This window comes from Dokdonia sp. Hel_I_53 (assembly GCF_007827465.1).
In the GTDB taxonomy this organism is placed as follows: Bacteria; Bacteroidota; Bacteroidia; order Flavobacteriales; family Flavobacteriaceae; genus Dokdonia.
On record NZ_VISL01000001.1, the window covers coordinates 293,358 to 1,097,500 of the forward strand.

General features: G+C 35.4%; 713 protein-coding genes, 8 tRNA genes and 1 other RNA gene (2 of these 722 cut by a window edge). 358 read left to right on the top strand and 364 right to left on the bottom strand.

The annotated features are described in order from the left end of the window. The 6 genes in view from OD90_RS01265 to OD90_RS01290 are tightly spaced (at most 10 nt apart) and all read right to left on the bottom strand, a layout consistent with a single transcriptional unit that may run on beyond the window. Positions 1–687: the 5' portion of a DUF58 domain-containing protein gene (locus OD90_RS01265; RefSeq protein WP_144669607.1), read on the bottom strand. The gene continues 648 nt to the left of window position 1, outside the view; 687 of the gene's 1,335 nt are visible here — the first part of the coding sequence; the start codon lies at positions 685–687; the stop codon falls past the left edge of the window. Between the two features lie 10 nt (positions 688–697). Continuing rightward, positions 698–1,768, bottom strand: a complete 1,071-nt coding sequence (locus OD90_RS01270; protein ID WP_144665521.1) for an AAA family ATPase — start codon at positions 1,766–1,768, stop codon at positions 698–700. Further along, positions 1,768–2,985: a DUF4350 domain-containing protein gene (locus OD90_RS01275; protein ID WP_144665523.1), complete on the bottom strand. Its 1,218-nt coding sequence runs from the start codon at positions 2,983–2,985 to the stop codon at positions 1,768–1,770. Before OD90_RS01275 ends, OD90_RS01270 begins: the two co-directional genes overlap by 1 nt. After that, positions 2,982–3,785 (bottom strand): DUF4129 domain-containing protein, encoded by an 804-nt coding sequence (locus tag OD90_RS01280; RefSeq protein WP_144665525.1) that lies wholly within the window; start codon positions 3,783–3,785, stop codon positions 2,982–2,984. The genes OD90_RS01275 and OD90_RS01280 overlap by 4 nt, the downstream gene beginning before the upstream one ends. Then, the gene (locus tag OD90_RS01285) at positions 3,778–4,719 is read right to left on the bottom strand and encodes a hypothetical protein (protein ID WP_144665527.1); all 942 of its coding nucleotides are present in this window, start codon (positions 4,717–4,719) and stop codon (positions 3,778–3,780) included. The genes OD90_RS01280 and OD90_RS01285 overlap by 8 nt, the downstream gene beginning before the upstream one ends. Next, complete coding sequence (locus tag OD90_RS01290; RefSeq protein WP_144665529.1) at positions 4,716–5,714, bottom strand: stage II sporulation protein M; 999 nt, start codon at positions 5,712–5,714, stop codon at positions 4,716–4,718. The genes OD90_RS01285 and OD90_RS01290 overlap by 4 nt, the downstream gene beginning before the upstream one ends. 34 nt (positions 5,715–5,748) lie before the next feature. On the opposite strand from OD90_RS01290, the gene OD90_RS01295 reads away from it, so the two are divergent. The 4 genes from OD90_RS01295 to OD90_RS01310 all read left to right on the top strand — a co-directional run bounded on the left by OD90_RS01295 (position 5,749) and on the right by OD90_RS01310 (position 8,626). Then, the gene (locus OD90_RS01295; RefSeq protein WP_144665531.1) at positions 5,749–6,471 is read left to right on the top strand and encodes an RDD family protein; all 723 of its coding nucleotides are present in this window, start codon (positions 5,749–5,751) and stop codon (positions 6,469–6,471) included. Continuing rightward, positions 6,471–7,082, top strand: coding sequence for a trimeric intracellular cation channel family protein (locus tag OD90_RS01300; protein ID WP_144665533.1), 612 nt, complete (start codon positions 6,471–6,473; stop codon positions 7,080–7,082). Before OD90_RS01295 ends, OD90_RS01300 begins: the two co-directional genes overlap by 1 nt. A 395-nt stretch (positions 7,083–7,477) precedes the next feature. Continuing rightward, positions 7,478–7,861, top strand: coding sequence for a CoA-binding protein (locus OD90_RS01305; RefSeq protein WP_144665535.1), 384 nt, complete (start codon positions 7,478–7,480; stop codon positions 7,859–7,861). Positions 7,862–8,173: 312 nt separating this feature from the next. Then, a complete protein-coding gene (locus OD90_RS01310) occupies positions 8,174–8,626 on the top strand; it encodes a TlpA family protein disulfide reductase (protein ID WP_186434686.1) in 453 nt (150 codons plus the stop codon). A gap of 1 nt (position 8,627) precedes the next feature. Here the strand turns inward: OD90_RS01310 and OD90_RS01315 are convergent, their stop codons facing one another. The 5 genes from OD90_RS01315 to OD90_RS01330 all read right to left on the bottom strand — a co-directional run bounded on the left by OD90_RS01315 (position 8,628) and on the right by OD90_RS01330 (position 12,026). Then, positions 8,628–9,080, bottom strand: coding sequence for a DUF6265 family protein (locus tag OD90_RS01315; RefSeq protein WP_144665539.1), 453 nt, complete (start codon positions 9,078–9,080; stop codon positions 8,628–8,630). A 69-nt stretch (positions 9,081–9,149) separates the two neighbouring features. Beyond that, on the bottom strand, positions 9,150–9,731 hold the full coding sequence (locus OD90_RS01320) for a tRNA-(ms[2]io[6]A)-hydroxylase (protein ID WP_144669608.1): 582 nt from the start codon (positions 9,729–9,731) through the stop codon (positions 9,150–9,152). A gap of 35 nt (positions 9,732–9,766) precedes the next feature. Further along, positions 9,767–11,566: a DNA polymerase III subunit gamma/tau gene (locus OD90_RS01325; protein WP_144665541.1), complete on the bottom strand. Its 1,800-nt coding sequence runs from the start codon at positions 11,564–11,566 to the stop codon at positions 9,767–9,769. A 59-nt stretch (positions 11,567–11,625) separates the two neighbouring features. Continuing rightward, complete coding sequence (locus OD90_RS13225) at positions 11,626–11,751, bottom strand: hypothetical protein (RefSeq protein ID WP_261374440.1); 126 nt, start codon at positions 11,749–11,751, stop codon at positions 11,626–11,628. Between the two features lie 110 nt (positions 11,752–11,861). Continuing rightward, entirely contained in the window at positions 11,862–12,026 is a 165-nt protein-coding gene (locus OD90_RS01330) for a Lacal_2735 family protein (protein ID WP_144665543.1), read from the bottom strand. Positions 12,027–12,178: 152 nt separating this feature from the next. On the opposite strand from OD90_RS01330, the gene OD90_RS01335 reads away from it, so the two are divergent. Genes OD90_RS01335 through OD90_RS01350 form a run of 4 tightly spaced genes read left to right on the top strand, consistent with a single transcriptional unit; the run spans position 12,179 to position 13,918 of the window. Continuing rightward, on the top strand, positions 12,179–12,454 hold the full coding sequence (locus OD90_RS01335) for a 2TM domain-containing protein (protein ID WP_144665545.1): 276 nt from the start codon (positions 12,179–12,181) through the stop codon (positions 12,452–12,454). A 10-nt stretch (positions 12,455–12,464) separates the two neighbouring features. Next, the gene (locus tag OD90_RS01340) at positions 12,465–12,773 is read left to right on the top strand and encodes a 2TM domain-containing protein (RefSeq protein ID WP_186434687.1); all 309 of its coding nucleotides are present in this window, start codon (positions 12,465–12,467) and stop codon (positions 12,771–12,773) included. Further along, complete coding sequence (locus OD90_RS01345; protein ID WP_144665548.1) at positions 12,773–13,111, top strand: 2TM domain-containing protein; 339 nt, start codon at positions 12,773–12,775, stop codon at positions 13,109–13,111. Before OD90_RS01340 ends, OD90_RS01345 begins: the two co-directional genes overlap by 1 nt. A 48-nt stretch (positions 13,112–13,159) precedes the next feature. After that, the gene (locus OD90_RS01350; RefSeq protein ID WP_144665550.1) at positions 13,160–13,918 is read left to right on the top strand and encodes a LytR/AlgR family response regulator transcription factor; all 759 of its coding nucleotides are present in this window, start codon (positions 13,160–13,162) and stop codon (positions 13,916–13,918) included. Between the two features lie 77 nt (positions 13,919–13,995). On the opposite strand, the gene OD90_RS01355 is transcribed toward OD90_RS01350, so the two are convergent. Continuing rightward, a complete protein-coding gene (locus OD90_RS01355) occupies positions 13,996–15,189 on the bottom strand; it encodes an LETM1-related biofilm-associated protein (protein ID WP_144665552.1) in 1,194 nt (397 codons plus the stop codon). A gap of 11 nt (positions 15,190–15,200) precedes the next feature. After that, the gene (pepT, locus tag OD90_RS01360; RefSeq protein ID WP_144669609.1) at positions 15,201–16,442 is read right to left on the bottom strand and encodes a peptidase T; all 1,242 of its coding nucleotides are present in this window, start codon (positions 16,440–16,442) and stop codon (positions 15,201–15,203) included. 109 nt (positions 16,443–16,551) lie between these two features. On the opposite strand from pepT, the gene OD90_RS01365 reads away from it, so the two are divergent. The 3 genes from OD90_RS01365 (at position 16,552) to OD90_RS01370 (ending at position 18,503) form a co-directional block, all read left to right on the top strand. Beyond that, complete coding sequence (locus OD90_RS01365) at positions 16,552–17,604, top strand: quinone-dependent dihydroorotate dehydrogenase (protein WP_144665554.1); 1,053 nt, start codon at positions 16,552–16,554, stop codon at positions 17,602–17,604. Positions 17,605–17,641: 37 nt separating this feature from the next. Continuing rightward, positions 17,642–17,803 carry a hypothetical protein gene (locus OD90_RS13080; protein WP_186434688.1) on the top strand — a complete coding sequence of 54 codons (162 nt, stop codon included), beginning with the start codon at positions 17,642–17,644 and terminating at the stop codon, positions 17,801–17,803. A gap of 88 nt (positions 17,804–17,891) precedes the next feature. Then, positions 17,892–18,503: a LysE family translocator gene (locus tag OD90_RS01370; protein WP_144665557.1), complete on the top strand. Its 612-nt coding sequence runs from the start codon at positions 17,892–17,894 to the stop codon at positions 18,501–18,503. Here the strand turns inward: OD90_RS01370 and OD90_RS01375 are convergent. Next, positions 18,500–20,194: a glycoside hydrolase family 13 protein gene (locus tag OD90_RS01375; protein ID WP_144665559.1), complete on the bottom strand. Its 1,695-nt coding sequence runs from the start codon at positions 20,192–20,194 to the stop codon at positions 18,500–18,502. The genes OD90_RS01370 and OD90_RS01375 overlap by 4 nt on opposite strands. Positions 20,195–20,315: 121 nt before the next feature. Here OD90_RS01375 and pyrR point away from each other — a divergent pair, with 121 nt between their 5' ends. The 10 genes from pyrR to OD90_RS01425 all read left to right on the top strand — a co-directional run bounded on the left by pyrR (position 20,316) and on the right by OD90_RS01425 (position 28,550). Continuing rightward, positions 20,316–20,855: a bifunctional pyr operon transcriptional regulator/uracil phosphoribosyltransferase PyrR gene (pyrR, locus tag OD90_RS01380; RefSeq protein ID WP_144665561.1), complete on the top strand. Its 540-nt coding sequence runs from the start codon at positions 20,316–20,318 to the stop codon at positions 20,853–20,855. 5 nt (positions 20,856–20,860) lie between these two features. Next, positions 20,861–21,790 carry an aspartate carbamoyltransferase catalytic subunit gene (locus tag OD90_RS01385; RefSeq protein WP_144665563.1) on the top strand — a complete coding sequence of 310 codons (930 nt, stop codon included), beginning with the start codon at positions 20,861–20,863 and terminating at the stop codon, positions 21,788–21,790. Positions 21,791–21,792: 2 nt separating this feature from the next. Next, positions 21,793–22,128: a ribonuclease Z gene (locus OD90_RS01390; protein WP_144665565.1), complete on the top strand. Its 336-nt coding sequence runs from the start codon at positions 21,793–21,795 to the stop codon at positions 22,126–22,128. Positions 22,129–22,135: 7 nt separating this feature from the next. Then, positions 22,136–23,053, top strand: a complete 918-nt coding sequence (locus OD90_RS01395) for a ribonuclease Z (RefSeq protein WP_144665567.1) — start codon at positions 22,136–22,138, stop codon at positions 23,051–23,053. Positions 23,054–23,067: 14 nt separating this feature from the next. Then, the gene (locus tag OD90_RS01400; protein ID WP_144665569.1) at positions 23,068–23,481 is read left to right on the top strand and encodes a hypothetical protein; all 414 of its coding nucleotides are present in this window, start codon (positions 23,068–23,070) and stop codon (positions 23,479–23,481) included. A 153-nt stretch (positions 23,482–23,634) separates the two neighbouring features. Beyond that, entirely contained in the window at positions 23,635–24,279 is a 645-nt protein-coding gene (pdxH, locus tag OD90_RS01405; RefSeq protein WP_144665571.1) for a pyridoxamine 5'-phosphate oxidase, read from the top strand. A 2-nt stretch (positions 24,280–24,281) separates the two neighbouring features. After that, positions 24,282–24,767 (top strand): SixA phosphatase family protein, encoded by a 486-nt coding sequence (locus tag OD90_RS01410; RefSeq protein ID WP_144665573.1) that lies wholly within the window; start codon positions 24,282–24,284, stop codon positions 24,765–24,767. After that, complete coding sequence (gene ppk1 / locus OD90_RS01415; protein ID WP_144665575.1) at positions 24,768–26,834, top strand: polyphosphate kinase 1; 2,067 nt, start codon at positions 24,768–24,770, stop codon at positions 26,832–26,834. A gap of 3 nt (positions 26,835–26,837) precedes the next feature. After that, positions 26,838–27,728 (top strand): Ppx/GppA phosphatase family protein, encoded by an 891-nt coding sequence (locus tag OD90_RS01420; RefSeq protein ID WP_144665577.1) that lies wholly within the window; start codon positions 26,838–26,840, stop codon positions 27,726–27,728. Between the two features lie 171 nt (positions 27,729–27,899). After that, positions 27,900–28,550 (top strand): porin family protein, encoded by a 651-nt coding sequence (locus OD90_RS01425; protein WP_144665579.1) that lies wholly within the window; start codon positions 27,900–27,902, stop codon positions 28,548–28,550. Between the two features lie 127 nt (positions 28,551–28,677). Here the strand turns inward: OD90_RS01425 and OD90_RS01430 are convergent, their stop codons facing one another. Together OD90_RS01430 and tsaD are read right to left on the bottom strand one after the other, a co-directional pair. Then, on the bottom strand, positions 28,678–29,382 hold the full coding sequence (locus OD90_RS01430) for a 16S rRNA (uracil(1498)-N(3))-methyltransferase (RefSeq protein WP_144665581.1): 705 nt from the start codon (positions 29,380–29,382) through the stop codon (positions 28,678–28,680). Between the two features lie 2 nt (positions 29,383–29,384). Continuing rightward, on the bottom strand, positions 29,385–30,425 hold the full coding sequence (gene tsaD, locus OD90_RS01435; protein ID WP_144665583.1) for a tRNA (adenosine(37)-N6)-threonylcarbamoyltransferase complex transferase subunit TsaD: 1,041 nt from the start codon (positions 30,423–30,425) through the stop codon (positions 29,385–29,387). 72 nt (positions 30,426–30,497) lie between these two features. Between tsaD and OD90_RS01440 the strand changes: the two genes are divergently transcribed. The 4 genes from OD90_RS01440 to OD90_RS01455 all read left to right on the top strand — a co-directional run bounded on the left by OD90_RS01440 (position 30,498) and on the right by OD90_RS01455 (position 38,106). Beyond that, on the top strand, positions 30,498–34,898 hold the full coding sequence (locus OD90_RS01440) for a translocation/assembly module TamB (protein WP_261374441.1): 4,401 nt from the start codon (positions 30,498–30,500) through the stop codon (positions 34,896–34,898). A gap of 238 nt (positions 34,899–35,136) precedes the next feature. Continuing rightward, positions 35,137–36,123 carry a 6-phosphofructokinase gene (gene pfkA / locus OD90_RS01445; RefSeq protein ID WP_144665587.1) on the top strand — a complete coding sequence of 329 codons (987 nt, stop codon included), beginning with the start codon at positions 35,137–35,139 and terminating at the stop codon, positions 36,121–36,123. A gap of 15 nt (positions 36,124–36,138) precedes the next feature. Then, positions 36,139–37,140 (top strand): type I glyceraldehyde-3-phosphate dehydrogenase, encoded by a 1,002-nt coding sequence (gene gap, locus OD90_RS01450; protein ID WP_144665589.1) that lies wholly within the window; start codon positions 36,139–36,141, stop codon positions 37,138–37,140. A gap of 99 nt (positions 37,141–37,239) precedes the next feature. After that, entirely contained in the window at positions 37,240–38,106 is an 867-nt protein-coding gene (locus tag OD90_RS01455; RefSeq protein WP_144665590.1) for an N-acetylglucosamine kinase, read from the top strand. A 77-nt stretch (positions 38,107–38,183) separates the two neighbouring features. Here the strand turns inward: OD90_RS01455 and OD90_RS01460 are convergent, their stop codons facing one another. The 5 genes from OD90_RS01460 to OD90_RS13085 all read right to left on the bottom strand — a co-directional run bounded on the left by OD90_RS01460 (position 38,184) and on the right by OD90_RS13085 (position 44,821). Next, on the bottom strand, positions 38,184–38,765 hold the full coding sequence (locus OD90_RS01460) for a superoxide dismutase family protein (protein WP_144665592.1): 582 nt from the start codon (positions 38,763–38,765) through the stop codon (positions 38,184–38,186). Between the two features lie 265 nt (positions 38,766–39,030). Then, complete coding sequence (locus OD90_RS01465) at positions 39,031–40,245, bottom strand: bifunctional alpha/beta hydrolase/OsmC family protein (RefSeq protein WP_144665594.1); 1,215 nt, start codon at positions 40,243–40,245, stop codon at positions 39,031–39,033. A 181-nt stretch (positions 40,246–40,426) separates the two neighbouring features. After that, positions 40,427–41,107 (bottom strand): DUF2490 domain-containing protein, encoded by a 681-nt coding sequence (locus OD90_RS01470; protein ID WP_144665596.1) that lies wholly within the window; start codon positions 41,105–41,107, stop codon positions 40,427–40,429. A 4-nt stretch (positions 41,108–41,111) separates the two neighbouring features. Further along, on the bottom strand, positions 41,112–44,339 hold the full coding sequence (locus OD90_RS01475; protein WP_144665598.1) for a WD40/YVTN/BNR-like repeat-containing protein: 3,228 nt from the start codon (positions 44,337–44,339) through the stop codon (positions 41,112–41,114). Positions 44,340–44,497: 158 nt separating this feature from the next. Next, positions 44,498–44,821 carry a hypothetical protein gene (locus OD90_RS13085; RefSeq protein WP_186434689.1) on the bottom strand — a complete coding sequence of 108 codons (324 nt, stop codon included), beginning with the start codon at positions 44,819–44,821 and terminating at the stop codon, positions 44,498–44,500. Positions 44,822–45,034: 213 nt separating this feature from the next. Between OD90_RS13085 and OD90_RS01485 the strand changes: the two genes are divergently transcribed. The 4 genes from OD90_RS01485 (at position 45,035) to OD90_RS01500 (ending at position 48,988) form a co-directional block, all read left to right on the top strand. Then, positions 45,035–45,622, top strand: coding sequence for a fasciclin domain-containing protein (locus OD90_RS01485; protein ID WP_144665600.1), 588 nt, complete (start codon positions 45,035–45,037; stop codon positions 45,620–45,622). 150 nt (positions 45,623–45,772) lie between these two features. Further along, on the top strand, positions 45,773–46,294 hold the full coding sequence (locus tag OD90_RS01490) for a fasciclin domain-containing protein (protein ID WP_144665602.1): 522 nt from the start codon (positions 45,773–45,775) through the stop codon (positions 46,292–46,294). A gap of 80 nt (positions 46,295–46,374) precedes the next feature. Then, entirely contained in the window at positions 46,375–47,496 is a 1,122-nt protein-coding gene (locus OD90_RS01495; RefSeq protein ID WP_144665604.1) for a vWA domain-containing protein, read from the top strand. Between the two features lie 25 nt (positions 47,497–47,521). Beyond that, a complete protein-coding gene (locus OD90_RS01500) occupies positions 47,522–48,988 on the top strand; it encodes a magnesium chelatase (RefSeq protein WP_144665606.1) in 1,467 nt (488 codons plus the stop codon). Between the two features lie 140 nt (positions 48,989–49,128). Here the strand turns inward: OD90_RS01500 and OD90_RS01505 are convergent, their stop codons facing one another. Beyond that, positions 49,129–49,914, bottom strand: a complete 786-nt coding sequence (locus tag OD90_RS01505) for a head GIN domain-containing protein (RefSeq protein ID WP_186434690.1) — start codon at positions 49,912–49,914, stop codon at positions 49,129–49,131. A 20-nt stretch (positions 49,915–49,934) separates the two neighbouring features. Further along, positions 49,935–51,023: an acyloxyacyl hydrolase gene (locus tag OD90_RS01510; RefSeq protein WP_144665610.1), complete on the bottom strand. Its 1,089-nt coding sequence runs from the start codon at positions 51,021–51,023 to the stop codon at positions 49,935–49,937. A gap of 237 nt (positions 51,024–51,260) precedes the next feature. Between OD90_RS01510 and OD90_RS01515 the strand changes: the two genes are divergently transcribed. Further along, entirely contained in the window at positions 51,261–51,689 is a 429-nt protein-coding gene (locus OD90_RS01515; RefSeq protein ID WP_144665612.1) for an organic hydroperoxide resistance protein, read from the top strand. Positions 51,690–51,849: 160 nt separating this feature from the next. Here OD90_RS01515 and OD90_RS01520 read toward each other — a convergent pair whose 3' ends face one another. From OD90_RS01520 to OD90_RS01620, 22 genes are all read right to left on the bottom strand, one after another. Next, positions 51,850–53,817, bottom strand: coding sequence for a heavy metal translocating P-type ATPase (locus OD90_RS01520; RefSeq protein WP_186434691.1), 1,968 nt, complete (start codon positions 53,815–53,817; stop codon positions 51,850–51,852). Next, positions 53,818–54,174 carry an STAS/SEC14 domain-containing protein gene (locus OD90_RS13090; protein ID WP_186434692.1) on the bottom strand — a complete coding sequence of 119 codons (357 nt, stop codon included), beginning with the start codon at positions 54,172–54,174 and terminating at the stop codon, positions 53,818–53,820. 57 nt (positions 54,175–54,231) lie between these two features. Further along, positions 54,232–54,648, bottom strand: coding sequence for a Fur family transcriptional regulator (locus OD90_RS01525; protein ID WP_144665614.1), 417 nt, complete (start codon positions 54,646–54,648; stop codon positions 54,232–54,234). 2 nt (positions 54,649–54,650) lie between these two features. Beyond that, the gene (locus OD90_RS01530; RefSeq protein WP_126448541.1) at positions 54,651–55,283 is read right to left on the bottom strand and encodes a cation diffusion facilitator family transporter; all 633 of its coding nucleotides are present in this window, start codon (positions 55,281–55,283) and stop codon (positions 54,651–54,653) included. 5 nt (positions 55,284–55,288) lie between these two features. Next, a complete protein-coding gene (locus OD90_RS01535) occupies positions 55,289–56,515 on the bottom strand; it encodes an efflux RND transporter periplasmic adaptor subunit (protein WP_126448542.1) in 1,227 nt (408 codons plus the stop codon). Positions 56,516–56,519: 4 nt separating this feature from the next. Beyond that, entirely contained in the window at positions 56,520–60,965 is a 4,446-nt protein-coding gene (locus tag OD90_RS01540; protein WP_144665616.1) for a CusA/CzcA family heavy metal efflux RND transporter, read from the bottom strand. 118 nt (positions 60,966–61,083) lie between these two features. After that, on the bottom strand, positions 61,084–61,401 hold the full coding sequence (locus OD90_RS01545; protein ID WP_144665618.1) for a DUF6660 family protein: 318 nt from the start codon (positions 61,399–61,401) through the stop codon (positions 61,084–61,086). A 46-nt stretch (positions 61,402–61,447) separates the two neighbouring features. Continuing rightward, positions 61,448–63,190, bottom strand: a complete 1,743-nt coding sequence (locus tag OD90_RS01550; protein ID WP_144665620.1) for an efflux RND transporter periplasmic adaptor subunit — start codon at positions 63,188–63,190, stop codon at positions 61,448–61,450. A gap of 1 nt (position 63,191) precedes the next feature. Further along, on the bottom strand, positions 63,192–63,680 hold the full coding sequence (locus OD90_RS01555; protein ID WP_144665622.1) for a DUF305 domain-containing protein: 489 nt from the start codon (positions 63,678–63,680) through the stop codon (positions 63,192–63,194). Positions 63,681–63,700: 20 nt separating this feature from the next. Continuing rightward, positions 63,701–64,411: a PepSY domain-containing protein gene (locus tag OD90_RS01560; RefSeq protein ID WP_144665624.1), complete on the bottom strand. Its 711-nt coding sequence runs from the start codon at positions 64,409–64,411 to the stop codon at positions 63,701–63,703. Between the two features lie 4 nt (positions 64,412–64,415). After that, positions 64,416–65,000, bottom strand: a complete 585-nt coding sequence (locus OD90_RS01565; RefSeq protein ID WP_144665626.1) for a DUF2911 domain-containing protein — start codon at positions 64,998–65,000, stop codon at positions 64,416–64,418. A gap of 13 nt (positions 65,001–65,013) precedes the next feature. Beyond that, positions 65,014–67,527: a heavy metal translocating P-type ATPase gene (locus OD90_RS01570; RefSeq protein ID WP_144665628.1), complete on the bottom strand. Its 2,514-nt coding sequence runs from the start codon at positions 67,525–67,527 to the stop codon at positions 65,014–65,016. Between the two features lies 1 nt (position 67,528). Continuing rightward, on the bottom strand, positions 67,529–67,822 hold the full coding sequence (locus OD90_RS01575; RefSeq protein ID WP_144665630.1) for a phosphoribosylpyrophosphate synthetase: 294 nt from the start codon (positions 67,820–67,822) through the stop codon (positions 67,529–67,531). A 79-nt stretch (positions 67,823–67,901) separates the two neighbouring features. Beyond that, entirely contained in the window at positions 67,902–68,393 is a 492-nt protein-coding gene (locus tag OD90_RS01580; protein WP_144665632.1) for a YybH family protein, read from the bottom strand. Between the two features lie 18 nt (positions 68,394–68,411). Then, on the bottom strand, positions 68,412–68,960 hold the full coding sequence (locus OD90_RS01585) for a potassium channel family protein (protein ID WP_144665634.1): 549 nt from the start codon (positions 68,958–68,960) through the stop codon (positions 68,412–68,414). A gap of 148 nt (positions 68,961–69,108) precedes the next feature. Further along, positions 69,109–69,564, bottom strand: coding sequence for a heme-binding domain-containing protein (locus OD90_RS01590; RefSeq protein ID WP_144665636.1), 456 nt, complete (start codon positions 69,562–69,564; stop codon positions 69,109–69,111). Continuing rightward, positions 69,565–70,155, bottom strand: a complete 591-nt coding sequence (locus OD90_RS01595) for a DUF3347 domain-containing protein (protein ID WP_144665638.1) — start codon at positions 70,153–70,155, stop codon at positions 69,565–69,567. It abuts the gene before it with no gap. Between the two features lie 25 nt (positions 70,156–70,180). Beyond that, positions 70,181–72,547, bottom strand: coding sequence for a multicopper oxidase domain-containing protein (locus tag OD90_RS01600; RefSeq protein ID WP_144665640.1), 2,367 nt, complete (start codon positions 72,545–72,547; stop codon positions 70,181–70,183). Positions 72,548–72,621: 74 nt separating this feature from the next. Further along, on the bottom strand, positions 72,622–73,188 hold the full coding sequence (locus tag OD90_RS01605; protein ID WP_144665642.1) for a helix-turn-helix domain-containing protein: 567 nt from the start codon (positions 73,186–73,188) through the stop codon (positions 72,622–72,624). Between the two features lie 2 nt (positions 73,189–73,190). Next, on the bottom strand, positions 73,191–74,387 hold the full coding sequence (locus OD90_RS01610) for a TolC family protein (protein WP_144665644.1): 1,197 nt from the start codon (positions 74,385–74,387) through the stop codon (positions 73,191–73,193). A 122-nt stretch (positions 74,388–74,509) separates the two neighbouring features. After that, the gene (locus OD90_RS01615; protein WP_144665646.1) at positions 74,510–78,262 is read right to left on the bottom strand and encodes an efflux RND transporter permease subunit; all 3,753 of its coding nucleotides are present in this window, start codon (positions 78,260–78,262) and stop codon (positions 74,510–74,512) included. Between the two features lie 141 nt (positions 78,263–78,403). Then, positions 78,404–78,823: an HYC_CC_PP family protein gene (locus tag OD90_RS01620; RefSeq protein ID WP_144665648.1), complete on the bottom strand. Its 420-nt coding sequence runs from the start codon at positions 78,821–78,823 to the stop codon at positions 78,404–78,406. 229 nt (positions 78,824–79,052) lie between these two features. Here OD90_RS01620 and OD90_RS01625 point away from each other — a divergent pair, with 229 nt between their 5' ends. Genes OD90_RS01625 through OD90_RS01640 form a run of 4 tightly spaced genes read left to right on the top strand, consistent with a single transcriptional unit; the run spans position 79,053 to position 85,106 of the window. Then, positions 79,053–80,351 carry a hypothetical protein gene (locus tag OD90_RS01625; protein ID WP_144665650.1) on the top strand — a complete coding sequence of 433 codons (1,299 nt, stop codon included), beginning with the start codon at positions 79,053–79,055 and terminating at the stop codon, positions 80,349–80,351. Continuing rightward, entirely contained in the window at positions 80,324–81,004 is a 681-nt protein-coding gene (locus tag OD90_RS01630; RefSeq protein ID WP_144665652.1) for a condensin complex protein MksE, read from the top strand. Before OD90_RS01625 ends, OD90_RS01630 begins: the two co-directional genes overlap by 28 nt. Next, positions 81,004–84,174, top strand: coding sequence for a hypothetical protein (locus tag OD90_RS01635; RefSeq protein WP_144665654.1), 3,171 nt, complete (start codon positions 81,004–81,006; stop codon positions 84,172–84,174). Before OD90_RS01630 ends, OD90_RS01635 begins: the two co-directional genes overlap by 1 nt. Continuing rightward, on the top strand, positions 84,171–85,106 hold the full coding sequence (locus tag OD90_RS01640; protein ID WP_144665656.1) for a hypothetical protein: 936 nt from the start codon (positions 84,171–84,173) through the stop codon (positions 85,104–85,106). The genes OD90_RS01635 and OD90_RS01640 overlap by 4 nt, the downstream gene beginning before the upstream one ends. Positions 85,107–85,150: 44 nt before the next feature. Here the strand turns inward: OD90_RS01640 and OD90_RS01645 are convergent, their stop codons facing one another. The 24 genes from OD90_RS01645 to OD90_RS13100 all read right to left on the bottom strand — a co-directional run bounded on the left by OD90_RS01645 (position 85,151) and on the right by OD90_RS13100 (position 97,471). Then, positions 85,151–85,678, bottom strand: a complete 528-nt coding sequence (locus OD90_RS01645; protein WP_144665658.1) for a D-Ala-D-Ala carboxypeptidase family metallohydrolase — start codon at positions 85,676–85,678, stop codon at positions 85,151–85,153. After that, complete coding sequence (locus tag OD90_RS13095) at positions 85,678–85,827, bottom strand: hypothetical protein (protein ID WP_186434693.1); 150 nt, start codon at positions 85,825–85,827, stop codon at positions 85,678–85,680. The genes OD90_RS01645 and OD90_RS13095 overlap by 1 nt, the downstream gene beginning before the upstream one ends. Then, entirely contained in the window at positions 85,824–86,147 is a 324-nt protein-coding gene (locus OD90_RS01650; protein WP_144665660.1) for a hypothetical protein, read from the bottom strand. Before OD90_RS01650 ends, OD90_RS13095 begins: the two co-directional genes overlap by 4 nt. A gap of 38 nt (positions 86,148–86,185) precedes the next feature. Then, positions 86,186–86,662, bottom strand: a complete 477-nt coding sequence (locus OD90_RS01655; RefSeq protein WP_144665662.1) for a hypothetical protein — start codon at positions 86,660–86,662, stop codon at positions 86,186–86,188. A 327-nt stretch (positions 86,663–86,989) separates the two neighbouring features. Continuing rightward, entirely contained in the window at positions 86,990–87,340 is a 351-nt protein-coding gene (locus OD90_RS01660) for a hypothetical protein (protein WP_144665665.1), read from the bottom strand. After that, positions 87,333–87,665, bottom strand: a complete 333-nt coding sequence (locus OD90_RS01665) for a hypothetical protein (protein WP_144665667.1) — start codon at positions 87,663–87,665, stop codon at positions 87,333–87,335. The genes OD90_RS01660 and OD90_RS01665 overlap by 8 nt, the downstream gene beginning before the upstream one ends. Further along, on the bottom strand, positions 87,662–87,904 hold the full coding sequence (locus tag OD90_RS01670; RefSeq protein WP_144665669.1) for a hypothetical protein: 243 nt from the start codon (positions 87,902–87,904) through the stop codon (positions 87,662–87,664). Before OD90_RS01670 ends, OD90_RS01665 begins: the two co-directional genes overlap by 4 nt. Positions 87,905–87,906: 2 nt before the next feature. Beyond that, on the bottom strand, positions 87,907–88,389 hold the full coding sequence (locus tag OD90_RS01675) for a peptidoglycan-binding domain-containing protein (RefSeq protein ID WP_144665671.1): 483 nt from the start codon (positions 88,387–88,389) through the stop codon (positions 87,907–87,909). Next, entirely contained in the window at positions 88,386–88,883 is a 498-nt protein-coding gene (locus OD90_RS01680; protein WP_144665673.1) for a peptidoglycan-binding domain-containing protein, read from the bottom strand. Before OD90_RS01680 ends, OD90_RS01675 begins: the two co-directional genes overlap by 4 nt. 2 nt (positions 88,884–88,885) lie before the next feature. Next, positions 88,886–89,413, bottom strand: coding sequence for a hypothetical protein (locus OD90_RS01685; protein WP_144665675.1), 528 nt, complete (start codon positions 89,411–89,413; stop codon positions 88,886–88,888). A gap of 10 nt (positions 89,414–89,423) precedes the next feature. Next, positions 89,424–89,918, bottom strand: a complete 495-nt coding sequence (locus OD90_RS01690) for a hypothetical protein (protein ID WP_144665677.1) — start codon at positions 89,916–89,918, stop codon at positions 89,424–89,426. Continuing rightward, positions 89,915–90,361 (bottom strand): hypothetical protein, encoded by a 447-nt coding sequence (locus OD90_RS01695; RefSeq protein ID WP_144665679.1) that lies wholly within the window; start codon positions 90,359–90,361, stop codon positions 89,915–89,917. Before OD90_RS01695 ends, OD90_RS01690 begins: the two co-directional genes overlap by 4 nt. Next, the gene (locus OD90_RS01700) at positions 90,362–90,547 is read right to left on the bottom strand and encodes a hypothetical protein (protein ID WP_144665681.1); all 186 of its coding nucleotides are present in this window, start codon (positions 90,545–90,547) and stop codon (positions 90,362–90,364) included. Between the two features lies 1 nt (position 90,548). Next, complete coding sequence (locus OD90_RS01705; RefSeq protein ID WP_144665683.1) at positions 90,549–91,043, bottom strand: N-acetylmuramoyl-L-alanine amidase; 495 nt, start codon at positions 91,041–91,043, stop codon at positions 90,549–90,551. Continuing rightward, positions 91,040–91,492, bottom strand: coding sequence for a TIGR02594 family protein (locus OD90_RS01710; protein WP_144665685.1), 453 nt, complete (start codon positions 91,490–91,492; stop codon positions 91,040–91,042). The genes OD90_RS01705 and OD90_RS01710 overlap by 4 nt, the downstream gene beginning before the upstream one ends. After that, entirely contained in the window at positions 91,489–92,967 is a 1,479-nt protein-coding gene (locus OD90_RS01715; protein ID WP_144665687.1) for a YncE family protein, read from the bottom strand. The genes OD90_RS01710 and OD90_RS01715 overlap by 4 nt, the downstream gene beginning before the upstream one ends. Beyond that, complete coding sequence (locus tag OD90_RS01720) at positions 92,960–93,718, bottom strand: hypothetical protein (protein WP_144665689.1); 759 nt, start codon at positions 93,716–93,718, stop codon at positions 92,960–92,962. Before OD90_RS01720 ends, OD90_RS01715 begins: the two co-directional genes overlap by 8 nt. Then, positions 93,715–94,155: a hypothetical protein gene (locus tag OD90_RS01725; RefSeq protein WP_144665691.1), complete on the bottom strand. Its 441-nt coding sequence runs from the start codon at positions 94,153–94,155 to the stop codon at positions 93,715–93,717. The genes OD90_RS01720 and OD90_RS01725 overlap by 4 nt, the downstream gene beginning before the upstream one ends. 3 nt (positions 94,156–94,158) lie before the next feature. Further along, positions 94,159–94,386 carry a hypothetical protein gene (locus OD90_RS01730; protein WP_144665693.1) on the bottom strand — a complete coding sequence of 76 codons (228 nt, stop codon included), beginning with the start codon at positions 94,384–94,386 and terminating at the stop codon, positions 94,159–94,161. Continuing rightward, positions 94,355–94,930 (bottom strand): hypothetical protein, encoded by a 576-nt coding sequence (locus OD90_RS01735; RefSeq protein WP_144665695.1) that lies wholly within the window; start codon positions 94,928–94,930, stop codon positions 94,355–94,357. Before OD90_RS01735 ends, OD90_RS01730 begins: the two co-directional genes overlap by 32 nt. Next, positions 94,927–95,550: a hypothetical protein gene (locus tag OD90_RS01740; protein WP_144665697.1), complete on the bottom strand. Its 624-nt coding sequence runs from the start codon at positions 95,548–95,550 to the stop codon at positions 94,927–94,929. Before OD90_RS01740 ends, OD90_RS01735 begins: the two co-directional genes overlap by 4 nt. Beyond that, on the bottom strand, positions 95,540–96,205 hold the full coding sequence (locus OD90_RS01745; protein WP_144665699.1) for a hypothetical protein: 666 nt from the start codon (positions 96,203–96,205) through the stop codon (positions 95,540–95,542). The genes OD90_RS01740 and OD90_RS01745 overlap by 11 nt, the downstream gene beginning before the upstream one ends. A gap of 101 nt (positions 96,206–96,306) precedes the next feature. After that, positions 96,307–97,218: a hypothetical protein gene (locus OD90_RS01750; RefSeq protein ID WP_144665701.1), complete on the bottom strand. Its 912-nt coding sequence runs from the start codon at positions 97,216–97,218 to the stop codon at positions 96,307–96,309. 79 nt (positions 97,219–97,297) lie between these two features. Next, positions 97,298–97,471: a hypothetical protein gene (locus OD90_RS13100; RefSeq protein ID WP_186434694.1), complete on the bottom strand. Its 174-nt coding sequence runs from the start codon at positions 97,469–97,471 to the stop codon at positions 97,298–97,300. Between the two features lie 255 nt (positions 97,472–97,726). Between OD90_RS13100 and OD90_RS01755 the strand changes: the two genes are divergently transcribed. Genes OD90_RS01755 through OD90_RS01765 form a run of 3 tightly spaced genes read left to right on the top strand, consistent with a single transcriptional unit; the run spans position 97,727 to position 100,454 of the window. Continuing rightward, positions 97,727–98,452: a DUF6088 family protein gene (locus tag OD90_RS01755; protein ID WP_144665703.1), complete on the top strand. Its 726-nt coding sequence runs from the start codon at positions 97,727–97,729 to the stop codon at positions 98,450–98,452. After that, positions 98,452–99,432: a nucleotidyl transferase AbiEii/AbiGii toxin family protein gene (locus OD90_RS01760; protein WP_144665705.1), complete on the top strand. Its 981-nt coding sequence runs from the start codon at positions 98,452–98,454 to the stop codon at positions 99,430–99,432. The genes OD90_RS01755 and OD90_RS01760 overlap by 1 nt, the downstream gene beginning before the upstream one ends. A 23-nt stretch (positions 99,433–99,455) precedes the next feature. Next, positions 99,456–100,454 carry a hypothetical protein gene (locus OD90_RS01765; RefSeq protein ID WP_144665707.1) on the top strand — a complete coding sequence of 333 codons (999 nt, stop codon included), beginning with the start codon at positions 99,456–99,458 and terminating at the stop codon, positions 100,452–100,454. Between the two features lie 2 nt (positions 100,455–100,456). On the opposite strand, the gene OD90_RS01770 is transcribed toward OD90_RS01765, so the two are convergent. From OD90_RS01770 to OD90_RS01780, 3 genes are read right to left on the bottom strand one after another with little or no spacing between them, the layout of a single operon-like run. After that, on the bottom strand, positions 100,457–101,383 hold the full coding sequence (locus tag OD90_RS01770) for a zonular occludens toxin domain-containing protein (protein WP_144665709.1): 927 nt from the start codon (positions 101,381–101,383) through the stop codon (positions 100,457–100,459). A gap of 2 nt (positions 101,384–101,385) precedes the next feature. Further along, on the bottom strand, positions 101,386–102,381 hold the full coding sequence (locus tag OD90_RS01775; protein ID WP_144665712.1) for a hypothetical protein: 996 nt from the start codon (positions 102,379–102,381) through the stop codon (positions 101,386–101,388). A gap of 5 nt (positions 102,382–102,386) precedes the next feature. Next, positions 102,387–102,839, bottom strand: a complete 453-nt coding sequence (locus OD90_RS01780) for a hypothetical protein (protein ID WP_144665715.1) — start codon at positions 102,837–102,839, stop codon at positions 102,387–102,389. Positions 102,840–102,977: 138 nt separating this feature from the next. On the opposite strand from OD90_RS01780, the gene OD90_RS13105 reads away from it, so the two are divergent. The 9 genes from OD90_RS13105 (at position 102,978) to OD90_RS01820 (ending at position 116,245) form a co-directional block, all read left to right on the top strand. Continuing rightward, on the top strand, positions 102,978–104,399 hold the full coding sequence (locus tag OD90_RS13105) for a hypothetical protein (protein ID WP_186434695.1): 1,422 nt from the start codon (positions 102,978–102,980) through the stop codon (positions 104,397–104,399). A gap of 178 nt (positions 104,400–104,577) precedes the next feature. After that, complete coding sequence (locus tag OD90_RS01790; protein ID WP_144665718.1) at positions 104,578–107,838, top strand: Eco57I restriction-modification methylase domain-containing protein; 3,261 nt, start codon at positions 104,578–104,580, stop codon at positions 107,836–107,838. 8 nt (positions 107,839–107,846) lie between these two features. Continuing rightward, positions 107,847–109,541: a hypothetical protein gene (locus OD90_RS01795; RefSeq protein ID WP_144665721.1), complete on the top strand. Its 1,695-nt coding sequence runs from the start codon at positions 107,847–107,849 to the stop codon at positions 109,539–109,541. A gap of 2 nt (positions 109,542–109,543) precedes the next feature. Continuing rightward, on the top strand, positions 109,544–109,915 hold the full coding sequence (locus tag OD90_RS01800; protein WP_144665723.1) for a hypothetical protein: 372 nt from the start codon (positions 109,544–109,546) through the stop codon (positions 109,913–109,915). A gap of 10 nt (positions 109,916–109,925) precedes the next feature. Next, positions 109,926–111,746 carry an ATP-dependent nuclease gene (locus OD90_RS01805; protein WP_144665726.1) on the top strand — a complete coding sequence of 607 codons (1,821 nt, stop codon included), beginning with the start codon at positions 109,926–109,928 and terminating at the stop codon, positions 111,744–111,746. After that, complete coding sequence (locus OD90_RS01810) at positions 111,739–113,769, top strand: UvrD-helicase domain-containing protein (protein ID WP_144665729.1); 2,031 nt, start codon at positions 111,739–111,741, stop codon at positions 113,767–113,769. Before OD90_RS01805 ends, OD90_RS01810 begins: the two co-directional genes overlap by 8 nt. A gap of 20 nt (positions 113,770–113,789) precedes the next feature. Then, complete coding sequence (locus OD90_RS01815; protein WP_144665732.1) at positions 113,790–115,250, top strand: hypothetical protein; 1,461 nt, start codon at positions 113,790–113,792, stop codon at positions 115,248–115,250. 81 nt (positions 115,251–115,331) lie between these two features. After that, positions 115,332–115,463, top strand: coding sequence for a hypothetical protein (locus tag OD90_RS13230; RefSeq protein WP_257895226.1), 132 nt, complete (start codon positions 115,332–115,334; stop codon positions 115,461–115,463). Between the two features lie 50 nt (positions 115,464–115,513). Continuing rightward, positions 115,514–116,245 carry a hypothetical protein gene (locus OD90_RS01820; RefSeq protein WP_144665735.1) on the top strand — a complete coding sequence of 244 codons (732 nt, stop codon included), beginning with the start codon at positions 115,514–115,516 and terminating at the stop codon, positions 116,243–116,245. Here the strand turns inward: OD90_RS01820 and OD90_RS01825 are convergent. The 6 genes from OD90_RS01825 to OD90_RS01850 are packed head-to-tail and all read right to left on the bottom strand — an operon-like array spanning position 116,214 to position 119,395. Then, complete coding sequence (locus OD90_RS01825) at positions 116,214–116,702, bottom strand: hypothetical protein (protein WP_144665738.1); 489 nt, start codon at positions 116,700–116,702, stop codon at positions 116,214–116,216. The genes OD90_RS01820 and OD90_RS01825 overlap by 32 nt on opposite strands. A gap of 2 nt (positions 116,703–116,704) precedes the next feature. Further along, entirely contained in the window at positions 116,705–116,950 is a 246-nt protein-coding gene (locus OD90_RS01830; RefSeq protein WP_144665741.1) for a hypothetical protein, read from the bottom strand. 2 nt (positions 116,951–116,952) lie between these two features. Next, the gene (locus OD90_RS01835) at positions 116,953–117,513 is read right to left on the bottom strand and encodes a hypothetical protein (protein WP_144665744.1); all 561 of its coding nucleotides are present in this window, start codon (positions 117,511–117,513) and stop codon (positions 116,953–116,955) included. 9 nt (positions 117,514–117,522) lie between these two features. After that, positions 117,523–118,059: a hypothetical protein gene (locus tag OD90_RS13110; protein WP_186434782.1), complete on the bottom strand. Its 537-nt coding sequence runs from the start codon at positions 118,057–118,059 to the stop codon at positions 117,523–117,525. A 2-nt stretch (positions 118,060–118,061) separates the two neighbouring features. Further along, a complete protein-coding gene (locus OD90_RS01845) occupies positions 118,062–118,388 on the bottom strand; it encodes a hypothetical protein (protein WP_144665747.1) in 327 nt (108 codons plus the stop codon). Further along, positions 118,388–119,395 carry a hypothetical protein gene (locus tag OD90_RS01850; RefSeq protein WP_261374443.1) on the bottom strand — a complete coding sequence of 336 codons (1,008 nt, stop codon included), beginning with the start codon at positions 119,393–119,395 and terminating at the stop codon, positions 118,388–118,390. The genes OD90_RS01845 and OD90_RS01850 overlap by 1 nt, the downstream gene beginning before the upstream one ends. 135 nt (positions 119,396–119,530) lie before the next feature. Between OD90_RS01850 and OD90_RS01855 the strand changes: the two genes are divergently transcribed. Genes OD90_RS01855 through OD90_RS13235 form a run of 4 tightly spaced genes read left to right on the top strand, consistent with a single transcriptional unit; the run spans position 119,531 to position 122,087 of the window. Then, a complete protein-coding gene (locus tag OD90_RS01855; protein WP_144665751.1) occupies positions 119,531–119,902 on the top strand; it encodes an ArsR/SmtB family transcription factor in 372 nt (123 codons plus the stop codon). A gap of 10 nt (positions 119,903–119,912) precedes the next feature. Beyond that, positions 119,913–120,521 (top strand): mercuric transport protein MerTP, encoded by a 609-nt coding sequence (gene merTP / locus OD90_RS01860; protein WP_144665754.1) that lies wholly within the window; start codon positions 119,913–119,915, stop codon positions 120,519–120,521. A 1-nt stretch (position 120,522) separates the two neighbouring features. After that, positions 120,523–121,869, top strand: coding sequence for a dihydrolipoyl dehydrogenase family protein (locus OD90_RS01865; RefSeq protein ID WP_144665757.1), 1,347 nt, complete (start codon positions 120,523–120,525; stop codon positions 121,867–121,869). Between the two features lie 11 nt (positions 121,870–121,880). Further along, positions 121,881–122,087, top strand: a complete 207-nt coding sequence (locus OD90_RS13235; RefSeq protein ID WP_144665760.1) for a GDCCVxC domain-containing (seleno)protein — start codon at positions 121,881–121,883, stop codon at positions 122,085–122,087. A 2-nt stretch (positions 122,088–122,089) separates the two neighbouring features. On the opposite strand, the gene OD90_RS01875 is transcribed toward OD90_RS13235, so the two are convergent. The 4 genes from OD90_RS01875 to OD90_RS01890 form a co-directional block, all read right to left on the bottom strand. After that, entirely contained in the window at positions 122,090–123,040 is a 951-nt protein-coding gene (locus OD90_RS01875) for an AAA family ATPase (RefSeq protein ID WP_144665763.1), read from the bottom strand. Positions 123,041–123,249: 209 nt separating this feature from the next. Beyond that, positions 123,250–127,509, bottom strand: coding sequence for a strawberry notch C-terminal domain-containing protein (locus OD90_RS01880; RefSeq protein WP_144665766.1), 4,260 nt, complete (start codon positions 127,507–127,509; stop codon positions 123,250–123,252). Further along, positions 127,502–127,900, bottom strand: coding sequence for a hypothetical protein (locus tag OD90_RS01885; RefSeq protein ID WP_144665769.1), 399 nt, complete (start codon positions 127,898–127,900; stop codon positions 127,502–127,504). Before OD90_RS01885 ends, OD90_RS01880 begins: the two co-directional genes overlap by 8 nt. A 23-nt stretch (positions 127,901–127,923) precedes the next feature. After that, positions 127,924–130,599 (bottom strand): N-6 DNA methylase, encoded by a 2,676-nt coding sequence (locus OD90_RS01890; RefSeq protein ID WP_144665771.1) that lies wholly within the window; start codon positions 130,597–130,599, stop codon positions 127,924–127,926. A gap of 273 nt (positions 130,600–130,872) precedes the next feature. On the opposite strand from OD90_RS01890, the gene OD90_RS13115 reads away from it, so the two are divergent. Continuing rightward, positions 130,873–131,040 carry a hypothetical protein gene (locus OD90_RS13115; protein ID WP_186434783.1) on the top strand — a complete coding sequence of 56 codons (168 nt, stop codon included), beginning with the start codon at positions 130,873–130,875 and terminating at the stop codon, positions 131,038–131,040. A gap of 21 nt (positions 131,041–131,061) precedes the next feature. Here the strand turns inward: OD90_RS13115 and OD90_RS01895 are convergent, their stop codons facing one another. From OD90_RS01895 to OD90_RS01915, 6 genes are all read right to left on the bottom strand, one after another. After that, the gene (locus OD90_RS01895; RefSeq protein WP_186434697.1) at positions 131,062–132,066 is read right to left on the bottom strand and encodes a glycosyltransferase; all 1,005 of its coding nucleotides are present in this window, start codon (positions 132,064–132,066) and stop codon (positions 131,062–131,064) included. Positions 132,067–132,229: 163 nt separating this feature from the next. Next, a complete protein-coding gene (locus tag OD90_RS01900; RefSeq protein WP_261374444.1) occupies positions 132,230–132,511 on the bottom strand; it encodes a hypothetical protein in 282 nt (93 codons plus the stop codon). After that, entirely contained in the window at positions 132,511–132,999 is a 489-nt protein-coding gene (locus tag OD90_RS01905; protein WP_144665778.1) for a hypothetical protein, read from the bottom strand. The genes OD90_RS01900 and OD90_RS01905 overlap by 1 nt, the downstream gene beginning before the upstream one ends. A gap of 3 nt (positions 133,000–133,002) precedes the next feature. Continuing rightward, the gene (locus OD90_RS01910) at positions 133,003–134,259 is read right to left on the bottom strand and encodes a winged helix-turn-helix domain-containing protein (protein ID WP_144665782.1); all 1,257 of its coding nucleotides are present in this window, start codon (positions 134,257–134,259) and stop codon (positions 133,003–133,005) included. Further along, positions 134,246–134,407, bottom strand: a complete 162-nt coding sequence (locus tag OD90_RS13120) for a hypothetical protein (protein WP_186434698.1) — start codon at positions 134,405–134,407, stop codon at positions 134,246–134,248. Before OD90_RS13120 ends, OD90_RS01910 begins: the two co-directional genes overlap by 14 nt. A 15-nt stretch (positions 134,408–134,422) precedes the next feature. After that, positions 134,423–134,662, bottom strand: a complete 240-nt coding sequence (locus tag OD90_RS01915) for a hypothetical protein (RefSeq protein WP_144665785.1) — start codon at positions 134,660–134,662, stop codon at positions 134,423–134,425. A 200-nt stretch (positions 134,663–134,862) separates the two neighbouring features. Here OD90_RS01915 and OD90_RS01920 point away from each other — a divergent pair, with 200 nt between their 5' ends. The 4 genes from OD90_RS01920 (at position 134,863) to OD90_RS01935 (ending at position 138,395) form a co-directional block, all read left to right on the top strand. Then, complete coding sequence (locus OD90_RS01920; protein ID WP_144665787.1) at positions 134,863–135,627, top strand: hypothetical protein; 765 nt, start codon at positions 134,863–134,865, stop codon at positions 135,625–135,627. Positions 135,628–135,683: 56 nt separating this feature from the next. Continuing rightward, entirely contained in the window at positions 135,684–136,430 is a 747-nt protein-coding gene (locus OD90_RS13240) for a MerR family transcriptional regulator (RefSeq protein WP_261374445.1), read from the top strand. Between the two features lie 175 nt (positions 136,431–136,605). Beyond that, a complete protein-coding gene (locus OD90_RS01930; RefSeq protein ID WP_144665789.1) occupies positions 136,606–136,791 on the top strand; it encodes a hypothetical protein in 186 nt (61 codons plus the stop codon). After that, entirely contained in the window at positions 136,791–138,395 is a 1,605-nt protein-coding gene (locus OD90_RS01935) for a recombinase family protein (RefSeq protein ID WP_144665792.1), read from the top strand. The genes OD90_RS01930 and OD90_RS01935 overlap by 1 nt, the downstream gene beginning before the upstream one ends. On the opposite strand, the gene OD90_RS01940 is transcribed toward OD90_RS01935, so the two are convergent. Further along, a tRNA-Arg gene (locus OD90_RS01940) sits at positions 138,361–138,434 on the bottom strand. The two genes, OD90_RS01935 and OD90_RS01940, sit on opposite strands and share 35 nt — an antisense overlap. Positions 138,435–138,658: 224 nt before the next feature. Here OD90_RS01940 and OD90_RS01945 point away from each other — a divergent pair. Beyond that, on the top strand, positions 138,659–139,492 hold the full coding sequence (locus OD90_RS01945; protein WP_144665795.1) for an alpha/beta fold hydrolase: 834 nt from the start codon (positions 138,659–138,661) through the stop codon (positions 139,490–139,492). 85 nt (positions 139,493–139,577) lie between these two features. Next, entirely contained in the window at positions 139,578–140,090 is a 513-nt protein-coding gene (locus OD90_RS01950; protein ID WP_144665799.1) for an adenine phosphoribosyltransferase, read from the top strand. A 75-nt stretch (positions 140,091–140,165) separates the two neighbouring features. Here OD90_RS01950 and fahA read toward each other — a convergent pair whose 3' ends face one another. Continuing rightward, on the bottom strand, positions 140,166–141,458 hold the full coding sequence (gene fahA, locus OD90_RS01955) for a fumarylacetoacetase (protein ID WP_144665802.1): 1,293 nt from the start codon (positions 141,456–141,458) through the stop codon (positions 140,166–140,168). Between the two features lie 117 nt (positions 141,459–141,575). Between fahA and glyA the strand changes: the two genes are divergently transcribed. Further along, positions 141,576–142,850 (top strand): serine hydroxymethyltransferase, encoded by a 1,275-nt coding sequence (glyA, locus tag OD90_RS01960; protein WP_144665805.1) that lies wholly within the window; start codon positions 141,576–141,578, stop codon positions 142,848–142,850. Between the two features lie 154 nt (positions 142,851–143,004). On the opposite strand, the gene OD90_RS01965 is transcribed toward glyA, so the two are convergent. Further along, on the bottom strand, positions 143,005–143,631 hold the full coding sequence (locus OD90_RS01965) for a response regulator transcription factor (protein ID WP_144665807.1): 627 nt from the start codon (positions 143,629–143,631) through the stop codon (positions 143,005–143,007). A 458-nt stretch (positions 143,632–144,089) separates the two neighbouring features. Between OD90_RS01965 and OD90_RS01975 the strand changes: the two genes are divergently transcribed. Further along, a complete protein-coding gene (locus tag OD90_RS01975; RefSeq protein ID WP_144665813.1) occupies positions 144,090–144,476 on the top strand; it encodes a nucleoside triphosphate pyrophosphohydrolase family protein in 387 nt (128 codons plus the stop codon). A 49-nt stretch (positions 144,477–144,525) separates the two neighbouring features. Here OD90_RS01975 and OD90_RS01980 read toward each other — a convergent pair whose 3' ends face one another. Both OD90_RS01980 and OD90_RS01985 read right to left on the bottom strand, forming a co-directional pair. Further along, a complete protein-coding gene (locus OD90_RS01980; RefSeq protein WP_144665815.1) occupies positions 144,526–145,044 on the bottom strand; it encodes an OmpH family outer membrane protein in 519 nt (172 codons plus the stop codon). 77 nt (positions 145,045–145,121) lie between these two features. Further along, the gene (locus OD90_RS01985) at positions 145,122–145,361 is read right to left on the bottom strand and encodes a hypothetical protein (RefSeq protein ID WP_144665818.1); all 240 of its coding nucleotides are present in this window, start codon (positions 145,359–145,361) and stop codon (positions 145,122–145,124) included. Positions 145,362–145,486: 125 nt separating this feature from the next. Between OD90_RS01985 and OD90_RS01990 the strand changes: the two genes are divergently transcribed. The 5 genes from OD90_RS01990 (at position 145,487) to OD90_RS02010 (ending at position 152,873) form a co-directional block, all read left to right on the top strand. Continuing rightward, positions 145,487–147,136 (top strand): peptidylprolyl isomerase, encoded by a 1,650-nt coding sequence (locus OD90_RS01990; RefSeq protein WP_144665821.1) that lies wholly within the window; start codon positions 145,487–145,489, stop codon positions 147,134–147,136. Beyond that, the gene (locus tag OD90_RS01995) at positions 147,123–147,980 is read left to right on the top strand and encodes a peptidyl-prolyl cis-trans isomerase (RefSeq protein WP_144665824.1); all 858 of its coding nucleotides are present in this window, start codon (positions 147,123–147,125) and stop codon (positions 147,978–147,980) included. Before OD90_RS01990 ends, OD90_RS01995 begins: the two co-directional genes overlap by 14 nt. Next, positions 147,964–149,397 carry a peptidylprolyl isomerase gene (locus OD90_RS02000; RefSeq protein ID WP_315897466.1) on the top strand — a complete coding sequence of 478 codons (1,434 nt, stop codon included), beginning with the start codon at positions 147,964–147,966 and terminating at the stop codon, positions 149,395–149,397. Before OD90_RS01995 ends, OD90_RS02000 begins: the two co-directional genes overlap by 17 nt. Positions 149,398–149,404: 7 nt before the next feature. Beyond that, positions 149,405–150,358 carry an AAA family ATPase gene (locus OD90_RS02005; protein ID WP_144665829.1) on the top strand — a complete coding sequence of 318 codons (954 nt, stop codon included), beginning with the start codon at positions 149,405–149,407 and terminating at the stop codon, positions 150,356–150,358. Between the two features lie 241 nt (positions 150,359–150,599). Further along, positions 150,600–152,873, top strand: a complete 2,274-nt coding sequence (locus OD90_RS02010; RefSeq protein WP_144665832.1) for an aconitate hydratase — start codon at positions 150,600–150,602, stop codon at positions 152,871–152,873. 139 nt (positions 152,874–153,012) lie between these two features. Here OD90_RS02010 and OD90_RS02015 read toward each other — a convergent pair whose 3' ends face one another. Genes OD90_RS02015 through OD90_RS02025 form a run of 3 tightly spaced genes read right to left on the bottom strand, consistent with a single transcriptional unit; the run spans position 153,013 to position 155,644 of the window. Next, positions 153,013–153,444 (bottom strand): hypothetical protein, encoded by a 432-nt coding sequence (locus OD90_RS02015; protein ID WP_144665834.1) that lies wholly within the window; start codon positions 153,442–153,444, stop codon positions 153,013–153,015. A gap of 40 nt (positions 153,445–153,484) precedes the next feature. Beyond that, positions 153,485–154,624 (bottom strand): GNAT family N-acetyltransferase, encoded by a 1,140-nt coding sequence (locus OD90_RS02020; protein WP_144665837.1) that lies wholly within the window; start codon positions 154,622–154,624, stop codon positions 153,485–153,487. Positions 154,625–154,657: 33 nt separating this feature from the next. Further along, a complete protein-coding gene (locus OD90_RS02025) occupies positions 154,658–155,644 on the bottom strand; it encodes a transporter (protein ID WP_144665840.1) in 987 nt (328 codons plus the stop codon). Between the two features lie 86 nt (positions 155,645–155,730). Here OD90_RS02025 and OD90_RS02030 point away from each other — a divergent pair, with 86 nt between their 5' ends. Both OD90_RS02030 and OD90_RS02035 read left to right on the top strand, forming a co-directional pair. Beyond that, on the top strand, positions 155,731–156,012 hold the full coding sequence (locus tag OD90_RS02030) for a DUF4834 family protein (RefSeq protein WP_261374447.1): 282 nt from the start codon (positions 155,731–155,733) through the stop codon (positions 156,010–156,012). A 100-nt stretch (positions 156,013–156,112) separates the two neighbouring features. Beyond that, the gene (locus tag OD90_RS02035) at positions 156,113–157,672 is read left to right on the top strand and encodes an NAD(P)/FAD-dependent oxidoreductase (RefSeq protein ID WP_144665843.1); all 1,560 of its coding nucleotides are present in this window, start codon (positions 156,113–156,115) and stop codon (positions 157,670–157,672) included. Positions 157,673–157,747: 75 nt separating this feature from the next. Here OD90_RS02035 and OD90_RS02040 read toward each other — a convergent pair whose 3' ends face one another. Next, positions 157,748–159,859 carry a cellulase family glycosylhydrolase gene (locus OD90_RS02040; RefSeq protein WP_144665846.1) on the bottom strand — a complete coding sequence of 704 codons (2,112 nt, stop codon included), beginning with the start codon at positions 159,857–159,859 and terminating at the stop codon, positions 157,748–157,750. 206 nt (positions 159,860–160,065) lie between these two features. On the opposite strand from OD90_RS02040, the gene OD90_RS02045 reads away from it, so the two are divergent. After that, positions 160,066–160,932 (top strand): hydroxymethylglutaryl-CoA lyase, encoded by an 867-nt coding sequence (locus OD90_RS02045; RefSeq protein WP_222430156.1) that lies wholly within the window; start codon positions 160,066–160,068, stop codon positions 160,930–160,932. Here OD90_RS02045 and OD90_RS02050 read toward each other — a convergent pair. Continuing rightward, on the bottom strand, positions 160,907–162,217 hold the full coding sequence (locus tag OD90_RS02050) for an MFS transporter (protein WP_261374448.1): 1,311 nt from the start codon (positions 162,215–162,217) through the stop codon (positions 160,907–160,909). The genes OD90_RS02045 and OD90_RS02050 overlap by 26 nt on opposite strands. 160 nt (positions 162,218–162,377) lie before the next feature. On the opposite strand from OD90_RS02050, the gene OD90_RS02055 reads away from it, so the two are divergent. Next, a complete protein-coding gene (locus tag OD90_RS02055; RefSeq protein WP_144665849.1) occupies positions 162,378–163,025 on the top strand; it encodes an SDR family oxidoreductase in 648 nt (215 codons plus the stop codon). A gap of 67 nt (positions 163,026–163,092) precedes the next feature. Here OD90_RS02055 and OD90_RS02060 read toward each other — a convergent pair whose 3' ends face one another. The 10 genes from OD90_RS02060 to OD90_RS02105 all read right to left on the bottom strand — a co-directional run bounded on the left by OD90_RS02060 (position 163,093) and on the right by OD90_RS02105 (position 179,285). Then, positions 163,093–165,270, bottom strand: coding sequence for a B12-binding domain-containing radical SAM protein (locus tag OD90_RS02060; RefSeq protein ID WP_144665852.1), 2,178 nt, complete (start codon positions 165,268–165,270; stop codon positions 163,093–163,095). 43 nt (positions 165,271–165,313) lie between these two features. Then, positions 165,314–166,261, bottom strand: coding sequence for a tRNA dihydrouridine synthase (locus OD90_RS02065; protein ID WP_144665855.1), 948 nt, complete (start codon positions 166,259–166,261; stop codon positions 165,314–165,316). Continuing rightward, a complete protein-coding gene (locus OD90_RS02070) occupies positions 166,261–167,982 on the bottom strand; it encodes an alpha-amylase family glycosyl hydrolase (protein WP_144665858.1) in 1,722 nt (573 codons plus the stop codon). The genes OD90_RS02065 and OD90_RS02070 overlap by 1 nt, the downstream gene beginning before the upstream one ends. Positions 167,983–168,176: 194 nt before the next feature. Next, complete coding sequence (locus OD90_RS02075; RefSeq protein WP_144665860.1) at positions 168,177–168,656, bottom strand: nuclear transport factor 2 family protein; 480 nt, start codon at positions 168,654–168,656, stop codon at positions 168,177–168,179. Between the two features lie 255 nt (positions 168,657–168,911). Then, positions 168,912–169,409 carry a hypothetical protein gene (locus tag OD90_RS02080; RefSeq protein WP_144665864.1) on the bottom strand — a complete coding sequence of 166 codons (498 nt, stop codon included), beginning with the start codon at positions 169,407–169,409 and terminating at the stop codon, positions 168,912–168,914. Between the two features lie 329 nt (positions 169,410–169,738). Next, positions 169,739–173,191, bottom strand: coding sequence for a pyruvate carboxylase (locus tag OD90_RS02085; protein ID WP_144665867.1), 3,453 nt, complete (start codon positions 173,189–173,191; stop codon positions 169,739–169,741). A gap of 159 nt (positions 173,192–173,350) precedes the next feature. Beyond that, positions 173,351–175,168: an acyl-CoA dehydrogenase family protein gene (locus OD90_RS02090; RefSeq protein WP_144665869.1), complete on the bottom strand. Its 1,818-nt coding sequence runs from the start codon at positions 175,166–175,168 to the stop codon at positions 173,351–173,353. 50 nt (positions 175,169–175,218) lie between these two features. After that, entirely contained in the window at positions 175,219–176,409 is a 1,191-nt protein-coding gene (locus OD90_RS02095; RefSeq protein WP_144665872.1) for an acetyl-CoA C-acyltransferase, read from the bottom strand. A 12-nt stretch (positions 176,410–176,421) separates the two neighbouring features. Then, a complete protein-coding gene (locus OD90_RS02100; RefSeq protein WP_144665875.1) occupies positions 176,422–178,830 on the bottom strand; it encodes a 3-hydroxyacyl-CoA dehydrogenase/enoyl-CoA hydratase family protein in 2,409 nt (802 codons plus the stop codon). After that, positions 178,830–179,285 carry a MarR family winged helix-turn-helix transcriptional regulator gene (locus OD90_RS02105; protein ID WP_144665878.1) on the bottom strand — a complete coding sequence of 152 codons (456 nt, stop codon included), beginning with the start codon at positions 179,283–179,285 and terminating at the stop codon, positions 178,830–178,832. The genes OD90_RS02100 and OD90_RS02105 overlap by 1 nt, the downstream gene beginning before the upstream one ends. 348 nt (positions 179,286–179,633) lie before the next feature. Between OD90_RS02105 and OD90_RS02110 the strand changes: the two genes are divergently transcribed. The 3 genes from OD90_RS02110 to OD90_RS02120 all read left to right on the top strand — a co-directional run bounded on the left by OD90_RS02110 (position 179,634) and on the right by OD90_RS02120 (position 185,196). Beyond that, a complete protein-coding gene (locus OD90_RS02110) occupies positions 179,634–180,836 on the top strand; it encodes a sensor histidine kinase (protein WP_144665881.1) in 1,203 nt (400 codons plus the stop codon). 197 nt (positions 180,837–181,033) lie between these two features. Next, on the top strand, positions 181,034–183,952 hold the full coding sequence (locus tag OD90_RS02115; RefSeq protein ID WP_144665884.1) for a PEP/pyruvate-binding domain-containing protein: 2,919 nt from the start codon (positions 181,034–181,036) through the stop codon (positions 183,950–183,952). Beyond that, entirely contained in the window at positions 183,952–185,196 is a 1,245-nt protein-coding gene (locus OD90_RS02120; protein ID WP_144665887.1) for a serine hydrolase, read from the top strand. Before OD90_RS02115 ends, OD90_RS02120 begins: the two co-directional genes overlap by 1 nt. A gap of 5 nt (positions 185,197–185,201) precedes the next feature. On the opposite strand, the gene OD90_RS02125 is transcribed toward OD90_RS02120, so the two are convergent. The 4 genes from OD90_RS02125 to OD90_RS02140 all read right to left on the bottom strand — a co-directional run bounded on the left by OD90_RS02125 (position 185,202) and on the right by OD90_RS02140 (position 191,423). After that, the gene (locus OD90_RS02125; RefSeq protein WP_144665890.1) at positions 185,202–188,024 is read right to left on the bottom strand and encodes an Npt1/Npt2 family nucleotide transporter; all 2,823 of its coding nucleotides are present in this window, start codon (positions 188,022–188,024) and stop codon (positions 185,202–185,204) included. A gap of 15 nt (positions 188,025–188,039) precedes the next feature. Then, a complete protein-coding gene (locus OD90_RS02130) occupies positions 188,040–188,936 on the bottom strand; it encodes a serine hydrolase (protein WP_144665893.1) in 897 nt (298 codons plus the stop codon). A 162-nt stretch (positions 188,937–189,098) separates the two neighbouring features. Further along, on the bottom strand, positions 189,099–190,790 hold the full coding sequence (gene ggt / locus OD90_RS02135; RefSeq protein WP_144665896.1) for a gamma-glutamyltransferase: 1,692 nt from the start codon (positions 190,788–190,790) through the stop codon (positions 189,099–189,101). Between the two features lie 33 nt (positions 190,791–190,823). Further along, positions 190,824–191,423, bottom strand: a complete 600-nt coding sequence (locus tag OD90_RS02140) for an ACP phosphodiesterase (protein WP_144665899.1) — start codon at positions 191,421–191,423, stop codon at positions 190,824–190,826. A 207-nt stretch (positions 191,424–191,630) separates the two neighbouring features. Between OD90_RS02140 and glmM the strand changes: the two genes are divergently transcribed. Beyond that, positions 191,631–193,019, top strand: coding sequence for a phosphoglucosamine mutase (glmM, locus tag OD90_RS02145; RefSeq protein WP_144665902.1), 1,389 nt, complete (start codon positions 191,631–191,633; stop codon positions 193,017–193,019). A gap of 73 nt (positions 193,020–193,092) precedes the next feature. Here the strand turns inward: glmM and OD90_RS02150 are convergent, their stop codons facing one another. After that, positions 193,093–194,010 (bottom strand): lysophospholipid acyltransferase family protein, encoded by a 918-nt coding sequence (locus OD90_RS02150; RefSeq protein WP_144665905.1) that lies wholly within the window; start codon positions 194,008–194,010, stop codon positions 193,093–193,095. A gap of 63 nt (positions 194,011–194,073) precedes the next feature. Here OD90_RS02150 and OD90_RS02155 point away from each other — a divergent pair, with 63 nt between their 5' ends. After that, positions 194,074–194,709 carry a rhomboid family intramembrane serine protease gene (locus tag OD90_RS02155; protein WP_144665908.1) on the top strand — a complete coding sequence of 212 codons (636 nt, stop codon included), beginning with the start codon at positions 194,074–194,076 and terminating at the stop codon, positions 194,707–194,709. A gap of 55 nt (positions 194,710–194,764) precedes the next feature. Next, positions 194,765–195,448, top strand: coding sequence for an SIMPL domain-containing protein (locus OD90_RS02160; RefSeq protein ID WP_144665911.1), 684 nt, complete (start codon positions 194,765–194,767; stop codon positions 195,446–195,448). Positions 195,449–195,546: 98 nt separating this feature from the next. Here the strand turns inward: OD90_RS02160 and rluF are convergent, their stop codons facing one another. After that, positions 195,547–196,278, bottom strand: a complete 732-nt coding sequence (gene rluF, locus OD90_RS02165) for a 23S rRNA pseudouridine(2604) synthase RluF (protein WP_144665914.1) — start codon at positions 196,276–196,278, stop codon at positions 195,547–195,549. A gap of 92 nt (positions 196,279–196,370) precedes the next feature. After that, entirely contained in the window at positions 196,371–196,565 is a 195-nt protein-coding gene (locus tag OD90_RS02170) for a cold-shock protein (RefSeq protein WP_144665917.1), read from the bottom strand. A gap of 220 nt (positions 196,566–196,785) precedes the next feature. On the opposite strand from OD90_RS02170, the gene OD90_RS02175 reads away from it, so the two are divergent. Further along, positions 196,786–197,022 (top strand): DUF1456 family protein, encoded by a 237-nt coding sequence (locus tag OD90_RS02175; RefSeq protein WP_144665920.1) that lies wholly within the window; start codon positions 196,786–196,788, stop codon positions 197,020–197,022. A 76-nt stretch (positions 197,023–197,098) separates the two neighbouring features. Here OD90_RS02175 and OD90_RS02180 read toward each other — a convergent pair whose 3' ends face one another. From OD90_RS02180 to OD90_RS02205, 6 genes are all read right to left on the bottom strand, one after another. Beyond that, entirely contained in the window at positions 197,099–198,268 is a 1,170-nt protein-coding gene (locus OD90_RS02180) for a class I SAM-dependent methyltransferase (protein WP_261374449.1), read from the bottom strand. 7 nt (positions 198,269–198,275) lie between these two features. After that, positions 198,276–199,364 (bottom strand): AI-2E family transporter, encoded by a 1,089-nt coding sequence (locus OD90_RS02185; RefSeq protein WP_144665923.1) that lies wholly within the window; start codon positions 199,362–199,364, stop codon positions 198,276–198,278. An 18-nt stretch (positions 199,365–199,382) separates the two neighbouring features. Beyond that, a complete protein-coding gene (locus OD90_RS02190; protein WP_144665926.1) occupies positions 199,383–199,880 on the bottom strand; it encodes a TrmH family RNA methyltransferase in 498 nt (165 codons plus the stop codon). 51 nt (positions 199,881–199,931) lie between these two features. Next, complete coding sequence (locus tag OD90_RS02195; protein WP_144665929.1) at positions 199,932–200,972, bottom strand: glutathione synthetase; 1,041 nt, start codon at positions 200,970–200,972, stop codon at positions 199,932–199,934. Further along, positions 200,969–202,801 (bottom strand): flavohemoglobin expression-modulating QEGLA motif protein, encoded by a 1,833-nt coding sequence (locus OD90_RS02200; protein WP_186434699.1) that lies wholly within the window; start codon positions 202,799–202,801, stop codon positions 200,969–200,971. The genes OD90_RS02195 and OD90_RS02200 overlap by 4 nt, the downstream gene beginning before the upstream one ends. 102 nt (positions 202,802–202,903) lie before the next feature. Then, positions 202,904–203,557, bottom strand: coding sequence for a DUF4159 domain-containing protein (locus OD90_RS02205; RefSeq protein WP_144665935.1), 654 nt, complete (start codon positions 203,555–203,557; stop codon positions 202,904–202,906). Positions 203,558–203,779: 222 nt separating this feature from the next. On the opposite strand from OD90_RS02205, the gene OD90_RS02210 reads away from it, so the two are divergent. The 3 genes from OD90_RS02210 to rnpB all read left to right on the top strand — a co-directional run bounded on the left by OD90_RS02210 (position 203,780) and on the right by rnpB (position 207,652). Then, a complete protein-coding gene (locus tag OD90_RS02210; RefSeq protein WP_144665938.1) occupies positions 203,780–205,099 on the top strand; it encodes a M16 family metallopeptidase in 1,320 nt (439 codons plus the stop codon). Continuing rightward, a complete protein-coding gene (locus OD90_RS02215; protein WP_144665941.1) occupies positions 205,100–207,169 on the top strand; it encodes an insulinase family protein in 2,070 nt (689 codons plus the stop codon). It abuts the gene before it with no gap. Positions 207,170–207,331: 162 nt separating this feature from the next. Next, positions 207,332–207,652: RNase P RNA component class A (rnpB, locus tag OD90_RS02220), an RNA gene on the top strand. Between the two features lie 32 nt (positions 207,653–207,684). On the opposite strand, the gene OD90_RS02225 is transcribed toward rnpB, so the two are convergent. The 3 genes from OD90_RS02225 to OD90_RS02235 are packed head-to-tail and all read right to left on the bottom strand — an operon-like array spanning position 207,685 to position 209,676. After that, entirely contained in the window at positions 207,685–208,245 is a 561-nt protein-coding gene (locus OD90_RS02225) for an RsmD family RNA methyltransferase (protein ID WP_144665944.1), read from the bottom strand. Further along, complete coding sequence (locus OD90_RS02230) at positions 208,242–209,033, bottom strand: DUF3822 family protein (protein WP_144665947.1); 792 nt, start codon at positions 209,031–209,033, stop codon at positions 208,242–208,244. The genes OD90_RS02225 and OD90_RS02230 overlap by 4 nt, the downstream gene beginning before the upstream one ends. Next, positions 209,023–209,676 (bottom strand): hypothetical protein, encoded by a 654-nt coding sequence (locus OD90_RS02235; protein WP_144665950.1) that lies wholly within the window; start codon positions 209,674–209,676, stop codon positions 209,023–209,025. The genes OD90_RS02230 and OD90_RS02235 overlap by 11 nt, the downstream gene beginning before the upstream one ends. Before the next feature lie 116 nt (positions 209,677–209,792). Here OD90_RS02235 and OD90_RS02240 point away from each other — a divergent pair, with 116 nt between their 5' ends. The 4 genes from OD90_RS02240 (at position 209,793) to OD90_RS02255 (ending at position 213,233) form a co-directional block, all read left to right on the top strand. Next, a complete protein-coding gene (locus OD90_RS02240) occupies positions 209,793–211,226 on the top strand; it encodes an ATP-dependent RecD-like DNA helicase (protein WP_144665953.1) in 1,434 nt (477 codons plus the stop codon). A 62-nt stretch (positions 211,227–211,288) separates the two neighbouring features. Then, entirely contained in the window at positions 211,289–211,849 is a 561-nt protein-coding gene (locus OD90_RS02245) for a DUF4126 domain-containing protein (protein ID WP_144665956.1), read from the top strand. 105 nt (positions 211,850–211,954) lie between these two features. Then, on the top strand, positions 211,955–212,674 hold the full coding sequence (gene kdsB, locus OD90_RS02250) for a 3-deoxy-manno-octulosonate cytidylyltransferase (RefSeq protein WP_144669617.1): 720 nt from the start codon (positions 211,955–211,957) through the stop codon (positions 212,672–212,674). 4 nt (positions 212,675–212,678) lie between these two features. Continuing rightward, positions 212,679–213,233, top strand: coding sequence for a 1-acyl-sn-glycerol-3-phosphate acyltransferase (locus tag OD90_RS02255; protein WP_144665959.1), 555 nt, complete (start codon positions 212,679–212,681; stop codon positions 213,231–213,233). Positions 213,234–213,303: 70 nt separating this feature from the next. On the opposite strand, the gene OD90_RS02260 is transcribed toward OD90_RS02255, so the two are convergent. Further along, complete coding sequence (locus OD90_RS02260; RefSeq protein ID WP_144665962.1) at positions 213,304–213,795, bottom strand: Dps family protein; 492 nt, start codon at positions 213,793–213,795, stop codon at positions 213,304–213,306. Between the two features lie 163 nt (positions 213,796–213,958). On the opposite strand from OD90_RS02260, the gene OD90_RS02265 reads away from it, so the two are divergent. The 29 genes from OD90_RS02265 (at position 213,959) to OD90_RS02405 (ending at position 246,191) form a co-directional block, all read left to right on the top strand. After that, positions 213,959–214,954, top strand: a complete 996-nt coding sequence (locus OD90_RS02265; protein WP_144665965.1) for an SDR family oxidoreductase — start codon at positions 213,959–213,961, stop codon at positions 214,952–214,954. A 36-nt stretch (positions 214,955–214,990) separates the two neighbouring features. After that, positions 214,991–216,271, top strand: a complete 1,281-nt coding sequence (locus OD90_RS02270) for a nucleotide sugar dehydrogenase (RefSeq protein WP_144665968.1) — start codon at positions 214,991–214,993, stop codon at positions 216,269–216,271. A 122-nt stretch (positions 216,272–216,393) separates the two neighbouring features. Continuing rightward, positions 216,394–216,951, top strand: a complete 558-nt coding sequence (gene rfbC / locus OD90_RS02275) for a dTDP-4-dehydrorhamnose 3,5-epimerase (RefSeq protein WP_144665971.1) — start codon at positions 216,394–216,396, stop codon at positions 216,949–216,951. Then, entirely contained in the window at positions 216,951–217,841 is an 891-nt protein-coding gene (gene rfbD, locus OD90_RS02280; protein ID WP_144665974.1) for a dTDP-4-dehydrorhamnose reductase, read from the top strand. Before rfbC ends, rfbD begins: the two co-directional genes overlap by 1 nt. Next, the gene (gene cysQ / locus OD90_RS02285) at positions 217,838–218,647 is read left to right on the top strand and encodes a 3'(2'),5'-bisphosphate nucleotidase CysQ (RefSeq protein WP_144665977.1); all 810 of its coding nucleotides are present in this window, start codon (positions 217,838–217,840) and stop codon (positions 218,645–218,647) included. Before rfbD ends, cysQ begins: the two co-directional genes overlap by 4 nt. Before the next feature lie 5 nt (positions 218,648–218,652). Next, complete coding sequence (locus tag OD90_RS02290) at positions 218,653–219,660, top strand: NAD-dependent epimerase/dehydratase family protein (protein ID WP_144665980.1); 1,008 nt, start codon at positions 218,653–218,655, stop codon at positions 219,658–219,660. Between the two features lie 98 nt (positions 219,661–219,758). Next, entirely contained in the window at positions 219,759–221,153 is a 1,395-nt protein-coding gene (locus OD90_RS02295) for a UDP-glucose 6-dehydrogenase (protein ID WP_144665983.1), read from the top strand. 22 nt (positions 221,154–221,175) lie between these two features. Further along, positions 221,176–222,234 carry a dTDP-glucose 4,6-dehydratase gene (gene rfbB / locus OD90_RS02300; RefSeq protein ID WP_144665986.1) on the top strand — a complete coding sequence of 353 codons (1,059 nt, stop codon included), beginning with the start codon at positions 221,176–221,178 and terminating at the stop codon, positions 222,232–222,234. A 3-nt stretch (positions 222,235–222,237) separates the two neighbouring features. Next, positions 222,238–223,107, top strand: a complete 870-nt coding sequence (gene rfbA, locus OD90_RS02305; RefSeq protein WP_144665989.1) for a glucose-1-phosphate thymidylyltransferase RfbA — start codon at positions 222,238–222,240, stop codon at positions 223,105–223,107. Positions 223,108–223,112: 5 nt separating this feature from the next. After that, the gene (locus OD90_RS02310) at positions 223,113–223,991 is read left to right on the top strand and encodes a methionyl-tRNA formyltransferase (RefSeq protein ID WP_144665992.1); all 879 of its coding nucleotides are present in this window, start codon (positions 223,113–223,115) and stop codon (positions 223,989–223,991) included. Beyond that, positions 223,988–225,139, top strand: a complete 1,152-nt coding sequence (gene rffA, locus OD90_RS02315; protein ID WP_144665995.1) for a dTDP-4-amino-4,6-dideoxygalactose transaminase — start codon at positions 223,988–223,990, stop codon at positions 225,137–225,139. Before OD90_RS02310 ends, rffA begins: the two co-directional genes overlap by 4 nt. 1 nt (position 225,140) lies before the next feature. Next, positions 225,141–226,301, top strand: a complete 1,161-nt coding sequence (locus tag OD90_RS02320; protein WP_144665998.1) for a TDP-N-acetylfucosamine:lipid II N-acetylfucosaminyltransferase — start codon at positions 225,141–225,143, stop codon at positions 226,299–226,301. 5 nt (positions 226,302–226,306) lie between these two features. Next, on the top strand, positions 226,307–227,596 hold the full coding sequence (locus tag OD90_RS02325) for an MOP flippase family protein (protein ID WP_186434700.1): 1,290 nt from the start codon (positions 226,307–226,309) through the stop codon (positions 227,594–227,596). Between the two features lie 71 nt (positions 227,597–227,667). After that, positions 227,668–228,849: a glycosyltransferase family 4 protein gene (locus OD90_RS02330; protein ID WP_144666003.1), complete on the top strand. Its 1,182-nt coding sequence runs from the start codon at positions 227,668–227,670 to the stop codon at positions 228,847–228,849. A gap of 8 nt (positions 228,850–228,857) precedes the next feature. Further along, positions 228,858–229,925 (top strand): EpsG family protein, encoded by a 1,068-nt coding sequence (locus tag OD90_RS02335; protein ID WP_144666006.1) that lies wholly within the window; start codon positions 228,858–228,860, stop codon positions 229,923–229,925. A 20-nt stretch (positions 229,926–229,945) separates the two neighbouring features. After that, entirely contained in the window at positions 229,946–230,980 is a 1,035-nt protein-coding gene (locus OD90_RS02340) for a polysaccharide biosynthesis protein (RefSeq protein ID WP_144666009.1), read from the top strand. Between the two features lie 5 nt (positions 230,981–230,985). Beyond that, positions 230,986–231,408 carry a WxcM-like domain-containing protein gene (locus OD90_RS02345; RefSeq protein WP_144666012.1) on the top strand — a complete coding sequence of 141 codons (423 nt, stop codon included), beginning with the start codon at positions 230,986–230,988 and terminating at the stop codon, positions 231,406–231,408. 75 nt (positions 231,409–231,483) lie between these two features. Then, positions 231,484–232,602: an NAD-dependent epimerase/dehydratase family protein gene (locus tag OD90_RS02350; RefSeq protein ID WP_144666015.1), complete on the top strand. Its 1,119-nt coding sequence runs from the start codon at positions 231,484–231,486 to the stop codon at positions 232,600–232,602. A gap of 9 nt (positions 232,603–232,611) precedes the next feature. Then, on the top strand, positions 232,612–233,751 hold the full coding sequence (gene wecB / locus OD90_RS02355; protein ID WP_144666018.1) for a non-hydrolyzing UDP-N-acetylglucosamine 2-epimerase: 1,140 nt from the start codon (positions 232,612–232,614) through the stop codon (positions 233,749–233,751). Further along, complete coding sequence (locus tag OD90_RS02360) at positions 233,751–234,941, top strand: glycosyltransferase (protein ID WP_144666021.1); 1,191 nt, start codon at positions 233,751–233,753, stop codon at positions 234,939–234,941. Before wecB ends, OD90_RS02360 begins: the two co-directional genes overlap by 1 nt. A 58-nt stretch (positions 234,942–234,999) precedes the next feature. Further along, on the top strand, positions 235,000–235,986 hold the full coding sequence (locus OD90_RS02365; RefSeq protein ID WP_144666025.1) for a polysaccharide deacetylase family protein: 987 nt from the start codon (positions 235,000–235,002) through the stop codon (positions 235,984–235,986). Then, positions 235,983–236,750 (top strand): formyl transferase, encoded by a 768-nt coding sequence (locus tag OD90_RS02370; protein ID WP_144666028.1) that lies wholly within the window; start codon positions 235,983–235,985, stop codon positions 236,748–236,750. The genes OD90_RS02365 and OD90_RS02370 overlap by 4 nt, the downstream gene beginning before the upstream one ends. Before the next feature lie 85 nt (positions 236,751–236,835). Then, entirely contained in the window at positions 236,836–237,975 is a 1,140-nt protein-coding gene (locus tag OD90_RS02375) for a glycosyltransferase family 4 protein (protein WP_144666031.1), read from the top strand. Then, entirely contained in the window at positions 237,965–238,894 is a 930-nt protein-coding gene (locus OD90_RS02380) for an NAD-dependent epimerase/dehydratase family protein (protein WP_144666034.1), read from the top strand. Before OD90_RS02375 ends, OD90_RS02380 begins: the two co-directional genes overlap by 11 nt. Further along, on the top strand, positions 238,894–239,865 hold the full coding sequence (locus OD90_RS02385) for an MraY family glycosyltransferase (protein WP_144666037.1): 972 nt from the start codon (positions 238,894–238,896) through the stop codon (positions 239,863–239,865). The genes OD90_RS02380 and OD90_RS02385 overlap by 1 nt, the downstream gene beginning before the upstream one ends. Continuing rightward, positions 239,858–240,988, top strand: coding sequence for a DegT/DnrJ/EryC1/StrS family aminotransferase (locus tag OD90_RS02390; protein ID WP_144666040.1), 1,131 nt, complete (start codon positions 239,858–239,860; stop codon positions 240,986–240,988). The genes OD90_RS02385 and OD90_RS02390 overlap by 8 nt, the downstream gene beginning before the upstream one ends. A 6-nt stretch (positions 240,989–240,994) precedes the next feature. Beyond that, a complete protein-coding gene (locus OD90_RS02395) occupies positions 240,995–243,007 on the top strand; it encodes a polysaccharide biosynthesis protein (protein ID WP_144666043.1) in 2,013 nt (670 codons plus the stop codon). Positions 243,008–243,032: 25 nt separating this feature from the next. Continuing rightward, on the top strand, positions 243,033–243,803 hold the full coding sequence (locus OD90_RS02400) for a polysaccharide biosynthesis/export family protein (RefSeq protein ID WP_144666046.1): 771 nt from the start codon (positions 243,033–243,035) through the stop codon (positions 243,801–243,803). A 15-nt stretch (positions 243,804–243,818) separates the two neighbouring features. Further along, complete coding sequence (locus tag OD90_RS02405) at positions 243,819–246,191, top strand: GumC family protein (RefSeq protein ID WP_144666049.1); 2,373 nt, start codon at positions 243,819–243,821, stop codon at positions 246,189–246,191. A gap of 22 nt (positions 246,192–246,213) precedes the next feature. Here the strand turns inward: OD90_RS02405 and OD90_RS02410 are convergent, their stop codons facing one another. Next, on the bottom strand, positions 246,214–246,936 hold the full coding sequence (locus OD90_RS02410; RefSeq protein ID WP_144666052.1) for a tyrosine-protein phosphatase: 723 nt from the start codon (positions 246,934–246,936) through the stop codon (positions 246,214–246,216). Positions 246,937–246,993: 57 nt separating this feature from the next. Here OD90_RS02410 and OD90_RS02415 point away from each other — a divergent pair, with 57 nt between their 5' ends. Next, the gene (locus tag OD90_RS02415; protein WP_144666055.1) at positions 246,994–248,340 is read left to right on the top strand and encodes a capsule assembly Wzi family protein; all 1,347 of its coding nucleotides are present in this window, start codon (positions 246,994–246,996) and stop codon (positions 248,338–248,340) included. A 2-nt stretch (positions 248,341–248,342) separates the two neighbouring features. Here the strand turns inward: OD90_RS02415 and cysM are convergent, their stop codons facing one another. Continuing rightward, positions 248,343–249,230: a cysteine synthase CysM gene (cysM, locus tag OD90_RS02420; RefSeq protein ID WP_144666058.1), complete on the bottom strand. Its 888-nt coding sequence runs from the start codon at positions 249,228–249,230 to the stop codon at positions 248,343–248,345. Continuing rightward, a complete protein-coding gene (gene epsC, locus OD90_RS02425; protein ID WP_144666061.1) occupies positions 249,220–250,014 on the bottom strand; it encodes a serine O-acetyltransferase EpsC in 795 nt (264 codons plus the stop codon). The genes cysM and epsC overlap by 11 nt, the downstream gene beginning before the upstream one ends. A 131-nt stretch (positions 250,015–250,145) precedes the next feature. Between epsC and OD90_RS02430 the strand changes: the two genes are divergently transcribed. Beyond that, positions 250,146–251,624 (top strand): sensor histidine kinase, encoded by a 1,479-nt coding sequence (locus OD90_RS02430; protein ID WP_144666064.1) that lies wholly within the window; start codon positions 250,146–250,148, stop codon positions 251,622–251,624. Positions 251,625–251,715: 91 nt separating this feature from the next. Here the strand turns inward: OD90_RS02430 and OD90_RS02435 are convergent, their stop codons facing one another. From OD90_RS02435 to mnmE, 15 genes are all read right to left on the bottom strand, one after another. Further along, positions 251,716–252,831 carry a GAF domain-containing protein gene (locus OD90_RS02435; RefSeq protein ID WP_144666067.1) on the bottom strand — a complete coding sequence of 372 codons (1,116 nt, stop codon included), beginning with the start codon at positions 252,829–252,831 and terminating at the stop codon, positions 251,716–251,718. 628 nt (positions 252,832–253,459) lie between these two features. Further along, the gene (locus OD90_RS02440) at positions 253,460–254,101 is read right to left on the bottom strand and encodes a DUF6266 family protein (protein ID WP_144666070.1); all 642 of its coding nucleotides are present in this window, start codon (positions 254,099–254,101) and stop codon (positions 253,460–253,462) included. Positions 254,102–254,278: 177 nt separating this feature from the next. Further along, positions 254,279–254,860: a DUF6943 family protein gene (locus OD90_RS02445; RefSeq protein WP_261374450.1), complete on the bottom strand. Its 582-nt coding sequence runs from the start codon at positions 254,858–254,860 to the stop codon at positions 254,279–254,281. A gap of 1,371 nt (positions 254,861–256,231) precedes the next feature. Continuing rightward, complete coding sequence (locus OD90_RS02450) at positions 256,232–258,316, bottom strand: DUF262 and DUF1524 domain-containing protein (RefSeq protein WP_144666073.1); 2,085 nt, start codon at positions 258,314–258,316, stop codon at positions 256,232–256,234. 20 nt (positions 258,317–258,336) lie between these two features. Next, positions 258,337–260,436: a Piwi domain-containing protein gene (locus OD90_RS02455; RefSeq protein WP_144666076.1), complete on the bottom strand. Its 2,100-nt coding sequence runs from the start codon at positions 260,434–260,436 to the stop codon at positions 258,337–258,339. A 19-nt stretch (positions 260,437–260,455) separates the two neighbouring features. Further along, positions 260,456–262,300, bottom strand: coding sequence for a class I SAM-dependent DNA methyltransferase (locus tag OD90_RS02460; protein ID WP_144666079.1), 1,845 nt, complete (start codon positions 262,298–262,300; stop codon positions 260,456–260,458). Position 262,301: 1 nt separating this feature from the next. After that, positions 262,302–265,427, bottom strand: a complete 3,126-nt coding sequence (locus tag OD90_RS02465; protein ID WP_144666081.1) for an Eco57I restriction-modification methylase domain-containing protein — start codon at positions 265,425–265,427, stop codon at positions 262,302–262,304. After that, positions 265,424–265,765 (bottom strand): helix-turn-helix domain-containing protein, encoded by a 342-nt coding sequence (locus OD90_RS02470; RefSeq protein ID WP_144666084.1) that lies wholly within the window; start codon positions 265,763–265,765, stop codon positions 265,424–265,426. The genes OD90_RS02465 and OD90_RS02470 overlap by 4 nt, the downstream gene beginning before the upstream one ends. Before the next feature lie 133 nt (positions 265,766–265,898). Beyond that, complete coding sequence (locus OD90_RS02475) at positions 265,899–267,716, bottom strand: DUF3987 domain-containing protein (protein ID WP_261374451.1); 1,818 nt, start codon at positions 267,714–267,716, stop codon at positions 265,899–265,901. Continuing rightward, positions 267,717–268,637, bottom strand: a complete 921-nt coding sequence (locus tag OD90_RS02480; RefSeq protein WP_144666087.1) for a BT4734/BF3469 family protein — start codon at positions 268,635–268,637, stop codon at positions 267,717–267,719. After that, complete coding sequence (locus OD90_RS02485; protein WP_144666090.1) at positions 268,624–268,920, bottom strand: helix-turn-helix domain-containing protein; 297 nt, start codon at positions 268,918–268,920, stop codon at positions 268,624–268,626. Before OD90_RS02485 ends, OD90_RS02480 begins: the two co-directional genes overlap by 14 nt. Further along, positions 268,917–269,216: a helix-turn-helix domain-containing protein gene (locus OD90_RS02490; protein WP_114309691.1), complete on the bottom strand. Its 300-nt coding sequence runs from the start codon at positions 269,214–269,216 to the stop codon at positions 268,917–268,919. Before OD90_RS02490 ends, OD90_RS02485 begins: the two co-directional genes overlap by 4 nt. A gap of 231 nt (positions 269,217–269,447) precedes the next feature. Further along, positions 269,448–270,464, bottom strand: coding sequence for a DUF6617 family protein (locus OD90_RS02495; protein WP_144666093.1), 1,017 nt, complete (start codon positions 270,462–270,464; stop codon positions 269,448–269,450). Then, the gene (locus OD90_RS02500; RefSeq protein WP_144666096.1) at positions 270,461–271,555 is read right to left on the bottom strand and encodes a site-specific integrase; all 1,095 of its coding nucleotides are present in this window, start codon (positions 271,553–271,555) and stop codon (positions 270,461–270,463) included. Before OD90_RS02500 ends, OD90_RS02495 begins: the two co-directional genes overlap by 4 nt. 185 nt (positions 271,556–271,740) lie before the next feature. Beyond that, positions 271,741–273,129: a tRNA uridine-5-carboxymethylaminomethyl(34) synthesis GTPase MnmE gene (mnmE, locus tag OD90_RS02505; protein WP_144666099.1), complete on the bottom strand. Its 1,389-nt coding sequence runs from the start codon at positions 273,127–273,129 to the stop codon at positions 271,741–271,743. A gap of 74 nt (positions 273,130–273,203) precedes the next feature. Between mnmE and OD90_RS02510 the strand changes: the two genes are divergently transcribed. Then, complete coding sequence (locus tag OD90_RS02510) at positions 273,204–273,569, top strand: DUF4870 domain-containing protein (protein WP_144666101.1); 366 nt, start codon at positions 273,204–273,206, stop codon at positions 273,567–273,569. Here OD90_RS02510 and OD90_RS02515 read toward each other — a convergent pair. Then, complete coding sequence (locus OD90_RS02515) at positions 273,566–273,844, bottom strand: DUF3817 domain-containing protein (RefSeq protein ID WP_144666104.1); 279 nt, start codon at positions 273,842–273,844, stop codon at positions 273,566–273,568. The two genes, OD90_RS02510 and OD90_RS02515, sit on opposite strands and share 4 nt — an antisense overlap. A gap of 71 nt (positions 273,845–273,915) precedes the next feature. Next, entirely contained in the window at positions 273,916–274,950 is a 1,035-nt protein-coding gene (locus OD90_RS02520) for an esterase-like activity of phytase family protein (protein ID WP_186434701.1), read from the bottom strand. Between the two features lie 192 nt (positions 274,951–275,142). On the opposite strand from OD90_RS02520, the gene OD90_RS02525 reads away from it, so the two are divergent. Beyond that, positions 275,143–275,859, top strand: a complete 717-nt coding sequence (locus OD90_RS02525) for an SDR family oxidoreductase (RefSeq protein ID WP_144666110.1) — start codon at positions 275,143–275,145, stop codon at positions 275,857–275,859. Between the two features lie 91 nt (positions 275,860–275,950). Here OD90_RS02525 and OD90_RS02530 read toward each other — a convergent pair whose 3' ends face one another. Then, positions 275,951–276,334 (bottom strand): hypothetical protein, encoded by a 384-nt coding sequence (locus tag OD90_RS02530; RefSeq protein ID WP_144666113.1) that lies wholly within the window; start codon positions 276,332–276,334, stop codon positions 275,951–275,953. 107 nt (positions 276,335–276,441) lie between these two features. Here OD90_RS02530 and OD90_RS02535 point away from each other — a divergent pair, with 107 nt between their 5' ends. Together OD90_RS02535 and OD90_RS02540 are read left to right on the top strand one after the other, a co-directional pair. Then, a complete protein-coding gene (locus OD90_RS02535; RefSeq protein WP_144666116.1) occupies positions 276,442–276,951 on the top strand; it encodes a DUF6155 family protein in 510 nt (169 codons plus the stop codon). A gap of 115 nt (positions 276,952–277,066) precedes the next feature. Then, the gene (locus tag OD90_RS02540; protein ID WP_144666118.1) at positions 277,067–278,590 is read left to right on the top strand and encodes a DEAD/DEAH box helicase; all 1,524 of its coding nucleotides are present in this window, start codon (positions 277,067–277,069) and stop codon (positions 278,588–278,590) included. 241 nt (positions 278,591–278,831) lie between these two features. On the opposite strand, the gene OD90_RS02545 is transcribed toward OD90_RS02540, so the two are convergent. Continuing rightward, a complete protein-coding gene (locus OD90_RS02545) occupies positions 278,832–280,181 on the bottom strand; it encodes a hypothetical protein (protein WP_144666121.1) in 1,350 nt (449 codons plus the stop codon). 832 nt (positions 280,182–281,013) lie between these two features. On the opposite strand from OD90_RS02545, the gene OD90_RS13125 reads away from it, so the two are divergent. Beyond that, a complete protein-coding gene (locus OD90_RS13125; protein ID WP_186434702.1) occupies positions 281,014–281,160 on the top strand; it encodes a hypothetical protein in 147 nt (48 codons plus the stop codon). 241 nt (positions 281,161–281,401) lie between these two features. Further along, positions 281,402–282,796: an NAD-dependent succinate-semialdehyde dehydrogenase gene (locus tag OD90_RS02550; RefSeq protein ID WP_144666124.1), complete on the top strand. Its 1,395-nt coding sequence runs from the start codon at positions 281,402–281,404 to the stop codon at positions 282,794–282,796. Between the two features lie 69 nt (positions 282,797–282,865). Here the strand turns inward: OD90_RS02550 and OD90_RS02555 are convergent, their stop codons facing one another. Further along, positions 282,866–284,080 (bottom strand): multidrug effflux MFS transporter, encoded by a 1,215-nt coding sequence (locus OD90_RS02555; RefSeq protein ID WP_144666127.1) that lies wholly within the window; start codon positions 284,078–284,080, stop codon positions 282,866–282,868. Between the two features lie 96 nt (positions 284,081–284,176). Here OD90_RS02555 and OD90_RS02560 point away from each other — a divergent pair, with 96 nt between their 5' ends. After that, the gene (locus OD90_RS02560; protein ID WP_144666130.1) at positions 284,177–284,737 is read left to right on the top strand and encodes a DUF4251 domain-containing protein; all 561 of its coding nucleotides are present in this window, start codon (positions 284,177–284,179) and stop codon (positions 284,735–284,737) included. A gap of 75 nt (positions 284,738–284,812) precedes the next feature. Here the strand turns inward: OD90_RS02560 and OD90_RS02565 are convergent, their stop codons facing one another. From OD90_RS02565 to OD90_RS02625, 12 genes are all read right to left on the bottom strand, one after another. After that, positions 284,813–285,586, bottom strand: a complete 774-nt coding sequence (locus tag OD90_RS02565; RefSeq protein WP_144666133.1) for a CDP-alcohol phosphatidyltransferase family protein — start codon at positions 285,584–285,586, stop codon at positions 284,813–284,815. Positions 285,587–286,527: 941 nt separating this feature from the next. Then, positions 286,528–290,151 (bottom strand): hypothetical protein, encoded by a 3,624-nt coding sequence (locus tag OD90_RS02570; protein ID WP_144666136.1) that lies wholly within the window; start codon positions 290,149–290,151, stop codon positions 286,528–286,530. Between the two features lie 673 nt (positions 290,152–290,824). Next, the gene (locus OD90_RS02580) at positions 290,825–291,424 is read right to left on the bottom strand and encodes a DUF6642 family protein (RefSeq protein WP_144666139.1); all 600 of its coding nucleotides are present in this window, start codon (positions 291,422–291,424) and stop codon (positions 290,825–290,827) included. A 149-nt stretch (positions 291,425–291,573) separates the two neighbouring features. Further along, positions 291,574–294,795: an AsmA-like C-terminal region-containing protein gene (locus tag OD90_RS02585; RefSeq protein WP_144666142.1), complete on the bottom strand. Its 3,222-nt coding sequence runs from the start codon at positions 294,793–294,795 to the stop codon at positions 291,574–291,576. Between the two features lie 537 nt (positions 294,796–295,332). Continuing rightward, on the bottom strand, positions 295,333–295,809 hold the full coding sequence (locus tag OD90_RS02590; protein ID WP_144666145.1) for a cupin domain-containing protein: 477 nt from the start codon (positions 295,807–295,809) through the stop codon (positions 295,333–295,335). 84 nt (positions 295,810–295,893) lie between these two features. Next, complete coding sequence (locus OD90_RS02595) at positions 295,894–296,553, bottom strand: HAD family hydrolase (protein ID WP_144666148.1); 660 nt, start codon at positions 296,551–296,553, stop codon at positions 295,894–295,896. Continuing rightward, the gene (locus tag OD90_RS02600) at positions 296,543–297,868 is read right to left on the bottom strand and encodes a D-arabinono-1,4-lactone oxidase (protein WP_144666151.1); all 1,326 of its coding nucleotides are present in this window, start codon (positions 297,866–297,868) and stop codon (positions 296,543–296,545) included. The genes OD90_RS02595 and OD90_RS02600 overlap by 11 nt, the downstream gene beginning before the upstream one ends. Before the next feature lie 175 nt (positions 297,869–298,043). After that, the gene (locus OD90_RS02605) at positions 298,044–299,219 is read right to left on the bottom strand and encodes a BamA/TamA family outer membrane protein (protein ID WP_144666154.1); all 1,176 of its coding nucleotides are present in this window, start codon (positions 299,217–299,219) and stop codon (positions 298,044–298,046) included. A 497-nt stretch (positions 299,220–299,716) separates the two neighbouring features. Further along, positions 299,717–301,909: a T9SS type A sorting domain-containing protein gene (locus tag OD90_RS02610; RefSeq protein WP_144666157.1), complete on the bottom strand. Its 2,193-nt coding sequence runs from the start codon at positions 301,907–301,909 to the stop codon at positions 299,717–299,719. A gap of 244 nt (positions 301,910–302,153) precedes the next feature. Then, positions 302,154–302,879 carry a hypothetical protein gene (locus OD90_RS02615; protein ID WP_144666160.1) on the bottom strand — a complete coding sequence of 242 codons (726 nt, stop codon included), beginning with the start codon at positions 302,877–302,879 and terminating at the stop codon, positions 302,154–302,156. 173 nt (positions 302,880–303,052) lie between these two features. Further along, on the bottom strand, positions 303,053–304,090 hold the full coding sequence (locus OD90_RS02620) for an LLM class flavin-dependent oxidoreductase (RefSeq protein ID WP_144666162.1): 1,038 nt from the start codon (positions 304,088–304,090) through the stop codon (positions 303,053–303,055). Between the two features lie 132 nt (positions 304,091–304,222). Continuing rightward, positions 304,223–306,361 (bottom strand): catalase, encoded by a 2,139-nt coding sequence (locus OD90_RS02625; RefSeq protein WP_409994631.1) that lies wholly within the window; start codon positions 306,359–306,361, stop codon positions 304,223–304,225. A gap of 220 nt (positions 306,362–306,581) precedes the next feature. Between OD90_RS02625 and OD90_RS02630 the strand changes: the two genes are divergently transcribed. Further along, entirely contained in the window at positions 306,582–307,310 is a 729-nt protein-coding gene (locus OD90_RS02630; protein WP_144666165.1) for a phosphatase PAP2 family protein, read from the top strand. A gap of 113 nt (positions 307,311–307,423) precedes the next feature. Here OD90_RS02630 and rimK read toward each other — a convergent pair whose 3' ends face one another. Beyond that, the gene (rimK, locus tag OD90_RS02635; protein ID WP_144666168.1) at positions 307,424–308,296 is read right to left on the bottom strand and encodes a 30S ribosomal protein S6--L-glutamate ligase; all 873 of its coding nucleotides are present in this window, start codon (positions 308,294–308,296) and stop codon (positions 307,424–307,426) included. Between the two features lie 218 nt (positions 308,297–308,514). Here rimK and OD90_RS02640 point away from each other — a divergent pair, with 218 nt between their 5' ends. Both OD90_RS02640 and OD90_RS02645 read left to right on the top strand, forming a co-directional pair. Then, positions 308,515–309,072: a DUF4494 domain-containing protein gene (locus OD90_RS02640; protein ID WP_144666171.1), complete on the top strand. Its 558-nt coding sequence runs from the start codon at positions 308,515–308,517 to the stop codon at positions 309,070–309,072. A gap of 593 nt (positions 309,073–309,665) precedes the next feature. After that, positions 309,666–310,757 (top strand): alpha/beta hydrolase, encoded by a 1,092-nt coding sequence (locus OD90_RS02645; RefSeq protein ID WP_144666174.1) that lies wholly within the window; start codon positions 309,666–309,668, stop codon positions 310,755–310,757. Between the two features lie 19 nt (positions 310,758–310,776). Here OD90_RS02645 and OD90_RS02650 read toward each other — a convergent pair whose 3' ends face one another. Both OD90_RS02650 and OD90_RS02655 read right to left on the bottom strand, forming a co-directional pair. After that, positions 310,777–312,120: a DEAD/DEAH box helicase gene (locus OD90_RS02650; protein WP_144666177.1), complete on the bottom strand. Its 1,344-nt coding sequence runs from the start codon at positions 312,118–312,120 to the stop codon at positions 310,777–310,779. A 57-nt stretch (positions 312,121–312,177) separates the two neighbouring features. Further along, positions 312,178–312,627, bottom strand: a complete 450-nt coding sequence (locus tag OD90_RS02655) for a KTSC domain-containing protein (RefSeq protein ID WP_144666180.1) — start codon at positions 312,625–312,627, stop codon at positions 312,178–312,180. 242 nt (positions 312,628–312,869) lie between these two features. On the opposite strand from OD90_RS02655, the gene OD90_RS02660 reads away from it, so the two are divergent. The 12 genes from OD90_RS02660 to OD90_RS02715 all read left to right on the top strand — a co-directional run bounded on the left by OD90_RS02660 (position 312,870) and on the right by OD90_RS02715 (position 331,085). Continuing rightward, complete coding sequence (locus OD90_RS02660) at positions 312,870–313,193, top strand: hypothetical protein (protein WP_144666183.1); 324 nt, start codon at positions 312,870–312,872, stop codon at positions 313,191–313,193. A 233-nt stretch (positions 313,194–313,426) separates the two neighbouring features. Then, positions 313,427–313,729, top strand: a complete 303-nt coding sequence (locus OD90_RS02665; RefSeq protein ID WP_186434703.1) for a YtxH domain-containing protein — start codon at positions 313,427–313,429, stop codon at positions 313,727–313,729. Positions 313,730–313,937: 208 nt separating this feature from the next. Continuing rightward, on the top strand, positions 313,938–314,510 hold the full coding sequence (locus OD90_RS02670; protein WP_144666186.1) for a Crp/Fnr family transcriptional regulator: 573 nt from the start codon (positions 313,938–313,940) through the stop codon (positions 314,508–314,510). A gap of 53 nt (positions 314,511–314,563) precedes the next feature. Then, positions 314,564–315,319, top strand: coding sequence for an acyl-CoA desaturase (locus OD90_RS02675; RefSeq protein ID WP_144666189.1), 756 nt, complete (start codon positions 314,564–314,566; stop codon positions 315,317–315,319). 441 nt (positions 315,320–315,760) lie between these two features. Next, entirely contained in the window at positions 315,761–319,039 is a 3,279-nt protein-coding gene (locus OD90_RS02680) for a WD40/YVTN/BNR-like repeat-containing protein (RefSeq protein ID WP_144666192.1), read from the top strand. A 1,125-nt stretch (positions 319,040–320,164) separates the two neighbouring features. Next, on the top strand, positions 320,165–320,485 hold the full coding sequence (locus OD90_RS02685; RefSeq protein ID WP_144666194.1) for a hypothetical protein: 321 nt from the start codon (positions 320,165–320,167) through the stop codon (positions 320,483–320,485). Next, positions 320,486–320,815 (top strand): hypothetical protein, encoded by a 330-nt coding sequence (locus OD90_RS02690; protein ID WP_144666197.1) that lies wholly within the window; start codon positions 320,486–320,488, stop codon positions 320,813–320,815. A gap of 836 nt (positions 320,816–321,651) precedes the next feature. Then, a complete protein-coding gene (locus tag OD90_RS02695; RefSeq protein ID WP_144666200.1) occupies positions 321,652–322,923 on the top strand; it encodes an SIR2 family protein in 1,272 nt (423 codons plus the stop codon). Beyond that, the gene (locus tag OD90_RS02700) at positions 322,923–325,007 is read left to right on the top strand and encodes an ATP-binding protein (protein ID WP_144666203.1); all 2,085 of its coding nucleotides are present in this window, start codon (positions 322,923–322,925) and stop codon (positions 325,005–325,007) included. The genes OD90_RS02695 and OD90_RS02700 overlap by 1 nt, the downstream gene beginning before the upstream one ends. An 858-nt stretch (positions 325,008–325,865) precedes the next feature. Next, positions 325,866–328,067 (top strand): S8 family peptidase, encoded by a 2,202-nt coding sequence (locus OD90_RS02705; RefSeq protein ID WP_144666206.1) that lies wholly within the window; start codon positions 325,866–325,868, stop codon positions 328,065–328,067. 226 nt (positions 328,068–328,293) lie between these two features. After that, positions 328,294–329,562, top strand: coding sequence for an NADase-type glycan-binding domain-containing protein (locus OD90_RS02710; RefSeq protein WP_144666210.1), 1,269 nt, complete (start codon positions 328,294–328,296; stop codon positions 329,560–329,562). A gap of 971 nt (positions 329,563–330,533) precedes the next feature. After that, on the top strand, positions 330,534–331,085 hold the full coding sequence (locus OD90_RS02715; RefSeq protein ID WP_144666213.1) for a hypothetical protein: 552 nt from the start codon (positions 330,534–330,536) through the stop codon (positions 331,083–331,085). Between the two features lie 43 nt (positions 331,086–331,128). Here the strand turns inward: OD90_RS02715 and OD90_RS02720 are convergent, their stop codons facing one another. After that, positions 331,129–333,219, bottom strand: coding sequence for an ATP-dependent helicase (locus OD90_RS02720; RefSeq protein ID WP_261374452.1), 2,091 nt, complete (start codon positions 333,217–333,219; stop codon positions 331,129–331,131). Between the two features lie 26 nt (positions 333,220–333,245). Between OD90_RS02720 and OD90_RS02725 the strand changes: the two genes are divergently transcribed. The 3 genes from OD90_RS02725 to OD90_RS02735 all read left to right on the top strand — a co-directional run bounded on the left by OD90_RS02725 (position 333,246) and on the right by OD90_RS02735 (position 335,871). Next, positions 333,246–334,562: a GIY-YIG nuclease family protein gene (locus tag OD90_RS02725; protein WP_144666216.1), complete on the top strand. Its 1,317-nt coding sequence runs from the start codon at positions 333,246–333,248 to the stop codon at positions 334,560–334,562. Positions 334,563–334,819: 257 nt separating this feature from the next. Beyond that, positions 334,820–335,371, top strand: coding sequence for a hypothetical protein (locus OD90_RS02730; RefSeq protein WP_144666219.1), 552 nt, complete (start codon positions 334,820–334,822; stop codon positions 335,369–335,371). 83 nt (positions 335,372–335,454) lie between these two features. Further along, positions 335,455–335,871 carry a zinc-binding dehydrogenase gene (locus OD90_RS02735; protein WP_315897480.1) on the top strand — a complete coding sequence of 139 codons (417 nt, stop codon included), beginning with the start codon at positions 335,455–335,457 and terminating at the stop codon, positions 335,869–335,871. A 63-nt stretch (positions 335,872–335,934) separates the two neighbouring features. Here the strand turns inward: OD90_RS02735 and OD90_RS02740 are convergent, their stop codons facing one another. The 9 genes from OD90_RS02740 to OD90_RS02780 form a co-directional block, all read right to left on the bottom strand. After that, positions 335,935–337,188, bottom strand: coding sequence for an NAD(P)/FAD-dependent oxidoreductase (locus tag OD90_RS02740; protein WP_144666225.1), 1,254 nt, complete (start codon positions 337,186–337,188; stop codon positions 335,935–335,937). A gap of 82 nt (positions 337,189–337,270) precedes the next feature. Then, positions 337,271–339,580, bottom strand: a complete 2,310-nt coding sequence (locus OD90_RS02745; RefSeq protein ID WP_144666228.1) for a BamA/TamA family outer membrane protein — start codon at positions 339,578–339,580, stop codon at positions 337,271–337,273. Position 339,581: 1 nt separating this feature from the next. After that, on the bottom strand, positions 339,582–344,627 hold the full coding sequence (locus tag OD90_RS02750) for a translocation/assembly module TamB (protein ID WP_144666231.1): 5,046 nt from the start codon (positions 344,625–344,627) through the stop codon (positions 339,582–339,584). A 162-nt stretch (positions 344,628–344,789) separates the two neighbouring features. Beyond that, positions 344,790–347,051 carry a T9SS type B sorting domain-containing protein gene (locus OD90_RS02755; RefSeq protein WP_261374453.1) on the bottom strand — a complete coding sequence of 754 codons (2,262 nt, stop codon included), beginning with the start codon at positions 347,049–347,051 and terminating at the stop codon, positions 344,790–344,792. A gap of 144 nt (positions 347,052–347,195) precedes the next feature. Then, positions 347,196–347,807 (bottom strand): fasciclin domain-containing protein, encoded by a 612-nt coding sequence (locus OD90_RS02760; RefSeq protein ID WP_144666237.1) that lies wholly within the window; start codon positions 347,805–347,807, stop codon positions 347,196–347,198. Between the two features lie 168 nt (positions 347,808–347,975). Next, positions 347,976–348,614 carry a fasciclin domain-containing protein gene (locus OD90_RS02765; RefSeq protein ID WP_144666240.1) on the bottom strand — a complete coding sequence of 213 codons (639 nt, stop codon included), beginning with the start codon at positions 348,612–348,614 and terminating at the stop codon, positions 347,976–347,978. A 99-nt stretch (positions 348,615–348,713) separates the two neighbouring features. Further along, positions 348,714–349,763: an NAD(P)-dependent alcohol dehydrogenase gene (locus OD90_RS02770; protein ID WP_144666243.1), complete on the bottom strand. Its 1,050-nt coding sequence runs from the start codon at positions 349,761–349,763 to the stop codon at positions 348,714–348,716. 57 nt (positions 349,764–349,820) lie between these two features. Continuing rightward, on the bottom strand, positions 349,821–350,771 hold the full coding sequence (locus OD90_RS02775; RefSeq protein ID WP_144666246.1) for a YihY/virulence factor BrkB family protein: 951 nt from the start codon (positions 350,769–350,771) through the stop codon (positions 349,821–349,823). Between the two features lie 32 nt (positions 350,772–350,803). Beyond that, on the bottom strand, positions 350,804–351,910 hold the full coding sequence (locus OD90_RS02780) for an alkene reductase (RefSeq protein WP_144666249.1): 1,107 nt from the start codon (positions 351,908–351,910) through the stop codon (positions 350,804–350,806). Between the two features lie 245 nt (positions 351,911–352,155). Between OD90_RS02780 and OD90_RS02785 the strand changes: the two genes are divergently transcribed. The 3 genes from OD90_RS02785 (at position 352,156) to rlmF (ending at position 354,789) form a co-directional block, all read left to right on the top strand. Beyond that, the gene (locus OD90_RS02785) at positions 352,156–353,547 is read left to right on the top strand and encodes an exonuclease domain-containing protein (protein ID WP_144666251.1); all 1,392 of its coding nucleotides are present in this window, start codon (positions 352,156–352,158) and stop codon (positions 353,545–353,547) included. Positions 353,548–353,549: 2 nt separating this feature from the next. Continuing rightward, on the top strand, positions 353,550–353,834 hold the full coding sequence (locus OD90_RS02790; protein ID WP_144666254.1) for an acetyltransferase: 285 nt from the start codon (positions 353,550–353,552) through the stop codon (positions 353,832–353,834). A 109-nt stretch (positions 353,835–353,943) separates the two neighbouring features. After that, positions 353,944–354,789 carry a 23S rRNA (adenine(1618)-N(6))-methyltransferase RlmF gene (gene rlmF / locus OD90_RS02795; protein ID WP_144666257.1) on the top strand — a complete coding sequence of 282 codons (846 nt, stop codon included), beginning with the start codon at positions 353,944–353,946 and terminating at the stop codon, positions 354,787–354,789. Positions 354,790–354,796: 7 nt separating this feature from the next. On the opposite strand, the gene OD90_RS02800 is transcribed toward rlmF, so the two are convergent. After that, complete coding sequence (locus OD90_RS02800) at positions 354,797–355,312, bottom strand: lipocalin family protein (protein WP_144666260.1); 516 nt, start codon at positions 355,310–355,312, stop codon at positions 354,797–354,799. Between the two features lie 59 nt (positions 355,313–355,371). Here OD90_RS02800 and OD90_RS02805 point away from each other — a divergent pair, with 59 nt between their 5' ends. Beyond that, positions 355,372–355,947 (top strand): pseudouridine synthase, encoded by a 576-nt coding sequence (locus tag OD90_RS02805; protein ID WP_144666263.1) that lies wholly within the window; start codon positions 355,372–355,374, stop codon positions 355,945–355,947. A 1-nt stretch (position 355,948) separates the two neighbouring features. On the opposite strand, the gene OD90_RS02810 is transcribed toward OD90_RS02805, so the two are convergent. Then, on the bottom strand, positions 355,949–356,398 hold the full coding sequence (locus tag OD90_RS02810; protein WP_144666266.1) for a cold-shock protein: 450 nt from the start codon (positions 356,396–356,398) through the stop codon (positions 355,949–355,951). A 311-nt stretch (positions 356,399–356,709) separates the two neighbouring features. Here OD90_RS02810 and OD90_RS02815 point away from each other — a divergent pair, with 311 nt between their 5' ends. Both OD90_RS02815 and OD90_RS02820 read left to right on the top strand, forming a co-directional pair. Continuing rightward, on the top strand, positions 356,710–357,024 hold the full coding sequence (locus OD90_RS02815; RefSeq protein ID WP_144666269.1) for a hypothetical protein: 315 nt from the start codon (positions 356,710–356,712) through the stop codon (positions 357,022–357,024). Between the two features lie 63 nt (positions 357,025–357,087). Beyond that, on the top strand, positions 357,088–357,438 hold the full coding sequence (locus OD90_RS02820) for a DoxX family protein (RefSeq protein WP_144666273.1): 351 nt from the start codon (positions 357,088–357,090) through the stop codon (positions 357,436–357,438). Here OD90_RS02820 and OD90_RS02825 read toward each other — a convergent pair. Together OD90_RS02825 and OD90_RS02830 are read right to left on the bottom strand one after the other, a co-directional pair. After that, the gene (locus tag OD90_RS02825; RefSeq protein WP_144666276.1) at positions 357,431–357,793 is read right to left on the bottom strand and encodes a DoxX family protein; all 363 of its coding nucleotides are present in this window, start codon (positions 357,791–357,793) and stop codon (positions 357,431–357,433) included. The two genes, OD90_RS02820 and OD90_RS02825, sit on opposite strands and share 8 nt — an antisense overlap. Before the next feature lie 152 nt (positions 357,794–357,945). Beyond that, positions 357,946–359,697: an ABC transporter ATP-binding protein gene (locus tag OD90_RS02830; RefSeq protein ID WP_144666279.1), complete on the bottom strand. Its 1,752-nt coding sequence runs from the start codon at positions 359,695–359,697 to the stop codon at positions 357,946–357,948. Positions 359,698–359,940: 243 nt separating this feature from the next. On the opposite strand from OD90_RS02830, the gene OD90_RS02835 reads away from it, so the two are divergent. The 4 genes from OD90_RS02835 (at position 359,941) to OD90_RS02850 (ending at position 362,779) form a co-directional block, all read left to right on the top strand. Then, positions 359,941–360,807 (top strand): RNA polymerase sigma factor RpoD/SigA, encoded by an 867-nt coding sequence (locus tag OD90_RS02835; protein WP_144666282.1) that lies wholly within the window; start codon positions 359,941–359,943, stop codon positions 360,805–360,807. 397 nt (positions 360,808–361,204) lie between these two features. Next, positions 361,205–361,681, top strand: coding sequence for an RNA polymerase sigma factor (locus OD90_RS02840; protein ID WP_409994637.1), 477 nt, complete (start codon positions 361,205–361,207; stop codon positions 361,679–361,681). A gap of 30 nt (positions 361,682–361,711) precedes the next feature. Then, positions 361,712–362,338 carry a hypothetical protein gene (locus tag OD90_RS02845; RefSeq protein ID WP_144666288.1) on the top strand — a complete coding sequence of 209 codons (627 nt, stop codon included), beginning with the start codon at positions 361,712–361,714 and terminating at the stop codon, positions 362,336–362,338. A 3-nt stretch (positions 362,339–362,341) separates the two neighbouring features. Beyond that, positions 362,342–362,779, top strand: coding sequence for a hypothetical protein (locus OD90_RS02850; protein ID WP_144666291.1), 438 nt, complete (start codon positions 362,342–362,344; stop codon positions 362,777–362,779). Positions 362,780–362,792: 13 nt separating this feature from the next. Here OD90_RS02850 and OD90_RS02855 read toward each other — a convergent pair whose 3' ends face one another. Next, on the bottom strand, positions 362,793–363,965 hold the full coding sequence (locus tag OD90_RS02855) for a WD40/YVTN/BNR-like repeat-containing protein (protein WP_261374454.1): 1,173 nt from the start codon (positions 363,963–363,965) through the stop codon (positions 362,793–362,795). On the opposite strand from OD90_RS02855, the gene OD90_RS02860 reads away from it, so the two are divergent. The 10 genes from OD90_RS02860 to OD90_RS02905 all read left to right on the top strand — a co-directional run bounded on the left by OD90_RS02860 (position 363,966) and on the right by OD90_RS02905 (position 384,260). Then, complete coding sequence (locus OD90_RS02860) at positions 363,966–365,177, top strand: RsmB/NOP family class I SAM-dependent RNA methyltransferase (RefSeq protein ID WP_144666293.1); 1,212 nt, start codon at positions 363,966–363,968, stop codon at positions 365,175–365,177. Positions 365,178–365,187: 10 nt separating this feature from the next. Then, positions 365,188–366,210 carry an endonuclease gene (locus OD90_RS02865; protein ID WP_144666296.1) on the top strand — a complete coding sequence of 341 codons (1,023 nt, stop codon included), beginning with the start codon at positions 365,188–365,190 and terminating at the stop codon, positions 366,208–366,210. Between the two features lie 100 nt (positions 366,211–366,310). Further along, complete coding sequence (gene purL, locus OD90_RS02870) at positions 366,311–370,057, top strand: phosphoribosylformylglycinamidine synthase (protein WP_144666299.1); 3,747 nt, start codon at positions 366,311–366,313, stop codon at positions 370,055–370,057. Between the two features lie 60 nt (positions 370,058–370,117). Then, positions 370,118–370,510, top strand: coding sequence for a hypothetical protein (locus tag OD90_RS02875; protein WP_144666302.1), 393 nt, complete (start codon positions 370,118–370,120; stop codon positions 370,508–370,510). 124 nt (positions 370,511–370,634) lie between these two features. Then, complete coding sequence (locus OD90_RS02880; protein WP_144666305.1) at positions 370,635–373,013, top strand: M14 family zinc carboxypeptidase; 2,379 nt, start codon at positions 370,635–370,637, stop codon at positions 373,011–373,013. A 129-nt stretch (positions 373,014–373,142) separates the two neighbouring features. Continuing rightward, complete coding sequence (locus tag OD90_RS02885; protein WP_144666308.1) at positions 373,143–374,912, top strand: AMP-dependent synthetase/ligase; 1,770 nt, start codon at positions 373,143–373,145, stop codon at positions 374,910–374,912. Between the two features lie 211 nt (positions 374,913–375,123). Continuing rightward, positions 375,124–377,979: an excinuclease ABC subunit UvrA gene (gene uvrA, locus OD90_RS02890; RefSeq protein ID WP_144666311.1), complete on the top strand. Its 2,856-nt coding sequence runs from the start codon at positions 375,124–375,126 to the stop codon at positions 377,977–377,979. A 64-nt stretch (positions 377,980–378,043) separates the two neighbouring features. After that, the gene (locus OD90_RS02895; RefSeq protein ID WP_144666314.1) at positions 378,044–378,733 is read left to right on the top strand and encodes a TIGR00730 family Rossman fold protein; all 690 of its coding nucleotides are present in this window, start codon (positions 378,044–378,046) and stop codon (positions 378,731–378,733) included. Between the two features lie 99 nt (positions 378,734–378,832). Beyond that, positions 378,833–381,667 carry a M1 family metallopeptidase gene (locus tag OD90_RS02900; RefSeq protein ID WP_144666317.1) on the top strand — a complete coding sequence of 945 codons (2,835 nt, stop codon included), beginning with the start codon at positions 378,833–378,835 and terminating at the stop codon, positions 381,665–381,667. Positions 381,668–381,851: 184 nt separating this feature from the next. Then, positions 381,852–384,260: a thiamine pyrophosphate-dependent enzyme gene (locus tag OD90_RS02905; protein ID WP_144666320.1), complete on the top strand. Its 2,409-nt coding sequence runs from the start codon at positions 381,852–381,854 to the stop codon at positions 384,258–384,260. A gap of 92 nt (positions 384,261–384,352) precedes the next feature. Here OD90_RS02905 and OD90_RS02910 read toward each other — a convergent pair whose 3' ends face one another. After that, complete coding sequence (locus OD90_RS02910; protein ID WP_144666323.1) at positions 384,353–386,401, bottom strand: HD family phosphohydrolase; 2,049 nt, start codon at positions 386,399–386,401, stop codon at positions 384,353–384,355. 139 nt (positions 386,402–386,540) lie between these two features. Here OD90_RS02910 and OD90_RS02915 point away from each other — a divergent pair, with 139 nt between their 5' ends. Together OD90_RS02915 and OD90_RS02920 are read left to right on the top strand one after the other, a co-directional pair. Then, complete coding sequence (locus OD90_RS02915) at positions 386,541–387,722, top strand: acetyl-CoA C-acyltransferase (protein ID WP_144666326.1); 1,182 nt, start codon at positions 386,541–386,543, stop codon at positions 387,720–387,722. Positions 387,723–387,745: 23 nt separating this feature from the next. Then, a complete protein-coding gene (locus OD90_RS02920; protein WP_144666329.1) occupies positions 387,746–388,495 on the top strand; it encodes a C40 family peptidase in 750 nt (249 codons plus the stop codon). A gap of 104 nt (positions 388,496–388,599) precedes the next feature. Here the strand turns inward: OD90_RS02920 and OD90_RS02925 are convergent, their stop codons facing one another. Both OD90_RS02925 and gyrA read right to left on the bottom strand, forming a co-directional pair. Beyond that, the gene (locus tag OD90_RS02925; RefSeq protein WP_144666333.1) at positions 388,600–389,853 is read right to left on the bottom strand and encodes a tetratricopeptide repeat protein; all 1,254 of its coding nucleotides are present in this window, start codon (positions 389,851–389,853) and stop codon (positions 388,600–388,602) included. A gap of 66 nt (positions 389,854–389,919) precedes the next feature. Further along, positions 389,920–392,448, bottom strand: a complete 2,529-nt coding sequence (gyrA, locus tag OD90_RS02930) for a DNA gyrase subunit A (RefSeq protein ID WP_144666336.1) — start codon at positions 392,446–392,448, stop codon at positions 389,920–389,922. Positions 392,449–392,709: 261 nt separating this feature from the next. Between gyrA and OD90_RS02935 the strand changes: the two genes are divergently transcribed. From OD90_RS02935 to OD90_RS02945, 3 genes are all read left to right on the top strand, one after another. After that, a complete protein-coding gene (locus OD90_RS02935) occupies positions 392,710–395,262 on the top strand; it encodes an ATP-dependent Clp protease ATP-binding subunit (RefSeq protein WP_144666339.1) in 2,553 nt (850 codons plus the stop codon). Positions 395,263–395,415: 153 nt separating this feature from the next. Beyond that, positions 395,416–395,799, top strand: a complete 384-nt coding sequence (locus OD90_RS02940; protein ID WP_144666342.1) for a hypothetical protein — start codon at positions 395,416–395,418, stop codon at positions 395,797–395,799. A gap of 61 nt (positions 395,800–395,860) precedes the next feature. Next, positions 395,861–396,232 (top strand): hypothetical protein, encoded by a 372-nt coding sequence (locus tag OD90_RS02945; RefSeq protein ID WP_144666345.1) that lies wholly within the window; start codon positions 395,861–395,863, stop codon positions 396,230–396,232. Here the strand turns inward: OD90_RS02945 and hutH are convergent. The 3 genes from hutH to folE form a co-directional block, all read right to left on the bottom strand. Next, positions 396,229–397,737 carry a histidine ammonia-lyase gene (gene hutH, locus OD90_RS02950; RefSeq protein WP_144666348.1) on the bottom strand — a complete coding sequence of 503 codons (1,509 nt, stop codon included), beginning with the start codon at positions 397,735–397,737 and terminating at the stop codon, positions 396,229–396,231. The genes OD90_RS02945 and hutH overlap by 4 nt on opposite strands. A 307-nt stretch (positions 397,738–398,044) precedes the next feature. Further along, entirely contained in the window at positions 398,045–398,356 is a 312-nt protein-coding gene (locus OD90_RS02955; RefSeq protein ID WP_144666351.1) for a hypothetical protein, read from the bottom strand. A gap of 51 nt (positions 398,357–398,407) precedes the next feature. Continuing rightward, positions 398,408–399,004 carry a GTP cyclohydrolase I FolE gene (gene folE / locus OD90_RS02960; RefSeq protein WP_144666353.1) on the bottom strand — a complete coding sequence of 199 codons (597 nt, stop codon included), beginning with the start codon at positions 399,002–399,004 and terminating at the stop codon, positions 398,408–398,410. Between the two features lie 118 nt (positions 399,005–399,122). Between folE and OD90_RS02965 the strand changes: the two genes are divergently transcribed. The 8 genes from OD90_RS02965 to OD90_RS03000 all read left to right on the top strand — a co-directional run bounded on the left by OD90_RS02965 (position 399,123) and on the right by OD90_RS03000 (position 408,583). Then, positions 399,123–401,555, top strand: coding sequence for a DUF5916 domain-containing protein (locus OD90_RS02965; protein ID WP_144666356.1), 2,433 nt, complete (start codon positions 399,123–399,125; stop codon positions 401,553–401,555). Between the two features lie 51 nt (positions 401,556–401,606). Then, on the top strand, positions 401,607–402,269 hold the full coding sequence (locus OD90_RS02970; RefSeq protein WP_144666359.1) for an ABC transporter ATP-binding protein: 663 nt from the start codon (positions 401,607–401,609) through the stop codon (positions 402,267–402,269). Between the two features lie 49 nt (positions 402,270–402,318). Continuing rightward, positions 402,319–403,083 carry a TIGR02757 family protein gene (locus tag OD90_RS02975; protein ID WP_144666362.1) on the top strand — a complete coding sequence of 255 codons (765 nt, stop codon included), beginning with the start codon at positions 402,319–402,321 and terminating at the stop codon, positions 403,081–403,083. Between the two features lie 85 nt (positions 403,084–403,168). Next, positions 403,169–404,362 carry a sensor histidine kinase gene (locus OD90_RS02980; protein ID WP_144666365.1) on the top strand — a complete coding sequence of 398 codons (1,194 nt, stop codon included), beginning with the start codon at positions 403,169–403,171 and terminating at the stop codon, positions 404,360–404,362. Positions 404,363–404,402: 40 nt separating this feature from the next. Further along, positions 404,403–406,334 (top strand): BatA domain-containing protein, encoded by a 1,932-nt coding sequence (locus tag OD90_RS02985; RefSeq protein ID WP_144666367.1) that lies wholly within the window; start codon positions 404,403–404,405, stop codon positions 406,332–406,334. Further along, complete coding sequence (locus OD90_RS02990; protein WP_186434704.1) at positions 406,331–407,584, top strand: dihydroorotase; 1,254 nt, start codon at positions 406,331–406,333, stop codon at positions 407,582–407,584. The genes OD90_RS02985 and OD90_RS02990 overlap by 4 nt, the downstream gene beginning before the upstream one ends. Beyond that, positions 407,584–407,916, top strand: coding sequence for a DUF4870 domain-containing protein (locus OD90_RS02995; protein ID WP_144666373.1), 333 nt, complete (start codon positions 407,584–407,586; stop codon positions 407,914–407,916). Before OD90_RS02990 ends, OD90_RS02995 begins: the two co-directional genes overlap by 1 nt. A 22-nt stretch (positions 407,917–407,938) precedes the next feature. Then, positions 407,939–408,583: an alpha/beta hydrolase gene (locus tag OD90_RS03000; RefSeq protein ID WP_144666376.1), complete on the top strand. Its 645-nt coding sequence runs from the start codon at positions 407,939–407,941 to the stop codon at positions 408,581–408,583. A gap of 11 nt (positions 408,584–408,594) precedes the next feature. Here OD90_RS03000 and OD90_RS03005 read toward each other — a convergent pair whose 3' ends face one another. Further along, positions 408,595–409,086 (bottom strand): hypothetical protein, encoded by a 492-nt coding sequence (locus tag OD90_RS03005; protein WP_144666379.1) that lies wholly within the window; start codon positions 409,084–409,086, stop codon positions 408,595–408,597. 3 nt (positions 409,087–409,089) lie between these two features. Beyond that, complete coding sequence (locus tag OD90_RS03010) at positions 409,090–409,881, bottom strand: MBL fold metallo-hydrolase (protein ID WP_144666382.1); 792 nt, start codon at positions 409,879–409,881, stop codon at positions 409,090–409,092. Between the two features lie 125 nt (positions 409,882–410,006). On the opposite strand from OD90_RS03010, the gene OD90_RS03015 reads away from it, so the two are divergent. Together OD90_RS03015 and OD90_RS03020 are read left to right on the top strand one after the other, a co-directional pair. Then, positions 410,007–411,464, top strand: coding sequence for a TonB-dependent receptor (locus OD90_RS03015; protein ID WP_144666384.1), 1,458 nt, complete (start codon positions 410,007–410,009; stop codon positions 411,462–411,464). Positions 411,465–411,473: 9 nt separating this feature from the next. Then, positions 411,474–411,902 carry a hypothetical protein gene (locus OD90_RS03020; protein WP_144666386.1) on the top strand — a complete coding sequence of 143 codons (429 nt, stop codon included), beginning with the start codon at positions 411,474–411,476 and terminating at the stop codon, positions 411,900–411,902. A gap of 108 nt (positions 411,903–412,010) precedes the next feature. Here the strand turns inward: OD90_RS03020 and bcp are convergent, their stop codons facing one another. Beyond that, on the bottom strand, positions 412,011–412,463 hold the full coding sequence (bcp, locus tag OD90_RS03025) for a thioredoxin-dependent thiol peroxidase (protein ID WP_144666389.1): 453 nt from the start codon (positions 412,461–412,463) through the stop codon (positions 412,011–412,013). A 191-nt stretch (positions 412,464–412,654) separates the two neighbouring features. Between bcp and nth the strand changes: the two genes are divergently transcribed. Beyond that, complete coding sequence (nth, locus tag OD90_RS03030; RefSeq protein ID WP_144666392.1) at positions 412,655–413,323, top strand: endonuclease III domain-containing protein; 669 nt, start codon at positions 412,655–412,657, stop codon at positions 413,321–413,323. A 259-nt stretch (positions 413,324–413,582) separates the two neighbouring features. On the opposite strand, the gene OD90_RS03035 is transcribed toward nth, so the two are convergent. Further along, positions 413,583–414,167: an RNA polymerase sigma factor gene (locus tag OD90_RS03035; RefSeq protein ID WP_144666395.1), complete on the bottom strand. Its 585-nt coding sequence runs from the start codon at positions 414,165–414,167 to the stop codon at positions 413,583–413,585. A 254-nt stretch (positions 414,168–414,421) separates the two neighbouring features. Between OD90_RS03035 and uvrA (OD90_RS03040) the strand changes: the two genes are divergently transcribed. The 11 genes from uvrA (OD90_RS03040) (at position 414,422) to OD90_RS03085 (ending at position 427,832) form a co-directional block, all read left to right on the top strand. Beyond that, positions 414,422–417,217, top strand: coding sequence for an excinuclease ABC subunit UvrA (uvrA, locus tag OD90_RS03040; protein ID WP_144666398.1), 2,796 nt, complete (start codon positions 414,422–414,424; stop codon positions 417,215–417,217). Positions 417,218–417,336: 119 nt separating this feature from the next. Continuing rightward, positions 417,337–418,848 (top strand): nuclear transport factor 2 family protein, encoded by a 1,512-nt coding sequence (locus OD90_RS03045; RefSeq protein ID WP_144666401.1) that lies wholly within the window; start codon positions 417,337–417,339, stop codon positions 418,846–418,848. Positions 418,849–418,866: 18 nt separating this feature from the next. Further along, complete coding sequence (locus OD90_RS03050) at positions 418,867–419,652, top strand: sugar-binding protein (RefSeq protein ID WP_144666404.1); 786 nt, start codon at positions 418,867–418,869, stop codon at positions 419,650–419,652. A 77-nt stretch (positions 419,653–419,729) separates the two neighbouring features. Next, positions 419,730–421,100, top strand: coding sequence for a M28 family peptidase (locus OD90_RS03055; RefSeq protein WP_261374455.1), 1,371 nt, complete (start codon positions 419,730–419,732; stop codon positions 421,098–421,100). 82 nt (positions 421,101–421,182) lie between these two features. Continuing rightward, the gene (locus tag OD90_RS03060) at positions 421,183–422,427 is read left to right on the top strand and encodes an amidohydrolase (RefSeq protein WP_409994638.1); all 1,245 of its coding nucleotides are present in this window, start codon (positions 421,183–421,185) and stop codon (positions 422,425–422,427) included. Position 422,428: 1 nt separating this feature from the next. Next, positions 422,429–422,806 carry a PH domain-containing protein gene (locus OD90_RS03065; RefSeq protein WP_144666411.1) on the top strand — a complete coding sequence of 126 codons (378 nt, stop codon included), beginning with the start codon at positions 422,429–422,431 and terminating at the stop codon, positions 422,804–422,806. Between the two features lie 367 nt (positions 422,807–423,173). Continuing rightward, positions 423,174–423,527 (top strand): BlaI/MecI/CopY family transcriptional regulator, encoded by a 354-nt coding sequence (locus OD90_RS03070; RefSeq protein ID WP_144666414.1) that lies wholly within the window; start codon positions 423,174–423,176, stop codon positions 423,525–423,527. Between the two features lie 118 nt (positions 423,528–423,645). Next, positions 423,646–425,688, top strand: a complete 2,043-nt coding sequence (locus tag OD90_RS03075; protein ID WP_144666417.1) for a M56 family metallopeptidase — start codon at positions 423,646–423,648, stop codon at positions 425,686–425,688. A gap of 390 nt (positions 425,689–426,078) precedes the next feature. After that, positions 426,079–426,201, top strand: coding sequence for a hypothetical protein (locus OD90_RS13250; RefSeq protein WP_261374456.1), 123 nt, complete (start codon positions 426,079–426,081; stop codon positions 426,199–426,201). A 239-nt stretch (positions 426,202–426,440) separates the two neighbouring features. Further along, a complete protein-coding gene (locus OD90_RS03080; protein WP_144666420.1) occupies positions 426,441–427,625 on the top strand; it encodes a hypothetical protein in 1,185 nt (394 codons plus the stop codon). Positions 427,626–427,691: 66 nt separating this feature from the next. Next, positions 427,692–427,832 carry an SsrA-binding protein gene (locus OD90_RS03085; protein WP_144669624.1) on the top strand — a complete coding sequence of 47 codons (141 nt, stop codon included), beginning with the start codon at positions 427,692–427,694 and terminating at the stop codon, positions 427,830–427,832. 12 nt (positions 427,833–427,844) lie between these two features. Here the strand turns inward: OD90_RS03085 and ytxJ are convergent, their stop codons facing one another. Further along, positions 427,845–428,237 carry a bacillithiol system redox-active protein YtxJ gene (gene ytxJ, locus OD90_RS03090; RefSeq protein WP_144666422.1) on the bottom strand — a complete coding sequence of 131 codons (393 nt, stop codon included), beginning with the start codon at positions 428,235–428,237 and terminating at the stop codon, positions 427,845–427,847. Between the two features lie 224 nt (positions 428,238–428,461). Here ytxJ and clpB point away from each other — a divergent pair, with 224 nt between their 5' ends. From clpB to OD90_RS03110, 4 genes are all read left to right on the top strand, one after another. Continuing rightward, entirely contained in the window at positions 428,462–431,068 is a 2,607-nt protein-coding gene (gene clpB, locus OD90_RS03095) for an ATP-dependent chaperone ClpB (RefSeq protein WP_144666425.1), read from the top strand. Positions 431,069–431,204: 136 nt separating this feature from the next. Beyond that, entirely contained in the window at positions 431,205–432,995 is a 1,791-nt protein-coding gene (locus tag OD90_RS03100; RefSeq protein WP_144666428.1) for an ATP-binding protein, read from the top strand. Between the two features lie 21 nt (positions 432,996–433,016). Next, positions 433,017–433,661 (top strand): PAQR family membrane homeostasis protein TrhA, encoded by a 645-nt coding sequence (trhA, locus tag OD90_RS03105; protein WP_315897467.1) that lies wholly within the window; start codon positions 433,017–433,019, stop codon positions 433,659–433,661. 86 nt (positions 433,662–433,747) lie between these two features. After that, positions 433,748–435,058 carry a DEAD/DEAH box helicase gene (locus tag OD90_RS03110; RefSeq protein WP_144666431.1) on the top strand — a complete coding sequence of 437 codons (1,311 nt, stop codon included), beginning with the start codon at positions 433,748–433,750 and terminating at the stop codon, positions 435,056–435,058. Positions 435,059–435,126: 68 nt separating this feature from the next. Here OD90_RS03110 and OD90_RS03115 read toward each other — a convergent pair whose 3' ends face one another. The 4 genes from OD90_RS03115 to rpsF all read right to left on the bottom strand — a co-directional run bounded on the left by OD90_RS03115 (position 435,127) and on the right by rpsF (position 436,806). Continuing rightward, positions 435,127–435,603, bottom strand: a complete 477-nt coding sequence (locus OD90_RS03115) for a DUF6495 family protein (RefSeq protein ID WP_144669626.1) — start codon at positions 435,601–435,603, stop codon at positions 435,127–435,129. A gap of 93 nt (positions 435,604–435,696) precedes the next feature. Further along, positions 435,697–436,149: a 50S ribosomal protein L9 gene (gene rplI, locus OD90_RS03120; protein WP_144666434.1), complete on the bottom strand. Its 453-nt coding sequence runs from the start codon at positions 436,147–436,149 to the stop codon at positions 435,697–435,699. A 15-nt stretch (positions 436,150–436,164) separates the two neighbouring features. After that, positions 436,165–436,461 carry a 30S ribosomal protein S18 gene (rpsR, locus tag OD90_RS03125; RefSeq protein ID WP_144666437.1) on the bottom strand — a complete coding sequence of 99 codons (297 nt, stop codon included), beginning with the start codon at positions 436,459–436,461 and terminating at the stop codon, positions 436,165–436,167. A gap of 3 nt (positions 436,462–436,464) precedes the next feature. Then, positions 436,465–436,806 carry a 30S ribosomal protein S6 gene (gene rpsF / locus OD90_RS03130; protein ID WP_144666440.1) on the bottom strand — a complete coding sequence of 114 codons (342 nt, stop codon included), beginning with the start codon at positions 436,804–436,806 and terminating at the stop codon, positions 436,465–436,467. A gap of 353 nt (positions 436,807–437,159) precedes the next feature. Here rpsF and OD90_RS03135 point away from each other — a divergent pair, with 353 nt between their 5' ends. Beyond that, positions 437,160–437,861, top strand: coding sequence for a LytR/AlgR family response regulator transcription factor (locus tag OD90_RS03135; protein WP_144666443.1), 702 nt, complete (start codon positions 437,160–437,162; stop codon positions 437,859–437,861). 64 nt (positions 437,862–437,925) lie between these two features. Here the strand turns inward: OD90_RS03135 and priA are convergent, their stop codons facing one another. From priA to nadC, 5 genes are all read right to left on the bottom strand, one after another. Beyond that, on the bottom strand, positions 437,926–440,382 hold the full coding sequence (gene priA / locus OD90_RS03140; protein ID WP_144666446.1) for a primosomal protein N': 2,457 nt from the start codon (positions 440,380–440,382) through the stop codon (positions 437,926–437,928). A gap of 131 nt (positions 440,383–440,513) precedes the next feature. Further along, complete coding sequence (locus tag OD90_RS03145) at positions 440,514–440,945, bottom strand: DUF2147 domain-containing protein (RefSeq protein WP_144666449.1); 432 nt, start codon at positions 440,943–440,945, stop codon at positions 440,514–440,516. A 119-nt stretch (positions 440,946–441,064) separates the two neighbouring features. Further along, entirely contained in the window at positions 441,065–441,625 is a 561-nt protein-coding gene (locus OD90_RS03150; protein ID WP_144666452.1) for a chalcone isomerase family protein, read from the bottom strand. A 20-nt stretch (positions 441,626–441,645) separates the two neighbouring features. Then, positions 441,646–442,587 (bottom strand): YihY/virulence factor BrkB family protein, encoded by a 942-nt coding sequence (locus tag OD90_RS03155; protein WP_144666455.1) that lies wholly within the window; start codon positions 442,585–442,587, stop codon positions 441,646–441,648. Continuing rightward, positions 442,587–443,447, bottom strand: coding sequence for a carboxylating nicotinate-nucleotide diphosphorylase (gene nadC, locus OD90_RS03160; RefSeq protein ID WP_144669627.1), 861 nt, complete (start codon positions 443,445–443,447; stop codon positions 442,587–442,589). Before nadC ends, OD90_RS03155 begins: the two co-directional genes overlap by 1 nt. 82 nt (positions 443,448–443,529) lie before the next feature. On the opposite strand from nadC, the gene rlmH reads away from it, so the two are divergent. The 5 genes from rlmH to OD90_RS03185 all read left to right on the top strand — a co-directional run bounded on the left by rlmH (position 443,530) and on the right by OD90_RS03185 (position 448,247). Next, a complete protein-coding gene (gene rlmH, locus OD90_RS03165; protein WP_144666458.1) occupies positions 443,530–444,003 on the top strand; it encodes a 23S rRNA (pseudouridine(1915)-N(3))-methyltransferase RlmH in 474 nt (157 codons plus the stop codon). Between the two features lie 89 nt (positions 444,004–444,092). Continuing rightward, entirely contained in the window at positions 444,093–444,710 is a 618-nt protein-coding gene (locus OD90_RS03170; RefSeq protein ID WP_144666461.1) for a YqaA family protein, read from the top strand. 2 nt (positions 444,711–444,712) lie between these two features. Next, entirely contained in the window at positions 444,713–445,288 is a 576-nt protein-coding gene (locus tag OD90_RS03175) for a non-canonical purine NTP diphosphatase (protein ID WP_144666464.1), read from the top strand. 180 nt (positions 445,289–445,468) lie between these two features. Further along, positions 445,469–447,355 carry a DEAD/DEAH box helicase gene (locus OD90_RS03180; protein WP_144666467.1) on the top strand — a complete coding sequence of 629 codons (1,887 nt, stop codon included), beginning with the start codon at positions 445,469–445,471 and terminating at the stop codon, positions 447,353–447,355. Positions 447,356–447,440: 85 nt separating this feature from the next. Next, entirely contained in the window at positions 447,441–448,247 is an 807-nt protein-coding gene (locus OD90_RS03185) for a carboxypeptidase-like regulatory domain-containing protein (RefSeq protein WP_144666470.1), read from the top strand. A 58-nt stretch (positions 448,248–448,305) separates the two neighbouring features. On the opposite strand, the gene OD90_RS03190 is transcribed toward OD90_RS03185, so the two are convergent. Together OD90_RS03190 and OD90_RS03195 are read right to left on the bottom strand one after the other, a co-directional pair. Continuing rightward, positions 448,306–448,968, bottom strand: a complete 663-nt coding sequence (locus OD90_RS03190) for a TrmH family RNA methyltransferase (protein WP_144666472.1) — start codon at positions 448,966–448,968, stop codon at positions 448,306–448,308. Between the two features lie 67 nt (positions 448,969–449,035). Next, positions 449,036–450,601, bottom strand: a complete 1,566-nt coding sequence (locus tag OD90_RS03195) for a CHRD domain-containing protein (RefSeq protein ID WP_222430157.1) — start codon at positions 450,599–450,601, stop codon at positions 449,036–449,038. Positions 450,602–450,690: 89 nt separating this feature from the next. On the opposite strand from OD90_RS03195, the gene OD90_RS03200 reads away from it, so the two are divergent. After that, entirely contained in the window at positions 450,691–451,386 is a 696-nt protein-coding gene (locus OD90_RS03200; protein WP_144666475.1) for an SIR2 family NAD-dependent protein deacylase, read from the top strand. 22 nt (positions 451,387–451,408) lie between these two features. Here OD90_RS03200 and OD90_RS03205 read toward each other — a convergent pair whose 3' ends face one another. From OD90_RS03205 to OD90_RS03245, 9 genes are all read right to left on the bottom strand, one after another. Then, positions 451,409–452,755, bottom strand: coding sequence for a serine hydrolase domain-containing protein (locus OD90_RS03205; protein WP_144666478.1), 1,347 nt, complete (start codon positions 452,753–452,755; stop codon positions 451,409–451,411). A 221-nt stretch (positions 452,756–452,976) separates the two neighbouring features. After that, entirely contained in the window at positions 452,977–453,360 is a 384-nt protein-coding gene (locus tag OD90_RS03210) for a DUF3037 domain-containing protein (RefSeq protein ID WP_144666481.1), read from the bottom strand. Beyond that, entirely contained in the window at positions 453,350–454,129 is a 780-nt protein-coding gene (locus OD90_RS03215) for a HipA family kinase (protein WP_144666484.1), read from the bottom strand. Before OD90_RS03215 ends, OD90_RS03210 begins: the two co-directional genes overlap by 11 nt. 191 nt (positions 454,130–454,320) lie before the next feature. Next, positions 454,321–454,659 carry a helix-turn-helix domain-containing protein gene (locus OD90_RS03220; RefSeq protein ID WP_261374457.1) on the bottom strand — a complete coding sequence of 113 codons (339 nt, stop codon included), beginning with the start codon at positions 454,657–454,659 and terminating at the stop codon, positions 454,321–454,323. 350 nt (positions 454,660–455,009) lie between these two features. After that, on the bottom strand, positions 455,010–458,297 hold the full coding sequence (locus OD90_RS03225; RefSeq protein WP_144666487.1) for a type I restriction endonuclease subunit R: 3,288 nt from the start codon (positions 458,295–458,297) through the stop codon (positions 455,010–455,012). Between the two features lie 9 nt (positions 458,298–458,306). Beyond that, positions 458,307–459,974 (bottom strand): DUF262 domain-containing protein, encoded by a 1,668-nt coding sequence (locus OD90_RS03230; RefSeq protein ID WP_144666490.1) that lies wholly within the window; start codon positions 459,972–459,974, stop codon positions 458,307–458,309. Further along, positions 459,964–460,539, bottom strand: a complete 576-nt coding sequence (locus OD90_RS03235) for a hypothetical protein (protein WP_144666493.1) — start codon at positions 460,537–460,539, stop codon at positions 459,964–459,966. The genes OD90_RS03230 and OD90_RS03235 overlap by 11 nt, the downstream gene beginning before the upstream one ends. Then, complete coding sequence (locus OD90_RS03240) at positions 460,523–461,812, bottom strand: restriction endonuclease subunit S (RefSeq protein WP_144666496.1); 1,290 nt, start codon at positions 461,810–461,812, stop codon at positions 460,523–460,525. The genes OD90_RS03235 and OD90_RS03240 overlap by 17 nt, the downstream gene beginning before the upstream one ends. Beyond that, complete coding sequence (locus tag OD90_RS03245; RefSeq protein WP_144666499.1) at positions 461,799–463,931, bottom strand: class I SAM-dependent DNA methyltransferase; 2,133 nt, start codon at positions 463,929–463,931, stop codon at positions 461,799–461,801. Before OD90_RS03245 ends, OD90_RS03240 begins: the two co-directional genes overlap by 14 nt. 276 nt (positions 463,932–464,207) lie before the next feature. On the opposite strand from OD90_RS03245, the gene OD90_RS03250 reads away from it, so the two are divergent. Next, entirely contained in the window at positions 464,208–464,567 is a 360-nt protein-coding gene (locus OD90_RS03250) for a hypothetical protein (protein ID WP_144666502.1), read from the top strand. 182 nt (positions 464,568–464,749) lie between these two features. On the opposite strand, the gene OD90_RS03255 is transcribed toward OD90_RS03250, so the two are convergent. Further along, positions 464,750–466,081 (bottom strand): hypothetical protein, encoded by a 1,332-nt coding sequence (locus tag OD90_RS03255; protein WP_144666505.1) that lies wholly within the window; start codon positions 466,079–466,081, stop codon positions 464,750–464,752. A gap of 900 nt (positions 466,082–466,981) precedes the next feature. Continuing rightward, positions 466,982–467,066 (bottom strand) — tRNA-Ser (locus OD90_RS03260). A gap of 240 nt (positions 467,067–467,306) precedes the next feature. Between OD90_RS03260 and OD90_RS03265 the strand changes: the two genes are divergently transcribed. Beyond that, positions 467,307–467,723, top strand: coding sequence for a BLUF domain-containing protein (locus OD90_RS03265; RefSeq protein WP_144666508.1), 417 nt, complete (start codon positions 467,307–467,309; stop codon positions 467,721–467,723). 72 nt (positions 467,724–467,795) lie between these two features. Here OD90_RS03265 and ychF read toward each other — a convergent pair whose 3' ends face one another. Then, positions 467,796–468,890 carry a redox-regulated ATPase YchF gene (ychF, locus tag OD90_RS03270; protein WP_144666511.1) on the bottom strand — a complete coding sequence of 365 codons (1,095 nt, stop codon included), beginning with the start codon at positions 468,888–468,890 and terminating at the stop codon, positions 467,796–467,798. A 254-nt stretch (positions 468,891–469,144) separates the two neighbouring features. Here ychF and OD90_RS03275 point away from each other — a divergent pair, with 254 nt between their 5' ends. After that, positions 469,145–469,735, top strand: a complete 591-nt coding sequence (locus OD90_RS03275; RefSeq protein ID WP_144666514.1) for a hypothetical protein — start codon at positions 469,145–469,147, stop codon at positions 469,733–469,735. 66 nt (positions 469,736–469,801) lie between these two features. Here OD90_RS03275 and OD90_RS03280 read toward each other — a convergent pair whose 3' ends face one another. After that, positions 469,802–470,611 carry an alpha/beta hydrolase gene (locus OD90_RS03280; protein WP_144666517.1) on the bottom strand — a complete coding sequence of 270 codons (810 nt, stop codon included), beginning with the start codon at positions 470,609–470,611 and terminating at the stop codon, positions 469,802–469,804. Between the two features lie 374 nt (positions 470,612–470,985). Between OD90_RS03280 and OD90_RS03285 the strand changes: the two genes are divergently transcribed. Beyond that, entirely contained in the window at positions 470,986–473,796 is a 2,811-nt protein-coding gene (locus OD90_RS03285; RefSeq protein WP_261374527.1) for a M16 family metallopeptidase, read from the top strand. Positions 473,797–474,004: 208 nt separating this feature from the next. On the opposite strand, the gene OD90_RS03290 is transcribed toward OD90_RS03285, so the two are convergent. Beyond that, a complete protein-coding gene (locus tag OD90_RS03290) occupies positions 474,005–474,187 on the bottom strand; it encodes a hypothetical protein (protein WP_144669629.1) in 183 nt (60 codons plus the stop codon). Between the two features lie 146 nt (positions 474,188–474,333). On the opposite strand from OD90_RS03290, the gene fumC reads away from it, so the two are divergent. Both fumC and OD90_RS03300 read left to right on the top strand, forming a co-directional pair. Beyond that, entirely contained in the window at positions 474,334–475,719 is a 1,386-nt protein-coding gene (gene fumC / locus OD90_RS03295) for a class II fumarate hydratase (RefSeq protein ID WP_144666523.1), read from the top strand. Positions 475,720–475,826: 107 nt separating this feature from the next. Then, entirely contained in the window at positions 475,827–477,164 is a 1,338-nt protein-coding gene (locus OD90_RS03300; RefSeq protein ID WP_144666526.1) for a 7TM-DISM domain-containing protein, read from the top strand. Here OD90_RS03300 and ccsA read toward each other — a convergent pair. Beyond that, complete coding sequence (gene ccsA, locus OD90_RS03305; protein ID WP_144666529.1) at positions 477,145–480,471, bottom strand: cytochrome c biogenesis protein CcsA; 3,327 nt, start codon at positions 480,469–480,471, stop codon at positions 477,145–477,147. The genes OD90_RS03300 and ccsA overlap by 20 nt on opposite strands. 209 nt (positions 480,472–480,680) lie before the next feature. Here ccsA and OD90_RS03310 point away from each other — a divergent pair, with 209 nt between their 5' ends. From OD90_RS03310 to OD90_RS03365, 12 genes are all read left to right on the top strand, one after another. Continuing rightward, positions 480,681–481,451, top strand: a complete 771-nt coding sequence (locus tag OD90_RS03310; RefSeq protein ID WP_144666533.1) for a Rossmann-like and DUF2520 domain-containing protein — start codon at positions 480,681–480,683, stop codon at positions 481,449–481,451. Then, positions 481,435–481,974: a KdsC family phosphatase gene (locus OD90_RS03315; RefSeq protein ID WP_144666536.1), complete on the top strand. Its 540-nt coding sequence runs from the start codon at positions 481,435–481,437 to the stop codon at positions 481,972–481,974. The genes OD90_RS03310 and OD90_RS03315 overlap by 17 nt, the downstream gene beginning before the upstream one ends. A gap of 60 nt (positions 481,975–482,034) precedes the next feature. After that, positions 482,035–482,931 (top strand): geranylgeranylglycerol-phosphate geranylgeranyltransferase, encoded by an 897-nt coding sequence (locus OD90_RS03320; RefSeq protein ID WP_144666538.1) that lies wholly within the window; start codon positions 482,035–482,037, stop codon positions 482,929–482,931. Continuing rightward, positions 482,924–483,511 carry a Maf-like protein gene (locus OD90_RS03325; RefSeq protein WP_144666541.1) on the top strand — a complete coding sequence of 196 codons (588 nt, stop codon included), beginning with the start codon at positions 482,924–482,926 and terminating at the stop codon, positions 483,509–483,511. Before OD90_RS03320 ends, OD90_RS03325 begins: the two co-directional genes overlap by 8 nt. A gap of 34 nt (positions 483,512–483,545) precedes the next feature. After that, on the top strand, positions 483,546–484,502 hold the full coding sequence (locus tag OD90_RS03330; protein ID WP_144666544.1) for a septum formation inhibitor Maf: 957 nt from the start codon (positions 483,546–483,548) through the stop codon (positions 484,500–484,502). A 2-nt stretch (positions 484,503–484,504) separates the two neighbouring features. Then, positions 484,505–485,629, top strand: coding sequence for a magnesium/cobalt transporter CorA (gene corA / locus OD90_RS03335; RefSeq protein WP_186434705.1), 1,125 nt, complete (start codon positions 484,505–484,507; stop codon positions 485,627–485,629). 3 nt (positions 485,630–485,632) lie between these two features. Beyond that, positions 485,633–486,196 carry a mechanosensitive ion channel domain-containing protein gene (locus OD90_RS03340; RefSeq protein ID WP_144666550.1) on the top strand — a complete coding sequence of 188 codons (564 nt, stop codon included), beginning with the start codon at positions 485,633–485,635 and terminating at the stop codon, positions 486,194–486,196. 78 nt (positions 486,197–486,274) lie between these two features. Then, positions 486,275–488,809, top strand: a complete 2,535-nt coding sequence (locus OD90_RS03345) for a PIG-L family deacetylase (RefSeq protein WP_144666553.1) — start codon at positions 486,275–486,277, stop codon at positions 488,807–488,809. Between the two features lie 112 nt (positions 488,810–488,921). Further along, entirely contained in the window at positions 488,922–490,634 is a 1,713-nt protein-coding gene (locus OD90_RS03350; protein ID WP_144666556.1) for a sodium:solute symporter, read from the top strand. A gap of 89 nt (positions 490,635–490,723) precedes the next feature. Further along, positions 490,724–491,695, top strand: a complete 972-nt coding sequence (locus OD90_RS03355; protein ID WP_144666559.1) for a Gfo/Idh/MocA family protein — start codon at positions 490,724–490,726, stop codon at positions 491,693–491,695. Positions 491,696–491,822: 127 nt separating this feature from the next. Continuing rightward, positions 491,823–492,239, top strand: coding sequence for a DUF2141 domain-containing protein (locus OD90_RS03360; RefSeq protein WP_144666562.1), 417 nt, complete (start codon positions 491,823–491,825; stop codon positions 492,237–492,239). Between the two features lie 137 nt (positions 492,240–492,376). Further along, positions 492,377–493,315 (top strand): LysR family transcriptional regulator, encoded by a 939-nt coding sequence (locus tag OD90_RS03365; protein ID WP_144666564.1) that lies wholly within the window; start codon positions 492,377–492,379, stop codon positions 493,313–493,315. Positions 493,316–493,357: 42 nt separating this feature from the next. Here OD90_RS03365 and OD90_RS03370 read toward each other — a convergent pair whose 3' ends face one another. The 4 genes from OD90_RS03370 to OD90_RS03390 all read right to left on the bottom strand — a co-directional run bounded on the left by OD90_RS03370 (position 493,358) and on the right by OD90_RS03390 (position 497,714). Continuing rightward, a complete protein-coding gene (locus tag OD90_RS03370) occupies positions 493,358–493,555 on the bottom strand; it encodes a hypothetical protein (protein WP_144666567.1) in 198 nt (65 codons plus the stop codon). A 180-nt stretch (positions 493,556–493,735) separates the two neighbouring features. Continuing rightward, positions 493,736–494,536 (bottom strand): TIGR00266 family protein, encoded by an 801-nt coding sequence (locus OD90_RS03375; protein WP_144666570.1) that lies wholly within the window; start codon positions 494,534–494,536, stop codon positions 493,736–493,738. A 137-nt stretch (positions 494,537–494,673) separates the two neighbouring features. Next, complete coding sequence (locus OD90_RS03380; RefSeq protein WP_144666573.1) at positions 494,674–495,054, bottom strand: hypothetical protein; 381 nt, start codon at positions 495,052–495,054, stop codon at positions 494,674–494,676. Between the two features lie 497 nt (positions 495,055–495,551). Next, a complete protein-coding gene (locus OD90_RS03390; RefSeq protein ID WP_144666576.1) occupies positions 495,552–497,714 on the bottom strand; it encodes a TonB-dependent receptor in 2,163 nt (720 codons plus the stop codon). On the opposite strand from OD90_RS03390, the gene OD90_RS03395 reads away from it, so the two are divergent. From OD90_RS03395 to OD90_RS03410, 4 genes are all read left to right on the top strand, one after another. After that, positions 497,695–498,429, top strand: a complete 735-nt coding sequence (locus OD90_RS03395) for a YdeI/OmpD-associated family protein (protein ID WP_222430158.1) — start codon at positions 497,695–497,697, stop codon at positions 498,427–498,429. The genes OD90_RS03390 and OD90_RS03395 overlap by 20 nt on opposite strands. 2 nt (positions 498,430–498,431) lie before the next feature. Continuing rightward, entirely contained in the window at positions 498,432–498,845 is a 414-nt protein-coding gene (locus OD90_RS03400; RefSeq protein WP_144666579.1) for a DUF1801 domain-containing protein, read from the top strand. Between the two features lie 147 nt (positions 498,846–498,992). Next, the gene (locus OD90_RS03405) at positions 498,993–499,487 is read left to right on the top strand and encodes an RNA polymerase sigma factor (RefSeq protein WP_144666582.1); all 495 of its coding nucleotides are present in this window, start codon (positions 498,993–498,995) and stop codon (positions 499,485–499,487) included. A gap of 4 nt (positions 499,488–499,491) precedes the next feature. Next, positions 499,492–500,106, top strand: coding sequence for a hypothetical protein (locus OD90_RS03410; RefSeq protein ID WP_144666585.1), 615 nt, complete (start codon positions 499,492–499,494; stop codon positions 500,104–500,106). A 116-nt stretch (positions 500,107–500,222) separates the two neighbouring features. On the opposite strand, the gene OD90_RS03415 is transcribed toward OD90_RS03410, so the two are convergent. Then, positions 500,223–501,026, bottom strand: a complete 804-nt coding sequence (locus OD90_RS03415) for a lysophospholipid acyltransferase family protein (protein ID WP_144666588.1) — start codon at positions 501,024–501,026, stop codon at positions 500,223–500,225. Between the two features lie 78 nt (positions 501,027–501,104). Next, positions 501,105–501,752, bottom strand: coding sequence for an NUDIX hydrolase (locus OD90_RS03420; RefSeq protein WP_144666591.1), 648 nt, complete (start codon positions 501,750–501,752; stop codon positions 501,105–501,107). 1 nt (position 501,753) lies between these two features. Between OD90_RS03420 and OD90_RS03425 the strand changes: the two genes are divergently transcribed. Further along, entirely contained in the window at positions 501,754–502,476 is a 723-nt protein-coding gene (locus OD90_RS03425; RefSeq protein ID WP_144666594.1) for a peptidylprolyl isomerase, read from the top strand. Between the two features lie 4 nt (positions 502,477–502,480). On the opposite strand, the gene OD90_RS03430 is transcribed toward OD90_RS03425, so the two are convergent. Beyond that, a complete protein-coding gene (locus OD90_RS03430; protein WP_144666596.1) occupies positions 502,481–503,269 on the bottom strand; it encodes a TrmH family RNA methyltransferase in 789 nt (262 codons plus the stop codon). 353 nt (positions 503,270–503,622) lie between these two features. Here OD90_RS03430 and gcvT point away from each other — a divergent pair, with 353 nt between their 5' ends. From gcvT to OD90_RS03455, 5 genes are all read left to right on the top strand, one after another. Continuing rightward, complete coding sequence (gcvT, locus tag OD90_RS03435) at positions 503,623–504,714, top strand: glycine cleavage system aminomethyltransferase GcvT (protein WP_144666599.1); 1,092 nt, start codon at positions 503,623–503,625, stop codon at positions 504,712–504,714. Positions 504,715–504,823: 109 nt separating this feature from the next. Continuing rightward, positions 504,824–505,642, top strand: a complete 819-nt coding sequence (locus OD90_RS03440) for a sugar nucleotide-binding protein (protein WP_315897481.1) — start codon at positions 504,824–504,826, stop codon at positions 505,640–505,642. Positions 505,643–505,710: 68 nt separating this feature from the next. Then, entirely contained in the window at positions 505,711–506,061 is a 351-nt protein-coding gene (locus OD90_RS03445) for a DoxX family protein (RefSeq protein ID WP_144666605.1), read from the top strand. Then, positions 506,058–506,663, top strand: a complete 606-nt coding sequence (locus OD90_RS03450) for an alpha-ketoglutarate-dependent dioxygenase AlkB family protein (protein WP_315897468.1) — start codon at positions 506,058–506,060, stop codon at positions 506,661–506,663. Before OD90_RS03445 ends, OD90_RS03450 begins: the two co-directional genes overlap by 4 nt. Positions 506,664–506,936: 273 nt before the next feature. Continuing rightward, on the top strand, positions 506,937–507,806 hold the full coding sequence (locus tag OD90_RS03455) for an AraC family transcriptional regulator (RefSeq protein ID WP_144666607.1): 870 nt from the start codon (positions 506,937–506,939) through the stop codon (positions 507,804–507,806). On the opposite strand, the gene OD90_RS03460 is transcribed toward OD90_RS03455, so the two are convergent. Beyond that, entirely contained in the window at positions 507,795–508,568 is a 774-nt protein-coding gene (locus tag OD90_RS03460; protein WP_144666610.1) for a S1/P1 nuclease, read from the bottom strand. The genes OD90_RS03455 and OD90_RS03460 overlap by 12 nt on opposite strands. 163 nt (positions 508,569–508,731) lie before the next feature. Here OD90_RS03460 and OD90_RS03465 point away from each other — a divergent pair, with 163 nt between their 5' ends. From OD90_RS03465 to OD90_RS03505, 9 genes are all read left to right on the top strand, one after another. Next, entirely contained in the window at positions 508,732–509,694 is a 963-nt protein-coding gene (locus OD90_RS03465; RefSeq protein WP_144666613.1) for an alpha/beta hydrolase, read from the top strand. A gap of 146 nt (positions 509,695–509,840) precedes the next feature. Further along, on the top strand, positions 509,841–511,091 hold the full coding sequence (locus tag OD90_RS03470; RefSeq protein ID WP_144666616.1) for a DUF819 domain-containing protein: 1,251 nt from the start codon (positions 509,841–509,843) through the stop codon (positions 511,089–511,091). 50 nt (positions 511,092–511,141) lie between these two features. Then, positions 511,142–511,840 (top strand): DUF4369 domain-containing protein, encoded by a 699-nt coding sequence (locus tag OD90_RS03475; RefSeq protein ID WP_144666619.1) that lies wholly within the window; start codon positions 511,142–511,144, stop codon positions 511,838–511,840. 62 nt (positions 511,841–511,902) lie between these two features. Next, entirely contained in the window at positions 511,903–512,169 is a 267-nt protein-coding gene (locus OD90_RS03480; protein ID WP_144666622.1) for a hypothetical protein, read from the top strand. A 61-nt stretch (positions 512,170–512,230) separates the two neighbouring features. Then, a tRNA-Thr gene (locus OD90_RS03485) sits at positions 512,231–512,304 on the top strand. A gap of 166 nt (positions 512,305–512,470) precedes the next feature. Beyond that, a complete protein-coding gene (locus tag OD90_RS03490) occupies positions 512,471–512,980 on the top strand; it encodes a lactoylglutathione lyase family protein (protein ID WP_144666625.1) in 510 nt (169 codons plus the stop codon). 116 nt (positions 512,981–513,096) lie between these two features. Beyond that, positions 513,097–513,621 carry a GNAT family N-acetyltransferase gene (locus OD90_RS03495; protein WP_144666628.1) on the top strand — a complete coding sequence of 175 codons (525 nt, stop codon included), beginning with the start codon at positions 513,097–513,099 and terminating at the stop codon, positions 513,619–513,621. 239 nt (positions 513,622–513,860) lie between these two features. Further along, positions 513,861–514,256, top strand: a complete 396-nt coding sequence (locus OD90_RS03500) for a VOC family protein (RefSeq protein WP_144666631.1) — start codon at positions 513,861–513,863, stop codon at positions 514,254–514,256. 35 nt (positions 514,257–514,291) lie between these two features. Further along, complete coding sequence (locus OD90_RS03505; protein WP_144666634.1) at positions 514,292–514,750, top strand: YciI family protein; 459 nt, start codon at positions 514,292–514,294, stop codon at positions 514,748–514,750. A gap of 364 nt (positions 514,751–515,114) precedes the next feature. On the opposite strand, the gene OD90_RS03510 is transcribed toward OD90_RS03505, so the two are convergent. Continuing rightward, entirely contained in the window at positions 515,115–516,296 is a 1,182-nt protein-coding gene (locus tag OD90_RS03510) for a proline dehydrogenase family protein (protein ID WP_144666637.1), read from the bottom strand. A 107-nt stretch (positions 516,297–516,403) separates the two neighbouring features. Here OD90_RS03510 and aroB point away from each other — a divergent pair, with 107 nt between their 5' ends. Then, positions 516,404–517,477 (top strand): 3-dehydroquinate synthase, encoded by a 1,074-nt coding sequence (gene aroB / locus OD90_RS03515; RefSeq protein WP_144666640.1) that lies wholly within the window; start codon positions 516,404–516,406, stop codon positions 517,475–517,477. An 89-nt stretch (positions 517,478–517,566) separates the two neighbouring features. Here aroB and OD90_RS03520 read toward each other — a convergent pair whose 3' ends face one another. The 3 genes from OD90_RS03520 to OD90_RS03530 all read right to left on the bottom strand — a co-directional run bounded on the left by OD90_RS03520 (position 517,567) and on the right by OD90_RS03530 (position 519,826). Beyond that, positions 517,567–518,085 (bottom strand): DinB family protein, encoded by a 519-nt coding sequence (locus OD90_RS03520; protein WP_144666643.1) that lies wholly within the window; start codon positions 518,083–518,085, stop codon positions 517,567–517,569. A 78-nt stretch (positions 518,086–518,163) separates the two neighbouring features. Then, positions 518,164–518,646 (bottom strand): Lrp/AsnC family transcriptional regulator, encoded by a 483-nt coding sequence (locus tag OD90_RS03525; RefSeq protein WP_144666646.1) that lies wholly within the window; start codon positions 518,644–518,646, stop codon positions 518,164–518,166. 133 nt (positions 518,647–518,779) lie between these two features. Next, on the bottom strand, positions 518,780–519,826 hold the full coding sequence (locus OD90_RS03530) for a M14 family zinc carboxypeptidase (RefSeq protein WP_144666649.1): 1,047 nt from the start codon (positions 519,824–519,826) through the stop codon (positions 518,780–518,782). Between the two features lie 281 nt (positions 519,827–520,107). Here OD90_RS03530 and OD90_RS03535 point away from each other — a divergent pair, with 281 nt between their 5' ends. The 3 genes from OD90_RS03535 (at position 520,108) to OD90_RS03545 (ending at position 521,812) form a co-directional block, all read left to right on the top strand. Further along, on the top strand, positions 520,108–520,509 hold the full coding sequence (locus OD90_RS03535) for a helix-turn-helix domain-containing protein (RefSeq protein ID WP_144666652.1): 402 nt from the start codon (positions 520,108–520,110) through the stop codon (positions 520,507–520,509). A gap of 80 nt (positions 520,510–520,589) precedes the next feature. Then, positions 520,590–520,970, top strand: a complete 381-nt coding sequence (locus tag OD90_RS03540; RefSeq protein WP_144666655.1) for a DNA topoisomerase IV — start codon at positions 520,590–520,592, stop codon at positions 520,968–520,970. Then, entirely contained in the window at positions 520,970–521,812 is an 843-nt protein-coding gene (locus OD90_RS03545) for a TerC family protein (protein WP_144666657.1), read from the top strand. Before OD90_RS03540 ends, OD90_RS03545 begins: the two co-directional genes overlap by 1 nt. Before the next feature lie 88 nt (positions 521,813–521,900). Here the strand turns inward: OD90_RS03545 and OD90_RS03550 are convergent, their stop codons facing one another. Together OD90_RS03550 and OD90_RS03555 are read right to left on the bottom strand one after the other, a co-directional pair. Further along, a complete protein-coding gene (locus tag OD90_RS03550) occupies positions 521,901–523,235 on the bottom strand; it encodes a histidine kinase (RefSeq protein ID WP_144666660.1) in 1,335 nt (444 codons plus the stop codon). Positions 523,236–523,241: 6 nt separating this feature from the next. Further along, positions 523,242–523,868 carry a hypothetical protein gene (locus tag OD90_RS03555; RefSeq protein ID WP_144666664.1) on the bottom strand — a complete coding sequence of 209 codons (627 nt, stop codon included), beginning with the start codon at positions 523,866–523,868 and terminating at the stop codon, positions 523,242–523,244. A 238-nt stretch (positions 523,869–524,106) separates the two neighbouring features. On the opposite strand from OD90_RS03555, the gene OD90_RS03560 reads away from it, so the two are divergent. Then, the gene (locus OD90_RS03560; RefSeq protein ID WP_144666667.1) at positions 524,107–525,978 is read left to right on the top strand and encodes a SulP family inorganic anion transporter; all 1,872 of its coding nucleotides are present in this window, start codon (positions 524,107–524,109) and stop codon (positions 525,976–525,978) included. Positions 525,979–525,987: 9 nt separating this feature from the next. Here the strand turns inward: OD90_RS03560 and OD90_RS03565 are convergent, their stop codons facing one another. The 5 genes from OD90_RS03565 to rho form a co-directional block, all read right to left on the bottom strand. Next, complete coding sequence (locus OD90_RS03565) at positions 525,988–527,229, bottom strand: sulfate adenylyltransferase subunit 1 (protein ID WP_144666670.1); 1,242 nt, start codon at positions 527,227–527,229, stop codon at positions 525,988–525,990. A gap of 102 nt (positions 527,230–527,331) precedes the next feature. After that, positions 527,332–528,267, bottom strand: coding sequence for a sulfate adenylyltransferase subunit CysD (cysD, locus tag OD90_RS03570; RefSeq protein ID WP_144666673.1), 936 nt, complete (start codon positions 528,265–528,267; stop codon positions 527,332–527,334). 9 nt (positions 528,268–528,276) lie between these two features. Next, positions 528,277–528,903 (bottom strand): phosphoadenosine phosphosulfate reductase family protein, encoded by a 627-nt coding sequence (locus OD90_RS03575; RefSeq protein ID WP_144666676.1) that lies wholly within the window; start codon positions 528,901–528,903, stop codon positions 528,277–528,279. Between the two features lie 5 nt (positions 528,904–528,908). After that, positions 528,909–529,175, bottom strand: a complete 267-nt coding sequence (locus tag OD90_RS03580) for a DUF2061 domain-containing protein (RefSeq protein WP_144666679.1) — start codon at positions 529,173–529,175, stop codon at positions 528,909–528,911. A gap of 254 nt (positions 529,176–529,429) precedes the next feature. Continuing rightward, positions 529,430–531,139, bottom strand: a complete 1,710-nt coding sequence (gene rho / locus OD90_RS03585; RefSeq protein ID WP_144666682.1) for a transcription termination factor Rho — start codon at positions 531,137–531,139, stop codon at positions 529,430–529,432. Between the two features lie 200 nt (positions 531,140–531,339). Between rho and OD90_RS03590 the strand changes: the two genes are divergently transcribed. After that, complete coding sequence (locus OD90_RS03590) at positions 531,340–531,750, top strand: DUF4293 domain-containing protein (RefSeq protein ID WP_144666684.1); 411 nt, start codon at positions 531,340–531,342, stop codon at positions 531,748–531,750. Positions 531,751–531,953: 203 nt separating this feature from the next. Beyond that, positions 531,954–532,418 carry a DUF1572 family protein gene (locus OD90_RS03595; RefSeq protein ID WP_144666687.1) on the top strand — a complete coding sequence of 155 codons (465 nt, stop codon included), beginning with the start codon at positions 531,954–531,956 and terminating at the stop codon, positions 532,416–532,418. 145 nt (positions 532,419–532,563) lie between these two features. Here the strand turns inward: OD90_RS03595 and yajC are convergent, their stop codons facing one another. From yajC to OD90_RS03610, 3 genes are read right to left on the bottom strand one after another with little or no spacing between them, the layout of a single operon-like run. Continuing rightward, positions 532,564–532,860 (bottom strand): preprotein translocase subunit YajC, encoded by a 297-nt coding sequence (gene yajC, locus OD90_RS03600; protein WP_144666690.1) that lies wholly within the window; start codon positions 532,858–532,860, stop codon positions 532,564–532,566. A gap of 5 nt (positions 532,861–532,865) precedes the next feature. Then, entirely contained in the window at positions 532,866–533,321 is a 456-nt protein-coding gene (locus tag OD90_RS03605; protein ID WP_144666693.1) for a DUF1573 domain-containing protein, read from the bottom strand. A 47-nt stretch (positions 533,322–533,368) separates the two neighbouring features. After that, positions 533,369–534,280: a transcription antitermination protein NusB gene (locus OD90_RS03610; RefSeq protein ID WP_261374458.1), complete on the bottom strand. Its 912-nt coding sequence runs from the start codon at positions 534,278–534,280 to the stop codon at positions 533,369–533,371. A 215-nt stretch (positions 534,281–534,495) separates the two neighbouring features. On the opposite strand from OD90_RS03610, the gene OD90_RS03615 reads away from it, so the two are divergent. The 4 genes from OD90_RS03615 (at position 534,496) to OD90_RS03630 (ending at position 537,824) form a co-directional block, all read left to right on the top strand. Beyond that, entirely contained in the window at positions 534,496–536,253 is a 1,758-nt protein-coding gene (locus OD90_RS03615) for an ABC transporter ATP-binding protein (RefSeq protein ID WP_144666699.1), read from the top strand. A gap of 65 nt (positions 536,254–536,318) precedes the next feature. Then, positions 536,319–536,711 (top strand): PUR family DNA/RNA-binding protein, encoded by a 393-nt coding sequence (locus OD90_RS03620; protein ID WP_144666702.1) that lies wholly within the window; start codon positions 536,319–536,321, stop codon positions 536,709–536,711. A 142-nt stretch (positions 536,712–536,853) separates the two neighbouring features. After that, entirely contained in the window at positions 536,854–537,540 is a 687-nt protein-coding gene (locus OD90_RS03625; protein ID WP_144666705.1) for a hypothetical protein, read from the top strand. Beyond that, positions 537,540–537,824, top strand: coding sequence for a hypothetical protein (locus OD90_RS03630; protein ID WP_144666708.1), 285 nt, complete (start codon positions 537,540–537,542; stop codon positions 537,822–537,824). The genes OD90_RS03625 and OD90_RS03630 overlap by 1 nt, the downstream gene beginning before the upstream one ends. Positions 537,825–538,008: 184 nt before the next feature. Here the strand turns inward: OD90_RS03630 and OD90_RS03635 are convergent, their stop codons facing one another. From OD90_RS03635 to OD90_RS03645, 3 genes are all read right to left on the bottom strand, one after another. Next, entirely contained in the window at positions 538,009–538,902 is an 894-nt protein-coding gene (locus tag OD90_RS03635; protein WP_144666711.1) for a bifunctional 5,10-methylenetetrahydrofolate dehydrogenase/5,10-methenyltetrahydrofolate cyclohydrolase, read from the bottom strand. Positions 538,903–538,978: 76 nt separating this feature from the next. After that, a complete protein-coding gene (gene ffh, locus OD90_RS03640; RefSeq protein WP_144666714.1) occupies positions 538,979–540,307 on the bottom strand; it encodes a signal recognition particle protein in 1,329 nt (442 codons plus the stop codon). Between the two features lie 186 nt (positions 540,308–540,493). Beyond that, positions 540,494–540,745: a type B 50S ribosomal protein L31 gene (locus tag OD90_RS03645; RefSeq protein WP_144666717.1), complete on the bottom strand. Its 252-nt coding sequence runs from the start codon at positions 540,743–540,745 to the stop codon at positions 540,494–540,496. 181 nt (positions 540,746–540,926) lie between these two features. Here OD90_RS03645 and OD90_RS03650 point away from each other — a divergent pair, with 181 nt between their 5' ends. The 4 genes from OD90_RS03650 to OD90_RS03665 all read left to right on the top strand — a co-directional run bounded on the left by OD90_RS03650 (position 540,927) and on the right by OD90_RS03665 (position 546,102). After that, positions 540,927–541,460, top strand: coding sequence for a DUF4199 domain-containing protein (locus tag OD90_RS03650; RefSeq protein WP_186434706.1), 534 nt, complete (start codon positions 540,927–540,929; stop codon positions 541,458–541,460). A gap of 9 nt (positions 541,461–541,469) precedes the next feature. Beyond that, a complete protein-coding gene (locus OD90_RS03655) occupies positions 541,470–542,411 on the top strand; it encodes a glycosyltransferase family 2 protein (RefSeq protein WP_144666723.1) in 942 nt (313 codons plus the stop codon). 102 nt (positions 542,412–542,513) lie between these two features. Continuing rightward, positions 542,514–544,241, top strand: coding sequence for a phospho-sugar mutase (locus OD90_RS03660; protein WP_144666726.1), 1,728 nt, complete (start codon positions 542,514–542,516; stop codon positions 544,239–544,241). A 37-nt stretch (positions 544,242–544,278) separates the two neighbouring features. Continuing rightward, positions 544,279–546,102, top strand: a complete 1,824-nt coding sequence (locus tag OD90_RS03665) for an ABC transporter ATP-binding protein (protein WP_144666729.1) — start codon at positions 544,279–544,281, stop codon at positions 546,100–546,102. A gap of 4 nt (positions 546,103–546,106) precedes the next feature. On the opposite strand, the gene OD90_RS03670 is transcribed toward OD90_RS03665, so the two are convergent. After that, the gene (locus OD90_RS03670) at positions 546,107–546,817 is read right to left on the bottom strand and encodes a hypothetical protein (RefSeq protein ID WP_144666732.1); all 711 of its coding nucleotides are present in this window, start codon (positions 546,815–546,817) and stop codon (positions 546,107–546,109) included. Positions 546,818–547,050: 233 nt separating this feature from the next. Here OD90_RS03670 and OD90_RS03675 point away from each other — a divergent pair, with 233 nt between their 5' ends. Both OD90_RS03675 and OD90_RS03680 read left to right on the top strand, forming a co-directional pair. After that, entirely contained in the window at positions 547,051–548,106 is a 1,056-nt protein-coding gene (locus OD90_RS03675) for a vWA domain-containing protein (protein WP_144666735.1), read from the top strand. Positions 548,107–548,222: 116 nt separating this feature from the next. Further along, entirely contained in the window at positions 548,223–548,651 is a 429-nt protein-coding gene (locus tag OD90_RS03680; protein WP_144666738.1) for a hypothetical protein, read from the top strand. Here the strand turns inward: OD90_RS03680 and OD90_RS03685 are convergent. Beyond that, on the bottom strand, positions 548,644–550,194 hold the full coding sequence (locus OD90_RS03685) for a family 20 glycosylhydrolase (RefSeq protein ID WP_144666741.1): 1,551 nt from the start codon (positions 550,192–550,194) through the stop codon (positions 548,644–548,646). The two genes, OD90_RS03680 and OD90_RS03685, sit on opposite strands and share 8 nt — an antisense overlap. Before the next feature lie 9 nt (positions 550,195–550,203). Further along, entirely contained in the window at positions 550,204–551,412 is a 1,209-nt protein-coding gene (locus OD90_RS03690) for a class I SAM-dependent rRNA methyltransferase (RefSeq protein ID WP_144666744.1), read from the bottom strand. An 83-nt stretch (positions 551,413–551,495) separates the two neighbouring features. On the opposite strand from OD90_RS03690, the gene OD90_RS03695 reads away from it, so the two are divergent. Beyond that, a complete protein-coding gene (locus tag OD90_RS03695; protein ID WP_144666747.1) occupies positions 551,496–552,113 on the top strand; it encodes a M15 family metallopeptidase in 618 nt (205 codons plus the stop codon). A gap of 42 nt (positions 552,114–552,155) precedes the next feature. On the opposite strand, the gene OD90_RS03700 is transcribed toward OD90_RS03695, so the two are convergent. Further along, positions 552,156–553,511, bottom strand: coding sequence for an NAD-dependent succinate-semialdehyde dehydrogenase (locus tag OD90_RS03700; protein ID WP_144666750.1), 1,356 nt, complete (start codon positions 553,509–553,511; stop codon positions 552,156–552,158). Between the two features lie 162 nt (positions 553,512–553,673). Between OD90_RS03700 and OD90_RS03705 the strand changes: the two genes are divergently transcribed. The 3 genes from OD90_RS03705 to OD90_RS03715 are packed head-to-tail and all read left to right on the top strand — an operon-like array spanning position 553,674 to position 555,383. Then, on the top strand, positions 553,674–554,594 hold the full coding sequence (locus OD90_RS03705) for a mechanosensitive ion channel family protein (protein WP_144666753.1): 921 nt from the start codon (positions 553,674–553,676) through the stop codon (positions 554,592–554,594). Between the two features lie 11 nt (positions 554,595–554,605). Further along, positions 554,606–554,911 carry a ribosome hibernation-promoting factor, HPF/YfiA family gene (gene hpf, locus OD90_RS03710; protein WP_144666756.1) on the top strand — a complete coding sequence of 102 codons (306 nt, stop codon included), beginning with the start codon at positions 554,606–554,608 and terminating at the stop codon, positions 554,909–554,911. A 10-nt stretch (positions 554,912–554,921) separates the two neighbouring features. Beyond that, complete coding sequence (locus tag OD90_RS03715) at positions 554,922–555,383, top strand: arsenate reductase family protein (protein WP_144666759.1); 462 nt, start codon at positions 554,922–554,924, stop codon at positions 555,381–555,383. A gap of 79 nt (positions 555,384–555,462) precedes the next feature. Here OD90_RS03715 and OD90_RS03720 read toward each other — a convergent pair whose 3' ends face one another. Beyond that, entirely contained in the window at positions 555,463–556,059 is a 597-nt protein-coding gene (locus OD90_RS03720) for a nitroreductase family protein (protein ID WP_144666762.1), read from the bottom strand. A gap of 239 nt (positions 556,060–556,298) precedes the next feature. Here OD90_RS03720 and OD90_RS03725 point away from each other — a divergent pair, with 239 nt between their 5' ends. Together OD90_RS03725 and OD90_RS03730 are read left to right on the top strand one after the other, a co-directional pair. Then, the gene (locus OD90_RS03725) at positions 556,299–556,715 is read left to right on the top strand and encodes a glyoxalase (protein ID WP_144666765.1); all 417 of its coding nucleotides are present in this window, start codon (positions 556,299–556,301) and stop codon (positions 556,713–556,715) included. After that, positions 556,716–556,859, top strand: a complete 144-nt coding sequence (locus tag OD90_RS03730) for an adenylosuccinate synthetase (RefSeq protein WP_144666768.1) — start codon at positions 556,716–556,718, stop codon at positions 556,857–556,859. It abuts the gene before it with no gap. Between the two features lie 16 nt (positions 556,860–556,875). Here OD90_RS03730 and OD90_RS03735 read toward each other — a convergent pair whose 3' ends face one another. The 3 genes from OD90_RS03735 to OD90_RS03745 all read right to left on the bottom strand — a co-directional run bounded on the left by OD90_RS03735 (position 556,876) and on the right by OD90_RS03745 (position 559,153). Next, entirely contained in the window at positions 556,876–557,568 is a 693-nt protein-coding gene (locus OD90_RS03735; RefSeq protein ID WP_144666771.1) for a DUF2461 domain-containing protein, read from the bottom strand. A gap of 115 nt (positions 557,569–557,683) precedes the next feature. Then, positions 557,684–558,232, bottom strand: a complete 549-nt coding sequence (locus OD90_RS03740) for a type 1 glutamine amidotransferase domain-containing protein (RefSeq protein WP_144666774.1) — start codon at positions 558,230–558,232, stop codon at positions 557,684–557,686. Positions 558,233–558,373: 141 nt separating this feature from the next. Then, a complete protein-coding gene (locus OD90_RS03745; RefSeq protein ID WP_144666777.1) occupies positions 558,374–559,153 on the bottom strand; it encodes a tRNA pseudouridine synthase A in 780 nt (259 codons plus the stop codon). Positions 559,154–559,241: 88 nt separating this feature from the next. Here OD90_RS03745 and OD90_RS03750 point away from each other — a divergent pair, with 88 nt between their 5' ends. The 4 genes from OD90_RS03750 (at position 559,242) to OD90_RS03765 (ending at position 562,795) form a co-directional block, all read left to right on the top strand. Then, positions 559,242–559,673, top strand: coding sequence for a hypothetical protein (locus OD90_RS03750; protein WP_186434707.1), 432 nt, complete (start codon positions 559,242–559,244; stop codon positions 559,671–559,673). Positions 559,674–559,774: 101 nt separating this feature from the next. Then, the gene (locus tag OD90_RS03755; RefSeq protein WP_144666784.1) at positions 559,775–560,581 is read left to right on the top strand and encodes a DUF1853 family protein; all 807 of its coding nucleotides are present in this window, start codon (positions 559,775–559,777) and stop codon (positions 560,579–560,581) included. 63 nt (positions 560,582–560,644) lie between these two features. Next, a complete protein-coding gene (locus OD90_RS03760) occupies positions 560,645–561,442 on the top strand; it encodes a LytTR family DNA-binding domain-containing protein (protein ID WP_144666787.1) in 798 nt (265 codons plus the stop codon). A gap of 102 nt (positions 561,443–561,544) precedes the next feature. Then, positions 561,545–562,795, top strand: coding sequence for a S41 family peptidase (locus OD90_RS03765; protein ID WP_144666789.1), 1,251 nt, complete (start codon positions 561,545–561,547; stop codon positions 562,793–562,795). 179 nt (positions 562,796–562,974) lie between these two features. On the opposite strand, the gene hisIE is transcribed toward OD90_RS03765, so the two are convergent. Both hisIE and hisF read right to left on the bottom strand, forming a co-directional pair. Continuing rightward, positions 562,975–563,574 carry a bifunctional phosphoribosyl-AMP cyclohydrolase/phosphoribosyl-ATP diphosphatase HisIE gene (gene hisIE, locus OD90_RS03770; protein WP_144666792.1) on the bottom strand — a complete coding sequence of 200 codons (600 nt, stop codon included), beginning with the start codon at positions 563,572–563,574 and terminating at the stop codon, positions 562,975–562,977. Between the two features lie 57 nt (positions 563,575–563,631). Beyond that, positions 563,632–564,387, bottom strand: a complete 756-nt coding sequence (gene hisF, locus OD90_RS03775; protein WP_144666795.1) for an imidazole glycerol phosphate synthase subunit HisF — start codon at positions 564,385–564,387, stop codon at positions 563,632–563,634. Between the two features lie 232 nt (positions 564,388–564,619). On the opposite strand from hisF, the gene OD90_RS03780 reads away from it, so the two are divergent. The 5 genes from OD90_RS03780 (at position 564,620) to OD90_RS03800 (ending at position 569,742) form a co-directional block, all read left to right on the top strand. Then, complete coding sequence (locus OD90_RS03780; protein WP_144666798.1) at positions 564,620–564,820, top strand: hypothetical protein; 201 nt, start codon at positions 564,620–564,622, stop codon at positions 564,818–564,820. A gap of 36 nt (positions 564,821–564,856) precedes the next feature. Further along, entirely contained in the window at positions 564,857–565,273 is a 417-nt protein-coding gene (locus tag OD90_RS03785; RefSeq protein ID WP_144669632.1) for a VOC family protein, read from the top strand. Positions 565,274–565,275: 2 nt separating this feature from the next. Beyond that, positions 565,276–566,313 carry an AI-2E family transporter gene (locus tag OD90_RS03790; protein ID WP_144666800.1) on the top strand — a complete coding sequence of 346 codons (1,038 nt, stop codon included), beginning with the start codon at positions 565,276–565,278 and terminating at the stop codon, positions 566,311–566,313. 103 nt (positions 566,314–566,416) lie between these two features. Continuing rightward, a complete protein-coding gene (gene ppgK, locus OD90_RS03795) occupies positions 566,417–567,160 on the top strand; it encodes a polyphosphate--glucose phosphotransferase (RefSeq protein WP_144666803.1) in 744 nt (247 codons plus the stop codon). Positions 567,161–567,222: 62 nt separating this feature from the next. After that, on the top strand, positions 567,223–569,742 hold the full coding sequence (locus OD90_RS03800) for a M14 family zinc carboxypeptidase (protein ID WP_144666806.1): 2,520 nt from the start codon (positions 567,223–567,225) through the stop codon (positions 569,740–569,742). Positions 569,743–570,275: 533 nt separating this feature from the next. On the opposite strand, the gene OD90_RS03805 is transcribed toward OD90_RS03800, so the two are convergent. The 6 genes from OD90_RS03805 to OD90_RS03830 all read right to left on the bottom strand — a co-directional run bounded on the left by OD90_RS03805 (position 570,276) and on the right by OD90_RS03830 (position 582,285). Further along, on the bottom strand, positions 570,276–570,728 hold the full coding sequence (locus OD90_RS03805; protein WP_144666809.1) for a peroxiredoxin: 453 nt from the start codon (positions 570,726–570,728) through the stop codon (positions 570,276–570,278). Positions 570,729–570,733: 5 nt separating this feature from the next. Further along, the gene (locus OD90_RS03810) at positions 570,734–571,144 is read right to left on the bottom strand and encodes a 6-pyruvoyl trahydropterin synthase family protein (protein ID WP_144666812.1); all 411 of its coding nucleotides are present in this window, start codon (positions 571,142–571,144) and stop codon (positions 570,734–570,736) included. Further along, complete coding sequence (idi, locus tag OD90_RS03815; RefSeq protein WP_144666815.1) at positions 571,141–571,659, bottom strand: isopentenyl-diphosphate Delta-isomerase; 519 nt, start codon at positions 571,657–571,659, stop codon at positions 571,141–571,143. Before idi ends, OD90_RS03810 begins: the two co-directional genes overlap by 4 nt. Before the next feature lie 78 nt (positions 571,660–571,737). Beyond that, positions 571,738–573,693 carry an OmpA family protein gene (locus OD90_RS03820; protein WP_144666818.1) on the bottom strand — a complete coding sequence of 652 codons (1,956 nt, stop codon included), beginning with the start codon at positions 573,691–573,693 and terminating at the stop codon, positions 571,738–571,740. A 12-nt stretch (positions 573,694–573,705) separates the two neighbouring features. After that, on the bottom strand, positions 573,706–574,653 hold the full coding sequence (locus OD90_RS03825; protein ID WP_144666821.1) for a type IX secretion system membrane protein PorP/SprF: 948 nt from the start codon (positions 574,651–574,653) through the stop codon (positions 573,706–573,708). A gap of 150 nt (positions 574,654–574,803) precedes the next feature. Further along, complete coding sequence (locus OD90_RS03830; protein ID WP_144666824.1) at positions 574,804–582,285, bottom strand: Ig-like domain-containing protein; 7,482 nt, start codon at positions 582,283–582,285, stop codon at positions 574,804–574,806. A gap of 538 nt (positions 582,286–582,823) precedes the next feature. On the opposite strand from OD90_RS03830, the gene OD90_RS03835 reads away from it, so the two are divergent. Further along, complete coding sequence (locus OD90_RS03835; protein ID WP_144666826.1) at positions 582,824–584,416, top strand: peptide chain release factor 3; 1,593 nt, start codon at positions 582,824–582,826, stop codon at positions 584,414–584,416. A gap of 294 nt (positions 584,417–584,710) precedes the next feature. Here OD90_RS03835 and OD90_RS03840 read toward each other — a convergent pair whose 3' ends face one another. Together OD90_RS03840 and OD90_RS03845 are read right to left on the bottom strand one after the other, a co-directional pair. Next, positions 584,711–586,015, bottom strand: a complete 1,305-nt coding sequence (locus OD90_RS03840; protein WP_315897469.1) for a DUF2851 family protein — start codon at positions 586,013–586,015, stop codon at positions 584,711–584,713. A gap of 87 nt (positions 586,016–586,102) precedes the next feature. Continuing rightward, positions 586,103–587,467, bottom strand: coding sequence for a pyridoxal-phosphate dependent enzyme (locus tag OD90_RS03845; RefSeq protein ID WP_144666829.1), 1,365 nt, complete (start codon positions 587,465–587,467; stop codon positions 586,103–586,105). 221 nt (positions 587,468–587,688) lie between these two features. Between OD90_RS03845 and OD90_RS03850 the strand changes: the two genes are divergently transcribed. The 6 genes from OD90_RS03850 to OD90_RS03875 all read left to right on the top strand — a co-directional run bounded on the left by OD90_RS03850 (position 587,689) and on the right by OD90_RS03875 (position 592,945). Beyond that, a complete protein-coding gene (locus tag OD90_RS03850) occupies positions 587,689–588,885 on the top strand; it encodes an alanine dehydrogenase (protein ID WP_144666832.1) in 1,197 nt (398 codons plus the stop codon). A gap of 6 nt (positions 588,886–588,891) precedes the next feature. Further along, positions 588,892–589,269 (top strand): hypothetical protein, encoded by a 378-nt coding sequence (locus OD90_RS03855; RefSeq protein WP_144666836.1) that lies wholly within the window; start codon positions 588,892–588,894, stop codon positions 589,267–589,269. 29 nt (positions 589,270–589,298) lie between these two features. Next, complete coding sequence (locus OD90_RS03860) at positions 589,299–590,294, top strand: T9SS type A sorting domain-containing protein (RefSeq protein ID WP_144666839.1); 996 nt, start codon at positions 589,299–589,301, stop codon at positions 590,292–590,294. A gap of 147 nt (positions 590,295–590,441) precedes the next feature. After that, entirely contained in the window at positions 590,442–590,855 is a 414-nt protein-coding gene (locus tag OD90_RS03865; RefSeq protein ID WP_144666842.1) for a lipocalin family protein, read from the top strand. A 493-nt stretch (positions 590,856–591,348) separates the two neighbouring features. Then, positions 591,349–591,993, top strand: coding sequence for a hypothetical protein (locus tag OD90_RS03870; RefSeq protein ID WP_144666844.1), 645 nt, complete (start codon positions 591,349–591,351; stop codon positions 591,991–591,993). A 487-nt stretch (positions 591,994–592,480) separates the two neighbouring features. After that, positions 592,481–592,945 carry a DUF302 domain-containing protein gene (locus OD90_RS03875; RefSeq protein ID WP_144666847.1) on the top strand — a complete coding sequence of 155 codons (465 nt, stop codon included), beginning with the start codon at positions 592,481–592,483 and terminating at the stop codon, positions 592,943–592,945. Between the two features lie 89 nt (positions 592,946–593,034). On the opposite strand, the gene OD90_RS03880 is transcribed toward OD90_RS03875, so the two are convergent. Next, positions 593,035–595,056, bottom strand: coding sequence for a dipeptidyl-peptidase 3 family protein (locus OD90_RS03880; protein ID WP_144666850.1), 2,022 nt, complete (start codon positions 595,054–595,056; stop codon positions 593,035–593,037). A gap of 87 nt (positions 595,057–595,143) precedes the next feature. On the opposite strand from OD90_RS03880, the gene OD90_RS03885 reads away from it, so the two are divergent. Both OD90_RS03885 and crcB read left to right on the top strand, forming a co-directional pair. Next, positions 595,144–596,175: an SRPBCC family protein gene (locus OD90_RS03885; protein WP_144666852.1), complete on the top strand. Its 1,032-nt coding sequence runs from the start codon at positions 595,144–595,146 to the stop codon at positions 596,173–596,175. Between the two features lie 6 nt (positions 596,176–596,181). Continuing rightward, positions 596,182–596,553 (top strand): fluoride efflux transporter CrcB, encoded by a 372-nt coding sequence (crcB, locus tag OD90_RS03890; protein ID WP_144666855.1) that lies wholly within the window; start codon positions 596,182–596,184, stop codon positions 596,551–596,553. An 84-nt stretch (positions 596,554–596,637) separates the two neighbouring features. Here crcB and OD90_RS03895 read toward each other — a convergent pair whose 3' ends face one another. Next, positions 596,638–597,132 carry a YkgJ family cysteine cluster protein gene (locus OD90_RS03895; protein WP_144666858.1) on the bottom strand — a complete coding sequence of 165 codons (495 nt, stop codon included), beginning with the start codon at positions 597,130–597,132 and terminating at the stop codon, positions 596,638–596,640. A 23-nt stretch (positions 597,133–597,155) separates the two neighbouring features. Between OD90_RS03895 and OD90_RS03900 the strand changes: the two genes are divergently transcribed. Together OD90_RS03900 and OD90_RS03905 are read left to right on the top strand one after the other, a co-directional pair. After that, positions 597,156–597,866, top strand: a complete 711-nt coding sequence (locus tag OD90_RS03900; protein ID WP_144666861.1) for a class I SAM-dependent methyltransferase — start codon at positions 597,156–597,158, stop codon at positions 597,864–597,866. A 95-nt stretch (positions 597,867–597,961) separates the two neighbouring features. Further along, on the top strand, positions 597,962–598,720 hold the full coding sequence (locus OD90_RS03905) for a hypothetical protein (RefSeq protein WP_144666864.1): 759 nt from the start codon (positions 597,962–597,964) through the stop codon (positions 598,718–598,720). Between the two features lie 87 nt (positions 598,721–598,807). On the opposite strand, the gene OD90_RS03910 is transcribed toward OD90_RS03905, so the two are convergent. From OD90_RS03910 to OD90_RS03920, 3 genes are all read right to left on the bottom strand, one after another. Further along, positions 598,808–600,874 carry a LysM peptidoglycan-binding domain-containing protein gene (locus tag OD90_RS03910; RefSeq protein ID WP_144666867.1) on the bottom strand — a complete coding sequence of 689 codons (2,067 nt, stop codon included), beginning with the start codon at positions 600,872–600,874 and terminating at the stop codon, positions 598,808–598,810. 9 nt (positions 600,875–600,883) lie between these two features. Next, complete coding sequence (guaA, locus tag OD90_RS03915; RefSeq protein WP_144666870.1) at positions 600,884–602,416, bottom strand: glutamine-hydrolyzing GMP synthase; 1,533 nt, start codon at positions 602,414–602,416, stop codon at positions 600,884–600,886. Between the two features lie 185 nt (positions 602,417–602,601). Next, complete coding sequence (locus OD90_RS03920; RefSeq protein WP_144666873.1) at positions 602,602–603,054, bottom strand: Lrp/AsnC family transcriptional regulator; 453 nt, start codon at positions 603,052–603,054, stop codon at positions 602,602–602,604. A gap of 629 nt (positions 603,055–603,683) precedes the next feature. Between OD90_RS03920 and OD90_RS03925 the strand changes: the two genes are divergently transcribed. From OD90_RS03925 to OD90_RS03945, 6 genes are all read left to right on the top strand, one after another. Continuing rightward, complete coding sequence (locus tag OD90_RS03925) at positions 603,684–603,842, top strand: lmo0937 family membrane protein (protein ID WP_144666877.1); 159 nt, start codon at positions 603,684–603,686, stop codon at positions 603,840–603,842. Positions 603,843–603,874: 32 nt separating this feature from the next. Beyond that, positions 603,875–604,015 (top strand): hypothetical protein, encoded by a 141-nt coding sequence (locus OD90_RS13130; protein WP_186434708.1) that lies wholly within the window; start codon positions 603,875–603,877, stop codon positions 604,013–604,015. 339 nt (positions 604,016–604,354) lie between these two features. Further along, the gene (locus OD90_RS03930; RefSeq protein WP_144666880.1) at positions 604,355–605,875 is read left to right on the top strand and encodes a helicase HerA-like domain-containing protein; all 1,521 of its coding nucleotides are present in this window, start codon (positions 604,355–604,357) and stop codon (positions 605,873–605,875) included. Between the two features lie 11 nt (positions 605,876–605,886). Next, positions 605,887–606,432, top strand: a complete 546-nt coding sequence (locus tag OD90_RS03935) for a hypothetical protein (protein ID WP_144666883.1) — start codon at positions 605,887–605,889, stop codon at positions 606,430–606,432. Further along, positions 606,423–606,791, top strand: a complete 369-nt coding sequence (locus OD90_RS03940; RefSeq protein WP_144666886.1) for a cupin domain-containing protein — start codon at positions 606,423–606,425, stop codon at positions 606,789–606,791. Before OD90_RS03935 ends, OD90_RS03940 begins: the two co-directional genes overlap by 10 nt. Positions 606,792–606,853: 62 nt before the next feature. Continuing rightward, the gene (locus OD90_RS03945) at positions 606,854–607,693 is read left to right on the top strand and encodes an alpha/beta hydrolase (protein WP_144666889.1); all 840 of its coding nucleotides are present in this window, start codon (positions 606,854–606,856) and stop codon (positions 607,691–607,693) included. 30 nt (positions 607,694–607,723) lie between these two features. On the opposite strand, the gene OD90_RS03950 is transcribed toward OD90_RS03945, so the two are convergent. From OD90_RS03950 to hisG, 7 genes are read right to left on the bottom strand one after another with little or no spacing between them, the layout of a single operon-like run. Further along, positions 607,724–608,263, bottom strand: a complete 540-nt coding sequence (locus OD90_RS03950; RefSeq protein ID WP_144666892.1) for a DinB family protein — start codon at positions 608,261–608,263, stop codon at positions 607,724–607,726. 7 nt (positions 608,264–608,270) lie between these two features. After that, entirely contained in the window at positions 608,271–609,014 is a 744-nt protein-coding gene (hisA, locus tag OD90_RS03955; RefSeq protein ID WP_144666896.1) for a 1-(5-phosphoribosyl)-5-[(5-phosphoribosylamino)methylideneamino]imidazole-4-carboxamide isomerase, read from the bottom strand. Further along, positions 609,011–609,592, bottom strand: coding sequence for an imidazole glycerol phosphate synthase subunit HisH (gene hisH, locus OD90_RS03960; protein ID WP_144666899.1), 582 nt, complete (start codon positions 609,590–609,592; stop codon positions 609,011–609,013). Before hisH ends, hisA begins: the two co-directional genes overlap by 4 nt. Beyond that, on the bottom strand, positions 609,592–610,728 hold the full coding sequence (gene hisB / locus OD90_RS03965) for a bifunctional histidinol-phosphatase/imidazoleglycerol-phosphate dehydratase HisB (protein ID WP_144666902.1): 1,137 nt from the start codon (positions 610,726–610,728) through the stop codon (positions 609,592–609,594). The genes hisH and hisB overlap by 1 nt, the downstream gene beginning before the upstream one ends. Next, positions 610,728–611,777 (bottom strand): histidinol-phosphate transaminase, encoded by a 1,050-nt coding sequence (hisC, locus tag OD90_RS03970; protein ID WP_144666905.1) that lies wholly within the window; start codon positions 611,775–611,777, stop codon positions 610,728–610,730. The genes hisB and hisC overlap by 1 nt, the downstream gene beginning before the upstream one ends. Before the next feature lie 49 nt (positions 611,778–611,826). Further along, entirely contained in the window at positions 611,827–613,122 is a 1,296-nt protein-coding gene (gene hisD, locus OD90_RS03975) for a histidinol dehydrogenase (RefSeq protein ID WP_144666908.1), read from the bottom strand. Between the two features lie 36 nt (positions 613,123–613,158). Then, a complete protein-coding gene (gene hisG, locus OD90_RS03980; RefSeq protein WP_144666911.1) occupies positions 613,159–614,019 on the bottom strand; it encodes an ATP phosphoribosyltransferase in 861 nt (286 codons plus the stop codon). 498 nt (positions 614,020–614,517) lie between these two features. Here hisG and OD90_RS03985 point away from each other — a divergent pair, with 498 nt between their 5' ends. The 9 genes from OD90_RS03985 (at position 614,518) to OD90_RS04025 (ending at position 623,133) form a co-directional block, all read left to right on the top strand. After that, positions 614,518–615,189: a hypothetical protein gene (locus OD90_RS03985; RefSeq protein ID WP_144666914.1), complete on the top strand. Its 672-nt coding sequence runs from the start codon at positions 614,518–614,520 to the stop codon at positions 615,187–615,189. Between the two features lie 182 nt (positions 615,190–615,371). Next, a complete protein-coding gene (locus OD90_RS03990) occupies positions 615,372–616,091 on the top strand; it encodes a hypothetical protein (protein WP_144666917.1) in 720 nt (239 codons plus the stop codon). 704 nt (positions 616,092–616,795) lie between these two features. After that, positions 616,796–617,152, top strand: coding sequence for a hypothetical protein (locus OD90_RS03995; RefSeq protein WP_144666920.1), 357 nt, complete (start codon positions 616,796–616,798; stop codon positions 617,150–617,152). Further along, positions 617,145–617,471, top strand: coding sequence for a hypothetical protein (locus OD90_RS04000; protein WP_144666924.1), 327 nt, complete (start codon positions 617,145–617,147; stop codon positions 617,469–617,471). The genes OD90_RS03995 and OD90_RS04000 overlap by 8 nt, the downstream gene beginning before the upstream one ends. A gap of 646 nt (positions 617,472–618,117) precedes the next feature. After that, positions 618,118–618,567: a TIR domain-containing protein gene (locus OD90_RS04005; protein ID WP_144666927.1), complete on the top strand. Its 450-nt coding sequence runs from the start codon at positions 618,118–618,120 to the stop codon at positions 618,565–618,567. Beyond that, positions 618,568–619,407 carry a TIR domain-containing protein gene (locus OD90_RS04010; RefSeq protein WP_144666930.1) on the top strand — a complete coding sequence of 280 codons (840 nt, stop codon included), beginning with the start codon at positions 618,568–618,570 and terminating at the stop codon, positions 619,405–619,407. A 12-nt stretch (positions 619,408–619,419) separates the two neighbouring features. Beyond that, the gene (locus OD90_RS04015; protein ID WP_144666933.1) at positions 619,420–619,800 is read left to right on the top strand and encodes a hypothetical protein; all 381 of its coding nucleotides are present in this window, start codon (positions 619,420–619,422) and stop codon (positions 619,798–619,800) included. 842 nt (positions 619,801–620,642) lie between these two features. Beyond that, positions 620,643–621,878: a S41 family peptidase gene (locus tag OD90_RS04020; RefSeq protein WP_144666935.1), complete on the top strand. Its 1,236-nt coding sequence runs from the start codon at positions 620,643–620,645 to the stop codon at positions 621,876–621,878. Between the two features lie 7 nt (positions 621,879–621,885). Beyond that, a complete protein-coding gene (locus tag OD90_RS04025; protein ID WP_144666937.1) occupies positions 621,886–623,133 on the top strand; it encodes a serine hydrolase domain-containing protein in 1,248 nt (415 codons plus the stop codon). Positions 623,134–623,728: 595 nt separating this feature from the next. Here the strand turns inward: OD90_RS04025 and OD90_RS04030 are convergent. Genes OD90_RS04030 through OD90_RS04040 form a run of 3 tightly spaced genes read right to left on the bottom strand, consistent with a single transcriptional unit; the run spans position 623,729 to position 625,268 of the window. Continuing rightward, positions 623,729–624,148 carry a hotdog fold thioesterase gene (locus OD90_RS04030; protein ID WP_144666940.1) on the bottom strand — a complete coding sequence of 140 codons (420 nt, stop codon included), beginning with the start codon at positions 624,146–624,148 and terminating at the stop codon, positions 623,729–623,731. 9 nt (positions 624,149–624,157) lie between these two features. Beyond that, entirely contained in the window at positions 624,158–624,676 is a 519-nt protein-coding gene (locus OD90_RS04035; protein ID WP_144666943.1) for a peroxiredoxin-like family protein, read from the bottom strand. 10 nt (positions 624,677–624,686) lie between these two features. After that, positions 624,687–625,268, bottom strand: a complete 582-nt coding sequence (locus tag OD90_RS04040) for an NAD(P)H-dependent oxidoreductase (protein ID WP_144666945.1) — start codon at positions 625,266–625,268, stop codon at positions 624,687–624,689. A 106-nt stretch (positions 625,269–625,374) separates the two neighbouring features. Here OD90_RS04040 and OD90_RS04045 point away from each other — a divergent pair, with 106 nt between their 5' ends. Both OD90_RS04045 and OD90_RS04050 read left to right on the top strand, forming a co-directional pair. After that, positions 625,375–625,770: a winged helix-turn-helix transcriptional regulator gene (locus tag OD90_RS04045; RefSeq protein ID WP_144666948.1), complete on the top strand. Its 396-nt coding sequence runs from the start codon at positions 625,375–625,377 to the stop codon at positions 625,768–625,770. 502 nt (positions 625,771–626,272) lie between these two features. Further along, a complete protein-coding gene (locus tag OD90_RS04050) occupies positions 626,273–627,970 on the top strand; it encodes a YncE family protein (protein WP_144666951.1) in 1,698 nt (565 codons plus the stop codon). Between the two features lie 574 nt (positions 627,971–628,544). Here OD90_RS04050 and OD90_RS04055 read toward each other — a convergent pair. The 5 genes from OD90_RS04055 to OD90_RS04075 form a co-directional block, all read right to left on the bottom strand. Then, positions 628,545–628,618: transfer RNA gene (locus tag OD90_RS04055), tRNA-Arg, on the bottom strand. A gap of 12 nt (positions 628,619–628,630) precedes the next feature. Then, a tRNA-Pro gene (locus OD90_RS04060) sits at positions 628,631–628,705 on the bottom strand. 45 nt (positions 628,706–628,750) lie between these two features. After that, positions 628,751–628,839: transfer RNA gene (locus OD90_RS04065), tRNA-Ser, on the bottom strand. A 233-nt stretch (positions 628,840–629,072) separates the two neighbouring features. After that, complete coding sequence (locus OD90_RS04070) at positions 629,073–631,769, bottom strand: DNA gyrase/topoisomerase IV subunit A (protein ID WP_144666954.1); 2,697 nt, start codon at positions 631,767–631,769, stop codon at positions 629,073–629,075. Positions 631,770–631,903: 134 nt separating this feature from the next. After that, positions 631,904–633,760: a DNA topoisomerase IV subunit B gene (locus tag OD90_RS04075; RefSeq protein WP_144666956.1), complete on the bottom strand. Its 1,857-nt coding sequence runs from the start codon at positions 633,758–633,760 to the stop codon at positions 631,904–631,906. A gap of 197 nt (positions 633,761–633,957) precedes the next feature. Here OD90_RS04075 and OD90_RS04080 point away from each other — a divergent pair, with 197 nt between their 5' ends. From OD90_RS04080 to OD90_RS04095, 4 genes are all read left to right on the top strand, one after another. Continuing rightward, complete coding sequence (locus tag OD90_RS04080) at positions 633,958–634,692, top strand: flavodoxin family protein (protein WP_144666959.1); 735 nt, start codon at positions 633,958–633,960, stop codon at positions 634,690–634,692. 131 nt (positions 634,693–634,823) lie between these two features. Further along, positions 634,824–635,204, top strand: coding sequence for a hypothetical protein (locus tag OD90_RS04085; protein WP_144666962.1), 381 nt, complete (start codon positions 634,824–634,826; stop codon positions 635,202–635,204). 40 nt (positions 635,205–635,244) lie between these two features. Then, complete coding sequence (locus OD90_RS04090) at positions 635,245–635,460, top strand: hypothetical protein (RefSeq protein ID WP_144666965.1); 216 nt, start codon at positions 635,245–635,247, stop codon at positions 635,458–635,460. Positions 635,461–635,517: 57 nt separating this feature from the next. After that, positions 635,518–635,790 carry a hypothetical protein gene (locus OD90_RS04095; RefSeq protein ID WP_144666968.1) on the top strand — a complete coding sequence of 91 codons (273 nt, stop codon included), beginning with the start codon at positions 635,518–635,520 and terminating at the stop codon, positions 635,788–635,790. Between the two features lie 97 nt (positions 635,791–635,887). On the opposite strand, the gene OD90_RS04100 is transcribed toward OD90_RS04095, so the two are convergent. The 11 genes from OD90_RS04100 to OD90_RS04150 all read right to left on the bottom strand — a co-directional run bounded on the left by OD90_RS04100 (position 635,888) and on the right by OD90_RS04150 (position 645,347). Continuing rightward, complete coding sequence (locus tag OD90_RS04100) at positions 635,888–636,133, bottom strand: acyl carrier protein (protein WP_144666971.1); 246 nt, start codon at positions 636,131–636,133, stop codon at positions 635,888–635,890. A 55-nt stretch (positions 636,134–636,188) separates the two neighbouring features. Then, positions 636,189–637,463, bottom strand: coding sequence for a beta-ketoacyl-[acyl-carrier-protein] synthase family protein (locus OD90_RS04105; protein WP_144666974.1), 1,275 nt, complete (start codon positions 637,461–637,463; stop codon positions 636,189–636,191). Beyond that, positions 637,453–637,896, bottom strand: coding sequence for a 3-hydroxyacyl-ACP dehydratase FabZ family protein (locus tag OD90_RS04110; protein WP_144666977.1), 444 nt, complete (start codon positions 637,894–637,896; stop codon positions 637,453–637,455). Before OD90_RS04110 ends, OD90_RS04105 begins: the two co-directional genes overlap by 11 nt. After that, complete coding sequence (locus tag OD90_RS04115; protein WP_144666980.1) at positions 637,893–638,678, bottom strand: SDR family oxidoreductase; 786 nt, start codon at positions 638,676–638,678, stop codon at positions 637,893–637,895. Before OD90_RS04115 ends, OD90_RS04110 begins: the two co-directional genes overlap by 4 nt. A 79-nt stretch (positions 638,679–638,757) precedes the next feature. Next, complete coding sequence (locus OD90_RS04120; protein WP_144666983.1) at positions 638,758–639,810, bottom strand: type III polyketide synthase; 1,053 nt, start codon at positions 639,808–639,810, stop codon at positions 638,758–638,760. After that, positions 639,811–640,515, bottom strand: a complete 705-nt coding sequence (locus OD90_RS04125) for a methyltransferase domain-containing protein (protein ID WP_144666985.1) — start codon at positions 640,513–640,515, stop codon at positions 639,811–639,813. After that, the gene (locus OD90_RS04130; RefSeq protein WP_144666988.1) at positions 640,505–641,632 is read right to left on the bottom strand and encodes an NAD(P)/FAD-dependent oxidoreductase; all 1,128 of its coding nucleotides are present in this window, start codon (positions 641,630–641,632) and stop codon (positions 640,505–640,507) included. Before OD90_RS04130 ends, OD90_RS04125 begins: the two co-directional genes overlap by 11 nt. Before the next feature lie 104 nt (positions 641,633–641,736). Then, complete coding sequence (locus OD90_RS04135; protein WP_144666991.1) at positions 641,737–642,447, bottom strand: OmpA family protein; 711 nt, start codon at positions 642,445–642,447, stop codon at positions 641,737–641,739. Between the two features lie 20 nt (positions 642,448–642,467). Further along, positions 642,468–642,962, bottom strand: a complete 495-nt coding sequence (locus OD90_RS04140) for a lipocalin family protein (RefSeq protein ID WP_144666994.1) — start codon at positions 642,960–642,962, stop codon at positions 642,468–642,470. A 71-nt stretch (positions 642,963–643,033) separates the two neighbouring features. Further along, positions 643,034–643,195, bottom strand: coding sequence for a DUF1328 family protein (locus tag OD90_RS04145; protein ID WP_144666997.1), 162 nt, complete (start codon positions 643,193–643,195; stop codon positions 643,034–643,036). A gap of 145 nt (positions 643,196–643,340) precedes the next feature. Beyond that, on the bottom strand, positions 643,341–645,347 hold the full coding sequence (locus OD90_RS04150) for a thiamine pyrophosphate-dependent enzyme (RefSeq protein ID WP_144667000.1): 2,007 nt from the start codon (positions 645,345–645,347) through the stop codon (positions 643,341–643,343). A gap of 254 nt (positions 645,348–645,601) precedes the next feature. Here OD90_RS04150 and OD90_RS04155 point away from each other — a divergent pair, with 254 nt between their 5' ends. The 6 genes from OD90_RS04155 (at position 645,602) to OD90_RS04180 (ending at position 651,785) form a co-directional block, all read left to right on the top strand. Next, positions 645,602–646,552 (top strand): isopenicillin N synthase family dioxygenase, encoded by a 951-nt coding sequence (locus OD90_RS04155; protein ID WP_144667003.1) that lies wholly within the window; start codon positions 645,602–645,604, stop codon positions 646,550–646,552. Between the two features lie 72 nt (positions 646,553–646,624). Continuing rightward, positions 646,625–646,957 (top strand): translation initiation factor, encoded by a 333-nt coding sequence (locus OD90_RS04160; protein WP_144667006.1) that lies wholly within the window; start codon positions 646,625–646,627, stop codon positions 646,955–646,957. Beyond that, positions 646,957–647,886 carry a DUF1835 domain-containing protein gene (locus tag OD90_RS04165; protein WP_144667008.1) on the top strand — a complete coding sequence of 310 codons (930 nt, stop codon included), beginning with the start codon at positions 646,957–646,959 and terminating at the stop codon, positions 647,884–647,886. Before OD90_RS04160 ends, OD90_RS04165 begins: the two co-directional genes overlap by 1 nt. Positions 647,887–647,889: 3 nt before the next feature. Then, complete coding sequence (locus OD90_RS04170; protein WP_144667011.1) at positions 647,890–648,771, top strand: nucleoside phosphorylase; 882 nt, start codon at positions 647,890–647,892, stop codon at positions 648,769–648,771. Positions 648,772–648,875: 104 nt separating this feature from the next. Next, positions 648,876–650,930: a polyphosphate kinase 1 gene (gene ppk1, locus OD90_RS04175; RefSeq protein WP_144667014.1), complete on the top strand. Its 2,055-nt coding sequence runs from the start codon at positions 648,876–648,878 to the stop codon at positions 650,928–650,930. A gap of 3 nt (positions 650,931–650,933) precedes the next feature. Beyond that, positions 650,934–651,785 carry a substrate-binding domain-containing protein gene (locus tag OD90_RS04180; protein WP_144667017.1) on the top strand — a complete coding sequence of 284 codons (852 nt, stop codon included), beginning with the start codon at positions 650,934–650,936 and terminating at the stop codon, positions 651,783–651,785. 276 nt (positions 651,786–652,061) lie between these two features. Here the strand turns inward: OD90_RS04180 and ung are convergent, their stop codons facing one another. Further along, on the bottom strand, positions 652,062–652,727 hold the full coding sequence (ung, locus tag OD90_RS04185) for a uracil-DNA glycosylase (RefSeq protein WP_144667020.1): 666 nt from the start codon (positions 652,725–652,727) through the stop codon (positions 652,062–652,064). Positions 652,728–652,843: 116 nt separating this feature from the next. Here ung and OD90_RS04190 point away from each other — a divergent pair, with 116 nt between their 5' ends. The 4 genes from OD90_RS04190 (at position 652,844) to OD90_RS04205 (ending at position 658,344) form a co-directional block, all read left to right on the top strand. Beyond that, the gene (locus tag OD90_RS04190) at positions 652,844–655,018 is read left to right on the top strand and encodes an endonuclease MutS2 (RefSeq protein ID WP_144667023.1); all 2,175 of its coding nucleotides are present in this window, start codon (positions 652,844–652,846) and stop codon (positions 655,016–655,018) included. 6 nt (positions 655,019–655,024) lie between these two features. Continuing rightward, complete coding sequence (locus OD90_RS04195) at positions 655,025–655,453, top strand: thiol-disulfide oxidoreductase DCC family protein (protein ID WP_144667026.1); 429 nt, start codon at positions 655,025–655,027, stop codon at positions 655,451–655,453. A gap of 94 nt (positions 655,454–655,547) precedes the next feature. After that, entirely contained in the window at positions 655,548–657,497 is a 1,950-nt protein-coding gene (locus OD90_RS04200) for a DUF4139 domain-containing protein (protein WP_144667029.1), read from the top strand. Positions 657,498–657,693: 196 nt separating this feature from the next. Further along, positions 657,694–658,344: a hypothetical protein gene (locus tag OD90_RS04205; protein ID WP_144667032.1), complete on the top strand. Its 651-nt coding sequence runs from the start codon at positions 657,694–657,696 to the stop codon at positions 658,342–658,344. Between the two features lie 69 nt (positions 658,345–658,413). Here the strand turns inward: OD90_RS04205 and OD90_RS04210 are convergent, their stop codons facing one another. The 4 genes from OD90_RS04210 to hisS all read right to left on the bottom strand — a co-directional run bounded on the left by OD90_RS04210 (position 658,414) and on the right by hisS (position 665,083). After that, complete coding sequence (locus OD90_RS04210; protein WP_409994632.1) at positions 658,414–659,865, bottom strand: lipopolysaccharide biosynthesis protein; 1,452 nt, start codon at positions 659,863–659,865, stop codon at positions 658,414–658,416. Between the two features lie 77 nt (positions 659,866–659,942). Next, positions 659,943–661,232 (bottom strand): glycosyltransferase family 4 protein, encoded by a 1,290-nt coding sequence (locus OD90_RS04215; protein ID WP_144667037.1) that lies wholly within the window; start codon positions 661,230–661,232, stop codon positions 659,943–659,945. Continuing rightward, a complete protein-coding gene (locus tag OD90_RS04220) occupies positions 661,229–663,661 on the bottom strand; it encodes a YfhO family protein (protein ID WP_144667039.1) in 2,433 nt (810 codons plus the stop codon). The genes OD90_RS04215 and OD90_RS04220 overlap by 4 nt, the downstream gene beginning before the upstream one ends. 36 nt (positions 663,662–663,697) lie before the next feature. Beyond that, on the bottom strand, positions 663,698–665,083 hold the full coding sequence (gene hisS / locus OD90_RS04225) for a histidine--tRNA ligase (protein ID WP_144667042.1): 1,386 nt from the start codon (positions 665,081–665,083) through the stop codon (positions 663,698–663,700). A gap of 305 nt (positions 665,084–665,388) precedes the next feature. Here hisS and OD90_RS04230 point away from each other — a divergent pair, with 305 nt between their 5' ends. Both OD90_RS04230 and OD90_RS04235 read left to right on the top strand, forming a co-directional pair. Beyond that, positions 665,389–666,624, top strand: a complete 1,236-nt coding sequence (locus OD90_RS04230) for an ABC transporter permease (protein WP_144667045.1) — start codon at positions 665,389–665,391, stop codon at positions 666,622–666,624. Between the two features lie 110 nt (positions 666,625–666,734). Beyond that, positions 666,735–668,168 carry a sodium:solute symporter gene (locus tag OD90_RS04235; RefSeq protein WP_144667048.1) on the top strand — a complete coding sequence of 478 codons (1,434 nt, stop codon included), beginning with the start codon at positions 666,735–666,737 and terminating at the stop codon, positions 668,166–668,168. A 127-nt stretch (positions 668,169–668,295) separates the two neighbouring features. Here the strand turns inward: OD90_RS04235 and OD90_RS04240 are convergent, their stop codons facing one another. Continuing rightward, positions 668,296–671,724, bottom strand: a complete 3,429-nt coding sequence (locus OD90_RS04240) for a methylmalonyl-CoA mutase family protein (protein WP_144667051.1) — start codon at positions 671,722–671,724, stop codon at positions 668,296–668,298. Positions 671,725–671,990: 266 nt separating this feature from the next. On the opposite strand from OD90_RS04240, the gene OD90_RS04245 reads away from it, so the two are divergent. Next, positions 671,991–672,692: a DUF4197 domain-containing protein gene (locus tag OD90_RS04245; protein WP_144667055.1), complete on the top strand. Its 702-nt coding sequence runs from the start codon at positions 671,991–671,993 to the stop codon at positions 672,690–672,692. A gap of 110 nt (positions 672,693–672,802) precedes the next feature. Continuing rightward, positions 672,803–672,970: a Lacal_2735 family protein gene (locus tag OD90_RS04250; protein ID WP_144667057.1), complete on the top strand. Its 168-nt coding sequence runs from the start codon at positions 672,803–672,805 to the stop codon at positions 672,968–672,970. Here OD90_RS04250 and OD90_RS04255 read toward each other — a convergent pair. The 12 genes from OD90_RS04255 to OD90_RS04310 form a co-directional block, all read right to left on the bottom strand. Continuing rightward, on the bottom strand, positions 672,965–673,750 hold the full coding sequence (locus OD90_RS04255) for an ABC transporter substrate-binding protein (RefSeq protein ID WP_144667060.1): 786 nt from the start codon (positions 673,748–673,750) through the stop codon (positions 672,965–672,967). The genes OD90_RS04250 and OD90_RS04255 overlap by 6 nt on opposite strands. Before the next feature lies 1 nt (position 673,751). Next, positions 673,752–674,573, bottom strand: a complete 822-nt coding sequence (gene pyrF / locus OD90_RS04260) for an orotidine-5'-phosphate decarboxylase (RefSeq protein WP_144667063.1) — start codon at positions 674,571–674,573, stop codon at positions 673,752–673,754. Between the two features lie 80 nt (positions 674,574–674,653). After that, positions 674,654–675,733, bottom strand: a complete 1,080-nt coding sequence (prfA, locus tag OD90_RS04265; protein ID WP_144667066.1) for a peptide chain release factor 1 — start codon at positions 675,731–675,733, stop codon at positions 674,654–674,656. A gap of 121 nt (positions 675,734–675,854) precedes the next feature. Then, positions 675,855–676,589 (bottom strand): hypothetical protein, encoded by a 735-nt coding sequence (locus tag OD90_RS04270; protein WP_144667069.1) that lies wholly within the window; start codon positions 676,587–676,589, stop codon positions 675,855–675,857. Between the two features lie 108 nt (positions 676,590–676,697). Next, positions 676,698–677,879 carry an AIR synthase related protein gene (locus OD90_RS04275; protein WP_144667072.1) on the bottom strand — a complete coding sequence of 394 codons (1,182 nt, stop codon included), beginning with the start codon at positions 677,877–677,879 and terminating at the stop codon, positions 676,698–676,700. 148 nt (positions 677,880–678,027) lie between these two features. Beyond that, a complete protein-coding gene (locus OD90_RS04280; protein ID WP_144667075.1) occupies positions 678,028–679,542 on the bottom strand; it encodes a carboxypeptidase-like regulatory domain-containing protein in 1,515 nt (504 codons plus the stop codon). 11 nt (positions 679,543–679,553) lie between these two features. Then, a complete protein-coding gene (locus OD90_RS04285; protein ID WP_144667077.1) occupies positions 679,554–680,969 on the bottom strand; it encodes a CsgG/HfaB family protein in 1,416 nt (471 codons plus the stop codon). Positions 680,970–680,979: 10 nt separating this feature from the next. After that, complete coding sequence (locus OD90_RS04290; RefSeq protein WP_144667080.1) at positions 680,980–681,390, bottom strand: curli assembly protein CsgF; 411 nt, start codon at positions 681,388–681,390, stop codon at positions 680,980–680,982. 1 nt (position 681,391) lies between these two features. Next, on the bottom strand, positions 681,392–682,156 hold the full coding sequence (locus tag OD90_RS04295; RefSeq protein ID WP_144667083.1) for a CsgE family curli-type amyloid fiber assembly protein: 765 nt from the start codon (positions 682,154–682,156) through the stop codon (positions 681,392–681,394). A gap of 14 nt (positions 682,157–682,170) precedes the next feature. After that, the gene (locus OD90_RS04300) at positions 682,171–682,725 is read right to left on the bottom strand and encodes a hypothetical protein (protein WP_144667086.1); all 555 of its coding nucleotides are present in this window, start codon (positions 682,723–682,725) and stop codon (positions 682,171–682,173) included. A 120-nt stretch (positions 682,726–682,845) separates the two neighbouring features. Next, complete coding sequence (locus OD90_RS04305) at positions 682,846–684,387, bottom strand: hypothetical protein (protein WP_144667089.1); 1,542 nt, start codon at positions 684,385–684,387, stop codon at positions 682,846–682,848. 468 nt (positions 684,388–684,855) lie between these two features. After that, positions 684,856–687,039 (bottom strand): glutamine synthetase III, encoded by a 2,184-nt coding sequence (locus tag OD90_RS04310; protein WP_144667092.1) that lies wholly within the window; start codon positions 687,037–687,039, stop codon positions 684,856–684,858. 273 nt (positions 687,040–687,312) lie between these two features. On the opposite strand from OD90_RS04310, the gene OD90_RS04315 reads away from it, so the two are divergent. After that, a complete protein-coding gene (locus OD90_RS04315; protein WP_144667096.1) occupies positions 687,313–688,323 on the top strand; it encodes a glutamine synthetase beta-grasp domain-containing protein in 1,011 nt (336 codons plus the stop codon). 178 nt (positions 688,324–688,501) lie between these two features. Here OD90_RS04315 and OD90_RS04320 read toward each other — a convergent pair whose 3' ends face one another. The 6 genes from OD90_RS04320 to OD90_RS04345 all read right to left on the bottom strand — a co-directional run bounded on the left by OD90_RS04320 (position 688,502) and on the right by OD90_RS04345 (position 691,704). Further along, a complete protein-coding gene (locus OD90_RS04320; protein WP_144667099.1) occupies positions 688,502–688,936 on the bottom strand; it encodes an Hsp20/alpha crystallin family protein in 435 nt (144 codons plus the stop codon). A 112-nt stretch (positions 688,937–689,048) separates the two neighbouring features. Further along, positions 689,049–689,444: a TerB family tellurite resistance protein gene (locus OD90_RS04325; RefSeq protein WP_144667102.1), complete on the bottom strand. Its 396-nt coding sequence runs from the start codon at positions 689,442–689,444 to the stop codon at positions 689,049–689,051. A gap of 225 nt (positions 689,445–689,669) precedes the next feature. Then, positions 689,670–690,218: a DUF4252 domain-containing protein gene (locus tag OD90_RS04330; protein WP_144667105.1), complete on the bottom strand. Its 549-nt coding sequence runs from the start codon at positions 690,216–690,218 to the stop codon at positions 689,670–689,672. 3 nt (positions 690,219–690,221) lie between these two features. Beyond that, a complete protein-coding gene (locus tag OD90_RS04335) occupies positions 690,222–690,758 on the bottom strand; it encodes a DUF4252 domain-containing protein (protein WP_144667108.1) in 537 nt (178 codons plus the stop codon). A gap of 15 nt (positions 690,759–690,773) precedes the next feature. Further along, positions 690,774–691,208 (bottom strand): hypothetical protein, encoded by a 435-nt coding sequence (locus OD90_RS04340; RefSeq protein WP_144667111.1) that lies wholly within the window; start codon positions 691,206–691,208, stop codon positions 690,774–690,776. Next, positions 691,195–691,704 carry an RNA polymerase sigma factor gene (locus tag OD90_RS04345; protein ID WP_144669634.1) on the bottom strand — a complete coding sequence of 170 codons (510 nt, stop codon included), beginning with the start codon at positions 691,702–691,704 and terminating at the stop codon, positions 691,195–691,197. The genes OD90_RS04340 and OD90_RS04345 overlap by 14 nt, the downstream gene beginning before the upstream one ends. 239 nt (positions 691,705–691,943) lie before the next feature. Here OD90_RS04345 and OD90_RS04350 point away from each other — a divergent pair, with 239 nt between their 5' ends. Beyond that, positions 691,944–693,563, top strand: coding sequence for a M1 family metallopeptidase (locus OD90_RS04350; RefSeq protein ID WP_144667114.1), 1,620 nt, complete (start codon positions 691,944–691,946; stop codon positions 693,561–693,563). On the opposite strand, the gene OD90_RS04355 is transcribed toward OD90_RS04350, so the two are convergent. Next, positions 693,560–694,504: a calcium/sodium antiporter gene (locus tag OD90_RS04355; protein WP_144667117.1), complete on the bottom strand. Its 945-nt coding sequence runs from the start codon at positions 694,502–694,504 to the stop codon at positions 693,560–693,562. The two genes, OD90_RS04350 and OD90_RS04355, sit on opposite strands and share 4 nt — an antisense overlap. A 239-nt stretch (positions 694,505–694,743) precedes the next feature. On the opposite strand from OD90_RS04355, the gene OD90_RS04360 reads away from it, so the two are divergent. From OD90_RS04360 to OD90_RS04380, 5 genes are all read left to right on the top strand, one after another. Then, positions 694,744–696,948 carry a RelA/SpoT family protein gene (locus OD90_RS04360; protein ID WP_144669635.1) on the top strand — a complete coding sequence of 735 codons (2,205 nt, stop codon included), beginning with the start codon at positions 694,744–694,746 and terminating at the stop codon, positions 696,946–696,948. A 29-nt stretch (positions 696,949–696,977) separates the two neighbouring features. Beyond that, on the top strand, positions 696,978–697,439 hold the full coding sequence (locus OD90_RS04365) for a Fur family transcriptional regulator (RefSeq protein ID WP_144667120.1): 462 nt from the start codon (positions 696,978–696,980) through the stop codon (positions 697,437–697,439). A gap of 4 nt (positions 697,440–697,443) precedes the next feature. Beyond that, positions 697,444–698,718 (top strand): adenylosuccinate synthase, encoded by a 1,275-nt coding sequence (locus OD90_RS04370; protein ID WP_144667123.1) that lies wholly within the window; start codon positions 697,444–697,446, stop codon positions 698,716–698,718. Positions 698,719–698,880: 162 nt separating this feature from the next. After that, positions 698,881–700,710 carry an OstA-like protein gene (locus tag OD90_RS04375; RefSeq protein ID WP_144667126.1) on the top strand — a complete coding sequence of 610 codons (1,830 nt, stop codon included), beginning with the start codon at positions 698,881–698,883 and terminating at the stop codon, positions 700,708–700,710. A 206-nt stretch (positions 700,711–700,916) separates the two neighbouring features. Further along, positions 700,917–701,612, top strand: a complete 696-nt coding sequence (locus OD90_RS04380) for a TlpA family protein disulfide reductase (RefSeq protein WP_144667129.1) — start codon at positions 700,917–700,919, stop codon at positions 701,610–701,612. Positions 701,613–701,729: 117 nt separating this feature from the next. Here OD90_RS04380 and OD90_RS04385 read toward each other — a convergent pair whose 3' ends face one another. The 3 genes from OD90_RS04385 to OD90_RS04395 form a co-directional block, all read right to left on the bottom strand. Further along, positions 701,730–702,098, bottom strand: a complete 369-nt coding sequence (locus OD90_RS04385; protein ID WP_144667132.1) for a sulfite exporter TauE/SafE family protein — start codon at positions 702,096–702,098, stop codon at positions 701,730–701,732. 114 nt (positions 702,099–702,212) lie between these two features. Further along, positions 702,213–703,169, bottom strand: coding sequence for a lytic transglycosylase domain-containing protein (locus tag OD90_RS04390; RefSeq protein ID WP_144667135.1), 957 nt, complete (start codon positions 703,167–703,169; stop codon positions 702,213–702,215). A 24-nt stretch (positions 703,170–703,193) separates the two neighbouring features. Further along, positions 703,194–703,844: an alpha/beta fold hydrolase gene (locus OD90_RS04395; RefSeq protein ID WP_144667138.1), complete on the bottom strand. Its 651-nt coding sequence runs from the start codon at positions 703,842–703,844 to the stop codon at positions 703,194–703,196. 199 nt (positions 703,845–704,043) lie between these two features. Here OD90_RS04395 and OD90_RS04400 point away from each other — a divergent pair, with 199 nt between their 5' ends. Next, complete coding sequence (locus tag OD90_RS04400; protein WP_144667141.1) at positions 704,044–704,343, top strand: N-acetyltransferase; 300 nt, start codon at positions 704,044–704,046, stop codon at positions 704,341–704,343. A gap of 107 nt (positions 704,344–704,450) precedes the next feature. After that, positions 704,451–705,107 carry an alpha/beta hydrolase gene (locus tag OD90_RS04405; protein WP_144667144.1) on the top strand — a complete coding sequence of 219 codons (657 nt, stop codon included), beginning with the start codon at positions 704,451–704,453 and terminating at the stop codon, positions 705,105–705,107. A 96-nt stretch (positions 705,108–705,203) separates the two neighbouring features. On the opposite strand, the gene OD90_RS04410 is transcribed toward OD90_RS04405, so the two are convergent. The 3 genes from OD90_RS04410 to OD90_RS04420 all read right to left on the bottom strand — a co-directional run bounded on the left by OD90_RS04410 (position 705,204) and on the right by OD90_RS04420 (position 709,857). Then, positions 705,204–706,460, bottom strand: a complete 1,257-nt coding sequence (locus tag OD90_RS04410; RefSeq protein WP_144667147.1) for an aminotransferase class I/II-fold pyridoxal phosphate-dependent enzyme — start codon at positions 706,458–706,460, stop codon at positions 705,204–705,206. A 158-nt stretch (positions 706,461–706,618) separates the two neighbouring features. After that, on the bottom strand, positions 706,619–707,659 hold the full coding sequence (locus OD90_RS04415; RefSeq protein WP_144667150.1) for a PLP-dependent cysteine synthase family protein: 1,041 nt from the start codon (positions 707,657–707,659) through the stop codon (positions 706,619–706,621). A 137-nt stretch (positions 707,660–707,796) separates the two neighbouring features. After that, a complete protein-coding gene (locus OD90_RS04420) occupies positions 707,797–709,857 on the bottom strand; it encodes a S9 family peptidase (protein WP_261374459.1) in 2,061 nt (686 codons plus the stop codon). Positions 709,858–709,989: 132 nt separating this feature from the next. Here OD90_RS04420 and OD90_RS04425 point away from each other — a divergent pair, with 132 nt between their 5' ends. Further along, entirely contained in the window at positions 709,990–710,313 is a 324-nt protein-coding gene (locus tag OD90_RS04425; RefSeq protein WP_144669637.1) for a YbaB/EbfC family nucleoid-associated protein, read from the top strand. 113 nt (positions 710,314–710,426) lie between these two features. On the opposite strand, the gene OD90_RS04430 is transcribed toward OD90_RS04425, so the two are convergent. The 4 genes from OD90_RS04430 to OD90_RS04445 all read right to left on the bottom strand — a co-directional run bounded on the left by OD90_RS04430 (position 710,427) and on the right by OD90_RS04445 (position 716,015). Further along, positions 710,427–711,455: a threonine aldolase family protein gene (locus OD90_RS04430; RefSeq protein ID WP_144667159.1), complete on the bottom strand. Its 1,029-nt coding sequence runs from the start codon at positions 711,453–711,455 to the stop codon at positions 710,427–710,429. Positions 711,456–711,562: 107 nt separating this feature from the next. Beyond that, entirely contained in the window at positions 711,563–713,959 is a 2,397-nt protein-coding gene (locus OD90_RS04435) for a zinc-dependent metalloprotease (protein WP_144667162.1), read from the bottom strand. A 146-nt stretch (positions 713,960–714,105) separates the two neighbouring features. Next, positions 714,106–714,984 carry a zinc-dependent metalloprotease gene (locus tag OD90_RS04440; RefSeq protein WP_144667165.1) on the bottom strand — a complete coding sequence of 293 codons (879 nt, stop codon included), beginning with the start codon at positions 714,982–714,984 and terminating at the stop codon, positions 714,106–714,108. A 386-nt stretch (positions 714,985–715,370) separates the two neighbouring features. Then, a complete protein-coding gene (locus tag OD90_RS04445) occupies positions 715,371–716,015 on the bottom strand; it encodes an LON peptidase substrate-binding domain-containing protein (RefSeq protein WP_144667167.1) in 645 nt (214 codons plus the stop codon). Positions 716,016–716,158: 143 nt separating this feature from the next. On the opposite strand from OD90_RS04445, the gene lysA reads away from it, so the two are divergent. From lysA to OD90_RS04460, 3 genes are all read left to right on the top strand, one after another. Next, positions 716,159–717,376 (top strand): diaminopimelate decarboxylase, encoded by a 1,218-nt coding sequence (gene lysA / locus OD90_RS04450; RefSeq protein ID WP_144667170.1) that lies wholly within the window; start codon positions 716,159–716,161, stop codon positions 717,374–717,376. An 84-nt stretch (positions 717,377–717,460) separates the two neighbouring features. Beyond that, positions 717,461–718,576 carry a serine hydrolase gene (locus OD90_RS04455; RefSeq protein WP_144667173.1) on the top strand — a complete coding sequence of 372 codons (1,116 nt, stop codon included), beginning with the start codon at positions 717,461–717,463 and terminating at the stop codon, positions 718,574–718,576. A gap of 85 nt (positions 718,577–718,661) precedes the next feature. Then, complete coding sequence (locus tag OD90_RS04460) at positions 718,662–719,225, top strand: PhnA domain-containing protein (protein ID WP_144667175.1); 564 nt, start codon at positions 718,662–718,664, stop codon at positions 719,223–719,225. Positions 719,226–719,325: 100 nt separating this feature from the next. On the opposite strand, the gene OD90_RS04465 is transcribed toward OD90_RS04460, so the two are convergent. From OD90_RS04465 to OD90_RS04480, 4 genes are all read right to left on the bottom strand, one after another. Beyond that, a complete protein-coding gene (locus tag OD90_RS04465; protein WP_144667178.1) occupies positions 719,326–720,273 on the bottom strand; it encodes an NAD(P)H-dependent flavin oxidoreductase in 948 nt (315 codons plus the stop codon). Then, positions 720,273–721,880: a S8 family serine peptidase gene (locus OD90_RS04470; protein WP_144667181.1), complete on the bottom strand. Its 1,608-nt coding sequence runs from the start codon at positions 721,878–721,880 to the stop codon at positions 720,273–720,275. Before OD90_RS04470 ends, OD90_RS04465 begins: the two co-directional genes overlap by 1 nt. Before the next feature lie 164 nt (positions 721,881–722,044). Further along, a complete protein-coding gene (mnmA, locus tag OD90_RS04475; RefSeq protein ID WP_144667184.1) occupies positions 722,045–723,238 on the bottom strand; it encodes a tRNA 2-thiouridine(34) synthase MnmA in 1,194 nt (397 codons plus the stop codon). Between the two features lie 163 nt (positions 723,239–723,401). Further along, positions 723,402–724,094, bottom strand: a complete 693-nt coding sequence (locus tag OD90_RS04480) for a toxin-antitoxin system YwqK family antitoxin (protein ID WP_144667187.1) — start codon at positions 724,092–724,094, stop codon at positions 723,402–723,404. 77 nt (positions 724,095–724,171) lie between these two features. On the opposite strand from OD90_RS04480, the gene OD90_RS04485 reads away from it, so the two are divergent. Continuing rightward, positions 724,172–725,575 carry a fasciclin domain-containing protein gene (locus OD90_RS04485; RefSeq protein WP_186434710.1) on the top strand — a complete coding sequence of 468 codons (1,404 nt, stop codon included), beginning with the start codon at positions 724,172–724,174 and terminating at the stop codon, positions 725,573–725,575. Positions 725,576–725,668: 93 nt separating this feature from the next. Here OD90_RS04485 and yidC read toward each other — a convergent pair whose 3' ends face one another. The 10 genes from yidC to OD90_RS04535 form a co-directional block, all read right to left on the bottom strand. After that, a complete protein-coding gene (gene yidC, locus OD90_RS04490; protein ID WP_144667189.1) occupies positions 725,669–727,558 on the bottom strand; it encodes a membrane protein insertase YidC in 1,890 nt (629 codons plus the stop codon). Between the two features lie 75 nt (positions 727,559–727,633). Further along, complete coding sequence (locus OD90_RS04495) at positions 727,634–729,268, bottom strand: CTP synthase (RefSeq protein WP_144667193.1); 1,635 nt, start codon at positions 729,266–729,268, stop codon at positions 727,634–727,636. Between the two features lie 116 nt (positions 729,269–729,384). After that, positions 729,385–730,335 carry a family 16 glycosylhydrolase gene (locus OD90_RS04500; protein ID WP_144667196.1) on the bottom strand — a complete coding sequence of 317 codons (951 nt, stop codon included), beginning with the start codon at positions 730,333–730,335 and terminating at the stop codon, positions 729,385–729,387. A 142-nt stretch (positions 730,336–730,477) separates the two neighbouring features. Beyond that, the gene (gene guaB / locus OD90_RS04505; protein ID WP_144667199.1) at positions 730,478–731,950 is read right to left on the bottom strand and encodes an IMP dehydrogenase; all 1,473 of its coding nucleotides are present in this window, start codon (positions 731,948–731,950) and stop codon (positions 730,478–730,480) included. Positions 731,951–732,220: 270 nt separating this feature from the next. Continuing rightward, positions 732,221–734,659 carry a TonB-dependent receptor gene (locus tag OD90_RS04510; protein ID WP_186434711.1) on the bottom strand — a complete coding sequence of 813 codons (2,439 nt, stop codon included), beginning with the start codon at positions 734,657–734,659 and terminating at the stop codon, positions 732,221–732,223. Continuing rightward, positions 734,640–736,019 carry an HTTM domain-containing protein gene (locus OD90_RS04515; protein ID WP_144667202.1) on the bottom strand — a complete coding sequence of 460 codons (1,380 nt, stop codon included), beginning with the start codon at positions 736,017–736,019 and terminating at the stop codon, positions 734,640–734,642. The genes OD90_RS04510 and OD90_RS04515 overlap by 20 nt, the downstream gene beginning before the upstream one ends. A 7-nt stretch (positions 736,020–736,026) precedes the next feature. Further along, positions 736,027–737,148, bottom strand: a complete 1,122-nt coding sequence (locus OD90_RS04520) for an imelysin family protein (protein WP_144667205.1) — start codon at positions 737,146–737,148, stop codon at positions 736,027–736,029. A gap of 67 nt (positions 737,149–737,215) precedes the next feature. Then, the gene (locus OD90_RS04525) at positions 737,216–738,424 is read right to left on the bottom strand and encodes a DUF4856 domain-containing protein (protein ID WP_144667208.1); all 1,209 of its coding nucleotides are present in this window, start codon (positions 738,422–738,424) and stop codon (positions 737,216–737,218) included. Positions 738,425–738,670: 246 nt separating this feature from the next. Continuing rightward, positions 738,671–739,957, bottom strand: a complete 1,287-nt coding sequence (locus OD90_RS04530; RefSeq protein WP_144667211.1) for a DEAD/DEAH box helicase — start codon at positions 739,955–739,957, stop codon at positions 738,671–738,673. 128 nt (positions 739,958–740,085) lie between these two features. Further along, positions 740,086–740,841 (bottom strand): lipopolysaccharide kinase InaA family protein, encoded by a 756-nt coding sequence (locus tag OD90_RS04535; protein ID WP_144667214.1) that lies wholly within the window; start codon positions 740,839–740,841, stop codon positions 740,086–740,088. 135 nt (positions 740,842–740,976) lie between these two features. Here OD90_RS04535 and OD90_RS04540 point away from each other — a divergent pair, with 135 nt between their 5' ends. Together OD90_RS04540 and OD90_RS04545 are read left to right on the top strand one after the other, a co-directional pair. Next, complete coding sequence (locus OD90_RS04540; protein WP_144667217.1) at positions 740,977–741,537, top strand: L-threonylcarbamoyladenylate synthase; 561 nt, start codon at positions 740,977–740,979, stop codon at positions 741,535–741,537. 115 nt (positions 741,538–741,652) lie between these two features. Continuing rightward, the gene (locus OD90_RS04545) at positions 741,653–743,068 is read left to right on the top strand and encodes a CCA tRNA nucleotidyltransferase (protein WP_144667220.1); all 1,416 of its coding nucleotides are present in this window, start codon (positions 741,653–741,655) and stop codon (positions 743,066–743,068) included. A 99-nt stretch (positions 743,069–743,167) separates the two neighbouring features. On the opposite strand, the gene OD90_RS04550 is transcribed toward OD90_RS04545, so the two are convergent. From OD90_RS04550 to OD90_RS04570, 5 genes are all read right to left on the bottom strand, one after another. After that, on the bottom strand, positions 743,168–743,413 hold the full coding sequence (locus tag OD90_RS04550; protein ID WP_144667223.1) for a CDGSH iron-sulfur domain-containing protein: 246 nt from the start codon (positions 743,411–743,413) through the stop codon (positions 743,168–743,170). A gap of 107 nt (positions 743,414–743,520) precedes the next feature. Beyond that, complete coding sequence (gene bla / locus OD90_RS04555; protein WP_144667226.1) at positions 743,521–744,297, bottom strand: subclass B1 metallo-beta-lactamase; 777 nt, start codon at positions 744,295–744,297, stop codon at positions 743,521–743,523. After that, positions 744,297–745,655: a DEAD/DEAH box helicase gene (locus OD90_RS04560; RefSeq protein WP_144667229.1), complete on the bottom strand. Its 1,359-nt coding sequence runs from the start codon at positions 745,653–745,655 to the stop codon at positions 744,297–744,299. The genes bla and OD90_RS04560 overlap by 1 nt, the downstream gene beginning before the upstream one ends. Before the next feature lie 138 nt (positions 745,656–745,793). Beyond that, complete coding sequence (locus tag OD90_RS04565; RefSeq protein WP_144667232.1) at positions 745,794–746,624, bottom strand: ABC transporter permease; 831 nt, start codon at positions 746,622–746,624, stop codon at positions 745,794–745,796. 8 nt (positions 746,625–746,632) lie between these two features. Further along, positions 746,633–747,526 (bottom strand): ABC transporter ATP-binding protein, encoded by an 894-nt coding sequence (locus OD90_RS04570; RefSeq protein WP_144667235.1) that lies wholly within the window; start codon positions 747,524–747,526, stop codon positions 746,633–746,635. A gap of 96 nt (positions 747,527–747,622) precedes the next feature. Here OD90_RS04570 and OD90_RS04575 point away from each other — a divergent pair, with 96 nt between their 5' ends. Then, on the top strand, positions 747,623–748,696 hold the full coding sequence (locus tag OD90_RS04575) for a hypothetical protein (protein ID WP_144667238.1): 1,074 nt from the start codon (positions 747,623–747,625) through the stop codon (positions 748,694–748,696). A 32-nt stretch (positions 748,697–748,728) separates the two neighbouring features. Here OD90_RS04575 and OD90_RS04580 read toward each other — a convergent pair whose 3' ends face one another. From OD90_RS04580 to OD90_RS04590, 3 genes are all read right to left on the bottom strand, one after another. Next, on the bottom strand, positions 748,729–749,784 hold the full coding sequence (locus OD90_RS04580) for a nucleoid-associated protein (RefSeq protein ID WP_144667241.1): 1,056 nt from the start codon (positions 749,782–749,784) through the stop codon (positions 748,729–748,731). A gap of 137 nt (positions 749,785–749,921) precedes the next feature. Next, on the bottom strand, positions 749,922–750,437 hold the full coding sequence (locus OD90_RS04585; protein ID WP_144667244.1) for an IS1096 element passenger TnpR family protein: 516 nt from the start codon (positions 750,435–750,437) through the stop codon (positions 749,922–749,924). Positions 750,438–750,474: 37 nt separating this feature from the next. After that, positions 750,475–751,521: a COX15/CtaA family protein gene (locus tag OD90_RS04590; RefSeq protein WP_144667247.1), complete on the bottom strand. Its 1,047-nt coding sequence runs from the start codon at positions 751,519–751,521 to the stop codon at positions 750,475–750,477. 245 nt (positions 751,522–751,766) lie between these two features. Here OD90_RS04590 and OD90_RS04595 point away from each other — a divergent pair, with 245 nt between their 5' ends. Then, positions 751,767–752,375, top strand: a complete 609-nt coding sequence (locus OD90_RS04595) for a SatD family protein (RefSeq protein WP_144667250.1) — start codon at positions 751,767–751,769, stop codon at positions 752,373–752,375. Further along, on the top strand, positions 752,372–753,088 hold the full coding sequence (locus OD90_RS04600) for a DUF3307 domain-containing protein (RefSeq protein ID WP_144667252.1): 717 nt from the start codon (positions 752,372–752,374) through the stop codon (positions 753,086–753,088). Before OD90_RS04595 ends, OD90_RS04600 begins: the two co-directional genes overlap by 4 nt. A 67-nt stretch (positions 753,089–753,155) precedes the next feature. On the opposite strand, the gene lpdA is transcribed toward OD90_RS04600, so the two are convergent. Together lpdA and OD90_RS04610 are read right to left on the bottom strand one after the other, a co-directional pair. Continuing rightward, positions 753,156–754,553 carry a dihydrolipoyl dehydrogenase gene (lpdA, locus tag OD90_RS04605; RefSeq protein WP_144667255.1) on the bottom strand — a complete coding sequence of 466 codons (1,398 nt, stop codon included), beginning with the start codon at positions 754,551–754,553 and terminating at the stop codon, positions 753,156–753,158. 148 nt (positions 754,554–754,701) lie between these two features. Next, entirely contained in the window at positions 754,702–755,547 is an 846-nt protein-coding gene (locus OD90_RS04610) for a DUF2911 domain-containing protein (protein WP_144667258.1), read from the bottom strand. A 140-nt stretch (positions 755,548–755,687) separates the two neighbouring features. Here OD90_RS04610 and OD90_RS04615 point away from each other — a divergent pair, with 140 nt between their 5' ends. From OD90_RS04615 to OD90_RS04630, 4 genes are all read left to right on the top strand, one after another. After that, complete coding sequence (locus tag OD90_RS04615) at positions 755,688–756,350, top strand: MIP/aquaporin family protein (RefSeq protein WP_144667260.1); 663 nt, start codon at positions 755,688–755,690, stop codon at positions 756,348–756,350. A gap of 178 nt (positions 756,351–756,528) precedes the next feature. After that, positions 756,529–757,038 (top strand): SRPBCC family protein, encoded by a 510-nt coding sequence (locus OD90_RS04620; protein ID WP_144667263.1) that lies wholly within the window; start codon positions 756,529–756,531, stop codon positions 757,036–757,038. Positions 757,039–757,049: 11 nt separating this feature from the next. After that, positions 757,050–757,748, top strand: coding sequence for an SDR family NAD(P)-dependent oxidoreductase (locus OD90_RS04625; protein ID WP_144667266.1), 699 nt, complete (start codon positions 757,050–757,052; stop codon positions 757,746–757,748). A 52-nt stretch (positions 757,749–757,800) separates the two neighbouring features. Continuing rightward, the gene (locus tag OD90_RS04630) at positions 757,801–759,111 is read left to right on the top strand and encodes a cryptochrome/photolyase family protein (protein ID WP_144667269.1); all 1,311 of its coding nucleotides are present in this window, start codon (positions 757,801–757,803) and stop codon (positions 759,109–759,111) included. A 15-nt stretch (positions 759,112–759,126) separates the two neighbouring features. Here OD90_RS04630 and OD90_RS04635 read toward each other — a convergent pair whose 3' ends face one another. The 3 genes from OD90_RS04635 to zwf all read right to left on the bottom strand — a co-directional run bounded on the left by OD90_RS04635 (position 759,127) and on the right by zwf (position 763,150). Continuing rightward, the gene (locus OD90_RS04635; protein WP_144667272.1) at positions 759,127–760,764 is read right to left on the bottom strand and encodes an ABC-F family ATP-binding cassette domain-containing protein; all 1,638 of its coding nucleotides are present in this window, start codon (positions 760,762–760,764) and stop codon (positions 759,127–759,129) included. Positions 760,765–760,874: 110 nt separating this feature from the next. Next, a complete protein-coding gene (gene pgl / locus OD90_RS04640) occupies positions 760,875–761,588 on the bottom strand; it encodes a 6-phosphogluconolactonase (protein ID WP_144667275.1) in 714 nt (237 codons plus the stop codon). Positions 761,589–761,635: 47 nt separating this feature from the next. Beyond that, positions 761,636–763,150, bottom strand: a complete 1,515-nt coding sequence (zwf, locus tag OD90_RS04645; protein ID WP_144667278.1) for a glucose-6-phosphate dehydrogenase — start codon at positions 763,148–763,150, stop codon at positions 761,636–761,638. 132 nt (positions 763,151–763,282) lie between these two features. On the opposite strand from zwf, the gene gndA reads away from it, so the two are divergent. After that, positions 763,283–764,698: an NADP-dependent phosphogluconate dehydrogenase gene (gene gndA, locus OD90_RS04650; RefSeq protein ID WP_144667280.1), complete on the top strand. Its 1,416-nt coding sequence runs from the start codon at positions 763,283–763,285 to the stop codon at positions 764,696–764,698. Here the strand turns inward: gndA and OD90_RS04655 are convergent. The 5 genes from OD90_RS04655 to OD90_RS04675 all read right to left on the bottom strand — a co-directional run bounded on the left by OD90_RS04655 (position 764,695) and on the right by OD90_RS04675 (position 769,126). Beyond that, a complete protein-coding gene (locus OD90_RS04655; RefSeq protein WP_144667283.1) occupies positions 764,695–765,765 on the bottom strand; it encodes a glycerophosphodiester phosphodiesterase in 1,071 nt (356 codons plus the stop codon). The genes gndA and OD90_RS04655 overlap by 4 nt on opposite strands. 148 nt (positions 765,766–765,913) lie before the next feature. Continuing rightward, a complete protein-coding gene (gene murA / locus OD90_RS04660; RefSeq protein WP_144667286.1) occupies positions 765,914–767,227 on the bottom strand; it encodes a UDP-N-acetylglucosamine 1-carboxyvinyltransferase in 1,314 nt (437 codons plus the stop codon). Positions 767,228–767,242: 15 nt separating this feature from the next. Further along, on the bottom strand, positions 767,243–767,899 hold the full coding sequence (locus OD90_RS04665; RefSeq protein ID WP_144667289.1) for a DUF4290 domain-containing protein: 657 nt from the start codon (positions 767,897–767,899) through the stop codon (positions 767,243–767,245). A 361-nt stretch (positions 767,900–768,260) separates the two neighbouring features. After that, the gene (locus OD90_RS04670) at positions 768,261–768,746 is read right to left on the bottom strand and encodes a hypothetical protein (protein ID WP_144667291.1); all 486 of its coding nucleotides are present in this window, start codon (positions 768,744–768,746) and stop codon (positions 768,261–768,263) included. 89 nt (positions 768,747–768,835) lie between these two features. Then, on the bottom strand, positions 768,836–769,126 hold the full coding sequence (locus OD90_RS04675; RefSeq protein WP_144667294.1) for a DUF493 family protein: 291 nt from the start codon (positions 769,124–769,126) through the stop codon (positions 768,836–768,838). Between the two features lie 80 nt (positions 769,127–769,206). On the opposite strand from OD90_RS04675, the gene OD90_RS04680 reads away from it, so the two are divergent. The 4 genes from OD90_RS04680 to OD90_RS04695 all read left to right on the top strand — a co-directional run bounded on the left by OD90_RS04680 (position 769,207) and on the right by OD90_RS04695 (position 773,050). After that, positions 769,207–769,743: an AAA family ATPase gene (locus tag OD90_RS04680; RefSeq protein ID WP_144667297.1), complete on the top strand. Its 537-nt coding sequence runs from the start codon at positions 769,207–769,209 to the stop codon at positions 769,741–769,743. Beyond that, the gene (locus tag OD90_RS04685; RefSeq protein WP_144667300.1) at positions 769,740–771,644 is read left to right on the top strand and encodes an ATP-dependent DNA helicase RecQ; all 1,905 of its coding nucleotides are present in this window, start codon (positions 769,740–769,742) and stop codon (positions 771,642–771,644) included. Before OD90_RS04680 ends, OD90_RS04685 begins: the two co-directional genes overlap by 4 nt. Continuing rightward, entirely contained in the window at positions 771,641–772,591 is a 951-nt protein-coding gene (gene fmt, locus OD90_RS04690; RefSeq protein WP_144667303.1) for a methionyl-tRNA formyltransferase, read from the top strand. The genes OD90_RS04685 and fmt overlap by 4 nt, the downstream gene beginning before the upstream one ends. A 186-nt stretch (positions 772,592–772,777) precedes the next feature. Then, positions 772,778–773,050, top strand: coding sequence for an HU family DNA-binding protein (locus tag OD90_RS04695; protein WP_144667306.1), 273 nt, complete (start codon positions 772,778–772,780; stop codon positions 773,048–773,050). 128 nt (positions 773,051–773,178) lie between these two features. Here the strand turns inward: OD90_RS04695 and menA are convergent, their stop codons facing one another. Next, the gene (gene menA / locus OD90_RS04700; protein WP_144667309.1) at positions 773,179–774,081 is read right to left on the bottom strand and encodes a 1,4-dihydroxy-2-naphthoate octaprenyltransferase; all 903 of its coding nucleotides are present in this window, start codon (positions 774,079–774,081) and stop codon (positions 773,179–773,181) included. Between the two features lie 101 nt (positions 774,082–774,182). Between menA and OD90_RS04705 the strand changes: the two genes are divergently transcribed. Continuing rightward, positions 774,183–775,850, top strand: a complete 1,668-nt coding sequence (locus OD90_RS04705) for an alpha-amylase family glycosyl hydrolase (RefSeq protein ID WP_144667312.1) — start codon at positions 774,183–774,185, stop codon at positions 775,848–775,850. Here OD90_RS04705 and OD90_RS04710 read toward each other — a convergent pair. The 3 genes from OD90_RS04710 to OD90_RS04720 all read right to left on the bottom strand — a co-directional run bounded on the left by OD90_RS04710 (position 775,847) and on the right by OD90_RS04720 (position 779,133). Then, positions 775,847–776,389 carry an NADPH-dependent FMN reductase gene (locus tag OD90_RS04710; RefSeq protein WP_144667315.1) on the bottom strand — a complete coding sequence of 181 codons (543 nt, stop codon included), beginning with the start codon at positions 776,387–776,389 and terminating at the stop codon, positions 775,847–775,849. The two genes, OD90_RS04705 and OD90_RS04710, sit on opposite strands and share 4 nt — an antisense overlap. A 61-nt stretch (positions 776,390–776,450) precedes the next feature. Beyond that, complete coding sequence (locus tag OD90_RS04715) at positions 776,451–777,983, bottom strand: outer membrane protein transport protein (RefSeq protein WP_144667318.1); 1,533 nt, start codon at positions 777,981–777,983, stop codon at positions 776,451–776,453. A 28-nt stretch (positions 777,984–778,011) separates the two neighbouring features. After that, the gene (locus tag OD90_RS04720) at positions 778,012–779,133 is read right to left on the bottom strand and encodes a hypothetical protein (RefSeq protein WP_144667321.1); all 1,122 of its coding nucleotides are present in this window, start codon (positions 779,131–779,133) and stop codon (positions 778,012–778,014) included. A gap of 101 nt (positions 779,134–779,234) precedes the next feature. On the opposite strand from OD90_RS04720, the gene proS reads away from it, so the two are divergent. From proS to OD90_RS04775, 11 genes are all read left to right on the top strand, one after another. After that, complete coding sequence (gene proS / locus OD90_RS04725) at positions 779,235–780,713, top strand: proline--tRNA ligase (protein WP_144667324.1); 1,479 nt, start codon at positions 779,235–779,237, stop codon at positions 780,711–780,713. Positions 780,714–780,797: 84 nt separating this feature from the next. After that, positions 780,798–780,869: transfer RNA gene (locus OD90_RS04730), tRNA-Glu, on the top strand. Between the two features lie 44 nt (positions 780,870–780,913). Next, positions 780,914–780,985, top strand: a tRNA-Glu gene (locus OD90_RS04735). A gap of 28 nt (positions 780,986–781,013) precedes the next feature. Beyond that, positions 781,014–781,265, top strand: a complete 252-nt coding sequence (rpsT, locus tag OD90_RS04740) for a 30S ribosomal protein S20 (protein ID WP_144667327.1) — start codon at positions 781,014–781,016, stop codon at positions 781,263–781,265. Positions 781,266–781,479: 214 nt separating this feature from the next. Further along, positions 781,480–781,830: a 50S ribosomal protein L19 gene (gene rplS, locus OD90_RS04745; protein WP_144667330.1), complete on the top strand. Its 351-nt coding sequence runs from the start codon at positions 781,480–781,482 to the stop codon at positions 781,828–781,830. Positions 781,831–782,446: 616 nt separating this feature from the next. Then, a complete protein-coding gene (locus tag OD90_RS04750) occupies positions 782,447–784,675 on the top strand; it encodes an NADP-dependent isocitrate dehydrogenase (RefSeq protein ID WP_144667332.1) in 2,229 nt (742 codons plus the stop codon). A gap of 118 nt (positions 784,676–784,793) precedes the next feature. After that, complete coding sequence (locus OD90_RS04755; protein WP_144667335.1) at positions 784,794–787,172, top strand: TonB-dependent receptor; 2,379 nt, start codon at positions 784,794–784,796, stop codon at positions 787,170–787,172. A gap of 1 nt (position 787,173) precedes the next feature. Beyond that, positions 787,174–788,061 (top strand): DUF4249 family protein, encoded by an 888-nt coding sequence (locus OD90_RS04760; RefSeq protein ID WP_186434712.1) that lies wholly within the window; start codon positions 787,174–787,176, stop codon positions 788,059–788,061. Positions 788,062–788,294: 233 nt separating this feature from the next. Then, positions 788,295–788,987 (top strand): DUF547 domain-containing protein, encoded by a 693-nt coding sequence (locus OD90_RS04765; RefSeq protein ID WP_144667341.1) that lies wholly within the window; start codon positions 788,295–788,297, stop codon positions 788,985–788,987. 151 nt (positions 788,988–789,138) lie between these two features. After that, on the top strand, positions 789,139–790,833 hold the full coding sequence (locus tag OD90_RS04770; protein WP_144667344.1) for a M23 family metallopeptidase: 1,695 nt from the start codon (positions 789,139–789,141) through the stop codon (positions 790,831–790,833). Next, positions 790,830–793,298 (top strand): carboxypeptidase-like regulatory domain-containing protein, encoded by a 2,469-nt coding sequence (locus OD90_RS04775; RefSeq protein ID WP_144667347.1) that lies wholly within the window; start codon positions 790,830–790,832, stop codon positions 793,296–793,298. Before OD90_RS04770 ends, OD90_RS04775 begins: the two co-directional genes overlap by 4 nt. Before the next feature lie 2 nt (positions 793,299–793,300). Here OD90_RS04775 and OD90_RS04780 read toward each other — a convergent pair whose 3' ends face one another. Continuing rightward, positions 793,301–794,458: a cysteine desulfurase family protein gene (locus OD90_RS04780; RefSeq protein WP_144667350.1), complete on the bottom strand. Its 1,158-nt coding sequence runs from the start codon at positions 794,456–794,458 to the stop codon at positions 793,301–793,303. 189 nt (positions 794,459–794,647) lie between these two features. On the opposite strand from OD90_RS04780, the gene OD90_RS04785 reads away from it, so the two are divergent. After that, positions 794,648–795,592: a hypothetical protein gene (locus OD90_RS04785; RefSeq protein ID WP_144667353.1), complete on the top strand. Its 945-nt coding sequence runs from the start codon at positions 794,648–794,650 to the stop codon at positions 795,590–795,592. Here OD90_RS04785 and OD90_RS04790 read toward each other — a convergent pair. Further along, positions 795,585–796,127, bottom strand: coding sequence for a Smr/MutS family protein (locus tag OD90_RS04790; protein ID WP_144667356.1), 543 nt, complete (start codon positions 796,125–796,127; stop codon positions 795,585–795,587). The two genes, OD90_RS04785 and OD90_RS04790, sit on opposite strands and share 8 nt — an antisense overlap. Positions 796,128–796,266: 139 nt before the next feature. On the opposite strand from OD90_RS04790, the gene OD90_RS04795 reads away from it, so the two are divergent. The 3 genes from OD90_RS04795 to OD90_RS04805 are packed head-to-tail and all read left to right on the top strand — an operon-like array spanning position 796,267 to position 798,981. Then, entirely contained in the window at positions 796,267–798,336 is a 2,070-nt protein-coding gene (locus OD90_RS04795) for a T9SS type A sorting domain-containing protein (protein WP_144667359.1), read from the top strand. Between the two features lie 28 nt (positions 798,337–798,364). Continuing rightward, positions 798,365–798,631, top strand: a complete 267-nt coding sequence (locus tag OD90_RS04800) for a DUF2752 domain-containing protein (protein ID WP_315897482.1) — start codon at positions 798,365–798,367, stop codon at positions 798,629–798,631. A 20-nt stretch (positions 798,632–798,651) separates the two neighbouring features. Further along, positions 798,652–798,981, top strand: a complete 330-nt coding sequence (locus tag OD90_RS04805; protein WP_144667365.1) for a CCC motif membrane protein — start codon at positions 798,652–798,654, stop codon at positions 798,979–798,981. A gap of 121 nt (positions 798,982–799,102) precedes the next feature. Here OD90_RS04805 and rocD read toward each other — a convergent pair whose 3' ends face one another. Continuing rightward, positions 799,103–800,383: an ornithine--oxo-acid transaminase gene (rocD, locus tag OD90_RS04810; RefSeq protein WP_144667368.1), complete on the bottom strand. Its 1,281-nt coding sequence runs from the start codon at positions 800,381–800,383 to the stop codon at positions 799,103–799,105. A gap of 176 nt (positions 800,384–800,559) precedes the next feature. On the opposite strand from rocD, the gene rlmD reads away from it, so the two are divergent. The 3 genes from rlmD to OD90_RS04825 are packed head-to-tail and all read left to right on the top strand — an operon-like array spanning position 800,560 to position 803,147. After that, positions 800,560–801,972: a 23S rRNA (uracil(1939)-C(5))-methyltransferase RlmD gene (gene rlmD, locus OD90_RS04815; protein WP_144667371.1), complete on the top strand. Its 1,413-nt coding sequence runs from the start codon at positions 800,560–800,562 to the stop codon at positions 801,970–801,972. A gap of 1 nt (position 801,973) precedes the next feature. Next, positions 801,974–802,471: a DUF6452 family protein gene (locus OD90_RS04820; RefSeq protein WP_144667375.1), complete on the top strand. Its 498-nt coding sequence runs from the start codon at positions 801,974–801,976 to the stop codon at positions 802,469–802,471. Further along, positions 802,437–803,147 (top strand): DUF6048 family protein, encoded by a 711-nt coding sequence (locus OD90_RS04825; RefSeq protein WP_144667378.1) that lies wholly within the window; start codon positions 802,437–802,439, stop codon positions 803,145–803,147. Before OD90_RS04820 ends, OD90_RS04825 begins: the two co-directional genes overlap by 35 nt. A gap of 41 nt (positions 803,148–803,188) precedes the next feature. Here OD90_RS04825 and OD90_RS04830 read toward each other — a convergent pair whose 3' ends face one another. Next, positions 803,189–804,143, bottom strand: partial view of a class I SAM-dependent RNA methyltransferase gene (locus OD90_RS04830; RefSeq protein WP_144667380.1) — the 3' portion only. It continues 191 nt past the right edge of the window; 955 of the gene's 1,146 nt are visible here — the last part of the coding sequence; the start codon falls outside the window, past its right edge — the gene reads right to left on this strand; the stop codon is at positions 803,189–803,191.

Consider the following 804,143-nt stretch of genomic DNA (forward strand, 5'->3'; position numbering starts at 1 on the left):
CATTAAACTAGCACGCTTTGCTGTAGCTTTCCAATTAATAGTACGGGCATCATCACCTATCACATAATCTTTGATTTGTTCAAACTCCATCGTATGGCCTATACGTCGTAATTTTTTCATTCCGTGTAGAGTAAGTCTATTGTCTAGCGCCAGAAATGCATATCGCTTCATCTGGATAAATGACGGATACACTTTAACCATCTGATCATTTTCAAATCTATATCTCCTTCTAATTAATGCGATTTTAGAACTCACATAGAGGTTGAGGTGGCCAAATATATATTCACCTCTTTCTGTGGGTCTTAGGTAGTAAGAAAAATCCTTTGATGATTTTGCAGGAATAAAAAGCGTTTTAGAAAAATCTCGTTTTTGGAATTGAACGGGTATTTCATCAATGATAGCTATATTGACCTTAAAAGGGTATTTATTTTCAACTCTTATGATCAATTCATTTGCATCGCTATTTGAAAATTTTTCTGGGAGAGCTCTTACCGCATTAATTTTTCCGCTTTCGCGAAAGAGTACTAAGGCATCTATAAAAACAAATACAACTAATAATAGCAACAAGACATTTGCCACACCAAAAAAGCTGTTGAAAAAATAGGAGACTATATAACACACCCCGATGCTTCCTAAGCAATAAAATAGTCGCTCATGAACAAAAAAGCCTTTTATGAATTTGATTATGCCCAATTTTTTATCTTGGAATTTCAACAGATTGTACGATCATATCTATTACTTGCTCTGTGGTCATTCCTTCCATTTCACGCTCTGGAGAAAGTATAAGACGATGACGTAGTACAGGAGTTACAGCCCTCTTAACATCTTCTGGAATTACAAAATCTCTACCTCCAATCGCTGCAAATGCTTTAGAAGCATTCATTATGGCAAGAGATGCACGAGGAGATCCTCCTAAGTATAGGTGAGGATGTGTACGGGTTTTTACAACAACCTCTGCTACGTATTTTACTACTTTTTCTTCTATAAGAACCTCTTGAGTTTGCTTTCTAAAGAGCGCTAATTTCTCAGGAGTGATTACAGGTTCAATTGATCCTTGAGGGTTACTGCCCTTGCGGTCATGATGTGTTTGCAATATTGAGATTTCTTCCTCTAGAGAAGGGTAATCTACTCTAATTTTAAATAAAAACCGATCTAATTGTGCTTCTGGTAGGGCGTAGGTTCCTTCTTGTTCTACAGGGTTTTGAGTGGCTAGTACCATAAATGGAGGTTCCATTTTGTACTTTGTACCATCAATAGTTATTTGCCGTTCTTCCATCACTTCAAAAAGTGCAGCTTGCGTCTTTGCAGGAGCACGATTGATTTCATCTATGAGAACTATATTTGAAAAAATTGGACCCTTCTTAAATTCAAACTCACTGGTTTTCATATTTAGAATGGATGTGCCTAATACATCACTAGGCATCAAATCTGGAGTGAATTGTAACCTGCCAAATTCTGTTTGTAATGTTTTTGCAAATAATTTTGCAGTCACTGTTTTTGCAATACCAGGGACCCCTTCAATCAGAACGTGTCCGTCTGATAATAAAGCTACTATTAATAACTCCACAAACTCACTCTGGCCTATTATAATTTTTCCTAACTCTTCCCTTATGGCATTTGCTGCGGTGCGTAATTCCTCTAATGGAATTCTATTTTGAAAAGAAATAGAATCATCACTACTATTAAGATTCTCAGGAGTAGGAGGCGTGTTTATCTTACCGTCTATGTTTGATTGATTCTCTGAGTTTTGAGGTATATTCTCTTCCATTATTTTAAAATTTTAAAATCTTCAATTCTTCTATTAAGCTCTAATAATTCCTCTTTGCTTACATTTTCATTGTTGCGTAAAGAAACTATGTAATTAACAAGTGACCTTGTTTCTTCAACGGTATTATTACTTTTTACCGCCAAGGTTAAGATAAATTCTTCATTAATTCTTGCAGTGTTAAGTAAATAAGTACTTCGTATATATTCTAGAAAATAATTTATTTGGTGGGAGGTAATACTTTTGTGATCTTTTTTATCAAGGTACATGCCAGCAATTGTCTTTGTAAAAGCTAACGTCTGGTTAGGTAATGGTTTAATTATAGGGATAGCTCGCTGTTTTCTTCGCCCTTCAAAAATCACCCATAGTAGAGTGCTTACAATAAGCATGTAATATGCCCACCGGAGATAGCGGTTATTAAGGAATACATAAAGCGGACTTATATATTGTGTTTTTCCATTTTTATAATGATTATCCCAAAAAATTGTTTGATCATCATTAATATACGACAGTGCATCTTGTGTATATGTAAAATTATTCTCGCGTAATATGAAGTAATTTGTAAATGTGCTAGGCATTAAATGAATGAAGATATCTCCTTTTCCAAATCTCTGCTTTACAAAATTTACTTCAGGTTGATGTACTGTTATAGTGTCTTTACTTTTTGAAAAGCTAAACTCTCCTAGAACTTTAGTCTTTAACGTGTCTACCTCTGTAAAATATCCTGCGAGTGTCTCAATATCCAAGTAATACGGTATAGAGCGTTTTAATTCAGGGTTTACAAGGTTAACCAAAGGTTTTCTCTCAAAGTTGTCATAGTCATAGAAGACCTCTGTTTCTAGATTTAATGTATCAAGAATTGTGCTCCCTATCCCTCTAGATGCGATAAATAAATTATTCCCCTTTGACACCCAACTAAGAAGTTTTTTTGCTTCGGCTTCATCAAAACTTATATACTCATTTACAAAAAAATAAGTTCCATTTTGAGTACTACTATCCGTAAGAAACTCAAAAGGGGGACGGTTTACTTCTTTAAAACTTGAAGAATTACGGCTCTCTTTTAAAACGTCATGCAAGACAAAGGTCCCAAATGGAATTTTATCTGATTTTGAGTAGCTAGAATACCAATTAATAGGTTCTTCTTTACCAGACTCCATGTAAATTATTAGCGCAATAGCTACTAATAAAAATCCTGTAATTACCTTAAATTTAGAACTCATAGTGAACTATATAAGGTTTTAAATGAGGATTCTGCTTTCGCGAAAGCGTTCACATCAACTTCAAAATTTCCATACCAGATATAATCGTAAATGGCAGTTACCTTGCTAAATTGGTTTTTTGTGTTTTGATTTTGAATTTCATTGATATAATCGTGGTTTGTTTTTTGTACCTCCCAGTTAATAAGATCATTACTACTCATTTTTTGAAGAGTCATGAGGTAATAGTAACGAACGGCTATGCGATACTTTTTATTACGTATAGCTTGATCTAATAGTTTTTGTAAATCTGATCTTTGTATTAAAAGTTCATCATCAGAAAGCAATGTTTCTGGCACCTTTATTTTTTCCATGAGAAGATTACCACTATCCAATTTAAGAAATAGCCAGACAATTAGCGTCACTACTGCCACTATTAAGAGATAGGGTAGAGCTTTCACAATCATTGCCCATATCCCAACAGCTTCTTTACCATCTAGTAACCAATGAATGAATTTATGGTAAAGGTCATTTAATTTTTGCTTTAAGCGTGTCCACCAGTTATCTTCTGGTAAAGCTTCTTTATAATTAAAATCCTCGTTTACTTGGTATGCTTCTATACTTTTCTGATCAATGGGCACTCTAACAATGCTACTTTTGTCGTATTCTAAAGATTTACGTGGGTTTTGGTAAGACTCATCGATTGTAATTGTATCCTGTACAAGAATTGCTTTCTCTGCAATTGCTAAATTTTGAGCTATAGCAGCTCCATTTGCATAAAGCGAACTTATAAAAATTAGTAAGACAAAAGGAATTTTATTCATTTTTGCTCCCTATCTGGTCTATTTGATCAAGGCTGCCTGACTGATTTTTACGTTCATTTAGATTGAAATAAATGAAATTAACACAAATGGCTAAAATTACGTATAGTAGATAGTTTACTGAAGAAGCGATGATTTGTAATACAAGATATACGCCATCAAATAGTTCTTTTGGGTTACTCATACTTCCAGACTGCATAGAGGTGAAGGTCTTTATGAAAGTATAAATAGCCACAGGTATTTGAAAGACAAAACCTATTATTCCGATTAAAATTGCAATGATAAAAATTGTGATGAATGTCATCCACCATTCGCCTTTTACCAACTGTCCACTTAGAGAAAATGTTTCTGTTGTAGAAGTTTCTTGATTTGAGATAGTAGGATAAATTACACTAAATCGTACATATAAATAGAGTACTGGAAAAAAAGAAAGAAATAGTAATAGTATCCCTAAAGATTCTGATCCTGATGCAAATAAGTAACTCCCAAGTGCTGCTGGAATTAGGATAGCCGCTAGAAATATGAGCAAATTGACAAATCCAAGCCCAATGAATGATCCTGTTTTTTTCTTTATTTCATTAACAACAGCGGCCTTGTTAGGTTTATCTCCAGTAGCAATATATGCTTTAATATATTCTGAAACACTTCCATAAAGCATAGCATTATAAATAATACCTGTTGTACCTAGAGCTATAATGGCTATAATAAAACTACCAACATCTTGTCCCATATTTTCTACTGAAAAGAAATCTAGACCTGCAGATATTTTTGTGTAAAACCCTACTGCAATTATTAGTAATAAAAATGGGATGCTACATGTTTTTGCTAGGACTTTAAAGAGAGGTTTGAGGTTACGTCTTAAAAAAACAAAAGTATCACTAACGATTTGTCCTAATTCGCGTTGTTTTTTAAATATAATGTAGTTAGAGGTATTCATTTATATAATTCTTCAATGTTTGGAATAAGTGAAAGTCTTTTGAATTGATCTTTATGTTTTTTTATGGGGTAGTACACATAATAAAAAAATATTATGGATAATGAGCAACTAATTATAACTATTGCTAGCCAGTCTGGCATTTCTGTATGTCTAGTAACAAAGCCTTCTAAGAACCCAGCAATTATAAATAGCGGTACTGTACTTACCACTATTTTTAGTCCATTTTTCATGCCTTTTTTAAATGATTCTAATCTCGTGTAGGTGCCTGGAAAAAGGATAGAGTTCCCTAAAACCATTCCTGCACAACCCGCAATTATTATTACTGAAATTTCGATAGTCCCGTGAATCCAAATAGTTCTTACAGATTCCCAGCCGACACCTTGATCAAAGAAAAAATATTGAAAACTACCCAGCATGATTGCGTTTCTCATGATAATATATAGGGATCCTATGGTGAGAAGCATTCCGTACACAAATGCAAAAAAAGCAACTTTTATGTTGTTTATAGTGATTCCTAAAAACATATTAAGTTCACCTTGCTCTTTATAGACTCCCATGGGATCACCTTTTTCTATATTATCGAGTGTCATATTCACATAACCGTCTCCCATTATAGCTCTTACAAAGGTACTATCATTTGCTGCGCTATAGGCACCTATGAGGCTAAATAGCAAAAAGGTCAGAAAAGCAATTAAAAGCTGCTTTTGATAACGATACATAATAAGTGGGAACTCCTCTGTAAAAAATGTGATAAATCTTTTACTAGACTCTCTCTTAGTTTTGTAAATGATTAAGTGTGATTGTGATGCAAGATAATTGAGATACTCTAGGGTTTTAGATTGAGGATAAAATGTTTGTGCATAGCTTAAGTGATCTGTTATCTCCATATATAAATTAGATAACTTATCTGGATGCATATGATCTTTGTTGATCAAAACACTTTCAAAAGTTAACCATTTATCCTTATTTTGCTTGACAAAAGCTGCTTCGCGCATTCTTCAAAATTCTAGAGGTAAAGAAAAAGAATATATGGATAACTTTCAAATAGAAACCGCTCAAAATGTTAGTATTTATCAGAATGTGTCTGGTATAGGTGAACGTATTGTAGCATTTATCATAGACGGAATTATTTTAATTGCTTACTGGATAGTATCGTTACTTTTATTAGCAAAATTTGGTTTAGAGAGCCAAAATTTTAGGGATATATGGGTTTTCTATCTAATCATAGGCTTGCCTGTTTTTTTATATTACCTCCTCTTTGAAACTTTTTGGAATGGAAAAACACCAGGGAAAGCTGCCATGAAGCTCAAAGTTGTAAAGTTAGATGGTTCAAAACCAGGCTTTGGAAGTTTTTTTGTAAGATGGATAATGCGCATAGTTGATATATCTATCACATCTGGAGGAATAGCAGTTGTAAGTATATTAATGACAGAGAGAGGACAGCGTCTGGGGGATATGGCAGCAGGAACAACTGTAATTACAGAACGGAAACGTGTGCGACTTTCAGATAGTTTAATGATTGATATACCTGATGATTATAAGCCCTTATATCCACAAGTAACCGTTTTTAATGATAAAGATGTCCAGTTAATAAAAACATTGTTTGTAGATGCTAGAAAAAATGCAAATCATAATGTTATAGTAAAGCTGGCTGAGAAACTTCAAGCTAAAATGGGAGTCACTCCGGAAGAAACAAATATTGATTTTATAGAACGTGTACTAGCAGATTATAATTATTATACACAACAGTAATGGATATAAGTACTATAATAGATATTCTCGGAACGATATCATTCGCAATTTCTGGAGCACTTACAGCAATGCGTAAGAAACTTGATCTTTTTGGTATACTAATAATTGCTTTAGTTACTTCAGTAGGAGGAGGGACATTGCGAGATATACTCATTGGTAAAACTCCAGTGAGCTGGATGCTCAACATGACTTTTGTATATGTAATTTTTGGCGCTACGATGATTGCAATTATATTCAGAAGTTATTTAAAGTATGTACGAAGATCTTTGTTTTTATTTGATACTATCGGTATAGCTTTATATACAATGGCAGGTGTACAGATTGCTACGGCAGCTGGATTGTCGCCAGTGATTTGCGTCATCATTGGCACCATTTCAGCATGTTTTGGTGGAGTAATACGTGACATTTTATGTAATGAAATTCCCATTATTTTTCATAAAGAAATTTATGCAACTACTTGTATTTTGGGAGCAAGCATCTTTTTGATGCTTACGCATTATGGCTTGCAAACATCGTGGTCGATGGTAATTGCAGGGAGTATTATAATTACAATTAGAACATTAGCTGTGGTAAAGGGATGGAGTTTACCTTCTGTATACAAAAATCCTTAAAAATTAATAAGGTTCCCGTTAAAGCGAGAACCTTATTAAAATAGTCTTCAGTAAAAGTTTTAAAAATTTTAAAGGCTAATTCAAATAATTTACAAAACTGATTTAATAAAAAGTAGAAGTCTATTGTGTAATAATCGTTTTTTTTCTTAAATAATTACACTTTTTTAGGTTAATTAACTGTATTTTAACGAATTATACAATAATCTAATATTTTTTTAAATCCCGAGACTCGAGTTCTCGGGATTTTCTTGTTAGTCATAGCTTCTAACACTAACCATCAAAGTGTTCCCAGTAAAATGAGAACTAAAACACTGACTAACAATTAAGTTAACTTATCTTATAGACGGAAAGAAATAAGAATAGTTACATCAATATTAAATTTTTAACTTTACCTTATGTTAAAACCTACTTTAGTTATAGGGGCGTCACTTAAACCCAACCGATATTCTCATAGAGCGATTATACGTTTAAACGCACAAAATCATCCTGTTATGGCTGTAGGCCTTAGGGGAGGATTGGTTGGGAATGTAAAAATTATTGACTTTACAACTGCAATCGCTTCTCAAAGTTTTGCAGAAAATAATATTGATACCGTGACATTATATCTAAACCCTACACGTCAAGAGGCATATTATGATTTTATTAAAAAACTTAGCCCTAAGAGAGTGATTTTTAATCCAGGAACAGAAAACCCTGATTTTTATGAAATACTTAAAAATGAAGCAATAGAGGTGGAGGTTGCTTGTACATTAGTATTATTAGCTACTAATAATTACTAGTTTTTAGATAAAGTGCTTAATCTAAGTTTGTGATACTCTTCGAAATCGCAGCTTCTTTTTTAGAATGTATTGATGCGGGAGTTGTGATAACTGGTATTAAAAATTCATAGCACATTTTCTTCTTAAAGAGTACGCTTTCGCGAAAGCATATACACCACACATTAGAAATCAAGCTTTATTTTTATTATCATGAAAGTAAAAAGTAAAAAATTTAATTGGAAAAATTTAGCATTCATAATCTCGATACTTCTGCTTATTATACCACAAACTCGTACCCCTATTCAGATTGTAGTTAATCAAATAAAGGCAGCATTGTTTTCTCCATCTGCAATAAGTCAGTCTAGACAAATTAATATAGAACCATTCTCATATAAGCTACAAACGTTAGATGGAGGTCAGAGAGATATATTGGTAGGTGATGGCAGTGTTGTATTTTTAAGTTATTGGGCAACATGGTGCCCTCCATGTATTGCAGAATTACCTTCAATTGAGAAACTGTATGAAGATTATAATAACAAAGTAACGTTTTTATTAATTACTGATGAAGATCCTAAGATTGTAAAAAAATTCCTAGATAAAAAGGGATACAGTCTACCTGTTTACATGCCTTTGATAAAAACACCGCCTATATTATTTGAACGGACGATACCTACAAATTATGTTATTGATCAAAATGGCAAAATTATAATTAAAGAACAAGGTGCGTCTAATTGGAATAGTGAACAGGTTAGAGAGGTTTTTGATAATTTACTAGTCACTGACTAGACTAATTTTGTATTCTCCAGAATATAAATGAGATGTTGGTTGAATCTGATGAAATTTTTGCAGTGAGAACATCATCAAAATAGGAGTACTTTATTTTTTTTGGAAATTCATTTTCGGGATTTTCAGCTACAAATGAAGATTTATCCATTTTTGTAATTTCAAAATCAGTTGGTGTTTCGTTAGGTCCACTTATGCTTAAACTCCATTCATTATCTTTTCTTCTTAAAGTCATACGCTCACTAAAAGCAGTATCGTTACCTACTAGCGTGTAACCGTGACCTCTAAGCTCAAAATTGCTAATTGATTTCCAATGTTCTTTGGTCACTCTTCCATCAGGTTGGTTCGTTCGCTCCCAGTCACCCAAGAGGAAGTTGAAAGGAGTGACTGTTTTTGGCTGTTCATTTTTACAACTTAAAAGAATCACACTTAATATGAATAGAAGACTAACTTTCATAAGAGATTTGTTTTAAAGTTGGTTTCTCAACAAGGTGGGTAAGGATACCATAAATAAAATAGCTTTAGATTACCCGTGCATTGTTTCTTTTACACTAAGCTCTTTCATAACTTGTTTTTCAAAATCTAAGAGCTCTTGCCATTTTTCATCCACTTTTTTACGATCTCCATATTTTCTGGCAAAATTTAAGAACATCGTATAATGACCAGCTTCACTTATCATGAGCTTTCTGTAAAACTTAGCCAATTTCTTATCTTCCAATTCTTCGGATAATAAGCGAAAGCGTTCACAACTCCTTCCTTCAATAAGTGCTGCAACTAATAGTCTGTTAATTAGACTCTCTACACGAGAACCTCCCTTTGGGAAATAAAATCTTAGTTTATGAACATATTCGTCCTTACGCTCACGGCCTAAGTGTAGACCACGTTCTACCATAAGATCATGGACCATTTTAAAATGGCTCATTTCTTCTATCGCAAGGTCACTCATCGCGCTCACAAGTTCAGAATACTCTGGAAATCCAATTATAAAAGAAATAGCACTGGATGCAGCTTTTTGCTCACAATATGCATGGTCAGTTAGAATTTCTTCTATATTTTTTTCTACAATATTAACCCACCTAGGATCTGTAGGTAATTTAAGGTGTAGCATTTGTATTGCTTCTTTATTTTCCATAACAGTAAATTTTATAAGTCGAGATCAAAAGTTTTTCTAAGTGTATCGAGTGCAGGATTTTGCTCAAGCAATTTATCATATTTCTCTTGAGGAGTGTATGCATATTTGCGTTGTACTTCTTCATTAACGGAGATCTCTAAGGTAATGTCATAATTTTGCAGCGTTCTTTTAAGAAATTCTAGCAAAGGCCCTTGCGCACGCTCAACTTCAACCTTCATAGTTTCATTTGGATACTCTAACAGTATGCTTGTTCCATTTAAAGTAGGTTGGTCTGCCTCTAGATTTGAAGCAATTATTTTTTCACCTTTTTGTATAAGTTTAGATACATAATCACTCCAAGCTGCTTGCATTGCAATTTCAGAAAAAGGTTCTGAAGGAAGATTTTCTATATCTACTTTTTTGTTTGCACGTTTTTCTTCTAACTCTTTTTTCTTCTGTAGTCCTTTGAGTGAGAGTCCAGAAACTCTGTCTTTTCTTAATGCAAGGTTAGGTACAGCTGTTGTTGTAGGAGAGGGTAGTGGTTTAACAGGATTACCTTCAGTAACTCCTGAGCTAAAATTCACAGGTGCTGTACCTTTGGTAACCGAATTATCTTGAATGTTTTCCTTTAGATTATCTGGCGCTGGAGAATTAGATATCTCTCCACGTTCTTTTTTTAAGTCAGAATCAGAAGTGCTTAATTCCTCAAGTTTAGAACTATTAACTTTATAATATGATGGAGGTATTAAGAAGGGTTTATTCTTTTTTTTTTCTCCATCAAATGTGATAGAGGCGAGCTGCATTAAAGATAGTTCAACAAGTAATCGTTGATTTCGACTAGTTCTATATTTTAGATCACAAGTATTAGCAATCTCAATGGCTTCCATTAAAAAGGACATATCTGTTTGCTGTGATTGCTCGTAGTATTTCTTCTTTGTGGTATCACCTACTTCTAAAAGGTGTATTGTGGGTGGATTTTTGCAAACCATTAAGTCCCTAAAATGTGATGCTAATCCTGCAATAAAATGATGTCCATCAAAACCGCGAGAAAGGATGTCATTAAATTGTACAAGAAGCTGAGGAATATCGTTTACTAGAATTAAATCTACACATTTAAAATAGGTGTCGTAGTCTAAAACATTTAAATTCTCAGTGACCGCTTTTCGCGAAAGCGTTTTACCACTAAAACTTACTACCCTATCAAAAATGGAAAGTGCATCACGCATCGCACCATCAGCCTTTTGCGCGATAATGTGTAGTGCTTCTTCATCTGCTTCAATACCTTCCTCTTCCGCTATCAGAACAAGGTGTTTACGTGCGTCTGTAACTGTAATTCTTTTAAAATCAAAGATTTGACATCGCGATAGTATGGTTGGTATTATTTTATGTTTCTCTGTGGTTGCGAGTATGAAAATAGCATGCTTAGGAGGCTCCTCTAGTGTTTTAAGAAAAGCATTAAACGCTGCAGCTGAGAGCATGTGAACCTCATCTATAATATAGACTTTATATTTTCCTACTTGGGGAGGTATACGTACCTGATCAATCAAGCTACGTATATCATCTACAGAGTTGTTTGAGGCAGCATCTAACTCAAATACATTAAAAGCAAAGTCTTCATCAGGACTTGTATGTTCATCTGTATTTATTTGCTTTGCTAGTATGCGAGCACAACTCGTCTTACCCACTCCTCGGGGTCCGCAAAAGAGTAATGCCTGTGCCAAGTGGTTATTAGCAATTGCATTTTCAAGCGTATTTGTAATAGCCTGCTGTCCTACAACATCTTTAAATGTAGTAGGACGATATTTACGGGCAGATACTATAAAAGGTTCCATAACTACAAATATAAAAGTAGGGTTGCTATTATAGCATACTGTGGCTTGACTTTCTTGTCTTATTTATTAACAGCAAGTGTTGCTAGCTTTTTATCTATGACATCAATCATAATTTTATAGCTATGCGTTGCCATGGGATCTTGAGTGCTAATTTTTTTTAGATTTTGAAGCGTTTTTCTACGCATGATTTTGAGGCGTGCCAGTTTATGGCAAGAATAAAAAAGGGGGATAATCATTCTTGGTTGATTTATAATTATCTACCGAAAATAGATAAAAAATATCTTTTAAGAAAATTTTAAGATATGGAGCTTAACTTTTTTTCTAGATCTGCAGCTTTTACATAAAGAGCATCACTAGCTGCTCTGTCAGTTTTTGATAGTACATAGGCTTCTTCTAATACTTTTTTGTGTTGAATCTGTAATTTTTCTAAAGCTGATTTCTTTTTAAACATTCCAAACATAGTTTTCTTTTAAAGATACAACTCAAAAAGGTAAGAAATTGCTTTTGAGACTAATTTACAATTCAGGATTGTTATTTTACAATTCAGTCATTAAAGGTTTTAAAGTGAAGGATTAGAATAGATATTTACATCAAAATAAAAAACAATCTATTATGGAAACATCAAGAGAAAAATACCAGAGAGCTCAAAAAAGAGTAGATGAGATCAAAGAGTTTTATAATCACTTAGGGATGTATATTATTTTCGTATGTATATTTATAGGGCTCAATATCTATACAAGTAATTTCTTTTGGGCTATTTTTCCTATCCTAGGATGGGGAATAGGTATTTTAAGTCACGCATCAAAAGTATATCGATGGAATCCGCTTTTCTCGAAAGACTGGGAAAGACGTAAAATAGATCAATTCATGAATAATGAAGAGCTTTAATCCTAACAGTATGGAAACAAATCAAGAAAAATACCTGAGAGCTTTAGATCGCGTTAAGCAGATTAAGAAATTATATAGCAAAATTATAAATTCGCTCATTTTAGTAGCCCTCATTGCTGGTGTTAATTATTATGTGAATGAATTAAGGAATCCTTGGTTTCTTTGGGTAGCTGGCTTTTCCTTTTTAGGAATTGTTATAGAAACTTTTAAAGTTTACGGTACTTCTTTATTTTTAGGTAAAGGATGGGAACGGCGTAAGATCAAAGAGCAAATGGAAAAAGAGGACCAGGATACTAAAACAAATTTTATAAGGAAATAATGAACAGTCAAGATCAAAAATATCAACGTGCAAAAAAGCGCATTGCAGATGAAAAAGGTTTTTATTCCCACCTTTTTGTTTATGTAGTTATTAATATACTACTACAACTATTCTATGCAGGATTCTTTATAGATAAAGGATTTTTTGGGGACATGCCTTGGTGGGTACAGTTTACAACACCCTTTTTTTGGGGCTTGTCTTTACTTTTTCACTGGTTTTGGGTTTTTAAAAACTTCAAGTTTTTTGGGTACATTAAGACTTGGGAAGAACGTAAAATCAAGCAGTTTATGGAAGAGGAGGAAAAAATATATAACACTAAATTTACAAAAGATAATTAGAGAAAATCTATTCACTTTTTTAGGGCCTAACTATAATAATTTTAGAATATGAATGTACTTATCATTGAAGATGAAAAGCCTTCTGCAAGACGTTTAAATAGAATGCTAGGAGAAATAAATATTACTGTAAATGAAATGTTACACTCTGTAGAGGAGGCTATAGTTTGGTTTAAAAAAAATAAACATCCAGATTTAATATTTCTTGACATTCAGCTTTCTGACGGTCTATCATTTGAGATATTTGATCAAGTAGAGGTAAAGAGTGCTATTATTTTTACTACCGCCTTTGATGAATATGCACTGCAAGCTTTTAAATTAAATAGCGTAGATTATTTGTTAAAACCTATAGATGATGAAGATTTAGCTAACGCTGTAAAAAAGTTTAAAGAACGTACTCCTGCCACTCAAAATGTAGCTCTCAATTTTGATGATATAAGAAAACTACTAGGCGCGACTCCAGTAGATAGAGAATATAAAAAGCGATTTACAACAAAGATAGGATCTCATATAAAAATGATTCCCATAGATGAAATTGAGTGTTTTTATAGTGAAAATAAAGGAACTTATGCTGCTACTATTGATGGTCGTAATTACCTCTTAGACACCACGCTAGAGTTATTAGAAAATGACTTAGAGCCAGAAGTTTTTTTTAGAGTAAGTAGAAAGTATTATATAAATATAAACGCTATAAAAGATATTATTTCCTACACAAATTCTCGACTTAAAATCAAATTAAACCATTGGAATGAACATGAGATTATCGTGAGTCGTGAGCGCGTAAAAGACTTCAAAACATGGATTGCATAAATCAATGCTTTTATTTCTAAATTAATAATTGGTTATTATCGCTTTCGCGAAAGCGAAGTAAAAGTTTCAAGCAGAAATTAATCTTCTAGATTTTCATTAAATGCACTTGGTAACATTTTTGGAATAAATTTTATCAAAAGAGGAAGCAGAATGCCACCGCCAGGTAAAAGAAAAATGGCAAGTGAAGGAATACTTTTACAAATATCCAATAGTTGATTTTTAACTAGCTTTCGTTCTTCTTTAGATAAATCTCGTACAGTTGATTGGGTCAGTAATTTTACGAGCGTGCCACTCTCACTAATTTCTTGCGCTAAACGTTTGCTATTTCTACTTATCAAATTTTTCACGGTAGCTGTGGTTTGATTGTAGAAATGTTTTACAGGATTACTGTAGTTGAGATATGAGATGTCTTCACTATGTGCTTTTAAAAAATCTTTTACAGCCGTTATTGATAATTGATACGAATTTTCGTTAAGTTCTAAGGACTTACATAAGTCCATTAAAAATACTTTTTCGTGTGGATCTACCGTTTGATCGTCCCACAATGATAAACTACATAAATCTAGGAGATACTTTTTTTCCAAAGGCTCTTGTATGCTTGATAGATCAATTTGGTCAATAGTAGTATGTGTTTCTTTTACTAGCGTGTTGTAGCGTACAGAACTTTCAAATAATTTAATAAGCAGTTGGTTATATAAATGTTTTTCCTCTTTTTGACGTAAGGCAACCCATATAGATTGGGTAAGGATAGATTCTAGATTTTTTGCGTAGTGATAGGGGTCTTCTTGCGTGAGTAAATAATGTTCAAAACTTAGAATATCTATATATGCTAAGGCATTTGTAATGAGATGACTAAAGTTTTTTTGCAACGTAGATTCATTAGTTTGCACACGCTGATGAATTATTTTTTCTAATCGAGACTGTGGAGAATCTGAACCGATTTTAATATTTATAAAGTAATTTTCTCTTTTGTCAAGTAAAAGATAAAAATTAACGATAGACTGTATACAGTCTGTTTGAGTAGCGCTTTCAATGGTGTCATAATAGGTGAAGGATAATGCATCAAACAGGTTAATTTTTGTTTTCTCTTGAGTGGTCCATTTGAGTTGCTTAGAGGTACTTACTATTAAAGTGTCAACAGAATGTCCATAAATAAAACCAATACTCCCCAAAGCTTTATAAAAAGCTTCATCATCCATAGGATACTTTTCTAAATAACTTAGAAAATTAGGGAAATGCTTTTGTATCCAGCCAGGAGCAGATGGGTTCACGGTAGTATTTTTTATTTACTGCGTTGAGCTGTAATTTCTGTAATTTTTACAATCACCTCAACTGCGCGTACCATACTTTCGAGGGGCACATATTCATAACGCCCATGAAAGTTATGACCTCCTGCAAAAATATTAGGACACGGCAATCCCATAAATGATAATTGTGAACCGTCTGTACCACCGCGTATAGGTTTAATTAATGGTGCTATATTTAATGATTTCATAGCTTCTTCTGCAATATCTACAATGTGCATTACCGGTTCTACTTTCTCACGCATATTGAAGTATTGATCTTTGATTTCAACAGTCACAAGTTCCTTCCCTAGTTGACTATTAAGTTCTTCAGCTAGTTTAATCATCATTTCTTTGCGAGCTTCAAAATGCCCTTTGTCATGATCCCTTATAATATACTCTAATCGTGTGTTGTCTACACCACCATCAATATCATACAAATGGAAGAAGCCTTCACGACCAGAGGTGTGTTCTGGAGTTTCTAATCTCGGTAAGCTATTAATATAGTCTGTAGCGATGTACATACTGTTCACCATTTTTCCTTTTGCGTACCCAGGGTGTACAATTTTACCTTCAATAGTGACTATAGCGCCTGCTGCATTAAAGTTTTCGTATTCTAACTCACCTATCTGACTCCCATCCATGGTGTAAGCCCACTCTGCACCAAATTTCTCAACGTCAAATTTATGTGCGCCTCTTCCTATCTCTTCATCTGGAGTAAATCCAACACGTATTTTACCGTGTTTTAGCTCTGGGTGCGCAATGAGGTATTGCATCGCCTCCATAATTTCTGTAATTCCTGCTTTATCATCAGCACCTAATAATGTGGTACCATCAGTTGTAATAATAGTCTGACCTCTGTATTGTTTGAGATCGTCAAAATAATCTGGAGAGAGAACGATGTTTTGTTCTTTATTAAGCATTAAATCACCACCATCATAATTTTTCCAAATCTGTGGTTGCACATTTTTTCCAGTAAAATCTGGAGTTGTATCAAAGTGAGCAACAAAACCAATAACAGGTACCTCATGTGATACATTACTAGGTAACGTTGCCATTACATAAGCATTCTCATCAATAGAAACCTCTTCCATTCCCATTAATTCTAGCTCTTGTTTTAGCTTGTTTGCGAGATCCCATTGTTTTTCGGTACTTGGTGTGGTCTCACTAGCTGGATCACTTTCTGTGTCTATAGTAACGTAGCTTATAAATCTGTTGAGTAATGCTTCTTTATTGATCATAATGGGTTGGTATGGGTTACGCTTTCGCGAAAGCGTAATTATCATCCTTTCTTAAGTACTTCAAAAATACCGCTTTTTGGACTATTTTTGTACAACCGAAAACTGCAAAATGTACAAACAACTCATCCGTCCACTATTATTTTCTTTTGATCCAGAGAAAGTTCACTACTTTACCTTTAGTTGGATCAAGCGACTGCATAGACTAGGGTTGTCTGGGTTATTAAATAAACTAGGAAACATAGAAGACAGCAGACTTGAGCGTGAAGTATTTGGTCTAAAATTTCGCAACCCCGTGGGGCTTGCAGCTGGATTTGATAAAGATGCAAAGTTATATGATGAATTAGGAGATCTAGGTTTTGGTTTTGTAGAGATAGGGACCCTTACTCCAAAAGCACAAGAGGGAAATCCCAAAAAAAGACTTTTTAGACTTAAAGAAGATCAAGGCTTGATCAATAGGATGGGATTTAATAATGAAGGCGTGTATACAGCAACGCATAGACTTACAAAAGTCTCTCAACGTGTATCTAAGAAAAATAGACTCATTATAGGTGGAAACATAGGTAAGAATACCGCCACATCACCAGAAGATTACACAGCAGATTATCTTGAGTGTTTCATGGCGTTGCATCCCTATGTAGATTATTTTGTGTTGAATGTGAGTTGCCCCAATGTCTCAAGTCACGCAAAATTAAACGACAAAGATTATTTAATTGAATTGATCAATGCTGTTCAAGAGGCAAATAAAGGTTTTGAAGAACAACGGCCTATTCTATTAAAAATAGCACCAGATCTTAATACTATTCAACTGGACGAAATTATTGATTTAGTAAAAGGTACTGAACTTGACGGTGTGATAGCTAGCAATACTTCTATGAACCGTGAAGATCTCAAGGTTTCTAATAATAGACTTGAGGAAATTGGGAATGGTGGTTTAAGTGGTAAACCTATCACAGATCGCTCTACTCAAGTTATAAAATACCTCTTTGATAAAAGTAACGGTTCTTTTCCAATTATAGGTGTAGGTGGTATACATAGCGCACAAGATGCATTAGATAAACTAGATGCTGGTGCCTCTTTAGTACAATTATACACTGGCTTTGTGTATGAAGGACCAAGTTTGATAAAGAAAATCAACAAATCTATTCTCAATAAAAATTTATAAAATTATTATTTATCAATAAGTCTCAAACTCACTCTTAATGCGTAACTCACATAAAATAATATTTGCTTCTATTTTAGTAATGTTATTTGCCTTAAAACCTGATGTTGCTAGCTTTATACCACAATGGTTAAAATTAGCAGTAGCTGGTGTTCTATTAGTTTTGGGGCTATTTATGATGTGGAAAGAAAAACAATGGTAGTGCATTTGAACTAATAGTTTTGCTAAATTTTGATAATCAATTACTTGTAAATTAATAATTTCTTCAATCCAAATAGCATGTATATACTGTGACGGAATCAATTTTAGCTTTTATAGCCGCGACAGCAATTTTAGCTTTTTCACCAGGGCCTGATAATATTTATGTGTTGACTCAAAGCGTTGTTAATGGAAGTCGGTCTGGACTTGCCACAACGGCTGGTCTGATTACTGGGTGTATTGTACACACAACATTGGTTGCTTTTGGGATTTCTGCTGTAATAGCAACATCTCCTCACTTATTTCTAGCCATCAAGATAGCTGGGGCTGCCTATCTTTTATACATTGCTTATAAAGTATACGGTGCAGATGCACATATAACCCTAGCAGAAGGTGCTCCAAAAAAATCCTATAGTGCACTCTTTAAACAAGGAATTATTATGAATATTTTAAACCCCAAGGTGACCATATTCTTTCTAGCTTTTTTTCCAGGTTTTTTGTGGGATCCAAATGATAACACAGTGTATCAATTTTATACTTTAGGATTCATCTTTATGCTAGAGTCCTTTATAATTTTTGGAGGAATTGCATTAGTAGCCGGTAGAATAGCCCCTGTCTTAAAGAGAAACGATACTGCAGGTATTTTATTAAAATGGTTGCAAATTTTTGTTTTTATAGGGATAGCTATCTTTATTTTATTTTAAGTTTCTAGTTTATATACAATAGCTTGCCAGGGCCTAAGAGCAAATTCCTTAAACGTTTTGTCGTCGAGAATTTTATCATTGGATATAAGTTTTATTTTACGGTTGTAGGATATGTCTATTGGTAGAGAAAACCGCAAGAGATCATCAGAAAAATTTAATAATATCAAAAACCTTTGATCATCTTCTTGTCGTGTATACGCATACACTTGTTCATGTGCTGGTTTTATAATTTTATACTTTCCATAAACTAACGCCTTATTTGACTTACGAATCGCTACCATCTTTTTAAAATAAGAAAGTACAGAATTTTTTTCTTTAATTTGTTGGGCTACGTTGACGCCATTTTTATAATTTGAATTGAGTTTTATCCATGGAGTTGCTGTAGAGAAGCCTGCGTTTTCTGAAGTACTCCACTGCATAGGTGTTCTTGCATTATCTCTAGCAGCATACTTCTCGTTTTCTAAAAATGCCTCAAGATCACCTCCTTGGTTTTTTACTCCTTCATACCTGTTAAATGTATTAATATCTCTATACTCATCAATGTTTGAAAACTGCACATTAGTCATCCCTATCTCATCTCCTTGATAAATGTAAGGAGTACCTCTCATGGTAAGCAAAAACGTATGTAAAAGAGTAGCGCTGTTTTTCCAATGTTCTTTTGAGTCATTACCCCAGCGACTTACGGCTCTTGGGAAATCGTGATTTGCCAAGAATAGTGATCCCCATCCTGCATTTGCAAAAGCTGCATCCCAATCTGTAAAAATTTTCTTAAACTCAGATAAGTTCCATTTGTGGTCTTTCATTTTAAAAACTTCACCTGGGGCACGGTCTAAACTCATTAAATCAAAATGAAAAAACATATCCATTTCTTTTCGGTCTTCATTTACAAAATCTAATGCCTGATCTATTGCAATACCCGGACCTTCACCTACGGTGAAGGCATCATATTTAGAAATCACCTCGCGATTCATCTCGTTTAGATATTCATGCACTTTAGGCCCGTTTGCATAATAAGCGATAAATTCATGGGGTTCATTTGCATTGATTTCTGGATAACTAATGTCCTTGCTTATAAACGGGATTACATCCATCCGAAATCCATCCACCCCTTTTTGAAACCAAAAATGCATCATTTGGAAGATTTCTTGTCTCACTAATGGGTTTTCCCATTTGAGATCTGGTTGTTTTTCAGAAAAATAATGAAGATAGTATGCGTCTGTATTTGCATCATATTTCCAAGCGTTTTCCTTTACATCAAAATAGCTCCATCTTTTGGGGGGATTTCCTTTTTCTGCAGGCCACCAGTGAAAATAATCTCTATAAAGATTTTCTCTAGATTTTCTACTCTCTGTAAACCATCGATGTTCATCACTACAATGATTTACCACTAAGTCCATAATTAAGCGTAGTCCGCGTGATTTCATCGCTCTGATGAGATTGTCGAAGTCTTCCATGGTACCAAATTCAGCCATGATTTTTCGATAATCATTAATGTCATACCCATTGTCGTCATTAGGAGAATCATATATCGGATTTAACCATATAATATCTACCCCTAGGCTTTCTATATAATCTAGTTTATCGATAATACCCTTTAAATCTCCTACGCCATTACCAGATGTATCTTTAAAGGATCTGGGGTAAATTTGATAAACAATTCCCTCTTTCCACCAGCTTTGCAATTGACTCATATATAAAGTATTTGAAGTAAAGCTAAGTTAGAAATAGATACGCTTTCGCGAAAGCGTAATTCTCCCCAAAAAAATATCTAAATTATGTACATTTGTATCCCGAACACACCTCGGAACTTCTATGAGCCAAAAAGTACTTCTTAATGCTACAGAGATTACCATTATTCTCAATCGGCTGGCTTGTCAATTAATAGAAAATCATACTGATTTTAAGGAAACAGTTCTCATAGGCATACAACCCCGTGGAGTATATCTAGCAGAACGTATGAAACAATTACTTGTTTCAGAATACAGGATTGATGACGTAAAACTGGGGTATCTCGATATTACATTTTATAGAGATGATTTTAGGCGTAATGAAAAAACTTTAGAAGCAAATAAAACTAAAATTGACTTTATTGTAGAAAATAAAAAAGTTGTATTTATAGATGATGTATTGTATACAGGAAGAAGTATTAATGCTGCTCTTACTGCAGTACAAAGTTTTGGAAGGCCTCTAGAAGTTGAGTTACTATGTCTAATTGATAGACGTTTTTCTAGACATTTACCTATTCAGCCTGATTATAAAGGGCGACAGGTAGATGCAATTAATGATGAAAAAGTAAAAGTTTGCTGGATGGAAAATGAAGGAGAAGACACTGTTTATCTAGTTAAAAGTTAATTAATATGAGCGAGTTAAGTGTCAATCATTTGCTAGGGATAAAATATATTAATGAAGCAGATATTGATCTTATTTTTAAAACTGCAGATCACTTTAAAGAGGTGATCAATAGACCTATTAAAAAGGTTCCTTCCTTACGTGATATTACCATCGCAAATCTTTTTTTTGAAAATAGTACCCGTACTAAACTTTCTTTTGAGCTTGCCGAAAAAAGATTAAGTGCAGATGTAATAAACTTTAGTGCAGCAGCTTCTTCAGTAAAAAAAGGAGAGACTCTTATTGATACGGTTAATAATATCTTATCCATGAAGGTGGATATGGTTGTAATGCGCCACCCTAATCCAGGAGCGGGTGTATTTTTGTCAAAACACATAAAAGCCAGCATTGTAAATGCTGGAGATGGCGCCCACGAACACCCTACACAAGCATTACTAGATAGTTATTCTATAAGAGAAAAGTTAGGTGATGTAGCAGGTAAAAATGTGGTTATTGTAGGCGATATTTTACATAGTAGGGTTGCTTTATCAAACATTTATGCCTTAAAACTTCAAGGAGCAAATGTAAAAGTGTGTGGTCCAAAAACCTTACTTCCAAAATATATAGAATCGCTAGGAGTTGAGGTAGAGCTTAACTTACGTAAAGCTCTAGAGTGGTGTGATGTAGCAAATATGTTGCGGGTACAGAATGAACGAATGGATATTAGTTATTTTCCTTCTACCAGAGAGTACACACAACAGTATGGCGTTACTAAAGAAATTTTAGAATCCTTAGATAAGGAGATTGTTATCATGCACCCAGGGCCCATTAATAGGGGGGTCGAAATCACAAGTGATGTGGCAGATTCAGAACACGCAATCATTTTAGATCAAGTCCAAAATGGTGTAGCTGTAAGAATGGCTGTGATATATCTATTAGCATCAAAAATTAAACAATAAAAATGAAGATTACCTCAAAAGATAAGTATACGATCTTAGCAGACGATCGTGGTAGCGTAGCAGATTTTGCAACACATTTAGAGTTTATAGTGCCTAAACATTATGATCAATATAACTTAATAATTGATTTATTAAAATATGAAGATCTGTCTTTAGAGCAATTAATTGCATTCTTAAAACTCTCTAACTACCAGCGAGCAGATAAAAAATCATTTGTGATTGTTAATAAAAATATCAATTACGATTTTATTCCTGATGAAATGGTTGTGGTTCCTACAATACAAGAAGCAATAGATGTGATTGAAATGGAAGAGATAGAGCGAGATCTCGGTTTATAATTTTACAATGGCTAGCAATCTACACGTTACTATTTTAGGTTGTTATGCAGCAGCACCTGGAAGTTTTAAAAACCCTACTTCTCAAGTGTTAGAAATTAGGAATCATCTATTTCTAATAGATTGCGGTGAGGGAACTCAAGTTGCTTTGCGTAAAAACAAAATTAAGTTTGCCCGCATAAAACATATCTTTATTTCTCATTTGCATGGTGATCATTTTTTTGGGTTAATGGGGATAGTTACCACCTTTAGTCTACTAAAACGTACCGCACCACTTACAATATATGGTCCTAAAGGAATCAAAGAAATAGTTTTATTGCAACTTAAACTCACAAAAGGATTTACGAGCTATCCTTTACAGTTTAGGGAATTAGACAACAAAGAGCCTGAATTACTTTTTGAGGACGAAAAGGTAACAGTAACAACCATCCCACTTAAACATCGGGTATATACTAATGGTTTTTTATTTCGTGAAAAGGAAGGCGAGCGTACCTTGAATATTAACGCTTGTCTCAATTTAGAAATAGATAAAGTTTATTATTCAAAAATAAAACAAGGAGGAAATATTACGCTAGAGGATGGAACGATCATTAATAATAGAGAGATCACGTATGATCCTCCACCTCCTAAGAGCTATGCTTACTGTAGCGACACAGCTTATAAAGAAGAGATAGTTAGACAAATAAAAGAAGTAACGGCTCTATATCATGAAAGTACATTTTTAAATAGTCATATAAACTTATGTAAACCTACAGGTCATAGTACAGCGGCTCAAGCAGCACAAATTGCTGCACAGGCAAATGTAGGTCACTTGCTTTTGGGACATTATAGCATACGTTATGGTGACCTAAATTTGTTTTTAGAAGAAGCAAGTCCATTTTTTGATAATGTACATTTGACAGATGACGGTAAGACCTTTACATTTTAGAAAAAAAAGCTCCAATGGAAGAAGAAATAAAAAGAATTGCAAAACCTATATTAGGACGTTTACAAGAGCATTTTGATAGATTGATACCTCGCAATTTGTTTTTGGTAAATCCAGATGTTAGATTAAAAAAAGTGCACAAAACCTACGGGTCAACTTCTGTAAAAGATAACATAAGTATTTCTTTTAAAATAGTTCTTTTTGAAGATCAATATATTTGTGAGTACTTCTTAGACGCAGATGGATATACTGAGCATAGGAGATATAATATCTCAACAGATCAAACAGAAATGTTAGAGAATTTTGAAGGTCAATTTGGTGCTGCAGCTCTTGAAGATGATGACATGTCATATGAGGAGTTTACACGTATTCGTAAGCACAATGACTCAGTTAGGAAACTTTTAATAAAGAAAGGATTCATGAAAAAATAGGTGAAGATCGCTTTCGCGAAAGCAAAAAATCTATACCGTATTTTCATAGTTGCACTAATAAACCCTTGCAGAACAATATATTTTAGAATTTTTTAAGACTCACTTGTGGTGAGTTTCTTTTATCTTCATATTCGTCTTCGTACATTAGCTAGAATGAACAGGGACTTACATGATTACAGAAAATCTTATCAAAAAGGAGAGTTGCTAGTTGAAAACACAACAACACATCCTATGGATCAATTTGCCTTGTGGTTTAAGGAAGTTGAGGAAGCTGGAGGCGTCGCAGAACCTAATGCAATGACCGTAGCCACATTAGGCCGTGACGGCTATGTTAAGTCTAGAATTGTTTTACTCAAAGAGTATGATCATCATGGATTTGTATTTTATACAAATTATGTAAGTGAGAAGGGTGATAGTATCGCACACCATATACAAATTGGTCTTTCATTCTTCTGGCCTAATTTAGAACGTCAAGTAATTGTAAAGGGGGTAGTTTCAAAAACGGATGCCGAAAGGTCTGATGCTTATTTCAACTCACGACCAGAACAAAGTAAATTAGGAGCTTTAGTTTCTGATCAAAGCAGTATCATAAAAAATCGTAAGGTACTTGAAGATAAGATGGACAAACTTCAAGAAACTTATAAGGATAAGGAAATTCCACGCCCTAAACATTGGGGAGGGTATTTAATAGAACCTGTATCTATAGAATTTTGGCAAGGAAGACCTAATAGACTACATGATAGGATAAGGTATCACAAAGAAAATAATTTATGGATTAAAGAACGTCTCGCCCCTTAAATATGAAAACACTTTATTTAGTAAGACACGCAAAATCTAGTTGGAAATTTGATGTTATTGATCATGAAAGACCTTTAAATGAAAGAGGTCTTTCTGATGCACCTAAGGTTGCTTCTCATGTTGCATCGGTCATGCAGAAACCAGATGTAATTATGTCTAGTGATGCCTTAAGAGCAAGAACTACAGCTGTTTTTTTTGCACAAGCCTATAATATCTCAGATACAGCTATTATTCTCAATCATAAAATGTATGATTTTGCGGGAATGGATTTAGTTGAGGTGATAAAAGCGTGTGATGATGCATATAATCATGTGATGATGTTCGGGCACAATAATGCAATAACAAACTTTGTGAATACATACGGAAGTAAACAAGTAGATAATGTTCCCACTGCTGGATTTACAGCATTAGAATTTTCTATAGACTCTTGGAAAGATTTAAAACCAGGAAAAACGATCTATAGTAAAACTCCAAAAGAATTAAGATAGATGACATCAACAGATGAAAATAGATATATTAACCGAGAATTAAGCTGGTTACAATTTAACGCTCGAGTGCTTCAAGAAGCAGCAGATGAAACAGTACCGCTCATAGAACGGTTTCGATTTTTAGGTATTTTTTCTAATAATCTTGATGAGTTTTTTAGAGTACGGTATGCTACTGTACGTAGGATTGTAGATGCAGGAAAGAGAGGAAGAAAGGCTTTAGGTGTATACTCTGCAGAGGAGCTTTTAGAGAAAATTACAGAGATAGTCATTAACCAACAAACAGAAAGTCTCAAAATATTAGATGATATCTATCTAAAGCTACAAGAGGAAAACATCTATATGGTTGACGAAACTACTGTAGTGCTTGATGAACATAAAGATTTCATAAAAACCTTCTTTGCAGAGCAAGTTGCCTTAGCGGTAGAAACAATAATCCTACGTGAGGATGTATCATTACCGCGTATTCAAGATCTAGATGCGTACTTAATGGTAAAAATGGTTTTGAAAGATTCTGAAAAACCACTGTATGCTTTACTTGAAATACCAAGTAGTGTAGATCGTTTTATAGTATTACCAAAAGTAGATGGTAAGAACTACATTATGATTCTAGATGACTTGATACGATATAACCTAGATACAATCTTCAATATATTTGACTATTCGAGTATTACTGCACATATGATTAAGATTACGCGAGATGCAGAGCTGGATATTGAGTCAGATTTAGGAAAAAGTTTTTTAGAGAAATTAACCAGAAGTGTCAAAGGTAGGGAAGATGGCGAGCCAGTACGTTTTGTTTATGATAAAACTATTGAGAAAAAAACACTTGATTTTTTACTTAAAAAATTAGGTATAGAACGAATAGATAGTATTATTCCAGGTGGAAAATACCACAATCGTAAGGATTATATGAATTTCCCTACATTAGGGCGTAAAGAACTCTATTATGAAAATGTAAAGCCACTTCCCATATCTGGGATATCATTAGAAGACAGTCTGTTTTCTAAGGTAGCTCAAAAAGACTTTTTGCAATACACGCCTTATCAAAGCTTTTCATACACTATAAAATTTTTAAGAGAGGCAGCATTAGACCCCAAAGTAAGATCTATAAAAATTACTATATATCGTCTGGCTAAGATTTCTAGTATCGCTAGCGCACTTATTAATGCGGCACAAAATGGTAAGGAAGTTACAGTTCAAATAGAATTGCGTGCTCGATTTGATGAAGAATCTAATATGCGCTATGCAAAAAAGATGCAAAATGAAGGTGTACGTTTAATTTTTGGAGTTCCTGGTCTAAAAGTACACAGTAAAGTGTGTGTTATAGAAAGAGAAGAAGATGATAAAATAAAAAGATACGGGTTTATAAGTACGGGAAATTTTAACCACTCTACAGCAAGAATATATACCGATTACACACTATTTACAGCAGATAAAGAAATCCTCAAAGATCTTAGTAAACTTTTTAATTTCTTTGATGCAAATTATGTAGTTAATAAATATAAGCACCTCGTAGTCTCCCCACATTATTCTCGTGATAAAATGTACAAGCTTATCACGGAGCAAATGATTATTTCAAGAAGTGGGGGAAATGGACTTATAAGACTCAAGCTCAATAGTATTTCAAATTATCAAATCATAGATAAATTATATGAAGCCAGTGCTGCTGGAGTAAAAATACAAATGATAGTGCGGGGGGTATGTTGCTTGATCCCTGGTGTAAAGGGTTTAAGTGAAAACATTGAGGTCATAAGTATAATAGATAAGTTTTTAGAACATCCACGGGTGTATATTTTTGGAGAAGAAGGAACAGAGAAAGTATTTATATCATCTTCAGACTGGATGAGTCGTAATCTAGATAGCCGTGTTGAAGTATCTGTGCCTATTTATGATAAAGATGTAAAACAAGAGATTATCGACACACATACCATCTCTTGGAACGATAATGTAAAGGCTCGTATATTAAATAAAAGCATGGATAATCGTTATAAGAGAGATGATAATCCTAAAGTAAGATCTCAATTTGCTGCATACGATTACTATGTTGAGAAATTAAAAAAATCTTAGTTTATGCTTTCCATTACAAAGTATGCAGCTATAGATATAGGGTCTAATGCTATTCGTTTGCTTATAGCAAATGTAATAGAACAACCAGGGTATCCGACACTTTTCCGAAAAAATGCATTAGTACGAGTACCTATTCGATTGGGAGAAGATGTATTTATCAATGGTGAAATATCAGAAGTAAATCAAGGAAGAATGATAGATGCCATGAAAGCCTTTAGATTATTAATGAATGCACATCAGGTGGTAAAATATCGCGCTTGTGCTACAAGCGCAATGCGAGATGCTTCAAATGGTTTTGCTTTCGCAAAAGCTGTAAAAAAAGAAACCAGTATCGCAATCGATATTATTGATGGAGTAGAAGAAGCAGCAATTATAGCAACTACAGACTTAAAAACATTTATAAAGGAAGATCGTACTTATTTATATGTTGATGTAGGTGGCGGAAGCACAGAGCTTACCATATATCACATGGGTAAAATAGTAGCGTCGAAGTCTTTCAAAATAGGTACTGTGAGATTATTAAATGATCTTGTCGCCTCAGAAGATTGGGATCTTTTTAAAAAATGGATTGTAGAACATACATTGGTCTATCCTCACATAGATCTTATAGGTTCTGGAGGAAATATAAATAAAGTATTTAAGTTAAGTTCTAAAAAGCCAGGTAAGACACTATCCTTTTTGTATCTCACCCAATTATATAAAGAGCTTAATGAGATGAGTTATGAAGAACGTATTGTTAAGTTGTCATTGAATCCAGACCGTGCAGATGTAATTATACCTGCCATTAGGATTTATTTACAAGCGATGAAAACATCTAAGGGAAAGCAAATTATTGTCCCTAAAATAGGGTTGTCAGACGGAATAATTAGACGCTTATATCAAGTAACTAGTTAGATTATATAGTAAACATTTAGTATTTCTGTAGGTCAATGTTTTAATGAAAGAACAATTAAAAGGTTACTTGTTGTAAATTACAAGTGTTATTCTATAAATTCAACTATTATTATATAAGATGTTTTTAAATTTATTTAAAAATTTTGATCAATATTATTTAATTATTTAGTTATGAGGGGATTATTATTATGTACACTTCTTTTTTCTGTTGTGTGTTCTACACAGTTATGTGCTCAAGGAGTAAGATTTGGTTTTAAAATGGGAGCTAATTATAGTCAAATTAGCGGTTATGAGTATGAAGTTTTAAATAAAATGGGAGAAGCTGCTATAGAACCATTTAGTTCAGTAGATGATGGAAGATTTGGTCTTACTGCAGCATTTTTTGCAGATATAGACCTGTCTAATAAATTCAGTTTTCAACCAGAATTTGTTTTTTCTCCTCAAGGTAATAAATTTGAGGGTGTACGTTATGATTATTTGCAGATACCATTAGGTTTTAAAATAGATTTTAATAACTTCTATGTGATAGCAGGGCCTCAAGCAGGTTTAAAAATATCTTTCTCAGACCAATCAGAAAATTTCAAGTCTTTAGATTTTTCTGCATTTGGGAGTTTAGGCTATTATTTTAATGAGAGTATATTTATAGAGGCTAGATTCACAAAAGGATTTCTTGAGGTTTTTGAAGATAACTCAGAAGTGGTATTGCCTTATATTGAAGAGGGTGTAGGTAATGGTAATCAATCAAATACAGATAATTATTTGATTAATAATACTGGTACAAATCAATATATCACATTAAGTTTAGGCTATAGGTTGCAATAATTGCAACGTACTATGATGGGTATATTATAAATTAAGTTAGAACGTATTCTTTCATTTAACCATTATTAGATTTAGATCGCTTTCGCGAAAGCATAAAACTCCCTAGTATATTTAATTAAAATAAGTTCTAATAATTAACAAAAGCAACACTCTGGCAGGCGGCAATTGCTGCTGTTTCTGTGCGCAGTCTGGTATTGCCTAATGTGATAGGTTGGATCCCTTTTTGTAACGTATAGCTAATTTCATCAATAGAAAAATCACCTTCTGGTCCTATCAAAATTGTATATGATGTATGAGGCTTAATGAAGTCTTTAATCGATTTTTTTTCGGTCTCCTCACAATGCGCAATTAACGAATTCTTGCTATTTAAACCATCAACAAACGTTCTAAAAGAAGTCAGACTATTTAAGACTGGTAAATGATAATGAAGTGATTGTTTCATAGCACTTTGAAGGATCTTACGATATCTATCTTCTTTTATAACCTTACGCTCACTATGATCACAAAGTATAGGAGTAATTTCTGAAATACCAATCTCCGTAGCTTTTTCAAGAAACCATTCAAAACGATCGTGAAGCTTTGTGGGAGCTACTGCTAGGTGTAAGCTATAATCACGTGGTTGTTGATACGTATGAGAAATTAATGTAAGCTTACACTTATTGGGGTTTGTATCCTCAACAATAGCTTCAAATAGAAACCCGTTACCGTTTGTGAGATGAATAATATCTCCTTCTGATTTACGTAAAACACGTATAACATGTTTACTTTCATCCTTAGGTAATGTATAAGATGTACTCTTAGTTGTAAGTGAGTCGCTATAAAATAGTTGCATACTTAAATTTTTAAACGCGATTGAGCTCCCGTTTCAGTATTTTGATAACGTGTAGTCTCACTAAGAAGTTGGTATTTTAAGTATCCTACAATACCTATCATTGCTGCATTGTCTGTAGTGTATTCAAATTTTGGTAAATATGTTTGCCAGCCATAAGAAGATTGACTGTTTTTTAATGCTTCTCTAATACCACTATTTGCAGATACACCTCCACCTATAGCAATTTGAGAGATATCCGTTTGTAGAACTGCCTTTTTAATCTTTTTCATTAAAATAGTAACAATCGTATGTTGTATGGACGCGCAAATGTCTTCAAGATTTTCCTCCACAAACTTTGGATTATTCTCAACTTCCTTTTGAATAAAGTACATAATTTGTGTTTTCAATCCGCTGAAACTGAAATTCAGCTCTGGTACATTAGGTATCGTAAAAGGGAAGGCTTTAGGGTTACCAGTTGTTGCATATTTATCAATTAAGGGGCCTCCTGGATAGGGAAGTCCTAATAATTTTGCGCTTTTATCATAAGCCTCACCTACCGCATCATCTATGGTCTCTCCTATAACTTGCATTTCAAAGTAGTTATTTACTTTTACAATTTGCGTGTGACCTCCAGAAATTGTCACTCCAAGAAAAGGAAAACTAGGTTTTGTATACCCTTCTTCGTCTATAAAATGTGCTAATATATGGGCTTGCATATGGTTGACATCAATAAGAGGAATATTTAATCCCATTGCAAAAGATTTTGCAAAGGAGGTACCTACAAGTAAAGAACCTAAAAGACCCGGACCACTAGTATAAGCTACCGCACTTAGTTGTTTTTTATCGATATTTGCCTTGCGTAAAGCAGCGGTAACTACAGGAACAATATTTTGTTGATGTGCACGGGAAGCAAGTTCTGGAACAACCCCTCCATATTCTTGATGAATCTCTTGGTTTGCAACAACATTTGAGAGTACCTTGTCGTTGAGTAAGACCGCAGCTGCAGTATCATCACAGGATGATTCTATAGCGAGAATATAACATTTATTTAAATCAGTATCCATTAGGCACAACCATTGCAATAAGCCTACAAAGTTAAAACATTAAGCCTTATCAAGAAATTTAAAAAAATAGCATTGCGTACACTATTGGTGTTAGTGTTGCTTTTTGGGTTTTTGCTTATTATTTTATCTATACCAAGTGTTCAAACGAGCATTGCAAAAAATGCGACTAAACGTATTAACGCAACTTATGGTACAGATATACAATTAGAGAAAGTGGGACTAAAATGGAATGGAGATGTTCTCATCAAAGGAACACTTATAAAAGACCATAAAAAAGACACAATGATATACGCTCGTGAGCTCGCTACGAGTGTTTTTAGTATTCGCAATATTTTAAATGGTACTTTAGAGCTAGGAGATGTAGCACTTGATGGAGTTTCTTTCTATCTAGTAAAATATAAAGGGGATACTTCAGATAATCTTTCAATTTTCTCTCGGAAATTCTCTACAGGAAGAAAACGTACTAAAGATGTAGTCATATCATCTGATGAGATTACAATCAACAATGGTCATTTTACATACACTAGTGAAACTCTTGATACTCCATTAGCTTTGGATTATAGAAATTTAGAAACTAAATGGGAAGACTTTTATTTAAAAAACGAAACTTTAGATGCACACATACAAGAATTAACCTTTGATGCTGTACGCGGATACCAAGTAAGATCTGTTGATGGACTTTTTCATTATGATCCAGATTTGATCTCTTTAACAGACTTTATTTTAACTACAGATTATTCTGAAATTGAGGGCACCATTACAATGGACACCTCAGACGGCGCATTAGATGACTTTAATACATTGGTTGAGGTAGAGGCCGCTTTCGCGAAAGCAAATGTATCTTCAAATGATATTCGTCCATTCTATGATAAAATAGGTCCCAATTTGAATTTTAATTTAACTGGGAACGTTAAGGGATCATTGAATAACTTTAGAGTGCCCAATCTTGCTATAAATGGATTAGGTAATTCTAGAGTAAGAGGCGATGTGCGTTTTCAAGGACTTGTGAAGGGTGGTGATATTGAAATAGAGGGAAGTTTTAGTAGGCTACAAACCAATTACTTTGACCTCAAAAATCTGCTACCAGAGGTGCTAAGTTCCTTACCTCCAGAAATGGCAAAATTAGGTACTATTTCCTATCGAGGCATTAATTATATTACACAAAATGAAATTGATGTTGATGGATATTTCCAAACAGATATTGGAGAAGCAAAAGTTGATCTCTTTTTGTCAAGCTTGAAAAATGTGGTAGACGCAGGTTATAGGGGTAACATCCAGCTTACTGATTTTAATGTGGGCAGACTTTTTAATAATAGAAAATTAGGAATTACCTCTCTTGATTTAGATATTGAAGGAAGTGGTTTTATACAAGATAGGCTCAATACAAAACTATCTGGAACTATCTCAAAAATTATTTACAACAATTATAATTATAGAGACATAACGGTTTTTGGAAATTTAAAAGCACCTGTATTTGACGGTGAGATAATTTTAGAAGATTCAAATGCAAAGGGAAAAATAACTGGGCTTATCGATATATCTGATGCCATTAATAGCTTTGACGTAGAAGCTCAGCTAGACTACGTTGACCTTTCAGTCTTAGGTTTTATAAAAGACAATGTAGCTATACTTAAAGGGAATGTGGTTGTTGATTTAAAGGGAACGACAATTAATGATGCTTTCGGAAGAATTTCCTTTCAAGACGGTAGTTATCAAAACGATACTAGAACATATTCATTTAAAGATTTTGCAATAACATCTAGCTTTGATTCTAAAAATGTAAGAACTATAAGTATCAATTCCTCAGATATCATTAATGGAGAACTGAGTGGTATTTTTAAATTTAATGAGGTAGTTCCACTTTTTAAAAATGCTATTGGCAGTTTATATACAAACTATCAACCAGAGATTCTTACAAAGGATCAATTTATGGATTTCGATTTTACGATAAACAATAAGATAATCGAAGTTTTTATTCCAGATGTACAGTTTGAACCAGAAACCATTATTAGAGGAAGTGTTGTTTCAAATGATTCTCAATTTAAACTTACTTTCAAATCACCACAAATAAATGCTTTTGGTTACATGGCTCAGGCTATAGAAGTGAGAGTAGATAATAAGAACCCACTTTTTAATACCTATATAGCTGCAGATAGTTTGAATGCTGGATTTTATGCAGTGTCAGATTTTAACTTGATTAATGTGACCCTAAAAGATACTTTATTTATGAGGTCAGAATTTAAGGGAGGAAAACGCAATGATGACGCTTATGATCTTTCTTTATATCATACAATTAATGAAGATGGTAATTCTGTTCTAGGTTTTAAAAAATCTCAGATTATTTTTAAGAATAGCCCTTGGTATATTAATGAGGATAATGACGCTAAAAACAATGTCATTTTTGACAATAACTTTAAAGACATTGATATACAAACATTAGTTTTAAGTCATAAAGATGAGCGTATAGATTTAAGAGGTACTTTAAGAGATAGTACATATAAAGACATAAAAGCTTCTTTTAAAAATGTAGACTTAGGCAAAGTAACACCTGAGATTGATAGTATCAATTTAGGGGGGCGCATAAATGGAGAGTTAGATATACTTCAAAAAAACGGGGCCTATTTTCCTGAATCTTCTCTGACAGTAGGTAATTTTTCTATTAATGAAACTGTTTTAGGTGACCTTGACTTTAATGCAAAAGGTAATGCTACACTCTCGCAATATGAGATAGAGTCTAAACTTGTAAGGAAAGGTATAGAATCACTTACTGCAGACGGGATGATTGATGCTTCTGGAAGTTACCCTATTATTAATATGGAAGTAGGTCTTAAGGATATTGACTTAAGCCCATTTAATCCTTTAGGCAAAGGTGTAATTGATAATATTAGAGGTTTTGCTAGTGGTGAAGCTTTGGTCAGTGGAGATTATAGAAATCCAGATATAAATGGACAATTAGCTCTTGAAAATGCAGGCTTAAGTATTCCCTACCTAAATGTTAATTATGATTTTAAAGGGAGCTCTATTGTGCAACTCAGTAAACAAGAATTTATATTTGAGCGTATCCAACTAGAGGATGTAAAATATAAAACACTTGGAACTTTAAACGGTACAATAAGCCATAAATCATTTAAAGAATGGAAACTTGATCTTGATGTGAGTACAGAAAGACTTCTTGTCTTAGATACCGAAGAAGAGCTAGAGTCTCTTTATTATGGAACTGCTTATTTAGAAGGAGAAGCTTTTATTAAAGGACCTACAGATAATCTAGTTATTGATGTATTTGGAGAAACTGCACGTGGTACTGTATTTAAGATACCTTTGAATGACAGTGAATCTCTAGGCGATAACTCTTATATTAAGTTTTTAAGCCCAGAAGAAAAAGAAGCAAAAATTAATGGAGAAGCTGTGCTGGCAGAGTCAATTAAGGGGTTGTCAGTAAATTTTGACTTAGATATTGATCCAGATGCAGAGGTCGAGGTGGTTGTAGATAAAGTAAATGGAAGCACCTTAAAAGGAAAGGGAGTAGGAACGCTACTTATACAATTAGATACTAATGGAAAGTTCATTATGAACGGGGATTTTATTGCCACTCAAGGAGTCTTCAATTTCAGATATGGTGGATTTGTTACAAAAGATTTTATCTTACAGCAAGACGGTAACATACGCTGGGACGGAGATCCAGCAAAAGCATTACTAGATGTGAGTGCCATCTATCGAACTCAAGCAAATCCGTCTACTTTATTAGAAACTTCTACGGTAAACCGTAAGATTCCGGTTGATGTCATTATTAATGTTACTGGTCAACTTTTAAAACCAGATATTCAATTTGATATAGAGTTTCCTGGAGCGGGTAGTACAGTTACCTCAGAATTAGAATTTTTACTGCAAGATCGTAATGCAAAGGAGCTCAATGCAATTTCCTTGGTATCTCAAGGAGCTTTTTTAAGTACTGCAAGAGTAAATACAGCCACTGCAGCTGTAAATAACCTTTTAGAAACTACCTCGAGTATATTATCTGGAATACTGTTTAATGATGATGATAGTATTTTTGATGTAGGTGTAGATTTGGTTCAGGCAGAGAGGGATCCTACTGCAAATATTCAATCGGCAGGTAGAGTTGGGTTTACCTTATCTACACAAATCACAAATAGAGTATTAATCAATGGCAAAGTAGGGGTGCCTACAGGGGGTATTAGTGAAAGCGTGATTGTAGGGGATGTAGAAATTGATTTTCTACTCAATGAGGATGGTACGCTTAGAGCAAAAGTATTTAACCGTCAGACAGACATACAATTTATAGGAGAGACAGAAGGTTATACACAAGGAATAGGTCTTTCTTACGCAGTAGACTTTAATACTTTTAAAGAATTACTTCGAAAAATCTTTAAGGGTAAAGCAAGAGAGGCTGTTGAACAGGCTAGAGGAGAAAATGACGTCCCTAAAATTGCTCCAGATGGTGTTCAGTTCAATTAATTACCTCTAAACAGCAAACGATTATATTTTAACCATTATCTATTATAACAGAATAGCGTTTTGAGATTGCGTTATGCTTTCGCGAAAGCGCAGGTTTTTAATTTTTCCACAATCAGAATCAAGAAAACTAAAAACTTTTCAACCGAAAACGTTTGAAATTCACAATGCTTCAAAAAACAATGTGATTCCTTGATATTTCCAGCCTAAGTTTGGTAAATTTAGTTTCGATTACTTATTTATGGCTAATAATATTAAGAAAATTGCAGTAATGACATCTGGAGGAGATTCTCCAGGAATGAATGCTGCGGTAAGATCTGTAGTACGTACATGTGCATATCATAAGATTCAGTGTCTAGGGATTTACAGAGGATATGAGGGAATGATGGATGGTGATTTTGTGGAGCTTGATGCAAGAAGTGTACGAGGGATCATCAATAAGGGAGGTACATTTCTTAAATCTGCACGTAGTAATCGCTTTCGTACTGAGGAGGGGCGGAAGATAGCACACAGTAAGCTTACGCAAGCAGGTGTTGATGCACTCGTGGTCATAGGAGGAGATGGCACATTCACTGGAGCACTTTGCTTCAATGCAGAGTTTAAGTTTCCAGTCATAGGTATTCCTGGAACTATAGATAATGATATATCTGGTACGGACCGTACACTAGGTTACGATACAGCACTTAATACTGCTGTGGAAGCAATCGATAAAATTCGAGATACTGCCCACTCACATGACCGACTTTTTTTTGTTGAAGTAATGGGTCGAGATGTAGGGCATATTGCACTACATGCTGGTGTAGGGGCAGGAGCAGAGGAGATTTTAATTCCAGAAGAAGACATGGGTATAGAACGTCTTGTTGAGTCCCTAGAACGCTCAAAAACGAGTGGAAAAACTTCCAGTATTGTCGTTGTAGCAGAAGGCGACAAAATAGGTAAGTCAGTTTTTGAGCTCAAAGATTATGTAGATGAAAATTTAGAAGAATATGATGTTCGCGTGTCAGTATTAGGACATATGCAACGTGGAGGCTCCCCCAGTTGTTATGATAGGGTATTAGCTAGTCGTATGGGAGTAAAAGCAGTAGAATCTTTGCTAGCTGGTAAAAGTAACTATATGGTAGGGACCATACACGATAAGATGTCTCTCACTCCACTTAGAGAAGCTATAAAAGGAAAGAGTAAAATTAATAAAGAATTAATCCGTGTGTCAGAAATCATGACCACATAATTAAATAGAGGTAAGATGGCAAATTTGAAATTAGGAATTAATGGTTTTGGACGTATAGGGCGTATTGTATTTAGAGCAACTGTAAAGCGAGCTAATGTAGATGTTGTTGCTATAAATGATTTGTTAGATGTAGAGCATCTTGCATATTTATTAAAGTATGATTCAGTACACGGCCGCTTTGATGGAACTGTAGAGGTAGAGGACGGACATTTAGTAGTAGATGGTAAGAAAATTAGAATTACCTCAGAAAAAGATCCTAAAAACCTTAAGTGGGATGATGTTGGAGCAGATGTAGTAGCAGAATGTACAGGTATTTTTACGACATTAGACACAGCAGATTATCACCTACAAGCAGGTGCAAAAAAGGTGGTAATTTCGGCACCCTCTAAGGATGCACCTATGTTTGTGATGGGTGTAAATGATAGCAAACTCACTGCAGACCATACTATTGTTTCTAATGCTTCTTGTACTACAAATTGTCTTGCGCCATTAGCAAAGGTTGTTGAAGATAATTGGGGTCTTGAAGAAGGCCTGATGACAACAATTCACGCCACTACAGCCACTCAGTTAACGGTAGATGGCCCTTCGAAAAAAGATTACCGTGCTGGACGTAGCGCTTTAGTTAATATCATTCCCGCCTCAACAGGAGCCGCAAAAGCAGTGGGTAAAGTATTGCCAGCGGTAGATGGTAAATTAACAGGTATGGCGTTCAGAGTGCCTACAGTAGATGTTTCTGTAGTAGACTTGACTGTTCGTACTCAAAGAGAGACAAGCTTAGAGGAAATTAAAGCTGCTTTTAAAAAGACTTCAGAGACTTCAATGAAAGGTATTTTAGGTTACACAGAAGAGGGTGTCGTATCTCAAGATTTTGTGAGTGATGACCGAACAAGCATTTTCGATGCAGGTGCATCTATTGAGCTTAATTCAAAGTTTTTCAAACTAGTATCATGGTATGATAATGAATTTGGGTATTCAAATAAGCTAGTGGATTTAGCAGAAAAAGTTAATTCTTTATAATAGAAGAGAGACGCTTTTGCAAAAAATTTAGCCGTACCTGTTGGAGAATGGTTATTAAATTTTTGCGAAAGCAACTTCTTTACTACAATTTTTAAACTTATGATCTTAGTAGTAGATAGCGGATCTACCAAGACGGATTGGATTGCCCTTTCTGATGATGGTAAACATCTCTTCCAAACGCAAACCTTGGGTCTCAATCCTCAGGTTTTATCCCAAGAAATCATACGAGAACGTATTGTAAATAATTTTGATTTATCAAAACACAGTTCAGAAGTTAGTGGACTTTATTTTTATGGTGCTGGTTGTGGAGTTGAAAAGCCTCGATCACTTATAAAAGAAGTTTTTGAAGAGGTGTTTTCTAATGCACAAGAAGTTACTATAAAAGAAGACACTTATGCAGCCTTGTATGCTACTGCCATAAAAGGGCGTAAAAGTGTAATTTGTATATTGGGTACAGGTTCAAATTGTAGTTACTTTAACGGAGAAATACTAGAGCAAAAAGTAAAATCCTTAGGCTATATAATTATGGATGATGCAAGTGGTAATTACTTTGGTCGCCAACTCATACGTGATTATAAATTTGGGAAAATTCCACAAATCTTAGCACAAAAATTTGAGACTGAATACGATTTGAGTTCTGAGAATATTAAAAATCAATTATATAAACACCCTAATCCCAATACGTACTTAGCAACCTTTGCTCGCTTTCTTATTGAAAATAAAGATGAGCCTTATATGCAAAAGCTTATTAGAAAGGGTTTAACACTTTTTATAGAGCATCAAGTGGTAATGCAGTTTCCTAATGCAAAAGAAATACCCATTCACTTTGTAGGTTCTATAGGATTTTATTTGCAAAAAGAACTTAAAGAAGTTTTATCATCTTTTGAACTTACATCTGGCACTATCTTAAAAAGACCTATTGATGGCCTTGTGAAATATCACAGAGAATTTATTATATCAAAATAGCCTGATTAATTATAAGTAATTTAAAAGCCACACTATTGAGTGTGGCTTTATGTTTTTTTGAAGTAGTCTATAATTTACTATTCTATAATTCCTCCACAAGCTATTCTTGCTCCAGCAGCTCCACTAGGTTGTGAAGTAAAATCATCAACGCCTTGGTGTACGATAATGGCCTTTCCTAAAATATTCTTAGTTACATCCTCGCAACCTATACACCATTCATCGGTAGACATAGTAATCGTTCCGTTTCCGTTTTCGTCAGCTTCAAAATTACCGATGTCTCCTTTATGAAAACCAGATGTAGCATTCCACTTTCCATGAGGTTGAGCAGTAGGATTCCAGTGCCCTCCAGTAGATTTCCCATCTTCACTAGAACAATCTGCATTTTCATGTATGTGTATAGCGTGTGTTCCTTCAGAAAGACCACCTAAAACAGCAGTCATCTTTACCATACCATCTTCTTCCTTAAAGACAACACTTCCAGATGCATTACTATTACTTTTTGAAGTTAATTTAAGTGCAGCTTTTCGGTCCATTTGAACTTCTTCCACAACTTCAATAACTTCAACGTCTTCTTTAGTTTCAACTTCTTTTTTATCATTTTTACAACTTCCTAAGCTTATCGTTGCAATTATCGCTAAGGCTAGATAATTCGTTTTCATAATTTATTGTTTTTTTGGTTAGTACTTATTATTAGGTCTAAGATAAAAACCTTATTATAAAATGAAGGCTTCTTTATGAAAGCTTTATATAAATAAGTATGTAACTTACTTGATATACAATGCTTGTTTATCGAACTACATAATTTTTGTTAAACAACTTTATCAGTTTCTGACAGCTTGAGGCCGTAAGAAAATAATGTACGCTTTCGCGAAAGCATGATTGGAAAATTTGTTTTAATGGCTATTAAAAGCACTTAGTATTCAGCTAAATAAGCTTTGTAAAGATTTGTGTCTGAGTAATTAATGTTTTATGAACTGGGCATTTATCGGAAATTTCCAGAATACGTTCCAGCTGTTTTTCATTAAGTGCAGAAGTGATCTTTATTTCTCTCGTGAAGGTATCAATTTTTGCCATTTGATCTCCATCACAATTATCACAATCCCGGGCGTGACTTCTATTGTAGCTAGTATGTACTTCTACATTTTCAATCTCCCAGCCTTTACGTTTTGCGTACATCTGGATGGTCATGGCAGTACATGAGGCCAAACTTCCAGCGAGAAGTTCGTAAGGTGTAGGGCCGTAATCATTACCACCTACACGAACAGGCTCATCTGCTTTCAAGTAATGATTACCTAATTTTAGTTGAGTAGAAAAACTATCCTCATGATCTAAACTAGCAACTACTTGATGCGTAGATTTTATATTTTGTTCTATAGGAGTGTTGATATATCGCGCAGCCCAGCCAGCGACTACTTTTCCTACATAAGCAGCACTTTCTTTGTTTATTAGAAGATGCTCAGTCCCATCTAGTGTTACGAAGCTTTTAGGATGATGTGCTGCATGATAGATTTCTTCGGCATTTTTAATTGAAACGGTTGCATCTTGAGGAGAATGGAAAATAAGTAATGCTTTATGTAAATTAGAAACAGCCTCAACACAGGAGCTTTCTCTCAAATCATCTATAAACTGTTTTTTAAATGTAAAATTTCTTCCTGCCAGCCTCACATTTGCCTTACCGTCTTCTTTTATAATCTCAAGACTTTCACCTAGTTGTTTTTGAACATGCTGTGGGTTGCTAGGTGCACCTATAGTTGCAATAGCTTTTACAGTCTCAATTTCGCTACCAGCAAAAATTACTGCCGCACCTCCTAGCGAGTGCCCTACGAGTAGGGAAGGAGCTTTATAGTGTGTAGATAGGAATGAAGCAGCCGAAATAAGATCTTTAACATTGCTTGAAAAGTTAGTATCTGCAAAATCCCCGTCACTATCTCCAAGCCCTGTAAAGTCAAATCTGAGTACTCCAAAACCTTCAGAAGCAAGAGCTCTGCTCACATTGCGTACTGCACTAAAATCTTTAGTACATGTAAAACAATGTGCAAAAATGGCAAAATTGTGAGGATCCTGATCTGCTGGGAGGTCTAATCTACCAGAAAGTACTTCTCCTTTGGCATTTGTAAAATTTATTTTACTAGATCTCATAATTGTTATTTATTAAAAGGACTTTTTTGAAAGTAATTAATTTTGACAAAGACTAAACTTTAGAATACCTATTATTTAAGGCTTAGTTTGTGTTACACATAGATAATTACGCTTTCGCGAAAGCGTAATAAAACAAAAAAAAGTAGCTATCAAAAGGTTATACCTTTTTCTATGTAGTATTTTATTTCTTTTTTAGATCTGTCTTTACAAACAAACCTACTTGAAAACGATCATAAGTATCTACAGAAAAATCATTTTTTAAATAACCTACCTGTAGACTTAGTTGCGGGTTGAAGGTGTATCCTAAAGCTCCATACAATCGATTCTGACCAAAAAACTCATTTTGCAAGTTTATAAAGACTTCATCATAAGCAGTGATGAACCAGGTCTTGCTAAGTGGATACGTGACTCGTAAAAAATAACGAGCTCTGTGCAATGTTGATTTTCCAGCAGCTGGGTTGTCTACAAAACGCTGTTCTAATCTGTATCTGTGACTAAAATTAAATTTCCCAAGATTATTTTTGAGGACAAATTGCTCATAAATTCTGTTTTCTGTACTATTTTTTTCATCCTGCGGTTCTTCAAAAGTTCCATCTGTGGTGATATGTCCATAGCCAAATGATACCATTGCTTTCTCCGAGATATGGTAATTTAACGCTGTACGTAATAATAACTGATTGAAATTGTCACCAAACTCATAAGTTCTATATTGTGCTTCTGCATGGATACTCAATTTCTCAGAAATTTGATTCTGAGTAAATAACATAGCCCAAGACCCAAGCTTGTCTTCTCCGCGATTTTGTGCACTTATACTTAAAGTTATACCTAATATAATAAATGTAATATACTTTCTTAAAAACATAAAGCTAGTCTATTGAGAAGGATTTAATTTCTTTAAAAGGGCTAATTTTTAGGGCTTTAAGTTTTGCCTCAAAAGGATTCCATTGTTCGCTAAAGAACGCATTGGTTTTTTCTAGCGCAGTCTGAAGCTCTTTTTTTGCGTGCATAATGAGTGTTGTTTCAGTACTTGTTAGCCCATTAGGTCTGCTTTGGGCATAGCTGCTAGCAGATCGAATGCGATTCATGACAGTTACCTCTGGATTACGAGTAATCCCTTGACGTTTATCCTCTTTGCCTAAATAAAGTGCTATTACTGTGTCTATTTCCTTGGTAATCTCTTTTATAGATTTAAGCTCCTCCTTGTAATTTTCGTCATCATCAAGTTTCTTTATCATTTTCTTATAATCTGAAGCTAATTCTTTACTTTGTACAAGCTGCTTTACAGCATTTGCGGCAGTTTGGGTAAACTCTTGCAATTTCTTACCAGCGCTGTAAGAATCATCGATGGCTTTTTGAGAAGTTTTGAAACGAGGATCACTTTTTACTGTGATAGTAGACTCACTTGTCTGGTCTCCGTAGTGCATCACTAATTTGTAAGTACCTGGTTTTACAGATACGCCACCTGGTTCATTTTTACGTTTTCTAATTGTGCGTGAAGGTCTTTCTCCTCCAGCTTCTCTTAAGTACCACGTAGTCTTATAAATTCCAGTGCTATCAGGAGTATTCCACTTGAGGTGACGTATTTCACGAGCTCCATCATAAATTTTTAAGTGTAGAGAATCCCATTTTGGTAAGTCTTCATTCATAGCTGATACTTCTTCATCATTGTCAGTTTCATCTTCTGTAATATCGTCCTCAGATGATTCCTTTTTTTTCTCTTCTTCATGCTTTGTAAAGAAGTAAGAGATACGTGCGCCTCCCTTTCTGTTCTCGCCACTATAAATAGCATCTCCTGGGAAACGACTTCCTGTGGGCTGTTGGTATGCAGCATCGTAAGCGGTAGGAGGATTGAAAAGTTTTAGCTTTCGCGAAAGCGTATTTTGCTCCCTTGCAATTTCTCTAAGAGGCCTTATATCATCAAGAATCCAAGCCGCTCTTCCAAAAGTACCTATTACTAAATCGTGCTCTCTAGGGTGAATGACCAGGTCTTTTACAGAAGTAGTAGGAAAGCCTTTAGTCCATTTTTGCCAATCTTTACCGGCATTGATAGAAACATATAATCCATCATCTGTACCTAAAAATAGTAAATTAGATTCTTCTGGATCTTCAATTATGGATAAGGCATAACTCTTAACATCATTGTTATCTACAATACGTGACCAAGATGCACCGTAGTCTGTAGTACGATATGCATAAGGAGTATAATTATACCTCCTGTAATCATTTGCTACCAGTAGGGCTTCTCCTTTATTTTTTACACTTGCTTTAATTTGAACTATCCAGCTTCCAGCAGGGAGGTCTTTCAAATTTGCAGAGACATCTGTATATGACTCTCCTCCATTTTGAGTAATATGTACACGCCCATCATCTGTACCTACCCAAAACATGTTTTTTTCTACAGGTGAAGGTTCAATTACTAAAATTGTAGTATGATTCTCTGCTCCAGTAGCGTCCATTGTAAGACCGCCAGACTCAGATTGTTTTTGTTTCTCAGGGTCATTAGTAGTAAGGTCTGGAGATATTACGTCCCAAGTTAAACCTTTATCTGTAGACTTATGTACAAACTGACTCCCAAAGTAAATCGTGTTTGAGTCAAAAGGGTCAATATTAATAGCAGAATTCCAGTTGAAGCGTAAGAAGACTTCTGGATCTGGATGTGTAGGTTTTACACCATAATTATTACCCGTCTTCCAATCGTAACGACTTACAAACCCTTGCTGGCTCATACTCCAACCATACTGACTATTGTCTGGATCTGGAACTACATCAAATCCATCACCAAATGAGATTTCTTGCCAGTAATCATTACGTATCCCTTGAGTTTTCCAGACATATGCAGGTCCTCTCCAGGAGCCATTATCTTGCATGCCGCCATACACATTATATGGAAATTCATTATCTACATTTATATGATAAAATTGAGCTACTGGAAGATTACCTATAAATCTCCAAGTCTTGCCTCCATCTTTAGTGATGTTAAGTCCGCCATCATTACCGTCCATCATAAATTTACCATTGGTTGGGTGAATCCACCATGCATGATGATCCGGGTGAACACCGTTATCTACACCATAGGCTCCCATTAATTGCTCAAAGTTTTTCCCTCCATCTTCAGATTTATTAACGTAGGTAAAAACAGAATACACTCTATTTTCATTTTCTGGATCTACATGGATATCACTATAATAGAATGGACGATTACCTATGTCGCTTTTTTCGTTGATTTTTTTCCAATTAAAACCACCGTCTTCAGATTTATAGAGGGCATTCTTTTTTGCTTCAACTAAAGCGTAAATGATATTTGGAGATTCAGGAGCTATAGCAATTCCTATGCGACCCAGATTGCCTTTAGGCAAGCCATCTTGATCATCTAGTTTCTTCCAAGTTTTTCCGCCATCATGTGTAATTTGCAAACTAGAGCCTTCCCCTCCAGATTTAAAAAACCACGGATCTCTTTTGTGTTCCCACATGGCAACCAAAAGTTTGTTTGGATTTGTAGGATCCATTACCATATCTGCTACTCCAGTTTTATTATTCTCAAATAAAATCTTATTCCAGGTCACACCACCATCTGTGGTTTTAAATACTCCACGTTCTGGATGTTCGCCCCAAGGAGATCCTAAAGCACCCACATAAACAACGTCAGGATTTGTTGGATCAATAATTACACGGTGAATATGCCTTGTTTTTTCTAAACCCATGGATTTCCATGACTTACCACCATCTAGAGATTTGTATATGCCATAACCTCCATTGAGTGAGTTGCGAGGGTTCCCTTCACCAGTACCTACCCAAATCACAGAAGGATTAGATTGTTGAATAGCTACTGCGCCAATAGATGCTGTTACTTCATTCTCAAAAATAGGATTCCATTTTATACCTCCAGAAGTAGACTTCCATAACCCACCAGATGCTGTACCCACATACATTATATCAGGGTTTTCTGTCACCACATCTATAGCCGTAACCCTTCCAGACATCCCGCCAGGACCTATGTTACGAGGAGACATATCTTTTAGTAACGACATATCTAGTTTTTGAGAAAATGAAGAAGCGCTAAGGCATAAACAGAGTAGTATTAGTAGTTGTTTCATTAGATATTTTTAAAGAGAATTATTCAAAGACTAAAGTTATATAAATGAGCTCGTCTATTTCTTAAAGGGATGTTAACACCGCGCTGATGTTAGAAAAAGAATTAAAAAAAATCCCATTCAAAATGAATGGGATTTTTAAAATATATATTTAATCTATTTTATAGATTATTCTGCTTATTTTGAAATTTCATTTCTTGCATTTCAAATATCTTCATAATACGCTCACGTATTTTTGCTCTATCTTCGGCATTTTCTACTTCATCTAAAGCATCTTTAAAATTTTCGATTGCATCTTCCATGTCATCAACTGCGTTATCTATCTCATCAGACGCATCTTCTAGATCATCAGATCTTTCTTCCATCATATCTGACTTGTTTTCTAATTGTTCTTCAAGTTTTTCTCCTGCAGTCTGCTCATTACAAGAAATAAATGTAAGACTTATTAAGGCGAAAAAAAATACTGAGGTAATTGTTTGTCTCATAATAATAATAGGGTTTTAGTTTTAAGATTGTATTAAAGAATAGAGCTCTAGTCATAAAACATCATTCTTAATATCAAATTTATTCAGCATAAAATTCAATGTTTTAATTTGATATCTAGTTGAATATTATAAAATTAACTAAGGTTTAAGACATTATACGCTTGTTGTTTAATCTTTTGTAGATACTTTTGAACAAAACAAAAACTAATTGTTATGAAAAAGATTTATTTAATGATAACAGGAGCAGCTCTTATGCTAGCATCTTGTAATGAGAATGTAAAAGAAAAAGAAGTTGCAATTGAGACAGAAACCATTGCTCAAGCAGAGATTGTTGAAGAAGAACCGGTGCAATCAAACACTATCGTAGATGTTGCTGTGGGAAATGAAAATTTTTCTACACTTGTAACTGCTGTTAAAGCAGCTGGATTAGCACAAACACTAGGTAGTACTGGTCCCTTTACGGTATTTGCTCCCACTAACGATGCTTTTGATAAATTACCAGAAGGAACAGTAGCAACTTTGATAGCACCAGAAAATAAAGCTAAACTTACAGATATATTAACGTACCATGTGGTATCTGGAAAGTATATGGCTTCTGATGTAGTAGCTGGAATCAAGAAAAACAATGGAAAATTTACCACAAATACGGTAATGGGAGAGCCGATTACATTGATGATGGATGGTGCCAATGTTGTAATTAAAGATGCAAAAGGTGGAAAATCAGTAATAATAATGAAAGATGTATCAGCAAGTAATGGTGTTATACATGCCATTGACAGTGTCATTATGCCTAAGAGTTAGAATTTCTTAGTATTATTTTAGATGAAAAAAGAGTTCTCTATCGGGAACTCTTTTTTTTGTAACATCAAGTATTCTTAAAAACAGCCAATTAACAAAAGCTTAGATTCACATTAAAACAGGCTTAACAGACTTCATTATATCTTTACTATTATGAAAAAGATACTACTTACCGCAACACTTATAAGTACATTATTAAGCTGTACCACAAAAGAATCTAGAGATACTACTAAATTAATTGCAATGGCAGATTATCGTATGGAAGTTCCCTCGGCACCATCGCAAATAGGTTTTGAAAATATACTAACATCAAATGTAAACTTTCAATATATTTCAGATCAAACCAACACGCTTTCAGATTTAAAAAGCTTGCCCAGAAATATAAATTATACGATGCTTGCTCCAATGGATTACGCTTTCGCGAAAGCGGAAGATTCAGATTCCTTTAAATTAGAAAACTATATCATACAAGGAACATGGACACGTCGGGATATAGATGAAGCTTTATTGTTAAAGCCATCAATGAAAGTGAAAACTTTAAGTGGGGTAGAGTTAACATTTAGAAAGAACGACAATAAATTGTATGTTTCAAATGACGATCGTGAAATTCAACTCATTTTTACTGATCTTGAAACAAAATCAAATACGTTACATGTGATATCAGAATTATGGTAATCACAAATAAATTATAAAAGAAAGCACCTGTTTCTTAGGTGCTTTTTTTTTGGACTTTTAGTCCGTATTTTTATGAAGCTATGAGAAAAACACAAGATCGGAGCGGGTTTGTCTTTAAAACCTATGATGCTCCAGAACAATCTATTTTTGATAAATTACTAGATATCTTTCAAGAACTAATTACCCACACTTCTGGAGACTTTGATGAAGCTATGGACTGGCTCAAAGAACTAGATAAAGAATATAAGTTAACTACAGAAGAGTATACGCTTGATGATTTTGTGGAAGAGCTTAAGGAGAAGGGGTATATCCGGGAAGAATTAAAACCTGATGGAAATCAAGGAACAGCGATAACAGAAAAAACAGAAAGAGCAATACGTAAGAGGGCACTAGATCAAATTTTTGGGAAACTTAAGAAAAGCACACAGGGCAACCACAGGTCGAAGCAAAGTGGTCGCGGTGATGAACACACTGGAGATTATAGAGCATATCGTTTTGGGGACCCTTTAGAACGCATCTCAATGACTGAAAGTTTACGTAATGCACAAATTAATAATGGAGTAGGAGATTTTCATCTAAGTGAAAATGATCTTGTTGTAGAAGAAACGCACCATAAAGCTCAAATGAGCACTGTCTTAATGATAGATATATCTCACAGTATGATTTTGTATGGAGAGGATCGTATCACTCCAGCAAAAAAAGTAGCGATGGCGCTCGCTCAACTTATAACAACGAGATATCCTAAAGATTCGCTAGATATTATTGTATATGGAAACGATGCCTGGCCTATTAAAATTAAAGATTTACCCTATTTACAAGTAGGACCATACCATACCAATACGGTAGCAGGTTTAAATCTCGCAATGGATATTCTACGTAGAAAACGGAATTCTAACAAACAGATATTTAATATCACAGATGGCAAACCCTCGTGTTTAAAATTAAAAGATGGGAGGTATTACAAAAACCCAAATGGTCTTGATGAGTATATAGTAGGCAAATGCTATAGTATGGCGCGTCAAGCGCGAAAACTGCACATACCCATCACAACTTTCATGATTGCAAATGACCCTTATTTACAACAATTTGTAGATAATTTTACAGAGGCAAATCAAGGAAAAGCATTTTACACTGGATTACAAGGATTAGGGGAAATGATTTTTCAAGATTATGAGACAAATAGAAAAAAGAGAATACGATAAATAATATCCTATAAAAGAAAATTAAATGAATCATAAAGAAATAAAAACACTAGGTCAATTAAAAAATACCGGATGGAAGTCACGGAGTATAAAAGATGAATTACGTGAGCATTTAATTGAAAAATTAGAATCTGGAGCATCTACCTTTGCTGGTATTCATGGTTATGAACATACCGTAATTCCAGAATTAGAGAGAGCTATATTGAGTAAGCATAATATTAACTTACTAGGACTGCGTGGGCAAGCAAAAACAAGACTAGCAAGGCAGATGGTTAACTTACTTGATGAATGGATGCCCATCGTACAGGGGTCTGAGATTAATGATGATCCACTTGAACCTATATCACGTTATGCAACTTCACTAATCGCTGAGACAGGTGATGATACTCCCATTAAATGGATTCATAGATCTGATCGATTTGCTGAAAAACTAGCTACACCAGATGTAACTGTGGCAGATATAATAGGAGATGTAGACCCGATTAAGGCAGCAAATTTAAAATTAAGTTATGCAGATGATCGAGTAATACATTACGGGATGATCCCTAGAGCCAATAGATGCATTTTTGTGATTAATGAATTACCAGATTTACAAGCACGTATTCAAGTAGCACTCTTCAATATTTTACAAGAAGGAGATATTCAGATACGTGGTTTTAAATTGAGACTACCCTTAGATATGCAATTTGTTTTTACTGCAAATCCAGAAGATTATACAAATCGAGGTAGCATTGTAACACCCCTTAAAGATAGAATAGGATCCCAAATTTTAACGCATTATCCAGAAACGGTAGAAATCGCACGAACGATTACAGAGCAAGAGGCAAAACTAGATGAGCGTCAAAAATCTAAAATTCATGTTCCCAATTTAGTAATGGACCTCTTAGAGGAAATAAGCTTTGTAGCTAGGGAAAGCGAATTAATCGATGAGAAAAGCGGTATTAGTGCACGAATGAGCATTACGGCATTCGAGAATTTGATGAGTACCGCAGAAAGACGAATGTTATTATCTGGCGATAAAAATACTGTAATTCGTTATTCAGATATCTTAGGCATTATTCCAGCAATTACAGGTAAGGTAGAATTGGTTTATGAAGGAGAGCAGGAGGGTGCAGATGAAGTTGCAAAAATTTTAATAGGGGATGCTACAAAATCTTTATTCGATGATTATTTTCCTAAAATTGAAAAACTAACCAAAGAAGATCAGGAAGACCCTTATGAGAATATATTGGCTTGGTTCTTTGAACAAAATGGTTTTGAACTAGAAAATAATTTGTCAGATAGAGAGTATAAATTAATAATAGATAGTATTACACCTCTTGAAGATTTGATAAACAAATATCAGCCAGATACTTCAGAAAAAGATCGTTATTTTCTTAAAGAGTTTATTCTATTTGGACTTGTAGAATATAAAAAATTAAGTAAATATCAACTTACAACGGGGATGCGATTTAATGACTTATATGGAAACTATATTTCAGGGTTGGGATAGGTTTATTTAAACTATCAGTTTAAATGGAAGTAATAATTATATGAAAAACAACTAGTTGTCAATATTATTTAGTTCAAACTAAAAATTAAAAAACCCTCATTTGAGGGTTTTTCTTTTAATAATTATGATTGTTTTTACAATTAATTTTCAAATATAAGTTGCCCTGTAAAAAACTCTTCAACTTCTACAACTGGAGGTCTATTTACAGAAATAAGATCTCCCGTAGCTCGAACCTGACCTCTTAGACTTTCAATAGGATGAACTATCATTTTAGCAGCACTTACATGTTTAACTGAAATTTCATTTACTATCAGATCTCCTGCGTCTAGTTGGGGGTACTCATCAGATAAAACAAATAATGCTTTATCAGCATGTCCTGATAATACAAAATTGCTAGAGCCATTAATGCTTATCGTTAAAATTTCTACATCTAAATCTAAAAAAACATCCCCACTTTTATTAGCATCTGTTAATAATCTGGTAGGTTCAGTATTACTCCATATAAGTAGACTAGGATAGCTTAATGTGCCATCGCTCATAATGGGATAACTAGAAGCTTGTCTGATAAAAGATATATTGGGAGATGTTACTGTGACGACTGTTTTACCATAATCTCTAAAAATATTGCAGCTATTATCATTTCTCATTATCAAAGTCTCCTCTATAACATCTACATAAATTTCTGGAGCTATATTTTCACCAGTTTGAACAAATACACTTTGCTCATCCCCTTGCTTTAAAATAACGCGAATATCGTCCTCTAGCTGCAATTTATCAAAAAATGAAACTACAACTTCGTAACCAATGTCTTTTCCGTCTGTTTGCAAACAATCTGTACTATTTTCAGAATTACAACCTATCATCAAGATATTGATGAGTATAATAAAAGCTGATGTACGCTTTCGCGAAAGTATATAATACTCCATTCTTAACATATATTTTAAAATCATAATCTAATACCTAATCCAAATTCTACAGCCTCTGCCTTTGCTCCATGTGTCTTAACTGCTATAGACCCAAAGTATTGTTTACCAAAATAACGTTTTAAACCTACACGCTGATAAAATTTCCCTTGATAATCGTACGGGTAGTATACATAATAACCTACATTAGCAAGTAATGCCATTTTATTAAACTGTAATTCGTGTCCTAAAAATATACCGACTCGTTTCCAATCTTGATCCTCCGTAACACCAAACTGTGGGAATGCAGCTGCAAGAAAGGCAATCTCATTTTTGAGAAATTTGGAGAAAAAAGCTTCAACACCAAAAACTATTTTACTTTTTTTGCTTAGTGTTTTGTCTATGGATGTTGTGACAACTAGAAAAGACTCCCTTCCTAAGCCTAAATAATCACTTTCATTAAGACCGCTTTGTAAAGAAATATTAAAATGTATAGGCTCTTTATATTTCATTCTGGGACCTTTGGGAATGTAATCTGGAATCTCTCCGTTTTTGTAAATCAGCCCTAGATTGAAAGTAACTGAATTTGAGCCTGTATTTGGTGCTTTTGAATTTCCGTTAGAACCGTGTAAGAATGTAAGACCTCCTTGCAAAGAGATAGCAGGTGTAATTGATTGTTTATAATTTATCATAAATACGGTTGAACTAAATAAGCTGCTACCATATGCATTATTAGAAATATTTGTCTCTATATCAAAAGGATTAGAATTATAGCCTATCCCTTGAGCAACTCTGAACATTAGTTTTCTATTTAGAAAATAGAAATTAAAATGGCCCATGAAGTTATAGGTATTTCCTAATTCACTATTCTTAAGATTTTGATAAGCAAAGCTAAAGCCCCAATCAGGATAATTATAGCGTCTTTCCCATTCATTTAAGCCGTATGTTTTTCTATTATATCCTAAAACAACTCCTTCTGGATGGCCTTTTATTAATGAAGCAATATCTTTATTGTGTCGGAGTATATTACCATAAAAATAATTTACTTCTAATTCAAAAGGACTTGTATACTGTTGACTAAATAAACTTGTAGAAATGATAAAGATTAAAACAAGAAAAAGGAAATTGCGCATCGGGCAAAAATAGTTAAAGTATTAAAAGTTTGATAGGTTATTTTTAAGCCAAATATTTTATTAATGGTCGAGAAATTTTCAACCTAAATAAGGTCAGATTTATTATGTAGTGTCGTTTGTTACAGTCTAACAATATATTAACTAAATACTTGGTTATTTATGACAACTTTAAATCAGATTCTTCTGTGAACTAATGAGATCATAGTACTTTTAAAAAAACAATTTAAAAATTCAAATATGAAAACATTATATAAGGCAACTACCAATGCAAAAGGTGGAAGAAAAGGACAGATAAAGTCAGAAGATGGGCCGTTAGATTTAAAATTATCAGTTCCAAAATCTATGGGAGGCGAAGGTGGAGACGGTACTAATCCTGAGCAATTATTTGGAGCAGCTTACGCAGCTTGTTTTGGCAGCGCTATTCAATCTGTGGCAAAAAATGAAGATGTTGAAATTAATGAAGAAGAGTTAAATGTAGCTGCTACCATTTCTTTTAATAAAGACGATGACGGTTTCTTTCTCAAGGCAATTTTAGATTGTTATATTCCTGGTGTGGACATTAAAACTGGAGAAGATTTAGTAGAGAAAGCTCATGAAGTGTGTCCTTTTAGTAAAGCTACAAGAGACAATATTACGGTGACATTAAATCTTATGATAGAAGAATAACACTTATAATTTTTAAAGCAAAAAATCCGCAATAACAATTGATGTTATATGCGGATTTTTTTTGTGAACTCAACGGGACAGAGTTCGAACTTTTTGAAGGAAGATATTAGCTTAATTCTCTCAAAATCAATGATTATGAATAATGCTTCCTCGCAACGATTTAGTTCCACTTCATTTTCTGCAACCTGACAGCATTTAAAATAGCAAGCAAGGCAACACCTACGTCTGCAAAAACGGCTTCCCACATTGTGGCAAGTCCACCAGCTCCTAAAATGAGAACTATAATTTTTACGCCAAATGCTAAAACAATATTTTGCCAAACGATACTTCTGGTAGAACGGCCTATTTTTATGGAGCGAGCAATCTTTGAAGGTTGGTCGTTTTGAATAATCACATCGGCAGTCTCAATAGCAACATCGCTTCCTAAACCACCCATTGCCATACCAACATCACTTGCTGCCAGAACAGGTGCATCATTAATACCATCGCCTATAAAAGCGACTGTTGTATCTGGTTGTGCTTTGAGTTTTTCTACTTCGTTGAGCTTATCTTCTGGCAACAAACCACCTTTTGCCCAATCGATGCCTAATTCTTTGGCGACTTTTTGTGTAATGGAATCTTTATCCCCAGAGAGCATTATGATTTTAGAAATACCAGCCTCGCGAATTTGCTTAATCGCTTGATGGGCATCTTCCTTCAGTTCATCTGCAATCGTTACGTAACCTGCAAATTTGCCATCTATTCCTACCATTACTATGGATTCCACAATAGTATCAGTTTCTGAAGGGACATCAATGCTATTTGAAGTCATTAAAGCTATGTTTCCTACCAGCACGGTTTTTCCGTTTACGGTTCCTTTCAATCCTTTTCCCGCGATTTCAGTTACTTCGGTTGCATCATAGTCGGCACCTTCGGCTTTGTATTCCATTATGGCTTTGGCGATGGGATGTGTAGATTGCTCTTCCATTGCCATTAGGTATTTCATAAAGTCCGCTTTCGCGAAAGCGGAATCATTTACAACTTCCTTAATTTTAAATACTCCTTTTGTAACCGTACCGGTTTTATCCATTACCACGGTATTCACCTTAGTCATTGCATCCAAAAATGATGCGCCTTTAAACAGGATTCCGTTGCGAGATGCAGCACCCAATCCACCGAAATATCCCAGCGGAATGGATATTACCAAAGCACAAGGACAAGAGATAACTAGAAAGATTAAAGCTCGATATAGCCAGTCTCTGAACACATAATCATCTACAACGAAATACGGTAAAAAGGTCAGACCTATGGCTAAGAAAACTACAATAGGCGTGTAAACACGAGCAAATTTTCTAATAAACAACTCGGTTTTAGATTTACGAGCGGTGGCATTCTGCACCATATCTAGAATACGTGCGATAGAACTATCTTTAAATTCCTTGGTAGTTTCTACCTCAATAACTCCATCGAGATTGATGCTTCCTGCAAAGACAGATGCTCCTTTTTGAATAGTGTCTGGTTTGCTTTCTCCAGTAAGGGCTGCGGTATTAAAAGAGCCTTTATCTGAAAGCAAAATACCATCAAGAGGCACTTTTTCTCCCACGCGCACTTGAATTTTTTCGCCTATCTCAACAGTCTCAGGATTAACCGAAATGAAGTCGTCATTGCGATATACTAACGCCTCATTAGGTCGCACATCTAATAAAGCCTTGATATTTCCTTTTGCTCGGTTAACCGCTGCTTGTTGAAATAATTCGCCCACGGCATAAAACAACATTACAGCTACACCTTCTGGGTATTCTCCTATGGCAAATGCGCCCAAAGTTGCAATGGACATTAAAAAGAACTCCGTAAAGAAATCTCCATTCTTAATACTGTTCCAACCTTCTTTTATTACAGGGAAGCCAACAGGGATATACGCCACTGTATACCATACGATTCTCACCCATCCTTTGAAAAATGGTAGCGCGTCAAAATAATCAATTGCAATACCTATTATAAGCATTACAAAACTGAAAATCGCCGGTAGATAAGTTTTCAAATTAGAAACTTCGTCTGGACTGCTGTGATTGTGTCCATCACCGTGACTATGCTCGCCCTTATGTTCGTTAGGGTCTATGTCGCGTAAATTTACTTTTTTCTTTTTCATCTATTTTGATATCCAAATTTTTGCTTGTTCTTTATCTTTTAAATCGAAGTATTTTACTTCCGAGCTAGTGAAGAAATCGGTTGCCTTTGCTGCCCATTCCTGCCATTTTTCATTTCCAACGAATGCTATTTTCCCGTAATCCTTGATATGGGCTACATCAGTCTTGATGTCTTCCCAAAATCCTTTTATAGTATAGCCTTCAAAATCTTCCATTTCAAAATAAAAGTCCACTTTGCGACCTTTGTCGATGATTCGATGTATTTGTTTGTGAATGGTCTTTAAATTTTCTTCGTTCAATTTGCCTGAGAGCCTTGCTGCAATCAAGTTCTCTTTGTTCGTATCTATAAACTGTATCATAACTTCTTATTTTTAAGTGTTCAAAGTACAAGTTTAAACCGTGCAACGGAAGTGCAATTATCGTCCACTACATTTTTCGCATATTCCTTTAAGTACCAAGTTGGCATCTTCGGCCACGTACCCATCAGGCAAATTGATATGTGGTATTTTATGCTCTGTCAGACATACGGTCTCATCGCAATTATGGCAATGAAAATGCAAGTGTAAATCTTGGTCAATCTCACAGTTGCAACCACTTTCGCATAGCGCATATTTTGAAATGCCAGTACCATCATCTATTTGATGAACAATTTTCTTTTCTTCAAAGGTTTTGAGTGTACGATATAGTGTGGTGCGTTCCGCTTTCGCGAAAGCGGACTCAATATCTGTTAGTGCTACTGCAATTTCCTTTTCTGCCAAATATTTATAAATCAAAATGCGCATCGCTGTAGGACGTACTTGATGATTTTCTAATGTTTTTTCTATTTCGGTCATTGTTATTTCAGATTACTTTTTATTTTTTTTGCCTTCGATAAAGCTTCCCATCCTTCTTTTGCTGCGTATGGAACAATCAGCAGCGCAGCAATTGGGTCTGCCCACCACCAGCCTAACCAATTCACAAGTAGTAATCCTAATAAAACTACTACCGTTTGATAAAGGCAAATAAATGTATCCTTTGCATCAGCTTTTAGAGCTGGACTGTCCAATCTGTTACCATATTTCCTTTTGTAATAAATCAAAATGGGATTTACGATTAAGGATATTACTAATATCACAACCCCAATAGTTGACCAAGATGCGGTTTCTTGACTTATTAATTTAGATATGGAATCATAGGATATAAAGGCACAGATGAGCGCAAAAGAGATTGCAATGACATAAAGCGTTATCATTTTTCGCGTTTCTACACGTTTCTCATCTATTCCTTTGATTTCGCCGTGCAACCGCCAGCCCAATGTTCCAGCACTTATTACCTCGATGGTGCTGTCAAGTCCCCAGCCAATTAAGGCAGAGCTGTTTGATGTAAATCCTGCGATAAGCGATACGACCACTTCAATGATGTCATAGATGACGTTCCATATCTGTAGGGTTCTGGCTTCTTTTAAATTTCTCTTCCTCGTTTTTTTCATATCTCCTAATGTGAGTGTTCTGTATCGCCTTTGTTCATTTCTGCCATAAGGTAATAGGAATTATTAAATGCAAAACGTGTTTTTGGACTTGGGGTTTCAAAAAAACGTATCGCTATCCAGTCACCATCTTTTTCGCCAGTCATAACTTCTATGGGTGTAAAACTCCACGCATCGCCTTCCCTTTGCGCTGTAAATACATACGTCTTTCCAGCTTCTGTAACTACGGCACTTTCTGGTAGTGCTATAGTCTGCTGGTTGTCAACTTCAATTTTACCTTTTATATACATTCCAGGTATAAGACCGCCTTCTTTGTTCTCAATTTCAGCGTGAACGTGCACTGCTTTGGGATCTTGTTCGAAGGTCTGGCTGACTGAATAAATTTCGGCTTCCAGTTCTTTTCCTGGACGCGATTGAATACTAAAGCGCACTTTTTGTCCTTTCTTTACTTTATCTACATCTTTTTCAAAAACCATTAAATCTGCGTGTACGTGGTCTGTGTCTACTATTTCCATCAGATTGGTCTGTGGCTCTACATACTGCCCAGTTTTTATAAATACCTTTTCTACAACACCTGCAATGGGACTGCGTAATGCCACACGCTGGTAAATCGTACCATTGCGCACGCCACTTGCATTGATGTTGTACTGTCGCAATTGCGCTTCAAGGCCTTTTACCATTGCCGTAGATGCCTGATAGTCTGCGGTGGCCTTTTGATAATTCATACCAGATGCCACGCCAGCTTCATAAAGTCTTTTTTGACGTTCGTATTCTTGTTTTAAAAAAAGACTGTTGCTGTATGCATTTAGGTAATCACTCTGTATCTGTATAATACTGGGATGTGAGAGGTATGCTACCGCTTGATTTTTTTTAACCTCGTCGCCTTCAATTACTTCTATGGAAGCCACATTTGCTCCCGCAAGCGTGGTAATATTAGCTTCGTTTTGTGGTGGCACTTCAAGCGTTCCGTTTGCTTCTACGTAACCGCTCATATTGCGCTGCGCAAGAGTGTCAATTTCCATTTGTAAGGCTACAAACTGTTCTTGCGTAAGCATTACTTCTTTAGCCTCGCCTTCGGTATGGTTTTCTTCATCAGTTTCACCTTCAGAATGGTTTTTTTCTGTTTCAGAATGGGTGGCTTCATCGTGGCCATCTTCAGTTTTTGAGTCGCCACAACTGGTCAATAATAATGCTAGTAGCATCGTTTTAACAGGTATATATTTTATCGTTTTCATCTTTTTAGTTTTGGAAATATTGTAGTTCAAACAAGGCTTTTAAATAATTATCGAGTGCATCTAGCGCATCCATTTCAGTCTGGATGGCATCCCTGATGATTTGTGTGAATGCCGCATAGTCCAGCGCTCCTTCTTTATATGCCAGCAACGCACCCTTTCGCTGGTCTATGGCAAGCGGCAGCGCTTCGGTTTTATAGAAAAACCAAGTGTCCCGCCATCGCACATAATTTTGCATCGCTTGTGTATATTGAGATTGTAACTCACGCTGTTTATAGGCTGCATCGGTTTCTGCAATCTGTGTATCCAGTTTTGCAGCTTTTGCGCGGCTGCGGTCTGGGCCAGAAAACAGCGGAACGGTAATACCCACTTGATAGGTGTAGAAACCGCTATCGCCATTTACTCGTTGCAGACCACCTTGCAGATTGAACTTGGGCAATAGATTTACCCTTGCTGCATCATAGCTTGCCTGTGCTTCGTCTATACGCTTTCGCGAAAGCGATAATTCGGGATGATCATTCAATATTTCAACTGTCTCTGAAATCGAAATTTCATCAGCTTCCAATTCATCAGTAACGGTGTACATCGTATCTGGTGTCAACCATAGGTTGAGTTTTTGAAGAGCGATCAAATAGTCTGTTTCTGCCTGTTGAAATTTATTATTGACCCGCAAAGCTTGATTGCGCGCAGCATCATATTCCAGCCTTGAAATGGCTTCCACTTCATAATTGAGTTCTACAGATTGTGCAAACTGATTGTAAATACTGTCCAATTCTCGGTACAAGAGGAACTTCTTTTTTGCCTGAAAACCTTCTGACCAGGCTTTTTTAACTTCCCGTTCTACCAGGATTTTAGAAAGGTCAAATGCCGTTTGTGCCAACTCGATCCGTTGTTGTTGTAAACGTTCCTTGGCACCTATTCCCAGTAGATCAATATTCTGCTGTCCGATGCCTATCAAGGTATAAATGCCCTGACCATTGGCTACTTCCTCACCACCAGTAAATACCTGTGTATTTCCGAAATCATAAGCATTGCCTGTGAGTGCATTCTGTCTTTCAATTTCGAGTTGGCTCGTTTTAAGTACAGGGTAATTCTCTTTGGCAATTTCAACCGCTCGTGATAGTGTGATGGGTATGATACTGTCCTGAACAATACTATCCTGCAAAGGTGCTTGTGATTGTTTCGCTTTTTCTTCGACTGCTCTCTGGGCAGATGCCCAAGAGGTACCACCTAACATAAAACCAAGTATCAAAATTGTAGTCAACGCTTGCGTATTAAACGAACCAATCTTTTTCTGGTCTTTGCGCTCGCGTCTCTTTTCTATAAACGTATAGAGCACGGGAAGAACGACCAACGTGAGTAGCGTCGCTGTAAGCATACCACCGATAACCACTGTAGCTAGTGGTTGCTGCACCTCTGCACCAGCAGATGTGGAAAACGCCATAGGTAAAAAGCCAAAGATATCTGTAGTAGCCGTGAGCATAATGGGACGAATACGTTCTTTAGTCCCTTTAAATATTCTATCCTTTATACTTACGACACCTTCTTCTTTTAAAGAATTGAATCGGTTAATAAGTACCAGCCCGTTGAGAACTGCGACACCGAATAGCACAATAAATCCTACACCCGCCGAAATACTAAAAGGCATATCTCTCAACCATAAGGCAAACACACCACCGATGGCCGCCAAGGGTATCGCGATGTAAATCATTAAAGATTGTGAAAAGGATTTTAGAGCAAAGTACAGCAGTATGAATATTAAAAACAGAGCGATAGGCACAACGATTATCAAACGATCCTTTGCACTTTGCAGATTCTCAAATTCGCCACCATAGGTAATATAATAGCCCGATGGCAGATCCAGTTCTTCATCTAATCTTTTCTGAATGTCTTTTACTACAGATTCCACATCCCTTCCTCGAGCATTTACACCTACATAGGTTCTTCTATACGTATTATCACGTGAGATTTGCATAGGTCCAGGCACGTATTCAATCTCGGCTATTTCGATAATGGGCACCTGATTTCCATCCTTAAGATCGATATACATATTGCGCAGGTCATCAATACTTTTTCTATGGCTTTCATCAAATCGTACCACGAGGTCAAATCGTTTCTCGCCCTCAAAAATGACACCAGCCGTACCACCTGCAAATGCAGTACTTATGTAATCATTGACTTTTTGAATATCCAGTCCATATTGCGCCATTTTATCTCGCCTAAATTTTACGGTCATCTGTGGTAATCCAGCTGTACGTTCTGCACTCACATCGCCAGCACCAGGAACAGTCTGTATAATAGCTGCCATTTCCTGAACCTTTTTTGACAATACCTCTAAATCTTCGCCATAAAGCTTTACCGCAATGTCTTCTCTCACACCTTCTAAAAGCTCGTTAAACCGCAGCTCTACAGGTTGAGTAAATACTAAATTCACACCCACGAGTTCTTCATTCAATTTATCTCTAATGGCATCTATCAAACCTTCTTTAGTAGAGGCGGTTGTCCAGTCATCCATATCCTTATTAAGGATGATGTACATATCTGCAATGTCCATAGGCATAGGATCTGTAGGAATATCTGCTACACCTATACGTGCTGTGACTGTTTTAATTTCAGGGAAATTATCTAATAGAATGTTTTCTATTTTTTTGGAAACTTCAATGGATTCTGACAGCGAACTTCCTGGTCTTATGAGGGCCTGCATTGCTAGATCTCCTTCATCGAGCTGCGGCACAAATTCTCCACCCATATTAGAAAAGATAAAACCTGCGATGACAAGTAAAACTGCCGCGGCTGATAAAACGATTAGTTTCAGCTTAAGTGCTCCCTTTAACAATGGCATATATGCACTATGAACAGCACCTATTATTTTATCACTTATTTTTTCGAGCCAGCGCTCAAACCTACCGAACCAGTTTTTGGTATTTTGTACTGGTTTCATAAAAAGCGCAGACATCATAGGCACATAAGTAAGACAAAGAATAATGGCACCTATCATTGCAAACCCAAAGGTGTATGCCATAGGTTTGAACATTTTACCTTCTACACCTGTAAGAAAAAGTATGGGTGTAAAAACTATGAGAATAATGATTTGTCCAAAAAAAGCAGAACCCATCATTGTGCTTCCCGCTTCATAGGCTACTTTATCCATTATGTCTTGATTGAATTTTAACTTGCCAGACCTAATTCGTTTTTGGATCTCATACACCGTTCCTTCTATAATAATCACTGCACCATCTATGATGATTCCAAAATCAATAGCTCCCAAACTCATTAAGTTTGCCCATACATTAAACTGCTTCATCAGGATAAAGGCAAAAAGTAAGGACAGTGGTATGGTCGTGGCTGTTATGATTCCGCCTCTTAAACTACCCAGCAATAAAACAAGGGCAAAAATCACAATCAAGGCACCTTCTAGTAAATTGGTTTTAACCGTATCTGTAGTTCGCGCAATTAGCTCGCTACGATCAATTATTGGGACGATGCTTAGTCCTTCTGGCAGGGATTTTTCAATTTCTGCCATACGATTCTTCACATTTTGAATGACTGCATTAGGATTAGAACCCTTAAGCATCATTATAATACCACCAACAGCTTCCTTACCGTCCTGTGTAAATGCACCATAACGCACTTGATTCCCAAAATGGACACGCGTTGCCACATCTCCAATAGTTATAGGAACATTACCTTCATTAGTAATCGAGATATTCTTAATGTCCTCCAAAGAGCGAATTAGACCTTCGCCTCTTATGAAATTTGACATTTTATTTTTTTCTATATAGGCGCCACCAGTATTGACATTGTTCATAGCAAGAGATTCATACACTTGTGAAATGCTGATGCCCATACTGTTTAACTTCTCTGGATCTACAGCAACCTCGTACTGTTTAATACTACCGCCATAAGAGTTAACTTCTACCACACCTTCCAGCAAAGTAAGTTGTCTTTTGATAACCCAGTCCTGCACGGTGCGCAGTTCCATAGGCGAATACTTAGTTTCAAAACCTTCTTCTGGTTTTATGGTGTATTCATAAATTTGACCTAACCCAGTGGAAATAGGACCCATAGACGGACTTCCAAATTTTTCAGGAATGGATTCGCCCAATTCATTAAGTTTTTCCCCTACCAGCTGTCGAGGAAGATAAGTCCCCATATCGTCTTCAAAAACGATGGTTACTACAGAGAGTCCAAAACGTGAGATAGATCGTATTTCGGTAACGCCTGGCAAATTACCCATAGATAATTCTACCGGATAGGTTACAAACTGCTCGATATCTTCCGTTCCCAGATTGGGCGATTGTGTGATGACCTGTACCTGGTTATTGGTAATATCTGGCACAGATCCAAGATTTACTGTTGCCATAGACCAAATACCGACTCCTATAAGAGTTAAGGTAAACAAGCCAATAATAAATTTATTATTGATTGAAAAATCAATGATTTTATTAATCATTTAATTGTGGTATTAATTCAGTTAATAAATGGGTGTACGCTTTCGCGAAAGCGAAAACAAATAATATCTCCCAAAGGGAAACATTACAACAGGATATAGCTATCCTATAAAAACTGAATTATGCCCGTGGTGGTTGTAATAGGGAAAGGGAAATATCCTTGCCTATACTGTCAAAATAAACCGTAGAAAGTTTATAGTCTGCTGGATGGTAAAGGTCTAAGATATTTAACCCAAAATCCAACGTGTGAACGTGACAGCAGTGACAATGACAAAAAGGAGAACACATATCAAGTAGATTGTGGTCGTGATCGCCTGTATCACTTTGTGAAAATTCTATTTGCGTGCTATCCTCAGAAGAGTCAACATTTGCATCACTGCAAGGCGCAAAATTAAGCGCAAGCAGATAAAATGAGAATATGAGCGTAAAGATTTTCACAATACAAAGATAACAGAATTATAATGCAACTGGTGTGCAAAGGTTTTTATTTGATTTCCTCAATCACACTACCACAAGTAAGCATTGCATCGCCATAATAGGGATTGCGTATATCCTTCTCAGCACTTAGCCAAACTGCGCCTTTATTATTATTTGCCATTGGGCATTTCTGAACATATAGCATCGCATCAGTTCCATTTATATTCATCGCAATGGGCACCATATTTTCATTTAATATCACAAAATGGTCACGTTGATTTTCCAGATTGTCATTCGCTGAAATGGCATCGAGCATTTCGACACTTTTCTTGATATGTGATTGTTCCATACTACCGAGACTTTTAATATCTGCGGACTTTAAGGATACTGATGTCGCTTTCGCGAAAGCGGAAACCTGATTTGCATCGCTCGCTACCAAAGCATCTTTCATCTGTAAATAAGGCTTGAGCGCTTGTTTAAATTGCCTTTGAAAATTCTCTGAAAATTCCATTTCCATTTCAGACATTGGCATCATAGCATCCTCTTTCTTTCCCTGATTCATCATAGAGTTTTTGCCTTGTAGCTGTGCTGCTGCGTCTACCGTAAAGGTTCCGTTGGTCACAATCTCATCGCCATTTTGTAAGCCCTCTGTTACAGCATAATTTTCGCCATTACGATTTCCGATGGTTACTTCACGCATTTCAAAAACGGGTTCGTTGGGATTGGTTTTTATATAGACCAATGAGCGTTCGCCTGTCCACATTACGGCACTTGCAGGAACTGTTATCACTTCGTTAGTCATCATCATTTCCCCTTTGAGCTTACCCGTTACAAACATTCCTGGTTTAAAGAGGTCATCTGTATTTTTTAGTGTTGCTCTTACGGTAACCGTTCTCGTTGCATTGTTTAGTATGGGGTCAATAAAAGAAACCGTGGCGTCAAATTCTTTATTGGCGTAGGCATTGGTTACTACCTTTATTTTCTGACCTACTTTTAAATCTGAAATTTGATTTTCATAGGCATCAAATTCTGCCCAGACCGAATTCAAATTGCTTACTTTCAAAATGGGCTGACCTTGTTTTACATAGTCGCCTTCACGTGCCATCACTTCTGAAACAGTACCTGAAACGCTCGCATAGACAGGAAAGTTATCGCGTACTTTTCCTGAAGTTTCAATCGCATTAATTTGGGCTTCTGAAAGTTTCCATAGTTTCAATTTGTTGCGTACAGCTTTATACAATTCAGGCTGCGATTCTTTCAATGAAGCTGTTGTGAGCAATTCTTGTTGTGCAGCGACCAGATTTGGCGCATAAATGGTGGCTAGCAATTGACCACGATTTACTTTTTGACCTTCATAATTGACATTCAGACGCTCGATACGCCCATCAAAATAGCTTGCTTGTACGGCATTGTTTTCTTCGTTGGTGGCGATTTTGCCAGAAAGCGAAATCATTCCATCGTCTTCAGACATAGTGCCATTACCCACAATAGTAGTTTGAATGTTGGCCAGTGCCATTGCGTTCTCTGTCATTTTAATCTCATTAACTGCAAGACCATCTGCACCAGATTCAGCAGGTATCAAGTCCATTCCACATATAGGGCAGTCGCCTGGTTCGGGCTGCATAATCTGTGGGTGCATTGAGCAGGTCCACATTTGGTTTGGCGACTCGCCAGAATGGTCGTGGGTATCTGACATTTCAGAAACGTCCTTGTTTGCATTTGCTTCACTACCGGAATTACCAAAAATAAGCCAGCCTGCCAGTAGTCCCACGATTACTGCAATTCCTATATATAAAATGTTCTTATTCATACTATTTTTTGTTTTGTAAACGTTCAATCATTGCATTCATCTCTTCAATCTCCTTACGTTGTGCTTTGATAATCTCCTCTGCAAGTTTTTTTACTTCTGGATCTTGTATATCTGCACGCTCACTTGTCAGTATTGCTATTGAATGGTGTGGTATCATTGCTTTCATCCAGAGTATATCGCCTACGGTAGATTTTTGCTCACGCACTAATCCTAAAGCTCCAAGAAACAACACAACACTACCTACTAGAATAGCTATATTCTTCTTCTTATTTTTATACATATTAAGCATAAATAATAGCATTATTACAGCCATAGTAGAAATACCTAAACAGACCATATAAAATCGAGTAAGACTAAATCTTACGTGATCAAATTCATAAGTATTTAAATACATTGTAATGTACATTGCTATAAATGATGCTCCCAGCATCAAGAAAAACTTAGTGTACTGGCTCATTCCTTCTTTGTTGTTGTGTTCGTTTGAATTCATAATAGTTTATTTTAAAGTAATTATTTACGTTTTGTTTTAATGATTTTTTTAATTGTGGGTGAACTTGTGTACCAAAGTAGAAATCCACTTAACACCGTTATCAAGCCTAAAAGCGAAAAAGCCCTTAGCACAATTGTATTAAAATTGTCTCGACCTTGATAGTCCATAGTATGCGTCATCCAAAGAAAATCGAACCAACGCCAATCGCGATGACGTACGGTTTGAAAAGCTCCATTCTCAATCGCCACATAGGCTTTTAAATTTTCATCGGTTTTATATGAAATCTCATAAGCCGGTAATGGTCTTCCACGGTACTCGTGGTGGTCGCCTACAGATTCAATCCGTTGTATTTGGTCAAATTCTAAATCGGCCAACATATAGCGTTCTGCTACTTTGATTGCTTCTTGTTCTGTGAGTTCCTTTTTCTTTGTTCCTGTAAGTGCATTGTAAAGCACAGTCTCATTAATCCAATAATAGGGCGCATCCGCTATTTCAAGTAATTCTAATGATTGAATCGGTTCCTGAATATTTAGTTGAGAACTTCCCAGTAAATCTGAAAATGCAGTTTGTTCAGGAATCTCTTTTTTGAAATGGTCGCCGTGAATCTCATCAATATCTGTCCAGCTGAAATACATTCCACTAATTGTCCACATCAAGAACTGAATACCTAAAAAGATACCCAGATAGCGATGCGCTTTTCTTATTTTAAGTGCTGTTTTTCTTTTGACCATTTTATTATACTTCAAAAGGAAATTCAACAAGAACCTTTTCCCAACTCAAGCTAATTGTTCCTGAATCATTGGTAGTCTTTGTTACCTTGTATTCTAAATGTTCCTTGATTTCTTCGGAAATTTTTGGGGTTACTTTAAATCTCATCACATCATCTTTCTCATTATATTCATCTTTACCGTGCTGGTTCCAGTTGGAATTAAAAATAATTGTCCATTCCTCTTGATTCGGAATAACAAAGAACCCGTATTTCCCTGCCTTCAACTCTTTACCATCAATGGTCAAATCCTTATTGGTTTCTATCCAAGTGGCCATATGTGCGCCCGCTTGCCAAACGGTATTATAAGGAAGTAAACCGCCAAAAATGATACGTTTACGAACTCCTGGGGATGAATAATCAATATGAATATGCGCATCGCCCACCATCGCCATTGCGCTTGTATGCGGACTCAATGGTTTTTTCTTAGCAGGTTCTGCACTTGTTGAATTTTGCTCTGTTTTTTCGGTAATGGGCAATTCTTGTGCTTCCTTTGAAGTTTCTTTACAAGAAGCTAAAAGGATAATACATAATAGAATAATACTGTTTTTCATTATATAGGATGGTTTAGTTAATTGATTTTGTTCTGAGTCTAAGTGCGTTTGCTATTACAGAAACTGAACTAAAACTCATTGCCAAAGCCGCAATCATAGGCGATAATAGAATTCCGAAAATTGGGAATAATACACCTGCCGCAATCGGTACACCCAGCGTGTTGTATATCATAGCAAAAAATAGATTTTGTTTTATGTTACGCATAACTTTGTGGCTAAGGTTTCTTGCTTTCACGATACCGTGCAAATCGCCTTTTACAAGCGTAATCATCGCACTTTCAATAGCGACATCGGTTCCTGTACCCATTGCGATACCTACATCACTTTTTGCGAGTGCTGGTGCGTCATTGATACCATCGCCCGCCATTGCGACCACTTTACCCTGTTCCTGTAATTTTTTGACTTCTTCTAACTTGTTTTCCGGTAACATTCCCGCTTTGAAGTCGGCGAGATTGAGTTCGCTGGCTACTGCTTGGGCGGTGTCGTGATTATCTCCAGTGAGCATTATTACTTCAATGCCCTTATCCTGTAACTCTTTGATTGCCTTGGCACTCGTTTCTTTTATTTTATCGCCAATAACCACATAGCCTGAAACTTCGCCATCAATGGATAAATACGAAACCGTTTTTCCCTGTTTCTGAAAAGACTGTGCTTCGCTCTCCATTTCAGATGATAGCTTGGCATTGGCGTACTCCATCATTTTGGCATTTCCTAAATCGAGCTTCTTGCCATCAACTGTTCCTTCCACACCTTTTCCTGTAATTGCACTAAAGTTTTCGGTTTTTGATATTTCGACATTCTGCTCTTTTCCATATTTCACGGTAGCTTCGGCAAGGGGATGCTCACTGGAACTGTTTAGGGATGCGATAAGATGTAGAATTTCGCTTTCGCGAAAGCGAGATTCATCAAACGACCCAACTTTCTCAACCGTAGGTTTTCCTTCGGTAATGGTTCCGGTCTTATCTACGATAAGGGTGTCCACTTTGTCCATTTTCTCTAAGGCTTCGGCATTTTTAATCAAGACACCATTTTGTGCTCCTTTACCAACACCTACCATAACGGACATAGGCGTTGCCAATCCCAATGCGCAAGGACAGGCAATAATCAATACGGCAATGGCATTTACCAACGCATAAACATAAGCTGGCTCTGGACCCCATATTGCCCAGACAATGAAAGTGATGACCGCAATGATAACCACTACAGGTACAAAATATCCTGAAACGGTATCTGCCAATTTCTGGATAGGGGCGCGACTGCGACTGGCATCGTTTACCATATGTATGATTTGGGAAAGCAAGGTGTCGCTACCTACTTTTTCGGCTTCCATCAAGAAAGACTGGTTCCCGTTAATGGTACCGCTACTCACTTTATCATTTACATATTTATTAACTGGAATAGGCTCTCCCGAAATCATTGATTCATCTACTGTAGTTTCTCCTTCGATAATTTTGCCATCCACAGGAATTTTATCTCCTGGCTTCACACGTAGTATATCTCCTTTTTCAATCTGGTCTATGGAAACTTCTTCTTCATTTCCATCAACTACGCGTACAGCTTTGTTGGGTGCAAGTTTTAATAATTCTTTGACTGCTGAATTAGTTTTGCTATGCGCACGGGCTTCCAAAACTTGACCCATCAATACCAGCGTTAGAATAACAGTAGCGGCTTCAAAATACACGTGAACCGCACCAGATTCTGTTTTAAACTGTTCTGGAAAAAAGTCTGGAAACAGCATCCCAAAAACACTAAAGAGCCACGCCACGCCTGCACCTATACCGATTAAGGTGAACATATTGAGATTCCACGTTTTGATACTTCGGTAGGCACGTTCAAAGAACATCCAAGTGGCATAAAACACTACTGGAATGGAAAGGCCAAATTGAATCCAGTTCCACCATTTCTGTTCCATTACATCGTATAGCGGATTGTTTGGAATCATCTCACTCATAGCGATTAAGAAAATAGGAAGCGTAAAAGCTACCGCTATCCAAAATTTCTTAATCAACTTATTATATGTTTTCTCTTCGGCAGATAAATCAGGTTCCATCGGCACTAAATCCATTCCGCAAATTGGACAAGCTCCAGATTCATCCTTGATGACTTCTGGATGCATAGGGCACGTCCATTGCTCTGAAGTCGTTGCTGACAAATTTTGCTCTTCGACTAAATCCATTCCGCAGACTGGGCAGTCGCCTGGCTTGTCGTAGGTTTTATCTCCTTCACAATGCATTGGGCAATAGAAAGTTCCTCTAACTTTCCCATTAGGTTTTTGCATTTTCGCGGAAGCGGAATCATCTTTATGATGATGCTCGCCTGATTTGTGAATACTGTACGTACCGCCATCTTCTTTCAATGCTTTCTGAAATGTTTCGATAGAAATATGAGATTCCATTTCGATGGTCGCCTCTTCTTTTTCTAAATTAACCGAAGCATTGGTCACACCTTTCACTTTTGAAAGTGTCTGCTCAACGTGATTTCGGCAACCGTTGCAGGTCATTCCTTGTATTTGATAGGTGTGTTTCATTTTATCTTAATTTTTTTCGCATTGATTCGGAAATATTTTCTGCATAGACGCCATAGGCATCGACCAATAATCCCTTCATCCCATTTTTTGATGAAATAGCATACAGAACGCTGTTGTCATCAGTACTGCTCATTCCTTCAAAGCGATGCATCTCATCTACATCAAAATCTTCTGGATGTAATTTTAGCTTTAGCGCATTACATTCAATGTGTCCCGAACATAAATTAAAATCATTTGTATAACCTTGCTCTTGCAAATAAGTCATTGTTTCAGAAAGCGTATCAAAAGTTTGCATAAATGCTTTAGAGTTTTAGGGATTTATTAATGCTATATTTAATTCTCAATTCATATAATCATAACAAAAGAGCATTATACTATTGGTTCAATTTTTTAAATGAAGTATGAGAGTGTATGATTTTCCATTCACCATCTATTTTTTCTAAAATAGAAGTCGCAGCTCCTTTACTTCTAATGGTTCGTTCCTTAGTTCCTTTACCTTCGTCTGTTTTTAAAACTATGGTATACAGGTAATTTTCAGTTGTATAAGCATAGGGTAAATTCACATTTACATCAATATTATAATCTGAAAATGTAAAACTTTTAAAGTGACTCAATTCTGGACCCAAATGACCATTTATATACTCTGTATAAGTCCCTTCCACTTTACCTTGTTCAAAAATAGTAGCGTCCTGAGTAAAAAGCTCGAACGTCCCGTCGGTAGTTAGATTATGAATGGCATCTTTATACGATTTCATAACTTTTAAAATCGCTTCCTTTTCTGTATCCGCATTTGTATTTTGACTATAGACTTGACTACTTGCAAATAGCAATAGGGTTAAAAATGTTGTAAGTTTCAATATTTTCATACTTTTAGTTTTTAAGGGTTATTTATTTACTCTTATTCTATTCACATTTGCAATTCCAAATACCAACACGAAAAATCTAAGTAATATCTCAAGCGTTACTAAAATTTTTGCTGGAATCGTAATTGGAACTATATCTCCAAAGCCCACAGATGAAAATGTGACAAGACTGAAATAGGATAAATCGAAAAATTTCGAGAGTCCATTTTCACCGACACTATTATTTATTTTGAAATGTGTAGCATCCAAAAATTGCAATGCTGTAAAATCTATTGCAAACGACAAAATAACTAACAAAATCAAATATCCAAACAAGACCAGTACGTGGCTCAATAGATGGCTCTGACCAATTATCTTCATTAGTTGGCTAAGGGATAAGGCTATAATGAATCCTATCTTTAGTAATGTTAATGACAGAAGGATAATTATAGCATAAGACTCTTCCATAGTAGGTAGCGCATACAGTTTGATTATTGAAGCAATAACAAGCACCAATAGAACATACCTTGAGCTATTGAAAAGCTGCCGATAAAACGCTCCTGTGGTTTCTATGTCTTTTTTTTTATCCATACATTTTCACGTAACTCTAAGTTTTCATTGTAGGTCTCTGCTTCAATAGCATTTTACTATTTCTTTAAGCATATATATTGTGCCTGAAAAGGGAAGGGTTCTAACTAACCAACCATCAATGAAAAAATTCCCTTCCCGTATCAGGACTTTACTCTAAATCATCTTTTAAAGTTTTCATATAGTTCAATACTGTTTCCTTTTCCTCTTTTGAGAAAATAGCGTCCCTATGAATGAGCGTGTAGCTATCTAAGGGCATCTCGCCGTTTTCTATCTGCTTAATGATAGAGCGCAGTTTACTCTTCTTTCTTCTGTCTGAATAGTTGTCCCATTCGTTAAAATTTAATTCTGCTTTTCCTTCTTTAATATGGTCTTCCAAAAACCAAGCTGCTGGCTGAATTTTGCTGTACCAAGGATAAACTGTGTTATTGCTATGGCAATCATAGCAGGACTGCATTAATTGATTCTCAATTTCAGACGGCACTTTATTTACCAAGACAAAATCAGTTTCAGGTGTCGTATAGCTTTCATTTTTATCCGTCGGAAAAAACTGAATTACAACAAGAGCACCTAATGCTATCCACGCTATGATTTTTAAAACTTTCAATTAGTTTATTTCTCGTTGTACTTTACCGCATTTTAACATCTGGCTACCATAATAGGGATTACGCACTTCCTCTTTTGTACTCAACCAAGCTGTACCACCATCATACATTGGGCAAAATTGTTCGTAGAGCTTTTTATCCGTTCCGGTAATGGCTACCATATCGGTAACGTCCTTACTCAAAATCTTAAAATGCTCTCGTTGATGCTTGATATCGCTTTCGCCAATATGCTCTGCGTGCTCTGTGGCATCTTCAATAATGTCTTTCAATTCACTTTGTTCATTATCAGAATAGTTGGATGCATCAAAAGCTTTCAGTGATTTCGCTAATGTGTTACCAAGCTCTTTTGCTTTGCCATTGTCATCGTTTACAAGCGCATCTTTTAAGTTGAAATAATCATTCAGGATTGCTTCTGCTTTTGCGTCTTGGTTGTCACTCATCGCCATATCGTCCTTGTCATCCATAGATTCTTGGTGCATCTCATTGCTCATCGGCGCAGCAGCCTCTTCTTTGTTTCCGTCTTTACAGGAAGCTGTTAAAATCATTGTGACAGCCAGTGCCATTGTACTCATTGTTCTTTTTACTGTTTTCATTTTCTTTGTTTTAAATTATTACTTTTTAAAATCGGGCTAAAAGGCCGCCACCCCAGCCATATCGGTTATTGTAATTTGCCTGTAACGAAAAGTTTCGGGATACGATATATGAGGCTCCCACCAGCCATTGCGTTTCCCCCTGATAGGATGTGTCTCCAATATCGTTCACCCAACCAAAGTCAGCTCGGTATTCGTATTCGCCTTCCAGAAAAATTCTCGGAAAAATCAAGAATTCCCTGTCCAGACGAATTCTTGGCCTTAGTTGGTGGTCCATACTGACATCCACATTAAAACGGTACGGTGTAAAATATTTTACACCCACCAAACCTACTGTATTGAAGGTATCATAAGAATCGGGTGTTGAAGTTTCTGTATTTACCCCTACATACAGGCGCACCCAATCATTCAGGTATCTGTTATAGTTTACTTCTGCTTCAAGATTTTTGTCATAATCAAACTCTGCCCTTAAACCAAAGCCATTTCGGATATTGCTTGACATCAAAAAGAGTTCATTAAAATTTGAGCCTGCACGCAACAATCCCCAAGAATAATAATGGTCTGTCTCATTGATAAGTTTCTGCATTGGATAATCTCTCATTCTTTCGTCCCTTGGTGTATCGTAACTAAACACACGGGCCATACCACCCATCATATGATATAATACGTGGCAATGAAAGAACCAATCGCCATATTCTTCGTTATAGAATTCTATGACCACCTTCTGCATTGGTGGTACATTGACGGTATGTTTTAATGGGGAACGTTCGCCATTTTCATTGATGACTCTAAAGTAATGTCCGTGCAAGTGCATTGGATGGTGCATCATCGTGAGGTTATTAAGTGTAATTCTGGTTACCTCGCCACCTTTTATATTTATCTTGTCGGTTTCTGATAATGGCACGCCGTTCATACTCCAAACATAGCGTTGCATATTGCCGGTTAGATTCAACAGGATGTCGTTTACTGGCAAATCATCTTTATAAGTAGTATTCTCTTTTGCTTTTAAAAAATCATAATTAAAATAGGTTTTACGAGTTTCGTAATCAAATGAGGAAGAATCCTTCTGCATCTTTGACATATCGTGCTGCATATGGTCTTTCATTTTATCTGAATCTCCTCTGTGATTCATTGCCATTGAGTCTTTTTTCATTCCCTTCGTATCATCCATCTTCATCTGATCGTTCATTTTGCTGTCTTTCATTGACATCTTATCTTGCATCCCCATTTTCATCTCGCCGTCTTTCATATTCATCTTCATTCCATACTTCTGCATTAAAACTTCAGGTGTATTCTTTTTTTTGTTTCCTACCATTGCAGGTGCACCCATTTTCATATCCATTTTGGCCATTTGCTTCATCATCGCTACCTTATCAGGTCTATCAATTCTTTTGGCTGGATAGAGAGTGCCATTACCTAATTGTATAGAAGTATGACCAGAGCCATCTTGAGCCGTAGCGGTAACCTCTAAAGTACCTTCGGGAATAGTAACGATAACATCATACGTCTCAGCTATACCAAAGAGAAATCTGCTTTTAGAAACGGGCTGCACATCAACACCGTCACTTGCAACTAACAATGGATTACCACCACCGAAATCTACCCAGTAGTAAGTAGAAGCCGAGGCATTGATAAAGCGAAGACGTACTTTTTCTCCTGGTTTAAATTCTGGATATTCGGCAAGTGATTTACCATTGCTCAAGAATGCGGGATAATAAATGTCTGCTATATCAGCACCTTCCATTCTATCGCGCCAGAACTTAAATTGTGCTCCCAAGGCACCTTCTTTGATGACTCTACTTAATGGAACTGCTGTTCCTTTTTTAACTTGATACCACTCATTCCCCCTTTTAAGGTTTCGCAATACATTCATTGGGTCCTCGTTGGTCCAATCAGATAGAACAACTACCAAATCTTTGTCATAATCCAATGTTTTTTCTTTAGGTTGAATGACTATTGAACCATAAACACCGCTTTGCTCCTGTAGCATCGTATGGGAATGGTACCAATAGGTTCCTGATTGATTAATAGGAATTCTATATTGAAATGTTGTACCGGGCTTTATTGGCGGTGTTGTTAAATACGGTACGCCATCATAAAAGTTGGGAAGTATCAACCCGTGCCAGTGTACTGAGGTTTCTTCATCCATTTTATTGGTTACATTAATGATGGCAAGGTCGCCTTCGTTAAATTCCAAAACCGGTCCAGGAATACTACCATTGATAGTCATTCCTTTAGCGGTTACACCTGCGAGTGTCATTTCATTTTCTTCAATGGTAAGGTTGTACTCTTTAACAGATCTTCCTTCTTCTTTTCTGTCTTGTCCGTTAGTTCCCACTTGGGCAAATACTGTTGAAGAAAATAGCAGTAGTGAAATAATTCTTAGCATTTTCATAGTTTTCTTAATGTTTTTGTTTAACAAAAATATTATTGATATTCAATTTGCTGTGTTATAATTCTGGTTCATATCTATATAATCTTGTCTAAAGGATTTCTAAAATTTTTATGACCATCCTTATATTCGCTTAGGCTCATCCCTGTCTCACCCTTAAATTGTTTGCTTAGATGATTGACGTTGCTGTAATCGAGCAATTGGCTTATTTCTGTGAAATTATAATGGGGTGTTTGGATAAGTTCCTTGACCTTTTCTATCTTCAGTTTGATAAAATATTTTTCAATAGTGATGCCCTCGGTAATGGAAAACACCTTGCTGATTTTTGAATAGTCCTTTTGTAATTTATCCGCAAGAAAATCGGATAGCTTACCATCAATTTCAAGGGGCATTACATTCAATAACTTTATCAACTCAATTTTTACTTGCTCGGTCAATTTATCCTCAGTAGAAGCGATGAGTGCAAATCCATTTCTTTTTAAAATTTCGGTAAGTATGCTCAATTGTTCTTTTTCATTCATATCTAATCGAAGCCTACCCAACTCAATATCCAACAGACTAATGTGAGCCTTAAACAGTTCATCTTTTAAGACCTTGATGCAGCGGTCACACACCATATTTTTTATGTAGTAATCCTTTGCCATCGTTAGTTGATTAGGTAATTAATAATTGACTGCTGTACATAATATTGCTGCACAGAAGCTATTTGTTCCATCTGAAATTTCAATTGCAGTTCCTGTATATCGAGCACATCGTTAAAATCTATCGTTCCCGTTTCATAATTCTTGATAAGAATTTGCTCGGCATCTTTTGCTTGCTTTAAATTCTTAGTTTGGGTATTGAATTTAATTCGCGCCTGGTTGCGTTGGGATATCGCTTTCGCGAAAGCGGATTCCAAAACATTAAATCGTTGCTCTTTTTGGGTTTCGATTTCCTGTTGGCGTATCTCATTTTGCCTTGATATAGACTTGTACCTATTATTAAAAATGGGTATAGAAACTGAAACCATAGGCATCAACACATCTTTACCGTTGTCTATAGGATTCATATCGCTACGTTCTGTAACTGGCAAGTAGTCCACACCAAAGCCAATCATAGGTAGGCTCTCACGTTGATTGAGCAATTCTGATTGTGCTATGGATTCGTAGAGCTTATCGTATTTGAGCAGTTCAGGATTGAGTGATAAAGCTTCCGTACCGTATATAGGGTCACTATCTGGAATTTCCATTGCTGGAACTAAATCAACCGTCCTATTTTCATCCCGATTGAGAAGATTATTGAATGTTGTTTGTTCTGCGCCAAATTCCTCTTCCAATACCTCTCTTTGCTGCTGTAATTCATTTTGACGAATCTGTAATCGCAATACATCTACCGCAGATGCCTTGCCCACTTCTACCGAAGTCAGTGCAAGACGCTCATAAGTTTTTAATAGTTGGATGTTCTCGTCGAGTACCTTTTGCTTTGCTCTTGTTTCATACAACCTGTAATAGGATTGCGCTACTGATAGCGCCAATTTTCGTTTGGCGATTGTGATTTCCACATATTCAGCTTCGGCTATTGAAGTCGCATAATTTTCACGTGCGGTAACGGTACCAAACCAGGGCAACATCTGTTTTACACCTATCCGAGCTCTTTGTGCGCCCACCCTTGTTTCTGGCTCACTTACAAAATAGCCTGCGCTTACTTCCGTATTAGGTAGCCAGTTTGCTTCATTGACCTTTTCTTCGGCAATATTGTAGCGTAGTTCAAAAGCCTGAATTTCTGGATTGTTACTTACGGCTTCTTCAATATAGCTTTGTAGTTGTTGCGCCTGCCCGCTGATTGAAATCAGTCCAATGCTCATTATTAGTAGTGCGTTCAGATGGGCTTTCGCACTTCGTCGTAGTACATATTGAGCGTAGTCGAAATGCTCAGCATAAACTTCAGCGGAAACAAACAAAAGACAGATTATGATTTTAATATTTTTCATTTGTTTGCTCTTTTAAGTTGGTATTCTTTTTTCCAGCTATATAGAACTGGTAAAAGGAAATAAGATGTGACGTCGATTATCATTCCGCCAAAAATGGGGATGGCCATCGGTATCATAATGTCGCTTCCTTTTCCTGTAGATGTGAGTACTGGCAACAATGCCAAAACTGTGGTCACAGTCGTCATCAAACACGGTCTTATGCGTTTTCCTGCCGCTTCCAATGTCGCGAGACGTATGCCTTTTTTACTGTCTGGCTCGTTGCTTTTAAATGATTGGTCTAAATAGGTTGCCATTACAACACCATCATCAGTCGCAATACCGAAAAGGGCAATAAAACCGACCCAAACGGCCACACTTAAATTGATGGTTTTCATATTGAACAAGTCCCGTAGGTTCTCGCCAAAAAAGCTGAAATTGAAAAACCAATCCTGACCGTATAACCATATCATTATAAAACCACCTGCAAAGGCTACGGCGATGGCTGTAAAAACCATAAGCGACGTAGAAACCGACCTGAATTGGAAATACAAAATCAAGAAAATGACCAGTAAACAAAGTGGCACAACTACCGATAACGTTTTTTCTGCTCGCAATTGATTTTCGTACGTTCCCGTAAATCGGTAACTGATTCCTTGTGGCACGACCAAATCGCCATTATCGATTTTCTGTTGAATGAGCGCTTGTGCATTTTCCACCACATCGACTTCGGCAAAGCCATCGAGCTTATCAAACAGCACATACCCAATCAAGAAGGTGTCTTCACTTTTAATGACCTGTGGGCCTTGCTCGTAACGAATATCGACCAGTTCGCCCAAAGGAACCGGACTTCCAGTTGACACAGGAACATAGATACTTTTTAAGTCTTCTGGATTTGCACGCAGCTCACGTGGATAGCGTACACGCACACCATAGCGCTCACGTCCTTCTACTGTTTGGGTAAGTGGCATACCGCCCACAGCAACCTGAAGCACTTCCTGAACATCCATAATGGAAATCCCATAGCGTGCCAGCTGGTCTCGTTTAATATCAATCAGCAAATAAGGTTTACCCACAATGCGGTCTGCAAAAACAGCTTGTTCTTTAACGCCTTCGGCTTGCTTTAAAATATCTTCCAGTTGAAGTCCAAAGTTTTCTATGGTTTTTAAATCTGGTCCTTTTACTTTAATTCCCATCGGTGCTCGCATACCCGTTTGTAACATCACGAGCCTCGTCTCGATGGGCTGCAACTTGGGCGCAGAAGTCACGCCTGGAAACTTGGTCACTTGTACGATTTCATTCCAAATGTCATCAGGACTGCTGATTTCCGGTCGCCAATTTCGATAATATTCGCCATTGTTATCTTCAATCAATTCATTGCGTGTTGCACTTGTTTTGAGTTGTGAAGCTTCATAGTTTGCATCATCATCGATTTCATTATTGGGGTTAATAATGAACTTGTCATTTTTCAGCACAAATAGACCATCATCGTTTACACGGTAGCGTTGTCTCTCGCCATTTTCATTTCGCATATATTCAGACTTGTACTGAATCACGTTTTCATACATTGAGAGTGGTGCAGGGTCGAGGGCAGATTCTGTCCTACCTGCTTTTCCCACTACAGTTTCAATTTCAGGGATGCTTGCCACGGCCATATCCAGCTGTTGCAAGACACGTTTGTTCTCTTCGACACCAGCGTGCGGTAAGGATGTAGGCATCAAAAGAAATGAGCCTTCATTAAGTGCAGGCATAAATTCCTTCCCTGTGTTACGCATTATGACCACACCTAAAATCAGCACCGTTGTTGGAATGATTAAAAACAGGTATCGGTTTTGAAGTGCCCAGCGTAAAATGCTGTCATAGTATCTTCGAAAAACTGTAAACACACCAAGCAGTCCAAAGCAGATAATCGCTACAAAAATCAAATTCATTAGAATACTGCGGTCAAAACCAAGTGGTCGCCAGTATTCGGCGAGTAGGAAAACAATAGCAACACAGGAAATAATAATATGGATGAGATTAGCTCGTTTTTCTGTAATTCTATCCCTTACGCTCAAAAGCGCAACAACACCGTAGGCAATCAAAATGAGACCAAGCCAATAGCCATAAAAGATGGCTGTGATACCAAGGACAATGAGAATACCATTAATAAGGTACTTTGAGCGTTCCATTAGGTTACTTTTCTTAAAAAGAAACGCGGCAAAAGGCGGTATTAAAAACAGCGCGATTACAAGCGATGCAGCAAGTGCCATTGTTTTTGTAAAGGCGAGTGGTCTGAATAGTTTTCCCTCAGCACCTATCATTGTAAACACAGGTAGAAAACTGATAATCGTTGTGAGAACTGCGGTCAAAATTGCACCAGAAACTTCCGCAGTTGCGTTGTAGATAATTTCGTTTGTGGTGTATTCTATTCCGCTTTCGCGAAAGCGTAATTTTTTATCTTCCAGATGCCTAATCATATTCTCGGCGAGTATGACGCCCACGTCAACCATTGTACCGATAGCAATGGCAATTCCTGACAAGGCAACAATGTTAGCATCTACATTAAAGAGCTTCATTGTTATGAAAACCATTAAAACGGCAACAGGCAACAGACCAGAGATTAGAATGGATGCACGTAGGTTAAACACCATTACGATGATGACCAAAATGGTTATCAGGATTTCAAGTGTAAGGGCTTCATTGAGCGTATGAAGTGTTTCCTGAATAAGTTGAGTGCGGTCATAAAAGGGAATGATAGTCACTTGTGAAGTACGACCATCTGCCAAGGTTTTTGTGGGTAGTCCAGATGATAATTCGGCTATTTGATCTTTTACATTATTGATAACTTCCATTGGGTTAGCACCATAACGAGCTACCACGACTCCGCCAACCACTTCGGCACCTTCTTTATCTAAAATACCGCGGCGGGTCTGTGGTCCCAAATGAACATTAGCGATGTCTTTGATTCGTATAGAAGTAAAATTTTCAGAAGCGACTACTGCATTTTCAATATCTGCAACAGATTTTACATACCCTAAACCACGAACAAGGTATTCGGCTTGATTAATTTCCAAAGTCTGCGCACCGATGTCTTGATTACTTTCCTTGACAGCTTTTACAATATCGGTCAAGCCGATGTTGTATTGCCGCATTTTTTCAGGATCAACATCCACTTGGTATTCCTGGACGTACCCACCAATTGAGGCTACTTCGGAAACACCACTTGCCGAAGACAATCCGTATTTCACATAATAATCCTGTATGCTGCGTAACTCCTGTAAATCCCAACCGCCAGTTACGTTGCCATCTTTGTCGCGACCTTCCAGCGTGTACCAAAAAATTTGACCCAAGCCTGTAGCATCAGGACCCAATGCGGGGTTTACACCATCGGGCAATAGATTTGCAGAAAGTGAATTGAGTTTTTCAAGAATACGGCTACGCGACCAATAGAATTCTACATCTTCTTCAAAAATGATATAGATACTTGAAAAACCGAACATTGAAGAGCTTCGGATGGTCTTAACACCAGGAATTCCCAACAATGACGTTGTAAGTGGATAGGTAATCTGGTCTTCGATATCCTGTGGTGAACGCCCTTGCCATTTGGTGAAAACAATTTGCTGGTTTTCGCCGATGTCTGGAATGGCATCAACAGCTACAGGATCAGTTGGTAAAATACCTGTTTCCCAATTGAAGGGTGCGTTAACTACTCCCCAACCTACGAATAGGGCGAGTAATATTACGGCGACAAGTTTGTTTTCTATGAGAAATTTTATGCTTTTATTTAGCATACGATGTGATTATTAAACAGTTATAGAAATATGCTTTGGTTTGCTCTCAGTACAAATGAGAAACAACAAAACGTGCCCAAAACGAATGTATCGCCGGGTTTTCCAGTTACAATTACATTGCTACTGGTACTGTTTAATAAATCAAATTAAGAATGTCTGGTGCAATACCTGCAAGTCCCGCCTTACGAATGGGGGCGAGTGATCTGAGAAAGAGATCTCTTGTGATTCAGTTCCTTCAAAGAGACTGATATATGAGTAAGCAAAAGAGGCAACGAATATTTGTTGCTCAAACGTAAGTTGTGAAAAATCCTGTTTTAAATCGTCTTGACCTTCAATAATTAATTGTTCATTTGAGCAACAAGATTTTTTAGAAATCATTGAGTTAGAGCAACTCTTAGCAGGTTCAGCTTTTTCCATTCCACAAGTCTGAACATCTTGGATGAATGAAAAATCTACTAACGTATCCCCACAATAGTGCATATCCACACTAAATGACATTGTGGTCAGTAGAACCACAACAGCCATTACAATTGCCATTGATTTGTGGATAATTTGTTTCATTTATTGCAAAATTAGCAAATATTTTAACATAAATGTTTGTTTTAACGAAATGTTGTGTAATGGTGAAAAATCACATTTTCGATAAATAAGAGTAAATCACAATCAAATTCTTTTATTTTAGTGAGCTTAAACAATTAAATATTAGCACGCTATAGACTTCAATTTAACAGACATAAACGCATCATATTCAAGTCTTATCCCTAAAAAGACTGATGGTATAACCGTTTATATGCTCCATAAAAAAATCATAAATAAACAGATTAACAAGCACTTTACCTATAAAGATATTGAAAGGTGTATTAAGGATGTGGCTTTAATGGAAAGCAGTAGCATACCTCATACTGATCCTATTGTAGATGGTTTGTTGAAGTACTATTTAGAACATCCAAGAGAAGAACGCTTTAAATATGCGCTTACCGACTTTGCACTTAAGTTCGTTAAGCTAATAGATAATAAACTATATAGCCCGTATGCAAAGTTTCCACTACGTGACACTTTCAAAAAACTTGCAGACTTTACAGCTTCAGATATTAAAAGTATAGATGATTTTAATAGATGGTATGAGTTTAATTTTGAAGGTAATAGCGGTACTGTAATTATAGATCATTTAGAGTCCTTAAAAGATTACGTTAATAAAGCTATTGACGAACTCAATATTTATATCAATCAAGACCAAGATTCGGCATTAAAAACAGCTGAGAATGTTTCCATATTATTTGAAAAAATTACTGCAAAAAGCGACGAGATTAAAGACACTTTACTAATAAGTAATAGCCTTGACGAAGAAATAGAACAGGTCGTTGACTATTTTTTAAAAAGAAAAAACAGCCTTCCTGACACTAAAACGCCTGAACAGAAAGAAACTCATAAAAAATTAAGAGAAGAATACGATAGAGCCGTTCAAATTAAAAAGAAGGTAGATGAGTTTTTTGTTGAAGTAGAATATAAATTAGGACAATTATTAGATAGGTCAGCTTACGCAAGCACTCAATTAATAACGGTACAAGATAATTTTAAAAATAAATCGGCAGTTAGAATAAATGTAAAGCGTTTTTTAAAATTCACATTAGAACAAGCATCCTTCTCAAAAAAAGATGGTATTACATTGTCTGAAAAATTCCCTTTGAAATCTATTGTTTCTGAACGTTTTAAACACGTCGGTTTGGTTTATTATGAAGAGTTTGGTATTCAGAAGAGCTATGTTATTGAACCTAAAGTTAATGAAGCACACCTAAAGTCACAAATCTCAAAATTAGATACCGAACTAACTCGTCAAGAGAATACCGCCAAATGGGTAAATCACTTTAAAAATCAGTTAAGCAACGATGGGGAAATTGATTTTAGCAATCATTTTTACGAAATAGCATTAAAAGAAAATGATGCCTTAATAGCACTTAAAGTAGGATTTGAACTTGTAGAGTTTGCTAGACATAATAACGGTTACGAAATTAAAATAGACAGAGAAATCCCCAAGTCATCTCTGTCTCAAAATATTGCATTATGGAAAATGAAAATAATAAAGAAGTAAGTCAAAATTTTTCGTTTTTTAAAAACGCAGATGTTCAAGAATATTTTGCAGATTTAAATATTGAACTACTATCTGGTAGACATATTCAAAACGATAGATTTTATCTCTATAAACTACTTAAGGACTATTTCAACGAGCTTTCATATTATTATGAAAAGGTATATGGTTTAGAACTAATAATGGAAAGTAGAGAAGACTCAAAATACTATTACGTAGATTATCCTGATGCATCCAAAGGAGCACTTGCTAACCCATCCCGACACAAAAAGCTAACGCAAAAACAAACCTTGATAGGTATTATACTACTTAATATGTATTATGAGCGATATTTTGAAAGTAAAAAAGAAGTACGCTTTGCAGATATAAAAAAGGAGATTAAAGAAAGTGACAATAATATTTTGTACAAAAAATTATTTTTTAACAAAGTACAAGACGATTACTTGGAAGGCGACTGGTCATTAAAGGTTATTAAGCCATTTAAGAGTGTACTACGAGAATTTAATAAGTTGGGATGGATTACAAATTTAGCTGTAGAAGATGGCGAAGATATACACTTTGTATTACGAGAACCAATTATTAGATTTCAAAAATTGTATGAAAAAGAAATTACAAACTTCACAGAGTTTAGTGAAAAATACCTTAGCCAATTATAATGATAGAATATCCAAGAATTTTTTCGCTATCCACAGTTGGTGTGAGAAAGCACTATAATCAAGACTACTTATTACATCAAGTAAGGACTGATTTTACCGGCAACAATGGTATCGGTAAATCGCTTATAGCAGACTTATTTCAACTCATATTTATTGGTCAAAAGAGCAAAATAAGTTTTGGCACCGAGAGCTTCAAAAATAAAGACAGACATATACATACTATACCTTATAATACTGATGATGCTTATGTTTTTATACATATAGAATTTAAGAAAAATGAATTTATAACTATTGGCACTAATATAGGTAATAAGCGTAGCAGGCCGTTAAAGTCATTCTGGATATTAAATCAAGCCTATAATGATAATGACAGAAAAGACCTTGAAACTTTAGCACTTCACGCAGATCAGTTAGCATATAGTAAAGATTTTTTAAAAGATGGTCAATTTTTGCCCATTAACCAGCTTGCAAGGCATCTTAAAAAGAATAAAAAAGGCTTTCTAAAATCCTTCACAGATTTAGAAGATAAAAAAGAATACTATGAGTTTTTATATACTAATGAGCTTTTGCCTATAAATCTTGCGATTGATGAAAATATGGACGCTTTCGCGAAAGTGATACAATCCTTTTCAAAAGCAAACTCATTAGATACGGAGAGCGATAAAATTTTAAAGGATTTTCTTTTTGAGAATAGTTTGGATAAGCTTGAGACCAAATACAAATCAAACAAGGAGAAGCTTGAAAAACTTATAAATGAATACAATGAGCTGGACGAAGAAATACATACTATTGAGTTAAAACAAGAAGTATTAGGTAATCTTAAAGAGTTAGAGCAATTAAAAAACGATGCGCAACAAAATTATCTAACAGCTGAATACCATAGTAATTATTCGCAATACGAAACTGTTGCAAATAAATGCATAGGAACTTCTAATAAAATTGAAAAAGAGACAGATATCATTAGTAACCTAAAATCAGATCTACCAAAAATTTCTAAACAAATTGAAATTACAAAGTCAGATTATGACACCTATTTTAAAGCTCAAGAATCCTTTACAAACTATAAAAATCTCTTTAATGCAAGAGCAGAAAAATTAGCAAGTCTTGATCAGCTTCAAAAAATGAAGCTACCTGAAATAGATCAAGCAAATTTAGTTAAGATAAATATTGATGAATACAATCACCAGTCAATCATTGATAGGGTAAATAAACTTAATTCTGATTTAAAAAGATACGGTACGATTGATAAAATAAATGAGAAGACATCATCACAGCTAAAAATTATTGCAGACTACAAAGCAGTCAAGAGCTCAGAGCTTGCTGACTTAGAAGCACTCAATCGTATTCTATCTGCTGGAGAAGATGGTTCCTTAATCGCACAGATTTTAAAAGACGGTAACAATCTTACTAAAGAACAGGAAACTGTACTGTTCGGATTGCTTAAAAATGTGGATTGCGGAAAACCAGATAATCCTACTAAAGGAAGTCAATACACTAAAGATAGTTCTCTCTTAAAATCTGAAAATATTGAAGAAGATAAGGTGAATTCCGGTTATTGGTTTGCAATAGGTGCTTTACGAACCTTTGTACCTTACTCTAATGATAAACAGATATTTGCTGATACTGCTAAAATGAATGATGCTAAGAAAAAAAAGCAGAATGCAATTAACGAGCAAGTAAAGTCTATCAATAATGAACTTGGCGAAATTTTAAAATTTGAGAAAGGAGATCCTTACGATTTGTCAGCGGTTGATGAGCTGAAAAATCTTAATAAAGATTTTAAAGACTTTTCCTTATACGAAAGGTCAAAAATAGCAATGAGTATTGCCGAAAGTCTTTCTACTAAAATTACTCAAGACCAGAAAGACTTGGAGCTATCGTTGCGAGAATTAGAAGCACTTGAAAAGAAAATTCCAATTGAAATTACATATGAAAAAATAGACGATCAGTTAACATCTTATATTCAAAAAGTAGCTGCTAAAAAGTCTGTCCATACAGATTTGCAAAACAAACTTGAGACTTCAAAATCAACCATAACCCAAAAGGAAGAAAATTTAGTCACACTTAAAGCGTTGCTTGACTCACAGGAGAAAGAACGCGATGAGCTAAAGAAAAAGTATGAGGGTGCGCTTATTATCTTTAAAACACGTTTTAGTCAGTTGCATATTCAGGATTTTGTGCCTACTAATATCAATCAAGTGAATGTAGAAAATCTTCAAAAATTATATAACACAAATAAGGACAATTACATAAACGCTTATGGTAAAGCATCATCCCGATTCGATACGACCAAAGATGATTTAGAAGTAAAAAACCAAATGGATGATCAGAATTATTCATTTGCGGTTTTAGAATTAGTGTTATTAGGACCAAAAATAAAACACACTGAAAATCTTGCCCCAGCACTTAAAAAATCTAATCAAAACAGAACTAAAGTAATGCAGGCCATTACGCAGGCGATGCTTCGTATATTCAAATTGACAAAAACAAAGTATCAAGACTTTGAAAAGACAGTCGAAGATTTGAATGATTTTTTTAACGAGCGACTAATTAGTGACAAGTACCATTTCAAAATAGATTTTACGCCAAATGAAACATTCAAAATAGATTGGATGAAGAATCTACAGTCGTCCACTCAAGCCGCTTACTCGGAAGGAGAATTACAATTTTCAGACTCAGTAGAGAGTTTTGTTGAAAAGATATTTGCAGAAACAACCTCCTACAATGAGAAGATAAAATTTTCAGACCTATTAGACCCAAAAACTTATTTCGATTTAAGTACCAGATTATTAGACAAAGACGGCATTGACCAGACAGGAAGTACAGGACAAAGCTATACAGCGATTGTATTATTAGGTATTGGCAGACTTTCAATTGTGCAAAAAGAAGATAGAAAAGGTGTCAAATTTTTAATACTTGAAGAAGTCTCTAATATGGATAAGGGTAACTTTAACACCTTTCCAAATATTGCAAAAGAGTTTGGATATCAAATGTTGACAATGACACCAGAACCTTATGGCTCTAACGAAGACGAAGGCTGGTATTTACATCACTTAATTGAAGGTTACGAAGATGTTAATATCAATTATGCACCGCCAAGTAGCTATTTTAAAACTAATGAAGCCAGACAAGATCTGTCAGATTACTTAAATAATGTAAATGACCAATGAATTGGGTAACATTAAAATCATTAAATGAACTTTACAGATATAAAGAAACCAAGATTAAGGAAACTTTAATCAAAGATTCATTATTTCAACACTTGCTGAATGATACCCAAGAAATCAAAGAAGGCTATAAGGTTTATTATTCTGATGATGAAGATTTTTTTGAGATGTATGAAGAAGAGTATCTAGAGAAGTTTAATCAGTACTACGCATTTTTAGAAAACAATCAACTTTTAAAACCTCAAACCAGATTTGAAGAAGCAGATATCATAGAGCTAATGGATATGAAACGTCGTATGGACAGCGGCGAACTTTTGCCAATTAGAAATCAAATAATGCAAAATGAGGAAACCGTCAGGAATGTGTCTTCTATGTTTTTCAAAAATGAAAAATATTTAATTGGTAAGAAAGCTTTAATTGATGCCGTTAAACAGATGCTTCAAATTGATGAGCTTGCTGATGATAGAGATCAGCAATATATGTATCGTTTAGAATGTGAAGATCCTAAGTTAATTATTCTCTGTGAAAATTTAGACTTTTTAAAGAGACCTTCATTACCTAGAAAATACGGTTATGAACTTTGGTATGCTGGAGGGAAAAACATTGAAAAACTAAAATATTCCTATGACAGGAACTTGCCTATCTACTATTCCGGCGATTGGGATTATGATGGTCTACTTATTTTCAATATGGTTTGTAAACTTATTCCACAAATTAAGCTTCTTTATCCAACAGCTAGTTCTAAAAGCATCCTGAAATCAGAACACAAAAGTCTTTGGATGGACAGGGATAACCCTTCTAAATACTCCAATCTTAGTGTGAAGAATTTAGATAATAGGCACAAAGATATTCTAGTTAATTTAATAAAGAAAAATCACTGGATAACTGAAGAGGACAATCATCTTAAAGAAATGGTTACTTTGATTCAAGATTAGAATGATGTCACTTTACCAAAGTCATCAATAAGCTCTTCTGGCTATTACACAAAAGGATTAACCGCCGCAGCAGTTCCACTAGGATAACCCCAAGCCACATATTGTGATTTACCTTCATCTACATCAAGATGAACAAATGTATTGCCTACACCTATGCGTTTAAAACCCACATCACGCGCGGCCATAACCAGATTGTTGCGAATTGTTCTAGAAGAAGCTCTTATATCTACAGCTTTACAAGTAGGCATTTTATGAGAAGAGTTGCGCACGCCACCTACTTTACGATTGTGAGCGTCACTACGTGCTCCAGAGTTTATCCAACTGAAGATAGGATAACCGGTCTTTACCGAGAGATTGTGCAGCATCGCTATAAGACGTCTATCCATACAATTTCCAGAACCAGGTAAATCTGGACTGTCAAAGACTGAGAAATCCACAGCGATTCCGTTTGGCTTATATAGTCTAGATTTTGAACGCGACTTGCTAAATTTATAAGCCAAAAAAGCGCCACCCATAAGTAGCGCCATTGTGCCTAATCCTATATAAATATGGCGGTTGTCTTTAATTGCCATTAAGCCTTGTCTTTACAGTTGCAGGGCTTCTTTGTCTGCTGACTTTCTTTATATCTCAAATAAAGATCAGAACCTATTTTAATAGCACTTAGCAAGGTAAATGCGGCAAAAATGTAATTGAGTGTATTACTTCCTTTATCTACATTCATAAAATCTTCTTTTTATTGTAAATCTGAATTTCGGCTTCCAGCTGTTCGATGTATTTTTCTAGCTCCGTGATACGATCACGCTGTTTAGTAATCGTGCGTGACATTGCGGTATTCTTATTCTCGAGCTGGCTGATGCGTTTTTCCATTTTTTCAGACCATTGCACCCAGTTGGTCACAATGCTGTCGTTAGCCTGAGCATTAATGTGCCGTATCTCAGCATTTTTCAGTTTGCGCTGGATATTATAGTGCATCAATAACTCTATGAGCTTCCAGAAGCCCGTAGCACCTAATACAATCGCAACAATTTCATAAACATTCATAATTTGGTTTTTTACGCTTTCGCGAAAGCGTACTCTAATTAAAATTCATCCCTTGGTCTTGGCTCGTCTGGTGGTAAAATCAACTCTCCACCACGAATTCCAAAATCCACATAGCGTAATGGAAGCTCCGCTAAATAAGGGTTCACATTGAGTATCACGTGATCTTCACTATCTACAAAAGTCCCGTAGAGAAACAATCTACCATCTGCATCTATCGCGTAGTTAAAGGTGTTTCCCTTTTCGGTCTGGCAGAGTCCGTAGTAATCAGATTGATCTGTTACTAAGGGTGCTGGTAAACTTACCTGCCAGCCTGCTATCTCAAGTTGTTTGGCATCTCTAGCACGTAGGCGAATATCCTTCCCGACAACTAGATTTGCATTAATAACCGAGTACCGATTGCGTACTGGCGAGTGTAGCAAACTTGGCCCTAAATGCTCTGGCTTTACTTCTAAAATCTCTTGTGTATTTTCTATCGATTTTGTCTCTTTTGAAACACTATCACTTTGATATCCCATAATTAGTTGGCTATTAATATTCCTGAAAGGATCAACAAGCCACCACCCAAAAGGATCTTGTGCAACTTGCCTTGTTTCAGTTTTTGATTTTTAAATTTTAGTTGGTTTTCTAAATACAGAATTTGCTCATTGCTATTCTCGGAAACTGCTGTCAGATTGAAATTTTGCAATCTCAATCTCGAGACCACAGAGTCTTTCTTTACGAGTAAACTGTCCTTGAGCCTAATCGAAAAATCCAATCGTCTCACGATGGAATCCTGATACCTGCCACGCTCTAATCGCAATGCAATCTCACGAGACTGTTCCAAGTTAAAACAGAAGTATTTCTCATTTTTTATAAGCTGTACTATCGGTTTTAAATCTTGAGAAATACAGCAATAGCTCTGCATCGCTATAACTAGAAATAGTAGTAATTTTTTCATTGAGACTCGTTTTTAGATGGCCGATTGTGACGGTATTCTTACTTACCAAAGCCGTAAGGCTATCCACCTGCTTTTCCAGATCTTCAATCTCCAGGTCTAGCGATTGATTTTTTATAAGCAGATTTTGATTTTGTTCTTTCCAGTCGCTAGGCGTTCTTAGCTCATATCCATTCTCTTGTGGAATGATGATCTGCGTAAGCACAAGGACGACCACCGCAAAAAAGAAAATGGCGAAAATGACTTTCCACTTATTCACGTTTATCTTCGTTTTCAGGTTTAAAAAGTCTGTTCAACACACTTTCTAAAATCAGCTTGTGGAAGACGAGCGCAAACACAAATGACTGCAACAGCATTTCTATCTTGTGCAGCATCGTATCTCTTATAAAATAGACGATGATACCGTAAAGAATTCCTACGATAAGCACGCGATAGCGTGTCTTGATCTTTATGCCAGTAAAATCTGCTAACCAATCTGTGACTGGTTTTTGATTAAGACCGAAGGCAATAATGATGAACGTAAAAATATATGCCCAATCTAGGCTAGATAAGTAGTGAACTAAGTGTTTTAGGATGTCTGTCATTTCAATTGATTTTTAAGGGTTTCTTTTATGATTTTGATGTCTGCGGTAAGCAGGGATATTTGATGATTTGGGAACATATTTTTGGTCAAATGTGCAACCAGAACAATCGTTGCTCCAGATGCCAATAGAGCGATGATGATCTTTGTAAGCGTCTGGTTAGTCATTGTGAGCGTGACTTCGGTTTTAATGCCGTCATCATCTACAAGGCTTGACACGATATCTTTAATGCTTTTACCCATAATTAGTTGGATTGGTTTTTAATGGATTCGTTCATTTCTAAGGCATTGAATAGTGATTCTGTTACCGTCTCAACTTTTAGATATTTCTCTACACGCTCTTGTACTTTTTCGTCAAAAACGCCAGTCACGATTCCAGCCCAACCGTAATTTCTTAGCAAATACACTTGCAAACGTTCCACATTTTTTCCCTTGCTTCCCAGTTGCAAAGGGAATTCATCAGCGACAGGTTTTTTAGGTACTGTTTTGGGTTTTGGTGCGCTGGACTTTTCTTCAGGTGCAGGTGGTTTTGACTTGACCACTTGCATTGAAGGTTTAAAGTCTTTCTGTTTTGGTCTTAAAATCTCCTTTTTCAAGACCGCCGCTACAGCTTGCTTTTGCTCTTCAGTATCTTCTCTTTTGCTTTTCAGCAATTGATGGGCAATGATCCCGACACCGAGTAAACCGCCAGTAATACAAACTACTTTTACGATGTTTTCTCGTTTCATTTCCCTACCATTTTTAGCGCTTTCCGCATTCCTGCGATGTCCTTTTCTGTAAATTCAGCTTTGCCCAATCGCTTTTTGGCAGCCTTTAACGTGAGCGGTCCAAAAACGCCATCAACTCCATCACGCTTTGAACCAGACTTACCTAGATTCTCTTTGTAAATCTTTAGATAGGCCTGTAAAATTTTTACATCTTGATGACGTGTTCTATATTTTAGCGGATAGCCAGTCTTCACGTATTTAATGCGTGGTGTAGATGAAGAGCTGGACGATGATCCTGAACTACTTGAAACAGGAATGGTCGTGTTTATAGGAATTATCTGTGGTGTGTTCTCCTGGTTTTGAGCCAGGTCGACTTCTTTTTGATCCTTCTTTTTCTTGTAGTACATATAGGCAACTGCGCCACCTGCGAGTACAACGATCACACTACCCACAACAATGAGATCTTTGTTTTGTTCAAAAAAGGTTTTCTTAGGTTTGGTTACGATTTTCTTCATAGTTATTGGGTTTGATAATTAGGTAATTGGCGCACAGGATTATGCACGTATTGTTTCATCTCCGATGCACTTAAAAAGCTGGACAAGTGTTTCCACAAATCCTGCTTGTACAGTTGCCAGTACGATTTTGAGAGACTTGCTACTTGGGTTTTATCTCGTAAGCGTTTCGCAAAAACGTCCTTGACTGCATCTTCATCATCGTTAAAAGTGCCTTTGGCATTCTTGAGCTTTTTTGCCAAATTTCTGGCTGTAGCATCATCGAGTATTTTAATCTTTCGTGGTGCGATCCATTGCTGCACATTGGTCAGATAATTCATATCAAAAGGCTTGTCCCAGTTGGGTTCTCGTTTAATCGTGCCTTGATTTCCTGTGGACACTTGGATTCCAGATCCTATATCTTTGCCGATGACCTGTTGGGCTTGTTGTTTTTCCTTTTTACGCTTTCGCGAAAGCGTAACAAACACACCTACTGTAACTGCCGCCATTGTAGCGCCACCTATCATCCACCATCCTGTTTTTGTTATTTTCATTCTCTCTTTTTTAAGCTGTTCTATAGTTGGGTATTTGTCCTATGATGCTCAGAATGATCTTGATTTCATCCTCCGAAAGTCGATTCTTAATGGTATCGATCAAGTTCTTGTTGTAAGTGCTTTGATACGCCTTAGCCACTTGCGAGACCTGGACTTTATCCTTTAATTTTCTAAACACGGCATACACCGCATCTTCATCATCTCCACCTTCATACCACGCGCCCCAAGACTTATGGATCTGCTTTGCAAAACTGGTTGCGCTGCTCTCACTCATTGCGATCACTTGACCATTTACATTCTGCAAAACTTTTGTGAGATAGTAAATGTCAAAGGCATTTTCCGCATCGAGATTATTTGCCGTGGTTGCCAGTTGTTTCTTTATATGCGTCAATAGTTCGCTTGTTTTTTTATCGCGTTTACGCTGGCGTATAGATAGAAATGAGCTTCCAACAATGAGAATTCCCACAGCACCGCCACTTACTTTATAGATGAGCTGTCTGTTCATTTGCCTAATAATTTAGTAGCACGTCCTGCTGGCGTGAGCATCGCCAGGTCTGTAATGTCTGCATCTTTTGCAGAGTTGCGTAAAACCACCACAATAAGAATGAGTGTGATCGTGAGAATTACCGGAACTCCGATAGCTAAGATCTTCGTAAGGCTCTTGCCCAAACCAAAAATATTACCGCCTATTTCCGAAATATCTGCAATAGTTCTGGTTGCCATATTGCTAACATCCAGCTCGTTCTTGAGTAACCATTTGTTAAATGATGGACTTGTGGTGCATATCGCAGACCCATTGGTTTTCCAAGTGACCAGCCACAGCATTTTTGCGTTATCCTGTCCCACTTCTTTTTTTAATTTGGCATAATAGCTCGTCCAGAAGTCGCAAGGGTCGTCGGCTTCTGGAATGAGAAAGGATGTGTTCTTTATAGTTACTTGCTGTGCCATTTAATTGCCTAAAAGTTGATTGGCTTGTTTTTCAATTTGGGTTTGATTGGGATCTTTCTCTTTAAGAAAAGCTATTAGGCGTTGCTTTAGTTTTGCTTCTCTGGCTCTCGCAACTCGCTTATCGTGATTGATGTATAGCTGTCGTCCCATCCAGAATCCTATGCCCAATGTGATGATGGTTCTCATATCAAAATCCTTGATAAATATTACACTTGGGAATCTCCAGTTCTTCCAGCCATTTCTTGACACTAAAACCAGGTTTATCACTATCCTGTTTTGTGGCGATCTCATTAAAACCCACAATGATGATTTCTGGAAACCTAATAGTATAAAATCGTATCACGGCTTCTAGTGTGGCGGTTTGTTCTTCGGTACGTGTGTCTTTCCACCACGCTTCTTTGAGTGTTCTGCCACCTACATAAGCAAGGTTTTTCACATTGCCAGTAATACCATATCTGCCTTGTGAGATGCCCCAAAGATCTACTTCGGTCGGGCTGTTTTCAGGGATAATGGTTTCCAAAGTGCCATCCTGCAATACGAGATAATCAAATCCAGGACGGTTCCAACCAAAACCACCATTGCGTTTGTCGTTGGTGTGTTTTTCGATGATCGTTCTTGCATCAAGATCTAAGGCTTCGCTGGTATCGGTACTGTGTATGACTAAAAAATCTACGTCTTTCATTTTGTTGAATTTTGAGTGATGGAATTATTGAGTTTTCTAAAGCCGAGTAATCGGTAAACTGGATATGCCTTGATATTTACTTGATTGTTCTGGTTGCCACCCAGACAGTAGATGTATTTCTTGTCTTCAGAATAGCCGATGAAGAATGCCACGTGACCTTTCCAGCTGTTTTTCTTGCTACGCCAGAAGACTACTATGTCGCCAATAGCTGGTTGCTTTGTTTCTGTTCCCACTCTCAGCCAAGAGCGTGCTGTGAGTTGATTGCTCATTTCCTTTCCACATTCTAGGGCAACCCAGTTTGTGAAAGCAGAGCACCAAGCGGTTTCATCGGTAGTGACCCAAGTATGACCTATCTTTTCAAAATAATCTAGTATTACAGGATTATGCTGTTGACCTACCAATTCCGTAACTCCATATTGGCTCAAAGCCGTGTTGATGATTGACTTCATAAAATGGATTTGAAGGGATTCTTAGGAACTCGTTTGGGAACGCCTTTACTCATTTGCACGCCATAGGCAAGCGACGCCTTTTCTGGAAGTAGATTGTACATTTCCAGCTTTTTGTAATACAAAATGAATGTGATGGTCTGCAAACCACCAATCTTAAAGCACCAACTGTTCTGGCCATCGAGCATCACACCATCGACACCAAAAACTTCTGATACATTCTGAAAACTCTGCGGACTTTGGTAATTACCAAGCGAAAGTGTTTTGCAGATCTCTTTTCCTGCAATGCTCTTTTGTAGCAGTTGCAAGGCATTTACACAACGTTCTCCAGAGGCGACGATTTTAAGGTGCTTCAACATTCCTGGACTAAACTTAAAATCTTCGCGCTCTTCGTGATATTCATCATTGATGGTTACCGTTGGACTTTTGGAAGAATTAAAAATGCTCAAAAGATTGAGTTGTGTAGTGACTTTAGCAATTTTAGATGTTGATTCACTATCCACCAATCGAAACTGGTCTTGTATATCCCAAGGTGTTTCCGTTTGGGCCTGCGTTTCGGCATTGATGCGCGTCGTACTTTTAGAAACTATGTTTTTGATTATAAGTTCATTTGTCTCGTTATCAAAGCGTATTTCCGTAGGTCGTTTTCCAGTCCTATTAGCATCTACCACTTTGTGATTTAAACCGATGTGATACATCATATTATTTACTGAACCTATGACATACACCATTCCGTAGAAATAGCCAGAATTTGTATTTATGGCCAGCGCTACTGGCGAAACCGTTCCAGGCATCGCATTCTCCGTCAATGGAATTGTAGCAATTACAGTCCCATCACGAGCAACTACCGAAACAGAATCCGAAAGCTGATTGGCCACATACAATAAATCATTTGCAGGGTTAAGCACTACTTGCTGTGGATGCGTACCTACCAAAACATCTATTTTTTCGGCGTTCTCAATAAATAAAGGGTCTGTGATAGGCTTATCGCTATTACCACCCCAAAGACAAACATTTCTGGTGTCTGGCGTGTGATTTTTGACAGTTACCTGCATTACATCAAACTCATCGTGCAGGTATTTTTGATACTGTTTAAAACCTTCCTTTTGTTTTTGGTCTTTTATGAGATTACGCTTTCGCGAAAGCGGACTTCTACCAGAACCACAATCAGAAATTTCCATAACACCTTCATCGGTCGCATAGAAAACAGCATCTCTTGAAGGGTCGCAATTTCTCTTTCTTGTTTCTGGAAAAGCAACGTGCATCACGCCAGATCGTGTACCCCATTTTTTTAAATCGGTTGTGTATTTTGCAGAATTATCTTTCATATAAGCATCTTCGTTAGAATGGATTGTCCTTTTAATAACCGCAGGATCTTCGCAACTTTCACAGGCGAAAGTTTCTGTGTTTTTGGACGTTAATTTTATCGTTGCGCCCATTGTAAATACTGCCATTGTGATAAGAAATAGTTTATGCATTTGCTCTATAATTTTCTATGAAGGCAACCACGTCCTTGGTGCGCTGTACCTGTGATGCGCCCACGTGATGTGGATTATTGCCAAAAACCTTGGTCACGGCATAAATGGCTTCAATCGTCGGGAAACCGTAGTCCAGATATTTCTTAATGCCACAGAGATCTGCTGTTTTTTGACTTCTAGTATTAAGGAACCAATGGCATCCTTCGTGGGCAAGAATTGCCACGCGGATAGGAATGGTATAGCCAATGAATAAGCGCTGTGAGATCTGTACACGTGGCATCTTGCGATGTGTGCGCGCCGGTGTGATTAATTCCTTTCCAAAAGCATCTGTTATCGTAGGTAAGTATTGAAATAGAAACTCGTGGTTTTTGGAATCGTAAAAGCCTGTAGGCGTGTGTCCCGCTTTTTGGGCAAAGTCTATGGCAAAATCCATAAAGCGATGTTGCTCGGTAGTTGCCCAGACTTCGGCAGGTTTCATTTTTTCTACCTTGAAGTAGCTCATATCAAACTGATAGTCTTCTCCAGAAACTTTGTCAAACAGCTCCATTTCCAGTACTTCTGGCGTTACGGGAAGCGAGATCACAAATTCTCGTTTCTCATCGCCTTCATAGAACTGCGCTTTTCTCCTGAAATAATACGTATTAGGATATCGCGGATCGTACACGCGTATGCCCAACTGCACTGGCATTTTGGACTTGATACCCAGTCGTATTTTGAAACGCTCTTTATTTGATGGAATCGGGATAATCATTGGCTATACAGTTGCTTGTTCTTTCTATTCTTAATAACCACTAATCCCACAACGCCAACTACGACCACGCCACCTAGAACAAAAACTATGGTGGGAATACCTTTCTTTTCTTCTTCAGGAACATCTGCCGTACCGATTGAAAAATCAAAATCTGATGCAGGTTCATTAGCACCGCCAAATCCTGTGGGAGATGTTGGTTTTGTAATCGTATCGATAGCAGCACCTATAGCCGTTGCTCCGCCCATATCCTGAACGGCGTTACCCAGTTTAGAAAAGAAGGCTTTGCTTTTAGCGCGTCGTGCAATGCGCTTCGGTGCGCTGCGTCTTGCCGCTCTTCGCGCTTTTCGTTTGGCACGACGCGCACGACGTTTCTTTTTGTTGCCAAAGAAATCGTCATAATTATCGTCTAGAATGTATTCTGTTTCTCCTGTAATCATACGTTATAGTACTTCCAGAACACGCAAGGTGCTTCCGTTGGGTTCGTAGTTTATTTTGTGGTAACCTTTACCTACAAATGGATAGCTTTTGGCTTCGCCTGGAAGAAGGGAAACGCCATTTACTTGAGCCGTTTTTTCTCCTATATTCTTGACAGACCCATACAGAAATCCTTCCTGGAAACTTCCATCGTCAGATACTTCACTTTCCTTTATTTGCGCCAGTATGTCCATTGCTTTTCTTTTTGATTTGAATGTATTTATAGATGCCAAAACCTACAGCGCCAGTAACTCCGACGATAGCAATGATCTTAACCACCTTCGCTGTTTTACCGTCCGACTTCATTGCCTTTTCTGCTGCTGCTTTCTCCACTGTTGCAGGAACTTGAAGGCTTGCTATTTGCGCTTTTGTAACCTTTTGATCTTTACTGATAGGCTTGCCCTTTTTTATCAAGGTGGGCTTGAATATAGGTTTGCTAGGTAGCTTGGTTTTTATAGGTGTTCCTTTGGGAATTAAGATGCTTACTGGGACTTTAGATGGCAGCTTTTTACGAACTACTTTCTTTTTCCTAATAGGTCTTGGTCTTCCTTTTACAATAGGTGGTCGTCGCAAGATTTTCCGTCTAGGTGCGATTTTGATACGTCTATTTGGGGCACGTCTTGCGATTCTTCTTGCCTTTCTGCGCTGTCTATGTATTTTCCTGCGACCACGTCTAAAGTTGTCGTAATCTCCATCGTCGTACACGTCATAATCTGTTAATCCGAATGTGTTTGTCATAGCTGTTGTGGCATTTGCGCACGTTGACCGCCATACGGCATCGGTGGCTGTTTGGACTTCATTAATATCGCTGCACCTATGCCCAGAACCACCACACCGCCGCCTATCATCAGCATCATATTGGTTTTCTTTTTTGCTTCGGCTTCCTTGCGTTTTTGTTCTTCTCGACGGCGTTCTTCTGCCTGTCGTCGCTCTTCATCACGGCGGCGTTGTTCTTCACGCATCTGTTGCATACGGCGCTCCATATCTCTTTTGGCCGCAGCTGCCTGAGCTGCCGCTGCGGCTGCTGCATTAGTATTGCCACCAGAACTACGGCGTTTTTTCTTTTTGAAGAGACCGCCCAGGATTCCCACGGCACCTTTGGCCACGGCTCCCCAAAACTCGTCCTCGCGACCTGCAAGTCTGGATATGAGTTCTGCAAGCGCTTTCGCGAAAGCGGAATTATCATCCTTCATCAGTTCTACAGTCTCATTAATGAGTGCCTTGTGTGATGGCCTGTCACGGAAAGTGATCCCATAGACACGCAAGAGCTGTTGCAGTTCTAAGGGATAGTGCAGGATCAGGTATGAGATATCATCTATCGCCTGATTGTATTTCAATTGTTTGGTTTTATTTGCCATTTTTTAAGTCAAATTTTATGCTCGCACCTACCAGAACACCTGCGATAAATACGACGCCAAAAAGCAACATCTCATCTTTTGTGATATGGATGCCTTTGGGTTTCTCGGCAGCTACTTCTGGTTTGGATTCTGGTTTGCTTTCCTTGCGTTTGCGCAGTTCGTTCCAGACCATTTGAACTTCCTGTGCTAGGTTTTTGTCTTCCAGATCTTCATTGGATCGCTTTACGATGTCCTGATAATACTTCTCTAGGGCTTTATCATCATAGGAATTGAACTGATCCAGAAAACTGTCTTCATCTCCAGAACCTGCATAGTTGGAATGACCGCAGGATTTACAATAGTTTTCCGCTTTCGTACTTCGGCTACGCTCAGTATGAACTACAGCGTTTTCACCACAGGCAGCACATTTGGAATTTTCAACAGTATTTACCTGAAGTATCGCTGCCTTGTCTGGATGAATTTCTAAAAGATCCTTGATGACCTTTCTCCCTTTGTTCTTTACAAGTTCTTTGACCGCCTGGGACAGATGTTGCTGGTTATCAATTTTTTCAAAACCGTAATCAAACAAGATGTCATTTGCGGCATCTGTGTTATGAAAGACGATATAGTCTATCCTGTTCTGTGCGAGATTTTTGGGGTTATTGTTGCGTTTCATAGGGTGTCGTTAAAAAAGAACAGCCAGAGCTAGGTTTGGGGAAACCGTGACTCTGGCTGTCTCAATTAGGGAAAGAGTCAAGACTCAAGTCGGAGCTCCAACTATCGTCTCTTACGTCTTACAAGGCGTGACTTAGACCGTCTTGCCACCGGTTTTCTGACATATCGACGACGGCTTACAGGTCTCCTGCGAGAACGTCTCACTCTACGTCTGGGACGCCCTAATGGTCTGGGTTTTCTACGACTGCGTATCAGGTCCAGTTGTGGAAGTCCAGTCGTACGTGGTGCACGAGAGAGTTCTGCAACGTTCTGACCTTTAAGCAAGTTGCCCAGATTTGCTCTTGCTTTAATGGTAAATGTGAATACGGCTGTAACGCCATCCTCTACCATAATCTGTAGGGAATCCTGTCCCGTCACGTCCATCTCGAAGTTGTCATCGTCAATGAGCGTTTGGGTAAAGTTTTGTGGCGAAGTCGCATTACGCGGTTGATACACTCTGGTCGTTTTTGAACCTGAAGCTGTTCTACGCTCCACGCGCAGTACATTATCAAACTGTAGCGGATTGCTCACAGAGTACTTCATTCCCGATATTTTAAAAGGGTTTGCCTTACTCTCTTCACGTACTTCCTTGTGACTGGATTCTTCTATCTCTACGGTCACACCATTAGGCTGTGCTGCCTCACGGTTACCGCCAAAAACATTTGCCTCTGCCGCTGCGCCAGATTTGTTTGTGATCACTACCGTTAGGGTACGGTCGTTAGGATCAATCTTGCCTACTGTGGCTGCGGTGTAATCGTCATAATCATCTTCGTACTCAACTTCATCTGCATAATCGTCATAGTCGTCGTACTCGTCTTCAAACTCATCATCATAACCATCTTCTAGGCCTTCAAAGCCTGTATCGAAGTCGTCCTCATCGTCATAGTCATCGTAGTCTTCTTCGTGGTCGTAATCGTCGTATTGGTTTTCTGCGTCTTCTTCGTAGCGCATTAACTCGTCGTTATAATCTTTCATTAGTCTGGGATTTGTCCATTGAAACAATGGAGTTTTTCATCTCAAGAATATGTTGTCCCTTATGGCGCATCTCTAAATGCTATGCCTTTTTGGTAGGGACAGCCGCAGTCTTCTTGTTTTTTTCTGCGAGCTTTTTTGCCTTCATCTTTTGAACCATAGGTGCTACCAGTAAGGTTCCTATTGCGATGCCGGCGATTCCTGCTCCTACGCAATACATTATAGGTTGCCAGGCGATGTCATTTTTCTGTGCCATTTTGGGTTGTTTTTGTAAAACTGTTTGTAATAATGGGCAGGTCTCTAAACCTTGTGAGCACAAAGATGAAGGGAAGAAGAAGGTTTACCGTGGTAGGGTTTGGGACTTTGGGACGGAGATAGAGATGCTGGAGCTATAGAACGAGCTATAAATAAAGAAACTGATAAAGGAATAGATATTGCTATATATGTCAAGTAAATAGATGTAAAAACTTGACATTATAAAGAATTAAACTATCTTTGTAATGCTTAAACTATGAATATAACAGCATACATAAAAGATAAGATAGCTCGTATAGATGCAGGAGATGCATTTACATACGATGATCTGGCTATACCTCAAGGTGAGTTTACAGCTGCTTCTAAGTCTTTAAGTAGACTAGTTACTGCTGGTACTATAAAGAGATATAGAAAAGGTGTTTATTATAAGCCTAAACAAACAGACTTTGGCGAATTAAGACCTAGTGATACAGAACTGCTCAATATCTATCTTTTTGAAGATAACAAACAGGTGGCCTACATTACTGGAGTGCGATTGTACAATCAATTCAGGCTGACCACTCAGGTTCCTAACGTGGTAAGAGTTGCGAGTTCTTCAAAGCAAGTACGTGGTAAGGTAGGAAACACAATGGTGCGGCCTGCAAAGAGCTATGTTACCGTTTCTAAAAAGAATATTCCATTACTACAGGTGCTCGATGTTGCAAAAGACTTTAAAAATATTCCTGATGGCGACAGCTCCCAGATTCTTTCGTTTCTTAAAAACAGAATAGCTCAATTTTCGGCAAAAGATCTGGAACGTTTTACCGCTTTCGCGAAAGCGTACCCACCTAAAGTTGCTGCCTTAATAGGTGCCATCTACGAGTTTATGGGATTAGAAAAACAGAGCAACGCATTGCGTGAGAACATCAATGCCTTAAGTACCTACACCTTTGGGATTTCCAAGGATATACTACCAACTATTAACAACTGGAACATCGCTTAATGAGATTACACGAATATCAAGAACCCTTCAGAAATGCGATACGTGCTGCCGCAGATCATTTCGGCATTGCCGAAATATTTATTGAAAAAGATTACTGGGTCACTTTTGCGCTCAAGCAAATATTTACAAATCCTGCATCAAAGGATATTACTGTGTTTAAAGGTGGAACGTCTTTATCAAAATGTCATAAGATTATCGAGCGCTTTTCGGAAGATATAGATCTCGTCATCATCACTGACGAAGAAGAAGGAAGTAACGCCATCAAGAAGAAACTTAAGCTTGTCACAGAAGCTGTGGCTGAACCCTTGACTTATGTACCTGGTCACTTAATCGAGAACAAAAAGGGTAAGATCAGAAAACTGGTATATAGCTACGATAAAAGCGGAATGGATGGAGCCTTTGGCCACGTGCGTGATGAGATAGTGGTAGAAGTGTCCAGCTATGGAAGCCCGCATCCCAGCAGTGCGGTTGAAATACACTCGATGATTACCGGTTTAATTGCCAGTACAGGAAATGTGGATCTGATAACCAAATACGAGCTCGAACCTTTTAAAGTTGTTGCGCTAGATATTGAGCGTACCTTTTGTGAGAAAGTGATAAGCCTCGTGCGATTTTCATATACCGAAACCCCTTTGAAAGACTTGGCAGATAAAGTAAGGCACACCTATGATTTGCACCAATTACTAAAGTTAGAGCGAATACAAGATTTTCTAGCAAGTGAAGACTTTTCTGCAATGCTCAATCAGGTAGGTAAAGATGATGACAAAGCGATTCCCAATGACAAGGAATGGCTCTCACAACACCCAAACAAAGCACTCATATTTGAAGATATTGAAGGCGTTTGGAGCAAAATAAAATTAACCTACAACAGCTCTTTCAAAGAGTTGCTTACTGGGGATTTACCTAATGACGAAGAAGTCTTGAAATCTCTTAAAGCTATTAAGAATCGTTTGGGAGAAATTAAATGGGAGATGTCATAAGTAACAACAAACTTAATATCAATATGAACCCATTAGATCAATTTAAAAATATAAATGCAAGCCAAAAAGCAATAGAAGCAGCGATGGGTAGTATTGCGAAATTAGATTGGGTAAATGAAATGACTAAACGCATTCAGTATCCTACAAATATTGCAGCATTTGGTGGTGCTTTAGATATCCTTAAATCAATGCACCAACATCCTGGAATTGAATCGATGAATTCTATTTCTAAAGTGACATCTGGAATCGTACCGCTATTAGATTGGTATAAAGACAATCCACTTAAAAATCAGATGGATGGCATTATAACCAATCACGCCTTGCTCAATCAGCGCTTGTCATCTTTATCATCTTTATCATCAATGTATGCTGAAAATTATGTGAAGCCATTGAATGCTATAGAAGTTGCACTGAGAGGTATTTCTACAGATTTTTTGAAGAATATATCATTTGATGATCTTGATGTAGCTGAAGAGGAATATGATCTTGTTGAGGAGGCTACCGAAGCAATAGTGACTCAAGCAGAATCGCTACAAACTTTCTCAGATAAGTATGTGACTCAGGAAAGTTTTGAAAAATTTCAGATACAGTTATTTGATGAATTGCAACTGATAAGTTCAAAGTCTAAATCAGAAAAAGCTAAAGCCTTTATTTTTCAAATAATGCAAATCATTTCATTTGTTGTGATGATTTTTTCATTACACAGCGATTCCCATAAAATGACAAACAAAGAGCTTTCTGAAATCATAGACGATAAATTTAAATCGCATCAAGAGCACACTAATATAAAGTTAGATAGCATTTTAAGTCAAATCACGAAACAAAGGCTTGCAACTACTGACGTAAATCTGAGAGTGAACAATAAGAAAAGAGCTGCAATAAAGGGTATCGTTAAAAAAGGACAGTTGATAAGCGTTATTGAGACTCGACATAAGTACTTATTAATCTATTATATTGATCAAGAAACTGGTGAGCCTAAATCCGGTTTTGTTTTCAAAAAAAACTTTGAAAAGATTGATTAAAATCACATAGGCCCAACCATCCCATCTTCGTGATACCGTAACTTATCTGAAATCAATTTTACGATGGCATCGTTCTTTGTTTTGTAGGTGTTGTTGCCGTCAAAATCTTCTTCATTCAGTAGCATTTTCACTTTACGGCTTTCTTCCTGGTCAATAAATTTTTTACAGGCACGTATAAACGCTGCACGGCTACATCCACGGATGCGTTGCTCTCGCATATTGATATAAACAAAGAAACTTTTCTGGATTTTATATTCTTGTTCTGTGATCTTGCCCATAGCAAAGGCATTGGAACATAATTCATATTGTTCATCGACAATAAGCTGACCGATACGAACCATTTGATATTTTGGGATGCGCTCGCGATAGCGCGTCACATCATCCACCTGATGATGCAAACGTAACCACGTACAGTTTTGCCATTCTGATGTAGTAATTTTTGCTACAGACTGGTGCGTGAGTACTATATCGATTCCTTTATGGCGCACGGTACAGAGTGCACCGATCATCGACTGCCCTTTGGCGCCAGTCATATAGTGATCAATATCGTCCAGAACCACCAAGCCATTTTTAAAGTGCTTCATTATTTTGGTAATGACTTCTTTCTTTTCGTCATTATCCATAGGTGATCCATCTGGGTTAAAAGGTCTAATTCTACGTGAGGTTACTTTGGTCAGTGCCTTTAGATGATTTGGACTTACCGTACGAAATTGCGGATAATCATCATCGTTAGTATCAAAAGCAAGTACCTTACGACCTTTCTTGCCTACCGCAAGATGATCCATCATATAGCGTTTGATCTCTTGCTTGTTCCTGTATGTCTTCCCGACACCAGTCTCGCCACAGACCAGTAAGATCATTGGCTGGCGTTCTAAGTCTTCTTTGAGATAGCTTATGGGTTTTCTTCCGCGATTAGAATTTACAGACATAGCTATTCTGTTTTGGGTTCATCCTCGGCTACTTCAAGTATAGTAGCTTCTGGAATATCATTATCTATATCTTCAAAATCGACTTCTTCAGTTTGTTGAGATGCTTTTTTTTCCGCTTTTGCGAAAGCAAAATCCTGAACATTTTCTTCCTCTTCAAAATCTAACTCTTCCTGGAAATCTTGAGTAGCATAATCTTCTTCTTGCGCTGAAAAATCTTCTTGTTCTTCTTCGAGAGCTGAAGCTTTTTCATTACGGATGATATCAAGAATGCGCTCTTCCAGAATATTATTTTCTGCGCGGACTTCCATAACGACCTGTGCTTTCTTCATTAAGATGGACAGGACTGCACCCATCAATTGCTGTTCGGGCGTAAGTTTCTTAGCTTTCTTACGCAGGATCTGGGCGAGCAATGGTCTCAACAACGCCTTGTCTTCCTTGTCTAGCTTTACGCGTGCAACATTCTTATCGTTTTGCTGATCGATGACGGAAATGATCTCATCAAACTCATAGAATTCCTTGTGCTTGCTGATTTTTACAAAGTAACCGCCACCTACTTCAAGAACGTTGTTAGACATTCCCAACAGAGCATCAGCCGCTTGGTTGGCTTGGCTCAGAGGCAATTCAAAATCTTCGTCTGTAGGTTGTGGCTCATCATCATCTTCATAGCCACCACCATTTATTTCCTGTTCTGGTGCATCTAGTGGTTGCTCGCTTTTTTCTTGTGCTACATTTTCTTCTACAGTTTTGCGGAATTCTGGCTGCTCGCTAGATGGCGCTTCAGGTTCTTCTGGCATCTGGTGTGGTCGGTCTGGTTTCCACACGTTCCAGCTTTTTTGCTTTTCGGGATCACTTTCTATTGGACGCTCGCCACCGATGTCTTTTTCAATCACTGGTTGATTGAGCGGACTGCTGTCTTCGCCCTGAATACTTTCAAACGTGATTTCTTCTGGTGCTGTGGTAAGGACGTCCTTTACTTCTTGAGCTATTTCTTCTTTCATAAATTCTAATTGAGTTTTGCGATAAAGTTGACCACGTTGTTTTCCAAAACTTGAAATTTGGCTACAAAAGGCTTGTAAAAGCTTGGAATACTCAGGATTTCATCGCACTTATGGTAGTTGTACATCACAGCTCGCTTGGACTGCTTAAAACTCTCGCCTATCTTGGCATAACTGGTATCTGTGTATTTCTTGAGCAGGAAATAACACGCCATCCTAGCATCACGGTATTCTTGAATGTTACTGGTGTAAAATTTGGGTTCTTGAAGATCAAAAATTTGGATGCTCTGCGAGATAAAATAGACAACGAGCAGTTTTACCTTTTGGGTGTCGCTCGATTTAAGTTGTGCGTTTCCAGAAAGATTATTGATGACTTCTATGGTCTTAGCGAGTCCAAATTTCCCTATGAGCGTATCTACACTCTGCTGTAAGTCGCTATAATCGGGCTGTTCTTTTTTCATCTGGCTGTGAATTGATTCTCACGTGCCAAACTACTAAAAGAGAGTTTTCAGAAGATTGTTAATTGTATCCTAGTAAATTATGGAGATTTTACTATAATGTTGTTGATTGACAAACCTACTCAATTAAATCGCCAAAAAATGAAGTTAGAAACCATTGAAGAACTTAAACGAGAAATAAACTCATACGAAATGGTTGCTTTATTAAAGGCTTGTTACAACTATTTTGATATTGAAATCGAAAAACCCAAAGCTTTATGGGTTACACTCACGATAATGAAATGGACTTATTTGTACGGTACGAGAACCAAACCGGTAAAACCATTAACTGTCAAAGCTTTTCAAACACTTTTTGAAGCTATAATGGAATTTGATCCCGATCATATTTCAAACTATATGAAATCTCAAGGAATTCATCGAGCCTTTGCGATACTACATTATCAGCAGTTTTATCTTCAAACTGCCGTACATAAAGAGCGTTTTAGCACACAATTAAAGTTTTATGAAATTCTAGAATCGCGGTATGACATTTCAGCCTCTTTTAAAAAGAAAACTGGTCTGTCTATTACTGAATTTTTAAGAATACTACAATGTATGTGGTTGTACGCTCAAATGAAACAATCAGAATTTCCCAACACAAAAATTACGGGCTACGTAAGTCAACCTATACTTGATAGTATGTCTGAAATCTTTGGGAAGATACAAACCGAACGGTTTATCAACCTCTTAATGATAACGCCACTGACCGCAGCAAAAGAAGCTAAAAAATGGAAAGGAACTAATGCTACAAAATATGAGATGATGGAACACTCATTTCTCACTTTATTTCCCTTTCAATGGTTTGAAAATTCTGTGCGCATCGTGCATCCATCGGTTTTCAATTATACTGCAAACTATTACATCTACGATTATATGAAGATCAACGATCCAAAGTTTACAACAGAATTTGGAGCAAGATTTGAAAAATATATTCAGTTAGGATTAGACGAAATAAATATTAATTACAAAATTGAGAGTGAGGTAAAACGATCTCTTCCCGCGAAGCACAAAGTCGTAGATTTTGTGATTGACGATAATATTCTACTTGAATGCAAAGCTATTGAGCCTAAGCCATTAGCATCGATCAACCCAACAGACGATTACGTGTACTCATCTTATAAAGACTCACTTTTGAAGGCTTATTATGATCAAATGCTACCTGTATCAAAATTTTTAAATCCCAATCAAGAGAATTGGGGAATAGTAATCACGCATAAGAATATCTTCTGGTCAGATTACAGAGAACTTTATCAGTTTACAAAAGACAGGTACGCAAATAGCGCTGACAACAGCCAGCTACCACCAGAGAATGTATTCATAATGGATATTCATACCTGGGACTTGGTCATAAATGTTATTGTGACTGGTCAAACAACATTGCCAGATCTACTGAAAAAAGCTCGAAATGCAAACGCAAACCATCTCACAAGAAAAGCCCAATTTGATATGCAACTGGACGATTTTGATCTTAGACAATTTCAACTCTCATATTTAGCTAAAGAGACAGAATTATTAAAATTATAGTGTTTCAAATGAGCAATCGATTCAGTATAATTCCACTTTAACGCTACGCTCTTCCTTTGGTCGTGAATCTCGCAAGCTCGATTTCGCGAAAGCATACTGAAAACAAAATGAGAAATAAAGATGAATAGCTTGTAAACTTTGTTAATTTTAGGAGCTGAACAACTTTGTAAAGCACTAAATGGCATTATTCCAGACATCTGTACTCAAAAAATATCTCGCACAACAGGACACTAACGCAGTAGATAAGGCATATCGCAAGTACACAAAATTCTTTCTCAACCTTGAGATACAGCAAAATATAGACAAGAGTAACGAGGAGCAAATACAGGCTACTTTTCTTACAGAACTCTTTGTAAACGTGCTCGATTATACCATTAATCCTAAGCCCAAATACAACCTAACCACAGAATATAAAAACGAGAAAAACAATCGCAAGGCAGACGGTGCGATTATCACAGAAGAAAAGACAGTAGCCGTTGTAGAACTTAAGGGCACAAATACAAAGGATCTGGAAAGCATACGACGCCAGGCTTTTGATTATAAAGTAAATCATAAAGGATGTAGGTTTGTCATTACGTCAAATTTTGAAAAACTACGCTTTTATATTGACGATACTACAGAGTTACTGGACTTTGACCTGTTTAATCTTACGCGCGACGACTTTGGATTGTTGTATTTGTGTTTGTACAAAGACAATTTACTCAAGGAATTACCGCTTCAGATAAAGCAGGATTCACTCATTGTAGAGGAACAAATTACCAAAGAGTTTTACAAAGATTATTCGCTTTTTAAACGTGAGCTGTATCGTGATCTGGTCAAGAAAAATGGTAAGGTCTTAAAGGTCGCGATTCAGGAAGAGACTGGTATTACAGATAATGCAGAGCATCAGTCTGATCTTGAACGCCTAGAGAAAAATGTAAAACTCACGCTTTTTAAAAAGTCGCAGAAACTTATAGATCGTTTTCTCTTTATCTTTTTTGCAGAAGATCGCGGACTCTTACAACCCAATTATACCATTAAACGTCTGGCAGAATGGGACACCATTCGCAAGCTGGATGTGGAAGAACCATTATACGATCGTTTTAAAAAGCATTTTAACTATCTGGATAAAGGCCGTAAGGGCGATGCGGAAAATAAAGAGATTTTTGCCTACAATGGTGGTCTCTTTAAACCAGATTCTATACTGGATCGTGTGATAATAGATGATGATTTACTTTATCATCATACTAAAAAATTGGCAACTTATGATTTTGAAAGCCAAGTAGACGTCAACATCCTTGGTCATATTTTTGAAAACTCTCTCAACGAGATTGAAAGTATTAATGCCGAAATAGAAGGTGGCAACTTTGACAAACAGAAAAGCAAGCGTAAGAAAGATGGCGTTTTTTACACGCCTAAGTATATCACAAAATACATTGTAGAAAATACAGTAGGTAAACTATGTGATGAGAAAAAAGCCGTACTCGGTTTTAAAGAAGAAGAGTATTTTAAAGGACGTGGTACTGGTAGAAAGAAGCGAAACGACAAGACTATACAAAAGCTAGTTGAAACGCTAGACACCTACCGCAACTGGTTATTACAGATCACTATTTGCGATCCTGCCTGTGGCTCTGGTGCATTTCTTAACCAGGCACTGGATTTTCTCATTAAAGAACATCAGTACATAGACGAGCTTAAGACCAAAATTTTAGGTGGTGGCTTACAGTTTCCAGATATAGAAAACACCATACTGGAGAACAATATTTATGGTGTAGATCTTAATGAGGAGTCTGTAGAGATTGCAAAGCTATCACTCTGGTTACGCACGGCACAGCCACGCCGTAAGCTCAACGATTTGAGCAGTAATATAAAATGTGGTAACAGTTTAATAGACAGTAAAACCATAGCAGGAGATAAAGCCTTTAACTGGGAGACCGCTTTCGCGAAAGTGTTTGCTAACGGAGGTTTTGATGTTGTGATTGGGAATCCGCCTTGGGGAGCAAAACTGCCTACTAATGATCTAAAATATGTCAAGTCTAAACATCAAGACATAATTGTTAGAATGGTTGATTCTTTTATGTTTTTTATGGATAAATCTATTGACTTAACCAATGATATTGGAGTTATTGGTATGATTATACCAGACGTAATTTTATATCAAAAAGACAACTCTAAACTTAGAGAAAAAATACTCAAAGAAACCCAATTGCAGATTGCACTAAATGTTGGGGATGGAATCTTTGAAGAGGTTGCTCGACCATCGGCAATTGTCGTTTATTCCAAAAAGAAAAGTAAAAATCCTTCTATTGTAGGGAATTTCAACAAGTACAAAGATGTCGATATTAATAGTATTGACACTTACGAAGTTGAAAGTGAGTTATTTTATTCAATACCAAATACCGTGTTTGCCACTCAAAATTTGAGCGGATATGAAATACTGAAAAGACACAATACTAAAACTCTTAATGATTTTATAGATACTGACGGAATACAAAGAGGAGTTAGTCCGGATTTGAAAGATGCTTTTATCGTGGATGCAGATACTATCAAAACTGAAAATTTAGAAGAACAATATATTAGACCTACAGTTACAGGAGGAGTTGACGTAAAAAGGTACTATACCATAGATGCAGATAAAAACCTTTTCTACATTACAAAAAATGACAATCCTCAAGATTTTCCTAATATTCACGACTATATCGAGAAATACCTTCCAAGGATAACTTGTAAAGAAGTTGCCCAAGGAAAGCATCCCTTTTATGCGTTGCATCGTGCTAGGAATCCACAAATATTTGAAAAGGAGAATAAGGTGTTGGGTGTAATTACGGGAGACAGTATTATAACATCGATAGATAAAAATGAATTATTTCCTACAGATGGTCTTTACGTGTTTAGTGCAAATGATAAGATTTCTAATAAATATTTGTCGGCAATTTTAAATTCAAGATTATCCACCTACCTATATCGGTTATTGTCTTCCGAAACGGGCAGAACTATGGCACAAGTGAAACCTGTTTTATTATCGCAACTTCCCTTTATAGAGCCCGATAAAACTACCGTTCAAAAGATTGAAAGCCTTTATGATTTAATTTCTAAGGAAATAAAATCATTCACAACCATTCAAGATAAATTCTTAAAATATTTATATCATCAATTCAGGATTGAAAAATTCTCTCGCAAACTCGAAAACTGGCAAGATTTAGATTTTGGCGAGTTTATCAAAGAACTGAATAAAGCGATTAAAGCCAATAACAAATTGCGAGAAAAGGAAGGTCAAGCACCTGTTGCCGTGCTTACCAAAACAGATGAGTTTGAATGGTTAGACCTCTTTGAGCAAAACAAGAAAAAAGCACAAGACCTACAACTACAAATCAACACCCTAGAGCAACAAATAGATACAATGGTGTATGAGCTGTATGGATTGAGTGATGAGGAGATAAGGATTGTGGAGAACGGGTAATGGAGCAAATGAAGGAAGTCGATATAGAACAGAAATCAATTGAAATTCAAAAAATAATTTCAAGATATACCAAAGAAAGCTTTGTATGCTTCTTTGCAGACTTCGTGCGTCATCATCCAGAACGAAATCAATTTAGCTTTTCTGAAAAATTCAAGTCTAAGTACAAAGATTCAATTTATCTTATTATGCTGAGACTTTCCTCTGATGAAGTAGGATCTGAGGACTTCTATTATTCCGAAGAGAATGATAAAATACTTCAAAAAGTTGGAGATATTTTGCTCGAAATAGTTAGTTTCTATTTGGGGAATTATTCAAGGTTTGATACGACTACATCAAAAAAAGATAGGTCAGAAATGCTGATCCACGAACTTGCTTTTAAAGATTATTTTCAAAATGGGGTACTTAATTATAGAGAACAAGAACTTAATAAAGTAATTCGATTATTTAAACCCTATCAGAATAAAATAAAAGAAAGACTAGGAATTGACTTAAAAACATTGATGGCACTCTGTGAGTTTTCAGAAGATGATTATCAAAGAAAAGCCATTACATCAAAAAGTTTTCTCTTTGATCCAAGAATGAAAGATTTTGTGCATAGCGTTCAAGCTGGAAAATTTGAAGAAGGCCTGTCTCAACTTCCTATAGAATTACAAGATAATTTTCTAGATTTCTTTGAGAGTCCGCACAGCTGTTTATTATTTACAAAAAATGACTACTACAAGTCTTTCAATAAGAAGGATGTAGATGTTTTCTGTAATCTACTATCAATAGATATTAATGATTCATTTAATAATTTATTTTACTCACAACCCAACCCATTAGAGCTTAAACCAATCGTAAAAATTAATGATAAAACATTTTTGAATGTATTTCAAAAGCAATTACCTAATGCGGTTTACAAACTGCTCTATCAAGTTCTTACTGAAACAGAAAAGGAAAAAGAACAACTTAATTTAAGAAGAGGAAAGGTTATTTTAGAGTCTCAAACTCAAAACATATTTGACAGATTTTTCAGTAAAGCAAAAAATGTCACTTCATACAATAACTACTATATTAATAGCAATCCCGCCGAAAAGGATTTGCTATACATAGTAAACAGAATAGCATTTGTAATTGAGTGTAAAGCCTCTCGTAGTAGAGAACCGTGGAGAAATACTAAAAAAGCTACGGAAAGAATAAGGTCAGACTTTGATTATTGTATTCAAAAAGGGTATGAACAATGTTTTGAGGTAGAACAAGCAATTCTAAATGATGAGGCTATAACTATAAAAAGTAAAAATAACAGCGAAGTTTTAAATACGTCGCAAATCATTGATGTCTTTACAATAGTTGTTACTTCTGAGAGGTTTGCTTCATTGCAAATAGATTTAGGTCTTTTACTTAACAAAAAAAGCAGTGAAGACTTTTACCCTTGGTCTGTTTGCATAGATGATTTAGAAACATTTCTGAAGACGTTGGGCGCAGTATATAATAACAGATTCAAGAAATTTATTGACTATTTAGAATTTAGAGAACTCCTTCACAGTCGTCTTTTATCTAGAGATGAACTTGATGTTTGCGCAATGTTCCTAAAAAATCCACAAAAGTTCAAAGAGCTGTGTGAAAGTGACGCCTATTTGGTTCCAGATCCTTATTTACAAGGTTATTTCGACGAACTCTATTTTTCTAAAAAACTCAACTTCAAAATCTTAGATATAACTTAAATATGGAAACAAGAGCAATTAAAAGCGAACTAACCAAGTTTGTAAAAAAAACTATGGGCAGTAAAAACCCACGGTTTAATGGTTGGTACGCAGGCATTACAAATAACGAAAAACGTCGCAAAGCAGAACATTCGGTCAGAAATGGAAAAATACTTCATTGGAAATGTATCAATGCAGGAACGATGATGAAAGCTAATGAAGTTGAAGCTTTCTTTTCTACTAGAGGGACACTTAATATGAAACAGCCACAAGGAGCAAATATTGCTTCTAAATGGGTTTACATTTTTAAACTAGCGCCGAAACCTAGAGGTATGAATGGTCTTGCTGGTCCATTGGACAGCAAATCTGTTTATGATTACATTTTTGGAGAGTAAATTATAACATATGTATTTAAAAAATTTAAAGCTTTGGAATTTCAGAAAATTTGGTAGCACAGGTGCTTTCGATTTATTAAAGCCTGATTTAGATTTAATATTTTCCAAAGGAGTTAATGTTTTAATAGGTCAAAATGATTCAGGTAAAACAGCTATTATTGATGCCATAAAACTGGTACTTAAAACTCATAGTTATGAGTGGCTAAAAGTTATCAATGATGACTTTTATATGGAGTCAAACAGGCTTAGGATTGAACTAATCTTCGATGATTTAGACCCAGAAGAGGCTAAACACTTTACTGAATGGTTAGGCTGGACAGAGGAAAATGGTGGGCAACCCAAATCTTATCTACGATTAATATACGATGTAACACGTAATCTGGTGGACAATAAAATAGCACCAACAGATGTAAAGGCAGGTGTAGATCCAATAGGCTACCAATTAACAGCAGAAGCAAGAGAGCTTCTAAAAACAACGTATTTAAAACCTCTTAGAAACGCACAGGCAGAGCTTGTTCCTCGAAAAAACTCAAGGCTTACACAAATTCTTCAAGAGCACGAGGCTTTTAAAGGTCGAAATACAGATCATTTATTAGTTGGCTTATTTAACGAGTTTAACACATCAGTAGAAAAGTATTTCTTAGGGGTTGCAAATAATGGTGTGCCGTTACCACCAGATGAACAAAAAGGAAACGAATTAAAGGTTGAAATTGACGGTTATATTAAAGCATTTTACAATAAGTCTAAAGAATCTGTTTTTGGAGTAAAAGGGAATAATCTCAAAAACATATTAGAGAAACTGGAACTCTCTATCAAGGATGAAATAAATCCAGGCTTAGGTACAATGAATAGACTATTTATGGCGTCCGAGCTATTACATTTAAAAAAGAAAGACTGGACAGGCATTAGGCTTGGATTAATTGAAGAGTTAGAAGCGCACTTACATCCACAAGCACAAATGCAAATTATTGAGGCCTTGCAAAAAGAAAAAGAGATTCAACTTATATTATCAACTCATAGCCCCAATCTTGGATCTAAAATAAAACTTGAAAACCTTATTGTTTGTTGTGACAATTATGCCTTTCCTATGGGTAAGAATTTTACAGAACTGGCTGACAATGACTATAAATTTTTAGAAAGATTTTTAGATACTACTAAAGCTAATTTATTTTTTGCGAAAGGTATAATAATGGTTGAAGGTTGGTCTGAAGAGATACTGCTACCTGCAATTGCTCAAAGGCTAAAAGAACAAGATGTTATTCAGAGAAATCTAACTGAAGCTGGAGTTTCTATTGTTAATGTTGCAAGTACTGCATTTCAACGCTATTCGCGGATTTATTTGAGAAAAAATGAAAGTTTAAAAAAGATGACTATTCCGGTAGCTATTATAACTGATGTAGATATTTGCGCGTATGAAAAAACGACATTACCAAATGGGGCTGGAGGTTTTGATAATATATACAACCAGAAAAACGAGCAAGTTGTATCGGCAGATTCTATTCTAAGAACAACGCAACTTGAAACTAAATACGACAGGGATAATATAAAGTCCTTCATAGCTAAAGATTGGACTTTGGAATATGCTCTTTTCAAATCAACTTCTTTAAATGTATCATTCAAAGAAGCACTTTTAGAAATCCATCCTCAAATGGACAGTGACCATTTACAAATGGAGTTAGGAAAAAAACTAATAAACAAGACTTTAAACAAGACAGAATTAGCTTACAATCTGGCAAACAAAATAGAGCAAAATCCTACCTTGGTAATAGATGAAAATGACGCAGGAATTAAATATTTAATTGGTGCTTTAAAATACGTCTGCAATGATTAAAGTATGTCCTGCCGACATTGCGTATGCAGAATCGATTTTGTTAAAACCAGGTCATACTTTTGACGAGGAAAGATTAGCGTTTATTTATAATTTTAAAACGTTGGATTTACAAGCGGTACCAGGAAGTGGTAAGACCACAGTTTTACTGGCAAAACTTCTAATCTTAGAAAAGCATCTACCTCTCAAGAAAAACAAAGGCGTTCTCGTTCTATCACATACCAATGCCGCAGTTGATGAAATTAAAGAACGTATAGGACAATATTGTCCTAAACTGTTTTCTCACCCTAATTTTGTAGGAACCATTCAAAGTTTTGTAGATAATTTTTTAGCCATACCGGCTTATCTCAATGAATATAAAAAGAAGCCTATCCGGATTGATGATGAAATCTATGAGGAAACCATCAAAAGGATATTTCATTTCAATAGAAAAGATTTCGGCTCACAAGAAAAGACTGATGCGATTTACTACGAGAAAAATTTTAACGTTCTCTTTTCTTTTCGATTAAAATTTCAGAATGGTGAATTTGTAATGATAGATTCGATCGGTGGTGAATTGATAACTATCAAAACTCCTAAACACAAAAAAGAAAAATATACTGATCATCAATTGAAAAGAATTTCTGAATGGTTTATTAAAACTAAATTGAAAGTTTTAGAAGCTGGTATATTATGTTATGATGATGCATACTTATTAGCAGAAGTCCTTTTAAAAAAAATCCCAACCTATTCGAGCTTATTACAGAGCCGATTTAAGTATGTATTTGTAGATGAAATGCAAGATATGGGAAAGCATCAATTTGAACTTTTAGAAAAAATTTTTGCTGGATGGCAAAGCAATTCATTTTATCAAAGATTAGGTGATATTAATCAATCAATTTATTCAAAAACTATTTCATCGAATGAAGTATGGAACCAGCGCTCTGAGAAGTTGTTTATAAGCGGAAGTCACAGATTAAGCAAGCCGAATGCCAAAATCGTCGAGAGACTCTCTATTACAGGCTCAGCGGTAGAAGGAAGAATGAAAGATGACAATGATGACTATTTAAACATAAAGCCAAAATTAATCTGTTATGATGTTGAAAAAATTACAGAAGTCATTCCTTTGTTTTCAGACATAGTAAAACAATTAATTGATGACAAAGCTATAACTCACACATCAAAAAACAAATATGAAGCAGTTGGTTGGCGAAAGCATCACGATCACGTCGATAAGATATGCATATCTGATTATTGGCCAAGTTATAAGTCAACTGCAAAAACTAAGAAAATTGATTATGAAACTTTAGAAGACTACTTACTTTTTGTAGAAACTAAAAGCACCATTTTTAATAGTCACCGAAAAGCTCTTCTTAATGCTTTAAATAAAATTTTATATATAGAAAAAGTTCGGGACGAATATTTACGAGTATTTACGGTTTCAAAATTAATAAGACATTTTAAAAATCTAAACGAGAAGGAATATTCCACACTTAAACTTAATCTCTATAATTGGAGTGTTGGTTTAAATAAAAATGAATCTGAAAAAGTTTTGTTAGAGCTACGAGAATACATTCCAAAATTCTTAAAATGTTTTAATAGCAAAGTACGCTTGTCTCAAAAATTCATCAATGAGGCGTCTTCAAACAAAGCCGAAATTGAAGTGAATAGTAGCTTACGGTATTTAGACAAAAATGGAATACGCGTTGGCATTAAGTCTATACATTCAGTAAAAGGTCAAACGCATACCGCTACATTATATCTTGAAACTTTTTATGATAGAGGTGCTGGAAACTACGAGTCACAAAGATTATCTAACCAAATTATAGGTACACCTATAAAAGAATATCTTGATAACTACAAAGGTGGAAGTATAGAAAAAATAATTCAATCTGCAAGAATGGCTTATGTGGGTTTTTCAAGACCAACACACTTGTTATGCTTTGCTATAAATAACGTCAGAGCAAAAAATTTAATTGATAAAATAGATAAAACTGAATGGGACGTCATTGAAATAAAAAAAAATGACAAGGTTGAAGATAGTTAGTATTATATAAATAGCGTGGTGTGACAAAAATAGTAACACATATTAGAAAAAATGGCGGAATATTATCGGGAGATTTATCTCGTATAATGTCAAAAAAGTACGGTATTACTGAGGAAGCGGCTAGAAAGAGAATCGAACGTTTTAAAAGTCCAATTCATAAATTGAAAGGCATTTTTAGTGATAAAAAGTCTTTCATTTATCACTCAGATGACTATCAGACCGAAGAATATTACGATGGTTTACTAGCAGCTATAATGTCTGATGCTAAAAGAATAGGTGCTATAATCACGGCGATAAAATTTCATCACGGGCTTGTAAATATAAAGGAATTAGCAAATTATTCTATAAGTCCAATAAGTCGCATTGATGGTCATATGAAATTTGACACTCTCATTGAGCTTCTCTTGAAAAATGATTTTGTTAGAAAATATGATGACGAAACTTTAGGCTTAAATGCGATGCTTGGTGGAAAACCTAATCCTAATTTAAGTCATATAAAAGCAATTGAACTTTCTAAAGCTATTGTTTTACAGAGATTTGAAATATGGAGTAAAAACATAGGCTTGACATCCTTTAAAAAGGGTAAAAATAATAATGTTGTTGGTGGTTTTCAATTTGCATTTTCGGCACCAACATATATTGATGGACTAACCAGATACAAGGGTAATGTCAAAAACCCAGGCTTTTTAATTGCAGACATTTTGTTAGGTAATGATACCAATGAAGAAACGGTTAGTTTCTTTCTAAGAAAAATAGCAGCTATAAAAGCTTCAAATCCAGTTCTAGATCTTTTTCCTGTGATAATTGTTGATGGTATAAAGACCAAGGCTCTTAATAAGCTAAAAAGTAATGGTGTGCTGATAGCTTCCGTAAAGGAACTGTTTGGAAATGAATATAGCGAATTATTAAAATCTCTAATCAATACAGTAACTAATGCTGGAGCTATTCTAAAAAAAGATCCAGAACAATACATCAATTTGATGGAGAAATTGACCAAACTAGTAGATGGAAAAACCAACAATTTAAGAGGAGATCTTTTTGAACTTGCTGTTGGATATTACTATAGTAAGTATTGCCGTAATTTAGATATAAGCAAAAGAGTGACATTACAAGAAACCAACCAATCAAAGGAAATAGATGTATTGGCAGTTTTTGAAAATGAAGTAAAAATCGTTGAATGTAAAGGCTATAATTACCCAGTTGATATAGATTATATCGAACACTATATTTCTAATAAAATTGTGATTATAAGAAAATGGGCTTTGAATGTTTATCCAGAAAAATCACTCACGTTTGAGATCTGGAGTACTGGTGGTTTTACAGAAGCCGCCGAAAAAAAACTTGCAACTGCTAAGGTCAAAACGAAAAAGTATGACATAGAATATTTTAATAAACAGAAAATATTGGAGAAAGCGAATGGTATAAACTCTCCAAAATTTAAGGAAATTTTGAGAGATTATTTTTTAAAGGAAATAGCATAAAACCCTATCGTCCAAAGTTTACAATCCACTAAAAACATCCCGTATATCTTTGAGCCATTATTAATATAAAAACCCAAAATTATGGCAAAGTCAAACACACCAGTAAATGGACCAAGTAAAACAGGAAACGCATCCGGAAAAGGTAGAGGAAACAATCCACCTCGAACAAGTTCAGGTAACTCTGGGAATTCAGGATCTAAAGGAAAAAAGTAATGTAAATAAAATGGTCGCAATGACTAAAACATTGCGACCATTCTTAAGTTATGACAGAAGAAGATTTTAAAATAGATAGATTTCACGAAAGGTACAACGGTATCTTACCTTGGTGGTTTATTGCAGCTTGTTTGATAAGCTATAATTTTAAATCGTTCAGGCGTTTTATGATCTACATTTCTCATTATAGCTCAATTATTGACTTATGGGAAACACCTTCTAAAGAAGTTAAAAACGAGCAAATTATTGCTGGTTTCCAACCATTATTTCCTGAGCGTATTCCTAAAAAAATACTTTATCAGATTACTGGACTTCACTCGCGTACTACTTTCAATGAACGTTTCTCTACATACTTCATTGAAAATGATTTGGTGGGACGTAGAAGTTTCACACTTTTAGAAACCTATAAAATTTTAGAGTACTGGCAAGGAGAAGGCAAATGGGGCCGAATGCAAGCAGCGAAAAAAGAGATGCTCGCGGAAGTACTTCATAACAAAAATTATGAACGAACCGCCGAAGAGTTTAAAATGGCTCTGGGAAAAGAAGGGTATCAGCCCAACTTGATTAGTCCTAAAAAGATTAAGAAACTCATAAAACATATAGACCTAACTGAAGAAAACCAGATTGAAGATCTTATAGGTTATCAAGAGCTTCAAACTGGTCTTTTATGGATGTTTGGAATACTAATGGTTCATCAGTTTTTAAAACAAACCAAGCAGTCCATCTCAATACCAAAAGATCCTCGCAAACCTATATCCTTTCAATCTCATACCGATACCTAAATACACTCGTCCTGGTCACGCGATACTTTCCGATAATCGTCTCCCAACCTAACGCCACTTTCACGCCTAGATCACGAAAGGTAGATCGACCAATGTTTTCTGTGCGACCCATTTTTACCAGTTCGTTGATGATGTCCTCATCGGTGGGCTTTTTCTTGGGTTCTGGTGTTGGCACGTCTTCCATTACTTTTTCAAATGCAACTTGTTTCTCTTTAAGTTCTTCAGTAATCTCGTTGTGTTCTAGCTGATCTGCATATTCTTCATCGATGTCTTCTAGGATTTCTAGGTCTAGGGCTTCCAACTCATCAATAAGCGCATCTTTATCACAGACAGATACCTTGTCGAGTAAGGCGTGCATACGGTCGAAGATTTCTATTTTCTCTTGGATGGGCTGTAGCAACAGCTTTGTAGCAAGTCCGTTGCGTTTCAGGAAAATTTGGTGTTCTATCGTTTTCATAATTAGGCAGGTATTGGGATGAGTTCTTGTTTTTCGGTAAGCGCACCTTCTATAATGTTAGAAAGCGCTGCGGTGGCGAGCGATGTGGCGATGATGATGCCGGTAGTTTTAAGCAGTTCTGCTCCTTTGGGAACTTGTAGCTTAAACTTCTCATTTTCCGAGTTCTTTCCCAGATTGTAGTAAATGAGTGCTTCGGCAAAACCTATGGCCAGGCCTGCACCTGTGATGATCAGTACTTTTTTATTCATAATTAGTTTTTAGCTTTTTCTTCCATCTTGTCAAACTTCTCTTTGATGGCATCGAGACCTTTTTCGGTGGTGACCGTATTCATTTTATAGGCATTCATAATACCACGATGCGCACGCAGTAACACACGTTCTGCCTCCTTTTGCACCGCAACATTCTCTTTGAGTTTTGTTGGAATCAAATTGGCTATAGAAATAAAATGACCTTTGATTTTAGTGTGACGCATCGGTTTGGGTTTCTTAGGCTCGTTCTTGCGTTTCTCCTCATTAAACTTGCGGATTTTTGCCCGACACAGCTTAATGTCACTCGTCATTTTGTCTAGCTCCTTTTTGACCGTTTTAGATGGTGCTTTCTTTTTGGCAGGCTTTGGTTCTTTTACGATAGCGTCTGGCGCAAGGCGCTCTACCATTGAAAATACCTTTTCTATATTCTCCTTGGCGATTTCTTCAAAGGCATTTTTATCTGAAGTCTCCTCGTAATCAGCAAGTAATTCTTTGACTGCGGTTTGTAAGGCGTCTGGTTGTACGGCGCTCAGCTTGAGCTTTTGTAATTTTTCTATGGTCATAGTGTATGTTTAAGCAGCTATTAATAATTCGAGTTCCAGTAACGATAAGGCTCTGGCACGTTCTTTTTCCTGTATGCGTATGGTTTCTTTAGAAGATGCGGTCTTTTTGTTGGCAGCTTTCTTTGGCTTTCGTTTTACATCATTGTTTTTATGCTCCACGCCAAATTCTTCAAAACGACCCAAATCTTCTTTACTCTCAATAAGCGCTTCGGTTTCTGTGTCTCGGTCTATGCCGTACACTTCCTTATCGGCAATAAAGCGTTTTTTTGCTTCAGCTTTTGATAATAATTTCCATTGAAAACCATCACTCATCGTGTAGATCTCTCCGGTATTTGATTTTTCATCGGGATGTAGCATCTCAAATAAAAGCTCGTCTGCTTCCTGCGCTTTTAGATCACTTTTTGTAAAGTTATCTGAAGCCTGTTTTATGACTTCCCAGGCTTGTACGGGATCTAGCTCGCTGCCCGTAAGTGCTACGATTTCATCCTGATTCTTTATGGCCAGCGCCTTCAGTTCGGCTTTGGAAATATCTTTGGTTTTATACATATCTATAATTTATGATCTATGGCATATAATTGATGGTACAGCGGTTCTAGCGACCAGACAAATTCGTTTGCTTCCTCTTGATCTGCATAATGCACAGAGCACAGTTGCGGTGTCCCATCCGTTTGGAAACACTCATAGCGATACTGCTGCACGGGATTATCTTCATTTGAAATATTAATACTCGTCCATCGCAGTATTAATGTGTTTTTACGCTTTCGCGAAAGCATAATTTCAAAATCTCTACATTGCTCAGCACAGGCTTTATTAATGGCAATGGCTCTGTCCATTATGGAATCAATCACAGTCTGTTTGAGCACCTTTTTATCCATTATACAGCGAGTTGCGTTTTATAACTTTCTATGATTTGCGTCACTTCGTTTACGGCGGTTTCCATCGCGTAGCTTTGTTCAAAAACGAAGCCTTTTGAGTTGATCGCTTTCGCGAAAGCGGCTCCCATTTGTGCAGTAATACTGCCGAGACCAGATGGAATGGTCAAACCAAAATAGTTGCTCAACGCCACCAAACTCTTGAACCCACGAAACCGAAAATAACGCGGATCACTACTGATCAATAACAGCTGATTCTTATCCAGTTTATCCTGAAATCGTTTGACGCGCACACAAGCCATCGCCACCTGATTGCTAAATGAAGTGCCGATCATCACGTTAACTTCTACCGAAATGCCACGCAACTCCAGAAACTCCACAAGCTCGGCACAGGCAAGGCCTACGTAAAGCAGCTGATCGCCCTGCACATTTGCATTTGCGCCAGCCATAATGTAGAGTTGCATCGCAGGATAGGACATCTGTTTGTCCTGAAAATAAGCATACACCGTTTTGACCGATGTGTTGATACTGTGGTTGTTGAGCTCAATATTCATCTGGCTCACGGCAGTATCCACAGGTGTTCTGGTATCTACGGGAAAGTTTTTAAACATCGCCATCGCCGCACGCTCAAAAGAAAACACGCCCAGACCACGATCGTTGTAAGCCATCTTAGGCTTGGGCAATACGGCATCCTCTAAATAGTCCAGATACTTCGCAAGCTTGTCCTTAATTTGTGGCTGAATCTTGCGCACCAGCTCCATCCCAGAAAAGGTGCGGTGCTCATTAAGTTCTTCAATATCCTTGGGCGTAGGATTGCCATACCATTCGGTACCAGAATTTAAGTTTTGGATAGTGCTTTGCACCACATTATTCCACCGTGAGGCGTTTGTCTTGCTAAGTTGCTGTATCTCGTGATCTACAAACGCATTAAAGGCAAACACACTATCAAACAAGAGATAGTTGTATTTGCCATTGGTACTTTGGGCTGTATGTTTTTGCGGTCGACTCACTTAATTCTTTTAAAAATAGAATTAGTGGCGTGAGTTGTTTGGGGATGGGATTGTAGTTTGGGACAATTGTTTATTTATTTAAGTATTTGCTTAAATACGTAATTAATTATATATTTGCCCGTCTAAAGCAATAATATGAAACTAGAAATATCTTGCACACGAGCTGAAGCTGACCACAAGCAGCTGCAAAACTGTAGAACTACTATTGATGGTATGGCTAATGGTTTTGATAAAATTTCAAAACTACTAGCCATTTCAGGTAATGAGGTTCGTTTAAAAATTCTATTCCTCTTAAACATGGAAAAAGAACTGTGCCCTTGTGATTTATCCGACATTTTAGGTATGAGTGTTCCCGCGGTTTCACAGCATATACGAAAAATGAAAGATGCAGATATTATAAGCTCAAGGCGAGAAGGGCAAACCTTGTACTATTCATTGAACGAAGATGAGACGGATATTCTGGATAGTATTTTTAAGTCAATTAAATTAAAAAGAAAAACAGCATAAATTTTTAATAATGAGTACCGTAAAAACATCAAAAAATGCAGCTTATACAGGTTTGTTTGCTGCTGTAGCCGCATCATCTTGTTGCATACCACCAGTGATTGCATTAATTGCCGGCGTTGGGGGAAGTGCATCCGCTTTATCTTGGATGGAACCCTTTAGACCCTATTTAATTGGTATCGCTGTCGTAGCAATTGGTTATGCGTGGTATGATTATCTAAAACCGAAAAAAGCAGAGGATTGTTGTGAAGTGGATGCGAAGCCAAAGTGGTTTCAAACTAAAGGTTTTTTAATAGGTATTACGCTTTTTGCGGCTATATCAATAAGTTTTCCATATTACGCTCACATCTTTTATCCGGATAATAAAAAAGAAGTGGTTGTAGTCAATCAATCCAATATCCATACGGTAAATTTTGATATAAAAGGGATGACCTGTGCAAGTTGCGAAGAGCACGTCAACCACGAAGTAAACAAGCTCAACGGAATTATAAACTCAAAAGCATCCTACGAAAATGGGAATGCCATCATTGAATTTGACCAAACCAAAACAAATGATACGGAAATTGAGAAGGCAATTAACTCCACAGGCTATAAGGTAACCGACAAAAAACAAATCAATTAGTATGAAAGAATACGATGTATTCATCATTGGTTCGGGAATGGCAGGAATGACCATCGCCAATAAGTGCGCCTTAAAAGGCCTGAAAGTCGGAATCACAGATGATCTACCGTATGGTGGCACTTGTGCTTTGAGAGGTTGTGACCCAAAAAAAGTAATTATTGGCGCTACGGAAGTACGAGATTTTGCCAAAAGACTCAAAGGTAATGGCATCGATACCATACCTAAAATAAATTGGAAGGACATAATGGCCTTTAAACAAACCTTTGTGGATGAAATGCCACCAAAAATTGAAAAAGGATATAAAAAGAACGGAATAGATACCTTTCATAATTCAGCAAAGTTTCTGTCAGAAAACACATTAGAAGTTGGAAGCTACAAAGTAAAGGCTAACAAAATTGTAATCGCATCGGGTTCCAAGCCACGAGTTTTAGATTTTGAAGGTGGTCATTATGCCAAATCCAGTACCGATTTCTTGAATTTAGAAAAATTGCCAAAATCTTTATTGTTTATCGGTGGTGGCTATATCGCTTTTGAGTTCGCACATATAGCAGCTCGATGTGGAGCAGAAGTTACTATTGTTCATCGTGGAGAAAATCCCTTGGAAAATTTTGAACAGGATATTGTAAAATATCTTGTTTCAGCCACAGAAGAGTTGGGCATAAAACTTATTCTTAATACAGATGTTACCGCTATTGAGAAAATTGATGACCAGTATCGCGTAGAGGGTAAATACGCAGAGAAAACAGAATATTATGAAGCTGAAGCTGTTTTTAATTCAGCCGGACGACCACCTGCAATATTTGATCTGGATTTGGACAAAGCCAATATAACTTATACTAAAAAAGGTGTTACCGTTAACGAATATCTTCAAAGTACTTCAAACCCTCATATTTATGCATCGGGCGATGCGGCAGATTCGGAAGGTTTGCCATTAACGCCGGTTGCAGTCCTGGAAGGTCATACGGTTGCTTCAAATATAATTAAAGGCAATTCTAAAGAAGTACGTTATCCACCTATGCCAACGGTAGTTTTTACTTTGCCTACTATGGCATCTGTTGGCTATACTGAATCGAAAGCGAAAGAGCTAAATTACAATATTCGCGTAAATTTTAAGGAAGTTGGCAGTTGGTTTAATGCCAAAAGGTTGAATGTAAAAGAATATGCATTCAAAACTATCATTGACGAAGAAACTCAAACAATTTTGGGTGCGCATCTAATCGGACCACATACAGAAGAAACAATCAATCTTTTTGTAATGGCCATAAAAACAAAGATGAAAGTCAATGAGATTAGAACAATGATTTTCTCATATCCAACATTAGCTTCTGACATACCACATATGCTTTAATCAAAAATTGAATGGAAACTATATTAAAATCTGAAATTACCTGCCCGAACTGCGGACATAAAAAAGTAGAAGATATGCCAACAAACGCCTGTCAATTCTTTTACGAATGCGAGAACTGTAAAGAGGTTCTAAAACCAAATAAAGGGGATTGTTGCGTTTATTGCTCTTATGGGTCTGTACCTTGTCCACCGATACAGGAAAATAAAAGTTGTTGCTAAACTTACCCAATACGCCTCTTAAACTCCTTAATAAACTCCGCCTTCATCACGCTGCCTTTATACGAATTCAGAAATCCTTCCAGATTGACCTCAGTTTTGATATGCTCAGCTTTCTCACGGTTCATTGCGATAAAGTAGCTTTCTAGGGCATCTTTTAAAGTTTTTCCATTTGGCATCTTGCGGTAGGTTTTGCCAAATTCGTCCTTCATCCCTGTTTCTCGCTTCATTTCGAGTTCGTAAGCACGTTCTAAATTGAGCATTGTACGCAAAGTCATTATGTCTTCAGTATCATCATCGCCGGCTTCTTTTCCTTCATAGCGCAGTATTGCTTTACGAATATCGATACACATATTTACGACTGGCGCATACACCAGTTGTCGCTCTAAGGTCTCGTTAAAACCGATGCGGTAAATCGATCCACTAAAACGGTCTAGCAAAGACGCATCTTGTTTGTTATTCCCTACATAGTTTCCGCTTGCACCTTTTCCTATAACATTTCCTGTGGCAATACAACCAAAACCTCTATGCTTCACGATGGGCTCATTCTGTCCATTAAAAATAATGGCATCTTCACGGGCACTTTTGGCTAACGCATCATTAAGCAATCCTGCGGTATTGGCATCGAGCTTGGGCATTTCATCCAGAATCAAAATCTTTCCATCACGCCAGGCTTCAATGAGTGCTCCTTCTTTGTAACCAGAAATTGTCTGTCCACCTTTAATGTCAATTGGCGAAGTCCATTGATTACAATTCACAATGGTAAAAGGCAGTTCCTTCCCATCATTTTCTGATCTGCCATTAATAGCATAAGCTACTTTTTCGCCCAATGTTGTTTTTCCTGTTCCTGCACTACCTACCAAGTAAGGATTATTGCCTACACTCAAATCGTCCATAATTTTCATAAACTGCGGGATCTGCTGTACTTCTGGTATATCTAATTTTCTTTGGGTCATTTGTTTTTGCTCTTTTTAAAAAGTTGATCTGCGGCGGCGTTAGCTTCCTTTTTGGTAGAATAAATCGCTATGATAACTGTCGCATCCAAGCCACGCCTGAATTTGTTCTTAAGCTCTTGCATCGTCGTGGGCTTTCCACTAAAAATTCCTTTACGGGAATTGTAATACGGGCTATAGACGATGTACATCTTGTTGGGATTTATTTTCATCTATGCCTGTGCGATTTGTAATTGGTTAATCATTTCATCAATAGCTGAAATCTGGGCAATCGTATCTTCAAAAAACATACGTCCCAAGTCTTGATACGTATAATCTCCAAACACAAACTCGGCATTTCCATCTTCGTGTGGATGATTGAGAATAAAGTAACCCAAGCTTTCAATAGCATCGTGCAATGGCAGTCTGCGAGCATCGCTTACAATGTTGTTGAAGTCATCTTTTAATCCAGAGGCAAGCGTTTCCGTTTTCCAGATTTGGTACGGCTCTTCCACATTCTTAAACACGGGAATAAGCGAGTAATTGAATTTCTCTTTATCTGATAATGGGCGGTTGTAAATGACCAGTCCGTATTCATATTGCGAACTCGGTTCTTCATAGCTCACAAATCCAGTCGTAGGATTACTGCCCTGGCCATAAGCACGTCCTAATCGATATTTATAACTGCCAGAAGTAGATTTGGTCTTTGATTTCCACTCGGCTTCATTTTCAATTTCCCAATCTTCCAGTTCACGTGCGTGACCTAGAAACTGCACGCCAAATGCATCCAGCCGATTCAAAAACAATTGCAGCTTTTCCAGATGCAGGGCTGCGGTCATATCTCCAGCATTTTGCACAAAATCTGGCAACTCATCCTGTGATTGACCATCTGCTCGTTTCAAGAACGACCGTAGTTTCTCATCAATAATCGCAGGATAGAGATCTCTTTTATCCAGGTACAATTGAAAATAGTTTTCACTAATACGCTTTACGCGAAAGTTGAGCTTGTGATCTGCAAAAAAGTCATCTATGTCCAGTTTTCTAATAATGTTGAACGCTTCAGAAATAGGTAATACTGCCGAATTTGCTTCGCCATCCTTACCAAAATCTCGATGCAACAAGATGCCGTTCTTGATGGTTCCTTCTTTTGTATTGTACTTAATGAGCTTGTTTTGAGTACCTATCTGATTAGAAGCACCTACAATATTCTCCGTAAGGATATGACGACGTTCTCGTTTTGAAGATGCTTTTTTGATGAGTTCATTCCATTCCAGATTAACCATTTGCACATCAGCTTCAGAGATATCTCGACTTTCTGTAAAAATCTGTGAGATAAAACTCTGTTCTGCTGGTTGTAAGCTGTAGGTCAAAATCTTTCTTGAATCTGTCACTCCAAACTTGAGACTGATGTTACTTAAGGTGTATGGGTTCTTTCCAGATTTACCGATGCTCACACCTAAAAAGATGCCCCAAGATGGTGTGATAGTAGTTCCGATAAAAGGAACTCGTACCACATCGCCTATATTCCACATCGTGATGTATCTGATGATAGAGCGCTTAGTATTTTCCAAACCAGCAACATAGGTCGCAAGCTGTGATGTTTTTGCGTGGACGATCTCTTCTAGCTTCGTCCAGTCGGACTGTATGCGCTCGTTTTCTTTTTCGGTCTTGCCACTACCACGTTGCGGTAAATTGTCCCGATCTTCTTTCAGTCTATTGATGACATCCAGCTTTTTCGCTTTGCGTTCTTCAATAAGCAATGGATATTTTTCATTGATGGCATCTACCATTTTCATACGCACCTGAACAGGTTTTTGACCATCCAGTGCATCTGTGATGCGCTTGTCAATATCTTGTTTGGTAAATGGTCGTTTCAGATTATTGACGATGGTAATATCACGCACGGTATCTTTCCCGAAAGGTGTAGCGCCACCTTGACCTTTCTGGAACAAAAAACGCTTTTTAGTTTCTGCATCGAGTGGCAAGAATTCGGTTTCAAGATCATAGGTACCTTGCTGTTTTTCCAGTTTTATCTGATGGTCATATCGTTCTAACAAATCATCATACAAGGCATCTTGCTCTTCTACCTTGAGTAAGCCCGCACGTCCAGTCAGTTGTCGCACCGCACCATCTTTAAACCCATTGCGCTCATATCGTATGTTTCCGGTTTTATCAGTTTTCTTTTGATAAGTAGGATAACCGAGCTGCTCCATCATTTCCTGATTCTCATCTACCCAATTCCACGCTGCGATATCGCCATATTTATTTAGAAAATCTGCGCTCTTTAGAGTTTCATCATTGGTTTTCTGTGAGCCTGTGGTATTAGCATCCAGCGATTTCAATTTTGCCTTGAGCATAGTCATCAGTCGTTTTTCCGTAGGAATGTCACTTGTGATGTAATAGTATTCGGGCAACACCACTTGACCAGTACGATTGATACGACCACGTTTCTGAACTTCGGTATTGATATCCAATTCAAACTGATGCACAATCATCGCTCGCTGGCGTTGATCCTTAAAATCTTTACTGGCGTGAGCAGAAGATCCTGTACTACCACTTTGGTTAATGAGCAGCACATCATAATCGCCACTATTGAACATTCTGAAAGAACGTTCGGTATTACTACGAAAAGCCTGTACAACCGCTTCATCACCATCCATCGCAATACGCTGATTACGGCCTGTAACTTCGGCAACTTTAAAGTACATATCGGTGTGACCGCCTAAATGTTTTGGTTTTTTCTGGGTTTCAATCAAGTGTATTAATTCATCAATGGGCGAAATGGATAATCCAGAACTCTCAAGAACCATTCGGCTCTTGATATCTTTATATCGCTCAATACCTTTCTGTGGTAATTCTTCGAGTTCTATACGTTCTCTGGTTTTTGAGCCATCGATTGCGGTATAATTGTAGTTGAAAATACCGTCGAGACCACGTACTAGCGTACGTACAAAATCCATTTGCTCGTTAGGGATTACATCACCACTAACCAGATTCATTTCCTTTAAAAAAGCACCCATCGTGGATTTGAATGCGATGACCACTTTCTTGTCTTCCTTCAGTAATTTGACGGTGTGATTTACCACATCCTTTACTTTCAAGGCAAATAACATCTGATCAACGATATTGAAGACTCTTGAGAAGTAAGGCGATTGCTTTACGCCAAGACTTCTGGGTTTAGATGACATATGCTCGCCCTGCGCTTTCGCGGAAGCGTGAATATCTGCCAGCAATGGTGCCACAAATTCCTGTTCAAATTGTACCACTTCATTCATCAACGATATGATACTGTTCACACTCGCACGGCTTTTACTGCGTTGTGGCTCTGCATCCAGCGTGATGTAATCTACGTTGATGCCTTCATTAGACCGCTGTCTCCTGATGAGTTGCCCACTTTCTGAAAGATTAGACGCTACGATTTCCTGAAGCGCCAAACCGCCACTTGTCATCGAGCGTACAAAACTTGCATCGGTAAGACCAGTCTCAGCTATGGCAGTTTTCTTTGCGTAAAACGGCATTACTTCTGGATATTTGGCAAAGGTGGCGCTCAAAAAACAGCACGCCTTTGTCTGCGGAAGTACTTCGCGCATCCAGGTACCAATGATGGAATCAAAGCCACCGGCCATATGCGACTCGTCAAGAATGAAAATGACTTTCCTGTATTTCTTGCTGCCTTCCAGACCGTTGTTGACCATACTTTCAAGCCACAATCGTTTGTAAGGATGCGCCGACTGAACCTGTGAATAGGTACAGAAAATCATATCGTAGCCTACTGGTAAATGGTCGAGTGTTTCTGTGATTGTTATAAACGGTACTTTATCTGGATCTGGTAGATTCTTGCCTATCTTTTTGTGCCACTCAATAGACTCTGGACTTTCTGTGGGAAACTCTTTTTCGGTAGTGATAAGTTCGTATTGCGCCTTGCTGTTCATTGGGCTAAAAACCACTTTTCCGTCTGCATCCTTCACTTTGGCATCGGTATCTGTGTTGACAATAAAAGGTCGGATATTGTCAAAACCGATGGCTTTGAGATCCCGATACATATCTGTAAACAGATCGGGCTTTTTTGTAAAAAAAACGGGAAGAAAGCCCTGCATAACTGCGTGTCGTATCACCGCAGCAGCTTGCCTGCCTTTCCCAATTCCCGTTTGATCTGCGATGATAATACCTTGCTCATTTTCAAATTGCTTGAGATAGAGGCCTACGGCATCTACTTGTTCTGCACCCAAGCCTTTCCACATTGCTTTGGTAGATTCATACTTGAGCTGGTTGCGCACGTAATTGTCAATGTTTCCTTTATCCTTCACAATACGATTTAGGGACTTCTGAACTTCAAAAGCCATATTGCGCGGTATGAGCGTGTTCATTTTATACGGTGCCTGTGACTTAGACACGTAAGGAACCAAAGCTGCCTCCTGCGTAGCAAGTTTTGCAACTTCATCAGCATTCTGACTGAATTCTGCTTCTTTGATATCGAGTTCTTCGTTATTCATTTTTGAAAAAGGCTAATGCTTCCAAATAGCTGCGAAGCGTGGTTTCTGAATACAATTGCACGGCTTCTTCCTTATCCATACCACCATACATTATAGAACTGGTCGGCAGGCTATCATCCATCTTGTCCCAACTTTCCTTGAGCGTCCAGAGTGCGGTCTGCATCTTGTCGGTTTTCAATAGAAAACTGGCGATTTCATCGGTAGTGTTTCCTTCGTTGTAAACCACTTCCAGATATTCTTCTATGAGTGCGATGGGATTTTCGCCCACTGCTCTTGCTTGCTCGATGAGTTCGTGCAATTGAATAAAAATGCCAGCTTCGTGATCTTCAAAACGCTCAAATTTTGATGGATTTGAGACCATAAAAAGTCGTGCTTTGATATCTCCAGACATTAATTGGTTATTGTAAAATATCATTAGGTTCTTGCTTTTTTGAGTTGGGATATGAGTGTATTTAGATTGGGTTTGATGTGTGACTTCACACGTTTCCAGAGATCAAAGAAACTCTCAACCATCGTGTTCAGTTCTGGTGCTTTGGAACGATCTGGTGCTACTCCAAATGGTTTTGACTTTCTGCCACCTATGAGTATGAGCATTGTTTTGGTCACAGCGCCTTGTTTATTGTAGAGCTTATAACTGTTCATATTGATGATATCATCCACCTGATAATGGCGGTACAACCAGTTAAAGAAAGGTCGGTACTTAGCAAAGAGTCCATCTTCGCCAAAATAGACGTGACCCATTATGATAATAGCTGCTTTGCCATCATCTTTCATCGTGTGCAAAGCGAGTCCTGCCATCAAATGTTCCAGACGAATATGGTTGGCAATCCCACGATGTTTATTAAAGTATTTATTGGCAATACGTTCTTTATCAAACTTTGATGCTTCCCATTTTGCAAAAGGTGGATTGGTTACAATCACGTCGTGAACCTTGGTCATTACTTCTGGAAAAGGCTCGGCGGCGTTGTTATTGGTAATGCGCCCAAAACCTTGATATTCCAGCGATTTCTTTCGGCTGTTGTCAATCTCGTTGACGTGCGTAATTCGCGGATTTGCACCTACCAGCAATAAGCCATTACCTGCGCTTGGTTCAAAAATGAACTCGGCATCTTTCATCTGTGTGTATTCTGCCACGATTGCACCTATGGGACAAGGCGTTGAGTATTGCTTGTAGAGTTCCTTACTACTGTCTGAATACGCATACGTAGGTTGTATCTGACTCCAAAAAAAGTCCATTTTTCGCAATCGGCTTTCAAATGGAATCGGTTCTTTATAGAGCATTTTGTACCACAAGAGCCAACTCAATTCTACTGCTTCCCAGAGCGCACCGATGTTTGGCGCACCTGTTTCATCCTTTAAGGCTTCGACTTTCTTTTTTGATAGACGTTCCGCTTTCGCGAAAGCGATATGCATCACAGCCACAACACGATCTATGTAATCGTTTTTGGACTTCGATTTTGTAGAACTTTGTTTTTTAGGAAGTGATTTAGGCGCAGGATTAGGTTTGTTCTGATCATCTAAATAAGCCTGAAGAGTAGCTTTTGAACGTTCTAAACGGTTCATCTGCCATTGCATTTCGCTGAAAGCTTCCTTCGAATTTTTGTCCGTTTTGGGTTTGCCCGTTTTGGGATTTACGTAGTCCAAATGATCTTCTACCAACTGCAAAAGCATATCATTTATGATTTCAATGCCTTTTTGAGGATCTGCCACGGGACGAGAATGCTCCACCACAGACCACCATTTATGACTGTCGTTTTCAATGTCGATTTCTGCGCCCAAAGGCGAGACACTTCTATATCCCGTATGGATATTTACATAGGGATAATCCAAGTCTGTTGGGTAACCGATGGCTGAGAAAGCTTCCGGACCACGATTTTCCCACTCCTGTAACAGTGCTGAACGATTCACTTTTACGCCATAATCTTTAGGATGTGGCATTTGCGAAAGCTGAAAAAGCTCCAGACCAGAAACTTGATTGAGATTCTCGTCTGTGATTTTATAAAGTTGGGGAAACTTAAATTTTAAGAAATTGCCATCGCCTATGGTCAAACTTCCAGATTGAAAAGGTTCACCAGCGTGCACGGGCACAAGCACATTAGGAACTATATGATCCCGACTAAAAATATCTTTTGATACCGCCAGCGCTTCGATCTTGATTTTTTTTAAGGGAATGAGTTCCAACTTCAGTGACTGATATAACCGATTGACTTGCATCAACGCCATCGCTCGGTCGCCAATTTCCAGGTCGTACACCCAATCCTTAAAGTTTTGCAAGGCTTTTAAGAGATGGTTTCTAAAATGAATCTCGCTCCACTGCTCTGAGGCATCTTCGAGGTCGCTTATAGTTGTAGAGATAATCGTTTCTGGTTCGTCGTTCACTTCTTCGGTCTGCTCGTTGAGTTTTTCAATAACTTCTTTTAAAATCGACCGTGTAGAAAGGTTACGTTCTGCATCCGTTTGATAACCAGAATCATCTTCTTCTTTTGGTGCTATTTCTTTAGGAACTTCCTTATTTTCTATTTCTCCTTTCTTAGCAACTAGCTCATCTTTTGAAGGTACTTCCTTAGCGACTTCCAATTCTGTACGTTCACTTTCTAAAGCGACCATACCATCTATCACGTTCCCATCTCTAAACAGGACGCGCGACTTTCTCTTATAGTTGCGAGGATGTACTTCTATATGCTTGAGTGCATCGCCATATTTACGCATCGCAAAGCGACTTGCAATCTCATAGGCTACTTTCTTGTAGGAATCAAATACAACGAAATGTTCCTGCTCAGCTTTTTGCTGTCCCTTAAGGAAGATCGTTACATAGGAAAACTGACCAGAGTCGATGTTTTCTAAGGACGACTCAAAAGATGGATGGATTAACACCTGTTTCCAATCGCCATCTCTGCCAAATTCCTTTTCCAGCTCTTCCGTATAGCGACAGTAGGCAGGATGATTGTCCACATACCATTTGGTAGGATCTGACAGCGTTTCCTTAAAACCAAGCTCCTTCAAATGAAATGCTAGTTCTTTAGGAAGCACTTCGCTAAAATGAAGCTCAATGCCTTTTTTCTGTTTGTTGAGTGTACTGGTTAACTGCATTTGCGATCCCAAAATTTGCTAGTCGCTTAGGGACTAGTTTGTGGTGTGACTTGGGATAAATATAGATTTCGCTTTCGCGAAAGTGGCGTCACGCAAAGGGATTGCGGTACGTCGAAGCGTGATGCTTATAGGTCAATAGACATTAAACCCTAGCGAGAGCTAGGGTTTTGAATTTATAGGTTGTATAAATTAATATTGGCTTGTTCGGTACGCAACATCATCTTAATAAAATCAAGATGATGTTGAAAACTTAAATCTTCAAACAGCTTGTAAATGATTAAATTAGTACAACATTTTAAATACAATATTATGGGAATCAAGACAGGTCCAAAAAGAATTGCAAAGTCAACTGGCAAACCAGATAGACGTCAGCGAGATAATAAAAAGACCGGTGGGAACACACCGTCATTAAAACCGCATAAGCATAAGAAAGGAGATTAAATTCTTCCAAAATAAACTTGCCTAAATAAACAAATCCTGAAACAACTGTAACTGCCTACTGGTAAAGTGCTGTTCCATCCAGATGGACTTGAGCGCGTTTTTGCCCATCTGCTCACGAAGAGCTTTATCCTTTACTAATCGTAAGATGGACTTTACCCAATCGTCAGAAGTTTCGGCAAGCAGTCCTGTTTCTCCTTCCTTAAGAACTTGCTTAGCCGGATGATAAACAGAGGCTATTGCCGGAATACCATAAACTGCGCACTCTAATAGCGTAGTGTAAGGTTCGCATTGAGAAAAGCGGTTCTTTTCACTTGGTAATAGAACTATATCTAGTGCCAAATCATTCAATGTTTTAAAGTGATTTTCAAAAGCGACGGGCTTATGATATTCTACGGCTAATCCTTTAAGAACCAGCTCGCCTTGAATGTCTTGTCCGTTCCAACCGTAGCATACAAATTGAACTCCTTCCTTAAGGACTTCTTTCGTTTTTGCAACTAGTTCCTTAAGGACTAGCAAATCTGACAACTGACTTTTACTACCTAAAATACCAATCCGAATGATTTGAGAGTCATTCCTTTTCAACGGTGGTATCTCTTCATAACCCAGTCGTGACACTAAAGATGGCAATTGCACTACGTGTGTGGTGTGATTGGGAAAGTTTTGTAACAACAATTTTTTGTAAAAGTTGGATAGTGGTTTTGTTGCAGTTGTTACAATATCCATTGAAATCATATTAGATAACAACTGCTCTTTATCTCGAGTACCAATCTTGCGTGACATTGTGTGACTTTGTGGAATAGCGGTGTAATTCTTATCCACATCCATTACCAATTGCACATCTGGACGCAAGACGCGTATAGCTTTGATAAAAAAATCCACATCTGAGAATATAACTGGAAAGATGATGTAATCTGCCCAATATAAAAGTTGTTCATCAATCAAGTTTTCATAATCTTCAAAACGTTTATTAAAGTCAAAAGTCTCAATCTTAGTGATTATGGCGGTATGTGACGCAGTTTTGTTCAACTCTAATGCTGGTGTTATTGCTCGATAATATCCTGTGGCATCCAAGCAGGGTGAAACATAAAGTAAATGAATGGTATCATCATTTTCTTTACAATTTGGATATTTCCGACGGAAAGAAGTTTCGGTCTTTAATCGTTTCTGAAGTTCTAAAATGGTTCTCATATCAGTTGATTTCGGCATTAATATTCATCTCGTTTCCTTCGTAAAATTTGGCAATGCGTTGTCCTGTCGCTTTATCGTAAATCTCAATAGTACCGGCTAAGGGACCGTATTCTTTTATCTTTTTGCGAAAGCGAATTAAACCTGTTTCCCGGCTTTTCGTTTTAGACAGTTTATGTCTCCAATCTATAGAGTACATTGTGCGTACGTTACCGTCTTTAAACCAGACGATCATCTTGGTTTCTGAGTCCTGGCCTAGTTTCCAGCCTTTTTTCTTTTGTTGCATTATTTGAAATATTTAATGAGTGATAAGAGTGATATTTCCTTGATATAGTTTTCTTTATGAAAAGCCTTGACCGTGACGACACCTTGCTTGACGTTGAGCCAAATCTGTACATCTTGGTCACAGATATGATTTGCCGTAGCAAATTCCTTGAGATACTTTTTGATACTGAAGGCAATTTTGTTACGCACATTGGGCAACGCTGCAATGCTGTCTTCTAAGAAGAAATAAGCGAGTTCGTCTGTTGGTATTTCTTTCATCAGCACATCTTGATCATACAGATAAGAAAGTACTTTGTGCTGTTCTTGATAAATACGCAGGTACAAGCGCTCGACAGGGATCTGTTGCCAGGTTGCAATATGCTCGGTGTAGCTTATGATGTTTAGAGAAATTTTCTTCTCATAACCAAAGACATCGATAGATATCTCGGCAATCGCTCCCTTGAGTTTATTGGTCAAGGCAACGTTTTTCTTTTTGAAAATACGTTTCATTCGTTAAGTATTGGTGTATAAAAATCGTTGTGTAGATGGGTTGAGTACACTTGCGTGAAAGTGTTGCAAGAGTTCAGGTTGACCGAGTTTGCCTATTCTCGTCTCACATTGCCTGAAAAGTGCCAATCTAGGTTTTTGCTTTGCAGTATCCTTTTTCTCATTGTTCAAAAACCTGCGGATCTGTGAAGCGACAATGAGTTTTAACTGCACTTCAAGCTGTCTCTTCTTGTGATCCTGCCACCATTTTTTGGTGCCAGCAAACCCTGTTTTGTTTTTGGAATCAAAATATTGATGTGGCAATTGTACAAATCTGTTTTGAGGATCTTTGGCAAGATATTTCCGCACGAGTTCGATGCGATCTACATAGCATTGATGAACGTTTGCCAGATGTTTGTCAGGTACTGGATCGTACCATTTCCAGAGCAGTTCTTTTCCGATTTTGACCTGGGATTCAGTGAGATAGGTGTCTTGGTAGAGCACATTTCGCGAAAGCGTCCAAAGCGCATTCACATACACAGAAAGGGAAGCGGAACGAGCCGAATCTCGTGGCAAATTTTCGGCGCCAGTTTGATTTGTGGCTCGCATCCGCGCATTTTCCCCTGCATCATTGGAATTTTTGGGGCATTTTTTCCCTGTGTATCCTGTAAAAGTGTTGCTAGAAGCGTTGCGTGACGTTGTTTCTTTTGTGAGCGGTAGCGAATTCCTTTTATTCCCGAATAGCTTGGCTCGACTTGAGTTATCAACGCCTATTATTAAATTATTTATGTAACCATTGTTACTAGAGTCTGTATGACGACAAGTTGTCGTAGGAATATTTTTAACCGATTGATTGTGTGTAGATTGTAATTTCTGTGAATCCTGCTGGATTTTAGGCTTATCCACAGGTTTTAAACCAGTTGCTAACAGGATTTTTGGCTCGACCCAAAGGTCATATCCTGAGTTGGTACCGTGCCATTTTTTATTGATAATGATGCCTGCATCTATGAGTCGTTTTAAGTGACGCTGGATGGTTCTGGGACTGGCGTTGCCCATTTTAGCCAACTGTAGATTGTTGGTTTTTAAGGGTGGTAAATTTTTAAGATCAAGTGTTGTGACATTGCTCGCTTTCAGTAAAGAAAGTCCGTAAATCTTAATGATGTCCTTTGCAGTTGAGGCTATTGCCTGTCGTATGCGGTTAGAAAGTTGTTCTGTATTCTGGTTGTGTTCTTTAATGTGATAATCCAATGCTTTAAAGGCGATGGAATAATTAACTATGCTCATTTTTAGGACTGTTATGAAACAGCAAAGTGTGTGCTTTGTCTATCTCACTAGTCGGATTGTGGTGCTTTTTTAGCATCTCTATTTCTTCCTTGATTTTTTTTATAAGGTTCAGGAAACCTTCATCTGGGCTATTTTCGGCAAATTTCATAAGATGAGATCTGCATTATAACTTCATCGATGTTTGCGACTTTAAAGGCAGGTTCTCTGTGAGGACTTTTCCCTTTTTACTATTGCGCAATGTTTTCTCGTGCTTAGATTCTAAAAGTGTGAGACAGGCTTCATAAATGAGCTCTTCGCTGGACGGCCTGATCTCTTTCCTATTAAAAAATTTAGATACCGTAGGTCTGGATTTTCCAGATTCTTGAGCTACAAGCGCAATGGGGTTATCAAAGTACTTGTGCATTTTTTTCGTAATGGCCTTAATTTCATCGGGTTGATACATTCTTATAAAGTTTATGTGATTCGTTTGACAATTCAGTGTAAAAGTTTTGTAAATTTGGCAACAATTTAACGTCATTTTTACATTTATATCGCCAAATATATGTATAAACGTTGCTTAATAAACTACAAAAAGAGATAATAATTTTATCACCCCTGAATTGAATGAATGAGAAAAAAGAGCGCAAACGACAAGAAGTAATTGATAATGAAAGACATAATATGAAGCAGAATCCAGATTACGATACTATAGATTTAAAATTTATCGAGGCCATAGACGAGGTATTGGAAAAGAATGATGAGCTCGGATTAAAACCAAGCAATGATAGTAGCCTCGGGAAACTGATTTATCCTTCTAACCGAAGCATCATCTCTTCAGTAAGAAGTAGGGCAAAACATATTCCGCATCTTGCGTTGATCAATTTTGCAAAGCTCTTTGACGTAGATATGAACTATTTCTATTCTGATAGATCCTTGAGTTACATTCCACGAGTGACTACTGTAAACAACAATCAAGATTATTCCATCAAGAAAACTGGTAAGGGCTCATTTGTTGCGCACGCTGGAAATGGCACAATAGGCGACATTAAAAACGTGGCAAAGGAAATTGTAACAAATAACAACACGAGCTTAAACCCATCGGCCGAAACTGTTATCAATAACTTCATACAGCAAATAGATGAAGCCTGCATTCCGGATTTTTATAGAATACTCAATGCCATACGTGATGAAACGGGAAGTACAATAGAAGAACTAAAGTTTCATCTGAAGAAGAAATCCAAAAGGCTTGACAAGCTAAATAAGCGCCACCACAAAGAACTCAAGGCTGTCAATCTGAAGCTTGTAGAAACCAATGAAAGGTTGATTAAAGCACAAGAAAATGAAAAAGCGACTATGGAGAAATACATATCAGTTCTTGAAAAGAAATAAAACGTCCTTGTTTCGTAACGTTTATAAGTTTATGTTTGTATTGTAAAAATTAAATCTTGAAAAAAGAACACACAGATTATTCAAATTTATTGCGACTTCTCAATGAGAAGGAATATGCAAATAAGTACATCGTAAATGCTGAGAGGCGTATGATTACACACTGGCAGGATATTGGACTTTTTCAGGACAAACGCAATACTTCGGCAGGATGGAACAAGTTTAGCCTCATCGATATCCTTTGGATGGGCATCATCATCGAGTATCGCAATCTGGGCTTTCCCAACGAAAAGATCAAACCTGTTAGGCAATTTCTGTTTGAAGAAACTAAGATTGATAATTTGAAAGTCAGTAAGCTGGAATATGCGACTATTCAGGTACTCGCTTTCGCGAAAGCGTTATATCTCATAACCGATATAGCAGGTAACATTTATCTGGCAGATGATTATGAATATGTTAAGCTTTTGCAACAAGGTAAAGTAACCAATCATATCGTATTAAACCTTAATCAAGTCGTCAAAGAAAATATATCTGTACTCTTTTCTGAACCAAATTTTAATGCCTTTGCTGGTCTTAATAAAGACGAAATTCAAGTGATGCTCATCTTGAGAAGTGAGTCGTACCAATCTGTCCAAGTGACCAAAAAGAATGGCGAGATAGATATGATTGAAGGTACGGAGCGCATTAGTGAGAAAGACAGAATTATTGATATTTTGAAACAGCACGAGTACCAGAATATCGAAATAAAACAAGCAAACGGAAAAGTGGTTTTGATAAGCCGTACCGTGAAACAAAAAGCAAAATAGATACCCTATTTGCCATTCAAATGTACTTGTAATCCCATAACGGAAGCTAGTTTGAACAAATTAATATGAAAACGTGATAAGCATCGATTGAACTAAATGCAATGAGCTCAGAGAGCCATCTCAAATCCCACCAATGCTATGACTATAAGATAGAATAGCATTCACGGAATGAACAATGCAATCGATAAATGTAAAAAAAGAAGACAATAAGGAAGTATCTAAAAGTAAAATGTCTGTAGAAAGGCTCAAGTCATTTAAAGGCTTTGAGAATGTGAGCGAAGATGAGGCAGATAAAATAATTAAGAATCTTGAACAATTTGCAGAAATATTGTGCAAGCAAGTTCAACAAAACGTATCCTAATGAAAGACCTATCCATCTTTAATCAATTTGCCAGAACAGACGACAGCAAGTCTCTAAGACAAGCAGGAAACGCCGTCATATACACCAGAGTTTCTACAAAAGAACAGGCAGATAACAATGCTAGTTTAGACACACAATTAAAATACTGCGAGCAACTAGCTCAGAAGAAAGGACTTGATGTGGTTGAGTATTTTGGTGGGACGTATGAGTCGGCAAAAAGTGATGAACGCAAGCACTTCCAGAAGATGCTCAACTTTGTTAAACGCAGGAAAGACATAGGCTATATCATCGTCTATTCTTATGATCGCTTTTCGAGAACTGGAGCCAATGGAGCGTATATAAGTGATCAACTCAAGAGGCAGGGAATCGTCACAATTTCTGCGACACAAGAGGTAGATACTTCTACGAGTGCAGGATCTTTTCAGCAGAACCTTTATTATATGTTCTCTCAATTTGATAATGAGTTGAGAAGGGATAAGTCCGTTTCTGGAATGCAAGAAAAATTACGTAGAGGAGATTGGACAGGCGCTTGGCCATACGGCTACACAAATACCAATCCGGGCAAGGGTAAAAAACCCAATTTTGTAATCAACGACAAAGGGAAACTTCTCAAAAAAGCTTTTGAGTGGAAAGCAATGTCAAACACCTCACACGTTGAGATATCTAAAAAACTCAAAAGAAAAGGATTAGAGCTATCTGCCAAAAAGCTTAGCGACTATTTTAGAAATCCCTTTTACTGCGGATTGATGGTAAATAAATTGATACCTGGAGAAGTGATACAAGGCAATCACGAACCTATGATTAGTCGTGAGATGTTCTTAAAAATCCACAATCTTCTCAACTCTCGCGAAGAAGGAAGAAAGTACAACCTAGATGATGAAAACCTACCACTAAAAATGTTTATCAAATCAACAGAATGTGGAACACCCTATACTGGATATGTAGTTAAGAAGAAAGGACTGTATTATTATAAAAATAGAAGATCAGGTAGTAGAGAAAACAGAAGTGCGAAAAAGCTACACAGCTCGTTTATGGCACTCTTAGAAAACTACACACTGGCTGATCCAAAATACATCGAACCTCTCAAAGAGATCATCGAGCAAACCTTTATCGATTTAAACAAGGAACAAATTGACGAAGCAAAGGTGCTAAACACGCAAGCTACAGAACTGGATGTTAAACTGGATAGATTAGAAGAGCGTTACGTATTTGAAGAAATAACAAAAGTGCAATACGATAAGTTCAAGTCCAAACTAGAGTCAGAAAAGAACAAAATAACCGAGTTAGTTTCAAACTCAGGATTTAATAGTTCGAACCTTAAAAAATCGATAGACAAAGCATTAAATTTAGCCTTGAACCTCCCGTCATTGTGGCAATCTGGTAATATCGAAGTCAAGCGTTCTTTGCAATTTATGCTCTTTCCAGAAGGAATAGGGTATGACTTCAAAAACGACCGACTTCGAACTTTTAGAGTAAACTCGATATTCAGCGCAATCGCCTCTATTTCAGATAACTTAGAAGGAAATAAAAACGGGACTTTTCAAAATAATTTTGAAAAATCCCGTTTAGTGACCTCGACAGGATTCAAACCTGTAACCTCTTGAGCCGTAATCAAGTGCGCTATTCAGTTGCGCCACGAGGCCTCTTAAATTGCTTTGAGAGCTGTTGAGCTTTCTTTGCGGGTGCAAATATATTGCTTTTTTTAAAGTCTCAAAAATATAAATGAAAAATTATTTAGAAAAAATGTAGCTAGGTTTTTTAAAACTTTAAGAGGTTGCGTTAAACTATTGCTAAAGTGATAGTTAGGTTTTGTCTAAAATATTGGCTTATCTGTATCTTGAAATACTACTAATATAATAAAGAATCTATGCCTTTTTTTACGACAACCAATTCAGAAAAATCAAACCCAATTGACATATACTATGAAGATTTTGGTACTGGTAAACCTATCATTTTAATCCATGGATGGCCATTGAGTCATGCCATGTGGGAATACCAAGTACCCGCATTAGTAGAGAACGGATATAGAGTAATATCCTACGATAGACGTGGTTTTGGAACCAGCTCAAGACCTTATAATGGATATGATTATAATACCATGTCAACAGATCTAAAAAATCTAATTGATCATCTTAGTCTTAAGGATGTTATATTAGTTGGGTTTTCAATGGGTGGGGGAGAACTAGCTCGATATGTAGGGCAATATGGAACAGCAAACATTGAAAAATTAGTATTCTTAAGTTCAATTGCTCCATTTATGATGAAAACAGAAAGCAATAAAGATGGTGTTCCAGAAAAAGTATTTGAAGAATTTAAAAAAAATATTAAGGAAGACCGTCTTGGCTTCTTAAAAGAGTTTGGGAATAACTTCGTGAACTATGATCAAAATGAAGATAAGGTGAGTGATGCTCAGTTGCATTATAATTTTGCACTAGCAGCAAGTGCACTCCCAAAAGCAACATTAGATTGTATTGATGCATTTGGAAAGACAGACATGCGTGACGATCTTAAGAAAATTGATGTACCTACTATGTTTATTCATGGAACAGCAGATGAAGTAGTACCTCCTACGCCCACTGCAAAGCAAGGTCATGAAATTGTAAATGGAAGCCGTTTAGAAATGATTGAAGGAGCACCTCATGGCTGTGTGTTTACGCATACAGAAAAAGTAAATAGTTTACTTCTCGATTTTTTAAAATAGTCTGTAATTGTCCTTAAAATATTGGGTCCTACTTGAAACATTTTCAAATAGGACTTTTTTATACAGTTATTAATATCTTTATAAAATGCAATTAACAGACTTCGTTAGGGATATTAAAGATTTTCCTCGTAAAGGTATTATTTTCAAAGATATTACGCCTCTTCTAAAAGATTTTCACGCTTTCGCGAAAGCGGAAGAAACACTATATAACTTGATACCACATATAAATATTGATGTTGTCGTCGGCATGGAGTCTAGAGGTTTTTTCTTTGGACCATTATTAGCTAAAAAGTTAGAAGCAGGATTTGTCCCTGTACGTAAACCAAATAAGCTCCCATCTGAGAAATTATCTCAAGAATATGCACTAGAATATGGTACAGATGTTCTTGAAATACATAAAGATGCTATTGCAACTGGGGATAGCGTACTTATACACGATGATATTCTTGCTACTGGCGGTACTGCAGAAGCTGTCGTAAAACTTGTTAATTCTTTAGGTGGCAATGTAATTCAATGCAATTTCTTAATTGAGCTAGAATTTTTAAAAGGTAGATACTTATTAGAAGGAATTCCTGTAGCTGCGGCTATTAAATATTAGTCCAAAAAAAATCCCAAATGCACAATTTTTATTTTTAATTGCACATTTGAGATAATTTGAAGGCTTATTGAGATTTTATTTTGTTTTTGGTTCAAAAACAGGAAGTAATTTAGTAGATACTTCTCCAAAACCTATTCTTGGGTAGTCCTTAGATTTTGAATATCCTCTAATGATAACCGTATCGTTATCTTCAATAAATTTGCGGTCACCTCCCTCTTTTAATTTAACAGGTTTTTCACCTCTCCAAGAAAGCTCTAACATAGAACCGTAGGAGTCTTTAGTTTTACCAGATAGTGTACCACTTCCCATCATATCACCTGCATTAACAGGACATCCATTCACTGTATGGTGTGCTAGTTGCTGACTCATGTTCCAATACATATACTTGAAGTTTGATTTACAAACAACAGTTTCTTTTTTACTTTCTGGTTGAATGGCAACTTCAAGATTAATATCAAAACTCTTTTTACCTGTAAACTGTAAATATGGGAGTAGCTCTTTTTTTGCTTCTGGACTTTCAGTTCTAAAAGGTTCTAGAGCATCAAGGGTAACAATCCAAGGAGATATAGAGGAAGCAAAGTTTTTTGCAAGAAATGGTCCTAAAGGAACGTATTCCCATTTTTGAATGTCACGAGCGCTCCAATCATTAAATAACACTAAGCCAAAAATATTTTCTTCTGCTTTTTCAGTAGAAATAGATTCTCCAAGATTATTTGCATCTGTAGTAATAAATGCCATTTCTAGTTCAAAATCTACTAACCTTGAAGGTCCAAAAATGGGCTCTGTTGCTCCATTAGGAAGTTTTTGACCATTAGGTCTATGCACCGGAATTCCAGATGGTATTACAGAAGAACTTCTACCATGGTAAGCAACCGGTAAGTGTAACCAGTTAGGCATCAAAGCATTTTCTTCACCCCGGAACATCGTTCCCACATTTGTAGCGTGTTCTATACTAGAGTAGAAATCTGTGTAATCTCCTATTTGAACAGGTAATTGCATTTCTACTTCCTCAATTTTAAAGATAACTGTATCACGATCTTTAGAATTGTCTTTTAATGATGTGTTACTTTTTTCAAAAATCTCTGAAATTCGATTACGTACTAAACGCCATGTCTTGCGCCCGTCTGCGATAAAGTCATTAAGGGTGTCTTGTAAAAAAATATCATCCGTAAGTGGGATGTCTTTAAAATACCCCAGTTGATGTAATGCACCAAGGTCAATAGCATAATTACCAATACGCGTTCCAATTGTAATCACATCGTCACGAGTTAAGAATACTCCGAAAGGAATATTTTGAATTGGGAAGTCTGAGTCCTTTGGTACATCAAGCCAAGTTTTTTTTGATGGATCGTTTGCAGCTAGAGACATTATTTTATATGTTTTTGATAAGTTGTTTGTAAATTCTCTCAGTCAAATATAGGATTTATAGCAACGCTACAGGGAGATTGTATTATTTTTACACATCTTTAACAAACACAATTTCATATGCAACGCGATACCGCAATATTTAATCTCATTAATGATGAATTTGAAAGACAACGTAATGGTCTCGAGCTCATTGCCTCAGAAAATTTTGTAAGCGACCAAGTAATGGAAGCGGCTGGGTCTGTGCTTACCAATAAATATGCAGAAGGATACCCAGGTAAAAGGTATTACGGTGGTTGTGAAGTAGTAGATGAGGTTGAGAAAATTGCAATAGATCGTGCAAAAGAACTATTCGGTGCGGCATATGCAAACGTTCAGCCACACTCAGGATCTCAAGCAAATACAGCTGTTTTTCACGCCTGCTTGCAGCCTGGAGATAAATTCTTAGGTTTTGACCTTGCACATGGTGGTCACCTCACGCATGGGTCCCCAGTAAATTTTTCTGGACGTTTGTATAATCCTGTATTTTATGGGGTAGATCAAGAAACTGGTCTTCTCAATTATGATAAGATTCAAGAAATAGCAGAGAAAGAGCAACCTAAGATGATTATTGCAGGAGCATCTGCTTACTCAAGAGAGATCGATTATGAACGCTTTCGCGAAATAGCAGATTCAGTAGGAGCTATATTACTTGCAGATATTGCACACCCAGCTGGACTTATAGCAAAGGGAATTGTCGCAGACCCACTACCACACTGTCATATCGTAACGACAACAACGCATAAAACATTACGAGGACCACGTGGGGGAATGATCTTAATGGGTGAAGATTTTGAAAACCCATTTGGTATCAAGTTAAAAAGTGGCAAATTACGTATGATGTCGTCGTTGGTTGATAGTGGGATTTTCCCAGGGAACCAAGGAGGGCCATTAATGCATATCATTGGAGCAAAAGCAATAGCCTTTGGTGAAGCACTTACTGACGATTTTTTACACTATATGGTTCAAACTAAGAAAAATGCTGAGGCATTAGCCGCAGCATTAGTACTCAAGGGGTATGATATTATTTCTGGAGGGACAGATAACCATATGATGCTTATTGATTTGCGTAACAAAAATGTAACAGGAAAAGCAGCAGAAGAGGCGTTAGGTCTAGCAGATATTACTGTAAATAAGAATATGGTACCTTTTGATGATAAATCTCCATTTGTCACTTCAGGTATTCGGATAGGTACTGCAGCGGTAACCACTCGTGGTCTTATAGAAGAAGATATGCATACAATTGCAAATTTCATCGATAAAGTAATAGAGCATCACGATAATGAAGAGGTGTTATCAAATGTGGCAAAAAGTGTAAATGAAATGATGGGAGATAAGCCCCTTTTCAAATCTTAGACCCCACAGATAAATCACTACTAAAAAACTCCTGTCAATAACAGGAGTTTTTTAGTAGTGATTCTTCATTCAGTTTAAAACATTGTGAGGTTTATTACACTGTTTTTGTTGACTGGCAGAAATTCTTAGTCTCTTTAATAAAACGAAAACAGTTTTAAAAATCGTATTTTGTTTCTAAAGCATAGCGTAAAAGCTCCCCTTTACCAGAAAGATTGAGTTTACGCATCATATTTTTACGATGTTTATCTACTGTAGATACTGCTGTAAACCTAATAGAAGCGATTTCTGAGCTTGTCATATTCTGAGCGATAAGCTTTAATATTTCTCGTTCACTTTTAGAGAGCACAGAGCTAGATTTATAATTTTTTACGCTTGCGTTAGGAGTGTTGGGAACGAGTGTTGCATCGTAAAATTCTTGTCCATTTAGAACGGTATGTATTGCTGTTTCAAGAGTGTCTAGGGGGCTTGTTTTTAAAACATATCCAGACGCTCCAGCGTCTCTCATTTGTTCAATAGCTGCGTCTTGATCAAACATTGAAAACGCAATAGTTCGTATATGAGGAAATTCGTTAGATATAATTTTTGTCATTGTGATTCCATCCATTCTAGGCATTCTAATGTCAGTAATAATTATTTTAGGTTGTTTTTTTCGAACAATATCTAAAAGTTCTTCGCCATCATTTGCCATTCCTATGATCGAAATGTCTTGATTATATTTAAATAATAATTGTATGCCATCTAAGAGAGCTTGATGGTCTTCTGCTATTGCTATAGGTATCATATGTGATTATTAATTAAGAGTAGCTTTAACCAATTATTCTTGTAATCACCTTAAAAATAATACTTTAATAATAACTAGTTATTACTAATTGACTTAAAAATCGCCCATATCAAGTGTTTTAATTTATGGTATTGGTCTGAAATACAGTTAAAATTTCTTTTTACTTATTTACTATGGGAGGTAATGGCATTTTAATTTAAGGCTTCAGAAGGATTTTAATCAGAAATAATAGGATTATAAATCCTATAAAACCTAAGAGTACCCATTTACTCCCTTTGTACTGTTTTTTGTGTATTCCTAAATCTTTGCGATAACTCCACACTATAGCGACAATGAAAACAATCACAAAAAAAACGATAAAGGCAATCTTACCAGGAGTAAACATTTAATTAAATTTAGAGATTGTAAAAATACGTATGCTTACGCTTTCGCGAAAGCGTGCACCTAACTATATACTTATGAAAAATAAATTAGCAGCAGTCACCTTATTTCACGATACCTATGGCCTTGATAAAGAACTCAAACCAACAGCATCGCTACCAAAATCAAAAAATGAACTTCGCTACCAGCTCATGAAAGAAGAAAATGAAGAATATCTTGAAGCTGCAAATGCAGGTGATCTAGTGGAAGTGGCAGATGCGCTAGGGGATATGCTATACATTTTATGTGGGACAATTATAGAACACGGAATGCAAGAAAAGATAGAAGAGATCTTTAATGAGATACAACGAAGCAATATGAGTAAATTAGGTAAAGATGGCAAACCCATATATCGTGAAGATGGTAAGGTACTTAAAGGTCCTAATTACTTTAAACCAGACCTAGAATCTATTTTAAACAAGTAACATAAAAAACCGCCAATGGCGGTTTTTTATGTTACTTGTTGAGACTGTTTTAATTTTCTTTTACTGTAATTCCCATTTGTTTTAATACCACGAGTGTAATATCGTAAGCAGGGTCAAGATAAGCTAGTGTATTATTAGTACCAGTAGTATTAATGATTTGAGTATATCCATTAGCTTTTGCATACACGTTAACCTGCTCACCTATTTTTTGATAAAGAGGTCTTAATAAGTCATTTTGTTTGATCTGAACTAATTGTGATCCATTAGTTCTAAATTTATTGATATCGTTTTCTAGCCCAACTACTTCTTCTTGTTTTGCAGTTTTTTCAGCATCTGTCATTGTGCTGAAGTTTGCTTCTGCGGCTTTAACCACAGTTTCATAATTGGTCATTTTTGTTTTGAGTTGCTCTTCAAGATCTAAGTTGTAGGCTTTTAATGCTTCTTGAGCTTTTGCAAGCTCAGGCATTTGGGATAAAATATAATCTGCATCTACAGTACCCACTTTTGTTTGTGCAAAACTTACTGCTGTAAAAAGTACAACTAATGTACTAAGGACTAATTTTTTCATTATATCAATTAATTTTAAAGGATTATCATTTGCGCGTGCAAATATATGTGATAGAAGACAATATCTATGCCACAGGTTTATTTTTCGTTAAAATGCTGTCCTCGATGTGGTTTAAGATCATCTCTCACGGGCTTCATGGCTTCTTTGTCAACCACTAGAAATGCCATAGAATGATTCTCACTTATGTCATTAACACCTGTAATGGGTCTTGATAGGTCTTTCGCGAAAGCGTATTCCTTTAAATGTATGACATGGTGTGTCGCAATTTTGTGTGCATCAGGGCCTCTAAAATCCCAAATTAATTTTAAACGATCCAAAATATTTCTAATAGAATTTAGTTACAAACACAAAGGTACCAATAGCGATAGTTTTATTGCAGTAAGGAAAGACATTTGTACTCCATTTGATTATTCTTATTTTTGCACAATTTTTGTATTTACATATGTATAGAGTTATAGTATTATTTCTTTTATTTTCGGGTATATGTTTTGGTCAAGACCAAGATATTTTACTGACAATCAATGAAGAAGGAATTAGTACAACAGAATTTCTCAATAGCTTTAAAAAAAATAGAGAGATCATTACCGCATCTCAGAAAACTTCTCCAGCAACATATCTTGAAGTCTTTATAGATTATAAGCTTAAAATTCAAGAGGCAGTCGCACAGGGATATGCTGATGACAGTAAGTATAAAGAGGAGTTGAAAAAATACCGTAACCAGTTAGCTGAAAAATTTATTAAGGATACAAAAGTGACAGATGACTTGATAAAAGAGGCATATGATAGGATTGTATATGAGGTGAATGCAAGGCACATTCTCGTAAAAATAGGTAATGAGAGTGACACACTTAGCGCTTACAATCGTATTTTCAATGCAAGACAACGTATTATTGATGGTGAAGAATTTAATAAGGTTGCTAGAGAAATGAGTGAAGATCCTTCTGTAAAAAAAAATGGAGGGGAATTAGGTTGGTTTTCTGCTTTTAAAATGGTTTATCCTTTTGAAACTGCTGCTTACAATACAGAGATTAATGATATATCTCTGCCTTTTAAAACAACGTTTGGATATCATATTGTAGAACCTACTGCAATTAGAAAATCTTTAGGATCGATTACAGTAGCTCATATCATGATTGCTCATGACCAACCTGACTCAGCAATTGCAGCTGATCAACAAATCCTACAAATTTATAGTCAATTAAAAAACGGTGGCGATTTTTCTGATTTGGCCAAGCTTTATAGTGATGATAAGAGTTCTTCTAAAAAAGGGGGGAAGCTTTCGGCTTTTGAACAAGGTCAATTAAGAAGTAAAAAATTTGAGAAAGAAGCCTTTAAACTCAAAAGAAAAAACGAATATAGTAAACCTTTTAGAACAGATTTTGGATGGCATGTTATTCAACTTTTAAAGAGAAGCCCAGTTAAATCATTTGAAGAATCAAAAAAAGAGCTTGTAGAAAGGGTAACACGCGATACAAGATCTCGAGTTATAGATCAAACTTTATTTAATAAATTACGTCAAAGGTATAATGTAAAAGGTAATGAGGAGTTAGTTTCATTTTTACATCAATTTGTTAAGAATAAGAAGTTACATTTAAGTAATGAAGAAGTAGACAGAACCGCCTTTATAATTAAAGATAGAAAATATTCTTACGGGGAAGTATTTGATTATTTACGTAGTAGATATGAAGCAATAGATGACCTTCATAAGGATAATAAAATGGTTTTAAAAAGAGAAATAAATCGCTTTGTAAATAGCTCTTTAAAAAAATATTATTTAGAAAATTTAGAAAATGAACATTCAGATTTTAAAATGATTTTAAAGGAATACGAAGAGGGATTGCTATTATTTGAATTTTTAGAACATCAAATTTGGGATAAGGCAGTAAAAGATTCAACTGGATTACAAAAGTATTTTGAAAATCATTTAGATCAGTATACGTCCAAAGATTTAAATGAAGTAAAAGGAAAAGTGGTAAGTGATTATCAAAAAGATCTAGAACAAAACATGGTTAAACGTCTTAGAGCTAATGCAAATATTAAGATAGAGAATGAAATTTTGTCTCAAATTTCTACACCCTATGAAAATAAATAAGAATATACTCTTAGTAATATTGACTGTATCTTTTCTATTGACGAGTTGTAAACTTATTAATAAAGATGATTCTGGTGATTATGTCGCCAGAGTTAATGATCATTACCTGACGCAAGAAGACCTTAATGACGTAATGAATGATGCCGTGATTGCAGACACTGCAAGTTTTGTGCAAAATTATATTAATAATTGGGCTACAAGTCAATTGTTACTAGATGGCGCTATGCGCAATGTAGGAAAGCCAGTTCAGGAGGATTTTGAAAAACTAGTAGCAAACTATAGAAGAGACTTATATACTAAATATTACTCAGATGTTTTAATTGATTCTAATCTGGATAGTTTAGTAAGTGATGATGAAGCTTTACAGTTTTATGAAAATAACAAAGAAAATTTTAAACTTAATGAGCAACTGCTTCAGTTTAAATTTATCCATGTAGATGAAGATTATGAAGCGAAAGAGATTGAGAAATATTTAGTAGGGGAAGAAAAAGAAGATGAAGCAGCTCTAGACTCATTAAAATTCCAGTTCAAGAGTTATTTTTTAAATGATTCAATATGGGTAAAACGTAGCGCAGTAATACAACAAGTTAATCCGATTACTGTAGATAATGCACCAAGTGTATTAAAAAAATCAAACTTTATACAATTACGCGATTCATTAGGATTATATTTGATCGCTGTAAAAAGGACATTAGATCGTAATGAGATGGCACCCTTGCAGTATGTGAGGCCTACTATAAATCAGATTATCATAAATAAAAGAAAACTAGCCCTTATAAAAAAGTTAGAAAAGGAGATTAAGGATGATGCAATTAAAAACAAAGAATTTGAAATATACGATTAAGGCTATTGTAGTGCTTTTTGCGCTGCAACTTGTAAATGCACAAGATGATAACACTTCTACAACAGAAGTGATTGTTAAAAACGAAATGATTACTCCAGTAGCGATAACAAAAGATACTGTAAGACCATTTACAAAATTTAAAGTTGATGGTGTAGCTGGTGTAGTAGGAGATTATATTATACTTGAAAGTGATATTGATAAGTTTTTATTTGATATCAAAAGCCAGGGACAGTCTGCTGGAAATGTAACGCCTTGCCAGGTACTTGGTAATTTATTAGAAAGTAAATTATTAGCACACCAAGCCGTTCAAGATAGCTTGATAGTTTCTGATAGTAGAGTAAACTCTGAAGTAGACCAAATTATAGCTCGTTTTTCTCGCCAATTAGGTTCTGATCAAAAGGTAATTGAGTACTACAAGAAAGATAATATGGCAGATCTCCGTGCGGAGCTTTATACTATTAGGAAAGATATTATATTATCTGAGCAGATGAATGCTAAAATAATTGAGTCTGTAGAAGTAACTCCAGATGAAATTAAAACTTTCTTTGAAAAGATTCCTAAAGAAGAAATTCCAACGATAGGAGTGGAGCTTGAAATATCTAGAATTGTTATAGAACCAAAAGCCACAGAAGAGGCTCGTCAAAAAGTCATAGATAGACTTAAAGGTTTTAAAGCAGATGTTTTAGAGAATGGAAGTAGTTTTGCAACGAAGGCTGTTTTATATTCTGATGATGGAGGAACTAGAGGAGAGGGTGGATACATGAGCATTAACCGCTCATCACCACTTGTAAAGGAATTTAGGGAAGTAGCTTTCTCTTTGCAAGAAGGTGAGGTAAGTGAACCTTTTGAAACAGAATTTGGATTTCATATCGTGACCTTAGATAAAGTAAAGGGAGATAACTTAGATATCCGTCATATTTTATTGGTTCCAGAAATAGGTAAACAACAAGAGGAAGAGGCAAAAGACCGTATTGAGACAATTAGAAAACGAATTATTGCAAACGAACTAACTTTCGAAGAAGCTGCAAGAGAATTTTCTGATGAAAAAGAAACAAAATTTGAGGGCGGAGCACTTGTAAACCCACAAACCCTTGTAAAGCGCTTTGAATTAACAAAACTAGACCCAGATATTTATCCTAAAGTGAATACCCTTAAAGAAAATGAAGTTTCTTTAGTTTATAACGATCCAGGAAGAATAGGTAACACTAGATATATGATTTATACTGTTAAAAATCTAAGTCCAGAGCATAAAGCAGATTATGTTAAGGATTACATTAAAATTAAAGAACTAGCCCTTAGAGAAAAGCAGATCAATGCGATAGCTAAGTGGCAAAAAGAAAAAATTGAAGAAACTTACATTAAGATAAATGGAGATAATCGCAATTGTGAGTTTGTCAGTAATTGGTTAAAAAAATAATATTTTTATGTCTGATGTTGCAGCTATTAAGAACCTTGTAGAAAAGCACAAGGAGCTCAAAACAGAAATTTCAAAGATTATTGTAGGGCAGGAAAATGTAATCGAAGAGATTCTTTTATCTGTGTTTTCAGGTGGCCATGCATTGCTTGTAGGAGTTCCTGGGCTTGCTAAAACATTAATGGTAAATACCATTGCAACCGCATTAGGCTTAGACTTTAAAAGGATACAATTTACCCCAGATCTAATGCCTAGTGATATTTTAGGTTCAGAAATACTTGATGAGTCACGTAATTTTAAATTTATTAAAGGGCCAATTTTTTCAAACATTATTCTCGCAGACGAGATAAATAGAACACCTCCCAAGACACAAGCCGCTTTACTAGAAGCTATGCAAGAACGTGTGGTTACAGTTGCAGGTCAGCGATATAATCTCTCTTTACCGTATTTTGTATTAGCAACCCAAAACCCTATTGAGCAGGAGGGTACTTACCCCTTACCAGAAGCACAGCTTGATCGATTTATGTTTTCAATACATTTAAACTACCCTTCTTTCCAAGAAGAAGTAGATGTTGTAAAAGCAACCACTACAGATGCAAAGCCTACTGTAAACCCATTATTTACTGCTCAAGAAATAACAGATTTCCAGCAGCTTATACGTCGCATTCCTGTTGCAGATAATGTAATTGAATATGCGGTAACATTAGTAAGCAAGACACGACCCAATACCTCAAGTGCCACTCAAATGATTAAAGATTATGTAGATTGGGGAGCGGGGCCAAGAGCTTCTCAAAACCTTATTCTTGCAGCTAAGGCAAATGCAGCTATTAATGGGAAATTTTCACCAGACATAGAAGATGTTCAAACAGTGGCTACAGGTATATTGCGCCACAGAATGATCAAAAATTATAAAGCTGAGGCCGAAGGAATAGACATAGAAACTATTATTAAGAGTTTATTTTAGTATGCTTTCGCGAAAGCGAATTGCAAACAAGCTTATATTTAAGCCTCAAATTACAAAATCTGTAATTTGAGGCTTTTTTTATTTGGAAATCATCAAAAAATAGCAGTAATACAACAATAGATAATAATACTTAGGTCATAGTTGAGCTAAAGCCCTTGACTATTGTTATTGTAGGGGGTATTTTGTATTTTCGTAGCCCGCAGTTTTTATGCGGTAAATTTAACAACCTAATACCTAATATATGGCATTTGATATTGATATGATCAAAGAGGTTTATGCTACTATGGCTGAGCGTGTAGATGCTGCTCGTGACTTAGTAGGAAAGCCTTTAACACTTTCTGAGAAAATTTTATATTCCCACCTTTGGGAAGGAAAGCCTTCTAAGGCTTTTACACGTGGAAAAGACTACGTGGACTTCGCACCAGATCGTATTGCATGTCAAGATGCAACTGCACAGATGGCTTTGTTACAGTTTATGCAGGCAGGGAAGCCACAAGTTGCTGTACCTACAACAGTTCACTGTGATCACTTGATTCAAGCCAAAGAAGGTGCTACCAAGGATCTTAAAAACGCAAATGACGTTTCTAGTGAAGTATTTGACTTTCTAGAATCTGTTTCTAATAAATATGGCATCGGATTTTGGAAACCGGGAGCTGGAATTATTCACCAAGTAGTTCTTGAAAATTATGCATTCCCAGGGGGAATGATGATAGGAACAGATTCTCATACAGTAAACGCTGGTGGTCTCGGTATGGTGGCTATCGGAGTAGGAGGAGCAGATGCTGTTGATGTGATGGCTGGAATGGCATGGGAACTTAAATTTCCAAAATTAATAGGCGTAAAACTTACAGGAACACTTTCTGGATGGACAGCACCTAAAGATGTAATTCTTAAAGTAGCTGAAATACTTACAGCAAAAGGAGGAACTGGAGCAATTGTAGAATATTTTGGCCCTGGTGCAACTTCAATGTCTTGTACTGGTAAAGGAACTATTTGTAACATGGGAGCAGAGATAGGAGCAACTACCTCTACATTCGGTTATGATGAGTCTATGGAGCGCTACTTACGTGCGACAGATCGTGCAGATGTTGCAGACGCTGCAAATAATGTAAAAGAATACTTAACGGCAGATGCTGAAGTATATGCAAATCCTGAGCAGTATTTTGATCAGGTAATAGAAATTAATCTTTCTGAGTTAGGTCCTTTACTTAATGGACCTTTTACACCAGATCTTTCTACAGCAGTAGGAAGTGATATGACAGAAAAGGCAACTAAAAATGAATGGCCACTTAATGTGGAGTGGGGACTTATAGGTTCTTGTACTAACTCTTCGTATGAAGATTTATCGAGAGCTTCTTCTATTGCACAACAAGCCTTAGATAAAGGAATCAAAATGAAATCCGAACTAGGTATAAACCCAGGTTCTGAACAAGTACGCTACACAGCAGATCGTGATGGAATTTTAGGCATATTTGAAAAATTAGATGCCAAAATTTTTACTAATGCTTGTGGACCTTGTATCGGTCAATGGGCTCGTTATAGTGATCCAAAAAATGCACCTAAGAATAGCATCGTGCATTCTTTTAATAGAAACTTTGCAAAGCGTGCAGATGGGAACCCAAATACACACGCTTTTGTAGCTTCACCAGAAATTACAGCAGCTATTGCGATTTCAGGTCGCTTGGATTTTAATCCACTTACAGATACACTTCTTACAGAGGATGGTCAAGAGGTTAAATTTAATGAGCCAACAGGATGGGAACTTCCTCCTAAAGGTTTTGAAGTAGAAGAAAATGGATATTTAGCACCAGAAGAAGATGGAAGCAGCGTCGAGGTAATCGTAGCTGAAGATTCTGAGCGTCTTGAGCTTTTGACGCCTTTTGAGCCTATCAAAGATAGCGAGATGCAAGGAATGAAGTTGCTTATTAAGGCATTTGGGAAGTGTACAACAGACCATATTTCTATGGCAGGACCTTGGTTACGTTACCGTGGGCACTTAGATAATATTTCTAATAACTGTTTGATAGGAGCTGTAAACGCATTTGGAAAGAAAACAAACTTTGTCAAGAATCAACTTACGGGAGAGTTTGGTGGCGTACCAGATACTCAGCGTGAGTATAAGAAAGCAGGGATCAAAACCGTAGTGGTAGGAGATCACAATTATGGAGAAGGTTCTTCACGTGAGCATGCAGCAATGGAGCCACGTCACTTAGGTGTAGCTGCAGTGATTGTAAAATCTTTTGCTCGTATACACGAAACAAACCTTAAAAAGCAAGGAATGCTAGGTCTTACCTTTGCAAATGAAGCAGATTATGATCTTATTCAGGAAGATGATACATTTAACTTTGTAGATATTGCAGAGTTTGCACCAGACAAACCGCTTACAGTGGAGATTGTTCATGCAGATGGAAGTACAGATACAATTAAAGTAAACCACACTTATAACGATGCGCAAATCGCTTGGTATCGTGAAGGGAGTGCTTTAAACTTAATTAAAAAGCAAAACGCAGCTTAATAATCTGCCGTATGCTACAAATCATAAAACTCCGTTCTTGTAGCGGAGTTTTTCTTTATAGAAATTATTGTTTTTTGCTTTCGCGAAAATAAGGCATGCTAATGATCACACTAAAAAACTCAAGTAAGCATTGAGTATGTTAATATTCATACGCAACTCTTAGAATACTCATCACAAAAATTATCACCCAAACTAGAACACGCCACCAGTTTCGACTTACTAATTTTTGTAAGTCAATCTCTGTAAATGTATTCGTATTGATTCTCTTATGAATTGGAACAAATAATAACATGGTGAGTATCCAGGTAATTAGGACTAATGCTAAATTTAAAAGGGTATAAGATGTAGTATGTATCCAGAAAGCTATATATAATGCAATAAATAATTGTAAGCACATTAAAGGAGCTACTATAACTGTGATCGCTCTAGTATACTTAATATGCCAATCCAAAAGACGTCCTCTTTCTAAATACAAAAAGCTAGGATAGACAATTAGTTGCACCATAAGAATAAGGATCACTAAGCCAAAGTCAACTAGTAGTTTAACTACTGTGATGCTTTCCAAATCCATATCCGTTAATTTTTTAGGCTTAGCGTACTGAGATTTAAACTTATAAGTCTTTTCTATAGGTACGTCTTCTTTTATGCAACACGTGATCGTAATTTTTCCAGAGCTGCTGTATGGCTTTGTTTTCTTCTAGCTCAGGATTCGTTTCTACTTGTGTAATACCTCTAGAATTAAAGAGTTCCTGCATTTTTTGAAAAATTACCGCGGTGACTCCCTTATTTTGATACTCTGGGTCAATACCTATAAGGTAAAAAGCAGCCGTATCATTTTTCTTCTTTGCCTTCAATAAATGATAGAAGCCAAAAGGAAATAAACTACCATTAGCTTTTTTAAGTGCATCGTTAAAAGAAGGCATTGTAATGGCAAATGCCACAAGCTTTCCATTTTCATCTTGAATACACTTGATAAAATCTGGGTGTATGTACTTTATGTACTTTTCTTTATAATGATCTATTTGATATTGTTGTATAGGTACAAAAGTACTCAAAGTATTGTAAGTCTTATTTAGCAAATCAAACATATCATCTACATAAGGGCGTACCTCTGCTGTAGACTTGAATTCTAATGGTCTAAGTTTATATCTTTCAGTAATTATATTTGCAAACTTAGCCACTTTTGGGTTTTGCTTTTCGGGCGGATCGATTTGAATTTTAAATTCTACCCACTCCGATGCTTTTTCAAAACCTAATTGTTCAAAATGATCTTTGTAATATGGATAATTATACCATGTAATCATGGTGTTGCGATGCTCAAATCCTTCTATTAAAACGCCAGCTTTCTCCATATTAGAAAAACCTACAGGACCTTCCATATATTCAAGAGAATTTTCTCTTCCTATTTCAGACACTTTGGCAAGTAATGCTTTTGTCACTTCAATGTCATCTATGGTATCAAACCAGCCAAAACGCATCTTTGGTTTCCCTTGTTCTTTGACTTCAATATGGTTGATGATTGTACATATTCTTCCTACGGCTTTTTCTTTTCCGTTTTCCGCTTTCGCGAAAGCGAGAAAATATCTAGCCTCTGCGTTTTTAAATACAGGATTTTTTTCTGGGTCCATACTTTCTAACTCATCGTTAATAAGTGGTGGAACCCAATTCTTTTCGTTTTTATAGAGTGCAAATGGGAACTTAACAAACTGTTTAAGCTCTGCAGATGTTTTCATTTCCTTGAGGGTAATCATCTAGTATTTGGATCGATTATATTAATTCTTGTGTTATAAACCGTCTGGATTTATACCATCCTTACGCTTTCTTTTTGAGCTACTGCTTTTTCTGGAAGCTTTCTTAGAAGTGCCTATTTTTTTAGTATCTTTTGAAGTGTCCTTTAAAATATCATCTTTTTTATGCAAATCTAAACGATAGGAAAGACCAGCCGAAACATTCCATCGTGATGGGGTATTTTTTAAATTTATGAGACCACTTACGTCTATTTGAAAATCATCTGTTATTAAGTATGCAGCGCCACCTCTAAATAAATAATCTGCATACAGATCTCCACTAATTATTTGATACTCGCCAAAACCAGCAAACTTAGAGCTAAAAGAGTGTGTCATTGTGGTAATCCACGAAGTAGTAGGGTAGGTTGAGCTTATTCTATCAAATATGACATTATTTACCCAGACCCATGGTCCCCAGTTGTGTTGCGTGATAATTGCAGCGGTAGGACTAACGCCAGAATCCCGTAGCGGATAGATTTTATTATCTTCAAAATCAAAAACCGCCCCTCCGTAAACACTTACTGCGGGGATGAGTGTTTTCCATTTAAATTTATTATTAGCATGATAGCTATATAAATTTATTTCTTCTTTTGAATATTTATAAGGATCGTAAAGAAGATACTTTGCACCCACTTGTAGTGTCTCTATACCCGCTTTTATTTCTGGATTTGACGTTCCAGACGTAAAGTTTACCTCATTACGTTGGTATCTAAAATCAGCATTAAGCTCTAATTGCTCAAATAATAGGCCATATCTAAGGGCTGCATTAAAGCCAGTGATATCTGTATCTGTTCTTAATAATTCGTGAGAATCATTTCCTATGTCAAAACCAGTTTCTAGTTGCGCTACAGATCTACCTACACTAAAAGCACCTTGTGATTCACCAGGTCTATTAGAATTTATAGTTTCTGTATACTGTGCATTTATAGTAAGGCTTACGGAAATGACACCTAATATTAATAAGCGGTCTATAAGTTTTTTCATAGAGAAGGGTTAATATTCAAATATATGAGAATTTATCTTTTTTTTAAGCTTATGTGCAGTATTGTTGCGCTCATTAATTATTAATTTTGAATCAAAATTATTTAAATATGCTATTAGTAGCAGAAATTCCAAGTTTTTTAAAAACTCTAGCGATAATCTTGCTTATCTATTTTGTGCTTCGCTTCCTAGGTAGATTAGCGTGGCCATACATAGTTAGATACCTCACAAAAAAAGCAGGTGAAAAAATGCAGAGCGCCTTCAAAGGCTTTCAGCAGCAGACTACTAAAACTCAAATGCCACCAAAGGATGTTCCTAAAAAGTCTAGTGAAGTTGTTGGGGAATATATTGATTACGAAGAAATAGATTAGAATTTCATTTATTCATAAATAATTTGAAGAAAGTTTACAGTTAAAGACTTTCTGTATGAATGAAATGGGATTAAAATGTTGAACAACGTATCTTCGCTGCATGTCAACACTTGTACAAATTAACGTTTTACCTCATCAAACAGAAGATGATGATTATATTGCAGAGCTAGCTTTTAAAAAAGCTAGACTTAGAGCAGATGATGTACGGGAGTGGGACATCCGAAAGCGTAGTATCGATGCACGTAAATCTCCAGTAAAAATTTCGCTCCAAATCGAGTTTTGGAAAAAGGACGAAGAGCGACCTAAAATACCACCATTCATTCCTCAAGATGTTTCTCAGGCTCCAGAGATTGCCATTATAGGCGCTGGACCTGCAGGTTTGTATGCTGCTTTGAGAGCCGTAGAGGGCGGACTCAAGCCAATAGTGTATGAACGTGGTAAAGATGTAAGAGCAAGACGCCGGGATCTTGCTGCTATTAATAAAGAACATATTGTAAATCCAGAATCAAACTACTGTTTTGGAGAAGGAGGAGCTGGTACCTATTCTGATGGTAAACTATATACGCGATCTAAAAAGAGAGGTAATGTTTTAAAAGCATTAGAGTGGTTTGTCCATTTCGGCGCGGTAGAAGATATTCTAGTAGATGCACATCCTCATATAGGAACAAATAAACTACCTAAGATCATCACTGCTATGCGTGAAGCCATCATTGAATACGGTGGAGAAGTTCATTTTAATAGCAAGCTCACAGACATAAGTGTTAAGGATAATGCGATAGAAGCCATCCAAATTAATGAGGGAAAGTGGTTATCTTATTCTAATGTTATTTTAGCTACGGGACATAGTGCACGAGATATATTTTACTTATTACATAAACGTAATATTAAAATTGAGGCAAAGCCTTTTGCCATAGGCGTGCGTATTGAGCATAAACAGGAATTAATTGATAATATTCAATATCACTCAGATGGAGATAACCCGTATTTACCACCAGCATCGTATAGTTTAGTACAGCAGGTAGATGGTATGGGAGTATATTCTTTTTGTATGTGTCCAGGAGGGATTATTGCACCTTGTGCAACCGCTCAAGAAGAGATCGTCACTAATGGTTGGAGCCCTAGCAAACGTGATAATCCTTATGCAAATTCTGGTATTGTAGTAAGTGTTACCCCAGAAGACTTACCTAACTATAAAGAAGGAGATCCATTTGTATGCTTAGATTTTCAAAAATCTGTAGAGCGTTCCTGCTGGGAAGCTGCTGGTAAAACACAAGCTGCACCTGCACAGCGCATGCGAGATTTTGTTGATGGTCGGGTGTCTAAAAACTTTCCGAAAACCTCTTATCAGCCAGGCATTGTTTCAGTAGACCTCAATAAAGTACTTCCTAACATTCTTTCTAAAAGACTTAAAAAAGCATTTGTCGCTTTCGGTAAAAAGATGAAAGGATACCTAACTAACGAGGCAATCATTCATGCTCCAGAAAGCCGTACCTCTTCACCGGTTTCTATCCCACGTAAATGGGAAACATTAGAGCATGTGGATATTAAAGGTTTGTATCCTTGTGGGGAAGGAGCGGGTTATGCTGGAGGAATCATTTCTGCAGCTATTGATGGTATTAATTGTGTAGATAAGATAGTAGAAAAAATTGTTGAAAAGTAAAAAGGTATCACGCTTTCGCGAAAGCGCAACACCCTTTATACTATTTGCATTTTTAATAATTAAGGATAAATTCACCTATTTCTTAACCATAGTTTTCTTTATCAAATTACCATTTACTTGAATTGTTGCAAAATAAATGCCTGGAGGCAAATGCTGAATCTGAACCGCATTAGATGATTTGAGATTACCCTCTAAAACAGTAGCTCCTGTCACATTAGTGATTAAGAGATCTCCAAAAGTGTCGTTTGAATTTGTAGATACAATACGTACTTCATCAGCCATCGGATTGGGAAAAAGAGTCACATTTTCATTAGAGATTTCTAGAGCACCTGTTGTTGAAGGGGAGTTGTCAAATTCAATAAACCCTGGGCAATTCATTATTTGACTATACGACCCGCCACAAGAATTATCTTGGTATACTGAAGTATTCGTAGGTTGCGCCTCTGCTTGTAAAGTACTACCGTCTATTCTTAACCAATCTATCTCAGCATCTCTTGTATAGCTATCGTTAATGTAGGTTATTCGGGGAGTTCCAGTTACCGTGGTAGCAACTGTAAACTCTTTGAAGTTTTTACTTAAATTAAATGTGCCTAAGGTAGTTTGGTCAATTACCAGCTCAATTTTTTCTTCACCTGTAACACCTTTAGCTCGAATAGTATATTGCGTATCAGAATTAGATGGTCGTGAAATAAAAGTCGTTTTATTTAAATTAAAAGCCCCATCATTAAAAGAAAACCTCATAACTTGGTCCTTTCCTCCGGCTATAAAAATATCTCTTAACGTCACCGTTTCCCATTGTTGCCATCCAGAAGTATTAGGTACAGCAATTGTACCCAAAGAAGTGCCTTCTAGACTTAAACTAATAGATTTATTAGAAGATCTTGTGCTGGCTACTCTAAATTCTATATCATACGTGCCTGCCGTAATATTTGAAATGGTATACTCAAGCCACTCTCCGTCTGTTGTAAATCCTACGTTATGACCTCCTCCCGTATCTGTCGTAGGCTCTTTGTCTACATCATCTGAGCGTAGTGAATTCCCGTAATTGCCGCTAGTACTATCAAAGTAAGCAACCGAGTTACCGCCGTTATCATAATCTTCTGCTTCTATAGTACCGGGTATGTTATGAATAGCATAGGCGGTTTGATTAGTAGGTGAAGGAGTAATAGAAGTGGTCCAGTTTTTAATGATATCCTGCACAAAGAAACCAATGGTAGTTAAATTATTAGCGATTAGCCCATTTATACCAGTTCCAGAAGCAACTACAGAAGCACCTTCGTTTTTGTCACTAATAGACCAATTTGCGTGGCTGATGTGATTTTCTTTTAAAAATTCCATCCATTTATTGGTCTCTTCGATTGCGGCACCTCCATCACCATTAGCATTTACTGCACCCCACTCTGTAACAAAAAGCGCAATCCCGTTATTCATAGCAGTTCTAGCGTCATTACGCAAAGACTCACCATGTGTTCCTGCGTAAAAGTGCAGTGTGTACGCAGTGTTCTGATCGTTAAGGGGATTAAGCGATGCTTGTGTAACTTTTTGAGAGTAAAAAGAGGTACCTACAACGATTAAATTGTCGGGATCGTTTGATCTTATTGCCTGTGTAACAGCTTCTGCGTACGCTTTTATTTCTGACCAGGGTTGCCCAATAGGTTCATTGTAAACTTCATAAATAACATTGGGATAAGATCCGTAAAGCTGAGACATTTCTGTAAAGAATTGTACAGCTTGATTTTGATAATCTTCTGCATTATGGGAATGCCAGTCTATAATCACATAGATACCTTCTGCAATAGCCGCATCTACAATAGCGATTACTTTTGCTTTTTCTTGAGCTGGATTAGAAATATATCCATTGTAATCTTCTACGCCCATTGCCGCTCTTATTATTGAAGAATTCCATTCTGGTCCAGCAATTTTTGAGACAGTTTGTGCAGTATAAAATTGGGCTCCTTCACTGTAATTACTCCAGAAAATACTATTTCCTGCAAGACTTATGGGGGAGCCAGACTGGTTGGTAACTTTGTTACCAGTAACGGTGAGACGGCCATTTTGCTCAACGACGCTTTGAGCAGTTATCAGTAACATACTTGAACTAAACCATAAAATAAGTAGTAAGGCTAGCGTAAGCTTTGGGAAACTATTAAAATAACTAATTACGTGGGTAGGGGTACTTTTTTTCATAATTAAATTTTTAATTTATAAGAAGATTTAAAATATTTATACGTTCATAAATGTAATTTAGATTGAAGTTTGTAAGAATTTACTTTTAAATATACTTTAGATATCTGTAAAGTACATTATATGTCTTTAAAATACCAATGTACATAAAATCTTTTAACTTCCTCTAATTATTTTATGAGATGGGTTGAAACTACTATTTTTACAAGGTGAGTAATCGTGTAAAAATTATTGAATGTCCTCGAGATGCTATGCAAGGCATTAAGCAATGGATCCCTACTGAAAAAAAAGTACAGTATATACAATCTCTATTGCGTTGTGGTTTTGATACCATTGATGTAGGAAGTTTTGTATCTCCTAAGGCGATTCCACAAATGAAAGATAGCGCGTCTGTCTTAGAACAATTAGATCTTTCAAAAACAGATAGTAAACTCCTAACCATTGTTGCGAACCTTCGTGGTGCCCAAGAGGCTGTAAAGCATGATATGGTAGATTATTTAGGCTATCCTTTTTCTATTTCTGAGAATTTCCAGATGCGTAACACTCATAAAACGATTGACCAATCTGTTGAGCTATTAAAAGAAGTTATAGCCCTCGCTCACAAGCATGATAAAGAACTTGTCGTGTATATTTCCATGGGATTTGGGAATCCATACGGAGATCCGTGGAATGTAGATATCGTAGGGGAGTGGACGGATAAATTATACCAAATGGGAGTGAAAATTCTCTCACTCTCTGATACAGTAGGAAGCTCTGATCCAAAAACAATTGATTACCTTTTTTCAAATTTGATTCCAAGTTATACAGATGTTGAATTTGGCGCACATTTACATACTACTCCTACAAAATGGCATGAAAAGGTAGATGCTGCCTATAAAGCAGGCTGTAGGAGGTTCGATGGTGCCATCCAAGGTTTTGGTGGTTGTCCTATGGCAAAAGACGAATTGACAGGGAATATGCCGACGGAAAAACTAGTTTCTTATTTTTCGTCCGTAAAAGCAAACGATAATGTGAACACCATGAGTTTTGAAAGTAGCTATAATGAAGCTCTTAAGGTTTTTCAGATGTATCACTAGCAATTGGAGACTGTTCGCTTTCGCGAAAGCGAACTATACGTACTCTCCTTAGTAAAACCGCAGCTAGAATTCCAATTAGGGAAAATAACGCAAACCATATAAATAGCTGATTGTAACCCGCTCTTCCAGCAAAATTATCTAGATAATATCCAATCATAGGTCCAGCAAAAATATCTGGCGTATAACCTACCAGAGATATGATGCCTACTGCCGTGCCCGTAAGGTGAACTGGTATATTTCCTTCGGCTAGCACTGCAAAATATAAAACACGTGCAGCATACACACCAATAGCTGTAACTGTCATCGAAAGCAGGTATATTATTGCTTGTGTGCTTGCCAGGTCTGTAATCAATAACAAACTTCCAAAAAGGCAAAGGGCAAATCCAACTAAAAGATATTTTGTTGGTTTAGAACGATCTGCAAGGTAGCCAAAACTAACACCTACAATAGGTCTTATAAAGAGAAGATAGGTTCCTACTTTACCTGAGTCAATAGCATTAAATTTTAAAACATCACTAGCAAATTGTGGAAGTATGTCTGTAATTTTATATCCAAAATAGGCACAAACAATTATAACCATCAATAACCAAACCGATGGCAGTCGAAGGACTTTTTTAGAATCTTTCCAGCGCACCTTATTCTTTACATCCTGCGCTACAACTGTGTCAAACTTTAGAAAATAATATACGAGTATACCAATAAGAGCGATAGTAATTGATGCTCCATATATGATAATGTGTAATGCACGAGTCTTTTCTGCTAAGGTCATATTTTGATCATTACCTTTAGTAACGATGGCAAATATGCTTACACCTATAATACCTAAAATTACTCCTACCATCCCACGTCCTCCATCCAGAAAACCAAAAGCCTTGCCTTGACTTCTAGTACCGCCCCACAATCGTGTAGCTTTAATCATAGCGGCCCAGAAAAGAAAAATAGTAGTTACTCCCCAATAACCATAGACTATCTGCAAAATGATTATTGTGGGATTATTTGCTAGTACAATGCCACCTAAAGCGGTTGTAAATAACGATATAGTAATAAGTTTTCTAGGTTCATATACGTCTGCTATGAAACCGCCCAAACCATAAGAAATCATAGCAGCAATACCATAAATGGAAAAGCAATACCCAAGCTCCGTATTAGTGATATTTAATACCTCTAATAGTGTTGGTCTAAATATCCTAGCAATTACAAATGGTAATATAAAAACGGCCTCTCCAGCTAAGATAAGTAGTACGATAGTGCCAATAGACCTCTTTTTTATACGTGAGTTTTTCAAAGTAAGGGTATAGCTTCTGGTTTAAAGCAAGATACTTAATGATGCTTAGATATGAGAATTGTACCTAATTTTATTAATGAAGTTATAAAACTGTCATAAGTATGGGTTAAACCAGCTGTAGAGTGCTATAAACATAATGGGTTGTTTGTAAATTGTAGTTATGGAAAAAATTGTAGTAGCAGGTGCAACTGGCACCACAGGAAATAAAATAATAGACCTTTTGAATGAATCTCAATATTTTGAGCCTATCGCAATGGTGCGTAAGGAATCTCAAAAAGAGCAATTTGAATCAAGAGGGATTAAAACAGTAATGGCAGATCTTGAAGGAGATGTCTCACACTCCGTTAACGGTGCAGATAAAGTAATCTTTGCTGCAGGTTCTGGAGGAAAGAAAGTAAAAGAAGTAGATGAACAAGGAGCAATCAAATTAGTAGATGCTTCCCAAAATTCAAATATTCACAAATTTGTGATGTTAAGTTCTTTAGGAGCAGATGCTCCAGGAGAAGCAGATGATTTAGAAGAATATTTATGGGCTAAACATAATGCAGATGAGCATTTAAAAGGAAGTAAACTCAACTACACCATAGTGCGTCCTGGATCACTTACAAATGATAAAGGAAATCAAAAAATCAAATTATCTAGCTCACTTAAAGAGCAAGGAGAAATATCAAGAGATGACGTAGCACAAACGCTCGTGCGCTCACTAAATGATGATGTTGCAAACAAAAGCACATTTGAAATTATTAAAGGTGATACCTTAATAGGTGACGCTCTTGACAAAGTACAAGTGGAGAACTCAGTTATTTAAATAACTGTTTCTATTGTGAAATGCGGTGTATCAATTTATTGATATACCGCTTTTTTATTGACTAAGGTTAAAGAACTAACAAATTTGATTGACGTAGTTGCTGTATAGATTTAGAAAACCAGAACAATTCAAAATTATCCATTTCTGTCTCATAATCTTTTTGCAACATACCATATGTTATTGCTTTCTCAGTATAGGGAGAAAGTAATGGTAGCCATTTTAAAAGCCAGTCAGATTGTTGTTTTTCTAAAATAATGGAAAATTCCTGCGTTTTATCTATAAAGAGCAACGAGGCCATCGATCGTTTTTTCTTTTTATACGCTGTAACAATGGGATTATTACCCAGCCATATAACTTTGGCGGTTGCTTTTTCAGAAAGTCGCGGAGCTATTTGTAAACAATTTTCAATATAATCTGCTGCAATGTTTGTTTCTGGAATGTCAAACTCAAACCACTCTTGAAGTTCTAAGTCAAATCCAATCCCGTGCATAAAATTGTAGAGTGATTTTTTTAAACCATAACTAAATAGACTATGATCAATTCCCGTTTGGTCTGTAAATTCTACATCATTATTAGCAAATGTAATATCATTATAATGAGGAACAACGCCATAGCTTTCTGGATCTAATCCAACAGGACTATGTGTAGTAAGTGCAAACTGATGCCAAAAGCCAGATTGTATAATCCCCAGCTCAAATAACTGACGTACCATTTCTAAACTATCCACAGTTTCTTGAATAGTTTGGGTTGGGTATCCATACATCAAGTAGGAGTGTACCATTATATCTGCCTCCGTAAAATTGCGAGTTACCTGAGCTACCTTTGCCACGCTCACTCCTTTATCTATAAGCTTTAGGAGTCTGTCTGAGGCTACCTCTAAACCACCTGAAACGGCAATACAACCCGACGCTTTTAGCAGCTTACACAAATCGGCGGTAAAATTTTTCTCAAAACGGATATTAGTCCACCAAGTAATAACTAGCTTTCGCCTGAGAATTTCTAAGGCAACGGCTTTCATTAATGCAGGTGGTGCCGCTTCATCTACAAAGTGAAAACCGCTTTGCCCTGTCTCAGCTACCAGCGTTTCTATACGATCTACTAACGTACGTGCGGCAACTGGCTCATATATTTTAATATAATCCAGCGAGATATCACAAAAGGTACATTTTCCCCAGTAACAACCGTGTGCCATGGTAAGTTTGTTCCATCTACCATCGCTCCACAAGCTATGCATGGGGTTTGCAATCTCAATTACCGAAACATATTTAGAAAGTAGGAGATCACTATAATCTGGCGTTCCCACGTCCACTTGTTTATAATCAGCTTTTAGACTATTGTTTTTATAAACTACATTACCATTTTCAATTAGAAATGTTCGTTTGTATGTAGCTGCATCTTTATGATAAATCACATTTTCAATAAGGTGTTCTACAGGAAGTTCACCATCGTCTAGGGTGATGTAGTCGATAAACTCAAACACACGAGTATCGCTTACACTACGTAATTCTGTATTTGGAAAACCACCACCCATAGCAACTTTGGTATCGGGGAAGTGTTTCTTTAGGTATTGACCACAACGAAAAGCACTATACAAATTTCCAGGAAATGGTACCGAAATGAGAACTAGTTTGGGTACGCTTTCGCGAAAGCGTGACGACAATATTTCTATCGTTAACTCATCTATATAACTCGGTTTTTCTTGTAATCTTTCATACAACTCATCAAAACTATTGGCGCTTTGCCCCAACTTTTCTGCATAGCGACTAAAACCAAAATGTGGATCTACACACTCGATGATAAAATCTGAAAGGTCTTCTAGAAAGAGAGTAGCAAGGTGTTTTGCTTTGTCTTGTAGTCCCATTTCTCCAAAAGCATAGTCAATATCGTCCAGCTGCTCAAAACGTGATGCACGAGGTAAAAATGTATCTGTACACAACTGTCTGGCAAGTGTCTGGTTATCGCCTTGTAGAAATGCGATCACAGGATCAATTTTTTGAATATACTCGTTACGTAAGGTAAGAATGCGTAGTGCATTTTCAGAAAGTGCGCTGTCTTTATGTAAGACTTGTGTAAAAATTTCTGTAAACCTCTTTGCACTAAAAAGTTCTAACAAGACCTCAATACCCAGATCCATCTGGTAACTATTAATCCCTTTTGTATTGAGAAAACCTTTTATGTAGGCAGTCGCGGGATAGGGAGTATTTAGTTGGGTAAAGGGTGGAGTTATGAGGAGTATGTCTTGCAAAACGGGTTCTATTAAAGCCTCACAAAGATACTTCAAATTGCCATCACTGTTGCATTTTTAGAATCTCATCAACAGCTTTGCGATACTTTATAGGATTGCCTGCTTTTTTAATCGCTTTATATACCTTTTGAGGATTATGGGTAGTCTTAGAGAAAAATTCCCAAAACCCGAGCATCTTCATCTTAATAGGCGTAGGGCCAGAGAGTGCAGCATCGTATTGCTCATATATTGTATCGTGAAAGGCTCTAAATCGCTCCCATCTATCTTTAGGATAAACTGTAGTGTCTGCTTTAATCATGCTAGGTAAGAAAGGATCTGAGATAAGTCCTCTTCCCATCATAAAATGCTCAATAGATGGAAAGCGTTCTTGCATTTTCTTAAATTGCGATACACTTGTAATGTCACCGTTGTAATACAGGGTATGCTTTGCCTGATCAATACATTGCTGAAAGCCATTAAGATCTACACCGCCTTTGTATAATTGTTTCCCTAAACGTGCGTGAATAGCTACATTTTTAAGCGGGTATTTATCTAAAACTTTAAACGACTCTAGAATCTCCGTACTATGTTCATATCCCAATCTCATCTTCATAGAGATAGTTACATCTGTTTCGCTATGCGCACGATCTAGAATATGATCAATTTTTTCGGTATTACATATCAATCCCGAACCCATGCCACTTTTAGTCACCATAGGATAGGGGCAGCCCAAGTTCCAATTCAGCTCTTTGTAACCAAGGGATTGAATATACTTGATAACAAATATAAATTCATCTGCACTTGCGGTCATGACCTGTGGGATCACTTCTAGCGCCGTATTTACCGCAGGATCTAGATCTCTTTGGTAACTACCCTTAATGACCATCTTCCCATTGAGTCGTATATAAGGAGCGTAGTAAGTATCTATCCCTCCAAAGAATTTTGCTTGCGCATTTCTAAATCTAAAATCTGTAAAGCCCTGAAGCGGGGAGGAGAGCAGTTGATATGCCATTAACTAGTTTTATCTTTTGAGGTAGTAATCGCATAGCTAAGCTTTTTTAAATCTACCGTTAGCATCGCAAAAGCGTCTTGGTGCTCCCAACTCATAGAAAAATGATTGTTAGCCTTTTTCTCTATTGTAAACGTACCATTAAAGGCCACCGAGGTGTTACGTAGCTTAATCATTTCTAGTTGCTTTTGTACAACCTCCATTTCTAGCCTTTGTTCTACCTGATCTAGTGATAGTGTGGTTCTATTAATTTCCTTATGCCCACCTTGTCCAGCAGCATCTGCTGCGTTATAATCATTTTTTCCAGCAAAGAGGTCTAAGTACCAAATTTGAGGGATACCGGGCATAAATAATTGTATCGCCCTAGCGAGAAGTAGCTTATCATCACTTTCTCCCAAAGCGCTATAATAGGTTGCATTAACTTGGTAATATGAAATTTTGTTACCTTCTGGATCATATATATTCTTAACTCGACCACCACGTTCTAAAATAGTTTCGATACAATTTTCTATTTCGTTGTCATCGAGCAATCCAGCACGATACGAATCATCCTGTTGTGCTCCCTTGAGGTCCAGAACAGGTATCCCATCGTGGCAACCTAGCATATTTACAGTTTTATATCCTTTTGTAACAATCTCGTTTGCCCACTTAAGCAATGCAGTTGCAGAGCTGGTTTCAAGCGTATGGATTAACAAGCCAGGTAAGAAAAAATCATAAATCTGATAGCCCTCTCTAGCAACTTCATCATGAAGGCCTACACCATATTCTGCATGAATTTCTGGCAACAATGTTAACTCATATTTTTTTGCAATCTTTTGAATGCGATCTAAATATTCCCAGGTCCCAGGAGTATTAAAGAAATTACGCTCTCCTACTTCTTTATGTAAATAAGCAAAAGCATCTAATCGTAATATCTTACAACCATAACCACTAACTTTCCTGAGTGTTTCGTCATAAAAATCCCATACTTTCTGAGATTTTGCATTTACATCCATCTGACCTAAATACACGCAATTATTTCTTACTAGGTCAAGAATTTCATTTTTTGCAGGTTCGCTTTCGCGAAAGCGTATGGACTCTAAAGCCTCATTTTTTTTGATAGCCTTGTTGACTAATTGAACTGCCTCCTTCTTGGCAGACTCAGTTAAAGAAGTAATAGTTGAGAGTGTAGCTATTGATATGGGTTGGTAGGTAACTTTTTGATAAAATGTATTCCAATAAGGAGGTTCACTACCGTCTGGAAAATTTACTTTTAGGACAGGGAGTCCAGGCTTACGCATGAAAAGCTTATTTAACATGTCTTGCGGTGGAATAGCCACACCATCTTTAACTGTGGCTGTGTTATTTTGCCAAAATGTATTCCAATTAATGAAAAAATCAGCGTAAGGCGAGTTACTGCCTTTTTTCAATAGGTCTTTAAATTGAGGAGATGCAACGGATAAATGATTAAGAACGATATCAAATTTGAGCATAATATCTAGCTCTTTAAGATCTTCTAAATCTTGCGTAGATACCAGTGTATTGTTAATGTTATAATCTATAATGGAGAATCCTCTATCTAAATCACTATTGAAAAACGTAGGTAAAATATAGAATAATGAGAAAGCCTCCTGCATTTCTGGTTTTTGTAAAACAGAAATCATATCACTTAACGTTGCTCCAATACTATCTGGGTATGCGTTGAGCATCACGCCATTGGGAATAATTTGTTCTAACTTTGACATATATGCATAATTTTAGTGCAATAATACCATCTTTAAGAGTGACTAGTGATCTAAAAAAAGTTATACTAGCTGTTTTATCTATTAAGATTAATTTTGTGCAGTACTTACAATAAGTAATTAAATCAAAAATTTAGCTCAAAATTCGAGATAAATTTTAGATGTAGGAAATTATTGGGAATTCTCGATAGTGATTATTAAATGTCGTAATTTTTTTTTCCACTAAAATCGTCTAGTTTTTTGTTTGTAGCATCCTGCATTTTCTTTTTTAAAAATGGAGTCCATCCTAATACGTATCCAATTGATCCTAGTGCTTGTTTAGTCCATTTCCAAAGGTTGAAAGAATCTATATGCTCAACAATTTTTCCATTTTTAAATTTGAAGTTTGAGCTGACGTTATTAATGACTTTTCTCTTTTTTTTACCATAAAGATATGTGGCTGTCCATCTTACATTACCCTGCTCAGTTGTAGAGTTTATGATTTCATAATTGATTTCTAAATCCTTAGACTTTCTAGATAAAAGCATTTCCCACATAGCACGTGCTCTTTTTCCTCTTAGCGTTCCAAAAACTGGGTCTTTAAACAGAATATTTTCATCATAGCATTCTGTCATTCCTTTGAAGTTTCCTTGGGCAAATGACGTGTAAAATTTTTCTAGTAATTCTTTGTTAGTCATGGCTTCATTATGAATATTTCTGTACAAATGTGTTGTGCTACTTAATTATAGTTAGCACTCTTAAAGAGTACAATTAATGGAGGTTTCAGCTGTTTTCTGGAAATCTACAATTCACTTAAGGATGACAAAGCGTTCACGTTGAGTCGTATATTAAAGTTAATTGACCTTCATATTTTTATTCGTATAGTGGACTACAACATACGTAAGTTTCATAATTTATGAAATTAATTCTAAACGAACACTTAACGGGAAATGTTAATTAATAAAACTAGCAGGAGTAATTTCGGGGATTACAATGACATAATCGTACCCTTTAATTACCCTCTCTAATGTTTTGTTCTCAATTTTTATTTTGTTTGATATTAATTTATTTAAAATTTCTTTGTTATTGAAAAGATACCATTTGCTTTCACCCATGCTATCAAAAAATACTTTAAAATGTTTTAAGTCATCACTATTTGGGTCTATTTTTTGATTTTCCATACCATTTAAGGGTACACCTTGTATACCATTTTTTCCAATGACCATTATATGTAAAGATGATTCAAATTGACTATCCGCAATGTTATTTATTAAACTCCCTATATCTTGAAGTTCTAATAAACTTTCACCTTTGGGTAAATGGTTGGCACCATATTTATATAAGTTTTTCGATTTTGGTATCACTTTATAATTCTGCATTAGGTTGTGCTTCATTAACTGTACTCTAAGGTGATGGCTACCGCTAGTATAAATTTTTTGAGATAATTTCAAATCTTTTATTACGCCTTGTTCATGAGAACTTAGTTCAAGACTATCTAATTTTTTTAACTGCTTTCTACAGAATTAGATGACACCATAAAGTACTGAATTATAGACGACAGAGTTAAGAAAAAGATGGAGGTATATAGTAAAAGATGTATCACATATAGGATGCGTAGCGAGTTATGGGGATTTATATATTGACAACCCAGCGTTGATTAATAAAAGGGTTGCTAACAGTTAAACACTCCATAATTATCGTTATGAGATGACTCAATATGCCTAAAAAGAAGCCCCACCAAGGTATTGGTGAGGCTTTAAAACAATTTATTGTGTATATACTAGCTTATAGTAACCACAAGATCATCCTGTTGCACCATCTCACCTTCAGAAAGGATCACTGCAGAAACTTTTCCATCTTTAAAAGCAGTAACGGTTGTTTCCATTTTCATGGCTTCAATAATAAATAGAGGGTCGTTTTCTTTCACTTCTTGCCCTTTCTTAACCAATACTTTGTAAAGCAAGCCTTGAAGTGGAGCTCCTATCTGATCTTCATTTTCAGGATCAATTTTTTGATTTATTTCTTTCTTAATGTTCAAAGAGGCATCTAGAATCTCTACAAATCTATTTTCACCATTTACTTGGAAAAATACCGTACGCATTCCATCATCGTTAGGAATACTGATGGAAAGTAACTTAATAATAACTGTTTTGCCAGGCTCTAATTCTATAAGAATTTCTTCTCGCAATTTCATCCCGTAAAAGAAATTGGTGGTCGGTACCAATGCTAAATTTCCGTACTTCTTATAATTCTCATGTGCTTGCTCAAATACTTTTGGATACAACATATAAGATAAGAAATCCTCCATTTCTAATGGTCTCGTAAACCCTTTTTGAAATTTGCTAGTAAAGGCCTCAAATTCCTTATCAAAGTCTACAGGTGATAGATGCGCATTAGGTCGCTCACTATAAGCTTCTCTATTTTTTAGAATAATCTTTTGTAGTTCTTTTGGGAAACCGCCTACTGGCTGTCCTAAATCTCCTTTAAAGAAGTTTATAACAGATTCTGGAAAAGAGATTTCTTGTCCACGCTGCATTACATCTTCTGGTGTTAAATTATTAGTAACCATAAAGATGGACATATCACCCACTACTTTAGAGCTTGGTGTAACTTTGACTAAGTTGCCAAACATTTTATTTACGGCAGCATACATTTGCTTTACTTCAGAAAAACGATCTCCTAAGCCTAGTGCCGTAGCCTGCGGTCTCAAGTTAGAATATTGACCGCCCGGAATTTCGTGTTGAAATACTTCTGCTGTTCCCGCTTTTAAACCAGACTCAAACGGGTAATACAATTCTCGGGTGTCTTCCCAGAAATTTGAAAATTGATTTAACGATTTCATGTCAAATTGATGATCACGCTCTTGAAATTTCATCATCTCTACCACCGCATTGAAGTTGGGTTGAGAGGTAAGTCCAGATAACCCACCCAGCGCCACATCCACTACATCTACATTGGCCTCAATTGCTTTCAAATAGGTAGCCGTTTGTAATGACGACGTATCGTGTGTGTGTAAATGAATAGGAACATTTACTGTTTCTTTTAAAGCAGTAACCAATTCTGTAGCTGCATATGGTTTTAAAAGCCCTGCCATATCTTTAATTGCGATCATGTGGGCACCAGCGTTCTCTAGATCTTTTGCGAGCTGTAAATAGTACTCGAGGTTATATTTAGTCTGCTTAGTATTTAAAATATCGCCTGTGTAACTCATCGCCGCTTGCGCGATTCCTCCAGTGTTCTTACGTACATAATTCATACTAGGCTCCATTGCCTTTACCCAGTTTAATGAATCAAAAATGCGGAAGACATCTACACCGTTTTCCCAAGATTTGGTCACAAACTTTTCTATGAGATTATCTGGATACGCCTTATATCCTACACCATTAGAACCTCTTAATAACATCTGAAAAAGAATATTAGGAATTGCCTTTCTCAATTCACGTAATCGAGTCCAAGGACTCTCGTGTAAGAAACGCAGACAAACATCAAAGGTAGCACCTCCCCAAACTTCCATACTAAATGTATTTGCATGATTTTTTGCAAAACTTTCGGCCACTTTGAGCATATCATAGGTACGCATGCGTGTAGCTAGTAAAGATTGGTGCGCATCACGCATTGTAGTGTCTGTGTACTGAATTTGTTTTTCATCGAGAAGCCACTTGCAAAATTTCTCTGGTCCTAATTCAGTGAGAATATCTTTCGTACCCTTTGGAAAAGCTGCAGATTTCTCGAATACAGGAACTACTGGTGCTCTAAAAGCTTTTGTTTTGTCTTCAAACTTTACATCAGGATTACCGTTTACACTTACTTCTGCAAGAAACTGAACCACTTTAGAAGTTCTATCTTGAGAGAGTTTAATATCAAATAGGGCAGGAGTGTTCTGTATAAAATTCACAGTAGTTTCTCCTTTTCTAAAGGTATCGTGTTGAATGACATTTTGTAAAAAATGAATGTTAGTTTCAACACCACGTATTCTAAACTCTTTAAGAGCACGCACCATTTTACGTATGGCACCATCTAAAGTTCTTCCATGAGAAGAAACTTTTACTAGCATAGAGTCAAAAAATGGACTCACTTGATACCCTTGATAAATACTTCCCGCATCTAGACGTATACCCATTCCTGAGGCGCTACGATATGTAGTGATTTTACCGTAATCTGGTGTAAAATTTTTCTTAGGATCTTCCGTGGTGAGACGACATTGTATCGCATAGCCATACGTTGCGATAGACTCTTGATGATAGATTTTTATTTGCTTATCTGACAACTTATAACCCCCAGCAATAAAAATTTGAGATTTCACAAGGTCAATACCCGTTACCATCTCTGTGACGGTATGTTCTACTTGAATACGAGGATTTACTTCTATAAAGAAAATATTATCCTCTTGGTCTACAAGAAACTCAACCGTACCTATATTATTGTAATTCACTTCCTGAGCTATAGCAACAGCGTGCTCATGTAGTTTTGTGGTTACCTCTTTTGATACATTGAAAGAAGGTGCCATCTCAACTACCTTCTGGTGTCTACGTTGTACAGAACAGTCACGTTCATGTAGATGACGTATGTTTCCATGAGCATCTGCCACAATTTGCACCTCAATATGCTTTGGATTCTCCACATATTTTTCGAGAAACATAGTATCATCCCCAAAAGCATTTAAAGCTTCGTTTTTTGCAGAATCAAAACTTAATTGTAAATCTTGTTTATTGCGTATAATACGCATCCCACGACCTCCACCACCAGAGGCGGCTTTAAGCATTAAAGGATACCCTATTCTATTTGCTTCTTCAATTGCTATAGAAAGTGTGGTTAAGTCCATTTTATTACTTTCAATAATAGGGACCTTACACTTTTCTGCTACTTTTTTAGCTGTAATTTTATCACCTAAGGCATCCATTACTTCTGGCTCTGGGCCTATAAAAATAATTCCATTTGCTGCACATTTGCGGGCAAATTCAGAATTTTCAGATAAAAATCCATACCCAGGATGAATTGCGTCAACATTTTTCGCTTTAGCGAGATCAATAATTTGATCCATATCTAAATACGGCTTAAGCGGCTCATTATCATTACCTATCTGGTACGCCTCATCGGCTTTGTGACGGTGCTGTGAGTACCTATCTTCATAGGTAAATATGGCGACAGTAGCTATATTGAGTTCTGTACACGCACGTAATACTCGTATGGCAATTTCACTACGGTTGGCAACTAAGACTTTTTTAATCTTCATAATTGTTTTCAATGGTTTTACGAAAACGTTATCGTAAATGAATATAAAAAAAGGTTACTTCTTATGGGAAGTAACCTTTAGGCATTGTGACCGTTACGCTTTCGCGAAAGCGTAATTATCAGTTTGTACTTTGTATAGTTTATCTATCACAGTATTTGTTTAAGCATCATAACGATACTTGCCACTCTCTTCTAAGTCTGCAGCAATTGTATTTCTAAGTGCTACTACATTAGGCATATTTGCATACTTTGTAAATCGCTTAAGACCCATCAACATCATACGCTGTTCATCGCCTTCGGCAAAAGAAACAATAGCTTCTTTAGCCTTAGTAGAAATAATATCTACAGCATTATATAAATACAATTGAGTCATTGCAATTTGCGCTTTTTGAGAATCCTCTCCAGAACGCTTTGCATTTTTCTCAGTGCGTAATAATGCACTTTCTGCCATATACACTTGAATAAGAATATCAGAGGCAGCCATTAATAATTGCTGGTGCTCCTCTAGTTGTGGTCCAAATTTCTGAACTGCACTACCTGCTACCATTAAGAATACTTTCTTAAGTTTTCCTATCAATTCTTTTTCTTCTGCAAATAACTCACTGTAATCTGGTGTGTCAAAAGATGGAATACCCATTAATTCTTCTCCTACCGCTGTTGCTGGCCCTAGAAGATCTACATGACCTTTCATGGCTTTCTTTACAAGCATTCCTACAGCTAGCATACGGTTAATTTCATTGGTACCTTCGTAAATACGAGCAATACGTGCATCACGCCATGCAGACTCCATTGGAGTATCTGCACTAAAGCCCATCCCACCAAAAATCTGTATACCTTCATCACTACAAGCTTGCACGTGCTCAGATACCGCTACTTTGAGAATAGAACATTCAATAGCATATTCTTCTACACCTTTGAGTTCTGCTTCTTGGTGAGTATTACCCGCTGCCTCACGCATTGCAATACGGTCTTCAATGTTTTTTGCAGCACGATATGAAGCAGATTCATCTACATAAGCATTAGTCGCCATTGTAGCTAGTTTACTTTTTATTGCACCAAAGTTGATAATAGGTGTTTTAAACTGCACACGCTCTTTTGCATATGTGAGGGATTCATTAATCACACGACGTTGTGCTTCTAGACAAGCGGCAGCAAGTTTAATACGTCCTACATTTAATGCGTTCATGGCAATTTTAAACCCATTACCACGCTCAGAAAGCATATTTTCTACAGGAACCACGCAGTCATTAAAAAATACCTGACGGGTAGAAGAGGAATGTATTCCTAATTTCTTCTCTTCATCACCTAAAGTGATTCCATTAGAAGGATCATTCTCTACAATAAATCCTGTAATATTCTTATCATCTTCGATACGTGCAAATACGATAAAGAGATTACAAAAACCAGCATTAGAAATCCACATTTTCTGTCCAGAAATCTTATACGATTTGCCATCTTCAGATAAAACAGCTTTCGTTTTACCAGAGTTTGCATCAGATCCAGCTCCTGGCTCTGTTAAACAGTATGCACCAAACCACTCACCTGTAGCAAGTTTAGGTACGTATTTCATTTTCTGCTCTTCGTTACCGTAAAGGGTAATAGGCATTGTTCCGATACCTGTATGTGCTCCAAATGCTGTACTAAAAGAACCAGTTGCTCCAGAAATATAGTCACAAACAAGCATTGTAGACACAAAGCCCATTCCTAATCCATCATATTTTTCTGGTACTGCTACACCTAATAACCCAAGTTCACCTGCTTTACGCATTGTTTCTTCAGTGTAGGCATAATCTTTTTGTTCAAATCGCTCCCAGTGTGCCCATAACTCACGATCTACAAACTCTTTTGTAGATTCACGCATCATGCGCTGCTCTTCATTAAAGTCTTCCATTGTGAAAACATCTTCACAAGCGGTTTCCTTTACAAGAAACTGACCTCCACGTAGTATATCTTTTTGTTCTGCTGCTTCTGTGCTCATTTTTTATTGGTATTTAATTCGCTTTCGCTAAAATTTTAGTTTGTATTCAATTATTTAAGGAATTCATAAATCCCAGCTGCTCCTTGACCTGTACCTACACACATTGTAACCATACCGTATTTACCAGTCATATCACGCTTGCGCATCTCGTCAAAGAGTTGAACAGATAATTTTGCTCCCGTACATCCTAATGGGTGACCAAGGGCTATAGCCCCTCCGTTTACATTTACGATATCTTGATTAAGATCTAGCTCTCTCATCACCGCTAATGATTGTGAAGCAAAAGCTTCATTAAGCTCAATTAATTCAATATCCTTTTGCTGTAGTCCTGCTTGCTTCAAAGCTTTTGGAATGGCAGCTACAGGACCTATTCCCATAATTCTAGGTGGTACACCTGCTGCAGCATAATTTACCATACGTGCAATAGGCTCAAGATTTAATTCTTTTACCATTTCCTCACTCATCACAAGTACAAAAGCAGCACCATCACTCATTTGTGATGAGTTACCCGCAGTTACACTTCCGTTTGCGGCAAAAACAGGTCTTAATTTATTAAGTACAGCAGTATTAGTTCCAGCACGTGGACCTTCGTCCTTAGTTACTGTATAAGAGCGTGTATCTTTCTTACCATTTGCGTTGATAAAATTTTCATCCACTTTAATTGGTACAATCTGATCTTGAAAACGATCTTCTGCAAGTGCTTTTAAGGCTTTAACATGGGAGTTGTAAGCAAATTCATCTTGATCTTCGCGAGATACATTAAATTCATTTGCAACAGCCTCAGCCGTGTTTCCCATTCCCCAGTAATAATCTTCATGGCCACCTTTTACAATGTCGTAGTTCAATTCTGGTTTGAAACCTGTCATAGGAACAGATGACATAGACTCTGCTCCACCAGCTATGATACAGTCTCCCATACCCGCTTGTATTTTTGCAACTGCCATACCAATAGTTTCTATTCCTGACGAACAAAAACGGTTTACCGTTACCCCAGGAACATCAACAATATCTAATCCCATTAGAGAGATAAGACGTGCCATATTTAATCCTTGAGATCCTTCTGGCATTGCGTTACCTACAATCACATCATCGATGCGCTTCTTATCAAAATTAGGTAGCTCGTTCATCATATATTCGATGGTTTCTGCTGCTAATTCGTCTGCTCTTTTGAATCTGAATACGCCTTTGGGTGCTTTCCCAACGGCCGTTCTATATGCTTTAACTATATAAGCTGTTTTCATAGTTTCTTTTTCTTAATTTCTTAAAGGCTTTCCTTTTTTCAACATGTGCTCAAGACGCTCTAGCGTTTTACGCTCACCTGTAAGCGACAAAAATGCTTCACGTTCTAGATCTAGTAGGTACTGCTCAGATACTTTAGTAGGCTCTGATAGATCTCCACCCGCCATTACGTATGCTAGTTTATCTGCAATCTTACGGTCATGCTCAGAGATATAGTGACTTGCTTGCATAGAATCTGTTCCTACTAAGAACATACCTAGTGCTTGTTTTCCTAACACAAGTACATCATTGCGTTTTACTGGCTGTGTATAACCTTGGTCTGCCATCTGTTTAGCAATAGCTTTTGCAGTTGCAATCTGTCGGTTCTTATTTACTACGACTATATCTTTACCAGGTTTTAAAATATTAGTATCATAAGCTTCATATGCAGAAGTAGACACTTTTGCCATACCGATAGTTAAAAAGTGCTCTTGAAGTACATTTAATTGTACATCTCCTTTGTCAAACCTGTCTGAAGCTCTCAAAGCCATTTCCTTAGAACCGCCACCGCCAGGAATCACTCCAACGCCAAATTCAACCAGTCCTATATATGATTCTGCTGCTGCAACCACTCGGTCTGCATGTAATGTCATCTCACATCCACCACCTAAGGTCATTCCATGAGGAGCAACTACAGTTGGGATTGCAGAGTAGCGCAAACGCATACAGCTATCTTGAAAATATTTGATTGCAGCATTGAGCTCATCATATTCCTGCTCAACTGCCATCATAAAAATCATCCCAATATTTGCACCAACAGAGAAGTTAGGTCCTTGGTTACCTACCACTAGTCCAGCGAAATCTTTTTCGGCAAGATCAATTGCTTTGTTAAGACCAGCGAGTACGTCACCACCTATTGAATTCATTTTAGATTGGAATTCCACATTAAGAATACCATCTCCTAAATCTTGTACAGAAACACCTGAGTTTTTAAATACCTCTGTGTTTTTACGTATATTATCTAAGATGATGAAGCTGTCTTGTCCTGGTATTTTAGTTTCCGCTTTCGCGAAAGCGTCCCAGAAATAAGTAGCGCCTTCTTTAATAGAGTAAAAGCTCTTTCTTCCAGAATCTAACATTTCAGTAACCCATGAAGCAGGTTCAAGACCCTCAGCTATCATAAGCTCAATACCTTTATCTACACCAATGGCATCCCAAATCTGGAATGGTCCGTGTTCCCAACCAAAACCAGCTCTCATAGCGTCATCTATTTTATAGAGCTCATCTGTAATTTCTGGAATTCTGTTTTGCACATAAGCAAAAAGGTGAGCAAAAGATTTTCGGTAAAATTCTCCTGCTTTATCTTTTCCTTTAATAAGTACTGGAAAACGATCTGCTACCTTATCTATCGTTTTTGTTAATTCTAACGTGGCAAATTTTGCACGCTTACCTTCACGATATTCTAATGTATCTAGGTCTAATGAAAGAATCTCAGTCTTTCCTTTATCATTTTTGGTCTTCTTGTAAAAACCTTGGCCAGTTTTTGAACCTAGCCATTTGTTTTCCATCATTGTTTCAATGAAACCTGGTAAGGCAAATAATTCCTTACGCTCATCATCTGGACAATTTTCTGCAATACCGTTTGCAACATGAACAAGTGTATCTAAACCAACAACGTCTACCGTGCGGAAGGTTGCAGATTTAGGACGACCTATAACAGGTCCAGTAAGTTTATCAACCTCTTCAATAGTCATTCCCATATCCTTCACGGTGTGGAAAAGTGACATAATAGAGAAAATACCAATACGGTTTCCAATGAATGCTGGTGTGTCTTTTGCAACAACAGAAGTTTTACCTAAGAATTTCTCACCATACTCATTTAGGAAATCTAAAACCTCTTGGTCTGTTTTAGGACCAGGAATGATTTCAAATAATTGTAAATAACGTGCTGGGTTAAAGAAGTGCGTCCCACAGAAGTGTTTTTGGAAATCTTCACTACGACCCTCAGACATGAATTTAATAGGAATACCAGATGTATTTGAAGTAATGAGCGTACCTGGAGTTCTATGTTTCTCAAGGTTTTCAAATACTTGCTTTTTGATATCAAGTCTTTCAACTACCACTTCTATAATCCAATCTACATCTTTAACCTTTGAAATATCATCTTCAAGATTTCCCGTAGTTATACGATTTGCAAAAGATTGACTGTAAATAGGAGAAGGCTTACTCTTTAATGCCGCAGTAAGTGCATCATTTACAATTCGGTTACGTACTACCTTATCTTCTAAGGTAAGACCTTTTGCTTTTTCTTTGTCGTTTAGTTCGCGTGGTACAATGTCCAATAATAGCACATCAACACCAATATTTGCAAAATGACAAGCAATACCGCTTCCCATTATTCCACTACCGATGACGGCTACTTTTCTTATTCTTCTTTTTGCCATTATTTTAGTATAGTTTCTTTTTGGTTAAATACTCTTCTGTTTTGAATGAGATCATTAATAACATCAATTACCTCATAAAAATGATTTACTTTTTCTTCTGAAATATTATTTCTAACTGCTGCGTTAAATGTTTTAACTCTGCTTTTTGAAAAATCTCTTTTTTCGATTCCAAATTCAGTTAAATGAATTAGAACACCTCTTCCATCTGCTGGATTAGGTTTACGGACTATAAGCCCTCTTTCTTCCATAGTTTTAAGTGTTCGAGAAAGGGAAGTAGCTTCCATACCCATTTTAGGTCCTAGTGCTGTAGAGGGAGTTCCTTCATCTGGGTCAATACTGAGAAGTGCAAATCCTACTGCCATTGTCGTATCAAATTGAGCAGCTTGCTCATTATACATTTTCATTACCGCTTGCCAAGTAGCCCGTAAACAGTAATCGATAGTTTTATCTTTCATAAACTAAATACAGAAATAGAATGTAAAGATACATAAATTTGTTATGCATGCATAGTACCTAAGTTTATTTTTTAGTAAGATATTGAGAATGTGGGAATTTGATTGTAAAAAAAATAATAAATGTTTAAATTTAGAGGTGATTTAATACAGATATGAAAATTAGATACATTGTAATGAACCATCAAATTCAATGTGTTTTAGTTAAATTCAAAAATTTTACCTTCATGGTGTCTGATAAGACTATCAAATTATTTAATAACGTTAACATCCTTTAAGAAAACAGCATACCTTTGACATAGATTTAGGAATAGTTCAACTTAAAAATCCAAAATCTTTAAAAATTCGCCAATGATTTCTCCTGTAACACCCTATAATGAGAATGATCGCCTAAGGAAATTACATAGTTTAGAGATTCTTGATACCTCTGAAGATATCGATTATGATCACATTACACTATTAGCGTCTTATATTAGCAAGATGCCAGTAGCCTTGATTACTTTAGTAGATAAAGACAGACAATGGTTTAAATCGAAAGTAGGTCTTACAGCTTGCGAAACGACAAGAGATAGTTCATTTTGTGGACATGCTATACTAAACCCGCAAGAGATTTTAATTATTCCTGATGCACGTAAAGACTTGCGCTTTGTAGATAACCCACTCACGAAACTTGATAAGCCCGTTATTTTCTATGCAGGTGTACCATTACTTACTAAAGAGGGGCTAGCAATGGGTTCACTTTGTGTGATTGATCACAAGCCTAATAAGCTTAATGAACAACAACTTAGTGCTTTAAAAAACCTTGGAAAACAAGTAGAACGTCTTTTTGAACTTCGTTTTTTAAATAAAGAATTACAGGCTACAAAAGAGAGCTTGATTACTCATAATGATTTACTAAAAGATTTTGCAGGGACCGTGTCACATGATTTAAAAATGCCACTTGCAAATTTAATAATTACATCAGATATTCTAAAAAAGAAGTATGATACTCAACTAGATGATAGTGGAAAAAAGTATCTTAATTATCTCAAAAAATCCTCGTTATCAATGAGTACGTATATAACAAATATACTAGCTCATTACGAAAGTTCTGCTTATAATAAATCTGATACACATAGTTTTCAGCTCAATGACATGTTAGAAGATCTTGTAGACCTTTTAGACATCAAATTTGAGTGTGAAGTCCACCTTCCTGAAGAGAATTTTGAAATAAAATGTAACCGTACAGCATTAGAACAAATTTTTCTTAACCTTATCGGCAATAGTTTAAAATACAATGACAAAGAACACACGGTGATAAAAATTAATGCAGAAGAGAAAAAGAATCTATATCAGTTTAGTATTGAGGATAATGGAAGGGGTATTGAAAAAGAGAAAGTTGAAAGTATTTTTTCACTCTTTAGTACTATAGGGCATTTGGATCGTAATGGAGAAAAAGGTCATGGGATAGGACTATCAACAGTTCAAAAGCTAGTAAACACATTAGGTGGAACTATCAAAGTGTCTTCAGATTTAGGCTCCTATACCGAGTTTATATTTACAATTGCGAAGTAAGTTACTTACGCGATTTTTTTAGTAGCGTTCAGAATTAATATCTCTTTGCGAATTTTCACTATACATAATAGACTAAAGATTTAAGTTATTCAATCTATCAGTTATAATAAAGTTAACAGTAGTGATAGACCGCTGTTATAAAGTTATTTTTACGACATAAAAATACTTTATTTAACTCATTATATACTATTTGTTCTATGTTTAAAATCACACATAGCATCACTTTTTTACTTCTTTTTCTTTTCATTTTACCTATCCAAGCACAAGATCTTCCGGTAAGTTCAATTAAGAAAAAGATTGAATTCTATAAAAATAATTACAGAGGACCTTACAAGAAAATTGAATGGTTTTGTGAAGATGGTACCCTACGTGAAGCTCGCGACCCTTGTCCAGATAGTATTGGAGGAGGAATTCAGCATGCAAGCTATCGAGATGACCTTATAGAGTTAGGAGAGGAGCAGCATCTTTACTTTGCAGATATACTTGCCAATAGTGATCGGTCTGAATTTTGGGATATGACAAATGATCATAGCCGGATCAAACAGTACCAACTAGCGAGATACCTAGCGAGTGTAGACGATGGTTGGGTACAGCGTAAATCTCAATTTTATAGAGGAGCTATACAATCTGAAGATGAAGAAGCTTGGGGTGTAGAGTTTTATGAGTGGCTCCTGAGATCTGATGTTCGCTTACGCGAAAATTACTACCTGTTGAGACAGACGTTACGGGATATTCCACATGATGGCGATAGCAATATTGCACAGCGCATGCGTAGTGAATCTAAAATTCTCGCAGAAGAGTATCCTAAATTTATGGAAGCTCGTATTAAGATACATGGAAAACCAAGCGTTAGTGACATACAGATGGTGCAACAATTTCGCGAAGAACATGCAGATGATTTAAGTGATGATCTAAAAAAGCAGTTTAATAAGTTAGAAGAAACACTAGCCGAATTTTACCAGCCTATTAACTTTAAGGAGTTACAGAAACAGGTAGATAGAATTTCAGTTAAAAATAAACTAACCGAGGGTATTACAGATTTCTTAACCAACAGTGGGAGAGATGCTTCTGCAGAAAAGTTAGTACCACAAATTGCAGATATTCTTTGTCTTATAAGACAAGACATTCAAACGCTCGATAGGGGTAGTGATCGTCTCACTATGTTAGATTTATCAAATGAACTTGAAGATATTTTATTAATAAAGACACAAGAATGGCAGCCACAAAAACTTAAAGAATTATTACTCAAAATTCAATCTCTGGGATATGCTGCTACAGGTACTGGATTATTAGAAATGAATGAATGGGCTGCAGTAGAGCAATATCTCATTGCAGACAGTTATCATAATGATAGAAGTGTAGCTCAACTCAACGATTTTTTAACAACCTCGAGGGGTGTAGTAGAATGGAGTGCGTCTCAGGTAAAGGCTAATTATCAAGAGATCGTCGAGAGGTATGCCTCGTTTGAGCCTAAAGCTCTTGGTTTTATTGATGATCGTGTTCGATCTTCTGTTGCCTTAGATTTGGGCGAGAGCGTGAGTAAATTAGGCGCATTTATAGCAAAATATTCTGGTTTAGAAAATCAAGTAATGGATATTGACAATCAGTCATCTGTTCGAGGTCTCAATCCTGGCTATGCTTACGGCGAACTCGTTGTGGTTAAAGGTTCTCCAGAAAATGTAGAAGTCAACACTCAAAAAATATACGTTTTTGAGAGACCACCTTCAGATTTAAAACCTGTAGCTGGTATCCTAACCGTTTCTGAAGGAAACTTAGTTTCGCATGTTCAATTACTAGCCAGAAACCTTGGTATTCCTAACGCCGCACTCTCACAAGACAATCTCCAAGATTTAGAAAAATATAATGGGGAATATGTGTTTTATGCGGTTTCAAATAAAGGAAGTGTTATTATTAAAGGTGAGGATGAGATAACTAAAGAAGAAAAAGCGTTATTCACAAAAAAACAACGTAGCATCAGCCAAGTAACTGTACCTGTTGAAAATATTGAACTTGATAAAAAGGCAATCATTAATATGAGAGATCTAGATGCAAGCGCTTCTGGAAAACTTGTAGGTCCCAAAGCTGCAAACTTAGGGCAACTCAAAAAAATGTTTCCAGATCAGGTAGTTGAGGGATTAGTGATTCCTTTCGGGATTTTCAAAGATCATATGGACCAGAAAATGAGCGGTTATGATGGCTCTTATTGGGAATTTTTAAATACCGCTTTCGCGAAAGCGGATCAAATGAAAAAATCTGGGGTATCCTCAAGAGAAATCGAAACATTTCAATTAGCTGAATTAGAACGCTTACGGGGTGCTATAAAAACCATGACACTTAAACCGAGTTTTGTTCAAAATTTACGCAAGGACTTTAGAACTGTTTTCAAATCTTCGTTAGGACAAACTCCTGTTTTTTTACGAAGCGATACAAACATGGAAGACCTTGAAGAATTTACAGGAGCAGGTCTCAATCTAACATTGTTTAATATTCTTGATGAGGATAAAATTTTAAACGGTATTAAAGATGTTTGGGCATCACCTTATACAGAGCGTAGTTTCAAATGGAGACAACAGTACTTAAGTAACCCAGAAAATGTATTCCCGTCTATTCTTATCATACCATCTGTAGATGTTGACTATAGCGGAGTAATGATTACCAAGGGGATCAATATGGGTACAGATGAAGATCTTACCATTGCTTTTTCAAGAGGAGCAGGAGGAGCTGTAGATGGGCAAGCTGCAGAAACTAGGCTTGTGACAACTACTGGAGACAGGTTATTATCACCCGCTCGTCAAGCAGACTATATAAGACTACCTTCTAAAGGTGGCGTAGCAAAGAAAATTGCAACTTTTGACAAACAAATTCTAAATACTAAAAATATTGAAGATATTAGAAAAATTGCAGAGGCCATACGTACCAGACTTCCAGAAATGACAGGTTCTGATTATGATGGCGCATACGATGTGGAATTAGGTTTCGAAAATAATAAGCTATGGCTTTTCCAAATACGTCCATTTGTGGAGAATAAGACAGCTAAAACATCTGAATATCTAGAATCTATATCACCAAAAATTGATAATGAATTTTTAATAACCTTAGACGCACCCATTAAATAATGAAAACACTTCCTATACTAGCATTAATTGCCATTACAACATTGTTAACATCATTTATATATCCCATTGACGGTTATGATACGACTGGAATAAAAAGATTATACCGACTTCAAAAAATGGAGAAGGACAGTATCGATAATAAACGAATTCCAGATGGTGCTTATTTAAAATTAAAAGATATTAAACTTAATTTGCTTTCGCGAAAGCAAGATTCTTTAAATACTTTACTTGTTGAAGATCCCGATTTTGCTCGAAAAATAGCTAGAATAACACCTGGAGGAAACTATTCTCTCGCTGTGATGGATATGACTAATCCAGATAGTTTATTATATGCTGCACATAGAGAGAACAATGGGTACCAGCCTGGAAGTGTTGGGAAAATTGCTGTATTAGCAGGATTCTTTGACCAGCTTGCAAAAGTTTATCCTGATAATTTTGAGTTACGTACAGGACTCATGTGTAATAAACGCGTAACATCTAGATACTGGGGAACAGGTGATCATCATACAATTCCTGTTTATGATATAGAAAAAGATAAACTTACAAAGCGACGTGTGGTAGCGAGTGATGAATTTTCATTATACGAATGGGCAGATCATATGGTATCTGTTAGTAATAACGGTGCAGCAAGTGTATTATATCGTGAAACGATGTTACTAGATGCTTTTGGAAAAGCATATGCAGATTTAACTGAAGAAGAAGCTGAGAATTATTTTATTGATACTGAAAGAGATTCTCTAACTAGTCAAGCAAATAGAGTTGTAAATCAGCCATTGCGAGATATCGGAATTTCTGAGGACGAATGGAGACTAGGAGGGATGTTTACACGTCCAGCAGGAAAATATGTTGGTCGTCAGGGTGGAAGCATAGGTTCTCCTAAAGGGCTTATGAAGTTTCTTGTAGCTTTAGAGCAAGGAAATGTTATAGATGAAAAAAGTTCATTAGAAATGAAGCGTCTTTTATATATGACAGATAGACGTATACGTTATGCGGCATCACATCAACTAGATGATGCTGCTGTATATTTTAAATCTGGTAGTTTTTACAAATGTGATCGCAATAAAAATCCAAACTGTGGCGATTATGCAGGTAACGTCTTTAATTACATGAACTCAGTAATTATTGTTGAACATCCTAACGGAAAAAAATACATTGTGTGTTTAATGACTAATGTTCTAAATAAAAATAGTGCTGGTGCTCATATGTACCTCGCAAGTAGCATTGATAAAGTGATTAATCCTTAGGTTGCTTAGGAGCCAAGAGTCTCTAAAACGTGTAATGCCAGTGATCTGAGCTTTGGATCTTTATGCTTTTTTAAATAACTAATGACAGGTATATATTGCTTGTCATTTTTTATTTTTATAAGATGTAGCATTGCTACTTTCATAGGCTTACTGCGCTTATTGAGCAAGATTTTAATAATATCGTTTTCGGGAATAATTTCTAATTCATAAGAAGCTGTATCTGTTCTTGTGGCATCAATAATATTGAATTCTAACAGTGGCAAAATTTTACTTTTGAGCTTGATATGTAATAAATTATCTAAAAATTCTATCGCATTTATCTTAGCTTCTGCAGTATCGCTTTTTAAACCGTAATAGGCAGCTGAGATATCTTCTTGATTATATCTAAGACTTAATAAGGCAAAAATACTTTCTAGGCTTGCATCTAGTTGGTTTCGAAGTAATGAAACAATAGATTCTCTTGCTACTAAGAGGTCTTGTTGATTGTGGGTAATGTTGTGAATAGTGGATTTGTTTATTAAATCATTAAAAGTAGCAATGGCATTTATAGTAGTTTGGTAGTAGGTACTTTCTCTGAGAATATGACGTGTGATCTTTCGCTTATCTATAGAAAGAATAGGATTTTCTAAGAGTAATTTTTTTATTGATTTTGAGGCGCGTCTTCTTGTGATTACATCTTTACTAGATAAAAATTTATACAATATACCAACTGAACTTTGTGTCTTAAAAGTGGCTACAACCTTAGGAAGATATCTCCTTACTTCTGTTGATAGCAGTTCTTCAGTATCTAACCTTAATATAGTTTTGTTAATTTCAGGCCCATACATGGAAAGGCTTTTAATAGCTACCTTGCGTACTTTTTTATCGTCAAGAAACTGCAATAGATGTCCAATAAATAATGGATCTGTAGTGATACCAGCAGCTTTAATGGCGCTTTTAATAACTTTAGTATTTTTATTATTAAAATGGACTGAGATAAAGTAATAATAATCTTTAATTCCAGAATTACCTATGGTAAGTAACAATTCACTAGTGTCTTGTACATTTTTTAAGCCTTCAGGGGTAGATAAACTATCTATTTGATTCCGTATTCTATTTCTAAGTTCAAATTTTTGTGCAAGTTTGCTATTTGAACGAGAGTCTTCTGCTAAGCATAATAATGCGGCAGACGATATTTTTTGATTGGGGTGATTTAAATAAGAATTGAATAGCGTATCATCTGCTATTTTTGTATGATGTAATAGATATTGCAATGCTCTATAGACTACCTCATCGTTATCTGAAACCAATAGTGTCTTCACTTTTTCAAGCGCAGTATTTTCTTGGTAAAAGTATAATTGTTCGAGAATTGCAATTTGAATTTTTGGAGATTCGTGATGTAACAATGATAATATTTGTGGTCTCAAAGGTTTTAAACGAGCATTAGATAATCTATTGAGCAGTGTAAGAATTTCTTCTTCAGATCCATTTTGTAATATCTTCCTAGCGCTCGTTATAGTCCCTTCTTTTTGTAATTTTCGTCTTGAGGAAGCATCATTGTATAGCAAGCTCTGTAAATTACTTCTAAAAGATTCAAAGTAAGCATCACGTAATTTATAAATTAGAATCAACCAGATAAAGAGAAAAAATAGAATGAGAATGGTCACATAAGTGGTGTCTAACTCCATTCCTTTAATCACAAATATGAGCAAACACCCTGCGAGTCCCGTTGCAACACTATCTACAACAATGTCTATAAAAGATTTAGCTTGGTTTTTAATAGGGTAGGGAATGGGAAGTATAGAAAGTTCTGCCGCCGCTTTATTTATGGACTGTTTAAAACTTCCATCGAGCCCTTTAATTATAATTAAAACCCACAGTTCTGGGACGGTTAGAAATAACAGACAACCCAGCGCTATTCCTAGGGGTAAAATGAGCATGGTACTTGTTACTCCCAGATAACTTAAAACTTTATTTGTAACAAATAACTGTATAAGAAGAGCTATTACATTAAAAGACGAAAACCAAAAACCTAAAAATGAAGCTAACTCATCTGAATCCGGGATGGCACGATGCGCAAAATCACTGAATTGAAAATCGACTAATTTTGCAACAACAACACTTACACCAATAATAAGCGCTAGAAATAATAAGTGATTAGATTTTATAATAAGCTGGAAAGCATTTTTGTCAGGAGAAGATTTCTCGTGTAATTTCTTGCGTCTAGCATATACAGACAGCTCTTTTAGGCGTAATTTCCATATATGTGAGAGTATAGGGATGCAAGCTATTATAAAAATTGCTGCAATTAGAATGGAAATCTTATTTCCAAAATTAGACGAAATAAATGTCGTTAGGTAACCTCCAAAAATTCCCCCTGCAATGGCACCCGCACCTATAAAACCAAATAATCTTTTTGCCTCACGGGCATTATATACCATATTTGCTAGAATCCAAAATTGAGAGGTTACAATTACCGCAAAAAGTGATATGAGAACGTAGTAAAAATAAAGTACCCACTGCTCTAAGAATCTGTAATGTAATGCTATACTTAAGATTACAAAAAACAAGGAGAAGGTAATAAGGGTAAGCGTTGCTATTTTTTTGAAGGAGTATTTTTTTAAAGCAGTTGTGTAAAAGTAACTGCTCAAAACAGCTACTACAGCCACCATTAAATATCCGTAAGGAAGTCTTTCTGCACCAAGAGCAGAAAGAAATAAAGCGTTAACCGTTGGCTTTACAATTAATAAAACAGTAATGACCAAAAAGATATAGAGTTGCATAAAAAAAGAGATGGTAATTTCTCCATCTCTTATATCAAAAGCTCTTTTATATAATCTTTTCAGCATAGATATCAATAAACCTTAATTATAAGCTAAAGAACGGGATTTTTTCATAACTTTCTCTAAAGGAATTACTAAATCTCGAACAATTTGTTCACCACGATTATCATCTACTAAGGCTACTAAAATATATTTACGTTTAGGTCCCCATACAAGTACAGAATCAGAGTGATAACTTCTCCAAGACCCAGATTTCCTGTATAAATCAGCTTTCGGAGCAATTTTATCTAAAGTATTTACAAATTTATGGTGTAAAGCAGGATCTTTCATGATTTCTAGCATTTCTTCAGAGCGCTCAGGGCTCACTAGGTTACCCATTACAAGTTGATAGTAAAAACTACATACTTGACGTGTAGTGGCTGCGTGACTTAAACCTTTAAGAGGTTCTGGATTACGTTTTCCTCCAGCAGCATATCTTTTACCAACCCATAGACCTCCACCTACTTCTTCATCATATAATTTAAGTTGGTCACTTCTCAATACAGATTCGATTTTTTTATAGCCTACACGATCAATCATACGTGTTGAGGCTTGATTATTTGATTTTGAAATCATGAGTCGCATATCTTTACGTACTTCATTAGTGTCTTTTAACTCTCCTTTATCTATAGCATCCATAGCAGCAAGAAGAATAGCAATTTTAGGTAAGCTAGCGGCATACATCATGAATGTGTCATTGATTCCCGCATATTCTACGTTATCAATATTACTCAAGTCAACAATACCAATCGAGAGTTTATTTGTTTTAACTAATTGCTTCCAAGTAGCATTCTTGTTAATCTCCTGCAATAAAAGCTCCTCAAGAATAGGACTTTGATGTGTTGAAAGGGGATCTACATTTTCAACATCGAGAGGAAGACTTTGTCCAAAAGAAAAGCCAGCAAAAAGCAATAAGATGATCAGTTGTAAGTATTTCATAATTTTTTTTTTCGAACACATAGTATACAAAAACGCTGCCAAAGATAAGCAGGAGTACTGTTAAACCTCTCTACAACGTTTATATATTATAATAATTTTGTGAATAGTGGTTAATCGCAATACATAGATGTTAAATATTTTAATTAATTGATATTTAATAATTTAGAAACCTAGTGCAGTATCATCTCCACGCTTATCTGCACCACCTTCTAATGATCCGTTTGGTAAAACCAATATGCCATCTACTTTACCAATAACTGGCGCATCTTCCTTATTTATTTGATAACCTTTAAATTCTAGCCTGTTCAACACTTGATGATCGAAGCTTTCTGGCTCTACCATAATAACATCTGGTAACCACTGGTGATGAAAGCGAGGTGCATTTACTGCTTCCTGCATCCCCATATTAAATTCGTGTACGTTAAGGATAGTTTGTAATACAGATGTGATTATTGTAGATCCCCCTGGCGTACCAACGCTCATCCAAAGTTTTCCATCTTTCTCTACTAGAGTGGGTGTCATACTAGATAACATTCGTTTTTCTGGACGTATTGCGTTTGCCTCTGCTCCTAATAACCCAAACATATTAGGTACACCTGGTTTACTAGAGAAATCATCCATTTCATTATTTAAGAAAAAGCCTAGTTCATCAACATATAATTTAGAGCCATATGCACCATTAAGTGTTGTTGTAACTGCGACTGAATTACCAAATTGATCTACGATAGAGTAGTGGGTTGTTTCCATACTTTCATAAGAAGGAATGACTCCATGTTGAAGACTTTCTGAAGGAGTCGCTTTTTTCCATGAAAAAGTATTCATTCTATTTTTGTTGTAAGCATCAGAGATCAAAGTGTCTACGGGTATACTGACAAAGTCTGGATCTCCCAAATAAAAGCTACGATCTGCATAAGCCCTACGTTCTGCCTCTGATACAAGTTGTATCATTTTTTCTGTATTATGACCGTATTGAGACACATCATAAGGCTCTATAGATTTAAAAATTTGTGCCAGACACACTCCTCCAGAAGAAGGTGGACTCATGGATATAATTCTCAAGTCGTCATAATTAAAAATGATAGGCTCTCTCCACTTTGCTTCGTAGGCCTTTAAATCTTCTAAGGTCATTATCCCACCTTTAGATTGGATATATGCCACCATTTTCTCACCAGTTTCTCCACCATAAAATTCAGATTTACCATTGCTTACAATTCTGCTCAAAGTTTCTGCAAGAGCATTGTTTTTGATGATATCTGCTTTCGCGAAAGCAGTACTATACAACATAGTACTATCCTTGTTAACTCTATTAAAAACAGCACTATACTCTTTAAATCTTACTGCTTGCTTCTCCGTAACTTTATATCCATTGCGTGCTAGTTCAATGACTGGCTGTAAAATGTCTTCAATAGGCATAGATCCAAATTTTTCATGAGTTGCAAAAATCCCTGCTATAGTTCCAGGAACTCCTACCGCCAGACCTCCTTCTGTACTCAGATCTGGAATTACGTTTCCTAGACTATCTAAATACATATTCTTAGACGCTTTTTTAGGAGCTTTCTCACGATAATCTAGCGCACCCACACTGCCATCTGCTAGACGATATACCATAAAACCACCTCCTCCAAGATTACCAGCATACGGATAGGTAACAGCAAGCGCCATTGCAGTACCTACCATTGCATCAAAAGCATTACCGCCTTTCATCATGATGTCTTTACCTATTTGTGAAGCCTCTGCTCTTGCAGACACAACCATAGCCTTTTCTGTAATTAGTCCTCTTTTAATCTCGTGTGCTTTTTCTGTTTTACACGCAATAAGCATTAATAAAATAAAAAGTAAATGAAGGTTCTTCATAGCAATGTATGTAATAATTTTAACCACTTCAACTTAACTAAAGGAGCGATTGATTTCTATTTTTTTTTCTGTTATAAAAATGATGAGCTCATTAAAAAAAAGTGTAAATTCAGTTTCAAACTCTTGATAGTGTGCTTTTAAATCTTCAATAGATTGGTCCATTGCCACTCTTTTCTTCGTACGGATGTTCATGTTGTACAGTACCGTCTCAATACCTTTTAATGTAGCATAACTCAATAACCAATTTTGTTCAATCATTGGCACCATCATTTTCTGTATACGTGGTGTAAGTAGCTCATAGTGATTTTTTAAGGATGTATAAAAGTCAGTCACATATAAAGCTAGTGGATCGTGATGGTATTTCTCCCAGTTTTTGGCCAAAAAGTGATCGTAAAAAATATCTACAATAACTCCAGAGTAATGACCATACTTTCCATGTAGTTTTTTTGTGCTTTGCTTTACAATAGGATGACTGTCTGTATATGTATCAATCCAACGATGTATGAGGATACCTTTTTGTATTTCTAGAGGGTAATTCAAATATTTCTTACCCTTTATTCCATCTGCCATAAAATTGCCAATGGTTTCTAAGGTAAGACCGTCAGTGAGATAGATATGGGCTAGAAAATTCATATATAGCCAAGTTACTGCATGTGGAGTAAAATATTCAAATTTAAGAGGTAGAAATTTAAATAGTTGGAGCTAATAGGGAAAGTATGCTTTCGCGAAAGCGTATTGCGTATGATAATTTCAATTTTGTAAATCTCTAGCTAATAATTCAAATGTTAAATCTTTATTTTTGTGGTTGATTAAAAATTCTAGACTAGAACAATACTTTTTATGACATTAATAAAATCAATTTCAGGAATACGTGGAACCATTGGAGGTCGTACAGGTTCAAATTTGACACCTATAGACGCCGTAAAATTTGCGGCAGCATATGGTACATGGCTCAAAAAGGATAGAAATAAGGAAAAATATCGTGTAGTGGTGGGTAGAGATGCTCGTATTTCTGGAGAAATGATCCAGGAACTCGTAATGAACACCCTCATCGGGATGGGAATTCATGTAATAGATCTTGGGCTTTCTACAACGCCTACAGTAGAGGTGGCTGTGCCTTTAGAACATGCAGATGGTGGTATTATTCTAACAGCATCACACAATCCAAAACAGTGGAATGCTTTAAAACTCTTGAATAGCAAAGGTGAATTTTTAAATGGAGTAGAGGGAGAGAAAATTTTAAATTATGCAGATACAGAAGATTTTGATTTTGCAGAAGTAGACGATTTAGGACAAAAAACAATTAATGAAGCCTATATTGATATTCATATAGACGAAGTTCTTGCGCTTGATCTTGTAGATGTAGGTGCTATTAAAGCTGCTAAATTTAAGGTGGTAGTAGATGGTGTTAATTCTACCGGTGGCATAGCAATACCACGATTATTAGAAGAACTGGGTGTGCAAGCGGTTAAGCTTTATTGTACTCCTAATGGTGAATTTCCACACAACCCTGAGCCATTAAAAGAACACTTAGGAGACATTTGTAAACTGGTAGTAGAGGAAAATGCAGATTTTGGAATCGTAGTAGATCCAGATGTAGACCGTCTAGCATTTATTGATGAAAAGGGGGAGATGTTTGGAGAAGAGTATACACTGGTTGCTTGTGCAGATTATGTTCTAGGAGAAACTAAGGGAAATACCGTTTCAAACCTTTCATCGTCTAGAGCATTAAGAGATATCACACGTAAGCATGGTGGAGAATATTATGCGGCTGCAGTAGGAGAAGTGAACGTGGTTGATAAAATGAAAGAAGTTGACGCTGTTATAGGAGGAGAGGGCAATGGAGGTATTATTTACCCTAGCTCACACTATGGGCGTGATAGCTTAGTAGGTACCGCACTTTTTCTTACGCATTTGGCTAAGTTAAAAATGTCTGTAAGTGCATTGAAAGAAAGCTATCCTCCTTATTTTATGAGTAAGCAAAAAATACAATTAACTCCAGAATTGGATGTAGATGACTTATTGAAGAAAATAGCAGATAAATACGCTAACGAAGATATATCTACCATTGACGGGGTTAAAATTGATTTTGAAAATCATTGGGTACATCTCCGTAAATCTAATACAGAACCTATTATAAGAATTTATACAGAAGCATCAACTCAAGAAGATGCAGATCGTATCGCAAATGAAATGATACATGAGATAAAGCAAGTAGCAGGGATATAAGAACTCATCCTTACTAATAGTATAACAATTTAAATCCTCTTACGATATGTCTTCCATATTTTGAGAGGATTCTTTATTTGAGAGAAACTCTTTTTTTAATATCATTTAGTACCTCTTCCTTTCTCCCTAAAAGCTTGTAGCGTTGATGTGTCCAGAGATAAAACTCTGGTTTTTCAAATATTTGTTTCTCTAACTCTCTCGCATAAGCGCCTGTTATTTCACCCTCTGAGGTCTCAGATCCTTGCGAGGTTAACTCTATTAATGTCCCTTCATAGTGACCTCTTTTTACCTTATCAACGGCATAATAAAAAACAGGTAGATTAAACTCTCTCGACATTCGCTCAACTCCAGTAAAAAAAGGTAGCTCATGTCCTAAAAATGGTGTCCAGAATTTAGCTTTTTGTTTACGTGGAGATTGATCTGATACAAAGCCGTAAATCCCCACTTTTCCATTAACTTCGTTTTCTTTAATTGTTTTGAGAGCTAGTTTAGAATCGATCATTAAGGTGTTCCACCTACCTCTTATATTACGGATTAAATCATCAAGCTGTTTGTATTTAATCTTTTTGTAAATGGCATATCCAGTACTTTTTACATAGAGCTGCAGTGCAAATATCCACTCATAACTAGCGTAATGACCTAACATTAGTAATGCACTCTTATCTGATTTATCATATTTTAAAATATCTTCGACATTATTAAACTTATATCTGGTTAAGAGTTCTTCTTTAGTAATATTCATAGATTTAATCATCTCTAGAAACATATCACAAAGATGACTGTAGAACTTTTTTTCTATAATTTTAAGCTCTTGTGGGGTTTTATTTGGGAAGGTTGTTTTTAGATTAAAACGAACTGTTTTCTTCCGGTAACCTATAAAGTAATATACAAGTACATAACAAATATCAGAAATAATATATAATACTCTAAAAGGGAGTATGGATAATAACCAAAGGATAGGATACAGTAGCCAAAAAACAATAGCTTTCATTCACGATTTATTAAGAAATCAATACGACAAATATAGGTATCTTTACCAGTAAATACTCAATTTATGGGGGATTTACATCCAGTAACAATTGTCATCATTATAACTAATGTTCTCTTCTCAATGAAGGGGTTTAAAGACTATTCTTTTTTTGAGAAATATAAATTCAATATAGGAGCTATACGCCGTGGAGAACAAATACGGATGCTCTCTAGTGCTTTTTTACATGCAAATACACAACACTTACTTTTCAATATGTTATCCCTATTCTTCTTTGCAAATGCTGTAATTTACAGATTAGGGGTAGTAAATTTTGTATTAATATACATTACTAGCCTTATTGTAGGTAATTTATTATCCTATTATTTCCATAAGAATGAATATCATTATTCAGCTGTAGGAGCCAGTGGTGCTGTAATGGGTATTGTTTATGCGGGGATTTTATTAAATCCGGGATTGACTATTAATTTCTTTATTCCAGGCTGGTTATTTGGTGTAGGTTATATGATTTACACAATTTATGGTATGGTTAAGAAAAATGACAACATAGGACATGATGCTCACTTTGGAGGAGCTATTGGTGGTTACTTAATTACGTTGTTTATGGCACCATCGTTGCTTCAAACAAGTCTATTAATGGTTATCATACTTGCAATACCAATCGTTATCTTATTTGTTCTCATTAAAATGGACAAAATTTAAATTAATATTCAGTACGCTTTCGCGAAAGCGTAATTAACTCTTTAAAACATAAATTATGAAATATATCACATTAATTATTATTCTATTTACTATGACCACAGCTGCACAAAATAACAATTTACAACCGCTAGTCAATGTGACAGGAGAAGGTAAGGTAAAGGTTGCTCCAGATGGAGCTGACATTAGAGTGCGTGTTGAAACGCAGGGAAAAGAGGCACAGACTGTTAAGAATGAGAATGACCAATTGATAGATAAGGTAATTAAGTTTTTAAGAGCCCAAGGCATTGAAAGTAAATATGTAAAAACAGAATATATTAATCTTAATAAAAACTACGATTACAATACGAAGACGTACAGTTATAATGCAAATCAAACATTAACTATACAGCTCAAAGATCTTGCAATCTATGAAAGTATTATGACTGGATTGCTCAATGCAGGAATTAACCGAATTGACGGTGTCTCATTTACTTCTTCAAAAATGGACGTTCTTCATGCCGAAGCCCGTGTAAAGGCCATAAAAAATGCTAAAGAGAAAGCTATATCTTATGCAGCTGCTTTAGATCAAAAAATAGGAAAAGCTGTTCAAATATCTGAACAAGGAGCTACACCTCTACCGCAACCTATGTATAAAACGCGTATGGCTTCTATGGAGTCTGATAGTGGATCAAGTGAAACTATTGCACCAGGAGAGATTGAAATTACGAGTAAAATAGCGGTAAGCTTTGTTTTAAACTAAAAACTATAAATTGGTATTATACTATTTTATTTTACCAGCTATGAAATAAAATAAGGACTCAATAGAGTCCTTTTTTTATGTATAAAGGTTATGGAATTTTACTGATGTGTTTTTTGAGAGTCTTCCACCAGAGAATGTATCTCTTTCATTTCACTTGGCGTAAGATCTCTCCATTTACCTACTTCTACATCTAATGACACATTCATAATTCTATTTCGCTTTAAGCGAGTTACTTCGTAGTCCAATGCTTCGCACATGCGACGTATTTGTCTATTGAGACCTTGTGTGAGAATGATTTTAAATTTGAATCTGCTCAATTGTTCCACTTCACATTTTCGAGTCACAGTATCTAATATAGGAACTCCATTACTCATTTGCTGTATAAATGATGGCGTGATAGGCTTATCTACCCATACCTCATATTCTTTTTCGTGGTTATTTCTAGCTCGTAAGATTTTGTTTACAATATCTCCATCGTTAGTTAGAAAAATTAATCCCTCTGATGGTTTGTCAAGTCTTCCAATAGGAAATATACGAGATGGGTAGTTTATGTAGTCTATGATATTGTCTTTTTCTACGCGCGTATCAGTTGTACACACAATTCCCACGGGTTTATTAAAAGCTATATATACAGGTGCTTCCTTAGTAGGACTAATAAGCTCGCCATTTACGTGTACTTCGTCACCTTGAGATATTTTAGTACCCATTTCTGGCACTTTTCCGTTAATGGTGACACGTCCTTGTTCTATTAGTTTATCTGCCGCACGTCTGGAGCAGTAACCAGCTTCACTTAAGTATTTATTAATTCTGGTTTGTTTTTTTTCTTCCATAACAATGCAAAAATACTACTTTAATCAAAAAAAAATGCCAGTCGTAAGACTGGCATCTTGCCTCAGTTAAGAGACTAAAAAGTTATATGAACTTAGTCAATTACTTTAACATTGACTGCATTTAATCCTTTTTTTCCTTCTTTAAGTTCAAACTCAACAGCGTCACCTTCTCTAATCTCGTCTATAAGACCAGTTACGTGTACGAAGTGCTCTTGGTTTGCTTCTTCTTCATTGATAAATCCAAATCCTTTGGTGTCGTTGAAGAATTTTACTGTTCCTTTGTGCATTGTAATAATTTAAATATGTTAAGTTGCAAATGTACTGCTAATTAAATCTATAATTCACAATTGTATGTTATTCTTTGAAAAAAAAATAAATTTATTTAAGTCGTTTGTAAATGTCTAAACATCTGTTTATTAGTTTTTTATGAATTTAAATTTACTGGTAATACCAATGGTCAGTATATTTATAGGACTTTAACTCGTAACTTGCGTACAAAAAACTAAAATGCCACTTACAAATAACGACGTATTCAAAAAGCTAAGAGTAGCGCTACAACTAAGGGACGATGAAATTATAGAAATTTGCAAGCTTGTAGATTTCCAGGTTTCAAAAAGTGAGTTAGGTGCAATATTTCGCAAACCTGATCATCCAAAATACATGGAGTGTGGAGATCAATTCTTAAGAAATTTTCTCAATGGTCTTGTAATACATAAGAGGGGGCCGATGCCTTCTAAAAAGTAATTAAAGATGTAATTAGAGCATGGGTTTTAAGATTACTTATAATGAGCTCTCATCATTTTAACCTTAGTAAGTTAATTTATAATTTATGACAGATTATTACAACTAGCTTCCCTGAGTGTAAGGTGGTGAAAAATAGATATATATTCCCACCTTCATTGATTTTAAGTTTATTTCTTATTTCAGTCACTTTCAAAGGAAAATTACGCGTAGTAATATTTGCTTTTTTAAGCCCTAAATCTTTTGCAATTTTTTTTGAGTAGCTAGTGACTCTTTCTATTTTAAACCTACGCCCTGCAAAATCCTTTAAACTCTCAGACGTGTATAGATGTGAGTGTTCTGCTAACTTTTGAACATCAAATTTATTGCAAACCCAATTAAAAGCACCACTTTTCATGAGAGCTGCGTTTGGTTCATAAAGATATTTCATTGGCTCCCCATAAGTTGGAGAACTCAACCGTAGCTCTGAAGCAGGTATTTTCAAATTAGGATCATCACTGTCAAGGTTAACGATTCTAAGTGTAGGATTTGTGCTCGATGTCTTTGTAATTTTCCACAAAAGTTCCTTAACTTCATTTTTAACGGCAACAATGTGAATTTCTGATACATTCCCTAGTTCTTGTATTCCAGCTGTGATATCTAACAAAGGTGCCGTTTTTACCCAAAGAACCTTACACACTGATAAAAGTAAATTTTTGTATAAAGGAACATTTGGTAAACAATCTTTTAGCATAAACACCTTGCCTTTAGACGCTGTCCGTCTTCCTGGATCTAAATATATAGTATCAAATTCAAAATTTGTCTTGTTAAAATAATCAATAGAATCACTAACGATAAACTTAATATTAGTTAGTGCTAATGTACTGGCATTTTTTCTTGCAATCGAAGAGAGTGAAGAATTGAGTTCTATATGAATTACCTCTTCAATTTTCTGAGCAAAATAATAGGCATCAATCCCAAATCCTCCAGTACCATCTACCACTGTTTTTCCAGTAAATAGGCTGGCTTTATAACTCGCAGTTACCTCAGATGAAGTTTGCTCTAAGTTTAGCTTAGGTGGGTAAATAATATTTTTGGTTCTATACCAAAGGGGTAACTTATTTTTAGCTTTTCTTTTGCCTTCTAATTGTTGTGCAAGTTCTTGAACAGTAATCTGCTCGAAAGGACTCCCTTTAAATAGAAAATCGGGTAGTGGAGTAGCTTCATGTTTATTAAGATAATCTTGGACTTCAGGATGTAAGAGCTGCATATTCATATTAGAGCCCTCTCGTAAGTTTCTGGACAATTTTATATTCGCTTAAGAATTCTCCAGAAATCACTTTTAATGCCGTATATACAGGAATAGCTAGTATCATACCCACAACACCAAATAATAGCCCAGAGATAATGATTGCAAGGAAAATCTCTAGCGGATGCGATTTAACACTACCCCCAAAAACAAAGGGCTGTATAATAAAATTATCTACCATTTGAGCAGCACCATAACAAATGAAAATGTAAATAAGTTTAGGTAAGATTACAAGTCTAAAGTCCATTTCGATGTATGTAGATGTTGCTAGTAAGAGCATCACACCTGCACCTACAAGAGGGCCAAGATATGGAACAAGGTTTAGTACAGCACAAAAAAGGGCGATAGGTAAAGCGTTATTAATACCAAATGCAACCAAAATTATAGCGTATAATATGAACATTACAAACACTTGTATCAACAAGCCTATAAAATACCGAGAAAGCAAATACTTAATTTTTTCAAAAGCACGTAAAAATTTTCCTTCATTACCACTAGGCGCAAATGCAAGAATACTATGTACTAGAAGCCTACTGTCTTTCAGAAAGAAAAAAGTTATAAATATCACTGCAAACAAACCTACTAAGGCAGCACCCATATTTCCTATAATGCCATTCAAAAATGATGGGATCACTCCAAAATCAAAATTCTTAACAAAATCTGCCTCTTGCACTCCTTGAATTATAGTAGTCTTATCAATTCCAAAATAAAGCGCTACTTCTTCAAAAAGTCTATTAACATTGATCTTTACTTCGTCAAAATTAATACGGCTCAAATGCTGACTTTGATCAATAATAACAGGAATGAATAAGGCTAAAATACCAACAATCACAAGTAGTTGTAGGATGATAGTAACAATGGCTGCCCAAGTGCTAGTCAATTTAAGTGAATAGCGTAAAAATTTTACAAGAGGTCTACCCACAAGGGATAACACAGCAGCTACTGCTAGGTATACGATTACGCTTTGAATCATATAAAGCAGCCACAGGATAACCAAAATACCAACAATAACTCCTATTGCGCGTAAAATTCCTGTTGTAATAGCTTTAGATTTCATCAGTCAAATATACCTTTTTTAGACACGCGTTATTTCATAAAGTGCAATTCCAGTTGCTTGCGACACATTCATACTACTATTAGTACCAAACATTTTAATATGCACTACATTATTGACCTCATTAAGTGTTTCTGCGCTAACTCCATTGCGTTCGTTACCTACAATTAAAAGTATTTTATCATGATTATTGAAATCTGCACTTTGCAATGGTACACTCTCAGATGTAATTTCAACAGCAAAACTGGTGTATCCCTTTTCTTTCATCTCACGAAGTGTTTCTACGATATGTACGCTTTCGCGAAAGCAAACTTTCTTCTCAGTATTGCGAGCAATTCTTCGTAAGCGATTACTGTTAATATCTGGTTGCTCACCGTGAAATATTAATTCTTTCACACCAAACGCATCTGATAATCTAAAGATACTGCCCATGTTTGCGGGACTGGTAATATGATCGCAAACAATGACAATATCTTTTGAATGAACTAAAGGGAGGTGCTCTTGATGAGTTAGCTGCATACTATTAAATTATAGTTCCAAAAGTAATAGATATTTTTAGGTCTTCTTGGGTTAAAGTGTTGCAAGACGACTATTAAATAAATAGTCTTCATAGGTATTGTTGTAATGAACTTTACGCTCTATAGATTTAACGACTTCAGTAGCAAAGTCAACTTCATACATCTGTCCCATCACATTGAGTCCTCCAGGCGAAAACACATTAATTTCCATTAATTTATTTCCTACAATATCGATCCCTACTAAAAACATACCATCTTGTACAATTTTAGGCCTCACAATTTCTGCTAGCTCCATAATTTGATCTGTCATTTTTACTTTAGTAGGCACTCCACCAGCTTTTACGTTACTTCTAATATCGCCGCTTGCATTTACCCTTTGCATCATCGCATATTTACCATCTACTTGAAGGGGCTCACCATTTAGAAGCATAAGACGTGTATCTCCATTCTTTGCTTCTGGTAAATATTCTTGAGCAATGACATAACCATCACGAGTTATTGCATCAATGGTTTGTGTTAGATTATGTTCATTCTTTTTGTCCATCATAAATACATTCTTACCTCCTGATCCTTGCAAAGGTTTAAGAATCATTTTTTGTTTTTGTTGTGCAAAAAATTCTCGTATTTCCTCATGATCACGTGTAATAATTGTTTTGGGCCTTAAAACCTCAGGAAAATGTTGAAAATACATCTTATTAACTGCTCCAGCTAATGTTCTAGGGTGGTTTAATACTAATACATTGTCACGCGTCGCTATTTCTCCAAAAATAAAAGCAGCATTTTGTGCCCATTCTCTTTCACCTATTTCATCAGAAGGGTCATTTCTTAAAAACAGCACATCGAGACTTTTTGATGTGATTCTAGTAAAAGGTTCTTCTTGAACTGCTTTAAAAAATGTTTCTTGTGAATTAAATTTTTTTTCAGCTATCGTCTTGCATCTTGCAGATAGGTGCCCATCACTCGCATAAGCTAATTCGCCAACTCCTATAAAATAGACATCATGACCGCGATTATATGCGGCATATCCTAATGCTGGTGTAGTATAGTTTGGTTTTTCTGTTGTGTGATCATTGATTATAAATGCTATTTTCATAATTGTAATTTGATTAGTTTGTTAAGTGGAATTCCTTTACGGAGTATTTCTAAATTTTTTTGAACGTCAGGACGATTTAGGAATCGAGGAAGCTTTGGTTCTTTCAATACCTGACGTCTCATCAACTCGTCAATGAGTTCAATATGATTCATACTAAACTTACCAGCATATAAAATTCCTAGCTCACCTCCCTCTTTAATGTACTCTAGAACTTCCATTAATCCAGCTAGGTACACGGCATCTTTTGTGAGCCCACCTCCTCTATAGACCCGCATAGAAATATAGTAGGCAGTTTTATCTATGAAGTTATATTTTTTGTGAAGTAGATTAAAAGTTTCTATGAATGATGCGCCACTTACTAATGAGTTTGCCGCCATCACCCTTCCTGCTAATAAGCGCAATCTATTAATTTTTAAGCCACCTACTAAAACTTCTGCAAGTACAGCAAGGCCCTCTTGAAGTTGATCATATCCAGCAAAGCCAGCATACATTTGTTTAAATGGTTGTTTTTTTCCGTTACAATACGTGAGTATGTGTGTAGCAACTTCATGTTGAATAAGTGCGTCACACCTTTCTATGTCTACTGAGAGCGTATCACTTATAAGTAATGTAGTTTCAGACACCATAATCCCTGCAACATCATCTCTTATTTCAAACTTAACATCTAATTCAGGGAATAGCTGCTTGAGATAATCTATCTCTTCTTGAGCTTTTGAGGCAAAGGTTTTACAATCGAGTGTATCAATATCGGTAGGGACTTCAGGATGAGGGTAGGCATTTAAAATTTCTATAGCTCCATCTATCACTTTGGGATCTATGGTTCCATAAAGGCTTTCACTTGTATATCTAAAATTATCTGTCCCTCTTTCTTCAAGCATTGTAAGCTGCTTTTCTATTTCTAACCTTTTATCACGTAATATATAAGCAATTGTAGGGTCGTCTACATCTTCTAGAGGTATATCATAGAGTGCTCTTTTTTCTCGTTCAGGGTCTATAGAAATTAATCGATACGCAAACGAAGGTGCTTTTAAAAATTTATTTTTTTTAAATTGTTCCCATTCCTTAAAACTATTGACAGGTGTTGTACGTAGCAAGAAAGATAAACCTTCGCTTATATTTGCTAGCATTTTATCTGCATCTAAAGTTAATTTATCAATGTTAGTTTTACCTAACATAAGATAGTGATTATAGGGATTTGATGTTTGTACGCGTATAAATTCGAAAGCTACTCTTTTCAGTATTTCTGATAATTTTGTCGTAAACTTTCTATAAAATAGAGAGAAAATTTGATTTTCTTCTGGTCTATGGTAAATTGTAGGTACACCAAGACCTAAGATTAAAGTGCTATTGTTTTTAGATTTTTTAATATCTAGTAAAGCCTTCAAATGTGTAGGGTGTCTTTTGTTTGTTCTTGAAATATTTAATGAGACCTCAGGATACAAAGATTTCATTTCTTGGATTCCATCCTCAAAGGCACCGATCGTCGTTGGAGATGTTTTGTCTGGGCACTTTAAGGAAAATATAGAAGTATTGTTCAAACTTAAGGGCCACATCTCAATAATTAAAAAAGCGTTAAGCTTTGTTGAAATAGTATCTGCAAGTCTCTCAACAAGTGGGTAAATATCAATGGTAGAGTGTACAATCAAATATGCTGCTTGCGTTTTTAGTAACCCTGAGAAGTAATGATCATATTCAGTATACCTATAAATGCATATATATGGAACTATTTTATCAAAGTGTAGAACACCACCATTAGGCAGTGATTCATTAATTGGTGTTGCATTTTTTAAGTCGTTTTCTAAACGATCAAGTACCTCTTCATTAAACATAGGTTTAAAGGTAATCAACCAACCATTTTAAACATGCTCAACTCTAAGGTATTGACATTTGTTTAACGAGTAATGTTAAAGTACTCCTTTATCTTTTAAGAATTAATTTTCAAATGCATATTGAACAATATTAGCACCCATTTGAAGTGCTTTACGTCTTACATCCTCTGGATCTCCATGTACTTCAGGATCTTCCCATCCATCACCTAAATCTGACTCTGTTGTAAAAAGTACGACAAGTCGATCTTCATAGAAAAGTCCCAGCGCTAATGGACGTTTGCCATCGTGTTCATGTATTTTAGGTAATCCTTTTGGGAATTTATAAGTTTGATAAAATATGGGATGTGTCGCTGGTAGCTCTTTAAGTTCTTGTTCTGGAAAAATTTTCTTTAACTCTGTGGGTAAATATTTTTCCATTCCATAATTATCATCTATGTGTAAGAAGCCACCACTAATAAGGTACGCTTTTAGATTTTCTACATCTTCCTCAGTAAACAACACATTTCCATGACCAGTCATATGAACTAGTGGGAATTGAAAAATATCTACACTCCCAGCATCTACCGTTTGTGGTTTTTTACGGATTCTGGTATTAATGTTCTGGTTACAAAAAGTGATGAGGTTAGGTAGCGCGGTAGGGTTACTATACCAATCTCCACCACCTTTATATTTTAATACAGCAATGTCTTGCGCTTTCGCGAAAGCGCAGAATAATAAACTTATTATTGTTATTAAAAAGTAAATTTTGAATTTCATACTGCTTCGTGATTTAAACTTTATGATTGTAAATTTATTAGAGATTGCCTAATAAAGAGCTTTAAAACCTAATTAATTAATTAGTAGTGTTAACATTTTTGAAAACTATAACACTTTACAAACAAGTGTTTAAAACTTAGAACTTAATTTTATAGTCTGAGAGTTGTAACAAATAATCAATGATGCGACTTACTTGTATCAAATTAACACTTAAAATTAAATATGAAAAAATCAATGTACGCTGTAGCGGCTTTTGTCCTTAGTGGATTATCACTCACGGCACAAGAAGTAAGCTTTGAGGAGTATGATCTTGACAATGGAATGCACGTAATTTTACACCAAGATAATAGTGCTCCAGTAGTAACTACTTCTGTTATGTATCACGTAGGAGCAAAAGATGAAAACCCTGAAAAAACTGGTTTTGCTCACTTTTTTGAACATTTATTGTTTGAAGGGACAGAAAATATTGAAAGAGGTGAGTGGTTTAAAATTGTTTCTTCAAATGGGGGGCAAAATAATGCCAATACCACACAGGATCGAACCTATTATTACGAGGTTTTTCCATCAAATAATTTAGAATTAGGTCTATGGATGGAATCAGAACGATTGCTACATCCTATTATCAACCAAATAGGTGTTGATACTCAAAAAGAAGTTGTTCAAGAAGAAAAACGCCTACGGGTTGACAATCAGCCTTATGGTCGTTTTCAAGAAGTTATAGGTAAGATGTTATTTAAAAAGCATCCCTATAGATGGACGACCATAGGTTCACTTGATCACTTAGCAAGTGCTACTTTAGAAGATTTTCAAAAGTTTAGCGATACTTATTATGTCCCTAATAACGCAGTGTTAGTTGTTGCAGGTGATATAAAAATAGATGAAACTAAGGAGATGATCAAAAAGTATTTTGCACCTATTCCAAAGGGAAAGGAAATTCAAAGAAATACTTTTAAAGAAGATCCTGTAGTTCCTGTACGTGAGAAATTTTACGATCCTAATATTCAAATTCCCGCTATTTTCATGGCTTATAGAACTCCAGCTCAAACTGAAAGAGATGCATATGTTTTAGATATGGTTTCTTCTGTTTTAAGTGATGGAAAAAGCTCTAGACTCTATAAAAAATTAGTAGATGAGCAAAAGCAAGCTCTACAAGTATTTGCTTTTAGTGGTGCTCAAGAAGATTATGGATCTTATTTAATTGGTGCCCTTCCTTTAGGAGATGTGTCATTGGATGTACTAATTACAGAAATGGATGAAGAAATCGTAAAGATCCAAAATGAACTTATTTCTGAGCGCGATTACCAGAAGCTTCAGAATAAATTTGAAAGCAGATTTGTAAATTCTAATAGTAGTATTTCAGGTATTGCAAGCTCATTGGCTACTAACTATATGTTATATGATGACACAAATTTAATTAACACAGAAATTGATATTTACCGTTCTATCACGCGTGAAGAAATACAAGAAGCAGCAAAAAAATACCTTAAAAAAGACGAGCGTGTAATTTTAGAGTATTTACCAGAATCTCAAAAAGAAAACTAAATGAAAAAGAATATCATACTTGGTGCATTTTTAATGCTTGCTACAGCAACATATGCACAGATAGACAGGAGTAAACAGCCAGAATCAGGTCCAGCTCCCGAAATAAATTTAAAAGATCCCAGCACATTTGATTTGAAAAACGGATTAAAGGTGATGGTAGTAGAAAATAAGAAACTCCCAAGAGTATCTATCCAATTATCCATGGACAATCCATTAATTGTGGAAGGTGACAAAGCAGGTGTTGCTTCACTTACTGGTGCAATGCTTGGAAAAGGTTCTTTAAATATTGAAAAAGACGTTTTTGAAGAAGAAGTAGATTATTTAGGAGCAACTATAAACTTTGGGTCACAGAGTGCGTACGCTAGTGGATTATCAAAATATTTCACAAGACTAATCGAACTTACAGCAGATGCAGGTCTTAATCCTAAATTCACTCAAGAAGAATTTGATAAGGAGAAAACAAAACTTATAGAAGGTTTAAAATCTAATGAGAAGAGTGTATCTGCAATCGCTGGTCGTGTACAGAATGTATTAGCATATGGTGCAGACCATCCGTACGGAGAGTTTACCACTGAGGAAACAGTTAATAATGTAACACTAGCAGATGTAAAGGAATTTCATGCAAATTACTTTAGGCCAAATAATGGTTATTTAATCATTATTGGTGATGTAGATTATAAAAACGTAAAGAAAGTAGTAAAAAAGTATTTTGAAAATTGGGAAGAAGGCGTTATTCCTCAAACTCCTTTTTCTAAACCAACGAATCCAGTAACTACAGAAATTAATTTTGTAAATATGGACAATGCCGTACAATCTGAAATTGCAGTACAAAACACGGTTGACCTAAAAATGACAGATGCGGAGTACTTCCCTTCTTTAATTGCAAATAATATCCTTGGTGGTGGAGGTGAAGCTAGGCTATTTAACAATTTGCGTGAAGATAAGGGTTATACTTATGGGTCTTATTCTAGAATAGGTAGTGATGATAAAACAGCAGCTCGTTTTAGAGCAACAGCAAGTGTTCGTAATGTTGTTACAGATAGCTCTGTAGTCGAAATAGTGAAAGAAATTAATCGAATAGGATCTGAATTAGTTTCTGCAGAAGAGCTTGCTAACGCAAAGGCAAAATATACAGGTAACTTTGTGCTAGCGTTAGAACGACCTCAAACGATTGCTAATTATGCGTATAATATAGAATCAAAAGGATTACCTAAAGATTTTTATAAGAATTATCTTACAAATATTGATAAAGTCTCTCAGCAAGATGTGCAACGTGCAGCAAAAGATCTTTTTCAAGGAGAAAACTTACGCATTGTTGTTACTGGTAAAGGTGCCGATGTAATCGATAATTTAAATAATGTCGTTCTTAATGGTAAGAAGGTACCAGTAAAGTATTATGATACTTATGGAAGTGCAATTGCTCGCCCAGAATTTAAAAAGGAATTACCTGCTGGAATTACTGTAAATAAAGTATTAGAGTCCTACATTGATGCAATAGGAGGTAAGGCAAAACTTGAAAATGTAAATTCTGTTTATATGAAAGCAGATGGAACAGTTCAAGGAATGACTCTTAACCTAGAAATGAAAAAAACTGCTAAAAATCAATTTTTTCAAAATGTTTTAATGGCAGGAAATTCATTGAGTAAACAAGTCTACAACGGTACAACTGGTTATTTAGTAGCACAAGGACAGCGTAAAGACCTTGATGAAATGCAAATGGAAAAAATGAAGTCAGAAGCATCTCCATTTTCTGAATTGATTTGGTTAAACGGTAATGCAACCTTGGAGGGAATAGAAAAAGTTGACTCAGAAGATGCTTACGTTGTTAAAGTTTCAGATGATAAATCTGTTTACTATAGCACCACTACTGGGCTCAGACTTCAAGAGGTAAATGTAACTGAGGCGCAAGGACAAACCTTCAAGTCCACAATTACTTATGGAGATTACAAAGATGTAGATGGGATTTTATTTCCATTCACGCTTGGTCAATCGATGGGCCCACAGAACATCGAATTCAAGATGACAGAGATAAAAGTTAATGAAGGGGTTTCAGACTCAGATTTTGAGTAAGCTTTATTAAACTATAATTAAAAAGATCGGCCTATTGCCGATCTTTTTTTTAAATATGATTTGCTTTCGCGAAAGCGGTATTTTAATCTTACTACTGTAAAAATTAAAGATATTTACTCCCAATTTTTCTGCTAGCTCTTTTCTAAAAAAACTACCTTTGCTAAAGCAGGCCGCCTTATCGATTCATGTATTTGAATAGGAAAGTCCGGACATCGTAGGGAAGCATAGCGGCTAACGGCCGTCACTTCAATTAATTTTGTAGGAGGACAAGTGCAACAGAAAGAATGTACAGGTAATGCTGTAGCGAACCCAGGTAAACTCTATGCGATGCAATGTCAAGTATACTCACAGTTAAGTGTACCCGCGCGTTGTGAGAGGGTAGGCAGATAGAGATTACTAGCAATAGTAATCCCAGATAAATGATAAGGAATTTCTAGACTGATCTAGATTGAACAGAACCCGGCTTATAGGCCTGCTTTTTTAATTTGGAATTACGCTTTCGCGAAAGCGTAAATCTACTCTTCTTCATCACTAGATGGAACTTCAAAGAAGCTAAAAGCATTTCCACCATAATTACGTGTTTCTACGTAATTTATAAACGAGTCCATCTTTGTATACTTCCCATGTTCAATAATAAGTATGCCATCTTCATCTAATAAATTATTATCAAAAACTAGCTGAACAATTTTTTCGAAGTCTTTGATGTCTATGTCGTAAGGAGGATCTGCAAAAATTACATCATACGTTCCAGTTGCTCTTTCTAGATATTTGAAAACGTCACTTTTTATAGCATTAATTGAGAAGTCAAATTCATCTGCTATTTTATTTATAAATTGTATACAACTATAATGTCCATCTACAGCGGTTATTTGATCTGTACCTCTTGATGCAAACTCATAGCTTATATTACCTGTACCAGCAAATAAGTCTAATACTTTTAGGCTGCTTATATGGTAGTTACTTCTAAGAATATTAAAAAGCGCCTCTTTAGCCATATCTGTAGTAGGTCTAACGGGCAATTTTTTTGGAGCAGCTATGCGCCGTCCTTTGTACTTTCCTGATATTATGCGTGTCATATAAGGCTTGCTAGTAAATAGTGTTCTTTAGGTAATACGGTATGTGGACTCTCTAGAATTTGTATATTTCTTATGTATGTATATGCCTTTTCATAGAATGCATCGCCTTCGTTGATGCTTCCAGAGAGTTTTAATAATATGTCGTCAGGATTAATCGCTAGTTGTTCAAAGCAAAAAAGTAAGTAGTAAATAAAATCTTCTGGAGTTTTAATATCAAAAAAATTAATAAGTAGTATTTTTTTAGATTGAATTATACCGAGATAAAAATGGGATGGAGAAGTAATAACTAGCGCCTCGGGATGTGAACTCCCCTGAGAAATTTTAAATAATTGCTTAATAAATAGGGTAGTACTATGATAGTATGTAAATGAACCAAAGTTCTCAAAGAAATAATTATTTACATTAGTGTATGGTACGTAGACATTAATAAGATCATGTTGTTCTATTCTATCATGAGCAACAAAATCTGTATTTAAAATTTTAGTATTGAATTTGAGATAATCTACGGCCTTAGACTCTTCAAACAGGGCTTGTGGAACAACAGAAAAAAGGTTGTTAGAATACACAACCGTAACCTCTTTGAATGATTTTTGTAAATCTTCACAATCATTAAAGCCTTGCTCAATGTGATTTGATAAGTTTTGTATTGAAATATTTCCATTAAAGAAAATATTTTTAAAACTTATGACCTCTTGAGATTGGATGTTTTGAATAAAAAAAGAAAATCCATCCAAGCGTACTTGGATGGATAGACTATATAATGAGTTTGTTGAGATTTTATTCGTCATTTGCGCCGTAACTCTTTGGCCAGTTTCCAGATGTAAAAACTCTATCCATAGATCCTACTCTAAGTGCATTACCATTTACACCATCTACAGAAACAATTTGTTTTTCTTTAATAACGTAATCTTTGTTTTGATCGTGTAAGATCACATCCTTAGGTACAGAAATTTCAAAAACTGGATACATTGTACCGTTTTTGTCTACTTGTCCAGCATCCATATCAAATTTAGCATCCACGCCTTCTACTGGTACATTGATCATCGATTTATATCTATCTGATGATTTGAATAAAGAGTCCTTAACAGCTCTTGTGCCCAATGTATCAATAAGAGTGATTTCTTTGTATTCGTCTACACCATAAATTTTAGTTTTTTCCTCATCTAAAATTGTTGTGTCACGACGTTGTGTAATTGTAAATTCTGCCGTATCTATAAATGTTACTAGATTGTCAAAATCCTTTTGATAGGTTCCAGTAACACTTTTATGAGCAAGCTGTGCTTGTCTAAGATCGCGCATGTTTTTAATCACAGCAGCATATCTCTTTTCTTTCACTTCGTTAAATTTTACTTCGCCCCATATAGCGTTAAAAAGTAAATACCCTAATACGGCAATTATTACCCAAAGTACAAGTTGTAATACAAGTTTCATTTAATGAAGTTTAAAATTAGTTACGTTTAACGACAAATCTACAATTTTTTTTTACACCCAAAAATTTATTCTTTCATTTTTCCTTTGCTTAATTTAGTGCGCTTCTAAAGAGATTTATGGTTAAAGATGCCCCATCGTTTTACAAACAACTTTACAAGGATTTTGAACATACACCTACCTTAAAACAAGACCGATTACTCCAACAGCTAGCTACTTTTTTATTTGACACAAATAAAGATAAACTGTTTGTTCTCAAGGGGTTTGCGGGTACTGGTAAAACAACTGTTATAGGTACAGTTGTTAAAAATCTTTGGCACGCAAAAATGTCATCTGTTCTTATGGCTCCTACAGGTCGAGCTGCAAAGGTTGCAAGTAATTATAGTAAAAAGCAGGCATTTACTATTCATAGAAAAATTTATTTTCCAAAAAAAGAACGTGGAGGAGGTGTTTCTTTTAGTTTACAACCTAACAAACATCGTAACTGTTTATTTATAGTAGATGAAGCTTCTATGATTTCTGACAGAGCAGCAGAGTCTAAATTTTTTGATAATGGATCTTTACTAGATGATATGATGCAATATATTTATAGTGGTTATAATTGTAAGCTATTATTGGTGGGGGATGAAGCGCAACTACCTCCTGTAAAATTAGATATCTCTCCTGCCTTAGATATTAAAAACTTATCCCTTCATTACAATAAGCAGGTAGAGACACTTCAACTAGATGAAGTAATGAGACAAGCAGAAGGTAGTGGGATTTTAATGAATGCAACCGCATTAAGAGAACAGCTTTCTGAAGGTTTTTATGAAGATTTCAAATTTGATCTTAATGGTTTTGATGACATTATCCGCTTAGTAGACGGGCATGAAATAATGGATGCCATTAATGACGGTTATAGTAAGGTAGGTACAGAAGAAACTGCCATTATTGTACGTTCAAATAAAAGAGCAAATTTATATAACCAGCAAATACGTAGTCGCATTCTTTTCCAAGAAGAAGAAATTTCTGCTGGTGATCACCTCATGGTTGTGAAGAATAACTACTTCTGGCTTGACGCAAAAAGTGATGCTGGCTTTATTGCAAATGGAGATATTATTAAGATTTTAGAAATTCTTGCAATCAAAGAGCTGTATGGGTTCCGCTTTGCAGAAATAAAAGCGCAGATGGTTGATTACCCGCATATGCAACCCATTGAAACGGTAATCATGCTGGATGTTTTAACAATGGAAACACCAGCACTACCTTATGAAATGGGTGATTCGTTGTATAAGGAAGTACAAAAAGATTATGTAGATGAAAAGTCTAATTATAAGAGGTTCCAAAAGATTAAGAACAATAAATATTTTAATGCTTTGCAAGTTAAATTCTCCTATGCTATTACGTGTCATAAGTCACAGGGGGGGCAATGGGAAAACGTTTTTATAGAACAACCGTACTTACCTGATGGTATGAGTAAGGATTATTTGAGGTGGTTGTATACAGCAATCACAAGATCGAAGAGTAGGTTATATTTGATAGGTTTCAAAGATGAAATGTTTATTGAGAATTAATAAAATAAGAACATTTATTTAATTTAGGTAATTCTAGTGTTTAAGGAAACAGTTGAGATGATATGAATGCAGAATTAGTTATAAGTATTATTTTGGGTTTTTCTCTAGCGGCTTCGGCAGGATTTAGAGTCTTTGTGCCATTATTAGTATTAAGCGTATCATCTTATTTTGGATGGTTTGTAGTAAACGACTCTTGGCAGTGGTTAGGAAGTACAGCGGCACTTGTATTATTAAGTGTAGCCACTATAGTTGAAGTAGGTGCTTATCTAATTCCGTGGGTAGACAATACTCTAGACACCATTTCGGTTCCAATTGCCGCAATAGCAGGCACACTACTCATGGTGGCCACAATGAGTACGTTAGATCCAGTGATAACCTGGTCACTTGCTATTATTGCAGGGGGAGGTGCGGCAGCAGCAATTTCAGGATCTACAAGTGTTACAAGATTAGGGAGCACAGCCACAACTGGAGGTCTTGTAAACCCCGTTATTTCAACTACAGAAACGCTGGCAGCAACAACTATCTCTACCGTGAGTATATTTTCTCCTATTATAGCGCTCCTTTTGTTATTTGCTACGTTTTGGTTTTTATTTAAATTAATCAATAAAATAAGAAAGAAGTAACTGTTTCAATTTAGCTAACTTTGTTTTCAAATTAATGGAAGTACGCTTTCGCGAAAGCGTGCTAAACTCATTTTAGATGTGATTGAGAAATTAAAAGTTATAGCCATGATTCCTGCGAGATATGCCGCATCTCGTTTTCCTGGTAAAATGATGGCTGACCTTGCGGGTAAACCTGTTATTGTACGTACTTATGAGAGTACAGTGGCAACTGGTTTATTTGATCAAGTATATGTGGTGACTGATAATGAAGAGATTGCACAAGCTATAAATAATTATGGTGGAAAAGCTATAATGAGCGTAAATGAGCATGAGTGTGGTAGTGATCGTATTGCAGAAGCTGTACAGCCACTCGATGTGGATATAGTTGTAAATGTTCAAGGAGACGAACCCTTCACCACAAAAGAAGATTTATCACCATTACTTGATGTGTTTTACGAGACTGATGCTGACAAAATAGATCTCGCTAGCGTGATGATGCCCATGTCTTCACAAACTGATATCGAAGATCCAAATAATGTAAAAGTAATCGTAGATACAAAAGATTTTGCTTTATATTTTTCACGATCTCCTATTCCTTTTATTAGGGACATAGCTTCAGAAACAGTGACACATAAGCATAAAGGAATTTACGCATTTAGAAAAAAAGCATTATTAGATTTTGCTGAAATGCAAATGACTCCACTTGAACGTGCTGAAAAAGTAGAATGTATACGCTTTTTAGAATATGGGAAAAAGATAAAAATGGTGCGATCCCCTAGGCTTGCTATTGGTATAGATACGCCAGAGGATTTAATAAAAGCAAATAAAATTTATAAAAATAATTAACCATATGGGTATAGCTAAATGGATCTATAAGGATATTTTAGGTTGGAAAATTAATGGAGATTTTTCTCAAGATACAGTGAAAAAAGCAGTTATTGCCGCTGTGCCTCATACGAGCTGGCATGACTTTTACGTGGGGATACTACTTAGAACTGTACTTGGTGTAAAAATAGGATTTATAGGTAAAAAGGAACTTTTTAAATGGCCCTTAGGACCTATTTTAAGGATGATGGGTGGAGCATCTCTAGATCGTACTCCAGGACAGGATAAAGTGAAAGCTATAGCTAAAGTTTTTGATAACAAAGACGAATTTAGAATTACTATTGCTCCAGAAGGTACTCGTAAAAAAGTAGATACACTTAAAACGGGATTTTACTATATAGCACTCACTGCTGGAGTACCTATTATCATGGTTGCTTTTGATTTTGGTAAGAAAGAACATCGTATCTCTAAGCCTTTATATCCATCTGGAAATATCCAAGCAGATATGAAAATAATAAATTCTTTTTTCAAAGGAGCAGTAGGTAAAGTGCCAGAATATAGTTATACACCCGAAGTTTAGATAAAGTACTAAAGCAAAAAAACCTCGAGAGATACATCTCTTGAGGTTTTTTGTTAGCTTAATGAGCTGTTTAGGCTTTTTCGTAAGTTCCAGCTGTCTTCTTCCTCCATGCGTCTAGCATCCAGCTTGTTTTTTCTAATTCTCTTATGTAGGCACCTACTAGATCGATAGTACCTTCATCGCCCGCCTCATCAGCTTTATTTACTACAGAAGTTAATTGCTTAAGAATTTTCCCATGATCTTCTAAAATGGTATCTACCATATCACGGTCAGATAGATCTGATTTTGACTCTTTAATGCTCGAGTTTTCTAGATAGTCAGAAAGGTTGCTCACTGGAGCAAAACGCAATGTGAGAATACGTTCTGCTATTTCATCAATTTTTATTTTTGCATCATCGTAGAGTTCCTCAAACTTAACATGTAAGTCAAAAAAGTTTTCTCCAGAGACATTCCAATGGAAATTTCGTAACTTTTGGTAGTATACGTGATAGTCAGAGAGCAGCGTATTGAGTTCGTTTACGGTATATTTTGTTTTTTCTATATCTAAATTCAGATAATTCATATTATTTGTTTTTTTTTATAAAGTTACAAATACGATCTTTTGTCAATTATTTTATCAATGTTATTAGCATATATTTAACCTTAAATACTATTAAAAGCTTAAATAGTTTCTCAACAAAAAAGCTTTTCAAAAGACTTATATTTGCCGAAATAAAATTTAAATTATGCAAGAAATACTTACTCAACTTGATGGTAAGAAAGTATTAATTACAGGCGGAGCTGGTTTTATAGGGTCTAATTTATGTGAAGTCTTAATTGAGAATGGTGCAGAGGTTGCATGTCTTGATAACTTTGCCACAGGCCACAAATATAATTTAGATGCTATCATTAGTCACCCAAATTTCACCCTTATAGAAGGTGATATCCGTGATATTACAACCTGTCATCAGGCTGTTTCAAATGTGGATTATGTGTTGCATCAAGCTGCATTAGGCTCTGTGCCTAGATCAATTAAAGATCCAGCTACCACTAACGAAGTAAACGTGGGGGGATTTTTGAATATGCTGATCGCCTCTAAAGATAAGGGGATAAAGCGTTTTGTGTATGCAGCGAGTTCATCTACCTATGGTGACTCTGTGGGGCTTCCTAAACAAGAAGATATTATAGGAAAACCGTTATCACCTTATGCCATCACAAAATATGTAAATGAATTATATGCAGATGTTTTTCATAAAACCTACGGGATAGATTGTATTGGACTACGCTATTTCAATGTGTTCGGTAGAAAACAAGACCCAAACGGGGCTTATGCTGCAGTAATTCCTAAATTTACTAAACTCTTGATGAATCACGAATCACCTGTCATGAATGGTGATGGAACCTATTCTCGTGATTTCACCTATATTGATAACGTTATTCAGATGAATATTCGAGCCATGCTTACTCAGGATAAGGAAGCCATGAATACGGTTTATAACGTGGCTTATGGGGAAAGGACAGATTTGAATGAATTGGTTGCTGTTCTTAAAACTGAGTTAGGCCAATTTGATGAAGCTATTACAACTGTAGAAGTAAAATACGGATCGAAGAGGGCAGGAGATGTACCTCATAGTCTTGCAAGTATCGATAAGGCTAAAAGTCGTTTAGGCTATGATCCCCAATATAGTATTAAAGATGGATTGAAAGAGGCCATGTCTTGGTACTGGAAGAATTTAAAATAATATTGATTCGCTTTCGCGATAGCAAGAAAAAATAAAATGACAAAAATTAAAGTAGGAGTAATAGGTTTAGGTTATGTTGGCCTACCATTAGCGAGATTGTTTGCAACAAAATATGATACAGTAGGTTTTGATATCAATCAAAACCGTATTAAAGAATTAAATTCTGGTACCGATAGTACACGTGAACTCTCAGATGAAGTTTTACAGGCGGTTTTAAAAAACGAAGCCAATGATTCTAATGGTCTCTACTGTAGCGCTGATATTTCTGATATTGCAAATTGCAATTACTATGTTATTACAGTACCTACGCCAGTAGATAAAAATAATAGACCAGTCCTCACGCCTCTTTATAAAAGTAGCGAGACTGTAGGTAAGGTTCTCAAAAAAGGAGATATTGTTATATATGAAAGTACCGTTTACCCTGGAGTTACAGAAGATGAATGTGTTCCTGTTTTAGAGCGCGTGAGCGGACTCAAATTTAATGAAGATTTTTATGTAGGATATTCTCCAGAAAGAATCAATCCAGGAGATAAAGAGCATACTGTAGAAAAAATTCTTAAAGTTACTTCTGGAAGCACACCGGAAATAGGTAAGAAGGTAGATGATTTATATGCTTCTGTGATAACCGCTGGGACGCACTTAGCGCCTTCAATCAAAGTGGCCGAGGCTGCAAAAGTTATTGAAAACTCACAACGTGATATAAACATTGCGTTTGTAAATGAGCTGGCTAAGATTTTTAATCTTATGGACATCAACACACACGACGTACTTGAAGCTGCTGGTACAAAATGGAATTTCCTTCCATTTAAGCCAGGTTTAGTAGGGGGCCACTGTATAGGTGTAGATCCTTACTATCTCGCTCAAAAAGCTCAAGAACTTGGGTATCACCCTGAGATTATTCTTGCCGGTAGAAGGCTTAATGACAGTATGGGAGCATACGTTGCTTCAGAAGTTGTGAAGCTTATGCTTAAAAATGATATTAAGATTAAAGGGGCGGATTTATTGCTTTTAGGAATTACATTTAAAGAAAATTGCCCAGATGTAAGAAATACTAAAGTTGTTGATGTTATAAAGCACCTCAAGGAATTTAGTATCAATGTTACCATTTACGATCCTTGGGTAAATGCTCAGGAGGTGAGAAATGAATATGGATTAGAGGCTGTAACAGAACTTCCGAATCAAAAGTTTGATGCCATTGTTCAAGCTGTATCACACAAAGAATTTGAATCATTAGAACTTAATGAGTTAAAGAAGTCGAATTCGGCTGTTTATGATGTTAAAGGGGTGCTAGGTAGTAGGGCAGATGGTAAGTTATAATAAAATTTTAAATCTAGATTAATTACATAGTATATAATGAATTCAACAGATTGAATTATTTTAATGTCTCTGTGTTGGTTTATCTCTTGTAAACTTTTTAATTTTCAAATTAAGTTTAGATCGTGCAATATCAAAAAACAAATTTCAAAGATTTGATAATCTGTTCACCTACTGTCCACAGTGATGAACGTGGCTATTTTTATGAGTCTTTTCATCTTAAAAGTTTTCAAGATTTTACGGGTTTATCACCACAATTCGTTCAAGACAATCAATCTAGATCGGGATTTGGCGCATTGAGAGGATTGCACTTTCAGACTGGGAAGGATGCACAATCTAAACTGGTACGAGTCTTAGAAGGGGAAGTGCTTGATGTAGTTGTTGATTTAAGAAAAGAGGAAGCTACTTTTGGGAAGACATTCTCTATTCAGTTGTCTGCTCAAAATAGAAAACAACTTTTTATACCCAAGGGAATGGCCCATGGCTTTATTACCCTTACAGAATATGCCACTTTCGCATATAAATGTGATGCGTATTATAATAGCAAGAGTGAAGGTGGTATTGCTTATAATGATACTACACTCTGCATAGATTGGATGTTACCATCTTCTAACTTTATTATTTCTGAAAAAGATCAAAAAAATCATCCATTTAAAGATTTACCAAAGGACTATCTATTTTAATGAATCAGACTAGTGAGGATAGCGTAAGGGATAAAATAAAAATTCTCATTACCGGTGCTGCTGGGCAAGTCGCTCAAGCGCTAAGAGAGGAGGCTCCTAAGTATAATGGTCTTGATTGTGTATTTCTTGATAAAACAATTTTAGATATCACTTCTTCTTCTAGTATAAGAGAAGCTATTAAAAACCACACTCCTGAATTCATTATAAATACTGCAGGGTACACAGCTGTAGACGCTGCAGAAGAAAATAGAGAGCTGGCATTACAGCTCAATTCTCGGGCTATACGTATATTAGCTCAAGAGTGCAAATCTAAATGTATTGGGTTGATTCACTTGAGTACAGATTATGTTTTTGATGGCAAGAAAACGAGCGCATATATAGAAGGAGATAGAACAAATCCGCAATCGGTTTATGGAGTAAGTAAACGAAGAGGAGAAAAAGCCATTTTAAATGCTAAACTGCCTGTATATGCTATAATTAGAACATCATGGGTCTATAGCACTTACGGATCTAACTTTGTAAAAACGATGTTGAGATTAGCTAGAGAGCGTACTGAGGTTTCTGTTGTTAATAATCAGATAGGAAGTCCTACCTACGCTAATGATTTAGCAAACGCACTATTGACAATTTGTACCAAGGTTACAGAAAAAACATCTGGAATTTATCATTACTCCAATAAAGGTAAAATAAGTTGGTATCAATTTGCTAAGGCTATTTTCAAGTATACAGCTACTTCTATAATAGTTAATCCTGTAGGAAGTGAGCATTACCCTGTAAAAGCTAAGAGGCCTAAAAATAGTGTTTTATCAACAGATAAAATAAGTGAATCTTTTAATTTAGAAATTTTAGACTGGAAAGTTTCTCTTCAAAAAATGCTGTCTAGAGGATGATTGAAAACTATTGGAAAGACTTTGCGGTAAAAGCTGCAATTAAAGCAGGACAAGCGATTTTAGATTTTTACAGTGATGGATTTTCAGTAAGCCAAAAGATTGATACATCGCCAGTAACAGAGGCAGACGTTACTGCACACCAAATTATCGAAAAGATTTTATCAAAAACTAACATTCCAATTTTGAGCGAAGAAGGGAAGAGTATCTCTTACAAAGAGCGTAAAGATTGGAATCAATTTTGGATGATAGACCCTTTAGACGGTACTAAAGAATTTATAAATCATAATGGGGAATTCACAGTAAACATTGCGCTTATTTCAAAAAAAAAACCTGTTTTTGGGGTTATTTTTGTTCCAGTAACTAATTCCATATACGTTGGTGGCAATTCCATAAATGATTCTTTTAAATTAGAGAATTGCAATTTAAAAACTTCTTTTGAAGACGTTTTTGAGAGTGGATATTCGCTTTCGCAAAAGCGTATTATGAATTTAAAAAATAGACCACGTACAATTTTAATAAGTAGATCTCACCTAAACGACATGACATTAAGTTATCTGGAGGAAAGAAAATCTTCATTATCTGTTTTGAAATTAAAAAAAATGGGAAGTTCTTTGAAATTTTGCGTCATAGCGGAAGGACTGGCTGATGAATATACTCGCTTTTCTCCCTGTATGGAATGGGATACAGCCGCTGGAGATGCGATTTGTCAAGGAGTGAATATTACAATCCTGCAGCATGGTAAGGAAAAACCATTGTGTTACAACAAGGAATCATTAGTAAACCCTAACTTTGAAGTTCTCTTATAGATTATATGAAAATTTTAGTTACTGGGGCTGCAGGCTTTATAGGATATCATTTATGTGAACGGTTACTTAAGGAAGGTCACCAAGTGGTAGGGATTGATACTATAAATGATTATTACGATCCACAACTTAAATTTGATCGACTGAAAGAGCTTGGCATCAAGCCAGAAGAAGCCACGATTTGGAAAAAGCAATGCCAGAGCAACTTATACTCAGAGTTTAAATTTATTAGGTTAGAAATACAAGATCGTAATGAAGTGCCAAAGTTATTTAAACTGCATGGTTTTGACCTTGTATGTAATCTTGCGGCACAAGCAGGAGTACGATATTCGATAGAAAACCCTGAGACCTATGTGGATACGAATATAACAGGTTTTTTAAATATATTAGAAGCTTGTCGCCATTATGGAGTCAGAAGATTAGTTTATGCAAGTAGCTCCAGTGTGTACGGTAATAGTGAAGAAGTACCTTTTAAAGAATCCCAATCTGTGGATAAACCAATAAGTATTTATGCGGCCACGAAGAAGTCTAACGAGTTAATGGCGCATACCTACACCCATTTATTTGGTATTGAGACTATAGGCCTTCGTTTCTTTACGGTGTATGGACCGTGGGGAAGACCAGATATGGCCATGTTTTTATTTACAGACGCAATATTAAAGGGAAAACCTATTAAAGTATTTAATAATGGAAATTTATCACGTGATTTCACCTATATATCCGATATTATAGCGGGTGTCTCAAGTGTAATCAACAACGAATACAACAAACGGAGTGTTATATTTAATATGGGCAATAGTCGTCCTGTACAGTTAATGAGTTTTATTGCTGCTTTGGAAGAGCAATTAGTCATGCGCGCGCAAAAGGTTATGATGCCTATGCAAGATGGAGATGTAAATCAAACTTGGGCAGATGTGTCTGCCTTACATGATGAATTTGGCTATGCTCCAAAGGTCTCTGTTAATAAAGGGATTTCTGCCTTCGTAGATTGGTATAAGTATTACTATAAGGTGTAAGTACGCTTTCGCGAAAGCGTAACTCATAAGTGTCTAATTATAATTTTAGTTAGCCAGCACTTTATTTATTTCTATATTTGCAATCTTAAAAAAAATGCATGTTAATTAAGAATATTTGCTGTATCGGTGCTGGATATGTAGGAGGGCCTACGATGTCTGTCATTGCTCAAAATTGCCCTGATATTAATGTGACAGTAGTAGATCTTAATGAAGGTCGTATTGCTGCTTGGAATGATCAAAATTTAGATAATTTACCAATATATGAGCCAGGACTCTCCGAGGTAGTTTCCGAAGCGAGAGGAAGGAATTTATTTTTTTCTACTGAAGTAGACAAAGCAATAGATGAGGCTGATATGATTTTTATATCTGTAAACACACCTACTAAAACCTATGGTGTAGGTAAGGGAATGGCTGCAGATCTTAAGTATATAGAGTTGTGTGCCCGCCAGATAGCTAGGGTATCAACTACAGATAAAATTATTGTAGAAAAGTCAACGCTACCCGTAAGAACGGCTGAGGCGCTTCAAAATATACTGCATAATACGGGTAATGGGGTTCAGTTTGATATTTTGTCTAATCCAGAATTTTTGGCCGAAGGCACCGCTATCAAAGATTTACAGCATGCAGATCGTGTGTTAATAGGTAGAGAAGAAACTCAAAGAGGCAGAGATGCGGCACAAGCATTAGTTGATATTTATGCGCACTGGTTACCTAAAAAACGAATATTAACTACTAATGTATGGTCTTCTGAGCTATCTAAGCTTACCGCAAACGCATTTCTAGCACAGCGTGTAAGTTCTATAAACGCGATGTCAGAATTGTGTGAAGTAACGGGTGCAGATGTGCAAGAGGTTGCTAGGGCAATTGGTGCAGATTCTAGAATTGGATCAAAATTTTTAAAGGCCTCTGTAGGTTTTGGAGGTTCTTGTTTTCAAAAAGATATTTTAAATCTCGTTTATATTGCTAAAAGTTATGGACTTCATGAGGTAGCAGATTATTGGGAACAAGTGATCATCATGAACGATCATCAAAAAAGAAGATTTGCAGAAAAGATTGTAAAAACACTCTTTAATACCGTTTCTGGTAAAAAAATAGTGCTGTTAGGGTGGGCCTTTAAAAAGGATACGAATGATACAAGAGAATCTGCCGCGATATCTATAGCAGATTATTTGTTAAATGAGCAAGCAGAGATTGTAGTATACGATCCAAAGGTGTCTGAAGAGCAAATTCTTGCAGATCTGGATTCTTTGAATACACGATCTGAAGCAAAAAATAGGAAACTAGTTACAGTAGTACAGAATCCTGAAGAAGCTTTTGAAGATGCTCATGCTGTTGCAATAACGACGGAGTGGGATGAGTTTATTTCTTACAACTGGAAAGAAATACACAAGAAGATGTTGAAGCCTGCCTTTGTTTTTGATGGTCGCATGTTATTAAATCAAGACGAGTTAAAAAATATCGGTTTTGATGTATATACTATAGGAAGAGGTTGATTTACTTGATAAAAAAAAATAAATGGAAAACAAAAAAACGATACTGATTACTGGTGGAGCGGGTTTTATTGGTTCTCATGTAGTAAGAAGGTTTGTAACAAATTATCCTGAGGTAGATATTTATAATCTTGATGCTCTTACCTATGCGGGTAATTTAGAAAATCTAAGGGATATTGAGAATAGACCTAATTATTTTTTTGTGAAAGGAGATATAACCGACACTGTATTTATAAATAAGTTATTCCAAGAACATAAATTTACAGGAGTTATTCATTTGGCTGCAGAGTCTCATGTAGACCGATCTATTAAGGATCCTATTAGTTTTGTTACTACAAATATAGTAGGGACAGTAAATCTTTTAAATGCTTTTAAAGGTGTATGGGAAGGCAACTTTAAAGATAAACGTTTTTACCATGTAAGCACTGATGAAGTTTATGGATCATTAGGTGAATCAGGTTTATTTACTGAAACGACAAGTTATGATCCTAATTCTCCATATTCAGCTTCTAAAGCTAGCTCAGATCACTTTGTAAGAGCATACGGTGAAACATACGGACTTCCATATGTTATATCAAATTGTTCAAATAACTACGGACCTAATCATTTTCCAGAGAAGCTAATACCGCTTTTTATTAATAATATTATTAATTATAAACCATTACCTGTATATGGAGATGGTAATTATACACGTGATTGGTTATATGTTGTGGATCATGCTATAGCAATAGATCTAGCATTCCATAAAGGAAAAAATCACGAAACTTATAATATAGGTGGTTTTAATGAATGGAAGAATATTGATCTTGTGCGCTTACTTTGTAAAGTGATGGATGAAAAGTTAGGGAGAGCGATAGGAACTTCTGAAAAACTCATCACATACGTAAAAGATAGACCAGGCCATGATGTGCGTTATGCTATTGATGCCAGTAAAATAAGTAAAGAATTAAATTGGAAACCTACAGTAACTTTCGAAGAAGGTTTAGAGAAAACGGTTGACTGGTTTCTTTCCAATACAGAATGGTTAGCTAATGTAACTTCTGGGGCTTACAGGGAGTACTATACATCAATGTATACTAAATAAATTATGAAAGGAATCATACTTGCTGGTGGATCTGGCACACGTTTACATCCCTTGACTCTTGCCGTGAGTAAGCAGTTACTGCCTATTTACGATAAACCAATGATATATTATCCACTTTCAGTCTTGATGTTATCAGGAATACGTGAAATTCTCATCATCTCTACCCCACACGATCTCCCTAATTTTGAAAGACTATTAGGAGATGGATCTAGATTTGGAATTAATTTAAGTTATAAGGAGCAGCCTTCCCCTGATGGGCTGGCCCAAGCCTTTATTATAGGTGAAGAATTTATTGGAAATGATGATGTTTGTTTAGTACTTGGAGACAATATATTCTATGGAGCTGGACTTCAAAAACTATTGGCAGAAGCCGTTCAAACTGTAGCCCAAGAAAATAAAGCTGTTGTTTTTGGAAATTATGTAAACGATCCAGAACGTTATGGAGTTGCAGAGTTTGACGCAGAAAATAATGTTTTAAGTATTGAAGAAAAACCAGAAAACCCTAAGTCTAACTTTGCGGTTGTAGGTTTGTATTATTATCCTAATTCTGTAGTTGAGATTGCAAAAAAAGTAAAGCCATCACATAGAGGAGAGCTAGAAATCACTTCAGTTAATCAAGAGTACCTCAAAAGAGAACAGCTCAAAATGCAAATTTTGAGTCGAGGTTATGCTTGGTTAGATACGGGTACCCATGAAGCGCTTACGGAAGCCACGGAGTTTGTTAAAGCAGTAGAGAAAAGGACAGGATTAAAGATAGCTTGCTTGGAAGAAATTGCTTATAAAATGAAATTCATAAATGATTATGATCTAAATAATATATTACAAGAAAAGGTAAAAAGTGCCTATCACAGGTATCTACAAGGAATATCTTAAAAAATATGTCAAAATTTACATTATATCTTTTAACTAAAAAAGGTTTTGATTGCTTAAAATATTTGGTAGGCAATCTAACATACAAGAATAGTTTGTCTCAAATCGTTATAGCTAGAGACAAAGGGAATAAAGAAGATTATTATAACGAAATTAAAACTCTTTGTACTAAAGAAGGTATAAGTGTTTTTGATCGAGTTAGTCATGAAATCAAAGAAACTGACTATGGTGTTGCAATAGGGTGGAAGTGGCTAATTAATGACTGTAAAAATCTTATTGTAATACATGATTCACTATTGCCTAAATACAGGGGCTTTTCACCACTAGTAAATATGCTAATAAATGGAGAAAAAACAATAGGCGCTACAGCTATTTTTGCTTCTAAAATGATGGATGAAGGCGATATAATTACTCAAGAGAAAGAATTAATTGAATATCCAATTAAAATTAATGATGCCATTGATATAATGTCAAAAATCTATGTTAGAATAATTAAAAAAATTTTTAAAATTCTTCACGAAACAGGATCGTTAGATGCAATTCCACAAAATGAAGAACTAGCTACATATAGTCTTTGGAGAGATGAAGATGATTATTTGATTAATTGGAAAACAAATGCGGTTTCAATTGAACGATTTGTGAATGCTGTTAGTTATCCATATAGTGGAGCAATAACATTTCTAAGTGATGATACTTTATTAAGATTAATTGAAGTAAAAGCATTACCAAAGTACAAATTTGAACATAACTGCGAAGGAAAGATTTTCATGTATAAGGATGGATTTCCTTTAGTAGCCTGCAAATCTGGTGCGATTGCTATTTTAAAAGCAGTAGACGATTCAGGTGAAATATATTCTTTTAAAAGATTAAGACAGAAACTTAAATGAAGATACCATTTAACAAACCATATTTCACTGGTAAAGAAACATTATATATCGAGGAATCTGTAAATTCAGGTAAAATTTCAGGTGACGGTCTTTTTACAAAAAAGTGTCATGCTCTTTTTCAAGAGAATTATGGATTTAAAAAGGCTTTACTTACAACTTCTTGTACGGATGCTTTGGAAATGGCTGCTATTCTCATTGATATTCAGCCTGGCGATGAAGTGATCATGCCCTCATATACTTTTGTATCCACTTCTAACGCGTTTGTGTTGAGAGGTGCAAAAATAATTTTTGCAGATAGTAGAAAGGACCATCCAGGTATTGATGAATCTAGCATTGAAACTCTTATAACAGCGCGTACAAAAGCAATTGTTCCTGTTCATTATGCGGGAGTAGCTTGTGATATGGATATCATAATGAGAATTGCAAAAAAAAATAATTTGTTTGTAATAGAAGATGCCGCTCAGGCTATTGATAGCTATTATACAAATTATAAAGGAGAAAAAAAGAGATTAGGGTCGATAGGTCATCTTGCTGCATTTTCTTTTCATGAAACTAAAAATATAATTTCTGGTGAAGGTGGCTTACTTGTCATAAATGATAACCGATTTAATAAACGTGCTGAAATTATAAGAGAAAAGGGGACCAATCGTTCTCAGTTTTTTAGAGGAGAGGTTGATAAATATGGATGGGTAGATATAGGAAGCTCTTTTTTGCCTAGCGACATCATTGCAGCGTTTTTATTTGCGCAATTAGAAAATATAGATAGTATACAAGATAAGCGTAAGGAAATTTGGAATAGATATGATCAAGCGTTTAGAAGGAATTCTAATATATTAAAAGACGCGAAGCTGCCATTTATTCCGAATTTTGCAACAAATAATGCACACATGTATTATATAGTCTGTAAGGATAAAAAGCAACGTAAAGACTTCCTTAGCTATTTGAAATCAAATGATATTTTGGCTGTTTTTCACTATCTATCATTACATAAAAGTCCATATTTCACAAACCAATATCAAGGTGATAGCCTAACAATGGCAGATCATTATTCAGATTGTCTTGTGAGATTGCCGCTATTTTATGAATTAAATAAAATACAGCAAACCCTTATCATCGACACGGTTTTGAAATTTTTTAAAGACCTATAGTTTGAGTGATATTATACATATAGCTACTGATGAGAAATTCATCAACAATGCAAACTGGTTGTTTGAAGAATCTTTTCCAGGTAAGAATCAGTTCTATATTTTAGTTCCTGAAAAAGACAGCGTGTTAATTCATGTGAAAGAGGGGAGAAATATTACTAAAATATCACAAGACACAAAATCACTAAAAAAATTATCTAGTACTGTTACTACTGAGTCTACTTTAGTTATCCATGGCCTTTTCTATCACTCTAGTGTTTTTGTAAATTTTTTGCATAGCGGTATTAGAGTTATATGGATGCTCTTTGGAAAAGAATATCACGAAAATCCTAAATTTAAGATCCAATCAACATTATATGGAAATAAAACTAAAAGTTATTTTCGATTAAATAGTTTTAGTAAAAATATCTCTCGGTTTGTAAAAAACTATTTTAGAGATTTATTTTACTTATACACAAAGTCAACCTTAGGACCATTTAAAGAAATATATAAAGCCTCAAAAAAAGTAAACTTTATTGGGATCCTTTACAAGGAAGAATTTGATGAAATAGCGGAAGTATTAAAAAATAAAGATGTGAATTTTCTCAAATTTTCTTACTACCCAATAGAGAAAATGGTAAATAATATAAATGCTAAAGTAAAAGGGCACAATATATTATTAGGAAATTCTTCAAACATGTCTGGTAACCACATAGATGCTTTAGATATACTTAAATCCAAAGGTATAGGAGATAGGAAAATTATTTGTCCATTAAGTTATGGAGATCCCAAATGTGCTGTCTTAATTGAGAAATATGGAGTTGAATTATTTAACAATAATTTTTTACCATTAATTAATTTTATGCCATTACACGAGTATAATTCTTATTTAGAGCAATGTGGAATTGTAATCATGAATAATTATAGACAGCAAGCAGTGGGTAATATTATGACCATGTTGTGGATGGGGGCAAAGGTCTTCTTAGATAAGAGAAATACAACATACAACTACCTTAAGAGAATAAACGTTCATATCTTCTCTATTAATAGTGATTTGAACAATTCAGACGCTTTTAATTTGTTGACTGAGGAACAAATTACTCATAATAGATCCATTCTAATTTCAGAAATAGGTCATGAAAAATTGCAGCAAAATCTGGAAAATGCATCTGATATTTTTATTTAATGAGTTTGAAAAGGCAAATTTTTTCAGGAGCTAAATGGTCAGGTATAGGGACTTTATCTTTAGCAGTAATTGCTATATTGAAGGTTTCCATTTTAGCACGTTTATTAGAAAAAGAGGAATTTGGCCTAATGGCTCTTGTTACTTTTGTAATGGGATTTATGAGTGTATTTAATGAGATGGGGCTATCTGCAGGTATTTTACATAAATCTGAAATCTCAGAGAAAGAGTACAGTACGTTATTCTGGTTTAATCTATTAGTAGGATTTGTTGTATATGGGCTATTACTTTTAGTTACTCCTTTAATAGCTTTATTTTATGAGGAGAATATCTTAAATTTTTTAATCCCACTAGTAGGTGTGAATCTTATAATTTCTAGTCTAGGTCAAATTTTCAGAACACGGGAACAAAAACTTCTTCAATTTCGGCATGTAGCCCTGATTGACATTTTTTCTGCGATTTTATCTTTAGGTTTCGCAGTTTACTTAGCATCCAATGGATATGGAATTTATTCACTTATCTATTCATATCTCTTACAGTATACAATATCAAATATTTGTGTTTTTATTTTAGGTTTGATTAAGTACGGGCTTCAATTTCATTTCAAAATTTCAGAAACCATTCCTTTTGTAAAGGTAGGTGGGTATCAAGTGGGGTCGCAAGTTATTAATTATTTTAACCGTGATTTAGATATTTTAATCATAGGTAAATTTTTTCCTGCAGAGGCACTTGGAGTATATAGTTTGGCAAAGCAGCTAGTGATGCGCCCCATGCAAATTCTAAACCCGATTGTAATTAAGGTTGCTTCTCCAACGCTCGCTTTATTACAAAACTCCCGAGAGCAACTGCAGAAAGGATATTTAAAATTGATTAATCTTGTAGCAACTGTTAATATACCTGTATATATTATATTATTTATATTCTCGCCATTTTTTGTTCAATTGTTTTATGGATCAGGTTTTGGTGAAGCCATATTATTGGTTCGCATTCTATCTATATTTATGTTAATACGTGCGATCTCATCACCTGTAGGAAGTCTTGTAGTCGCTACTGGAAGAACAGATCTTGAATTTATTTGGAATATTGCAACATTGGTAATTACACCAATATGTATTATGATAGGAGCAAAGTTTAGCTTATTAGGAGCAGCTATTGGAATGACAGTATCAACGATATTATTATTTGTGCCAGGGTGGCGTTTTTTGGTTTTTAGAATGACTCAGGTAAGCTTCAAAAATTATTTAGAAGCGCTTTTTATTCTCAATGTTGATTATATAAAGAAATTTTTAAAAAAATGAGTTATGCTGCTTACACTAAGAACTTTAAAGACAATGATATTTTGTTTAAGCCTTGAAGTATGTGATTGATCATGAAAAAAAAAACAAAGATATTATATATTCATCATGGTACAGGAATTGGGGGTGCTCCAATAAGCCTTCTCAATTTGATCAAAAACCTAGATAAGGAGAAGTTTGAAACAAAAATAGCTTGTCTGACAGACGGTAAGCATGTTCAATTATTCAAAGACCAAGGAATAACTACGGAAGTTATAGGTGCGACCACACATAATTTTTGCCATAATGAAACAGGTAAAAAGCAATGGTATTACTTCCCGTATTATTTATTAGTAGCATTTTTATGGTTCTACGTCGCTTTTATAAAGGCACCAAAATATCTGAAAACCCAACAATATGACATTCTTCATTTAAACTCTCATGTACTAACCAGTTGGGCTTTTGCTGGTCGCGCACTGGGGAGTAGGATTGTTTTGCATAATAGGGAGGCCATTACGAAGGGGTATATTGGTTTAAGGTATAGCATACTTAAATATTTAATCGCTAAAAATTCTAATCATATTATTAACATAAGCAAGGACAATCAGAGTCGCTTAGGAATTTTTGAAAATTCTAGTGTAGTTTACAATTTTATTAATATCCCACAGACTTATTCTAATACAATAACTGAGCATAAGAAAAGAAATGTTTTATTTCTTGGGGGTACAGCATATATTAAAGGTTTTGGTACTTTAGCAGATGCAATACCTTACATTAATAAGAATATAGAGGTTTTAATAGCTGGAGGAATTTCTAATTTGAGTGTTACGGGGTTTATGCAAAAAATTAAAAATCTTTTTAATAATTCTACAGTAATGCGTGAAAAATTTAATAAAATTTCAAGTAGCACTAACGTAACATTTCTCGGTATATTAACAGATCCATATGAATATATAAACGCCTGTGATGTCTTATTGACTCCATTTACAGTACCACATTTCTCAAGACCAGCAATAGAAGCATTTGCATATGGCAAACCAGTGATTGGAACTTCCATAGAAGGTATGGATGAAATTATTGATCATAATGTTAATGGGATTTTAGTCGAAAATCATAAACCTAAAGACCTAGCTAATGCTATAAATAATTTATGCAATGATCCTGAGAAGATTCAAGAATTGGGTTTGAATGGGAGAAAAAAAGCAATTGAAATGTTTAGTCCAGCTGTAAATATGATGAAAATCGTTTCCATATACGAACACGTCCTAAATTCATAAAGTAGAAAATGGTCATCTATTACGTTTATATTATCTATTGTCTAATTTTAACCTTTTTATCAAAAGTTAGAGACTCAGGCATAGGGGATAAAAAATTAACTTTTTTATTGGGTGGAGGATTATTATTATTGATGGGGCTTCGCCATAGATCCGTGGGAAACGACGTTATTCGATACCTAGAAAGATATAAAGATGTGGAAAGATATTTCACTTTAGAAACTAAGACGGAATCTGGTTATATGATTTTCCAAAAGATTCTAAGCTTAATGAATATTTCACCTCAAGGTTTTATTTTTACAGTGAGTCTAATTATTTTAATTCTATTTTCTTGGTTTTTTTACAAATATTCCAAAAACATAGGGATGTCCTTTTTTCTTCATTTTACTGTTGGCTTATTTGCTTTCACAATGACAGGAATTCGACAGAGTATAGCGATAGGTCTAACTCTTATAGCAATACATTTAGCACTACAAAAAAAACTAATTTGGTATATCTTAATTATACTTTTAGCAACACTCTTTCATCAATCTGCAATAGTTTTTGCTCCAGTATATATTATTTTTCAAATCAGAAAATATAACTTTAAAATCATATTTTTGATTTTTTTAGCCATTTTAGTAATAGGAGTATTTAATGAAATTATTTTTAATCAAATATTTTCGCTAAGCGCAAATAAGTACAATACTCAATACCTAGATACTGCAGATGAAAGTAGGACGAGTTTTATATTTATAGTTTTCTCTTTTTCACTTCCTGCTATAATAATGTTTTTATGGTTTTTAGATAACATAAGAATTAGAGAGTTGTCTAAAATAGATATTTCTTTTTTTATAATGAGTTTAATAGGTTGTGTTTTTATACTCTTGTCCAGTCAATTGTCTTTGTTAAGCAGGTTATCTTATTATTTTATGATAGGAATTATTGTACTTATTCCTAATACCATTAAAAATTTGAAGAACCGGCCGGTTGCAAATATTAGTAGTTTTTTTTTAACTCTAATTTCAATTGCTTATTTTATTATAGCTAACGTTGATGGAATTTCAAAAATAGACTCATATTTATTCTTTTGGGAATAAGCATATTAAAAATATAAATTATGAAAATTAAAAATAAAACCTTGTTGATTACTGGTGGAACAGGGTCTTTTGGTAACGCTGTGTTACAACGCTTTCTAAATACTGATCATTTCAGTGAGATTAGAATTTTCTCTCGGGACGAAAAGAAACAAGACGATATGCGTACAACTATCAAAAATAGCAAGCTAAAATTTTATATAGGGGACGTACGAAACTATGATAGTATTGAAAGAGCTACACGAGGAGTGGATTATATTTTTCATGCAGCAGCTTTAAAACAAGTACCATCATGCGAGTTTTTTCCATTAGAGGCAACTAGGACTAACGTATTTGGGACACAGAATGTAATCGATGCAGCAGCATTTAATAAAGTAAAAAAAGTAATTTGCTTAAGCACAGATAAAGCCGCTTACCCTATAAATGCTATGGGAATTTCTAAAGCACTTATGGAAAAAGTCGCCGTAGCTGCATCGCGTAATAATCCCGATACTACTGTATGTCTAACACGGTATGGCAATGTAATGGCTTCTAGAGGTTCTGTTATTCCATTATTTCTTAAACAAATTCAAGAAGGAAACCCAATCACTATTACAGATCCTAGTATGACACGTTTTCTTATGTCTCTAGAAGAGGCTGTAGAGCTTGTTCTTTTTGCTTTTGAGCACGGAAATGCTGGTGATTTATTTGTGAATAAAGCACCAGCAGGAAAGATAGGCGATCTTGCTCAAGCCTTAAAGGAACTATGTCAAGCAGATAATGAAATAAATATTATTGGCACCAGACATGGAGAAAAATTATATGAAACCCTTTGTACCAGAGAAGAGATGCTAAAGGCAGAAGATATGGGAGAGTTTTACCGTATTCCTGCAGACAATAGAGATTTAAATTATGCACAATATTTTTCGGAGGGTGAAGAAGCTGCATCTGACATAGAAGATTACAATTCTCATAACACAAAGCAGGAAAATGTCGAAGGAATGAAACGTTTACTTTCTAACTTGCCACTTATTAAAAAGCAAGTATTTAATGAAGATGTTTCTCAATATTTGAATTAATCATTATGAAAGAATTTCCTCATATTATAAAAGGAGGGTCATTCAGAGACTCTCGAGGAGAATTAGTTTATAATAATGACTTTGATGCATCGAAAATCAAAAGAATGTACTCAATAACTAATAGTAAAGAAAATCCAGTTCGTGGATGGCAAGGTCATCAAATTCAGAAGAGGTGGTTTACTACTTCAGTTGGACGAGCAAAAATTGATGTTATTAAAGTCAACAATTGGAAAGTCCCCAATCCTAGCGCATATATTGAGAGTTTTCTTATTTTCGCGAAAAGCGGAGATATACTATTTGTACCAGAAGGATATATTACGAGAATTAGTTCTATCACAGAAGATGCAACAATTCTTGTATTCTCAGATTATTTAATGGGAGAAATAGATGACGAATACAAATATGATCTCAATTATTTTAATAATTAAATTTTCAGATAGTTATCTTCAAATTTTGATATTAGTGGTCAATAATTCAGCCCTAATATAATAGTAAAAAGTTTTATGAAATTTATAGGAATAACAGGAGAAACTGGTTTTGTAGGTAAACATCTTAAAATGTTGATTAATACCAAACCTGAAAATTTTACATTAGTTCCCTTTAACCGTACTTTTTTTGAAGATGGTTCTAAGATGGATGAATTTGTAAGCAGATGTGATGCAATTGTGCATCTTGCTGGTATGAATAGGCACGATAATCCTCAAGTTATATATGACACCAATATTACACTTACAGAAAACCTTATATCCTCTTTAGAGAGAACCAACTCTAAAGCCCACGTACTTTTTTCTTCGTCATCTCAAGAAGATAGAGAAAATCTTTATGGATCTTCAAAAAAGAAAGCAAGAGAATTACTCAAAAGCTGGGCTGAACAAGTTGGAGCTGTATTTACAGGAATGATTGTTCCTAATGTTTTTGGCCCTTTTGGTAAACCTTATTACAACTCGGTTGTGGCAACATTTGCACACCAGATTTCAAGTGGAGAGGAGCCTACTATTCAAGTTGATGGTGAGCTTAAGCTTATCTATGTTTTAGAGCTTGTTCAAGAAGTTTTAGATAAAATTAATGATAGTGTACACGAACCTGAGTATGTAATTTCTCATACCGCTGTCGCGAAAGTTTCAGAAGTTTTAAATTACTTTCAAAGCTTTAAGACCACATATCAGGATCTTGGAGTGATTCCAGTTATAACCAACACTTTTGAATTACATCTATTTAATACTTATCGATGTTATATGGATATAAAATCACACTTTCCTGTAAAATTTACGCAACATACCGATCCAAGAGGTAGTTTTGTTGAAATAATTAGATTAGGAATAGGAGGGCAAGTCTCATTTTCGACTACTATGCCTGGTATAACAAGAGGAAATCATTATCATACTAGAAAGATAGAGCGTTTTGCAGTTATTAAAGGAAAAGCTTTAATACAATTAAGAAAAATAGGTACTGATGAGGTATTAGATTTTTATCTCGATGGTGATGAGCCAGCGTTTGTAGATATGCCTATATGGTACACTCATAATATAAAAAATATAGGTAATGACGTTTTGTATACTAATTTTTGGATTAACGAACCTTATGATGCAGCTGATGCAGATACCTATTATGAAGAAGTTTAAGTAAAAAATATGAAGAGATTAAAAGTAATGACCGTCGTAGGTACGCGTCCAGAGATTATACGTTTATCAAGGGTACTAGATGCACTTGATGCCTCTGAAGCCATTGAGCATATTTTAGTTCATACTGGTCAAAATTATGATTATGAACTTAATCAGATATTTTTTGATGACCTTGCTATAAGAAAACCAGATTACTTTCTTGAGGCCGCAGGTAAATCTGCTACTGAAACAATAGGGAATATTCTTATAAAAATAGATCCTCTTCTAGAAGAAATTAATCCAGATGCATTCTTAGTTTTAGGAGATACCAATAGCTGTTTATGCGCTATTCCTGCAAAAAAGCGCCACATACCTATATTTCATATGGAGGCAGGAAATCGTTGCTTTGATCAACGTGTACCAGAAGAGACAAATAGGAAAATAGTTGATCACACAGCAGATGTTAACTTGACCTATAGCGATATTGCTAGAGAATACTTACTAAAAGAAGGATTACCAGCAGATAGAATTATAAAAACGGGGAGTCCTATGTTTGAAGTTCTTAATCACTACTTACCTAAGATTAAAGGAAGTGATGTTCTATCTCGGTTAAACCTTAAAAAAGAGAATTATTTTGTTGTTTCTGCTCACCGTGAGGAAAATATAAGTAGTGAGCTCAATTTCAAAAATCTTATGCATGGGTTAAACGATATCGCCGATACCTATAATAAACCTATCATTGTAAGTACCCATCCACGTACTCGAAATATGATCAATAAGAAAAACATTGAGATGCACAATCATGTACAGTTTTTAAAGCCTCTAGGTTTTCACGATTATAATGCACTGCAAATGTATAGTTATGCTGTGTTATCAGATAGTGGTACAATTTCTGAAGAATCCTCTATACTCAACTTTCCTGCTCTTAATATAAGACAGGCACACGAACGTCCCGAAGCTATGGAGGAAGCCTCTGTAATGATGGTAGGCTTATCACCAGAAAGAATTTTACAAGGTCTTTTACAACTCAAGAGACAAGAAAGAGGTGCTAGTCGTAATTTTAGAACTGTTGTAGATTATAGTATGCCTAACGTAAGCGAGAAAGTTGTGCGTATCATACTGAGTTATACGGATTATATAAAACGCACTGTTTGGAGTGAATCAATATAATGGATAAAGGAACTATAATATATATAGGAGGGTTTGAATTACCTGACAGAAATGCCGCAGCTCAAAGGGTAATTGGGAATGCAAAATTATTTAATTCATTAGGTTATGATGTAAAATTCATCGGGTTAACAAAGATTGACTCTGAAGTTGCTAAAAAGTTGAGATTTTATAATTTTGACAGTTACTCTCAAAAATATCCAGAAAACCCGCTATCTTGGTTAAGGTATATAACAGCAGTAAAATATTACAAGAAGATTATTAATTCTTCAACGAATGTTAAAGCAGTTGTTGGGTATAATTTACCTTCTATTTCTTTCTTAATGATTAATCAATTTTGCAAAAGAAGAGATATAGAAGTTTATTCTGATTGTACAGAATGGTATGTCACAACTAAAGAAAGAAATATATTTAAAAAAATTATAAAAAGTTTTGATGTCAAATTAAGAATGAAGTCTGTCCATAAAAGTATTAACGGAATCATAACAATAAGTACATTTTTAACAAATTATTATAAAAATGTGAAAGGGTTGAAAATTACTCAATTACCACCTTTAGTAGATTTGGAAGATGAGAAATGGAAACAAAGGGACCTATATGCTGAAAAAAATAGTGAAGTAGTAAAATTTGTGTATGCTGGTTCGCCTGCTTTATCTAAAAAAGTCAATGGTAAAGACAGAATAGATCTCATAGTGAATTCTTTTTACAGGCTAAGTAAAAGAATCAATTCTTTTGAATTAAAAATAATTGGTATCTCTAAAAATGATTACTTAGCTATTTACCCAGAATCTGCAGATATTCTCTCAGAATTAGAAAGTAAAATAAAATTTCTTGGTAGAGTTCCGCATAATGATGCACTAACATACCTTAAAAATGCTGATTTTTCGATCTTTTTAAGAGATAAAAGTTTAATAACCGAAGCTGGGTTTCCTACTAAATTTGTCGAGTCTATTAGCTGTGGAATTCCTGTTTTAACAAATCCAAGCAGTAATTTATCTGATTATTTAAAGGAGGGTGAAAATGGTTATTGGTTAGATACAAACAACATCGATAATATCACGAAACAAATTGAAAATGTTCTTGGAATGCCGAAAGATTCTATAGCTCTTATGAAAAGTAAGACATTACAGTCCAGACTTTTTCATTATGAAAATTTTCAATACAATATGAACAAATTTTTAATTAGAAAGTGATAATTAAATAATAAAGCATAATTTTTTTGGATTTTTTGTTTACAAATAACTAGATACAATGCACAATAGTAATGGTACATTCGTAATATCTTTAGATTATGAATTAATGTGGGGAGTTAGAGACAAACGAAGTGTCGAAACTTATGGTGATGCTATACTTGGTGGTCGAAATGCAATTGTAAACATGGTTGAGCTTTTTCGTAAATATAATGTTAGAGCATCATTTGCAACTGTAGGCTTTTTATTTCACAAAGACAAGGATGAGTTTTTCAAATCCTCCTTACATAATAAGCCAGATTATTCAAATAAAAAATTGTCACCGTTTCAATCAATGGAGGAAGAGTTGGGTGAAGATGAATGTGATGATCCTTATCACTACGGATGGAGTTTAACACAGTTTTTACTGAAACAACCCCATATAGAAGTTTCAACACATACGTATTCTCATTATTATTGTTTGGAAGAGGGACAAGATATTTTATCCTTTGAAAATGATATAAAAACTGCTCTTGAAACAGCAAAAAAATATAATCTTAATATAGAGACAATTATATTTCCCAGAAATCAAATTCAAAAAGAATATTTAGACCTCTGTTATAATCTAGGACTATTAGCTTATAGAGGCACAGAAAAGTCTATAATATACAAGAGCAATCCAGATAATAAACAACATATTATTAAAAGAGGTTTTCGACTATTAGACGCATATTTTAATATATCAGGGCATAACACATATACAATTGATGATCAGTATAATGATAAAATTTTAAATATTCGCTCAAGCAGCTTTCTCCGTCCTTATAGTAAAAGATTATCCTTTCTGGAAAATTTAAAAATTGAACGGATTAAAAAATCTATGTCATATGCGGCAAAAAATGGTGAGGTTTACCATTTATGGTGGCATCCACATAATTTTGGACGTAATAAATCTGAGAACCTAAATAATTTGAGAAAAATTTTAGAGCATTACATTCTCTTAAACAATACATATAATTTTGAATCTTTGACTATGAAAGATCTCGCAAATAGAATCTTAGAAAAATGAAAATTATAATATTAGGTGGAGCAGGAGAAAGCACAAAATATGTTTATAATTATTTGTCAAAACAATTTGATATTGAAAGAGTAATTATTGAACAGCCCGTTTCATCCAAAAAGCTACTGAAGGGCAGGGTGAAAAAATTAGGCTATTTTAAAGTTATTAATCAACTTTTTTTTCAGGTAATTACTTCTAAAATTTTAAGGTTAATTTCTAAAAAAAAAATACGTTCATTAAAAAAATTGTTGGATCTAGATAGTTCTCCCATCCCTAAGGAGAAATGTTTTTTATTAGCTTCTATAAACAATAATGTTGCTCTTAACCTAATAAGCCAGTTAGCTCCTGAAATTATTATTGTAAATGGTACTAGAATAATTAGTGACAGAATACTTAAATCTTGTAATGCTACTTTTATAAATACGCATGTAGGTATTACACCTCAGTATCGCGGCGTCCATGGAGGATATTGGGCTCTCGTTAATAACGATAAGGAAAATTGTGGAGTTACAATCCATACAGTAGATAGTGGCGTAGATACAGGAGGCGTTCTCAAACAAGGATTGATAAAAGTTGAACCATACGATAACTTCCACACTTATCCACTAAAGCAGTATGCTACCGGTTTACCTTTACTAGCAGAAGTTATTTCCACTAAGATAAATAAAGAGGCCTTTAATTATATGGATCGTTCTTACTGTAATAGTAATCTTTATTATCATCCATCCTTTTCAGAATATTTGTTTTATCGGTTTTACAGTGGGGTTAAATAATTTATAGTTTCTGATAAATGTTTTTCAATGCTTACCAAAAAAACATAAAATCTAATAATCTGTAAAAAAATATTCATCTTTCAAAATGAAAAATAAAGCACTGAAAATATTATTTGTAGTTAATGTAGACTGGTTTTTTATCTCTCATCGTCTCTGTATTGCACAGACGGCTATAGAGAAAGGATGGGATGTTACCGTAGCTGCAGAAGATACTGGGCGTTCAGAAGAAATCATTCAATGTGGAGTTAAGTTTATTAATTTTTCATTTTCAAGATCGGGAACTAATCCATTGAAAGAATTATTTACTCTAAATGAATTTAGGAAATTATATAAAAAAATCACACCTGATATAGTGCATCACATCACTTTAAAACCAGTGATATATGGTTCTCTAGCAGCCAAATTTGTTAAAATTCCAGCGGTAGTTAATGCTGTAAGCGGCTTAGGCTATAATTTTACTGGTGATAATCAGGGTTTTGTAGCTAAGATTATGCTTCAACTTATGAAAATAGGTTTTAAGCACAAAAATTTAGGTTTTATTTTTCAGAATAATGATGACTATTCAGAACTTAAAAGCTTAGGGGTTCTAAATGAAAAAAACAAGATTTTTTTTATAAAAGGCTCTGGTGTAAATTTGAAAAAATTTAATCATAGTCCAATGCCTACTGGAGATAGAATTTTTATTTTATTTCCTGTGAGAATGCTATGGGATAAAGGAGTTGCTGAGCTTAGAGAAGCTACAAATTTATTGAAAAATAAATACCGTAACAAAATTCAATTTATATTAGCTGGTCTCGCAGATAATGATAACAAAGCAGGTGTAAGCTCTACTTATCTAAAAGATTGGGAAGATGGCGAATATGTACAATGGATCGGTTATCAAAAGGATATGGTAGCAGTCTATAGAAGTTGTCATATAGTAGTTTTACCATCTTATAGAGAAGGTATGCCCAGAACCTTGATTGAAGCTTGTGCTATAGGCAGGCCAATTGTCACTACAAATGCTATAGGTTGTAGAGAATGTGTGAATGAAGGCGTTAATGGGTTTAAAGTTCCTGTAAAATCAACTATTGAGCTAGCAAATGCAATTGAAGAGTTAATCCTCAATCCAGACGTAATGTTAAAAATGGGTTTTGCTTCAAGAGTTAAGGCCGAGAAAGAATTTGACCAGTTAAGTGTTGTAAGAAAACATTTTGAAATCTATCAAGAACTCTATGAGCAATAAATTAATTATTTCTGGGGCAAGTGGATTTGTAGGACAGAATCTATCACCTTTTCTAGAGACTAAAAATTGGAATGTTATACCGCTTTCGCGAAATCGGGAAAATAGCATTTCTTTAGATTACAATAATCTTACTGTTAATGATTTTAGTAGTGCATATGCATTTATTCATTTGGCAGGAAAAGCACACGATTTAAAAAAAACCTCAAATGATAAAGAATACTATGATGTAAATACAGAACTTACAAAACGACTTTTTGATTTATTTCTAGAGTCTGATGCTAAAGTTTTTATATATTTTAGCTCGGTAAAAGCCGTTGCAGATGAAGTGCAAGGAGTGCTTACAGAAAACCATCCTTATAAACCTCAAACGGTTTATGGTAAATCTAAGGCATTAGCTGAGCAATATTTGTTAAGCAAGGAATTACCAGAAAATAAACGTCTTTACATTCTCAGACCATGCATGATTCATGGCCCTGGTAATAAAGGCAATCTAAATTTATTATATCAATTCGTTTTGAAAGGAATTCCTTATCCACTTGCGGCCTATAAAAATAAAAGGTCTTTTGTGTCTATTGATACCGTAAATATGATTATTAAAGAATTGATAGTTCAGTTGCCTGATTCAGGAGTCTTTAATCTTGCTGACGACCAGGCTCTGTCTACAAAAGAGCTTATAGAAACCATAGCCACTGCAATAGGTCAAAAGCCTATATTACTAACTGTCAACCCTCGGATGATTAACGCGATTGCTGGAATAGGAGGTGTTTTGCGATTGCCATTAAATAAAGACCGATTGCAAAAGCTGACAGAGTCGTATGAAGTGAGTAATAAAAAGATAAAAAAATCTTTACAACTAACTACCGGTTGGAGTACTAGGGAAGGCCTCATTAAAACAATTCAATCATTTAAAAAATCCTAATGCTGTATATTATTGTTTTGGTGTTATTGATTTTATCTTCTATTGGTTATTTAAAAATCGCTGATAGGTTTAATATCATAGATAAGCCCAACCACAGGAGTTCACATACACAAATTACGATACGAGGAGGAGGTGTTTTATTTTACATCGGACTGCTAATTTTCTTTATTAGTAGTGGTTTTGAATATCCATATCTTTTTTTAGGAGTTAGCTTAATTGCCGGATTGAGTTTTGTGGATGATTTAAAACCTTTGCCGCCTGGGTTAAGATTACCATTTCAATTTATGGCAGCTGTTTTAGTTCTTGTGGAAATAGGACAAGTGTTTCCGTTACTAGGTATGTCACTTCTTTTGATAGTAGCGGTAGGTTTTATCAACGCCTTTAACTTTATGGACGGCATTAATGGGATTACAGGTTTTTATACCCTAGCAGTCTTTGGCTTTTTGAGTTATTTCAATACTTTTATAGAAGAATTTATTCACCCAGATTTACTTTTTTTTATAGTAATCTCCGTTCTGGTTTTTGGTTTTTATAACTTTAGGAAAAAAGCACTGTTTTTTGCTGGAGATGTAGGTAGTATTTCACTGGCGGTTATTTTTTTATTTGTTGTGCTTCGCTTTTATAATCATTTTAAAGCACCTGTCACAATTCTTCTAGTTTCTGTTTATGGAGCAGATAGTGTCATGACCATCATACGACGTATTTTTATGAAAGAAAAAATCACAGAAGCGCATAGGCATCACTTGTATCAGTTATTTGTAGATTCTCAAAAGCACAGCCATATGGCAACGTCCTTTTATTATTTTATAATACAACTAACTATGTGTGTGGTCGTATGTTTTTCATATAAATCAAGTGTGGAACTCCAAATTGTAATTTCAATAGCCTCTTTATTAATTCTTGCGGCAATCTATCTCTTGCTGGTACGTTATTTCCTTAACTTACGCAGAACCCCAATTACAGATGGTTAAGAGAATTTATCTATCACCTCCTACGTATTATTTTAACGACAGCTTTAAATTATCAAAGGGCGAGCTATCTTATTCAGATATTTATGAGGATGTGAATTCTTTTGAGAAGAGCGTGAAAGAATACCTAGAAACTGATAAGCTATGTTTGGCTTTAAATTCGGGAACATCTGCGATTCATATTGCTTTAATCTTGGCTGGTGTTACTTCGGGAGATTACGTTTTATGTCAATCACACACGTTTATTGCATGCGCTAACGCTATTAGATACCAAGGAGCAATCCCTGTATTTATAGATAGCGAAAAAGTTACGTGGAATATAGATAAGCAGTATCTTGAGAACGCTGTAAAAGATTTAAACTCAAAAAACATTTCTCCAAAAGTACTTATTGCTACGAGTCTATATGGAATGCCTTTTGAGTTTGATGACGTTTACGCTTTCGCGAAAGATAATGACATAAAAGTTATTGAAGATAGTGCGGAAGCTTTAGGTAGCTCTTACAAAAATAGAAAATGCGGCACTCTAGCTGATTACGGTATCTTATCTTTTAATTATAATAAAATCATCACTTCTGGAGGTGGTGGTATTTTAGTTTGTAAAAACGAGGAAGATTATTTTAGAGGATTAAAAATAGCGACTCAAGCAAAAGATGTATCGGAACATTATCACCATTCTGAGATAGGTTACAATTATAGAATGGGGCATTTAAATGCAAAAATAGGTGTTGCCCAAATGGATGTTTTAGAACAACATATCAAGTCGAGACGACAACTTAATATTTGGTATAGAGATTTATTTAAAAACATAGAAGGTGTAGAGCTTCATTCCGAAAAGTCCAATAGTTACATTTCCAATCATTGGCTCAGCGTCATATTAGTTGATCCATTAAAGTCGGGTGGAATTACCAAAGAAAACCTAAGAATTGCTTTAGAAAAAAATAATATAGAGTCTAGACCACTTTGGAAACCAATGCACTTACAGCCTTTATACAATTATTACCCTTACTATGGAGAAGATGTTTCAGAAAATTTATTTCTGAAAGGTCTATGTCTTCCTTCTGGCTCTTTGCTTAAATATGAAGATAAAAAGAGGATAGAAAATGTTATCTTTAACGTTTTCAATTAAGTTATAATGCTCAAACGATTACTAGACGCTATAAATAGATTATTTTCTGAGGAAAATAAAATTGATATAAGGAATTTACGGTATCTTCCAAGATGGGCAGTACTTTTTATAGATCTGTTACTGGTGGTTGTAGCGTTAGTAATCACATACATACTACTAGAAGGGGTAAATATTAAACCCTTAAAAACGCTGAGTCTAATCAAACAAGCAAGTTTAATTATAGGCGTAAACTTTGTTTTTTTATTAGCATTTAAAACCTACGCTGGGTTAATAAGGCATTCTTCTTTTATGGACGCTTTAAAGTTGCTATTTGCCACTGGAACTACCTTTATTTCCTTGATAGTTGTTAATGTTATTTCACTACAAATAATTGAAAATAAGATTTTTTTAACGACAGGCTTATTTTTATTTTCATTACTCACCTTTAGCGCTCAATTTATTTTTAGACTCGCCATTAAACAGCTTTATGAATCTTTTAAGCTCGTTCAAAAAGATGAAGAGCTTATAAGAGCAGTTATTGTGGGAATAGATGATGGCGCTATATCTATAGCTGCTGCTCTTGACATAGAACATCCTCAAAGGTTTTTAGTACAGGGTTTTGTATCTAAGCGGCAAAATAAAAGCTTACGAATTTTAGGTAAGCCAGTCTTAGAAATAGACAATAGCATACATAATATCGTTAAAAAACTCAATGCCAGTGCAATTATATTTGCTGGAAACACCTTGAATGCAGAAGAGAGATTTCATCTTGTAAAAGATTGCTTAGAGCATGATATAAAAGTTTACAACTCTCCATTAGTTATAAATTGGAGTGAAAATACTACTGTCACTGACCAGCTTAAGTCATTACAAATTGAGGACCTTTTAAATAGAGATCCTATCAATCTTAATGATAAAAGTAAGTCAAAAAAAATTGAGAATAAAATAGTATTAGTTACAGGTGGTGCAGGTTCTATAGGAAGTGAAATTGCTAGACAAGTTGCTAATTATGCGCCTAAAAAACTTATAATACTAGATCAAGCGGAATCACCATTGCACAACTTAAGCTTAGAGCTTTGCTCAGACTTTCCTGACTTAGACATTGAATTTATGATTTGTGATGTTGCAAATCGTAGTAGATTGAGAAAACTTTTTGAAGTTTTCAAAATTGATCTTATATATCACGCAGCTGCTTACAAGCACGTACCTTTAATGGAGAGTAATCCATCTGAAGCGATACTTACAAATATTTATGGCACAAAAAATCTAGCTGACATCGCTGTAAAGAATAAAGTAAGTCATTTTGTAATGGTAAGTACAGATAAAGCCGTAAATCCTACAAACGTCATGGGAGCTACTAAAAGAGCGGCAGAGATGTATGTACAATCAAAATATTTTGATTCCCTTGAAAATTCAAAGAAAAAAAACACCAAATTTATTACCACAAGGTTTGGAAATGTATTGGGCTCCAATGGCTCTGTGGTACCTCTCTTCAAAAAACAAATAGAAAATGGGGGACCTCTGACTATCACTCATCCAGATATCATTCGTTATTTTATGACCATTCCAGAAGCTTGCCAACTTGTCTTGGAGGCTGGTGCTATGGGAAAAGGTGGTGAGATATTTATATTTGATATGGGAGCGCCTGTAAGAATCATGGATTTGGCTGAGAAAATGATAAAACTTGCAGGGTATTCTATTAATGATGAGATAGAGATAAAAATCACAGGACTTCGTCCAGGTGAAAAACTCTACGAAGAATTGCTAAGTGATAAAAGCAAAACCCTACCGACCCATCACGAAAAAATCATGATAAGCGAGGATGTATGTGGTGACTATAATATTATTAATGAGCTGACCACCCAAATAATAAAAGCATCACTCAAAAATGATAATTCTATCAGCGTTGCCAAGCTGAAAAAATTGGTTCCAGAATTTAGAAGTAATAATTCTGAATTTGAAATATTAGATATTTCTTCTAATGCGAATATAACAAATGCTGAACTGAGTAATAAAATTGTTCAATCTCTAGAAGAGTAGTACTTTTGCAGACTAATTTATATCTATGTATTTAAGATTTTCATATAATTATTTACTAGTAGTTATATTATCATTTTTATTTTCTTCGTGTATTTCAAAAAAAGAGGTGCTTTACTTTCAAGATATAGAACGGTTGGAGAGTCAATCTCAAAATTTTAATTACAACACTATTATCAGGCCGAATGATCTTCTATCGATTACGGTTTCCTCTCAAGACCCAGAATCTGTCGCAATCTTTAATCCAGTCGCTGGAGCTAGTGGAGCGTTAAGGACTACAAACGAAAGGTTGGGTACCTATTTAGTAGATAGAAATGGAAACATTGAATTTCCCTATTTAGGTACTATAAATATTGGTAATAAAACTAGAATAGAGGCGGTATCAAAATTGAGAGAAGGGATAAGTCAGTTTGCAAAAGAAGCGGTTATAAATCTTAGAATTTTGAATTTTACTGTATCTGTGTTAGGTGAAGTACAGAGACCAGGTACTTTCACAGTACCTGATGAAAGAATAACTGTTCTTGAAGCTTTAGGATTAGCAGGAGATATGACAATCTTTGGAGAACGTAAAACTGTAAAAGTGATAAGAGAAGAAAATGGCATTAAAACCTATGGAGAACTAGATTTTACTTCTATAGATGTTGTGAATTCTCCTTTTTATTACTTGCAACAAAATGATGTAATTGTGGTTTCTCCTAATAACGCGCAGGTACAGAGTGGTGCTTTTAATCGAAATTCTACTATTTTCATTTCTATAGCTGGAATTATAATTTCAGTTTTAACTATTGTCACAAGATAATTTTTTATATAACCTATGAATCAAAAATTAAAAGAAGAAGAGGGTCTTAACTTAAAGGAAATACTTCGACCTTACTTCAGACATTGGCCTTGGTTTATTTTAAGTGCGTTTATATTTATTCTTGGTGCAATGCTATACTTACGTTATAGTAGCTATGTTTATAAAAGTAAGGCAACTATTTTGATAAAGGATGAAGGTAAAGGGGGACTTTCAGAACTTGCTGCATTTGGAGATCTAGGCCTAGGGGGAGCAGGGTTATCAAAATCTGATTTTGAAAATGAAATAGAAATTATAAAATCTAAAAGACTTGTTTCAAGAGTTGTAAAAGACCACAATCTTAATGTGAGATATTTTAAAGAAGGTAATGTAAAGTCTTCTGAAATTTTTAATGATGGACCTTTTAGTTTAAAATTGATAAGCTTTAGTGGTGATTCCATTTCTAAGTTTTTTCATTCTGTTTCAATTGAACCCTTATCTGCAACTACTTTTAATTTAGTTTCTTTAGAAAGCAATGTAAATAAGACATTTAATTATGGAGAAATTATTATTCTTGATTTTGGAAGTATTGTAGTTACTGCCGAACAGGGTAATGAATTTGTTAAAGGTTCACAAGTTATAGTTACAATATCGGATTTTGACACTGCAGTTAACAACTTAAAACAAAATTTACGTATCCAACCTGTAAACAAAAATAGTAGTGTTATAGAGCTTGAATATAATTCTTCTGCGCCAAAAAAATCAGAAACTATTCTAGACGGTTTAGTAGATGCTTATAATAATGATGCGATAGAAGATAAAAATTTAATATCGGCAAACACTGCGAGGTTCATAGATAATCGTCTAGAAATAATTACTAGAGAATTAGACTCTGTCGAGACCAAAAATGTAAATTTTCGTGAAAATGAAAAAGTTACAGATATTGCGACAGAGGGGCAAATATTTTTAGAAAGCGCAAATGAACTTCAGCGAAAACAACTAGAACTTAATACGAAAATTGGTTTAGCACAATCCATACAGGATTATTTGAATTCTGGAAAAACAAGCGAATTGCTCCCATCCAACCTAGGAATATCCGATGAGGGAATTAGTAATTCAATTGAAAAGTATAATGAATTGATTTTAGAAAAGCAGCGGCTATTGAAGAGCGCTACTGTAAATAACCCTGTAGTGATTGCTGTTAATGATCAAATATCTCAACTTGAAGAAAACATTAAACAAAGCCTTGGTAGAGCTACTCGTTCTCTTGAAATCGAAGCAAATGATTTGATAAAACAGCGTGGTAATCTAGGAGGGAAGATAGCTGCTATACCTAGCTTAACAAAAGCTGCAAGAGATATCATGCGCCAGCAAGAAATTAAAGAGGCTTTGTATTTATATCTTCTTCAGAAAAGAGAAGAAACGGCTATTTCACTGGCAGTAACAACGCCAAAAGCTAAAATTGTTGACAGAGCATATACAGCTATTGAACCAATCTCACCTAAACCTAATATTATATACTTAGCTAGTCTAATATTAGGACTTCTTGTTCCATTTGTTTTTATTTATGTGAAAAAATTATTTGACACCAAGATTCATAATCGAGTAGATGTAGAAAAAGAATTGCCTTTAGTACCTATATTGGGAGAAGTTCCTACTATAGATAGTAAAGAAAGTGAAACGATCACCTCTAATGATCGATCTGTTCTCGCAGAAGCTTTTCGAATTTTACGCACTAATTTAAGTTATTTCATAAATTCGAAACATAAAGAGGGTAAAAATTTAATTTATGTTACCTCTACGATTAAAGGGGAGGGTAAAACATTTGTGTCCTATAATTTAGCACTTACATTAGCAAGTACAGGGAAATCAGTTTTGTTAGTGGGTGCAGATATAAGGAACCCCCAGTTGCATCGGTATATTGACAAAAATGAATGGACGATAGGACTTTCAGAATATCTGTATGATACAGAAGTATCTATTGATTCCATCACGAATGAGGTAATGAATGATAAAGAGAGGTTTGATTTGATTTTATCAGGAAAAATTGCACCCAATCCAGCTGAATTATTAATGAACGGGCGTTTCGAAAATTTAGTGGATCAAGTAAAAAATAAGTATGACTATGTGATAATAGACACCGCACCTACTTTATTGGTCACAGACACTTTGTTAATAAGTCAACAGGCTGATATGACAGTGTATGTGTGTCGTGCAGATCATACAGATAAGAACTTATTACAATATCCTAAAGAACTGATAGATGAAGGTAAATTGAAAAATGTAGCCTTTGCTATTAATGGCGTCAAAATGAATAACTTCGGGTATGGAAGTAAGTATGGTTATGGGTATGGTCAAGATGCACCAACATTTATTCAAAGAATCAAAAATAAATTGGGGATTGGAAATTAAGTCTAATCCCTTTAATTAAATACTAGCTAAAAACTTGTTGTGTTGTGAGGCAAAGTTTACTAAGAGCTGGCGCATATTTTTTGGGAATGGTAATTTTTTCAATTTTTTCTAAATGTTCTATCTTGTGGGTATCTGTACCTATAAAATCATACAGTCCCTCTTCGAGTAGCTTATATGTTGTTTGCTTTACAGATTCTCCATAATGAGATGTAAGAGACAAGACATTAAGTTGTAATTTAATCCCTTTAGCTTTAAAATCTCGGTATTTTTTAAAGTTCTGATGGTAATAGGCGTATCTCTCAGGGTGTGCCATAATTGAAGTATAGCCTTTAGTGCTAATTTTAAAAAGTTGCTCAAAGAGATTTTCTGGTGGCTGAAAAAAGGACATTTCTACAAGCAAGTACTTATCCTTCAAAGGAATTATTTTATTTTTTTTAAGTAATTTATCAAAATTATCGTCTAGCATATATTCTGATGAACAGGAGAGTTCTATTCCAGAAGTATCTACTATCGATTTGCGAGCGTTCAAAATTGTTTCAGGGGTATTATCGTAAATACCCCCCATAGTATGTGGGGTTGCGATTATTTTCTTACACCCTAATGACGCGTATTTTTTTAGCAATAATTCGCTAGTCGTTGTATCTTTAGCCCCATCGTCTATACCTGGTAACACATGGCAATGTATATCTGGAGTACCACTCCAAATATCAATAAACGACTCCTTTTTATTAAATAATCCAAACATATACTCAAAAGTAAATATTTTACTTAAGAATTACGTAGCATTCAATTTTATACTTACATGAGAGGACTTTTTTTTATTTTTTTTCTTAGTACATGTTTCATTGTAAACGCACAAGAAAAACTTCAAATTAGCTCTGCTTTTCAAGCAAGAAGCTTTCTAACACATAAATCGCTTCCTTATTGGAGTTATGTAAATACAAATGATTTTTTAGATGAGAATAGTCAAGTAGGGGTATCCGCTTTCGCGAAAGCGAAACATACTTTTTTCACTTCCGATACGCTGGAAATAGGATTAGGTGGGTTTATTCGTGACGGATTGGCATCAAATATCCAGCGCAGTGACCTCTATGTAGAGTATAAACAAAAATGGTTTACCCTTACAGCTGGAGCTAAAAGTAAAGACTATTCTAAACAAAACTTATCCACGATTAATGATAATATTTTAGTTACTGGAAATGCAAGAGCCATTCCAGGAATAGTATTAAAAACTACTAAACCCGTAAATATTGTAAGTAAATTAGATGTACTTGGTGCTATAGGTCATTATAGATTAAATGATGAAAGAAACACACGTAAGACAAATGTCCATTATAAAAGAATAGGTTTTGGGTGGAATTTTAGAAAAAATAGCCGGCTACAAATAGGCCTTCGTCATTACGTACAATGGGGAGGTATCACATCAGAGGGCGTAGCACTACCTAATGATTTCACTGCTTTTAAGGAAGTGTTTATTGGTCAAAGTGGAACTGGCATCGATAACCCTAATGAAAATATTAATGCTCTTGGAAATCATTTAGGATCATACGAAATTAAGTATTCCCTGAAAAAAGAGAAGTATAATTTTGAAATTTACCATCAGACATTGTTTGAAGATAGATCAGGACGAGAACTGAATAACTTTCCTGATGGTGTTTGGGGGATATTTGTGACTCCAAAAAAATCATGCTTTTTTAAGGGTATTCTGTACGAATATGCACAAACCATATCTCAAAGTGGCAGCCCTCGACAAACTGTTGGACTTAGTCAACAAAGTGGGGGAGATAATTATTTTTCTAACACAATATATACTTCTGGATGGACCTACGAAGGAAAAGTAATAGGATTACCGTTTATAGTACCGTCCTCTACAGATCCTTATCCAAATAATAGAATAATCGCGCACCATATTGGTGTAACTAATAATATAGGTAAAATAATATCTACTCTGAAATTTACATATCTTCAAAACCTAGGAACCTATTATATACCTTATCCTGAACGTGAGAAAAAGATTTTGAGCTACCTAGAACTTCAATACCCGACAAAGAAATACGGAACTTTAAATGGGTATTTGGGTGCAGATATTTCTAATATCAATGCTAACGCTGCTGCAATAGGAGTAGGCTATAGCTACAGGATAAACTAATTTCAAACCCCTAATATTCCAGAAGACAAATATCTATCTCCTCGATCACAAATGATCGAGACTATAACTCCACTTTCAAGCTCGTTAGCTAGTTTAAGAGCAGCGACAGTAGCACCGCCACTGCTAATACCGCAAAAAATACCCTCTCTAGATGCTAGCAGTTTAGACATATTCTCGGCCTCTTGTTGACTAACGTCTATGATACGATCCACCTTTGAAGGATTAAAGATTTTAGGTAAATATTCTTGGGGCCACCTGCGTATTCCTGGAATACGGGAACCATCTGTAGGTTGTACCCCAACGATTTGTATATCTGAGTTCAGCTCTTTTAAAAACGTAGAGGTTCCCATAATTGTCCCTGTAGTTCCCATTGAGGACACAAAATGTGTCACCTCATGATTTGTATCTTCCCAAATTTCAGGGCCAGTAGATTCATAATGTGCTTGCCAGTTATAGTCATTACTAAACTGATTAAACATAAAGTATCCCTCAGTTTTAACTCTACTTTCTGCATAGTCGCGAGCCCCTATAATACCTTTATCTCCGTCTGTCAAAGTGACTTTTGCTCCGTAAGCTCGCATGGTTTGAACACGCTCTTTAGTTGCATTTTCTGACATTACTAACTCAATATCAAGCCCATAAGCACTCGCTACCATTGCTAGTGCTATTCCAGTATTACCACTTGTAGGTTCAATAATCTTAGTAGCTTTTGTAAAATCTCCATTTGCAAGACCTTGCTTAATCATATTAAATGCAGCTCTATCCTTTACACTTCCACCTGGATTTTGTCCTTCCAATTTAAAATAAAGATTCACATTTGGATTAGTATTTAGACTTTGAGATTTTACAAGTGGTGTGTTACCAATTAAATCAAATAAATTATGAGACATTAGATGCTGTTTTAATAGTTACGTCTGGCGATGTATAGACCTTAGAGTTAGGAGGTACCGAATTTGTGACAAAAGTATTACCGCCAATAATACTATTAGCTCCTATCGTGGTGAGTCCACCTAATATGGTTGCGTTTGCATAAATAGTGACATTACTTTCAATAGTAGGGTGGCGCTTGGTTTTACGTAAGTGTTTTGCAACGTAAAGACCACCTAAAGTAACACCTTGATAAATCCGGACATTATTCATGATGATAGAAGCTTCTCCTATAACGACTCCAGTCCCATGATCAATAAAAAAAGAATCTCCTATTTGTGCTCCCGGATGGATATCAACACCAGTTTTGCTATGAGCACACTCAGTCATCATTCTTGGCACCAATGGAAATCCAATTTTATGCAATTCGTGTGCAAATCTATAAATTGAAATCGCATAAAAGCCAGGGTAAGCCATGTAAATCTCTTCAATACAACTAGCGGCAGGATCACTTTCTAAAAATGCCTGAGCATCAAGGTTTAACCTCTCCAGAAGTGATGGAAAGGTTGTCATGTAATTTTCCCAGATCTTCTTGCAAGGTTTTTCAATTTCCCAACAGGCAAGATCTACTAACTTTTCAAATGAAACTTCTAAATGATCAAGATTTTCTGCAACTGGAGTCTGTACATCGAAGAGCGTATAAAAAAGCCGTTCTGTAAATGCTACAGTTCGCTCTTGTAACTCAAAATTTAGGTTAGGTTGCGTTTTGTGAGCAAGTATATTTTCAATAATAAATTTCTTATTCATAATCGTTATGCGATAATGCTTTCGCGAAAGCGTGAACTAAAAACCTTATACATCTTTAGTTATTAAAAAATATTTTTTATTAGCTTTAGAAAAACTAATTGTAAAGTTACCAATCTTTTTAATGTTGATGTATGAATATAATAGAAGATAAGGAAATTCAAATACTCATTTTCACAATCATTTTTGGAGTTTTTGGGTTGTATCATATGTTGACATACTTAGTATTAAGATATAAAATTCTTCTTTATTATTCGATACTTATTTTTGGGCTCACTGCTCACTGGAGTCTTTATTTTATAGATAAGTCAGTACAATTACAGAGTTCAAGTATATCTCAAAAAATTTCCGTACTAACGGCTATGATCACCATCATAGGTATGCTTTTATTTACCAAAAGCTATTTAAATATCAGAAACGAAAAATATAGAATATTAAATTCTATCTATATCAATTTTGTTCTTATAGCAGCAACCATCTGTGTATTTCACATTATTAATTGGTTTTTATTTAACAATGTTTTTTTACAAAAAGCGCTCTCTGTGATAGCAGCTTTATTAGCCTTAGGAGCAATCATTTTAATTCTTTTTTCAGGCGTAGTTTTATTTAAAAAAAATAGATTAAACAAATATTATCTATATTCTAGCTGGCCCTTGATTTTTTCTGCCTTATTATATACAGGCGGTTGGTTATTAAAGAATAGTTTTAATATCGATAAAAGTATTCTCATACTTGTGACATCTATTCTAGTAGTTTTACAGCTATTATTATTTTCTGTAATTATTGGGTTTAAGTTCAAATTAATAGAAGAAACTAATTTTAAGTTGCAACTAGATATTAACGAAGATCTGCAAAGTAAAGTTGCAGAAAGAACAGAAGAGCTCGAAGTTGCTAGGCAGTCTCTAGAAAATAAAAATGCTGACCTAGAGGAAATAAATTCAATAAAAAATAAATTATTTTCTTTAATTACACATGATGTTAGAACACCTCTACAGAATTTTGGAAGTATTATTGATTTATTAGAATCAGACTTAGAAAATGATATTAAAATTGAGTTGTCTAATGATCTGAAAATTGAAATATCAGAAAAATTAGAAATGATAAATGGTTTGTTACAATGGTCTTATAAACAAATGGATGGTGTTCAAGTAAAAAAGGAGTCATCTAAGTTAGTAGAAGTGTTTGAAAATACTAAAGCTGAATTTACCCGAATGGCTAAAGAGAAAAATATAGAAATTATTATTGATACTGACTCATCCAGTATCAATATTGATAGAAATATGCTCAAAATAATTTTGAGAAATATAGTCTCGAATGCACTAAAATTTAGTCCCAAGAATTCCACTGTAATCATTTGGTCCTTAACAAGCGATAAAAGTGTTGAAATAGGAGTGCAAGATTCTGGTAGTGGAATGAAATCAGATTGGTTTTTAGATTTTTTATCAAACAAGAGACCATCTACAACGTTAGGTACTAACGGGGAGAAGGGGACAGGTTTTGGATTAATGATTACTAAAGATTTTGTAGAGATGAATGGTGGAGAAATTTTCATTGATAGTGATTCTGATAAAGGAACTACTATTAGACTTTTATTTAAGAAAGATGTAATTTAAGAGCTACAAGATTTACTTGTCAAGTTTTTTAAAATTGCACTTTTTTTACTTTCCAAAAACTTTTTTTGAGTGTTGTCTGTTTTTCAAAGAATCACTGCTTATAGGTATTGTTATGGCAAGAAATTTTTGTTTTCTTTTCTGAATATACTTCGTTTAATTCCTGTGTAAACTCTTCGAGTTCTTTTGAAATAGCTTTAAGATAACCAGAATACTCTATAATTTGTTCATGTGATAAATTAGCTTCTGACTCTAATAAATTAGTAATTCCTAACATAGTGGTCACTGGTCTTCTTAGCACATGAGAAATATCAAAAGATATTTGCTCTAAAGCAGACTGATACTCAAAGTGATGTGTTACGTCAGAAAACGAACCGTACATAATAGTATTACCATCCTTTTGTCTTATTGGAGTACCATTTATAGCATGCCAATGGTATTCATTATTGTGCTTTACACGATATTCATGATAAAGCTTATTTTCTTCGTTAACAGAAGTATTTAATGCCCTTTGAAATCCTTCTATGTCATCTTGATGTATTACCGAGAAACCAATTGTAGGATCTTTAAGCCAATTTTCTAGGTTTATTTCAGGATGTAATTTTGTAATCCCTTTACTTAGAAAATTAAAACTTAAGTCTCCTGTACTGGATATTAATAATTCAAATAATCCTATTGGGAGTTTTTCCGTGAGGTTTACAAGTCTCTCAGTGTTGAAGTCAATGGTTTTTGTAAGACGATTGATTAGTTTTAACGACTCAATCCTATCCATCGCTTTATTTGCTAGAATTTCTAAAGCTCTTTCTTGTTCTTTTAAAAATTTTCTTGGCTTTTTATCAATTATACATAAAGTTCCAAGCACGTTATTTTTTTTAGTTACTAAGGGGGCTCCTGCATAAAATCTGATATTAGGATCTCCTACAACGAGTTTATTATTTACAAATCGTTCGTCCTCTAAAGCGTTTTCAATTACAAGTACTTCGTCTGGATTGTGCAATGCGTGCTGGCAGAAAGAGTCATCTATATTCGTCTCTGTGGCATTGAGACCCACGTTACACTTAAACCATTGCCGTTTGTCATCTAATATGGTGATTAAAGATATGGGGGTGCCACAAATGATTGAAGCCAATTCTGTAATTTCATCTAATTCTCTTTCTGTTTCGGTGTCAAAGAGATTATAAGATTTTACGTCTTCTAGTCTGTTGTTCATTATTCATACTTTTAATGAGTCACAACTCGGTAATGAAAATCACATCTTTGTTAAGATGTTTATTTCAGTTGTGATAATAATTATTTAAAAGTGGGGAACACTCAAATATATTGAAAGTTAGCAATTTTTTTAATAACCGCTTAAAACTAGATAGGGTTGGTTTTCTTTTTGAAAAAAGTTAAGGAAGATATTTCCTCAGTTATTAGACTATAGGTTGCATTGTTACGCTTTCGCGAAAGCATATAGAAACGAATTCTACTTGAAAATAAATGTATAAGCGGTGTATAAGAGATTGAGTGAGGAACAATTTTTATATGATTTCAAACTTTCATATAACACTAAGAAGTGGTAGTCTAACCTTTGAGCACTTCAAAATATCACGTGAAGTAATACGTGTATAGAAAATATCGAAATTAAATTAAACCAGTGTAATTCTGAGTCTACTTCCCAATACAAAATGTAATGCAATACTGATTATCAGGTAATTAACTATAAATAGATACAAATAAGCAACAAAAAGTGTTGAATTATAGCTAATTAAGGACTAAAGATAGGAAAATCGGGAGTTGTAAATATAAAAAAACCGCCCCCAAATGAGGACGGTTTTTCAAGAAAACGTCAATCGCTATTAAGCAACTGTTACAGAACCTAAATAAGAGCTATTCGCTACTTTAGAGCCATCTTCTGAGATAAACGCTAAGAATACCTCTACATCTTCACCTGTGTATTCAGAAGGCACGGAAATACTTTCTGTTCCTGCTGACCTTACTGGTCCAGCTGTGGTAAATACACTTTCTCCTCTTGTAGCATTGAAAAGCAAGATTAATGCTTTATCAGTAGCCATTGCACTTCCACTTCCAGAGTTATCTGTCCAGGTTACATCTACTGTTGCAGCACTTGGAGAAGTAGCCGCTCCACCAACTGCACCTGTAAGATTTCCACGAGTTACCAAAGAGTTTGCGTAGTCAATAGCAAAACTTGGATAAGCTCCTGTAATTGCATTGTTCAAGTTATAAGACATTGCAGCGTTAAACTGTGTCATCTTGTTCGCATACAACTTGAAACCAACTCGCAAAAAGTCTGTCATTGGTTGCAGGAAGCGAAGTACCGTTGAAAACTTTGAGCGTTGGTCAACTTGTCCTTCGGTTCTTGGGTTCGCTACACTGGAAGGTTTAATTCTTAGGTAATCAATGCCCTTCCAAGTTCCACCGATTACATTCCCAACCTGTCCTGAGACACCACCGAGAATACCTTGATTAATTTTTCCCATCTTTTCTATATTTTTTGGGGTTCAACAAATGTTCGGACTTGGCACGGACTTGACTCGGCTTTGTCCCTTTTCAACTAATATACTTCAATAACTATGCATTAGTTTAGTCAGGGTTGTTGTTGCTTTTCTTTGCTCTTTTTTGCCTATAAGAAATTGATTTTATGACAGATGCAGCGTTCAAGCCGCACCTGTTTTATTCATCAACTTATAGAAGATTGCCTTTTTGGCGGTATCAATCATTTTTAATGAAAGCTTGAGTTTTTCCTCATTAATTTCTAAGAGTTTTAGGTGGTGAATTGACTGGTGAAATAACTGCGGATGTTTACTTGCAATATTTTCACTATCTCGAAGGTGCTTTTTAATATCTCCAATCGTTATAAATGGAATTACAGAACCTTTTAGATAGTAATGGAATGATTTAGATTTCCATAATCCGAAGCAAAGCCAATACATAAAATCCTTATCGGATTGATTGGTCGTGATGCAGACAAAGCAATTCGGACAAGGTTCATTCAGCGGTTTTCCGCTATTCAATCCTTTATTCAATATAAAGAAATGAGGTTCGGAATAATTCAGGTTTAATCGGTGGGTTTTGATGCGAAACGTTTTCATACAGTGAGCCATTAAATATTTGCTCGCTTCGCTTCGCACATTCATTTTTAAAAGAGAAAAGAAAAAAGGAAAAAAAATAAAAGAGAAAGCTCTGTTACAGGCGGGTATGGAAGGGTTGTCAAGGTTTTTGGAAAAAATACTACCCAAAGGGTGGAGATTTTTATCAAAACCCGTAGGGCTTGACCTTGAAAATCCCTTTGAGCGTTGGCATTGAGCGAACCCGCCTATATTTGCTTTCCTCTGTTATTTATTGACTTATTATATACTTCTAAGGAGAAAAAAAAAGAGCCCCCTAAAAGGGAAGCTCTGATAATGATAACTCTAACCAAAATAAGCGAATGGTGTAATCTGTAACACCGCAATGAACAACGCCTAAAAAGAATGGACGACCTGAGTAACGAACACCCGCTAACAACCAGCGGCTACCACAACGGACTGAAAAAAGTGACTTATACATAATGAAATAAATTAAATTAAACATAGTGCCGTATCACAGGAACGGTGCGATTGGTGCAAGGGCTGTGGGAAAAAAATACTACCTGAAAGGTGGAGATTTTTTTATCCAACAGGCGAAGCGAACCCTTGTGGCTCTCGCATCCGCACGCCTGTACCTTTGCTCTATGTTTGAGTTTTTTATTTCTCTATAATTGGATTGAGAATTAGACTGACTGTGGCAAACTGTATTAATTGAAGGATTAAATCAAAAGACAGATTTCTAAAAGAAACTAAGTTCAATTATAAACTGGAATGTGTATTGTTAGTCAAATCGTGCGTAAACGCAGGTAAAAACAGCCTTGAGCTAATCGGCTGGACAATGGCTGCAAGTAGTGAGGCACGAACGGATTGCGGACTTTGGACAAGCAACGCGAGCCGCCTGCGAGTGGAGCAAGGGTGCTACCAACAGAAGCCCTGATAAGGGCGGTTTGTAGCTATGTGTGTAGTGGAACGTAGCCTTTTTGTAATTTTTCTTTACACAAAAAGGCGGAGTGAAACGGAACTTACACAAGGCTTACCGCTTTAATAGCCAGAGCGATAGCGGAGGCAAATCAATCAGCATTAAGCCGCAGCCCGTAGCGACCCGCAGGCGAGCAAAATTATGGGTAGTGGTTGGATTTTTTGCGACTGACTGGAGGAACGGAAGGAAGTGGCAAAAAAGACAAAGGAACTACCGTGACAACTGACAGAGGAACGCAATAAAAGTGACAAGCTGCGTAGCTTTAGCGAAGCACCCAAAGGGCATTGCAGCTCTTTTTTTGACCTTTAAAAATTGAAGTATTCCAAAAAATGTGCTGTAATGGCTTGGCGATTTTATTTGCTGACGACCGAAGGCGGAACACCGCTTTACCTGCGTTTGGATGTGCGTTGGGAAAAGCAAGTGCAGGGCTGAATGAATTGTAGTGCAACGGAAATGAATGAAGGACTTCTCTTGCTGTGCGTTGCAGGAAGTGGGTGATTGTAGTAAGTGAGGTACGAGCGAACGAAAAGAACCTACTGGAAGCAAATGGCTGTGCGGTGGGATTATATTGATTCTACTTGTTCTTCAAATGCTTGTTCAATCAATTCCATTACATAATCCAAATCATTAAGATTCTCTAAACCTACTTCAACATCTCCATTACCCCATCTACCTAAACCTGATACATCTTTACAAATACCTTTCGGGTCTTTAATACGGTCAAATTCAGTGTTCAATGAAAGACGTAATCTTTTCTTTTGAGGAACAACATCAACGAAATTTGTTTGTGCTTTAAATGCTATGTATAGCTTTTTAAATTCTACTCTTACCGAAGCATCTAAATTTAAAACTCGTTTTTCAAGATTCTTGTACAATTCCAACATATCACCTTGTAAGTGGTCATAATGTTCAATGTTATAAACCGCTTGTTCTTTAGTGGTTTCAGGCTCTTTGTATAACTCTAATCTATCATTAGATAATTTAGGCTTTTGCCATACTGTACAGGCTCTTTCAGCTAATTTGGAAGCTCTTTTGAGTATAGCATCTTCATTCCAAGTTGTAGCTTCTCTTACTGAGGAATTTAAAAACAAAGGACTTGTATCAAAACCACCTTCTATTGATTTCTTATCAGCAAATGGTCTATCTGATAATTCTGAATTATATCCGGTTAACGAAAGATTACCTAATGAATGTAAATATTTGTCTTTTACTCTTTCCCAATTCTCACCAAGTTCTTGTTGCCATTGTGGAGATACATTCTGATTTTGAGGTAAAATGTGTTCTATTGTATAGTTTTCAGCATTAACCAATTCTTTACGTTTCCAGTTTTCAAGAGATTCTAATAAGTAGTTTCTTGACCTAAAACTGTAAACGTCTTTAACTTGTAATTCCTTTGTGAATTCAGCATCTGAAGGGAAACGTCTATAACCATCCATTAACAAGAATGCAGCTTTAACTGATTCCAAATAGGTTTCTCTTTTAATTCTTTTGTAAAGGGTTGCAAAGGTTTTATTGAGACTGTTTGTTGGAATACCACAAATGGCTCTTCTGAATACATAATTGGAAACCAAGGATATGATTTCAATAAACTCATCTTTGTTTATTTGTTCTTCCTCAAAATCGCCATATACAGCCAATAAGAAAGGATATGAGGTATCAATTTTAAGTTTTGTTATCTCTTTTAATTTCTTAGCTATTTCGGTGTCTTGCTCCTTTAATAGTGCTATACGTACATAGAATTTTGAATATCTGTGTAAACTCTTTATGGCATCTTCAACGGTTTTAAAGCCGTTTTTAGAATTGAGAAACCTTTTGTAAGTCTCATACACAAGATTTATTTTAGGAATGGAAGCTTCCTTCATTGTGAGATAATCACGGATAAACCAAGCAAGAGCACCAATATTTTCACCAAAGCTTTGTTCCATTGGATACCAATATTTTTCATAGAGTACATCTTGAAGTTCTAAAGGCTGACCCATTAATATGTAATTTCGTATCAAATCGGCTTGTGATAAGTCTAACCCTGTAGAGTTCAAACTCTCAAATATTAACTGTGGATTGTCTTTGTCTCTTTCAAGAATTACATCAACTATAATCAACTTCTTAATACCGTGGTAAATGGCTTGAACATTCTCAGAGTGATATTTCCCTTTGAAAAAATTATAGTTATCTAATACCTTTTTAGAATAGTCCCCGTCAATTTCTATTTCATCAATAAGTTTGGTAAAAGTAGATTTGTCTTTACGAGTTAGAAGCAACTTAAATTTAGAGTCATCCTTTCTATGCTTATTTACTAAATAGGTTTCTTGTATTTCTTCCCAAGTCTCATCTTCCAATGAAACATCTTCGTGTTCCTGTAGATAGTGAATAAGAGCAAGAAGCATTAAGGAAACTGTAGTAAGTCTTTGTTGGCCATCAATTACAAGTAATTCGGGAACACTGGTAATTGGAGAGTTACCTGGTTTAAAATAAACTATTGAACCTACGAAATGAGAAAGCTCTGTAGCATCATTACCTACTCTTAGAATATCCTCAAACAATTGCTGACATTGCTTAATTTGCCAAGAATAGGTTCTCTGGTATATTGGAATAGTAAATTGCTTTTTTCCATCTAAGAGGCTTAATAGTTGTGCTTGTGTTGCTTCCATATATTTTTAATGCTTTATCATTATAAAAACCAAAGGTTATCTTTTCCAAATTCGGGTATTTCGTTACCGTCAAAATGTGGGAGCATTTCTGCAACCATTTCAGGGTATTTTATGGTAACTGGTAAGTTTTGTTGTCTTACCGATTTCCAATACATTCTACTGAATTGATATACTTGGTCAATAAGTTCTCTAACTGTTTTTATGTCGTCTACCAATTCCTTTTGAGTACAGTAGATTTTTAGTTTTATCGGAAATGGGAAACCATCATAGAAATTAAACTGATTATTGCTGTATCGGGTATTGTTGAACAACAGGAATTTGTTGTAGCCAATATTGATGTATGTACCGCTTAGTGGCATTAAGTCTTTCCAACCTAAATCAAATGCTACAATATCTGATGATTCTGTTTTATTAATGGAAACAATGAACACTGGTATTCCTAATCCTAATCTTTTCAATCCATCTTCTATGGGTTGTAACTCGTCTTGGCTCATTGTCTTGTAAAAATGAATTACCAAGCGTTTTATATCAGGATTTAGTGCTGCATAATCTTTCACCGATTTTATAATAGAACCCGCCAATTCCCTTGTTTGGTCTTGTTGGAAACATTCAAAACGATTGAACCTACCATTATTAGAAAAGCTAAATGCACTTCCTATGTATTGAACATCAAAATCAGGGTTTTTAAATGCACCTACACCAACTACTAATTCTTTCTTTACTGTGTTGTCCAAACGCCAAGGAATACCGTTTAATTTGGCTAAAATAGCTATGGCAATGTTGGGTAAGCTAAAGTAATATTTGTCGTTAGTCATTACTTTTTCAGCATCTATTACCTGAGAGGAAATACCTTTTTTAAGTAGTAGTTCTTTTAGTTTATAATAAATCTTTCTTCTGGACTTATCAGGTGAGTTTTTTGAAAATGGACTTATGTAAATGGCTATATATTGAATGTCGGGTTCAAAGTGCTTCTCTGTAACCTTAGTGTAGATTTCAGACCAAGGATTCTCTCTATCCTCAAACATTATACTAAAACCTTTTTCTGTGTGGTAAGGCGTATGAATGAACTTTGATAAACCTCCAAAACCTCTTTCAGTACCTCTAAAAAACCTATCCATTTTCATAGCTACCTTAACATCATCTTTATGAAAAATGAAGAAGAAATGAATTTTTGAAGTATCGCTAAAATCAAAAGGACCGTGATTTTTCATACCGTTCATTGGAACAATGTCGGTCTTTCCTTCACCAAATAATAACTGATTACTATTACTCTTTACTCTTCCTGTTTTAATTTCCTCTACTGGAATAAAGCCATTGGAATTGATAGGAATAAGGTTCTTAAATTCTTCTGTATTTAGATAGGTGCTATAAAAGTAGTCGATAGCATCCTTGAACTTTTTGTACTTGTTTGATTTATTTGGTGCTTCCGTGGTTTCCCCCAAAGCATCCCGAATATCGAAGTTCCAAACAGGAAATACTTGGTCATAAGCTCTTTTACCTGCACTTGGCAATTCATCAAATTTATACAGTCCATTTTCAAATATTACCCAATTAAAAGCCTTTGGTGAAACAGACTCTTGAATTTCTTCAACTGATTGTTTATAGACTTTTGAAGTACCCTCAAAGGTTACAAGTAGTTCCAGTTGCTTTGATACCGTCTTGAATTGTACTTTAAGCGAATAGCGGTCGAATAGATTAAATTGACCCGTTTTATCGTACTTCTTACTTTGTAGCCATATTTCTGTATCACTTATAAAATTAGGTTTGACTAAAAAGCCTTTACCCTTGAAATACTCGTGAATTTGTGAGTTGTAGTATCGTTTTAACAGAGATACTGATAAACCCGAATTATGAACTCTAAAAGAGCGTTCTTCTCCGTTTTCATCTTCCTTTGTTTCGTAGCTTGGATTAACCGCTTTTGTAACTGGATAAAAACTTTCTATGCCTTTGGTGTAAGATGTGTAGTAATGCTCTTGTTCCCCAAACTCCTCAATAACCTCATCAGGAACTAAACTATGATACACCCTTGTAAGTGATTCATTTTCTACATTGGTAAAGTAGAGTGTTAGTTTTTCCTGTGGATGATTAAAAGTTAGTATGTTGAAACAGTGATTTTGCATAATTAAAAGAGTATTTGATTTAGTTGTCCATTACTACCTCATATTTATCAGATACAAACTCATTAATGCTTCTTTTAGATTTTAAGCTTAAAAGCTCTTGTTTCTCACTATCAGATAATTCGCATACCCCAAAATGCTTCACATAGTTTTTAGCATAAGAATAATAGCCTGAAGAATAAGGTTTACTTGTGTTTTTCATATAGTAATCGAATACATCAGATTCAAGTATTCTTTTTAGAAGAAGGAGTTCTTCCTCTGATTCAGAAAAAATGGCATAGCCGCAATAAATAAGCATATCCAAATTATTGGTGAATACGAAATGAGGACTTTTCGCCATATAAGGGAATAAGAGTTTTAATCCCTTATCATTTAAGGCTTGTGTTCTGCCAAAAGCATACCACGCACCATAATCCCCATTTCCTTTATCTCTACCATCAAGTTGACTTTTATAATCTAAAAGATACTTATATGCTAAAGGAAATTTTTCTTGGAGCTTTTCTTCCTTTATCAAAGAGAGTGGAGCTATACCATTTGTATAAGGATAAATTAATTTTTCTTTTACTTCTTCAATCTCGCTTTCAGTTTTCAGAATATTAGGTTTGATAATCTCTCTACAAATGGATTTTTCAACCGAGTATTCTTTCTTATCTTTTATGAAGTAATAATTTGATTCATCTTCCTTTATAGGTTTAAAAATATAAACATCATTGCTTAACGTAGCGATTCCATTTTTTATAGTGTATAATTGATCTAAACTTGGCCCTGCATTTTCAATTCTATTAATGTTAGAAACAATTTGTGCATTATTTAAAAGCCAACCTCTATGATGGTTTAATGTGCTATATTCAAGAATTGAATATTTGAATTGAGTTTTATTTAAAATATCCTTTGCGGTAGCCTTTGTGTAAGAAATATTACCATCATTTTGATTATCAATAAAACAGATGCAAGTATAAGTTAGTCGCTTTTCAAATATTTGCTCGTGACCAAAATTGATAATGGTTAAAGGAAACTCATTATGTGATAAATAATTTCTTAGACCTCTTGCATTAACGCTTTTGAAAAATGAGTTAACAGTAATATATCCAAGAACACCATTAGGGTTTAACCAATTCATACCAATTTCAAAAAAGGGAAGGTATAAATCTGGATTACCAGAAGAAGCAACTTTCCAATTTTTAAGTAGCTTCTTTGAAGCACTATCTATATGTTTTGCTCTAACATAAGGAGGGTTCCCTACGACTATATTAAAGCCTTTATTATTTTTTACTGACGAAATTTTATACCAATCAAAATTCAAGGCATTACCTTCAAATAGATTAAAACTAAACTCTTTATCATCTTCTCCTTCTCTAATTGCTAAAAGAGATAGCAATATCTTAGCTCTTTTCAAACTGTTAGGACTAATGTCAAGACCATACAACTGAGAAAAAATATCGCTATATGCACTATTGGTTTGTTTTTTGAGTTTTTTGGCTGCTGAATAAAGGAACGCACCGCATCCACAAGAAATATCAGCTATCAATATTTTATTTGGTCTATCTGTGAATTTTATTAGTGTATTGTCTACTATATAATCTTTTATTACATCAGGTGTATATACAGCCCCATTAGTTTGTTGTTCACTCTTTGGAATGGCTATTTCGAAAAGTTCAATCAATGATTGGGTAGAAAGTTCAGAATTAATTTTAGATAAAAGATTGAGCACTAATTCATTGTCTTTTCCAAGAAGATGATCTTTTATCAATTTATTCTTAACGTCATAAATACCTCTTGAATACAGGTAAATAGTTGTGAATAACTGATCCAAAAAGGTATTGTCTTCTGAATGCTTATTTACTATATTTTCAAATATCTTTTTCATTTTACATCCAATTATTTAAGAATGTTACCCTATCAATATTTCGACCTCTTTCATTAAAAAAGGCTATCTGATCTTCATTTAAATCATATAAAGAATAGACTAAGTTGTCCAATTGATTCCATAATTGTCTTAATACAGGTATTAAAGTATTTCTGTTGTTTGGGTTTGTACGATATTGATCTTGTCTATTTTTAATATCTCTTGAAACTGTAGCAAGTTGACCTACTAATTCTGGAGAGTTATTGAAATTTTCGACAGGAAATGGAATTGGCTCTAAAAACTGCTTGTTAAACTTGAAATATCCATTGGACTGAGGATTTGCAATTGAACGACCTAAAACAGAAAATACTACTGAGTTAATAATCCCTGATACAGCAAAAAGGCGGTCTTCCGAAACTTCATCAATTTGGATAAAAAACATATTTGCATTGTCACAATAAATTTTATCAGATAAAGTGACAGTAGCAAAAGTGTCCATTGTAGTCATTGGTACGAGAACTTTTGGATATATGTGCTCTATATTATTAGCTCTGGTGTAAATGTGCCAAAAATCTTCCGTATATCTTTGTGGGTTTCTGATTGGCATTGTTTGAACACCTCCATTAGCTACAGGCCCTTCTAACCTCTCTCTCTGTCCATCTAAATAAGCTCCGGCTAACGGATAACGTTCACAAAATTCAGGATAAGAAATTTCTCTTTTTTCTCCATCAATTATATCATAAGGAAATATTACATAGGTATTTGTAGTGTCAGGTCTAAAAGGGTAAAATTGGACATTACACATTAAGGGTCTGCAAGCTCCTTCCTCTATTGTAATATTATCTTGCCAATTTGAACGTCCTGTTATTATACCATCTGTAACATTTGTAGCGGTGATATGATAAGCCTCATTCTTTAAAGCTTGTAAACCTACTTTCACATTTACAACATTACCGAAAGTTCCTAATCCTGCCAGATCAAGTTTTACGCTTAATAAACTTGGGTCGTCAAAACTCCAAGGATTTGCAGTAATTGATTCACTTGGCAAGTTATAAAATTGTGTTTCATCAGATTCAGCAATCAATAATTCACGCAGATAAGCGGGTAGTGTTTCAATATTGTCTTCAGTTTTATGATAATAAAATTGTTCTTTAGGAGATTTATTTAGAACAAGTGTCGCCACATATGTCATTTTTCCTTTAAAAATACTTTGCGTTGTAAAATCGACTATTGTTGAGAGGTGACTTCCAGATGAAATTAATTCACGAATCTTACTACCATAATCTGTTTTAAAAAAACGTTTCTGAACAATAAAACCTAAACGACCATTGTCATTCAATATAGACAATCCTCTTTCTAAAAAAGGGACTGCAAGATCTATTTTGCCATTATTCCCTGTTGTATATGTATCCTTGATAAAGGAATGCATAAAAGGTAATTCAGTATTAAAATGTTTAACTTCAACATAAGGAGGGTTACCCACTATGAAATCAAATCCTCCTTTATTGTCGAAAACATCACGGAAATAATCATCAGTTTGCCAATCAAAAGGTCGAGTTTTGAAAAGCTCTTCATCATTGTCTAAAATTTCAGGATATTGAGTAAGAACAGATGAATCAACAAGAGAATTACCACACCTTACGTTTAAGCCTATTCCATTTAATATTTGCTCACCAAACAGACCTATTTGTTCTGAAGCTTCAGGGTATTCTTCATTGTCAATAACTTTGAGAGCAAGAGACATTTTTGCAACCTCTACAGCTTCAGGATCAATATCTACACCATAGATACAGTTCTTTATTATAGCCTGCTTCCCTCTAAGGTTCAATATGAGTTCAGTTTCTGTTTGACTGAACAAATGATTATATGCTTCGTTCGGTGAATTACTCTGAATGTCGAGAACAATATCTTCTAAATAATCATAAAGACCTATTAAGAAAACACCACTACCACAAGCAATATCTAATGCAGATATACTCAATACACCTTCAACACCTGAATCTATTAGATTTTGCTTTATTAGGGTTCTTTTTATTATATCATCTACTAAGAATTGCGGTGTACTTACTGCTCCTTTTGATTTGATGTACTCAGTTTTTAGAATATCTGAAACACCCTCCTCAGTTAATATCAACTTTTTAGAAAGAAAGATTTCATAAATATCACCAAGAAGTTTAGTCGGGATTACATCAAACCTATAAGGAGAGGGGTAATATAGATATGATAATAGCTCGTCAAAAATTTCATTATTAATTGTGAGATTATGAATACTGTCAATACGCTCAAATAAAGGACCATCATAATGTTGATAGAAATCTAAATATGAAGATTCTTTAAATCTCTCCCAAAAACCTTCTTCCTTAAATTGTAGCAATAGAGCATTTTCTTCTAATCTCCTTGCTTCACATACTCTAATAAAAAGAATTCTATTTATAATAACCTGAACAACATAGCTTAGCAATGATGTGTCATTTGCTACGACTTCATTATTATTTTCAAGAATATTTCCCGCTAATGAAAGTCTAAAACCAGATAAGAAATTCGCAAAAGCAAAATCAGGGCTAACTTTTTTAATCCCTTCAACCTCGTTTCCTGAATACAATTCTGCCAATCTACCACCATAAATATTAGGCTTAAACAGGTGATTGTCTAAAAGCTCGAAATTATCAATATACTCATCTACAGTTAAGAAAATTCTACCAAACCCAGCTGCTTGTTCTCTATTGGGGATATAACCACAATCATAAATCGCAAACTGTTCAAAATTTGAGATAAAGGCACAAGGTGCTAAAATTGACCAGCCATATGATTTAATTTGAAAGGATGCAGAAGTATCTGTATTCAGGTTTACAGTAATATCCTTTGCATCTAAAAATGTGAGTTTTTCTTTTCCTAATTTAAATGTGTAATCAGGTCGAGTACTGGTAGATCCAATTTCTCTTAATCTATCCCTTTCTGCTTGTGTTAGTGTTTTTTCCTGTAGGATTTGAGAAGTGTCTTGTACATCCCAACCAAATATACCCAACATTTCATTTAGCCAAGTACGAATAGTCTCTTCTGAAGTTAAGTCGAGGCGACCTTCTTCCTTAAATTGGTTATATCGATTAACAAGATTTGTTAATGCTTCACGTCTTTGTTCGATGCTCATTGTTTGTCAAAATCAAGTGAGCCTTGTTCCAAGCTCTTGTTCTTTAAATATTTTATTTTCTCCTCTGCTACTTTAAGAATTTCATTTGGATTTTCTTCTGCCAATAAATCATTTGCTACTTTATCACTCATTAGAATTAAACCAAGAGTATTTTCATCCTCACTAAAAATTTCAGCTAAAATGGGAATCATTTCTTTATTTGCTGATCTTTCACCTCTTTCGATTTTACTGAGAGTAGATGGGTCAATATCAAGTGATGCAGCTACCTTTCTAAGTGGCAAACCTGATTGCTCCCTTAAACTCCTTATGTATTCTCCAAATGTTTCGTTTATAGACATTTCTTGTTTTTTCTGGAAAAATTAATTTGGACATTAATTGTCAAATATAAGATTGTTTTCTAAAATCTCATTCCCTTATTATAAAAACTTATTGGTCTGAGAATTTTAAGGAAATAGAGGAAACCAAGGATAGTTAATCCTTAGCTTCCTTAATATCCTCATTTTCCTCAATTGAAAGATTTATATAATTGTCCTGTTGTTCACGGTGTATGAGGTTGGACTTTACGAAACCAGTGATATAACCTTCTGCTGTTTTTGCAGGAATGTTTAGTTTTTTGGCTACTTCCAAATACTTCTGACGGTTAAAGTTTTTTGGTAAAGCGTATAGGAATTTCTCTTTACGGTTCATTCGGCTTGGTTTGGTTTCTTCTTGTGGAAGCTCTCCAAACACTTTGCTTGAATGTTTTACTAATACTTTAATCATAGCCAAGGAAGCTTGAAAATCTCTTTCCTCACATACAAGTTTGTTAGATGTATCACCAGTTTCTAAAATCCTTAATGCTGAAAAAAGCATACAGAAACGGAATGCAATTAAACCTAATCTTCGAATGGTAGCCATATAATCCAATCCTTGAAGATTGAGGTATTTTCCTTGTATCTCGCTAAAGAAATGATTGAATTGTTCTTGTTGGTCGGCTGTTAAATAGAATTGAAATTCTCCGTTGCTTTTGAGTAACTTATACAATTCGTAGAACTGGTTCCCTAAATTCTCAAAGTAATCATCCAGTCCGTTGTCTGTAGTGCTTGCAAATACGTTTTTCCAAACAGGCTTTACATTCATAAAGTAGAAAATAAAGCGGCTGAATAAGCCGTTTTCTGCACTTGGAATAAGAGCTGAAACTTGTTTTGGCGTACCCGAAAGAACTGTGGAAAGACAAGGGCTTTCAATATCTACAAATTCACGGTCTGTTCTGCGGTAATAGGAAATAGTTTCGTGGTGGAATGCTTTTCTGAAACCATCACTATAATTTCCGTAATCGCTTTTAAAGGCGTGTGCTAAAGTGTCTCCTTCGGTTTCAAAAATTAATCCTTTGCCATCACTATCACCCAACAATTGATATGCACCTGTTGAACTATTGTTTGCAGGAATAAAGAGCATTTTTTCAGGTGGTCGAGCTGGTTTTTCTACACCTTCAACTTTACCTTTATTAGCGTTGTATTCCGCCATTTCCAATTCAAAGTGTTGTTTGTGCAATTTGGCTTCCTCACGTAATTCCTTGTGAATAGGGTTTACCAATTGGCGACAATGCACCAAACGTCCTTTTCCTGCGGATGCTTGAGCTGTGATAAATAGAAAGAGGTTACTAAACACTTTCTTACCGTCATAAATACCAAACAGCTTCGGTAAACAGGCACTAATAGACACCAATGAACCTAAGAGCAATATATCTCTTTCTTCATCTGATGTAGCTACAGCAATCACTTGTTGCAGGTATTCAGGAAGCTCAGGATATAAGGATTTAGGAAATGTTGGCATAACCTCCTTAATCGGTTCTTCTTCCTGGTGTTCTTGAACAGGAGGAGCTTTTGATGATTTGTAATTGCTATTGGTAGCTTTATACTGTTCATTGGTTTGTGTTACAATAGAAACTCCCGCTTGTTTGGCAAGGAAGAAAAAGGTTTTAAGCGATACACCTTGACCTTTAGACTTTAGGCAATTGTCAAATTGTTTGTCGCATTCTTTAGCATTGTAACCCGAATAGTACTGACTAACTCTTTGAAATAAACCTCTTCCAGACTCTCCAAATTCATCAGCAAAAGCGAAACCGATATTTATCCAATCGTTGTAATTGGGGGCAATATCAATATGATTAGCTTCTATATTCTGAATGACTTTTTCAACTTCTGAATTGTTGTCTGTAACTGGTTGATAATTTTGTTCTGTATGTTGCTGCTGTTGGTTTGGGTTTTCCATCCACTCCAACGGATTAAACGTTTTCTTTTCCATCATCTATAAATATTTTGGATTGATAAATACATTGGGGTCGTGAGGTAAAAAACAAGCTCTTGAAATGTCTTTACCTGAACCATCTACCTCAAAGCTGTATGTGTGTTGGATGTAATTGGCAACCGCCTTGAAATAGTCTTGATGCTTGACCTTGGTTAACTCAATAGAAATAATCCATTTTAATCCATCACCAGAAGGGGATGTAAAAAGAAGTTCAGTTTGAAAGTATTCATCTTTAAGAAGTTCTTCTTTTAAGGTGGAAATATTACTGATATGGTCAAAGTCAATCGTTAGAAGTCCTGAATGCTTTTTAAGGTGTTTATCATTTCGCTTTGAAAATGCACCTGAGAATGTGACATAATCGAAATTAAATGCCTTGTATTTTCGGGCTTCCTTTACATCTTGGATATTGCGTAGTGTACTTGTACACGTAGCAAATTCATTGCCTTGTATGAGGTTGTAAACCTCTATCAAGGTTATCTCTTTTGTGGGTACTACATTAGTAACAGGCTTTTTGAAATAGCTGAATACTGGTGGTATTGGTTTTATAATTTCAGGTTCAGGTTCCGTAAATATTTCATCCTCCTGATTATAAAAACCGTTTTTCTGACCAATACGCAAATGCAATTCTTCATTTAGCTTATCCAGTAATTCCTGACCAGAAAACTTAAAATGAAGTGCTGCGAAATCAAATACATTACCGTCTGCAATAGCTTCTTCGCTATCAGTATGCACCGCACAATTATCTACTACCTTAACCGTCAATGTAGGTTTATCTTCATTGAATGGGTTTTTAGTGAGTTTACAGTCCCTTCCCGAAAGGGAAAGAACTGTTTCGCCCGGATAGTACTGTCTTAACACATAGGCATAAATATTTAGGCCGTAATGTGTTTTGCTCAATATGGCTTCCTTATTTATTTCCATTACCTGATGTTTTTTTGTGTGAATAATTCTTTTCCATCAGGCTTTCTAAATCTGAAAGCTTGTAATAAAACTTGCCGTTAATTCGGCTGTACGGTAACGTACCGCTATCTCGTAGAGATTGCAGGGTACGTTTACTGATGTGAAGCGTTTGCATTACATCCTGTCCGTCAATCCACTCTTCAGTAAAACTCTCTAACCGTGATTGGTGGATTTGTTGTAAGTATGCCTTTATCGTCTTTACTTCCTGAGAGAGGTTCAGGATTAAGTCTACTATCTCAATCATAACTTTACCCTCCCTTTTCTAATTAGATAATCAGCTGCTTGCTGCTCGATTTCGTCATTAGTGGCATTGCGGTTACGCAATAGCCATTGGTCTAATTCCTCACGGTTGAAATAAAGCTTCTTACCGTTGGGTTTGTAATGTGGAATGCTTCCCGCACTTGTGAGTTTATACAAGTGTGATTGCGATAATTCCAAGTACTTACAAGCTTCATTGAAGTTGAGTACATTCTTTAGTATTAGATTTTGGTCTAATACGTGTTTCTCGATAATTTCAAGTCTTTTTAAAATCTCTTCCATCTTATTATGGGTTTGAAAATTTGTAAAAGACTTCTGGCCAAAAGTCATATCCGATTCCCGAATACAGTGCTAAAGTAGAATGACTTCAAGGCTGTTTTGGGGTGCAGAAATAAGGTGCAGTGTAGAGTGCAGAGTGCAGAGTGGAAAAACAAAAGAAAAAACCCTTGTCGGTTAAGAACAAGGGCTAAATAAAAACTGAAAAAGAATAGGAAGTGTAAAGTGCAGAGTAGACTATTTTAATAGGTTTACGGCACTATCTATTTTATCACCTGTGAGGTTTGGTCTTTTTAATGACCTAAATTTTGAACGGTCAAACAATTCTCCGCTTTCATCTACAAAACAAATGCAGGTTACTTGCCATTGCTTTTGCTTTAAATCTTCAATAAGTTGTAAATCTTTGTGAATGCGTTTTACGAAGTAAAAAAGCTCACTGATATTACCAGTCCAAGTAATAGGTGTGTTGATTTTTGAACCTGAGAATACTTTTTTAAAAGTCGCTAATGGTGTATCTGCACTTATGAAATTGTTAAGCTTTAAGCTATCCCATAAATCACCAAGCTTATCAGGACTGGTGTTATACTGTTTGTAAGTGAAAGAATTGAACTGAATGGGTTTGGATGTTTGCTTTGGCTTAGGTTTCTTGATTGGTTCTGGAGCAACTTCAATAACTTGTAGTTTTCTGATAAGTAGTTTTTCGGGAATTGGCTCGTTTAATAGTTGAGTATAGAAGTCCTCCACAATCAAATCATCATCTATCCAATCTTTGAAAGCTTCCTGAATTTCCAAGTACAATTGCATATAAGCAAGTTTTAGTAACTGCATTATATAGGTATTGGCTTTATGTGCCTGGTCTAATTGATGTGAGGTGTTTTTTGGATTAATGTACACAAGTGCATAATCCTTTTCCTTTAGAAGTTCTCCAAGGTCCTTCAAGCGTGTTTTTAATCGCTTATTGAGTATGTCATTAAGATAGTAACGGATTAAGTTCTCGTTTCTATCTTCATCAATGGTTTGATACAAAATATCAAAATCAGATTTAACCGTATTCAGGATAAGCCTTGAATAGTATTTAGTTTTATGGTCAAATGGCCTGTGAAAGTCAATTTGAAACAGCAACTGTTGTTTTGGAGTGTATTCATTTAAACTGCGAAATTTTGCAGCAAATACATCATCCAAGCTATTTTGAGGAAGCCAAGGTCTTAACTCATAATCAAGGATTTTATCTAAGGTGTTCTTTTGCTTGCTCATAAATCCAGTTTAATTCTGTTAGCGGCTTCTTTCTTTTGTTGGTCTATTACCTTAGCATAAATCTGAGTGGTTTTTAATTCTCTGTGACCAAGCAATTTTGAGACTGTATAAATATCTGTTCCTGCTGAAAGCTGTAAAGTTGCGTAGGTATGTCTTGCACAGTGGAAGGTTATTGTTTTAGATATTCCTGCTCTCATCATCCATTGTTGCAACTTCAAGTTGTGCCAAGCGGAATACTTTAAACCTTTGAACACTCTTTCGTCTTTATCCTGAGGTTCACCGAGTAAGCCATAAGCTTGTTCTGAAATAGGAAGGGTTTCAGCTCCTTTAGTTTTCTTCTGTCTGAAACGGATGTAGTACCCCATATCATTTGAATGCTGTACCTCTGACCAAAGCAACTTATTTATATCAGACCAACGCAAGCCAGTAAGACAAGAAAAAATGAATGCTGTTTTTATTTGTGGTACTTCGCATTCCTCTTTTACCGCAGCTTGTAATTCTTCAAGAGTTAGAAACTCTCGCTGAGGTTCTCCTTGTTTAAAACCATCTACACCTTCAGCTGGATTAGTAGGAATAATTCCATCCTTTACAGCTTGTTTTAATGCAGCTCTTAATTTATTGAAATATGAATACTTTGAGTTTTGAGAAAGACTCTGGTTACTCTTCGTTTTAACATCCTTATCAAGATGGTCTTTGAAACCCTGGACAAACTTTCTATCTACTTCCGCAAAAGTGATGTCCATAGGAATGTAGGTTTTTAGATGTTTCAGCATACTATCCCAATTACCATAATTTCCTTTACTGTCTTTCCTCTTTTCAGTAAGGAGTTCTATATAATTAGTAAAGCTGGCCTTTAGTTTCTCATTATCACGGAAGCCATAAACACCGTTTTGGATTTCAATTTGTCGCTGTGCTCTGATTGTCTCAGCTAATTGAAGTGTTTTTTTATTGACTTCCTTATCGTCTTTAGTTTTGGCATTAGGGTCTAAGTAGAGTTTTAGATACTCTGTCTTACGTTTCCCTTTATGGTAGTAATCCAAGTATAAACTGGTCTTACCTCCCTGATTTCGTTTTCTTAATGTAACCTTCATATCTCAAAAAGTTTTGCGGTTGTTTCTGTAACAGCAAACTTGTTGTTAGCAACAAAACTTGTTTCTATAACAACAAATTAGAAACCAAATATAAGAAAATAAAGGCAAATTAGCAACAAGAAAGAGATGATAAAAACCCGTAAAATCCAACAAAAGAAGGGTTTAGCTAACGAAAGGAAGTGTAATTACTTTCCAATACAAAAATTAGCAAATATATTTCCAAGCAGCTCATCATTAGTTACTTGACCTGTTATCTCACCAAAATGAAACAACGCCTCTCTAATATCTATCGCCATGAGATCACCAGATAAACCGCTGTTTAGACCATATTGTACTTTTTCAATTTCTTCTAGAGCTTTTAATAGCGAATCGTAATGTCTACTATTGGTCACAATGGTCTCATCGTTACGCAGTGCTCCAGTATTTACAAATTCTAGTAATTTAGATTTCAACTCATCAACTCCTTTATTTTCTTTGGCAGAGAGAAGTTGGAGATTTTCAATTTTAGTTTGTATTGTTGCCAATTCAGCATCAGATATGGCATCAATTTTATTAGCTACAACTAGGAGCGGTTTTAATGGAAATTGATTTTTTAATTTTTCAATTTCTAGTTTTACACTTTTTGTCTGATTGATAACCTCGCTAGCTGTATGAAGTAAAATAACTACTTGTGCTTGTTTAATTTTTTCAAACGTTTTTTTGATACCCAGCCCTTCAATGACATCTTCCGTTTCTCGAATTCCAGCGGTATCTATGAAGCGAAAACCGATACCGCCTATTGATAATTCATCTTCTATGGTATCACGAGTAGTACCTGCGATGTCAGACACAATAGCGCGCTCCTCATTCAATAACGCATTAAGTAAAGTAGACTTCCCTACGTTAGGTTCTCCCACAATGGCAACTGGGATTCCATTTTTAATAACATTTCCAGTAGCAAAGGAGTCTATTAATCGTTTTAAAACCTTCGTGATTCTGGCGATAAGGTCTTGAAACTGCGTTCGGTCTGCAAATTCTACATCTTCTTCAGAAAAATCTAGCTCTAGCTCTATGAGTGATGCAAAATTTAATAATTCTTGACGTAGTTGTGCAATTTCATTTGAAAATCCTCCACGCATTTGTTGCATAGCAATTTGGTGAGAAGCTTCATTATCACTAGCAATTAGGTCTGCCACGGCTTCTGCTTGACTTAGGTCCATTTTACCGTTTATAAAAGAACGCAATGTAAACTCACCTGCCTGAGCAGCACGACAGCCAGAGCGCAGTAATAATTGGATAATCTCCTGCTGTATATAATTAGAGCCATGACATGAAATTTCTACCGTAGGCTCACCTGTATAAGAATTTGTTCCTTTAAACAGGGATACGAGTACTTGGTCGATCACCCGCTCACCGTCTATGATATGACCTAAGTGAATCGTATGTGTTTTTTGGTTTGAGAGGTTTTTACCACTCACAGATTTAAAAAGAGGGGAGCATATATCAATAGCTTCATTGCCTGAAACTCGTATCACAGCTATGGCTCCAGCACCAGCAGGACTGGCAAGAGCAACAATAGTATCTTGTACATTCATCTTGCAAAATTAAGGAATCGTGTAACATTTATGCGATATCTACTACATATATAGTATCAATCAAAAATCAAATTATGGAAACCGTACACACACCTACTGTAGTAAGAGAAGACAAAACACTTCTTGCACTTACTCATTTATCACAACTATTAGACTATGTCACGGGAGTAGGAGGGACTATTGTACCACTTGTTTTGTGGGTTCTCAATAAGGACAGAGTGTTAGATATGGATATGCATGGGAAAGCTATTCTTAATTTTAGAATAAGCTTATGGATTTACGCCATACTAAGTATACCAGCAATATTACTATTTGGTCTTGGGATTATTACCTTACTACTATTAGGAGTCTTGGGAGTTGTGCTGCCCATTGTAAATGCAGTAAAAGCGAGTAATGGAGAAGAGCCTAATTATTATATAAGCATACCTTTTATTTCTTAAGAGTGCCTTAAGTATTTTTTATCCATCCAAAAAGTACCAAATGGAATTATAGAGCATGCTAATACAATACCTAACGTCTTAGCATCCCATTTTTGGCGACTTTTCATCATCAATGCCATCACAATATATGCAAGGAATAAAAAACCGTGCGCCATCCCAATCACCTTATTTGGGTAGCCATTATTCCAGATATATTTTAAAGGCATGGTAACAAATAATATAAGCAAATAAGAGACCCCTTCTAGGAAACTGAGAATTCTAAAGGTTGTAAGCATTCTGTGTTTTTTAAGCAAATATACTATCTCTAGAAGTACGCTTTCGCGAAAGCGTACTCAAACTATTCATTCTATTTAATCTCAAATAGTAATACTTGTGATACTTGTTTTCCAAAGGAATTAAAATTATTATCAGATATGAGAATAAGGGATGGGTTTCCATTTTCGAGCAAAGGACCAAAGGCCATTCCCTCAACGTTATCTATGATTCCGCTTTTAGTTTTTGACCTAATCGTACTAAGATCTAGAAGTAGCGTTTTTGTCAGTGCAGTATAAGTGGCGCTTTTTAGACTTTCAAAATGCTTCACATCGGTGGCGTCATTACTAGAGACTTTATAGATCTTAATGTCGTTTCCACCATCTTTATAGTCACTTGCATAAGATCTTTCTAGTACTAATAATTTATCTTGTGCATAGGAGAGTATTTCTGTAATACCATTTACCTCAAGAGGGCCTGAACGGGCAACCTTATCTAAGGTATATACGTACTCTTTACCAAAAGTCTTAGTACGGTTATCTATAAATGAGATTCGAACCGGAGCACCGCCTTTTTTGCTAGTAGGAGGTGAGCCGTCTTGCAATAGTGGCAGCTCTGTAGCTACCCAGAGATCATCAGAGTTATAGTTTAAAGAAATGGCTTCAAAAACCCCATTATTTCTAGGACCTTTTATACCATTCTTATCTAGTTTATAGCGGCTAGGTAATGTAACACTATCTATGTAGACACCATTCTGTGATGCTTTTCTAATAAAAGGAGATATCATTTTACGAGCATCGCCCTCACTGGCCCAAAGAATTTGACCTTTACTATTTATGCGTAGTCCTTCTGGGTCTGCTTTGCCACTTTCGAAAGTAGCTCCGTCAAGGTCTTTAAAAAAACGTGTTTCTCTTACCGTGTAATTACCAAAACCCTCTAATGAGTAGGGGAGTTCCATAATATAAAATCTAGGACTCTTACGATCGTCAGAAAGAACATACCATGTATTCTGAAAGTAATCTATAGCCGAAAGTCCCCCTACCTCATAGCCATCGATAAGAATATTTTCTGGAATGATAAGTTCATCTATAAAATGAAGCGAATGCAAACCTGACTTTGAGACAGTCACGTTTTTTGTTACGCTACAGCTGGTAGAGATTAATATTATAAATAGTACCCATAGGTAGTTAGAATTCACAAGAGTCATTTTAAGAAATCAATCAGTTCTTAGTAAAAATAAGAATTGTAGAATTGGGAATAGTTTAAAATATTATTTTCAAGACTTTAAAAACCACTCCATATCTTTAACTAAAACTCATTTATGAATAATTTAGATACAAAAGTTGCTCTCATTACAGGGGGGACTAAAGGAATAGGGAAAGCCATAGCCAGCGCACTATTAAAGCAAGGAATGCGAGTTGCGATTACTGGGCGAGATCAAAAAAGTACAGAAGCAGCAGCAGCAGAGCTTTCTCAAGATACCGATAAAATCATAGGATTAGCAGCAGATGTACGCGATCTTAAAAGTCAGCAGAATGCTGTTGAAAAAGTACTAGGCCATTTTGGACAAATAGATGTCCTTGTTGCAAATGCAGGTTTAGGCCATTTTGGGCCAATCTCAGAACTAACTCCAGCACAATGGAACGAGACCATAAATACAAATCTTACAGGTGTATTCTACTCCGTTAAGGCTGCACTAAGTGCTTTGAAGGAATCTAAAGGATACATCCTTACTATTTCTAGTCTTGCAGGCACAAATTTCTTTGCTGGAGGAACAGCTTATAATGCGAGTAAATTTGGACTCACAGGATTCACTCAGGCACTTATGCTAGACCTTAGACAGGATGATATTAAAGTAACGACGATAATGCCAGGCTCTGTTAATACGTATTTTGGAGACAAAACACCAGACGACTCTAAGGCATGGCAAATACAACCGGAGGACTTAGGTCAAATGACTGTAGATTTACTAAAAATGCATCCTCGCACACTGCCAAGTAAAGTAGAGGTAAGGCCCACAAAACCACCAGTGAAATAAATAAACAAAAACTCTTATAAAATTAAAAGCCCTTTAAAACGTTCATTTTAAAGGGCTTTCTTATGAGGTGTACTGATTTTAGACCTACGATTTAATAATCGTTAAGCGCCTTAACATACACCCTTAATTCTTCTTCATTTACTTTTTTATCTACATCTCTTATTAAGCTAAAGAAATAATGAAGGCTTTCTTCTGGAGTGCTTTCTACAGTATCTACTTCAGAAATAATTTCTTCATCTTCTCCTTCGATATCCTCATCCTGAGGAATTGGAATGGCAAACGTTTCATTTTCTTCTATATGCTCTGCGGCAAGTCTTGTAGCCTTTGCAAGTAACGGTAATTGCTCTGTAATGGTATAAGGACGTAATGCCTTAAGATCATCTACTACGGTGTTTATGATGATGCCGTTTTGGGCCACATCTGCGATGAGTTTCTTGACCAAATTTACTGCTTTGCTATCTTGAAGTGCATTCATTGCTTTCGAGTATTTATATATTGTTGGAATGATTGCAAAAATAGGTTTTTGTGAGCCTTCCTGCCACTATTTTTTGTTATAAATTCGCTAGAAGTAAATGATTGTAAATGAGTAAAAGAGCATTAAAGAAGTTTATAGCAGAGCTTGATAAGGGAGCATTACAAGAACAACTACTTGAATTGTATGAGCGTATTCCAGAGGTAAAAACGTACTACGACTTTGTTTTTAACCCTAAGGAAGAAAAGCTCATCACAGATGCAAAAATTAAAATTAGTAATGAATACTTCCCTACACGTCGTAAGAGGCCACGCAAGAGAAGGTCTATTGCTCAGAAATACATCAAGCACTTTAGGACGCTAGGAATGAATCCTATTTTATTGCTAGATTTAATGCTATACAACATTGAGATTGCCCAAACTTATGAGCAGTCTAATCCTGCACAACCCGATGCATTTTATAAAAGTATGCTCAATTCTTTTAAGGAAGTCATACAATATGCCACCTATCATCATCTGCTAGAAGAAAATGCGAGTAGGATAGAAGGTGTTGTCTCCCTTGCCGAGGAGAATAAGTGGGTAAATGCTTCACTTTTTGATGAAGCTGCAGATCAAACATAGACGATTCTTTAATTTTTATCAATTACGTTCATATTTTATTAACTACGCTTTCGCGAAAGCAGAAAAATCCCTTAGTTTTGCAAAATTGACTTTTTAATTGAAGAAAAATTTACTTTTGAGCGACGCTAGACAACTACAAGATACTCCCGAAAAAGAATTATACGATTACCAACTCAAAGATCTAGATGCTGTATTTAGTGTGATGGATCGTAGTCCTGAGGATTATAATCTGTTGTACCAACTACCTACCGGTGGAGGTAAAACAGTTATCTTTTCAGAAATTGTGCGCAATTATATAAAACGTACTAATAAAAAGGTGATAATTCTCACCCACCGAATTGAACTTTCTACCCAGACCTCTAGAATGCTTACAGAGTTTATGGTTCCTAATATGGTCATAAGCAGTAGTGTAAAGACACTAGATGGTGCAGAAGATTACATGTGTTATGTAGCAATGGTAGAGACCCTCACAAATAGATTGCAAGAGGAGCAAATGGTGATGGATGATGTAGGTCTTGTTATTATTGATGAGGCACATTATAATTCTTTTAGAAAACTATTTAGCTATTTTACAAAGTCTTTCATTTTAGGTGTAACGGCAACACCACTTAGTAGCAACATCAAATTACCGATGAAGGATAATTATGATGAATTACTTATAGGAGAAAGTATTCCAGCTCTCATACAAAAATCCTTTCTTTCTAAAGCAGAAACGATAAGTTACAATGTAGGTTTGAGTTCTCTTAAGCTTGGGATAAACGGTGATTATACTGTAAAATCATCAGATATTCTGTATACAGATGCTGCAATGCAACAAAAATTGCTGGACGCTTACGAGGATCAATCTAAAGGTAAGAAGACCCTTATTTTTAACAACGGGATCAATACATCCAGGTATGTATATGAGACCTTTAAGATGGCAGGGTATGATATACGTCATTTAGACAATACAAGCAGTGCAAAAGAACGTGCAGAGATCTTAAAGTGGTTTAAAGAAACTCCAGATGCAATTCTTACCTCTGTGAGTATACTTACCACAGGGTTTGATGAACCTACGGTAGAAACAATTATCTTAAATAGAGCGACTAAGTCACTTACCCTGTATTTTCAAATGATAGGCCGTGGGTCACGTATTACTCCTACAAAAAAGAACTTCAAAGTCTTAGATTTAGGTAATAATGCAGCTAGATTTGGTTTATGGGAAGCGCCTATAGACTGGAAAGAGATCTTTGCCTATCCAGACTTCTATTTAGAAAACCTCATTCAAGATGAAGAGATAGAGCGCAACTTTACATATGTAATGCCTCCAGATTTGCGCAAGGAGTTTTCAAATACAGATAAAGTGCATTTTGATATTAAAAAGGAATACAAAGCGGTAATTGCTTCTGGTCAAAAAGCAAAGGTTACTTTAGATAACGCAGTAGAGCAACACGCACTTATGGTGGTAGAAAATAGTGAAGATGTCTTTGATGCACGTATTTTAGCTCGCAAATTGAAAGATGATATTCACTATAGAATAAGACAGTATTCGTATTGTATTATGAATAACACAAAAAATTATAGGGACTGGCTACAAGAGGATTATGAGCGCAACCTAAAGCTCCGCATTAATCAAATATGCCGCGAAAGAGATATTTAAGAAGTATTCTTTTGAGCATAATTTTATAGGAACAGGTCCAGAATTAAATTTCTGGACCTGTTTGTCTTTAAAGCTATAAAAGGAAAGTTGTTAATAGTTCTCTTATGGACTTTAAATAGATTAGTATATCGGTATGGTAGCGTGTAAGTTCGCTTTCGCGAAAGCAAAACACCTCCATACAAAAATCCCTAGCACAATATGTAACTAGGGATTTTCAAACTAACCAACCAAAAATCTTTTATTATCCTCTTCTAGCATTACGCGAAGAGCCTCTATTTGCCTTACTAGAGCTACTTCTTGAGCCTCTAGTAGTGTTTTTTCTAGATGAGCTACGTTGTGGCGCTGCAGATCGAGACTTATTTCTATTTGAAGACTTAGCTCTTTGCTGTGAGCGCTGTGGTGCTCGCTGTGTCTTTGTACGTGCAGGGCGATTACTTGCTACAGATCTTGAGGATCTACCTCTTGAAGTAGTAGCTCTCGGAGTATCACGCTGTGTGCTTCTTTGAGTTGCCTTTCTAGAAGAGCCATTAGCAGTAATTGCTCTAGATGATCTTTTATTTGTATTACGAGCCGTAGGTCTTGTAGACTGTGGTCTAGTTGTTTTTCTGTTTATTTTAGTACCTCTTGATTGAGTAACTCCGTTAGTTCCTCTAGATGAAGGACGTGTATTTACGTTTCCACGACGATTTGTTGTAGCCCTATTACCAGTTCTAGCAGTTGTTCTTGAGTTTGTTCTAGATGTATTTCCGCGAGATCTATCTGCAGAAGCCCCTCTAGTGCTACGACTGTTTGTAGCTACAGTACGTCTATTAGAATCTCTTCTTGTTCTGTTAGAAGCAATACGACTTGCATTACGACCCTGACCAGCTCTAGTAAATCGTGCATTGTTACGATCTACATTAGATCTACGACCATTGTTATGAGCTACACGACCATTATCTGGACGACGGAAGTCTCTACGTGCATTTGCATATCCTCTGTTGTATCCTCTATTCCAATTATTTCTATGAAATGCATAGTCATAACGGATAGGAGTATAGTATCTTCTATAAGGTGTTGTATATACTAGGCATCTATTTAAGATAGGTCTGTAATAATAGTTATGGTATGGATGAAATACATAATTCCTGTTATAGATGTTGATGAACCCACTATAGTGAGAAAAAGCACCGTAATTATTATAGAATATATTTAATCCTCCTACACGACGTATGCGATTGTTTCTGTAGTTAATATCAACACTACCTGCTTGGATCAGACGACCGAAGTTATCATAATAAAGAGGTGTGTTTTCAATTTGAATTACCGCACCATATTCATCGTATTGTACGTATGGATCATAATCAAATCCAGTATTAAAACTTATTCCTACGGGTCCTGCATTTACAGATAAGCTAACGCCCTCCACAAGCTCAGGGATGTAGAAATCAAACTCTCCGTCTGGAAATACAGAGAATTCTATACCATCTTCTACAAAGATGTATTTGCTACCATCATATACAGTACCGCGACGGGTGGTTGTAGTTTCCTCAGCTGCATAGCTGCTTCCTATGGTAAGCATTGCTATAAAAAGTAAAGCAAGATTTTTCATAATGTTCGTTTTTTAATTTATAAAATGTGTGGATTGATACACACGATTAAGAAGGAATCAAGTAGCGTGCCAAAAAATAAAATCATACTCATACTCATAGTAGTGATAAGCACGCTTTCGCGAAATATATAACTGCTCAATTCATTTTGTTTAACGTTCAAATGAACTAAAACAGAGATATTTTTGTTGCTAATATTATTAGCAAACATATATTTTTATAGCTAAAAATGTATTAAACTAATACTTTTAAATGATTCTATAAATTGCTGATTTATAACTAGTTATATTATAATAATAAATAATATCTATAGTAAAATTAGAGTGTTGATTTATGCGGTATTTGTAGCTCTGATAGGTAGTCACGATTCTTTTACTATTTGAAAGCTCAGTAGTTATTAGAATGACTTTTTTACTAGGTAATTAAATATTAAAAATAATATTTCAGTGGTGGTTATTTTAAGTAGAGGTAACCTTATAACTATTTAAAAAGTATTGAAAACAGTTACTGGGCACTTTAAGGTGAGTAAATAAAAGTGATTCGTTTTCTAGATTACATACCTACCGTATACCTTAATAGATTGGTCGTAATGAGATCCTCAGTACATATCTGACACAATCAATACGGTACCTTTAATCAGGTATTTTCCTTAAAGTTTTATCCTTTAAATTTTTAATAATAAAGCTACTAGATGTCGAGGAGTAGCTGTCTTAAACCCAGTATTCTTTTTTAACGATAGCTCATACTCGGTTAATTTACTGTTAAACAACAAATTATTGGGAAAGAGACTTTTAGATTACTGCTAACTTTATATCAAACCAAAAAAAAATAGCTATGGAAAATAAAGAATCAACAAAAAAACATGCGGATTTTCAAGATCCTTATAGAAGGTCTTTAAATTTCAAAAAAGTGCAACCCATTGAAAAGTTTGCCATTGATGGTGATGGGGAAGTGCACATTAAAAAAGAAGATGAAAAATAAATCATCAACTTTTATTAGTAAGATTTAAACTACAGAAACAGCTTTATTGATTTATAAAGCTGTTTATTTTTTTACAACGTAGACACTTGCTTCATCCCTCAGGCAGTCCTAGATCCTTAAACCTATAGTACGATTAGGCTGTAACTCGTTAATGTTCTCAAAAACCCCATCATAAAATGTATTAAAAGTCAAAGCAATCATTCAAGATCATCATAATTTTAAATAAAAAAATAAATAAACTATGGAAAGAGAAATTAAAGGTGGATTTAAAACCATTAATCCGTTTACAGAAGAAATAATAGAAAAGTACACTTATATAACCAATGATGAAATGTTTGATGCACTAGAAGCGTGTCATAAAGCATTTGAAGATTGGAAAATAGTATCTATAGAAGAAAGAGGTAAAATACTTCAAGAAATAGGCACCCAACTAAAAGCACACAAAAAGGAACTCTCACAATTAATGACTGATGAGATGGGGAAAGTAATTACCCAAGGAGAGAGCGAAGTGGACCTTTGTATAGCAATTGCAGAATATACAGCAAAGAATGCTGCAAAAGAGTTGGAACCTATTGAGCGAGAGCTTCCCAATGGAGGGAAAGGTTTGATCACCTATGCTCCAGAAGGAGTCATTTACAGCATACAACCATGGAATTTCCCAGCATACCAACCATTGCGTGTTGCGATCGCTAATCTCATGGCAGGAAATGGTGTGTTATTAAAACACGCACAGAATGTCACTGGAAGTGCGCTACTAGTTGAGAAAATCCTTGTAAAAGCAGGAGTACCAAAAGGTTTATTTAAAGTATTAGTGATTGATCATGATCAATCTAACGAGCTCATTCAAAATGAAAAAGTAAGAGGCGTTACTTTTACAGGAAGTTCAGCTGGTGGAAGTCAAGTGGCTAAGGTTGCTGGAGAAGCCCTAAAGAAAACCGTCATGGAATTAGGTAGTAATGATGCTTACCTGGTGCTTGATGATGCCGATGTAGAAGCTGCTGTAGAAGCATGTGTACAAGGGCGCATTGTAAATAATGGAGAGACCTGTATCGCTGCAAAAAGATTTGTGGTGGTAGATAAGGTTTATGATGCATTTAAGGAAGGCTTTGTAAAAGGCATGAAAGACGTAAAAATGGACAACCCTAATGACGGTGACACACAGTTAGGCCCCATCGCTCGTAAAGACCTAAGAGATATGCTACACGATCAGGTATCAGAAAGTGTAGAGAAAGGAGCAGTGATTGAAGTAGGAGGGGAGATACCTTCTAGAAAAGGATATTTCTATCCATCAACTGTACTTAGTAATGTTGAGCCAGGACAGCCAGCTTACGATGATGAGTTATTTGGACCTGTCGCCTCGCTTATAAGAGCAAAAGACAATGAGGATGCTATGCGTATTGCAAACGACAGCCGCTTTGGCCTTGGAGGAGGAATCTTTTCTAAAGATCAAAAAGGAGCTATCGAACTAGCTCAAAAACACTTTGACACTGGGATGGTATTTGTAAATTCTTACGGATTAGCACAACCTATGATGCCCTTCGGAGGTGTAAAAGACTCTGGATATGGACGTGAGCACGGAGGATTCGGTTTAAAAGAATTTATGAATGCAAAGTCTGTCATGGTCGTAGAAGAATAAAAGCGAATCTTTTAGATAATTTAAAAAGTGCCTAACGGCACTTTTTTTTGTGCTATAAAGTCAAGTAAATTAGTGTTTTGCAATAGCTGCTGTCTTAAAATCCTTTCGCAATAGTAATAAAATAATAATAGAAACTCCTCCGCAGACAGAAAAACCTATAAATAAAGGCAATGTGGTTTCTTCCACAAATCTCCCTATAAAGGTGCTAATAGGCACAGACATCATCGTAGCAATAAAACCTGTTATAGCGGCACCAATCCCTGCAATGTGCCCAACGGGCTGCATCGCAAGGGCTCTTAAATTTCCAAACAGGAAGCCGATACAGAAAAACTGCATGGCAAAAAAGCCTACGAGTATAAACACAGAGGGGTGTGGAACATTGTAAAATAAGATCACATATAACAAAGACACCAGAAAAAAACCAACAATCGCGCCCGTGACGATATTGCGCATACCAAAACGTACGACAAAGGAACCGTTTAAGAATGTCGCGATACCTACAGAGATGGCTAGACCTGCAAAAATAAATGGAAACTCATCGACCAAGTCGTATTGATTCTCAAATATTTGTTGAGAAGCACTTATATAAACTAAAAAGGAACCTACAATAAATCCTTGAATGATCGTAAAACCCATCGTTTGCTTGTATTTGACTACTTCAAGAAATCCGCGCGTTATTCTTTTTATAGAAAATGGGATGACATTCTCAGGTTTTAGCGTTTCTTTTTGCCGTCTCCAAAACCAAATCATCACCAGCATACTAATCACTATTTGACCTAAAAATATAGCTTCCCAGTTAAAAGCATCTAAAGTAACTTTCCCTAAGGCTGGGGCTACAATAGGGACTAATAAGAAAACCACCGTAACAAAAGACATCACTCGCGCCATAAAATCTCCTTCATATTGATCTCTTATAATCGCAATACAAATGGTGCGCGGTGCAGAGAGACCTATACCTTGTAAAATACGTCCTACAATCATCACCTCTAGACTGCGCGCATATATACAGATAAAACTGGCTGCTATAAATATGGAGAAACCTATATAGACAGAAGATTTACGCCCCTTAGCATCTGCAAGTGGTCCAAAAACCAAGGGGCCTATTCCTAAGCCTAGAAAAATCATAATGATTAACAATTGATTGTCGGCAGGAGTTGTAGTATCAATGACTTCCCCTATAACGTCTAATGCTGGCAAGACGGCATCTATAGCGAGTGCTGTGACAGACATTAAAGCCGCCATCAATCCAATAAATTCAACCTGTGAAGCACGACTTTTTTGCATGGCACAAAAATACATCAACCCTTTAAGCCAACGTATCTTACCTTAAGAAACTTTTAATTAGGTATAAAAGTTGATATATTTAAGAAAAAATGTAGTATGAAAGCAATATATATACTCTTTATCTTAGGTATTGCTAGTGCCTGCAGTACAACAAAGGAACTTACGCCCAGTGTAATACGGCAGATAGATGCTAGGCACGCGTTAATAGAGAACAAAAATTACGAATTTAAAGCAGATAGAGCTTACCCAATGCCTAGTGATCCTCTACAACAGTTAGCAAGCCGCAGATTATTGGGAATGGGAAGTACAAGCGGTATGATTCAATTGCAGGGTACCCCTAATTTTTTGCGAGTGATACACGATAGCGTAGTTATGCAGCTTCCTTTTTATGGAGTACGCCAACTTAGTGGTGGTTTTAGCACACCTACAGGTTTTGAAGCATCCAGTACGGTGACCGACTATAAAGTACTGCAAAACAAAAAGAAACAAACGGAAATTGTCACATTTTCTGTAAAGGAAGGGACAGAAGTTTATGATGTCACGATGACGGTTTTCCCAAGTCTTAAAACGGATATCGTGGTTAACAGTTCACAACGGTCTACCATTAGATATGAAGGAGCACTCACTTCTTACACACAGATTGAGGTAGCTAATTAGGAGCACGCTTTCGCGAAAGCGTAAAAACATCTTTTACATGTCTATTTCTTAACTCCAAATGTACGTGCGTGGAAATTATACGTTGCGGCCAATGCGTTTACGTAGCAGGATGAAAACGAGAATCATTCCGGTATAAGCCATAAAAAATGGAATGATATAGGCTTGAAAGCCAAGCACCAGCAACAAACCGATAGCTGCCAGCTGAAACCCTAAGCCAAAGGTAGATACAGCGGTCATCAAATATTTAGGTAGTATTTTGCCCTCTGGAGCACTAGGATCTAATCGATAAATCACAGCATCAAAGCCGCCATAAAGGATTCTGTAACAGCGATAAAGAAGGGTAACTGTAGCCTGCTTCTCACCCGGTAACGCAGTGGGAGTGGAGGTTTCAAATATTTGGCTCGTAAGATCTCCATCTACTTGATTACGTAAGATTACATAATAGTAATTGTATAAGGTACCTTGCAATTGCATCCCAACAAAAGCCAGCGCAGCCATCCACCAAGGGGTAGCTACATTTAGAAAAAGGGTATAAAAAATGGCGGCATTGAGTACTATATCTGCGATTGAGTCAAAATACCGCCCTGTATAACTAGGTTGCTTTTTGAGCCTGGCAAGCTCACCATCTGCAGCATCTAGTGTAGATTTTAAAAGTAAAAAAAGAAGGGCCCATCTGTACTGATGAAAATAAATACTAGCAATAGCCGCTAGTCCAGCTACAATGAACATCCAGGTAACGTGTATGGCGTTAACCTTGGTGTATTGGAACGATTGCGCAATACGTTTGGCAACAGGCCGACCATAATCAGAAAGATCTACAAAGCGATAGCTTGCGGGTAATTTAGACATGAATTGTTGGTTAGGTTTTTAACGTATGATTATTCTACCCAACATCTTCTGTAGAGAAGCAATGTGTAAACAGATCTTATTAAAAAGTGTGCGGCAAATGTAAGGGAAGTAAAGATACTAGTAAAATGAATGACTTCTGAGATTGTCAAATATCCTATTTGACATAATATAAATTATAGAACATTTTTACATATATGCGAATAGCGCTTTTTCTGCGCTATTTTACATAGTTCCAGATATAATTGCCTTTAGGCTTATATCGTCAGACAAATCGACTTTAGGAGATTCACGAAATCCTATATATTAAATAGAAACCTGTGAGTAATTATGTAAAAGCATTTTATGCCAATGTTTCACTGTGCAGTTATAATTAGCTGTTATCCTTGTACTGAGCTTGTTGAAGTATAAAATCCCCGCACGCAAATGCGCTCGATTTCGTTTTCAAAAACATTATGCTATCGCAGTAATTTTTTACACACAATTATCCATCGCTTGCCAACGCCTAAATAAAAGCTAACCTTTTTGCTCTTATTATAAATCGCGTATTCGAGAAAATGTAAGTCAAAAAAAATTTTATGGGATTCTCGTAAGCTTGCCACAAGAGCATAAAATTACTCTGCGAGATAATTTCTATGCACTTGTTATATTTAGAACTCCAATTAAACCTTTTTTTAATGTTTCATTATCTTTTGTCTTGAAACAAAAGAAACAAAAATTCAAGGCTGCATATAATTTTGGAAGCAATTAACGGCTCATTCGCTATATTTTAGGAAAGATTGTAATTAGTTAACATTGCTTTGAAATTTCTTGTTTAATTGAAACTCTTAAGAAACTGTATTACTAAATCCCTAAAATATGGACGCTCATTTCTCCTATTGTTTTGACCAAAATTTTATGAGGCCAAGTTTAGCATCGAGATTCTATTTTACATAATTTTATTATCAAAATATTTTTGACCTTTTAATTTCATTGAACGAATAAATTGGTAATTCTGTTTTTTCCAAAAATTTGATAGGTAATTGATATGATGACACAACTAAAGATTTTACTTTGTAAGTATCAACTTTTTCACCAAATTTATCTGATAATTGACTAACATTATCAATTAACCAATTATTTCTTTCTACATGTTTTGGCAGCTGCTTTGATGTGTAATTTCTTATATCACGTTGGAAATCATACATTATTTTTGCTTGTTTAGTGTTTTTGCATTCAATTGAATATATCAATTTAGTCCTATCATCAAATGCTAAAATATCTATATCTCCATAATTTTTATTAGCAACTAAAGCTCCTTTTACATCAATTTTAACTTCAAAATCTATGACTCTTAATTGAGTATTCTCAACTAACCAATCCTTCACTTCATTTCTAAAATTCTTACCTTTCAAATTAAGGCGATTCGCTATTATATTTTTAATTTTATTATGCTCGTCCTCTACTCTAAGGCTTCCATTTGAAAATTGATATATCAAATTATCTGATGCTTTAATTAAAAATCTTGAGCTCCATAAGTACCAAACTTTTTTCTCATCATCAATAATTTTAATTAGAGGTTTTCTTAAGTAAGAGAGTTTTCTATTGTATCTCCAAGGAAAGATTTCAGGAATAATATAACCATCAGGTGGCTTATCCATTTTCCCTCTACTATTTAGTGTAAGCACATTAAAATATAAAGTAATTTTTTCTTGATTGAATTTTGTTTCTTTTATTATTAATTCAATGAGTTCATCTTCTTCCATTTTAAAATATGAACTTTCTTGAAGAAAACAATATTCGGCCAAAAACAATGATATTGTGTTTATTTCTAAAAATGTAATACCCCAATCATTTAAAAACGCCTCATCTATTTTGTTTATATAATCATCTTCTTCATCTAATTCTTTCTTTTCATGTAAATTGAAATTTGATTCAAAATTCTCTTTGTAGTCAACCAATTCATCTTCTTTATTCGATATGTTATACTTATTTAATACATCATCAAAAAAACCTTTACTTATTCCAATCCTTCCAGATTCTAATAATCCCATTTTAGGATTGTCTATATCAAATCTTATTAAATCTTGAACATATCCAAAATAAATCATTTCATTCATTAATGACAGTAAATAATCAACATCATCATCATTTGGTAACTTTTCGCCAAAATATGGTTCAGAACTTACAAACTCTATAAGACATCTCATTGATAACGATGAATTTACGTGTTCTGATTCTGATTCTTGAAATTCATTAAAAACATCTGTATATTTTGAAAAACATTCTAATCTCGCTGGTATATAAAGCTTTCTATATTCATTGGCCTGTATTATTGCTTCATGACGATACATTAAAAATTTTAATAGCTCAAATGTATTGTACTCAATTAATCTAATCCTAAGTTCTTTAATAATAATGTTGACACAATCAACAAGTAATTTAATCTTACTTTTTTTGTCATTTATATCTTCAGGAATTTTTTCGCCATAATTGAGCCAGGTAACTATCTCTTCTAAAATAAAAGAGTTGTCATATTTTTGTACAAACCTTATTTTAGGTATATGTCTTGGGTCAATCTTCAAATTGTAACTTGAATCTACTGTTAGAATCATTTTTGCGGAGCCTAAAGGAATATGCTTATCAATCATTAACTGAATATTTTCCTCATTCAAATCCTTATAACCAATTTTGCTAAATAATTTACTAATGCTTTCTACAACTACGGACATTAGTTGTCTTTCTCCATGATTATCTTTTCTATGAAGTACAGCATAAAATTCAAAAGGGACTTGTATTTTAATTTTTCCTTCTTCTGCTATAAGTTCATAATTAAGGTTAAAAGTATCTTTCTTGAAAGCATGTAATTCTTGTGGATTGAAATCATATAATTTTTCATCCAATGTGATTATGATTTCAATTGGGAAAGGTATAGGATGATTAAAATAATTTTTAAGTGATGGATAAAGTTCATTTAACCAATGGGCAATTGCATCAATGAAATGAATAGTCATAGTGTCCCTTTTTTTAGGACTAGTTATCCATATTGGATAATCAAATAATTCTATGGCAGTTTTATAAATACCAATATAATATTCTTGAGATAAATAAATAGGCGCATGTTTTGCTGTTTTATATACAGGTAAATAACCAAGACCTCTTTTGGATTTAAAATAAGCAACACCGTGCTCATCGTTTTGAATATTACAATCAGTTATTACTTTACCTTGCATTCCAAAATCAAAAAATAAGCCATTATAAGCTTTATCACTATCAAAAAATGAGTCGCTATTCTTTGTATAATATTTGTAATATGTTAAAACAGAATAAAACGGAGCTACTCTAACTCCTTTATTTATTGCTCTATCATAAGCTTTACAATATTTCCAAAGGGAAAGTTTATTTAAATTCCAATTACTATTCAATCTTTTTAAATCAAAAATACTTATCATTAAAAAATTATCTGAACCGTCAATATCTTTTAAAGCAAAGAACTCATCATCTGTAGTTGTATAAGAAGAAATTATTAATAATGTTAAGAATTGATAATTGTCATTATTAACCTTATCACGAACAATGGAAATTACTTTACTTGCTCTTTCTTCATAGTTACTATCTTCATGACTGGAATTCAATAAAACATTCACATAAGCTAATTTATTTTCATCAAATTGCCATATTGATTCACCATCACTTAATTCTAATTTGTTTTTGATTTGAACGTTTAAATCAGTCATTGACCAACTCATTTTTCTTAACTCTTTAAAAGAATCATTTTCAATGTTTAAATCATAAATTTTTAATAATTCTTCTAAGTAGTTATTGCTTTTTAATTCACTAACAATATAATTGTTAAGTGAGTACATTTGTGCACTTGGAAATATCAGATAATATACGTCATTAAATATGACAAATGGTTTTAAAAGAATTGGGTTTTTGTTAATATTAATTAAGTCTATTTCATCATTTTCTATATCAAAAACAAAACTACTTATAACATCACTTTTAATATTAAATTTATTATAAATAGCTTGTAGTTCTTCTCTACTAAAGCATACTAAATCTTTATGCGTATTAAAAAAGTCTTCGTCAGGAAAAAATAACTCATTGTCATTATTCTCTAAACAAGTATATCTTTTTAATCCAATTTCAGATGCAATATTTGAATGTATTGAAAGGAAAAATATAATAGATTCAAACATGCTTTTTTTGAACTCATTGCTTAAATCATTTTCTGCATGTAATATACTGTATGCAAGTCCTTGAACTATTTCTGTACTATTAATTACAATTCCAGGAAAAACTATATTATTACCATTTGAAAAATGAAAATTTTCTGTGAATGAAGTTTCAACTGGGTCTTCTCGATAATCACTTGGAAACATTTCTTGAATTGCATTTACAACTCCATCATAATTAAGTTCATTATTAATATTATTCATGTTCTTAGCTAGCAAACTAAGAATGATTTCTAACCTTAAATTTTTACCATGATTTTCTGGACATAATTGTAATATTGAAAATAATTTCAATAATTCGGATGTATTCTTCTTTGATATATATTTTATAAAATCTTCATAATCTTCCATTCTTAAAAATACATTTTAATTTAAGATTTAGCATTTACTCTTTTGAAAAAATTCGTACATTAGTAATGTCCAAGTAGCTCAGTGGATAGAGCTCCTCCCTGCTAAGGAGGTGGTCGCGGGTTCGAGTCCCGCCTTGAAAATAATATCCTTTTTAGGATTCTAAATATTTAAAGTCCTAATTTATATTTTAGGGCTTTTTTCTTTTTAACCCATTCCACACATATTACGCTTCCCTCCTACGTCGTCGCATAAAAAGTGTTCCATTAACATTGTAGAAGAAACTTTTGAAAACAAAGTTTTTAGAAAGAAAAAAATCAATGAATATAGTAACAACTTTCGCTTTTAACCAAAGCTCAAGTTACATAACGCAGAACATTAGAGAATATTTTTACATATTTGCGAATAGCGCTTTTTCTGCGCTAATTTACATAGTTCCAGATATAATTGCCTTTAGGCTTATATCGTCAGGAATTATGTAAAAGCATTTTATGCCAACGTTTCACTGTGTAGTTATAATTCGCTTTTATGCTTGTATTGAGCTTGTCAAAGTATAAAAAACCCATTTATTGAAAATTGCAGCTCAAAAGAATAGATCATTTAAAATATTTCACTGCCATTAATCAGAAGTTCGTCCACTTCCCTCCTACCTTCTTTTTCGCGAAAGCGAACTTCTTTAATAGTACAGTCTAAAGTCGAGCAACTTACAAGCCGCATAATGTTTTTTATGCAAATCTTCGACAACCGCTAGCATGTCATCATCTTCCTTAAATAAATAAAAGAACGCTTTATCCAGATTTGCGCTGGATATGCCGTTGTACGCATTACCATAGCCAGAAATTGCCCTTGCCTCCGTAATGTCTAGAAAATATTGAGCTTCTTCTTCGTCTAAGTCAAGCACCTTGGCATTTGAGAAATGTAAGATTTTCCCCGTGAGTCTTCCTTCAAAAATTTCTGCAATCTCTTGTATACTGTAATAATACTCGTTTAAACAAATCGTATTAGATTCGCCTTGCATGATTAAATAAATGATCTCATAATCCTTAAAGTGATGATCATCCAGTATCAATGCGTTTAAGCTATCTTCCAAACCTTCGATCGTATCGCAGGTTTTGTGAATGCTGGCCACTCCATAAGTGTCAGCTAATTGAAGTAGGTCCTGTTGTGTATCGGTATGCGTGACGGTTTCTATATCTGCTACGCCCTCTAGACAATAGATAAAATAGTCTACTTCTGTGAGTGGTTCTTGCTGCTGCAATGATCTCTTTTCTAACAATCTTAATTTTTTATTTAAAATTAATCATTTGTGTACAATTTTAGTGCAGTCTTTATATCCGTTGAAGGTTTATGAGATATTACTATTGTAAAGTGAATCACGTTTTCACGAAAGTGATATCTTAAAACCCAAAAATTCTTTCTTAGGAATCAATCGTTCTTAGCCTTTTTTGCTTTTTCCATCGAGATCTCATAGTCATCGATGTTTCCGTAAAGTTTGAGATTGAGGTAGCGTACTTTTTTGGTGGTGTCTACTTCTATGATTTCCTCTTCTTGCAGATTTGCACCCGCGTTTTTCTTGCTACTAAACAATTTATACCGAGCTGCTTTCTTTACCGTTTTCCAAGGTATTTTCAAGTAGTATTCTATATTATAATCACTGTCTTGCGTCCCCGAAACTTCCATATGTCCTAAGGTAGACTCGATAGTCATATTAGGAATGGTAATACGTCCTTTGCTGATATCGAGATGATTTTTAATGGTGTCAAATTTGATGCTTTTAAGATTTTTATCTCCCATATAATCTGATAATAAAGACATGGGTTCATAATTTAAAAGCTTTCCCTCTAATACCTCTACATCCATTTGTATTTCAGACTGATCCAGATCGGGCACTAGATCGGGATACACTCTAATGTTCCCAGTGATATGAGAGGAAACACGCCCTTTTAGATTATCTGAGACTAAATGATCTTGTCCAAAGTTTTCAAACTTAAACAGTAGTTTATCGAGATCTACATTAGTCGCCACCAAGTCGGGTTTCATGTAAATATGTTTTGGATCGCTTCCATTAAAATAACCAGACATTTTAAAATTACCTCCTGCCGCGTTCATGGTAAGAGTATCGACATACACATAATGATTTTGTGTCGTTCGTAACTTTGCATTGATTTGTTGTAAATCAATGCGATTCTTTATGAAATGGTCTATAGCTACCTCAAACGTCATATCTGTAAAGGGTAGCTCGTACACATTAAAAGCCTCCACATGCTCTTTTACATCTGCTTTTGTAGTTGATGTTTGTGTTGAAGTATTTTCTATGGGTGAAGTAGTAAATGAGAAAAGCTCATCAAAATCAATATAATTGGCTTTTAATCCAAGATAATTAGCTCTCTTTTTGATGCTTTGATTACTACCGAGATAATAATTCATGTCTACATCAAAATTGGTTCGCCCTATAGTACCTTGAAAACCTTGTATTTTAAGATGATCATCTTCATAATGAAAACGTCCCTCAAAATTTTCAAATTTTAGAGGATGTAGTTTCATCTTCGTAGTAAGTTTATCAAGTGTAAGATCGATCGATTGCAAGCCAGAATCTTTATAATGCATGCTAGAGGTGAGATGTAAGGCTAAATTGCTAAACGCTTCATGACGATACTCTTCTGGAACATAATTTTCACCCTCGTAAGAAAAAACATCTTCTAGTCTCAACAGATCTGAGTAAAGCGTAAGGTCTAGCGTTACATCCCCATTTAGTTTCTTTTGCATCCAGAAGGGATATTCTCGTACTTTCCCATTTATATGAAAATCTGAATCGTCGATATAGCCAGTAAAATCTACGATGCTTAGGTCTTGATCGTCAATCAAAAAGTCCACATGAAAATCATGCAACTTGTGTGGATAGTGCTTGAGCTGGGCGTTAAGACTGTCTATAAAAAATTCCCCTTTTGGTAAATAGGTGGCATCTTTATAGGCACTTGCTAAGGCTTTAAACGAAAATCCAGCGCTTAGGTTTCTCACCTTTTCATCGACACCTGTATTGTCTTCTTTAGAATACCCAGTAATTTCGGCAATATCCAGTGCATCTGATTGAATATCTAGATGCACTTCGACTGGAGTAGCAGTGTGATGTATAATGGCAGGAAGGTCTGATATAAAGCCAGTGATAGAAACATCTGAGGCACCCAGTACCATATCAAATTGATCAAGAGTGGCCTCTTTCCCATTCATAATGACATGTGCATTTACCTTTTCTAATGGAGCGGGAAGACTTTCTGAAGAAAAGCTAAGATTCTCAATGGTAAGTTCGCTAAAATAGGACTGATTAAGCGTATTTAGAGCTAATTCTGGTTGATCTAAATCTATAATATCATGAAAATTCATTTCTAGCGACACTTTCCCCGTTGTGTTTTCTACGTCATTTAAATTGAGAAAGCTGGTCATAAACTCTAGGTCGAAATCTACATTTATTTTCATTTCTATATCTGGCGCTTCAAAATTGCGCACAACAATCTCACCGAGTAGCTTTCCAGTCTCCAGTTGGGCCGTCATGTCTTTGAGGGAGAAAGAAGTAGTTTTTAAATTTCGCTCTTCTCCATTAGTAAAATGCCCATTAAAGCCCATATCATTGATACGTTTCCCTCTATCTGTGTTTTCTAGAAAAGCCTCACTTGCTCCAAAAGTAACATCAAAGAAAGGCGATTGCTGGTTAAGCGTGGGGCCCTTTACTACTGCGTTAAAGAAAATATCACCCGCATTTTTATACCGTTCTAAAACGGGTATAAATTCCTCTGGAGCAAATGCGATAAACATATCAAAATTAGGTTTTGTTCCGTTTATGGCAAGATCAACATACATGTCATTATGAGTATCTATTGATCCTTCGATCTTAAAATCACCATGCTCCATAGTAAGTCCCGAAGGCTTGATAGAGAGCAGTCCAGTTTCTTTTTGGAACAGGAGATCTGTATGCAACTCAAAATGCTTGTGACGGATATAAGTAGTATCTCCATGATCGATAAGATTCATTTCAAAATCAGTATCGATATGTGCCGAAATTAGATTGGGATTGATCTCAAAGCCACCTTTACCTTCGTACATGAACACTTCTAAATCTGTATGTTCTGTCTCATCCTTTTTATGGATATCTAAATCATATAACGTGATATTTTTAAGTTGAATATTTGCAAATTCGTCAGGATTATTTTCAGTTGTTGTAAGTGGTTTTAGGGCATTTTCAAGGTTAATTGTTCCATCTGTGTGAAACACGATGTCAAAAAACCCTTCTTCTACGATAAGCGATCGTATTTGATAATTGCCATCTAAAATATCCCATATATTAAATCCGATGTAAATATCGGCTACGTCCAGAATGGCTCTTTGAGATGTCTCTTTAGTTTCATAAATTTTGACATCATCAACTTTAAACGATAGATCAGGAAAATTGCTAAAAAGTGATAAATGAGTGTCTCCTATAGTAACAAGACCCTTATGCTGCGTATTTAAAATGGCAATTTCATTTTGGATAATTTCATCTTGCTTTGAGAAAACATAGAGCACTAACATCCCAGTCAAAAGAATAGGAAGAAGTATAAGAAACGCGATGCTTCTCCACCAGAACTTTCGCTTTTTTAAAAATTGAAATTGCATACAATATTTTGGGGTTATTGCAAATAACGTGAAAATTTTTAATCTATAGGCTTTTATTGAAATTCCGCTTTCGCGAAAGCAAAACAAAACTGTAGATATGGCTCATGGATCTCATTATCATGGATTTCAATGTACATACACTATTGATGAGTACTACCTATTTTTTTTGGCTAGTGTAGGACGATATTTCGCTTTCGCGAAAGCAAAAAACTTATAATGGCACTATTCTTTAGTTTTATGTACTATAAAGCAACGTAGAAGTTTTGGTCTCACATAAAATACCGCTCTGTCAATTTTATGCTACTGGTTTTGAAGGTAGTTTTGCAACTGATGAAAATTAGTTCGATAATAAATCACGCACACATTTCCACTTCTCTTCCAGTGTGGTTTCAAGTAAAAAGCAGGCACCGCAGAGAGCATTTTAATATAGTTGCGAAACGATGCGAATAGGGCTTTCCTTGTGCTATTTTTATAGTTCTAGATATAAAGTGTCTAGGTGTATTTTGTTAGAATTGTTTTCTAATGAAAGGATTAAACCTAGTTAGCTTTGAGCTTTTCAGCTATAGTATCATAATACTCTTGACTTAGGACTTCTGTCCATTCTGTTGGTGTCACTCCACTGTAAAGTGCTAGATACGTCACGTCGTTATCTTTTGACGACGCATGCCAGTGTTCCGTATTTTCTGGACATTTAATGATATCACCAGTCTTCATTACAAAAGGTTCTCTTCCCTTCTCTTGATAATAACCCACACCATCTACGATAATTAATACTTGTGCGGTGCTATGTTTATGCCAATCTAAAGTTGAATTTGCCTTGAATGTAGCTTTTACTACATTATAGGACAAATCACCGCCCTCTTGCAAAATCCTGTTTAGCCAAGCTTCTCCTATGTAATGTGTATTTGGAGCCTTTACACCTGCATCTAAATATGAGGATATGGTGTAATCAGATTCCTGTGCAGCGGCAGCAAACGAAACAATGAGCGTAAGAATTATTATTATATTTTTCATATTTCTTTATTTAAAAATTAATTCAAACATTTTTCATTGAGCATCAAATAATGCACAAGTTAGCACAATATAGAAGATTTTTAATTACTCTAATATTTGTTCAAACAACGCAATCGCTTCGCCAACATTCTCAAATGAAAACCGCACTTGATCTCTTACTTCTGGAGAAACAACGCTGTAGGAATGTATATGAATAACTTGCATACCTGCATTGAGTGCTGCAGTTATTCCGGGTTGACTATCTTCAAAAACAAAAACGTCTTTAAAATCTTTAGTAGCAATACCTAATGTAGTGGCCAATTTTTGGTAAGGTTCAGGATTTGGTTTTGCTTTAGTATAATCTTCATATCCATAAAAGTGTAACACCTCTAAATTTCCATTTTTGATGCACTGCGAAACAAAGTGCCTACTAGCATTACTTGCGATGCCAAAGGGTATGCCTTTCTCTTTGAACAATGTAAACAAACTTGCCACACCGGGCAATAACGAAATGGTATTGCTTTGATTTTTAAGATGGGCATTTTTACAAAATAAAATCTCACTAGCCTTTGAGCTATCTCCATATAAATCACTCAAAATTTGAGCAATGACTTTTGGAGATTTTCCAGATACTCTAGATTGAGGAAACTCATCTAGCGTTACTCCGCAAACATCTTTTACTGCAAAGCACCACGAGTTATGATGCAGTTTTCTGCTATCTACTAGTACACCATCTAGATCAAAAAGAACCGCCTTAACTGTCATTTCTAGGTGATTTTTCTCCAAATAATCGTGATAAATAGCTGTTTAGAAATTTATTGGTTGGATCCATTTTCTTGCGCAATTCTTTGAAGTCATTCCATTTAGGGTATACTTTTGACAGTTCGGTATCCTTAGCTATAAATCGCTTTCCCCAATGCGGTCTACCGCCGTATTTTAAAAATATGTTCTCTATGGTTTCGAACGCTTCATAACTATCTGCCGATGCTGCGTTTCTAGAGACGCAGCCCATAGTAACTGTCGTACTATTATTGTAGGCATAACTTAACCAAGAGTTATCTTGGTTAATAAAACGTATATCCATTGGGATATGGACAAATGACTTGTTTTTAAAACTATTAATGGCAGCTTTTAATTCTTCAAATACCTTTGGAAAGACGTCTAAAGCAACCGTCCATTCTGCTAACTCTAATGTTGATCCTCTAGATTTTGTCACTGTTGCTTGATATAAACTGCCTTTATGTTCTTTCTTGCTCCTAAAAAACCAGTAATGTAAAATTTTGTTTGCAAAATACGTTGACCACGGAATGACGTGACTGTATTTATAAAGAATTTTAGACACTTTTCTTCTGTTTTTCAAATAGCTAGGGCCTAGATCTTCAACCACTTCTTGAGAGGGGTCAATTTTATTCCCCTTTATTACGTAGCCAATATCTGTATGTGGCAACCATAAAATTCTGAGAAAATCATTTTGATTTAAGTAGCTATTTAATTTATTAAGCCAGAGCTTATCTCTTTCGGGTCCTTCTTTGATATGTAACGTATAATTCTCAACGCACTGAAAGGTAATGGTAGAAAAAGCACCTAATACACCTAACGATACTCTAAGAGCATCCATGAATTCATGAGTATCTTCTATGGTCTTGATAGATCCATCTGCAATAATCAATCGGCATCGTACAACATAGGAAGCTAATAAATTTCCACTAGTGCCGTGTGTTCCTGTGGCTAATGCGCCACCAATGGTAACTGTATTAATATCTGGAAGACAGGGAATACACCAGTTTTGACTTTCTACGTATTCTAGTAACTCTTTTAATTTCATTCCAGATTGAACAGTAACTTGTTTAAGTGCTGTATTGGTTTCTAGAATTTTATTATAATTGTCAATATTAATAAGCGTATCCGTCCCAGCGGAAATATCTGATGAAGATTGCTTACTCCCGTAATACCTAACATTCTCTGCATTTTTAATAACTTCAGAAAATTGTTCTTCAGTTTTTATTTCAAATCTCTTATTGTAATTATGTTGAATATTTTCATTCCAACTCACCCATTGATTATGGTTGTTTTTGGTCATTCAATTTTTTTATGCAAGGTAAGGATAAACCAAAATTTGGCTTAACGCTATTGATTATTAATGTATGTGAATTGGTGATAGGGCTTTCAAAGTGTGTAATGCAGCTATGTTTGCTATATCCCTTATCCTGCTTTAAGGAATAGCATTTTTGAATGTGTTTTTTTGCTTGACCTAATTAAAAAGCCTCTGCAATACTAAAATAGAAGCCGTAAGCACCTTTTTCCCCGAAGCCTACATCAAAACGAAGATTCAGGTTTTCCTCCTCCTCTATCGCAAAGCGAACCCCTGCTCCATAATTGGGTTTCAAATTCCCAAATTGAAATTCGTTTACATTGTGATATACATCACCAGTGCCTAAAAACCCTACTAGGCCCCAAGGTGAATTTTCAAAGTTTTTTCTGTACTCCACCTGAGTTGCTAAAAGATCGCGATCTACGTAGCGTCCTTCTTTGTAGCCTCGCATAATATCGCTTCCGCCAAAAAAGGAGAACTCAGAAAAAGGAATATCTCCACGCGTAAATTGGCCAAAAAATTGAAATGCCAATACATCTTCATTCTTCTCAGAAATATCCACAAAATGTCTAAAATCTAAACGAGTTAAATTAAAGGTATGAGTTCCTCCTAATACCTTTCCGTATTGTCCATACGTAAACTCTAGGTAAGAACCGTCTTGTGCATTTAAAATATTACTTCTATTATCAAAAAGTATTGCGGCCTCTGCTCCTACTGAGGTTGAGCCATCAAATCCATCAGGTTGGTTTTGAGCAATGAGACCATCGGGCTCAAATGCTGTTTTATAGATGTGATTATACCGAAAGCCCGCACCAATAAATAAATACCTATGAAATAGTTGTTTCAAAAAAATAGGTTCTACTAGAAATTGATAGTAGTCATACTGTTCTTCTGCACTTTTAGGGGTATTACTACCTATGCCGTAATAGAATCGTGGATAATTTTGAAAAAGGAGGTTCCCCTCAATGACCCATTTTTCCTGATTGGTAAATATTTCAAAACCGGAATACAAAAAAAACTGACTATTCAAAGTGTATTGTGCAGTGATGGGCATATTTGAAACTCTGGTTTCTTCCCCGCTTCCATTAAATTTAAAAAGATATTTTGCACCAGTTCCAAAACCTAAATTAGTCTCTGGGGAATAGGATAAAACAGGCGCAACAATAAACTTTTGTTTGTAAATAGTTGAGTCTTTTTCTACCGCTCTATAATTAGGATAAAAGGTGAAAATCTCTTTAATTTTTTCAATGGTTTGAGCTTCGCTAGTTGCGGAAGCAGAAAAAATAATAATAAAAAATAGTTTGAAAGTAATTTTCTTAATCAAGGAAAAATTGGTCATGAAGGCTATCAAGATAAGTGTTCATTCTAATGAGACGTCTATCACTAGAACGCATCTTTACAAGCAGACAAATTTATCAAATTTAAAAACCTTGTTTAAGTGTTTTATAAAACTTTAAGAGTATGTAACAGACATTTTGTTGATGTTACATTTAGAACCCTACAATTATTTAGCATTGCAACATTATACGCGGCGTTTCCCTAAAGAGTCATTGTGAGATCGTATTTTTTTAACTGTGCTGGAGTTAGACTAAATAGTAACTCATGTATAGCATACGATAAATTTAATAAGGTGCAGGTACTTCTACCTACAGCAAATACTTAGTTATACATTGGATATGTTGCTTATATAATCACATTTTAACTATAAATAAGCCTTGTAAAATATTTGATCAGGAGACTTATACAGCAAACAAGGCGTGTGACTAAGCTTTTACGAAAGCAAAAAGTGCCCAGCTAAAAACTGAGCACTTTTAATTTGTAAAGAATTAATATTTTTTAATTAACAATTAACTTGTGTCTCGAAATATTCTTTTCGAGGTTTATTTCTAGAACATACATCCCAGCACTCATCTTTATTTCTTGAGTGTTTAAGAGCGTATTTCCAGGCTGTAATATACCCTTGTAAACTTCTTGACCCAATGTATTGTAAATACGTACTGTAGCTGTTTTTGAGCTCTCCAACGGAATTGCAATAGAAAATTGGTTCCTTGTGGGATTGGGATACACACTCACCATAGCACTATTCACTTCGTCTTCTGTACCTATGACTGCCGCAACCACCTCAGTTCTTGCACGTATGGCCATACGTGTGCTACCGCAACTGCCTTCGTATATTTTTACATTAGAAAAGGTAGAGGTGTTTCCAAAACCACCATCATTATCGTTAATAAATACGAGTTGGTTTGCAGGTCCTGTGTAAAAACTACCCACAGGAATTACGTATGTTGTAGTTCCGCCTGCGTAGGTATTATAGTTTGTCACACCATAATTTTGTGTTCCGTGCACTTTAAAATAACGTGAGGAAGTTAAGGTATTGTTAGTTTCAAATCCTATACCGTGAATTTCTCCTTCTGAAGAACTGCTGAAATCAAACTCAAGAACTGTTTGAGAGGTTATATTATAATCTAATGCTATTGTTTTCCAAGTGTTATTTGTTAGTGACAAAGACGCACCATTATTTCCTGTAGAAAACGTCCCAGCAGCATCCTGATTAGAAAAACTAGCTATTGCAAAGTCATTAAAATTTAAGGTAGCACACCCTGGAGGGTCTGTATCATCTAATCCATTTTGTATGGAGATGGCGTCTATGGCAATGTCGCTCTGCCATCCAGAGGTTCCATTACCTGTAGTAGCGATATACCTTAACTGTACACTAGATATACCTGCATAGATAGACAAATCTATGCTTTCCTGTACCCATGCATTTCCCTGATTTCCACTTTTACTAAAAACGGTTGTCCAATTTCCCTCATTATTTGTGCGTACTTCAACGATCAAATTGTTAATAGTGCTCCCATACATATGAGATTGGAAGGAAAGACTTGGTTCATTAAGATTTGTAAAATCAAGACATGGACTATTGAGTATGGCTTTTTTATTAGGAAAACCTGTCCCATTTCCAGAAGCCTCTACGTAGAGATATACATTACCGTCTACTGCAGTACTGGGTCCTGTTTGTGAAGAAGGCGTTCCACTACTATCTCGAGACCAATTAATATCGTCTCCTGTACTAGTATTAGTCCATTGGCCAAAATTGGTTTCAAAACTCTCGGCATATGGAAAAGTACCCACTGTTGTGATACAGTCTGTTTCTACAGGAGGTGTACTATTTATCTCTCCATCAATGTCAAAGCGGGAAAAGAAATTCCAAACTTCTTGAGAAGTATTTACATTTCCACCATTCCAGCTATGTCCTTTGCCCTGTACTTTTATAAACTCTGCGGTTACACCATTATCCCCATTACGCCATATAGATCTTGTAGAGCCGCTTCCCAAATCAATTATATCTGGATTTATAGCTCCATTATTACTAGCCGACCAGTATTCCATAACCCCTCTTATAGGTTCATTTGTAGCATTTCCGTTAATTGAAATGACATTATCGTTAGTTCCAGTAATTTGAAGGACAGCTGTAGGATGTTGTGGTTGACATTGATTAGTGGTAATCCAACTTCTAGTCATACTTCCAGCTACAGAAGCAACCGCGGCAATTCTATTACTTAATTCACAGGCCAGTCGATAACTAAAGAAACCGCCATTTGAGAATCCTGTAGCATAAATACGCTTATCGTTAATGGAATATTCTTCTTTGATTTTATCGATAAGGGCGTCTGTAAAACCGAGATCATCGTTATTTCCTCCAAAGGAATTATTAATAGCCCAGCCAGAGAAAAATCCGCCGAGTCCTTGTGGAGTTACAAAGATAAATTGATTAGCCTCTGCTAATTGGGTGAAATCACTTTGATTGTACTGTGTACTAATATTATTTGTAAATCCGTGAAAATTTAAAATAAGAGGCACAGGTGCACTTGCATTATAACTTTGTGGGACGTAAAGACGATACTGCCTATTGACACCGTTTACGTTAATACTTGTGTCGATGATTTGTTGACCATAAAGTGTCACATTGCAAAGTAAAATTGAGGCACAAAGCCATAAGATTACTTTTGTAGGGGAGTAATTTTTCATTGCTTATATTTAAAGAATTAATAATTATTTCCTTAAATATAACGCAATAATCTAAATAAAAGCAATATTAAAATTAAATAAGAGAGAATTATTCAATAAAGAAGGTGATTTGTTAAATTATCAGCATTTCATTTGTGATACTTTTATTATAGCCATGATAAAATAATTGAGGTCACTTAAATATGAACTTTTAAGACCTATGCCAACCTCTGATAATAGGAATATACAACTTTTATAGAAGGTTCTAATTCCTTCCGTACATTACATCATCACCGGTATAGTTTCTAAATCCTAGCAAATCATTATCTACATCGTCCATATAAAAATACATGTCAAGTCCAGATCCTGTATTTGGATTAGGGTAAGAATCTTGACTAGGAGTAATTGAAACTAATTGCACTGGTTCCACGCTGAAATCCAATTGTAAATTGAAATCAATATTCTCAAAAGTCTCATAAGAAGTGGCTGTAAAATCTTTTCTAATGGTTAGCCTTTGAGGTGTCGCTCTCTCTGGCAGGTTTGTATTCACGAAGTCATAATATAAAAACTCCCATTCTCCCACCATTCTTCTATGATTATAAATGTAAATCTCATCAAAAGGGACATTGTTTCTAGAGTCTGGCGAAATAATAATGTTAGACCCATCCACATCAAGATCAGAAGGATACCAATTGCTTAAAAATTTATCATCTGTATAAATATCGATGTAATATTTTTTAAACACCAAGTTTTCTGTAATTGTAAGCGTGCCTGTTGCGTCAAAAGAGCCGCTGTCTATAGGGTTCACTTCATTTATATAATCTTCTTTAGTTTCATACAATGCATACTTAAAATCCGAGAGTGTATATGGATCCATATTATCTACAACGCGTTCCAGGTTAAGGTTGATATTTAGTGTGTTGGATAATTCATCATCAGAAGTACAGCTTATTAAGAATAGCACTGTAAAACATACTAAAAGATTTTTCATAGGTACCTATAGTTTTATATTGTGAAATTATCATCACCATTGTAGCGGGTGAAATTAAGATAATATTTACTACTGACCCTAAAAAATAGAAATTTTCTACAAACGCTTTCGCGAAAGCAAAAAATGCCCAGCTAAAACTGGACACTAGTTCTTTTCGTCTATGTTCTCACTACTTATATTGCTGCCATTTCAGTTTTACCTTGTTTGTTATATGCATTAATCAATGCTGCAAAATCAGCATATGACTTCTTTCTATCTTCGGTATCGTAGATATTTGTAACTGCAATAAGTTCATCTACTTGGGTATCTTGGATAAATTGATGCAGTTGTGGGGCTACACTCTCTTTAGTTCCCACAAAGGAATAACGCAGCATTTGTGCTACTTGTGGATGTTTAAGTAATTCTTTCAACTCCTGATCCATAGCTGCAGGAGGCTGGACAAAATTACGTTTACCGGTAAGAATCCCAACAATTAGCTTTAATAGGGATGTATACAGTTGCTGTGCTTTTGCTTCTGTTTCAGCTAGTATGACATTGATACCTGCCATAACGTATGGTTTCTCTAGTGCCGCCGAAGGAACAAATTCGTTTCGATATATTTGAATGGCATCGTGCAGATGAGTGGTTGCAAAATGACTTGCAAATGCATAGGGTAAACCTTTTGCTGCTGATAAATGTGCGCTATCTGTGCTTGAGCCCAATATATATATTGGTACCTCTACCCCTTCTGCCACAGTGGCCCGAACAGTAGCACTTGCATTTTCTGTAGAGAAATAACGCTGTATTTTCTCAATTTCACTAGGAAATGAGTGTGCTGCAGTCATAAAATCTGAGCGTATGGCCTGGGCCGTGGCTCTATCTGTACCTGGAGCTCTACCTAGTCCCAAATCAATTCTACCTGGGTATATGGATGCTAGTGTACCAAATTGTTCAGCTACAATAAGAGGAGAATGATTGGGCAACATAATACCACCTGAGCCTATCTTTAACGTATTAGTCCCCGCTGCAAGATATCCCATCAAAATACTAGTAGCACTACTGGCAATATTTATCGCATTGTGGTGCTCTGCTAGCCAATATCTTGAGTAACCCAATGCTTCCACGTGTTGTGCAAGCGCTAGGGTTCCTTCAAAGGTTTGTTTTACACTTTTACCTTCAGAAACCAATGCGAGATCTAATAGTGAATATTTAATTTCTTTATGTGTGTTCAAATTGAGTTTTCTTTAATTTGATAAATCTTTTATTTGGACGTACAACCCTTCTTAACCTTACATTTTCTTAGGGGCAACCAAAACGAAAAATAGCCACCCAAAGGATGGCTATTATAAATTAAATACCTCTATCTACACAGGTACTTTACTTGTAATTGATCTACGTTCCCAATTACGATGTTTTGCGATACTATCTATAAACTTTGAAGGGGTATCATTAATATGAACCGCCGCATCCTTTTTATAATCTGCCACAAATGAGCCGTCTAAGAGTGCTTCTCCCTCTCCATCTACTGCTATAGCTTTACAGTGTTTAAACGTTTCATTAATAAATTTTATGTATTTCCCTTCCTCTTTTAAAGTAGCTATAGATTTTTCACCACCAGGAATATAGATAGCGTCGAAAAGAACACTCTCTGTAGTACTTATTGCTGCATCTACCTCGTGATCCATACCCTCACTACACGTCACTGTTCCTCCTGTGGGTGCAATAAGTTTTACCATAGCATCCTTATCTTCTAAAGCGTCTTTCATTTTTTTGAAGGAGTCCATATCAAAACCATTGGCAACCAATATTGCAATTTGTCTCGTAGCAATGCTGTCAAATTTGGTGTTAGACTGACTCAAATTAGGATCTTGCTCTAAATAGTTTTTCTTAGCTTCTGGCTGGTGCTTATCTCCTGTATCATCTGCACCAATAGCTTGATTTAAAGGTTTTCCTACTGAGCTTGGAACATCTATACCTAAATTGTCGCTAACTTTTTGAGCTAAGTCTTCATCAATTTGCGAGATCATAAATAACATGCGCTCAATGATATACTTTTGAGTACATTTTCCTAGTTCAAATGAATACGCGCCTATTACATGTTCTTTTTCCCAATCAGAAAGGCTTCTGTAGAATAATGCAGGTTGTGAGAAGTGATCACTAAAGCTTTTACTTCTACCTCTAATTTTCTTAGCATCTATACGCTCTTCATAATGCGTAAATCCACCCTCAGCCATTTTGGCAAGGTGAGGACAACTCCCCATTAGTGAATTTGGAAAATACGCTCCTCTACCCTTAGGAATATCCATTTGCATATGCCCATCCCTTTGATAATTGTGTACCGGGACGATAGGTTTATTGATTGGAATTTGATGGAAGTTAGTACTACCTAAACGAGATAGTTGTGTATCTCTATAAGAGAATAAACGACCTTGTAATAATGGGTCATTTGTAAAATCTATTCCAGGAACGATATGTCCTGGTAAAAAAGCGACTTGCTCAGTTTCTGCAAAGAAATTATCAGGATTTCGATTCAAGGTCATTTTACCTACAATCTTTACCGGTACCATTTCTTCAGGAATTAGTTTTGTAGGGTCTAGTAAATCGAAGTCATATTTATGCTCGTCTTCTTCTGGTATAATTTGTAGTCCAAGCTCCCATTCTGGAAAATGTCCAGCGTCGATTGCTTCCCATAAATCACGCCTATGAAAATCTGCGTCTGCTCCATTAATTTTTACAGCTTCTTCCCAGGTTACAGAATGCACCCCCAATGTAGGTTTCCAATGAAACTTTACAAAATGTGATTTGCCTTCCTTATTTATTAATCGAAAGGTGTGAATTCCAAATCCTTCCATCATACGTAAACTACGTGGGATGGCTCTATCACTCATTGCCCAGATGTGATTATGCAAGGTCTCTGTCGTTCTAGAGACAAAATCATAAAAGGTATCGTGCGCAGAGGCTGCTTGAGGAATCTCATTATTAGGTTCTGGTTTTACAGAATGTATGAGATCTGGAAATTTCATGGCATCTTGGATAAAAAATATCGGCATATTATTACCTACTAGATCCCAAGTTCCTTCTTCTGTATAGAATTTTACTGCAAAACCTCTTACATCACGAGCAAGGTCTGGAGAACCTTTAGACCCGGCTACTGTAGAAAAGCGAACAAAAACTGGTGTTTTTCTTTTCGTATCTGTAAAAATACCAGCTTTACTATATTCCTCGATACTGTCGTAGAGTTCAAAATAACCGTGAGCACCACTTCCACGCGCATGTACAATTCTTTCTGGAATACGCTCATGATCAAAATGTGATATTTTCTCTCGTAATAAAAAGTCTTCTAATAAGGTAGAACCTCTTTCACCAGATTTAAGCGAGTTGTTTGTATCATTTACCTTAAGTCCCTGATTGGTTGTCATCACTTGATCTTGATAATCTACTTGAAATTTTTTGAGCTCATCAATTTTTTTTGATTCAGATTTATTAGAATTATCAGCCATCATCTCTATTTTTAAAATTATTTTTTTTCTGTACCTCGAAACTGACTTCAAAGTAGCGGTTCTATTTCATAATTTTTCTTGTATTAGTATTACATTAACAATTGGATAGATATCTTACTCAATAACGTTAAATTAATCTTTCAATAGGGGTAATTCTCTTTTAAAAAATTGCAAAAGAGGTATCTTGAAAAACATTAAAGATCTAACAATAAATCCTTCGTAAATGCAAAGGCAATTACTCAAAATACTACAGTATCTTAAATCATTTCTAGCAAGAATCTTAAAACGATATGATGGAAATTTGCCCTATATCATTACTTCTGTAATTGCTGTTATCATTGTAATTTTTGGGATTAAGGTGTTTCTTGAGCTTACAGATGCATTAAAAACTACCTACCTAAAGAATTTTGACACCCAAGTGAGCGATTATGTACAAGGCTTTAGATCTGATCCACTAACCACATATTTTACCTTTGTAACAGATCTGGGTGATGTTACAGGATACATCATTGTTTTTAGTATCTGTACAATACTCTTTTATTTTGTTTTTAAAAGCTGGAAATATGTCGCTCAGCTAGGGCTTGTGATGATTCTCGCTTTATCTTCTAATATCCTTTTAAAGCAAGTGATTAATAGAGCAAGACCTTCTGTAGAACACCTTGTAACCGTAAAAACCTTAAGTTATCCCAGTGGTCACGCGATGATATCAATGGCGTTTTATGGGTTATTGATCTATCTAGTAGCTCAATTTAACATGAGTAAAATTTATAAAGTACTCATCATCTCTCTTCTTATAGTACTCATACTAAGTATTGGAGTGAGTAGAATATATTTAGGCGTTCACTACCCTTCAGATATTGTAGGGGGTTTTATTGCAGGATTTATTTGGGTGGTTTTTTGTATTATGATTTTTAACTTAATTAAAATATTTAGAAGCGACCCGAGGACATGATTTTAAGTACGCTTTCGCGAAAGCGTACCTCACTCTAAGCTATAATTTTGCTCAAAAATAAAGCCGTACTTCAGTAATTTGAAATCCGGCTTTCCTTTTTTGAAGTATAGATTCTAGGCATTACGCTCTACATATCTAATTATATGATTTGCAATATCTTTACCTGTAGCGGCCTCAATTCCTTCGAGACCTGGAGAAGAATTAACCTCAAGAATAAGCGGACCTCTTGAAGATTGTAGCAGGTCTACACCCGCGATACCTAACCCCATTGCTTTTGCCGCTTTAAGCGCTGCATTTTCTTCGTCATCTGTGAGTGCTATCACATTAGCACTACCCCCTCTATGTAAATTTGACCTGAATTCGCCTTCTTTGCCTTGGCGTTTCATAGCACCTACCACTACACCATCTACGACAAAGACGCGTATATCTGCGCCGCCAGCTTCTTTTATAAACTCTTGGGCAATCACTCTAGCTTTAAGACCATTAAAGGCTTCAAGTATAGACTCTGCTGAGTTTTTATTATCTGCCAATACGACACCAAGGCCCTGTGTTCCTTCTAAAAGTTTGATAACAAGAGGTGCACCACCTACTGCATCTATCACCTCACTTACATCTTTCGAATAGTTGCTAAAAACCGTTTTTGGGAGACCCAAACCTGCTCTAGATAGAATCTGTAAGCTACGTAACTTATCTCGTGAACGAACTAACGCCTGTGACTCTGTGGCAGAAAAAACCTTCATCATTTCAAACTGCCTTACTACTGCGGTACCAAAAAAAGTTACCGAAGCACCTATTCTAGGTATCACACCATCGACACCAGTAATTTCTTTTCCTTTATAAATTATAGTTGGGTTTTTTTTCTCAATTACAAGGTTACATTTTGTATGATCTACAATAAGCATCTCATGACCTTTCTTTTTACCTGCTTCTATCAAGCGCTTTGTAGAATATAGATTAGGGTTTTGAGATAGCACGACAATTTTCATAAATATTGGTTTTGATTATTTAGACGAGAAGGTAAGTTTAATTAGGGTTGCTATTTTGTTTTAAAAACATAAAATAGCGTTAATCTTTTTCTGGAGGACTAAGTGACTCATAACAAAAAAGATAGTGCTATAGAGGTAAATTTGTGAATATCTATCTTTAATTTTAAAAACATAACGGTCTATGAAGCGCTACTTTTGACATCCTTAAAAATAATAGTATGAGCGCAATTTGGTACGAGTGTAAAGTAAAATACAGAAAATTTGATGAAGCTTCTGGAACACAAAAAGTAAAGACAGAACCTTTCTTAGTAGATGCAATTTCATATACAGAAGCAGAAAGTAGAATTACAGAAGAAATGGCTTCTTATATAAGTGATAGTGAAGAAATTAAAATCACTAACATAAAAGTAGCAAATTTCGCAGAGATACATCCCTTTGAAAATGCCGATAGATGGTTTAAATCTAAAATTTCATTAATTGCCTTTGATGAAGAGAGCGGAAAAGAACGAAAGACCAATCAATATTTACTCGTGCAAGCAAATGATGTTAAAGAAGCATTTGAAAATACAGAAAGTATTATGCTAGACACCATGGGTGAATATACGATTCCCGCTGTTTCTGAATCAGCTATAATGGACGTTTTCCCTTATTTTTCTGGAGAGGAAGATGAGCTTACGCGCGTACAAGAATTTACTAAACGTAAGGATGATATCCCTCAACATCATTCTATAAACGAAACTTTGGAAGAAGAAGAAGATGCCTTGACGAAAGTTTAGGAAGCGTATTTTAAGACATCTATTTTGTTTAAAAGCAAGACTTGGCACCCAAGTCTATAAAAGGTATAAAAAAGGAGCTCATGAGCTCCTTTTTGCATTTATAACTACTATGTGTACATAGATTTCTACATAAAATTGAGTTAACGTATTGAAATTAAGGTTTTTATCGATAAATATTTACGGTACATCGAAAACACAACCAGAAATTTTAAATAGGCTAAACTATTTCCTATCTTACAGTATATCTGATAGTTAGATGTTAATATCTTCCTAAAAGAAGCCCAATGATACGATTAATACCCTACTAGACTTATACGGTCTGAATGCGCTAGGTTTAACTGATTGTAAATTTTAAAAATACATGTTATGAAAGCACTGCTACGTATGATTAAGTCAAAAATTTCAAAATGGAATTTAAGAGCTACACTCGAAGAGTTAGCGTCAGGTTCAAGTTATGCCCTGAGACATTAAAAGTATAACTAAAACAGCTAAAAAGCCCTGCACTAGATACAAGTGCAGGGCTTTTTAAATAGAATAAATTTATTAAATTGTTTACATCATGCATTAAACTGTATAACGATACTCTCAAATATATGAATTGTAAATCCACTATATACAAATCTCTTCTTTTTAACTTCATTATTGTATTACTTATTTTGACATTTTTGACAGGATGTTATAGTTACAATAGACCTTCCAAAGTACCTATAAATACTACAGAATTAGAACCATCACATACCACGAAGGTGTTTGTAGATATGAATGGTGATTATTACCCTAACAATTGGAAAGAAACTATACCTGAAAATGAATTAGAGACATCGTTATACAAAGCTTATAAGGATCATGATAAAATAGCTGAACTTAATACATTTAGAAAGCGCTTTTTATCAGACTTTAAAAATAAACTTCAAGATAAAACGAACATATATATATTTATTCATGGTTTTAATACTTATGAAGAAGACGCTAGTATTGCATTTAATAACTGGAAAGAGCTTATTAATTATGATAGTGATACTGATGAAATTGTAGAGTTTTATTGGGATGGCTTGGTAGCAGATGGATTAGGGAGAGGTAAAATCTGGTTTAATGCAGTGGGATATAGTCAAATGGCGGGTCTTTTTGGCCTTAGGCCACTTCTTAATAATATGGATGGTAAAAAAGTGTTTTTATTATCCCATAGTCGTGGGGCCTCTGTTGTTTTAAGCGCTATGGGTGATCCATCTTGGAGTCGTACTTTTTATAGTAGAACAAACAGAGTGCTTGATGATAGACTTGTGAATATACCACCGCTTAAAAGTAATAACAATAATATTGCGGCCATTCTTCTAGCACCAGCAATAGGAAATATTGATTTCTTTAAGCAAGATCATAAAAATAGTTCCATTACAGAAATTTCAAATTATAGAAAACTGAACTCACAACTATCTAGTATACGCTTCACAACAAATGCTAGCGACAAAATTTTAAAAAAATGGTTTGGGCCTCTATCTTTAAAATTTAACCCAACAAGCATAGGGCATAATGGATGCGATGTTCCATTTTTAAAAAAGGTATATCCGACTATAGAATTTATTGAATACGATTTTTCAAAAGCCAAACACAGCCACGGCTTTAATTCCTATATTAGAAACCCAAAATTATTAGATGTATTAGCAGATGCAGGCATCCTAAGGGATTAAGTCAGGTATCAGTTAAAAACTACTTTTTATTTTTCTTCTTTTTTGATAAGACCTCATTGTGATGATTCAAGCTTTTTTGTGCAGCTCTTTCGGCCAGAAGTTTATCTATTAATTCTTCTTTGGTGAGGTGATGAAAAACGTTTTTAACTTTATCTGTAAGTTCTTCAGGTAATGATCGGTTAGGTTTTGTTTTAAATACCTTTTTTGCCCACAATACAGTATTATTATCTTCTAATTGTTGTTTATTCGCTTTCGCGAAAGCGGAAAAGGAAATTCCTAACTCATCTTCAAACTCTGGAATCTCTACTGCTTCTTCCTCTTGCAATATAGTGAGGGCATAACCTGTGGCCCCTGCCCTAGCCGTACGCCCTGTTCTATGTACATACATGTCATAAAACTCTGGAAGGTGATAATTTACAACATATTCAATTTCTTGAACATCAATTCCGCGAGCGGCAAGGTCTGTAGCTACGAGAATGTCAATGTGCCCTTCTCTAAATTGTCCCATCATACGATCACGTATAGCTTGAGAAAGACTTCCATGTAAAGCTCCTGATGAGAATTTATGAATGGCAAGATTTTTTGCAAGCTTATTTACCGCAGCTTTTGTCTTACAGAAGATGATCCCTCGCTGGCCTATTCTTGAGTTTAGAAAATGCATAAGCACATCTAATTTCTCAATAGGTTCTACCACCACATACTCGTGATTTATTTTTTGATGACCTAAGGTCTCACGCTCCGCACTTATCTCTAGAGGGTTTTTACTTAGGTAATTTTGTACGAGCTGTTTTATAGCCCCTGGCATGGTAGCACTAAATAGAAAAGTACGTCTATTATTAGGCATTGCAGCTACAATGGTGTCCAAACTCTCTTTTAATGAGGATACCATCTCGTCTGCTTCATCTAGCACTAGATAATTTGCTTGAGAGATGCTTATAGCTTCACGTTCCATAAGATCCAGCAATCTTCCTGGAGTTGCAATTACAATTTGTGCAGGTTGTTTGAGCCGCTCTATTTGATCTTTTACGGGTACTCCCCCGTATAATGCGGTACAAGATACTTCTGGAAGGTGTGTAGTATAGGAAGTAATATTAGACTGGATTTGCTGCCCTAACTCACGTGTAGGAACTAGTATCACTGCCTGTATAGTTGGGTTAGTACGATCTATTAATTGTAATAAAGGAGCTGCAAAAGCAAGTGTTTTTCCGGTACCTGTTTGAGCAAGCGTAACTACATCTTTTTTAGAGGTGAGCAATGCAGGAATGGCCTGCTGTTGCACATTTGTAGGGGTAGTTATTTGTAAAGTCTTTAAAGCTTCTTGTACTTGATCTATTACACCTAATGCGGTAAAGGTATGGGTCATACTGCTACAATTTGTTTATAATGAGAATACAGAATGTCTTGAGACACTCAAGAGATCTTATGCTTCCTGCAAGTGACGTTTAGACTTTCTGTAATTATGCTTTGGATAGATGTTACGCTTTGCAAAACGATTAAGATTCCCTGCATTGATCATCTTAATATAGATCTGCTTAGTCACCCCAAAATATTCGTAAGTGGTTCCATCTGTAAAAGTTATCTCTAGTAATAAACCTTTATGTTGGTAATCTGCAATGGCTGCATTTGTAATCGTTTCTGTGTATGCCTCAAGATTGGCTGCTTTTGTTTCTGGAGCCATACTCACTAGAAAGTGATATCCATCTATAATACGGCGGCTCATAATCTCTGCTTCTTCTTGCTTAGCATCGCCATCTTGAAACTTATCTGGATGCCACTCTTTGACAAGGTTTCGGTAGCTTTTTTTAAGTAGTTTAAGGTCAATCTCTTTTTCTACGTTAAAGAGCTTTTTATATTCATTTATTCGTTTCATAATCAGGGCTTTTATCAGAGCGCGAAAGTACTCATTTTTAATAGATTTATAGGTAAAGGCATGAAGTTAAATAAAATCATATGCTGGAAGGGAGTTGCGTGTACACATGCATCAGATAAAAGAAGCTGATTCTCGGACAAAAAGTTGAAAATAGCTTCAGGTCGTTAAACAAAACATAAAACTGTTTTCCTTAGTTTTTTGTTAACATCTTGATTTCTAATTTTATCCAAAATAAATCACCTATGAATCAGACCTCTACCACTATCAAAAGCTTGAATAACTTAATCGAATATTCGACAGATTTTCGTTTTCAACGTCGGGCAAATTTTAAGCAACTACATGTTGCCCTCATTAAACATTTTTTTAATTCGACTTCAGTTGTTTTAGATATTGATCATCAACAAGTTTGTTTAGGTGTGGATATGATTGAACGCGGAGCAGAGGTTTGCATTGAATATACCAACTTTACTAAGTTCTTAAAGTCGTGTGTTAGAGATACTCCAGAGAATCATACGTTTTATCAAAATGTATTACACTATTACAGCAGAACAGAAGCGGTAGCATAATTAAATAGCTTACACATACCATATAAAGACATTCTATAATAGGATGTCTTTTTTTTTGCTTTCGCGAAAGCGTAATCCCTCCATTTTAACGCTTATTCACAACAATTTTACTAACTCTTAAAATTGAGAAGCTTATTGCCAATTGTGTATTAATAAATAGCTAAATAGCTCCTTGAAATCACTAATAACCAAGCGCTTCCAGTATCTTTATATCAAAATAAAAAAACAACATCATGAATAATAACACAAAAGGAATATTAGGATTAGTAGCAGTAGCAGCAAGTGCTCTTGGAATTTGGAAATATAAAAATATGACTCCAGAAGAAAAGGCATCACTTAAAGATAAGGCTAGAAAAGCTGGAGACACTTTAAAAGAAAGCTATACAGAAGTAGAAGATCAAGTTTCTGAAAGATTAACCAGCCTTAAAAATGCATTAGATCGTGAAACCGCAAAAGCTTCTAACACAGTTAATCGTAAAGCAGCATATGCAGGAGACGTAGTAGATGCTACAGTTGAAGAAGTTACGGTAAGCTAGTACATAGTTGCATACGTACATATCAAATCCCACTATGAGTGGGATTTTTTTTGATATAGATCTAGCCTTCTTTTACTTTTCTTAACTATAATTTGTACAGCATCTATAGGTTATACGTAGAAAATCATTGTTAAAGTCTTCTTACTCGTTATAAAACAATTTTTTCTAACAGTATCTTTGATTACCATAAAAAACACCTCCTATTCTATTGAAAGAAATACGTGCATACATAGAAGAATTTGCAAAAATATCAAACGCTGACTGGGATTTATTTTCTTCTAAACTGGTAGCGCGTAGTTTTTCTAAAAAAAACATATTTTTAAAAGCAGGAACTGTAGAAGATCATATCTCTTTCTTGCAAGAAGGAACGGTAAGGCTTTATATTCCAAAAGAGGATTCTGATAAAGAAATCACCTTTGGATTTTGCTTTGAAAACCAGTTTGTAAGTGCGTACGATTCATTTCTCTCTCGTAACGTTTCTAGTCACGCTATCCAAGCACTGACAGATATTAAACTACTAAGCATCACCTATGAAGATCTTCAAAAAGTGTATGAGAAAACAAAAATTGGCAATCTTATAGGAAGGCTCACCGCAGAGAATTTATTTCTAGATAAATCAAGGCGCCTACAATCCCTCTTAGATCAAAGTGCAGAGGAGCGTTATTTGAGTATTTTTAAAGAGCGACCTCATTTAATTAAGGAGATCCCGCTTAAATACATAAGCTCCTACATAGGTGTCACGCCACAGGCATTAAGCCGCATACGCAAGCGTATTTCTTAATGCAGGTTCATTGTAATCGCTGCGATATAGCGATAACTTTGTAAAAAAAATTAATGACAATTATCATCTTTGTAGTTATACTCTGGTATAGCGGCTTATTTTTTCAATCTTTTTTCTTACATCGGTATGCAGCACATCAAACATTTACGATGTCAAAAACTGCCGAAAGAATCACCTATATTTTAACTTGGATTTTCCAAGGCCCTAGCTATCTGAGTGCTTATGGGTATGGCATTATGCATAGAATCCATCATGCATTTACAGATACAGAAAAAGACCCCCACTCCCCTTCTTACGATGAAAATCTGTTTGCTATGATGTGGAAGACAAAAAATATCTATCAAGATATCAACAATGATCGTATTGAAGTAGATAAAAAATTTAAAATAAATATCCCACAATGGAAACGTTTTGATGCATTTGCAAGTTCTCGATTATCTAGAGTTTTATGGGGAGCATTGTACATTGCCTTTTTTGCCGTATTTGCAACCGCATGGTGGCAGTGGCTTTTACTACCTATCGCCCTATTTATGGCACCCGTACATGGCGTGATTATCAACTGGTTTGCCCACATTATAGGGTATACAAATTTTAAGACAACAGATACTTCAAAAAACCTTTTTCGATTTGATTTTTTAATGATGGGAGAAGGGTATCATAACAATCACCATAAATTTGCAGCAAGGCCTAATTTTGGTGGAGTACATTGGTATGAGATTGATGTGACCTATGCCATCATGAAGATGCTTCATGCTGTAGGGTTTATTAAATTAAAACCAATAGCGCTTAAGGTAAAAGCTGTACGATAACGGGAACCTCTCTTTTTTTAGAAAACATTTGTTTGTGTACTTTAAAAGCTTTCCTAGCCGTACGTAATCCAGCATTTTAGATAATATAAAATCCAGCTCTTATGAGGTGGATTTTTTTTGCGCTTTCGCGAAAAAAAGAAATAGGTCTCCCCCTACCCGTTCACAAACGATTATAAGTATTTGTATTCGTTTGTAGACGGAAAAGTTTTTATAATCTACTAAGGGATGGTAGTCTTATACATAGAAGTGAAGCCTACAGGATGATTTATTGTATAAATAGTTTAACAGTAAAAAAATCTAAATTCTATCTTTACATAGAGCAAAACCTACGGATTTTAAAGTGTCAAATAATTTCTTATTTAGATTTAACAAAATCCAACAGAAAATATTCGTAATTTTTACATGATAAAAAAATCACGAATCAAATAAACTTTATATAAAATGAAAAGTAAAATAAGCTACCTATCTTCTTTCTTATTACTTTTTTTTTGTACGCTTCACGTTTCGGCACAAAAAAATAAAACTAATGACACTCATCAAATTTCAAATGATACTATTTTTAATGGATTAAAACTTAGAAGTATAGGTCCAGCATTTATGAGCGGACGTATCGCAGCAATTGCTATTCATCCAGAAAATGAAAATATATGGTATGTAGGAGTCGCTTCGGGTGGCGTTTGGAAAACTGTCAATTCGGGTACTACTTGGACTCCTATTTTTGATGATCAATCTACATTTGCTATTGGCGCAGTGACTATTGACCCTAATAACCACAATATTATATGGGTAGGGACAGGTGAGGATGTGGGAGGCCGTCACATTTCTTATGGTGATGGGATTTATAAAAGTGTAGACGGTGGTAATACTTGGGAAAATATGGGGCTTGAAGATTCTCAACATATTTCCAAAATCATTGTACATCCTGAGGACAGTAATACCATTTGGGTAGCAGCACAAGGGCCATTGTGGAACAAAGGTGGTGATCGTGGTCTCTACAAATCTGTAGATGGTGGGAAATCTTGGAAAAAAACATTGGGAAATAGTGAATGGACGGGAGTAACCGAAGTTGTTATCGATCTAAAAAATCCTAACATATTAGTTGCAGCTACTTGGGATAGACACCGTACCGTTGCTGCATATATGGGTGGTGGTCCTGGATCAGGTCTCCATAAAAGTACAGATGCAGGTGAGACTTGGATTAAACTCACCAATGGGCTTCCTAAAGGAAATATGGGGAAAATTGGACTTGCCATGTCGCATTTCAACTCAAATATATTGTATGCAGCTATTGAAATGGAGCGCAGAACGGGTGGACTTTGGCGAAGTGATGATGGAGGTAATTCTTGGAAGAAACAATCAAATACAGTGACTGGTGGAACTGGACCACATTATTATCAGGAATTATACTCTTCCCCACATCAAGAAGAAAAATTGTACTTGATGGATAATAATTTACAGATTTCAGAAGATGGTGGTAAGACATTTTACCGTATGAATGAAAAGAACAAGCATGGAGATAACCATGCTATTGCCTTCAAACAGAACGACCCAGATTATTTATTAGTAGGTAGTGACGGTGGTCTATATGAAAGTTTTGATTTAACAAAAACATGGAAATATATTGAAAATTTACCCATTACTCAATTTTACAAGCTGGCTGTTGACGATGCAAAACCTTTTTATAATATTTACGGAGGAACTCAAGATAATAGCTCTGAAAGTGGTCCGTCACGTACAGATAATATACATGGAATACAAAATAGCGACTGGAAGGTTATTTTGAATTGGGATGGCCATCAAACAGCAACGGAACCTGGAAATCCAGACATTGTTTATGCTGAGCGTCAAGAAGGGACATTGTCAAGAATAGATATGAGTACAGGGGAAGTTATTGATATTCAACCGCAACCCAGCGCAAATGAAAACTATGAGCGGTTTAATTGGGATGCTCCTATTTTAATAAGCCCTCACAGCCCCACTACAATCTATTTTGCTTCACAACGTGTTTGGAAATCTGTAAATCGAGGTGACGATTGGACACCAATATCTGGAGACCTGACTAAAAATCAAAACCGAATTGAGCTGCCAATTATGGGTAAGAAGCAATCCTTCAATGAAGCTTGGGATGTTTATGCCATGAGTAATTATAATACGATTACCTCTCTAGCTGAATCTCCAAAACAGCAAGGTCTAATTTATGCAGGTACTGATGATGGTATTATTCAAGTTACGCAAGATGATGGTAATACCTGGACAAAAAAGCTTTTGAGTTCAATTCCTGGTATCCCTGCTACAGCTTTTGTAAATGATATTCGTGCAGATCTTTTTGATGCTAATACAGTTTATATGGCGCTAGACAATCACAAGTACGGCGACTTTAAGCCTTATATGTTAAAGAGTACAGATAAGGGAGAAACTTGGAGTTCTATCTCAAGCAACATTCCAGAAAATACTATGGTCTGGCGATTAGTACAAGACCATATAAAAAAGGACTTGCTCTTTGCAGCTACTGAGTTTGGAATTTATTTTACTATAAATGGTGGTGATCATTGGGCTAAGTTGAAAGGTGGCGTACCTACCATTTCATTTAGAGATATTACTATTCAGCGTAGAGAAAATGACCTTGTCGGCGCTTCATTTGGTAGGGGGTTTTATATTCTTGATGACATAACGCCTTTACGAGAATTATCAGATTCAACCTTTCAAAAGGACGCTAAACTATTTTCTACACGTGATGCGTGGTGGTATATAGAACGACCACACTTGAGTTTTGAAAGTGGTAAAGGTAGTCAAGGCGATAGCCACTTCGTTGCTCCAAATCCTGATTTTGGCGCAGTACTCACCTATTATCTAAAGGAAATTCCTAAAACTGCCAAGGCAAAACGAATTGAATCTGAAAAAAAGTATAAAAATTCAGATGTACCCTTCCCTGGGTATGATGATTTATCTGCAGAAACACTGATGGATCGACCTCAATTAATTTTTACTATTGAAGATAATACTGGCAATATTATAAGAAAATTGACAACAACCCCACGTGTAGGAATCAATCGTATTGCTTGGGATTTGCGTTATCCTTCACTAGAACCCATCTTGCTCAATGAAAAAAAATCGCAGAATAATAATGAAGAAGTACAGAGAGGATTGCTGGCACCTCCGGGCAATTATAAAGCAACTATGTATCTCCAAAATAACGGCGTTATTACCAAATTAGATGAAACCATAACTTTTAACGTAAAACCTCTATTCAAAGGGGCACTTCAAGGCTCTACTACTTCAGTGACGGCAGATTTTTGGAGAAGTTACGAGACAGTTAGTAGAGATGTCTCTGCATTTGATATTGAAATTAAAAAAACTTTACAGCGATTAAATGCAATGGAAAAAGCTTCCATCAGAACTAATGTTAAACCTGGAAGTTTAGAGCCTCAACTCAAATCTATCCGTGATGATCTCAATAAATTAAATATTGATATCTACGGTAATCCAGCAAAGTTATCAATTGGTGAAAAAACACGTCCTCAATTAGGAGAAAGACTTTTTACAATTTATAGAGGAATTGAACGGTCAACATATGGCCCCACAAATACTCATAAAAAACAATTAAAAATTATATCTGCTCAATTGACTGAAGCAAAAAATAGATTAATTGGTATTAAAAATAAAATGGAAAGCATCTACACTAAATTAAAACTAGCGGGATCACCTTATGTAGAAAAATAAGGTTCAAAACAACAATGATTCTATTTTCAAATGCACTTAAATTTCTGAAAAATTTATTTTAGAAACTTAAGTGTATTTTTTTTTATGATATTAATATTTCACTAAGTTTAGATTGCCACAACTCCAGATTACCTACAGCGCTGTCTATAAACCAATCTAAACTACAAGTAATCATAATTTTGCTCATCTCCACACTCTATTTGATACTCATCACAAACATGTCACTCTTGATAATTATGGTAGCGTATATTCTCGTAAAATTGCTATTAAAATTTCTTTATCCTATAGATTTAACTAAACTAAAACCTATAGCGCTTAAGGCAAAAGCTGCACGATAAAAGGCACCTCTCTCCTACTAGACTACTCTTGTGCCTATATTTTAAAAAGGAGCACCTAGCCGTACGTTATACAGCATTTTAGATAAAAAAATCCAGCTCTTATGAGGTGGATTTTTTTTCCGCTTTCGCGAAATGTAAATTAGACTTGCCTTACCCGTTTACAAACGAATACAAATATTTATAGTCATTTGTACACGGTAAACTTCTTATATACACCTAATGAGTTGTATATATGAATGCAAAACAAAAAGTTCTTATATCCACCTGTCTTGAGGTAGATATATTGGGAATTTAAGTATATTGCTTATATTAACGAGTGGCAGTCTGATTGGCTAGAGGGCTTGCATACTTATAAAAGTTTATAATTATCGAAAGTTGTTGCTCATCTGCATATTACCGCTTTGTCGTATGGCTCCGCTGAAAAATTCATAATTATCTAAAGGAATACATAAACGGTAAAGTCTCTGGCTTTGTTAAAATTAGGAATACATCAAAAGTAAATTTTACAGCTCCCGCCCTACTTAATCAGACTGCCACAGGCCACTGCTCAAAAATGCCTAAAAGCATACAGCTCAATTATAGAAAAATCGAAACGTAGTTGCAACCAGCTACAACTCAAGCATAAAGCGAATGAGGCATTTTTGAAAGCTCTATGTGCGGCTCACAGATTCACAAATAAGTGTATATTTAGACAAGCAATTAAAAAACAACTAAATACAGGCTATCCAGCAAAATGCCGCACTCGCTTTATGCAGTGGCCTGTTGCCAGTAATTTGAAAAAAACCTTATGAAGTTAAGTAATTCTTTTAGCGGAGCATTAAGAACATTTGCATATTTCATTGCGAGTGGAACTCATTATCAATTAAACGGAATTGAATATTTGGACTTATTCGGAGAAGAACCAAGTGCGATAGAACAAGCTTTTGCAATATTTGCTAACGTCATTGAATTGGACGAAAATGGAAACGTGCTGAATGCCAAATATGCTGAAAAAAGAGCTGTGGACTACATCCGCTCTTACTGTGATTCTAAGTATCAAGTTGAGCCACCTTATGAAGATTGGGAAATAGAATTACACTCTGCGCCACCAATAAAAGACTTAATTTAAATGACTGACCAAGTAGCTGAAAGTATTGTAGATTGTATTCTTGAATGCCGAGAAAAAGGAATTAAAGATGATAAATTGATTGTCAATGAATTAATGACCAAATTTGACGGAAATGAAGATGATTTTTATTGGGCAATTGAAATGATGAACACAGGTGGTTTTAGAGCATCAATAATGAGTTCAGGTAATACCTATCCTGAATCAAACATAAAAATTGAGGACAATCCAATATTAAAAGTTGCATTTAAAAAGTGTTGGATTGATTTAAAAGGAGAAGACCATTTTATTAGATATTATGAAAAAAAGAAAAAATGGTGGAACATATTCTGAGAAAAACTACTGGCAACAATGTATATAAAACATAGCTATTATAGGCTTTAACAAAGGTTTTTGTGTATTTACGAAGACCGCCAAATTTTTAAATTTGGCTTTTAGATAAATAAAGATAAAAAGAAAAATTTAAAAATTCGGCTCGTGTATAATCCGAAACGATAGCGTCTTTTTACACGCTACGTTTCATATACGGAGACGTGGCAGTCTGATTGGCTAGAGGGCTTGCATACTTATAAAAGTTTATAATTATCGAAAGTTGTTGCTCATCTGCATATTACCGCTTTGTCGTATGGCTCCGCTGAAAAATTCATAATTATCTAAAGGAATACATAAACGGTAAAGTCTCTGGCTTTGTTAAAATTAGGAATACATCAAAAGTAAATTTTACAGCTCCCGCCCTACTTAATCAGACTGCCACAGGCCACTGCTCAAAAATGCCTAAAAGCATACAGCTCAATTATAGAAAAATCGAAACGTAGTTGCAACCAGCTACAACTCAAGCATAAAGCGAATGAGGCATTTTTGAAAGCTCTATGTGCGGCTCACAGATTCACAAATAAGTGTATATTTAGACAAGCAATTAAAAAACAACTAAATACAGGCTATCCAGCAAAATGCCGCACTCGCTTTATGCAGTGGCCTGTTGTGCATAATCCGAAAATTGTAAAAAATTGAACATTTGAACTAAAAAAGCCAGCCGCCTAAACAGCACATTCATTTTTTTGCCAACGCGAAAAAAGCCAACGCCAAAAAAAATAAAAGAGCTGTTTTTTGCAAACGCGCGAAAATGAGAATAATTTGATTAAATTGAAAAACCAAAACATAAGTTATTAATGGCAGAATCTGAATTATATTTTTACAAAGGAAACGAAGAAGTTTTAAAGAAAATAAAAGACAAATCAGATGAAAAAACTGAATCGGCTCTTCTAAATAAAATTCAAGATTCTTTTAATAAAGTTCTCGATGGAAAGAATCTATCCTTTCTTTTGGGTTCTGGCTGTTCCTCATATCAAATTCAGAATAGTGATGAAGAATGGGAAGAAATAGGCATCCCGACAATGGCACCACTTGCTAAAAACTTTTATGCTAACATTCTAACAGAAGATGACCGAAATTGGCTAAAAGACGATGTAAAACTTGATATTACGTCAACTACATTCCAAAACAATTTAGAAACTTTTTTAGGCACACTTCACAGTCTTATATATTTTTATGAAACTACCAATCAAAATGGAACGGACGAATTTAAAAAGGTCAAAGGTATCATTGATAAAGCAAGAAATTTCCTTTTAGAACAATGTCTGAATGAGACTAAACGTAGCAATGAAGATGACATAGAATTGGTAAATCTTTATAAAATGTTTTATCGCAAACTTTTATACAGAAATGCAAATCTTCCAAAACCAAGCATATTTACAACAAACTATGACTTGTACTCTGAAATCGCACTTGACAGTTTAGGAATACATTACGTAAATGGATTTTCAGGTGGTATAAAAAAATATTTTAATCCGACCATTTTTAATTATGCACTAGCTGAAAAAATGGATTTATCACAAGGTAAATGGAGTGTTATTGATAATTTCATTTATCTATACAAAATACACGGTTCTATAAACTGGGTTCAGGACGAAGAACAGACCAAACTTTTTAGAGTTAGAGAAATTCAAGAAACAAGTTTAGAAAACCTCAAAAAAAAGGATGTTATAATGATACATCCTACACCTCTAAAACAAAATGCAAGTATGGGAAGTCCATATTCAGATTTGTTTAGAGAATTTCAGAAAAGGTTAATGAGGAATAACAATATACTTATTTCTCTTGGCTATAGCTTCAGCGATGAGCATATAAACAATCTTATATATCAGGCATTTACAATACCGTCTTTCCGATTAATCGTGTTTGGAGATTTTGCTAAAAGTGATGAAATCAAAAAACTAAAATCACTAAATGACCCAAGAATCTGGATTGTAGGTGGTAAGTTAGAAAACGGAGAAAGTTTACATTATTTTAAAGGTTTTATTGAGCAAATTTTACCAGACTTAAGTAATGACGAAATTGATGACAAAATCGATAATGCTATAAAAACTCTATTTCCAAGATAATGAATAGAGAAGATAAGCAAAGAGTTATTGGTAAAGTAGTAGCAATAAATTCAGACAGATTTACTGTTGAATTATTAAGTGGTATTGACAATTTTAACATTAGCGGATTTGATGATATCCATTATTTTGCTCAACTTAACAGCTACGTTGTGCTACCGTATCAAAATTATTTTATAGTATCGGAAGTATCTGGAGTTCGAGAAAAAGAGCTAAATGTACCTTTCAGTAATCCTAAAGAACAAATTTTAAGTAAAAGTACTACTGGTAAATATCTAGAAATACTTCCTATTGGCACACTAAAACCAGTTGATGAAAATCCAGATTATTATAAATTTGAATTTGGAGTTAGTGTTTATCCTGCATTATATACAGACGTTCTTTACATAAAAGAAAAAGAACTTGATGCCATTTTTAATGTTAAGGAACAAATTGAGATAGTTTGTGAAAAACCTAGTGAACACAAAGAAAAATGTGATTGTGAAAAGAGAAGATATAAAACGCTTTCAATTGGCACTTCCACTATATTCCCAGATTATGAAGTTAAAATTGATATAGATAAATTCTTTGCTGGTCATTCTGCTGTTTTAGGAAATACAGGAAGTGGTAAATCTTGTACAATTTCTTCAATTCTTCAGTCTATTTATAAGCTGTCAAATCATAGTGCTGTAGGAAGTACATTCATTGTGTTTGATGTAAATGGCGAATACAAACAGGCTTTTAGTGAGATATCTGAAAACACAGATATTGAAGTGCAAAATTTCTGTATTGGGAGTTCGGACAAGGATGTAAAAGAATTCACGCTACCTCATTGGTTTTTGACTATTGATGAATGGGCTTTACTTCTTCAAGCAACAGAAAAAACTCAAATACCAATATTAAGAAACGCACTAGGTTTAGCATCTGTTTTTTCTATTGGAGAAAATGTCAATGAACTCAAAAATCATATTTTGGCAACGTGCATAAGTGAGATTTTAAGAGATGAAACTAGCAGTCCATCAAAATCCGATAGGATAATATCGATACTTCAAAAATTCAATACAGCTGAAATATCATTAACAACAGAATTTACTTTTATCGACCAAGATGATAATGAGCATAATTCTGTACGTATTGGGAATCAAAACGTCAGGCTTAATTTAAGAAACTGCTTGTATGTTCATTTTGGTGTAATAGTAGGTACTGAACAATTACACTATTTCCTTGAACAAACTAACGAAGACGGTTTATCACTTTTTATTCAAGAAAAATTTCAAATGCCTTCTTATGAAAAATACCAAAAATTCACATTTGATATTATAGAAGATGCTCTCGATTTAGCTTTGTTATATGAAGAAGCACACGGAAATAGACATATTAGAGACTATTGTTCTTCGTTAATTACAAGAGTAAAAAGTATCAAGGACAGAACTGATTTTAATTTTCTAAAAAAAGATGAAGGCAATATAAGTGAGTATAAAAACAGTTTGATTGGATTAAATGAAGTAGAAGCTCAAAAATTAAAAACTAGTCAAATAATTATTATAGACATAAGTGCAGTAGAAGATGAAATTGTGGAAGTAATATCTTGTGTTATATCTCGTATAATTTATGAAAGTGTTAAGGACATAAATCCTCGAAATTCATATCCAGTAAATCTAATTTTGGAAGAAGCTCATAGATATATTTCACGAAATCCGATGGGAACATTCCTTAAAGCAAATAAGATTTTCGACTCAATTGCTAAAGAAGGGAGAAAATTTGGACTGTTACTTTTAGTTTCATCACAAAGACCAAGTGAATTATCTAAAACAGTATTATCTCAATGCAGTAATTTCATAGTCCACAGAATACAAAATCCAGAAGACCTTGCACATATTCGACAAATTACACCGCATATTTCCGAAACGATTTTGAGGAGAATGCCATCTATTCCGACTCAACACGCTTTGATTTTTGGTCATTCGGTAAATCTTCCGACAACCTTTAAGGTTCACGAAGCAAAACCATTGCCCAAAAGTGATAATAATAGAATAAGCGAAAATTGGTTCAGGCAAAAAGGATTTTCATTAACGGAAAATTTAGAAACACTAGATGATGAAGAATAAAATGCCAAAGCTAAAAGCCATACACATTCGCAATTCGCTAAAGCCAACGCTACGCCCAAAATTGCAAAAGAGTATGTCTTGCCAACGCTCACTTCCGAACTAAATAACAAACATCGGAAAACCAAGCTGAACGTGAAAAGCACTATACACAACAACGTGTATAAAACATAGCTATTATAGGCTTTCCGAGAGGTTTTTGTATATTTACAAAATGCGCCAAATTTTTTATTTGGTTATATTATAAAAGAAATTTAAACATAAAAATAAAAAATTCGGCTCGTGCTAAATCCGAAAAGTAAGCATCTTTTTATACGCTACGTTTCATACACAAGACCGTGGCAGTCTGATTGGCTAGAGGGCTTGCATACTTATAAAAGTTTATAATTATCGAAAGTTGTTGCTCATCTGCATATTACCGCTTCGTCGTATGGCTCCGCTGTAAAATTCATAACCATCTTAAGAAATACATAAACGGTAAAGTTTCTGGCTTTGTTAAAATTAGGTATACATCAAAAGTAAATTTTAAAGCTCCTAGCATCGTTTTAATAATATTTAGTAGAGAGATTCAATTTGAGATCTATATGCCTTCCTCTCGTTCGTGCCTCACTCGTCGGAGGCATGGCTAAAAATGCCTAAAAGCATACAGCTCAATTATAGAAAAATCGAAACGTAGTTGCAACCAGCTACAACTCAAGCATAAAGCGAATGAGGCATTTTTGAAAGCTCTATGTGCGGCCACAAAATTCACAAATAAGTGTATATTTAGACAAAACAAACAAAGACCCACAAATAAAGCAAATCAGCAAAATGCCGCACTCGCTTTATGCAGTGGCCTGTTGTGCATAATGCGAAAAAACTATGAGCGAAGAAAAATTTCATTTCGAAATACCAAAAGATAACATACGAAATATTAAGTATGATAAGCACGGTTTCGCACCTTCAGTACAGCGTATTAGCCATACCGACCACGGACAAAAACTAAAGGTTCAAACTCAAGATTTTATTACTACCGAGTTTAAGAAAAAGGATATTGAGTATACAAGTGATTTATATCTTCAAATTGAAACACCTGAGAAAATAACTATCAAAAGTCAAAAACTAAAAATTGAAAATCTAGGATTTGAATTATTATCATTCTCTGCTAAAAATGAATCGATTGGAACTGCAAAAATTGGAAAGGAAAAATTAAATTTATTTGAACAAAGACTCGAGAATTATATATCCAGTCCAGAAAATACTGGTAAAACTTATTTTGCGCCTATTGAAAGTATTTCAAGTATTCCGCCTGAAAACAAAATAGATGAAACAATCGATTACGAATCTAATGAAAGGATAGAAATTGTTATTAATCTCTTTAATGCTATAACATCAAAAGAATTACTTGCTATTACAAATTCAATTGAAGCGGAACTTAGACAATTTTCTGATGATGTGAAAAAGCGGAATTTTAAAAATGGTGTGGCTTCATTGCATTGCACAATTCAAGCAAAGTATTTACCACAACTTGCAACTGATTTTTCTACCATAAAAGAAATAAAAACCAGTCAAACATTCGTTGTACCTCAATCAACACCTTCTGATGCTCTTCCTAATCCACTAACCATAAACCCTGTTAAATCAGACTCTCTAGTTTGCATAGTTGACTCTGGAATTAACAAAAATGGAATAATGGATAACCTCATAAAAGAACATCTAATATATATTAATTCAACTTCGATAGATTGTGATTATAATCACGGAACTTTTGTTGCTAGCAGGTGTGTTTTTGGAGATGATATTGACAATTGCCTAGGCACTCACAGTTTAAGTCCTTACTTTAATTTAATTGATTTGTCTGTCTTTGGAGTAAATAATCTTGGGCAAGTTATTGGCCCAAGTGAATTTTTATTAAGAACTGCAATTGAAGACACAGTAGATAAGTATGCAGGAATAGTTCAAGTATATAATTTGTCATTAGGTGCTGACACGCCAATTAAAGATTCAGAGTTTTCAGATTTGGCAAAATTGTTAGATTTTTTGTCTAAAGAATATAAAGTGTTATTTGTAGTTGCTGCTGGTAATATTCGCAGCTTGTTAGGAACTTTCCCAACTGACCATTATGGCAGTCCACTTTCCAGAATTGGTTGTCCCGCAGAATCATTACTAGGTTTAACTGTTGGTTCAATTGCAAAACATACCAATGGAACAGCTTTATCTGACGTGAATTTTGTTTCGCCTTTTTCACGAAAAGGACCAGGAGCGGATAATGGAATTAAACCTGAATTAGTTGCTCACGGTGGAAATCTAATCGACCCTTATTCTAACTCACCGCGTATTTCAACTTATGGTATTTCAAAAGATGGAAAAAATTTATCTGTGGACAATGGCACAAGCCATTCTGCACCTATAATTACTCAATATGCTCAAAGACTCTTTGACGCATACCCACAAAGTGACCCGAACTTAGTAAAAGGACTTTTATGTCACTTTACAGAGCCAAGAAGCAATCACGATGAGTTGAGCGAATCTGGTTTAAATTATGTCGGTTTTGGCGAGCCAAATATAGAAAGAGCATTAACCGCAGGTAATTTCAATGCAGCTTATATATATGAAGGACAATTAGACCAAGATAATTATCAATTCATAGGCTTTCATATTCCATCTTCTTTAAGAGCTGATGAAGAAGATACAAAGTTACGTGTAAAAATAACCGTTACTTATGACCCACCAGTAAATCCTGATAATGACAAAGAATATTCAGAAGCAAGAATAACTGCAACGCTGATAAAAAATACGGATAGAGGTATGAAAGACATAGCAATTTCAGCAGAAGATAAATACAACCTACCTTGGAATCCAATAATTCAATTTGAGAAAAACTTTAGCAGGTCTTATTCCGCAGGTTTTTGGGAATTAAGACTTAGACTTTACACTCGTGGTAAAGTAAAAGATGATTATTTACAAGATTATTCCGTTGTTGTAGAAATTATTGATGATAATAAAAAAACTGATGTTTATGCTGATGTTGAAAATGAGTTTTCTGATATTTACAAAAAGATTAAGGTTACGATAGCGGCATAAGCACTATGCACAACAATGTATATAAAACATAGCTATTACAGGCTTTCCGAAAGGTTTGGCTGTATTTGCGAAGACCGCCAAATTTTTAAATTTGGCTTTTTGAGAAATTAAGATAAAAAGAAAAATTTAAAAATTCGGCTCGTGTATAATCCGAAACGTTAGTGCCTTTTTACACGCTACGTTTCATATACGGAGACGTTGGCACACATAAAGCGAAAATCATAAAATGAAATTACATATAACTCTAATAACAATGATTTTAACGACAAATTTATTTTGTCAAGAGTTAAAAACGATAATTCCCATAGAAGGAGAAACATTTGACTTTGGAATTGAAGTCCAAAATGATTGGAAAAAAAGAGACCAACTATTAGAAGATTTAGCCAATGAAAAAAAGAGTTGGGATAATTTAACAGAAGAAGAAAATGAACTTTTTGAAAAATATGACGAAACCTATGAAAGTATGTGGGATGTCGAAGGAGGCGGTTGTAGTTGGTACTGTGGAGCTGGTGAATATAGCGTAACAACATCATCTGAATTATCGTCAAACGGTAAATTAGATTACAAAGCGAAAAACCTAACTGATTTTAGTTACCAAACTGCTTGGGTAGAAGGGAAAAAAGGCTACGGAATAGGAGAATTTATCAATTTTAGTTTTGCACCTACGCATCCAAGAGTAACAACAATAATCTTCGCTAACGGTTATGTGAAAAGTGAAAAGGCTTGGAAAGACAACTCGAGAGTACATAAATTAAAAATGCTTATTAACAATGAACCATATGCTATAATTGAATTAAAAGATATTTATTCAAAACAAATAATTGAGCTTGAAAAACCTCTAGGAAATTCAGATAGGAAAGATTTTGACAAATTAAAAGAGAAAGATAATTGGAATATAAAATTTGAAATCCTATCTATTTATAAAGGAGACAAATATGATGACACCGCAATTTCAGAGATTTACTTTGATGGTTTGGATGTTCATTGCTTGGCTAAAGGAACATTAATAACCATGAGTGATAGAACACTCAAAAAAATAGAAGATTTAAAAGTAGGAGACGAAATACTGTCTTATAACAAAGAGACTGGTGAATATGAAAGTTCTATCATAAAAGAATTAGCAAGTCAAATTCATAAAGACCTTATCAATATCGAGTTCTCAAATGGAATCCAATTAACCTGTACAAAAGACCATCCTTTTTTAGCAAAAAATCTTAGTTGGACTTCGATGAACCCTAAAAAGACAGAAAGAGACTATGAAATAAATGATGTAATACAACTTAAAGTAAGAACTAAAGTTAGAAATCTAAAAAGCGAATTAGAAGTTGTAAAAATTACTGAGATTAAAGAAGAGCAGATTACTTACACAATTGTTGACTTAAGCAAAAACAAGACATTCGTTGCAAACGGAATAATTACCGGGATTGAAAAATTACGTGTGCCAACAATGTATAAAAATAATAGCGGTTTAATCGCTAAAACGAAAGTGAAATAATAACAAAAAAGGTCTATGTTTAACCGAAAAGTTAGTGCGTGTAAAATCGCTACTATTCTTATACTAGACCCTGGCAGTCTGATTGGCTAGAGGGCTCGCATACTTATAATAGTATATAATTATCGAAGGCAAAAGCATTCCAGCGCATTAACGCGTGGTCGTATGGCTCCGCTGTAAAATTCATAACCATCTTAAGGAATACATAAGCGGTAAAGTTTGTGGCTTTGTCAAGATTAGGAATACATCAAAAGTAAATTTTACAGCTCCTGACATCTTCCTCTCATTCGTACCTCTTTTATCGGTAATGAGTCTTAATCAGTAAGCCTTCCTCTCAACAGCATCATCCTCTCGATCGTGCCTCTCTCGTCGGTGATGGGATTCGTCGGAGGCAGGGCTAAAAATGCCTTAAAGCATACAGCTAAATTATAGACCAATCGAAACGTAGTTGCAATTTTTGCATTCCTCTTAGTCGCTATGCTCCTGCGTCGGATGCAAGAACTCAAGCATAAAGCGAATGAGGCAAGTTTAAAAGCTCTATGTGCGGCTCATAGATTCACAAATAAGTGTTTGTTTTGGACAACATAAAAACTCACATCTAAAGCAAATCAGTAAAATCCCAAACTCTTTTTATGCAGAGGCCTGTTTCCATTAATTTGAAAAAATACCTATTAGTGGGTTTTACAAGTAAATCATTTCTCCCCTAAAATAGTAGAAATAAATCAAACAAAATATCATGAGTAACATTGCTAAACCTTATACGAAAAGAATTTAAGAGGAACTTCAAAATATTTTAAGCTAATTGGGAATCAGGAGGTCCAATTGAACATTAGCTAAAGTAGAATTATATTAAAAAAATATCTCGATATTTAATTTACACACCTTGGTGCAAAGTTTATAGCGGATTTTTAATATCTGCCAACTGAAATTATTTCCGAACTGTAACACTAAGCGCTTTTTCACTACATATTAGTATGTATAAAACTTTTTTTGAAAATATAGCAGCAACGTATGGAGGTAAATTTCTATACAAAGATAAGGATATAAGTATAGGAGGCGGAATACGCTTACCAAAAGTGCAGTACATATTAAAGATTCCATTAGAGAATACTGAAATACTTATCTCAAACATCACTGGAAAGGAATTTTCTGCACGCCTTTCGATGAATATTGATTTACCTTCTCAAGTTCCAAATTTTGAATTGTCAACAGATTCTCATTTTAAATCTCTATTTAAGAAGAAGTCTGATCGATTTAAAATAAAATCGGAGAGCGATGCCTTGACGGAATTTTTAGAAAATAATATTCATATAAAAGAACTTGAAAAAATTGCAGAAGATGATGCTTTTGAGCCTTATATAACTGGAGAATTTAAGGATAGTTCTTATCAAGTAGAAGCTGAATATCATCTTGAATTTGACAACTGGAACAGTCCTGTCATACCTTTTATAAAACTTTTTAAAGATCTACATGTTCATCTAGAGCATCTCAGTAAAAGTAAAAATAACGCCTTAAAACATTCGTAAAAATAGTTTACGAGATTTTTAATTTGTAGTTAGGAAATTTTTTCTATGAAAAATCCATTCCTAAATCGAGGTCAATTTCATTTTCCTTTTGGGCATCTTTTACAGCAGAAAAATTACCTTTTGGAAACGTTTGCTCCACAAGTTGCTCTGGTATTGCTTCTAAGAAATACGCACTTTCATTTATTGCCTCATCATTACCTGAATTCAAAGGCTGATGAAATGCATTTATAGATTCTGTAGATCTTGTGATGAAAAGGGTGTTTTTTGCCCTTGTTAGTGCAACATACAAAACGCGTCTGTCTTCTTCTGTTTCTTCTATATTCCCTAAACTATAAGCAGATGGATATACTTTTGGGGAAACATTAAGTACAAAGCAAATATCAGCTTCTAGACCTTTTGCCGAGTGTACCGTAGATATGGTGACATGATCTTTTCGCTCGGCGGTGAGTAACTTAGAACTCTCTAGGGTATGACTTCCACCTACATTTGTAGCATTATCTAATATCCCCTCAGAGATAAACTCTCCAAGGGTGCTATAATTTTCAGCGAGCATTTCTAATACGGGGAAATCTGGCTTGCGCTTTTCAATCCAATCTTTACTGTATTTCATTGCAAGTTCAAACTCCATCAATTTATAAAGCTCGTGCACAGCTTGCTTTACCTTTCCTTTATTAGAAGCTATCGCATTGTAATAAGCTGCTGCTTGTTCTCCTTCTTTTCCAGGTATGATTGTAGTCAACCCGCCAGCTTCAATATCTTCTGGATCAAGTCGCATGACCTCTGTCATATAACTTGTAGCTTTTACCGGTCCTATACCATGAATAAATGTAAAGAAGCGCATCCAAGCAATTTCATCTAAAGGATTATTGATAACCCGCATCACAGCTACTACATCTTTAATATGCGCTGCTTCTAAAAATTTTCTACCGCCAAAAGTTTGATAGGGAATCTTTTTCTGTAAAAAAACAGCCTGCAATGGTCTTGTATAATACTGTGATCTGCTTAGAATTAAAAAATCTGAAAATGAGTTTCCACCCTCTGTAAATGCTTCAAGAATTTTCGTGGCTATATAGTTTGCTTCTTGGAACTGGTTATCCACATTGACGATGATGGGTTTGTTTCCTACACCACGACTGGCGATTAATTTTTTATTGTACTGGATGGGAGATGACTCTAATAGCCAATTGGAAACATCTAGAATTTCTTGAGTTGATCTATAATTTTTATCTAACACCTTTACTTCTGCATCTGCTACCCGTTCTTTAAAAAGATGCACGTTTTTAAAATCTGCACCCCTAAAACTATAAATAGACTGCGCATCATCACCTACACAGAACAAACTACAAATATATTCAAATGGTTTAAGGAGATACCATTGTAATGGGTTCGTATCCTGCATCTCATCTATAAGAATGTGCTGGTAAACACCAGAGAGCAACTTTCTTGCAGCTTCATCTTTGTTAAGCCTATTGGCTACAACTAAGAGTAAATCATCATAATCTAAGTACTGCTGTCTTTTTTTCTGTGTTTGGTATTCTTTAATTAAGTGTTCTAGCTGTGGTCTCAATGTGGCAATTTCCTCCGTAGTTTGAGGATCATCTTTGCCCTTAAAAAGTATTTTTCGAATGGTATCCGTTAGGTTTGATCGCGTATTTCTCGCAAATGAAAATACATCTAGAATCTGCTGTGGCTTTATCCGCACCTTACCGTATTCCTCATTGGCTGTTCCGCAGGCCATCTTCATTAAACTCAGTTGATCATCAGGATCAATAACCGTATAGTTTGCGGCACCAAAGAGATTTGGGAATTTGGTTATTAACTGATTACACCAACTGTGAAAGGTACTTCCGTTAAGCGCACGTGTATCATAATCTGACAAGCCCGCTTTTACACGCTCCACAATTTCATTTGCAGCTCTCTTGGTGAAGGTTAAAATTTGGATTTGATCTGCGGGAACTCCAGAGTTAATTAAAAATTCCGCTCTGCCTACAATAGTTTTTGTTTTCCCAGTACCTGCTCCAGCAAGAAGCAATAAGTGCTTTCCAGAAAACTCAATCGCCTCCCGTTGTTTTGTGTTGTAATTCTCCAAAATTATAGCGGTAATTTTTACTTCAAATATAGGAATTAATTCCATAATTTTGGAATTTATCCCAAATCCCAATGCACACTAAAGTCTATATAGATCTTCTAGGCAGCTCAAATAATTTGAAGATATCCAGTATTGTCGCACTATCCTTAACTATTGTGGATAGCTCAGAAAATGTAACCACCCACAACTATATTTTCAAACCACTCAACGTGCTTACTACAGCCCAAGAACTCAAAACTGGCTATTCAAATGGAGCACTAAGAAAGCACCCTCCATTTATTGAGAAAGCAGAAGAAATACTAGCGCATAGTATTTCTAGTGAGCTACACTTTTATGATATGCAAGCAGAAAGATTGTGGCGAAAAGTACTTCGGGAGATTGGCTATCCTATGTATAAAAGCGATACAGTACTGGAGAAGCAATTAAAGGTTTTGAAGTCTGATTTATACGGCCTTACACTACCCGAGTTGGCTTTGGCATTTAATTTTGAAGGAACTATCAATTCCAAGGGTCACAATTCATTACCGCTTTATCATTGCTATGAGAATATTGGGTATTCCGCTTTCGCGAAAGCAAAAAAAGAAAAATCACCTAGTAACGACCAACAACTACCCTCATCTCCTGGAGTGTACTATTTCACTAACGCTGACGGAGAAATCATTTATGTGGGAAAAGCCATCAATATTAGAAAACGCGTAAAGTCTCACTTCTCAAGCAAGCTATCTTTTGAGAAAGAGTTATGCAATGCTACCGATAAAGTGACCTATGAAGAGACCGGAAACGAATTAATTGCGCTACTAAAAGAGTCTCAAGAGATCTATGCCTTGCAGCCTAAATATAATACCCAGCAGACGGAGGACATCAATCCTTGGGTGATTGTAAAGAAGGTAGATGCAAAAGGTGTTGTGCGATTAAAGCCAGAAGAAAAATCTTATGATGATTTTGAACACCGCATTACGTTTAACCGAGCTTCTGTATTGCAAAAATTAAAACTCTTGCAAGTGCTGCATAGCCTATGCCCACGATTTATAGGTGTAGAACGTATAGCAGGGAGTTGTTCCAATCCTAAATGTCTAGGTGTTTGTCGGGGTGAAGAAGACCTAGACCAATACAACGCCAGGGCTGAAAAAGCATTTCAAGAATTGAATGAAAAGGTAGCATCGTATTACCTAAGACTAAAAGGCCGACATACAGGTGAAAGCGCGTTTATTCTTGTTAAAGATAATTTGTATTGTGGTTATGGCTTTATAGAAAACCACGAGGTCATTAGTTCTATTGAGGATTTAGAAGCTTTTCTAATTAAACAACCACATACTTATTATAGTAGTAGAAGTATTTTAAATTACTTAGGCAAACGTGGTGTGGAGAAGGTTAATTTTAAATTTTGATTAGCGTAGTTGTTGTCATCAGTTTCTGATAAAGTGCTTATAAATTCCCCAAGTTTGTTTTAGCATTTTTATTATTTCTATATTTAGAATCCTTTAGTAGTTGGGAGCTAAGGATTTATTATTTAGTTTTCACTATTATAAACAAGCTGTTGTAGTGCATTTGAAACAGACAAATTCAACAATAAATAGAACTTTTAATACTCCGATTGGACAAGTTCTTTGTGGACTAAGAACAGACTCCTTCTACATTAAATCTTTTGAAAGGAAAGAGTATAAAAATGGAAAGTCAGTTTTCTATAAAAACCAAAGGGTACAGAATTGAATTGATTGAATACAAAATGAAACAACCGCTATATAATGGTGAGAGTGTTGAAGATTCATATGGTTGGATTTGGAGAATAGAGAAAATCCAACAATCTAAAGAGAAGTTAAAATTAAGTTGTGTCTTAACCGACTATCCTGACAAAGTTGATTTTGTCAAAGCTACAGGAGAACATTTGGACGCAATTGAATTCAGTAACGACGAATGGACTTTACATATCGGCACAGAAGACGGAGAAATTCTCAATTCACGAGCGAAATCAAATGATTGGTTTCCAAAGCGACTTGAAAACAAAGTTGACTTCTATCAATCAATCACAAAAATGTTGAAAGAAGGATTTGAAACAGAAATCCCTGAACTGAACATTGGAGAAGAAATCCATATTCAATATTTGACAGCATATGACAAGAAAAATGCAAAATCTATTAATACTTGGCTAGCGGTTGACCAATTCAAACGACAACTTGAAAATTGGATTGGACTTTAGTAAGAAAGAAAGAACGCACTACAGCAAAATCTACACGCAATTAGCTTGCAGGACACTGCGCATAGCCAAACCGTGGCAGTCTGATTAATTACAACACTACATCAAATATGAAAGCAGCACTTAAAGAAGCCTGTCCTAACGGAATAGATGTGTATTATGACAATGTAGGAGGAGAAACTGCAGAGGCTGTGATGTATTTAATTAATAAAAATGCACGTATAATTAATTGCGGAGCTATTTCCATGTATAATGATAAGAAAATGCCTCAATTAGATGCCGTACAACCTTTTCTAGTACGTAAAAGTGCGTTAATGCAAGGGTTTATAGTATCTAATTATCAAGATGAATTTGGTAAAGGTATGCAGCAATTAGGACAATGGTTAAAGGAAGGTAAACTTACTTATAAACAAACCATAGTAGAGGGTTTTGAAAACATCCCTCAAGCGTTCTTAGATTTATTTACGGGTGAAAATGTGGGTAAAATGATTGTAAAAGTATAACTGCTCACCTATTGAATTTTTAGGAATACGTTCATAGTGACGTATCCCTTTTTTAGTGCTAATTTATTTCAAAAGTCCTTCAGTTTTTTCAATAACAGCTTCTGCGGCACGTTCACCAGATTGCATGGCTGCATTAAGTGAAGTATTTAATGTGTGATCACCGGCTACAAAAACACGACTTGTAAGTTGCATTTCTGATGGGTGACAGTCATTCTTTAAGTTATCTAACTTTGGAAGCGCTTTTTTAATGCTGTAATGCTTTAAAAATTGGGCTCCTACAATATTACAGTAGGTACTCAGCTCTGCTTTTATAGTGGCAATAAGTCCTTGATCGCTTAAGTCATGGTCTTTGACCACAGTTACAGAAAGTAGCTCTTTCTTGCCTTTTTGTGCAACGTCTAAAGTGTTAAGATAAAAAAGGTTATTAATAAGTGCATTTTCATCTGCCACTAGACTAATGAGTGGTTTAGAGTCTTTAGGGGCATCAACTTCAAAATATAGTGTATCACAAGACTTCCAAGATAGTCCTTGTCCTCTTAAATTAGGAACCATCGGGCTAGGTGCTGTTGCAATTATTGTGTAGTCTGTTTCTAAGTCCGTTCCATTGTCCAATGTGATTTTAGTATCAACTATGGAAGTGACTTTCGTGTCAAATAAAAATTGAGTTTGTTTTAAAGAATCTTTTAATTGTTTTGGAATTGATTCCATACCGGCTTTAGGAAGAGTAGCCATACCTTCTCCAAACATTTTATATACAAACTCAAACATTCTGCTAGAGGTAGATAATTCTGGCTCTAAAAAGATGCCAGCAAAGAATGGTTTAAAGAATTCACTGTTCATTTGCACACTAAATCCTCTTTCTCTCAGATATTCTATGGTAGTCAGTTCTGGTGATTCAAAAATTTCTGAAATTGACTTCTTTTTTAAATCTTTTGCTAGCTTTAATATTTTAAACTTATCACCAATAGTACCAACAGATGAACGTAACGTAGGGAAGGCTAATTTAAGACTACGCGTGGGATCACCAAGAATTTGTGATTTTCTATTCTTAAAAATTTTGGCTCCAGGTAAAAACTTTTGAAGTTCTAATTTTTCATAGTCTAAATACTTTTTGGCTAATGGATAAGCCTCTAACAATACTTGAAACCCATGATCTAATTGGTAGCCTTCAACAATATCAGTTTTTACTCTACCTCCTACTCGATCGCTTGCTTCTATGATTGTGGGTTTATACCCTTTATCTTCAAGTACTTTTGCGGCAATAAGACCGCTTATACCAGCGCCTATAATGTGGATTTTTGGGTTTTGCTTACTCATAATTTCTTTACAGTCAGATCGAAATGGTTTGTTTTTAAATCAATATGTATTATTTATAGGTGTACGCTTTCGCGAAAGCGCACTAGAAAGGATAACCGATAGCAAAATTTAATAAAGGTTCATCAATTTTAAAATCCCAACGCTCACCTTCTTCTAACGAAGGATCATGAAAAGGAGCAGCCAAATCAAAACGGATCACAAAACCTTGTACATCTACCCGTAGGCCAAAACCTCCACCTATACCCAATTCACTCATAAAACTGGAGGTAAATTCATCGCCATCTAGTTCTGGATTATCTTCGCTATTCCAAATATTCCCAGCATCTACAAAGAAAGCACCCTTTACAAAACCAAAAATTGGGAAGCGATACTCTGCATTTGCTTCTAAACGTAAATTCCCTATTTGATCAAAAAATGTATTTTGAGTATCACCACCATCTGAAGTTCCAGGGCCTAAAGAGCGTATTCTAAATGCTCTCACACTATAAGGACCCCCTGCATAGTATTGTTTTACAAAAGGTAAAATATCTGAATTCCCATAGGCATATCCATACCCCGCAAATAGTCTAGTTGCAATTTTTTGATCTTTGTTTCGGCCAAAATTAAAATGATACCTAGCATCGACATCCAGTTTTGCAAATTGAGCATATTCGAGTCCTAAAAAAGCTTTGCCGTTTGTTTGACCAGCATCTGTTATTATATCATCTTCAGATGACTCCACATCTTTTCCAAAGAGGCTTACGGTATTACCAGCAATTTCAAATCCTGCATTTAAGAAAAATTGATGTGTCGAATTTGAGTTCACCATTCCGTTATAGGTGAAATTATAAGTACTACCCGCGATAAATTGCTTTTGAAAACTTCTTTTGAGAAATGTATTTTCTCGTAATATAGTTTCAAATTCACTCGTAGTATTAGATAATCGTGTATAGCTTATAGAAATTGGGTTAAATCGATGTGTTACAAATTTGTTTGAATCCCAACTGTATCCAAAACCTGCATTTCCAGATAATAAAGTGTATAGTTTACTACGATTTAAATAATCTACTCCTAAAGCGGTAACTGTTTTAGGTATATTATACTTAAAAAAATCCTCATTTATTTTAACAGGAAAAAGCAGCCTTGGAAAAATGAGTTCTCCAGAAAGTCCTAGTTCGATACTACTTAGACTCTCCCCACCACCAAGTTGCACCTCATACCCAGCAGCTCCTGTTATATTTAAAATTTCTCCTCCCTTAAAAAGATTGCGATTGGTATAGGTTAATGCTAGACCAGGACCAGCAAAATTATTTGACTTTGTGACCGCTTGTAATTCAGCTCTAACAGCTCTTTTATTTAATGGAGATAAATAAATATTTGCTTTAAGTATACCTAAACTATCATTGCGTAGACTGTCTATTTCTTCATACTGGATGTTTACAAATTTATAAGCACCTATAGTAGAAAGTCTTCTAGCTGTGTTACGGGAGGTATCTGGATTATAAAGCGCTCCTTCTTTTAATGTGATATATCGTGCTAAATATTTTGGTTTGAAGTAGACTTCATCCTGTATAAAATTGAGACTGTCATATCGTATCTGGCGGCTAACTAAGGTATCAGAGAGATCGTAATCAGGATACACATTGATTTCCTTAATCTTATAAGGAACAATCACCTTCTTGGGAACACCTTTTTTTACCTTTAAATATAAATCAAAGCGTTTATTTTTATATTGATTTGTATCTACTTCAAATATTAGAAACGAAGGATTAAAATTGTAGTAGCCCTTACGTTTTAGGTTATAATCTATACGATCTCTTTCTAGTTTTAAGTTAGAAAGATCATAGCGCATCCCTTTCTCAAATTGAGTCTTTTTAATTGAGCTTATCATCTCTCGATAGATAGGAGGCGACAATGTGTCTAGTTGATACGTCTGCATGCGATAGGGCTCCGGGATCTGAACTGTATAGGTTATGGAAGCTGTAGGGCTATTTTCGCTTTCGCGAAAGCGAGAACTTGCTACACTATAAAAAAATCCTCGGTTTTCAAGTCTATTACGAAGTAAATCTTCTACTTCATACTCAGCTACATCTGATTGATAGACCGGCTCCTCACCTATTTTCTTATTTAAAAATCTATTGATGAATCCTGGTTTCTCACGCTGAGACTTGTAATGAACGTACAGTCCTGGATACATCCCCAATATCTTGGAGTTAGGAGATGGCCGTAGTACAGATTCCAGTTCATCATTGAGCTGACTTACATTTATGATGGTAGTATCAGACTCAATTACAACTTCACCCCCTGTATAGAGTCGTTCCCCTTCAGGAATAAATTTTTCCACGCTACAAGAGGTAGAAATTCCAATTATGAGAATTAGTATGAGATAATATGATGTTTTTTTTAACTGCACCTTAATCTATTTTATTTGCATCTATTTTCTCTTGAGAAGGCTGATTTTCTTTTTCTGCTTTTTCTTCTTCAATGAGTTCTTCTTGTTTTTTACGTAAGATAGCGTCCCATAGTTCACTAAATTGATTGAATTCCTGCTGGAATATCACGGAAATACCGTTGACAATAGTCTGACCATCAATAACATTTTCATATTCGCTTCTTCTAAAACCCCTCAATCTATACTGACCATCTTCTGTAAGTTCATATTCTAAACTTACATTACCTATAAGTGGTGTGCCTTCACCCGAAGTACTTTCCCCTTGAACATCGACGCTGCTTCCTACACTCACTTTAAGTTTATCATTAAAGAATTTTCTTGAGGCAGCAATGTCTAATTGTGTTCGCTCACTAGCAGTGGTTCCACTATAGTCTGTGAAACTATCAAGTCCAAAATCTAAATTAAATCCAGAATTTCCTAAAAGTTTATCTGAAAATATATTGAGCTGATCTGATAGTGCATCATTGAGGTTATCTCTAGCTATCGTTGCAAACCCTCCATTGCTTCCATCAGATCCTGACCCTGGATAGAATCTATTTAAGACTAATAGCGAGAATACTTGTTTGTTTAATTCACTTTCTTGTTGATTTATTTGTTGCACTTGAGCATAGACTGCTCCTCCAAGAGACCCTTGTTCATCTTCAGGTAAATCCAACGCAAAATCTATTGACGGGCTTAATAATTCTCCATCAATATTTAAGTATACTAAAAACGGTAAAACTTGTCTAAATTGGTTTTTTAGTGCTGTATCATCATTAGATATAGATGGAGCCATAAGTCCAGATGCTGAAGTTTCTACCTCATAAACAGCCCTAACATCCAGTTTTGCATCAAATGGATCGCCTGACCAGCTTACACGGCTGCTTGGGTCTAGCGTAAAGGTTCTGTTTACGAGATTATATAAATTCATTTCGTATTTTCCTCCTGCGACATCGTACACACCAGAAAGACTCATACGCCCATTGGGCTGAAGTCCAAAATTGAAATCTCCATCTCCGTAAACATTCAAGTTATCTCCAGTTTCTTCATCTATGATGATTGTAACTTGCGCTTCTTTGTTAATTTTGAGATTTGCATTGATATCAAAACCAACTATGGTTCCAGTTTCTTCTTCAGACCTTGTTAATATTGCATCTGGATTTTCTTTATTTACAAAAGTGACAATCCCATCACTAGATTCTATATTTGCGGTTGCTGTGGGCATAATGTAAGTGACATCAGTCGCTCCACCTACGGTAGCATCTATATTTACTATAGGTATTTGTACATCTCCTTTAATGGTTGCAGTTGCATCAAAAACAGCTTTCCCAAAAAGAAAATCATTATCTCCTTCTTTTGCATCAAGGGCCTGAAAATCATTTGCGCTCATTCTTAGATCAAATGTTGGATTTAGAAAGCTTTCTGTTCCTATAAACCCAGAAGCTATTAACGTATTTCCTCTTACGTCTCTCAGCGTAAAATTATCCATAGTAATCCCAGCATTATCTATAGATATAGTTTCTCTTTTTAGGATGAAAGGTGCATTAAGTTTAGTTACTGTAAACCCAGCATTTTCAAAACGAAGAAATCCTAAGTATGATAAGTCTGCAAGTTTACCATTCATTTTAAAGTTACCACTAAAACTTCCACTACCATCTTTAAGTTCACCTAATGAGAATCCATCAATAGCATTCATTCTTACTTCATTAAGATCGAGATCCATATTTATTTGAGCTCCATCTACATCAGCAACATAATCTCCTTCTAATGTGAGATCAACGCTTCCGCCACCGATGGCCATGTTAAAATCATATTTATTTCCTCTTAATGATCTCCCTGCGAGCTCTAAAACCCCAAGATCTTCTCCTAAAACTCCAAACCGTTCTACATATAAATCTGCGAGAAATCCAATATCTCCAAAAGGTTCTTCTATTACTAGATCACCACTTAAATTTCCTTGAGCTAACTTCTTATTAGGATTCAAGTATGACAACAACTCACTTAATTTAAAATTTTGAAAATCAATTGCAATATGATCTTTTATGATCGTGGGAAGTTTGTCTGTAAACTCAACAGATTGTCCTTCTCTTTGGAAAAGAAAATTATTAAATAAAAGCTTCTTGTCTGTGATAATAATCTCATTACTCTGTGGGACTTTCCATCGTTTTTTATTAAAAGTCAAACTATCTGCAAGCACATGAAACCGTAACCTATCTCTACTTCCTGTAATTTCTGAAGACACATTAATTAACGTCTCATTGTCATGATAAGCTTCAAAGTCTAGACTCAATTCATTGTTGGTTTGAATACCGCTAATCTTAGTACGTTTTATAGCTAAAGGTCCTGCAGTTATTGCATCAAATCCTAAATCAAAATTAAAATAATCCTTATTAGTTTTCATAGAAAAAGAAAGACTATCTAACTCATTCCCACTGTAATTTATATGTGGAGCATTTATCGAAGCGTTTAACTTTCGTTCTGCTTGTGCAAAATCAAGAACAATCGACACCGTATCAAGATCTTTCATGTTAACCAAAAACACTTCATTTAGAAGTGGAGATTGCTTTACTTGTCCTCTAAGCTTAATATTCACAGGATCGACAATAGTGTCTGGTATGATTGCATCTCTATAAAAATAACTATACACATGATCTTGTAGTGCAGTTGCAAATTGAGTAGGTTCTGCATTACTACGCAGGTCTAAATCAATGATTTTATTTTGAAAAGTAATTGCAGTACTATCAGTTCTGACTTTTGCTTTAAAATCTACATCACCCATAAGATATGTACGATCATCATAAACAAAAACACCATCATTAACAGTCGCGTATGCGTCATAACTCGTAGTGTTTCCTTTGAAATAACCATTTAATTTAAAGCCTGTTCTTACATCTCTTTTCATCAAACCTAAAGATTGTAAGTTGGCTCCTACAACATTGAGATTTACAGTTGCTTCTGGCGCAATAGAGTCAAGCACCACAATCCCATCAAGAGCAATATTAAGATTGTCATCTTTGTATTTTGACTGGATAGCCCCTTTTCCATTTTTTACTTGACCTGTTAGTTTAAGATCATTTATTTCATACTTCCTGAAAGAAAATCGATCTATGGTAGCTTCGAGGTTTGCATCCAAAGTATTGATGGAAGATCCATTTCCATTAGTATCTATTTTAAGTGATAAATTTCCTATTTGGTCATTATTAAGTAATTCTCCGAGTGCATAGTCTTGAATATTGATATCTGCATTAAATATAAGACCAATATCATTTTTAAATGTCCCATTTACAGTTACTAGACCTTGTGATGATTCTAAGATTGCATTTGCTTTAAAATCGCTAATTGATCCTTGCGCATTTCCAGAAATCTTAAAGGTATCTGGTAAATTATATTGTAAGGAATCTGTAGGAACAAATTGTGACAGATCATTCTTTGTCGTGTTAGCGTTAATATTAGTCAGGTTAAACTTAAGATTATTTACATCTGTTACATTTTGAAGACTTCCACTTGCGCTTAGATCTGTCGCATCTCCCCAGTTAGCATAAAGGGATGGCAGTGACAGATTTGCTAGTGTACCAGAAGCTTTTACAGAACCATAGATAGGTTTTGCACTCAATTTTCTAAAATTCTCGTTAGTTGCTAGATCAGGTTGAAATTTATAAAACTCTCTGAGATAAACTTGAAGGGAAGAAATATCTAAATCTAACCTCGTGTTCTCTGGTCTTTTCTGTAAAGCTTCAAACGACGAATAATTTAAAACTATATCTCCATTTAATCTACTTCTATTAATTGACGCTTGAATATTTGATAAATCGGTTTCATTGTCAGAGATTTTAAAGACCCCTGAAAATTGGTTTACGTTTATTCCAGAAAATTCGACTCCAGTAAGTCTATTTATCTGCCCCCCAGCAGTTTGATTTTGTAGATAAATTTTTGGAGATTTTAGATTAAGATCATTAATTGCAATAGCATTTTCATTAAACACGCCATTTCTAGGTGATGCACCATCAACACTGTAATCAATATCCGTATTTTGAATTAGAATGTCTTCAAAAACGACATCATAATCAGGAAATAAAGATGATGAACTTTCCGAATCATTGGTTGATGCTAGTGTAATCATCTTCACATCAACTTTAGAATCTTCGAGATTAAATTTATTTACGTCAATCACAAAATTTTCAAAATCTGCTTTTGGGATGATAGCGTATAAATTTTCAATGTCAAAATCTACATTTGCACCTATAATTGAACTTGTATAATTACCATCTACATCGATAAGCGTAAGTTCTTCAAAGGCCAAAGTAGGTTTTGGAACGCTATCACCATCAGAATCTGACACGACTTCATATTGATACACGTCTATTGTTGCGTTTTTTAAAAGAGATTCACCTGAAGAAAATGTCATGGATTCTAAATCAACCATTTCCATTTCCAAATCTAACTCTCCTACTCTATAACGACTGTCAATTCCAGTAATACTATCCTTGTAGGTTACATCAAAATCATTAAAGTATAAATCCCCTAATTCAATGTTGAAAGGCTTAGATTCTTCTTGTTTTGTATTTTCTTTTGTAGAAGTATTACTAGAACTCAAAGCTTCACTTAAAAATGAAAAGTTAAATCCATTTTCTTTATTGTTTCTGATGATATTTGCCCTAACACCCTCCCAGTCTAAGCGCTCCACACCTATATCACCACCGCGTAACATAGAGATAAGCGGCACATCTGCTTCCAGTGATTTACTATAAATTAAGGTATCCCCTTTCTTATCCTCAAGGTAGAGACCATTTAACATAACATCACCATCATACGTGATAAAAAGTTTGTCAATTTCAACCTTTGTACCTGTTTTATCAGATAGATAGTTAACTACTTTATTTACAATAATGTCTTGACCCCATTCACTTCTAATAAAAAAAATTATTAAAAAAAGAAACAAGAGAATAGCTAGTAGGATTCTCCCTATAATACGTAGCCACTTGTATTTTTTTTGAGGCTTTTTTTCGGAGTCTTTGGTTTCTTTGGTCAAAGGAATAAATAAGAGATATTGAACATAACAAATTAACGCCGAAACCAATTGTTAACATAATGTGCTGCCGTAAACTTGTGTTAAATTGAAATATTAAAATATTAAAATTTTAACAAATAGCAGTTTTGCTTTTATGCTTTCGCGAAAGCGTACCAAAAATTATTAGCGTACCAACGAGAAATTTCCCTTATGGATTGAACCATCCTCAAATTGTACAAAATACCAGTAATCATTACGGGGTAGTAATTTTCCATTAAATATTCCATTCCATCCTTGACCCATGGATCTAGATTGATACAAGACTTTTCCATAACGATCAAATATGATAAATCTCACAGTCGTATTGATTTGATCTGAAGCTCCTTGAATCATCCAGGTATCGTTTGTTCCGTCTCCATTAGGAGTGAAAAACTTTGGAAATCCTAATACAGAAATAATCTTAGAACTTACCCCGCAACCGTTTTTATCTCTAACAAAGACCTCATAAAATCCTGGAGATACATTTTCAAATGTATTCTCTTCTTGATAGGGCCCTGTGCTATTTCCAATACTATATTCATAGAGGCCGTCTCCTGTAACATTGATTGTAACAGTGCTATTATCAGAAAAACTGTTTATGTCAACATCATTAATTATTGCAACATCAGAGGGTACTAAAGTTATAATTCTTGACGATGTACAATTATTTTGATTTGTAACAGAAGCCATATAGACTCCAGTTTCATTTACTTGAATCTCAGAAGTATTTTCATCAATATTCACACCATTATAGCTCCATTCGTACTGGTAAAGAGATGTGTCATCTGCTACTCCGCTAGAAATTGATATTGTTTCTGGATAGGTATTGAGGCAATAAAATATTTGCTCATCGATTTCTAATTGTGGTGGGCTTTCAACGAGGATACTTACTTCTGAAATTGATATACATTGACCACCATCGTTTACGCGAACAAATAATTGCAGGTTTTGGTTACTTGTGGTGTAATTTACACCCAGTCTATTTTCTTCTAAATATGCATCTTGAACTGTTAAGTAATAAGCTACTGTAGTTCCTGATGGAAGTTGATCCTGAAATTGAGATGTAACATAATTTAAGTCAATGATAGCAATACCATCGCTTATATCATCATCACATACAATCTGATCTAATAAATTAAGTGTTAAATTACTCGTTGTTAAGGTAAGTTCTCCTATAGAAGAACATCCTGATTGTGACTCTATTACTGCATAAATAAGTTCATTGGGAATCGTGTTAGTATACCTATCTGGATTATTGATTGAATTAATTCTATCTTGAGCATCAATCAAACTATAATAAAAACCTTGTATGCGCACACCTCCAAGGTTTCCAGTTAAACTTTCAAATGAATCGAATAGATTATAAACTGCAATACCATCTCCATTCTCATCGCATTGGTCTAAATTTGAATTAAAAACTTCTGGATTTTCAGCAAATTCTATCGTTATTTCCCCAAATGCTTGGCAGTTGTTTTGTAAATCAATTATTACTTCATAGAAGCCATCTTGAGAAGCTATCAATTCATTACTTGTTTCTAACAACAGCACACCATCTCTAAACCATTGATAATTTACCGCATCTGGTTCATCTACGCTCAGTGTTGTAAAATTGCTCTCACATACTGCATTGCCTCCATTTATGGTTCTGTCTTCCCCTAAATCTACACCCAACTGAAAACTACCTGCTTCTAAGAAAACTGCTGAGTCAAAACGGTAATTTTGCTCATCTGCTATTACTAATTTTACTTGATAGGTGATGTTAGGTCTAATAAAAGCTTTAGCTTCCAGCACTTTTGTTTGACCATTAAAATTAATAGGAGCTGAATTATCATTAAAAGTGTCAAAATAAAACTCGTTTATCGCCGCACACCCATTTGGTATTTCTGGATGTACAGTAGTTACTTTTACGGGTGTATTGGTGTCTGGAACTAATGCTATATTTTGAAATTGTTGTGTTCCCTCTTCACGTATTAGAAATCCAAATAAATCTGAAAACTGACAAGTATTAGGGTTACCTTCTTGATACTCTTCTGATGCAAATAAATAACGAAAACGCACTTCTGAGGCAGTAGATTGGAAATTAAATTCTAATAGAGTTGCGTTTGTTGTGTTTGTCTCGTTAAGGACATTTTCGAGATCTGTATCTCCAGCCCAATTTTGAGCGTCATCATCACTAAGCGTTGTATTAGGACCTTGCACATTTTGTAAACGTCCAGTGCTTAAAACAATTCCTTCTTGTAACGGAAAGGAACTTCCATTTGAATTGAAGTAACCATAGCTCTGATCTCCACCTCCGAAATTACCCCCCAGCACATTTGTTACTTGTATGTTGGAAATACAATTGCTGTTTATCAATATATCTTCTACAAGCTGTTGTGGGGAATAGATTTGTGAATCTACCGTCACATTCTGACAATAGCCCGATAATGAAAAAAGTAAAAGAAGGAAAATAAAGTTAAATTGTAGAGTCATTTTAAAATTACGAAGATACTATCCATATTTTGATTTTAAAATGTCTTTAGTGTAGAGCTGCAAAAACTGTCTACATTACTAATGTGCGAATAGTACGGCGTCTACAATATGAATTGTACCATTAGATGCATCTATATCAGACTCTATGATAGTTGCTTTTTTACCATTGTTATCTTGTAGAATAATATCATCTCCCTCAAGAGTAGCTGCTAACTTTTTACCACTTAATGTAACCATATTGAGCTCTCCATCATTTGAGTTTATCTCAGCAGTCATATCTTTAGATGACCAATTATCACCTACAATGTGATAACGAACGCGCTTAGCTAAAGACTTTTTTTTATTAGAAATAGTGAGATTTTGTTTTCTTGGCATTTTCATAAATGCTTTATCTGTGGGCGCAAAGACAGTAAGATTTTCAGTATCTTGGAGTGTATCTTTCAAACCAGTTATTTCAATACTTTCATTTAAAATGGATAAACTTTTAATTTCTGAGAGCTTACTAGTAATACTTGAATCTCTAAATTCTTGTTCTATAATGGCAGACTTTAATTCTGCATTTATAGAATCACGCAAGACAATTTCCTTTTGAGCTTCTCTACGAATTTCTTTCTTTCGTTTTTCTTTATCACAAGAGGTGAATAAAATTAATAATGTAATTAGTATTATATATGGTTTAATCGTTGGCATTTTTTGTGTTTCTTTTTTACAAATATATTAATATCAGAGTCTTTAACATTTTAAAAGATCGTTAAACTACACACAATTACTGCCAATATACCCTATTTATAATTTCATTATAACAATAAAGGCTCAACAGTTGTTGAACCTTTATGATATTTAAAAGAAATAAGTTGATTAATTTTTCTTCATCAAAACTTGATCTACAATGTGAACTATACCGTTAGATGCATTTACATCTGCAGTAGTTACCTTAGACATTTTTCCTCTCGAGTCTTTTATAACGACATCACCACCGCTCATCATTGCTGTAAGCTCACCACCGCCTACAGTGCTAAATGTATACGATCCGTTATTTTCTTTAATTGCTGCCACTAATTTAGCAGAGTCTATACTACCTTGAACAACATGATACTGCAACACATCTGTAAGTGCAGCTTTACTTTCTGGCTTAACTAATGTCTCAACAGTTCCACTAGGCAATGCGTCAAATGCAGTATTAGAAGGAGCAAACACAGTATAGCTTCCTGGTTCCATCATCATAGGAGCAAGATCTGCTGCTTTTAAAGCCGTTACAAGGGTAGACAGGCTTTCTGTAGCCATCGCCTTAGCAGCAATACTATTTGCTTGCGCTTCTTCTCTTGCAGCTTCTTCTTTCATTTTTGCTTCTTCCTCTGCTTTAATAGCCATTTCTGTAGCTTCTTTTTCAGCAGCGATTCTAGCTTCTTCTGCTTCTTTTTTACTGTCATCACATGATGTTAGTGTTAGCATAGAAACGAATGCTACAAGCGCAATACTTTTGAATTTCTTAATCATAATTAATTGATTTTGGTTATTAATTTGGTGTATATACGTTCTCAAGATCTAAAAGGTTGTCATGGTAGTGACAATATTCTGTTAAAGTTATCGTAAATTTTAAGACCTTAGTGATTTCATATCTATCACAAAGCGATATTTTACATCAGAATCCTTTACTCTCTGATAAGCTGTGTTGATTGTATTTATATCAATCATTTCTACATCACTAACAATATTATTCTCTCCACAAAAATCTAGCATTTCTTGCGTTTCTTTAATACCCCCTATTAGTGACCCCGCCACTGTTTTACGACCCATGATGAGATTTCCTCCATGTACATCTGGTAAGGGCTCTATTGCGCCCACCATACACATTGTGCCATCTACGCCTAATAGTTGAATATATGGATTGATATCGTGACTTACAGGAACCGTGTTGAGAATAAAATCAAATGTACCTCTATGATCTTTCATTGCATCGTCATCTTTAGAAATTAATACACTATCTGCTCCTAGCCTCTTAGCATCTTCAGACTTCTCTTTAGATGTTGTAATCATTACGGTCTCTGCCCCCATTGCATGCGAAAATTTTATCCCCATATGACCTAGACCTCCTAATCCTACTACACCCACTTTCATCCCTTCTTTTACTCCCCAATGGTGTAATGGTGAAAATGTAGTGATCCCAGCACATAACAATGGTGCTACTGCTTTTGTATCCAAATTGTCAGGAATACTCAACACAAAATGTTCATCTACAGTAATCTCTTCTGAATAGCCTCCAAATGTATGGCCTCCTAAATGCTTGTCTTTTCCATTGTAAGTGCCTACCATCCCTTTTTCACAAAACTGCTCAAGGTCATCTTTACAAGGTGTACATTCTCTGCAGGAATCTACCATACACCCTACTCCAACTAAGTCACCTTTTTTAAAGTTAGTTACATCTGATCCTACTTCTAAAACCTCACCTATAATCTCATGACCTGGTACTACTGGATATTTTGCATTGCCCCAATCGTTCTGTACTGTATGAATATCACTATGACACACACCACAATATGTTATTTTGATTTTTACATCTTTAGCTTGTGTATCTCGACGCTGTATTGTCATTTCTTTCAAATCTGCATCTTTCTCTTTTGCTCCGTATGCTTTAACTTGGCTCATATTTTCTAATTTTTATTAATTCAGTTATAATTTTCGCGAAAGCGATTTGTTTGATAATTATGAGGATGCAAAGGATTTTTTATTCTTAGATCCTACCCCTCTTTTGATCTCTTGTTTTTGTAGAAGATACTTATTTGCATAAACCTTTGTAAAGTTTGCTCCAAAAAATAAAATCAAGCTACTATAAGAAACCCATAACATTATAAGTATTATAGATCCAGCTGCACCGTAGGTTGAACCTGGCTCCATTATTTTAAAGTAATACGCCAGTAAAAATTTCCCTACAACGAAAAGCACAGCTGTTATCGCTGCGCCTACTCTCACAGCACGCCATCTTATATTTACATCAGGAAGAAATTTAAATAGTGCAGCAAACAGTGTATAAATTAAAATTAAAGACAACATGGTGTCTCCAATAAAAACTTTATCTACTGCTACCTCTGGCAATAAATACGCCAATCTGTTTGAAAATGTAGAGATAAGCGTTGTCATTAAAAGACTTACTAATAATAGAAAACCCAATATTAATATAAACCCAAATCCTTTTGCTCTACTTTTAATTAAATTTATGACTCCCTCTTGAGCTCCTGCAGACATGCCCCATATTTTATTTAGTGCATTTTGTAATTGAAAAAACACCCCTGTAGCTCCATATATGAGAACGATTACCCCTACAATTGTGGTAAATAGACCTGTTTTTTTGTCTCCTCGATCAAGCATCATTAGACGAATGGATTCTGCTGTTTCTTGACCTATAGCTTTTGATATTTCATCAAGTAATTCACCTTGTACAATCTCTTTTCCCCAGATACTCCCTACGACATTTAAAATTATGACAATCAATGCAGGTAGTGAGAGTATTGCGTAGTAAGCCACTATAGCACTTAATTGAAATGGATTTGAATCCATCCAATTGCGGTAAGTATCTTTGAGTAGCTCAGGTATATCTTTAAAATTAAAGGAACGACTACTGTGCTTTTTATAGCTAGATGACTGAAACTCTTTCATAGAAAAAACCCTCGATTCACGAGGGTTTTATATTAAGCTAATTCTGTAGATTCCGTTAACGTAGGATAATCAATATATCCCTTTGGTCCAGGGCTATAAAAGGTTTCTTGATCTGGTTCATTTAGAGGTGCCTCTTTTTCAAAGCGTTGAGGCAAGTCTGGGTTTGCTAGAAAATCTCTACCGTATGCGATAAGATCCCCCTTGTTATCCATAAGGTCTTGATTACCGCTTTTAGCATCATACCCTCCACTTAAAATCAATAAACCATTAAAGGTGTCACGTATATTCTTACGAATATCTGTTGGTAAAGCTGGAGCTCCCATTGCTTCATGATCAACAAGATGCATATATAAAATACCTATGTTATTAATTTTTGAAGTTAAGTATGAAAATGTTTCTTCTTGCCCCTCAAAAGGACCAATATCATTCATAGCACCATTAGGTGAAATTCGTATACCTACCTTATCTACGCCTATTGCGTTTGCAACATGTTGTGTTACCTCCAGTGTTAATCTACATCTGTTTTCTACTGACCCTCCATAGTTATCAGTACGTTTATTAGTTTTAGGGTTAAGAAATTGATCTAGCAAATATCCATTTGCACTATGTACTTCTACCCCATTAAAACCTGCTTCTATTGCGTTTTTTGCTGCGGTTACATATTCTTTTATAACAGTTTCAATATCTGAAATACTCATGGCTGTAGGCTCAGGAATTTCTAATTCTCCTTTACCATCTACATACATTTTTGTGCTCTCTGGTTTTATAGCAGATGGTGCGAATATGATGGATCCTTCTGGCATATTATCAGGGTGAGAAACTCTTCCTGTATGCATTAATTGCATAAATATTCTTGCATCATTTTTATGCACAGAATTTGTAACTGCTTTCCAAGCTTCTACTTGATGATCATTATAAATTCCAGGAATACGCGGATAACCTACACCATTAGGAGAGGGAGCAGTTCCTTCTGTTATTATGAGTCCAGCGGTGGCTCTTTCTCCGTAATATTTTGCCATGATATCCGTTGGGATATGCTCTTGTGTTGATCTCGATCGCGTAAGCGGCGCCATTACCATTTTATTTTTAAGGGAGATGCGTTCACTATTTAGTGGAGATAATAATTCTGTATGTTTCATCTTTTTCTTTTTTAGTAAAGTTATATTTAGACAGTGTGAGAACGGGTTAAGGTGCTGTTAAAACAATGTTTTTGTAATCACAAAAATTAGAATGCTTTCGCGAAAGTAGAATGCAACCATTTCTCTTTCAAAAAAAAGGAGTAGACTAAATTGCTAAATGAAAGTGAATTGATTTTTCGGAATTATTCCTAATTATTGGATTTTTTATATCTTAGCAAAGTATATATTAAGCGCTATTTAAAAACATGCAATCTGAAGTTTACAGTATTATTGACGTTGAAACTACCGGTAAGGTTATAAATGGTAATCGTATTACAGAGATTTGTGTCGTACGCATAGAGAATGGAAAGATTACTGATAAATTTACTTCGCTTATAAACCCTGAACAATACATCCCTCCATTTATAACTAATCTTACAGGTATAGATGATGAAATGGTTTGTGATGCTCCATTATTTAAGGATATTGCTGGGCAAATTTTAGAGATCACAAGGGATGCCATATTTGTAGCACATAATGTCAACTTTGATTTTAATGTTTTAAAAAGTGAGTTTAAAAGAATTAATGTTCAATTTACCCTTAAGAAGCTTTGCACAGTAAGGCTTTCGCGCAAGCTTATCCCTAATTTATATAGTTATTCTTTAGGAAATATTTGTGCGTCTATTGGGATACCTCTTCATAATAGACATCGTGCTGAAGGAGATACAGATGCAACCGTCATACTCTTTAAGCGTATTATAGAACTTGATAAAGATCGTAAGGTGATTTCTATGTTTTTAAACGCGCGTTCAAAAGAAGCTACCCTCCCACCTCATTTACCGGCAAGAATTATACAAGAATTGCCAGAAAATGCTGGCATCTATTTGTTTAAAGATAAAGGTGGAAAAGTAATTTATGTAGGTAAGGCCATAAACATTAAACAAAGAGTGCTGTCACATTTTTACGATAAAAAAAATAAAGAATATTTACTTGGACAAGAGACCTATCATATTGATTATGAATTAACAGGAAATGAATTATGTGCGTTGCTCTTAGAGTCTGAGTATATACAACACTATTATCCAAAGTATAATCGCGCACAGAAAATACCTGTAACCACATACTCCATTATTTCTTACGAGAACCGCAAAGGAATCATACAGCTAGCTATTGCCAAAACAAAATACAGAAGTAGCGCTACACAAAAAACATATAAGAAAGCCGAAGCGCAAGCAAAGCTTATAGAGCTGTGTGAGCAATTTGAACTATGTCCTCGGTTTTGTGGTTTACAAGCTACATTTAATGCGTGTTCTCATTACAGTTTAAAAAATTGTAAAGGTATATGCAGTGATAAAGAAAAAGTTTCAACTTATAATAAGAGGGTTCAAAAAGCACTCGTATCGCTTCAAGAAAAATGCAAAACCTATATCATTAAAGAGGCTGGTAGAACGGAAGGTGAAAGTGCATTTATCTATGTTTTAGACGGTGTTTACAAAGGTTTTGGTTTTATCTCTCAAGAAGACCAAATTTCACCTTGGGATGTTATAGATACATTTTTAGAACCTAAAAAAAGTACGTATCACACTAATATCATTTTAAATAGCTACCTCAAAAAAAATAAAACTTCACCTATATACCCATTATCACTCATAGCTTAATTATGAACACTGCTATCCAATACAAAGAGTATTACCTACAATTTCCAGAAGCATTAGTACGTAAGTATCCAGAATTAAATTTTGAAAATCATTGCTATTTAAGAATTGCGCTAGATAATGTCGTAGGAACTAAGTGGGATAAACGAATTGCAAAGCCTGCCTATAAACATCTAAACACTAGGCAACGTGCATTGGTGATAGAATATCTATCAAACTACCTAGATGACAAAGCTCTTTTGCAGTCTCATCACATGATATCGATGGCTTATCGAGGTAAGCTAGTCTAGCTTTATAAAGTTTATGACCAACTTATATGTAAACCATAAGATTGATACTTTTTTATGTGGTAATTTTGAATTTTATAGAATGCCTATAATTTTGCAAATAATTTAATGAATGCATCCAAATAACAGAAACAAGGACCCTTATCAATTTAAATATTTACGTAAGGCTAACCCTAAACTTTCGCCATATATTCTCGATACAGACAGAGGTATACAAACCGTCGATTTTACAAACTCTGATGCTGTACTCGAACTTAACCGGGCAATAATGTTAAGTGATTACTCGCTTAATGCATATGAACTTCCTAGTGGCTATTTATGCCCAGCAGTTCCTGGACGTGCAGATTATCTATTATATCTTAAGGATTTTATTAATAAGGAACAAGCCCATGGTTTAGATATAGGCACTGGTGCAAATTTTATATATCCATTACTAGCAGCATCGTTATTTAAATGGAAAATGAAAGGAGTAGATACAGATAAAAATGCTATTAAAAATGCATCTCTCCTCATAGAAAATAATACTCATCTCAAAGGTTTTCTAACTGCTGCACACCAATCTACACCTGCTCATATTTTTGAAGGAATACTATTACCTGGTGAGAAATATGATTTTACAATGTGCAACCCGCCGTTTTACAGTTCTGAAAAGGAAGCATTTAAAGCGACAAAAGATAAATCGAAAGGGTTGAAACTTAAAGAAGTAACGAGGAATTTCAAAGGACAGTCTAATGAGCTCTGGTGCAATGGTGGAGAAGCGCTTTTTGTAAAGAGAATGATTAAAGAAAGTGTGAAGTTTAAATCTCAAGTAGGTTGGTTTACTACACTCATTTCTAAAAATGAAAATTTACCTAAACTTAAAAAACAACTTGAAAAACTCAACTCTGTTTATCAGACTGTTGATATGTCACAAGGCAATAAAAAATCAAGGTTTCTAGCCTGGAAGTTTAAAGAGTAATGCTATTTTATTTATGATGAAAATCTCTACCCTTTATCTGTAGGTCTTGGTCTATTAAATAGTCAGAAATTCTACGTTTTTGACCGTATTGTGTATGCACAAATGATAGATGTAATGAATCTTTGCTTGCATGAAAAATTCTAAAATCTTTATAATTTTCAGTAGTACCTAATAATTTTGGAATCTGATTGCTTGTGATTCTAATATATGTAAAGTTTTGAGAGTCTTTTATGATTTTCCAAGAGCCTTTTAACGACTTTCCGCAATCACTATTTTCAATATTGTTATCATAAACATTGCCATCATTCATAAAAGTCTGCCTATACTTTAAAAAACAATCGCCCATATTCATTCTAGTTTTTCCATTGTATCTTTTTAATAGCTTCCAAGTTTTCAAACTGTCGCCAGCTATTATTTGTGCTAAGTCATCAGGTACTTGATAAGGCTCTTTTTTTATCTTTTCCTTGCACCTTGTAAAGCATAAGATAGCAACCAGACTAAACAAAAATGATGATTTTTTCATTTTTAAATATAAGCATTATACTTAGTATCATTAATTTCGTACAAAAGATAAAGTAAGGTATGCCGTTACATAAGCATTTTAAGTTATACAAACCTTATGGGTATATAAGTCAAATGCTAAGCAATGATGAAAGGCAATCCCGCAAAAAAAAATTTTTAAGTGATTTATATCCATTTCCTATGGGTGTTATGGCTATAGGGAGGCTTGATGAAAAGTCTGAAGGGTTATTACTTCTTACAACAGATGGGAAATTATCAGACATGATAAATAGATCTGGAGTAGAAAAAGAATATTATGCACAAGTAGATGGTCAAATTTCTGATAAGGAGATCAAAAAACTTAAAGAAGGAGTAACGATAGGTGTTAATGGTAAAAAATACTTAACAAAACCGTGTAAGGTACACATAGTTGATTCTCCTCAATTCCCGGATCGCAGTAAAAAGATTAGAGATAGTAGACATGGTCCTACTTCTTGGATATCAATTATTATAAAGGAAGGAAAATACAGACAGGTTAGGAAGATGACTAGTGCAGTAGGATTTCCAACTTTAAGACTTGTAAGAATAAGAATAGGCTCTCAAACCTTAAAAGATTTGGAGCCTAGTCAAGTAATTTCTGTAAAAAAACTTATTTGATTTATGCTAGTTTGCTTACGCGCACAGCATTCCATCCTTTTTGTCCTTTCTCAATTTCATATGAAACTTTATTCCCTTCTTTGAGTTCACCATCTCTTACTTCAGAAATGTGAACAAAGTATTTTTCTGGGGTATCTGCATCCTTAATGAATCCAAAACCTTTTGAAGCATCAAAAAATTCTACAAAACCAGTATGGATTGGATCTGGCTCATCGCCATCTTGTTTTTTTGGTATTCCTAGTACAATATCACCTACATCTACCTCTTCCTTAAGAGAGGGATCTGGTGGAGTATCAACTAATTGTCCTAAATGATTTACATAAATAAATTCATTTCTATCTACACCGCCATTCTCTTTTTTTGCTTCGCGCTTCTTACGCTTGTCTTCTGCCTTTTTTAGGCGCTTTTTTTCTCTTTCTTTTTTGCCAAAGGTTTCTTGTGGTCTTGCCATTAACTATTTTATAATTTTAATTTGAAAGCCTAAGTAGCTCTTAGACCCTTCACAGTTTGTAATATTAATTTATCTAAGTAAGTAGTAAATTATAACAAAGGTTAATACAACAGGTCGTGAATGGTTGTAAAGATACGTAATTAAATTGGATTTTAGTGTGGTATCCATGAGGTTACGCTTTCGCGAAAGCGTAAATTTTCAAATATATTGGAGTTAGTTCTATTAACTAAGTTGTTATTGTTTTCTTAGCAATGGGTTAAATAAATAAGAATATTTAATAAACCTCTTTACATTTATTAAAAACAGAAATTATGAAAAACGAGAAGAATAAAAGTAATAGTGATAAAGGTACTGACAATTATAATTCTAATATTACAAATGAGGATTTACAAGCCTTAGGCAAAGATTTTCAAAACAATATACGTCAAGATGGTGGAGATGACACTATGTTATCAGAAAGAAACAAGAAGGTTGATTTTGCTGGGAAAGATTTAGATATACCTGGAAGAACTGCTGCTAGTAAAAAAACCACAAATCGTATAACAGATGAAGAAAATATGCTTCACAGTCAAGGCAGCTCATCAAATGAGAATTTAGAAGAGCAAAGCGATCGATACACCAAATAGATTTTAATACTAATTAAAAGCGACTTTATGGTCGCTTTTTTTATTTAAGAACAAAAAACTCAAATGGTTTTAGTACACACAATTATTTTATGTCTTATAGGTTTTTCATTTCTTTATTATGGTGTGAGTTGCCTATCTTCAAGATTTATGATTACTGAGTTTGACCGTTTTGGTCTAAGTGAATCACAACGCAAAATCACAGGAGCTGCTCAAATATTAGGTGGATTAGGTATTTTGGCAGGTTTTTTATTTAATCCTCTCCAAGTAGTGGCTCTTACGGGTTTAGCTTTATTAATGTTTATGGGATGGATTATAAGGCTACAAACAAGGGATAATTTTAAAGCGGCTTTACCCGCTTTTTTATTATTTACCGTTTGCCTTTACCTCATTCACTATATACTAAACATTAAATAAGTACAATGACCGCAGATAGTATTAAGAACAGTAGTGCCGGAAATGACTTTTTAATAGGATCACTTATTTTAACATGCATTGCTATAGCTACTGCCATCATTAATACGATTCCTAAAGCACTGTAAAATTCTAATTCTGGATAAAAGATAGATAGCAACAATCCTATTGCTAAAGTGCATTTTACAATTCCTACTAGAATCATAGTCGTTTTTGAAAGCCCATATCGTGAAAACTCCTCTTCTAAGGATGATGCACCTCCTCCTCTCCATTGAGAACTTTTTCCATTACGAAGAAGCCACACGTTTAAGATACTTAAGCCTACAATAAGTTTAATAACAATTATAATATATTCCATAAAATTTATTTTTTATAAATCTAGAATAATATTTCTCACATCTCAAAGTTTTAGCATTGATTTATATTTTTCATAAAATAAAACTGATTAAAATAAAATCTATTTGAACTCAGGATATAACATTCAATAGACCAAAGAGGGTTCTATTTGATCTAAATTTTTGCTTGATACGTGTATAAATCATAATATCGACCCCTTTTTTGAATAAGTTCTTTATGGTTTCCTCTCTCTGCAATAGCTCCGCTTTCAATTACTAGAATTTGATCTGCCTTCTTTATTGTACTCAATCTATGCGCAATGACAATAGTTGTTCTATCCTTCACAAGTTGTGCTAAAGATTTTTGAATTAATGCTTCACTTTCTGTATCTAAATTAGAAGTGGCTTCATCTAAAATTATAATTTTTGGGTCTGCCAGGACGGCACGCGCTATAGCTATACGCTGTCTTTGTCCTCCAGAAAGTTTTACACCTCGCTCCCCTATTAACGTATCGAGCCCATTTTCAAAACGATCTGTAAACTCATTTACATAGCCGGCTTTTACAGCTGCAAGTAACTGTTCATCGGTTGCTTCTGGTCTAGGAAATAAAATATTTTCACGAATACTTCCTTCAAACAAAAACTCATCTTGAAGCACGACTCCCAAGTACTTTCTAAAGGTAGAAAGCTTTACTTTAGATAAATCTTTACAATCAATACTTACAGTGCCAGATTGTGGGCTTAAAAACGAAGCTGCTAGGCCAGCTATAGTAGACTTCCCAGAACCAGAACTTCCCACTAGAGCAATTGTCTGCCCAGCATTTGCTTCAAAGGAAACATCATGAATAACTTGCTTTCCTTTTTCATAGGAAAAAGAAACATTGTTAAATTTTATATCTCCTATTAGACGATTAAGAGTTATGTCTCGATCCCCTATTTGATCTTCTGGAGTAAGATTCATCAACTCTTCTGTACGATCTAGGCCCGCAAGCGCCTCTGTAAGTTGGCTTCCTATATTACTCATTTGAACAATAGGTGCAATCATAAACCCTAGCAATAAAGTAAAGAAAAGAAACTCTCCAGTTGTCATCTCTCCTTCTATCATAAAATACCCCCCTATTCCCATAATACCTACAGAAGCTAATCCAAGAAGAAATGTAGAGGAACTAGTCATCACAGCTGTAGCTGTAAGACTTTTTTTTACATTTTGGTAAAGTCTATCTACTCCTTCTTCAAAAGATTTATTTTCTTGGGCCTCTGCCCCAAAACCTTTGATCACACGTACTCCGGAAAGTGTTTCTGTAAGTCTACCTTTTACCTCTGCATTAATTTTTCCTCTATTTCTAAAAATAGGCCTTATATATTTAAATGCTCTCAAGGCAACATAGCCAAATATAGCTACAGGTAAAAACACAAAGAGTGTCATAAGTGGGTTGATATCTATCAATAATACAAGAGATACTACTGCTGTGATCGTACCTCCTACGAGTTGTACTAAACCAGTGCCTATTAAATTACGTACACCTTCCACGTCACTCATAATACGTGAAACTAAAGCTCCAGATTTAGAATTATCAAAAAAGCTTATAGGCAATGAAAGAACCTTTTTTTGCACCTGAGCTCTTAACTCCGAAATAAGATACTGCGCTTGTACACTTAATATGCGAGTGAGTAAAAAAGATGTTACAGCCTGAATAAGAAGAGCAAAACCCACTAACCATAAAAGATCATATAGCGCAGGAAAGTCTTTGTTAGGAATTACTTCATCTAATAATGCTTTAGACTTCCAAGGCAATACTAAACTTGCAAGTCTACCTATAACAATTAAAATCAGGCCAATAAAAACTAGTTTTCTACGTGGCCATATAATTGTTTTAAATGCAGATAATATGGTAACATTTTGTTTAGTACGATTTGGATTTTTCATAGAAGACAAAGATAGGAAGGTAAAAGCGGTTACGCTTTCGCGAAAGCGTGCTTCTCAATAAATTTTGAATTTTGTTAACAATAATGAAGGTGTTAAATGTTAATTATATCACAACAACGGTCGGTGGTCTTTTGATTTTACTGGGCTCACAAAATAAAAATTAACTATTAGCGTTAAATATTTGCTTTTGTACACCTTTTAGGTTATTATGGGAGCTATTCACATATAATACATATATAATAAATGAGACAACTCAAAATCACCAAGCAGGTTACTAATAGGGAGACGAAGTCCTTGAATAACTACCTACAAGATGTCAGTAAGATTGACCTTATAACCGCAGAGGAAGAAGTTGAATTAGCACAGCGTATTCAAAAAGGTGACGAAAGAGCTCTTAATGAACTCACTAGAGCAAATTTACGTTTTGTAATTTCTGTTGCAAAGCAATACCAGAATCAGGGATTATCTTTATCAGATTTAATAAATGAAGGAAATGTAGGTCTTGTAAAAGCGGCCAAACGATTTGACGAAACTCGTGGGTTTAAATTTATCTCTTATGCCGTATGGTGGATTAGACAATCTATTCTTCAAGCCATTGCAGAGCACGCAAGAACTGTACGTTTACCATTAAATAAAATTGGTGAGATCAGTAAAATTAACAAAGCTATGGTGTATTTACAACAAGTACACGAGCGCAAACCTACCCCATCAGAAATTGCTAAGCATCTTGATATTTCTGAAGAAAAAGTGAAAATTTCTCTTCAAAATGTAAGTCGTAGTTTGAGTATGGATGCTCCATTTGCCGAAGGGGAAAATGACAATAACTTATACGATGTATTAAGTTCTAGTGAGTCTCCTAGACCAGATAGAGAGCTTTTACAAGAATCTCTAAGCATTGAAATTGATAGAGCTTTAGATACTCTTACTGAAAAAGAAGCAGAGGTTGTAAGACTTAATTACGGTCTTGGAAATCAGCCAGCAATGACACTACAAGAGATAGGTGATATTTATGATTTAAGTAGAGAAAGAGTTCGCCAAATTCGCGAAAAAGCTATCAAAAGACTTAGGCATACGTCTAAAAGTAAAATCCTAATGAAATACCTGGGATAATGACATGTCATTAAAACTTAAAAAAGCCCGTTTTAAAACGGGCTTTTTTAGTTGTATGTTAGATTAAACAATGCATCTTGGGGGCAAACATTATTTAGATCTAACATTTTAAATCAATTTACGAATTGGGGGTAATTCATTGATTATCTTTCAATAACAGGACAAATATAGAATCAATTTTAAAACTACACAAGAAAAATTTACACTTTATCGATGTTTTTGTGCATTTAATCGTTTTGCGATCTAATTATGGGAGATTAGTTGAACAATTAAAAAATAATTGGAGTTGCTTTAAACTATATAACTTTGAAGTTGTCAAAAAGTAAAACTTACCATCATAGAAGAACTTGACTTAATACGGATACTTCAGGATAATCCATCTGACCCAGCGTTTGATATTCTCATAAAAAGATATCAAGAGCAGCTCTACTGGCACATACGAGGTATTGTAAAGAACCATGAAGATACAGATGATCTTTTACAAGAAGTGTTTGTAAAGGTGTATCGCAATATCCATAAATTTAAAGGAGACAGTAAGCTTTATACATGGCTCTATCGCATTGCTACTAATGAATCTCTTACCTTTTTAAAAAAACGTGCGCGACGCTATCAAATTTCTAATGAAGAAGTACAACAACAGATAATAGATAATCTAGAAAGTGATGTCTACTTTAGCGGTGATGAAATACAGTTAAAGCTTCAAAAAGCCATAGCTACATTACCAGAAAAACAAAGACTTGTTTTTCAAATGAAGTACTTTCAAGATTTAAAATATGAAGAAATGAGTACTATTCTAGAAACCTCTGTAGGTGCTCTCAAAAGCTCTTTTCATATTGCCACTAAGAAAGTAACAGCTATACTAACCGAAGATTAAACTAAAGCTTTTAATTATAGTCTTATAATAGTGAAAGAAAAAGAAAATATACCAAAAGATTCTGGCTTCAAAATACCTGAGAGTTATTTTGGAAAAAGTTTTACTTCTATAAAAGATAGAATTGAGCTGGAAAAAGCGATTCCTAGCGACTCCAATAACTTTGGTTTTAAGGTGCCACACGATTATTTTGAATTAAACGAAACCATATTAAAAAATCGTATCGCATTTGAACAAAAAGTAAATGGACAACTAAGTCAAGGCTTTGAGGTGCCTGATGGTTATTTTGAAAAGTTAAATTTTGATATAAATATACTTTCGCGAAAGCAAAATGCGCCAATAGCCTTTGAAAATAAGAAATCAAAGGTAATAACTTTAAAGAAATACATTTATCCAGCAATTGCAATTGCAGCTACTTTCTTATTACTTTTTAGTGTTTTTGCAACACAGGACTCTACAAATGGTATAGAGAGCATAGAAGTGGCCTCAATTACAGAGTATTTTGATAAACATGATTCCACATTTTATGAAACTGATCTAGAAGAACTTCTCACCGAAGAAGATTTACGATCACTAGAAAGTGATGTGGCAGTAGAAGAAACTTTACTTATAGACTATCTTGAAGACAGAACAGATAGCTATGATTTTTATATGCAATAACGAATGAAAACATACTTTTTTACTTTACTTGTATTAATCAGCTTTGTGACTGCTTTTGGGCAACAAACCTCAAAGAAAGAACGTATACAAGCTCTAAAAATAGCCTTTATGACAGAGCGTATTGATCTCTCTGCTAAAGAAGCACAGCAGTTTTGGCCTGCATATAATGATTTTGAAGAAAGACTTAGTACAATACACTCAGAAGAGCGTAAGACCTTTAAGTTCATCAGAGAAAATATTGATGCCATGGATGAAGCTATGGCAAAAACAGCCTTTGAAAAGTTAGAAGACTTTGAAGAAAATAAAGTAGACGCTAGAGAAAAATTATTAGACAAGCTAAAAAACGTTCTCTCTTATAAGAAAACGCTAATTTTCATTAAAGCTGAAGGTGACTTTAAGCGTAATTTGTTACAAACACTCCGTGGTGGCCGTCGCAACTAAAGCAATATGTAGCCTATTTGAATTCTAAAAAAGCAAGTTTATTAGTTCCGCTAGCAATTGCCGTTGTGTCATTGATAAACCTGAAACTAAGAAAAGCTTCATTAGATAATTTTGTCCACGAATTTCCTCCGTTACTGGAATAAGTTATTCCAGTAAAGCCCATCGCTACAATTTCATTTCCATTAGAATTTGGAACGTATTGCACGCAACTTTTATACCCATCATTAGATCCACTTGCTCTGAGATGCCAGGTTTTACCACCATCAATAGTAGAAGCGATATTTGAAATATTTTGAAAAGGCATGGTATAATCCCCTCCATATATAATTCCAGATTTATCATTATAAAAATCCATTGTATACGCTCCTTGTGTGCTTTTACCCTGTAATAATGGGGTAGAATAAACCTCCCAAGTAATGCCTTTATCTGGAGAGTAAAAAATTCGGGAAGCTCCTCCTCCACTTACAATCCATGTTTTATTACCTATTACTTTGATATTTGTATCACTAGCCGCAAAGGCCGCTTCCCCTTCTAGACTATTAGGAAAATTATTACAAGAGATTTTATCCCAGCTATTTCCACCATCTCTAGTAATTAATATAGACAAGCAATTCTCTATAGGATCACCTATGGCAATACCTTCTTGAGAATTCCAAAAACTCATAGAGTCATAAAAATTTCTCTGATCTAAGTCTTCATAAACTTGATCTATTTTCTTTGTACTAATATTATAACTGTATAATAGTGCTGGACTACCTATTGACAAAAAAAATACTTTGCTATCAGTAATTGCTAAACTTCTAAATGAAGGATTTATGCCTAAAGAAGTGACGGAACTATCATATCTATCTGAAATAACTATAGAATTTACATTATTCTCGCTCTGAATATAATCAAATATTAACACTCCATAATGACCATTACTACCTGCGTAAGCAATATAATTATCATATATTTCTAATGCCCTTATGCTCGTACTGTCTATCTGTAATTTTTTTGAAGTGACAGAAGTAAAATATTTCCTTTGATTTTTTTTAAAAATTAATCGCTCTTTTTGATTTGCTTTGCATGAAATAAAAGCTATTAGAATTAGATAAATTATATACGTACGTCTCACCATCAAAATTTTAGTAAAAATAGAACTATCTGTGGGAGAACCAATACCTTTGCAAATTGAAATAATCATATGAAATTACATAGAAATTTAGTGTTTGCAGCAGTTGATGCCTTGGGGATGATCTTTAACGATAGTGAGCAAGCAGATAAAGTATTGCGCAAAGTTCTTAAGTTTGATAAACGTTGGGGCTCAAGAGACAGAGGATTTATAGCAGAAACCGTATATGATATTGTACGATGGAAACGTCTGTATTCTGAAATTGCAGAAGTTAAAGCTCCCTACAGCAGACCAAATCTTTTTAGGTTGTTTGCAGTGTGGGCAACATTAAGGCGTATTGAAGTGCCTGATTGGAAACAAATGGAACCTATCCCATCGAGGCGTATTAAAGGACGTTTTGATGAACTTTCAAAAATAAGAAAGTACAGAGAGTCTATTCCGGACTGGCTAGACGAGCTCGGAGAAAAAGCTTTAGGTAAAAAATGGGATGCAGAAATGGCTGCTCTTAATACACAAGCCCAGGTTGTTTTACGTGCAAACACATTAAAAGCTAGTGTAAAAGAAGTAAGAAATACACTTGCTGATCAAGATGTGGATACAAAAATTCTAGACGGCTATCCTGATGCACTAGAATTGATGGAACGTAAGAATGTGTTTACATCTGAAGCCTTCAAAAATGGTTATTTTGAAGTACAAGACGCTTCTTCTCAAAGGGTAGCAAGATATGCAGATGTTAAACCTGGAATGCGCGTTGTAGATACCTGTGCAGGTGCTGGTGGTAAATCGTTACATCTTGCGGCTTTGATGGAAAACAAAGGTCAAATCATTGCAATGGATATCTATGAAGGTAAATTAAAAGAACTCAAGCGTCGTGCGAAGAGAGCAGGTGCCCACAACATTGAAACTAGGGAGATTGACTCTACAAAAGTTTACAAAAAATTGTATAATACAGCAGATCGAGTTGTGATTGACGCTCCTTGTAGCGGCCTAGGAACGATCAAGCGTAACCCAGATCTAAAGTGGAAACTGCAACCAGACTTTTTAGAAAAAGTAATTCAAAGACAAGCAGAAATCTTAAACAATTACAGTAAAATTGTAAAAGAAAATGGAAAGTTGCTTTATGCAACCTGCTCAATTTTACCTAGAGAGAATCAAGAGCAAGTACAAGCATTTTTGGCAACAGAACAAGGTCAAAAATTTATACTAGATAAAGAAGAAACAATTAGTCCAGCAAAAACTGGATATGATGGTTTTTATATGGCACTGCTTTCGCGAAAGCAATAAATGAACACCCATGAAAAAAATTATATTTTTACTTTTATTTTTACCTCTTTTTAGTTTTGGTCAACAAGATTATTATGATGATACTGCTGTGTATCTTACTGGTAGTGATCTGCTACTAGAATTAAGAGCGACTCTTTCAAGTTATAATCAAAATTACACATATGGTGACTTTAGACAGACCACTTTAATCACAGATGCAAATCCAGAAAATGCTTCAGAAGTTCTATTAATTTATGGTTATAATGATACAGATGGAGATTGTACGACAGATCGAACCAGAGCAAACAGTGAGTTTGGAGGTAGCAACTGCGATTTTAATAGAGAACACACATTTCCTCGAAGTCTTGCAAACCCAAGTATGGGATCTGCAAATAATAGTAGTACTGGGATTGTAGCCGATCCTCATAACCTACGACCTAGTGACGTACAGCGTAATGGAAATAGAGGCTCTAAAAAATTTGCAGATGGTTCTGGTAACTCTGGAGATGTAGGGTCTGGTTACTGGTATCCTGGGGATGAATGGAAAGGTGATGTAGCCCGTATTGTAATGTATATGTACACTCGTTACGGCGAGCAATGCTTGCCATCACTCGTAGGAGAAGGATCTCTTCAAGAAAATACAGAAATGTTGCAGTTATTTCTACAATGGAATGTAGATGACCCTGTCTCACAACAAGAAATGCAACGTAATGATCCTTTAGAAAATGAATACGGTAGCAGAAACCCATTTATAGATAACCCCATCCTTGCAACAAATATTTGGGGAGGTCCAGAAGCAGAAGATTTCTGGGGAGAGCTTTCTACAATCTCTTTTACAAAACCGACTGTTACTTTATATCCAAATCCTGCTGACACCTATTTTCAAATCAATACTTCTAATCCGCTTACGGATGTAATTATTTACGATATAACTGGAAAGAAGATATTTTCGAATAGAGTTGAAGCTGCTCAAAATATAGATATTTCTTTTCTTAGTTCTGGGATGTATTTAGTTCAAATTGATAAATATGTAAGTAAATTATTAGTAAAGTAGAGAATAATCTAATTTCTTATGAAGAAATAATTTTTAGATATTTTTATTCTACGGAATATCTTAAATTTGTCCTTATCACAAATACAACAAAACTACTCGGATGATCCACTTTTTTGGTAACCCTCAAGATACTGTGTATGCAGTGCAAACCCAGCAAGATTTAACAAAAAAGGCCATTTCAAAATTAGTATGGCTTTTTGGCAACTCTCCACAACTCGAAGCGTCTATTATTGACGCTTTTTTTATTGGTCCTCGTGCAGCAATGATTACCCCATGGAGTACAAATGCTGTTGAAATTACCCAGAATATGGGTATTGGAGGGATTTTAAGAATTGAAGAGTTTGCTTTCGCGAAAGCAAAATCAAAATCAAGACAAGATATCTCTACAAATCCTTTTCCCTCTATAGATGACTCTTCCATACACTTAACAACAGCGATCCCTGATTTTGATCCGATGATTTCTCAGTTATACACAAAATTGGATCAAGAAATATTTACGATACATGTTGTTCCTGAAGAAATTCTTCCTATTAATAATATTGCTAGCTACAATGAAAAAGAAGGCTTATCACTAAGTGATGAAGAAGTGATTTATTTAAATCAAGTTTCTGAAAAAATTGGTAGACCACTGACTGATTCTGAGGTGTTTGGTTTTAGCCAAGTAAATTCTGAGCATTGTCGGCATAAAATATTTAACGGCACGTTTGTTATCGATGGAGAAGAAATGCCTTCATCATTATTTAAATTAATAAAAGAAACAAGTAAAGCACATCCTGGCGGCATTGTTTCGGCTTACAAGGATAATGTAGCATTTATTGAAGGTCCTATGGCCACACAATTTGCACCAGACACCCCAGATAAACCAGATTTTTATAAAGAAAAAGAATTTGAAAGTGTTATTTCTCTTAAGGCTGAAACTCATAACTTTCCAACTACAGTAGAGCCATTTAATGGAGCCGCTACAGGTTCTGGTGGTGAGATTAGAGATAGGCTCGCTGGTGGAAAAGGCTCACTTCCACTTGCAGGAACCGCCGTTTATATGACTCCATTCTCTAGGCTTGAAGCAAATAGATCTTGGGAGAATAATATGACAGAAAGAAAATGGCTATACCAGAATCCCATTGACATTCTAATTAAGGCTTCAAACGGAGCTTCAGATTTTGGAAATAAATTTGGACAACCCTTAATCGCAGGGTCTGTTCTCACCTTTGAGCACGAAGAGGATGGACGCAGATTGGGATACGATAAAGTAATAATGCAAGCCGGAGGAATTGGTTATGGTAAGAGAGAACAGGCGTTAAAAGACACGCCAACAGAAGGAGATAAAATTGTAATTATAGGAGGAGAAAATTATAGAATTGGTATGGGTGGTGCCGCTGTTTCGAGTGCAGATACAGGCGCGCTAGATTCTGGGATTGAACTTAATGCCGTTCAACGTTCTAACCCAGAAATGCAAAAACGTGCAGCAAACGCTGTTCGGGGTATGGTTGAGAGCGATTTTAACCCAATCGTTTCTATACACGACCATGGAGCTGGAGGACACCTAAACTGTCTATCTGAGTTAGTTGAAGATACTGGAGGTCTCATTGATCTAGACAAATTACCAGTGGGTGATCCTACGTTATCTGCCAAAGAAATTATTGGGAATGAATCTCAAGAACGTATGGGTTTAGTCATAGGTAAAGAAAATTTAAATATTTTAAAGCGTATTGCAGACCGTGAACGCGCACCTATGTACACTGTAGGTGATGTAACTAATAATGATAGATTTACCTTCCAAAGCAGTAGTACTGGTAAAAGCCCAATGGATTTACAGCTAGAAGATATGTTTGGAAGCTCTCCTAAAACGGTAATGACAGACAAAACTATCGAGCGTAGCTATGCGAGCCCCAAATATGAGCTCGGGAACTTTCATGACTACTTAGAACAAGTATTGCAACTAGAGGCTGTAGCTTGTAAAGACTGGCTTACAAATAAAGTAGATCGCTGTGTTGGAGGCCGTGTGGCAAAACAGCAATGTGCTGGTCCTTTACAGCTTCCACTCAATAATGTAGGGGTCATGGCTCTGGATTTTAAAAGCACAGAAGGAGTTGCTACAAGTATAGGTCACTCCCCTATCTCTGGTCTCATCGATCCTATTGCAGGAAGTAAAAATAGTATTGCAGAAGCACTTACAAATATAGTTTGGGCACCTCTTACAAAAGGTCTCAGTTCTGTAAGTCTATCTGCAAACTGGATGTGGCCCTGTAAAAATGAAGGTGAAGATGCAAGACTTTACAAAGCTGTAAAAGCAATATCAGAAATGGCTATCAACTTAGGGATTAATGTTCCTACAGGTAAGGATAGCTTATCTATGAAACAAAAATATCCTGATGGAGATGTAATTGCTCCTGGTACAGTAGTAATTAGTGCCGCAGGAAGCTGTAATGATATTAATCAGGTAGTAGAACCTGTTCTTCAAAAAGATAGAGGGCATATTTATTACATTAATATGTCTGGTGATTCTTATAAACTAGGAGGTTCTAGCTTTGCACAAGTGTGTAAAACTATAGGACATGAGGCACCTACAATAGTGGATGATGCCGCTTTCGCGAAAGCGTTTAACACCTTACAAACTCTTATAAAAGATGGTAAAATTTGCGCTGGACATGACGTTGCTAGCGGTGGTCTTATCACTACCCTACTAGAACTATGTTTTGCAGACAAAGATTTAGGAGCAGATTTTGACCTTACTCCTCTTGGAGAGCAAGACCTTATAAAGCTATTGTTTTCTGAAAATGCAGGGGTAGTTTTTCAAGCTGTAGATGATTCAATTGAAGAAGTTTTGGTCGCAAATAATATACTATTTTCAAAAATAGGTTCAGTTACAACCAAAGCTGAACTTACTATCAAAAATAATTCTGTAGAATTAGGACTAAACATCAGCTCACTACGCGATACATGGTTTAAAACTTCTTACTTACTAGATGAATATCAAACAGCAAATGGCTTAGCAAAAGAGCGTTTTGATAACTATAAGACACAACCTTTACAATATAATTTTCCACTAAATTTCAGCGGAACATTACCTACTATTGATATAAGCAAAAAACGACCTAAAGCTGCTATTTTACGTGAAAAAGGCAGTAATTCAGAACGTGAGATGGCAAACGCTATGTATCTCGCAGGCTTTGACGTCAAAGATGTTCATATGACAGACCTTATAGAGGGTAGAGAGACATTAGAAGATATACAATTTCTTGGTGCTGTTGGTGGTTTTTCAAATAGTGATGTCCTAGGCTCAGCAAAAGGTTGGGCAGGTGCAATTAAGTATAATGAAAAAGCTAACAAAGCAATTAAAAATTTCTTCGCGCGTGAAGACACTCTTTCTGTGGGGATATGTAATGGCTGTCAGCTTTTCTTAGAACTAGATCTTATAAATCCGGAGCACGAGAAACTAGCTAAAATGACCTACAACTTAAGTCAAAAACATGAAAGCAACTTTACATCTGTTGTTATTCAAAAAAATAATAGTGTGATGCTCTCAAGTCTTGAGGGTACAACATTAGGTGTATGGATATCTCATGGGGAAGGAAAGTTTAATTTACCTATGACACAAGAAAACTATGATATAGTAGCCACCTATGCTTATGATAGCTACCCTTCAAACCCTAATGGCTCTGATTACAATACAGCGATGATTTGTGATACTACAGGTCGTCACCTTGCAACAATGCCACATATTGAACGTTCTACATTCCCATGGAACTGGGCACATTATCCAAAAGGTCAAAACCATAAAGTTAGTCCTTGGATTGAAGCCTTTGTAAATGCAAGAATTTGGGTAGAAAATAACTCAATTATATAATCTTAAAAGTCTCACTACAGTGAGACTTTTTTGTACTCTTACGGTTTTAAAATATACATTATGAAAACATCCATTATAAAAAAAGGTTTTATTGCAGCTGGACTTTCCAATATTGTAGGAGTACTTTTGTTCTCAAAACTATTTACAAACCAAATTTTAATGAATCAAGATCCAGAAGTTATGGGTGCTTTTGGTCTCGTGATGATCATGTTTTGGGGATTAGCATTTATAGCAGCTTCAGATAAATTCCAAAGCCTGCGCTGGCTTGTAGGCGTATTTATCCTAGAGAAAATTTCTTATGTAATTGCATACGTAATATGGTTTTCTAATAATTCGATTTTAGAAGTTTATGAAAAGGATTTTTTTGCAGGGATTTTTTATTCAGTGTATGGGTTGAATGATTTTATATTCTTTCTCTTTTTTAGTTATGTTTTTTTAAAGCTAAAAAAGTAATTTTTCATCCTTTTGCATGATCTCTATAATTACTTTGATTAGTTTGTTGTGTATTATGTTTATTTTCGGTCTCAAAATTAATTTTTAATATAGGTTAGTAACTTAATCTATGTAATTACAAAAAATGAAAAGTTCCTTACTAGTAGTTATGATTTTACTTGCGTCTTTTTTCGCGAATGCACAACAACAAAATATTAACTACAAAAGAGCAAAAATTTATTTAGATGCAGAGCACACCTTAAAACAGCTAAATAATCTAGATATACCAGCAGATCATGGAATTCATAAAGATGGTAAGTTCATAATTTCAGATTTCTCAACTGATGAAATAGATCGTGCCGTATCAAAAGGCTATAAGATCTCTATTATTAATGAAGATATCAAAGCATATTATAAAAATCAAATTAATGAGCAACATAGTTCAAACAATATAAGTTGTACAACTACTGATGATTTTTCCTATACAACTCCAGAGAATTTTAATCAAGGCTCAATGGGTGGATACTTTACATATCAAGAGCTTCTGAATGAATTAGATGATATGGCTACTCAATTTCCTAATCTAATAACTCCTAAGACGCAAATAAGCAATTTTCTAACAGAGGGAACCTCAAATACCGATGTAAGTCCGTCCATAGGAAATAACCCTATTTATTGGGTGAGAATTAGCGACAACCCTTCTTCTGATGAAGATGAATCTGAAATCCTTTATACTTCAATTCATCACGCAAGAGAACCTATGTCTCTTATGAATTTAGTGTTTTACATGTGGTATTTATTAGAAAATTATGAAACAGATAGTGCCATAAAAGCACTTGTAGATAATAGTGAATTATATTTCATTCCAGTTGTAAATCCAGATGGATATTTATATAATGAAATTACAGATCCAAATGGTGGAGGATTATGGCGTAAAAACCGAAATAATACTACAGGAGTTGATAATAATAGAAATTATGACTATCATATAAATGGAGATGAAACAAATGGTTCTTGGGGTGGTTCTGGATCATCCAATAATCCATCAAGTGATACTTATCATGGGACTGAACCATTCTCTGAGATAGAGAATAAAGCTGTAAAGTGGTTTGTAGAGCAACATGAATTTACCGTAGCTTTAAATAATCACACATTTGGAGAAATTCTCTACTATCCCTTTGGTTATGCAGATGTTCCAACATCAGATGATAGTTTATATCAAGGTCTTGGATCACTACTTACTTCTAAAAATAATTATGATGCCTTTCGAGATTATCCATATGCTGGTGATAGCGATGATTTTATGTATGGTACCGTAGGTACTCATGAAAAGATTTTTGCATTTACACCAGAAATTGGAACTTCATTTTGGCCACCAGCAAGTGATATTATAGATACCTGTAAAAAAATGATGTACCTCAATCTGACAGCTGCTAGAGTTATTCAAAATTATGCATCTGTAGAAGATACTAGTACTACTTTTATATCCTCTACTAATACTACTGCAAACTTTTTATTACAACGACTTGGTATTAAAGGCACAGGTGATTTTACAGTAACCTTTATTCCAGTGAGTAATAACATAGTTGACCATAGTGAATCAATTACATTTGTTCAACTAGAACAATTTGAAGAAGTAACACAGAGTATAGACTATAGTTTAGATACAGGCATTTCTAATGGAGATCCGATTATCTATGATCTTGTTGTGGAAAATGGAATTTATAATTTAAGCAAACGCATAACAAAAATATATGGAGAAACAGAGCAATTATTTCTAGATGAAGGAAATAGTACTACTGAAAATTTTGAAAATAATAATTGGGAAACGACAACCAGCACCTTTGTATCTGCATCTAGTTCTATAACTGATAGTGCTGACGGCGACTATCAAAACGGTACTAATAGTAGCATAGAACTTTCTAATGGAATTGACTTATCAAATGCAGTTGCTGCATCAATGAATTTTTATACAAAATGGGATATTGAAGATACTTGGGATTACGTACAGTTGGAAGTATCAATTGACAATAGACAAACCTGGGAGGCTCAATGCGGAAAATACACTACTGCTGGTACAAATAATCAACCCATAGGTGAACCTCTCTATGATGGGGTTCAAGAAGATTGGACGTTTGAAGAGGTTGATTTGTCAGATTATATAGGAGAGAGTATTTTAATTAGATTCAAATTAGTTACAGATTCTGGAGTAACTAGAGACGGGTTTTATTTCGATGATTTGTCATTTAATATAATCAACAATGATAATTTAAGCGTGGATGATAGTGCTTTCGCGAAAGCGTTTTCTATATCTCCAAATCCTACCTTAGGAAAAATTGAAATATTATCATCAATTGACAACTATCATATAGAAGTCGTTGACATAGCTGGAAGAAAATTATTCAATAAAAAAATAAATTCTAAAAAAATATTTGTTGATCTTAGTTCTTATGCATCAGGAATCTATTTTATTAGATTACAAAAAGAACAAAACATTGAGAGTTTTAAGATACTCAAACTCTAAAAATAGAATTCATGTAATAGAATATCAAGAGTATACATTATATTTATAAGAATACTTAAGTAATTTGTGAATATGGCAATAAAAACCGTTCAAAATTCCCTATTTTGTAGCACTAATTAAATGATCTTTATGGAAATTACCAGACTTTTTGATTTTCCTTATTACCAACTGGAAAAATATAATTTAACAGACGCGCTTAATACTAAAGTTAACGGTGAGTGGGTTTCGACATCAACTCAAGAGTACTTAGATAAGGCAAATGCACTGAGTAGAGGCTTGCTAAGATTGGGTGTAGAACGCAATGATAAGATTGCAGTTATCTCGATGAACAATCGTACAGAGTGGAATATTTGCGATATAGGGATCTTGCAATTAGGCGCTCAAAATGTACCTATCTATCCTACTATCTCTCAAGAAGATTATGCGTATGTATTAAATCATTCTGAATCAAAGTACGTTTTTGTTTCTTGTCAAGAAGTATACGATAAGGTATTTGCAATTAAAGATCAGGTTCCTTCTCTTAAGGAAATCTATTGCTTTGACCAATTATCAAGTTGTAAAAATTGGTCTGAAGTATTAGATTTAGGTGCAGACAAATCTAACCAAGAGCAAGTAGATCAAATGAAAGCTGCTGTAGGAACAAAAGATCTTGCAACTCTTATTTATACTTCTGGTACTACAGGTAGACCTAAAGGTGTAATGCTCTCTCATGAAAACATTGTTAGTAATGCACTAGCTAGTTCTCATAGATTACCCATACCTTCTACAAATGTAAGAGCATTAAGCTTTTTACCTGTTTGTCATATATATGAGCGTATGTTGATGTATTTATATCAATATATGGGTGTATCCATATACTTTGCAGAGTCCCTTGAAACTATAAGTGATAACCTTAAAGAGGTGAAGCCTATTGTTATGACAGCAGTACCTAGGTTATTAGAAAAAGTTTACGATAAAATCATTGCAAAGGGTGCAGATCTTACAGGTGTAAAAAAGAAATTATTTTTCTGGGCAGTAGAGCTTGGGCTAGAATACGAACCTTATGGTCAGAATGGGTGGTGGTATGAGAAAAAGCTAGCTCTCGCTCGAAAACTAATATTTTCAAAATGGAAAGAAGGATTAGGAGGTAATTTACAACTCATCGCTTCTGGAAGTGCTGCTTTGCAACCTAGACTAGCACGTATCTTTAATGCTGCAGAAATGGGCATTATGGAAGGTTATGGACTTACAGAAACATCTCCTGTTTGTTCTGTAAATGATATGCGTGATGGAGGCTTTAGAATAGGAACAGTAGGAAAACTACTTCCAGGTGTAGAGGTGAAAATAGCAGAAGACGGGGAGATTTTAGTAAAAGGACCTAACGTGATGATGGGCTACTATAAGGATCAAGAAAAAACCGATGAAGTAATTAAAAATGGTTATTTCCATACAGGGGATATTGGCCTTATAGACAAAGATGGTTTCCTTAAAATTACGGATCGTAAAAAAGAAATGTTTAAAACTTCTGGTGGAAAGTACGTAGCACCACAGTTATTAGAGAATAGGTTTAAACAATCCCGCTTTATTGAACAAATTATGGTTATAGGTGAAGGCGAGAAAATGCCAGCAGCTATCATACAGCCTAATTTCGAATTTTTAGAGGACTGGGCTAAGCGAAAAGAAATACAAGTAACAGACCATAAGTCACTTATTAGCCATGAGCGTATCGTTAATCGCTTAGAACGGGAAATGAATGAGGCAAATGAAAGCTTTGCTAAGTGGGAGAAAGTAAAAGCATTTCGACTTACAGAAGACGCTTGGACTGTAGAAGGCGGACAACTCACCCCAACAATGAAGCTTAAACGTAAAGTAATAAAAGAACAATACAAAGATTTATACAATGACATCTACGGTCATTAATCGTTTGTAATTACATTAAATTTAAAACGGCAATATCCCTGAAGTACTTACTTCAGGATATTGCCGTTTTTTTTGCTATTTGCAGCTGTTTTTAAATAAAAACAAGACTAGAAAATCTTTAAACTTAGTATAAAGATTAACAATCTCTTATGGTATGACCAGCTTTCTAATTAAGCAGTAAAACGGTAAATTTGATGCTTTGCTTAAATGTATGATAGACCACGAAGAACGTATTGAAGTATACGGCGCACGAGCCCACAATTTAAAAAATATTGACGTCACAATCCCACGAGAAAAATTAGTGGTGATTACTGGTCTATCAGGAAGTGGGAAAAGTTCGCTAGCTTTTGATACGATCTATGCAGAAGGTCAGAGACGTTATATTGAAACATTTTCTGCTTATGCTAGACAGTTCTTAGGCAGTCTAGAACGTCCTGATGTAGATAGAATTCAAGGTTTATCACCAGTTATAGCAATAGAACAAAAAACTACTAGTAAAAGCCCACGATCTACCGTGGGAACCATAACAGAGATTTACGACTTTTTGCGACTATTATATGCCCGCGCAAGTGACGCTTATTCTTACAATACTGGTGAGAAAATGGTTAGTTATAATGATGAGCAAATACAACAATTAATTACAGAAAGTTTTGAAGGAAAACGCATTAATATCCTTGCCCCTACAATAAGATCACGAAAAGGTCATTATCGCGAACTTTTTGAGCAGATAGCTAAACAAGGTTTTCTTAAAGTAAGAGTAGACGGTGAAGTAAGGGATATCATTAAGGGCATGAAGCTAGACCGCTATAAAATGCATGATATCGAAATTGTAGTAGATAGAATGCTTGTAAAAAAAGGTGATCAAGATGATAAACGCTTGCGCGAAAGTATAGAAACAGCCATGTACCATGGTGATGATGTATTGATGGTATTAGACCAAGATACTGGCGATATAAGATATTTTAGTAGAAATCTCATGTGCCCTACAACAGGTATCTCCTACCCTAATCCAGAGCCAAATAATTTCTCTTTTAATTCACCCAAAGGAGCTTGTGCTAACTGCAACGGTATAGGTGAATTGTATGAAGTAAACCCTAAAAAAGTAATTCCTGATCCTAACAAATCAATAAATGCCGGGGGAATTGAACCTCACGGTCCAAAAAAAAATAACTGGATTTTTAAACAATTAAAACTCATTGCAGATCGTTTTGATTTTAATCTTACAGATCCCATATCAAAAATCCCAGCAGAAGCTATAGATTTTATACTTTATGGGGGGAAAGAAAAATTTTCTGTTTCTTCAAAAGACCTAGGAGTTACTCGAGATTACAAAATAGATTTTGAGGGGGTTGCTCACTTTATAGAAAGCACATTTAAAGATAGTGAATCAACCTCTTTAGTGAGATGGGCAAAGGGATATATGGACAAAGTAAACTGTCCAGTTTGCAACGGTTCACGATTACGTAAAGAGTCTCTGTATTTTAAAGTTGATAATAAAAGTATTGCAGAGCTAGCTGTAATGGATATACTCGAACTTAAAGAATGGTTTTTAGATTTAGACAGTAGGATTTCTGAAAAGCAACAACAAATAGCCTCTGAAGTTGTCAAAGAAATAAGATCAAGAATTCAATTTCTTGTTGATGTAGGACTTACCTACCTCAATTTAAATAGAAGTTCAAAATCACTATCTGGGGGTGAAGCACAGCGTATACGTCTAGCTACACAAATTGGCTCACAATTGGTAGGTGTATTGTATATTTTGGATGAACCTAGTATTGGACTTCACCAAAGAGATAATGAAAAGCTTATTAACTCATTAGTTTCTTTACGAGATATAGGCAATTCTGTAATTGTAGTAGAGCATGACAAGGATATGATAGAGCGTGCAGATCATGTAATTGATATAGGTCCAAAAGCAGGCCGTTTTGGAGGTGAGATCATAAGTGAAGGAACTCCAGAAGAATTATTAACACAACACACCCTCACAGCACAATACCTTAATGGAGAAAAAGAAATAAAAATCCCAGAACAGAGACGTAAAGGAAATGGCAAATTTATAGAACTTAAAGGAGCTACTGGGAATAACTTAAAGAATGTCTCAATTAAATTACCGCTTGGCAAAATGATTGCTGTAACTGGCGTCTCTGGTAGTGGAAAGTCTACGCTGATTAATGAGACCCTGTACCCTATTATGAATGCTCATTATTTTAATGGAGTTAAAGTTCCAATGCCTTATAAAAGTATTAAAGGACTAGATAATTGCGATAAAGTAATAGACATAAATCAATCTCCCATAGGTCGTACGCCACGCAGTAATCCAGCAACATATACCAAAGCTTTTGATGAAATAAGAAGTCTCTTTGCAAAAACTCCAGAGGCTCTTATACGAGGTTATAAGCCAGGTCGCTTTAGTTTTAATGTTAAAGGTGGTAGGTGTGAGACATGTCGAGGTGGAGGATTGCGGGTTATAGAAATGAATTTCTTACCTGATGTTTATGTTGAGTGTGAAACATGTCAAGGGAAACGATTTAATAGAGAAACACTTGAGATTAGATATAAAGGAAAGTCCATCGCAGATGTGTTAGAAATGACTATCAACGAAGCAACAGACTTTTTTGAAAACATACCAAAAATATATCGAAAAGTAAAAACGATAAAAGATGTTGGTTTAGGTTATATTACGCTAGGTCAACAAAGCACTACGCTCTCTGGAGGTGAAGCACAGCGTATTAAACTTGCAACTGAGCTTAGTAAACGTGATACAGGTAATACGTTTTATATATTAGATGAACCTACTACAGGTCTACATTTTGAAGATATTAGAGTTCTAATGGAGGTTCTCAATAAACTAGTTGATAAAGGAAACACAATATTGATTATAGAACATAATTTGGATGTAGTTAAAATGGCAGATCACATTATAGATATAGGCTATGAAGGTGGGAAAAATGGTGGCGAGGTTATTGCGGTAGGAACACCAGAACAGATTATAAAAAAAGGAAAAGGTTACACCGCTTCATTTTTAAAAAAAGAAATGAAGACTTATAAAACAGCAGTAACTCTTTAATAGAGAAGATTTAGTTCAAGGAAATAAAGAGATTTAGTAGTCTCCAATAAAGAAATAAATATACATGAGAAACGAAAATAGACCGAAGGGATGGAATGAAAACAAAACAAATGACTCTTGGGCCATCTTTAAGATAATGGGAGAATTTGTAAATGGCTTTGAAAAAATGAGTCGTATCGGTCCTTGTGTTTCCATTTTTGGAAGTGCCCGCACAAAACCCGATAATAAATATTATCAACTCTCCGTTGAAGTTGCCGAAAAGATTGCTGAGAATGGATATGGAGTTATCACAGGAGGAGGCCCTGGAATTATGGAAGCAGGAAATAGAGGAGCACACCTCGCAGGTGGTACTTCAGTAGGACTTAATATAGACCTTCCTTTTGAGCAACACGACAATCCGTATATTGACAGTGATAAAAGTTTAGATTTTGACTACTTCTTTGTTCGTAAAGTCATGTTTGTAAAGTACTCACAGGGATTTGTAGTCATGCCAGGTGGATTTGGAACACTAGATGAACTTTTTGAAGCTATTACTCTAATTCAAACACATAAAATACAGAAGTTCCCAATTATTTTGGTAGGAACAGAATTTTGGAGCGGTCTTATGGAGTGGGTAAAAACAACACTCTTGGATAGCTTTGCAAATATTAGTGCGAAGGATATTGATCTTATACATCTTGTGGACACTTCAGATGAAGTCATTGAAGTTTTAAATAACTTTTACGACGAATTTAAATTGAGCCCTAATTTTTAAAAGATTTTTGATGGCTACGCTTTCGCGAAAGCGTAGTTCTTCAAACTCCACCTAACCCCAAAGATTAATTAATATTTATAGCTTTTTAGGCTCTCACTTGTGCAAAAAAAATTCCAACTAACTTTACGTTTCTTATCCATAATAGCTTTCTCGGTTGCCATAAACGCACAACATGAGACCTCTATTAAAGCACAACTATTAGATGACAAAAAATCTATAGTTATAGAGCAAAACATTGTTTTGCGCAACACTTCTCAAAATACTTGGAATGAGGTTTACTTAACAGATTGGGCACACAGTTTTTCTAGTAAAACAACTCCCTTAGCAACCCGATTTGCTGAGTATTATGAGAAGAAGTTTCATCTTGCCAAAGATGAAGATCGTGGTGAAACTAAGGTTTCAAGTATCCTATCCAACAACATTGCTCTCGCCTACTCCCGCCCAGAGAAATATCCAGATATTCTAAAAATTGAACTCACAGAACCAGCCCTTCCAGGACAAAGCATACAACTAGTTCTTAATTATACAGTGGTTTTACCAGACGCAAAATTTACCGATTACGGTATAACTAAAAATGGAGATTATAATCTTAGGTATTGGTTTATAACACCTGCCGCTTATGAGAACGACTGGGTGTATTATAGTAATAAAAACCTTAATGACCGTTACTTCCCGCAAACAGATCTAAAAATAAGCTTTTCAATACCTGAAGAATATACTCTTATTACCGATCTAGATAAAGAAATTATAAATGAAGGTAATGCGATAAGAGACAAAGTAACTACACTCACTGGAAAACAAAGAACTGATGCTAAAATTTTCCTACTTAAAGAATCAAACTACGATGAGGTAAAAACAGACCACGTAACTATTGTGTCGAATTTACATGATTACAAAATTGACCGTCCCATACGTGAGCTTATCGCAGACCGCATTGCAGGTTTTCTAAATACAAACTTAGGTGACTACCCGTTTTCTAAAATATTAGTCACAAATTTAGACTACAAAGAACAACCTGTCTATGGTCTCAATGAACTTCCTGATTTTATAAGTCCTTTTCCAGATGGCTTTAAATATGAAGTTGAAATTCTTAAAACAACTATTAATAATTATGTAAATAATACGCTATTAGTAGACCCAAGGAACGACAGATGGCTTATTGATGGAATTAAAGTCTTTCTATTGCAAGAATACATGGATACGTTCTATCCAGATTTAAAAATTGTAGGTGACTTTGATAGATTTTGGCTTATAAGACAGTTTTATGCTTCAGAATTAGAGTTTAACGATCAATTTACCATACTTCATAATCATATTTCGCGTCTCAACTTAGAGCAGCCTCTTGACACGCCGTATGATAAGCTTATTAAGTATAATAAGAATATAGGATTTTCTTATAAAAGCGGCGTAGGATTAAATTATCTTAACGACTATTTAGGTGATAATACTGTAGGTAAAGTCATTAAAGAATACTTTAAAAATAATGGAAATACTCCTACGACCTCTTCAAATTTTGAAACTCTTTTGAGAGCCAACACTTCAAAGAATGTTGATTGGTTTTTTGAGGATTACCTGACGTCAAACAAGCGTATAGATTACTCGATTAAAAAAAGTGTTGTAAAAGGAGATTCTATTATTGTTAATATTCGCAACAAAAATAGGAGAACAAGCCCTATACCCGTCTTTGCTTTTAAAAATGATAGTCTCGTATCAAAACGATGGATCGATGGATCTCAAAAAAACGCCTTTCTGTCGTATGACAAGGCTACAGTTGATCAATTTATTCTTAACTACGAAGAGGTAGTTCCAGAATCAAACTTGAGAAATAATTTTGAAAAGCCAGGAACATTATTAAACATAGATAAACCTATTCAATTCAAACTTCTTCAGGATATTGAAAACCCATCAAAACATCAGTTGTTTGTTATGCCTGTATTTGAATACAACATATACGATGGCTTTGCACCAGGTTTTAAAATATACAATAAAACGCTACTTAGAAAATCCTTAGACTTTAAGCTTGAACCACAGTTTGGTTTAAATTCTAAAAAATTATTAGGAAGTGCTTCTATCTCTTACAGGCATGATTTTCAAAATCAAGGTCTTTATGCAATGAGATATGGGATTTCTGGTTCTACATTTTCATATGCCCCTAATTTACGTTATGACCGAGTTACGCCTTTTATAAATTTTAGTTTTAGAACCTCAAATTTAAGAGCAGACAAAAGGCAAAGTGCATCTGCAAGATATATAAGTGTTCAAAGAGAAGAAGACCCTCTTGTTCCATTAGAAACTCCTAATTATGATGTACTCAATTTGCGGTACTCAAGATCAAATCCTGGGATTATTAATACTTTAAACTGGAGTGCAGATTTGCAGTTTGCAAAGAACTTTGGTAAAGCATCAGTAACTGCATTTTATAGACGTTTGTTTTTAAACAATAGACAGTTGAACCTAAGAGCCTTTGGAGGTTTTTTTACTTATAATAATACGATTGCAGATGGTGATTTTTTTAGTTTTGCATTAGATAGACCAACAGATTATCTTTTTGATTATAATTACTATGGGAGGTCTGAAGATAGTGGCCTGTTCTCTCAACAAATAATTATTGCCGAAGGGGGATTTAAATCTCAGCTACAACCAGCCTTTGCAAATCAATATCTAGTTACGTTAAACGCAAGTACAACTATTTGGAAATACTTTTATGGTTATGGAGACGTTGGTTTAGTTAAAAATAATGGCTTTGATGGGCAAGTAGTTTTTGACTCTGGTATACAAGTTAGTCTATTAGATGACTATTTTGAATTATTTTTTCCTATATACTCAAACCTTGGTTGGGAAGTTGCAGATAAGAATTATGATCAAAAAATTAGATTTAAAGTTCAAATAGGAATTAATACACTTATAGGACTTTTCTCTCGCAAGTGGTATTAATTGTCTATCTATTCCATCTGTTTTGATTTAATAAATCCGCAACAATAAGTTGATTTCAATGTTTTTATTAAATTATAATTTGATTTACTGGATTTTTGATACCAAATTGACAAGTGTTTAACAGTAGTTGTGATTGCAATTTGGGTTACTTTTCTTTATTTTTACGCATTGATCATTTACATCTATGTCTACAAAACCAAAAAGCCAAGCAGCACTATCGTACGAAGATTTTAAAGCATCTGTAATCGAAGATTATAGAATTGCAGTAACTAGCCGTGAGTGCAGTCTCTTAGGAAGAAGAGAAGTTCTGACTGGAAAAGCCAAATTTGGAATATTTGGTGATGGAAAAGAACTCCCACAATTAGCTTGGGCTCGTGCTTTTAAAAAAGGTGATTTTAGATCTGGTTATTATAGAGACCAGACCTTTATGATGGCAATAGACCACCTATCCATAGAAGAATTTTTTGCTGGTTTATATGCGCATACAGATATAGCGTTTGACCCGATGAGTGCAGGAAAGCAAATGGGCGGACACTTTGCTACACATAGCTTGGATCCAGATGGTAACTGGAAAAATCTTTTGTCACAAAAAAACTCTAGCTCTGACATTTCACCTACAGCTGGGCAGATGCCAAGACTATTAGGTCTTGCGCAAGCTTCAAAAATATTTAGAGAAGTAGAAACTACAGATAGCAAAAATTTCTCAAATAAGGGGAATGAAGTGGCTTGGGGAACGATAGGAAATGCAAGTACAAGTGAAGGATTATTTTTTGAAACTATAAATGCCGCTGGAGTTCTTCAAGTTCCTATGGTTATTAGTGTTTGGGATGATGAGTATGGTATTTCCGTGCATGCAAAACATCAAACTACTAAGGAGGATATTTCTAAGATTCTCGCTGGGTTCCAAAGAGATGATCAGGATCAAGGTTATGAGATTATAAAAGTTAATGGATGGGATTATCCAGCTCTTGTTGATGCATATGAAAAAGCTGGAAAAATTGCAAGAGAAGAACATGTACCCGTTCTTGTACACGTGGTTGAACTTACTCAACCACAAGGCCACTCTACATCTGGATCTCATGAGCGTTATAAAAATCAAGAGAGGTTACAATGGGAAAGAGAAAACGATTGTAACGTAAAATTTAGAGATTGGCTTATAGAACAAGGACTGGCTACAGATGAAGAATTAAGTGATCTTGAAAAGGAACTTAAGAAAAAAGTAAGGGATGGTAAAAAAGCGGCTTGGGAAGCATTTTTACAACCTATGCGTGAAGAAAAAGGCAGAGTTTTAGATTTACTGAGTTCTATTAGTAATAATAGTCCCAATAGCAGTTTCATCTCACCTCTTTATGATCAACTCCTTGAAAATAAAGAACCTCTTAAGTCAGACATACTAAGTGTAAGTCGCAAAGTCCTTAGATACACTATAGGCGAGCAAAGCACAGAACGAGAACAACTTCTACAATGGGTAAATGAGTATATAACAAAAACGCAGCCTAATTATAGTGCACACCTTTATAATGAAACAACATCTGCAGCTACTTCGATTAAAGAAGTTAAACCAGAGTACACTGAAGAAAATCTAGTAGATGGCCGCGTGATTCTAAGAGACAATTTTGATGTGCTCTTTGATAAAATACCTAACGTATTAATCTTTGGCGAAGATGCTGGAACTATAGGTGATGTTAACCAAGGTCTTGAAGGGATGCAAGAAAAATATGGTGAACTTCGAGTTGCAGATACTGGCATACGTGAAGCAACTATCATAGGACAAGGGATTGGGATGGCTATGAGAGGTCTAAGACCTATTGCAGAAATACAATACCTTGATTATATCTTATATGCAGTTCAAATACTAAGTGATGATCTAGCATCTTTGAGGTATAGAACTCACGGCAAACAAAAAGCGCCACTTATTGTTAGAACTAGAGGACATAGATTAGAAGGAATCTGGCACAGCGGATCTCAAATGGGCGCTCTCATTAATTTACTAAGAGGGATGTACATACTTACCCCTCGTAATATGATGAAAGCAGCTGGTTTTTATAATACGCTTCTTGAAAGTGATGAGCCAGCGGTTGTGGTAGAATGTCTAAATGGATATAGGCTAAAAGAAAACCTTCCATCTAACATCGGTGAGTTTAAAACACCTATCGGCGTTGTAGAAATTATTAAAGAAGGAACTGATATCACGGTTTTATCTTATGGAAGTACTTTACGTATTGTAATGGATGTCGCAAAAGAGTTAATGACTGTTGGTATCAATATTGAAGTGATTGATGCGCAATCTTTATTGCCTTTTGATTTAGAACATAAAGTTGTTGAGAGTATTAAAAAGACTAATCGCTTTATAGTTGTAGACGAGGATATGCCTGGAGGAGCAAGTGCTTTTCTACTTGATCAAGTGCTTAATAAACAAAATGCATATCAATATCTTGATAGCAAACCTGAGACGCTAACAGCAAATTCTCATAGACCTGCTTATGGAACTGATGGAGATTATTTTTCAAAACCATCGATGGACGACATATTTGAAAAAATATACCAAATGATGCATGAAGTGAATCCAGTAGCTTATCCACCACTGAGGTAATTTAGATTAAGAAAATCAATAGGTTGTAATAAAATTAGATTGGATATACGCATTCCCGAAAGCGTATATCTGCCTAAATAAATATATTTATACTACTCAGGGTATTCTATTCTTAAGTGATAGATGTTATTAAGTTTCTTTTTGAGAACCTTTTTAATCTGCTGTATTTCTTTAAATGTAATATTTGCATTAAGAAATTGACCTTCATTCATTTGCTTTTTAATAATCTTTTCTACAAACGCATCAATGAGTGTGGATGTCGGATTTTTAAGACTTTTTGAAGCAGCTTCAACGCTATCTGCCATCATCAAAATAGCAGTTTCTTTACTAAATGGCAAAGGACCTGGGTATTGAAATTTTTTGATACTCACGTCTTCATCTTCTTCCTTTGCTTTCATGTAAAAATACTGGACGGTACTTGTGCCATGATGTGTTCTAATAAAATCTATTACACGGTCTGGAAGATTATATTTCCGGGCAAGTTCTATACCAGTGATCACATGATCAATAATGATACGAGCACTCTCTACTGGCGATAAATCATCATGACTATTTACTCCTGTTGCTTGATTTTCTGTAAAATCTGTAGGATTTTGCATTTTCCCTATATCATGATAAAGAGCCCCAACTCTAACTAACATGGCATTTGCTCCAATTTCATTTGCAGCAGCTTCAGATAAATTTGCAACATTCAAACTGTGGTGGAAAGTTCCTGGAGCTTTATCTGCTAGCTTTTTTAGTAATTTAGAATTTGTATCAGATAACTCCAAAAGGGAAACATCGCTTACTAAACCAAAAACCTTTTCATAAATATAAATAAGAGGTTGAACAAACAATGTAGCAAGACCGGCTAACATAAACATACCAAACTCTTCTAGGGCTAACCCATCAGTCCCTCCTTCATTGACAATATTAAATGCAAAATAAGCCAAAATATAAATGGAAGTAATCTGACCTACAGATATGAATAGATTTGCTCGTTTGTATAATTCAGGAACCGTTAATATTGTAACGATTCCCGCTATCACTTGTAAAAAGAAATATTCAAAACTATTAGGAACTATAAATCCCAACAATAGTATTGCAATTACATGAGTAAATAATCCCATTCTAGCATCAAAAAAGGCTTTGATTACGAGCGGAAGTATACATAATGGTACCGCATAGATATACTCTGGACGCAATTTGACCACTGCAGTAGTCAATAAAACCATTAAAAGAATATTAAAAAATATAAAAGTAATTTTTGTATTATTAGCAAATACCTCAGGACGATAGGTTCTAATAAATAACAACATCATTATTAATGCAAGTAACACTAACAAAATATATCCAAATAAAACCCAGTTGTATCTTAAATCACTAAAATTTTGTGATTCGTATTTTGTTTTAAGAGATAAAACTTTTTGTAATGCTTCCCCTTCTACTAATTCACCTCTAGAGATTATAAGACTACCCTTAGGTACCACACCTCTAGTTTTAGACATTTGATTTAGCTCTTCTTGTAATGATTGTTCTGTAAGTTCTTCATCTAATGATACGTTAGCCTCTAAGCCGTCAAAATAAAGCTGTAAATATTGATTTTTATAATCTCTGTAATCTCCCTCATTAATCTTAGACGTAAGTTTTGCTGTAATATCACTTAGAATATATAATTCACTTAAAGTGATTTCTGAAACTGTATTTCCTTTTTTAAGAAAAACAAGTTTACTTTCATCGTATAGTGGTTTATTTTTTATAACACCGCTCTTATAAATATCTCTTAATAAGTTGAATCCATATTTTTTTAATTTCCTTAGTTTTGATTTTGAAGCTAACGTATCACCAAAAACTTTAGAAAAATTAGAGTCATAGGTACTATAAATTTTCTCGACGACCTCTTGATTATAGGTAAAGTATACTGCAGATTGCGATTCTATCTTATTCCGCTCTGCAGAGAGAACTTCATTACTTTTAAGAATTGCAAAATCCTCATCTGCATACAAATTTTCATATTGCCAAGGGAAACCTTTTTCAATTTCATATTGAAACTTTCCACTTTTAGGAAAAAAATAGACAATAAGACCTGCGCAAACTATAATTAGTAAGAGCTTATAAATTAAGTCCTGATACTTGTAAAATGTTAATGTTATTGTGCGCATATATATAAATACCTTAAGCTAAAGTACTAAATAATTATGGGTTGAAAATAACCTTTATCCCTAGTCTTAAGACGAGTGTTTCTAAGAAAATTTCTTACATTCGCGACAACGTTTTCTATGTTATAAAACAAACATTATCATGAATAAAAAAGTAGTAATAGTATCTGCAGTTCGTACACCTATTGGAAGTTTCATGGGTTCGCTATCCTCAGTAACTGCAACAAAATTAGGTTCTATAGCCATTAAAGGAGCTTTAGATAAAATAAACCTCTCCCCTTCTCAAGTGGATGAAGTTTATATGGGTAATGTTGTTCAGGCGGGTGTTGGTCAAGCTCCAGCTAGACAAGCAGCTCTAGGTGCTGGAATTCCTGATACTGTTCCTTGTACTACAGTAAATAAAGTTTGTGCATCTGGAATGAAATCAGTAATGATGGCTGCACAGTCTGTGCTTCTAGGGGATGCAGACGTTGTAGTTGCTGGAGGCATGGAAAACATGAGTTTAATACCGCATTATGTACACCTTCGTAATGGTCATAAGTTTGGTCCTCAAACAATGATTGATGGTATGCAAAAAGATGGTCTAGTAGATGCGTATGATGGTAATGCAATGGGGGTATGTGCAGATGCCTGCGCAGTTAAATATGATTTTTCACGAGAAGAGCAAGATGCATACGCTATACAATCTTATAAACGAAGTGCAGCAGCATGGGGAGCTGGAAAATTTGACAACGAAGTAGTTCCTGTACCTGTACCACAAAGAAGAGGAGATGCACTTATAATCGATAAAGATGAAGAGTACAGAAATGTCAAGATGGAAAAAATACCAGCACTCCGTGCTGCCTTTTCTAAAGACGGGACAGTAACGGCTGCAAATGCTTCTACCATTAATGATGGTGCAGGTGCAGTGATTGTGATGAGTGAAGAAAAAGCAAAAGCGCTTAACTTAACTCCATTATGTACTATAGAAAGTTACGCAGATGCAGCACAAGAGCCTGAGTGGTTTACTACTGCTCCTTCAAAAGCACTTCCAAAAGCACTATCAAAAGCAAATGTAACTCAAGATCAAATAGACTTTTTTGAATTTAATGAAGCATTTTCGGTTGTAGGACTTGCTAATATGAAGATACTTGGACTTGAAGATAGCAATGTAAATGTAAATGGTGGAGCCGTTTCTCTTGGACATCCGCTTGGATGTAGCGGGGTACGTATATTAATTACATTAATTAATGTCTTGAAACAAAATAATGGAACATTAGGAGCTGCTGCTATTTGTAATGGTGGTGGTGGTGCATCAGCAATGGTTATTAAAAATAATAACTAGATTTTTTAGATAACTTCAAACGTATGCGCTACGGTATTTGCCAGCTCAGTATTGTCCCTATGCGTGCAGAACCCTCTGACCGCAGTGAACTTGTAAACCAAGTTCTTTATGGAGAGCATTTTAAAGTTGTAGAGTTGCGCAAAAATTGGAGTAGAGTAAAGCTTTCCCATGATAAATATGAGGGTTGGATTGACAATAAACAATATATAGAAATTACAGAAGATGAATACGCTTTCGCGAAAGCAAAACCTCTTCAACTTGTAACTGATCCTGTTCAATTTGTAACAACTAACAAAAAGGAACTTTTAACGATTGTACTAGGTGCCTCTGTAGGAAATTTAAATATACTTAAAGCAACCTATGACGGGGATTTTCAAAGCGATAAAAAACAAAAAAAACATCTCATAGAAACAGCGCTGCTGTATATGAAGTCTCCATATCTATGGGGAGGAAGAACGATCTTTGGGATAGACTGCAGTGGTTTTACACAAATGGTGTACCGCTTAAATGGATATTTTTTGAAACGCGATGCTTCTCAGCAAGCTAGTCAAGGTGAAGCCCTAAGTTTTATTGAGGAAAGTGAACCTGGAGATCTTGCTTTTTTTGACAATGCTGAGGGTTTAATCACGCATGTGGGCATTATAATGGAAAATAATTACATCATTCACGCACATGGCGAAGTACGCATAGATCGGTTGGACCATTCAGGAATCTATAATCCACATACTCGAAGTCATACACACAAACTAAGAGTCATTAAAAAAATCATTTAAAAAAACCGCTTTCATATATGAAGCGGTTTTTTTAAAGTGTTAAAATGACTAGTCCTAAATAATTACTCTGTAAGATTATTTAGGACTAGTGAAAAGTGTAAATTTTAATTTGCTTCTAAAGTTTCAATGCGAGCTTTCATCGCGTCTGCTTTTGAAGTCATACCTAACTGCTCATAAATTCCGTACAAAGAACGAGCAACAGCAATATAATCAGATCTAAACTCTAAAGCTTTCTCTAAATATGGCAGTGCACTTTTATATATACCTTCTCGTTTTAGTTTAAGCTCGTCATACTTTTTAAAATCAGCGTTTGAAGTTCCTAAACTATTCATTTGATCTACAATGGCTCTTTCTTCAGATAATATGAGTACTGCAAGATTGTTATAGGCTGCTGCATAGTCCCCTTTAATCTCGATGGCTTTTTCGTAGTATTTTCTAGCCTTTTCTTTATTGCCTTGTTGATCTGCTCCTACTCCTAGATTATAATACAGTTCTGCATTATTAGGGTCCATTTTTAAAACCTCTGTAATAGTTTCCTCATATTTATCCATTCGCTTCATTTTTAGATAAATATCAGCCTCAGATCGTAATAATGCTAAATCATTTGGATTTTCTCTACGTGCTAAAGCCATCGCATTAAGCGCATCATCATTCTTACCCTGTGATACATAAATTAGAGCAATGTTTTTTGTGATTTCTGCACTTTTTGGTTCTGAAAGACGTTCTGTTGGATTGATGTGCGTTTTTGACATTATTAAAAGGTCACGCTCATTCTTGTTAGAAATAAGTTCCTCTTCTCCTGTATCAGCATTAGTTGCAAAATATTGTAATTCGCTACCAGAATAATTTAAATCACGGAGCTGGATGTAGTTTTTCAAAGCTGTGTCATAATCTTTTGCATTTATCGCATTTGAAGCGGCAAAATAGAGGTACACAGTATCTTTTTTACTGTAATCGTAAGCCTTTTCAAGTTTTGTTGCTGCATTAGAGTAATTTTCTTGATTTTGATCATCTACAGCGCCATTAACTAAAGAAGTAACAACACTAGACAAACCTTGTGTCGCATCGTCATCATATTTAGTGCCTTTCAGACTTGAAAAGGCAATGGCTGCTTTCTCAAGATCAGCTTCATTTTTATTGTTTACTCCAAGATATGCTTGAGCTTTTAAAAGAGTAAACTTTTCTTTTGTTTTATCATCCATTTCAGACTCTAAGGCTGCTGCTGGAGCTAGCAGTGTTTTTGCTTCTCCATAACTTCCAGATTTGATAGCCTTCTCTATAGCTTTTACTTCTTTTTTTTGTGCAAATACCACGGATGAAGCAGCAAGTGCTATTGTAAATAAAAATTTAGTTCTCATTTTGAATATTTAATTAAAAAATTAAGGGTTGCAAAATTACTTAAAATTATCCAACCCTAATTCTTTCTACTCCTCTTCTTCAGAAGAATTTTTAGTTGGGGTTGAATTTTGACTTGAATCTGGATTTCCTTCTAAGTCATCTTCATCAATATCGTCTTCGTCACTCTTCACCTTTGCCACTGCTGCTATACTATCATTACCTTTTAAGTTTATGAGTCGTACTCCTTGAGTGGCACGCCCCATCACTCTTAATGATGATACTTCCATACGTATAGCAATCCCTGATTTATTGATGATCATTAAATCATCTTCGTCAGTAACATTTTTTATAGCAACTAGCTCACCGGTTTTCTCCGTGACAGAAATAGTTTTAACGCCTTTTCCTCCTCGGTTAGTAATGCGATAATCTTCGAGACTACTACGTTTACCATATCCTTTTTCAGAAACGACGAGAATATTGCTTTCTGTATCGTTTACAGAAACCATACCAACTACTTCATCATTATCACTTGCAAGAGTTATGCCACGAACACCAGAAGCATTTCTACCCATAGGTCTTGTTTTGCTTTCCTCAAACCTAATTGCTTTTCCTGATTTAAGAGCAAGCATCACTTGGCTTTCTCCTGTTGTAAGCTTTGCTGAAAGAAGTTCATCATCATCCTTAATGGTTATAGCATTAATACCGTTAGTACGAGGTCTAGAATATTGTTCAAGGGCAGTTTTCTTAACTTGACCTTTCTTAGTGGCCATGATAATATAGTGATTGTTAATATAATCTTCATCCTTTAAGTCTCCCGTACAAACAAAAGCTTTCACATCATCATCTTGCTCAATATTGATTAGATTTTGTATAGCTCTACCTTTTGAAGTCTTACTACCCTCTGGTATTTCAAAAACACGCATCCAGAAACACTTTCCTTTTTGAGTAAAGAAAAGCATATATTGATGATTTGTTCCTACAAATAGATGCTCTAAAAAGTCTTCATTACGAGTCGTTGAAGCCTTAGTACCAACTCCACCCCTATTTTGTGTCTTATACTCGGTGAGCGAAGTTCTTTTTACATAGCCTGCGTTTGATATTGTAATTACCACTTTTTCATCAGGAATGAGATCTGTGATACTCACATCACCTCCTGCATATTCAATTCTCGAGCGGCGCTCGTCACCATATTTATCTTTAATCTCTTGCAGTTCATCACGTATAATTTGCATACGACGTTCCTTCTTGGCTAGAATATCTTTTAGATCCTCTATAGTCTTCATGATCTCATCATACTCGTTACGAAGCTTATCTTGTTCTAAGCCTGTAAGTTGTCTTAAACGCATTTCGACAATTGCTTTTGCTTGTATCTCAGAAAGCTTAAAACGCTCAATTAGGTTTTGTCTTGCCTCATCTGCGTTAGAACTTGCGCGAATAATAGCAATCACTTCGTCTATATTATCTGAAGCGATAATTAGACCTTCTAGTATATGTGCACGGTCTTCTGCTTTCTTTAGCTCATACTTCGTACGACGGACTACTACAATATGGCGATGCTCTACAAAATGATGAATCATATCTTTTAGATTCAACATTTCTGGACGACCATTTACTAATGCAATATTATTAACACTAAAAGAAGATTGAAGTGCGGTATATTTATATAGTTTATTGAGTACAATATTAGGAATACCATCACGCTTAAGTACATAAACGATACGCATTCCGTTTCGGTCAGATTCATCACGAATAGCAGAAATCCCTTCGATCTTCTTTTCGTTAATCATATCTGCTGTCTTCTTAATCATATCAGCTTTATTTACCTGATATGGTATTTCAGTCACAATAATACACTCACGACCTTTCACTTCTTCAAACTCTGCTTTTGCACGCATCACAACACGACCGCGACCTGTTTTAAAAGCTTCACGCACTCCATCGTATCCATAGATTGTTCCACCCGTTGGAAAATCTGGAGCCTTTACATGCTCCATGAGCTCATCTACGGTAACCTCATTGTTATCTATATAAGCATGTATACCATCAATTACCTCTGATAAGTTATGCGGTGGCATATTTGTTGCCATACCTACTGCAATTCCAGAAGCACCATTAATTAGAAGTCCTGGTACTCTTGTAGGAAGAACTGTAGGTTCCTTTAAAGTATCATCAAAATTTAATTGATGATCAACTGTATCTTTATCTATATCTGCAAGCATGTCTTCAGATATCTTACGCATACGAGCCTCTGTATAACGCATAGCAGCAGGGCTATCCCCATCTACAGACCCAAAGTTACCTTGACCATCAATAAGCATATAACGTAAACTCCATTCTTGAGCCATACGCACCATAGCATCGTATACAGATGTATCACCATGTGGGTGATACTTTCCTAATACCTCTCCTACAATTCTTGCACTTTTTTTATGGGCTCCACTAGCTCGTATTCCAAGTTCATGCATTCCATAAAGTACTCGTCTATGCACTGGTTTTAAACCATCACGCACATCTGGTAGTGCTCGAGATACAATTACAGACATCGAGTAATCGATGTAAGCAGATTTCATTTCATCTTCAATGTTAATCGGGATCAGCTTTTCTCCGTCAGCCATATATAAATTGATTAGATTTTACTTCTATTTATTCTAAATACTTCTAACAAGCAATGTACAGAATTTATAGGTGTTTATAGACTTTTCGCTTTCGCGAAAGCGTACTATTTATCAACAATATTTAACAGGTTTTTTTGATAACTACCTTGTTAAAGCACGGGCAGAGTGTCAGGTATTTCTGTAAATTGACACTAGAATAGTAAGCGGAATGGTTTTTGAATCTGTTTTACTTAAATTTACAATAGAACGAACGCAGAAGATATGGATGATAATTTTTCGCCAAGAGTAAAGGATGTAATCGCATACAGCAAAGAAGAGGCTTTAAGATTAGGTCACGATTTTATAGGAACAGAGCATTTATTACTAGGGCTATTGCGTGATGGTAGTGGTAAAGCGATCGATATTTTAGGAGCTTTAGAAGTAGACTTAGAACACCTTAGACGTAAAGTAGAGATTTTAAGTCCGGCTAATCCTAACATTACTTTACAGAGCAACGATAAAAAGAACCTGCATTTGACAAGGCAGGCTGAACGTGCCTTGAAAACTACTTTTCTAGAAGCTAAGCTTTTTCAAAGTTCTTCTATAAATACAGCACATCTTTTACTCTGTGTGCTAAGGAATGAAAACGACCCTACAACAAAACTGCTTAATCGCCTTAAGGTAGATTATGATAATGTAAAAGACCAGTTTAAGCATATGATGGCAAATGATAATGATGATTATATAGAACCAATTAAATCCGAATCATACTCTGATGATACAGATGATGGTGCCGAAGGTTCAAAAGAAAACCCTTTCAATAGTCCTACAACACCAAAGGGTAATAAAAAAAGTAAAACACCTGTTCTCGATAATTTTGGTAGAGATCTAACGGCTATGGCAGATGAAGGGAAACTAGACCCTGTAGTAGGAAGATCTGCAGAGATCGAACGTGTTTCACAAATTTTAAGTAGACGTAAAAAAAATAATCCTTTACTCATAGGAGAACCAGGTGTAGGTAAATCTGCTATTGCAGAAGGACTAGCTTTACGTATCGTGCAGCGAAAGGTGTCTCGTATACTTTTTGATAAAAGAGTTGTTACACTTGATCTAGCGAGTCTGGTTGCTGGTACAAAATATCGAGGGCAATTTGAAGAACGTATGAAAGCAGTGATGAATGAGTTAGAAAAGAATGATGATATTATCCTTTTTATCGATGAAATTCATACTATCGTAGGTGCTGGAGGGGCAACAGGCTCTTTAGACGCCTCTAATATGTTCAAACCTGCGTTGGCTAGAGGTGAAATTCAATGTGTAGGTGCTACTACTCTAGATGAATTTCGTCAACATATCGAAAAAGACGGAGCATTAGAGCGTCGTTTTCAAAAAGTCATTGTTGAGCCGACGAGTGTAGAAGAAACTATTGAGATATTACAAAATATCAAAGGTAAATATGAAGAACACCATAATGTATCTTACACAGACGAGGCATTAGAAGCTTGTGTTAAGCTCACTAATAGATACATGACAGATCGATTTCTTCCAGATAAAGCTATAGATGCATTAGATGAAGCAGGTTCACGTGTGCATATCACTAATATTGATGTTCCGAAAAAAATCTTGGAACTAGAGAACAAACTAGAAGAGGTACGCGAGCTTAAAACCTCCGTGGTAAAAAAGCAGAAATACGAAGAGGCAGCCAAATTGAGAGATGATGAAAAAAATCTTGAAAAGGAACTTGCCATTGCACAAGAAAGATGGGAGGAAGATGCTAAGCTGCACAAAGAAATCGTATCTGAAGATAATGTAGCCGATGTTGTGAGTATGATGACAGGCATCCCTGTAAATCGCATTGCACAAACTGAGAGCAATAAACTTGCAGAACTTCCTGCTATCATCCAAAGAAACGTTATTGGTCAAAATGAAGCTGTAGCTAAAGTTACAAAAGCAATACAACGCAACCGAGCTGGACTCAAAGATCCTAATAAACCCATCGGTTCTTTTATATTCTTAGGGCAAACAGGTGTGGGAAAAACTCAGTTAGCAAAAGTGCTTGCAAAAGAGCTTTTTGACAATCAAGATGCCCTTATAAGGATAGATATGAGCGAGTACATGGAGAAATTCTCAATATCTCGTCTTGTAGGTGCTCCTCCGGGATACGTGGGTTATGAAGAAGGTGGTCAATTAACTGAAAAGGTAAGACGTAAGCCGTACTCTGTAGTATTATTAGACGAAATTGAAAAAGCGCACCCAGACGTATTTAATATGCTACTTCAAGTTCTTGATGATGGATTTCTTACTGATTCTCTAGGTCGGAAAATTGATTTTAGAAATACAGTAATAATAATGACGTCGAATATCGGTGCTAGAAAACTCAAAGATTTTGGGCAAGGTGTTGGTTTTGGTACTGCATCACGTAAAACACAAGTAGATGAAAATACTCGTAGTGTAATACAAAACGCTCTCAAAAAAGCTTTTGCACCAGAATTTTTAAACCGAATTGACGATGTAGTGGTCTTTAATGCTTTAGAGCGAGAGGATATACATAAGATTATTGATATAGAACTTGAAAAATTATATAAGCGAATCAAAGGTTTAGGATATGATTTAACGCTAAGCGATAAAGCAAAAGATTATATTTCTGAAAAAGGTTTTGATAAAGAATATGGAGCAAGACCACTTAAAAGAGCTATCCAAAAATATATCGAGGATGCACTTGCAGAGGAAATTATAACCTCAAAATTAAAAGAAGGCGATACTATTTTTATGGATTTGGATGAGAATAATGATGATCTTACTATCTCTATAAAAAAGGCAGAAGCCACAGAATCATAAATTTATATTTTAATCCTAAAGCCCCTAGTATTACTAATTATTACTAGGGGCTTTTTTTATTTAAAATTTTAAAATAATTAAGTCTTGTTGTATTCCTTGAATTGATTTAATCTTGTATCTTTCATATACAAATAATTGTAAAATACAACCCTTATGTCAACCCCTATTAGACACAAGGCAACATATCCCTTTTGTAAATTGTCAATCTATGATGATTACATTTTTATTACTATGAATGAAGGGATTACTGTTTTGCCAGAGTACAATGATATCTTAATTGAACTCGCTGAGACTTTTTTTAAAGATAGAAGCTTCGTGTATATAACTTATAGAATAAACTCCTACTCTGTCGACCCAACAATATATTTAAAAACCTCAAACATTAGAAATCTTAAAGGTTTTGTAGTTGTAGACCCAAAAGATGAAACTACTGATACGCTAGCTGTAGAAAAATTATTTTTTAACAAGCCTTTTGCTGCTTTTGACAATATTGAAAGTGCGATTGATTTTAAAAATAGCGTACTCTCAGAAGCTTAATAAATTACTGAGAAACTACTGATTTAAACCAAGTACTTACTACTCACCAAAATACTATTAATTGAATAATTCAATAATCAAATTTTCTTTTGGAACTTTAAAAGTTGAAAAGGATATTGCTATAGGTGTAATTAACGAAGGGGTTACACTTGATTTAGAAAAATTTAAACAGATTTCATCTACTCTAACTGCTCATTTTAAAAATAAGCCCTATGGATATATTTCTCATAGAGTGAACTCCTATGCAATAGACCCTACAGTCTATATGTATGTGGCTAGTAAAGATATTTTAAGGGCAATTGCAATTGTTACAGAAGTAAAAATTATGAAAACTAACGCTATTATTGAAAAACAATTTGTTGCTCAACCCTTAGAAGTCTTTCATTCTATATCTGATGCAAAAAAATGGATAAAAAAACACATACTCCTTTAATACAATTCTTGGGGATCTATAGCTATATTTTTTAAATAATCCTTTCCTTTTTGTATATCATTAGAAAAAATGCGATCATGAGTTACGTAAGCTACATTTTCTCTATAACCTTTAACAAACGACTCTAGAAATGAGGCTGTCTTTAAAGGAAGCCTAAAATGAAGTGCTTGCGTGGCATTGAGTAATTCTATTGACAATAGAGTTTCAATGTTATCTACAACTTTAAGAAGCTTTGTAGCTGCGTTTGCCCCCATACTTACATGATCTTCTTGTCCATTTGACGAAACAATAGAATCAACACTGGATGGAGTACATAACTGTTTATTTTGACTTACAATAGAGGCAGCGGTGTATTGCGGAATCATCATTCCACTATTTAAGCCTGGACTGTCTACTAAAAACGGCGGAAGCCCCCTCAAACCACTAATAAGTTGGTACACCCTACGCTCACTTATACTCCCTAACTCTGCCATAGCCACGGCTAAAAAATCTAACCCAAGTGCTAGTGGTTGACCATGAAAATTACCACCGCTTATGATTCTATCTTCATGCGGAAAAATATTAGGGTTATCTGTGACACTATTTATTTCTGTTTTAAATGTTTTAGTTACAAACTGTATCACGTCCTTAGTTGCTCCATGTACTTGAGGTATGCATCTAAATGAATATGGGTCTTGTACATTGGTTTTTTCTGTTGCAGCAATTTCACTAGAGTTAAGTAGAGACATCACACGCTCTGCAGTCTTAATTTGACCAGTATGTGGACGGACAAAATGAACTAAAGGATCAAATGGCGACAAGTTACAATCAAACGCATCTAGGGATATTGCTCCTATCACATCTGATAAATAAGATAATTTATGGGACTTAAGTAAGGAAAACACACCATACGCGGTCATAAACTGTGTTCCATTTAATAACGCTAGTCCTTCCTTAGATTTTAAATGAATAGGTTTAAAATTAAATTTTTGTAAATATACTTGCGCAGATACTGGCATATCACCGTCCCATACTTGTCCCTCATTAATTAATGGAAGTGCAAGATGCGCTAATGGAGCTAAATCTCCACTAGCACCTAATGAACCCTGTTCATAAATTACTGGCAGTATGTCTAGATTGTAGAAATCAATAAGTCGCTGTACTGTATCTAAGTGCACACCACTATGCCCGTAACTCAATGATTGGATTTTTAATAAAATCATGAGCTTTACAATCTCTTTGGGCACATAAGTTCCTGTACCACATGCATGAGAACGCACAAGATTTTCTTGAAGTAGTGTAAGATTATTATCACTTATCGCTACATTGCATAAACTACCAAAACCTGTATTTACTCCATACACTGGTTTTGTACTTTCTGTAATTTTTTTATCTAAATAAGCTCTTGAAGAATTTATATTATGACGACTTTCTTCACTCAGGGCAATTTTTTTTTGATCATTTATTATAGAAGAAATTTTTTCAAGGTTTAATAATTCACTGCTTATGTAGTGGGTGTTTGACATGGGGAATATCCTTATAAATTTCTCATAAATTTAGATCATTTATTAAGAATATGAAATTTTCATTTTTTTTTTTTAGAAAATTATAATGAAGTGATTTTAATAATAATTACAAAATACTTAAATACAGTTATTTAAAATAAAAAACGATTATTTAGAAATTATTGTATTCGTAAAAAAAATAATTATTTTGAAAATATTATGATCTAAACTTATTTTACCATGTATTGAACTAATTTAATATTACTCAGGTATTTTGTAGTTTTAGTGTCAAACAAATGAGATTTTTATTTCGCGAAAGCAGGAATACTTATTGAAGACGATTCTCCAGCTTCTCTCCGACTTTTGAATCTTTAAAAACAAAAGTATATAACCACATAAGAGTAAAGGAAGGAACAATGTCTACAAACGGTATTAATTCCTCTACGAAGGTTATAACTCCCGCTACTTTTCCAGCAGTTCCTTTATACATTTTTGTCATAAGCCAAGCGCTTATTGGTGCCCATGCGATATCTGCAAAATCTCCTATTCCAGGCAAAACCCAGCTAGAAGTTACCACCCCAACTGCGTCTATTAGAAGTCCTAAAACTAAAAGTTTATATTTACTTAATTGTTGATTCATAGATGTGTTTTAAATATAATACATTTACCTATGCAAAAAACAATCCAAAAATTAATCTAGAGAAGAAGAAATTAATTTAAGAAATTCATTACGTGTTTCAATTTTCTCAAACTGCCCTCTAAAACCTGAAGTTGTGGTTGTTGAATTTTGTTTTTGAACACCTCTCATCATCATACACATGTGAGATGCTTCTATTACTACGGCCACTCCCTTAGGCATGAGCGTTGTATTAATGCATTCTAGAATATCGTGAGTAAGACGCTCTTGAACTTGAAGTCTTCTTGCATAAACATCTACAATTCTAGGTAGCTTACTTAAACCTACAATATGGCCGTTAGGAATATAAGCTATGTGAGCCTTTCCAAAGAAAGGTAACATATGGTGCTCGCAGAGTGAATATAGTTCAATATTCTTGACTATGACCATATCATCATAATCTTCCTTGAACATAGCTCCTTTAAGGATTGCTGCAGGATCCATATCATAACCAGAAGTGAGAAATTGCATTGCTTTTGCTGCCCGTTCTGGTGTTTTTAAAATGCCATCTCTAGAAGTATCTTCTCCTAAACTTTCTATAATGGATGAAAAGTTACTTTTAACTTCATCAGTAACTTCAATATTATACTCCTCAAATGTTCTATATGGCATTGTTAGTATTTTTGTCTAATCAAATATACTTATTATTAAACAATTTTATAAATCCTTTTAACTTCTTATTAAGAATTTAAGGTATCAATTCTTATAGCTTTGTGAAGATTTATTTTTTATGCCTCGCAATTTCCTGTTTTTTATCCTTATTGGATTCTTTCCAATTTTTACAATCGCTCAAGATAAGATTGTCACTGCAACCAGAATAAGTACACCTCCTAAAATAGATGGGGTACTAACAGACAAAATCTGGAATGAACTTCCTGTCTATACAGACTTTTATATGCTTGAACCTAGCAACGAAGGTCTGGCTCCAAAAGAAACTCAAACTGAATTTAAGATTGCCTATGATGATAAAGCTGTTTATGTTGCAGCTTTTATGTATGACGATCAACCAGATGCTATTCCTAGTCAATTTGGACAAAGGGATGACATAAATGTTCAAGCAGATTTTATTGCTATAGGACTAAATACCTATAATGATGGTATTAATGAGACGCGTTTTTTTGCAACTAGCGCAGGAGCTTTTGGGGATTCACAAGTTTCCTCAAATAATGAAGATTTTGCATTTGATGTAGTATTCGAAACAAGAGTTTCTAAGGACGATAAAGGATGGTACGCTGAATTTAAAATTCCTTATAACGCCTTGCGTTTTCCTGAATTAGATGTGCAAGATTGGAGTATTAATTTTTACAGACGACTTATAAGGCAAAACGAAACCCATACATTTAATAGAGTTGATAAGTCTGTTGGTAGATCAACACAATACAATGCAAAGATTATAGGAGTAAAAGATATTGACCCTCCTGTAAGGCTAACTTTTTTTCCTTTTGCTCAAGCATCTTATACCGCCTTTGACGGAGAAACTATTACTCAAGTATCTGGTGGATTAGATGTTAAATATGGGCTAAGTGATAGCTTTACCCTTGACGCACAACTTATTCCTGATTTTGGTCAGGCTGCTTTTGATAATGTACGCTTGAATCTAGGTCCTTTTGAGCAAACATTCAGTGAGAATAGATCGTTCTTTACAGAGGGTATCGATCTTTTTAGAAAAGGAGGCGTTTTCTTCTCAAGAAGAATAGGAAGCGCACCCTCAGGAGCTGTTAATGATTTAGGAACAGACGAGATCATTAACATCAATCCTTCTAAAGTAAACTTACTTAATTCAGTAAAAATTTCTGGACGTACAAAAGAAAATTTAGGAATTGGATTTTTAAATTCAATTACGGAAGCTACTTATGCAGAAGTTACAGATACGATAAGTAAAAACAAAAGAGATGTCTTAATAGAACCACTCACAAATTATAATGTGTTTGTGTTAGATCAACAATTCAATCAAAACTCCTCGCTCTCTGTCATTAATACAAATGTAACCCGCAGCGGAAGTAAATTTAGAGACGCTAATGTCACTGGATTAGCTTTTGATATTGCAAATAAGAGTAACAGTTACAGAACCTCAGGTCGTGCCGTTGTAAGTAACGTATCTCACACTGATGGAACATTTACGGGGTTAAGAACAGAGGTTGATTTTTTCAAAACCAAAGGGAAGTTCAGGTATCGCGCAGGTCATGATTTTGCAAATACTACTTTTGATATTAATGATTTGGGTCTTAATTTTAGGAATAACTTTAACAGCTTTGTAGTTGGGGCTTCCTACGAAATTTTTGAACCTACTGACATATTTAATAAATATAGATATAGTGTTACTGCAAGACACAGAAGGCTATATAGCCCTGATGTGCATACTGGAACAGGAATAGATCTGAATAGTTTTTTTGTTTTAAAATCTAGACTTGCATTTGGTTTTGGTCTTGATTACGGAAGTAAGGAAAATGATTACTTTGAACCTAGAGTAGCAGGGAGATTTGTTGTTTTTAACGCAAGTGCTGGTGCGAATATGTTTTTATCATCTGATTATAGGAAAAAATTTGCAGTAGATGTTAGGTTAGCTACTCGAACATTTTTTGAAGATGATGAGGATCAAAATAATTATGCATTTAATTTTTCACCTCGCTACCGCTTTAGTGATAAAATGCTAGTTGTACTAGAATCTGGATATAACTTGAGAAAGAATAATTTTGGTTTTATAGACACAGATGGCACCAACGTCTTTTTAGGTCTACGGGGGATCACTTCCATTGAGAACTCTGCAAATCTATCCTACAATTTCGATCCATTTAAGGCGATCAACCTTAGGTTTCGTAATTTTTGGAGTACTGCAGATTATAGTAAAAACATTTTTTACTTGCTTAATGACGATGGCACACGCAGCATCACAGAGTATGATCTTGAAACACAGACTAACCCTAATACTAACTTTAATATTTGGAATTTAGATGTAAGCTTTAGGTGGAGATTTGCTCCAGGTAGCGAAGCCTCATTGCTTTATAGAAACCAAATTTTTAATAGTGATCAGCTTTCTAATCTAGATTATGTGGATAGTTTAAATAATTTATTTGATCAGCCTGTACAACATACGCTATCCTTGAGAGTGACCTACTTTATAGATTACAATAACATTAAATCTGTATTTAAAAAGACGACATAACTTTATGACTACATATAAAATTATGGTAGCTTCACACATAAAATCCACAGCATGGTAAGTGTCCAGCATATATCCAAAACTTTTGGCGAGTTACAAGTACTAAAAGATGTAACGCTAAATGTAGAAAAAGGAGAGATTGTATCTATTGTAGGACCAAGTGGTGCTGGTAAGACAACACTACTTCAAATTGTAGGAACCCTTGATCATCCAGACCAGACAGAAGAAACTGAGATTAAAATCAATGATATTATCATAAGTGGCCTTAAATCTAAAGAACTTAGTGCTTTTAGAAATGAGCACATTGGTTTTATCTTTCAATTTCACCAACTTTTACCCGAATTTACAGCACTTGAAAATGTGTGTATTCCCGCATATATTGCAAAAAAAGATAAGAATCCCACTGAAAAAAGAGCTAAAGAGCTGCTAGACTTCTTAGGGCTATCGCATCGTTATCATCACAAACCGAATTCTCTCTCTGGGGGCGAACAACAACGTGTAGCAGTCGCAAGGGCACTTGTAAACAATCCAGTTCTTATTCTAGCAGATGAGCCATCTGGTAATTTAGATACAGAGAGTGCAGAGCACCTTCATAACTTATTTTTCAAGCTTCGGGACGAGTTTAATCAAACCTTAATCATTGTGACTCATAACGAAGATCTTGCTAACATGGCAGATCGTAAGCTTACTATGGTAGATGGAAAATTTGTAGAGTAACAATAGCTGTTCGCTTTCGCGAAAGCGTAATCACTTCCATTAAATAAGGATGAATAAGAAAGAACTCAAATCGTTTCTTGATGAAAAAGCAGTACAGTACGAAACTTTAGATTTCATACCACACGATCCTATTCAAATCCCGCATATGTTTGTTAAAAAAGAGGATATAGAAATAGCTGGTTTTCTCACAGCAACTATCGCCTGGGGAAATAGAAAAAGTATCATCACAAACGCAAAAAAATTAATGACTATCATGGGGAATTCTCCACATGATTTTATTAAACATTATACTTTAGATCAGTCTCATTTGTTTGATGGATTTGTACATAGAACATTTAACAGTATTGACCTAGAGACATTTGTAAGAGGATTACAACACATTTATAACAATCACGGCGGCTTAGAAAATGTTTTTGCTAAGGGTCTCGCAGGAGATAGTCTTCAAACATCAATATCTGCCTTTAAGAAAATTTTTTTTGAGGTGCAACACTTGCAGCGCACACAGAAACACGTGAGTGATCCATTGAAGAATAGCGCTGCGAAAAGAATTAATATGTTTTTGAGGTGGATGGTACGATATTCAAAACATGGAGTTGACTTTGGAATATGGAAAAGTATTCCTCCAGCTGCGCTTTCTTGTCCTCTGGACATACACACCAGTAATGTCGCCCGAAAGTTAAAACTTATAAAACGCACTCAAAATGATGGTAAGACAGTTTCAGAATTAGATACTGCATTGCGAAGGATGGACCCTTTGGATCCTGTTAAATATGATTTTGCTCTTTTTGGACTTGGTGCTTTTGAAAGTTTTTAAACCACTCTCGTACATAGCCAATATTATCATAATTTCTTGTAGGGCCGCTTAAGCTTCAATTACATTTATACAAAATTCTAAACACGTGATTGAAGCGGAAAAACCCATAGGTGAATCTCAAAGACTTGAGGTACTTAAATCTTATAATTTATTAGACACGCTTCCTGAAGAAGCCTATGATACAGCAACGAGACTTGCTGCTCAAATATGTAATACTCCTATCTCTTTAGTTACGCTACTTGATGCAGACAGAAACTTTTTGAAGTCTAGAATTGGAGTAGATATAACAGAATCTCCAAGAAACATTTCTTTTTGTAGTCACGCTATTTTAACTAAAGAACCCATATTTGTTGTTGAAGATGCCAGATTAGATGATCGATTTAAAAATAATCCTCTAGTGGAGGAGTTTAAGGCGATATTTTATGCGGGTGTCCCTTTGCGTAATCCAGAAGGATATGCATTAGGAACTTTATGTGTGTATGATCACAAACCAAGAGTTCTATCTGAAGAACAAAAAGATGCTTTACGCGACCTAGCAAAACAAGTCGTATTACTATTTGAAGCGCATCGTAAAAACAATGACCTTATCGCAATACAAGAAGAGCTTGAAAAGCGTAACACGCGCCTAGAAGATTTTTCCAGGCTCGTTGCTCATGATCTTAAATCGCCGCTTGTTAGTATGGAGGGTCTCCTTAACTTAGTAAGAGAAGATTTTCCTCAAGAAGAAGGTACTGATTTACATATGTACTTAAAACATTTGGACACATCTGCTAAGTCAATGCGCAATTACATAGACGGTTTACTTGCTTATTATAAGTCAGACGAATTAATAGATAATAAAGAAAATACAACTTTAAAAGAGATTGTAGAAGATGTCAAACACCTGCACCAAGCTAATGATGTAAGCATAGAGCTTATAAATAATATGAACCTTACAAATATATCCAAGGTAGCAGTAGAACAAATTATTACTAACCTAGTAGATAATGCAATAAAGTATAACAATGATCCAAATCCCACAGTAAAAATTTCCTCGCAAACTGATCATAAGCACTTTATCATAACTTTAGCAGATAATGGAGTGGGTATTCCAGAAAATAAGAGAGAGCTCATTTTTGAGCTTTTCAAGACAACTGGAACAAAGGATAGATTTGGTAATAAGGGATCAGGCATGGGCCTTGCAACTGTAAAAAAACTTGTAAATGCTTTAGGGGGTGAAATTTCTGTATCCTCAAACCCAGAAGGTGGTAGTATTTTTACATTCAGCATTAGGCGATAAAGGGGTATTTATTTACATTTGATAAAACGCAAATCGATCTATGCAGTTTAAACATCCAGAATTACTTTATGCGCTGTTTTTACTAATAATTCCAATACTTATTCACCTTTTTCAGTTACGTAAATTCAAAACGGAGACTTTTACGAATGTAGCTTTCTTAAAAAAAATTAATATTCAAACTCGTAAGAGTAATACCATCAAAAAATGGATTGTATTATCTTTACGTATGCTCTTGCTTGGTTGTATTGTAATTGCCTTTGCTCAACCTTTTTTTACACAATCAGAAGAAGCTACACAAGAAAAAGAAACAATTATCTACCTAGATAATTCCTTTAGCATGCAAGCTAAGGGTTCCTTAGGACAATTACTTAAATCTGCAGCACAAGATCTTATAAAAAATGTACCTGAAGATAAGATATTTACCCTACTTACTAACGATAATATCTTTAGAAATACTACTATAAAAGGTATAAGAAGTGATCTATTACAACTTTCATACGTTCCCAATCAACTAGCAGAAGATGTTATATTAACTCGCGCAAAAAAGGAGTTTACTAATAAGAAAAACACAGAAAAAAGACTTATTCTAATTTCTGATTTTCAAGATAAAGGAGTTTCAAATAGTATCCCTACCGCAAACCTACGTAAAAGCTATGTACAGCTTACACCGGTAAATTCTTACAATATAAGTATTGACACAATATACATTACAGACATAAAATCCCGTAGTTTTGAGTTAACGGTACAAGTTTCTTCTTTAGAAAGAAATGATGTCAATACATCAGTATCTCTTTACAATGGCAACACACTTCTTGCCAAAGGAACTGCTACATTTGAGGATGACCTTACAACAATAGTTACATTTGATATAGAAAATACAACTAAAATCGAAGGCAAGGTAGTTATTGAAGATCCATTACTACCGTTTGATAACACAATGTTTTTTACGGTTAATGAAAACAAACCTATAAAGGTTTTAGCTATTAACGGAGCTAACTCTGACTATTTAAAACGCATTTTTACTACTCCAGAATTTGAATTCGAATCAGTAAACGTTAATGACCTAAATTATAGTAGTATTCCATATTACAACTTTATAGTTGCAAATGAGGTTAAAAATTTATCGCCTGCACTTACTGAAGCCTTGAAAGCTTTCGCGAAAGCGGGAAATATAGTAACTGTTATTTTGAGTCCGCAATCTAATAGTAGCAATATATCTCAGCAATTGCCTCGATTAGGTGATTTTAACGCTTTGGACGTGTATTCTAACAAGCGGCTTGTTACAAATATCAATTACAACCACCCTATCTATTCGAACGTTTTTGATAGTAGAATTAAGAATTTTCAATATCCTTCTCTATCTTCATCGTATAGAGTTCAAGGGGGTGATGCGGTATTAAAGTATGATGATGGAGGAAATTTTATTACAGAAAGCAACGGTATATATGTAGTTACAGGTGGGATAGATACTGGTAATTCTAATTTTAAAAATTCACCTCTCATTGTTCCTACTTTTTACAACATGGCAAGACAGAGTCTGGACCTACCACCACTCTATTTTAACACTAACAGGCAAACCTCATTTGACATTGCTGTCAGACTAGAAGGAGATGAGATACTCTCCTTAAGAGATATTAATGATATTCAAAACACCTTGATTCCATTGCAACAATCTAAGGGAAGTAAAGTAAGCATTACCACGGGAAGAGAATTTTCTAAAGCGGGAATTTATGATGTCCATTTGGAAGATTCTACAATACAACAGGTTAGTTATAATTATCCAAGGGACGAAAGTATATTGCGATATAAGAGGTTAAACAAAGAAGAACACACAAACTACACAACCTCTGTAGAGGCGCTTTTTGATGACTTTAAAGCAAAAGATAGTGTGCAATCCCTTTGGAAATGGTTTATTATTTTTGCGCTATTCTTCTTATTTCTGGAAATATTGATTCTAAAATTCTACAAATGAACATACTCATTAAAGCCGCTACAATCATAGACAGTGATAGTGAGCATCACGGCACTCAAAAGGATATACGTATACGAGACGGAGTAATCATCACAATAGGAGACAAATTAATACCTCAAAAAGAGGAAACCCTTATCGAAAGAGAAGACTTACATGTCTCTCAAGGATGGTTTGACACTAGCGTAAGCATGGGACAACCTGGATATGAAGAACGGGAGACCATAGAGAATGGCCTCAAGGTTGCTGCTGCGAGTGGTTTTACAGGTGTAGCTTTAAATCCCAATACAAACCCAATAATTGACACTAGCTCAGATGTTACATTTGCAAAAAAAATGGCAGAAGGAGCTCTTACTGACTTATACCCAATAGGTGCACTTACGCGAAATAGTGAAAGTGTGGATCTAGCTGAGCTTTATGATATGCAACAGTCTGGGGCAATTGCTTTTGGGGATTACCAAGTACCCGTTTCAAACCCAAATTTGTTAAAGATTGCTTTACAGTATACACAGGGTTTTGACGGACTAGTGCTCTCTTTTCCTCAAGAAAATAAAATAGCCGGCAAAGGCATGATGCATGAAGGTGAAGCCAGTACTCGCGTAGGGCTTAAGGGTATTCCTGCTATAGCAGAAAGTTTACAAATTGCCAGAGACTTACATATTTTAGATTATACAGGCGGCAGCTTACATATACCTACAATATCTACAGCAGAAGCTGTAACGCTTATAAAACAAGCCAAAGAAAAAAGTCTTGACGTTAGTTGTAGTGTCGCCATTCACAACCTGTTCTTTGAAGATACTAAATTAGAAGATTTTAATACTAACTATAAAGTATTACCTCCTTTACGCAGTAACTCCCATCGCAAAGCTCTCATCGAAGGTGTAAAGAACGGCACCATAGATACTGTAACAAGTGACCATAACCCTGTTGATATAGAACGAAAACATGTAGAGTTTGATAATGCTGAGTATGGTGTAGTTTCTCAAGAAGCAACCTTTAGGGCCCTTCTTACTCTCGTAAGTTGTAAAAGGGCTGTTGCACTACTTACTGCAGGAAGAAAGCGCTTTACAAATGAATCATTCCCAATCAAGGAAAATAAAAAAGCAAATCTTACACTCTTTACTACAAAAGGAAAAGAGACTTTTAAATTAAAAGATGTCAAGTCAAAGTCAAAAAATGCAATTTTTTTAAATGAAGATTTAAAGGGATCCATTTATGGTGTCATCGCAAACAATCAACTAGAACTAAACTAATGGATGAAAATACAGTTTTTGAAGGGAAAACCGCAGCTGTTTTAGGCTATATAACTTTTGTGGGGCTAATTATAGGCTACTTTATGAATAGCGAAAGTAAAAATCCTTTTGCAGCATTTCATTTAAGACAATCCTTAGGTCTTACACTAAGCTATTTTTTAATAATGATCCCATTAAGTATGCTTGATATCCCTTTGGCCTCGTTAGGGTTTCTAGTGTTATTTTTTGTCTTATGGCTATTTGGTATTGTCTCAGCTTTCCAAGGAAAAAGACAATTAGTACCGCTAGTAGGTGGTATTTATCAAAAACTTTTTGGCGGAGATTCTAATTAAAATTTTCAATTAAGATTAATTTATGCAACTTACACACATCATAAAAAAACCAGCAATAACAACTGACGAAAAATCACCCTTACTCCTACTCCTCCATGGCTATGGAAGTAACGAGGAAGATCTTTTTAGTTTTGCAGAAGAGTTGCCAGACCATTATTTCATTGTTTCGGCTAGAGCTCCTATAGAGATGCAACCATACGGTAATGCGTGGTATCATATTGGTATAGACGAGAATGGTGTGAAGTCCTCAGATAATGAGGGAGCTGTTATTGCTAGGGATCTTATTGCTCAATTTATAGATGATGCCATTAAGGAATACAACTTAGATCCTTTCAACGTTACGTTATTAGGCTTTAGTCAAGGAACAATTTTAAGCTATGCTGTTGCGTTAACCTACCCAGAAAAAGTGAAAAATGTAATCGGGCTAAGTGGTTATATTAATGAAGATATCATAGATTTAAAGAGTAATCCATCTTATAGTCATCTCAACATTTACAGTTCTCATGGGACAGTAGATCAAGTAATACCTCTAGAAGCTGCACAGAAAACACCTGCTTATCTTAAAAATATAGGAATAGAGTCTTCTTTAAACACATTTCCTGTGGGGCATGGTGTTCACCCTACTAACTTTTATGAATTTAAAGAATGGCTAAGTAATATTGATTAGCAAAAGTTATTTTAGTTAGGATATATAAGACTCTCAACGGTGTTGTAATCTACAGTATTATCATCGTTAATAAAATATTCTATAAGTATCTCACCCCAATTCTTTCCATCAGAAAAGTCTGCAATAATCCAACGGTGATTTAAAATTTGAGCTCGATTAATTTGAAATGCCCTCCCGTCTCCTTGAAAAGTTATAAGCTCATTACCACTGGCTGTATTTTTAGCATATAATCCATTTATAACCTTTGTGCGAACATTCTCTATGTCTAGTGCGTCGTTTTCTAAATACTCTCTTGTATTTTCATTACCTAATAACGTGAAGTAATCTACACTAGCTAGACGGTCTTCTACCCCTAATGCGATAGAGTCTTTTGTCGATAATTCTTTCTCAAGCTTTAGGATTCGTTTTTCTTGATTCTCCCATACTTTTGTATTATTAACATACTGAAATACAACCCATAGTGAGACAAATAAGAAAAGGTATAAAAAGATATTTCGTTTCATAAGTTATAGTGATAAGGTTAAACCGTCATACGCAAGAAAAACATCATTTGGTAATTTATTTTCTACCTCTGCGTGAAATCCTAGCATATGACTAATATGTGTTAAATACGCTTTTTTGGGATTAATTTTTTTTATCAAAGCAAGTGCCTCCGTGAGATTAAGATGTGTAAAATGTTCTTCTTCTCTGAGACAATTAAGTACTAAAATATCAAGATCTTTGAGCTTTTCTATTTCTTTATTTGCAATTGTTTTTACATCTGTGAGGTAAGCGATTTTATCAAAACGATAGCCAAAGACTTGTAAATCTCCATGGTATACTTCTATTGGAACTACATCTAGATTTCCCAATCTTATGGGTTCTCCATTAACTACTTCGTATGATTTTACACTAGGAGCTCCTGGATAGCGATCTTCAGTTCTAAAAATATAGTCAAATCTACTCGAAAGTGTCTCTAAAACTCTGCGATGTCCATAAAGTGGCATATCACCTTGTCTAAAAACAAATGGTCTTATATCATCTAGCCCAGCAACATGATCTGCATGCTCATGTGTAAATAAAATACCATGTAATATTGCTGCTTGTCCCTCTTTTGAACGCTTTCGCGAAAGCGTATTGAGCATCTGTTTTCTAAAATCAGGACCGCAGTCTATGACATAGTTATATTCATCCCACTCTAACAGCACAGAAACGCGTAGTCTCTTATCCCTTGGGTCGTCGCTTAAACATACAGGATGTGTGCTCCCTATAATAGGAATGCCTTGAGAAGTGCCAGTACCGAGAAAGGTTATTTTCACAAAAAAGTGCTAGAAATTTTAATAATATGTAAAGTTAATTATGTGACAAAAATACAGTTATTTTTTTGGCTACTACAAGCATTTTGTATCTTTGAATGACCATTTAAGATGGATAAAATAACGCTATGGCTATTACAATTGCAGGGGATAAAGAGTTTGAAAAAGTCCCACCACTCAAAAATAAAGTACTCCGTATAAATTTAAATAATAACATCTATGGTACCTTTGCAGAAATAGGCGCAGGTCAAGAAACTGTGCGTCACTTTTTTAGAGCAGGTGGAGCAAGTGGTACAATTGCAAAGGCAATGAGTGCTTACGATAAAGACTTTTCTGATGCAATTTATGGTGTCGAAGACGATGGACGTTATGTGACTGAAAAGCGTCTTAAAAAAATGTTATCACATGAGATGGAGCTCATTGAGGGCAGAATCTCTAGATATAAACAGCCTGATAAAATTTTCTTTTCTTATGCAAATACAGTAGCGACTATTGATTTTGCAAAAAAATATAAAGGTCATGGCTGGGTAGGAATTCGTTTTCAAATTACCCCAGAAGGGGAGTTCAATGAAATTACACTCCATGTACGATTTCATGAAAATGATGCGCGTTTACAACAGCTTACTTTAGGAACATTAGGGGTAAATCTTATTTACGGTGCATTTTATAAACACGATAATCCAAAGAATTTATTACGATACCTATACGATCACATCGATCAAGATCAAATTGAAATTGACACAATAAATTTTTCTGGTCCTCAATTTGAGCATGTGGATAATCGATTAATGAGCTTACAACTTGTTAAAAACGGAATGACAGAAGCTGTAATGTTTGATCCAAAAGGAAATAATGTTCTTCCAGCGGCTATACTTTACAAGAAAAATGTTCTTGCACTTCGTGGAAGCTTTAGACCCGTTACGAGAGTAAATATGGACATGTACCGAAAAGCTTTGAAATTGTTTATCGAAGGTAATCGCGTTAATGAGAAAAAAACTGAAGTTATTTTTGAAATAACACTTTCTAACTTAAGAGCAGAGGGTGATATTGATGAAGAAGATTTTATGGCTAGAGCTAGACTATTAGGCTCTTTAGGTCAAACTGTAATGATTTCTAATTTTAAAGAGTATTACCGTGTAGTAGAATATTTCTCAAACTATACCAAGGAACGTATGGGGCTGGTTATGGGGGCAAATAATCTTATTGATATTTTTGACACTAGTTATTACCGTCATTTAAGTGGAGGTATACTAGAAGCTTTTGGTAAGCTTTTCTTTAAGGACTTAAAGGTATTCTTATACCCAATGAAAAATCCTAAGACTGGAGAGTATACTACGAGCGATAATCTTAAAGTACATCCACGAATGAAAGAGCTTTATAAGTTCTTTAAGTTTAATGGAAAAGTTATTGATATCGAAAATCATGATCCCGAAATTGCAAATATTTACTCTAGAGAAATATTGCGAATGATTAATGAAGGTAAAGAAGGATGGGAAACGATGGTTCCAGATGGTGTGGCAGAGTTGATTAAATCAAGAAATTTATTTGGATATAATTCAAATGCTTTATTAGAAGCTGATAAATAACTAATTACTATGAAAACAATACAATTGTTAACTGCAGTAATTATTTCTACACTATTGTTTTCATGTAAAGAGAGCAAACCAGTGTATGCAAATGAAAACGGAGAAACTTGGGAGCTCATTACTATGCAGAGAGGGTCACTTGCTGGTGCAGAGTCACAACCACTACCCTATCAAGAACATTATGAGTTCTTAGTAGATATGACATTTAAAAAAAATAGAGATGAAAAAGACACTTCCTTAAGTGGCTCTGGAACTTACAAAACCAATACTACAGAAGAGGGAATATATTATAATCTATCTTATAAAAATACGGCACCTTCATTAATTGGAAGTTGCACAGGTAACAAAACTGAAACCTTATTACTTAAACCTGACGGAAAATTGCAAAATAGCTGGGCGATGTGTGATGGACCATTTAAGGTCTATGTAAAACAATAATAAAGAAATACTATAATAATTAATAAGCCTAAAGTCATGATCATAACTTTAGGCTTATTAATTTATACCCGCTTTTGAGCGTTATGGATATTTGGCTTAATGGATTCTCTAACCAAGTAATTGTGCTGCGTGGTCTTTGGTCTTTACTTTTTTAATTACTTCAGTAACAACACCTTCTTCATCTATTTTAAATGTCATGCGGTGAATACCATCATACTCCTTACCCATAAACTTTTTAAGTCCCCACACACCAAACGCATTAATCACGGTTTTATCTTCATCTGCAAGTAAAGGAAAAGGCAATTCATATTTGTTAGAAAAATTCTTCTGCCTTTTTTCAGAATCTGCACTTACACCTAGAAGTGCATATCCTTCATCTTGTAATGCCGAGTAATTGTCTTTTAAATTACATACCTCTGCTGTACATCCAGGTGTACTTGCTTTAGGGTAGAAAAATACAATGAGTTTTCTTCCTTTGAAATCAGAGAGATGTACAGTATTACCATCTTGATCTGTAGTTGTAAAGTTTGGGACTATATCTCCCACTTGTAATGTATTCATATACTATTTTATTAATTTAATAATCAATCTGACTCGTTTCTATTTTAATAGAATATAGAGTTAAATTCTTCATTGTGTTATCTTTACTATTTGCTTTCGCGAAAGCGTAGCTATAAAATTACATTTTCTATAGAGTAACTTTTAAAAATTACCGCTAAGATTGCGTTAAAGCTTCAAATTACAACTTCATAATGACCAAAAAAGAAAAGGTAGACTTTACTATTCAAACTCTTCAGGAACTATACCCACAAATACCCATACCTTTAGATCATAAGGATCCATATACGTTACTCATCGCAGTTTTAATGAGTGCTCAAAGCACAGACGTGCGTGTAAATCAAATAACACCACTTCTTTTTGAAGTGGCAGATAATCCTTATGATATGATTAAACTCTCTGTAGAAGAAATTAGAGAGATCATAAGACCAGTGGGCTTGTCTCCTATGAAAGCTAAAGGGATTTACGGGTTATCTCATATTCTAATTGATAAATACAATGGTGAGGTACCAAAAAGTATTGAAAAACTAACAGAGCTCCCAGCAGTAGGCCATAAGACAGCAAGTGTAGTTGTATCTCAAGCTTTTGGTATTCCTGCATTTCCTGTAGATACTCATATCCACAGACTTATGTATCGATGGGGTTTCACAAATGGTAAAAATGTTGTCCAGACAGAAAAAGATGCTAAACGATTGTTTCCAAAGCATATATGGAATGACCTTCACTTGCAAATTATCTGGTATGGACGTCAATACTCACCTGCGCGTGGCTGGGATCTAGAAAAAGACGTTATTACTAAGACGATAGGAAGGAAATCTGTGATTTCAGATTATCAAAAAATGATGGCAAAGCGTAAAAAATAATTTTGACTTTACAAGATCAATGTAAAAACCCCCATTTAAAAGATTGGGGGTGTTAGATTTAGTTAAGAATTGTCTCAAATTCCATTGCTTTATATGTATAACATTTAAAAGCTTTAGAATAATTAAGGAGAAAATTGACGGTTGCCTCCTTAGGTTCAAATTCGTCCGTCTGTTTACCTGACGAAGGTTGAGAGTAAATTTTTTCCATTGATTTTGTTTTGTTATCTATTGATAACGCAAAACAAATCTGGTTATTATTCTAATTGGTCAAAACCATATTATTTTTCTCTATAGTCTTACGCATATTGATGATAGCATAACGCATTCTTCCTAAAGCGGTGTTTATACTTACCCCTGTACGCTCAGAGATTTCTTTAAAGCTCATCTCTTGATAAATACGCATTTTAAGGACTTCTTTTTGATCTTCTGGAAGCTCTTCAATTACTCGCTTTATATCAATATTTACTTGATCCCTTACCATCTGTTTTTCTGCATTAAGAGCATTATCACCTAAAACAGAAAAAATAGAAAATTCACCTGTATTGTCAAACTTAGGCATTCTGCTATTACGCCTAAAATGGTCTATTACAAGGTTATGTGCGATACGCATTACCCACGGCAAAAACTTTCCTTCCTCATTATACTTTCCCTTTTTAAGGGTTTTTATAACCTTTATAAATGTATCTTGAAAAACATCTTCGGAGATATCCCTATCATAGACTTTAGAATATATAAAGCTATAAATACGTTGTTTATGTCTTGTTATAAGGGTTGCAATTGCAGTTTCATCACCTTTAATGTAGTTACTTACGAGGGTGGCATCATCTAATAAAACACGTTTCATACTAATATTACTTGTAGGTTAAAATTCTAGAGAATTAAATCTCTTATTCGGGATTTTAAAAAGTAATAGTGTAGTATAAGCGTTTGGGGTTTTGTGTTTTACAGCCGTAAATATATAATAATAATGTTAATGTTTTAAAAAAAATTACAAATTCATACAATAAAGTTCAAATTTTAATTCAAAACGCACTTTTGTATACCGTCCTTAGCAAAACTCTTTAAGTATCTTTGTGATACATACCTCAATAAAAAGCGATGCTCATAGACGTAAAGGACGTAAATCCTAAGAAGAATATTATCATTAAGGGTGCCAAACTCCACAATCTCAAGAATATAAATGCAATTATTCCTCGTAACAAGCTTGTGGTGATAACAGGACTTTCGGGATCTGGTAAATCTAGCCTTGCTTTTGATACATTATACGCAGAAGGGCAAAGACGCTATGTAGAAAGTCTCTCTTCTTACGCCAGGCAGTTTTTAGGAAGATTAGATAAACCTAAAGTAGATTATATAAAAGGGATTGCTCCTGCGATCGCTATAGAGCAAAAGGTAAATAGCACAAATCCTAGATCTACGGTAGGCACTTCTACAGAAATTTATGACTATTTAAAACTTTTATATGCTAGAATAGGAAAAACAATTTCTCCTATTTCTGGAAATCAGGTAAAGAAAGATACAGTAACAGACGTTGTTCAATATGTTTCCGCTTTTGCGAAAGCAGAAAAACTCCTACTTCTCGCTCCTATTTATTTAGAAGAAGGTCGCAAATTAGAATCAAAGCTACAAGCATTATTACAACAAGGGTATGCAAGAGTTCAAGTAAAAGGAGAAGTAAAACGACTGGATGAAGTAGCAAAAATTGGAACCAAGCTCAAAGTTAAAGACGTTCTACTTGTCGTAGATCGCATCGTTACAAACCCTAGCGATGAGGATTTTAAAAATAGGCTGGCAGATGCAGTACAAACTGCATTCTTTGAAGGTAAAGGAGAGCTATTTGTAGAAAAGTTAGCAGATCATTCTGTAAGACAATTTTCCAATAAATTTGAACTTGATGGAATGTCTTTTTTAGAACCCAACGTACACTTATTTTCATTTAATAACCCTTATGGTGCGTGCCCCACTTGTGAAGGTTATGGTGATGTGATTGGGATTGATGAGGACCTCGTAATTCCTAATACTGCATTGTCAGTTTACGAGAATGCAGTGTTCCCATGGCGCGGGGAAAGTATGAGTCATTACAGAGATCAATTAGTAAATCGTGCTTATAAATTTGATTTTCCTATTCATAAACCTTGGTTTGAACTCACGGAAGATCAGCAGCAATTAGTATGGAAGGGTAACTCACATTTTGACGGACTTAACAAATTTTTCAGTTTCTTAGAATCAAAAGCTTATAAAATTCAAAACAGAGTGATGCTCTCTCGTTATCGAGGAAAAACAAAATGTAATACCTGTAAAGGAAAACGACTTAGACCTGAAGCAACCTATGTTCAAATAGGAGGAAAAAATATAGTAGATTTAGTAGAATTGCCTCTTAATGAGGTTGCAGACTTTTTTAAAAATTTACAACTATCAGAACACGATCAAACAATTGCCAAACGATTATTAATTGAAATAAATAGCCGATTAGAATTTCTTAGTAAAGTAGGACTCAACTACCTTACACTTAATAGGAAATCAAATACATTATCCGGGGGAGAATCTCAACGCATCAATCTTGCCACCTCATTAGGGAGTAGTTTAGTAGGCTCAATGTATATTCTTGATGAACCTAGTATAGGCCTGCACCCCAAGGATACAGAGAAACTTATCGAAGTCTTAATACAATTAAGAGACTTAGGCAATACGGTAATTGTCGTTGAGCATGACGAGGATATTATGAAAGCTGCAGATTATATCATTGACATAGGTCCTGAGGCTGGGACTTTTGGTGGTAATGTTGTAGCTGTGGGTGATTACGAAGAAATCCTTAAAAGTGATTCTCTTACTGCTGGGTATCTTAATGGCAAATTAGAAATTGAAGTGCCCAAAAAGCGTAGATCTTCAAAACATCAAGTCACTGTAGTGGGAGCTCGAGAAAACAACTTAAAAAATATTGATGTTACTTTTCCATTAGGAGTCTTTACTGCCGTTACTGGAGTTTCTGGAAGTGGAAAATCTACTTTAGTCCGTAAAATTTTATATCCCGCATTACTGAAAGCAGTGGGCGGTTATGGAGAAAAAGCAGGACAGTTTACAGAGCTTAAAGGAAATTTTGAAAACATCAAGTCTATCGAGTTTGTAGATCAAAACCCTATAGGAAGATCTTCACGCTCAAATCCTGTCACTTATATCAAAGCATATGATGATATTAGAAAGTTATATGAAAACCAGAAACTAAGCAAAATTAGAAATTATAAGTCTAAGCACTTTTCTTTCAATGTAGATGGGGGTAGATGTGAAACTTGCAAAGGTGAAGGAGAGGTTACTATAGAGATGCAATTTATGGCAGATGTGCATCTAGAATGTGAAACTTGTAAAGGAAAGCGGTTTAAAAAAGAAGTTCTAGAAGTTACGTTTAACGATAAGAATATTGATGACATTCTTACAATGACCATAGATAACGCTGTCTCTTTTTTTGAAACTCAAGGAGAGAAAAAAATAACGCGTAAACTCAAACCATTACAAGACGTCGGCCTTGGTTATGTTACTTTAGGGCAAAGCTCATCTACACTATCTGGAGGAGAAGCACAACGTATTAAACTAGCCACATTCTTAGCAAAAGGTATAACTAAAGATAAAAATCTGTTCATCTTTGATGAACCTACTACAGGATTGCACTTCCACGATATTAAAAAACTGATCGCTTCCTTTGAAGCGCTTATTGCTAAAGGACATTCTATCATTGTGATAGAACATAATATGGATCTTGTAAAATGTGCAGATTATGTGATTGATATAGGTATTGAGGGAGGTAAAAATGGCGGTAAATTGGTTGCACACGGAACACCTGAGAAAGTAGCAAAAGATAAAAACTCTTACACAGGCACCTATCTTAAAGAAAAACTGTAGACCATTCTTTTAATTAGCAAAAAGTGCTTTAAAATGAATCGTTGAGAGTTTGGTCAGTTTTAGTTTTACGCTTTCGCGAAAGCGTGATTATCCCTATCTTTCTCTTTTAATCATAATTCATGAGAGTCCTAATCCTATTCCTATTTTGCTTTTTAGCTACACAGACCATTCTGGCTCAATCAGATACTGAAATCTACCTTTTTGATATTACCGAAAAGGATGGTAAAATAAAATTGTCTAACCAAAAAAATATTTCAAATACCGAGGGATATGATAACCAACCATTCTTTTTAGGTAAAAATGCACTCATCTATTCAGGTACTATAGATGGCAATACAGAAATAGTAAAATACGTACGTGGTACAAAAACTACACTTAACACAAAAACTATAGGTGGAGAATACTCACCACAGTTAATCCCTGGAGATCGTGCTGTGTCTGCAGTAAGACTGGATCCCGATGGACGCCAACGTTTATATCGTTATGAACCACGTAATCCAAAATTAAAAGAAATAATAGATGATGCCGTAATTGCATATTATACTTGGGCGGATAATCAGACTATTGTAAGTGCTACCATTGTAAATAAAAAATTACATCTCGTTACCTACGATCTTCTAAATAATAAAAGTGAAGACTTAAATATCATCGTTGGACGCTCGTTTCATAAAATACCTAATTCAAATCTTGTTAGTTTTATTGATAAGACAAATGATGAGTGGTATGTAAAATCAATTGATCCAAAAACAAAGAATATAAAAACAATTACAGCAATCCCTCAAAGGGTTGAAGATATTGCATGGCTTCCTGATGGATCATTACTAGCTACATATGAGTCAAGTATCTTACTAAAAACTAAGAAAAAACGTAGCTGGACAGTACTAAACACCTTTGAGGATGAAAATTTAAAAAACCTATCACGAATTACAGTCTCTCCTAAAGGAGATCAACTCGCTATCGTATCTGAGGTTTCTCCTGGTGTTATTGTTAAAAAGCATATAGAGCCTTTTAATAAAAAAGAATTGGAACCATTTTTAAAAGCATTTTCAAATAATGTAACCGTCAGCAACTTCATTTCAGATACACTCTATGTAGGGCAGAAACTATTACGCTCTAATTATGAAAAGATTTTCCAAAATAAACCACCCATAACTGTATCTGTCATTAACAGGATAATCTATAAAAACTTTGTAATTGATGAGGAGCTCGTAAATTTTGTAGACAGAAAACACAAACAAGTCACCCTGTACACAGTTGGGAACGGTAAGATTACCTCCATGACGTTTATTACTCCCAAACCCCTTTCAAAAAATGCTCAATCTATTATAGATTCTCAGATTGAATATTATAACAGTCAAGACTTAAAAGGCTTTATGACACTTTTTAATAAGGATGCGGCATTTTTAAACTTTCCTTCAGAAATTGTTTATCAAAGCATCGATGATGCAAGAAAAAGCTATCAAGAGATGTTTAGTGACATACCAGATCTACACGTAACCATTAAAAATAGAATAGCGATTGGAAACTATGTTATAGATCATGAAAAAATCACTGTAGGTAAAAATCATCAATATGGGGTGGTTATCAGCAAGGTGATTGATGGTAAAATCACCCAGGTTATTTTTCTGTAATTATCTTATAGAGCTCTTATGAAAATAATATATCGTTTGCTATTAATTAGTATATCTACTGTTTACAGTTGCAAAGACACGAGTGCTTCTCAAGAAATTTTGAAAGAAGATACGTCTGTAATTATTAATGCTAAGACAAATCATCAATTGAGAAAAATTAAAAAGGCTACAGTGGCGCCTAAAATTGATGGGATTTCAAATGATGTTGCTTGGTCTAGTGCAAAATGGTATGATCTTAATGAACGCTGGTTAGGGAAAGAATATTCAACAGAGGACTTTGAAGGAAGATATAAGCTCACATGGACCTCTCAGGCCATTTATATACTTGCAGAAATTAAAGACGATATTCTATATGATAAAGAAAGTGATCCTCTCACCTTATGGTGGGATGACGATTGTCTTGAGATTTTTATAGATGCAGATAATTCTGGAGGTGGCCATCAATTTACACATAACGCCTTTGCCTATCACGTAGCCTTAGATGGAAATGTAGTAGATGTAGCTCCTGGCTCTGTTCCTACATTATATAACAATCATGTGATATCACAACGCAAAACCATAGAAAACACGACTATATGGGAGTGTAAAATGACTGTATATGGTGATCGTTATAAAGATGGTCAACTTAATGACCCAGTCTTGCTTTCTGCAGGTCAACAACTAGGATTTGCTCTTGCATACTGCGATAATGATACCAGTTCAGAACGTGAAAACTTCATAGGTTCGGTAACTATTCCTGGTAAAGATAAAAACCGTGGGTGGATAGATGCGGGAGTATTTGGGACTATTGAACTTCTGGAGTAAACTTCATTTAGATACGCTTTCGCGAAAGCGTACTTCTTTCAAAACATTGTTTCGTAACTTTATGAAAAAAGAAAACAATGATGAAAATCACTCACAAACTCCCTTTACTTTTTAAATCAGCATGCGTATTTACGCTCCTATATGCTACTATCGCCACTACAACTGCACAAACAGATACTAGACTATACGACATTATAGATGCAATTTCTGAAGAACGCCTTAAAACTGATGTAAAAAAACTAGCAGATTTTGGCACTAGACATACTTTAAGTGATACCCTCTCACAAACAAGAGGTATCGGTGCTGCACGAAGATGGATTAAAAGTGAGTTTGAAAAAACGGCTACTTCCTGCAATGGATGTCTCGAAGTTTTTTATCAAAGTAATTTAGTAAAAAAGGGCGATAATGATCGTATTACAAAAGATGTAGCGGTTGTTAATGTGGTAGCCATCCAGAAGGGTAAAAAATACCCTAATCGCTATATTGTAATGAGTGGAGATATAGATAGTAGAATCTCAGACCCCAATAATTACATAGATGATGCTCCCGGCGCAAATGATAATGCTAGCGGTATGGCAGGAACATTAGAAGCAGCACGTGTGCTATCAAAATATTCCTTTGAAAACAGTATTATATATGTAGGATTATCTGGAGAAGAGCAAGGATTATATGGAGGTAAAGGATTAGCTGCTTATGCAAAAGAGCAAAATTGGGATATCATAGGTATTTTAAATAATGATATGATCGGAAATATACAAGGTGTAGATGGTGTAATAGACAACAGGTCTTTCCGTATATTTTCAGAACCCGTTCCTCCTACTGAATCTGAACGCGAACGTATAATGAGAAGATTTTATGGCGGCGAGGTAGACGGAATCTCTAGACAACTCGCACGTTATGTTTACAAAACAACTAAAACCTATATGCCAGAAATGAACCCTATGATGATTTATAGACTAGACCGCTTTGGCCGTGGTGGGCATCATAGACCATTTAATGATGCTGGCTTTGCAGGAATACGTATCATGGAGGCACATGAAAATTACACACAACAACATCAAGATATACGTACAGAGAATGGTATAGAATATGGTGATACCTTCCAGCATGTAAACGTTCCTTATGTAGCAAAACTAACGGCTGTAAATGCTATTAATCTTGCAAGTATTGCATGGGCGCCTCCTGCCCCAAAAAGTGTCGGTATAGGCGGTATTGTAGAAGCAAGTGCTAGATTAGAATGGGATGCTGTAGACGGTGCTATAGCATATAAGGTATACTGGAGAGATACCACCTCCCCTACTTGGGATAATGCTAGATTAATAGAAAACACCACATCTACTACCTTAGAAGGAATTGTTATAGATAATTTTTTCTTTGGCGTGGCAGCAATTGGTAAAAATGGTCACGAAAGTCCCGTGGTGTTTCCTAATAAGATTATAAGAAAATAAATTTTAAATATAAGACGATAAACTGCTCTTATAAAAACTAGATAGTATGATTAAAAAAATTTCAGCCTTCCTATTTATGGTAATGGTATTCGCTTTCGCGAAAGCGCAAACTTCTTTTGACTCAGACATCGCTTCTGTGGAAGATAAGGTAATACAATGGCGACGTGATTTTCACCAAAACCCAGAGCTTGGGAACCGGGAATTTAAAACTGCTGAGAAAATAGCTAAACACCTGAAATCTCTAGGTATCGAAGTTCAAATGGGCGTGGCAAAAACAGGAGTGGTAGGATTGCTAAAAGGAGATCAGCCTGGAAAAGTAGTTGCGCTTAGAGCAGATATTGATGCTTTACCTGTGACCGAACGTAATGATCTACCATTTAAATCTACGGTAACAACTACCTTTTTAGGATCTGATACAGGTGTTATGCATGCTTGCGGTCACGATACTCATACAGCTATTCTTATGGGGGTTGCTGAGGTATTATCTAAAAATAAAGACAAGATCAAAGGCTCTGTAAAATTTATATTTCAGCCAGCAGAAGAGGGTCCGCCTCCGGGAGAAGAAGGTGGCGCAAAATTAATGGTTAAGGAAGGGGTATTGGAAAACCCAAAGGTAGATGCAATCTTTGGGTTACATATTAATAGTAGTACTCCTGTAAACACTATTCGTTACAAAGCTGGCGGCACTATGGCTGCCGTAGAGCGATTTGTGGTTAATGTAAAAGGTAAGCAAACTCACGGAAGTCAACCTTGGTCTGGTGTTGATCCTATTTTAATATCTGCAAAAATTATAGATGGTTTTCAAAGTATTATCTCAAGAGAAAGTAAATTAACAGATGAAGCTGCTGTGATTACTGTTGGAAAAATCACTTCTGGGCTTCGCTTTAATATTATTCCAGAGAGTGCAGAGATGATAGGTACGGTGCGAACACTCGATCCTGACATGCGAGAGAAAATTATACGCCGCATGACAGAGATGGCGCGTGATATTGCCAAAGCGTATGGTGGTGAGGCAACTATAGACTGGCAAGAAATGACACTTGTCACTTATAATGACCCCGCACTTACAAGTAAAATGCTACCTACGCTACAGTCTATTGCAGGTAAAGACAACCTAAATTCTCAAAAGGCAGTTACTGGTGGAGAAGACTTTTCTTATTTTCAAGAGAAAGTGCCAGGTTTTTATTTCTTCCTAGGCGGAATGACACCAGATAATATAGAGGCTTTTCCTCATCACACTCCAGATTTCTATATTGATGAAAGGGGTTTTCAATTAGGTGTAAAGGCTTTGAGCCAATTAAGCATTGACTATTTAAACGCAAATTAAAATGAGATTACTAAATAAGATTTTAGGAAATGCAGGTGAAGTATCTCCAGAAAAACTCACTGAAAAATATGGGCGTCTTTTAATGGACTCTGAGAACATCGAGTTGGGATTTACTTTACTAAGAGATGTTTTTATGTTTACAAATAGAAGACTCATTCTTATAGATGTGCAAGGCTTTACAGGCTCAAAAATGGAGTATAAATCTTTACCATATAAAAGTATCTCTAGATTTTCTCTAGAAAACGCAGGCACTTTTGATCTTGATGCAGAACTCAAAATTTGGATTTCAAGTGAGAACACACCCAGTGTAAGTAAAAAGTTTAACAAAAATATAGATGTATATGAAGTGCAACGGTATTTAGCAGAGAAAGTTCTATAGTTCCTAAAACTACTTATAGTATAGCTTACATTAGAGCGTAATGTCATTTTAGCAAGAAGCTCCTAAAAATATTTATGAACAAAAAATGTAGAAATTTTTCATTTTCTACTTAACTAATAATGGTTTTTGACTCCAATTAAAGCAAAAGTTTTTCTGCACAAAATTAACTCCAAAATTATTATATCTATTTTTTTTATAAAAAAATAAGAAAAACTCTATATAGTAGAACTAAAAAAAAGACCACAGTCAATAGCTGTGGTCTTTTTTTAACACTAATAACTATAAAAATAGTTTTAAAACTAAAAAAATAGTTGTGTAACTAAAATTGTAGTTGTATGTTTGAGTTAGTAATCTTTAAAGTACAAAAATGGAAAAACTCACAAATAAAGAAGAAGAGGTAATGCATGTCTTATGGAAACTAAAGAAGGCATTCATTAAAGAAGTTGTTGTAGTGCTTCCAGAGGGTAATCATTACAATACAGTTTCTACTATAGTCCGTAACCTTGAGGATAAAGGTTACGTGGGGCATCAAGCTTTTGGAAAAACTCATCAATACTATCCCGTGGTGAAATTCGAAGATTATAAAAAAGAATTTATGCAAACTGCTAGTCAAAAATTTTTTGATAATTCATATAAGAATATGGTATCGTTTTTTGCCAAAGAAGAAAAAATATCAGCAGATGAACTACGAGAAATTTTGGCTATCATAGAAAAGAAATAAAGCGGTGGAATATTTAGCATATATAGGAAAAAGCAGCATAGTACTTGGAATTTTCTACTTCATTTACTTTTTGGCGCTTAGAAATAGTACTTTTTTTAAAGTAAAAAGACGCTATTTATTGATCGGTATTTTATCAGCTATAATTTTACCTTTAGTAATATTTGAAAAACTTAAAGAAGTACGTATTCCATTGCAATCATCTTTTAGTCCAGCTAGAGTGTCTGATTTGGCATTCATACCTAGTGAAAATGTTCTATTAACTAATACTCCCATAGATTGGTGGCATGTAGTACTCATTATCTATTTTGTAGGTGTTTTTTTAATGAGCATACGTTTTATCATTCAGCTTCTCTCTTTATTAAAATTGATTAGCTCTGGTGTGGTAATCAAAAAGAATAAAGGCTACACATTTATACATTGTGAGCAAAAAATAGCACCCTTCTCATTTTTCTCATTCATCGTTTACAACAATAAATTACACACTAATTATGAACTCAAATTAGTATTGGAACACGAGAAAGTACATGCGGGTCAATGGCATTCTATTGATATCCTAGTATCGCAAATCATACTTATTATACAGTGGTGTAACCCTATTGCATGGCTTTACAAAAAAAGCGTAGAAGAGAATTTAGAATATATAGCCGATTGCGAAGCAGTTCAAAAAATTCATAATATCAAAGAGTATCAACGGTCATTAGTAAAGGTCTCATCAGCCTTAAATGAACTGGCGCTCACTAATCAATTTTATAAATCATTTATCAAAAAACGAATTATTATGCTCAATACACCACAATCTCGAAAAAGAAATCTTTGGAAGCTTAGTTTAGTCTTGCCTTTTCTTTCTGTTTTTATGTACTCTTTTAATGTAAAAGAGGTGATCAAATATGTGGAAGAGGATGATACCGCTTTCGCGAAAGCGGAAATTGTAACACCATCAATTAATACTGGAAGAGATCTCTTTTATATTGATACCGCTACCGATGATAAGAAGCTAAATCGTATCGAAAAGTATGTTGCCGATCACTGGAAAAACATTCAAATTAAATTCGGTGATAGACTATTTACAAATGAAAATAGACTCGCAGGTTTTACATTACTGACAAGATTTTCATTAAATGAGAATTTTCAAAAGCAACTTACTATTAACTCAGAAAATTTTGAAAGTTCCAATCAGTATTCTATTATGGTAGATAGTGACAAAGAAATCATTTTTAGTGATACAACCTCTTTACTGTCCATTACTCCAGATCAAATTGTTTCTAGAATATCGAAAGCTTCAATAAGCTCTAATTTACTCACTAATCATAATACTAAGTTAAAGTCTTTAGATAGTGTTCACACACCTCTGAGCAAAATTGAGAGTAGACATATTTCTGATAGTCTGATTTTAAAATGGACATATAGTTTTAAAATCACAAAGTATACAGCTATTGAAGAATTACAAGCTCTTACAAAAATTCTTAAGGAAAAATATGATACTACACTAGAGTATAGCGATGTTGATTATAATGCTCAAGAAGAAATAACGAATATACGGTTAGAAATTACTGATCCTTATAATAACACTAAAAAATACGGTTCACTAAGTTCTTACCCAATTGCTGATATCTATATCTACAATGACGTAAAATGGGGAATTGGCATCGGAACTTTAGAAAGTATTGATTACTTAAAACCAATTATCTTGAGCAGTAAACGAGATACACTCTCACAAAAGTTTGATAGTCTTAATACTGTTGAAGATTACGTGATAAAATATGCCCTCCAAGAAATAGAAGAACGTAAAACTGAAATACGAAACCGTATTGAAGTATCTAACAGACTTCAAAATAATATCGCAGTTGATTCTTTAAAAACGAGTAGTATTGCATCAGGCGATAGCTTAAAACTTCAAATGCTTCAACAGCTATCACCTCAAAGTACTCTAGAAAAAGCTACAATAGGAAAGGACTCTTTAACTGGCCGTGGAGAAGGACATTTAGAAAACATACAAGAAAATTGGATGTATTTTATAGATAACAAAGAAACCTCGTATACAGAAGTTCTCAAGTTAGATCCATCTACCATAAAACACATTTCAATATTACAAGGTAAAGTTGCCATTGCAAAGTATGGGGATAAAGGGAAAGATGGAGTTATGCTAATCGAGCTCAAATAACTTAATTTATCGAGTAAGTTAATTGTCACTTTCTAATTGAAAGTGACAATTTTTTTTGCTTCAAAATTATAAAGCAATAAATAAGAAAATGATGGAAACCTAAATTTTACTGGAAAACTGTTTTAAAAATACCTACAGTTTTTCTAAAAGATCAAAAAAGCCTCTACAAAAATTATAGTTCCAAACAATATTCATCAATATAATTATATATTAAAACATATTTAAAGGAAATGTAATTACACATTTCAATATATCTCATCTTTTAAATTACATATGTATTGTTAATTTCATTAATAATTTAATTTTTCCTTGTTATACTTTTTAAAACCTTGCTTCTTTGTTTCATCAATAACAAACAAACTAATAATAACCACTTAAAATCTTACTACTATGAAACCACAAAACGACACAACTTCAAATCCTAAGACAAACAAAGCTTTAGGTATTTATACCATTTTTATGGTAAGTCTATCTATAAGTTATATCGTCACTACTATGGTTCATAATTTATAAGAGCTAGTAGATTTAGATAAACTATCATCAATCAATCAACATTCATCAATCAAATTTTAAAACCAGTCATTATGATTCAAATTATTGTTACCACATTAGAACTTATCTTTGGATAATAGAAAATCAATCGATCAATAAAAGGCTAACCCAAAAGGTTAGCCTTTTTAAATTTTTGACTTATGTGCTAATCTTTGGCATGCTGGTTGGATTAATCAGTACGAACCTATACATTTACCTTTATGAAAAGAATTCTACTTATTCTATTTACTGCAACATTTGTGAGTAATTGTACAACCGTAAAAAATACCACAGCACGAGTTAATAGTGGTAATTACGATGAAGCTATTCGGATCTCACTTAGTAAGCTTAAGAAAAATCCAGAGAAAAAAGGAAAACAAGAATATGTACTCCTTTTAGAAGAAGCATTTGCAAAAGCAAAGCAAAGAGATACCGATAGGCTTAATTTTTTAATAAAAGAAAATCAAGAAACAAATCTTGAAAAAATTTACAGAACGTACATTAAACTTGAACAACGTCAAAAACGTATTAGACCTATTTTACCTCTAAAAATTCTTTCCGAAAATAGAAATGCAAACTTTGTTTTTGAAAACTATGATGATGAACTTATCACTGTAAAAGATAAGCTAGTATCATCACTATATGAGCAAAGTAATTATAATATAAGTAATGCAACTTCAAAAGCAGCTTATCGCGCTATTCATGAAGATTTAAAATATATAAATGAATTAAAACCTAGGTATAAAAAGACAGAACAACTGATGCGGGAAATACATGAAAAAGGTACAGATTTTATCAATGTATTACTTACAAATGACACCCAGATTGCATTACCTATACGTTTAGAAGATGAGCTTACAGATTTTTCAACGTACGACTTAGATGATTTTTGGACAGTATATCATACGAGTTCGCAACCTAACGTAAACTATGATTACGAAATTCAAATTACCTTTACAGAGATCAATATTTCACCTGAAAGTATAAGAGAACGAGAATTACAAAAAGAAAAAATTGTCAAAGACGGCACAAAGTTTTTGAAGGATGACGATGGAAATTTTGTGTACGGTGAAGACGGTGAGAAAATTGAAGTAGACAATATGATAACAGTACGTAGTACATATCATGAGTTTAATCAATCTAAGGCGGTAAATGTAACTGGAAGAGTACGCTACATAAACTTAATAACAAATCAAGTAATGGATACGTATCCACTTACATCAGAATTTGTTTTTGATCATCGGTATGCAACCTTTACAGGTGACAGGAGAGCATTAGAAGATGACTTATACACATATACTCGCAATAGAGCAGTTCCTTTTCCTACAAATGAGCAAATGATTTATGATGCAGGAGAGGATTTAAAAAATAGAATTAAACAAATTATCGTTACAAATAAGTTTTAATCAAAAAGCTGTTACTATATGAGTAACAGCTTTTTTACTAATTATCTGTCTCTTATGTCTACATCTATTTATAAAACACTCGCAAAAATTAATAAATCCATTCTTCCCTCCTATTCAAAAAAGGGACTTGATCTAGCTCAAGCAAAAAAATGGCAATTAGCTATAATTGGATACCGTGCTTGGGTAACTAAGAAAGCCCTTGGATAAGGAGGTGGTACTCTAGATCTTACTTTTTAAAGTAGCAGCACTTATACTTCCATGAGAGTCATGATACACCGCAGTGCCATTCTTTATTAAAATAAGTTGCGGACTTTGATGTTCTACTTCAAAACGATTTGCAATTTCGTTAGAAACAGCTCTATACGCTTTTAAATCTAAGAAATACAAATCTAATTCGCTTGATTCTATATCATATTCAGATTCAAAGGAGCGCAAAGCCATTCTACTGATACCACAAGTGGTTGAGTGTTTAAAAATTGCTACAGGCTTTGTTTTTGAAAGCTCAATTATTTCATCTAATTGTTCAACAGTTGTAAGTTGCTGCCAAGGTAAACCACTTTTTGATTTATTTTCTGATGCGTTTCCACCAAAGACAGAATTAAAAATTCCCATATTTATTGTTTTATAATAAAGATAGCTATTGATCTTAAGTTACGCTTTCGCGAAAGCGTAAAAGAATTCTTAAAACAGTCAAAAGGTCAGTTAAAACCAATGATCGCAAGACATTTTGTCTTTAATTTTAATTGGAATAGTAGTTGTCTTATGGATATGAAAATGATAATCATAGATAAATAGTAAGGAATCTTTTCCCTATTATTTTATAAAAAATATAAACAATGAATTTTAATAATTATACTATAAAATCACAAGAGGCCATCCAGAAGGCCCAACAAATTGCTCAAGAATTAGGGCATCAACAAATAGAAAATGAACATATTTTCAAAGGAATCTTTGAAGTAGATGAACACGTTACCCCTTTTTTATTACAAAAGTTAGATGTAAACGTTCCGTTACTTCAACAAATTTTAGATAGCACCTTACAAAGCTTTCCCAAGGTAACTGGTGGTGACATGACACTAAGCAGAGAAGCAAGCAAAACAGCAAATGAAGCGAGTATCATTGCTAAAAAAATGAACGATGAATATGTTTCTATTGAACATTTAATTTTAGCCATTTTTACTTCTAAAAGTAAAGTCGCTCAGATTTTGAAAGATCAAGGAGTTACAGAAAAACATTTAAGTGCAGCGATAGAAGAACTACGTAAAGGGAATCGTGTTACTTCTCAAAATGCAGAAGAAACATATAACTCTTTAAATAAGTATGCAAAAAATCTAAACCAGCTCGCTAGGGATGGGAAGTTAGATCCTGTTATAGGTCGTGATGAAGAAATACGCAGGATATTACAAATTTTAACTAGACGTACTAAAAATAATCCTATTCTTGTAGGAGAACCTGGTACTGGTAAAACTGCAATTGCAGAAGGATTGGCACATCGTATTGTAGATGGAGATATTCCAGAAAATTTACAAAATAAACAGATTTTTGCCTTAGATATGGGAGCTCTAATTGCAGGAGCAAAATTTAAAGGTGAGTTTGAAGAACGTCTTAAAGCGGTCATTAAGGAAGTAACTGAAAGCGCTGGAGATATTGTGCTGTTTATTGACGAGATACACACACTTGTAGGAGCTGGTGGTGGTCAAGGCGCAATGGATGCTGCAAATATTTTAAAACCCGCTCTTGCGCGTGGAGAATTGCGGGCAATTGGAGCCACTACGCTTGATGAATATCAAAAATATTTTGAAGCGGATAAGGCACTTGAGCGCCGTTTCCAAAAGGTAACTGTAGACGAGCCAGACACAGAAAGTGCTATTTCAATTCTACGAGGTATTAAGGATAAATACGAAACGCACCATAAAGTGCGCATTAAGGATGATGCGATTATTGCTGCGGTAAAATTATCACAACGCTACATTACAAGTCGTTTTCTTCCAGATAAAGCCATAGACTTAATGGATGAGGCTGCTGCAAAAATGCGTATGGAGATCAACTCCAAACCAGAGGAGCTAGACGTTTTAGATCGCCGAGTGATGCAACTTGAAATTGAAATTGAGGCCATTAAAAGAGAGAAAGATGAAGTTAAATTAAAATCGCTTCGCGCAGATCTTGCAAACCTTAAAGAAGAGCGTAATGAGTTGAGTGCACAGTGGCAGTCTGAAAAGGATATTGTTGAGAATGTGCAAAGTGCTAAACAAGACATAGAAAACTATAAACTTGAAGCAGAAAAAGCAGAAAGAGAAGGAAATTATGGCCTTGTGGCAGAGTTGAGATACGGTAAAATAAAAGAAGCGCAAGAACATCTTGAAGAATTACAAAAAGATCTTGCAGATCAAGCAGAGACTTCGCTTATAAAAGAAGAAGTTACGAGCGAAGATATAGCAGAGGTGGTCGCAAAATGGACTGGGATTCCTGTTCAAAAAATGCTGCAAGGAGAACGCGAGAAGCTTCTAAAGCTAGAAGATGAGCTTCACAAACGTGTGGTAGGTCAAGAAGAGGCTATTATTGCGGTGAGTGATGCTGTAAGACGTAGCCGTGCTGGTTTACAAGATCAAAAAAAGCCTATTGGTTCTTTTCTGTTCTTAGGTACAACCGGAGTTGGTAAAACTGAGCTTGCAAAAGCACTAGCAGAATATCTTTTTGATGATGAGCAAGCCATGACACGTATTGATATGAGTGAATATCAAGAACGTCATTCTGTAAGTCGTCTGGTAGGAGCACCTCCAGGATATGTAGGTTATGATGAAGGTGGACAGCTTACAGAAGCCGTAAGACGTAGACCGTATTCTGTCGTACTCTTGGACGAAATTGAAAAAGCGCATCCAGACACTTTTAATGTGCTGCTACAGGTGCTTGATGAAGGGAGATTAACAGACAACAAAGGGCGAACTGCAGATTTTAGAAATGCAATTATTATTATGACTTCTAACATGGGTAGCCATATTATAAAAGAGCGTTTTGAAGCGATTCCAGATGTAGATAGCGCTATGGAAGCTGCAAAAGTAGATGTGCTTGGATTGCTCAAACAAAACATACGTCCTGAGTTCTTAAATAGAATTGATGATATTGTAATGTTTAGTCCGCTTACGCGAAAGGATGTACGTGACATTGTTAAGCTTCAATTTAAAGGAATCCAGAATATGTTATTACAACAGAACATAGTCTTGGACGCAACAAAGCAAGCTATAGATTTCCTTGCTGAAGCTGGTTTCCAGCCAGAATATGGTGCACGTCCAGTAAAAAGAGCGATGCAACGAGAAGTACTTAATCAACTATCAAAAGAGATTTTGAGTGGGAAGATTGCAACTAATAGTAGTATTCTTTTAGATGCATTTGACGATCAATTAGTATTTAGAAATGAAAGTGAGCGCACTGGAGAAGAAGAATAATTAAAGTGTTATGATCAATAAAGTAAGGCTATTCAGTTATGAATAGCCTTTTTTGTTTGACGCAGAGGTAAAACTCTACGACTGATAGGTAATATTTTATTTTAAATATCTTAATTTAGATTGTAGATACATATCTATGCGATTTGTTTACTTATGTTTTTTATTACTAGTTTGTAGTTGTGCAAATCATTCTAAAACTGCCGATTTTTATGCAGACGTCTCCTCCTATTCTACTCCAACAGATGAGAATTTTACTGTAAATGATGCTGTATTAAATTACAATCAAGGGAATTTTCGAAAAGATCCGAATTTAAAGATTTTTGCTACCACTAATGAAACATTATGGTTTCAAAAGACTATAAAAGATATCACCTTAAATTATTTAAGCATTGCCGTTACATACATTTCCTATTCGCGTGTATATATACTCAGGGATAAGGAGATTATATCTCTTCAAAAAATAAATTCTTACGAAAATTTTCCACATCAATCTTTGTACTACAGACACCCTACTTGGAAGCTACCTAAATTAAAGGCTGGCGATCAACTTTTTGTAGAAGTAAAAAACGCGAGTGGACGCGCACGATTAGAATTTTATTTAGAAAATGAAAATGATTTCTTTAAACGTGTAGAAACAGAATATTTTTTATTTGGAGTATTTATTACTTTTCTAGTATTAATCGTAGTGGGATTGGTTTTTTTCTCGCTTTCGCGAAAGCGGTATTCCATCCTTTTTTACTGTGTGTATATACTCTGCATCATTGTCGAATTTCTAGCTGGTAAAGGAATAGGCGTGCAATATATTTGGTCTGATTCTGGGTTTTTAGTGACCAGCAGCCGAAGTTTTTCTCAGACTATAGGTGTCGCTGCACTATCGTTATTCTATGTATATTTTTACAACTATACATCAAAAACGCTACGTATCAAACGCGTGTTTTTGATATGTGCCTTTACGACAATACCATTTTTACTGGTATACTTTTACAAAGCGATATTCCCATCTTTCCCTACCTTTTACTTATATGTATGGATAGTAATGAAAGTTATTATAATCGTGTTTTTAATTAATCACATTTTATTAGCAAAAAGAGGTAAACTACCCATTTATTTAGTGATAGGATTTACCCTACCGCTAATTGCAATGTTACTCTCCCAATATATTAATCCATCTGTTTCTTCCTCTTGGTATACTATAAAATTTGTCTCGAATATCTATTATTTAGGGCTGATTATCGAGATTATAATCTTCACCTATTATATCTTTAATACCATATTAGAAGCTCAAAAAAATATTGTAAGACTGCGAAACCTGAATGAAGATTTGAAGAACAATTTTAACGAAGGTATGTTACAAACACAAGAACGTGAACGAGATTATTTACTCTCAGAAGTACACGATACCTTTGGCGGTTATATAGCAGCTTTGCGCATTAAAATAGCTACAGATGACAAAAAGAAAGCAAAAGAAACACTAGATGCTTTTAGTAAAGATTACCGCTACCTTCTTAATAACCTCTATTCTCCCAAGATCAATGCAGCAAATTTTAGTGAGACTATTGCAACGTATTTACAAAAAATGAATGTTTTGAGTGATCTTGAAATTATTTCAAACATTAATATAGGTGATACCACTTTATCACAAAATACTTGTATACATTTATACAGAACGCTGTCTGAGCTCATTTCTAACGTAATCAAGCACGCTGGTGCTTCTATGATCGTAGTTTATATTTCTCAAAATGAAGAAGGAACAATTATACTTTCTGTTACAGATGATGGAAAAGGATTTGACGAAACTCAAATAAGTACTAATTCTTACGGACTCTCTAATGTAAAAAAGCGAGTTAAAGAAATTAATGGCACGCTTCACATTGACACATCAGACACAGGTACATCAATACATCTAAAAATTCCTCAAAATTATTAATGTTTTCTCAAAGCTCATACAATGATGACTAAAAAAAAATCTCTTGAATACACGCAGCTAGAAGAAAAGTTAAACATCTGGACCCATGGTTTTGGGTTTGTTGCGAGTTGTGTTGTATTACTTTTGTTTTGCTTTCGCGAAAGCGTGAGTACAACCGCTACGGTAAGTCTAATCATATTTGGTGTAAGTATGTGTATACTCTACTTTGCTTCTACAGCATATCATAGTGCTACAAAACCAATACAGAGGTCCCGTTTAAATATTTTTGACCATGCTGCAATTTATGTACTCATTGCAGGTACCTACACACCTTTTACCTTAGTTACCTTAGAGGGAGAAACTGGATGGTGGATTTTTGGAGTGGCTTGGGGAATTGCCTTTTTAGGGATTATTCTAAAGCTTTTTTTTACAGGTAGATTTGATATCCTTTCAACGATTTTATATGTCGCTATGGGATGGCTCATACTATTTGCCTATAGTCCGCTGATTGAAAACTTGCATCCCTCAGGAGTAACATGGCTTTTTGCGGGAGGAATCTCTTATACCATTGGCGCTGTACTGTATAGCATTTCTAAAATTCCGTTTAATCACGCTATCTTTCATGTATTTGTATTAGGGGGAACTTTCTGCCATTTTATGGCTGTCTATTTTTATGTGGGTGTATAATTTCTCTTCGCTTTCGCGAAAACTTCTGTTCGAAAAACTACTTGCTAGAATCAACTATCAGCTATCGAATAAGTACCTTTGTCCCTATGATAAGTAATCAAAAAAACCAAAAACAAATTCTTGACAAATTAGGTATTTCAAAGCTAAATGAAATGCAAGAAGCGGCTCAACTGGCTATCCATTCTTCCAAGGAAGTAATCTTACTCTCTCCTACAGGAACAGGTAAAACACTTGCTTTTCTCCTACCTGTGATTGCAGAGTTAAACCCTAATGGTGAAGAAGTTCAATTACTTATCATAGTTCCATCAAGAGAACTTGCCATACAGATAGAAGATGTTGCTCGTACCATGGGAACTGGTTATAAAATTCATGCCGCTTATGGCGGTCAAAGTTTTAATACAGACAGACAAGCTATAAAACATAGGCCAGCAATTCTTATAGGCACTCCAGGTCGTATTGCAGATCATTTACGTAGATCAACGTTTCCCACAGAAAATATTAAAACGTTAGTCCTTGATGAATTTGACAAATCCCTTGAGGTTGGATTTGAAGGCGAAATGACAGAGATACTAAGTTTCTTACCTGTACTAGATAAAAAGATTTTAACCTCTGCAACGCAAGGTGTCGAGATACCAAGATTTGTAGAGCTTACATCCCCGGTTGAAGTAGACTATCTTCATGAAGGAGTTTCTAAACTAGAACTAAAAGCAATTGTATCTCCAGAAAAGGATAAGCTTGCTATGCTGGTTAAGGCATTATGCCATTTGGGAAATAAACCAGGGATCATATTTTGTAATTTTAAAGATACCATCGCTAGAATAAGTGAGTATCTTAATGAGCATGGAATTGCACACGGCACGTTTTACGGAGGTATGGAACAAAGAGAACGTGAAGTGTCCTTATTAAAATTTAGGAACGGTACACATCAGTTATTGCTTGCCACAGACCTCGCTGCTAGGGGAATTGATGTGCCAGAAATTAAGTTTATCATTCATTACCACTTGCCCATACATAAAGAGGAATTTACGCATCGTAATGGTCGTACAGCTCGTATGCAGTCTGAGGGGACCGCTTATGTGCTGCATTGGCGTAACGAGAAGTTACCAGAATTTATGCCAGAAATGGATGAGGAATACGTACACGATTGTGATGTACCAGAAGAATCGCCATGGACCACACTTGAACTTTCAGGCGGCCGAAAAGATAAAATATCAAAAGGTGACGTTGCAGGCTTCTTTTTTAAAGAAGGGAACATCAATCGTGATCAAATAGGGATTATTGAAGTTAAGAATCAGCAATCATTTGTAGCTGTTCACACAAGTGTTGCCAGCAGATTAATAAGAACTCTAGATGGTAAAAAACTCAAAAAAGCGAAGTTACAAGTAAAGCAGGCTTAAAAGAAATGCGTTTGTTAGAAACGACAAACGCATTTTAAATTACTTATTTGATAGATTTTAAGTGAATACTACTTCACATCTACAAAACGTTCAAACCACTTATAAAGATCTCCTTTTGTGATTACAGCACCTTCTTGGATAAGTTTAAACTTGTCAAGGCTACGATCTTCACTATATTCTTTTGATGCGCTCATAAAAACCACTTGCTCATCGGCTAGATTTTCTTTGAGCCAGCCATAACCTTCTGTAGTAGTTATATCAATGTCTTCCTTATTTATTTTAATAGCAATAAGTGACATCTTTTCCTCACCTAGTAAGAATAGATGCATTTGATTAGGTGATATATGCTCTAGATATTGTGCTTTAGTAAGCACACCTTCCCAAACTAAGTCTGAAAAAACATCGATCTCCTCTTCAGCAACGAGAGGCTGCTTTTCTTTAATAGATGCCCACTCCTCTCCTGTGATAGACTGTGTAGCCAAAAAATTAATAAATTCTGGGTGGAGTTCTTCTAGTTGTTCTTTTGTAAGTCTAGCGTATTTCATCACACGTTCCATTTAATCATGTTTCAAAAAATCAATATCAAAAAAAACCGTTCTTATAAAATAAGAACGGTTTTATATATAAAATATAACGATCTAGTTAGCCTCAGCTACTACATCAAAAGGAAGTGTTACAATCACATCTCTGTGAAAACGAACAGTTGCCTCATAATTACCTAAACGTTTTACAACGTTACCAGCAATTGAAATATACTTCTTATCAATACTTACACCTTCTTTTTCAAGGTATTGAGCTACGTCTCCATTAGTTACAGATCCAAAAAGCTTATCTCCGTCTCCAGTTTTTGCAGTTATCTTAACTTCAAGACCGTTAAGTTTATCTGCTTGTTTCTGAGCGTCGTCTACTACTTTTTGTTCTTTATGAGCGCGTTGCTTAAGGTTTTCTGCTAATACTTTTTTTGCACTTACAGTGGCAAGTACAGCATCACCATTAGGAATAAGGTAATTTCTACCATATCCGTTTTTTACTTCTACGATATCGTCTGCAAATCCTAGATTCTCAACGTCCTTCTTTAATATAAGCTCCATCTTATTATCTAGTTTCTATTTATACAAATCAGTTACGTAAGGCATCAAAGCTAAGTGACGTGCGCGTTTTACTGCTACAGACACTTTACGTTGGTACTTTAAAGAAGTTCCTGTAAGACGACGAGGTAATAACTTACCTTGTTCATTTACAAAACCTGCTAGCCAGTCTGCATCTTTGTAATCTACATACTTGATACCAGACTTCTTAAAGCGACAGTATTTCTTTTGCTTATTTGTTTCAATGTTAAGAGGAGTAAGATATCTAATATCTCCATCCTTCTTTCCTTTTGCTTGTTGTTGTAAAGATGCCATAACTTACGCTTTTTGCTTTTTTAGTTTTTCACGTCTTCTTTCTGCCCAAGAGATTGCATGTTTATCCATGGCTACAGTTAAGTAACGCATTACACGCTCGTCACGGCGAAAAGCAAGTTCGTAATCATTGATGGCTTGTCCATCAACCGTAAATTCAAGTAAGTGGTAAAAACCGCTTTTCTTGTTTTGGATAGGATATGCAAGCTTTTTCAAGCCCCAATCCTCTTTACTAATCATCTTAGCACCCTTTTCTTCAAGGAAGTCTGTGTACTTCTTTACTGTTTCCTTTATCTGATCATCAGATAAAACGGGATTCAAGATGAAAACAGTTTCGTAATGGTTCATATAATATGAGTTAAATTAAAATGAGTGCAAAAGTAAGCATTCTCTTTTAATAATAAAATAGTTCAATTCAATAAAATTCTAATTTAGTACATAATAAGGTATAAGGTTTATAAATTAGGGTATTCCGCTTTCGCGAAAGCGTCCTTTCACCTATTTAAAAGCAAAGTATTAATGGTTAATTTACACTAATTAAAAATGAGGTTTAAACCAATTTTAACGAAACACATCTAACCTTATAAGGATGTCGATAAATTACAAGGAAAATCCGATGAAAGTAAGATTTAGTTGTATTATCGCCTAAAATTTACTAATATTGAACCTATTTAATTAATTAAAATTAATAATACTAGACTGTGGAAGGAGTTTTATTAGACTGTGCTGTTGTAGATGATTCTAGCTTACAAAGACTTGCTATTGTAAAAATGATCAATGATCATCCTAATTTACGTCTAGTAGCAGAGTATAACAACGCTATTGAGACTAAAAATGGCTTAATTGATACGAAGATAGATTTAATCTTTCTTGATATTGAAATGCCTATACTTTCTGGTTTTGACTTACTTGACGATCTTATTCATAAACCTCAAATTATCTTTGTTACTGGAAAGACTAAATATGCCTATAAAGCATTCAACTACAATGCTATAGACTACTTAAGAAAACCACTCACAAAAGATCGTTTTACAAATGCAGTTTATAAAGCTTTAAGTTTACACAAACTTAAGACAGAGGGAGCTGTTGAAGATGATGATTATATATTTGTTAAAAGTAATCTCAAAAAGAAAAAAGTGATGTTAAGCGAGCTTAAATATATTACTGCTCTTGGAGATTATGTAAAACTTGTTACCATCCATGATCCTATTGTTGTACTAGCTACTATGAAATCTTTTGTGGCGCAACTTCCACCAGAACGTTTTATGCGTATACATAAATCCTATATTGTCAATATAGATAAGGTAGATAAATATAATAGTAGAAATATCGAAATAGAAGGAGAAAAAATTCCACTATCGAGACACAAAAAAACAGAGCTTATAGAAGCACTATCAGCTTAAGACAAAAGCCACTTTTAAAGTGGCTTTTTTGTTGCTTTTATTAGTTCGTCCCTAAGAAGGAATTCTAATAGCAGTCTACGTCTATTACTAATCTAACACTTCTATATTGAGGAATGGCATTAAAACTCGACTCCACCCGTTTGATAACTTTCTTTGTTTGCACTAAATTTTGGCCTTGCGGTATTTTGATCAAAATATTTCGTCTGTATTGATTTCTAATCCTAGCAATTGAAGGAGTTTCAGGTCCTAAGACAGATTTTTCACCTAAAGATTGTTTCAGAACACTTACCAACCAAACGCTAGAGGTTTCAATTTTTTCATAATCTCTGTGTCGTAACGTAATTCGAATTAATCTATAAAAAGGTGAGTATTTAAAAGTACGGCGCTCTTCTAATTGCTCTTCATACATGGCATCAAACTTATTTAAGGATACCTGTTGTAAAATTTGATGATAAGGATTATATGTTTGCACTAAAACCTTTCCTTGCTTTTGGGTACGCCCTGCCCTGCCCGCTACTTGTGCGATAAGTTGATAACTTCGCTCATGCGCCCTGAAGTCCGGAAAATTAAGCATACTATCTGCATTCATAATACCCACAAGACTTACATTTCTAAAATCTAATCCTTTTGTAAGCATTTGTGTTCCCACAAGGATATCAATTTGTTCTTGCTCAAAAGCAGTGATTAATTTTTCAAACCCATACTTTCCTCGCGTCGTATCTGAATCCATTCGAGAAATCACTTTATCTGGAAAAAGATTCTTAAGCTCTGCTTCTATTTGCTCTGTACCAAATCCCTTTGTGGTAAGCTCTGAGCCGCCACAAGCCATGCATTTTTGTTGAAGCGCAATATTATAACCACAATAATGACATCTTAATTGCGATCTGTATTTGTGATAGGTAAGGCTTACATCACAATTAGGGCATTGCGGTGCATGACCGCAAGTGGTACATTCTAATATAGGAGAAAAGCCTCTTCTGTTTTGAAAAAGAATCACTTGTTCCCCTAAATCTAGGGCTCCAGCAATGGCTTTTAATAATGTATCAGAAAAATGCCCTGTCATTTCTCTCTTCCGAGATTTCTCTTTAATATCTACTAAATTTATCTCAGGCATAAGGATATTGCCGTGTCGTTGTTTTAGACTAACATATCCATATTTTCCTATCTGGGCATTATGCATTGTTTCTAAAGACGGTGTAGCAGATCCTAGCAGTACTTTTGCCTTAAATATTGAAGCAAGTACAATTGCACAATCTCTAGCATGATATCTCGGTGCAGGATCATATTGTTTAAAGCTACTTTCGTGCTCTTCATCTACAACAATAAATCCTAGATCGCGAAATGGTAACAACAGTGCAGAACGGGCACCAATTACTATCTGAGCTTTGTCTAGTTTTTGAAGTACATTATTCCAAACCTCCACTCGTTCATTCACGGAATACTTAGAATGAAATACCGCAACTTTTTCACCAAAATAAGTTTGAAGCCTCGTTATGAGTTGTGTAGTGAGCGCTATTTCTGGAAGTAAATATAAAATTTGATTTCCAGAGGATAGCATTTTTTCAATAAGCTGCACATAAATCTCTGTCTTTCCTGAGGCAGTCACCCCATGTAATAAAACCACTTCTTTCTCATCTAAGTGTTTTTCAATACTTGCGTAAGATACTTTTTGATAGGAGTTTAAAACTTGAGTTTTTGAAGTTTCTCCATCAAATCCTATACGATCTTGCCGCATTTCATACGTTTTGAAAACACCCTTTTTAATGAGTGCTTTAAGTTGAGCAGCGGTAGCACCAGATTCATTTTGTAAATCTTTTGAAGATATAGGTTTATTTTTTTTCGCTTTAAGCGAAAAAAAAGTGAGCACCATTTCTCGTTGTTTTGGCGCACTTGAAAGAGTGTTAAGTAATTCGTTGAGGGTGCTTTCACTCTCAAATTGCGGAGATAAGGTGATAAATTTTACAATTTTAGGCGCGTACTTTTCATAAATCTCCTCTTGCATCTCTATGACACCTTTATCAATAAGCCGCTGGATAGAGGGCAATACCTTTTTCTTATCTAGAATATCCATTACCTCATGCACTTTAAGTTCAGACTGATGCTGGAGTGCTTCATAAATAAGAAATTCGTCGTCTTTTAATGTGAGTTCATTCGGTTCTATTCTATCTGAGTGAAGTTTAATAACAGTCTCACTCTCTAACATAAAAGCCTTTGGAAGAGCGGCTCGCATTACCTCTCCTTCTGAACACATATAATAGGATGCCATCCATGACCATAGTTTAAGCTGTTCAGGGGTCACAATGGGGCGATCATCCAATATTTGGAAAATCTCTTTTGCTTCGTAAATTGTAGGAACCTGTGTATGTTTAGATTTTACTATGGAAGCATATATTTTAGTTTTACCAAAGGGTACTGCCACTCGCATCCCAAGCGCAATGAATCCATACTCTCTCTCAGAAACGAGATAAGTAAAAGTATTTTCTACAGGGATAGGAAGAATAACATCTATAAAATATGACATATAAAAAGCTCTGACATAAAAAGTAAAGTTAAGCAAGCTTACAGAAAAGGATCCCCTCTATTTCAAAAATCATAGACAAAAAAAAAACCGTTTCTAAACGAAACGGTTTTTGAATGAATTTAAAGTTGGTGTTAATCTAATCTTATCCACTCTTGAGTTCTGTATAAAAATGCAACATATCCTCTTACATTTAAAACTCCAGGATCTTTAGGGTCAAGCCAAATTTTTGCTCTATATTCCTTCCCTTTTACAGGGTCAAAAATAGTACCCCCTTCGTAATAGCGACCATCTTTTTGTAAATTTTTAATGATATCAAGACCTAAGACTGGTTCACCTTTTTCTTCACCTTGACACAAATCACAAATCATTTTTCTTTTTACAGGATTTGTAATTTCTACAATTTTACCGAAAACCTTACCGTTTTTTTGGTAAATATCTACAGTAGATTTTGCCTGTCCAGTTTCATCATCAATTGTTGTCCACTTACCGTAAATCGTTCCACGCTGTGCTTGGAGCGAAATTGCCAGTAGTAACATTCCGAGTATAAGTATTGTTCTTTTCATAGGTGTTAAAAGTAATATAAATTTTAAAATAAAATAAACGTTATTGAGTGGAAAATTAATCCAATTTATAAAAAAAAGCGAGCAGCAATGCTCGCTTCTATAAACGTGAAGATCATATATTATAAACCTAACATACCTTCTTTTAAATCATCATCGGCAGGGTCATTCCCTAACCAAATACCAAAGAGGGCTTTTTTAAAGGCTAAACCTTCGATCATTCCTATTTTATTTCCTCCTTTGTATACATATGTTCCTTTACCTTTAATGTAGACGATGTCAAAAACATTCGTTTTTACAATTTTATCACTGAAGAAACTTTTAAACTTCTCAATTTCAGAATTGAGTGATTTTGTATTTCCATTCATAGATGCATCAAAACCGTCATCCACTGCGCTTACCATTTTCTTACTAGAAACCATTCCTGAAATAATTTCTAACTTCATAGCCATTGTCTCATCTGCATTGATAATAGCTGTTGCATTTTTATTTTTCTTAGTTAGATATAATCCTCCAGCATACAGGTCAAAAATAATTTTCTCTCGCATTCCTGCTCCATTCAAAATAAGGTTAGTCCCCTCTACTTTCATTGTATTAGGCAATGTTGCGTCACCCACAACTGTTTGTGCGTTTGAAAATGTTAGGCTACATATAGCAAGGAGTGCAATAAAATACTTTTTCATAATGTGTGTTATTTAATTAGTTATTCTTGGGTTTTGTGTAAAATTCTTAATTTCTGTAAAGTCGCATTAAGCTCAAATCCTAAAAGGATTAGATTAGAGTTTAACCAAATATAGAGCATCATAATTAATAATGCACCTATGGAACCATACAATTCATTATATGTGCTAAAGTTATCAATGTAAATACCAAATAAATAAGTAGTTACTAAAAATAACACCGTGGTCATGAGTGCTCCAGGTGAAAAGAATCGGCTTTTTCTACCTTCTTTCGTTCCAAAATAATATAAGGTCGCTACGATATTATAAATCATTATTACCAAAAAAATCGTTTTTCCTATACTCAACAAAGCAATATCTGTATCATCACTCATAAAGTCTCTATCTCTTAGAGAATGAAGCACATACTCAAAATATATTAGAACTGATAAGGTAGTAACCAACAACAATGCCAAGATTACAGAGGTCACTAAAGCGATTGCATACTGCCTGAAGAAATTACGATTTATTTCATTATAGTGCGACCCTTCAAAACCACTAAAAATTGCATTGACACCATTAGCTGTTAAAAATACTGCTAGAACTCCCGCAAATGATAATAATCCCGCCCTTTCGTTTTCTGAAATATCCTTTATAATGGGTTTAAAAAAATCAAGTGATTGTGCAGGAATAAGCTCATAGATAAAAGCCATAAACTTTATATTAAAGCCTTCTACTGGTACATAGGGTACCAAGTTGAGCATAAAGACAAGTGCGGGAAAAATTGCCATAAAAAAACTGTACGCTATCGAACTTGCTCTAGAACCTAATGCACCTTGTAAAATTCCTGCAAAGTACGCACGGATAATATCAAGTAGCGTCATTCCTTCAAATCCAGGAACGACAATCTTATTTAAGAAGGCAACACACCAAACATAGGGTTTGATGCGCATAAGCTTTTCGTCAAGCGTCTTTCCTTTTGACATTAAATGGCTTTAAGACTCAAATCTAGATTGTAAACAGAATGTGTAAGTGCGCCACTTGATATATAATCTACCCCACAGAGGGCGTACGCTCGTATCGTTTTTTCATTAATACCTCCAGAAGATTCTGTTAGGCATTTATCACCTATTAACTCAACAGCCTTCCTAGTATCTTCGTAATTAAAATTATCTATAAGAATACGGTACACATGTTGATGATTTTCAAGGATTTCTTCAATCTCTTCTAGACTTCGTGCCTCTACTATAATTTTAAGTGCACGATTTTCTTTTTTAAGATAGTCTATAGTTTTTAATATGGCTTTGGTTACTCCTCCAGCAAAGTCAATGTGATTATCTTTAAGCATAATCATATCATACAAAGCAAATCGATGATTCTCACCACCTCCTATTTTTACAGCCCATTTTTCGAGTGCACGTATGCCTGGTGTTGTCTTACGAGTGTCTAATATTTTTGTAGTAGTGCCCTCTAATAGATCAACAAAGAATTTCGTTTTTGTAGCGATCGCACTCATACGCTGCATCGCATTGAGAACTAATCTTTCCGCTTTTAAAATACTCTGACTAGAACCTGATACGTAAAATGCAATATCACCATATTTTACTGCGTCACCGTCTGACAATACATCTTCTACCTGAAGCTCTGGGTCTACATACGAGAATACCGCTTTCGCGAAAGCGCAACCTGCAAGAATCCCATCATCTTTTACGAGCAACTTTGCACGTCCGGTAGCACTTGCTGGAATGCAAGCAAGGCTACTATGATCTCCATCTCCTACATCCTCCCTGATAGCGTTTGCTATTATTCCATCTATCTCTTTTTGAAACTGCTCTTCTGTAATCATAAATATTTCAAACAATGTTTATTGTAAAAATAGGAAAACACAATCATATAGTTTGCAGTACATAGATTTGTATTTTTGCAATATGAATATCAAACTACTTTGCATAGGAAAAACTGATGACAAAAACCTACAAACCCTCATCGATAGCTATACTAAAAGGCTTAATCATTATGTGAAATATTCTGTTGAAATCATTCCAGATTTAAAAAAGGTAAAAAACTTGAGTGAAGAGCAACAAAAACAGAAAGAAGGAGCTTTAATCCTTTCTAAAGTAACCACCTTTGACCACCTCATACTTTTGGATGAAAAAGGAAAGTCGTTTTCGAGCATTGACTTTTCTAAATTTCTACAAAAAAAAATGAATAACAGCATCAAAACGTTAGTGTTTGTGATAGGGGGACCGTATGGGTTTTCTGAAGAAGTTTACAAACAAGCAAAAGGAAAAGTAGCCCTCTCTTACATGACATTTTCTCATCAAATGGTGCGATTATTTATAACCGAACAAATTTATAGAGCCTTCACTATACTTAAAGGAGAGCCCTATCATCACCAATAATTTGATGTTATGATTATTTTATGAGATAAATTGACAGAAACTCTTTAAACAGACGTTATTTTTACACAAGATTTACGACTACAAGGCAGATGGCGCATTCAAATTCAAAGAAGAAAAACAGATTACAATTACTACATCAGTATTATAGCTATACAGGTTTTTATACTTTCCTGAAGGATGCTTTAAAAAAAGCACTCCCTCCTATTCTTCTAGTTGTTGCTAGTATTGTTTGTATTCATTATTTTGTTATTGATCTCAATGTTGCGCTTCAATATGTGATTGATAATTATTCTAATTTTCTAGTACTTAGTTTATTCTTTGTTTCAGAATCTATACTTGGAATCATTCCTCCAGAACTCTTTATCGCATGGAGCGATAAAACAGATTCTCCCATTTTATATTTATCACTCATTGCTATTTTATCATATGCAGGGGGTATCGTTTCTTACTTTACCGGAAGGGCTTCACTTAAAATTACCTCTATTCACGATTATTTAGAAGTAAGAATGAAAAAGCACCTTAAAAACGCACGCAAATGGGGTGGTTTTTTAATTATTGTGGGTGCATTACTTCCATTACCATTTGCTGTTGCAAGCCTTGCAGCAGGAATGATCAGATTTGAATTTAAGTATTACCTTCTCTTTGGACTAGCTCGATTTGTAAGATTTGCCATATACGGAGCTGCCATTTTTAGTTTAGTATCGTAAGTATGAAGCTTGTTTTTGCTACCCATAATCTCAATAAACTTAAAGAAGTGCAATCCTTAGTTGGGAAAGATATTGAGTTACTTAGTCTTACAGATATAGGTTGTACAGAAGACATTCTAGAAGATGCAGCTACTATAGAAGGCAACGCATTATTAAAAGCTAACTATGTAAAAGATACGTATGGTTATGATTGTTTTGCAGACGATACGGGGCTGGAAGTAAAATCACTTAATGGAGCGCCAGGTGTCTTTTCTGCCCGTTATGCAGGCGAGCAGAAAAGCGCCACAGACAACATGAACAAACTTTTAATAAAGTTAGCTACACACCAAGATAGAACTGCACGGTTTAAAACGGTTATCGCTTTCGCGAAAGCGGGAAATAAACAAACATTTACTGGTATTTGCAACGGTCAGATCTCTAAAGAAAAAATAGGTGATGGCGGTTTTGGGTACGACCCTATATTCCTTCCAGATGGTTATGATGCTACTTTTGCACAAATGGCAATGCCTCTTAAAAGTAAAATAAGCCATAGAGGAAAAGCAATGCAGAAGTTTCTAGACTTCTTATCAGAACATTAAAACCTTACAAAGTTTTTACAGCATATAGTAGGTTATTCATTTTAAAAGAGTACTTTTGCAGCTTGAAAAAACCTCAGGGTGAGGTACTGCCACTATTTTGGCACGTGTTGATCGAAGCAATTGGTTTATAAGTCGTTGCGCTTCTCACAGCACGCTAACACTTATAATTACTACTGTCATATGACATTTGATCAATTAGGCCTAAATGCGCCTTTACTACAGGCTATTGCCGACATGGGATTTGAAACTCCATCAAAAATTCAAGAAGAAGCAATCCCACAACTACTAGCAGAAGACCGTGATATGGTCGCTCTTGCGCAAACAGGAACAGGAAAAACTGCTGCTTTTGGATTCCCATTATTACAAAATATAGACGAAAATAGTAAGACTACGCAAGGTCTTATCATTGCGCCTACTCGCGAATTATGTTTACAGATTACAAACGAAATGAAGCTCTATGCAAAGCATATGAAGGGAGTTCGTGTAGTTGCCGTATACGGAGGGGCAAATATTCAAGAACAAGCACGTGAGATCTCTCGTGGTGCTCAGATTGTTGTCGCTACACCAGGTCGTATGCAAGATATGATGAGGCGTCGTATGGTAGACATTTCAAAATTGAGCTACTGTGTACTTGATGAAGCAGATGAAATGCTTAATATGGGGTTCTATGAGGATATCACAAACATACTAGCTGATACTCCAGACGATAAACTCACATGGCTTTTTAGCGCAACGATGCCTAAAGAAGTTGCTCGTATTGCTAAAGAATTTATGCATAACCCACTAGAAATAACGGTGGGTCATAAAAATGAAGGTGCAAAAAATGTATCTCATGAGTACTTTGTCGTGCACACTAGAGATCGTTACCAGGCGCTTAAAAGATTATCTGATGCAAATCCAGATATCTTTTCTGTAATTTTTTGTAGAACAAAAAGAGATACTCAAAAAGTTGCAGAGCAACTTATTGAAGATGGTTACAATGCAGGAGCTTTACACGGTGACTTAAGTCAAAATCAACGTGACTTAGTAATGAAAAGCTTTAGAAACAGGCAAATCCAAATGCTTGTAGCTACAGATGTAGCGGCTCGTGGTATTGATGTAGATGATATTACACACGTTGTAAATTATCAGTTACCTGATGAGATAGAAACATATACACACAGATCTGGACGTACAGGCCGTGCTGGTAAAACTGGTACTTCACTTGTGATTGTGACTAAGAGTGAAATGCGTAAAATCAAACAGCTTGAGAAAATCTTAGGTAAAAAGTTTGAGCAAAAAACCATTCCTGATGGAAAAGAGATCACACAAGTACAATTATTTCACTTAGCAAATAGCATTCATAAAACAGAGATCAATCATGAGATTGATGCCTACTTACCAGAAATAGAAGAAGTTCTAAAAGATAATACAAAAGAAGAGCTTATAAAAAAGGTATTCTCTGTAGAGTTTACACGCTTCTTTAACTATTATAAAAAAGCAAAAGATCTGAACCAAAACGCTGTAGGTGCTGCAAAGGAACAGTCTGGTGACTCAACCCGCTACTTTATAAATATAGGTCGTAAGGATGACTTTGACTGGATGAAATTAAAGGACTTCCTTAAGGAAATGACGGGTCTTGGTCAAGATGGCATTTACCGTGTAGATTGTAAAGATGCTTTTTCATTTTTTAATACAGATACAGAGCATAAAGACAAAGTTTTATCATTATTTGAAAATTACCAGCTAGATGGTAGACGTGTAAGTGTTGAGGAAACTCAAGGCGGTGGCGGTGGCGGTGGTAATCGCAAACGTAGCAGCGGAGGCCGAAGCGGAGATAGAAAACGCCGCGGATCTTCAGACAGTTTTAGAAGCTCTAGAGGTGGTAGTGATAAAAAACGTAGTGGGGGTCGTCGTAGTGATGGTGATCGTGATCGCAAGTCGAACTATGGAGATGATAAAGGTCGCTCGAGAAGTAGATCAGAAAGACAACCCGCTAGCTCTGAACGTAGGTCTCCAGGACGTACTCCAGATAGCGCATCGGCAAATAAAAGCCCATTTTCAGGTAAAAGACGTCGTCGTAGTTAGTATTCAATACTAATTTGTTAGAATTATTTTAAAAAACGAGTTTTGGTATGGTTTTTCCAGCGGATTGCATAAATTGCTGTCTCCTATGAATAAACTTATACTAAGCCTCGTTTTTTTATGTGTTTCTGTTCTAACAATTGCACAAACCCGAGTAAATACTGTAGCAGCAGACACTACTAGCAGCAAAAAAATGAACGGATTTATTTCTGGACAAGTGTTAAGTAGCAGCTCAGATATTCCTTTACAAAATGTAAATATTCTCAATCTTTCAAACTTTAAGGGAGCAACCACCACTACTACTGGAAAATTTGAAATCAGGGCTGCCGTAAATGATACACTCTATTTTTCGTATTTAGGCTATAAATCCCTCAAAGTTAGAGTGAGTCAAGATTGGATTACCTACGGAGATGTCAAAGTTAAGATGACAGAAGTAGGTATTGCTCTTGAAGAAGTTGTCGTAAAAGAAATAGAGCTCACGGGATACCTTGAGATTGATGCAAAGCGTATTCCTATTTATACAAACCAGCGTTACAGTATCTCAGGTCTCAACTCTGGTTATGAAATAGGAGGCAGCAAACCTAGTGCGATATCTAAGGTGCTGAGTTCCATATTTAATCCCGCAGATTTTTTATATAATATATTTAGTAGAAAAAAAGGTCAACTGCGTAAGCTTCGTCAGATGAAAGAAGATGATAAAGTAAGAACCCTTTTAGAACGTAAATTTGACAGAGAAACCCTTAGTGCTTTACTACAGATAGAACGGGTAGATATTGATGCTATACTAAAGAATTGTAGCTACTCAGAAAAGTTTATAATGACTGCAAATGATCTTCAAATTCTAGACGCAATCAGTGAGTGTTATGAGGAGTATAGAGTCTTACAGCAAGATTAAATACTATGTACGCTTTCGCGAAAGCGGACTCCAAAAAAATTAGGCTCTTTAATGAGCCTTATTTGTTTTCTAAAGTATTTAAATACCTAGCTTCAATATGTTCTATATCCTTAATCATTTTACGTGTCCATTCTAATTTTAGCTCAAATTGCGCTGTCGGTGATAATCGCCAATTTATTTTAGACTTCCTCAGATCATCCATCAAATGCTGAAGGGTTATCGCAGCAGAGACTGAAATATTTAAACTTTCGGTAAATCCTACCATAGGGATGTATATAAAATCATCTGCTTCGTCTAGCACTAAATCACTAAGTCCTTCTGTTTCTCTTCCAAAAAAGATTGCAGTTTTCTGGTTTACAGAAAAATCTTGCAGTGTTTGTGCTTTTTTGTGAGGTGTCGTTGCCGCTATTTTGTACCCTTGTTCACGTAAATTATGAATACAATTTTTAGTGCTCGTATGTCTATGAACATCTACCCATTTTTGAGCACCCATAGCGATCTCACGGTCTATACGTTTAGAATTTACCTCTTCTATAACATGTACGTCTTGTATCCCAAACGACTCACAGCTGCGAATCACTGCGCTGGTGTTATGTAATTGATACACGTCTTCTACAGCAACTGTAATATGTCTCGTACGCATGGGGATGACACGATCAAAAAGCATTTTTCTTCTAGGGGTCAGAAACTCCTGTAAGTGGTCAAGTAATTGTTGGTTCATGGCTGCAAAATAAAAAAACCTGACTTCGCAGTCAGGTTTTTATTAAATAATTTATAACAAAATACAATTACCCTGCATTTGCTCCTACATTTCCTTGAGCTACAAGTGTTGCAAGATCATCTGCACTCAAATGAACATTGATATAACCATCAATAGCAGTCATTGCAGTATAATCTATAGAGGAACCATCACTTAATTGTGTTACGTTTGTTAAACTTACACCAGTCTCCCCTACTACATTTCCTAAAGACACTATAATGGCTCCAGGAGCGTTTGCAACATCACCACTGTGTATGTGTGCTGGGTGTAGGTTTCCGGCAGTAGTACCCACAAGATTAACAGTTACAAGCGTTTCTCCATTTACACGTTCTGCAAAATTTGCAGTGCCAAAAATAGTAGCATCAGAAACAGCTGCTAGGTCATAATCAACACTATTTCCAGTTAATTCATTTTGTCCAATATCTCCTTGAGCTACGATGGTTCCAAGTTCTGCTGCACTTAAATGTACGTTAATGTATCCGTCAAAATCTAGAAGTGCTTCATAATCAATAGACGTTTCATCATTTAGTGCCTCGATATTTGTCGCACTATAACCTGTCGTACCATCAACTGTATTAAGTGATTTTGCAATAGCACCACTCTCTGCTGCAGTATTAAAATGAATATGAGCTGGGTGCTCTCCATTATCTGGCGTTCCTTGTAATTGAATTTCTACAAGGGCTGCACCGCTAACTCTTTTAGAGAAGGTAGCAATACCACTTATAGAAGGAATTGCTCTACTTCCTAAAGCATACTCTTTTACTTCTCCCGTTAATTCATTCTGACCAATATCTCCTTGAGCTACAATAGTTCCAATTTCTGCCGCACTAAGATGCACATTAATGTACCCATCAAATTCTAACAATCCATCATAACCGATTTGTGTTTCATCATTAAGCTCTTCAATATGTGTAGCACTATAACCTGTCGTACCATCAACTGTAGTAAGTGATTTTGCAATAGCACCACTCTCTGCTGCGGTATTAAAATGGATATGAGCAGGGTGTTGTCCATCATTAGGAGTTCCATCTAATTGAATTTCAACTAGCGCTGCTCCACTAACTCTTTTTGAGAACGTTGCTACTCCACTTATGGTAGGCACGGCTTTGCTGTTTAAAACGTACTCTTTTACTTCTCCAGTAAGCACATTTACTCCTATATCTCCTTGAGCAATAAGAGTTCCTAAATCATCTGCACTTTGGTGAACGTTTACATAGGCATCTAATTCGATAAGTTGTTCGTATGAGATTGCAGTACCGTCATTAAGAGTAGATACTACTGTTGTACTTAAACCTGTAGAAGCATCGACTGGCTCTAGACTTACAATAATATCACCACCTTCTACAGCACTATTTTCATGTATGTGTGCTGGGTGTGATCCAGTTGTTGTACCATTAAGGTCTATTACTACAGTAGTAGAACCGTTTTCATTGTCAGTAAAAGTAACGTCACCAAAAATTGATGCGTCAGATCTTGATTCTAAAGTAAAGACACTGTTTGCAGGATCTTGATCATTTTGATTATCATCATCAGAACTACAGCTCGCTGCAAAAAGCAGGGTACTCGTCATAAATAAATAAAAAATTTTTTTCATTGTTGTAATTTTAGGGTTGTTAATTTGGATTATATACGTTCAAATTTAAGTTCAAGGATGTTAAAAGCTTACTAATAAAAAATAAGGTTATGTTAAGACCAAGAGTTGTTGTATTAAGTGGTGCTGGGATCAGTGCAGAAAGTGGTTTAAAAACATTTAGAGATGCAGGTGGTCTATGGGAGGGGCATAATGTCATGGATGTAGCTACACCACAAGCCTTTGCAAAAAATCCAAAACTTGTATTACAATTTTATAATGAGAGAAGACGCCAATTATTAAAGGCTCAACCTAATAAGGCACATCAGGCACTAGTAAATCTAGAAGAAAAATACGATGTGCATGTGATTACACAAAATGTCGACGATTTACATGAAAGAGCCGGCAGTACACAGGTGTTACATCTTCATGGTGAACTCTTAAAAGCAAGAAGCACTCAAAATGATGGAGATATTATGGAATGTACTAAAGACCTCAAAATAGGTGACCTTTGTAAAAATGGGTTTCAATTAAGGCCGCATATTGTATGGTTTGGAGAAGCAGTACCACTTTTAGAAAAGGCTGCTACCCTCGTCTCAAAAGCAGATTATATTATTTTCGTAGGGACATCTATGCAGGTATATCCGGCAGCCAGCTTGATTGACTATGCTCCTGTACATACACATACATTTGTCGTGGATCCAAAACCTCAACTAAATGCTGCACACGCTAACACCACAGTATTTGAAGAGAATGCTACTAGTGGGATTCAAAAAGTAGTCGAAAAATTACTCCAAGAGTGTAGGTAATTAGTTTAATAATGAGGAAAAATTAAATAGTAGAAGCTACCCTATCCTTTTGATCTGGTTGCTCTTCTAAAATATCTTTTACAATTTTTTCTAAATCTGGAATAACCGTTTTTGCTAAGGGTGTTAGCGAATTCATTAACACACAAATGCCTAGATCATCCTCTGGAAAGATCGCAATTTCGTTCCTAAAATTATTTACTGTTCCGCCGTGGTGGATCATAGTTGTAAAACCATTTTGCAGATCAAAGAATTTATGAACGCGCCATCCATAGGCATAATATGAAGCGGTATGGTCATTCCATCGTTGGTAATACTTACGTTTACCAGGAATTTCAATTTGTGGTTCAAAAACTTCGGCTAGAGCTTCTTTACTCATAATGTCCGGTCTATGACCTAATAGGAGTTGCATCCATGCTGACATGTCATCTGCATTAGAATTAATCCCTCCAGCTGCAACAGCATTATAATATCTATCATTCAGTCGTATGGTTCTCCACCCTCTTCGTGTTTTTTTGTGTGAAACGGCTTTGTTTTTAGTATTGAGCAACATTCTATGATTTGTAGAGGTTGCATTCATAGCTAGCGGTTTAAAGAGCTGCTGCTCTAAATCTGTTTCAAAGTCATAACAAGTGATACGTTCTGTTACTTCCCCAGTCATGGCAAACATGGCGTTTTGATAACTATAAATTTCTCCTGGCTTACTAATAGGTTTAACTGACGAAAAATGCGTTGCGATCTTCTCTAAAGACATACCGTCTTCAACTTTATCTGTAAAGCTATGATAGGGAGCCCCCGTACTGTGTGACAACATGTGTGAGATCGTAATATCTTCTGCACAGTAGGCCCTCCCAAAGTCAAGCGCTGGTAAATATTCATTTACGTTGTCACTCCAATCTAAATATCCTTCACTTTCAAATTTTCCAGCAAGGATGCCCGCAAATCCTTTTGATAACGAACCTAATCGAAAGACAGTTTCACTGTTTACTTTCTCCCCTGTCCCAGCATTTCTTTTACCATAACCGGTTGCAACTAAGACAGAATCGCCTTTTACAATACTCACTCCAGCACCTATAATTTGTCTTCTTTTTATAGCGTTAGCAAAGTAGCGATTTACCGCTGCAACTATTTCTTTTTGTTTCTGCACATATTGCTGTTGTTCTTCTACAGTTGGAGTAGGCCTCGTAACTGAGGTTGTTTCTAAAGTTGCTGATTTTGATTCAAAAGTAGGTCGTTCTGAAGAAGTAGATTCTATTGAAGAGGAGTTTTGAGAATGGTTACGCTGCCCAGATAGTGTGTAAAAAACACTACCAATGATACTAAGAGATAATAAGATTACAATCCAGGGAATACGTTTTTTTTCTGCTTTCATCTACAATTTTTTGTCGTTTGAAGTTTTACTTTGTAAAGTTAGAATACAAAATGTATAAATGTCGTTAAAGGACCTCTAAAGAATAGCCAAATGTCACCTAGGAACCATTTGATATAGCCATAAATCGATATTAAGTAGCCATTTATATGCAAATCCAAATGTAGAACGACATAATTTTCCTACATATTGTAGTGATCTCAGTCGCATATAGATTGCAATACTTACAACACATTCTTAGCAAAAATCTCCGCTAGCATTTGCTCGGGATCTTCACACAGTCCGGGGTGGGTTTTAGAACTCTGGATCACCGTACTACGGCAAGCGGTTAACCACCTAAATCGATCAGAAAGTTCCATCGCTCCTATCCTACCCGCTGCAGCTGTTCCCTCGCATACTAGTTCCCAAGCATTGAGATAGGCTTGATACTGGGCAAGATCTAAGTCGGCGTTGAAGGCAGCCAACTTATCCGGGCAGATATGCACTTTAATGCCAAGGTATTTTTTCTTTTTAGAGAATACAATCACGCCTACATTAAAGAACTCCTCCCGCTCTACTCTTGGAACAATGCGTATAGTGGCGTATTCAAAGGTATATTTATCTTGCATCTTCTGCCTCTTTTACTAATACTCCCATTTTTGCTAATCGCGAACTTAAAAATTCGAGATAGGCCGCTCTCATCGCTTCTGGTGTTATGGTATCAAACTCAGACACGAGCCAGTCTTCAGGAACACTCGCTATAATCCTTTCTAGCTTCTCTACTGTCAATAATTGCTTTATTTCAGCTGCCGCTTGCTGGAGTTGGGTTGCCTTTTCTAAGAGTACATGATCTTTCACCAGCGGAAAAGTTCGTTCTAGATGTTTTTCCCAGTTATTCCAATCGTGATGAAAGTAAAAACTGGCACCATTATCAATGACCCATATCTCGTTGTGCCACTGTAGCAAGTTGGTATTTTTGGCGGTTCTGTCAATGTTGCTAATGATACAGTCTAGCAATACAATTTTAGAGGCGGTAAGTGCATCTATGGAACTAACTAGCGGGTCATAAGTGATCGCTTCAGATAGAAAATGTAATCCTAAATTTAAACCCACACTAAACTTCAAAAGATCTTGAATCTCCTCATCTGGCTCCGTTTTACTAAAGGAATCATCCAGGTTCATAAAGACTAGCTCTGGTACTTTTAGACCTAAGGTTCTAGCAATCTCCCCGCCTAGCAACTCTGCAATAAGAGCTTTCTTTCCTTGCCCCGCTCCACGAAACTTAAGCACATACATATATCCATCATCTGCCTTAACTAGGGCAGGCAGGGATCCTCCCTCGCGTAAAGGCTGTACATATTGTACCACATTTACGGTTCTTAGTTCTAGTGTATCCATAGTACAGTATTCTCTTTTCTGAAGTATTCCTCTTACTGCAAATTTAAGTGATTACAGTCTCTCACTGCGGCTCTAAGCTAAAGATATATCGGTTGAGTTCTCAATACAGATGGTTTGTGTTTTTTTCACGCTTTCGCGAAAGCGTACCACTCATATATGAATATTTGATTGGTTATAAAAATAAGTAAGTCTTAAGCACTCACACCACAAGAGGCTCTTTTAAGTAGCATATACTCCCCTGCATTTTTAAACGCTCTTACAGAAGTACCTGTATAGCGTTTAAATGTTTTTGAGAGGTGACTTACATCTGTAAAGCCTAACTCATCTGCGATTTCAGTGAGGGTAAAATCTGAGTTGAGAAGACGTATCTCTACTAGTCTAAGTTTGGCTTTCATAATATACTCACGCAAGGACATCCCTACTTGTTTTCTAAAAAACTCACTTAGGTAAATGGCTACGATCACTTTAAGTGGGATTCCATATGTAAGCCCTCCTACGAGGTGGTTTCCATAGAAAGTGACAACGAGCAAGTAATCGCTACGGTAGCCGTGAGTTCGCTACGGTTTAAATTTTTAAAGAACAATCCACTCACCTGCAGCCACAGAATATATTTTAAACGGTAACATCACTAAGCTTGAAGAAATCACCTGCATCGATGTAAACTGAGATATGTGGCAACAAGAACGGGACTCCCTAGTAGCCTGGACCGCCCGCAATCACCCTGAGCTAAATAATTTTATTAATGACCTGAGTATGAAAGGTGCGATAAAGTATAAGAAAGCGATGGAGTTGTATGTAGGGCGTGGTGGGGAGTGAGATTTAATGAATCGTAAATAACTTCCAACTGAAATAATGAAAATTTATTGAAAATCTATTCTAACTATGCTGCAAAACCTCTGCCTTGTTCGGCTAATTGATAAAAATGTTGAAATATAACATCTGTCTTTTCTGCGAATATATTTCTATCATACGACTGTGGTAAGTCTTTATTCAAAATTTTCTTAATTTCTTGTCTTACCATTTCTTGAGTAGCCTTTTCCTTATGCCATTCTTGGATTAGAATTTTGTTTTCGGCATCAAATAAAATTACTAATAACTCAGTGGCAGCAAGTTTAACATTCTTTTCTTCTTCTTTAGTTAATTTGTCTTTCTTTAATAAATCAAAAAGTTCTTGTTGTTCTTCCGTCATACCGCTTTTTGCAGCACGTTCTTGCTCTTCAGACATATTTTCTGCCTGTTTCATTAAGTCTTCATAAGCTTCCTCAATAGATAAGCTTCCTGAGTTATAATCTTCTATGATTTTTTCAAAACTTTCTAAAAATGATCCTCTAGTTTTATTTTGAGCTAACATTTGTTTTAGTTTTACTTCCATAAGTTCTCGCAAGTCTGCAAACTGAATATATTTATGTTTCTTTTCTGGAAACTCTGCTCTTAACTTATTAAAATCTAACTTACTTAAATCTATTTGCTTAGAGTTACTTATAATATAATCATTTGTTTGTTCTTGTAAGTCGCCTTTACCCACTACACTAGTATCTAATAGAGCATCTAAGTTCTTTTTAGCTCTTTCGATTGCTTCATCTTGATCAACATGGCGGTCTACAACTTTTCGTAGGTATTCAAACACATCTCTAGCCTTTTTTATACTAGGAAAACCATAGATTTCAGGCTTAGCCGAATCATATAGACTCGCAATAGTATTCACAAATAATCCTAATTGCTTCTTATACTCATCCTTTTGAAGTATTACGTTTGCGTATTCTTGAAACAATTCTACTTCTTTAAAACCTTGTTCTCCTAAATCTAAAATGGCATCCATATCAAAGCCTAAACCTTTGCAGTACATTTTCGTTTCAACAATGGCTTGTTCTAAAAGCGCTAATAAATCCTCAAATTCTTTTACTGGAAATTCATCTTCATCATCAGTTGTACTCTTCCCTTTTGTTCCTTCAGCATAATCTGCTAAAGCTTTTTTGAGATTTCTAAATACACCAAAGTAGTCTACAACCAAACCGTTCTTTTTTCCTTCAAAAACTCTGTTTGCTCTTGCAATAGTTTGCATTAATGTATGGTTCTGTAATGGCTTATCTAGATATAGTGTAGATACTGCAGGAGCATCAAAACCTGTTAACCACATAGCGGTTACAAAGACTATACGATACTCACTATTAGGGTCTTTAAAATAATCTTCAATATTACGACCATCTTCATCTGGATGATCCATTAACTTTCTGTGTGGTGTAATATTAAGTCCCTCTTTCTCGAAGACTTCTTTTTCTTCGTTATCAGAACCTTCCTGACTGACTACTGCAGACATTTTAGTTTCCTCCATAAATGTTATTGCTTGTTTGTAGCGTTCTTTTATTTCGGAATCTCGTTCTCTAGCAATTTTCTTTCTTAAGTCTTTGATTTCTTCTTTTTGTGCTAATTGCACAAAATCATACATTCTAACTGCAGTAAACTTATCAATACAAACGACCATTGCTTTCATGGGTTTGCGCTGTTTTTCATCATTTAAAACATCTAAACGGTACGGATAATGTTGTACTATATGTTTTGCAATTTCTTGCAAACGGTCTTCTCGACGCACTACTTGTAATAAAGTAGAATATTCTCTATCTAATTTTTTCTTTTGCTCTTCAGTAAGGTTTTCATTTTCTAAAATCTCTGCAGCTTCACCTACCAAATCTTCATTAATCTGTTCTACTCTTGGAACCGATTTTTTATAATATAATGGCACTGTGGCTCCATCTTCTATACTTTGTGCAAAGTTATATTCTGACACATATGGGCCAAACCAATCTTTAGTCAACTCACTTCGTAGCAGAGGTGTGCCTGTGAATGCTATATATTGTGCATTTGGTAATGCAATACGCATATTTTCTCCGTAACCTTTATATTGTGATCTATGTGCTTCATCTACAATTACAATCCAGTTGTCACGCTCTGTAAGCTTTGGATAGGTTTTCCCTTTCTCTATCCCAAACTTGTGTATTAAACTAAAGACGTAAGATCTGTTTGATTCTAAATATTCTCTTAGCTTATTTCTACTACTAGGTCTGTAATAGTTTTCTTTCTGTTCTTTAGTTTCTAAAACAACTTCTGTCTCTTGAAAATTTCGATAAATTTGACTATCTAAATCAGTTCTATCCGTCACAATTAAAAAGGACCAATTACCGGGTACTTTACGTTCTATCTTTTGAGAAAAGAAAATCATGGAATATGATTTTCCTGAACCTTGTGTATGCCAAAAGACACCTAACTTCCCTTTATTATCTTCTTTGTGTAGCAAAGACTCTATAGCATTATTAACTCCCAAATATTGGTGATTTTTTGCTATAATCTTCACCTTGTTTTTATGATACAATACAAAGTTTTCAAAATAATCCAATAGATTAGCTTTTGTGCATAAACCTTCTCCAAACAATTTTAAGCTTAAACGTGTGTTAGATGACGAACTTTTAGCCTCTACCTCTAACCGTGTTAATTGACTGTTTGATATTGCTGTGTCTTCTAATTTTACCCAAGAGAAAAAATGCTCCCATGGTGCATTAAACGAGCCAACCCTAGTTTGAATACCGTTAGAAATACAGACTAACATATTGTACCAAAATAACTGAGGTATGTCTCTTTTATAACGTCTTAAGTTTATGTCATAACCACCTTTTACTTTTTCAGTTGCGTTTTTAAGTTCAATCATTACTAACGGTAATCCATTGACATATAGTAATAAATCTGGTCTTCTGGTAATATTTTCGGTTTGTAAATATTCTATACTTAATTGAGAAACTACTAAAAAATCATTATTCTTTTCTTTTTCAAAATCCAATACTTTTACATAGCCATTTTCTTCTCTTCCTTCCTTATTTTGATAAGATATTGGAACACCCTTTTTAATTAAATTATAAACCTCTTTGTTAGCAATAACAGGCGTTAAACTTGCTCTACTTTTAGACAACTCATCTATTGCAAATTCTATACATTCATTTGGTAACGTATCATTTAGTCTCATTAATGCAGTTCTTAAATCTTCTTTTAAAACTACATCTTTTAGGCTGTCTCTACCAATAAGTTTTTTCTCCCAAGCATCCTTATGAGTATAACCTAGCATTAGTTCAAAAAATTGAATATCTGCTTCTTCTATATGTGATTCGTTTATAAATGCCATAAACTAATTTTAAATTGTATTCGGATTCCAGTAACGTTTAGCAAAAATTACAATATCATCTTGTCGTTTTTTTATTTCAACTTCAGTCCAATTTTCTTTGAAAGGTTCTAATTTCTGTCTTTGGATTAAAACCGAGCTAGTAGATCTTTCTTCTGGTAAATTATTACTATCACTTGAGTTTCTACTTCTAGTTGCTAAGACTAAATTCCCTATGTTGTTTAAATATTTTTCGTTAAACTCTTTTGAGTATTCCAACTCATCTGGTTTTTGTGGTGTCCAGTGATCTAAAGTATTTTGATATTTAAATTTACCATAGGTATTTGCAAAATCGTTATAACTCATTGCTGGCTCACGTATTTCATGACTCGCTCTTAAATCATTCTCGTATTTCCATAGTAAATACCGTGTAGATTTGAAATAGTGATAGTTGCCGTCTAAACTACGCTCAAAATCCCCTGTAAAATTCCAATAGCCCTTAAATCCATGATTTGCATAATGCAATAAAGAATTTTCTAATATTATTATATCACTATTATAATCTAAGGCAATTTTATGTAACAAATTTGTTCTATAATTACCAACAGTGTACTCCATTTTAAATAAAATTATTTCAATTAAACGAAGTGATTTTCTAAAGTTTTCTATATCGTGAAAGTGGAATAATTTTAAAATTAAAGGAAAAGCGTTGTATTGATCTAAATACAAAACATCGCCTAATAAACTTTCTTTGTTTTTAGATCTTTGGATAGCAACTACGCTTGAAAAACTCTTTTTTAAAGCAACCGAAAAGTCTTTAATCCAATTACTTTTATTGTCTTGTTTTTTTAATTCCTTTTTTACACGTTCTAATGAGGTATCATTATTTGAAACAAATGCAATGGTATGATAATTTAGAATTTGATCTTCATCAGCTATTTTTATGAGTTCTAATGACTGATAAATGGTCTCAAATTCCTTTTCAATATACGTTATATCACTGTTAGGGTTTTTACCTGAAATAGTACAATCTAAATAAATATTGAACATTAAAAATGACTTCAACTTCTCTAACTCGGTTAAGTCTTTTCCTCTGTCGTTCTGAAATGTAAATAATTGTGTAGCTTCTGCTTTATCTGAAACAGAGTCTGTAGTTATTTTAGCATTTTCAATTAAATCTTTCCAATATATAATATCTTCAATGGAAACTTCTTTTTTGTTTAATTCGGAAGTAAAAAACTCAAATGCTTCTAAAATTCGTTTTCTAGATTTGGTATCTGCTTTATCTTGTACTTGTCTGATAACGATATTTTCAAAAAAATTATTATCATAGGTTACTGTGCAATATTTTTGGTTGCTATCTGTATTTACTAAATATTCATTATAAATATTAGTAGCTACATTGTTATAAGCTTCAATATCTTTTAGTTTGTTATACACACAAGCTAAAAATACAACTACAGTAGTAAGTCTTTGCTGACCATCTATAATCCAAAATTTGTTTTTGTTATGCTCGTCTTCTTCAAATAAGAAATGACCTAAATGATATTGTTTTACAGATGCTGGATGCTCTTTAATATCTTTAAAAAACTGTTTTATTTGCTTGTCTCTTTCCCAAGAATAAGCTCTTTGGTAATTGGGTACTGCAAATAGGTTTTTACGCGGACTAAAAATGTCGCTTACTGTTGATTTATAATCCATTTGTTAGTGAGTTTATGTTCTCATCTTCACACAAAATAAAAGTGATATTAGGAAACTGACTTTTTTTACCTTGAAACCAGTTTTCATGACCTAAAAGTGCTGTTTTATTAAAAGCTATAATGCCTTTTTTATTGTCACTAAACTTTCTCAAATCACTTCTCATTTTTTGTTGAAAATAAGTAGGTGCTGTATTAAATGCTTCACCTATAATTACTTTATTATCCTTGTCTATTACCGCGATATCATCTCCAGCATGATTACTCAGCTTTAGTTTTACGCTTTTTACATGAAACTTTCCAAACAACAATCTTGCTGTTTCTAGTAATACTAAATCTGAATAAATACGATTACTAATCTCGTAAAAAGTTATGTCTTGATAAGGCCCAAATGTTATTCTAGCTCTTTTGGCAAATAGCATGAAAGCCAACGTATCTTTTTTTGGAATCGTAAACTTATTTGTTTTAAAACTCTGATAGTATAAAGCAGTGGCATTCTGCAATTGCTCTAGATTCATAGCTTCTTTAAAAGCCGCTGATAATAAAAACGTGTTACTTCTTTGTTTCATAGACTGTACCTGGCTCCGCAGCCATATTCATATCTATCTCTCCAACCTCCAAACCCTCCACACTCAACTTACCACTAATTAAACGTGGTAATAATAAATCTCTGGTTTCTTGAAGCACTATATTTTTATCAGATAAAGTGTGTATTTCTTTAATCATTGGGAAAACCAATTCTTCAAAATATTCTAATAAATCATCAGAAGGTTTATAAATTGAATAATTTTGAACTTCATTCCAAGAAATCGTAGGCATTTTAGTTCCATTACTAAAGTTAACCGACCAATTAATGAAGTGATTACTAAAAAATGTAAAAAGAGAATAGCTTCTGTAAATCTCTTTTTTAGGTCTGAAAATTAAAACTGAAACATTAGTGATCCCTTTTTTATTAGCGGAACTTACTTTATGAAAATAAGATCTAATTGAACCAAATAAAATATCATTCTCTTTGAAAATTATTCTTGAGGATTCTAATTCATTGGAATCTCCAAATTGTGGTACAACAAGACTTTTTCTAGGCATTCTAGACAAGTCAAATATTCCTAGATGTGAATGTTCTTCTTCCTTGTATTTGTCTTTAAAATTTCCAACAATATCTTTAACTGCCTTTTTCTCCCACCCCTCAGGAATCCCACCTTTTGTACCATGTGCTACTTCATTACCCTCTTTATCTAAAAAATTGGTGTTTTGATAATTAGGAAACCGAAAACGTACAAACCATTCTTTGTAGATTTCGGCTGCCATGTCTTCCAAAAGTGTAATGCGTTGGTTGTTGTTTTCTATTAAATCATCATAAGCAGAAAGGATGGAGGCTATTTTTTTTTGTTCTTCAAATGAATGCACGTAAATAGGCTTGCTTAATAATTTATCAAGGCTCATATTATCTTGAGTAGTTCCTTGAGAAATAGCTTTTAATTCAATTTGAATGAAATCTAAATAATACTTAACATATTTTACATCAGAAACTCTTTCTTTAGGAATAAAAGCAACAATACTATCTGGAAAACAAGCTCGTATTTTTAAAATAGCGGTATCTGCAATATTTGCAGCAATAGTTATTAGTAAAGTATTTTCTTCCCAAAGTTTGCTTTGAGCTAAACCTTTATCGTTATAGGTTTCTTTAAAATCATTTATATATAAGTTTGCAGCTTTTACTTCGCCTGTTTGAATAAACGGGTATTTTCCACCGAATAATGATTGATCATTTCTAGGTCTATGTCTAGACCGTCCTCTCCCGACAAACCCTAATTGATCTAAAGTCGTTTTAGTTAATTTCATACAGCAAAGACTTTAGGTTTAGTTCAATTTTATTTTCCAGTCCTAGTGATTCTTCTCCAAGTCTTTTAAATTTGAGATTTTTCTCTTTTAGAAATGTGGTGTATTCTTCAATTGACATTGAGATTTCTTCAATCTCCACTCCAACATAACGTCCTGCATTTAAAGAATAATCTTGTTCTTCAACATATTCAGTTCTATCAGCCATTTTACATAAACCTACCACATCTTCATATTTTGCTTCTGGAAAACGTGATTGTAGCCAATAGATATTTGTAACCCAATAGGCAGCATACTCTGTGGATTCTAAATATAGTTGTAATGCTTCTTCTAAATTTTTATCAGCTTTCACTAAATCGTAGTTACTCCAAACTTTATCCGTTTTAAGTTTCAGGTTTTTGTCTGCTATTTTGTAAAGTTCTAAAAGGGTATTTACATCTTGTTTTAAAGCATCACTTTCAAGCTTGTTTTGTGCAACATTCCATTGTAAATGTTCTGCTACTTGCAATTGCTCTTCGTTATCTCTTTGCGTACTTTTTATAGGGTGTGCTAGGTTATTTAACACCTCTTTATTTGCTTGAGGCGTAGTGCGCTTAAAGTTTTCTATTAGGTTAAAGAAATTGGTTTCTTTTAAAGCTTTGGTTTTTGCAGGTGTGCGCTTGCTGTCTTTTGTTTCTTCAATGTGCTTTTTCAGGCTTTTTATCACCTTCTCAATTTGTAAGACTAATGCTTCCTTAGCAGGTTCAATTTTAATTTCAGCTTGGTCTGCTGCTTTTATATAGGTATCAATTAACTGTAAATAGCGGTTAGTTTCACCACGGTACAAACGTACTATAGCTGCTAAATTTTGTTGATTTTCTTGAGTCCACTCTCTATGGGCTCTATCTATTTGGTTATATACGTTACGCGCATCTAAAAACAATATTTTGTCTTTACGCTCTGTATTCACTTTCTGCTTATCGAAAAACCATAAAGTAGCAGGAAGAGTTACCGTTAAAAACATATTGGTTGGCATACTCACCATACAATCTACAATCCCAGAATCTACGATGTTTTTACGAATATCGTATTCTGAGTTTCGAGCATCAGAAGCTGAGTTAGGCATTACAAAGCCAGCCCTTCCATTTTTGTTTAATGAGGTAGCAAAGAGTGATATCCATAAATAATTGGCATCACTTATTTTATCATCTTTCTTACCCTTGTTTTTTGGTAAACCATATTTGTAAAAACGCTCATCGTTTTTAACCGTACTTTCTTTTACAGACTTTACGTTAAATGGTGGATTTGCCATTACGAAGTCGAATTTACCAAAGCCATCATAAGGATCGCTATCGTAAGAGTTGGCTTCTGTAATTTCACCACGTAAATTGTGTACTAATAAGTTCATTTTAGCCAAACGCACGGTTTCTCCCATGTATTCTTGTCCGTAGACATAGATATCGTTTAGGTCGTGACCTTCGTGTGCAATAAAATCGGCAGATTGCACAAACATACCACCAGAACCACAAGCAGGATCATAAATTTTACCTTTGTAAGGTTCTATAAGTTCTACAATAAAACGTACTACAGACGTTGGCGTAAAGAACTCACCTCCTTTTTGTCCTTCGCTCATGGCAAATTTACCAAGGAAGTATTCATAAATTTTACCAAATATATCTCCAGAAGCATCTTTAGGAATGTCTGAGAACGATTTTAATAGTTCAGGTAAAATATCGTCTTTCTTTTTTTCTATCTCAAAATACGCCTCTGTAGGTAATACATCTTGAAATTTAGCATCTTGGTACTTTTCTATACCTTTCATAGCATCACGTAATGCTTCTGCTCGTTTGTTTCCTGGCAACTTCAATAAATGATCGTATCTAGCATTTTCTGGCAAGTAAAAACCACAAGTAGCCAGCGCCACTTCTTGTATAGTGCGTTCCATACGTGTGCCCTTATCTTTTTGATAATCTGCTAAAATTTTAGCTTCGTGCTGACTATATTTATTTTCGGCAAACTTTAAGAAGATTAGACCTAAAACTGGTACCGCATAGTCAGATGCTTTTAATCCACCATGTGCACGCATAGCGTTTGCAGAGTTCCAGAGTTTGTCTTCTAAGTTTTTTAATTGATCGTGATTCATATATTAAATTGAACGAGATTTAAGCTTTAAAAATACAAGTTATATATTCTATTTTTCCTAACGTTACGGTGATCCGCACTATTAGAAATAAATTTAATATAAACTTAAATTAGAAGTAAAATTTAAACTTAAATAATAGTATGAAATAATCAGTAATAGCCACACTTACCAAGCACAAAACAATCATTATGTACTCTCAAATTGTATTTTAATGCCTATTTTTCAACAAAGAAAAATTATATAACTACTTTTCACCATCAAACCTAACACCACCCAATGACCATAGAAGACTTAGCGGGCACATACACCACCACAGGAAGCAACCAAAGCCTAGATTCAGCAGGCTATGAGGGCGAACTCACACTAGCGCTAGATGAAAACAAAAGAATTATTGCTACTTGGCTCATAAGTGGTGATCAGCGCCAACAAGGAACTGGTTTTTTTAAGAATAACATTCTGGTGATTAATTTTAATTATGAGGGCGATGACGAGACTATCTATAAAGGTGTCGTCGTCTATCAATGCATCACCAAAGACTTACTAGAAGGTTTCTGGTCAGAAAAACACGGTAATCCGCGATACCTAGGTAAAGAAAGCTGCTATAGAAAGGGAGTGCATAAGGAGGTGCTTCATTAATAATTTTTGTAAGTAACTCGTGGTAACCTTTTTCTGATTCCGCTATTATATTCACCAAATTATATTTGATATGTAATACTGAAAAACTTACATTTCAATTGAAAATGAGGATTTATTTACAGTAAAATATCAGTGAATAATATATACAATTATAAACCCCAATTGTTTTTTTTACTTTAGATTTAATTTACTTCATTAGACTTTGGCTTACTAAAGTTGTAAGTTATCCCGAAGAAGTGACCAAAGCCAAATTTATCAGTCGTTGGTACCGTATTATCCGAGCCTAAATCATATGGTGTGGCTCCATCTGCAAGAAAATTATCATCTAACTCATTGACCTGACCCATTGTCAAGCCACCGTGAATTAGCCACCTTTCATTTTTACCCAATATTATCCCTGCACCCGTAACAATTTGGAATTTTTGATTGCTTGTTAATATAGTTCCAAAGTTAAATGTAGGTCGTATCCAAGTGCCACCTCTAGGTGATATATTTACCAATGCACCAAAACCAAAATCATATTCGCCGTTATCTATCTCGCTTATGGTACTCATTGTACCATCGGCATTCTGAGTTGTTCTGTACTCTTTATCAAATAATGATGTAATAAATCCACCACCACTAACGTCTATTTTCAAGCCACCTTGAAGCCATATCTTATATGTATATAACTCTGGTGTTTTGCTACTTTTACCTTTTTCTTGTCGTGTTAATTGAATTTCTACGTAATCAATATTATCCCCATTCAAATCTATTGGTAATAAGTAGGATGGGCTACTTATGGTATAAAGGAGTTGTATCTTTTTATCCAGTTTAACTAATACCTCAAATAAATCAAGCATTCTTTTATCATAATCTGCTGAATTTTTGAGCAAACCTTGGCTTTGTTCAAGATTTAATAAATCCTTTTTAAGTGGTTTTATAACTTCTGTGAAATACAATCTTTGAAGTTTGAATTTATCAAAATTTAGTATGTCCTGACTTTCTTTCAAAGTAATAAATTCATTAACTGACTCTGATAATTCGTAAATTACAGTTTCTGCTTCTTCTAAATCTTCTTTAAATTTTTCTTCGTCTACATCCCCGATAAGAGTTTCACTAACCAGTTGTTCTGTTTGAGAACTTTCTTCCGGCTTTACAATAGAGAAATTATCTGTTCCGAAAATATCAATCTTATTATAAGTCAGCTTATAATCGTACTTAAGTGGATTACCATTTATTAATTTTATGGCAAGTGGATTTTTATTGGAGACAACCAATCTTTTTTTTCCACCCGAATGAGTAATACTGTTTTTGTCTGGGGAAGAAAGATTAATTGTAATTATTGTTGTCTCAATCCCATCAGTTTTAGGTATAAAAGTCGATGAGGTATCAATAACTCTTTTGCGTTTAGCAGTTCCTTTTAATTCTAATTCTTCTCTTAATTTTTCGATTTTACTTTTTCGTTCTTGTCCTGAAACAAAACCAATAAAGAGAAAGAAGACTATACTTGTAAATAGTAGTTTTAATTTCATTCTAAAAAATTTGATGGTTAATAATAATTATCTAAAGTTAAATTATTTATGTAAATTAAAAATACCCATTGATGGGTATTTTGTTACACTAGAATTTCTTCCACACAACATCCATCAGTTTGCAATTGTTCTAATTGAAGTTGAAGATCTCATACCTCAAGATGAGTGTAGTGAGCTAAACTTATACTTATTGTTTTCTCTATTTCCACTACCATCATCATAACATTGGAGATTTGACAATGTCCAATTAGATAAATTTTCAAAAGTTAAATTTGGAAGATTTTAATTTTTTGAAGTATATGCATGACAACTTTAATAGCGGAGAAAGAGGCATTACCAGCTGTGATCCCAGAGGGGAATCCTAGGCAAGCATAGAACCTTCAACAGGCGCTGCTCGTTGGGTTGTTTGTTTTCTATCACTACTTTCAAGCGGAGGTTACTTTACAATTAAGTTCTATAAATAGTAAGGATTACCTGCGATAATCCCAGAGGGTGATCCTGGGCAAGCATGAAACCTTCAACGAGCGCTGCTCGTTGGGTTTTTTTTTCTACCCCTACTTTCAAGCGGAGATTACAAATAATTAATTGGTGAAAATAGAAAAGGGATTACCTGCGGTGATCCCAAGGGGGAATCCTGGGCAAGCATGAAACCTTCAACGAGCGCTGCTCGTTGGGTTTTTGTTTTCTACCCCTACTTTCAAGCCTAGCTTGACTAGTAGTAATTGATAAAAATTAGAAAGGGATTACCTGCGGTGATCCCAAGAGGGAATCCTGGGCAAGCATGAAACCTTCAACGAGCGCTGCTCGTTGAGTTTTTTGTTGTATCCCTACGCCTTCCAAGCGCGCTTGGGGCTAGGGATACAACAAAAAACCCGCAACATACGTTGCGGGTTTCTTTTGCGGAGAAAGAGGGATTCGAACCCCCGGAGGTGTGACCCTCAACAGTTTTCAAGACTGCCGCATTCGACCACTCTGCCATTTCTCCTTGAGTGCCTCATCAGGTATTCCCTGAATGCGGGTGCAAATATACACTGCTTTTCTAATTATGACAAAAAATTAGAACACAATTTTAAATAAAATTTTAGTTATTAAAACACCTTACTCACTATCAACAACTTAATAATAGCACTCTCCCCTACCATTTTGCGATAACGGCACGATTATCTTGTATCACGGCAAACAAAACAAATGTGAGCACGTATGTTTAGCTTGAAAAAGAAAAACTATGACATCCCAATACACTATCTGCTATTTTAGTAAGGCAAAAGAAGACCTACCTATTCACCATGTAAAAGAGATTTGTGAAAAAGCAACCGAATTGAATAATAAAATCGGAATATCTGGCTTTATTTTTAATTCCCTAGATAATTTCTTCCAAGTACTTGAGGGTGAAAAAGAAAAAGTGCTAGACCTTTATGAAAATCACATTAAGAACGATCCTAGGCACCATAAAATTTTTGAAATTGTACACAGGGATTCCCAAACGCCCCTATTTGCCCAGTACAGTTCAAGATTTCAAACACTACAGAATAGTGAGCAACTTAATAGTTTAAAATCATACTTAAAAAAACACTCAGTAGATGTAAAGACATCAGACAAAATCTCAAACATGTTGAAGTCTTTTGTTATACTTGATTACTAGCTTGTAACGAGAACCAATAAAAAAGCCTTTCTATAACAGAAAGGCTTTTTTTATATATTTTATCACGGTCTGCTAGACGTTAAAGAGGAAGTGCATAACATCTCCATCTTTTACAATATAATCTTTTCCCTGCACCCCAAGCTTTCCGGCCTCACGTACTTTTGCTTCACTTCCGTAAGAGACGAAATCTTCATACTGAATGACCTCTGCGCGTATGAAACCTTTTTCAAAATCTGTGTGAATGACTCCAGCAGCTTGTGGTGCAGTGGCTCCAATGTTTACCGTCCATGCACGTACTTCCTTAACCCCTGCAGTAAAATAAGTCTGCTGATTCAGTAATTTGTAAGCTCCGCGTATTAAGACTGCACTACCTGGCTCTTCTAGACCTATATCTGCAAGAAACATCTGGCGCTCTTCATAGTCGTCTAGTTCGGTAATATCTGCCTCTGTACCTACGGCAAGAACGATCACCTCTGCATTTTCATCTTTTACCGCCTCACGTACCTGAGCGACGTATGCATTACCATCTACAGCACCATCTTCATCTACGTTACATACATACATCACAGGCTTGTCCGTGATAAATTGTAAAGGTTTTACGAATTCCTCACGTGTATCGTCATCAATCTCAATGGCGCGTACAGAAATACCCGCCTCAAGACCTTCTTTTATTTTTAAAAGGGCTGCCTCTTCTGCCTGTGCTTCTTTATTACCTGTGCGTGCCGCTCTTTTTACTTTCTCTAGCTTTTTATCTGTCGTTTCAAGATCTTTTAGCTGTAACTCAATATCAATCGTCTCCTTATCGCGTATAGGGTCTACACTACCATCTACGTGTACAATATTGTCATTGTCAAAACAACGTAACACGTGCAGTATCGCATCTGTCTCACGTATATTTCCTAAGAATTGATTCCCTAAGCCTTCTCCTTTGCTTGCTCCCTTCACCAGTCCTGCAATATCAACAATCTCTACCGTTGCTGGTACAACTCTTTCTGGGCTTACCAATTCTTCTAACTTCTCAAGACGAGGATCTGGTACATTTACCACACCCACATTTGGCTCTATCGTACAAAACGGATAGTTTGCACTTTGTGCCTTGGCATTTGACAAACAGTTAAAAAGGGTTGATTTTCCTACGTTTGGTAATCCTACAATTCCGGCTTTCATATGATAATGTGTGTTAGTACGCTTTCGCGAAAGCGTAAATACATAAATTCACGGTTCTTTTTTTGGTGTGCAAAGATAATTCTAATTTTCAGATTTGTGTGACTAAAGATCAGAAAGCACAAAACAGCTGAAACTTGTGTTAATTTAAGTTAATCACTCGCTCCTATTGTAAATTTTAGTAAAGTGTTACCATAGGGTTATACCTACTTAACAAAAGTTGCGTTTACATTTGTAGCACTTTAAAACATAAGACAATGAAAAAAATATTTTATACGGCAGCATTTGCGTTATTAACAGTAGGAGTTGCACAAGCACAAGAAAAAATAGAGAAAACAGAAACAGTAAGAACGACCGTAAAGTCTTCTTTAGGAAATGAAACTGTTTACAAAACGACAAAAGAGACACAACTTACACCGGTAAAAATTGCCCCAGGACAGGAAGGTCAGGAAAATCAAGTCCAAGAGCGCGGTAGAACACTAGTGATGCGTGAAGTAACCTATACGTATAATGATACTGACTTCATGTTAGAAGAAAATGATAATGGATATACCATCATGAGAACTCGTGAAAACGATAAGTCTCAGTATGGAACGATGCGTAGACTCTCTAAGGGTGATACTTATCTAACAAAAACAGCAGACGGGATTTCTGTAAGTTACTTTGATGAAAATGGAAATATGATTTCTGAAAAATATAATGATGAAGATGATATTGTAACAACCGTTACGTATAAGATGAAGCCTACGAAGATGAGCTCAATGAAAGATATGAAGGCTCAGAAGATGAAGGCTATGAAGGAGAAGAAGAAAATGAAATCAAAAAATAAAGATACTGAGAAGTATTAGTCACATTTGATAGACAACTTTGGTTGGTTAGATCCCCGATATGAAAATATCGGGTTTCTTTTTGCCTTATTTTGAAAGAGTAGCTTCTATGGTGTTTGTATACGTGTCAAATTCTATAAGGTTGTTATGCCCCCCTCCTAGAATAGTCACCAGTCTTTTCTCGTTACTTTCTATTCCTTCATATAACCGCTTTGCGTGCGTGTAATCTACTACCGTATCTTCTGTACCATGTAACACAAGAATAGGTGCGCTTACCTTATTAATAAACTCAAACGTAGGGAAACGATACTTAAGTAGGCGTTTTACGGGTAAAAAAGGAAACCTTGTGCTGGCCTCATTTTGTATGCTATAGAACGGTGTTTCTAAAATTAATTGCTTTACCCTATTTTGTGAGGCTACGTACGTAGCAAAAGTAGTACCTAAACTGCGACCATATACCGTAATTGCTTGATTAGGATAGGTTTTTTTTACAAAGTCATACCATGCTAGACTATCTTCATAAAGCAATTGTTCAGATAATGAGCCGCTACTTTTACCGAATTGCCTGTAGTCCATGACCACGACAGCATACCCCTGCTTTACAAAGTACTGTACAATCTCGCCCCACCGCGCTAGACTGCCCGCATTCCCGTGATAATATAAAAGTGCTCCCTTAGCGTTTTCTACAGGAAAATGAATCCCGTGTAAGGAGGCTCCATCACTTCCCGATAACCAAACTTCTTTAAAGGGGGTGTCAAATATAAACGTATAGTCCTCAGGTAATGGCTGTGGGTGGAATAATAGATTGTCTTGAAAGAAAAACAATCCCCCTGATAGTATGGCGTATAAATTTCCGATAATAAATAGTACAATCAACGGTTTCTTGAGCTTCTTCATAGATAAATATCTCCTTGGGTCATCTTCATGTAAAATTACTTACTTCTCACAAATTGTACGACCAGGAAATGTGATTTAAACAAGACCCGAGTAAGCAAAAAATGAAAAGCTATTTAGAAACCTCTTAATCACAGGTGCTACAGCTTTATGTTACTCCCACGATATATGATTCTTTACAGAACTATATGGAAGAGCTTTCACTAAGGCTACTGAAGCCACCTCTATTATATTTTAACAGATTCTAACATTCCTTAACAGATTTTTAAGAATAGAAGACCTACTGCACCTTATCTTAGATGCATACAATCAAAAAAACATAAAAACAAATGAAATTCAACTATTTAGGACTGGTAGTCGCTGCCGGTTTATTGACCATGACCTCTTGTGCGGGAGACAAAGATGTTGCAATCGCAGAAGAAGCAGATCTATCCATTGATTACGAAAAGTATGAATTAGAAAATGGGCTAGATGTGATCCTACACAAGGACAGTAGCGATCCTATTGTGTCGTTAGCCATACAGTATGGAGTAGGCTCTAACCGTGAAAAAACTGGACGTACTGGATTTGCTCACCTTTTTGAGCACATGCTCTTTCAAGAGTCTGAAAATGTACCTCAAGATCAATTCTTTAAATTAGTACAAGATGCTGGAGGAACCTTAAATGGCGGTACATGGAAAGATGGAACCGTTTATTACGAAGTAGTGCCTAACAATGCCTTAGAAACAGTCCTGTGGTTAGAATCTGATCGTATGGGGTTCCTTATCAACACGGTGACAGAATCTGCTTTTTACAATCAACAGGAAGTAGTACAGAACGAAAAAAGACAACGTGTTGACAACAACCCGTATGGTCATACAAGCTGGGTATTAGATAAAAATGTATATCCAGAAGGGCATCCGTATAACTGGCAAGTAATTGGAGAACTAGAAGATCTTCAAAATGCTACAGTAGAGGATGTAAAAGAGTTTTACGATAAATTTTACGGGCCTAACAATGCGACCTTAGTTCTTGCAGGTGATTTTGATACTGCAGAAGCAAAAAAACTGGTTGAAAAGTATTTTGGGGAAATTAAGAGAAGACAAGAAGTCACTCCTCTTGAGCCACAACCAGTAACCATTTCTGAGACTAAAAAACTATACCACGAAGATAATTTTGCACAAGCGCCACAACTCCATAGAGTATATGCCACAGTAGAGCAATATACGGATGACGCGTATGCGCTGGATTTTTTATCAGAGATTCTTTCAAGTGGAAAAAAAGCACCGCTTTATAAAGTACTTGTAAAAGAAAAAGACTTAACCTCAAGAACACTAGCCTATAATAATAGTCAAGAGTTAGCTGGTGAGTTTCATATCATTATCACAGCAAATAGTGGAGTAGATCTCGACCAAGTAGAGGCAGGTGTAGACGAAGCCATTGCAAAGTTTGAAGCTGAAGGAGCTACAGATCGAGATATTGAGCGTATTAAGGCAGGTTTAGAAACACAATTTTATAACGGTATAAGCAGTGTAAATGGAAAAGCTTTTCAGCTAGCTAATTACAATGTATTTGCTGGTGAGCCTAATTTTATAGAAAAAGATATCGAAAACATCAAAGCGGTTACTAAAGAAGATGTAATGCGCGTATTTAATACCTACATTAAGAATAAGCCCTTTGTACAAACGAGTTTTGTTCCTAAGGGAGAACTTGATCTTATTGTAGAAAACTCTACCAGAGCAGCTGTTGTAGAGGAGGAAATTAAAGAAAATGTAGAGAAAAAAGTAGAAGATGCTGTTGCTACAGTTGCAAAAACACCTTCTAAAATTGACCGTTCTGTGGCTCCAACAACTAGAAAAGCACCTGCCCTTAAAGTGCCTAGTGCATGGGAAGCGACACTCTCTAACGATATGAAAGTGTACGGAATATCTCAAGATGAGATACCTACTGTAAATTTCAGCCTAGTGATGGATGGTGGTCATTTACTAGACAATATGGAAAAGAACGGTGTAGCAAATCTCATGACAGATATCATGATGGAAGGTACGGCTACAAAAACTCCAGAAGAGCTTGAAGAGGCCATTGAACTACTAGGCGCTAGTATAAATATGTATACTACCCGAGAGTCAATTGTAATACAGGGAAATACGCTTACGCGAAATTTTGATAAGACCATGGATTTAGTAGAAGAGATTCTATTAGAGCCTCGCTGGGATGAAGAAGAGCTAGGACGTATCAAAACTGCTACCATTAATGGCATTAAACGATCTGCAGCAAACCCGAATACAGTAGCACGTAATGTATACAATAAAGTACTTTATGGGGATGATCATATCTTTAGCTACCCTACCAGCGGTACTGAAGCCTCAGTAAGTGCAATCACCATGCAAGATCTTAAAGATTTTTATGCGACAAATTTCTCACCGTCTATAAGTCGTTTTCATGTAGTAGGTAAGATTGATAAAGACACAGCACTTTCTGCTCTCACAGATCTTGAAGATAAGTGGAAAGCTAAGGATGTGACCATTCCAGAATTTCCAGTTAAAGAACAGCGTGATAAATCCTCACTCCTTTTTGTAGATATTCCTAATGCTAAGCAATCTGTAATTAATATTGGTTACATAGGTCTTCCAAGAACAAGTGAAGACTTCTACCCTGCAGAGGTGATGAATTACAAATTAGGAGGATCTTTCTCTGGTGCTGTAAATATGGTTCTTAGAGAGGAAAAAGGGTATACTTATGGTGCTAGAACTCGTTTTAGCGGTTCAAAAATCCCAGGAACTTTTACAGCTTCCTCAAGTGTACGTACTAATACTACTGGAGAATCAGTTCAGATTTTTAAGGATGAGATTAACAAGTACAAAGAAGGTATTTCTGAAGAAGACTTAGCCTTTACAAAAAATGCCTTAATCAAATCAAACGCTCGTCGTTTTGAAACACAATCTGCGCTCTTGGGAATGTTACAAGAACGATCTGCTTACGACCTTGACAGTAATTATATAGAGAAGGAAGAAGATGTAATACGTAATATGACTCTAGAACAGCATAAAACACTGGCCAATAAATATCTTGATGAAGATAAAATGGCGTACCTCGTGGTAGGGGATGCTGCTACCCAATTTTCTCAATTTAAAGACATGGGCTTCGATGAAGTAAAAATGTTAGATAAAGATGGGAACGAAATCGATCTTAAGGATGTGAAGCAATAAATGCTAACTAATCAACCAATTCTAAAAGGAGTTTCAGCAATGGAACTCCTTTTTTTTTGCTTTCGCGAAAGCAATATCTATTTTTAATACAGACACTGGTCGTATGTAGGCTTTGCTATAAATAAATTACGTAAGGAAAAGGCATTAAAAAACCTCCAGTGACAGCTAGCCATTGGAGGTTTTAAATTTTCGCGAAAGCGATATATGCTTATCTGTTTGCTGCTTCTCTTTTGAGTCTGCGTTCCTCACGCTTTTCTTTCATAAATTCAATAAATGAACCACCTACCCAGTAAGGAATTACGAAAGTAAGCAAGAATATCATTAACCAGAATCCGATTGTAAGGATTGTTAAGAATGCAAGAAAACCTAAATATTGGTCAAAATCAAACATGAATTGTGTCTTTTGTATTTGAAGCAAAGATAATTGATAATGTTGATGTGATGCAAGATAAAAAACAGATTTATTGACAGCTTATCAACGATGAAAAAAGAGGACAAATCCTTAAATTTGTTTCATCAAAATAAAAATCGACAACAATGGCATATAGAATTGAAAAAGATACAATGGGTGAGGTACAAGTACCTGCAGATAAATTATGGGGTGCACAAACAGAACGTTCTCGTAACAATTTTAAAATAGGAGCTCCCGCTTCTATGCCTATTGAAATCGTACATGGTTTTGCTATTTTGAAGAAAGCTGCTGCCTATACTAATTGTGAGCTAGGAGCCTTAGATGAAAAAAAAAGAGATCTTATTGCACAGGTATGCGACGAGATTTTAACAGGCATGCATGATGATCAATTTCCATTAGTGATCTGGCAAACAGGTTCTGGTACGCAAAGTAACATGAATGTAAATGAAGTGATTGCAAATAGAGCGCACCAACTCGCTGGAAAAAAAATAGGAGAAGGAGAAAAGACACTGGCTCCTAATGACGATGTAAACAAATCACAATCATCTAATGATACGTTTCCTACTGGAATGCATATCGCAGCCTATAAGAAAATTGTAGAAAACACCATTCCCGGAGTTACAAAACTTAGAGACACACTTAAGCAAAAGTCTAATGATTTTAAAGATGTTGTAAAAATAGGTCGCACGCATTTAATGGATGCTACTCCCCTCACCTTAGGACAAGAATTTTCTGGATATGTCTCTCAATTAGATCACGGATTAAAGGCTTTAAAAAATACATTAGACCATCTCTCTGAACTTGCACTAGGAGGTACTGCCGTAGGAACAGGCCTAAACACTCCAAAAGGGTACTCTGAAAAAGTTGCCGAATACATGGCCGAATTTTCTGGTCATCCTTTTAAAACGGCTCCAAATAAATTTGAGGCATTAGCGGCACACGATGCACTTGTTGAAACACACGGTGCGCTCAAACAGCTTGCGGTATCCATAAATAAAATTGCTAATGATATACGACTTATGGCCTCTGGTCCACGTAGTGGAATCGGTGAGATCACAATACCTGCAAATGAACCAGGTTCTTCTATTATGCCTGGAAAAGTAAATCCTACACAGTGTGAAGCCATTACAATGGTATGTGCACAAGTAATGGGTAATGACGTGGCAGTTAGTGTAGGTGGTTTACAAGGGCACTATGAGCTCAATGTTTTTAAACCGATGATGGCGGCAAACGTGTTACAATCTGCACAACTCATAGGAGATGCTTGTGTTTCATTTTCTGAGCACTGTGCCTCTGGTATTGAACCGAATCACGCACGTATAAAAGAACTTTTAGAAAACTCCTTGATGCTTGTTACTGCGCTTAACACAAAAATAGGATATTACAAAGCGGCAGAAATAGCAAATACAGCTCATGCAAACGGTACTACCTTAAAAACTGAAGCTGTAAATCTGGGCTATGTTACTGCAGAGGAATTTGATGAATGGGTAAGACCTGAGGATATGGTGTAATATATGTTAACAAACTACTATTCTTTCGATTAAACGCGCAAAATATCCGTTAAAAGTTCATTATAATCATTAATTGTCTTATAATTGTATTCCCAAATTGTAAGACAATGAGATTGTTAGTGGTCTTTATGACCTTAATTTTGTCAAGCTCTACTGATGAGTTAGACTTGTATTCTTATTATAGAGACGTAACTGGAGATTTAACGTTTGAAGATGTAAAGTTTAAGAATTTTACAGATAGCAAGACTAATAATCTAGGAGCGGCTAATGGTGTCTATTGGTTCAAAATAAAGGAAAGTATAGGTCCGAGGTCGATCTTAGAAATGCGTAGTGCCCATGTAAATGGATTGACATTATATGATAGCGCTAATACTGTTGTTCAACCTATGGATGACACGCGTTTTCCTTCATATTTTTTAATAAATAAGCAGCTTACATACCCACTATATTTAAAATCTAACTTTCCATTAGAAGCATATTTCCCCATACACATATTAACAGAAAGTAGTTTTGCAAGCAATGATAAGCATAGTTTTCTTGGAATAGGTTTATTTTACGGAACTGCAATTGCACTACTAATAGCCACACTTACGTTCTTTTTTATAGTTAGAAACACTCAATTTTTAGTGTTTGCTGTACTCATAGTGGCTATAATTTTAAGCGTTATTGGAAAAGATAATATTCTTTATTTCTTTAATTTTCCTTACGAAGTGTCATCAATTTTGGAAGCAGTGGGACATTGCATCGTAGGTCTTTCTGCCACATGTTTTATGATGTTTTATTTAAGAATTAGACCTCACCAGCAATGGATAAAATGGGCAATGCTTTCCATGAGCTCTGTATCTGTTCTAGCCCTTGTCATATTTGCAATATCTGGAAACCTGTATGCTTATTCAATTGTTGATATAAGCGGTTTAATAACCGTGGGATTCATGTGGGTACTTATCCTCATTATTGCAAAAGGAATAAGAAGGCTTACATTAGTATTTGTCTATAGCATTAATTTATTTTTTATTACAGACATATTCATTTTTCATACCTACGGTATTGAAATAGTAAAATTTGGTATTACTGGAATTTCAATTCTTGCAATTTCTAATTTTACTCTAATTGCCGTATTACTTTTATTCTCATTAAAGAATATCCAAACAAGCGGCGTGATTATGAAACATCGAATCAAATTGTATGTAGAGCGACTTAAGGAGCTTGATAATTACAAGATTATTCAAGATGCAAATGACGAATATTTAGAGTCTCTTATCTACCAATATAAACTAGAAAATATAGAAGTTAAAGTGTTAGGTGATATATCTAAAGGGTTAAGCAATGATCATATCGCTCATAAATACAATCTTACAGAAGAAAAGCTTCAAAACATCACTAACGCCCTCTACTTAAAATTAGGGTTAGAATCTAGTAAAGATATTACCCAACTTGCACACTAGTGCTTTTTGATTTCTTATAATGCTTTTTATATTTCCAAAAAGAAAGTATCCCAATTACAGCTATTACCGCTAATGATATTAGTATTTTTTGACTAGCAATGTCTCCTCCACTTTGATATGCGTGGAGTCCTGATAAGTAATAATTCACACCAAAATAAGTGAATAAGATACTTCCTAGTGAAAGAATGGATAAAAAGTTAAATAACCATCTACCTCTCAATCCTGGAATTAATCGCATATGGATCACAAATGCATAGACGATGAGTGAAATCAAAGCCCATGTTTCTTTAGGGTCCCAACCCCAATAACGCCCCCAACTTTCGTTAGCCCATTGCCCCCCTAGAAAGGTTCCTATGGCTAGTAATACCATCCCTACAGTAAGGGCCATTTCATTAATAATAGTAAGCTCCTTAATGTTAAGGTCCATTTTTTTCTTATTTTTCTCTGTCGTGAAAATCATTAAAAACAAAGAAACAAGTCCTAATATAGCTCCAAGCGTAAAAGGTCCATAACTAGCCACTATAACGGCTGTATGAATCATTAACCAATAACTATTGAGTACGGCTTGTAAATTTGCGATTTCTGGATTCATCCAGTTCATAGAAGCTGCCCATAATATAAATCCAGCTACAAACGCAGTACTCGCTACAGTGAGCATACTTTTACGCCCAAAACCTAACCCAAAGAACATTGTCGCCCATCCTACATATAGCACAGATTCATAGGCATCACTCCAAGGAGCATGACCAGAAATATACCATCTCCAGATAAGAGCACCAGTATGTATTGTAAAAAGAAGTATTACAAGTGCTAGGCCAATTTTAATCATTGTACTTACAAATCTGTTCTCTTTAAAAATAGCCGTTATAACAAACATCATCATAAAGAAAGCCGCAAGCATATACATCCAGTACAGCTTTTTAAACACATCGTATTTGTTATACAAAATCTCTGCATCAACCTTCTCTGCAGAGGGCATAATGTCATTACTATTCTTTCTTTGAAATTTTTCAATACCTGCAAGAACCTTATCCGCATCAGAATAGTCTCCAGAAGTTCTACCTTTCTTAAGACTTAATAAATATGCAGGAAAGATCTGATTTGCTATGACAGAGTCTGTTGCTCTAAAGCCTGCGTCTTTCACTTCAATAGGTGATAGCCATTTATTATTAGCATCATCAGGTTTTGGGAAAATTTTTAAAATTTCTTTAACCAGCGTTCGATCTAATAATCCAAGGCGCTGATCTACATCTGTAAACTCTTTTGCTATTTTTGTTTGATTGATTTCTGCGTAGGCTTCTGGGAGAAAAGGAGCCAACTTGTAATTAAATGTAGGTTGGGTAAAAAAGTCTATTTGCTTAAAATATTTTCTGTCTGAGGGCACGCCCACAACGTTACGTAAACTATCATTCCCTTTTTTGAGGTAGATAAGTTCTGCAAATGTCCATATCTGTGGATTTTCCATCATAGACAACATGACTTGATCTGCGGTTAATCCTTCGTAAGTATCACTCCTACTGAGTTTACGTAATAGCATACTAGAAAAAGTATTGATAGGCATCATACGGCCTCCATCTTCTTGTATTATAAGTCTACCAAACTTCTCTGCATGCGCTATTGGCACCGCATTTTCAACAATAAGCTTTTTGATTTCCTCTTGAGAAGGCATCGTCTGTTGATGTGTCTCTGTAGTGTGACTATCCAGTCCTAGAATATCTCCTATATTTTCAGAGGAGGTAGCAATGGTGTCTTGAATAACTACATTCCCTTTAGATACCTCGTTAGAAGCACTTGACATGTCTTCTTGTGCGACTATTGTATTCGCTTTCGCGAAAGCGAACATAATTAAAAGTAATGCCAGCTTAGATTTTTTTACTTTTACTTTATCCAACATTCTTTTCAAATCTCCAAAACGTGATCCCTTATCAAACAAAATCATCATTAATCCTAAGTATAATAGGAAATAGCCAATGTAGGTTACCCAAGTACCCCAGAAGTCATGGCTTACAGATAGGATTGTACCACTCTCATCAGGAAAAAAACTTGCTTGAAAAAAGCGAAATCCCTTATGATCTAATACGTGATTCATATAAATATCATAATCAAACGTGTTCTCCGGATCCTCAACCGTAATCTTACTTTCAAAAGAAGCATAGCTGTTTTCAGTTCCAGGGTAGCGCTCTGCTATAAAGTCGTTTAATTTGATAGAAAAAGGCAGTGGTAAGGCCTTGCTCCCGTAAGAAAGATATAGCTTATGCCCGCCAATTTGTAGCTCTTTTTTATCATTACTATAACCACGACCACCTAATAAACCTATAGTTTTAGTCTCTCCATTAACAGACACGTTTACAAACAATGCATCTTCTTGAGTCTTTTCTTTGACCTCCTTTTCTACAATTCCAGTTTTACCTTTTATAGCAGGCTCAGGAATGACAAATTGTACACCGCCGCCTAAATTGTACAATGCTCTAAGATTGAGAGGAGCTTCTACGTTCTCGACTACTATACTTTCAGTTTGAGTTGCCATGACCGTATTAGTACCACCAAAGGGAGTCTTGATGGTATAATTTTCTCCATCAAAATTGATATTAACAGCACCATCTTGTGGAGCGTTAAATGCATAGAGCACATTATGAATACTTACCACTTCACCTTCTACAAGAAAATGTTCATGTCTTGTCCCGTCACCTGCTTCTACTATTTTGAGGTGATACACACCGTTTACATCTTCAACAAATCCATCTTCTGCGCCATCTATAAATTTATTAAATGAAAAAGTGAAATTTGTTTTATCATTTCTATCTGTTGTGCTGTGCGCAAAATCCTCTGTCCAAGTGAAATCATTATCTAGCCTTGGAGATAAGCTCAATTCCTTTTCGATTTGACGACGCATAGGTTGCCCATTTTGCTCTCCATCAATAAAAACTTGTAAATATGTTTTCTCACTCAAAAAAGTGCTTTCTGAAGCTCCCTCCTCAATTGGCATTACCCCTTCATAACTAATATATCTAGTAATACCAGCTCCAAATAGTATGAGAATAAACGAACTATGAAAAATAAGTGTGGTGATTTTCTCTTTTCGCAGCAAGTTATATCGAGTGATATTTCCAATAAAGTTGATAACAAAAAGCACATGAATAGCTGTAAACCACCAAGCGTCATATATATAATATCTAGAATATGGAGTAGGTGATGTTTCTTGACCTTGGTCTAGAAATGTTCCTACTGCCATAGCTACAAAGTAAACAATAAACAATAAGCCTAGAAGGCGTGTAGAGAATAAAATAGAGGCGATTTTCTTTTGCATAAGACAGGCAAATTTTACCGGCGCAAAGATAAACCACAGCGTTCTAATAACCTTAAATGTGTCATTCATAAAAATTGAAAGCTATGATGCTTACGTATGCTAATTGCACAGAATAAGTGTAGGGAATATTTTGGCAGGCTTTTTATCAATTTCTGATCCTTTTAATCAATGCCGCTACCCTATTTCTTTAAAGCTTATTTTTGCAGTATATGACAACCATAAACATTATTGGTACTGGAAATGTGGCTTGGCACCTTGCAAGAGCTTTTGGCTCTAAAAATGAGGTTATTGTCATGCAAATTGCAGGTCGAAACCATAAAAAACTTGAAGCTTTTAAGGATTTTACACGTGAACTTGTGAGCATATCACAACTCGTCCCTGCAGATGTGACAATAGTTGCTGTAAGTGACGATTCTATTAATAATGTATACAATAAAATACCTTTTCAGGATCAACTCGTGGTACATACCTCTGGTTTTACAGAAATGCTTTCGCGAAAGCATACAAGTAATCACACCGGTGTTTTTTATCCGTTACAAAGTTTTTCTAAAGAAGATACTGAGTTATCTTTTAAAGAAATCCCAATACTCATTGAGGCGGCTGATGATAAAAATGAAAAAACTTTAAGAGTTTTAGCTGATGTCATTAGTGATAACGTGCAAGTGATAAACAGTAATCAACGCAAGCATTTGCACCTTGCTGCTGTATTTGCAAATAACTTTACAAACTATTGTTATACCATTGCAGAGGATATTTGCAAGCAAAATGAAATTCCCTTTGATACCTTACACCCGTTACTTTTAAAAACCTCAGAAAAGGCAATACAAAATGGACCTAAACAAAGTCAGACTGGTCCCGCTAAGCGTAATGACTTAAACGTAATCAACACACAGCAAGAATTAATCAAAGATCCCACACACAAAAGGGTCTATGAGACAATAACAAAAGCAATACAACATTTGTATGGAGAAAAGCTATAAAGAATATCTACATAAAGTCACAACCTTTATTTTTGACGTAGACGGTGTTTTAACAGATGGATCATTACATATAACCTCAGAAGGACATATGCATCGTACTATGAATGTAAAGGATGGTTACGCGATGAAAGAAGCACTTAATCAAGGTTTTAATGTTTCAATAATTTCTGGAGGAACAGATGAAGGTGTCAGGTCTAGATTACAGGCACTAGGAATTGAAGATGTTGCACTAGGTGCTCATAATAAAATAGAGTACCTTCAATCTTATATTGATTCTAAAAAAATTAATCTTGAGCATGTATTGTATATGGGAGATGATCTCCCTGATTATCCAGTAATGTTAAAAGTAGGATTGCCTAGTTGTCCTCAAGATGCGGTAAAAGAAATCAAAGAGATATCTAAATACGTTTCACATAAAAGCGGCGGAAAAGGCTGCGTACGTGACGTTATAGAACAAGTACTAAAAGTGCAAGGCAAATGGATGACTGGCACTACCACCTTTGATGCACGACTAAAGAAGTAAGGCTAATTTCATCCTTGTGGATATAAAACCTATTTCTCAGTAATTTAAACCTACCTCCTATTGGCCTATTTAAAAATCATAAGACCTTTTAATCTCTTAATGATTTTTATGACGCAAGGCGTGCTTCATATTTCTTTTAACTATTTGCAACGCGCATCAGGCTCTATAATCCATACTGATTTTATAGTTCTTACACTTAGTACTCTTTTTATTGCTGCCGGTGGGTATGTTATAAATGATTTTTTTGATATCAAAGCAGATCGAATCAATAAGCCTGATGAGCTTTACATTACAAAAGATATCTCAAAATCTAAAGCGCTTCTATTTTATTGCTGTCTTACGTTTGTAGGAATATCACTAGGTGTTTTACTTTGTTATAGCGTTGGGGTTCCTGTTTATAGCCTCTTGTTTTTTGCAATTGCAATACTCTTATATATATACTCATTTTTTCTACAAAGAATTGCATTAGTAGGCAATTTGGTCATTAGTATATTAATTGGCTTTTCACTGTACATCATTTTCCTTATTGAAACTATCAAGACTGATATGAGTGAGATAGCAGCAGCTTTTACGTTTATGGTTGTACTTGCTATCTTTATTAATTTTATCCGTGAGATTATAAAAGACATACAGGACATGAAAGGTGATTACAGTATGGGCTATCAAACGCTACCTATTCTATTAGGAATCAAAAGAACACTCACAATTTGTACATTTATATGTCTGGCCTTAGTTTTTAATAGTGCTTTGTTCGCCTTTATATCGTTTAGAGGTTGTTATATAGCAATGGCACTTATACTTTTTGGAGTATCGTTGCCACTGGCATATTTAAGTAGTCTATGCTTCAATGCAACTACAGCCTCTGAGTTAAAAAAACTGGCGAGACTACTAAAATTGACAATGCTTATGGGAATAATTTTAATTCCTTTTATCATATACTTTTATACTAATGCTTAGAGAAAAATTAAAAAATCACAACGTAATTCTTGCATCAGGTTCACCTCGCAGGCAACAGTTTTTTAAAGAATTAGAATTAGACTACACAATTGACACAAAACCTATTGATGAAGTGTTTCCACCACACCTTAAGGGTACTCAAATTACAGATCATTTATCACAGTTAAAAGCAAGTGCTTTTACAGCACTAAAGCCAAATGACATTTTAGTTACCAGCGATACAATCGTATGGTTTAATAACAAAGCGCTTAATAAACCCAAGGATCGTAAAGAAGCTTTCCAGATGATTTCAGACCTATCTGGTAACACCCACGAGGTGATTACTTCTGTATCATTCACGATGCTAGATAAACAAGTCACAATTAATGATACCACTAGAGTAACTTTCAAAGAACTCACTAAGGACGAAATAGCCTATTATATAGATAACTTTGAGCCCTATGATAAAGCAGGTGGGTATGGTATTCAAGAATGGTTTGGTTACATAGCTGTAACTCGAATTGAAGGATCTTATTTCAATGTAATGGGAATGCCCTTAGACAAAGTATATAAAACGTTAATGGAAATTGGCACTACCTAGGTTTTACGTAGCTTTATCTTTAAAATCAAAATCTATGTTTGCTAGAAATAAGAACGTTCTTTTTACTCAAAAGATACTCCTTTTGTTAGGGTATGTTATATTCTTGAGTTTTACGGGATGCAAAGAAAATGTGGAGGATTCCCCCGCTTTCGCGAAAGCAAAAAAAGCCCCCCCCACTACCCTTTCTCCAGCTACCTCACAGCGCATATTATCACAAGAGTGGCAAGACTATTGGTACGCGGGTAAAGCAGAAATCACATCATACAAACTCTCTCAGTCAAGGTATGGTCAACTGAGAGAAGGTACTGCTGCATTAATTTACGTGACAGAAGATTTCCTGCCTAATGAGCAGGTAAAAGCAAATAGACAAGCGGCTAGTACTATTCCTGTTTTAAAACTTAACACCACAAAAAAATTTATAACAGGTATATATCCTTACTCAGTGATGAACAGTACGTTTTATCCTGTAAAAGATGCAACACACGCTCTTAAAATATCGCAAAGCATTCAAGAGTGGTGTGGTCATGTATATATGCAATTAAATACTAGAGAAGATTTTAAAATTGACTCTCACTCATATTTTGAAGGAGAAGCAGATCAAAATGTAACTCTACCACTAGCTATTCTTGAGAATGAGCTCTGGACGCAAATACGCCTCAACCCAGCAGCATTACCTACAGGGAAGCTTGATATAATTCCAAATTTTGAGTTTATCCAAATGCGACACGCAGAACTCAAAGCCTATAGCGCAACAGCTACTTTGAACGAAGATAAGTATGTGATTGAATATTCAAAACTTAAAAGGAAAGTTACCATCTTTTTTAATCCCCTGTTTCCTCATATCATAGAAGGTTGGGAAGAAACCTACCAAGATACACGAGGTGGATCTGTAATGACAACCTCTGCAAAGAAAATCACCACTATAAAAAGTGATTATTGGAATAAAAATCGCACTGCAGACGAATATTTGCGAGAAAATCTAGAGTTATAATTATGAAGCGACTTGCAAAAAATCTCTCTAAAGTAAACCCTATCAAACTAGGAAATTCTCTAGGCGATAGCTTAAAGAAAAATATTATTAAAGAAAAAATGTCTCATGCACCTGGTCATGTTGTGTATACGGGATCAAAGGAAATTAAAGATGTACTCATAGACGTTTTTGATTACAACACGCATAATTTTGATGAAGAAACAATATCAGAACTCAACTCGTATGTAAAGGATATCGATGAAAAAACAGTCACTTGGATCAATGTAAATGGATTAAGTGATACCGCTGCGCTTAATGACATAGCTATCAAATATGATTTGCATACACTCGTTATGGAAGATGTTGCAAACACTAGCCAGCGCCCCAAATTAGACGAGTATCCAGACCAGCTATTTGTGGTTTTCAAGATGCTCTATTATGATGGAGACAACAAACTGAATACTGAACATATAAGCTTGATATTGGGGAAAGCCTATGTTTTATTAATGCAAGAGTATGATGGAGATGTTTTTGATGGTGTAAGAGATCGCATACGTCACAGCAAAGGGAGGTTAAGAAGTCAAGGTGCAGATTATCTTATGTATGCATTAATGGATGCGGTCATTGATAATTACTTTATGGTGATAGAAACATTAAGTGATAAACTCGAAGTTCTTGAAGAACAGATATACGAATGTAGCTCAGAAAATTATTCTCAAGATATACAACGTCTCAAAAAAGAGGTCGTGCAAGTGCGTCGAAGTATTTTTCCCTTACGAGAAGTAGTTAATAAATTAGAAAAGGTAGATAATCATTTAATGTCAAAAAAAACACAGCTCTTTGTGAGAGACCTCTATGATCACACCATACAAGTAATTGAAACTGTAGAAATCTATAGAGATACCATAGCTGGATTAATGGATATGAACTCCACAAACATTGCAAACCGTATGAATGAAGTGATGAAAGTGCTAACGATCGTTGCAACTATTTTTATACCCATGACCTTTCTAGCCGGTATTTATGGGATGAATTTTGAATACATACCTGAACTCACAAACCCCAATGGTTATTTCTATTTCTGGGGAGCAATGGTTGTAATATTTTTTGCATCACTTATCTATTTTAAACGTAAAAAATGGCTATAATCAATGGAGATTTATAGAAATGAAATTATTCAAAGTGCTGTTGTTTTTGCTATACTAGTAATTATTCATGTAGTGACCTCATTATTTGTACGCCGTTTTTCCTTGCGTAAAAATAAAGTTGCAAAACGAGCTAACCTCATCATGAAGTATGTAGATAGCATTCTAGTCATTTTGGGATTTATTATAAGTATTCTCATCTGGGGGATAAATATAAAAGACATTGGTGTTATCGCCTCTTCCATATTTGCGATTGTCGGGATTGGCTTTTTTGCACAATGGTCAGTGCTAAGCAACCTCACTTCTGGAGTCATTATTTTTTTTACTTTTCCTTACAAAATTGGGGATCGTATTAAAATACACGACAAGGACTTTCCTATTATCGCTATTATTGAAGATATTAAGGCTTTTCACATCAATTTACGTACAGAAGATGGTGGTTTACATACCTATCCTAATAGTTTAGTGCTACAAAAAGGGATAACCATGGTAGAAGAAGGAGTACAAACACGGATCACAGAAGTAGATGACCCTATCGATTTTGACGATTCTTTTAACAAGCCTGTATAACCGTTAAAGAAAACTTAAAGCGCGCACCTGCCCTAACCTTTTAGGTATATTTGAGAGGTAACCTAAGCTTCTCAGACAATGCGCAAAACGTATTTTTTTCTCTTTGTGTTGACTATTTTCGCTTTCGCGAAAGCATACTCACAAGGAATAACGCTTCAGCCCAAAAAGCCAACTGCGAGCGAAATATATAACGACCTACAAAAACTTAATTTCTTAGGATCTGTACTTTATATCGCAGCACATCCTGATGATGAGAATACCACTGCTATCTCCTACTTTGCAAATACTGTAAAAGCCAGAACTGCTTATTTATCCTTAACACGTGGTGATGGAGGGCAGAATATTATAGGTCCAGAGCTACGAGAAAAGTTAGGCGTCATCCGTACACAAGAACTACTAGCCGCAAGGGCTACAGACGGTGGGGAACAGCTTTTTACCAGAGCAAATGATTTTGGCTATTCAAAACATCCAGATGAAACATTAGCAATTTGGAATAAGGAAGAAGTTTTAGGAGATGTGGTATGGGCCATTCGTACTTTTCAGCCAGATGTAATTATAAATAGATTTGACCATCGCTCACCAGGCAGTACCCACGGTCACCATACATCTAGTGCCATGCTCGCGGTTGAAGCATTTGATCTTGCTGAAGACAAAACAAAATACCCAGATCAACTAGTTTACACAGACACCTGGCAACCTAAACGACAATTTTTCAACACTTCGTGGTGGTTTTATGGAAGTAGAGAGAATTTTGAAAAAGCAGATAAATCAAAACTTGTAAAAATTGATGTAGGAACTTATTACCCAAGTTTAGGATTATCAAACACAGAAATTTCTTCTTTAAGCCGTAGCCAGCACAAATCCCAAGGTTTTGGTAATACAGGAAGTCGCGGTGCGAGCGATACTTATTTTGAATTGCTACGCGGAGAAATGCCCTCTAATAGTAATTTATTTCAAGGGATAGATACCTCTTGGAATCGTGTAAAAGGAGGAGAACCTATTCAAAATATTATTGACAAAATTATCGCTAGTTATAATTTTAAGGCTCCTGTGGAGAGCGTGCCATTACTTGTGAAAGCTTATACGCTGGTCCAAGATTTAGAAAATGAGCATTGGAAAAAAAATAAAACAGAAGAATTAAAAAATTTGATAGTCGCTTGCTCAGGTCTATATCTCGAAGCGACCTCAAACATTGCAACCGCTACTGTAGGTTCATCAATGATACTAAATGTAGAAGCTATAAATAGAAGTAACCAAATGGTTCAACTTAAAAGTGTTATTATAACGCCCACGAAAGCTCTCACAAATGTTGATACTACTTTAATGAACAATAATCGTTTCAATACAGAAATTCCTACAACAATTTCAGAGGATTTTAAAGACACTTCTGCGTATTGGCTTCGAGAAGAAGGAACTTTAGGAATGTATAAAGTGGCAGATCGCAGGATGATAGGCAAGCCGGAAACACCACAAAAAAACACAGTCGTTTTTAATCTTTCAGTAGCAGGAGTTGATATTGCAGTAGAAAGGCCTATTGTATTTAAATATAATGATCGGGTGAAGGGAGAGGTATACGAGTCTTTTGAAGTCACACCTCCTGTTTCGGCAAAAGTTGATGCAAAAGTTATCATTTTCGCGAAAGCGGAATCAAAAGAAATCCCAGTTACCGTTACCGCACATAAAGAAAACCTTACGGGAATTGTTACACTAGATGTGCCTAAAGATTGGAAAGTTTCTCCAAGGAGTTATCCCATAAATAATACTTCAATAGGAACAAATAACGTCTTTAATTTTACGGTTACTCCTCCCACTGGAAATAGTGGAGGTAGTATATCTCCAAAAGTTTTAGTAGCGGGTAAAAACTATGCAAAAGAATTAGTCCTTATTGACTATGCTCATATTCCAAAACAATCACTGTTTTTGCCTAATACTGCTAGAGTTGTGCGTTTAGATATTGAGCGTAAGGGGGACTACATAGGTTACATTCAGGGCGCTGGTGATGCTGTACCAGAAAACCTTGAACAAATAGGATATCAGGTTGCCGTCATAGACCCAGATGTAATGACGGCAGATATGTTATCACAATTTGACGCTGTTGTTATAGGTATAAGGGCTTACAATGTTATTAAGTCACTACAAACTAAACAGCCACTACTTCTTGAGTACGTAAAAAATGGCGGGACACTTATCACACAATATAATACATCTGGTCGCTGGGCAAATACAAACGTCGGAGCTCCGTATGATTTAAAATTGAGTAGAGATCGCGTCACTGATGAAAATAGCGAAGTCCGTATTCTCAAAAAAGATCATCCACTCATGTCATTTCCCAATGAGATTACAACAAAAGACTTTGAGGGATGGACACAAGAGCGAGGTTTGTATTTTCCAAATGAATGGTCCTCAGAATTTACCCCCCTACTCTCTATGAATGATAAAGGTGAATCTCCTAAGCTAGGTAGCTTGCTAGTTGCACCTTATGGTGAAGGACATTATATATATACAGGCTTGAGCTTCTTTAGAGAATTGCCCGCTGGTGTTTCTGGTGCCTACAAGCTTTTTGCAAATATGTTAAGCATAGGAAAACAAGAAATAAAAGATATAAAGCAATAAAAGATGAAAGAGAGATTCACCTACGTATGGAAGAAGAAATATACGGGTATACTTATTATCAATATTGGATATCTTATTATCTTTTATCTACTAATGAAACGATACGCTTAATATGGAAATTCTTGATTGGGCAGTACTTGCTTTTACCCTCATATTTATCGTTGTCTACGGTACGTATAAAACGCAAGGAAGCAAAAATGCAGAAGACTATATAAGAGGAGGCAACACTTCAAAATGGTGGACAGTAGGGCTTTCTGTGATGGCTACGCAAGCTAGTGCCATTACCTTTCTCTCTACTACAGGCCAAGGATTTTATTCTGGGATGGGTTTTGTTCAATTTTATTTTGGACTTCCTATTGCAATGGTTATCATCTGCCTCGTATTCATCCCAATTTACCATAGGTTAAAAGTATTTACCGCTTACGAGTATTTAGAAACTAGGTTTGATCTGAAAACTAGGTCTCTTGCTGCAATATTATTTCTGATACAAAGAAGTCTTGCTGCAGGTATAACCATTTATGCACCAGCTATCATATTATCTGCCGTACTAGGTTGGAACCTTACTGTACTTAATATCATTATTGGGATTGTGGTAATTGTGTACACCGTATCAGGCGGTACGAAAGCAGTGAGTATTACACAAAAGCAACAAATGGCAGTGATCTTTGCAGGTATGGCCATCGCATTTTACCTTATTCTCGATAAGTTACCTGATGCTATAAGTTTTACAGATGCATTGAGTATAGCTGGCGCTGGTGAGAAAATGAATTTGTTAGACTTTTCATTTGATTTAAATAATCGGTATACCGTTTGGACAGGTCTATTAGGTGGTACATTCTTAATGCTGTCTTACTTTGGCACAGATCAAAGCCAAGTGCAGCGCTATCTTTCTGGTAAAAATGTAAAAGAAATGCAGATGGGTTTGCTTTTTAACGGAGCACTTAAAATACCTATGCAATTTTTTATTTTACTGGTAGGAGTCATGGTGTTTGTTTTTTATCAATTCAATAATTCTCCTATAAATTTTAACCCTGCAGCTACATATGCTGTAGAAAACTCTATATATAAAGACGAATTTGAAAGTCTTAATAAACAACTTCAAAATAACCAAGAGAATCAAAAAACAGCAGCATTTAACTATGCAAAAGATCCGCTTCTAGATATTTACTCCAGTGATGGGATACAAAAATCATATATAGAAACGTATGCCGTTAAGGATAAGGAACTAAGATCTGTAGGTAAAGATCTTATAGCTCGTGCTGCTCCAGAGGTTGAAAATAATGATAAAGATTATGTCTTTATCCATTTCATACTTAATAACCTTCCTCACGGTCTTATCGGTCTTTTGCTAGCCGTGATACTAAGCGCAGCAATGTCATCTACAGCCTCAGAGTTAAATGCCCTAGGCGCCACCACTGCCGTAGACCTATATAAACGAAATTATAAAGGAGTGATGACCGAAGATCATTATGTGAAATCAACTAAAGGATTTACACTCATGTGGGGAGTATTAGCCATTATTGTAGCTTGTACAGCAAGCCTATTTGAAAATTTAATACAGCTTGTAAATATTATTGGCTCCATTTTTTATGGAAACATTCTTGGGATTTTCTTACTTTCATTTTTTATAAAATTTGTTCAAAGTAATGCAGTATTTATGGCCGCACTAGTGACGCAGGCTATCATTATAGGATTATACGCTTGTATACACTATGAAACTATTCCGTTATCCTATTTATGGCTTAACGTTATAGGCTGTGGTATTGTCATGTTCTTAGCGATTGTATTAGAGGTAAGTTTCGGAAAAAAAGAGAAAATAGTGTAGGATATTACCGCTTTCGCGAAAGCAAAAACCTAAAAAATAATGGTTTATTATTTTAATATCTCCCTACTAAGCCACAAATTAGTAAGTATATGATTTATTGGGGAATACTTGGCTGTGGTAAAATTGCACATAAATTTGCAAGTGATTTAAAGCTTACTAAAGGTGGAAAACTTTATGCAGTAGCCAGCCGAAGTCTCACAAAAGCGACCGAATTTGCGTTGAATTATGAGGCTCCTGTATCTTATGGTAGTTATGAAGAGTTAGTAAAAGATCCAAGAGTTCACATCATCTATATCGCTACACCCCACAAGTTCCATATGGAGCAGGCTATGTTATGTCTCACACATAAAAAAGGAGTTCTGTGTGAAAAGGCATTTGCGATGAATCAAAATGAAGTGATGGAAATGGTTGCTGCTGCAAAAAAGCATCAATTTTTTTTAATGGAAGCGTTATGGACACAATTTTTGCCACACTTCAAATTTGTTTCAGCTACAGTAAAAAACGGAGACTTAGGAAAAATAAGATCACTCAAAGCAGATTTTGGGATAGCCATTCCTTTTGATAAAAATCATAGATTATATAACAAAGAAGTAGGTGGAGGCAGCTTGCTTGATGTGGGCATTTATCCGGTGTTTGCCGCATTAAGCTTTTTAGGGTTTACAGATAGTATTTCGGCTAGTGCTATTTTTGGTCCTACAGAAGTAGATCATCGTTGTGAGCTATTATTAAGCTATCCCAATGGCGTAAATGCTCGATTATGCTGCGCTATAGATAAAAAAACGGACACCACATGTCATATTATATTTGAAAGTGGTGAGATTATTATACACGCTCGTTTTCACGAGCCTAGTAATGTAACAATAATTCAGAACGGCATAACATCTAAAGTACATTTCCCTACACCAGAAGGCATATATGGGTATCACTATGAAATCCTACATTGTCAAGAGATGCTTACTTCAGAAAAAATAGAAAGTCCAGTAATGAGTTTTAAAAAAAGCCTTCAACTCATTAAAATGCTCGATTTAATTCGAGAAGAGATAGGACTTCAATATAGCTGAATTTTAGGATTGACAATTATACAATTGAGTCATTAAATACGACAACTGGGTCGTTACTAATTTTTTTTTGCATGAACATGCCACTACTTTTACTTCATCAAAAAAATCAATCTTTAAATTTACTATTATGAAAACAATTATCTTTTTAGTTCTAGCTATAGTTTCTGGCTTATCATTTGGGCAAAATGAAAACGGAGTTACTTTAACAATTACAATACCTAACCTATCAAATAATGATGGGGAAGCTTCTGCTGCCCTTTATAATGAAGCGACATTTATGAAAGCGGCACCTTTACAAACCTCTGCCGCTATACCTAAGAATAATGCAGTCACATTAGTGTTTGAAAATGTAAAACCGGGCGCCTATGGAATTATCACACTACATGATACAAATGGTAATGGCAGAATGGATTTTGAAGCAAATGGAATGCCTAAAGAAGATTATGGTGTGTCTGGTTCTGGAGCTGGGTTTGGCCCGCCATCTTGGAGTAATGCAGAGATTACAGTGGGTAAAGAAAATATGGATATTGAAATAAGAATGTAAGAGTACGTTATATAATTTATTTTAAAAAGCTAAGGGTATGCCTTAGCTTTTTCTATATAGATAAACTCTTAAATTATAAAATACATTATATGCAAGATTGATAGTGTTTCTTATTTTTACATACTTAAATCGCAATAATGACTATTACTCAACTCAAATATGTGCTTGCTGTAGCAGAGCATCAAAATTTCACAAAAGCTGCACAAAAAACTTTTGTCACACAGCCCACGCTCAGTATGCAAATTCAAAAATTAGAAGATGAGCTTGATATATTAATATTTGATCGAAGTAAAAAACCAATTAAACTTACTGAAATAGGCGCTAAAATTGTTCACCAAGCAAGGAACATCGTCAACGAAGCAAATAGAATAAGTAATATTGTAGATCAAGAAAAAGGGTATATAGGCGGCGAGTTTAAGCTAGGAGTTATCCCTACAGTAATGCCTACACTACTCCCTATGTTTCTCACTAATTTTATAAATAAATATCCTAAGGTTAAGCTCAAAATTGAAGAGCTTAATACAGATAGAATCATAGAACGCTTAGAAGAGGGACATTTAGACGCTGCAATAGCTGCCACTCCTCTTGAAAATGCTAATATTAAAGAGCGGCCCTTATATTATGAGCCTTTTATAGCCTACGTCCCACAAAATCACAGACTTTTTAATAATGATAAACTTACTACTAAAAATCTTGATTTAGATGATATGCTATTGCTAGAAGATGGTCACTGTTTTAGAGATGGTGTCATTAATTTGTGCAAAACGATTAGAACTGATGATGAAAATAAATTTTCCCTAGAAAGTGGTAGTTTTGAGACGCTTGTTAAGCTCGCCAATGAAGGGTTAGGGATGACCTTACTCCCATACTTACACACGCTAGATATACCTGAAAGGGATAAAATATTCTTTAAAAAATTTGAGGAACCCTCACCTGCTCGTGAGGTGAGTATTATTTATCACAAGAGTGAGCTAAAAATGCAAATTATTGAAGCTCTAAGATCTACTATTGCAGGCGTTGTAAAGGGAGCAATTGCTTTTCAAAATGTACAGATTATAAGTCCGCTCAATAAATAATATGTTCTCTAACTAAAAAGTCGCCTATAGGCGACTTTTTAGTTATGATTTTAAATAAATTAAACATCGATCGAGATCTGGATTTTCTTTTATTAGATTTGAAATCCAAATACGGAGTTCATCTATTTCATAAGGTAATAGGCGTTTAATGGCCTTTTCTAGTTCTTTACAAAAAAGAGTACTATCAAAGCTTACCTTATTTAAAATGGTCTTCGTGTATTCAAACATTGCTCTCGCCATATTCGAAGGGTTTTTTAGGGTTAGTATTAAATAAGTAGGTGTGCTTAATAGGCTTTAGTGGTTTTAAAATTACCCTTCAATATAAAATAAATTAACGACTCAAACTGTTAACAATGATCACTTTAACAGTATCATTTTGTAATAATTTTTTGTTAATCACTAACAACGTGTGAGTTACCCTTAAAATCTATTATCTCCATCTAGTAAATCTCCAAGGCCTCCCAAGATAGATCCCTCACCTCTTTGATTTCCTCCTGCTTTAGGAGCCATAGCCAGAACTCTATTTGCGAGACGGCTAAAAGGTAATGACTGAATATACACTGTTCCAGGACCAGAAAGTGTAGCAAAGAAGAGTCCCTCTCCGCCAAAAATAGTGTTCTTAATACCTCCCACAAATTCTATGTCATAGTTTACGCTACTATCAAAACCTATGATACAACCTGTATCAACTTTGAGTCTTTCGCCAGCTACAAGTTCTTTTTTTAAAGTAGTTCCTCCAGCGTGTACAAATGCGATTCCATCCCCTTCTAATCTCTGCATAATAAACCCTTCTCCACCGAAGAGCCCACGTCCGAGCTTGCGTGAAAATTCAATTCCCACAGATACTCCCTTTGCAGCGCATAAAAAGGCATCTTTTTGACAAATAAACTTACCTCCTATTTTATCAAGATCTATTGGAATAATCTTACCTGGGTATGGTGACGCAAAGCTTACCTTTTTTTTACCCACAACTTCGTTATAAAAAGCAGTCATAAATAAACTTTCACCTGTAAGCAATCTTTTACCAGCACCAAAGATTTTACCCATGAGTGTATTATCCTTTGCAGACCCATCTCCAAAAATAGTTTCCATGCGAATTCCTTCTTCCATCATCATAAAACTACCAGCCTCTGCAATCACCCCTTCTTGCGGATCTAATTCGATCTCTACATATTGCATCTCCTCGCCTACAATTTCATAATCTATTTCATGTGCATTCATACCTGTTATTTTAAATTGATCTCTTTACTATTATTTAAGTTGTAAAAATGCATCATTTGTTACACCTTTTTTTAAAAAATGTTGATCAAAGAAACCCAAATGATATTTATGGGGTTTCTCAAAAGTTTTTTAAAAAGTTAATTTACTTCTAATTGATACGTGCTTTCAATGGTTGCCACATGACATCTATTCTCTGTTAACGTTACTATTTGCGGCTCCGTGATCGTAACAGTCTGATACCCCACTTTTTCAATCGAAAGAATATAGGTTCCTGTACGTTCGTTAGGACCAATATATACTCCAGGGCTTTCTAGTGCTAGTATAGCACTAAAACTATTCTCTAAAGCTGTAACGGTTACCCCTTCAAGTAAACTATTGTCTACTGCATCCCGAACAGTGATCCTAAAAGAAGGTTCAACGCTAGTCGTACAAACAACATCATCTGCTACTTCACCACCATCATCAGAACTACAGGAGATAAATAAGGAAAAGAATATTGTATAAAGTAAGTATTTCATAATATTAAAGGTTGATGATAATTAATAAATTTAAATTATAGCCCTATGAATGGGTTATCTCAAAGGTAAATTTTTATTAGAATGCTTTCACGAAAGCGTAAACTCCTAATTGAAAATTCATATACAAAAGAAAGGTATACTTTATTAATAAATTATACAGCGCATGACTTTCTTTGTTCCAGACACTTAACTCGTTGTACCTCTTATTAACAAATTAAATGTTCCCACACTAATTATTCCTATGGTTAACATTGATAATAACCAACATAGTCCAAATGAAAATATTAGAATTGGAAACATAAGGCAGGGAATAAAAACTTGCTTGGCAATTTTAAACACAAAATTGTAAAGATTTAATATAATAAATGCTGGATGGCAAACTCAGGATGCATAAAATCATAAATATTAAATCAATATTAATTACAAATAGACAAATTAAAGAAATTGTAAGACCACGCAATTCGCTGTATGAAATATCCTAAGGTAAACTTTAGATTCTATAAATTATCTAGCTGGTTAGAAGTTTTATCATCACTTATCGTCCAGAAGAAGCCTACAAAGAAAAATTGATCTGTGGCAGGCCTTAATGCTTTGCGATTAAAGCTCCCTGTAGCACTAGGGCTCTCTGCATATTGATAGCCATTAATATTTCTAAAGCCTAAAACATTTTGTACTGATGCGTAAATAATTTTTTGAGGACCTAATAAATAAGCCCAATTCACACTAAGACTATTAAAAGACTTTGTATTTGATTGTAAAAATCCCCCTTGATTTTTATCTGTATAAGTGCGACCAGAGCTATGCTGGAAACTAAACCCCACTTGCGATTTCCAATCGTCTATAAAATATTTTGTTACAACAGATATATTATGAGGACTGGCAAAAGATGGTCGGGCTTTACTAGGGAAATTCAAATACTTCCTTTCAGAATCAAGGTATGAGTAACTAATCCAATAGTCCATATTTTTTATACTCGTATTATCCCTCCAGAAAAAATCTATTCCCTGAGCATATCCAGCACCTACATTACTGAAAGTAGTCTCTGGCTCTATAAATTCAGAATTATAGGTAATGAGGTTACTATATGTTTTACGATATGCCTCAGCACGAAAAATCCTACCATTGTTGCTATACTGATAATTTGCAATATAATGTGATGTTTTCTGAGGGGTTACCTCTTGACTAAATTTTAAAAAATCACTTTGAGGGTTCTGGTAGAAGTCTCCGTAAGCAAGAGATAATTGACTATTCTTCCCAGTTTTGTAAGCGATGCTCGCTCGAGGTGAGAAAGTGAAATCTCCCATATAATCTGTATACTGCGTTCTTGCACCTAATTTGATCGCAAAATCACGAGAAAAAATAATATCACTTTCAGCAAAGAATGCGGTGATGTTACTTAGGTAGTTATACGCTTGATGTATAGCTTCACCATCTATACTACCTTTAAATTCTTCAGAAAAATCTGTTGTAAAATGTTCTGTCCCAAAAGCAAATTTTACTTGATTTGAAAATCGTTTTTTCATTTTTAATTTAAGATGAGCACTGTGTTGTGTATTGTCAATCGTTGTAGATTGTGGGGATATACGGTTTCGCGCAAGCGTATAACTTCCTCCTGTATGTAGTGTCCACGCATCACTAAGTACTTCTGTATAATTTGTATTTAAATAGAGGTTTCTATTTTTTAAAGCAAAATCAAACCCTTCTGGATTATTGATGTCTTCTTGAGTCGTTTTAAAATTTGTAGTATCTCCAGCAAGGTACATCTTAAAAAGTCCGTTAGCTGTCCGGTAGCGATAGACAGCCTCTCCAGAAAGTACTTCAAAAGGTTTTTGCCATGTATCTCTTACAGGGAAAATAGCATTATAAGCTGCTAGGTTGAGGTAAGATGTACTTAGCGATAAAGAACTCTTGTTCCATTTACGAGTGAGTCCTAACCCGCCTCCTAGTGACATTATGGATATGTCTGTTTTATTTTGATCTGGTTCATCTATCGTATTTAGTAATAAAACACTTGATAGTGCCTCTCCATATTCTGCAGAGTAACCTCCCGTAGAAAATGTAATACCGTCAAAGAGGAATGGGCTATAGCGTCCTCTAGCTGGGACATTGTTTGAAGTGGCGGTGTAAGGTGTAAATACTCGTATCCCATCTATAAAAATTTGCGTTTCTCCTGCATCACCACCTCTTACAAATAAGCGACCATCCTCTGCGACTGTAGTTGTACCCGGCAAGGTTTGTAATGCTCCTACAAAATCTCCTAATGCGCTTGCTGTAGTGACAACATCTAAAGGTTTTAAAACTGAAACTTTACTATTATCACTAGCTTCAAATGTACCAGCAGAAAGCACTACTGTAGCTAGAGAGTTTACATCCTCCTTTAATGTTATCTTTAAATTAGTATAGAAGCGAACGTCCATAAACTGTTCGTAAGGCTCATAAGAGAGATACGTAACTTTAAATAATTGTTCTCCCACTTCTGTGGTCGTAAATGAAAAATACCCATTATCATTCGTACTAGCACCATCATAGGTGCCCTCTAAAAATACATTTGCACCCACTATAGGGATTCCCCTTTTATTGATAACAACACCAGAGATTTCTGTTTGGGCCACGACAGTAGTTAAGCTAAAAAAAAGGAATGTGAGAATTGAAAATTTCATAATTGCTTGTTTGATTGATTATTTACAAAGCAAATATGAAAAGTGTTACGCTTTCGCGAAAGCGCAACTCACTCAACTGTTATTTTATAATGATCAATTGTATTTTTTGTATTTTAAACCTATGACAAAAGCAGAAAAAATATCCGATTTTTATTCCAAACCATCTCCATGGAAAACTGGTATTGCAGACTTAAGAAAACTTGTCCTAGATGCGGGCCTTAAAGAAGACTGGAAGTGGAGTTTTCCAACATATACCTATAAGGGTAAAAATGTAGTAGGAATTGCAAGTTTTCAAAATCATTTTGGCCTTTGGTTTTTTCAAGGAGCCCTTCTTACAGACAAAAAAAAGCAACTTAGAAATGCACAAGAAGGAAAAACCAAAGCGATGCGTCACCTTATTTACACATCTTATGAAGAATTAAACCCCACAATCGCTTTAAAATTTATAGACGAAGCGATAGAAAATGCAAAACAAGGTAAGAAAGTACAAAGTACACCTACTCAATCTAAAGTAGTTCTTCCTATAATGCTTAAAAATGCATTATTAAATGACGCACAACTACAACTCAATTTTGACGCTTTATCTTCAAGTAAACAAAGAGAGTATGGAATGTATATTAATGAAGCTAAGCAAGAGGCCACAAAGCAAAGGAGACTTGAAAAGTGTATTCCATTAATTTTAAATGGAAAAGGACTTAACGATACCTATAGATAAAAATGAGCACTCAAAAAACTACAAAAACAAATGCTTCTGTCTCTCATTTTATTGATAGCATAGCCCATCCTACAAGAAAAGAGAATAGCTCTCAACTTCTTTCTATGATGAATGACATAACCGGTATGGAACCTAATATGTGGGGTGACAGTATAATAGGGTATGATGAGTATCAATATAGCTACGCTTCTGGTCGAGTAGGAAACTGGCCTATGATTGGTTTTTCTCCACGCAAGCAAAACCTGAGTATTTATATAATGCCCGGATTTAATAAGATGGGAGATTTATTAGAAAAACTGGGTAAGCACAGAACGAGTGTTTCCTGTTTATATATCAATAAACTATCAGATGTTGATCTTGAGATATTAAGAGAATTACTTAATCGAAGGTATGAGCTCATGAGAAGAAAATATTAAAGATTTTAACTAGTAAATCTAAATCAACTATAAACAGCTGATTTTTAGTTTTATAAAAATAAATATCATAAAATTTGTTGTTTATCCTTAAATACTTGTAACACTTTACAGAAAAGGACTACCTATACCTCACTAAGCCACCAACCATTGAACAAAGAAACTGAAGACAAGTTTGTAACTCTTTTACAGGAGAACCAGAACATTGTGCATAAGATCTGTAGATTGTATACAAACAATCAGGATCAACACAATGATCTGTTTCAAGAGGTTACCATACAGTTGTGGAAAGCATTTCCTAAGTTTCGCGGAGATTCAAAATTTAGTACTTGGATGTACCGTGTTGCTTTAAATACTGCCATCACCCTGTATCGTAAATCAAAAAGAACCATACAAACACAAGACTTTGATACTGTGATGTTTCGTATTTCATCAGAAGAATATGATGACACCGTAGAGCAACAACTAAAATTAATGTACAGCGCAGTCAAAGAGCTTAATGATATAGACAAGGCACTTGTGTTCTTGTATCTAGAAGATAAAAATTATAGTGAGATCTCTGAAACACTAGGTATTACTGAAGTAAATGCCAGAGTAAAAATGAACCGAGTGAAGACGAAGCTAAAAAAAATATTAAATCCATAGTATTATGGTAGACGAATTAGAATTATTAAAGAAAGATTGGAAAAAACAGGAAGGCAGCCTTCCAAAATTTTCTAGAGAAGACATTTATCCCATGCTTCTTAAAAAATCATCATCCATTATTAAATGGATTTTAATTATAAGTATTATTGAATTTGCATTTTGGATCATACTTAATCTTGTATTGGAACAAAAAGACTCTAATGCTGCTTTTGAAAAGAAAGTAGGTATAGAAACAGTAGATACTGTATTGCTTGCCATTAACTATGCGGCACTTATATACTTTATCATTAGATTTTACTTGAACTATAAAGCAATACAATCTACCGATAACGCAAAAGTATTGATGAAAACAATTTTAAAGGCAAGAAATACTGTTAAACAATATATCTGGTTTAACGTTAGCTTCATTTTTGTAGGAAGCATCGTTGTATTTCTCATTGCGTATTATAACGATCCAACTACTTTTGATATTACTAGTCCTATTATGTTAGTATTGACTCTGCTTATTGTTATGGGTATATTAATAGGAATATTACTTCTTGTATACAGGCTTATTTATGGTCGTTTAACCAGAAGATTAAAGTCTAATTATGAACAGTTAAAAAAGCTAGAAGTTTAATTATGGGGGATTAAATTTCTATAAAGGTAATTTGCTTTATAGCAGTTACCTTTTGGTAAATAAAGAGAGCTACCGTATGGTAGCTCTCTTTTATAAATTAACATCTAGTTTTATTCTTAATATTCCCACTGTCTTGTTTTATTAAGCTCTTCTTCTGCTTCAATTTCTTCTATTGGTATAACCTTTAAAAAGGAAGGATGTTGCTCGATAGCAAACTCTAACTGTTCTACAATCTTCTCTATAGAATCATTTTCATAATCAATTTCTAAAGGTTCTTTAATTTCAAAAGACTGTAAAATTCCACGTTTTTTTATACGAAGTCCTTTTTTATCAAAACTTCTTCTAAAACCATCAATGACGATAGGTACAACAATAGGCTTATAGTTTTTTATAATATGTGCAGTCCCTTTTCTAATAGGTTTCCAAGGCTTAGTAGTTCCTTGAGGAAAAGTGATGACCCATCCATCATCTAAGGCAATTCCTATATTTTCTGTGTCTTTTAAATTGACCTCTCTTTCTACTTCTTTACCTTTCTCTCGCCATGTACGACTTACAGTTATCGCGCCAGCATACGCTAGAATTCTTGGTAAAATACCAGACTTCATCGTTTCTCCTGCTGCAACATAGTATAAGTTGAGTTTTGGGTCCCATAGGTACCCTATATTTTTTATAGAATCTACACGACCACTTAATGTGGCATTAAAGACATGAAACATAGACACCACATCTGCAAAATAGGTTTGGTGGTTTGACACAAACAAAACACCTTTATCAGGCAAGTCTTTTAATACATCTGAACCTTCAATATAAAGTTCATTAAAACCTTGATAGCGCCTATGTGTAAGTGCGCCAGCAATACGAATAAGCCAGCGTTTTAAAAATAATATATGTCCAAATGGATTTTTCTTAAATAACCCCATTGATAAATTTAAAGTTGGTATGAAACTATTTTTGCTTTCGCGAAAGCGAAACAAGCAGCTTACAAAGATACAAAAGTCTTACATTTTGCTAGAAGCCTCTAATAGAGACCTTACCTCATTGAGCATCATCGCCGTTGCTCCCCAAACAATATAATTATTCAATTTATAAGCTGGCACCTCCATATCCTCCATATAGGATGTAGAAAGTCGCTCCTTAACTAGTGATTTTTCTGATAAAAATTCCTTAAGAGGTACCTCAATAAGTGCTTCTACCTCATCTTCTTGAGCTTTAAAATCGGGGTGATATTTTGTATATCCTATAAAAGATTGCACCCAAAAGTTACTAGGCGGTATATATATATTTGTAAGTTTACGTACTACGGTTATCTTATCTTGTGGTACACCCACCTCCTCTTCGGTTTCTCTAAGTGCGGTATGGGCAAGATCCCTATCCTCCTGCTCTACTTTCCCACCCGGAAAACCTACTTGATTAGAATGAACGCCTTTGTACGTTTTACGTAAAATTAGAATAATGTGCGTTTCATTTTTACCGTTAGGATATAACAATGCCATTACAGCCGCCTGCCTAGGTTTTTTCTTAATTATATCTTGTTCTTTTAGCTCTTTTATACGATCCATAGGAGCCATTTCAAGCTGTACTTCTCTTCCAGGAAGCGGTAGATTTCTTATTTTTGAAACCATTTCTAAAAAGGACTCAAATTTCATTATGCGTATATCTATAGGATTAGCCTTGATACTTCTTGTAAGCACAAGCTGTCAAGATAAGAAAACTCAAGAAAAAATTATACCTAAATCTTTATCTGTAAAAGATACTATCACAGAAAAAGAGCAAGAAATAATTGAGCTTCCTTTTGGCAGTATGGGCACTCCAAATAATCCAACTATAAGGGATCAATCAGAGCTCATAAAGTTTCTTACAGACTATGGACTAGAAAATCCAGAAAGAAAAGTGCGTATTAACACACGTTTTGGAGACATTGAAGTTCGCCTCTTTGAAGATACTCCACTTCATAGAGCAAATTTTATTATGCTAGTTAAGAATAAGTACTTTAATACTACCCAGTTTCACAGAGTGTCTCCTAATTTTGTGATTCAAGGAGGAAACAATGATACTCAGACCACAAGTAGAAACCGGGCGAGTTTTGGCAATTACCTTATTCCTAATGAAGCGAGCTCAAAGCATTCACATGTGAGAGGTGCATTCTCATCTGCAAAATACACAGAGCAAAATGTGAGTAATGCTACTGCACCTTTTGAGTTTTTTATTGTTCAGCCACAGCGCGGTGCACATCATTTAGATGGTGACCACACAGTATTTGGCCAGGTTACAAAAGGAATGGAGGTTGTAGACAAAATTAATCAACTAGAAGTTGATGGTAGTGAATGGCCTTATGAGAATGTATACATGAAAATAGAACTCATTGATTAAATAACTAACCTCGCTGTCTTCTCGCTTCAAAAATGAGAATTCCTGCGGCGACAGACACATTCATCGAATCTATTTTACCCCGCATGGGGATTTTTATATTTTTTCCCACACTACGCCAAGCTTCAGTGAGGCCTGTAGCTTCAGTACCCACAACTATGGCAGATGAAGTTTTATAGTCTATCACATCATACGCTACTGCATCTTGTAAAATTGCACTGTGTATATGTATATCTTGAGACTGTAGGAAGGATATTACTTCGCTGGTAGTTGCTGTCGCAATTTGAGTAGTAAATACACAACCCACACTAGAACGTATGATATTGGGATTGTAAAGGTCTGTACGTGGATTTGCAATAATCACAGCATCTACTGCTGCTGCATCTGCAGTACGTAATAAAGCTCCTATGTTTCCAGGCTTCTCAGGAGCCTCTGCAACAAGTATTAGTGGGTTTTTAGGTAATAAAAGATCCTCTAGTTTGTTGTGCTGTGCTTCTGCAAAAGCAATGATCCCTTCTGTGCCTGCTCTGTAAGCAACTTTTTGATACACCTCTGTTGAAAGTGAAATAAGTAGAACATCTGGTGCAGACACAAATGCACCTACCTCTTTCTCGCTCATTAGTTGTTCATTAAAATAAACTTCTGTAAGCCTGTATCCTCCTGCAATGGCTAGTTCTATCTCTCGTATACCTTCGATAATAAAACCTTTTTCTTTCTTGCGAACTCGAGATTTTTCTTGCAATTGTAACAAGCGCTTTACTGCTGGATTTTGTAAGCTAGAAATGTGTTTTATCATAGTACAAAGTTAGATAATTGCTCCTTGTTTTATTTGATCATTTACACAAAAGAGTTTTTATACGCTTTCGCGAAAGCGTAAAAGCAACAAACCTTCAATTCTCTGGAATCCTTCTTCTATCATTATCCTAGTAATTCCCAATTACAGTTTGAGGTGGCGTTCTGAGCATTACCTTAAACGCCTAGGTACATACAAATAATACCAACTTAATCATATAACCGGTTGAGGTTAATAAAATTTACGAAGTGAGAACTTTTGTAGAGAACATTAAAATATGATAGGAAAGTATCCTCAAGCTATTGTCCCACCTTTACACCTTTTCATACATTTGCATTCTTAAAACAAATGATCAAATGAAGGATACTGCCTTAACTAAAATACATGAAGCACTTGGAGCAAAAATGGTTCCTTTTGCAGGATATAATATGCCTGTCTCTTATGAAGGGGTTACTGTAGAACACGAAACCGTCAGAACGGGAGTTGGCGTTTTTGATGTATCACATATGGGTGAGTTTCTCGTATCTGGAGAAAATGCTCTAGCATTATTGCAGTGGATATGCTCAAATGACATTTCTAAAATTGCTGTGGGTGGTGCACAATATAACTGCTTACCTAATGATACAGGTGGTATTGTAGATGATCTTATTGTTTACAGAGTTAAAGAAGATCAGTATATGCTTGTAGTAAATGCAAGTAATATTGATAAAGATTGGGCGTGGATAGAAAAGCAAAATATGCTCAAAGGATTTGACGCAGAAATGCGTAATATTTCGGAGAGTCACTCATTACTTGCCATACAAGGTCCTAAAGCTATTGAGGCTATGCAGTCGCTTACAGAGGTAGACCTTTCTGCTATTAAATTTTATAATTTTGTCGTGGCCCCATTTGCGGGACTTCAGCATGTAATTATAAGCGCAACTGGATATACAGGTAGTGGTGGTTTTGAAATTTATTGTAAGAATGAAGAGGTTGCACAACTTTGGGGTAAAGTTTTTGAAGCAGGTGAATCTTATGGAATAAAACCTATAGGCCTTGCTGCTCGTGACACCTTACGATTAGAAATGGGTTATTGTCTTTATGGAAACGATATAGATGACACCACATCTCCACTTGAAGCTGGTTTAGGCTGGGTTACAAAATTTACTAAAGACTTTGTCCATAGCGATCATCTTCTAGCACAAAAAGAAGCTGGTTTATTTCAAAAACTCATAGGCTTTGAGCTTACAGAACGAGGAATTCCCCGTCAAGGATATGAAATTTTAGATGACCAAGGCACTAAAATAGGGCAAGTAACTTCTGGAACTATGGGGCCTTCTGTAGAGAAAGGAATTGGAATGGGGTATGTTGATATCGCTTTTTCAAAAGCAGGATCAAAAATAAATATTCAAATACGTAAGAAAGTAGTCCCTGCAACTGTTGTGAAAACTCCTTTTTACAAAAAATAAATCACTAACACTTAAGCCCCAAATCCTAAGGGTTAATTTTTTAGGATCTGGGGTTTTCTGTATAATATATTGAGTTATCGCATTTAAAAAATCAAAAGATAAAATTTTAATTCTAGGAGCAAGCGGTTTTCTAGGTGGAGCGCTATATAAAGAGCTTTACCGGTATTATAACACTTTTGGAACTTATCATTCTGGAAACATATATAGCGATAATCAACATTACTTAAGGTTTAGTCTAGAAGATGATGATGTGTTTGAGCTACTTACAAAACTGAGACCTTCTGTGATCATATCTGCACTAAGAGGTTCTTTTAAAGACCAACTAGAGACGCATGAACTAATCGTTGCATATGCACAACAATCTGGGTCTCATGTGGTCTTTTTATCAAGTGCAAATGTTTTTGATGCCTTTACAAATTATCCTAGTTATGAGAATGACAAAACGCTCTCTGAAAGCATTTATGGAAAATTAAAAATAAGAATCGAAACCTTATTAATGCGTCATTTACCAGAAGAGCAATATGTGATTGCAAGATTACCTATGACCTTTGGTGTTGCATCGCCTCGTATAGAAGAGCTTAAAAATAAACTTCTATTAGACGAGGCTATTGAAGTTTTTCCTCATCTTGTTATGAATACGACAACTCAAACAAAGGTGTGCCAGCAATTACACTATATCATTAATAGAAAATTGCATGGTATCTTTCACCTAGGCAGTACTGATCTTATTCACCACAAAGAATTTATACATGAGCTTCTTATTATGCTAGACCTCAATAGAAAGCCAAATTATAAAAATGTCTATACGAGTAATTTTGACCGTTATCTTGCCGTATTGCCTAGAGATAACAAACTACCTAAACATCTTCAAATTACAAATGAAATGGTAATTGAGGGTTCAAAAAAGTATAATTCTGATACTTTATAATTAGTGCGATACACTTTTTATATCAATACACTTTGTAACTTTAAGTTCTAATAATAAAACAACTTTTTATGCCTTGGCACCTTTACCTTATGGCCGCAATATATATTATTGCTGGAACGATGCACTTTATCACTCCAAAAGTTTATGGGGCAATTATGCCCTCATACATCCCTAATAAACGTGCTATGGTTTTTTGGAGCGGTATTGCTGAGATTGCAGGGGGTGTAGGTCTGCTTTTTGAAGAGACTAGAGCGATCGCCGTTTGGGGAATTATAGTTATGCTTATCATATTCTTTACAGTGCATATCGATATGCTTTCTAACGAACGACTCAAAGGAAGATATCCTAAATGGCTTTTATGGGCTCGCATTCCATTACAATTTGGATTGATCTATTGGGCATATATATACCTTCCATGATGGAATTATTTGATTCTTTCCCACAAAAATTAAACCTCCCAGAGGCAGATGTTGTGTACTACCCTGCAATTTTTAATAAAAAAGAAGCAGCTCACTACTTTGAAACCTTATATAAAAACACCCATTGGAGACAGGATCAAATAAAAGTATATGGAAAAGTATATCCGCAACCTAGACTCACAGCACTTTATGCTAACAATAGTAAACCTTACTCCTATTCAAATATTACTATGCATCCAGAGCGTTTTACTTTCGCTTTAAGCGAAATTAAAAAAAAAGTGGAGGCTATCACAAACGTGTGTTTTACCACTTGTTTGTTAAATTTATACCGAGATGGTCAAGATAGTAATGGGTGGCATGCAGACAACGAAAAAGAACTTGGCACAGAACCTGTCATTGCTTCGGTGAGTCTAGGTGCAGAAAGAACTTTTAAGTTAAGAAAGATCAGTGATCATCGTATTAAAACAAAACTCACTTTGGAAGCTGGAAGTATGCTAATAATGAAAGGAACTACACAACATAAATGGCAACACCAAATTCCAAAAACTTCAAAAAACGTAGCTCCTAGAATAAACCTCACTTTCAGAATTATAAATAATTAGAAACAATCCTTTGTAGCTATTCTATAGAGTATTGAAACAAGAGGACTAAAAGAGTCCTTACCACAAGTCTGAAAGCCTATTTACCTTATACTTTAAGAAATGCTTGAGACTGCAAATATCTTCCTATTTCTAACTTCAGGTCTAGGTAGGTATCGTAGTACGTTCTCGTATGATTTTAATTTAAATAAAATTTGTAACTTTCTGATAATTAGTTAAATTACAATTACTACATATTGATTTAAAAAATTTTAAAATATACACTGATATATATCTATGCAACGCTTTAATCTAGATGATAGCTTTACTATTAAAAAAATCACAGAAAGTGAGCGCTATCATGATGTAAATACTCATAACTATTTTCAAATTGTGTTTATAAAGGATGGTAAGGGCAAGTATTTTATTAATGACTTTAACCTATCTTATGAAAAAGGAGATGTGTTTTTTATAACACATGATGACAAATACTGGTTTGAAATTAATAAACGAACCACATTCCACTACTTTCAGTTTACAGAATTATTGTTTTCTGGTAAAATAAATTTTACAGACAAGACCAACTGGCTGCAACCCATTGAATATCTCATTAAATATCCAAAAATAGCACCCGATGATATCGTCATTGATGCTCAGGATAATAAAACTATCTGGGATTTACATCATATTATTATGAGTGAGTTTGAAATGAAAAAGCATTTTTTTGAACATAATATCTCAAATGTGGTTAGCACGATCTTAAGTATTCTTGTTAGAAATATAAAAAATTCTACTTCTTCCAAAAAAGATTTTAAAAACAAAGAGATTAAAATTGACGAAGTCATCAATTATATAAAACAATACGTTTATGATAAAAACCTTTTGAAGGTAAGTGCGTTAGCAAACCGATTTAATATGACTAAAAGTGGCCTGAGCGCTTCGTTTAAGAAGAATACAGGCGAGTCTATTCATCATTATATTTTAATGTACAAACTAAGTCTTATTAAATACAGACTACTACATACAGACTTTACAGTGTCTGAAATTGCGTATCAACTTGGCTTTACAGACGAGAGTCATCTTACACGTATTTTTAAAAAATACAACCATATGACTCCTAAGCAGTTTAAATCTTCAAATTGTAATGAAACAAGCTTACCCGAGTAACTCATTGAGAAGGCTCGCAAGACGTACACCACCTTTATGAAGTTGCCCCTTAAGCGTTTCAAAATAGTCATACATATACCTATAGCTTAGCTTTTCTCCAGATTTTGTATTCTGGTAAATATCTTTCACAAGTATACGACTTTCCTTCATCCAATCTCTATGTGTACCTGCTGACATAGCTCTGCGCTGTTTCTTAGAAAACGCTGGCATATTGTCACTGATCTCAGTATAGGACATTCCGTAGCTATCAATCATTTTTGTATCCCACACAGAATGCAGATTCGTTCCCTTATTAAACCACTGGACTTGAAAGTCATTACCTCCCTTGTCATCAGATAGCCCTGTATGTAATGGTTGGTGTAAATCTCCAATAAAATGAATAAGAAGTTTTAAATGGAATGCTTTCTCTTCTCTACTTGTTGTTTTTGATTTTATTTTATCAATACAAATATCTATCCCTGCAATAAGATCTCCTCGCTCACTTTTAGGGTGTACATCGTAAGTGGTGTCAAATGGTACATTCACATAATGCCAAGGCCCGTAAGATCTATACTTTCCATCACTTTTAATTTCATCTGCATAGGTAGAAGTAAGGGCAAGTGATTGCCCATCGAGAAGTTTTGCAATTGCTTTACGTGCTTTACGTGATAAATACTTTTCAGCTATAGCACCTGTAGTTCTATGGCCTGTTTGCCCCCAATCATAGGCATTTGCATTTGTAATAAAAGTCGTAATAAAGAAAAGAGTTACTAATACACGCATTGTTGTTTTTTTTTCAAATGTACAATGAAAACTACAATTGCCTACTTAAATTCCTTAGACAATGGCACTATATTGGATATAAGGATCGTTAAGTTTATTATATAGTTTCCGCTTTCGCGAAAGCATAAACAAGCTTATCTTTAATATTTAAATACCATATAATATGATTCTGAGATTCTTATTTGAACTGCTCCCAACAAAATGGTCCTTTTTTGCTGCACTTCTATGTACCTCCATAATATCTGTTTCTCAAGAATATGGAGGAAATGAAGAGTTACGTATTAATAGCAACGTTTACGGAACGTTGCTCACTCCAGATCAACCTACCACTACATTAGCCATTATTATTCCTGGCTCGGGTCCAACAGATAGAAATGGAAACCAGCAGATGGCTCGTAGTAATACCTTAAAACTTCTTGCAGAAGGGCTTGCTCAAAAGGGAATTGCTAGCTATCGGTATGATAAGCGAGTTCTAACCTTACTTAAACAAAATGCTCTTAGAGAAGATAAATTAAGTTTTGATATGTTTATAGATGACGCTATCTCCACTGTGAGTTTCTTTAAAGAAGAAGGGCGATTTTCTAATATTTACATTATAGGCCATAGTCAAGGATCGTTAGTAGGTATGGTAGCTGCACAAAAGACTTCTGTAGATGGATATGTGTCTCTTGCTGGTGCTGGACAATCTATAGACAATACTATTGTTAATCAGATAGCGCTACAAATGCCAGATTTAGAAAAACAAGCCATCAATGCTTTCAAAACTTTGAAAGAGGAAGGGGCTGTAAAAGATTTTTCTCCTGCATTAAATTCTATTCTAAGACCATCTTTACAGCCATTTATGAGAAGTTGGATGGTATATGACCCTCAAGCTGAGATCGCAAAGCTTGAAGGTGAAAATGTGTTGATTCTCACAGGTGATAATGATGTTCAAGTCTCTTTAGAGGAAGCACATTTGCTACAGGAAGGCAACTCTAAGGCAACTCTTATAGTAATAGATGGTATGAACCATGTCTTGAGGATTATAAAAGGTGATGACTTAGAGAATACAAAGTCTTATAACCAACCTAATTTACCACTTGCACCCGAGGTCGTAAATACTATCGCACAATTCATTTTAGACTAAGCGAGAGGTTTTAAATTTTGTGTTTTAAAATTTAAAATTTTTTACTTCACCTACTTTATTAGGTATTTTTTCTATTTTCGAGCTTTTCAGTAATTCACTGGTTTTAATGAGTACGCTTTCGCGAAAGCGTAATGAATTTGATATTTATGGAAAGTACACCTTTTTTTACAAACGATGCTATTGTCTTTGGCTTAATCGCATTGGCTCTGGCATTTATTTTTTATACAGCTAGCAAAAAAGACGGATTTTGGTCTAAATTTTATGGTATTATTCCCGCGCTTCTTTTATGCTATTTAATTCCTGCTATTTTTAACTCCTTAGGATTAATAGATGCAGAGAGTAGTCAGATTTATTATGTAGCGAGTAGGTATTTACTACCTGCATCACTTGTTTTAATGACGCTTAGTATAAACTTAAAGGCTATTGTAAACCTAGGTCCAAAGGCGCTCATAATGTTCTTTACAGGAACAATTGGTATTGTTATAGGTGGACCTATCGCTATTTTATTAATTGCTACAATATCTCCAGAAACCTTAGGAGGGGTTGGACCTGATGCTATATGGAGAGGGCTTTCTACCTTAGCTGGAAGCTGGATAGGTGGAGGTGCAAACCAAGCGGCGATGCTAGAGATTTATGAATACAATCCTGAAAAATATGGAGGAATGGTATTGGTTGATATCGTGGTGGCAAATGTGTGGATGGCAATTCTATTATTTGGCATAGGAAAGTCTAAAAAAATTGATAACTGGCTACAGGCAGATACCACAGCTATTGAAAGGTTAAAAGAGAAAGTATCTACGTTTGCAGAAGGTGTTAAACGTAACCCTACTCTTAATGACTTAATGGTGATGCTGGGTCTTGCTTTTGGGGCCGTAGGAATTGCTCACTGGGGAGCAAGTGGTATGTCATCACTATTTGCAGATATCCCTAAAGATTCTGCACTAGCGTCGTTTAGCTCTACCTTTTTCTGGATGATTACCATTGCTACTTTAATAGGAATTTTGCTGTCTTTTACAAAAGCAAAAAACTATGAAGGTGCGGGAGCTAGTAAATTTGGGAGTGTTTTTATTTACATTCTTGTCGCCTCTATAGGCATGAAAATGGACTTAACCACCATATTTGAAAATCCTGGCCTTATTGCTATTGGGTTTGTTTGGATGTCCATTCACGCTGTATTATTAATTCTTGTAGCAAAATTAATTAAGGCTCCATTCTTTTTTATCGCGGTTGGAAGTCAAGCAAACGTGGGAGGTGCAGCCTCTGCTCCTGTGGTTGCAGCAGAGTTTCACCCATCATTAGCAAGTGTAGGTGTGCTCCTCGCTGTTTTTGGGTATGTAGTAGGAACGTATGGAGCAATTTTGTGTACAATTTTAATGGAAATGGCATCTGCAAGCTAGCAATTTATATAAAATAATAGCATCTTTGCCAGCTAACTAATACCCCCGTCATGAAAAGATTTTTAACAACTTCTTTAATTGCTATTCTTTTAATTTCCTGCTCAAAATCAGGAAACCTTACCGTCTCTGGTACTGTAAAGGGATTAAAAAAAGGAACATTGTATATGCAACGTATTCAAGACACAGCACTTGTTAATATAGATTCTTTAGAAATAGATGGCGATCCAGAATTTGAATTCATAATTGATATCAAAGAGCCAGAAGTTATGTATTTACATCTTGACAAAATTGATGACTCTGGTTATGATGACCGTATTCCTTTCTTTGCAGAAGCTGGTGAAATAAACATCACAACTTCTTTGAAAAACTTTGAAGGATTTGCTGCTATTGTAGGGTCTGAAAATCAAATGCATTGGACAGAGTTTCAAAATATGAACAAAAAATTTAATGATAAAAATCTTGACCTCATTAAAGGATCTTTTGAAGCACAACAGCAAAGTGACCAAGAAAAAATTCTTGCGTATGATGATAGCTTACAAAACTTATTAAAGCGTAAATACCTCTACACTGGAAATTTTGCAGCAACAAAAAAGAATTTAGAGGTCGCTCCATACATTTTACTTACACAAATACCAGACGCAAATACTGCCTACCTTGATACGTTATATGGTAAACTTGATCGTAAAATCAGGAAGTCAAAGTATGGAAAAGAGTTAAAGAAATTAATTAAACAAAGGCAATCAGAATAAACACGTTCCTTCTTACGGCCAAGTTATTAAATTAGATTATTTTTGCACTCAAAATTAGAATAATGGCAAATATTAGAAATTTAAAAAAAGATATCAATTTTGTTTTAGGAGACATCATTGATGCTGTATATATCTGGGAGGCTTTAAATCCTAAAGAAGATACAGCAAAAAGTGAAGCTATTGTTGATGATGCTATCGCAACCTTTGATACCTTAATCGCTAAGGTAAATGATCGTAAAGTAGAAAGTAAAAGCAAGCAGCTTAAAGAAGTACGCGTAGAACTTGAGAAAGAAGCTACTTCACTTGTAGAGCGTATTAATAAGCTTTAAAAAAAGTTGCAATAAGGTGTTGCACATATGATACGATTGCTATTATATTTGCACCCGCAATGCCGATGTAGCTCAGCTGGCTAGAGCAGCTGATTTGTAATCAGCAGGTCGTGGGTTCGAGTCCCTCCATCGGCTCAAAAAGTCTTCCTATTTAGGAAGACTTTTTTGTTTTCACCTCTTCAAGCTTTATCTTTAAGTAGTCTCATAAGACTTACCTTTCTTTTTAAACAATTTTTAAGTAGCATTTTTGTGTAGCAAAATGTGCACTATCAAACTAATACATTATATGCAAAAACAACATATGAAAGAACACACATATCCTAGAACATTTTCCCATATTGGAATAACAGTACCCAACATCCATAAAGCAGTTAAATTTTATGAAAATGTGATGGGTTGGTACGTGATAATGCCTCCATCTACTGTTAAAAAAGAAAGTAATACAGCTATCGGACAGATGTGTATCGATGTCTTTGGCGAGGATTGGGAGCATTTTGAAATTGCCCATATGTCTACCTCTGACGGAATAGGTATTGAGCTTTTCTCATTCCCACACGGAATCAAAGAACCACCAGAATTTAATCCATTCAACACAGGACTTTTCCATTTTTGTGTTCAAGATCCGAATATCGAAAGTTTAACTAAAAAAATTATTCAGGCTGGTGGAAAACAAAGAATGCCCATACGTGAATATTACCCTAATGAAAAACCATTTAAAATGGTTTATGTAGAAGATCCATTTGGTATCGTCTTTGAAATTTATAGTCACAGTTATGAGTTAACATACTCCTCTGGAGCTTATCAAAAGTAAACCTTAAAGCCTAAAAGACCTTACATCTTTATTTGAACGAATTCAAATTTATTAGGGTTTTCATCAACTACTCCGGAAAATCTAAAGAGGCGCTAAATCTATACTACTTCTTTACAATGAGTCAAAAATTTAATATAAGAAATGTAAGATTAGAAGAATTTGAAGATATAGGTGAACTTATGGTTAGTGTGTATTCTCAACTAGACGATTTTCCTAAAAAAACAGAGCAACCAGACTACTATAATATGCTCTTAAATGTAGGTGAACTAACCAAGAATGAGCATACAGAGTTAATAGTAGCTATTTCTCAAAAAAATAAAGTAGTTGGGGCTGTAGAATATTTCAGTGATTTAAAAAACTATGGCTCAGGAGGTGTCATTAGCAAAATACAAAATGCTTCAGGATTTAGATTATTTGCTGTAGACCCTTTAGAAAGAGGAAATGGATTAGGAAAAATGCTCACCTATGAATGTATTTACCGTGCAAAAATTTCAAATAAAAAGCAAGTTTATATTCACTCAACAAAATCAATGCAAGTTGCATGGAGCATGTATGGAAAGTTAGGCTTCTCAAGATTTCCAGATATCGATTTTATGCAAGAAAAACTTTCTGTTTACGGCTTTAAGCTTAATCTTGATTAATTATATATTATAATAAATTAGAAGCATATTTATGTAATCGTAATCTCACTTTTAGATGAAGCTCTCGAGATACATTTTTTTGTTTTTTTTGCTTTCGCGAAAGCGTACTCTTATAAGCCTATATTAATTACCCCTTGCTATACTTAAAACTAATTTATGTGTATTAATACAAAAACTTATTTACAAGAAACTATATAGTAATAAATAGATCTTTTTTAAATTAATGATAAATTTGTAAAATGAAAGTGAGCCTAATAAGTATCCCTGTAAGAGATCAAGAGAAAGCGTTGCGTTTTTATACTGAAAAATTAGGCTTTTTGAAAAAGAAAGATGAACCGGTAGGCGGTGGTAATAGATGGTTAACTTTAGTTTCAAAAGAATGGCAGGATGGGCCAGAGATTTTATTAGAACCTGCTCCAAACCATTTTGAGCCGTCAAAAGTATATCAAGATGCGCTAATGAGAGCTGGAATTCCTTGGACTCAATTTGACGTGAAAGATGTTGATACATACTATGAACGCTTATCCTCATTAGGTGTAGAGTTCAGCGTTACACCCACTGAGACAGGAAGTTTTAAAATTGCAATTTTTAATGATACTTGCGGTAATAATATTCAACTCGTTGAGCAGCTATAAATAATACGCTCTAAAATCAAATATCAATAATTAATATGAAATACTTTTTTACACTACTCGTAATTGCAACATTCGCAATTAGTTCTTCGGCTCAAAAAACCAATCCAAATTATGATGCAGTATTAGCAGAAAAAGTAGGAGCTGATGATTATGGAATGAAGACATTTGTATTTGTTATTCTCAAAACAGGAAGCAATACCTCAACAGATCAAGAACTAAAAAACAGTTCTTTTGCCGGTCATATGAGCAATATAAATCGTTTAGTTGAAGAAAAAAAAATGATTGTTGCCGGGCCCATGCTTGAAAATGAAAAATCTTACAGAGGTATATTCATTTTAGATGTGCCATCTATAGAAGATGCAAAAGTCCTTCTAGAAACTGACCCTGCCATAGCAAATAAATTTTTAGAGCCCGAGCTATTTATGTGGTACGGTTCTGCAGCATTATCAGAGTACCTAGAAGCTTCTGATAAAGTATGGAAAATTGGTTTCTAGTAAATCAGAACTAAAAACACATAGCTATAAAGCCTTCAAATGTAATTTCACTTTATAGTATTATCCCTTATTCATTAAGGTTTCTAAACTATATAAAGGTTTTACAGTTTGTTCATACCACAAGATCTCTAGCCTATAGGAATCATAGATATCTTATTTACACTACCTTCTCCAGAAAGAAGCTTTAATAAAACAAAAAGTTTCTAACAGAATCCATCACCATGTTAGAGGTAGTACTATAAAGCCAACAGCGAGCAACAAGCACGGACTTGCAACGTATAGCCCGATCCTTTTTTTCTATCGGGTAACCCCAAAAGAGTTTATTGTAAACGCTATTAAACTCAAATCTAGCTTACATCCTTAATTAAAGTTTACGTCTTTTCTTTTCCGCTTTGAGAAGTTCCAATTCACGGTTTGTTTGTCCAGCTACAGATGTGTTCTCTTCTGCACGGCGTATTAAGTATGGCATTACATCTTTAACAGGGCCAAAAGGCATATATTTTGCTACATTATATCCTTTATCTGCAAGATTAAAACTTATGTGATCACTCATTCCATACAATTGTCCAAACCAAACACGCTCGTCATTTACCGCTAACCCTATCTCATGCATAATCTCCGTGGCAAGTAAACAACTATCCTCATTATGCGTACCTAAGAATGGTGACATGTCTTTTATATGGTCAAATATATAACGGAGGGTGTGGTTAAAATTTTTGTCTGTAGCAGCTTTATTTGCGCAAATGGGAGTCAGGTATCCTTTTTCTAAGGCTCGCTGGTTTTCTTTTTCCATATAAGCTCCCCTTACGATCTTCACTCCTACTCTAAAATCTCTTTCTATGCCTTCTGCATGTAACTTTTTAAGATAGTCTAATCTATCGTGACGATAGCATTGTAAGGTGTTATACACAATAGCTTTCTCTTTGTTATATTTTGCCATCATTTCTGTGACAAGTGTATCTGCAGCATCTTGTATCCAACTTTCTTCTGCGTCAATGAGGATTTCAATATCACAATCATAAGCTGTTTTACAGATAAGATCGACACGCTCTTTAACTCTTTTCCATTCCCGCTGTTCTGTTTCTGTAAGCGATTTCTTCTCGTTTACTTTTTGCCATAAAGCAAATCTTCCTACACCAGATGGTTTAAAAACAGAGATAGGCATCGCTTCTTTATGCTCGCTGAATTTCGTGAGACTGATTACCTTATTCATACATTGATCAAAAGAGGAATCTTCCTCTTTTCCTTCTACAGAATAATCTAATACGGAGCATACGTTTGCTTCGTAAAGCTTATCAACGGTACTCATACAATCATCTTCATTTACACCTCCACAAAAATGATCAAACACAGTAGAACGTATCAATCCCTCTACTGGTAGGTTTGCATTAAGCGCAAAGCGTGTAACTGCAGTTCCTATGCGCACTAGCGGCTGTTTTGATATCATTTTAAACAAGAAATAAGCGCGTTCTAATTCACTATCAGACTTTAATGCAAAAGCATTTTTTGTGTTCTCAAAGAGAGATGACGTTAAAGTATCGTTCATTTTTTAATTATAAATTTAGATGCTCCAGAGCATTACAAATATACGAGCAGTTAAGAGTGTTTTATCTAAAAAGTGAGTAATTTGCTATTTTAAAATTTCACATTCAAATGACCCCAATTTCTGCAGCTTCTTACGATATTGTTTTTAATAATTCTGGGTATACGGCACTTAACAAATTTCTTAAATCGAGTGCTTATAGCGGTATTTATATAATTGTAGACACAAACACGCATGAACATTGCCTAGCTTCTTTTTTAGGCAATTTAGATACAGACTTACCTATTGAAGTAATTGAAATCACTCCGGGTGAAATTCATAAAAATATCGAAACTTGTACAGGCGTATGGCATAGCCTGGCAGATCTTAATGCAGATCGTAAGGCAGTCGTTATAAATGTGGGAGGAGGTGTTGTGACAGACCTCGGTGGATTTGTCGCAAGCACTTTCAAAAGAGGAATGGATTTTATAAACGTACCTACTTCTCTACTCGCCATGGTAGATGCAAGCGTGGGTGGTAAGACGGGTGTGGATTTAGGGACGCTCAAAAATTTGATTGGCATCATAAATAATCCTCAACTGGTACTTATAGATGGTGGTTTTCTATCCACTTTACCTAAAAATGAATTACGATCTGGCCTTGCAGAAATGTACAAACATGGTCTAGTTGTAAATAAACCATACTGGGATCAATTAAAAGACTTAAGTGGGTTATCCATAGATGATCTTAATAGACTAATCTATGAAAGTATTAGTATCAAAAATAAAATTGTCCTTCAAGATCCCACAGAGCAAAACATCCGAAAAACATTAAATTACGGCCACACTTTAGGCCATGCTATTGAGTCTTATTGTTTGGACAAAGATGATAAACGCACCTTATTACATGGTGAAGCCATTGCTATTGGGATGATACTGGAGAGTTATATTTCTATGAGAATTACTGGTCTGAACGAACAACATCTTACAGAAATTTGTGCTGTTTTTACAGAACTCTATGATCAGGTAATGTTCAACCAAAAAGATATAGGGCATATCATAGAGTATCTTAAATACGACAAGAAAAACACTAATGGCAATGTGAATTTTGTATTGCTAGAAACTATAGGTAAAGCTGTAATTGATCAAAAAGTATCAAATACAATTATCTATGAGGGGTTTGACTTTTATAAATCTCTAGCTTAATAAAGGATTCGAAGCCGTTGTCAAACAATCTACATGGTTATTTTAATATACTTTAAATACGCTTTCGCGAAAGCGTACCCGTAATAATATTATATGTAACGTTCGTCAATAATTGTACAATGATGACGCTCATGACCACAAATTATAAAACCTGCAGCTCTTGTGCTCATTGCGCTACCGCTAGCCGTTCCTGTATAAGTAAGCATATCTGTTTTTAAATTTTTAAATAGGGTAATAGTCCCATTTCTAGTTGCTTTATACTCATCAATGAGTGAGATAAGGCTACGCTCACTGGCATTACTATGCAACACATAATCATCTTGCTCAAAACCAGGTAAAGAAGTTCCATCTTTTCTAGAGAAACGCATTGCTCGGTATGCAAATACACGTTCTGTGTCAATGAGGTGTAGAATTACCTCTTTAGGAGTCCACTTCCCTTGTGCGTATCTGTAATTAAGTGTATCCTCTGGTAAATTTTCAAGAAAACTTACTGTGGCTTTCATACCTTCATCCAGTGATGTGATAAGCTCACTCTCTTCGGGTACCTGTTCTATATAGTTTTTATAATACGGATTATACTCTGAAGGTAATAACTCTTTGCGCCTCATATTTCTTTTGGATTAAATGTACAAAAAAAGCCCTTTTTCTTTGAAGAAAAAGGGCTTTGCCTATTTTGCTCTGTTGTTTTATAGTAAATCTTGAAATATAGAATGCATTAAACGCTTTTTATCGTTAATACTTTCCTCAAGAGATATCATTGTTTCTGTACGATATACTCCATCAATATCATCTAACAAGAAGATAACATTTTTTGCATGATTTGTATCTCTTGCACGTATTTTACAGAAAATATTAAATTTTCCAGTTGTAACATGAGCAACAGTTACAAAAGGTATTTCTGCAATACGCTCTAAGACAAAAGTTGTTTGTGATGTTTTGTTCAGAAAAACACCCACGTATGCTATGAAAGAATACCCTAATTTACCATAATCAAGTGTAAGAGAAGAACCTATAATAATACCAGCTTCTTCCATCTTCTTTACACGAACGTGTACCGTTCCTGCAGAGATCAAAAGCTTTTTTGCGATGTCTGTAAACGGTGTTCTTGTGTTCTCGATAAGCATATCAAGTATCTGGTGGTCAACCTCGTCTAATTTAAATTTTGCCATTATGGATGATTTTATTCAATATAATTCAAAATTAATGCTTTATGACTGATTATTCTGCAATAAAATATTTTAATTGACATTATTTATCAGTAAAAATTATAAATTCTAATTCTCAAACGTTTTCGTAGAGCAATTATATTTTAAATGACGTTAAGGTATTCATTTCTCTATAAGAAAACTTGCCCGTTCCTAAATCTTCTGCTAGAACGATAGGGTCAAATCTTATAGTATCTCCATCTTTTGTCTCTAAAAAATACATAGGCATCTGCCCCTCTTTGAGTTTAAGATGGACATCACAATAGCACTTACTATGCTTTGGTATCGCCTCATAATCCTCTACACTATAGTTGAACTCACCTATTGCCGCCTCTACTGCATAAATCAACGAGCAAAAAACATATTTACGAGTGTTCTCTCTAGCGTAATCATCTGGAAAATGACCCGCCTCAAATAAAACGGTAGGTACGCCAGCTTCTTGAAAAGTATCTCCGACGCAGTTTCTATTAAAACCATCATCATATAGTCCAATATGACCTGCAAGTTCATCTTGAAGAGATCTATATATATGAGTTATTAAATAAGAAGCTCGCTTTCGCGAAAGTGGATAATCTCGATCTGCACTAGCCGAAGGTGCTAAAAAGGAAAGAATGGAAGGCTTGCCGGTGTCTTCAAAACCATAAATCGTACGTTGCCCGTGTAAATTAAAACAATAATCTGGCATAAAGGTATCAAAAATTGATCGTAACGTTTTTGACTCTGGCTGGCTTAATTTTTGGGCATCTCGATTGAGATCTACATCATTTGCATTCGTGCGAGTCCACAAAAAAGAGCCATCAGGATTGAGCATGGGAAGAACTAAAAAGGTGCATCTTTCTAACAATTCTGACACCTCCATTTGATATGTTTTTGATTGCAAAAAATTAAAAAAATCTAACAGAGATTTTGTGGTTGTTGATTCATTTCCGTGCATCTGTGACCAAAGTAAAATCTTTAATTTTCCAGTACCAATTCTTACAGAAAAAATAGGACGATTTTGAACAGAAATACCAGCTGTCTTTACCTCAAAATCATCAGGTAATTTATATAGAAATTCCTCTAAATATTGAGGCGATATGAATCGACCAGAGATTGTATTTTCTTTACATTTTGAAAATACTTCAAGAAGCATAGATATTTTCATAAATACTTTTTTAGTAACAAAGATAGCGTATTCAAAAAATAGTATATCAAAGTAAATTTTACAGATGTAAACATTAAAAGTAACTCAGAATCTATCACAAATGAAAACGAATAAGTGTAAATTAACTAAAAATCATAAAATATATAATTAAATAATTAATTTTCAGTTTTTTAAGTAATTTTAAGTACACCAATTGTTTAATTCCATTCTTATATTTTTTTATTAATAAATCAATTCCTTCATGAATGTTTACATTTGTAATGTATCTTTGATGTATACAAATGGAAACACTGCTAAATCATAAAAAATTTGCTAGAAGATTACAGAAGGTAATGAACGATCATCAGCTTTCTGCAGCTGCCTTTGCTGAAAAATTAGAGGTAGGCCGTGCTACTATTTCACATTTAATGTCTGGAAGAAACAAGCCTAGTCTCGACTTTGTAATGAAGGTGACTTCTACGTTTGAAACCGTCGATTTAGACTGGCTTATTTATGGAGAAATTAATCCTAAAAAAAAGCCCCACTCTACTCCACAAACTGATGAAAAACTTTACGAAAATCACCTTAAAAATGAGGTTTCAAAAAACGAGGAAAACTTCAAAAACATTTCAACAAATTCATCAAAAGTTAAGCGTGTAATTTTACTTATGAGTGATGGAACTTTTGAAAGCTATGACGTCTAATTTAAATTCATGTTTGTAATGCAAAACAACCTCTAGATGTCTATAGCTATAATCAATTTTGACATGTATTTTTGTATTATATGAAAACTTGTTCAAGTATCTTTTTTGTTTTTTTACTAAGCATCCAGAGTTGTACTACTCCAGAACGCAATTGCAGAGATTTTAAAACTGGCACATTTACGTTTGAGACTTTACTCGAAGGCCAGCTGGTTGCGACTACTTTTACTCGTAACGACACACTTGAAATAGATTATTTTAATAACAAAGCAGACTCTTCTTCTATACGATGGATTAATGACTGTGAATACATTGTAAAAAAACTTAATCCCAAAAGTCGCTCTGAAGAAAAAGCTATTCATATGAAAATTATCGCTACCGATGGAGATTTTTATACCTTTGAGTATTCCCTCGTAGGAAAAACTATAAAACAACGCGGTACCGCAAAAAAAACTAACGACTAATGTTTGATATTCTTACTTCTGCAGATGCTTGGGTAGCATTGCTTACACTTACTTTTCTTGAAATCATTTTAGGTATAGATAATATAATATTTATATCTATAGCCTCAGAGAAATTACCTTTAGCGCAACGCAAAAAGGCAACAAACATTGGACTCATTCTTGCGATGGCAATGCGTGTAGCGCTACTTTTTGGAATTTCTTGGTTAGTAGCACTTAGTGCTCCTTTCTGGCATATTAATGCAAGCTGGATAACAGCAGGAATAAGTTGGCAAGCAGTTATTTTATTTGCAGGAGGAATCTTTTTGATTTGGAAATCTGTACACGAAATACACGAAAAAGTAGATGAAACTGGTCTTGAAGAAGAAGAAATTTCTAAAAAAAGTTCGTCTACCCTATCCAAAGCTATTGTACAGATCGCTATTATAAATCTCGTTTTCTCTTTTGATTCTATTCTTACTGCGGTTGGAATGACAAACGGGATTTCTGATAACCCAACAGATGCACTTATCCTAATGATCATTGCAGTAGTTGTCTCTGTAGCTATTATGATGGCTTTTGCTAATCCAGTGGGTAATTTTATAGCAAAACATCCATCACTTCAAATTCTAGGACTATCATTTTTAATACTTATTGGATTTATGCTTATTGCAGAGGGTGCTCACTTATCACATCTAGAAATCTTAGGAAGTACCGTAGGAGCGATTCCTAAAGGGTATTTATATTTCACTATTGCTTTCTCTCTTTTAGTGGAGTTCATCAACTTTAAGTACAGATCATTAAAATCTAAAGACTCTGGCGCGCAAATTCAAATGAAGAAGAATGTAAGTAAATTAGAAAAATAAGCGTTTATTTAAAATATCAGTTATTAAAAAAGGGTGGAAAAATTTCACCCTTTTTTAATTTAATGTTACACACACTCTTAGAAAAAAATTAAAAATCCTCATCTTCCATTAATTTTTGGATTTTACGTTTTTCCCATTTTTTATCAAATATAGGGTTCCAACCGAAGGTTTCAGAAGCATGACCAACCACTCCCCAACCCCAACCTAGTATAGGGAAAACAGCCCAAGGAAAGCTAGTAGATCTTGCATTCAAATAAATAAAAACAGGAACCATTATGCAATAAATTGTAAAGTGGATATAAAAGCCCTTGAGATCCTCTACTTTCTTTTTTGCGCGTTGATAACGCTTATCCTCAAGAAACGCTGTTTGTTTTGGTGCAAAAGAAATTTGTTCTGGCTCCATAAGCATTGGAACACCTACTGAAAAATAGCCGCCAGTGTCTTCTACACGAATGTCATGGTTAGATAGCAAATTATACCGTTGTCTAATATTGAGCAAACCTACTCCACTACTCTTTTTGATTACTTGTTTCTTTTGAATATTATTTTTAATGTAAAGCCTGTTACCTTCTTCATAAATCTTAATAAAAAGCTTTTTAGAAGGGGTAACCTGATTGTGCTTTACTGCATTTTCTAACAATAATTGTAGTGATAAAGGCACCACTTTGTAAATGGGGTTAGAAGAGGCTTCAGGAATATCTACAACAATGCTATCTTCAAAACGCATCTTTAATAAGTTCATATAAGTACGAGCAAACGATAGTTCTTCATCTAGAGGAACGAGCTCTTTATTTTTTTGTTCCAAAACATAGCGGTATACTTTAGAAAGGGAGGTAGTAAATTTTTGTGCCTGCTTAGGATTCTCTTCTATAAGACTAGCGAGTACGTTAAGGCTATTAAACAGAAAGTGAGGATCTAACTGATTCTTCAAAGCATCAAACTTTGCAGAGGCTGCTCCAGCTATTATCTTAGATTGCTTTACCTTGCTTTCTTGTTTATTTTTCCAGTGATATACCCCATAAAATGCAGCTGTTGCAATGGCTGTTATTATAAATGGAAATACATAATCCCTAGTCCCTTCACTGGCCATGAATTGATCTAATGAAACGTTGTAGTACCCAGTAATAAGTAATAGTCTTAATAGGAATACCGTAATTAAAGTAATTATTATGTGTGCTACAATTACGTATAATAAAATCTTAAAGTTCCACAGAATGCCTTTGTACCGTTTTCTAAAATTTATTGTAACCATAGCGTTGACAGCATACAGCCCAACAGAAAATACTTGATTTTGCCAAAAAAATGTACTCACCGTGTCTCCATACCATGGATCACCAAGGACATACAAGATAATACTATGAACAATAAAAATTGTTAAGCCAATAATGTTTGCCTTTGAAAATTCCCTTAAGTAATACTTCATTTTTAATTATTTACAAGCCTCAGCGCTTTTTAAAACTCTTTTAATATCTCCTTTAGGGTGAAATTCTGAAGCTGGTTTAAAGGTAGGAAAAAGACTTATAGCTCTTTGTAATTCATTGCAGTAAGGCGTTACAGCTTTACCAAAATATCTAGCAGTTCCCATATCCCATTCGGCTTTTGAAGCAATAAATATAGGATTATCTGGTTCAATTTTTACAATACGCTCATAGAGTGCTCCTATCTTTGCTGCATATTTCATTCCATACTTCATCCCGTCATGAGCGACCCATACCGTGTATAACTGAGCTTGGAGAAAATCTGCATACGGAGAGGACTGTTCCATACTGCGCATCCTATTTAAAAAGTCTTGCGATTTGTCTAGATTTAATTTCAACTCTGACTCGTTTCTATTTTCAAAGTCTTTCCAATTTTTAAGGATGGCTATTTGTGCTATATAGTAAACTGGAAGCCAGTTATCCTTTTCTACAGTTGCAATACGCTCAAACATATTAGAAGCTTCATCTAGCTTATCATCCTCCCATAGTGAAAAAGCCTTTTGCATACCTTTTTCATAGTTGGTTTGCGCACTCATTGTGACAGCAAAAAATAGCAATACATATAAAACAAATTTCATAAGAAGTTTTTTAAGGTTAGTCTCAGTGTAAAAATGAAAAGATATACGCTTTCGCGAAAGCGGAATAGACCCAACTGTCACATTACGCTACTGAATTGTTCTCTTTTAAACTACCGCTATGTAAAGCACGTATGAAGCAAACCCTGAATGGCTCGAAAACGATTACGTAATTTGATCATTATGACTTCTTATTACGATTAAGAAAATCCTATCTTTGCGGCTTCTTAAAAACAGCCCTATGAAGCGCATTTTTGACAATTTTACCTCAAATCCTAAGAACGATATCACTGCGGGTATCACAGTTTCTTTAGCTATGATACCAGAGGTAGTAGCTTTTGCTTTTGTTGCTCAAATAAGCCCCATTGTAGCTTTATTTGGTGCATTTGTAATAGGAATCATTTCAGCACTTTTTGGAGGAAGACCAGGATTGATTTCTGGAGCTGCAGGAGCGGTTGCTGTTATCTTTGTAAATATGATACAAGTGGGACACGCAAAGGGATTGCTGTTTGATCAACCCGTTGAAAATATGGGATATTTCTACTTACTGGCAGCAGTCGTACTCATGGGGATCATTCAAGTCTTTGCTGGATTATTTAAGTTAGGAAAATTTGTGCGCTTGATTCCACACCCCGTAATGATGGGATTTGTAAATGGTCTAGCGATTGTGATATTTCTTGCGCAACTAGGAATGTTTAAAGAAAATAAGAAAGATGCCTTTGATCAAAACATGCGTAATACCGAGTCTCAAGAAATGGTATATAGCGTATCTAATAACGAAGTAAGAGATATTGTTTCTAACACTGTTTTATTTGTTATTGAAGGGAACTCCATAATTAATAAAGCTACTAATAAAGAAGCTTTTTTAGTATCTGATGGACAAGTGTTTGATATACATACAAAAAAAGTTGTGTTTAACGCTTCAGAAAATGGTTTCTACTCTGTATCTGATAGTGGTGTTGTAAAGTCATGGATGAAAGGAAAAACCTTATACACAATGATTGCCTTGGTCTTATTAACAATGCTTATGGTTTGGGGCTTACCAAAACTGACCACAAAAATACCAGCTGCCTTGACAGCTATTTTAATAGTAACTTTAATTTCAGTTTTCGGAGGTGTAGAATCTATTAATGTTGGTGAGTTTATAAGAGATGGTGGAGGTGCTGGGTTAAATGGTATTGCCGAGATTTCTAGCAAACTTAATGTATTAGAATTATGGGGAAATCTTCCTTTTAACTTAGACACTTTGAAGTTTATCGCTCCGTATGCATTTTTAGCGGCTTCTGTTGGACTTATAGAAACATTGATGACTATGAATCTCGTAGATGAAATGACAGAGACGAGAGGTAGCGGAAATAAAGAATGTGTTGCTCAAGGAGCGGGTAATATAGTAAGTGGCATTTTTGGAGGAACTGGAGGTTGCGGGATGATAGGTCAAACGGTAATTAATATAAATGCTGGAGGAAGAGGAAGATTATCAGGAGTAGTAATGGCGGTAACTTTACTTACTTTTATTTTATTTGCAGATGAGTTTATTGAGCAAGTACCCATTGCTGCATTAGTAGGCGTTATGTTTATGATGGTCATAGAAACTTTTGCTTGGTCGAGTTTTAGAATCATTAAAAAAATACCAAGACTAGATGCTTTTGTATTAATCATTGTTTCTGCAGTAACGGTATTTTTTGATTTAGCAATAGCTGTCTTTGTAGGAGTTATTATCTCTGCATTATCATTTGCTTGGAGTAGTGCAAAGAAAATTAGAGCTAGAAAGAAAATGAAACCTGATGGCACGAAGGTGTATGAAATATGGGGTCCACTATTCTTTGGAAGCATTCAGAGTTTTAACTCAAAATTTGATGTAAACGGAGATCCTGAAAATGTTGAAATTGATTTTATAGAAGCCAAAGTTGCAGATCATTCTGCACTGGAAGCCATTTTTGTATTACTAGAAAAATACGAGGCTGCAGGCAAAAATTTAGTATTAAAACATTTAAGTACCGAATGTAAGGACTTAATGCGCAAGGCTTCCCCTAAATTTGACAAAGTGATTGAAGAAAGTGTTGATGACCCTCGTTACCACGTATTATCTGGTGTTTTTGATACAAAAATCTAGAAAACAGTTCTATTCAATAAAGCCTATTCCCGCAGTAGCATTAGACTGCGGATCTATTAATATAAAAGAACCTGTGCTTTTATGACTCGCAAAACTATCTTTTAAAAATGGTTTACTAAGCTGTACATCAATTTTTCCGACTTCATTAAGTGTTAACTCTTGACAAGCTTCCTCACCAGAAAAGTCTGTATGTAATCGAGAATGAATATGCCTAACCTTTGCAAGTATTTGAGATGTACCCTGCTGGACTTTATAGTTTGCTCCTACCTTTAACGGTAAGGTATCCATCCAGCAAACACTCGCTGTGAGTTGTTTTGTCAATTCTGGAGCGTGATCTGCAAGTACCAAAACATCACCCCTACTCACATTAATATCATCCTCTAGTGTGATTGTACACGAGGTCCCAGCTGTAACTATTTTATAAGATGTTTTATAAAACTGTATTTCTTTTATCTTAGAGCAGTTTCCAGAGGGTAGTACCATTACCTGATCCCCTACCTTCAAGTCACCACCCATAGTTTTGCCTGCATAACCTCTAAAGTCATGATATTCATCTTGCTTAGGTCTAATTATAGTTTGTACCGAAAAGCGGGCTCCCTTCATCTCTTTATCAGAAGGTGTAAGCGCTTCAAGATGATCTAAAATAGAAAGCCCTTTGAACCAAGGCATTTCTTCTGACTTTTTTACCACGTTTGCTCCATTGAGCGCACTTATAGGGATAAAGGTAATTTTTTGCGCTTTGAAACTTTGTTTAGCAGCAATTTTTTTAAATTCTCCAATAATAGTAGAGAAAATCTCTTCGCTATAATCAACAAGATCCATTTTATTAACCGCAACCACAATCTCCTTAACTCTAAGCAAATCATTAATAAAAAAATGACGGTAGGTTTGTTCTACGACTCCTTTTCTAGCATCTACAAGAATAATTGCCGCTTGAGACGTAGAAGCCCCAGTTACCATATTACGTGTATATTCTACGTGTCCTGGGGTATCTGCAATAATGTAACTTTTCTTTGCTGTAGAAAAATAAATATGTGCAACATCTATAGTGATCCCTTGCTCCCGCTCTGCTACAAGACCATCAGTAGCTAATGAAAAATCTATATAATCAAATCCATTTGCTTTGCTTTTTTCCTCTATAGCTTCAAGTTTATCAGTGGTTAATGATTTTGTATCATAAAGCAGTCGCCCTATCAAGGTGCTTTTCCCATCATCTACACTTCCAGCGGTGGCTATTTTTAGTACTTCCATAATTATTTGTGGTGCTATTAAAGCTCTTTTTTTGTTTTAAATACAGTGTCAGAACCGTAATAGGTTTCAATTTTTTTCTTTTACGCTTTCGCGAAAGCGGTTTTAAAAATAACCCTGTTGCTTTCTTTTCTCCATGGCTGCTTCAGAGCGTTTATCATCAATACGCGCACCTCGTTCTGAAATAGTAGAAGAACGGATCTCCCCCACTACCTTTTCTAGGGTATCTGCATCCGACAATATTGCCGCAGTACACGACATATCGCCTACTGTACGGAATCGTACAGTGCGCTCTACGACTTCTTCGTCTTTTGCACGATACACCACATCATCTTGGGCTGACCATAACATGCCGTCTCTAAAAAATGTAGGACGTTTATGAGCAAAATAAATACTTGGGATTTTTATATTTTCTTGATGAATGTAACTCCAAACATCAAGCTCTGTCCAGTTACTTATGGGGAAGACACGTACATTCTGACCGTGATCAATATTGCCATTTAAAAAATCAAATAGTTCTGGTCGCTGATTTTTTTCATCCCACTGACCAAAATCATCCCTTACAGAAAAAATACGTTCTTTTGCTCTAGCCTTTTCTTCATCGCGTCGCGCTCCACCAATAGCAGCGTCAAATTTAAATTCATCTAAAGCATCTAAAAGCGTAATAGTTTGCAACCTGTTTCTACTAGCATATTTTCCAGTCTCTTCGATCACTTTACCAGCATCTATACTATCTTGCACGTTACGCACAATAAGTGTCAAACCTAAGTCTTCTACCAATTGATCTCTAAAGGCGATCGTCTCTGGAAAATTATGTCCTGTATCTATATGAAGTAACGGAAATGGAATTTTTGATGGAAAAAATGCCTTTTGTGCCAGTCTCACTAGAGTGATACTATCTTTTCCCCCTGAGAATAGTAGCACTGGACGCTCAAACTGAGCTATTACCTCTCTAAAAATATAAACAGCTTCGCTTTCTAGTGGATTTATTGCAAGACTTTCTCCTACGCTATGAATGTCACGTTTTACTGTTGATTGCATGTGTATTAATTATATGTGAATGCCACATTCTCTGTGGGCTAGAACTTTTGTAGGGTCATAATAATCAAACTCATTAGGGAGTTTGTTTTTCTCTAAGTAGACATCTAGCTCTTTATCTGTATAGTGATAGAATGGACTTACTTTGAGAATTCCATCCTTACCTAAGCTGAAAATATCCAACGAATCCCTTAAGGCTGTTTGGCCTTTGCGTAAGTTAGTAAACCATACATCTGGCCTATGTACAGCCATAGCTCTTTTAAAAGGCTCAAGCTTCACTTGTTCTGTAAATAAAGCGTGTCTCTTATCGTTTATCTCTGGAATACCCATAATGGATGTTCTATATGCAGCTGTTTGAGCTGGAACATATAGTGATATGTTTAAGTTTAAACTATCTATGAGTTCTTGAGCATGACTATAAGTTGCCTCAGTATTATAACCAGAGTCACACCATATTGTACAAATATTCTCTTTAACAGAAGTACAGGCATGTAATATGGCAGCCTCATAGGGTCTAAAGTTTGTGGTTATTACAGGTCGCTCTGCAAGTTGCAGTGCAAAAGATATAATCTCTTGAGGAGATGATTCTCTATGTTGATCATTAAACCCATTTATATTATCCTTTGTATACATAATCATTTGTATTATTTCCCCCAATTAATTCTATTCCATACTCTTTCGTGAGCAAAGTATAAGATAAGTTTTGTTAGAAAGTCAACAGATGCAATAGAAGAAGCCAGTAACCATTCCCCTGTAAGAAAATAAGAAACTAGAAGGGTATCAATAGTTCCTATAAGCCGCCAGCTTAAAGCCTTAAAAATACTACGTAAAGGTCTTTCCGAAATACTATGTTGCGAATAAGACTTCTCGTGTTCTTTTGCTCTTAATCGAAATAATTGATCTAAAACCATTGCTTTTAATAATTAAATCTATTAACCTATAGGATTAGTAGATTATAATGCAAAAAACGGAAATTTATAATAGACTACCAAGATTTATGTTTGCTTTTAACGTCCATTTTTATAAACAGTATTCTAACAGAGATATATTCACTAAATCAGTTGAGGTAATTTACCAACTTAGTTAATCAGTTGTGCCCATAAAAAAAACCTTTCAACAAAAAGTTGAAAGGTTTGATAATTAATATAATCCTAGTCTTTTCTAATTAACTATTCATTGAAATAAGAAATTCTTCATTATTCTTTGTACTCTTGATACGATCGCTCATAAACTCCATGGCCTCTACAGGATTCATATCTGCTAAATACTTACGCAGTACCCATAATCTTTGTGTTGTATCCTTACTATGAAGAAGGTCATCACGACGTGTAGATGAAGAGGTAAGATCAATAGCTGGAAAAATACGACGGTTTGCGATATTACGATCTAATTGTAATTCCATATTTCCAGTACCCTTAAACTCTTCAAAAATCACTTCATCCATTTTAGAGCCTGTCTCTGTAAGGGCAGTTGCAATAATAGAAAGTGATCCTCCACCCTCAATGTTACGAGCTGCTCCAAAGAATCGCTTTGGTTTGTGCAAAGCGTTTGCATCTACCCCACCAGAAAGAATCTTTCCGGATGCTGGCTGCACCGTATTATAAGCTCTTGCGAGACGTGTTATTGAATCAAGAAGTATCACTACATCATGACCACACTCTACTAAGCGTTTTGCTTTTTCTAGTACAATGTTTGCAACTTTAACATGTTCATGCGCTTCTTTATCAAAAGTTGAAGCAACCACTTCACCTTTAACGTTACGTTGCATATCTGTAACCTCCTCTGGACGCTCATCTATGAGTAATACAATTTGATATACTTCAGGGTGGTTTGCTGCAATAGCATTTGCCACATCTTTAAGAAGCATTGTTTTTCCGGTTTTTGGCTGTGATACAATCATACCACGCTGCCCTTTCCCTATAGGCGCAAACATATCCATCACTCGAGTAGATATACTTGCTTGACGCTCTGCTAAATTAAATTTTTCTGTTGGAAAGAGAGGTGTAAGGTGTTCAAATGAAACACGATCACGAACAATATTAGGGTTAAGCCCATTTATCCTACTCACTTTTATAAGTGGGAAGTATTTTTCTCCCTCCTTTGGAGGACGTATTACACCTAATACAGTATCTCCGGTTTTAAGTCCAAAAAGACGTATTTGCGATTGAGAAACATAAATATCGTCTGGTGAAGCTAAATAATTATAATCTGAGCTACGTAAAAAACCGTAACCATCCTGCATAATATCTAATACTCCTTCACTTTCTATAATGCCTTCAAATTCATAATCTGGCTCGCGATAGCGATTACGACTATCTTTATTACCATTGTGACCACCTTTTTGATTGCGATTACGGTTGTTTGAATTTGAGTTATTATTGTCTTTACTTCGATTGTTGCCAGAGCGTGTATTGTCACGTGACGTGCGCTTATCGTTGTTAGACTGTCGCTTATCATTAGACTGCCTATTATCTTTACTGCTTCGATCCTCTTTATTACTACGGTCATCCTTTTGGTGACTGCGCTTTTGAGAAGCATCATCTCCTTTCCCTTTAGCAGGCTGTCGTTTTACCGCTTTCGTATCTGATTTGCTTTCATTTGAAACTGAAGAATCATCTGAAGCTTCTTTTTTTGAAGGTTTGGAAGTACGCGGAGCACGTGGCTTACGTTCTGTTTTTGTTGCCTCTTTAGGAGAAGATTCTGTTGCCTTTGGGGCTACAGCCTCTACTTTTGTAGGATCTGCAGCTTGCAAATCTAAAATCTTATAAACGAGGTCTAATTTTTTTAACGTTCTATATTTTGGAACGTTAATGCCTTTTGCAATTTCTTGAAGTTCAGGAAGCTTCTTTGCTTTTAATTCTGTAATGTCGAACATCTAGTAACTAGAGTGAATTAATAATTGAATGAATTGAGAATTGCCAAAAGAAGAATTTGACAAAATTATTTTGGTAAGCAAATAACGCGCGGAGAGCTCATTACATATTTACGAGGCAATGATACAATTTTATTTTTAAACTTTTCTTAGCAATATCACAAAATGAAACTTATTTTTGTCTTTATATAAAAAAACATACTTTGATACAACGCATTCAAACCATATATCTATTAGTAGCTTCACTAGTTTCTCTTGGCTTACCTTTTGCCTTTAGTCTGTATTCAGATATAAATGGTGATTCAGTATGGGCTACAGATAATGTATTGTATATAACTCTTTTTAGTATTAGTGCTGTACTATCATTTATTTCCATATTTTTATGGAATACTAGAAAAAATCAATTCGTCTTAGGACGCCTTAATATCTTATTGAACTTTGTTTTATTAGGTGTATTGATATATGACTCACAAATCTTATCTGGAGGAACGGCGGTTCTTGAGAAAGGTATTGGGATGCTCATTCCGCTTGTTTCTATCGTTTTACTAGTCTTAGCAAATAAGGCAATCAAGCGCGATGAAGATCTTGTAAAATCTGTGGATCGATTGCGATAGACCTATAACTCTTAGTTTTATTAGTGCGTAGAAAGCCTTTCATTTATGAAGGGCTTTTTTTGTGACTTCTACTTATAGCTAAAGAGTTTAAAATAGCATAATTCTAATATAAATATCCACAAGGTAGATGATAATTTTTTATCTTAAAATCTTATAAAACACTATGCTTATAATACTTATTTTAACATGCAAATAATTATATTATGACACCTAGTAATCAACTTGCAAAAGGACTTAGAGGAGTGGTTTTAGGTGGAAACCAAATAGCAAATACAAATTACAAAGAACAATTACAAAGTGTAGATATTAACAAAGCAACTAAAAAAATAGATGATTTAAATACGATATCTTTACTAGCTCAACACACTCATTACTACATAGAGGGTGTTAGAGATGCAATAGTAGAAGGCAATTTGGCTATTAGAGATAAATATAGCTTTAAGTTCTCACAGATACGTTCTCAAAAAGATTGGTTAGATTTTCTTAATAAATTTTGGAAGGATACAGAAGAATTGGCTCAACTCATTGATGCCATCCCAGAAACCAAACTTAGGGAACATTTTATAGCTGAGCGTTATGGAAGCTACACCCAAAACATAAGGACTATGATTGAGCACTGTTACTATCATTTAGGGCAGATTGTTCTCTTAAAAAAAATGATTGAATAAATTTTACCAAGTACTGTTTATGTCTTAAATATAAAAAAGCGTTTTCTTAATGAGTTTATCTCACAATTTTAAGCTTGAGTACTATAGCTACAAAACAATAAACCCTCGCATTATGCGAGGGTTTAAAGTAAAATTCTAAAAGAATTTATTTCTTGACTTCTGTTGCCTTGTTGAGTGATTGTGTCATCTCAATAGACAGAGCAGATCTTTCAAACTTCAATTTGCCAGACATCGTTTCTATAACGCATGATCCATTATCATGAAGCTCAAGAATTTTACCATGCAAACCACTTTTAGTGATAACACGATCTCCTTTCTTTAGATCCTTATCAAAATTCTTTTCTTGTTTTATTTTCTTACGTTGCGGTAATACAATAAAAAATACTATAAATACCGTAAACAATAAGAGTGGGCCTAAAATACCCTGCAGTCCTTCACCCATGCTAATTATTTAGTAGCTGCTGGAGCGTTTACAAAAGCTTTGATTTTTACAGTCTCTGTACCAGCCTCTGTGTTTGCTTTAATTGTAACTGTTTTTGTTACTTGGTTTGTTCCGCTACCATTATATTTTACTAGTAACTCTCCTTTTTCTCCTGGAGCTACTGGATTTTTTGAATACTCAGGAACTGTACAACCACAAGAACTCTTTGCATCTACAATTACTAATGGAGCTTTTCCAGTGTTAGTAAAAGTGAATTTATGCTCTACTGTAGTTCCTTTATCAATGTTTCCAAAATCAAATTCTGTTTCATCAAAAGAAATTACAGGATACGTAGTTGCTTGAGCATCACGTGCAGCAGCAACCTCTACATTTTCTTCTTTTACTTTACTAGCAGCATCTTCTTTACAAGAAGTAAATAACATAGCTGAAAGTACTCCTAATACTAATAAACCTTTTTTCATTGTTCTTTTATTTTATTAAACGATCGTCAAAAGTAATAAAATCTTAACTATTTCAAACCTCTACCCTCTTTCTTTAACTTATTTTCTACTTCATATTGTTTTACGAGCTTGTCTAATATACCGTTAATAAAGATACTACTCTTAGGCGTAGAATATTCTTTTGCTATTTCTAAATACTCATTGATCGTTACTTTTACAGGTATCGTAGAGAATTTTAAGAACTCACATAGCGCCATTTTGATAAGTACCATATCAACATCTGCAATTCGTTCATTATCCCAATTAGGAGTATTTGCTTCTATTTCTTTAGATAAGAAATCATTAAAAGCGACAGTTTTCTCTAGTAACTCAGTACCAAACGATTGGTCATCTTCGTTTTTGAAAAGCTCTGGCAAAAGCATTGTCTCTGGAGAAGCTGGTTTTATTTTACCTAAACGTTTTAAAACAGCCATATTTATCATAGGAATATCATCCACCCAAGTAAGACGACTATCTTCTATGTAATCATATAACTTCTCGTTGGGAGCAATAACTTCTGTATAAGCATCAATTAAGAATTTTCTATCGTTCTTAAAATTAGTTTCTGTAGCTTCCATATAAGACGCATACAGATCACTATGAATAAGCTCATTATAAATTACTTGAACATACTCATCGTTAGTACGCCAGTTTTTTAATTTACGCTTACTCAATTCATCACGTAAACTTGAATTTTCAGAGATTTTAACTAATACTTCGTTATTAATAAATCGTGTATTAGGATTTTTTTCTTCTTCAGTCGCAAGAATTTTCTTTGAAATCTTCACTTGCTCTTCTTTCGCGAAAGCGTGTACCTCCACCATCAAGTCAAACATTAAGAGGTATAAATTATACATCTGGTTCATACTTTCAACAGTAAATGCATCCTCCTTTTGTAGATCAAATTGCTCTTTGCTTTGCAGAGCGTAAATGGTTTGCATTACCTTGACACGAATATGGCGTCTGTTTAACATAGCGACAAAGAACTTTTAGTGTGGTTTGTAAAAATGAAAATCACTCTTTTTAAATCGGTGCAAAAATACAGCATTTTAAAAAGTTTTAAGCCATTTTATAAATTATGTTCATAGATAATTCACTCGCATAGGTTTTAAAAAAGTGCGACCTTAGCAAATTCTAAAAAACGACAGCACATTGTATGGGCGCATTACAATCCCTCAATAAATATTTTTTAAGATATAAATGGCGACTTATAGGTGGTTTTTTTATAGTAATTGCAGCAAGAGTCTTTGCTGTTTTTAATGTAGATATCGTAGGTGATATAGTCAATGATGTAGAGCAATACATACGTTCTAATGACACAAATTTTTCTGGACTTAAGGCTAGTATGCTTATAAAACTAGGTTTATTACTAGGCGCTGCATTGTTGTCTGGATTTTTTACATTTTTAATGCGACAAATGATTATTGTGGTTTCTCGTTTCATTGAGGCAGACCTCAAAGATGATGTATATGACCAATATCAGCAATTAAGCCTTAGTTTTTACAAAAATAATCGTACGGGTGATCTGATGAATAGGATTTCTGAAGACGTAAGCAAAGTACGGATGTATGTAGGGCCAGCGATCATGTATTTATTACAAGCCTTAGTTCTGTTTGCAGTGGTAATCCCTTATATGGTCCGTATGGCACCATCCCTAGCGGCTTACACATTAATACCGCTTCCCATTTTATCAATCGCAATTTATAAATTGAGTCGTGCGATTCATGTACGCAGTACAATTGTACAGGAGTACCTCTCAAAGCTTACCACATTTACTCAAGAATCTTTCAGTGGCATTTCTGTCATAAAGGCATACACTTTAGAGACTAGTACTTTTAAAGATTTCTCACAGCTGAGTGAAGATAGTAAAGACAAAAACCTAAACCTTGTGAAGGTGCAAGCTTTCTTTTTTCCGCTTATGGTAGGGCTTATTGGGGCGAGTAATCTCATTGTTATTTTTGTAGGTGGACAACAATATATAGATGGAACAATAAAAGAACTAGGAACCCTTGTCGAGTTTATAATGTATGTAAATATGCTTACTTGGCCTGTGGCAACGGTAGGTTGGGTCACCTCAATCATAAAGGCTGCAGAAGCATCACAAATACGAATCAATGAATTTCTAGACATAGAACCAGAGATCAAAAATCCTTCTTTAAAGCCCATCACAATTACTGGAAAAATATCTTTTAAAGATGTTACTTTTAAATATCCAGACACAGGTATTATAGCCTTACAAAAGGTAGACTTCACAGTTCAACCTGGAGAAACGCTTGCTATAATAGGTCCCACAGGCTCTGGAAAGTCTACTATCCTCGAGCTAATAGGCAGACTTTATGATGTCACAAAAGGTACCATACAAATCGACGACATGGCTATGACCGCATTAAATCTTGATAGTTTACGATCAGAAATAGGATATGTACCCCAAGATGCTTTCTTATTTTCTGACACTATAGGAGAGAATATAAAATTTGGTGATACAGAAGCTAGCTATGAAGAAGTAGTGAAATTTGCAAAAGCAGCTTCGGTTCATAAAAATATAGCTGATTTTAAGAATGGTTACGACACGGTATTAGGAGAACGTGGTATCACACTTTCTGGAGGGCAAAAACAAAGAGTTTCTATTGCTAGAGCACTTATAGGAAATCCAAAGATTCTTTTGTTAGATGATTGTTTGAGTGCAGTTGATACTGAGACTGAAGAAGAAATTCTTAACAATCTTGTTCAACTTACAAATAACACTACTACTATTATTGTAAGCCACAGAATATCTTCGGCAAAAAATGCCAGTAAAATTTTAATACTTGAAGATGGAAAAATTACACAACAAGGCACTCATAATCAGCTTATAGAAACAGATGGCTATTACAAAGAACTATATTTAAAACAGCTTGACGAGAAAGAAATTTAAAAAAAAATTGGGCAACGGCTAATTTTTTACCATTTTTGACAAAACAAAACTAACAATTCAATACTATGAGTGATTACGATGGACGTGATAATGAGGAGATTTTTTCAAAAGTATTAAGAGCAGGAAGACGTACCTACTTCTTTGATGTGCGCTCTACAAAAGCTGGAGATTACTACCTCACAATTACAGAAAGTAAAAAGTTTACAAATGATGATGGCTCTTTTCACTTTAAAAAACACAAAATTTACCTTTACAAAGAAGATTTTGCTGGGTTTACAGAAAATCTAGAAGAGATGACCTCTTATATTCTTGACGAAAAAGGAGAAGATGTAATCTCAGAAAGACATCAAAGTGATTATTCTCGATCTCAATCCCCACAAGCTGTTGATAATGGCGCTGTGAGTTCTGAACCACCTACTGCAGAAAAATTTACAGATGTAAGCTTTGATGATATTTAATTAATCCTTAGCTAAGTTCTTATAATCTATATCAAGGTTAAAACTTTTAAACTCAACTATTTTAGTTGAGTTTTTTATTGCGTAAACCCATAAATTGTACCTTTGAAGGAAGAATAAAAACAAACCCTATCATTAAAAATTTATGAAATATCACCTACTATATGCAGTCGCATTTATTTCTCTAAGCTGTGTTGAAAAAACAACAAATAGAGAAACTGAACCTACTACCACTAAAGAAACTACAGAATTATCTGAAGCAGAAAAAATTGCAAATAATAACGGAATAGCAAATTGGGATAAAGTTACCCAGCTAGATTTTACATTTAATGTAGATCGAGGCGGAAAAAACGTAGCTAAGAGGTCATGGTCTTGGAAACCCAAAACTGGTGACGTTACAATGATAAACAACACAGACACTATCACTTATAATAGATCATTAATTGATAGCACTTCTTTACGAGCAGATCAAGGATTTGTAAATGATAAATTCTGGTTACTCGCACCCTATCAACTAGCTTGGGACGAAGGATTAACCATTGAAACTACAGAAGGAGTAACAAGTCCGCTTTCGCGAAAGCAATCAAAAAAACTCACAACTGTCTATTCTAATGATGGAGGATATACACCAGGAGATGCCTATGATTATTTCTACGGTGATGACTATATGATTACAGAATGGGTGTACCGAAGAGGAAACAATCCAGAGCCATCAATGATAACTACATTTGAAGATTATAAAAATATAGAAGGCTTAAACATTGCCACTATGCACAGAAACGAAAAAGACGATTTTAAACTCTATTTTACTGACATTACAGTTATAAAATAATGGAAGCTATTTATAAACTTGCTATAAGCCTCAGAATTAATATTCTTATCATCCTCTGCTTTTGGGCACTTACAACTACACTTTTATACGTCTCTGTCGATGACGTGAACGGATTAGTGAAACTAGCGATTGTATGGATTCCCTCTATTGTAACGGTGATAACCGTATGTCTTTACTATTTATCCAGATTAATTATTAGAAAATATAGCTGGATCATAAGCTTGATTGGTATTATAATTATGTTATATGTTTCGATTCCTGTATTCTTTGGACTTGATAATTAACAACGCTTCCTTAGAGGCAAAGGGTTATATTACAAGTGTTTATCATACAGACTCTTTTAAGAAAGGTTATAATTATTACATTAAAATCTCAAACATAAAAAAAGGAGCTTTTAGCTCCTTTTTCATATTTATAGTTTTTCAACTTAAAACTTAGAAAACAATATTTGAACTGTTAAGTTCTTGCTTATTTCTTTTTTGAAGCAGCTCTATGTCGCTCTCTAGCAAGAAGTGTATTTTTTAAAAGCATGGCGATCGTCATTGGCCCCACACCGCCTGGTACTGGTGTAATAAAAGATACTTTTTTACTTACACCCTCAAAATCAACGTCTCCAGTAATATAATAACCTCTTTCCTTAGTTTCATCTGGAACACGAGTAATACCTACATCAATGATGACCGCATCATCCTTTACCATTTCTGGCTTTAAAAATCCTGGTACTCCAAGAGCTGAAATAATAATATCTGCTTGAGAAGTAATTTGAGTGATGTTCTTTGTATGGCTATGTGTTAGTGTCACAGTTGAGTTGCCTGGGAATCCTTTACGGCCCATTAGTATGCTCATGGGTCTTCCTACAATATGACTTCTACCTATTACAACCGTGTGCTTTCCTTTTGTTTCTACTTCATATCTGTCCAACAATTCTAAAATTCCAAATGGGGTTGCTGGAATAAACGTACTCATATCTAAAGACATTTTCCCAAAATTTGTTGGATGGAAACCATCTACATCCTTATCTGGATCTACTGCTAATAACACCTCTTGAGTATCAATTTGTGGAGGCAAAGGAAGTTGAACGATAAACCCATCAATGTTAGGATCATTATTAAGTTCTTCTATTTTATCCAATAATTCAATCTCGCTAGTTGTATTGGGCATTCTTACCATTGTAGATTCAAAACCTACGCGTTCACAAGCTTTTACTTTACTATTTACATAGGTAAGGGAAGCACCATCATTACCCACAATAACAGCGGCTAGATGTGGCACCTTCTCTCCATTACTCTTCATTCTGTCAACTTCTATTTTGATTTCATTTTTGATATCATTAGAAGTTTTTTTTCCGTCTAAAATTGTCATAGCTATAACTATTTTATTTATACTAATATAAAATTAAAAAAGGCGCCTATAATTTAGGCGCCTTTTTTAATGTGATTTATTTCATTTGATTCATCATTTGCATCATCTTTCGGCCACCGCCACCCTGCATCATCTTCATCATTTTACTCATTTGATTAAACTGTTTGAGTAACTGATTAACTTGCTGTACAGAGGTCCCAGACCCCTTCCCTATTCTTTTCTTACGACTCGCGTTTATCGTAGATGGATCTGTGCGCTCGCCTGGAGTCATAGAGTGAATAATGGCTTCTATATGTTTAAAAGCATCATCATCAATATCTACATCTTTAAGCATTTTACCAGCCCCAGGGATCATTCCCATAAGGTCTTTCATGTTACCCATTTTCTTTACTTGAGCAATTTGCTTTAAGAAATCATCAAAACCGAATTGATTCTTAGCAATCTTCTTCTGAAGCTTTCTAGCCTCTTCTTCGTCAAATTGCTCTTGAGCTCTTTCTACCAGAGATACAACATCTCCCATCCCTAAGATACGATCTGCCATACGTGATGGATAGAATACATCTATCGCTTCCATCTTTTCTCCTGTACCTATAAATTTAATAGGCTTATCAACAACAGATTTAATAGAAATTGCAGCACCACCTCGCGTATCACCATCTAATTTTGTTAAGATAACTCCGTCAAAATTAAGAATATCATTAAACGCTTTTGCGGTGTTTACAGCATCTTGACCCGTCATAGAGTCAACCACAAATAAAGTTTCTTGCGGCTGGATTGCTTTATGTACATCTGCAATCTCATTCATCATCACCTCATCAACTGCAAGACGACCTGCGGTATCAATAATGACTACGTTATGACCATTCGCTTTCGCGAAAGCAATACCATCTTGAGCAATTTTAACAGGATTCTTCTCATCACGATCAGAATATACATCTACCTTAATTTGATCTCCTACAACATGAAGCTGGTCAATCGCCGCTGGACGATATACGTCACAGGCAACTAATAAAGGTTTCTTAGTTTTTTTGTTTTTTAAGAAGTTAGCAAGCTTACCAGAAAACGTTGTTTTACCAGAACCTTGTAGTCCAGACATCAAAATGACAGAAGGTGTTCCAGAAAGATTGATACCTTCTGCATCACCTCCCATTAATTCGGTAAGTTCGTCCTTAACAATTTTCACCATTAATTGACCAGGTTGTAATGTGGTCAATACGTCAGAACCTAATGCTTTTTCTTTTACACGGTTTGTAAAATCCTTTGCTGTTTTAAAGTTAACATCTGCATCAATTAACGCTCTACGTACTTCTTTTAAAGTTTCGGCAACGTTTACTTCTGTAATACTGCCGTGTCCTTTGAGTACGTGTAACGCTTTATCTAACTTATCACTTAAATTATCAAACATAGTTTATTGCTTATGGTAAAGGTTGCAAATTTAAGGATTTGTAGGGATTATGCAGTAAGAAATTAGCTTTGAAAAGAGGATAAGTTTATAATTAAAAAATTACCGTATTAATGTTCCACAACAGTGCATTAAAAAAGCCTCTCTAAATAAATAGAGAGGCTTGGTATAGAAGTTAAGTTGTAAGAATTACTTCTTGAACTTAGCGTATTTATTTTTGAACTTATCAATACGTCCTGCTGTATCTACAAGCTTAGCTTTACCTGTGTAAAATGGGTGAGACGTTCTAGAAATTTCTAGTTTTATTAAAGGATACTCAGTTCCTTCAACTTCGATTGTTTCTTTAGTCTCTGCAGCAGATTTTGTTAAGAACACCTCATCATTAGACATATCCTTAAATGCTACTACTCTAAAATTTTCTGGGTGTATTCCTGCTTTCATCTTATATAGTACTTAAAATTATTCGATTTTTCGAGGTGCAAATTTACAAAACTTTTAAAAACCGACAACTAATTTTTTTAAAATATTTTTCATTCGACACGAAGTTACAATTTTTAAAGGCACGATGTAACGTTATTGTATATTTGTCTACCAATTAATGATAACCAAAAAATTATATAATATGGATACCAATACAACCTCTACTAAAGATGTAATGCTCAAATATGGTTTACTTCTAGGGATTATTATGATTCTTTTTCAAGTAATACTATATGTAACCAACAATTTCTTAGCACCACATTGGTCGTTAGGCGTTCTAAGCTTTGTTATCATGATTGCAGTTACTGTAATGGGATTAAAAACATTCAAAAAAGCTAATGGGGGCTTTTTGAAACTTGGCCAAGCTTTAAAAATAGGTTTAGGAATTGCATTAATATCTGGGCTAATTGGAGTTGTTTGGACGTTAGTTTTAACACAAGTGTTAGAGCCCAATTATTCAGAACTAGCATTAGGTGTGGTAAGAGATCAAGTGCTAGAGCAATACCCCGATATGACTGAAACTCAAATAGAACAGACATTATCTTTCCAAGAAAATTTTACAAAATTGGGTTTTATGATACCAATTAGTATTTTATTCTCATTATTTTTTGGGTTCATTATTTCCCTTATTGCTGGACTTATTATGCGAAAGGACAATCCATATGCAGACGCATAAAATTTTCATATGCAACTATCCATCATCATACCTCTACTCAATGAAGTAGACTCTTTAAAAGAATTACACCACTGGCTTTCAGATACTCTGGAAGCCAATGGCTTTTCATACGAAGTCATTTTTATAGATGATGGCAGTACCGATGGATCGTGGGAAGTGATTGATACGCTTTCGCGAAAGCATACAGAAGTAAAAGCCATTCGGTTTAATCGTAACTACGGGAAGTCACAAGCATTACACGCAGGGTTTGAAGCAGCCCAAGGTGATGTAATCATTACGATGGATGCAGATTTACAAGACAATCCTGAGGAGATTCCAGAACTCTATAAGATGATTGTAGATGAGAAGTACGACTTAGTATCTGGATGGAAAAAGAAACGATACGATTCTGTAATTGCAAAAAACCTTCCTAGCAAAATTTTTAACGCAGCCGCAAGAAAAACTAGCGGACTCAAATTACATGACTTTAATTGTGGTTTAAAAGCGTACCGAAAAGAAGTGATAAAAACGGTAGATGTATATGGCGAGATGCATCGTTACATACCTGTACTTGCAAAAAACGCAGGTTTTTCTCAAATAGGGGAAAAAGTAGTACAGCACCAAAAACGGAAATATGGTGAGACAAAATTCGGTATGGAGCGTTTCATTAATGGGTTTCTAGACCTACTTACCATCTGGTTTTTAGGTAGTTTTGGAAAAAGACCCATGCACCTCTTTGGCGCACTGGGTGTTCTAATGTCTATTGTAGGGTTTAGTTTTGCAGGTTATTTGGGGGTAGACAAAGTTTTTCTTAATCCAACAGGAAGACTAATTACACAACGACCTCAATTTTATATTGCACTTGTTGCCATGCTCATTGGTGTACAGCTATTTATAGCTGGATTTATAGGCGAACTTATTCTAAGATCTAAAAGAGATAAGCAACGCTATATAATCAAAGAAACACTATAACAACTCACCGAGGGCTATTTGGCTTACGTATTCTAGCATGACGCTGACTGTTATTCCTCCCATAAAATCGTATTTTTGACACTCTCTTAAATAGAAATTTACATGATACATCACGATCCCGTAATTCTTGAAAAAGCTAACACTTGGCTTACAGATACATTTGATGAGAAAACAAAAAATACCATCAAAGAACTTATTGCACATAATCCAGAAGAGCTTGCAGATAGCTTTTATAAAAATCTAGAATTTGGTACGGGTGGAATGAGAGGTGTTATGGGTGTAGGCACCAATCGCATTAATAAATACACTTTAGGAAAAAATACTCAAGGACTTTCTGATTATCTTAAACAACAATTTTTTGGAAAGGCGATTAAAGTTGCGATTGCATACGATTGTCGCCATAATAGCAAAGAGCTGGCACAAGTAGTTGCAGATGTATTTTCAGCTAATGGGATTCAGGTTTATCTGTTTTCTGACCTCCGTCCTACTCCAGAATTAAGCTTTGCAGTGCGTCATTTAGAATGCCAGTGTGGCATTGTACTTACTGCCAGCCACAATCCACCAGAGTATAATGGATACAAAGTCTATTGGGAAGATGGCGGACAATTAGTACCACCTCAAGACGAAGAAATAATTGATGTCATAGAATCTTTAAATTTTAGTGATATCAAATTTGATGGAAATGACTCATTAATAGATCTTATTGACAGCGAAGTAGATCAAGCATTTATAGATGCGAGTGTCGCAAATGTATCTTTCGGTTTATCAAACAAGCAGAAAGAAGACCTTTCTATCGTTTTTACATCATTACATGGCACTTCGATCACTCTGGTGCCAGATACGCTAAAAAAAGCAGGGTATACAAACCTTCACATAGTTGAAGAACAAAAAGAACCTAATGGAGATTTTCCGACTGTAGTTTCTCCTAATCCAGAAGAAACTGCTGCTCTAAAAATGGCGTTAGAATTAGGAGAAAAAGTACACGCAGATATTGTAATAGGTACAGATCCAGATTGTGATAGACTGGGTGTAGCCGTACGAGGAGATGGTGGTAGACTCACTATTCTTAATGGTAATCAAACCATGATCTTAATGACAGATTATCTGGCAGCACGCTTTCGCGAAAGCGAAAATCAGCACCCAGAACCTTTTGTGGGAAGTACTATTGTTTCCACTCCAATGATGGAAGAACTTGCAAGGTCTTACGATGTTGAGTGCAAAGTGGGACTTACGGGCTTTAAGTGGATTGCAAAAATGATTGAAGATTATCCTTCACAGCATTTTATAGGAGGCGGTGAAGAGAGTTTTGGGTATATGGTAGGTGATTTTGTGCGGGATAAAGATGCTGTGACTGCTACCCTACTCGCCTGTACGATAGCTGCCGAAGCAAAATCAAACGGAAAAACACTTTTTGACGTTTTAAAAGAGCTATATCTAAAACATGGGTTTTATAAAGAATCCCTTATTTCGCTTGTTAAAAAAGGTCAGTCTGGTGCTCAAGAAATTAAGCAAATGCTTAAGGACTTACGTTCAAACCCTATGGAGGAAATTAATGGTAGTAAAGTTACTCGTATGGAAGATTACCAAACTTCTATCTCGAAGGATATTGCTACTGGCAAAGAAAGTACTATTGATGTTCCAAAATCTAATGTTCTTATTTTCTATACAGAAGATGGAAGTAAAATAGCTGCAAGACCAAGTGGTACAGAGCCTAAGGTTAAATTTTACATTAGTGTAAATACCCCTCTCAAATCACTAAGTGATTATGAAAAGGTTTCTAATTCATTAGACAAACGTATAGCTCAAATTAAAACAACTTTAGGAGTTTAAATAAATTAAAGATTTCGCGTAAGCGCGGAAACACTCTATGGAATATTTTAAGAAGATTCTTTCTTACGCAATGCCTTACAAATTTTATGGTATTCTCAATATCATCTGTAATGTATTCTATGCACTCTTTAGCACATTAGGCTTTGTAGCACTCATACCAATGCTACAAGTCCTTTTTGATAAAACTAAAATGGTCACTGCTAAACCTGAATGGGATGGTATTCTTAATGCTAAGGACTTTATGGAGAATTCCTTGGGTTACTATGTCACTGAAATTGCTAAAAATGACAAAGAACAAGCGCTTACTCTTATGATTGTTTTCATAATAAGCACCTTTTTACTTAAAAATCTTTTTGGTTATTTTGCTATGTATTTCATCACTTTCTTAAGAAACGGTGTCTTAAAAGATATCCGGAATGCGATGTATGCAAAAATTATTTTGCTACCTGTAGCCTACTTCACAGAAAAACGAAAAGGAGACACGATTGCTCGTGTTACCTCTGATGTTCAAGAAGTACAACATTCATTTTTAAGCATTCTAGAGCTTATTGTACGTGAACCTCTCACTATCATTTTTGCACTTACGGCAATGTTCTTGTTAAGTCCACAGCTAGCTGTATTTGTCCTTACATTTATACCTATAATGGGTTTTTTAATTTCTTTAGTAGGTAAACGACTTAAGAAAAAATCTGATCGTGTACAGCGTGAGCAAGGAGAACTGCTCTCTAAACTAGAAGAGACCTTAGGAGGCCTCAAGATTGTAAAAAGCTTTAATGCAGAACAAAGGTTTCAAAGAAGTTTTGAAAATAGTACAAAACGATACAATGACTTTGCAAATAGTCTCATGCAACGACAAGCTCTTGCCTCACCTATCAGTGAATTTTTAGGCATTGTCGTAATAGGTATTTTACTATGGTTTGGTGGTAATATGGTGCTCACGAAAGGAACTTTAGACGGCCCTACTTTTATTGCGTTTATGGGACTAGCCTATGGAATTCTCACTCCTGCAAAAGCCTTTTCTAAAGCTAGTTATAGTGTAAAACGCGGTAATGCCTCTGCACAGCGAATTTTAGAAATTTTAGAGACAGATAATACTATTGCAGATAAAGAAACTACAATACCTGTGCATGGTTTTGAGAGTGCCATTGCGCTCTCTAATATCTCATTTAAGTATGAAGATCAATTAGTCCTTAAAAATTTTAACCTCACCGTACCAAAAGGAAAAACCATAGCGCTAGTGGGTCAATCTGGCTCCGGAAAAAGCACAATTGCAAATTTATTAACCCGCTTTTATGATGTGGTCGATGGAACTATTACTCTTGATGGGGTTGATATTAGAGATATGTCATTAAATAATCTTAGAAAGAATATTGGTATTGTTACTCAGGACGCAATTCTTTTTAACGATACGTTGAGAAGCAATATGATTGTAGGAAAAGAAAATGCTACTGATGAAGAGATTATCGATGCTCTTAAGATTGCAAATGCTTGGGAATTTGTAAAGGAATTGCCTAACGGACTAGATACAAACATAGGCGACAGTGGTAATAAGCTAAGTGGAGGTCAAAAGCAACGCTTATCTATTGCTCGAGCGGTTTTAAAGAATCCGCCAATAATGATTTTAGATGAGGCAACCTCTGCACTAGATACCGAAAGTGAACGACTCGTACAGAAAGCTTTAGAAAACATGATGAAAAATAGAACGTCTATTGTAATCGCACATAGACTTTCTACCATTCAAAATGCAGATACGATTGTTGTCATGCAAAGAGGGGAAATTGTAGAACAAGGAAGGCATCAAGAATTATTAGATAAAAAAGGTGTTTATCACAAATTGGTAGCCATGCAATCTTTTGAGTAAATGTTTAATCTTTAATGATAATAACACTTGCGGTTACGCCGGTTGCTAAATTCCAAATATTTGAAGAAATTACATTGCGCTTATCATCATACATAATAAATTGCGCTGTATTAGGCCCTGAGCTTCCTTGGTTCAGTGCGGTGATATCAATTTTATTGAAGCCTTTTTTTAGATCTATGTAAAAGCCTCTAAATTCTCCAGAAAGCCATACATTAGGATTTATGATCGTATCATTAATTGTAACACTTACCCGGTCTCCATCAACATATTGATGGTCTCGATATACAAAATTTACAAATTTAGATCCGCTACGGAACTCTCCGAGATTCTGATCCTTATAAAACTCTGGTGATAGCTCAACATCTTTCCTTTGAGTTACTGCATCTTTATTCATTTTTTTCTCTAATGCAGTATAGTCTTTTTTTGCAAAATCGTTTCCTTCTACAAAGCGTATCGTCCTTTTTTCTTTTGCCGTAAATGGGTCGGAAAGTTTCATTTTACTATCAAAAAATAAGGTCCCGGATTTTATTCTAGTATCTTGCTTTTTATAATCAAAGGGAGCGACTTGCACCTCTTGAGGCACTTTATTAATCTCTTTTCCTTTTATCTCAATAGAAGCACTTGGCAAGTCTACCTGTGCTATAGCTTTAGGTAAACCCACAAATAATAAGAGTAAGTAAAATACGCCTAGGCGAAGTAAAATTTTAATTTTCAATGGGGTTAATTTTCAAAAAATAGCTTTTAATAGATCTCATAAAACAGAAATCGTACCATAATTGATGTACGCTTTCGCGAAAGCGTAATTACACTATACACCTTCTCATCAAATATAAAATATTTATATCTCTTGGTTTGGACAGCAGAATAATAAAATAGGTTTAATCACTAGTTCAAAGAAATAAATCCTCATGGATTGCGTTCAAAAAATATCAATCTAAACGAAAAACTATGAAACATTATTTAATATTAACTGTGCTTACGTTATGCACGCTGTTAACTTCCTGTAGTTCAAGAGATGATGACGGAGGAGGCTTGTATGGGATTGACTGTCTCAATCTAGGAACCCAAGAACTTGATGTTACTATACAGGAATCATTTACGACTCTACCATCAAAAGTTTCTGTTTTCTTTAAAGTTAATGATCAAAATGGAAATGCAGTGCCAGGGCTTACTCCCTCTAATTTTACAATTTTTGAAAAAGGGCGTAATGATGATTGTTACAATGAGATATCCAGCTCTGAGGCTTCTGGTACTATATCTCCAAACGCACAAATCTTTTCAAACAATACGTTTCTTGTATTAGATCTAAGCAACAGTGTTCTAAGTACCAGCCTTGATGAACTCAAACAAGCATCAAGCAATTTTATATCTAATGTAATGCCAGCAATTCCTTCAGACTCTTTCAAAATGGGCATTTATTGGTTTGATGGAGAGGACGTATTACACGAATTGCAGCCACTCACCACAAGCGCAACAACACTACAGCAAGCAATAGATGGTATAGATACTTCTATAAGTAATGATCCCTCTACAGATCTTTATGGTGCGGTAATAAAAGCCACAGAAATTGCAGAAGGTGTATTAGATTCTTTTGATGATCAAGACTTATTTGCTGCTGCTTCTATTGTATTATTTACAGATGGTACAGATCAAGCAGCCAGATATACAGAGGTACAAGCAATTGCTGCCGTTAATGAAGCTGATGAAGATTTAAGCTTTTTTACTATTGGACTTGGCTCTGAAATAGATGAGGATATTCTCTCTGATATTGGTCAAACAGGTAGCGCCTTTGCTACAAGTGCTCAAGATCTTGAAACTGTTTTTAATGATATATCAAATGGTGTTGCGGGACAAGCTAATAGTTTTTATCTATTTGAATATTGTAGCCCTAAGCGTGACGGAAGTGGCAATAATAACTTAGTTATACAAGTAGTGGATGGTGATAGAGATGGTGTTGTACAAACATCTTTTGATGCACAAGGGTTTACTGGCGGGTGTAACTAAGTTTTAAACATCACCTTAGAATTGCTTCCATTTCTAGAATGCAGTACTGTATATAGTCTTATAACCTTATTTTGGGTGCTTTTATCGAAGTGTGCAAATAGGTTTATATTTGTTGCATGTATGTAAGCGATTCAAATATAAAACACACTTTAGAAGATGTTTACATATTAGACATTGGTACCTTTTATTTTTTTGAAAAATTTGTAATATCTGAGTTCAACGAAGGAGTTACAGTAAACTGGGAGTCTGTACAAGAGATTTTGACTATAGCAGAATCTCACTATGGTGTAGATTCTAAATTGTTTTACATATCAAACCGAATTAATTCCTATTCTTTGTATCCGCAGGATTGGCTTAAATTTTTTAAAGTGAGAAATTATATTCATGCCCTTGCCATTGTTACGTATCGTCCTATTGAGAAGACGAATATTTTATTAGAGAAATTATTCTTTAAGAATAATATTAAAAAGTTTAATAGTCTTACACTTGCTATAGACTGGGCGATGGAAGCACAAAATTCTTATCAAAAAAAGTCAGTTACTTAAAAACAGAATCAATTATAGGAGATCTGTAATAATTAATTCCTAAAACATCCATGCGACTATAGTGATTTTGCAGGCGTTTTTTATAATCAAGCCAACTTGCAGTATTCACATTGCTTTTGGACCAACCCAATTCTGCATGACCTATCACTCTAGGGAAAGCTAAATACTCTAAGTCACTAGTAGTTACAACTGTTTCTGACCACAAGGGAGATTCTATTCCAAGAATTTGAGATTCATGTGCTTTTGGAAATATAGTAGAAGGATTCCACAAATAAGCGCTATCTACTTCAATTGTTCCAGCCCATGTAATGCCTATTTTTGATTCTTTGGAATACTTCATATCTAGGTAGGCATGCTTTGCAGGTGACAGGACAACCTTTGCTCCCTGTACTATTCCCTGTCTGGTAATTTTTTCTGATGTCCAATGCTGTAAAATATACGTACTATCAACACCAGCGCTTTGAATATCTTCCCAACCCATTACCTTTTTATCATATTTCGCCACGATACCAAAAGCCCTTTTTAGAAATATTTTATAATCTTTTAATGTAGTTGAGTGCGATTCATCACCTCCTAAGTGGATATATTTTCCTGGAGTCATCGCCGCAACTTCTCTTATTACATCATCAACAAAAGTATAGGTGATTTCTTTTTCTACACATAAACTACTAAATCCCACACGCATTTTTGTATACATTTCTGGAGCTATATTAGTACAGTTAAGTTCTGCATATGAAGCTAGGGCGGCATTTGTATGGCCTGGCATGTCTATTTCTGGGATGACAGTGATAAATCGAGATTTTGCATAGGAAACAATTTCCTTATAATCTTCTTGAGTATAAAAACCACCTATATCTCCACCTACTGCAGAGCTTCCTCCTATCTCAGTGAGTTTTGGCCAAGATTTTATTTCAATACGCCACCCTTGATCATCTGTTAAATGCAAATGAAGTGTGTTTATTTTATAAAATGCAATTTGATCTATAAGTCTTTTAACTTGAGCTACAGTAAAAAAATGCCTAGCAACATCAAGCATCATTCCTCGATATTCATATCTAGGGGCATCAATGATTTTGATACCAGGGACAGTTAAACTATCTAATTTATTCCCTGCTATTATAGCATTAGGAAGTAATTGTTTTATGGTTTGTAAACCACGGTAGAGTCCTTGTGGTTCTGATGCAGCTAGAGAAAGATGCATTTCATTTACATCTAAAACATAACCCTCTGGTGAGGATATACTATCATTTGAAACTAAATTAAATGACACCGTATTATCTTTAGTTTTAGAATTTTTATCTAGGTTTAGTGGAAACGGTGTTGTTTTTAAGAGTTTCTTAAATTGAGAAATCACTTCCTTAGCTTTACCCTCACTGTTTGTTTGAAGTGTGGTTTCCTCGTCAAAAAGAAATCCATACGTTTGTTCCTGAACACTCTCTGGCTTAGGTATGAGAAATGTACTATTAAGATTTGTAATTACTAGTGGCTTTTCTTTTTTGCAGGAGACTAATACTAATGTTAACAGTATAAAAATGATTCTCATATTTTGTAATTAATTAAGTTGATAATAACCACACTTAAGATAAGCTCCCTCTGGGAAAGTGATAGGATGATCTATATCGTGGTATGTTTTTTCTAATGTTTTAAAAGCTCTGCCAGCTTTTACAATATTCTGTTCTGATATATCAAAAAATGTTTGTGAGGAGATACGAGATGAGCAAGAGGCTAATACAAGTAAGCCTCCTGTAGATGTTAATTTTGCCCCAAGCTGAGCTAACCTTGAATAACTATTTTTTGCTGTAGGAATCTCTTTTGCGCTCTTTGCAAAACTAGGAGGATCAATTACAACTATTTGATAGGTTTTACCTTCTTCTATCAACTGCTGGAGACCTACAAAGGCATCTATTGCAATGGTTTTATGCTGTCCCTTATGTTTGTTGAGTTTCCCATTTTGAACCGCCACCTGTAGAGCCTGACTACTTATATCTAAACTAGTAACCTCATTTGCTCCTCCTGCTAGTGCGTGTACAGAAAATCCACCTGCGTAACTAAAAACATCTAAAACCGTTATCCCTTGAGATAACAGACCTACTTTCCTTCTGTTCTCTCTGTGGTCTAAAAAGTAACCTGTTTTATGACCGTAGATAACATTTGCAGAAAATCGTACTCCATGTTCTTTAAAAAATACAACTTCGTTTTTTAAATTTCCGTGAAGGACATCTCCATCTCTAAAATTATGGTCTTTTGATTTTGAAACATTGCGACTTAGTCGTAGGACCATTGTCTCAGTTTTTGATTTGTTTATTAAAAGAGGTAAAACAACTTCGAGATAGGGAAGCCAGATTGTACTATACAACTTTACTACTAGTATATTATCATATACATCTGCAATAAGACCTGGAAAATTATCGTTTTCCCCATAAATAAGTCTATAGCTATTAGTATCTGTTTTTAATAATTGATTACGAAGTTTAAAGGCATTTTCGATTTTTAAGTGAAAAAAATCTTTATTAATTTGAGCAGGTGTATTACTTAAAATTTTAATTCTAATAGGTGACTCAGGGTCGTAAAGACCTATCGCAAATACCTTGTCCGTACGAGTATCAAAAAGAATAGCCAGATCTCCAGCTCTTCCGTCCTTACTTATTTTTAGTATACTATTTTCAAAAACCCAAGGGTGACCTTGTTTCACAAGCTTTTCTGCTTTCGAGGTGAGTTTTATGGCAAGACGCTGTGTTTGTATTTTTGGTAATACGATCATTTGTAGCTTTACTTTCTATGAGCGAAGATACTTCTTGAAATTAAGATGTGGGAGATACCACAAATAAATTGTAATTTTCCATTATGAGAATTTATAGAACGCTTTTACTATTGATGATTGGAGCTACTTTTTTTGCTTTTCAAAGTGACCAAGAATCTCCACTCATTAACGTTGATCAATTTGCATCAGAATTTGCCTACGATGTCAGATATGCAACTGATGATAATTTTTTAAAACAGACGGTATATGACTGTGTACAGTGCCTACTGATTCCTGAAGTTGCAAAGGCCTTAGTAAGTGCTAATGATGAGTTTTGTGAGTTGGGTTATAAGATAAAATTATTTGATTGCTATAGACCTGTTTCTGTTCAAAAAAAAATGTGGGATATTTTTCCTAACCCAGGATATGTGGGTAACCCATATAAAAGTGGTTCCATACACAACCGAGGAGCTGCAATTGATATGACTATCGTAACACTTAAAGACTCCATACTTGATATGGGAAGTGATTATGACCATTTTGGAAAAGAGGCGCATATAGATCATCCTCATAACGAAACAATTGTTGCTAACAGAAAGTTATTATGGTCGATTATGAAAAAACATGGCTTCTCACCTATTCGTACAGAATGGTGGCATTTTAATTATGATGAAAAAAATTATGGTTTAAAAGTATTGGACTTGGATTTTGATTGTGAGTAATATCTAAAGATTAGTTTTTAAATATCTCATTTTTTAGAGGACCTATTTAATATACACTGTTTTTTTATTGACAAATTCTTGTATCCCATCCATAGAAAGCTCTCTTCCATATCCTGAGATTTTTGTACCTCCAAAAGGTAAGTTAGGATTACTCTTAACCATATCATTTACAAATACAGCACCATCTTCAAATTGTGGTATAAGTGTTTCTATCCTATCTTCATTAGTCGTAAAAATGGATACTCCTAATCCAAAATCTGATTGATTTACAAGATCTACCGCTTCCTGATCTGTTGTAAAAGAAGTAATGCCTATCACTGGCCCAAAAGTCTCTTCCTTAAAAAGACTCATTTCTGGAGTAACTTCAGTGACAATCGTAGGCTCAAAATAAGCGTCTTGCCTATGTCCTCCTAAGATCACTTTTGCTCCTTTATCAACAGACTTTTTGAGTTGTTTGTCTAGCTCTTTAGCAAGATCCTCTCTAGCCATTACCCCTATATATGTTTCTAAATCCATTGGATCTCCAGACTTCAATTGGGATACCGCTTTCGCGAAAGCGGAAACAAATTCTTCATAAATATTATCGTGAACCAGAAGACGTTTGCCAGCAATACAACTTTGTCCAGTATTTTGAAAACGTGCTTGTACGCAAGTCTCAACCGTCTTATCTATATCACAATCTGAAAAAACAACTAAAGCATTACTTCCCCCTAATTCTAATACTGATTTTTTAATCACACTCGCAGCAATACTAGCTACAGAAGAACCTGCTGGCTTACTTCCAGTGAGTGTCACAGCCTTTATACGATCGTCTTTAATGATATTTTCTACACGCTCACTTCCAATCGCCATATTTTGAAAACAACCTTTAGGTAGCCCCGCTCTATCAAAAACTTTTTCAATATTTTCTGCACTTTTCATGACATTACTAGCATGTTTTAAAACACCTATGTTACCTGCCATAAGTGCTGGTGCAATAAATCTAAATACTTGCCAAAACGGATAATTCCATGGCATGATCGCAAGTACAACTCCTAGAGACTCATAACGCACATAACTTTTTGAAGCCTCTGTCTCTATCACTTTATTTGCTAAATGTTCTGGAGCATTTTTTGCGTAATATTCACAAACCCAAGCACACTTATCTATTTCTGCTATAGATTGACTGATAGGTTTCCCCATCTCTGCAGTCATGGTCTCTGCATATTCTTTATTATTAGTTTTAAGCTCTTTTGCAACATTTAGTAAATGCATAGAGCGTTCTTGCAATGACGTTTTACGCCAAGATTGATACGTTTTTTGTGCTTTTGCTAATTTTTCTTCTATTTCTACAAGATTAAGCGCCTTTATAGTAAATACTTCTTTATTTGTATAAGGATTGTTAGATACAATATTCATGGGTAGATTTTTTTTAAAGTTAATAGGTGATTGAGATATTATCTGTGGCCTTATGATCAATTTAACGCCTAATAAATAAAATATCTTAAGGAAATGTGAATTGATACGCTTTTAAGAGTATTTAGTGCTTTGAGCAGTATTTTTAAATACCAATCAATACCTATGCTTTATACTTCCCAAGACGGAGTTACTTCTATTAAAGAGACCTTTCAAAATGCTGCAGATCGATTTATGGATCAGCTACCAGATATCACAATAGGAATTCTTATTATTATAGTAGGAATATTAGTTGCAGGATGGATAGGACGGTTTGCAAGAAGAAAAATTTCTGCAAATACTAAAGATCCTTTAATGAGCAAGTTTTTAGGAACCGCCATTAAATTTACAGTTATTATTATAACTATCATGCTAGCTTTAAAAGCAGCAGGATTAGGAGGTATTGCTACAGGAATTCTTACTGCCGCTGGTGCTAGTGCAGTAGTACTTGGATTTGCGTTTAAAGATATAGGTGAAAATTTTATAGCAGGTATCATTCTTGCTTTTAACAGGCCTTTTGACGTAGACGATACCGTTGAAATAGGACCCAATTTTGGTAAAGTAAAAACGTTAGATTTAAGATATACTAAACTTAAAACCTTTGATGGCAAAGATGTGTATATCCCTAACAGTGATGTCTTAACAGAACCTGTAACAAATTATACGGAAGACGGGTTCTTTAGATGGGATTTCATTATAGGAATTGCTTATGAAGATAATATAGAAGGTGCAAAAGAAACTGTTCTTAAAGCGCTAGAAAAGGAACCTAATGTTATTAATGATGCACTTCATGAAAATTTTGTAATAGAAGATGAACTTGCTACGAGTACTGTAAACCTAAAAGTTTTTTTCTGGGTTGATACAAAAGATTTTAGGAAGACCGCTTTGATCACAAAAGGTAATGTAGTACGCAATGTAAAAGAAGCTCTTGAGGATGCAGGTTTCTATATGCCAGCAGATATACAAGAGATCAAACTGTACGGAGGAGTAAAAGAATTCCCTCTTAGTTTTAGAAAACAAAAAGACCAACAAAAAAATACTAATTAAAAACAGAAACTATGGAAATTATATTTGAATATCACGATGTAACTGCAAGTACCGAACTTGAAAATTTTGCAAAAGAGCAATTACAAAAACTTGGAGATAAATACCAATTTGTACACAGAGCAGACGTCTTTTTTAAACTAGAAAATACTTCTAGTGATGAGACTGGTAAGATTGCAGGGTTAAGAGTGAGTATGCCAGGACCTAGACTATTTGCAGAACACAGTAGTGCAGAATTTCACGGATCCCTAAAGACGGCTATAGGGGAAGTCGAAAAACAGTTGCGCAAGAAAAAAGAGAAAATGCAAGAACACCATTAATATTTATTTTATGTCTACAGATATGACACTAGCAACAGATGAAAATGAACTGATAGTCATTTATACAAATGAAAGCAGTATTGCAAAGCAAACCTTGGGTTATGCTCAAAGTAGTGAGAAAGCCACAAACTTTATCAATATATCAGAAAGTGGCTTAACTGGTACTCAATGGACGGAAGTCGCAGATCTACTGGGCGCAAGCATTGATGAGCTTATTTCTAAAGAACATCCAGATGTAGACTCTTTTGCCAAAGATGCTACTTTAAGTAATGATGACTGGATACATTTTTTACAAAATAACCCAGTTGCTCTACAAAATCCTATTTTAATAGAAGGCAAAAGGGCTTTACAGATTACTACACCATCGCAGGCTTTATCATTTATAAATGTAGACTCTGCAGGCCTAGAAAAGCATAATATAGGCGATAACCCAGACATATCGTCAAATACTGATGGAGAGAGTCAAGTGTAATTTGATATACACGCATCACAAAAAAGCTCTGAACTTAAAAATTCAGAGCTTTTTTATTTTAATAAAGTATTATTCTATGCTATTTTGTAAATAGCTCTCTGTCAAAATCACCGTTAAATGTAAATGAAGTCTGCTCCTTGCGTGATCTTTTTTTTGTTTCTTCTTTCTGAAGATCTTCTGGTAATTTTTCTAAATCACCACCGTAATATCCTATAGCAGTAGCCGTAGCAATATGAAAATCATCAGGTACATTAAACTCTTTCATTGCCTTTTTGTAGTCTACACCAGCCATTTGATGTAATGCAACTCCCAGATGTTGTGCTTGTGCTGATACATTACCCATAAATAAACCTAAGTCGTGAAGGGCGTGAAAATTCTCTTTACCTTCTGGGTTTGTCTTTTTATAACCGCAAAGTATTAATGCTTGAGAATTTCCTGCCCATGATTGATTAAACTCATCAAGGCAATCAAAAATACGATCATATTGTTTTGTACCTTTTATACCCCAAATCACTAACCATGGTTGTAAATTATTAGAACTTGGCGCCCATCGTCCTGCTTCAAAGAGCATTCTTAAAAGTTCTTCATCAATGGTTTCTTGACCAAAAACCCTTGGACTCCATCTATCTGTAATTTGAGGTAAGATTCTGGAAGATGTTTGTGCTGCTTTCGTCATTTTTTTTATTATAAAACTAATTGAGCTTAGCTGTTATTTACGATGATTTAATACAATTTAACGTACCTACTTTAAAATTATTAACACTACCCCACCCCTTTCAATTATTTACATACTGAATTTATCTTATAAATCTTAGTAGAATTAAATTTTGATGGTTGATAAAACTGTTGAGAAGTAAGTGACCGCTTTCGCGAAAGCGAGAAAACAATTCCTAACTTTATGAAAACACAATCATTATGAATGATAGACCTAATGACATTAAACGCATACGACCAGAAATTCCAAGTGCTCGTATCACAGAAGGAATGAGTGATGATGAACACTTTCAAAACGCTACACTACGCCCCATTGTAAAGCTTCAAAATCCGTTACTTATTGCTGTTTTTAAAAACTATGTCGCAAAACATAAGAATGTTTTCTATGATTTATCCATTGAAAAACGTGTTACTTATATAGAAAATTCCATTCAAAAAGACATGAAATTTAGGAATAGTATGAAAGGGATGGTCATAGGGCTTTTTACAGTAAAAGAATATGAAGAATATATTCAGAATTCATCTGCATTGAATAAACGTATGATGAATATCGTAAAAGAAAGACTTTTAAGTCAAATACAACTTTTTGAAAGACCCGTAACCCTTAAAGCTAGCTAAATGCAAATACCTACAGAGGTTCCAAAACCACAAAATAATACTCCTATCGACCCTTCATCTCCAATGGAGCTAATAGTTTTTATTGTATTACCTATATTACTCATTATCGTATACGTGATTGCAAGAAACAAAAATAGAAAGTAGTGTAGAAAATTATATTTTAATGCGTGCTATCAAGTATAGATTCACCATTGAGATCTGTAGTAAGCACCTCACTCATATAATCAAAAAATGGCCTTAACAGTTTAAAATTAGTTACTACATTATTTACAAAGTCTTTTGAAAGAACTTCTGAGTCATTAAATGTTTTTGTCACAAAGAAGCTCTGTAGCCTTATAAGATCAATATTTATATCTTTTTTATCAAATCCTCTAGGAGCTGTTTTAACTGCTCTTATTGGATCAAATGACCCACCATAACTTCTTCTAAATTCCTCGTCATTGAGAATAGCTCTTATTTCACTTGAATCCATTTCAAATTCTTTACGAATTCTTTTTAAATCTGCTGGCTCAGGACTAAAAAATCCGCCACTTATTCTAGAATGACCACCTGGTTCTATACGTAGGTAATAGCTACCTCTTCTATGTGCACCGGCCCTACCAAAGTTTACTGATCTATGAATATTATAAGGCGTTTTATTATTGCTAAACCTTACATCTCTATTTATTCTAAAGATTTTTACCTTGTCAATCTCATCATCTTCGCTTAGCCCTACTCTTATATCCTCATAAATACGTTTTAATTTTTTCTCATTTGTAAGATATTGAGCTCTATTTTCTTCCATCCACTCTCTAGTATTATTATTTTTTAACTTCTTCAAAAAATCAAATACAACTTGGTCTATTTTAGTCATTAATTCTTGTTTTATTACTATAAAGTTACAAATTCTACCCTTAGATAAACCCATAGAAAAAGCCGCCACGCATTAATGCGTGGCGGCTTTCATTCACCAATCAATCAATACAACACTATGCGTGTTGTAACTCGTGTTTACCTTCTCTAATTTCTTCAATTAGCTTACTATTAAATGCTGGTAGATCATTTGGATTACGGCTCGTTACGAAGGCTTCGTCACAAACAACCTCTTTATCTATCCATTTTGCTCCTGCATTAATCAAGTCTGTTTTTATGGAATTAAATGATGTTAATTCACGGCCTTTTACCACATCTGCTTCAATTAAAAGTTGTGGTGCATGGCAGATTGCTCCTACTGGTTTTTTCTGTTTGAAAAAATCACGTATAAACAAAATTGCATCGTCATTTCTTCTTAATTTATCTGGATTAATCACACCGCCTGGCAACATGAGTGCGTTGTATTGGTCTGCTCTCACGTTATCAATTGTATTTGTAACAGTGTATTCATTGCTCCAATTTCCATCTGCCCACCCTTTAATGGTTCCAGATTTCTCACTTATTATATCTACTGTAAATCCAGCGTTTTCCATCGCCTCTTTTGGTGATTTTAATTCGCTTTCTTCAAATCCGTCTGTTGCTAAAATTGCTATTCTCTTATTCATAATCTTTCTTCTTTTTAGTTAAACAATTAATTATGATACAAAGATACAGGGGACTGCTCCTGCTGGCCGTTAACGACAGTATAAGGTTAGACCGTTTACGGTTAAACCTTTATTAAATAGTCTGATTTTATGTTAACTATGTTAAATCTGTACGTCTTGGAGTAATAAACCACTGGCTTGAGCAATTCTAGTAAGCTTTATTTCATTTGAAGCTTCTAATGTTTTTAAAAAGAAATCAAGATCGTAGTTACCTTGACCTAAGTCAAATAATATTCCCATCATAAGACGCATTTGGTGTCTTTTAAATCCTTTTCCGCTTACGCGAAAGGCAAAACTCTCCTCTGGAAAAAAACTTGCGGTATATAAATCATTCCTCACAATTTGAGCAGAGTCTATTGTTCCTATGGTCTTTGTTTCTGGGTTTGGTTTATAGGTATATGATTTAAAATCGTGAGTACCCTCAAAATGTCTTGCCGCCTCCATCATTAGTTTAAGATCAAGTTGTCCTGCAATATTAATCATGTATGGAGCTGAAAAGGGATGGTTTTTCTCTCCATAAGAAAATAGATATACATATTCCTTAGACTTAGGTGCATCCATTACATTAAACTTCTTATCTACTTCTGTAATTTTTAAACAGCGTATATCTTGAGGAAGATTTGTATTAAATAGTTCTAAAAAATCAGTTTTGGGTAAAGGCTCATCATTAAGAAAGAGCTCCACATAAGCCACATTTGCAGAAACCTTTGCATCTGTCCTTCCAGAAGCAAGAAGTTTAAATTTTTTATGATCTAATACATACGCTAATGTACGTTCCATCATGCGCTCTACAGTAAGTACATCTGGCTGTTTTTGCCAGCCGTGGTAACGAAAACCTAAATACTGTATTTTAAGTAGGTAATAAAACCGTTTTTCAAACATAGATCAAAAGTAATCTTGAAATTCTATTTTTAAATTAAGAAACTGAAAAAAATTGTAAATTAGTTGTCTAACCATAAAAATCAATATGATGTCTACACAAAAACCAACTGCCTTGTTTTGGATTGTGGCAATTGTAGCTTTATTGTGGAATGTAATGGGATTGTCTGCATTCTTAATGGACGCATTTGCTCCAGAGATTTCACAAGCCAGTTACACAGCTGAGCAAATTGAAATGGCTGCTAGCGCTCCATTATGGTATAAAATCGCTTATGGCATAGCTACAATCACTGGATTCTTAGCAAGTTTAATGCTTGTTGCTCGCAAAACTTATGCGGTCCCTCTATTTTTAGTGTCCCTTATAGCTTCCATTGTACATGCTGCTTACATAATAATAAGTATAGATGGTGTGAATAATTTTGGCTTATTAGGAGGATTGATTTTCCCACTAATTGTGGTTCTTTTAGGTTTGTTTTTCTGGTGGTTTAGTAAATATTCTTTGAGTAAAGGGTGGATCAAGTAACTTCTTTCCTTTTTACTAACAGTATCGTTAAGAACAAGTCAACACCCTAATCCCCACTCTGCTTTACATAGTTGAGTAAATCATTAGTATTTGTAAAAGAAATGAAACATATTACTGGATTTATTCAAACAGCACCATTGTGGAAAAATGAGCAATTTTCTTTAGAGCAATTTGAATTTCCAATTGTATCACTAGATGACTTTAACCCAAAACCTATTGCGAGCCATCTAAGGCTTGGCCACCAGATAGAATATATATGTAAGCAATTACTTGAACATTCTGAAAGATATAAAGTTATTGCGCACAACATTCAGGTAAAAAAAGAGAAAATTACAATAGGTGAACTTGATTTTATAATAACAGATAGCTTTCGCGAAAGCATACCCATTCACATAGAGCTTACTTATAAATTTTATATTATTGACCCTACCATTTCTGAACCTATCCACCGACTTATGGGGCCTAATAGGAACGATATGTTTTTTTCTAAAATAGAAAAAACTAGAGATAAACAATTACCCTTAGCACATACTACAGAAGGTGAAAAGGCCCTATCTAGACTATCTATAAATCATGAAGTACTTGAACAAAAAGTTTGTTTCTTAGGACAGTTATTTATGCCTTATGGAACGGAGAGCCCGCCAATAAGACCTTTAAATCCTGCATGTATCGTTGGTTTCTGGATGCGATTTGAAGAATTTAAATCTTCAAAATTTCAATCATATGAATTTTATCTAACGCAAAAGCATGAATGGCTCCATGAGCCGCATCTCAATGTTCCTTGGAAAAGTCATTTTAGAATTTTAATGGATATTACAATAAAACTTTTAAAACTGAGAGCACCTCTCATCTGGGTGAAAAAAGAGAATGGCATTTTAGAGAAGGGATTTGTGGTCTGGTGGTCTTAAATTTAAGTATTAAACTTTGAAATTTTCCAAACAAGTCTGTATTTTACATTTTTCTAATACATTATGTTACAAAAATTCCCCTTAGATCCAAAAATTAAAAGCCACCTTTTTATAGCAATAGGACTTGCCTTCTGGGTGTTTTCTTTTCTGTTTTTTACAGAGCCACTAGATGTAAATGAACTCTCTAGTTCAGAAAAATTGATATACCTACCTTTGTATGGAATATTAGCTGCACTATGTTACCTAGCGATGTTACCTGTACAGCAGTTTATATTCATTAAAAATAATCAAAAGTGGCAAATTAGAAGTGAGTTCATTTTCTTTCTATTATTTATTGCATTCACATTTATTATAATGCGGTTATTCTATTCATACATAATAGTTTACAACCAACCCAATCCTTACTCAATATCCTATTATTTTACTGCTATATTTTTTCCTGCCATGTTAGTAATATTCCCAATTGTAGCTGTAGCCCGTTATGCTTTTGGGAAGTATGTAAATAGAAGAATAGAGGCTTCAAAAATTCATATAAAAGGGGAAGGTAATTATGAAGGTTTACGTTTATTTCCATCAGATCTAATACTCTTAGAAGCTTCTGATAATTATGTGGAAATTCATTATCAAGACCATGGAAATTTAAAAAAGCAACTCATACGTACAAGGTTAAGTAAGCTTGAAAAAAAATTTCCTGAACTGATCAGGACTCATCGATCTTTTCTTATAAATAGTGATCATTTTCAATCCTATAAAATGGAAAAGAATAAAATGGGCCTCATTTTATCGCATACACTTTTTGTACCTGTTTCTAAAACTCGTGCTTTTGAGGTAAAAAAGGCCCTAAGTTTCGCCACAAATTAATTCAGTTTCGCCCCAATGTACTGTAAGGGTTAGTGAAATCGCTATCAAGAGAATAGTTTTGATCTATTAAGTTTTAAAAAATTAATAGTTAAAATTACTCACATGAAAACATTTACTTCCTTTTTTATTGCGTTTATATGCTTACTATCTTCTTTCGCGAAAGCAAATAACCCATATCAAAAAAAATGTAATTGTAAAGAAGATTTGATTTATATAGACTCTCAAATAAGAAAAATGGTCTCGTTCAAAAAGCAAATTAAAGGGGATCTACTTTATTTATATGATAGTAAATTAGATTCTTTAAAATTAAAAATAACGCCAGAAACGACGGTGGTAGCTTGCTACAATATTTTAAATGAATTACTTGCAACAATAAAAGATAAGCATGCCGCTATTACCCATAAGGAACCAAAATATTTAAAAAATAATTTAATCCGTCAAGACAGTATAACCCATTTTATAAACAGCAAAATTTTTAAAAGCCACCCTACCACAAGCTACAATATTCTTGAATTATTAAAAATTTTAGAGAACAAGTCGTTTACTGATTTTGAAGGTATATATAAACTATCAGAATCTATAGAGATAGGAATTACAGCAGTACAAAATGGATTTGAAGGTGTTGTAACAAATTCTACCGACCCTCTATGGGCTGTAGGCCAAATTAAATACTACTTTACAAAAGTGGGTAAAAACATGTATGATGTCACCACTATAGGTATTCCTGGTGGTACGTTAGTACGTATACCAGCAATGTACTATTATGATGGTCGTATATGGAACTTAACTAAAGAAGGAACTTCTCCACATACGCATATTAAAAAAGAAAAAGAAAATTGGGAGTTTAGACAACTAACTGAAGATACTCAGTATGTATACTTTGGGAGTTTTTCTAATAGAAAGGACAACGTATTAAATTTTGAGAAATTTTATGATGAAACAAAAGATAAATTTACTGCAGAAAATATTATTGTAGATTTAAGGGACAATGGCGGGGGGAATTCAAAATACTCTGATCCATTTTACAAGATTTTTAAAAAAAATAAAATGAATGTTTATATCATTACAAACTTCCTAACTATAAGTAATGCAGAGCAATTCACATTAAAACTAAAAAAATTAAAAAATTCAAAGCACTTAGGCCAACGCACATATGGGGCAATTGCGTACGGCTCTAATTATGGACGGACTTTGGAAACTCCCTCTAAATGCTTTTCCATATATCCAACAGATATGAATTTTCACAAATACATAGATTATGAATATGTAGGTATACAACCTGAAATAACTTTAAACTTTGAAGAAGATTGGATTGAACAAACTTTAAAAATTATTAATAAAAAGAATTATTAAACATAAAGGAGGCATAACAATAACTTGATGGTAAAATTCCTGCAGAGTATACACCAGAAGTATTGTATGTTTTCATCTTTTATCTACAGCACCATTAAAATTAAAAAAATCATCTTCTAGTATAAAACTTAATCTCTACTAGAAGATGATTTCTTTATTATATCACTGAATACTATTTATTATTTATGTCTCGCTATTAATGTATTTTCTACATCTCTTAAATGAAAACCTTTAGCCTGAAGTAAGACCATTATATGAAAAAGCAAGTCTGCACTTTCATTAAGAAATAGGTGGTCGTTATCATCTTTTGATTCGATCACAACTTCAACGGCTTCCTCTCCGACCTTTTGTGCTACCTTATTGATCCCTTTTCTAAATAATGAGGCTACATAAGAGTCGGCAGTTTCCTTATTGTTCCATCGATCTTCTATTATTTCTTCTAATGTCGATAAAAATCCAAAATTCGGGCGGTTACGTTCTCCCCAGCACGTATCTGTTCCTTTATGGCAGGTGGGTCCCTGTGGTTGTACTTGTATAAGTAACGAATCATTATCACAGTCTGATTTAATACTATCTAATATTAAATAATTTTTTGTCTCCTCTCCCTTAGTCCATAAGCGCTGCTTTGAACGACTGTAAAAAGTCACTTTGTTTGTAGATAATGTTTTTTCATAAGCCTCTGCATTCATAAAGCCCAGCATTAAAACATTTTTCGTACTTGCGTCTTGAATGATAGCTGGCACTAAACCATCTTCATATTTACTAAAATCTATTTTCATTTTTTATCTACATTAAGATGCTATGATTTGAGAAATTAATCATTGCTACTCTTTAAATTATAATCTTACGTTTATTCCTTTTGAAGCTATTTCTCTCTTTAATATTGGTATTTCAATTTCTTTAAAGTGAAATACACTAGCTGCAAGTGCTGCATCTGCATTCCCTACTTGAAAAGCATCTGTAAAATGTTGCATGGTCCCAGCACCACCACTAGCTATAATGGGTATATTAAGTTCACTTGACAGCCGAGCTAACGCTTCATTTGCAAAACCATCTTTTGTTCCGTCATTATCCATAGAAGTGAATAGAATCTCACCTGCCCCTCGAGCCTCCACCTCCCTTGCCCAGTCAAATAAATTTAACTCTGTAGGAACTTTACCTCCTACAAGATGAACTATCCAATTATTATTAATCCGTTTTGCATCAATAGCGACAACTATACATTGCGAACCAAATTTTGAAACTAAATCATTTATAAGCTCTGGTCTTTTTACTGCACTAGAGTTTATTGACACTTTGTCTGCTCCATTTTGTAATAAAATGTCTACATCTGCTACAGAAGAGATACCTCCTCCTACGGTAAATGGAATATTAACCTGTGAAGCCACACTTAAAACTAAATTTGCTAGCGTTTTTCTACGCTCTTCTGTCGCAGAAATATCAAGAAATACTAGTTCGTCTGCTCCTGTTTCTGAATATATTTTTGCAAGGGCTACTGGATCTCCAGCATCCCGTAAATTCACAAAATTAGTCCCTTTTACAGTACGACCATTTTTTATATCGAGACAAGGTATAATACGTTTTGTAATCAAGGGCTTTTTATTTAAAACTATAGGTTTTAAGTATACTTGTTTTTAACTCTTTACAAAAATATGCAAAACTACCGTACTCCTCTATGAAAGAATGGCTGGTTTTCTTAACACTTCTTAAATTGTAACTCACATTCATAATTATGTATTAAATCTATAATAATACGTTGTTAATCTATTAAATAAACATTTATCAATAAAATACATTTATACTCTAACCAATAATTAATAAATTATGATAAAGATTATAGGAGTCATAGCTCTGGTTGCTGGAGCTGTAATGCTCGTTTTAGGAGTAATGGGAATTTTTGGCAGTATGCAAACTGGAATGAACCCTTGGGCATTTACTATTCTTGGTGTTATCTTCTTTTTTGCAGGCATATCTTTATTGAAGCATCGTAAAGATACTGACGTAGTAGCTGCAGAAAAGAAGTAATTTGTGCGTAAATTAGTATCAGAAATAAAAGATACTATGCATTTACGTCCTTTCCACCTTGCCATCCCAGTAGATGATGTTGACAAGGCTAGAACATTTTATAGAGATATTTTAAATCTACCTGAAGGTCGCAGCAGTGACCATTGGGTAGATTTTAATTTTTTTGGTCATCAGTTGGTAATTCATTACAAAGAAAAGATAATAGACTCTGTAAAACACAATGAAGTAGATGGAAAGGCTGTGCCTGTGCCGCACTTTGGTGTTGTCTTAGCATGGGACGATTTTCACAATTTTGCTAAGGAGATTGGAGCTCACGTTAAATTTATTATTGAACCTTATATTCGGTTTGAAGGCAAACCTGGAGAACAAGCCACAATGTTTTTTTATGATCCCTGTGGAAATGCATTAGAATTTAAAGCTTTTAAAAATGACGATCAACTATTTGCATCATAACTATGAAAACAATTAACCCTAAACTATTAAGACAACTCTTCGTAATATTTCTAATAGTATTATTGGGATGGCTCATTTTTAAAGAAATGGCCACTTATCTTTCTGGAGTATTAGGAGCTATTACCCTATTTGTACTTATGCGTAAATGGCAAAAGTATTTAGTAAACAAAAAAAAATGGAATCCTAGTATTGCTGCATCCCTGCTTATGGTAGGTTCCTTTCTAGTAATATTAGTCCCTATTGCAGGGTTGACACTTATGCTTACTTCTAAGGTGAGTAAAGCAGTTGAAAATAGTGGTAAAGTTGTAGATATTATCAAGAGTTCACTTTCAAAACTAGAAACTCAAATAGGAATGAACCTTACAGAAACTATAGACACAGGTGCTATAACAGACTGGATGAGTTCAAATCTTCAAAACTTAGCAGGTAGTACCTTTAACATACTCATAGCGATAAGCATAATGTATTTTATGCTTTATTACATGCTCACAAACCGTCGTACATTTCGAGAGACTTTACTTGATTATATCCCTTTAAGTGAGAGCAATCTTAAAGTAATAGGAAAAGATAGTGTTAATCTTGTAAAATCTAATGCTATAGGCATACCACTAGTAGCTATTATGCAAGGAACTGTCGCACTTGTAGGGTTTTTGATTTTTGGAATAGAAGATCCATTTTTTTGGTTTGCCGTAGTAACTATAGGTGCTATGATTCCTTTTATAGGAACTGCTTTAGGGATTGTGCCTGTATGTATCATCCTATACGCTTCAGGACAGATAGGGCTGTGTATTGCCATGCTTGCTTACGGGATTATAGTAGTAGGGTCTACAGATAATATTTTTAGACTTATCATTCAAAAAAGACTGGCAGATGTACATCCCCTAGTAACTATTGTTGGGGTCATAGTGGGTGTTCCTCTCTTTGGTTTTATCGGCCTTATATTTGGTCCTATATTAGTAAGTCTTTTTCTTTTAATCGTTAAAATTTACAAACAAGAATACGGGAAAGAATTATCTCAAACAGAGGAAGAAGTACTGTAGAAATCGTTTTAGGAGTACGCTTTCGCGAAAGCGCAACTATGTTAAATCATTTATAGCTCATAAATTCCTATCTTCACATTACAGAAAATAATACTATTTTTCAATGCAAATATTAGGCATCGATATAGGTGGAACTGGAATTAAAGGAGCTCCTGTAGACCTAACAACAGCAGCGTTAACAACTGAACGCTTTAGGGTTGAAACTCCAAGACCTGCAAAACCTAAGGCTGTAGCAAAAGCAGTCCAGAAAATCGTAGATCATTTTAATTGGAAAGGCCCCATAGGATTTGGCTTTCCTACAGTAATTGTCAATGGCAAAGCAATGGCCTACGGTAACATGCATAAAAGCTGGCTAGGTGTACAAATAGACAAACTGTTTTCTGAAAAAACTGGGCTTCCATGCGTGGTTATAAATGATGCAGATGCTGCTGGAATGGCAGAAGTACGTTTTGGTAGCGGAAAAAATATAAATGGTCTTGTATTAACCATTACCGTAGGTACAGGTATAGGTTCTGGCCTTTATAACAATGGTATATTAATACCTAATTTTGAATTAGGAAGAATTCCATATAATAATGAGCCTATCGAAAAATATGTTGCAAATTCTGTTAGAAAAGCACAAAATCTAACCTATAAACAATGGGCGCATCGATTTAATTTCTTCCTTGATACCGTAGAGTCCATTTGCACGCCAGATCAATACATTATAGGAGGTGGTATAAGCAAGCACATGGATGAGTTTAAAAAATATATTACCACAGACATTCCTTTCACAGCAGCTCAGATGAAAAACAATGCGGGTATTATAGGAGCAGCTTGTGCCTATGAGGCAAAAATAAATTCATAATACCTTAAGCTTTCATAAGTTCTTTTCTCTATTTTTAGGCTTTAAACCTTAAAAAAAGGCGCATGCGATTTTTTGTTTTTATCACCACACTCTTAGTATCTTATTTCAATCTACATGCACAAACTGGTAAAGTAGATCTAAGCTATTACCTTCCAGAAGATGTAACCTACAATAGTGAAATTCCTACTCCTGATAGCATTTTAGGATTTACCCCAGGAGAATGGCATGTGAGCCACGACAAGCTTTCAGAATATATGCGTGTACTTGCGGCATCCAGTGATCGGATCACGATTGAAAATCGTGGTTCCACATTTGAAGGGAGACCGCTTTTACTATTAACCATCACTTCTCCAGCAAACCAAAATAGAATTGACCAAATACAAGCACAACATCTTAAAATTACTGAAGAAGGGAGTTCTGCTCTCAATTTAAACCAAATGCCTATTGTGGTTTATCAAGGTCTTTCCATACATGGTAACGAGCCTTCTGGTGCAAATGCAGGGCTAGTAGCAGCCTATTATTTAGCTGCCGCACAAGGAGAAAAGATAGATAGCCTTCTTAAAAATACTGTCATTCTCTTTGATCCCTCTTTTAATCCTGACGGACTACAACGCTTTGCTTATTGGGCAAATACTAATAAAAGTCAAATAATTAATCCTGACCCACAAGATCGTGAATTTGATGAGATATGGCCTGGAGGCAGAACAAATCATTACTGGTTTGATATGAACCGCGACTGGTTACCTGTGCAACTTCCTGAGTCTAGAGCTCGTATTGAAACTTTTCATAATTGGTATCCCAATATTTTGACAGACCATCATGAGATGGGAAGTAATAGTAGCTTCTTTTTTCAGCCAGGTATACAGTCACGTACACACCCACTTACCCCTGTTTTAAATCAAGAACTCACCAAGCAAATAGGTAACTATCACGCTGCAGCACTAGATAAAATAGGTAGCTTCTATTATACCGAAGAGAGCTTTGACGATTTTTACTACGGAAAGGGATCTACATTTCCAGATATAAATGGAGGAATTGGAATTCTTTTTGAACAAGGTAGTAGTCGCGGTCACGCGCAAGAAACAGACAATGGATTGTTAGAATTTAAATTTACAATACGTAACCAGTTTACCGCTATACTATCTACTCTAGAAGCAGCTCAAGGTATGAAAAGTGAGTTGCTTAATTACCAAAGAGATTTTTTCAATAACGCTCGAGGCGAAAATTTGAATGGCGCTTACGCTTTCGGTAGTGAGAAGGATGCTGGAACTTCATATCATCTTGCAGAAATTTTAAAACGTCATAAAATTAAAGTACATACAGTCGCAAATGATTTTAGCGAAAGTGGAATAAATTTTAAAAAAGGAATGAGTTATATCGTTCCTAAAAACCAGCGTCAAGGAAGGTTAATTAAAGCAATGTTTGAAAAGCGTACTGCCTTTACAGATAGTTTATTTTATGATATAAGTGCCTGGTCATTCCCACTCGCATTTGGAGTCGATTTTACAGAAAATGCAAGTCTTACAAATGCAGGTAGTGAGATTAAAAACTTACAACAAACTCAAACTCCAAAAGTGGTAAATAGTTCTTATGCTTATCTTATGGAATGGCATGATTACTATGCGCCTAAAGCTTTAAATGCAATTCTTAATAAAGGTCTTCGTGCAAAAGTGGCGATGCAGCAATTTACGTTAGAAAATATGAGTTATGATTATGGAACTATTATGATTCCTGTACAAAATCAAATATTAGATCGCGTAGAACTTCAAAATTTTATGAATGAGGTCTCTAATACTTCTCATGTAACTATAAGATCTGTAAGTACTGGACTAACGCAAGGTATTGATCTAGGGAGTAATCAATTTAGAGCACTAAAACCTTCTAAAGTAGCAGTAATTGTGGGAGAAGGAATTAATCCCTATGATGCTGGAGAGATATGGCACTTATTTGATACACGCTATAAAATGCGTATTACAAAATTAGACACCAAAGATCTAGGCCGTACAGATCTTACAAAATATACAGATATTATACTTCCTAATGTGTGGGGGAATGCCATCAATAAATCTAATATAAAAAAACTCAAAGATTGGACACGTGGTGGTGGAACCTTAATAGGCTATCGAAATGTTGCCAAATGGTTTGAAACTAATAAATTACTCGATATAAAATTTGTAAAAACAGAAAATCCTGCAAAAGGGGTGAGTTTTGAGCAACGTAGTGATTTTAATGGAGCACAAGTCATAGGTGGTGCTATTTTTGAAGCAAAGCAAGATAGATCACACCCTATAAACTTTGGTTATACTGGAGATCGTATATCACTTTTTAGAAACACGACTATCTTTATAGAAGCCGACTCTACAAGCTATAAAAACCCAATTAAGTATACAAAGAGTCCTTTACAATCTGGGTACATTTCAAAAATTAACCTTAAAGCAATTCCAGAAACGAGGCCGTTTGTTCATCAAAACTTAGGAAGGGGTGATGTAATTATATTTACTGATAATACGAATTTTAGAGCCTTTTGGTATGGTACTAATAAATTACTAATGAATGCTATCTTTTTTGGAGAAGAAATGTAGTAACATCAAAATAGTTCATTTTATTCTTTTAAGAGAAGGTATTCTAGGTGAATAGTATTAATCTATTCTTTACTACTCAACTATATACTTATAATGATGATGTGTATTGAGCAAAGTGTTGTCTTTTCCAAAAATCAAAAAGATTTAATGCCACTGTTAATTGGGATTATTGCTTTAGTAAAAGGTGGAACTAATTTGAGAAAGTCCCTTTTATTTATATACGGCATTAAAACTAAGGGGATTGTTACTAATTAATTTAAAAAGAGTAACTAGTTGAATGAAGAGAAATCATGGTTCTTATAACTTATTAATATTCTATTGAAAATTCTGAAGTTAGCAATGAGAGAAAGCACACCTTTAAAAACTCATGCTATGGAAGAAGAGCTAATCTCTTTAATAGTGTGTAAAAAATCCACAAACAGTAACATTTTTATCTACAAAAAAGTATAGAACAACTTTAGTGTTTTTTAACCTCTATGAGTATAATTTTGGTTATGATCGGAATAGCTATTTTAAATAGCAAATAATGCCCATTAAAAACTTTTTACAACTTCGAGTGCTTTTGGGATGTGCTGAGAAGCCGCCATACTGTTAAATTTCATTTGAATTACCCCATCCTTATCAATAACAAAGGTCTCCCTGCCTGGAATAAGACCTAGCAAGTTTCCTTTTACACCATATCTACGTCTTACTGAATTAGATTTATCTGCAAGTGTATCAAAGGGTAAGTGGTGCTTTTCGCGAAAGCGTTTATGACTTTCTACACTATCTGAGCTTATGCCGAATACTTTTGCACCTGCCTCTAAGAAATCTTGATATTGATCTCTAAAACTACACGCTTGTGCTGTACAACCAGGAGTAAAGTTTTTTGGATAAAAGTATATAATAAGTGGTGTGTTTCCTAAGTACTCACCAGCGTAGATGACCTCACCATTTTGGTTTTTTAATTTAAAAGCGGGTGCTTTGTCTCCTATTTTTAACCCCATAACTCTTACTCTCCTTTATAAATTACATAGTTGCGAGGAGTCTCATACAAAGTGATGGTAAGATCAAAACGTGTATTAAGTACTCTCCTAATCCTATCATAGATAACCACAGCAATGTTCTCTACGGTTGGATTGATTGCTTTAAACTCTTCTACTTCTAAGTTTAAGTTCTTATGGTCTAAATAATCCTCTACTTCTATTTTTATGATATCCTTTAATATTTTTAAATCTATAAGATACCCCGTCTCTTCGTCAATCTCACCTGTTACTCCAACAATAAGATCATAGTTGTGACCATGAAAATGAGGATTGCTGCACTTACCAAAAATTTCCGTGTTTTTTTGATCTGTCCAGTCTTTTCTATACAGCCTATGTGCTGCATTAAAATGAGCTTTTCGATTTGCAGTGATTCTCATTGTTGAATATAAGTATAGAATTTGTCAAAGATAATTTTAAACCAAGCTGTGTACTGTGATGGTTGATCTTTAATATCTTTTTTTACATCATCTAGAGACATCCATTTCCAAGAAGCAACTTCATCTGGATTTATTTGAGGTTCCTTATTAAATGTACCTACTAGAATATGATCTAGCTCATGTTCTGTAAGACCATTATCAAAAGGAGCTTTATAAATAAAAGAAGTCTTTTCCTCTAAAGAAACTGTAAAACCCATCTCTTCCTGTAATCTACGCATTCCAGCGTCAATATTTGACTCTCCGTCTCTTTGGTGACTGCAACAGGTGTTTGTCCAGAGTTCTGGACTATGATATTTATGGGCTGCACGCTGCTGTAGCATAAGCTCTTGTTTATCATTAAATATAAACACGGAAAAAGCTCTATGTAGTAGCGCTTTTTCATGAGCTTCCATTTTAGGCATGAGCCCAATTTTTGTATCGTTTTCATCAACTAAGATGACTAATTCTTCTTTCATAAGCCTTGTAAAAATACAAATAACAATAGAAAAGCACCTCTTAATAAGGTGCTCTTACTATAAAATTATTTTTGACTATTATGGCTCATCTACTACTATTATAAATTCACTACGCCTATTTAATTGATGTCTTGCTTCGCTACATAAAACATCATCCACACACTCATTCACTAACTGAGACTCGCCATAGCCCTTTCCATAGAGTCTTTTAGACTCGATTCCTTGGGATTTTAGCCATTGTATTGTAGCCTCATTACGCCATTGTGATAGCTTCATATTATAGCTGCTATCTCCCCTACTATCCGTATGTGATTTGATGTCAATTCTAACTGATGGATAAGCCTCCATGTAAGCTTGAACCTTTGCAAGCTCTAAAGCAGCATCTGGTCGTATAGTAGATTCATCAAAATCAAAATAAATAGGATTAAGATCTAAAACAAGTCCAATATCATCACCAGGTTTTACCTCTTTAAGCTTTTTTTCCAACTCTATGGTTTTATTAATGTCCATAGACTGTATAGGTGTTGTTATTATGAATTCTTGAGAATTGTAATTTTCTTTATATGCCTTGAGTAAAACAATTTTACCACAATCTGGATCAAATGAAAAAGTAGCAGCACTTTTTGTAACTATAGAATTTAATAACGTATTGTCTACATCATATAAGCTTACATTTACTCCTTCTAGATAGTCTCCAGTATCCTTATCTTTTACTATACCCGATAAAGAAATATCACAAGATATTACAGGTTTTCTATTTTGTTTTAATAAGTAAATATCATCATTTACTCCACTATTATCGCGGTTAGATGATAAGAAACCCGTATTTGTCTCCGTATCAATCATAAAAGCAAAGTCGTCTTTTGATGTATTTGCAGGTTCTCCCAAGTTAATTATTTTACCATTGATATCTCCTTCATTGTTAAGTGACGCAATATAGAGGTCGAGACCACCTAAACCAGGATGACCATCTGAGGCAAAGTACAAATCATTTTGAGCACTTATAAAAGGAAACGTTTCACGTCCCTCGGTATTGATTTTTTCTCCTAAGTTAATTGGACTACCGTAAAGACCATCCTCATTTATACTTACATACCAGATATCTGACATCCCTAAACTTCCTGGCATATCAGATGAGAAATACAATCTTTTATTGTCAGGACTCAAAGCAGGGTGAGCAATCGTGTAAGAATCACTATTAATAGACAACTCTAAAGCACTAGACCACTTACCATCATCTAAATTTGCTTTGTAAATTTTTAACTTATTCGTACCCCTTTTATCTTTTTTATAGGTGCCGTTATTGTAGTTACTTCTTGTAAAATATATAGTGTTTCCATCATTTGTAAAAACAGGTGAGCTTTCGTGAAATTGAGTATTAATAAAAGGGCTAAATTTTTCTACATATGTGTAACCTGCATCCACATCTACTTTACTAAGATCTACTTGATAGATATCAAGAAAAGGTTGACCATTCCACTTATGAATACGTTTTCTAAAAGTTCCCGTGTCTCTGTTTGACGCAAAAATTAATTTGTTATTATACAAAATAGATCCAAAGTCAGAATATCCAGAGTTTATAGTAGTAGGCTTTACCTCATAAGCATCTTTTTGATGAGCTATTCTTTGAAGATAATCTGGACTTTTCTGATAAACTTCAGCAGCTTCTTCTTGATTGTTTAATTCAAAAAAATGAGACATCATAGCATCTGATAGTTCATAATTTTTCATTGATCTCAATGAAATGGCATATCTAAAATATACCTGAGCACCTGCCGTTTCTGGATATTGTTTAATTAATTTTTCATAGTATGTTTTAGCTTGCTCATATTTTGCATTAAGATAGTAGGCATCTGCGAGCTTTTTAAACAAATCTGCAGATTGATAACCTTTATCTGCAACCTTTTGATAGATTTTTTGAGCATCTACAAAATCATATTTATGGAATTGTTTATCCCCTTTTTCTACTGTTGATTCTTGGGCAAATCCAAGAAAAGAAATAAAAAGAATGAATATAAGCGCATTTTTTTTCATATTACAAAGGCATTAAAAGAATCTAGGTGTAAGCATTCGATCATATTCATTAAATAATTCAAACCTTAAAAAGATTTCAAAACTTCCATCGTTATAAACTGTGTTTCCTAAATCTGTACTCTCACGATCATAGGTAAGACCTATGAGCATACTATCTGATACTTGAAAACCTACAAGACCACTCCATGCTGCATCCCATCGATATGCAATTCCCATATGCAATTTCTCCAATAAAAGGAAATTTGCTGTTGCATCTACTTGTAATGGAGTACCTACAACAGCCTTAAAAAGTGCACTTGGTTTAAATTTTAATTGATCTGTAAGATCAAACGCATAACCTATAATACCATAATAATGTATGCGCTCTTGTTCTACAAAACTAGAAGCACTATTATCAGTAGTACTTCTGTCAAAATGTTCTGTCTCTACTAAGTTAGGAACACTTATACCTGCATAAAATTTATCTGCATGATAGTAAATTCCTGCACCTATCACTGGTGAAAATTTATTGTCAATATTTTGAGAAAAGCGAGTATCAGACTGGTCTTCTATATTGAGTTTAGTTAAGTCAACGTCCAATATGTGCCCCCCGGCTTTTAACCCAAAACTTAGTCTACCCCTATTTGAGGTATTTACCGTGTAACTAAAATCTGCTCCAAAATAGGTTTCTTGGCCAGGACCTAAGGCATCATTTACAATGGAAAGACCTAAGCCTACTTTTCCATCTCCTACGGGTGAGTGAACACTTAAACTCTGTGTACGCGGTGCTCCATCGAGGCCTACCCACTGGCTTCTATGCAATCCTACGATACTCGTCACCCCACGATTACCCGCATATGCTGGGTTAATTGCCACAGTATTATACATATACTGAGTATATTGAGGGTCCTGTTGAGCTTGAGAATCCATCACTATCATCGTGGTTAGAATAGCGACTAGAAATAGTTGTAGTTGTTTCATTATATGCTTGTCATTTTAATTTATTTGACAAATGTTTCAGTGCTATGAGAGATCATAATTGCGATTAATAATGTGAACTCTTATAGTTGGAGGAAACTAAATAATCATTTGTGTTGAGATTACGCTTTCGCGAAAGCGTAAGTACAAGTATCAATTTACATAGAGGTAACCTGCTTTATTACGAGTTCCATCTGGGGTATCATACTCAATGATATAATAGTACGTACCTGACGGAACTTGATCTTCTGAATTCATTGTAGCTCTAGCGTTTGACGTACCATCCCATCTTTTTGTACTATCATTATTGGTATACCCATTAATGTCAAATACCTGAACTCCCCATCTATTGAAAATCTGCACATTATTATTAGGATAATTCTCAATACCTTGAATCATAAAGTAGTCATTACGCCCATCTCCATTTGGAGATATGCCATTGAATACCTCGATATCTGCAATATTAAGCACTCCTTGAAAAACAACAATCGTTGGATCATCCGGATCACCATCACCATCTAGGTCGTTATTGGTTAAATCTGTAGGATCATCAGAAAGGTCTGAAACCTCATGATTGTTTTCATCTACACCACTAACGGTTGCTTGATTGATTACGAGACCCTCTTCTATATCTGTTTGTGTAACCACATAATTAGCACTAAATGTTGTACTATCAGATTCACCTGAAAGTAAGGTTATAGGTCCACCTTCTACTGGCACTAATGGATCTGAAATTGTGATATCCGTAATAGTTATTAAACCAGAATTTGTGACCGTAAACGAATATCTTATGACCTCACCTACATTAATAAGTCCGTCTCCATTAACGTCTAGCGCTATACCTGTTTTCTCTAAATAAATATTTCCCCGTCGAGGAAGTATGGTAATAGTTTCCTCATCTTCTAGTTCTGAATCATCGTCAGAAATATCAACGACATCGTTTCCACTTGGATCTTGACCTGTAGCTATAGCTTGATTCACTACAAACCCATTTAAAATATCTACTGCTGTTATGGTATAAGTAGCAGTAAATGTGGAATTGTCAATTTCTTGAGGATCCAATGAAATAGGACCTCCATTAATAGGTACTAACGGGTCTTCAATAGCAATATTGATTATGCTTACATTTCCAGTATTTGTAAGTATAAATGTGTAAGTAATGGTTTCTCCTTCTTGAGCAAAACCATCATTGCTTTCATCATTAAATACTCCGCTTTTAATCAGGCTAATACTTGCTCCTACAGGTAATTCTGTAAGGGTTACTTCATCTTCAAGCTCTGAATCATCATCTGAGAGGTCTGTTATTTCCGTCTCATCTGGATCTTGTCCTATAGCTAATGCTTGGTTCTCTACACTACCATTGTTAATGTCTTCTTGGGTTATGACATATGAGGCTGTAAAAGTAGTACTATTGCTTTCTTCAGGAGAAAGGTCTATTGGACCACCTATTACTGTAACTAGTGGATCTATGATGATAATATCAGTAATAGTGACATTTCCATTATTACTCACTGTAAATATATATTCAATTGTTTCCCCTACCTGTGCAAATCCATCTGCGCTCTCGTCCATGAATAAGCCATTTTTAATTAATGATAAAGATGCAACTTGTTCTAGAGGGGTTTCTGTACAAAATGGGCAGTCTGGGTTAGATGGTATATCTACAGGTGTTGGATCTTCAGATTCATCAGTAATATCATCTGACGGATCACTTGGATCATTACCCGGCTCTTCTGCTGTTACAGATGCTAAATTTACAACAGTCCCAGCATCAATATCAGCCTGTGTTATTGTATAAGTGCCCGAGAATGATGTACTATCTGACTCTCCCACATCTAATGTTATAGGCCCACCAGAAATGATTACACCAGGAAGCGGATCAGAGATGGTAGTATTAAAAAGTATTACATCACCAGTATTTACTACTGTAAAAACATAATTAACTTCATCTCCAGTGCTGACAATACCGTCATTATTAGCATCAAAATAATTACCATCTTTATATAATTGTATGGAGGGATTATCGCCCACTACGGTAATATATACAGTAGCCGTTTCTTCATTAGTTGTAAGACCATCTCTATGCTGTACAGTAACAGTATAATCAAATTGATCTGAGCCATTGAAGTTGGAATCAGGAGTATATATCATCGTGCCATCAACAGTAAACGTTACTGTACCTTTATTTGGATTAGTTACACTTGTTACTTCAAAGTTTGTATCTATAAAGAGATCATTGTCAAAAACGTTAAAAGTAACTGGCGTATCCTCTGCTGTTGTCACAATATCATCAACTGCGTCTACTACAGCATTTACAATTACACTCGCTTTCGCGAAAGCGGTATCACCATTACTATCTTCAATTTCATAGATAAACTCATCTGTTCCTACAAAATTAGGTCCAGGAATATACTCGATGGTATTGTCTAAATTGACAACAGTGAACCCATTAACTGGGAGGGCTGTGATTGAAATATTCGAGGAAGAAGATCCATCGGACCCAAAGGAATCATTCTGCAGTACATCAATTGTTATGGTAGTATCTTCTAGGGTGGAGACATTATCATCTTGAGCAACTGGAATTTGATTAATAGATGTAATCGTGACTGTTTCTGAATAGATACAACCATTTTGATCGGTTACGATTACACTGTAAGTTCCAGAATCGAGATTTATAATTGTGGGAGTAGTTTCCCCATTAGGACTCCATAAATAAGTATAATTAGGAATCCCTCCAGATACTGTTATGGTAGCAGTACCATCGTTTGCTGTAGCTCCATTTTCGTTTGTAGATGTGATATTTCCTGTAAGTACAGTTAAAGGTTCATCTATTTCTATAGTACTAATCATTATCGTACAGCCATTGTCATCTGTAATCGTAACGCTATAAGTCCCAGCAATAAGACCGACAAGGTCTTCATCTGTGCTTGTAAATCCTGAAGGGCCACTCCACGCATAACTATAGCTTGCTGTGCCACCACTTACTGTTAAATCTATTGAGCCTGTGCTTTCTCCTTTACAGAGAACAGCCGTCGGGTTAGCAATGGCACTTAACGCTACCGATGGTTCATCTATTTCTACAGTACTAATCGTTATCGTACAGCCATTGTTATCTGTAATCGTAACGCTATAAGTCCCAGCAACAAGACCGACAAGGTCTTCATCTGTGCTTGTAAATCCTGAAGGGCCGCTCCACGCATAACTATAGCTTGGCACTCCACCACTTACTGTTAAATCTATTGAGCCTGTGCTTTCTCCTTTACAGAGAACAGCCGTCGGGTTAGCATTGGCTGTTAATCCTACCGATGGCTCATCTATTTCTATAGTACTAATCGTTATCGCACAGCCATTGTCATCTGTGATCGTAACGCTATAAGTGCCAGCAACAAGACCGACAAGGTCTTCATCTGTGCTTGTAAATCCTGAAGGGCCGCTCCACGCATAACTATAGCTTGCTGTGCCACCACTTACTATTAAATCTATTGAGCCTGTGCTTTCTCCTTTACAGAGAACGGCCGTCGCGTTAGCAATGGCACTTAACGCTACCGATGGCTCATCTATTTCTACAGTATTAATCGTTATCGAACAGCCATTGTCATCTGTAATCGTAACGCTATAAGTCCCAGCAACAAGACCGACAAGGTCTTCATCTGTACTTGTAAATCCTGAAGGACCACTCCACGCATAACTATAGCTTGGCACTCCACCACTTACTGTTAAATCTATTGAGCCTGTGCTTTCTCCTTTACAGAGAACGGCCGTCGGGTTAGCAATGGCACTTAACGCTACCGATGGCTCATCTATTTCTACAGTACTAATCGTTATCGTACAGCCATTGTCATCTGTGATCGTAACGCTATAAGTCCCAGCAACAAGACCGACAAGGTCTTCATCTATGCTTGTAAATCCTGAAGGGCCACTCCACGCATAACTATAGCTTGGCACTCCACCACTTACTGTTAAATCTATTGAGCCTGTGCTTTCTCCTTTACAGAGAACGGCCGTCGGGTTAGCAATGGCACTTAACGCTACCGATGGCTCATCTATTTCTATAGTACTAATCATTATCGTACAGCCATTGTCATCTGTGATCGTAACGCTATAAGTCCCAGCAACAAGACCGACAAGGTCTTCATCTGTGCTTGTAAATCCTGAAGGGCCGCTCCACGCATAGCTATAGCTTGCTGTGCCACCACTTACTGTTAAATCTATTGAGCCTGTGCTTTCTCCTTTACAGAGAACAGCCGTCGGGTTAGCAATGGCACTTAACGCTACCGATGGTTCATCTATTTCTACAGTACTAATCGTTATCGTACAGCCATTGTCATCTGTAATCGTAACGCTATAAGTCCCAGCAACAAGACCGACAAGGTCTTCATCTGTGCTTGTAAATCCTGAAGGGCCACTCCACGCATAACTATAGCTTGGCACTCCACCACTTACTGTTAAATCTATTGAGCCTGTGCTTTCTCCTTTACAGAGAACGGCCGTCGGGTTAGCAATAGCACTTAACGCTACCGATGGCTCATCTATTTCTATAGTACTAATCATTATCGTACAGCCATTGTCATCTGTGATCGTAACGCTATAAGTCCCAGCAACAAGACCGACAAGGTCTTCATCTGTGCTTGTAAATCCTGAAGGGCCGCTCCACGCATAGCTATAGCTTGCTGTGCCACCACTTACTGTTAAATCTATTGAGCCTGTGCTTTCTCCTTTACAGAGAACAGCCGTCGGGTTAGCAATGGCACTTAACGCTACCGATGGTTCATCTATTTCTACAGTACTAATCGTTATCGTACAGCCATTGTCATCTGTAATCGTAACGCTATAAGTCCCAGCAACAAGACCGACAAGGTCTTCATCTGTGCTTGTAAATCCTGAAGGGCCACTCCACGCATAACTATAGCTTGGCACTCCACCACTTACTGTTAAATCTATTGAGCCTGTGCTTTCTCCTTTACAGAGAACGGCCGTCGGGTTAGCAATGGCACTTAACGCTACCGATGGCTCATCTATTTCTACAGTATTAATCGTTATCGAACAGCCATTGTCATCTGTGATCGTAACGCTATAAGTCCCAGCAACAAGACTGATAAGGTCTTCATCTGTACTTGTAAATCCTGAAGGGCCACTCCACGAATAACTATAGCTTGGCATTCCGCCACTTACTGTTAAATCTATTGAGCCTGTGCTTTCTCCTTTACAGAGAACAGCCGTCGGGTTAGCAATGGCACTTAACGCTACCGATGGCTCATCTATTTCTACAGTATTAATCGTTATCGAACAGCCATTGTCATCTGTGATCGTAACGCTATAAGTCCCAGCAACAAGACCGACAAGGTCTTCATCTGTACTTGTAAATCCTGAAGGGCCACTCCACGAATAACTATAGCTTGGCATTCCGCCACTTACTGTTAAATCTATTGAGCCTGTGCTTTCTCCTTTACAGAGAACAGCCGTCGGGTTAGCAATGGCACTTAACGCTACCGATGGCTCATCTATTTCTACAGTATTAATCGTTATCGAACAGCCATTGTCATCTGTGATCGTAACGCTATAAGTCCCAGCAACAAGACCGACAAGGTCTTCATCTGTGCTTGTAAATCCTGAAGGGCCGCTCCACGCATAGCTATAGCTTGGCATTCCGCCACTTACTGTTAAATCTATTGAGCCTGTGCTTTCTCCTTTACAGAGAATAGCCGTCGGGTTAGCGTTAGCACTTAGCGCTACCGATGGCTCATCTATTTCTATAGTATTAATCGTTATCGTACAGCCATTGTCATCTGTGATCGTAACGCTATAAGTCCCAGCAACAAGACCGACAAGGTCTTCATCTGTGCTTGTAAATCCTGAAGGGCCGCTCCACGCATAGCTATAGCTTGGCATTCCGCCACTTACTGTTAAATCTATTGAGCCTGTGCTTTCTCCTTTACAGAGAATAGCCGTCGGGTTAGCGTTAGCACTTAGCGCTACCGATGGTTCTTGTACCGTAAACCTTTTCTTCTCTATACATCCTTTAGAGTCCGTAACAGTGATTTCATAAGTTACTGCATCTAAATTTGCGAGATCTTCATCAGTACTAGTAAATCCTGACGGTCCAATCCATTCATACGTGTAGGGGCCTACACCACCACTCACTGTTATATCTATACTTCCAGAGTTTGCTCCTGTACACACTCCATCTGATACAACTCCTGATATCTCTAAGTTATCTAAAACAGTAACCGAAGTTTCTGTACTAAAACAATTAGTAAATTTATTTCTAACAGAAACCTTGTATTCGCCAGAAGGGACTGAAATAAATAAAGGACTAGATTGATAGCTTCTATCTACAAAAGGATCTTCACCATCTAGAGCATATTCATATTCATTTCCTAGAGGTGAGTTTACCTGAATTGAGTATACAGTTCCCTCTTGGCAGATAGGCTCTGCGATAGGTGCTTCTGGAAGATCTACAAAATTAAGAGTGATCGTAGCACTATCAGAAATATGACTATTAGGAGCAGGAAGGTTTACCTCGTAGTCAAAACTAACTGCACCTGCGTACCCTACAGGTGGGGAATATGTATAAGAACCACTACTATTGAAATTTAAACTACCATTACCATTTGTACTTGGTGGGTCAAAAGAAAGCGAGTTTGGAATTAATGCATAGCTAGAATTCTCCGGAGCGGTATTTGAAAGATCAATATTACCCTCATACGGAGTGTTCAAACATCCGGTTTCCATACCATCTACAGCATACTGCTGTAATATAAAAAATTTACCGTCACCTGGATCTCTAGTAGCTGCAACAAAGTCGATTCTTGTAATTTTAGACCCTGTAGGTGCTATACTATTTAGATTAAAAAGAGCAATAGCAATATTTTGTCCATTCTCATTAGACCGACCAGATACCCAATAATCTGTACCGTTATTTATAGGGGCTCTTTGCAATGTATCCCTATATCTATAATTATTTTGTGTTCTCACAAAAGTCTCTCCCAACTTTGTCACAGGGCCTCCTCCTATTGGTATTCCGTACATTTCAATATAATAACAATTATTACCTCCTCTTTCTGTTACAGCCAATATTCCTCCTGTATTTGATGGCAACGCGGGATTAAAATCAAGGGATTGTTTTTGAGCTATTGCTGTAGGTGAAGCTGCTGCAGAAAATTGTCCACATACTGCCTCACCATTTCTAACTGAAGTAAAGTAATGGTTCAGATTTTTATCCTGAAAAGCTCTTAATGCAAAACTATTCCATTGTGTGGATGCTGGAGATCCAGCTACACCACCACTTTGACCAATGCGTAAGTTTCCATTTTCTAAAATACCATTATCGTTATGTCCTTGAGGCCCTAATCTTGTAAGCTCATAATCCGAAGGCGTTGCAAAGGTGTTGTACACCTCTCCATTTATTATAATTGAACTTATGGTTGCTGGTCTATTATTTTCTCCATTACTTACATCATTATTACCATTTGTGTCTTGTACATCAGACCACTGAAAAGTAACTCCAGAACGAATAGATGGAGATTGAGAAGGCGTTGTTTGACCACTAAGACAGAAAGTAAATAGTAGCAATAATGTCGATAAAAAACTTCTTTTAAAAGGTATTGAAGAAGAAGACTGTAAAAATAGTATCATATATTATTGATGTAACCGAAATTAGTTATAACAATGAACACAACAGGGCATATAACGCCTGTGTACACAGAATTACTGATGATTTTGATTCTTAAAACTTATTAGGAAATACTGCTATAATGAAGCGATTGTCGTTGCAGTATCAAAATTTGTAGTTGAGTAATTACCCCCATAATATACACGTCTAAAATTAATAAAATGAACTACTTTAAGGTTGTAGTTCTTGAACTATGTTTACTAAGTTGGGAGTGACAAATATAGTTTTACATCCTTATGAGCTTTTAAATTATTCCAACTTTTAGACATTATACATTATAATACCGACCAACTACACAAATCGCTTCTGACATCATTACATATTCATTATCAATGTCTTAAAAAAATTAGTTTACAAGAGAATGCTTTCGCGAAAGCGTATTTAACAAATCAGATTGACCCTTATATCTGAGATAATAGCATTAGGTCTCTGCAATTCTAATCAGCTAGAATTGCTTAATTCTTTCTAGTATCTTTGCAGCCCAAAGACCAATGAATTACTATGAACGTTAAAAAGGAAATCGCACGCCGTCGAACTTTTGGAATTGTTTCTCACCCTGATGCAGGTAAGACAACACTTACAGAAAAGCTACTGCTTTTTGGTGGAGCTATACAAGAGGCAGGTGCTGTTAAATCTAACAAGATTAAGAAAGGGGCGACTAGTGACTTTATGGAAATTGAGCGTCAGAGAGGAATTTCTGTTGCGACTTCTGTTCTAGCGTTTGAATATAATGGCATAAAAATTAATATTCTTGATACTCCTGGTCACAAAGATTTTGCCGAAGATACCTTTAGAACACTAACAGCGGTTGATAGTGTAATTGTAGTGATTGACGTTGCAAAAGGTGTTGAGGAACAAACAGAAAAATTAGTAGAAGTATGTCGCATGCGAAACATACCGATGATTGTCTTTGTAAATAAGCTTGACCGTGAGGGTAAAGATGCTTTTGAATTGCTTGATGAGATTGAAGAAAAATTACACCTTAAAGTAACGCCGCTTAGTTTCCCTATCGGTATGGGTTATGATTTCAAGGGAATTTACAATATTTGGGAAAAGAATGTAAATATTTTTAGTGGTGATAGCCGTAAAAATATAGAAGAAACCGTAGAGATTTCTGATCTATCAGATTCCGTTCTTGATGAACTTGTAGGTGATAAAGCAGCTGATACTCTGAGAGAAGAAGTAGAACTTGTGCAAGGTGTCTACCCAGCTTTTGATAATCAAGCTTATCTCGATGGTAAGCTACAGCCTGTGTTTTTTGGTTCTGCTCTTAATAATTTTGGGGTTCGTGAATTGTTAGATTGCTTCGTAAAGATTGCTCCAACACCAAGACCTAAAAAGAGTGAGGAGCGCCTTGTTCATCCAGATGAAAAGGACTTCTCAGGTTTTGTTTTTAAGATCCACGCAAATATGGATCCTAAGCATAGAGACCGTCTTGCGTTTATTAAAATTGTATCAGGAGTTTTTGAGCGTAACAAGCCGTACCTGCATGTACGTAACAAGAAGAATTTAAAATTCTCAAGCCCTAATGCATTCTTTGCAGAGCGTAAAGAAATTGTAGATATCTCATATCCAGGAGATATTGTGGGATTACATGATACAGGAAACTTCAAAATAGGAGATACACTCACTTCTGGCGAAGAATTACATTACAAAGGGATACCAGCATTCTCTCCAGAGCATTTTAGATATATTAATAACGCAGACCCTATGAAGTCTAAGCAGCTGGCAAAAGGTATTGATCAGCTTATGGATGAAGGGGTAGCTCAATTATTTACACTAGAACTTAATGGTCGTAAAGTGATAGGTACTGTGGGAGCATTACAATATGAAGTCATACAATATAGACTAGAACATGAATATGGTGCAAAATGTACTTACGAACCATTATCTGTAACAAAAGCATGTTGGGTAGAGCCTGAAGACCCTAAGAGCGAAGAATTTAAAGAGTTCTTAAGGGTTAAACAACGCTTTATGGCAAAGGATAAACGTGGTCAACTCGTATTTCTAGCAGATTCACCTTTTACATTGCAGATGACACAACAAAAGTACCCGTCTATCAAGATGCATTTTGTGAGTGAGTTTAAAGATTAATTCGCTGCGAGATTATTCATAAAAAAAGCGCCTCTCTGGCGCTTTCTTATTTGGCTAATTCAATTATTTGTGAAACAATCGAATTTTTCTGGTCCCTACGCCCAGTCTGTACCTTTGCTTAAATCATACACAACCTTTCCTTTTATGATTAATCAGGTAATTAGATACAAAAAGCATTCCGCTGTGATTGTTTTAATGTCTGATTTTTAATTCATTACAAAAAATATGTGCGTTATTGCTCATTAGTTTTTGAGAATAATGTTTTAGATTGAAATTGATGATCAACGTTTTCAACTAATTAGAAATAAGATAATTACCAATACCACAAGAAAGACAATGATTGGGATCACAGTATTGTGTTTTTAATTCAATAAGCGACTGACTGTCTTGAGCGTGATCTGCTTTATTACCAAGCGTTTGGAATTTCTGAATAATGGTATTCTTCTCGGGCTTAATATTTTGAATGAATTTCAAAATAAGCTCATGCTCATCACGACCTTGATGTTTTGCATACTGAAAGCGTAAAGGTAAAATAGTATTTATGATGAGCAAATCAATAAAAGATTTGCTCAATTTCTTACTTCGCTTTTTTTGTGACTTTCCAAAATTAAAATGTGTATCCCAATACGGAGAGGCCTGTATTTCGAAGAGTTTATAAATCTGTTCAAGGGTTTCTGCCGTCATCACTAATTGAAATAATTGCGGTTGTTTATGATACAACTGAGCAATTTGAGCTAATCGAATGGTTGGAAAATTTGCTGGACGTAATCCGTAGAATTGAAGTGGTAATGTCAGTTCTTTAGAAAGACTAAACTTCTGCTTCAAGTAGTCAAACTCGGCTTGTAGTTGCAATGGGTAAGAATCTATAGTTTCTTGAGGCAATAATTCTCCCATTCCCATGAATAATGCCTCTAGCCGAAAAGGCTCTTGTGCATTTTTACGTACGATACTATAATCTATCTGCTGTGCCAGTGACTCAAATGCTGCTGCATTTACTTTTGTACCAAAACTGCGCATCAACTGTATAAACAAAACAGCCTCCCAATCGCCATTTGACATTTTGAGAACTTGTTCTATTACTGTAGTTTTTCTATCAAGTCGTTCAAAATATAAACGTTCTAACCAACTATCAACTACACGAGATGGTATTGTCGCAAAATCATTCTCGCAATTAATCCATTTTTGGGACTGATTTGCAAACAATTCTTTATAATTCTGTAGTGCGTCTTGAGAAACATACTCTTGCAAATTAAGTGTAGGAATTGGTGTCTTATCTTTTCTATAAATGTCAATATCATGCTCCCAGACCACATGTAAGATAACGTTATCATAAGATGGGTCATTCTCGTGACCATGTGCATACCAATCTGAAGACTTAAGGTGAATCTCTACATTACCTGCCCATTTTTGAGCGCCTATTTGTAGGCTTGCATTAAAAAAGTCTGGACCCGCTAGATTATTGTGTTGACCGACAGAGACTAAATGAATAGACTCATTTGAGGTAGTTTTTGCTTTCGCGAAAGCGAACTTTTTATACTTCCATAAATAGTGTAAAAAATCTTCTTTCATAAATAGTTCAGAGACAGATTGATCACTCAAGATACTTATTTTGAGTAAATCAACTAATTATAGTCACAAAAAAAAGCGCAAATACATGCGCTTTTCTAAACTATAGATTATCATTGTTTAGATCGCTCCTATCATGTCATACTTTGTGATGATATGATGTTTTCCATCTCCAAGGTCTATTAGAACTGCATCAGTATCGTTAGAAATAAGTTTTGTCACTTCAGCGATAGGAGTGTCTTTTTTCACTACTGGGTAAGGTTTACCCATAACCTCTTTTATAGGTGATTTTTCTATATCCTTATTTTCGGCAAAAGCTTTTAGTAGATCGGCTTCGTCTACAGAACCTACAAATCCTTTGGCATCTTCTACTGGAATCTGTGAGATTTTAAACTTACGCATACGTCTTATAGCGTGAGAAACTAACTCCTCTGTTTTTACCGTAATAAGTGGCTTGTCAATGTGCTCTTGGATAAGATCTATTGCTTTGTGTATCTCTTTTTCTAGAAAACCTTGCTCTTTCATCCAGTCGTCATTAAACATCTTACCAACGTAACGACTACCATGATCGTGAAACAAAACCACAACAACATCATCTGGACCAAATTTACCTTCTGCATTAAGCTGCAATAACCCTTTAATAGCAGACCCAGCCGAATTTCCAAGGAACATACCTTCTTCCTTTGCTAGTCTTCTGGTATATACCGCAGCATCTTTGTCTGTCACTTTTGTGAATCCATCTATGATAGAAAAATCTACGTTTTTAGGTAGGATGTCCTCCCCTATTCCTTCAGTGATGTAGGAGTAGATTTCATTGTCATCAAAAACGCCTGTTTCATGGTATTTTTTAAATACTGAACCGTAAGTATCCACTCCCCAAATTTTGACATTTGGGTTTTGTTCCTTTAAATATTTTCCAACACCACTTATAGTTCCTCCAGTACCCACACCTACTACAAAGTGAGTAACTTTACCATCTGTTTGTTCCCAGATTTCTGGACCTGTACTTTGGTAATGTGCTTTTGCATTACTAGGGTTATCATATTGATTAACGTACCAACTATTAGGCGTTTCCTTTGCTAGACGCGCAGAGGTAGAGTAATAAGACCTTGGGTCATCTGGATCAACATCTGTAGGACATACTATTACTTCACTTCCTACAGCTCGTAAAATGTCCATTTTTTCTTTAGACTGCTTATCTGAAATGACACACACCATTTTGTAGCCTTTGATAATTGCGGCAAGTGCAAGTCCCATACCTGTATTACCTGAAGTTCCTTCTATAATAGTTCCTCCCGGTTGCAAGCGACCATCTGCCTCGGCGTCTTCTATCATCTGCAGTGCCATTCGATCCTTTACAGAGTTACCCGGATTAAAAGTTTCATATTTTGCTAAGACAAGTGCTGGTACATCTTTTACCAGAGCATTCATCTTAACCATAGGTGTGTTTCCTATAGTTCCTAATATATTTTCGGCGTATTGCATAGTCTTCATTTTGAGGTTGCAAAGATACTTTTTACAAGGCAAACCGCGATGGCTAGGCGTTACTAAATTATGAGTAAGGTAAGTACGCTTTCGCGAAAGCATAACTAAAAAATTTAAATTTATAATTCTATACTAACTCTTATAGGCAAGCTTAATTGGACCTTTGAATGGCAGTTGAGCAATGATATATATTTCCTTATTTTTGAGGGAGAACAAAACTTATGGATACCCACTCACCATTTACCAAAGAAATGTTGCTTCCTCAAGAGGAGCGCCTTGAAGTTGACAAAAAAAGAGGAGAATTACTTATAGGTATCCCTAAAGAGACACACTTTCAAGAGAGACGCATTTGTCTTACCCCTGACGCAGTAGGAGCCTTAACGGCAAATGGTCACCGGGTTATCATAGAATCTAAAGCTGGCAAAGGAGCAAGATATACAGATAAAGATTACTCTGAAGCAGGTGCCGAAATTACAAATGATACCGAAAAAGTGTTTTCCTGCCCGATGATTCTTAAAGTGGAGCCGCCTTCTCTAGAGGAGATTGAGATGATTAACCCACAAACAGTACTCATCTCTGCCCTACAAATTAAAACGCAAAAGAAATCTTATTTTGAAAAGTTAGCTAGCAAGCGTATTACCGCACTCGCTTTTGAGTTTATTAGAGATGAAGATGGTACATATCCAGCAGTACGCACGCTATCTGAAATTGCAGGTACTGCTGCAATACAAATTGCTTCAGAGATAATGTCCAGCAAAGAAACTGGGACGGGTATGCTTTTCGGCAATATAAGTGGTGTACCACCCGCAGAAGTGGTAATTATAGGCGCAGGAACTGTGGGCGAATTTGCCGCTCGATCTGCCATAGGCCTCGGGGCAAATGTAAAGGTTTTTGATAACTCAATAACAAAATTACGTTGTATACAAACTAATGTAGGTAGACCATTATATACTTCTACTTTGCAGCCTAAAAATCTTGTCAAAGCTCTCAAACGTTGTGATGTGGTAATTGGCTGTGTGCGTGGTGCAAATAGAGCACCAGTAATCGTTACAGATCAAATGGTTCAAGGCATGAAAAATGGTGCTGTTGTTATAGATGTAAGTATTGACATGGGTGGTTGCTTTGAAACCTCAGACGTAACGACTCACGATAATCCAACATTTAAAAAGCACCGAGTAACACACTATTGTGTACCTAATATTCCTGCCCGGTTTGCTCGTACGGCATCCATTTCTTTGAGTAATATATTTACCCCGTATTTGCTAGATATTGCAGAGGAAGGTGGTATTGAAAATAAGCTACGCTTTGACCGCGGATTAAAAAATGGGTTGTACTTTTACCACGGTATTTTAACCAAAAAATCGGTAGCAGATTGGTTTGACCTTTCCTATCGTGACATCAACCTTTTGATTTTCTAAACTGGCATGCATCTTCTCAAACGTATCGCTTTTTACCTAGGCGGTTTTTCTATAGGTTTAATCTTATTAGCCTTCTTTTTTAGTGGTAAAAAAACCAGTTGTGCTTATTTTCCAGAAGCTCGTGTGCTCAAACAATTGCGAGCAAAACCTTATACTATGACACAAGATGTCACTTCTTCACTAACTACGCTACAACTAGATACCGTGACCATTAATCGCATGTTGAAGGTGGGTGATGTAGACTTTGGTGAGAGTGAGACCCGTCGTGAGCCTTGTGGCCATTATGTTATTTATGGGGACTCCCCAGAAGGTACCACTCTTAAAATGGAGTTAGAAAACTGCCTAGAAGAAGTGCAAATTATTTCTTTGAATACAGCAGATTAAACCTCCTTAAACAATACAATTCTTTTAAAATGAAAAAAAGTTTATTGATAGCAATAGCATGTCTACTACAGACCATTGTTTTTGGACAAGATTTAAGTTTTACGACTACAATAAACCCTCCTAACAGTGTAGGTGACTGTAATGGTACTGTATATGTTCAAGCGACTGGAGGTGTTTCACCTTATAGTTTTTCTATAGATGGTGCGAGCTACCAAGCCTCCGGCCAGTTCGATAGTCTCTGCCCTGGTTATTATGATGTATATGTAAGGGACTCGGAAAACAACCTAGCTACGGGGTCGATAACTATAGATTCCTTGGATCCTCTTGATGTTATTATAACCTCTATTCCTTCTGGAACTGAAGCTAGTGGAATAATTAATTTAGATGTTTTTGGAGGGATTTCTCCGTATATATATAGCATCTCACCTTACTTAAATCACTTTTTTGAGAATAGTATATTTTATGATCTATCAGCTGGAGTCTATGAAGTACTAATACAAGATAATGCTGGTTCTTCTATTTTAATATATGTTACTATCGGAAGTTTAGATATTGATAACACCCTAACCCAAGATGGAGATCGTTTTACCACCAATATTGAAGCGGACGCTTACCAATGGTACAATGTAGACACTCAAGAGGCTATTGATGGAGAGACGTCTAGAGAATTTAAGTCTAATGAGTTAGGATCTTTTAGGGTTGAAATGACCTTTAATAATGATAACTTTACTACTACAACAAACAATAGCGTTACTGTATCTTCTCCCACCTATTCTGTAACCTTTATCTTAAGTATTGGAGAGATTACAGCTAACCCCCTTAAAATTTATCCTAACCCTGCTGATGAATATCTCAACGTACCAGATTTATTTAGGAACAAAAAATTTGCCATATATTCTATTTTAGGAAAAAAAGTGCTGTCTGGACATTTGACTAACTCTAGAATAGCAATTGAAAAACTTAAAACTGGTCTGTATTTTCTAGAAGTTGAAGGGAGTTGCGCTATTAAGTTCATGAAGAGGTAATTATGATAAGTTATTAAATATCTTTGATCTCGTATGACTAATTAATGTGATAATTTATCTATAGCATTTTCCAAATTAAATTAAATTAAATTACACACCTAAAATTATAATAATCAACCAATTAATTAATATCTAAATTAAAATTAAATGAAAAAGCTTACACTAATTCTATCACTAACGATTTTAAGTTTCACCTCTTGTAGTACTGATGATGACACTACCAATGACCAAGATATGTTTGTTGGAACTTGGAACTTATCTATGGGACTCCTAAATGGTGAGGATAGAGATATCATAAACGACTGTAATAGCCGTAGTAATTTTACAATCAATGCAGACGGAACTTTTATTGAAACAGATTATTCAACTAGTGATGCAAATACTTGTGAACTAGATTTTGCAGATCCAGGTACTTGGGAGAACTTAGGAAACAATATCTATAGATTAAATTATGATGCAGATGCAGATGGAGACACCTATACAGAAGATGTCATCGTAAATGGAAATTCTTTTTCTGTATATTATGATGATCCTTACGTATATGTTTATACCAAAAGCTAAATTCTTTTTAAAGAAAGATTAAAAAACTGAGTCAAAAATCTGACTCAGTTTTTTACTTTTTGTTTTATTTAAAAAATAAATCAATGTCGATTTGTAAGAACATAAAAAATAAATTAATTGAAAATAAATAATTTTTTCTTGAATGAGTAAATTATATATCACACGTATTCTACTATGCATGCTAATCATAATTTCTTGTTCTAGGAACAACGATGATTTATCGGTTTCGAATGAGGATAATGAGTCTGATACATCTAGTGGTGGAGACTCCGGCACACCCGATGATGAAGAATCTGATACACCTATATCATCAGGTAATATAACATTATGGTCTACCAAAGAATATAATTCAAGTAATGAGTTGACCTCTTATCAAGACTATCTAATTGAAAATAATAGAATATCTACTCACTCGTCTTATAGAAGGCAAGATAATTTTCAATCAAAGTCGGGAGAAACTTTTTTTTCTTATGAAAGTAATAGGCTAATAAGTATGATGGAATTCTATTACGGAACTGAAACACATCAAATTCAGTATGATTTAATTTATGATAGTATTGGCGATTTACAACAATTAAATATTCAGAATGTAAATAATGAATTTGATCAAAAAATTACTTACGAACATACTGGAAATTCTACTCTTTATACAAGATATCGAAGTCAAGATAACGGGTTGACATTTACATTATATCCATTTGGACCTATAATAGAATTTACATTTGATGATAATGATAATTTAATTTTATCAAAACCTCCAGGTGAGATAGGAAGCGACGTGAATTATATACACGCTATTGAGTACGAATACGAAAATTTAAATTTAATGACTGTTTCAAAATATCCGAACACTCAATTGAACTTCACCTATTCAAGCATTGAAAATCCTATAGCGTCAATCTACATTAATACTTTTGGAAAGAAAGGGTTTCACCTAGCCTACTTACCTAACAGCACTTTGTTTGTATCTAATTTATCTCCAAATGTTCTTGATACCTTTAATAGTTCTAATACTTCTGGAAGATATTCGATTGAAATTGAATCAAGTTCAGACGATTTAACTAAGTTAATTATCAAGAATTTTGATTCAGATGGCTCAATTAATTCTACAGTTATTAATGAATTTGAATATGATTAGGATGAATCTATAAATTAAAAAGCATGAGAAATAAGGTTTACAAAAAGTTGGATATTAAGACTACTTCTCATTTGATTCGTTTAGCGATTGCTTTAGAAATTTTAGAATAAGAACCATAATTAATTAGTATTTAGAAATCAAGCGTTTGGGTCTCTCAAATTTTAGTGAACTTTTTAATTAATGCTGAGTGGTTAAATTTCTACTACAATAGGGTACTAAATAGCCTCTAACTTATTTTTAAACAAAGGTTATACTAGAATTTATTTCCCTTTCGCGAAAGCGTAAAATCTTTAATTACTGATTATACATATCTTCAATACACATTCTAAGATTTAGACTTAATCTGCTCATTTCTATCAAAAACTATTACCAGCCAAACCTATACTCTAGAGTTAAATATTCTTAAGTAGAGGTTAAATGTTTGCTATTGATTAATACTGAATTTTCAAGATTTTTTAAATTGTATAAGAATAATAAGTCAGTAAAAATGAAGAATATTATCAAAATCCTTATTGTAAGCTTCTTACTTATCTCTTGCAAATCTACTATGGTAGATTCAGGATTAATCGTTAAGACTAGTCCTTATGATATCGAAACAACGTATAGTAAACTAAAAGATATAATCACTAATAACCCGAACCTAACTCTTTTATTAGATTTAGATCACAGTAAAAATGCTGCTTCTGTGAATTTAAATCTTGACCCAACTAGAGTTTTAATGTTTGGAAATCCAAAATTAGGCACACCGCTTATGAAGGCTAATCAGACCATAGGTATTGATTTGCCGCAAAGGATACTCATTTATAAATCTCCGTCTTCAGGAACTATGATTTCTTACAATGACCCAATGTATCTTAAGAAAAGACATAATTTATCAAGTAATGACGAGGTTTTCAAAAAAATTAGCAAAGCGCTCGATGACATCACGAATAAAGTGATTACAGCGAAATAAATAATATTTCATTTATAAAAACAAAAACCCCTCTAAAAGCATTACGCTAGTAGAGGGATTTTTTTGCTTTCGCGAAAGCGAAATTTTACTTATTTCAAAGTACCGTATGTTTTTGCATACGATAACATTTGCTCTTCAAAAGACTGTGGCTGCTCTACTGTAAATCCAGTAATCTCACCACCTTCCATTGCAGGAACGATCATTGGGTTAACAAAACCGCTGTATGCTGCACTCTTAAATTGTTTGTTACGTTCTAATACTTCTGCATGCATCGTTTGATCTACTTTTACTCCGTAGTCTTCTACTAGTGCTTTTGCCGCTTCATAATCACCTTCTGATGTGATGCGCTGCGTCTCTCTTAGCAATTCGCCAAAAATCTCACGCAACTTCTTGTAATCTGTAATATTGTAATACGTCTTACCATCACGAGTAACTTTCTCTATTACATTTTCTTCTTGACCTCTTTCAAAAGCCCAAGCACTTACCCACTGGCGATTTACCATGTGTGCCTCTTCTACATCATCCCCTAATTCTAAGCGAATAAGTTGAGTCACTAATCCATTACGGATGTATCCATCATAGGCTGCTTTACCAGTTTTTTCCCAATCCTCTACAAGACCTATTTCTTGTAATTTTGGATCCATCAAGTAGTAAAGGCCAAATAAATCTGCACGACCTTCTTCAATGGTAGACTTGTATCGCTTAAGCGTTTCCTTAGGCGTTCCTACTCCTTTATTAATCTGTCCAGAAGCGTGACCTACTACTTCGTGTAAAGCAGTGTGCAATTTGTCTCCTAGTTGGCCATACGTTTCTTCTAATTGAATCTCCTCCTCGTCGTGAGCAAATTCTTTTAAGCGTCCAGAACCTCCAGCGTTGTTGTAAGCATTAATAATATTACCTAAGGATACAGATTTACTTCCGTGTGTCTGGCGTATCCAGTTATTGTTAGGTAAGTTCACTCCTATAGGTGTAGACGGTGATGCATCACCAGCCTCTCCAGCTACGATTACCGTTTTGTAGGAAACTCCTTTTACGCTATCTTTTTTATGCTCCTCCATTAAAGGTGAATTGTCTTCAAACCACTGCGCATCTGTAGAAAGTGCTGCCATCTTTTTGGACATATCAAAATCTTTAATCTGCACGATGGTTTCATAAGATCCTTTATACCCTTTTGGATCATTATAAACCTCTATAAATCCATTAATCCAGTCAATATTACCTTCTGTAGATGTCGCCCATGCGATACAATACTCATCCCAAGTTTCTAAACTACCAGTTTTGTAATACTCAATAAGCAATCCTAAAGCTTCTTCTTGTTTAGCGTTTTCTGCAACGCCTTTTGCTTTTTCTAGCCATCCGATAATATTATCGATAGCTGCTCCATATAAACCTCCACTTTTATAGACTTGCTCTACTAGTTTTCCATTCTCTTTAACTAAGCGAGTATTAAGTCCTTTTTCAATAGGAGTATCTGCATCTACTTTTACAGCCTCATAATATTTTTCAACCTCGGCAGTAGTTACGTCTGGTCCGTAAAAATTAATAGCACTTTCTAAAACGATATCTGCATCTTTGGAAAGATTTACTTTTTTATTGTCTTTATCGTTAAAAATTACATCAAAAGCCTCTCCCTCTAGCGTTGCTCCACTGTCTGTAACAAGCTTCTGAAGGTAGTCTGCAGAAAATCCTGGCTTTAACTTGGCATTACTGTAATGATGGTGTATTCCGTTTGAGAACCAAACACGTTTCAAATAGGTTACAAAAGCATCCCAATCTTCTCCATTTTTTTCAACTGCTTCAGATGTATAGATTGTTTCTAAAGCAGTACGAATTGCTAAATTATGACGATAGTTTTGTGCCCACATAATATCACGACCAGCTAGACCAGCTTGTGTCATATAGTATACTAATTTTTGCTCTTTTAAAGTAAGCTCCTCAAAACCTGGTATTTGATAACGTAAGATCTTGACGTCTGCAAATTGATCTACGTTGTAGTCAAAAGAGTTTTCTGTTTCCGCTTTCGCGAAAGCGGTCTCTTCTTTTTTTTCTTCTACACAACCCACTGCAAGCATTGAAGCAATCGCAAGGGCGTACATTCCATTATATTTCATTTTAAATTTGTTAGAATTTCCCGTAAATATACAAAATGCAACATCCATAAATTTGATTATCTTTAACACCTAACCAATCCCAAACCAATGAAATTTCTAAAACTCCTCCTCTTTCTTGTACTTATAGTATTAATTGCAGGCACACTTTACTTTGCAACACAAGATGGATCTTATCAAATCGAATCTACCCGAGAGATCAATGCTCCAAAAGAAGTTGTGTATGATATCGTAAACGAGTACAAAACTTGGGAAGAATGGGGTCCTTGGAAAAAAGAAGATCCTACAATGGTTTTTAACTATGCAGAAAAAACATCTGGTGAAGGTGCTTCATATACATGGCAAGGTGAAATGGATGGCGGTATGAATACGACGCAGGCAATACCACATTCACACATAGAGCAACGGATGACCTTAGACACTCCAGGTGGAGAACGTAATCCTGAGGTATATTGGGATTTTAAAAGTACTGAGAATCCAGTAACTAAAGTTACATGGGGAATCACTGGAGATCATACACTTATGGATAAAGTGTATTATGCTTTTTCTGGAATGGACTTCAATGGAGATATGAAAAAAATGTTTGAAAAAGGCCTAGATGGGTTAGAGGAAGCAGCTCGTAAAGAAATTAATAAATACAGTATCAATATAGATGGTATTACTCAATATAGTGGGGGATTTTATCTTTCTAGAACAACTTCTGCAAAAGCACAAGCGGTAGCACAAATTATGTCTCAAAATTATGGAGGCATCAAAGAATTTATGAAAGAAAATAACATCGTTGCTTCTGGGATGCCTTTTACAATCTACAATGAAACGTTTGAGAATGGTGACGTGATCATGACAAATGCGGTACCCGTGCGTGAAAAAATTGTAGTTGCGGGTGCAAACAATGTCTTGAGTGGTTATACACCTACAGTGACAGCTGTAAAAGCTACCATGAAAGGAAACTACACAAACCTAGGAGAGGCGTGGACTAAAGTGATGCAACAAATAAAAGATAAGGGCTATACACTAGCAGATGAGAAGCCTTTTGAAGTATATGTAACAGATCCTCAAAACAATCCAAATCCAGCAGACTGGATTACTGAAATCTACGTTCCTATTAAAGATCTAGAGTAAATCATTTTGAAAGCATTACTAGCAGTATTCATAGGCGGTGGGACCGGAAGTATAGCACGATATGTGCTGGGCAAATTTCTTAATAATGGTGCTACTGGGATTCCATACGGTACCTATGCAGCAAATATTCTAGGAAGTTTGCTCATAGGTATCATTTTAGGATGGGCACTTAAGAATAATACGATTAATAGTCAATTTACGCTTTTAATTGCTACAGGCTTCTGTGGGGGGTTTACTACATTCTCCACCTTTGCTTATGAAAATCACCTACTGCTCAAGTCTGGAGATTTCATGACGTTTGCCATCTACACTATCGCAAGTTTTGCAGTGGGAATTCTAGCTGTTTTTGGAGGTATGGAGATCGGAAAGGCTTTTTAATATCTAGAATAATAAAGCTTACCAACTATTTTTATAAGACTAGCAAGGTTATGCTTCTTTGAAGATATAGATATCATAAAGGGTTTAAAGTTTAATACGCTTTTTCATATTCTCCACTATATTAAATGCTGCTGGGCACATTTTTACATTCTCCATCGTAAGTTTTGATATTTGTTGGAATTTTTTTCTATCAGTATGTGGAAATTCTCTACATGCCTTAGGTCTTACCTCATAAATAGAACAATAATTATCTGCCCCTAAAAATACACATGGTGTTTCTTTCAATACATAGTCATTATCTTCATCTACACGTAAATAGGCACTTATAAAGTCAAAAGATTTCATTCTAAAATGTTTTGCGATACGATCTATGTCTTTATCTGTAAATAATGGACCTGTTGTTTTACAACAATTTGCACATTCGAGACAATCTGTACGCTCAAACTCTTCTTCGTGTAATTCTTGCATTACATAATCCAAGTTTTTAGGGGGCTTTGCACGTAGCTTTGCAAAGAACTTTTTATTCTCATTCTGCTTATCTTTGGCAAGCTGTGGGAGGGCTTTCAAAATATCTTCCATCAAGCAAAGGTAATCATAATGCTATGGGAAAAGAGACAGATATTTTTGGTGCTGCACTAACAGATTATTGGGGTGGCACACATGTAGAAGATATCGTGGTACATTCTTCCATAGCAGATGATGATGAAATACCTATCCCTTATCTTTTTAGAACATTTGAAGAGATGCCAGCAATTGAGCAAAAGGCCTTACAGCTTTGTAAAGGCAAGGTTCTCGATGTAGGCTCGGGTGCAGGCAGTCACAGTCTATGGCTTCAAGACAACAATTTTGATGTCACAGGAATCGATATTTCTGAAGGTGCTGTTACGCTTTCGCGAAAGCGTGGTCTACTAAAAACAATTCATAGCTCGATTTTAGAACATACTAAAACGTATGATACCTTACTGCTGCTCATGAATGGCACTGGTATATTTGAAAAAATAAATAAGGTAGACGTTTACCTGAAACATTTAAAATCTTTGCTTGAGCCAGATGGACAGATCCTCATAGATGGATCTGATATTGCATATATGTTTGAAGATGAAGATGGAGGGTTCTGGCTTGATACTCATAGAGATTATTACGGTGAAGTGACTTACAAAATGAGTTATGGTGGTAATCAAGGCCCTTCCTTTGATTGGTTATATCTTGATTATGCTAGATTGGCTTGGTATGCAGAGAAGAATGGCTTGCGCTGCAATCTAGTTCTTGAAGGCGATCATTATGACTATTTAGCTAGATTAACCTCACTTTAAGTTATAAAATAAGTGGTAACGCAAATTTTTTTTCCATTTTTGCTAAAAATAAGAATAATTAGATTTTAAGTTTTATGAAAATAAGCAAGTGGTTGATGAGCTTTTGTCTCATTGTGATCAGCATGATAAGTTGTAATGATGATGATCCAAGTAGTAATTCTAATGAGTCAACAATAGGAAATGAAGCCAACCAACAACCACTAGGTACATCTGCTAGCCAGTTGCTAGCTTCAGACACCTTTACAAGTGCTAGAGTTGAAATAGCCTATGTTGAGGGCTCAAGACCTACTCAAGAAACTATAGATTTAATGATTCCATTTTTGGAACAAAGGCTTAACAAGCCAGACGGTATCACTATTGTACAATCTGTTATTTCAATAGATCAAGAAGCTCCTTACGATATAAATGAGATTGTAGCGATTGAAGAATCCAATAGAACTGTTTTTAATAATGGGGATGAAATTGGTATTTGGATCTTATTTGCAGATGGTAATAGTGAATCTGATAGTGGGAATTCTGTGGTGCTTGGTACAGCCTATAGAAATACCTCTATGGTGCTATTTGAAAAAACATTTAGAGATCTTGAATCTACTAATATTTTGAATGGTGATCGTACTGTAATTGAAACAGCTACACTTAGACATGAGTTTGGCCATTTATTTGGACTTGTAAATACAGGCACACCTCTTACATCAGATCATGAAGATGAAGCTAATGAAAGACATTGTGAGGTAGAAGATTGTTTAATGTATTTTCAAACCGTAACTAGTGTTTTTGATACCTCGGGAGTAGATAACATTCCAGATTTTGACTCTTTTTGTATTGCAGACCTACAAGCAAACGGAGGGATGTAATTTTCTTAGCTTCCATATCTCAATATAAAAAAAGGGTTTGAATATTTTCAAACCCTTTTTTATTCTATTTCTACGAATTACGTAGTATTATTCAAGCACAGGTTCTAGAAATGTAACTTCTTCTAGTTTTAAATCATCATTGTATTTTAATAGATACACAGCATCATTAATAAAACCTCCTTTTACGTTTCTACCATATCTAAACTTATTCTCAACATAATCTGTCTCTACACCTGTCATAGCAGCATTATACAAATCATTTGCATAAGTCACTCTTAAAATGGTATCAAACATAAGGTCATACCCTCTTATAGCATTGTCACTTGGACTTATGCCGTACATATCCTCATATGTATTCACAAATTTCTTAGCTGTTGCGTACTTATACTCTTTATTAACAGATGGGAAGTGAAATTGTAAATTACGCAAGTGAGTATGTTGTATTTCATCACTATCATAGGCATTACCTTTATTTGTTGTAAATAAAACTACCTTTTTTACTCCAACTTGTGCATTAAGACTAGTAGTTACATTGCTTATGAGTGGAATATCATTACTCTCTAAAATCACCCAGTTTTCTAGTTCGTCAGAAAGCTGTTCTGCTACATCACCTGTATACAGGTAAAGACCTTTTTCTCCACTACGAGGCTCAACAGATTTAGCATTTGGGAAAATAGATTTTATTTTTATACGCGACGCTGTATTTTTAGAATCTGCAATCACAACTATATTTTTTCCTTCTCCCATCATCTTGAGATACGATAACATTTTGTCACGGAGTAAATCTTCATTTGGCTTAGAGATAAATACATTGTCATCTCCCAGTACATTGCTAGATATAGGTGAAATAACAGGAATATTACGATCACTTAATAAAGTCGACACTCTATTAATATTATTCCCTAATAAAGGTCCGATCACGGCTTTTGTGTCTTGAAAGTTATTTGATAAAACGATGCTTTCCACTTTTCGTGCATTTGTAGCAGCACCATCCTTTAAATCATAGGACGTATCATAGGTATCAATAATAGTGGATATACCAGCTTTTTTTGCATCACTCACCGCCATAAGCATACCAGAGTATAGATCTAACGATAATCTCAAAATACGATCATCCTTTAGTAATCGCTCATTTACCTTAGCGCTATCTTGACGTATGCGATCAACACCAAATGGCAACATAATCGCAATTCTTTTTGTAGAGAAATCATTTAAGCTATCTAACAAACTTACCTTTTGACTCTGAGAAATTTCACCCTCCATAGGGTTTTCCATTTCATTATCAACTTGTGGGTTGATTGACCCTGGAGTTCCTTTAGGGACGACTAGCACCATTCCCTCTTTTAAACCATCGTCTAGTGCTGGATTTAAACTAAGTAATTCATCGGCTTCCATTTGAAAAAGTCGCAACAAGCTATAGATGGTATTTCCTTTCTGAACTTCATAAATACCATATTTTTCAGAGTCTATAATTGCACTATTTGAAAAGGATCCTTGAGGTACTTTAATAATCACACCTTCTTGAAGTCCCTCTTTAACTTCGGGATTTAGTGTCTCTAGCTCTGCGATAGAAATACCATATTTACGCGCAATACCATATTTAGTTTCCTTCGCTAAAACCTTATATAAAAGATATCCGTCTGAGGTTATCTCACCTTCTTGTGGGAGTGTCTCAGAGGTTGCTGCTATAACTGCTGCATAATTAATTGGAATTCTGATTTTATCGCCTTTACGTAAAACGCCACTATATAATTGCTTATTATATTTTTTAATTACGTCCTGAGGCACTCCGTATTCTTTAGATATTCCGTATAAGCCTTCCTTACGCTTAACCTTATGAATCTTAAACTTAAGCTCTTTTTCTAGAGGTAACACTTCTTTTTGAGATGAAACAGAGATGGAAGCAGAAGCTGGCAAAATCAGTACTAAGCCTTCATAAATTCCATTTTTTGCATCAGGATTAAGTTTGGTTATATCTGCCTGATCAATATTATATTTTTTAGAAATACTACCAACAGTTTCTCCTTTCTCTACTTGATGAGACACAAATTTTTGATATGACTGTGTCTCTTTTGTTAGAGGAGCTGAACTTGTACACGCTTTCGCGAAAGCGCAACAAAAAATAACAATCCCTATTATTAAATAATTTTTCATATGTTTATTTTATTCCCACTCAATAGTCGCAGGTGGCTTAGAACTGATATCATATACCACTCTATTAACGCCTTTTACCTTATTAATTATATCATTTGAAACTTTTTGTAGAAATTCATACGGTAAATTGACCCAATCTGCCGTCATTCCATCCGTACTTTCTACCGCTCTTAGAGCCACACACTTCTCATAGGTTCGCTCATCCCCCATTACTCCTACAGAGTTTACAGGGAGTAACATTGCGCCAGCTTGCCACACTTTATCATAAAGACCCCAATCTCTTAACCCTTGAATGAAAATATAATCTACTTCTTGTAAAATACGTACTTTTTCAAGTGTAATATCTCCTAAGATTCTAATGGCCAACCCTGGGCCTGGAAAAGGATGTCTCCCTAACAAAGTGGCTGGTAACCCCATACTAGCTCCTACTCTCCTCACTTCATCTTTAAAAAGCATTTTGAGAGGCTCTACAACTTTTAATTTCATATAATCTGGGAGGCCACCTACATTGTGATGTGATTTGATCGTAGCGCTTGGGCCACCAGTGGCGCTTACAGATTCTATCACATCAGGATAAATAGTACCCTGACCTAACCATTTTGCATTTTCTACTAACTTACTTTCATCATCAAAAACTTCTACAAACACACGACCTATAGCCTTACGCTTTGTTTCGGGATCGCTTTCACCTTCCAGAGCTTCCAAGAAGCGTGCCGAAGCATCAACTCCTTTTACATTGAGTCCCATTCCTTCATACTGAAGTAACACCTCTGAAAATTCATTTTTTCTAAGCAGTCCATTATTTACAAAAATGCAATACAGATTCTTTCCTATTGCCTTATGGAGTAAAGTGGCTGCTACAGTACTGTCAACACCACCAGAAAGTCCCAAGATAACTCTATCCTCACCTAGTTGTGCTTTTAAATTTGAAACAGTGGTGTCAACAAAGGCATCTGGTGTCCAAGTTTGTGCCACCCCGGCAATATGTACTAGGAAATTCTCTAAAATCTTTTTCCCGTCTGTAGAGTGATATACTTCTGGGTGAAACTGTATCCCATACGTATCCTCATCTTCTATTTTATAGCCTGCATTTTCTACATCATTTGTTGATGCTATACGAACTGCTTTTCCCGGTAATTCTTTTATGGTATCACTGTGACTCATCCATACTTGACTACTTGGTGAAACCCCTTTAAGAAATGGTTCATCTTGAGCTACAAAGGAAAGATTTGCTCTACCGTATTCACGTGTACTACTCTGCCCCACTTTTCCATCATAAAAATGAGCAAGATATTGAGCCCCGTAGCAAACCCCTAGTAATGGCTTTTTACCTTTTATTTGTGATAAATCTGGATGGGGAGCATCCTCTCCTCGCACAGAGTGTGGTGAACCAGACAGAATTACTGCTTTGTAACTTGATAAATCTTCTGGAGGATTGTTATAGGGCTTAATCTCACAGTAAATGTTTAATTCACGTACTCTACGAGCAATAAGTTGTGTATACTGTGACCCAAAGTCTAGGATAAGGACATTATTTTGCATAGACAAAAATAACAAAGTTTATAGCAGTTATCCTCTTAACAGATTAAGAAAATATGGGATTTTTTTCACATCCTCACAAACTCGATGCTTGACACCTTTTACATCTCTATATCTAGATACACTTGAAATAAGAGGATCTTAAGCAAAACCCTTAAAAGAACTCAAGATGATGTAGTTCATTACATCTATTTGATATAATTAATAGATTTTACAGTGGGTTGATGAGCTACTACTTGTGATAATACAATTTGCGTTTTTGATTCTCCGTAAGTAATTATAACATCAATAAACTCCTCTAGATGCTTTTGATCTCTTAAAACCACCTCCATCACGATATTCTCATTCCCTGTAATTCGGTAGCAGTTTACAACTTCATTCCATTTTTTTACATTCTCAAGAAAAGGTTTCAATTTACCCATAAATGCTCTAATGGTTATAATTGCCTTGAGCTGATACCCGATCAACTCTGGTGCTATTACTGCCCTATAACTCTTTATGATTCCTACATCTTCCATTTTTCGTATGCGCTCTGCTACTGCAGGTGAACTGATACCTACAATTTTCCCAATGGCAGTATTAGATTGTCTTGCATTTTCTTGTAAACATCTCAGAATTCCATTATTAATGTTGTCTACCATAAATTTTAAAGTATTTACTCAAAAATAAATAATTTATAAAGTAAATATGCTTTTGACTTTAAAATTTAAATTGTTTTTTTCATGGGTCGATGTATTTTTAGTTCGTCATGAGATACGAACCATCTTCTACTTTTAAACAAACACCTTGTATACAAAAACTCTCTATTTATAAGAGTGCTATAGAGGTGTTTACACTTTCTCGGAAGCTTAGAAAAAACTATAGTTCTCTATCTCAAACTAAGGAAATAGTGCTTTCTCAATCACTATATGAACAACTGCTCACTACAGCAGTTTCTTTACCATATACAATTGCACAAGCTTCAGTGACAAAAAACTACACTAAAAAAATTCACTTTCAACAGAGAATAGCTGAAAGTCTTCGTTTACTAAACAAAATTTGTAGCGATTTGTCTTCTATATATCAAGGACACAAGTGCGAAGTAAATCATCTAGTAAAAGAAATAAAGCGACTTGAAAGAAGATTTCACTTGTGGTCTATCCAGCATACACAACAGAATTAATGAGCTATTTTGCTAATTTTAAGAAGTATATGTTAAAACTTGTTAAGTAGATGATTTCAAATCAATTATCGGATTAATTTTAATTTACTAATCAATATCTATAAAACAATGAGAGACATTTTATCACTTATTATCGTATTATTAATAATCGGATGGCTTGTAGGCTATTTTGGTTTTGGAGATGCAGTAGGAAGCCTGATCCACATCCTTTTAGTAATTGCTGTAATTGTAATTATTTTCAGACTTATTTCTGGAAGAAAATTATAAGTAATTTTTAATATTAATCTAAACAATAAAAGATGACCAAACGATTTTTAACACTAGCCGTTATTACCTTATTTACTCTTTCATTTGCAAGCTGTAGAGAAGAGTCTACTGGAGAAAAAATGGAAGATGCTGTAGAAGATGTAGCAGATGACGTGGAGGATGCTGTAGATTAAGTATCACATACTTCATCCTGTAATATCGGGACCTATAATTTTAAAGCCGCTCTAATTTAAGCGGCTTTTTTAATGCTTACATTTTAAGAATTAATACAACTGGTTAGTGAACATACAACGATCTATGAATTTAATTTCCAAGAATAGGTGAGCTTTAATTATTAATAGTAACTTGTACTATTAGTTAGCCACATGTCTGTTTTGTGTTCAACTTTAAAAATAAATCTGCTCTTAAAAATCACGCCTTTTTTATAGATTACGTATTTTTAAATTTTTAAAATAAGTTGTGATGAGTACGCTTTCGCGAAAGCAAATACAGCGCTCACCTAAATAGCACTAATGGAAAAAAAACAAGAATTTTTAGAATTTATTAATGCGGGTAACAGCTTTAAAGGTGATTTTATCACTATGGGAGCAGCAATGCTAGATGGAGAAACTATCACAAATGCTCACGTAAAGGTTCCTCTAAAAACTTTGAACAGGCATGGACTTATTGCTGGTGCTACAGGTACTGGAAAGACCAAAACGCTACAAGTAATCTCAGAAAACTTATCCGACAAAGGGATCCCAGTGCTTCTAATGGATATGAAGGGAGATCTATCTGGTATTGCAAAAGCAAGTACTGGACACCCAAAGATCGATGAACGCCATCAGAAAATAGGAATTCCGTTTGAACCAAAAGATTTTCCTGTAGAATTGCTTACGCTTTCAGAACAGAATGGCGTTAGGTTAAGAGCTACTGTAAGTGAATTTGGCCCTGTTCTTTTCTCAAGAATTATTGATGCCACTGTGGCTCAGTCTGGTATTATTTCTATATTATTTAAATACAGTGATGATCACAAATTACCTCTTCTCGACCTAAAGGATTTTAAAAAAATCCTTCAATATGCTACTAACGAAGGTAAAGAAGAAATCACTAAGGAATATGGACGTATCTCAGCTGCCTCCTCTGGCTCTATCTTGCGTAAAATTGTAGAGCTAGAACAACAAGGAGCAGATATTTTCTTTGGTGAGAAATCTTTTGATACTGATGATCTCACTAGGAAGACTAGTGATGGAAGAGGTGTAATTAATGTAATAAGACTCACAGATATTCAAGATAGGCCCAAGTTATTTTCTACATTTATGTTGAGTTTATTAGCCGAAATTTATGCCACTTTTCCAGAGCAAGGGGATAGTGATAAACCAGAACTAGTCATATTTATAGATGAAGCACATCTGATTTTCAAAGAAGCTTCTAAAGCATTGCACAGTCAGATAGAAAGTATTGTAAAACTTATAAGGTCAAAAGGCGTGGGTATTTACTTCGTCACTCAAAATCCTACCGATATACCAGAAGGCGTTTTGAGTCAATTGGGATTAAAAGTACAGCATGCCCTTAGAGCATTTACTGCAAAAGACAGAAAAGCAATAAAACTCACTGCAGAAAACTATCCAGATTCTCCGTATTACGATACAAAGACGGTCTTAACATCGTTAGGTATAGGAGAAGCATTAATTTCTGCACTAGATGAAAAAGGACGTCCTACTCCACTAGCTGCCACCATGTTAAGAGCACCCATGTCACGTATGGACATTCTTTCCCAAAAAGAAATTCAAGGAATTAATGATCGGTCTGAATTAGTAGAGAAATATAACGAAGAAATTGATAGAGAGAGCGCCTATGAATTACTCCAACAGAAAATAGAAAAAGCCAATGAGGCTGAGGCCAAAGAGAAAGCTAAATCTGAGCGAGCAAAAGCCTCTAAAACGAGCTCTAGAAAAACACAGAGTGCCACCTCTAAAGCATTAATTAAAGTGCTCACAAGTGCCACGGTGATTCGTGGAGTTTTTGGAATACTCGGTAAAATGTTAAAATAATAGAAAATCTAATGAAAATATATATCACACTTACAGCTGTATTACTTACTCTATCTTCCTGTTCTGATGCTAATACACACAAAATAACTCAAGACACGGTAGGACCCTTATCAAAATCGACAACAATTAATGATCTTTCTATTGTCTTTAAAAATGATAGTTTAGTGGATGATAGTGGTAGCAATGATTTTAGAACTCCACAAGGAGAAGTCACGGTCTTTGAAAAAGGAGGGAAAAAATTATTAAAATTAACTCCTCAAACAAATACTAAGGAATCAAAAGTTAAATATATACAAGTGTTTGATGATCGTTATGAAACGGATCAAGGGATTACCCTCAAAAGTACGTTTAAGGATATACAGAATGCATATACGATCAGATCCATAGAAAATTTAATAGGAGCTATTGTTATTTTTGTAAATGAAAGCGATGCATATTTTACGATCGATAAGAAACACCTTCCAGGAGATCTAAAATTTAATACCTCTTCAAAAATAGAACTCTCTCAAATTCCTGATGATGCACCCATTAAATACTTACAGATAGGATGGGAGTAAACAAAAAGTATACAATCCAAAAAAGCCCTTTTATTGTGCCTACAGATGATGGAAAGCTTATAGAAGAACATTGGGGCAACGCAACAGATGGTAATTCTGATCTTAGCATAGCACATATGGTGGCACCTCCGGGTTGGAGCGAACCTTTTCAAACTCCAGAGTTTGATGAGTACACCTATATTATTAAAGGTAAAAAACAGTTTATTATCGAGGGAGAGACAGTAATTTTAGAGGCTGGAGAAAGTATAAAAATTAAACGAAATACACGCATACAGTATAGTAATCCATTTGAAGAGTCCTGTGAGTATATAGCGATTTGCACCCCTGCATTTTCACCAGACTTCGTACATAGAGAATAAATTCTTCAAATTATTTAGAAGACCTAAAACATTACAATACCTTATCTAACACTCATTTCAAATTGAAAAAGACCTTTCAAAAATTTCTTCCCAGAGCAATCGGAGCAAAAATTAATACGATAAGCCTCTATGACAAGAAAAAGGCTTCAAAAATAGCCTTTAATATCTTTTGCACTCCTAGAGCGGGAAAGGTTTCTGAGGAGCAAGAAGCGTATTTAAAGGGTGCTAAGTCTATCAAATTGAAGACTTCTAAAAATGAATTACAATCGTACCACTGGCCGGGTAAAGGCAAAAAAGTGCTACTCATTCACGGCTGGGAAAGCAATACATATCGATGGCACTTACTTATAAAGGATCTTAAGGAAAGGGATTATGATATTTATGCAATAGATGCCCCTGCCCACGGGCACTCAAAAGGAAATATTCTTTATGTGACTTTATATGCCGAAGCTATCCAAAGTGCGGTACAAGCTTTTAAACCAGAGATGATTGTCGCGCATTCCATTGGAAGTTTAGCAACTATTTTTCATAACTTCCATTATAAAAATACTGATCTTTCAAAAATAGTTTTGCTAGGACCTGCGTCTGAACTTTCTGAAATCATGAGCGACTATCAAAAAATTCTAAGACTCAACGAGCGTACGATGAAAGCATTAGAAAAATTAGTTGTCAAACGTTTTGGCTTCAATTTTAAGGATTTTTCTGGAGCAGCTTTCGCAAAAGCAATTAAAACGCCCACCCTCCTCATTCATGACAAGTTTGATAGAATTACTCCCATAGAGGCTTCTAGGGCTATTCACAAAAATATTACCAATAGTAAACTAATTGAAACAGAAGGATTTGGACACTCTCTTTATCAACAAGAAGTGAGAGACGAAATTTTAAAATTTATCGAGCATTAACTATCTGTCGTAGCTAAACATTAAGCGCCCTTAAAGTTCGTCTTCCAGTCCTTCAACGGTACTATCATTACGTGCATTAAGATTCATACCCGCATAAAAGCCGAGTGGCTCATCTATAATGAGTTTTACTTGAAAAGAAATCTGACCTGTATGATATGAAAAATGCTCTACTGCATGTAATATAGCTCCTATTCCAGAGAATTGAAATCCTTGGACATTGTAGGTTGTGAGCAGTTGTTCATCGGTGGCTTCACTTATGGTTTTATTTACAGAACTCGTAATGAATAATAATTTTTGTAAAAGTTCATCACGGCTAAATCCATCTTCTACTTCAAACTCAAGATCTCGATCTCTATCATCTGCCTCTCCTCCTATACTAGATAGTACGTATTGTTTTAAGTTGCCGCATATGTGCAGCAGCATATTCCCTAGCGTATTTAGAGATCTATTTTGCTTCGTCCATATTTCTTCCTCTTGAATTTTAGAAAGAGCTATGCTTACCATACGTACATTTTCATCAATACGGTAAATTGCATTATCCTTAAATTCTTGGTTCCACTCTAAATCCATTCTCCTCTTAATTTGATACTATAAAATTTTCTAATTGTTTTAGAGAGATTCTATTTTCATAAATCGCTTTTCCAATAATTGTTCCTTCACAACCTAAAGCGGCTAGCTTAGGAAGCTCAACAAAGGTAGAAATTCCACCAGAGGCAATTAATTTTATGGGAAAATCTTTAGAAACTTTTAAGGAAGCTTCTAGAATTTCCTCATACAAATCAAAACTTGGGCCTTCTAACATACCATCTTTACTAATATCTGTACAGATCACATAGCGCGCTCCTTTTTCTTGATAGTTTGTGATAAACTCTACCACGTCATCATCAGATTCTTCTAGCCAACCAGATACGGCGATCTTACGGTGGTGGGCATCTGCGCCTAAGATGATTTTATCACTTCCATAGGTTTTAATCCAGGTGGTAAAAAGATCAGGATTTTTTACCGCAATACTTCCTCCCGTAATTTGGGCAGCGCCACTCTCAAAAGCGATACGCAAATCATCATCTGTTTTTAACCCCCCTCCAAAATCAACTTTTAAGCTAGTTTTGGAAGCAATTTCTTCAAGAATTTTGTGGTTTACGATATGCTTACTTTTAGCTCCATCAAGATCTACAAGATGTAGATGTTTGATGCCGTGTGCCTCAAATTGCTTTGCCACCTCAAGCGGATTTTCATTATACACCTTTTTTGTACTATAATCTCCTTTTGAAAGTCGCACGCAGGCACCTTCAATAATATCTATTGCCGGTATTATTCTCATAATTCTAAAAAATTCTTAAGTATTTGTTCACCCACACCACTGCTCTTTTCTGGGTGAAATTGGGTGCCGTAAAAATTATCTTTTGCTAAGGCACTACTATACGGTATGCCATAGGTTGTGGTGGCAATGGTCTCTTCTGTTATAGCTGCATAATAGCTATGCACCATATAGATAAAAGAATCTTCGGGTATATTTTTAAAGAAGTCTGATTTTAAATCTGAAATGGTGTTCCATTGGATTTGTGGGACTTTTACGCTTTCGCGAAAGCGTAACACATCTACCTCAAAAATACCAAGCCCTTGGGTATCTCCCTCTTCAGAATGGGCACACATTAATTGCATCCCCAAGCAAATCCCTAAAACAGGCTGGGTTAAGGAAGGAATAACTGTGTCTAAACCAGTATCTCGCAATTTTTGCATGGCACTACTTGCCTCTCCTACTCCAGGAAAAATCACTTTATCTGCCGCTCTTATCTCAGACTCTTTATCTGATAAAGTTGCCGTATATCCCAGCCGTTCTATCGCAAATTTGATACTCTGGATGTTACCGGCGCCGTAGTTTATGATTACTATTTTCATTAAAGCATTCCTTTTGTAGAGGGTAAAATCATTTTCTCTGGGTCTCTTTTTACCGAGACTTTAATAGCTTTAGCAAAGGCTTTAAAAATTGCTTCTATTTTGTGGTGCTCGTTTTCACCTTCAGCTTTGATGTTTAGGTTTGCTTTTGCACCGTCTGTAAAGGATTTAAAAAAGTGGTAAAACATCTCTGTAGGCATCTTACCGATCATCTCACGTTTAAAATCTGCTTCCCAAACAAGCCAATTTCTACCACCAAAGTCTATCGCTGCCTGTGCAAGACAGTCATCCATAGGCAAGCAAAAACCGTAACGCTCAATACCTAATTTATTTCCTAAAGCTTTCGCAAATACCTCACCTAATGCGATTGCCGTGTCTTCAATGGTGTGGTGTTCGTCTACTTCAAGATCTCCTTTCACATATATATTTAAATTCATCTGACCGTGACGTGCTATTTGGTCTAGCATATGGTCAAAAAAGGCGATGCCCGTATCGATATTAGATTTACCTGTACCGTCTAGGTTGAGCTCGATTTTGATATCGGTTTCATTAGTCTTTCGCGCAAGCGTAGCTACTCTGCGCTCCATTTTAAGGAACTTATAAATTTCTTCCCAATCACTGGTTTCTAACGCAATGTCTTTAGTAAGCTCCTCTTCTGTAACGGTGATTTCTCCTGTCCCTAGATGGGTTTCATCATTGATAAAAATACCTTTGGCTCCTAGGTTTGTAGCCAGTTGCATGTCTGTTAATCGATCTCCGATTACAAAAGAGTTTTCCAAATCATATTCCTCTGAAAAATACTCCGTGAGTAGCCCAGTTCCTGGCTTGCGTGTATCTTTATTCTCATGCGGAAAAGTGCGATCTAGAAAAACCTTATCAAAAACTACCCCTTCATTTTCAAAAGAATTCATGATAAAATTATGCACGGGCCAGAAGGTATCTTCTGGAAAGCTGTCTGTGCCTAGTCCATCTTGATTTGTAATCATCACTAGTTCATAGTCTAGCTCTTGCGCAATTTTGCCCAGCCAAGTAAATGCTTTTGGGTAAAAGGTCATTTTTTCAAAGGCATCTATTTGCTCATCTACCGTTTCCTTAATGATGGTGCCGTCTCTATCTATAAATAATACTTTTTTTGCCATTATACTAAGCTATCTAATGCGGTGATTAATTTGTTATTTTCTTCGGGTGTGCCTACGGTAAAACGTAAGGTATTTTCACATAAGGTTTGCGTACTACGATTGCGTATCACAATACCTTTTTCAATAAGCTGTTGGTAACGCATGTTTGCATCATCTACGCGAGCTAAGATAAAGTTTGCTTCTGATGGAAATACTTGCGACACGAAACTACATTCCTTAAGAGATGCGGCTAGTGTAGCACGCTGCATCTTGATATTTGCAATCTCCTCTGCCACCTCTTGCTTTTTTGCATAGCGCGCCAGCGTTTGCTGCTGGGTGAGTACGTTTACGTTATACGGTGGTTTTATTTTATTGAGAATTGCTACAATCTCTGAAGATGCCCAGCACATCCCTAATCGCAATCCAGCCAGACCATAAGCTTTAGACATGGTTTTTACGACCACAAGGTTAGGAAAATCCTTTAAACGTTGTGACCAGCTTTGGGTGTCTGTAAAATCAACATATGCTTCATCTACTATTACCAAACCATTAAAATTGGCTAGCAATTTTTCAATTTTATCTCTAGCGATGCTGTTACCGGTAGGATTATTAGGTGAGCAAATAAAAATAAGCTTGGTTTGTGCATCTACTGCTTCCAAAACCTTAGCGGTTTGTACCTGAAAGTCTAAATCTAGTGGCACCTCCTTAATGCCAATATCATTGGTTTGGGCTAGTACTTTGTACATTCCATAGGTAGGAGGCACAATAAGTACATTGTCTTTACCGGGATTACAAAAAGCTCTAAAGAGTAAGTCTAGCACTTCATCACTCCCATTGCCTAAGAATAGTTGTGCTTTGTCCAACTTTTCAGTTTCTGTAATGAGTGTTTTTAGATCGCGCTGTTTTGGATCTGGGTATCTATTGAATGAAGTGTCAAAAGGATTTTCATTTGCATCCAGAAATATCATTTCTTGATCAAAATCCTTAAACTCATCCCGTGCAGAACTGTACGGCTGCATGGCAGCAACGTTTGCTCTAACTAACGTATGTAAATCAAATTCTGTTTTCATTTGTTACTGTTATGCTATCGTATGTACTTACCTATATAAGTAGATACGTTTACTTGTTAGAATTTTGGAGCGCTTCTAGACGTAAGGTTACGGCATTTTTGTGCCCGTCCAATCCTTCGGCGGCGGCCATTAATTCAATGGCGGGACCGATGTTTTGGATTCCTTTTGCCGAAATTTTTTGAAACGTCATACTCTTCATAAAACTATCTAGATTTACCCCGCTATACTGCTTTGCATATCCATTTGTAGGTAAGGTGTGATTAGTCCCAGAGGCATAATCTCCTGCACTTTCAGGAGTGTAATTCCCGATAAAAACCGAACCTGCATTTGCAATATTATCGATGTAGAAAGATTCATTTTCTACACAAATAATAAAGTGTTCTGGACCATATTCATTAATCAATGCTAGTGCTGTTGCATCATCTTCTACAAAAATGAGTTTGCTATTGGCAATGGCATCTTCGGCGATACGCTTTCGCGAAAGCGTACTCATCTGTAGTTCTATTTCTTTTTCTACCGCCTCTAGTAAGTCTCGAGAGGTGGATACCAAAATCACCTGGCTATCTACCCCGTGCTCTGCCTGACTCAGGAGGTCTGACGCTACGAATGCCGCATTTGCCGAATCATCTGCCACGACTAGCAATTCTGACGGTCCCGCGGGCATATCTATCGCCACATTATGTTGAGTCGCCAGTTGTTTTGCCACTGTTACAAATTGATTTCCTGGGCCAAAAATCTTATACACCTGTGGGATGGTGGCAGTACCAAAGGTCATACCCGCAATAGCCTGAATCCCGCCCACTTTAAAAATCTGAGTCACACCACACAGTTGTGCGGTGTATAAAATGGCTGGGTTGATTTTTCCCTCCTTATCTGGTGGGGTGCATAAAACAATCTCTTTACATCCCGCAATGGCAGCCGGAATAGCAAGCATCAAAATAGTAGAAAAAAGGGGTGCCGTACCTCCAGGAATGTATAAACCTACTTTTTGAATAGGTCTTTTTTCTTGCCAACAGTCGACACCCGCAGCGGTAGTTACCGATATGCGTGAGGTCTGTTGCGCTCTGTGAAAACGCTCTATATTCCCTTTTGCCAGTTGGATGGCATCTTTGAGGTCCTGCGGTACTTGCGTTGCGGCATTTGTAATCTCCGTAGGTGAAACCACAAAATTTTCTAGGGATATGTTATCAAAGATGGAGGTATATTTTGCAATCGCCTCGTCTCCTTTGGATTTTACCTCCTTAAAGATATCCGTAACCGTTGCCTCAATGTCTGCTACCGTTTGGGTAGGACGTTGTAATAGGGCTTCCCAGGTGGAGGGTGCAGGGTTGTAAATCTTTTTCATAGCAATATGTTTAATGAGAGTGCGTCTAGTACATTGTTAAGAAACCATTTTTTCAATAGGACACACAAGAATCCCTTCTGCACCTTCTGCTTTTAGCTCCTCTATGATATCCCAGAATTTATTTTTATCTACCACGGAGTGTACACTACTCCACCCCGACTCTGCCAGTGGCAATACAGTAGGACTTTTCATGCCCGGTAAAATGTCGATAATTTTATCCAACTTTTCATTGCGTATGTTGAGTAACACATACTTAAAGTTGCGCCCTTTTAAAACAGACTCCATTCTAAATTTAAGCGTATTAAGAATTTGCTGGCGCTGCTCTGTGATTGAAGGCGAAACGGTAAGTACCGCTTCTGAGGTAAGCATTTGCTCCACCTCTTTTAAGTTATTTTTAAATAATGTACTCCCACTAGAAACAATATCACAAATAGCATCTGCCAGGCCGATACTAGGTGCTATTTCTACAGAGCCATTAATAATATGCAAATCTGCCGTTACTCCTTTTGAAGCTAAATACTCCTTTACGGTGTTAGGGTACGAAGTCGCAATACGTTTGCCCTCAAGATCTTTTACAGAATCATATTTTTGACCTTTAGGAATGGCCAGCGATACTTTACATTTTGAAAAGCCTAATCTTTCTAAAATAGGCAAGTCTTTCCCTTTCTCGATAAGGGTATTCTCTCCAAGAATAGCGATATCTACCACGCCGTCCCTTAAATACTGAGGAATATCTCCGTTACGTAAGTACAATACCTCTAGCGGAAAATTACGTGCGGTGGCTTTAAGCTGGTCTTTACCATTATCGATAGAGACCCCGCAATCTTTAAGTAGTTGTAAGGACTCCTCATTAAGACGTCCAGATTTTTGAATAGCAATTCTAATTTTTTGACTCATGGTTACATTTAGTTTACTCGAGATACCCAAAAAGAAAAACCCGTTTGAATATCTCAAACGGGTTTATAAATATGATGTATGCACATATCAAACTACCTCGCTTGAGCGACTGGTGTAGTATGATGATGATGTGTAAAATTTGTTTTCATTGTGGTACAAAGCTAAGAAGGGAATTTCTTATAAACAAGCGTATGCGCCAAAAAAGATTTTTTATTGATTTGGGTTAAGTAACTGCCGTAACTAAGCAAAGATGCGTGCTTCATCCGTCTATTAATATAGAACTCGCCCATAACTTTACAAATAATGCCTTTAGGTATACAGCCTAATTATAGAAAAATCGAAACGTTGTTGCAACCAGCTACAACTCAAGCATAAAGCGAATGAGGCATTTTTGAAAGCTCTATGTGCGGCTTACAGAAGCACAAATAAGTGTATATTTAGACAAAACAAATACAGACCCACAAATAAAGCAAATCAGCAAAATGCCGCACTCGCTTTATGCAGTGGCCTGTTACCACACATTTAAGAGCAACATTGAGAAATTGGAAAGACATAGAATGGATATTTGAAAAGGATGGAGCCTTAAGAGATATTTATGTTCAAAACACAACGATTTCGGATTGGAAAAAAGTGGTTGACTTATTGAACTCTGATTACAAATTGACTTTTGGAATTTATGAAGATAATTTGGCAGACAAAATTGACTTCGGATATGTGAAAAAAATGTTTGCAGACGAAACTGGCGAACTGGAAACCAAATCTGCAACAATTGATTTGGACGGAATTGTTGTCAAGTGCTACTTTTTTCTTATTGACCAAATCGAGTTTGATATTAATCCTTCTGAAATACAATCGGAATTGGAATTGAAAAAGGTAACGGATTTTATGAAGACTATAAGTGCGGAATTAGGGAAGCAAATAACGCTTTGTGGAGAAAATCAACCTGAATTTCCGTTAATAAAAATTGACTCTAAAAACGGAATTGAAAAAATCCTAACTGAAAAGGATGCTAAAAGCTTATGGAAAAAATCAGACCAAAAAGTTAGCGGATTTGCCAAATTCAAATCGACCATAATTATGAAGTACTTTCCGAAATTATTTGAGAAGAAAATATTGGAAAGTGCGAATAAAGAATATAAATCAACACTGAAAGAAAAAAACGTGTGGTAACAATGTATAACCGCAATTACGGCGGATTCGACTGCGTCCGAATCCACTCGGAATTGCTACCGTCGGTCTCTGCCGAAAGATTGTTTAACTTTAAGCCGTAACTGACGGTTATACGAAACCGTTGCCATTCATTATAAAAAAACATTACGCTGAAAACATTTAAGATTATAATCGGACTTTTATTGCTTTACGGAGCTGGAAAAGAATTTATAGACGCAAGTCGCCAACTTGGTTCATTTTTTAGACCAGAGATTATTGTTCCTGTATTACTGATGCTGATTTTATCGACTTGGTTAATTGGTAGCGGATTATCAAGAGAAAAGCTAAAATTTAAGTCTTTAGCTTTCTTAAAATATTTCGGAATTTCATTTGTCATCTTTGCAATTGTCGCATTTTTTAGTTTGAGCAGTTATGTAGTTCCGAAAAATTTCGTGACGATTAACGGACTTAAAATTCCATTGGGAAAATGTATTGACGGTAATGTTAGAGTAATTCCAAATGAAGAAGAGCGTAAAGAATATTGCGAATGTTATGTGGAAAAAATAACTAACGACCCAGAATTAAAAGCGAAATATCAACTTAAATTGGAAGGCGATAAAGCAAACGATGTTTTTAAAGAAATACAATCAAGTCCTAAATTTCTCGAACTCGGAATTGACGAATGCTTAAATTCAGTTTCTATGAAATGGACTGATAACGTTGCGAAATCAATGAAGGAAAATTGGATTAAGGAATTAACCGGAACAGAATTCGAGACAACCAATAATATTAACGAATATTGCGACTGTCTAATAGATGCGTATCGAGAATATCCGATGAATAAAATAATGACAGATAAATTTTTAGAAAGTCAAGAGGCAATCGGAATTGATGAAAAATGCACCGAACTCTCGCGGAAATAACGAAATGGCAACAACGTATATAGCTCATAGCTAATTAGTTGCTCAATCGAAGCTAAGGAATATTTGGAAATCGCCAATTTTTTAAATTTGACGATTTCCAATAAAAAAATAAATAGTAAAATTTAAAAATCTGGCTTGTGCTCAATCCGAAAATAATCGCTAATTTACACGCTACGAGCCATATACAAAACCGTGGCAGTCTGATTGGCTAGAGGGCTTGCATACTTATAAAAGTATATAAATATCGAAGGTTTTTGCACATATGCTTATTACCGCGTGGTCGTATGGCTCCGCTGTAAAATTCATAACCATCCTAAGGAATACATAAGCGGTAAAGTTTCTGGCTTTGTTAAAATTAGAAATGTATCAAAAGTAAATTTTACAGCTCTTAGCATCATCCTCTCATCGGCATCATCCTCTCGATCGTGCCTCTCTCGTCGGTGATGGGACTCGTCGGAGGCTAGAGGCCACTGCTCAAAAATGCCTTTAGGTATATATCTAAATTATAGTCAGGTCGAAACGTAGTTGCAACCAGCTACAACTCAAGCATAAAGCGAATGAGGCATTTTTGAAAGCTCTATGTGCGGCTTACAGAACCACAAATAAGTGTATATTTAGACAAAACAAATACATACCCACAAGTAAAGCAAGCCAGCAAAATGCCGCACTCGCTTTATGCAGTGGCCTGTTGTGCTTAATTAAAAATGAAAGAAAATTACGAAATACTAAAAAAGATGGAAGCTCGACCTGCAATGTGGACAGGCGAATTGAGTTTAAAGAGCATCAGGACTTTTTTAGATGGTTATTCGTTCGCACTTCAAGAACATAAGTTAATTAAACCATATGAAGAGAAGAAACAAAATTTTCATGATTGGGTTGCAGAAAAACTTGGGTTTTATGAATCTACTGCGGGTTGGCAAAACATGATTCTTGCGGTGACATTAAGTTTGAATCCTAAAACGATAAAATGGGAAGGCTATGATTCTCAAGTCAGCAAAGAACAACACGAAAAGTCAATCACAAAATTTTACGAACTACTTGAAGAATTTATAAATGAGTAAAATTGAAATTGAAGGGTCTTATATTCAATACGCTGCTGGTTATGATAAGGACAACATAACGGAATCGGATTTGGAGAAAGCTCTAAATGACTTACCAGAAATGGATGATGAACATGGAGGTTTTTGGATTGGAGTTTACGGAGCTGATAAAGATGAATTTGTGCTTGAACTCCATAAATGTCTAACGCTTTTCGGAAATTTTGGAGAAGAAGAGAATTATAAAATCCAACTGAATCACCTTGATGCTGCGAAGGATTATTACAATCTATTACTGGGAGGAAGAATTGATGAGTTAAAAGAAAAATTAAAAAATAACTAAGCACAACAATGTGTATAGTGCATAGCACCCTACGGGATGCTACTACACCATACACGGAACGTGGCAGTCTGATTGGCTAGAGGACTCGCAAACTTATAAAAGTATATAAATATCGAAGGTTTTTGCACATCAGCTCATTACCGCGTGGTCGTATGGCTCCACTGAAAAATTCATAATTATCTAAAGGAATACATAAACGGTAAAGTTTCTGGCTTTGTCATAATTTGAGGTATACATCAAAAGCAAATTTTACAGCTCCTTGCATAATCTTAGTAATATTTAGTAGGGAGATTCAATTTGAGATTTATGTGCCTTCCTCTCGCCTTGCTCGTCGGAGGCATGGCTAAAAATGCCTAAAAGGATACAGCTAGATTATATAAAAATCAAAACGTAGTTGCAACTTGTGCATTCCTCTTAGTCGCTGTGCTCCTGCGTCGGATGCAAGAACTCAAGCATAAAGCAAATGAGGCATTTTTGAAAGCTCTAAGTGCGACTGACGGACCCAAAAATAACTGTATATTTAGACAAAACAAAGTTAGACCACAAGTAAAGCAAATCAGTAAAATGCCGCACTCGCTTTATGCAGTGGCCTGTTGGCATTCATTTTGGGAAAGTCAGCTAACAGAAGTTAAATCGAATAAAATATATGCTACCAGCAATAATTGGTGTCGGAATAGTTGCTTTAATAGCAAAATCAATTTTTGATAATAATTCAGAGGAGAAAAAAATATTCATAAGCTTCTCGATGAAAGATGAAAAGTATAGAAATGATTTAGTCAACCAGTCTAAAAAAGAAAATTCACCTTTTAGCTTTACAGATATGTCAGTTAAAAAACCGTGGGCAGAAGAAAAATGGAAAACTGAATGTAGAAAACGAATAAAATCTTGCGATGCAGTAATTGTGCTTTTAAGTAAAAACACTTGGCATTCAAGCGGAACAAGATGGGAAATTAAATGTGCAAAAAAAGAAAGAATACCAATTTACGGTATGCACATCAAAAAAAAGAATAGAGGCGCAATACCAAAAGAATTAAAAGGTTCTGAAATAATAACTTGGTCTTGGGATAATTTAGAAAATATTATTGATTCAGTTTAGATGAAATTATTTGTATGTAATAGAAGTACTGATTTAGTAGCAACACAAAGTGTTATTGCTGAATTACTTGCGGAATCGAAAAATTTCATCGCTGTACAGCAAGAAATTGAACATTCGGAAAATTGGAAGAAATTTGTTGAAGACAAAATGAATGAATCTGATTTTGTTCTTTTTGTTGTAGGAGCAGACACCTTTGAAAGCGAGCAAATAATTTGGGAATATGCAAAAGCTAAAGATTTGAATAAAAGAATTATTGGCTACAAACTACCTTCTGCTTCGCAAGAGTCAATTTTGTTTTGTCAAGGTTTTCAGATTTTTGAGAAAGCCGAAAATTGTTATTCTTTTTTAGATAAAGTTTTTGAAGATGACCGAAAGTTAAAATTTGAGCAATACAAAATAATGGTAAGCTCAACCGAAAAAGTAACTGACAGTCGTTTAAAAGTTAATAATTTATTTTTGACTGTTAGTTCTACAATAATATCAATTGGTTTTGTTCTTGGTAAAACTTTTGGTTTTACAATACCTGTAGTTATCGGTATGTTAGTCCTTACGGCATTAGCTTTATTAATTTCTTATTCTTGGGAAAAACTCATCAATTCTTATGCTTTACTTAATAAAGGAAAATTTAAAGTAATTGACAAAATAGAAAAGCAGTTACGAACAAATATGTTCGAGGATGAATGGAAAATACTAACTCAAGAAATTAAATATAAACCAAATTCTGAAACGGAGAAAAATATAGTGAAATACTTTAGAGTGTTCGTTATAGTATTGGGTATTTTAGAACTTATTTACCTTGGATATTTGATTTTACCATATTTACCTAAATGTGGATGCTAAAAATATAATTCTATGAATAAAAAAAGAGTATTTGTTGCTTTTGCAATTGAAGATAAAACGAGTAAAATATTTTTTACTGGTATGGCCAAAAACGCAAGAGTACCTTACGAATTTGTCGATATGTCCGTAAAAGAACCTTGGAGTTCTCAATGGAAAACCAAATGCAGGACTAAAATTAAAGGATGTCACGGAATGATAGTTTTGGTTTCTAAAAACTTAAAAAATGCAGATGGTGCGCTTTGGGAAGTTCAATGCGCGAAAGACGAAGGCGTTAGAGTTCGTGGAATTTATATTGACGGTGCGACAAGTGTAAATAAACCCACGGAATTGCACGGAATCTTATGCGAATCTTGGACTTGGGACAATGTTAGAAGTTTCATTGAATCGTTGTAGCGGAAAATAAAACGAAATGCCAACAATGTATATAAAACATAGCTAATATAGGCTTTCCGAAAGGTTTGTGTGTATTTGCGAAGACCGCCAAATTTTTAAATTTGGCTTTTAGTAAAATAAAGATAAAAAGAAAAATTTAAAAATTCGGCTCGTGTATAATCCGAAAAGATAGCGTCTTTTAACACGCTACGTTTCATATACGGAGACGTGGCAGTCTGATTGGCTAGGGGGCTCGTATACTTGTAAAAGTATATAATAATCGAAGGTTTTTGCACATCAACTCATTACCGCGTGGTCGTATGGCTCCGCTATAAAATTCATAACCATCTAAAGGAATATATAAACGCTAACGTTTCTGGCTTTGTTAAAATTAGGCATACATCAAAAGTAAATTTTACAGCTCCTTGCATCATCCTCTCATTCGTACCTCATTCGTCGGTGATGGGACTTAATCAGTAAGCCTTCCTCTCATTCGTGCCTCATTCGTCGGAGGCTAGAGGCCACTGCTCAAAAATGCCTTTAGGTATATATCTAAATTATAGAAATTTCGAAACGTAGTTGCAACTTGTGCATTCCTCTTAGTCGCTGTGCTCCTGCGTCGGATGCAAGAACTAAAGCATAAAGCGAATGTTGTGTCTTCCTCTCGCTTTGCTCGTCGGAGACAAGTTTGAAGGTGTTATGCTGAGCTTGTCGAAGTGCTCTATGTGCGGCCAAAAAATTCACAAATATGTGTATATTTAGACAAAGCAAATACAGACCCACAACTAAAGCAAATCAGCAAAATGCCGCACTCGTTTTATGCAGTGGCCTGTTCTACGCAATTTGAACAAAACTTAAACTGAATGAAAAAACATATATTAATATTCGCAATAATTCTTCTAAACTTTTCGTCTGTTTTTTCACAAAAAAGTGAAATCAACCACAGCCAAATAAAGGAAGACTTGTATCAAATGTTGAATGATATTTCACAGTATTATGTCTATCAAAAAGATAAAAATGTTGATTTAAATTGCCTTCTTGAATATTATAATAGCCAAATACCAAATATAAAATCAGAAGAAGAAACAGTTCTGTTTTTCGAATATCTGTTAGACGAGTTTCATGATAGTCATTTGATGTTAAACACAAATAGAAATTCGTCTTTTCGACTTCATTCGCCAGTTTATGTAACTCTAAAAAATGGACAACCAGTAATTTCTAATGTATGGCTAACGCAATTAGAAAATATTGAACAAGAAATAATTGGAGCAGAAATATTGAAAATCAATGGAATTGATTTTGACAAAGCAATTGAACAATTTCCAACACATTGTAATGACAAAAGTTCTGAAAAAGTTCGAGAATGGATTATTAACAAAATTTTGGCAGGTCGATATAATCAACCAAGAATACTCACTTTAAAATTGGCGAATGATGACACTATAGAATTTGATTTGGATAAACTCAAATTCAAACAAAGCTCTGAACTTATAACGTCAACCATTGAAGACAATATCGGAATAATAAGGTTAAATAATTCGTTAGGTAATAACAGTTTAATCAACGAATTTGATAAAGCATTTGAAAAATTAATGAATACCAAAGGACTCATTATTGATTTAAGAAATACAGTCGGTGGTGGAAATTCATATGTTGCTCGTGGAATAATGGGAAGATTTATTGATGAACCCAAACCCTATCAAAAGCATCAGGTATTTGAGAAATATGATGGTAATACAATAGTTGAAAGAAGTTGGATAGAATATGTCAGTCCAAGAGGCGAAATTTATCAAAAGCCTGTGGTGATGTTAGTGGGACGATGGACAGGCAGTATGGGAGAAGGACTTGCTATAGGTTTTGAAGGGATGGAAAGAGCCACAATAATTGGCTCTGAAATGCAACGATTAGCAGGTGAAATGAATGGATTTCCTTTTAAGCACAGAAACTATAGTTATCGTCTTTCAGTCGCAAAATTATACCACGTAAATGGAACACCACGAGAAAAATATATTCCAACAAATTTTATAGCTCAAACAACCATTAAGAAAGATGAAATTCTCGAAAATGGAATTGAACTGATTAATAATCAAACAAAATAAAAAAAGAATGAATAAAATACTACTATCATTTTTTGCAATAACCTTAATGATTTCCTGCAAGCACAATAACAATACAATTAAAAAAGTATCAAGAAATCAGTTAATCAAGGATAGTTTAACTTTAGAAATAGAAACGTTAAATAGTAAAAATTACTTCAACGGATTGGGTGTCGCAATAGTAGATTCAACAGGTATTTTATATGAAAAAGGTATTGGATTTGCTGACTTAAAATCAAATAAGCCTTACACCAAAAATACAGTTCAGCCAATAGCATCAGTTTCTAAGACATTTATTGGAATTGCACTATTAAAGGCACAGGAAAAAGGTCTTTTAAATTTAGACGACCCCATAAATAAGTATCTTCCCTTTGAAGTTAGAAACCCACACTTTAATAATGAACCAATTACTGTAAGACAGCTATCCACTCATACTTCAACAATTATTGATACAGAAAATTATATGGGTAGAGCTTATGTATTAAAAGACAAAATAGATAGTACATTAATAAAAATTGAGAACATCCCACAAAGTTTTAATCCAAGCGATTCTAAAATTCCTCTATCACAATTTTTAGAAAATTATTTATCTGAAAATGGCAAATGGTATAAAAAGGATGCTTTTACCAAAAATAAACCGGGACAATTATTTGAATATACCAATGTAGGTGCCTCTTTAGCTGCATATATTATTGAGGTTGTTTCCAATCAATCTTATGCTGAATTTACTACAGAGCATATTTTTAAACCTTTAAAAATGAATAATTCAGGTTGGAGCTATGATGATGTAAACTTTGATAAAGTTTCAAAACTTTATTCAAGTCCAAAAATCGAAGTTCCATATTATTCATTAATCACCTATCCTGATGGCGGATTTTTAACAAGCGTTAATGATTTAGCGAAATATTTGAACGAGATAATGAAAGGATATTATGGAAATGGAACGCTACTCACTAAAGCCAGCTATAATGAACTCTTTAAAAGACAACTAAAAGCTGAAAATTTCACCGAAAGAAATGCCAATCATCCTTACAAAGACGAATATAACATCGGCATATTTATGGGCTTTTCAGGAACAGGTAATATAGGTCATACAGGTGGAGACCCAGGTGCATCCTCATTAATGTTTTTCAACCCAAAAGACAAAATAGGAAGAATCTTATTAGTAAATACGAACATTGAAAATCAAGAAGGCGTTGATGTTTACTACGGAATATATAATAAATTAGAAGAATACTCGAAAAAGCTAAAAGAATAAAAAACTGCGTAGAACAATGTATATAAAAAATAGGCGAAACAGTAGTAAAATCAAAGGTTTAGGCTCGTATCAAACTTTGTGCTTAACCGAAAGTTTAGTGCTTCGAAATTGCCTACTTTTCATATACTAACCGTGGCAGTCTGATTGGCTAGAGGGCTCGCATACTTATAATAGTATATAATTATCGAAGGCAAAAGCATTCCAGCGCATTAACGCGTGGTCGTATGGCTCCGCTGTAAAATTCATAACCATCTTAAGGAATACATAAGCGGTAAAGTTTGTGGCTTTGTTAAAATTAGGAATACATCAAAAGTAAATTTTAAAGCTCCCGCCCTACTTAATCAGACTGCCACAGGCCACTGCTCAAAAATGCCTTAAAGCGTACAGCCAAATTATAGACAATTCGAAACGTAGTTGCAACCAGCTACAACTCAAGCATAAAGCGAATGAGGCATTTTTGAAAGCTCTATGTGCGGCTTACAGAACCACAAATAAGTGTATATTTAGACAAAACAAATACAGATCCACAACTAAAGCAAATCAGCAAAATGCCGCACTCGCTTTATGCAGTGGCCTGTTGTACGCAAGCTGAAAATCACGCTCGAATAAAATTATAAACACCTTTACCTTCTGCAACCACAGATTCGCCTTGAATAGCTTTCATTTTAGCTACCATTATTCGATTTCCCATTCTAACCAACTTTCCTTCAAAAATTAAATCTTTTCCGTCTGCAAATGTTAAATAATCAACTCGCAAATCAATAGTTGAAAGCTTGTCTTCTGGCGATTTAAAATTAGTGATTCCAATAGCACCACCAATAGTGTCTAATATTAAAGCTATAATCCCACCGTGCCAATGATTAGTGCGAATATCACCAACCAAATCTTTTCTAAAAGGAACTTTTACTTTTATGAATCCCTTTTCAATTGCTTCAACTTTTAAACCAAAATATTTATGAATGGGAATATCTTCTTCTGCCAGCCTTATTAATCGCTCTTTTGTAATTGTGTCCATAACATTAGGTTACAACATTTCACCTCTTGCTGGGTAACCTGACTGAACTATATAATCTACTGCTTTTACAAAAGACGGTAAATATGGTCTTCCCCAAGGATTGCTGTTTATTGCTGAATAATAAACTTGATTGTTATTATCTATTAAGAATAATCCTGGTTCACTAAATTCACTTGGTTCACCCTCTTTTACACCTGCACTTAAATACAAAGCCCAGTCTCTTGTTGATTTTTCAGATAAGCCATAACCTAAGGCAAGATTAGACAATTCCCACTTTTGACGAGCAAGTCTTGCTCTCTTTTCAGTATCCATACTTACTGCTACGGTATTCACACCTCTTTGCTCAAATTCGGGTAACAATTCTTGTAATTGTTGTAAGTACTTTTTACATAATGGACAATGCAATCCTCGATAAAAAACAACTAAAGTAAAGTTATCTGGATGTTGGTCTTCTAAATGCCACTGATTCCCATCTAATAATGGAAACTGCAAATTTGGTGCTTTATGTTTTGGTGTTGGTCTATTCATAATTAATACTTTAAAAGTTTGCTTTTAAATGATTTTCAAAACGATTAAAATCATTCTCTATTTCTGGGTTTTTCATTACATCATATGCCATAAATGTTGGTAATGGTTCAAAACCAAACCACTTAAAATTAAGATGCATTGGTTTTAGAAGGTCATCTTCAGTCATACCACTAAAAAATGCTTCATCAGGATCGTTAAAAGCTTCTTTTGGTGCATTAGCTGTTACCGACATCATATACTTTCCGTTTAGCTTTCCACCTAATCCGTAATTCTTTTTTGGCGCTTCCTTACTTCTACCGTCACCATCAGACATTTCGCCCATCATACCCATAGAAAACACTTCATCAATGTATTTTTTAAATGACCAACTTACACCCATCCAGTTCAATGGTGTTTGAAAAAAGACAACGTCTGCCCATTTAAATTTTTCGATTTCCTCATTGACATCATAATTATCTTCCATTGTGGTTTTCTTGATATTGTAACCGTTACTCTTAAAGTAGCTTTCAGCTTTTTCGGTTAAGCTTGCGTTTAATTTTCCTTCAGAAAATGGATATTTCTGATGACCGTTTATTATAAAAATATTTTTCATTATAAATTTTTAATTACATTTGTATCGCAAAGAAACTAATATTAGTTTAAAAAAGAAACTATTTAGTTTTCATTTGAACAAATAAGTGGTAACCAAAAAGTAACTAATGGCAAGAAAATATATAGACAACCCAAATGCCTGTTCCCTTGTGCATACGATGAACATAATTGGAAATAAATGGAAACCGATTATTTTATACTTATTATCAAATGGTTCTATGCGATTTGGATTGCTTAACGCACTTATACCAACAATCTCAAAAAAAGTACTGACTAATCAATTGAAAGAATTGGAAAACGATGGATTACTTTTAAGACAGTCTTTTGCTGAAATTCCACCAAGAGTTGAATATTCATTAACCGAAAAAGCAGTTGGACTTTTGCCCGTTTTAAGGTTGTTAAGTGATTGGGCAAATGAAGCTTATCCCGAAATGGAATTTGAACAATGTAGAATAATAGAAAATGGAAAAAAGCCAGCGTACAACAATGTATATAAAAAATAGGCGAGACAGTATAAAAATCAAGGGTTTAGGCTCGTATCAAAGCCCATACTTAATCGAAAGTTCAGTGCTTTGAAATCGCCTACTTTTCATATACTAACCGTGGCAGTCTGATTGGCTAGGGGGCTCGTATACTTGTAAAAGTATATAATAATCGAAGGTTTTTGCACATATGCTTATTACCGCGTGGTCGTATGGCTCCGCTGTAAAATTCATAACCATCTTAATTAATTTATAAAAGGTAAAGTCTCTGGCTTTGTCAAGATTAGGAATACATCAAAAGTAAATTTTACAGCTCCCGCCCTACTTAATCAGACTGCCACAGGCCACTGCTCAAAAATGCCTTAAAGCATACGCTCAATTATAGACAAATCGAAATGTAGTTGCAACCTGTGCATTCCTCTTAGTCGCTAAGCTCCTGCGTCGGATGCAAGAACTCAAGCATAAAGCGAATGTTATGCCTTCCTCTCGCTCTGCTCGTCGGAGGCAGGTTTGAAAGCTCTATATGCGGCTTATAGAACCACAAATAAGTGTATATTTAGACAAAACAAACAAAGACCCACAAGTAAAGCAAATCAGCAAAATGCCGCATTCGCTTTATGCAGTGGCCTGTTGTAAAACATTTAAAAAAAATATGAAACTTAAATTATTATTTTTAACACTAATCATTTTATCATTCTCTTGTGAAAAAAAAGATTTAGAAACTGAAATGCCAGAAATTACTTCACTTAATGATATTTCAGTTCAGATCTTAAATCCTTCTAATTTTGAAAACACTATTCCTGGTGATGAATTAAATTTTAAAGGAATTATCATTGATGATAATTTTTCTGATTTAACAAACTTGAGAGCAAAATGGATAAGCGATAAAGATGGAATTATATTTGAACAAAACATTGATGAAGATGGTGAAACTTCTTTTACTAATTCAACATTAAGCAAGAATATTCATAACATTAGATTAGATATAATAAACGAAGTGGATTCTATTATTAGTGACTCTATAGACATCTATAATGCAATAAAACTTTTACCTATAGAAAAAACAAATAACTCTTCTACAATTAGTTGGTCTTCCATAAATGACCCATATTTTGAAAGTTTTAAACTTTATAGGTCTAGATATAGAAGTAATATTTTATATAACGATCCCGTCTTTATAACAAACAATATTAATGACACTACCTTTATAGATAAAACTGCTATTTTAGGAGAAGAGTATTTTTATAAAGTTATTTTAGAGAGAACACAACAAATACCTGAAATTTTTGAAAGCAATATAGATTCTATTCAAGCTGGTAAATTTATAAAAACTGACTATCCAATACTAAAAATCATACCTGATATATCAAGAAACTATGCATACGGAATTGTAAACACTGAAAGTATTTATGATGATAATGAAACAGAATATGGTTTAGTTTTTATAAATCTAAATGATTTATCTATAGAAAACAGAATCCTACAAAATGTTAAGTTTAGTGATTTAGATATCGATCCTGATGGAAATTTTTTATACCTTTCTTCTAGAAGTAATAATATTCATAAAGTGAATTTAAACACTAAAAATCTTGAAACTACCTTTTCATTATCGAATAGTGCTCATAAAATTGAGGTTGGTTACAATGGAAAACTTTATTACCATATTACACCTCCTACTAGTGGTTCAACTCAATTTAGAATTTATGATTTGATTAATAATGTAAATATTCCTTATAGCACAAATATTTCTGCAGCATATTCCAGTTTTAGTCACGGAGATTTTGAGATAGATCAAAACAATAATCTTTATCACGGAGAAAGTAATTCCTCTGGTTCAAATTTATCTAAAATCGGAACGACTGATGATACTTTTTCATTAGAAGATCAATGGAATAGTAATAGTTATCAATCTGCTAAAATTATATTAAACAATAATAAATTATATTGGAATCACTTTTTGCTAGATTTAGATTTCAATATTCAAGGAACTTTCCAAAATGAATATGGAAATATAGATGTACAAGATGTTTCTCCTGATGGGAATAATGTATTAGGATGGCGTAATTTATTTAACAGTAATGATCAATCTATAATTAAAGAAATTCCTGCTTCTTTTGATGGCGGAATATTTGTTAATGACTCTAGATTATTACTTTATAAAAATGACAATCCTATTTCTGATCAATATGAAAGTACTATTTACTTATATGACTTTAACTAGAATATAACGTTTTACAACAATGGCTAAAATTAATACGGGTTTTAGTGCTTAATCCAAAGTTTAGTGTATTTTTATAAAGTCCGTCAAATCTTTTGATTTGGCTTTAGAACAGAAAAAAATAAAACAAAATAAAAAGCTTTGGCTAATCGCTTAATCCGAAATTAAATACTAATTTAATCCCGTACTAACCTTAGCCTAGCCGTGGCAGTCTGATTGGCTAGAGGGCTCGTATACTTGTAAAAGTATATAATAATCGAAGGTTTTTGCACATATGCTTATTTCCGCTTTGTCGTATGGCTACGCTGTAAAATTCATAATCATCCTAAGGAATACATAAACGGTAAAGTTTCTGGCTTTGTCAAAACTTAGGTATCCATCCAAAGTAAATTTTACAGCTCCCGCCCTACTTAATCAGACTACCACTAAAGAATTTTTTGATTTATTTAAAGAAACATTCATCATAAGTGGATTCATTAAAAGTAAATAGTCCAGGATTAAAGAATAATTCAAAACTATCCATTTATTTAACCAAAAAACCCCCTGGAAAAATCAGAGGGTTAATTTAAATTTAATGTGAGCCCTGAAGGATTCGAACCTTCGACCGCCTCCTTAGAAGGGAGGTGCTCTATCCAGCTGAGCTAAGAGCCCGTAATCAAATTGTCGGGGTAGCAAGATTCGAACTTGCGACCTCCTCGTCCCAAACGAGGCGCGATAACCGGGCTACGCTATACCCCGAACTGCAACAACGTTGCATAAAAAGAAGCCTTAAACTTCTATTTGCGGAGAGACAGGGATTCGAACCCTGGGTAAGCGTTTCCACCTACGACGATTTAGCAAACCGCTCCTTTCGGCCACTCAGGCACCTCTCCTTTCATTACATTACTGAACTTGCTTGTGATAAGCGGATGCAAATGTACAGCAACATTTCAAAGAAAACAAGAACTAAAAGAGGTTTAATCAGAAAAAAATTAAGTTTTTTAAACCTCAATTTGTAAAGCGCTCGTTATCAAAAATCTATTTACCTATCAACTTTAAAAGTATCTATAAAAATAATAATTTTTATAGATTTTTCAAATCCACTTACGCTTTCGCGAAAGCGTACTTAAAACAAAGTAGTTTGTGATTCTCCTTCTGGATCCTCGGTATCACTCCCTTTTGAGTTTGCAGTGTCTTGCTCCTTCTTATCTTTAGTGCCATTCTTTGCTGCAACCGTTTCTTCATCAACTACTTCGATATTTTCTTTTTTGACTGGCTCTGGCTCTTCATAAGGTAAGGAATCTAGCCAATTAAGACCCTTTAGCTTTTCTGTATAGAATTGATTACCCAGCGCAGTAATACCTTTTACGGCAATAAAATCTTCCATAGAAACTTCCTCATTTTCCCGTTGATCTTTGCCTCGTTCTTTGTAAAACACCATCTCTGCCACAGGTCTCCAGTCTGTAGACACTAACTCGAGTTGACTACCAGTATTGTCTGAAATGAAGACCTCATCCTTGTCTGGCGCTTCTATTAAGAAACGTTTGCCGTAATAGCGCTCTTTTGATCCATCCCAATAAATAGCCGTTATTGGTTTTTTAGGGTTCCACTTCTCCAAAACAATCATATCCTCATCAAAATGGTGAGTTACTTCTGGTATAATTGTACGCGCATTTCCGTGTTGGTTGATAATCAAAAGTCGATCTGAAGATTTAAACTCACCTAGCAACTCCCCTCTTCCATCTACATTGAGTCGTTGTACGGTATCGTCAAACCAAATCTTGCGTGGCTTCAAAGTAGAAAGCCCTTTTTCTTTAAGCTCAACAGATTTTACAGCATTCTTAGTGACAATATTTCCTTTAGATGCCCTTCCCTTGATCATCACATCTACAAAATCTATTTCTAAACGTAACTTCTTTACCGAAGCAACAGCTCTTAGATAGACAGTTACCACCTCTGCCTCTCCGTTTGGATTTGCCGTAAAGTAAAGAACTTGTGCTCCTTTCTTATCTCCGGCAAGTTGGTAATCTTTATTACGTGTTACAGAAGTAATATTAAAACGTTTTACATAAGTAGGCAGTCCTGTACCTGCTCTATAAATCATATTATAGGTAGTACGTTTATCCTTTTTCTTAAAAATGGCCACATGTATAATGTCTTTCCCTACAAAGGTTTTTGCATCGACCTTTGTCACCATCATACTACCAGATTTTGTAAAAACAATTACATCATCTATATCTGAGCAATCGGTTACATACTCATCCCGTTTAAGGGAGGTACCAATAAATCCTTCTTTACGATTAACGTAGAGTTTCGTATTACGTAAAACTACCTTAGTCGCTTGTATATCGTCAAAGATTTTAATCTCTGTTTTACGCTCTTTCCCCTCTCCATAATCTTTCTTTAATCTCTTAAAGTAATCTACCGCATATTGCGTAAGATTATCTAAATGATGCTTCACCTGTGCGATCTGATCTTCCAAAGCATCAATCTTTTGCTGCGCTTTATCAATATCAAATTTTGAAATGCGTTTAATACGTATTTCCGTTAGTCTTGTAATATCTTCTACCGTGACTGCTCTTTTAAGATGGCCTATATACGGTTTTAACCCTTTATCAATAGCTTTTATTACCCCATCCCAGGTTTCTTCTTCCTCAATGTCTCGATAAATTCTATTTTCAATAAAAATGCGTTCGAGCGAGGCATAGTGCCATTGATTTTCAAACTCGCCTAACTGAATTTCTAGCTCAGACTTTAATAGCTCCTTGGTACGGTCTGTAGACCTGCGCAACATTTCGGTGACTCCTACAAAAAGTGGCTTGTTATCTTCAATTACACAACCTAATGGCGATATAGAGGTCTCACAGTTAGTAAAGGCATACAAGGCATCTATCGTTCTATCTGGAGAAAGACCATTAGGTAAATGCACCAAAATCTCCACCAAGGCAGAGGTATTATCTTCTATCTTCTTTATTTTGATTTTTCCTTTATCGTTGGCCTTAAGGATAGAATCAATTAACGAAGTTGTCGTTTGACCAAAAGGCAGTTCAGAAATAACCAACGTATTTTTATCCAGCTGACTTATACGTGCTCTACACCTTACTTTCCCTCCTCTTAAGCCATCCTTATAATCAGAAAAATCTGCAATACCTGACGTTGGGAAATCTGGATAGATGGTGAATCTTTTGCCTTGTAAGTGTTTTATAGAAGCGTTTATAAGTTCTATAAAATTGTGGGGCAAAACCTTTGTACTCAAACCAACCGCAATTCCTTCTGCTCCTTGAGCGAGCAGCATTGGAAACATCACCGGTAAATTAATGGGCTCTTTTTTACGACCATCATAAGATGATTGCCAGTCTGTAATCTTAGGATTATAAACTACATCTAGCGCAAACTTAGACAGTCGCGCTTCTATATATCTAGATGCTGCAGCTCGGTCTCCAGTTAATATGTTTCCCCAGTTACCTTGCGTATCTATGAGTAGATCTTTCTGCCCTATTTGCACCATCGCGTCACCTATACTCGCATCTCCGTGCGGGTGATACTGCATGGTATGCCCTACCACATTTGCTACTTTGTTGTAACGACCATCGTCGAGCTCTTTAAGCGAATGCATAATACGACGTTGCACTGGCTTAAAACCGTCTTCTATTGCGGGAACGGCACGTTCTAGAATCACATAAGACGCATAATCGAGAAACCAATCTTCAAACATGCCAGAAACTCTAGTAATCGCTTCGGCTGTTCCTTCATCTATTTGATCTGGCTCCAGATAGGGAGTTAAATCTTCTTCTTCGTTAAGGTCGTTTATTTCGTCGCTCATTAAATTATTATGCCGTTAGGTCTAATTTTTAATTTTAATCTTGGTCTATCTCGCTATTCCTTTAACAAGGTGCTTCTAAAATCAATACAAAATATTATGGTTATAATTACGCTTTCGCGAAAGCGTAATCTCTGCTACGCTTCCTCTACTCTATCTAGTTCTACTTTTAGATTCTCAATAATAAACTTCTGTCTATCTGGTGTGTTTTTTCCCATGTAGAAAGAAAGTAATTCTTCAATCATCAAAGCTTTATCTAACATCACTGGAGCCAAACGAATGTCCTCCCCAATGAAAAACTGGAACTCATCTGGTGATATCTCTCCCAGTCCCTTAAATCTGGTGATTTCTGGTTTTGCTCCTAATTTTGCTATCGCATCTGCTTTCTCTTGATCACTGTAACAATAAATAGTCTCTTTTTTATTGCGCACTCTAAAAAGAGGCGTTTCTAAAATATATAAATGTCCTTCTTTGATAAGTTCTGGGAAAAACTGCAAAAAGAATGTGATTAATAATAGCCGAATGTGCATTCCATCAACATCAGCATCTGTAGCAATGACAATATGGTTATATCGTAAATCTTCTATGGATTCTTCAATATTTAGTGCCGCCTGAAGAAGGTTAAATTCCTCGTTTTCGTATACAATCTTTTTTGTGAGTCCGTAACTATTAAGGGGTTTCCCTTTTAAACTAAACACCGCCTGTGTATTTACATCTCGTGATTTTGTAATAGAACCAGATGCAGAGTCTCCCTCCGTAATGAACAAGGTCGATTCGAGATTACGTTCTTTTTTGCTATCTGTCAAATGAATACGACAGTCACGCAATTTCTTGTTATGAAGGTTTGCCTTTTTTGCACGATCCTTAGCCAATTTTCGTATGCCAGAAAGATCCTTACGCTCACGTTCGGCTTGCAATATTTTGCGTTGCAACGCATCTGCAACCGGGGTATTTTTATGTAAGAAATTATCTAATGATGTTTTAAGAAAATCATTAATATACGTTCGTACCGTAGGTAAATCACCACCCATATCTGTCGAACCTAGTTTTGTTTTTGTCTGTGATTCAAACACAGGTTCCATCACCTTAATACTTATGGCAGAAACGATAGACTTTCTGATATCTGAAGCTTCGTAATTCTTATTAAAAAACTCTCTAATGGTGCGTACAATGCTTTCGCGAAAAGCAGCTTGGTGCGTTCCTCCTTGCGTTGTATTTTGACCATTTACAAAAGAGTGATATTCCTCAGAATATTGACTTTTGCTATGTGTAATTGCTACCTCTATATCTTCTCCTTTAAGGTGAATGATATCGTATAGTCGATCCCCCTCTGCTATAGATTCTGAAAGTAAGTCCTTTAATCCATTTTCTGAGTAGAATTTCTCCCCATTAAAAATAATAGTAAGTCCTGGATTTAGATATACGTAATTTTTAATAAGACGCTCTACATACTCAGATCGAAATTTATAGTTTTTAAAAATTTCGCTATCTGGCACAAAAGACACCTTAGTCCCGCGCCTTCTTGAGGTTTCCTCAAGCAACTCTTTGTCTTGTAATTCTCCACGTTCAAACTCGGCACTAGCAGATTTTGCATCACGGGTAGACTCTACTCTAAAATAACTAGATAAAGCATTTACGGCCTTAGTACCGACACCATTTAAACCAACTGATTTCTTAAATGCACGAGAGTCGTACTTTCCTCCAGTGTTCATTTTTGAAACCACATCGACTACCTTGCCTAATGGAATACCACGACCATAGTCGCGCACGATGACCTTTTCTCCTTGTATGGAAATCTCTATGGTCTTTCCTGCACCCATCACAAATTCATCAATACAGTTATCGAGTACCTCTTTTACGAGGATGTAAATACCGTCATCTGCACTGGATCCATCGCCTAGTTTACCTATATACATCCCAGGTCGCATACGGATATGTTCCTTCCAATCGAGTGAGCGTATATTGTCTTCGTTGTATTGTGTTTCTTTAGTCATAATATTTGGTAGCGTTGCTAATATAAGGACTCTATGGGGATGATGTCAACCCATAAAAAAATAAGTAATTAACAAGTTACAAGCAGGTAGATATTTTGCTGTATCGTGAGAAATAAAAATGGCACCAAAGTAGCAACAATACTACATCTAACTTTAGCCTCAAAAATCATTAACTTTAAATACTTAATAATATAATTATGAAGAAAACAGATTTTAGTAATTTAAAAGCTATTTATATTAATTGCACTCTTAAAAAATCTCCAAAAGAGAGTCACACCCAGAAGTTAATGAATGTTTCTAAAAAGATTATGAAACATGAGCATGTTCAAATTGAAGAAATACGACTTGTAGACCATCAAGTTGCAAGTGGGGTTTACAACGATATGACTGAGTATGGATGGGACATTGATGAGTGGCCATCACTTTCTGATAAAATCATGAAAGCCGATATTTTAATTGTGGGTACTCCAATTTGGTTAGGAGAAAAATCTTCCGAAGCTCAAAAGTTAATTGAAAGATTATATGCTATGAGTAGCAAAACGAATGACAAAGGTCAATATTTATACTATGGCAAAGTAGGTGGATGTATAATAACTGGGAATGAAGATGGGGTGAAACACTGTGCAATGGGGATTCTTTATTCGCTGCAACATGTAGGTTTTAGTATTCCTCCACAAGCAGATTGTGGTTGGTTAGGTGAAGTAGGTCCTGGACCGAGTTACGGTGATACAGAATGGAAAGGAGAGCAGTTAGATAAACCAGTTGGATTTGATAGTGATTTTACTAACAGAAACACCACCTTCATGACTTACAATTTACTACATTTAGCACATATGCTTAAAGAAAATGGCGGGTATCCGAGCTATGGCAACTCTCGCGAAGACTGGGATGACGGAAAACGTTGGGAATTTGAAAATCCTGAATATAGATAGGACAAATAGTTGTAGATATCATACGAACTGATAACATTTTCTAGTTCCGAATGACTTTTACTTCAACATTTCGATGTTAAATAGCGCAACCTTATCGCAATTTTACATCTATCCAGTATAAAACAACCTATATGCAGAAAATATACTTATGCTTAATTTTGGCTTCAACACTTCTAAGCTGTTCAGCAGATGACGAAAAAGTCTCAGAAGTTTCCATACTAGTGGCTAACGAAAGTCTATATGACTTCAAAAATGTCATAGTAAATAGTGCAAGCGGAACTAAAGATTTTGAAAATATCGATTCTCAAGATAGTTCCCCCTACCAAGTTTTTGAGAGCGCTTACAGATATGCTTTTATAGAATTACAAATTGATGGCAAAACGTATACGATGCAACCCATTGATTATGTAGGAGAAACTCCTCTAGAAGACGGGTTTTACACCTATATCATAAATGCAAACGATTCACAAGATCAATATGGAAAGCTGAGCTTGACTTTAAGGAATGACTAATCACTTTCTAATAACGTAAAGATTTCATATTGTAATATTTATGAACCTATCTCACTACGTCTTTGTATGCATATTACTTCTGTTTGGCTGCAAACGGGAAAACAATCCAGTAAAAAACGTTGCTACTGAAAATGAACAAGGCATCATATGCACAAACAATGGCTGTACCGGCAAGTATAGCGGACCAGAGTTTATTGATGGCGATGATGTCGCTCATCAATTCTCTAATGAGATGAGTGCCGCTGTAGGTGATTAATTAAAAGAACAGTATGCTCTCAAACACTATAAAAAGGTTGATTTTCGGAATATTGAAATGACCACAATAGGTATGGGTAGTGGAATGGTGACCTTCAAACTTTCAATACCATTCGTAATCGTCAAACATTCTTGTGATGCCTATACTTCCTTCGACCACGTAGGTGGTTGGAATCACAAGCCAGCATTAGAAAGAAGAAAGAGAGAACTTAAAAACGTCACCTTAGAAGGTCATGAACTTTATATTAGTAATTTAAAAACTACGTCCGAAGGTCTTCAAGAATATTGGATACAATGGAAAAATAAGAAAACGCAATTTCACTGTAAGTAAACTACTATAGTATGAGAATGGAAAACCTCCTTTTACAGTGATAGCCATCTCATACTACATTTGAAACTAACAAAAGGAGAATACTCCTTTTCTAAGATTATTCTACCTTACTTTCTATGATAGCAATCGCACTTTCCACCGTCTCCATTTTTTCGATCTCATCATCTTCGATAGTAATATCAAAATGATCTTCTACATCTAGCACTATATCAACCAAATTTGCAGAATTGATATTTAATTCTTGTGTAAGATGACTTGTAGGTGTAATATCATCTACAGAAACATCTTCTGGCAGATATACTTTTATAATTTTCTTTAGGTCTTCGTAGTGTTTAGTATCCATACTGTTATATCGTAATGAGAATCATTAAAAACGCTCTCCATTAGTGTATCAATCGTTAGGTAGTAAATTTCTTAAACAGCATACAGCAATTCACATCTCCAAAGCCAAAACTTGCCTTGGCCGCAATTTGAATGGGCTTCTCTATCGTATGCTGTGGTATTTTTTCTAAAGCTACACATTCTGTAATATCTGGATGTGTATTGTTAGCATTTATATTTCCAAAAATTTTTCCCTCTTCTATTTCTAATATAGTGGCCACAGCTTCGATACTACCAGCCGCAGCGAGACAATGGCCTGTCATACTTTTTAGACTATTGATATAGGGAAATTCTGCACCTCTCAATTCTAAGGCCTCACTCCAGTTTTTCACCTCAGTAGGACACATTCCAGTGGAGGTTAAATGTCCATTTATGGTATCTATCTCATTAGACTCCACGCCACTGTTTTGTACTGCTTGTTTGATGCATCGTTGTACAGCTTCGCTATTAGGCGCAGTCATCGTTCCTCCATTTCGTTGTCCGCCGCTGTTTACGGCTCCCCCTAAGACTTCGGCGTAGATTTTTGCTCCTCTCGCTTGGGCACTTTCTAGTGTTTCCAGAACAAGCGCTCCCGCTCCGGCTCCCGGCACAAAACCGTTAGCATCGGCTTGCATAGGCCGGCTGCCGTGTTCTGGCTGATCATTATTTTTTGTGGTAAGCACACGCATAGCATCAAACCCACCCCAAATGTAGGGGCCGCTATCATTACAACTTCCTACGAGCATTCGTACTGCATGCCCATTACGAATACGCTCGTATCCCATGAAAACACTTTCTAGACCAGTGGTACAAGCGCTTGAATTGGTAGTCACTTGATTTCCGCAACCTATATAACCTCCTAGATATGCACTAATACCACTTGCCATAGTTTGTACTACAGAGGTACTCCCTAGACGTCTTACTTTTCCCTCATCCGTTAGATAAATGGAGCTTCTAAACTTCTCTGCCCCTAGTAGCGATACTCCAAAAACAATTCCACTATCATAATCCACCGTATCTTTGTCCGTTGATGATAGACCGGCATCGCACCAAGCATCCACCCCAGCTATCATTCCGTATTCTATTCCAGAACTTTGTAGATCTTTTAATTGAAGTGCGGTAAAATATTCTTCTAGCATTCCATCAGGAATGCTTGGTTCTCCGGCTATTTGACAGCCAAAATTCAAGTCGGCAAGTTTTTGGTGGAAACGCACCCCGCTTTTTCCTGAAAAAATAGCCTCACTAAAAGCTTCCAGACCTATACCATTAGGAGCGCAAACCCCCATTCCCGTTATGACAACTCTATTTTTCATTTATTATACTAAACATACCAGAAAGATTACCTGTGGCACAGATTTCATTATTTTCATTACGCAGACTTACCTTACATTTTAATTTTTGAAACCTAAAATAAGTTTCTTCTGCGGTGACAGTTACCTTTTCTGAAGGTAACACAGGTTTTAAAAATTGAACCTCAGCATTGGTAAAAGCTACTTGCAAATTATTCAGTTCTTTATCTCTCAATTTAAAAATCCCTAAACTCACTAACCCTATTTGCGCCATACATTCAGTGAGAATAACGCCCGGAGTTACTGGATGATTTTTGAAGTGTCCCTTATAAAAAAAAGAATCTTCTGGAAACGTATAATCCCCACAAATTGCTTGATCACTTACCTCAACAATGTTATCTACAAAGAGAAAAGGTTTGCTATACGGTAAGGCCGCTATGATTTCTTTTGGGCTCATCGTATGTGTTCTCCTCCATCTACTGGGATGACTGCCCCATTAATCCAGGCTGCTTCATCTCGCATTAATAAATACACAGCATTTCCCACATCTTCGGGAAGGGTCAATCTCCCGTACGGATTGCGTTCTAGTGACTTTTCTTTCATAAGCTCACTGCCTGGTATGAGGCGTAAACTTTCAGTATCAGTAACGCCGGCAAGTATACAGTTTGAGGTAATGCCCACAGGAGCAAATTCTAATGCTATACCGCGTGAGATACTTTCTAATGCTGCTTTGGCTGCTGCAACTGCCCCGTATTGCGACCATGCACGGCTGCTTCCTTCACTGGTAAATGCAATGGCTCTCGCATTTGGTGTGCATAATTCCGCTTTCGCGAAAGCGGAAACCCAATCGTAATAATTAACGGCCATGGCGTCTAAAGTTAGCTTAAAATCTTCGTTAGAAAGCACAGCACCTTCCTGTGAATACATAGGTTTTAAATTGCCACGAGCCACACTATGAATGATTGCTTTTACTTGATGTTTACCTATTTTTTCTAATAGCTCAGTAATTACCTGTTCACGTTTTTGAGGATGCAAAGCATCAGTATTGAAGGTCAATACATTTGCTCCATTTTGTTGCATTGCTGTAACGTTCTCTTCAAATGTAGCCATGACACTACGACGAGAACGGTGTACAATGATAAGGTGCATACCTTCTTGAGCTAGTTTTTGTGCGGTTGCCAGTCCTAAACCAGAACTTCCTCCCAAAATAACGGCGTATTTGTTTTTATAAGATTGCATATTTAAAAATGCTCATTACTTAATTATTACTTCTTAAAATTCCGTGAAAGTCCAAACTTACCTTGTTGTATTGCTACTATTACCATTTTAATAGAATACGTTGCGCCGAAAATCCAGGTCCAAAACTGAGCATTATTCCCAGATCTCCTTTTTTGCATTCTCTATCTAAAAATCGTTCTAATACATAAAGGACCGTCGCACTACTCATGTTACCGTATAATTTTAGAACTTCTTTTGTATCGTCAATATTCTTACCTAGTTTTCCAAAAAGTTCTTCTACCGTTTCTACAATTTTCCTACCTCCAGGGTGAAATATTAGATGATTTACATCTTCAATCTTGTAGCCATTTTGCTCTAAAAAGGGATGAATGATGTCTGGAAATTTATCTGCTATTTGCTGCGGGACTTGCTCATCTAAAATCATCTGCAAGCCTGTGTTGACCAGTTTAAAGCCCATCATATGTTGAGCATTGTAAAAATGATACATTTCTGTATCTATAATTTCAGGTCCTTTGTCTTCCTTCTTACTCGATAGTAGCACGCAAGCCGCTCCATCACCAAAAATTGCTGCACTTACTACATTTACCATTGAGTAATCATCATGTTGAAAAGTCGCTGTAGGACTCTCAATTGCAATTACCGCTGCTCGCTTACCTGGATTTGCTTTGAGAAATTCATTGGCATAAACCATACCGCTCACTCCAGCTGCACAACCCATTTCTGTAACCGGCAGGCGTACTATATCTTGGCGTAATTGTAATGCATTAATTAGATACGCATCTAATGATGGTATCATGATCCCAGTACAGCTTACGGTGATGATAAAGTCTATACTAGTTGCCTCCCAAGTTGCTTTTTGCAATGCCTTTTTGAGTACTTGTTCTCCTAGTTTCACAACTTCCCTTGTGTAAATGTCATTCTTATCCTGAAAGCTAGTGGCTGTAAAAACCTCTTCTGGAGACATAATGCTATACCTTTTGTCTACAGCGGCATTTCCAAAAATCTTTTTAACCTTTCGCTTAAAGCGATCTTCTTGCCCTTCTAGCCAAATGTCCAAAAATGGCATAATTTCCTCTGTAGTTCTTGAGTATGGTGGTAGTTGCTTTGCAACTGTAGTGACTTTTACGCTCATCTATATGTTTATAATCCACAAATATCTAAATGCCCATTTCCATTTAATTAAATAGTCATCAAGTGCAAGTTTCTTTGAATACTCCTCTAAATCTTTTCTCTTAAAAGAACGCGCAACCGATATTTTACCATCGTATATTGCAATCTTACTTTTCATAAAAATACCACTAAAAACTTGAAAAAGTCTATATGCCAGTTTACTTCGTTGTAGGTCATTCACTATAATCGCAACAGAGGCAATTTTTTTGCAGGTTTCTAAAAATAAAAGTATTTGAGAATCTGTAAGGTGATGCATAGTGAGTGTAAACAAAACTATGTCACATTTCAAATCATCTGCTTCGAGTGTATGGATGTCTTTTTGTTCAAATGAAATATTTTGCAAGTCTTCGCTTTGCTTTTTAGCAGCAGCAATACTTTTCTCGTTAATGTCGATTCCTAAAAATTTAATGTCTAAAGATTTTTTTGCGAAGTGTTGCGCTACCTGCCTCAGCATTTCTCCATCTCCACAGCCTACATCTATAATATGCCATTTATTCTTATCTGGATGCTCAGAAACAATGCGTTCTAAAGCTTTGATTGTGATTCCATTACCACCTAAGTATTTATTTACAAGTGCTAAATCCTGTAGCGCTAATTGTAATTCTGGCTCGGGTAGCTCTGGATTGTCCATTAATTCTGGGAGCGTACTTCGCTTACTAAAATTCATCTGACAGTGGTTTTCCATGAGTTGAGCTAATAATTTTCTTTAATAACAGAGGAGATTTTTGCAAAAGCTGTACTCCTACTCTTGTAAGTGTTTTACTGTAAAGTCCTCTTTGAATAAGGGCTCCATTGCGCATGCGTTGTGTAAATGCTTTCTTCCACCGCTTGGTATAATTGATTTCAAGTTGCTGTCTAGAAGTTTGGTTTTCAAAATGATACAGTAAACATTCGGAAGCAATTTTTGCACTATGAATGGCCATTGCCATACCATTTCCACACAATGGATGGATAAGCCCTGCACTATCGCCTATCATAAGAATATGATCTTCTATAGTTGATTTGTTTTCAAAGGATATCTGACTTATGGCAATCGGCTTATTGAAAATTGGTTTAGCATTAGAAAAAAAAGATTTTAACTGAGCGTTTTGTTCTAAAATTTCTTTTTGAAATTCAGCTAAATCTTTAAATTTCTTAAAAGTCTTATTGTTTGTGAGATAGCATACATTCACAGCTTCCGTTTCTACTTTTGACAATCCACAGTAACCTCCTTCAAAATTATGCAAGGCAACCACATCATCTGGAAATGCTGCTTCATAATGCATTTTAACACCCATCCAAGGTGTGCGTTCTTTTATAAACTTTCGCGAAAGCGTAACATCGAGTCCGCTTCTTTTTCCATAAGCTCCTAAAACATAGTCCGCATACAATGTGGTATCTCGCATCTCCACCTTAAATTGCTTATCTTGGAAACCAATCTTTTCCACTGTTTTTTGGACTACTTCGACTCCAAGTGCAATCGCTCTTTGTAGCATTAAGTGGTCTAATGCATAGCGACTCATACCAAAACCGCCTAACGGTAACTGTATAGAAAGTGCTTTCCCGCTAAGGCCAGAAAACTGAAATTCACGAATATCCTTTGCTCCATTTTTGAGAGGATAAATACCTAGCTCGCGTATGTAGGGTAATACCTCATTAGAAACATATTCACCACAAACTTTATGTTTAGGATAATTTTGACGTTCAATAAGTGTCACAGAGCATCTTTTTTGCTGCAAATGAATGGCCGCGGTAAGACCTGCCAGTCCTCCACCTACAATGATAATGTCTCGTTTTGAAATCATATGAATTTCAAGTTACAACAGGATAGATTATTTCTTTCAAAAATCTAAATAAAAAAACCCCACACAAATTTTGCGTGGGGCTCTTAACTAAAGATACTTAACTATTATCCTTTTACTCCTGCTTCTTTCATTGCTTCTTCCTTCATTTGTTCATTAGGAACAATTGCAAGTTGCACTCTTCTATTTTGTGCTCTACCCTCTGCTGTATCATTACTAGCTGCTGGTTGATCTTCACCATACCAAACCGTTGTAAATCTAGACGGAAGTAATCCTGTTCCTACCATATAATTAGTAACTGCGTTTGCACGGTTCTTTGATAACGTCATGTTTAAAGCATCACTACCTTGACTATCAGTATGCCCTGCAACAATTACATTTGTTTGATCATACTCCTTCATTACATTAGAAAGCTTGTTTAATAATGTTTGGGAATCTGCATTCACATTATATTTCCCAGTATCAAAATACACCCCTGAATTCTCATCAAATGTTACTATAATACCATCATCAACACGCTCTACAGTAGCTCCAGGAATTTCTTTTTCAATTTCTTGTGCTTGTTTATCCATTTTGTTTCCTATGATAACACCAGCAGTTCCTCCTACTACACCACCGATCACGGCACCTAATTCTCCGTTACCACCTTTACCAACATTGTTACCCAAAATTGCACCTAAAACAGCACCTCCAGTAGCTCCTATTACAGCTCCTTTTTGTTTGTTATTTGCATTTTTAGTAGCCTCACAGCTAGTAAATCCTGTAATCATTACTACACCTAGTGCAGCAACAGCAATATTCTTTATAATTGATTTCATACTATCGTTTTAAATGCAGATTACTCTGCTGTTTTTGTAAAGTTCATTGTAATTTTAAAAGGCTCGCCACCTTCTGTAACAGTTTGCGTCATTGTTAGGCTTGAATCTGTAAGGTATGCTAGGTTTACTCTATAACCAGCATTATTCATTGTACTCTTCATGCGCTCATCTGTAGGCTTTAAAAGAATATCGTAATTCATTGCATTACCATTATTCTGTGGTATGTCCCAGATAAAATAACTCTTACCCTCTGCACAACCTGATGTTGGGTCTAATTCGTAATTTCCAAAGTTGTTATTTGGAATAAATCTCCATGTACTTCCTACCATACATTCTGTAGTAACGTTGTCAAAAAGTTTTACATCGTAAATTCCATCACGATCATAAGAAATATCTGTTAATGACCACAACCCTTTAAGTGTCTTTTCAGACTCCTTGATTACCTGATCACTTGATCCACAGCTCACAAATACAGCTACTATAGCAACGAGCATTAATTGTTTAATTGATTTCATAGATTTTAGATTTAAAAAAAGCAACTTCCTTAAAAATAAAAGGAAATTGCTTAGATAAGTTAGTCTGTTTCTTACTTCTTAAATAATCTACTTACTAGAGATAGTACGAATAAGATTATAAAAATGAAGAATAAAATTTTTGCGATGCTTTCAGCTCCAGATGCAATTCCTCCGAATCCGAATATGGCAGCTATAATTGCGATAACGATAAAAATGATAGTCCAACGTAACATAATTTTTGTTTTTATTGATTAGTATGAGATAAAAGTAATTTTACATCCCACGTTTTATTCAAAAATTAGCAGGCTTTAACGAAGAAATGTTAATAGCTCATTAATAATGTTACACTTTACTGCTTTTTGCTTAAAAAATTAACAATTAGTATTTAAGTAATTCTATCATTGTTTCTTTAAGGCGTTTACGTGATAAATATTGATCTTCTAGGTCCTTATTAAACGGAATAGGAGTATCAAGACTAGCCACTCTTCTAACGGGTGCATCTAATGACTCAAAACAATTTTCCATAATCATCGCAGAGATGTCTGACATAATGCTACCAAAAGCAGAGTCTTCTGTTAATAGAAGTACACGCCCTGTTTTACGAACTGACTTAAAAATAGCATCAGTATCTAGAGGCTGCAAAGTTCTGAGGTCAATCAAATCTGTTTCAATATGAGAAAGTTCATTAAGCATCTCAAGAGCCCAATGTACCCCAGCCCCGTATGTTATAATTGTAAGTTGCTCTCCCGTGCGCAGTAGAGATGCTTTTCCTAACGGTATCGTATAATAATTTGCAGGCACTTCCTCTCTTATACTTCTGTATAATGCTTTATGTTCAAAGAAGAGTACTGGATTAGGATCTTCAATAGCCGTCGCAAGTAAGCCTTTTGCATCTGCTGGAAATGCTGGGTAAACTACTTTTAATCCAGGTGTATGAGTAAACCAAGCCTCATTGGTCTGAGAGTGAAAAGGTCCTGCGGCCACACCTGCTCCACAAGGCATACGAACTACTACATCTGCAGGTTGCGACCACCGGTAATATGATTTTGCTAAATAATTTACTAAAGGATTAAAACCTGACGTAGCAAAATCTGAAAACTGCATTTCCATTACCGCTTTCATTCCGTTAATTGATAACCCCATTGAGGTTTCAACAATCGCACTTTCACAAATAGGCGTATTACGCACACGATCTTTCCCAAAAGCTTCTACAAAACCTTCAGTAATTTTAAAAACACCTCCATACTCTGCTACATCCTGACCCATAATAATAAGGTCATCATATTTCTCCATAGACTGTTTAAGTCCTTTTGAAATTGCATCTATGAGTCTTAGTTCTTCTGTTTCTTCACTCGGTTTACTTTCGCGAAAGCTAAAAGGAGCAAATACATCATTTACCTCTGTGTCTAGATCAGGGATGATCTCATTTTCACCATAAGCAAGATCTAAGTGCTCATTAATTTCTGCAGTAAATGCTTCTGTAAATTGCGCATGCATTTCTTCAGTAATTACTTCCTCATCAAGCAGAAACTGTTTAAAATTCACTACAGGGTCTTTTTGGGCCCAAGAATCCATTAATTCCTGAGGCACGTACTTTGTACCACTAGCCTCCTCATGACCACGCATTCTAAACGTTTTGAATTCGATCAGTACAGGCCTAGGATTAATTCGAATATCCTCTGTAATGCTTTTAATTTTGCTATAAACCTCTAAAATATTATTGCCATCTATGATATGGGACTCCATTCCGTAGCCCTTTGCTCTATACGCTAGGTGTTCACACTTATACTGCTCTGAAGTAGGTGTTGACAATCCGTACCCGTTATTTTCTATACAAAATAAAACAGGTAGATCCCAAACAGATGCTACATTGAGTGCTTCATGAAAGTCTCCTTCGCTTGTCCCTCCTTCCCCTGTAAATACAGCTGTAACAGACTTTTCGTTACGTAATTTATGGGCAAGTGCAATTCCATCTGCAACACCTAGTTGTGGTCCTAAATGAGAAATCATCCCCACAATATTAAATTCTTGTGTACCAAAATGAAAACTACGGTCCCTACCCTTAGTAAACCCGCTCATTTTACCTTGCCACTGTGTAAAGAGTCTGTATAATGGAATCTCTCTAGTAGTGAACACACCCAAGTTACGGTGCATAGGTAATATATATTCTTCATTTTTCATGGCCATTGTAACTCCTACAGAAATGGCTTCTTGACCTATCCCAGCAAACCATTTAGAGATCTTACCCTGTCTTAAAAGAATGAGCATTTTCTCCTCGATCATACGAGGTTTAAGCATTGACTTATAAAGAGCTAGAAGTTCTTCATTTGATATTCCTTCCCTATTATAGGTAAAAGGTTTAGTTTGAGATATTGAATGTTGCATGTGGTCAATTATATTACAGAGTAAATGTAATAATTATTGGGAAGAGGAGAAGTAGAAAAAACATATGATAACTAATTGAACTTAATAGGCATTGTTAGTTAAAAAAAAGTTTGATCTACACGCTTTCGCGAAAGCGGATAGCTTACATAAACAACATATTTACTTAACATGAACTATATCGCTATATCAAATAACAAATTTCAAAACAGGTACGGTTTCATTATATTTGTACCACAATCGCAAATAGCTAACTAATGAATAATATACCTAGTGTTGACCTCGCAGATTTTTTAAGTGATGATCCAGATCGAAAACAGAAATTTGTAAATGAAATTGGTTCGGCATATGAGGACATAGGTTTTGTATCGCTAAAAAACCATTTCTTAGATGATGCCCTTGTAGATGATTTATATAAAAGTGTAAAAGATTTTTTTTCCCTTCCAGAAGATACTAAAATGAAATACGAGATTGAAGGCGGTGGCGGACAGCGTGGATATATTTCATTTGGTAAAGAACACGCAAAAGGTAAAAAAGAAGGAGATTTAAAAGAATTCTGGCACTTTGGTCAAGAGGCAGACGAAGATGCAAATCTTGCAGAAGCATATCCAGGAAATATCATGGTTAATGAACTTCCTGCTTTTAATGAAAAAGGAATGGAAGCCTACAGAATGCTCGAGAAAACCGGTATTTATGTTTTAAGAGCATTAGCACTATATATAGGACTTGACGAATTTTATTTTGACCACTGGGCTCGTAATGGAAATAGTATTTTACGTCCTATTCACTACCCTCCTATTACTGAAGAGCCAAAAGGTGCTGTACGAGCAGGTGCACATGGTGATATAAATTTAATTACCCTTTTAATGGGAGCTTCTGCTGGAGGACTTCAGGTATTACGTAAAGATGGTGAATGGATAGATGCCATACCTAATGAAGATGAGCTTGTAATTAATGTAGGTGATATGTTAGAACGCCATACTAATAACAAATTGCGTTCTACCATCCACAGGGTTGTAAACCCACCAAAAGAAGAATGGGGAACCGCACGCTATTCTATTCCATTTTTTATGCACCCTAGGTCAGATATGAAACTAAACTGTCTAGATGAGTGTGTTGATGAAGAGCATCCTAAAGCTTTTGAGGATATCACAGCTGGAGAATTTTTACACCAACGCCTCGTAGAAATTGGCCTTATTAAAGAATAGTACTTACATATATACAATGCGTGGGTAGTCATAGGTTTTACCGTATTATTCACGCTTTTATTGCTCAGACAAATGGACTTAAGCGATCAACTTAAAAACCTATTCCCAGATCATACCCCAGAAGGAACTCAAGAGGAAGACCTTCCCTTAGAAGATACATTATGGATTCAAAATGATCCTCTCCTTTGTAAGTATGAAAAACGGAAAGGAAAACCTATTACAATAATAGAAGGATATACTGGAGAAACCTCTGATTTTAAGATTCTAGCAAAAGAAATTAAAGTATATTTAGGTGTAGGTGGTAGTTTCAAAAATGAAAGTATCATCATCCAAGGCGACTACCGCGATCGCATCATGAGTTTTTTGAAGGACAAAGGATTTAAAACTAAGCGCGTAGGCGGTTAATGAAACAAACACTACATATAGTTAATGGCGATTCTTTAACTACTAAGCTCACTGAAAATTACATAAAAGGAGACGTTGCTGTGTGGCGTGAAATGCTTTGTGAAGGTAAAACGGTAGTTAATCTTGCTAGTGATGAATTTATAAAAACTCGTTTATCCTTTTTTAAAAAAAATTATCCTGATCATGCACGGTCATACGAAGACAAATTTGGTTCTCAACTAGCTATTATAGCAGGTGGGGATCAATACAAAGAAATTGTTCTTTGGTTTGAATATGATCTCTTTTGCCATATCAATATGATAGCTTGCATCAGTTTTTTAAGATCTTTAGAGCTGTCAAAAAATATATACTTAGTATGTAGTGGCTGGATAGAATCTGAGACACAACTGCATGGATTATCAGAGCTCTCAAATAAGCAGCTTCTAAATCACTATGAGAATAAAGTATTGCTGGACAATCATGATCTCTTCCTTGCAGATGATTTATGGAGAATCTATTGCGGTGATGACCACCTTAAATTTAAACCCAGTATCGCCAAAAATTCAAACTTTAAATATCTTGCTAACTGTATTAGTGCCCATAAAGAACGCTTTCCTCATCAAGAAACAGGTCTTAACACCTTAGAGACTAACATGCTTGAACTTATACGTAAGTATAAGATAAAATCGAAACATCAACTTTGTGGTTATATGCTTAATTATCAAGGATACTATGGGTATGGAGACATACAAATTCTGAAGATGATAAGTCGAATGGATTCTTTTTTTACCAATGAAGATAATATTCTTGCACTCACAGAAAAAGGAATAGCCGTACTTGAAGACAATTTAAATGTAAGAAACTCGATGGTATATCAATGTCCTCTAGGCGGAACATTTAAATATGATTATAGCTACAATAGCAAGGATCACCAACTATCAAAAATTTAATTTATGAAAATTGCAGCTTCAGAGCTCATCCTCAATGAGGATGGATCTATATATCACTTACAACTAAAGCCAGAGAATATTGCAAATACCATTATTACGGTAGGTGATCCCGATCGAGTAGATACCATTACAAAATATTTTGATTCTATAAGGTTTTCAACGCATAAGCGGGAGTTCAAAACAACAACAGGTACTTATAAGGGGAAAGAACTTACAGTAATTTCTACAGGAATAGGTACCGATAATATAGATATTGTTCTAAATGAGTTAGACGCACTTGTGAATATTGATTTAGAAACACGAACTGTAAAATCTACCCAAACTTCCTTAGATATTATACGCATAGGTACAAGCGGTTCAATACAGAGCGATATTCCTATAGATAGTTTTTTAATATCTAAGTACGCTATTGGGTTAGATGCTCTTGTTCACTTTTACAATAGTGCCCACATTCAGAATGAGGAAATTCAACAATCCTTTGTGCAACACATGTCTTGGGCTCCTGAGAAAAGTACACCATATGTGGTAAGTTGCGATGCATCGCTTGCTGCAACATTTAGCGCTCCGCAAGTACATCATGGATTTACGGCTACAAATATAGGTTTCTATGCCCCTCAAGGGAGAAGGCTTCGACTTGATACTAGTGACGCGTCTATGAATGATAAATTGGCTTCATTCCGCTTTCGCGAAAGCGAAAAAGACTTACGTATCACAAATCTAGAAATGGAGACCTCAGGTATTTATGGTCTCGCAAAATTATTGGGCCATAGAGCAGTTTCTCTCAATGCTATTTTAGCAAATCGTGCTAGCGGTACTTTCTCCGCATCTCCTAGAAAGCTTACTGAAAACCTTATACAATTTGCACTCGATTGTTTAGTTAAATAATCTATTCCCTAGTGAAGTTTCTATGAGCATAAATGACCTATATATTTAACAAAGCCTTAAATATATAGGAATGGCGCTTTTGTACATTTGACAAAAAGCCCATAATGAAACCACTCACAGACGACACCTACAGACACCGGGATTTGAACTGGCTCAGTTTTAATGAGCGCGTGCTTCAAGAGGCAGAAGATGTCGAAAATAATCCACTTTATGAGCGGTTAAAATTTTTAGCCATTTATGCCACAAATTTGGATGAGTTTTTTAGAGTGCGAGTATCACAACTGCGACAACTCAAAAGAGTAAAAAAAAGGATTAGGAAACAACTATCCCTTAAGCCCAATGCTATAGTAAAAGAGATCAAGGCTACTGTAGAGGCGCAGCATAAAAGATTTGGAAAAATCTTTAGAGAGCAAATTATTCCCGAGCTGGAAACAAACAATATTTATCTACTTGATGCAAAAAGCTACCATGGTCAATTTGAAACCTTAATTAATGGTTGGTATCAAGCCAAAATTAAAGAGCACTTAGAGGTAAAGCTTGTCAATCCCACAGAAGATAAAAAAGTTTTTCTCGAAGATCAATGTATCTATTTTTTCGTAACATTTAAAGATTCTCAACAGTTGGGTTTTGTAAACATCCCATCTAATAAAATAGATAGATTTGTAAACCTTGCCACTATAAAACAAAAGCACTACATCACCTTTATAGATGATATTATTCATTATAAAATACCTGAACTTTTTCCAAACGCTATAATTGAAAATATTTATGAAATAAAAATGTCACGCGATGCAGAGCTATATCTTGATGATGAAGTAGATGGCATACTGGCAGATCGTATTTATGAATCCTTAAAGAGACGTCACAAAGGACAACCTACGCGTCTATTGTATGATGCGTCTATGTCTAAAGAAGATACTAAACGGTTACGTAAGTTTTTAAAAGTGGGAAAAGTAGATATGATGCCAGGAGGCAGATATCACAATTTTAATGATTTCTTTTCCTTCCCAGACCCCACTAATAACAAGGCGCTTCATTATACTCCTATGCCGCTGGTAAAACATACAGCGTTAGAAGAAAGTACGGACTTATTTGAAACACTACGTCAAGGAAACCATTTAGTACATTTTCCATTTATGTCTTTTAACTACGTAGAGCAGCTAGTAGAACAAGCAGCATCTGATCCGAAAGTTGAGGAAATAAAAATCTCACTCTATCGAGTTGCTTCACAGTCTCCACTTACAACGGCTCTATTAAAAGCGCTAGGTAATGGTAAAAAAGTTTTCATTTTCATAGAGGCAAAAGCACGATTTGATGAGGAGAATAATATACGCTGGGGACGAACTTTTGAAGATAAAGGTGCTACGGTAATTTATAGTTACCCTCGTATAAAAGTCCATTCAAAGATTCTACTTATAAAACGCAAGGAAGACGGTCGTAATAGACGTTATATTTATATAGGTACAGGAAATTTTAACGCCAAAACCTCTAAAATTTACGCTGACCATGGGTTCTTCTCTGCAGATAAAAAACTAGGAAAAGAATTAAATAGAGTTTTTAAAGTTTTGGAAGGCGACTTAATAGTCCCTAGAAATAAGCATTTATTGGTTTCACCATTTACAACTAGAAGAACATTTGAAAAGCTTATATATAGTGAGATTGAAGCCGCCAGAGAGGGAAAACCAGCGGCTATCAAAATTAAGATGAATAGCCTAGAGGATAAAGACATGATAGCCTTATTATACAAAGCTAGTCAGGCAGGTGTTGAGATACGTATGATTGTACGCGGCTTTTCCTCTCTAATACCTGGAGTAAAAGGACTTAGTGAAAATATTTACATGACCTCTATTTTAGATCGGTATTTAGAGCATGGGCGCATGTATTGGTTTTATCATGGAGGTGACGAGCGCATGTACATAGGAAGTGCAGATTGGATGACCCGTAACCTAGATAGACGTATTGAAGTTCTTGTTCCTATTACGGATGAAAATTGCAAAAAAGAATTAAAAGATATTTTAGAAATTCAACTAGCAGATAATATTAAGGCGCGCATTCAAAACAAAGAGGAGAATAACGCTTTCGCGAAAGCAGCCATAGACTCTCCCAAAGTTAGATCGCAATATGCTATTTTTGAATATTTGAAAGAGAAGCACAATTAATATATGACGAAGATTAGAATAGGTGGTGTTCCAGAACACTTTAACTTACCATGGCACCTAGCAATAGAAGATGGAATGTTTGCCTCTCAAGGCATCGAATTAGAATGGATTGATTTTCCTGAAGGTACAGGTGCGATGAATAAGGCACTTAGAGATAAAGAAATAGATCTCGCAGTAATACTTACTGGTGGTATCATAAAAGATATCGCTGCCGGAAATCCTTCAAAAATTTTACAACTTTTTGTCTCTTCCCCGTTGCAATGGGGTGTACATGTGGCGGCAAATAGCAAGTTTAAATCTATTGAAGAGTTAGAAAATGCAACCTGCGCCATAAGCCGTTATGGATCTGGATCACATGTCATGGCCTATGTACAAGCCGAACAACGCGGTTGGAATACAGATAATCTAGACTTTGAAGTTGTAAACACTCTTGAAAATGCCATCACTACGCTTACTAATGGTAGTGCAGACTATTTTATGTGGGAACATTTTACAACAAAACCTATTGTTGACAAAGGTATTTTTAGGCGTTTAGGGGATTTTCCTACGCCATGGAGCTGCTTTGTTATAGCTGGAAGAGAAGATTTTATAGATGAAAATTCATATGCTGTACAGATAGTTCTTGACACTATAAATACAGTGACTGGAGATTTTAAAAATATCCCTTCTATAGATCGTACGCTTGCAAATAGGTACGAACAACAGCTAGATGATATACAAAAATGGCTCTCGCTCACCTCATGGTCTCAAGAACAAATTTCTATAGAAGAAATAAAAAGAGTACAATCTAGAATTTATAAGCTAAAGATGATTGAGTCCATCAAAGAGCCATCAAGTTACATTCACGACATTTAATTTTCTTACAAAGCAACGCAACCTTTTTAGAAAAAAGCATCTTTACAATAGCAACAAAGCATTTAAACGATGATTATATTTTTTATTGTATTAGGTTTCCTTCTCACAATAAACTTTTTACTTCTAAAATTTTCCTGCAACAAATATGCAGAGCATGAACCTGAAGAGGAGTAAATTTATATCTATACAGCGGCACTGAAGCTAATTCAAATTTTCGGTGTCGCTTTTTTATACCTGTTAAACCTAAGAGACTTAATAGCTAGCTAGCATCATTAATTACCATACTATCTCCTCTTTTCCCTCTTGACTCAATAATTCATTAGTCTTACTAAAATGCTTATTACCGAACCAATATCCTCTATTTGCACTTAACGGTGATGGATGACCAGATGTCAATATATGATGTTTAGTAGTGTCGATTTTTTTACCTTTCTTTTTAGCAAATCCTCCCCATAAGAGAAAAATTATGTTTTCTCGTTTTTCAGATAATGCAGTAATTACCGCATCTGTAAATTGCTCCCACCCTTTCTTTTGATGTGAGCCCGCTTCGTGGGCTCTTACCGTAAGCGTGGCATTTAACATTAAAATGCCTTGATCTGCCCAACGTTCTAAATTACCAGAAATGGGTATGGCAATCCCTGTATCTGTATGCAGCTCTTTGAAAATATTAGTTAAGGAAGGTGGATGTGATATACCATCTTGTACAGAAAAGCAAAGTCCGTTAGCTTGTCCCTCTCCATGATAAGGGTCTTGACCTATGATCACCACTTTTACTTTATCAAACGGACAGTGATCAAAGGCTGAAAAAATGGCTTTCCCTGGTGGAAAGCAAGTGTGGCTCCTGTATTCTTCTTTTACAAACTCTATGAGGTCTTTAAAGTAAGGTTTTTCAAATTCTTCGGCGAGTTCACGCTTCCAGCTTGCCGCTATAGTTACATCCATTATACGTATTTTTGTTAGGGAGTACTGTCATCACAAATGACCACTCAAAGCTATAGAAAAGAATAAAAAGGTAGAGGTTTTAAGCCTCGAATATTTTCGCGAAAGCGAAAAATCATATGATACATATTACACAAAAAACACTTGAAGATTTAGAGTTTGATACTGTATGCAGCCATTTATCTGAACGCTGTACGACTGAAAAAGGAAAAGCTAAGGCTCTAGCTATAAAACCATATCCCTCTCCTAAGGACGTATTATTTGGGCTTCATCAAACAAACGAATATCTCTCTTCCCGCACGGCAGAAACGCCTATACCTAATCATGGTTTTGACACCATTGATCAAGAAATCAAATATCTAGATATTGAAGATTACACCTTAGAAAAAGGAAGCTTTAAGAAACTTGCTAGCATTTCTGAAACGGTTAATATTCAGCTCAAATATTTTAAAAAGTTCGAAGAGCAATTTCCTACATTACAAGAAACTGTTTCTCAAACACCTTACACTAAGGAAATCATAGAGGCTGTACATCGAGTAATTGATAAGTATGGCGAAGTACGGGATGACGCGTCTCCCACTTTACAAACAGTGAGAAGAGCAATTAATCAAACAAAAGGTCGTATTAATTCTAGTTTTGCGAGCGCCTTGGGACAATATGCAAGTTATGGCTATTTAGATGACATAAGAGAATCTATTGTAGATAACGTACGTGTGCTTGCTGTTACAGCAATGCATAGACGCAAAGTAAAGGGTTCTATCATGGGGAGCTCAAAAACGGGAAGTATAACTTACATCCAGCCAGAAGCAACACTCCAAGCACAACGAGAATTAAATAATCTTATTTTTGAAGAAGATGAAGAGGTAAAGCGTATTTTAAAGGAACTTACGGCACGTATGCGCCCGCATATTGAACTTTTTAAAGAATATCAAGAGCTTTTGAGTGATATTGATGTGATTGCTGCAAAAATGAAATATGCAGAGGCCATGGATGCTCTATTGCCAAAAATTACTACAGATCGAGAGCTTACACTTAAAGATGCTTATCACCCACTTTTATATCTGAGTAATAAGGCTAAAAAAGAAAAAACGTATCCACAAGATATACATTTAGATCAAGAGAGTAGAATTATAGTCATATCTGGACCCAATGCTGGTGGTAAAAGTATCACACTTAAAACTGTGGGTTTATTACAGGTAATGCTTCAAAGCGGTATGCTTATACCAGTACATGAATACTCACGTGTTTGTTTATTTAATAAAGTACTTACTGATATAGGAGATAACCAGAGTATAGAAAACCATTTAAGTACCTACAGCTATCGACTTAAGAATATGAACTATTTCTTAAAAAAGTGCGATCGCAATTCGTTAATTCTTATTGATGAATTTGGTACTGGATCAGATCCAGAGCTTGGGGGAGCGCTAGCTGAGACATTTCTTGAGGTCTTTCACGAGCGAGAAGCTTTTGGTATCATTACTACCCACTACGCAAATCTTAAAATGATGGCAAATGAAACGCCAGAAATCGTTAATGCAAACATGCTTTTTGATGCGCGTACCCTAGAACCATTATTTAAATTACATATGGGTGAAGCTGGAAGTTCTTTTACATTTGAGGTCGCTCAAAAAAACGGCATCCCCTACTCGCTTATTAACCGATCAAAAAAGAAAGTAGAACGAGGGAAAATACGCTTTGACAAGAGTATTGCCAACCTACAAAAAGAACGTAGTAAACTTAGTAAAACTACTACTGCGCTTAAAGCGAAAGAGCAACAAGCTGCTAAAGAAAAAGAACAGCTTGCTGAGATTAACGAAAAAGTCCAAAGCAAACTAGAAAGCTACCAAGAGTTATATGATAGTAACCAGCGTATGATTTACCTAGGAACTAAGCTGGACAATATAAGTTCTAAGTTTTTCAAAGACAAAAAGAAAAAAGAACTCATTGCTGAGTTTTTAAAGATTGTCCAGATTGAAAATAGTAAACGGAAAAAACAATCTGCAAAACAAGCAAAAGCCGAAAAAGCAAAGGAACTCGCAGTAAAAAAAGAGGCCGAAAAGCACGTAAAAGTCATACGGGAGAAGAAAAAAGAAGCAAAAAAAGTGGCGCCAGCACCCGTGAAACCTAAAGTAATTTTGAAAGAAGGCGACCGTGTTAGAATGCAGGATGGGAAGGCTGTAGGAAGTATTGATAGTATAGAAAAAGGAAAGGCAACTGTTAATTACGGCATGTTTACGACTAATGTATCTCTAGATCAACTAGAGCTAGTGCAACGCGAAAACAAGAATAAATAAGTACAGATGAACAAAATTGATATCTCAGCACATAAGATTATCCTTTTTGATGGCGTCTGTAATTTATGCAATGGCGCAATTACATTTGTCATACAAAGAGACAAAGCTGATCTGTTTCGTTATGCACCGCTTCAAAGCGATATTGGAAAAGAGCTCGCTCTCAAACATGAGATTGACCAAGATAATGTAGACTCCATTATTTTAATAGCAAATGGAAGTGCTTTTACAAAAAGTACAGCTGCCTTGAAAATTGCAAAGCATCTAAAAGGTGGTTGGCCTTTACTTAGCATATTTTTAATTATTCCAAAATTTATTAGAGATGGGGTGTATGACTTTATCGCGCGCAATCGCTATAGGTGGTTCGGCAAAATGAATGCCTGTATGATCCCTACGCCTGAATTGAAGTCTAAATTTTTGGATTATGACAATCCCTAAAGGCTAGTTCCCTCATTGAGGTGCGTTGTTCCCTCATTTGTTATTTGACTCGATTTTAATTGACGCTATATTTCGTCAACTTAAAATTTATGTTATGATAAAAACGCTACACCTTCTACTACTATTTTCACTGTATAGCCTGGCTGCTACTACAACCTCTTTTGCTTTCGCGAAAGCGAACTATCCCTACCCTCCTAAAACTACGGCCTCTTCTATTTCAAAAGTAACTGTATTTCTACGAGGTGCTCAAATTGAAAGGAAGGCGACCTTAAAGGTTCAACCTGGTACAAACAGTATTGTTTTAGATAATTTATCTAGTGATATTGACGAGAATAGTATTCAAGTATCTGGACTAGGTAGTTCCTCTATATTATCTATTAATTTTGGAATAAACTACCTTACAGAGCACTTAAACCTTAACAAAATAGACAGTCTACAAACTGCTATGCAAAGTCTTCAAACGCAAGTTTTAAAACTAGAAAATGTACAATCTGGTTTGAGAAAGGAGGAGGAAGTACTTAGTACAAACCAAAAACTTGGGTCTGACAAGACGGCTACAGATCTCACTAATATAAAAACACTTTCTAATTACTATAGAAATAGAATCACAGAAATTAGAAATGAGTTATTAGACATAGAACTGAAAAAGCAGTTGCTTCAAAGAAATGTTGCTAATATCAAAAAACAATTCCAAGAGTTTAATGTTACTGAAGAAAAGAGCAAAGGACAAATTACATTAAAGCTTAGTAGTAAAACAGCACAAACGCTGGATTTGCACATTAAATATCAGGTGAATGAAGCTGGTTGGTACCCAGAATATGATTTAAGAACTAAAAGTACTGATTTGCCACTTGAATTATCTTATAAAGCCTACGTATACCAACAAACTGGTATACAATGGGAAGACGTAAATTTAGTGCTATCTACAGGTGATCCCAATACAAATAATCTTAAACCTGTTTTAGATACAAAGTATCTTAAGTTTGTAAATCATTATTATAAGAATGTTCATAAACCTACCAAAGCTTACAATTATAAATACAATCCTAACATTACATCCATCTCTGGTATTGTGACTGAAAATGGACAACCTTTACCGGGAGCTAATGTTATGGTTGTAGGAACATCTAACGGTACGCAAACGGATTTTGATGGTAAATATAGTTTACGTGTAGAACGGGGAGAACAACTAGCTTTCTCTTTTGTAGGTTTTGCCACTAAACAAATACCAATTCATGCAAGTGTTATTAATACAAACCTTGAAATTGATAGTTCATTAGAAGAAGTCATAGTAACTGCTCAAGGAATTAAAAGAGAAAAAAAAGCTTTGGGATATGCGGTAAGTACTATCAAATCGGAATCCTTATCAAATCAGTTAATTAGAGGAACTTCAAGTATAAATAAAGAAACTGCCACTGGAGATATAAAAACAGAAGGGATCACTAACACAACATTTGAAATTAAAGAGAAATATACAATTGAAAGTGATGGAGATGTGACAGTGATGGAAATAGATCACTTTACAGTACCTGCTACTTATGAATATTATTTGGCACCTATCATCAATGAAAATGTATTTCTTACGGCGACTATTAAAGATTGGGTAAGGTATAGCTTATTACCTGGTGATGCTAATATCTATTTTAATGGTAGCTTTTCTGGTAAAACATTTATTAATCCTTTAGAGACTACAGAAGAGCTTTCTGTTTCACTTGGTGTAGACCCTAATATTATTGTTAAGCGTAAACAATTAGATAATTTTAAATCTACGTCGTTTATAGGTTCGCAGCGTATGGTACATATGGCTTATTCGATAACGCTTAAGAATAATAAAAGCAAAGCGATTACACTTCTCATGGAAGATCGTATACCTATCTCCCAAAATAAAGAGATCAAGATCGATGAGATAGTTACAGGAGATGGAATATATAGCAAAGAAACAGGTATAATTAAATGGAACCTTACGGTTGCACCTTCTAATTCCATCATAAAAAATATTAGTTACGAGGTTAAATACAATAAGGATAAAAAAATAAATTTGTGATAAATAAATAGTCTTAATATGAAAATTGTCAATTCAATTAGTTCATTAAATTAGAGCACAAGAGCATAATTAAAATTAATTTTCCCAGTGATAACAGCCCCTAACGGGGCTTTTTTATTTTTGGCACGCTAGTTGAAAGAAGGTTAACAAGCGTAGACCGAAAGTCGGTAACGTACAAACCCTAATACTTTTAATTATGAAAAAGCTATTACTCGCAGTATTGTTCCTAGGTGGAATAACTGCACAAGCAAACACAGTGACGGATCTCGATCACAACACAAGAACAGGGATACGTTACAATCAACCACAAGCAATCACTTTTGTAGAGCGCGGTGTAGAATTTGTAGTTTTTGCAAACGGGCAATTTGATTTTGCTCTTGTAGGACCACGTTTTCAAAATCGTAATCAAGGAAGAAGAAATGTAGGTTTTAATGCTCCAGGTCACGCCTACGGAGTTTCGTACAGAAATAACTATAACCGTTTTATTCGTTATGATTATTACGGAGATATTTCTAAAGTAGGCCGCAATCATATTAGTTACAACCGTTTTGGAGAAGTAAATCAAATAGGTTCTGTAAGACTTAGATATAACAACGGTCTTCTTACCCGAGTGGGTGGTATGGAACTTATATATAATCGTAGAGGTAGACTCGTAGATTTAATCGGTTACGTACATAATAACCGAGGTCGTAATGCACACAGAAACTTCAAAAACAGAAGAGCTTATAATGACGGCTATATCTCAGATTGGGATTATAATAAAAGAGGAAAAAAATGGTACGGAAAAAATTCTCACAAGAAGAATAAGAAGTACAAAAAAAATAAAAGTCGTCGTTATGATGACTAATTGAAAAGCCTTGGTTGGTTTTTTATAAAAGCCCTGGTCTGTGCCCAACAAGACCGGGGTTTTTTGTCATTACGCTTTCGCGAAAGCGTTCAAAACCTTGTCCATCATTTTAGTTATATCTTCTGAAAGTTGAAGCTTATAAACGGTGACCGCATAAAGCAGTGATAGTATGGTACTTTTTACCGCAATGGATATGAGCGGATGGAAATTAAAATCCCAAAAGTAAAATAGTAAAAAAAGCAACCCAATAAGCAGTAAAGCACTCGCCGAAGCTTTAGTAAATGGTTGCATTTTAAATTTAAGCTGAACAACCAATAATTTAGCCGCAGAATAACCTACCGTAGCGATAAGCGTGGCAATTCCCGCACCATTCATTCCCATTAATGGAATTAGAAGTAAATTGAGAATAATAGCTACTATAACTGCCACAACTCCAATAACCAAAACAATTCTATAGTAATCACTGTAAAAAACTATGGCGTTGTTAACGCCTAGACTATTGTCAAATAACTTTGACGCACTTATTAAAATTACCACATACAAGCCGGTTGCATAGGCTGGGCCGAGCATGAGGTATAAGCTCTTGATATTACAAACAATTAAGAGTAACAATAAGCCAGAAATGATGAGTAATGTGAGACTGCTTTTTTTGTAAAGATTGCGCATAGCCACTTGCTCCTTATTGTTAAGCATACTGGCCACCATAGGATAGGTTATTTGGTGCATAGCCCTGGCAGGAACACCTATCACAGTAGCAATATATATGGCAACGGAATAGTAAGCAACTTTCTCAATCTCTATAAACTTCCCAATCATGAATTTATCGATATCAATAAGCAATGTGGCCACAGATCCGGCTATAATAATAAGCGCCGAATATTTGATAATTTTTACACGATCTTTCTTAAAATGTGAAATATGAGAGCGCTTTCGCGAAACGATAGCAGCAGGCATACGTAACCTCAGTGCATATAGAGCCATCACCAGTGTACGTAAAACATAAATTCCAACCAATAAAATGATGAATATATCTACCGTAATGCTGGAAAAAGCAAGTAAAATTAATAACACCGTGACGCCTAATCGATGAAACACTTCTTTCAAAAAATTACCAAACGTGCTTTTGAGTTGGACTTTTGACCAGGCATAAAAAACCTCAAAGTAGGCTGTTGCAACAGCAATACTGAATATATACCACACATAATTACCTACAATTTCATTTTTCGTTGATAGAAACGAAGCAATCTGATCAAGCAGGAACAGGGTTATAAAAGTCGCAGGTACTATTATAACTAGCGGTAATAGTAACATATACCACAAAAACTGATCTTGATCTGCATTTTTAAAAGAGGAATAAAATTTTACTAAGGTATTATGCACGCCAAATGCCAGAAATGGAACAAGGATAAAGGCGGTAGATAAAATAAAACTTACAAGTCCATAATAGGTATCCTCCATGAAGTTTACAAAGAGAAACAGTGTATTAATCGCACCTAACGCAAACCCAGTATAGGTTGTCATTAAATTTTGGAAAGACTGTTTTATAACGATACCCACTTAAAAAATTATGTTTTGAAAATAGTTAATCAAAATAGTTGCTATTGAGTTAACAATTGCGCAAGCGCTTTAGTAATCTCACGCCGATGGTACTTTTCAATACCACGACCATTATAGGTCTCATTACCTTGAAGCCAATTTGTATAAAGTTCTAAAATCTCAATCTTGAGCTTTTGAAAACCATCATAATCTACAAAAATACCTGCTTCAGTGGTTTTTAAAATATGCTCTATATCTGCGCCTCTTGGACCTATGGCAATAATAGGACGCTGGGCAGCAAGGTATTCAAATATTTTTCCGGCAATAATTCCCTTCGTATGCTCTTCGTTGATTTCAATAAGTACTAAAGCACTGGCATGTACTTGATATTGCTGAGCTTTTTGGTGGGAAACGTATCCCTTCAAATCTAAAATAGATTCCAGTCCAGCTTCTTGAATACTCACTATAATTTCTGAGCTTACTTTACCTACTAATTGGAGAGATACATTCTTTTTGAAATCAGCATTTTCATCGCACAACGCTCCTAAAACTTTCCATAAAACTTGCGGGTTTCTATCAGATAACAAAGACCCTATGTGCGCGAGGGTAAATTTTGAATTTTTCTTATGGTTGGCCGGTGGTCTATCGTCATAACCGTTTGTTAGTACTGTGATGGGTTTTGAGGTGAGATGACCAAACTCTTTTTGAGTACCTGGACTAGTCACAATTACATGATCGGCTATATTCAAAACTTCGCTTTCTAGACGTTTATGAGTCGCTTTTGTTTTGGTGGTCATCTTTAGCTTATCATGATAACCTATCGTAGTCCAAGGATCCCTAAAATCTGCATACCACTTTAATGTCGGTTGCCAATCCTTTAATCCTTTGCCTATCAAATGAAGGCTGTGTGGTGGTCCAGTAGTTATGATCGCCTCAATTTGATGCTCGGCGATGTATTTTTTTAAAAATGTAATTGAAGGTTGTACCCAACCTACTCTAGCATCTGGAATAAAAAAATTCCCTCGTACAAAGAGCATTAGTTTTTCTAAAAGTGATTGTTTTTTCTGCTTAGGTACTATGCCTGATGAAATAGTTTTGGTACGCTTTCGCGAAAGCGTACTCGCCCATCCATAAGGTTCCTTAATGGGTCGCTTGACGACTGTTACTTCCGCAGGTATTTCTGTAATAAGACTCTGATCTACGATTGGATAACTGGGATTCTCTGGAACATAAACTATAGGCTCATACCCGAATTCTGGGAGATACTTTACAAATTTTAACCAACGCTGTACGCCTGGTCCACCAGCAGGCGGCCAATAATAAGCGATAATTAAAACCTTTTTATCTCTCACAGAGTTTGTTCTTCTGCCTTGCTACTTTTAAAGGTATAAAAAACACCCCCGACAATTAATAGCAATAATAGAATACTGCTTCCTAACATAATACTACCTCCCGTTTGCACAACTTGTGGCTCAAAAGACATCACGATCTCGTGAGTACCTGCAGGCACTTTAAGACCACGCAAAGCATAATTCACAGAATAGATCTCGCTCTCCACTCCGTCAATTGTCGCTATCCAACCGTTTTCGTAATAATTTTCTGCAAAAACTATAAAGCCGTCTTTGCTGTTTTCTACTTGATACACAATTTTATTGGGTTGTACGTCTTGTACTTGTACAACAGCGGTACTGTCTCGCTGTGGTTGAAAATTACCCAACACATCTCGATAGGTTTCTCTAAGGAGTACAGTGTTTTTAGTATCTACTTTTTCCAAAGCGGCAAATTCTGCCGTATAGTCTCGTACGTACTGTATTTCGTTTACAAACCAAGCTGGACCATTTGCGTCTGGATTTTCATTTAACGCCATTCCTTGCTCAGTTTCCTGTAATATGTATTTAACGTTATACATATTAAGTACTTCAATATTTCCTGGTGCGATTTGCTTGTAATACAAATCATCCATCCTACGTGGTTGCACTGCAGAGTAACCGTTAAGCGAATTGAAATAATACGACGTGTGTGAGTTTGAAAACCCTCTTGCAAGATCAATCACACGAAAATAGCTCTCATCTTCCATGATTTGCTTATCAATCTCGGTAGCTTGAAAGTTTTGTTGGTATTGTCTTTCGGTAATAAAATTATCTTCATTTACAGACCTACGGTCTACACCTACAAGATCGAATACAATTAAGGCTCCAATAGTAATAATGGTAAGGTTGTGAGAAAACTTTTCTTTTATACTTAGCCATAATACGACGCCTACCATCAAGACAAAGAGTAATGATCTTAAAACATCACTTTTTAAAATTGTAAGCCTGTCTTCTTTAATCGCATCTAATATTTCTGGTTGCTGTACAGCCATTTGAGCTTCGGCAGTAGATCTTAGATTAAATAAACTACCGCTGAAAAGGTAAAGTATCACGAGCAGTCCTGCCACAGTCCCAATTGCTATAAATAATTTTTTAGTTCTTTCAGAAGCTGCTAGGCGGTCATTAAAAAACCTATGTAACCCGATAATTGCGGCTATAGGTAATAGTAATTCCAGCAGTACTTGAATACTGGTAACGGCTCTAAATTTATTATAAAGTGGCACATATTCCACAAAGAAACGAGTGATACCATCGGCATTTTTTCCCCAACTTAAGATGAGAGAAAATAGCATTCCCGCGAGCAACCACCAACGTAAACGTCCATTTATAAGTAATAATCCAAGTAGTGCTAATACAAATACGGTAACTCCAAGGTAAGGTGGCGCCTCTACAAAAGGCTGCTCTCCCCAATATAATCTTGTACCCTGTGCGTAATAGTTTATTTCATTAGGTAAGACATTGAGTTCTTTTAACTTTTTCGCGAAAGCGGACTCCCTACCTAGATCGGCTGCGGTGCCTGTTCCCATGAATTTAGGTGCGATAAGATTAAGAGATTCTAACTTGCCATAACTCCATTGTGTGATATAATCATAATCTAATCCATCATCTGGAGCGTCCATTGCCAGCTCGTCCTTTAATAACTGCTCACCCCGTACACTCGTTTTTGCATATTCTGCGGTAGCAAGAATGGTAGATGCATTTGTGGCAACGCCTAAGATTACAGCGATTACGAGAAGGCCTACAGACTTAAAGAAATGTGGTAATTCTTTACGTTTAACAGCGTCTATGAGAAAAGCGATACCTATAATGATACAGAGCAAACCTAAATAATAGGTCATCTGATAATGATTTGCCTGAATTTCCAGACCCATCGCTATTGCGGTGAGTAAAAATCCCCACAAATACCTTTTTTGAAAGGTGAGTAAAATTCCAGATAAAACTAGCGGAAAATAACCAATAGCATGAACTTTAGAATTATGCCCTACCCCTATAATTATAATAAGATAGGTTGATAGTCCAAAAGCTAGTGCGCCTACAGTGGCTAGTTTCCATGGTACTCGCATCACGAGCATTAAAACATAAAAGGAAATAAAATAGAGAAAAAGATAATCTGCCGGACGTGGCAAAAATCGTATCGCACGATCTAATGAATCCATGAAATCGTAGGGGAAATAGGCTCCCATTTGATAGGTAGGCATCCCTCCAAAGGCACTATTAGTCCAGAAAGTCTCTTCACCTGTCGCTTCTCTAAAGTCACGATGCTGCTTTGCCATTCCTTCATACAGCTTGATATCATTTTGATAAATACGTTTACCAGAAAGTACAGGACTAAAGTAGAGCAAGGCAACTACAATAAAACCTAAAATTACTAAAAGGTGTGGTAGTACTTTTTTAAAATCTATCTTATTCATCTATGATATGATTTGGAATGTAATATTACAAACGTATTATTTGGCTAAAATTTCTTGTAGTTGCTCGAGCGTTACGGTCTCTTGCGAACCTTCTGCCATATTTTTTAATGTAAATGTTCCGGCATCCATTTCTTCCTTACCTGCTAAAATTAAGAACGGAATATTGCGACGATTTGCATAGGTCATTTGCTTTTTCATCTGTTTATTGCTGGTCACAGGATCGGGATATAATTCTGAAGAAATTCCGTTTTTGCGCAGTGAAGTGATGGCCTGCATAGCATACGCTGCTTCTTCGTTACCAAAGTTGACAAAAAAGGCTTTTACACCCTCTGTAGTTTCCTCTGGGAAGAGATTTAGTTCTTCTAAAACAAGGTAGATACGATCTAAGCCAAATGAAATACCAACGCCACTCATATCTTTAAGTCCAAAAATACCTGTTAAGTCTGCATAACGTCCGCCGCCACCTATGCTTCCCATCTTCACCCCTTCTGGAGCAGCAACTTCAAATATAGCTCCAGTGTAGTAATTAAGTCCGCGAGCTAGAGTTACATCTAGTTGTAATGTTGCTGTTTCTAAACCGAGGTTGGTAATCTCATTATTAATGAATAATAATTCTTCAATACCTTCTGTACCAGTTTCTGAAGATGCCAATAAATTTTTAAGGGTATCTAATTGATCTCCGAAGCTTCCCGATAAGGTAAATAAAGGACTTACCGTATCAATCGCCTCTTGGGTAATTCCCTTCTCGAGCATTTCTTTTGTAACGCCATCTGCTCCTATTTTATCTAGCTTATCCAAAGCAACTGTAAAATCAATAAGTTTATCACTAGCACCGATAACCTCTGCTATACCTGATAAAATTTTACGATTATTCATTTTAATAGTAACTCCGTCTAGCTTTAGCGCTGTGAAAACGGCATCATAGAGTTGTACAAACTCTACTTCTTGCCATAAAGATGCACTCCCTACCACATCGGCATCACATTGATAAAATTCTCTAAAACGACCTTTTTGTGGGCGATCTGCTCGCCAAACTGGCTGAATTTGAAATCTCTTAAACGGAAATACAATATCATTTTGATGCTGTACGACATAACGTGCGAAAGGTACAGTCAAGTCATAACGCAAGGCTTTTTCAGAAATTTGTGGTGTGAGCGCTGTGGAGTCTGCTTTCGCGAAAGCGTCATCTTTCACTTTACGCAAATAATCACCGCTGTTTAATATTTTAAAGATAAGCCTATCTCCTTCTTCACCATACTTTCCCATTAGGGTGTCACTATTCTCAAAGCTAGGCGTCTCGATGGGTTGAAAACCAAAAAGCTGAAAGTTACTGCGTATGGTATTCATTATATATGTGCGTTTTGCAACCTCTACTGGTGAAAAATCTCGAGTTCCTTTTGGGATACTTGGCTTTGTACTCATAAATATAACTGGTGAGTCAAAACTAACTCTACTGATATTATATCAATATGTCAATTATTGACTTTATTTTTTTGCTTTCGCGAAAGCGTGAAACTTCTAATTAAAATGTAGGCACACAAAAACAATTTGAAGTTTTCTAGAACCTATACGTGAACCTAATGATTCAGTAGCAAATATCTTAAAAAATGAAGCGACGAAAGAATTTCTCTTCAAGTTTGGTAACTTTTTGATCAGTTTGTAGTCTTATTGTAAATTGAGCCAACCATTTGCTGAGTAATTTTCTCGGCGAGTAGAATATAGAATGTATGTTTTCATTTTTTAGAGAGAATCTCCGTATTGCTTTTGACAGTATTAGAAGTCAGCTGCTGCGCACCATACTTACCGTTTTTATAATTGCTATTGGAATTACTGCCTTGGTTGGGATTCTAAGTCTTGTAAAAGCCTTAGAAAACACCATAAGCTCTGACTTTGCGAGCATGGGAAGTAATACATTTAATTTACAGCAGTACGAGTTTAGAGCGAGAAGATCTGATGAAAAACGTGTTATTAATCCTGTCATTGGGTATCGGCAAGTAAAGGAATTTACAGATCAGTACAACTACCCTACAGCACAGACGGCGGTTTCTTTTCAAGGAACCCGTACGGCAGAAGTAAAGTATGAGAGTGATAAAACAGATCCTGAAGTTTCTGTTCTTGGAGTTAATGAAAACTTTCTTACAAATTCTGGTTTAAAACTTGACAAAGGTCGAAACTTTACTTCTTTTGACATCAGTAATAATACACGCGTGTGTGTTTTAGGAAGTGATTTTTATAAGAACCTCTTTACAGAAGATAATCCTATTGGTAAGACCATAAGTATAAGAGGTACAAAGTTTAATGTAATTGGTATTCTGGAGGAAAAAGGTGCCACTTTTGGAAACAATCAGGATTTAAGAGTGTTGATTCCTATTCAAGTTGCCCGAACTTTATTTACACAGCCTAATATCAATTACAATGTAAGCGTGATGGTAGAAGATGCTGAATATCTTGATAGCGCCGAAGAGGAAGCTATCCTCACATTTAGGAATATTCGCGGCCTATCTCCAGTTGAGGCAAATAACTTTGGTATAGGTCGTAGTGATGATTTAATCAATCAAATTTCAGAAATTACAGGTGTTTTAAACGTAGCCGCTTGGGTGATAAGTATCATTACCATCTTTGGATCCTGTATTGCATTAATGAATATTATGCTAGTTTCTGTGACAGAGCGTACTCGGGAAATTGGCGTACGAAAAGCGTTGGGCGCAAAAAAGTCTACTATTGCAGCACAGTTTTTATATGAAGCAATCATTGTGGGTCAATTAGGTGGTATTCTAGGTATTGTGCTTGGTATTTCTGTAGGTGCACTGGTCTCTATGGTAGCAGAATTCAACTTCACAACTCCTTGGGGTGCTATTATAGCCGCTACGATTATCACTTTTATTATTGCTATATTTTCTGGTTTCTTTCCAGCAATCAAAGCGGCAAAATTAGATCCTGTGGAATCACTCAGATACGAGTAATTTAATTCATTTCGCTTAAAGAATTCTTAACCATAAGTGGTTACAATTTATAGTACAACGATTTAGATGACTGAATAAAACTTTATATTCGTGGGAACTAAAACACGAATATGCAGCCTATCTATATCTTATTACTTATTGCAGGTTATTTTGGCATCTTGATGCTTATCAGTTACCTTACTGGTAAAGGTGATTCAAACACAGACTTTTTTAAAGCAGGTAAGCAATCTCCTTGGTATCTAGTTGCTTTTGGAATGATAGGAGCCTCCTTATCTGGAGTGACTTTCATTTCCGTACCAGGTTGGATAGAAGAATCTAGCTTTAGCTACTTTCAAGTGGTACTTGGATATACCGTGGGTTATGCAGTTATAGGCTTAGTACTGTTACCTCTTTATTATAAATTAAACCTAACTTCAATTTATACGTATCTAGAAGGGCGCTTTGGTTCATATTCTTACAAAACAGGGGCCTCTTTCTTTTTGTTGAGCCGCATCATTGGGGCTAGTTTTAGATTATATCTTGTAGCAAATGTCTTACAACTTCTCGTTTTTGATGAAATGGGCGTTCCATTTGCGGTAACGGTTACCATAACTATTTTGTTAATTTGGCTATATACATTTAAGGCAGGTATAAAAACGATTGTTTGGACAGATACGCTGCAAACCCTTTTTATGCTTATCGCTGTTGGGGTGGCAATTTACTTTGTAAGTGATGAGATGGGACTTAATGCTGCAGCCGCTATTGATCTAATTTCTTCAAGTGAGATGAGTCAAATTTTCTTTTTTGACGACTGGAAAAGTGGTGATCACTTTGTAAAACAATTTTTATCTGGTGCTTTTATTTCGATAGTAATGACAGGTCTTGATCAAGATATGATGCAAAAAAACTTGACCTGCCGAAATTTAGGAGATGCGCAGAAAAATATGTTTTGGTTCACCATCGTATTGACCATTGTTAATCTTGTGTTTCTAGGTTTGGGATTACTCCTCACGGTCTATGCATCTCAAAATGGTATTGATGCACAAAGAGACGAGCTGTTCCCTACTATAGCTGTAAATGGCGGTTTAGGTATTGGACTAGCCATCGTATTTTTACTAGGTCTTATAGCCGCAGCTTACTCTAGTGCCGATAGTGCGCTTACTTCCCTTACGACTTCCTTCAGTATTGACATTTTAGAGATTGAAAAAAAGTACGATGCTGTGAAACAAGTAGTCGTTCGAAAGCGCATTCATATCATCATGTCTATAGTATTAGTACTAGTAATCATCATATTCAAATACGTCATTGCCGATGCTACCGTCATTGCAAAACTTTTTACGTTTGCCGGATATACCTACGGTCCGTTGTTAGGTTTATACAGTTTTGGGCTATTTACAAACTGGCAAGTAAAGGACAAACTCGTTCCTGTAATTGCTATTGCATCACCTATACTCGCTTACGTTATCAGTGTATGGTCTGCAACGGTGGGGTTTGAATTCGGTTTCTTTATTTTGATTTTAAATGGTGCACTCACCTTCTTAGGACTCTTACTAATAAAAAGGTAATGGATAGGAGTTATTACGCTTTCGCGAAAGCGTGATGTCAATGTTTAAAATTTCCCAAAGACAATATCCTCTTAAATAAAAAAGCCAGCGTGAGCTGGCTTTTATTCTGTATAGTATCAAAACATTGTTACATATTACGTCGGTACTGCCCTCCTACTTCAAAGAGTGCATTTGTGATCTGTCCTAGTGAACAATACTTCGTCGCTTCCATTAAATGCTCAAAGATATTCTCGTTTTGAATTGCAGCATTTTGAATATTCTTGATTGACTGATCTATCTTTTCTGCTTGTGCTTCGTGGAGGTTTTCTAGCATCTCAATTTGATATTGCTTTTCTTCTTCCGTTGCACGAATAACTTCTGCAGGTCTAACGGTTGGACTTCCTTTACTGCTCAAGAACGTATTTACACCAATAATCGGGAAATCACCATTATGTTTGAGTGTTTCATAATACAAGCTTTCCTCCTGTATTTTTGAACGTTGATACATGGTTTCCATGGCACCTAATACACCACCACGCTCTGTTATTCTATCAAATTCTAATAGAACTGCTTCTTCAACTAAATCTGTAAGCTCTTCGATAATAAATGAACCTTGTAATGGATTCTCATTCTTCGTAAGACCTAATTCCTTATTGATAATAAGTTGTATAGCCATGGCTCTACGTACACTATCTTCTGTAGGTGTTGTAATGGCCTCATCGTAGGCATTTGTATGTAACGAATTACAGTTATCGTAAATGGCATATAGTGCTTGTAAAGTAGTACGTATGTCGTTAAAATCAATTTCCTGTGCATGCAAACTACGTCCTGACGTCTGTATGTGATACTTCAACATTTGCGCTCTCGGATTTGCTTTATACTTTTCCTTCAAAGCTTTTGCCCAAATTTTACGAGCCACACGACCTATCACCGCATATTCTGGATCGATACCGTTTGAGAAAAAGAACGATAAGTTAGGACCAAATTTATTGATATCCATCCCACGGCTTAGGTAGTACTCCACATAGGTAAATCCGTTTGAAAGCGTAAGTGCTAATTGTGTGATTGGATTTGCGCCTGCCTCTGCAATATGGTATCCAGAAATAGAAACTGAATAAAAATTACGCACCTTTTGTGTGATAAAATACTCCTGTACATCTCCCATTAAACGCAGTGCAAATTCTGTTGAGAAAATACAGGTATTTTGTGCTTGATCCTCTTTAAGAATATCGGCTTGAACGGTACCTCGCACTTGCGTAAGTGTTTCTACTTTAATTCTATTATAGACATCTGCTGGTAATACTTGATCTCCAGTAACACCAAGAAGCATTAATCCAAGGCCATCGTTCCCTTCTGGTAAATCACCTTGGTATGCTGGGCGTGTCTTCCCTTTATAAATTTCTTTGATTTTATTTTCAACCTCTGTCTCTAGTTCATTTTCTTTGATGTACTTCTCACAATTTTGGTCAATTGCAGCATTCATAAAGAAACCTAATAACATAGGAGCTGGTCCGTTTATGGTCATACTAACCGAAGTCATCGCATGGCTCAAATCAAAGCCAGAATATAACTTCTTAGCATCGTCCAAACAGCAAATACTTACCCCAGCGTTTCCAATTTTACCATAAATATCTGGTCTTCTTCCTGGATCATTACCATATAAAGTAACACTATCAAAAGCAGTACTTAATCGTTTTGCTGGCAATCCAAGACTCACATAGTGAAAACGTTTATTTGTACGCTCTGGTCCTCCCTCTCCGGCAAACATACGTGTAGGATCTTCTCCCGTTCGTTTAAAAGGATAAAGTCCTGCGGCATATGGGAACTCTCCCGGTACATTTTCTTGTAAACACCAAATTAGAATATCTCCCCAAGCTTCATATTTAGGTAATGCAACTTTTGGAATTTGAAGGTGAGATAGCGATTCGCTATGTGTAGGAATTTTAATCTCTTTATCACGTACTTTAAATGTGTAAATAGGCTCTTTATATGTATTTACTTTTTCTTCCCAGCCGATAATTATTTCCCAGTTATAAGGATCTAAATCCATTTTTACTTTATCAAACTGGCTCACTAATAGTTTGATCAATTCTTGATCGCCGTCCTGTAAATTATCTTGAGATATATCAGAAAGATCTAGCCCTGCTTTGTCAAGCTTTGGAGCATGTTTGGTAATAGAAGTGATGGTTTTGTAAATTCCGTAAAGGGTTTGCGCTGTTTGTTGTTGCGCTTTCGCGAAAGCGTCATACCCCCTATTATTTTCTGCAATTTCACTTAGGTATCTTGTACGTGCTGGAGGAATGACGAAAATTTTCTCACTCATTTCCTCGCTGATTTCAAATGTACTATTTAGATCTGCCGTTGTAGCGTCATTCACTTTCTCCATAATACGCTTATACAACGTATTCATTCCAGGGTCATTGAATTGACTAGCGATAGTTCCAAATACTGGTAACTCATCTTGGGGTGTATCCCAAAGATTGTTGTTACGCATATATTGTTTCTTCACATCTCTTAAGGCATCCAGTGAACCTCGCTTATCAAATTTGTTAATCGCAACTAGATCTGCAAAATCAAGCATATCGATTTTCTCCAGCTGTGTAGCTGCACCAAATTCTGGCGTCATAACGTATAATGACACATCACTATGCTCTAAAATCTCTGTATCAGATTGCCCTATACCTGAAGTTTCTAATATAATCAAGTCAAATTCTGCTGCTTTCAAAACTTCTATGGCTTCGCCTACGTATTTTGATAAGGCAAGATTGCTCTGTCTGGTAGCCAGCGAACGCATATAGACACGCTCATTATTGATAGCATTCATACGAATACGATCGCCAAGTAAGGCTCCGCCCGTTTTACGTTTTGAAGGATCTACAGATATTAATCCTATGGTTTTCTTTGGAAAATCAACTAAGAAACGACGTACTAATTCATCTACTAAGGAAGACTTACCGGCTCCTCCTGTTCCTGTAATTCCAAGTACTGGTGTGAGCGATTTCTCGTTAAGTGTATGAATTTCATCTAGGGTGTTTTTGGCTACTTCGGGAAAGTTTTCGGCAGCAGAAATTACTCTAGCGATTTGCGTAGGTACTTTTTCGCGCAAGCGGGATGCATCAACATCTAATTTATCTCCTATAGCATAATCAGATTGTTGAACCAGATCATTGATCATACCCTGTAATCCCATAGAACGACCGTCATCTGGAGAGTAGATGCGCGTGATTCCATAGTCCATTAATTCTTGGATTTCTTCTGGAAGAATCACACCTCCTCCTCCTCCGAAGATTTTAATATGACCTGCATCTCTCTCTTGTAACAAGTCATACATATATTTAAAATATTCGTTATGCCCTCCTTGGTATGAGGTCATCGCAATTGCATTTGCATCCTCTTGTATTGCGGTATTTACCACCTCTTCTACAGAGCGGTCGTGACCTAGGTGTATCACCTCTACACCAGTGCTTTGAATAATGCGGCGCATGATATTTATGGCAGCATCATGGCCATCAAAAAGAGAAGCGGCTGTAACGATACGTACTTTATGTTTTGGGGTATAAGGAGTGGCTTGTTCCATCTGTAATTATTCGTGATTTTATTGTCCGTAAATTTACGTAATAATCAGTAAAAAAGGTGTGTCATTTAGGATTAGACAAATTTTAAAACTTCTAACAGTACTTCCTTATAATATTCTCAATTTAGATGTCCTATATGTACCAATTAAGATTACTTAATTGAGTATATTTCAAAATGATCTAATAAAATTTATGCTTTTTTTCACGCTTTCGCGAAAATGTTATGAGTATTAATCCCCTATATTTATAAAATCTAATCATCTCTATTATGAAAAAATTTATTGCAGTATTCGCTTTAGTCATGTTGTCTTCTTGTGCAGAACTACAACAAGTAGTTAATAGTTTACCTACAGAAGGTGGTATAGATAACGCAACTATAGGTAACGGGTTAAAGCAAGCCCTGGATTTTGGGATAGATAAACAAGTAACTAAACTGACTGCAACAGATGGTTTTTATAAAAATGAGCTGGTAAAGATTGCATTGCCGGCTGAATTACAAAAAGTTGATAGTGCTTTAAGAAAAATAGGTTTAAGTAGTCTGGCAGATGAAGGTATAAAAGCACTTAATCGTGCAGCTGAAGATGCGGTGAGCGAAGCCACACCTATCTTTGTGAATGCTGTAAAAGAACTAACAATAACCGACGTGCGGAATATTCTTTTTGGGAATGACAATGCTGCAACTGTTTATCTGGAAGGTAAAACGCAAACAGCGCTCTATGATAAATTTAATCCTGTTATTAAAAATTCTTTTTCAAAAGTAGGTGCAGACGAAATCTGGACTAATCTAATCAATAGATATAATTCCATTCCATTAACTAACAATGTGAATCCTGACCTAACGGATTATGTAACACAACAAGCCTTGGACGGTGTATATACAATGATTGCGGTAGAAGAAAAACAAATACGCACAAACATTGCTAGCCGTACAACAAATCTTTTAAGAAACGTTTTTTCACTTCAAGATTAAGTATTTATTTAAGCCTACTTAATTGTCTGATTTTTATCGTATTAAATGTTGATCGTTTCATTTTTTTTTATACTTTAGAAGACACTTAACTAACTAATTATTAAACGATTATGTCAAGTATATCAAAACATCAGCGAATAAGAAACTATATGGAGCGAAAACACCGTAAACTGGTAGAAGAAGCCTATAATTTGCAATATACAGATCATGAGCGTAGCGATGTACTTACATTTGAAGCGCTACAATTAGATCAAAAATTAAAGTTCTTGCACTTATAATTTAGATATAAGCTTTTCAAAATAGCCATAGGTAAAAAGTAATCTACTACCATACCAAGAAAAATATTCGCCATCAACTAGCAAAACCTTCCCAGTTGTGTTTTTTTGGAAAAAATCAAGCTGTTTGTAATTAAATGGAAAAGGCTCACTGGATAAAAAAACATAATCAAGATTTTTAATGTTTTCTAATTGAATAACTGGATATCTTCCATCATACTCTTTAAAAGCATTTTCCAAACCTATTTCCCTCAGCATATCATCAATAAACGTATCTGATCCTGCTACCATCATTGGATCTTTCCATATCAAGTAGCCTACTTTTTTATTCTTTTGAAGTAGATTAACCTTATTCTTGAAACTATTGCGACTTCTCTTAATCTCTATTACTAAATCGCTTGCAATTTTACTTACATTAAAAATCTCCCCATATTGTATAATGAGATTTAAAGATTGTGAGACTGTTCTCACATTAGAAACATGTACAATTGTAATTTCTTTTAACTCAAGAACCATTTGTTTCGTGTTCTCCTCTTTGTTACAAAGAATGATATCTGGCTCAAGGGCTATGATTTTATCATAATGAACCTGTTTAGTTCCACCTACGATAACTTTATCATTTCGTAAGTTTTTAGGATGCACACAAAATTTTGTAATACCCACTATTCTATCTGACAACCCTAAATCAACAAGTAATTCTGTTTGACTTGGAACTAAGGAGACAATACGTAGTGGTATTTTGTCTATTGAAAGTGAACGACCTAGTTGATCTATAATTTGCACCTTATGAATTTTCTATCAATATCTCATGCATCTCTTCTTGGATTTGCTGAGCAACATTTCTTGCTGCGACAGCAAAATCTTCTTCTTGTGAATTATAGATAATCCCTCTAGAAGAGTTAATTAATAATCCTATATCCTTCGTTAAACCGTATTTACAAACCTCACGCAAACTTCCGCCTTGTGCTCCAACTCCAGGAACGAGAAGAAAAGCTTCTGGGATAATTTTTCTTATATCTGTAAAATATTCAGCCTTTGTAGCACCAACCACATACATTAATTGCTCACTGTTAGCATACGATTTTGAAGTCTCAATAACATGTTTATAGAGCTCTCTTCCCTCTATATTTTTTGTTTGAAAATCAAATGCTCCTTTATTAGAAGTAAGTGCAAGTAATATAGTATGTTTATCTGTAAATTCAAGAAAAGGCTCTACAGAATCTTTGCCCATATAGGGTGCAATCGTGACAGAGTCAAAGTTTAAGTCTTCAAAAAAAGCTTTCGCATAGCGACTAGATGTATTTCCAATATCTCCACGTTTTGCATCTGCTATGGTAAACTGTTCTGGGTAGAACTCATTTATGTAATTAATGGTTTTTTCAAGTGCCTTCCACCCCATTAATCCATAGGCTTCATAAAACGCAATATTAGGTTTATAACCAACACATAAGTCGTGGGTGGCATCTATGATTGCTTTATTAAAAGAAAAGATGGGGTCTTCCTCTTGTAATAAGTGCTTTGGAATTTTATCAAGATCTGTATCTAACCCAACAATAAGAAAAGATTGTTTTTGCTTTATTTGATCTATTAAGAATGTTGTTTCCAAAGGCTATTTGATTTATGGGTTCTTAATTTCAGCTTATACACAATCTAAAAACGTAAGTAGTAGAATGCTGATTTCTTCAATTATAATTCTCCCTCCGTAAATTTGAGTTTCTCAGTGTTTTCAACTAATCGCAACTCATCAAGAATTTTCTGAATATCTCCATTTACGATATTCTGTAGATCGTACAACGTCAAACCTATACGGTGATCTGTAACACGTCCTTGCGGGTAATTATACGTCCTAATCTTTGCACTTCTGTCCCCACTACTTACTTGAGAATTACGCTTGGCAGCATCTTCTTCTTGTTTTTTGGCGAGTTCTAAATCATAGAGTCTAGAACGAAGTACTTTAAACGCTTTTTCTTTATTCTTATGCTGTGATTTTTGATCTTGACATTGCGCTACAAGTCCAGTAGGAATGTGTGTTAATCTTACAGCAGAATACGTCGTATTTACTGATTGCCCTCCAGGTCCAGATGAACAAAAGAAATCAACTCTTACGTCTTTAGCTTCAATCTGCACATCAAACTCCTCAGCTTCCGGAAGAACCATTACGGTAGCAGCACTGGTATGAACACGACCTTGTGTTTCTGTCTGAGGTACACGTTGCACACGATGTACACCTGCTTCAAACTTCATAGTTCCATAAACGTCAGAACCTGTGATTTCAAATTGAATTTCTTTAAAACCACCGGATGTACCTTCAGAATAATCTACGGTACTATGTTTCCATCCGGGCACAGAATCTACATATTTAGTATACATTCTATATAGATCTCCAGCAAATATACTCGCCTCATCCCCTCCAGTTCCTGCGCGTATCTCAACGACAACATTCTTTGCATCTTCTGGATCCTTAGGAATAAGCATCATTCTTATTTTCTCTTCCAATTCAGGTATTCCTGTCTTTGCCTCTTCATATTGCATTTTTGCCATTTCGACCATCTCTGCATCACTACCGTCTGCTATAATCTCTTCGGCTTCTTGGAGATTATTTGTGAGCTCAATATATGTCTCACGTTCATCCATCAATGCCTTTAAATCACTGTATTCTTTGTTAAGCTGGACGTAACGCTTTTGATCTGAAATTATATCTGGTTGTATGATAAGATCACTAATCTCATCAAAACGCTGTTTTACTATTTGTAATTTTTCTAACATCTACTTTCTTAAATATAGAGCGAATTTACGATAATTTAATGGAGGTAAAAAGATCTACGTTAGTGTAGTAAAATGATGATAACGTATTTATAATTTTAAAATATTTCGCGAAAGCGTACCACTATTTTGAAGAAGATATCATCTCATACTGCTCTATTTCTTGCAATTCTTGATTGGTTTCCAAAGCAGTATAAAGAAAAAAGCCAAAACTTAATAGAAATGCACTTCGCTCCATATAAAACAGAAATTCTACATTAAAATAATACGCAAATAACGAAGTAACATCTGATGTTAAAATGCAAAGCGCAAAAAACACGTACATCAATGAACGGTTGCTATTGTATATCTGATTATAAATAATGGCTGTTGCTCCTAAAAGGATCATAAAACCGCCATAAAAATAAAATAGAACGGGTTCAAAAGGTCCTATATAATTTTCTTGTATCATTCCAGACAATTCATAAAGCGTATAGATGTTTGCCAGAACAAGAATAATTGTGATTAGTAGTGAGTTTAAATTAAAGACCAAATTCTTTATAACATCCTTTCGCTCAAAACTTATAATACCGTAGACGATAATTCCTAATACGAGATACAGCGCATGCCCTACTTCTGTTTCATAAAAGAGTAGCGTTACCTCCCGCAAAACAAAGACACCAAGTATATATAAGATAATTCCTTTCTTAAACTGAGTTTTATAAATATAAAACACCACAAAAACCATTAAAGAAATTAATCTAACATACCGTGCTGTGTGTAGATCTGTAAATGCAAAAGCTACTAAATTTAAAATAATCAAAAGCCCTGTGAGCATTGGTAACCCTTTAAAGATATTACCTAATGTAATTTTCTTCATAAACTCTAGACAGCTGTTTTTTAAAATTTTTGAAAATTTCTCAAACTAACTAAATATACGTAAAATGATAAGAATTGGTTTTGAAATATTTATTTGGGTTTACTAATTTTAATATTTGAAAGTACCATGATTGCTTTCAATTGTAATTTTTTTACCTGAAGAACTAGACGCAACTCTTCCCACTACTTGAGCATCTACATTATATGAATTTGAGATCGCTATGATATCATCTGCAATAGCTTCTGGACAGTAAATCTCCATACGGTGTCCCATGTTGAAAACTTGGTACATTTCTTTCCAATCTGTGTTGCTTTCTTTCTGGATAAGTTTAAACAAAGGTGGCGTTTCAAAAAGATTGTCTTTTATGATATGCAAGTTCTCTATAAAATGTAAAATCTTGGTTTGAGCTCCCCCACTACAATGTACCATACCGTGAATATCCTTAGCATCATATTTAGATAAAATTTCTTTAACAATTGGCGCATACGTTCTTGTGGGAGAAAGCACTAGTTTCCCAGCATCTAAAACGCTTCCCTCTACTTCGTCTGTAAGCTTTTTTGAACCACTATACACTAATGTTTCTGGTACTTCAGCATCATAACTTTCTGGATATTTTTTTGCTAGGTACTTATCAAAAACATCGTGGCGAGCAGATGTTAAGCCATTACTTCCCATACCGCCGTTATATTCAGTCTCATAAGAAGCCTGACCAGAAGAAGACAACCCTACAATGACATCTCCTGGAGCTATATTTGCATTGTCTATCACGTCTGAGCGTTTGATACGAGCTGTGACAGTAGAATCCACGATAATTGTACGTACTAAGTCTCCTACGTCTGCCGTTTCTCCACCCGTAGAGTGAATAGTTACACCATAAGATTTCAACTCTGCAAGTAGTTCTTCAGAACCATTAATAATTGCAGAAATAACTTCTCCTGGAATGACATTTTTATTACGACCTATTGTTGAAGACAACATGATATGGTCTGTCGCTCCTACACACAACAAGTCATCAATATTCATGATGAGTGCATCTTGAGCAATTCCTTTCCAAACAGATAGGTCACCTGTCTCTTTCCAATACATATAAGCCAGCGCAGATTTTGTGCCAGCGCCATCAGCGTGCATCACAAGACAATATTCCTCGTCTCCTGTAAGTGCATCTGGTACAATTTTGCAAAAAGCCTTTGGAAAAAGGCCCTTATCTACATTTTTGATTGCATTATGTACATCCTCTTTTCCTGCAGAAACACCTCTTTGCGCATATCTCTTTGAAACTTCTTGGCTCATATCAATATTTTAGTTCTGCAAAAATAGGAATTAAATAATGGTACCTAAAGTTCCTGTTTTAGAAGTTGTAGACTTTATCTAAAGTAAAAATATGGGTATGTTTTATAAGATTTTAGTACGCTTTCGCGAAAGCGTACTCGTAATACTCTTATTCCCAATCTGGCATAAGAGCCGCCGTAAAAAGTTCATTATCATCATCGTCCTCTCCTATTACAACACTAAAAATACTCGGTATAGCTCCTTGATTGTTTAGTACACGTGTGAGGATTAATCTCCCTTCATCTGGTGAGTAGCTTGGAAACAAATCATTTTCACCTGAGACTACTTCTGTTTCTACTAAGGTAGCTATTCCAGTACTTACGTCATATTGATAAATTCTACTATTGAATATTCTATAATTAGAATTTTCCGAACCACTGATATCTCTAGCGTATAAAATCCTATCAAGATTTGCACTCACATCTATTCCAGATACTGCTCCTGAAAGATTTTCTAAGACGGTAAATAGTGTTTGTCCCGACGTTAACGAAATTGCAAATATGCGAGCATTATAACCATCTACGTCATTTGTTTTTAGAATTACTGTATCTGTATTTAGTGAAGAAACAGCGATGTCTGATATTAAAGATCCATCAGTTGTTTGATAAATTTGAACCAGCCCACTACCATCATTATTAATGGCATAAAGCTTGTCAAAATTAGGGTAGTAAAAGCGTTGCCCACTTTCTGCCCATGTAAATTGAATGCTTTCTTGACGAAATCCTGTAACGGGCACAGATGATGTGATTTGTTGCTCATCTGATCCAGACAAGTTCATTGTAAAAATTTGATTTTCACCCGCTATTGTTCTTAGAAAAGCAATTTTGGAGACATCATTATTTCGCTTTGGCCTAAAACTATTTTTAGATTCATCTGTAAGCTGGAGAACATTTGCATCTACTCCTTCATTAGTATCTTCAGACTCGTCTCCAGAAAATATTACGCTATTACCATTTATTCTTTTGATAAATAAAAATGGATTATTTTCTGCAGCAAATGTTGTAAATGAACTAACTTGGGAGCTTACAGGTTCATTGAGCTCATCCTTAGCAATTACCTGCCAGAAATAATTTGTAGCAAGCACTAAATTATTTACTGTATAGGTTGTATCTGAGACAATTGTAAATTCTTCTGTTTCATTTGTAGATCCATTTCTTAGCTCTAATACATAGGTAAGATCATCATCATCTGGATCTACAGAATCCCAAGCAAACTCTACCTCAAGAAGCACATTTGTAGCACCATCTTCTGGGTAAATAAGTTCTGGAGAAGAAGGGGCTTGATTATCTGTTTCAGAAAGTCTCATTTCTATAGCCACATCAGAAGTTATATCTTCTAAAACCTCTACACCTTCAAATGCCGTTGTATAACTATCAAGCTCTGCTTCCACAGAATAACTATCAACTAACACATTAGAAATCTCAAATCGCCCTTCACTATCTGTAAAAACAGTGTTACTAGCAGGACTAGTGGTAATCTTGACATTGCTTAATGGCTCGTCAGTGGTCTCTGCCGTAACAGTACCAGCGATACTTCCGAAAGTATCAGCCTCTATCCTATCTTCAGAACATCCCGAAATTATTAACATTACTAATCCCAGAAAAAAAAATTTATAATTATTCATTATGTTCTTTTTTAATTATTTTCTTGTTTCAGTTTTTTCTTCTTTGATTTAAAGTTTAGTCCATATCTCAAACCAAAACCAAAATTGTAATAAAAATCATTACGTCTTCCTTGATCAATAAAGTCTATATTATCGTTTAAAAGAATATTATGCTCAGCAAAAGCTGTAAAGCTCAACTTAGGAGAAAATTTATATTGTAGTCCTACGCCATATTGAAGTTTAGGAAATGTCATCCCAAAGCCTAATCCGTCATCTGGATGATCAATTAAGTCAACTACCATACCTGGTCCTCCAAAAATATAAGGACCAAAATCATCTTTCGGTAACAAGAAAATACGAGCATTTAAATCAACGCTTCCCATTATATTGGAATAAGAATCTCCATTATTTAATTGAAAAACACTCCCTGACAGGCCAAGAGTAAACTTACCTGCAAGTTGCTGCTCAATAGATAACTTGTTCATAAAACCAGGTTTTTGAGGAGTGAGGTCCCCGTCGATTAGATTTACTCCGCCACTCAAAGTGATATGGGTCTTGGAAGTATTCTCAACATATAACCGATTGTAGAGACCTTGACCCTGTTCGAGCTCTTTTTCTTTAAGATAATTTGTAACTAATTGTTCGTTTACTTCATTACCCTCCTTTGCGCCCCAATATTTATCAATAATCCCTTCCATAATCAAATCATGAACTGCTCTTTCTATAGCATCTTTAACTGCAATTTGTACAGGTTCATTTTGAGTGATTCCAGTCTCTGCCTCCAGAAGTCGTTGGAATTTTACAAACCTAAAAAAGCTCGCGTCTAGCGCCTGTGATAAAATTGTTTTTGAAACATAAACCGTTTTTAGGATCTCACCATTGCTTGTCGACACAGCTCTTAAATACACAGTAATTCTGTCTTGGCGATATTTTGCAGATCCACCTACGCCAAAATAGCGCACCCCTAGTCCTCCCGTAACTATATTCGTATCATATGATACAATTCCTCCTTCTAGTATTAGACCCGCATAAAGTAATGGTGGTAATGGAGGTTCATTGGGATTCAAATTTTTTATATATTCCTGCTTTGTATTACGTATGATATTACGCTCAGTAGACAAGTTGCTTAAATTCTCTCTCTCAATAGGCCTAAACCAACCTGAATCTTCTAGTGCTTTTATGAGAATGGTAGTTCCTCCTTGTGTCACTGCAGTACTAAAAGTACTCCCTCCTTCAATAGCTTTGAACTGACCTGTTTGATCGCTAAAATTATAAACAGCTACCTCAACTGGAGCAGAGGCCTCAGGTAAGTCAAGTAACTTTGTGGTACTTTTTGAATATTCGCCAACTCTTGCTGGACTTTGATCAAACTTTTGATTAAAATATGCCCCACATGAAGACAGCAATAGGAAGCTGGCCATTAAGGATAACCTTAGAAAAACTCTCATAAAAATTGGATTAATTCGAATTAGGAACAACGATCTGCGTTTCTTCGCCATTATTAGTATCTAGAATATTAATGACTAAACCTTCAAAGGTTTCAAAAACCTCAACATTAAGAGAACCGAATGTGAATATGCCTTCTTCTGTGATATTTAAGGCATTTAATTGCGCTTGACTTAGCTGGCTCTCAATCGCATTGAGTAAGTTTCTATTAAGTTCTTGACCAAATTGCTCTAGTTCTGATAAACCCTCTTGTTTACTGACAGGGGCAGTAAGGCTGTTTTGAACATTAACAGATGTAATGATTTGTTGATAATTAAAGGTATCTCCGCCAAAAAATGGACTAATAGGTTTGTAGGAAAATTGTTGCGCTTTCGCGAAAGCGGAAACTCCAAAAACAAATACTAAGAAAATTAATTTTCTCATATCAATACTGTATAAGTTGTTTATTTTGCTGTGCTAATAATTGTAACTGTTGTACTAATCTCCCTATAGCCGCCTCTGCTTGTTTCTCTAAAAATTTTCGCTGAGGTTGAGAGAAAAATTGCCAGATTAATGTATTATCCAGCTTTACTGTTATAAGTGTTGTTCGAGACCTTCCAGGAACTTCTTCTATAAGTATGTTTTTAGGAGACTTTATCGATTTATTAAAATAAAGCGTGTAAAAATACCTGTGAAAATCTCTACCTGCTTTAGTAATAGTTTTTTGCAGAACCAACCCCTCCATAATAAATCCATCTTGAGGTTTTGATTGGTCATTTGAATAGAAAGCAGCTGGTCTTTCTATAAATTGTGTAATATCAGAAAGACTTCCTTCCTCTAAAACAATTCTGTCTTTGCCTAATGGTTTCCCATCTTTATCATAAATAAGTAGCGCTAGTGTTGTTTTATTTGTTACCGAATTTCCCAGAACTAATGTTTGTAATACTTTTTTCTCATACGCTTTTAATGTAAATCTCTGTTTATCATTATCTTTCTTAACAGTACCATCCTCCTGCGTTTTAAAGATTAAAAAATCATACTCGAGTACTAAATCTACAGGGGTCTTATTTTCTGCAAGTGCAAAAAACTTCAAAAACTCACTATTCCTCTCGATCCTTACGGATGCAGCTACTTCTTTATTAAAATACTGTGCCTGCATCCCTAAAGAGAAAAAGAATATTATGAAGCTTATTTTTCCTGTGTAATTCAAAATATTACTTATGATTAATTATCTGGATTTCCGTACGTTTTACTTCTTATAATTAGTGAAGGAGAGGCCTGGGTTTGTACAAATTGTAATGACTCTGTTAAGCTATTAGAACCTAATCTTTGAAAATTCAAGTCATTTCCTTGCTGCTCTAGATCTAAAGAAATATCGGCAAATTCATTGTTTATGATATCAAATACGGTATTCCTATTACCTTTTTGTTGAATCTCTGTAATTACCGTTTTTACAACATAGTCCAATCCTGCAAAATTTTGATCTCCATCCTGAACTAATTTTATTTCACTTGCTTCACTTTTGACATTGATGGCTGCTGCATTTAACTCACCTATTTGCGTGATAAAAACGCTATTACCCTCGATAGTCTCATTTCTCAGATTTTTTTGAGTTTTTATACCAAAGTCAGATAGGTTAGCATATTGTAAGATATTCTTCTGAATAAGTTCTTGATTAGAAAGCTCTGTGTCTTCATCAGTATCACTACTGTAGGTTTGCGCAGTAGTTACACTGAAGCCTACAAATAGATACATTATTAATACGATATAATTTTTCATGTTATTTTTAAAATCAAATTGTTTCATATTTCAAAAACATTGGACATACTTGTATTAAGTATGTCCAAGTTTTTGAGAATCCTGCTATTGATTTAACTCAATAATGCAGTAAACCTTTTATTAAAGTCCAGAACCTGAACGAGCACTTTGAGGTGCCTGTAAAGCCATTCTAGAAACCATATTAGCAGTCTGAGATGTTCCTATAGCAGGAAGAATCCCTGAGAATCCAGTAGTTTGGAAAACATCAAGCGTATTTCCTCCATCAGGAAGTCCACCAGGAACATTTTGCTCTGCTTTCCAGCTTTGTCCTATGTCGCCATCTTGACGCACAACAATTGTATTCATATCTCCTCTTTGTGCAGTTTCTAATGCATTAAAAAATCCTGTTTGATGAGCATCTACTATGTGATCTCTACCTCTTTGAGTAGAAACGGCGTAGTTATCATCCCCATCTTGAAGTACTGTAATGTCATTACGACGTCCATTTTGTCCTGTTGCTACGTAGTTATCATCTCCCATTTGAGTTTGTTCGACAGAATTACCACGTCCTGTTGGAGACCCAAAAATGTTTTGAAACGCATACGCTTCGTTACCTTCTCCATCTTGAACCTGCTTAGAGTAATCGCCATTAGCCGCGCTATTGCCGTCACCAAATTGATGCGTCTCTGCTAAGTTGCTATGACCGGACTGAACTTGAATAGCCTCACTATAACTAGAAACTTGACTCTCGATACCATTAGAAATATTATCCACCGCATTAACCGCTGCAAATTGAGCTGCTGTGTTTGCATCATCTAGAAGGATATTACTCCCTTGATTAACTAAAGCTTCATTTCCTAACACATTATCTGAAGTGGTTTGAGTTTGATCAGACTTGTTATTATTTCCTTCTTGAAATAATCTAGCATAGTTACGGCCAGAAGTTCCATCAGAAAGCTGTTTTATAAGCCCTTCATTGTCACTACCTAATTGCTCAGAGAGTGCTTCTTGACCTAAACTGTTTTCAGGATCTGCTTGTTGCTTAATCTCTACAGTGTTCCCAGTACCACTCTGTAGTGCGAGTGCATCACTATTGTCCCAAGTTTGTAGGATTCTAGCAGAGTTTTCATTTCCTCTTTGATCAATACCTGCATAGTTGTTCTCAGCATTCTCTGCTGTTCCTTGCTGAATATCTGCAGAGTTACCCATTGAACCAGCAGCTCCAGTATTCTCTTGATACACCTGAGCATCGTTATAATCGCCTTGCTGTTCTATACGACCATCATTGTTGTCTCCAAACTGGTTTGACTGTGCATCATTATCAATAGCACTTACAAAAAAGCCACCATTATTAGTGTCTCCTGTTTGACGCATTGATACTAAGTTTCCATCTCCATCTTGTGTTGCATACATGGAATTAAGATCACCAGCCTGGCGAGCTCTTACAAGATTGTTATTTCCATTTTGTGTTGAATACCCTGTATTAGGACCAGGAATAGGAGCTAATAAAGAAGGTGCTAGAGCATCTGCTGTTTCTATAGTTGATGCATCAATCGTTGGGAATCCTGCAGTTACAAGAACTGGTGTGTCTACAAAATTTGCTTCAGAACCTTCTGAAGTTGTTTGACCTAGGGCAACTCCCCCTAACATGAGTGCCGCAGCACCAAATAATAATTTTTTCATAATAAAAAGTTTAATTAATAATTAAGTATATAAATGGTTAATAAATACGTGTTTATAAAACTCAACAGTACATAGTCTTAAATTACTGTGTGTCTTTAATTATTTTAATTATAATGGGGGAGAAATACTATTACAAGAGGGAGGAATAATTTGTAATATGACAGCTAAATTAAGATAAAACCGCTATGAGTCAGTTTGTTAAATAAATTTTTCGATGAACGGAAAGTCGGAAAATTTGGAAATTTGAAAAAAACCTTATTTTTCAAGGCTTGCGGGCTGAGGGGCATTTGCCCTGTTTTAAGATAGTTTTAATATCCTAAAGAAATTTCTTACGCTATTTTCATAATTTTTTATAAATCGAAAAGACAGTTGATTGGAAATTATTTAATTATTTAACATAAACGCCTGTAAATCAATTTTTTAAATTTTAAACGTCTCTCAACAATTTATAGATAAGGGCTCTTTCAATCAATTCACAAAAAGTAATTCTCTATACTTTGGCAGTGGCCACAGCTCATCTTCTACTAACAACTCTAGCTTATCGCAATGCTTTCTTATTAGTAAAAAGTATGACTTAACTTGCATAGTGTATGCTTCAGCTTTACTTTCTAGCGTTAGAATATTTGCTTTTTTTCTGGCTTCGGTCATTTCTACAATAAGACTATCTATAGCTGCAACTTTTTCTGAAATAGATTTTATAATATGTGTTTGCGCTTTCGCGAAAGCGAGATACTCCTCTCCGTAAATATTTTTCAAACCTTGCACATTTTTTATGAGTACATTTTGATACCTTAATGCTGTAGGAATGATATGGTTGCGAGCTATATCACCCAACACCCTACTTTCTATTTGAATACGCTTTGTATATTCTTCAAGTTCAATCTCATACCTAGCTTCTATCTCCACAGAATTCATAATAGAAAGATCCTCAAATAATATCACACTATTTTTAGAAATTCTGGCTTTAAGTGCCACCACTGTATTGTTATTAATACTTAATTTTCGCTTTTTTGCCTCTTTCTCCCAAGTATCACCATAACCATCTCCTTCAAATCGTATTTTTTTACTCTCCTTTATATATTCTCGTAATACGTTAAATATGGCATCATCTTTTTTCATGTCCTTTTTATCAATTAAGATATCTACTTCATTTTTGAAGTCAATAAGCTGCTGAGCAACAATTGCGTTGAGCACAGTCATGGGGTTTGCACAATTTGCGGTGGCACCTACAGCTCTAAATTCAAATTTATTGCCAGTAAATGCAAATGGAGATGTGCGATTACGGTCTGTATTATCTAGCAATATTTCTGGTATCTTCCCTATAACATTAAGTTTAAGATCTGTTTTTTCTTGTGGTGAAAGCTTACCATCTGTTACCTTTTCTAATTCATTAAGTACATTAGTAAGCTGTGAACCGATAAACACAGAAATGATGGCAGGTGGGGCTTCATTTGCTCCCAGTCTATAGTCATTACCTGCACTAGCTATAGAAGCTCGTAACAATTCTTCATGCCTACAAACAGCTTTTATGGTATTAATAAAAAAAGTAAGAAACTGTAAGTTTTTCATAGGCGTGCTACCTGGACTTAAAAGGTTCACACCTGTATCTGTAGCTAATGACCAATTATTATGTTTCCCACTACCATTTATCCCTTCAAAGGGCTTTTCGTGAAATAGTACTTTAAAATGATGTCGCTGGGCAATTTTTTCCATTACATCCATTAATAAAGCGTTATGATCTACAGCCAAGTTTGCTTCTTCAAAAACTGGAGCTATCTCAAACTGATTAGGAGCTACTTCATTATGGCGAGTCTTTACAGGTATACCCAATCGGAGACTTTCATATTCTAATTCCTTTAAATAAGTAAGTACCCGACTAGGAATGGACCCAAAATAATGATCATCTAGTTGCTGCCCTTTAGCAGAGGCATGCCCTAGAAGTGTTCGTCCTGTGAGGGTAACATCTGGCCTTGCTGCTGCAAGAGAAGCATCAATAAGAAAAAATTCTTGTTCCCAACCTAGAGTAGCTGTTACTTTACTTACATTTTTATTAAAATACCTTGCTACATCTGTAGCTGCACTGTCAATAGCATTGAGAGCTTTAAGTAGTGGGGTTTTATAATCTAAAGCCTCGCCAGTATATGCCACAAAAACAGTGGGAATGCACAGGGTGTTATCGTACAAAAAAGCAGGGGATGTAGGATCCCAAGCGGTATACCCTCTAGCTTCAAAAGTATTACGTAAACCACCGTTTGGAAAACTAGATGCATCTGGCTCTTGTTGTGCTAACTGGGCTCCGTCAAATTTATCTATAACGTGACCATCTACTGTAATTTCAAAAAAAGCATCGTGTTTCTCTGCAGTAGCGCCAGTGAGTGGCTGAAACCAATGGGAGTAGTGAGTGGCTCCTTTTTCTAGTGCCCATGTTTTCATTCCCGTCGCAATAGCATCTGCACTCACGCGATCTATATTGTCACCTTTTTTAATTGCATTTTGAACACCATCAAATGATGTTGCTGAGAGGTATTGACGCATTGCTTTTTCATCAAAAACGTTTGATCTAAAAAGATCAACTGGCTTTTGATTAGCATCAAAAGGCACTCTTGTGCGCTTCTGTATATCGTGAAGTGCTTGAAAACGTAATTTTGGCATAACATATCATTTATAATAGAACCTTGTTCTAGTCATTAGATTTCCTAAGCTTAATACCTATATATACTATAATAGCATCATTATATATCATTATGAAAACCGAATGCAAATATACAAGATTTTAAAAAATATAATTTTAAACCAAACTACCCCCAAAAAATAATGGGTGTTCATAAAAAATATATAATTTTATATAAATACACCCTATAAAACATACGGTATTAAAACAAATTTTTATATTTGCAGTCATAAACCTAAAAAATTTAAATCGGCATGAATAAGTCAAAGCTAGAATACATTTGGTTAGATGGGTACGAGCCTACACAGAACCTAAGAAGTAAAACGAAAGTTGTAAACGATTTTAGCGGTAAGTTAGAAGATTGCCCAGTATGGTCTTTTGATGGATCATCTACAAAGCAAGCCTCTGGAGGATCTTCAGACTGTCTTCTTAAGCCAGTTGCGATCTATCCTGACCCACTACGTAAAGATGGATTTTTAGTCATGACCGAAGTTTTAAGTGCAGACGGTACGCCTCACGAAACAAATCACAGGGCAAAAATAGACGATGGAGATAATGAGTTTTGGTTCGGATTTGAGCAAGAATACTTTATCATGGACAATGCAACAGGATTACCTTTAGGCTTCCCAGTAGGTGGATATCCTGGACCACAAGGTATGTATTACTGCTCAGTAGGTGGTAAAAATACACATGGCCGTATGTTTGTTGAAAAACATGCAGATCTTTGTATCGATGCAGGATTAAATTTTGAAGGAATCAACCAAGAAGTAGCTTCTGGACAATGGGAGTTTCAACTATTTGCAAAAGGAGCAAAGAAAGCTGGAGATGAAATATGGATTGCACGCTATTTACTTGACAGACTTACTGAGCAATATGGCTGGCACATAGAATACCACCCAAAACCAGTAAAGGGAGATTGGAACGGATCAGGTATGCACGCAAACTTCTCAAACGAAGTACTAAGAACATGCGGATCTAAAGAGACTTACGAAAAGATTTGTGAAGCTTTCCGTCCTGTCACAAAAGAGCATATTGCAGTTTATGGAGCCTACAATGACCAACGTCTAACAGGAGATCATGAAACAGCATCTATAACAGATTTCTCTTATGGTGTTTCAGACAGAGGAGCTTCTATCCGTATACCGATTATAACAGTAGAGCAAGGATGGAAAGGGTGGCTAGAAGATCGTCGTCCAGCTTCAAACGCAGACCCATATAAAGTTGCAGGTCGCATCGTTAAGACTGTAAAAAGCGCAAATATTTAATATCTAGCATATATTTTATGTAGAATGCCCAACTTAAAGTTGGGCATTTTTTTTTTAAATAAACTATATACGCTTTCGCGAAAGCGTAACAACATTTTACCATATCCATTTATATCTAAAAAAAAGAAGGGGCTCCTTAAAGAACCCCAACTCAAACTAATCAACCAATCAATGATCGTTATCCAATCTCGATAATACGAGATGGCTGTACTTGCGCTTCTTCTTTCTTAGGGAGTTCTAATGCTAATATTCCACTCTCATAGGAAGCAGCTATTTGTGCTGTATTTACTGAGTCTGGCAAATTGAATGAACGCTTAAAAGAGGCATAATGAAACTCTTTACGGGTAAATTTACCTTCAATTTTTCCCTCTATCTCATCATTTTCTTTAGACGAAATGGTAAGGAGGTCATTATCTAACTCGATATTGAAGTCTTCTTTTTTAAAACCCGGAATTGCAACTTGAAGTTCAAATGCGCTATCCTTTTCAATAATATTTACCGCAGGAGTTGTAACAGTAGGACTATTTACTCTACCTCCTAACCAATCTGTATTTAATAATTCGTCAAAAACTGATGGTAAGTATGGAGCTGTATTTTTTCTAACTAATGTCATAATTATAATTTTTAATTGTTGAACTTGATAGCAAATAAGCAAATTCAATTCCATTAAAAACTTAATGACATTATGACTGATTTTAGTGTTTAATTACTGACTTTATGTCAATTTAATTATAGTATTTCTTAAAGATTTCAACCATCCGATCTGCTGGGATCATATTATTTTTGTGAGTTTTCATCTCGCTTAAAATCTGTTCTATGGCATCTGGTCTTACACCTAAACGCAAACCGTAATTTCGCAAAGTATCCGTTTCTGAAGGGTGAATTTGTGCATCTACATTCATGACTAGCACTAATCTATGGAATTGAGTAATTCTCTCAATTTCTGACTTAAATACTGTTTTCTTAATAGGCTTTTCTATAAGCTCATCTACTTTAGATTTATCCACATCGAGCTTGTGCGCCACTAGTAATATAAATTCATACTCATCATCATTTATTACTGCATCTGCTTTTGCCATTGCGATCATATCTGAGATGATCTGTAAGTTTTCTTCAGTCATAATATACTTTTTTATTAAAAACGAAGATACCTTTAATTGTTATTTTCAAAAATTATTTTAAGCAGATATTATTGAAACTTAGGCAGCACTTTTTTAATATTTTATCATCGCAATCATTTGTAATTTAAAAGAGGAATTAGCTTATTCGAAAGCATAAAAAAAGCACCTTCACAGAGGTGCTTTTCAAAAAAACTATCGCCAAATAGCTTTTACATGTTCAACAAATTATTTGTTGTCAAAAACTTCCATCATACTAGAAAACTGGGATACATCTACATCTGCTTTATCTAGTGATTGAGCAAGTTTCATCATATCACCAATATTCATGTCATCACCCAATAATCTTGCTAGTAAAAATCCTTTATTTTCATCTGCGCCAAAGAAAATAACTTCATCTATAGCATCTTCATCTCCTTTAAAATATAAACGCATAGAACCCATATCAGAGTTTGCCTTCATAAGCTCTTCATAATCATCTGTAGAGAGTATGTTCTTAACTTTATCGCGTTCAGCTTGCATTTTTACGGTATCACCACCTTTAGTTTGGTAAGCCATCAAATTTATTTTGCGTACTGTCTTGAACACTTTTTGTTGTTCTTGATCTAAACGATCCATATGATCTCCTATTAAACTTGTAGGAACATCAATTAATATAAAATCATTATTTTCCTGGTTTGCAACATAATACTCTTGTAATGATTGCTCATTACTACAACTAGAAAGAGTTATGATAGCTATTATCCCTGCAAGGGTGTATTTTATAAGTACATTCATAATTTATGATTTTTTAGCTTTCTCAACTTCTTTAAGCGCCTCACTCCCTTTAAAATCTAACTCTTGAGCTAGTTTAGAAATTTGTTTCAAATCTATGTTACCAGTAACTTGAAAAAACACAGTTCGGTTTTCACCATCCATATCTCCGTTAAGAAACATTACAAATTCTTTTACATACTGATCACTCGTACCTTCTTTGTAATAAAATTTTACGTTTTTCCCATCTTTATTTGCCCGCATTAACTCTTGTAGGTTTCTACTTGATACATACGACTTCATTGTTGCATTCATTTTGTTAATTAAGCTAGCATCTGCACTGGTATACATCTTTACATTATCAAGATTGTCTACAAGGTTTATATAAGCTTGCATCTCTGGGTCTGAAGAATTAAGATCTACTTTACTTAAAAGTTTAAACATTTTTTGATTCATTACGATAGACGCAACTCCTTTAACATCTTCATAGGCATCAAAAGGGCTTTGTGCAAAACCTATGGTTGCTGCAAAGACTAACATTAGTGTAACTACTATTTTTTTCATTTTTTTATTTTTTAATTATTTAAAAAGACTACTAGATGCTTTATCAAATTCTTCTACCACCTCTAGTTGAGTGGTACTATTTGCGATCATATGAGACATGACTCCTAAAGCCTGTTTGGTTTTTAAAATGGCTAATTCGTCACTTGCATAATTTGTGGATATATCTGTTTGACTGTGGAAACCCTGTATCCACAAGGCAAAAGCTATTACAGCTACAGCAGCTATACTTACAGCATATTTAAGTGGCATTTTCCTTCTTGGCTCTTCAAACGGGATGTCATACGTTAACTCACTTGCTTTTGTAAATGCACAAAACAATGGAGTATATTCTGCAAGCTCTGATGCCACAGTTTTACTAGAGAAATAATCTCTAAGCTGTTTTTCTTCTGTGAGATTTGTTTCTCCTTCAAAGTATTTATCCAGTAAAAGTTTTGCTCTACTGTATTCCATAATTTCTTTTTTTTATCAATGCCTCTCTTAATGATTTTCTAGCTCTAGAAAGAGCTACTCTTACAGCCACCTCTTTCATGCCCAGTATTTCTGCTATCTCTGCATTGTCCATTTGCTCAACATCTCTCATTTGTACAATGAGTTGCTGTTGCTCAGGAAGATGATTCATTAACTTAAAAAGTAAGTCAACCTCGTCTGCGACTTCAATTTGCTTACTAGTATTTCCTGAATGATCTTCATAATTATTATGAACAATTTTAAGATTATTACTACTCTTGGCCTTGAGTTTATCGTAACAATAATTTTTTGTCATAGTCATAGCAAATGCTTCAACACTGCGATATTTTTTAATTTCAGAACGTTTTGTCCACAACTTCAACAACACTTCTTGTGTGGCATCTTGCGCCTCATCATCAGATATTAGTAAACGTCTGGCCACACGATATACTTTATCTTTAAAAGGATTAATTAGTGTTATGAACGATTTTTGGTTCATCATTAATTGGTTAGTTACTAGGAAGACGATGCTCTTTGAGATTTGTTACAAATATTTTTTATCAATATTTTATATCGCTTTCGTGAAAGTTTAAAACCATTACCATTCGCCTTCATGCTTTTGTAATATGCTCATTAATTTTAAAAACTCACGATACTAGTATTTATATTGCGGCAAGATTCTTGACTATAATTCTAAAGAACTTTGGTTACTTTCGTGTAGCTACACATATTTATATAATGAGACTATACATTTTATTTGCTATTACAATTTTCGCTTTAAGCGCAACTGCTCAAGCACCTTCAAGACAAGACACCTTGAAAGGTTCTATTACTCCACAAAGAGTGTGGTGGGATCTTACTCATTATGATTTATCTGTAGAGGTAATGCCAGCCTCAAAAACTTTGTTAGGTACAAATATCATTACATATAAAGTCTTAGAGGAAGGGGCTACGGAATTACAAATTGATCTTCAAGACCCAATGGAAATTACAGCAGTAATGCAAGATGGAAATGCTTTGGATATACGCTCAGAGGGAGATGCTCATTTTATACAAATAGAAAATCATCAAGCTAAAGGAGAGCTCAAATCTTTAATGATAAGCTTTGAAGGGCAACCACGCATTGCAAAAAACGCACCATGGGATGGAGGATTCACTTGGGAAAAAGATAGTAACGGAATAGACTTTATTGCAAATGCAAATCAAGGAATAGGTTCTAGTATTTGGTGGCCTAATAAAGATCACCCAGCAGATGAAGTAGACAGTCTTGATATGCATATAACAGTTCCTAAACATCTGGTAGCTGTTTCTAATGGACGACTTGTAGGAGTTGACAGTTCTACGCACTCAAAGACCTATCATTGGGCTGTAAAAAATCCCATCAACAATTACGGAGTAAACATTAATATAGGGGACTATATAAATTTTAAAGAGGTCTATCAAGGTGAGAAAGGTGCACTAGATATGAGTTATTGGGTATTGCGAGAAGATGAAGAAAAGGCTCGTATGCAATTTAAACAAGCTCCTATGATGATGGAAGCTTTTGAACACTGGTTTGGTCCTTATCCTTTCTATGAAGACAGTTTTAAATTAGTTCAAGTTCCATATTTAGGTATGGAGCATCAAAGCTCAGTTACCTATGGTAATAAATTTGAAAACGGATATTTAGGAAGGGATTTATCTGGAACTGGAGAAGGTCTAAAGTTTGATTATATTTTAATACACGAATCTGGGCATGAGTGGTTTGCAAATAATATTACCAACAAAGATGTTGCAGATATGTGGGTTCATGAATCTTTTACAACCTACTCAGAAAATCTTTATTTAGATTATCACTTTGGCAAAGAAGCTGCCGCTTCCTATGTTATTGGGCAGCGAAGAGCTATTCGTAACGACAAGCCTATAATAGGAAGTTATGGAGTAGATAGTGAAGGCAGTGGTGATATGTATTTTAAAGGTGCAAATATTTTACACACACTAAGAGCTATCACAAATAATGATGAGTTATGGCGAACTGTATTAAGGGGTTTAAACTCAGAATTCTATCATCAAACAGTTACAACTGCGATGATTGAAAATTATATTGCTGAAAAGTTAGACATTGAACTAGCACCCTTTTTTGATCAATATTTACGATCTAGTAAAATTCCAATTTTTGAATATAAGCTTGATAAAAAAGAAATGACTTATCGGTTTAATAATGCTAATCGTGGCTTTACCATGCCCTTAGAAATTAGCATTGATGGTTCAAGAAAATGGGTTACTCCAACTGACAAGTGGAAAAAACTATCCATCCCAAAAAATACAGAGCAAGTAACAATTTCTGATGATTTTTTACTTCAAACTAGAAAGATTTAAATAAAGGTCAAAGCCACAAAAAGCAAATAAGCACCCAGAAGCAACAAACCTTTATATCTACCTAACTCTAATTTTACAGGAACAAATGCTAGTGGCAATAAGACAACGGCAAAACCTATCATCCAAAAAATATTAGTCTCCAGAATAATTGGATCAATTACATTTATAGGTTTTATAAGAGACGTGATACCTAGTACTGAAGCGATATTAAATATATTAGACCCTATTAAGTTACCAAGGGAAATAGCTTTTTCTTTTCTAAGAGCAGCAATTACAGAGGCTGCCAGCTCTGGAACGCTAGTTCCTATAGCAATAACAGTGACCGAAATAGCATATTCACTTATTCCTACTGCCGAAGCTAGATCTTTAGCTCCCCTTACAAGCCACTCAGACCCAAAATATAATGCTGCACCACCTATTAACAGCCATATAATTATTTTAAAGTATGACGTTGTAGCTAATTGTTCGTCTACCTCTTCGGAGTGCGCTTTTTGAGCACCTCTTGCACGACGTATCAAAAAAAATAAATAGACAGCAAGCCCTAACAAAAGACCTATACCTTCACTTGCTGTAAGTTTCCCGTCATTAGCTAACAAGAAATATAGAACTATAGAAAATAATACCATCACAGGCCAATTAAACCTATAAAAATCTCTATCGACACCTAAGGAACTTATAATGGCAGTAACTCCTAAAACTAATCCGATGTTTGCAATATTAGAACCTATCACATTTCCAAGTGCTATATCTGGACTTCCCTCTAGCGCAGCTTGAACACTCACTAATAACTCTGGTGCAGAAGTGGCAAAAGAAACTACCGTAAGCCCTATCACCATTTTTGAAAGATTCAACTTAAAAGATAAACCCACAGAAGATCTAACTAAAAACTCCCCTCCTACTACAAGCAGCGCAAATCCAGCCAAAATATAAAATATACTCATAAACTAATTTTAGGGAGCGAAGATACTCAATTCATAAACTCAATCATGAAAGGTTCTTATGAGATAGACATGATTATCTTCTTGTAGAAATCTTAGCAATCTACGCTTTCGCGAAAGCATACTCCTATCAAAAGGCAAATACAACATGCATATACAATCTATACACCACTCCTTAAAATTCCTTAGTTGAACACCTTGCCCATTTATAAGAAAATAGTACATTTAAATATACTATGGAATTGACTCAAGAATTTATAGAAGCAGAGAACAAAGAGCTTACACGACAGTATAAAAAATTACTGCGTATAAGCTACCAGACACTTTCTGAAGACGATAAGAAGATGATACGGAAGGCTTTTGAGGTCGCAGTAGATGCTCACAAATCTCAACGCCGTAAGTCAGGTGAGGCGTATATTTTCCACCCTCTAGCTGTTGCTCAAATCGTGGCTAGTGAAATAGGCCTAGATGCTACTTCTATTGCAAGTGCTTTACTGCATGATGTCGTAGAAGATACTGACTACACGCTATCTGATCTTGAGCAAATGTTTGGAGAAACCGTAGCTCGTATTGTTGATGGGCTTACAAAAATATCTAATCTTAAAAAAGATCGAGATGTTTCATTACAGGCTGAGAACTTCAGAAAAATGTTGCTAACAATTAATGATGATCCTCGAGTAATTATTATAAAAATAGCAGACAGATTACATAATATGCAAACCATGGATGCTATGCGTCCAGACAAACAAGCAAAAATTTCTAGTGAAACCCTTTATATCTACGCCCCTCTCGCTCATAGAATGGGACTTTATAATATTAAAACAGAACTAGAAGATCTCAGTTTAAAACACACAGAGCCAGATGTGTACAATGATATAAGAGACAAAATCAAAGAGAGTAAAGAGCAACAAGATCAGTATATAAAGGATTTTAAAAAAGTAATTGAAGACTCACTGGATGCAGAAGGTCTCAATTATGAAATAAAAGGCCGTCCTAAATCTATCTATAGTATAAGGCGTAAGATTCTTTCTCAAGGAGTTACCTTTGATGAAGTTTACGATAAATTTGCAATACGTATTATCTATAAAAGTGACAAGGCAAATGAAAAATTTCTTGCCTGGAAAATTTATTCTATTGTAACAGACCACTTCAGACCTAATCCCACCAGATTACGTGACTGGATTTCATCTCCAAAATCTACTGGATATGAAGCACTTCACATCACGGTTATGGGCCTCAAAGGAAGATGGGTTGAAGTTCAAATAAGGTCAGATCGGATGAATGAGATAGCAGAAAAAGGATATGCTGCTCACTACAAGTATAAACAAGGAAATACTGGAGAATCTACATTAGATGAGTGGATTAATAGATTACAAGAAGCCCTAGAAAATCCAGAACAAAGTGCCGTAGACTTTGTAGAAAATTTCAAACTAAATCTTTACAACAAAGAGATATTCGTTTTTACCCCACAAGGAGAATTAAAATCACTACCTAAAGGAGCAACACCGCTTGATTTTGCATTTAGTGTACACACAGAAGTAGGTTTGCATACTAGAGGTGCTCGTGTAAATGGTAAATTAGTGCCGCTAAGTCATGAATTAAAAAGTGGAGATCAAGTAGAAATCATCACCTCAGAATCTGCACACCCTACTAATAACTGGCTCGACTATGCCACAACAGCTAGAGCAAGAGCTAAAATCAAATCGTCTCTTAAAGATGAGAAAAAGGAACTGGCAGATGACGGAAAAGTGACGCTTGCGCGAAAACTGAAATCTCAAAAAATTCCGCTCAACGAAAAAACGGTCAATGAGCTTGTTTCCTATTTTAAATTAAATACAAGCCTTGATTTATTTTATAGAGTAGGTAACGGAACGATAGACAATAAAATGATCAAAGAGTTTGCGGCTTCTCGTAGCAATGCTCTAATGAGTTTTATAAAAAGTAAAATTAGAAAGGGAACAACCCCAACAGATGTTGATAAGGATGAAATAACAAATACGTATGACTCTTTAGTATTTGGGCCAGATGAACAAAAACTAGATTACTCATTTGCAAAATGTTGTACTCCCATACCTGGAGATGCTGTTTTTGGGTTTACCACCATTAAGGATGGGATAAAAGTTCATAAAAATAATTGTCCCAATGCAATCTCCATGCGTAGTAATTATGCCTACCGCGTAATCAAAGCAAAGTGGATTGACTCTACAGATACTGGATATCAAACGGAACTTATTCTAACAGGTATTGATAAGTTAGGATTGGTAAACACGGTCACTGCAGAAATCTCTAATCATATGCATGTAGACATCAAGAGTCTTAGCTTTACTACTAATGGAGGAGTCTTTAGAGGAAAAATAATAGTAGTTGTTCAAAACAATGGATTGTTAAAAACCTTAATAGAAAATCTCAAAAAAATAGATGGGATCGATAAAGTGACTAGGGTTTAATTACGTAAATTAGCCCTTTACAAAAAGCAATGCCATTAAAAGCTACCATTAATAAAGATCAAGACGTCGTTAAAGGCGTTTTTACAGCCTATTTAGAAGAAAAAGGGCACCGTAAAACGCCAGAACGTTTTGCAATTCTTCAAGAAATTTATAATAATGAAGAGCATTTTGATATAGAGTCTCTCTATATCAATATGAAAAACAAAAACTATCGAGTGAGTAGAGCTACCCTTTACAACACGATAGAACTTTTATTGGAATGCGGGTTGGTGCGCAAACATCAATTTGGAAACAATCAAGCACAATACGAAAAATCTTATTTTGATAAGCAACACGACCATGTGATTTTAACAGACACTGGAGAGGTCATCGAGTTTTGTGATCCTCGTATACAATCTATTAAAAAGACTATAGAAGAAGTATTTGATATCACTATAGATAAACACTCTCTTTATTTCTACGGAAAGAAAAACACAACTAACCAAGAATAATATAATGGCAGTAGATTTACTACTAGGTCTCCAATGGGGCGACGAAGGAAAAGGAAAAATTGTTGATGTTCTTACAAAAGACTACGACATCATTGCACGCTTTCAAGGAGGACCTAACGCAGGGCATACACTTGAGTTTGATGGAATAAAGCATGTATTACACACCATTCCATCTGGAATATTTCATGACAATGCAATGAATATCATAGGTAATGGCGTTGTAATTGATCCTGTAATCTTTAAAAAAGAATTACAAAACCTCGATAAATTTGATGGTTTGGATTATGCATCAAAACTTGCCATCTCACGCAAAGCCCACCTAATTCTTCCTACACATCGCTTACTAGACGCAGCTTCTGAAGCTTCAAAAGGAAAGGCAAAAATAGGCTCTACTCTTAAAGGAATAGGTCCTACATATATGGACAAAACGGGTCGTAATGGTATACGTGTAGGAGATTTAGAACTAGCAGATTGGAAAGACCGTTATACTTCACTTAGGGATAAACATATCTCGATGATCGATTTTTACGATGCAAAAATTGAATTTGACCTTGACGAATTAGAGGCAGAATTTTTTGCTGCTATAAAAACATTAAAGTCATTAAAATTTATAGACTCAGAAGAATATTTGTACCAAGCTCAGAAAAATGGTAAAACTATACTAGCAGAAGGAGCTCAAGGTTCATTACTCGACATTGATTTTGGAACGTATCCATATGTCACCTCCTCAAACACTACTGCTGCTGGAGCTTGTACAGGCCTAGGGGTTGCTCCTAATCAAATAGGTGAAGTATTTGGGATTTTTAAAGCTTACACCACGCGTGTAGGTTCTGGTCCTTTTCCTACTGAGCTATTTGATGAAGATGGTGAGACTATGGGCCGCGTAGGTAATGAATTTGGTGCCACTACTGGTCGTGCACGTCGTTGTGGGTGGTTAGACCTTGTTGCTCTCAAGTATGCTGTACGTGTGAATGGTGTAACACAATTAATGATGATGAAAGGTGATGTTCTTTCTGGCTTTGACACACTCAAAGTCTGTACTGCATATAAGTACAAAGGCGAGACAATCGAGCATCTCCCTTATAATATTGAACCAGAAAACGTTGAGGTTGTATATAAAGAAATGGATGGATGGTCTGAAGATCTAACGGGTATGACTCAAGCAGATCAACTTCCTAAAGCTCTTAACGATTACATTGAGTATCTTGAGAAAGAATTAGAAACTCCAATTAAAATTGTATCTGTAGGACCAGACAGAACTCAAACGATCTTGAGATAATATGTATAGTTTGCTTTCGCGAAAACAGTAAGTAACAAAACCCGTTTCATTAGAAGCGGGTTTTTTGTTATTAAATAACAAACAATGAGAAATCGGAAGTTAACTTCAAATTTTAATACAGCTTACTGATTTCGGTATGTGATTTGATTATTTTTGTAAGTCATGAAAAAACAATGCTACTTTTTATTGATAGGCTTAATAAGTATATCCTTTTTCGCAAAAGCGCAACAAGAAAATTCAAAACGTATACTTATCAACTCCCCTATTGAGAGAATTAACGAAGAAGAATTTCCGGGTGCCGTTATATTTCAAAAAGGGGATAGCGAGCAAGTCTATATAGAACATGATGGCGCAGAAATGTGGTGTGACCTTGCATTTTTTTATAAAGAGGAAAACTTTGTAAAAGCATACCGAAATGTGCGCATGAAACAAGGAGACTCCGTTTCTATGCGCAGCAAGTATATAGAATATAATGGTGATACGAAGTTTGCATATGCAGCAGGAAACGTTTTTTTAAAAAAAGACACGACAACGGTCACAACAGATACCATGTACTTCAACCGAAATACTCAACAGGCCTATTACCGTACAGGTGGAGTAGTGACCTCACCAAATAGTAAAATTACGAGTCGTGTAGGTCGTTATTATATTGAAGATGATAAAATATCTTTCATTAATCAAGTAGTAGTAACTAATCCTGAATATACCATCCTCAGTGAGCAACTAGATTTTTATAGTGTACCTGAGCATGCATATCTATACGGCCCTACCACAATAACCTCTAAAACATCAAAGGTTTACTGTGAACGCGGATTTTATGATACTGCAAATGACTATGGCTATTTTGTAAAAAATTCTCGCATCGACTATGACAATAGACAAGTTTATGGAGATAGTCTCTACTTTGACCGAAACAAAAATTTTGCGAGTGCCACCAATAATATAAAAGTATTAGACACTATAAACAGAAGTTTAATTAAAGGACATTATGCTGAGGTGTATCGAGCTAAAGACTCTGTAATGATAACTCAGCGGGCAGTAGCAATTACGGTTGAAGATAATGACTCTGTTTATGTACATGGTGACAAATTATTACTTACTGGAAAACCAGAAAATCGTATTATACGTGCTTACAAAAATGTAAAGTTGTACAAAAGCAACCTCAGTGGCAAGAGTGATTCTCTACATACAAACCAAGCAACAGGTCTTACCCAAATGATAGGCAAACCCATTCTGTGGAATGAGCAAAGCCAAATTACTGGAGACAGCATACATTTAATTAGCAATACTAAGACTGAAAAAATAGATTCTCTTAAAGTCTTTGATAATGCTTTTATAGCTCAAAAGGATAGTATTTCTGGGTATAATCAAATAAAAGGGCAAAAACTTTTTGGCTTTTTTAATAAAAAAAATGAGCTCGAAAGAGTGGACATCATAAAAAATGCAGAGAGTATTGTTTACTTAAGAGAAGAAAATGGAGAATTAATAGGTATAGACAAAAGTAAATCTGCCTCTATAGAAATTATTTTTACAGAACAGACTATAGATGAGGTTTATAAACGTAAAAATCCTGGCGGTGACATATTTCCGGAATCTCAATTTTTAGATCAATCGCAAACATTTGAAGGTTTTAATTGGCGTGGTGAAGAAAGGCTTCTTAGTAAAGAAGACATATTCAAAGGGGAGGCTCCATTTGTTTTGAGAGAAATAGAGGGTATCCCACTTCCAGAAATAGATGAAAGTTTCTTTATGGACAATGAAAATATAGAAAAAACGAATCTTCCTGAAACTTCAGAAATTCAAAAAAAGGATTTTAAAAATAGAGAGGAAGATCAACCTAAATTCATCCAAAAAGCTACTGATAAAGATATTCGTAAAAAAAGAGAAGATATGATGAGCAGAAATTCTGCCACGGGTTTAGAAAGATCAAAACAAAAATCTTCTCAATTGCTACGCCCTAAATTTAAAAATAAGAAAACAAAAGGTAATTGATCAATTTGTTGACTTATTGATAATGAACAACTTGTGTTTTTTTAATTAGCAATTAAATTTGTTGATAATTTTTAAGTGAAAAATTGGTTTTTACTAAAAAAAAAGAAATTGATTTGTATTTCAACCCAATTTATAAGTACTTTGACGAAAAATTTAATTTTATCATTATCAGGAGTATATATTTGCTGCACCCCCAAATATAACTTATGAAAAGACTTTTACTCATATTTGGATTTTTTACGCTACTGAATGCAAATGCTCAGAATTCTCAACTATATTTTTCTGAAGCAATTGATGTTTTCTTACCTGAATACCTAGCAAATGTAGAGAAGGCAATCTCTAATATGCAAAAGGATAAAATCAACACCCTTTTTGAAACCTTAGTAGAGGAAAAATTATCTGGCTCTCTAATGAATAACTTTACAGTTAAAAATTTAGCTAAGAAGGATGTTCAGTTAAGTGATTTTGAAAAACCAGTTTTACTACTTACATATTCGAGTTGGAGATTAAGTTGTAAAGGTGAGCTACCAGCTCTTAATGAACTAGCAGATCACTATGGTGATCAAATTAAAATTGTCTTATTATTTTGGGGAGAGCACAAAAAAGTTAAAGAATTAGCTAAAGGTTACCATAAGAATATAGACATTTTATACGTAGATGACGCTGATAATAACTATACACTTATAATTAAAAATTTAAAGCATTCTTTTGGACTCCCACTAGCATATACCCTTACCTCACAATATGAAATTGTAGATATCAAAAAGAGATTGTCTAATGAAATTTCTGAAAGTAAAGATGAGGCCTCTTTAGAAAATTATGAGCTTTACAAAAATGCCATTACTTCATTATTTTTTGAGGAAGCGCAATTAAGTCACTCTCCCATAGTGATTAACAAGTAAATCTTATTATTTTTTATTTATTTTTTTTCAAAAAAAATACTATCTCTTACTTATCTTCATAATGTTATTTTATAAATAGAATCTAAATAGTTAATTTAATTTCAGTTTCTAAATTTCCTATTTACCCCACAACATACGTATAGAAATAATTAGTAGAATTCCTCCAAATATACGTTTTAAAGTTTTTTGATCTAAGGTTACAGCTATTCTTGAGCCTACTAATCCACCTATAATAAAGAATACAGCAATAACAGCTGCATACTTCCAGTTAACAAATCCAGCATTGTAATAATTATAAGCAGCTAAAAAGGTAACCGGAACCGCTAATACCGCAAGACTTGTTCCTTGAGCTTGATGTTGATTAAATCCTAGTAATAAGATCATGAGAGGTATCATTACTACACCCCCACCTACACCCATTACGCCACTCAAAATTCCTGCAACTAGTCCTATAATAATTAGTGCGATTATAATTGTAGCGTTCATATCTATCTTTTTATTTTATTACAATATAAAAATAGGGTATTCCTAACATCCCTGCATGTAAAAAGGGACTGATTTAAAAAATCAGTCCCTTTTTTGTAAAGATAAATTTAAAAATTATTTCCCTACATCATAAATACCCTCTTTAGGAATTTCTATATAATACTTCTTCTTTGAACTATTGTTTAGATTAGGCTCTCTCAACCATGGGTTATGGATTTTTAATATTTTGTAATTAATTCCAAATCCTTCGGCAAACTTTACAAAATCAGAAACGGCAGTATCTACTTCAACTTTGTATGTAGGTACCGCTTTGTACATGTGTGTGTCATTAAAATTAAATCCATATTTTTTTGGGTTACTTAAAATTTCTTTAAAAGCGATTATTCTAAAAACGTATCTACCTGTTTCCTCTCCAAGTAAAAGATCATAATAGTTATCTACATTCTGTTCCTCAAATCTTCTTGAAACGCCATAGTTGCCTGCATTATATGCCGCAGCTGCCGCTGTCCAACTGCCAAACCTCTCTTTAGAAGCCTTTAAATATTTACAAGCTGCACGAGTAGATTTTTCTATATGATAACGTTCATCAACATTATCATTCACTTCTAAGCCGTACTCTTTTCCTGTTTCTTTCAAAATTTGCCAAAATCCAGTAGCCCTTGCAGGAGATACTGCCTGAGTTAATCCACTCTCAATTACTGCTAGGTATTTAAGGTCATCTGGCACACCCTCCTCTTTTAAAATAGTCTCTATGATAGGAAAGTATTTATGAGCTCTTTTAAAAATTAACAAGGCATTAGATTGCCAGTAAGTATTTACTAGCAACTCCCTATCCATACGCTCATAAATATCCGGATTTTCAACAGGAACCGCCTCACCGGCAAAATTTAAATCATCTGGCATAGGAATCGCATATACATTGTAGTCATTTAATAGCTTTTTATCTTGCTCAATCTGCTTTTCTACTAGTACTTGGTCAACTTTATCTTGTGGAGCCTGTGCTGCATTAATAACAATTCCTGCTATAGCAACAACAGCTACACCTGCTATAATTTTTTTCATCATCTTCATATCCTTTGTGTTTATATTAATATACTAATTTTCAATCAATTTTGGTAGGTTTTTATTAAACCATTTTGCTTTTGTTATAATCATAATATGGGTTCCGCCAGTAATGATGATAGGGTTGTTTAAATATTTTATTGGAAAGACCTTATCATGATCTCCATGTATATGTATAATGTCATCTTTTGGGATAATTTGGTTCCAACAAACCATCTCCCGAACCGCCCACTTCATATACCTTCTGTCATTCATAGAAAGGTATTTTTTATAAAGCGCAAGTCTATTTTTTAAAGACTCTCCAAAAGCATATTTTGCAAGAGCTTCAATATCCTCTACTAGGCGCATTGGTAGAAGTTTATAAAGTTTTAGCTTTCGCGAAAGCTTCATTCTCCTAGGTAACTCCAATTTACTTTTTACACTACTTACAATTATTATTTTCTTTACATTTAAATGACGAGCCATCTCTTGAACTATAATCCCACCGAAGCTAACTCCTAATAATACTACATTTTTATGCTCAATAGCTTTCGACATTCTTAAAGCATAGTCTTCAATACTTTCGTTAACTTTTGGTAGTATCCATTCAAGGTAATGTAATGTGTACTTTTCTTCAGGTAAATGTATTTGATCAAAAATTTTTGGATTTGCCGCCATTCCAGGCATCAAATATAAATGGGTCATCTATCTTTATAGTAAGGGTTTAACAATCATACAGTGCCTATTTCGTGAATTTTTCGTACATTTACAAGACTTTACACTTAATTAAACGTTATTTTTTTATGCTCTTCTTATACTGGTATTTCTAACATCAAAATTATAAAGAGATTTACTAGAAGTGCGTTAATTAATATACAAATACCTTAATATTTTATTCAAATTTATGGAAGTGATGACAGCAGTTGAATTGACAGATAATGAATTTTTAAGACAATTTGAGGCCACCTTTGAAGGAAAGATGGCAAAAATGGAATACTCACTCCAAGACCGTAAAATCTTTCTGACTAAAATCTCAATGCCAGAAGGTACTGAAGATCATATGAATGATTTTATAATAGCAGTTTTCAATGAGGTAAAAGACAGAGAAATCAATCTCGTACCTACAAGTCCAGAGATAGCGAAATTTATGAGATCTAATAGACGTAAATACAAGAAATTACTTCCTGTGGGAATCAATATATAAAAAATCTTACCTACTAAAAATCACTCCTAGAGTGATTTTTTTTTGCCTTAAAACTTACATTTACTCATATTTTTGTGCCATCTAGAAAGATAATTTATAAATATCTCATGACAGAAAACCAAGTATCATATATTCATACAAATACCTATAACACGCTTAACACCCTTACAGCCAAAACAAAAAATGTTTGGCTAACGCTTCACGGTATGGGCTATTTAAGCAAATACTTTATAAAATACTTTGAACATTTAGACCCTATTACAAACTATATTGTTGCGCCACAAGCTCCTAGCAAATACTATCAAGATAAAAAATTTAAATACATAGGTGCCAGCTGGCTTACTAAAGAAAACAGAGCTTTAGAAATTGAAAATGTTTTCAATTATTTAGATCAGGTATGGAAAAAAGAATCGAGTAAGTGGAGTAACAGAGAAGTAAAAATTATTTTAATGGGATACTCTCAAGGAGTTTCTCTTATTACACGATGGATTGCAAGCAGAAAAATTTCATGTCACACTCTTTTGTTACATTCTGGTGCTATTCCAGAAGAACTCTCTAAAGACGATTTTAATTTTCTTTCTCCATTGACAACAGTCACGTATTTGTACGGAAATAAGGATGAGTATATAACTGAAGCCATAAAGACGGAACAGCAATTATTAGGAAGTAATTTATTTGAAGGTCGCCTTGGGGTTAAAATGTTCGAAGGTAAACATGAGGTTAACACTCAATTTTTAAAACAGATATCAGACAATACTTTTTAGGATAATACATTTTTATGTCTAGATATAGAAGTAAAAAAAAACAGCCAGATAGCTAATGAAATCTGGCTGTTTTTACTTTATTGAAACTCTTCTAAATTATTCAAATTGAGCAGATACAGCTGCAGATAATCTTTTGTAAGTACCATTATCTAATCGCTCACGAATAGCTTCAAAAGCATCCAATGTTTCTGACACATCTGTAAGAGTATGTGACGCTGTAGGAATCATTCTCAGCAAGATTAGTCCTTTTGGAATTACAGGGTACACAACAATCGAACAGAAAACTCCGTGGTTTTCACGAAGGTCTTTTACAAGAGCCATTGCTTCTGGAACACTACCTTTCAAATATACTGGAGTTACGCAAGATTGTGTGGTTCCAATATCAAAACCTCTTTCCTTTAGTCCACCTTGGAGTGCATTCACATTCTCCCATAATTTTTCACGTAATTCTGGCATTGTACGAAGCATGTCTAGACGCTTAAGCGCTCCAACAACCAATTGCATTTGCAAAGATTTTGCAAACATTTGAGAACGTAAATTATATTTTAAATAATCAATAATTTCTTGATCACCAGCAATAAATGCTCCTGTAGATGCCATAGACTTTGCAAAGGTTGCAAAATATACATCAATCTCATCTTGAACTCCTTGCTCTTCTCCTGCTCCTGCTCCTGTTTTTCCAAGCGTTCCAAAACCGTGAGCATCATCTACAAGTAACCTAAAGTTAAACTTCTTTTTAAGCGCAACAATTTCTTTCAGTCTTCCTTGTTCACCTCTCATTCCAAAAACACCTTCAGAAATAACTAAGATGCCTCCTCCTGTTTGCTCTGCCATTTTTGTAGCACGCTCTAGGTTTTTCTCGATACTTTCCATATCGTTGTGCTTGTAGGTAAATCGTTTTCCCATATGTAAACGAACACCATCTATGATGCAGGCATGGGTATCTACATCATACACAATAATATCATCTTTTCCTACTAATGCATCTATGGTGGACATAATCCCTTGATATCCAAAATTTAAAAGGTAAGCAGCTTCTTTTTGAACAAATTCAGCACACTCATTTTGTAACTGCTCATGCAATGCTGTATGACCAGACATCATTCTAGCTCCCATAGGATAAGCAGCACCATAATCTGCAGCAGCTTGCGCATCTACTGCGCGAACTTCAGGCATATTAGCTAACCCTAAATAGTCATTTACACTCCAAGTGATCACTTCTTTTCCTTGAAAACGCATCCTATTAGAGATAGGCCCTTCGAGCTTGGGAAAAACAAAATATCCTTCTGCAACTGAAGCCCATTTCCCTAAAGGCCCTTTATCCTTATAAATTTTGTCAAATAAATCTTTCATATACTTGTTTTGAAAACAGGTGCAAAAATACAAAAAATTAAAATTTTATGTACTACTTGATCTTTGCCAATTAAATACAAACACTATAAAATCTACTGAAATTACGGCAAAAAAAAACTCCTTGATTAAAGGAGTTTTTTAAAATTATAAAAAAAGAATTATTTAATGTACTCTATGGTAGCAACAGCTTCTTCATTTTGACTATCAAAAAAGCCTTGCTCATGCATCCACTTATCAGAAAAAACTTTACTCATGTACCTACTTCCATGATCTGGAAATACAACAACAACACAACTATTTTTAGTAAACTCTCCTTGAGCCTCAAGTTGCTTAAGCCCTTGTATAGCTGCTCCACTTGTGTATCCTACAAATAAACCTTCAGAAACTGCAATCTCTCGCGCACTATGTGCACTTTCTTCATCAGTTACTTTTTCAAAATGATCTATCGCATCAAAATCTGTTGCCGATGGAATTAGATTTTTACCCAATCCTTCAATTCGGTAGGGATAAATTTCAGAAGAGTCAAACTCTCTAGTCTGATGGTATTTTTGCAGAACAGAACCATATGCGTCGATCCCAACTATTTTAATATCCTTATTTTTTTCTTTCAAAAATCGAGCTACCCCAGAGATCGTACCTCCAGTACCACTACAAGCTATAAGGTGCGTAATTTTACCTTCTGTTTGTTCCCAAATTTCTGGCCCTGTTGTGTTGAAATGTGCATCAATATTGAGCTCATTAAAATATTGATTAATGTATACAGAGCCCTTCATTTCTTCATGAAGGCGCTTTGCAACACTGTAATAAGATCTAGGATCATCTGCACTTACGTGGGCTGGACAGACATAAACTTTTGCTCCCATTGCTTTGAGGGCATCAATTTTATCTGGTGAAGATTTTGAACTTACCGCCAGTATACAGTCGTACCCCTTAATAACACTCACCATCGCAATACTAAATCCTGTATTTCCTGATGTAGTTTCTATTATAGTATCTCCCGGTTTTAAAATACCAGTACGCTCTGCTTCCTCAATAATATGAAGGGCTATACGGTCTTTTGAAGAATGTCCTGGGTTAAAGGCTTCTACCTTTGCAAAATAACTTCCTTCAAAGTTGTTTGTAATCTTATTTAACTTGATGAGTGGAGTGTTACCAACTAATTGCAACACATTATCATACACGTTTAGATCTCTATTCATATATCAATGTTAGAATTTTATGCGTGTTTCCAGTTGAAACATTTACACAAAACAGGGCAAAAATACTATAAATATTCCTAATGGAATAATACGCTACCAGCTCAATCTCATGCAGTTATAAACAACCGTTACATTTTTTATTTTTCAATACCTTCTAAATCTAACAAAAATGTATAGTCTTGTGCAACTTCTTTGAGCGCTTCAAATCGCCCAGATGCACCGCCATGACCAGCATCCATATTAATATGAAAGAAAATATTCTTCTCTCCAGTATTTATATCTCTTAGTTTTGCAACCCATTTTGCTGGTTCCCAATATTGCACCTGACTATCATGATAACCCGTTGTAACAAATATATGCGGGTACGCTTTCGCGAAAGCGTTATCATAAGGGCTATAACTTTTCATATAATCATAATACTTCTTCTCGTTAGGATTTCCCCACTCGTCATATTCTCCAGTAGTGAGCGGTATGGTATCATCAAGCATGGTGGTCACTACATCTACAAAAGGCACCGCTACAATCACACCATTATAAAGTTCTGGTGCCATATTAATAATTGCCCCCATTAATAACCCCCCTGCTGAACCTCCGTAGGCGTACAAATGATTTGCAGAAGTGTAATTTTGATCAATAAGCAGCTTTGATACATCAATAAAGTCTGTAAAGGTATTCTTCTTTTTGAGTAATTTACCCTCTTCATACCACTTACGCCCTAAGTACTCTCCCCCACGTACATGTGCAATGGCATAAATAAAACCTCTATCTAAAAGCGACAATCGTATACTTGAAAAAGAAGCATCTGTAGTGCTCCCATAGCTTCCATATGCATATTGAAGTAATGGAGCGTTGCCGTCTTTTTTTGTGTCTTTATGATAAACTAAAGAAACGGGAATCTTAACTCCATCTTGGGCTGTGGCCCAAATACGTTCCATAGTATAATTAATTTTATCAAAAGTCCCCCCTAAAATTTCCTGTTCCTTGAGAATTTTTTTCTCTTTACTAACCATGTCAAATTCGATAACAGAGCTTGGTGTATTGAGCGCATTATATGCATACCTAAGAATCGAAGTATTAAAATCTATGTTTGTGGTAGGATATGCGTCATAGGTTTCATTATCAAATGGTAAGTAATAATCTATTTGATGATCCCAACTTTTTATATTTATTTTATTAAGGCCGTTGCTACGCTCACTTACAACGAGAAAATCTCTAAAAATCTCTACATCCTCCAGTAAAACATCTTCCCTGTGTGGTATTACATCTACCCAATGAGACATTGTTGTTGTTGACTCTGGGGTTTTCATCAATTTAAAATTGTAGGCCTTGTCTTTATTGGTTTGTATATAAAAAAAATCATCATAGTGAGATATAGTATATTCCATACCACGTACACGTTCTTGAAAAATTTTAAAATCTGAGGTTCCTGATATAGCAGGCGCAAATCTAAATTCGCTAGTGAGAGTACTATCAGACCCTATCACTATATATTTTTTTGATTTTGTTTTATACACATACGTATAAAATGTTTCATCATTTTCTTGAAAGACAAGAATATCTAAAGATGGGTCTGTTCCTAGGGTGTGCTTAAAGATTTGGTTTGATCGTAATGTTTCTTCATCTTTACGGGAGTAATAAACTGTTTTATTATCATTTGCCCATACAGCACCACCTGTAGTATTTTTTATTTCTTCTGGATAGATTTCTCCCGTGATTAGATTTTTGAACTTTATAGTGTACTGACGTCGACTCACAGTATCAACTCCAAATGCAGCCACGGTATTATCTTCTGAAACAGCATAACCGGCCTGGCTAAAATAAGCATGATCTTTTGCCATCTCGTTGTTATCAAAAACAATAATTTCTTTACTATCTAAAGTGCCCTTTTTACGACAATAAAAAGGATAATCTTTACCGGTTTCAAAACGGCGATAGTACCAGTATCCATTATTTTTATAAGGGACTGAGGCATCCTCCTCTTTAATACGACCTTTCATTTCTTCAAACAGTGACTTTTGAAAATCCTTCGTGTGAGCTGTCATTTGAATGTAATACTCATTTTCTTTCTCTAAATAATCTATCACCTCTGGGTGATCTCTTTCTCTCATCCAGAAATAATCATCTACTCGAGTATCTCCATGCATTTCTAGGTTAACAGGCCTTTTAATTGCTACGGGTGCTTGATTTTTTTTACTCAAATTGTGGGCTTTATAAAATGTAATTAGTCTTTGATTGTAGAATATTGCAAAAAGAACTAAATGTTTCTTAAGTTAAAATTTGCGGGCTGTGAATTTAATAAATTTGTAGTTATAAATTTTAAAAACAAGATTATGTTTGGAGATATGATGGGCTTAATGGGGAAACTACAAGAAGCTAAAGCTAAAGCAGAAGAAACAAAAGAAAGACTTAAGACAGTTTATGTAAACGAAAAGTCATCAGACCAATTACTTGAGGTTACTGCTGTAGCAAATGGTAGAATAAAAGAAATCCTGATAAATGATTCTCTATTGGAAGATAAGGATCAACTTGAGGATTATTTGATTTTAACTATTAATAAAGCACTAGAGAAAGCTCAGAATATACATGATACAGAAATGGCGGCTGTAGCAAAGGAAGGAATGCCAAATATCCCTGGTATGGATATGTTTAAATAATTTTTTATAATGTGCACGCTTTCGCGAAAGCGTATAGATACTAAAAGCTATATACCACCTTCTCAAAAGGTGGTATATAGCAATGTATTGATTCAAATTAAATCAATAATTATTTATTCAACTTTTAAATTCTTTAAGAAGTTCATTAAGTAATCATGAGCATCTTGAGAATAATCATAGTGAGTGACAATTCTCAACTTCCCTTGACCCATATCACTTATGTATATATCGTTACTTAATAATTGTGAAGTAAAGACATTTTGATCTACCTCCTTTTTAAGGTTAAATATCAAAATATTGGTGTCCATAGGCTCTACATTAGAGACAAAATCAGTGTTAGCCAATAGTGCTCCCAGTTCTTGAGCCCTTTTATGATCTATTGCCATGCGATCGATGTGATGTTCTAAAGCATATAATCCTGCCGCCGCCATGTATCCCATCTGGCGCATACCACCACCTAAAACTTTGCGCACACGCATAGCTTTATCCATTAACGGTTTTTTTCCGATAAGTACAGAACCCATAGGAGCCCCCAGACCTTTAGATAAACATACAGATATGGTGTCAAATAATTCGCCAAAGTCTGTAGCCTTACTATCTGTAGCAACAATAGCATTCCATAAGCGAGCTCCATCTAGATGCAGTCCAAGACCATGTGTATTACAAACTTGTTTGATCTTTTTTATTTCCTCAAGGTCATAACATGCCCCACCTCCTTTATTGGTTGTGTTTTCTAAACAGACCAAACTCGTGAGAGGACTGTGATAAAAATCTGGCGGATTAATAGCTGCTTCTACCTGTGGGGCAGTAATCATTCCGCGATGACCATCAATTAGCTTACAAGAAACGCCACTATTAAAGGAAACGCCACCTCCTTCATAATTATAAACGTGTGCATACTTATCTGCAATAAGCTGCTCTCCAGGTTGCGTATGCATTTTAATTGCTGCTTGATTGGCCATACTTCCTGTGGGAAAGTATAAGGCGCTATCCATACCAAACATACTTGCGAGTTTTTCCTCAAGCATATTCACAGTAGGGTCTTCTTTGTAAACATCATCCCCCACTTCTGCTTTCATCATAAATGAGAGCATTTCATTTGTGGGCTTGGTTAGTGTATCTGAGCGTAAATCTATTTTCATATTACTTTTATACTGTATGAAATAATTTTTATGGACTAACTTAACTACTAAATAGCTTAAGCTTATTTTCTAAATTTTTTTGAGAAGTATACGCTTTCGCGAAAGCATTATTCCATACAACCTATGGGTGATCCATCTGGAATCTTAGGAGAAGGAATAATTTTAAATTTTTCTGGGGATTTCATAAATGCATCGATCTCATCAATTAGAAAAGAATGGTGTGGATCTTTTACTGATTTTGAAAGTGTAGCTCTTAGAGTTTTCAATTGTGCTCTAGCATATGCTTTTGTTTGTGGTATTGAGATAGGGCTTATAGCTAGATTTTTTAAGTGCTTTACAACATTAAAATTTATAGATCGCTGGATTTCCTCTTTATAGGTATCTTTTTGCTTAGCAAAGAGAGTTTCTTTAACAAGTTGAGATAACATTGTATTAAGTCCCATTTGGTTTTGATCTATTGATTTTTGATACACCATTCTATTGGCTCTCTGAGGATTGAGTAATAAGCCAAGAGTCATATCACTAGCTGTTGCGGCTGCTCCTAAGGGATCAAAAGCAACTCCAAGATTACTTTTAAAACTTTCACGTGTGCGTCCATATCCATAAGCTCTGGGAGGAAATAGTGCTAATTTACTTTTTGGAATGGCTAGATGCTCTGAAGTTACAGTTTTTAAAACACTGGCGAGTGCTTTCCTTTGCTCTTTATTGCTAAGAATAACTGTTGCTTCTAGGTTTGGATCTCCCTTAACTGTATAGTTATAATTCATTCCTCCTATCATTTTTACAGCAGCTTCAGTTTGATATCTGTGATAAAAATATAGTGGAACAAAAACATCCTCTAAAGTGGACAGTGTCTCCCCTGTCCTTATGTTTTCTATAGAAAAATTAGCAATGGCTTTTGATCTTAATTTCAATAATTGATCAAGTTCCTCTGCAGGGTTAGAGCCGTTATCCCAAAGGTGAGCTTTATAGTGTGCTCCATCTTGTGCTCTTGCATCACTATCTGTAATATAACGGAGCCCTTCACTTTCTGCTTTTAAGAGAATATTTGAACGATACTTCTCCTCAGCTACGTTTCTTTTAGGGATACCATAACTGTATTGAACAGTCACTTTATCCCAAACACCTATACCTGTAGCGTAAGCATCAGAAAAATCAATCTGATCACCACTCCAACTTAATGAAGGGTGTGGATAATCCATAACACTAGCACGACCATTCGTACTGGAGGCAAAATTATGAGCAAAACCCAAGGTATGACCAACCTCGTGAGCACTTAATTGTCGAATTCTGGCCAGAGCCATATCAAGCATAGGTTGATAATTATCATCAGCATTCTTAAAAGGTTTGTTCATTAATGCCTGCGCTATTAAAAAATCTTGCCTTATTCTAAGGCTCCCTAAACTCACATGCCCTTTAATGATCTCTCCTGTACGAGGGTCAGTCACACTTGCCCCATAGCTCCAGCCCCTGGTACTGCGGTGTACCCATTGGATCACATTATAACGTACATCCATTGGGTCTGCATCTGGAGGAAGCATTTTAACTTGAAAAGCATTTTTAAATCCTGCCGCTTCAAACGCCTCATTCCACCAACTTGCACCTTCAATTAATGCAGACCTTACAGGCTCTGGTGTGCCTCTATCTAAATAATAAATTATAGGCGCTACTACTTCACTAAGTTCAGCTTCTGGGTCTAATTTTTCTAAACGATGTCTATTTGCAAATCGTTTTACGATGGGATCTTGTATTGGGGTTGCATAATCTAGAAAGGTGGTGGCAATAGAACCTGCCCTAGGGTCAAACGTTCTAGGGGAAAAATTATCATCTGGAAGCGCTACAAAAGAATAATGTTGTATGATACTAATTGCACTAGACTCAGGAGCTACAGTACGTATATTTCTACCTGTAGCCTCTCCTTTAAAAGTGAGTAGTGATTCAAATTCTGTATTTTCTGGAAAACTTTTAGTTCGTTCTAAGAACAAGGCACTCCTAGTTTTATCTATTTTATAGTTTCCTTCTTTAAGTCTTTTAAGTCTAGAAGCTACTCCATGAGTATCTTCCATTAAAAATGGTGTGAAATCAATGAGATAAACCCCTTTAGATGTCTCTTTTATAGGAAATCCAAAAAGAACAGATCTTGCAAATGCTTCCTCAATGGATTTTTTTTCTAATTCATTATCTGTGATTGCTCTATAGTTTTGATTAGGCTGTGTGAGTAGTAGTTTATTACCTACTTTCTGAAATTTCACAATAGCAGTACCCCCTAACTGGCCGCGATCTAAACCTATATCATTACTTCCAAGTCCCGTGCGCAATGAGTGTACGAAAATAAATTCTGTATCAAGCTTATCTACCTCTAGATACAGTTTATCCTCACTTTGATCATAGTGAGTTGTAAAAAAACCCGTTTCTGTGAGTAGGTTTTTTTTTGATTCTAAAAACTGTGCTATTGCCGTGCTTGCTGTAAAAAGTATTACGGCAAGAGTGATGTATTTTTTCATAAGTACTTTTGTGACAGTCTAAGATACGAGTTTAGCTATGTTGGAGCAACCGTAAAAATGTAAAGTTAAGCTTTCGCGAAAGCATAAAAAAAACACCTTGCCTAATTAGACAAGGTGTTAAAAATAATTTTATTTAAATGCTTAGCTTAGTACATTGCTTGCAATGCTACTACATCATTTGAAGAAAATTCACCATCTTCTCCAGCTCCAAAACAAGCTTGCATGATAGAGTCAAAGTCTCTCGTTGGAGTACCAGGTAATTGGATAGCTCCAACTCCAGCAGTACCTTCATTTTGATTAGATCCACAACTTGCACGATCATAGTAATCAGAGTGACGGAAACCTATAGAGTGGCCAATCTCGTGAGTGATTACGTGCTCATTTGTGTTTGTATCTAGTCCTTCTAGACCGTAAATCTGTACAAATTTATTAGGAAGTCCGTTTGATGGGAAACCAGCCACACCTCCACTAACTCCTGGATTATTTGCTGAGTTGTCATATACAACCATGTCCTTATTACCGTAGTTTGTTCCAAAAGTAAGGTTAAAACGTAATGCAGATCCAGAAATTCTGTTATAGTTATTTACCGCCCACTGCAAAGCTGTTTGAGCCTTACTAGAAAGTGCAAAACCACCACCAGTATAACCGATGATATCTACTGTACGGTTACTTCCTGTCACAAGGTTATTAGTTCTAAACTGACGAGTTGCTCCATCAACTTCCATAATAGCATCTAACTGTTTATTAGTAACTACTAAGTCATCGCCAATATATATACGACTCTCTACAGATCCATCTGGAAGGTGAAAATCACCTTTTGTTACAACTCCTGCATCAAGACCTAGGTGTGTGATTTTACCTAAAACCTCTTGATCAGTTACCATTGCTCTACCTGCAGATGAATTAACTTCCTCTACTGCTGCTTCCTCAATTTCCATTGCATCTACAGATTCTTTTTCACAAGATGTGAATGTAAAGGCCATTGCTGCTAAAGCAAAAATTCCAACTTTAATTTGTTTTTTCATTTTAAATAATATTAGGGTTATTGTTATTGAACATGACGAAATTAACTATTTTTAACACGCAAAGCATAATTATTAGCACAAAAATTAATCAATCTTTGAATTTTTATCAATTTACTAATGACTTACAGTAACTATTTATAATACATTAATAATAGTAGTAATAAACCTACAAAAAAATACAACCCACATATTATAAAGCACTTACAACTAAACAACAGAAAGTTCACCTCAATGTAAGACTTTAAAAAACTGACTTAAAAGACGCGCTATAACCTGAATAATAATTTTCAAAAAATTATTTTTTTTGAAAAATTCTTATTTAATTACGAATATTAACATAATATCATCAAATGTTATCTATAATGTTAAGCTTTACAAACAATTCATTAAGTATAATCTTTAAATTCTAAAGGATCAAAATTTTTAAAATGGCCATTAAGCTTTATGGTTTCCTTTGTTCGATTTATAGCTTTTAAGACTGGTAGAGTAGTTTTTAAGTGCTTGATAATATATGCATATCGCTCTGCCTCAGAAGTGATTTTGAGCAATTCATGTTCTTGTTTAAAAGTAAGGCCTATTTTGTGTGATAGCGTGTAGCTATTTGTGAATTCATCTTGAATTATAGGGGTGTCTATATCTAACATGCTGTAAAATTGTTTTAGCAATTCTAAAAAGACGCTTTTACCAACATCAATATTGCAATCTTCATTCTTTAAAAAGATAACATCGCCTCCTGCGTATAATTTATCGTGTAATGTATTATAAAATCGGGAAATTTTAAACGTTTGTAAACCTTCACAAATAATATCACATGCTCCAGAAGGGTATTTTTTTACAATATCGATAAGTCTGACCTCTGTTCCATATTCGATGGTATTATTGATATAAGTGGGTATGCCAAAATTTATAGCTTCATTATGACAATCAGCTATAAGTTGTTGGTATCGCTTTTCAAAAATATGTAGTGCTATTTTCTCACTTGGGAAAACGACCAGCTCAAGTGGAAACATGGGTAATATTCTCCTAATCATTGCTATTTTAATTTAAAATATACGAAGTGAATTTTAAAGTGTTATATAATTCACAACATTTAACCTTATTGTTCAACTTTAAAATAAATTATAGATCACCATCTCAACAAACTCAATTAATTTTGGATTTTTAATTAAGCTACATGACAAATAAAGATTTATTAAATATTGCCACACAACACGGAAGCCCAGTGTATGTATATAATTCCGAAGTTATTACAAATCAATATAAAAGATTAACAGACGCGTTTAAAAATATTGAACAGCTACGACTTAACTATGCGGTAAAAGCCTTAAATAATATTTCTGTGCTTCAACATTTGCGTAGTCTTGGATCAGGTTTGGATACCGTATCTATTCAGGAAGTGAAGCTAGGCCTACTGGCTGGTTATACTCCAGAAAAAATAATATACACCCCTAATGGTGTGTCACTACAAGAAATTGAACATGCTGCAGCTATGGGGGTTCAGATAAATATTGACAACCTATCTATTCTTGAACAGTTTGGGACAAAACACCCTTCTGTTCCTGTATGTATTCGTATTAATCCGCATGTGATGGCTGGTGGTAATGCAAATATATCTGTAGGTCATATTGACAGTAAATTTGGTATAAGTATACACCAGCTGCCTCATATACTTCGTATTGTACAAAACACAGGTATGAATATTAATGGTATTCATATGCATACTGGCAGTGATATTTTAGATATAGATGTTTTTATTTACGCTACAGAAATCCTTTTCGAAACAGCTCAAAAATTTAAAAATTTAGAATTTATAGATTTTGGAAGTGGCTTTAAAGTTCCTTATAAAGATGGTGATATAGAAACTGACATTGAAGAGCTCGGCAAAAAGCTAACTATACGATTTAATGATTTTCAAAAACAGTATGGCAAGCCCTTAACACTAGCTTTCGAGCCTGGGAAATTTTTAGTAAGCGCTGCTGGGAAATTTTTGGTCAACGTAAATGTTATTAAGCAAACTACCTCTACTGTCTTTGCGCAAGTTGATAGTGGTTTTAATCATTTTATTAGACCTATGCTTTATGGGAGTCAGCATGAAATTGAAAACATAAGCAATCCTAAAGGAAAGCAACGCTTCTACAGCGTTGTAGGCTATATTTGTGAAACAGATACTTTTGCAACAAATAGACGTATCAATGAAATTTCTGAGGGCGATGTTTTAGCCTTTAAAAATGCAGGAGCTTATTGTTTTACAATGGCTAGTAATTACAATAGTAGATATAGACCAGCAGAAGTAATGTGGAAAGATGGGAAAGCTCATTTAATCCGTAAAAGAGAAACCTTTGATGATCTTATCGTAAATCAAATACCACTAGAATCTCTTGTGGAAGCTTAGAAGATTTCTATAAAAAAGATTAATTTAATCACAAAGATCGAGTGCGCTCTCGGTCTTTTTTTATTGAATGAGTATCTTTAAATTATGAATAAAATCTACCTACTATTAGTTTGCATTCTTACTGGATGTAGCAATCCCTTAGAAAAAGTTTCTAGATCTAAAAACCCTATCATTAAGAATGTAATGACTAATGATGCTATATACGAAGTTCAAATCATTTATACAGAGATTGATACCTCAGATACAGGAGCGATTGTATTTAAAGATTACAGTTACAAATTAGATCAAAATGAATATTTTTATCCAGCTAGTACAGTTATGCTACCTATGTCAGTCTTTGCTGCAGAGTATGTGGAATCTATAGATAAAATTAATCTAGATACACCCTATGCTATTGCAAAAGATTCTCTAAAAAATTCTGTTGCAAACGATATTGAGCTGCTGCTTACAGAGAATGATGCAAACGCCTATAATAGGTTATATGACCTCGTAGGTAATGAATTTATAAACAAACGCTTTCGCGAAAGCGGACTTTCACCCTCACAAATTTCACACAGACTCGATATAGAAAATACAGATTCTATGACACATAAGGAGTTTATCTTCTTTCCTGGTTATACAGATGACCCTGTACGTAGTTTTAAGAAAGAAGATACTTCTATTGAAAAATTACAGTTAAAAAATACATCTAAAGGGAAAGGTTATTTTGAAAAAGGCAGCCTTGTAAACGAGGCAAAGGATTTTAGTCATATGAATTACGTTCCGTTATCATCATTACATACTTTAATGAAAAGACTTGTATTTCCAGATAATTTTGACAAAAATGTGCAATTTAAGATAGAAGAGTCAACACGGTTACGGATTTTAAAGACCATGAATGCTTCAAATAAAGAAACTGATGTTTTATCTAATGAAGTAGGTGATTATAAAAATTTCTATATGCAAGGAGATAGCATAAATCAAACTCCAGATTACTTAGAAATTTATAACAAAATGGGATATGGCCTCGGCACCATGACAGAAACGTCCTATATTAGTGATCAAAAAAATAACATTTGTTTCTTCCTTTCTGCCACCATTCTAGTAAACAAAAATGGTGTTTATGACGATGCTATTTATGAATATGAAGAAGTAGGATTGCCTTTCTTATCTCAATTAGGGAAAGAATTTTACAAACTAGCATTGTTGCGCAAAGATTAAGTCATAAACATTATTCAAACATATCCGCTATTTTTTGTTTCTTCGCGTTTTCGCTTAAAGAGAAATTTAATTTAATCTAAATATTGTGAGCTTAAGAGAATTAAATAAAAGAAGCTTAGTTTGTGAGTTATGTACTAATCAGTATGACCTTGCTCCATTTACTGTGGAGCCTCGCGAGGAAGAGATTCTAGCCTGTAAAACGTGCATAGCACAAATCGAGAATCCTGAGCTTGTAGATCCTAATCACTGGCGTTGTCTAAATGATAGTATGTGGAGTACAGTTCCTGCAGTACAAGTGGTTGCTTGGCGCATGCTAACGCGTCTTAAAAACGAAGGATGGCCGCAAGACCTTCTAGATATGATGTACATGGAAGAGGAAACTCTAGAATGGGCTAAAGCTACAGGCGAGCATATCGAAGAAGATGAGAATACACTAATTCACAGAGATTCGAATGGAACAAGGCTTGAGGCTGGTGATAGTGTAGTACTAATTAAAGACCTTGATGTTAAAGGAGCAAACTTTACTGCCAAACGTGGAGAATTTATGCGTAATATCTCTCTGGTCCACGATAATGAAGAACATATTGAAGGCCGCATCCAAGGCCAGCAAGTGGTAATTGTCACAAAATGGACAAAAAAATCAAACTAAAAACATTAAGATCATTAATTGTAAAAAGCAGATAGGCACTTATTATTAACATTAAGTGCCTATCTGCTTTTTTGTATTTTTTGACAATTAATTTTTAGAATTACCAATTATCAAAAGTTAACAGCTCTTTTCTCGCTTGGGTATATTCTAATATCATGTCTGACACAATTTGGGCAGCAGGTTTGATGTCATTGATAAGTCCAGAGATTTGTCCTATTTCTAGTTCTCCTTCATCTAAATCACCTTCAAACATTCCACGTTTTGCTCTAGCTCTGCCTAATAATTGAACTAACTGTTCTTTAGATGGAGTTGATTGATAAAGCTCAGCTACCTGTTGGTAAAATTTGTTTTTGATAAGCCTTACCGGAGCCAGTTCTTTTAAAGTTAGCACCGTATCTCCTTCTTGTGCATCTACAATGGCTTGTTTGTATAATTGGTTCGCACTTGACTCCTTACTAGCGGCAAATCTACTACCTACCTGCACAGCATCTGCACCTAATGTCATCGCTGCCAGCATACCTCTTCCGGTTGCAATTCCTCCAGCAGCAACTAATGGTATTTTAATTTTTTCCTTTACCATAGGAATTAGGGTAAAGGTTGTAGTTTCTTCTCTTCCATTATGACCTCCAGCTTCAAAGCCTTCTGCTACAACAGCATCTACTCCAGCTTCTTCGGCTTTTAGCGCAAATTTGACACTACTTACTACATGAACTACTTTGACATCATGCTTCTTTAATTCTTGAGTCCAAAGTTTTGGATTGCCGGCACTCGTAAAAACTATGGGAACCTTATAATCTACAACGGTTTTCATATGCTCTTCAATATTGGGGTATAACATAGGAATGTTTACACCAAAGGGTTTATCCGTTGCCTTTTTACATTTTTCCACATGTTCTACAAGAACATCTGGATACATAGATGCCGCTCCTATAAGACCTAGCCCTCCAGCGTTACTTACTGCACTAGCAAGCTTCCATCCAGAATTCCATATCATTCCACCTTGAATAAGTGGGTATTTTACATTAAACAACTGTGTGATTTTATTCATTAAGATTTTATAAGTTTTTGAGTGAACAGAGACTTGTTGCTTTTAATTTGAAGAATATATACACCGCTCTTTAATTGAGAAGTGGGCAGTGTTGAAATTTTCTTTGTGGTTTTATAATTTTTGACCTGCTTGCCTAGCAAATCATAGATAAAAATTTCAGCATTCTCAACGTTTTCTGGTAATACGAGTGTCGCATCTTGCGAGGTTGGATTGGGGTAGACTTGGTACGCTTTCGCGAAAGCGTAATCCGTTGTGTTTAAAATTTGTGGCAACGCTGCTTCAAAATCTGGAATTCCGTATCCGAATCTTGGATTGGGATTATTAAATATGCTAGAATTTTCTCTAATTACTTGTATTACAGCTTCGTTAGTACGTTCTCTATTTGCCTGCCAAAAACTTGCCACCGCTCCAGCCATAATTGGTGAACTGAAGCTCGTCCCGTTATTTGTCCTAATAATATTGTTTTCATCTATAACCGCACTCCCTTGACCCTTTGCCATCACATCTGGCTTAACGCGACCATCGCTAGTAGGTCCTATACTACTAAAGCTTGCATAGTTACCATTACTATCTACAGCTCCTACAGTGAATGAACCTCTTGCGTCTGCCGGCGCACTAATCCTATCAGAACCAGAATTTCCTGAACTAGTCACCACTAGCATTCCCTTTTCAAAAGCAAGTGTTGCTCCCCTTGAAATAAATGCAGTTTCTCCATCCATATCTTCATAGGTATAATCATAGGCTGGATTATCAAAAGTGCGATATCCTAAAGACGTATTAATGACATCTACTCCAAGGCTATCTGCACGCTCTGCTGCTTCTACCCAATATGATTCTTCTACGGGATTTTCATTTGCTGTGTCTTCAGTTCTAAAACAATATACTGCGGCATCTGGAGCAGTGCCTACAAATTGATCCGTAATAAACCCTACAATATCAGATAATACTTTTGTACCATGATTATTCCCTCTGAATAGAAACTCATTTTCTTCGCGGTCTACAAAGTCATAGCCATTCAATAACTTTCCTGCATTACGTAATCTAGCAAAACCTCCTATTTGATCTACTCCTGGAAAACCTGAATCCATAACAGCAATGGTCATTCCTTCTCCCGTATAATCTTGCTGGTGTAAGGCTTGAACATTGAGCATTGTCACTTGGTTTTCTGTACTACCATAGGTAAATTCTGCGCGTGTCTGTTCAGCAACAGGGTCTTCTTTAATAAATTGAAATGTGGAGGAATTAGTATTTAAAGAATTATCTGCAAAGTCTATCGAGCTTACAAAACTCAAATCGGCTAGTGATTCTATTGCAGCCTGTGATCCACGTACGTGAAGGCAATTCATCCATTTAGACTTTGCCAGCACTGTAATTCCATCTTGTGATTTAATTTGAGAAATATAATGTTCATTTACGGGTACATCTCGCTCATCAATAGCAACATTATGCATCTCCTTGCGGTCAATTGCTTTTTGAGTTAAGATCGTAATGGGGCTTGCTAGCGCTTCAGAAACGTTTTCTTTATCGTTAAGAAAAACCCAAGCATCTTCTTGAGATATTAAATTAAGAGTACATAAAAAAAGAAAGAGGGGTAAAAGATTTTTCATAGATGAATAATTAAGATAATAGCATTGAAAGCTTATTTCTTTTAAAGGTAGTCGAAAAATTAAAAATAGAAAATTTTACTAATCCTCCTATATTCATTAATTTGAAAAACTTCAGAATTAATGAATCGTGTGATTGAAAGTAGTTTGAGAATATCAAATTTATCCTAAGAAATCACTCCTGAGCCTAAACACTCATCCCCTTGATGCCATGCAACAAATTGACCTTCGGCGATTGCAGATTGAGGATTGTCAAAGATTACATATAAACCTCCTTCAACGCGATACAAAGTCGCTTTTTCTAAAGCTTGCCTGTAACGAATTCTAGCTAAAACTTGCAATTTTTCATCTACTGCAAGTTTTAAATCTTCTCTTATCCAGTGTATTTCTTCTTCTTTTACAAATAAGCCTTTTCTATACAATCCTGGATGGTCTTTGCCTTGACCTGTATAAATCACATTTTCTTTTACATCTGTTTCAATAACAAACAATGGCTCTGGAGTACCACCTACAGCTAATCCTTTACGCTGCCCAATCGTAAAATAATGAGCACCTTCATGTGATCCCACAACTTTCCCTACATTCTTATTGTAAGTGTACTTTTGTGCTAGCTGTGGTAAGTCTTCTACAGAAAATTCATGACTTTTTGCTTTGGATCCAATGGTCTCTAAAATCGTTTCCTTAGGCACTTCTACAATGACCCCTTTTTTTGGTTTCAATTGCTGTTGTAAAAAGTCTGGTAACCTCACTTTACCTATAAAACACAAACCTTGTGAATCTTTTTTTCCAGCAGTAACAAGATCTTGTTCTAAAGCTATCTCGCGCACCTTGGGTTTTTGTAAATGACCAATGGGAAACAAAGTTTTTGCTAATTGGTCTTGTGAAAGTTGGCACAAGAAATAAGACTGATCTTTATTATCATCTGCTCCCGCTTTTAGCTGAAAAATTTCTTTATCATCCTTTGTTATGGATGATTTTTGACAATAGTGACCGGTAGCAACATAATCTGCTCCCAGAGATAATGCGATTTTCATAAACACATCAAACTTGATCTCACGATTACAGAGAACGTCAGGATTAGGTGTACGTCCCATTTCATACTCACGGAACATATAGTTAACGATACGCTCTTGATATTCCTTACTTAAATCTACAGTCTGAAACGGAATTGCTAATTTTTCTGCAACAAGCATTGCATCGTTACTATCATCTAGCCATGGGCACTCATCTGATATAGTAACCGAATCATCATGCCAGTTTTTCATAAAGAGACCAATGACATTATAGCCTTGCTCTTTTAATAAGTAAGCAGCTACACTACTATCAACTCCTCCACTAAGTCCTACTACTACCGTTTTCATATGTAAATAAACTTTTCCAATTTATTATTTTTACAAAGTTGATGAGTCCTAGTTATGCTTTCGCGAAAGCGTAACATCTGCACCAAAATAAGTTTGCAAAATTACATAATAATAGTCCTAATTAACAGGCAATACTTACAGACCCTATACATATGATTTATAACTATTGAACTCCAATCTTATTTCGAGGAAATTTAATTTTCTCATCAGGTTGCCCTTCTTTATAATAGATCCATATACCGTGTTTTCTATTATCCTTATAGAAACCTTTTACTTCTATAACACCTAAGCCATTGTACATTATAGCAGGGCCTTCTAATAGATCATTTTTATAGGTAAGAGTTTTCAAAACTTTTCCATCTTCTGTATAATATATTGTAACCCCTTCTCTCTTTCCGTTTTTATAGATTTCTTTTTGTGCAATAGCTTTATTTATAAAATAAACAATACGTTCTTTATCTAGATCACCATCGTTATAAAACTCTTCAATCATAAGTGTCTCCCCATCTTGATGGTAAGTGACCCATACACCTACTTTTTTACGGTCTTTCATGTTTCCAGAGCTCACTTTTTTTCCTGAAGTAGTATAATAAGTGACTTTAACAAGGTTTGATTCTTGGTTATACACTTTTGTTGCTGTGGGGTGTCCCCCACTCTTGTCATAAAATTTAAAAGTTCCAACTTCCTCACCATGACTAAATTCTCCTTCATATCTAAGCTGATTGGAACTAGCATACATTTTTTGCCAAGGTCCATGACGCCTACCTTCAGAATCGAGTGAATTGTATTGTTGCGCAGCGGCAACTAATTGAATTTGAGATATTAAAAAAAATAATAGAAGTCTATAAACTAACATTTAACTAAGAATTAAGAGGGCGCACTGTTTAAGATATTTAATTTTATACTAAACAAAAAAAATCAAAAACTGCTATTATGAAACACACAATGAGATTTACAAAATTACTATTTATTGCTTTAACGCTGTTTATAGCGATATCTTGTGATGGCGATGACGACAATGATAATATTATAGATGGAGAATCTAATACAATTGCAGATTTTGTTGTCGATAATCCAAATTATAGTTCGTTACTTACGGCGTTACAACGTACAGGATTAGATGCAACATTAGCTGGTTCTGGCACATTCACAGTTTTTGCTCCAGATAATAATGCTTTTGACGATTATTTGAATGGAACACCTTTAGAAGACGTTGATACTGATGCACTCACCCAGTTATTACTTAATCACGTTTTAAATCAAACATTAGACGCTACACAACTCGCAGCCGATGCGGATGGATATTTAAAAACAGAGGCCACAGAATCTTCTACTAATGCTAATATTAGCATGTATATAGACGCAACGTCCGGAATAGTTATTAACGGACAATCTACAGTAACTACAGAAAATATCGAAACTGACAATGGAATTATACATGCTGTAGACTCTGTAATTGAGCTTCCTTCAATTGTGACATTTGCAACTACAAACCCTAATTTAACATCATTAGTTGCTGCACTTACAGATGAAGGTAATACAACATTTACCGATTTATTGGACGATACAGATTCAGATTTTACCGTATTTGCTCCTACCAATACAGCGTTTACAACATTTTTAGACGGTGCGATGCTTTCTGATGTAGATAACGGTATACTTGCACAAGTACTTTCAAACCATGTAGTGCCTAGTACTGTAGCCATATCCACAACTTTATCTAATAGCTACGTGAATACTACAGCGACATTTATGGATAACGAACCACTAAGTTTATACATTAATACTGATGATGGTGTTCTTTTAAACGGAACTTCTCAAGTTGTGGTCGCAGATATTGTTGCTTCAAATGGTGTAATTCATGTAGTTAATAGTGTTATAGGACTTCCTGATCTAGTGACATTTGCTACTGCAGATCCTAATTTTTCATCTCTCGTAACAGCATTAACTCGTGAGGACTCCTTTACCTACGTTACCACGTTACAAACTGAAAATGGTACAGCGCCTGCACCATTTACAGTATTTGCACCTACAAACGATGCTTTTGCAGATTTAATTGAAGATCTTGATGGTATAAATGAATTAGGAGATATACCTACTGCTACGCTAGCATCTACTTTAGAATTACACGTACTTACAGAAATGAATGTAAGAGCTGAAGATCTTGCTGGTCTTGATACGGAAGAAGTATCAACTCTTAATGGTGCATCAATTACAATTGATGGAGTAACTCCTGCTATTGTAGGACCAGATACTATGGCAAGTGGGTTTATATCCACTAATATTCAGGCTAGCAATGGTGTGATACACGCTATTGATAGGGTGATAAGAGAGTAAAAAATTCATACTGTTTTATTAAAACTTAAAAACTCCAGTATTTTAAAATACTGGAGTTTTTTTATGGTTTCTCGAGAGCGAATTACAAACTAACTATTTTCCTCTAGCCTTTTGTTGTTTTTCAGCCTGCTCCATCATCTCTGCCATTTTTGTGGCAAAACGACCTTTCTTCTTTGGCTTAGCTTTTTTAGTTTCAATCTTAGCTTTTATCTTTTCTTCATCTATAATGAAATTCTTTATCACTAGAATGATACCTATAGTAAGCAGGTTAGATATAAAATAGTATAAACTTAATCCTGAAGCATATTGGTTAAAGAATACAAGCATTAATAATGGTGAGAAGTACATCATGTACTTCATCATTTTACTCATGTCTGGCATACCTTCTTGGGTAGGCTGTTGCATTTGTTGATTTCCAGTAGTTAATCGCATTGAAAAGAAAATAGTCACCGCTGCGAGTATGGGAAATAAACTTACGTGATCTCCGTAAAATGGAATTTCAAAAGGCAATGTAGCTATAGCATCATAACTAGATAAATCATCTGCCCATAAAAAGCTCTTTCCTCTTAAGTCAAAAGCAGATGGAAAGAAGGTAAATAGCGCATAGAAGACAGGTATTTGTAATAGTGCTGGCAAACAACCAGCTGCAGGACTTGCACCAGCCTTACTGTATAAAGCCATAGTCTCTTGCTGCTTTTTCATAGCATTATCCTTATACTTTGCAGAAATTTCTGCGATTTCTGGTTTAAGGATTTTCATTTTAGCCTGAGACGTATATTGCTTGTACTGTACTGGAGATAATAATAATTTTATCACAATAGTCATTACGATTATTGCAATTCCAGCAGGTAAGAAACCGCTTAAGAACCCAAAAAATGGTATAATCAAATATTTGTTTAAGAATCCAAAAATTCCCCAACCTAATGGCATAGCCTCATCAAGACCTCGATCATAATTGTTGAATATTTGATAATCTGTAGGACCATAATACATATTCATCGCATAGTCCAGCTCCCCATTTTTAGTCTCTAGTAAAAGATCTGATTTATACTCTTTAGTATAAATAGTGTTCTCGTCTCGATCATCTGCATCCTTAAAAATATCTGTAGAAGATAGTCTTGCTTCTTTAAATGGAGTATCCGTAAGCAACATCGAGCTAAAAAAGTGCTGGCGATAGTTCATCCAGCTTACATCTTCCTCTATTTCATCATCATCTCCAGAGGGAGATAGTTTATCTGTCTTATCACCCTCATATTCATAAGTAAGGCGAGTATATCTATTCTCATAAGATTGACTACGAGCATGTCGCATTCCTTTGAAATTCCATTGCAAACGCATAGGATTTGAGGAATTGAATGTGGTTGAAAGATTTTGAGAACGCAGTCCAAAATCTAACATATTGTCATCCTTTTTTAGCTCATATCTATATTCTAAATAGGCAGATCCAGAAACTTTAAGCTTCATAGAAAGCACTTTATTCTCACCATTTTGAGTTACAGTAGGTTCAAAATAGAGGTCTTTTGTATTGAGATTACGATTATCTGTTGTACTAAAACTAACATTAAAAACACTATTACCATCTTTAATAAGATAGACAGGTTGTGCATCATAAGTAGTTTGATTGAGCAACTTAATCTCCGTTATATACCCTCCTTTATTACTTACAGTAATATCCATGAGATCATTACTTATCGTAGTCGTGGCACCATCTTTAGCACTAGGTAATGATCCAGAGTATGCAAATGCACCTAAGCGATTACGTAAAGCAGCATTATCAACAGAGTCTGTGACAACTACTGGAGTAGCTTCAACAGTATTAACATCAGTTACAACTTCTTGCTCTTGTACTTGTTGCTCAGTTTTAAATTTTTCTTGAGCCTCAATTTCGGCCTCAGTAGGCTTATTGAAATAAATAATCCATATAAGAATACCTCCCATAAGAAGCATCCCGATTAATGAGTTTGTGTCAAAGTTCTTTTTCATTAAAAATATTTAGGTGGTTGTTACGCTTTCGCGAAAGCGTTATTTTCAAAGCAATTGTGCTTCCAAAAGTTACTTTTATGTCATTGTGGCATTTGAGCGATCTTGAACATAACTTACCGCTGCCCTTACAAAGGCTACAAACAAAGGATGTGGTTCTGATACCGTGCTCTTGTATTCTGGGTGATACTGTACACCTACAAACCATGGATGATCTGGAAGTTCAATAATTTCAACTAGACCTGTATCTGGATTTGTACCTGTTATCAACATGCCTGCTTCTTCAAGTTGCTCACGGTAAGCCTCATTAAATTCATATCTATGTCTATGTCTTTCTAAAATAAGATCATTTTTATATACATCACGTACAATACTATCTGCCTCAAGCTTACATTCCCAAGCACCTAGACGCATTGTGCCACCCATATCAATCACACTCTTTTGCTCTTCCATCAAGTTAATTACAGGATGCGGGGTGTTAGGTTCCATCTCTACAGAATTTGCTTTACTAAGGTTACATACATTACGACTGTATTCAATAACGGCCATTTGCATCCCTAAACATATTCCTAAAAACGGAATTTTATGCTCACGAGCATACTGTACTGCTTTTATTTTACCTTCAATGCCTCTCTCTCCAAAACCTGGAGCAACAAGAACACCGTCAAGTTTTGCAATTTTATTTTTAATCACATCTGGTGTGATGTGCTCACTATGTATGCTTTCTATATTAACCTTTACTTCATTTTCTGCCCCTGCATGAATAAAGGCTTCTAAAATTGACTTGTACGAATCTTGTAATTCTACATACTTACCTATAAGGCCAATAGTGACTTCACTCTTAGGATTTTTATGTCTTGAAACAAACTCATTCCATTGAGATAGATCTGGTGAAGATGTATTGGGTAGATTTAATTTTGAGAGTGTAATGCCATCTAAACCTTCTTCTAACATTAAATTCGGGACATCATAAATTGTACTCGCATCAATGCTTTGAATGACCGCCTCTTGCTCTACATTACAAAATCTAGCTAGTTTTGCTCTTAACTCATAACTCAACTCATGTTCTGTACGGCATACAAGTATATCTGCTTGAATACCACTTTCCATTAAGGTCTTTACAGAGTGTTGGGTAGGTTTTGTTTTTAACTCTCCTGCTGCGGCTAAATATGGTACTAGCGTAAGATGGATAACCAGTGAGTTTTGTTTCCCCAACTCCCATTTGAGCTGTCGTATACTCTCTATATATGGCAGAGATTCTATATCTCCTACAGTACCACCTATTTCTGTTATAACGATATCATAATCACCGCTATTCCCTAAAATTTGGATTCTTTCTTTTATTTCATTAGTGATGTGTGGTATAACCTGTACTGTTTTACCCAAAAATTCACCCCTACGCTCTTTATCAATTACACTTTGATAAATGCGTCCTGTTGTAACATTATTTGCTTGTGAAGTTGCTACATTGAGAAAACGCTCATAATGACCCAAATCAAGATCTGTCTCTGCACCATCATCTGTAACGTAACACTCTCCATGCTCGTAAGGATTTAATGTACCTGGATCGATATTTATATAAGGATCAAGTTTTTGTATAGTCACACGATATCCTCTAGCTTGTAACAATTTTGCTAGTGAGGCTGCGATAATACCTTTTCCTAGTGAAGATGAAACTCCGCCCGTTACGAAGATGTATTTTGTAGATGCCATTGAGGTAAATATGTAGTTCGTTTTACGGGGTGTAAAAGTACAAGAATTTAAGGAGCAAAGTAGTAAATGGACTATTAATTTACACCTTAATAGACGGGTAATAGAAAAACTATGAATTATTGTTTATAAACACGTACCCAATCAATAGCTGTAAACGCTTCATTAGGAATACTTGTAGGGTCAACATTAGGCTGAAAAAAATCTCCGCCTACTGCCATGTTTAGTACTAGTCTTTGTGATTTTGTATACATGTCATTGATCACATTCCAATTTGCTTCTGTAAAGCTGTGAACAACTTCATTATCAAACAATATTTCTAATGTATTTTCAGACCAAATAAGTTCAAACACATGCCAATTTTGTGTGATATTACTAGTAAGGTTTACATTAAATGAGGTTTGACCAGCATCTGTACTTGGAACACCAGCTGTTGTACCGTAGAAAAAGTTTGTCACATATGAGGTTGTATTATTCCCTCTAAATTCTAATATGTCGAATTCTCCTTGAGTAGGCCAAGGATCTCCGTATGACCAAAATGCTGGCCATAATCCTTCACCTTCTGGTAGCAGTATACGAGCAGAAAACCTCAATTTAGTTGCATTAGAAGTATTGCCAGCACTAAAATTTTGATTTGATTCTATACGTCCACTCGTGAAATTAAAATTTTTCTGAGTACTGTCAACGTTTGTAGTGGCTCCGGTTACGGATTCTCGTTGTTCTCTTATAAACAAAACTCCCTCTTTGAGAATCAGATTATCTGGCTGATAATGTTGCAGCTCATTATTATAAGCACCTCCAGTCCAAATTGTCCAATTATCAAGATTTGCAGTAAACTCATCCTCAAAAATTAACTCCCATCCATTAACATCTTCTACAGGCTGATTATAACCTGTAAAACTTGAGACATCAGGAGTTTCATCTGCGTTGCCATTATCGTCTGTATCATTGACATCATCCACAATTACTACCTCTCCATAAGTATCATCTGGTTTTTGATCACAGGATCCAATTAGTAGTATGGTAACAAGTAAATATAAGGGGCGTGTTAATTTAATATGCATCATCATCTAGTTTTAAGCATATAAATTAAGTGAAAATCTATATCTTAACGATTAGATTATCAATAAATTATGATTTCCATCGAGTAAAATTGTCTTTAGAGCATAAACGCTTTCTAAAAATTATTTATAGTATAAGATATATTTAATCTTATCTACTATAATTAGGAGATTCTTTAGTGATTGTTACATCATGTGGATGACTTTCATTGATACCACTCGCTGTAATTTTTACAAAGCGACCGTTTTCTTTAAGTTCATTTACAGTTCCTGCGCCGCAGTAACCCATACCTGCTCTTAACCCTCCTACAAACTGGTGGATGCTTTCGTTAAGTTCCCCTTTATATGGAACACGACCTACAATTCCTTCTGGAACTAATTTCTTAATATCATCTTCTACATCTTGGAAATAACGATCTTTAGACCCTTGCTTCATTGCTTCTACAGACCCCATTCCTCTATATGACTTGAACTTACGTCCTTCATAAATAATTGTTTCACCTGGAGACTCTTGCGTACCAGCTAGCAATGAACCCAGCATCACACAATCTGCTCCAGCGGCAATCGCTTTAGGGATATCCCCAGTATAACGTATACCTCCATCTGCAATAACTGGCACTCCTGAGCCTTTAATAGCTGCTGCACATTCTAAAACTGCCGAAAATTGTGGGAATCCAACACCAGCAACCACTCTTGTGGTACAAATTGAACCTGGACCTATACCAACTTTTACAGCATCTGCACCAGCTTCCACTAGATATTTTGCGGCCGCTCCTGTGGCAATATTTCCTACTACACAGTCTAAATTTGGATATTTCTCTTTTACTGCTTTAAGTACCGAAACCACTCCTTTAGTATGACCGTGGGCTGTATCAATCACAATGGCATCTACTCCTGCGTTTACTAAGGCTCCTGCACGTTCTACAGCATCTCCTGTAACACCTATCGCTGCTGCTACTCTCAAACGACCGTATTGATCTTTATTAGATATAGGCTTAAGTGTAAGTTTTGTAATATCTCTAAAGGTTATAAGCCCTACTAAGGTATTATCATCTTTTACTACGGGTAACTTTTCGATCTTATGATTTTGTAGGATATCCTCAGCTTGTTGTAAAGAGGTACCTTCGGCGGCTGTAACTAGGTTCTCTGAAGTCATTACCTCACTTACGGGACGTTCGTTATTACGCTCAAAACGCAAATCTCTATTTGTGATTATACCCAATAATTTACCCTCATCATCTACTATAGGAATACCTCCAATACTGTGCTCTTTCATAGCAGCTTTTGCATCTAGAACCAGTGAGTTAAGCGGAAGTGTTACGGGATCTATAATCATCCCACTTTCTGCACGCTTAACTTTTCTAACTTTCATGGCTTGTTGCTCTATGGTCATGTTTTTATGCAAAACACCAATTCCTCCTTCTTGAGCAATTGCAATAGCCATACGGCTTTCTGTCACAGTATCCATAGCTGCTGAAACAATAGGAACATTGAGCGTTATATTTCTAGTAAATTTAGATTTGATACTTACTTCCCTAGGAAGTACTTCTGAAAAGGCTGGAACTAATAATACGTCGTCGTATGTAAGGCCTTCTCCTAGAATTTTGTTTTCGTGTGCAGTCATCGCAATTATTGTTTTTGAAGTGAGGGTGGGTTTCTTGAGTACGCTTTCGCGAAAGCGGAAGTAAACCACGCTAACAATTAATTGCGTGCAAATATACGTCTTAAATATCTATTCTATTGCACATAAAATTAAGAACTAAGCTCTTTAACATATAAAACAATAAGAGGTACAACCAGAAAGCCAATAAGGCTCTTTTAAGGTTCTAAAATAATAGGGAAATTGAGGTATGTTTTAAAACCGCCAGATAACCCATATAGTTTATAACCTTATTTACAAACGTATTTCGAGGGTAGTATAGAATGTAACTGGCTCTGCGGGTATGATTCCTGGACCAGGATACCCTGTTGCACGTCTTGTAAAGTAAGACTCATCTAAAGCATTATTTACTCCAGCCTCTAGCTTAAAACGCTTCCAAGTATAGGCTGCCGAAATATCTAGTACTCCGTATGAAGGAATTGTTCCCTCGATACCTCGCTGATTATCATTCACATCTTGAGGAGCATTTGATGCATCTGTAAATTGCTCAGTTAGGTATGTATATTGCGCACTTGCAGTTAAGTTTTTATAACCAAAATTAATTCCGGTTTTGAAATTTACATCTGGAATAAACTCTACTTCCTTACCTTTTACACCAGTTGCATCAGAATTTAAATATTCTGAGCTTGTAAGCGCTAGATTAGTAAACAGTTTGAGTTTATAATTTGATTGGTCTTCAAAAAATGTGTTTTTTATATTCCAATCAGTAAAAACTTCTAAACCATAGATAAAAGCATCCCCAATGTTACCACGACGCCTTTTTATACTTCCATCTACATCCTCGAAAAGTACTTCACCTAGTCGATCATTATATTTCACGCCAAAAGCACTAACATCATATGCAAATTTATTGTCAATACGACCTCTAGCTCCTAGATCAATTGTATAACCTTCTTCATCCTTTATATTCTCATCCACAACAAATGAGGGATTGACCACTCGTATATCGTTAAAAGTTACAGAACGATAATTCTGGCTAAGGTTTCCATACAATTCAACGGCTGGAGATAGATCATACGTGGTTCCAATACCAAGTAATAAGAAATTACGTTCAAAATCACGATTGTCTGCTATATCATCACTTAGTAGAACATTACCCGCTAGGTCTACCAATATCTCTTTGTAAAAACCAGCGCTCGCTGTTTTTATATACTCATATCTAAAGCCTGGCGTAGCCGTAAACCTATCTGATAGGTTAAAGATATTTTCTCCGAAAATCGCTACATTTTTATTAGGAAAATCAAATTCAGCTTGGCGTTCATAATTAGGAAACTGCTCTGTCGCAAAACTAAAATCTGCATCGTCTGCCGTAGTTCCAGGTCCTTGCTGCTGACTATTACTTGCATCATAATACTTACTTCCTATCAAGAAAACAGCATCCTTCTCTCCTATTTTATATCTCGTGAGCAAGCGCGCCTCTGCTCCCCAGTTTGTAAAGTTATCCACAAGAAGCTCTCTAGGTTCTTCCAGATCATCTGGTTGTGATACTCTATTCGTTCTAAAACCAACAGCACTGCGTTGTGCGTCTAAGCCAAACACATTTAAACTAAAATCTGTTTTCTTACTAAAGGCGTGATCAAGCCGTACAGAATATACCTTCCAGTCTACATCAAACCAGTTACGATTACGATTACTAAAGTCTGGGTTTTCTATAAACTGAGCATCTGTAAGACCTCCAGCCTGTTTGGCTAGATAATTAAACAAAGTCAATTCTCCGGTTATTCTAGTATTCTCACTAAGCTGGTATGCTGCGTGTGCAAAGTAATTACGGCTGTTAAACTGAGAGTTAGGTCTCCAGCCATCTCCTTCTTTGTAATTAAAATAGGTGTAATAACTGAATTTACCCACTGTACCGCTTAGACTATTAAAGGAGGTAAGCAGCCCATAAGAACCCGCAGTTTGCCTTGTTATTAATTCAATATTCTTGTCTTTTACTGGCTCTTTAAATTTAAAATTTATCAATCCGCCAAACTGTGTTCCGTACTGTAAAGATGCAGCACCACGTACTACTTGTATTTCCTTAAGCGCCTCTGCCGGCGGTGTGTAATAACTCTCTGGATAGCCAAGTACATCTGCACTTATATCATAGTTATTCTGTCTAATATTAAAATTGGCAGAGCGGTTAGGGTCTAGGCCACGGCCACCTATATTGAGTTGCAATCCAGCATCTCCGTTTTCGTAAATATTTAGCCCTACTACCTGACTATAAATTTGTCTAGGTGCATTTGCGGCAAGGTTTGCCGTAAGCTGGTCCACCAGCACCACTTCACTCTTTTTACCAGCATAAATTGCAGTTCCCTCTACTTTTTTAAGAGAGCGTAATGCAAAAATCTTCTCGCGACGGCTTGTAAGCACCACTTCCGAAAGTGATTCTCCAAGCTCTTGAAGGGTATAATTTCTAGTGACATTATTGTTAATAGAAACTTGATCTTCTACAAGCTCATAGGCAAAGCCAAAAATAACAACAGCATAGTTTCCAGAAGGCACATTCTCAAATGTAAATGCTCCAGAACCATCTGTAGTAGTTACCATATTTGCCTGCCGCACATAGACCTCAACCTCTGGAATACCAGCACCAGCGGTATCTGCTACCTTTCCCGAAAAAGAAAATTGAGCACTCAATGAAAGCGCACAGAAAACCAATATTAACGTATTATAAACCTTTAATTTCATCTGTAAATGGTATAATCCAATTTTTATGCGCAAATGAATCTTCTATTTGCGCAAGATCCACTTTTGGATCAATATAGGTTGTACTCAACCTACCATTAAGAGCAACGTAAGATTCAACATAGACTTCTACCTCTTGATGACCTTGACTCTCAAAATGGTCGCGAAGATAGTGAGCATATTCTAAAATAAAGTCTGGCTGGAAACTCATTTGTTTTTCTTGTAGTGGTGTCAAGAAATCTGTATTATCTGCATAGAATCGCTTTCCGCTTACACCGTCTACTATTTTAAATTGCGCATAGCCAGATTTCTCCATAAGCATCACTCTCCATGAAAATCTGTAACCTTCTTCTGTCCAGAATAACTCTCCAGGATATGCTAGGTAACGCCATGGCAAGAGGAGTTGGATAGCAAAAAACATTGCTACTATAATTACTGAAACCTTTGCTAGATTAGAATTTCTAAATGTATAATGCTGTGTAGTTTCTAATAACTGTTGTGGATATTTTACCGCTTTCGCGAAAGCGTAAATAATCCTTTTATGAAAACCTGCATCAAAGAAAATCAACGCGCTCACTATCATCACATACGGAAACATCCCGATAGGAAATAATACGCGTGTGAGCACATGGAAAATAATAACCATGATAAAAGCAAAAGGTCTCGACTTGCGCCAGAGCAGTAAAAATGGAATAAATAAGTCATAACCCGCTCCAAACCAACTAAAAACATGTTGCACCCATTCTTGACCCAATAAATCGCCTATTAAAGGAATATCGAACTTAGAAGGTAACCAAATTTTAAGCGGCATAGCCTCAAGAAGCCAGTCGCTATTAAGTTTTGCGAGACCAGCATACACATAAACAATACCCAAAAGCAGTTTTATACTATCTATTGTCCATCGAGGTACAAATTGAATAGGTGTAGTGGTACGCTTTCGCGAAAGCTGTAACGCATCGATCGAAAAATAAGAACCTGCAGGTATAAAAATCATCAGGAAGCTAAGCATACTGATGAAGTAGTAGTGATTGAGATACATGGTTTTATCCATGAGCTCTATGTAAGTAAAGCTTAAAAAGAATAAAGTGATTGCCAAACGGTATTTATAACCTAGGGTAATCATGATCGTACTGAACGCACATATTGCAAATAATAAATAGGTGTAATTCCCAAAAGGACGCACCCACTCAAAACCATAAAATGTAAAATGGAAGGATGGCGAGATATAGAATTTTTCAATCCACCCGTAACTCCAGAATCTGATAAGACTGGCTAGCATGAGCAAACCAAAAGACACACGAAAGACCGCTAGTGGTGCGGCCTCTCCTTGTGTATTTAAATATCTTTTGACTTGCTGTATCATCTAAGATCTAATCTCCGTCTGCATCTGCAAAGTCAATGCTAATACTCATCGCGCTTACCATATCTACTTTGAGAAGAGGCACTAGACGTTGTACTTCATTATAAGACTCCAAAAATGAAACTGTGGAATTTTCTGTGAGTTCGCTTTCAAATGATCCAAGTGCTGCCACAGATGTACGTGCTACATCAAATTGTGAGTTTATAATGTCACTAAGATCAACACCGTCTTTAATAGCATTAAGCTCCTCAAGGTAAGATGATAAACTTTCGCCCTGAGCGCTTGTATTATAAGCTATACCATTAAAGAAGTCTTGTGTTGCATCTAGACCTACTAAGAAAAATTCTTTGGAAAGGTCTCCTGCATACAATGCTTCAAGGTTTCCAACCTCTACGTTACCAGAAAATACGCCTCCGGGAATTCCCATTTTACCAGCACGTAAGAATTTCTCATAATAAAATATGTAGTCGTTAACTAAACGATCTGTAGATGCCGTTGCAGAGGCTCCATCATTATCTATAAATGTTGCTCTATAAGAACCTTGCCACTCGCTTAAAACCGATGCTGTAAGTTGCTTCATATCTGCAACAACATCATTTAAATACTGCTTGTAAGCAGCTCCATCTGTCCCGTTATAAACAGCGAGAATTGCCGTCTCGTCTGCTCCTAGACCGTATAATAAGTAATCTATTGCAGGAAAACCTTTAGCAGAGCGGTTAGATGAAAGTTCAAAATCATAAGAACCGTTATCAATGTTATTCTCTATGGTTGTAACATTTGCTGGGTAAATATTTACGTTAAGACGTAGGTTCACCGTTTCGGCTGGGCCTATTTCAAACATAGAAACTCGCTGCCATGTGGTGTAAGCGTCTACCCATGCAGCACGTACTGCGGTAAGATCACTCGCATCTGCAGTAAATGCTGCTGTTGCGCTTTCTAACGTATTTACCTTTGCATTAAAGTCTACATAACCTGGAACAATGATATTGTCTGCCCAGTTAGTAAGCATCGCGCTACGATCAAAATTACCTGTGTTATCTGATCCACTATCGTCTGTTGTAATGGTTGTGTCATCACTACCACATGCATAAAAGAACAAAGCAATTGCTATAATTCCAAAAATCTTTTTCATAGTTAATTCCTCTTTTTACCACCAAAAGGGAGCCAATGGGCTCCCTGTTAGTAGGTGTTATCTCCTATTAGCTAGCTGCCTGCTCTAGTGTGAAGTCAAAACGGTCTGCTATTGTATTTGAAATTGAATCTAGTGTTTCAGGTGTAACTTCCCATAGTCCGTTACCAGCTGTAAGTTGGCTTACAATTTCTTGCACTTCTTCTCTAGATAAGTAAGGTGCATCTGTATCAGGGTTACGCGTAAATTGTAAACTATATACAAATCCAAAACCTTCTGATAAGTCATGGAATGCAGTTCCATAATTACCCTGCTCTACTGCATTTTTACCTTGTTGTAAGTAATAAATTGCTCTTACTCCAATAACCTCAGAAATTTTTGTTCTCAAGATCTCTGCTTGCTCATCTCTTAATTCGTAGTCCTTTGCAACGATTGCTGCACGACCTAGTTTAAAAGCATCAAAAACATCTTGGGCGATACCTGCAAAATCTTCATCTCCATCTACACGACCCAAGTATCTGTTTAAAAAGTAATCATCTGTACCTATGGTAGCATTTGCATTTGCTGGATCTACACTGTTACCAAAGAGATATCCAAAAGCCTCATCCCACTTATGCTCCATATCTGTATATGCCTTATCCTCTACAAGTACATCTGCATCATTATCTGCTACGTTAGTACCTGCATCTAATACATTTGTACCTAGGTAATTATTAAGCATCTGATCTACCATTAAGGCACCTATAAGACTTTTTGCAACTACTTGATTATATTCTAAACCATTTGCTGCTACATAACGCGTACTTTCGCCATCTGCTATTTGACCCGCAACACCTACAGAGGCTTGTGTATTTTGAGCTGGAAATACTTCATTTATTTGTGTTGTGAAGTGTGATTCTATATACTCTCTAATTTGGGCTGAGGCAGCTGCATTTGTAGAAAAGTAATCTGTAGAAGCAGCTACTTTGCTTTTTACACTTTTATCTGATGCATTAAGATCATCACTTTCAAACGGTGTATTCTCGTTTGCAAACATATTTGATAAAGATGCTATTGAAGCATTTTCAAAATCAATCATTTCGCCCACAATCTCTTGCGCCATGGCAATACGTGTTGTTTGTCCTGAGAAGCTTACGGTGCTTTCTCCATTTCTTTCAAATGAGTATGATGCTGGTGCAACTACTTCGATTTCTGGCTCTATTATTAAAATATCGTCATCCTCACAAGATGTGAAGGCGATGGTCGTAATGGCTAGTGCTATTGGTAAGAAGTTTTTCATGTTTATTTAGACTTAATATAAATAGTGAATTTGTTTACGACGGCAAAAATACTATTGACTTTTAATTTGCACAAGTTTATTTAGAATAAATTAAAATAAGATGAATTAATTAGAAAGATAACCTGTGTTACTAACTGTTCTACAGTATATTAAAACACTTATATTTTACGGTAGTTATCTAAAACAAATAGCCTCATTAGTATTAATAATGAGGCTTTTTATAAAATATGGTTGGCAAAATAATAATTAACGCCTTCTCCTACTAGCGGTAGTTTTTGATTTTCTGTCACCAGAACTAGGTCTGCTATTACTTTTTTGAGAACCGCCTCTAGCGTTACGGCGTCCCTTTTGATGTCTAGCTTTATTTTCGGCAGCCTCTTTTTTTAATTGCTCTATAGTATCTGTAGGTTGAAAACCTTCAACGACTTCACTTTGTAATTTTTCGCCTAATAGCTTTTCTATGCCTCTTACGTATTCTACTTCATCTACGCCTACCAGAGAAATTGCTTGACCGCTGGCTCCTGCTCTACCCGTACGACCAATACGATGCACATAATCTTCTGGTACATTAGGTAATTCATAATTTATTACATGGGGAAGCAATGGTATATCTAAGCCTCTTGCTGCAATATCTGTAGCTACAAGCACTCTAATTTTGCCAGATTTAAAACCGTCTAAAGCTTTGACTCTAGCATTCTGAGTTTTGTTTCCATGAATAGCAGCAGAGGTTATGCCCGCTTTGTCTAATTTTTGACTTAATCTATTAGCACCGTGCTTAGTTCTTGTAAAAACAAGAACTTGATCCCAATTACCATCCTTAATGAATTTGGTAATCAATTCCGTTTTACGAGACTTGTCAACTCTGTATGTTTTCTGCTCTACTTTTTCTGCCGTTGTATTTTCTGGAGTGGCTTCTACCAAAATTGGATTGGTTAAAAAGTTATTTGCCAGAGATTTAATTTCTTTAGAAAATGTTGCGCTAAATAAAAGATTCTGTCTTTTTTCAGGAATAAGTTTCAATACTTTTTTGATATCATGAATAAAGCCCATATCAAGCATTCTATCTGCTTCATCAAGCACTAAAAACTCAATGTTTGATAAACTTAAAAGTCCCTGATTTTCTAGATCGAGTAAACGACCTGGTGTAGCAACCAGAATATCAATTCCTTGACGTATGGTACGCACCTGCGGATTTTGATTGACTCCACCAAAAATTACCGTAGACTTCACATCTAGGTATTTACTATACTCTCTTACATTATCATAAATTTGAGCGGCCAGTTCACGCGTAGGTGTGAGTACTAATGCTCTTATTTTACGTTTACCACGATGTGGATTTTCGGTAATTATCTGTAACATGGGAAGTGTAAAACCTGCGGTTTTACCAGTTCCTGTTTGTGCACTTGCTAGTACATCTCTTCCTTTTAAAACTTGTGGTATTGCTTTTTCTTGAATAGGTGAAGGCGTTGTATAGCCTTTTTCGCTCACAGCTTTGAGCAGGGCATCAGATAGCCCTAATTTTTTAAATGACATAAATAGGTTTTGTGAAATGACCTATATGTAGCCACTCCTTTAAGCCGGCGAAGGTATCACTAATTAATGGATATTATGGGTTTTAGAGGTGAATAGCACCATTTCGCTTTCGCGAAAGCGTAAAAAATCTACTTTTTCCAAAATTTAAGTCGCTTCTTTACAAGCTTCTTTTTGTAGAAAGCTTCCTGGAAGTCTGCTATTTCTTGAAACATAGCCTCAAACACTTCATCAAAAGAATGACCACTTAATACTGCATACTCTCTAGCCATGATGATGATATCTTCTTCTCGAGGTGATAATCTAGCAAAATTGCGCATGCGAGCTTTAAAGTCCATTGGACCAAATTTCATTCGATTTAAATCTACCAAATAAAAATCATAGCCTTCATCCTTTATGACAATAAGCGTATTGCCTAACGAATGATCAAGGAAGTTAATTTCCTTTTGATGTAATTCATACGTAAAGGCCGTAAATGCTTTTAAAATCTTCTCATTACCTAAATAGGGTGATTCTTTACACAAATCTCTATAGGTAAGATCATAACTTAGGTGATTACTTACATAGTAACTCTTCCCAAAGAGAAGGCCTTCCTCCTCAAAATAGGCTATAGGTTGTGGAGTTAAAACACCTCTTTCTAAAAGAATATGGGCATATTCAAAAGAACGGCGTGCTTTTGAATCTCTAAAAGATTTATAAGCAACACGATTAACAAGGTTAGGTACTTTAAATGATTTTACGTTTATGGTAACGTTCCCTAGATCAAAAAGTTTAAGAGAGTTACGCTTGCGTTCATCAAACTTTTTGCCGCTAGTATCAAAGTTTATAATGCACTTTTCAATAGCCGTTTTATCTCCCGCAAATGTTTTTGAAAATACCGTTTTCACAATGGCAAAGCTACAAGAATATTGATAAATAATTCTTTGGAATCTTCTATTTAAATATCCTGAAAAGCGTTGTGATTGCAATTACATTGTCAAAACGTGAGTAAACACTACTTTTCTATTTATTTTTGCAGCATTATGAAAGAAGATCACGACAAGGCACTAGCTGTTTTAAAAAGAGGAGGTTTGATATTATACCCTACAGACACTGTTTGGGGTATAGGATGTGACGCAACAAATCCTGATGCCATTGATAAAGTATATGCATTAAAAAAACGTGCAGAAGCACAGTCCCTCATTTGTCTTGTAAGTGATTTTAAAATGCTTAATCAATATATAGAAAACATACCTGAAGTGGCATATGACATCTTAAAATATGCTGATAAACCGACTACAGTAATCTATGACGACCCAATACGCATCGCTACAAATGTTATTGCGCCAGATAATAGTACTGCATTTCGTGTTTGTCGTAATAAATTTTGCAATTTTTTATTGAAAAAATTTAGGAAACCCATCGTTTCTACTAGTGCAAACGTTAGTGGGCAACCTACACCTATGTCATTCAGTGAGATTTCACAAGAAATTAAGGACGGCGTAGATTATATCGTATCTATTGATCAAAAAAGAAAATCCTCTAAGCCTAGCGCAATTATAAAACTTACCGAAGATGGAAAGGTAAGTGTCATACGCAAATAAAGCTTTCGCGAAAGCGGGAACTTAAATTTTGAAAGACAATCCTCTAAAGATCATTTGTAATGATTTAATATCTAGCACTGGCTAAAAATTATTACAAGACATTTTATTAGTACCAATGAATTTAAAAAAAGCACTTTCCAATTCAATATTTAATACAATTACTAAGGCAGCAGATGATTTATCTCTAGAATCTTACGTAATAGGGGGCTTTGTGAGAGATTTCCTCTTAAAACGCGGAAAAGAGAAGGATATTGATATTGTTGCCATTGGAAGTGGTATTAAACTAGCAAGAAAAGTTTCAGATTTATTACCAAGTAAACCAAAGATACAAGTCTTTAAGACTTACGGTACTGCGATGCTCAAATCTAATGACATTGATGTAGAATTTGTAGGAGCTCGTAAAGAATCTTATGCACAAGACAGCCGTAATCCTATTGTAGAAGATGGAACGCTAGAAGACGATCAAAATCGTAGGGATTTTACTATAAACGCGCTTGCGATAAAGTTAAATAGTGATGGATATGGAGAGCTAATAGATCCCTTTAATGGACTAAGCGACCTTGAGCGTAAAATTATAAGGACTCCTCTTGATCCAGATATTACTTACAGCGACGACCCCTTACGGATGATGCGTGCAATAAGATTTGCTACCCAGCTAGATTTTATGATAGAGCGCAGCTCCATAGAATCTATAACTCGCAATGCAGATCGTATAAAAATTATTACTAACGAACGTATAGTAGACGAGCTTCATAAAATCATGCTGAGCGATGTCCCGTCAAAAGGATTTTTGTTATTAGAAAAAACTAGAATTCTCCAGCATATACTTCCAGAACTTACTGCACTCAAGGGAATCGATGAAAAAGAGGGCCAAAAACACAAAGACAACTTTTATCATACACTTGAAGTAGTAGACAACATTTCAAAACATACCGATGATTTATGGTTACGATGGGCAGCCCTGTTACACGATATAGGGAAAGCGCCTACTAAACGTTTTTCAAAAAAAGTGGGGTGGACGTTTCATGGTCACGAATTTGTAGGCTCAAAAATGGTTTACAAACTATTTAAGCGTCTTAAGATGCCCTTAAATGATAAAATGAAGTTAGTTCAAAAACTTGTTTTGATGAGCTCTAGACCTATTATTATCTCAGAAGACCATGTGACAGATAGTGCTGTGCGTCGATTAATTTTTGATGCTGGCGACCACATAGAAGATTTAATGACTTTATGTGAAGCAGATATAACGACTAAGAATCCTCGGAAATTCAAGAAATACCACAACAATTTTCAAATTGTACGTGAGAAGATGAAAGAGGTAGAAGAACGTGACCATATACGTAACTTTCAGCCGCCTGTCTCTGGAAAAGAAATTATGGAACGTTTCAATTTAAAACCTTCACGTGAGATTGGGACTTTGAAAGAAGCAATTAAAGAAGCAATTCTTGAAGGTGAGATCCCTAATGACAAAGAAGCTGCAATAGCATATATGCTTGAAAAAGCAAATGAAATGGGCTTAAAAAAATCCTGAGTCTTATTTTTTTTATAAAATTAAATTCGAAATAAAAATCCCGAAAATTCATTGAGAGATTTCGGGATTTTTATTCCAAATATGTTGCTAAAATAATATTTAGCAAGTTTTGTGTGTACCATCGCAATACGGTGGATTCATCGTCATCTTACATGTACACAAATAAACAGTTCCAGTTTGTTCTGCTTCAAACCTAAGGCTTGGAGTACTCTCTGCTGCTTTGTGACCTCCGTCACAGTAGGGTTGGTTTTCTGAGTGACCGCAAGTACACCAAGAATATTTCTTTCCTGCAACAACTTCGCAAGCTATTGGCTCCTTACCAGCCATTTTTTTATTGTCCTCCATAGTTTATTTTAAAAAGATAAAAGTCATGTTAATTATGATGAAGATACTCAAATATTAAAATCTAAGAAAGTAGACTCACAATATAGATTGAGTATGGATTATCTATATTAATACAACAAGCTCTTTGAAACTTTAGCAAAATTATCTTCAAACAATCTTATTGTGTAATCCAACAATTCTTCACCTCCTCTTCTACCATGTCCTGGAATTATAAGTCGCGTGTTAGGGTAGGTTTCTTTAACCTTTCTTATTGTATTCGACCATTCTGCTATAGATGCATCTGCTAGATTCCCCTTAGAACCATCTACTGGTTTAATTAAACATCCACCCAATAAAATATGATCATTTTCAATATAGGCGACAGCATTGTCATTCGTATGTCCAGCCCCTGGGTAAAACATAGAAATTTTATTAGTACCTAAAAAAAGACTATCTACCATCTCAAATGAATGACTCAAAAAGATAGAATCTTTGGCCAGCAGTTGAGTGGTTTTTAATGACGCATATGTTGGAATATTAGCTTTGACAAAAGCGTTTATTCCCCCGGCTGCATCATTATGAGAATGGCTCACCATTACCGCTTTGATCTCAGATTTCAAATCTCTTGTAATATAGGCTATAAGTTGCTCTGAAATAGAATCATTAAGAGGTGTGTCAAATACAAAGACTTCACTTCCTTCTTTTCTAAAGAAGCCATTGCAAGGAATATAGCCTCCCTTACCATCTTTGAGATACGAAACATGTAGAAAATCATTCTCTGATAATTTTACAATTTCTAAAGGTCTCACATATGGCTGTATGTTAGAATCACTGCCATCCCAACAAGATTGCTGGAAACACAAAAAAGAAATAATGACTAAAAGTTGTAGCGACTTTTTAAACATTATTTTCTTTTATTTCTTTTATTGTAATTTTTATCACCTTTTGTTTTAGGCTTTTTATATTTTTTGGCAATCTCACGTCTATATGAACCTCCTAGGTTCATCTTACTATTCTTCTCACTTTTCTCATGAAAAGCAGGTCCTGGAGCATCTTCGTCATTCTTATTCCACTTATGTGGGTTAAAAATTTCCTTTGCCTCTGGGCGCTCTTCTGGTGTAAGCTCCTTTGAAATTTCGAGATCTTCTGGCAATGCCTTTTCAGGAACCTTAATTCCCATAAGCAGTTCAATCTCTTCTAAAAACTTCTCTTCTTCTGGAGTAGAAAAAACAATAGAGATACCTTCTCTTTGCGCCCTACCCGTACGACCTATTCTATGTAAATAATTTTCTGGAAAGCGTGGTGTGTCAACATTTATAACGTGAGTAATATCGTCAATATCTAGTCCACGAGCCATCACATCTGTAGCAACCATCATCCGTACTTTACCTTCTGAGAAGGAATTGATACTGTTTATACGGTAGTTTTGAGTCTTGTTTGAGTGTATCAAGTCTACCTGACCTGGGAAAGCCTCTTCGAGCTTTAGGTAAAGTCTATCTGCCATACGCTTATCGCGTACAAACAAAAGCACTTTAGGGTATTTTTTAGTTGAAACAAGCTCATCTAATAAGAAATTAACTTTTGTATAAAAGTTAGGCATCTTATAACTCACTTGAGTAATATTCTTTAAGGGTGTACCGCTACGTGCAACCTTAATAAATTTCGGATTACTAAAATAATCTTTAATAAGTTCATCTACATCTTCTGTCATCGTAGCACTAAACATTATATGCTGCCTACGTACTGGCAAAATATCAAAAATATTCATCAATTGTGGGCGAAAACCTAAGTCTAGCATCACATCTACCTCATCAATAACTACTTTTTGAATAGATTTAAGTTGTAGCACTCTACTCACAGCTAAGTCATATAAACGACCAGGAGTAGCAACCACGATATCTTGGCCCTCGGCAATTAGAGCTTTTTGAGTATTGATATTTGCACCTCCATACACCCCTGCAATACGAACATCTATATATTTAGAAAGTTTTTCGAGTTCACTTACAACTTGTAAAACAAGTTCACGAGTGGGCACTAAAATTAAAACTCTTGGATTTTCTTGCCTTGAATATGGCAACGTACGTAAGATGGGTAATAAATAGGCAAAGGTCTTACCCGTACCTGTTTGAGCTATTCCTACCACATCATTACCAGACATCACTGGCGCAAGTGCATCCTGCTGAATAGGTGTAGGGGTTGTGAAGCCCATATCATCGAGGGCGTTCCAAAGAAATTTGTTGAGGTTGAGGTCTTTAAATGTCATAACGTTATCTGCGCGAAAATACTTCTTTTTTTAGGATTGAAGGTGTCTTACAATGACTTAGCAATCAAAAAAAAGACGTAATCCAATAGATCACGTCTTTTTGTAACAATATATTCGCTTTCGCGAAAGCGAATACAATTATAAATCTCTCTTTTTAAGTAATGCAAAACTGCTATATATGAATATGAATATCCATACACAAACGATGGCTATCTCATACCACTCCACGCCATAGTCCATCACCATTTCTGTTTGCAACTGGGTTGCTGCAGTTTGAACAATCTCTAACCTCGTGAATGGTTCATTTATTAAATTCCACATAGAACCCAGCGGAAGGAAATCCCATACCTGCCAAGCAATTTCTTTTGTAGACACGTATGCAGTTCCAAGCCAAATTATCCATTCAAAAATCCACCAAAAAAGCAGAAATCCAAGTGCGAAAGCAGAACGCTTGATGAGTATCCCTAAGAACAAACAGAAGGAGAAGAAAGCAACTAATTTTAAAAAGAATCCAAAAAGAAATTCCAATCCAGTAAAAACGATAGATGCTTCATTAAAATCTGAGAATGAAAATCCTAAAATTAAATTGAGTATGAAAATGAATATAGTAGATATGGCAGAAAAAACTATTACGGTAACAAACTTTGATAGTATAAACTCCTTTTTACTGAGACCATCTATTAAATTTTGTTTAAGTGTTCTATTACTATATTCATTTGCAGTCATGGAGACAATCACCACTGCAAGAAAAAACTTGAGTATGGCTGCCATAAAGGTATTAAAGTGCCAGATATATGGAAAATTAAAAATTCCTTGATCTGCAAGTCTAAACTCTGCACCGAATATATTAAACTTTATTGAAGCTAATAATGCTATAGCAGAGAGTAATATAAAGTATCCTATAATTAAGACTTTTGAGGTCCTACTATGCTTAAGCTTATGATATTCTATGGTTAGTAATCGTAACATTTGGTTTTTTAGTTTTTAGTTAATTCTAAGAATTGTTCTTCAAGACTTTCTTTTCGTTTGACTAGGTGTGTCAGAGTAATCCCCTCTCGATGTAATTGCGAGTTTAATGTTTTCGCTTCAAGCGGGTTTGCTAGAAATCCAGTCAAGAGATCTCCTTCTAATTTAACTTCGCCAAAGTCAGAATGGTCCTCTAAATAAGATTTAAGCAATTCTAGATTATCTGCTCGCAATTCAAAGAAACCGTTACTAGCATTCATTGCATCTACCCTACCTGAATACAGCTTTACTCCTTTACGTAAAATAACAACATGTGTACATACTTTTTCTACTTCGTCAAGCAAGTGAGATGCTAGTAAAATTGTAGTACCTCCTGCTGCAATTTTTTTTATTATCTGCCTTATTTGGTGAATTCCCTGAGGATCTAAACCATTTGTAGGTTCATCAAGGATTAATATCTCTGGATCGTTAAGAAGTGCAGAAGCTATCGCTAAGCGCTGCTTCATTCCTAATGAATAGGTGCTAAATTTGCTATGCATACGATCTAATAACCCAACGACTTCTAGCTTTTCTGAAATCTTATCTGAAGACACTCCTTTTATTTTACAAACTAAAGCAAGGTTTTGCTCTGCAGTCATATAAGGGTAAAAGTTTGGTCGTTCTATGATCGCTCCTACTTTCTTGAGAGCTTCGTGTGTGGTTCCTTTTCCGTCAAACCAATGGAAATTTCCTGAAGTTGGATTTACCACATTAAGCACCATCCCTAGTGTTGTAGACTTACCACTACCATTAGGTCCTAAAATGCCATAGACATTTCCCTTTTCTATAGTAAATGAAAGATCACTTACAGCTTTTACAAGACCAAAATGCTTAGTCAGGTTATTGATTGTTAATATCGTTTCCAAATGTGAAATAGTTTTAGGTTGCTAGTTATTAACAAGACGGTGTAGTTTACTTTTTGTTACAAGCCTTTAGTATCTTTACCAAAAGAAATACGCTCCATGGATGATAAATTAATGTCAAAGAAAAAGCCGTCTTATCCCGTCAGGGAGAAGCTCGATGCCTATTTAAAGACATTTGCCCGTAAAACACAAGTTTCAATTTCTTACCAAGATTTACTAAGATTTACAGGAGGAATTACCGTATACGACAAACACGAAAATGATACGCTGTGGATACGTGTTTATTATCCAGAATTCGAACAAGATGAGATTGAGTATAATCTCAAACGCATATACACTCAACTCCACTCTGATGGTAATGAGAATGTTTTTGACTATCTAAAAATAGACGCCATTGACTTTTGTACGTTCGGAAATTCAAAACCTTTCCGGATTAAAATAATGAATGTATATAACAACAACTACGTCTATTTCTACGTAAAACAGGCAGATGCAAGCCGTATATATGGACTAGAACTTGAGCATATTCTTTCTCCAAACAGGATCAATTTCTTAGTTTTTGAAAATACCCTCATAGAAGAGCATATTGCGGGGATACCAGGCGATGAATTTATAAATAATCATCTGCAACATTGTGATGATTTAGGACTAGCTCAGATTGCAAAAGAGTTTGTAAAATTTAATGAGCGCTGTATGATCACTCTTTTAGGTGATATGCGTTCTTATAATTTTGTAGTTATACCTACGCATGATTTTGATCATGTACGGTATAAAATTAGAGCTATTGACTTTGATCAACAGTGTTATGAAGGGAACTTTAAAGTATACCAACCAGCTATTTTTAAAGAGAATATTAAGTATGTAAGACTGGTAGCAAAAAGGTTAGATAATCGCTCTATTGAACAGTATCGTAACGAGGAAAGAGCCTTACTTGCTAAAAGAATTTTAAATGGTAAAAAAAGATTAACCCGATTACTGAGAGTGATGAGTACAGATCCTATCTCTTCGCGCCAAAATGTAAGACAACTACGTGCAGATATATTTGAATTCACTTCTGACATTAAATTTAAACGTGCTGCAAACATGGGAGCTGTCTTAAGAGCTGCGCTTGAGTTTGTAAAAAGAAATTATGAAGATGTGAGCGTTAAGCGTATAGTTGATGGAACACATTAAAAGAGGCTGAAAGTATTTCCAGCCTCTTTTAATTATTTTTCTTCTTTATTAAAATAGACTAAGTAATAATACATTTGCTTCTCTTCATCCCAGCCCTTCTCTACAAATTTTTGTGCACTCTCTGGATTTATAAAATCCATTTTAATCTGAATGTTTGTATCTAAATTAATAACATTCTTAATTTTTTTACGCTGTGTACTTACTGCAGAGTTACTGATAGGAAAGTTAGTTAGATCTTCAATTTTATATTTTGGAGATTGCTCCATTTTATAGTTTCGGAATTCTGGCACCAACGCTGGATTGTCTATTACTTCATTCATAAAAGCAGTCTCTTCAAATTTGTCATTTTTTGCAAAATGATTTACCGCTCTATTCATAAATAACACCTCTTCCTTTTTATCCTCTGCAGGTAGCACTACATCTTTTGCAAAGTCTTGACAAAACTTGAGATATTTTTTAGTATAAAAATTATCGTCCTCAAAAGCTTCTACACCAAGGAAGTTTTCCAGCCAGTATTTAGTATCATATCTATTAGAATCTACAGACAACACCTTATATCCTTCCTCTGCTTTATGATTAAAAATTAGGCACCCTTTGTCTAATTTGTTGAGATTAATACCTTGTTCAAGTATCATTTGAAGGTTCGTTCCGCTTTCGCGAAATTTCAAAAAGTCTTGTTTTAATTCGCTTTTAAAAATACCTAATGCATCTGTTTTGATATTATCTATCTGCACTCCTTCTAAATGAACGATATATAACTCTCCTGCTTTGATGTGTGGATGATCACTCTGAGCGTAAAGATGTTTTGCAATCTCTTCAGATAATAAATGCGTTGCACTAGGGTTCTCAAAAACTTTTTGTGCTAAGCTAAACAGCTCATTAAAAGTAATATCTTCTTCATGGAAAAATTTATAATAATTCTCTTCTTTCTCTCTAAAAGGCTTAAAGAAAAACTCCTTTACTAATGGCGTTAACTCATCACTTAGAGGGTAAGGATCTTGAGATACAAATAACCCTTCTGCCTTGCCTTTATTACCTACCCTATGTATGGATAGTGACTCAATTTGCGCGCTATATAAATTAATCATAGGGTTTATTTAAAGATTATATTCTTTGATAAATAAGCTTTTCAATGCATTCATTAAAGAAGAGTTTCTTACTAAAAATTTCAGGATTTTATTTACGTACACTCATATAATAATACTAAGCGTATGAATGTTATGTATTAGTTCCAATTCTCATCAAAATTGAGATCGTCAAAATCGTCAACATCATAATCATCATTAAACTCATCATCTTCATCTTCATCTTTTTCTTGAGCTTCCATTTCAAAATGAGGTGCCTGATCTGGGATCTGACCATGCACATACATCAAATTAGGATAAGTAACACCATCCTCTGGCTCTGCAATTTCTGCAAGCTCTACTAAAAAGCGCCACATATTTAAGAAATCATACACATATAAAAGTCGTGTTTGCTTTTCATCTAAAATACTATCTAGTGTCGTTTCATTCATTATTCTTAGGGAACCCTCGCCTTCACCCATATCAAACTGGGCAAACTCCTCTCCTTGCATCCAGGTATCGTCACTTAAATAAAATGCAGCAACCTCTGCCCCATCAAAACCAAAAGACTGGTTAATGCTATTATGTAAATCTTCAAGAGTAGCTGTCGCTTCTATCTCTAAGTCACGATAAACGTCTTCTTCTGTGTCTAGAATCGCTCTAAAACGGTAAATCATACAGTTAAGTTTAAGGAGTGCAAAGATACTTGCTTTCTTATAAAGTTGCCTTTATGGAAACCTCCCTTTTTTTGAAACTTTCTAACAATATATAAAACTGAACCCCAAAAAGTAATGATGCTAGAACTAAATGTAACGGTTGTGTACCAAAGGGAAAATCAAAATAGTACATAGCAATCCCCGTAATTACCTCTAAGCTTATCAAAACTAATGTCCAGTTCATCAGTTTAGTGTGCCCCAATCTAACTGATCTATTTTGCCAGAAGAGATAAATATTAAGTACTGTTACAAGAATAGAAAAAGATCTATGTATATAAAACCAAGATGTAGCAGGATCTAACCAAAGACTTTTTGCATCATACCCCACCTCTGCGACACGTTCATCCACATATTGCCGCACTTGTGTCCCTAACGCTATTTGCACCAGCGTTAATAAACTTGCTACTAGTATGAGACTACTAAAGAGTGAATTGTATTTTTTTTGAGTAAGGAGATTTTCTCTTTGTTGAGAGGCGTGCCACAACCAAAGCAATAAAGCAACGATAAACAGTGCCGCAATCATGTGTATGGTAATTTTTACAGGAAGTAAGTTAGAATCTACCACTTGCTTCCCAAGCCATGCTTGAAAAAGCATTAGAGGCAAGACCAAAAATGATCCAAAAATATAAAGAGATTTCCTGTTCCAGTAGCTAAATGCTAAAACGACCATCAACAGCATAGGTATACCAGCAATGGCAGTAACAACACGATTAATATATTCTATCCAAGTATGCCATACATTAAAAACTGCATAATCATGCTTTTCATATATTTCCCAGTTTCCCTCATTAAACTCGTCTTTTGTCGTAAAATCAGAAGGGGCAATTCGTAAAGATTCTTGTCGTATAATTACTTGGCCTTCTTCATAGGCATGATTTGGTTTCCATTGTATTTCTGACTCCTCTGTAGGGGGTATTAGATAGCCAAAACATTGTGGCCAATCTGGACACCCCATACCACTACCAGTCATTCTCACAACAGCACCTGCAATAATGATAAGATACAAGAATATTATTGATGTCTTAAGGGCTTTACGGTACCACATATGTATAGTTTGAATCTTACAAAAATAACAATTGAGTCGTTTATTATTGGATATTGTGAGTTTCAAATAAAATGAAAATAGATGTGGTTACGCTTTCGCGAAAGCGGTATTTCAACCATCCCCTCTTATCATATCGCACTTGTAAACGATTTCACCACATATCGTCTTTTAAGACGAAATAGGAATATATCGTCTCTAAATACGAAATACTTGCATATCGTCTTCAAATACGATATATTTGTGCTATGAAAAAATTAGTAGCCGTTCTTACTGGTGACATTATTAACTCTCGTGAGGAAAAAGTAACTAACTGGATGCCAGAATTAAAATCTACCTTAGAACGATATGGACCTACCCCTGAAAATTGGGAAATATACCGCGGAGATAGCTTTCAATTGATGCTCCCTGCCTCTGATGGATTCATAGCAGCCTTACACATTAAAGCAACTATAAAAAAATTCAGAAGTATCGATGTACGAATTTCCATAGGTTTAGGGACTATTGATCACGCAGCAAAACGAATTACAGAATCTAATGGCAGCGCATTTTTACATTCTGGTGAAGGTTTTGAAAATCTTAAGAAACAAACATTGGCTATCACATCAAATAATACACAAGAGTTACAAGCAATTCACATAATGATAGATCTTGCAATGCTAGTGGCAAATAACTGGACACCTTCTGTAGCTCAGCTAATCCAAACATACATTGAACACCCAGATAGACAACAAAAAGAAATTGCCCAGCTTCTCAACAAATCTCAGAGCACTGTGAGTGAAACGCTGTCTAGGAGTGGTTATGAAGAAATAATTGCCATACAGCACTATTATAAACAGTTAATACCTAAACAATGATTATATTAATTAAGTTATTACTTGCGCATTGTATAGGAGACTTTGTATTACAACCCGAAAAATGGGTGAAGAATAAAAGAAAAAAAACATACAAATCTCCGTTCTTGTATGCGCATATTGCTGTACATACCTTGGCCTTATTAGTCATTTTTCAATTTGACATAAGCTACTGGCCGTTGTATTTATTTATTTCCACAACTCACTATTTGATTGATCTTGCAAAGCTTAGTCTGTACTCTAAGAAAAAGGATCGCTTACTATTTATACTTGATCAAGTGGCACACCTCATTATGATCTGGATTGTCTTAGTCTATTATAGGTCAGTCTCTTTTGACATGAGTATAGTTTATAGAAATGATGTCCTACTATTCATACTAGCTATTGTATGCTTAACCTCGGTGAGTGGTGTGATAATGAAAATCTTAATGAGCAGATGGTCTCTTGAGGAAAATGATTTAAAACATTCCCTTAGCCAAGCTGGCTTGTATATTGGAATATTAGAACGTCTATTTGTATTTGGATTTATAGTACTGAATCAATGGGAAGCTATTGGACTACTTATAACGGCAAAATCTGTGTTTCGCTTTGGTGATCTTTCAAAAGCAAAGGATCGCAAGCTCACAGAGTATGTTTTAATTGGCACCATGTTGAGCTTTGGAAGTGCAATCATCATAGGTCTAGCCTACGTATATCTCTCTTCAATATTGATTTAAACAGAAAAGAGCTCCTTTCGTTGAAAGGAGCTCTTTTAGTTATTGGTTTCGCGAAAGCGTAAATCAATTAAATATGTAAGGCTCTATCATCAGTAGCTGCAAGTGCGGCTTCTTTAACAGCTTCTGCATAAGTAGGGTGCGCATGACTCATACGAGCCATATCCTCTGCACTTGCTCTAAACTCCATAGCTGTTACTCCCTCTGCAATTAAATCTGCAACACGAGCTCCTACCATATGAACACCTAATACTTCGTCTGTAGTTTTATCTGCTAGAATTTTTACAAATCCATCTGTATCTCCACTAGCACGACTACGTCCCAAAGCACGCATTGGGAATTGGCCTGACTTGTACTCAACGCCAGCGTTCTTAAGCTCCTCTTCCGTTTTACCTACAGAGGCTACTTCTGGCCATGTATAAACTACGCCTGGGATTAAATTATAATCTATATGTGGTTTTTGACCTGCAAGTTGCTCTGCAACTACAACCCCCTCTTCTTCTGCCTTATGCGCAAGCATGGCTCCTTTCACAACATCACCTATGGCATAAATATTTGAAACATTTGTTTTTAAATGTTCATCTACCTCTACACGACCACGATCATCTGTTTTGATACCTACTGCATCTAGGTTAAGTCCGTCTGTATACGCACGACGCCCTACAGATACGAGTACGTAATCACCCTTAAACTCAACTTTTTTTCCTTTCTTATCAGTTGCCTTCACAGTAACCTCATCACCATCACGCTCAACGGCAGTCACACCGTGAGAAAGCGCAAATTTCATTTTTTGCTTCTTGAATACTTTAAGCATTTCCTTACTTTGCGCACCATCCATTGTTGGGATAATACGATCCATGTATTCCACAACCGTTACCTCTGCTCCTAATCTTTTGTATACCTGCCCTAATTCTAGACCTATTACTCCTCCACCTATTACAATAAGATGTTTAGGTACCTCTGGAAGTTTAAGAGCTTCTGTAGACGTAATAATACGTTCTTTATCGATTGTTATAAATGGAAGCGTACTCGGTTTAGATCCAGTAGCTATAATGATATTTTTTGCCTCTAAAGTTGTTTCTTTTTCGCCTTTCACTAGAATATGAGTAGCATCTTTAAAAGAACCCATACCTTGATAAACATCAATCTTATTTTTGTCCATAAGATATTCAATTCCCTTTGTCGTTTGATCTACTACGCTTTGTTTGCGAGCAATCATTTTCTCTAAAGAAAATTTCACATCTCCTAGCTCAATACCATGCTCATCAAAATGTTTTATGGCATCTTCATAATGGTGTGAAGAATCCAGTAAAGCTTTAGACGGAATACATCCCACATTGAGACAGGTTCCTCCTAGTGTACTATATTTTTCTATTATGGCAGTTTTCATTCCTAGTTGTGCACAACGTATTGCTGCTACATATCCACCAGGACCAGAGCCTATCACGGCTACATCATATGAACTCATATTTTCTTTTTAAAAGTTAGACAAAGATACGAAGTTAGGAAGGAGTTTTAAAGTGAAGCTTTAAACCATTTGAGTGATTATATTCGATTTTAATAAATAAAAAAGCCCTCATTGCTGAAGGCTTTCAAAACTTTAGAAATGGAAATTATTACATAGCTCCCCACTCTTTAAGAGAGTCGTTATTCATTTTTATGTAATCCATGTTCCCTGCTTTTTTAGCTCCTGCTAAGGAAGCTTGTGCAGCTTTTATAGCTCCTTTTTTATCTCCTGCTTTTGCAAGTAATAAAGACTGCTGACGCAATTGCCAAAACTTAGGTTCTTTATTCATAGACATTGCTTTCTCCATATACTTGCTAGCTCTCTCAAGATCTTGATCAGTGCTTGAAAGGTAAACCGCTGCGTTATAATAATCTCCCATACTTGGCCCAGACAACACTCTATCTATACTCGCAAGAACTGTTTGATTAGCAGGTACTTCAAAAGGCACAGCTACATACGTTTTGTCCCATTGCATTGTTAAATGTGCTCCATCATTAGATAAATGGTCTACTCCTACCGTAAAAGATTCGGCCGGTATATTAGTCATTTGTACTTTTGCCTTAGTTACAACAGCTACTTTACTATCATCCCATTTTGCTGGAGTTCCCCAATTATTAGTGTCTGTGTATAAATATACTTCCCATTCATTTTCCATAGGCTTAGTATAGATCGCATATTTACCAGATTTTATTTCTTTGCCTCCAATAGTTACAGGGGTTGAAAATTCTATTGTTGTATTTGCATTTGCACCTGTACGCCACATTGCTCCATAAGGAACGAGGTCTCCCATAATAGTACGATCTCTCATTGCTGGACGTGAATATTCTACTGTCACGTCAGTAAGACCTACTTTCTGCATTATTTTGGCTGCTGGACTAGGAGCTGGCGTTTCAATTTGTGAAGTCACAGTCAAGGTAAAAACACCTAAGAAAGCTACTAATAAGAATTTTTTCATAATATTTATTTTTAATGGTTAAAAGATGTTTTATGCTTTCGCTAAAACATCCATACCAACAAAAATACGTCACTCTTAATAGCTAATTGTTAACTAAACCTTAATATACAGAGGCGTATCTTTGCTTAAAACTATCAAATATGAAACGCTATATCGCCGAGCTTATAGGTACATTTTCAATGGTTTTTTGTGGTTGCGCAGCCATGAGCGTTAATGAAATTACCGCGGGATCTGTAACACACCCTGGTATCGCGATTACTTGGGGTCTTATAGTGATGGGTATGATATACGCATTTGGAGACATTTCTGGTGCTCACCTCAACCCCGCAGTAACAGTTGCTTTTGCTTACGCAAAAAAATTTTCTTGGAGAGAAGTACCAAAATATGTCTTGGCACAACTAGTAGGAGCCACAATAGCCGGAGCTTTTTTATGGTTTCTTTTTCCTGAAAGTGAGTTTTTAGGTAGTACAGTGCCTTCTTTTGATTATTTCAGAGCCTTTATTCTAGAAATCCTTCTTGCATTTTTTCTTATGCTTGTAATTATAAACGTATCGACTGGTGCTAAAGAAATTGGTATTATCGCAGGTATAGCTATTGGTGGTATTGTATTACTAGAAGCTATGTTTGCAGGTCCTATGACAAATGCTTCTATGAATCCTGCCAGATCCTTAGGTCCAGCTATTTTCTCTGGAAAATGGGAGCCGATATGGATCTACCTGACAGCGCCATTTATAGGTGCTATTCTAGCAGTAATTAGTTGCAAACTCGTAAAAGATGAACAATGCTGCGATGGCCAGTGTTAAAACAATGAAGACTTACATGCCACTTATAAAGTTATAGCAATCAAATACTTTTGATCAAATGATGTCTCAAAAAATCTTATAATTTTCTAGAAAAGTAAATCATATTTTGTCTTTTGTTTAACTTATGCCTCTATTTTATTAAACATTATCATTGTATTTTAGCTAGATAAACAGTGATATGAAAATTTACCAAATACATTCCAAGCAGAACCTTCCAATAACTTTAGATGAAGCCTGGGAATTCTTATCTAATGCCCGTAACCTTGCAACCATTACTCCAGATTATATGAATTTCAATATCATTTCTGGAGCAGATAGACCTGTGTATGCAGGGCAATTAATCCAATATACCGTTACCCCTCTTGCTAATTTTAAATTAAAATGGGTCACAGAAATTATTAGTGTAAAAGAAGGAGAATATTTTGTTGATGAGCAAAAATATGGCCCCTACGCTATGTGGCACCACAAACACTTTATAAAAGAAATACCTGGTGGTGTAGAAATGGAAGATATAGTAGATTACAAGTTGCCCGCTGGATTTTTAGGCAGAATTGCACATCCATACCTTGTAAAACCAAAATTAGATGAGATTTTTTCATATCGAAAGACGGCTTTAGAAAAAAAGTTTGGAATCTACCAGCTACCAAAACAAGACTCTACAACACTAAAACAGGACATACTCAACTAATAAAAAAACTTATGAGAAAGAATATACTTTTGATAGGAGGAAGCCATGGGATAGGATTTGAAATTGCCAATAAACTACATTCTAAACATACTGTGTATGTTGCATCTCGTACTAAAGAAAACCTCGGTAATCTTGATGTAAATCATCTTCAATTTGACACAGAAAAAGATGAGCTAGATATGTCTGAATTACCAGAACGCATTGATGGATTTATATTTTGCCCAGGAACAATAAACCTTAAACCTTTTAAAAGTTTGAGTACAGAAATTTTTAGAGAAGATCTAGAACTCAATTTTTTAAGTATGATAAAGGTCGTGCATCAAGTATTAGATCATCTTAAAAACTCTGAGCAGGCAAGCCTCGTATTCTTTAGTACGGTAGCTGTGAAAGTGGGAATGCCATTTCATACAAGTGTTGCTGCTGCAAAAGGTGCCATAGAAGGATTTGCAAAAGCACTAGCTGCAGAGTATGCTCCAAAATTTAGAGTGAATGTAATTGCACCATCTCTTACTGACACTTCACTAGCCAGTCGACTTTTAAATAATGATAAAAAGCGAAAAATGATGGATGATCGCCACCCTTTAAAACGAGTAGGCGATGCAAAAGATATCGCAAATATTGCTGCCTTCTTAATTAGTGATGAAAGCAGCTGGATTACTGGACAGGTTCTAGGTGTTGATGGGGGAATGAGTACACTTAATGTTCAGTAGAATTTCGCTTTCGCGAAAGCGAAACAATAAATATCAAATCAAAAAGTAATCTATGTCAAAACAAAAAGTTTCAATTTTCTGGTTTCGTCGTGATCTTCGGCTTGATGATAATGTTGGTTTTCTTGAAGCATTGCGTGGTGATTATCCAGTCTTACCCATATTCATATTTGATAAAGAAATCCTTGATAAGCTACCTGAAGATGATGCCCGTGTAACATTTATTTTCAATACACTCCAGAAAATGCGGGATGAGTTGCAAGATGATTATAAGAGTTCTCTAGCTATGTTTTATGGGAAACCGAAACAGATTTACAAAGAACTTTTAAGTGATTATGACATACAAGCCGTTTATACAAATAGAGATTATGAACCGTATGCTAAAGAAAGGGATGAAGAGATAAAAAATCTTTTAGAAAATCAAGATACTGACTTTCACACTTTCAAAGATCAAGTCATATTTGAAAAAGATGAAGTAGTAAAGAATGATGGAGACCCATATATCGTGTATACTCCATATAAAAATAAATGGAAAGAGCATTTTGATGAGGACCAAGATTTAAAAATGCATTACACTTCTCAAGATCTAAGTAATCTTATAGAAAATAGCAGACTCCCCAATCTCACTTTGAGCGATTTGGGATTTAAAAAATCTACTATTGAAATTCCTGATTATGATGTTACTCCTACCTTAATTGAAAATTATGAGGACACTCGTAACTTCCCTGCGGAGGATGGTACTTCTCGTTTAGGACCACATTTGAGATTTGGTACTGTGAGTGTAAGAAAAATGGTTCGTAAGGCTATTGCAACGAAAAATGAAGTTTTCTGGAGTGAACTCATCTGGCGTGAATTTTTTATGCAGATTCTGTATCACTTTCCAGAAACGAAAGACAATGCCTTTCGCTCTAAATATGACCGAATTGAATGGCGTAACAATGAAGATGAATTTGAAAAGTGGAAAAATGGAGAAACAGGCTACCAGCTTGTAGACGCCGGAATGAGGCAACTTAACGAATCTGGATATATGCACAACAGAGTGCGTATGCTAGTGGCTAGTTTTTTGTGTAAGCACTTACTTATAGACTGGCGTTGGGGTGAAACTTATTTTGCAGAGAAATTATTGGATTACGAGATGAGCTCAAACGTAGGGAACTGGCAATGGGCCGCAGGATCTGGTGTAGATGCTGCTCCATACTTCAGAATCTTTAACCCTATGACTCAAGTAGAAAAATTTGATAAGAATAAGAAATACATTAAAAAATGGGTTCCAGAAGTGGATACAGAAGATTATCCAGAGAAAATGGTGGATCATAAAGAAGCTAGAGAAAGATGTTTAAAAACATACAAATCAGCTTTAGATTAATATAGCACTGTACTCTTATTTTATAAGGTCAATCTCCTTAAGATTTTCAATACGGTTACGTTTTAAGAAATCATCGATGGTCTCAAAATGTTCAATGACTCGCTTTTCTTTAAATTCAAAAACCTTTTTAGACAAGCCTTGAAGGAAGTCGCGATCGTGAGAAACCAATATCAATGTACCATCATACGTTTGTAAAGCTTCTTTAAGAACATCTTTTGACTTGATATCTAGATGATTTGTAGGCTCATCTAAAATTAATAGGTTCACTGGTTCTAATAAAAGTTTTACCATGGCAAGCCTTGTGCGCTCTCCACCAGAAAGTACACTTACCTTTTTATCAATCTGATCCCCAGAAAACATGAATCTTCCCAATATATTTTTTATTTGGGTACGCATATCTCCTTTGGCAACTTCATCTACTGTTTGAAAAACCGTTAATTCCGGGTCAAGTAACGCAGCTTGGTTTTGAGCAAAATAGCCCACTTTTACATTATGACCCAACTCGCAGTGGCCATCTACTGATATCTCTCCAAGAATAGCCTTAATCATCGTAGATTTTCCTTCTCCATTTCTACCTACGAAGCTCACTTTTTCGCCTCGAGCGATATCCATATTTGCATTTCTAAACACTACATGATCATCATAGCTTTTAGAAAGATCTTTAACTTTTACGGGAAAATCACCAGACCTTGGTGCTGGAGGAAAACTTAAAGCTAGTGATGATGTGTCAACCTCATCTATCTCAATGATTTCTAGTTTTTCTAGCATTCGCTCTCTAGAAGAAACTTGATTTGTTTTAGAATACGTCCCTTTAAAACGATCAATAAAAGCCTGATTATCTGCAATAAATTTTTGTTGCTCTTGGTAAGCTTTGATCTGATGTAAACGACGATCTGCTCGCAACTCTAAATAATGGGAGTAGTTTGCCTTGTAATCATAAATACGGCCCATCGTGACCTCAATTGTTCTATTAGTAATATTATCAATAAATGTTTTATCGTGAGAGATCACAATTACAGCTTTTGCTTTATTGAGTAAAAAGTCTTCTAGCCAAATAACAGATTCAATATCTACGTGGTTTGTAGGCTCATCAAGTAAAATAAGATCTGGTTTTTCAAGCAAGATTTTTGCCAGCTCTATGCGCATACGCCATCCTCCAGAAAACTCGCTTGTAGGTTTATTAAAATCTGACCTCTTAAAGCCTAAACCCCTCAATGCCTTTTCTACTTCTTCTTCTATATTTACTTCCTCAATCGCATAATATTTTTCTCCTAAATCTGATACCTGGGCGATGATTTTCATGTACGCATCAGATTCGTAATCTGTGCGAGTTTCTAACTCCTTATTGAGCCTATCCATCTCTGTCTTCATATCAAGCACTTGTGAGAAAGCTTTTGAAGCTTCTTCCATGACGGTGCACTCATCGTCTGTTAACAGGTGTTGTGGTAAATAAGCAATTACGGCATCCTTGGGAGTTCTCACATTACCTCTAGTAGGTTTTTGTGCTCCAGCAATGATTTTCATCATGGTTGATTTACCTGCGCCATTTTTACCCATTAATGCTATTTTATCATTTTCATTAATGGTAAACGACACGTTGCTAAAAAGGGAGTCTCCACTAAACTCTACGGCGAGATTATCTACTGCTATCATTGAATAAATTTAAGATTGCAAAAATATTGTATTGAAAAATTATGATTGGGTTTCGTACGCTTTCGCGAAAGCATAATTCATATCCAAATATGAAGAATTAGGAATTTGACTTATTTATAAATCCCCTGTGCTGCTTCCTCATCCATAAACCAATGTAATTCTCCTGAAAGAGGAGACACCAAACTTGCTGGATACTCTAAATCATCGTTTTGGCTATTCAGAATTGCATCTATTTTATCTTTCTTGGAAGCTCCTGTGACTAGAAATGCAACCGCTTTAGCATTATTAATCACATCTCCGGTCACACTAATACGCTGTTGTCCAGATTCTGGATGAGTGGCTACCACACAAAATTCCGTTGCATCCCACAACTCCATTTCATGCGGAAATATAGAAGCCGTATGACCATCATCCCCCATACCTAATATGACCAGGTCAAATTGAGGCACCTCATTCTCAAGCGGCAAATTTTTCTCTAATTCTTTTGAGTAACGCAACGCCTCTGCTTCTGGAATGTTATCACCTAAAATTCGGTGAATATTTTCTGACGGAATTTCAATTTTAGACAATAAATAATCTACCGTCATTTTATAGTTACTATCATTATCTGTTGGCGGTACACAACGCTCATCTCCCCAGTAAAAATGGAACTTAGACCAATCAGTATGCTTATACTCAGTCGCGAGATGATCAAAAACTATTTTAGGGGTACTTCCGCCAGAAAGAGCTACAGTTATAGATTGTTTATCACTAGCAAGATCTATAAGAAAATCTGCAAATTCCTGAGCAACTTCTTGTTTAGTTTTTGATATATGTAGTTTCATAAAATAATGTAGTTATAAAAATAATACTGGTTAGTTTGAAATTAAACTTAACAGTCAATAACGCAATAATCAGGATCATCTGCTAAGTTAGCTCCTGGATTACGCCATTGATTTGATCCTTCTATAAGCTCATCTGCATGCTGTGGTCCCCAGACTCCTGCAGAGTACCCATAAATGTTAGCCTTTTTGGACTTCCAGAAATTCAATATAGGATCTGTAAATCGCCAAGCAGCCTCTACCTCATCTGCTCTTGCATATAATGTTGCATCTCCCTGCATGGCATCTAGAAGTAAACGTTCATAGGCTTCCATTATATTAGTGTCTCCCAAACTAGAGTAGTAAAAATCGAGATTTCCACGCTCAACTTTAAATCCTTGACCCGGTACTTTTACACCAAATTTCATTAGAATACCTTCATCTGGTTGTATTCTTATAATGAGCTTATTGTCTTTATTAATATTTGAATTTTTAAAAATCTGATGGTGTGGTGACTTAAAGTGTATGACAACCTCTGTTACTTTAGTAGGCATTCTCTTTGCTGTGCGCACGTAAAAAGGAACATCTGCCCATCGCCAATTATCTACATAAAATTTTACAGCAGCATAGGTTTCTGTAATACTATCTGCATCTACATCTTCCTCTTCTCGATAGCCGTTAACGCGCTCTCCATTAATTTTTGAACTTAGATATTGTCCTCTTATGGTGTTCTTCTCTATAGTCTCAGGATCTGTCATTAAGCGTAGTGATTTTAACGCTTTAAGCTTCTCATTACGTATCTCTTCTGGATCTGCACTTAAAGGTGGCTCCATCACTAGCATTGCAACTAGTTGTAATAAATGACTTTGAAACATATCACGCAAAGCTCCAGACTTATCATAATATCCTCCACGAGATTCTACCCCGCCACTCTCTGCATTTGTAATTTCTACGTGATCTATATAATCTCTATTCCACAGCGGCTCAAAAATGCTATTTGCAAATCTGGTGACAAGAATATTTTGAACGGTTTCTTTACCTAAATAATGATCTATTCTATAAATCTGCGACTCCTTAAAATAGCGATGCAAACCTTCATTGAGAGACTTTGCTGTTTCTAAACTATAGCCAAATGGTTTTTCTACAATTAATCGCTTCCAGCCTAGTCGCTCATCATTGAGTCCTTTTGCAGTAAGATTTTTTACTATGGCTTCAAAAAGACTTGGAGGTGTAGAGAGATAAAAAATAAAGTTGTTATCACATTGATAGGTCGTATTCAAATCCTGAATGCGCTCATTGAGTTCTCTATAATCAACATCATATTTTTTATGGAGATCTTCGTAAAAAAGTTTTTCAGAAAATGTTTTAATAAACTCCTCGCTGTCTTCTAAATATTTGCTTTCTAGAGCAACTTGTTTTCTAAAATCCTCATCGGTCATAAAGCTTCGAGCCACTCCCAAGACGACGAAATGCTCTGGTAAATGTTTGTCTTTATAAAGTTTGTACAAAGCTGGGACGAGCTTACGAGCTGTAAGGTCTCCAGATGCACCAAAAATCACAAGCATTTGATTCTCTGTCTTAGGCATAAAGCGGAAGTTGGTTTCTCGGACAAAAGTAACTATTTAGTCGTGTATGCCCAACGTAGTTATCCAACTGTTATCAACCAAAATGAATTATTTCATTTACTTTTACATCGCAAAATAGCACACACAATTTTTATGGAGCATACTTACGATTTTGGACTAGTTGGTCTTGGAGTAATGGGTAGAAATTTTATCCTCAACGTAGCAGATAATGGATTTACTGCATTAGGTAACGATCTTGACCCACAAAAAGTTCAAGCCCTTATTGAAGAAGGTGGAAATACAGAGCGTGTCAATGCTGTTGTAGAGGTTTCCGCTTTCGCGAAAGCATTATCATCTCCACGTAAAATTATGATGCTTGTTCCTGCTGGTAAAGTAGTAGATATTGTGATTGAAAGTTTACTTCCTCACCTAGATAAAGGTGATATTCTTATAGATGGTGGAAATTCTTTTTTTACAGATACGGATAGACGAGAAGCCTATCTTGCTGAAAAAGGCATCCACTTTTTTGGAGCCGGAGTATCTGGTGGTGCAGAAGGAGCTCGTAAAGGCCCTAGCATAATGCCAGGTGGATCAAAGGCTGGTTATGCCGCAGTACAACCTATTTTTGAAGCTGTTGCTGCAAAATTTGAAGGCGAACCTTGTGTGGCATATTTGGGTCCAAAATCTGCTGGAAACTATGTGAAAATGGTGCACAATGGGATTGAATATGGATTAATGCAACTCACCTCAGAAGTATATGATGTACTCAAAAAAGCTGGAAATTTATCAAATAATGAATTACACCATACCTACAAACAATGGAATGCAGGACGACTACAATCATTCTTGGTAGAAATAACCTCAGAGATATTTGCAGAGAAGGACAATTTAGGAAATGCAGACCTCATTGATCAAATACAAGATAAGGCTAAGCAAAAAGGCACTGGAAAATGGACTTCTCAAAATGCTATGGATTTGGGCATCCCTGTTCCTTCTATAGACATTGCCGTGAGCATGAGAGAGATTTCTGCACTTAAAGATGAACGCACTATTGCAGATTCACTTTATGACCGTCCAGAAATTGCTCAAATGGACAAAGAAAAACTCATAGATCTTACAGAAAAGGCATTTTATTTTTCATATATCGTAACCTACGCACAAGGCTTACATCAACTTGCAGATGCTTCAAGAGAATACGGATACAACCTCAACATTGCAGAAATTGCAAAAATTTGGAGAGCAGGGTGCATTATTAGAGCAAAACTGCTAGCAGACATTACTAAGGCTTTTGAAGCAGATACAGTACTTCCTAACTTACTGCTTTCTCCATCATTTATTTCTAAGGTACAAGGCTCAGTGAGTGCCGCCAGAGAGTTAGTAGCTTTTGGTGCATTGAATGGCATTCCATTACCTGGAATTTCAAACTCGCTCACCTATTTTGATGCCTATACTTCAACACGTTTACCGCTTAACTTGATACAAGCACAACGTGATTATTTTGGTTCTCACACCTATGAGAGACTGGACCGTGAAGGTGTTTTTCACACAGAATGGAAACTTAAAAATTAACTCCTTGTATTCAGTTTTAGAAATTCGTTTCTAGCTCTTACCGCTTCATTGGTATAATCTGTAAATACACCATCTACGCCAGCCTCGAAGAATTTTAAGTATTCTTGAGTTGGCTCCTCATTAGATGACCACTGTTGATCCTCATTTTTAAACGTATAGGGATGTACTTCAAGTTTGCTTTTATGAGCAAGCTCTACAAAATCAGTGGCAATGAGTGACTTTGGATGTGCAACTAAATCTCTAGCTACAGAAACTACAAATGGCTTCCATGGACCCACACCGTCTGCGTAGGTTGCCATAAATTCCATTCCCTTTGGGGTGGCAAAAAAACTATAGTCTCGCTTATCATTTTCTACATAAAAATCGTAAGGCTGTCCCGAAGAATCATAGGAGCCATCTAATTTTTTAAATCGAAGGTCTCCGTTTTGATTATATCCTGAAGCTCCTATTAATTGCACTAACTTTACTGAAGTTTTTCTCCTTAAATACTGTAATGTTTTAACTTCAAAACATTGTACGTAAATTTTTGAATCCCTGCGAGTATACTCAGCCTTTAACAATTGATTTAAGAATCGATCTTCCATCTCTAACCCCAATTGTTTGTGGAAAGTGGGATGTTTTAATTCTGGATAAATCCCTATTTCTTTTCCACTTTTCTTTTTATATGCTTTCAATAAAGCTATTATTTCTTCGAATGTTGGGATTTCAAACTGATCATCATAATTGTGAGGTCTGTTTTTCCAAAATTGTCGCGTTTTTATTTTTTTAAGTTCAGCAACTGTAAAATCAGAGACAAACCAGTCTGTAACAATCTCCCCATCAAGAATCTTAGTAGTCTTTCGGTTTTGAAATTCTTTAAAGTTTGAGATATTCGTTTTTTGAGATAAATAGGGTTCATGGCGTGCTACAAATACACCATCTTTAGTTAAGACAAGATCTGGCTCAATGTAATCAGCACCGAATTCAATAGCCTTTTGGTATCCTTCTATGGTATGTTCTGGGAAATGAGATTGTGCGCCGCGATGCGCTATTATAAGGGGAGAAACACTGGAATGACGTTGCTTCATACTTTAAGAAAAATTATTGTAATTAAGGCCTCAAGACAATTACTCTTTAATGTTTCTGTTATAGAATTAAACCAGAAAAAAGCGCAAAAAATAATTTTCTGCGCTTTTGATTATATTTTTTTAATTTTCGCGAAAGCGAAAAAGTTGACTAATCTATTCGCTTTATTTTAGCTCCTATTTTTCTGAGTCGATCATCTATATTTTCATAACCACGATCAATCTGTTCTATATTATGGATGGTAGAAGTCCCTTTTGCGCTTAGTGCTGCAATGAGAAGAGATACTCCTGCACGTATATCTGGTGATGTCATCGTAGTAGCTTTAAGCGTAGATTTAAAATCATGACCTATAACAGTTGCTCTGTGTGGATCACACAGAATTATTTTTGCTCCCATATCCATCAATTTATCTGTAAAAAATAGACGGCTTTCAAACATTTTTTGATGAATAAGAACTTCTCCTTTTGCCTGTATGGCAGTTACCAAAACAATACTTAAAAGATCTGGAGTAAACCCAGGCCAAGGAGCATCTGAAATGGTCATAAAGGATCCGTCTATAAAGGTATCAATCGTATAACCGTCTGTATGAGCGGGAATATAAATATCATCTCCCTTTCGTTCTAAGGTAATACCTAATTTTCTAAAGGTAACCGGTATAAGTCCTAGGTCCTCCCAACTTACATTTTTTATGGTTATCTCACTTTGGGTCATGGCTGCAAGACCTATCCATGATCCTATTTCAATCATATCTGGGAGAATACGATGGTCACATCCACCAATTTTTTCTACCCCTTCAATTGTCAATAGATTAGATCCAATACCTTTGATGTTTGCCCCCATGCGCACCATCATCTTACACAATTGTTGTAAGTAAGGCTCACAAGCAGCGTTATATATAGTTGTTTTACCTTGAGCAAGTACGGCTGCCATAACAATGTTTGCGGTACCGGTAACAGATGCTTCGTTAAGGAGCATATCTGTCCCTTTGAGACCGTTTGGGGCTTCTACTCCGTAAAATCGTTCTTCTTTGTTATAGCGAAATTTTGCTCCTAATTTAATGAAACCATCAAAGTGCGTATCAAGACGACGGCGTCCTATTTTGTCTCCACCTGGCCTTGGGATATATCCTTTCCCAAACCTTGCGAGTAATGGACCAACTATCATAATTGAACCTCTTATACTACTTCCCTCTTCTTTAAACTTCTTACTTTCTAGGTATTTTAAATCCAATTCATCTGCTTGAAAAGTGTAAGTTCCCTTTTGCAGTTTCTCAACCTTTACACCGAGGTGATCCAGTATCATAATGAGCTTGTTAACATCTATGATATCTGGCAGGTTGCTTATAGTAACTTTTTCAGGAGTGAGTAGTACTCCGCATAAAATTTGCAATGCTTCATTTTTTGCTCCTTGCGGATGTATATCTCCTTTGAGTTGATGACCTCCCTCTATCTGAAATGTTGCCATGAATCTGTATTCTTTTTAGTAACGCTTTTTGCGGTTATTGTTATTATTTTTTGAATAGTTTCTCTTTTTTACTGGATTTTCTGCTGCTTTGGCTTTTTTGTTTGCTCTAATTAAGCGATCAGAATCTCTCAACTCCTCATCTTTATCTTTTAAATTGATCTCGCCTTTACTCAACTCATATAAATGATCAAAGATTACTGTATCGTCTACAGTGTCCTTATTCCAGTTTAGAAAACATTTTTTCATATGGTTTGCGATGGTCATCACTAGTCCATCTCTCATATCTCCTTTTTCCCAACTTGTTGCCACATCTATCATACGTTTAATATTATTTCCGTAAAAACGATATTTAGGAAAATTTTGAGGATATTCTAATGGTTCTGGACGTTCCTCTAATTCTTCTCTTGAGGGTTTACCATAAGGCGATTCAACATCTAATTTAAAATCAGACATAATAAATAATTGATCCCAAAGTTTGTGTTGAAAATCTGGCACATCGCGTAAATGTGGTTGCAAATTGCCCATTACAGCAATAATTGCTTTTGCTGTTTTATCACGCTCTTCTGCATCTTCCATCGCTACTGCATCATTTACCATTTTTTGTATATGACGCCCGTATTCGGGAATGATGAGATGAACTCTCTCCGTATTGTACTCTAATTGATCTATCAATTGTAAAAAATTAAGTGAAGTAGTCTACTCTTTTATAGACCCGCGCAAAATACTAAAATTTGTGGTAATGCAAAGACTCTTTAATAAATTGATAACAGTTAGCTAAGTAAATCTTAAAAGTTTCTATGATCTCAATTTAATTAAATAAAACGATCAAGAGTTATGTGTGATATTACTGAAGTTGGTGTATTGTCACCTTCCTAAAGAAGAATCTTAACACGTCTAAAAAAATATCTTATAAACTGCCGATTCTAGCTTTAAATGAACATTTAGATTTACACGTTGTCCATACATTTATAAAAAAGCTATCATTTGAGTTATGAATGTTTAAAAATTTCGCTTTCGCGAAAGCGAAAAAATTCTAAGCTGCCATCTCATTTCTTTGCTTGGTAAAGTGTTCTTGTTTACTTTTTACTCTCGCAATTTCTGAACTTAGGTCATCAATTAGATTGTTAGGAAAATTATCTTCTTGACTTACCTTATTTAATTTTATTATATAAAGTTTAATTTTATGTGCTATCCAGCTCGAGATCATTTCGTCCTTACTTAAATGGGATTCTCCATGGTTTGTTGAAAACACACTGTCATTTATATTTTGGCTACATAATTCTAAGCCAGACTTAAATGTAGATTCACTATGATCACAAAATGTATCCTTAAAGTTCTCTAGTGCAATTTCTTCCTCACGAATAGCGACCAAAAGCTGATCATCGTGTGCAAATTTTGAAGCTATATTAAGAGCTTCTTGTAATATTAGTGTTGAAGATATGACAAACTCAGCCCTTCTAATTAAAAAAATATTGCCTTTAGAAGTATTTTTTTGCGAGTAATCCATATCTGAAACCATAACTTTTTTTTATAAAGGTATAGATGATTCCATTTAGAAATCTTAAAAAAAATACAGTTGTATTTTTTTTAACGTTATGAAAGTAAGGTCTATAAAGAAATAACTCCTTCTACTTTACCCACTTCTTTATACTTAGCGATTACAGCATCAGGATTTTTCATTGTCACATTTATGGAGACGCTTGTATATTTACCAGTTCGGGATTCATTTTTTTTTATCACAGCACCCATATGATTAAAAATAGTTTCTATATCCTTAATTTTTATCGCACTTGAAGGTACAATAAATTTATATAGATATGGAGCTGGCCATAAGGAGGTATCTGCTAGCTGTGTTTTAAGCTTAGCATAAAATTCTTCTGGGTTATCATTTGGAGTCATCAGGTCTTTTTCTTTATCAAAGATACAGAATTACTGTTCTTTTAGGTTTGCTTAATTTTGTACAAAAGTCTACCATTTTTATGCCAAAACGAATTTTACTTATAGGTGGCCCTTCAACAGGAAAAACCACATTACTCAAGCATTTAAAGCAACTTGGGCATCCGTGTCTTGAGGAAATTTCACGTCAAGTGATTCAAAAAGCACAAAACCAAGGTATTGATCAGCTTTTTCTTGAGAAACCTCTTTTATTTTCTGAACTTTTAAAAGATGCACGTATTGATCAATGGCAACAGGCAGTTGAGTATAAAAACGAAAATGTTTTTATTGATCGTGGAATTCCTGACACGGTGGCATATATGGATTATATAGGACAGGTGTATCCAGATACATTTATAGAAGCTTGTACAAGGTATAGATATGATTCCGTTTTTATACTGCCTCCTTGGAAAGAAATACATGTCACAGATAGTGAACGCTATGAAAGCTTTGAAGAGGCAACAAAAATCCAGTTACACCTATTAAAGACTTATAAAGATTATGGATATCATCCAGTTGAAATACCTATTGGTTCCATAGAGGAAAGAGGTGACTTTATAGTCAACGCCATTAGGAATTGACAACTACATCAAAAGAAATATTAAAAAAATACTGGGGTTATGATAATTTTAAGCCCAAGCAACAAGAAATTATAAAAGCAATAATTTCTAGAAAAGACACTATCGCGCTTTTACCTACGGGAGGAGGTAAATCTATTTGTTATCAATTACCTGCCTTGCTATTCGATGGGATCACCATTGTCATATCTCCCCTAATTGCCCTAATGAAAGATCAAGTGTTGTCTTTACAAGAAAAAGGTATTAAATCTCTAGCCATCCCTAGTGGTATCAAACATTCTGAACTAGACACCTTATTAGACAATTGTATCTACGGTAATTACAAATTATTGTATTTGTCACCAGAGCGGTTACAACAAGAATTAGTTCAAGAGCGTATCAAGCGAATGAATGTATCACTTATTGCTATTGATGAAGCACATTGTATTTCTCAGTGGGGTCACGATTTTAGACCTGCATACCGTGATATTTCTAAAATTCGAAATTTAGAATTTCAACATAAGAAGACCAACCCTCCCATTATTGCTCTTACAGCAACAGCTACTCCTAGGGTCATTGAAGATATAACTGAACAACTAAGGCTTGATGAACCTAAATTATTTCAAACATCATATCACAGAGCTAACTTAACTTATACAGTTCAAAAAGCTACAGACAAATTTTATCAGCTAGAGGACATTCTCAACAAATCAAAATCAAGCTGTATAGTATATGTACGCAATAGAAAAGCTACTGTTAATACAGCTCATTTTTTAAACAGCAGAGGCATCACATCAACATATTACCATGGAGGTATGTCCAGAGATGATAGGCATAAGCAATATTTAAAATGGCGTTCTAATCATACCAAAGTCATGGTGGGTACCAGTGCATTTGGGATGGGGATTGATAAGGCTGATGTAGATTGTGTCGTCCATATGGAAATACCAGATAGTATTGAAAATTACTTTCAAGAGTCAGGAAGGGCTGGGCGCGCAGGGCAAAAAGCAACTGCAATGCTCATATATAACGAAAACGACTTAGTGCGCCTTGATAATCAATTTATTAAAGTAATACCCGGAGTTCAAGATGTAAAGAAAATATATAAGCACCTCAGTAATTATTTTCAAATCTCTTATGGTGAAGGCCAGCAAACAAACCACAGATTTAATTTTAGTGAGTTTTGTTCGACTTACAAATTACATAGCATCTTAGCTTATAATGCTTTGCAAGTTCTTGATAGAAATAGCATAATTAGTCTCTCTCAAGAATTTACAAAGAGGGCTACTGTAAACTTTAAGGTGAATGAATATGCACTGAGTTACTACCTATTACGTAACAACCAACTAGATGACGTGGTAAAAGCCATCTTGAGAACCTATGGAGCTGTTTTTGAACAAGTAACGACCATAAACTATGCGATCATTTCAACTAAGGCTTCTAGAACTGTAGATCAAGTTCATACGGCACTTCTCACACTCCATCGAGACGATATCATAGATTACGAGCACCAAAGCTTTGACACCTCAATTACATTTTTAGTGCCTAGGGACGATGATAGAACAATAAATACGATTGCTCCATTTATAAAAAATCAAGCAAATTTTAAGAGACTTCAAGTAGATTCAATAAAAGCATTTATAAATAACTCAAACGTATGTAGAGCCATACAATTAATGAGTTATTTTAATGAGACAATGCAATCTCCATGTGGATTATGTGATGTCTGCAAAGATAAAACCGTACAAAAAAATAGAACCCCTGCAAATCAAGCTATTATTGATATTCTATATGAGGGACCAAAATCTGCTCATGAGCTTACAAGTTTGACCCACCCAAAAGCAGATATTATCCATGCAATTCGATTACTTTTGGATCAGAAAAAAATTGTTTTACAAGCAGATAATACATATAAATTATTATGAGAGAGATACGCATTGTTTTTATGGGCACACCAGAATTTGCTGTAACCATTCTGAGTGGACTTTTAGAAGAAGGGTATAATGTAGTTGGAGTAATCACAGCACCAGATCGACCTGCTGGCCGGGGGCAGAAATTACGTAAAAGTGATGTTAAAGCGTATGCAGAGGCACACAATCTACCCATATTACAACCCACAAATCTAAAAGACACTTCGTTTATTGAGGAGCTTAAAGCATTAAATGCAAATCTACAAATTGTAGTAGCCTTTAGAATGTTACCTAAGGTGGTATGGGAAATGCCAGATTATGGAACCTTTAACCTTCATGCATCATTACTACCGCAATATAGAGGCGCCGCTCCTATAAATTGGGCAATTATCAATGGTGAAACAGAAACAGGAGTCACAACATTCTTTATAGATGATAAAATTGATACTGGAGAAATCATTTTACAAGAAAAAATTACAATAGATGATAAAGAGAATGCAGGACATTTACACGACCGTTTAATGATTGCAGGAAAATCTCTTGTTATAAAAACAGTTCAATCCATAGAAAATAAAGAGGTAAAAACTTACGTTCAAAATGATGATTTTCAATTAAAAACAGCATACAAACTTCACAGTGAGAACACAAAAATTAACTGGACAGCTCCTCTTCAGGATATTTACAACCTTATAAGAGGACTAAGCCCCTATCCCTCTGCATATACGATCTTAGAAAATGGCGGTAAGGAGCAAAGAGTAAAAATTTATAACGCTTTCGCGAAAGCAGAATCTCAAATGTATATCCCACCTGGAGCTGTTACCATAGCAGATGATCACCTAGCTATTGCTACACCAGAAGGCTATATCTGTATAACGGAAATGCAATTATCAGGAAAGAAAAAAATGGCTGTAAAAGATTTATTAAATGGTTATAAATTTGACAAAAATGCCAAAATGCGCTAAAGCCCTGTCCTCATTGATCTTAAGAGATTTAATAAAATAGCCTGTCTTTATCAACAATTTCATCGATTTATTAACAATAACCCTGATTTCCCTTGCTATTACTTGCGTGGGAGCATAATCCGTATAAATTTGTTAGGGAATTAAGCATAAAGCTTAACCACATTTAATTAATTAACAATTTACATTATGAACAAATCAGAATTAATCGATGGAATGGCAGAGCACGCTGGTATTACAAAAGCTGCAGCAAAAAAAGCATTAGAATCTTTCTTAGGAGATGTGGAAAGCACTCTTAAAAAAGGAGGGCGTGTTTCTCTTGTAGGATTTGGATCTTGGTCTGTTTCTAAGCGTAACGCACGTGAAGGAAGAAATCCACAGACTGGAAAAACGATTCAAATCGCAGCAAAGAATGTTGTAAAATTCAAAGCTGGATCTGAGCTTGCAGACGCTGTAAACTAATTGATTCACAATTATTATATAAAAACCGAGTAACGCATTGTTACTCGGTTTTTTTTATGAGTAGGTGACTCTTAAACAATTCATTGAATATGGTATAAATTTGAAGTGGTTATCTAAAAAATATGTTTCTAAACATAGCTTCCTATAAAAAATAAAAGCGCAAGTACAAATGTAGATAGTGCAACTTTCTTTAATTCTGGATCTAATAATACATGAGAAGTTGTTTTGTAAACTTTTACCATGTGCATGCTAAGAGGTATCATTGCAATTAATGAAATATAGCTCAAAAGATCTATAGCGGTCATAAGAAGGAAGGTCAACCAGCTTAATACAGCCACAACGTAGAGTATTAAGTGATATCTAAGGGATCCATCCTTTCCAAGATAGACGGCAAGTGTATTCTTTCCTACTTTTTGGTCGGCTTCTCTATCTCTCATATTATTTAAATGCAATACCATTGTCGATAAAGCCCCAATAGTTATAGCAGGTAAAAATTGATAGATAGAAAGAAATTGTGCAAACAGATAAAAAGACCCACAAACACCTATAATTCCAAAGAATATAAAAACAAAAATATCTCCTAGCCCTCTATATCCATAAGCACTTTTTCCCACCGTATACTTTATTGCAGAAATAATCGCCGCAATTCCTAGTATCATAAATAGTAAAGAAAGTAATAGTTGATCTCCTCCAAAAGCTGTATAAATTAAAACTACAACGATACTTGTTGTAAAAACAGAAGTCAAAATAATAGCCCACCTAAGCTGACTTTCAGTAAGTAAGCCGCTTTGCATTGCTCTCACTGGCCCAACACGATCTTTATTGTCTGTACCTTTTAATCCATCTCCATAATCGTTTGCATAATTTGAAATGATCTGAAAACCTAAGGTAGCAAAGAGAGATAACAGAAATACAGTCCAATTAAATGCTCCTTCTTGAAGCGCTAAACCACCCCCCACTAAAATTCCAGATATAGATAATGGTAATGTTCTAGGTCGTGCGGCACTTAGCCAAATTTTAAATGAAGGCATAGAAAATTTTAAAAAGTAAATGTACCAATTTCTAGCAGTATCTGTATTATGATTAATAATTGAAAACCTTTCATTAGTTTAGTATTTATAAAAGACTAGTTATGAATAGTACACTAAGAATTATCATATTAATTTTTTTCATATGTATTTCTTGCCAATATAAGGAAACTAGCATTCAAGATAAAAAATCCTCTGAAACGTCTCCATTTTTTTGGGAAGCAGCAAATATGTATTTCTTACTAACAGATCGCTTTTATAATGGCACTACATCAAATGATGTTAATTTTGATCGTACAAGAGAAACAGGTGTTCTACGTGGTTTTAAAGGAGGTGACTTAATAGGAATTAGAAAAAAAATTGAAGAGGGTTATTTTACAGATTTAGGGATTAATGCAATTTGGTTTACTCCTGTAGTAGAGCAGATACACGATGTCGTAGATGAAGGTACTGGACCCACATATGGGTATCATGGTTATTGGGCAAAAGATTGGACTGCGCTAGATCCTAACTTTGGCACCCGTGAAGATCTTAAGGCAGTTGTAGATGAAGCTCATAAAAGAGGTATCCGTATTGTTATGGATGTTGTCCTTAATCATACAGGGCCTGTCACAATAAAAGACCCTTTTTGGGGTGAAGATTGGGCTAGAGAGAATCCTAACTGTAAATTTTCTACTTATGAGAATACAACTGCTTGTAGCCTTGTTGAAAATCTCCCTGACATTCTCACAGAGAGCAATGTGGAGGTAATGCTTCCTGAGACACTTATAAAAAAATGGAAAAAAGAAGGTCGCTACAAGCAAGAAATAGAAGAACTAGATGATTATTTTGCAATAAATAAGCTTTCTAAAACCCCACGAAATTATATAATCAAATGGTTAACTGATTTTATAGAAGAGTTTGGAATTGATGCATTTAGAGTAGATACTACAAAACATGTTGATGAAGCTTCTTGGGTTATTTTACGTGAGCAATCTGAAAAAGCATTTAATACTTACAAAAGTAAAAATCCTAAAAAAGTGCTGGATGATATAGGTTTTTTCATGTTTGGAGAAGTATACAATTATTCTATTGACAACGGCAGAGAATACGATTTTGGTGATAAAAAGGTCGACTATTTTGAAAATGGTTTTGACAATCTTATTAATTTCCAGTTTAAATATGATGCAGAAAATAGTTATGAAGATCTCTTTAGTAAATATGCTTCACTAAAGGATTCTGTATTTTCAGATAAAAGCTTTGTTAATTACGCCACCTCTCATGATGATGGCCAGCCTTTTGACAAGAACCGTACGCGCTCAAAAGAAATAGCATCTAAATTATTGCTCACCACTGGTATTTCTCAAATTTATTATGGTGATGAAACAGGGAGAGACCTTACTATTGAGGGAGCAAATGGGGATGCTACTTTACGGAGTTTTATGAATTGGGAAGATTTAAAAAATCCTCAAACTCAAGAACTACTGTCTCACTGGCAAAAGTTAGGTAGATTCAGAATAGCTCACCCAGCTATAGGTGCAGGAAAACACAAAATGATTTCAGAAGAACCTTACATCTTTAGACGTTATTTCGAAAAAAACGGTTTTAAGGATGAAGTTATTGTAGGCCTTGAACTTCCAATTGGAACTAAAGTTATTGAGCTAAATAACGCTTTCGCGAAAGCAGAGCATGTAACAGACACGTATTCTGGAAAAACAGTCCCCGTAATTGATGGTGAAATTACACTTGATACTCCCTATGGAACAGTACTGCTAGAAATAGCTAAAAACTAATCTTCTAACTGGTGAATAAATGAAGCGATGACCTCTCCTACTCCAATATTCATAGTGGGATTAATAATGGTGTTTTGTTCTACATTAAAATTTTCTTGAAATGATGGGAAGCTAAAACTCTCAACCACCTTTCCTCCAAAGCGAGGAATCGTATTTTTCATATATTCTACTGCAGAAGCCCCTCCTCTTGCACCTGGAGATGTGCTTACAAGTAAAATTTTCTTTCCTTCTAAAAAATTACGGTCTGCCCTAGAGAGCCAGTCGATTATATTTTTAAAAAAAGCAGAAATCATTCCATTATGTTCATTAACTCCAATAATAAGTCCTACGGATTCTGCTATTTTATTTTTAACCACTTTTACATCAATAGGAATCCCTCTCTCATTTTCTAGATCTAAATTATACATAGGTATGTCGTAGGACAAGAGAGACTGTCTCTGTACATTATATCCATTAATAGATGCAACAAAAAAATCAAGTAGTTGACTATTTATAGAATGTATGCTATTGCTACCAGAAAGGACTAAAATTTTTTCCATATAAATAAAAAACAAAGAGCTACCCTATGGTAGCTCTTAAAAGTAATTAAAATATAGTTATTTATAAGCTTAATGTAAGCGTACCTACCAGAGATGAGTTTGTTTTATTTATTTGAGCCCTATCAATGAGTCCTACAGAATATAACCGTTCAGCACTATCTTGAAAAAATTGATCATAAGCTACATCTATCTTAATTTGTCCAAAATTGTACCCTAGACCAGCAGAATAACCATATGTTGCACCTAATAAATTTTGATTATGATAAGGACTTGTTTCATAACGACCTCCAGCTCTATAACTCCATTTATTTGATCGCATTTCTGCACCTAGTTTAAAAGTATTTACAGCTCTTAATATATCGTTGATTTCATTGTTTTTTGAATTAAAAAATGGATCCCTCTCTGGACGGAATCTTAAATTAGTCATATCCCTATAAGAGTAATCAAAACTAATCAAGCCCTGAGATCCAAAAACGTAAGCAACACTTGATGTATATTTTCCAGGTGTTTTTATTTCATAGTCTTGATAGACATTTACAACCTCTGGATTAATTTGAGTTGTAAAAATCCCTAAATCATCGATTGAAGTTGTAGATAAACGTTGTGTGTTTTCTTCAGAAATTGTGTACCAAGTAGGTGATTCATAGGTGAATCCTAAACGTATATTATCGTTAAATTTAGATATCGCTCCCACCTGAAAAGAAAAACCACTTCCCAATGTTCTTAAGTTATTTTCAAACCGAATATCTGTTACATTTGTAAAACCCTCATTAGCAGGGGGTGCTCCAGCATTATTACTTTCAAAGAGTACAGTAGATCTGTTGGTATCTAAGAAATGAGAGTTTAAATTAATACCCAAGTATAAATCATCACCATATTGAGCTGCTATGTTGAAAGATGCTTTACCATTAGAACCACTTGATAGAGATGTATATTCTTGATCGTATACTGTTCCAACTGTATTTACACCGTAGGTTGTATTATTAGAATCATAGGAAGTTGGCTCTAAGATATATGATTGAAAACCTAATAATGCCTGTTGAGATCCATAACCTTGATCCTCTCCTAAAAATTGATACAATTGAGCGATAGATTCATTTTCACGTGTTTCTAAATCACTTAAAGGTACACCTTGAGCATAGATTGCAAAGTATTCTGAAATAGAATTTAAATTAAATCCTTGTGCAATGTATTGATTATTAAAATTACTGGTACGATCATAATTAAAACCTAGAGTAATTTTATTCCATTTTGTACCAGAAGTACCATCTAAAATAAAAACACCACCTAGTTGATTAATTGCTGTATCAGTGTTGGATACTATCGTATTTCCTCCAAAATAAGATGCTTCATTTTCTAAATGATCACTTGCTAATGTAAAAGTTGCTGTACCATTTGTAAAGACCGCACTACTCGCAGGATTATCTCCAATGGCACTTAAATCTCCACCCAATGCACCGAACGCTCCATTCATAGCTCTATAACGTGCAGTACCTGTAACATTAACAGAACTATATTGTAATGCTTCGGATATCGTTTGGGCAAAGCTCGCGCCTGTGGTCATAACCACTATTAAAAAGATTATTTTTTTCATTAAATAAATTTAAGAATATGATAAATCATTAACCTCTACGACCTCCACCTCTAGATGAAGAAGATCTCGATGAAGACCTAGTAGATCCTGAGGATCTTGAAGAAGAACCCGATCTTACACTACTTCCTCTTGAAGAAGATGATGATGACCTTCCATAAGATGAAGATCTAGACCTTGATGGCCTCGTTGTCATAGGGCGTGTTGTTCCAGACCTTCTGGCCTTTGAACCGCCTCGATTCATTGGTCGAGTATTTGGCCTATTTCTATTACCATTTGACGGTCTAGTTGTCGCTGGTCTACCTCGAGTAACACCATCTCTAGACACTCTGCCACGTGAATTTACTCTCCCTACATTAGCTCTATTCCTAGAGTAAGTCGCGCGACTTCTTGTAGAAACTCGTCTCCCAGTGTTTACACTTCTACGATTTACTGCATTTGATCTCCTATTTCTAGCATTCCTGAGGTCATAACTCGATCTACGTCCAGAATTATAAGCAACTCTACCATAATTATATCTAGGAGAAAGTGGATGTCCATAAAAACCGTTTCGATAGAAAGGGTGTGAATTGTATCCATAAAAACCGCCGTATCCATAAAATCTATTGAACCCATAAAAAGGTCTATTGAATCCTCCATACCAATAAGGAGACCATACAGGTGCAAATGGACTTAAGCCAAAATAGCCATTATAACCAAACCCTCCGTAACCAAATCCAGCATAGCCAAATCTGCCGTAACCAAATCCACCTATAAAAGGAGAGTTATTATAAACGTTAATCTCAACATCATCAACAACATCACCCCATCCGCCATAACCTGTCGCAGCATCAAAGTCAACAGCATCAACATATACCTCTTCTCCATCCTCAGATGAATAGGAATCAATATCTGTAAATATACTATCTCTCTCTTGGGCTTGACTCAGTTGCTGTGCACTTCTTTCAAAATAATTTTTATATAATAGACTGTTTGAGTTTTTTACAGCAGTAACTGGCTCTGAGGACACAGATACTTGTACATCTGATCCACTATATATCCCATCCTCATCATATACTTGTTGAGATGATCCGCATGAAACTAGAAAACCAGCTAGTACAATTAAGAGCGTGAAACTTTTTAGTCTTGTAATATGTGAAGTAATAATTTTCATAACGATACTGTTTTAATTGTTGCTTGCTTTAAAAATACCTAATTTTGCTAGATACTTTTACATCAATTACAGACACAATAGTTGTGCCAAATTAAGTATTTATGGGGAAAAACCTTACAAAAAGAAGTGAAGATTATTCAAAGTGGTACAACGAACTTGTAGTTCAAGCTGACCTTGCAGAAAACTCTGCAGTGCGTGGATGTATGGTTATCAAACCGTATGGATATGCAATTTGGGAGAAAATGCAGGCTGAGCTAGATCGTATGTTCAAGGAAACTGGGCACGAAAATGCTTATTTCCCACTTTTTGTTCCTAAAAGCTTATTTGAAGCAGAGGAGAAAAACGCAGAAGGCTTTGCAAAAGAGTGCGCTGTTGTTACTCATTATAGACTCAAGACAGATCCTGAAAATCCAGCAAAACTAATTGTAGATCCTAATGCTAAGCTTGAAGAGGAGCTTATCGTAAGACCTACAAGTGAAGCGATTATCTGGAATACTTATAAAGGATGGATACAATCTTATCGCGACCTACCACTTCTCATTAACCAATGGGCTAATGTCGTACGATGGGAAATGCGTACACGCTTGTTTCTGAGAACAGCTGAGTTTCTTTGGCAAGAAGGCCACACTGCACATGCAACGAAACAAGAGGCCATAGAGGAAGCAGAGCTAATGAATGATGTATACGCAAAGTTTGCTGAAAATTTTCTAGCAGTACCCGTCATAAAAGGAATAAAAACAGAAAGTGAGAGATTTGCTGGAGCAGACGAAACTTATTGTATCGAAGCTCTAATGCAAGACGGAAAAGCACTCCAAGCTGGAACCTCTCATTTTTTAGGTCAAAATTTTGCAAAAGCATTTGATGTTAAGTTTACCAGTAATCAAGGTAAGCAGGAATTTGTATGGGCTACCTCCTGGGGAGTATCCACAAGACTAATGGGAGCTCTTATTATGACGCATAGTGATGATCAAGGCCTAGTCCTACCACCCAACCTTGCTCCTTTTCAAGTAGTTATTGTACCTATATATAAAAACCAAGAGCAACTTGACGCCATCTCTCAAGTTGCAAATGAAATTATAAAAGACCTTAAACTGCACGGAGTTACTGTAAAATTTGACAATAGAGACACCCATAAACCAGGCTGGAAATTTAACGAGTATGAATTAAAAGGCGTTCCGCTTCGTATTGGGATTGGGCCAAAAGACTTAGAAAAAAGAACTGTAGAACTCGCGAGACGCGACACACTCACTAAGGAGTTTATTGCAAAAGAAGACGTAGCCACAACCGTTGTATCCTTATTAAAAGAAATACAAGAAAATTTATACAATAAAGCCAAAGAATACCGTGACAGCCATACCACAGTTGTAAACGATTTTGAAACCTTTAAAAATGTTTTAGAAAATAAAGGAGGATTTATAAGTGCGCACTGGGATGGCACAAAAGAAACCGAAAACAAAATTAAAGAGCTTACAAAAGCAACCATTAGATGCATTCCTATGAATAGCCAACTTGAAGAAGGAAAATGTGTTTTAACAGGCGCGTCATCACCGCGTAGAGTGCTGTTTGCTAAGGCATATTAAAATAATTTATAAAAAACTCAATTAGTGTTTGCACGATCTAAAAATAATTGTATTTTTGCATCCGCAATTCAAACAATTGTTCTAGGCCCGTTCGTCTATCGGCTAGGACGCATGGTTTTCATCCATGTAAGAGGGGTTCGATTCCCCTACGGGCTACAAACCAAGTACGAGGTTAAAAGTACATTTTAGTGAATTTTTAAGGCCCGTTCGTCTATCGGCTAGGACGCATGGTTTTCATCCATGTAAGAGGGGTTCGATTCCCCTACGGGCTACAATTTTATAATTATACAAAAAACAATAATGGCAAATCACAAGTCATCTTTAAAAAGGATCAGAAGCAACGAGACTAAGCGCCTTAGAAACCGTTACCAGCACAGAACGACTCGTAACGCAATTAAGAAATTGCGCGAAATGACTGAGAAAGAGCAAGCAGTTGCTTTATTCCCAGCGGTAGCTTCTATGCTTGATAAGTTAGCAAAACGTAATATTATTCACAGTAATAAAGCGGCTAACTTGAAATCAAAGCTTGCTAAGCACGTAGCTGCTCTTTAAGCTAGAAAAAGAATCTATAACGGGAACTTCTATACCTTTAATAGAAGTTTTTTTGTTGTTAATATATAGAGTTCGCTTTCGCGAAAGCGTAATCAAAGCAACACTACTTAAATAAACCCGCTTACTACTATAAAATAGTTTGCACCCATTTGACTAACCTCTGACGATAAACGTGAATGTTACTTGAATGTAAAACCATTGAAATATCTCAAAGATGGAAGATTTAGTAAAATTTGTACAAGACGAATTTGTTCAAAAAAATGATTTGCCAAAATTTGCAGCTGGTGACACAATTACTGTGTACTACGAAATTAAAGAAGGTGAAAAAAGTAGAACTCAGTTCTTTAGAGGAGTTGTTATCCAACTAAGAGGATCTGGGGCTACGCAAACTTTTACAATTCGTAAAATGTCTGGTACTGTAGGTGTAGAACGTGTATTTCCTATTAACTTACCTGCAATTCAAAAAATTGAAGTTAACAAAAGAGGTATTGTACGTCGCGCACGTATCTTCTATTTTAGAGAACTTACTGGTAAGAAAGCCCGTATCAAAGAAAGACGTTCGTAACAAATACAAACGTTTAAAATTTATAAAGCTTTATCAGATATCTGATAAAGCTTTTTTTATGAACAAAAGTTGATAAGTACAGTTTATAACTAGTTAATAATTAAATACATAGAAATACCAATGCGTTTAATTAATAAAACTTATCTTTAGGTGTATTTTAAAGCAGATTGTTTTAGAAACTTATAAATTTTAAGTTTAGTTTTTATTTAAAATTATTTGAAAGTTTTTTGTTTTGCTAACAAGACCCGCTGCACAAGCTAGGAAAAAGAAATTTTTTATTTCTTAAATCCAAATTATCTTAAGTAAAACAAACATCCTGAAATAGATTATAGCTACATTTTATGCTAATTTGCTATTTCAGAGAAATTGAACAGATGTAACTATTAATAAGTTACTTTAAAACTTCAAGGGTTTTCTGGCAAAACAATTTCTAAAAGCCATATCATCGTACGTCGTACTTGATATGGCTTTTGTTTTTACCCCACTCACACTATTTTATACTTTAATTAGTACTATTCATTGCTTTTAAGATTGCAACTAACCTACTCTAATAGCTATATTTGTTAGGCTTTTTACATAAGCTATTTCAAAATATTAACTCAATAAATTTTAGTTCATGGCTATAGATAAAACTACCATAAAATATACACTTACAGATGAAGCTCCCATGCTCGCTACGCATTCATTTTTACCTATAGTAAAAAGGTTTACAGAGACTTCAAATATTGATATGGAACTTGTTGATATCTCACTAGCTGGACGTATTATAGCAAATTTTCCAGATCACCTTAGAGAAGATCAAAAACAAGAAGATGCACTAGCTGCCTTAGGTGAGCTTGCAAAGAAACCAGAAGCAAATATTATAAAACTTCCTAATATTAGTGCATCAGTACCACAACTTATAGCAGCTATTAAAGAATTACAAAGTGATGGCTATAATATTCCAGACTTTCCAGAAGAGCCAAAAACTGATGAGGAAAAGCAAATAAAAAAACGCTATGCTAAAGTTCTTGGTAGCGCAGTAAATCCTGTTTTACGTGAAGGGAACTCAGATAGACGAGCTCCTAAGCCTGTAAAAGAATTTGCGAGAAAAAACCCGCACAAGATGGGAGCTTGGAGTAGCGATTCTAAAACTCATGTTGCTACAATGTCCCACGGTGATTTCAGAAATAATGAAAAATCTGTCACCATTACTAAAGCTGGTAGCTTAACTATAAAACACACTGATACAGAAAATAATAGCACTATCTTAAAGGAAAACATACCAGTTTTAGATAAGGAAATTATAGACGCTTCAGTACTTGAGAAAAAAGCATTGATTTCTTTTTTGAAAAATCAAATTGAGGATGCAAATGAAAAAGATGTCCTTTTCTCTCTACACATGAAAGCGACCATGATGAAAATCTCAGACCCTAAGATTTTTGGCCATGCTGTTCGTGCATTTTTTGCTCCAGTTTTTGAAAAATACGGAGCAACATTTGACAAACTTGGAGTGGATGTAAATAATGGTTTTGGAGATCTACTATCTAAGATAGAAGAATTACCTACTTCCGAAAAAGAAGAGATTAAAGCAGCTATCCAAACGACTTATGATAACAGACCTGATCTGGCAATGGTAGATTCTGATAAAGGAATCACAAACTTACACGTTCCTAGTGATGTGATTATTGATGCTTCTATGCCCGCAATGATTAGAGCTTCTGGTCAAATGTGGAATGCAGAGGGAAAACAACAAGACACTAAAGCTGTGATTCCAGACAGTAGTTATGCTGGGATTTTCCAAGAAACTATTGATTTCTGTAAGGAGCACGGTGCCTTTGATCCTACTACCATGGGAACTGTACCTAACGTTGGCCTTATGGCTCAAAAAGCAGAAGAGTATGGATCTCACGATAAAACTTTTGAGATTGCTTCTGCTGGAAAAGTAGAGGTTATTAATGAGGAGGGTACAGTTTTAACAACTCACGAGGTTCAAACTGGCGATATCTGGAGAATGTGCCAAGTTAAAGATGCACCTATTCAAGACTGGGTTAAGCTAGCTGTAAAAAGAGCAAGAGCTACTGGCTCACCTGCTATATTTTGGTTAGATAAAACTCGTGCTCATGATGCAGAACTTATCAAAAAAGTTAATCTTTATTTAAAGGATCATAATACAGATGGTTTAGTTATTCAAATCATGTCACCTGTGGAAGCAACTCGTTTTTCATTAGAAAGAATCAAAAAAGGACTTGAAACTATATCTGTAACAGGAAATGTTTTAAGAGATTATAATACAGACCTTTTCCCTATTTTGGAAGTTGGTACTAGTGCAAAAATGCTTTCAATTGTTCCATTAATGAATGGTGGTGGATTGTTTGAAACTGGCGCTGGTGGTTCTGCGCCAAAGCATATCCAGCAGTTTCTTGAAGAAGGCCACTTACGTTGGGATTCTTTAGGAGAATTTCTTGCTCTTGCGGTTTCCTTAGAGCACGTTGCGACTACACAAGATAATGAAAGAGCTCAAGTTCTAGCAGACACATTAGACGAAGCGACAATCAAATTTTTAGACAATAGCAGATCTCCATCACGTAAGGTTAACGAACTAGACAATAGAGGAAGCCACTTTTATTTAGCATTATATTGGGCTCAGGCTCTTGCTGCACAAAATAAAAATGAAGCACTTAAGAATGAATTTACTCCATTAGCAAAAAAGCTAGCAGATAATGAGCAATTAATTATTGATGAGCTTAACGCAGCGCAAGGATCTACACAAAATATCGAAGGATATTATAGCACCAGTCGTTCAAAAACATTTGACGCTATGAGACCTAGTGAAACATTAAATGCAATTATTGATCAAAAATAATTTATCCGCTTTCGCGAAAGCGTATAATTAAATATAACAAAGCCCTTTCCTAAATTTGAAAGGGCTTTTTTCGTGTATAATCTCTGTTAAGTCTGTAGCTTTACTTTAAATTCTTATAATGAAAAAAAATTGGTTACTCCTACTTTTTTGTGGATGCTTTTTGATTAGTCAAGCACAACAAAAATATACGCTTAGTGGTACCATCACAGACGCGGCAAGTAATGAAACTCTTATAGGTGTCTCGCTTCTTTTTCCTGAAATATCTGATGGAGTTGTTACAAATTCTTATGGTTTTTACTCAATTACTCTTCCTCAAGGCACCTATACTGTAGAAGTAAGATACTTGGGGTATAGCACTGTCTCTAAAACATTTACATTAAACCAAGATATTCGTGAAAATTTTGAACTTCTAGAAGTATTAGAATCACTAGATGAGGTGATCATAGAAGAAAAAGTAGAGCGTGTCCGTATACGAAAACCTCAAATGAGTGTAAATGCACTTACGGCAGAAACTATAAAAGATATTCCCGTAGTACTTGGGGAGGCAGATGTTATTAAAGCCATATTACTATTACCCGGTGTTACTAGTGCCGGTGAGGGTGCGTCTGGCTTTAACGTGAGAGGGGGTGCAGCAGATCAAAATTTGATTTTACTTGATGAAGCTACTATTTTTAATTCTTCTCATTTATTTGGGTTCTTTTCTGTTTTTAATCCTGATGCTATTAAAGATTTAAAATTGTATAAAGGAGGTATTCCTGCTAGATATGGGGGTCGTGTATCTTCTGTTCTCGACATTTATCAAAAAGAAGGTAATAGCAAAAAATTTAAAGTAAACGGCGGCATAGGAGCTGTCTCTAGTAGATTATTAGTAGAGGGGCCTATAGTAAAAGATAAAGCTGCATTTTTGTTAGGAGGGCGAGCATCCTATGCCCATTTGTTTTTACCATTATTTAATATTGATAATAGTGCATATTTCTACGATTTAAATACAAAGATTAATTACAATATTAATGATAATAACAGTCTATATCTTTCTGGATATTTTGGCCGTGATCTCTTTAGTGTGCAAGAAAGCTTCAAAAATGTTTATGGAAATGCAGTGGGGAATTTACGATGGAATCATATATTTTCTGACAAATTATTTTCAAATGCCTCACTTATCTATAGTGATTATTATTATGGGTTAGATCTTGATTTTGTAGGTTTTGAATGGAATTCTGGTATATCAAATATCAATGTCAAATATGACTTGACTCATTATCTAAATGACAAGTTAAAAATATACTCAGGGATTAATAATTTATACTACACATTTAATCCTGGTCGTATCAAACCAAATGGTCCAGATTCTGGGATTGTAGAAGAACAGCTTACCAAGAAATATGCAAATGAGTTTGCTGCATATGTGGACATTGAGCAAAAATTAAGTAAAAATTTTACCATAGAATACGGTTTAAGATATAGCAATTTCATTAGACTAGGTCAAGATGAGATTAATGAATATCGTGACAATCTAGCAGTTACTTTTGACCCCACTCTTCTTATTTACCAAAGTGCAGACCCTATTGATGTAAATAGAAATGGGAAAAGAAGTGATAACCTAGCCACATTTAATTATTTTGAACCAAGAGTTGCTGGCTCTTATGCTTTCAATGATGACTCGTCTATTAAGGGTAGCTATACAAGACTTGTGCAGTATCTCCATCTATTATCAAACACAAGTTCTCCCACTCCATTAGATATTTGGACACCTAGTGGACCTTTTGTGAAACCACAACAATTAGATCAATATGCTTTAGGGTATTTTAAAAACTTTAGCTTTCGCGAAAGCGAATACACTATAGAAAGCGAGGTGTTTTTTAAAGATATAAAAGGACGCATTGACTATATTGATGGAGCTCAGCTTATTGCTAACAATGCTATAGAACAAGTAATCTTACAGGGTGAAGGCAGGGCTTATGGACTAGAGTTTTTATTACGTAAAAATGAAGGAAAGCTAAAAGGATTTTTAGCCTACACCCTCTCAAAGTCAGAACAACGTACACCGGGAAGAAATGAGAACGAGTTAGGCATTAACCGTGGAAAATGGTATAACACGCCTTATGACAAAACTCACGACATTTCTATTAATGCAAGTTACGAAATAAGTAAAAAATGGAAATTAGGAAGTAATTTTCTTTTTCAAACGGGACAACCCACTAATTTCCCAATAGGTCAATTTGAATTTCAAGGCATTATAACACCAATTTACGGCCCTCGTAATAAGCAGCGCTTGCCTTCATACCATCGATTAGACCTAAGCGCAACATTAACTCCCCAAAAAAACAAAAATAGAAAATGGCAATCTGAGTGGGTTTTTAGTATGTATAATATATATAATCGTCGCAATGCGGCATCTATTAACTTTAGACAAAATGAGAATACCGGAGCAAATGAAGCAGTGCGCACTTCTATTTTTGGTATCATTCCATCTGTTACTTATAACTTTAAATTCTAAGATGATGAAAAAAAGTATTCTTTTACTAACATGCTTAGTCACTTTTAGTAGTTGTGAAGATGTTATTGATGTAGAGCTCAAAAATGAAACTCCTAGATTGATTGTAGATGCACTCATACGTGTAGACACTGCTCAAGATTTTACAGATGCAAACATTAAGGTTTCTCTATCATCATCTTTTTTTGGGGAGATAGAACCTGCAATAATAGATACCATAGAATTACGAGAAATTACAAATGGTGACATTATTACTTATGAACCTGTACCAGACGAACCAGGGTCATACCGCCCTTCTAATACTTCTGGATCTCTTGTATCTGATAATAAAATTAGCACCTCATTCTTATCAAATTCTAATGTTGAATTTACGCTCAATGTTATATACAATGGCAAAACCTACCTTGCGACAACACGTTTTGTAAACTCAGTCCCCTTAGATGAAGTAGTACAAGGAGACGGGCAACTATTTGATGAAGATGGTATTGAAGTTCAAGTTTCTTTTACAGACATAGCTGATCAGGAGGATTACTACATCTTTGACTTTGATTTTAATGAATATCTTCCGACCGAAGATCGATTTTATCAAGGACAACAATTTAAATTTTCTTATTTCTATGACCAACAACTCACCAGTGGAGATGTAATTGATATTAAAATTTTAGGAGCAGACCTCCAATTTTATAACTACATAAGTGGTATTTTAGAACAAAGTGAACAGGGTCAAAATGGACCATTTCAAACCCCAACGGCTACTGTACGAGGCAATTTTATTAGCATAACAGATATTGATAATGGAGATATCAACAATAACACAAGTCTACCTGATGAGTTTATACTAGGTTACTTTAGCATATCACAAGAGTTTAGCACCTCACTATTAATTAATTAGGTTCAATACGTATTTTAAGATTTACGCTTTTGCGAAAGCAAAGAAATGCAAATATTTTTTTGCTTATTTCTTTGATTTAGTCTACTTTAGCACCCTCCCTACAATTTTTGTTAAAATATGTTAACGCATGCCTAAAAGAAAGGTTTTTACCTGACTTATTAAGCAAGCAACTATTTTAATGTTTCAATATTTAATTAAATATCATTAATCATTAAATCCCAAATCACAAAACAATGAAACATTATTTACTTTTATTATTATTTCTTATTACTTTTCAAGGATTTTCTCAAACTATTGATTTGAGTGCTTACAATGAATTTCTTGATGATTACGTTTCTAAAGAGGGTGTTGTTGACTACGATGAGCTTTTAGAAAATATGAATGTCATCCAAGAGCTAGCAAAGAATTTTTCAAAGATTTCTCCTAATGCAGGCTGGAGTGCTAACGAACAAAAGGCTTTCTGGATTAATTTCTACAACGTAAATATCATAAAATTACTAGTTGAAAATTATCCTATTAAGAGTATTAATTACATTAGAGAGCCTTTTAAGAATGAAACATTAGACTTTACTGGTGGAAAAATTTCTTTAGATTTTGTTGAGCACAGTATTTTAAGAGAATTTGATGACCCTAGAATACACTTTGCATTGTACTCTACAGCAACCTCATCCCCTTTACTAATGAGAACTGCATATGATTCTAATAGGTTAGATTATGAGTTAGACATGGCTACTAAGCAGTTTATCAATGACGAAACAAAAAATGACGTAAATCTTAGAGGAAGTAAATTATCTAGAATTTTTGACTGGTATAAAGATGATTTTGACCTTGTTCCCTTTATAAATAAATTTTCGAATAAAGGTAAAATATCAATAGAAACTCCTATAAGTTTTATGGATTACGATTGGAATTTACACCGTGAGTAAATACATAAATTATTTTTTACAAAAATGCTGTCTTAATCTAAGGCAGCATTTTTCTTTTATAAGAATGTATTTAAAATTAGCTACATTTCCTCAAATATTTTCAACATTGTAATTAGCTAATTTTTTATGACGATTTCTTACATTAGCATTTATGAGAAGTCTCTTTATATTATTTTTTATTTTGGTGAGTGGCATTGTTTTTTGCCAAGAAATACCAAAAAATTATTTTGTCAATCCTTTGGATGGTGCAATGATAATTGCGGGGACCTTTGGCGAGCTACGTAGTAATCATTTTCATAGTGGTCTTGACCTCAAAACAGAGCGAAGAGAAGGACTACCTGTTTATGCAAGTGCCTCAGGAATAGTAACAAGAATTAAAATTTCGCATTACGGGTATGGGAAGGCTATTTATATATTGCACCCCAATGGATATACGACGGTGTATGCCCACCTCAAAAATTTCTGCCCAGAAATTGAAGATTATGTTAAAGCCGCTCAATATAAAAAAGAAAGTTTTGAAATAGAGCTTTTCCCTACACAAGGAGAATTAAGGGTTTCAAAAGGAGAAATCATAGCCTATAGTGGAAATACAGGGGGTAGTGCTGGCCCGCATTTGCATTTTGAAATACGTGACAAAAATGCTAGACCAATGAACCCATTACTATTTGGCCTAGTAGCTAAAGACACTAGAAAACCAATCATTCAAGAATTAATTGCATACCCAATAGGAAATCAGAGCGCCATAAATAAAGATGGAAATCCTACATCATTACGGCTTACACAAAAAAAGGACGGTAATTACCAAGCAGAAAGCGTAAATGCAACAGGGACTTTAGGATTTGCTGTGGGAACTATTGACCAATTAGATTTGGCTAACAATAAAAATGGAATTTACTCTATAACGACTACTGTAAATGGTGAGACTAATTTTGAAATTAAAATGAATAAATTTTCTTTTGCAGAAACAAGATATCTCAATCGCATGATTGACTATGGGTTATATAAAGATAAAAGAAAAAGAGTGCAAAAATTATTTATAGAAAAGAACAACCCTTTAAGCATTTACACAAAAGAGAAAGATAATGGATTATTAAATGTATCAAATGGCCTTTCATATCAATACCATATAAGCTTAAAAGATTTTGAAGGTAATGAAACAAAAATCACCATTCCAATAACAGGAACAAATGATAGCATTCTTAGCCCAAGGAAAATAAAAGAAACTGAGGACTATGTATATAGTGATCAAGGATACAGCTTTAATGAAGGTAAGTTTGAAGTATATATTCCCAAAGGAGCATTATATGATGACACTTTTATAAATCTAACCGTATCTGGAGATAAATTATTTTTACATGAAGATGTTGTGCCCGTGCATAAAAATATTATTGTTTCTTATGACCTTTCTGATTATAAAGAGGATGATAGAGAAAAATTATACTTAGGAAGACACAATTGGAAAGATGACATTTATTATGTAAGATCTCGTATTGTAGGTGATAAGTTACAAATTGGCACCAGAACCTTTGGTACATATAGTCTCGCAAAAGATACAGCTCCGCCAAAAATAGAGCCTAAGAACTTCAAAAAAGGAAAATGGATGTCAAAATACAGGTATCTAACTTTAAAAATTTCAGATCAAGATAGCGGTATCAAAGGATATAGAGCTACAGTAAATGGGAAGTTTATATTATTAGAATACGATCCTAAAACAAATATTCTAACACATGATTTTAATGATGGCATTATTAAAGACGTTAAAAATGATTTTAAACTTGTAGTGACAGATAATGTAGGAAATAGCGCTATTTTTGAAACTACATTTTTTAGAAAAGACATTCGTTGAAAAATCGCTATTTAATTATTTTCTTTATAATCTGTTCATTTTCTGAGCTGCTTGGGCAGACAGCAACCATTCGTGGAATTGTATTAGATGAGAGCACTAAAATTCTTTCCTCTGTCTCGATCAGATACGAAGAAAATGGCACTACCACTAATAGTAATGGTTTTTATACTCTTGACATTCCATCAAATACTAATGTAACGGTAGAATTTTCTTTTTTAGGGTTTAAAAAACTCACACAAACATTTAAGCTAGAGGCTAATGCAGAAGTAGAATTTAATCCTATTCTTAAGAGGGACATTGAGCAATTAAGTGCGATAATTCTGACAAATACACCTCAAGAACGCGTTCAAGGAATTATTACACTTTCCCCTAGTGCCATACGCAAAATACCTGGCGCAAATGCAGGAGTAGAAAATCTTCTTAAGTCTCTTCCGGGAGTGAGTAATAATAATGAACTCAGTACACAGTATTCGGTAAGAGGAGGAAATTTTGACGAGAATCTAGTATATGTCAATGATATTGAAGTTTATAGGCCATTTTTAGTAAGATCTGGACAACAAGAAGGATTAAGCTTTGTCAATAGTGATCTAATCCAAGACGTAGCATTTAGTGCAGGAGGTTTTCAAGCAAAATATGGCGACAAGTTATCGTCAGTACTCGATATCACCTACAGAAGACCTGTAAATTTTGGAGCAACTATTGACGCAAGCCTTCTAGGGGGCAGTATATCTGCAGAGGGAATCTCTAAAAATGGTCGCTTTACAGCCATATCTGGTGTACGCTATCGTGATAATAGTTTACTTGTAAATGCAAAACAAACAAAGACAAACTTCAAGCCTCGCTTCTTCGATGTGCAATCGCTGCTTACTTATAAGTTTTCAAACAAATTTCAATTAGATTTTTTGGGCAATATTGCTGTTAACTCATATGACTATAAGCCCCTTACACGACAAACAAATTTTGGCACGTTAGCCGCGCCTGTTGCATTAGTAGTTTTTTATAGTGGTCAAGAAAAAGATATTTATAACACCTATTTTGGAGCTCTAAAAGGTACATATGCAGTTAGTGAAAACCTCACGTTAAAATTTATAAGTTCAACCTATCACACACAAGAACAAGAGTATTTTGACATCTTTGCTGAGTATAGGCTAGGCACACCAAATACTGATATAGGAGATGAAAACTTAGGAGAAGTAGAATTTACACAAGGTATTGGATCACAACTTACCCACGGGCGTAATGACCTTGATGCATTCTTTATAAATATTGCTCATAAAGGAACTTATATTAAAGAAAATAATCAAATAGATTGGGGTATAAAATACACAAGAGAAGATATACGTGATCGATTAGAAGAATATGAAGTTATTGACTCTGCCGGCTTTTCTATAAGACCACCTATTCCCGATTTTTCAAACCAGCAGCCCTACGAGCCTTTTGATGCACCTTTAGAGCCCTATACTAATATAAGAGCGCAAAACAATGTTACTATTGATAGGCTAACAGCATTTACACAGTATAGTAAGAAAATAGATTTTGAGCAAAGTGAATTGTGGCTCAATGCAGGCCTTAGAACTCATCAATGGACTGTAAGTGGAGAGAACTTAGAAAACAACACGCAAACCGTCTTGAGTCCAAGAGCTCAGCTCAGTATAAAGCCAAATTGGAGTAGTGATATGATTTTTAGGGCCTCAGGAGGTCTATATTATCAACCTCCACTTTATAGAGAACTAAGAGACTCTATAGGGCAAGTACGTCCAAAAGTTAAAGCTCAAAAATCCTATCACCTTGTAGTTGGTCACGACTGGAGTTTTAATTTATGGGAAAGGCCTTTCAAGTTAGTATCTGAATTATATTACAAAGGGTTGAGTGATGTAAACCCATACACACTTGAAAATGTTAGAATACGGTATAGAGCAACAAATAATGCTGTTGCAAGAGCATATGGTTTTGACACTAGACTAAATGGAGAATTTGTTCCAGGCACTCAGAGTTGGATTAGTTTAGGTATTTTGAAAACAGAAGAAAATATAGAAGACCAAGGGTATATTCCACGCCCTAGTGATCAACGTATGAAAGTTGCTTTTTTGTTTCAAGATTATGCGCCTCGTATACCTAATTTAAAGCTATATATTAATATGGTGTATCAAACAGGATTGCCAGGAGGTTCACCGAGCTATGCAGATCCGTACATTTTTGCAGAGTTGCCCCGATTGAGAGACTATTTCAGAGCTGACGCTGGTATAAATTATGTCTTTACTGACTCAAAAAGGAAATATCCAAAAGGTCACTGGCTTCACCCTTTCAAAGAGTTGACTGCTGGTTTTGAAATTTATAATATTTTTGATAAGCAAAATTCTATTACCAACACATTTGTAAGGGACGCTAGCTCGCAACAGCAATATGCAGTTCCTAACTTTTTAACTCCAAGAGTATTTAATATCAAAATTTCTGCAAAATTTTAATATTAAGCAGGGATTTTTTCCAAAAATTCTTTTAATACAGAAACTGTATAATCCACTTCTTCTCTGGTGTTGTATTTTGAAAATGAAAAACGCACACTAGGCTTCTCGAGGTCTTCATCAGTTAGAATTTCTTGTAAAACATGAGAGCCTTTATCACTTCCGCTTTGACAAGCACTCCCTTTTGAACATGCAATTCCCTTCATATCAAGTTGAAACAAAAGCATAAGTGCTTTTTCTGGGTTGATGGGTAAGCATACATTAAGTAATGTGTATGTGCTTTTTGAAGAATCGCTACAATTTCCATTTAATTTTGCAGCTGGAATTTCTGATGCTAATTTTTCTATAAAGTAATTTTTAATTCCTTTTATATAACTACGCTCTTCATCTAAATTGTCATATGCGCACCGAATGGCTTCCTCAATGCCCGCAATATTATGAACACTTTCTGTACCTGCGCGTAGACCGCGCTCTTGGGACCCACCAAAAATAAGTGGTTTCAGTCCACTATTTTTGCGCACAAAAGCAAAACCTACGCCCTTAGGCCCATGAAATTTGTGCCCAGCCGCAGCCACAAAATCCACAGGAATCTCTTGCAAGTCTACTTTGTAATGGCCTATACTTTGTACCATGTCAGAATGAACTAAGGCTCCGTGGCTTTTAGACAATACAGCAATTGATTTTATATCAATCATATTCCCAATTTCGTTATTTACATGCATGAGCGATACCAGCGTCTTTTTAGTTGTTGATTGAAGTAGCTCTTGGAGATGTTTTTCATCTGGAGTACCACATTCTTTAAGACTTACAAAATCAATATCAATTTTATGCGATGCGGCAACTTCCTCTACTGCATGTAAAACGGCATGATGTTCTATACGTGAGGTTATAATCCGTTGTACGCCTAGGTCTCTTACAGCACTATTAATAACAAAATTATCTGCCTCCGTTCCTCCAGAGGTAAAAATGATTTCTCCAGCAGTAACATTAAGAATTTTAGCAATCGTTTTTCGAGCACTTTCTATATGACTTTTTGCAGTCCTCCCTAGTGCATGGGTTGATGATGGGTTACCAGATACATCACGCATCACCTCGACCATGCGATCTAATACTTCTTCTCGTATTTGGGTAGTTGCTGCATTATCAAAATAAACCGATCTCATAGACGTTCTAACTTAAAAATTATTCTCGCAAAAATACCTAAAATAAATAGATACACTCCTAGTGGAGTTATAAGGAATAGAATTCTATAAATTGTAGAATTTCAAAGGCAAAATATGTGTAGATTAACGCTTTCGCGAAAGCGTAATTACCCATATTTCCACTACTTTTACATTAGTAAATACATTTATATGAAAAAGATTTTTACGGTATGTTTACTCATAGCTATTACAATAAGTTGTGATGATGGGGATGTTACTATCACAGAATTTGACTTTGATCAAACTATTGAACTTTGTAGTACTCCAGATAATAACCAATATGTATTTTATAATACAAATGATGCCAATGAGGGCATAGCAGTACAGTTTACAACTACTGAAGATATTTTGAGTGAAGAAATCACAGAACCCAACTTTGCAATAATCGACAGTACATACAGTGTACGATTAGATGGAGGTCAAGATAGAGTAGTATATAGAAAATTTAAAAGCGCCGTAACAAATAACTATTTCTGTAATATTATCCCACCCTCAGAACCTATCGTTGATAATGAACTTATAAGTTATTCTACAGACTTATCTATAAAAGTCACAGGTTTTATGGATGATAATGACGGAATTCCTGCAGAGGTTGAAGATCCTGATGGATATAATTCTACAAATATAGGTGACATGAAAGATACAGATCTAGACGGAATTCCAAATATTTATGACGATGATGATGATGGTGATAATGTCCCAACTCGAGCTGAGTATGTTGCTGATCAACTTGATAATCTTCAAGACTCTGATGAAGACACTATTCCTGATTATCTTGATGATGATGATGATGGGGATGGTGTACTCACAAGGTATGAAGATGCAAATGGTGATTTAAATCCGATGAATGATAATTCGGATGTTAATAACCCCACTAAAGATGATTATTTAAATGCTGAAATCGCAGTTACCACCGTGGTTGATAGTTTTCGTATTCATAATTTTAGAATCACAGATAGAAGTGTTTTTATTTTAATGCAAAATCTAAGTTATGAAAATGCTACTGAAACTGTATTAAATAGAGAAGAACAGATACTTGGAACGTACTCTGTTTCTGAAGATTTAGAAATAACTTTTACTCCGAATTTTAATTAATATTCTGGAAAATATAAACCTCTGTAGCTCCTAATCCATACTTCTGAAAATCTGCATCATAAAATTTCACATTGTCATATCTTCTAAACAACGTATATAATTCCTCGCGGAGTACGCCCTCCCCTACTCCATGAATAAAAACCATCTTTTGTAATCGCTTACTTATTGCAAAGTTAAGTTGACGACGAGCGGTGTCTAGTTGCAAATTGAGCATTTCATAATTAGACATGGCCCCGCTTCGCTCTACAAGTTTGTGAATGTGTAAATCTACCTCCATCACTGGAGCATTTCTCTGTTTAGCTGGAATTTTTTTTGAAGTATATTTTTTGGGTTCCTCTTTTTCCTCAATGACACCCTCTGGAACCTCTGCCAATTTACTTTTAATGGTAATAGGTACTGCTGGAATGAGTTCACTTTCGTGAAAAATTGAAACAAATCCATCAATGTCTTCTACTTGAATTTCATCAGCTTTTTTTGAAATAATTACTCCTTCAAAATCGTCATCTAATGCTTGAACTTTATCGCCTATTTCCATTACGCTAAGTGAGATAACCTGTTAATATTTTTAAATCTCATAGTATTCTAACCTGATCTATGAAACTATAGAGGCAAAAATAACGTATATTTACTACAGTTAAACCCCAAGTCTAACTGTACTTATTAAAGTGTCCCTTATGAAAAAATTATTATTTTTAAGTCTTGTCGCTCTTGGACTTACTGTAAAAGCACAATTATACGTTCAACCCACAAGTACAAATGCATCTTACGTATTTGTAAATGATGCCTTATTTTTTGTTAAACAAGATGTTGAGCTTGTCACAAACAGCACCCTAGCATCAGCCAGTGAAAGTGAAATTTCAAACATACTCTTACGTGGAAAAGGACAATTACTACAGGGACAAGGTGTAGATAGAGACAACAAAGGAACAGGAGATATATCCGTTTATCAGGAAGGAACGGTAAATCAGTTTGATTATAACTTTTGGGCATCACCTGTCGGATTATCCCGTACGTTAGGTACAGGTATTAGTGGCCCCGCTAGAGCAAATGGAAATACACCATTTGCTTTTAGAAATGCACCCTCAGAAAAAATTTTAAACCTGCCTCTTACTGTAACAAACAGTGATTCTGCTTTAAATAATGGTGGGTATGATGGTTTTACATCTCCAGGGGTTTTATCTATAGCCCACTATTGGCTTTTTTCATATAAGTCTTCTTCTGGAGGATATGCAGATTGGACGCAAATAGGAAATACTGGTGAGCTTGAAGCTGGTTATGGCTTTACGATGAAAGGTGTAAGTGGTACTGACAACACAACCATAAGCACTGAAACTGGAGCAAACAACTCAGGTGGCGCACAGCGATATGATTTTAGAGGACGTCCAAATAATGGAGATATTAGCGGTGTAACTGTTGGTGTTGATGAAGATGTACTTGTGGGTAACCCTTACCCTTCTGCGATGGATCTTTCTTATTTTTTAATTGAAAACTCTGCACCTACTGCTGCCGGAAGCACAGAAACTTACGATTTGGGCTTTGGAGGCGGTACAGTGAGTATTGATCGTAAAAAAGTAATTACTGGAGTTGCATATTTTTGGGATAGTAAAGCTGGTGTTAATTCTCATTATTTAGAAAATTATGAAGGTGGATATGGAACTTTCTCTCCTATGAACAGTCCTCTAGGTGCAGGAATGTATGTAGAGGCTACGTATCAAAATTATGATGAATTAGGTAACGGAATCGGTAACGACACAGGTCCAGGAGCCTTTTACGAAAGGAGATTTTCACCAGTAGGTCAAGGTTTTTTTCTTTTAGGAGATAGCAGTCAAGGAACGTCAACCCTCACTTTTAGTAACAGACATAGAGTTTATGTGCAAGAAGGCGCCGCAAATAATTCTGAATTTAGAACAGCACAAAATCAAAACCCTGTACCTGGCATTGGTGTAGAGACTTTTTATCCTGACGTTACAAACATGGATAAAATTACTGAGATTTATCTTGCAGTTGGTATTAATAACTTATACACAAGACAACTTGGTATTGGAATTATTGAAAATGCAACTGAAGGATTTGATTTTGCTGTAGATGCACCTATTAATGGTGCACTACCCACAGATGTCGCATTTGCTTCTGATTACACAAATGATATAGGAAAATTAGGTAATGTTATTGCAGGAATTGGTAAAGATCAATATCAATGGGTTCCTCTTAAATTGCAGGTAGCAGAAACATCAGAATTTAAATTTAAAGTATTTAGAACAGCAGAATTTAGCTACGATAATATCTTCTTACTAGACAGTTTAACAAATACATATCATGATATACTTAACGATGAGATGATTATTTCATTAGAAGAAGGTGTTTATGAAGATCGTTTCTTTGTAAGATTTACAACTGAAACAGCCCCTCCAGAAGAAGAAACTGAAGATGAAATAGAAGACAACGAAGATATTAGTATTATTGAGCAGGATCCTTTTTCAGAAGAAGATGCTGTTTATAATTCGTTTATTATCACACAAAATAATAATGATGGTCAGCTAGAAATTTATAATCCTGACAACATTGTTGTAAAAGATGTTGCCCTCTATGACATCACTGGCAAGCAAATTTTCAAGGAATTAGATTTAGGTAATCAAAATGAATATTCATTTTCTACTAAAAATTTAACAACTGGTATTTATGTCGTACAGTTCGTAACTATAGATGGTCTTAGGAAAGCTCAAAAAATAAGAATCATCAATTAAAATCTAGGGATTCATTATGGAGGAATATATGCTTCCTTGCCTAAACAAAAAATATCTAGGTTTCGAATGTATGGGGTGTGGCATACAAAGATCTGTCGCCTTACTTTTTAAAGGAGAGTTTTTACAATCATTTTATATGTACCCAGCACTTTATCCTTTGATACTGTTGTTGGGTTTTTTGTTGCTCAATCAATTTATTAGTTTTAAATATGCCAATAAGAGTATTATTTTTTTAGCTATCTTGACCGTGGCTACAATAATCACTAGCTACATAATTAAAATGACAACTAATTAAACAACTGACAATTAATTATTATGGAACAACAAAAATTACCAAATGTTACTATTTCTCTAGTTTTAGGTATTCTATCCTATATTGCTTGCTGCTGTTCTTCTGGAATAGGAGGTGTGATTTTATCAGGAATAGCTCTTTACTTAGTAAATAAGGATAAAAAGATGCTCGAAGCTAATCCTGAAATTTATGAGAACGCTTCACAACTTAATACAGCAAGAATCATCGCTATTATAGGACTAGTGCTTGCGATTTTAACTTTAGTTGGTAGTGTCATATACATAATCACATTAGGTGGGGTTGATGCTTATATGGACCAACAAAGACAAGCTATGGAACAAATGGGAATATAATAATTACCTTAAATAAAAAGAGCTACACTGATCAAGTAATTAGTGTAGCTTTAAGGGTAGCCCTAATAAAAGACCATCTAGTAAATCTAGATGGTCTTTTTATTAAAATATCTAATCAGTCTTATTTCTCAAACTCTTTAAGAGTTTTCGTAATTATTGCGACGCAATCTAATAATTGGTCTTTTGTCATTACAAGTGGAGGTGCAAAACGAATGATATTGCCATGCGTAGGTTTTGCAAGGAGACCATTATCTCTTAATGCAATACAAATGTCCCAGGCTGTAGAGCTATCTTCCGTATCATTTATTAATATTGCATTAAGCAATCCTTTTCCTCTAACACCACTCACAATCGAACTGTTCTCTATAAACTTAGAAAGCTCTGCTCTAAATAATTCTCCTAATACCTGAGCATTTTCAGCTAAGTTCTCATCTTTAATCACCTCAAGGGCAGCCATGCCTACCGCAGCAGCAACTGGATTACCTCCAAAAGTACTACCATGATTCCCTGGCTTGATTACATTCATAATAGCGTCATTAGCTAGTACGGCAGATACTGGATAGGCTCCACCAGACAAAGCTTTACCTAGAATTAAAATATCTGGCTTTACTTCTGGAGTACCAGAACAATGCTTGTCTGGACAGCTACAATTACCACAAGTGGCAAGTAAACGCCCTGTTCTCGCTATCCCAGTCTGTACTTCATCTGCAATAAATAATACGTTATGTTTCTCACAGAGCGCTTTTGCTGCTGATAAGTATCCTTCACTAGGTACATACACACCAGCTTCACCTTGAATAGGCTCTACCAAGAATCCTGCGATATTTTTTCTACTATTTAATGCTTCTTCTAGTGCCTTGAGGTTATCATATTCTATCTTAATGAAACCTTTTGTATATGGCCCAAAGTTTTTACGAGCTACGGGATCATTAGAAAAAGAAATAATGGTTGTTGTTCTACCATGAAAATTGTTTTCACATACAATTATTTCTGCCTCATTCTCATCTATGCCTTTCACTTCATACGCCCACTTTCTACAAAGCTTTAAAGCAGTCTCTACAGCCTCTGCCCCTGTGTTCATGGGAAGCAACTTGTCAAAGTTAAAAGTCTCTGTCGCATACTTTTCAAACTTCCCAAGCATATCATTATAAAATGCTCTAGAAGTTAAGGTAAGTGTTTTAGCTTGATCTGTCATTGCTCCTACAATCTTTGGGTGACAATGTCCTTGATTTACAGCAGAGTATGCAGATAAAAAATCATAATATTTCTTTCCTTCTACATCCCAAACAAAGACTCCCTCGCCTTTGCTCAGCACCACAGGTAGTGGATGGTAATTATGTGCTCCGTATTTGTCTTCTAGTGCGATTGCTTCTTGCGAAGTAAGATGGTCGATAGTGGCCATAGTATATTATTTTGAGTATTAAAAAAATGCAATTCCTACGCTACCTTTATTCTTTCGAAAGCTCGAAAATTCAGCGGGGGAGAGAAATCATCCCTAAAACAGAACGTAAAATTACGAATTATAAAGGACGACTGAAAACCTTCTACACAATTAAGAATTGTTCTATTTTTGCGACTATGGGCAGACGTAAACAAAATAGACAAGTTTTTGAAAATATACCTGTGACAGATGCTGGCGCAAAAGGAAAAGCTATTGGTCATGCACCAGATGGTAAGGTAATATTTATCAATAATGCCATTCCTGGTGATGTGGTACATGTACAAACTACAAAAAAACGCAAAGCTTATTACGAAGGAACAGCTACTGAAGTGGTTACGCTTTCGCGAAAGCGTACACAACCTCAATGTCAGCACTTTGAAGTTTGCGGTGGTTGTAAGTGGCAAAACATGGAGTACAAATACCAGCTCGAGTACAAGCAACAAGAGGTGGTAAATAATCTCACACGTTTAGGAAAAATTGAATTACCTGAAATAACACCCATAGCTGGTAGCGCCGAAGAATATTTCTATCGCAATAAAATGGAGTTTGGTTTTTCAGATTCAAAATGGCTCACACTTGATCAAATTAGATCTGGTGAAATCATTGAAGATCGTAATGCGTTGGGCTTTCACATAGCGGGTATGTGGGATAAAATTCTTGATATTGAAAAGTGTCATTTACAGAGAGACCCTAGCAATGCAATTCGTAATGGAATCAAAGAATTTGCCACGTCAAATGATATGACGTTTTATAATGCGCGTAATCAAGAAGGGTTTCTCCGCACACTTATGATCCGTACAAGTTCAAATGGAGAGCTAATGGTTCTAGTACAATTTTTTAAAGAAGACTCTAAGAATCGAACGTTATTACTTGATTACATAAAAGACACTTGGCCAGAAATCACTTCACTCTTGTATGTTATAAATGAAAAAGGTAATGACACTATTTATGATCAAGAGGTCATCTGTTATGCAGGTCGAGATCATATCTTTGAAGAGATGGAGGGTTTAAAATTTAAAATAAACGCCAAATCTTTTTACCAGACCAACTCTAAGCAAGCCTATGAGTTGTATAAAATAACTCGTGATTTTGCAGGACTTACCGGTGATGAGCTTGTATACGATCTATATACTGGTACTGGAACTATTGCTCAGTTTGTTGCGAAGAAGGCAAGAAAAGTCATTGGTGTAGAAGCCGTCCCAGATGCGATTACAGCAGCAAAGGAAAATGCACAACTCAACAACATAGATAATGCAGAGTTTTACGTGGGTGATATGAAAAAAGTGTTTAATACTGAGTTTATAAACACACATGGACAGCCAGATATTATTATTACAGATCCTCCGCGTGATGGCATGCATGGAGATGTTGTACAGCAAATCTTAAATATATCCCCGGCAAAGATTGTATATGTAAGCTGTAACAGTGCAACACAAGCACGTGATCTTGCGTTACTAGATGATATATATAAAGTGACTCGAGTGCAACCTGTTGACATGTTCCCGCAAACACATCATGTGGAAAACGTCGTACTTCTAGAAAAAAGATAATATGAGAAAGTTGATCTTACTATTTTTATTGATCATAGGACTCCTTCATACTTCTTGTGAAAGAGATGATATTTGTGCGGCAACTACACAAACGACACCTTTACTTAGAATTGAATTTTATGACGCAAACAATATATCTATATTAAAAGCTCCAACAAATTTAGAAATTACAACAGCTGTAGAAGGAGGAGATACGTTAGCCCTTGTAAATACTTCATCGGTTGCTATACCTTTGAACACAAGTGTTGATCAACTTGTATATTCATTTAAAATTAATAGCTTAGAAGTAGATGAAGATGAAGAAAATACAGATGATCTTGCTATATCATACATTCGTCAGGAAGATTTTGTTAGTTCTGCCTGCGGATTTAGAGTCATTTATAATGACCTAGAAATAACAAGAGACGCACTAAACGATGGTAACTGGATTCAGGATATCGATATTTTAAACACAATAATAGATAATGACACGATCACGCACGTTACTATATTTCATTAGTATTTTTCTTTTTCTCACCGCCTCAGTATACTCACAAAATTCTGAGAAAGTCATAGATAACGATACTCTCAAAAAAAATAAGAAATATTACGGCCTACGCGTAGGACTTAATTTGTCTAAACCTATTCTTTCCATTATTGATCCTAATTTTAAAGGTTTTGGAATAGTAGGAGATTTTAGAATAAAAAAAAATTACTATTTAGCAGCAGCTCTTGGAAATGAGACTCGCACCATAGAGCTTCCTAATATAGAAAACACAACAAAAGGCAGCTACATAAAAGCTGGATTTAATTACAATGCTTATGAGAACTGGTATGGTATGAATAATTTATTGTATGCGGGAGTATATGCAGGTTTTTCAAGTTTTACTCAGGAGCTAGATCGCTATACAATATATACTACCACTACTCCTTTTGAAGATGACATACGTATAGCATCCCAAGAGTTCAAAAATTTAAATGCTACTTGGTTAGAACTAAAAATAGGTATCGAAGTTGAATTATTTAATAACCTATATCTAGGGCTTAATGCCCAACTCAAGAGATCGATTATCGTTAAAGAACCAGAAGAATATGCAAACCTATATATTCCAGACTTTGGAAAAGTCACTGAGGACAATACAATAGGTGTGGGTTATGGTTATACACTTACCTACTTATTCCCTTTTGTCAAATAATAATTGAATATTAATTACGCTTTCGCGAAAGTGTAACACACTTATTCCCTTTCTTGATACTTTGCCTTTTTACTTCCAGCATACATTTCATATTTTACAAAGCGACTTTCTAAACTACCATTAAAGACTTTAATTTTTCTACTAGGTCGTAACCCTACGTGCTTAAGTGACTCCATATTAGATGTGATAAGCCATGCATGAGAGCCGGGGTACCCACTTTTAAGTGTGTCTCCTATTTGTTTGTAAAACTCTTCCATTTCTATAGGAAGCCGTTCTCCATAAGGTGGATTAAAAACAATTTGTAAAAAGTCATCACCAGGCTTTTCAGACTCAAAAAAGTTGCCTTCCTCTACAGTTATAAAGTCAGAAAGTTGTGCATTTTTGATATTTTCACGAGCTTTTGCAATTGCAGATGGTGCCTTATCATATCCTGTAATTTTAAATCTAAAATCTTTAACTCTTTTAAGTGCAGAGCCTTCAATGAGATCATACAGATCTGCATCCCAATCTGACCATTTTTCAAAAGCGAATTCCTTTCGATTAAGGTTCGCAGGGACATTACAAGCTATCATTGCAGCTTCAATCAACATAGTTCCAGAACCACACATAGGATCCAAAAGATCAGATTGACCATGCCAGCCACTCATCATGATCAATCCTGCAGCCAGTGCTTCGTTGATTGGTGCAATATTAGTTGCTGTTCTATAGCCTCTGTGATGTAATGATGCTCCACTGCTATCTAATGAAACTGTACACCAATTGTCTTGTATATGAACATTAAAGCGTACATCAGGATGTTTAACATCTACATTAGGTCTAAGATTATCTTCTCTCCTAAACTTATCTACAATAGCATCTTTAGTCTTGAAAGCTACATATTGTGAGTGCGTAAAAGTAGGCCCACTCACAGTGGCGTTTATTGCAAATGTAGTTTTCAAATCCATGAATTTGCGCCAGTTTATGCGCTGCATACGACGATATAGATCGTCCTCATTC

Bases quoted from the DNA above. Each gene is read 5' to 3' on its own strand.
- OD90_RS01270 (WP_144665521.1), bottom strand. From the start codon at position 1,768: ATGGAAGAGAATATACCTCAAAACTCAGAGAATCAATCAAACATAGAC.
- OD90_RS01275 (WP_144665523.1), bottom strand. From the start codon at position 2,985: ATGAGTTCTAAATTTAAGGTAATTACAGGATTTTTATTAGTAGCTATT.
- OD90_RS01280 (WP_144665525.1), bottom strand. From the start codon at position 3,785: ATGAATAAAATTCCTTTTGTCTTACTAATTTTTATAAGTTCGCTTTAT.
- OD90_RS01285 (WP_144665527.1), bottom strand. From the start codon at position 4,719: ATGAATACCTCTAACTACATTATATTTAAAAAACAACGCGAATTAGGA.
- OD90_RS01290 (WP_144665529.1), bottom strand. From the start codon at position 5,714: ATGCGCGAAGCAGCTTTTGTCAAGCAAAATAAGGATAAATGGTTAACT.
- OD90_RS01295 (WP_144665531.1), top strand. From the start codon at position 5,749: ATGGATAACTTTCAAATAGAAACCGCTCAAAATGTTAGTATTTATCAG.
- OD90_RS01300 (WP_144665533.1), top strand. From the start codon at position 6,471: ATGGATATAAGTACTATAATAGATATTCTCGGAACGATATCATTCGCA.
- OD90_RS01305 (WP_144665535.1), top strand. From the start codon at position 7,478: ATGTTAAAACCTACTTTAGTTATAGGGGCGTCACTTAAACCCAACCGA.
- OD90_RS01315 (WP_144665539.1), bottom strand. From the start codon at position 9,080: ATGAAAGTTAGTCTTCTATTCATATTAAGTGTGATTCTTTTAAGTTGT.
- OD90_RS01320 (WP_144669608.1), bottom strand. From the start codon at position 9,731: ATGCTACACCTTAAATTACCTACAGATCCTAGGTGGGTTAATATTGTA.
- OD90_RS01325 (WP_144665541.1), bottom strand. From the start codon at position 11,566: ATGGAACCTTTTATAGTATCTGCCCGTAAATATCGTCCTACTACATTT.
- OD90_RS13225 (WP_261374440.1), bottom strand. From the start codon at position 11,751: ATGCGTAGAAAAACGCTTCAAAATCTAAAAAAAATTAGCACTCAAGAT.
- OD90_RS01330 (WP_144665543.1), bottom strand. From the start codon at position 12,026: ATGTTTGGAATGTTTAAAAAGAAATCAGCTTTAGAAAAATTACAGATT.
- OD90_RS01335 (WP_144665545.1), top strand. From the start codon at position 12,179: ATGGAAACATCAAGAGAAAAATACCAGAGAGCTCAAAAAAGAGTAGAT.
- OD90_RS01340 (WP_186434687.1), top strand. From the start codon at position 12,465: ATGGAAACAAATCAAGAAAAATACCTGAGAGCTTTAGATCGCGTTAAG.
- OD90_RS01345 (WP_144665548.1), top strand. From the start codon at position 12,773: ATGAACAGTCAAGATCAAAAATATCAACGTGCAAAAAAGCGCATTGCA.
- OD90_RS01350 (WP_144665550.1), top strand. From the start codon at position 13,160: ATGAATGTACTTATCATTGAAGATGAAAAGCCTTCTGCAAGACGTTTA.
- pepT (WP_144669609.1), bottom strand. From the start codon at position 16,442: ATGATCAATAAAGAAGCATTACTCAACAGATTTATAAGCTACGTTACT.
- OD90_RS01365 (WP_144665554.1), top strand. From the start codon at position 16,552: ATGTACAAACAACTCATCCGTCCACTATTATTTTCTTTTGATCCAGAG.
- OD90_RS13080 (WP_186434688.1), top strand. From the start codon at position 17,642: ATGCGTAACTCACATAAAATAATATTTGCTTCTATTTTAGTAATGTTA.
- OD90_RS01375 (WP_144665559.1), bottom strand. From the start codon at position 20,194: ATGAGTCAATTGCAAAGCTGGTGGAAAGAGGGAATTGTTTATCAAATT.
- pyrR (WP_144665561.1), top strand. From the start codon at position 20,316: ATGAGCCAAAAAGTACTTCTTAATGCTACAGAGATTACCATTATTCTC.
- OD90_RS01385 (WP_144665563.1), top strand. From the start codon at position 20,861: ATGAGCGAGTTAAGTGTCAATCATTTGCTAGGGATAAAATATATTAAT.
- OD90_RS01390 (WP_144665565.1), top strand. From the start codon at position 21,793: ATGAAGATTACCTCAAAAGATAAGTATACGATCTTAGCAGACGATCGT.
- OD90_RS01395 (WP_144665567.1), top strand. From the start codon at position 22,136: ATGGCTAGCAATCTACACGTTACTATTTTAGGTTGTTATGCAGCAGCA.
- OD90_RS01400 (WP_144665569.1), top strand. From the start codon at position 23,068: ATGGAAGAAGAAATAAAAAGAATTGCAAAACCTATATTAGGACGTTTA.
- pdxH (WP_144665571.1), top strand. From the start codon at position 23,635: ATGAACAGGGACTTACATGATTACAGAAAATCTTATCAAAAAGGAGAG.
- OD90_RS01410 (WP_144665573.1), top strand. From the start codon at position 24,282: ATGAAAACACTTTATTTAGTAAGACACGCAAAATCTAGTTGGAAATTT.
- ppk1 (WP_144665575.1), top strand. From the start codon at position 24,768: ATGACATCAACAGATGAAAATAGATATATTAACCGAGAATTAAGCTGG.
- OD90_RS01420 (WP_144665577.1), top strand. From the start codon at position 26,838: ATGCTTTCCATTACAAAGTATGCAGCTATAGATATAGGGTCTAATGCT.
- OD90_RS01425 (WP_144665579.1), top strand. From the start codon at position 27,900: ATGAGGGGATTATTATTATGTACACTTCTTTTTTCTGTTGTGTGTTCT.
- OD90_RS01430 (WP_144665581.1), bottom strand. From the start codon at position 29,382: ATGCAACTATTTTATAGCGACTCACTTACAACTAAGAGTACATCTTAT.
- tsaD (WP_144665583.1), bottom strand. From the start codon at position 30,425: ATGGATACTGATTTAAATAAATGTTATATTCTCGCTATAGAATCATCC.
- pfkA (WP_144665587.1), top strand. From the start codon at position 35,137: ATGGCTAATAATATTAAGAAAATTGCAGTAATGACATCTGGAGGAGAT.
- gap (WP_144665589.1), top strand. From the start codon at position 36,139: ATGGCAAATTTGAAATTAGGAATTAATGGTTTTGGACGTATAGGGCGT.
- OD90_RS01455 (WP_144665590.1), top strand. From the start codon at position 37,240: ATGATCTTAGTAGTAGATAGCGGATCTACCAAGACGGATTGGATTGCC.
- OD90_RS01460 (WP_144665592.1), bottom strand. From the start codon at position 38,765: ATGAAAACGAATTATCTAGCCTTAGCGATAATTGCAACGATAAGCTTA.
- OD90_RS01465 (WP_144665594.1), bottom strand. From the start codon at position 40,245: ATGAGATCTAGTAAAATAAATTTTACAAATGCCAAAGGAGAAGTACTT.
- OD90_RS01470 (WP_144665596.1), bottom strand. From the start codon at position 41,107: ATGTTTTTAAGAAAGTATATTACATTTATTATATTAGGTATAACTTTA.
- OD90_RS01475 (WP_144665598.1), bottom strand. From the start codon at position 44,339: ATGAAACAACTACTAATACTACTCTGTTTATGCCTTAGCGCTTCTTCA.
- OD90_RS13085 (WP_186434689.1), bottom strand. From the start codon at position 44,821: ATGAGACAAACAATTACCTCAGTATTTTTTTTCGCCTTAATAAGTCTT.
- OD90_RS01485 (WP_144665600.1), top strand. From the start codon at position 45,035: ATGAAAAAGATTTATTTAATGATAACAGGAGCAGCTCTTATGCTAGCA.
- OD90_RS01490 (WP_144665602.1), top strand. From the start codon at position 45,773: ATGAAAAAGATACTACTTACCGCAACACTTATAAGTACATTATTAAGC.
- OD90_RS01495 (WP_144665604.1), top strand. From the start codon at position 46,375: ATGAGAAAAACACAAGATCGGAGCGGGTTTGTCTTTAAAACCTATGAT.
- OD90_RS01500 (WP_144665606.1), top strand. From the start codon at position 47,522: ATGAATCATAAAGAAATAAAAACACTAGGTCAATTAAAAAATACCGGA.
- OD90_RS01505 (WP_186434690.1), bottom strand. From the start codon at position 49,914: ATGGAGTATTATATACTTTCGCGAAAGCGTACATCAGCTTTTATTATA.
- OD90_RS01510 (WP_144665610.1), bottom strand. From the start codon at position 51,023: ATGCGCAATTTCCTTTTTCTTGTTTTAATCTTTATCATTTCTACAAGT.
- OD90_RS01515 (WP_144665612.1), top strand. From the start codon at position 51,261: ATGAAAACATTATATAAGGCAACTACCAATGCAAAAGGTGGAAGAAAA.
- OD90_RS01520 (WP_186434691.1), bottom strand. From the start codon at position 53,817: ATGAAAAAGAAAAAAGTAAATTTACGCGACATAGACCCTAACGAACAT.
- OD90_RS13090 (WP_186434692.1), bottom strand. From the start codon at position 54,174: ATGATACAGTTTATAGATACGAACAAAGAGAACTTGATTGCAGCAAGG.
- OD90_RS01525 (WP_144665614.1), bottom strand. From the start codon at position 54,648: ATGACCGAAATAGAAAAAACATTAGAAAATCATCAAGTACGTCCTACA.
- OD90_RS01530 (WP_126448541.1), bottom strand. From the start codon at position 55,283: ATGAAAAAAACGAGGAAGAGAAATTTAAAAGAAGCCAGAACCCTACAG.
- OD90_RS01535 (WP_126448542.1), bottom strand. From the start codon at position 56,515: ATGAAAACGATAAAATATATACCTGTTAAAACGATGCTACTAGCATTA.
- OD90_RS01540 (WP_144665616.1), bottom strand. From the start codon at position 60,965: ATGATTAATAAAATCATTGATTTTTCAATCAATAATAAATTTATTATT.
- OD90_RS01550 (WP_144665620.1), bottom strand. From the start codon at position 63,190: ATGAATAAGAACATTTTATATATAGGAATTGCAGTAATCGTGGGACTA.
- OD90_RS01555 (WP_144665622.1), bottom strand. From the start codon at position 63,680: ATGAATTCAAACGAACACAACAACAAAGAAGGAATGAGCCAGTACACT.
- OD90_RS01560 (WP_144665624.1), bottom strand. From the start codon at position 64,411: ATGGTCAAAAGAAAAACAGCACTTAAAATAAGAAAAGCGCATCGCTAT.
- OD90_RS01565 (WP_144665626.1), bottom strand. From the start codon at position 65,000: ATGAAAAACAGTATTATTCTATTATGTATTATCCTTTTAGCTTCTTGT.
- OD90_RS01570 (WP_144665628.1), bottom strand. From the start codon at position 67,527: ATGAAACACACCTATCAAATACAAGGAATGACCTGCAACGGTTGCCGA.
- OD90_RS01575 (WP_144665630.1), bottom strand. From the start codon at position 67,822: ATGCAAACTTTTGATACGCTTTCTGAAACAATGACTTATTTGCAAGAG.
- OD90_RS01580 (WP_144665632.1), bottom strand. From the start codon at position 68,393: ATGAAAATATTGAAACTTACAACATTTTTAACCCTATTGCTATTTGCA.
- OD90_RS01585 (WP_144665634.1), bottom strand. From the start codon at position 68,960: ATGGATAAAAAAAAAGACATAGAAACCACAGGAGCGTTTTATCGGCAG.
- OD90_RS01595 (WP_144665638.1), bottom strand. From the start codon at position 70,155: ATGAAAACAGTAAAAAGAACAATGAGTACAATGGCACTGGCTGTCACA.
- OD90_RS01600 (WP_144665640.1), bottom strand. From the start codon at position 72,547: ATGAAAATGCTAAGAATTATTTCACTACTGCTATTTTCTTCAACAGTA.
- OD90_RS01605 (WP_144665642.1), bottom strand. From the start codon at position 73,188: ATGGCAAAGGATTACTACATAAAAAATATGGTGTGTGACCGCTGCATC.
- OD90_RS01610 (WP_144665644.1), bottom strand. From the start codon at position 74,387: ATGAGCATTGGACTGATTTCAATCAGCGGGCAGGCGCAACAACTACAA.
- OD90_RS01615 (WP_144665646.1), bottom strand. From the start codon at position 78,262: ATGCTAAATAAAAGCATAAAATTTCTCATAGAAAACAAACTTGTCGCC.
- OD90_RS01620 (WP_144665648.1), bottom strand. From the start codon at position 78,823: ATGAAACAAATTATCCACAAATCAATGGCAATTGTAATGGCTGTTGTG.
- OD90_RS01625 (WP_144665650.1), top strand. From the start codon at position 79,053: ATGCTCCATAAAAAAATCATAAATAAACAGATTAACAAGCACTTTACC.
- OD90_RS01630 (WP_144665652.1), top strand. From the start codon at position 80,324: ATGGAAAATGAAAATAATAAAGAAGTAAGTCAAAATTTTTCGTTTTTT.
- OD90_RS01635 (WP_144665654.1), top strand. From the start codon at position 81,004: ATGATAGAATATCCAAGAATTTTTTCGCTATCCACAGTTGGTGTGAGA.
- OD90_RS01640 (WP_144665656.1), top strand. From the start codon at position 84,171: ATGAATTGGGTAACATTAAAATCATTAAATGAACTTTACAGATATAAA.
- OD90_RS01645 (WP_144665658.1), bottom strand. From the start codon at position 85,678: ATGGCAATTAAAGACAACCGCCATATTTATATAGGATTAGGCACAATG.
- OD90_RS13095 (WP_186434693.1), bottom strand. From the start codon at position 85,827: ATGAATGTAGATAAAGGAAGTAATACACTCAATTACATTTTTGCCGCA.
- OD90_RS01650 (WP_144665660.1), bottom strand. From the start codon at position 86,147: ATGAATGTTTATGAAATTGTTGCGATTGTATTAGGTGCTACGGGCTTC.
- OD90_RS01655 (WP_144665662.1), bottom strand. From the start codon at position 86,662: ATGGGATATCAAAGTGATAGTGTTTCAAAAGAGACAAAATCGATAGAA.
- OD90_RS01665 (WP_144665667.1), bottom strand. From the start codon at position 87,665: ATGACAGACATCCTAAAACACTTAGTTCACTACTTATCTAGCCTAGAT.
- OD90_RS01670 (WP_144665669.1), bottom strand. From the start codon at position 87,904: ATGGGTAAAAGCATTAAAGATATCGTGTCAAGCCTTGTAGATGATGAC.
- OD90_RS01675 (WP_144665671.1), bottom strand. From the start codon at position 88,389: ATGAAACGAGAAAACATCGTAAAAGTAGTTTGTATTACTGGCGGTTTA.
- OD90_RS01680 (WP_144665673.1), bottom strand. From the start codon at position 88,883: ATGAAGAAAATCGTAACCAAACCTAAGAAAACCTTTTTTGAACAAAAC.
- OD90_RS01685 (WP_144665675.1), bottom strand. From the start codon at position 89,413: ATGAAAATAACAAAAACAGGATGGTGGATGATAGGTGGCGCTACAATG.
- OD90_RS01690 (WP_144665677.1), bottom strand. From the start codon at position 89,918: ATGAACAGACAGCTCATCTATAAAGTAAGTGGCGGTGCTGTGGGAATT.
- OD90_RS01695 (WP_144665679.1), bottom strand. From the start codon at position 90,361: ATGGCACAGCAAGTAACTATAAAGAACACATCCTTTCTCATTCCAGAA.
- OD90_RS01700 (WP_144665681.1), bottom strand. From the start codon at position 90,547: ATGAGAACCATCATCACATTGGGCATAGGATTCTGGATGGGACGACAG.
- OD90_RS01705 (WP_144665683.1), bottom strand. From the start codon at position 91,043: ATGAAAGACGTAGATTTTTTAGTCATACACAGTACCGATACCAGCGAA.
- OD90_RS01710 (WP_144665685.1), bottom strand. From the start codon at position 91,492: ATGAAGTCAATCATCAACACGGCTTTGAGCCAATATGGAGTTACGGAA.
- OD90_RS01715 (WP_144665687.1), bottom strand. From the start codon at position 92,967: ATGCATAAACTATTTCTTATCACAATGGCAGTATTTACAATGGGCGCA.
- OD90_RS01720 (WP_144665689.1), bottom strand. From the start codon at position 93,718: ATGATTATCCCGATTCCATCAAATAAAGAGCGTTTCAAAATACGACTG.
- OD90_RS01725 (WP_144665691.1), bottom strand. From the start codon at position 94,155: ATGATTACAGGAGAAACAGAATACATTCTAGACGATAATTATGACGAT.
- OD90_RS01730 (WP_144665693.1), bottom strand. From the start codon at position 94,386: ATGGACATACTGGCGCAAATAAAGGAAAGTGAAGTATCTGACGATGGA.
- OD90_RS01735 (WP_144665695.1), bottom strand. From the start codon at position 94,930: ATGACAAACACATTCGGATTAACAGATTATGACGTGTACGACGATGGA.
- OD90_RS01740 (WP_144665697.1), bottom strand. From the start codon at position 95,550: ATGGCAAATAAAACCAAACAATTGAAATACAATCAGGCGATAGATGAT.
- OD90_RS01745 (WP_144665699.1), bottom strand. From the start codon at position 96,205: ATGAAACGCAACAATAACCCCAAAAATCTCGCACAGAACAGGATAGAC.
- OD90_RS01750 (WP_144665701.1), bottom strand. From the start codon at position 97,218: ATGAAAGATTATAACGACGAGTTAATGCGCTACGAAGAAGACGCAGAA.
- OD90_RS13100 (WP_186434694.1), bottom strand. From the start codon at position 97,471: ATGGCACAGAAAAATGACATCGCCTGGCAACCTATAATGTATTGCGTA.
- OD90_RS01755 (WP_144665703.1), top strand. From the start codon at position 97,727: ATGAATATAACAGCATACATAAAAGATAAGATAGCTCGTATAGATGCA.
- OD90_RS01760 (WP_144665705.1), top strand. From the start codon at position 98,452: ATGAGATTACACGAATATCAAGAACCCTTCAGAAATGCGATACGTGCT.
- OD90_RS01765 (WP_144665707.1), top strand. From the start codon at position 99,456: ATGAACCCATTAGATCAATTTAAAAATATAAATGCAAGCCAAAAAGCA.
- OD90_RS01770 (WP_144665709.1), bottom strand. From the start codon at position 101,383: ATGTCTGTAAATTCTAATCGCGGAAGAAAACCCATAAGCTATCTCAAA.
- OD90_RS01775 (WP_144665712.1), bottom strand. From the start codon at position 102,381: ATGAAAGAAGAAATAGCTCAAGAAGTAAAGGACGTCCTTACCACAGCA.
- OD90_RS01780 (WP_144665715.1), bottom strand. From the start codon at position 102,839: ATGAAAAAAGAACAGCCCGATTATAGCGACTTACAGCAGAGTGTAGAT.
- OD90_RS13105 (WP_186434695.1), top strand. From the start codon at position 102,978: ATGAAGTTAGAAACCATTGAAGAACTTAAACGAGAAATAAACTCATAC.
- OD90_RS01790 (WP_144665718.1), top strand. From the start codon at position 104,578: ATGGCATTATTCCAGACATCTGTACTCAAAAAATATCTCGCACAACAG.
- OD90_RS01795 (WP_144665721.1), top strand. From the start codon at position 107,847: ATGAAGGAAGTCGATATAGAACAGAAATCAATTGAAATTCAAAAAATA.
- OD90_RS01800 (WP_144665723.1), top strand. From the start codon at position 109,544: ATGGAAACAAGAGCAATTAAAAGCGAACTAACCAAGTTTGTAAAAAAA.
- OD90_RS01805 (WP_144665726.1), top strand. From the start codon at position 109,926: ATGTATTTAAAAAATTTAAAGCTTTGGAATTTCAGAAAATTTGGTAGC.
- OD90_RS01810 (WP_144665729.1), top strand. From the start codon at position 111,739: ATGATTAAAGTATGTCCTGCCGACATTGCGTATGCAGAATCGATTTTG.
- OD90_RS13230 (WP_257895226.1), top strand. From the start codon at position 115,332: ATGGCAAAGTCAAACACACCAGTAAATGGACCAAGTAAAACAGGAAAC.
- OD90_RS01820 (WP_144665735.1), top strand. From the start codon at position 115,514: ATGACAGAAGAAGATTTTAAAATAGATAGATTTCACGAAAGGTACAAC.
- OD90_RS01825 (WP_144665738.1), bottom strand. From the start codon at position 116,702: ATGAAAACGATAGAACACCAAATTTTCCTGAAACGCAACGGACTTGCT.
- OD90_RS01830 (WP_144665741.1), bottom strand. From the start codon at position 116,950: ATGAATAAAAAAGTACTGATCATCACAGGTGCAGGCCTGGCCATAGGT.
- OD90_RS01835 (WP_144665744.1), bottom strand. From the start codon at position 117,513: ATGACCATAGAAAAATTACAAAAGCTCAAGCTGAGCGCCGTACAACCA.
- OD90_RS13110 (WP_186434782.1), bottom strand. From the start codon at position 118,059: ATGTATAAAACCAAAGATATTTCCAAAGCCGAACTGAAGGCGCTGGCC.
- OD90_RS01845 (WP_144665747.1), bottom strand. From the start codon at position 118,388: ATGGATAAAAAGGTGCTCAAACAGACTGTGATTGATTCCATAATGGAC.
- OD90_RS01855 (WP_144665751.1), top strand. From the start codon at position 119,531: ATGAAACTAGAAATATCTTGCACACGAGCTGAAGCTGACCACAAGCAG.
- merTP (WP_144665754.1), top strand. From the start codon at position 119,913: ATGAGTACCGTAAAAACATCAAAAAATGCAGCTTATACAGGTTTGTTT.
- OD90_RS01865 (WP_144665757.1), top strand. From the start codon at position 120,523: ATGAAAGAATACGATGTATTCATCATTGGTTCGGGAATGGCAGGAATG.
- OD90_RS13235 (WP_144665760.1), top strand. From the start codon at position 121,881: ATGGAAACTATATTAAAATCTGAAATTACCTGCCCGAACTGCGGACAT.
- OD90_RS01875 (WP_144665763.1), bottom strand. From the start codon at position 123,040: ATGACCCAAAGAAAATTAGATATACCAGAAGTACAGCAGATCCCGCAG.
- OD90_RS01880 (WP_144665766.1), bottom strand. From the start codon at position 127,509: ATGAATAACGAAGAACTCGATATCAAAGAAGCAGAATTCAGTCAGAAT.
- OD90_RS01885 (WP_144665769.1), bottom strand. From the start codon at position 127,900: ATGTCTGGAGATATCAAAGCACGACTTTTTATGGTCTCAAATCCATCA.
- OD90_RS01890 (WP_144665771.1), bottom strand. From the start codon at position 130,599: ATGCAGTTAACCAGTACACTCAACAAACAGAAAAAAGGCATTGAGCTT.
- OD90_RS13115 (WP_186434783.1), top strand. From the start codon at position 130,873: ATGATTAAATTAGTACAACATTTTAAATACAATATTATGGGAATCAAG.
- OD90_RS01900 (WP_261374444.1), bottom strand. From the start codon at position 132,511: ATGCAACAAAAGAAAAAAGGCTGGAAACTAGGCCAGGACTCAGAAACC.
- OD90_RS01905 (WP_144665778.1), bottom strand. From the start codon at position 132,999: ATGAAACGTATTTTCAAAAAGAAAAACGTTGCCTTGACCAATAAACTC.
- OD90_RS01910 (WP_144665782.1), bottom strand. From the start codon at position 134,259: ATGAGCATAGTTAATTATTCCATCGCCTTTAAAGCATTGGATTATCAC.
- OD90_RS13120 (WP_186434698.1), bottom strand. From the start codon at position 134,407: ATGAAATTTGCCGAAAATAGCCCAGATGAAGGTTTCCTGAACCTTATA.
- OD90_RS01915 (WP_144665785.1), bottom strand. From the start codon at position 134,662: ATGCACAAGTACTTTGATAACCCCATTGCGCTTGTAGCTCAAGAATCT.
- OD90_RS01920 (WP_144665787.1), top strand. From the start codon at position 134,863: ATGAATGAGAAAAAAGAGCGCAAACGACAAGAAGTAATTGATAATGAA.
- OD90_RS01930 (WP_144665789.1), top strand. From the start codon at position 136,606: ATGCAATCGATAAATGTAAAAAAAGAAGACAATAAGGAAGTATCTAAA.
- OD90_RS01935 (WP_144665792.1), top strand. From the start codon at position 136,791: ATGAAAGACCTATCCATCTTTAATCAATTTGCCAGAACAGACGACAGC.
- OD90_RS01945 (WP_144665795.1), top strand. From the start codon at position 138,659: ATGCCTTTTTTTACGACAACCAATTCAGAAAAATCAAACCCAATTGAC.
- OD90_RS01950 (WP_144665799.1), top strand. From the start codon at position 139,578: ATGCAATTAACAGACTTCGTTAGGGATATTAAAGATTTTCCTCGTAAA.
- fahA (WP_144665802.1), bottom strand. From the start codon at position 141,458: ATGTCTCTAGCTGCAAACGATCCATCAAAAAAAACTTGGCTTGATGTA.
- glyA (WP_144665805.1), top strand. From the start codon at position 141,576: ATGCAACGCGATACCGCAATATTTAATCTCATTAATGATGAATTTGAA.
- OD90_RS01965 (WP_144665807.1), bottom strand. From the start codon at position 143,631: ATGATACCTATAGCAATAGCAGAAGACCATCAAGCTCTCTTAGATGGC.
- OD90_RS01975 (WP_144665813.1), top strand. From the start codon at position 144,090: ATGAAAAATAAATTAGCAGCAGTCACCTTATTTCACGATACCTATGGC.
- OD90_RS01980 (WP_144665815.1), bottom strand. From the start codon at position 145,044: ATGAAAAAATTAGTCCTTAGTACATTAGTTGTACTTTTTACAGCAGTA.
- OD90_RS01990 (WP_144665821.1), top strand. From the start codon at position 145,487: ATGTATAGAGTTATAGTATTATTTCTTTTATTTTCGGGTATATGTTTT.
- OD90_RS01995 (WP_144665824.1), top strand. From the start codon at position 147,123: ATGAAAATAAATAAGAATATACTCTTAGTAATATTGACTGTATCTTTT.
- OD90_RS02005 (WP_144665829.1), top strand. From the start codon at position 149,405: ATGTCTGATGTTGCAGCTATTAAGAACCTTGTAGAAAAGCACAAGGAG.
- OD90_RS02010 (WP_144665832.1), top strand. From the start codon at position 150,600: ATGGCATTTGATATTGATATGATCAAAGAGGTTTATGCTACTATGGCT.
- OD90_RS02015 (WP_144665834.1), bottom strand. From the start codon at position 153,444: ATGGATTTGGAAAGCATCACAGTAGTTAAACTACTAGTTGACTTTGGC.
- OD90_RS02020 (WP_144665837.1), bottom strand. From the start codon at position 154,624: ATGATTACCCTCAAGGAAATGAAAACATCTGCAGAGCTTAAACAGTTT.
- OD90_RS02025 (WP_144665840.1), bottom strand. From the start codon at position 155,644: ATGAAAAAACTTATAGACCGCTTATTAATATTAGGTGTCATTTCCGTA.
- OD90_RS02035 (WP_144665843.1), top strand. From the start codon at position 156,113: ATGTCAACACTTGTACAAATTAACGTTTTACCTCATCAAACAGAAGAT.
- OD90_RS02040 (WP_144665846.1), bottom strand. From the start codon at position 159,859: ATGAAAAAAAGTACCCCTACCCACGTAATTAGTTATTTTAATAGTTTC.
- OD90_RS02055 (WP_144665849.1), top strand. From the start codon at position 162,378: ATGGAAAAAATTGTAGTAGCAGGTGCAACTGGCACCACAGGAAATAAA.
- OD90_RS02065 (WP_144665855.1), bottom strand. From the start codon at position 166,261: ATGGCATATCAACTGCTCTCCTCCCCGCTTCAGGGCTTTACAGATTTT.
- OD90_RS02070 (WP_144665858.1), bottom strand. From the start codon at position 167,982: ATGTCAAAGTTAGAACAAATTATTCCCAATGGCGTGATGCTCAACGCA.
- OD90_RS02075 (WP_144665860.1), bottom strand. From the start codon at position 168,656: ATGACTAACAAAGAATTACTAGAAAAATTTTACACGTCATTTGCCCAA.
- OD90_RS02085 (WP_144665867.1), bottom strand. From the start codon at position 173,191: ATGAAGATTAAAAAAGTCTTAGTTGCCAACCGTAGTGAAATTGCCATA.
- OD90_RS02090 (WP_144665869.1), bottom strand. From the start codon at position 175,168: ATGAGCACAGAAGCAGCAGAACAAAAAGATATACTACGTGGAGGTCAG.
- OD90_RS02095 (WP_144665872.1), bottom strand. From the start codon at position 176,409: ATGAAAACAGCTTATATAGTTAAAGCATATAGAACGGCCGTTGGGAAA.
- OD90_RS02100 (WP_144665875.1), bottom strand. From the start codon at position 178,830: ATGGCAAAAAGAAGAATAAGAAAAGTAGCCGTCATCGGTAGTGGAATA.
- OD90_RS02105 (WP_144665878.1), bottom strand. From the start codon at position 179,285: ATGAAAGATAAAACTATCGATTACTGTTTACGGGCTACTTGGCAAGCG.
- OD90_RS02110 (WP_144665881.1), top strand. From the start codon at position 179,634: ATGATTTCTCCTGTAACACCCTATAATGAGAATGATCGCCTAAGGAAA.
- OD90_RS02115 (WP_144665884.1), top strand. From the start codon at position 181,034: ATGTTTAAAATCACACATAGCATCACTTTTTTACTTCTTTTTCTTTTC.
- OD90_RS02120 (WP_144665887.1), top strand. From the start codon at position 183,952: ATGAAAACACTTCCTATACTAGCATTAATTGCCATTACAACATTGTTA.
- OD90_RS02125 (WP_144665890.1), bottom strand. From the start codon at position 188,024: ATGCTGAAAAGATTATATAAAAGAGCTTTTGATATAAGAGATGGAGAA.
- OD90_RS02130 (WP_144665893.1), bottom strand. From the start codon at position 188,936: ATGAAATACTTACAACTGATCATCTTATTGCTTTTTGCTGGCTTTTCT.
- ggt (WP_144665896.1), bottom strand. From the start codon at position 190,790: ATGAAGAACCTTCATTTACTTTTTATTTTATTAATGCTTATTGCGTGT.
- OD90_RS02140 (WP_144665899.1), bottom strand. From the start codon at position 191,423: ATGAATTTTCTAGCCCATATCTATCTCACTGACGGTCTTACCTTAGAA.
- glmM (WP_144665902.1), top strand. From the start codon at position 191,631: ATGACATTAATAAAATCAATTTCAGGAATACGTGGAACCATTGGAGGT.
- OD90_RS02150 (WP_144665905.1), bottom strand. From the start codon at position 194,010: ATGAAAGCTATTGTTTTTTGGCTACTGTATCCTATCCTTTGGTTATTA.
- OD90_RS02155 (WP_144665908.1), top strand. From the start codon at position 194,074: ATGGGGGATTTACATCCAGTAACAATTGTCATCATTATAACTAATGTT.
- OD90_RS02160 (WP_144665911.1), top strand. From the start codon at position 194,765: ATGAAATATATCACATTAATTATTATTCTATTTACTATGACCACAGCT.
- rluF (WP_144665914.1), bottom strand. From the start codon at position 196,278: ATGGAAGAAAAAAAACAAACCAGAATTAATAAATACTTAAGTGAAGCT.
- OD90_RS02170 (WP_144665917.1), bottom strand. From the start codon at position 196,565: ATGCACAAAGGAACAGTAAAATTCTTCAACGACACCAAAGGATTTGGA.
- OD90_RS02175 (WP_144665920.1), top strand. From the start codon at position 196,786: ATGCCACTTACAAATAACGACGTATTCAAAAAGCTAAGAGTAGCGCTA.
- OD90_RS02180 (WP_261374449.1), bottom strand. From the start codon at position 198,268: ATGCAGCTCTTACATCCTGAAGTCCAAGATTATCTTAATAAACATGAA.
- OD90_RS02185 (WP_144665923.1), bottom strand. From the start codon at position 199,364: ATGAAATCTAAAGCTATTACAACAGGAATTTTACGCGCAATAGGAGTT.
- OD90_RS02190 (WP_144665926.1), bottom strand. From the start codon at position 199,880: ATGCAGCTAACTCATCAAGAGCACCTCCCTTTAGTTCATTCAAAAGAT.
- OD90_RS02195 (WP_144665929.1), bottom strand. From the start codon at position 200,972: ATGAAAATAGCATTTATAATCAATGATCACACAACAGAAAAACCAAAC.
- OD90_RS02200 (WP_186434699.1), bottom strand. From the start codon at position 202,801: ATGTTTAATGAAGAGGTACTTGATCGTTTAGAAAACGACTTAAAAAAT.
- OD90_RS02205 (WP_144665935.1), bottom strand. From the start codon at position 203,557: ATGAAATTCAAAATTTACTTTTTAATAACAATAATAAGTTTATTATTC.
- OD90_RS02210 (WP_144665938.1), top strand. From the start codon at position 203,780: ATGAAAAAATCAATGTACGCTGTAGCGGCTTTTGTCCTTAGTGGATTA.
- OD90_RS02215 (WP_144665941.1), top strand. From the start codon at position 205,100: ATGAAAAAGAATATCATACTTGGTGCATTTTTAATGCTTGCTACAGCA.
- OD90_RS02225 (WP_144665944.1), bottom strand. From the start codon at position 208,245: ATGACACGCATAATATCAGGAAAGTACAAAGGACGGCGCATAGCTGCT.
- OD90_RS02230 (WP_144665947.1), bottom strand. From the start codon at position 209,033: ATGACGAATAAAATCTCAACAAACTCATTATATAGTCTATCCATCCAA.
- OD90_RS02235 (WP_144665950.1), bottom strand. From the start codon at position 209,676: ATGAAACTTGTATTACAACTTGTACTTTGGGTAATAATTGCCGTATTA.
- OD90_RS02240 (WP_144665953.1), top strand. From the start codon at position 209,793: ATGGTTAAAGATGCCCCATCGTTTTACAAACAACTTTACAAGGATTTT.
- OD90_RS02245 (WP_144665956.1), top strand. From the start codon at position 211,289: ATGAATGCAGAATTAGTTATAAGTATTATTTTGGGTTTTTCTCTAGCG.
- kdsB (WP_144669617.1), top strand. From the start codon at position 211,955: ATGATTCCTGCGAGATATGCCGCATCTCGTTTTCCTGGTAAAATGATG.
- OD90_RS02255 (WP_144665959.1), top strand. From the start codon at position 212,679: ATGGGTATAGCTAAATGGATCTATAAGGATATTTTAGGTTGGAAAATT.
- OD90_RS02260 (WP_144665962.1), bottom strand. From the start codon at position 213,795: ATGAATTATCTGAATTTAGATATAGAAAAAACAAAATATACCGTAAAC.
- OD90_RS02265 (WP_144665965.1), top strand. From the start codon at position 213,959: ATGCAAGAAATACTTACTCAACTTGATGGTAAGAAAGTATTAATTACA.
- OD90_RS02270 (WP_144665968.1), top strand. From the start codon at position 214,991: ATGACAAAAATTAAAGTAGGAGTAATAGGTTTAGGTTATGTTGGCCTA.
- rfbD (WP_144665974.1), top strand. From the start codon at position 216,951: ATGAATCAGACTAGTGAGGATAGCGTAAGGGATAAAATAAAAATTCTC.
- cysQ (WP_144665977.1), top strand. From the start codon at position 217,838: ATGATTGAAAACTATTGGAAAGACTTTGCGGTAAAAGCTGCAATTAAA.
- OD90_RS02290 (WP_144665980.1), top strand. From the start codon at position 218,653: ATGAAAATTTTAGTTACTGGGGCTGCAGGCTTTATAGGATATCATTTA.
- OD90_RS02295 (WP_144665983.1), top strand. From the start codon at position 219,759: ATGTTAATTAAGAATATTTGCTGTATCGGTGCTGGATATGTAGGAGGG.
- rfbB (WP_144665986.1), top strand. From the start codon at position 221,176: ATGGAAAACAAAAAAACGATACTGATTACTGGTGGAGCGGGTTTTATT.
- rfbA (WP_144665989.1), top strand. From the start codon at position 222,238: ATGAAAGGAATCATACTTGCTGGTGGATCTGGCACACGTTTACATCCC.
- OD90_RS02310 (WP_144665992.1), top strand. From the start codon at position 223,113: ATGTCAAAATTTACATTATATCTTTTAACTAAAAAAGGTTTTGATTGC.
- rffA (WP_144665995.1), top strand. From the start codon at position 223,988: ATGAAGATACCATTTAACAAACCATATTTCACTGGTAAAGAAACATTA.
- OD90_RS02330 (WP_144666003.1), top strand. From the start codon at position 227,668: ATGAAAAAAAAAACAAAGATATTATATATTCATCATGGTACAGGAATT.
- OD90_RS02335 (WP_144666006.1), top strand. From the start codon at position 228,858: ATGGTCATCTATTACGTTTATATTATCTATTGTCTAATTTTAACCTTT.
- OD90_RS02340 (WP_144666009.1), top strand. From the start codon at position 229,946: ATGAAAATTAAAAATAAAACCTTGTTGATTACTGGTGGAACAGGGTCT.
- OD90_RS02345 (WP_144666012.1), top strand. From the start codon at position 230,986: ATGAAAGAATTTCCTCATATTATAAAAGGAGGGTCATTCAGAGACTCT.
- OD90_RS02350 (WP_144666015.1), top strand. From the start codon at position 231,484: ATGAAATTTATAGGAATAACAGGAGAAACTGGTTTTGTAGGTAAACAT.
- wecB (WP_144666018.1), top strand. From the start codon at position 232,612: ATGAAGAGATTAAAAGTAATGACCGTCGTAGGTACGCGTCCAGAGATT.
- OD90_RS02360 (WP_144666021.1), top strand. From the start codon at position 233,751: ATGGATAAAGGAACTATAATATATATAGGAGGGTTTGAATTACCTGAC.
- OD90_RS02365 (WP_144666025.1), top strand. From the start codon at position 235,000: ATGCACAATAGTAATGGTACATTCGTAATATCTTTAGATTATGAATTA.
- OD90_RS02370 (WP_144666028.1), top strand. From the start codon at position 235,983: ATGAAAATTATAATATTAGGTGGAGCAGGAGAAAGCACAAAATATGTT.
- OD90_RS02375 (WP_144666031.1), top strand. From the start codon at position 236,836: ATGAAAAATAAAGCACTGAAAATATTATTTGTAGTTAATGTAGACTGG.
- OD90_RS02380 (WP_144666034.1), top strand. From the start codon at position 237,965: ATGAGCAATAAATTAATTATTTCTGGGGCAAGTGGATTTGTAGGACAG.
- OD90_RS02385 (WP_144666037.1), top strand. From the start codon at position 238,894: ATGCTGTATATTATTGTTTTGGTGTTATTGATTTTATCTTCTATTGGT.
- OD90_RS02390 (WP_144666040.1), top strand. From the start codon at position 239,858: ATGGTTAAGAGAATTTATCTATCACCTCCTACGTATTATTTTAACGAC.
- OD90_RS02395 (WP_144666043.1), top strand. From the start codon at position 240,995: ATGCTCAAACGATTACTAGACGCTATAAATAGATTATTTTCTGAGGAA.
- OD90_RS02400 (WP_144666046.1), top strand. From the start codon at position 243,033: ATGTATTTAAGATTTTCATATAATTATTTACTAGTAGTTATATTATCA.
- OD90_RS02405 (WP_144666049.1), top strand. From the start codon at position 243,819: ATGAATCAAAAATTAAAAGAAGAAGAGGGTCTTAACTTAAAGGAAATA.
- OD90_RS02410 (WP_144666052.1), bottom strand. From the start codon at position 246,936: ATGTTTGGATTATTTAATAAAAAGGAGTCGTTTATTGATATTTGGAGT.
- OD90_RS02415 (WP_144666055.1), top strand. From the start codon at position 246,994: ATGAGAGGACTTTTTTTTATTTTTTTTCTTAGTACATGTTTCATTGTA.
- cysM (WP_144666058.1), bottom strand. From the start codon at position 249,230: ATGTCTCATAATTTATTTGATTTAATTGGTAACACACCACTTGTAAAA.
- epsC (WP_144666061.1), bottom strand. From the start codon at position 250,014: ATGAATAAGAAATTTATTATTGAAAATATACTTGCTCACAAAACGCAA.
- OD90_RS02430 (WP_144666064.1), top strand. From the start codon at position 250,146: ATGAATATAATAGAAGATAAGGAAATTCAAATACTCATTTTCACAATC.
- OD90_RS02435 (WP_144666067.1), bottom strand. From the start codon at position 252,831: ATGAACAACAGACTAGAAGACGTAAAATCTTATAATCTCTTTGACACC.
- OD90_RS02440 (WP_144666070.1), bottom strand. From the start codon at position 254,101: ATGGGAAAAATTAATCAAGGTATTCTCGGTGGTGTCTCAGGACAGGTT.
- OD90_RS02450 (WP_144666073.1), bottom strand. From the start codon at position 258,316: ATGGAAGCAACACAAGCACAACTATTAAGCCTCTTAGATGGAAAAAAG.
- OD90_RS02455 (WP_144666076.1), bottom strand. From the start codon at position 260,436: ATGCAAAATCACTGTTTCAACATACTAACTTTTAATCATCCACAGGAA.
- OD90_RS02460 (WP_144666079.1), bottom strand. From the start codon at position 262,300: ATGAAAAAGATATTTGAAAATATAGTAAATAAGCATTCAGAAGACAAT.
- OD90_RS02465 (WP_144666081.1), bottom strand. From the start codon at position 265,427: ATGAGCATCGAACAAAGACGTGAAGCATTAACAAATCTTGTTAATCGA.
- OD90_RS02470 (WP_144666084.1), bottom strand. From the start codon at position 265,765: ATGTCTATAAACGAAACATTTGGAGAATACATAAGGAGTTTAAGGGAG.
- OD90_RS02475 (WP_261374451.1), bottom strand. From the start codon at position 267,716: ATGATGGAAAAGAAAACGTTTAATCCGTTGGAGTGGATGGAAAACCCA.
- OD90_RS02480 (WP_144666087.1), bottom strand. From the start codon at position 268,637: ATGGAAATAAATAAGGAAGCCATATTGAGCAAAACACATTACGGCCTA.
- OD90_RS02485 (WP_144666090.1), bottom strand. From the start codon at position 268,920: ATGATTGAGATAGTAGACTTAATCCTGAACCTCTCTCAGGAAGTAAAG.
- OD90_RS02490 (WP_114309691.1), bottom strand. From the start codon at position 269,216: ATGGAAGAGATTTTAAAAAGACTTGAAATTATCGAGAAACACGTATTA.
- OD90_RS02495 (WP_144666093.1), bottom strand. From the start codon at position 270,464: ATGAGCAAGCAAAAGAACACCTTAGATAAAATCCTTGATTATGAGTTA.
- OD90_RS02500 (WP_144666096.1), bottom strand. From the start codon at position 271,555: ATGAAGGTTACATTAAGAAAACGAAATCAGGGAGGTAAGACCAGTTTA.
- mnmE (WP_144666099.1), bottom strand. From the start codon at position 273,129: ATGAATGTACAAGATACTATTGTTGCTCTTGCCAGTCCTGCTGGTGCT.
- OD90_RS02510 (WP_144666101.1), top strand. From the start codon at position 273,204: ATGGAAACCGTACACACACCTACTGTAGTAAGAGAAGACAAAACACTT.
- OD90_RS02515 (WP_144666104.1), bottom strand. From the start codon at position 273,844: ATGCTTACAACCTTTAGAATTCTCAGTTTCCTAGAAGGGGTCTCTTAT.
- OD90_RS02525 (WP_144666110.1), top strand. From the start codon at position 275,143: ATGAATAATTTAGATACAAAAGTTGCTCTCATTACAGGGGGGACTAAA.
- OD90_RS02530 (WP_144666113.1), bottom strand. From the start codon at position 276,334: ATGAATGCACTTCAAGATAGCAAAGCAGTAAATTTGGTCAAGAAACTC.
- OD90_RS02535 (WP_144666116.1), top strand. From the start codon at position 276,442: ATGAGTAAAAGAGCATTAAAGAAGTTTATAGCAGAGCTTGATAAGGGA.
- OD90_RS02545 (WP_144666121.1), bottom strand. From the start codon at position 280,181: ATGAAAAATCTTGCTTTACTTTTTATAGCAATGCTTACCATAGGAAGC.
- OD90_RS13125 (WP_186434702.1), top strand. From the start codon at position 281,014: ATGGAAAATAAAGAATCAACAAAAAAACATGCGGATTTTCAAGATCCT.
- OD90_RS02550 (WP_144666124.1), top strand. From the start codon at position 281,402: ATGGAAAGAGAAATTAAAGGTGGATTTAAAACCATTAATCCGTTTACA.
- OD90_RS02555 (WP_144666127.1), bottom strand. From the start codon at position 284,080: ATGCAAAAAAGTCGTGCTTCACAGGTTGAATTTATTGGATTGATGGCG.
- OD90_RS02560 (WP_144666130.1), top strand. From the start codon at position 284,177: ATGAAAGCAATATATATACTCTTTATCTTAGGTATTGCTAGTGCCTGC.
- OD90_RS02565 (WP_144666133.1), bottom strand. From the start codon at position 285,586: ATGTCTAAATTACCCGCAAGCTATCGCTTTGTAGATCTTTCTGATTAT.
- OD90_RS02570 (WP_144666136.1), bottom strand. From the start codon at position 290,151: ATGGAAGATTATGAAGATTTTATAAAATATATATCAAAGAAGAATACA.
- OD90_RS02585 (WP_144666142.1), bottom strand. From the start codon at position 294,795: ATGCAATTTCAATTTTTAAAAAAGCGAAAGTTCTGGTGGAGAAGCATC.
- OD90_RS02590 (WP_144666145.1), bottom strand. From the start codon at position 295,809: ATGAAAAATATAATAATAATTCTTACGCTCATTGTTTCGTTTGCTGCC.
- OD90_RS02595 (WP_144666148.1), bottom strand. From the start codon at position 296,553: ATGACAGTTAAGGCGGTTCTTTTTGATCTAGATGGTGTACTAGTAGAT.
- OD90_RS02600 (WP_144666151.1), bottom strand. From the start codon at position 297,868: ATGACCAAAAACAACCATAATCAATGGGTGAGTTGGAATGAAAATATT.
- OD90_RS02605 (WP_144666154.1), bottom strand. From the start codon at position 299,219: ATGACCAATTTTTCCTTGATTAAGAAAATTACTTTCAAACTATTTTTT.
- OD90_RS02610 (WP_144666157.1), bottom strand. From the start codon at position 301,909: ATGAAAAATTACTCCCCTACAAAAGTAATCTTATGGCTTTGTGCCTCA.
- OD90_RS02615 (WP_144666160.1), bottom strand. From the start codon at position 302,879: ATGAAAAATCTTTTAGTATGTTTTACAGTGCTATTCTTAATAAGCTGT.
- OD90_RS02625 (WP_409994631.1), bottom strand. From the start codon at position 306,361: ATGATGGCTGATAATTCTAATAAATCTGAATCAAAAAAAATTGATGAG.
- OD90_RS02630 (WP_144666165.1), top strand. From the start codon at position 306,582: ATGCAAAGGCAATTACTCAAAATACTACAGTATCTTAAATCATTTCTA.
- rimK (WP_144666168.1), bottom strand. From the start codon at position 308,296: ATGAAAATTGTCGTGCTATCTCAAAACCCTAATCTATATTCTACAAAG.
- OD90_RS02640 (WP_144666171.1), top strand. From the start codon at position 308,515: ATGAGCGCAATTTGGTACGAGTGTAAAGTAAAATACAGAAAATTTGAT.
- OD90_RS02645 (WP_144666174.1), top strand. From the start codon at position 309,666: ATGAATTGTAAATCCACTATATACAAATCTCTTCTTTTTAACTTCATT.
- OD90_RS02650 (WP_144666177.1), bottom strand. From the start codon at position 312,120: ATGACCCATACCTTTACCGCATTAGGTGTAATAGATCAAGTACAAGAA.
- OD90_RS02655 (WP_144666180.1), bottom strand. From the start codon at position 312,627: ATGAAACGAATAAATGAATATAAAAAGCTCTTTAACGTAGAAAAAGAG.
- OD90_RS02660 (WP_144666183.1), top strand. From the start codon at position 312,870: ATGAATCAGACCTCTACCACTATCAAAAGCTTGAATAACTTAATCGAA.
- OD90_RS02665 (WP_186434703.1), top strand. From the start codon at position 313,427: ATGAATAATAACACAAAAGGAATATTAGGATTAGTAGCAGTAGCAGCA.
- OD90_RS02675 (WP_144666189.1), top strand. From the start codon at position 314,564: ATGACAATTATCATCTTTGTAGTTATACTCTGGTATAGCGGCTTATTT.
- OD90_RS02680 (WP_144666192.1), top strand. From the start codon at position 315,761: ATGAAAAGTAAAATAAGCTACCTATCTTCTTTCTTATTACTTTTTTTT.
- OD90_RS02685 (WP_144666194.1), top strand. From the start codon at position 320,165: ATGAAGTTAAGTAATTCTTTTAGCGGAGCATTAAGAACATTTGCATAT.
- OD90_RS02690 (WP_144666197.1), top strand. From the start codon at position 320,486: ATGACTGACCAAGTAGCTGAAAGTATTGTAGATTGTATTCTTGAATGC.
- OD90_RS02695 (WP_144666200.1), top strand. From the start codon at position 321,652: ATGGCAGAATCTGAATTATATTTTTACAAAGGAAACGAAGAAGTTTTA.
- OD90_RS02700 (WP_144666203.1), top strand. From the start codon at position 322,923: ATGAATAGAGAAGATAAGCAAAGAGTTATTGGTAAAGTAGTAGCAATA.
- OD90_RS02705 (WP_144666206.1), top strand. From the start codon at position 325,866: ATGAGCGAAGAAAAATTTCATTTCGAAATACCAAAAGATAACATACGA.
- OD90_RS02710 (WP_144666210.1), top strand. From the start codon at position 328,294: ATGAAATTACATATAACTCTAATAACAATGATTTTAACGACAAATTTA.
- OD90_RS02715 (WP_144666213.1), top strand. From the start codon at position 330,534: ATGTATAAAACTTTTTTTGAAAATATAGCAGCAACGTATGGAGGTAAA.
- OD90_RS02720 (WP_261374452.1), bottom strand. From the start codon at position 333,219: ATGGAATTAATTCCTATATTTGAAGTAAAAATTACCGCTATAATTTTG.
- OD90_RS02725 (WP_144666216.1), top strand. From the start codon at position 333,246: ATGCACACTAAAGTCTATATAGATCTTCTAGGCAGCTCAAATAATTTG.
- OD90_RS02740 (WP_144666225.1), bottom strand. From the start codon at position 337,188: ATGAGTAAGCAAAACCCAAAAATCCACATTATAGGCGCTGGTATAAGC.
- OD90_RS02760 (WP_144666237.1), bottom strand. From the start codon at position 347,807: ATGCCAACGATTAAACCATATATAATACTAATTACATTATTAATTTTA.
- OD90_RS02765 (WP_144666240.1), bottom strand. From the start codon at position 348,614: ATGATTAAGAAATTCAAAAGTATTGCGCTTGTAGCATTCGTTTCTATG.
- OD90_RS02770 (WP_144666243.1), bottom strand. From the start codon at position 349,763: ATGAGCCAAGTTAAAGCATACGGAGCAAAAGAGAAAGATGCAGATTTG.
- OD90_RS02775 (WP_144666246.1), bottom strand. From the start codon at position 350,771: ATGAAAGAGTTTCAGTCATCTAGCTATAAAAAGCACAGTAGTCGTTCC.
- OD90_RS02780 (WP_144666249.1), bottom strand. From the start codon at position 351,910: ATGAAACATACAGAATTATTATCTCCACTAAATAGTGAACGCATCTCC.
- OD90_RS02785 (WP_144666251.1), top strand. From the start codon at position 352,156: ATGCAATCTGAAGTTTACAGTATTATTGACGTTGAAACTACCGGTAAG.
- OD90_RS02790 (WP_144666254.1), top strand. From the start codon at position 353,550: ATGAACACTGCTATCCAATACAAAGAGTATTACCTACAATTTCCAGAA.
- rlmF (WP_144666257.1), top strand. From the start codon at position 353,944: ATGCATCCAAATAACAGAAACAAGGACCCTTATCAATTTAAATATTTA.
- OD90_RS02800 (WP_144666260.1), bottom strand. From the start codon at position 355,312: ATGAAAAAATCATCATTTTTGTTTAGTCTGGTTGCTATCTTATGCTTT.
- OD90_RS02805 (WP_144666263.1), top strand. From the start codon at position 355,372: ATGCCGTTACATAAGCATTTTAAGTTATACAAACCTTATGGGTATATA.
- OD90_RS02810 (WP_144666266.1), bottom strand. From the start codon at position 356,398: ATGGCAAGACCACAAGAAACCTTTGGCAAAAAAGAAAGAGAAAAAAAG.
- OD90_RS02815 (WP_144666269.1), top strand. From the start codon at position 356,710: ATGAAAAACGAGAAGAATAAAAGTAATAGTGATAAAGGTACTGACAAT.
- OD90_RS02820 (WP_144666273.1), top strand. From the start codon at position 357,088: ATGGTTTTAGTACACACAATTATTTTATGTCTTATAGGTTTTTCATTT.
- OD90_RS02825 (WP_144666276.1), bottom strand. From the start codon at position 357,793: ATGGAATATATTATAATTGTTATTAAACTTATTGTAGGCTTAAGTATC.
- OD90_RS02830 (WP_144666279.1), bottom strand. From the start codon at position 359,697: ATGAAAAATCCAAATCGTACTAAACAAAATGTTACCATATTATCTGCA.
- OD90_RS02835 (WP_144666282.1), top strand. From the start codon at position 359,941: ATGAGACAACTCAAAATCACCAAGCAGGTTACTAATAGGGAGACGAAG.
- OD90_RS02850 (WP_144666291.1), top strand. From the start codon at position 362,342: ATGAAAACATACTTTTTTACTTTACTTGTATTAATCAGCTTTGTGACT.
- OD90_RS02855 (WP_261374454.1), bottom strand. From the start codon at position 363,965: ATGATTATTTCAATTTGCAAAGGTATTGGTTCTCCCACAGATAGTTCT.
- OD90_RS02860 (WP_144666293.1), top strand. From the start codon at position 363,966: ATGAAATTACATAGAAATTTAGTGTTTGCAGCAGTTGATGCCTTGGGG.
- OD90_RS02865 (WP_144666296.1), top strand. From the start codon at position 365,188: ATGAAAAAAATTATATTTTTACTTTTATTTTTACCTCTTTTTAGTTTT.
- purL (WP_144666299.1), top strand. From the start codon at position 366,311: ATGATCCACTTTTTTGGTAACCCTCAAGATACTGTGTATGCAGTGCAA.
- OD90_RS02875 (WP_144666302.1), top strand. From the start codon at position 370,118: ATGAAAACATCCATTATAAAAAAAGGTTTTATTGCAGCTGGACTTTCC.
- OD90_RS02880 (WP_144666305.1), top strand. From the start codon at position 370,635: ATGAAAAGTTCCTTACTAGTAGTTATGATTTTACTTGCGTCTTTTTTC.
- OD90_RS02885 (WP_144666308.1), top strand. From the start codon at position 373,143: ATGGAAATTACCAGACTTTTTGATTTTCCTTATTACCAACTGGAAAAA.
- uvrA (WP_144666311.1), top strand. From the start codon at position 375,124: ATGATAGACCACGAAGAACGTATTGAAGTATACGGCGCACGAGCCCAC.
- OD90_RS02895 (WP_144666314.1), top strand. From the start codon at position 378,044: ATGAGAAACGAAAATAGACCGAAGGGATGGAATGAAAACAAAACAAAT.
- OD90_RS02905 (WP_144666320.1), top strand. From the start codon at position 381,852: ATGTCTACAAAACCAAAAAGCCAAGCAGCACTATCGTACGAAGATTTT.
- OD90_RS02910 (WP_144666323.1), bottom strand. From the start codon at position 386,401: ATGCGCACAATAACATTAACATTTTACAAGTATCAGGACTTAATTTAT.
- OD90_RS02915 (WP_144666326.1), top strand. From the start codon at position 386,541: ATGAATAAAAAAGTAGTAATAGTATCTGCAGTTCGTACACCTATTGGA.
- OD90_RS02920 (WP_144666329.1), top strand. From the start codon at position 387,746: ATGCGCTACGGTATTTGCCAGCTCAGTATTGTCCCTATGCGTGCAGAA.
- OD90_RS02925 (WP_144666333.1), bottom strand. From the start codon at position 389,853: ATGAGAACTAAATTTTTATTTACAATAGCACTTGCTGCTTCATCCGTG.
- gyrA (WP_144666336.1), bottom strand. From the start codon at position 392,448: ATGGCTGACGGAGAAAAGCTGATCCCGATTAACATTGAAGATGAAATG.
- OD90_RS02935 (WP_144666339.1), top strand. From the start codon at position 392,710: ATGGATGATAATTTTTCGCCAAGAGTAAAGGATGTAATCGCATACAGC.
- OD90_RS02940 (WP_144666342.1), top strand. From the start codon at position 395,416: ATGTCAACCCCTATTAGACACAAGGCAACATATCCCTTTTGTAAATTG.
- hutH (WP_144666348.1), bottom strand. From the start codon at position 397,737: ATGTCAAACACCCACTACATAAGCAGTGAATTATTAAACCTTGAAAAA.
- OD90_RS02955 (WP_144666351.1), bottom strand. From the start codon at position 398,356: ATGAATCAACAATTAAGTAAATATAAACTTTTAGTTTTAGGACTTCTA.
- folE (WP_144666353.1), bottom strand. From the start codon at position 399,004: ATGCCATATAGAACATTTGAGGAGTATAATATTGAAGTTACTGATGAA.
- OD90_RS02965 (WP_144666356.1), top strand. From the start codon at position 399,123: ATGCCTCGCAATTTCCTGTTTTTTATCCTTATTGGATTCTTTCCAATT.
- OD90_RS02970 (WP_144666359.1), top strand. From the start codon at position 401,607: ATGGTAAGTGTCCAGCATATATCCAAAACTTTTGGCGAGTTACAAGTA.
- OD90_RS02975 (WP_144666362.1), top strand. From the start codon at position 402,319: ATGAATAAGAAAGAACTCAAATCGTTTCTTGATGAAAAAGCAGTACAG.
- OD90_RS02985 (WP_144666367.1), top strand. From the start codon at position 404,403: ATGCAGTTTAAACATCCAGAATTACTTTATGCGCTGTTTTTACTAATA.
- OD90_RS02990 (WP_186434704.1), top strand. From the start codon at position 406,331: ATGAACATACTCATTAAAGCCGCTACAATCATAGACAGTGATAGTGAG.
- OD90_RS02995 (WP_144666373.1), top strand. From the start codon at position 407,584: ATGGATGAAAATACAGTTTTTGAAGGGAAAACCGCAGCTGTTTTAGGC.
- OD90_RS03000 (WP_144666376.1), top strand. From the start codon at position 407,939: ATGCAACTTACACACATCATAAAAAAACCAGCAATAACAACTGACGAA.
- OD90_RS03005 (WP_144666379.1), bottom strand. From the start codon at position 409,086: ATGAAACGAAATATCTTTTTATACCTTTTCTTATTTGTCTCACTATGG.
- OD90_RS03015 (WP_144666384.1), top strand. From the start codon at position 410,007: ATGGCTATTACAATTGCAGGGGATAAAGAGTTTGAAAAAGTCCCACCA.
- OD90_RS03020 (WP_144666386.1), top strand. From the start codon at position 411,474: ATGAAAACAATACAATTGTTAACTGCAGTAATTATTTCTACACTATTG.
- bcp (WP_144666389.1), bottom strand. From the start codon at position 412,463: ATGAATACATTACAAGTGGGAGATATAGTCCCAAACTTTACAACTACA.
- nth (WP_144666392.1), top strand. From the start codon at position 412,655: ATGACCAAAAAAGAAAAGGTAGACTTTACTATTCAAACTCTTCAGGAA.
- OD90_RS03035 (WP_144666395.1), bottom strand. From the start codon at position 414,167: ATGAAACGTGTTTTATTAGATGATGCCACCCTCGTAAGTAACTACATT.
- uvrA (WP_144666398.1), top strand. From the start codon at position 414,422: ATGCTCATAGACGTAAAGGACGTAAATCCTAAGAAGAATATTATCATT.
- OD90_RS03045 (WP_144666401.1), top strand. From the start codon at position 417,337: ATGAGAGTCCTAATCCTATTCCTATTTTGCTTTTTAGCTACACAGACC.
- OD90_RS03050 (WP_144666404.1), top strand. From the start codon at position 418,867: ATGAAAATAATATATCGTTTGCTATTAATTAGTATATCTACTGTTTAC.
- OD90_RS03055 (WP_261374455.1), top strand. From the start codon at position 419,730: ATGATGAAAATCACTCACAAACTCCCTTTACTTTTTAAATCAGCATGC.
- OD90_RS03060 (WP_409994638.1), top strand. From the start codon at position 421,183: ATGGTATTCGCTTTCGCGAAAGCGCAAACTTCTTTTGACTCAGACATC.
- OD90_RS03065 (WP_144666411.1), top strand. From the start codon at position 422,429: ATGAGATTACTAAATAAGATTTTAGGAAATGCAGGTGAAGTATCTCCA.
- OD90_RS03070 (WP_144666414.1), top strand. From the start codon at position 423,174: ATGGAAAAACTCACAAATAAAGAAGAAGAGGTAATGCATGTCTTATGG.
- OD90_RS13250 (WP_261374456.1), top strand. From the start codon at position 426,079: ATGAAACCACAAAACGACACAACTTCAAATCCTAAGACAAACAAAGCT.
- OD90_RS03080 (WP_144666420.1), top strand. From the start codon at position 426,441: ATGAAAAGAATTCTACTTATTCTATTTACTGCAACATTTGTGAGTAAT.
- ytxJ (WP_144666422.1), bottom strand. From the start codon at position 428,237: ATGGGAATTTTTAATTCTGTCTTTGGTGGAAACGCATCAGAAAATAAA.
- clpB (WP_144666425.1), top strand. From the start codon at position 428,462: ATGAATTTTAATAATTATACTATAAAATCACAAGAGGCCATCCAGAAG.
- OD90_RS03100 (WP_144666428.1), top strand. From the start codon at position 431,205: ATGCGATTTGTTTACTTATGTTTTTTATTACTAGTTTGTAGTTGTGCA.
- trhA (WP_315897467.1), top strand. From the start codon at position 433,017: ATGATGACTAAAAAAAAATCTCTTGAATACACGCAGCTAGAAGAAAAG.
- OD90_RS03110 (WP_144666431.1), top strand. From the start codon at position 433,748: ATGATAAGTAATCAAAAAAACCAAAAACAAATTCTTGACAAATTAGGT.
- OD90_RS03115 (WP_144669626.1), bottom strand. From the start codon at position 435,603: ATGAAATACGCTAGACTTACAAAAGAACAACTAGAAGAACTCCACCCA.
- rplI (WP_144666434.1), bottom strand. From the start codon at position 436,149: ATGGAGCTTATATTAAAGAAGGACGTTGAGAATCTAGGATTTGCAGAC.
- rpsR (WP_144666437.1), bottom strand. From the start codon at position 436,461: ATGGCATCTTTACAACAACAAGCAAAAGGAAAGAAGGATGGAGATATT.
- rpsF (WP_144666440.1), bottom strand. From the start codon at position 436,806: ATGAACCATTACGAAACTGTTTTCATCTTGAATCCCGTTTTATCTGAT.
- priA (WP_144666446.1), bottom strand. From the start codon at position 440,382: ATGTCATATTTTATAGATGTTATTCTTCCTATCCCTGTAGAAAATACT.
- OD90_RS03145 (WP_144666449.1), bottom strand. From the start codon at position 440,945: ATGAAAAGAACAATACTTATACTCGGAATGTTACTACTGGCAATTTCG.
- OD90_RS03150 (WP_144666452.1), bottom strand. From the start codon at position 441,625: ATGAAAAAGTATTTTATTGCACTCCTTGCTATATGTAGCCTAACATTT.
- OD90_RS03155 (WP_144666455.1), bottom strand. From the start codon at position 442,587: ATGTCAAAAGGAAAGACGCTTGACGAAAAGCTTATGCGCATCAAACCC.
- nadC (WP_144669627.1), bottom strand. From the start codon at position 443,447: ATGATTACAGAAGAGCAGTTTCAAAAAGAGATAGATGGAATAATAGCA.
- rlmH (WP_144666458.1), top strand. From the start codon at position 443,530: ATGAATATCAAACTACTTTGCATAGGAAAAACTGATGACAAAAACCTA.
- OD90_RS03170 (WP_144666461.1), top strand. From the start codon at position 444,093: ATGGCGCATTCAAATTCAAAGAAGAAAAACAGATTACAATTACTACAT.
- OD90_RS03175 (WP_144666464.1), top strand. From the start codon at position 444,713: ATGAAGCTTGTTTTTGCTACCCATAATCTCAATAAACTTAAAGAAGTG.
- OD90_RS03180 (WP_144666467.1), top strand. From the start codon at position 445,469: ATGACATTTGATCAATTAGGCCTAAATGCGCCTTTACTACAGGCTATT.
- OD90_RS03185 (WP_144666470.1), top strand. From the start codon at position 447,441: ATGAATAAACTTATACTAAGCCTCGTTTTTTTATGTGTTTCTGTTCTA.
- OD90_RS03190 (WP_144666472.1), bottom strand. From the start codon at position 448,968: ATGAACCAACAATTACTTGACCACTTACAGGAGTTTCTGACCCCTAGA.
- OD90_RS03195 (WP_222430157.1), bottom strand. From the start codon at position 450,601: ATGAAAAAAATTTTTTATTTATTTATGACGAGTACCCTGCTTTTTGCA.
- OD90_RS03200 (WP_144666475.1), top strand. From the start codon at position 450,691: ATGTTAAGACCAAGAGTTGTTGTATTAAGTGGTGCTGGGATCAGTGCA.
- OD90_RS03205 (WP_144666478.1), bottom strand. From the start codon at position 452,755: ATGAAAGCAGAAAAAAAACGTATTCCCTGGATTGTAATCTTATTATCT.
- OD90_RS03210 (WP_144666481.1), bottom strand. From the start codon at position 453,360: ATGCAAGATAAATATACCTTTGAATACGCCACTATACGCATTGTTCCA.
- OD90_RS03215 (WP_144666484.1), bottom strand. From the start codon at position 454,129: ATGGATACACTAGAACTAAGAACCGTAAATGTGGTACAATATGTACAG.
- OD90_RS03225 (WP_144666487.1), bottom strand. From the start codon at position 458,297: ATGGCATTTATAAACGAATCACATATAGAAGAAGCAGATATTCAATTT.
- OD90_RS03230 (WP_144666490.1), bottom strand. From the start codon at position 459,974: ATGGATTATAAATCAACAGTAAGCGACATTTTTAGTCCGCGTAAAAAC.
- OD90_RS03235 (WP_144666493.1), bottom strand. From the start codon at position 460,539: ATGAAACAAAGAAGTAACACGTTTTTATTATCAGCGGCTTTTAAAGAA.
- OD90_RS03240 (WP_144666496.1), bottom strand. From the start codon at position 461,812: ATGAAATTAACTAAAACGACTTTAGATCAATTAGGGTTTGTCGGGAGA.
- OD90_RS03245 (WP_144666499.1), bottom strand. From the start codon at position 463,931: ATGAATCACGATCAATTAAAAAACTTAGAAGACAAACTCTGGAACTCT.
- OD90_RS03250 (WP_144666502.1), top strand. From the start codon at position 464,208: ATGACCATAGAAGACTTAGCGGGCACATACACCACCACAGGAAGCAAC.
- OD90_RS03255 (WP_144666505.1), bottom strand. From the start codon at position 466,081: ATGAAATTAAAACTACTATTTACAAGTATAGTCTTCTTTCTCTTTATT.
- OD90_RS03265 (WP_144666508.1), top strand. From the start codon at position 467,307: ATGACATCCCAATACACTATCTGCTATTTTAGTAAGGCAAAAGAAGAC.
- ychF (WP_144666511.1), bottom strand. From the start codon at position 468,890: ATGAAAGCCGGAATTGTAGGATTACCAAACGTAGGAAAATCAACCCTT.
- OD90_RS03275 (WP_144666514.1), top strand. From the start codon at position 469,145: ATGAAAAAAATATTTTATACGGCAGCATTTGCGTTATTAACAGTAGGA.
- OD90_RS03280 (WP_144666517.1), bottom strand. From the start codon at position 470,611: ATGAAGAAGCTCAAGAAACCGTTGATTGTACTATTTATTATCGGAAAT.
- OD90_RS03285 (WP_261374527.1), top strand. From the start codon at position 470,986: ATGACCTCTTGTGCGGGAGACAAAGATGTTGCAATCGCAGAAGAAGCA.
- OD90_RS03290 (WP_144669629.1), bottom strand. From the start codon at position 474,187: ATGTTTGATTTTGACCAATATTTAGGTTTTCTTGCATTCTTAACAATC.
- fumC (WP_144666523.1), top strand. From the start codon at position 474,334: ATGGCATATAGAATTGAAAAAGATACAATGGGTGAGGTACAAGTACCT.
- OD90_RS03300 (WP_144666526.1), top strand. From the start codon at position 475,827: ATGAGATTGTTAGTGGTCTTTATGACCTTAATTTTGTCAAGCTCTACT.
- ccsA (WP_144666529.1), bottom strand. From the start codon at position 480,471: ATGCAAAAGAAAATCGCCTCTATTTTATTCTCTACACGCCTTCTAGGC.
- OD90_RS03310 (WP_144666533.1), top strand. From the start codon at position 480,681: ATGACAACCATAAACATTATTGGTACTGGAAATGTGGCTTGGCACCTT.
- OD90_RS03315 (WP_144666536.1), top strand. From the start codon at position 481,435: ATGGAGAAAAGCTATAAAGAATATCTACATAAAGTCACAACCTTTATT.
- OD90_RS03325 (WP_144666541.1), top strand. From the start codon at position 482,924: ATGCTTAGAGAAAAATTAAAAAATCACAACGTAATTCTTGCATCAGGT.
- OD90_RS03330 (WP_144666544.1), top strand. From the start codon at position 483,546: ATGTTTGCTAGAAATAAGAACGTTCTTTTTACTCAAAAGATACTCCTT.
- corA (WP_186434705.1), top strand. From the start codon at position 484,505: ATGAAGCGACTTGCAAAAAATCTCTCTAAAGTAAACCCTATCAAACTA.
- OD90_RS03340 (WP_144666550.1), top strand. From the start codon at position 485,633: ATGGAGATTTATAGAAATGAAATTATTCAAAGTGCTGTTGTTTTTGCT.
- OD90_RS03345 (WP_144666553.1), top strand. From the start codon at position 486,275: ATGCGCAAAACGTATTTTTTTCTCTTTGTGTTGACTATTTTCGCTTTC.
- OD90_RS03350 (WP_144666556.1), top strand. From the start codon at position 488,922: ATGGAAATTCTTGATTGGGCAGTACTTGCTTTTACCCTCATATTTATC.
- OD90_RS03355 (WP_144666559.1), top strand. From the start codon at position 490,724: ATGATTTATTGGGGAATACTTGGCTGTGGTAAAATTGCACATAAATTT.
- OD90_RS03360 (WP_144666562.1), top strand. From the start codon at position 491,823: ATGAAAACAATTATCTTTTTAGTTCTAGCTATAGTTTCTGGCTTATCA.
- OD90_RS03365 (WP_144666564.1), top strand. From the start codon at position 492,377: ATGACTATTACTCAACTCAAATATGTGCTTGCTGTAGCAGAGCATCAA.
- OD90_RS03370 (WP_144666567.1), bottom strand. From the start codon at position 493,555: ATGGCGAGAGCAATGTTTGAATACACGAAGACCATTTTAAATAAGGTA.
- OD90_RS03375 (WP_144666570.1), bottom strand. From the start codon at position 494,536: ATGAATGCACATGAAATAGATTATGAAATTGTAGGCGAGGAGATGCAA.
- OD90_RS03380 (WP_144666573.1), bottom strand. From the start codon at position 495,054: ATGAAATACTTACTTTATACAATATTCTTTTCCTTATTTATCTCCTGT.
- OD90_RS03390 (WP_144666576.1), bottom strand. From the start codon at position 497,714: ATGAAATTTTCAATTCTCACATTCCTTTTTTTTAGCTTAACTACTGTC.
- OD90_RS03400 (WP_144666579.1), top strand. From the start codon at position 498,432: ATGAGCACTCAAAAAACTACAAAAACAAATGCTTCTGTCTCTCATTTT.
- OD90_RS03410 (WP_144666585.1), top strand. From the start codon at position 499,492: ATGGTAGACGAATTAGAATTATTAAAGAAAGATTGGAAAAAACAGGAA.
- OD90_RS03415 (WP_144666588.1), bottom strand. From the start codon at position 501,026: ATGGGGTTATTTAAGAAAAATCCATTTGGACATATATTATTTTTAAAA.
- OD90_RS03420 (WP_144666591.1), bottom strand. From the start codon at position 501,752: ATGAAATTTGAGTCCTTTTTAGAAATGGTTTCAAAAATAAGAAATCTA.
- OD90_RS03425 (WP_144666594.1), top strand. From the start codon at position 501,754: ATGCGTATATCTATAGGATTAGCCTTGATACTTCTTGTAAGCACAAGC.
- OD90_RS03430 (WP_144666596.1), bottom strand. From the start codon at position 503,269: ATGATAAAACACATTTCTAGCTTACAAAATCCAGCAGTAAAGCGCTTG.
- gcvT (WP_144666599.1), top strand. From the start codon at position 503,623: ATGAAGGATACTGCCTTAACTAAAATACATGAAGCACTTGGAGCAAAA.
- OD90_RS03445 (WP_144666605.1), top strand. From the start codon at position 505,711: ATGCCTTGGCACCTTTACCTTATGGCCGCAATATATATTATTGCTGGA.
- OD90_RS03450 (WP_315897468.1), top strand. From the start codon at position 506,058: ATGATGGAATTATTTGATTCTTTCCCACAAAAATTAAACCTCCCAGAG.
- OD90_RS03455 (WP_144666607.1), top strand. From the start codon at position 506,937: ATGCAACGCTTTAATCTAGATGATAGCTTTACTATTAAAAAAATCACA.
- OD90_RS03460 (WP_144666610.1), bottom strand. From the start codon at position 508,568: ATGCGTGTATTAGTAACTCTTTTCTTTATTACGACTTTTATTACAAAT.
- OD90_RS03465 (WP_144666613.1), top strand. From the start codon at position 508,732: ATGATTCTGAGATTCTTATTTGAACTGCTCCCAACAAAATGGTCCTTT.
- OD90_RS03470 (WP_144666616.1), top strand. From the start codon at position 509,841: ATGGAAAGTACACCTTTTTTTACAAACGATGCTATTGTCTTTGGCTTA.
- OD90_RS03475 (WP_144666619.1), top strand. From the start codon at position 511,142: ATGAAAAGATTTTTAACAACTTCTTTAATTGCTATTCTTTTAATTTCC.
- OD90_RS03480 (WP_144666622.1), top strand. From the start codon at position 511,903: ATGGCAAATATTAGAAATTTAAAAAAAGATATCAATTTTGTTTTAGGA.
- OD90_RS03490 (WP_144666625.1), top strand. From the start codon at position 512,471: ATGAAAGAACACACATATCCTAGAACATTTTCCCATATTGGAATAACA.
- OD90_RS03495 (WP_144666628.1), top strand. From the start codon at position 513,097: ATGAGTCAAAAATTTAATATAAGAAATGTAAGATTAGAAGAATTTGAA.
- OD90_RS03500 (WP_144666631.1), top strand. From the start codon at position 513,861: ATGAAAGTGAGCCTAATAAGTATCCCTGTAAGAGATCAAGAGAAAGCG.
- OD90_RS03505 (WP_144666634.1), top strand. From the start codon at position 514,292: ATGAAATACTTTTTTACACTACTCGTAATTGCAACATTCGCAATTAGT.
- OD90_RS03510 (WP_144666637.1), bottom strand. From the start codon at position 516,296: ATGAACGATACTTTAACGTCATCTCTCTTTGAGAACACAAAAAATGCT.
- aroB (WP_144666640.1), top strand. From the start codon at position 516,404: ATGACCCCAATTTCTGCAGCTTCTTACGATATTGTTTTTAATAATTCT.
- OD90_RS03520 (WP_144666643.1), bottom strand. From the start codon at position 518,085: ATGAGGCGCAAAGAGTTATTACCTTCAGAGTATAATCCGTATTATAAA.
- OD90_RS03525 (WP_144666646.1), bottom strand. From the start codon at position 518,646: ATGGCAAAATTTAAATTAGACGAGGTTGACCACCAGATACTTGATATG.
- OD90_RS03530 (WP_144666649.1), bottom strand. From the start codon at position 519,826: ATGAAAATATCTATGCTTCTTGAAGTATTTTCAAAATGTAAAGAAAAT.
- OD90_RS03535 (WP_144666652.1), top strand. From the start codon at position 520,108: ATGGAAACACTGCTAAATCATAAAAAATTTGCTAGAAGATTACAGAAG.
- OD90_RS03540 (WP_144666655.1), top strand. From the start codon at position 520,590: ATGAAAACTTGTTCAAGTATCTTTTTTGTTTTTTTACTAAGCATCCAG.
- OD90_RS03545 (WP_144666657.1), top strand. From the start codon at position 520,970: ATGTTTGATATTCTTACTTCTGCAGATGCTTGGGTAGCATTGCTTACA.
- OD90_RS03550 (WP_144666660.1), bottom strand. From the start codon at position 523,235: ATGAAGTATTACTTAAGGGAATTTTCAAAGGCAAACATTATTGGCTTA.
- OD90_RS03555 (WP_144666664.1), bottom strand. From the start codon at position 523,868: ATGAAATTTGTTTTATATGTATTGCTATTTTTTGCTGTCACAATGAGT.
- OD90_RS03560 (WP_144666667.1), top strand. From the start codon at position 524,107: ATGAAGCGCATTTTTGACAATTTTACCTCAAATCCTAAGAACGATATC.
- OD90_RS03565 (WP_144666670.1), bottom strand. From the start codon at position 527,229: ATGGAAGTACTAAAAATAGCCACCGCTGGAAGTGTAGATGATGGGAAA.
- cysD (WP_144666673.1), bottom strand. From the start codon at position 528,267: ATGCAATCAACAGTAAAACGTGACATTCATAGCGTAGGAGAAAGTCTT.
- OD90_RS03575 (WP_144666676.1), bottom strand. From the start codon at position 528,903: ATGATTATGTATACAAAGGATAATATAAATGGGTTTAATGATCAACAT.
- OD90_RS03580 (WP_144666679.1), bottom strand. From the start codon at position 529,175: ATGGTTTTAGATCAATTATTTCGATTAAGAGCAAAAGAACACGAGAAG.
- rho (WP_144666682.1), bottom strand. From the start codon at position 531,139: ATGTTCGACATTACAGAATTAAAAGCAAAGAAGCTTCCTGAACTTCAA.
- OD90_RS03595 (WP_144666687.1), top strand. From the start codon at position 531,954: ATGACACCTAGTAATCAACTTGCAAAAGGACTTAGAGGAGTGGTTTTA.
- yajC (WP_144666690.1), bottom strand. From the start codon at position 532,860: ATGGGTGAAGGACTGCAGGGTATTTTAGGCCCACTCTTATTGTTTACG.
- OD90_RS03605 (WP_144666693.1), bottom strand. From the start codon at position 533,321: ATGAAAAAAGGTTTATTAGTATTAGGAGTACTTTCAGCTATGTTATTT.
- OD90_RS03610 (WP_261374458.1), bottom strand. From the start codon at position 534,280: ATGCAAACCATTTACGCTCTGCAAAGCAAAGAGCAATTTGATCTACAA.
- OD90_RS03615 (WP_144666699.1), top strand. From the start codon at position 534,496: ATGGGCGCATTACAATCCCTCAATAAATATTTTTTAAGATATAAATGG.
- OD90_RS03620 (WP_144666702.1), top strand. From the start codon at position 536,319: ATGAGTGATTACGATGGACGTGATAATGAGGAGATTTTTTCAAAAGTA.
- OD90_RS03625 (WP_144666705.1), top strand. From the start codon at position 536,854: ATGAAATATCACCTACTATATGCAGTCGCATTTATTTCTCTAAGCTGT.
- OD90_RS03630 (WP_144666708.1), top strand. From the start codon at position 537,540: ATGGAAGCTATTTATAAACTTGCTATAAGCCTCAGAATTAATATTCTT.
- OD90_RS03635 (WP_144666711.1), bottom strand. From the start codon at position 538,902: ATGACAATTTTAGACGGAAAAAAAACTTCTAATGATATCAAAAATGAA.
- ffh (WP_144666714.1), bottom strand. From the start codon at position 540,307: ATGTTTGATAATTTAAGTGATAAGTTAGATAAAGCGTTACACGTACTC.
- OD90_RS03645 (WP_144666717.1), bottom strand. From the start codon at position 540,745: ATGAAAGCAGGAATACACCCAGAAAATTTTAGAGTAGTAGCATTTAAG.
- OD90_RS03650 (WP_186434706.1), top strand. From the start codon at position 540,927: ATGGATACCAATACAACCTCTACTAAAGATGTAATGCTCAAATATGGT.
- OD90_RS03655 (WP_144666723.1), top strand. From the start codon at position 541,470: ATGCAACTATCCATCATCATACCTCTACTCAATGAAGTAGACTCTTTA.
- OD90_RS03660 (WP_144666726.1), top strand. From the start codon at position 542,514: ATGATACATCACGATCCCGTAATTCTTGAAAAAGCTAACACTTGGCTT.
- OD90_RS03665 (WP_144666729.1), top strand. From the start codon at position 544,279: ATGGAATATTTTAAGAAGATTCTTTCTTACGCAATGCCTTACAAATTT.
- OD90_RS03675 (WP_144666735.1), top strand. From the start codon at position 547,051: ATGAAACATTATTTAATATTAACTGTGCTTACGTTATGCACGCTGTTA.
- OD90_RS03680 (WP_144666738.1), top strand. From the start codon at position 548,223: ATGTATGTAAGCGATTCAAATATAAAACACACTTTAGAAGATGTTTAC.
- OD90_RS03685 (WP_144666741.1), bottom strand. From the start codon at position 550,194: ATGAGAATCATTTTTATACTGTTAACATTAGTATTAGTCTCCTGCAAA.
- OD90_RS03690 (WP_144666744.1), bottom strand. From the start codon at position 551,412: ATGATCGTATTACCAAAAATACAAACACAGCGTCTTGCCATAAAACTC.
- OD90_RS03695 (WP_144666747.1), top strand. From the start codon at position 551,496: ATGAGAATTTATAGAACGCTTTTACTATTGATGATTGGAGCTACTTTT.
- OD90_RS03700 (WP_144666750.1), bottom strand. From the start codon at position 553,511: ATGAATATTGTATCTAACAATCCTTATACAAATAAAGAAGTATTTACT.
- OD90_RS03705 (WP_144666753.1), top strand. From the start codon at position 553,674: ATGCTTTATACTTCCCAAGACGGAGTTACTTCTATTAAAGAGACCTTT.
- hpf (WP_144666756.1), top strand. From the start codon at position 554,606: ATGGAAATTATATTTGAATATCACGATGTAACTGCAAGTACCGAACTT.
- OD90_RS03715 (WP_144666759.1), top strand. From the start codon at position 554,922: ATGTCTACAGATATGACACTAGCAACAGATGAAAATGAACTGATAGTC.
- OD90_RS03720 (WP_144666762.1), bottom strand. From the start codon at position 556,059: ATGACGAAAGCAGCACAAACATCTTCCAGAATCTTACCTCAAATTACA.
- OD90_RS03725 (WP_144666765.1), top strand. From the start codon at position 556,299: ATGAATGATAGACCTAATGACATTAAACGCATACGACCAGAAATTCCA.
- OD90_RS03730 (WP_144666768.1), top strand. From the start codon at position 556,716: ATGCAAATACCTACAGAGGTTCCAAAACCACAAAATAATACTCCTATC.
- OD90_RS03735 (WP_144666771.1), bottom strand. From the start codon at position 557,568: ATGACTAAAATAGACCAAGTTGTATTTGATTTTTTGAAGAAGTTAAAA.
- OD90_RS03740 (WP_144666774.1), bottom strand. From the start codon at position 558,232: ATGAATAAGAGAATAGCAATTTTAGCAACAGACGGATTTGAAGAAAGC.
- OD90_RS03745 (WP_144666777.1), bottom strand. From the start codon at position 559,153: ATGTTTGAAAAACGGTTTTATTACCTACTTAAAATACAGTATTTAGGT.
- OD90_RS03750 (WP_186434707.1), top strand. From the start codon at position 559,242: ATGTCTACACAAAAACCAACTGCCTTGTTTTGGATTGTGGCAATTGTA.
- OD90_RS03755 (WP_144666784.1), top strand. From the start codon at position 559,775: ATGAAACATATTACTGGATTTATTCAAACAGCACCATTGTGGAAAAAT.
- OD90_RS03760 (WP_144666787.1), top strand. From the start codon at position 560,645: ATGTTACAAAAATTCCCCTTAGATCCAAAAATTAAAAGCCACCTTTTT.
- OD90_RS03765 (WP_144666789.1), top strand. From the start codon at position 561,545: ATGAAAACATTTACTTCCTTTTTTATTGCGTTTATATGCTTACTATCT.
- hisIE (WP_144666792.1), bottom strand. From the start codon at position 563,574: ATGAAAATAGATTTTAGTAAATATGAAGATGGTTTAGTGCCAGCTATC.
- OD90_RS03780 (WP_144666798.1), top strand. From the start codon at position 564,620: ATGATAAAGATTATAGGAGTCATAGCTCTGGTTGCTGGAGCTGTAATG.
- OD90_RS03785 (WP_144669632.1), top strand. From the start codon at position 564,857: ATGCATTTACGTCCTTTCCACCTTGCCATCCCAGTAGATGATGTTGAC.
- OD90_RS03790 (WP_144666800.1), top strand. From the start codon at position 565,276: ATGAAAACAATTAACCCTAAACTATTAAGACAACTCTTCGTAATATTT.
- ppgK (WP_144666803.1), top strand. From the start codon at position 566,417: ATGCAAATATTAGGCATCGATATAGGTGGAACTGGAATTAAAGGAGCT.
- OD90_RS03800 (WP_144666806.1), top strand. From the start codon at position 567,223: ATGCGATTTTTTGTTTTTATCACCACACTCTTAGTATCTTATTTCAAT.
- OD90_RS03805 (WP_144666809.1), bottom strand. From the start codon at position 570,728: ATGGGGTTAAAAATAGGAGACAAAGCACCCGCTTTTAAATTAAAAAAC.
- OD90_RS03810 (WP_144666812.1), bottom strand. From the start codon at position 571,144: ATGAGAATCACTGCAAATCGAAAAGCTCATTTTAATGCAGCACATAGG.
- idi (WP_144666815.1), bottom strand. From the start codon at position 571,659: ATGAAAGAAGAATTAGTCATCTTAGTTGATGAAAACGATACAAAAATT.
- OD90_RS03820 (WP_144666818.1), bottom strand. From the start codon at position 573,693: ATGAAAAAAAATGCGCTTATATTCATTCTTTTTATTTCTTTTCTTGGA.
- OD90_RS03825 (WP_144666821.1), bottom strand. From the start codon at position 574,653: ATGAAACAACTACAACTATTTCTAGTCGCTATTCTAACCACGATGATA.
- OD90_RS03830 (WP_144666824.1), bottom strand. From the start codon at position 582,285: ATGATACTATTTTTACAGTCTTCTTCTTCAATACCTTTTAAAAGAAGT.
- OD90_RS03835 (WP_144666826.1), top strand. From the start codon at position 582,824: ATGAACGTTAAAAAGGAAATCGCACGCCGTCGAACTTTTGGAATTGTT.
- OD90_RS03845 (WP_144666829.1), bottom strand. From the start codon at position 587,467: ATGCAATACGCCGAAAATATATTAGGAACTATAGGAAACACACCTATG.
- OD90_RS03850 (WP_144666832.1), top strand. From the start codon at position 587,689: ATGGATACCCACTCACCATTTACCAAAGAAATGTTGCTTCCTCAAGAG.
- OD90_RS03855 (WP_144666836.1), top strand. From the start codon at position 588,892: ATGCATCTTCTCAAACGTATCGCTTTTTACCTAGGCGGTTTTTCTATA.
- OD90_RS03860 (WP_144666839.1), top strand. From the start codon at position 589,299: ATGAAAAAAAGTTTATTGATAGCAATAGCATGTCTACTACAGACCATT.
- OD90_RS03865 (WP_144666842.1), top strand. From the start codon at position 590,442: ATGAAAAAGCTTACACTAATTCTATCACTAACGATTTTAAGTTTCACC.
- OD90_RS03870 (WP_144666844.1), top strand. From the start codon at position 591,349: ATGATGGAATTCTATTACGGAACTGAAACACATCAAATTCAGTATGAT.
- OD90_RS03875 (WP_144666847.1), top strand. From the start codon at position 592,481: ATGAAGAATATTATCAAAATCCTTATTGTAAGCTTCTTACTTATCTCT.
- OD90_RS03880 (WP_144666850.1), bottom strand. From the start codon at position 595,056: ATGAAATATAATGGAATGTACGCCCTTGCGATTGCTTCAATGCTTGCA.
- OD90_RS03885 (WP_144666852.1), top strand. From the start codon at position 595,144: ATGAAATTTCTAAAACTCCTCCTCTTTCTTGTACTTATAGTATTAATT.
- OD90_RS03895 (WP_144666858.1), bottom strand. From the start codon at position 597,132: ATGGAAGATATTTTGAAAGCCCTCCCACAGCTTGCCAAAGATAAGCAG.
- OD90_RS03900 (WP_144666861.1), top strand. From the start codon at position 597,156: ATGGGAAAAGAGACAGATATTTTTGGTGCTGCACTAACAGATTATTGG.
- OD90_RS03905 (WP_144666864.1), top strand. From the start codon at position 597,962: ATGAGCTTTTGTCTCATTGTGATCAGCATGATAAGTTGTAATGATGAT.
- OD90_RS03910 (WP_144666867.1), bottom strand. From the start codon at position 600,874: ATGAAAAATTATTTAATAATAGGGATTGTTATTTTTTGTTGCGCTTTC.
- guaA (WP_144666870.1), bottom strand. From the start codon at position 602,416: ATGCAAAATAATGTCCTTATCCTAGACTTTGGGTCACAGTATACACAA.
- OD90_RS03920 (WP_144666873.1), bottom strand. From the start codon at position 603,054: ATGGTAGACAACATTAATAATGGAATTCTGAGATGTTTACAAGAAAAT.
- OD90_RS03925 (WP_144666877.1), top strand. From the start codon at position 603,684: ATGAGAGACATTTTATCACTTATTATCGTATTATTAATAATCGGATGG.
- OD90_RS13130 (WP_186434708.1), top strand. From the start codon at position 603,875: ATGACCAAACGATTTTTAACACTAGCCGTTATTACCTTATTTACTCTT.
- OD90_RS03930 (WP_144666880.1), top strand. From the start codon at position 604,355: ATGGAAAAAAAACAAGAATTTTTAGAATTTATTAATGCGGGTAACAGC.
- OD90_RS03935 (WP_144666883.1), top strand. From the start codon at position 605,887: ATGAAAATATATATCACACTTACAGCTGTATTACTTACTCTATCTTCC.
- OD90_RS03940 (WP_144666886.1), top strand. From the start codon at position 606,423: ATGGGAGTAAACAAAAAGTATACAATCCAAAAAAGCCCTTTTATTGTG.
- OD90_RS03950 (WP_144666892.1), bottom strand. From the start codon at position 608,263: ATGGATTTAGAGTGGAACCAAGAATTTAAGGATAATGCAATTTACCGT.
- hisA (WP_144666896.1), bottom strand. From the start codon at position 609,014: ATGAGAATAATACCGGCAATAGATATTATTGAAGGTGCCTGCGTGCGA.
- hisH (WP_144666899.1), bottom strand. From the start codon at position 609,592: ATGAAAATAGTAATCATAAACTACGGCGCCGGTAACATCCAGAGTATC.
- hisB (WP_144666902.1), bottom strand. From the start codon at position 610,728: ATGGCAAAAAAAGTATTATTTATAGATAGAGACGGCACCATCATTAAG.
- hisC (WP_144666905.1), bottom strand. From the start codon at position 611,777: ATGAAAACAGAATTTGATTTACATACGTTAGTTAGAGCAAACGTTGCT.
- hisD (WP_144666908.1), bottom strand. From the start codon at position 613,122: ATGAAAAAGATTTACAACCCTGCACCCTCCACCTGGGAAGCCCTATTA.
- hisG (WP_144666911.1), bottom strand. From the start codon at position 614,019: ATGAGTCAAAAAATTAGAATTGCTATTCAAAAATCTGGACGTCTTAAT.
- OD90_RS03985 (WP_144666914.1), top strand. From the start codon at position 614,518: ATGCAGTGGCCTGTTACCACACATTTAAGAGCAACATTGAGAAATTGG.
- OD90_RS03995 (WP_144666920.1), top strand. From the start codon at position 616,796: ATGAAAGAAAATTACGAAATACTAAAAAAGATGGAAGCTCGACCTGCA.
- OD90_RS04000 (WP_144666924.1), top strand. From the start codon at position 617,145: ATGAGTAAAATTGAAATTGAAGGGTCTTATATTCAATACGCTGCTGGT.
- OD90_RS04005 (WP_144666927.1), top strand. From the start codon at position 618,118: ATGCTACCAGCAATAATTGGTGTCGGAATAGTTGCTTTAATAGCAAAA.
- OD90_RS04010 (WP_144666930.1), top strand. From the start codon at position 618,568: ATGAAATTATTTGTATGTAATAGAAGTACTGATTTAGTAGCAACACAA.
- OD90_RS04015 (WP_144666933.1), top strand. From the start codon at position 619,420: ATGAATAAAAAAAGAGTATTTGTTGCTTTTGCAATTGAAGATAAAACG.
- OD90_RS04020 (WP_144666935.1), top strand. From the start codon at position 620,643: ATGAAAAAACATATATTAATATTCGCAATAATTCTTCTAAACTTTTCG.
- OD90_RS04025 (WP_144666937.1), top strand. From the start codon at position 621,886: ATGAATAAAATACTACTATCATTTTTTGCAATAACCTTAATGATTTCC.
- OD90_RS04030 (WP_144666940.1), bottom strand. From the start codon at position 624,148: ATGGACACAATTACAAAAGAGCGATTAATAAGGCTGGCAGAAGAAGAT.
- OD90_RS04035 (WP_144666943.1), bottom strand. From the start codon at position 624,676: ATGAATAGACCAACACCAAAACATAAAGCACCAAATTTGCAGTTTCCA.
- OD90_RS04040 (WP_144666945.1), bottom strand. From the start codon at position 625,268: ATGAAAAATATTTTTATAATAAACGGTCATCAGAAATATCCATTTTCT.
- OD90_RS04045 (WP_144666948.1), top strand. From the start codon at position 625,375: ATGGCAAGAAAATATATAGACAACCCAAATGCCTGTTCCCTTGTGCAT.
- OD90_RS04050 (WP_144666951.1), top strand. From the start codon at position 626,273: ATGCGGCTTATAGAACCACAAATAAGTGTATATTTAGACAAAACAAAC.
- OD90_RS04070 (WP_144666954.1), bottom strand. From the start codon at position 631,769: ATGAGCGACGAAATAAACGACCTTAACGAAGAAGAAGATTTAACTCCC.
- OD90_RS04075 (WP_144666956.1), bottom strand. From the start codon at position 633,760: ATGACTAAAGAAACACAATACAACGAAGACAATATACGCTCACTCGAT.
- OD90_RS04080 (WP_144666959.1), top strand. From the start codon at position 633,958: ATGAAGAAAACAGATTTTAGTAATTTAAAAGCTATTTATATTAATTGC.
- OD90_RS04085 (WP_144666962.1), top strand. From the start codon at position 634,824: ATGCAGAAAATATACTTATGCTTAATTTTGGCTTCAACACTTCTAAGC.
- OD90_RS04090 (WP_144666965.1), top strand. From the start codon at position 635,245: ATGAACCTATCTCACTACGTCTTTGTATGCATATTACTTCTGTTTGGC.
- OD90_RS04095 (WP_144666968.1), top strand. From the start codon at position 635,518: ATGACCACAATAGGTATGGGTAGTGGAATGGTGACCTTCAAACTTTCA.
- OD90_RS04100 (WP_144666971.1), bottom strand. From the start codon at position 636,133: ATGGATACTAAACACTACGAAGACCTAAAGAAAATTATAAAAGTATAT.
- OD90_RS04105 (WP_144666974.1), bottom strand. From the start codon at position 637,463: ATGAAAAATAGAGTTGTCATAACGGGAATGGGGGTTTGCGCTCCTAAT.
- OD90_RS04110 (WP_144666977.1), bottom strand. From the start codon at position 637,896: ATGAGCCCAAAAGAAATCATAGCGGCCTTACCGTATAGCAAACCTTTT.
- OD90_RS04115 (WP_144666980.1), bottom strand. From the start codon at position 638,678: ATGCAATCTTATAAAAACAAATACGCCGTTATTTTGGGAGGAAGTTCT.
- OD90_RS04120 (WP_144666983.1), bottom strand. From the start codon at position 639,810: ATGAGCGTAAAAGTCACTACAGTTGCAAAGCAACTACCACCATACTCA.
- OD90_RS04125 (WP_144666985.1), bottom strand. From the start codon at position 640,515: ATGAATTTTAGTAAGCGAAGTACGCTCCCAGAATTAATGGACAATCCA.
- OD90_RS04130 (WP_144666988.1), bottom strand. From the start codon at position 641,632: ATGATTTCAAAACGAGACATTATCATTGTAGGTGGAGGACTGGCAGGT.
- OD90_RS04135 (WP_144666991.1), bottom strand. From the start codon at position 642,447: ATGAAATCAATTATAAAGAATATTGCTGTTGCTGCACTAGGTGTAGTA.
- OD90_RS04140 (WP_144666994.1), bottom strand. From the start codon at position 642,962: ATGAAATCAATTAAACAATTAATGCTCGTTGCTATAGTAGCTGTATTT.
- OD90_RS04145 (WP_144666997.1), bottom strand. From the start codon at position 643,195: ATGTTACGTTGGACTATCATTTTTATCGTTATCGCAATTATAGCTGCC.
- OD90_RS04150 (WP_144667000.1), bottom strand. From the start codon at position 645,347: ATGCAACATTCAATATCTCAAACTAAACCTTTTACCTATAATAGGGAA.
- OD90_RS04155 (WP_144667003.1), top strand. From the start codon at position 645,602: ATGAATAATATACCTAGTGTTGACCTCGCAGATTTTTTAAGTGATGAT.
- OD90_RS04160 (WP_144667006.1), top strand. From the start codon at position 646,625: ATGGACTTAAGCGATCAACTTAAAAACCTATTCCCAGATCATACCCCA.
- OD90_RS04165 (WP_144667008.1), top strand. From the start codon at position 646,957: ATGAAACAAACACTACATATAGTTAATGGCGATTCTTTAACTACTAAG.
- OD90_RS04170 (WP_144667011.1), top strand. From the start codon at position 647,890: ATGAAAATTGCAGCTTCAGAGCTCATCCTCAATGAGGATGGATCTATA.
- ppk1 (WP_144667014.1), top strand. From the start codon at position 648,876: ATGAAACCACTCACAGACGACACCTACAGACACCGGGATTTGAACTGG.
- OD90_RS04180 (WP_144667017.1), top strand. From the start codon at position 650,934: ATGACGAAGATTAGAATAGGTGGTGTTCCAGAACACTTTAACTTACCA.
- ung (WP_144667020.1), bottom strand. From the start codon at position 652,727: ATGGATGTAACTATAGCGGCAAGCTGGAAGCGTGAACTCGCCGAAGAA.
- OD90_RS04190 (WP_144667023.1), top strand. From the start codon at position 652,844: ATGATACATATTACACAAAAAACACTTGAAGATTTAGAGTTTGATACT.
- OD90_RS04195 (WP_144667026.1), top strand. From the start codon at position 655,025: ATGAACAAAATTGATATCTCAGCACATAAGATTATCCTTTTTGATGGC.
- OD90_RS04200 (WP_144667029.1), top strand. From the start codon at position 655,548: ATGATAAAAACGCTACACCTTCTACTACTATTTTCACTGTATAGCCTG.
- OD90_RS04205 (WP_144667032.1), top strand. From the start codon at position 657,694: ATGAAAAAGCTATTACTCGCAGTATTGTTCCTAGGTGGAATAACTGCA.
- OD90_RS04210 (WP_409994632.1), bottom strand. From the start codon at position 659,865: ATGACAACCTATACTGGGTTTGCGTTAGGTGCGATTAATACACTGTTT.
- OD90_RS04220 (WP_144667039.1), bottom strand. From the start codon at position 663,661: ATGAATAAGATAGATTTTAAAAAAGTACTACCACACCTTTTAGTAATT.
- hisS (WP_144667042.1), bottom strand. From the start codon at position 665,083: ATGAGTACAAAGCCAAGTATCCCAAAAGGAACTCGAGATTTTTCACCA.
- OD90_RS04230 (WP_144667045.1), top strand. From the start codon at position 665,389: ATGTTTTCATTTTTTAGAGAGAATCTCCGTATTGCTTTTGACAGTATT.
- OD90_RS04235 (WP_144667048.1), top strand. From the start codon at position 666,735: ATGCAGCCTATCTATATCTTATTACTTATTGCAGGTTATTTTGGCATC.
- OD90_RS04240 (WP_144667051.1), bottom strand. From the start codon at position 671,724: ATGGAACAAGCCACTCCTTATACCCCAAAACATAAAGTACGTATCGTT.
- OD90_RS04245 (WP_144667055.1), top strand. From the start codon at position 671,991: ATGAAAAAATTTATTGCAGTATTCGCTTTAGTCATGTTGTCTTCTTGT.
- OD90_RS04250 (WP_144667057.1), top strand. From the start codon at position 672,803: ATGTCAAGTATATCAAAACATCAGCGAATAAGAAACTATATGGAGCGA.
- prfA (WP_144667066.1), bottom strand. From the start codon at position 675,733: ATGTTAGAAAAATTACAAATAGTAAAACAGCGTTTTGATGAGATTAGT.
- OD90_RS04270 (WP_144667069.1), bottom strand. From the start codon at position 676,589: ATGAAGAAAATTACATTAGGTAATATCTTTAAAGGGTTACCAATGCTC.
- OD90_RS04275 (WP_144667072.1), bottom strand. From the start codon at position 677,879: ATGAGCCAAGAAGTTTCAAAGAGATATGCGCAAAGAGGTGTTTCTGCA.
- OD90_RS04280 (WP_144667075.1), bottom strand. From the start codon at position 679,542: ATGAATAATTATAAATTTTTTTTTCTGGGATTAGTAATGTTAATAATT.
- OD90_RS04285 (WP_144667077.1), bottom strand. From the start codon at position 680,969: ATGAGAGTTTTTCTAAGGTTATCCTTAATGGCCAGCTTCCTATTGCTG.
- OD90_RS04290 (WP_144667080.1), bottom strand. From the start codon at position 681,390: ATGAGAAAATTAATTTTCTTAGTATTTGTTTTTGGAGTTTCCGCTTTC.
- OD90_RS04300 (WP_144667086.1), bottom strand. From the start codon at position 682,725: ATGAAAAATTATATCGTATTAATAATGTATCTATTTGTAGGCTTCAGT.
- OD90_RS04305 (WP_144667089.1), bottom strand. From the start codon at position 684,387: ATGAAAAAATTATTATTTGGTGCTGCGGCACTCATGTTAGGGGGAGTT.
- OD90_RS04310 (WP_144667092.1), bottom strand. From the start codon at position 687,039: ATGCCAAAATTACGTTTTCAAGCACTTCACGATATACAGAAGCGCACA.
- OD90_RS04315 (WP_144667096.1), top strand. From the start codon at position 687,313: ATGAATAAGTCAAAGCTAGAATACATTTGGTTAGATGGGTACGAGCCT.
- OD90_RS04320 (WP_144667099.1), bottom strand. From the start codon at position 688,936: ATGACATTAGTTAGAAAAAATACAGCTCCATACTTACCATCAGTTTTT.
- OD90_RS04325 (WP_144667102.1), bottom strand. From the start codon at position 689,444: ATGACTGAAGAAAACTTACAGATCATCTCAGATATGATCGCAATGGCA.
- OD90_RS04330 (WP_144667105.1), bottom strand. From the start codon at position 690,218: ATGAATGTACTTATAAAATACACCCTTGCAGGGATAATAGCTATCATA.
- OD90_RS04335 (WP_144667108.1), bottom strand. From the start codon at position 690,758: ATGAAAAAAATAGTAGTTACACTAATGTTAGTCTTTGCAGCAACCATA.
- OD90_RS04340 (WP_144667111.1), bottom strand. From the start codon at position 691,208: ATGGAATACAGTAGAGCAAAACTTTTACTGGATAAATACTTTGAAGGA.
- OD90_RS04345 (WP_144669634.1), bottom strand. From the start codon at position 691,704: ATGAACCAAAAATCGTTCATAACACTAATTAATCCTTTTAAAGATAAA.
- OD90_RS04350 (WP_144667114.1), top strand. From the start codon at position 691,944: ATGAGACTATACATTTTATTTGCTATTACAATTTTCGCTTTAAGCGCA.
- OD90_RS04355 (WP_144667117.1), bottom strand. From the start codon at position 694,504: ATGAGTATATTTTATATTTTGGCTGGATTTGCGCTGCTTGTAGTAGGA.
- OD90_RS04365 (WP_144667120.1), top strand. From the start codon at position 696,978: ATGCCATTAAAAGCTACCATTAATAAAGATCAAGACGTCGTTAAAGGC.
- OD90_RS04370 (WP_144667123.1), top strand. From the start codon at position 697,444: ATGGCAGTAGATTTACTACTAGGTCTCCAATGGGGCGACGAAGGAAAA.
- OD90_RS04375 (WP_144667126.1), top strand. From the start codon at position 698,881: ATGAAAAAACAATGCTACTTTTTATTGATAGGCTTAATAAGTATATCC.
- OD90_RS04380 (WP_144667129.1), top strand. From the start codon at position 700,917: ATGAAAAGACTTTTACTCATATTTGGATTTTTTACGCTACTGAATGCA.
- OD90_RS04385 (WP_144667132.1), bottom strand. From the start codon at position 702,098: ATGAACGCTACAATTATAATCGCACTAATTATTATAGGACTAGTTGCA.
- OD90_RS04390 (WP_144667135.1), bottom strand. From the start codon at position 703,169: ATGAAGATGATGAAAAAAATTATAGCAGGTGTAGCTGTTGTTGCTATA.
- OD90_RS04395 (WP_144667138.1), bottom strand. From the start codon at position 703,844: ATGACCCATTTATATTTGATGCCTGGAATGGCGGCAAATCCAAAAATT.
- OD90_RS04400 (WP_144667141.1), top strand. From the start codon at position 704,044: ATGGAAGTGATGACAGCAGTTGAATTGACAGATAATGAATTTTTAAGA.
- OD90_RS04405 (WP_144667144.1), top strand. From the start codon at position 704,451: ATGACAGAAAACCAAGTATCATATATTCATACAAATACCTATAACACG.
- OD90_RS04410 (WP_144667147.1), bottom strand. From the start codon at position 706,460: ATGAAAGATTTATTTGACAAAATTTATAAGGATAAAGGGCCTTTAGGG.
- OD90_RS04415 (WP_144667150.1), bottom strand. From the start codon at position 707,659: ATGAATAGAGATCTAAACGTGTATGATAATGTGTTGCAATTAGTTGGT.
- OD90_RS04425 (WP_144669637.1), top strand. From the start codon at position 709,990: ATGTTTGGAGATATGATGGGCTTAATGGGGAAACTACAAGAAGCTAAA.
- OD90_RS04430 (WP_144667159.1), bottom strand. From the start codon at position 711,455: ATGAAAATAGATTTACGCTCAGATACACTAACCAAGCCCACAAATGAA.
- OD90_RS04435 (WP_144667162.1), bottom strand. From the start codon at position 713,959: ATGAAAAAATACATCACTCTTGCCGTAATACTTTTTACAGCAAGCACG.
- OD90_RS04440 (WP_144667165.1), bottom strand. From the start codon at position 714,984: ATGAAAAAACAAATTAAAGTTGGAATTTTTGCTTTAGCAGCAATGGCC.
- OD90_RS04445 (WP_144667167.1), bottom strand. From the start codon at position 716,015: ATGATTAGGAGAATATTACCCATGTTTCCACTTGAGCTGGTCGTTTTC.
- lysA (WP_144667170.1), top strand. From the start codon at position 716,159: ATGACAAATAAAGATTTATTAAATATTGCCACACAACACGGAAGCCCA.
- OD90_RS04455 (WP_144667173.1), top strand. From the start codon at position 717,461: ATGAATAAAATCTACCTACTATTAGTTTGCATTCTTACTGGATGTAGC.
- OD90_RS04465 (WP_144667178.1), bottom strand. From the start codon at position 720,273: ATGAATAAAATCACACAGTTGTTTAATGTAAAATACCCACTTATTCAA.
- OD90_RS04470 (WP_144667181.1), bottom strand. From the start codon at position 721,880: ATGAAAAATCTTTTACCCCTCTTTCTTTTTTTATGTACTCTTAATTTA.
- mnmA (WP_144667184.1), bottom strand. From the start codon at position 723,238: ATGAAAACGGTAGTAGTAGGACTTAGTGGAGGAGTTGATAGTAGTGTA.
- OD90_RS04480 (WP_144667187.1), bottom strand. From the start codon at position 724,094: ATGTTAGTTTATAGACTTCTATTATTTTTTTTAATATCTCAAATTCAA.
- OD90_RS04485 (WP_186434710.1), top strand. From the start codon at position 724,172: ATGAAACACACAATGAGATTTACAAAATTACTATTTATTGCTTTAACG.
- yidC (WP_144667189.1), bottom strand. From the start codon at position 727,558: ATGAAAAAGAACTTTGACACAAACTCATTAATCGGGATGCTTCTTATG.
- OD90_RS04495 (WP_144667193.1), bottom strand. From the start codon at position 729,268: ATGGCATCTACAAAATACATCTTCGTAACGGGCGGAGTTTCATCTTCA.
- OD90_RS04500 (WP_144667196.1), bottom strand. From the start codon at position 730,335: ATGATGATGCATATTAAATTAACACGCCCCTTATATTTACTTGTTACC.
- guaB (WP_144667199.1), bottom strand. From the start codon at position 731,950: ATGACTGCACACGAAAACAAAATTCTAGGAGAAGGCCTTACATACGAC.
- OD90_RS04510 (WP_186434711.1), bottom strand. From the start codon at position 734,659: ATGAAATTAAAGGTTTATAATACGTTAATATTGGTTTTCTGTGCGCTT.
- OD90_RS04515 (WP_144667202.1), bottom strand. From the start codon at position 736,019: ATGATACAGCAAGTCAAAAGATATTTAAATACACAAGGAGAGGCCGCA.
- OD90_RS04520 (WP_144667205.1), bottom strand. From the start codon at position 737,148: ATGAAAAAGATTTTTGGAATTATAGCAATTGCTTTGTTCTTTTATGCA.
- OD90_RS04525 (WP_144667208.1), bottom strand. From the start codon at position 738,424: ATGAAAAACTTCTTACCAATAGCACTAGCCATTACGACCATCGCCTTC.
- OD90_RS04530 (WP_144667211.1), bottom strand. From the start codon at position 739,957: ATGTCATTTAAAAAATTAGGGCTATCTGATGCCCTGCTCAAAGCTGTG.
- OD90_RS04540 (WP_144667217.1), top strand. From the start codon at position 740,977: ATGAAAGAAGATCACGACAAGGCACTAGCTGTTTTAAAAAGAGGAGGT.
- OD90_RS04545 (WP_144667220.1), top strand. From the start codon at position 741,653: ATGAATTTAAAAAAAGCACTTTCCAATTCAATATTTAATACAATTACT.
- OD90_RS04550 (WP_144667223.1), bottom strand. From the start codon at position 743,413: ATGGAGGACAATAAAAAAATGGCTGGTAAGGAGCCAATAGCTTGCGAA.
- bla (WP_144667226.1), bottom strand. From the start codon at position 744,297: ATGTTTAAAAAGTCGCTACAACTTTTAGTCATTATTTCTTTTTTGTGT.
- OD90_RS04560 (WP_144667229.1), bottom strand. From the start codon at position 745,655: ATGACATTTAAAGACCTCAACCTCAACAAATTTCTTTGGAACGCCCTC.
- OD90_RS04565 (WP_144667232.1), bottom strand. From the start codon at position 746,624: ATGTTACGATTACTAACCATAGAATATCATAAGCTTAAGCATAGTAGG.
- OD90_RS04575 (WP_144667238.1), top strand. From the start codon at position 747,623: ATGGATGATAAATTAATGTCAAAGAAAAAGCCGTCTTATCCCGTCAGG.
- OD90_RS04580 (WP_144667241.1), bottom strand. From the start codon at position 749,784: ATGATTAATTTATATAGCGCGCAAATTGAGTCACTATCCATACATAGG.
- OD90_RS04585 (WP_144667244.1), bottom strand. From the start codon at position 750,437: ATGATTTACCGTTTTAGAGCGATTCTAGACACAGAAGAAGACGTTTAT.
- OD90_RS04590 (WP_144667247.1), bottom strand. From the start codon at position 751,521: ATGTGGTACCGTAAAGCCCTTAAGACATCAATAATATTCTTGTATCTT.
- OD90_RS04595 (WP_144667250.1), top strand. From the start codon at position 751,767: ATGAAAAAATTAGTAGCCGTTCTTACTGGTGACATTATTAACTCTCGT.
- OD90_RS04600 (WP_144667252.1), top strand. From the start codon at position 752,372: ATGATTATATTAATTAAGTTATTACTTGCGCATTGTATAGGAGACTTT.
- lpdA (WP_144667255.1), bottom strand. From the start codon at position 754,553: ATGAGTTCATATGATGTAGCCGTGATAGGCTCTGGTCCTGGTGGATAT.
- OD90_RS04610 (WP_144667258.1), bottom strand. From the start codon at position 755,547: ATGAAAAAATTCTTATTAGTAGCTTTCTTAGGTGTTTTTACCTTGACT.
- OD90_RS04615 (WP_144667260.1), top strand. From the start codon at position 755,688: ATGAAACGCTATATCGCCGAGCTTATAGGTACATTTTCAATGGTTTTT.
- OD90_RS04620 (WP_144667263.1), top strand. From the start codon at position 756,529: ATGAAAATTTACCAAATACATTCCAAGCAGAACCTTCCAATAACTTTA.
- OD90_RS04625 (WP_144667266.1), top strand. From the start codon at position 757,050: ATGAGAAAGAATATACTTTTGATAGGAGGAAGCCATGGGATAGGATTT.
- OD90_RS04630 (WP_144667269.1), top strand. From the start codon at position 757,801: ATGTCAAAACAAAAAGTTTCAATTTTCTGGTTTCGTCGTGATCTTCGG.
- OD90_RS04635 (WP_144667272.1), bottom strand. From the start codon at position 760,764: ATGATAGCAGTAGATAATCTCGCCGTAGAGTTTAGTGGAGACTCCCTT.
- pgl (WP_144667275.1), bottom strand. From the start codon at position 761,588: ATGAAACTACATATATCAAAAACTAAACAAGAAGTTGCTCAGGAATTT.
- zwf (WP_144667278.1), bottom strand. From the start codon at position 763,150: ATGCCTAAGACAGAGAATCAAATGCTTGTGATTTTTGGTGCATCTGGA.
- gndA (WP_144667280.1), top strand. From the start codon at position 763,283: ATGGAGCATACTTACGATTTTGGACTAGTTGGTCTTGGAGTAATGGGT.
- OD90_RS04655 (WP_144667283.1), bottom strand. From the start codon at position 765,765: ATGAAGCAACGTCATTCCAGTGTTTCTCCCCTTATAATAGCGCATCGC.
- murA (WP_144667286.1), bottom strand. From the start codon at position 767,227: ATGGCAACATTTCAGATAGAGGGAGGTCATCAACTCAAAGGAGATATA.
- OD90_RS04670 (WP_144667291.1), bottom strand. From the start codon at position 768,746: ATGGTTTCAGATATGGATTACTCGCAAAAAAATACTTCTAAAGGCAAT.
- OD90_RS04675 (WP_144667294.1), bottom strand. From the start codon at position 769,126: ATGACTCCAAATGATAACCCAGAAGAATTTTATGCTAAGCTTAAAACA.
- OD90_RS04680 (WP_144667297.1), top strand. From the start codon at position 769,207: ATGCCAAAACGAATTTTACTTATAGGTGGCCCTTCAACAGGAAAAACC.
- fmt (WP_144667303.1), top strand. From the start codon at position 771,641: ATGAGAGAGATACGCATTGTTTTTATGGGCACACCAGAATTTGCTGTA.
- OD90_RS04695 (WP_144667306.1), top strand. From the start codon at position 772,778: ATGAACAAATCAGAATTAATCGATGGAATGGCAGAGCACGCTGGTATT.
- menA (WP_144667309.1), bottom strand. From the start codon at position 774,081: ATGCCTTCATTTAAAATTTGGCTAAGTGCCGCACGACCTAGAACATTA.
- OD90_RS04705 (WP_144667312.1), top strand. From the start codon at position 774,183: ATGAATAGTACACTAAGAATTATCATATTAATTTTTTTCATATGTATT.
- OD90_RS04710 (WP_144667315.1), bottom strand. From the start codon at position 776,389: ATGGAAAAAATTTTAGTCCTTTCTGGTAGCAATAGCATACATTCTATA.
- OD90_RS04715 (WP_144667318.1), bottom strand. From the start codon at position 777,983: ATGAAAAAAATAATCTTTTTAATAGTGGTTATGACCACAGGCGCGAGC.
- OD90_RS04720 (WP_144667321.1), bottom strand. From the start codon at position 779,133: ATGAAAATTATTACTTCACATATTACAAGACTAAAAAGTTTCACGCTC.
- proS (WP_144667324.1), top strand. From the start codon at position 779,235: ATGGGGAAAAACCTTACAAAAAGAAGTGAAGATTATTCAAAGTGGTAC.
- rpsT (WP_144667327.1), top strand. From the start codon at position 781,014: ATGGCAAATCACAAGTCATCTTTAAAAAGGATCAGAAGCAACGAGACT.
- rplS (WP_144667330.1), top strand. From the start codon at position 781,480: ATGGAAGATTTAGTAAAATTTGTACAAGACGAATTTGTTCAAAAAAAT.
- OD90_RS04750 (WP_144667332.1), top strand. From the start codon at position 782,447: ATGGCTATAGATAAAACTACCATAAAATATACACTTACAGATGAAGCT.
- OD90_RS04755 (WP_144667335.1), top strand. From the start codon at position 784,794: ATGAAAAAAAATTGGTTACTCCTACTTTTTTGTGGATGCTTTTTGATT.
- OD90_RS04760 (WP_186434712.1), top strand. From the start codon at position 787,174: ATGATGAAAAAAAGTATTCTTTTACTAACATGCTTAGTCACTTTTAGT.
- OD90_RS04765 (WP_144667341.1), top strand. From the start codon at position 788,295: ATGAAACATTATTTACTTTTATTATTATTTCTTATTACTTTTCAAGGA.
- OD90_RS04770 (WP_144667344.1), top strand. From the start codon at position 789,139: ATGAGAAGTCTCTTTATATTATTTTTTATTTTGGTGAGTGGCATTGTT.
- OD90_RS04780 (WP_144667350.1), bottom strand. From the start codon at position 794,458: ATGAGATCGGTTTATTTTGATAATGCAGCAACTACCCAAATACGAGAA.
- OD90_RS04785 (WP_144667353.1), top strand. From the start codon at position 794,648: ATGAAAAAGATTTTTACGGTATGTTTACTCATAGCTATTACAATAAGT.
- OD90_RS04790 (WP_144667356.1), bottom strand. From the start codon at position 796,127: ATGGAAATAGGCGATAAAGTTCAAGCATTAGATGACGATTTTGAAGGA.
- OD90_RS04795 (WP_144667359.1), top strand. From the start codon at position 796,267: ATGAAAAAATTATTATTTTTAAGTCTTGTCGCTCTTGGACTTACTGTA.
- OD90_RS04800 (WP_315897482.1), top strand. From the start codon at position 798,365: ATGCTTCCTTGCCTAAACAAAAAATATCTAGGTTTCGAATGTATGGGG.
- OD90_RS04805 (WP_144667365.1), top strand. From the start codon at position 798,652: ATGGAACAACAAAAATTACCAAATGTTACTATTTCTCTAGTTTTAGGT.
- rocD (WP_144667368.1), bottom strand. From the start codon at position 800,383: ATGGCCACTATCGACCATCTTACTTCGCAAGAAGCAATCGCACTAGAA.
- rlmD (WP_144667371.1), top strand. From the start codon at position 800,560: ATGGGCAGACGTAAACAAAATAGACAAGTTTTTGAAAATATACCTGTG.
- OD90_RS04820 (WP_144667375.1), top strand. From the start codon at position 801,974: ATGAGAAAGTTGATCTTACTATTTTTATTGATCATAGGACTCCTTCAT.
- OD90_RS04825 (WP_144667378.1), top strand. From the start codon at position 802,437: ATGACACGATCACGCACGTTACTATATTTCATTAGTATTTTTCTTTTT.